This is a genomic window from Sodalis sp. RH20, assembly GCF_047324205.1.
In the GTDB taxonomy this organism is placed as follows: domain Bacteria; phylum Pseudomonadota; class Gammaproteobacteria; order Enterobacterales; family Enterobacteriaceae; genus Acerihabitans.
The window spans coordinates 1,093,692-2,016,437 of record NZ_CP178733.1; the positions used below are offsets into that span (position 1 = coordinate 1,093,692).

A 922,746-nucleotide genomic window follows, 5' to 3' on the forward strand; every position below is an offset into this window, starting at 1 on the left:
AGCGCACCGAGCGGCTGGCGGGGATCAATATCCGCCTGGATGCGCTCCAGTTTTTGCCGTGCCTCCCGGTACATCCGTTCCCGATCCAGCCACCCCAGGCGGGTCAGTGGCTCCTGGCCCAGCGCCAGGTTTTCGGCCACCGTCATATCCGGCACCGTGTTAAGCTCCTGGTGGATGATGGCGATGCCGTTGCTGCGCGCATCACGCGGCGATCGGATAGCGATAGCATTACCGTCGATCAGGATGCGACCGCTATCGCGCGCCACATTGCCGGCCAGGATCTTCATCAGCGTCGACTTGCCCGCGCCGTTCTCGCCCATCAGGGCGTGGACTTCCCCGGCCCGCAATTCGAAGCGGACATCATTTAGCGCCAGCGTGGCGCCATAGCGTTTCGAGATCCCCTCAAGCTGTAAAAGGGGGTGTGCCGTTCTGTCAGCCATCGTCCTCACCCTGCGGAATAGGCCGCGTCGCCCATCCCGCCCGTGTTGATTTTTCGCCGCTTACCAGCCCGGGTAGCCGGCCACGTTGTCGCGCGTGACCAGCACGCTGGGAATAAGAACGGTGCGCGCGGCAACCGGTTTGCCAGCCGCGATATCCTGGGCAATCTTAATGGCCTGGTGCACCATTTCCCCCGGATTCTGCGTGGCGGTGCCGATAAAGGGCGAGCCTGATCGCTTGAGCTCGTCCACTGCCTCCGGGCTGCCGTCGACGCCTGTGACCTTAATACCTCCCGCCTTGCCCGCCTGTTCCACCGCCAGCACGGCGCCCAGGGCTGAGGGGTCGTTCATGCCGAAAATACCGGTGACGTCGGGGTGGGCGGTCAGCATATCGGTGGTCACCGCCAGTCCGGAGGCCCGGTCGTTGCGGGAAGACTGTTGCCCGACAATCTTGATGCCGGGGTATTTTTGGGCGACGTTTTTACAGCCCTTAATGCGATCTATAATGGTCTGGATAGGCGTACCGTCCACCAGCAGGACTTCCCCCTTGCCGCCCATTTGGGTAAATAAGTAGTCACAGGACTTTTCCCCGGCCTGCACGGCGTTGGTCATAACGGCGGCGTCCGCCCCTTTGGCCGGGGTATCCACTGCAATCACAATGATGCCGGCGGCTTTGGCCCGTTCGATAGCCGGCTCGATACCGGATTCATCCACAGCGGAAATCACGATCAGATCCACCCCCTGCTGAATAAAAGCGTCGATCTGGGTATTCTGGTTGGACAAATCCAGCTGGGCGTCCTGGACGTTCAGCGTCGCGCCGATCTCGCCGGCCATTTTTTTGCCGCCTTTGGTCATGGCGGAAAAAAATGGATTCGACATGTCCTGGACCATTAACCCGATGCGGGCGATCTTTTTCGGCGCGGCCTGCGCCTGGACCGCGGGCGCCAGGCTGAGCGTGGCGGCGACCACGGCGGCGACGGCCACGGACAGACATGTTTTATGGATTATTTTCATTCGATTCCCCTTCACTTCACGTATTGTTGGATAGCACAGGTGTAGGTACAGCGCGCCGGGACATCCTGCAAAGGCGTTGCCCGGTTACGACTCTTCTTTCTTTTTGGACGCGGCGGGAAAACCGCAGCCGCAGGACTGGCGGACGATAAGCTCCGCCGGTACCTGCTGTTGATACTCGCGCCGGAATACGGGCAAGGGCGTCGCGTTTTGCGGCCCGGTTTGCTCACCGATCAGCGCCACCAGCATTTCGGCCGCGCGCCGGCCGATCTCTTCGCTGTGTTCGTTCAGGGTGGTAAGCGGTGGGTTAAGCAGCGGCGCCCAGTCGAATTCGTCATAGCCGACCAGCGCCATGTCGGCGGGAATGGCGATCCGGCGGTCCTGCAGGAGTTTTAACGCCCCCAGCAGCAAGGGGTTGTTGCCGGCAATCAGCACGTCCGGCAGCCGCGCGGTTTGTTCCAGGTACTGTCCGAGCATGGCATATGCCGAGTGCGTGTCGTTATCGGTTTCCAGCACCACCAGCCGGGCGTCATGGCGGCGGGCCGCTTCGCGTATGCCGCGTTCGCGCTCAAAGCGCGTGGTCCATTTTTCCGGATAGATCAGGAACAGCCATTCGCGATAGCCGTGCCCGGCCAGATGGTCTCCCACCAGCAGGCTGGCGTTATAGTTATCGGTGGTGACGCTGGGATGGCTGTTTTCACCCAGGGGGGCCGAGTCAACAAAAACGATGGGGATCCCCCATGTTTCCAGCAGCCTGATGTTGTCGGGGCTCAGCGTCAGCGTGGCAATCACGCCGGCCATGCGCGACTCGATAAGCCGCTTGATCATCCGGTCTTCAAGGCAGGGATCGTACACGCCGTCCACCGCGACATCGCCCACCACCACCGTCCAGTTCGAGGGCCGCAGCGTTTGCTGGATGCCGGACATCAGGTTGAGGTAATAAGAGTTTGACGCGTGGGCGGTGATCACCGCCACCGAATCCCGGCTGGACCGGCGCAATTCCTGCGCCGCCCGATTGGGAACATAACCCAGTTCCCGCGCCGTCCGCAGGATCATGTTGCGGCTCTCCTCCGACACGCCTTCACCGCCGTTAAGCGCCTTGGATACCGTAAACATGGATAAACCCGTGGCTTGGCTGATGTCCCGCATAGTGACTTTTCGCATGGGCATTTTCTGGTCTCAATGGCCGTTTTCACACCGACCTAAACGTTTATGTTGTTAAGCTAAACGTTTAGTTAGCCGTTTTCAGTGAGCAAAATCTCGTTTTCGGCGCTTTTTTACCCAGGGTAACGCGATGTGACGGCCACGACTGCCTTAGGATACTGTGGTCCAGGCGCGTATCCGCGCCGCGAGCGGTGAGCTACCCACCGCAACGCTAAGGAAATGGTGTTATTTGAAAAAGTTAAAAATAAAATTAACCAAAAGCGGCGCTATTTAAGTGCAGGTGCGCACATATTAAGTGCAGGCGGTCGTGGAGGTGATTTTTATAATAAAATTCTTTTATAGTAAAAAGAAATCAGTAATAAAAAGATTTTATTCATCGTAACATTGGTTGCATGGAAAATTTAATTTATTAATTTAAATCAATGATAATTCATAGGGTTAAGTAAGCGTTTTTGTTTAATTTTATAAAATAAAAAAGCTGGCATAGTGATTGCAATATTTAACCGTGCTCGAAGCGCATGGTAAATTAAATTATATGCTGTTTTTTATTACTCATTAAATATAAAGGTTGAGGCATTATGAATTTTTCGGGTAAGAAACACACAGGCGCTTTACTAGTATTAATGTGTTCGCTGTTGAGCGCCTCTGTCTGGGCGCAAGATAATAATATCCTGAGATTCGGCACGGCATTAGGCTACGCGCCCTTTGAGTATCGCGGCAGCGACGGTCAGATGACCGGTTTCGAAATAGAGCTGGGCAATGCCATCTGCGCCAAATTGCAAAAAAAGTGCCAGTGGGTGGAAACGGAAATATCTACCATGATCCCGGCCTTAAAATCGCGAAAATTTGACGCAATTCTCGCTTCTATCGGCGTTACCGAAGCGCGTAAAAAGCAGCTTTTATTCACCAATAAAGTCCATGTCGGGCATTCGCGTCTTATTGCCAGGGACGATGCCGGATTCAGTTCGGATACCGCGAGTCTGGCCGGTAAAAGCGTCGGTGTCGAGCAGGGCACCAACGTAGAATCTTTTGCTAAAAAAGTGTGGGCGCCGGCGGGAGTAAAAGTGATCTCTTATAGCAATCAGGATCTGGCCTATAGCGACCTTCGTTCCGGCCGGCTGGATGCCGTGCTTACCGGTGAAGTGCAGGGGGAACTGGGCTTCTTGTCCACGGATAAGGGAAAAGGCTATCGCTTTGCCGGCAACGCCATCGAGGATCCGCTGCTGGGCACCGGTGAATCGGCTATCGCCGTCGACAAAAATAACCAACAGCTGGCCGACAATATTAACCAGGCGTTAAAGGAACTGCATGCCGACGGCACCTATCAGAAAATAGCCCGCAAATACTTTCCGCCCAGCATCGATATTTACGGCCAATAACATTACCGGCGAAACGAGGTATTTATGATCCCACAGGGCTATAGCGATATGTTGCTCGCCGGTATCGGCATGACCGTCCGTCTATCCCTGGCTTCACTGGCGGTGGCAATGCTGCTCGGACTGGCGGGCGCGGTAGCCAAGTTATCCGGTAGCCTGGTCTTGCGCGGTATTGCCACTCTCTACACCACGGTCATTCGTAGTATCCCTGATTTGGCCATTATGCTGCTGGTATTTTACAGCCTGCAAATGGGGCTTAATAACGCCACCGACGCCTTAGGCTGGCAACAGATCGATATTAATCCCTTTGGCGCCGGCGTGATTACCCTGGGTTTTATCTATGGCGCCTATTTCACCGAGACCTTTCGCGGTTCCATTATGGCGGTGCCTGCCGGCCAAATGGAGGCGGCCAAGGCATTCGGCATGGGTGGCTGGCAGAGTTTTCGTTTGATTATGTTTCCCCAGATGATGCGTTTTGCCCTGCCCGGGTTAAGCAATAACTGGCTTATTCTGGTCAAGGCCACCGCATTGGTATCGATAATCGGCCTGTCGGATATTACCAAAGCGGCCCAGGAGGTCGGTAAAGGATCTGGGCAACTCTTTTTCTATCTGGTGATTGCCGCGTTGTTCTATTTACTGGTCACCAGCATATCCGGCGTGGTGATTGCGCTCTTGAGTAAACGTTATGAGCTTGGCGTGAGGGAGGCGGGATTATGATTGAAATTCTGCAAACTTATTGGAAAGCCTATATCTGGCATGATGGCTACCAATATTCCGGTTTGGTAATAACCCTCTGGTTATTGGTTGCCTCGCTGCTGATGGGGTTTTCATTTTCGCTACCATTATCTATTATGCGTGCCTCAAAAATAAAATTTTTCTCAGTGCCGGTATGGTGTTTTACCTATGTTTTTCGCGGCACGCCGCTGTATATTCAACTGTTGATTATTTACACCGGCGTCTACAGTTTGCAATGGGTGCACGATCAACCGCTGTTAAATGACTTTTTCCGCAATGGTTTTTATTGCGCCATACTGGCGCTGGGCTTAAATACCACGGCATTTACCACAGAAGTATTTGCCGGAGCCATCCGCTCTATTTCCCCAGGTGAGATTGAAGCGGCGCGGGCATTTGGCATGAGCCGGCATATGCTGTACCGAACCATTATTTTACCCTCCGCGCTGCGGCGCGCTTTACCTTACTACAGTAATGAAGTCATCCTGATGTTACACGCGACGGCCATAGCCTTTACGGCCACGGTGCCTGATGTGCTGAAAGTGGCGGGGGATGTCAATGCTGAGACGTATATGTCCTTTCAGGCTTATGGCATTGCGGCACTGATTTATTTAATGGCTTCATGCGCCCTGATTACATTATTCCGCCTGGGTGAGCGTCGCTGGCTGGCATTTATGCGCCCGATGAATACATAAAACATTTTTATTTTGACAGGACAAGGCATTGGAAAAGCTCTTTGTTGATAATTTTAGTAAAAGTTATGGCGATAATCTGGTATTGCGTGGCGTATCACTGCGCGCCAAGGCCGGTGATGTCGTCAGTCTGATCGGCGCCAGCGGTTCGGGCAAAAGTACGCTACTGCGTTGTATTAATTTTTTAGAGCGGCCGGATGACGGTGCGATATTTTTTGACGGTAAATTGATAAAAACAATTAAAGACCGTCAAGGCCGGATGCAAGTCGCCGACGGCAAAATACTGCAAAAGATCCGTACTCGCCTGAGCATGGTGTTCCAGCATTTTAATTTATGGAACCATCTTACCGCGCTGGAAAATATTATGCTCGCCCCCGTCAATGTTCTGGGTATGCAAAAAAAGGATGCCTATGAACGGGCTAAACTTTATCTGGATAAAGTGGGCTTACCGATGCAAATGGCCAACAAATATCCTTCGCATTTATCCGGCGGCCAACAGCAGCGCGTGGCCATTGCCCGGGCGCTGGCCATGGAACCCGACATTATGCTGTTTGACGAGCCAACCTCCGCCCTGGACCCGGAATTGGTGGGTGAGGTGCTCAAGGTCATGCAACTGTTGGCGGAGGAAGGCCGCACCATGATCGTCGTCACCCATGAGATGGGCTTTGCCCGGCATGTCTCAAACCAGGTGTTGTTCCTGCACCAGGGAAAAATTGAAGAGCAGGGACGGCCACAGGAAGTGCTGACCCATCCCCAAAGCGAACGGCTGCAATGTTTTCTCAGCGGTAATTTGAAATAACGCGTCACCCACGGGGCGTGTAAACATCTGTTTGGCGTAGGGCTGGCGACACCCCTGCGTCGGTATATCCCGAAAGAGGCTGTTATGAACCAGGAAAAATTGACACAACTGATCGAAAAATTTGGCAATCATATTGAAGACGGCAAAATTTATAATCCGGATTTCGCCGCCGCGGGAAAAGTGCTGGAGGCCAGTCGCGCTCCCGGCCACAGCCGGTGGCCGTTGGCCGACCCGGCGACCTTCCTCAACCTGGCCTATGACGCAGGCGCTTACCAGCAACAGTTCGCCGGCCTGGATGTCGCTATCATCGGCGTTCCCATGGATCTGGGCGCCGGCGACCGTCCCGGCTGCCGTTTTGGTCCGCAGGCGGTGCGCTCGGTCAGCCGCGTAGGGCCTTACGATCGCATTCTGAATATTGCCCCGGCCGGCGTACTCAAGGTGATGGACGTTGGGGATGTGGCCTTCACCAATCCGCGCAGCCTGGAACAATGTCACCAGGATATTGAAAACTATTATCTGCGCGTGATGGATGCGGGAGTGGTTCCGCTTACCGTCGGCGGCGATCATTCCATTACCTATTCCATTCTGCGAGCGGTAGGTAAAAAGCAGCCGGTAGCCTGTGTGCATTTTGATGCCCACTGCGATACGTCCGGTGCTTACGGCACGAAATACCACCACGGCGGACCGTTCCGCCAGGCGGTGCTGGACGGCGTGCTGGACCCGGAGCGATGCGTGCAAATCGGTATCCGCGGCGGCGGCACCTACCACGGCGAGTTTTCCCTCGAGTCCGGCATGACCGTAATTTATGGTGAAGATATCCTGGAAAAAGGCACCGCCTATGCCATCGAGAAAATCAAAGGAGTGATAGGCGATCGTCCGGTGTATATCTCCTTTGATATTGATTCGGTTGACCCCGGTTACGCCCCGGGCACAGGGACGCCCGAAGTTGGCGGCCTGACGCCGCGCGAGGTACAACAAATCCTGCGTTCGATGGCCGGCATGAATATCGTCGGCGCAGACGTCGTGGAAGTGGCGCCTCAGTACGATGCCACCTCGAACACCGCACAAATCACAGCTCAGGTGCTGTTCACCGAGCTTTGTCTTATCGCGCTGGCCAAACGCTGAGAATAATGAGGCTGGTTCCCGCACGCTAAGGCGCGGTTACCGGCTGTTATAGGGATGATTTTTTCATACGGGCACTTTATGCTTCCAGTTACCGCGCGGGCACGTCGTGCAGGAAAGCGCTTTTTACTCCTTGATAATATGCTGCTGGAACTGGGCTTTTCGGCGGTTTTTCCCCTGTTATCGGTGCATTTTGTCGAACAATTGGGCTGGCCGGCGGTTATAGTCGGGGTGTCGCTGGGTATTTGGCAGTTTATCCAGTCGGGCACCAGTATTCTCGGCGGCGCCATTGCCGACTATTTTGGCGCTAAACCGATGCTGGTGATCGGCATGTTGCTGCGCGCCGCCGGCATGGGCCTGATGGGTTTTGCCGATCGTGGCTGGATTTTGATGATGGCCTGTACGCTTGCGGCCATTGGCGGCATGCTGTTCTCTCCTTGCCGATCGGCGCTGGTGATAAAACTGGTACGCCCCAACGAGCGCGGGCGCTTTTACTCGATCCTGATGGTTGAAGACAGCGCTTTCCGGGTGCTGGGCGCGCTGTTGGGCAGCTGGTTATTAATGGCCTATGACTTCCAAAGCGTTTGTTTCGCGGGTATGGCCATGTTTATCCTGGCTGCCGGCTGGAATGCCTGGAAGCTACCTGATTACAAGCTTTCCAGCGTCCGTGCGCCCATTCTGTCGGGCATGGCGCGGGCATTTAACGACAAGCCGTTTCGCCGTTATGTCATGATCCTGACCGGTTATTACACGCTCAACGTGCAGGTGATGCTGATGTTGCCCATCGCAGTACAGGCGGTGGCCGGTTCGCCGGCGGCGGTGGGCTGGATGTACTCCATTGACGCGGTGATGGCCCTCCTGCTGCTTTATCCATTGGCGCGCTGGAGCGAACGCCGTTTCCGTCTGGAGCAACGGCTGATCTTCGGCCTGGCATTAATGGCCGCCAGCCTGGTATTGGTCGGGTATGTGGACCGGCTTATGGTGTTGTTCAGCCTGGTCATCTTGTTTTATCTTGGCTCGCTTATCGCCGAACCGGCGCGCGAAACGCTGGGCGCGGAGCTGTCTGATTATCGCGCCAGAGGCAGCTACATGGGCTTTAGCCGCATGGGCGCGGCGGTCGGCGGGGCCCTTGGCTATAGCGGCGGCGGCTGGCTGTATGATTTCGGCACGCGTACCGCCACGCCTGCGTTGCCCTGGCTGATACTGGGCGCTATCGGTCTGGTCACTCTGGTTGCGCTTTATATGCAGTTCAGGAACCATCCGACGCAAATTGCCAGGTTGCGCAGCCTGTAGCCGCGGGCGCCGGGGCGGACAGCAGCTGGATAAAGCGCGCCAGGCGCGGCGTGTGCAGGGCATGATGCCGGTACAGCAGCCAGGTGTGATTGGTGATCGGCTTATTATCTTCGTCGAATATGGGGCAGGGGTGCAACGCGGCATCGAAGGGAAGGTAGTTGGATAAAATGGCATAACCCAGTCCGTGTTTGACCATTTCCAGGCAGACTTCCAGTTTGTCCACCGTCATGGCCACCCGCGGCGGGGCAGAGAAACTGGCGTTCCACCAGCGATCGAGCAGGGTACTGATATAGGGACCGTGGCTGATGCGGATCTGCGGCAGATGAGGCAGATCCGCCAGGTCGACCGGGCGATGGTAAACGATAAAAAAATAATTTTCATCCACCATGTGTTTGCCCTCTTTCCAGTTGAGATCGTCTTTAACCAGCGCCAGATGCACGTCATTGCGCTGAAGCTGGTGGAAAATTTCCAGACTCAGGCCGGTGGTGACATTCACCGCCACCTGGGGATGCTGGGCGATGAAGTCTTGCAGCAGCTTTGGCAGCCGGTAGGCGGCATAATTGCTGGAAGCGCCAATGCGTATTTCTCCGCGCAGCCGGTCACCGCATTGCTGCAAATTTTCTTTCATATCCCGGTAGTCCTGCAATACCTTAACCGCATAGTGCGCGATTTGTTCTCCTTGCAGAGTAAACGTGAGGCTTTTGTGGCTCATGTCGAAAAGCTGCACATCCAGCTTTTTCTCAATCTGCTTGAGACGGTAACTGAGCGCCGGCTGGGACGTATTAAGTAATTGGGCGGCGCGGGTAACGTTTTTTAATTCATAAACGGTACGAATAATCAGCCAGTCTTTATCATCCATCACGGTACTCCTTAGCCCGGAACGGGTAACCGTTCCGGGCATGTTGCCATTCGGCCCGTTTTCCCGGCGCCTATGCCTTTCAGGACCCTTATGGGTCTCAACGCACTGGCCTGACCTGGCCAATGGCGGACAGCACCACGCACATCACCAGCCGCAGACCGATATCCTGGGTTAGCGAAATACCGGCTCCGGCGCACGCGACCACTGTTATAGCCCAGACTGAACAGCCGGGGGATAAGAATAGCATAAAAATCCAAGGTCTCTTCCCCCTTGCCCAAGGTAGAAACGCCAACGGTAATCAGGAACATGACGAAGGTAATCCGCCACGCCCCGCGCCGTTTAAAACGGTGCGCCACCCGGCTGATGCCGGCAGCACTTCACCAAAAGAATGCGGCTTATCAATGTGCTGGCAGGCGCCGGGACCGGGCATTTATTCGCCACTGCGTTTGATGCGGAAAATCATCGCCTGTACCTGGGTAATACGCAGGAAGCTCGGTTAGCCAACAGCTCAGCGTTCTGCGTCGCGGGGATTTTGGGTTGAACCCCGAACCCTGGACATCATTTTCAACAACTTGACGGGTAATCAACAGACGGCGCTGGGCGTACGTATAGGGTCTTCCCCCGTATTGCAAGACGGCAGTCATAATGATAGTGACAGGTTTGCTTTCGTATACCTTTTACTTTTTCTTCTGATTAAAGTTTATCCATCATGGCGGAAATGGATGCTGTCGTGAAGAAGGGGGAAGACCATCTCATCGCTTACGATGAAAAGTCCTGCTATACCGGAGAATAGATTGCGGTTTCATGACAATTTAATTAATTTTTTATTTTATGAATACTGTTTTAAAAAATAGTAACCCTAGGTTACTATTTAGGATTATTCCAAATGTAGAAATTATTTTTTGCTGTTTTAATGGCTGCCATGGCATAAAGACCTTGCCATGATCGCTAACCATAAATAATAGAAATCCAGTTACGGATTATATTATCGATGGACGTTTCTGAAACGAATAACATAGGAATTACATCATGAATATGAAACATTTTTTTTTGAGTTTTATCCTAGTTACGGGTTGTGTCAGCACCGCAATGGCGCATGATGCCAGCTCGGCCAGAGCCGCTGCGGACTCTGCCCGTAATTCGGCTCGCAGTGCAGCGGACTCCGCCCGCAGCAATGCCGCAGAACGCGCCTCAAAGGCTGAGTCCTCATTCGGCAGTCAGCGTTCGCAGGCCCAGGCCGCAGCGGACTCCGCCCGCAGCAATGCATCAGAGCGCGCCTCAAAGGCTGAGTCCTCATTCGGCAGTCAGCGTTCGCAGGCCCAGGCCGCAGCGGACTCCGCCCGCAGCAATGCATCAGAACGCGCCTCAAAGGCTGAGTCCTCATTCGGCAGTCAGCGTTCGCAGGCCCAGGCCGCAGCGGACTCCGCCCGCAGCAATGCATCAGAGCGCGCCTCAAAGGCTGAGTCCTCATTGAGCAACCAGCGTTCGCAGGTCCAGGCCGCAGCGGACTCCGCCCGCAGCAATGCATCAGAGCGCGCCTTAAAGGCTGAGTCCTCATTGAGCAACCAGCGTTCGCAGGTCCAGGCCGCAGCGGACTCCGCCCGCAGCAATGCATCAGAACGGGCCTCACAGACTGAGTCCTCATTGATCACCCAGCGTTCGCAAGTCCAGGCCGCAGCGGATTCCGCCCGCAACATGGTGGCGCGATCTGAGTTGCAGGACGGGGCAGAAAAGTAGGCGCGGGATAGTGCATTCGCAAACAATCACTGTCAATTGAATGATGATAGTTAAACGCTGAGATAAAATCCTGTTTGAATAAGTTCGGTGGCGTACAGCATAATCGATCTCTCGGTATGTTCAGGGCCTGAGTAAGTATTATTTTTTTAGTATTCACGCCAGTACATATCGGGATTTTTAAAATATCAGACTGCTATATTTTCTTCCTTTATAACATGGTCATTACTGAATAATTTTTTTTGTGACAATATTTGAAATGTTTTTATATTTAATTTTAATCGTTAATTTTTTATTGCACACCAAAATGCCTGCATTCCGATTTATTCAACAGTGTCTCGCTGATAATGACAGGCCCGTGGTACACAGCGACAGAAGCGCTCATTACCGTTGGCCGGGTTGCTAACCGTCCTGGTTGGTGAACTGACGTAAGGTCCGCAATCATGATGGGCTTACCGGCAGGAACCTGTTCTGGCCCGTCGTTGGCCAAACCAATAGGCGCAATGGCTTGCGGGTGCGGAATGGGCTGTTCCGCAATGGCTATAACGGCGCGGCGCTTGCATGTTGCTCAAAGTCCAGTTTATCGGTAAGGCAAATGGACAGAATGGACGCATCTTGTTCTCCCTGCGTCACAAAGGCGTGCGGCATCGAACTATCAATGTAGGCGCTGTCGCCGGGCAATAAGCAAAGCGGGGCATACCAGGCGGTATGCAAAATGGTTGTCCCGCTGATCGCGTAGATAAATTCTTCGCCTTCATGGCAGGACCATTGGTCCTGCGGCGGCGCTTCGCGTGCGGTAATCTGCATGACTATTGGGATCATGCCCTTATGGGTCAGTTCCTCGGCGTGCACATTGTAGATGTAATGCGCGTTGGTAAATACCAATCCTTCTCCCGCGCGGGTGACGGTCCGGCGGCCCGCCACCGGCGGACGGGCATTTGCTGCGGACGACGCGTTCTGCCTGAACAAATCGCTGAAGGACAAATCGAAGGCGTTGGCAATTTTGGTGATGGTGTCGAAGGAGGCCGATACCTGGCCATTTTCTATCTTTGACAGCGTCGAGATGGACACTCCGCAGTTTTTCGCCACCTGTTCCAGCGTCCAGCGCCGTTCCACCCGCATGGCCTTAATCCGTTTGCCGAAATCCTGCTCGGTGGTCAACGCGGTCCTTATGCCTGCCGTTTTACTGTAGCTATTATTCTCCATCGCCCGCTCCGGAATACTGAGTACCTACTTAGCGCTGAAGTGTACGTTATTTTCTCATGGATCGCTTATTTTTTACTATAAGAAAAACATTTTGGTGTAAATGAAAAATAGGCGGCATGATGTGAAAACCAGCGCAACCCGCGGGTCCGGGAAAACCGGCGGCGGTTGATTCATTAAGCTACGGGAGAAGGACGTGAGCGAAACCATTATTGCTACCGTTTCCATGCAGGCGTTTTATGACAAGCCGCGTAATGTCGGCAATATCCTCGCGCTACTGGCGCAGGCCGTCGCCGCCGGCGCCAGGCTGGTGGTGTTTCCCGAGCAAATTTTGCAAGGCTACCTGACCGATACCCTGAGTCTGGATTTCGATAACGTGGCCTGGCAATTCGCCAACGCCGAAGTGATCGAAAGCGGGGAGGGCATCGGCCAGATCCGCGAGGCGGTGATCCGGCATCAGGTCTATGCGGTAGTGGGCATGACCGAGCGCCATCCCCGTTACCCGGAAGTCCTGTTCAACACCGTGGTGCTGCTGGGACCGGGCGGGGAGGTGGGCCGCTATCGCAAAGTGCACCAGCCGGGGGACGAGAAGCATGTTTATTATCCCGGCGAGGGTTTCCCGGTATTCGATACGGCGCTCGGCCGCATCGGCATGCTGATTTGTTATGACAAGGTGTTTCCTGAAAGTACCCGCGAACTGGCCCTCAACGGGGCGGATATCATGATCATGCCCACCGCCTGGGGGCTGGCGGGCGACAGCCGGGATCCGGAGCAGGATTCCATGGTCGACAGCTATACCCTGTTCGGCCGGGTGCGCGCGATGGAAAATCAATGCTGGATGGTGGAATCCAATTTGCACGGTCCCCATGGCAACCTGCTGTATCACGGCCACAGCCGCATCATCGATCCGCGTGGCAATATTATTGCCGATACCGGCAATGCGGCGGGCATCGCCCTGGCGAGCGTCAACATCCGGCAGGATATCACCCGCGCGCGCAGCGTAGGGTATATGGGGTACTTTTTCCTCAAGGATTATGTGCCGGTGCGGGCATCCGATCCGCCGTTAACCGTCCGCCATTACCATACCCGACAGGTGGGGGAATAACGTCATGCCGCATACCCTGGAAGCAGTTAATATCTCCAAAAGCTATGTCTCGGCCGCGGGGCCGGTGGCGGTGCTCAATGCCCTGGATTTTCATGCCGATGAAAATGAGTTTATCTCCTTTGTCGGCCCCAGCGGCTGCGGTAAATCCACGCTGTTTAATATTATCACCGGCCTGCTGGCGCCGGACGACGGCCACATCATTATCAAAAACCGCGAGACCACCGGCAGCCCCTCGCCGGATCTGGGCTATGTCCTGCAAAAAGACCTGCTGTTCCCCTGGCGAACCGTGCTGGAGAACATCATCCTGGGCCTGGAGGTGCGGGGAATAAATAAAAAAATCGCCCGTGAACGCGCCGCCGACTTATTGCGTACTTACCACATGGAAGGGTACGAGGATAAATATCCCGCCCAGCTGTCCGGCGGCATGAAACAACGGGTGGCGTTAATGCGCACCATGGTTACCGAGCCCGAAATCATCCTGATGGATGAAGCGTATAAGGCGCTGGATTATCCGCTGAAAGTCTCGCTGGAGTCGGAACTGCTGACGGTGGTGAAACAGCAGAAAAAGACGGTGATATTTATCACCCACGATATCGAGGAGGCGGTCACGCTCTCGGATCGGGTCTATGTCATGAAAGCCAGGCCGGGCGAAATCGTACACGAGATAAGGGTCGATTTGGAAACCGACAGCATGATCATTCCCGAGCGCCGGCTTTCGCCGCGCTTCAATGAGTATTACGAAATGATTTGGCGCAGCATCGGCGCCGCCCCGGTCAATATATGAATGTTTTTCGCGAGGCGCAATCATGAGCAGTATTCCGCAACCTACCCGGGTGAACACGTCCCGCAAGAGCGAACGGCTGGAGTCCTTTTTCCGTACCCCGGCCGTCAGGCGCTATACGTTGCTGCTGTTGCAGATACTGATAGTGGCCGGCCTGCTGGCCGGCTGGGAAATCGGCGTACGCAACGGCAGCATCAGCAAGTTCCTGTTCGCCAGTCCCAGCATGGTGTGGGAGGTGCTTGTGCAGCGCTTCCAGTCCGGCGAACTGCTGGCCGACATTCAAATCACCACCTACGAGACGCTGATAGGCTTTGTCGTCGGCGCGATAGGCGGGTCTATCCTGGGATTGTTGCTGTGGTACTCCAAATTTATTTCCGATCTGGCCGCGCCCTTTATCGCCGCCATCGGCGCCATTCCGGTATTGGCCATCGCGCCCATCACTATCATCTGGTTTGGCACGGAAATGCTGTCCAAAGTGGTTATCGTCGCCTTCTCCTGCGTGGTGGTTTCGCTGACCACCTCCTATAAGGGCGCCCTGCGCACCGACCCCGACCTGATAAACCTGCTGCGGTCCTTCGATGCCTCGCGCACGGTGATTTTCGTCAAGCTGGTAGTGCCGTCCGCCATGCTGTGGGTCGTGTCCGGCCTGCGCCTGAACGTCGGTTTCGCCCTGGTGGGCGCCATCGTCGGGGAATACATCTCCTCCGACGCCGGCGTCGGACATATGATCCTGCTGGGCAGTTCCAATTTCGGTATGAATATCGTCCTGGCGGGTATTGTGCTGGTGATGGTTATGATGCTGATTTTCAACGGGTTAGTTGCTTTACTCGAACGTATGATTCTCTCATGGGAAAGGGCCTGAAAAATGAATACAAGCAAGCGTATACGTAGTTTTACCCTGGCTGCGGTACTGTGCGGCGCGGTGTGGGGGTCGGCGTCGGCGGCGCAAACGCCGGTGCGCATCAACCAGGCTTTTCAATCATTGCTCTACCTGCCGCTGTATGTCGCGCAGGAACAGGGCTTTTTTAAACAGCAGGGCCTTGAGGTCAAGATCAGCACCGGCGGAGGCGGCTCCCAATCCTGGGCGGCGGTGATCGGCGGTTCGGCGGATTTTTCCATCCAGGACCCGGTGTTTGTGCCGAAATCCCATGAAAATGGCGGCGGCGGAGTCGTGGTGGCCGGCGTGCAAAACGCGCCGACGGTGTTTATCTTCGGCAAGGACGCCACGCCGCTGCAAAATAACCTGAGCTTTTTGTCCAATAAGCGGGTGGTGACCAGTCCGCAGCCCGACACCACCTGGGCATTTATGAGCTATCTGATCAAGCAGCAAAAATTAAGCAATGTGAAGCTGGTGCATGTGGCGATAGGCAATGAAATCCCGGCGGTGGTGGCCGATCGTGCCGACTATGCGCTGGCGGTGGAGCCGCAGACCTCGATGGCGGAAAAGCAGAACGGCCTGCATGTGGTGTATTCATTTTCCGCCAACCAGGACTGGTTTCCCTTTGCGTTCTCCAGCCTGACCACGACCCAGGACTACATCGACAAGAACCCCGCGCAGGCGCAGGGCGTGGTGACCGCCTTTGAAATGGCGTCGCGCTTTATTTACAGCAATACCGACCGGGCGGTGGAGATTGCCGCCAAATACTTCCCCAATGTGCCCAAGGATCTGGTGCGCACCGCGGTGCTGCGCGAAATCGACGCCAAGGGCTATCCGGAGAATGTGCTGGTCTCGCAAAAAGCGTGGGACAACAATATGAACATTGCCCTGTATGCCAAAAACATCAAGGCCTATCCCTCGGCCGCCACGTCCTACGACAGCAATGTGAATACCGAACTGGCCGGCAAAGCCAAGCAGGCGGTAGATGCCATGGGTAAACAGTAGGAGCGGGGCCATGAATGATGAAATCGCCGCGCGTTTGGCGCTGATTAACCTTTATACCCCGGCGGATGCCGCGCTATTACTCCCATTGCTTGGCGACTGCGCGCAGCGGGCCGCCGGCGTGGCCGCCTACGGCGCGCGCCATTTCCCGCCGGCCCTGTTGCCGGCCACCGCGTGGGTCTCGCCGCTGCATCCGCCGACGGCGATGGCCGTGGAGGAGGGCTGATGGACGACCTGTTAGCGTTTTCCATGGGCGAAGCCGGACGCCGGGTGCGAGCCCGGCAGTTCAGCTTCCCGGAGCTGCTGGAGGCCTGCCTGGCACGCGAAGCCGCCACCCGCGATCTGAATGCGTTTAACGCGCTTTATCGCGATCAGGCACGCAACGTGGCGCAGGCCAGCCAGACGCTGCTGGAGCAGGGCTACGATCTCGGTCCCCTCCAGGGGATGCCGATCGCCATTAAAGCCAATATCGCCCTGGCGGGGCAGGAGATGCACGCCGGCAGCCGGATACTGGCCGGATCGCTGGCGCAGCGCGATGCCGGGGTCGTGCGGCGGTTAAAACGGGCCGGCGCGATTATCATCGGCAGCACCAATATGCATGAATTCGCCTGGGGCGGCACGACGGATAATCCCCATTACGGCCCCAGCGGCAACGCCTGGGATGGCAACCGCATACCAGCCGGCTCAAGCGGTGGATCGGGCGTGGCGGCGGCGGTGCGCAGCGCGCTGGGCGCGCTGGGCACCGATACCGGCGGGTCCATCCGGCTGCCCGCCGCCATGAATGGCGTTACCGGGTTGCGCCCGGGCGTGGGACGGATCGCCACCGACGGCATTTTCCCGCTGGCCGCCAGTCTCGACACCGTCGGGCCGCTGGCCGGCTATGCCGAAGACTGCGCGCTGATGTTCAGTGCGCTGACCGGCGATACCGTACCCGCCGCCTTACCCGATCTGCACGGCCTGCGCATTGGCCTGCTGGGGGAGTATAGCGAGAAAGTACAGCCGGACGTGGCGCGCGCCTATCATGATTTGACGGACTGGTTCCGCGCCGCCGGGGGCCGCTGCGAAACCCTGTCGTTCAGCGGACTGGAGCAGGCGGTTAATGCCCTGGTGTTAATCAATCTGGCCGAGCCGGCCGCGCTGCATGCACCGTGGCTGGCGGACCGGGCCGGGGAGTACGGGGAAGATGTCCGCCTGCTGTTGCAGGCCGGCCTGGGCATCAGCGCGGTGGAGTATTTGCAGGCGCAGCGCTATCGCACCGCATTACGACAGCAAATGGTGGAAAAATTCAACCAAGTGGACGTGATACTGGCACCCACGCTGCCGTTTACCGCGCCGTTGAAAGGCCAGACGCAGGTACGCATCGGCGATGATGATGAGAGCGTGCTCACCGGCAATATGCGCTTTAACGCGCTTGCCAGCCTGGCCGCGCTGCCCGCCCTGAACCTTCCCGCCGGTTTTGACAGTGCGGGCTTACCCATCGGCATGCAGCTGATTGGCCCGGATGGCGGCGAACAGCGACTGATGGGCATCGCCGCCTGTTTCCAGCGGGAAAGCGACTACCACCGGCGCACGCCGGTTATGGTCAACCGTTGAAAAAACTGCTGTTCCAGGATGTGCTGATTCTGCTGGTGGTAGCATCGGGCTGGGCGTTCAACGTGATCGCCATGAAATTCGGCCTGATGGAACTGCCGCCTCTGCTGATGTTGTTGGTTCGCTTTATGATTGTGGCGGCAGTACTGGTGCCGTTCAATCCAATACGGTGGCAACAGGTCCCGCTACTGTGTTTATTGGCATTTACCTTTGGTTTTGTTCACTTTTCACTGCTGCTGCTCGGTATGCGCTATACCGATGCCGGCAGCGCGGCCGTGCTGGTACAGATGGGGACCCCGATGGCGATGGCGCTGGCGGCGGTATGGCTGAAGGAAAGGCTCACATTGCGGCAGATAATCGGTGTTTGCGGCGCTGTGGCGGGCGTGGTGGTGCTCTCCGGCAGCCCCGCGCTGAATTCATGGCATGGGCCGGCTTTGCTGCTGTTAAGCGCCGGCGGGTGGGCCGTGACCACTATTGTGATTAAGCGATCGCCGCCGATCCCGCCGCTGGCGATGACCGGCTGGCTGTCGCTGTTTGCCATTCCCCTGGTTTCACTTTGTTCCTTCCTAACGGAGCATCACCAATTGACGCTGTTCCTGGCGGCGGGCTGGCGGGGTTGGCTTGGGATAATCTACAGCGCGCTGGGTTCGTCGCTGATATCCTATTCGCTCTGGTACGGGTTATTGAAAAAGTATCCGGTAAACCAAATCCTTCCCTGGTCGCTACTCAGCCCGGCGCTGGCGGTGTTGTTGGGGGCGGCGATACTGGGCGAAAAACTGGATCAGGGCAAGCTGCTGGGCGCCGTACTGGTTGTCGGCAGCATTTTCATCGCGGTGATGAATCCGGGACGATACGGCCGAGGAATCCCCATATCCGCGGAACGTCGCCGGCGTTAAAAAAAGTCTCCGGCTGAATACCGCCGAACCGCGCGGCTTCCACCGCCGTACAGGGCCGCCCGACGGTGAAATGAAGCCGGCCGCTAAAGCAGACGGTAGCGATAAAAGGGGTGCGGCCACGGCCCGGTTTAGCGTCGGGTGACATTCATTTGCGGTGTCAGAATGCGTTACGAAACACCTGATTGGGTTGGTAAAATCATTGTGCTTTTCAAAAAATAATGATTATTATTCTCATATAAAGATCGGGACGCCATGACGTTCCGGCTCTTGCTGCTTCTTGATGCAATGTGAAACCCCTTTTAGCTGCCTGGCGCTGGCCCGGCGGCAACCTCAATTCATTGAAATGGAGATAGTATGGACGTGATAACGACCACCGGCGGACGGCCGGGGCCACGCGCGGCGTATGCGCTGCTGCTGGCTGGCGCGCTGTTGTTTACCCTGGCCCAGGAGGCCTGGGCGGCACAGGAGCCGCTGCGCAAACCCGTCGGCAAAGGCGCTTACGAGATGGCGTACAGCACGCAAGGCGACGCGCTTTACCTGGCCACCTCGCAAAGCCGCAAGCTGGACAAAGGCGGGGTGGTATATCGCCTCGACCCCGCCACGCTTGATATCACCCAGATTATCCACAACGATATCAAACCCTTCGGCGCCGCCATCAATACCAAGACCGATACCCTATACTTCGGCAACACCGTCGACGGCGCGGTCACCGCCATCGACGCCAAAACCGGCGCGGTAACAGGCCGGCTGGTGCTGGATGGGCGCCAGCGTTCTGACACCGTCAAACCGCTGGCGCCGCGTGAGCTGGTGGTGGACCAGGAGACCAATACCCTTTATATCGCCGGACTGGGTGAGTCCAGCGTGATATGGGTGGTGGACGGCGCTACCCTGACCCTGCGCGCCACCCTGGACGATATCGGCAAAATGGGCACCGGGCTGGCGCTGGACGCGGCGGCAAAACGCCTGTACGTGACCAATGCCGACAACGAACTGCTGTCCATCGACACCGTCACCAACAACGTGGTGCTGCGCAAAAAGCTCGATGAAACCGCGACGGAACACTTTTTCCTCAACCTCAGCCTGGACCCGGCGACGCACCGCGCGTTTATCACCGATTCCAAACAGCCGCAGGTGCTGGTGGCGGATACCCGCAACGGTAATATCCTGGCGAAAATCGGCGTGCCGGCATCGCTGGCGGTGCTGTTTAACCCGGCGCGCAACGAAGTCTATGTAACCCACCGCCAGGCGGGGCAGGTGAGCGTGATCGACGCCAAGACCTATAACGTGCTGCGCACCATCGCTACCCCGGTGCATCCGAATAGCCTGGCTCTGTCGCCCGACGGCCAAACGCTGTATGTCAGCGTAAAGCAGGCTTCCAGCCGCCAGCAGGAAGCCACCAGCCCGGATGACGTGATGCGTATCGCGCTGCAGTAATATCCGGCAGGGCGCGACGGCGTCCTGCCTGACCCTTTCCGATATGCCGCCCGCCCCGGAACTGGACGTGCCGGAGGCACGGCGCAAGCGGGGCATTTCCGCTGCGGGTTGCCCAACGGCGGTGGCAGGCTCTGGGCGCTTACCCGATTACTGCTGATATTCTCCAACAACCGGCTTTGCATTCCCCATTCAAGACGTCGCAGAAAGCGCGCCTGGCTCACGCACTGGTATGCTCAGAAAACCACCGTTCTTCACATTAAGGAGAAAATGTGAAGAATTCCCGCATTCATATACAATGATAACGATTCTTATTACTATTCGTATTCTCTTGGGAAAATATAAATTGCAATAGGATCATAATAAATGTGTGTAACTAAAAATTTCACTATGGGACCGCTCGCCATTTTATTCACCGCCATTTTCAGCAGCGGCGCCGGCGCCGAAACGACGGGGGAAACCGACAGCGAGGACGTGATGGTCGTCAAGGCCACGGCCGAAGAGGAGCTGAAACAGCAGCCCGGCGTATCCATTATTACCGCGGACGACATTAAAAAAGAACCGCCGGTAAATGACCTGTCGGATATCATCCGCAAAATGCCCGGCGTCAACTTGACCGGCAACAGCGCCTCGGGCAGCCGCGGCAACAACCGCCAAATCGATATCCGCGGCATGGGGCCGGAAAATACGCTGATCCTGATAGACGGCAAACCGGTCACGTCGCGTAATGCGGTGCGCTACAGCTGGCGCGGGGAGCGCGATACCCGCGGCGATACCAACTGGGTGCCGGTGGAGATGGTCGAGCGGATCGAAGTGTTGAGAGGGCCTGCGGCCGCGCGCTACGGTTCCGGCGCTGCGGGCGGCGTGGTGAATATTATCACCAAGCGGCCGACCAACGATTGGCACGGGTCGTTATCCCTGTATACCAACCAGCCGGAGGATGATAAGGAAGGCGCCACCAAACGGGCCAATTTCAGCCTGAGCGGTCCGCTGATCGACGATGTGCTGACCATGCGATTGTACGGCAATATCAATAAAACCGACGCCGACAGCCCCGATATCAATACCCAGCAAAATGGCTCCTATGCCGCCGGCCGCGAAGGGGTGCGCAACAAGGACATCAACACGCTGCTATCATGGAAAATCGATCCCCGGCAAAGCATGGACTTCGAATACGGCTACAGCCGCCAGGGCAATATCTACACCGGCGATACCCAGTACAGCAATGGTAACGTCAGCAGCCTGGTGCCGACGCTGTATGGCGAGGAAACCAACCGCATGTACCGCCAGAATTATGGCGTGACCCATAACGGCGTCTGGGACTGGGGCCAGTCCCGCACCGGCTTCTATTATGAAAAAACCAATAATACGCGCCTGATGGAGGGGTCGACGGGACGCGTAGAAGGCATGATCAATAGCGACACCTTCTCCACCAGCCGGCTGGAGAACTACAAAGCCAATACGGAGCTGAATATCCCGCTGAAGTTATTGGTGGATCAAACCGCTACCCTTGGCGCCGAATGGAACCGCGAAGAGCTGAACGACCCGGCATCGATGCATGCCACCAGCCAGACCAATGCGAACATCGGCGGTGTATCGGGCAATCCCGCGCTGCGCAGCAGTAAAAATAGCGCGGAATTAAGCGCGCTCTATTTTGAAGATAATATCGAAGCCCTGCCAGGCACCGACCTTATCCCCGGACTGCGTTTCGATTATCACAGCAAGTTCGGCGCCAATTGGAGCCCCAGCCTGAATATGTCCCAGGAGCTCGGCGATTTTTTCAAGCTCAAGGCGGGCATCGCCCGGGTGTTTAAGGCGCCTAATCTGTATCAATCAAGCGAAGGGTATTTATTGCGCACCAATGGCAACGGCTGCCCGGCGGGGGTCGCCACCGGCGCCTGCTACCTGCTCGGCAACGATGACTTAAACCCGGAAATCAGTATCAACAAAGAGATCGGCCTGGAATTTACTGCCAACGGCTATGACGCCGGCATCACTTATTTCCGTAACGATTACCGTAATAAAATCGTGGCCGGCACCGATGTTATCGGCACCGCGTCGGACGGCGGCAATATCCTGCGCTGGGAAAATGGCGGCAAGGCGCTGGTGGAAGGGCTGGAGGCTAATCTGGCGATACCGGTGCTGCCCGATACGCTGAACTGGCGTACCAATGCCACTTATATGATCACCTCCGAGAATAAGGAAACCGGCAATCCGCTATCGGTGATTCCCAAATACACCATCAATACCCTGCTGGACTGGCAGGTTAACGATAAATTGTCCGCCAATGCGGCCTGGACCATGTACGGCCGGCAGAAACCGCGTGAATACGCGGACATACGCAACGAAGTCGGCTCGCTGTCCAGCAAAGAACTGGGTGCTTATTCCGTGCTGGGCGTCGGCCTGAATTACGATGTGACAAAAAATGTCCGGGTCAATGTCGGTATCAGCAATCTGCTGGATAAACGCATTTATCGTGAAAACGAAGGCGCATTAACATATAACGAACCAGGACGAGCCTATTATGCCGGCTTAACCACGTCGTTCTGACGGATATTGCGCCGCCGGAAAGCAGAGAACCCTGGCGGCGGTGAAAAAACGGGGATGGCCGGCAGGTCACTGCCTGATCCCTTCAATTGAAATAAGCACGTCCACCTGCTGCGAGGCCGGACCCAGATCCGTGGTGATATTAAAATCTTTTAGCGCCAGGGTTCCTTCAGCTTCGAAACCCGCGCGATAGCCGCCCCAGGGATCGTTGCCCTGGCCGACCAATTTGGCTTCCAGGGTAATGGGTTTGGTCACGCCGTTTAACGTCAGGTTGCCGGTGATATCCCATTCATCGCCGTCTTTTTTCACCTGCGTGGAGGCGAAGGTGGCCTGGGGATGTTGTGCTACGTTGAGGAACTCCGCGCTCCTGAGATGTTTATCGCGTTCCGCATGATTGGTATCGACGCTTGCGGTGTTAATCACCACGTTCACCTTGCTGGCGGCGGGATTATCAGCGTCGAATGTGAAGCCGCCGTCAAAATCCCTAAAACCGCCGTAGAGCCAGCTGTAGCCAAGATGTTTGATCTTGAATTGAATAAAAGCATGCTGGCCCTGTTTATCAATTTTATACTCCGCCGCAACGGCTATGCCCGAGGCGAAAAATAACGCGACCGTCGCCAGGCCCAGGCTAGTCTTTTTCAGCATGGTGTTTTTCCTTATATTGCGCAGGTTGATGAAGGTGATACCCAAGCATCCGCTTAAGCGTGATGTCGCCATCGATAAAATGATGTTTTAACGCGGCCAGGCCGTGCAATACCGACAGGATCACCACGCACCACGCCAGGTACAAATGGATGTCGCCCGCTAAATCGGCTTGCCCCGCCAGGCCGCTCAGGGTGGCCGGAACGGAAAACCAGCCGAATACATTTATCGGCTGCCCGTCCGCGGTGGAAATCAAATACCCGCTGGTAAGCAGGGCGAAGAGCAGGATATATAAAGTCCAATGCGCCAGCACCGCGCCGGCGCGGGTCAGCGGCGAGTAATGGCTGAGGGGTTTGGGCGGCGGGGAAATAAAACGCCAGATCAGGCGTAAGATCATCATGGCGAACAGGAGACAGCCGATGCTTTTGTGCAGTTCGGGCGCGCGATGATACCAGGTCGCATAATAGCCAAGCGTCACCATCCACAGGCCAAGCGCAAACATACCGTAAACGGCCAACGCCACCAGCCAGTGGATAGCAATGCTGATATGGCCGAAACTGTCGACTGAGTTGCGCCAGCGCATAAGGCATCGTCCTCGTGGGTTGCGTTACCATTGGTCAACAAATAAAACAGATTGAAATAAAAAAGCAATTTAAGTCGTGTCAAATACGTTAAAGTTTTGTAAATAGAAACAACGAGTCCTGCCTTGGAAATGTTGGCATCAGACGTGGGCAAGGTTATTTTTAAGCCCGCGGAGAACGGCGTTGGCATAGGCCCGGTAGCGGATGCTAGATCAGCCATCCAAGGAGTAATGTGGCGCCGATGACCGTCGATGCTCCGCCGATCCGGGTGGATATCTGGGCGAACGGCATCAATGACATGCGGTTTGACGCTGATAGAATGGCAACGTCGCCGGTCCCGCCCAGTCCGCTGTGGCAGCATGTGACGATGGCGGCCTCGATCGGGTACATATTGAGATAAGGCGCAATCAGAAAACTCACGACGCCCATGGAAATGACCACCGAGGCACAGACGATCACATAGCCGAGGGAGAACACCGCGACGACGCTTTCCAGCGGGACATACAGCATGCCCAGTCCAATCATAAGCGGCCATACCAGTGTGGTGGATACAAATTTATAAAAACTATGGGCTCCTTCCTCCATCTTTGCCGGGATCACCCGCGCGTATTTACACAGTACGGCAATCAGAATCATCAATACCGGTCCGGGAATATGAACCCATTTTTCGACTAAACCCCCAACGATGAAAAAGGTGCAAATCATCAATAAACCGCCGCCCATCAGCGCGAAATCCACCGGACGTTCTTCTTCTTTTCGGGCAAACAAGGCATTTTCCGCCGCCGACCTGATTAATGTGCCATCGCCACTCCAGTGAGTGCGGCGGGTGCCCAAACGGGCCAGCACGCCGGCGCAGACGATAGCGAAAATATTGCCCACGACGGCGGCGGGAGCCAACTGCGCCACGTAAACATCCGGCGAGGCGCCCAGGATGGCGGAATAAGCCAGGGAAAGGGGTAAAATACCTTCGCCGATCCCGCCGCCCAGGATGGGGACGATAATAAAGAAAAAAGTATGGTAAACGCTATACCCGAATAATTTACCCACCACCAATCCGCTTATCGCCGCCGTTGCGGTTCCCGCCAGCAAGGGTATAAACATACGGATCATGCCTTGCACCAGGACAATACGGTTCATGCCGAGGATACTGCCGACCACCAGGCTGGCGATAACAAAATACAGCAGGTTGGCCTCCTTCATTAACAGGTGTACCGTCTCCAGGGTGTTAATTTTAAAAACGCCAAAAAAAACCATTACCGACGGTACCATTAGACAAAGAATGGCTGGGCCGCCAATATCGCGCAGCACGGGAATCCGTCGGCCAATATGCGACAGCAAAAATCCCAGGGTCATAATGACGGCCAAACCACCAATCATATTTTTAGGCAGGTAGCTGGAATAGGCGGAAATAAACACGATGCTGGCGATGGTAATGAAAAGAATCAACGGCACCGAACTGATATCAGCGCCGTTGCATTGCCTGAAGAATGTCGATGAGGGCGACGTTGCTGTTTTTTCATAATTCTCAATTGGTTTGTCGATTTTTTCCATTATAATCACCTTGCTGTTTTGGCGGTGCGCTGATAAGAGGTTAATGGGTTTTATTGATTAAATGGCTGACGTTAAGTACGTATTATAAAATTATAATGTTTTATTTTATACTCAGATGTATAATTTGTGTGCGCTACTCATCACACAATCTTTTTGGTAATTTAATTAATCTTTGTTTAATTAAAAAAACTTTAAATAGTTAAAAATGCATATTAATAATTAAATTTAACTGAGAGTTGCAACCTGACATGCTATAACAGTCACCACTGATGGATTTTTTAGCCGGGTGCGGACAACTGCTTTATGCCAAGCTGCTCGCCGGCTGCGAGTGAAAAATATAAATACAAGCGTATTTATTGATGTTATATGCGAGGGTTGTGAAATGGCATCGTGCAAAACGTTGTACACACATTATACCGGGTCATTGCTGCTGGATAATCCCTTGCTGAATAAGGGATCGGCTTTCACCGAACAAGAGCGTCGCGCCCTCAATCTCTGCGGACTGTTACCGAATCAGGTCGAAACCATCGGCGAGCAAACGGAGCGCGCTTATTCTCAATACTGCCAATTTAAACGGGATATTTCAAAACATATCTATTTGCGTAATATCCAGGACACCAACGAGACATTGTTTTATAATTTGTTGCGTTATCATCTTGACGAAATGCTGCCGATTATTTACACCCCAACGGTCGGCGAGGCCTGCGAGCGATTTTCGGCGATCTATCGCCGCGCCAGAGGGTTGTTTATTGCCTATCCGGACCGGGATCGTATTGACGACATGCTGCAGAATTTCTCTAAACATGATATCAGAATCATTGTGGTTACCGACGGGGAGCGCATTCTAGGGTTGGGCGATCAGGGCATTGGCGGCATGGGCATTCCTATCGGCAAGCTCTCTTTATATACCGCCTGCGGCGGCATTAACCCGGCACAAACGTTACCGATCATGCTGGACGTCGGAACCAACAATATGCAGTGCCTGGACGACCCGCTGTATATGGGCTGGCGGCACCCGCGCATAAACGATGACGAATATATGGCCTTCATCGACGCCTTTATCGTGGCGGTCAATACCCGCTGGCCCCGCGTCTTGTTGCAGTTCGAGGATTTCGCCCAAAAGAACGCCATGCCCCTGCTTGAACGTTATCGCCATACGCTGTGCTGTTTTAACGATGATATCCAGGGTACCGCCGCGGTAACGCTGGGAACCCTGATCGCCGCCAGCCATGCCGCGGGCGGCCGGTTACGCGATCACCGGGTCGTATTCCTCGGGGCGGGTTCCGCCGGCTGCGGCATTGCTGAAAATATCATCGCGCAAATGATGGCGGAAGGGGCCGGAGAAAAAGAAGCCCGTGCCCAGGTCTTTATGGTCGATAGATTTGGTCTGTTGACCGACGATATGCCCAACCTGCTTGATTTCCAGCGCCGGCTGGTGACCGCCCGCACCTCGCTCGCCGGCTGGGGCCTGACTACACCCAGCGTCTCGCTGCTGGACGTGGTGCGTCACGCCAAGCCGAGCGTGCTTATCGGCGTCTCCGGCCAGACAGGGCTGTTTACTGAGGAAATCGTGCACGAAATGCTGCGCCACTGCCCGCGGCCGATTATTATGCCGCTGTCCAATCCGACATCGCGCGCGGAGGCCCGACCGCAGGACGTGCTCGCCTGGACCGAAGGCGCGGCAATGATAGCGACGGGCAGCCCGTTTGCGCCGGTGATTTACCAGGATCGACGCTATGATATTCCCCAATGCAATAATGCGTATATTTTCCCAGGACTGGGGCTGGGCATTCTTGCCTCTGGCGCCAGCCGCGTCACCGATGGCATGCTGATGGCGGCCAGCCAGGCATTGGCGGCCACTTCGCCGTTGGCGATGACCGGCGCGGGGCCGCTACTGCCGCCGGTGAATGATATTCAGCAAATATCGCGCGCGATCGCCGTTAAGGTGGCCAAAACCGCCCAGGAAGAAGGCGTGGCGTCGGTCATGTCGGAAAAGGACCTTGCCCGGTCATTGGAGCAGAATTATTGGCAGGGTGGTTATAGCCATTATAAACACTCATCTTTTTAAATCGTTTATGCGCCACCTGGGGGTTGGGGCTATCGGTCCGGCACCCGGTTTGTGTTTTTTTATGCCCATGAGTGTTATGAGGAATGCCGATGGATCCCTCCCACATCATTTTTGCCCTGCTGGGCTGGTTGGAAAATAACTTGGATCAGCCATTAATAATGGATCGGATTGCGAGTAAATCAGGTTATTCAAAATGGCATTTACAACGTATGTTTTCCAGAATAACCGGTACGACGCTGGGTTCATATACCCGGGCGCGCAGATTGTCCCGGGCAGCGGTGGCGTTATGCGTCACCGATTTACCCATTATTGATATTGCCATCAGATATCATTTTGACTCCCGGCAGAGCTTCACCCGGGCGTTTAAAAAACAGTTTGGCCAAACGCCCGCCTTTTACCGCGATACGACGGAGTGGCCGTCGTTTGGCATTTGTCCTCCGATACGACCAGGCGCCGCGACTATACCGCCGCTCACCTATGTCACCTTACAGGATGTGCAGTTATACGGCGTCACCAGCAGCTATACCGGGTCGCTTGGGCGGGATAGCACTTTTTTTCGCGCCGATTTGCATACGGATTTTTGGTTTCACTATTTGGAGCAAGCGCGGATCTTACCGTCCGTCTTGTTTGGTCTAAATCATGTACTGCCGAATAAAAGCCCTGAAATGGGGCAGGAAGTCATATTCCGTTACACCACTGCGCTTCAGCCAAAGTATGCCCCCATAGGTCAACCGGTAATACTGGCGGGCGGTGAATACGCGCTATTTACCTATAACGGAGATACGGGCGGCCTGCAGAATTTTATTTTGATGCTGTATGACACTTATTTGCCAAAGCTGAAATTAACGCGCCGTCAGGGGCCGGATATAGAGTGCTTTTATCCGCAAGGCAAAGAGGAGATAGCAACGCTGCATCAATCGAATTGCCAATACCTGATACCGGTATACCGCTGAAGACATCGTTGTCCTTGCCTGGCGGTATCCCAATGCGCTGTGCGGGTGATATTTGTATCCGGGGGCGTCCGGCCGGGTAACGAAGGCAGGGGTGCGAAGCACGATCCCGATCGTTACTGATAGGGCCTTTACCACGCTGTCGCGCCAGGCCGATACGGCGAAGGCGTCCAACTATCTGATGAATCACTGGCAGGTGTTGTGTTACTACGCCGGCGATGGCTGGGCGGAGATCGATAACAATATCGCCGCAAACGCGCTGCGGGTAGTGAACCCGGGCCGCAAAAATTGCCTGTTCTTCGGTTCGGACCGCGGCGGTGAACGGGCGTTGCACAAGCTAAACGGGGTGGAACCGGAAGCGTATCTGCGTCATGTGCTGGCAGTTATCGCGGAACATCCCATCAACAAGATCAAAGATCTCCTGCCGTGGCACCTCGACATCCCTGCTGAGTAAGGGGCAATACGGCGCTAGGCGGTCGCTTACTATGATGCCGCGGCAATTTTTTTATAGTGGCAAAAAAAAATGGCACGACAGAGAATTTTTTTTCAAGCTGTCATCAGTGCCCTCCATACAAAAGAAAGTGGCACAACAAACAATAGCGCTGGTAAAAAATTCACCACGGAAAAAATTTTAATCTGTGCGATGCGAAGTCCCACGGCAATCATAATTATACCACCGCAGGCCGAGAAATCGGCGAAAGCCGCCTTATCCATATATGGCATAATCCACACCGCTAGTCCAAATAAAGCGCTCTGGATTAACAGCTGGGGTATGGCCACCATCACTAAGGTAATCCCAAGTGACATCGAAAAAATCATCGCGGTAAAAAAGTCCATAATCGATTTAACCAGCAGCAGCTGATAATTACCTTCGAATCCTTCGGTCAATGCGCCGACTATGCCTAGTCCACTGGCACAAAACAGGACAATCATAGCGGTAAAACTTTGGGCGAATTCTTTTGCTGGCATAGTGCTACGGGTTTTGATGACTCGGGATAGCCAGTACTGAAGCTTTCCTGCCCCCCATTTAACGCCATGCTCCAGGGAAAACAATTCACCTAATGTGGTTCCAAGGATCAATGCGAAAATTACCGCCGGCATATTCTGTACTTTTATCACCATCACAATACCGATCGATATCGATGCCAGCGCAAAAGTTGCGGGTAATCCTTCACGTAGCCGCTCTGGTACATGTTTGGCGAATGAAATGCCTAGCAGTCCCCCAGAGATAATTGCCGCACTATTAAGCCATGGTCCTAACATGATATCCTCATGATTATCCTATATAGATTTGTTATCTTGTTTTTCGTCGTTTTCAGGCATAGGAATTAAGGTAAACCAGACTACCCCTTCCCATCGTGCACTGGCTGAGCGTCAGCGGTGTACATACAGCTGAAGTCACGCACATAAAAAGCTGGAAAAATCGCCAGGAAGAAGAACTGGCCGCGTGAATCGCCAATTTTATCTGCGCCGGGGGTCAATTCCCAGCGCCTAGGATAATATTAATGTGCCAATCCAATTTGCTGCATAAACGAGGCGTTGTCCCAGAACAAATACTCTTCATCCATCACGCCGGTTTTAGTCCAATGGCCAAGGGTGGCCATCGTCAGCTTAAATGGCTTGCCTGTGGGTGCCGCCATTTTGCCGTTTCCCAAAGGCATCGGTTTGGTGAAGGTTCCCTCCATCATGCCGATGACCCCGGTCCATTCGCCCGAACCAAAGCGCACCGGATGCACATTGATATGCGTATCCGGCGCAAAAACGAATGTTTGCTTTAATTCAACAATATGGGCCGCCAATCCTTTGGTCGTATGGCCGTCAGGATAATGCACCAGGATATCCTGGGCATGGCTTTCATGCAGGCGATCCCATTTCTGATGGGTATATACGTCGAAATCGAGAGTATCAAACGTTTTAAGATTGTTATTAACGTTTTTTTCAGCGCTCTGATATTTCGACAGTTCCTGCATCAACGGTGGTATGGCGTCATTCGCGCTTTTGGCTTTATCAGCGGCAAATGCGGAGGAAACAGCCAGCCCAAGCGCCAGTGCGGCAGTCACGACATGAGATGATAATTGCATGATAATACTCTTCTTATTAGATAGCGTGTCTGGACGCCGGTTATTTGTTGATAAGCCAGGTCGGCGCAATGGTGGTGCCAAGTCCGGCGCCATAGCCAAAGTAGATATTCAACCCGCCCAGCGGCTCAAGATAACGGGCATTTTTTAATCCGCCGGCATCAATCGCGCTAAAGCCAAGCGAGTGAACCACCGTGGATACCGTTTCTTTTGCCGATGCATCGTCAGCGGCGATAAACACCGGCACCGTGCTGCCCGCCAACTCGGGACCGGCGGCCAGTACCTGGGCAAATATCGTGTTGAAGGCTTTCACCAGACGGACGCCGGGGAAGGCGTTGGCGATTTCCTCGGCCGCGGACGTGACGTGTCCAAGGGTGAGCGACATATAATCGGCGCTCAACGGGTTGGTGATATCAATAATCACCTTGCCGTCCAGATTGCCAAGGGCGCGCAGCGCGTTCACCGCGTCACCGTAGGCGGTGGCGAGAATAATCACGTCCGCCCCGGCGGCCTTGGCGGGTTCCGTGGTTTTGGCTCCGAATTGCTTAGCCAGCGCTTCGGACTTGCCGGCGTCGCGCCCGACGATGTACACCAGATGTCCGGCTTTGGTCAGTTGTTTGACGAAACCTGCGGCCATATTGCCTGCGCCGATAACGGTTATTTTCATAGCAATTTCCTTTTGGTATAGGGGGTGATGGCGATGACTGAACAAGCGAATTGATACAATAAGCGTTTTTAATGGTGGGAAAAATGGCGCTATGAGAATATGACTATTACGTAAAACGTAATAATAAGAGAAATGAAGTGGATATCGTCAAAGCTATGCAGGTCTTTGCCACAGTGGTAGAGGAAGGCGGTTTTTCCAGGGCGGCGGATAAACTGGCGACATCGGGAGCGGCGGTGTCACGCCAGATTGCGGCATTGGAGAATCATCTCGGCGCGCTCTTGCTGCAGCGCACCACGCGGCGGCTATCGCTAACCGAACCAGGCGAGGCGCTCTATGAGCGTGCCCAACAGATACTTGCCAGTATCGCCGAAACCGAGGCTGTGGTGGGGCAATACGCGCTGCGGCTGTCCGGATCGTTTCGCATCAGTGCGCCGCTGTCGTTCGGTATCCATCAATTAGCGCCGGTATTGCCTGAGTTTCATCGGCGGCATCCGGACTTGCAGTTTGATATCGATCTCTCTGATCGGGTGGTTGATTTAGTACATGAAGGGTTTGATCTCGCCATCCGCATTACCCGAGCCCCGAGCCCCAATTTGATTGCCCGCAAGATAGCGCGCATCAATATGATCGTTTGCGCCGCGCCAGGTTACCTGGCCGAGCGCGGCGTACCCATGACTCCCGCCGATCTCGCCGGCCACGATACGCTGGGCTATTCTTATCTCAGCTCAAGTGATAACTGGGAGTTTTATGATGCGGCGGGAACAGCAATCCAGGTACGTATCCAGCCTACGGTGCATGCCACCAATGGCGATCTGCTGCGTCACCTGGCGCTGGCCGACGGGGGCATTATGGCGCAGCCGGATTTTATCGTAAGTGAGGATATCGCCAGCGGGAAGTTACAGCGGATCCTGACTGAATGGAGTTTTGGGGAATTCAATCTGTATGTGGTTTATGTCAGCCGCCGGTTCCTACCGGCAAAAATGCGGGTTTTCATTGATTATCTGGTGGAAGTCTGGGGCGAATTCCCGCATCGGTAAGCCTTATCTATTCCTGATTCCCAGGATCGACTGGCACTCTGTTTGCACCGCGCTCAGCGCCAACTCCAGGGCGGGAGAATGGGATAGAATGACTTTGCCATTGGCCATAGCATAGAGAGGCTTAGGCCTATCGATCGTGGGCACGACCCTGACCAGTTGATCAGAGGCAATCCTGTCAAGGAAATAGACTTCCCTGCCGCGCAGCGTTGATATATCAATCGTTTCATAAGTCGCGGCAAACAGGGTTTCGAAAGGATGACGAATCTTGGCTGCAATATGGCAGTAGCTCATCTTAGCCAGTTCGTTCAAACCCCAGCCCAGCCTGACACCGGTTCCCCGGCATCGACCAGATTCCGCTCTCATGGGTATTTTCCGCGTGAGTTAGGGTATTCCCTATCGTTTAACCTGGCTGGCGGGGCGGGGAAGTCATGGCCGTTGTCCAGCATCTCGGGCAGGCCCAGAATAAAACGCTGCTCGCGTGCGCACAGCGTTTGCGGGAGTTAACAGGCATGCTTGCCGTCCTGCTCACCCGTTGCCATCGGGGAATATGCATCCGCCATTGCGAACCTGTGCCTTCACCTCTTCGCTTACTTGCACGGGATGCTGACTGATTCTCGCAATGAACTCCTTTTGTCCCCGCACATACGACTTCGCATCGTGCTGCGCGCTCCACAGGACAATGCTCAGCATGATGGGAATGAGGTCCAGGCCTTTCTCGGTCAGCGTATAGAAGTCCTTGCGCCCGTCATCGGGGCTGGGCGCCCGCGAGAGAATGCCTTGCGCCTCAAGAAAGGCAAGGCGGGAAGCAAGGACATTGGTCGCGATCCCCTCTTCCGATTTCAGGAACTCGCCGTAGGTCTTCTTACCGGCAAAAACGATGTCGCGAATGATCAAGAGCGACCACCGGTCGCCGAAGACCTCCACGCCGTAGTTTACCGCGCAGTGGGACCTGATTTCTTTATCTGTTGTTTTCATGGTGAAATATTAACATTGCTTGCATATCGCAAGCAAATGTTATGATTACTTTCTTTTTACAAGTAACAATACTTGCTTATTGCAAGTGATATGGCTACCATGGTTTGTATGTTGAACGCGGTCACCGGATCGCCGCCGGCAAGCCATGAATGATTAGCCTCCTATCACTAAGGAAACTGCACATGAGCACTATCAGCATCATCGGCTCAGGCGGCATGGCCGCAGCGATCGGTGGCCTGGCCGCCAAGGCCGGACACACCGTCGAGGTGATGAGCCGCGACGCCGCCAAGGCGCGGGCGCTGGCCGGGCAGATTGGCGCCGGCGCGATCATAGGCACGTTCGGCGCCGCCCCGGCCGGGGATATCGTCATCCTGGCGGTTCCGTACTCCGCCGTTCTGGACGTCGTGAAGCAATACGGTGACAAGCTGGCAGGCAAGCTCCTGGTCGACATCACCAACCCCGTCGCCGCCGACCTCACGAGCTTTGTGACACCTGGCGACAGCTTCGGCGCGCGGGAGATCATGAAGGCCGCGCCTTCGGACGCCGTTGTCGTCAAGGCATTCAACACCCTGTTTTCCCAGGTCCTGGCCGCCGGCTCCTTCCAGGGGCGCTCGCTAGACGTTTTCATCGCGGGCGACGACGCGCGGGCGAAGGGGCATATCGCGGTATTCATTGAAAGCCTCGGGCTGCGCCCGATGGATATCGGACTGCTGCCCATGGCGCGGACGCTGGAACACGTCTGCCTGCTGTCGCTGGGCCTGCTCGCCCACGCCATCAAGCACACCCACTTTTCAATCGGGGTCAGCCTTCCCGGCTGAGCTCACCCGTAGCGCTATTTTTTCATCTCACTTACAAGGAACAGCACCATGCGCGTTTTAGTTACCGGAGGAACCGGCCATATCGGTTCGTACATCATCCCTGAACTGATCGCGGCCGGACACGACGTTACCGGCCTGGCCCGCTCGGATAAAGCCGCAGAGGCGGTGGCCGCACTTGGCGCCAAGGTGCGGCGCGGAGATATTTCCGACCTTGAGGGACTCAAGGCGGCGGCGGCGGACGCCGACGGCGTCATTCACGTCGCCCACAGGCAAGACCTGCTTCCCTCCGGCGGGATCGACGCCGTGGCCGCCGCGGAACGCCAGATCATGCTCGCGTACGGGGAGGCGCTGGCGGGAAGCGGCAAGCCGCTGGTCGTGTCGGGGAGCATCGGCGCGCCCGGCTGGGAAAAACTGGGCCGGCCAGCCACCGAGGAGGACCCGTCACTTCCCGGCGGCGATGCGTACAAGGGGACCCTGCGGGTGCGTAACGTCGTCGATCTCGCCGTCATCGGCCTCGCCGAGCGGGGCGTGCGGTCGTCGATCGTGCGGATCCCGACCATCGCGCACAGCACGACCGACGTCGCCTTCCTGCCATTGTTGATCGGGCTGGCGAAGGAGAAGGGCGTCATCGGTTATCCGGGAGAAGGCGCGAACCTGTGGCCGGCCGTACACGCCCGTGACCTCGCCATCTTGTTCCGCCTGGCGCTGGAGAAGGGTGAGGCGGGCAAATATTGGCATGGGGTCGAGAGTGAGGGCATCCCGTTCCGCGCCATCGCCGAGGCCATTGGCAGCCGCCTGAACGTGCCGGCCGTGAGCATTCCCGCGGACGTGCTGATGTTGCCGGGCTACTTTGGCTTCCTGGCAAATCTGGTCACGCTCGATCTCCCGGCATCAAGCCTTATCACCCGGCAGGCCCTGGGATGGGAACCCACTCAGCCCGACCTGTTCGCCGATATGGATAACGGCCACTATTTCCCGACCGCCTGACGCGCGCTGTATTACCGGGGCGATGTCCCGGTAATACATGACGAGCAACCTGTTAACTGACGAGGAAACAATATGAGCACTCCCATCAGCACTATCAGCATCATCGGGGCCGGCGGCATGGCCACGGCAATCGCGGGCCGTACCATCAAGGCTGGGCACACCGTCGAGGTGATCGGCCGCGACCCGTCCAAGGCGCAGGCGTTTGCCGATAAGCTTGGCGCTGGCGCGACCACCGGGACGTACGGCGCCGCACCCAAGGGCGACATCGTCATCCTCGCCGTGCCATACGGCAGTGCGGCGTCGGTGGTGGCCGATTTCGGGGCGGCGCTGGGCGGTAAGGTGATCATCGACATCACCAACCCTATCGCACCCGACCTCTCGGGCCTCGTGTCCCCCAACGGCAGTTCCGGCGCGCAGGAGACGGCCAAAGGCCTCCCCGCCGGTGCGCATGTCGTGAAAGCGTTCAACACTCTCTTCGGCCCTGTGCTTGCCAAGGGTGGTCGGCTCGACGCGTTCATCGCAGGCGACGATGGGGAAGCCAAGGCCCGCGTTGCGACTTTCCTCGGGAGTCTCGGCCTGCGGCCTTTGGACATTGGTGCCCTGCATATGGCCCAGACGCTCGAATCGCTTGGCCTCTTGATGATCGGCCTGGCAAAAAACGGCGCCGGCACGTTCGATATTGCCATGCACGTCGATATCGGATTGGCGCGATGAGCACGCAAGGGAACGTGCAGATCGTGAAGGCACTATTTGCAGCGCTGGGCCGCGGCGATCTGCAAGGTGTGCTGGCGTTGACGGACGACGATGTCGAGTGGGTCATTCCGGGCGAGTGGCCGCTGGCCGGTACGCACCGCGGGCATGCGGGGTTGGCTGATTTTTTTCACAAGGCCGCTGACAGGGTGGAAACGTCCATTTCTGCGCCCCTCGAATTTATCGCGCAGGCCGACCGCGTCCTGATCGTGGGTTTGAGCACGGGAAAAATAAAGGCCACGAACAAGGCGTTCGTGGACCATTTTGTCTTCGCCATGACGCTGCAAGATGGCAAGGTGACGCACATCCGGGAGTATATCGACACGCTGGCACTGGCACGGGCAGCCGGAATGGCGGCTGCAAACCTTGGCTGACCCGGGCATAACGGCCAGCGCGGTCGCCGTCGACAGCGGCCTGGCTTAGATCTAACAAACAAGGAGCACTGATGACGTATGCAATTATCGGCTTCGGCAAACTTGGCCAGGCGCTGGCCAAAGCCTTCGCCCGCAGCGGCATCGACGTATTGGTTGCTACCACGCGCGATCCGGAACGTTTTGCTGCCGATGCTGCCGCAATCGGACCCACGGTCATTCCCACCACACTGGCGCAAGCCATCAAGGCAGACATCATCTTTTTGGCCGTCCGTTACGAATCGCACCCGGATGTCGCGAAAACATTGTCGACCTGGCAGGGAAAGACCATCGTCGATGTGACCAACGCCTACGGCGTGCTCGCCGAGGAACTGAAAGGACAGGCTTCGGCCGCGGTCGTCGCGCAGGCTTTCATGGGTGGAAAAGTCGTCAAGGGTTTCAACCATCTGGGCGCTTCCGTTCTTGGGCAGGATCCGTCCGTCCATGGTGGCAAGAGGGCCGTGTTCCTCGCGAGTGACGACGACAGCGCAGCAGCAGAGATAGCGGCACTGGCGGAGAAGCTCGGTTTTGCTCCGATCTCACTTGGCGCCCTGGCGAAAGGTGGCCTGCTGGTGCAGGCGCGGGAAAAAGGCTGGGGTCAACTGATCTTAAAGGACCTGGTCAAGTTCGACTGATGAAACGGGAAGCACATGTCGATGCGATCCTGCCACTTTTCGCTAATCTTGAAGCGCTTAAACGACTATCCAGAATGAGCAGCAATATGCTTTTTCTAGCCAGATATTGCGATGATGGAAAGTGAAGCCTCTCTTTCCCGGTGCTGGATAAACAGCAGATTAACGCTGATGCAGGGTGACAAAATTGTCATCATCCCGTCACGCGTTAAACAGAACCAGATCTTTATACTCAATCGTAAATCAGGATAACAGTGGAATGAGACGTTTCGCTTAAGACCTGGACTGAAATAAAAACTGGGGTTGCGAGTCATAAATAAACCGCGGGTAGACATCCCGGATTCCGATCATGAAACGCTAACCATCTACTGTTTGTTACTGGAGAGTATGAACTATGAAAAAAAATCTTATTACCCTCGCTGTTGCCATGATCTTCGCTTCTTCCGCATGGGCAGCTGAAACCGTGGATGTGCATGACCAGATAAATAATGCCCAGGCACCGGCACATCAGATGATGTCATCAAAGCAGGATGCCGCAATCCAGGGAACTGATCCGAAAACGATGGATATGGATGAACATGGTAAAGCCGCGTTGTCACATGAAAATCTAAAAAATAGTAATTCCCCTGCCCATCAGAGTATGGCGGAAATGCACAAAAAGCAGATAAAAAACAAGGCGCCGGGTGACACTGCCACGTCAAAAACCTTTACTGACATGAGCGAGCATGAAAAGGCCGCCGTCGCTCATGAAAAATCCAATAATGGTCAATCATCGATTATTCATGAGCAGCAGGCCGAGCAGCATCGCGGCCAGGATAAAACCAACTGATCGCAAACTGCAAATCTGAGCACCCTCATTTAAATGCTTTTTCATGATGGCAAGAGCCTCTGATTCAGAGGCTCTTTTAACATGGTCCCCTGCTGAAGAGGGTTTTTAAAAAACGTGTTACCCCATGAGTGATCTCTCACTTTTTTTTTCTTGGCGCAGCTAGGGGTGGGGGAGTGATGCTGTTAGCATAAAGAAAGAGTGCGCTTGCATGCAAAGTAAGCCGGCGCGCGCCCGGGTCATTAAAAATTGCCAGGTTCGATAGTCATCCCTCAACCACCGATCCCCGTTACGCAGCAGACTAAGCTGCTGGCGTTCACGCTGACTAGCGGGCCATCGCCATTAAGCTCTCTTTCATTTTCGCTGAGTCGCCGTGTTATACCACGCGCTGGCACGTTGCGGGATCTGCCACGCGGGAAACGCTATCCGTTGTATATTCATGAATTCAGTTCAATAGGGCATGCGGGATTATGGCCTTAACGAGGGGGCCAAGTGCTTGTAGGCTTTTCAGTGACGGGGCCACCGCGTCCAGCGCTGTCGTGCTACTTGCGCAGCATTGCATTCAAAGCTTCGTCTCTTACGCCAGGCCGCCGGCTTTTTTAAAGCTGAGGGGCACATGAGGCGCGTTTTTACGACCCCCGAATTGATGGAAACTTATTGTGTGTATTCAATGTAACGAAGCCAACCGGGGGTCTCTGCCCGCCGAGTCTGGCCGTCCAACGCTATTGAAAATGGCGGGCATGGGATGGGGGGGCGCTCCATTGTGTGGGAGTAAGGCCTCCGTCGCCGGGGGGAAGACGGGTCCTGCATGGCAAGCATGACAGGCCAGGGGCACCGCGCCGCCGCGCGGGACCCTCTATGGACGTCCCGGTTTGTCCTGCTGCTGGTCAGCGCGGTGTTCATGTATATGATGACGTTCATGCTCACCCCGACGCTGCCCCTGTTCGTGCAGGACATCGGCGCCGGCACCACCGCGGCGGGCGGCGTCATCGTCGCCGGATATACCGTCGGATCGCTCCTGCCCCGGCTTATGTGGGGCAGCCTTGCCGACAGCTGGGGTCGACGTCCCGTCTACCTGCTGGGCGTGGCGATCATGGCCGTCATCTCCCCATTGTTCACCGTCGCCGGCATACTCCCGGTGATCATCAGCCTGCGCCTGGTCCAGGGGGTCGGGTTCAGCGCCTCCTCAACCGGAGCCGCGACGGTCGCCGCCGACCTCGTTCCAGCCTCTCGCCGCAGCGAGGGCATCGGCTACTATGCGCTTGCCAATACCATCGGCATGGCCGCCGGCCCAAATCTCGGACTGATGATCCACCAGCAGTGGGGCGCCAACTGGCTGTTTATCGCCAGCGTCGCCTCCGGCCTGGTCGCCATCATCACCGGCCTATGGATCGGGGATCGACGCCGGGGCCGCCAACCCAAGGTTTCCCTCCCGACGTCGGTCCCTGATCCCGTAGTGTCGCCGCGGGGCTGGGAGCGTTTGCTCGAGAAGAGCGTGCTGCGCGCGTGTGCGGTCCTCCTGTTCGTCGTCATGCCCTACGGGGCGATCATGGCCTACGTCGCCGCCTATGGCATCCACCAGGGCGTCACGCACATCGGCCTTTATTTCACCGTCTTCGCCCTCGCCCTTCTCGTCGTACGCCTTGGCGTCGGACGGATAACCGACCGCTTCGGCGCGACAATCGTGTTCGTTCCCGGCGTCGCCGCGATGCTTGCCGGACTTCTCGTCCTCGGCTGGGCAGACGGTCTCACCGTCTTCCTGACCTCGGCCGCGCTGTTCGGCCTCGGCTACGGGGTGGCACTGCCGCTCCTGCAGTCCATCACATATGCCATTGCACCCGAGGACCGCCGCGGGGTTGCCAGCGCGACATTTTTTGCCACCGCCGACATCGGCTACGGACTCGGCGCCGTGCTGCTCGGCGTGTCGATTAGCCTCCTTGGCTATCGTATTGCGTTCGCCGGGCTTGCTCTCCTGGTCGCGATCGCCCTGATGCTGTTCCTGATACTTCTGCATCCGCAGCGACGACGCCGACAAGACGGTTGATCGCTGACGAAGGCTGCCACGAAAGCCTGGCATGACGGCCGCAGCGGCGTCATATCAGAAGGCAGCAGCTCTTTAGTGGCGCGGCAGCGCATTAAGCCGGATGATGCCGGGCCTGGCTGTGGCCATACGGGTGGGGGTTCCGCTGGGCTTATGGATTGGCCAGCTTTTCAGCTGGCATATCGTGTTTGCCTTCGTGGGCGCGGTCGGGTTAGTGACATGCCTGCTCATTGCCCGTTTTGTGCCATGTCGTGCAGGAGATGACGGCGCACATCAACCAGGCAGGATGCCCTTTGTTTCACACCTTGTTCCGCGTTGGATGCGTATTTGGCCGGGGTGCCCCGCTGATAAGCATGCATCCCTAGCAGATTCAAGTCGGAAAATTTCTGTTCTGAGTTCGGCTTAGACATCCAGCTTGCGCGTAGCCAGCCATTCCACCATTGCCGGGTCACGATGCGAAAAGAAAGCGCTGGTCGCGGTGTCCATTGCTGCGACATGAGTCATTTCATCGGTGTTCAGTTCGAAATCAAGTACATTAATATTTTCTGCCATACGTTCTTTTCTAACTGTTTTTGCCAGAGAAACAATGCCGCGCTGATAAAGCCACTGCAATATCACCTGTCCGACACTTTTACCGTATTTCGCCCCTATTTTCGTTAATACTGGATTTTGAAAAAGTCCGTTGCGTCCTTCCGCAAATGGCGCCCAGGCTTCTGGCTGGATGCCACGACTTTTCATCCAGGGGACCGCCTGAAGTTGCTGATTGAACGGATTGACCTCGACCTGATTGACTGCCGGGGGGATTTTATTGAATGCCATTAAGTCCGCCAGGCGATCGGGATGAAAGTTGCTTACGCCTATGGCGCGAATTTTTCCAGTCTGATTCAGTTCTTCCATTGCCCGCCAGGCACCGTGGACATCACCATAGGGCTGATGGATTAAATATAAATCGACATAATCAAGCTGGAGTCGATTAAGTGAACGCTCAAACTGCGCCTTGGCGCCGTCATAACTGGTGTCCTGCAACCAAAGTTTGGTGGTGATAAATAGCTCGTTGCGCGCAATGCCACTTTGTTTTAATGCGTTACCGACCTGGGTTTCATTCTGATAAGAGGCTGCTGTATCGATTAGACGATAACCGGTTTCAATGGCGGAAATGACAGCACGCTCGCACTCCGCTGCGTCAGTCATCTGGAAAACACCAAACCCAATCAAGGGCATCTCAATTCCGTTATTCAATGTTAGGGTTTGCATAGCGTTATCCTCTGTGAAAATATGAAAATGTGAAAATCTTTGTCTATCTATTTTATAAGGATAGCGTAGATGTCGTTATGAGATTAGTGGTTGTAATCCGCATGGCTTTATTAGCTGGATTAATAAATAGCAGTGATAATAACCATTACTCGCGGCGTACCTTCTGGGGGGCCAGGGGCAGAGATTTAACCGGCCAGCGATTGGAATTTGAATGAATGTTCGCCAATCAAGGAGAAGTGCATGTTAAAGTAAACAGCGTTTAACCGCATAATATGCACTATGTCATTAATGCCCGGCCTGGCACGGACGCGAGGCAGATCAACACGGCTTCGCCGCCCGAATGGACTGGACCCTTAAAGATTATTATGGACAGACATAAAATGGCCTAATCTGATTAACGCATGACAAAACGATGACAATGCTGTCATTTTAGTGATCGTCTATTGATATCGGCTATCGGCTCACTAGAATGATGTAACAACGTCGTTGTGTCGGAGGATGCGTGAAATTATTGGTTGTTGAAGATGAGGTGAAGACAGGAGAATATCTCTGCAAGGGATTAACAGAGGCTGGTTTTATTGTTGATTTAGCGGATAACGGTATGACAGGCTATCACCTTGCAATGACAGCGGAGTATGATTTAGTGATCCTTGATATCATGCTGCCTGATGTTAATGGATGGGATATTGTCAAAATGCTGCGTTCAGCGGAAAAGGGCATGCCGATTTTACTTTTGACCGCATTGGGCACAGTGGAGCATCGGGTAAAAGGACTTGAATTGGGGGCCGACGATTATTTGATTAAACCCTTTGCGTTTGCTGAACTCTTGGCGCGGGTACGTACTTTGTTGCGACGGGGTACCACCGTTATTGCTGAAAGCCAGTTTCGCGTTGCGGATTTGACGTTGGATTTGGTCACACGGCGGGTAACCCGGGGCGGTGTGAAAATTATACTGACCAGTAAAGAGTTTACACTTTTAGAGTTTTTTATCCGTCATACTGGAGAAGTATTGCCTCGTTCCTTGATTGCTTCCCAGGTTTGGGATATGAACTTTGATAGCGATACAAACGCAATTGATGTTGCTGTTAAACGCCTGCGGGCGAAAATAGATAATGATTTTACGCCAAAACTTATCCAGACAGTACGCGGCGTAGGTTATGTACTAGAGGTGCCGGATGCTGATTAAGCCGATGCAACGCCCTTTCTCTCTGGCCTTCCGGTTAACCTTCTTTATCAGCTTGACAACCATTGCCGCTTTTTTCGTCTTCACCTGGATTATGATCAATTCTGTCGAAAGGCATTTTGGCGAGCAGGATATAGCCGATTTAAAACAAATCAGCGCGACCTTGGCTAATATACTCAGCGAGAAAGAAGAATCTGAAAACATACGCTTAGATAAAATCATTAACGCAATTGTTAATCATAAAAATATCTTCGTCAATCTCGCAAATGATAAAAATCAGGTTATTTATCAATCCACGGACGGCCCTGATTTTACCAAGATAAGAGCATTACTTCCTGCTTTCGATAAAATTAATGCCAATAATATTATCATGTGGCAAGATGAATCCACAGGGGAAGCCGTTATCAATAACAGCAAAATGGAAGCGGCCAGTTATCGCGTTGTGGCACTACCTGTCAGTACCTTCGTTAACGGTAAAACGACAAGATATACACTTCTTATTGCACTTTCCATCGACTTCCATTTGCACTACATCCAAGAGCTGAAATATAAACTGATAATCACCGCGCTCTTGTTCAGTATGATTATTGTACTGGTTGTATTATTTGCTGTTTATCAAGGGCATGCACCGCTTAGACGTGTAAGCAGAAAGATAAAAAGCATCACTTCAGAAAATTTGCATGTGAGATTATTGTCAACGAAAGTACCCATTGAACTAGAACAACTCATTGTGTCATTTAATCACATGATTGGCAGAATTGAAGATGTTTTCACTCGCCAGTCAAATTTTTCCGCGGATATTGCCCATGAGATACGGACCCCGATTACTAACTTGGTGACGCAAACGGAGATTACACTTAGCCAGACTCGTTCATCAAAGGAGTATCAGGATATTCTTTATTCAAATCTGGAAGAATTTTCTCGAATGGCAAATATGGTGAATGACATGTTATTCCTTGCTCAGGCCGATAATAACTTACTTATCCCTGAATGTGTTTCTATTGATCTCAAAAAAGAAATTATCAAAGTATTCGATTTTTTTGAAGCGTTAGCTGAAGAACGCGGGGTAAGCTTGCACTTCATTGGCAGTCCATTATTGGTAAAAGGCGACCCTCTGATGCTACGCCGCGTTATCAGTAACCTGCTGTCAAATGCCGTACGTTATACGTCCCCAGGCCATTCAGTCACAGTGAGCGTGACGGATACTATCGATGATGTACAGCTAGTTGTTGAAAACCCAGGTACCCCCATACCCGCCGAGCACCTGCCGCGACTTTTCGACCGTTTTTACCGTGTCGATCCTTCGAGACAAAGAAGCAGCGATGGTAGTGGTATCGGTTTAGCCATTGTGAAATCTATTATTGGCGCGCATCAAGGTAAGATATCCGTAACCTCCGATGTTATATCAACAAAGTTTATAATAAGCTTGCCAAAATAGCCATATTCAGCAAATCTTTAATGACACTCGAAATAATAAACTTGTGTCCATATTGATTATTTTCTTTACTCTGATCTATTGTGATTTAGTTTAGGTGTGTCGTTGGTGAAGGGGGTGAATGCGTTTTATTAAAGTTACCGGTTAATTAATCATTCAACACCGAGTGATTGACTCCGGCGATGCGCCGGAGTCATCGGCTCCCTTGAGCAAGATAAAATGCTGTAAATTCCATGCGCAACGCAGTCACTCAGCGCACCCTCGTTTGTTTTTGGCGGATTAAGGATAAGTCTGTAACACTATAATTGTAACATATTGAATTGTATATATGTTTTAACTATCAAGAATGACAAAAATGTCATCATGCAGTCACGTGTTAAACAGAATTCGCGTTATATAATTAGTCTTAACTTGCAAGCATCCTGAGATAATATATGAGTTGACGGTTAATTCTTTTGGCGGCACAGCGTGCTGAATAATTTATCCTTAGCCCTGATTATTGAGCTATAACAATTTTTTTAACAAATGAGTCAGCTTCTGGAAATAAAACTTCGGATACTAGGTCTCTGCCCATCTGAACGCTGAAGTATCCATAATTGGAGAATTTAAGATGAAAAAAATTATTTTGACTACCGCAATGGCCTTAGTTTTTGCTACGAGTGCTTATGCTGCGAGTGATGGCAATGTGCATGAGTCTGTTAATAACAGTAGCGCGCAGGCCCATCAATTGATGGTGAAAAAATCCCCAGAACAAAATAAGATTGCTGCTGGCAAGCTGCAGCAGGACCAACATGAGGAAGCAGCTAATATTCATGAATCCACGAAAAATGGACAATCCCAAGCCCATCAGTATATGGCTGAGCAGCACAAAAAAATGATGGGTAATAACCAGGAAGTGAAAAAACCGGTGACGGCCCAGCCCTTCAAGGATATGAATGAGCATGAAAAAGCAGCTGTCATACACGAGAACGGTAAAAATGGATTTTCAGAAGTCCATCAGCAAATGGCTGATGAACATTTGAAGAAAATGAATTGAGTTTCATTATAGGACCACAATTGTTCGTATGCCATTGTGGTCTTTCAAAAAAATAAATATCGTTAATATTTATAATGTTAATAATACCTAACATAATGAGGTAACTAAATGAACAAGAAATTATTAGTTGTGGTGATAGCGTTGATGTCTCCCGTAGCTGTGTTCGCCGCCGGCCAAAGTATGAATATGGATAATCAGTCCTCAATGTCGCCAGCAGCACAAGAGTACATGTCTGGAATGCAAAGTATGCATGACAACATGATGGCTGGCATGATGTCGTCCAACCCGGATGTAGCCTTTGCAAAAGGTATGACCGCGCATCATCAAGGCGCCATTGAAATGGCTAAAACTGAACTCAAATATGGTAAAGATCCTGAAATGAGGAAATTAGCGCAAGATATCATCAACGCTCAGCAGCCGGAAATCGATCAGATGCAAACCTGGGTGAAAAATAATAATAAATAATAACAAGTTAATTAATAGAGTTGTTAGCAGACGATAAAGCTGAGTTCCACTCCCGGTAGACATCAGGAGATGAAATGCAGGCTTACGGGCTGCCCCGCTATAAATACCAGGTCTGCCGTCCAGGACTGGGCTTGGGCGTCCGGTGACTGGCGCTGAGGTTTACGGGTGGGTATCAAAAGGGCTCGCAGCCGGGCCCATGGTATCTCGCGTTCCGTGCGATGTTGGCTTAGCGATGTCAGCACCGCCATGGCTTTCGGCCAAATGTTTGAAATCTTTTTTATGTGGTGCATCCCTTTGCTGTTCCGCCGCCTGGGCGTTAAGTACATGCTGCTGATCGGCATGCTGGACAGGTTCGTTCGCTACGCTTTTTTCGCCCTGGGCGTCAGTGAGAAAGGGCGGTTCCTGCTGTATCTCGGCGTCCTGCTGCACGGCGTGTGCTACGACTTGTTTCTGTCGTCGGTTTTATCTATACCGACCGCGCTGCCGGCGCAAAGGTGAAAGGGCTGGCGCAAATAAATGAGGTCCTGTAAACCTGGCTTGTACCGGTATACAACCGCAGGTTGTATCAGCCGGGTCAACCTGATTTGGCTGCCTGTTTCTTGATTTGTTCCAGAGCGGCATTAAAGCCCTCCGGCGTGCCGCTTGAGCCGGCAAGACGGTCCACTTTGACCTGCTCAATAGGCTTGCCGACCACGACCGCAGGAACCGCGTCGGCGAACCGCCGCTGATAATCCAGTGAAATGGGATTGGTAGCATGGGTTTTGATGTTTGCGGATGTAATGAGACCAGCATGCAGGGTAACGGTAACCGTGATAAACGAGGGCGCATTCCCGTATTGCCCCGTAGCGGTATAGGTGCCGTCCGCATAGGCGGTGCGTATGTTTGCCACTTTCCATACTTCAGTGCTGGCGGTTACGGATGTGGATTGGCGTTCGGCCGCGTTACCGACCGGCCATCCAGCTGTCATGACGATAGAGGTGGCCATCCACGCCACTGTCGTTACTTTTGCTTTTACGTTCATCTCATTCTCTGGCTATATATGTAACAAGCGAGTCAGCGCGATACCGTGGGAAGATCGCATTAATACAGGCTATCCGGCTGAGGGCACATTGCTGTAGTGCTGTGCTAAGCGGTCGCGGCGTAACGAATCTCCATGAGGTGCCGATAGCAGGGATAAGGATCATTTGCCGAAGCGAATTGCTTGATTAGGGCGCAACCTGCTTTACAGGCCGAACAAGGATTTCCTGCACCAGTACGCGGGGCGGTTGAGCAAAGGCATAAACAACCGCCTGGGCGACATCCTCGGCGTGCAGGGCATCCAAAGCTGCGCGCCGCTCGCGTAGCGCCTGCTCAGGCAGGTTGTGGCCAAATTCCGTCCAGACCGCGCCGGGTTCAATAACAGAAACGCGAATACCTACCGCGCCCAGTTCCTTACGCAATGTTTCGTGGAAGCCGACCACGGCGTACTTGGTCGCGCAGTAGACCGACCAGCCTTCTACGCCATAGCGGCCGCCAGTGCTGGATATCGAGGCGATCATCGCGCCAGGGCGACCCTGCAGCAGCGGAATGGCGGCATGGGTGCAATTAAGCAGCCCAATCAGATTGGTATCGATCATGCCGCGCCATTGTTCCGGCGCACTCTCGGCAAAGGGGGCATGGATACCAAGGCCGGCATTGTTCAGCAGCAGGTCGAGCCCGCCGAAAGTCTCTTTTACCTGTGCAAACAGCCATTCGACCTGGCTATTGTCAGTAACGTCGGTCACTATAGCGGTCGCCTTGTTGCCAAGCTCTTCAACCAGTGCTTCGATTCGATCGCGCCGCCGCGCCGCCAATACGATATGGACGCCCTCAGCGACCAGCAGACGTGCCGTGGCTTCGCCGATGCCACTTGAGGCGCCGGAGATCATCCTTACTCCACCTTTTGAGATCTGGCTATTGCATATAATGTTCATTTTCATTTTTTTTTTTTTTTTTTTTTTTTTTTTTTTTTTTTTTTGTGCCATGGAGAGAGAGAGAGAGAGAGAGAGAGAGAGAGAGAGAGAGAGAGAGAGAGAGAGAGAGAGAGAGAGAGAGAGAGAGAGAGAGAGAGAGAGAGAGAGAGAGAGAGAGAGAGAGAGAGAGAGAGAGAGAGAGAGAGAGAGAGAGAGAGAGAGAGAGAGAGAGAGAGAGAGAGAGAGAGAGAGAGAGAGAGAGAGAGAGAGAGAGAGAGAGAGAGAGAGAGAGAGAGAGAGAGAGAGAGAGAGAGAGAGAGAGAGAGAGAGAGAGAGAGAGAGAGAGAGAGAGAGAGAGAGAGAGAGAGAGAGAGAGAGTTTTGTGTGTGAAAAAAAAAAAAAAAAAAAAAAAAAAAAAAAAAAAAAAAAAAAAAAAAAAAAAAAAAAAAAAAAAAAAAAAAAAAAAAAAAAAAAAAAAAAAAAAAAAAAAAAAAAAAAAAAAAAAAAAAAAAAAAAAAAAAAAAAAAAAAAAAAAAAAAAAAAAAAAAAAAAAAAAAAAAAAAAAAAAAAAAAAAAAAAAAAAAAAAAAAAAAAAAAAAAAAAAAAAAAAAAAAAAAAAAAAAAAAAAAAAAAAAAAAAAAAAAAAAAAAAAAAAAAAAAAAAAAAAAGATTGTTAGCCATGTCGGCTGTAGGCGTCGCGAAGAGCGTTTTCAAACAACGTGGGATCACACCCGACACATCACGTCCCGAGTCGTCGGCACTGTTGCCGGTCGATAAGGCCGCCGAGGCTGAGCGGGCGGCGCTTGTAAAGGAAAATATCGCACCGGTTGCGCCCGAATTGGCGCGTTATACCGACGATGTTCTGTTTGCGGACTTATGGCGCCAACCCGATCTGGCAGCCCGTGATCGCAGTTTGGTTACGGTCGCTGCACTTATCGCCCGAGGGCAGCTCGAGCAGCTTTCCTTCCACCTGAACAAGGCCCGTGAAAGTGGATTGACGAAGACCCAGGCGGCGGAGGTTGCCACTCAACTCGCATTTTATGCAGGGTGGCCACGTGCAATGTCGTCCTTACCCATTATCAAAGCCGTATATGCGCAACCTGATAAGTAACGTGAAGAGGAAATAATAATATGATAGCAAGCCGCTGGAAACGACTCTGGGCTATTACGTGGGTGGTGGCCTCTATGTCCGCTGGTTTTAATGCGACCGCCGCTGACACAAACTCGCAAAAGCCGCTGGTCATTCAAGCGCAGGGAAGTTTTACCGTTGGCGGGAATGTGAACACCGCGCCGGGCACATTTGACCCCAGAAAGCCCATGGAGCCAGCAGGGCAAACCTATCACGGCGACCATCTCTATGCTTTTTATCAGATACCGGTCAATCCCCGGAAGTATCCCATCGTCATGTGGCATGGCGCCGGTCAATTCTCCAAAACCTGGGAAACCACGGCGGATGGCCGCGAGGGTTTTCAAAACATTTTTCTACGACGCGGTTTCTCCACGTATCTGATTGACCAGCCTCGTCGGGGAAATGCCGGCCGCAGTATGGTCGAAACCCTGGTCAAGCCTACGCCGGACGAACAAATGTGGTTCAACCAATTTCGCGTGGGAGTCTGGCCTGAGTATTTCAAAGGCGTGCAATTTGACCGCAGCGCCGGGACGCTCGATCAGTTCTTCCGGTCGATGACCCCCAATACCGGACCGTTTGACATGAATGTCGTCTCCGACGGTGCTTCCGCGCTCTTTGACAAGATAGGCCCAGGTATCCTGTTCACTCATTCGCAAGGCGGCGGGCCGGGCTGGCTGACGGCCATCAAGAACAAGAATGTCAAAGCTATCGTGGCATTTGAGCCGGGCAGCAGCTTTATCTTTCCTGATGGAGAGGTGCCGGCGCCGATCACCAGTTCCTTTGATATTGTGCGGGGCGAGACTGTTCCCCTGGACAGATTCATGGCGCTGACGCGCATCCCCATAGTCATTTATTACGGCGACAATATCCCTGACAAACCGACTGACATGCCGGCCCAGGATAGCTGGCGCGCGCGTCTTGAAATGGCGCGCAAGTGGCGTGATGTCGTTAACAAGCACGGCGGTGATGTCACGGTCGTACATCTGCCCGAGATCGGTATTAAAGGCAACACCCATTTTCCGTTTGCAGACTTAAATAATGTCCAGATTGCGGATCTCGTGTCGACGTTCCTTGCCGAGAAAAAACTGGACTGACAAAACAACAGGTCAACCGCGGCGAGTAGCCCGGGCGCCGCGCAGGCAAAGACCGGTGGCCGCGATGATGGCGGAATATCTTGCCGGCGCGCGACGTTTTCACCTTTAGGAGTATTAATATGAAAAACAAAATGATCAAGGCCATGCTCTTGGCCGCCATGGTCAGCCTCTCGGCAGGCAATACCGGGGCGGCGGACTATCGGAATAACCCGTTTACCCTGGTCTACGATGGCGCCATTACCCAAAATGAGCCAGGTAAGGTCAATATCCATCCGGTCACCTATAAGCTAAATGGCCTGGATATTGCCGCCAACGTCTATACCCCTGCCAACTATGATCCGAAGAAGTCCTATCCGACGGTGGTGGTAGCGCATCCGAACGGCGGGGTGAAAGAGCAGGTGGCCGGTCTGTATGCGCAGCGACTGGCTGAGCATGGCTACATTACCATCACCGCCGATGCGGCGTATCAGGGAGCCAGCGGTGGCGAACCGCGCAGCGTGGACAAACCGATGTACCGCATTGAGGATATCCACGGTATGGCGGACTACATCACTCAATATGCCGGCGTCGATGGGAAACGCCTGGGTCTGCTCGGCATCTGCGGCGGCGGGGGATACTCGCTGGCCGCGGCGCAAACCGACAAGCGATTCAAGTCGCTGGCGACGGTGAGCATGTTCAATTCGGGACGGGTTCGCCGCAATGGCTACAACGATTCGCAAATGGACACTATCCAGCAGCGCCTGCAGCAGGCTTCCGCCGCCCGCGCCCAGGAAGCGGCCGGCGGTAAAGTACTCTATTCGGGTGATGCCAATCTCACCGATGCGCAGATTGCCAAATTGCCGTTTGAACTGTATCGCCAGGGCTACGAGTACTACTGGAAGACGTATGCGCACCCCGGCTCAACCTTCAAGTACACCACCAGCAGCCTGCTGGACCTGATGCGCTTCGACGCCACCGACCATATTGATCTTATCCAACAGCCGTTGCTGATGATCGCGGGCAGCAAGGCCGACAGCCTGTACATGACCAAAGATGCGTTCCCCAAGGCCACCGGCACCAAGGACAAGGAATTGTTTATTATTGATGGCGCCACGCATATCGAAACCTACTGGGTTCCCAAGTATGTGAACGCCGCCATCGGCAAGCTGACCGCCTTCTATGGAAGAACGCTGTAATTCAGGGACGTAGATGGTTTCGGGTGGATCGGCTACTTATAGCCGTTCACAACCATCAGCAAGCTGCGCCGTGCGGGTATTGCCGTCTTGCCATTATTCTTGGGGAAAAACACTACGGTTTCCCTATTCGTGGCAGAGATTGGCTGGCGGCAGCTTATAAAATTATAGAGGACTAATATTATGAAAGCTTACCGGTTGCTTGATTTTAGAAGCTTAGATGATCTTCAACAGTGTGAAGAAGAGACGCCGCGACCGCAACGAGGCGAAGTATTAATCCGGGTTCGGGCCGTTTCACTGAATTATCGTGATATTGCCATGCTGGGCAATCGCTATCCCCTTAGTCATCGTAAGGGCTTGGTGCCGACCAGCGATGGCGCGGGGGAGGTTGTCGACGTCGGGCCGGATGTGCACGATTTTAAAATAGGCGATCGGGTGGTGGGTCTATTCCATGCCCGCTGGTTTGGCGGGCGTATGCCGATGTATTCGAATCAGCGCGGTTATGGCAGTGAGAACGATGGCTGGCTTTGCGAATTCAAAGTGGTTAGCCAGGAAGCTGTCGTTCATATGCCCGACAATCTTTCCTTTGAGGAGGCGGCGACCCTGCCTTGCGCAGCGGTTACGGCATGGAACGCATTGAGCGGCACCGCGCAAATACGCGCTGGACACACCGTACTTATCCAAGGAACCGGCGGCGTCTCTATCTTCGCTTTGCAATTTGCCCGGGTTCTTGGCGCGTCGGTCATTGCAACAACCTCAAGTGCCGCCAAGGCGGAACGATTACGCCAGTTTGGCGCCAGCGAGGTTATCAATTACCAGGAAGAACCCCATTGGGGCGAGCGGGTGCGTGAATTGACGCAGGGCAAGGGCGTTGATCGTATTGTGGAAGTCGGTGGACCGGGAACTATCGCCGAGTCGCTGCGCGCGATTGCTCCTGGCGGCGAAATCGCATCCATTGGCTTTTTAAGCGCCCAGGGAGCAGGCATCGATTTTTTAGCGTTATTTGGCAGCCTGGCAACCTTCAGGCCGTTTTCAGTGGGCAGTCGTGAAACGCTGGAAGATGTTTGTGCAATAATGGCGATGTCCAATATCAAACCAGTGATTGACCGCATTTTTGAGTTTAACGATGCCAGGGCAGCTTATGCCCACCTCGACAGCGGTTCGCATTTTGGCAAGGTGGTCGTCCGTTGCTGAATGAATCGGACCGCCAACCGTGGTGAAACATAACGCCGCGCAAGCCGGCCTGGTCGATAGCGGTAAAGCCGTAAGATAAAGCGCTGCCCTCTAGCAGTAGGCTTACTCCGCCACGGGCCAAAGCATGGGGTTTCGCTAGTCTTTCAACGGCGCTTCAACGTCTGACAACGCGAGCACGCCTTTTGAAAGCCGATCGCCTTGGATCTTGACTGACGCCACGGCCGCGTTGAGTTCGCGCAGTTCATTGGGAGTGAACCTTATCGCGGTGGCGCCAAGGTTTTCTTCCATATGGGCAATTTTCGTGGTGCCGGGGATCGGCACAATCCAGGGTTTTTGCGCCAGCAGCCACGCCAGCGCCAGTTGGGCCGGCGTCGCGTTCTTACGTTCGGCCCAGGTCCTGACCACGTCCACCAGCGCCATGTTGGCGCGCAGGGCATCGGGGGCGAAGCGGGGCACTGTAGCGCGAAACTCCCGCGGACCGTCGGCAACGAAGCGCGTATCGGCGGTGATCTTGCCGGTCAGAAAGCCCATGCCAAGCGGGCTCCAGCAGACAAAACCAATGCCCAGCTCCTCGCAGACCGGCAGGACCGCCGCCTGCGGTCCACGCCAAAGCATTGAGTACTCGTTCTGGATAGCCGTCAGCGGATGCACCGCATGCGCACGGCGGATGGTCTGGATGCCGGGTTCGGAAAGGCCGTAGTGCAGCACTTTGCCCTCGGCGATCAGATCCTTGAGCGCCCCGGCCACGTCTTCGATCGGCACGGCCGGGTCGACGCGGTGTTGGTAGAGCAGGTCGATGCGATCGGTGCGCAGACGCCGCAGCATGCCTTCGACCACGAGCTTGATGTGTTCCGGCCGGCTGTTGAGGCCGCCGAGCGGCTTGCCTGTCTTTTGATCGAAATTCCAGCCGTATTTGGTCTCAATGACCACTTTTCCGCGTATGCCCTGCAGTGCCTCGCCGACAATTTCTTCGGAGATGAAGGGACCGTAGGCTTCAGCGGTGTCGATAAGCGTAATTCCACGCTCGACTGCCGTCCTGATGAGTGTTATCGCCGCTTTCCGATCGAGGGGGCTATGATAGAAGTCGGATACCGAATCCCTGGTCGTACCCGGTACCCACTGGCAGCCCAGGCCAATGGAGGAGACTTCAAGGGTGCCCAGTTTGCGCCGCTGGCTGGCCGGCAGTGAACCGGCGATGGAAGAGGTCTGGATATCGGCCGCGAAAGCTGCGGACGTCATACAGGCAGAGAGCACCCATGGCGCAATGCCCAGGATTGCGGCTGAAGCCAGCAAATGACGGCGCTGCAGGTTTATTGTTTCGCGGCCACTTGGCTCGCGTTGTAAATCAATACCAGACATGGGCAGTTCCTTTGATTTGTCTAACTTAGGCAGCGTTGCCAGCGCGTCGGATTTGACTTTCAACAGTGTTACCGTCCGTCGTTCCCGGTTCGCCACCGCGCGATGCCAAAAAGCTAAATCCTTGACAAGGCGGCGTCGCTACTTCGTCGCTGCGTGCGACGTCGCGGTTTGATACTGGTCGTTCGATACTTTTTCCAGCCAATCGACCGATTTTCCGTCAAGCGCTTCGGCGATGGCCATGTGGGTCATACCGGTGGTGGCGGCGGCGCCATGCCAGTGTTTGGCACCTGGTGGGATCTGGACGATATCACCCGGTCGGATTTCTTGCGGTGATTTTCCCCATTGCTGAACCCAGCCCACGCCGGCTGTGACGATCAAGGTTTGCCCCAGTGGATGGGTATGCCAGGCTGTGCGAGCACCCGGCTCGAACGTGACTATACCGCCGCCGGCCCTGCCCGGCGAGATCGCCTGAAAACGGGAATCCACACGAACCGGCCCCGTAAAATTCTTCTCGGGACCTGCGCTGGACGCCTGCGAGCCGGCACGGGTGACCATCACCTCTGGAATCTGCCGGGCTGATACATTCGCAGCAAGAAGCAGCAAAACGGCGGTATTCAATGCAAGTGACTTCATCGGCGGTCCTTATCGTCCTGCTTAATTGAATGGATTCTTCCTTGAGCGGTTCGATAGGCTCAAGCGAGCTTTTGGTCAGTCGTTTATCACTACTGCTTTCAGCCATTCCGTCATACTTTCCATAGTGCGTCTTTGCTGATCCGCCTCCATCTCGAAACCCCATATCAACCGCGCATTCGAGGCGCGGCAATGAAGAGGCGAGGGACCTGTGCGACGCTGTTGTGACGCATTCTTACTATGAGCCTTACTATAGATAATGGATCTGGCGGCGACTAGATGGTAAAGTTGGGAAACACTTGTGAGTCATTTTCATGAATAATATCTATAGGGACTATGGCAATGCCGAGAGATAACTACAGTGATCTGTTGGTCTTCATTGCGGTGGCACGCGAAAAAAGTTTTACGCGCGCTGCCGCGCAACTCGGAATGTCCCAGTCGGCACTGAGCCACACCATGCGTTCCCTTGAAGAAAGAATGGGGGTCCGTCTGCTGACCCGAACCACCCGCAGCGTATCGCCGACAGAGGTCGGTCAACGCTTGATAGATCGCATTGCGCCCCGGTTCGAGGAAATCGAGGAGGAAATGACAGCCGTCGGCGAATTGCGCGACAAGCCCGCAGGCACCATTCGTATTTCAGCTACTGAAAATGCGGCCGAAACCGTATTGTGGCCCAGGCTGGTCAAACTGCTGCCCAAGTATCCCGATATCAAGGTCGAACTCATTGTGGAGTCCCGTTTTACCGATATTGTCGCTGAACGATATGACATGGGGATACGCCTGGGCAGTGAAGTGGCTCGTGATATGACGGCTATAAGGATCGCACCGGACATGCGTGTGGCGATTGTTGCTTCGCCAGACTACCTGGCAAGGCGTCCTGCTCCCGGAACGCCGCACGATCTCACGGAGCATGAGTGTATCAATTTATATCTGATGAGCCACGGCGAAATCTACGCCTGGGAGTTCAAAAAGGGCCCGCAGCAATTGAATGTGCGGGTCGACGGTCAACTGGTTTTTAATAGCACCAGGCAGATTCTGCATGCCGCGCTGGCAGGTTTCGGTCTGGGATATGTGCCGGAGGAAATGGCGCAGCCCTATATTAACCGTGGCGAGCTAATACAGGTTTTGAAAGAGTGGAGCCCAATATTTCCGGGGTATCACCTCTGTTATCCGATACGCCGTCAATCTTCTTCGCGAGCCATGGCCGTGCTGATTGAAGCGCTACGCTATCCGTCCGATCTGGCGGAGGTGTCCTAGAATGGCCCGCAAAAACTTCAGCCAGGTCCTCGCCTTTATCAACGTCGTGCGCGAAGGTAGCTTTACCCGGGCGGCTGCCTTGCTTGGCGTAACCCCTTCCGCATTAAGCCATGCCATCAGTGGACTCGAAGCTCAGGTGGGCGTCCAATTGCTGACCCGCACCACCCGGAATATTTCCACTACCGAAGCCGGGGAACGGCTATTCCTTAATGTTTCGACTCGTCTTGAGGAGATCGATGCTGAACTGGGCGTCGTGGATGCGCTGCGTGACAAGCCCGCAGGAACGGTTCGTATTACATCGGCTGAGCACGCTGCAAACAGTGTGCTGTGGCCCAAACTATCCAAAGTCCTCGGCGAATATCCCGATATCAATGTCGAGATCACTATTGATTACACCATGGCGGACATCGTGTCCCAGCGCTACGACGCCGGTGTTCGCCTGGGCAATCAGGTGGCTAAGGACATGATCGCCGTGCGTATCGGTCCCGATATGCGCATCGCTGTCGTCGGCTCACCTGCCTATTTGGCAAAGCGGCCTCTGCCCGGGACGCCAAATGATTTGGCTCAGCACAATTGCATCAATCTTCGGCTTCCAACCCATGGCGGCTTATTGCCGTGGGATTTTGATAAGGATGGACAGCAGGTCAAGCTCCGTGTGTCGGGACAATGGGTATTTAACAACAGTTCGTCCATCGTCAGGGCGGCACTGGCTGGACACGGCCTGGCCTTTGTCCCCGAAGACATGGTGCTTGAGCACATCGCCGAGGGAAGGTTGATTCGTATGCTTAATGATTGGTGCGATCCCTATCCCGGCTATCATCTCTACTATCCGAACCGGCGGCAATTTTCTCCTGCCTTATCCGTCATCGTCGATGCGCTGCGCTACCCGGAGTGATGACGCTTGTGATGCCGATATTGAATACTGGGAAAGCACCGGGCTGGCGCATTAACGGGAATCTACTGGCCCGCGTTCACTTTATCACTCGGGGATTGTGTTCATTTTAAGTCATGCTTTTTTTTATTTAGCTGGAGTAATTCATTGGCCCGAATCAAGGATTTCGACATGTCTTCGATCGACATTCTTTCATTCATGGCCATCTCGCGAATGATCGCGTAGGCTTCAAGTTCATCAACGCCCCGGATGGTGGAAATAATCACCTTTGCCTGACTGATGACATCGGCAATACGTAATTTGGTGGAAAGTTTTTCCATGCGACGGTTTAAGTCCTTCCAGTCGTAATGATTTTTAAATGCCATCACCAGGCTGGAAAGTACCCCGATTGGACGGATGGGACTGCTCATCAATGTCTTAGCCCCTACATGCAGCGCGGCGTCGATAACGGTGGGATTTTCATAATTGATAATGGCAATGACCGGGATATCCGTATGCTGCATCAGGTATTCATCAGCGAGGTATTCCATGCGCACGGCCCAGAATATCGCGTCGATATCGTCGGGCACCTCTTTTACTGGCGGCCATATAGTCAGGCTTTGGCAGCCAATACGGTGCAGTTGCTGCGTGAGAATTTTGAGGTCATCATCATCAGGATGAAATATAACGACTTTACAGCTCCTGATACGTCTGAAAAAACGCAGGCTGGCGCTTTTGTTTTTTGCCCGGTTGAAAATTTTATGCGTTATCATTATCAACCCCAGGCGGAGAATAGTTAACAAAGTAGGGATCTGCATCCACCCCTTGAGTGACTTCTTTGATAATGGAAAATTGCCCCTGTTTATTCACTTTGCCAATTTTAGGATACAATAATGTGTGATTATTGTGCGGATTGATTTTCACCCTTCCTTGCGGGGCGTCATATTCGCTGTTCAGCAGATACGGAAACAGCTGGCTTATGTCATCGGTATCGGATTTTGCCATTGCATTAGCGAAAAGATGCACCTGAAAATAGGCGGCCTCCCAACACATATTCGGCTCAACGGTATAAAACGGGCTAGATTTAAATCGGCTGAGAACGTCTTTATTGCGTTTAGAATCAATTGATTGAAAATAGGGCGCTGAAGTGATATGTCCTGCTGACACCCCCGTGCGCATTTCTGAAATTTCCGCTTCGCTGGTGGTCAGGCTGGCTATTGGAATTTTATCTGGATGAAGTCCTGCATCATGGCAGGCTAAATAAAATTCCTGGGTACTTCTACCAACCACTGTAGAAAATATAAAATCGGGGTGGGTTAATTTAATGTCCTGTACAATAGAGTGAAAATCTTCCCGGCCGGCATTCAGATCCACATAACGCTCGCTCACCACCGCCCCTCCCGGAAAGTTGGTCATGAAATCGCTCATGATGCGATTTGACTCATAAGGGTAAATATAATTACTGCCAACCATATAAACACGGGTACCATAATTGCTTGCCATATAATCAGCCAAAAAAAAGCTATTTTGATTGGGTGACGCACCGGTGTAGATGATATTGTTTGAAAATTCAAAACCTTCATAAGGTGTTGGGTAAAAGAGTAATTTTTGCCATTTTTCTATAATAGGCATCACGGCTTTTCGAGTGCTGGACATATAACAGCCGAAAACCACGTTGACCAGATCTTCTTTTATCAGTTTTTCCGCATAAACAGCGAAACGGTAAGGCGAACTGGCGGGATCGTAGTAAATAGGAATAATTTCCCTGCCATTGATTCCTCCATTATTGTTGATTTCTTCAATGGCAAAAAATGTTCCCTCCATTTGCGATCTTTCGATTTTTGAGGTGAATCCCGTCGAGGAGAATAAGACGCCAACCCTGACGGCATCACTATGCTTGTTTAATATCATTGGTTAATTTCCTTTTCCAGTTTTCGCCAGGATTTTTGTTGAATATGATATTTGGATTATATGTCATCCGCGATATCCAGTAGTTAAAAGCAGAATAAAAATAAAGCAACCGGATTGAAAATCATATTTACTTATACGATGTGATAATTGAATTACGTCGCTGGTAACGATTTACTTAGTCGGATGTGTCATAAGATGTTTTCTATCCAGCATATTAACCATGTACTAATATGTATGGCGATATTAAAATCTTTCAATAAATGCGCTGATGTATAAGAAAAACATCTTCAAGGGAATGATTTATGTAACCATCTTAATCCTAAGGAAAATTTGTAAAAAGATAAATTCGATATGCCTAATATCAATAGGTTAAAAAAAATAATCTCATGTTGCCGGGGTGTTGACTTTAGGCACCCTGATGTTTAAGGTTTAACCATGTTATCGCCCAGATGGCCGATATCACTCCAGGCAAGAGAGCCTCTAAAAATGCGTTCAACCACGCATTTTTGGGGCTCTTTTTTTTTGCCTTGATGAGCTATAAAGCCCGCCGGCTTGCCGCCAGCCAGAATGTTGACTCTCTGGTTCGCGAAGACGGGCCAATGTATCGCCGGGCTGAAATGTTAAACACAGACGAGGTAGGATGTATGCCATCAGCGATTGGGATAGATTTACTACGCGGCAGGCCGGTTCCGGCCATCGGCAGTACCGATGCCAAACTGCGCCAGCGCAAACTTGACGCCTTAACCCGAGGTATACACCGTATCAGCGATGACGAGGCGGTGCCTTACAATGTTCATCTGGTATGTATCGGCATGGCGGCCAATGCTTTCTTGCGTCAATTTGTCAGCCAAATGCCCGACACTCTGCTGGATCATGAACGGTCACGGCTGAGCATCCTTTCGGTGGATATGGCCGGAGAGGCAGACGCTGGTCTCCCAGTATTGCCCGCGGCCCTGGACGGTAATAAATACTTTTATGAATCATTGGCAATCGAGCAAGGTAAACCCGATGCGCTTGGCGATTTTTTCAGCCAGCACGCCGCGCACCTCCAACTGGAATATCCCTTGATACCTAATCCGGATACCTTTGCTCCCTGGCTAACGGAATCGGAGCGGAACGCGCCGGACCGGGATAGCCTCAGCCGGGCCTATGTCAAGGCCATGTATAGCCTGGCCTATTATCACGGTGAACGGCCCGCCTGGCATGCCCTGAAAAGATTCGCCCAAAGCGTCGGCCAAACAGAAACCGAATCCGTGGTCTGCATTGTGTTTTCCCTGGCTGATGCGGTCGGAAGCGCTATTGCGATGGATCTCAGCCGGCATTTATCCACCGTGCGGTTCGGTCGCCGGATCCTGGTTACTGGCATAGGTCTGGCACCGGCTTCGGCGGCGAATGACACTATCGCGCCGGCGAATGTCTATACCACGTTAAATGAATTGGAATGTCTGTGTAATGATCAATTGAATCAGCGTATTACGCCATCGTGCGGTGATTTGTTCAAAAATCCCTTTACCGCAGGTTTCCTGATGGTGCCGGACCTGGAGCCGACCCCATCAGAACAAGGGAAGTTGTATCAGGCGTTATCTTCATTGCTGCAGGATCGCGCCGGAGCAGGGTTGTGGGAAATACTACGCCAGCTTAACTGGCTGGCGGCGCCATTGACGCAACATTCAGCCGCGCGTACCCCGTGGGGCAATCGCTGGCTGCACGTGTTGGTCATGATGGCGGTAAAAGAGCCATCGGCATTTGCCGCGTTGAAAAACCAGCTAGGCATTTCCGACGGCTATGAGCCGGCTTTTGTCGAAGTGGTTTGCGCGCGTTTGAGTAAAAAAACGGCCGAACAACTGACCCGCGCGATCCACCAGTCTTTCGGGCAGAACATCATGGTGAATCATTACGCCGCCGGCTCCGCTCAAGAGATGCGTTTTATCCTGCCGTCCCTGGCGAAAAGCGATCTGCGGCTGTTCGCGCAGGCGAAAGCGCGTTATGACGCAAGTAGCCAAAATGAAAAAAGGCTATCCCATGCCTTATTACTCGAACAGGGTTTGCTGCTTTGCGAGCCTTCCGACGCGCAGACAGGCGTGGCCGGCCGCAATATCATAACCGGCAAACGATGGATAAATCTGCCATACCCGGCTATTCGGGGAGAAATATAAAGGAGTCCACCATGCCGCTTAACTGGAACGATGTGATCATAAAATACGGTGACGGCTACCAGGTGCCCACTGTAGTGGGCGATAAATTTCTGCATATTGAGAAAGTCGATAATGAGGCTATTACCATCTCATCACCTATTTGGCGAACACAATTGCACAGGGAAAACCTGGAAAAAGGCGTCAGGTTAATAGAGGAAGGCATAATATCCTCCGACCCGGGATTATTTGTCGAAGACTATATCTTATATGTCGCCAATGAGCGGGCAACCTCCGTTGCGCATATCTTAAGAGATCTCGGATTTTTGGATAAAATCGAAACTTTCAGTGTTCGCTGTTGAATTCAGTGTGATTAAGTTGTGGCTTTGTACCGCATATTCAACCGAATATGCGCAATGTTAATCATGTACTCCAGGAGAATATAAAATGACAGCTTCTTTATATAACAGCGCTACCGGTGTCCAGGCTCCGCACTGCTTGCATGCCATCGGTATTGGCAGGACCGGCATTGCGTATGTGGAAGCTTTGCTGCGCACCGGTGAAGTCGAGGACTTATTGGAGGATCCGCGTGCCCGCTTTGCCGCCATGGTGGTTGATATCGGCGATCAGGATATGCAAATCGCCAAGGATTATGCCGGCGCCTTGGTAAAACGTCTTGAGGAGCGCGGCATTCCCGCTTCGCGTTTCAAATTCCAGGCTATTGTTCTGGATATGAAGGATACGGACAGCTACTTTTCAGGGATGAACCGCACGCGTGAATATCTGAAACTGGAATATCCCCGTTATTATTGGAATCCCAATTACGAGTCCTATGTGCCCCATGATACTAAATTCCCCAAGGCGGGAGAGCATTTCCCACGCTCCATTGCCAAGGGTTTATACGCCAATGCCTATTATGACGGCAACCGCCCGATGCATAACGCGTTGGAGCAATTCGTCAGCCATATTGAAGAGGCAACCTTACCCTCTATGATTACGGTGTCCTTCAGCCTGGCGGGGGGAACCGGCAGCGGGATCGTGATGGATTTGGCGCGCCACCTGGCGACGGTAAAACTGGGGCGCCGCATGCCTGTGATAGGCGTCGGCCAGTTGCCCCATAGCGGCGATCCGGATATCTACAAAGAAAGTCCAGGGCTTTACACCACGCTTAATGAGCTCGATTGCATGCTTGATGACGATAAAAATGCTGGCGTGACCACCGTTTGGGGCGATCTGTACCGTAGCCCCTTTACCGGCGGGTTCTTTGTCGTAAATCCAGAGCAAAGCTGGCAACGGCTGTCATCCTATACCGATACCGGCAATCAAAAAGTACGCCATGAATTTAAACAACTGGTGACCAATCGCTTCGTTGCCGATTCTTTTATGCGGTTCGCCGTGCTTGACAAGAGCCGGGTATTATTTCGTTCTTTACGTCCGACCGGCTTCACCGGCGCACCGCACGAAACCATCAGTTCCAAATCCCGCAACTGGACGCTGTTCAACGTTGCCAAGCTGACCCATCCCGGGGTGCAGGTGCTCCCAGGACAAAGCGGCGATGTCTGGGATGAAACCCTGGCGCAGTGGACTAAGTTTATTGCGACTTTCGACGGTTTGACCGACAGTTTCGAAACCGATTTTGCCGAACTGCATATCCATTGCTCTCGCGAAATGAACCTGGAAAAACTGACGCACAATGTTAAGGAAGCCATTACCGGCAGCTATCTGATGGAAACCGGCTCGTCGCTGCAAGTCTATCATTACGAATTTTTTGATGCCCTGACGTCTTACTGCAACGTGATTTTACCCGGGGTGGCAAAAACCGATTTGGCCGCGTTCTGGAATAGCCAGAAGAATTACGATGCGCTCAACTGGAAAGCGAAGCTGGCTGAACATGCCTGGCTTATCGATCTCGGACCGATGATTTCCGAACCCGCCATTCGTTTTAAAGGCATGGCCGGTGAATGTATCTGGGGATGCGCCTGCTGGGTGGTGGTGCCTTACGATCAACTGCGCGGTGATGTATTGCCGCCGGCCAACCGTAAAGTGATTCGCGAGGAGGCGATTCGAAAAATGACGGAAACGGTGGTTGCCACACCGCAGTAATCACCCACCCTCCCAGGCTCGATTATTTCATCTTTAGGGTAGCTGACATAAAGGTCAACTGCTACAGGGGCTATTATGATTAACAAACGGCATATCGCCATCACAGTGATTACCGGCTATTTAGGTTCCGGAAAAACGACTTTATTGAATCATATGCTTTTGCAAAATGAAGGCGCCAAAATCGCGGTTATTGTCAATGAATTCGGTGAAATGAGCATTGACGCAAAACTGTTAGTCACACACAGCGATGAGCAGCTGATTGAATTTAATAACGGCTGTTTATGCTGCACGGTGCGCGGTGATCTTATAGAAACGATTGATCAGCTGATGCAGCGCTCGGATGATATTGAATATATATTTATTGAAACAACCGGCCTTGCCGACCCGGCGCCGGTGGCGTCCACTTTTTTTGTTTCCGATGAGATAAGCCGCCGCGCCCAGTTGGACGCGTTTATCTCGGTGGTGGATGCGGTTAATATTGATAAAAATCTTGCAGGCAGCCTGGAGGCAAAAGAGCAAATTGCTTTTGCCGATATTATCATCCTGAACAAAGCCGATCTGGTTACGCCCGAAAGGCTCCATCAGGTCAAACAACGGATACAATCTCTCAATCCCATTGCGCATATCCACGTCAGTGAATATGGCCGCGTGGATATCACCGAACTCATGAATACCCATGGCTTTAGTTTGACGGAAAAATTGAAAATTGAGCCTGATTTATTAACCGATCATACCCATGAGCATGACCCATCCATTTCTACCCTGGTGCTGCGGGAACGCTCGCCGCTGGATATTAACCGTTTCATGGCATGGATGACCGCACTGCTCGCTGTGGATGGCGATAAAATGATTCGGACGAAAGGTCTGCTAAATGCCAAGGGTTTTACGGAACCGGTGGTATTTCAGAGCGTGCGCATGCTCACCACGCTAAATCATCTCGATGAATGGATGGGGGATGCCGTACATGAAAGCGAGTTGGTGGTAATTGGTAAAGATCTTGATCCCGAAATGCTGAAAGCTGAATTTTCCCATTGCGTTTTTACCCCCCGGAACGGAGTGACTATATTATGACTGAATTAAACCTACAGCTATCAAGTTTACTGATCATGTTTGCCCTAGGATTGAGGCATGGCCTCGATCCCGATCATATCGCCTGTATCGACGGCCTGACCTGGCATGCTATCAGGCATAAGCATGGCCATGCCAAGTGGGTGGGGACATTGTTTGCCATCGGCCACGGCGGCCTGGTGACAGGCATTGCCATATTCGTAAGCTATTTTACGCAAACCCTTACCTTGCCCCCCCCGGTGCGGTTTTCCCTTGATTGGCTGCCGACGTTAATGCTCTTGGCCATTGGGGTGACAAATCTGTGGACACTAATGAACAGCGCCAACTACCGCCCGGTAGGTTGGAAAATGAAATTGTTCCCGACCCGATTATTAAAACAGTCCAATCCGTTGTCTATTATTCTGGTCGGGGTCATATTCGCCGCGGTGTTCGATACGGCGACGCAGGCGGCGGCGTGGGGTTATGTTGCCAGCAATAGCAATCAAAATTGGCAGGCGATGTATGCGGCCATCATGGGATGCGTATTTACCGCCGGCATGATGATAACCGATACCATGGATGGCAGGATTGTTAACCGGCTAAGCCAGCAGACGGAGTCAATACAGACAAAAAACGTCTGGCGCAACAGCCTGGGCTACCTGATTGTATTTATGTCTTTTTTCGTGGCTGTTTATAACATTACAGTCGAGTTTAATCCTGAAATTGCTTTTAACGAGCTTGTCTTCACTATGGTCGGGGCAGGGTTTGTCATTTTAATGTTGCTATTTTTAGCCTTTCATTATTTCCGTAATAAAAAATATAGCCATAAAAAATCCATGGATACGCTGGCCTAGATTATTGCCAGTGGAGTAAATGGCAATAAGTGTGTTATGCGTCACGCACCCTTATAAAGCAGGCCTGGGGTTATTCTTGTAATTGTTAAATTTCACATCGCAATGATGTGCCGATACCCTTTTTCTTAAAAACATGTAAGGAGTTAATATGCGTCATGGTGATATTTCCAGTAGCCCGACCAGTGTCGGGGTCGCGGTTGTAAACTATAAAATCCCGCGTTTGCATACCCGGCAGGAAGTTATGGAGAATGCGCGGAAAATAGCGGAAGTGGTTAAAGGTGTTAAATCAGGCCTGCCGGGGATGGACTTAATTATTTTCCCTGAGTATAGCACCATGGGCATTATGTACGATCCGGACGAAATGATGACCACGGCGTCGACCATTCCTGGTGATGAAACGGCGGTTTTTTCGGCTGCATGCCGTGAAGCTAATGTGTGGGGCGTGTTTTCCATTACCGGCGAACGGCATGAGGAACATCCGGCCAAAGTCCCGTATAACACCCTGATCCTGATCGACAATCAAGGCGATATTATCCAAAAATATCGCAAAATCCTGCCGTGGGTCCCGGTGGAGGGGTGGTATCCTGGCGATACCACTCATGTGGTCGCGGGACCGAAAGGGATCAATATTAGTCTTATCATCTGTGATGATGGTAATTACCCGGAAATATGGCGCGATTGCGCCATGAAGGGCGCCGAGTTGATTGTCAGGTGCCAGGGGTATATGTATCCGGCGAAAGACCAGCAGGTGCTTATTTCCAAAGCCATGGCCTGGGCCAATAACTGCTATGTCGCGGTGGCGAACTGCACCGGCTTTGATGGCGTTTATACCTATTTCGGCCATTCCGCCATTATCGGGTTTGACGGCCATACGCTGGGTGAATGCGGGGAAGAGGAGATGGGTATTCAGTATGCCCAGTTGTCGATACCTGAAATTCGCGATGCGCGTAAATACGATCAGTCACAGAACCATCTTTTTAAATTGCTCCATCGAGGCTATACCGGCGTCTATCATTCGGGCGATGGTGAAAAGGGCATTGCCGAATGTCCGTTTGATTTCTACCGGACCTGGGTGCTGGATGCGAAAAAAGCGCAGGAAAACGTGGAGCGCATCACCCGCGGCACCATCGGCGTGGCGCAATGTCCTTATGGCGATTTGCCGCATGATGCCGTCGGCAGCGAAAGCTGAGCCGCCATTGCTCTATCCCGTTAAAGATCAACCCGCAACCCGCTTAAGGAACCTTAAGCGGGTTGTTTATGCGTTTTAATCTCACTTTATTACACCGCAATATTCTTATTTCAAGCTGCAATTTTCATACGCAGATATCATACGCTGACGCCCGCCAGGCTTTGGAAGAGCGGTCGCGTTGGCCGGACGGTGTGTTCCTGCACAAGCTTGGCCGCCCTGTATCACGGCATCGCGCCCGGGTGTTGAATGCGCCCGAAAAGGTGATTGGTCCGGGACTGAGGGACCCTATTGTCGCCTCAAGCGGTGTTAATGCGTGGTGGCGCCATCTGTACAGGGTTATTGGTGAATAAGATTCATTGGTGCAATCTGAAATTCACCTCTAATCGTCAATTGCAATCCTTGATAACCTTATAAAGGTTAATTATTTAATATCTCATTAATTCGCTTTTAGAGCCTAATCTCTATAATTCGTAACGCAAAACAGGCGATTCCGGAGAAAAGTATGACGATGAATGTACGTGGTTACGCCGCACTGGCCGTGAAAGAAGATTTGGTGCCGCACAATTTTGTGCGCCGCGATCCCCGGGCTAACGATGTGGTGATTGAAATTTTGTACAGTGGCGTGTGCCATTCAGATATTCATAATGCTTACAATGATTGGGGCAATGCGACCTTCCCAATGGTGCCCGGGCATGAAATCATTGGCCGCGTCACCCGGGTGGGGGCGGAAGTTACGCGTTTTAAAGCCGGTGATCATGTTGGCGTCGGTTGCATGGTGGATTCCTGCCAGCACTGCGATCCTTGTAAGCAGGGGCTTGAGCAGTATTGCGAAGAAGGCAATACGCTGACCTACAACGATATCGATCGTCACGATAAAATGCCGACCTATGGCGGCTACTCCGAAACCATCGTGGTATCGGATAAGTTCGTGGTCAAAGTGCCGGATGGCCTGGATCTGAAGGGCGCGGCGCCGCTATTGTGCGCCGGTATCACTACCTGGTCGCCATTGCGCCACTGGAAAGTAGGCAAAGGGACCAAAGTGGCGGTGGTCGGCCTTGGCGGCTTGGGCCATATGGGGCTGAAATTCGCCAAAGCGTTAGGCGCCGAGGTCACACTCTTTAGCCGTTCTCCCGGTAAAGAGCAGGATGCGCGCCGGCTTGGTGCCGATCACATAGTGATCTCCACCGATGACGACCAAATGGCGGCAGTAAAAGGAGAATTTGACCTTATCGTCGATACGGTGCCTTATGTTCACGATCTTAAGCCTTATGTCACGACGCTCGCCCTTAACGGTACTTTGGTGCTGGTGGGCTATTTGGGCGAACTGGACCCGGTGCTGAACTCCGCACCGCTGGTCCTGGGACGTAAATCAGTCGCCGGTTCGGTGATTGGCGGCATTACAGAAACCCAGGAAATGCTGGATTTTTGTGGTGAGCACGGCATCACTGCTGATGTTGAAATGATTAATATCCAGGATATCAATGATGCCTGGAAACGCATGCTGAAAAGTGATGTGAAATATCGCTTTGTTATAGATATTTCTTCTTTAACTGCATGATTAAAAAGATGAAAAGGCGACAGTACGTCGCCTTTTTCAAATAATTTTTTCAACTGATGATTAGTATTTATCGACTGCTAAAATTCTAACTCCTAATTATCTCGTGTTTTGCACAAAAAATCACCATGACTCAACTTGTATTGTAATGATAAAAGTAGCTAATTAACTAATATCCATACAGTATCAAGCCGATAGAGAGGCCATGTCTATCACAAAACGATAGTGTACGTCCGCCTGTTCCATCCGCGTAAAAGCCTCGTTTATCTGATCCATACGGATCATCTCGCAGTCGGGCAGGATGTTTTTCTTTGCGCAGAAGTCGAGCATTTCCTGGGTTTCTCGAATGCCCCCGATGGGCGAGCCGGCGATCCGGCGACGGCCCAGGATCAGAGGCACGGTGCTCGGTTCGGCAAGGGGACCGACCTGGCCCACCAGTACTAATGTGCCGTCGATATCCAGCAGCGGCATATAAGGATTGAGATCGTGCTTGACCGGCACGGTGTCGATAATCAAATCGAACCCGGAGGCGGCTTTCGCCATGGCCTCCTCATCCGTGGAAATCAGCAGGCAGTCGGCGCCCAGGGCAAGGGCATCGGCTTCCTTGTTGGCGGTGCGGCTCAGGACAGTCACGTCCGCGCCCAGGCCAACCGCCAGCTTGACCGCCATATGGCCCAACCCGCCAAGGCCAATCACGCCGACCCGGCTGCCCGGACCGACGTTCCAGGTGCGCAGCGGTGAATAAGTGGTGATGCCGGCGCACAGTAGCGGTGCCGTCCGTGAAAGATCCAGCCCGTCCGGCACGCGCAGCACAAACTCTTCGCGCACCACTAAATGCTTGGAGTAACCGCCTTGTGTCGGTTCATGGGTAATGCGGTCCAGACCGCAGTAGGTGCCGGTATTGCCTTCCCGGCACAGCTGCTCCTCTCCGTTATGGCACTGGTCACATTCCATACAACTGTCCACCATGCAGCCTACGGCCACAGCATCACCCACCTTATAGCGGGTGACGTCGGGGCCGACGCCGGTGACGCGGCCGACAATTTCATGACCGGGGACAATAGGGTAGGTTGTCCAGCCCCAGTCGTTATGCGCCGTATGGAGATCCGAATGGCAGACTCCACAAAAGAGTATCTCCATGGCGACATCGTTAGGGCGCAGCGCGCGCCGTTCGAATACAAACGGCGCCAATGGGGTAGTGGTACTGAAGGCGGCATAGCCGGTGGTTTTCATCTGTTGACTCCCTTGTTCTGGATAATGATAATTCAGGAACAGAACTCTTGAAGGTCCTGAATTGTCTGCTATTTATTAAAGCAGTCGTATCCGGCATTGTGAATATATCGCGTTGTGCTGTAAAAAGAGTAATACTTTGGCGGCTAAACAATAGGCGTATTCATGGATGATTCTTGCCTTATCCTCTTGGTTGATACCCGCAAGCCACTGCCAGAATATTAACAATGCCATTATCGCCGCCCTGACTGGGGAAATAAGTAAGCCGCGGCGGCGGGGATCTCAACTGGGGAAATCGGTGGTGACACTGATTTTTTCCCAGGCATTCACTTCTGTTAGCTGGTTTTCCAATTGGGAGCGGACATACTTAACGGCATCGCTGCCCAATAGCAGCCTGAAGGGCGCGTCAGCCGCCTCGACGGCTTTAATGATTACCTGGGCACCGCGCGCGCAATCGCCGGGCTGCTTACCATGGCTATTATCCTTTTCTTTCCGGCGCAGTCCGGCGGTATTGGCGTAATCAGCGATAACAGTCTTTGATTGCTGCAATGAACGGCCGGCAAAATCGGTACGAAACGCACCGGGTTCCACCACCAGCACCTTGATACCAAGCGGACTGATCTCTTTTCGCAGCGCGTCCGACATACCCTCTAGTGCGAATTTGGTCGCCGCGTAATATCCTGACCCTGGCTCGGCACCGCGACCGGCGATAGAGGAAACGTTGACTATGGTACCGTTGCGCCGGGACCGCATGCCGGGCAGTATCGCCTTGATCATCTTCACCGGGCCAAAGAAGTTGGTGGCAAACAGTTCGTCGACATCTGCCTCGTCGCCTTCCTCCACCGCAGCGCGGTAGCCGTGGCCGGCGTTGTTCACCAGCACGTCCACCCCGCCGAAGCGAGCTTCAGCCTGGCGCACCACCTCGGCAATCAGGGTATTGTCGGTCACATCCAGCGCGACGGCCAGCGCGGTGTCGGGATAGGATGTTACGATATCCTGAACCTTTACCGGATCCCGCGCGGTAACCACCGCGTTCCATCCACGCTCAAGAACCGCCTGAGCGAGATAGCGACCAAGTCCGGTGGAACAACCGGTAATTAACCATGTTGGCATAGAGAAAGTACCTCAGAAAATTGTGTTATCGTTCGGGACGGAAGCGTTTTCTTCCGCATAAACTGCCGCTTTCAAATAATGATGAAACACCCTTTGAGCAGACTATTGAATGGTGGCTGATAAATATCTCCCATTATCTGTTCCGAAAAGAAGGAAGTTCTTTACACACTAGAACCTGATCAAAATCCTCAAGATTTTCGAAAAAATGTGATCACTTTTTTTACATAACAAACTATAGAAGAGTTATTCAGGAACAATTACTCTTATGTTTTACTTGCCGTTATGAGTGATATTCATGAGTCATCCTCCGCAAAAATTACGCTATTTTCCGAGCGCCCAAACCTTTCCCTCGCATTAATGAAGAACCGCCATTTGTGTTATAACCAGGAAAAGATACGCTATCGCCCAGGAGGTTTAAATGACCATTAATGCACCGTTTTCATTAGCCTATGCGGATTTACGGACTGTTTTATACAGTGTGTGTCTGTTAAATTTAATGACAGGATAATCGATGAGCTGGCTTGGGAAACGCTGAATACGGGCCCATTAACGCCAAATAGACCCCATAACGACGGAATAGTTATGTAATGCCCACAAAATTGATGAACGTCAAAACAGTTATTAACACACTCATCGTCTCGTTACGGCGGCTCGTTAATATCCAACCTGAAGAGATCCCGGCGCTGGCATGGTCCTGGCTGTATGTGTTTGCCCTTTTCCTGGCTTATTATGTGTTGCGGCCGATTCGGGATGAGTTGGGCGTGGCGGGCGGCGTGCGCAATTTGCCCTGGCTTTTTACCGGCACGCTGCTGGCGATGCTGGCGGTGAATCCCCTGTTTGCCGCCGCGGTGCGGCGATGGCCGCGCGAGCGTTTTATTGCAGTAACCTATCGTTTTTTTATCGTCAACCTGCTTATCTTCATGCTGCTGATGACGGTGGCCACACCCGGCCAATCGGTGTGGGTCGGCAGGGCGTTCTTTATTTGGGTTTCCGTCTTTAATCTGTTTGTGGTGTCGGTATTCTGGTCGTTTATCGTCGATGTGTTCGACCGTGAACAAGGCAAGCGGCTGTTTGGTTTCCTGGCCGCCGGGGCGACGCTCGGCGGTTTGGTGGGGTCGAGCCTGACGGCGGGTTTTGTTGAAATGGTGGGGCAGAACGGTTTGCTTATCATTGCCATGATCCTGCTTGAGATGGCCGTGTTTGCTTCGCGCCGGCTGTCCAGGGTCAGCGATGTCTTCCAACGCCCCCTGCGGGGCGACGAATCCAATAAGGCCCTGGGCGGGGGACTGTTCGCCGGCATGACGCATACCTTTCGCTCCCCCTATTTATTGGGCATTGCGTTTTTCATGTTGTTTTATAGCGTCACCTCCACCTTTTTGTATTTTCAGCAGGCCAGTATTGCCGAGGGTAATTTTGTGAACAGCGCGGCCAGGACGGTATTTTTTGCCCGTATAGATTTCTGGGTGAATGCCATCACCCTGGTTTTACAGCTTTTCCTGACCGGACGTCTTATCGGCTGGCTGGGCGTGGTGGTCACTCTGTGCGCGCTGCCGCTGTTTAGCCTGGTGGGATTTGCCGGCATTGCCGCCTATCCGGCGATCGGTTTATTCGTCGTGGTACAGGTGATGCGCCGGGTGACGAATTTCAGCCTGGCAAGGCCCACGCGCGAGGTCCTGTTCACCTCGGTGGCACGCGAGGATCGCTATAAAGCAAAAAATTTCATCGATACCGTGGTGTACCGCGTCGGCGATCAGGTCGCAGGGTGGACCTATGCCGGGCTGGTTGGGCTGGGGTTGAGCATGACGGGTATTTCCATCGTCGCCGTGCCGCTTTCCGCGCTTTGGCTCGGCTTAAGTGTCTGGCTTGGGACCCGCAGCCAGCTAACGCTATCCAGAACTGTTAACAGAGAGACTGATTGAGATGAAGCTTTCGCGCCATACGGCTGTGATCGCCCGATATTTGGCGGAAAAGTCATATGCTAAATTGTTTCAGATTGATTCGCAATAATATCCCTAGGGCATTCAGATGCTCACTGAAATAGATACCGAATGGCCGATGAAAAATAATAGATGAATATTTATTTCATGTAATTTTACTAAAATAGCCAGTTGAATTAATGAAAAAAACTCACAGGCCTTATCAATATATCGGTATAGTCAATTTTATTTTATTAGCTATACTAAAGTATTCTTGTTCTTCGCTGATTTTATTAAAGAAAGTTATATTTACTGCGGTGTTACTCTATTAGCAATCAATGTTTCTAAAAGAATAGGGTATTTGAATTCTTTAAGGGTTTCGCGATACGGCAAATTGATATTTCGTTTGTTGAAGCTAAGTTCATGCTTTTCTATATTTTAACTGAGCTTGCGCGAAAATTTAATACCTAAATTTTCAGGGACTCTAAGAATGCAAAATCTCGATATCATGGTCATTGAACACGCAATTAATTGGATTAAAACGCAACCGGTGTGGCTTTGCACCGTATTGAACACGTTTGGCTCTTCCCCCCGCCCACCCGGCACCATGATGTCTATCAATATGGCAGGTCAATTCTGCGGTTCATTGTCAGGAGGGTGTATCGAAGAAGATTTTATTCGCAGGATACAGGAAGGTGAGTTCCGGCATGCAAGCCAGGTTGTCCGTTATGGCGAGGGCGGGTTGCCCCCTGATCGCACATTGCCCTGCGGCGGTGTGCTTGATATTCTTATTGAGTATTTACCCGTGGCATCGCACTATACAAACCGTCTTGTGGAATTGCACCAGGCGCTCCTAGGGCGATTTTCTTTGCGAAAAGTCGTTGCGACGCCGTTTAGTTGCGAATCTCTTGAAAAAGCGGAATGGCGTAGCAGTACGGTGGTAGAACGTCATGATGAAAAAATCGTTCTGACTATTGCGGCAGCGCCGCGCGTCATCATCGCCGGCTTGTCAGAAGTGGCCATTTGTTGCATGGAATTTGCCGTTGGGCTGGGTTTCGAAACCATCATATGTGAGACTCGGGACGATATCCTTGATAACTTCAGACATCGCATTCACCGCCAGGCCATCCTGAAAAATGTATTTCCCGCCAGGTACCTGGAGCTCAATGGTTGCCATGCCAATACTGCAATAGTGGCATTGACGCATGATCCGCGTATTGATGATTTGACCTTAATGGAAGCGGTCAATACCCCGGCGTTTTATCTAGGTGTGATGGGGTCGGAGCGTAATAGCAATACCCGGTTACGCCGGCTGGCTGAAATAGGGGGGTTAACCTCTCAGCAACTGGAACGGGTGCATGCACCTATCGGCATCAATATTGGCAGTAAAACCCCGGCGGAAATTGCCTTGTCGGTTATGTGCCATATTGTTAAAGAAAAAAATCATATCCCGTAGCAAGGATTATAGGGGCTTATTGGTGATAAGCCCCTTCCTTATTAAATCAACTTATCCATGGTGATAGGCAGTTCCCTGATACGCTTGCCGGTCGCGTGAAACACCGCATTGCTTATCGCCGCGGCAACCCCGACAATACCCAATTCTCCCACGGCTTTACCGCCCATGGTTGTCGCCTTGTAGTCAGGCTGGCCCACATCAATGGTGACAATCTCAGGAACGTCGGCATTGACCGGCACCAGATAGTCAGCCAAATTATTATTGATCACCCGACCGTTATTAGGGTCGATAATGCCTTCCTCGAGCAATGATTGGCCCAGCCCCATAATCATACCGCCAATCCATTGGCTCCGTGCGAGCGTGGGATTAAAAATACGGCCACTATCAAAGGCGCCTACCATGCGTTTGACGCGTACGGTGCCAAAATCCTGATCAACCCTGACTTCGACGAATTGAGCGCTCCAGCTGTGGGCGGAAACATCCTGCGGCCGGGTCATGGTATTCAGTGCTCCCACAATTTTATCCCGCTCCTCAGACGATGCATCCTGCGAAAATGTGCCGCCTGTCACCTCCAGACGGTCCATATTCGCCACCTGAAGCAATCGTGATAGGGTGATGGTCTTACTGGGGCGCAGCGCCATACGGATTTCGCCATTAGCCAGCACTAAACGCCCGCGGTCAACCCCATGCAGCGGCGAATCCGGCGTCTCGACAGCCAAGGTCAACAAACGCTCCCTCATCAAAGAAGAGGTTTTATTCACTGCGGCCGCCAGATTGCCAGCGAGCTGGGAGCCACCGGCAACACCAGCCCTGGGCAAAAAGGTATCGCCAAGCTGCACGGTTATCTTTTCTGAGGGGATTTGCAGTACTTCCGCGGCCGTTTGCGCCAGTATGGTATAGGTCCCGGTCCCTATATCCGCCCCGGCGCTCTGCAAAATAAACCTGCCGTCGGGTTGCAAAATGAGTTTTGCTTCAGCGGGCTGAAGGTTTACCGGATAGGTTCCCGAGGCCATACCCCAGCCGATGAGCTCACGACCTTCGCGCATTGACCGCGGCGCCATGCTGCGCTTATCCCAGCCAAAGGCTTTCGCGCCTTCAAGGTAAGCTTCGCGCAACCGGCGCAGGCTCCAGGGTTTGTTGAGCTGATAGTCATGATCAGCCCAATTACGCAACCTGAGTTCAAGCGGATCGATATTAAGCGCATAAGCCATTTCATCCATCGCCACTTCCAAACCGAAGGCGCTGGGGTTTTCTCCCGGCGCGCGCATCCAGCCCGGAGTCACGGTATTGATAGGCACGACACGATGGCGGGACTGCACATTGGGAATGCCATACAGCCGCGCCGTCACACGATTGCAGTTCTCAGCGTAAACGTCGTCTAAGGATGTTTCACTAAAACTGTCGTGAATAATGGCCGTTATCTTGCCGTCACGCGTCGCGCCCATCTCTAAATGTTGTGAGGTCGCCGCTCGTCCGCCAAAACCGGTGAACGTCTGCGGACGGGTTAACGACACTTTCACCGGACGTTTTAACTCCCGTGCCGCGGCACAGGCCAGCGCAACATGACTGTAGGGCACCGGTTTGGAGCCAAACCCCCCGCCGACATAAGGAGAAATAATGTGGACATCGCTCCTGTCGATGCCCATCCATTCGGCGATCTCCACCTGGGCGCCCGCCACCCACTGGCTTGGCTCCCATACCCTCAGCTTGTTATCTTGCCATTGGGCGATACAGGCATGGGGTTCCATCGGCATATTGTATTCGCGTGGCGTGATGTAATGGCCGCTTATTCTGACGTCGGCGCTGGCCATAGCCTGCTGTGCATTGCCGATATTGATGCTAAGCGCATCCATGTTTTTAGGCTTGGCGTTGGGATCGGTCGCCGCGATCAGGGCCTGCGTCTCCTGATACTCAACTTTGACCAGCGAGGCCGCATAGGTGGCTTGCTCAAAAGTCTCGGCAATCACAATACCGATATTTTGCCCGTTGTGGATAATCCGGTCATCCTGAAGCGGAGTATAGGTTGATTGCGCCGCTCCCCCCTGGGATATCGGCGTGGGTCTGTGTATCTTCGACGTGTTTAAATGGGTGTAAACGGCGACGACCCCTTGCGCACCCAGGGCGGCGTCCGTCTGCATACCGATAATTCGGCCGCTGGAAATGGTGGATTGAATGACGACGCCATAAAGTACATTGGCTACCTGGTGTTCAACAGCATAGGTGGCTGCTCCACTGACTTTCACCGCGCCGTCGCCCCTCGGGCGGGCGGCCCCCAGGGCCTCATATTTCCCGGTTTCGGGCGGCGTGGCGGTCCCGGTTTGTTGCGCCGCCTGCGCCGAACCAAAACCAATACCGCTTCCATTGACGACGGAAGCAATGGCTGTCGCTTTAAGCAAGCCGCGGCGTACCTTATCGGTTTCTTGCTTCATGATAATCCTCCTGCGGTGAGCAATGCGCGGGTAATAACCTTCGGCGCGAGCACCATTTTAAAATGATTGTGCTCCAATGGCCGGGCATCCGCGATGACCAACTGTGCCGCTTCACTGATGTTTTCTTCACTGAATGTCTTGCCGCGCAAGGCGTTTTCAACCTGGACTGCACGCCAGGGTTTGGTGGCCACGCCGCCGAGCGCAATATGCACATCACGGATCATTCGACCATCCAGTTCGATACCCACCGCCGCGCTGGCCGCGGCGAACTCATAGGACGCGCGATCGCGCACTTTCAAATAATAGGAGTGTTCCAACGCGGGAACACGTGGTATTTCGACAGCGATAATGATCTCATCTGGCGCAATGTCGTGTTCCTTGTCAGGCGTTGTTCCAGGTAATTGATAAAATTGTCCAATAGGGACACTGCGTTCACGCTGGGCGGTATTGCGTAATATCACTCTGGCGTCGAAGGCCGTGAGCGCGACCGCCAAATCTCCCGGATACACCGCGACACAGCTGGCGCTTGCGCCAAGTATCGCGTGATTACGGTTAATGCCCTTAAGTGCGGCGCACCCGGATCCGGGGTGACGCTTATTGCACGCGGAAAATGTTTCCGGATCGCGAAAATAAACGCAGCGGGTACGCTGGCGCAGGTTGCCGCCAATAGTCGCCATATTTCTGATCTGGGGAGAGGCGGCCTGCCAAAGACTGCCGTAAACAACCGGAGCGAGATTGCGGCAATCCGGATGAGCTGCCAATTCACTCATCCGTACCAGCGCCCCGAACCGGATGGACTGCGCCGAGAAAAAAATGTCGCTCAAACCGGGCAGGCGGGTGATATCGATAAGCCGCTGCGGTTTTTCAACATTACACTTCATCAAATCCAGTTGGGTTGTGCCGCCGGCCAGAATACGCCCGCCTTCAGGGGTGACCTGCGACAATGCATCATCTAAAGTTTGTGCCCGATGGTAAGAGAATTCATTCATGCCGACTCCTTATTCAGCGCAAGGGCCGCCTGTTTGATGGCATCGACGATATGCGGATAGGCGCCGCAGCGGCAGATATTGCCACTCATGTATTCGCGGATCTCTTGTTCGGATCCGGCATGTCCCTCCCTGATGCACGCCACCGCCGACATAATTTGTCCCGGTGTGCAATAACCGCACTGAAAAGCGTCATGTTGCAAAAAACACGCCTGTACAGGATGTAAAGTACCATCGCGTTTGACCAATCCCTCGATGGTTGTTATCTGTTTTTCGTCTGCTTGCGCCGCCAGGGTCAGGCAACTCAGCACGCGTTTCCCATCAATATGTACGGTACAGGCACCACATTGGCCTTGGTCACAGCCTTTTTTAGTGCCTGTCAGCGCCAGGTGCTCGCGCAGCACGTCCAGAAGGGTAACCCGGGGATCAACAGAAAGCTCATGAGGCTCACCATTGACAATGATGTTTAACGGTATGTTTTCAGCCATATTTGTATTCCAGTAATAAGTAGGATTCATCTTGAATGCAACAAGGTTGCGCTCTCGTTATAATGGCGAATGCAAATATCCCTTTGACAAGGTGTTACTATAAGATTTAGCTATGTAAGCATTAAATGATAAATATCGGATCGTTTACTCTTGGCATGGACATAACCCAATTTTGAGTCTAAAAATACCCATCTGAATAGAGAGTCGTAATCAGTATTTATTATAATAACGATTAACTGCTATATCTCAGCCACCGGTGCAGATTTCTAATCGCGCATCTACTTTTTTAATATTTAAAATCCCTTCTATTATCATCGCTAAAAACGCTTTATTTTCTAATGATATGAACGTTTTTTAACTTAAATCATGACAGCATGAAACCGCGATAGCGTCATAAATAACGTAGGGTCATGTTGTCTCTATCCTATGCCGTAAAATTCAAAACGCTGACATTCAGTAAACATTTTCACCGTGTAAGTTTAACAGGTGGGCAGCAATTGATTATTGTTGAAACTTGCTAGGCTTAGTGAAAATTATTCATAACTGTTCATCATATGATCTGGTTGTGTCGCCATTAAATCATGAATAAAAGGCGATAGATTTAGTGATTAAATCTCTTTAACGCATTGATTAATAGCATTTAATACATAAATTTATACCTGGGTCAATCCGAGTTTGGAAAACACGCCTCGATTCGCCACCCGATCTTTGGCAACACAATATTTCATCCATAATGAAGATAGCCGCGTTTTGGCGAGAGGATGCAATGTGTCATGGGTTCATTGATCAGTTATAGCATAAGGTTAACAAGATCTTGATTATCAGTCACAAAATGCCTAAACCACAATAAAGTTAACCTTCCAGATGTGAGATGTATAATTATAATGGTTAATCATGATATCGACGGTTGTACGTTATGGGGCGATTCATCGAATGTGTTGCGAGAGGGCAAGGGCAATGCTTCCTGTTGGTATACTGATTGCCGCCGCCGGTCACGGGCTTCGATATAGAACAGCCGGCGGTATAGGACTCAAACTCGAGCATCTGCTTGATAATGGCGTCACTGTGTTCCAGCAGACCTTGCTCAATGCGAGTCGTTCTGGCCTACCAATTCACGTTGTGACTCGTTCCTCTTACACGTCAATTCATCAGATATGCCGGACTTTCCACGTGACTTTTAGCTGTGCTGATACCGATGGGCTTGGAGAAACGATTGCCGCGGGGGTAAATACGTGTCGGGGCTGGAAAGGGTGGTTGGTACAATTAGCTGATATGCCTTTTGTCAGCCACGCTATTTATCAGCAAGTTGCACTTGCGCTTGACCAGCATGTTACTGTCAGGCCGGTATATCGTCATCAACCAGGGCATCCGGTAGGTTTTTCCGCGCAGACAATTGATGTGCTTTTGCAATTGCGGGGCGATTGTGGGGCAAAAGAGGTGCTGAGAAGGTATCCCCCCTTGCTAATAGATGTTAACGATAGCGGGGTGATTACCGATATCGACCTGCCGCCCATGCCTGATGCACAAGTAATCTGATGTAACTATTGTTAATTTCAAGATGGATAGGGTGTCACGGCGTGGCAATAGCAACCGGAGAGCTTTGGCCCTTGACCTGGGCTGCGTGTGATTAATTCATGGTTATGCCGCGGAAATAAACCATGCGGTAAGGTGAAAGGCATACCGCGGCGCATAAGGTAGTTTGAGGGTATTGAAAAGGCGGTATATGGGAAAATTTTCATTTGAGGCCATTGGAACCCGATGGGAAATCGAGACGCTTATCCCATTGGGGACCGGTGTGCGTCAATCCATCCTTGATAGGATCGCGCTATTTGAGGCGGTTTATTCGCGCTTTCGAGCAGATTCTCTGGTGTCTCGAATCGCCGCGGCGCCCAATGGAGGATGTTTTGATTTTCCTGAGGATGCGCACGCATTATTCTCTCTCTATGACCGGCTGCACGCCATAACCGGCGGTGCCGTGGATCCCTTGGTGGGGCGTGCCCTCGAATTGCTCGGTTATGACAGAAATTATACGCTTAAACCCGCGCCTGACCTGGTCAGGAACGCAGTAATAGAGAGTGACACAGCGGTCTGGTCGAAGGACATTATGCGTCAGGGAACTTCGCTTAACACACGCAGGGCTGTTGTGATCGATGTTGGCGCTGTGGGAAAAGGTTACCTGGTGGACATGGTTTCTGAAATTCTCCGAGATGCAGGTTTTGACCAGTTTGTCGTCGATGGCAGTGGTGATATCCGTCACTTTGGGAGATCCACCCTCCGGATTGGGCTGGAGCATCCGTTCAATCCCACAATGGCGATCGGGGTTGCCGCTTTACAGGGACGCGCGCTGTGTGCATCCGCAGTTAACCGACGGGCATGGGGTGATGGATTTCATCACGTGCTTGATGCTCGCACGGGACTACCGGTCCGCGATGTAGTCGCAACCTGGGCTGTTGCCGACGATGCCGCCACCGCGGACGGCCTGGCGACGGCGCTGTTTTTTGTCGGACAGGAACAACTGGTGGATTATTTCGATTTCGAATTTGTAAGGATGTTTGCCGATGGACACGCAGAAGCTTCCGGGAATTTTAAAGGTGAACTCTATTTCTGAGGTTTGCGAAACGCTAACGGTTGCACAGAACATTGCTTACCGCCAGAGCCGTTAATCCGGCGCTGACGTGAAGTTATTTATTAATTTCATTCAACATTGAATGCGTTATAACCCTCTTAATTAAAGTCAGCTTCCTACGTAAGATGGGTCGTGCTGAAAAAGAATTCAATGTGAGGACATAAATGTCATCCCGGCTTGGCGCTATGCCCTGTTTGCACCTTATAGCTTTAATGAGGACCGTTTGTCGCATTTGAATTCATCGATGCTGGATTTAGACAAACACAGACCACTGGCAATGCCGCTTCCGTTCGGGTTCTCAATGTGCTTCTTATTCGGGCGTCACCGACTGCCGCACCGCCCGCTCACGCCGATCCCTGGGGTGATGGTTTGTCTCGACAAAGAGGCAAAGCAATGCAGCAATTCACTCGATGGCGGAGCCGTGCGATATAAAATCTTATTGATATCACTCAGGGAGTGTGCGACATGAATTGTTTCGCCTGCAAAATATTTCTGACGCTCATGCTTGCTCATTTACTGTTAGCCGGCACTGCCATCGCCGCTTCGAAGCAGCCGCAGGCGGCTTTACAATCAACTGAAAGTGATCCCGGACCGGAGAAGCTAATGAGTAAAAATAAACCTGTTGTCCTGGTTGTCGGTGCAAGCGGTAGCATCGGCAGACCGGTCGTCGCGGAAGCATTCAGGAAGGGATATGAGACCAGGGCTCTGGTGCGTGATCCGGGCCAGGCGAAATTGTTCCCCGCTGGCGTCCAGGTCGTCGTGGGTGACCTGACCCGGGCCGAGACACTGCACGACGCGGTCGCAGGCGTCACAGGCATCATCTTCACACATGGCATCAGCGGGAACGATCCGCAAGGAGCCGAGCAGGTGAACTACGGCGCGGTGCGCAACATCTTGAGCGTTTTGCAAGCCCCGGCGCGGATCGCTCTGATGACCACGGTCGGTGTCACGAAACCCACTATCGGACACGACTGGAAGCGGCGTGGGGAGCGGCTTGTGCGCGCCAGTGGTCTGCCTTACACCATCGTTCGTCCCGGATGGTTTGACTACAATACACCCGAACAGCACCGTCTCGTGATGCGACAAGGAGACACGCACTGGGCCGGATCGCCTTCCGACGGTGTGGTTGCCCGTGCCCAGATCGCCCAGGTCCTCGTCGCTTCGCTGACCTCGCCTGCCGCGAATCGCAAAACCTTTGAGCTGGTCGCCGAACAAGGCGCTGCCCAGTCCGATCTGGAGCCGCTTTTCTCGGCACTGCCGGTCGATCCTATCGACGGCTACGACGCCATTCGGGACCGGGACAGTTTACCCCTCGCCAAGGAACCCCCCACGTTTATCCGCGAACTTAATGCTGTCCGTGGGCGGTTCAAAGACTGAGTTCCATCGGGGAAGTGCTGATGGATTCCTCTGACTGTGCTCTCGGGGGCTTTATATCAGTGATCTCTTCCCATTAAACATTACTAGCCTGGCGATGGATTAACCAGAGGGGAGTTGGTCATAGTATGGCATACGTCACTGGTTTATGAATATCTTAATATAACTATATTTCAGCAATACTTCTTTTATAGAAGTTGATTATTAGCCCTACTGTTTTTTAGTATAAAGCTATGTTTTTGCGGTAATTTATTTTTTATCAAACAACTGTCACTCAATTTTAGTTACGACTTTTCAAAAAGTGCATTCATGATGATCGAATCATAATACCCCCAGATTTTTACAATTTGTTTATCCTTTATGCGCAGTACCCAGCAGTATTGCATATTGAAGTTCACTCCGTTTTTACCTTTACCGCCTGTAGCATGGAAACGCAGGCAGGCATAATCTCCGTCAACTATCATTGCATCGATGATCGGCACAGGCCATGATTCCAGTTTGTCATCAAGGCGGTTAAGAAGATTATTCCTGTAGTTTATCTTCCCCCGATAGCATCCTGAAACTGGCGAAGTTCCCAGTGCATTAAATTCCAGATCCTCGTGTAATGCGGCCATAAAATTCTCTCCCCATCCTTGGTTGGCTACCGACTGGAAAAGCGACGATAAGAACTGGCGATTTTCTTCACTCATTATGTATCTCCTGGCTGTTTATGAATTCTGACGTGTGCTTTTAAGAATATCAGAGAGACCGCGGGCTAACAGTTGACGCGGCGCATCGGTTCCGTCGACAGGAAGAAGCGTTCTGCTGCGTATTTTCCAGCGATTATCGTGACGTTCCAGCTCCCAACGATTAACCACTACCCGATGGATACGATACCCGGTAGAATATCCATGGTTGGCCATCTCACGTGGTTCTCCCTGTTGATCCAACTGTAATAGCTGTAAATAGGAGGTGACAATAGCCGTATCGCCTCGTAAGTCGATAAGCGGCAGCCCGGCAAAATGTGCCAGTCCGCTTTTAATTGCCTTTTCATGTGCTGGTCTGAGTATAAATGCTGCGATCGCGTTCACGCCTTTAGCACCATCTAACCCTTCACCTCGATTAAACACACCATCCTCCATATAAACAGAGGCCGTATATTCAGCGAGCCCGCTGTCGGCACTGGGGGGATGAGAGGCAATAAGCTCATAAATGGCCAGCTTATCTTCCGTTATCTGCAGTCGTTGTTCTAAGGTAAGTCGGTTTCTGTCAACCATTAGCCCCTTCTCCTAGTTTGCTGGTTTGTCTGGATTGCCGCTATTATAATTGTTCTTTTTAATTAATTAATACAGCCATAACTGGATGCAGTTATTAGAGCAATTTAATAATAGAGAGGTAGAAATGATTAGCCGTTCGGATTTTTTGGCGCTTAAGACTTTTATCATGGTGGCGGAGAAACTGAACTTCAGGGCTGTGGCGGACAAACTCGGTATATCCGCCTCTGCGGTCAGCCAACAAATCCAGGGACTTGAAGAGCGCTTGGGATTGAGACTTTTAAATCGCACCACACGCTCAGTGTGTCTCACTGAGGAGGGGCGAGTGCTGTATCTTCAAACTGCGCCATTACTGGAAAATCTTGCCGATGCGTTCATGCAAGCGCATTCGCGAAGCAGTATCGTTAAAGGAAATATTCGAATTCATGCCTTTCGTTCGGCTGCTGAAATGTTTCTGGATTGTAAGGTAGCGGGTTTTCTTGCCTCTTTCCCCGATGTGCATATTGATCTCACGATAAATGACTGCCCCGCGGATCTTATGGCGGGACGATTCGATCTCTCTCTACGGCTTGGTGAAGTACTTGACCCAGGATTAGTTGCGGTTCCCATTGGTGAGCGGTTACATCAAATAGTGGTGGCCGCGCCATCCTATCTTGAAGCACGTGGAAACATTAAACAGCCGGAAGATTTAAGCCAGCATAATTGCATTGGCTGGCGTTGGCCGGGCAAGGTGACCCCAGAGCCCTGGCAGTTTTCTTTTAATGGACAGTTAAAAAATATTTCCGTTACAGGAAATCTGGTAGTGGATGACCGGGAACGTCAATATCGGGCTGCCATCGCGGGGATCGGCGTTGCTCAGGTCACAGCGGAAAGAGTGAGTGTTCATCTCGACTCTGGCGCGCTTCATCGCGTTCTCGAGGCATGGGAGAGTCAGTTTGATGGATATTACCTTTGCTGGATCGTGGGTAAAGCTATATCGCCAGCGATGAGGGCATTTATTGACTGGTTGCGAAACGGATAATTTAGCCGGGGTTGTATCAATACCAGCAAGTCCTGGTTTTTCACTGATTTCACTGCTGGATCAGGCTACTTTGTTTCCATGAACCATTCCGGCCTGCCGTTGGTGCTTGAGTCGGTAGTTTTCGCCGGCAATCGGCACGATATGGGCATGATGCAGCAGCCGATCCAGTAGTGCCGCCGTCAGGGTGGCGTCATGCGCGAACGTTGCATCCCACTGCCCGAACGGCAGGTTACTGGTCACGATTAAACTGCCCTTTTCGTAGAGCGCCGCGATCACCTGGAAGAACAGGTTGGCCTGCTCGCGGTTCATCGGTAGATAGCCTATTTCATCGATGATAAGCAGGCGGTAAGCCTTGATGACCCGGCGCATCACCGTTTTGCGCGTGTGCCGTGCTCAACGCCAACAGCAAGTCCGATGCTGTCGTAAAACGCGTTTTGATGCCGGCCTGCGTTGCCTTGTAACCCAGCGCCATCGCCAAATGGGTTTTGCCCACGCCGCTGGGGCCGACCAACACCACGTTCTCGTTGCGTTCGATAAATCCCAGTCCGGCCAGTTCTTCAATCTGGCTGCGCTTAACGCCTTTGGCGAAGTCATAGTTGAACTGTTCCAGCGTCTTGATCGCCGGGAAGCCCGCCATGCGTGTCATCATGCTTTGTTTTCGCACGTTCCGTCCCGCGACCTCTTTGCGCAGCAACGCCTCCAGGAAGTCGCTGTAAGCCGTCTCATCCTTGGCCGCCTGCTGAGCCGCCGCGCCGTAGCCTTGTGCCATGAAGGAGAGCTTCAGAGTCTCGCACAACCGGGCTATCCGTTCATGTTGTAAGTTCATACCGCCATCCCTTGCCGGACGTTGAACAGCAGTTGCTCATAGACGGCCAGGGGTGCTGCTCAGGCGTCGTTTCTGCCAGCCGCTCAGGCACGATTGCCGGCCGACGTGGCGGGGCGGGCTCCTTTGCGGCTTGCACTTGTGGCCGCGCAGCAGCGATATTCCCGCGCCAGGGCACAGCTAGCGCCTGTAGACAGGGCACTTCCTTTGCCAGCCGTGCCGCCGGCTTTTCCTGTGTCGTGCCGTGCACCCGGTCGTTGGCAACTTCTCGCAGCCAACGCGCCACTTCGGCATTGGCGGTGACGACATCGAGCTGCAAGCCGCTCTGGCTCAGACGACTTGCCGGCGGCACATAAAACGAACGCCACAAGTAACCGTTGAAGCGCTCGACCTTGCCCTTTGTCTGCGCGCGGTAGGGTTGGCACATTTCGGGAAGATGTGATTGTTCATGCTGGCAAGCAGACGTACGGAGTGGTTCTGTGACCAGGTTCGATTGCTTTTATGCCAGGTTAATGCAACGTGTTTAAAGGATTTTTCAGGGGAGCTGGCAGCTATCTCTGCGATACGTTGCTGTGCTGGATTGATATTCTGCGCCAGCGGCTTGCGTATGCCATCACGTTGCTGCCGGGTGTAAGCCAGAGAAACATCGGGATAAGCCCCTAAGCCAAGCCGGGATTCCTTACCATTGATGCGATATTTGATATACCAGAGACGTGAACCGCCGGGATTGATCAAAAGGTACAGGCCATGAGAATCGGAAACTTTGAAGGGTTTAGCGGATGGTTTTGAGCTGCGGATTTTTGTGTCGTTAAGAGACATTTGGGGGTCACTCCGTCATCGAACCAACTTGACCCCAAATCTGACCACCAAATTCTCCCGATGCAGAGGGAAAACTGAAAATGCATCGGGAAGATTTCTCACGCTAACTTATTGAATATGAACCACATAGGGATTCGTAAAGCGGCATGAAAACAAGAAATTGGCTCCTCTGACTGGACCTGAATCCATGCGCTAACCAATTGTAGATTAAACAATTTTATATATTCATCAAATAGAACTGGACTCAATTTTGGACTTACTTAAATAAGGTGGCAAGAGATTTCTTTTTGGTCAGTACTATTATGGGGTGTGGCGATCAAATATGACGCCAGCTTCAAATGATAGTGCTGGTCAAGGTTACTACTGTAACTTAGTAACTAAGTGCTCGCTAAGGGAGGCCAGTCAGTATTTCATCAGTGCAACGTTATATGCGCTAATGGCTCAAAATTTGATGCCTGTCATTTGCAAGCGAAGCCCACATCGGGTGATTTGGCCTATCCCCGAAGCAGGGCGCCGCGGAACGATATAATATGCGCCTCTGCCGCAAGCGCGGCCGCCTCGCCGTCCTGTGCGGCCAGCGCGACAATGATCGCCTGATGTTCTTCGATAACCTCCAGCATATGGCCCTCTTTCGACAGCGAACTGGCCCAGAATCGTTGCGCCTTGGCATGCAGCACCCGCAAAATGTCCGCCAACATTGCATTACCGGCGATTTGCGCCAGCAATTGATGGAACTGATAATCCAGGGCCATCATCCGATCCCGCTCTCGGGAATGGCATGCGTCTGCAATCCATTCGTTTATTTCCCGTAGGTTGGCAACGTCCGCAGCGGAAATTCGCTTGCTGGCCAATTTCACACATAAGATCTCATTCGCCAGCCGAACCTCAATCAGCTCCAGCGCATCGTCAATAGAGAGCGGCGATACCATCACACCCTTACGTGGGATAATTTGCAGCATGCCCTCATTGGCCAGGCGGTGGATTGCCTGGTTGATCGGCGTTCTGCCCATCGCCAGCTCATTCATCACCTGCGCCGTATTGAGAAAATCACCCGGCTTATAGCTCAACGTTACCAGCGCCTGTTTAAAACGGCGGTAGGCCAGTTCATTGAGCGACAAATCGGACTCATCGTCCATCGGCAAATCTTGGCTCACGGTATCAGAAGATTTCACGCGTAATGTCCTGTTTAAAACATTTTAGACATTCTACACAAAAGGTGGCATGAAAATCGCTTATTTCATTTCTGAAAATAGAGTGAAATTTCACGATGTTTTCTTTAATCACTTAAATACAGCGAGCTGGCAACTATGGAATTGACCTTTGAGCTACCCGGATCCACTGGCGCCGGGCACCTACAGACCGACATTAATCAATTAATCGTTGCCGGCTGGACCGGTCGCGATCCCGAAGCGATCCTGCACCATATCAGTGAACTTGAAGCGCTGGGCGTGCCCCGGCCAAGTGCAACACCGTTGTTTTATCGCGTGGCCGCCAACCAGTTAAGCCAGCAAGAGGTTATCGAAGTGATGGGCGGCGCGACGTCGGGCGAAGTTGAACCCCTGGTCTTCTCCCATCAGGGCTGTCTTTACGTCTCGTTGGCGTCCGACCATACCGATCGTCGGTTGGAAACTCACAGCGTCGCGCTATCAAAGCAAATCTGTGCCAAACCGGTAGCCCGTACCGCCTGGCCGCTGCATGAGGTGGCGGGGCACTGGGACCAACTCATCTTGCGCTCTTGGATCAAAGAGGAAGGCGAGCTTCGTTTGTATCAGCAAGGAACGTTGGCCAGCCTGCGTAAACCGGCCGAACTGCTGGAGTGCTATTTCTCTAGCCAAGAAATGTTGGCAAGGGGACTAACTCCGTCGTCCGGGCCGATCGACGGCCTGGCCATAGTCTGCGGCACGGTGGCCGCCATCGGTGGCATCCGACCGTCCACGGAATTCCGAATGGCGCTGGTAGATGACGTCCTGGGCCGGACCATCACTCACCGCTATTACTGCACCGAATTACCGGTTGTTGCGTAAAGGGGGGACCGATGATGAAAAAGAGCGAGATGGCCTTATCACAGGCAGCGGAGCGGCTTAATGTCGGCACTGTCAGCGCCCGGGAGTTAACAGAGGCGGCCTTGGCGGCAATGGATGATCCCCGGGGTGAAGGCGTGCGCGTCTTTACCCGCATTTATCGCCGGCAGGCGCGGCTACGGGCGGCGGCCTCCGATGAGCGCCGGAGGGCAGGGAGGCTGCTTTCCTCCCTGGATGGCATGCCGATATCCATCAAGGATTTATTCGACGTGGCCGGCGAAAGCACCACCGGCGGCTCGGTGGTATTGGCCGATGCGCCCGTCGCCGCGCGTCATGCCGTCATTGTCGACAAACTGCTGCGCGCGGGCGCGGTGATCGTCGGCAAAACCAATATGACCGAGTTTGCCTATTCCGGCTTGGGGATCAACCCGCATTATGGCACGCCGGCCAATCCCTATGACCGGGCCACGCGCCGCATTCCCGGCGGGTCGTCCTCCGGCGGCGCCGTTGCCGTCAGCGATGGCATGTGCCTGGGGTCGATTGGCAGCGATACCGGCGGGTCGGTGCGTATTCCCGCGGCCTTTTGCGGGCTGACCGGCTATAAACCCACCGCACGCCGTATCGATCTCGCCGGTGTATTGCCATTGTCTCCCGCGCTGGACTCGGTGGGGGTGATGGCCCATGACGTGTCCAGCTGCCTGGCGCTCGATAATATCATCAGTGACCGGCCGTTGGCGCTGGTCCACAAACCGCTGGCGCAGGCGCATTTTGCCGTGCCGCAAACGCTGGTGCTCGACGATCTCGACGACGACGTAGCGGCGGCGTTTTCCGCCGCTTTGGCGCATCTGCGGCGGGCCGGCGCGCATATCACAGAGATCCCCTGCGTTGAATTTGCCGAACTGTCCCGCATCAACGCCGCCGGCGGATTTACCGCGCTGGAGTCCTGGTTATGGCACCGGCCCTTGATTGAACAAAACAGCGCGCAGTACGACCCCCGGGTTATTTCACGCATCCGCCGCGGCGAGGCGCTCGACGAAAACGACCGACGGCAACTGCTGCGACAGCGCGCCGACTGGCAGCACCGGGTAGCTGCCGCCATCGGCTCGTATGACGCGTTGCTGATGCCGACGGTGCCGCTGATTGCGCCGCCCATTGCCGCGTTGGACGCGGATGAAAATGCCTATTTCCGTGTCAACGGCGCGGTGCTGCGCAATCCGGCGATGATCAATTTTCTCGACGGTTGCGCCGTATCACTGCCTTGCCAACCGGTGGACGCCGCGCCGGTGGGGCTGATGGTCGCGTCCCTGCCGATGCGGGACGGTGCATTGCTGAATTGGGCGCTGCAAATTGAACGCTGCCTGAGCGCAGCACGGTTCCCTGCGGGAAAATAATTTCCTATCGACGTTAACCTTGAGGAGAGTACCCATGGAACACAGATCGAACGCTATGCTGTTGGTCGCAACCGGCATCGCGCCGGCGGATGAAGAGGATTTTAACCGGTGGTATGACCGGGAACACGTGGAGGAGCGGGTACGCATTGCCGGATTTCTGTCGGGCACCCGCTATCAGTCCTTGCAGGGCGGGCGTAAGTATCTGGGGCTCTATCTGACCGAATCATTGGCGAGTTTCACCTCGCAAGCCTACCATGCGGCCTTTACCCGCCAAACGCCCTGGTCGGTGGCTAACCTGGCGAAAATGCAGGATCCGATGCGTCGGGTTTGCGCTGTCGAGTCGGTGACCGGGATCGGCACGGGGAGTTACCTGGCTATCCTGGTCCTGGCCTCCCGGTCGCCGGGGACCAAACTTAACGCCGAGGTCGCCGCCCTTGGCGCGTTGTTGCGCGAACAAAACGGATTTGTCCGTTGTTCGCTATTGACGCCCGACGAAACCCTCAGTTCACCGTTGCCCAATGAGTCGCGCGACAACAGAGAACTGTTGCCCATGATATTGCTTGAAAGCAGCAGCGCCGAGGCCAGCCGGACATTTGCGGCGAGCGCCTGCCAGACGTTGCAACACCCTCACGGCGAGGTGCAGTACTACGGCCTGAGCTGGCAGCTTAGCGCACAGGAGCTCAAATCATGAACCTTTCCAGCGAGAATAACGTTATTCCAAAGGACGTCGACGCGTTGGACGGTATTGTGCGCCTGCCGCCCAATACCGGTCGGCTGGCCGCGGCCAGTTCGATCGGCACTGCCCTGGAATGGTACGATTTCACCGTTTACAACATCATGGCGGCGCTGATTTTCAATCATGTCTTTTTCCCTTCATTCGATCCGTTGGTGGGTACTATCCTGGCCTTTTCCACCTACGCCGTCGGTTATGTGTCGCGGCCCATCGGCGGCATTCTGTTTGGCCACCTGGGCGATGTGATGGGGCGTCGCTTCGTGCTGGTGGCGACGCTTATCATCATGGGCGTCACCACCGCGCTGATGGGGCTGTTACCCGGTTACGCGTCTTTAGGTGTCTGGAGTCCGCTGCTGCTGGTTACGCTGCGTTTTATCCAGGGTATCGCGCTCGGCGGCGAATGGGCGGGGGCGGTATTGCTGTCAATGGAACATGGCGACGCCGGACAGCGCGGGCGCAACGCCTCCTTCGCCCAGGTCGGCCCTTCCTGTGGCACCCTGATTGGGACCGGGTTTATCACGCTGGTCACGGTGATGATGCCCGCGGAAGATTTCCAGCTATGGGGCTGGCGCGTGCCGTTTTTGCTGAGTCTGCTACTGGTAATCTTCGGCTTATGGCTGCGTAGCGGCGTGGGCGAAACGCCGGCGTTCCTCAAATTGGAACAGGCCAAAAACACTACCCACACCCCGGTAAAAGAAGTGTTTAGTCAACATTTGCGACCGCTGCTTATCGCCGGCGGGTCACGCATCGGGTCGGATGTATTGTATGCGCTGGTGGTGGTATTCACGCTGACCTACGTCACCACCGTATTGCATCTGCCGCGTCCGCTGGCGCTGACCGCCACTATGCTCGGCGCGCTGGGCAATGCGATTACGGTACCGGTGTTCGGCGCGCTATCCGACCGCTTCGGCCGCCGTCCGGTCTATATTGTCGGCGCACTGCTGGCGATCGTCTGGGCCTATGCCTTTTTCGTGTTGCTCGACAGTACCCAGCCGGTGCTTATCTGCCTGGCGGTAATTATCGGATTATTGATTCATGCGATGATGTACGGCCCGCAGGCGGCGTTCGTGACCGAACAGTTTCCGACGCGCGTACGGTATGCCGGTTCGTCCCTGGCCTATACATTGGCAGGTATTGTCGGCGGCGGCTTTGCCCCGTTGATTATCACCACACTCTATAAAGAGTATAACAGTACGCTGGCCATTTCCGCCTATGTGACACTGGCACTGCTGATCACGTTGGTAGCGGTTTTCGCCGCCAAAGAGACAGCGCATAAACCTTTATAATCCACATCGTGCGCCGGCGCGATAAGCCATTTTCCTAGCCCATCTGCATATTCTGGTGGGCGACTGGCCACGCTCGTTGCCAAGGCGGGCATTCACTTGTGCCATGAATCCCATGGGGCGCGCACAACGTTAGATGAAATGGGGGGGGTAACTCTGGATGAACCCTTACGGGTATGGCTAAATCGTTTGAAACCTTCTATGTCGTAATAAGTGCCGGTGTTTGACAGTGAGAGGAAAATAGAAGCGTAGAAAACTCTGCCATCAGGCAGAAGACCAAAAAGCCCGCTAACTAACGGGCTTCAGACTGCTGACGAACCCCATGTTTTTTTGTGGGGTTCATCTTTTTCAGCGACCGAAGATCGCGATCGCGTTATTTTGTTTAAACTGCACTATCCTAATTTTCAACTTGCTCATATGACCTATCCAATATTGTTATCACTGAAATGTAAAATAATTTTGTTTCGCAATGGTGCTAATGTTTATATAGTTACCAGGAAGGGTGATACATCTTTCCATATGATCATGTGAACACAGGATTAAAGGTGACTGGATTATGATCTGCTTTGAATATTTTGGATGATAAAATCTCTTTATGTTGAGTGCCGTTTATCATGGTATCTCAAGCGCATGAAGGTTAACCTATAGAAAATTTTGCATTTCATAAAACGAGAAAAATGATATATCAATACGTTGCGAAATATTTTTAAAATTTTGAAACATAGGAAAAAATAGGAATGAACGAGCGTTTCAATAAAATAGAATTCATAAAATCATCCCCAAACCTATTGGGACCGAATGAACCACCTTCCTCCATTGTTCCAGCTATTTCTGAATATGATTCAAATATGCTAGAGCTTGGTGCTGTCCAGGCGGTGACTGCCATGCAAAAAGGTTTTTTTACAGCAGAGACGTACGCGAAGGCACTTCTCGCGCAAGCAGAACGTTGGTCTCTCCTAAATGTATTTTGTACGATGGATAATGAGAATTTGCTTACAGCTTCCCGTGCTCTTGACAATGCCCGCAATCAAGGGAAGGCGCTGGGCCTGCTTCATGGTCTGCCAATTCCGGTAAAAGATAGCGTCAATACATCTTCTTTCCCAACCTCGAATGGGACGATGTCTCTGAAGAATTTCAGACCGGCTGTCGACGCAGGCATTATCAAACTCATTAAAGATGAGGGTGCCATCATTATGGGCAAAACCAATCTACACGAGATTTCCTTCGGATGGACGAGCAATAACGAAAACTTCGGGCCAGTTCGCAATCCCTACGACATGGAATGTAGTACCGGTGGCAGTAGCGGAGGTTCAGCTGCAGCCGTTTCTTCCAAGATAGCACCATTAGCGGTAGCTGAAGATACGTGGGGATCTATTCGTTTGCCCGCCTCTTTTTGCGGGCTGGTAGGTTTTCGACCAAGTCGTGGACGCTATCCTGATGACGGTGTCATGCCACTAACCAAATCGTTTGATCAAGTTGGATCACTCGCCCGGTTTGTAGAAGACGTTATCTTGTTCGATCAAGTAGCCGCAAGCGACTACCGTGTGGTAAAGCCACTTCCTTTGAACCAGATTGTCATAGCTATCCCTGTGGCATTCTGGGAAGGATTAGACCCAGAAGTTGAGCGCGTTTCTTTCAATGCAATTACCCGTTTGAGAGACGCTGGTGCATCAATTATTGATGTTTCATTCCCAATAAAAGATATTGAAAAATCCTCCGACATAGTTGGGACTATCGTATCTTATGAGTTAAAAGGCTGCATTTCAGCATTTCTTAAACAGCAAAAAACCGGAGTATCCTTTGATAACCTTTACGCAAATCTCGGAGCTAATACAAAAAACTTGGTAGATTCTATGGTTCTTAGCCCCAATACTCCGTCGCGGGAAGCCTATGAAAATGCAATAGTTCGAAAAACGGCGCTAACTTCAGCCCTTACCTCCTATATGCGAAATCAAGGTGTCCATGCGCTTGCCTATCCTGCTGCGATGGTTCGAGCGCCAAAAATTGGAGAGGAAGACGAAGTTATGATTGAAGAAGGCCGGAAAATTAGTGCATTTGATGCCTTCGGTCGAAACGTAGCACTAGGAAGCTGTGCCGGCATGACAAGTCTCGTGCTTTCCGCCGGACTTGCACGTAACGGTATGCCTATTGGGATAGAATTCGCTAATTTAAAAGGACATGACAGAGAGTTACTTGCTCTGGGACTGTCTTTAGAAAAAGCTCTTGGCTCCGCACCATTGCCCGAGTTTTAAAAATCCTGTTAGAAAAATTCAATTGAAACTATGGTGTCAGTTGATAGGGTAATCACCTGTTTGAACCGTAAAGTTGATCACGGTTGCGGAGGTTTTCACGACTGCTTTATTTAAGTTATGTTTGATTTTATTTATTTAATATTGCTGTTTCTGGTATGTTAAATAATAAGCTCGTGTGAAGCTAACCTTATTTGTGTGATTTTCTTACAATACTAAATTCATTATATTATTGGCGTGTGGGATAACATTTCAAGCGTGTTGGCGAGCAAGGCCGTTTGAGATAATGACTCAGAAAGAGAGAGTATTGAATACAGTGCTGTTATATATATGATCAATTATGAAAATTAATAATTTCTCCTCGAAAACTTCGCGTTTTATAAAATGTAAATAGGAAACATATTTATTCGCTGCGAAATAATATTAATGGCATAAAACATAAGAGAGAAATAAAATGGCCAACAATCTCAATAAAAAAAAATTTATGAAATTTTCTACGCTCGGTTTGAAACTACCCATTGAATCATCACTGATTGTACACACTGTGACGCTTACGGCTTATCTTGCCGCATCGACTGCCCCAACACCTCTCTATCGATTGTATCAAGCACAATGGCATTTTTCATCGGTAATGTTGACATTAATATTCGGTATTTATGCACTTGCCTTACTATCAGCATTGCTTGTGGCTGGCAGTATCTCCGATTATATCGGTCGACGCCCTATCATCAGTATTGCACTGGCGCTGGAACTCGCCGCTATGGGGTTGTTCCTTACCGCTGGTGGACCCAGTTGGTTGATTACCGCAAGAGCACTTCAAGGTGTGGCAACAGGGCTTGCTACGGCAGCATTGGGCGCGGCCCTCATCGACCTCGATCGGGAACGCGGCGCTTTGACCAATGGCCTTTCAACGATGGGTGGCATGGCTATTGGCGCCTTAGGCACGACCGCTTTGGTACAACTCGCGCCAGCACCGCTTCACCTCGTCTTCATATTATTGCTGCTTTTTTTCTTCGTGCAGTTATTGCAAACTTGGCGTACTCCCGAAACATCAGAGAGCCGCCCAGGCGTGTTAGGTTCGTTGCGTCCAAGTGTTGCGATACCCAAACGAGCAAGGGCGACATTACTAGCGATTACACCCATTAACGTGGCGGTATGGGCGCTCGGTGGATTTTATCTGTCGCTCATGCCCTCATTGATAGCCATGACTACTAAATCGACTTCTGTCTGGCTCGGTGGTCTGAATGTCGCCACCCTGACCTTATGTGGTGGCTTGGCCATTTTTTTGGTACGGCGTAGCAATGCATTCTGGGCACTCGTCATTGGTGCTGTAATGTTGATGATTGGAATGTCCATCATCCTTGCCGGCGCTAATCTAGGATTGACGGTGGTTTTGCTAACCGGATCAGCTATCGCTGGGGTCGGATTCGGTTCAGGGTTTCTTGGTGCAATCAGAAGCATAGTACCACTTGCTGAGCCAACTGAACGAGCAGGGCTAATGGCCGCTTTTTACGTAGAAAGTTATTTGGCTAATAGCATTCCAGCGATCCTTGCAGGATACATGGCCCAACATCTTGACCTTTTATCTGTCGCGAATCTATATGGTAGTAGCCTGATTCTGCTGTCTTTTATAGGGTTCGTGCTCGCGCTCTTTCGTGCTCGTGGTACGCATAGGAGAGCATCTACGATTGCGTAGGCATTTATTTTTTATAGTTACTGTAGTTGCCAAAGTGGCAGTAACTATTGACGACATCGCCATTTAGGCGATGTAAAGGATAAATCAATTGTATTGGACATTAGTGCTAGCCCAAATAATATAGCGATGTTTGATCGAACTGGTGAGGACAGCTTCTTCCTTTGGCAACAGTGTTTAGGTTGTATTATTTCTTAACATTGATGTCAGTCGGTTTACTCTATACTAAGTCGAAATAAGTATTGATGGAATGCCGTTTTTCTCGTATATAGTAGCATTCGCTTGACCACATCATAATCGTATGTTTAAGTGTTTCCATGACAACAAAATGGAATGATCCATATGATTAGCCTTGATGTCGACTCGGTAAGAGCCTTCGTTGTGATCTCTGATTTAAAGAGCTTCACTCGTGCAGCTGAGGAGCTAGGTACAACGCAAGGGGCACTTAGCGTCAAGCTGAAACGTCTCGAAGACCGGCTGGGGCAACGGTTGGTTGAACGGACGCCACGTCACGTGCGGCTCTCATCACCCGGCGAGTTATTCATTGAGTCCGCCCGGAATTTTCTTGAGGCGCATGAACGCGCAATTACCAGTCTAGCTGCTACCAGGAGACAGTTTAAACTTGGCATTGCATGTTATGTGATGGGCCCAGAAGTACCAAAAATCCTCTCCAGGTTGAAATCATTGGACCCCTCATTTTTAATTGAAGTCAAACTTGACAGTTCGCGAGTATTACTCGACGATTTTAGTAACGGATTACTTGATGCTGTAATAATACGTAGCGATGATGCTAGACGGGATGGCACTGTCTTATGCCCAGAGCACTTCGGTTGGTTTGCCGCACCTGACTTCGAATATCGTTCAGATGAGCCTTTACGTTTGGCTAGCCTCACCCCTGATTGTGGAGTGCGCGATCTAGCGGCCAAGGCGTTGAAACAGGCCTCAATCCGCTGGACAGAAGTGTTCGTCGGTGGAGGATTATCGGTAGTCATTGCCGCGATATCGGCGGGACTCGCAATTGGAGCATTTTCACGTAGACTAGCTTCTCCTGAACTCGTTGAGGTTGGTCCCAAGTTTGGTCTTCCTGTTCTCCCTTCATTTTCAATCGTCCTTCATTCCTCTTTATCTGACAAGAGAACAAGAGGAGCCTTACGTGCTATTGCCAGCGCTTTTCGAGAAGTTTAAAAAACTGTTTCAATCAACTCATCTTGGTAAGTTTTCACAATAATTCCGTTAAAACAAAATAAAAAAGATAAAAGCTTTCATAAAGTAAAAAAACAGATCCCCCTGAAAGGGATCCGCTTTTTGCTAGCTAATTGTCATTCGCTGCTTTATGTTGCCGCGCATAAATATATGGCGCGACATACCCCTTCCGATTTACGTCCAGTTAATCCGACCACCATTGCATCATCTCCATGCGGGCTTCCAGATGCTCCGCTTTGTGGACATAGGCGGCCCGCACGCCGTTGCGCTCTTTATGGCTCATCTGACGTTCGATGGCCTTGACCACAACCCGGACTCGTTTAGGGCGCTACAGGCCATCGTTCTGAATCCGTGGCCGCAAACCTCGATTTTGGTGTCATAACCAATCACACGTAGCGCTTTATTAATGGTGTTTTCGCTCATCGGTTTGTCCAGACCACGCGCACCCGGAAAAACGAAGACCGACTCACAGGTAAGCGCCTTGATCTGTTTTAGCAGGGCAACTGCCTGATTGGATAGTGGCACTAGATGTTCGTCCTTCATCTTTGCGCCACGCTCTGAAAATCTCACGCCTTTTACGGCTGCGCGCTGCGCGGGCACCGTCCAGATATGGGCTTTCAGGTCGAACTCTTCCCAGCGGGCGAAGCGCAACTCGCTTGAGCGCAAAAAGACGTGCAAATTCAGTTCCAGCGCCAAACGGGTCAGTACACGGCCTTGGTAGTTTTCTATGTTCACCAACAGTTCAGGCAAGCGTCGCAGTGGCAACGCGGGAAGATGTTGGGCCACAATCGGCGTCACGACGCCGCCCAGGTCGAACACGGGGTTGTATTTGATTAGGCCCTGTTGCAGCACGGCGTGACGCATGATTTTGGTCAGATACTGGCGCATCCTCCCGGCCACGTCATGCACGCCTTTGTCGTCGATGGCTTTGATGAGCTGCGCCAGATGCCGTGTTTCGATCTCCGCGATATCCATTTCGCCCATGTCAGGGAAGGCATAGCGCCTCAGGCAGGTAAGAATTTTATCCGCGTGGCTTGCCGACCAGAGCCGGAGGCTGCTGGTGTGCCACGAGATTGCGATGTGTTTAAAGGTGCGGGTTTTGTCTACAGCGGTTTTTTCGGATTCACGGGGCAGGGAAGGGCAGATGCCGGAGGCCAGCAGCTTGCGGGCAGCGTCGCGCTTTTCGCGAGCCTCCGCCAGCGTGACCTGCGGATAGGCGCCTAAAGCCAGGCGGGATTCTTTGCCACCGAAGCTGTAGCGGAAATACCACAGACGTGAGCCGCTGGTTGATACCAGTAGATACAGACCGTGGGCATCGGAGAGTTTGTAGGATTTTACGAAGGTTTTTGCAGCGCGGATTTTGCTGTCAGTCAGAGCCATGTGAGGGTCACTCCATTCATCGAACTGAATGACCCGCAATTTGACCCCACATTTTCCGGATACCTAGGGATAAATTAAAACGTATCGGAAAGGGTTTTTACGCTAACCTATTGAATTTAAGATATATAGGGATTCATAAGAAAGCATAAAAAAGAAATGGTGGTGCCCGGACTCGGGAACATTCAGTTATCTATTAAGTTGAATTTCATCATAAATTCTATCCCCGCCGGTTGACCCGTATTTTTGCTTGTAGATCAAACGGTGGGAGAAATCAAAGCTTCAATTTCAGCCTTACATTGCTTGAGAGAGGCAACCAGGAAATCAAAATTTTCATCGAATCGCGATGCTGGCACTGCCACAGAAATGGCATAATTTTCGTTCAGGGAATAGGGGATGCTTACGCCCAGACCACAAACGCCTTTTGCGTGTTCTTCACGATCACTAGCAAACCCTTCTGAGCGTATTTTTTCAACTTCATCAAGAATTCCGGCCACTGTTCTCAGAGAAAGTGCCGTTCTTGTTTCAGGTTTTTGTGTGTATATCAAAGATATCTGCTCGTCTTGTAAACCGGCAAGCAGAGCCTTACCAGTCGCAGTGCAGTGGCAGGGAAAAGCAGTGCCAACGGGCGAAACGACCCGCAGTTCCTGATCAGATGCGTATTGGCTAACCAAAAGTGCATGCGACCCGCGATACACGCAAAGATCGACCGTTTCCCGTGTTCGCCGGCCAAGTGTCTCAATCGACGGACGCGACAGTGAAATGACATCCGTATGAGCGGAGGCTGCAAGACGTGCAAGCGCCGGACCAAGTCGGATCATGCCTGAGCTGTTGAGTAATAACTGTTCGGCTTCGAGAGAGGCAACCAGTCTGTGAACGGTTGTCCGCGGCAGTCCCGTACTTCGTGAGAGTGCGGAGATAGTCAAACCCTGAGGTTGTTCTTCAACCGCTTTGAACAATTTTGCGGCTCGGGCAATTACCTGGGAACCCGTGCTATCTGTATCAGTTTCCATAGATCCTCTTTACAGTTGTTATAGATTTAGAAACATTTATCTTACATTTTGCGCATTGACATAATCCGACAATACCATGAAAATTATATCCTAATAATGGTTAACATATCCATATAGTGGACAGTTGGAGTTTGTATGCAACAGATAAACAAGGCAGGAGGATTTACGCTACTTGCTGTAGCCTGCCTAACCATCATGGTGGGATGCGTGATTGTACCAGGCCTGACCACTATCTCCACGGCACTTGATGTTAAGGGTGCAGAGAGCTGGCTTGTTACCTTGCCGTCTTTGGGGGTGGTGGTGCTCGGGCCATTAGTGGGGAAACTTGTTGAAAAGGCTGGTCTTTATAAAACCCTCTGTCTCGGGCTTTTCCTTTACGGGCTGTTGGGTGGTGCCGGTGCATTTTTGTCGGGTTATTCATTTGTTTTTGCGGATCGGTTTTTGCTCGGTGGTGCAACGGCGCTGGTTATGTCGGCTGGTACCGGCTTAATCTCCGTTTTTTATGACGGCGCGAAACGGATGAAGATGATTGCTCGCCAAGGGATGTCGATTGAGCTTGGTGGTGTAATATTCCTGTTTATTGGCGGGTTGCTGGCAGCCGTCGGCTGGCGCTGGCCATTCATGCTTTACCTTTTCGCCTGGCTTATGCTGCTCATGGTGTTGGCGTATGTACCCCGACCGGGCAAGTTGGTAATATCTGATGAAAGCACTCATGAGATTCATCTCGGAGGACCGTCTTCAGCAATGGTACTGACGTGGGTGGCGGCACTTTTTTCCATGATCGTTTTCTTTACCGCTATTGTCCTGCTGCCGCTACATTTGCATGACAATGACGTTACTGAGTTGCAGATCGGCTACTTCCTTTCATTTGTCTCGCTTGTGGCGGTATTTGGCGCATGGCTGATGCCGAAACTGGTCAGTCGCTTTGGTGATTTTCCAACATTATCCATCGCGTTTGGCTTTTACACCGTTGCTCATCTTATTTTTGCGGTAGCTCCTTCCATGCCCGTCTTTGTGATTGGCGGGATTGCCCTCGGGCTGGGGTTCGGTTTTTCCGTTCCTCTCGTGAACCATCTTATTGTGGATCTGAGCAGCACGACATTTCGGGGACGGAATCTTGCTCGGCTTTCAATGGCAATATTTCTGGGACAGTTTCTATCGTCTTTTATGGGATATTTCCCGGGTACCCTGCAGTCTGTTTTTCTTTTTGCTGCGGGGATTGCACTGGTTTTTACTTTATTTGTTAGGGTACGTAGCCGTGCGCTAACGATGTTTAAAGTCTGAATAAATCCTTAGCTCAGTCCTCTTCGCTGGGGTCATTAGCAGTCAAGTTTTTCAATTTTTCACTATTCCTTTGCCGGGAAAGATGGATTGGCTACATACGCAATGTGGGTGGCCTTTGTGAATTTTAGAGAAAACACGAAATGAGCAAAAAAATCTTTGAAATGACCAGAGGCCGTGGCGTTGGTCACGTAGTAGATATTGGCGGGCCGGGTACGCTTCATCAGCTTATGGACGCTGTGCGCATTGGCGGGGAAACCGCTTTAATTGACGATTTCCGGCATCGCAGATGATGTACCTACGGGCGCAATCATGGGCAAACAGCCCACCCTGCGGGGAATTACCTTAAGTAGCGAAGAGCATCAACAACAAATAATCCAGTCATTTGAAAAGTCAAGGGTCCGTGCAGTCATTGATTCCGTCTGGTCGCTGAACGAAATAAAGGATGCATTCCGACATCTACGCATTGGTAAAAATATAGGGAAATGAGGGTGAAGATTTGACGTGAACGCGGACTTTTGTCGGCGTTTATTGAGTAAAAATGCGCAATGCTTCCAAATCATCAACACTCTGTTGACTAAGTCGGTTTTCGCCTTAAAATTAAATCATCAAGTGATGATTTAAAAGGATGCGTTATGAAAATCACAGATCTGAATGGCTCCTATCTGTCGCGTCGTTCGCTATTAGCGGGCGCTGTCAGTATGGCAGTCACTAACATGATAATGCCTAGGCTCTCTTTTGCCGGGGCCGTCAGTCAAAATGGGGAAAAGATTATGCTCAAAACACGAATTTATGGTGATGCAGCATACCCCGTCTGGTACCGCCGTCCGCTTCCACTGAATGCACCGCGAGCGCGGTACCCTGGATTTGCACCGGGTATCACCGTTCTGAAGAAAGGTACGGTGCGCCGAGAAGGTGCGAGACCACTGCCCTGCGACATCTTGTTTGAGCGTGACGTTGCTCTTAAAATGCGCGATGGAATAACTATTTACACAGATGTTTTCCGCCCGATAAAAGAGGGGAAATACCCCGCCTTGGTGGCATGGAGTCCTTATGGCAAGGAGATTGGCGGGCAGTGGCTGGACGATATCCAGGAACGTTCCGGTGTACCGCTGGATTGGGTGTCAGAACTGCAAAAGTTCGAGGGACCAGACCCGGCATTTTGGGTTAATGAAGGATATGTTATTCTCAATCCCGACCCTCGAGGCGCCTATAAGTCTGAGGGGAATATCTCTTATTGGGGACGTCAACTGGCTGAAGACGGCTACGACTTCATTGAGTGGGCGGCCCAACAGTCCTGGAGCAGCGGAAAAGTCGGTATGGCGGGCAACTCCTGGCTTGCCGTATCTCAGTGGTTCATCGCGGCAGAGCAGCCGCCGCATCTTACTGCCATAGCTCCCTGGGAAGGTTTTGTCGATCACTTCCGCGAAACCGGTAACCGGGGAGGCATACCTGCACCAGCATTCCCGGAAGTTATCCTGAAATCATTTGCCGGGGGAAATCTGGTTGAAGATCAACCCAGAATGATCATGGAGACACAACTGATGGATCCTTACTGGGAGGATAAAAAAGCACGGCTTGAGCGCATTAAAATTCCCACTTATGTCGTGGCCAGTTATACAAACCATGCACACACTCACGGATCATTTGCCGGCTATCGTCAGATAGCCTCGGAGGAAAAATGGCTCCGAGTGAACAATACCAATGAATGGCTGGATTTTTACACGCCAAAATATGCACATGAGCTGCTGGCATTTTTCGATCATTACCTTAAAGGCGCTAATAACGGCTGGGAGCAAACGCCTCGCGTCCGTATATGCGTACTGGATGCTGGCGGAACCGATATCGTTGACCGGATTGAAGACAGCTGGCCACTGCCTAAGGTGCAGATGAAGCGAATGTTTATTAGTGGCAATGGCCAGCTTGACACATTCGGTCAGAGCTTGTCTGCATCCCTGTCTTATGAGGTGTCAGGCGAAGGAAAAACTGAGCTGCATTACACCTTTACTCAGGAAACTGAGATCATCGGCTATATGAAGCTGAAACTCTGGGTGGAAGCGCGGGGATCGGAAGATATGGAACTGGAGGTTGGCGTTGAGAAGCGCGATAAAAACGGGAAACCCTACGAGCGTCTTCTTGGTGAGGGGGTAAAAGGTCCTGTTGTTGCCTCGGGTTTACTAAGGGTTTCCCAGCGAGCCCTTGATCCTGAGCGGACAACGAACGAAGAACCCTTACTGCTCCACACACATGAAGAAAAACTCAAACCCGGCGAGATTGTACCCGTGGAAATTGGCATCTGGCCAATGGCCATGCGTTATCATCCCGGTGAAGAATTAGTGCTGACCATTGCTGCACAGCGTCCTATCCCAACCAGTATCGATATGGGTTTTGGCTCAGCTATTATCACCTTACCGGCGTCGGGGGGGACGTTTACGCCCGGTAACAAAGTGAAGCGTCTAGCGCTTGGCGGGGATCGCTCAACCCTGCTATCGTTTGTTAGTGAGCAGCAGGTCCAGGCGCCCATGAGCCGTAATGCTGGGACTCATGTCATTCATTTTGGCGGTAAATATGACAGCTATCTACAAGTCCCTTTTATGCCAAAAGATGATATGGTGTCTTGACAACAGACACGTCAGCACCGGCTAGTCCCGGTGCTCTCAATAGCGTAGCATAATGAGTTCAGTAGAAATCAAATCTCCCATGCGAGGCCGCCGGCCCGGCGGTAGAGTATCTGGTCGTGAAGCGTTGCTTCCGGTTGCTACCCGATTTTTTTCACGATATGGCTATGAGGGTGCGTCATTGCGCAAAATAGCCAGCGAGGCAGGTGTCGATATGGCACTGGTGGCACGCCTTTTTGGGTCGAAATCGGCTCTCTGGGAGGCCGTACTCGAATATCTTCTTGAAAAACAGCGCATTCATCTTGCTGAAATAAGGGATATTGATGAGCACTTCAGCACCAATCCAGAAAATTCATTCAGGCGTTTCATTCGCCAACTTATCACCATTAGTATAGACATTCCTGAATTTCCGTCACTGCTGCTTAATGAAGCGGCCAGGGGCGAAGTGCGTCTGGATCATCTCCTTCGGTATCTGGTGTCGCCTTTTCGTGAAAGTTGCCTTCCGGTGATAAAGCAGGCAATCGCCCATGACATCATTAATGGGAAACAACCGGAAATAATTTTTGCACTACTGATTTCGGCCATTTCATTGCCAATTATCACGCCCGGCCTGATAAGCCAGGGTGCGGAGCAATCGTCTTCATTTCTTGATGACATGGCGGACGAAGCTATCCGTCTATTCGCCGGCTCGCAGATCATCTTCTGATACATGTGGAAAAGACTTCAGTATTTCGCAGGTGAACTCCGCAGCTTACCTGTCTGGCGCGCTTAACGTCCGGGTTGTCAAAGCAAAATATACGCTTTGGAACGGTTACCACCAATCCGGCGCTTTCTGCTTTTTCTGCCCAATAAAGCAATGGCAATATGCGGGACAGGGATGTAGGTTCGCAATGGCTGTGTTTCAGCAGCCCAGACTGATTATGTCGGGGTAATCTCTTCTGTTCAACGGCTTCTTCACTCAGTACGCTGCAGGGCCTCGGCGGAGGTCGGCGACGGATACCTCATAGGGATATCATGGATCTTACGCCGAGCGTGGGCCCCATTGCAGCCGACCTCGCGGATACGGTCTTCTTTATACAGCGGGTTGAAGCCCGCATCCGCCTTCGCCTGCAACAGCCCGCTGAACCCTACTGGGATAACGCTTACGTAAATAAAATGGAAACGACGATAGAGTTAAAGGAATATATCATCTGATGATGATATATTTGCCACATGAATTTATGCTGGTTCACCTTTTTGAAAAACAGAGTGACCGGAATGTGATTTTAACGAGCTATTGATGTTAACTAGGGGAAAATGATGATAAGAGGAGTACTGGCGTTAGGCCTGACCGCCGCAATGAATGTTGTGTGGGCTGCCGATGTGCCTGACAATTTTCTGTGGGGTGCAGCATCAGCCGCTTACCAGGTTGAAGGCGCAAACAATGCAGACGGGAAAGGCCGGTCCGTATGGGACTATTATCTTGATGAAAAACATCTTGCAGGGCCAGGCATTTCAGGAAATGTAGCCATTAATTTTTATGATCGTGCCCAATATTTGAAAGATATTGAGCTATTCAAATCGCTCGGTCTGAACAGCTATCGCTTCTCTATTGCCTGGACCCGCATTATCCCAGATGGTCAGGGACCAGTGAACTTGCAGGCCATCGCCCATTATCGCCAGTTCATTGCGGACCTTAAGGCGGCCGGTATTGTACCGCTTGTGACCCTGTATCACTGGGACATGCCAGAGTCGCTGGCTGCGGCCGGAGGGTGGGAAAATCGTGAATCTGTAGAGTGGTTTCGTCGCTATGCAGAGGTCATCTTTGCCAACTTCTCAGACCAGGTCGACCAATTCGTTCTGATTAATGAGCCGACCGTTGAGGTCGCAACAAAAATCATGGCCGAGAAACGGATAAAGGGTGAAGAGATTAAGTTTCCTCCCATCGTGCCAACGCTGCCTTACCTTGAGACTTCGCTCAAGTCATACAATCACATCCTGCTGGCATCTGCCGCCGCAGCGGAAAGTTTTAAAGCGAAACAGTATAAAGGCCGTCTGGGCATTGCGCTGCCTTTCTTTCCTGTGCTGACGGGAAAAAAAGCGTCAAAAGAGGATAAAGACAACGCCCGGCTCGTTGACGGTATTTTGAACCGCTGGTTCCTTGATGCAATGTACAAAGGAACCTATCCGGCTGATGTCCTACAACTGGTGTCAGCATATCATCTGGATATAGATGTTCAGCCTGATGATGCCAGACGAATTCACGACGCTGGTTTGGGCTTCCTTGGTATTAATTATTACGCCCCTTTTTTCATTCGCCATCAGCAAAGCAGTAACGAAAGCTACGCCCCTGAACTTTTCTTCCCGCCTGATGAAAAACTTGCTTTTAATGGCGCGGTCAGACCCGATCAATTTTCCGCTCTGCTTGAGCGCGTGAGGGATGAATATGGTAACCCACCTGTCATCATCACCGAAAATGGTGCAGGTTTTGAGGGGGAGGACAAGTTAATCAATGGTAAAGTTACCGACGTAAATCGCTGTCTCTACCTGGTCGCTCACATCGCTGCCATGAAACGATCAATTGCGAAGGGCGCTAATGTCCAGGGTTACCACGTCTGGTCCAGTCATGACAATCTTGAATGGCTGAGCGGGTATAAAAGCCGTTTCGGCATGATCTATGTGGATTACGACACGCAGAAGAGAACGCCAAAATTAAGCGCGGAGGTCTACAGCAAAATCATTCATGGCGAAAGAGTCAGCGAAACTGACTGTAAAGGGAGTTAATGCCGGCAGGCAGTAAAACTACATTCAGCAGCTGTGACGGATGTACAGGCACATAGTTACCCCGCGCAATCCGTTATGACTGCTCCGACACCATCAGAATTAACGAGGAGGTCCGTATTACCCCAGGCATTGCGGATATTCTGTTTAGTAGTACATTCTTTTTTTTCTAAACAAATAAACAAACCTAGGAATATTATCTGTTATATCAACACTGCTTTATGTAATTATGCTGGTAATGTCCGTATCAGGTTCATTAAAGCACATGGAGATCTACAGAAGTTTACATTTAATGAAGTAATGGTAATGTCTAAAGAAATAATCATCTTTTTAGTATCGAAAATAAACTATTTAAATAAAATATTGCCATATTGATGAAGCATCTTCGAAAAAATATCAATTGGTTCACAAATGTCCCTTGATACTTTGTTTTTTTTCAACACTAGTTGATAATCATCTATCTTATTTAATAAATGATCAAAATAATAAGTGCGTTTTACGGGATTTTTTGTTTTTATTAGATTAGATGCGGTCTTTCTTATTTGTTTATGTAAATGCAAAAATTCTTTATTGTCTGGGACCTCTGTCCGTAAAAATCTTTGATGTGCAATTATTAATAAAATGGCCAGACGATACTTCTGTATATCGTTTGGAAATGACATCATCATATTATTTAGCCGTGAGTATAAATAAGGTAGGCGATTCTCGCTTCGCTTGGCGGTTCGTGTTGTTAATGCCGTTACAGCACTAGTAACAAAACTATCAAGTAACCTCTGTCCAACCTTTTTATGAGCAAGATTAGGGATAAGAGTAAACACTACCAAAGCGACACAACCGCCAATGAGCTGGCCGGCTGCACTATCAATAAAAGTGATCATATCAAATTTCATGGGATTTGATAGTACTAATATATTTACGGATCCCAATAGCATGCCAAGCATACCCATACGTCTTTTCTGGATTTCAATGCCCGAGAAAAATGTGAGTACACCCAGACTCAGACATAATAGTAGAAGGCTTTGTTGAGTTGAGGGAATTATAAACAAAAAATAGAATGATGCTACCGGAACTGCTAGGGCAAATCCTACAACAAAATCCAACGCTACCAAACGTGGATTATTGGTGCGCATTGCTAATGTTGTCACTACCGCAATTGCCAACATAAAACCACTTCCTGAAGACCAACCGGTCCATAACCACAACAAGCAGCCAAAAGAGGTCGCCAACCAGGTACGTATGCCATTGACTATGGACTGATGCCAGTCTCCCGAATTTTTTTTAATCAACCGCTCACGGCTTAAGACATCTTCTTCAATAATACTAATTGAGCTATTGGTTTGAATACCTTTACCTATTAATAAATAACGTGTAGCAACACCAGTCCAATCAACCACCGGTTGTAATACCTCCTGAATACCATGATTAGCCAGCTCTAGCCGCAAGACCTTTAGGCGAGAATGCACATCTTGCCGGGTTTCCACCGGTGCGCTAAATAAATCTTTAATATTACTTGATAGCTGACTGGAATTATTGAGCAGTACAAAGTAAGTTTCACAAGCATGAGTAATCATCGCCAGTGATAAACTATGAAGGGCTTCGATACGACGTGTTACTCGATGCCAGGCAGAAGATTCAAGTAAAAGATTAGTACGCATTCCCGTAAGACTATTACTTTCATGGACTAGCCTATTCCAGCGTCTGTCAAGTTCACTTTCTTCCATGCTATCCCCGCTTACGCAGAGCTGCATTAAACGGAACTGATCCACTATTAGTTTATCTGCCAAACGGTCGATATCTTTTTTTATCGACCGAGGAGAGAACAGCACATCTGCTAATATAGCACTTAGAATGCCCAGTACGATTTCAGAACAGCGTTCTACCGCGAACTGCGGGGCCAGTAAAAGGTTGGACGTGCTGCTAGCGCAGGTTACGATAAGAATGAGGGAAGTATAACCGGCAAGCGCCCAGGCATAAGAATTTTCTAGAGAAATACGTGAAGAGAAGTAGGAGCAGATGCCTGCCCAAATACAACACACTAGTAGCATGACCATTGGTGCACGAGCGCTTGCAATAATAATCGCCAGACCGAAGGCCGTACCAATAAAGGTTCCTACTATTCTGAGCCAACCTCGATGCCGAATGGCACCAGAGAAGGGTTCTCCCCCCGCGCTAAGAGCGGAACCGCCAGCGACGATTATTGCGGTCATTGCTGACCAGCGTGGGGTTTGTAAATTTAATTCAAATCCAACTACCAACGCGAAAAGCACGGCAAAACTTAACTTAAAAGCAAAACGCATTCTGATCAGAGCTGAAATTAATGACATCAAATACCCTTATATATCAGTGATAACTTTAACAGTGAGGTTGCTATGTTCAGCATCAAAAACAAGTGATGAGATAAAAAGACTATGTGCATGAGACTTTTCCTTATAGTGAATAATTTAAGGAATAAATCACTTGTGCTTTGCTAAATATTGCCAGGTATCATGTTATAAAGTAATGAAGTTAAGAAATATGACGAATCATTCTTTTTGATAATTTATCTCGGAAAGGATTATATGATAGTTTTAATTATAATCATAATATATTATTTTTATCAATCAATCAGTATTAATGATGACTACTGGAATGCGATACTCAAAAAGACGAATTCTATCAAGTAACGATGAATTGATAACTAGGTTTTCTTAATATACTTAAATATGATAAAGCGGTATTGCTTATAAAAAATAATCAAAGAAAGTAGAATTTTACTTACTGTCATTATTGATGTGGCAATATGTTAATTTGTTGAAGTAAATGGCTAAGCCGAATGAAAAAACCATTAAGTTAAAAAAGTATTGTAATAGTACATGAATAAATATTTTAAACCACAAAGAGGTAAGGCTTTATATACTTTCTCTGCGTTTACCCAAGTTCGGCGACGAGGTAACAGGCCTAGAATTTAAGTATGCTTGTCAGAAATTAATATTTACTTGTCGTGCTGGAACCTGTCACGGTAACATTAAGAGTGAAGGCGTCGACTCCATGAATTGTTAAAAATTCTCATGGAAAGGTATCGCAAAAAAACTTATTTAATGAAATTATATGGCCTTAAATAAATTTTATGAATTTTCTATCCCCATCATTCTTAATATTAGAAGATATTTACTTATAACAATAATCTGTTTAGTCAAATGAGAAATAACAGAAAGTTGAATGCATCTTGTATTATATTATACAGTAACACTTAAGCGTTAAAGATATAAAAATTTATATGTTATTCTGGTTATAAGTGAAAATTATTGTTATAATTAAATCATTCATCCAAAGTTAAGATAGCTAATCATGCTTATTAAATCCCCCGAAAATTTAGAGCTACGCCATTTGCGATATTTTTTAGCTGTAGCGAGTGAGTTACATTTTGGAAGAGCCGCTCAGTTGTTAAATATTGTTCAACCGGCCCTTAGTATGCAAATTAAAGCATTGGAAGGTGTTCTCGGGGTTCGTTTGTTTAACCGTACTAATCGACATGTCGAGTTAACGGAAGCCGGCCGGATTTTCTTCCATGAAGCTAAGATGATTCTTGAAAAGGTGGATCACGCTGCACTGTTAGCTAGTCGTGCCGGTGCAGGTGAGATAGGACAACTCAACATTGGATTTTCAGGCAATTCTGCTTATTCTGGTGTTTTATCTTCAACTGTACGTTCTTTTAGACAGCAATATCCTCAGGTGGACATTAGTTTGAATGAAATGTCAATTCGATCACAATTGCAAGGATTACAAAAAAGTCAACTCGATATTGGTTACGTTACATTGTATTCAGTTAGCATCCCCGAGTCTATCAAAATTGCACAAGTCGGTGCATGGCCTTGGATGATTGCATTACCGTCCGACCATGCCATGGCCAACCAAGAAATTATAGATTTAGCGCTATTAGCCGATGAAACATTTTTTGTGTTTACAGATTCGGAATCCAATTTTGAACTCCTTCCTATATTGCAAAAAATATGTGGTTTTATCCCCGAAAAAATCAAACCTGTGAGGAATGCCATGGCCATTATGACGATGATCGCGGGAGGACTCGGTGTTTCTATCTTACCTGAAACATTAAGTAGGATAAAGCTTGAAAATATCATCTATCGTAAGTTACCAAAAAATGATCAAACTGCAAAATTGGCGGTGGCTTGCCGTATCGATGAAGACAATCCAATCATAGAAAATTTTCTCCGTCTAGCCATGAAAAAAACCAATAATTAATAGTTTGCGCCATACTTCGTGTTAATTTTGGCACTATAAAAACAGTTAGTTTAATCGGTTTTATTATCATGTTCGGGTATTATTGTGTTGAAATTCGGTCCCTAGTAAAATTAATTTTTGATACAAAGCATGATAGTGTCCTTATGAGAAAGAAGTTTATTAAAGATGGTGTATGACATTCACTACGCATATTTTACTGGCCTTGATTATTAGGCCGTTACATTAGCTGTTTATCTATAATTACGTGTAATAAGAAGATATTCCCAATATCTCATTGAAAACTCATTTTCTTTCTGTGACCAGTCCCTTGTACTAAGCCATTCTGGCCAACACCTCACGCTAGCGCAACCAGTGATCAGCCTATCTTGTTGGCTTGATTCGAGAAACACTCGCGCAAGCCGTTGGCAAACCGCTGAAATTCCGGCCAGTTCAGTTGCGAACGAGTGGCCTTGGATTCGAATGCGCCATTTCACGTTCATCTCGGTGGCGCGCGGGTTCACTAAAAGGAAAAAAATGTTATCAATACCGTGGTGGAACCGGTGCTGTATCCTTCGCCGCTTCCACTAACGCATCGACGAAGGCGCGCACCTTCGCAGGCAGGTAACGCTTCGAAGGATACATAACCGAGATTGGCACCTCTTCCGTACGGCACTCGGGCAGGACCTGTATGAGTCGTTTCGCTTCAAGATGCTGTTCGAACAGAAATGCGGGCAGATATGCGATGCCCATACCAGACAGGGCGGCCACCAGTAGCGCCTCGCCCCGGTCCGACACGAAACGTTGCCTGCCGGATATCGAACGCCACGATCCGTTGGGACACCTTGTCAGCATCCTGCTCGTTGTGCTCGCGACCGTAACGGCACTAACCGCCATTGTCATCTTTATTGCGTTACGGGGGACCGGACGCGCAGAGGAACTATCGCATTCATCTGACCCCTGACGACATCTTTACTGTCAACTGAAGAGTTCGAGGGGGAATAAGTCTGGAGTATCCGTCGCCTTGTGTCGTGCCACAATGACATGTGCTCACGATCCCAAGGGCAGTCCAATTTCGTTGTTGCCGGTCTTATACCGACGAAACAGCAGGGTACGGGCCGAAGGCCAGTTTCTTTTCTTTGCTCGCGTAACTCCATCCGTCCGTTCAGTGTCTGGGAAAAGCTTGATGCTCACTTTTGCTGATCCAAATAATCAGCTATCCAGTCGGTGAGATTTTCAATATGGACAGCTGCTTCCTTTCCAGATTTTGTTAACTCATATTCCGTATGAGGGGGCATAATCTGATAAACCTGTCGGACGATCATTGAATCTTTTTCTAGCTCATGTAGTGTTTTAATCAGCATCCTGTCTGTAATACCACCCATTTTTCGCTTCAGTGCACCGAAGCGGTGTGGACCATCTATCATAGTAATCAGTGCCAATGTCCCCCAACGACTCGTGATATGGCTGAGCAGCCGCCTGTGAGGACAGTTGGCATCAAACGTTTCACGGCGGCGGAGACGTTCTGCCAGCACATTTTTCATTTAGCAGCATCCTTTATAGATACAGACATTTTTGTAGGTACTTACCTGAATTGCTTAATAGCGCTAAAGTCAGCCGGTCAATATAACTGAAATAGGGAGAAAAACACGACATGAAAGCTGCTCAACGAGGTCAGACAGCCGGTATTGATAGCCTCTCGATTATCGATATCCCGGATCCGGGCAAGCCAGGAAAAGGCGAGATCAGGGTCAGAATTCATAATGTTTCACTTAATTTTCATGATTATAACGTGGTTGCAGGTATTCTTCCCGCCGCTCCCGGACGGGTGCTTATGTCTGACGGCGCCGGCGTTGTCGAGAGCACCGGAGAAGGCGTTTCCGCGTTTAAGCCGGGGGACTCGGTGATATCGACATTTTTTCCGGACTGGGAGAATGGGGAATGTCCTGTTAGCGGATTCAGTCGTACACCGGGCGATGGGCTCGACGGTTATGCAACAACCTTTGTCGTTAGACCAGCACATTATTTCACGCTTGCGCCTGAAGGTTGGTCCCATGCCGAAGCTTCAACACTTCCGACTGCTGCAGTGACGGCGTGGCGTGCACTGGTGGTTGAGGGACGTATCAAGCCGGGTGAGGATGTGCTAATACTCGGTTCAGGCGGTGTGTCTGTTTTTGCTCTTCAGATTGCCAAGATGGCAGGAGCAAGAGTTTGGGCAACATCTTCCTCACCGGATAAAATGATCTGGTTGCGAGACCAGGGCGCTGCGGGCGTTGTGAATTACCAACAAGAACCGGAATGGGGTGAACGAATCTTTGAAATGACAGGAGGCCGAGGTGTCGATCATGTGGTTGAGATTGGAGGTCCGGGCACTCTTGCACAATCTATTAAGGCTTCGCGCATCGGAGGGAAAATCACCTTGATTGGTGTCTTTACCGGTATCGCCGGTGACGTGCCAACCGGAGCAATTATGGGTAAGCAACTGACCGTCAAGGGCATCACAGTGGGTTGCCGCACGCATCAACAGGACATGATTCGGGCCTTAGAAAAAACTGACGTCCGCCCGATGATTGATTCTGTTTGGCCGCTGGACAAAATTGTTGACGCTTTCCAATATCAGCTCAAGGGTAAACATACCGGAAAAATTGTTGTGGAGATTTAATGAAAACGTAGGTGGTGATCTGCGCCCCAATTGTTGGACATCGGACCAGTTTATTTGATGGAGGGGCACAAATGCCGAAGTTTGCATTAGAGTTCAAACAGAAAGTGGCGGAGTAGTATTGGATCATCAAGGGGCAAATACAAGTATCTCCAAGGGAAGCTCAGCCTTGTGTCAGTTGCTGAACTTCATGTTATCAGTCCTAGCACCGTGAGGAAGTGGGTCTATATATATCGAGAGCAGGGCATCGGAACCCTGACGGGGAAGAAGGGCCGCTATATAGCCACAGCCGATTTCAAACTTATCGTCATCAGCGAAATTTTACACAATAAACTCTCGATTCGAGAAGCTGCTGTAAAGTATGGTATTCCTACATTCTATACTGTATCGCTCTGGCTAAAAAATATAATAAGTCAGGAGAAAACGCCTTCACCCGAAAAAAAGGAAAAGCCAGAAGCTTGCCTGAAACGCTGCAATCATTACCATCATCACAGCCATCATTGTTGACCGGCACAGAGCGGGAAGAACTTGAACAGTTGCGGGCTAAGAATGCTAACTTAAAAAAGTTGCAGGCCTTGGTTCCGCAAAAAATCACGTTCATTACCAGGGGAAAAGTAAAGATCGTGAATGAGCTAAGGCATAGGTGGTGGTCACTGCCCCGGCTGTTAAAGGCAGCAGGGCTGCCGCGTAGTACATTCTACTATCATCAGAAAATAATGATCCTCCCGGATCGCTATGAAACCGTAAAGGCGCTGATCCTGAGACTGTATCATCAGAATAAAGGGCGATACGGATACCGACCCCTGAGACTTGCGTGACAAAATGAAGAAATATTGCTTAATGGCAAAACGGTCCGTAGACTGATGCCCGGACCGCAAGGGGGTTCACCCGCAAACGCATCTGGCCGGGTTCAGCGGACTGTTGCAGGGGAAGGAGGATGCGGATGCGGGCTTCAACCCGCTGTATAAAGAAGACCGTATCCGCGAGGTCGGCTGTATGGCCCACGCCCGGCGTAAGATCCATGATATCCCTATGCGGCATCCATCACCGACCACTACCGTAGCCCTGCAGTGGATCGGTGAACTGTATGCGATCGAAGCCGACATCCGGGGGCGTCCGGCCGAAGAACGAAGGCAGGTGCGCGAAGCGCGATCCTGGCCGTTACTGATGAGCCTGGAGAGCTGGATCCGGGAAAAACTCACCACGCTGTCGCGCCTGGCCGATACGGCGAAGGCGTTCAACTACCTGATGAACCACTGGCAGGCACTGTGTTATTACAGTACCGATGGCTGGGCGGAGATCGACAACAATATCGCCGAAAACGCGCTGCGGGTGGTGAGCCTGGGGTCGCAAGAACTCTTATGACCTTTGTCAAGGATTTCGCCCGTACTTATCCCGCACAGCCTGGATCAGCTACGCTGTAGACAGTAACTGGCGTCATGGTGCCTGAAGCGACCGGGCTGTATCCTGAATTTAACAGACTCTTATTTGGGGATGGTTTGCCCCACGATGGTTTTCGTCATGAGCTGGCCTCTTTCTACCTGCTGGTATCGGATTACTGTTTACCGACCTAAATTCTTGACGAGGATCACTCATTCCGTGCCCGGCGCGCTTCAGGGTTTAACGCTGTACCGTTAACTGGATTGTCGGGCTGTCAGGTCAATGTCCCATATAAATCCTGTCAGCTCTCGAGCGACGGCGGTAATGGCAACCTGTGATTTTTTTCCTTTCTGGAGCAATTTTTTATATCGGGAGCAAAGCCGCTGCTGAGCTTTCCAGGCGATATCCTTTGAGTCCTGGGTGACCGAATCAGGCCGGTAGGTTATCAGCCATGCACCCACCTTGGCGGGAGCCCGGTAAGACCAGGCGGATTCATAAAGCAATCTGCGCAGTTCGCTGTTGCCGGTTTTGGTTATTCCCCTGGGCCGGGTTGTATTACCGCTGGAATGCTCACCAGGAATTAACCCCAGATAGGCCATGATTTGTTTGGGATTGGCAAACCGGGAGAAATCACCCAGTTCGGATACCAGGGAAACCGCGATGATTTTCCCCACGCCTTTCAGTGCCTGTAACTGACAGACCACATTGTACAGAGACCACTCTGGCAGCAACCGTTCAATTTCTTTATCCAGTTGCTCAATCCTATTTTCAATTTGTTCCAGGCTCTGGCAATAGTGCTGAAAAGCAATCTGTTGCTATGGAAGGGGGAAAGACTGATCCGCCAGCCACACCCGGTGATTATATCCCCAGGGCTTTTTATCGTAGCGCCTATCGGTACGAAGCAGCATGCTCTGAATACGTTGCCGGGCGATCCTATTATCTAATTTGGCAGCGGTTCTCGCCCGAACCAGATCCCGCATGGCTTCATGAGTCAGATCAGGTATCCAGACCGGAGTGAGTTCGCCGGCACGCAACAGCCGGGCAAGACCGACCGCGTCACGATGGTCATTTTTAATTTTGTCGGTGGGTGATTTGGGAATACGGGAGGGAGCAACAACGATGCATTCGACATTCATCTCAGTAAGTTGGTGATAAATGCCAAATCCACATGGGCCCGCCTCATAACAAGCCGTGATATACGGATGTTGTTTTTGTAGCTTCAGAAATAAATGATGAATGCTCTGCTGCTGATTTGGAATATTCCCGTAGAAGCGGATTTCGCCAAGCCTTTCAGGGTTGGCGATGGCTACAGCCAGCGACTCTTTATGAACATCCAGACCTACATAAACTGATGGAGTACTCGATGCCATGATGACCTCCGAATAATGCACCAATACCAAAGCGATTATATCAAGGTCATACCATCTATCTGTTCTTCGGTTCGGAGAGCGGGCGGCGCGGATGTACACGCTGATCGGCAGTTGCAAACTGAACGGCGTGGAGCGGGAAGCGTATCTGCGCCATGTGCTTGCCACTATCGCGGATCACCCGATCAACAAAATCACAGATCTCCTGCCGTGGAACCTCAACATCCCTGCTGAATAAGCGTCAATACGGCCCTGAGTTGACGCTTATTTCTTAAGCGTAGGCAAGAGATTTTAATTTGATTGAATGGTACTTGGCATGCGTGGTATGCGAAGTGTGACTTGATGGTATCTCCATCTGGCCTGAGTGATACCCTCCTTCATAACCCCGAGTACTGTCGCTTCCCTGTACGAGTTCCGCTAAGCTTGAAACTTGAAATTCGTAAAAAAGATCGGAATGATGCTAGGTGGACGCCAGCAAAATGTTGGCGACAAGTTCTCAATATGAGGTGTGCAATTGGCACATCATGCAAGACTGGCGAGGTAATTTTTCCAGCCCCCGAAAGCAGTAATATCCAGGGCATCCGCCAGCGCATAATTTTCACAGATAAAACCTTTGACCGCACGCCCATCTGCAAGTATCAGCGTACCGATACCAAGGGGGGCAGGGATTTTGTCGACAAACTCGCCGAAGCGCGCCAAAGGAATATCCCAAAGTTCGATTTCGATACTTCGCCCATTTTCCGCCTTCGTCAGGCCCGGTTTAGGCGGTAGTGTCGCGGCCAGCGCGTAGAGACGATACTGCGGAGCGGTGCTGCCTGTCTCGACAAAAACCGCACCACGAGAGGTCAATTGTTCATTAAGCGGCATACCGCGCAGATGGGCGCCGACCACCGCTACCCTGACATGCAAAAGTGAAGGTTCTCTGAGAACCGGCCGTTGCGCCGGTATGGCGCGGCCGGTCGCACCGAGCGGCAGGTTCAGCCCTTGTTGCCAGCGCATGCCGAAATCGGCCAGCGCCCGGTCATGCCAGGCGGGTGCGATAAGCGTAATACCTGCCGGTAAACCGTCGTCGCGCAGTGATGAAGGCAACGCCAAAGCGCACAAATCCGCCAAATTGGTAAAATTGGTATAAATACCGAACTGTGAATTGTAATGCACCGGTTCCTGTTTCATCTCATCAATAGTACGAATGGTGGGGGAGGTAGGCACTAATAGCGCGTCAAAGAGGCGCAGTGTCTCATTGATACTCCTGGACAACTCCGCTCGCAGATACTCGGCCCGCCAGGCATCGCAAGCGCTATAGTCCAGCCCTTTAGCGATAATGCTTCTTACCACCGGATCCAGGCTGGCGGGATCATCTTGCAATCGGGAACCAATGATGACCGTACGTTCTGCCACCCATGCGGCCTCATAAAGCTGCTCGGCCAAGCTGCTGAATGGAGTATAATCAATGACCTCCAAAATTGCGCCGCTGTCTTGCAGCTTTTGCAGCGCCTGCCGAAAAGCTTGCTCGCTGGCTCGATCGCCAAAAAACTCCACCTTGTCCGGCACGGCTAAGCGCGGCGCGGCCGGCATCAGCGCCGGCGTGGTGCCCGGATGATGCCGGGAATAGGCGTCGTTAACGCTATAGCCGCCGGCAATTTCGGCAATAGTCCAAGCATCGGCAGCGGTCAGGGCAAAGACCGAAACACAGTCATTCAGCCGACAGGCGGGCACCACACCGTGAGTGGAAAGCCAGCCTTTGGTGGGTTTTAGACCGACGATATTATTAAAACCGGCCGGAACACGCCCCGAACCGGCAGTATCGGTGCCCAGGGCAAAGGGTACCAGACCGCGAGCCACCACCGATGCCGAACCTGAACTGGATCCGCCGCTGACATAGTCTGGGTTAAAGCTATTGGTCACCGCTCCGTACGGCGAGCGGGTTCCCACCAGTCCGGTGGCGAATTGATCCAAATTGGTCTTACCGATAACGATAGCGCCCGCCGCGCGTAAGCGAGCAACGACTTGCGCATCACGGGATGCCTCATAGATAAATTCCGGACATGCGGCGCTGGTCGGCCAGCCGCCGACATCAATATTATCTTTGACCGCAAAAGGGATACCGTACAGCGGAAGGGCAGAACGATTGCCTTTGATACTGGCAACGCGTTTTGCAAGCTGGTCGCATTGAAGGGCCAATTGCTCTGGCGTTGCAAGATAGATCCATGCGGTATCCGGTCCACCGAGTCTGGCAAGTAAGGATGTCAAGGTATCCCTTACCGTCTCAGGTTTGCTCTGATAATGCGTTTGCCATTCTTGCACGGTCGCGCAGGTGATATGTCGCATACATAAGTTCCTATTGGGATGTGAGGATTAACGCTCCCGGCCTCTAATGGAAGCCGAGCCGTCATCGTTATGACCAGATATTGACTTCGATGGGCGTAGGCTGGTAGCCGTTGCAGGGATTGTTAAGCTGCGGGCAATTGGAAATCAGCACTAGCACATTCATTCTGGCCACAAGCTCAACATATTTACCGGGCGCTGAAATGCCATCTGCAAAGGTGAGACCTCCTTGAGCGGTTACCGGTACGTTCATGAAAAAATTGATATTATGGGTTATGTCGCGTTTAGTCAGACCATATTCGGGATGTTCGGCCAGCGCCAGCATCCAACTGTCGCGACAGGCATGCATGTGGCGTTTTTCCAGGGAGTAACGCACCGTATTGCTTTCGGTGGCGCAGGCCCCGCCTAAAGTGTCATGACGGCCGCAGGTATCGGCGACAATCTCCAGCATGGGGTTATCGTCGTTAGAACGCAGCACGCTGCCGGCGGTAAGAAAAACATTGCGTTGTCCACGCAGGGTATCCATCATACTGTAGCGTTCGGCAATATCATCGGCGTTAAAAAATAAGGTATCAACCGCCTGGTTACCTTCACTGTCGCTTATGCGCAGCGTATGACCCGACTCCAGGCGGTACAGCCAGTAGTCTCCTGCGTCAATCCTGCGGTGATAACGGGAATCCTGCATCTCTAAGTCGCTGGTCTTGATCATGTGACTTTCCTCAACGAATAACGGGGCTGATGCCTGCCTTGGCAGTCGGCGCCCGGTTGTCTTGCCTATCGCCGAAAGGGGCTGGCGAAGCCGCATAATACAATTGATTATTGGTAAGTCCGCGGCGGTTCTCATCGCGGTTCAGGCAGGCTTCGGGCAACGGCGCGGTGTCGGCCAGCAGGGCGATTTCCACGGGGGCGCGGGGGTAGCTGACAGCTTGTGTCAAGGGATGGGGGCACGTATGCAGTATTACCAGCGAATCCATGGCGAATCGCAACGTAACCGAACTGCCGGGCTGTGAATGCGCCACTAACCGGATTGCGCCCTCATCATTAACCTCCACCCTGGAAAACAGATTGAGGCAGGCTGCCATATCCCGTTTGCCGAGGCCGTATTTCTTAAGTTCGACCAAAAAACTATCATAGCCGTTCTGATGGCGTTCGTTGAGCGCCTGCTGATAATTAGCTAGACCGAAACGCTGTTCGGTCAGCGCGGCGTTCATGGTGCCGCAGACCGTATCGTGCCAACCGAAACTGTCTTTTTCGATACCGCAGAATATCCGGCCCATATCGGAATAGAGACAGTGGCCGGTAGTCAGGCGGAACGTGTGCTGGCATTTCAGCGTATCGGGGGCGTTATAGCGCTCCAGCAAATTTTCCGGGTTATAAAACAGCATCCCGACGTTGGCACCGCCCTGGCTGTCGTTGAGGCGCAGGGCGGTACCGCGCCGCAGACGAAACGACCAGTGGGAACCGGCCGGTAGTAGGGTGCTGTAAAATTCCCCGGTGTTTTCAGCTGTCATGTTTTCTACCCTTTTCTGGTTACGCATTGCTGCGGATGAAGCGTGCCGACGACCGGTTATCACAATCCGGAAATCTTGGCGAGGCGCAGGCCCAATAAGCTAGGTCTCCATGACGCTATTAACGCAACGTAAAAACGCCTGGAGCGGCAGGGATAATGGCGTCTTTTTATCGCGGTAGATAAGTTTGAAGAGTGAATGGCGGCTGATGCTATCCGGCCGCAAGGAGACCAGTTCACCCGAATCCAGCCAGCGCTGGATATAATGTTGAGGAAAAAAACCGATATATAGGCCGGTGAGCACCAGTATCGCCGATGCCTCCAGATTGCTGACGCTGGCTGATACCGTATCCTTGACAACCTGCAACGGGAACTCGTTATTGGTCAGAAAGGTGCGGATCACCCGCGGTGTGCCGGGCAGGGCACTGATGATATGCTGGGGATTATCCACCTCGACCAAGGGATGATCTTTGCGGCATACCAGAATATCCTGTTCGTCATAGAGCGCTTGGTAACAGAGACCGGGCAGGCGTCCGGGGAAGATACTGATCGCCGCATCGAGACTATGGTCCAGTACTTTTTTTTCCAGTTCAGGGGGCGAGAGCGTTTCCAATTCCAGATGAAGCGTATTTTGCGGTAACTGCATCAGCATCTCTATTGCCTGGCAGAGCGGATTTTTCGGGTCAGTAACTACATTATCCAGAAAACCGATACGCAGTGTACCGGTCAGGCCGCCCTTAAGCGCAGTGCTGCGCTCCTGAAATTCGTGTAGCGATTGCAGAAATTGCAGCGTGTATTGATAGAACGCTTCCCCTTTAGCGGTCAGTAGAAAACCGGCACGCCCGCGCTGGCATAACCTGAATCCCAGCCTGACCTCTAACTGCGACATCTGTGCGCTGATGGTGGATGGCGCGACATTCAGCAGGGTCTGGGCATTGGAAAAGCCGTTGGATTCCACCACAGTTTTGAATACCTTCAACAGTTTTAAATCAATATTGCTGATAACCATCCCAGCCCCCTGTTAACAAAAATCGCCATCACGCATTGTCCCCGTGCTTGTCCGGAAGGCAACACGCGGAACTCCGCCATTCACTTCTGCAGCGGCGCGGGGGTGGTTCGTGGCGTCAATGAGGCGATAAAGTGTCGCGCCGTTGATACGGTGGCCATATAGCCGCCCTCGATTTTAAGCAATCCGATTGCCATCGCATGGTTAAGCGGATCGGGCTCGGCGCAGCAATCGCTGAGCACCAGAACGCTGTAGCCGCGATCGCTGGCTTCACGTGCGGTGGACGATACGCATACGCCGGTAGTCACGCCGGTCAGTATCAGGTTACGGATGCCTTCGTTGACCAGGATATGGTGCAGATCGGTGCCGTGGAAAGCGCCGGTACCAGGCTTATCGATTACCGCTTCCTCGCCGCGCGGTTGTAATTCCGGCACCAGTTCCCACCCCGGTTCTCCGCGGATCAACAGCCGTCCCAACGGGCCGCGCGCGCCGATTTCAGCCCCCGCCCTGGCGGTCTTGAGCCGTTTGCTTAACGGTAAATCGGACAGGTCGGGGCGGTGGCCCTCCCGGGTATAAATAATTTTGATCCCGGCACGGGTGGCGGCGTCGCGCACGCGTTCGATGACGGGGATGATCGCCCTCGCAGCGGAAATATCATCGCCACGATGGTTCATGTATCCCCGCGGATCGCAAAAGTCGCGTTGCATATCGATAATCAATAACGCACTGTCCGTCGTTGCCATATCACCGGAAATCGGAAAATCGTACGGCTCGCCGGCGATAATCATCGGCCCTCCTGAATTACCAATGGACGGGGCGGGTAATGAGGCGGCTGATGCTGATGCAACTGCCGCGTATAATCCCGTATCCGCAGTTCTTCGGATTGTAATCTGTCCGGCGTCAGCAATCGTTTTTGCTTGAGTAATCGGCTCAACGCTTCTATCCAGCAACTGTAATACTGTTCTTCGCCGGTGATGGCCTGTCCTTGTGCTTCCAATTCGCCAATGCTGCCGATCAGGCATTGCTGAAACTCTGTCAGGGTAAACAAACGTTGTTCGGCGGCGGCCAGGGTCAATCCAAAAGCTCTGGCCGCCCAAGGATTGGGAAAAGCGACGGATTGCAAAAATTGCCGGTCCGTCAGCGATTGAGTTAAGAAATCGGTCGGGTTCATCAGTTGCCGTCCTGGTTAATGGGTGCCTGTCGGGCTGCGCCGAGTGTTGCCGGCGCGGCTGGCGCGGCTGGCGGGGCCACGCGGGCTACGCCAATCATGGCGTCCCGGGTCACCAAAGCGGCCAGGGCCGCCATATCCAGCCGTTCGGTTCCCGGAGGCCGCTGGGGCAGCACTAGATAACGGATTTCCGAAACGCTATCCCAGACGCGTACAGTGACCTCAGGCGGTAACTCCAACCCCATCTCCGCCAGTACCCGGCGAGGTTCCCGCACTATCCTTGAACGATAGGCGCTGGATTTATACCAGGCCGGCGGCAGTCCGAGAATCGGCCAGGGGTAGCAGGAGCACAAGGTGCAGACAATAACGTTATGGAGATCGGCGGTGTTTTCCACCACGGTCAGGTATTCGGTCTCTGGACCACCGATGCCGAGTTCAGCGCAGGCTGCCAGGCCGTCGTGGAGCAGGCGTTGTTTAAAAGCGGCATCCACCCAAGCGCGGGCCACCACGCGCGCGCCGGTCTGCGGACCGACCTTTTCCTCGTAGTGCCGGACTATCCTGTCGACACTGTCTGTTTGAATGACCCCGATTTCGGCCAGCAGGCTCTCCATCGCTTCAGTGCGGACCGCTTGCCAGGGCTTTTCGTGGTTGTGATTATCACTCATGCTTATCTCCTGCTATGGGTTCCAGATGATCTTCGCTCAGATCAACATGGTTAAATACGTCTGCTTCCGCCTGTGGACCCCATAGGGTTTTGGCGCAGAACTTTACGCTGTAAACGGGCTGTAGCTTCTCGCCCAGGTAGTGGGCCCGGGTATCGGGAAAAACCCATGCCTGCTCGTGAACATTGACGATAATGCCTTCCTTGCCGCGGATATAATTGGCTACCCGTGTATGCCCCGCCGGGTGGATGTTCCGTACCTTGACCTGCTGGTCCAACTGATAGCGGGGCGTCACGGTCGCCTCCTTGCGCCAGGCGCCCCAGCGGACTTCGGCCGACGCCGGCAACGGCCAATTGCGCTGTCTGGCAGCGGATTGGCTGTAGTGGCGGACATCGGCCCAGTACTCGGCAATCCGGTTTTCAAGTTCATCGTTGAATACGATGCCTTTACAGTGCAGCAGTCTTTCCATGGCAAACAGCCATCGGCCGTAATAGCCGGCGTCCAGATAATCCGCCGGCCGCATCAGTTCAATTTCATGGCGGTGTTCGTCCAGATTCCATATCCCCAGCGTATCGATGAGCTGGGTGATGCAAAAAACGCGGCTCTCCCATTCGCTGTGGAACACCGGTTCATCCGCTTCAACCTTGACCGGGCCGAAACCATGTAATCCGCCCATGTCATGAATACCGTTCATCGCCACTCCTTAATCGATAATGGATTCGATTTCCCGTTGCAGATCGAGAAACACCGTCGAGTAGCGATCGCCGAAGGCCCCGGCGCGGGTCTCGCGTTCAAGCAGAATCCGTGCCGGCTGCCCGCCCAGCACAATCACCCGATGACCGAGCGTAATGGCCTCTTCAACGTTATGGGTGACCATGACCATCGATATTCGCCGTTCCTCCCCCAATTGCTTGAGAAACAGCTGCATCCGCCGGCGCAGGCTGATGTCCAACGCGCTGAAAGGCTCATCAAGCAGCACCACTCTGGGGTTGGAAACCAGCGCACGCGCGATGGCGGTGCGTTGGCGCATGCCGCCCGAGAGCTGGAACGGGTAGCGGTGGGCCGCGTCGAGCAGGCCGACGGTGCCCAGCATCGCTTCGATGCGCAGTTGGCGTTCCCGGCGTGATAAAACATTCCCGGAGAACCGTAGGCCGAACTCTACGTTGCGTCTGACCGTTAGCCAGGGGAATAGATTGTTTTCCTGAAAAATCATTACGCTATCGGGGTTAGGGCCTTGCAGCGTTTTTCCCTGGAAAGTAATGGTTCCCTGGGTATGGCCGACCGCAAAGCCGCCCAGGGCTTTAAGCAGCGTGGTTTTGCCGCAGCCGGATTTGCCCAAGATGCAGGTAATGTCCCCCCGATTCAGCGTCAAGGATAATTCTTTCAGCGGTGAGGCCCCGGCGTAGGCAACGCTGAAGCGATCGACATGGAACAAGGCGTTATCGGCGTCGGCGGCCATGGTTTACACCCTCCACCAGAGCAGATATTTGCCAATGTAAGCCAGCAAACGATCGACGATAAAACCGGACAGGCCAATGACTACCATGCCGAACATGATCAGATCATTATTGAACAGATTCCGCCCCATCATAATGATAGCACCCAGGCCGTCGTGTAATCCCACCATTTCCGCCACCAGCACCGCCATCCAGGCCGCGATAAAATTGGTGCGCAATAGCGTGAACGCGCCCGGCAATACTGCCGGCAGCACTACCCAAAGCCAGCGTTGCAATGCGTTTGCGCCCAAATCCTGGGCCACAATCAGGAACTCTTCCGGCAGCCGGCGGATTTCGGCCAACGTCCCGATGGTCAGGATAAAATAGACCCCCATAAAAACAATAAATATTGCCGTATCGTTGCCAATGCCAAACAAAGTAATGGCGGCGGGGATCCAGGCAATGGGCGCGATAGGGGACAAGAGATAGATAACCGGGCTGATAATCCAGGTGGCCGCCTGCGATAGGCTAAGCAGCGCCGCGCTCAATATCGCGGCGGCAAACGCGAGAGCCAGACCGCAGAAAACCCGGGCGAACGTTGCCAAAACAGAATCAATTATTGGCGAGGATTGGCTGCCCAGTCCGATCCGGAAATCGCTCTCAGCAATGGTGCGTAAAAAATGGCTGGGCGGCGGCAATACCGCCGCCAGGGACGAGCCCCCATCCGCGCCGGCAAGCTCCCAGACCATCACCAGCGTACCGACGGACGCAGTACCGACCAGTACCGGCAGGCAGGCTTGCAGGCGCGTTATAAACCGGCTCATTGCTTCTCCAGGCCGCGGATGGTATCCAGTCGGAAAATATCTTCGGCGCGTACGCCGGTTTTGATATAGCCGAGACGGCTCATATCGTCCACCACGCTTTGTATGGATTTTAGATCCGGGGTAAAACTGATTGGCGCCGATGCGGATTTCAGCGCCTGTGAGAGTACCGCGGACGAAACCCGGAAATAATGTCCTTTATCTAAATAGCTCACCGCTTGATCCGGGTGTTCATTGATGATTTTTGCGCCGCAGATCAGACCGCTGAGGAATTCCTTAACCACCGGGCCGCGCTCGGTCAGGGTTTTATCCAATACGCTGACTACCGTATTGGGTGAATTTAATGACCAGGTTGAGGCATTATTGGCTAGTAGCGATGCGTTTTTATTTACTACCATATCAGTGGTATAGGGTTTTATATGGCTTAGAATATCAACTTGACCGCCGCGGAAGGCTTCAACCATTGCCAGCAGATCGTTGAAATACACCAATTCCACACTTTTGGGATCAATGCCGCTTTTGGCGAATTGCCGATCCAGAATTAATTCCAGCGTGTCGCCTTGCAAGGTGGCTATTTTCAGCGGATGGCCGGGATGTTGTTGAATATACCTTTTCAGCTCAGCCATATCATGTAAACCCAATTTGCCTTGCGCCACAACCTCCATGACGCCCCAGCCGCCGCCGGCGGAAATCACTCGGATCGGCACGCCGCTGTTAGCGGCGAAAAACGGCAGGGTGAAGGGCAGAAAGCTGAAATCAATCGCGCCGCCCGATAATGCCGCGTTATTGTCGCCGGGATTGGCGAAAAACATTGTTTCCACATCCAGTCCCTGCTGTGTAAAACAATCGCTTTCCTTCGCCACGAAAAGCGGCGCCATATCCAGCGCCACCATATGGCCGACTCGGATATGGGTCAATTTTTCCTGGGCCCGTAAAGGCGAAATTCCGAGACCCAACAGGGTGGCTGCGACAATACATCCGCTGGCATATTTCATATTCTCTCCTTTTAAGAATAACATCTCTTTGCCACAGTGAAGAGTCACCGGGCGTTTCTCATTTCATTATTATTAGCTTGTCTTGCGTCATTGGATAAATAGCGGTGACTCCATGTTTACATCACTTTTTTATAAAGTAATTAATGGGGCATTAATGGCTTTTCAAACAGATGCTGCTTGATAATATAATAAAAACATGTGCCGCCCGGTGAACATACACTACGTCATGAATTAATCAGTACTGAATAACTGCCTGTCTGGCGGTTGCGCACCATATCCACACCAGGAATCATTTCCTTTTGTCTCGTCAGCGCGCGGTGAGCATACAGTGGCGTAACGGCCCCCCACCGGATATCAGGTGGTATTAGGAAAGAGAGGTTCCAGTTGGTAAAACCGGTGGGCGGGATAACCAGGGAACCGCCTGGAAAGGGCGAATCGGTTCGATTGGCGCAGACTATATAGACACGGTTATCTTCGGCTTTGGTCACCGCCAGTAGATTACGCTGGTTCGGGTGTTCCCAGGCGCAACTCCATAAGATGATATCGGCGCCAAGGAGGGTCAGCACCCGGCTCGATTCAGGGAACATGCCGTCGTAATCGTTCAGTAACCCTATCCTGCCGTAGCGGGTATCAAACACCGTGAAGCCTGCTTCGGCGCCGGAGGCCCACTGAGCGGCGCGCGGTCCGTTATGCACCTGGGGCTGGCGTCCCATAATACCGTCCGGGCCGATTAACAGCAGCTCATGCCGCAGTTGGCCGTTCTTTCCCGTGGTCGAGGGCAGGGCAACCAATGCCTGGTGGCGTTTGCAAATGCCGGTAACGGCATTCATAACGGTCTCAGCCTCCCGTGCCAGCCGCCGCGCCTCATCCTGGTCCGGGCACCAGACGGGAGAGGCGAAGCAGGCCGGCAGCGCCATGACCTTGACGCCCAGCTGCGCCGCGTGCTCTATCATTTCCAGGGCATCGTCAAGGGTATGGGCGGCTGAAACATGGGCTTGCACCGCGGCGACTTTGCTGCTGCTCAGTGCCGCCACCAGCGGTTCGCGTAATAAAACTGACAGTGGCGTAGTCTCGAATGGCTGCGCGATAATACCGTAGGCCGGCGGACGCCGGTCCGCCATCTTGTCTCCGCCGAACGACCATGGACTGGCCGCGTTGCCAGCTAGCTCCACCCGGGCGGTCACCACGCCATGGGTATCGTAAGGTATTCGGGCCTGCACCCGGCCCTGCGGATCAACAATCATACTGCCGCCGGGATAATAGATACTGCGCTCCACGCCGGACTTGGTGGCGGCGATAATCCAACAGCCATTTTCGTAAGCGCGGGCCGGCACCCACAATTCGGCCTGATCCATGGCGAAAAAATTAGCCATATCAATGACCACATCGACGTTTTGCGCCGCGAGACAACGGGCGATTTCAGGGATACGTCCGTCAAAACAAATTAATAATCCCAACCGTCCCAGTTCGGTATCTACCCAGGGATTGCCTTTAATGCCCACTTCAAACCAGTTCTGATCATGGGTTGCCAAAAATTGCTTCTGATAATGGCAAATCAGCACCCCTGTTGGGTCGAACAAGACTCCCGAATTATAGATTTTGCCGTCGTCGCCCAGTTCAGTCATGCCGGAAGCGATAAATACGTTATATTCGATACAGAGTGACGCCAGCGCCCGGCAATATTTGCCATCGACCGGTTCGGCCAATGCCCGGCAATGCTGCGCCGAGTCGAACAAATAGCCGGTGTTCATGCATTCCGGCAAAACAATCAGTTTTGCGCCCTGTCGTACGGCTTCTTTCACACCGTCGGTAGCGAGAGCGATATTGGCTTTGAGATCGCCGAGCACCGCAAGGGTCTGTACCACGGCGGCATTAAACGTTATTGGCATGGGGTTCTCACTTTGCAAAGTCTGAGTTACGCAGGATCATTGTGCTGACGTCCATCGGGGTCTTCAGCACGCCTTCTTTTTCAAATACATTCACCAGCGCCTGATAAGAGTGAATATCCTCGGGACCAATGTCTTTCCAGGCGCGTAGGTAGGGTTGCGCCACCAGCGCAATCTGATCTTTTTTAATCGGCGTATAATTGGCAATGACCGGACGATAAGCGGCGAAACGTTCATTGGCCAAACGGGTCGCCTCGTCAAGCACCGCCACGACTTTTTTGGCGGTTTCAGGGCGCTCTTTGAGGAACTTGGTGGTGAGTAGCGAGACGCCGGAATAAAACGGGTCGGCTATCAGCGTTTCGGCGGGATTAGTCAATGCCCGCTGTGCGTCGCCGTTCGCCACCGCGATAGAGCCGACCGGTTCAAGAGATAATGTGGCATCGACGCTCCCTGATACCACCGAGGGCACCTGTAAGCCGGTAGCTATATCCTGCATGTGGATATCTTTATCCGGATCAAGCCCGGCCTGGCGGACCATATAACGGGCGATGGTTCGCCACTGTACACCAGGTAATTGCCCCAGGGATTTGCCTTTGAGATCGGCAAAGCTGTTAATCGTCGAGTCATTGGCGACAATCAGCGCATCATTGATCCGGTGGTATTTGATGCTGCCGCCCTGCAGTCCGAATACTTTGAACGTGCCGGGAAAACGTGATTCCGCCAACACCGCTATACCGGCGGCGGAGCCGGGCGCGCCGACATCGGCCTGACCGGAAACCAGTGAATCAATTATTTGATTAGGATTTTCAAATTTAACGGCGGTTATATCAATACCCGCTTTCTCAAATAATTTATCATGCATGGCAATATAAAAGGCCGTGGTTTGCATAATGGGTAGCCAAGCGACGGTTACTTTTTCATTGGCCTGTGCAGAAAGCGAAGAAAACAGGACTGCGGCCGTAGCTATCGACAATAAAATAACGCGTTTCATAATATTTCCTTCAGCGATAATAATATTATTTTCCAGACCATTTAATGAAATGGCGTTCAATGAGCAGGAAAAGTAAGTTGATGAGATAACCGATACAGCCGGTGACAATAATGGAGCTGTACATTTCAGCCAGGTTATAAACCTGTTGCGCATCAATAATCCGGTGGCCCATGCCAACGGAGGAGCCGATAAACATTTCCGCGACGATAATCACCACCAGTGCATAAGAGACGCCTAGCCTTAAGCCAATAAAAGTTTGCGGCAATGATTCATACAAAAGCACGTCGCGAAGAATGCGCCAGTTTGAGGCACCCATGACCCTGGCGGCCAGGATGCGCGTCTGGCGCGCATTCATCACGCCGTACGCTACGTTAAAAAGAATAACCAGGCAGGCGGAAAACGCCGCGATAGCGATCTTCGATTCCTCGCCGATACCGAATATCAGCAAGAACAGCGGGAATAACGCGGTCGCGGGTGTGGATCGAAAAAAATCGATAATGAATTCCACGCAGCGATAAATGCCGGTATTCGCTCCTATGGTAATACCGACCGGAATACCGATGGCGGCGGCGATCAGAAAAGAGTAAACCGTCCTTAATACCGTGCGGATGAAGTCCGCCCACAAACCGCCGTCTACGACGCTTTGCGTAAAAGCATAAAACGTCTCCAACGGGCCGGGCAGAAGCCGCGGGGTCACCCAGTGGGCGGAGTGGGCCAGACTCCAGAACGCGATTAATACTATCGGACCGATAATCCCCGGCCGTAGCAGTCGTAAAAAGAGCGAGGAAAAATTTGGCTTGTAGGTTCGCGCCGACTTTGCGGCAATAAAAAAAGACTGTTTCATGGCCGGCGAACCTCCTGTTGGAAAATTTCGAGGCTATGCCGTTTGGCTTCAATAAAATCGGGATGCAGCAAAGTCAGATCATTTCTCGGATAAGGCAAATTAACCGGGATCATTTCAACCAGACGGGTCGGGCGTTTACTTAACATCATCACCTGTTCAGCTAAAAATACCGCATCTTCTAGATCGTGCGAAACCAACACCATGGCAATCTTGCTTTGTGCAAATATCAGTTGCAGCTTTTCCCGGATGAATAGAGTCATTTCATAATCCAGAGCGGAAAAGGGCTCGTCGAGAAAGATGATTTCTGGTCGGGGCGCCAGGGCTCTTAAAATGGATAGCAATTGCTGCTGCCCGCCCGAGAACTCGTAAGGGTAACGCTCCAGGTCAAATTTGATATCAAATTGTACTATCAATTCATCGACGCGCCGACGGCGTTCAGCGGCCTTCATGCCTTTTATCTTCAACGGATATTCAATATTTTCCCTGGCTTTCCACCAGGGAAACAACGCCTCGCGATAATTTTGAAAAACGTAGCCGATAGTGGTTTTGCTGACATCCTTGCCATTATAAAGTATTTGGCCCGCGTCATAAGGGGTGAGCCCGGCCATCATATTGATTAATGTCGATTTGCCACAGCCATTCGGACCAAAAATGGCGGTAAACGTACCGGGTTTGAACTCATAATTGAAATTATCGTAAATAACGTCTGCACCAAAACATTTGCGGAGATTTGTTATCGTGACCACCGGAGGACGTATCCCTGTGGAATAGGAATTAGCCGAGTCATATACCATCGCGCGCATTTCTGTCCCCTACCATTAACGTGAATACGGTTTTGTTTAACCAGTGGATTATGGTTTTTGTCCTTTGGTTCCGTCAGCCTTAACTGTTATAGATTTATAAAGCAAACTATGGGCCAAACGGTGATGAATGGAGTAAATAAATATATAATTTTATAAAAATCATAAGGTTGTTGATATATAACCGCGTAAATACAGGAGTCAATCCTTGTTGGGGAGGTCGATTTATTACTCAAATTTTATTGACAAATTAATAAATTATTAATAATTTTTAAATTTTCACTTATTCACCGCGCCGCTGAGAAACTCACACTTAACGTCGCGCCCACCAACATCGCTCCCCGGATCATTTTCTCAAAAAGAGAGGATAAGACCATGCAACAACCCCATATCGCGCAGGTACCCTCCGCGCGAGCAGAACTGACTACGGAAGTGCATGTCAATGTCGACTGGGCTCAGCACGAACTGTTTTTTCGCCGGGAGATGGCGAAAATTCTCATCCGCTATACCGATACCGACGAAAATCTTCGCGAGGTTTTCCATTTGCTGTCGGAGATCCTGGGGCTTAATCGAGGTCGGTTGTTTATCTATGACGATAAAAGCGGCTTGCTCTCCATCCGCTGCGCTTATGGATTGACACTGCGGGAAAAAGCGCGAGGCCTATTGCAGCCAGATGAAGGCGTCACCGGCAAGGTATTCTTGTCGGGTCAGATGACCATTGTTCAGGATATCGATTCAGAACCTAATTATTTATGGCGTTCAGTGACCAGGGATGCGTTACCCAGCGGCGTCACGTCGATGTTTTTCTTCCCCATCCTGCTCAACGGCAGAGCCCGAGGAGTATTTTGCGCCAATCGCTTTCGCGGTATCTCGCGTAACCTGACCGCGGATATTGAGATTTTGCGCGAAGTGGTGGGTCATATCGCTCAAATGCTGCGCATGGAAGATCTTATTGCCGAGCGGGTCCAAATGCATACCGTGGCGCTGGAACATGAAAACCGTACGCTACGACAGGCCCTGAAGCATGACATGCTGGAATATGGCATTTATGGCGATTCGGATAAAATTCGCGCCGCCATCCGCCAAATTGAACAGGTGGCAGGCAGTGATGTCACGGTACTCCTGATCGGCGAATCGGGCACCGGCAAAGAGCTGTTTGCCAGGGCGGTGCATATCGCCAGCAAACGCAGTGGACAATATATCAAAATGAACTGTGCGGCCGTGCCGGAAAACCTGTTTGAATCAGAGCTGTTCGGCCATGAAAAAGGCGCGTTTACAGGAGCGGACAAAACCAAGCAAGGGCATTTTGAAAAGGCGGACAACGGTACATTATTCCTCGATGAAATCGGTGAATTGCCGTTGAATCTGCAAGCTAAATTATTACGGGCATTGCAAGAAAAAACGATTCAGCGAGTCGGCGGCGGGGAGGAGCGGTCGATCAATGTCCGTATAGTCGCCGCGACGAATCTGGACCTTCGCCAGCAGGTCGCCGAGGGGAGATTCAGGCTGGATTTGTTCTATCGGCTCTACGTGGTGCCGATATTTTTACCCTCGCTGCGGGAGCGTCCGGAGGATCTGTCTACGCTGATTCAGCATTTCATTGAAGAGAGCGGCGCGCGTTTCCAGCGCCGGGTGCAATGCTCCGCGGAGGCGCTGGCCGCGCTGATCCGTTATACCTGGCCGGGGAATGTCCGCCAACTGCAAAATGTGGTTAACCGATTGGTCTTACTGTCGGAATTACCCATCATCGATGCCCAGCACGTTGCCGCTTTGTTGGAACATGAACAAGCCGCTGCGACGCACCAGCCTGCGGACGATCCTCTTGACGCCGCAGGGAGCTCCCAGGCGCACCTTTTTTCGTCCCGTATCGAACCCAGCGATGCCAACTCCATCCAACTGGCACTTTCCCACTGCGGTGGTAACAAGTCACGAGCCGCGCAGCGGCTGGGAATAACTTTGAGCCAACTCATTTATAGGATGCGCAAGCTTGGGCTGACTGCCACCTGACGCATGCCAGGCTTTATTGAACGGTCATGGTGTTGAGCGAGGACAAAATGATGGGTCTTGGTGCTGCCGGCATGGGTGATAGCGCTGGAAAATGTAACGCGCAGGCCTTGCGTTGAGCAGGGGAGCTCATCGGCCGGCTCCGGAATGTTACCGTTGACGCTGGCTCGCCAAGCGAGTTTGTGCGTTCACAGTGCGAAGTATCGCGTAAAATGAACTTTTTTTGTGCAAAGAATGTTAAACGTAACTAAGGTTGTAGCGCAGGGGCAAGTTCATTTTCTCTGCGTTTCCGCATTTCCTTCGGAATTTTAACCAGGTAATTCTTTGATAACACAATCATCTTGTTTGAATAATTTTTAATTAGACGAGGGGGTAACCCTGAAGGTGTCGAATGCCCAGTCGGTTGGCATGTTGTTTGCTTATTAATTACTTACTGACAGCAAATAATACAAATGTCTCTTGAATTGAGATTGCAGACCTCTCATAAGGGTAATATTTATATTAATCAATTAGTTATAAGAAAGATCAAAAGGAAAGCCAAATGCAATTAATCGATTTGAGCAGAGAGATAAGCCACAAAATGCAGCGGTTACCCAATCATCCCACCGTAAGCATTACCCCATTTACCACCCATGAGGAGAAGAGGGCAGCGGAGGGCTATCTATTTTCAACGGCAGTGAATCTGCTGGTCATGGGAGAGCACAGCGGAACACATGTCGATGCCCCTCACCATTTTGATGATTCATCACAGGCGAAATCTATCGACGAAATGCCCCTGGAGAACTTTTATACCGAGGCGGTTTGCCTGGATTTATCTCACAAGCCGCTGAACAGTGATATCAGTGTGAAGGATTTACAAGATGCCATCGTGAAGGCCGGCGTGGAAATAAAAGCGAAAGATACCGTACTGCTCTATATGGCCTTCAATCAACGAACCCTGGGCACGCCCGGGCACATTACCGATTTTCCGGGATTGACCAAAGATTCCGCAACCTGGCTGGGGCAGCAGGGCATAGCTATGTTCGGGGTCGAAGCCATGAGCCCCGGGCGGACGGGACGGAATAATTTCGAAGTTCATCATGTATGCCGGGATATGGGATTCACGCATATGGAAGGGCTGGAACATTTAGAGTTATTGGTCGGTAAAGGCCGGTTTAAATTTATCGGTTTCCCGTTGAAAATAAAAGGCGGTACGGGAAGCCCCATCAGAGCGGTGGCGGTGCTGGACTGATGATGAACGAACAAGGAAAAGGCCGTAATACGGTGAATATCAGAGAGTATAACCGCAGCCTGATCATTCATGCTCTGAGCCGGCATGGAAGGATGTCACGTTCGGATATTGCTAAAACCCTCAGTTTATCCGAGGCGGCAATCTCCCGTATTGTCAGGGAATTGATCGAGGATGATTTAATCAGTGAAGCTGCGCCGCAGGGACAGGCGCAAGGACCCGGCCGCCGGCAGGTGCCCCTGGCGCTCAGCGTCACCTCAAAGTTTATTATTTCGGTGTGCCTTACCGCGTTTGAGCATTGCGTATCGATAATAAACCTGCGCGGCCAGCAACTTGCCCGCAGCGATCTTACCGATACTCTTAAAGGCTCCGGCAATACCGTGGTTGAGGACCTGATAGATAAAATTGACGGGGTATTGTCTGAAAATAATATCAGTAAAAATAAAATCATTGGTATCGGAGTAGTGACCATCGGTGCGGTTGATAAAAGACAGGGTAAAATTTGTATTTCTTCGATCCATGTTCTTAATAATCAATTAATTACCCATAAGCTGGGGGAGTTCTTTAAGGTTCCTGTTTATCTGGGAACCATTGGCGAAGCGCTGAGCATAGGGGAAAAGGTGTTCTCTGAAAAGCGGCCTCTGGAATTCAACTCCGTTGCGCCGGATCCTTATAAGAGCAAGGACGCGACGCTTCTGATCTATATCGCCTTCGGTATCGGGGCGTATGTACTGATTAACGGCATTGCCCATGGAAATATCAACGATGATCGGCTGATTGCGCACATTCCTGTTCTCGGTGCCGACGATCTCTGTCTATGCGGTGCTAGGGGATGTTTATTGACGAAAGCGTCCGGTTATTCACTGGTCAAGCAAAGCAGCGGCGATGAGTACCGATTTGCACCGATATTACTGGATGAAATCGAACCCGGAAAATTATTGAATTTAATTTCCCGGCTGAATGCCGGTGATAAAAAAATCGAAGACAGTTTTTTTGCGGCGGGTGTTGTGCTCGGCGAAGCCATATTTTCCCTTTCAGTTTGCTTCACGCTTAAAACTATTGTGCTGTCCGGCGTAGTGGGACAAGTACAGGCGTATCAAAGGGGGGTAAGCGAGGGGGTGAAAAATATGTGGCGGCGATTAAATATTGAACCGCCTTTCGTCAGAATCAACGATCTGGGCTATGGCGCCATCGCGGAATTATATAGCCTTGAACAGGTATTATTTGGTGAGGGCGATCCTATAAAAACGTCAATTGGGATAACGTCGGTATGAGTAAAATCAAGTCAATAGAAATATATCCGGTCCGTTTGCCGCTTAAGCAGGCGATGAAGCTTGCCAGTGAGAAAATTGAATCCACTGTGAACGTCTTCATCAGGGTGCTTTCATCGGATAATCACCATGGCTGGGGGGAGGCGAGCATTGCTGCGACCATGACTGGGGAATATTTGGTTGATGTATTATTTGCACTAGATTATTCCCTTATTCCGCATTTAATTGGCGAGGATACCGATAATTTTACCGCAATTGAATATAAGATCGACCGGCTTATCGCTGGAGCAACAACCGCCAAGTCCGCACTGTGCATGGCGATTGCCGACCTGGTCGCTCGTCAGAAAGATATCCCGCTGTGGCAACTGCTTGGGAATAAGAGAAGGGATAGTATTCCAGCGTTAAAGATATTAAGTGGTTCCGGCCAATCGCAGGATGACGCAACGTTAACCGACGCAATCAGAGCAGGATATCGCTATTTTAAAATAAAGGTTGGTATCGACGATCCGCTAGAAGATGCTGAACGGATTTGCGCCATCCGCGCGACCCATGGCGATAAAATTGCATTATCGGCCGACGCCAATATGGCCTGGGACGTGGATAAGGCTCTTCAGTTTATGCGTCACGCTTCCCCAGCGGGCCTGCAATATCTTGAGCAACCGTTGAAACCTGCGGATGACGATGGACTGAAAATGTTATTGGCTCACTCCTCGCTGATGGACATCGCGGCGGATGAAAGCCTGCATACCGACGCCGATATTTTGCGGGAACGTCATCTCGGCGTGATGTGGTTCAATCTTAAATTATTGAAGTTTGGTACTTATAACCACATTTTAGCCGGCGTTCTGAATTGTGACAGTACTAACGGCAATGTGGTGCTGGCGTGCAAAATAGCGGAGTCCAGCGTGGCTTCCAGCGCGATGGCTCATTTAGCCGCCACCGTGTCGCGGTTAAATACTGGTGTAAGTTTTACTCAGGATTATTTAAGCCAGGACGTGACTTCTGCTCCGCTTTCCGTTAGAGGCGGCATGGTAAACATTTCAGACACTCCGGGCCACGGGGTCGAAGTCAATCTGGATATTATTAAATCATTGCAGTTGAAAATATAATCTTCGGCTTATCTCATCATTTCCATTAATTAAGCGTAAAAGTTGGGAGAAACACACATGTTGACCAGAAGAACCTTTCTTAGTGCCATCGCCGTTTCGCCGTTACTCGTAAAAACGGCGAATAGCGCCGAGATAAGCGGTAAAAATGAATTGACTGAATTTGAATTATTGGGAGTGCGGGATCCGCAATTAGGCATGCAATTGGCCTTGGCTGATTATTTTAAATTATTTCAGGCTCAGGGCATTGATGTCACTATCCGCTGGCAACAGTCTAGTGGCGACATGCTGACCATTATGGGCGGCGGATTTCCCATCGGCGTCGGCAATCCGCTTAGCCAGATTATTTTGGCCTCCCGTAACATACCGGCAAAAATACTCTGCGCCTTCGCTGATATATCCGGTGGACAAGGGCTGGTATTGGCGCCAGGTTTTCATCCGGAGTCACCGTCTGTGCTTGAGGGCAAACGATGCGCTTTCACCGAAGGCGCGAATAACCCATTAATTTTATCTCATCTGGCTGAAAAGTATCATTTTGACGTCAGGAAAATCCGGATGATGAATATGGAACCGAGCGAAGGCGTAGTCGCGGCCAGTCGCGGAGACGTTGATATGCTATTGTCTTGGCAACCCTTCTTATATCGATTACAGCAATTAAACGGCACGCTCTATGCAACGGGCAATACCCTCTATTTTACACAGCCGCCGACAAAATTATCAGAACGCGACAAGCTATTATATCAGCATTCGACTCTTATTGCGCGTCAGGACTGGGTAAAGCAGTATCCCCGCACCACGGCGTCGCTGCTGAGGGCATTGATTAATGCCGAAAACTATTTTTATTCCCATAAAGAAGAATCGTTGGCCGCCCTTGAGAGCGTGCTGAAGGTACCTGCCGGTCCGCTGAGGGTGATGGTCGACAACAGCGTTTATAAACTCTCGCTATCCGATGAATTGGCGGATACCTTTAGATCAACCGCACAGTGGGCGCTGGCCAATAAACGGGTTTCCTCATTGCCGGACATGGCGAAGGCCATCGATCCCATGCCTCTGGGTGGTGTGGATCCCATCAGAGTGCACTGGGGCCCAAGCCATGCATAACGCCCACGCTCATCGATCACATCTGCTCAGGACCGGGATTGCCGTTTGCGTTTTTTTATTGATTTGGATAGCGGTAACCTGGGCGAATAAAGCCGGTCTGAACTTTGTCAATCCACTGCTGCTGCCTTCACCGATGGACGTTATCGATGCCGCTGTCGACTCGATCCGTTCCGGTGAGCTTCAGGTGGATATTGGGGCCAGTCTGTTCCGCATCCTTGCTGGCTTTGTTATTGCGGCGTTCGCCGGTATTGGGCTCTCACTGCTGGTGTGTATGAGCAAATCGGCTGGCTTCTTTATCGAACCCTTGTTTGAAATATTGCGCCCGATACCTCCACTGGCATTCTTACCGATGCTGGTGCTGTGGTTTGGCATCGGCGAGCTGTCGAAGGTGACATTTATTGCCTATTCAGCTTTTTTTCCCATATTCACCGCCTCGGTAGATGGCGTTAAACATGTGGATAAATTGTTGTTGCGGGCAGGTGCAAGCTTAGGCGCCAATAAAAAGCAGATGTTTCGCTATGTGGTATTACCGGCAGCAACACCATTCATCTTCACCGGCCTGAAGCTTGGGCTTTCTTTGTCTTTCTTTGTTATTGTCGCGGCGGAATTTCTTGGCGCCGACTCCGGGCTGGGTTATTACATCAATAACGCCAGAACCTATTTTTCCGTCTCTCAAATGCTGCTTGGGGCTGCAATCATTGGTTTTTTTGGCTATATGGTCAATTTATTCCTAACCATGATTGAGACCAGGCTGCTGGGTTGGAGAGACTAACAAGGATTTTAAATGCTTAGCCTACAAGACACTATTAGTGTACCGGATGATGCGGAAAACCATCACAGGATTTTTATTAAAGGCGTCACTAAAAAATATGCAGATCATCTCGCGCTTGATCGGGTGGATTTGGAATTAAAACAAAACAGCTTTACCTGTCTGTTGGGGCCATCAGGCTGCGGTAAATCTACGTTATTAAATATGATTGCCGGGTTTATCACGCCAACCAGCGGTGAAATTTGGGTAGATGGCACGCGGGTTACCGGTCCAGGGCCCGATCGGGGGGTGGTCTTTCAGGAATATGCATTATTTCCCTGGCGAACAGTGATGGAAAACGTTGCGTTTGGTCCCATGTTGAAAGGGCACTCCCGGTTGCAACAAAGAGACATTGCGCTAACGGTGCTGGAAAGAGTGGGGTTGCTACCGTACCAGGACCGCCTGCCCCGGGACTTATCGGGTGGCATGAAGCAACGGGTGGCCATCGCCCGCGCGCTGGCGAATAACCCGACAGTATTATTAATGGACGAACCATTCGGGGCGTTGGATGCGCAAACCCGCGAGTCGTTGCAGGAAGAGATGAAGCGGATCTGGCAACAAGAACGCAAGACGGTGATTTTTGTCACCCACAGTATTTCAGAAGCTATTTTTTTAGCGGATAAGATCGTGGTGATGGGAACCCAACCTGGCCATATCAAAAAAGTGATAGACGTTAATCTTATTGATTCCGGCAACCCGTTGAGTCAGGACTTTGTGGCATTAGCGGCAGAACTCAGAAAGCTGATAAAACATGAAGCAGCTAAAAATGCTGATGCATAGTTTACGATGATTATTGAGTTAACCCGAGTCTGGCCGGGGATATTATTTTTCTAGCCGATGTGTAGGCGGCGGCTTTGGAGTATTTATTTAAATAATCAATATATATTGCTACAATGGGGAATGTCTGCCCGTGGATAAAAATAGATTATGGGAGCTTGATGCTTGTCAGTTGGCTGGCGGATATCAACAGGGTCTTTTTACGCCGGAAGATACTTTGGCGGCTATTGAGAAAAGAATTTCACACATCAATCCCATTCTTAATGCTATTGTCACTCAGGATACCGGACTATCCTGGCGCGCTGCCAGGGCGTCTTCTCTGCGCTGGCAATCAGGCCGACCGTTAAGCCAATTAGACGGCGTTCCTTTTACGGTAAAGGACAATCTTTATTTTGGCGGCCTCAAGGCCACGTGGGGGAGTGAATTATTCAGGGATTTTATCGCGCCGCGCAGCGATATTGCCATCGAACGGTTAATCGCGGCGGGCTGCGTTTTTGTCGGTAAAACCAACACTCCGGAATTGGCGATGGCGGGATATACCGGTAACCGTTTGTTCGGCATCACCAAAAATCCCTGGGATACAACAAAAACCCCCGGCGGTTCCAGCGGCGGAGCGGCGGCTGCCGTTGCCTCGGGCATGTGTACCTTCGCTATCGGCACTGATGCTGGCGGGTCGATCAGGAAGCCGGCAGCCCATACTGGTATCGTCGGGTTTAAGCCGTCAATCGGAACAGTGGAACGGCGACACGGTTTTCCGCCGTTGGCCAACGATCTCCAGGTGATTGGCACGCTAACCCGCAATGTCGCGGATCTTAACACCGTAATGTCGGTACTCAGCGATACTATCGGATTGGCGACCTCTAGCAGGGGACTTAATATCGCCTGTTTCGATGTCGTAACGGACAGCCGCGCCGGCTGGTATATCGATAAGAGTGTGCTGACCGCAGCCACGTTGGCCAAACAGGTGTTGCGCACGCTGGGCCATACTGTCCATGAAGTCAGGCCCTTATGGAATCCGGACGAGGCTTATCGCCTCTATTCCACCTTAGTAAATGCCGGCATCGCCAGGGTGATGTCAGGGCAACAGGATTGGCGAAGCAAGGTGAGCGACGCGGTAATGACCATGGCGGAGAAAGGGCGGCAAATCACAGCGGGCCAATATGTGGAAGGCCTGGATGCCGTTACTGCGCTGCGCTGGGCTTTCAGGGATATATTCAACCGCTATGATCTGATCATGACTCCGGTAACCCCTACCGCCGGCTGGGACTGCGCCGCCGCCAATCCGGCTGTTATCGGCGGCCGTCCCGCCGTTGCTGGGGCGGTGGGGATGTTTACCGCCGCGGTCAGTCTTGCCGGTTGTCCCGCGATAGCCCTGCCTGCGCCGGAACATGCCGACGGGCTGCCGACCGGTATCCAACTGGTGGCCCCCCAGGGGAACGAACGGCGGTTGATAGATACCGCCGCGCAGTATGAGAATGCTGCGCCCTGGCAAAAAATTTCACCTTTTAGCCGGCCGGGTTCATAACCAAGTGGATTGGCATTACCGATGCCGTACGTCCAGCGGCTAAAAGCCGCTCGCATGGCCAAATCATGTTATGCGGATACAAGGCGGGTAAGCGGCGAGTGGGGTGGACATCGCCGGCCCGCTCATTATCCCACGGGGTTTTAGTTCTCCTTTGTCGCGAATGCAGTAAGTACAGCGCATAAAGGCCCCCTACAATTGAGCGGTGGCATTATCCTTGCACGAGAGCATTTTTTAATAGCCAGGATGCAGGATACGCTGTTGCACCAATAGCGCCGCCTGCTGTTGAACAATCCTCAGATAGCTGTCAGCTTGCGTCAACCTCTGCAGCATAGCGTTGTTGATAACATTATACATTGGGATGTGTTGACGTAGCCGGGTATCAATACCTAACCGACAATAAATTGGCTACGTTATTGGCTGAAAAGGCATACAATTGATAGATAGCTTGCGCAAGGTTCACATAAAAAAGCGTGATATGGCATCTTGATTACCTGGGAAAGGCGTGGCGGGCGCCTTTCCACACTACGATCAGCGCACCAAGTACCGCAAGCAGTGAGAACACCGCAAGACTGTCGACTCCAAATACGCTGATAAGAAAACCTCCAATTGCGCTGCCGCCAAAAATTCCGATGTTGTAGATTGTTGTCAACATTGCCGTAGCGAGTTCGGCATCATTTCCTGAGACTTGAGCAGTTGCGGACTGAAAGATCGTTGGAAGTCCACCAAACGATAAACCCCATGAAAAATAAGGCGACAACTGACATAGGGGGGATGCCCTTACGCTGCAAATAATCTGGCGCTCCGCAGATCAAACGCCGATTCTCGCCAATGGGGCGGGCTATCAGCGTGTTGTCGGCAAATGTGCCGTATCGGACTGCGAAATCAATTCCCTGGCTCACCAGATCCACGAAGCTGTCGGTCAAACTGAGGTCGATGGTGACATGGGGATGTTCTTCGAGAAAGCGGTCGAGAATGGGCACGATACGAGTCTGTCCCAGATCGACGGGCGCGGTCAGTCTAACGTGGCCTGATAGTTTTTGCGTCCCTGATTTGATTCGGCTCTCCAGTTCCTCCGCCTCGGCGAGCAGACGCCGTGCGCCTTCGGCTAGGACTCTTCCTTCATCGGTAAGACTGAAAGAACGGGTCGTTCGTGTGAGCAAGGTCGCACCGTAGTATGACTCCAATATGGCAAGGCGCTCTGAAACTGAAGCTGGCGAAAGTCCGAATTCCCGGCCCGCCGCCGACAGGCCGCCCTTTTCAATAATCATCAGGTAAAGCTGCAGGTTCGCTAATGTTCTTCGGAATTCCTGAAATATATTTTCGTTATTTAACCAATTATCAATATATTCCGCAAGGTTTATACTGTTTGCTGTGATGGGAAGGGCGGTAATGCATCCTCAGACGCGCGCGTAGTTACCACGCATGCATGGGGCAATTGTGCCGTCGAACTTCGGTGAGCCTCTCGGGAACAACTCTATGGACTTCACTGATAGTACGTTTTCAGTCGTAGTGGGAGGCAAATAAGCAGATAATGACGACTCGACCTAACCTGCTACCTGCCGCCGTGCAGACAAAGCAGCTATCAAAAGCCACGGTCTTACTATTCGCCCTTGCCTGCGGTGCCACAACGGCTAATGTTTATTACTCTCAATCGATTGCGGGGCCCATCGCAGCCAGCCTACAGTTGCCCGCGAGCCTGGCCGGGCTGATTGTCACCACGACTCAACTCGGTTACGGGATCGGGCTCTTCTTTCTAGTCTGTGTGGCCGATCTGGTGGAAAACCGCCGGCTCGTTTTGATCACTACAACCGGCACTATACTTAGCCTTTTCGGCGTGGCCAGCAGCAGTGCTCCTGGCCTCCTCATCACATCCCTTGCGCTTGGCATGTGCACCGTGGGCAGCCAGATCCTGGTTCCACTTGCCGTGCAACTTTCGCCGGCGACGAAGCGCGGCCAGGTCATTGGCAACATAATGGGCGGTTTGGTGGTGGGCATCATGCTGTCCCGCCCATTAGCAAGTTTTCTTACGGCCCATTGGGGATGGAGAGCAATATTTATCTTTTCAGCCGTCGTGATGCTCGGCACGTTATTACTTTTGGCTCGGGCCTTGCCACGATGGCGGCCCCGACCCAGCCGAGGCTATGTTGCAACGCTCCGATCCATGCTAGGCCTTCTAACCACGTCGCGTCCTCTGCAGCGCCGCGCAGCCTATCAGGGTACGCTGTTCGCGGTTTTCAACATGTTCTGGACCGCCGGTCCGCTGATGCTGCATGTCCGCTTTGGCATGGGACAGATGGGTATTTCCGCCTTCGCGCTGGCGGGAGCGGCCGGCGCGCTTTCGACACCGCTGGCTGGCATGGTGGCCGATCGTGGCGGTTCAAGATCCGGTACTGGGCTGGTATTGTTGTGCGCCGCCATTGCGCTGCTCATCAGTGGGTGGGGACAAGCTGCAGGATCACTGCTGATTCTGGTGGTCGCCGCGATTATACTCGATGCGTCAACGCAGGCGAATCAGGTGTTCGGCCAGCGCACCATCCAGAGCCTCGATTCAGAGGCGCGCGGTCGCCTGAACGCAGCATACATGACTGTCATATTCCTTTGCGGTGCAATGGGATCAGCATTGGGATCAGCTACCTATTATCTCGGTGGCTGGTTGGCTACCTCCCTCGTAGGAACCACTATGGTAGTGGTCATATTGGGCGTCTTCGCAACCGAATTCCGCACACCACGCATGCCATAGATGCTTCATATTCGCACATTACAAATACCAAGTTTCTGAAAAACAACCTAAGGTCAGAGGGATTTCGACAGTACTAACGCAGCCGTTTTTCAGGCTCAGACGCATAGCGCTGAACCCAGAGGTAAATCGTGGTGTGATCTACGTAGACACCGTGATTGGCCAGCATCCCCTGCAGTTCGCGGTGGCTGATGCCGTATTTGCAATACCGGTTAGGCCATGCCTCCTCACCGCGACGAGGCCCATTGGTGTGCGTTTCCTCGATATTTCCGAGCCCGAGACGCCTATTCCGTATGACGTCTCTATACTGTCGATAAAGTCCCCGAACCCAATGCGCGACACATTCGTGGAAATCGCTAAATCTGATTTTTTTTGCCTGAGTGGTCATACTGCAGCGCCTAAGTTAGGAAGTAAAAACGGGAATATGTACTCCGGTTGGACGATCTCGAAAAGCCGGCCCGCAAACTGTTGGATGGGGTCAAGGCTTATCGTCTTTCTACGAGTTGTGCCACCATGAATTTGTTGACTGGCTCCAGAAGGCTGATAAAGGAGCAGATAATCTCCTTGCCCTCATCTCTCAGCAGAGCGATTACCATAAGGAGCATGAGTCAGTACAGCTTCTTCGTGAGTTCCGTACGTCACTTAAGTTCAGTAAGTTCAGTCGAGACCATGGGGGCAATGAGGCGAACCTGCATTCTGGAAGATCAAAACGACGCTTTTAAATCCCCAGAATTGAGCAACAGGACTCAGCCCTCTATTTACCGCTATTGTTACCCCAGTGATGAAAGTGGCTTCGTAAGAAGCCAGATACGAAACTGTTGCTGCAATTTCATCAGGTTCTCCAGCACGACCTAATGAAGTTTCTTCGGCAATGCTGCGCATCCGCTCTGGCGGAAGTGGGTCACAGAAAAATCTTGTGTCCGCGATTAGTCCCGGAGCTATCCCATTCACGGTTATCCTTTGTTATCTCTTTCCCTCCCAGCTCGCGGTACGCGGTATAAGCTGCGGACGCTAGCCAGCGGGGAAGCGATACTTAAACATCTTGAGAATACCGGTGATGCTAATCGTAAAGCATATCGCTCAGGGTAACTTAAGGTCTTTTTATCGCTGTCATCAGCGAGGCTGTGCATGATGTCGGGATACGACATGCCTCAATGAAGGCATTCTCCGATATTGCCGGCTATAAGAAGCTGTCAATTATTCTACGGAGAAGCAGGTGAGGTTCTGTCTATCCAACGAGTACCGGTTTTAAACTGCGGCAGCTTTTCATTAGAATTCGCCATTATTGATGCTGACAGCAGTCGGGAACACCCTTCGGGCTTAGCTGCGAATTTTCATCTTCCTGACCCCCGGAACCAACGGAAAATCGCGGGGGAAAAATAGGAAGCGGCATTGAGCTCAGGCAGCGCTCCCAGTGAAGCATTGCTGTTCATCGTCGAGACTATCCTGTCGCCGCAGCGTGCGCTTTCTGACCAATCGAGAGCCATTGGCCACCGCATCGTGCACGATGGGGAACAGTTTACCCAATCTGGGTAATAAATGATGAGGTTTTGCACGGCATCAAGGCGGCGTCGCGATTTTTTTCGCCATTGGCCTATAAAAATATTGTCGTTTTTTGATACCGTATTTCATCAGACCATACCTGAAGCGTCTTATCTTTATGCCTTGCCATACCACTTTTAAATGATATGCAGGGTCGTTTGCTGCCCCCCATACGGCTTCCGCCACGTCCAGCGCCCGACGATTGCGACCATTCGGCGAAAACACTCTGCGCCAGGCCGGCATAAGCGTCAGGGAAACCGTTCTGCATCCGTAGCGGTGCGTTTGCAGTAGGAAAAAAACTTAGGGATCTGCTAGTTCCACCGCACCACCCGCAAACTGAACCAGACCCAGGCAGGTTAGCGTTATCTTGATGCTGTTAAACCCCGCATGGCATCCCTTGCCGAAGCATTTCCCGCCGCACACGGTGTGCTGGATATGATCGAAGGACCGCTGAAATTAGCGCGCCCTGCGCGTTAGGGATATCACCCCTATTAATCTCAAGCCGGTTGTGTTCGCCCTATTAGGTCACATGTTCGCCGCCGCCCGCGACCCCGATGTTTCACCCAGGGCGCGCCGCAGGAAAATCCGGGTACGTTCGTTACGAGGCTGCCTGAAAATCCGTTCGGGATTGCCGGATTCGATGATGTGCCCCGCTTCGGTAAAATAGAGGATATCGCTGACCTCCTCGGCAAACCGCATTTCGTGCGTCACCAGCACGCAGGTTATGCCGTCCCGGACCAGATTGCGGATCACGTTCAGAACTTCTCCGACCATTTCCGGGTCGAGCGCGGAGGTCACTTCGTCGAATAAAATCAGTTCAGGCTGCATGGCGAGCGCACGGGCAATCGCCACCCGCTGCTGCTGGCCGCCGGAGAGTTCCCCCGGATAGGCGGTCTCCTTATGCTCCATATGGACTTTGCGCAATAGCCCGAACGCCCGTTCCGTCGCTTCCTGGCGCGATACGCCCAGCACTTTGATGGGGGAGATCACCAGATTCTCCAGTACGCTCAGGTGAGGAAACAGGTTGTACTGTTGAAAAACAAAACCTACACGCTGACGCAGCTCGACAAATTCCTTTTCCGACCGCAGGGTATGAACCGGAATGCCGCAGACCTCTATCTCGCCCTTTTGTGGCCGCAATAGCCCGGTAATGCTGCGCAGAATGGTCGATTTCCCCGATCCCGAGGGGCCGATGATCGATACCGACTGGCCTTTACGGACGGAAACATCGATGCCTTTGAGTACCTCATTATCATCGAATGAAAGATGGACATTATTAAGCCGCACCAGAGGTTTGTCCGCACCGCTGCGTATAAGTGAGGAGCGGGTATCAGGATCGCGCATGTCGTTTTTCCTTTAGCCTCGTCAAACGGGCAATAGGGTAGCAATAGATGAAAAAGAACAGTAACAGGGTGAAATAGACCAAAACGGTGAAGTTAGTTCGCGCTACGGTATTACTGGCGATGCTGGCCATGTCGACCAGGTCGTGGACCCCCACCAGAGAGGCCAGGGATGTGCTCATGGTGATGCCGGCATACAGGTTCATCCAGGGCGGCAACATGCGTCGCACGCACTGGGGCAGTATGACATAACGAAAAATTTGCCCGCGCCGGAAGGCCAGCGACTGCGCAGCCTCCCACTGTGCGCTGGGAATGGACTGTATGGCGCCGCGGAAAATTTCGGCAATGATGGCGCTGGCGGATAATCCCAGCCCGATAACGACTTTTAACCAGTCCGGAAAGGGCAGGTACCAGTGAAATAAAGTAAATTCAAAAGGAAAAACGTAGGTGGTGAAATAGATCAATACCAGCACCGGCGCGTTGCGGAATACCTGTACATATCCCCGCACCAGGCGGCACAGCAGCCGCGAAGGCGACAAAGACAGCGCGCCGAATATCAGGCCGGCCGCAGTGCCAAGCCCCATGGAAACAATACTGATTTCAATATTGGTCCACATTCCGCTCAACAGCGCCGGCAGCCAGTGCCATAGCAACCTGATGCTTGGCGGCGCAGTGCCGCTAAGCAGCCAAAACAGATTCAGCGCCAACAGCATCAGCAAGGCGATAAACCAGGGGTCGGAACAGACCGCCGAGACAATTTCGCGGCGGCCGGAATTCGCAGCATGCAATTTCAGGGAGACGTCATTGTCCATATCCGGGCATCCTCAGGCGATGTTCCAGCCAGTGACCGACGGCGCTGACCATCCAGGTCAACAATCCGAACCAGATAAGAATCAGCAACAGCAGCTCAAGTACGTTGTCGCGCTGGGACCAAATCATAATTGACGCATAGGTGACATCGCCCACCGCGATAGCCGATGCAATCGCGGTCATTTTTACCAGATCGACCAGATTATTGATAAGCGAGGGCAGGGCGAAACGCGCCGCCAGCGGCAACTGGACATACCAGAAGGTCTGGCGGGGGGTGAACGCCAGTGAACGCGACGCTTCCAGGGTAATCGGCGAAACCGCTTCGATGCCGGCGCGCAGGGCTTCAGCATGGAATACCGCTTTGTGAACCGCCACCACCAGCACCACCCACATCAGCGGGGTGATGGGGCTGGCGCCGCCCGCTATTTTTTGGCCGATCAGCATATTCAGCACCAGAAATGCGCAGTAAAGTTGCACCAGCGCAGGGGTATTGCGGGTAAATTCCACGAAGGCGCTGACCGGAGCGACAATCCAGCGGGATTTGCGCGTCATGGCCGCCGCGATCAGGACGCCGATAAGCAAACTGATCGGAATGGTCAACAGGCATAATTTAAGCGAGACCCATGTACCGGCGATAAAAGCCTGCCGGTCGATGGGATCGAGCACAAAAGCATAATTCAGGCCCAATGGTCTGAAACAAGCCACCAGCCAGGCAAGAAACGACTGGATCACCGCAGACACCCCCGCTGCGCCGATAACCGCTGTCTCGCCCATATTATTTATCCGCCGGTTCAGCCGGTGCTGCGTCGAATTCTCCGCGCAGGGCTTTTTGGTGGGCATCGGTAAAATACTCGTCTGGGACACCGTATTTGTGGGCGAAATCCACTAATAAGCCGGTCTTGTGCCAGTCACGGATCACGCTGTCCACAAAGTTGCGGGTGTCTTTTTCTCCGCGCCGGGTCCAGATAACCGTAGGGGAAGGGATCAATTGATCTTTCGTCGCGATCTGGTAATCGGCCCATTCCGCCGCGCTATCGCCCACCAGTACCTGATGCATGGCCGGTGAGATATGTACCGAGGCGACACAGGTGCCACCTTTCAGCGCCAGCAGCGATTCGGGAATGCCGCGCAGCCCTTTGACAATGGCGCCGTATTCCTCCAGTGGCTTGGCAAAGTTACTGCCCTGGGAGACACAGGCCACTTTGCCTTTAAGATCTTCCCACTTGGAAATACCGCTTTCTTTACGCACCAGCGCCGCGCCGCCGACCAGATTATAGGGTGTAGGGGCATAACTTAGCGACTCGCTGCGCTCCTGGGTCCACTGGATATTGGCAATCAGCAGGTCGACTTTGCCGGACTGCAGGAATTGAACTCGCGTAGAGGCGGTAACCGGCACCACCTCCAGCTCGACTCCCAAGCGGTTGGCAATATTGCGGCTAAGCTCGGTTTGAAAACCGCCGGTCTGGTTGGTCGCGGGATCCAGAAAGCCGAACGGCGGGCTGGCGCCGTCCACCCCCACCACTATTTTCCCACGATCCTTGATTTTACCCAGCGTCGCGTCCGCGCTGGCCACCGGGGAAATAAACGGCAGCAGAACGGCCGCCAACAGCAGGTGAAGCGGAAAAAGTGTTTTCATAACATCCCACTAAGCCAATTTTCGTTTGGTTAAAAAGTTAACTGCCCTGGAATTTTTTGTGCAATTCCTGTAATAACGGTTGCGGCGGGGTAATCCCCAGTCTTTTTTCCGTTTCGATTAACCAGCCGGTCCGGTGCCAGGACTGAATTACCCGATCAACGGCGGTAATGGTGTCCGTTTCGCCTTTGCGCGTCCATACCACCGAATCGGCGGGCAGGATTTCATCGGCAATCGGCGCGTGATAGTCCGCCCATTCCCCGCCTTTGCGCACCAGGGGCTGCAGCAATGTGGAGTCGTGAACGGCCGCCACGCATTGCCCGCCTTTCAGCGCCAGTAGCGAATCGGCGGAACTCTTGAAGCCCTTGGTCACGGCACCGTATTCCGTTTCCAGCGGCCTGGCGAAACTGCTGCCCTGGGACACGCAAACAGTTTTTCCGCGCAGGTCCTCCCATTTGGCGATGCCGCTGTTTTTCAGCGTCAGGGCGGTTCCGCCTACCCGATAAAAAGGCGTGGGGGCATAGCCCATACTTTCCGCTCGCTCCGGATTAAGCTCCATGGAAGCAATCAGCAAGTCGACCTTGCCGGCAATTAAAAATTGCGTACGCGTGGCGGTTTGCACCGGCACCAATTCGACCCCGACCCCCAGATCCTTCGCCAGTTTGCGTGCCAGCTCCGGATTCCAGCCAATCAACTGTCGGGTTTGCGGATCCACTGAGCCAAAATCGCCGCCATTCACCAAAACGCCAATCGCCACGTTGCCGCGCGACTTTATTTTATCCAGGGTAGCGTCAGCCCTGGCGGTAACAGGTAATAATGCCGCCAATGTCATAGCCGCCATCAACTTTAACCACGTGCTGGCCGGATGGGTTATTTCCTTATTCATATTTTTGCATCTTCCTCATTTAATTTCACACCATCCAGCAGGCGCTTATAATACGAATGACCGGTATTTAGAGCACCGATGGGATTGTGGGCCAGGACACGATCCTTCACTATCAGATAAGTTACCGGCGCGTCGGAATTCTTGATAAATAATGAATCATGCCCGACACACAGGCCGCTGATAACATTAAGATCCGTTTGTTCCAGATTGCATAATTTAGCCTGCATAACAGGGTTGCACATGGCCTCGTAATTGCCTGGTTTGATTTTATCCTGCTCGGCAATACCGACGTCGCACTTGTCTTGCGCACCCACTTTACATAAAACGCCGAACACGTCCAAACCATTGGCGCGCAGTATATTGGCAAAGATGCGGTTTTCCTTGATTAATCCGGCACAGGATGCCACACCGATTTTTTTAGCGCCGATTTTTTTGGCAAATACAATAATTTCTTCTACTCGGGTTAATTGGCCGTAATATTGACCTTCAACCTGTGCGGATGCCAGCATTATCCTCGATATCATCGGATCGTCGTGATACAAGTCCAGGCTTGCACGCAAAACGGCTTCATTATCCGCCGACGTGGTCAAACATTTTCTGGGGAATTCTTTATCCCGAGTTTGGCAGTTAAGAAAGTTACACTCGGTGCACGTAAATTTATTCGCCATAACGGTTTTCTACTTTCCCAGAGAATCACTATATTAAATATAAGGAATTTCTCAGCGAAACCAACCAATCTTTCCGCATATCGATATGAAAATAATGAGCATCATGCGTGGGTAACATATTGTTCTATCACCACTAAAATTTAACAATGAGTGAAATTAATTAACCTGAATATAGCGATGTCAACTCATAAAGTCCGGTGGGGCATAACTGTATGATGCGAAAAAAAAGAAAATATTTCAATCGGGTGATAATATGCTATCTAATAACATTAAGGTTTCTCGTTATTATCTATTGAGAAAATAGCATTTCATTATTTAAAATTGTTCTTTGACACGTATTAAAGTCCATGAAAAGGTGAAGTCCTACTAGTTACCCTATAAAATGATTAACTACGGAATGATAAGGATAAGATGTGACACAGATAGGCATCGGCGAGAAGGCACATAATTTTGTGTTTGCATCTCCTTGGGACGGTAAAAAAGATTTTTTCACCGAGACCAAAAACCAACGGTCGCTGTTGTTATTCCTGCGTTATTTTGGCTGCACAACCTGCCAATTGGAAATACATAATCTTATTCTGGATTACCCGAAGTTCAAGCAGGCCGGCGTGGAAGTGTATGTGGTATTGCAAAGCAGCGCCGCAACCATTACCAGCGAGCTCAAGCAGGAAGATATCCCCTTCGTGCTGGTATTGGACCCGGAACAGACCTTATATAAAGCTTACGGGATTGGATCGCGGGATCCCGACAACGGCAGGACATTGGAACATCAAGCCAGGGTACAAACGGCCAAAACGCTGGGTTTTACCCATGGAAAATATGAAGGCAATGAGCTGCAGTTGCCGGCAACCTTTATTATCGGACCGGAGCATATTGTCGAGTATGCTTATTACGGCAAAGAAAGCTCCGATATCCCCGAGCATAATGTCCTGATAAAAAAGATTGGGGATGCATTAGCATAGATGCACCTGCTGAAGGTTTATTTTATGGGGTACGATAAGCATTATGATGCAGGTAAATAATATCACCAAGCATTTTGGTAAACAAAAGGTTATAAATAATATCAGTTTCGCGATTAAAAAAGGAGAGGTGGTGGTGATTCTTGGCCCCAGCGGGTCGGGCAAAACGACGCTGTTACGCTGCCTGAATTTTCTTGAGCGCGCTGACACTGGAAAGATGCGCATCGGCGATGCGGAGGTCGATATCGGGTCTTCAGGTAAAAAAGACATCCTGCGGTTCCGTCGTAAAATCGCCATGGTCTTTCAATCTTATAACTTATTTAATAATAAAACCGCCTTACAAAATGTGATTGAAGGTCCGCTTGTTGTACAAAGACGCGGACGGGAAGAATGCATCGCGCAGGGGAAAAGCCTGCTGGATAGCGTGGGCCTGTCAGCCAAATACGACAGCTATCCGTCAAAGCTGTCGGGCGGCCAGCAGCAGCGGGTCGGTATCGCCAGGGCAATGGCGTTAAATCCGGATGTCATTTTATTTGATGAACCGACCAGCGCGTTGGATCCAGAGTTAGTCGGCGAAGTATTATTCGTTATGGCCAGGCTGGCGAAACAGGGCGTCACCATGATTGTAGTGACCCATGAAATGCAATTCGCCAGGGAGATCGCCACCCGCATCCTGGTAATGGATCACGGCCACATTATAGAACAAGGGCCACCGGCGGAAATTTTTAATGCGCCGAAAGAGGAGCGCACCAAAAAATTTCTCAAACGTACTGCCCCATTGCTTACCTATGAGATCTGACGCCGGCTTTGCCGCCAGCCATTATATTGATGACAGCCAGGGTAAAATAAATGAATAATTTCATAAAGAAAATAGCGCCTGTAGCGCTATGCGCTATAGCGTTTTCCGCTCTGTTGGCTAATGCCGCCCCTGCCCCCCGGGACATTATCGTCGGCGCCCGCAATGGCTTCCAGGGGGTGGCGTATGTGGATGAAAACGGCAATTACACCGGCCTGGAAGCGGAAGTGTTAAAACGTGTCTTCAAGGAGCTGCCGCAATATAAATTTGAAATCCGTTATCTCGAGCAACGCTCGCTGTTTCCCAGCCTGCTGACCAATAAGGTGGATATGGTGCAAGGCAATCTGCGACGCAATGAAGTACGCGAAAAAAATGCTATCCGCACCCGCGTTGCCCACAACTGGACGCCTTATGTAATTACGGTGCCGCAAGCCAATACCCAGATTCATTCTTTGGCGGATTTAGAAGGTAAACGCATCGCCCAGAATAAAAACTCAGGCCAGGCGGGCATAATGGAACAGTATATTAAATCCCATAATGCCAATATCGAGATTGTCTATAGTCCGGAAATGCTGACGTTGCTTGCCGACGGACAGGTCGATGCCGTTATTTCACCGGTATTTAATGTGCCGCAGTTTAATGCGGTCCATAAAAATTATAAATTAAAGTACGTTGGCGAGCCGGTGGGGGGTGTGGCAGGCACGCCGGATAATGATCCAAACGCATATTTTTGGTTCAGGCCGGATGATAAGCAATTAAGGGATGATGTCAGTGCGGTCATTGCTCAACTACGGGCGGACGGTACGCTGAGCCGGCTGTCGCGGCAGTTTTTAAGCGAAGATTATCCGGCCAGGATCGACCTGCAGGCGGAAAAAAACCTGACGCAATAATCTATGGGATAATTCGATGATCGGCCTATAAATCCTTCAGCCAAAAACAATATCGGCATCAAATAAACCGATAAGAGAGCCGTTATATGGGACAGCTATTTGAAATACATTATGTTTTTGCCGCTTTTCCACGGCTGATCCCCTTTATACCCGAAACTCTTTTCTTATTGTTTATTTGCATTGCCGCCAGTCTGGTGCTGGGCGTCTTATTCGCCTTACTGCAAATCTTCCCGTTTCCAGTATTGTCCAGGCTGGTAACGCTAATAGTGTCATTTGTCCTTGGCATGCCGCTGCTCACCTTGCTGTTTCTGTTTTATTTTGGCTTGCCGGAAATATTCCTGCCGCTAGGTATCGATTTCACCAGAACCAACGGGATTTATTTTGTGGTTCTGGCCTTTGGTTTGCATTACGCGGTTATGGTGTCCGAGTATATCCGCGGCGCGGTTAACAGCGTAGGCAAAGGCCAGTTTGAGGCAGCCTTTGCCATCGGGCTTACCACCTTGACGGCATTAAGGCAAATTATTATGCCGCAAGCCATGCGGGTGCTTTTGCCCAATTTGGCGAACACGTATTTGCGCGCCATCAAAAGTACCTCGATTGCTTTTTCCGTGGGCGTCGTGGACCTGATGAGCCAGGCGCAGGTTATCGGACAATCTACCGGACATAATTTTGAAAGCTATCTGGCGGTAACGGTTATCTATTATCTCTTTTATCTCATCCTGAGTTCATTTTTTAAAGTGATGGAAAAGTGGTCGCTGCGGCTGAGTTATCAATAGCGGTATAAGACGTCGTCAATCAGATGTGTGGATTACCTGGAGTTAAGCAATGCGTTTTGACCTGGATTTTATGTTATTGGTGATGAAAGAAGTTATTTACAAGCTGCCGGTCAATATCATGTTGGCAACCAACGCTTTTGCGCTGGGATTACTCCTGGCCGTGGTGATTACGGTGATCCGGTTTTATCGGCTTCGTTTTCTGATTAAGGTAATTGATTTTTATATTTCCCTGGCGCGGGGAATTCCCCTTTATCTGCAAATCGTATTGTGCTTTTTTGGCCTGCCGATATTGCTGAAAACCTTGGCCGATGCGCTGGGCATGGAATTCAGCGTCCGCCATTTTTCACCGGCGGTGTCGGTGGTGGTTGCGCTGACCTTTAATGTCACCGCTTCGCTGTCGGAGTCGCTGCGTGGCGGTGTTGCCGGCATCAGGCGGGGGGAAATCGAAGCCGGCCATTCCGTCGGCATGACGATATGGCAAATTTTACGCCGGGTAGTGGTCCCCCAGTCCGCCGTGCTCTGCCTGCCCAATTTCTGCGTCTTGTTTATCGGCCTGGTCCACAGCACCACCCTGGCGTTTGGGGCAACTATTATTGAAATGAACGGGCAGGCGAGCCTGCTGGCCGATGACAACGGCCGCTATTTTGAAGCTTTTCTCGCCGCCGGGATGTTTTTTTGGGCCATAACTCTTTTTATCCAGAAAATTTTCAAGCTATTGGAAAATCATTTTATTGCCAAGACAAGGTTGAATTATGCCAAAGCGCATTGAATTCCATCAAGCGTAACCGCGAATGCTTTTTAGCGACAGGTATTTTATACGGCATTGTAAACCCTGAAATCCCGCCTGTTATCCAGCGGATAAATACTATTATGACATTAGAGGTCCCTGTTATGAAAATTACGCAAGTTGAAGTATTGCATATCCACGAAATTGCCACCGATGGCCACAAGGGGCAGCGTCCCGTGCTGGTGCGCATCGATACCGATGCGGGCATTTACGGTTTGGGGGAAGTGGGCCTGGCATACGGTTCGGCGGGCAGGGCGGCGTTCGGCATTATTCAGGATTTAGCCAGGCACATTATTGGCAAAGATCCATTTAATATCGAAGCCATTTGGGAAACGTTATTTAAAGAAACCTTCTGGGGGCAGGGCGGGGGCGCGGTCATTTTTGGCGGCATCAGCGGCATAGATATCGCCTTATGGGATATCAAAGGCAAAGCTCTCGGGGTGCCGGTATATCAATTGTTGGGCGGTAAAACCCGCGATAAAATCCGCAGTTACGCCTCGCAAATACAATTGGGATGGTCATCCCAGCGCGTGCCAGCCGTACATCCGGAAGAGTATGCCGCCAACGCCAGAACCGCGCTAAATGCGGGTTTTGATGCGGTAAAGGTGGACGTAATCATGTTTGATCAGCAGGGGAAAAACGCCGGCAGGCTGGAAGGGCCATTGCCGAACGCCACCCTGCGCCTGGCGCGGGACAGAGTAAAGGCTATCAGGGAAGAAGTCGGTCCCGACGTGGATATCATTATTGAAAACCACGCCCGTACCGATATCACCAGCAGCATCCAGCTGGCTAAGGCCATCGAGGAATTTTCTATTTTTTATTATGAGGAAATTAATACGCCGCTGAATCCTAAACTGCATAAACTGGCCAAAGAAAAAATCAATATCCCCATCGCCTCCGGCGAGCGTATTTATTCCCGCTGGGGGTTCCTGCCTTTTCTTACCGACCGGTCATTGGACGTTGTCCAGCCTGATTTAGGCACCAGCGGCGGGCTGAGCGAGGTAAAAAAAATCAGCGAACTGGCGCATATCTACGAAAGCACGGTGCAGGTCCATATCGCGGGTTCGGGGGTTATCGCCGCCGCCGCGCTGCATTTAGAAGCGGCAATCCCCAATTTTATTATTCATGAACATCATCAAAAAACCTTAATCCCCGGTTATATTGAGTTATGCGAGCATAATTATCAACCGGTTAACGGACATTTTGCCGTACCTGAACTACCCGGTATCGGCCAGGAATTAACCAAAACCGCATATCAAAAAGCGGACCGCATCACCATTAAGTAAGGGCCATGCCGGCCTGACAGATCATCTTATTTCCCGAACCAGGAGGAAACCGCTATGCTTGCGTCTCAAACCCGCCCGATACGTCCCGATCGTCTGACGCCGCCGCAGCTGCGCGATGAACTGTCCCGCGCCGGAGAGATCGCGCTGCTCGACGTGCGCGAATACGGCTTGTTTACCCACGGGCATCTGCTGCTGGCGGCGTGCGCGCCGCTTTGGCGGCTGGAACTGCTTATCGATCGCCTGGTGCCCCGCTCCACCACCCGGGTGGTATTGACCGACGAGGACGGCTCGCTGCTCGACGCGGCGGCCGACAAACTCCATTATCTGGGTTATAGCGATATGGCGGTGCTGGATGGCGGCACGTCCGCGTGGCGTGCGGCGGGATTTGAAGTCTTTATCGATGAAAATGTGCCCGGCAAGGCGCTGGGCGAGGTCGTTGAAGCGGTAGCGGGAACCCCGCATATTGATGTCGGCGAGCTGCGCCGGCGCCAAGCCGCGGGGGAGAAGCTGGTGGTGGTCGACGGGCGCACGCCTGAGGAATTTTATCATTTCAGCCTGCCTGGGGCGCACAGCCTGCCGAACGGCGAGCTGGCCTATCGTATCCGTGAACTGGCGCCGGACCCGCAAACGCTGGTGGTGGTGAACTGCGCCGGCCGCACGCGCAGCATTATCGGCGCCCAGACGTTGATTAACGCCGGTATTCCCAATCCGGTGGTGGCGCTTAAAAACGGCACTATGGACTGGCTGCTCGCCGGCCATCAGCTGGAACACGCACGGCGAACGGAGCTTCCCGAGCCGACCGCGCAACATATCAACGCGGCGCGCGCGGGGGCCGCGCGCCTGGCGAGGCGGGCGGGCGTCGCGACCATTGACGCGGCAGGCCTGGCTGATTTCGTCGCCGATGCGGAACGAACGTTATACCGGTTCGATATCCGCACCCGCGAGGAATATGAGGCGGGGCATCTACCGGGTTTCCGCTGGGCGCCGGGCGGACAGCTGGTTCAGGCCACCGATGGTTTCCTGGCCACCCGGGGCGCCCGGATCGTGATTGCCGATTGGGACGGCGTGCGCGCCCAGGGCACGGCGGCTTGGCTGCTGCAGCTTGGCGGTTATGACATTTATCTTTATGCGCCCGCCGCGGATAGCATAGTGGAAGCGGGCAGCGAGCCGGTGCGCGTGCGGCGCGATCCCCGCGCGCCGGAGGTAGCCCTGCTTACCCCGCAGCGGGCCGACAGTCTGTTGGCCGACGGATCGGCGGTGTTGATTGATGTCGATAACAGCCTGAGCTTTGCCAGGCAACATAGCGCGGGAGCTAAATTTATCGCGCCGCAGCGGTTACTGGAGTGGCTGCCGCGCTTCGCGCCGCGGCGGGTGATTCTGACCTCCCGCGACGGCGTTTTGGCCCGGCAGATTGCCGGCGAGCTGCGGCGGCGCAATCTGCCGGCCGCGGCGCTGCTGGGAGGCGCCAACGCCTGGGTCGCGGCCGGCTTACCCACGGAGCAAGGCGGGCAAGACGTGCTTACCGGCGAAGACGACGCGCGTTATGGCGGTTATAACGTCAGCGATCCCGAGCGCCGGGAAAGGTTGTTTCGTGATTATCTCGCCTGGGAAATAGGCTTGGTGGAGCAGCTTGGCCGTCCGGGCGCCGAGCTGCAATTCCAGGTTATCAGCGCCACGGCGCCCTAATGGCGCATCGTCGCCGGGCGCCGGGACCATTATTCCCCCGCACCCGCGGCGATAGCCAGTGCGCGATCGATATCCCGCGTCAAATCCTGCGGGTTTTCCAACCCGATATGCAGGCGTATCAGCGCCGTGTTGCCTTGCCAACTGCTATGCTTGCGCAGCGCCGACGAGTCGGCGATGGTCGCCAGGCTTTCGTAGCCGCCCCAGGAGGCGCCGATGGCAAACAGCGTCAGCGCGTCCACGAACGCCGCGGCAAAGTCCGGCGCCGTTTGGCGCACGGCCAATGAAACCAGCCCGCTGGCACCGGTAAAATCGCGTCGCCATAACGCATGGCCCGGATCCGACGGCAGGGCGGGATAAAAAACCCGCGCCACCCCGGGATGAAGTTCCAAATGCTGCGCCACCTCGGTGGCATTGATCTGGTGGCGCGGCATGCGTACCGCCAAGGTACGGATACCGCGCAGCGTGAGATACGCATCGTCCGCGCCCACCGTCAATCACAGCGCGTCGTAGGCGGCGCCTATTCGCGCCGCCAGTTCGGGACTGTCGACCACCACGACGCCCTGCATCACGTCCGAATGTCCCGCCAGATACTTGGTGGCCGCCTGTAGCGAAATATTGGCGCCCAGCGCCAGGGGTTTAAAAAAATAGCCTCCGCTCCAGGTATTATCCGTCGCCATCAGAATCCCGCGCCGGCGGGCCAGCGCGACAATTGCTGGTAAATCCAGCACTTCATATAATAGCGACCCGGGGGATTCCAGGTAAACCAGCCGGGTATTCGGCCGGATTAATGCCGCGAGATCGTCCCCGGACGGTGAAAAATATTGCAATTTAATACCATACCGCGACAGCAGCGCCCGGTTGATACGATGTACCGGCGAATAGACGCCGTCCGCCACCAGGATATGGTCGCCCGGTGACGCCAGCGCGATAAAGAGCAGGGATATCGCCGACAGGCCGGAAGGCGTCAGGAACGCGCGATAGCCGCCCTCAAGCGCGGTGACCGCTTCCTCCAGCGTCTGGTGGGTGTCCAGTCCGTGACGGCCATAGCTGGCGACGCGTTCCCCCGCCTCGCGCCGGCGATGATAGTCGGCCATGGTGGCGACCGATCCGAAACGCACCGTACTGGCGCGCACCACCGGAACATTGACCGGCCCGGCGCCGGCGGGATCCGGCACGGGCGCGCCGCTATGGATCAATAACGTTTCCGCCCGCAGGGGCGGCTGTGGCTGCAGCGGTTTTCCGGTCATGCCTTGCCCCCGTCGGGCGCCATCTGGGTAGCGTTATAATTGGCGATCGCGCCGGTGGCCGGATCGAACGCCACCCGTCGCACCAGCGTTTCCAGCGGGCGTCCGTACAAATGCAAATGCCGAGTCGTATGATTACCGGTGACATGAATGCTATGGATATCGTCCGGCAGGAAGGCGATGGGCGTACCCGGCTCGACCACTATTTCGCGCAGCAAGTGCAGCTCGGCGCGGTCCGGCCGGCTACGATCATCCCGGCGTTCGTAGATACGGTTCAGTTCCTGTCCTTCGACGGCGGCGATGGCGGCCCAGGTGGTATGGTTATGCGGCACCGAGTTTTTATCCGGCAATAGCACGTTCAAGTAGAGCGCGATGTCGTTGTCCCCGTCATCCGCGTTGAGACGGTAGCGCGCGGAGGATTCGCCCCCGGCCGCCGGCGCGGGAAAATCGCGCGCGCTGAACAGGCCTTCATTTTGTGCCAGTCGTTCCAGGCGCCGGGTCACGTATTCCAGCAGCGATCGGGATAACGCCTGCCCGCCGAGAATGCCGCGGATGTCCCGCAATGTTTCATTTACCGCTTCCTGGCGGCGCGAGCCCGATATGTCCAGCGTAGTCATGGTTCTACCCCCGTGAGTGAGTGAAAGGTTTGGCGCTTGAAAGCGGGAAAACCGCGTTTATTCCCGAAACGCCTCCCGCCGGGTGCGGCGTATGGCCGGCAGCGCGACCAGCAGGATCAGCCCGGCGGCGGCAGCCAGCAGGGACGCCGACAGCGGGCGGGTGACAAATGTGCTCAAATCGCCATGGGACAATAGCAGGGCGCGCCTGAAATACTCTTCCAGCAGCGGACCCAGGACGAATCCCATCAACAGCGGAGCGGGTTCACAGTCCAGTTTTAACAATACGTATCCCAGCAGGCCGAAACCGACCGCCTGCAGTACGTCAAACACCGCGTTTTGCACCGAATACACGCCGATACAGCAAAACACCAGGATCGCCGGGTAGAGGTAGCGGTAGGGGATACGCAGCAGGCTGGCCCAAAGGCCTACCAGCGGCAGGTTCAGGATCACCAGCATTAGGTTGCCGATCCACATCGAGGCCAGCAGCCCCCAGAATAACGCGGGATTATTGGTCATCACCTGAGGCCCCGGCTGGATATCATGGATCATCATCGCGCCCACCATCAGCGCCATCACGGCGTTGGAGGGAATACCCAGCGTCAGCAGGGGGATAAACGAGGTTTGCGCCGCCGCGTTATTGGCGGCTTCCGGTCCCGCTACGCCCTCGATGGCGCCATGGCCGAATTCGGCGCTGTATTTACTGATTTTTTTCTCCAACGCATAAGCCGAGAAGGATGCCAGCGTCGCGCCGCCGCCGGGTAATAATCCCAGTATCGAGCCGAGCAGCGTGCCGCGATAAATAGCCGGTCGCATACGTTTAAAATCGGTTTTATCCGGCCATAGAGTGGAAATTTTGCTGACGTTGACCGCTTTGCCGTCGTTATCCTCCAGATTGCGGATGATTTCCGCAAAACCGAAGATGCCCATCGCCAGCGCGACAAAACTCAGCCCGTCGGATAGTTCCGGAATATCCAGGGTAAAGCGTTGGGCGCCGGAATTGATATCGGTGCCCACCAATCCCAGCAGCAGCCCCAGGACAATCATGGCCAGCGCTTTCAGCAGCGAGCCGGACGACAGCACCACCGCGCCGATAAGTCCGAGAAACATCAGCGAGAAGTACTCGGCCGGGCCGAAGCGAAAAGCGACTTCCGTCAAGGGTATGGCAAAGGCCGCCAGCACCAGCGTGGCGACGCTGCCAGCAAAGAACGACCCGATGGCCGAGGTGGCCAGCGCTACGCCGGCCCGGCCTTGCCGCGCCATTTGATGGCCGTCGATGGTGGTGACCACCGAGGCGGATTCGCCGGGAATATTCAGCAGGATGGCGGTGGTGGATCCGCCGTATTGCGCGCCATAATAAATGCCGGCCAGCATAATCAACGCGGCTTCCGGCGGCAGGGCATAGGTGGCGGGCAGCAGCATGGCGATAGCCGCCACTGGCCCCAGTCCGGGCAGCACGCCGATCAGGGTGCCGAGCGTACAGCCGACAAAGCAATAGAGCAGGTTTTCCCAAGACAACGCGGTACTGAAACCCAGCATCAGATGCGCTAATAACGCCATAACCAAACCCTAGTGGGTAATAAACGCAGGCCAGACCGGGATTAATTGGTCCAGTCCCCAGATAAACAGCGCCACATTCAACGTCACCAGTACGGCCGCATTGGCTAGCGTGCCGCTAAGGGTGAACTGGTTGCTGGCTTTACTGGCAATCATCACCAGCAGCGATAGCGAAATCACCAGCCCTGCAGGTTCAAGCAACAGCGCGAACACCGTGGTCCCGCCCAATATCCAGGCCAATTTTCCTGCCCGCCACGACGGCGCGGCGGACGCGCGATCGCGGCGGGGCGACGACCATGACAATGATGAAAAAATCGCCAGCAGACCGAATGCCGCCAATAAGATGCCCAGGCGGAGCGGGAAAAACCCCGCGCCCATCCGGGAAGCGGCGCCAATCGGGTATTGCGCCGCCAGCGCGCTAAAACCGCCGCCGACCGCGAAAAAAAAACAGCCGGACCAGAAATTCTGCTGATGGCGTATGGCCGGTACGCCGCCACGGCGCGCCGCGGCGCTGGTCTGAGAAGAGATACTCACATCCTGCCACCTTAAGTCTTATATTCGTGGAATCGCGATCATTGAATACTGATGCCCGCGTCGCGGACGATTTTGCCATAACGCGTCGCATCGCCAGACAGCGTTTCGGCCAGCTCTTGCGGCGTACTGGCCTTCACGCCGTAACCCAGGTTTTCCAATTCCTGCTTAACCCCGGGAGAACGCAGCACCTCGGCGAAATCGTGGTTCAACCGATCGATAATCGCGGTGGGCGTGCCGGCCGGCGCCAGATAACCCTGCCAGCTTTCGACGCTAAAACCCGGCTGGCCTGATTCGGCCATGGTCGGCACCTCGGGCAACGCCGGCGACCGGTACGCCGTGGTCACCGCGAGCGCTTTTAACCGTCCGCTTTTAACATATTCGGTCACCGCAGCCAGGGTAATCAGCGTGGCGTTGGTATGGCCGGCGATAACATCCACCGCCGCCGGTCCGCCGCCGGGATAAGGAATATAGGTCACCTTGCCGCCGGTCCGCTGATTGAGCATTTCATGGGCGATTTGAGCAATGCCGCCGTTGGTGGGCAGCCCAAGGCTGATGGTGCCGGGTTTGTCCCGGGTAACGGCAACATATTGCGCAAACGTATCGATGCCGAGATCGGGATTAACCACCAGGATTTGTGGATTGACCACGGCTTTGATCACCGGCGCAAAGGCGGTGGCGGAATCGTAGGGTAATTTTTTGAATAATAGCGCGTTCAGCGTTAATGCTTCGCCGGTTTGCAGCAGGGTATAGCCGTCGGCGGGCGCCTTTGCCACCTTGGCGCTGCCGATAGTGCCGCTGGCGCCGGTGACGTTTTCCACAATAACCGACTGGCCCCATTTCTCACTGAGTTTTTCCGCCAGCACGCGCGTGAGTTTATCGGCGCTGCCGCCAGCCGCCACCGGTACAATGATTTTGACCGGTTTCTGGGGAAATGTGGCGCTCTCGTCGGCGTTGGCCACCCCCAGCGTCGAGATAAGCAGGCCCATAACCAGGGTTTTGTATGGTATCATGGAGCGTTTCTCCGGTAATAAAAGGATACATAAAGTTATCTTACCGGCGAGGCGGGCGTTAATTAACTGATTAAACTGGCTATGGTTAGCAACTATTAGCCTAAATCAGCGGCATTTCAATCCGCTGAAATCTATTTTCCTTCATTCTGGCATATGTGGATTTGTCCCTCGTCACTTCTGATTGCCCTGCCTGAAGCCACGCTGTCTAGCAGCATCGGAAAACAAAACATTACTAATCTGACGATGGCTTAACCAGTGGGAGCAGGTCAAAACTAGGTACCGATAATTGTCCAATTTCACTGTGTTGTTTTTTCGAAACGTTTAGGGCAAAATTTTTGAGCGAATCGAGGAACTAAACATGAACCTGTCGCCTTAATGGAAGGGCCAATTAAAATCAAAGTCTATGAATGGTGATAAAACAGGTAATAACCTAAGCACCTTAGTCAATGAAAGCATCCATACATTGACAGGACATTCATGCTGAACATGAATAGATATGCGCATCGCCTGTTCTATTCCGGTCTTTTGACTTGGTTGTTTATGGCCAAGCTTGGCGTAAGTGTAAGGGCGGCGAAGCTTCGATGAAAATCCGTTTATTTACTGAGGAGGTGCGTAACTTATGTCATATGATCAAGAAACAAAAAAAGATGAAAAACCTTCTATTCCACGTTTTGGTGTCATTGAAAAGGCTTGGGAATGGCAATGGGCGTTGAAATTTTCTTGTGTCGTGCTGTTTGTTGACATCGCCTTACTCTTGCGTGAACACCATGGTTTATTATTTTGGACAGATGAGTCCTTGAATCTGTGGCGGGATTTTGGATTTCGTGTCGCAGCCGCGATGTCATTTTGCTTGCTGGCATCTATTGGCTTTCCCACTATATTTGCTGTGTTCCAAGGGATCGCCTGGAAGTTGATTTCCTCATTTCCCAAGACTTTCGGCTACGAGTTTCGCGAACCTTTCTATGGAGAGGTACCAGCAGAACGCGTCAGAAAACTCGCCTTACGTCAGCACGATGAGTTTCTCATGCGTCGTTACGAGGAACATCAGAGAAATCGGCAGCAGGTGAACGAAGAACGACGAACAATTGGCGGATTGGTTGCGTCAGTGATGTTTCTGTCCATAGTTGATTTTTATCTGTCTTCCCCCAATGGGCAAGGGGTTTCTTTAATGTGGGAACTCCTATCGTTCACAGGTATATGGGGAAAAAGCTTGTCAATGATCGCATTAATATGCGCATTTTGTGTGGTGTGTTTAGCTTGGTTTTCCCAACCAATCTCGGACTATATTTATTATCCGCCGCTTTATGATGAGTTGCACAAGGATGACCCCATTCATTACGGCAGGGATTAATCAAACTATTAATCAGAATGGATGTCTACAGAAACCCAAAAGGTCCTGGTTGCAGCCAATAATGGCAAAGATTTAATAGTGGTCATACTTTTTTGTCTGAACTAACTAGAAGGATGAAATGCCAATATTGCCAGAAAAAGACACTCAAGCGACTGTTTATCGGGAAGAATGCAACAACTCTCCTCGAATGGTGGCTAACGTCTATTTTCTTAATACCTGAGGCACCGCTTTTATTGATGATATTTTACCGCCTCGCGTGTGCCAAATGACCCTGGCACTACGAGGCAGGGAGTGATACTTGTGAGTTTGATGCCAACGTACTACTGCTGAACGGCCGGAGCTTTCTCTGGCTTTTTTGATTAGCACTGTGAAATGAAAGTTAAAAGTCAGCCTGTTGTTCATTATCGTAAAAGATCGCTCGCTTATCCATGTTTCCGCTATGTCTGAATTGGCAAATTTTTCTAGAAGAAATCGGCAGTTTTGCATTGTCTTGCTTTGAAACGGCGCCAGGATAATCTGAGATTATGACATGCAACGGTAAAGAAATACTCATGTTAAAATAACATTAATTTCACCGAAGAATGGGGATAAGATAATCACATCGCACAATGCTTTCCGGAAATGCCTTTACCTGTTGGCCTAGAGAGAAACGCTCAATGTCCTGTCCTTGGCGGCGGGTTAATCCCAATAGCGGCACGGCGGTATCGTAGATCAGGATAATAAAATCCTGAAATCCTTCAATGGCCCCTTCATAGGTAAACTGCGCATAATCTCCACCTTCTATCATCACCGGTCCAGCCATCGGCATACATGTTATATACTCTTTTGCTGGTACGGCTGTGGTGTAATGCAACGTGATATCCTGTTCTATATCATTGGCCGCTCCCGCCACTAAGCGATGCAATCCATAGAGGAATGGTGGCACAGTATTGACTTTGTCCAGGAACTGCTGCCAGAAATACAAACGCAGGTCAGAATGCAGAAAGCGACTGAGGTGTTCAAGTGATGTGTGATAAATCTGGGGCGCCCCCATCAATGACATATCTGGGAGCTTGATAAAATCCGGTTGTGGCCATGTGGCCGCCTCCATGCGAATGGGGGGACAAAGGCCTTTTGACGGCCAATCGGCGGACTGACGATAAACGGCCGGCGTGATCCCGAATTGTTTTTTGAACGCACGGGTAAATGTTTGCTGGGAATCAAAATGGTATTGTAAAGCAATATCTAAAATGGAACGACTGCTAACACGTAGCGCCACGGCTGATCGGGATAACCGGCGCGCCCGGATATAGGCGCCCAGCGTTTGGCCAGTCACATAACGAAACATGCGCTGCAGGTGCCATTTTGAATAACCCGATTTTGCTGCGACATTGTCGAGCTTAAGCGGCAGGTCAAGGTGGTTATCTAGCCAGTACAGCAGACTGTAGATGGTATCGGCTTCAGCCATGGCTTTTCCCTTGTGGTACAGCATGGGTGTCTGGTTACGCTAGGTTATCCATGATAAATCGCACAGAATAGTGGGCGACATGATGGGTATTATTCACGTCTTCCTGCGCAGAGAGTGTTTCTTTTTTACGCATCAGTTCCATGACTGACAAACCGATAATTAGGGCAATTTCTTCTTGCAGCAATTGATTTGAAATGTTTTCCGCTGGCATGGGCATATACGACCTTTTCATAAAAAATACCGAAAGTTGACGGGCAGGTGTGGTATGGATCGCTTGCCCGATCTCGTAAAATTCTCCGGAATGACTGGGTTCCGAGGGTAGTTTTTTTAAAATTCAAAAGGCTATAGATTAACGGGCCAAGATCTCACCTTTTCGTTAATGGATGCTTACAGACAGATATATTGCACTAATCCTTAAAAAACGATATCGTTTTTTAAATAAATAAAAACGGAATCGTTTCTTAATGTCAAGCACCGGATTAGCCAAAATACCTGGGGGCCAAGTCAAAGCCAAACTTGGACGCCCTCAGGTTTGTACTGCTGAGGAACGTTGTAGACGTATTCTGGCGGCGGCTGAACGAATTTTCATGACTGAGGGTTATGGTGCCGCCACGATGGAGGGGATATCCCGCGCTGCCGGTATGTCGAAACGGACGGTTTATGGGTTCTTCCCCGATAAGGAACATATGCTGGTGGCGCTATTCAGCGATACAATAGCCTTCCCCCTTAACCACGATAAAATGTGCGAGGCGGCAGCCTGTCCCAGGGAGGCGTTTCGAACCGATTTGTTGGCGATGATGCAGTACATATTGCTGCCAAGACAAATTCTTCTGGCACGCTTGTTGATTTCAGAAGCCGGGCGGTCGCCGAGTCTGGCCGAAGATTTTCATGAGCGAATTATGCGAACAAGCCAAGCTTATTTAGCCACAGGACTGGTTCGCTTGAAGGCATCTGAACCTGGATTGATAATCGGCGACCCTGAATATTTGTCCATGACAATTTTCAGTGCTGCAATGGGAGATCTGCATTTCCGTGCCTTATTAGGTAAAACAGTGGTAGTAAGCAACGAACTGCTCTTAGACCGGATTAACTCTGCTTTGCGTCTTATACTGCCTGGGTTGAATGACAATGATGTCCACAGCGTCAATGACAGGGCAAGGCACACTGATTGAAAGTGTCTCTGCTATGTATCGTCGAGTTACCATTACACTGCCGTTAACGTAACCTGATGACAAATTGAGCAATGCCATTACCAGAACTCTCGTTATCATAAATATCAGTAATAAAAGATACCATCACATCGCCGCCGTCAATAGCATATATTTTTGTAAATACTCGTATATATCTTCTTGATGATAAAGCGCTTTTTTGCCGTCGTTACGTGAACGAGGGATAGTACTCCATACCTCTGATTGCGCGTACGTTGCCTACCGTGACCGTTTTTGGTGCAGGGCGCTGGCACACAACATACCGTCAATCCGAAACGGTTGGGAATTTGAAACAAATCCGGGTCTGCTAAGATGTCGCGTACACTTCTGAGTCGGACTCGATAAGATTGCATACCTACGGCAGTCTCATTATTTGCCGGCTTATATCGCCTTGATCAGCATCGGCAAAATTCTTGTAGTCAGAACTTTTTAACTTACTGAAGCAATATACTTACAGGTTAGAGGGTGTGGAGGGTGTGGCCGAAGTGACACGGGCAAGGGCAGAAGTATGGCGTGGAATGGAAGGTAAAATGGGCGAAATTGAAGGAAAAGATTTGCAGCCACAGGGGTCGCAGGGGCAAACGATAAAACGCAGGGATAAAAAAATTTATGGTAAGCAATAAAAGAGGAGGCCGGCACAACTGCCGGTCTCAAAGGGCGAACATAGGAAAAATGCCCGCATAACGGAAGGGGTGGTATCGCACTACAACTAAAACATCACCATTCAAACTTTTCGAAGTGCGTCCATACTGCTGGATGTAACGCAGGCTTTAGCCTTGAGAGGGACAAAACCGTGAGAGCGGTCTGTCTAGTCTTTTAGCCCCGAGCTGTCTGGAGGTGTAGTTCACAACAACTTGCATAAAATTTATACAACGATTTTGGCATCGATGCAAGTGCTGGTAAAGATCAGATAATAGTCAAACGCACAGCGCACGTTTCGCCTGGTTTTTCTCATGACATCTGGATTTTCATGGGAAAAACAGGGCATCAAAACCTATAATATATCCGTTTTAATATGAAGAAATTGATTCGTCAATTGATTGTTATGGTTATTTTTCTTTCGTCAGGTAGCGCGTGTGAATTTCTTTTGCCACGAATCGACTATTTATTATTGCCGGAATCCGCATAATCAGCCAACGTCATTAGCGGATTCAATGATGTTTTTCATTAAAGGCTTTACGGTTTTCATATGTTAATAATGCCAGGCAGCGTTGGCGCAGCGCCATAAAAACGAGATACGTCATGCTGTCGAACGCGTGGGGGCGGGGGCAGGTTGACCGACAGCTCTTCAAGGATGGTGCCGGGGGACGCGCTCATTACGGTAATCCGATTGCCGAAAAAAAATCGCTTCGTAGATATCGTGGGTGACGAACGGCACGGTGGCCTGTACTCTCCTGACATATATTCAGCAGATTTCCTGCATCAGGACTCTCGTTTGTGCATCCAGGGCACCAAAAGGTTCATCCATATTCATCCCAACAAGGCGGCGGGATAGCTGTGGGCGAATTTGGACAACCCGATCCTGGCGAGAAATTTGTCCTCGACGGCCAGCTGATTAATACCCACGTATGATTTTATCCCAGTCCGCTCAGGTCCAGGGCATTCGCTGCGGGCTGCCAGGTATTGCCATAATCCTCTCCCAGGGTCATCTCGATGCTTGGCGTCTGTGATGCCAGCGCATCATAAACCGTCCGATAATTGCGGGCGGCTATTTCCTCAATGGTGCTCACCTTGACTGGGGAGGAGCCTTCGGTCTGAGCTCGGGGAATGTCTATGGTGTTAACGCACTACCAGTACGGAGGTTTTAGCGTGACGGACTATAGCGGCGGCGTTAGATCCCAGCAAATAAGTTGACATACTGGGGCGCCGGGATCCGATAATAATGAGCTCAGCATTAATTTCATCAGCCTCTTTTAATATTTCATCATAAATAGCGCCTTGGCGTACGTTAGATGTGAGCCTGTCCGCGGGCAGAGTCAATGATTTCGCATAGATATCCAACTGCTGTTTAATATCTTCCGTCACTGTATCCTCGTACTGCAGTGTCAATGCACTGAAGTGGCTTAAAAAGTAGTCCGGCATCGTGGATATCACATACAGAAGACGCAGACTGGCCTGCGATTTTTCCATCAGGTAGGCCGCCTCTTTTAACGCGTTCACTGTTAGCTCATGTTCACTGATATCAACAGGTAATAAAATTGACTGATACATTATGTTCTCCTGATATGAATAAATGAAGAAGTTATCACTTTACTCCCTTCGGATAAAAAATTGCAAAGACGGACTCCTGATGCAGCAGTGAGCTTCATGTTAAACGGAGCTTCAATACAATGGAGTTGCCCCTGCCAAAACACCATGACTTAGCTTAATAGTCGATCAGCATCGACAGATAGTGCTTCAGTGACCGTGATCATTCGAATCCATCAATTAATTCGAATAATTACTTTATGTCCATAATTAATTTTAACGCTGCGTAAGGTGTATAGATATATCTCCTATATTTGCATCAACTTATTGAGCTCAATTTTTACTCCACTTCATCGCTCATCATTTGCGATCCAGTTGGCGAAACATCTCGAACAAAGCTGCGCTTCGGTGGGCACGAATTCTCAAGTTTCAAATGCACTTGACAAGCCTCGGCGCCTGAATCTGAGCGGCTACCCGGTGATGCTGACGCACCTGCAATGCTGCTGCTGCGTCTGGACGCTGCCCGAAACCTATGCCGACTTGGGTGAGAATAACCAAATGCTGTTGGCACCGTCGCTCGACGACAAGGCGTGAGCAACGGAAACGAGCCGGCTTTCGCGCGGAATACGCGGCGGACAGCCCGAATTTTTAGGTTTAAAGCACGAGAAATTATCTTGCGGTGGTGATATTGCCGTTATCGATATTGCCCGATTTCAGCTTTATAGTGTTCACTATAACCCTCCTGATCCCAGATTTTAATAGCATATTTCTTCCACTCCTGCGCCAGTTCATCCAGTTCATGACTAAATTTGAAATAGCTGTCGCTACCCTCATGCTGTGGTTTGGCTCCGTGCTTCAGAATGTGTTCCCGGAATTTTCCCGGGTTATCAATAATTGGGCACGGCTGCATCAGGTTGGTGTTAAACGGGATTTGCTGCTTGAACCCTTCGAAGAACGGCGAATGCAGCACGTCTATCACACTCTTCTCCCGAATATTATCCACTGCGTACTGCTGGAACACGCAGGGTTCGACGCCACCTTTGGCGTTGATATGCAAATAATTGGCGCCGCCCGACATACAGCCATTCACCAGGAAACCGTGGTTCCAGAAGTCGGCAATGAAAGCGAACTGACCGGACAGTCGCAGCTGTTCAATCTTATGGAATCGCTCGTAACGCTGCTGCGGTGTCGGCACCAGATCGAAGGTGGCGTCGCGTCCGATGGGCATATACTGGAATACCCACACGTATTCCACACCCAGTTCGCTGATGAAGCGCCAGTAGTCGTCATTCATCAGTTGATCGTGGTTTTTACGCGTAGCCATTATAGAAGCGCCGCACATCAGACCCTCGTCATGCAGACGATGGTAGGATTCGACGATTTTTTTGAACACCCCCTCGCCGCGCCGCCAGTCGGTCATCTCCTCCCAGCCTTCAATGGAAATAGTGGTTGCGACGTTGCCTAGTTTGGCCAGTTTTTTGACCCGCGACTCCGTCAACAGCGTGCCATTGGTGTACACCATGAAATAGCAGTCGTTGAATTTTTCAAAGATCCGCATGATAGAGGGATAAACGAAGGGTTCCCCGCCGGTGAGGGTAAAGAAGCGGACCCCCAAATCATAGAATTGTTGAAGAATATCTATCATTTCGCTTTCTTCGAAATGATAGCGGTCACCGTACAGGGCGGAGTAGCAGCCCTTACAGCGCAGATTGCAGGCATAGGTAGGAGAAATCAACACTAAAAATGGGATGTGTGTGGAATAGTGCTTTCCTTGTTGGTCGCGAATGTTCGCGCCGTAGAGCATATGGTTGAACAACAGGTTTTTGATTAACTTAGCGCGGGCATGTTTGTTCAATCCTCGTAGCGCCCTGATCCAACTGCTTAGCATCGGATCCCGATCATGACAAAGTTTGGCGAGGGCCAGTAAATCGTCTTTATTGGAGCCGGCAAATTTGGCGCCGACGGAGAAAATTCTTTCAAAGCTATTTTCATCAACCTTATTAATCAAGGTTGAGACAACCGGTGACATGGATGTGATGATGAAATTATTCATCTTATCGCCTAACCTTTCCATATATTTACTCACCCCTCAAATAAAATAATGACACATGCAATTGATAAACACATCGATTGCATATAAATGACGCTTCATAGAGAGATTGATATTCACCTAATAAAGACAATAAGCGTCTCAATCTCTCGTGGAAATAAAATCTATTAAGGTTGTTAATAAGGCGTTATCTCTTTGTGGTATAACGGAGTATCATTAATCTTTTCCCCATTCAAGTATCCTTGTTATGATTAAAAAGAATGTTCATCTATCGATGGAAATTGAGAACTCTTTATGATCAGGCAAACCGAATAGCCCTGTGTTATTATCAAAGAATGATTCATGTCGAATAACGGTCATACTATGTTGCAGATTTCTCGAACCCCACTTCACGAAGATGCGACAAATCAACTTGTTGCGGTGCCTGAACGTTTGTCGCTGCCGCGCCCGGTCTATTTTCGAACCTGTCTGTTGCAAAAAGGGACGTTCATCCGTCAGCATCAGCACCCGTTCATCGAATTCCTGTATTCGCGCGAAGGTGGTATGCGGGTGGAAATTGAAAGCAAGACGCTGATTGTGCCGGTGTTCTATGGCGTGTGGATCCCGGAAAACATGCCGCATCGGCTGCTGACCACCGGCGATGTCCAGCTGGAAAGCTTGTATATCAAGCCCGATTTCGTGGCGGTCAACCACAACAATTGCCGGGTGGTGGTAATCAGCGATTTCATTCGCGAATTCATTCACCATGCCACGGAAAGCGTGCCGGAACAGTATGACAGCGAAGGGCACGACGGCATGCTGGTTAAAGTTTTGATCGCACAGTTGCAAAAGCTGCCGGATGCCGGTTTCTCGCTGTCGTGGCCGTCGTCTCCCACGCTGATGAGAGTGTGCCGGGAGATCCAGTCGACACCGGACGCCGCGCACGGCATTATTCAATGGGCCGCCAAAACCGGCATGTCTGTGCGGACTTTTTCGCGCCGTTTCAAAAAAGAGACCGGCGTAACTTTCGGCGAATGGAAAAAACACATGCGTCTGCTGGAATCCGTCGTCATGCTGAAGAATAACCGCAGCGTAACCCAGGTCGCACTCGACCTGGGGTATTCCAGCACAGCTGCTTTTACATTCGCCTTTGGGCAAATGTTCGGCGTATCGCCGACCCACTATTGAACGTCGTGCGCCGGTCGTCATGAGCGGCGCTGCTTTTTGCGGCATTCGTCGACAAACGAACGGGATCGACCAGTCAGCGAACGCACCTGCACCGGGGTATATCCCTTGGCGAACAGCTCGAAGATACGCAAGCGGTCCCGCTCCAGCCGGGATTTTTTTTCCTCGATTTCTTCATGTTTTTTCCTGGCAGCGGCTTTCTGCATTTGGGCATCCCCAGCTTGCATTTCCGCTATCTGCCGCCAGGCGAGATCGCGCCGCGCTGCGCTGGCGTTCGGATGGGCGGCAATATCGCACCGTAATTGCATGGCCCGTCGGTGAAAACCGGCGCGGGTTAGCGCTTGCGCCTGTTCGATTCCTGTAATTAATGTGCAAAACATCGTCGAATTCTCATCAATTAACCCACTGGTATTTTTCCCGGTGCTACCTTGGTGTCGCTCGGGAACAGGTCAGAATAAGGCCAACATCAACGGGAACAGCAAAGGCGCCATTAGCGAGGTGATGATCCCGCAGATAACCAGAGCCAGCGAACTGAACGCTCCCTCTACGTAATCCAGCTCGGCACAGCGGGCGGTGCCGAGCGCGTGCGATGCAGACCCTATCGCCATGCCGCGTGCCGCTCGGTTGTGGATACACATCGCGTCCATCAGTGTGTGCCCGAAGACGGCGCCGAGGATGCCGACGAAAATCACGCACACCGCGCTAATGGCGGGGATACCGCCAATGCTGCCGCTGACCGCCATGGCGATCGGCGTGGTAACGGATTTCGGCATGATCGAGGCGGCAATGGCCGGCGTCGCGCCCAGCTTCAACGCCAACCAAGTGCCGGTGAGCATCGCCACGATACTGCCGAGGAAACAGATAGAGATAATTGATTTCCAACGCATCCTGATTTGGTGTAATTGTTCGTATAGCGGAAAGGCTAGCGCCACCACGGCAGGCTGCAGTAGGCTGTTCAGCACCTCGCTGCCCTTAAAGTAGCGCGGGTAGGGAATTCCGGTGAGGACGAGAAGCGCGATCAGCACCACCATTGAAATCAGCAATGGATTGAACAACGGGTTGCGCAGACGTATCGCCAACTGACGAACCAGATAGAACACTCCCAACGTCAGTGGCAGAGACCACCAGATGTCATGCAACATGGTTGACTCCTTTGTTTTTTTTAGGGTGATTGTTTTTCCGGAAATGATCGTTTCTCTTTAGGCGCCGTCGGATAACATTCTGTTTGTGCAAAATGTGCGAGCACCAGCTCACAGTAATAAGCACGATCAGCGTGCTGGCGGTACAAGAGATCACCACCGTGTCGAATTGTGCCCGCAGCAAATCAAAATACTGCATGACGCCAACGCCGATCGGTACAAACAGCATGGCCATATGGTGGATCAATAAATGACAGCCGGGTTTGACCCAGTCGGCCGGGATGATCTGCGATGACAATAGCGCGAACAGGATCAGCATGCCGAGAATGCTGCCTGGCAAAGCGATGGGAAGGAGCGCAGCGATGCCGATGCCAAGATACAGGCAGGCGTAAATCAACACACATGCCCGCGCCAAATGCCAAATGCTGATTATGTGAGCCCGCATGAAATTTTTCCAAACCATAAAAACAAATGACAGGTTATGGGGACGGCTGGCGGCATTCCCCGACGATTGTGCTGTTGGCCCTCGATTTCTGAATGACCAGGAATAATTATCAACCAATTTCTTTGACGCTTATTGTTAAATAAAGACAACTTTTATCGAAAAGGAGACAAAGTGCATAAAATCAGGGCTTATACTTGATAGCCTATAACAGTAATTAATTTCATATGTTTGACGCTGTTAGCCATTAACACGTTATTTAAAATCATCCTTACACAGCCGTCCTGGTACGATAATTAATGATGGAACCGTTGCTTTCATCTCCTACACTTCGTCAACTGACATTGTTAATGACCATCTTCGAGGCCTCTCCAGCAGCGGCGCTCTTGCCTGCACCGTATTATCTGAAAACGCATGGACAGCTTATGGCGGTGGGGGGCAACGTGCTGGATTACGATCTGCTCTGGACCGAACCGGCTAAATCTCGTTTTCACTGGGCGTTGTTCGCCACGCTCCGTGCCGCAGATTTCCGTCATGTGCGCGTCAACCTTTTGGCCTTCGCCCCTATGGACACAACGGACAAACTGGACCCGAAGAACTGGATTGCCATGCTCGACAGCGTGGAACGTGAAGCCAGCGCTGCCTATCTTGATGTGATTCGGAACAAACATGACTTCCTTCCCTGTGGGGCTGATGCTGGCATGTGTCGCCGGACACTTCTTGCCTTCTGGGCTAGGTGGCGCCGCACTATCGTGCCGCACCGGCCGGCGTAATGTTCGAGATCCCCGATGAACCAAATCGCTCGCTCGATGCCGGGTACTGGAATGCCCTGCTCGCGGATGCGCTCGTCGTCATCCGCGCCAGTAATCCTACTCACACCGTCATCGTCGGGCCGGCAAGCTACAACAGCCTCAAGGCGCTACCGTGCATTTGCTTGCTATTGGATATTATGATTTTGTCCTTTGTACCTCCAAGACGACTACGCCTGGCATTGCGCGGGATGCCCTGGATTCATTCCGTGATACGGCCATCTCAAAAGTTTCGCTCGGTGGCCGTACCTGTTTGAAAAAAGCCATACGGTTCATGAAAAACCGGGTATGCGTACTCCTTACTTCTATTATTTTCTCGACTTCTTATGGAAAATACTGCAAATTTTGCAATGAAAGATAATAAGGGAAGCTATTATCTTAGCGCTTTGATCCCGTTATCCGCAGCGAAAACTAAAAAAAGCCGATACGTTTTTATTCCCGCTTAAAATGGAGCGTTATTTTAACTTAAAAAATAAATAATATATACAAATTGAAGAAGTTCATGCCGATATGAAAGCTGGTAATTTCGTCCAATCGCTAACACGCAGCAGTGACAAACTAAGGTATATCATTTTCATAGGGGAAGACTATCAAGAAATTTTAAATATTGCTGTTATCCAGAAAAATTATATCCTATTGAATCCGTAATTCATAAATGGGAGTTGTAATGCGTGACGCATTGGAATGATGATTGAATAGAATACATCCATTAGCTATTAATATTTAACCATTAGGAAAAATTTTACACGTGGTGGTTATTTCTTGACGTTACCTAACTTGACTGTATTCCGAATCATCAGCTACAATTAACTGAATTACTCTCAAGGAACTTAGGGTTTTTTCTAGAATATCTGTTTATCCTGAGCCAGTGATAATCGAGATTATCTGCAGGGACCCTTGAAATTTATAGCGAAAAAGAGAAAATATAATATGAGCGCAAATACCACAGTTTCTGCTGCTAGCGATATATTCGGTGAACTACCACGTGGTATTCACCACTTGGGGATTACTGTGCCTGATATTGATGTGGCTACTGAGTTCTTGCGCGCCGCGCTCGGTGCGCGCTGGTGTTACGACGGCCTAACGCGCGAAGATACTCCGCGCCAAGGTCCGGATATTGAGCACCAACTCGGGCTCCCCAAAGGCGCGCGCATTGTGCGCCAGCGTATGCTGCGCATCGGCAACGGCCCGGGATTGGAAATGTTTGAGATAGAATCGCCGCACCAACAGTCGGCCGCTGCGCTTTGCGATTTTGGACTTAATCATCTGGCCGTTTACTGCGACGATATGAATGCTGCGGTTGCGCGATTGCAAGCCGCCGGGGGGCAATTTCTGTCAAAAAAGCACGGCAACTCGCGCCATGAGGATACCTCTGGCAACGCGAGTGTCTATGCACGTGCACCGTGGGGGATGCTGATCGAACTGCAGTCCATCCCTGGCGGCTACTATTATGACGATGATAGCGAGGCCACGGCCTGGTTACCGGCACGCCGTTGAATGCCATGCGCGTAATGCATACTGCGTCCTTGACATCCTCTCCGGCCTAAACGTCGGGGAGGATATCATAACTGCCTGTTGGCCTTGCAAATAATTGCTTTTAAAACCACCGACATCGCCTATTGCCGTGAATAGGCAGCGGCTTTTTGAAATAACGCCGGGTCAGGCCGAATGCCGGTGTAAAGTGCAAATTGCTCCACCGCCTGGATAGCAAAGACTTCAGAGCCGGTGATAACGGTTTTGTCTTTATCGCGGGCATAACGGATAAGCGGCGTTTGCGCCGGTAAAGCCACCACATCAAATATGACGCTGGCCGCATCGACCTCCTCGGGCGTAAAGGACAATTTATCGGCGTCATCACCGCCGGACATGCCAATCGGCGTCGCGTTGATAAGGAGTTCGGGTTGCAGACCCTTTATATCCGCACGCCATTCATAACCACATAAATTGGCCAGTTCACGACCGCTGGTTTCATCAATGGCGATTATATAACCTCGGCTGAACCCAGCATCTTTTAACGCACAGGCCACCGCTTTGGCCATACCGCCGCTACCACGTAGCGCGAAAGTCAGCGAAGTAGGTACCTGGTATTGCTTTAGCAGGGTGGCGATAGCGATATAATCGGTATTGTAGGCTTTCAGATAGCCGTCAGTGTTGACAATAGTATTAACCGAATTGATGGCCTTGGCTGACACGTCCAACTCATCGACCAGGGCGATGCAATCCTGTTTAAACGGCATTGATATCGCACAGCCGCGGATACCCAGGGCACGAACACCCCCGATGGCGGCGGGCAGATCGGTGGTGGTAAAGGCTTTGTATAAATAATCGAGTCCCAGCGCGTTATAGAGATAATTATGAAAACGCGTCCCGAAATTACTCGGACGTGCCGCCAGAGACATACATATTTTCGTGTCTTTATTCAGATTCTGGGTCATTGCCTGTGTCCTGATATATATAAAAGTTACTGATATCAATCCTGAAATAAAAGTAAGGATATGTACCCGGCCAAGCAGACTCTGCATGGTGCGGCTCTGCGACACTGCCGGCATCTCCTCCGTTATCCCTTGCCATCAAAAAAATAATGGACTAAAAAGGTGCTATTAAAAACTGCTGAGTTTTTTTATTCAGGATTCCTCTTTTATGAATGGCCTACGACGTGAACATCAATACCTGCGCCTGCTGGCGTTATTTCCCTCGCGGGATGTCACCACCACGATCCAGGCGCTGGCAGATGGGCTGTGCTGCAGTAAACGTCATATGCGCGCACTCTTGTCGCAAATGCAGGCGGCGGGCTGGCTACAGTGGCAAGCCAGCCCGGGACGTGGGCATAAAGCCCGGCTGCGGCTGCTTCGTAGTGAACACCAATTACTGGTGGCAAAAGCGGATCATCTACTTGATGCCGGCGATTATGGCGCGGCCATCGATTTGCTGGGCGATGAAAAACACCTGATTGCGTCGTTGCTGAGGACTAAATTGGGTTACCGCATTCATGATGATTACCAGTCGCTGCGGATACCCTATTATCGCACCATGCCCAACCTCTATCCCGGCACGCCTCTGCGCCGCTCGGAAATCCACCTGGTACGACAAATATTTAATGGACTGACCCGAATCAATGAAGAAAGCGGGGCGGTTGAAACAGACCTGGCTCACCACTGGCGCATGATCGATCCTTTGCATTGGCGATTTTTCTTACGCCCAGGGGTCCACTTTCACGACGGCCGGGTACTTGCCAGCCAAGATGTCGTGGTCTCATTAAGACGGTGTGCTCACCTCCCGTTGTTTTCGCACATTAAACGCATTGATGAACTGGGCATCTTAAGCGTCATTATCGAACTGACCCAGCCAGACCCGTTATTGCCGCAATTACTGACCGAGCCGGCCGCTATGATTTTACCTGCCGATCACGCCGCCCGCGCGGATTTTGCCGCTCACCCCGTGGGTACGGGACCTTATCTGGTCAGTGAGAATGACGCTTGGCATTTGCTGATGCGCGCATTTGATCATTATTTTGGCTTGCGCGGCTTGCTTGATGAAATAGAGGTCATTGTCTGGCCTGATCTGTCGCACTCCGCCGACCAGGACCGGATGACGCGGGGGAATGCCCCGCCGCGCCCGGCAGTCGAAAATATCGCGGTGTCTGGCCAACACACACTGTCGGTGTATTCCGCCGCCTGGTTAAGCTCAAGTATTAGCGATCTTGACTATGCTTCCGGGCTGGCGGTCGGTTTAACCGGAAAACCGTCCGATCTTTCACAGGAAATGTTTCTAGAACGGGGCGGCTATTTTTTACTGTGCGACAGCCGCTCGCCGCATTGGCGCACCATCGAGCGGCGGCGCTGGATTAGGGAAAAGCTGAATCCCTATTTGCTAGCCCAGCAGTTAGTCGAATCCATTCGCCCGTTCTGGGTGCCGACCGGTAGCCTGTTACCCACTTGGTTCCACTGCATGGACGATGGGCCGACTCAGGCACCTTTTGCCCCTTTGACAGGGGGAAGCCGCACCCCCGTCTCCGTACTCACATTGGCTTACCACTGCCAGCATCCCGAATATCCGATGCTGGCGGCGGAAATGCAAAAAATGCTGGCCACTGAGGGCATCCGTCTGGATATCATGCAACTGGATTACGCGCGCTGGGCCAAGGGGGAAGGCTTTGCCGACCTCTGGCTAGGTACGGTGAATTTCGCCGTGCCGGAGGCATGGAGCGTCGGCGCGTGGCTACTGGGCATGCCGCTGCTGAAACACTCTATTTTCGGAGGTGATGCGCAGATATTCAGCGCGTGGCAGCAGCAGTGGCGCGACGGGTCGCTCAGTTCAAAGCAGTTGGTACAGCATGTGGTCGGTGAAGGATGGCTTCAGCCGTTGTTCCATCACTGGATGCGGCTGAAGGGGCCGGATCAGGCCCAGGGAATCCATCTAAACAACCTGGGCTGGTTTGATTTCAAGACCACCTGGATGGAACCGAAATAACAGTTACTCGCGCCGAATTTAGGACAATTAGAAATGACGAAGGTGACCGACTCCCTTCGTCTAGCCGGTCTCTGGCGGGTGAATGCTACAACTCAATTTGCTTGGTTTCTTTACCCAACGTCACGATTGCCAGTACCGCTAGCAGGATCGCCATGCTGAACAGCGTAAAGATGCTGCCGATGGATACCCCGGCCGAAACCAGATATCCCACAGTCAACGGACCAAAGATCCCCCCCACTCGCCCAATAGCGGCGGCAACGCCGGCTCCGGTGGCTCTTATCTGAGTGGCGTATTGCTCAGGCGTGTAGGCATACAAAGCACCCCAGGCGCCTAAATTAAAGAAAGAAAGCAATGAACCGAAAAGCAGCAACTGAGCGCTTGAATCGGCGATACCGAAGAAATAGGCGCTGATTAGCGTTCCCAACAGATAAGTGGCCAGCACCCACCGTCGTCCCACACGTTCAATCAGCCAGGCCACTGAGAAATATCCGGGCAATTGGGCAACCGTCATGATCAAAACAAAGCCGAAACTTTTGACCAGACCAAAACCCTTCATCATCATGACACTGGGCAACCACAAGAACATTCCGTAATAGGAAAAGACCACGCAAAACCACACAATCCACAGCATGAGGCTGCGACGGCGATACTCCGTGGTCAACAATGCTGTTATTTTTCTGAGGAACGATGTTTTCCTCTCCTGCTGGCTCAATTGGATAAAGTAGGGCGAATCCGGTAATCTCAAACGCAGATAGAGCGTGTAAAATGCCGGCAGCGCGCACAAGATCATTGCGCCGCGCCAGCCGATGCTAGGCAATGGAATAAGGAAATAGGCGATCAACGCCGCCAGCAGCCAGCCCACGGCCCAGAAGCTTTCTAGTAGCACAATGACGCGCCCACGCACCTCGGGCGGGACACTCTCGCTCACCAGCGTCGAAGCTACCGGCAATTCGCCACCCAGTCCCATGCCGACAAAAAAACGTAACACCAGCAGGCTACCCAGCCCCCAGGAGAAAGCGCTCAGTCCGCTGGCAATGCTAAACATCAGCAGCGTAAGCATGAAGGCCGATTTGCGCCCCTTTCTGTCAGCATAGAGACCAAAGATAAAGGCCCCAACTGCCATGCCGACCGAGTTAACGCTACCGATCACCCCCAGTTGTGCGGCGGTCAGCCCCCAGTCTTGTCTCAGAGCGGCCAGAATGAAGGATAAAAGTCCTACGTCCATCGCATCGAACAACCACCCGGTTCCACATATCAAAAGTAATTTGTTGTCTGAGAAACCGTCTTGCCGAATCTGAGGTAAAATCATGATGTTCTTTATCATGTTAGGATGAAGGTTCCGGTATTATAGCGCGTTCTGATGGTCTATGGTGATGTCTGTTTGTGGCCTTCAAGTTCCGCGTCTAAGTAGGTCTTTACCCCTTGACGGCACCCCTGCTGCTGAAGAGGGATTCACACTTCACAGCAACCTACCTGAACTGCACTAAGCCGTTTCAGGATTTACAGGCGCTCCTTGGGCTAATCTCCCCCGACCTGAAAGGCGAAGGTTTCCCGAGGGGACTCGATGAGATACGCCGACAACTAAAAAACAGCAGGCATAGCGGGGAGGTCTGGTGTTAGTGCCTGCTTGAACCAACCAACGATGCGTTTGCTATGGGCCCACACAGCCAAAAAAACCTGTCCCAATGCTGCTTGGTATGGGCCGTGTGGCACTATGGCGAAACGCCGATATCAACAATGCTCTTAATAATTTTAGCGGTGGGAGATGCCGTGATAGCCTGTGGTGAGGGCGCTGTCAGGCCGCTCGCTGAAGCAGGAACAAACCGAGACGAATCAGGCTGCGCTCTGAACACGGTGGGGATACTGGTCGTTACAGCGAGAAGGATGTCAATGAAACGCACTATATTTATAATGCTTTATAATGCATCCCAATGGTTAAATTTTGCCCAAAAAATGGCTTGAGCAGTAAGCCTGCTTTCGGAATGGACTACTGACACCAGAGGCTTTTCAGAATGTGATAAAGGATGCAGAAGTCGTACACCTCTTTGGTTTATAATTCTTTTTAACAGGTTACTCTTCGCTATTTTTTAATGCTAAATAGGTCAGTAATCATGAATTTGAAAAGAGAATATATCGAAAAAAAGACAAATGGATCCTCTTTTTCTTATCTTGTCCATGGTGCCAATTACCCTTACTGTCTATGGCACTATCATCCTGAATATGAACTTCATATGATACTTGATGGTGAAGGCGATGCCATTATCGGGAATTCAATAAGACAGTATGGGAATATTTATTCTGCGCTTGTTGGAAGCAATATACCTCATAATTGGATTGTGTCTGGGAATATCGACCCAAGACATCAGACTGATTACGTAATTCAATTTAGCATGGATGAATTCAAAGTGCTTTTCAGTAACTTCCCGGAATTTTGGGAAATAAATAAATTACTCTCTGATGCTGGCCAAGGAATTGAGTTTTTAATAGAGGACACCTTAGTGGTTAAAAACCACATTGTCAGCATGGAAAACGACAGCCCTCCCATTAAATTAATTAAACTTTTCGAAATATTATTACATTTGGCAAAAAGCAATAATTATCAGATCCTTAATTCGGCTTATGATAAATCTCTTGAGCTACAAATCGGGCATAGAATTGATAAGGCCATCGAATATATAAAAATAAATTTCAAAAAAAATCCCAGCCTTCACGACGTTTCAAATAGCATCAATATGAATTCCAATGCATTTTGCCGTAAATTTAAAGCTGAAACAGGATTAAGTTATAAAAATTTTCTGAATAAACTCAAAATATCATATGCCTCAGATCTGTTGATAAACACCGAGCATTCTATAACAAAGATTAGTTTTGAGAGTGGGTTTAGTAATATATCAAATTTTAACCGCCGATTTATGGATATTAACCAAATATCACCATCAGAATTCCGCAGGAAGAGACGAGAAGCATAACACCAAACAACCGTAGCATCAGACTACGGTTGTTTAGCAAAAGCCGTTTAATGTACTTCACTGATCCAACGGTCACCTGCACCAGAGATGAGGATCACATTACCGAAAGCTGTAAAATCCCCCGTCCTAATGACACATTTCACCGTTGTTGCCTTTTTCTTCAATTCGGCATGTGAGATGATGTCGGCCTTAAGCAAAAAAAGGGATTGTATCTTCGAGCTATGGCCAGGATTAATGTCCATCGTTTCCTGCGCGATAAATAATCCTTCTACTGAAAAATATTTGTTTATTTCCTGCAGTACGTCATAAACCGTTGGTAGGTTCTCTTTCAAAGATAAATCAATCACGTTAATTCCATTGGGTGTTGCAAACCCCGCATCTGTCACCAACAGCAAATCACCATGACCAAGTGTCGCCAGCGAAGCAGCGAGCTGGCGGTTAAGTATTCCGATCTCTAACATATCAAGCTCCGTAATAGGCTTCTTTAATTAACGCGATCATTTCTTCAGATGTAGCAATACGCGGGTTTCCTTTATAATCCGGTAACAACATGGACGCCACAGCCAGTTCAGGTATTTCTTTTTCTGTCATGCCCACATCCCGCAACGTTTTGTTTAGCCCGATTTCAGACAAGAAGGCCTTCATCAATTGTGCTGAATGTTCAGCGGCTTCATTATCCGGACATTTAGTTAAGGTAGGATCGAGTTCGCGTGCCAGGACGGCAAAAGCGGGAATGGCAGACTGCCAGGTAAAACGTATGAACGCAGGATAAACAATAGCCAACGCTTCACCATGGGCAACATGACTGAACAATCCGCTTATCGCCATACCCTGCCCATGAGGAAGAGTGACGCCGGCTGACTTAATGCACAAACCGGCAAGCGTATCGGCCCATGCCATTTTTTCACGCAGCTCAAGATCCTGATGATTGCGTAAGACTAGGGGTAACGTATTGATTACAATGTGAATGACCTCCTTTGCCATCATTTCTATAAACGGAGAGGTGGCGGGATGGATCATCGATTCAAAAGCATGGGTGAATGCATCAAAACCGGTCATCGCCGTGACCGATTTTGGTAGGGTTAACATAAGCGAGGGATCAACAATGGCAACTTTTGGTAGAATGATGTCGTTATAAATCGCCGACTTTGTTTTTGTATCATTTTCTGATAATACAGCAACTTGAGTGACATGCGAACCTGTCCCGGAAGTGGTTGTAATAGCAATGATGGGCAAGGTAGTTGCGGAAGGTGGTTGTTTAAAAAACAAGTAATCCCATGCGGTACCCGGATGAGTTGCTTCAACCGCAATAGCTTTGGCCGTGTCCATACTCGAGCCTCCGCCAAATCCAATGACGACATCGGCCTTAAACTCCCGTGCTCGCCGCGCGCCGGCGGTAATGCTTTCAGTGGTTGGATTTGGCACCACGCCGTCGAAAAAAGCAACGTTTACGCCGCTGTCAGTCAGGCGCGCTGTAATTTTATCAATTAGGGGCTGCATATATGCCACAACCGGCGTAGTGACAAGCAACGCCCGCTGACCATACCGGCGGGTGATCTCACCAACTTGATGCAGCGCCCCAGAACCAAAGACAATTTCTGTACCGTTAACATATTTAAAACTTTTCATTGTTCACCTCTGCAATTCTCGGCCATGACGTAGGGAACTTCAGGCATCGCGCCCTGTTGTGTACAGACGAACGCAGCTAAACTGTTTGCAAAATGATTAATCATCGCCAAAGGTTTTTTCTGCAGGGCCAATACGGCCACCGTTGCGGAAAAGGCGTCGCCGGCACCCACTGTATCGACGGGTTTAATATTGACGCCTAAATGCACATTTTTTTGTTCTTGCCAATACAGCGTACTTCCCCGGCCACCGCAGGTATAAACCATCAGCTCTATTGCAAACCGCTTACGAATCTCGTTATAAAAAGCATCCATCTCACTCGGTAAATCGAGTAGTCCGGCAATAACCTTCAACTCATCTTCACTCACCTTGATAAAGTCGGCCTTCTGCATCAAATAGGTCAGCATCTGCGCATTGAAAAAAGATTGGCGCAAATTAACATCGACCAGGACTTTGCAGTCCGCCTTAGCGTACGCCAAAAGCCGATTAATCAGTTGCTGATTATTTGCGCCTCTGAGAAAAAGGGAGCCGAAATAAATCAAGTCAGCGTTGGCCACCAATGCGCACAACTCGGGCGTTTGTGTAACCTCATCCCATGCGGCGGGACTGTGGATGGTGTAACCAGGAATACCATCATTATTCAAAATCACATCTACCACACCGGTTGGATAGTGGTTGGACTGCAGATAACAGGGAATGCTAAACATCTTCAGCTCATGTTCTAACTGTCGTCCGTCCTCGTCGGTACCGATGGCGGAAACCAAAGTGGCATGGACGCCCAACTGCGTGGCGTGATAGATAAAATTAGCGGCCGCGCCGCCGAGTTTTCGCTGAGAACCAAAACAATCCCAGAGGACTTCACCAATAGCCAATATATTCATAGCGTGCCGTCACTGTTGACTTTCACGATGAGTTTCATGGTTTCCATACCGTGCGAGTCGTGGTATTGATAAGACGTTAGATAGTCATCAAACTCAAACTCGCGTGAAATCAGCTCCTTTACTTTGACTTTTCCACTTGAAAGCAAGTTGATGGCATCAAAAAAATCCTGATGCTTATACATCAATGTTCCCAGGAGCGAAATTTCACGATCACCGAGAATCGACATATCTACTCGGGGCTTGCCTTCATAAACGGCGACGGCAACAATAATGCCCCCTTTAGCAATGGTATTTACGACTTGATCCAATGCCTTTTCCACGCCGGAAACTTCAAACCCGACACTAAAGCGATTTGGACCCAATAAAACCTCAATGCACTCAGGCAAGTTTTCTTTAGCCGTATTAACGACGTGTGCGACCCCACAGGCTTTTGCTTTTTCCAGACGGAAGTCATTAATATCAGTAATCATAACCTCCGCCCCATAAGCGGTGGCTACTTGTGCCACCAGGTTGCCAATAGTCCCCGCGCCGGTCACCAGAACTTTCGCACCAGCCAGTAATTTCTTTACATGAGAGACTGCATGAACGGCAACGGCTACTGGCTCGACAAAGGCGGCGATTTTCATATCTATATCGTCAGGAAGTAGAATTAAGCGGTCTACCGGCACGGTAAAATAGTCTTGGGCGCAACCCGGCGCTTGAAAACCACGCACCCTGAGTTGGTCGCAAATATTAAATTCTCCCCGTAAACATGGCGCACATTTTCCACAGGTGATTTGCGGTAAAGCAGTGGCTTTCATACCGATTTTGATATGAGTTGGAATATCTTTCCCACATTTGATGATCGTTCCACTAAATTCGTGTCCTTGAATGACGGGATAAGAAGTAAACGGATGTTTACCATGCCAAACATGAATATCAGAACCACAAACGCCGATATAATTAACTTTAAGCAGCACCTCATTATCTTTAATGACAGGGATAGGAACATCAGCAGAAAATACAATTTCCCCGGGGGCAGTCATAACAGCTTGTTTCATGATTTACTCCTCTCGATAAAAGGGATAATCCCAATATTTTCAATTAATGGAAGGAACTTTTCGAATAGACTCGAGATCTTTCTTATAGATAAGACGAACGCCAGTATCAATGGTTTTTGGCACCCAGCCAAAGTTGGCATTATCAGCACCCACACGCGTTGGATGACGCGCAGCATAGGCCTGAAGCAGACCCTGGAAGCCCATGAGGTAAGGATTCTGGCCGACTATCGCCTGGACCTCGCCATTATCAATCAGGGCAACGGTGGCCTCGTCAAAGTCAAATCCCATAATGACAATTTTTCCTCTAAGGTTAAGATCGCGGATAGCTTGCGCCGCACCGGTAGTCGGATTGCCATGGGCTGCAAAAATCGCCTTGATATCGCTGTGCGCCTGTATCAAAGCGGTAATTTTTGATGCGGCCCCTTCAATACTGCCCTGATCGTCAACCTCATAAATTTTGGTGTTCGGAGAGGCTTTATTCAGTGCATCAGTGAAACCCTGCACACGAGCGGCCAAATGGGCTGGGCCCTTCATATAGGAAACACCAACTGCACCCCCTCCTTTTACCCATTGCGCCATCTCCTGTCCGGCAGCATAACCGGCCTGGTAGTTATTCGTCCCAACGAATGTCAGTCGATTGGACGTGGGAGAATCAGAATCAAAGGTAATAACCGGAATCTTATATTCAATGGCGCGATTAATGGCCGGCTCCAGCGTTTTTGCTTCTCCAGCCGTCAATACGATGCCATCCACTTTTCGCGCCGTCAGTTGAGTCACGGTACGTGCCTCAACTGACGCATCCCATTCGGCGGGCCCCTGTAATTCAACTTTCACGTTATCACCAAGCATTTTTGCCGCGTCCTGCATCCCGGCATATGCCCAGTTGAAAAACTCCGAACCTTTCAAAAAGACAACCATGGAATATGTCTCCACTTTCTTATCTGCCGCATGAGCGGATGATACAAGAAATAAAGACAAGGAAAGTAATACTGTGGAACATATTTTCCAGAAAGTTTTCATCAGTGACTCCGATTATAATAAAGGGTTAAATTCTATAAAAAATCAATTTTTTAATACTACTTTTATATTGGTTCTTCTCTTGGTTACTTCACCAATAAATACCGCGCTCACCAGCATGCCGCCAATCAAGATTTCTTGATAATACGTATTTATACCAGTCCAGGTAAAACCGTTATAAAGTATTGCGAGGAAAAATACGCCTAATATTGTCCCCATGAAAGTTCCGACCCCACCAAACATACTTGCACCACCAATAAAAACAGCTGCAATAACACGCAATTCAATGTTCTGTCCATATGCCATATTTGCAGCACCGAATTGTGAAGCATAAATAATGCCCGCGATACCCGCCATTAAGGCGGAAAATGCGAAGGCAAATATTTTAAATAAATCTACATTGATGCCATTCAATTTTGCTGCTTCTTCATTACCACCGATAAAATAGACTTGCTGGAAATATCGATGATTTGCCAGTGCATAACCAAAGCCAATGGCAACAATGATAAACAGCCAAAGCATTAAAGGCAATCCGAACAAGTAGTCCTGACCAAATGCAGTAAATTTTGCTGGCAAACCAGAAATTGTACTGCCATTGGTAATTACCAGATTGATACCACGTAATGTCATTGCCATTGCCAGTGTGACAATAAATGCATGTACCTTGAGCCTATTCACTAAAAGGCCATTTATCACACCGACACATATGCACAATATTAGGGTGATAATTACTGAGATAAAAATTGAGAAATAAATACTGCCCGTCAATCCAGTAAAAAATTGCAGTAGTTGGCTGACAATAATCGCTGAAAAAGGGAGTGTCGATGCAACCGATAAATCTATACCGCGCAAAATAATCACTAATAACATGCCTAGCGCAATAAAACATTCGCCGATAAAACCCGTCGTTATTGATTCCATATTCAATATACTAATAAAACCAGGAAATGCTACGTTCATTGATATCATGATAACCAGGACAATCAATGCGAGAATGCTATTGTATCCTGATAAAATATTTTTGATCATATTCATGTTTGGCCTCATACTGCCGCATATTGCATAATTTGTTCTTGCGTGCTTTCATCGGTAACGATTTTTTCCAAGCGCCCCTCCCTGAATATGGCAATCCGATCGCTCAGACCTACAACCTCCGGTAGCTCTGAGGAAATGACCAAAACAGCAACGCCTTCATTGGCCAGTTTTCTTAAATAGCCATGAATAGCTGATTTCGCCCCCACATCTACACCACGTGTGGGCTCATCTACAATCAGCAGTTTGGGTTTAACTTCCAGACACTTCGCCAGAAGAACTTTTTGCTGATTTCCACCACTGAGATTTCCTACTAACTGTTCAATTGATGAGGTTCTTATTTGCAAGCCGGTGATGTATTTCTGTGCAGTTTCCTGCATTCTTCGACGAAAAATCAATCCACAGACATTGGTATAGTTATCGAGAGTGCTGGAAACAATATTTTCGACAATATTTTTTTCCAGAAATAACCCCAAATGCTTTCGGTCTTCGGTGAGGTAAACAATACCTGCATTGATGGCATCTGAAGGTTGGTGAATGACGAGTTTTTTGCCATCAAGCGTTAATGTTCCTGATGTTAACTTATCAGCGCCAAAAATAGCACGGGCGATTTCTGTCCTACCGGCACCCACTAGACCGGCACAACCCAATATTTCTCCCCGGCGGATATCGAAGCTGACATCGCTAAACACTGAAGTTCTTTCCAGCTTTTCACACTTGAATATCACATCACCAAAACAGCTCCCCTTCGGTGGATAGAGTTGGGTTAATTCTCTACCGACCATCTCAGAAATAATCCTCGCCTTATTGGTTTTCGATGTGTCAGATGTACTAACCAAATTTCCATCACGAAGTACACTGCATCTTTCTGCGATCGCAAAAATTTCATCCAGCTTGTGGGAGATAAAAATCATTGCAACGCCTTTTTTCTTCAGATCACGTACTACTCTATATAAAATGTCCACATCTTGTTCAGAAAGCGAAGAACTGGGTTCATCCATGATCAGTACCTTTGCATTCAATGAAATCGCCTTGGCAATTTCCACCAATTGCTGCATACCAACCGTCAGTTTTTTTACCTGAATATCTGCTCGCAAATTGATCCCTAACTGAATAAATAAAGCCTGTGTTTGTTGATTAAGCTTCTTCCAGTTTATGAATCCTAACCTGTTAGCGGGTGCACGATTGCCATAAATATTTTGTGCGACCGTTAACTCAGGGATCAACGAAAGTTCTTGGTGTACTACTCCTATACCGATATTTTGTGCATCAAGTGAGTTTGTTGGGGTAATTTTATTCCCGTTAAAGTAAATATCACCGGACGAGGGGGGATAAATACCGCATATAATTTTCATTAAGGTTGATTTTCCCGCACCATTTTCACCGATTAGTGCATGAACTTCTCCGGCTCTGGCGGAGAAACAGATTTTTTTTAAAACCTGATTTGAACCGAATGATTTTTCAATATCTCGTAATTCGATAACAGTGTCAAAAATCATGATCTCTTCCTCCTAATTATTGTTTTTTTGCCGTGGCCGCATTGATCACCAGGAAGAGAATTAAAATCACGCCGTTGATAAACCACTGCCAATTGGGGTTTATACCCGCAAGAATAAAACCGTTATTCACCATTGCAAGAAATATCACACCGAGACAGGCGCCAAAAACCGATCCTCGTCCACCATTGAGATTTGCCCCACCGATAACGGCGGCGGTAATTGCATTTAGTTCTGAACCAAGTCCATATCCGGCATAACCCATGCCAGATTTTGCGCTGATAAGAATTGCGGCAATGCCCGAAAATAAGCCTGAAAACGCATACACGGCGATGAGCGTCCTGGCCACTTTCATCCCGCTTAAGCGGCTCGCCTCTTCATTTAATCCTATGTAATAAATAATATGCAGCGGTTTCCAATAACGAAGTAACAGATCGATAAACGCAATAAATAAAATAATGATCAGAATATACAGAGGTATATTAAGGACTGATGCAGAGCCTATTTCCAGAAAAGAAGTGGGTAGATTAGTGATCTGATATCCTGAAGTCCACACTGTAGCCACCCCTCTTGCTACGGAAAACATGGCCAGCGTGACAATAAAGGATGGTATTTTCAACCAGGCAACACCCAGACCGTTTATCCCACCCAATATGACAGAAAAAAACAATCCTGCAGGAACCGCTACCAGCGTAGGTATACCTGAACTCAGTAGTGTACAAGTAAAGACGCTGGTGAGAGACAGCATCGCTCCGACAGAAAGATCGATACCTGCAGTGATGATAACCAACGCCAATCCACTGGCAAGTAGTAGCGCAAAAGTGGAACCTGCAAAAATTGAGCGGATATTATCAAATGAGAAAAAGTTATTGAGTGAAATGGAAAATAAAATAAATGTTATCATAACAATGATAAACAGGCTGACTTCCCTGTTTTCCATTATGTTTTTAACAAAATTTGCCTTTTTTGTCTGCCCTAAGTTAAATGTCAAATGAGTCATCGACTTTCGCCTTTTCCACTTATTCATTGAGAAACATGCTATCTGTATTCGCGGAGATCGGCTAATACTCAACTCGCCACAATTGATACTTTTTTAGCATTCATCTACAGATGTGACTAATATCACAGATGACGTCATTGAAGCGAAAATTTTCTAACAACATCTTTTATTAAAATATTTATCATATTTATTCAAAGTAAGGATATTTATTTAATAATATGTAGTGATGTTTTAAGTTAATGATTTTGATGATTTTTTTCAGTTATTATATATAACCTTTTTGTAAGGCTGGGTTAGGAAGTTTATATCAACCTTTAATTCCCCTCACATTGTTGTCTTATGGAAATACCGCCATGGAGGCAGTATCGCATATTTAAAAATTGGGCCATTGGTCAATCAAAATCATTCATCATAGGCTGTGTCCCTCAATTGAATAATCCCTTAAAAAATAGTTTGATACGGCCCAACTTCACCATCGAGAGATAATTCCTCGTCATTTTTTCGTTGCGCGTGGCAATGCGACGGTTCTTTTTTAAAATGCCGAAACGCCTTTAACAACGTTCCGTTTGCGCTCCGTTTCTCTGTCAAATCGGGTCCGCCCATCCCTGCTGGCTCTCTCATGCGATTTATGCGGGATTACGACCTTTATCCCATTATCTTTTAAATAGTTACGGAATTGCTTGAGTAACCCTTTATCAGCAAGTACCGCTTTTCCAAGGTGTTTCATGAACCCATTTTTCCTTTGAACGCCCATGCCATCCAACATAATATGTAATGCATATTGGCTTTCGTGAGGCTGCCCACCGTTCAGAACGACATTTAGCGGCGGCCGTTTACTCTTGACAATATCGATGGCGGTCCTGTCAGCGCCAGTCCGGTCGCGGAAATGTTGTCCGCAGTCGGCTTTTGGCGCGTGACCAATGAGTACACCTGGTATGAATGGGCAGGTCATCCCGCATCCTCCAAACGGGAAGGATACACCAGATACCGGCCGATTTTGCCCTTCATTGACAGATGTGCCGACAACAATCGCCCGGCTAATCCCTGGCGCATCGCTGATTGGGATAGGCCGGTGACGGTAATGACGTTTTGATCGCAAGGCAGTGTTTGCTGGGGAAAGTGTTTTTCGGCTCTACTGAGAGTCTACCCGAACCTGAACCCCGAAAAAGGCTTCTCGGCGATACGGTCATGATACACGCAGTCGCCTGTCTTTCCCTCGGCAGCACCAGCGGCGACCAGCAGCGGCAGAAGATGTTCTGGCTCGGGATGGGCGGACTTTCCAGCCGGAGCTGTTTGCCAACCGGGCAAATTCATCTCCCGTAACGCTGGATTGATGACCGCTTCACCCAACCATGAATCGAATGACTCGGTCATATCATCTCCGCGTCCGATAAAAAAATGTGGCAGGTTGTGATGACTTATGCCGCTGCTGATAATCAGGGTATCATTATTGCGCAACGGCGCCAGGGCACGTCCCATCGCCAGATGCCGGGTCGGATTATAGGATTCCATCATTGAAAGTTGAAGGACAGGAATGTCGGCGTCTGGATCGATAAGCTTAAAGGAAATGAACACATCGTGATCATAACCGCGCCGATCATCCGTACCGGCGGTGAAGCCGGCATCCTCCAGCCTTTGACACACCTTCACCGCGACCTATCGGCTCAACGGGCGTAGGCCAGGTGAGCCGATAGGTCGCGGTGGAGGGAAAACCGAATAGTCGAAAAGCAATGGCGGGTGCGCGCCCGTATTGACCGTCGGATTCCCGGCCTGCCAATGGCCGGATAAGGTAATGACCGCGCGCGGACGCTGCCCGATAAACATATCGAGTCCGCGCAAGGACGCAGCCATACGATCCCAAGTATCGTGCGGTCATACAGGGGTCGGGTCCGATAAAAAAGCACGGGCCGCGGCCATGGAGAATGAAGAAGGTAGGAAACATGCTCATATCGGCCTACTGAATCTGGATACAGGAAATCGCCGCTTCGGCAGCGGCAATCGCGCCTGCACGGCTTTCGGGGCCAAAGGCGGTGCCTTCCGCGACCACAATCGTGGGTTTGATGCCGATAAAGCCAAAGATCGCATTCAGATAGGTTCCGGCATGTTCGAACTGCGCCCACGATGCCCCAGGCTGATAGACCGCACCCCGCGACAGCAGAACAATTACCCGCTTATCTCCCGCCTGACCGGCCGAATTGCCTTGCTCATCCAGACTAAAGGTAACGCCGGCGATGATAATCCTATCTATTCACGCCTTAAGCTGGCTCGAAATGGTAAAGTTGTAGAGCGGTGCACCGATAATCATGGTGTCGGCCATAAGAAATTCATCAAGGATGGTTTTACTGGCAGCAGACTCTTTTGTCCCTTTCGTCGGTTTGTCAGTCATCAGGTAATGATCGATTGGCGCGGCAACCAGATCGCGATAGATAACCTGTTGATTAGGGTGAGTGGCCAACACTTGTGCGAGGGCAGTGGCAGAAAGTTGGCGGCTAACAGAATTTTCGCCGCTGATGCTCGAGTCAATATGCAAGATAGTTATGATGTTATGCTCCAGATGATCAGGTTGGATGTGTGTGATGATTCAGCGAGGGTGAATAGGGGCCTTTCGCGTCCGCCCCCACAGAGCAAAAACTGCCAATGGCAACAGCACCAGATTAAGTGGCAACACCATGTATTCGCCGCGAGAAATGTGGAAAACGATTGCCAACACTTGTAGCACCGTAATGCCGCTCGCGGCCAGTATCCCTAATTGCGGCAGGATGCGCGTCAAGGCCGGCAACAGGATACCGAGACCGCCCGCCAGGTCGACTAGACCGATAAAACGCACGAATATCTCGGAAAACTCGCCCGTCCAAGGCATCATCGCGGACAATTGCGCTATTGGGGACGCCAACTTGAGGTAACCCGACATGACAAAAGTGACAAAAAGCGCACTCTGCACTATCCAAAGTCCAATCCGCAACAGCTTGTTTGCCGAAGATCCTTCTGTTGAATTTACGTCCTCTATGCTCATACGTTTTCTCTCCTATGCAGTCAAGGTTTGAGCATAAAGCGATCACTCCATCAAAGATACCCGGATTGTTTTCATAAACAACTTCAATTATTCTTATGGTTATGAATTGTCTAACCGCGGAGTAGGGATATGAATGCCTTAACGCTCGATCAGCTATTGGTTTTTATCACCACCGTCGACCAAAGCAGTTTCTCAAGTGCGTCACGTGTACTCAATCGAACCCAATCCGCCGTGACTTACACCATACAGAAGCTGGAGGATCAGGTAGGAATAGCACTCTTTGATCGCAGCGCCTACCGTCCTTCGCTTACCCCTACAGGGAAGGCATTGCTGCCGCGAGCGCGGCGTATTCTTGCAGACGTTAACGCACTGCATAATCATGCGAAGGCGATGGCTCAAGGGATGGAGGCTGAAGTACGTTTCGGCGTATCGGAAATGGTGCCCATTACGCAACTTGCGCCGATATTGGCTGCGTTTCGCGTTGAATTTCCCACGGTCGTTCTTCGCATCTCCCGGGCATCGTTCGGTTTGGAGGAATTGCTGGTCGCGGGGAAGTTAGACCTTGCCGTTCTGCTGGAGATCGATTTGCCCGCCACGCTCGACCGAAACCGCTTGTCGAGCATGGATTTGGTCGCCGTCGCGGCCCCGGGACATCCGCTCGTCCTGCATCAAAGTCCTGTTACCGTGGATATGCTGCGCAAAGAATTACAAATCGTGCTGACCGATCCGCGCGACGCGGCCCGAAGTCGCGAACATGGCGTTGCAGCGCTGGACAGCTGGCGGGTGACTGATTTGACGACCAAACATGGGCTGCTTTATGAAGGGCTGGGTTGGGGCAGTATGCCCGAACCGCTTGTTGCTGCTGATATTGCCGCGGGGCGTCTAGTTGTGCTGGAGGTCGAGCGCTGGGACGGCGGTGATTATTTGCCACGCATCAACATCGTTGCCGCTCAGTCAGTTGAACGAGCGGCGGGACCGGCACGCGCGGCACTATTTGCTGCATTAATCGATAAATATCCTGACGATGGCCTGGCCCGTTCAAATCATAGATAGGCATGTCTACGCATCTGGCCGCCTACTTGGATGGTGTCCGGTTTGCAGAACGAGTTATTCCAGTGCCAATTGAATGAACGTGGTGGGCCAGATGTTCGTTTCCTCATCCTTCGGCGTATGCCAGCGCGCAGCCACTTGTCGCTGGGTGAAACTGCCGCAATTAATTGTGATCCACAACACATATACTCACAAAAGCGCACGGTCGACCGTCTTGCAATTTTGTCCCATCAATAAAATAAGAATCAATGTGTTAACTACTAATGCACAAATGTGCTTATTTATAAACTACATAGAAACATTTGTGCAGTATAATAATTCAATTATTCAGATTAAATACCATAAAAAGCCTTTGAAACTCCCCGCGAAACTTGTTATATCAAAGTAATCAAGTCATAACGGAGTTTGCACATATGTGCAAGTGAGCGGGAATGGAAAACAGCGATGATGTCCGTCTAATCGTGAAAATTGCCCAGCTTTATTATGGGCAGGACATGACACAGGTACAGATTGCCCGTGAACTTGGTATTTATCGCACCACCATTAGTCGTTTATTAAAGCGTGGCCGCGAGCAAGGCATTATCACGATCGCCATTAATTACGACCATAACGAGAATTTATGGCTGGAACAACAGCTTAAGCAAAAATTCGGCCTGAGGGAGGCGGTGGTCGCGTCCAGTGACGCGGACCAGGAAGAAGACAAGCTTGCCGTGATGGGGTTGCACGGCGCTCAGTTGGTTGACCGGTTGTTGAAGCCGGGTGATATCATCGGTTTTTCGTGGGGGCGCGCCGTGCGGGCGCTGGTCGAAAATCTGCCTCAGGCCAGTCAGTCGCGCCAGGTGATTTGTGTGCCAATTATCGGCGGCCCCTCCGGTAAGCTTGAGAGCCGTTACCATGTGAATACGCTTACCTATGGCGCGGCCGCGAAACTGAAGGCGGAGTCACATCTGGCCGATTTTCCCGCCTTGCTGGATAACCCGTTTATCAGAAACGGCATTATGCAATCCCAGCATTTTAAAACCATCTCTGCTTTTTGGGATAACCTGGATATTGCACTGGTAGGGATCGGCTCACCGGCGATCCGTGATGGCGTCAACTGGCATGCTTTTTACGGCAGCGAAGAGAACGACGATCTGAACTCCCACCCGATTGCAGGGGATATCTGTTCACGGTTTTTTGATATTAACGGCAACGCTGTTGAAACCACTATGAGTGAAAAAACGCTGGCCATTGAAATGCCGCGTATTAAAAAGGCGCGGTATTCCATCGGCATTGCGATAGGTGAAGAAAAATATTCAGGCATTCTTGGCGCCTTGCATGGAAATTATATCAATTGTCTGGTAACTAATCGGGAAACGGCTGAGTTATTACTTAAGTAACAAAAAGAAATAAAAATTAACGCGGAATTTATCTGCGGCGGGACCATTTTATCCGAGAAACGGGAGTCTATTATGCAAACGTGGTTAAAACTGGCCAGTAACGTTTTTATTGTTATCGGCGGCGCATCCGGCAGCGGTATGAATAAGGGTGTCGGGCAGCTATCGGCACCGGGTGTCAAGGGCAGATGGCGCACAAAAATGACGGCGACACAAGACGAGAGGGAAGCATGATGGCTAATGCAATCTTTTGTGCTCACGGCAAGCTCGCCAGCGCGATGCTTGAATCCGTTCAGATGGTGTATGGCGACACCAATGTGACCGCGGTGGAATTTGTTCCTGGTGAAAACGCGGCGGATATTGTCGCCAAATTGACGGCTATCATCGCTCCTCACCCGGATGAAGAGTGGCTGGTTGCCGTCGATTTACAGTGCGGCAGCCCCTGGAACGCGGCGGCCTCCCTGGCGATGAAAAATGCGAAATTGCATCTCATCAGCGGCCTGTCATTGCCGCTGGCGCTGGAGTTGGTCGATAACCAGCAGAATATGGCCGCCGATGCGCTTTGCGCACACCTGACGGCTGTCGCAAGCCAATGTTGCGTGGTCTGGCAACAGGTAAAAACCCTAGAGGAAGATTTCTGATGAAGATAACTCTTGCCCGTATCGATGACCGTTTAATCCACGGCCAGGTCACGACCGTCTGGTCAAAAGTGGCTAACGCACAGCGTATTATTATCTGCAATGACGATGTTTATAACGATGAGGTCCGCCGCACTTTATTACGCCAGGCCGCACCACCTGGAATGAAAGTCAATGTGGTCAATATCGAAAAGGCCGTCGCCGTATATCATAATCCGCAATATAAAGATGAAACCGTTTTTTACCTTTTCACCAATCCGCAGGATGTATTAAGCATGATCAAGCAAGGTGTAAATATCGGAACTGTGAATATTGGCGGCATGGCTTGGAGACCCGGGAAAAGACAGTTAACCAAAGCTGTTTCTCTGGATGAACAGGATATTGAAGCGTTTCGTGAGCTGGATAAATCCGGAGTGAAACTGGATCTGCGTATAGTCGCTTCAGACCCGTCCGTTAATATTCTAGAAAAAATAAAAGAACAGTCTTTCGTCTAGTAATACAGTCGCCTGTTTTATGCCGTAACAGGCAGGGATGACTATACCTGAAAGGTGATATTATGGAAATCAGTACCCTACAAATTATAGCAATATTTATATTTTCGTGTATTGCCGGCATGGGCAGCGTGCTGGATGAATTTCAGACCCACCGTCCGCTGATTGCCTGTACCGTTATCGGGCTTATTCTCGGCGATGTGAAAACCGGCATTATGCTGGGCGGCACACTTGAACTGATTGCGCTCGGGTGGATGAATGTCGGCGCGGCGCAATCACCGGATTCCGCACTCGCCAGTATCATCTCCGCCATTCTGGTGATCGTCGGCCATCAAAGTATTGCTACGGGGATTGCCATAGCACTGCCTGTGGCCGCCGCGGGACAGGTGTTGACGGTATTCGCCCGCACGCTCACCGTCGTCTTTCAACATGCCGCCGATAAGGCCGCCGAACAGGCGCGCTTTCGCACCATTGACATCCTCCACGTTTCAGCTCTAGGCGTACAGGCGCTGCGTGTCGCCATTCCAGCACTAGTCGTGTCGCTGTTCGTCAGCGCCGATATGGTCAGCAATATGTTGAACTCAATCCCGGACTTCGTCACGCGTGGGCTGCAGATTGCCGGCGGTTTTATCGTGGTGGTTGGCTACGCTATGGTGCTGCGCATGATGAGCGTGAAATACCTGATGCCCTTTTTCTTCCTCGGCTTCCTGGCCGGCGGTTATCTCAACTTCAGCCTGCTGGCCTTCGGTGGTGTGGGCGTGATCATTGCGCTGGTCTATATCCAGCTTAACCCTCAATGGCGTAAAGCCGAACCGCAATCCGCCCCTGCCGAATCGGGTGCGCTTGACCAACTGGATGACTAACGGAGCCCGCCATGGAACCCAAAAAACTTACTCGCGCTGACTTGTTCAACATGTTTTTACGCTCAAATTTGCAACAGGCGTCATTCAATTTTGAACGCATTCATGGACTGGGCTTCTGCTATGACATGATCCCGGCGATCAAACGTCTCTATCCCCGCAAGGAAGACCAGGTAGCAGCACTTAAACGACATTTGGTGTTCTTTAACACCACGCCTGCGGTCTGCGGCCCGGTGTTAGGGGTAACCGCAGCGATGGAAGAAGCGCGCGCCAATGGCGCGCAGATTGACGATGGCGCCATCAACGGCATCAAAGTCGGCATGATGGGGCCTCTGGCCGGCGTCGGGGATCCCCTGGTCTGGGGAACTCTGCGACCGATTACCGCCGCGCTGGGCGCGTCTTTGGCGCTCAGCGGCAATATTATCGGGCCGCTCTTGTTTTTCTTTATTTTCAATGCGGTGCGCCTGGCGATGAAGTGGTACGGCCTGCAGTACGGCTTTCGTAAAGGAGTCAATATCGTCAGCGATATGGGCGGCAATCTACTGCAAAAACTGACCGAAGGCGCCTCCATTCTCGGTCTGTTCGTGATGGGCGTGCTGGTGACGAAATGGACCAGCATCAATGTGCCATTGGTGGTATCGAAAACGCCCGGGCCGGATGGCGCGACCATCACCATGACGGTGCAGAATATCCTCGACCAGCTGTGTCCCGGCCTGCTGGCATTAGGACTGACATTGCTGATGGTGCGGTTGCTCAACAAAAAAATCAATCCGGTATGGCTGATTTTCGCTCTGTTCGGCCTGGGGATACTGGGTAACGCGCTGGGCTTTTTGTCCTAATTTTATACCCCGGCGATGCCGGGAAAACCTTAACAACGAGGTGGTTTATGAAAACGACGGCTATACGCCTGTACGGCAAACGCGACCTGCGTTTGGAAACTTTTGAGCTTCCTGATATGCAAGATGATGAAGTCCTAGCGGCGGTAGTCACCGACAGCCTGTGCCTCTCCTCCTGGAAAGAGGCCAATCAAGGCGAAAACCATAAAAAGGTGCCCGATGATGTGGCAACAAACCCCATTATTATCGGCCATGAATTTTGCGGCGATATCATCGCGGTGGGCAAAAAATGGCAACATAAATTCAAGCCAGGCCAGCGCTATGTCATTCAGGCTAATTTACAATTACCTGATCGTCCGGATTGCCCCGGATATTCTTTCCGGTGGGTGGGTGGCGACGCCACTCATGTGGTGATCCCCAATGAAGTAATGGAGCAGGATTGTCTGTTGGTATATGAGGGGGAAACCTATTTTGAAGGGTCGCTGGTCGAGCCGCTGTCCTGCGTTATCGGTGCGTTCAACGCCAACTATCATCTGCAGGAGGGCACCTACAATCACAAAATGGGTATTCGTCCGCAAGGACGAACGCTTATCCTCGGCGGTACCGGGCCGATGGGATTACTGGCGATTGATTACGCGCTGCATGGCCCAGTAAACCCCTCCTTACTGGTGGTGACAGGCACGCGTGAAGACAAATTGAACTACGCCTGTAAACATTATCCCTCAGAGCCGCAAACACAAATCCACTGTTTGAATGCGCGGGAGGCGACGTACGATGCGTTGCTAGCACTGAGCGACGGGCACGGCTTTGATGATATTTTTGTTTTCGTGCCTGAAGAGGAGCTTGTCACTAAGGCGTCCTCGCTGCTGGCTCCGGATGGCTGTCTGAACTTCTTCGCCGGGCCGCAGGATAAACAGTTTACCGCGCCGGTTAACTTTTATGATGTGCACTATGCCTTTACCCATTATGTGGGCACTTCCGGCGGCAATACCGACGATATGCGTACTGCGGTAAAACTGATAGAAGAGAAAAAAGTACAGGCGGCAAAAGTTGTTACGCATATCCTTGGGCTGAATGCGGCAGGGGAGACGACGCTGGATTTGCCGGCTGTCGGTGGCGGAAAAAAACTGGTCTATACTGGGAAATACTTGGCATTGACTGCCCTCACTCAGATCCAAGATCCGGAGCTGGTGGCAATTTTGGATCGTCATAAAGGTATCTGGTCCGGCGAAGCGGAGCAGTATCTACTAGCTCATGAACAGGAAATCAACCAAGATTAACCTGATACCCCGCGCTGCATATCGCAGGCGGGGTGCATTGATCATTTCTCTTCGGACGCGTCGATGATATGGCTGATTCCTCCGATGCCTGACAGGAAGGAACATTATATTTTCGACGAAGGTGAAAAATCATAACTGAGAAATTGTGATCAATATCACTTAAGCGAATTGTCCAAGTGAATAACATACCCATAAATGACAACGTTGTCATTTTGAGGTAGTTAAATAACAATATTAATTTATTGATTCTATTAAATAAATTATTGTTTGTTTTGTGAACCAACTATAAAAATAAAAATGATTTCATTCTAAAAATTTTTGGAACTTACCGTGAGGCCAATGTTGGCCTTTGTTGGTTATGCAATCTCCATTCATTTGATTAGAGGGTGATCTTTACCACTACTGCCTGGCATTTTTCTTCTTTTTCATAGCCAAGTAAATGTGACTGAACTGAAGCTTTGTGGATGCAACAGCAGAACAGAGAGAGAGGGAGTCAAGCTGGGTTATGTTGTCGTTCACGAGTGATAACACTATAAGAGGGTATATTGGATGAAAATTTATGTCGATACCGCTAATTTGAATGAAATTAAAAATCTTGAAGCCAGTTTACCTCTTGCCGGAGTAACGATGAATCCAAGTATAGCGGCTAAATCAGCGGTTAAAATGTCAGTGTTAATTCCCCAGATTCGCGCCATTTTGGGACCCAATAAGCTGATTTTTGCTCAAGTCATTGCCTCAGATAGGGATGGCATAATTGAAGAAGCTAAACGTCTTAGTCGTTTGGACGATGCAATCGTCGTCAAAATCCCTGTGACGGTAGAAGGTATACAAGCAATTAAAAAAATGAAAGAGGCGAATATTAAAACGTTGGGAACCGCCGTCTATAACGCCACCCAAGGCTTGCTGGCAGCCCTAGCGGGCGCTGAATATGTCGCCCCGTATTTTAATCGTATTGAGGCAATTTCTGGCAACGGCATCGAGACGGTCACTTCATTGGTCAAACTTTTGGAAATGCATGCTCCGCATTGCAAGGTTTTTGGTGCCAGCTTCAAAAATAACCGACAGTTTCTTGAATGTTTGTTAGCAGGTTGCGAATGTGTTACTTTGCCGGCGGATCTTGCGGGCAAATTATTGGACAATGCCCTTGTGGAAGCTGCTGTTCTTCAGTTCCAAAATGATTGGAAAAATGCGTATGGGAACCTTGAAGTACACTGAAGAATTTATGCGGTTTTTATAAAGGAAGTGTCATGGATACTTCCTTTTTCATATCCTCTGCAAATAAATATCTGAGTGAATGTTACAATATTTATCACTGATTGCCTGACTATTAAATCGGCGCTCAATCTCTTTATAATTTTCTCAGTACGATTTTTTTTCACTATCTTGTCTATCAACATGCTCGCCGCTGTTAATCCCATCTGATAGGCAGGTTGTTTAATAACAGTTAATGGTGTGGGGAAGAAACTTGCCCATTTGGGATCATCAAACATAAGAAAAGATAAATCATCTGGCAGGGAAAGGCCACATTTATAGATAGCAGATACAACACCTTCTCCTATGAAATCATTAGCAGCAATAATGGCTGTGGGAATTGGTTTTCTGGTCAGGTAATTCATGACTTCACTGCATGCTCTTTCCTGTAATTTGTCAGTTTCCATTATCAAAATAATATTATTTTTTATTACTGACGCACTCTCCATGATGGCATTTTTGAAACCATCGAGTCTTTCCTTGAATGTGGTAATCGCAAGTTGCCCGTACAATATAATATATTTCTATGCCCTAGATTGAGCATATAATTTGTTGCAAGTTTCATACTTTCATGATTATTAATTAATACCTGGTCGCTGGATGGGAATCCTGATAATCGATCTACTTCAACAATAGGCAAATGGTTTAATTTTTCTATATTATTAATTGAGTTAGCAGTCGGAACAATAATCAAGCCTTGCAGCATATTGCTTTTCAGAAGATGAATAATTTGGCGCTCAATCGCTTCATTTTCGGAGGACGTTCCAAAGATCACGGTATAGCCTTTATCTATTGCAATTTTCTGGATTGCGGTAATAATCTCGCCGTGAAATATGTTAATTATATCAGAAACTATTACACCGATAGTTTTCGATTCCCACTGCGAAGTTTTCTGGCGATGGTATTGACTTCATATCCAATTCCTTGCGCCGCAAGCAGAACTTCATCGCGGGTTTTTCTCGTCACCAGGTCTGAATCTCTTAATGCCCTTGATACTGTAGAGTTCGACAGCTTTAGTTTTTTAGCTATGTCTGCGATGCTTGCCATTTGTGTCTCTTTGTCAAATTAAGCTGAAAAATCCCGCTTACGGTTTGCGGTAGTCTTATAACGCATCTGGGTAACCCCTTTCAGTCCGCTCAGGTTTACAAGAAAAGCGGTCTTGACGTAGTGCCCCAGCTTCTGTTAATTGATGTGATAGCTGCGCGGCCATTAAACAACAAAATACGCAATCCAAAACCAGTCTGTAATGTTCATTTCATTTAGTTACATTTTTATGCTATGGTAATTGAACTATAGATATTGACATTATCAAGCAGACACTATTTGTCAAAGGTTAAGATTTGCATAAAAGAAAAGAAAAAATTTCAAAATGGGTAAGTGTTAGTGTTGATGCTGGCGCTGGCGCTCTACAGCGTTCATGCACGAGTTCATTCAACTCTGAAGGACACCATCGCGGGATATCCCGCTTCCTTAAGATCCGCAACCCCCCGTATTGCACGCGTATTTACAATATTTCGTCACCTTAATGTTTCGCTTCAAACAAAAAATCTTCTCTCCCGCAGGCCAACTCCAACATCGATCTATTCGCCGCATGGGTAAGGTGAGCATTCATGAAAAAATAGAGAAGGGTAGTGGCGAAAAATTCGTATAAGAGAGGGGTTGTCTTTTGTATGGCAAGTAGGGCTTGCACTGACATCAGGATGCTATGTAGCTGAGAAAGCCACTGAATTGCATTTTCGGGCTCATATGACCCGTTGTTCCCCCTTTCCTCCTTAGGCAACACAATGTTATTTGTAAAGTTAAGGCATTATTAAATAAGGATATAGCAGAGTCGCAGAGGTAGCTAAGACCAGTTTATCACAACGAAGATACGAGGTATGATATGAAGAATCTGATGATTGTCGCAGCGACTATAATTTTGGCGCTGCTGTCGTTTGTGCTCCTGTCGCCGTGGCCAATTTGGCAGGGAACGCTTGCGGCGTGGGTAACCACTGGTTCGTTTTTCCTGCAGGTTATGCATATCATCAAAAACAAAGACACCAGCAGCCTCTCATTGGGAATGTGGGCAGTGCTATTCCTGGGCGTTTCCTGTTGGGCTGGTTATGGTTTTCGCATGGGGGACTTCCCCATTATGATATCGAACGGAATCACCGCTATGTTGGCACTTACGGTGATCTCACTCAAGTTATGGAATGAGCGCCCGATTAGTAAGAGTAATCGTTCCTGACCGGGACGCATCCTGGGAAGTAAGTAGGGCGCTTGAGCTGGTTAAAACAGCGTTTTGGCAGTTTTGAACAAATCGCTTTTAAAAGGGCGCTTCATATTTTCAATAGCATCGATAATATCGTGATGGACAAGCTTTTCGTTTTGCACGCCAACGCAGCGTCCACCATAGCCTTTTAATAACAATTCTATTGAAAAAGCACCCATGCGGGAGGCCAGAATTCGATCATAGGCAACCGGGCTGCCACCGCGCTGGATATGTCCTAAAACCGTGGCGCGGGTTTCTCGACCGACCGCTTTTTCGATATATCGCGCCAAATCGCTGACATTGCAAACATGCTCTGTAATAGCGACGATGGCGTGTTTTTTGCCTTTGGCAATGCCAGCTTGGATTTCGGCAACCAAATCTCCCGGATTAAATTTTACCTCAGGCAATACCATAAACTCACAACCACCGGCTATGGCCGCCGCCAGGGTCAAGTCACCGCAATAACGCCCCATCACTTCAACGATAGAAATACGTTGATGGGAAGAAGACGTGTCACGTAGTCGGTCAATCGCTTCTACCACGGTCTCCAGTGCGGTAAAATAACCGATAGTGTAATCGGTACCGGCAACGTCATTATCAATGGTGCCGGGTAGGCCGATGCAGGGAAATCCCGTTTCAGTTAACCGTTTTGCACCCATATAGGATCCATCGCCACCGATAACCACTAATGCATCAATTCTGCGTTTGTTCATATTTTCAATGGCAATGGCGCGGGTTCCTTCTTCTCTGAATTCAGGAAAGCGGGCAGAACCCAAAAAGGTACCACCACGGTTAATCATATCTGAAACGCTATAACGGTCCAGTTTACTTATTCGATCTTGAAACAAGCCGAGGAAGCCGTCATGGACGCCATAGACTTCTAGCCCTTGGGAAAGACCGGCACGGACCACTCCCCGGATTGCCGCATTCATACCTGGTGAATCACCACCGCTTGTCAGCACACCTATTTTTTTAATCATAACGACCTCTGAATATTAGATATGTTCATAGTTCACATTACGCTCATTTGATTTATGGCCTCTAAAAACTTCGATTATACATACAGCATAGAACGGCCATGTTCAAAAACAGGTGCGGTATCAGCGCTAACATGAATGTCTGATAGCGGATAATATCGCCGAATTTGCGAAAAAAATTAATATTAAAATAACATTTATACATACAAGTAATTATAAACAGCCATAAGGATGCTTGGAAAAAACACAGAGAAGGCGTAATTAGGTGTTTGGTTACTTTACAGTTTCATTTTTGATAAGGAGAAAACAATGGCAAATAGAAACCCTCTCAATCCCGAAAAATCCATCCCTAAGTCCGAAGGTAGCACACAACACAATAGTCGGAACGACGACGGGACTATAAGGAAAAAACGGGATAATGCAGGTAAATTTTGCAAATAATTTGTATAAGTCCGCAGGGAAAAGGTTGCCACTTGGCAACCTTAATTCCTCGGAGCCATCATGCATGGAGTCTTCACCACAAAAATCCACTCAGGGCAGCGTTTTTTCGGTTCCCATAGTTTTCAAGCTCTTGGGTCTTCGTCCCCAAGCCAATTTCTTTCAGTTTGCTATCTCCCCCGTCCAATCTTAACTTTTGGCGAGGTCAAAGCTGTCAAAGCTAAAGTAAAAGATAAAATCTTTCATTTAGATCTGTTATTTTAATCATAATGATCATTTTTGTGATGAAAGACGCTTTTTTGTGCACTATTTAGATCTATATTTCTTTCGAAATAAACGATATTACAAGGTGTGCCCACGCAAAGGAGTTTCAGAATGATTGAAATTATTACCCATGGAGCCGAATGGTTTATCGGGCTCTTTCAGGAAGGCGGGAAGACTTTTGTCGGCATGGTGACCGGTATTCTTCCTTTACTTATCAGTCTGTTGGTTGTAATGAATGCGTTAATCGTTTTTGTTGGACAAAAGCGGATAGAAGCACTGGCGCAACGTTGTGCTGGCAACCCTGTTTCACGCTATCTGTTATTGCCTGTTATCGGAACGTTTGTTTTCTGTAATCCGATGACGCTGAGCCTGGGTAGATTCATGCCCGAGAAGTACAAACCCAGCTATTACGCTGCGGCGTCCTACAGCTGTCATTCCATGAACGGGTTGTTCCCCCATATTAACCCGGGTGAGTTGTTCGTTTATCTGGGTATCGCTAACGGGCTCACCACGCTTCACCTTCCACTGGGACCGCTCGCCGTCAGCTATCTGTTGGTCGGCATGGCGACGAATTTTGTTCGGGGCTGGGTAACGGACCTTACCACGGCTATTTTCGAAAGAAAAATGCACATACAGCTTGATAGTCAGGTTCGTTTAACGGGCGGAGTCCAAAATGTCTAAGATAATAGAAGTTCATAAAGGTGAAAGTGGCTGGGGTGGGCCGCTGTTTTTGACAGCCACGGCAGGCAAAAAAATTGTTTATATTACCGCAGGCACCCGCCCGGCAATTGTTGACCGGCTAAAAGAGCTGACCGGCTGGGAAGCGGTTGATGGCTTTAAAGAGGGTGAACCGCCGGCAGACGAGATTGGTGTTGCTGTCATCGACTGTGGCGGAACCCTGCGTTGTGGGTTATATCCTAAGCGCCAAATCCCCACCATCAATATCCATGCCACCGGTAAATCCGGTCCATTGGCGCAGTTCATTACGGAAGATATTTACGTCTCCGGTGTCAGAGTGGGTGACATTCGTGCCGCCAATGATAATGAAGCACTTTCAATACCTTCAGCACTTAAGCCACAAAACGATAAACAAACTGGCGCAACCGCCGGGGCTGGCGCTAAAGGTCGTGATTACGATACCAGCAAAAAAATCACCGAACAAAGCGACGGCTTATTAGCAAAAGTGGGGATGGGAATGGGCTCAGTAGTCGCCGTCTTCTTTCAGGCCGGCCGGGAAACCATTGACACTGTACTCAAGACCATCCTGCCATTTATGGCTTTTGTCTCCGCGCTTATTGGCATCATCATCGCTTCCGGCCTGGGGGATTTTATCGCACACGGTCTGACGCCGCTGGCAAACAGTCCCATTGGTTTAGTGACATTAGCATTGATCTGCTCCTTTCCGCTCCTGTCGCCTTTTCTTGGCCCAGGTGCGGTCATCGCGCAGGTCATCGGTGTCCTGGTCGGCGTGCAAATTGGTCAGGGCCTTATCCCCCCCCATCTGGCGTTGCCAGCGTTATTTGCCATTAATGCGCAGGCCTCTGCCGATTTTATCCCGGTCGGCCTGTCGCTGGCTGAGGCCAAGCAAGACACCGTGCGGGTGGGTGTGCCGTCGGTACTGGTTGGCCGCTTCCTGACCGGTGCGCCGACTGTTCTCTTGGCCTGGGCTGCGTCCGGTTTTATTTACCAGTAAGCAATGGAAAGGGTTATGAAAACTATTTATGAATCTACGTTCGTTTCAGCTGGCGCAAATGCCACGGAATCCTTCGAGGATAATTTCATTATCACTTTTGCAGAAGGTGCACCGGCTGAAGTAGCCGAATACTGCTTTATTCATCGTCCGAATATTAATCTGGAGGCCCCCTTCAACCCGGGCTCCTTGATAACAATTGGTGAGCAAAGCTGGCTGGTCACGGCTGTTGGGGAAGTGGCAGAAACCAACCTACGTGAATTAGGCCATATCACTGTGAGATTTGACGGAGCCATAAAGGCTGAGTTTCCGGGAACGGTTCATGTCGAAGGCCCAACGCCTACATCAATCGAACCCGGTCAGAAGTTTCGTGTATTAAATGAGTAAACAGGAGAATAAAATGGATCAGGTTGCTGTAGTTATCGGTGGTGGTCAGACACTGGGCGCTTACCTGTGTAAGGGACTCGCCGAGGCGGGTTATAAAGTTGCTGTAGCCGACCTCAATGCCGGCAACGCCGACGCGGTGGCGGCGGAGATTAACCAATCTCATGGGGAGGGGCAGGCGTCCGGATTTCAGGTGGACGCCACCAATGAAGAAAGCGTTATCGCGCTGGCTAAGGCTATTGATGAGACATTTTTAGGTGCTGCAAATTTGCTTGTTTACAGCGCGGGTATCGCAAAAGCCGCACCTATCACCCAATTTGCTCTCAACGATTTTGACCTGTCGCTTCAGGTTAACTTGGTGGGATATTTCTTGTGCGCCCGGGAATTTTCAAAACTGATGATCCGCGATACTATTCCAGGAAGGATTATCCAAATTAACTCAAAATCCGGCAAAGTGGGTAGTAAACATAATTCTGGTTACAGTGCGGCCAAATTCGGTGGTGTGGGGCTGACTCAGTCGCTGGCACTCGATTTAGCGGAGTACGGTATCACTGTTCATTCCCTGATGCTGGGTAATCTGCTCAAGTCACCCATGTTCCAGTCACTCCTCCCCCAATATGCCAAAAAGCTGGGTATCCGGGCAGATGAGGTGGAGCAGTTCTATATTGACAAGGTGCCGCTCAAACGGGGGTGCGACTATCAGGACGTCCTCGATGTGCTAATTTTTTATGCAAGTGACAAAGCATCCTATTGTACGGGCCAGTCTATCAACATTACCGGCGGACAGGTCATGTTCTGACATAAGGCCGGCAGCCTGCGCTGCCGGCTTTTACCGGGAGGTTTCAGAATGAACTCAGTTAATATGCTGATATGTTTGGCGGGACTTGCTTGGGCCGGACAGATAGTGCTCGGCTGGCTGCAGATGCGGAAATTTAATGAAGCTCTGGCGCAACTGCCGGCAGAAAATCGGGTCGGGATCGGACGCTCGGGGGGCCGTTTTATGCCGCGGCTGGTCCTGGTTCTTAGTGTGGACAGCAATAATATTGTAACCCAATCCTTTATTATGAAGGGGATAACGGTTTTTTCCCGCCCGGTGGCGGAAGATAAACTTCAAGGTATGCGGCTCGAGCATATTAATCCAGAGCAACTCTATCCGCAAAGTAAAGCCATGCGAGCTGCACTGGGATTAGCTATCTCAAATAAAAGGTGATATCTTTTAAATCGAAAGATATCCCTTCCCATCACGAATATGGTTGTGCGAATGTGAATGGAATCAATAGGGGCTCAGACAGGGAAACCAGGATGAAACCAAAACAACGGCAAACTCAGATAATCGAATACCTTCACGGTAAAGGGCATACCACGGTCGAAGAGTTGATAGCGCGCTTCACTACGACTGGGACCACCATTCGCAAAGACCTTACTCACTTACAGCAACAAGGTGCGGTTATCCGGACTTACGGTGGCGTAATGCTTACCCGTGATGAGGGAGACCAGCCCATTGACAGAAAAACGTTTATCAATATTGAAAAGAAAAAGCAGATTGCTGCGTGTGCCGCGAGACTTATCTCTGAAGGCGACTCGCTGGTTTTCGATGCCGGTAGCACGGTATTACAGATGGTGCCGCACCTGGCAAAATTTAACAATATCACTGTCATGACCAACAGTCTGAGCATCGTGAATGAATTGGTCGAATTGAATAATGATCAAGTCATCCTGATGCCCGGCGGGACATACCGCAGTACTTCCGCCTCTTTTCATGGAAGTCTTGCTGAATCGGCTTTCAGCCACTTTAGCTTCGATAAATTGTTTATCGGCGCGGATGGCGTTGACCTGAATGCGGGTGTCACTACCTTTAATGAGGTGTTTGCCGTCAGCCAGGCTATGTGCCGCGCTGCCCAAAAGATCATTCTCCTTGTGGACTCCTCAAAATTCGGCCGTAGAAGTCCGAATGTAGTTTGCTCCCTTGAGTCGGTGAATGTACTGATCACAGACAGCGGCATCTCAGACGATATTACTGCGCAACTGCGTGCACGGGGTATAAAGGTCATCATTGCCGGAAAAGAAGAGTAAAGCCATGCGCGAAATCTTGATGAACGCCGCCAGAGAAACGCTGCAAACTGAGATTAATGAAATCATTTGCCTGTCTGAACGAGTTGATGATCCCTTCGTTGATGCCTGTAAACTGATACTGACGTGTCGTGGAAAAGTGATCGTCAGTGGGATCGGTAAATCAGGCCATATCGGCAAAAAAATTGCGGCCACGCTGGCCAGCACCGGTACGCCCGCTTTTTATGTTCATCCGGCTGAGGCGCTGCATGGCGATCTGGGTATGATAGCGGCGGGCGACGTGGTGATACTGATATCCTATTCAGGACATGCGGCTGAATTCCGTCGAATGATGCCGCTGTTACGTGCATTGCCTGTCGGCGTTATCGCTTTTACCGGTAATCCTGATTCACCCCTGGCCTGCAGTGCAGATCACGTTATCACAACATACGTCACGCAAGAAGCCTGCCCGCTAGGCCTTGCCCCCACTTCTTCCGCAGTCTGTACCCTCATGATGGGTGATGCCATGGCGATTGCGCTAATGAAGGCACGAAATTTCAGTGAACTGGATTTTGCGCGCACCCACCCCGCTGGTAGCCTGGGCACGCGTCTTCTCAGCCGTGTAGGCGACATCATGCGGACCAATGATAAAATTCCTCAGGTCAAGGACAATGCCACGGTTACTGATGCCTTGTTTGAGCTGACCCGAACCGGGCTAGGGCTGGTAGCTGTGATCAACAGTGATGAGGCGCTTTGCGGCGTTTTTACTGATGGCGATTTGCGCCGCTGGCTGTTAAAAGGCGGTCAACTCAACGAGGCGGTGTCGTATGCGATGACGGCAGGAGGAGTCAGTCTGAGCGCAACGCAGCTGGCGTCTGAAGCGTTGGCTTTGTTTCACGAAAAGAAAATATCAGCTGCCCCCGTTCTCTCTGTTGACTCTCGGCTTATCGGCTCCATCAGTATGCATGATATCCACGAAGCCGGCCTTTGATAACTAAGTATTTGATAGAATGGATTGGTGCTGGCAAGCCCTTATCGGCATTCACGCGCGTGATGCTGGCGCAGCTGTCACGGATTTGAGGTTCGATATTACGGTATCAGGAGCGATAATTCCAATGCCTTATGGCGGTTCAATAGTGTAGGTGCAGATTCGACATGAATTCATTTGAGCCGCAGTTAATAGGTTTTTCCGTGCGGGACGTTACCGCTACGCTCGGCAGCCCATAATCTAGGGTCCAATGGTCGCCAGAAAAAAATGGGTGAGCTCGAATATACATGTAGTTAAAAAGTACTCCTTCGTCCCTTGCTCAACTCGGTCTGTTACCCGTTAAAGTAGCCAACGGCAGTACCATTTATCTTCGGGGTGTGACAGACGTGCACGATGGTGTCGCTCCGCAAAACAAGATCGTTTACGTTGATGACTCGTCTGATGATGATCTTACGTCCGCTTGAGCAGGGGGAATGTCCAAGGCGGCGTCGAGCGATATTGAACGACAGGCCTGACGCAGTCCGTCAATCAGGCCGCCGGCCCTGCCGCGTACATGGATCATGCCGAAGGCAGGGCTCCAGTAATCCGATACAAGTGGGATACGCACAATATCTGCGGGGGGTAGTCCACCCTTAGTCGGGAGCGGATAAAGGTTAAAGACAGAATAACCGAGACCGGCGGCGACCATGTTGTACGCCATTTCGCGCGAACCGACCGTATAGCCGACACGCGGCCTGACGCCATGATGATCGAAAAGGCCGGCGTAATAACGCCGGGCGCCATCGAAATCGAGCAGGATATACGGCTCTTCCTTCAGTTCTGATAAATGAACTTCCTTCTTTCCCGCAAGATGATGAGTGGGATGCAAGCCGATGTGGAGAGGTGACTTGAACAGTTCAATAAACTCCAGCGAGGGATGAATATCGTCATTGAATGTGAATGCCGCCGACAGTTTTCCGGCGCGGACCGCTGCCGACAGCCCCTGCGAGCTCTCTTCAACGAGCTGGATATGCCCGTTCAGCATGGATTGGGACAACCGCGCTATCAGAGACGGCATAATGAGCGCGCCCGCGCTGGCAAGCACACCCAGCGAAATGTCGCGCGCCCAATCCAAGGGAATATGTGCCGCTGCTTGTTCAAAGCCGCGGTAGGCCCCGAGAAACTCTTCGGTAAGCGCCGTAAAACGCTCACCGTCCCGAGTTAGTTTCATGCCCTTGGCCGGTTCGCCGACAAACAGGCTGATATGGAGCCGGTCCTCAATAAGGCGAATGGCCTCCCGTATCGAGGAGACCGAGACCGACATGCGCTCGGACGCTTTAGCGAGCGAGCCAGTCTGTTTTACCGCCACAACGTAGCGCAGCTGCTTGATCGAATAGGACACGCATTTCCCGGATTTATCACGGTGACAGGCAATGGATAGAATACATTTTTTGTACGTATTGCGCATTATTAATGCATTTTCTCCAACGAGGTAATTTCGCTACGCTGGTCCCGTAATCAACAAACCAATCGGCACCAGGGGGGGAGGGAAATGGCAAGAAGCACGACGGCAGTATCCGCCGGCGAACAGGATGAAGCTAAGACCGGCACGCCAGGGAAAGCGGCAAGTATTGCGGCAGTAACGCTCGGCAATGCGCTTGAATTTTATGATTTCACCCTCTACAGCATTTTTGCCGCTATCATCGCCCGGCAATTTTTTCCGGCAGATACGCTGCTGGGTAGCCTGATGCTGTCGGTGGGGGTGTTCGGTGTCGGTTTCCTGACGCGTCCACTGGGAGGGATACTGATTGGAGCTTATGCCGACCGCAAGGGAAGGAAAGCCGCAATGACCCTGACCATCGCCCTGATGGCGCTGAGTACGGGTCTGCTCGCCGTTATTCCACCCTATGCGGCTATTGGCATCGCCGCGCCCTGTCTGGTGGTACTGGCCCGCCTCATCCAGGGCTTTTCCGCCGGCGGCGAAATGGGACCGGCCACCACCTATCTGCTGGAACGGGCGCCTGCCGACCGGCGGGGGCTATATACCAGCTGGCAGTCAGCCAGTCAGGGTCTGTCATTCCTGCTAGCCGGCATCATCGGTTATCTGATGACGCAAATCCTGCCGAAAGAGAGCCTGGAGGCCTGGGGATGGCGGCTGCCGTTCCTGCTGGGCGTCCTGATCGCCCCGGTCGGCATGTATATCCGTAATCGCCTTCCCGAAACATTGGAAAGCGGGCGGACGTACGGTTCGACCAGGGAAGTTCTTACCGACTTGCTCGCCGGCCATGGCCGTACAGTGATATTGGCGGGCCTCGCCATCGCGGGCGGCGCCGTCACCATGTACATTTCGAGCTATATGACCACCTATGCGATGACAACGCTCAGGCTTCCTGCCGGGGTCTCGATGCTTGCGACACTGGTGACCGGCGCGACCATGGCGATAATGAGCCTGCTGGGAGGATGGCTGTCGGATCGGTTTGGCCGCAAAGCGGTCATGATCATCCCGCGCATGCTGCTGGTCCTAGCGGCCTATCCCGCCTTCATGCTGATTACGCGGGAACAAACGGGGACCATGCTGCTCCTGATGGTCGCGCTGCTCGTGACGTTGCATTCCCTCAATGCCGGCGTGATGCTTGGCATGATCCCGGAATCCTTTCCGAGCCGGGTGCGCAGCATCGGCCTGTCTTTTTCCTATGCCGTCGCCGTCACGATCTTCGGCGGAACGGCGCAGTTTGTGGTCACCTGGCTTATCGCCGTCACCGGCAATCCGATGACGCCGGCCTGGTACCTGGTCGGCGCCAATGCCGTCGCCGTGGTTGCCATGCTGATGATGCGTGAAACGCGGCATACAGCGCTCAATGATTAAACAAGATTTGGAATATACGGTAATGAAGAACACCCTATTTAAAAAGATCGGCGAGTACCTTCCCCAATTGATCGCCATCCGGCGGGATATTCACCAGCACCCTGAAACGGCGTTCGAAGAGCGGCGAACCTCAGCGCTGGTCGCCAAAACGCTTGAAGGCTGGGGGATCGCCGTGACGCGCGGGATCGCCGGTACGGGCCTGGTTGGCACAATCCGTGGGCGTCGGCCCGGGATACGCAGTATAGGACTCAGGGCGGATATGGATGCCCTCAATATTGAGGAAGCGACCGGCCTGGCCTATTCCTCAGGATACCCAGGCAAGATGCACGCCTGCGGCCATGACGGTCATACGGCCATGCTATTGGGCGCAGCCCGTTATCTTGCCGGGGATCCCGACTTTGCGGGTACGGTCCACCTCATCTTTCAACCGGCGGAGGAGGAGGGAGGGGGAGGGCGCAAGATGATCGAAGAAGGCCTGTTCGAGCGCTTTCCTTGCGACGCCGTTTATGGCTTGCATAACGAGCCGGGACTGCCGGCCGGCCGGTTTGGCATCCGGCCGGGTCCAATGCTGGCCAATGTCGATACCTGGGCTGTCAGGTTCGCAGGCACCGGAGGGCACGGCGCGGTGCCACATCGCGCCGTGGATCCCAGCCTACCGCTGGCGCATTTTCTGCTTGGCCTGCAGACCATCATCGGCCGTAACGTTCCTGCCCGCGAGACCGCGGTTATCAGTACCGGTTATATCGCGGCGGGTCATGTACGCTCCACGAATGTCATCCCCAGTGAGATAGTGGTACGAGGCACCGCGCGCTCCTATGAGCCATCGGTCAGAAATATACTGGAACGGCGTCTCTCCGAACTGGCGGTCAATCTGGCGGCCGCGCATGAATGCACGGCTGTGGTCAGCTATGAGCGGGGATATCCCGCTCTAATCAATGCCACGGAGCAAACGCAACTCGCCGCCGCCGCCGCCGTACGCACGGTGGGTGAGGAGCGGGTCGAAGCGCTTTATCCGGCCATCACCGCAGGAGAGGACTTCGCCTACATGCTGGAGGAGCGGCCGGGAGCGTTTATGCTGATAGGCAATGGCGTAGAGGCCGACGGCACGTTTCATCACGTCCACACGCCGCGCTTCGATTTTAATGACGATATCCTGTCGTTCGGGATCGGCTATTGGATCAATATCGTAAAACTGGAATTGGTTACTGAATGAATGCTTGCTGTAATTTGGCGCGCACGCGTACGATAAGGCGTTCTGAGCAGTGATTTATATCATTATCTAACCAGTGTATAAATTAAAAGTATTCAAATTTAAGACGAGAAATCCGCAATGCCGTGTGTCTGAACATCTGCCGATCCTGCTCAGCGCTTAAAATAGGCGGTAATGGCATCAAATGCCCCAGACAGTTGAGGTAAAGTAATTTTTAGCGAAATTAATGGCGATCCTAATGCGTTAATTACCAAATAAGCAATTGATCAATGCGAATTCACGCATTTGGTGATTGATATTTTTGCTAAAATCAGCGTTACAATCGAAAAAATGGGGCGGAATTGTCTTTGACCTACTCACTGGATCTCATAAGTTTCCTCTTTCAGTCATGGATGAATTCGGCCGGAAATAACATGAAATGAATCATTAAATTATTTTTCTGCCATTGGGCTATCTGTTGTTTAAACACCCTGTAGCCAACATTTGGAATATGTCTTCGACACGGAATATATGCTGGCCCGCTTCCAGGAATCGCCCGGTACGAAGAATGATGTTACATACCTTCGTCATTGCCGCATGGGCCGCCCTTATCTGGTGGTTATCATCGATGACATCTGTGATCCCGGCCAGCCCCAGTTCGTCTTCCGTCAGGTGCGGGTAGGCGGTCGGAATGGCATATAACGGTTTCAAGATCCCAGATGAAGCGCTAAGCTCGCTGTAATGCGCTGCGAATTCAAGCACCTCCTGCCCGGAAGACATTTTCGAATGTACCAAAATGGCATCGGATTCAGAGTGCAAGTAACGTTAGGCTCGTCTCACTGCTTCCGCCATTCCCGCGCCGGCGATCAGCGCCTCAGTTCGTGCAATTATCATGAAATCGGGGCTTTGAATCGCTCGTTTAGTGGCAGCAATTTTCGCAACGAACACCTCAAGATCTTCCAGATTATGGCTGACACTGGCGGCAAGGCTTGAACGCTTGGGAAAAACCTTATCTTCGATGACGACCGCCGACACCCCTAACGCTTCCAACCGGGCACAAAAATGCTGGCAGGCAACAGGCTCTCCGCCCGTATCAACATCAACGATCAAAGGTAACATTGTCGCCGATGCTATTTCCTCAACCGTTTCAAGACGCTTTTCCAACTGACCCAGTTCAATGTCGGGAAGCGCCCGGGAAGTCGCAATGCTGAATCCCGAAATCTATAGTCCGTCGAAACGCGCAGTCTTGCCGGAGGCTATTTCCACTGCTGCTTCCGATGCCACCAGCGCGGAGAGCGGGTTATGGCATTCCATGAAGCGCAGCGTATGACCGGAAGTAAGACTGTGCTTTAATCGTGGCCGGCGTTCCTCCGGCAAGAGATGCATATCAAGTAGCGTCATTTGACAGCCTCATCGATAGCGGCTGGTGAAGTGAACGGCCCATCATAAGCAAAAGGAAAACGGATCCGCATGGGTTTCTCGCGCGTCAATTCCTCACGTACATGGGCGGCAACCCCGGCGCAACGGCCGATGATAAAGATCAGCCTGCCGATCAATGGCTCAAAGCCCATGCCCAACAGTATCGCCGCGATAGCACCGTCAACATTGACCGGAAATTTGCGGCCATGCTCGGCTTCCAGCGCCCGTTTAAGCGCACGCATCATGGCGATCTCCTGGCCGCAAATACCCAGCGTCTCCGCCTGACGCCAAAGCTCACGCGTTCTGGGATCTTCGGTATGAAAGCGATGTCCAAGACCGGGAAGCCGGCGTTTTTCCCGCTTTGATTGCGCGACCAGCCCGGCGGCCCGCTTTGCCATATCGTCCGGCGATGTCACGTCTTTGAAGGTGTCCGCCAGCATCACCATGGACGCTTCCCCTGCTCCGCCGTGAGCGTCACCTATAGCGAGCAAACCGCCCCCCACCGCCGCCTCCGGCGCACGGCGATTGCCGCTCGCAATGACGCGGGCGGTCAACATTGATGGCGATGTGGGACCATGGTCGCAGGTGGATATAATAATGGCATTGAACAGCGCGGCTTCCGCCGGGGACGGACGATGTCCGGTGAAAAGGAGATAGACAACCTCGCCAAAAGAACCCCATTGCATCAACGTTTCTATAGGCACGCCGCGAACAGCCAGGCGGCCATTGCCAAAATCCGTGATCCCCGTACGCCAGGCGGTGTGTTGCAGTTCTTCCGCTTTTTTCATCAGGCCCTCCGCTCAATTTTCGTCGATTGTGATAAAGCAGTTTCAGCCGCAATCTCGCCAAGTATATCGTCACGATCCTGATCCGCACGCGGCCCAATACGCCGTATACGACCGGGCGTACGGGAAAAACGCGGGACGACGGCATGCATCGGATAAGTGCCGAGTTCCGGGTCCTCCACACTTTCCATCACGCCACGCCCGGTTACGTGCGGATCGGTGAGCAGTTGGGCGATGTCATAGACCGGCGCGCCGGCAATCCCCTCGGTCTCGAAGGTGCCCATAAGTTCAGCTAAAGTGAATGAAACGAGTTTGTCGGCCACAATGGCGTCAATCGCATCGCCGTTTTCCACACGCGCTTCATGGCTGGCGAACCGATCGTCTTCAAGAAGATGCCCGAGCCCGAAGATACGGAAAAATTTTTCGGCCATCACGGGCGTGGACACTGAAATGACGACCCATCGATCATCCCGTGTCAGGTAGATGTTGCGCGGCGCATTGTTCGGCGAGCGGTTGCCACGCCGTTCGGGAACATGGCCAGTTAGACGATAGGCGGCGGCAACCGGTCCCAGTACGGAAACAATTGGCTCCTTTCTCATAGAACAGGTGGGGTTGTGGTGGATTGTTATCATCGATTTTTTGCAGTACGGTAAAAGATGTGATGATCACCATCCGTGTCTCACTCCGGGATGCGTTGTAAACAGCGTGACATCCGCTGGGGTTACCCTTTGTTTCTTCGCGTTTCTGGTTCGGTTGGCCGTAATAAAAGGCTCTGAGTGAGGAAAAATTAATGAAAATGCCTGATCGGCTGGTGATTGTTCATGGATTCCTGTCAACGCCTCGCCATCACTGGTTTCGCTGGCTGAAAGCGCAATTCGAAAACCAGGGAACCCAGGTTATCCTGCCTCGAATGCCTGCTCCCCGGACACCCAAGCCAGAACAATGGTTGTCCCATTTAACACACAGTGTCCCTACACCCACATGCCATACCTGGTTTATCGCCCATAGCCTGGGGTGTATTCCCTTGATGCATTATCTTGCTTCTTTAAACGAAGGGAGAGTCGTTGGGGGAGCCATCCTGGTGGCGGGGTTTGCCGAACCGGTTCCTTTATTGCCTGAACTGAATGATTTTACCCGGCAAAGAATTGATTATAGGCAACTCAAAGAGAACGTTCACCATCTTATTACGTTGCGGTCGATGAATGATGATATGGTCCCGCCTGACTTCACACTGTCACTGAGCCGCGAACTCTCTGCCGAGCTTTATAGCTTTCCTGCGGCGGGACATTTCAGGGATCGGGATGGTTTTTGCCAGTTTCCCGCTTTGTTGAAGGTCTTGCATAAGTACCTGTAATTCCTTTATATCAAGCTTTTAGCAAGCCAACAGTATCAAATCAAAATGAATTGGCCAACGCTAGCGCAGTCCCCGATTTAGCGCACAGCCAATGAGATTTCCGGCCAGTCGACCTTCAGCCTGGTTCCTGTTGAATTCAATGTTCATATGCAGCAATGACAGCGTCAGCTGCTTCGATATAACCGGCGCCTCCAGGCCCCTCAGTGATCCGGTGCTGGGCGTGGGGATCTCATGCAGGTATTGGCGCACGGTGCTGATGCCCACCGAATGTGGGAAGAAACTGAACATGAGGGCGTCGTTGGTGGAATCTTCCGTGTAGAGAACCGTCTCCGGCCGGGAGTCGATGTCCACGCCGGACATGTCGGCCAGTATGCGTCGTGTCATGGCCAGCTTGTCATAGTCACCCAGCCAGCCCAGTATCCACAGATTGTTGATCGTGGTATGCGTACCTACGGCCCGCAAGCGATCGGCCAGACGGTGGGCAGTAGCCTTGTCACCCGGCCGCGCAAACGCCAGGCCGGTCAACCGAAATAGCTGATCGTCGGCGAAAGTGACATCCGGTATTGCATCCTTCACCTTTAAGGCTATGTCGTCCAGCCGGGTGCGTATGCCCGGCAGGTCTTCCGCTGCGTGCCAGAATTCGCGCATTACGCCATGGCCATTCGATGCGCGCTGGGAAAATAGGCTACCGTTCTCACCGATCACGCAATCGACCGACCACATCCTGGCCATCTGATCGCACTAGCCCGCAGGCGCCGTGGTGACGGGTATAACTTTTACCCCCATCGCCTGTAATCGTTCGAGCGCCGCATAGGGCGTTGCGGCTAGCCTGCCCCGGTAAATCAACGTTTCATCCATATCAGTCAGGATGAAACGTACCGAGCGAAATGCATCGGCTGGGGCGGTAGAGAGGGGTAGTAGCATTGTTGCCTCGCTTGTTTCAGGTGTCGTTTTATGGCGGATAACGGAATCATGGCGCCATGTCACGGCCTTTAGGCTTCCGGGCTTTGCAGACAACTGAATATGAGTTGCTTGCAAAACTAAGGCCGTACAGCTTATAAGCCTGCCTATTCAACTCACGGCGCCGGTGGCACCTCATGAGTCGCCTACTGCGTTTCCCTTGCACCGGCCGCGTGTCCCGGCGTTAAGAATAACCAGCGGAAAACATGAAACAGCACCGGCCCGGGTAGCGCCAGCCGATACGAAGATATCTGTGGGTTTTGTTTTATTGGAAAAAATCGATGCTTTCCGGCCATATCGACAAGGTGACATCAAAACACATTATCATAACTGAGGCATATTGATATTCATGATCTGTATCCTGCAGGCAATCTGACACGGGACATGCACTGTAAACAAGCGGTTTTCGCCTGAACCCAACCAGATTATCTCATTGCGGCGATCGGTCGTTGATGATTACTCATTTCATTATGGCCCAAGGTTTCCAGTTGCCGCTGCGGGAGTATGCGGGGTAGTCACAGGCCCAGTCGGCGAGAATAAATCGTTAACTAATGCTTTCTTTATAGATGCAATATCAAAAGGGAGTATTGACAGCGATAATCTGGGTGCGTTATTTTTTACCCCCATCATATGATGTGTGAAGTAAAGAACAATGCCTCAACCGTAGGGTCCGAAAGGAGGGTAACTCCCACTATGTTATATAAGACAACAAATAAAAATAATGAGTATTAATTTCCTCAGAAAAAATCAGTATTATAAGGAGTCGATAAATGAAGGTCACACTCCACCATGAAATTCCTGGCGCAGATGAATACAATGCCTTGCGGATAGCTCTGGGGTGGGGAAGTTCAGCGCCAGATATAACCATCTTAGCTTTACAACGTTCGCTTTTCTCGGTCACTTTGCGGCAGTCCGGGCAACTGGTCGGTATGGCACGTGTGATCGGTGACGGTGGCCTAGCCTTTTATATCCAGGATGTGATAGTTACTGAACGTCTGCGCGGACAAGGATACGGAAAACGATTAATGGATGAAGTCATGGTGTTCTTACATGGCACGGCGCAGTCAGGCTCCGTGATAGGGTTAATGGCGGCGCTGGGGAAAGATGCGTTTTATACTCGATATGGATTCAACCGTCGCCCTAATGAATTTCAGGGGTCCGGTATGACGCAATTTCCAAGTGAATGGTAGCTTCAACCTTTTATGAATGCGCGAGCTCAGGTGTTTATTGAGCTTTAGGTATTGATTGGTTATATGGCTGTGATACCTTGGCTTATCTATTGTTATAGCCGTTTTTGGCATTCGCTCGATTCTCAAAACAGGCAATTTTTATTTGATTAACATTGCATAGCGATAAAACGACCTAATTGCTTCACGCTGTCTTTGCTACTACTCCAGACGGTAATAGTTTCCAGATGGTAATAGTTGAAATTTTTGTGGTTCTGAGGTGGCACATAATATCAATGAAGCATCAGCAAAAGCAGCGGTGGCTGCAGTATCGTCACCAAAAATCAAAAACTCCAGTGATGATTTAAGAACACCATTTTCATTGAACGCCGATTCAATCGCCAAGCGTTCGGCCAGGATGGCATTGATGCCTGCATGAACAATATCCGTCGGAATACCCTGGCGCCACTCCACTAGGCTGAGTAATTCATTGTGCCAGCCGGTTTTTTTAATTGCGCAATGGCCGCATTCAGACGGGCTACATCGCTGAGTTCCGGTCCAAAGTCAGAACAAATTTCCCATAAGTTTTGCAATTTTTTAGGCAGATTGGACATCGGGCCATTTTTTTTGCCTAAATTTTGCAGCAACAGTATTTCGGCGGCGACCCCCTGGGGAAGCGTTTTTGTCGCTGCGCGCCGTCAAGCCAGCGCATCAAAAAAAGATGGTCCGTGAGGGCATTACCCGCGCGCCCATCCTGCCGTGCTAAATTCAGCGCCACCAGGGCAAAAATGAAAAATGAGCTAAAAAACCGGCAACCTCTTCAGTTAGTTCCTGGTTCTGTGAAGGTGGCATATTTTTCCTTAACTCAACTCATCATAAATTGATTCTCTCTAATAAGGTAGTGTACGGTGACGTAAGGCAAGGATAAACCACCAATCTGAATATTCTTCCCTGGATGGAAAAAATTGTGCATATCAAAGCCCTTTTCTTGAGGAATTTGTTAGATATATTGTGTTCAGGCGGTTGGGCAATACTGTCCTTCTGAAAGCCTGAAGTTGACCTGAGTAACCTGATACCGGTGTCGTGATAAAGAAAAAGGGTTCAGATGAAATCATGGTGCGAGTTATTTAACCCAGTAATGGCGCTGGATATAGGGTCGCAAAACACATCTAATCTGTACTTGTATCACCTGGGGCCTCTATAAAGATGATCTGGACACTCATCTGGCTCATCCAGCGATGAGACGGACGGCAGCCACGCTTGTCTCTGTCGCCATCCCTTGAAGAAGGAATCCAGAGTAGCGCGGTCCGCGAACGTGGGAACATACAGATTCGCTTTGTCTTTTTTTCTGTACTCATCTTTTCTGGAATATTCAGAAGAAAATGAGCAAGGAAGTCGTACGGTATCTTTTAGTGCTATACGGGTAATATGGAACCAATGTTGATGGCACTTGGTAAATACTGGCTGATAAAAATAGGCCTGCCCCGGTATCACAGATAGGAATTATTGCAGAGTTAGATAACATAGCAGGTTAAGAAAATACAAAAGAATGATTGAATGAATTATGTCCCTGGTGGAATAGCACAGACGGTTGTCAAAGCGGGAGAATTCGTATTTGTCGTCGCTGCATTAGTATACGGACATGTTTACGGTATGAGAAATGGCTTAATTGAGGCGAGCTCGGCCCTCAAATATGTTTACAATCCTGGTGCGGAGAAAGTAAAAAAATTGTGAGGCATTATCCGCAGATCGAGGCCGCTGAATTGCTGGCGCAGATCTTTGCCGATGAAAAATTAAGCTTGTTGCCGCTGCGGTAATTCCGTTATAGAGATATGAGCTGGGTCTGAAAGTCATGGCGATAGGCAAGGATTACGATAGGCAGGGATTACTTTACGGATAAAGCACCAGTGACCACGCTTGAACAATTCGAACATGCAAAAGCCATGGTCAGCAAGACCGGCAAAAAATATGTGGTGTACTATAGCGAGCGATTACATGGAGAAAGCGCGGTTTTTGCGTTCAGATCATCAAAGTCGGGGCAATAAGCAACGTCATCCAGACGCTGGGCACCGGGTCGCATCGGGACGGTCACCTGGGACGGCCAGATTGGATTTATGAGCGCCGCTATTTTTTTTGCGGTATACTCTGCGATATTGCATGAGAGGTGGTCCCGGAATTGATGGTGATGTTAAAATATTGTTTAATATGGAAATTTATTCATCAGGTTTTGTATTAATCCCCGATTAAAGCCCCCAGGTCAAATGATTTTAGTTTTGCGATATTTATAAAAAAAAGTACAATATTTTTAAATCAATCTTTTTCTCTGTAGGCAATTCGTCGAATTATTGGTAACTTAGTAGAAAAATTTAGAAGAAAAATGGCTTTTCATCCGAAAAGCAAAAATCATTATTACAGTCATTTATGGCAAGTTTAATACAGCTTCGACTTTACTGATGTTTTCAAAAAAACGAGGCATATGGTTAGTAGAATGGTCATCAGTAATAAATTTATTTATTTTGTTAAAAGAATCAGTGATTGCCGTTTGCACATCAGGAAGGCTAACCAAAGGAATGATTATTGCTCAATCTAAAGTAAATCACCGTTCTTTTTGTAAACTTTCGCAATGTAGATATTTCGGCCATGAAGAATTATCTTTTTATCTTGTCCCATCTAATACGTTGCTTCCATTCTTCTTAGGCAATTTAAACATAACTGATACAAATTAACACTATTTATCAATAAAACATTTTTTTAAGGATTCCGTCATCGATTGCACGGGATCTTTAGGACTTTTAATCACTCCTGAGTAGCAGCGCGAGCACAAACACCGCGCCGACGCCGGCGGTAATAATACCGATAGGCAGCTCTTGGGGCGCTAACAGACAGCGGCTGAGCAAATCGCCCGCCGACATCAGCACCGCGCCCAGCACTGCCACCAGGGGCAATAGACACCGGTGGCGCACGCCCGCCAGCGGCCTTGCCAGGTGGGGCACCATCAGGCCGATAAACCCGATGACGCCGGTCAGGGCGACAAACAGGGCCGTGGCGAACGCGCAGCATAGAAATACTTCGATGCGCAATACGGTGACGTTGATGCCCATCGACACCGCGCTTTGTTCCCCGGCCAGCAGGGCGTCCAGCGAGCGCCAGCGCAGGGCGGCCAGCGCGCCCAGCAGGCATAACCCCGCCAGCGCAAAACCGATATTGTCCCAGCGGGCCAGCCCCAGCCCGCCCAGGGACCAGAACAGGATGGAACTGGCCGCCCGCTGGTCGCCTGAGAACACCAGGAAGTTGGTGAGGGCGCCGAACAGGAACGAGACCGCCAGGCCGGAGAGCACCAGCCGCGCCGCGCCGCGCGACTTCTGCTGTAAAAACAACAAGATGACGGCCAACGCCGACACGATGCCGCCAACAAAGGCCGCCACCGGCAATGCCCAGTCTCCCAGCCGATCGCCCAGGCGGGTCATTACCGCCACCGCGCCGGCGGAGGCGCCGGAGGAGAGGCCGAACAAAAAGGGATCGGCCAGATCGTTGCGGGTGGTGGTTTGCAATAACGCGCCGACCATGGCGAGGCCGGCGCCGGTTAACATCGCCAGCAGGCTCCTGGGCAGGCGGATTTCCAGCACGATCCGCGACACCATCGGCTCGGCCCGTCCCGTTCCCGCTCCCAGCGCCGACAGTATTTCATCCGGCGTGAGCGAAGTACTACCAAACACCACGTTGGCCATGCCCATGATGACCAAGGTCAGCAATGCCGCCGTCATGATTAGCGCAAATCCGCGGCTCCGTTGCTTCATGAACGGCTATCCTTCATCAAATACTGTCTCTCATTAAATACTGTCTCGCATAAAACGCCATTTCTCACTGAAAACGGTCGGGATACAGCGCCCGGGCCAATTGGCTGATGGCTTCGATGTTGGCCGGTCCCGGCGTCAGCTGCGCATATTGCAACTTCAGGTAGCGGTGGTTCATCACCGCCGGGGTGTGCTTCATCAGGGGGTGGCGCTCGAGGAAGTCCCGCAGCGTCTGCGCGCCGCCGCCCGTTTGGTAATCCAGCAGAACGATCAGGTCCGGCTCGGCGGTGGCCACGCTTTCCCAGGAGGTGGTGCCCCAGTTGGTGTCCAGGGTATCCATCACATTACGTCCGCCCGCGGCCTCGATCAGCGCGGTAGGCATGGCATAACGACCGCTGGTAAACGGTTTATCCTCGCCGGAATCATACACGAACACCTTTAACGGCGGGCGCTGGCCGATAGTTTGCCGCAGCGCGGCGAGCTGCGCTTTCCAGCCGTCGACCAGCGTTTGCGCGCGCTCCGCCTGGCCAAAAATCTTGCCCAGGTTCAGTATATCGCCGTACAACAGATCCATCGTGGCTTTCTGTTTTTGCCGGCCGATATGCACGCAGCTTTCGGTCAACACCAGCGTCGGCACGCCGAAACGGGCCAGCGATTGCGGCGTCACCTCGCCGCCTACCTTCATACCATAATTCCAGCCGGCAAAAAAGAAGTCGGGATTGACCGCCAGCAGGTTTTCCAGGGTAGGGTATTTGGGCGCCAGCTCCGGAATGCCGCCCAGCTGGCGGGTGAATTCCGGCGTCGCCTTATACCAGCCGGTAATCCCCGTCACGCCGCGGATGTGCGGTTGCAATTCCAGGGCAAACGCCATTTCCGTCATATTCAAATCATGAATGACCGCACGCTGCGGGGCCTGCGTAAAGGTCAGCGGTTGTCCGCAGCTGGAGACCGTGACCGGGAAACCCGAGGCCTGCGCCGCCGCCGTCACCAGCAGGCTCAACGCGGCCGAAAGCAGAGACTTGTTCGGATACTTCTTCATACAGAGTTGTCCTCAGGTTAACCAGGCGGTTACGCGCGTAATGATGCTTCGAAAATTTTTAACGGCTGTCCGGTGGCGGGGTGCGCCACCGTAAAACTGCGCATGCCGAACACCGGTTCGATACAAGACGATACCAGCGCCCGTTCCGGCGTATCGCAGCACACCAGGCGTCCGTGCTGCAGCACCGCCACCCGCTCGGCAAAGGATTCAATCAGCGTAAGATCGTGCAGCACGGCGATGGTGGCGATGCCCCGTGCGCGCACCAGGCCGAGCAGCTGGGCCCGGGCCAGCGGATCGAGATGATTGGTCGGCTCATCAAGCAGCAGCACCCGGGGCGTTTGCGCGAACGCGCGCGCCAGTCCGGCCCGCTGAAGCTCCCCGCCCGACAGGGTGCCCAGCAGCCGGCGGCGCAGCGTGGGTAAACCGGTGTCTTCTATGGCCTGGTTAACGATCTCCTCATGTTGCCGCGCGCTAAAATCCGCATAGTGCGGCAATCGCCCCAGCCCGACGTATTCGGCCACCGTTAGCCGCAGGTCGGGCGTATCGTTTTGCGCCAGCAGCGCGATGCTGCGTGCGCGCGCCTGCCTGGACAAGCTGCCCAGCGGCCGACCATCGAGCAGGATCTGCCCGGACGCCAACCCGATTTCGCCGATAATGGCGCGCAGCAGCGTGGATTTGCCGCTGCCGTTGGGGCCGATCACCGCCAGGCAGTGATGATGGTTAAGCGTCAGGCTCACGCCCCGCAGCGCCGCCGGGCAGCCGTGGGCTCCGGCGGTAACGTCCTGCAGCTCAAGCAGCGGAGTGCCCAGGTTTAATTGTGATGTTATATCATTACTCATGGGCGTATTATGCATGAATATTTTTCTTCTGGTTAAAAAAATAACGCGACCCTGGCGACGTCGCGGGTTTTCAGCCCATCGGACCGGCATAGCGCCGGTTTATCCGGCGGCGTTGCCCGTCATCAGCCCGACCATCTCGCCTTCATCCAGCTGGTCGCGCGGCAAATCCGCCACGATACGGCCACGATACATAACCAGGCTCCGATCGACCAGCGTTTGCAGCTCGGCCAGATCCGTGGAGTAGATCAGGATTGCGCCGCCTTGGTCCGCGAACGCCTTAATGGCCTGGTAGATCACCTCTTTGGTACCCACGTCCACCCCGCGCGTGGGATCAAACAGCAGCAGCGTGCTGGCGCCGGTCAGCAGGGCGCGGGCAATCAAGGCTTTTTGCTGGTTTCCGCCGGAGAGCGCGCTGATTTTAAAGGATAAATACCGCTCGTCCAGTTCCACCTGCGGCGCCACGCGCCCGACCGCCTGGCGCTCCTGGTCCCGGCGGATAAGCCCCAGCCGGCTAAAACGGTGCAGCACGGATTGGGTGATATTGGCGCCGGCCGACAGGGTAGGAAAAATGCCTTCGCTTTTGCGATCCTCCGGCACAAAGGCAATGCCGCCGTATTTACGCAGCGCATCGCGTGGGCTGCGCAATATCACCTCGCGGTCGCGCAGCAGCATTTGTCCCGCACTGTGGCGCATTAGGCCCGCCAGGGTGCGGAACAGTTCCCTCTGTCCCTGGCCTTCCAGGCCCGCCACGCCGAGAATTTCCCCTCGCCGCAGTTCAAAAGAAATATCGCTGAAATTCTGCCCGCCCAAATCGTTGGCCGTAAGCGCCGCGCTCTGCGGGTGCGACGGCGCGGCGCGCCCGCGCGCGCGCTCGTGCGTCGCCCGGCGCCCCACCATCATCTCGAAAATATCGGCGTTGGTCACCTGTTTCAGATCCACCGTCGAGATGGTTTTACCGCTGCGCAGTACCATGGCATGGCTGGCGATTTCCCGGATTTCCGCCAGCCGGTGCGAAATATAGAGTACGGCGGTGCCCATGGCGGTGAGCCGGCGCACCAGGCGAAACAGCCAGTCTACGTCGGCCAGGGCGCCGGTGGGCTCGTCCAGCAGCAGCAGCCGGGGGCGATAGTGCATGGCGCGAACGATTTCCACCCGCTGGCGCGCGGCCAGGGAGAGCGTTTCAACGTTGGCATGCGGCGAAATATCCTGTACGTCGTGATCGGCCAAAATGGCTTCGGCGCGGCGCGCCATCAGTTTTGACGAAGTGAGAAAAAACCGTTGTTTCAGGGAGCTCGGCAGGAAAAAATTCTGGGCGACGCTGAGATTAGGCAACAGGCTGAGCTCTTGGAACGCGGTGCTGACGCCGATATGACGGGCCTGGAGCAGTGAACTCGGCGCATAGTCCCGTCCCTCCAGGCTCATGGTGCCGGTATTGGGCGTCACCACCCCCGAGAGGATTTTTACCAGCGTTGATTTCCCGGCGCCGTTTTCCCCCAGGATGGCCTGTACCTGCCCGGGTTCGATAGTCAATGAGACGCTCTCCAGCGCCACGGTGGCGCCATAGGATTTTGATACCGAGGACAGGCGCATGCCTTGCGCGCCTGCTGCCGGTTGAGTGAGGGATGGTTGCATGGATTGCGGTCTCCTGTCCCGATGGCGCGCGGCCACCGGTAAAATGGTATGAAGGTGCTGGCCAATCTTGCCGCCACCCGGGCGCAACACGCCGTGTTTACGCGAGGAGCCGGTGCGGACTCCCGTTGACACGCCGGGGTTACGCCCGGGACGTCTTAGGGCTTGACCGTGGGCTGGACCTTGGTCAGCTTGTACTGGTCCGGCGCCGCCTGGCAGCGTTCGCAGTTGATGCCGGGTTCATCCGCGGCCCTGATTATTTCCGCCGGCAAAGGCTGGATGGTCGTTCCCGGCGTGGGCACGCCCTTGAGCGCCGAATCCAGGGTGATTTCCGGCAGGAATTCCGGGTGATAGATCTCGGTTGAGAAACCCTCCGGCACCAGATTGGCCGCGAACACATTACAGCCGTCGGCAATGACGCCGCCCTGGCACAGTTTCATCTGGTCGGCGGTGACCCAGGGGAGCGGATATTCGATATTGGTCGGTTCCAGTTGGCGTTTACCGGTCAAGACCTCCATCATCAGCTTAAATGCGTAGCCGGCGGTGGCGGGTGGCGAGCCGGCGGAGACGCCGCTCAGGCCGCGCTTGCGGTAATCGGCATCCAGGAAACCAAGACGAAAGCCGTTCATGTTTTCCCCCATGATGGGCATCATCCGGCCTTTACGGTCGGCTACGGCGTTTAACACGCCGGCTTCGCCCAGCTCGGACCAGATGCCGTCCACATCCGGATGGGCCGCCAGGGCCTTGGCGGTTTCCCGTTGGCTGATGCGGTCGTCCCAATAGCCATAATATTCCGAGACCACCGAAATCCCCGGATACTGTTTGAATATATGCATGGCGCCGTCGAAATGGCGTTTATCCACCGAGGTGCCGGGCACGCCGCGATTCATAAATATTTTTCCTTTGCCGCCCAGTTCATTCACTAATTGCTGGGCCATGTTTTCCCCCGCGCCGGCTGAAATATAACTGATGTTGTAGGCGCATTTTTCCGTTACCGTGGAATCAAACATGAAAAATTTCACGCCCTGGCTGCAGCCGCGCCGGATCACCCGGTTCAAGGCGGTGGGCGATATCGGGAAACTGATGATTCCGTCCGCTTTGGCGGCAATCATACTTTCATAAGCCGATATCTGCGCCTGCGGATCGGTACCGGAAATCACCTCTTGCAAATCCACCATTTTGTCATAGGGCGGCGTTTTCGCCAGCGACTTGATAATATTCGCCGTCTCGCTCATCCAGTTATTTCCGCTATAACTCAGGCTCAGGAATATTTTATATTTTTTCGGTGCGTCTTCCGCCTGCGCCGCTGAAAAATAACCTGATAACCCCATTAAAATGACGGCTGCGGCCGCACATCTTTTAAGACGTGTTTGCATTAACATAGTCACTCCCGATCGATTTGTTAAGTTGATTTCACATGTTTGGCGTTAATTAACGTTTAAATAAAGCCCTGGTCTTTCCTGATAATAAAATAAGTGAATTCGCCGAGCCGGACTGGCATAACAGGGCGACGGTAATAATCGCCCCGGAGACAATCAGCCGCCAGCCCTGGCCGAGGCTGGTGGCGGCAATCACCGAGTCCACGGTGGTTAAAAACAGCGACCCGGCGATGGTGCCGATAAACGTGCCTTTGCCGCCCAGTATCGAGGAGCCGCCTACCACCACCGCGGCAATGGAGGGCAGCATGTAGGGGTCGCCCATGCGCAGGGTGGCGCCGTCGGAATAGCCGGTGAGCAGCGCGCCGCCCAGGGCCGCGCACAGCCCGCTCAGGGCATAGGCGGCAACGGTGGCCGCGCCGACCGGGATGCCGCCGACCTTGGCCGCGCCCGGGCTGCATCCCAGCGCGTACAGGTTGCGTCCAAACACCGTGCGCGTCTGGATCACGATCCCCAGCACGCTGAAAACCAGGGTGAACAGAACGATGCAGGGGATGCCGAATACGCTGCCCTTGACGATGTCAGCCAACAGCTGGGGCGACGCGCCGAGCGTGCTGCCGCCGGTGGCGCCGAGCGCCAGCGACGCGACGATGATGCCGGTGCCCATGGTCATGATAAACGGCGGGATGCGCAGCAGGGTGATTCCCAGACCGCTGAACGCGCCGATGGCCGCGGCGGACAGCAGGATCAACGGCAGCATATAGGCAATATTGTCGCCGCCGGCACCTATCATGCCCGCCGACATCACGCCGCCGTACATAAACAGCGAGGCCACTGACAGATCCATGCCGCCGGACAGAACCACCAGCCCCTGGCCGAACGCCACCACCAGCAGGAATGAGCCCAGGGTCACGATCATCAGCACCTGCGACCAGGACCCCAGGGACGGGCTTATCAGGCGGGAGGCCAGGATCATTATCACCGTCAGGCCCAGTAATAATACCGGCGCGACCGCCTCGGGACTCATCCGGCCGTTGGCGCGCCGGTCGATACGTCCGGCTTCCGGCGCCGCCAGGGAGATTTTGTTCATGAATGTGCTCCTGTGCGTGGCGAACGGTTAAGCACCTTCTCGCATACGATGGACAGCACCAGCAGTACGCCCTGGAAAAAGCCGATATAGAACGAGGAGACGCCAATGGCGAACAGCATTTTTTGCATTAACAGCAGCACCGCCGCGCCCACCATCGAGCCGAACGCGCCGCCGCGCCCGCCGCTGAGGCTGGTGCCGCCCAGCGCCACCGAGGCAAAGGAGAGCAGCAGAAACGGCAGGCCCGAGTTGGGATCGCCGGTGGCGGTTTGGGCGCTAAGCATAAATCCCGCCGCGCCGTAGAAACAGCCGGCCAGGATAAACGCCTGGCAGCGCTTCCACTTGACGGAGATGCCGGACAGCCCGGCGGCGGTTTCATCGGCGCCCACCGCATAAAAAGCGACGCCGGTGTCGGTACGTTTGATCAGCAGCCAGATCAGGGCAAAAAACGCCAGCACCAGGGCGGACACTGGCAGGATTTGCCACAGCATGCCCGTCAGGCCGTCGCTGATAAACTCCGATACCGAGCCGCCGGGCACCGGCAGCAGGAGCAGGGCGATACCCTGGCCGATAATCATGGTGCCAAGCGTCGCGGCGATGCTCTGGATGCCCCTATAGGCCACCAGATAGCCGTTGAGCAGGCCGATCAGCGCGCCGGCCCCCACGCAGAGCAGCAGGCTGAACAGCGCGCCGCCCGGCCCGTCGAACGGGGCAATGGCGGTGAGTACGTTGGCAATGGAAATGACGCCCACCAGGGATAAATCGAATCCCCTGGTCAGCACCACCAGCGTTTGCCCGGCGGCGGCCAGCGCCAGCGGGGCGGCGTTATTGATCAGGTCAGCGACGGCGTAGGCGCTGAACGCACCGGGCTCCGACCAGCCATACAGCAGATACATGATCATATACACCACCATCGCCAGCGCCGCGCCGCGCAGCGCCGGGAGTTGACCTTTTCCGGGCCGAGGGGAGCCCGGGGGCTTCCGGGGAAGACCCTGCGATACATCACTCATAGTCGAGCGTCCTGTGTGTGTTGGGGCCGGATGGTCAGCCGGGACGGCCGGCAGGAGCATCGTGCCCGCGCCAAGGTGTCCTCTGTGCCATCGTGTTTTCCATGCGGTTTACGCCGTTCCCTGGCGTTATGTCCTGGTCAGCCTGCTCCCGGGACCACCGTAATCGGCGTGGGGATCGGGCGGCCCCCATGCGCGTGGCTGTGATGGTGATGCGCCGCATGCGGGTCGGCGACCCGATCCAGGGCGGCGCACGGATCGATGATATGCGCTACGCGCTGCAGCGATACCGGCTGCCCGTGCGGCGTATGCAAGTAGGCCAGGTGCCACAATGCCTGGCGCGCGTCGACATCCTCGCCGGACAGCAGCGATTTGCCTTGCAGCAGCGTTTCCAGCGCGCCCAGCCACTGGCGATAATAGGCTTCCCCCGGGTTTTCGTCCGGCCGCTGCGGCTGTTCCCTGATGATGCGCGCAAACACCTCTACCCATTCGCTCCAGCGGTAGAGTCCGTTGCGCGACAGCTGCAGCGCGGTGGCGAAAGCTTCGGCCTGCCAGGGCTCGCCGAACGCCATTTCCGGCTCGTCCCCGGCCGTCGTGGCGGGGGAGGATGTGGTTATCGTCGTCATGCTGCGCTCCCCTCAGGTGGCCGGAATAATATAGTCATCCCAAAGATCGAGATAGACGGCGGAATGCCCCCCGGCCTCCTCGCCCCACAGTTCCCGCGCCTCGAAGCGCACGCTGTAGACGTGCTGCGGTTTTTCTCCCTTGCCGTGGGCAAAGGTATCGGGGAACACAAACGAGCCGTGGTGGCGCACCACCGTACCCGTCTTGCCGCGAACATAGCGCGGCAGGCGGGTATGGCCCAGGGGATGAATGTTTTTTGCCTGAACCCGATCGCCGGCGGCGAAACGGATCGGCAGATCGGTAGGACGCACATAGACCGGGTTGGTTGTCACCGCGGCGTAAACCTGCTCTTTTTCCAGGATCTTCATGATGCTTTCTCCTGCTGCGCTAACTGCCGTACCTTGTCTTCCAGTTCTTCCTGGGTAAATAAACCGTTTTCGATGCCCAACGTTTCCATCGCGTGATACCAGTGCACGTAGTAGGGCGTGCTGAGGTATTCAGCGGGATCCATCACCTCGATGGCGTGACGGAATTCGTCGATGGGACACAGGCCGCCGGCAAAATACAGGCCGATGGTGGAAAAGACCTGCTTTTCCCATTCGGCTTTGAAGACCGGTTCGCCGGGGTTGATCGCCACCGGGCCGAGGTTATGCATGCCGCCTACATCATGAATTGAATTCATCGTTCTCTCCTGTTCGTGCTTGGGTTATCAGGCCTGGCCTACGGGGGGCAGCACCGCGGTGCCGATCATCGAGTCGCGGCTGACCAGGGCGGCCAACTGGTCCTCGCTCATGCCTTCGCTGCCGGCCGGCCGCAGCGGCAGGATCATATAGCGGATCTCGGCGTTGCTGTCCCACACCCGGATTTCAACGCTATCCGGCAGCCGCACGTTAAACTCCTCCAGCACCGCGCGGGGCTCCATGACCGCCCGCGAGCGATACTGCGGCGCTTTGTACCACGTGGGCGGCAGGCCCAGGGTAGGCCAGGGATAGCAGGAGCACAGCGTGCACACCACCATGTTGTGGACCGTCGCGGTATTTTCGGCCACGAACATATGGGCGCCTTCCAGGCCGGTAAAACCCAGTTCGGCAATGGCCGCGGTGGCATCATCCAGCAGGCGTTGCTTATAGGACGGATCGCTCCAGGCTTTGGCTACCACCCTGGCGCCGTTCTTCGGACCGAAGCGATGTTCAAAGATATCGATGATTTCATCCACCGCTTCCGCCTTGAGGTAGCCTTTTTCAATCAATAAGGACTGAATGGCTTTAATCCGTAACGTTGGAATATTGGGTGGCGCGGTTGGCTCCAAAATATCGCTCATTGTCTTTCCTCTTGCTTTGTTTTGCGGCCCTTACGCCTGGTAACGCGCGTGGGCCGCGGGAAATACCGCGCAAAAAAAAAAGCCCCTGCAACTCTTGCGAGCTGCGGGGGCATCTTTGCCGGCGTTATGTTTACTCTACTACACTAACAATAATGAATATCAACGGGCCTGGACGGCGGAAAAATAACATTCACATGATAATCTTGTTAAGCAATATAGATGCCAATGTGTGACTTGTGTTTTTACTGTTATAAAACAGCCTATTGAATTTTACCTTTGTTACCGGTGCCTCCGCTCGTCCCGAGCTTATTACCTTCTTGTGCTGTTTAAGTGCAGTCCGGTCACCAACGTGGTGCGCGTTGTCTTAATCGGCCCCGGGCTGATGTATGCCGGGAGGGCCGCGTAATGCATCTATTGCATATGGCGCGTTTTCAACATGTGTAACCATTCCTGCTGGCGCGATAAAAAAACGATACAGAATTCCTCCACCGTTTGCTGTTGTTCCGTCGCCAGCCGCCGCAATAATTCATAGGATTGCTGCTCGCTGTAGTTGAATTCCTGGATCAATAATAGCTGCGCCGACAACAGGAAACGACGCGAACGAATGCGAATGTCCTGTTGCCTGAGCGCCGCCAGATGCGCCTGATGGCGTTCAAAATGATGCCGGGCCAGGATGATGGTGGATAAAATGCCGTCGGTCTTTACCGGCTTGCGCAGGCAGCCGTCCACTTCCTGATCGATGACCCAGGACAAGCGGGACGGGGTCTCCAGTCCCATCAGGGCAATTTTAGGCAAAGACGGCCAGGTGCCCTGGCTGATTTGTTTGATCAGGACGCTGTTGTCGGAATCAAAAATCACGCTGTCATAACGATCGCGGAATACGTCATCATGAAAATCCACAAAGCTGTGGCCCTGGACGCCGAGACGCAGAAACTGCAGCAGCAGGTTCTTTTCGTCACGAGGCGCACAGCCGAACAGCGCAATTTTCATCCCTCGCACCATCAGTCGTTTTTTAGCCTCTTGCACTTAACACCTCGCACGGCTCGCTATAACGAAAAATCGGACCAGGTTAACCAGGGGTCTGGGATTACCGGGCCGGGGGACTGCCAAAGGAGATGAAAGCGCCCATCCTCGCCGAGTCGCGCCAGGCGCGGCGTCAGGCTGGCATGGTTATTTTCCCGGTTGATGCGGGTGATGCCGTTCGGCGCCGACAGGCTTTCGGCGTACACCGCCTCCCGCACCGCCGACGTCTCGTCGCTGCCGCACCGATTAATTCCCTTGGCTAAAAAGTGTCCGCACATCCAGGCGGCCTCGGCGTCCACCGTGGTGGTGGCGTTTTCGCCGAAGCGGCTGCGGTAGCGCTGGATAAACCGCCGATTCTGCTCGTTGTCGATATTTTGGAAATACACGGCGGAAACCAGATATCCCTCCAGCGCGTCCGCGCCCACCATCGCCACCTCCGACTCGCACAGGGTCAGGCTAAGCCGCACGACAGATGACGAACGCAGGAATTCATGCTCTTGCTCCATGGTTTTCCAGACGCGGTAAAAACGGTATGCCGAAATGCCGACCAGCGTGACCATGACCACCGGCGGGCGGCGGCGGATGATATCCAGTATGACCTGTTCCACGCCGGTGTCGCCGAGCGCCAGGAACCGGCTTTGTACCAGGGTGCCGCCCCGGGCGTCCAGCGCGTCGCGGATAATGCGATCGATCTCTTCCGACCAGATATAGTTAGAGCCGACATGGTATATCTCGGCCGGATAGTGATTGATGACATAGTCGAGCATCGGCAGCACATGCTGGTTGGGCGCGGCGCCCAGGTACATGACGTTATTGCTGCTTTCAAAGCCCTCGTAGCGCGCGCTATGCCAGAGCAGGGCGTTGGCGCCCTCGACCAGCGGCAAAATCAGCTTGCGCGAGGCGGAGGTATAACAGCCGACGATATGTTTTACCCCGTGCTGGTACAGCAGGTCATGGCAATGGCGATAATAATTATCCAGGTTGCAGCCGGGATCGTAGATAACCGGCGCCAGGGTAAAGTTAAAACTTTTGCTGGCATTTACTTCCTCGATGGCCAGCATAATGCCGTTGAGCATTTCCCGCCCGATGCCGCCATAATGACCGGATACCGAATACAGCACGCCCACCGGAATGATGGCCTTGGAGCGGCTCCCGCCCGGGATCAGGCGGTTATCTGCTGAAAACATATTCACCTCGTGTTACCTCATTCGCCGCCGGCAACCTGGATCAACGGCTGGTAATAATGGGGCTGGCGCATGGCGACCAGATCTTTGCGCCGCACCACATTGGTGGGATAGGCGCAGTCCAGGTTGCTGGTATCGATGTCCAGCACGGCCAGGCCCTGGACCTCGGTGACCAGCGCCTCGCGCCTGGGCCAGACAAAGGTATCCGGCCCGAAAATACCGCTTAGCCCCGAAAGATTGGCATTGGCATAACTCAGGTAGACATTGTTTTCCCCGGCCCGTACCCGGGTTAACAGCCAGTGGTGGCGGGATGCTCCGGTGGCAATAGGGTAGTCGTGGGGCACGGCGGTGCCGGGATGATCGATCGGCCCCGGCAGATCCAGCGCCGCCGGACAGGCGATAATATCGCAGCCGCGCATTGCGAGGATCCGTCCCGCCTCGGGAAATTCAAGGTCATGGCCGATCAGCAGGCCGATGCGCCCGCAGGGAATATCAACGGTGGTCCAGGCGCTGCCGGGCGTCGCCCAGGTCTTGTCTTCCGCGGTTAAATGAATTTTGCGATACATCCCCTGCAGGCCGTCCGGGCCGATCAATACCGCCGAGTTATAGCGGTTGCCGTCGCCGCCGTCCTCCACCATGCCCGCCACCAGGTAGAGCCGCAGGCGGGCGCACAGATCCATCAGGGCGCTGACGGCGGCGTGCCGCGGGGTGATGGCGCCGGCGGGGGCCCGGTATTTGCCGGTGAGGCAAAGCTCGGGCAGCGTCAGCAGCTCCGCGCCCTGCGCTTTTGCCCTGGCGGCCAGTTGTCCGATATGCCTGAGATTGACGTTGATATCATCGTCGGGTTCGAATTGCCCGACGGCAATATGCGAGCGTTTGCCCTCCGGCAGGGGTTTGGTGGCGTACAGGCCGAAGAAATCCAGCGGATTCCACATAAAGGTATTTGTCATCAATTCCTTGTACAGCTCCGGCCTGCGCTCTGCCAGCACGCGGCGGCGGGCGCCGGTATGCAAAACCCCGGAAACGATGCCGTCGCCGGTATCGCGCCAGGCCTGGATATGGCCGTTGGGTTCGATAATGCAACTGCCGCCGCTGAACTGGACGCCGCGTTCCCGCCCCCAGCGATTGCTTTCAATCAGGTAGCAGTCGTTTTCATAGGCGCGATTAATCCAGTAAGGCGCGGGAGTGCGCTCGGCCAGCCAGTTGCTGATATGGCAAATGACGTCCGCGCCCTGTAAGCCGGCCAGGCGGGCGGTTTCGATAAAATGGATATCCATGCAAATCAGCAGCGCAATATTGCCAAGCGGGGTAGGGAATACCTGATGCCCCAAATCGCCGTTCGCCGCCCATTTTGGCTCCGAGATATACGGATGGGTTTTACGGTGTTTGCCGATCACGCCGTCGGGGCCGATCAGCACCGCGCTGTTGTAATATAGCCCGCTGCGCGCATCCACTTCAGGCAAACCGACCACCAGGTAACATTGATAGCGCGCCGCCAGCAGGACGAAACGATCGGTGGTGGCGCCGGGCACCGTCTCGACGTAATCGGCGACCTCTTCACGATCCATCCAGCAATAGCCGGTGGTGCCCATCTCGGGCATGACGATCAGGCGCGCGCCGCCGGCCGCGGCCTCCCCGGCCAGGGCTAGCAGCCTGAGGATATTGTCTTCTTTACGGAATTGTGTAGGTTCAAACTGAATTGCCGCGACGCAAACCGGTTGATTGATCATTCTCACTCTCTCATTGGGTAAAAAAAAGCCCCATCAACCATTACAACAGTTGATAGGGCATCTTTGCCAGATTCATGTGTTATGACGTCCTGCCTTCCACTTCAGAGGGTCTACAAAACGCCGAACCATACTTAGGATTAGGCAATAAACATGCCTGAATAACAATTTTTCTTAAAAGTTGTTAAATATCAATTTATTATATTTTTTTCACAAGCCTGCTAATCCGTCATCAACGATAAAGTTTTAACGCAGTCGGTGCGTTTGCGTCTCTATTGCACTTTTTTGGCGTGCCGACGGGCGACAGGAAACTCTAGTTTAGCTTGGTCTTGCTTAATGGGAAGAGATCAGTTGGAACCCGATTTGAGCTGATTTTTCTCATACCCCAAATGGTGGGTCAGTTCAGCTTTAAGGGCAGCCTCAACACTTAATTTTTTTTAAAACCGATCAAATTGGCTCAGATCCTCAGGGGTTTTGAGACTTTTAGCCAGCTCAGTTGCGAGAGCCTGTAGCAATTTTTCGTCCATAAATTCACCTAATTCTAATGATGGATTGAACATATCAAAATCAGGCGATTACACAATCTTATGTACAGACTCGCAAGGTCTGCAATTTTTCAGCCGCGGCCCACCGATCTGGCTGACGACGCGTGAGACGCCTGCGGGGGCGTCGTCGTTGTACTCGCCTCAGCCCGGGCGTCGAAATCGTGCCTGGCTTGATCGATAACATCGAGATGAGCGAGTGCCCACTTTCCGAGCGCCTCGACCGGCTCACGCAACTCATGGCCGAGTCGCGTGAGCTCGTAGTCCACACGCGGAGGTGTTGTGGGATACACGGTGCGGACCACCAGGCCATCGCGCTCGAGGCCACGGAGCGTCAGCGTGAGCATGCGCTGCGAGATGCCGCCAATCTCGCGCTTGAGTTCGCTGAATCGCCGTGGACCTTCTCGCAGGAGCATCACCACCAGCACGGTCCACTTGTCGCCAATACGCGAGAGCAGTGTACTGACCCGCGGGCAGTCCAGCGCCATCGAGCGCTCCGGTTCGTTCAGTAGCGACATAGCAGCCATGGTTCCCTCTTTGTTCCTATGCAACAAAATTGTGCCGTCTTGACGAGTCATCTCAGTTACTAAAGAATAGCTGGTACCTACTTTATACCAACAGGAAGATGACGTCCATGAAACTACTTCACCTTGATTCAAGCATCCTTGGCGCGAATTCGGTCAGCCGCGAGCTTTCCGCTTCCGTTGTCGCCCGTCTCACAGAGACCAATCCTGCAATACAGGTCACTTATCGCGACCTGGCCGCCGTACCGATCCCGCATTTGTCCGGCGCCTACCTGGCGGCCGGCCAGGTGGGCGAAATACAGCACGATACCGCGCTGCAAGCCGATCTCGCGCTGGGGAGTGAGGTGCTCGAGGAGTTCCTGGGGGCCGACACCGTTGTGTTGGGCGTTGGTTTCTACAACTTCGGCATTCCAAGCCAGCTTAAGGCGTGGGTCGATCGGCTGGCAATTGCCGGCAAGACCTTCCGGTATACCGAGCAAGGGCCAGTCGGGCTTGCCGGTGGGAAGCGCGTGGTCATTGCCATTGCACGCGGTGGTTTTTATGGTCCGGGTACGGCCATTGCGTCGTTTGAGCATGCCGAGAGCTACCTACGGGGCATCTTTGCTTTCTTCGGTATCGACAACATCGATGTAGTGGCAGTTGAAGGTATCGCGGTTGGACCCGAGGCACGAGAGGTTGCCATCACACAAGCTGAAGAGAAGATCGCGGCTCTCCATGCGTGATGCCAGTAGTCGGTTCATCCTCATTTTGTGGTGACCGGCAGTCGCCGAGCAGAAGCGGTACTGAGGCAGTCCAGGAAATCTCATCTGTGCTGCCTTAGCTCCGCAATTTCAACCATGTTTTCCTTAGGCGCTTCATAGTGCAACAAAAACACAACGCTGACCGTGGTGTGATGGCGACTTCACGACCAGCATGACGGTATTCAATGGGGCATCAACCCTAACCTCGCGTAATAGATTCCATTATTGATCTTGGTTGAGGTTATCGGGCAGTAATTCGGTCGCGCAACGCGCAGACCAACGTTTAATCAGCAATGAGGAAACCATCATGACAAGTGTCCTTCCCAATCCCACGGCGAGTCGCTCCCTGCGGGTCGGCGTATGGGTGGCTAAGGGTCTTCTGGCCGTACTTTTCTTCTTTTCTGCCTACATGAAGCTCCTCACGCCCATCCCCGAACTGGCGAAGATGATGCCGTGGACAGGGGTTCTCCCGGAGACGTTCGTGCGCATCATGGGCTTCATAGATCTGGCGGGCGGGCTTGGCCTATTGCTCCCTTCTCTGACCCGGATATTGCCGCGGCTTACCGTGCTGGCGGCGCTATGCTGCTCAGTGCTTCAGGTGTTCGCGATGGTCTTCCATGTTTCGCGCGGCGAGGCGTCAGTGATCCCCCGGAACGTCGTCATGCTGTCGCTTTCACTGTTCGTGCTGTGGGGGCGTGCCCGCAAGGCCCCCATTTTGCCGCGCTGATGTCTACGTTTGGAGGCAATTAAAATGAAACGCATGCCCACTTTTTACCTGTCTCACGGAGGCGGTCCATGGCCGTGGATGAAAGATCGCTTCGGGCCGATGTTTGACCGGCTCGAGAAGTCGCTTCAGGAGTTGGCGTCAAGTCTGCCGGAACGTCCAAAGGCAATCTTGATGATTTCCGGGCATTGGGAAAATCCCGAATTCACCCTGTCCTCAAGCCCCAATCCCCCCATGTACTATGACTACGAAGGTTTTCCGGAACACACCTATCGCGTAAAGTACCCGGCACCGGGTTCCCCCGAACTGGCGGAGCGCGTGTGTGCATTACTGACCGCGGGTGGCATCGCCGCGAAGCTTGATCCGAACCGTGGCTTTGACCACGGCACCTTTACGGTCGCCGCTGTTGCTTTCCCGGAAGCCGACATCCCTGTCGTGCAGTTGTCGCTGCGACACGGCTACGACCCTGCGGCGCACATTGCCCTCGGCCGACTGCTCGCACCGTTGCGTGACGAGGGTATCCTCATCATTGGCAGCGGTGTCAGCTTCCACAACTTCGGAAAACTCAGTCCCGAGGGAACGATTCCATCACGTCTGTTCGATGCCTGGCTGCAAAAGACATTGACCGCCAGTTCCCCCGCCGAGCGCGAAAAGCAACTGACACACTGGGCCGACGCGCCGGCTGCCCGTATCGCACATCCATGTGAAGACCACCTTGTGCCACTGATGGTTGCCGTCGGTGCCGGGCTCGATGAGCCCGGGACGTGCGTTTATAACGACGACACCATGTTTGGCAGCATTACGGTATCGAGCTTCCGTTTTGGTCTTGCCGATAATTCGAGTGGAGCACCCGCGAACGCATAACCCAGCTCGTTAGCCGCAGCAGGCGAACACGCATGGCGTTAATGCACGGCCATAGCTTATGTTGGACTGTCTTTAGGATCGTGGACACTCCTGGCCTATTATCTGCTGTCTGCTGTCTGCTGTCTGCTGTCTGCAGATTCAGCTAAAGCTAAAGCTGACAATGCTGAAGCATTGTTGAAAACCAATCCAGTGATCAGTGTACAGGTCCTTAATGAGGTGACGAGCGTGTGTCGTTGCAAGCTTGCGATGAGCTGGGAAGATATTGGACCTTTTCTGGTGCTGGTACGTAGCTTCTGCAATGTCGTACCGCTGACGGTGGATGTTCATGGCCGCGCACAACAGATTGCGGAACGGCACCAGATCTCGTTTAATGATGCTTGTATCTTCGCAGCCGCGGCGACGGCTGGTTGCCAGATCTTGTACACCGAGGACCTGAGCCACGGGCGGATCCTGGAGGACAGCCTTACGATCAGGAATCCTTCGCGCAGGGTTAATGAGTCGGCTGGAAAAGGTGGAACCGCCTGAACCGTGAGGCGGTAGTTCTTTCGATGGAGCCATGAAACCGCAGTTGTGGACGTCCACTGGCATCATTGGCATAATCTGCCAATGATGATATCCTGAGAACAGACTGTTATTTGGGGAGTTGAAGCCATGCACACACGCAATGTGGTACTGACTGACCATCAGCACGAGATGGTCGAAAGGCTTGTTAATTCAGGCCGTTATCAGAATGCGAGCGAAGTGTTGCGTGACGGGTTACGCCTGCTCGAGCAACGAGAGGACGTTGAGGAGGCCAAACTTGATGCCCTGAAAGCGGCCGCGCAAGTAGGCTGGAGAGAAATCGATGATGGCCGTTTTACAGATGTCCAGAATGACAAGCTCGAAGATTTCATCGGTGAGTTAGGCGTTCGCGCCGCTGGCAGTGAGCAGAATCAACATCGCAAATGATGCGCTATCGCCTATCGGCCGTCGCCCAATCGGATATAATTAATATACTTAAATGGACTCATATTCAGTTCGGTGAGGCTGCAGGTAGGCGTTATGAGCTAAAGCGTTGCGGGACGTAGCTTCGGACCCTGGTCGGCTCGGTAGTGTGGCGCGAAAAGAACTCGGCAAAGGCGCGAGGTAATGGCATCTTAAGTTAAGTGCTGAGCGCGCCAAATCGAAGGATGGGGTTGTTCATCGGCCGCGTCATTTTCTCATTTATCGGATAGACGCTGAGGATTTGATGGCCGTTGGCCGTGTTCTGCATGATGCGATGGAACTCGAACAACATTAATTGCAGGACACACCTTGGGAGCAGCTATCCATTTAATGGAGAATTGAGGCACGAGGTATGGCTATGATTACACACGCACACACGAAACGATGGACTTACCGACTTGGCCGGAGCATGGGACGGACCTGGCGTGGGTATGTGTCTCGCGAGCGTCATGTAGCTGACTGGATCATTTCACGGGGGGTTCCTGCGGTGGGCGCCAGTGTGTTGATTTGGCTCATCAAACTCGTACTGCTTGGGTTGCTTCTGTATGCTGCGTTCTGGTTGGCTTTGCTACTGGTGTTTGCGGTAGCCGCAGCTTGGGTGGCCGAACATTCAATGGGGCAAGATGAATCCGACTTCTTGGGGCGTAAGGCAGAAGAACTGGATCATCGCGATAGCCTCTCTTATAATCCGTACAACTACAACGATGACCCCGACCCTCGGTTCGAGGACGACTGAAACCAAGGCTACTTCTTTGCTGTGCTGATCAGTATACCTGAGCCTTTGCTCCCGGCTTGTCCCACGTCCCGGGAGCCATTCGTCAAGCCTTGTAGCATGTTTCCTGCCCGAACACCGGCCCATCCTAATGCTGTAACCCAAAATGTTGGCAACACAAGAAACATCGTCGCCATAACGAAGTTCAGTAGCATATCGCCGAAGGCGTTGTTGAGCCCCAGCAACGGATCGAAGTTCACCTGTGGCCGATCCGCACCCAGCCCCCAGCCGTAAAGCGCATCCAAGATCGTAGAGTCCAGCCAGCGGGCCAATTGGAACCAGAATTCCACAAAATACAGCGCGAAGAACACGCAGCTGACCGTCACGAAAGCCTTCAGATCGTAGGTCGCCAGCATCAATACCAGGGGGATGCAGATGATCAGTGCCATCTTCAGCAGTGACAGTACCATTGGGAGGGCCTGTCGCACCGCATCCATCGCCGGGAAATAGGCAAGGGCACCCACGGTCACGCCGGCGTCCGCCACGGCGCGGGTGACGACGTTGGGCAACGTCATATCGACCTGCCCGCCGTAGTCCGCATAGACGGCCCCTTGGTTCATCTTCTGCTGGCGCGGCGCGGCAATCGCGCGGATCACCGAATCGTCCAGTTCAGTACGTGAGATGAATCCTGCCCACTTTGCTATCCGGGTCATCAGGTCTAGATTGACCACGGCCAGCAGTCGGGCGCGCAGTCCAGTGTCCGCATCTGACCACCATTGTCGACACGTTGGGTAGCCGCCTCCGCTGTCCACTTGCGCCAGGCCCGCGTCGCGTGTGGCATCATAGGGCCAGGCTGTGCGCGGTGTTTTTGAGTGATAACTGTCATAGTAACCGCTGGTATTGAGAAAGAAATTTGAGCCTATCCAGGTGACGTCATACATCTGAGCCTCGCTGAGCTCTGGGCGTCCCATAAACAGTTTTGCCCGCGCCGGGCCGTAGCAATCGTGTGTGAAATCGGCAACCTCCTGTGCTAGGACCGGGTCGTCGATACGCGTGCTGTCTATTTCCATGCGCATTTGCCGCAGGTCAGTACCGCAGGGGATGGCGGCTACCGCCGCGCTGGTTACGGCTTTGGAGATGGCATGCATGAAAAACCACCAGAGGGGGATTTTCGCGCTCTGGTTATTGAGCGAGGTAAATGATTTTTCCCAACCGGTCTCCGTGGGCAGTGGTACGCTGACCTGGCATTGCGTAGAGCGTGTAGTGTCAAATTTGATGGTGGACAGGTCGACGTCGATATACGGCACACAACCAAACAGGATGGCCACTATCGCCATCCAGATACGGTTCTCGATACGCATCGAGGACAACACGCCTTTATTGCCCTCGTCGGCCCCCTCAGTTCGCGCCCGCAGCCATTCCTGAATGAAAATCCCGGCAAAGGGCAGGGCGAACAGGCCGCTGGCAACGAGGATGTTCCAGACGCCGTTGTTAACGAGCCAGGCGACCAGCGTCAGGTAGTATTCCAGATAGTCGGTGGTCTGCAAGGTCATCACCGTCTCCTATACTACGCGCAGCCACTGGCAGGCTTCGGAGAACACGATGGCTCCCACGCTCAGGGCTTCGAGGATGTGGAGCGCCCGGGCTGAATTTGGGTCGCGCTGGAGCCTGCGCCGCCGCGCCCAGGGCCAGACGGCCAGCAAGGTCAGATACAGGCACAGGCGCCAGACGAGGAAATGGACGCTATGGGCATTGAGCCACTGCTGCCAATCGGCGATACCGCCGCACAGGTAAATGCCCAGCAGGTTGGCAACCAGTGCGGCAAAGAACAGTAGAACCAATATCCCCAGCAACAGCAGTAAAGGCCTTTGCCTGGTGCGTATTTCAGAACTAAAGGAGAGCATAGACGTTTCTCCACGCCAGATTAACATCGTTCGAGTTCATCTCAGCAACGATGAAAAGGCGATGAACAATGCGAAACGGATGCGCCCCATATAGTTTTTCTCGGCTGCCTCTGGTCATCCAGGCTGCTATAAACAAAACCATTTCTAAGAAAAACGGTATCAAAATTGTGCTGATGTGTTGCTTTGATGCGTGAATTGATGTTAAATAGAATCAATTTAGATGCGTCACCGCAAAGAGGTCATAAAATGCGTACCACCGTCACCATTGATGACAATTTGTATGAGCAGGCGCTGGAACTGGCTGGTCCGGACATGGACAAAGCAGACCTTTTCCGCGAGGCCATCCACACCTTTGTCCGTGTTCAGGCCGCCAAACGTCTTGCCGCCCTCGGCGGTAGCGCGCCGACTATGTCAAATGTGCCGCGCCGTCGTCAAGATTCGAGCCGCTGATGCCCGTTGTTCAGGACGTGTTGGTCGATACCAGTGTCTGGATTGAGCATTTTCGCCAAAATAAAACCGAATTGGTTGATTTGATGATGCAGGATAGAGTGCTTATCCACCCGTTTGTACTGACGGAATTAGCGTGCGGCACCCCCCCTGCGCCCCGCGGGAGAACGCTGGGCGATTTAGCTCTGCTACGTACCTGTCATTCTGCCAACCAGACCGAGGTCAGGAACTTGATTGAGCAGGAGGGCCTTTATGGCCAAGGTTGCGGTCTGGTTGATATGACCCTACTGGCCTCCACCCTGATCACTCCCAACGCTCGGTTGTGGACGTTGGACAGACGTTTGGCCATCCTGGCCGTACGCCTGGGCATAAACTGGCCCACGGGCGCACGCTAAGCACCCACATTTCAGGGAAAATTTTAAGTTTATAGGGTATTACCCCATGACATGCTACCGACCTCATTTCATTACAGCTAAACCTGACCGCACAAAAGCTGCCTATCTAACCGCGCACTAGATATCCTCTCTCATTACACCAGCAATGCGATGAATATCTTGTTGCGTTTGCTCACTAATCCGGCCCTTACTGAGGTCCCACGGGACATCGGAAGCGTGGCGGACGCTTTTCGATATCAAGCCTCGTGTTCTATGAGAACCACCATGGAATATCAACCTCCTCATAAATAATTATTGATGCGGTGGTGGGACATGATTTTGTAAAAACGAGTCTACTTCACCGTCCATGCTTCAGAAAAGTGACTATCTGCAAATAATTCCGTTAATCCGGTGATCTGCTTGAGCCTAAGCACTTCATCCGCATCCATACCCAATTCCTTGGCTATTTTCTCGTCCTTCCAGCCTAATCGCGCCAGGTCCCTCACGATATCTGACATGGCCATGATTTGATGTTTCCCACGGGCGCGGTTATGGCGAATAGTGGCCGCGATGCGATCGGTTTTTCCTGACTGGCTGTTTCTAATACAGGTAACAGGAAGATAATTTTTTAAACGGCTGCGAAGGATCTTTTTTTCTTTCCCCAACAGGCTTCGGTGAAACCCATCTACCACAATATAGCGCTCCTTTTCTTGGCACACCACCACAGGTTGGGTATAGCCATCCTTATCCAGGGAGGTAAGCAGTAATCTTTTTTCGGCGGGCGCCATATTATTGGGGTTATAATCATTTGCCAGCACGTTTTCAGCTTTTATCCAGAGGACACAGTCCACCGGCTCTTCTCGGAAAGGGCTTTGCTCATGTAAAAACTTTTTTAGTGAATTGATGGCTGCGATCTGTTCGTCGAAGGTCATAGCGCTGAGCGCTTCAGAAATGGGCTTAAATAATTCCTCGATATTCATAAAATCCTCCATTCTTTACGTTTCTCCTGCATACGATGCAGGTATTTTTTGTAATGGTGAGCCTTATTGGGGCTGAATGATAACGTATGACACCAGAAATCATTACGAATTAGTGTCTTGCAGATACGGCGCCAGGAAGGAATATCTCTTGCGCCTAAATCCTTGTCCTGTTCGTCGGGGATATCTACAGGGAAACCCCGGCTTTGGTACCATTTTAAATAAATGGCAATCTTATTGCGGTAATGTTCCGCTGTTTTCAATGGCATGCTGTCCAATAAGAACAAAGCGTAGCTTTTCCAGTTATGCTGAACCGGTTTGGTTATTTTCCGATTGGCGTAAAAATTCCCGGTTTGGTCGGCATACAGTGCGCCGGAATTCGCTCCCGCCACTCGTCGGCAAGCTTTCTCCCATGTTTCCGGCTCAAGCACGTGGTAAAGCCATAATCCCTTGCGTTGTTCGGGGCCGAAGGGTTCGCAAATGCGCATCGAGCTCAACGGCACGCCGGCCTGGTACATAAGATCATAAAGTGGATTATAAATACGCTTAAATTTGGCAAAAAAAAGCCAAATGTCATTCACTTTCCAGTCGTAAATAGGATAGGCATTATAAACAAAACCTTCTGATGATGCCGTTGTCCAGGGTTTATCATCTGCGTAGCGAAGTTTAGAATAAGAACTGATCGCGGCAAAGCGATTAAGCGATTCATCGGTACGGATGCCGATTAAAATCGCTGCACTCTTTTTTTGCGCAAACCAACTGGCAAAAGCGGGTACAAATTCTTCAAAGGTCATGGCGTGCCGGTAAAAAGGGAAAAACGCAGGGTCGGTGATCGCATCGGGAGGGGGTTGGCGCACCCAGTCAGTGTCCGGTTGCCATGCCACCCATTCGGGTTGATATTGAGAGACCCCATTCACGGTAGTCATGGGAAGGGCCACCCAGTAAAAGCGATCGATACAATCATCATACAGGGCTTTCATTTTCTCTATATGATTGATAGTAAGAGTAAACTGCACCTCCCAGTCAATAAATAGCACACTAAATGACCGTTTTTTTCGACGCGCGATTTCAGCCACCAGATGCAGTAAGACCGTTGAATCTTTACCCCCAGAGAAGGACACGCTAATGCGCTGAAATGTATCGAAAACCCAAGTTATCCTCTCTTGGGCAGCCTCAAGGACGCTTTTCCCTAATCCTATTTTTTTGACCAAAGCTATCACCTGTTGTTATCATAAATTAAATGCAATTTTGATTGTTTTAAACCCTTTTTAGGGGTTATTAATTAGCATTGCGTGCTTAAAATGGTTAAATTTTGTAATGTATCAGAACTTATATGCTGGAATAAATTAATTTTATTCCATCGGGGAATTAAAAAAAGTAATAGATAAATATTAAATTATTTTTTTAGGCCGGTGATGGTCTAAATATTTTTTTCAAAAATCAAGTGGATAAAGCGAATTTGCTATTATGTTGGTTTACTCAAATTTATTAAAATAAATAAAGGTAACACTATTCTAAAAAATAAACAATAATGAGTGTTAATGTTGATAAAATATACGTGTTAATCACTCAGGTGATAATTTGAAATTTATTGATTATCCAGGTTGCCTGGAATATGCTATATCATCTTTTTGATAGGCTATTAAGCTTACCTTTGCTGGAAAATGTTCGCGTTGTTATTCCAATCGGGCCGAATACGAGTCAGAAAATACTGTACAGAGTGATGCACAATAAATAATACCAAGATTGATCGTGTTTATATCCTTCAATTCTGAAATAAATCTAACATTCCCCGTGTGTAATCACCTTCCCGCAGCCTGCCCATGCTAGGTCAGCGCCAGGCTTAGCGTGATTTGTCATCATCACTCTGATAATGAAAGCGAAAACTAAATAAGTATAACTAAATCGACAGGCCACCAGTGCTTCGCCGTTGAGTCAAAAGATGTTGGTTAGCCCGCCATTTCATTGGTCACGGGTGAGCGTGAGGTAAGGGTTGTTGAGCGGTTTATCGGCGAACACTGTAAAAGGATCCTGAAGTAGGTAACCGTGCAAACGCCGGGATTTGCGTGGTCCAATTACCTCACAGGTCCAGATGTTCAGGCCATTGTCTTGCTTACGGTGCAGTTGCAGCTTTTCGAAGCGCTTTTGCACCCATTGCCAGGCGGCCAGATGATCCTGCTTGGCAAAGGTTGCGATCTGGGGATACTCCTGCACATAGCGCTGGAATATCCCCGGGCTGACAAGGTAGACCGTATCGTTCACGGTATGCACCAGCGCCTTGGCATCGTTGATAATCAGTTTATGCGACTGGATGGCCTGCTGTAACCATGCGACGAAATGCTGACCGGAGGGCGCAAGGGACATGTCGTAAGCGCCTTTTTCTGATGCTATTTCAGCAAGCGGTGGCGCGTCCTGGTGATGTACTGAAGCCACAGGGACAATGGCTTCCTCAGTCGGCGCGATAATGTCGGGCTTAGGCGTGCCAAGCAGATCGAGGAGATTGTCTATCGTCTCGCTGGAGGGTTGGGGAGCCGTAGTTATTGCGCTGTCGGCCACTGGCGTTTCGCTTGCCAAAATCGTCTGGGGGGCGTTTTCAACCACCGGTTCAGTCTCGACCGAGCCCTCGAACGGTGCGGGTAGGTTTGCCGGCTCCCAGATGAGCGAAGGTGACATTTTGAGAAAGGTGAAGGGATTCGACCAGCCGCTGTTGCTGGAAACCGTCGCCCGCCAGATGGCCTTGCCATCGGGCGTCGCTTGGACGATACCGTGGTCCTGAAGCACGTCGAATACCGCCGTATTGTTGCTGGGTATGCCCTCGATGCCCTGGGACAGGAGATGGGCGCGTAGCTTGTCGGCAACGGTTTTGCTCACTAACCAAAGGGCATCAGCGGTTAACCAGCCATCCGAGGGACCGGGTTGATTTAGTTTAAACTCTTCCTTAAGCAGATAGCGCAAACCCTCCAGGAGTTTGCGTTGCAACGCGTGTTTCGGTACTGCCAGTGCCTTGGCCGGATCGCCTCCCATCGCCTGTGATACGGACGCGCGGTCAGCTTGAATTACCAGCTCACCGAGTACGCCAGCATGCTCATATTGCCCTGCCAGAACGTAGATGAGCGCCGACCAAAGCGCAGGAAAGTTGCTGAGCCAGTCAAGGGCCGAGTTATCAATCAGGCGGTTGTAGAGCAGGCCGGAGGCCGCGCTATGCAACCGGTACTCGCGCTCTGGCCGGTAGCGAAAGCGATAATGCTGCTGCAACGAGCCATGCCAGGGATGCCAGATGCTGCCGTCGGCCTGCTCAACGAGCAGGTCCACGGCCACTTTGCCGATATCGTGCAACAGCGCGGCGTAGGCCGTGGCGGCCGTCCACGCTTCGGCTTGTGCGACTTGGTCTTCTGGCGTTGCGCCGGAAGGTAACAGATGGGACTGCCTCAGTTTGAGCGCGTAGGCAATCGTTTCCAGACCGTGGTCAAGCATACCGCCCGGATAGGCATGGTGGTGGCTTTCCGAGGCCGGGAAAAGCTGGACCAGTTCGGCATAGCGTTCCAACGGGACCAAATACAGTGCCGCGAACTGCTTGCGCGAGAGTGACGTGCGTTGCCAGATATGCTCCAGTAACTTCTTCCGGCGAGGGGATGCCAGCAGCGTGTCGGCTGGCTCCGGCCGCATCAGCCCTTTGCTGTTTGCCGCCGTGGATGCTGTGACCCGTGTGGCGGATTTTCGGTGGAACAGAGCAAGCATAACCCCCCCTGAAAGTACGATTAGCGGTGAGCCTTTTCCTTTTTCTTTTGGAGAAAATCAATTATTTCCAGGTAGGCCCGTTCCCCTTGAACCCTATTCCCTTGCCCTTTCCAGGCCCTTTGTGCATCTCCTTTTGGCAGCAGGCAGCGAGTACTACCGTTTAGAAAGTATTCGCGTTAAGAAAGCGAATACCGGCTTTCCAGTAAAATAATCGTCATCACTGTGAAAATTTCAATTCTCCCTATGCGTTGGGAGAATTCCTTTGAAGGGTCCTGCTGTCGCAGGCATGTACGTAACCGTCGCCAGCCTGTGGCTATAACCATATAGAGAAGCAGGCGCCAGACGAAAAAATAACCGGAATAAGCCCACAACCAGCGCTCGCCATCAGCAATGTTATCTACGATGCGGCCACCGGAAAAGTGGATGGACAGGGCGGTACCGATAACGAGCAGCAAACCCACCAGCGCCAGAATGATCCGGTGGCTGAACAGCCGCAAAATCCATGTCCTTGCTGGGACGCTCATTGTGTCTCGCTGCGCGATTTCTGAACTTCATCGAGGCGGTTACGCAAGGTGTCGTCTTCGAAGATGCCGCGTGAGCCCGCGGCCCTCGAACCATGACGCTGGATAATGGCCATGGCTGAGTTGTTGGCCAGTGTTTGCCGCAGTTCCAGCTCGGTCTTGAGGTTGTTTATCTCCTGCTCCAGTGTGTTGTTTTCCTGCTCTACCGCCTTGACCGCCAGTTCATTGGCCGCGATGTTGGGTTCTTGCCTGCCGGTCAGCAGAGTGCGTTGCAGCAGCAGGGCTTTTTCCAGCACGCTTGACAGCGCCGCTTCCGAGGCCAGGCGCTTACCCAGCAGGTCCTGATCGGGTTCGTCGCGCAGTGCCTCGATCACGCCGCGGGTGATCGGCAGCGAGTTGCTGCCGGCGGCGTCCAGGTTCTCGGCGGTCGTGGGTTTGGCGCCCGAGACCAACTCTTGCAGGGCTTGCAGCTTGGTCTCGAATTCTTCTTGAATAAGCGGTGTCAGGCCCACGCCGGGCGTGGTCTGGGTCTTGGTGCAGGATTCGCAGGTTTGTTGTTCGCGCTCGCCCAGCACCCGGTTGGCCCAGTCGGCGGCGGCTTGCGGGGAGGTCCAGGCCTGGCAGGTGAGCCGTTCGCCGCAGTCGTCCTGGCTGATGGACGCGGTGTCGGTGACGCTGCGGCCATTGAGCAGGTTGTAGCCGGCGCGGGTAACGTCGCTGGCCACCTTGATGGCGTTCTGGCCGGAGCCGCCGGCGTTGCTGCCGCCCACCCAGGGCACGCCGCTGTTGCCCTTGCTGGATTCGGCCTGCTCGATGGCCGAGACCGCATCGGTACTGCCTACGGCGCTTTTGAGGGCCACCCCTTCGGCTAGCTGATCCCAGCCGGCCTGGCCGCCGGCCGTGTCCGCCAGACGGTTGGCGATGGCCCGGCAAGTCATCTTGGAACGGTCGAAATCCATCCGGGCCTGCAGGATCCCGTTGGTCAGCAGGTTGTACAGGCCAGGATCGGCGCGCTGGACGATCAACGCCGGTAGTGAAGCCACCGCGCTGGTGGCGTTCTGGATGACGTTACTCATGATGGACTGGAAACCGTTGGTGACGCCGTTGAGCTGGTTCTGTAGCGTGGTGGTGAGACTCATGTCACCGCAGATCAGATTGCTGTTCCAGCCGGCACCGACGCCGATGCTTTGCATGTTACCGGCACTGCCCATGGACACGGCACGGCCGCCGCCGATGCTGTAGAGCACGTCGTCACCGATGACGTTCCCGCTGGCATTGATGCCGGTGCTGTCAATGCGGATTTGTGCCTGGGTGGTCCCAATTGCGGCGAGTGCGACAGCCAGGACGATGGCGTGCAAAAACGGCCAGAGGCAGGAATGATGGGCGCTAGGTGCTTTCATGGGGCGTCCTTACTGAAAATCAGTACTGCCGAGGAAAGTCTGTCCCCGGCGCTGGCAGCAGGCATAGGGGCGCCACAGGGCCCAGGCGTAGTCACCCTGTTGAGCCTGTACCTGAGCATTGTTGTGGGGGAAGACCGCGCAGTTGCTGGAGAGCGTGGGCGTCAGTTCCTGCCACTTGCCGGTAGATGCATCACCTTCGAGCAATTCGCCCGCCGGCCAGTAGCCGTCGTGAGCGTTGGCGAGTAGTGGCTGGTAGACGTGGATTTGACCGCGGCGGGTCACGATGTCGCCGGCACGCTGTGCAACGACGGCGCCGGCTTTGTAATCGTCGCTCTGGTGCAGGAATCCGCCGCGGGGATACACGCTGCCCCATAAGTTGAGCGTGCTGCGCCCGCCGATTTCGCGCATGCCCGGCGTCAGGGCTTCAGGATAGGCCATCTCGGGCAGGTTGAAGCGCCAGGCCACGGTATCGAGGGTACTGAGCAAGTACGGCATAAAGGCCATTCCCGCGCCGGTGCAGGTATAACCGGAGGCGCTTGCGAAGCGGCTGAATACATCGCCGGCCGGGTGCCCGATGACGTCAGTGTTTTTGAACCGGGCAAGGTTGTTCTCGCCGTCGTGGTTGGTCGTGCCATCACCGCCGGCCTGTGCCGTGGTGTTATGCGGACTCATGACGCGGACTTCGACCCACGGATTTTCGCCGGTATTCGCGTAGCTGGAGACCACCGCATCGGGGACGTAGTGGCGGACCTTGACCGAAGTGCGCACGGTACAGCCAAACGGCGCGCAGTACAGCCAGTAGCATATTCCTGCGACACGATACTCCAGGCAGGGCGGTGATAGCACGGAAGAAACTATTGTTGCGGTATTCAAGGCAAATACCTGCGTGCTGCTACCGAAAAATAAGGCAGCGATATACAGACGCATCGACAGGGCAGAACTATTCATGGTCATAGTTGGCGGCTCCTGTAAGCCTGTATCCGGGCAACGGCGTGATCAATATCACTTTCACCATAAATGACATAGCGGCTATCAACTACTACGGCTGGAATTTTTTTGATGCCCACACTCCAGGCATTAGTAACGTCCTGCCAGGCAGCCGAGAACTGGAGTTGTAAATCGTTACCGCCGTCGTTCAGTCTTTTTTTTAATAGCTTTTCAGCATCATTCGGGCTGGCAGGAAGCTGGGAAGACAAGTTGTTTTCCAGCAGTGCAGGTGCGTCTAATTCAATGATACGGTCGGCTTTACCCGTTACAGGGTGCCGGCTATCAGTAACTACCAACACCTGCATCGCATGTGCAGCTCCTGTCATCAACAGGACCTCAGCCGCTGCTGTAAACAGGCTCAGTTGCAAAAAAGACAAAGATACAAAATTGGGTCTCATTACATTGGCTACCGGGTGAGCATTTAGTCAGTTCAGTTAACCTCTCTTGAATAATCAAAACGAGAAACAAAGTGAACCATGCTCTTACCGGTTTTATTTGCAGTTGCGGGATAAAAAAAAACTGTGTTTGATTTATCTTTTTTGCTTTGCAAACTAGACCCATAGGGACCTATGAAAGCATATACCCCTTGGCAGGGATATGATAATAACTACTAAGGGTGCATTCAAGTATCTGTTTTACCATGGAAATGGCTATTGGAAACAGGGAGAAACCATTATGTGATTGTCTTAAAAAATTTATAATTTGAAAATTTTTTACTGTAATTATAGACAGTTGATTCTGCACATTGGATAGCTGATTTCGTATTTCAAGACGGAAATTAGCTTTTAATTTATATACTCTTAAGACAAAATGTGAAAACACTATTGCCTAAGGGGTAGAAATGCGTTTCATTGCCGATGGGCCTTCTGTACCTAATGATCTCATTACTGCTCGTGATGATGGGGATGTCATTTTGTTTTGTGGCGCAGGAGTATCTCAAGCTAATGCAGGTCTTCCAGATTTTGAAACCTTGGGCAAAAATGTCATTGAAATACTCGGATCCGCCCAAAATGGCCCCGCACGTAGACTATTAGAAAAGGCAAGGGAATTGGGACGAATGGCAGGTGTTGGAGGTTTGGTCGCTACCGATCGCATATTCAGCCTTCTTGAGCGAGAATTTGAGGTGCGTGACGTCAGAACTGCAATTGCTCAGGCCATAAAGCCGAATCAAGATCATGATCTTCTGGCCCATCGAATATTGCTTGATATAGCCACTGCTCCGAATGGAATTACTCGTCTGGTAACGACCAATTTCGATTTATTATTCGAAGAATGTGCTCCAGTTCTTTTATCTTCAGGGCCACCACATTTACCCGACCCGAAAAATGATCGCGATTTCCGTGGAGTTATTCATTTACACGGTCGAGTTAATGAACAATACGATTACGTTCAAGATGATGAATTTGTTGCTTCAAGTGCCGATTTTGGTCGTGCATACTTATCGGATGGTTGGGCAACAAGGTTTATCCAGGCCTTACTTACCCGTTATCAAATTGTGTTTATTGGCTACAGCGCCGATGATCCACCCATTCAATACTTGCTTGAAGCACTTAATCTTCATGCAGGACACCGCAGTCGATTATATGCTTTCCAGGAAGGTGACAGCGGCGCTGCCGCTGCTTTATGGGAACATAAAGGTGTTCAAGCGATATCCTTTGATAGTAGTGATAAATATAGAGCCCTTTGGGCTACTCTGTCAGCGTGGGGAGAGCGTGCCCGAGATATTGACGGTTGGTATGCGAATTTATTTTCAAAAGTCATCAAAGGTCCAGCCGAACTCGGCGCCCATCTTCGTGGGCAGATAGCCAATATCATTTCAACCCCGGATGGTGCTCATCGCATAGCTAATGCTGATGAACCACTCGACGCGATGTGGCTTTTAGTGTTCGATTCCCACCAGCGTTACGGGAAGCCTGAAAGGGTCGAACCTTACGACAAATTTTGTGAAAATTTTGATCCATTCACTATGCTTTGCCTTGATTTTGATGTTCAACCGGATCCCGGAAACCATGATAATATATTAGGCAAACGTAATATTCCTGCTGATACATGGGATGGATTTTCAATAAATATCAATGATTTAGGTGAGCAGGGTGAGAAGTCATTAGGCATTCGAGATAGAGATTTAAAATCTAATTCGACGCTTTCTAAACGTTTGATCAGCATTAGCATTTGGCTGCAACGCATTGCCCATCAACCGGTTGCACTCTGGTGGGCCAGCCACCAGAATGGACTTCATCCGATTATTGTCAAATCTATACAGTATTCGTTGAGAAGAGAGGCTCACCGTTTTTCTGCAAATATGTTACGCGGATGGAGGCAGCTTCTTGCTTCATGGTCTGATGTGCGCGAATCTGCTGAAATGTTCATATACGAGATTGAAGAGCGATCAATACAAGAGGGGTGGACTCCAGCACTTATCCGCATGCTGGCTGCCGTCTATCGTCCACAGATAATAGTGAAACCTGCATTTGGAAAGCATCCTTTGTTATGGGGTAAAGACGTGCCAGATGGGCTCATTCGAATTGATATCGACTACCCCCAGGCACATAAGAGCCTTATTGTTCCCGACGAGTTACTCGATTATACGATTGCCCAGTTTAGAGAGAATCTTATACTGTCAAAATCGTTAGAGCAGGAAATTTCGGGGAATGACTCTCTTTATTTCAGTACTACCTGCGTAGGTGATGATGGTCCAGATTTACTAGATGATAGTTACGGTCTTACTGGACCAATTATTATCTATCAAAAGTTGATGGGAAGGCTCGTGAAATTAGATCCATTGTTGGCACGTGCCGAAACGAAACGTTGGCCGATAAAGGATGACTATATTTTCGCGCGGTTGCGTATATGGGCGGCAGGAATTCCCAATTTTCTTGACCCGACGGAAGTTGCATTGATTTTTAGAGATTTTTCCGAAACTGTTTTTTGGGGATCATTTCACGAGCGAGATTTGCTTTATGCACTCAGGGATCGGTGGGCAGAATTTTCTGCAGATGACAAGGAATTTATTGAACACCGATTACTCATAGGCGCTTTTCCCTGGAGCGGTGATAACCTTAAAGGAAGAGAAGAGAATATTGCCCTTGACCGGTTGAATCGTTTGTATTGGCTATTTCAACATGGTGTTATCTTCAGTTTTGATGTGGCAAAAAAAATCGAAGAACTACATAAAATTGTACCTGAATGGACAACGCATGCGGGTGACCAAGTCGGCAATTCCAATGCGCTAACGGTACAAAGCATCAATGTAGATAATAATCCCGATCTTATCCTTAGCACTCCTATTTCCCAAGTACTTACTTTGGCTCATGAAGCGAGAAAAGAATTTACATACGATAGAGTACGGAAAGAACCGTTTAAAGGACTTGTAATGCAGCGTCCGTACCGGGCATTGGCAGTATTGACTTATGCTGCACGTTATGGAGAAGCTCCCTTATGGGCTTGGTCTGATTTTCTTTATGCTGATACTCGTCCCACAGATCGTTTGAGAATGATAAATGTTATTGCTGAGCGACTAAATAAACTGTCTCCCGAGGCGTTACAAGGGATTATTAATCCAGTAACGGAATGGATGGAGCATTTAGCTCCGCGGCTATATACCGATGCAGCACCAATATTTGGCGGTCTTTGGAATAAAATTTTAGAAGCCATAATGAATTATAAGACCGAAAAACCACATGACCCTAATAAGGGTTGGGCAGATGATGCAATCAATGCTCCAGTAGGTAAGTTGGCTAATTTGCTAATGAAAGACCCTATCAAAAACGACCTTGCTCATGCAGAAGGTTTTCCATCTTATTGGACGGGTAGATTCGAACAACTTCTGGCCCTGCCCGGGGATATGAGGCAATATGCAATTGTGATGGTCTGTTATCAGTTATGCTGGCTTTTTGTTATCGATCCCGTATGGACCGAGCGGCATTTAATTTCTTTGGCTGAAAGAAAAGATGTGGATGGTGATGCGTTCTGGGAGGGTTTACTTTGGTCTGCAAGGATACCGAACTGTGAACTATTTCTGCTTCTTAAATCATTTATTCTTGCTCGAGCAGTGCAACCCCAAGTCCTACGACATAAAAGTAATATTTTCGCAGGGTTTATCCTTGATGGTTGGGGTGGCCTTGATAATGCGGATCAGCCTAAGAAATTGGTTACTGATATCGAATTGCGCGAAGTATTGATCCAAGCTGATGACACATTTCGTGGACAAATCCTCAGATATCTTGAAAATTGGTCTACAAAAACACCTAAGCCTTGGAGAGAACATATATTATACTTTTTAAAGAATGTCTGGCCAAAACAAAGGGCACTCCATACACCATTGATTTCAGCTATGTTGACTGATTTAGCGTTTGCAAGTGGTGAGCTAATGCCAGCTATCGTCCAGATTATTTTACCGATGCTCGTTCCCATTCGTGGGTCTTTATTGCGCATGATGTATTTAAAGGATGGTGATGACAGTCATCCGGTCCGTTGTTATCCAATAGTAACGCTTAATATTTTTTATGTCATACTTGCGGAAGACCCGTCATTGTGGCCTTATAAAACTGATGAAGTGCTTGATTATCTTTCCCAATGCTCAGAAACAAAGGATGATCCAAGGATTTCAGAAATTAGACGACGTCGTAATAAATAACGTTAAATACTCTTTTGGCCGGAAAAGGAAAAAAGTTTCATTAAACAAATTTGGCTTCCTTGACTGGTAAATAATTAATTTTATCCAAAAATAATATTGTGAAATTCAACATATAAATAATAATTTATCGGAAGATTTTATTAAAATTTCATATCATTGAGTTGTACTAAATACTTTTTTTATTTTCGAAATAATCGGAAAAGATGTGTTTGAAATTGATAGAGGCTCAGTGGTTAAGTTAGATGTGAGATTACTGTGTCTCTGCCAATTTTATTTTAGTGATTGTTAATCATGGCCATTAGAAAATAAATGGTTGTACTTTTTTATTTGATCTGTTTTTTTTCTGTGACCGCTTGGTATAACAGTCCGGAAAGAATTGCATTCCTTGTGGTTTCAGGAATAACACAGGGTCTCAATATTCCATGAGACTGAGGATAATCTCCCCAATGTACTCCAAGTGCTTTTTCTCCTCTGGTAAATTGATTTTTATGATCATATGATCCAAAAATTAACGTTATTCCCTCATCTTTATAAATCTCTTGGGGATCTTTACAAGATGAAATCATTTGCATGACATCGCTCCGAGGTTTTATATTGCAACATTGTGCCATAATAACTGAGGTGTTTAAAAAAACAAATATACACTAATGCAACTGTGCTTAGTATACATAACATATATTATTGATTATTATGGAATAGTCTCCTTTCTCAAAAGTTGAATTTCGGAATATTTTTAGTAAAGTCCTTATGGCATATCGCCGACATTGTCGGGAGGTTTTGGGGTCGCTGATGGTGTTGCGGTGACTGCCTGGTTGATGGACAGCAGATCAATCGCAGACAATAGTGCATCGCCTTCGGCCGGTCCATTGAGCAGTATTGTCTTGCCGGTTGTGTTGTCTCTTAGAAGTAAGGTGGGCGCTGCAGAAATCCCCTGGTTCTCTGCCTCCATGACTTGCGCGCGGATCACCGTGCCGTGCCGCTCGCTGTCCAGGCATCGCTGGACGAGCGAGGTGATACCGGGGTACTGCGCATTTTCCGGCAGGCCCTGCCCATCGCTTCGAGTGTTCTGGTAAATCCAGGCGACAGCACTCCAGAAAGCGGGAGGCCCACCAGCCTCACCGGCACATTCGGCCAATCGTGCTTCGCGGGTTGCTGCTGGTTCGTGCATCTGCAAAGGCAGGTGATGCCATTGCCAGTTCACGTCCGGATTGGCATCGATCCATTGTCGTAATACCGGAAAGTATTCCCGACAGAATGGGCACTCTAGGTCGGCATACTCAATCAGTGTGTAGCGCGCGTCGGCATTTCCGTAGTGCCAGGGTGGCCTGTGCCGGGTCGGGCTAGCTCTAGACGAGAGCGCCTGCACGGGTGTGTGGGAACTGCCTTGGTTCGTCCATGCTACAAGGCCAGCAACCAAGGTTGCCGCCAGGATAAGCAGGAAGGAGAAGCTAACCGAGCGAATGTTAAAGCGACTGGATGGATGCATTGGTCTTTCCTTTATGTCAGCGCATCGAATTTGAGCGATTCGATGCCGCGCGCCTGGTCAATTTTTTCGGCGACTTTGAACGCCGCATCCAGTTCGCTAATGCCGTTTTGCTGCATCAAGGCGAATCGCTCGGCCTTCTCTTCGGGCTCGGTTTGGGCAAGAGCGAGATACAGGCTGGGCGGCACCGCCCGGAACAGGATTTCCATCGATCGCGTCAGGATCACTCCTTCGGTGTATTTGCCGGCTTCTTTCCGGGCCGAAAGCATCAATGCCTTCTGTGCCGGCGTGAGTTCGCGAAAGCGGGCGATCTTCTCGACTTCGTCTGGCGGCATGGACAGGCAGATCCACCATTCGATCATGTTCAGCATGGGCTCTGCCGCTTTGGGCAGATCGTCGATGTTCTGCGTGGCCAGCCAGTACCAGGCCCCCAATTTCCGCCACATCTTGGTGATCTTGACGACGTAGGGGGAGAGCAGCGGATTCTTAGTGATGATGTGGCCTTCATCGGTCACGTTGACGATGGGCCTGCCAAGGAACTGGTCGCGTTCGGCGAGGTTGTTGACGGTGTTGATGAGGCTGATATAGGCAATGGCGAGCTGGGCGCCATAGCCCTCACGGGCAAAGGTGGCCAGTTCCACGATGGTGATATCGGCTTCGGGCCAGGGTGTGCCCGGCCGATCGAACATTTCGCCGTCGGTACCCTGGCAGAAGATGTCCATGGCGTCGGTCATCTCCAGCAGCCGTGCGCGGCGCGTCTCCGGTAGCGTGGTGTCGTCGCCACGGGCGCGCAGCGCATCGCGTACGTCGCGGGTCAGTACCGTGCGCGCTTCGGCCACGCAACGCCGGGCGGCATCGAGGATGCACTGGCGGATGAGGCTGCGATCGGCGCGGGTCATGCGCGCTTCTTCCTTGTCCTCGCCACCGGTGATCATCAGTCGGGCGGTGATTTCCAGCTCGCCCAGCACGTCGCGCTGTTCGTCACCCTCGGTAGCGTCGACCGAGGGTGGCTGGTCCGCATCCAGCGCGTCGGCATCCAGGGTTTGGACCTGATCGGGCGTATCCACCAGCCGCCAGGCATCGACGAAGGGCGCCAGGCTGACGCCTGAGCCCGGCGCGAGCCTGACCCGGTGGACGCTCACGCCCAGGCGTGCGGCGAAATCACCCAGCAGGCCAAAGCTGTTGCCGGCCTCGACGATGAACAACCGAGGACGGTAGATGGCCGTCATCTGGATGAGCAGGTTGTTGAGGGTGGCACTTTTGCCCGAACCGGTCGGGCCAAACAGGAACAGATGAGCGTTCATCTGCCGGTCCAGGCGGTTCAGGGGATCGACCGTGATCGGCTCGCCGCCGCGGTTGAACTGGGTCATGCCCGGATGCCCGGAGCCGCGGTTGCGCCCCCAGACTGGGGCGATGTTGGCCGCGTGCTGGGCGAACATGAGCTGGGTGTGCCATTGGTGTTTATCGGTGGCCGGGTCGAACACGCATGGCAACCACCGCAGGTAGCTGTTGAGCGGGGCAACCTCGTCCTCTTCCCGTACAGGTTGCAGACCGGCGTTGAGCATCACGTTGATCAGTTGCAGGCCGCGCGCGTCGAGTTGTTCGCGATCGTTGCCGCGCAGATAGAACGCCAGCGCGCCGCGGTAGAGTTTGTGTGAGCTGCCGATAAGGCTACGCGCCTGCTGCACGTCCTGGCGGGTCTGCTCGGAGGCCAGCGTCTCGCCTACGGCTTTTTTCGACAAATGATTCAGATGCGCTTCAAGCACGTCTTGCGGCGTGGCGACCAGGGTCAGGCACATGACGGTGTCTTCCGGCATCTGGTCGAACAGGGCGTTGAACGCATCGCCGCCCTTGTGCGTTTCACCGGTCACATGCCCGGTGTGCGGCGCTGTGCGCAGGCGGTCGAGCACGATGACTCTGTGCGGCATGGTGTCGAAAGACCAGGTGCCTTCCTCCACGTCAGAGCGTGGTTGGGAAAAAAACAGGCGCTGGGCGAAGTCGCCGCTGGCCAGTTCAAGCTCGCCCGGCGTGGGCTCGTCGGGATAGCGCGTCAGGGCGTAGAAGCGCTCCCGGTCATCCGCAGAGTCGCCCAGCAGCGTGGGGCGCGGGTTGAACCAACGCAGCAGCCAGTCGTGGATATCCGCCGCGTCCATGCGTCGCGATGTCACACCGGCATTGGACAACCCGCCGGTGAGCCGGTCACAGATGGTGGTTAGCGCCTGCTTGGGCGACTGGCCGCGACGCGATGGGGCGGCGGCGGGGACGCGCCGGTAGACCACCATCCGTACACGCCGCAACTGGCCGCGCCAGGGGAGCCGGCTCACGGTGGTGTCTTCGAACAGCCCGCCGGGTTTGGCGATGGCACGCAAATGGTGTGCGAAAAATTTCAGGTAAAAGTCGGTGAAGGCGCTGCCTAAAGCGCGCGGCTGGATGTACTCGGCCAGGGTGCGCAGATAGCGGTCCCAGTTCGCTTCGTCTTGCGCGTAGAGCTGGACCACCCAGGGGTGGTCGTCGTGTTCGTCGAAGGAGTCCTGCAACGCGTTTTCCAACGCGTCGCGCGCCTGCCACAGCCATTCGAGTTCGCGTCCCTCGGTGCCGACCGGCGTCAGTTCAAAGAAGGCCGCGACAGAATGCCCGTCCTCAAGCAGCATGCTTTGCGACTCGGGCAGGTATTCGACCCAGGGCAGCAGATCGGCGAACGATGGGGCCAGGTCATAGAGCGCCTGGGCCTCGGCCTCGGTGGCCGGCCGGCGACGCTCCAGGGCGCTGCCGGGCTCGGGGATGCCGTGTGCGGCCAGGGCCGAGACGTGGCGTTCCCAGGCATCCTCGGCGTCGGACTGAGGCGGGGCGGTCCGGCGCATCCAGGGGAGCGACCAGGCCATCAGTACGCCTCTGTGCGTTCGCCAGGCATGGCGTACTGCACTCGCTGGTATAAAGGAAAGACCGTCGTATAGCCGGGCACCGGGGCAGGGTCGGTCCCGGCCAGGTGCGGAAACACGTACAGCACCAGATCGGGGTTGGGCAGCCGGTGGAACTGGCTCTGGATTTCATTGGCGGCTGTGCGCGTGTAGGTCGCGTTGACCGTGGGTGCGTTCTGCACGTCGGTGTCGGTCAGCGGCCGGCGCAGGTCCTGCCGCGCATCGAGCAGTTGCCGTGCGGCCTGACCGCCGCCCGCGCCGCCTCCGGTCTCCTGGTTCCACATGTCGAGCATGGTGTGCTCGCCGTGCGGCAGCAGTTTTTCCTTGCTGGTCGCGCAGCCGCCCAGCAGCAGGGCCGTCAATACCGCCACGGTGGTTTTAATCCAGATCCGACGCATGGGAGCCTCCGGTGTGGTGATTGACCCGGCGCCCCTTGGCGTCGTAGTCGATGTTGAGCGGCTGCTCCAGGTGGATGGCGACTTTCGCCCCGGGCTGCACGTAGACCGCGGCGAACGCCTGGCCATAGAGCTTGTTGACCCACTGCGACATCTCCTGCACGCCGCCGGCCAGGATGCGGCCCATGGCTTCGTTGCCCGTGATACCGACCGTGCCCAGCGAGCCATTGCTGTTGCTGATGTAGGAGACGTTGCCGCTGTCGGACTTGATGAGCGAGGCCGCGCCGGCGCCGGCCGCGGTGATCAGCGCTTGGGAGCCGAGGTATTGCTGGGCGTTGCTGCGCCGTTCGCCGGCAACACAGGGGATGCCGTAGGGATCGCTGATCCAGCCCAGGCCACCTTGGGTCGCGCTGTTGCTGTTGGCGTTGCCAGTGTTGTTGCTGGCGCTGGTCGTGTCGCTGCCTGGGTTGCCATGACCTTGCGGGACGGTGCGGATGGTCCCGTCCTGAAAGACGAAGGTGACGCTGCGGATCTGCCCGCGCACGCATGAGAGCGTCCAGTCGCCCGACGCCGTGCCGCTGACCACCGCGCCGGTCACCTCGGGGATGTCGATGCCGTTGGCGGTGAGGTTATCCGGGCCGATGAGCACTTTGAACGGGTACGGATCGTTGACCGTGCCGTCGATCGGCACCCGGCCGATGAGGGCGGTCATGGCCACCGAGCCCATCAGCGTCGCATTCGTCGGCACGGTGTAGACCGGTGTCGTGGAGGTGCTGACGGCATCCATCGTTTTGCCGCCGGCATCGGCCACCGAATCGGCCGCGTTCGACAGGGTTTTCTGCGCCGGACCGAAGCTGACCGGGAATGTCGCGGCTTGGCCGGCACCCCTGGTCTTGTCGTCCGTCCTGGCGTCTTGCGGTTCGACCCAGTGCAGGCCCTCACCGCTGGCGAAGCCCTTGCCGTCGCCGGCTTCCAGGCCCAGGCCGACCGGAAGATCCGCCTGGTTGCCCTTGCCGCTGAGTCCGTCCAGGCGCTGCTGCAGGTCTTGCAGCAGGCCCTGCGTCTGTTGCTTGTCGCTGGCCACCTGATCGCGCTCCTGTTGCAGGCGGCGGCGCTCGCCATCCAGCGCGCTCTGGATACGCTGGTCGATAGCGCTTTCGCGCCCACGCAGGCGTTCGTTCTCGGTCTTCTGGTTCTTGTTGTCGGTCAGCGCCGTTCCTAGCTCGTTGCGCAGTTGCTTGACCTGGGCGACGAGGGTGGCGACGGTATCGCGGGGGGTGTCGCCCTCGATGCCCAGGGCCTTCATCTCTTCGGGAGTGAGTTGGCTGGCGGTGCTCTGCGGCGCCGACGGCTTCGTTCCGCCGCCAGGGAACAAGCGGATGCCGACGAACACCAGCAGCAGCACGACGGGGATCAGCAGCCATTTGAGCAGCGGATTACTTTTCATGCGGCGTGCCTCCCGAAGCCTGGCCTGCCACCGCCGCGGGCGGCAGGTTCACCGTGGCATCGATGGTCGACACTGTGGGGAGCAGCGATTCGGCCAGGCCGTGGCCGCGGGTAATGAGGTACACCACGGTGGTGTCGGTCGACGCGCCGGCGGGGCCGATCGTGGGATGCTGGAAGGTCGCGGCCACGAAATCGCCCTGGAGCGCACGTGGGTCCAGGGCGAGCCAGCGTACCGTGGTGTTGCTGAGCCGGACTGCCGTGACCCACATATCCTCAAGCCGCCAGGCGGCCAGCGCCTGGGCGCGTACCGGCAGTGTCGGCAGCAGCGTGTCCAGGGTGAGGTCGCGGCGCAGGTTCACCCGGGCGATGCCGGCGACGGGCTCAACCGTGCGTAACGGGGCATAGAGGCTTTGCGCCGCATAGCGGGTGAGCACGACGGGGATGGGGGTTTCGCGCGGGGCGATGGGCTGCTTCAGTGCGCCCTGGGGCTGTGGGTCCGTGCCGGTGTCTGCGCTGACCCCGTAGCGGATGGCCGGTGCGTCGCCCTCAACGATGCGCACCGGCTCCAGCGGCGCCTGGCCGTCTTTGGCCGGCTCGGCGGCGACATCCAGCAGGATCAGCGCGCCAGACGCCACGTCCTGCAACTGCAAGCGCGTCGGCGGCAAGGGCGCGCTGGCACTCAGGTAGACCGCGCCACCGGCGCTTTGGACGCGCAGCTGATCGCCGACGCCGGCCGGGATACCGATGCGCACATTGCGATCGACGAATACCACGCGCTCCTGGCCGACGACCAGGGGCACGGCCAATGGCAGGCGCTCCCAGCGCAGGATTTCAACCGCATGGCTGGCGGGCAGCAGGCCCAGGCACAGCGCAAGGCCTGTCAGCACGCAAAGAACATGTCGCTTCATGGGGTTTCTCCCTGCAGGGGGCCAGTACGGGCGGGCGTACCGGATGAAGGCGGTGCCGGGGGCGCCTCGATGCGCTGCGGTGCACCGGCATAGCAATCCAGCGCCAGGCCGAACGGATTGCGCTCCGGGTCGATATCCATCCGGGTGACCTTGATGGGGTAGCGCACCAGGGCACGCTTGACCTGTTCGGCGCCGAAATACTCGTCGGCGCTGACGTCGAGAGTCACGATCCAGTCGTGGTCGGAGACGGCCCGTACGCGGGCGGGCGGGTCGTCTCCGTAGCCGCGCCCGGGGATCTCGTAGAGGCCGCGCACGCGCTGGCGCAGTTCGCCGTTGCTGCGCCGGTATTCGTAGTCCTGTTGCAGGTAGGCCCGGCACTCGGGGGTGAGGTAGGCCGACAGGGCGTGCAGGTTGCGCGGGTAGTCTTCCTCGCCGTTGGCCGGCCAACGGTTGAGTTGCTGGAAGACATAGAAGGTGAAGGTGTACACGCTTTCCGGCGGTACATCCCACCACTTGCGGGTGCTGCCTGAACGCAGGTCGGGCGGCACGTGGATGGTGAGGTCCCGGGGTGCACTCCACCAGCCAAAACCGAGCAGCAGTGCAACCAGCAGGAGTGCGCCACTGCCCAGGCGCAGCGTTTTGACATGCGCCTGCAGGTGTTGAACTTCGTTGCGAAAGCGGCTCATGCGTTCCTCCGCCGGTGGGCAAGGCGTCGCGTAGTCCAGATGCCGGTGCGGGTAATCAGATCGCCTCCGCCCACCTGCGCGGCCAGCCCGGGATGACGCCGGGCCAGCCGCCATTGCAACTGCCGGTACAGCCAGGTATCCGGGCGGCCGCGTTTTTGCCGGCGCAGTAAACCGCCGCCGACAAAAACGCCGAGCGCGATGCCGGCGACGATAAGCGTCGGCACCATGGCGATACTGCGGGTCAGCCAGGCCAGCAGCAGGCCGGGGACGAGCCCGGCCGCTGCCGAGAGTCCGGCGCAGATCCACAGCTCGTCAGCCGTCAGCCCGCGCACCACCACCGGCTGGCGATTGAGCCGGTGCGGCAGGAAGATGACGAGCCCATCACGTACGGGCTGCGAAGCGTTCGCCATGCGATCGTCCTTACAGCACGCCGGTGGCTTTGGTCAGCAGCCAAATGCCCACCACCAGCAGCACGGCGCCGACGGCGACGGTCAGGCCAAACTGGCCCCAGGTTGCCCGCCCAGTATGGATTTCGGAGTAGCGTGTGTACGCGTGGTAGCAAACGCCGACGAACATGGACGCGACGACAAGCAAGGCGACCAGCATGACGATGTCATAGCCGTAGTTCTGCAGCGTGTCCATGATGCCGCTGCCGGCGCCGCGGGAGGGATCTTCCATGGTCGGCAGGCCAGCGGGGAAGGCCGACAGTGGCAGGGAAGCCACCAGCAGCGGAATGAGCGAGCCCAGGCGGCGGGCGGTATAGGGGAAGGGAGTCGTGGTTTTCATGGCGATGGTCTCTTGAGTAACATCAGGACAGGAGGAAAAAACCCAGCACCAGGTACATCGCGAGGGATCGCACGATGACCGCAAGTAACTGGCGTTGGTTGAGACGGTGTTCGGCCCAGCCCACATAGGCGGCGCGCATGGCCCATGCACCCCACAGCAGCAGCACGGCAAAAACAATGCCGAGTACCACGGTGGACACCGTCGCGGGCGTGAAGCCGCCATTGGCCTGAAAGGCGGCCACTTGCGCTGCAGATGCGGTCATGGCGATGCCTTCTCTGCCTGGGTGGATTCGCTCACGTAGTTGCCGATCAGTGGAACGGGGTCTCGGGGCTGGGCACGCTGCGGGACAAGGTAGTCCTGAACGCCGCTATGAATGCGTTCCAGGTCAGCATGAAGGCGCGCATAGTCGAAGTGGTAGCGGGCCCGCTCGTTCGGTCTGTTTGTGGCGGCCTGGCCGGCCAGGCGATCGACGAGGTCAAGTTGACGAGCGAGTGCTGCGAGCTGTTCGCGCTCGCCAACAACGCCGGCGGCCATGGCGGGCTGCTGGACGTTCAATGCCAATGACAATGCGATGATTGCGATGCGCCAGGGCGCCACTGGTAAAGGGGTAGATGCCATCGTATTTTCCCCGTGAATAGGAATGGCACGATGGTGCGACAACGACCGCACGAAAGCCGCAAACAATGAGGATTTGGTCACCACCGCTTTTTGGGGGAAATGTTCTATTGGTTGATGTATTTACTGCCGATCGCCAGGAAGCGGTCAGGTGGATCAACACTTGGGGGCTGACTTAAGGCTATGGTTGAGGATTACTTTTCAGTAGAGACAGATAGGATTGAAGGGATGTTACACGGATAAACAGTTTCCGCCGTTGTAACCAGTTCGTTGAGATCCCACCAGTGGTAGTTGCTGATCACGGCTTTCTCATTAGCACTCCAACCATCGGTGCTGATTTCCTGGCTGTTAACTCGCACGATAAAAAAATGCTCACGTGCATGCACTTTCTCCCCATTTGGAAGCATCATTTCAAATGCTCTTTGCGCAACACAATTCCCTACATGTTCTCTTATTAGTCCTGTTTCTTCACGAAGTTCCCGAATGGCTGCCTGCTCAAAAGATTCACCTTGTTCTACGCCGCCTCCCGGCGTTGCCCAGTAAGACTTACCTGATAGTGCATCAGAGTTGTGCGTAAAACGGAAAAGCAATATGCGATTGTTGGAATTAATTATTAACAACCGGGCTGAGGCTCGTGTGCGCATGCTATGTTTCCTGAGCTGTTAAACAATTCTGCTACTCTTTTTTTTTGTACAAAATAACCTAAACCCGTTTCTTATTAGAGTATAATAATCAACTATTTCTTGGCACTAAAACAGACAAATGTTCTTACATTGTCCCGTGCCCATTTCTTGTTCGGATTTGCAGCGGTAAGAGTTTGACAAGATGGTTGGCTCCCGGACTAGCTACGACTGATATTTATCGTGGCCTCAAAACTTTGTGCTGCTCGTGCTTTAGCCGCTGACAACTCAGACTGCCTGGCAGGGGGAATACCATTTCATCGCCTATGGTACACTACTACATCATTACGGCAGGTAAGGCAGGATCTGCACCCCATTCGGCCCACGAACCATCATACAGTTTAAGATTATGATAACCTGCAAGTTGGGCTGCAAAGAGTACGATACATGCGGTGACACCTGAACCACAGGTGAATGTCAGTGGCTTATCATTCTTTAAACCTCTTTTTTTAAACAAACGAACCAGTTCTGATTTTTCTTTGAACTGTCCGTTCAGCACAACCTCAGTGAAAGGGATATTCAGCGAGTCTGGAACGTGGCCGCAGCGTAACCCGGGTCTTGGTTCAAGCTGACACCCGTTGAAGCGTTCCATTGGTCTTGCATCAATTAATGTAAAAGAAGGGTTTCTCAAGTTATCAAACACCATTTTTTTTGTGATAACCCGGTCAGATTGAAAATTAAACTCCTTTTTAACAACGGGAGCGGGTTTTGTATACGAGCGAGTCACGGGGTAACCATACCCTTTCCAAGCATTAAGGCCGCCGGCAAGGATAAATACCTCACTGATGCCAGATATTTTCAGCATCCACCATACTCTTGGTGCGGAGTAAGCACCTTGCTGATCGTATACCACTATTGTGGAGTCGCGTTTTATCCCAAGCATAGCCAACTCTTGGGCAAGATCATCAGGATGGGGAAGGGTATGGGGTAAGCCTGAGGCGGTGTCAGAAAAGTGGTTATCCAGATCAAACCAAATTGCACCTGGTATAATATCCTCTGAAATTGCCATAACACCATTCATTGATGTTTTCAAAGTCGCATCCAGCAGCAGGATATCATTATTTATCTGATGTGCAGCAACCCACTCGGGAGAAACAAGATTTTTCATAGGGTATTCTTCTTCAATGGCGACCTTATAGACGGTATTTTTAATGAAGCAGTTATTATCATTCTATAATACCAGCATATTCCTTCTTACAAATAAAGCTGATAATGCTAAGTTTTAAGACTTTCATGCGAACAAAATCTATTTCTGCCGATCCCATGCAAAAAAAGTACCGAAGTAATCCTTAAAACTGACCAAACATGCATCTTGATCAATTTATTCCAAAATGTACATTTTCGTACATTCCATCAAGGAAGAGTGCGAACATTTATGCAAAAAAACGCTCACCACGAGTAATGATTAAAAATGATTGTTATCAATTTAAAACAATTTTCCTATCAGTAAATACAGCTCATTAAATAAGGTTTATCTTAATTCCGCAAGAATAAAATGAAATTAATACATATCATTTAACAAAAAAAGCAGGCGTTTATTCTGTATAAAATAAATATACGGGTTATTAAATCTAAATGATAGGTTTTGGCAAGCTACAACATTTTATAACTTTAATTTAAGGCTTTATTTCCACAATAAAAGTAATAGTATTGGTATTACAAATGTAGCTAAGCATTTTCAAATCATAACGAAGACAGTTTAAAACAGGGATAATTATTACCTCCCTGGTAAGCTTTGTATTCCCTTATGGTTTTTAACTGAACAAAGGACTTATACATGCTAAATAATATCCCGCTTGCTTATGATTTTCACGGCACACAACCCATTGATTTTCCATTTGCATTGCTGCGGCCCGAAGAAATTGACATTTACATGGATGTTGATACATACATTAGTAACAATACCTGCGGTCAAAATTGCAAGAACTGTTGGTTTGTCAATAATGATAAAGTAAAAAGAAAAAGATTTGATGTTCCCGAAGGTCAATTGATCGTTAAGGGATTACGGGAAATTGGTTATAAAATCTATCCTCGATATACTGATACGTTTGCTTATAAAGGCGAGTTTATTTTGGCTTATGGCGCATCAACCGCCAGGGTTTATGCTGAAAAAAGTTCGCCGCAACCTACGGAAACAATGCAAAAAGGAGAAGCATGGACCAGCGGACGCCCCTTACTTGGCCATGATGCAGAATATCTTCTGAATTTGGCAAGAGAATATAATTATGGCACGATCAGCATAAGTTTTCATGGCATACTAGATGAAAACTTAACCATCGAAAAAGAAGAAGATTATCCGATTAAAGGCGTTTTTCATGCGAGTAGTTTCGAAAAAGTAGTGAGTGTAATAAAGGATTATAATGATCGGAAACAGGATGTGAATTTTACGGGATTCAGAATAAATGTCGGATTAACCTTGGGGAGGCATAATTTTGCAACGGAAAGATTGCAGCGTTATATTGGTTATTTCAATCAGTTAGGTGTATCAACGGTGAGATTTAACCGTTTTTTTGACCATGGACACAAACATCCCCACCTCGAAATATCAGAAGAAGAAATATGTGATATTTATAAAACCATCAAGGACATCCATGAAAAGATACCGCTTGATTTCCAAATTAACATGAGTGGCGATCTGGGTACAAGTGGAGTTGAAATCATGAATTTCCCAGAAAATGTTAATATGTGTAAGGGGGGTAGACAATTATTTGCCTTGATACCATGTGAAAAAAAGATCCTAGACATCACAGAAAAAGATCGACTGATTTACAAAGTTGGTGAATTAACGGGATGTGTCAATATTTTCGAACCAACATTGGGTAATGTTCTACAGGAAGTTAAAGACTCACAAACGAGATATTATATAGAATGGAATACCGAAGGCATTGATAAGCTTTTCCAGTTCCGGCAAAGCAAACTGAGCAACAATGGCTGTTTCTCAAGAGATCTTCTCCCTCTGATAGAAAACAATCTTTACTAAAAATAAACTGGTTGATAAAATGAAAAAATTGTTGATCATTGAAAAAAGTCCATCGGGTGCAATTGGTCTAAAGAAAGCTAAAGATTACGGTTGTTTTGTGATATTTATAGGCTCCGATAAATATCATAATAGGCTTAAGGATAGCGAGAAAAAATATATAGATGAAATACATACGGTTGATACTAATGACTACGATGCCGTTATCAAAACGGTTGATGCCATTTCTAAAGAACACAGCATCGATGGTGTGTTTACGTTTATGGAATTTTATGTTGAATTGGCTGCGATTGTTGCTGAGCACTTAAAACTAAATGGCATTAGCCCCCTAAGCGCGTCAAATGCGCGTAATAAATTTAAAATGAGAGAGATATTTAAGCAAAATAACATCTCTCAACCATCATTTGCTTTGGTAACTACGCTGGATGAGCTTAATTCTGTAAAGAAATATTTTGATTATCCAAATATAATAAAACCCATAAATATGTCAGGTAGTAGGGGCGTCGCAAAAAACAATACGCCACAAGAACTGCTCAATAATTTTAATGAACTAAGTACAATTTCACCATTATTTGGTGTGGAAAAAGAAGATAGTTATTTAATTGAAAGTTTTTTAGTTGGTGAAGAATTCAGTGTAGAGTCAGTAACGTTTCATGGTATCACTCATATAGTTTCTATCACTAAAAAAATCGTTTGCGATGGAAAATATTTTGTTGAAATAGGCCATGTATCTCCTGCAATGATCCCCGATGATATGTATCAAAAAGTCATTGATGTAACTTCCAGAGGCCTAGAAGCCTTAGGTATTGATAATGCTGTTTCTCATACTGAAGTAAAAATAAATGATTCCACCGTGTCTATAGTTGAAATCGCGGCTCGGCTAGGCGGAGATCATATTCCAGAACTCGTCATGAAATCATCTGGAGTAGACCTCTGGCATTGTGCAATTTCAATTTCATTAAATGAAAAACCTGAATTTTTCTGTACGCGAAACACGTATGCTGGAATAGCTTTTATTACTGCTAATGAGGGGATTTTTTCGTCATTTGAACTTCAGGAAATAAATAAAAATATATGTATTGAAGAGGTCCATGCTGATATGAAACCCGGTGATTTAGTCCATTCATTAACGTGCAGTAGTGACAGACTTGGGTATGTTATCCTCACAGGAGAAAATTACCAAGAGATTTATGACTATTGCAGTCGTCCTAAAAAATTATATCATGTTGAATCCGTTAATCCCTAAAAAGGAGTGATAATGCGTTACGCCTTAGAAAGAGGATTAATAAATAATTTGGTGTTTCCACTAGATGTCAATATTTTGCTGTTGGGGACATTTTTAACACGCGTTGGTTATTTCATGGTATGGCCTTACTTGGCCGTAATATTGTATGAAAAATTTACCTTATCGGCGTCGGAAATAGGATTTATATTTTTCTTTGCAACTTTTCTATCAACGTTGCTAAGCGTATATGTTTCGCATAAATCTGATGATTATGGGCGTAAACCCATTATTATAGCTGGACTCATCACCAGCGTATTCAGTTTCATATATCTAGCCTTTTGTTCCAACATTTTGGGATTCGCTGTCTGTGTCACCGGTATCGCTTTAGGCAGAGCCTTTATAGAATCTTGCAGTAAAGCTTATATTGGAGATCGCCTTAAAAATCAGAGAACTAAGGAGCTTTGTCAGTATTTCCGGTATCTTATTGCAAATATGGGGGTCGCTCTTGGACCCTTTATCGGTGTAAAATTTGGTATTGCTAATAGCACATTAACTTTTTTTGTGACTGCCTTGCTATATTTTTTGTATATTTTGCTAGTCCTTCTATTTATGGTTGGCGGCCATGAGATTCGGAATCACAATACAGGAAAAAATGAGCCACTCTTTCTTAAGAGTTTGGGCGCTATTATCAAAAATAAAGAATTTTCAGTTTTTTTATTTTGTAACACCACGCTCATGATAATATATGCTACTTTTGATTCTTCATTGATACAGTATTTGGCACGTTCTAAAATTAATAATCTCAACGATGTCATTGCACTTTTAGTCATCATTAATTCGTTAACCGTTATTTTTTTACAGTTACCTGTATTTTATATTATTAGAAATATTGTGCCATCTAAACGGATATTACTAGGAATATTATTAATAACAATCGCTCAGTTGGCATTTGGTTACGCAAACGTACATATAAAGTGGCAATTAGTGATTGCTACACTTTGCTTAAGTATTGGCGAAATTATTGTTATGCCAACGATAAACGTTGAGGTAGATCGACTGGCGCCTGAAGGGCAGAGGGGGATCGCCTATGGGATCACCAATTTCACTAACTTTGGTACCTCCGCTTCACCACTGATAGGTGGATTAATTTTGCAATTCTTCGGTGGTCGCACACTTTTTATGGTCATGTTTTTATCAGGTTTGGTTACTATTTATGTTTATTACAAATACATTATTTTAATCACCACAAAGGTCAATTAATCATGACAAATGCGATCATTTACCCAGTTTTAGAGGTCAATGGAACGATTAAATTGCCTTCTTCAAAACCTCATATGCAACGATGCTTGCTTCTCGCCTTCTTTAATAACCATAAGACGGAAATAACAAACGTTTCTTGGTGCTCTGAAACTTCATTACTACTTAAAAATCTCACAACTTTGGGATTAAAGATATTGAATGAGAGTGAAGATAGAATTACATTACAAGGTATTATTCCTGAGCAGATTACCCCTAATGCTGACGTAAATGCTGAAGGTTCTGGGTTTGTTTTTCGCGCCATGGTAGCTATTTCCGCACTCACTGAAACATTAGTTATCAGATGTAATGCTTCACTTTATTCAAGAGATTCTGTATTAGATAAGGACTTCTTATCCTATCTTGGCGTTAATGTGACTAAAAGTGATAGTGAACTAAAATTCACTACCACCTGTGTTCCAATGACTTCGAATAAAATCTCAACGGAGAAAAGCTCACAATTTCTGTCCATGGCTATGATGCTTGCCAATCATATGCCGCAACATGAAATTATGGTAAATAGTATTAATCTGGGCGAGGGATATATCACAATTACTGAAGATATGCTCAGCCTATTTGGTTATCAGTGCAAAAAAAAGGATAACGTTTATTTTATTAATAAAAAGGGTAACAGCGTAGTCCACGTCAGGATCCCAACAGATTTCACTTCTATTGGCTATATAATGTCTACACTATGTGTTATGAAAAAACCTTCGATGATTAAAATAGAAAACTATGTTGCAGGGAATCGGTGTTTGTCAAAGATGTTGAGATAAAATTGCGATTTATGCAGCCTGTAAATTCTCGGCGTTTTCTTGTGTCAACGGCCGATCTGGATTGAGTTGAACTTCCTTGTCCCAACCCCAATTTCTTGTCTCACCTCGCCACCGTTCCGGGCACGCAGCGCGGGCGGCTTGATAGACTTGGTGACGCTTTAACAGCAAGGCTTTATCCTTGCCCTGATGGCGCTGCGCCGGCGTCACGAATTTGATCCCGCTGTGGCGGTGGACGTGGCAATACCAATCAATGAAGCGCTTCACCCACTGCCGTGCAGCATCAATCGAGGTAAATCCTTTGCGCGGCCAGGACGGCCAATATTTCAATGTACGAAAGATTGATTCTGCGTACGGATTGTCATTGGATACCCGCGGCCGACTAAAGGATGACGTTATACCCAGGGCTTCCATCTTGGCCTTCAGCGTATAACTTTTCATCGGCGCACCGTTATCCGAGTGCAGTACCAAGGGTTGCATAGCACAGCGCTGCCCCAGGACACATCGTTGTAGCAGATCTGCCGCCAGCTCGCCGGTCTCTTCATCATGGACTTCCCAACCCACCGGGTAGCGACTGAATAGGTCTTCAAATAAATACAGCTTATAATACAGCCCCTTAACACTACTCGGCAACCAGGTCACGTCCCACATCCAGACCTGGTTAGGGGCGGTGGCGGTAAAGCTGGTCGGTTTTGCCACGCGCACAGCCTTGGCGGCACGTCCACGATGCTGCACTTGACCCGCCTCTCTTAATACCCGATACATCGTCGATTCAGAGGCCATGTAGCAACCCTCGTCTGCCAGAATCGGTACGATCTGACTCGGCGGAACGCTGTCGAAACGCGCGCTATTGCATACCGCCAACACCGACTGGCGTTCCGTTGAGCTCAGTTTGTTGGCCGGCTCAGGGCGGTCAATCAATGGACGCTGATCCGCAATAACAGCACCATCCTGTTGCCACCGATACCAACTGTGAACAGAGATCCCTACCCCCTCGCAAGAACGGTACAACGATGCGCCATCATTGCACGCCTGCTGAACCCAGGCGGTGATCTGTTCCCGGTACGCCAGAGGAGTTAATCGTCCTCGTTGTCGCCCCAAAGGGCGCGAACTTTTTTTTGCAGGATCAGTAATGCCGCTGCCTCCGCCAGTGCTTTATCTTTACGCAGGACTTCGCGCTCAAGACGTTTAATTTGCTTACGCTGGGCCTTATTCTGCTGTGCGCTGGCCGCATCATTAAAACCGCCTGGCTCTGCATGGGCCTGGATCGATATTTCGCGCCACTGCTTAACCTGCTCTGGGAAAAGACCTTTGGCTCGGCAATACTCGCTCAACTCGATCTCCGACATCGACGAGGTTTCGACGACGACGGCGAATTTAGTTTGCGCAGACCAATTCTCACTGCTGCGATCATGTTCGGGCACAGGGCGACCTTCTTTGCGAAGCTGATTACGCCAATTGTACAGTGTAGCTTCTGAAATCCCTTCTCTTTGTGCCAATTCACGGATGGTCGGCGGATGAGGGGCAAGCATTTTACTTAAAATGGCGTCCTTGCGAGCCTGAGGTAAACGCGACATGGTGATGCTCCGGCCCCCTGGATTGAGAATGAAATCCCGAAAAAGGGATCTTCTCAACTACTCTGACACAGGGGGTGCCGTCCCTATCGCGCGAAGACCAAGGGTAAAGTTGAGCGATTTAACCACTATTTGAAGACCAGTTTTGTCGTTCCCCTGGCGACCACCTTTAAGCAGGCCGGTTTAGTCCTTGACGTGGATTCTGCCAACAGCCGTATCGGGCCATGGCTTACCACCGTCGCCAACGCCCGCAAGCATGGCACCACCGGCATTCCCCCCGAGCAGCGGCTACAGCAGGAGATTGACGTGCTGCTCCCGTTGCCGCGCGAAGGCACAGAGGTACCGTTATCGGTTGATAACCGCCGGGTTTTGCCCCGTGAGAGTTTTCAACATCCGCTGTCGGTCTATCAGTCGCTGCTGGAGGTGAGGTCATGAGCCTTCAGCATCAGCGGATCAGCGAACTGTGCGAGTACTTTAAGCTTGACCGCATCGCCGCCGAGTGGCCTGGATTGGCACAGAAGACGCTGGATGATACCGGAACGTTCGGCGATTTTCTGGAGCAGTTGCTTCGACTGGAGAATGACAGCCGCAACGAGCGTCGGCGTCAGACGCTGCTGCGCCTGTCGGGTTTGCCGGCGGTTAAAACGCTGGAGCAGTTTGACTTCAAGTTTGCCAGCGGCGCACCGCGAGCACAGCTGCAGGAACTGGCGGGATTGGCGTTTATCGAAAGACAGGAGAACATCGTATTACTCGGGCCTTCCGGCGTTGGCAAGAGCCATTTGGCCTGCGCGTTGGCACATAAAGTCGCGATGGCCGGACTCAGCGTACGCTTCATTACGGCGGCGGATATGATGTTGCAACTGGTCGCCGCTCACCGTCAGGGCGATTTAAAAGGCTATTTAGGCCGGTGTGTCACCAAGCCCCGATTATTGGTGATCGACGAAGTGGGTTATCTGCCGTTCGGTAAAGAAGAAGCCAATTTATTCTTCCAGGTCGTGGCCCGCCGTTATGAAACAGGCAGCGTGATATTGACGAGTAACCTGCCATTTACGCAGTGGTCTGGGACGTTTGGCGATGATGAGACGCTGACGGCGGCGATGTTGGATCGACTGCTGCACCATGCGCATATCGTCCAAATAACAGGCCAAAGCTATCGATTAAAAGACAAGCTCAAAAGTGGTCAGTTAAGGAAATCAACGCCGACTGAATCACAACAATAATTCGTGGGGGGTGGGTAACTTTTACTTTGGCATGGTGGGTCACAATTCGATCGGTATTGACACATAGGGTTATAAATAGAGATGCTACCAGCAATTACCGCTAGATCCGCCCATTAAGCGGGTCAACGTGTATGGATCATCAGAGGACTAATGCAGTGGCAAGATAAGCAGATTCAAAATTATTAAAGCCTGCCTTATCTCACGTTGTGACTGCCATCATCTGTAGAAATTTATCTCGCAGCACATCCTGTATCGCCGGGTTCCAAGCAATCCCTACCTGCCATCTAGTATATTCCCCTTGGGTTTGTACAAGTTTAAGGCCAGCAGGCAAAATATGGCTGACTCCGGCAGGCAGTAATGCCACACCATTTCCAGTAGAAACTAATGCTAATAAGGTTTGAATATCGTCTGCAGCAGACACTATTTTTGCGCTGAGTTTATTCTCGCTAAGAAAATTGGCCGTCTGCACCACTAGGCCATTCCCACGGTGTGGTGGGATCTGCAGGAGCTGATGCGACTCAAGTATAGACCGGATATCCGCAGGGTTTGTACGTAGGCCAGAAGGGGTGACAAGGACCAGACTTTCTTCCATCAACACCTTGACCTGAAGAGGAGTAGTCACCGGCAGACGGATAAATCCGGCCTGAAGTTGCCCTTCCAGTAACATCTGACACTGCACGCTGGAAGGCATGTCGTTCAGGGATACTTCCACATCGGGGAATTGTTCACGAAAAATATTCACCCATGCAGGTGCAAGCTGAAATGATGATATGCCGAATCCAAGCGCCAGCTTACCCACATTCCCTTTCTGTATCCTATGCGCATATTCTAGATATTCGTCGTAATGTTTCATCAATTTGCAGGTCTTGGAATAAAGCAACTTACCAGTGACTGTCAGCGTCGCACCATGGCGGCCGCGGTGAAAAAGGCTCACTCCAATCAAATGTTCCAATGTCTGGATTTGTTTAGTCAATGCACTTTGCGTCAAGTACAGGATATCTGCTGCCGCATGATAACTCCCTCGCTCAGCCAATGTAACGAATGCCCTCAACAGTTTTATATCCATTCCAGCAGCTAATCAAATCCGGATAAATAGGAATTATACAGTTTGCTCTCTACGTGTGAAATTGTCATTAGTTTCTGAAATTGTCTTTAATTTCACATTGAGGAGAAATGTTATGGGAAAAAACTTAACCCTACATAGCAATCCTGAAGATTCAATTCCTTGAGAGAAAGGGGAAGAGGGTAACAAAAAATTAATATTACTTTGAAGTTTGTTAACGAGCCATCAACATGAGCTTTGAACTTAGGAATAATACAGCTTGCAGTGGGGCATCATCATTTCCATAGCTTCCAGCACCGGCTGTACCTAGGAGACACTCGGCATGTAGGTATATTAATACGAAAGTTAGTCATCATTTATGATAAGTATATAACATAAGAGAATATAAAAATGCCAAATGTCGCTGTGCTCACTAATGACCTGCAGTATGAATTTACTCATAAAATAACAACTGACCCGCAGGAGTTAGAAAATAAACTAAAAAAAAATTTGATACGTTCCTTGATGGGATTCGAGCTGTAGATCAGGCCGTCATTCACCTACAACTTATCCATGATCCCAGCGATCCAGCCGTGCAACGTCGCTACCGCAATCGCGCGGCTGGCATTCCGGCGATCGCTGGTACCCCTGGCAACAGATTGATCGATACCATTTACCATCAGTCAGACCTGGTAGTTATAAAAGGACGGGACAGCGGTTTTTTCGACACTAAGTTGGACGAGACACTCCAGAAGCTCGGCATTAAAACGGTAGTGGTCACTGGGCTGCAAACTCATGTTTGCGTGCAAACTACGGCCGCTGATGCATTCTTTCGGGGCTACAACGTCTGGGTCCCCGATGACTGCGTCTTTGCACCTTCGGCCGAGGACACCGATCGGGCGCTACAATGGCTGGCCGGCTACTGTGCGACGGTAGCACCTTCTGCGGAAATCCTGTCGTTACTGAGCAAGAGCGACGATCTCCCTGAGCGCGGCGAATGGAGGTCGGCATGAATATGGCTTATACACAGACCGGCAGCAATGGCCCGGCCACTGAATCACATGGTTCACCGATCGAAACCGTGATTCTGGATCATGGCACCGGCGCCAAGCTAAGCCGGGAGCTCGTGGAGCGGATCTCCGAGACATTAGGAGATACCTATCTAGGCACCATGGAGGACAGCGCATTTCTGGAACTGCCAACTACCCGTATCGCCTTTACCACAGACTCTTTCGTGGTGACACCACTATTCTTTGGGAATGGCGATATCGGCAAAATCGCGGTGTGCGGCACCGTGAACGACCTGGCGGTGAGTGGCGCGCGTCCTCTCTATATAACGCTTAGCCTCATCATCGAAGATGGCATAGTAATGGCTGATCTGATGAAGATCATAGCGTCCGTGCGCGATACAGCACGCTCGGCGGACGTCAAGATCGTCGCCGGTGATACCAAGGTAGTAGGCAAGGGCGAGGCCGACAAGCTTTTCATCAACACCGCCGGCGTCGGCGTCATGGAGCGTCCTCCAGTCTCCGTTCGTAACGTCCGACCTGGGCAAAAAATCATCCTCAGCGGCTATATCGGAAATCACTCCATCCACCTGCTTTCGATCCGGGAAGGTCTAGGCTTTGAGCGCAACGTACTGAGCGATTGTGCACCGCTAAATCATATGATCGATTCAGTATTGAGCAACGTGCCGACAGGTAAAGTTGCCTCAATGCGCGACGTTACCCGCGGCGGTCTATCAGCAGTGCTGCACGAGCACGCACGTGCGGCCAACTGTGCGATCCACTTCGACAAGCAAGCGCTGCCGGTACTTCCAGAAGCCGCTATGGCTGCCGATATGCTGGGGGTCAACGTGATCAATCTCGCCAACGAGGGGTGCTTGTGTCTTTTTGTCGAGCCCGACGTGGCGGATAGAGTTTTGGCTCTTTTGCACGAAGATCCCTGTGGCAAGAAGGCGGCCATCATTGGCGAGGTTGTGGCATCTTCCTTACCGGAGGTGCGCATGATGGAATCAGATGGTACCCAGACAATTATTGAGGAACTCTATGGTGCAGAACTTCCCAGACTCTGTTGAGCCAATCGAAGCGCTCGAGACCCATCGTTACCGGGTCTGCGGGATCGTGCAAGGGGTTGGCTTCCGCCCCTTCGTCCATCGGCTGGCGCGCACCCATGGAGCAACCGGCTGGGTGCTCAACGACTCCGAAGGTGTTTTACTTGAGTTGCAGGCATCGGCAAAAGCTATCAAGGACTTTATCGATGATATGTTATCGCGGCCACCACCTCTCGCGCGGATCAACGATTTGGTTGAGGTGCTGCTGGACGAGCCCGCACCGCGTTACCAGGGTTTTGATATCCGTAAGAGCCGCGACTTAGCACACATGAATACCATCATTCCGCCAGACTCGAACGTTTGCGGCGACTGCTTAAGGGAGATGCGCGATCCAAGCAACCATCGTTATCGGTACGCTTTTATTAATTGCACTAACTGCGGTCCGCGCTATTCGATCATCCTTGGCATGCCATACGACCGCGCGCAGAGCACTATGAGTGCGTTCACCATGTGCCCACAATGTGAGCACGAGTATTTAGACATTGAGGATCGCCGCTATCACGCCCAACCGAATGCCTGCCCGACCTGCGGACCAAGTCTTCAGCTCACGGACCGTAGCGGTGCCCTGATCGAGACTGATGATGTGGTGCGCTACGCAATTTCCAAGCTGCGCGAGGGCGCTATCATCGCGATCAAAAGCCTTGGCGGCTTCCACTTGGCGGTGGATGCCAGCAATGTAGCGGCGGTTCGCGAGCTGCGTCACCGCAAGCGGCGCGATGCCAAGCCTTTCGCAGTGATGGTTGCCGACAGCGAGAGCGCCGCCCGTTGGGCCTTTATCAACTCGCATGAAAGGATGCTTCTCGAGAGCGTGCAGCGACCCATCGTCCTGTTGCGTAAGCGTCAGAAGACCCTGCCGGAAGAGATCGCTCCCCATAATCCCCATCTGGGCGTAATGCTCCCGTCAGCGCCGCTGCACCACCTGCTGCTTGAGGATCCCACACTGCCGGTATTGATCATGACCAGCGGTAACCTTTCCGGGCATCCTATCGTGTTCGACAACCATACGGCAATCGAGCAATTGGGCGAAATTGCGGACTATTTTGTTCTGAACGATCGCGATATCCGTACCCGGGTGGACGACTCAGTCGTGCGTATGATCGTACGCGAGGGTAGGGATGAGCCTCAGATATCCTTCCTACGCCGCTCTCGCGGCTATGCTCCGTATCCCATCCATCTGCCTTACTCGGTGGGTTCGGTCGTGGCACTCGGCGCCGAGTTGAAGACTACCGTCAGCATCAGCAAGGGCAAGCAAGTCTTCATCAGCCAGCACATTGGCGATCTGAAAAATGAAACCACCTTTCAGTCCCACATTGATTGCGCCAAGCATATGCAAGACCTTCTGGCTGTGCGGGCTGACACACTTGCCTGTGACCTGCACCCTGCCTTCCGCTCAACCCGAAATGCCATCGAGCAATCCGAAATACGTGTCGTCCAGGTTCAGCACCACCACGCCCACATGGCCTCGTGCATGGCGGAACACGGACTTTCGGGTAAAACCATCGGGGTGATATTCGACGGTACCGGCTACGGTACCGATGGTACCATCTGGGGTGGTGAGTTCTTGCTCGGCGATTTCGAGGGGTTCGAAAGGGTTGGCCATATACGCCCAATGTTGCTACTGGGAGGGGATCAGGCCGTGAAAGAGCCGATCCGAGTCGCCATGTCGCTGCTTGTTGAGACCTTCGGCGAACGGGTCACCGAAATAGACGTTCCGGCCATACGCGACCTGTCTGAACAGCGGCGCGAGGTTTTTACCAAAATGGCCCTCAGGAAAATCAACGCGACCACTACCACTAGCATAGGTCGTCTGTTCGATGGTATCTCGGCGCTGATGGGTATTTGCGCAAAGGTTGAATACGAGGCGCAGGCGGCAATCGAAATGGAAGCGCTATTGCAGCGCGATTTCTGCATGGCCAAGCCATTTGAGTATGACATTGAGGCGCGAGACGATTGCCTGGAAGTGGACTATCGTCCCCTCGTCAATGAATTGGTCCATCTGCTGCGTGTGCCCGTCAGCGATGTAAGCCAGCTAAGTCGGCGTTTTCACTCCACGATCGTGGATATCATCGGAGAGGTATGCCAACGCCTTGTTAAGCGTTTTGGGGTTAATCAGATCGTATTGAGTGGGGGTGTTTTTTGCAATGAGTTTCTCGTGATAAATACGCTGAGCTGCCTTGAGTCGCATGGATTCAAGCCGTATTGCCATCAATTGGTGCCGACGAATGACGGTAGCATTTCCCTGGGTCAGGTGGTTGTCGCCGCCGCCCGTATCAAGCGCGAAGCGCTATTGTGTGACGGAGAAGAAAGAAATGAGTGAATCTGTAGAGAGAGTAGCAGCAGTTTTGTTTGACATGGACGGTGTTCTAATCGATTCCAGGGCCGTGATTGAACAAGCATGGCGCGAGGCTGCCCAGATGTACGAGCGCCAGATCACCGAGGAAGAGATCCTCAAGCACATTCACGGTCAGCCCGGGCCGCATACCATCCGTGCTCTATTCCATGATCTGCCGCTTTCCGATCAGGCCAAAGTTCAGGCGCACATCATCCATGTTGAAAATACCGCCGACTGCGAGCCCATTCCTGGCGTGGCACAGCTTATCGCCTCACTTGGTGCGGCCGGAATTTCAATCGGCGTCGTGACCAGTGGCTGGCGCTTGAAGATCGATCGCGTCATAGCACTACTCCATGCACAGTCGTACGTCTCGGTCATTGTCGAACGGGATGATGTGGCTCACGGCAAACCGTACCCCGATCCCTATCTGCTCGCGGCTGAGCGTCTGGGCATTCCTGCGAGCAAAACCATCGTTTTTGAGGACGCCAAGAGCGGGGTAACCTCCGCTGTTGCTGCCGGAGCATATTGCGTTGGCATCGGCGATGAGGACCTGATGCCATGCGGCGCAAAATTTATCATCCCCGACTTCCGAGGGGTGAAAGTGCTGACCAACGGCGTGGACGGTTCGATCCTTTCGTTTGGCCCGGGGCAAAAGGTAATAGTGGAACGATCACCTGTGCGCAATGACGTGCCGCCCGTGTCACGAGACCACCAATAATGAAACAGGAACAAAAGGGGCGGTGGGCCGTCGCCTTGCTGTTTTTCGTCAATGGCTTTGTGACCGGAGGCTGGGCTGTGCATATTGCGCAGTTCGTTCCGCGATTCGAGGCGTCAGATAGAATGATAGGCCGTCTTATTTTAACGTTTGGACTGGGCGCGCTGATCATGATGCCAGTGTCGGGCATGCTGATGGCGAAGTTTGGTTCGCAACGCATAGTGCGTATATTTGCCATCGCAACTTCTGTGGCGCTTCTTCCGCTCGGGCTGGCTCCGAACATTCCGCTGTTGGTGGTTGCTCTCTTTCCCCCTGTGTCAGAGTAGTTGAGAAGATCCCTTTTTCGGGATTTCATTCTCAATCCAGGGGGCCGGAGCATCACCATGTCGCGTTTACCTCAGGCTCGCAAGGACGCCATTTTAAGTAAAATGCTTGCCCCTCATCCGCCGACCATCCGTGAATTGGCACAAAGAGAAGGGATTTCAGAAGCTACACTGTACAATTGGCGTAATCAGCTTCGCAAAGAAGGTCGCCCTGTGCCCGAACATGATCGCAGCAGTGAGAATTGGTCTGCGCAAACTAAATTCGCCGTCGTCGTCGAAACCTCGTCGATGTCGGAGATCGAGTTGAGCGAGTATTGCCGAGCCAAAGGTCTTTTCCCAGAGCAGGTTAAGCAGTGGCGCGAAATATCGATCCAGGCCCATGCAGAGCCAGGCGGTTTTAATGATGCGGCCAGCGCACAGCAGAATAAGGCCCAGCGTAAGCAAATTAAACGTCTTGAGCGCGAAGTCCTGCGTAAAGATAAAGCACTGGCGGAGGCAGCGGCATTACTGATCCTGCAAAAAAAAGTTCGCGCCCTTTGGGGCGACAACGAGGACGATTAACTCCTCTGGCGTACCGGGAACAGATCACCGCCTGGGTTCAGCAGGCGTGCAATGATGGCGCATCGTTGTACCGTTCTTGCGAGGGGGTAGGGATCTCTGTTCACAGTTGGTATCGGTGGCAACAGGATGGTGCTGTTATTGCGGATCAGCGTCCATTGATTGACCGCCCTGAGCCGGCCAACAAACTGAGCTCAACGGAACGCCAGTCGGTGTTGGCGGTATGCAATAGCGCGCGTTTCGACAGCGTTCCGCCGAGTCAGATCGTACCGATTCTGGCAGACGAGGGTTGCTACATGGCCTCTGAATCGACGATGTATCGGGTATTAAGAGAGGCGGGTCAAGTGCAGCATCGTGGACGTGCCGCCAAGGCTGTGCGCGTGGCAAAACCGACCAGCTTTACCGCCACCGCCCCTAACCAGGTCTGGATGTGGGACGTGACCTGGTTGCCGAGTAGTGTTAAGGGGCTGTATTATAAGCTGTATTTATTTGAAGACCTATTCAGTCGCTACCCGGTGGGTTGGGAAGTCCATGATGAAGAGACCGGCGAGCTGGCGGCAGATCTGCTACAACGATGTGTCCTGGGGCAGCGCTGTGCTATGCAACCCTTGGTACTGCACTCGGATAACGGTGCGCCGATGAAAAGTTATACGCTGAAGGCCAAGATGGAAGCCCTGGGTATAACGTCATCCTTTAGTCGGCCGCGGGTATCCAATGACAATCCGTACGCAGAATCAATCTTTCGTACATTGAAATATTGGCCGTCCTGGCCGCGCAAAGGATTTACCTCGATTGATGCTGCACGGCAGTGGGTGAAGCGCTTCATTGATTGGTATTGCCACGTCCACCGCCACAGCGGGATCAAATTCGTGACGCCGGCGCAGCGCCATCAGGGCAAGGATAAAGCCTTGCTGTTAAAGCGTCACCAAGTCTATCAAGCCGCCCGCGCTGCGTGCCCGGAACGGTGGCGAGGTGAGACAAGAAATTGGGGTTGGGACAAGGAAGTTCAACTCAATCCAGATCGGCCGTTGACACAAGAAAACGCCGAGAATTTACAGGCTGCATAAATCGCAATTTTATCTCAACATCTTTGACAAACACCGCTTTGTCCTCGGTGCCATGATCGGTTCAATGAATGTCGCTATGAACTCCAACGCAGTAGCGGTGGAGAAAGCCCTGTCCAAGGCGGTGTTATCCTTCTCACACTGTTCCTGGAGCATAGGTTTGTTCGTTGCCGGTTCGATCGGAGGCTATGCTATCAAGCATTTCGGATTCCTCGCGCATATCTTCTTGGTGAGCGCAACTGCAGTAGCGCTCATCGCTGTCACCTTTCCATTCGTTCTCAAGGATGATCCGGCGCCAAAAAAAGATGTCAAACAGCCGATGCGCCTGCCGCGTTCCCCCGCCGTTTACCTCATTGGCCTCATAGCGCTGTTCGGCATGATCCCTGAGTGTGCGGTCGTCGATTGGTCCTCGCGTTATCTGTTAAAGGATCTAAACGCTAACATAGAGACTGCCAGTCTCGCCTTTGCGTTCTTTGGCGGAACGATGGCAGTCCTTCGCTTTATGGGCGACGCCGTGCGTAACCGCTTCGGCGCTGTTCGTACTATACGTATATCAAGCCTGTTATCGGCGACTGGCCTTTTGATCGCTGCGTTGGCGACCAATCCTTGGCAAGCGATCATCGCCTTTGCAGTAGCTGGGATCGGGATAGCCAATATTGTCCCGATCGCTTTTTCAGCCGCTGGTAACCAGCGAGGCATCGCTACTAGTACTGGCATGAGTGTTGCCACGACTATAGGCTACTTAGGAACATTGATGGCGCCAGCGCCTATAGGTTTTTTTGCCCAGTTCGCCGGTTTTTCCAATGTGTACATGGTAATGGCGCTAATGCTGGGCGTGATATTCTTGCTTGCGCCATTGGTACGCAGCGCGGAAATTAATCCAAGGGGAATAAACTCTCAGCAATCAGGGCCGGTCGCAGTAAAACATTGAGAGCGATAGAAGCTATTTTATCTGGTCGGGCTCAATGTAAAACAAGGGCTCGTCTGTGTATTTATCTTACCAAGCGACATCTGGCCGTGATGTCAGATATCCGGTTAGACGTGCACCGGTCTTGTAAAAAAGAAAGGGGGCGAGATCGCCGCGTTTTAATCAGCCGGCATTCTTTAATTAAGAAAGCCTAAACTCATTGTCCATATCCAAATAAATATCAATTTCGTGACTGTCATCGAATTCCCCTATAGCTATTTTTAGGCTGTGAATTAGGCATGCCATTGTAATGATTCTTTTTTAATAAAATATAGAGATTGGTGTCTGCGAGTTTTATTGTGCGCCTGCCACAGGCAATGATCGGTATCGCTACCATGTTGGTGCAGCAGCGTGGTATTTAATGGCTGGAGGGCGCTGTCGTTGCCACTTTAACATTATCGAACGCGCTTATCAGCGTGGAAGTGTCGAAAATTTGTTGACCAGAGCGGTCAGCGACGGGCAGGCGGGCGGAGCCGGTTACCCTGAAGAAAGATGAGAACAATATGAAATCAAATGGGCGGTGGGCCGCATCCAGGTTCGGGACATACACGAATAAAGAAACGCGCCGGACTGAGCCGGCGCGGAAAAGAAGATCAGATTCGAAAAGGTATTATTACAGAAAACCTTTTTGCTTAAAGGTGACACGTGTAGCCTCATTCAGGTCAAGAGCATGGAGCCCGGCCGGGCTGATCCAGGCAATATCCTGAAATTCCTCATTAAAAGTGACCTGACGGTTTGCGCTGGCACAGTCAAAAATGAGATAAATCATGTAGATCTCTTCTTTAGTGCCGTCCTGATAGGTCTTCACCCGGACATCGTCCCTAAATGTCCATGGCGTGATACGGGTTATCTGTAGCGCTTCACCCAGTTCTTCTCTGATCTCCCGCCGTAGTGCTTCCTCCATCGTTTCGCCTGGCTCCATACCTCCACCGGACAGCGCCCACTGACCGGGGAATACGCCCCGGTCAGCGGCCATTTTACAAAGTAAATACTCGCCATTATTTTCAATAAGTGGACAGACTATGATCCTCTGACGCATGTAACCTCCGGATGTCATGAATTTTTTCGATAACTTTATCAGATAAACTTTCTACCGTCCCGGGTGACGTGCAGGTGAACACCCATTCCTGTAGAAAAGGGGGGGAAGATTCTGAGAAAATGTCTGATATTCAGAATGCCGCCAAGTATACATTCTGGCTTTACTTTATATTTCCGTGATCGTTTGCACGGCGCTTCGGTGCTGGCCCGAAGTGCAGTCTCCTGGGTGAATAATGCTGTAGCGGAGCGTACCACGGTATTATCCAGTTCATCTGGTCCCCGGATTCCGTTCGCTGAAATAGCTATCACTACCGTTACTGCAGATAACGAAGATATGAAAATCTATGAAGTGGTACCAATTGCTGCTGTTATCGCTAGTACCATAACCGCTAGCGGTCATAAAAGAACGCAGAACGCTACCTTATTCTTGGGGCTAACTCATCGATCAAGTTACTAGGAAAATAATTGTTGCTGTTGTACGTAAAGGAAATGGGAAGACTATTAGCAATGACTAAACGCCCATCACTGTTGAATACGTTATATCAGTGATTGATGATATGGTGACGGAAATTTTGATTTTTCCTAAGGATTAGTTTAATTTTTTCATACGGGGGGTACGCATTCCCCATATTTTATCTTATGACGTAACTCTGCATTAAACAGTGACGAAATATAATATTTTTTGAATGTTATGATTTATTTTTTTAGCAGGCTTTTTTTGCGTAAATCTTATTATCGATACATAACATTTTTGTATAGTTAAAACCCAAGACCAAAAGCATTTCCGTCTTCTTCTGAATGTAAGACCATCAAAAACTTTAATGGAATAAATAACTACTATAGCACGACGCTAACTTGAAGTAAGATTTAGGATTACTAATTGAACGTTACTTATTTGTCGCATTTGCAATGCGTTCATACTCAGTCCTCAGGTGTTCCAGTTTCCGAGGCAACTCTATATGATAGAAATTTTCAGGTAAATTAAAATCATTCGGCTTTAACTTAATTTCATCTAGCATCTTTTCAATAATTCTGTAAAGCGGTAGTTTATGCTCTATCTGATAACGCCTGTAATTGCGTTGCCAGATCATAGAACAAAAATAATCCAGATAAACCCTTCCTTGACGGAAGGGCAAACATTCAAATTTTTCAAGTAGGAAATTATATGCCGGTATGGCCAGTGCTCTGATGCGGGCTGCTTCGGTCAGCGGATCCTTCTGCATCGGTGGTACGGTGGCATTTGACAACCTTGAACGTATGCAAGCGATCGGGTTAAGCACCCTGACTTTATCATTACAGGTTACGTCACCATAATGCTCTGGCAATACTTGAAATAACTCGGTGTTAAGCGCCAATTTTTTACCTATAAAATCATCCGACTCAAAACCAGATGGCCTATCAATAATATCCACAATATTGGGTTCATTGACTTCTGGGTTGAGAAACAGACCGTGCTCATCCTCTTTAACTTTACCGGTGCCTGCATCGATTAGGGCCAGTACAGCCAGAGATGGAGGAGTAAAGGTAGTCTGTATTTCAGCGTTCACATTAAAGATTTGAGCGATGGCTGCGATTCCCTCATTTCGTGCAACATAATCAATATCAATCGAATTGATGAAGGTCATATCCGGCTTCTCTGTGTAAGCATCCATATAAACGGCGAGCCAATACATGACAGCCTGACCACCTACAGTTATGACAGGTGAAGGCAGCTTTTCAGCGTTGCGGATTAAATAGCGATTAAGTTTCACCATCTGTTCATCGGGCGGGATAGCAAGTTTAGACATAAAAAAGCCCATCGTATCAACAATGAGCCTATTATAACTCTCGTACCGTCATGAGATACAATCTATCGGTCAGTAAGTTAAAAGAAGGCCGCCTGGCGCGGATTACGGGCCGCTACAATGCCCTCCGGGCGTTTCTCCATCACGCGTCCTTGAGCTTTACCGCTACGAACAGCTTCAACACGTTCTTGGTAAACCTGCTGATGTCTGATTTTTGCGTCTTTGGCTGACATGATGCTTCTCTCTCAAAACGTATAGGCCATATGCCGTATAGACTAAATATACGCCAATCTACTCTGTCAGACAATGATTATGCAAACAAGAATCGCGGCCACGCTCTCCAATCCGCAATTTGTTTTTACGAGATATTTAGCATTTACGCCAGTTACTTCATCGCCGGTTCGAGCAACCTTGTGCCGAAGCCTAACCTGCACACCCCAGAGTATCCCCCTTCAGCAAGCAACGGGGTATTCCATAAACATACTTATCAGTTTAGCAAAATCACGGGATATTGTCCGTCTTTATCTTGTCAGTTCCCGTCTCGACGAAAAAAAACATTGGTAGAATATGCTAAGTGCAAAATCCTATGAACTTCATTGATGCTAAAGATAATGAAATGAGCGCCTCCCACCTTCCTCAGTTCAGGGCGAGAGCGGTAGCTTATCTTCCGCCATAGTTGTTCAGTAACCACTACCTTTCTGATTGAAAAATAACAGATTCTAAAATGAATAATATGTTGAATTTATCTGGCAGGTTACACTATGCATCTCGTTTAAAACGTAAGGATTGCCCAGATGGCATTGAATATACGGAAGGCCCATTTAGCGGATTCTGTCTTACTTCATAAACTAGGTTTTGAAATCTACAGCACCCACTTCAAGCATCTGTGGGTATCGCATTCTGAAATGAATGATTATCTGGAGCGCGAGTACTCAACCCCTTCACTGGAGTCAAGCCTGTCAGATCCCAAGGTGTGCTGGTACCTGGCAGAAACCGATCAGCCAGTTGGTTTTGCCAAAGTCACATGGGCAGATAAAATTCCGGATACAGAAATGTCAGGCGTGCTACTGAACAAGTTATATCTGGCTTCGAGTGCTACAGGTAAAAATTATGGGAAACAGATATTCGAACATATTGTCAGTCTGGCCCGGCGACGCGGTGAAGGATTTTTGTGGTTAGAAGTTCTTGAGGGCAATGATCGTGCCCGTAAATTTTATGAAAATCTGGGATTCGGTCATATCAAAGATACAAAATTACAAACAGCTTCACAGCAGAGCCTTCTCCACATACTGGGTATTAATATCTGAATCCCTGACAGCTGACTGAAATTCCGCGGAATCTGTAGCAGCCCAGCCTGATGCCTTTTTATAAGCAACTTACAGAGTGTGGAGGTAGCAGATAATGAAGCCCATGCCAGTCAGTGTCGACATTGCCAAGAACGTGATGCAGGTCCATTACGTGGATAAAAATACGGGGAAGGTGTTTAACAAGGCCATTAAGCGCGCGAAATTTATCGAGTTCTTCACCAATCGTCCGCCCTGCCTTATTGGAATGGAGGCCTGCGGCGGCGCACATCACTGGGCCAGACAACTGAGCCGGCTGGGCCATCAGATCAAACTGATGCCGGGCGAATTCGTCAAGGCCTTCAATATCCGTAACAAGAATGATACGGCCGACGCACAGGCTATCTGGCGTGCGGTTCAGCAACCGTGCAAGGCTATAACGGTGAAAAACGAACAGCAACAGGCTATGCTTGCCCTGCACCGGATACGTTCCCAACTGATGAAATTCTGGCTGATGCAGACCAATGCACTTCACGGATTACTCGCGGAATACGGTGAAGTGATGCGTAAGGGGCACGCCAGCCTCGTCAGAAACGTCCCCGAAATATTTGCTCGCCTGTCCAGACGTTTACCGGGCGTGCTCATAGACAGCCCGCGAGCCGGGGCCCTGGGTTACTGACATGCTGAAACGGCGACCGATCAATGTTGTCTCCGTGGCGCTGGCCAACAAAATGGCAAAAATGATATGGGCCATACTGGCTCACGGCAGACCCTATCAAAAGGATCATGCCCTTAATTGAGCCAAAACAGAAGGATGCCAGAGAAGAACGTCAACAGGTTGCGCAGGCAGTGTAAGTAATGACAGAACAAGTCAGACCGTAACTCATCAAGCCTGAAAAAAATATCGAACTCCGGGTTCGCAAAGGTAATTGAGGCGTGAGTCAGCGGATTTCATTAGGGCCAGCAGCCGCTTTCGCAGTTGCGTTAAGACCGGATATATAGCCGCAATCGTCCTGTACGTCACGAAGTACAAAGCCTGGCAAACGGGAGGCGCTCATATATATTTTTTAAAACTGCCAACGGTGATATCGGTGGACAGACCGAGTAGTAACGCGAACGGCAGAAGTATTATCAGAGGGTAAATGCTGACCGGTAAGGCCAGGTATATGATCCATGGTAATACCGTCAAAGGTAGCAGGCTGGCTCTGGCCCGATGATAGACAAACCCGGATTCCCGCCCCGCACCAAAGCGGCGGATATCGCGGCGGACCAGCCCATCCACCAAGCCGACAAACGCCGCCATCGCAAATAATGGTAGGGTCAGGCAGAGCACCAGTACACGCACCATGAACACAAGCACGGTGTAAGCGGCAGCAATCAAATAACTCTCCAGATGGACATAGACCAGACCTAGGTAGTAGCGGAAGTCATGCGTCAGGCTAAGCGCTCCGCTGCTGGCCTGGATTGAGGCATCCCTTATCCACGCTTTTAGCCCATTATTGACAAATAACCAATTGTAGACGCTTTCGATAAGCTCCTGAGCCGTGTGGCCTGGCTCCTTTATCAGTATGCTGCGTGTGAAATGCTCAGAGAATTGAGCCAGTTCGAAGTGCAACATTCTCTGCGCGTGATGCCAGCCCTGCTCCGGCCAGAAGAAATGCATGCCCACGCATTCGATGACGATGCAGAGCAGCAGCGAACCGCTTAGCACGCCGATAAAACGAAAGGGCAGCGTTAGCAGACTTACGACAAGACCCTGCTGTCGCATTTGCTGCTGTTGTGCTGTGATGGCCGGATCTCTCATTACTCCTTATCCTCATCTGCATTCGTCATTTGCAGGAACCCATCAATCAGGTCTGCCGGCAGTTCTGTATTCTGAAGCTGGGGTCCCGCTTGGTGGTCCCACCAGTCGCCGGCTTCGACGTAGCGCTGGCGCATGTAACCGGCCAGTTCCTGTAAATCCTTTGGCATGTCCTCATCGGGATCAGGGGCCGGCAGCGGCATACGCACTTTCCAGAGATTGCCACCCTCAATCAGCGCGAAGCATTGTCCTTTGGGTAGTCCGACGACATGCGCCGGCTCAATCAGCGGTACACTAGTGCTGCTGATGCGGTCCTGGGTGTTGGAGGTAAACGCGGTATTGCCGTGGGGATCTGAACTGTCGGTTGCGCCACTCATCAGTGACGTGGCGTAAACCTCAACTTTTGGCAACTGGCGTGTCAGCAGTTCGGCAGTTGCCGTTTCGCGCACGCGTAACATGAAGAGGTTATTGAAGTTGCCGACCACCTGACCAGCCTTGGCGCGGTTGCCGATGCGTGCTTCGATATCCGAGAGCGTTTGGGTATAAGCCGTGACCTGTATACCGGCGCCGCCACCTTTATTGACCATGGGGATGAACTCATCGCCCATCAGCTCATTGAATTCGTCCGCGTGGACGTTGATGGGTGCTTTGGCGTTGGCCGAGGCATCGGGCAGACCGTCATCAATGCCGAACTTGTAGATGTGGCCGGCTACCGAAACCAGATCGCTGAACATGGAGTTGCCCACGGCTGCGGCGACTTCGGCATCGGACAATGCATCAAGGCCCACGTAGACCACCGCGCGTTTGCGGATAATTTGCATCCAGTCAAAGATCGGGCGTGGGTCATTCAAATCGGCGTAGTCCGGTGCCAGCAACTGCGCGATCTTGCCGGTGGTGAGTTTCTCTAGCAGCGGCAGCAGGCTTGCCACAATCTTGTCGAAATAGGTGCGGTCATAGCGGACAGCAGACCTCAAACCATCCAGCACCGGGTCGTATACACGCACCTGGGACAAATACTGTTCAATGGCGATGATGCGCTTTTCACGCCCGATCATATTACGTGGGATATTCTTGTCGTTGAGCTTGGCTTCGAGTTGGACAATGATGTCCCAGGCCTTAGACTCAGTCTTGGCAAAAAATTGTGCGGCATACTCCATGAAAAGGGCATCAATGTTGATGACGTGACGTTGGATCAGCAGATAGTCGGGGCGCTGCCCCAGTTCGACCAGCGCACGAGCGATGATGTTGACAAAACGCCAGGCAAATTCCCGAAAGGCTGCGCTGTTCCCCTCCCCGGAAAGTTGTCCGGCGATGCGCGTGGCGACCTCCGAGATGCGGCCAAAACGCCCCACCGCGTTATAGCGTGCGGAAATATCCGGCCACCCTAAGTGAAAAACATAAAATTCACCTTCGCGCCCGGCGCGTCTGGCTTCTACGTACATCCTTTTCAGCAAATCAGCGTCGCCTTTGGGATCGAAGACGATGACCACCTCGTGCTCGCCTTGGGCATTTTTGCGCAGGATATCCTGGGTAATGAACAACTCGGCCAGCCGCGTTTTCCCCACGCGCGTCGTGCCCAGCACCAGGCTATGCCCGACGCGCTCGCCCAGGGGTAATGTGACGTCAATCTCATTGGGTTCAATGCCGTGTAGTCGAGGCATACCCCCGACCGGGGGCAGCGGTCGTACAGGGTTAAAGGGTGTATCCCAGGACGTCAGTCGCGCGAGCCGGGAAAGTGGGAAGGGGGCAAACTCCAGTCGTTCCTCAAGGCGCCGGGCCAGGCGGTAGGGTGTCGTGGGTTCCACGTAACGGCGAAACTCTGGCCGATAGGTCTGCATCAGCCGGTGGGTGTGCCGCTGGTCCCAGCGAAAGCCCCGTCCGACGAACAGCCTTTGCTGGCTTACCGGCACGTCGCGGCTGGTCATCATGTAGCGAGGCAAGCGGCGGATATTGCGGCGGTAACGCAGGATGGTCCAGGCATCACGAAAGCGGATGATACCGAAGGTCAGGAAAGCCAGTGCGGAGCCGTGGCCGAGTAGCGGGCTCAGCGCGAGCGACCACGGTGCCACCAGGCACAGCGTCGCGGCGGCGGCGCAGATCGCCACGGTATACAACTCCACCGCGGGGCGTAGCAAAACTTCAACGGAATGGGCCATAGCACGTACTTCACGTCAGGGTTCGATGCCGGTGGCGGTGATGAGCACCGGGTAGTGGCGAATGCCGAGCCGCTGGGCCAGGTCGTCGGCGGAAACGGGCGAAAGCGTAAGATCTTGTGCCATATGCCTTAGTACGGCCAGTGCCTCGGGGGTGTCCACGTTGACGACCAGGCCTATAGCATTGAGTTCGTTCAGCGCTTCACGATGCTGTTGCAACCAGGTGCGCGAGCGTTCGTCATCGCCGATAAGGAAAAGCGGCGACAGGCCGGGTGCGCGAATAATACGTTGCGATTCTACACCAGGTGAAAGCAACTTAGAGCGTACCGGCAGCATGGATGCCTCGGCATCGGCCTGGCCACCCCTGTGTGGGGCCGGTTCATGATTTTCTGATGGTGCTAGTTCCTGAGGGGCGAGCGCCCGGTAATAGGGGAGCGCTGAGACACCTCCGCGATCTTCCACGACGTTTAGGTGTGTAGAGGGGGATTGGGCAAAGGCGGTCATGGATGACAGCAGCCAGGTGAGCAGCAGGCACAATATTTTCTTCATGGTGTAATACTCCGCGCAGAAGTCAGGGATATTCCGGGGCCAAGGACACGCGCAAGATGCTGGTTGACGCTACGACGGTAGCGCGCAGCGGGGGCGCCGCCAGCGGGGCGGTGATAACGTCCGATAGCAAGTAACCAGTCCTCACCGGGGGTATGCTGCTCGCGCAGGATTTGTGCGGCGATCGCGAGATTTCGGTAGGGATTGAGTATATCGCAGGGGCCGTTGTAGCGATGGGCCTGGTAACCCAGGTTGACTTGTGCAAGACCGGCGTCAATACGGTTGGCAGGAACCCGGGATAACGCCCGGCGAATGCCGGCACAAGCATCGGCATGGGTGGCATAAAGCTCGGCGCGGCCAGCGACATTGAGTGTCCACGGCCAAGGCACAATCTTTCCGCGAAGCCGGGTACCGCTTTCCTGCAGGGCAACGGCGTAGAGAACCGGAGACGGCACGCCCATCTGCTGTGCGGCGAGCTGGTATGCCGGTGGTGGTATCTCCAGGGCGCGGCCGGTTCCGGTGCCAAGCGTCAGCAGCAAAGCCGCTGTTGCCGCCCGGAGTCGGTATGTGGTGCTTACTGCCGCTGCCATTGGCCGTTCACCTCGCGCACTACCGCAGGCAGGTTGCCGGGCAGGCTAAGCGAGAGCCAGCGGCCGCCATCGTGGTTGAGCGTGATAGTACGATCACGCACTTTCACCGGGTCGATACCGGCCTGCGTCGCCCACGTGCGGATGCGCTCATCGTCCTGCCGGCTGCCGACCATGTAAATATCCATAGTCGTCCCTGCGGCCTGTAATTGCTGTACGCGCTGTTGGCAGGCTGGACAGTTCGCTTTGATAAACACCGCCAGCCGGTCAGAGCCCGTGTTGCCGGTATCGGGCGATGGAGCGCCAGGCAAGTTCACGCGCTGCTGGCCGGGGAACAGCCTTAACCAGGCAGCATCATAGGCACGCTGATAGGCCAGGATCTTCTCCACGCGGCGGGCTTCTGCTCGCGCCTGCAGCTCGGCGTAATGGTCCCGCTCTTCATCGCTGCGCGCTTCTATGCCGAGTGCGGTCAGCGGATCGAGGTTGGGCGACCAGATACCGAGCGGTCCCTTCATCAGTTCCCGGTAACGTGTCCATTCTTCTGGGCGCAGCCCCCAGTCCTGCGCTTGGCGTTCGTCAGAGACGGTATCCATACTCGGACGAAGTTGGCTAGGGATCAGGCGAGAAGGGATGGTCGCCATAGGTTGTGCCGTAGTCTGGCCAGCGCCAAAAAACATGAGACTGGCAACGAGCGCGGCAGCGGAAAACAGTCGCGGAGCCATGGGTTACTCCCGGGACAGCGGCACGCGCCGCGCCTGTCCGCCGGCGCGGAACAGCGCGGCGTCGGCCTCAATGGATTGCAATATCCAGCCACTCTCGGCGTCGCCCTGGCGCAGGAGGCGCACATCGTTAAGTGTTGTCGATGTCAATGGAGCGACCGACAGCAGGCGCTCGCCGCCGCGGAGCTCCATCTCGACCACGCGAAACGGTAGATTCGGCACCGTAGGTTTCGAGGCCTTCGCTACCGGGCGGCGCACTGCTGCGACCGGGGCGGGTTTCTGGAAAGCACCGGCGAAGCGCGCGAGTGATTCAACGCGGTCCTGGAGCGCTTTAAGGTCACTGACCTGCACAATGGCGGCATGCGCCTGCTCAAACTGGTCAATACGCGCCTGAAACGCCTGACGCGTTCTGGTGAACTCGGCGCGGGTGACCGGCTTCGGCTGGCGTTTATCTGCGTCGACCTGTCGCTCGATATCTGCCAGCCGTTTGGCCATATCCTCGGCTTTGGCGTCCAGGGCCGCGGTCTGTTGCTGATGATCCTGGCGCGTGACGCCGACGGTATTGATGATCGTAAGAAAACTGATGGTGAACAGCCAGACGACAGCTGCGATCTTCAGCCAACGTGAGTGGCGATCCTGTCCGGCCTCGTTTTGTTGAATGTTCATGGTTGCTGCTTCCTGGGCGGCGATCCATTCCCCGATACCGACTGTGCGTCTTTAAACGGGGAGAGTACATCGGCTCCTGCTCGACCGGCGATGTCACCATTTATGTGCTCTGTTGCAACATGCCGATCGAAACAGACCTTCCGGTTCGCGTTGTCTACAGAAAGGTCCCAGGCCGGACCGACCAGCATCAGCAGTGCGTCGCGCAGTTGTAAGGGGCCGAAGCGAAAATGAGCGGCAGGCAGTGGCAGTGCATACAACGATGCGGTTTCGGGCGTGTGGCAAAGCTGGTAACCGGTGCGCATCAGCACATGTCGCAGGGCATAGCCTACGTTGGCATCAAATGTGGACGGCACCGAAACGGCGACGACCTGCAACAGCAAATCACGCTGGGCAGGTTGGGGCACGAGTTCAACAAGGGTATAGCGCCCGTAGCGGACGACAGGTACGAATTCCGGGCCGGATCGGGCTACCACTTTTGGTGTGTCCCGTGGCGGAGTGGGAGAGATGGCGGACGTTGGCGCAGTCGTACATCCCGCCAGTAACCCGGCCGTGAGCGTCAGGCCAACCAGACAGGCGTTCTTTGCGTCGCTGGGGGAGAAAAAAACTGGTGGCATAGTGTGATTCCCTTGGTCTTTTATCCCACTTTCGCAGGCGGGTGCGGCGATGGCAGCAGACAATGGGAAACCCGCCTTGCCCGCTTTTAGTCGGGAAAAAACGGCCTCCGTAGAGGCCGCCATTCACAGCATCCGGCTCAGGCTGTGACGAGTTGTCGAGCGAACGCCACTTCCACCGAATCACCTTACTGGTTGGGGGCGTCCAACCCGGACTCAGGTACGACTCCTGACGTACTTGCGGGCAAGCCGGGGGAACATGATAGCCATGGATATCTCCTGAAAGGCTTGGGATAAGTCGAGGGCATGCACGGTGCGCATGCCCGTAGAAGTAGCTTCAACTGACACGCCGAATCTGCTTGCCTGAAGTCAGTTCGTGATCAACTGCACTACGTGTGTCGTTGCGGATCAAATCGGCGAGTAACTTGGTGATAACCGGGATATCAAGCACAAGTCGATGGCCTTTCAACGGCCCTAGGGCTACGGGAAGCCGTACCAGCATTTTTTGCTGCTGCAAAAGCCCCAGCACTGTGGCGCGCCAGTGGTCGAGTAAGGGCAAGGGGCAGGTGTCCTGCACCAGCGTCCACAGCCTGCCGGGCCGGTGAGCGGACTCGCCGGGCAGCAGCGCCTGCGCCTTGTCATTGGCCTTGTCGGGCTTCACGCAGCGGCTATCTAACAGCCACAGGTTGACCATGGAACCGAACAGCGTACGCCGGCCCATCCTCGTCGCTGCCCAGGATGGGCCGGGCGAGGAACTGCTGGAGCGCGGTATCCCGCGCCCAGACGGACAGGAAAACAAGGTTGCCACGCTTGTCGCCGACTCAGCCGTCGGCCATCAGGTCGGGGCATTCGTAGATTCGGTAGAGCGATTGGGAAGGAGTGGTTGCAGGCATGGTAGTGTCCTTTGGATGAAAGCAAGGGACAGCACCGCCGCCGGGGCAGACGCTGTCCCGTGGGATGAAAAAATTGAGTCCAGATCGAACGGGGGATCAGGTCCGCATCGTCTTGGCAGGTGCAATCTGTGTACGCCGACGCGCATGGTAGGCACGCACGCCTTTACGCCACTCGCGCGATTGCTCCGGCGCCATGGACAGGTAGCCTTGTGGGCACGAGTAGTAGAACGGGTGCATCGACTCATCCATCGACTTGTAACCCCAGCCTGAGCCGGAGCCCTGCAGCAGGTAGCAGGCGATGAACATAATGGACTGCCCGATATCGAGACCAAGCGCGTCCGGCTGCTTGGCCGTGATCCGAACGACCGACCACAGCACGTTGCCGCGCAGGGTATGGGCGATCGTTTCGTAACGCACGGCTTCGCTCTCATCCGGTTGCGTCAGCTTGTGGATCAGCTCGCTGCGGGTCCAGTGTGAAAAAGTCCAGCTCATGAGGGGTCTCCTTGAAAAAAAGCTGGAGTCCCTCCCCGTCGGGGAAGAACCCCGCGGGTGATGAAATGCCGCATGTGCGCGGCGATGGAGCCAAGTGCAGTCTTCAATACGAACCGCAACCGGCCGGGCAGCAACCCAATTCGATCCCGTGCGTGCAATAGCTGTTTTCTGCATTCCAGTCATGGGTTTCCTGCCTCTCGGCAGGTGTCGCGTAGCTCCATTCCTCTTTTGCGATTTGCAGGGCCTGCGCGCGCTGGTATTCGGGCAAATGACCAATTCGCACATCAATCATCGAACTGAAGCGGTCAACGTAGTAGTCGTAAGACAGACCGCAACCATGATTGGCTTGCGCGCCTGTGGATTTACAGACAGCTCGCCACGCTGGTTCATCGAGCGCGGAACGGTTCTCTTCGATAGGCTGCGAAGATGTGTTGCATGCGATTGTTGACATGATGAAGACCTCCAGAATGAAACCAGAGTCCTCCCCCGCGCGTGGGGTAAGGAACCCCGGCGGGTGGATGAATAATACCGCGAATGCGGCGTCGAAGATCACGCAGGTTGCCGTTCGGCCTCGCGGCTCCACGCTTGCGTCTTGAAGTCCAGCGCGTAGCCCAGCGCATCCAGTCGCGCAATCTGCGCGCGCAAGGTGCGCCGGTCGATGGTCGAGCCGAGTTTCACCGACTCACCCAGCGGCCAGAGCGTGCCGGACAACGTGGCATCGTCGCTGCCGGGGCTGCCAGAAGTGGCAACTGCTGAAGACGGTGCGCCCACGCCGACGGGTGTGGTATCGATCAGTGGATCCATCGTTCCCAACAGGGGAGCAGGTTCGGACTGGAGGGAGGCAGCATGCGTTATCCACGAGGTGCCCTGTTCCTCGTCAAGCGGATCGACTTCCTGGGAAGTGAAGTTTTCAACTTCGTCCCGGCTCAGCGCATCGAGCACCGGAAGGGTCATTCCGACCAGGTAAACGCAGATCTCAAACCCAACCCAGCGGCCAGCCGTGAACACATGCGGGGACATGTAACCGATGACGAAATCCCCTTCGTGTTTATCTTCCGGGTATTGTTCAAGTTCCGCATCTTTGACCTCGAACTTTCCAACCGGAGTGATGAGCTTGCCAACGATGAAAGGACCATTGCGGCCATGGATGGTGCGGACCATGAGTTGGCCTGGGTCGGTGATCGGTGAATCAGCCAGCTTGGGGGGTGAATCTGGTCGTCATAACGGCTCTCCTTTGGATGTTGGAAGTGGTGCGGGTAAGGCACCTGAAGGAAAAAGTGGACCCTGCCCGCAACGGGCAAGGTTCGTGTTGCATTCAGGCTTTCAGTTGGCGCATGCCTTCGGCCAACATCCACAAAGCTCGGTTGAGCCGCAGGTTCTGGTCGATACCCTGCACCCGCCGTGTCCGCTGTCGATGGCCATTGGCCGATCGACCAGGCAGACCGCCTTTGATGAGGTTCTCCTGGATTCTGTTGAAGATTGACCAGAGATCGGAGTTCCGATCACCGAAACGCCGCGGGCTTAGCAACTGGTTTTCCGCGATGGGTGCGGGCTTGTCGGGGTCGTCGTATCTGAGTGCCAGCGCAGAACGCGCGAACACTTCCGACTCACCCTCGTCGAGCGCGATGGAACGCATTGCATCACGCGACTCCCCCACACGCTCGAAGTCCTGCAGCACCGTATAGGCGCCTTCGATCACCTGGTCGGCCACGTTGCCTTTGTGGGGTACGCGTACCTCTGCGAACATATCGCCGCAGACCAGACCATTCTGGCAAACGAACCTCAGCATCCCAGCGAGCATCTGGTACGAACTCGTACCATCGTGGGAATTGAGCAAAATCACCTCGTTGGCCTCAGAGGTATTGATCTGGCTGGCGTGGCGAAGACGAATCATGTGCTTGGTGTATTCGCGGCGGTCTTCATGACGTACGCGGGTCTGGCAGACCATGAAGGGTTCGAATCCTTCACTGCGTAGTTCCGTCAGGACGGCGGAGGTCGGTATGTAGCTGTACCGCTCGGAACGGCTTTCATGCGGGTTCTCCGCAAAGATGGAAGGAGCTACTGCGCGGATCTGGTCATCCGATAGAGGATGATCGGCACGCAGTATTGGGGTACGTGAGGCGAAGCGAGATGCGAGTTGCATGGCTAACTCCTTGAGGATTGATCAAGCGATATCGACTGGCGTAGGACCAGGCGAGTACGCTTACGGGGAACAAACCTGCAATGCAGGACCAACCAAGGACTGGTTAAGGGATTAAAACATCCGAGTTTCAGCAGTATCGATAAGGATGAATACCGATGGTCGTAATAGGTACGATAGCGCGGTGATGATTGAAAACTGCGGTCTACTCCGGCTCAAAGACGCCGGCGTGAGATGAGTAAGCAGCACTGTATCGCATGGTGATTGCGATAAAGGAGCGGAGGATAAAGGATAAGGCCCCTGGGTGGGGGCCTTCGATCAGAATGATTCTGCTACGGTCGATACGGAGGTATCAGCGGCAGCTTCGGTAGTAGCTTCCCCAGCAGGAGTGGTGGGTTCGAGCTCTTCCTGAGATATCGGTGCAACGGAAGTCGCAGGGGTTTGCGTTTCCTGCTCGTCGGTATAGATCGACTTTGTCTCGGCTTTATAGACCTGCTTGCCATCGACCTTGATCCAATTGATGAAAAGCAAGCGGGCTTTGAGACTTACGCCTTGTTCGCCGGCACGCTTCCCCTTGGAATAAGTGAAGGTGTCGGTCCATAGGTCGCCGAGGCGGAACCCGATCATCACTTTCTTCTCCGCCTCAACGGCGTCGATGCAGCGACGAACCAGGTGCTGCGCTTCCGAACCCGATACACGCGTATCGAAACGTACATATGAGACGTCATCGCTGGGACCATTTAGCGCGGCAATGTCGCAGGCCAGAAAGGTATCGCCTTTCTTGGGTTTCACTTCGCGGACACGATTGAGATATCCGAGACCGGTGATGTGCAGATCGAAGAAAGATTTTTCGTTGGGTGAGATAGTCATGGTGATCTCCAGGCTTGGGGACAAATAAGCGGGCACACTTGCCCCTGACGGGAAGGGCGTAACACCGCGGTGGGTTTCAGGTAATAAGGCAAGCATCGCCACCTACAAGCCGGTGGTCGTTCGCGCAAGGATGCGGTGCGAACTGGTTCGGTCACACGGTGAACCGTGGGCAACTTCAAAGACCGAAAGCTGCCTGGCATGTCGCTGACATCATCAGCGGAACATGGTTGAAGCGTGCCGTATGTTTCGCTTGGGAACGACCAAGAATCGGCACTACCCGGTGTCCGTATTCATGGTGGAATACGCCCATCTTGAGCAGAAAAAAGCCCCCTGCTGTTGGGGGCTTTATGACGAGTAAACGTCAACTGTGGGGGACAATACGAGTTGACTTGCGATTGCCAGAAATAACTTCTACTTTGATATGCTTCCAGGTACCGTCATCGATCAGCCGTTCCAGCGTTTCTCCTAGCAGGTCGAAGTAAATTTCATCTACCCGCTCGACCAGTTTTTCACCGCGACGCAATTCAAGCGCGTAGAGGTCATCTGTACGCTCGTATAGCACGGTGATACGGCCCTCAAACTTCGCCGTGGAAACGGTAAAACTGATGGCCGGCGGTGTTGCGATGATATCTTTAGGCAACGGATCGACCCAGGCGAAGTCCCGGGCACCGGCATCGACCAGCAGGTGCGTAATGCGACGATAATGATCGGGTGCCGGCAACTCTTCCAGTTGCTGAATGAGAGCCTGTAACTCCGGACAACGCGGCTCGGGGACTGGCAACTTCGCGGGTGCGGACCCAAGCATGAACGTCTTCATGGTGTAAGGCTGGCCGTTCGCCGCGAACTCGGTGCGTTCTTCGGGCGTGTCTGCCCGCAGGCCATCGAAGCGGCGCCTGGCATAGGGTTCGACCCGTACCTTAACGCCCTGGGCTGGCACCTCGGTGACGAGCGCCCGGTCGAGCACCGCGAATTCGGCCCGGCCCGTCTTGATGACGATAGCCTCGTCGGTCCTGGCAATGACCTTGCCTTCGAACGGCTTGGGGTCGATGTAAAAACCCAGTGTCGACACCTTGGGCTGGCCGTCGAAGATGTTGAATCTGAAGCTGCGGACATTGGATGGTATATGACCGTCAACCAGCGTCGGCATCTGTGCGCGAATGGTTGAATGATCCATAGGGACTCCTTGTGGAAACCAAGGGGCACCCGTCCTGCAAGGGAGGATGCCCTTGAGGGGTGAGTAACAAGACGCGAAATGCGTCGAAGAGGATTAAGGTCGGCGCGACAAATCGCGTCGTAGTCTTGAAGACCGGGACTACCTGGGCATGCTGCCGGCAACGCCAGCGGACATAAGATGAGGATTCGTCATACTCTGGCTGCGGTCATCGGAAAAATGGAACGGCAGTGACACCGGATTCCTGAAAAGAAAGAGCCCCGTTTGGGGATCATGGATCACTCATCTTCATACAGCGTCAGACCGTCCAGTAGCGGGGCGTCGGCATCAAACACCAGCATGCGAACGTCGGCCATGGCGGCCAGGTGGAGTACCTCGATGAGGCATTCCGGTACGCCTTTCTTCCGCTGCTTTAGCCGCAACCACTCGGCGGTTATGCCGTCGACCTTCTGCAGGTTTTCATTCGTCCAGGGTGTGGCAATCAGTTTGACACCGATCACAGGGCTGTACGGAATGCGAAAAGCAACGAACATGAAGTTGCTCGGTGTGCCGTAGTCAGCCAGCTCGGTCAGGTAACGGTCAGCTTCTTCGGTGAGGTGAGCGGAACTGATTTCCCAACAGCGGCTGTAGACTCCCGTCTCAAACCGCAGGTGCCGCACCACTTCACGGGCGTTTTCCTCCGAGTAAGTGTCGCCTACATGCACTTGTTGACCACCGATATTATCCGCGGTGACGGCGTAGACCGCCGTTCTGACAATACCTTCGATTTGGCACTGGGCCTCCAGCTCTTCGCGCACGTCCTGGCCTTCGGTGATGAGTGCGAAATCCTTGCCGAACAGGCAGGGGAACAGTGCGACTTGGTCATCGCGAAGATGTGCCTGGCTGAGATGCAACGGGCGCCAGACCGGTGGGCAGTCATCTGCGTAAGTAATGAGCAGTGTTCGTTCAATACGCGGGCGCTGATAGCCGCGGTTGAAGGGGTTGACGATTTGTGACATGGGATTTCTCCAGCAGAGTATGGCCGGGGCAATTCCCTGTTAGGGATTGGATCCCCCTGCCGTTGGGTGAGTGAAAGTTGTTGTTTGCAAGGGTGTGGCTTCAGGTGCGCAAGGCGAAGCCAGCCCATGCGAACATGGTATCTGTATGAGAAAATCAGACGCCAGATGGCATCGGACAGGTGGAAGAGAACCCGGCTATGCACCGAAGTCAGCTGGATCGCCCAGTGCTTTAAGCACATCGATCAAACCGTCGTTTGCGAGGACGAATAATTCGTTGTACTCGTCCCCAGTAGGCGGTTTCTCCAATTGGTTGAGATGTGCATCAAGGTCGAGAATTCTTTGTCGAACGCCAAGGGCAACAGCCAGCGGCGATTCGATGTCTTCGTTATCGAAGGTCTCCCCTAACGCAGTGAGCACCTTTCGGGGGGACAACGTGATGGCGAAGCATTCGTAAACCTCCGGCACCGGGCAGTGACAGACGGCTTCGGCGGGCTTGTCACCGATTGAGAAATGCGTGATCTCGTCGTCGGTGGCGCCTTCGGTGTCAAAGTTAACCACCGCGATCTGCGGCAGCGGCATGTGAGACGGCCAGTCCTTGACGATAATGGATTGGACTAGGCCGCCTTCGAGGACGATGGCAAAGGATGGATTTCGGGACATGTATGTTGCTCCTGTAGAGAAGACGGAGGGACATACCATCCCGGAGGGACGTATGCCCCTCGCGGACGTTGAGAAGATAAGAAGCATCGGCGCTTTGGGAGCGCGCGTCCGCAGAATGATGCTGGGGCGGACTGGCAGGTCATTTGGGATTCCCCCAAGCGCAACCTGAAGACCCTGGCTGCGGGCAATCTGCCGACAATGTCAGCGACTATGCGACTCAGCTTCGGTCTTTCGGCCGTAGCTGTCGTGGTGAAAAGGGAAACTGGTGGTTCCGGATTCAGCATGCACCTATTCCATGGGTTGCCTTGCGTGGTAGAACCGTGGAAATTTCACATGAACAGAATCGTTTGTGCGCTGTACCTGTTCGGTGAACTCGGTTATATCCACAGATTGGGCATGTCTGGTGCGAGGTGTGCAAGTACAACGCATGGTTTGATTTTGATTAACCCTCCCGCGAGGCTGGGTGGTTCGGGAAAGCAAAAGAAAAAGAGCCTGAAGACCGTCTGGTTTGTTACCCCCAACAGGTCATGGTGGATACTCACTTAATACCATTAGCTTTAATTGCCGATACTGGCAGTAGTTGAAACTTTTGTGGGTCTGACGTAGGACTCAAGATCAATGAAACACCGATGAACGCATTGATGGCAGCGGAGTTATCGCCGAAAATCAAAAACTCCAGTGATGATTTAAGAACACCATTTTTATTGAACGCTGATTCAATCGCTAGGCGTTCGGCCAGGATGGCATTAATGCCTGAATGAAGAATATCCGTGGGAATACCCTGGTGCCATTCCGCTTGGCTGAGTAATTCATTGTGCCAGCCGGTTTTTTTTAATTGTGCGATGGCAGCATTCAGACGGGCTACATCGCTGAGAGCCGGACCAAAACCCGAACATGCCTCCCATAGATATTGCAATTTGTTAGCCAGATGAGACTGTGGTCCGTTCTTTTTCCCTAAATTTTGCAGCAACAATATTTCGGCGGCGACTTCTCTGGGGAAACGTTTTTGCCGCTGTGCGCCTTCAAGCCAGCGCATCAAAAACATATGGTCGGAGACTGCATTGCCCGCGCGCCCATCCTGCCGTGCTAAATTCAGCGCCACCAGGGCACAAAATGAAAAATGAGCTAAAAAACCAGCAATCTCTTCTGTTAGATCCTGATTTTGTTGTGACGACATACTTTTTCCTTACATTAACTCAGCATGAGATGTTTTTATCTGAAGCCGGTATTGTACGGAGACTCAAGGCAGGTATAAACCACCAATCTGGGCATTCTCCTCTCGGGAGGATATTTAACAGTATATAGAAAATCTCATGAAAGAGATTAAATGTCACACTTAAGGGGCGATGAAACATCCTGCCTTGTCGCCAGAACAGTCCAAAAATAATCACACAGTCCTTTATTTTGATGCTGCTTGTAGGTCGCAGATGGCATTTAACTGAAGATTTGGTTGGAAAATAATTGGCCATAGAACCGCGAACCTTGTGCGGCGACGTGAAAAGTAAGAGATAATCGGAACAGGATGCTGGGGGCTAGAGCCCCCAGCGGAAGAACAAGACACCACCCGTGGGCTGTGGCAGGCGCTGGGCCGTCGGTAGAGCCTGGCGCTGCGTCAGCGTTCGCACCCGACCCGTTTCGTGGTTGGGGTCGGTATCGTTCGGCGCACATCCGCGCACAAAAGGAGCCCATTTTTTCACCGGCGGGCACCGGCAATGAACACCATCGTCCCCGAAGGGTCTCTTGGTCTCTCGCGTGCAAGCGACCAGGAGACCCTTCGGTTCAGACGTGGAATACGCAGATCAACAAGCCGCGTGCGTGCGGCAGGACTGAAACAAACCTTCATCCACCCGGCGGCATGAGGCGCCGGAAGGGACATGCCATTGCAGAAGGCGGGGACATGCTTGGTATGCCCCGTGGGATGCGGGGCAAGCCGCGGGACATCGCGGGCGTGGCGGTCATCTGGCGTAGTCAGGACGTCTTGGCCGTGCGCCGCCGCTTTCGTGCGGCGGCGGGGCGCTGGCCATCGACGGCGATGGTGCCCTGGCAGTCGGGGTAACGGCTGCAGGACCAGAACGGCCCGCTCTTGCCGGTGCGCTGGCGCGTGGCGGCGCCGCACTGCGGGCAGGCAGGCCCTTGAGGGAGCTTGATCGACAAGGTAGTGTTGCGGTACTGCGAGATCAATTGCGAGATCCACGTGGACTGCTTTTCGAGGAAGACATCGAGCGTGAATTGGCCGGCTTCAATCATGTCCAATGCCTGCTCCCACACAGCGGTGGTGCCGGGGTCGGCGATCGCGGCGGGTACCGTGTCGATCAGGGTGAAGGCGGCATCCGATGCACGGATGGCGCGACCCTTCTTCAACAAATAGCCGCGACCCAGCAGGCCGCTGATGATGTTCGCACGCGTCGCTTCGGTGCCGATACCGACCGTGTCCTTGAGCTTCTGCTTCAATCGCGGGTCGGACACCAGTTTGGCGACTCCCTTCATGGCCTTGACCAATTCGCCCTGCGTATACGGGCGGGGCGGCAGTGTCTTGAGCGCCTTCAGATCGACGCCGGTCACGTGGCAGGACAGTCCCTGGTGCAGCGCGGGCAGCACTTGGCTGCGGGGCGCCGCTTCTTCGCCGATGTCCTCCGGCTGCGGCTCGGCCAGCACCAGGCGCCAACCCGGCACGACAATCTGCTTGCCGACCGCTTGCAGTGCCTGATCGGCGCATGAGAGACGCGCCGTCGTGCGATCGAATTCGTGATGCGGCAGGAACTGCGCCAGGTAGTGGGCACGGATCAGCCGATAGACGGCCCGCTTCTTGTCGCTCATAGCCGACAGGTTCGCCGGTTCGAGCGTGGGAATGATGCCGTGGTGCGCGGTGACTTTGCCATCGTTCCAGGCGCGCGAGCGCTGGGTCCGGTCGAGCTGGTCGATCACTGGCCGAAGGGACGGGTCGGTCTTGAGCAGACTGTCGAGGACCGTGGGCACGTCGGCCCGCATGCTCTCCGGCAGATATCCCGAGTCCGAGCGCGGATAGGTGGTCGCTTTGTGCGTCTCATAGAGCGCCTGGGCGATGTCCAGCGTCTCCTGCACGTCCAGGCCCAGTTGCCTGGAACAGACCTCCTGCAATGTGCCCAGGTCGAATGGCAGCGGCGGCGCTTCGCGGACACGTTCAGTTTCGACGTCATCCACCTGAGCGCTGCCGGCAGTGCGGAGTTGCTGTGCGGCCTGTTGTGCAATGGATTCCTGCAGACACCGGCCGGCCTGGTCGGAACATGCCTCGGGAGCCAGCCACTGTGCGGTAAAGGACTGCCCGGCGGCGGAAAGCGTAACGCCGATAGACCAGTACGGCACGCAGACGAAACGGGCGATTTCGCGATCGCGATCGACGACCAGCTTCAGCGCCGGTGTCTGCACGCGGCCGACCGACAGCACGCCATCATAGCCGGCCCGACGACCCAACAGGGTGAACAGCCGGCTGAGGTTCATGCCGACCAGCCAGTCCGCGCGCGAGCGGGCGAGGGCGGAGTGGTACATCGGCAACGTTTCGGCTGAAGGTCTCAGCGCACTGAGTGCCTTGCGGATGGAGGCATCGTTGAGCGCCGATAGCCACAGGCGCTGGATTGATCCGCGATAACTGCACAGGTCTATGAGTTCTCGGGCGATCAGCTCACCCTCGCGGTCGGCGTCGGTTGCGATCACTAACTCGGTAGCCTTGGCCAACAACGCCTTGACGGCCTTGAATTGCGTGGCGGTCTTGGGTTTGACCTCGACCTGCCACCGCTCGGGAATAATGGGAAGCTGTTCGATAGTCCAGTGTTTGTACTGTTCACCATAAACTTCCGGGGGTGCGGCTTCGATCAGATGGCCGATGCACCAGGTCACGACGATACCAGGACCGTTGTAGCAACCGGCCCCGCGTTGTTTCGCGCCCAACACCCGTGCGATGTCTTTGGCCTGTGACGGTTTTTCGCACAGATAAATTCGCATTTGAACTCCGGTATACAGGTGAGTGACACGATGCGTTCTACTTTGTGCGATAAAAGTTACCGGCGCAGCAATAAACGGGGATCTGACAATCACCATATTTTCTTTGACCTTTGGACGTCCGCTCGCGTTTGAAGCCCATGCCAAGGATGAATCCAGATAGATTTATTCAATTGTGGGCCAAATTGAATATTCTGAAGTATCAGTCTCCCTGAAAAAAAACGGTACGAAACGACTTGATAATTTTAGGGTTTAGATATTACTGTAAATATATACAGTTTTTAGTAGATCTTAACGTGAAAATTATAAAGACGACGGAATGACTTGCAGCAGTGAAGCGACTTTTTAATTGAGCGTGTTCAGTGCGGATTTCCCAGCCCGGCTCAGGACCAGGTGGAGGAGCGGATCGATTTAAATAATCGGATTATTCGGCATCCCAGCGCGACGTATTTTATTGAGATCAGTGGGGATTGCATGGTGGACGCGGGTAACGCTATATATTAATCGGCTTATATCGTCAATCACCAACTCACTAGTTAAACCATCGGCAAGGAGACATTTCATGAGCCTACTCACCAAAGCAATGGTATTTCAAGCCCTCCACTCCAGAAGTGAACCTTTGATCCTACCCAACGCCTGGGATGCTGGTAACGCACGACTGCTGACGTCACTAGGATTTGAAGCCCTCGCCACAACCAGTGCTGGTTTTGCATTTAGCCTCGGCGTACGTGATTCAGAGGGGTTACTTTCGCGCAGTCAGATAATAGAGAATGCCAAAAATATTGTCGAGGCGACCGATTTGCCTGTAAGTGCTGATTTAGAAAACGGATTCGGAGATTCTGCCGAAGAGGTTGCCCACACCATTCGTATAGCTGGCGAAGCCGGTCTGGTTGGCGGGTCAATCGAGGACGGAACAGGAAAAATAGATCGCCCTGTCTACGAGTTCAATCATGCGGTTGAGCGTATCAGTGCTGCGGTTGAGGCAGTTAAAGCTCTGCCGTTCCCTTTCATGCTAGTGGCTCGAGCTGAAAACTTTAGCGTTGGCATAAACGATCTGGATGACACAATCCTCAGACTTCAAGCTTTCGAACAAGCCGGCGCCGATGTGCTTTATGCTCCAGGTCTGCCTGACCTAGAATCGATAAAAACGCTGTGCGGAGCCCTCCATAAACCGGTCAATGTAGTGATGGGACTTTCCGGCTCCAATTTCAATGTGGCTGAGCTTGCCGATGTCGGCGTGCGACGGATAAGCGTCGGCAGCTCATTCGCTAGAGCAGCGCTCGGCGGCCTATTACGCGCGGCACAAGAGGTGAAAGATAAGGGCACTTTCACCTTTGCAAATGAAGCCATTCCTTTCACGGCTATCAATAATCTGATGAAGTCTCTTGACTGAGGTCGCACGCATACCCCACATCGACTTCAAGGGCATCAACATATGGACAGCTAATCGGTAATCAAGTTGCCGAAATTACTCCCTGACTAACAGGATGAATATCGAGCCTCCGAGATATTTCTTGTCGATTTTCTATTCCACATAAATGCGGTTATGTCCAACCGAGTGATGACTCTTCTTGAAGAGATGGCGCCTGTGCTGGAAATCTATTCTATCAACGAGGCTTTTTTGAACCTCACCGGGGTATGTGATTGCCTGCGGTTGTAGAATTTTGGCCGGGACGTACGGGCACGTATTTTAAAAGAGACCGGGTTAATCGTCGGGGTGGGGGTTGCACAAACCAAACCCTTGGCCAAACTGGCCAACTACGTCGCAAAAAAATGAGTAAAGACCGAAGGCGTTGTGGATCTCACCGATCCGGTGCGGCAGCAAAAGCTGCTGGCACGGGTCCCTGTGAAGGCAGTCAGGAGGTGGGCCGGCGGATCAGCAAAAAGCTTGGGGCGATGGGCATCGCGAATATGCTTTAACTGGCGGAATGCGCGCCAGGCTTCATCCGCAAGAATGTCAACGAATATTGGAACAGACCCTAAGGGAACTGCGGGTAAGCCATGTTTAGCTCTGGTGGAGTTTGCGCTCACCAAGTAGCAAATCGTCTGTAGCCGTTCCTTCGGTACGTGCATTACCGGTTATGACGATATGCGCCAGGCGATTTTTGGCTATGCAGAGCGTGCCGCAGAAATCTCCGGGGCGAGCGCCCATACTGCCGGCACATATCGGTATTCCTGCGCACCAGTCCGTGTGCGGTCAGCGAGGAATTATATGTTTATCAGACGTCAGGACGGCTGATGGTGCCATCGAATGATACCCGCGACATCATCAGGATCGCCGTTGAGGAGCTTGGGCAGGCGGGAAAACCACACCTGCATAGACCCCATCAGTTTCCCTTTAATACGCTCGCTTCACCCCTGGGTGATAGCGGGCTTATCGTGCTGTGGGACCCTTGAAATGGCATGTATTCAGCATTTCTCTGAATCAGAATCCGGCGCGTCCAGCATCAGTTTTTCCCTCAGGAGAGGCTCTGCCCAGGCTATAAAAGTCTGTAGCGGACGGGAAAGGTGTTTACGGTGTGGATAGAGTAGCTGGACCGGAAGTGGGCGGGGGCGGTAGGCGGGCATGACCTCAATCAGGTCACCTGATTCCAGGTGTTTTTGTACGTCATATCGGGGTATCTGAATCATTCCCAGACCGGCCAGGCAGCAGGCAATGTAGGCTTCGGCGTTATTGACCGTTATCCGGCCGCGCAGGACAGCGGACCGGTAGCTGTCGTTTTCCGGCCATTCCCAGCTCTCGACCCGGCCCGTGGTTGGCGATGCATAGTTGACGGCCAGATGGCGGGGCAGATTTGAAGGCGTAGCGGGTTGGCCATGCAGGGCGATATAGGCCGGCGCCGCGGCATTGATGAATTTCAGGAACCCGAGTTTACGGGCCACCAGACTTGAGTCGGTCAGTTTTCCCACACGCAAGGCACAGTCTATTCCCTCTTCCGCCAGACTGACATTGCGGTCAGATGCTCCCATTTCCAGCATCATGTGCGGATAGCGGGTAAAGAATTCAGGCAGTGAAGGCGCGATGATCAGCCTGCCAATGCGTCCCGGCACATCAAATCTGATTTTCCCCACAGGCTGGCTATCGTTTTGTCTGAACAGATTTTCCGTTTCTTCCACGTCCGGTATCACTCTCAGGCAGCGTTCATAAAAAGCCCGGCCATCGGAGGTGAGGGAAACGCTGCGGGTGGTGCGGTGAAGCAGGCGCGTTCCTACCCGTGATTCAAGCTCCGCAACCGCAGCGGAAACGGTGGATCTGGGCATGTTCATTACGTCGGCCGCGCGGGTGAAACTGCCGCAGTCCACCACCCGTATAAAAATGCGAAAGAGGTCAATTCTGTCCATAAAAATTACATTGTTCGTGTTTTATGGACAGTATAATCAGAATTGCGGCCTTTATACAGAAAATGCAGGAGCTATTCTCAGGGGGCACCATCTTTGGCTGTTATACCCATAGAGAAGAGGACTGACGTCATGACAGAGCACAGTATCAAAGGCAAATCCGTCATTATTGCCGGCGGCGCGAAAAATCTGGGCGGGCTGATTGCGCGTGATTTTGCCGCGCACGGCGCGAAAGCCATCGCCATACATTACAACAGAGCGGGAAGTAAAGATGACGCGGAGGCCACCGTGGCGGCGATCATGGCCGCCGGAGCGCAGGCTGTGGCCTTTCAGGCCGACCTGACCACGGCCGGCGCCGTGGAAAAGCTCTTCGCGGACGTGACGGCGGCCATCGGCAGGCCGGACATTGCCGTCAATACCGTGGGCAAGGTGCTGAAAAAGCCCCTGTTCGATATCTCGGAAGCGGAGTATGACGAGATGAGCGCGGTGAACGCCAAGTCGGCCTTTTTCTTTCTTAAAGAGGCCGGGAAGCACCTCAATGACAATGGGAAAATCTGTACCCTGGTGACTTCCCTGCTTGGAGCGTTTACGCCTTTTTATGCCGCTTACGCCGGCACCAAGGCGCCGGTGGAGCATTTTACCCGCGCGGCGGCGAAGGAGTTGGGCGAGCGGGGGATTTCCGTCACCGCCATCGGTCCGGGTCCTATGGATACGCCGTTCTTTTATCCGGCTGAAAGCGCCGAGGCGCGGGATTACCATAAGACGGCGGCCGCGCTCTCACCTTTCAGCAAAACCGGCCTGACGGATATCGCCGATATCGTTCCCTGGATACGTTTTCTGGTGACGGAGGGATGGTGGATGACCGGCCAGACCATTCTGGTGAATGGCGGCTATACCACAAAATAACCTCACTATAATGGTTATAGCGCCACCGTGATCTTCACGCACCGCTGCCACTACAGCGCCACCGTGGACAGCCAGGCGGGGTATTCCAGCATGTCCGCCACGTTTTTCAGCATTCCCTCGCACTGCTCGCGGCTGTTGGGCCCTCCCAGGCACAGGCGCAGCGCATCGGGGGGATTATTGTCGGTACAGAAGGCGGCGCTGGAGACCGCGCTGACCCCCTGATGGCGCAGTTTCACCGCCACATCCGACGGATTCCAGCCCTGGCGGTGCGGCAGCCGCAGCCAGAGATGGAAACCTTCGGCATCCGCCTGCAGACTGTAATGGCGCAGCAGTCGGGCGGCCATCCGCTGGCGCAGCACCGCTTCTTCCCGCACCGCCAGCAGCATTCTTTCCGCCGTACCGTCGTTAATCCACTGGGCCGCCAGCGCATTGGTGAACGGGCTGGACATCACCGTCAGCGCCCGCATGGCGCCGGCCAGATGCTGCCCCTGGCGCACCGTGGGGGCGTGCACCCAGGCAATACGCAAACCGGCGCCGAAACATTTCGACAGGCCGGTAATATACCAGGTCAGTTCCGGCACCAGCTCCGCCATGGCGGGCAGGGACGCCGAGGGCAGCATGGCATAGGCGTCGTCTTCGATAATCGGCACGCTGTAGCGCAGGGCTACGTCCGCCAGCTTCTCACGCCGGCGCAGCGGCATGGTCAGGGTAGTGGGATTATTGATGGTGGGATTGAGATACAGGGCGCGGATTTGGCCGGTCTGGCAGGCGTTTTCAAACGAGCGCGGCATAGGGCCGTCTCCATCGCATTCCAGTGCGTGCAGGGTGATATCCAACTGGGCGGCGATGGCCTTCAGCCCCGGATACACCAGGCTGCCGACGCAGATTTCTCCGCCCCGGCGCGCCAGCAGGGTCAGCAATCCCACCAGCACGCTGTGAATGCCGGGACACACCAGCAACCGCTCCGGGGCCACCGCCGGTAAACGGCGCCCTAGCCAGCGGCATCCCGCCTCTTTGTCGTCATGGTTGCCGCCGAAATCGTGATAGCGCAGCAGGGGGAACAGATCTTTGTGGGCAAACAGATTCAGGGCGCCCTGACGGATTTGCGCCACGAGATCCGGCGAATCCGGCTCCACCGGCAGATTCATGGTCATCTCATAGCTGCTGCCGTTGCGGGGCGGGATCGACGGCACCTTGCCGCGGATAAAACTGCCGGTGCCCGGACGGGAATCAATGAGTCCGCGCTTGCGCGCTTCGGCGTAGCCGCGGGTCACCGTGGTGTAATTCAGTGAGAGTTTTACCGCCAGATCCCGCAGAGGCGGCAGGCGATCCCGCGGCTGGAAATCACCGCTTTCAATGGCGTCATGGATCAAATCGGCAATCAGCAGATAGGCCGGACGCTCCGGTCGTTCATGCATATAGTGCGTCCAACGATCGAATCGTTTCATTCCTGTTTCTCTCTGGGTGGCGGACTTCCACTCTAGCGGATTCATCCGTGCCCATGCAATCATTGATGTAATGATTGTGTTTAATGATTGCATCAGATTGTTTGTTATGCGTTAGCATGGTGCAATCATGGGTTACGCCTGCGTTGTCATTGTGCAGCAAATTGGTTAATTGCTGCGCGTTGATTGCCAAATAAACTCAAATGCAGGCCGTTAAAAATTTTTTTTGCTCAGAAGTTGAGCGATTGATTGGCCGATGATTGCATGGTCCCTTTCCGCCCCTGGCATAACCCTTGCTCCATGGATAATGACGCGTCCGTTAGCCGGCGCGATACATCATCCGCCGCGGCTGTCGGCGATGCCAGTAAACCTGCGAAGAGACTAAGATTATGCCAACGGTAACAATGCCCGCACATCAATCCGGCGATTTCCTGGTGGATTACGAAGAAAAGGTGTTTGAAGACGTGAAGGCCGAGCCGGGCCAGAAAGCGCTGGTGACCTTCCATACCGTCGCGTTCGAAGGATCCATCGGTTTTGTGAATATGCTGCAGGCCACCCGGCTGCAGCGCAAAGGCTTTGAAACCTCGATTCTGTTATACGGACCGGGGGTGACCCTCGGCGTACAGCGCGGCTTTCCCAAGCTGGGAGACGAAGCCTTCCCCGGCCATATGAACTTCAATAACCAGCTGCAAAAATTCATGGCCGAAGGCGGCAAGGTCTTTGCCTGCCGTTTTGCCCTGCAGGCGTTGTACGGCCACGGCGAACCCTCGCTCATTGAGGGCATCCGCGCCATCAATCCGCTGGACGTGCTGGATCTGAAGCTGCTGCACATCCGCGACAACGCGGTGATTCTTGATACCTGGACCGTGTAAGGAGCCGACGTTATGGCACAGGACCGTATCATCCGTGCCGCCGCCGTGCAGATTGCGCCTGACCTCGGCCAGGCGCAAAAAACGCTGTCGCGCGTGCTGGATGCCATTGATGAAGCCGCGGGCAAGGGGGCCGAGATTGTGGTATTTCCCGAAACCCTGGTGCCCTGGTATCCCTATTTTTCCTTTATCGCGCCGCCCATGACCGCCGGCGCCGAGCACCTGCGGCTTTACCAGCAGGCGGTGGAAGTACCCGGCCCCATTACCCGCGCGGTGGCCGACAGCGCCCGTCGCCACGGCATGGTGGTGGTGCTGGGGGTGACCGAACGGGATCACGGCAGCCTGTTCAACACCCAGCTGGTATTCGACGCCGACGGCGAGCTGGTGCTGAAGCGGCGTAAAATCACCCCAACCTATCACGAACGCATGATCTGGGGGCAGGGGGACGCCTCGGGGCTGAAGGCGGTGGATACCGCCGTCGGCCGGGTCGCGGCCCTGGCCTGCTGGGAACACTACAATCCCCTGGCCCGCTATGCGCTGATGGTCCAGCACGAGGAGATCCACTGCAGCCAGTTTCCCGGCTCGCTGGTGGGCCAGATCTTCGCCGATCAGATGGAGGTCACCATCCGCCATCACGCCCTGGAGTCCGGCTGTTTTGTTATTAACGCCACCGGCTGGCTGCGGGAAGATCAGATTGAATCCATTACCTCGGATGCCGATTTGCAGCGCGGGCTGCGCGGCGGGTGCCATACCGCCATTATCTCGCCGGAAGGACGGCATCTGGCGCCTCCCATCACCGAGGGGGAAGGCATTCTTATCGCCGATCTGGATATGAAGCTTATCGCCAAGCGTAAACGCATGATGGATTCCGTGGGGCACTATGCCCGGCCGGAACTGTTAAGCCTGCTGATCAATGACCGGCCCGCGGACTACTGCCATCCGCAAGCGTCCTATGAGCAGGCCGTTCATCATCAGCACATTTCCTTCGCGTCTTCGCAAACCGCCCCAGAGTCCTTTACTTCCGACCTCACAGGAGGGCGCCATGAGCCTGAGCAACCAGCGACTGATTACTGAACTGCAAACCCACGGCCTGAAGGTGGTCAATCCCCAGACGGCCCATGTCAATCGCCAGGGCGGCGCCGGTCCGTCGGATCACCAGGCGGTGACTATCGACGGCATGACGGTCATGGTGCCGGTGTATACCCAGCAGGCGCACCAGTCCCCCTGGAGCGTGACCCATGACGGGGCCGGCGTCAGCCATTTGCTGAAAGACGCCATTCCGGTGCGGGATATCAGCTTTGTCTCCCAGCCGAATTTCTACCGGCTGAGCACCGCCGACGGTGTCCCGTACTCCCATATCGCCACCCTGCACGGCGCCGATGTGCTGGCCACCACCGTTTTGCAAACCTGCATCCGCTATGAAAACCGGCGCAAGGCCTGCCAGTTTTGCGCCATCGGCCAGTCCCTGGCGGCGGGCAAGACCATCGCCCGTAAAACGCCGCAGCAGCTGGCGGAAGTGGCCAAGGCCGCGGTGGAACTGGACGGCGTGCGGCATATGGTGATGACCACCGGCACCCCCTCCGGCAGCGATCGCGGGGCGCGGGTACTGTGCGAAAGCGCCGAGGCCATTCGGGCGGCGGTGGATCTGCCGTTGCAGGGGCAATGCGAACCGCCGGGGGATGCGCTGTGGTTTACCCGCATGAAGGAGGCGGGCATCGATGCGTTGGGCATGCATTTGGAGGCGGTAACCCCGGCGGTGCGGGCGCGCATTATGCCGGGCAAAGCCGTCGTCACCGTGGAGCAATATATGGCGGCGTTCCAGGACGCGGTGCGGGTGTTCGGCCACGGCCAGGTGAGCACCTATATCCTGGCGGGACTGGGGGATACCCGTGAGGCGATATTGTCTACGGCGCGGGAGCTGATTGATATCGGCGTGTATCCCTTTGTGGTGCCGTTCGTGCCCATCCGCGGTACGCCGCTTGAGGATCATGCGCCGCCGGCAGCGGATTTCATGGAGTCCATTTTGCAGCCCCTGGGCAGCATGCTGCGCGGCGGCGGCCTGCGTTCCGCCGATATCAAGGCCGGCTGCGGCCGTTGCGGCGCCTGTTCGCCGTTGTCCAGCTACGAGCGGGCCTCGGCCTGAGGGGAGTGACAGCATGTTCTATCCCGAATACCGCATCAAATGGGTGACCTTGCCCTGGGAGCGCGAGCAGGCCTATCTGCTGCGCCAGCGGGTTTTTTGCCACGAGCAGGGGCTGTTTGAAGAGCATGACCGGGATGCTATCGATGAACGCGCCCGGCTGCTGGTGGCTATCGGCAGTACGGCGGGCTGGCCGGAGCAAATCGTCGGCACGGTGCGCATCCACCGGGAAGAGGGGGATATTTGGTACGGTTCGCGGCTGGCGGTGGACCGGCATTTCCGCCGGCAGGGGCAACTGGGGCCGACCCTTATCCGCCTGGCGGTATCCAGCGCCTGTGCCCTGGGCTGCGAGGCGTTTTATGCCCGGGTGCAGCAGCAAAACGTGCCGCTGTTCCGGCGCATGCACTGGTCATCCCTGTCCACCGAACGGCTGCGGGGTATCGATCATGCGGTTATGCAGGCGGATCTGGCGTTTTATCCGCCCTGTTTCGACCCCAACAGCGGCATGGTGCTGAGCGGGCCTTCGCCGCGGCCGGCGCGGGAGCTGGCGCCGCTGCTGATGAGCCTGGAGGGCGGCTGATGGATGATTTACACGTGCTGCTGGCGGAGGTGCGCCGGTACGGCGGCATCGATCAGAAGCGGGACATCCAGGGGATTGCCGGAGAACTGCGTGAAGCCTGGCCTCTGGCCGGCTGCGACAACGGCGATGACTGCGCCGCCATTCCGCAGGAAGAGGGCTATAGCCTGCTGGCCATGGAGGGGTTTATCAACCGGTTCGTGGCGGACGATCCCTGGTTCGCCGGCTGGTGCGGACTGATGGTTAATCTGAGCGACATCGCCGCCATGGGCGGCACGGCGGTGGCGGTGGTGAATGCCCTGTGGAGCGCCGGTCCGGAACAGGCGCGCCGTTTGATGCAGGGCATGGCCGCCGCGTCCCGGGCCTATCGGGTGCCCATCGTCGGCGGCCATACCAATTTACGCAGCGAATCGCCGCAGCTGGCGGTGGCGGTGCTGGGCAAAGCGAAACGGGTGCTGCGGGCCTCCGGGGCGAAGCCGGGACACACCTTAATCGCCGCCATAGATTTGCGCGGCGCCCGACGCGGGCCCTGGCTGAACTGGGACGCCGCGACCCGCGCCGATCCGGCGGCGCTGCGCGACGCCATGGCGCTGTTGCCGACGCTGGCGGAACAGGGGCTGGTACAGGCGGCCAAGGACATCAGCCAGGCCGGCCTGCTCGGCACCCTGGTCATGCTGTTGGAAAGCGCCCGGGCCGGCGCGGACATTGATTTAACGGCCATACCCCGTCCGGCGGAGATCCGCTGGCAAGAGTGGCTGTGCATGTTTCCCAGCTACGGCTATCTGTTGACGGTCCATTCCCAGCAGGCAGACGAGGTGCTGGCGCACTTTCATCGGCTCGGTATCGGCGCGGCGGCCATCGGCGGCATTACCGCCGACCCGAGGCTTTGGGTCGGCGATGGTTCACACCGCCACTGTTTCTGGGATCTCGACACAACGCCGCTTACCGGCATCAACCCCTGACTTTTTTATTCTGGAGGCGCTTATGCCCGCAATGCATTTTACCGTCCGCTGGCCGGACAGCTCCGTGGACGTGTGTTATTCACCGTCCACCGTGATTGAACAGCATCTGGAGGTGGGCAAAGAGTACAGCGTGGAGGAGTTTACCGGACTGGCGCGCCGGGCGCTGCAGGAAGCCAGCGACCGGGTCGCGCTGAAGTTCGGTTATGCCTGTTCAAGCGCCATGGATCAGTCCGGCGCCATCGAACTCAAGGCCGGGGGTTTTTTGCCCGATGCCCGCCCGGTGCGCGTCGAGAAAATCGAAGCGCTGCCCGTTAATCATTAATTCAGGAACGGTACCATGGAACAAACACATTATCCGGTGATTATCATCGGCGGCGGGCAGGCGGGACTGTCTATGAGCTACTGCCTGACTCAGCGGGGCATCGGGCATGTGATATTTGAGCGCCATCAGCTCGGCTGGGCCTGGCGGGCGCAGCGCTGGGACAGTTTTTGTCTGGTGACCCCTAACTGGCAGTGCAAATTGCCCGGTTTTCCCTATGACGGCGATGACCCGGACGGTTTTATGGTCAATGACCAGATCATCAATTACCTGGAGCGCTATGCCGAGCGTTTCGGGCCGCCGCTGCTCACCGGCATCAACGTGGAGCGGGTCAGCCGCCACGGCGGCGGGGGCTTTGTTCTGCACACCAGCCGCGGAACCTTCACTGCCGATAACGTGGTTGCCGCGGTGGGCAACTATCACCGGCGGCGTTTCCCCGCCCTGGCGGCCCGTTTACCGGGGACGATCCACCAGCTGCATTCGGCGGACTACCGTTGCCCCGCCGCCTTGCCCGAGGGCGAGGTCCTTGTGGTGGGGTCGGCCCAGTCCGGGGCGCAAATCGCCGAAGATCTGCATCTCGCCGGACGCCGGGTACATCTGTGCGTCGGCAGCGCGCCGCGGGTGAATCGTTTTTACCGCGGCCGCGACGTGGTGGCCTGGCTGGAGGACATGGGGCATTACCGGCTGACAGTGGACCACCATCCCCAGGGGGAAGATGCCCGACGTAAAACCAACCATTATGTCACCGGCCGCGACGGTGGCCGGGATATCGATTTGCGGCTGTTCGCCGGGCAGGGCATGCAACTGCACGGGCGGTTGCTGGACATTGATGAGGCGCGGGGGGGGCTGGTCACCGCAGACGATCTGGCGGCCAATCTTGATAATGCCGATGATACCGCCCGGCGCATCAGGGAGAATATCGATGAGTGGATTGCCGCCCGGGGCATCGACGCCCCCACGGAGCCGCCCTATCAGCCGATGTGGTTCCCGCCGCCGGGCCGGGGCGCTATCCCTTTGGGCAATCTCGCGGCCATTATCTGGGCGGTGGGATTCCATACCGATTTTAGCTGGATTGACCTGCCGGCGTTTGATGACAAGGGATACCCCCGCCATCGGCGCGGCGTGTCAGTGGAAGAAGGACTCCATTTCCTCGGTCTGCCCTGGCTGTGGACCTGGGGCTCGGGACGGTTCGAGGGAGTGGGGGAAGATGCGGAATACCTGGCGGAACACATCGCCGCCCGCCTGACGGCGCCGGCGCCGCAGGAGGTCCGTTATGCCGTTCGCTAACCGGACTGACAGTTCACTGCTGGATTGGTCGGCCGTCATCCCAGCGGATTTGCCAGTGCCTTCCCCGTCAGATTTAGCGCTGGATTCACCGGCCTCTTCCCCGCTGGATGAGGCTTTCTGGCGGCGTGAAGCGCAGCGCATCCACTGGCAGCGGCCGTTTCGCCAGGTGATGGCTTTAGAGCACGGTGGGCCGCACTGCCGCTGGTTTGCGGGCGGCGCCACCAACCTGTGTTATAACGCCGTGGATCGGCATTTGCCCCTGCGCGGCGGCCAAACGGCGCTCGTGTGCTGCGACCGGCAGGGCGCGGAGCAGCGATTCAGCTATGCCGAACTGCACCGGGAAGTGGTGGCCATGGCCTGGATCCTGCAACGGCAGGGGGTGGCGGCGGGAGATCGCGTGCTGCTCTGCCTGCCGGTCATGCCGCCGGCCCTGTTCGCCATGCTGGCCTGCGCCCGGCTGGGGGCTATCCATGTGGTGGTCTCGGCGCAGCTGAGCGCGGCGGCGCTGGCGGAGCGCATTCACCTGAGCCGGCCCCGTTTGCTGATCCTGGAGGATAAAATCAACCGCGCATTGCGGGAAGAGGGACTTGCGCCGCCCGCCGTTAACCGGATCATTGTCGGCGACAGCGGATCGGAAGCCATGCGCAATCCTGACGGCACCGACGATAGGGCGGCGGGTGAATACCCCGGTGACGGTGAACTCAGTTACCGGCGGCTGCGGGCGGCTTATCACAATGAGCCGATACCTTGTCGCTGGCTGCCCGCCGAGGCGCCGTCACAGCTGCTGTTCACCTCCGGCACCACCGGCACGCCCAAAGGCGTCGTGCGGGATACCGGCGGCTACGCCGTGGCGCTGTGCGCCTCGCTGCCGCATATTTTCAATACCGGCGAGAATGAAGTTTTTTTCACCACCGCCGATATCGGCTGGGTGACCGGACACAGCTATCTGGTCTGGGCGCCCCTGCTGGCCGGTTTCACCACCCTGGTGGTCACCGGCGGCGGCATGAATACCCCGGGGCGGCGCTGGTGGCAACTGATTGCCCGCCACGGCGTCACGCGTCTGCTTACCGTACCCGGCGCCATGCGTCTGGCCCGCATGCAAAGTGAAACCCTTGACCCGTCGCTGCCCTCCCTGCGCGCCGTCTATCTGGCCGGCGAGCCGCTGGACGCCAAAACCCGTCAATGGCTGGAGCAGGGCGCCGGCGTGCCGGTGTACGATCACTACTGGCAAACCGAAAGCGGCTGGCCGATCCTGGCCGGGCAGAGAGGCGCCCTGCGTCCGGTGATGGATCGCCGGGTAAGCATTGTGGATGAGCAAACCGGCCGCCCGGCGGCAACGGGCATGCTGGTGCTGCATGACCATCTGGGACCAGGGGGCATGCAAACCCTGTGGGGCCATGACGATGAGTTCGTGGCGCGCTATTGGCAGCATGACGGCGAGGGCTGGCGCTATCTGACGCAGGATCGCGCCCGCCGTGATGAACACGGCGCCATAACCATTCAGGGACGCATGGACGACACCATGAATATCGGCGGCAAGCGGCTGTCCACGGCGGAAGTAGAGCACGCGGCGCTGACGGTGCCCGGCATCGCCGAAGCGGCGGCGGTGGGTCTAGCGCATCCGCTACTGGGCCAGATGGTGCAGCTGTTCGTCGTCACGGCGCCGGAGGTGCCGGTAGCGCGGCATGCCGACATGCGCCGGTCGCTGGCGGCGGTTATCGTGGCCCGCTGCGGCCGCCATGGCCGGCCCCGGAACGTGATATTCCTCGAGTGCCTGCCCAAAACCTTCTCCGGAAAAATCATCCGGCGCTTTCTGCGGCGCCCGTAACCTTCTAACTCCTGGTAAAGCGCCAGCGTGGCCAACGCCGCGGCGCAGGCTACCGGATGCGCGCTCCAGGTATAACCGTGGAAAAACTCGATCTCCCCCTCGCCGGCAGCATTGATAATGCCGTCATGAATATCCCGGCTCACCGCCACGGCGCCCATAGGCAACGCACCGTTGGTGAGGGCTTTGGCCAGGGTGATGATATCCGGCCGGATATTAAAGGACTGGCTGGCGAATGCCCGGCCGGTCCGGCCGAAGCCGCAGATCACCTCGTCCATGATCAGCAGAATGTCATGCCGGTCGCAGATCTGGCGCAGCCGTTCCAGATAACCCACCGGCGGCACCAGCACGCCGGTGGATCCGGCGATGGGTTCCACCACGCAGGCGGCAATATTTTCCGCCCCGTGTAGCGTAATCAGGCGTAAAAGATCGTCCGCCAGGAAGTCGCCGTGCCCGGGTTGCCCGCGACTGTAGCGGTTCTCCGCCAGCCAGGTATGGCGCATATGCACTACCCGCGGCCCGACGCCGTCGAAATTCCGCCGGTTGTTGGGCAGCCCCGACAGGGCGACGCCGCCGAAATTGACGCCGTGATAAGCGCGTTCCCGCGACACGAAGATATTCCGGCTACCCCGGCCCTTGGCGCGGTGATACGCCAGGGCGATTTTCAGCGCGGTATCTACCGCTTCCGAGCCGGAACCGACAAAAAAAATCCTGTCAAGGCCGGGGGGCAGCAGCGCCGATAAGGCCTTGGCGGCGGCGAAGGCTCCCGGATGGCCGCGATAAAAGCTGGCGGTAAAATCCAGGGTCAGCATTTGCCGGTGAACCGCCTCGGCAAGCTCTTTACGCCCGTGGCCCAAGGCCGAGGCGAATAAACCCGACACCCCGTCCAGTATCGCCCGTCCGTCCGGATCATAATAATAATCTCCCTCCGCCCGGGCGAATAATTTGGGATCGTTACGGAAATCTTTATTTGGCGTAAACGGCAGCCAAAAATTATCGTTGAGAATATCCTGGTAATGGGCAGTCATGATTGTCACCAACGTCATCTTCAGGCTCGCCCCATGCCGGGCTGAAAATATGCCCGCTGGGGACTTTAGTCAGCATTTAATGGATTTTGTCCGGCGCGAAATCATTGGCGACCACTTCCCCCTGCGGCCGGATGGCATCGCTTGCGGCGGCAGGGCTGTTCGTCGCCACGTCCAGATGGGGGAAGACCAGTTCCGACACGCGATAGGCTTCCTCCAGATGCGGATAGCCGGACAGGATAAAGGTATCGATACCTAAATCCGCATACTCGGCGATGCGCCGGGCGACGGTGGGGCCGTCCCCCACCAGAGCGGTGCCGGCGCCGGCCCGCACCAGCCCGACCCCGGCCCACAGATTGGGACTTATTTCCAAATGATCCCGGCTGCCGTCGTGCAGTGCCGCCATGCGCTGCTGTCCCACCGAATCAAACCGGGCGAACGATGCCCGGGCGCGGGCGATGGTTTCATCGTCCACATGGACAATCAGCCGCCGGGCATCCTGCCAGGCCTCTTCCGTGGTTTCACGCACAATCACGTGCAGGCGAATGCCGAAGCGGATTTGCCGTCCCAGCGCGGCGGCCTTTTCCCGTACCTGGGCGATTTTTTCCGCCAGCTGCGCCGGCGGCTCGCCCCAGGTCAGATAAAGCTCCACCTGCTCTGCCGCCAGATCCTGCGCGGCATCGGACGAACCGCCGAAATAAAGCGGCGGCCGAGGTTGTTGCACCGGCGGGAACATCAGGCGCGCCCCCTCCACCTGCACATGTTTGCCCTGGAAATTCACCGTCTCGCCCTCCAGCACCCGCCGCCAGACATGGGTAAATTCCGCCGCGGCTTCATAACGTTCGGCGTGATCGAGAAATACCCCTTCCGCCGCCAGTTCGTCGGGATCGCCGCCGGTCACCAGGTTGAAGAGCGCCCGGCCTTGGGACAGACGATCCAGCGTCGCCGCCTGACGGGCCGCCAGGGTAGGGGAAATCACTCCCGGCCGCAGCGCCACCAGGAACTTTAGCCGCTGGGTGACGGGGATCAGCGACGCCGCCACCAGCCAAGAGTCTTCACAAGAGCGGCCGGTGGGGATCAGCACGCCGCCGAAACCCACCCGTTCCGCCGCCTGGGCAATCTGCTGCAGATAAGCGTGGTCCACCGTGCGCGCGCCGCGTGGCGTGCCGAGATAGCGCCCGTCGCCATGGGTAGGGAGAAACCAGAAAAGATTGAGGCTCATGGACGGCTCCTGCTGAATAAAACGACGAGTAACGGTTATGATGGACAGCCGGAGCCGGTGCTCCAACTGATATATATGGCATTCCAAATGCGTAAAACAGCTATACCCGTCATCATTCACGCTGCAGGTGCGTTGGCAACACTCGGCCTCGTTCCTTCGGGGCCGTAGCGGCGGCCGAGACGCTGGCGGGCCCGGCTGATGATCTCCTCGACGGTGTCCGCCGGCAGTCGGATGTCCCCCGGCAGGTATGGCCGTCCCAGCAGCCGGTATTTGTCGCTGCCCAGCCGGTGATAGGGCAGGATTTCATAGCTGACGTCCGCCAGGGGCAGAATAAAATCAATGATGCGGGCGATAGCGTCCCAGCTATCGTTAAACGCGGGGATCAGCGGCGTGCGCACATGGATCGGCAAACGGGGAAACTGCCGGCGCAACGCCAGCAGGTTGGCCAGTATCCGGCGGTTGGAACGCCCGGTAAACCCGCGGTGAGCGGCGTCGTTCAGGTTTTTGATATCAAAATAGACGCCGTCGCAATAGCCCGCCAGCGCCCGTAATGCCGGCCAGGGGCCGTAACCGCAGGTTTCCAGCAGGGTATCGATATGCCGTTTTTGGGCTTCCCGCAGCAGGGCCAGGGCGAAATCCGCCTGCATCAGGGGTTCACCGCCGCTGAGGGTAACCCCGCCCCGTGAGCGCGCATAAAACAGGCTGTCCGCCTCGGCAATATCCATCACGCGCGCCGCCGTTATCCGCTGACCGAAGGCGTGCAGGGCATGGCTGGAACAGGCGGGCAGGCATTGCAGGCACTGCCGGCAGGTATCCGTGTTCAGCCGGACAACTCCGTCGGCCCCATACGCCAGGCTGTGGGAAAGGCATTGTCCGATGCACAGGCCGCAGTCCCGTCCGAGGCATTTTTTTTCGTCCAGCGTGATTTCCGGCAATACACCCTGGGATTCCGGATTGCTGCACCAGACGCAGCGCAGCGGGCAGCCTTTCAGAAAGACCAGCGTGCGGATACCGTCACCGTCATGCAGGGAGTAACGCTGTATATTGAAAATCCAGCCCGTCTCTGCCCCATCGGTCCGGCGCGTCGACGGAGCCGGCAAAGCCGTGGCGGGGATTCGCAACGACAAAGCCTCCGGATCAGAAGATTTCATGGCCGGTCCTGGCAATCAAATCATCCTGCAGGTCCGGCGAGAGGTCAGTGAAATAGGCGCTGTAGCCGGCAATCCTGACAATCAGGCCGCGAAAGCGCTCCGGGTCGGCTTTGGCCGCCAGCAGGGTCTCCCGGTTGATGACGTTGAACTGGATATGCCACAGCTTCAGGTCGCACCAGACCTTGATAAAATCGCACAGCTTGCGGGTGCCCGCCTCGCCGGCCAGTACCGAGGGGGTGAATTTGACGTTAAGCAAGCGGGCGGCGCGCTCGCGAAACCGGTAATTCTTGGTGTGGTAATTGGACAGCAGCACCGCGGTGGGGCCTTGGCTGTCGCAGCCCTGGGAGGCCGACGAACCGTCCGATAGCGGACTGTAGGCCTTGCGGCCGTTGGGGGTGGCGTGCACCACCTTGCCGAACGGCACATGCGAGGTAAAAGGCACCAGCCGCAGATCCATATGCACGCCCAGAGAGCGGGAATAGCGCTGGGTAAATTCCAGACAGATTTTATCCAGGGCCTTGCCGATATCGTCGGCGTAGGGATCGTTATTGCCGTATTTGGGCGCGTCCCGCAGCAGGGCGCGGACAGTGGGATGGCCGTTGAAATCGTCGGCCAGCGCCGCCAGCAATTGTCCCATGGAAAGACGTTTTTCTTCATAGACCCATTTTTTTATTGCCGCCAGGGAATCAATGACCGTGCCGTACCCCATAAACTCGAAATAACCCAAATCGATACCGCCGTTGATGTCCGGCTGGTGGATATCCATGCCGGCGTCCATCGCCAGGTCGTGCAGGGCGGAACCCAGCGGCCAGGCAAAATGCCGGGCGCGTAAATCAATGATGATTTTTTGCTGGATAAACGCATGGCGAAGGAAATTCAGATGCTGTTTTACATAAGCCTGCCAGAATGCCTCCCAGTCCGCGAATTCCCCCGGATCGCCGGTTTCGATACCCAGCAATTCCCCGCCGTAGCGTTTCATCCGGCCGTTGTACAAGGTCATCTCCAGCGCCGCCGGAAAGTTGATATAGGCGCAGGGGCTGGTATAGGTATCGCGGTTCGGCATCCGGCACTCGGCGCAGCCGGACACCGCGAAATCATAGGCTTCGCTGAACGCGGCCCCCTTCGCCAGCAGCAGCGGCACCACTTCTTCATCGTTGATGAGTTTTGGAAATCCGGCGCCGTCTTTAATGGTTTGCGCCACTTCATAGAGAAAACGCGGCGGAGTACGGCTATGGATGCGGGCCGCCAGGTCCGGATAGTGCAACGGAAATTCCCGCTTCGATCGCAGGAACAGATAGGATAGCGCATTGACGGCGTCCAAACCTTCCGGCGTCTGGCCGCCGATGGTGACCGCTTCCCAATGGGCGTAGCCTTCGTTAAAGGCGCCGCCGGTGGGGGAGATGTACAAATCCACGAACTGCGCCATGGCGATCCACATGCAGGCCAGCCATTCCAGGGCCTGCTCTTCGGTCAGCAGGCCGCGATCGAGATCCCGCCGGTAATAAGGGTAAAGGTACTGATCCATGCGGCCGTTGGAGATAATGGTGCCGGTTTTCTGCTCCAGGCGGGAAAACATCTGGGTGAACCACTGCGCCTGCAGCGCATCGCGAAAATCCCGCGCCGGGTGTTCCGGCACCCGGGCACAGCGCTCGGCGATGGCCTCCAGCTCCTGCCGCCGTACGGGATCGGGCTCCCGTTCCGCCAAATCCCGCGCCAGCGCGGCATGGCGTCCGGCCCACAGAATCACCGCCTCGGCGCTGAGGATAATGGCCTGCAGGAACGGTGCCTTTTCAACATTGTCCGACGGATCGAAGGGATCCAGCGCCGCCAGCCGGCGCTGTGCATCCTCCTTTATCCCCTTAAACCCCAGCCGCAGCACTTTGTCGTAGTCATGTACCCACTGAATGGAAGACCGGAACGACGAGGTCTCGTTGACGATAAAACGGGACGTCAGGGCGTCGGCGGGATCGTAGGTAAGGCGCAGCGTCTCATCGGGCAGGGCGCGGGCCAGGTCTTCATGGTAGGTTTTGCCCCGCCAGTAGGGGGATACCACCCGTTTGATGATATCCACCTCCGCCGGTTCGACGGTAAACGGCGATTCCACCCGCCGGGGCAGCTGTTCCAGCGCCCGCTCCAGAAAATCGCCGTCCAGTTCCGGATAAAGAATGCCGTAGCGGCCGGGTTTGCCGCCCCGGCCGACAATCAACTGATCTTCATCGATATACACCTGGATATGCCCGGCGATGTGATACATCGCCTTCGCCCAGCGCAGGATCAGTAATTCCCCTTCCGTTTGCGCCATGGACTCGGTGAAATAGCGCGCCCGTTCCACATCGACTGCCGGTTTGGCGTGCTGGATACGGGCCAGCAGGCGATGGGTCCGATCCGTGGCGACGGGCTTGCCGTCGGGATGCAGCAGCCGCGCTTCCTGCGGCGAGAGTACCAGGGCTTGCTTCACGTTATTGCCTGCCTTAAGTCGTCAATAATAAAATTATATTCTCTCAATAATCCGAAACGCCGCTTGCAGCGGCCCCAAAGGGCGAGGCTTACGGAGTAGCCGAGTCACACAGCCAACACACCTGCAGCTTGAATTATGGCGGGTCTATTGATTAACGCTCCCGGAGCGCAACGTGCCGTCTCCCTGCGCGCCCTGAACGCCGCTGGAAAAGATGCGTTCCAGGATTTCGCTTTCCAATGCCGCCTGCCGGGCCTGCCCATGGCCGCGGGGACGTGGCAAATCGATGGCGATATCCAGGCCGATATGCCCCTGCTCCAGCAGGATGACCCGATCCGCCAGGGTCACCGCTTCATGCACATCGTGCGTCACCAGCAGCAGGGTAAAACCCTGTTCTCGCCACAGGGTCTCAATCAGGCGCTGCATCTCGATACGGGTTAACGCATCAAGGGCCCCCAGGGGTTCATCCAGCAGCAGTAGGCGCGGACGATGAATCAAAGCCCGCGCCAGCGCCACCCGCTGCTTCTGCCCGCCGGACAGGGTGGAAGGCCAGTCGCCGGCCCGCCCGGCCAATCCGACGGTGTCAAGAGCGGCCAGGGCGCGCTCCCTGGCGTCCTTGCCCAGGCCGAGGCCCACGTTATCCACGACCTTTTTCCAGGGTAATAACCGGTCGTCCTGGAACATCAGCCGTATATCGTTTTGCCTGGCGCGCAGCGGAGCATTGCCGGAGGAGAGATCGCCGCGGTCCGGCCGGTCAAGACCGGCCAGCAGGCGCAACAGGGTGCTTTTGCCGCAGCCGCTGCGCCCGACGATGGCCACGCACTGTCCGGCGGGGATGGCGAGATCCACATTGCCCAGCACCCGGTGGCCATGGAAAGACTTCTCCAATTGGCGCAATGCCAGGGGGATGCCGCGATTAACCGGGTAGACGTTAACGCTCATGCCGTTGCCCTCGTCTTCTGGTAAGCCGGATGCCAGCGCAGCCAGACGCGTTCCAGCGCCCGGGCGGCGCTGTCCGCCGCCTTGCCGAGGATGGCGTATAAAATAATGGCTACCACTACCACGTCGGTTTGCAAAAATTCACGGGCATTCATGGCCAGATAGCCAATGCCCGAATTGGCGGAGATGGTTTCCGCCACAATCAGCGTCAACCACATGAAACCCAGCGCGAAACGGACTCCCACCAGTATGGAAGGCAGGGCGCCGGGCAAAATAACCTGATAAAACAGCGAAAAACCCGACAGTCCGTAATTTCGGGCCATTTCCACCAGGCCGGCGTCCACATTGCGCACGCCGTGGTAGGTATTAAGATAAATGGGGAACAGCGTGCCGAGGGCCACCAGGAAAATCTTTGCCGATTCATCAATGCCGAACCACAAAATCACCAGCGGGATCAGCGCCAGATGCGGCACGTTGCGAATCATCTGCACCGTGCTGTCCAGCAGCAGCGCCCCCCAGCGGGACAGGCCGGTGATAAAGCCCAGCAGCAGACCGATGGAGCCGCCGATGGCGAATCCCACCGCGGCGCGCCAACTGCTGATGGCCAAATGCTGCCATAGCTCGCCGCTGTACATTAACCGCCAGGCCGCGGTGACCACCGCGCTCGGCGCCGGCAGGATCCGGCTGGACAGCCAGCCGGCGCTCACCGCCGCTTGCCAGGATACCATTAACAGCACCGGCAGCAGCCAGGGCGCAAGACGTTCGGAAAGCTCGAGGGTAATGCGTTTCATCCCGTGCTCCTGTAAGGTGCGCATCGGACGGTCCGCCGCTACTGTGCGGGCGGCGTCCAGACGGCTTGTGAGACATTCAGGCTTTGCGGAATCAATTTCAATTGGGTGAACGTATCCGCAATCCGTTGCTGGCCGGCGGTCACCGCCGGGGTAATAAACGCAGCCTGATAATTTTGCCGTTCCACCGCAATGCGGGTGATATTCTCCGGCAGCCCCAGCAGGGGAGCCACCTGGCGGGTTACCGCCGCGGGGTCTTCAACGGCCTTCTTATCCACCAGCCGGATTTGCCTGACCAGCTCGGTAATCACCCGGGGATGGGCCGTGGCGAAGTCCCGGGTGGCGAGATAAAACTGATAGTTATCCACGATGCCCTGGCCGTTTCGCAGGGTCCGCGCCTGCAGCTGTTGTTCGGCGGCGGCGGCGAACGGATCCCAAATCACCCAGGCATCCACGCTGCCCTGGATAAAGGCCGCGCGCGCATCGGCGGGGGAGAGATAGACCGGGGTGATATCGCCATAGCTCAGGCCGGCTTCCTGCAGCGCCCGCACCAGTAGGTAATGCACATTCGACCCTTTATTCAGCGCGACTTTTTTACCTTTCAAATCCCCCACCTTGCGCAGGGCGGACTCTTTCGGCACCAGAATGGCTTCCGCGGTGGGCGAGGCCGGTTCATTGGCGATATAAACCAGATTGGCCCCGGCGGCCTGAGCGAATACCGGTGGCGTTTCGCCGGTAAATCCAAAATCAATGGAGCCGACGTTCAATCCTTCCAGCAGTTGCGGACCGCCGGGGAACTCCGTCCATTTCACCCTTATGCCCTGCGAGGCCAGGCTTTTTTCCAGCGAGCCTTCCCCTTTCAGCAAAACCAGGGTGGTGCCGGATTTCTGATAGCCGATACGCAGGGTATCGGCGCCATAGGCACCGGCCGAGACGGCCAATGAAAGCAATAATGCAATACCGCCGCGCAGATTCATCATTTCTTTCCATCTTTATGAGTGAAAAGAAAATCCTAACAGCGCGGGAAATTGTTCGGTAAATGTTATTTTCAGCTTTGGATAGATATTCTTTTGCTAAAAGAAAAATCATATTCATAAATATAGGGCCGCTGTTAATAGCCGGTATGAAAATATTCTAATAAAGTAATGTTGTTATATGGATGTTTATCTTAAAGGGCTTTTGTGTTTCTAAAATGCCGGATCCAAGGCGGCGTTGAGCGTTTTCCCTCCTGGCGAAAGCCTGCCGGCAAGGCCGGGAACCGGACCGGATATTAAGGGATAAAATAGACTATCTAAAGTTGATTATATACTTTGACAGTACAGGGCAACTCTTGGAGCTTACTATTACCTATTCTTGTCGGATACCGTTATGTCTCGCTTTACGTTTACCTTGCGCCGTCTTATTTTTATCGCCGTTCCTTTATTGGCTTTATTGATTCAATTCAATGCGCGGGCGGAAACCGTTCTGCGTATCGGTTATCAAAAATCCTCCACCTTGCTGACCCTGGTGAAATTGCAGGGCACGCTGGAAAAAGAACTGGCTCCCCGGGGAATTAAGGTCAGCTGGTATGAATTTTCCAGCGGCCTGCCGCTGTTGGAGGCCCTGAATATCGGTAATGTGGATGTCTCCGCCGACGTGGCGGATACCGTGCCGGTCTTCGCCCAGGCGGCCGGCGCCGATTTGACCTATTTTGCCCGTGAAGAGCCCTCGCCGGATGCCCAGGCAATCCTGGTGCCGCAAAATTCACCGCTGAAATCCCTGGAAGATTTGAAAGGCAAACGCATCGCGGTCACCAAAGCGGCGGGCAGCCATTATTTGCTCATCGTTGCCCTGGCGAAGGCCCACCTGACATTCCATGATATCACCCCGGCTTACCTGACCCCGGCGGACGGCCTGGCGGCGTTTGAAACCGGGCAGGTGGACGCCTGGGTAACCTGGGAACCCTTTGTCGCCGCCGCCGAACGCCGGCAGCATGCCCGCGTGCTGGCGCCGGGGCAGGGGCTGGCCAGCTATCAGCGCTATTATCTGGCGTCCAGTTCCTATGCGCGGCAGCATCCCGAGATCCTGGAGCTGATTTACCGGCAGTTGGAACACACCGGCGCCTGGGTCAAGTCCCATCCGGCCGCTGCGGCGAAATTGCTGGGACCGTTATGGGGCAATCTGGACGTGGCCACCGTGGAACAGGCCAATGCCCATCGCACCTATCAGGTAAAACCGGTGACCCTTGAGAGCCTCGGCGAACAGCAGCGCATCGCCGACGCGTTTTTTGCCGCGGGATTATTGCCTAAACACATTAATGCCCAGGCGGTGCCGGTCTGGCAGCCGGCCGCCGCGAAATGAGCCCGGCGACACCCTCGCCGGCCTCCCTCTCCCCGGCCGGGGAGGAAACGGCGCCGGCCCGGCTGATTCACTCCCTGGTGGCGCGGGCGCGGGAGGCGCAGCGGCGGATAGACGGTTACAGCCAGGAGCAAATCGATTTGGTGGTGAGCGCCCTGGGCTGGGCGGTGATCAATCCCGCCAATAACCGGGCCTTGGCAACCCTGGCGGTAGAGGATACCGGTCTGGGCAATGTCGAAGATAAGGTCATCAAAAATCATCGCAAGACGCTGGGGCTGCTGCGGGATCTGCACGGTAAAAAAACCGTCGGCGTGATTGGCGAAGATCCGCAGCGCGGGATCGTCGACATTGCGCGGCCGGTGGGGGTCGTGGCCGCCGTGACGCCCTCTACCAACCCGGTGGCCACGGTAATCAATAACATTATCAATGCCGTGAAATGCCGCAACGCCGTTATCGTGGCGCCGTCGCCGAAAGGGGCCGCCAGCTGCGCCCGATTGCTGGCGCTAATCTACCCGGAGCTGGATGTCCTGCGGGTTCCCCGCGATCTGGTGCAAATGCTGCCCGCCCCCGTCCGCCGCGAGCACACGCAGTTGCTGATGGGCGCGGCGGACCTGGTTATCGTCACCGGTTCCCAGGCCAATGTCCGGGCCGCGACGCAAAGCGGTACGCCCACCTTCGGCGTCGGTGTCGGCAACGTGGCCACGATTATCAGCGAATCGGCGGATTTGACCGCGGCCGCCCGCAAGATAGCGGATTCGAAAACCTTTGATAACGCCACCAGCTGTTCCGCGGAAAACAGCATCATCATCCCGTCCGGCCGCTACCGGCCGATGCTGGACGCCCTGGCGGCACAGGGCGGCGTGGTATTGACGGCACGGGAAAAGGCCCGGCTGCAACGGGTCCTTTGGCCCGACGGCGGCGGCAAGCTGGCGCGGGATCGGGTGGGCCGATCCGCGTTGTTGCTGGCTGAAGCGGCCGGATTAACGCGATCCGCCTGCCGGAGTGCCCGTTTTTTCATCGTCGAGGAAGAGGGGGTGGGCGAACGCTTTCCCTTTTCCGGTGAAAAACTTTCGCCGGTGTTAACCGCCTATCGGGCGGATGATTTTCACCAGGCATGCGACCGGGTCAGGGCGCTTTATGCCTGGCAAGGGGCCGGCCACTCCGTCGGCCTGCACGGCACCGATCCGGCGGAGGCGCTGACGGCGGGACTCACCCTGCCGGTGAGCCGCGTTATCGTCAATCAAGCCCACAGTTTTGCCGCCGGCGGCAATTTTGATAACGGATTGCCCTTTACCCTGACCCTGGGCTGCGGCACCTGGGGCAAAAATCACTTCTCCGACAATCTCAATTACCGGCATTTTTATAATAAGGTCCGCATCTCGCGCCCCATAGAGGAAAATATCCCTTCGCTGGATAGGCTGTTCGGCGATTATCTGCGCAGGAAGGGATCGTGAAGGGCAGCGGCGAAGCAACGGTGAACGGCGCCGAAGCCGAAGAAGCGGCCTTGGGCAACACCGGCGCCGAAGCAGAGAGAGCAGCGCGGGGCGACACAGGCACCGAAGAGGAGGACGCGGCGCCAGACGCCGCCGACTCGCTGCCGGCGGTGCTGGCCCGGCATCTGCGTGAGGGCGCCGATCGGGTTTTCCTGATTTGTCCGGAGACCGAACGCACCCTCACCTTCGCACAGCTGGCCCTGGCCGCCCGGCGCCAGGACGAGCGGTTAATGGCCACCGGCCACCGGCCCGGTGATCATATCGCGCTGCTGCTGCCCGGCGGCTTTGACACCGTGGCGCTTTGCCTATCATGCATGCTGACGGGTTACGTGCCGGTGCCCCTGAGTTTGCTGGCCGCCGACACGGCCCTGGCGTGGATTATCACCCATTGCGGCACTAAAACCGTCATCACCAGCCGGGAGTCTGCCCCTCGCCTGCGGAGGGTGCTGGACAGCCTGCCGCCGGCAGGCCGTCCCTTGATGGTGATCCGCGAACGGGACCTGCCGATGGACGATGCGGTCATCTGCAAGCCGCACCCCGCCGACGATCCGGCCGCCTGTCCGCGGCAGTTGTCCGCCCGGAGCCCGGCGCTGTTGATGTATACCTCGGGCACCACCGGCCTGCCCAAAGGGGTTGTTATGACCCACGGCAATATGCTGGCCGCGGCGGAACGCATCGCACGTTGGCATCGGCTTACGCCGCAGGATCGTCTGCTGTGCGCGTTGCCGCTTTACCACATCAACGGCCAGGTCATCGGGACGCTGGTTCCCTTTGTCAGCGGCGGCAGTCTGGTGGCGCCGCGGCGTTTTTCCGTCTCCCGCTGGTGGGGCATGGTGGCGCGTTATCACTGCACCTGGCTCAACCTGGTGCCCACCATGATAGCCTTCCTTTTGCACGGCGCTTCCGACGGCGATGCCCGCTATCCCTGGGTCAAATTCGCCCGCTCCGCCTCCGCGCCGCTGCCGCCCGCCCGGCACCGGCAATTCGAGCAGCGGTTCGGCATAACGGTCATCGAGGGCATGGGTATGACGGAGTCGGGTTCGCTGGCATTCTGCAATCCCCATACCGGCCGGGTATATGGCAGCGTCGGCTTGCCCTGCGGCATTGAGACCGCCGTTGCCGGTCCCGGCGGGGAGCGGCTGGCGGATAATCGCTGCGGCGAAATCCTCCTGCGGGGCCCAAACATCATGGCCGGCTATCATCTGGACAGCGCACAAACCGCGGCGGCCATTGACGCCGGCGGCTGGCTGCATACCGGCGATCTTGGCTATCGCGACGCGCGCGGATTCTATTTCATTACCGGGCGGATGAAAGAGATCATCATCAAGGGCGGAGAAAACATCGCCCCGCGGGAAATCGACGAGGCGCTGGCGGATTTCCCCGGCCTGAGTGACGCGGCCGCTTTTGCGATACCCGATGCCGATTACGGTCAAAATATCGCGGCGGCGCTGGTATTGCGGGCCGGCATGGTTCTGGATGAGGCCGGATTGCGGGCATGGTGCCTGGAGCGGTTGGGGAGTTTCAAAGCGCCGGTGTGTTTTTATATCGTTACGGCATTACCTCGGGGTGGCTCGGGTAAAGTGCAGCGATTGGCGCTCTGCGCCAGATTCCCCCATGGCTGATGTAGCCATATCGCTACTCGATTGATCTGATTCAGGAGTATTTTTACATGACCAACCCCCTTTTCCCCCGCAGGCAGGCGGACGAAATTCGCCAGGCCTTGTTGAACCGGCAGGAAGTGGCGCTGGTGGACGTACGCGAGGAAGCTTCTTATGCCGAAGGGCATCCCTTGTTCGCCGCCAATATCCCCTTGTCCCGGCTGGAGGCTGATGTCATGGCGCGCATTCCCCGGCGCTCCGTTCCTGTGACCCTATATGATAACGGCGAGGGACTGGCAGCCGTCGCCGCGCGCCGGCTGCAGGCGCTGGGTTACCTGGATGTGGCTTTGCTGGCGGACGGACTGGCCGGCTGGGCGGCGGCGGGCGGCGAACTGTTTATCGACGTCAACTCGCCCAGCAAAGCGTTTGGCGAACTGGTGGCGCACCGCCGCCAGACGCCGTCTTTGGCGGCGGAAGAGCTGAAACGGCTGCTGGACGCCGCCGAGGATGTGGCGGTGCTGGATGTTCGGCGTTTCGATGAATACCAGACCATGAACATCCCCGGCGGTATCAGCGTACCGGGGGCGGAGCTGGTATTGCGGGTCCGGGATCTCGTACCATCCCCCACCACCCGCATTATCGTCAACTGCGCCGGACGCACCCGCGGTATTATCGGCGCCCAGTCGCTGATTAATGCCGGTATTGCCAACCCGGTGGCGGCATTGCGCAACGGCACCATCGGCTGGATGCTGGCCGGGCTACCGCTGGAGCACCATCAACGGCGCCGTTACCCCGCTGTGAGCGAAACGGCGGGCCGGGTTGCCGCCGTCGCCGCAAGGCGGGTGGCGGATCGGGCCGGAGTGAAACGTCTGGGTGCCGGCGAACTGCAGCGCTGGCTGACACAGCCGGATCGCACCACCTATGTCTTTGACGTGAGACAGCCGGAAGAGTATGCCGCCGGTCATTTTCCGGCGGCCCGTCCGGTCCCCGGCGGACAGCTGGTGCAGGAGACCGATCACTACGCCAGCGTACGCGGGGCGCGTATAGTCCTGACGGATGGCCGGGGCGGGACGCGTGCCGATATGACCGCTTCCTGGCTGGCGCAAATGGGCTGGCAGGTTTGGGTGCTTGACGGGGAGGATGCCGGTTTTACCGTATCCGGCCCCTGGACCGCGCCACTGCCGGAACTGTCGCCGGACGAAGCGGCATTCCAATCGCCGCGTCCTTTGCCCCGGCGCTACCGCCGTCCCTATGAAGGCACCGGTAATTCCCCCCGGGCCATGCAGGACTATATCTCCTGGGAGCTGGGACTGGTGGCACAGCTGGAGCGGGACGGTAGCCATGGATTTTTTGTGCTGACATTTTAAGAATAAAATTTTGGTTATTTCTTTTAGTAGACGATATAATTTTACCCCCCAGGCGGGGGGTAAAATCATCTGGTACTCCCCAGACCGTGACCTCCCGCCTGGATTCGGGATATAGCGATTTTTTTTATTGTCCGGCATAGGATCAAAAACCAGCATATTACTGCCTATGCTCTCCATCAGGGCCATGAACACGTTGGGTCTGTGATCCGCCGGCCAGGGATTGGCGGGGGTACGCGCATCAAGGGAGTTCAAGCCGGACTGCTGCAATCGAGCATGAGGGCCAGGGCCAAGCTTTATATATCAGTTGCAACGCTCATGTGAAAGTGCTCTATGAGCGACTGCTGCTGAAAGGAAAGGCCAAGATGTCGGCGCTGGACGCGGCGGTGAGAAAACTGATTTATCTATGTTATGGAGTGCTGCATACGCAGCAGCCCTATGATAAAAATTATCTGATAAAAACCAGTTAGCTCTGTTTAAGTGCAAGACGGTTTCCCCGACCGGGCATCCTGTGAGCGTAAGTGCTTTATAAGCGGCCGCCAAAGGAGAAAAATTATCGAGCGAAACGCTGTCAAAGTTGTTGACTTGGAAGACGGCTCGATCGGATTTGGAACGCAGGGCACCGTTACTTGAAGGCCGGCGTGATGCTGGCTGGCTTCTACAGCTAGGTGTCGCGCAGTTCAACCTGTTCGACGAGCATCAACCTCAAAAGAACAGTGCCGCGCTGACGCATATGGTGGACGGGCTGAAACAGATCAGAAAGGGCAAGGTCTGGTTCGCCGGTCAGGGTGTGCAGAAAAAATCATGGGTGATGAAACGGGCATGCTCTCACCGACTTATACAACCCGCTACGCTGATTTGCCTGTTGCCAGATAAGGTTGCGTGCTGTTTGTATAACAATGTGCCGGGCAGACGGCGCGAAAGAGAGTGATTACGGCGCGTCCGGTCAGTTAGGAGAAGCGCAAGCTATCCCCAGGGGATAGCTTGCGGGTAAACGGAAGGCCGTATCACAATGACCGTCCTGCGCACCCAGCCTATTCGGTTGGCGCTGGCTCCGCCGGTGGGGGGTAATGCTGATGAGGACGCCGACTTCGGGGCGAGCTTGACCGACTCGATGCGGTAGGGCTGGATCCCCACGCTGCGTGCGTTGATGCGATAGGTCGTGCGGGCATTGTTGTTTTCATCGGTCCAGTCGTCGCGCTCCTCACGCCCCTGAACCACGATGCGCATGCCCTTCTGGAACAGCGTGGCATAGTGCTCGGCATCGCGATGCCACCAATCGACCGGCCGCCAGAAACCGCCGCGGTCCTCGTAACTGCCGTCCTTGGTGGGCACAGGATTGTCGAAGTAGACGTTGAGGCGCAGTACCCGCCGTGGCTCCTCGTTGCCGTTCGGGTATTCGTTGAACTCAGGCGGCGAGCCGATATTGCCCTCGTTGATAAAATAGGTGCTCATGGTTGCGATCTCCGTGGTGGTTGAAAGGCCCGCACCGTCACAGCCTGCGCGGGTGTGCTGCAGCGAGGCGGATCAGGGCTGTGGCCGGTAATACGAGTGTGCTGCGTCGGTGAGCGCGTTCATCCGGCGCAGGTAGACCTCTTCAGCCTGGGCCATCTTGCTGGCGCATTCCTGGGCCTGGCGGCTGAGGGTATGCAGCAGGCTGATTTGCATGTTCAGGGCGATGCGTTGCTGTTCAATAGCGAGCAGATCGTCCAACAAGGCGACGAGTGAAGTGCGGTCCATCAGTTCTTCCCACAGCGCCACGCCCATACGCGAGCGGTCGAGGTTGCGCCAGCGCAGAAAGGTGGTCCCTGCGCCAGTGGCCTGCTGGGCCAGGGCAATGGACAGCAGGTTGAACGGGGGACGGTGTGTCTGCGACAAAACGCGCCGCTGCGCCAGGCCAATCAGACTGTCGCGCAGTGAATGGCACTGGCTGGCCCAGTCCTCCAGACCCCCCTTACCCTTAAAGGGTCTTAAAAGGCCTTTTAGATAGGCTGCGTGTTCCAGACCGCGGAAGTCCGCCTGTTCCAGACTGACAAAACGGTTCGGGCCACTCATTCAGATCGTTCCTCATCATCGGAATCATCAGGCGCAGCTGTGTCATTGGATACCTCAGCCAAGACGCTGGCCCCCTCGGTTGCGAGAACGGCCCCCTCATCCTTAGCCGTTGCTGAGCTGTCTGAGCGTGTGGTCATGGCCGACGGCGGCGGACGACGCAGCAGCGGTGGGGCGAAGCGTGAGCGTCGGGTGCCTTCGAGCACGGCCTGCGGCAGCGGCCCATATTTCTCAAGCGCGGCGCGGGCTGCGGCATTGTTCGCGGCGAAATCGTCGCGCGTGGTGCCTGAGTAGCGAAACTGCTGGGCCAATGAAAACAGACTGCGCAAGGCATGTGCGCCATCGTTGAGCCAGCGCTCCAGTGTGCTGCGGTCGATGAGCGCGGTGTGATGTGCCAGGATGAGCTTGCGGGCGATATCGTCGAAATCCGCCAGCAGGTAGACCGCCATGAAACCCAATTGCGAATTGACGAACAGCGGCAGCTTGACCGGCTGAACGTTCAAATTCTCACCTAGGCTCAGGGCTGCGGGAACATCGGCCAGTGCCAGATCCACCTGTTCGCGCAGGGTATGCAGCGTGGCGCGAGTCTGCTCAAGCTTCTCCTCGATGCGTAGCATCCATTCGTCACTGTAGGGATCGTCCTGTTCCGAGCCGCGTTTGAGCTTGTTCATGACCGAGACGTAGCCGGCCAGGCCAACGATGCTGGGCCGGCCATCGCTGGCAGCGCGGCCGTGCCAGATACGGGATGCGTGGTGCGTATGCAGCGTCAGTGTCATCGCACTGCGCAATGACCCGAGGTTGAGTTGCAGAGGTTCGTTGTTTGCCATGGAGACGCCTCGCAGTTGAAGAACGAGTCGCCAGCATCGCGATAGCATGGAAGGCTGTCAGTCGGAAAACCGCACTTGGCGCTATCCCGATTCTTGCGATGGCATGGCAGGTATCACACCTATCCCCAGGGGATAGGTGGTCCTCGCACGCCGGCTTCTTCCTTGATGCCGGACGACGCAGGGGTCGGACCTACCCCCCTGGGGATAGTTTGGGATAGTGAGAATTGGCTGAATCGGCGGCCGCCATCCCTCGGTGGTGTGGCATCAATCAGCTATCCCCTGGGGATAGCACCGAAGCCGGCCGACTTCGCGTGCCGGTCATCTTCCTCGATGCCAGATATGCCATGGGAGCCGGACTTATCCCCCGGGGATAGCCTGCAGTCCTTGTCGCCGGCAATCTCCGTTAGCATACCGGACGCGAGCGGATATGCAGCAGGGCACGCAGCCGGGCAATATGCTGCAAGGCCGCCTCGCGGGAAGCCGGCGGCGCCGCTGTGTTGGCCGAGGGCGATGCCGGAGACGGTGTCGCAAGCGGACACGTCTCGGCCTGGGCGACGACCCATGATTTGAACTCGCCGCGGATGGCTTTCTGAATGATGCCGAACAGGTAGCCGGCCGGGTTGCGCACCGCGGCGCCGCGGCGACAACGCACCGCCCATTCGTCAAGCACGGCTTGCCGTTGGCCTGAGTCGACCTGTTGCAGGGCAACCAGCGCGCCAGCCTGTTGTTCCTCCTTCAGTGCAAGAAAACGTTCAGGCAGTTTCAGGTTCGGCAACCCACGCGCACGCGGTACAGTACGTACTTCTTTTTCTTTTTCTGTAATACGTACTGTACGGACCGTCTTCGGATCCCGAAGACGGGCGTCAGGCGGCACTTCCGGCCCGGCTTCGGATTCCGAAGTGAGGGGAGCACGAATCCGAAGAAGGTCGTCATCCCCGTCTTCGGATTCGTGGACGGCCTGCGCCTCGTGTGCGCGTGTGACGTTCCCCTCCTGTCGGGCCATACGTTGCGCCAGCACCTGTAGACGAGTGGGTAGGGTTCGTCCGCTGAGCAGTGGGTCCGCGGCGATTTCCCTGAGCGTGTTGCGGCCGGTGACCTGAACGGCCTTGGCCGCATGCGTCAGCGACTGGCTGACCAGGCCGAGGTAATCCGGATCGAGTTGCATAGCCTCGAACGGGGTCACGGGCTCGTCGTGCAGCACATAAACATTCCCCTGGATGCGGCCGGACCTGCGGTCACGGCGACGTCGCACCAGGCTGAGCCAGCGGGTCAGCCGCAGGAGCGTGAGGGCACGTGCCACGGTTTCATGCGAAGCCTGCGGCCCACAGGGCATGGACGCAAGCCAGGGGCGCAACTGGTCATAGGTGGGGAACGCGGTGAGGCCATCGCCATTGAGTTGCAGGCGGAACACTTGCCAGGCATTGCGCTCCAGCGGCGTCAGGCGCGCATCAAGAAATAACGCGCGGGGAACGCTTTCGTGCCGGTTGCCGCTGTAAAGCATGCCATCTTTGAAGGATGAAGACGCAGATGACTCAGGTGGCGGAGTCACTTTGCGCAGGGCGTCATCGAAGAGTTCGGACAAATCGACGGATCCGTGGTGCTGGGAGGTGCCATCCAGCCTCATGGTCTACACCAGCCCCTGGTCGACCCATTGTCGTACCGCGGCCCAGACAACCGACATGGGCAGCACCATGTTCTCGGCAAGCTCCATGGCCAGGGGCAGCATCGCCATCTCGTCTGCGGGCGAGATGGCGTGTTGCTGCAGGCCATCCTTCCATTGCTGCCACAATGCTGCATCCTGGGCTTCATCCAGGACGGGATGGCGACCCTTGCGCCGGGGCAGGCCGAGAATATCCCGGCGTAGCGCCACTTCCTGGTGTGTGAGGCCAAAATAGCGGCTGACCATCTCCGTGCTGGCCCCCAGGCGCAGCATGCGGTCAATGGTTTCAACCTCTTTGCCGATGTCCTGTGCCTGATCCAACAGCCGGAGCAGTGCCTCACGATTGATGGATACCGTGCACCAGGACACCGAGGCGTTGACCAGCAGGCTGACCAGTGCCGGATGCTTGAGGGCATCGAGCTCTTTCTCGCCGAATCCCATTGCTTTGCAACGGCGCAGCTGTCCGTTGCGCAGGTCATGCAGGGCCTGCGCGATGACGGCCTGGTTCAGGGGATGGGGTGACGACATGTTGGCCTCCCATCCTCAACCGTCGTCGTGCGCAGAACCTGCTTCGAGATCCAGCAGGCGGCGCGCCAGACGCAGTAGTCGGAAGAGCTTCACCAACGCCTCGTCACTGAGCCGCGCGATAGTATCACCATGCCCATACAGAAGGGCGGCCAGTGCGTCAGGCGGCACAGGGTGATCAAGCCTCTCGGGCAGCGCGGAGGGGTTAGCCAAGGCAGCCAGCAGAGTCAGTACCGCCTGCGGGAATGCAGGGAATGAGGCAGCATCGCGAGGCGGTGAAGGTGAGGTACATACGAAACCGATACCGTCATCGCAGAGCGTGATCCAGTCGGTCGCCGAGGCTTCCCCAGCGATCTCGCGGGCGAACTGCGCGATATGGACGCGCAGGCGCTCCGGTGTCTCCAGCCCTGGCTCTATGTACCAGACATCGGTGATGGGATAGAGCCCGCCGACCTGGATCGGGATGGCCTGTAGCACATTGTCGGCAAAATCAGTAACCTGGTCGCCCAACTGATCGGCGACCAGACGCTGGATGGATTGCAGACGATCGGTAGTGGGCGCCGGCGAGATGATATGTCCCAGCAGGCGTTCTTCCTGCTCTTCCTGCTGCGCGTACCCCGCCGGAAGTGTTTCTTCCGACGATTGGATGTCCGGTCCGGGCGTGGAGGGTTCCTTCTCGCCCGCAGGTGGCATGAAGGTCGTCTCCGGAGCAGTGGTGGACGCACTGCCGGGACGGAGTCGGGGTGTTGCAGCGGGAGCCTCGGATGGGGCCGGGGAGCGGGTTGCCGGAAGGGACGGTTTAGTGCGTGGCTCCGCCGCAGGCGGCGTGTTCGGCGCGGGCGGACTGGTCAACACCTGCTGGCGATGTTCGCTCTCGATGACTTCCAGATTGAGCGTGTCGTAGTTCAACTCCAGCAATTCAGCCATCTGCCCGATCAACTCGTCCTGGACACGCTGCAGCGAGAAGGTGTCGGAACCTGCGTCGAACGGCGCCAGCACGTCTTGGAAAAAAGAGGCGAAATCCATAGGAAGTCGTTTGGCTGCAGAATGTGCTTCCCAGGCGCGCTCACAGGCCCGGCGCAACACGCCAAGGCGTTCGACCTGATGGCGGCCAAGCCCGCCGTAGAGCACCGTCGGAATGACGGGCAGCAGGTAGCGGACGGCGTCCTGCATGCGGCTGATGTGCGACTGTTGAATCGGGTAGCCGTCCGCCGAAAGACGCCTGGCCAGCTCGGACTGCGACAGGGAACGTCCATCTTCCTGCTCGTAGAATTCGCGGGCTTCTTCAACACCGAGCGCCCGCTCGATAAAAGATAGCCTGCCATGAAGTTCGTCTTCAGCGAGGTGGCCGGTCAGCACGATGATTTCGCCACGTTCCGGCCAAGGGCGAAACAGGCAGGAAATACGAAAAAAACGCTCTTCCTTAGTTTCGGCCCATAACTCGCGCAGGATGGCCAGTCGCGTATTGCCGCCGTTGCGAATGATGAAATGTTCGGCGCCCGGCCGGCGGGTAATCGGGGGCGGGGCATCGAGTCCTCGTTCGCGGACAGAGGCCTTGATCTCCTCGTAGAGGGGATTGCGCGTCCGGCGCGGGTCGAGTTCATAGGGGCGCAGTTCGTCAAGCGTGACCACCATCGGGGTATCGGCAATCGGGTCGCTGAGCGCTGCGGCGGAAGGTCCGCTGCGTTCGAAACCTGCCGATAGCAGTTTGTCGGCCATGCCTTGTGAAGTCAGTTCAGCCATGGCCGTCCTCCCGCAGGGAAGACCGGCTAGCAAGCTCCGACGCTTGACGTTTGGCGCGGCGCAGTCGCGCGCGGGCGTTACGTCCGACCCGGTGGTCGCTTGGCGTCGAGCCGGTGTAAATGGTGGCATAGCCGGGCCGGATGAATTTCAGATGGCCGCCGTGCGTACGCACCACGCGCCAGCCTTCAGCCAGTGCGAACTCAATGACCGCGCGCAGTTGCTTGTGCCCCCGGATCAACTCATGGATGTTCGACATGGACAGGTCCTCCCGTCGTCATGCGCGTTCTGACGCGACCGGTGACGAGGGCGAACCTGTCATGCCAGTGCGGGAACAGTTCGCATGCCAGCGCACGCATCGTCTCCAGTGCGGCGGGCGCGATGCGGTCGATAGGCTGCCGGTACTCCACCCGGTGAACAGGAAGTCCCCGCGTTGAGGCGCGGGGGTAGGCTTCAAGGGCGGGAACGCCGGTGTTAAGCACGCGTACCGCAGCCTGCTCCTGGAACATCATCCTCAGGGCCTGCTGGATCAACCGGGCGTTGGACGAGACCGGATGCATGCGGTTGATGAGCAGGCTCAATGGTGGCGGAACGATGCCCACACGGCGATAGGGCGCCAGATCCTTGATCAACTGCAGGGTGCCACGACGTAACTCGCGGGCGGCCAGGATCTCCAGCGTGACCGGGGACAACACCATATCCGATGCCAATACGGCCATTTCAAGCAACACGCTGCGCGCCCCCTGGGTATCGATCAGCAGCAGGTCGTAGCGCGGCGCCAGGGCGGGTAGCAGATGTCGCAAGCGCAGGCGTCCATCGGGTGCGTGCAGCAGCAGCGTGTTGAGTTCGCTGCGATCGTCGTTGGAAATGACCAGGTCCAGTCCGGTGATAGCGGTATGCGAGACCAGTTGCTCAATGCGTTGTTCGTTGAACGCCAGCAACTCGTAGATGCCGGCGGGTGCCCGCGCCGCGAGCGAAAAATAGCTCGACAGGGTCGGCTGCACGTCCAGGTCCAGCAACAGCACACGCAGGCCGGCGTCCGCGGCGAAGCCGCCGAGATTGGCCGCGGTCGTCGTCTTACCCACACCGCCTTTGGTCGAGATAATGGAGACAACCTGCATGATCGCACTCCTCGCTGAATGGAAGGAAATGGTCCTCGTTGGAAGACGTTCAGATGCGATCTTTCAGTCGCTCGATGATCCACTGATCGATTTCAGCGGAGTCCCAGCCCACCGCGCGTACGCCGAGGCGCAAGGCTTTGGGAAACTTGCCTTCTTTCATCAGGTTGTAGATATGGGCGCGCTTGAACCCCGTTTTTATTTCGACTTCGGCGCGCCGCAGAATGCGGTGCTCCTGGGCCGGGTCGTTATCTTGATTTGACATACAGGCCACTCCTTAATGCCGTGTGGCATTCCTGGGACTGACCCGTATTAGAGGAAAACCAACACAAAAACGCAGCAAACAAAAGGTTCAAGCGTCTCACCGTATTGTTGTGTCCTGCATGCCTGACTCAGACGTTGAGTTAGGCTGACACCAGTGGAGAGACGGCACGAATTAGGAATGAACAGTTTTGTTGAAGAAAATAATTGATTAAAATTTGAACGACCTTGTCGTCAATAATTTTTAACAGGCGAGGGGTGTAATGAGAAAAACAAGGTGGTGAGGCCAAAAAATTTAGCGGATGCGCGCAGGTGGAAATGGGAATAATTGTTACATTTTTTGTTTAAATTAATTTATCAATATGAAAAAAGTGATATGCGTCAAAGATTGCAACTTGAAAAATTTCTTGGGCTGATGATAAAAAAGGCATGGTCAATTGACTTTTGCCATGCCTTACCACTGTGAACGAGTTTGCATCATTGGCTTTGAGAGAAGTGGTTCATTTCACCGGCTCGGTGCAGGAATCGCGCAATGGCGGGCTCAGGATCGCGTTCCAGCAGGACAAAAAAAGTCGAGGTGTCGGGAACATCGTCTTGCATCGGTCTGACAATGACGTCTGGATGCGCATAGAGGGCCAGTTGAGATGCCAGCCCTATGCCGATACCGTAACCCGCGGCCACCAGCATGATCATTTGCTCATGCCCGGATACATATTCAGCGATGTCTGGAAGAGGCAGGTTTTTGCTTGAAAACCAGCGAGATATGACTTTGTAGCCGCCCGAGCATTTTTCGGGGTGGCAGAGTATGAGGCGATTTTGAATAGCGTTTTGCAGGGCCACCGTTCTGACGCTGAGCAGGGGATGATGCGTCGGGATAACGACTGCCGGACGTTCACTCCAGACCTTATACTTGATGTATCCATTCTGGCGTTCATCATCGAGGGTGATGCCAATATCAATCTGATCATGATGCAGGGCACGGAGCATTTCGCTGGTCGTCATCTCCATGATGCGGATCTCGGTGCCGGGGTCTTCCTCACGGCTTCTCGCCAGCAGTCTTGTCAATGGGGGTTGAGCAAGACTATCGGCCAGGCCAAGGCGGATCCGTCCGCACAGACCCTGAGAGGCCGCCTGTACACGGGATTGTGCGTTTTCGAAAAAAGAGAGCATGCGGCGAGTTTCCTCAAGTAGTACTTCGCCAGGCCACGTCAGTTGTAAACTCCCTTGGGTCCGATTAATCAGCCTGACGCCAAGTTGTGACTCCATCTCATGGACGGCGTGGGACAGGGAGGACGGTTCAATATGCACGCGTACCGACGCACGTGTGAAGTTAAGCTCTTCTGCGACAGCCATAAAATATCTAAGGTGACGAATTCTCATAATATATTTCCTTTAGTGAAAGTGGGTAGTTCCGGTGAGCGATGGGGGTCTTTTTTTTTTTAGTTGCTTATGATCTCACGCTGGAATGCGTTTGATCTGGTAGCAGGCAATAGGTGAGTTTGGTCAAGAGATAGACATTCGTCCTGCTCTAAGTCGATGTCAGATTGGTAGCGTATCCCACGTACCGAGATCCTAAGCCTTAGCAACAGAAATGGTGGTCTATGCGCACAGTTGCGAAAAATCGTCGCATTCTACCTTGGCGAGCGATTACGGCAGTTGTTGTATAGGTGTGGTGGTGGGCAGCGTCGCTACTGGGGGATTAGGCAAAAAGCTGCTAATACGAAGACTCGGTAAAGAAAGAGCGTCTAAATTGGGCAGAGGATTCCATTATATTGATGATCGCATTTTCCGGGGAAAAGATCGGCAGGGTCGGGAACGTGTCGCCATCGTTGCAAAAGTGATCTCCCGTGGGTACGGACCAAAACTTGGACTACTTTGGAGGTAGTTCATGTATTCTTACGAGAAGAAACGCGTACCTCGTTAAAATCATTTGTAGGCTAAAAAATGGCAGATTGAATATGAAGGAAAACCGATTTTTTGGATGGTACGTGGTTTACGCCACACATATTTTACTGGCACTGATTTTTGGCGCGGCTTATTCTTTTGGCGCATTTTTTTCGCATATTCAGTCAAGTTTTTCGGCAGGGAGTTTTTCCGTCGCGTCCATCTTTTCACTAACAGCATTGCTTTATTATATTGTCGGTGTTTTCTCCGGCACCCTTGCCGATAGACTGTCACCCCGTGCGGTGGTGATAACCGGTATTGCATTGTTATCCATGGGTTTTTTTGCCAGCAGCTTTTTGTCGTTTTCTCTGCACTGGTTTATTCTCTGCTTTGGTTTGTTGGTTGGCCTGGGCGTTGGTCTGGTCTATGTCCCGGCGATAACGACGACACAGCGGTGGTTTATAACCAGGCGCAGCCAGGCGTCCGGAATAGCCCTTGCGGGAACCGGCGTGGGGACGTTCATTGGGCCGACTGCGGCGGGATGGTTAATGCAAAGTCTGTCCTGGGAAGCCACCCTACGCATTTTTGCTGTTTTCATTTTGATTTCCGGTGTGCTTGCGGGTTGCCTGATGAGAAGTAAACCGGAAGCTTATGGTTTGTTGCCGGATGGCGAGAAAAAAAATGAGAATAGCCCGCCGGGCAGCGGGAAGGCATCAGCGGGCTCGGGATTTAGAGAGGCCGTCACCGCGGCGCCTTTTTGGTGGTATTTCAGCGCCATATTCCTGGGGTCTGTCGGACTTTTTTTAGCTCTGGTACATATCAATCCTTATGCGCGGCAGTTCAGCCTTTCCGCCAGTGAGGCGAATTTGCTGATAGGATTGATCGGGGTCGGCAACGTGGCAGGACGTTTGTTTTTGGGCCGGGCAGGGGATCGTATGGGACCTCGCCGGCTGTTGCAGTATTTGACCTTTTCATTGGCACTGCTAAATCTTTTTTGGCTTGAGGCCCATAGTTTTTGGTCACTTGCGATTTTTGCCTTGTTGTTCGGTGTAGCGAATGGCGGGTGTATCGCACTTTATCCGGCAGTGGCGGCAGGATGGTATGGTACGACAAATTTGGGCGCCATTCTGGGCGCGCTCTATATTTCTGTTGGCGTAGCGGCAGTCGCCGGCGGCAGTCTAGGAGGACTTCTTTTTGACCTGAGCCATACCTACTCGGCTTCTATCCTGTTTAGTACATTTTGTGCATTACTGTCAGTTTTGTGCATTATCATGGCTCGCAGAGCAGTGAACAAAGGCACTAACATTTCCGCTATAGATTGAAGCGGAGAGATAATAATGTATCCTGTAAAATGATTTGCGTACGGCAATTCAGGAAATTTAATCGGCAGGACATGATTATACCTAAAAATTTATTTGAGCTTTAGCAAATATCTAACCACTATTATGGTTCAAAGGGCTCAGATGCAACACCGGCTAATAACTGTTCTACCGCGGCGAGGACCTGAGCACGTATTTTCCCTTTCCGTGTCACCATATACACATCGATATTCAGTTTTTGTCCAGTCTGAGCGTCCAGACATCTATAGCATAAGCCTTTGCGCGACGACAGGCACATAGACTTTGGCATCAGCGCCATACCTTCCCCCCGAGAGACATGGGCTAGCGTCAACAATGAGTCATCCGGTTTACGTTTAAGTGTAAACGGCAGGCCTTGAAATACAGTCTCGCACTTATCATAGAAACTCGGATTGGCACTACGGTTAAACCAATAAAGAGATAAATCAGCAACATCCTGGAGCGACACACGCTCTTGAATACTGGCAGGGTGAGCAGATGGCATCGCCAACATCAGGGGTTCTTGATGCAGCCAATGGAAGACGAAATCATTGAGATTACCTGCGGGTTTTTCGCCCGTCAGGACAATATCGAGATTGCCGAGCTCAAGGATATGTAATAGTTGTTTTGACGTCAGCTGGTAAGAGAAAATATCATCAGCATCGATCAGCTTTTGCAAATGTGTATTAATGGTTGGGATCAATGTGAAATCCAGCGTTCGTGTCATCCCAATTTTGACCCTGTCACTAACGACTTTCAGCCCTTTCATAACCTGTGAAAGCTGGTCGATCAGTTGCCTGGCCTGCTTATCAAGCTTGAGCCCGACCTCCGTTAAATGAACCTGATGTGTATCTCGGGTGAACAAATGGCTGCCAATAACATCTTCCAAACACTGGATCTGACGGGTAAGCGGCGGCTGCGTCATGCTCATACGCTCCGCTGCGCGCCGGAAATTCAGCTCGTCGGCCACCGCAATAAAACATTGTAATTGTTTGATTGTAGGAAGTTTTTCTTCTGGGTGAATCATATTGGATCTCCAGCGTCTTTTCTACCATCTTCCAGGGAAAAGAGAATAATAGATACAATAAGATAACCCTTTTCAGTTGGCAGAAACGTAAGGACTTTATTTTTGGTAGACACCCCAAACAAAAATCCGTGATACTTAAATTATATTACAAAAGTAGCAATTCTCATCAATGAGTAAAAGGATAGTGTGAAGTCTCTCACACAAAACATAATATAGGCTTTACTATGTCATCCAAATATGTACTCATTTCGCGCTTTCCGCTGAAAGCTAATGCAGACAAACAGGTTCTCACCTCACTGGTTAACAGCAGTAACAAAAGGTATTTTATTTCAGATGAACCGGGTTTAAATGAACTGCTGGAACTGCGCGCGTTCACTACCCTTGCGGAAATTGCCACCCAGGAAGCGGAATTAGAGAGCGCATTTACTCTTTTTGCCAGCGACCTGGTAGGCGATATTCGCCGTGAATTGGTAAAATATGTCGAAGCGCCCATTGAATCGCAGACTGATTTACCTGAGACAGAATATGTGCAATTAAGGCATGTTGAAGTCCCTGCCGAAAATTACAAACAATACCGTCAATGGCGTGAAAAAACCATCTTCAACGTGGTTCGCGATAATAAAGATAAAATTGTTAGTTTCGGAGCTTATCACTCTTTGATCAGCGGGCAGCCAGGTGTGATGTTTATCTCGGCATTTGATGGCAATAAAGAGGCTTACAAGAAAGCTTTCACCAACGAGCGTTATAAGACCATTATTCAGCAAGCTGGTGATAATTACATCACCGGTGGCAATGACGGTCTTTATACCCGATTTTATCGCTCTATCGTAGGTTTATAAAACTTCATCCTATTATGAGAATTTGTCATGACTAAAAAAATAATTGTTGTTGGTGATAAATTCAGCGAATTTTCTAACGGCAGGGATATCATTACTATCAGCCAACTGGATTTAATCACTCAGATCCCGGCAAATATTATTGATACGGCCAGCCAATTCATTGTAGGACAAGGTGTCCGAGAAGATTATGCCGGGAAGGTATTAGATAACCAGGAACGAAATAAACATCATGAAAATAAACTGGATCTGACCGAATTGCAACAACTGGCCACCACGGGTAAAAATGTACATTCTCACAAAGAATTGTACCATAATATTTTGATTGGCACCGCGGGCAGAGTGAGTGAAGATCTTTATGTTATGCCACTTTCGATTGATGAGCGCTGTGAACTCATGGCCGATCATCAAACAGGCAAACATATTCAGGGCATGATATTGGTTGAAGCGAGTCGCCAAGCCTTTATTGCCATTACCGATGAGTTTTATATGGCTGATAACACTGTCAGCACATATTACGTCATTAATGAAATGAATATGAAGTTTGATAATTTCCTTTTCCCATTGCCGGCATTGATATATTACGAACTGTTGGAAAAAGACATTAATGAACGGCGTTCACGCTTTAAAGCGATCGTTCGTATTTCTCAACATACGACCCTGTGCTCATCCATGGACGTTTCTTTTACGGTTTATCCCTCTGTCGTTATCAGTGAACGGGAAGAAATATTGGCAACCGGTATGACGCATTCTGTCTTGCAATCGAAAATTGACCCCTCCATGGCTATCAAAGGAAGCACACATGTCTGAATTACACGGCCAGCGCTATACCCTGGCCGGGACCACGCAGGGGCCGCTTTATCCCCCGGCAGAGGTCATGGACGCGCAGGGTAATTTTGTCGTCATCGGTCAGATCTCGAAAGACACCGGTATGAGTTGGGGGGCGGCCATTGTTGATAAAGAGAGTCCGCTGCCGCCGTTCGGTAAAATATTGCCTTATAAAATAAAGCAAGATATCGATACATTGACTGAGGCGAAGCTGGCAGAAATAACGCTGTTTGCGCTGCCATTACCTTTGCCACTGAATAACTATCCCATGCTTTTTTCTCCAGAACAAAGACCGCTAGCAGCGCTGGACGTCAGGCCGTCGATGCCGCTGCATGAAGGGCATATTGCCGATTATCGCTCCATGGATGGGAGACGCAAATTACCGGCCATTACATTAGCGGATTGGGTTAAGGCACAGGGAGAGTTAATCGTCTCTGTCAGTGAAGATAAACGCTCTGCACGGTTTGATTTCACCTTTAAAGGACTGGTTCCCGACAGTGTGTACACCGTGATGAGCCAGCGAGAAAGAGATCTCGACCCTATTTTACCCAGTCGCCCCGGACCGTTAGGCATTCCTAATGTCTTTATGACTGACGCCAGCGGGGATGCACAATACTGGGCGCAGTTGCCGAATCCATTCCCTGCTGATGGAGAAAACCGTAATCGGATTATCAATGTGGTGGTGTTATTTATGAGCTGTCAGCAAAGCTACGGCGGAGCCATCGGATTATACGGTTTAGGCGGTGATATTCATGCCCATCTGAAACTTCCGACACTCTCATTCAGTGAGTTCACGACCTTTGATTAAGGAATAGAACAATGCCATTTGTCCAAATAACCACCTGGAAAATGAATGACGAGGCTAAAGTAAAAAATTTAGTCGATGAAATCACTCGCTCCGTTCATATACATTGCGGTGCGCCGCTGGATAAAATTTCAGTGGTGATTGTTGAATTGCCTCCTTCCCGTTGGTCCGATGCCGGCGTATTAGGCAACGACCCCACTTTCCCCCTCCAAAGTCGTAGAAAAGACTACGGGGAGGAAAAGTGAAATTAACGGCCGCCTTCTTCGATGTCGATGAAACATTGATAAAAATGAAAAGCATGTTTCATTTTTATCAATATTGGAGTGAGAGCCGACAATGGACATCAAAACATCAACAATTTACTGCCAATTTTAAAAATGCGGTTGCACAGGGTGTGACCAGAGAAGAACTTAACAAAATGTATTATCGTGAATTCGCTGGCGTTGATATTGAAGATCTCTATCATATGGGTGAAGCATGGTTCAATAAATATTTATCCCATAATGAGACCTATATTGCTTGTGCCGTGGAAGCACTTCAACAACATAAAATTAATGGACAGGTTGTTGTTTTTATTTCAGGGTCAATGTTGCCTTTACTTAAACCGTTAGGTCGACGCCTGGGCGCTGACGCTATCCTTTGCACTCCATTACTGTTGAATGATAAAGGCCTGTTGACCGGGGAAATTGGTGAGCCACAAACTATAGGCATGGGAAAACAGCGAGCGTTGTTAGCATTCAGTCATGGAAAAAACATTAACCTCATGACGAGTTATGCCTATGGTGACGATCTTTCAGATATTCCTATGCTAGAAACCATCGGTCATCCTGTCTGTGTCGGGGAATATTCAAATCTTGCTGAATATGCTGAAAAGAATCAATGGAAAATTCTCAAAGAGAATATTCCCTCACATTAAGGAATAGTATGAAAAATACATTAAATGATAATCAGCCGCTCACTCTGCAAACATGGCTATCGTTGATTATTTTGGCACTGTCCACGTTCACCATTGTCACCACTGAACTTGCGCCGATTGGCCTGTTAACACCTATGGCCCAGGGGTTGCACCAGTCAGAATCGATGATTGGGCTGACCGTGACCTTGTATGCCTGGGTCGGAGCGATCAGCGCGCTGCTCTCGTCGCTTTTGTTGGGGAACTTGCCTAAAAAAATGCTGCTGTTGGTACTGACGTTAATCATTCTAGTTTCCAATAGCTTATGCGCTTCGGTAAACAATTATCAATGGCTATTGGCAGCCCGCGTTATCGGTGCATTGGCTCATGGGGCATTTTGGGCAATGATCGGCGCCACGGCGGTTTCATTAGTCCCCGCACGTTTTATTGGCGTGGCGACGTCCATCGTGTTTGGGGGTGTTTCAGCCGCCAGCGTTTTTGGCGTGCCCCTGTCAAACTATATAGGCCTGAACCTCGGGTGGCGGCCGGCCTTCTGGATGATGTCGCTGCTCAGCGTGATAACGTTTCTGGGCATCGCGTTTATCGTGCCCAAAGTCAAAAGCAGTAGCACGCTGGGCCTGGCCGCTTTAGGTCGCGTTATGCGCTCGGGTCCACTGTGGAAAATCTACGCCGCTACCCTGCTCGCCATCACTGCGCATTTCGCCGCCTTCACTTTTATTGAACCTTGGCTGCAAAGCGTCCATTCCCTGTCCTCCCGCATGATCCCGGTGATGTTATTCGTGTTTGGTATCGCCGGTTTAGCCGGTAATTTCCTCACCGGAATGCTGATCGATAAATGGCTGAAACCCATGGTTTCGCTGTCCATCCTGCTGATTGCCGCTGTTCTGATAACCCTTGGGCAATGGGGGCAGACATTAGCTATCGGTCAAATTCTGGCGCTGATCGTTGTCTGGGGCCTGGCGGTGTCCGGCATTTTCGTGGGTTTCCAGACATGGGTATTAAGGCTGGCCGGTGACAATGCCTTTCCCGCCTCAGCGATTTACGTTTCCTTTTTTAACGCCGCGATAGGCTGTGGCGCTCTGGCGGGTGCATGGCTGGTTGCCAGCCTGAGTATTCCGGTATTGATGAGCATTGCCGGCGTGGCGATTGTCTTGTCATTGTTATTGGTCGCCATTATTCCGGTGAGAACCGAGCAAGCGGCGGTATTGACTGGGGGCACAGCATGAAATCAGGCAAAGATTTAACCGAATACGGTCGCTCGATAATGAACCAAATTGAGTCGGGTTTGGCAGATAAAGTCAGCAACCGTTTAGCCGAGCTTGACGCCGACTTACCGCAATTGATCACCGATTACGCTTTTGGCGCCGTCGTCGGGCGTGACGGATTGGACCTTAAAACCCGGGAAATGATCACCGTGGCTTCATTAATCACGTTGGGCACTGCACAGCCGCAACTGGAGCTGCATATGCGCGGAGCGATGAACGTCGGCGTGACACCGAAAGAATTGCTCGAAATTGTCATCCAAATGGCGATCTATGCAGGCGTTCCCGCCTGCATGAACGGACTGACCGCTTATCGTCTGGCTATTGCTCAGACTACACAGAAAAACGGGTGATAAAGGAAACGCAACATGAGAGACGTCGTGATAGTCGCAGCAAAACGGACGGCCACTGGCAATTTTCAGGGTGCTCTGGCCGAGCAAGCCGCCGTCACATTGGGTAGTGCCGTGGTCCAGGCTCTGTTAAAAGAAACCGGCGTCGCCGCCCATGAGATAGATCAGGTTATCATGGGGCAAGTCCTGACCGCGGGATGTGGCCAGAACCCCGCGCGCCAAACCGCCTTAAAGGCCGGCTTACCGGTGAAAATTCATGCGCTGACCATCAACAAGGTTTGCGGCTCAGGCCTGAAAGCCGTTCATCTAGCGATGCAGGCGATCCAGTGCGGTGACGCGGAATGTGTGATTGCCGGGGGCCAGGAAAATATGTCGCTGGCGCCGCATATCCTTAACGCGGCGCGTAAAGGATTGCGCCTCGGGCATGCCGATCTGAAAGATACCCTTATTCAGGATGGTCTGTGGGATGCTTTTCATGATTTTCATATAGGGGTCACGGCGGAAAATGTCGCCAGACAATTCGGTATTTCACGTTTACGGCAGGATGAATACTCGGCGGTTTCCCATCAGAGGGCGTTAAAAGCGCAGCGGGATGGGCATTTTCTCGATGAGATCGTAGCTTTCGAATTCGCCAACAGAAAAGGCGAAACCATCCGTTTCGACCAGGATGAAGGGCCGCGCGAAACCAGCTACGATAAATTGTCGTTGTTGAAACCGGTGTTCCAGGCAGCAGGAACGGTCACTGCCGGCAACGCCTCATCACTGAATGACGGTGCGGCTGCGGTCATGTTATGCAGCCGGGAAAAAGCCGGCAGTCTGGGCTTAACGCCCCTGGTGACCGTGGGGCACTTTACGAATTCCGGTATTGAGCCTGAAATAATGGGTGCCGCACCGATCGAAGCCATTCGTCGCTGTTTGAAAGAGCAGATGTGGGAAATAGCTGAACTTGACGTATTGGAGTCTAACGAGGCGTTTGCCGCACAAGCGCTGGCGGTTTTGTCAGAACTGCACATTTCCCTGGATCGCGTAAACCCCAATGGGGGTGCCATTGCCTTGGGCCACGCGATCGGCGCCTCGGGTTGTCGAATACTGGTGACACTGATTCACCACATGCGGCGTAACAACTTGCATAAAGGCATGGCCGCGTTGTGCATAGGGGGCGGAGAAGGTGTCGCCTTGGCGGTAGAGCGCGGTTAATGACGTGCTGACGTAAATCACAAAACGGCTGAGTAAAGTTTTCAGCCTTTTTGCGTTTTCACTCTTCGGTTGCCTGGATAATAACGTTACGCATTGACACCTTTCATGCCTTCCTGACTATAACGTTCGCCTTTTATCTCGATCTGGTCTTTCAGTTTGGTGATAAAAACCACATCGTCTTCACTTAACTCAATGTCTGCTGCTGCGGCATTTTCCCGTGCATAACGGCTATTTTTCGTGCCAGGGATAGGAACTATCTGGTCATATTGCGCCAGCAGCCAGGCAAGTGATAGCTGGCCGAGCGTACATTGATATTTCGTAGCCAACGGCTCGATGGCATTAAGGATCTTGGCATTAGAGTGTAAATTTTCATCACTGAAACGGGGATTGTTTTTGCGGAAATCGTCATCGGAAAAATCGGCGTTGTTTAAATATTTCCCCGTCAGAAAACCGCGTCCCAAGGGCGAATAAGGGACCACACCGATACCTAGGCGGATGGCCGTAGGCAAAATATTCTGTTCGATATCACGAGTCCACAAGGAATATTCAGTTTGTAACGCCGTGACCGGATGAACCCGATGGGCTTTTTCAAGCGTTGTGGCGGAGACTTCGCACAACCCAACATGCGCAATTTTGCCTTCCTTCACCAACTCGCTCAAGCAGGACATACTTTCTTCAATCGACGCCTGCGGGTTAATGCGGTGCAGATAATAGAGGTCAATACGCTCGATGCCTAACCGTTGTAATGAATCATGGCAGCAGCGGCGTATATAGTCCGGTTCGTTGTTAATGCTGCGTGCATACGCCGCTTCAACCGGTCGGTAAATACCACACTTGGTGGCGATGTTAATCTGTTCACGCTGACGACCTTTCAGCGTGCCAAGAAAGTGACCGATCAGGCGTTCATTGTGTCCTCGCCCATAGATATCAGCGGTGTCGAGTAAATTAACGCCACTTTCGATGACCGTTTTTAATACCTCAAGAGAATCAGTATCCTTGGCCTCTCCGTAGAATTCGCTCAAGCCCATGGCGCCATAACCCATAGCCGAAACGGTAAAATCTTTACCTAGTATTCTCATTCGCATCGTCATTTCTCCTCGTGATTGAAAAGCAAGTATGAATCAAGACATGCTGCAGGAGAATTTCAAAGAAATTAATATAATAAAAGTATTACCACGCAAACCTTAGCTTTGCTTTTCCCAGCATCTTGATCGTGCAGTGGCCAAGCTGAAAGAGAGGCGGCCGGAGCAGAGCAGGGGGCTACAACCGGCAACAAGGAGAATGGCTGGACACGGTGAAAGAAATCGACATGCAGCCAACCGGGCTGAATGGGTTCGGCGCCTGATGCTGTTTGCTCAGGGGCGCTATGCGATCAGTTTAGATGGTGATGGCGACGTGGAAGATCCCGCAGAACAGCATTGGATAAGAACACCTACATAGTTAGTGGATAATACTTGCCAAGTAAATGCATGAGTGATACATGTATAACAAGCTAAGTATTCATAACCCAATGGGGTGTGCTGATGAATCAGTCCGAACTACGCCTACTTAACATCATGGGGGCTTTTTGCCTCTCAGTTTCCGATCGTATCTCTGCCGCAACGAGCGAAGCCTTGGGAATGAATGCCTCTTATCCTTCTGCGCTGGTTCAAATTGGCCTTTTCTCTAATCAGCTAAGCAATTTGCAGTCCGCATTGTCGTTGGGGCAGTCAGCTGCCACGCGCCTGGTTCAGAAACTGGAAGAGCAGAGTTTGGTTTATAAAGAGCGCGCGGTCACAGATAGTCGTTCAGCTACGTTGCATTTAACCAGTAAAGGCATGGAAGAAATGCAAAAAATCCTCAAAGAGCGATATAGCGTGTTGGAGCAGCTTATTTCTCCGTTAAAAGGGGAAGAAAAAGACATTTTTTTGGTGCTTATTTCAAAAATATTAGAAAATACCGTGACCGACCGCCAGACGTCAGATTCTGTGTGTCGGCTTTGCGATTTGAATGCTTGTCCGCAGGAGTGTTGTCCAGCAGAACCGTCAAAATAGTTATTATTTTATTTAAACCACACCAGGTGGACTATGATACCAAACGTTCATATTAAGGGCGCTGCGTTTGCTATTCTGGCAGCTTTTTGCTGGGGTATGGCCTTAGTCATGTCTAAGGGGGCTTTGCAAAGCTTTCCGCCGATAATGCTCTTATTAATACAACTTCGGCGGCTGTCAAGGATGTTGGCACCCTTAGTCATTTTTTATGCTGCATTTTCCAGCGCTGTTTCCGGCTTATCCGGATTCAACATCACCACTTCGACACGTTGCCATTGGCGACAGTGTTTTGACCATCGTTCCGGGTTGGCCCTTTGGGCTGATTCATACAAGGCTTTTCGGTTTGCCAACAGGGCAATGTCATGCCCCTGATGGCGTTGTTCCGGCGTCACATAACCGATAGCGCTATGCCGGTGCTCTTCGTTGTACCATCGGCTAAAACACTCAACCCACTGTCTTGCCTCATTTAGGTCCAGGAAGCCCGATGACGGCCACGCTGGAACATATTTCAGCGTTCTGAACAGCGACTCTACATACGGATTGTCGTTGCTGACCCGCGGCCGGCTGTGCGAACCGGTGATCTGCAGTTCTTCCAGCTTTGCTTTCAGCGTTTGGGATTTCATCGGCGCCCCATTATCGGCGTGCAGCACCAAAGGTTGCCGGTAGCACTGTTCACGCAGCACGGTACGCTGCAGCAGGGCGGCGGCCTGGTCACCATTTTCTTCTTCGTGAACCTCGTAACCGACGATTTTCCGGCTAAAGATATCTTCTATCAGATACAGATAAAAATACCGGCCACGGACTCGTGACGCGAGTAGAGTAAGAGACAAGGCGTAGTCGAACTATTTCCTTGCCTCTCCTCTCCGAACCGGACATGCACCTTTCAGCGCATCCGGCTCTCCATTTATACACGGCTCATGGCCATGGCAACGTCGCGATAGCGTGAGGTAAACGTATTGCGTTCTTCCTTCCTGAGGTAAGGATTGCTTTCAGGAAGTCGCCAGCGGAATTGCCGTTTACCTCGCCCAACTAAACGTATCAGTTCCACCCGGCATCGACTGCTTTGGCGATTGGTACCAAACAGAACCCAGGTCTTTGCTGACCCGTTGAGCGGGAGCTTAAACCAGCGTCGCATCAGCGGCTTGATTGCTGTCCGGTATTTCCGCGACAGCCAGTGTGTCAGTTTCCAGAACACCACACCGTCGATATGGCTGAACACTTTGGCTTTGAAGTCGACAAATTGGTAGAAATTCGCCCAGCCTTGAAGCTTCTTGTTCAGTGTGTCGACCATATCGATCTTGTTGGCGTCGAAGTTTCCCGACAATAACTGAGTCAGCGATGCGGCGAAGTTTCTTGCCTTTTCTCGTGGGATCGTGCTGACTACCCGCATTATGCCGTCGCGACTTCGTTTCCGAATAAGCCGATGACCGAGAAACGTGAAGCCGTCGTTTACATGGGTGACCCGGGTCTTTTCCATGTTCAGCGCCAGCTTCAACTTTCCTTCAAGCACATCGCGACATTCGTTCCGAATGGCTTCAGCATGCGCTTTGGTACCCTTTACGATAATGATAAAATCATCAGCATAACGGCAGTAAGCTACAGCGGGTTGCCATTGCCACTTCCCTTGGATCGCCGACCGACGACCGACCTTGATGCTATGGTTGTTATACCATCGGTCTTGACGCGGCTTTGTACCAAGATAATGGCGCTCAAGATACTGATCGAATTCATGCAGCATAATGTTCGCCAGTAGGGGCGAGATAACCCCGCCTTGCGGAACCCCCTCGCTGGCCGCACGAAACAGTCCGGCATCAACATGGCCGGCTTTGATGATTTTCCAGAGCAACGACAAGAACCGCTGATCGCAGATCCGTCGCCGTACCGCCTTCATCAACAGCCGGTGATGTACTGTGTCGAAGTAACTGGAAAGGTCACCTTCGATGACCCACCGTCCACTGGTGTCACGTTTATCTGTCAGTTGAAGTTTCACTGTGCGGATAGCGTGATGCACACTGCGTTCCGGACGAAATCCATAGGAAAGACGGTGGAAATCACTTTCCCAGATGGGCTCCATTGCCATCAACATGGCCCGCTGGATAATACGATCCCGTAATGTAGGTATCTCCAGTGGGCGCAGTTTCCCGTTCGCTTTTGGAATGTACACACGCCGGGCGGGGGCCGGTTGATAGTCACCCGACAGTAGTTCCTGACGGAGCTGAGCCAGAGTTTCCAACAACCGGTTTTCCAGATGCAGTTTGGTTATGCCGTCTATCCCAGGCGTGTAACTACCTCGGGATGCCAGCGTTTTCCGTGCTGCTTCTGCCAGCCATATCGGGTGTGCAATCAGGCGCAATAACCGATCCATTTTACGATCCGGCTCGGTATCCGCCCACGTTGCCAGTTTGCATTGCATTTCGCTGATTATCAAAGGTCTTCACCTCACTTCAGTCAGGTAGTTTGTTCTACAAACATATATAAACTGCTCCCCTTCGCCATGTAATGGGCTTTCCCCATCGCGGACTACTACGGGAGCTCCGCCAGCCTGTTTGTCATCGGGGTCATGCTCCCTTAACAGCCAAACAGACCTTCCCCGGTTTACTGACCTGAACTCAAACATAGTGGGGTGGATGCCGATCGCAGTCTTTACCCTCATCATTCTGTGAGGCGATAACGCTCTGACACAGAATTGTGGTATTGCGTCAGTCCATGGCCATATTCGTGGCTGTAAAGTGGCCAATCGACACGCTCCATCCTACATGTAAAGAACGTCTAACGTTGTACCCCCTGTTAACCCGTGTAGGGGGTGGTGACATTTCAACCCATAGACGCGGATTAATCGGTTCATGTTCTTCATCCGTCCACTACTCAGCCTGGAGGAGCATCTTGGCTTAACGAGTTCGCCTCACCCCCCGTTGTCAGCGGGCTTCATCACCTCACCAGCATACAATGAGACACTGCCGCTCGGGCTCATGTGTCTGCACAACCAGACACTGCCGCCGCTTGTCAGACTCCTGTCGACAAGCGGCGGATTTCAGATCAGTTCGTGGCTCATATTTAGCTTCCTTGCCAGCCCTGAGCTCCGGGCGCACGCCAGGTGATGTCCCATGTCCACACGTGGCGGGGCGCAAGCGCCTGATAGCTGGTCGGTTTATTGACCTTCAGCGGTGCCCGGCTACGCCCTCGATGATGCACCTGACCGTGGCGCCGCAGGATCCGGTAAAACGTCGATTCGCTGGCTAGATAGACCCCTGTGTCCGCCAGACGTGGCACGATTTGCGCCGGCGGCAAACTGGCATACTCCGGCTCGTGACACACGGCCAGTATTTGATGTTCTTCGGCGAGTGTCAGCTTATTGGCCGGTCGTGGGCGCACCGCCGAAGGCCGGCGGTCTTCGGCCTGCCCGTTCCAGCGCCGCCAGGTGCGCAGGCTGATGCCCACTTCTCGGCAGGCGGGGAGCAAGCGCGCACCGGCGCTCGTCGCCTCGCCTATCCACCGGATAAATTGCACTCGCTCGTTCGCTGGCGTCAGTCGTCCTCGTCTGCTATCCCGTAATAACCATTGAGCTTTTTTCGCAACACCAGCAACGCGGCCGCCTCCGCCAGGGCTTTTTCCTTTCGGGCCAGTTCTCGCTTCAGCCCTTTGATTTCTTTTTGGGCCTGTTTTTGCGACTGCCGGGTATCGGGTTGTGGCGTTTGAAGGAAGTCTTGTTTCCACTGGGCTATTTGTTCTGGATAAAGCCCTTTACGACGGCAATATTCGCCTAACTCGGCTTGACTGAGTGTGGCAGTTTCCACGATCACGGCAAAACGGGCTTCGGTCGACCATTGTTCGGTAGTTTTATTCGCTCCGGGCACGGGCTTTCCCTCCAATTTGGCCTGAATACGCCAGTTGTAAAGGGTAGCTTCCGATATTCCTTCTTGCTGTGCAAGTGCGCTAACAGTCATGTTGTGAGGAGGTAATAATTTGTCCAAAACAGCAGCTTTACGTTCAGGTGAATAACGTTTCATGTCAGGCTCCACTACCCCCAATTAGATTTTCAGTAGGGGATGCCATCTATCCTGACAGGGGGGGACTTACAGCCAGCGTTGTTTTTATATGGTGTATTGTTCTTATAAAGAAAATAAAAATTCCAGATATACGATCATTAAAAAAGGTGAGTTTTCTCGGTCTTTTTGAGCCATTTTTGACCTATATCCTGGTGTTGATTGGCCTCACGTTCGCCAGAGCAACGGATGCGGCACTATTACAGTCGTTAGAATCAATATTTATAGTGATCATTGCCGCGTTGTTTTTTAAAGAAAAATTAAGTAAATTGTTCATTATGTTATCGTCTTTCATTCTGATTGGCCTCTACTTTTCAATAGGAAGTAGTCTGTCAGAATTGATACATAATGGTATGATAGGGAATCTTCTTATTATTTCCGGTATGCTTGCCGCTGCCGTATATGTTATGATGACATCGCGCTCGATAGCGGTTGCAGATGCCATTATCATTGTTGCTTTTCAACAAGTCACTGCACTTCTTGCAACAACATTAGCTTTTATTATCGAGTATATCGTTACCGATTATACATTCTCTATTCCATCGATAGGCATTGTGTTACTGGCGATAGCATCCGGTATCCTTCAATATGCTCTCGCATTCACATTTTATTTAATTTCATTAAAAAATATCAGTGCAGGATTAGCAGGAATGTTTCTAAACTTGGTCCCTATTTTTGGGATCTTCGGCGCATACCTGTTTCTAAGAGAAAAGATGGAAAGCATTCAGATAGTGGGAAGTATTATTACTATCTGTGCGTTGCTTATGATAAGTATGTTATCAAGTAAGACAGGTGAACATTAATGTAACTCTGAAAATTCCAGTAAGGAGAAAGGTATGGAAATTCAACAATTACTCGGTAAAATTCCGAGGAGCCATCTTGACTCTTTCGGTAAAGATATAGACAAAACCAATGAACTTCTTTTCAATGAACCCGATAAAGAAAAAAAGAAAGAGATCCTTTTTCATTGGGTCAAGCGATTTCAACCTTGCAGGGTAACGCCGCGGTCAAGCGCGTGGCGGATGACGGCGATCGAGCCGGTCTCGTCGCTGTGGTCGCCGTAGAACGCACTCATGCCCATGCAGCCGAGGCCCAGGGCGGACACGGTGGGGCCGTTACGGCCAAGAGTACGGATCCTCATAAAAATACTCCTGTTATCACCTGATTATCGATCCGGGGGCGGACCCTCCGTCTCCGGTCCTGTCTTCATGTTCAGACGATTCTATACCTGCCGGCCGTTGCGCTCCAGCGGCGTGAGGCGGGTACTGAGAGATGGTGTGGCAGTAGTACGCAAGACAGAATGGTGCCCTTTAGGATTGGCGTGTGGTCTGTCCAGCAGATATCCTTGGGGTATCCATTCGTTGCAGCATTAGGACGAACGCAACCGACCAGCGGATATCCTCGTTTCAGCCTGACATAATACTATAGGCATATACGTCCCCGAACGTTGTCGGAAAATCAGCCAACGTGGTTGTTGCTATCAAATAGACTTTTTACCTACTTTTCTTTGGTGTCGGTAGCACAGTGAGAGTTCTCTGCCTGATAAAGCGCTAATACTTTATCAGCAAAATCATCACTTTTGATGTAAAAGTAGCATTCCGGTACGTGCAAGATTTCCGCCATCAGGCAGGCGAGCGAATATTTTGGCGTATGAGTCCCCAATTCATATTGTGAAATGCGTTGTCGGGCGGTAGCTTCCTCAATGCCAATCATTACCCCCAGCTTCTCTTGCGTCATGTCACATAATCTTCGCGCTTCTTTGAGTCTTTTTCCTATCATCGGTCGCCCAGACAATCAATTATCCTTGACGCCTGTCTAGCATTCCTTTACATTTTATGTGTAAAGTAAAACCTTTACATCGCTACACGACAACACCAGGGAACCGGTCACGTTCTTGGGTTACACTGGGTTCGTGACCCTTTTCATTGGCTCCGGCCATGATGTCCGGGCGTTGTCGTGTACGCCTTCCGTTGAAGTCCGTGATTAAAGGGTTTTACAAGCCGGGCCAGAGCGCGTAATTTTTCATCAGCCAAAAAAACACCGGCATCCAGTGCCCCTGGGGAAACACCTGAATCGGTTTACTGATCGCGTTATACAGCAGCCAGGGGGGCATGTATGATGGAAAATTTTATCCCGCTTACCTCAATGGGGCAGCAGCGCATCTTAGCCGATATGGCGGCTTTTCATGCTATGCGCCTCAAGCGTGATGGGGCATCAGCACTTAAAATCAGTGAGCTTGAGTTGGCGCAGCCACCCGCCATGCGGATGTATTTTCGGTGCCGCTTAAAATATTGGCAGAAGCTTTACAGTGTCGTTTTTTCTCTCTGAATAATCACAGGAAGGCAACACTCATGTCATCCCAGAATGATGTCACGCTTATCCGAAACATGGTGTTAAACCTCATCAAGCGCGAGAATGCGCAGCGTATCCCCAAGATAGTCGTCCATATGCCCCGACTATGGCTGGCCCTACTGATTTGGGCCGGAAGTACGCTGATGGCGGGTATGGTACTGTACCGATTCTGGCCTGGTCTAGGGCAACTGATAGTGCTGGGTGCTCTTTTCGGGGGGCTCGTTTGGACCGCGTTTACGCTCGCTGGCTCGCCTCTCGTAAGGCGTAGCGGGCTGTATCATCTGCCCGATAATATTCCTGCCCTACCCATCACCGGCTCAGATCTGATTGCCCTGAGTCAGACCAGCGACGCATTGCAGAGCGCGGTTAAAGTGTTTGTCGTGGAGCATAAGGACATTGGCTATGGTGAGTTGTATCGACTGGCCAGGGATATTCATCACCAGGCACAGTACCGTAAAGCCTTACGGCGCCGTCTGATAGCCCGCTATCAATCGCCGAGTTTCCCAGTACGCAACGAGACGTTCGGCCAGCTGGCTCGTCCAGCGGCCAGCACGGATACGCTTATCTTGTCTCGTTCATCCGTCCCAAAGTCCAGACCTGCGCGTTCATCCACTATATCCCGTAAGATCTGAGGTATTTATGTACCCACAAATTGCCCATTTCGCTTGGTGTGGACTCGTCGCGATAGAGCTGGCGTGGCAGGACGGTCGTATCGTTGCGGATGCGGGAGAGCAGCCGTTTATTATTCGTGCGCCAGGCATGGCGCGTAGCGCCCTGACGGGTGCTGTCCCCTGGCCGTGGTGGCCAAGGGGCGACTTGGAGGTGAAAGTCCTCTACACACCCGGCAAGGGGAAGTGTTAGCTGAAGGCAAGGGTGTCGCGGGCGATCGCGGATCTGAAGGAAGCTGAAAGCAAAATGCCGGCCTGACGTACAGGAAGCGGATCAGGCGGCGCAGCGGGGTAAGACGGCGAAAATCGTTAAAGCCCAGTACTTGCACGGAACGCTGTGACGTATATCCGACAGGCATAAGCAGGAAGGTCGCGCGAATTACCCTGGGAGATCTGCACGTTTGCCATAGTGCTACCGCGCGTCGAGAGGCGACGGGATGAGCGTGCAGAAGTCAGCCGAGGCCGTAGTAAGTGACGATTAACCCCGTCACCAAGGGCTGAACAGGTTATACCGCCAGTAGGCGTTGGAGTCTCGTCGAATGCTGAAACACCGAATATTCTCCCCGAGAAAACTGTTTCCCCGAGTCCCGGACGGTATCCGAGGATGATGGCCGACAGTGTGCAAGCATCGGCGACGTCTGCGACGTGGACGAACGCGGAGCCGGACACGCTGATGGAGCGGGTGCTCGCACCGGCGAATCTCAAGCGTGCGTATCAACGCGTAGTCGGCAATAAAGGCGCACCGGGTGCCGATGGCATGACGGTGGCTGAATTGGCCGGCTACGTGAAACAGTATTGGCCGATCTTAAAGGCCCGGTTGTTGACAGGGGAATATCATCCGCAAGCGGTACGCGCGGTTGAGATCCCCAAGCCCAAAGGTGGAACCCGCCATTTAGGTATCCCCAGTGTGGTGGATCGCCTGATTCAACAAGCCTTGCTACAACAGCTCACGCCAATCTTCGACCCGCTGTTCTCGGACTACAGCTATGGCTTCCGTCCGGGGAAAAGCGCCCATCAGGCAGTCGAAACGGCCCGCGCCCACGTAGCTGCCGGGCATCACTGGTGCGTGGAACTCGATCTGGAAAAGTTCTTTGATCGCGTTAACCACGATATCCTGATGGCCCGCGTACAGCGCCGGGTTGAAGACAAACGCGTGCTTACGCTTATCAGTCGCTATCTTGAGTCCGGGGTGATGGCGGGTGGGATACTGAGCCGACGGCAGGAAGGGACGCCGCAAGGGGGCCCGCTCTCGCCGTTGTTGTCGAATATCCTGCTCAACGAACTCGATATCGAACTGACAAAGCGGGGTCATCGCTTCGTGCGTTATGCCGATGATGCGAACATCTATGTGCGCAGTCAACGGGCTGGCGAACGGGTAATGGTAAGCGTGGAGCGCTTCCTGAACCAGCGGTTAAAACTGACGCTGAACGGGGAAAAGAGCCGTGTAGCCGAAGCCTGGAAATGTGACTACCTCGGCTATGGGATAAGCAGGCATCGACAGCAACCGAGACTGAGAGTAAGCATGGCAAGCCAAGGCCGACTGCGCGACAGGCTGGGGGAGATGTTGCGGGGTGCGCGGGGACGCAAGATGGCAAATGTCATCGAGCGAATAAACCCGATACTGCGCGGCTGGGCCGGTTACTTTAAGTTAAGTCAGAGCAAAAGGCCTCTCGAAAAGCTTGATGGCTGGGTGCGGCATAAACTGCGATGTGCCCTATGGCGCCAATGGAAGAATCCCTCGACAAGGGCACGGAACTTGACGCGCTTGGGGCTGAATGCAGAACGCGCCTGGAAATCGACGAGCAATGGACGAGGTCCCTGGTGGAACTCGGGAGCGTCGCATATGAATCAGGCGTTGCCGAAGAAATGGTGGGACCGGCTTGGACTGGTCTCGATACTGGATACGATAAACCGGCTAAACCGTATAGCCTGAACCGCCGTATACGGAACCGTACGTACGGTGGTGTGAGAGGACGGCGGGAGCAATCCCGCCTCCTACTCGATGCTGGCTTCAGCAGGCCCAGCAGCAAAAACGCTTCTCACGCGATATTGCGCCGGTGTTGCTGTCGTTGCTCAGACTTGGCCAAATAAACCCGGCCTCGACTCGGTTGAAACACTGTTTGTTGTATTACTGGGAGTTAGGCGCAGACCAACTGTCGCAACACAGTGACATGTATCGTTTGCACTGCGCATTGACGCTTTTGCAATTGGACGGTTGGCAGAATGCGTTTACCTCGTCGCAGCGAAGTCGCGAAGGGCACAGAACATTTTTTCCCAAGGGAAGGGGAATATTAGTGGACCCCCAGGCTTTGGCAAGCGTGTTTGATGAACAGGGGCGCCAACAGAGTCCGTTATTACTGGACGTCGAGGGCACGCCGGCCGCCATTCGGGCGATATTGCGATGTTGTGGATTTTGCGCTACACCCGCAGACAGTTCCCCCCGAAGACTTATTATCACGCCCAGTCAGTAACCCCACTGATGTATTTTTTTTCGGGAAATTGCAGATTGGCGACGCCAATGAAGATTGCTGTTGAGTGCAATTTTTAGTCGACATCAGCACCTTTCTTTCAATAGAAGATTTCTCATACAGCTCAACGGCCCATTGTCGCGGGCTAGTAATGGTGGTGGCCCTGCTTATCGGTCTGCTCGCACCAGTCGTAGATCAATGAATTCATTCATACCCAAAAGGTATCACAAAAATGATATTGGATTAATACGAAGGCGAAACATACAGTGCAAGTATCAAAACCCTTCAGGAGTGAATATGAATAACGAACGCTATGAACGAGGCCTGGCGAAGCTTAAGGAAGTTGATGGTCAGGCAGGAGAGAACGTTATTGAGAGCCTGAAGGACATTGCACCAGATTTTGCCCGCCTGCTCATTGAGTTTCCGTTCGGCGATATCTATTCGAGGCCGGGACTCGACCTCAAGAGCCGAGAACTCGCTGTGGTAGCCGCGCTAACCGCCACGGGAAACGCTTTGCCGCAACTCAAGGTACATATCCACGGCGCTCGCATTGTCGGCTGCTCTCAACAAGAAATCGTTGAGATCATCATGCAGATGGCGGTTTATGCCGGCTTTCCCGCAGCACTTAACGGACTGTTCGCCGCCAAAGAAATTTTCTCACAGGAGGTAACAATATGAGGCACATATTCTACTCAGTGTGGTTGGCGTTTATTATGGCAGTCTCGCTGAACCTGCCTGCCTCGGCCCAAGCGCAATCAGTAGTCAATTGGACGTTGGATCGGACCGCAGTCCATGAGGGACTCAGTTCACCGGTCGGTATGGCCTACGACATGCGCGGCAACCTTTATGTGGCGAATTGGTCGGCCGGCACTGTGTTGCGCTTCACGCCTAATGGCGAACGTGTGGTCTTTGCCAGTGGCCTCAGTGGCCCGTCTGGATTGGCTGTTTCATCCACGGGAGATGTGTACGTCGCCTCCTACAACGAAGACCTGGTGTGGCGTTTCACACCCAACGGCGATAAGACTGTTTTCGTACAGGGGCTGGCAACGCCGGCGGGTCTCTCTTTTGATATGCGAGGTCGCTTGCTGATCGCGAATCGGAAGACCAACCAAATTCTTGCTGCCCATCCAGACGGAAGAATAGAGATCGTAGCCGAAGGTTTGCAAACACCGGTAGGTGCTGTAGAACTGCCCAATGGTGATTTACTGGTCAGTAATATTGCGGGCGGAATATCCCTCGTATCCAATGGGATGAAGGCAAAAACAATCAATACCGAATTCACCAGCCCAGGCCCCGGCATCGTCCCAGCAGGTACAGATGCAGCCTATGTTGTTGACTATGGCGGGACGACTGTCAGCCGCGTCGACCGAGAAGGTACTCGCACGGTGATCGCTGATGGACTGATCAGCCCGGTAGGGTTGGCACGTGCACCTGATGGAAGTCTACTCGTGGCTACGTGGGGGGCAAACGCCGCGTTTCGAATCCGTTAACGCTGCCGTCCTAATATTACAGCCCGAGGGAATTCTTAATGTTCGAACTCATTAGATCACTGCTTGCCAGAAGAACCATGGCCCTTTCACTTCACAGTCTCTCGCTGATCCCCGTTCATGCTGCTGCAGCGACTGATTTTTTAAAAATGTAAATAGAATGATCCATATCACCATAGGCTTTAAATTTTCACGGCTGACTTTAATCAGGAAAATATAAGTGTAAATAGCATTTTCAGTTATTTATGCAAAAAATCTGAAGCCGCAGTTAAGAAATCGTTCATTACGACAGTGTTTTTACCTTGCTTTTTGGCTTTATAAAGGGCCAGATCGGCCTGATGTATACTCTTCATAAGATCTTTATCGGCATAATGCATGCTCACCCCGATAGAAACAGTGATATTGAATGGCTGTTGTGAATTTCCCAGAAACAGCGTTTTTGAAACTGCTTGCCTGATACGCTGGCAAACCAACAGCACCGCAGCGGGATCCTGATTTTGGATGAACATGATAAACTCCTCACCCCCGTAACGGCCGACAAAATCCTTAGCTCGCGTTGTACCTCTAAAAACATCAGCTATTTCATAGAGTAATTGATCGCCGACAAGATGCCCATAACGATCATTGACAAGCTTGAAATCATCCAGATCAATCAATACCACCCCGAATGAGTTTTTCTTTAGAGCGAGTCGGACAATTTCTTGATCAACCCGTTTGCGGTTATTTAAATTAGTGACGCTGTCAATCATGGCGAAATCCTTAATCATTATATTGTCTTTAATATAGGATTTCTGAGCCATCAGTGCATAATATATGATCAGAAAACAAAAACACTCCAAAAGTGTAGAAACTATCAGAGAGTTTATATCATGCGGTGAGTTATTAATAAAATGAAACGTAATAGTGTTGTAGAGTAGAATGATAAACACAATAAACAGAGGTATTCTCGATGATGTGCTACGCCATATTTTAAAGGGAAAAAGGGTTAGTGGGACGAGGCCCATAATCATCTTTTCATAAAGGTCTCCATCAATATTAATGATACCTATTGCCAGGGATATTAAACCACTGACCCAGCCGCCAATTATTATTGTTAAAATTACGGGTAAACCAGTGAAACTAAAAACGGGGAAACCTGTTGTCAAAACCCCATGTTGTTGTTGAATGCTCAAGGTAATAAGTCCGCCGACAACACCAAATATAACACGCTTGCTGTAGGATGCATCAAATGAAAAGGCTTCATTGCGGCTAAGTAAAAAAATGCTTGCAGAAAAAGTTGCAAAAATGATGCAAATGTTAACATAAACACTCAGACTCAATGCAACAATTCCCATAACTGTGCACCCTAGCTTAAATAATAACAATCTTGCAATATTTTATATATTGCATCAAATGAAGCTCACCAGTTATATATTTTATTCTAAATCTTAATACTTCGTCGATATTCCTTTATGAACGACTTAACCTTACCAAGGCGACACAAAGCCTAACTTCAAATTAAACGCCCTTAGCATTTATTATTCTAATCGTTTATATCGATCGTAAAAACCTTATTGATAGATAAAACCTATCAATATTTGAGTAACTATTGTTATTAACGATCGATTCCTCTATTATGATGAATTAATGATCAGCAGTTGATTGATAATTAATCTATAGATGAATTATCATGAAAGTTTCAATTTATATCGTCAGAAGTATTTCATGAAGGCATTAGTAAACTATTCTGCAATGTAATAGAAAATAGTTTATGGGAAATAAAAACAAACCTGAAATTGAAAATTAACGGCTGATCTATTTAAAAAAAGGCATAAATGATGAAGTGAAAATGTTACTTTGTGCAAATTTTTATTTATCACATCGAAATGATGATTTCTATTTCATTACGTATCACAAAAATGATTTATATTTATTGCTCTCCTGGGAAATATCTACATAAGAAAACCTTATCATCATAAGCGAGAATGGGTGTATAGATCTATGCGGTCAACACCGCATGTGAGACCATAAAAACGGCATTAAATAATCACCCTCTTTTTCCTACAAACATTCTGTTAATTATTTTATGTCAAACGTTATTTGAAATTTTTTTTTTAGAAAAGCGAAGCCTAAATCGATATAAGTCAGTGATAGCGCGGCGCTGCGGCTCGAATGCGTCTTTTGCAGCAAGCATGTTCAAGAAATGCATTAGTCAATCACAGGAAAGGATTGTTTTATAGCGACTTGTTTTCTTGGATTAAACAGGTTGTTATGGCACAACTGCTGATCTTGAAACGGCGACTGTTACCGTCGGCAATGCGGCATATAGATCTGTGGCACTTGCTGCTTCCTGCAGCGCTTTATTCCCTTAGGCAACTAACAGCATTGTACAAGTGGATGCTAGCGCAGATCCTGCCGGAGCCGCGCGTTATGCTGGCGACGGCACAGGCGCTCTGGCAGGACGACTTGCTCGACCGGTGGTGGTCTTTCTGCGGCCGCCAGCCTTGGTGCAACCTGCTTCAACCCCTTCGGGCGCCGGCGTTTTGTTACCCCGCGTTACGCCCGGCGGATTACAGCAGGCTATCAACCCACATCCACAGCGGCAGGGTGACGGCCGATAAGAGTGTTGAAAGACAAATGGCCGAGCTGGTTACCTGGGTGTCTTCCAGCGAGCGCGAAAACCCCAGCACATTGACGCCGGAGGGATTGGCGGCCATCAGTACCAGCACCCGGCGCGGCATACCGCCGATATCCAGCAGCATGCACGTCAGCAAAACCAGCAGCGGCATGGCGACAAGCTTGGCGGCGGTAATGCCGAGGGCAGACCCGCCGGGGCGCAGGCGAAAGCCCGCCAAATTGGCGCCCAGCGCGATCAGCGCGCAGGGTAACGCCGCCTGGGCCAGCCAGGTCGTTAATTGCGTGGTCCAGACCGGCAGCGCCACATTCGACAGATTGACCGCCGTGCCCAGCAGCAGGCCGACAATCATCGGATTGGCGAGGCTGCTTACCAGCGGGCCGGGTTTGAACGGCTCGCTGCCGGCGAAACTGTCATACAGGCTTTGGAAGCTGAACAGCAGCAGGCTGTGCACGGCGAGTACGGTGAACAGCAGCACTAGCCCGTCGTTGCCGAACAGGCCCGAGACCATCGCCACGCCGATCAGGGCGTTATTGGAAAAGGAGGCGGTCAGTCCAAAGGGCGTTGGGTGGCCGAGGCGGCGATGGGCGAACAGGTTGACCAGGGCGAAAACCATCAGTGCCGGAACAAAATACGCCGCCAGGATCGTGGTGTTCAGGCCGTCGTGCAGCGGTGCGTTGACCATGCCGGTAAACAACACCATCGGCATGAACAGCTTGAAGGCCAGGCCGCCCAATGCCTTGATGGCGTGGGACTCGAGAACGCCCCGGCGCGCCTGGACATACCCCAGGATGATCAACAGCGAGATGGGCAGTATGGTTTGTGGAACGGCCACGGGTAAGGCTCCTGTAACAATGGGTGAAGGCTATTTTTACTGGCTAATCCCTTCGCTGTCAGCGCGATTTTCAGGCAATTGGGTGTATTGGCATACTAATTGCTATCTTCCTATAACCTGATGTTATGCGTTGTCCCCGGCGCGAACGCTAAAATTCCACAGAGGTACGTTGCATGCAGCCGCTCAACTTGCGCCAGATCGAAGTCTTTCGCGCTGTCATGATCACCGGTTCCATCAATGGCGCCGCGCAACTGCTGTTTGTTTCCCAGCCGGCGGTTAGCCGGATGCTCTCGCACACCGAGGCGCGTATCGGCTTCCAGCTGTTCGAGCGCGTCAAGGGACGGCTATATCCCTCGCCGGAGGCGCGTAGCCTGTTCAACGATGTTGAATCGGTGTATCGCGATATCCTGCGGGTCAATACCACGCTGCACAATCTGGTCCAGCAGCGTCACGGCGTGCTGCGCGTCGCCAGCAGCCCCAGCCTGGGGCATCAACTGGTGCCGGACGCCATTGCTGCTTTCCGGCAGTGCAACGAGGATATTCGCATCAGCCTGGAATGCCTGCGACATGTCCTGCTGCGCGACCGGCTGCTTGACCGGCAGGCGGATCTGGGTATTTCCCTGTTCCCCATCGATCATCCCAACCTGCGCGCGGTGCCGCTGAGCTATATCCGGGTTATGGTGGTGTGCCCGCAGGATCATCCGCTGACCCGGGTTCAGGCCGACGAGTTGCCCCAGGCGCTGGCGGATGCGGCGTTCATCGGCTATACCGCCGATACGCCGTTCTACAGCTTCATGAAGATGGCCTTCGAACATGTGGGCTTGCCATACCGGCCAAGCATCGATGTCGACTCGCCCCACCACGCGTGCGCGCTGGTCAAAAACGGCAGTGGTTTTTCCGTGGTCGATGAAATTTCCTTCCGCGCCTCGGGAGAGGGGCGGATGGCGGTATTGCCCATCCTCAGCGAAGAACGCCTGACCATCAGCCTGGTGCACCTGCGGCGCGAGCCTTTGGCGCAGTTTGCCCAGGTGTTTGTCGAGCAATTGCGCAACACGCTCGGCGGCAGCGGTTTTCACCTGTTCAATATGGATTAACCTCAGGTTAACCAAGGCCGACATATTGGCATACGACATCCTTACCTGAAGTTCCCACAATGACCCTAAGTAACGCAAAAGGTTTGCCGGCATCGGGTCGGTCTTGTGGGAGGAAAACGGCATGCGCGAAATCGTCATCGGCGGCGCCCAGTTGGGGGCTATTCAAAAAAGCGATTTAAGGGAAACGGTGGTCCGGCGTATGCTGGCGCTATTGGAACAGGCCCGGCAGCAGGGATGTGAACTGGTGGTCTTCCCGGAGCTGGCCCTGACCACGTTCTTTCCCCGCTGGTATATGGAAGATCAGCGCGAGGTGGATACCTGGTTCGAACGGGAGATGCCCAACGAGGCGACCCGCCCGCTGTTCGATTTCGCGCGTGAGCACGGCATCGCCATCACCTTCGGCTACGCCGAGTTGACCCCTGAGGGGCATCATTACAACACCTCCATCTTAACCGACCGCCAGGGCAGCATCATCGGCAAATACCGCAAGATACATCTGCCCGGACACGTCGAGTTCGATACCGGCCGCGACTTCCAGCACCTGGAGAAACGCTACTTCGAACCCGGCGACCTGGGTTTCCCCACATGGGAGGATCGGGAAACCGTGATTGGCATGTGCATTTGCAACGACCGCCGCTGGCCGGAAACCTATCGTGTCATGGGACTGCAGGGCGTGGAACTGGTCACGCTGGGCTATAACACGCCGTCAATCAACTCGCAAAAACCCGGTGAAGGCGAACAGCAGCGGCTGTTCCATTCCGAATTGTGCATGCAGGCCGGCGCTTATCAAAACGCCACCTGGGTGGTCGGCGTGGCCAAGGCCGGGGTCGAGGACGGCTTCCCGCTGATGGGCGGCAGCGTAATCATCGATCCCAACGGTTTTGTGGTCGCCAGGGCTAAAGGGCAGGACGACGAGCTTATCGTCCACCGCTGCGATATGGATTTGTGCAATTTCGGCAAGACCACCATTTTCGATTTCGCCCGCCACCGGCGTATCGAGCATTACGGCATCATTACCCGCCAAACCGGCGTCCAGCGCCCCTGACCAGGAGACGACAGTCCATGCGCACCGTTTATCTCAACGGAGAGTTTATTGCCGAGAATGATGCGAAGATTTCCATCTTCGATCGCGGCTTTATGTTCGCCGACGGCATTTACGAGGTGACCGCCGTATTGGGCGGCAAGCTGGTGGATGCCAAGGCGCATTTGGCCCGCCTGCGCCGCTCGCTGGCGGAGCTGGCTCTGGTCCTGCCGCTTGACGACGATAAGCTGCTGGCGGTCCACCGGCAGCTTATCGCGCGCAATGCGCTGTGCGAAGGCTTGATGTATATGCAGGTCAGCCGTGGCGCCGCAGACCGCGACTTTTTGTATCCGCCCGCGGACACGCCGTTGACGGTGGCGCTTTTCACCCAGGCCAAGGCGGTGCTCGACAGTCCGCTGGCAAAACGCGGCATGAATATCATCGGTCTGCCGGATATGCGCTGGGGGCGCAGCGATGTCAAAACCACGCAACTTCTCTACGCCTGCATGGCCAAGGAACAGGCAAAAGCCCAGGGCGCCGACGACGCCTGGCTGGTGAAGGATGGACGGGTGACCGAAGGTACCTCCAATAATGCGTTTATCATAACCCGCGACGGCGCGGTGGTGACCCGCGAGCTTTCCCGCGCGCTGTTGCCCGGCATCACGCGCGGCGCGCTGCTCGTCCTGGTGAAAGAACACGGCCTGCAACGCGAAGAGCGCGCCTTCAGCCTGGAGGAAGCAAAGAATGCCGCTGAAGCCTTCGTGACCTCCTCCACATCGTTTATTTATCCGGTGGTGACCCTGGACGGCCAGCCCATCGGCGACGGCACGCCGGGGCCGTTAACCCGCCGACTGCGCCAGCTATATATCGGCCATGCGCTGGCGGGGAGCGTCTGAGCGCCGGGAATGGCGTCGCCGGGCGCGCCAAAGTGCCCGGTCTGGTCTAACTACGTCGCGCCGCAGGGCAAGAGCGCCGACACCGAACGTTGCCATTTTTGAGGAGTATTGAGAATGAAAGTACGTCCGTCCCGTTCCCTGGTTACCCGCCTGTTGCTGCCTATCGGCCTGATTGCCGCCATGAACACGCCGTACGCCCTGGGCGCGGAGAAAACCCTGCACGCGGTAATGTCGTCATCCCTGCGTGTTTTGGATCCTATCGCAACCACCGCGCAGATCACCCGCAACCATGGCTTCATGATTTACGATACCCTGATTGGCATGGACGAAAACTTTGTGCCCAAGCCGCAAATGGCCGACTGGAGCGTCTCGCCCGACGGCCTGACCTACACCTTTACCCTGCGCGACGGCCTGCTGTGGCATGACGGCAAACCGGTGACCGCCGCCGATTGCGTCGCTTCCCTCAAGCGCTGGGCACGGTTCGATGTCGGCGGTCAACTGATGATGAAGTACACCGCGGGTATCACCGCCACCAACGACAAAACCATTACCCTGACGCTGGCCAAACCCTTCGGCTACGTCCTGCAACTGCTGGCCAAGCCTTCATCGGTGGCGGCATTCATGATGCCGGAGCGGGTCGCCGATACGCCTGACGGCAAGACTATCACCGACTATACCGGTTCCGGCCCCTATAAATTCGTCGCCGGCGAATTCGACCCCGGCAACCGGGTGGTCTACGAAAAATTCAAAGAATACATTGCGCGCAAGGAGCCTGCCAGCGGCACTGCCGGCGGCAAGGTGGTTAAGGTTGATCGCGTCGAATGGATCAATATGCCCGACCGCATGACCGCGATCAACGCACTGTCTTCCGGTGACATCGACTTTATCGAGCAGGTGCCCATTGACCTGTTGCCGATGATCCAGGCCGACGATCATCTCAAGTCCGGCGTCCTGAGCAAACTGGGATTGATGACCGGCGGGCGGATGAACTTCCTTTATCCTCCGTTCAACAATCCCGACATTCGCCGCGCCGCGCTGCTGGCGATGAACCAGAAGGATGTACTTGATGCATTGGTTGGCAACCCGAAGTACTTCAGACTGTGCGCGTCGGTCTTCGGCTGCGGCACGGCGCTGGACAGTCAGGCGGGCGGCGAGTCGCTGACCCGCGGCGGCGACCTGAACGCCGCCAGGGCGCTGTTGAAAAAAGCCGGCTATGACGGCACGCCGGTGGTTATCATGCAGCCGACCGACGTCCCGAGCCAGGCGCCACAACCGGTAGTGGCGGCTCAGGCCCTGCGCAATGCGGGGTTCAACGTAGAGCTGCAACCGATGGACTGGCAGACCCTGGTATCGCGCCGCGCCAACCAGAACCCGCCGGCGCAGGGCGGCTGGAATCTGTTCTTTACCTATTGGAACGCGGAAACCATCTGGAACCCGGTGGTCAACCCCATGCTCGATGGCGGTGGCCGGCAGGGAGCCTGGTTCGGCTGGCCGACCGACCCGCAGATGAATGAACTGCGGGTGAATTTCGCCACCGCCACCGATCCCGCCAAGCAGAAAGAGATTGCGGTCGAAATCCAAAGGCGTGCGATGGACCAGGTCAGCTATATCCCGCTGGGTCAGTATTACGACGTGGCGGCCTGGAACAGCCATATCAGCCACTTGATGACCGGGCCGTCCACCGTGTTCTGGAACGTCGAGAAAAGCGACTGATTAGCGGATAATTATTGCCTTCGGAGGCTTCGATGATGGGTTACTTCATTCGCCGCGTACTGGCGGCTATCCCGGTGATGCTGGTGGTGGCGCTGTTTGTCTTCCTGCTGCTGCGGCTGTCGCCGGGCGATCCGGCGGCGATTATTGCCGGCGATATGGCAACTCCGCAGCAACTGGCGGCCATCCGCGAAAGCCTGGGCCTGAACGAGCCGCTGTACCGGCAGTTTTTCGTCTGGGTCTGGCAACTGCTGCAGGGAGATTTCAGCACCTCCCTGATGGCCCACACGCCGGTACTGGGCATGATCGGCCAGCGCCTGGAGCCGACCCTGAGCCTGGCGCTGACGGCGATTGCCTTCACTATCCTTATCTCGGTACCGCTGGGGGTACTGGCGGCCTGGAAACACGGTAGCTGGATAGACAATCTGGTGATGTCGACGTCGGTACTGGGATTCTCGATACCGGTGTTCGTCATAGGTTATGTGCTGATTACCGTATTCGGCATCGAACTGAAGTGGTTGCCGGTACAGGGTTTTCGCAGCATCACCGGGGGAGTCTGGCCGTTTGCCCAGCGTATTGTATTACCGGCATTGACCTTATCGTCGGTCTACATCGCGCTGGTGGCGCGGATGACGCGGGCCAGCGTGCTTGAAGTGTTGGGCGAAGACTACATCCGTACCGCCCGCGCCAAGGGCCTGGCCGAAATCCACGTGCTGTTTAGGCATGCGCTGCGCAATGCCTCCATCCCGATCCTGACGGTGATTGGCGCCGGTTTCGCGCTGATGATTTCCGGGGTGGTGGTCACCGAAAGCGTATTCAACATCCCGGGTCTGGGGCGCTTGATTGTCGACGCCGTGCTGGCCCGGGACTATCCGGTTATTCAGGGCATGATCCTGTTGACCAGCGGGGTATATGTCATCATCAATTTGCTGATCGACTTGTCGTACGCGCTCAGCGATCCGCGCATTCGCTACTGAGGGCATTGCCATGAGTAAACCGGATCTCCTGACCTTGCCGGCCCCCCGGTATCGTTGGTTAACACTGCCGCGTCTGCCGCTGACATCGATTATCGCATTGATCTGCCTGATGCTGATTGTATCCATGGCGGTGTTCGCGCCCTGGATTGCCAATCACGATCCCATTGCCCTATCTCCGGCGCTTCGGCTCAGGCCAGCCGGCGCCGAATTCTGGCTCGGTACCGATGCTTATGGCCGCGATCTGTTTTCGCGTATTGTCTATGGCGCGCGCATCTCGCTGATGGTGGGACTGGGCGTGACCGTGCTGAGCGTGCTGATTGGCTTGCCGCTGGGTCTGCTGGCCGGTTATTTCCGGCGCCTGGACGCCGTGCTGATGCGGGTGATGGACGGTCTGATGGCGATCCCCGGCATCCTGCTGGCCATTGCTATCGTCTCGCTAAGCAGCGCCGGCATATGGACGGTGATGATAGCCATCATGGTGCCGGAGATCCCGCAGGTGGTGCGCCTGGTGCGCTCGCGGGTGCTGTCGATCCGTGAGGAGCCGTATGTGGAGGCCGCGGTGCTGATGGGCACGCCGGCCTTCAGGATCCTGATCCGGCACCTGATGCCCGGCACTCTGGCGCCGCTGATTGTGCAGGGCACCTATATATGCGCGTCGGCGATCCTGACCGAAGCGATCCTGTCGTTTCTCGGCGCCGGCATCGGCACCGAGACGCCGACCTGGGGGAACATTATTTCCGAAGGCCGCCTGTACTTCCAGCTCAAGCCTTCGCTGGTGCTGTGGGCGGGCCTGGCGCTGTCGCTGTGTATTTTATCGATCAACTTGTTGGGCGACACGGTGAGCGATGCCCTCGACCCACGCATGAACAAAAGGGGCGGCGCATGAGTGAACGGCAAAACGACACCCTGCGGGTAGAGCATTTGTGTGTTGATACCGCGCAGGGCATTCCTGTGCTGCAGGATATCTCATTCGGTATCCGTGCCGGGGAGACGCTGTGCCTGGTGGGTGAAAGCGGTTCGGGCAAGTCGGTAACGTCGCTGGCCACCCTGGGTCTGCTGCCCCAAGGCGCGCTCAGGGTGATGGGCGGGCAAGTGCTGCTGGACGGCGAAGATGTCCTGCGGGTCGGCAACCGGCGGCTTAAGGCGCTGCGCGGCAGCCGCATGGCGATGATTTTCCAGGAGCCCATGACCGCGCTCAACCCGGTGCTTACGGTGGGACGCCAGATCGACGAAGTGCTGCAGACCCATACTGATTTAAGCGCCTCGCAGCGCCGTACGCAGGTTATCAGCGCGCTGGCGCAGGTGCATCTGCCGGATATCGAACGGGTTTATGATGCTTATCCGCATCAACTCAGCGGCGGCCAGCGCCAACGCATCATGATAGCGATGGCGCTGGTGCTCGAGCCGCGCCTGCTGATCGCCGATGAGCCGACCACCGCGCTGGACGTGACGACCCAACAACAGATTCTTAAACTGATCCGCGAGCTGCAGCAAAAACACGGTACCGCGGTGCTGTTTATCACCCACGATATGGGGGTGGTGGTGGATATCGCCGACCGCGTCTGCGTCATGCGCCAGGGACGTATCGTGGAATCCGGCACGGTAGAGCAGGTACTGTCGCAACCGCGCGAGGATTACACCAAAGCCCTGCTGGCGGCGGTCCCAGGCTTGGTGCCGCGGCCCGCGCGCGGTGAGCTGCACAGGACGCAGGTGGTGCTTGACGTCATTGAACTGGGCAAAATCTATCCGGCCGCCGGCACGGCGCTAAGCTGGTTCGGTAATCGGCGCGAGGGTACGCGCGCGCTGGACGATGTGACCTTCACCCTTAAGCGCGGCCGGACGCTTGGGATCGTCGGCGAAAGCGGTTCCGGCAAGTCGACGATGGCGCGTTGCGTGATGCGTTTGCTGACGCCTACCAGCGGTGCGGTCCGGGTTACCGGCAATGATATTTCCGAACTCTCGACCGCCGGACTCAAACCTCACCGCAAAAGGATACAGATGATCTTCCAGGACCCCAATCGTTCGCTCAATCCGCGTATGAACATTGGCAAGAGCCTGGTGGAAGGACCGATGAATCACGGCGTGTCGTTCGCCCAGGCCTGGGCGAACGGCCAGCAGTTGCTTGAACTGGTTGGGCTGCCCGCCGACGCCATCGACCGTTATCCACATCAGTTTTCCGGCGGACAGCGGCAACGCATCGCCATCGCCCGCGCGCTGGCGATGGAGCCGGACGTGATCGTCGCCGACGAGGCGGTGTCCGCTCTGGATGTTTCGGTTCAGGCGCAGGTGCTGCAATTGCTTGGCGATATTCAACACCGTATGGGCGTCGCCATTTTGTTTATCACCCACGATTTGCGCGTGGCGGCGCAGTTATGCGACGACGTGCTGGTGATGCAACACGGCAAGGTTATCGAGTACGGACCGGCCTGCGATGTTCTGACCCGCCCGCGGCATCCCTATACTCAACAATTGATGGACGCGGTTCCCGGCAAGGGCTGGGATTTCGCCGCGGGCCGGAGGATCTCACATGGCGTTTGATTTATTGTTCCGTGCGGTCACCGTGGTTGATGGCACCGGCGCCGATCCGTATATCGCCGACGTCGCGACCCGTAGCGATCGGATAGCCGTTATCGGCAATCTTGCCGGACAGACTGCGCGACGGGTGATTGACGGTGCCGGGCGCTGCCTGATGCCGGGTTTTATCGACGTGCATACCCACGACGACATCCAGGTTATCCGCAGTCCGGACATGCTTGCCAAAATCTCCCAGGGCGTTACCACGGTGATCGTCGGCAACTGCGGCATCAGCGGCTCGCCGGTGACCTTGCCCGGCGCGCCGCCGGACCCGATGAACCTGCTGGGCGCGCAGGAGGTATTTGTTTACCCGACCTTCGGGGATTATGCCAACGCGGTTGAGCGCGCCGGCCCGAGCGTCAACGTGGCGGCGCTGATCGGCCACACCGCGCTGCGGGCCAACGTCATGGAGCAATTCGATCGACCGGCGACGGAGTGCGAATTGGAACACATGTGCGCGGCGCTGAAAGGCGCCCTCGACGATGGCGCCATCGGCCTCAGCTCCGGTCTGGCCTACACCAACGCCAAACAGGCGCCGGCGGCGGAAATGCAGCGCCTGGTAGACATTGTCGGCGCTTACGGCGCGCTGTACACCACGCATATGCGTAATGAACACGACGGTTTGCTGGACTCGCTGCAAGAGTCGTTCAGCACCGCCCGTAATGCCGGGGCGGACTTGGTGATATCACACCTCAAGTGCGCCGGCGCGGGCAACTGGGGCCGTGCGCCGCAGGCCCTGGCCGCGCTGGAAAAAGCCGCCGGCCAGCAGCCCTGCAACTGCGATTGCTATCCGTATGCGGCCAGCTCCACCACGCTTGACGCCTGGCGCGTCGACGGACAGATGGAGATCTATATCACCTGGTCGGAGCCGCACCCGGAAATGGCCAGGCAGCGGCTTGCAGAGATTGCCGCGTTGTGGGGTGTCGACCAATGGCAAGCCACAGAACGCCTGCGCCCGGCCGGGGCGATCTACAGCATGATGAGCGAAGACGACGTGCGCAAGATCCTGGCGCATCCGCTGTCAATGATTGGTTCCGACGGCTTGCCGAACGACCCTAATCCTCATCCGCGCCTCTGGGGCACCTTTCCCAGGGTGCTGGCACACTATTGCCGCGATCTGCGGCTGTTCGATGTGGCCGAGGCGGTGCGCAAGATGACGGGGCTGCCGGCCGCGCGCTTTCGCCTGCGGGATCGCGGCGTGGTGCGCGAAGGGGCGTTCGCCGATATAACCCTGGTGGACATGGAGCGGATCCAGGACGTCGCCACCTACGGTGACCCATGCCGGCAAGCGCCCGGGATCGATCTGGTGGTAGTCAATGGCGTGGCGGGTTACGAGGACGGGCAGGTACAAGAACGGCGGGGGCGGTTGTTGAAACGTCAGCCGGATAATGCATAGCGGCCATAGTTGAACGAAACTTGTCAATAAATCAAATCGGCATCTTTACCTTGGTTTTGATAAGACCGGCTGTTACGGTATTTCGAGGGAGTCATTCCCGTTTGTTGATTAAAAATAAAATAAAAATATTGGATGGTATTATAACTGCATAATTTGCAGATTTCGCTAATCGGGATTGCGGTGGTGGTGAGAAGTTCCTTGGCTTTCCTCAACCGCTCTTCCTGGATCACTTTGTGGATTGTCATGCCCAATTCGGTAATAAATTTCTTTTCAATATTTGATCTGGATGCTTGCAGTGAATCGAGTACATTTTCTACTTGACGGTAACGTACGTCTGGTCATCTCGCGGCGGGAATTATCCAAACCGCATTATTAAAATCATTTTCATGCCAATGGCAAAATACATAATCGCGATCGGTTTTTGCTGCAGGTGCATCGCCACTTCAGGAAATATTTTCCTCTCGACAGCCTGTGCCAACTGAACAGATCAACAGTTTCAGTGATACTGATAGGACGTTTGCCCCAAATAAGGAAATAAAGGTTCCCAGGCCACGAGAGGTCGGCGTTTGGCTGCTCCGCAGATAATGGCCGAAGCTGCGGTCTCCCACGCTAGCCTGCAGCCGTGGGGGAAAACCGGCCAGCGGCATTGGGATGCATTGCGCCACTGGCCGTATGGCCTGATGTCGAGCGTAAAGCGAGTTACCTCCCGGCTCGTATCCGCATACGATTATCGGCTGTCCGTTCCAACAGCGCGGCCAGGCGTTGCGCGATGCGGGCAAACCCGGTCTCATCAAGCTCCAGGGTGGTCATGAACTGGGTGCCGACGCGCAGGGCGAAATGACCGGCGGCGGCCGGATCGGCGCAGGTGCCCACCAGTATCCCCTGCTGTTCAAGCGCGGCAAGGGTCTGTTTGGCCGACAGCGCCGGGCTCATGGGGATCAGCAACTGATGGGTCGCGGTTTCATGGGGCTGCGCCGCCATCACCACGACGCCTGCCGCCCTGAGCGCCGCGGCCATGGCGGCGGTATTGCGGCAAATGCGGCGCGCGTAGTTCGCGCCGTTCTGTTTTGCCTGCTCCAGAGTCACCAGCAGGGACGGTAAACAGCCGGCATCGCCGTTGGCGATCATGCGATTTTCGATGACGCTGGCCAACAAAGCCCGATCGGCCAAATTGCCGCCGGCAATAATACTGTGCGGTCGGCCCGGCAGCGTCTTATACGTCGAACTGGTCATGATATCCACCCCCAGCGACAGGGGATTGGGAAACATCCCGCCGGCGATCAGCCCCAGTACATGGGACGCGTCAAAAATGGTTTTGGCGCCGACCCGCTGCGCGCTGTTTATCACCGGCGTTATATCGTCCGCCTTAAGCATGACCGAGCGTCCCAGCATCACCAGACGTGGTTTTCGGCGCAGGATCATCGCCGCCGCCGCCGCCGGGTCAAGACAAAGGTGATGTTCATCGTAGGGCAGATCCTCAACGTTAAGGCCCGCCAATTCGGGCGTTCCGCCTTTGCGCTGGCTTAAATGCCCGCCATGGGCGGCTGCGGGAGCCAGCAACAGATCGCCCGGTCTGGCGAACGCGTGGAAAACGGCGAGGTTGGCGGTAGTGCAGTTCGGCAGGCGCGTGTCCGCCCAGAGTGAACCGAACAGCCGGCTAATCTGATCGGCAACGGCCACTTCAAGCGCGGAGACCAGGCCGGTATCGGGCTGCTCCTTATCAAAACTGGGTCCCATGGCCGGATAGGCGCTTAATCCCGGGGAATAAGCCGCCATTGCCTCGGGACTGGGCAGGTTTGCGCCGGCATAGAGCACCACGCGCTCATGTTGCAGAACATTGAGGCGCTGGCCTGCAAGGGCTAACAGCGCTGCGTTGTTTCCCGCAGCGGACGGAACCGAAACAGTTGGTAATGGGGACATGTAAGCACCATGGTATAAGGAGAAAATAGCGCGCATGCTAACCGCGCGATCGGCCGGATAAAAGGTTGCCATTGATCTCCGGTTGGCCTGGGCGCAGCTCAGGCTACGGCAGATAAACCCGAGACGCATCAGTTCTAGCGAATAATGGCCACCCGTTTTTGCAGCATCCGCACCGAGTACGAGGCGGCAAACGACATCAGGAAATAGACCGCCGCGGCAAACAGATACATCTCCAGCAGGCGTCCGTCGCGCTGGGCAATCTTGGCCGCGGCGCCCAGGAAATCAGTAATCGACAGTACATAGACCAGCGAGGTGTCCTGGAATAAAATAATGGTCTGGGTCAGGAACAGCGGCAGCATATTGCGCATGGCCTGCGGCAGGATCACGTACAGCATGGTCTGCCGGCCGGTCATACCCAGCGCCTGCGAGGCGGAAGACTGCCCGCTGGGCAGCGACTGTATGCCCGAGCGGACAATCTCACAAAAATAGCTGGCTTCGAACAGGCTGAAGGTAATCACCGATGACCAGAACGGGTCCACCCGCACCGGCGAGGCGGCGCCGGTGACCGATTGCAGGAGATAGGGCACCAGAAAATAGAACCAGAAGATCACCAAAACCAGCGGCAGCGAGCGCATCAGGTTGACATAACAGGTCGCCAGAATAGACAAAAAACGCATGCCGGACAGCCTCATCAGCGCCAGCAAGGTGCCGAACACCAGACCGGCAAGGGTTGCGCACAGCGTCAGGCGCAGGGTAAAGCTCATCCCGGTCATAAACAGATACGGCAGGGTGCGGATAATAGTGTGATAGTCAAATCCCGTCAGCATCAATCAGCCCTTTTCCCGGCCGACGCCGGTTGCAAATCCGGGTAGCGCGGCTTTTTTCTCCACGCCGCGCATGAAAAAAACCACCGCCAGGTTGAGCAGCAGATAGAGCAGGGTCGCGCCGCTGAAGGCTTCAAACACCTGGAAGGTGTTTTCCTGCATGGCGCGGGCGCCGCCGGTCAATTCAATCAGCCCTATCGCCAGCGCCACCGAGGTGTTTTTGGTGCAGCTTAACAATTCGGACGTTACCGCCGGGGTCACCATGCGCATTGCCACCGGCAGCAGCACATAAGCATAGGTTTGCGCCAGGGTCAGCCCCAACGCCTGTCCCGCCATGCGCTGGCCTTTGGACAGGCTTTCCAGGCCGGCCCTGACCACTTCCGCCATACGGGCACCGTGATAGCATCCCAAACAGAGCGCCGCTGTATAAAACTGCGCGTTCGGTAATTGCTTCAACTGGTCGCCGAGCGCCGCCGGCAGCATTTCCGGAAAGACGAAATACCAAAGGAACATTTGCATCAGCAGGGGAATATTGCGGAATACCTCGACAAATGCGCTGCCGCAGCTATTTAACCACCGGTTCGGCGTATTGCGCGCCACGCCGGCAAGCGCCCCCAGGACCAGCGCGATAAAAAAGGCGCAGGCGGCGGTGGCCACCGTCCAGCCGAGGCCGATGACCAGCGTCTGCCACCAGGTATGGGCGCCGTCGGATGCGGTATCGAAAAAGACGGCCCAGTTCCAGTTATAGTTCATTTTGCCACTTGTCCTGCCGCAGCCAAGACCTGCGGTCGAGGCTGCGCGCCATGCCGACCAACGCGCCCGGGATGATCATCCGCCAGGGTTACTTGCGCCGGCATTAGCGATAGACCTCGGGATTGGCGTCATCCGTTGGATGGGCAATCGCCTTTTGCAACTGGGCGGACATCGGGAATTGCATATTGATGCCCCGCGGCGGGATGGGTTGGGTAAACCACTTGTTATAGATGCCGTTAATGGCCCCGCTTTGGTACAGGCCGGCGATGGTGTCGTTGACCAACTGCTTAAACTGTTCGTCATTCCTGCGCAGCATAATGCCGTAAGGCTCGACGGATAGCGGCCGATCGGAGATCTGGAACGCGTCAGGCGACTTGGACGTGGCCCGCGCGCCGGCCAGTGAGACATCATCAAAAATCAGCGCGGCCGCCCGTCCGGTCTCCAGGGTCAGCATGCCCTCCGCCAGGTCCTTGGCCGTCAGGATGGTCATGCCCAGATGCTGGGAATTATTGGCGTCATTGACGATTTTGACGCTGGTGGTACCGGACAGGGTGACGATGGTTTTACCCTTAAGCTCCGCCATTGAGGCAACCGGTGCGCTCTTTTTGGACATGATGCGCACGGCTGCGACAAAATAGGTGGTCGAAAAAGCCACCTGTTTTTGTCGTTCCGCGTTATTGGTGGTGGTGCCGCATTCCATATCGATGGTGCCGTTAGCCAGTAGCGGAATACGCGTAGTGCCGGTGACCGGCAGGGTATTCACCGCCAGTTCTGGTTTATGGACGCGGGCTTTGACTGCCGCCACTACCGCGTTGCAGATATCCATCGCATAACCGATCGGCCGCTGATTATCGTCGTAGTAGGAAAATGGGACCGCGCCATCACGGTGGCCCACGGTGATCTGGCCGCTGTCGGCGATTTTTTTAAGCGTTCCATCAAGTTCCGCGGCGCTGGCGGCGGTGCCCGCCAGGGCCAGAAGGCAAAAAAAGTTAACCAAAAAATGTCTGTTCATTGTAGCTCCGTGGAAAGGTGATTAACTGTTGCCTGAACGCATCAACGCCGACGGCCGGCGAGCTCGGGATCGCCGCCGCCCTGGGAAAGCAAACCCTGGGTGCGCGACCGGGAACCGTGCAAGAATTGATCGGCTGGAGCGAGGGGTCAATAAAAATAAATAATGAATAATGAATTCATTTCACAGGAGGTAAAAACCAGATTACTGATAAGAAAAACCTATGACGTCAGGGAGCTGGCGACGCCGCGGGACGCGCCTGATAGCGGACGCTATAACGGTCCCGGCGCCATGGCCGACAGGATATTATAGCTTGGCATCCATGGCATTTTTGACGGCGTTGGCGGTGCTCATGATATGCTTGCGCATGGTCTTTGCCAGTTTCGCGGCGTTTTTTACGCGCAGGCAGGCCATGATTTCCTCATGCTCGTTCACCGCCCGCTGCCAGTCTTTCGGCAACTGGCGCACGGTATGGCGGATATTCCTGATGCGCAGCTCAAGGGTTTTATAGAGTGCCAGCAGCGACTGGTTTCTGGCCGCGCTGAACAGGGCAAGGTGAATTTCCCGATTCAGGCGGGCATAGTCGAGTTTGTCTTGCCGCTGGTAAGCCAGCAGCATCTGCGCGTGGAGTTGTTCGATAGCGGCTAATTCGTCGCGGGTGATATGCTGGCAAGCCAACTCGCTGGCCAGGCCCTCAAGACTGGCGATTATCGGGAAGATTTCGTACAGCTCTTCATTAGTCAACGCCGCCACGCGGGCGCCGCGCTGCGGGAGCAAGATGATCATGCCTTCGGTAGCCAGAACCTTCAGCGCTTCGCGCAGGGGTGTTCTGGATATATCAAAACGTGCGCACAGATCTTTTTCGGGGATCCTGCTGCCCGGCTCCAGCTCTCCCCGGACGATCATGTCACGAATGAAATCGGCTATCTCACTGTGGAGCGTTCGGCGTGAGATTGGCATGCCTGCGATCATAATACACCCTATGCAAAGTAGACGACGGGACGGGCGGTTAAGGCCGCCCGCTATAAAGCTAACATCTATAACGATAACATAATGCACAGCGGTTTTTGCTATAAGCCGAGGATAACCCGGGCTGGACTGCCGGCGGATGACGTGGCGCGGCAAAAAAGCCTGAGCTTGGGATGGCCCCCCAGGATAACTGCTCGTTTAATGTCTCCCGGCACATCTTGTCGAGCGCCGGCGCTAGGTACGACCAACCGCGTTTATCCGCCAGGGCGGCCAAGCTGTCGCGGTGCCAGCGGCGGAAAATCCCGTCGAGCTTGCGCCCGATATCCTGTTCGCCCTTTTGGATCCAGATGACGCAGGCTCGTGGCAAAAGGGAAGAATGCAAATATTCCCATTGTGGCCGTCGCCCGGGAGCTGGCCGGTTTTATCTGGGATATTGGCCGGCTGGCGATGTCGCTCACGCGGGAACCGCACGACACACGGATGGCATAAGAGAACAAGAAACCAGAGAACCAGCATTATCGAAGAGCGTTTCCTGAAGGCGGCGTAGCCCGGAACAAGAGCAACCCATGGCGACGCTTCACGACGGCAGCGCAACGCTAGTTCGCGTCGTAAGTAAGTGGCGGGATCAGATGACGGATCTCTGTAATGCGGTATCCAACCCGCGAATATCCGCGTGATCCACCATCTTATTTACCGCTACGTCGCCCTGGCCCCCGGTATCCCCATGGGGTCGACGGCAGCACCCGCCAGGGCGCGATCTAACTTGGATTGCCGGCAGGGCGAGCAGTCATTTCATTAACAAGGCGCAAGCGGCGGCGATACGCCGGCCCGCTTCGGCCACGGTGGCATCATCGGTGGCGATGGAAAGGCGGAAATAGGGCGACAAGCCATAAGCGCTGCCGCCGATGCCCGATACGCCGCGTTCCAGCAGGTAATCGAGCACATCCACCTCGTTTTCCAGCCGGCGGCCGTCCGGCCGCCGTTGCCCCAGCAGTCCCGCGCAGCGGCAGAATACAAAAAAACTGCCCTGGGGAGGGAGTAGCTCCAGCCCGTCCACAGCGCTAAGATGTTCCACCAGCGTATCACGGCGCCGCTGATAGCTGGCCACCTGGGGCGGCAGGAAATCCAGGCCGCCTTCAAACGCCGCCAGGGCCGCCGCCTGGCTCACCGAGCTGGCGCCCGAGGAGATCTGCAACTGGGTGACCACCATGGCCTGCGTCAACGTGGCCGGACCGGCGCCGTAGCCGATGCGCCAGCCGGTCATGGCATAGGTTTTCGACACGCCGCCCACCAGCAGCGCGCGGTCTCGCAAATCCGGCGCGACGTTCAGCAGCCCGATATGCTGGCGGCCGTCGAACAGGATATGTTCGTACAGTTCATCCAGCATCACCAGTACCTGGGGGTGGCGACGCAGCACCGCCGCCAGTTTTTCCAGCTCCTGGCGGGCATAGACCGCGCCGCTGGGATTGCCTGGGGTATTAAGGACCAGCCAGCGGGTACGCGGCCCGATGGCCTGTTCCAGCTGCGCCGGCAGCAGCTTATAGCCCTGCTCCAAAGGGCAGGGCAGGAAACGCGGCTCGCCTCCGTTAAAACGCACGCTGTCGGGGAAGGTGGGCCAGTACGGCGTCGGCACCAGCACGTCATCCCCGTCATCCAGGGTAGCGGCGAATGCGTTGAAAATGATCTGTTTGGCGCCGTTGGCGATAACCACTTCCGCCAGGGGATAGGCCAGCCGGTTTTCCCGCGACAGCTTGCGCACCACGGCTTCCCGCAGCGCGCGCACGCCGGGGGTGGCGGTGTATTTCGTTTCACCCTGGGCGATGGCCCGGTAGGCCGCCTGCTTGACGGCTTCGGGGGTGTCGAAATCCGGTTCGCCGGTGGTCAGGTCAAGAATATCCACCCCGGCGCTTTTTAATTCATTGGTGCGTTGCTTGGCGGCGGCGTTGGCGGAGAGCGTCACACGCTGGACACGTCGCGATAGTCGAATACTCATTGCGGTTCCTCTAAAAACGTTCTTCAGGCGCGGGAGGTCTGGGGCGGGCGTGCTCAGCTCGCCGCCGGTAGCCCCAGGTTCTCGCGCAGCGTGGCGAAAGGGTATGAGGTGCGGAATAACCCTCGGCGCTGGAGCTCTGGGGTCACCAGCTCGATAAACAGATCCAGCTGTTCCGGCATAATCGCGGGCATCACGTTAAAGCCGTCCGCCGCGCCTGCCTCCAGCCACTGCTGGAAGTCATCGGCGATATCGTCAGCGCTGCCTACCACCACCCGGTGTCCACGGGATCCGGCGGCCACCGCCGCCAGCTCGCGCAGGGTCAAGCCATCGCGCGCCGCCAGATCGGTCAACAGTTTGATGCGACTTTGATTTCCCTCGCCGTCCGGCACCGGCGGTACCGGCCCGTCCAGCGGGTAGGCGCGCAGATCCAGACCAAAGCGGGCGGAGAGCTGGTCAAGCCCGTTGTCGATATCCACCAGCGCGTTAAGCTGACGCCAGGTTTCCCGGGCCTCCTCACGGCTGCGGCCGACGATCGGCATCACCCCCGGCAAGATCAGCACTGCTTTGGGATCGCGTCCGGCGGCCGCCACCGCCTGTTTCTGGCTGCGATAAAACGCCCGTCCTTCCTCCAGGGAGGCGCTGGCGGTGAACACTACCTCGGCAGTCTGCGCCGCCAGCGTCTGGCCATCGGCCGAGGACCCGGCTTCAATAATCACCGGCCGCCCCTGGGGGAGCGGGAAATGTTCAGCGGTCCCTGCACCGAAAAATGTTCGCCGTGATGGTTGATCGGCTGGATCTTGTCGTCGTCGAAATAGCGGCCGCTGGTCCGATCGGCCACCACCGCCCATCCCGCCAGCCGTTCCACAGCTTAAATGCTACCTCGAGGAATTCGCGCGCCCGGGCATAGCGCGCCGCGTGGTCGGGCATATCCTCCCGGCTGAAGTTGCGTGCCACATTGGTAGAATACGAGGTCACCACGTTCCAGGCGACCCGGCCCCGGCTGATATGATCCAGGGATGAAAACGCGCGGGCCAGCGTAAAGGGATCGCTGAAGGTGGGGGAGGCGGTGGCCGCCAGGCCGATATGACGGGTGGAGACCGCCAGGGTGGCCAACAGCGTGAGCGGCTCGAGCCGCGCCATAGTGGACGGCAGGCGGTGTACGCTGGTGGCCAGCGCGTCGCCGACAAAAAAAAGGTCAAATTTGGCGTCTTTACCAATTTTGACCATGTCCGCATAGTTATCCGTCCCGCTTATATCTGGAGCGACACTCACCAGACAGGCATTGGATTAGGCTGGTTTGATCAGAAAAATAAAACTGGTGGCGTGGAATATCACGAGAAAGGATATAAAACCACGCTGCTCCAGACTTTTAAATTGGGTACCAGTATGCGCACCTCACGTTCGGAAATTCGTTGTTACGGCGCCTACCTGAAAGTGCTGGGGAATGGCATTAGTCAGTTTGAGTTTGCCGACAGTAAGAGCGATCAATTTACCGTTGGTGCCCAAGCTGAAGTCTGGTGGTAACCATAGGATATCGGGATAAGGTGCGGTATTGATGGCCGCACCGCTAATGATGGTAAAGATCATTAAATGTCTTGGTACATAAACCGCAGTGGTTTTCTAAAAGCTTACGAGGAACGCTATGTTTTCATTGCCATTCTTGATGTGACCGGTAAGAGGGATGACGGTATCCATGAGGTCGGCGCAGCGACCAGCAGCGTAGCGGTTGCGGCAGATAAAACTGGATATTGATTCTTTTAGCGCGCGCGGAATAAGACTTAGTATTTAAGGCAACTAGCATCGTAAGCCCGGTAACTGTCAACTTCGTAGATAGTTACCGCTGGGCTTGATTCCTCGTTTAAATCCTGAATGTGAAATTTTAAATGCGAAACACAATCTAAATGCCATTGATAATTATTTCCATTTGCAATAATGTGTAAAAGTTCCATCAAGGGTCGTTTTATTTGTCAAGGGAGTGACTGAACGATGGGATAACGTAATGTTAACAGTGATTTAACATTACATTTTCGCTGCCGGGCAGTTACTGAAAAAACTGCTTATTTTATCAATTTTATAACATATCAGGCCGTTCATACTGCCGGATTTCGCTTGGGCAGTCTCAAGATCGGCTGCAGTTCAGGGAACTTATGAATACTACATTATCAGGTTACTCCCTAGCGACCCTAATCAGTCTGGGCCTGGGGACATTGGCATTTCCTTTGGCCGCGCCCGCGGCCGACAGTACTACCACCGCGCCGGCATCATCCCCCGCGACGGTGGGCGACGCCAAGGCAAGCGACGGTGCGTCAGCGCTTGCCGATAACGACAGCGCCGCGGCAACGGCGGGCGATACCATCGTAGTGACCGCGGCGAAGCAAAACCTGCAGGCGCCTGGTGTGTCGATAATTAACAGCGAGGCCATCAAAAAACACCCCATTCAGCGTGATGTTTCCGAAATTATCCGCACCATGCCGGGTGTGAATCTGACCGGCAACTCCAGCAGTGGCCAGCGCGGCAACAACCGCCAGATCGATATCCGCGGTATGGGGCCGGAAAATACCCTGATCCTGGTTGACGGCATGCCGGTGAGCAGCCGCAATTCCGTACGTTATGGCTGGCGTGGCGAACGTGATACCCGTGGTGACAGCAACTGGGTGCCCGCCGAGATGATTGAGCGTATCGAGGTCATTCGCGGCCCGGCTGCGGCCATGTACGGCAATGCCGCCATGGGAGGGGTGGTGAATATCATTACCAAACCGGCAGCCCGTGAGTGGCACGGCAGTTTCAATAGCTATTTCAGCGTACCAGAGCACAAATCTGAAGGTGCTACCAAACGCTATAACGCCAACCTGAGCGGGGAGCTGGCTGATAACCTGACCATGCGCCTCTATGGAAACTGGAGCAAAACCCAGGCAGATGCACAGGACATCAACAGCGGTCATGAGGCTGAACGTACCGGGAGATATGCCGGTATGGTGCCGGCTGGCCGTGAGGGTGTCATTAATAAAAATATTAATACCGCCCTGCGCTGGGAATTTATGCCGATGCAGGCGCTGGAGCTGGATGCCGGTTTCAGCCGTCAGGGTAATCTCTATGCGGGGGATACCCAAAACACCAACACCAGCACGCTGGTGAAAAAGTATTACGGCAAAGAGACAAACATCATCTATCGTCAGGATCTGAGTCTGAAATACACCGGTGCCTGGGATAACGGGATAACTACCAGTAACTACATTCAGTTTGAAAAAACACGTAATTCCCGCCTGAAGGAAGGGCTGTCTGGTGGCGTTGAAGGTATGTTCAGCAGCGCGGATCAAGGGTTCTCCACCATCTATCTGAACGATACCAACCTGCATTCCGATATTAATATCCCTTTCGAGATGTGGGTTAACCAGACCGTCACCTTTGGTGCGGAGATGAATCATCAGACGATGAAAGATCCCACCTCGAATACGCTGACCACAACATCCGGCGGCGCGGTAAGCGGTGTGTCCAGCTCCGGCCGTAGTGCCTACAGCTCGGCGGATATTTACGGCCTTTATACCGAGGACAATATTGATCTAACCGACTCCACCCGTCTGACACCGGGGCTGAGGTTTAATCATCAGACCATCACCGGCAGCAACCTCAGCCCGGCATTAAATCTGTCTCAGGAACTGGGCGATGATTTCACTTTGAAGATGGGTATTGCCCGGGCCTGGAAAGCGCCGAACCTGTATCAGACCAACCCTAACTACCTGTTATACAGCAGCGGCAATGGATGCTATGCCAGCGCCGGCAGCTGCTATCTGCAGGGGAATAAGGATCTGGAGGCCGAAACCAGCGTCAATAAAGAGGTCGGGATTGAATATCATCACGATAATGTGCAGGCTGGTCTGACCTGGTATCGCAATGACTACCGCGACAAGATTGAGGCGGGCGAAGCAGCGGAATACTCCAACAGTACATCAGACATCTACAAGTGGGAGAATGTCCCTAAAGCGGTAGTCCAGGGCCTGGAAGGTACGCTTAACTTCCCGCTGAGTGAAACGGTGATGATGAAGAACAACTTCACTTATATCATCGAAAATAAAAACAAAACCACCGGTGATTACCTGACTATCATCCCGAAATACACGATTAATTCGACGCTGGACTGGCAGGCCAGGAACGACCTGTCCGTGCAGGGTACGATGACATGGTATGGCAAGCAAAAACCCAAGAAATATAACGCCAAAGGAGAAACCACCACCGGCAGCGAAACCTGGCAGGTGTCCCCTTACGCTCTGTTTGGTATGAGCGCGACGTATAACATTAACAAATCCGTGGATTTGACCGGAGGGATTGATAACCTCCTGGACAAACGACACTTCCGGGAGGGCAACTCGACTACCTCCGGGAATTCCGGTACCTATGCCTATGGCGCAGGCGCGCGGACGTACAACGAATCGGGTCGAACCTACTATATGCAACTAGGTTTGCATTTCTGATGCCAACCAATAACACATACTGACGTATGAGGGCTGCGGGTAGGGCAATCCCTCTCGCGGCCCGATGCAGAAAACTATCCATAAAATCCGGGACAAAAACCATGCCCGCAAATTCACTGTCATGCTGATATTGCACTCTGGCGACCGCGTCAGTGACGTTGGCAGAACACTTTGCTGCGTGCGCTCAACATAAAGCAGGGGTCGTGCTGTCGGGTCCGCGAAGCAGACACGCTCACGCCGTAGGCGTGCTACCGTCCTTACACGCTTTCCCAGCTTCACTGATGGGTCAGATAATACTTGCAAATACTAATGATATTGGTAATTATTATCATTAGTATTTGCAAATTATGATTTTATCTGACTGATGCCCTATTGGGGCATCTGACGGTGGAAAAGCAATAGTTACGTTGTTGGGTCGCCGATTAAGCGCCCCATAGGAATTCAAAGGGATCTCAGCTTCGATTAGCTGATTGGTGGCTTGACTGGAAAAACAGAGCCGCTTCAGCGGGCTGGGTGTTTGCGTTAACTTCCAGATTTCAGTTCGTCAAGCGGAGAGGGATTTTCTCATGCGTATTCTCTTTGTTGGTCCACCTTTGTATGGCCTGTTGTATCCAGTGTTCTCTCTTGCTCAGGCTTTTCGTGTGAATGGGCATGAAGTTGTGATCGCGAGCACGGGAAAATTTGCGCAAAAGGCGGCTGAGGCCGGCCTGGTGGCGTTCGATGCCGCGCCCGGATTCGATTCGGAGGCCGACTATCGGCGTCGGGAGGATATGAGGAAGAAGAGCAACATAGGCACCAGAATGGGGAACTTCTCTTTCTTTAGTGAAGAGATGGCCGACCGCTTGGTTGAATTCGCAGGGCAATGGCGGCCCGACCTGATCGTGTATCCGCCGCTGGGCGTCGTAGGGCCATTAATTGCGGCTAAGTATGGTATCCCCGTGGTCATGCAAACCGTCGGATTCGGCCACACCCCATGGCATATAAAAGGGGTGACGCGATCGTTGGCCGATGCCTACGCCCGCCATGGTGTCGATGCGCCGCCGCGCGATCTGGCATGGATCGATGTCACGCCGCCGAGTATGAGTATTCTGCAGAATGAAGGTGAACCCATCATTTCAATGCAGTATGTACCCTACAACGGAGGGGCAGTCTGGGAGGAATGGTGGGAGAGGGCGCCAGACCGGAAACGTTTGTTGGTCAGTCTTGGCACCGTCAAGCCCATGGTCGATGGGCTGGATCTGATTTCGTGGGTTATGGACTCGGCCGACGAAGTGGATGCCGACATCATCTTACAGCTATCAGCTAATGCGCGTTCTGATTTGCGCAAGCTGCCGCCAAACGTACGGCTTGTCGACTGGATTCCGCTGGGCGTGTTTCTCAACGGCGCCGATGGATTTATTCATCATGGGGGGGCGGGTAACACCCTTACGGCTTTACACGCAGGGATACCGCAGATCGTGTTTGGCCAAGGGGCGGATCGTCCTGTCAATGCCAAGGCTGTCGTGGAGCGGGGATGCGGGATCATCCCCGGCGAGGATGGATTGACCAGCGATTTGATCAATACATTCCTGAGTAATACCTCACTGCGTGCAGCTTCAGCACAGGTCGCTGCCGAAATGGCTACGCAAGCTAGCCCATGCGAAGTTGCTGACAGCCTTGTTGCAAAACTGAAGCATGGCTGACTAGAGCCGTCCTACGATTATGTTACGCCATTGTGATGGTGCTGCCTTTACCCGCAAAGGATTCCCACGGGGCGTGCGCTGACGCAATTTTTAACTGGATCTGTCTGGGTGCGGTTTGCCCATTGCACCCATGGATCTCTTCTATCGCAGATGAAGGAGGCTTGATGCTCACCGCCCATTCTCCAATGCCGGCTGGCTCCTGGATAGTTCGCCTTGCCAGCGTGTGCTGGGAACGTAAGACGTTAAGCATCATTGTGGTACTTGCCTCGGTGACGACTATTATCCTGGCCGCGTTGACGCCTTTACTTACCCGCCAGGCGGTTAACGATGCACTGGCTGGCGATCCCACAGGGTTGCCATGGCTCGCCGCTGGACTGCTGTTCATTGCGCTGTTCGATTTCGTCGGCAACTATGTGCGCCGCGGCTATGCCGGGGAACTTTCGTTGTGGGTTCAGCACACTTTGCGGGGAAGGGCTTTCGACAGTATCCAAAAACTTGATGGGGCCGGTCAAGACGCCCTGCGTACGGGGCAGGTTATTTCGCGCACCAATAGCGATCTTCAGCAGATGCATACTCTGTTGCAGATGTGTCCTGTGCCTCTGGCCGTCCTTACCTATTACGTTGCGGGTCTCGCGGTGATGTTGTGGATGTCGCCGACCATGACGCTTATCGTCGTCGCCGTGCTGGCCGGTTTAGCCGTGACGGCGCTGCGCGCGCGCCGTCGTGTTTTTGCGCAGACGGGCCTGGCTTCGGACAGGCTCGCTCATCTGACAGAGCACATGCGCGAGGTTCTCACGCAGATCTCCATCGTCAAGTCTTGTGTGGGGGAGTTGCGTGAGATGCAATGGCTGGACCGCCAGTCGCGGCATATGGTACGCGTGCGTATTGGTTCGGCGATCGCCCAGGCCATGCCGGGCGCCACCATGCTGGCACTCCCGGTGCTTGGTCAAATCGTGTTGCTGTGTTTCGGCGGCTGGTCCGTGATGGCCGGACGGATCGACCTGGGAACGTTCGTGGCTTTTGCCAGTTTCCTCGCCATGCTGACCGGCCCTACCCGGGTGTTTGCCTCGTTCCTGGTGATTGCTCAGCGTACCCAGGCTTCGGTCGAGCGCGTTTTCTCCCTCATCGACACCCGGCCGCAAATGCAAGATGGGTCTCAGTCCGTTGCCGGAAAAGTTGTTGGATTGGCATTGGAGGGTGTCGGATTCAACTACGGCGGCGGCGCTGGCGTACTGCGCGACGTGTCGTTTTCTATCAGTGCGGGAGAGACTATCGCGGTAGTGGGGGCGTCTGGCTCGGGTAAATCGACCTTGTTGATGCTGCTCGCACGGTTCTACGATACGACCGCCGGGCACCTGTGGCTCAACACTGAGCGGGGTAGGCAGAATATTGCCGATCTCAGACTGGAAGAGCTGCGTCGCGCGGTTGGCGTGGTGTTCGAAGATACCTTTCTTTTTGCCGGCACCGTCGCCGAGAATATCGCCTATGGCCATCCGGATGCCACGGAAGAGGACATTAGCCATGCAGCTGACGCGGCCGGAGCCACTGCCTTCATTTTAGCGCTACCGAAGGGGTTCAAGACCCGGCTTACCGAGCGCGCGACAAACCTCTCCGGTGGGCAAAGACAGCGTATTGCGCTCGCACGTGCGTTGCTTACAGCGCCAAGTGTACTGATCCTGGACGACACCACTTCAGCAGTTGATGCCGGTACCGAGGCAGAGATCAACGCCGCGCTTGGCCGATATTCCGACCATGGGCACATGCTTCTGGTTATAGCACGTCGGCGTTCGACGTTGCAGTTGGCCAGCAGGATTGTGGTACTAGAGCAAGGGCGCGTTGCCGATATCGGCACGCAGGCTGAGCTTGAGGCGCGCTGTCCGGCATTCGTTTCCCTCATGTCAAGCGCAGGCGATTTCCTGGAGAAACCCCCCGTTTCGACCGCGATACTCTGGCCCGAGCCAATCTCCTCTCTGGGGGCCCCTGGTGGTGAGGGCGATGAAGACACCACGGCCATGGCTGGCGAAGGTTTCCGTGAACGCATGAGTCGCGTGCCCGAACGGGCGGTGCGGTTGGCACAGGCAGGTGAGGGGCGGCGGGTGGCGTCGCTGTTAGTCCCCGTGGCGTGGATGTTTGTGGCCGCGGCCATGCTGATCGCGGTTGACTCGGCAGCGAGCGTCGGCGTGCTCGTGCTCTTGCAGCGTGGTATCGACACGGGCGTAGCTGCGGGCAACCTGGCCATGATCGGAATGTGTGCGGCGCTCGCCCTGTGCCTGGTTGCCATCAGTTGGTGTTGCTATTCATTGCAGACAGTGGTCTCGGCGCGCGCGGCGGAAACCGTGCAGCACACGGTTCGGTTAAGAAGCTTCGGGCATTTGTTGCGGCTAGGCCTACCTTACCATGAGCAGAACGTCGATACCCGGCTCACCCGAATGACGGTAGACGTGGATGCACTAGCACGGTTTCTGCAAAACGGTCTCGCCGGCGCCGCGACCAGCCTGGTCACCATGGTAGCCATTGCGATAGCCATGTTCTGGCTCGACCCGGTCCTGGCCCTGGTTGCGCTAGGCGGTGTCCCGGTGGTCATACTGGCCACATGGATTTACCGCCGTTTGAGTTCACCCGCCTATGCCCAGGCGCGCATAGAGATCGGCAAAGTCAATAGCACCCTGCAAGAGAAAGTGTCAGGGCTTCGCGTGGTGCAATCGCATGGGCAGCAGGATCTGGAGGCTACCAAGCTGCGTGCGCTGTCGGACCGCTTCCGCGCCACCCGCGTGCGTGCTCAGAAATATCTTGCCGTCTACTTTCCATTCCTTACCTTCTGTACCGAGGCATCTTACGCCGCCGTGCTGTTGGTGGGTGCATCCCGCGTCGCCGAAGGTGAATTGACCGCAGGCGTGCTGGCGGGATTCTTCTTGTTACTGGGGCAGTTCTACGGGCCGGTGCAACAATTGTCCGGCATTGTCGATGCCTACCAGCAAGCTTCCGCCAGCGGGAAGCATATTGACGCACTGCTGGCCACCGAGGGAGCGGAGGAAATGGAACCTTCGGATCCGTCTGCGGTAGTTGCCATGAAGGGAGAGCTTCGGCTTGAAGACGTAACATTTTGTTATCCCGGCGGCAGCGAGCCTGCGCTGGATAGGCTAAGCCTGTCCATACCGGAGGGTTCGGTAGTGGCGGTGGTGGGTCGCAGCGGTGCCGGAAAATCTACCCTGGTCAAGCTGATCGCCGGGCTCTATTCCCCCTCGAGCGGCAAGATTCGCATCGGGGGACGTGCCGTCGAGGAGATGTCACTTGCCGACTATCGTTCCCAAGTGGGCTTAGTAGAGCAGGATGTGGCGTTGTTCAGCGGCGATATCGCTGAGAACATCCGCTATTCGCGTCCATGGAGCATGGATGCGGAGGTGGAAAGCGCGGCGTTGCAGGTTGGGCTGCTCGATACGATGCGTGCCTTGCCGCGAGGGTTTCGGACGCCGGTGAACAACGGCGGGATGGATTTATCGGCTGGGCAGCGCCAGCTCATTGCGTTGGCCCGTGCGCAGCTTGCCGATGCGCATGTCCTGCTGCTCGACGAGGCCACTTCCCGCCTGGATCGTTCTTCAGAGGAGACGTTGATGACGTCTCTGTCCGATGGCGCTCGTGCTTATAGCCGAACGGTACTGGTGGTTGCCCATCGACTCACCACCGCCTGTCGATGCGATGCGATCGCCGTGCTGGAGGGCGGCAGTATCGCCGAGTACGGTACGCATGCGGAGCTGCTTGCGTTGGATGGCCTCTACGCGCGACTGTGGCATGATAGCGCCGGTGCCGCCGTTTCCTCCGCTGTGGCGCTATAGGATGACGCAGAGCATAAATCGGCGGGGGAACTGCTGGGCTAACAATCCGATGCAACGGTTTTTCAGGAGTCTTATGACGGAATGGTGCCGACGACCGGCTGCCAAAGCTCACCGGGGTCAAGTCTGCCATAATTCGCTATATCACAGGATTTGTGCAGTGCCATCAGATCCCACGGGTATAATGGCGGCCTAACATCAAATGAATCAGCGCGTCTGTTCCATGAACAGTCTAATGTAATGGCCAATTTTTATTGGTCGCTACACTACCCACCACCTTTATATTTCATGGAATGCCAAAAATGAGGAATATACCGCCCTTATCGCCCGATGATGTCGGTGCCGCAGCACGCATACGCACACCGCTGGCAACACGCACACCGCCGGACATCACGTCGTTCTGGCGAGACGTTGAATCTGTCGATATTCCTCTAGTCACTGAGGTTAACGATAAAAGTGATGACCGCGATGTCACCTTTCTATGGCGCTCGGGAACGCCGCTGCAGGGTGTTTATGTCCGCTTGAACCGTGTGACCGACAAAAGCAATGTCGTCAAAGGGCTAATGACCCACGTAGCGTCTAGCGACATCTGGATGCTGACTCTACGGTTGCCGGCCACGTACCGCGGATCATACACGATCATCGAAATTCCAAAGGGAACCTCACCCGAACTTATCTCGCAGCTTGGTGGCCGCCGACCGCCATTTGTCGGTCGACCCGACCCGTTTAACAAGGCGCCTGGCATCAACGTACGAGGGGACGCACAGGAGTCTATCCTGGCCCTGGATCTGGCTCCAGAGCAAAGAGAGTGGGCTGAAAGAGAGTGGGCTGGAGTACCCCGCGCCCATCGCGGCGTGCTCGCCACGTTGTATCCATTTATCGCTGGCCACAAGCGCCGCGTGCGCCTCTATCTTCCCGACGTCCCCAGGTCAGAGCCTTTAGGATTACTGGTATTGCTCGACGCCGAGACCTGGTTCGACCACATAGGAATCCTTGGGGCCATCGACGTCGCCATCAATAATGGCCGTATCGGCCCCTTGGCCGTGCTAGGAATCGACAACCTTGATGAAACCGACCGCTGTGCGATCCTGGGTGGCTATAGCGGGCTCGTATTCGACATTGCCGAGCGCTTGGTGCCTCAGGTACGTGCGGAATATCCTGATAGAACATGGGCTGGCCGTTCAAAGACTGTACTGTCCGGGCAAAGTCTTGGCGGCGTTACCGCACTCATGGCAGCTTTGCATGCACCTGGCATATTCGGCTGCGTACTTTGCCACTCACCCTCCCTGTGGTGGACCCCGGATGGGAACCGGCGTCCCGTCATGTTCACCGAGAATGATACGTCCTGGGTGAGCGAACACGTGCTGGCCACGCCGCCGAAGGAGGTGCGGATCCGGCTATGCGTGGGCGCTTTGGAAGGCGCGATGGTGCCTCATGTCCAACAATTGCACCAACGGCTGCTCGCGGCAGGCGTAGATAGCGATCTTTCAATCTATACCGGCGGCCACGATTTTGCATGGTGGCGTGGAGCCCTTATCGACGGACTCACCGTACTGTAACAGTCGACTAAAACCGGACACCTTTTCAGGCATATTTCTTTAAAAGGTGTTCAGATGCAGTTATCAATAGGCAAATACGGAGAAGACATAAATGAATGGCCGAAAATATCGAAATAGTCATCAATGCATGACGATGTTTTCAGCCGTGTTTTTCATAATACTCCTGTATGCCGGGAACAGTTATGGCAAACCGGATATGAAACCACTGGGGTCGAATATTGCCGACCGGGGATCCTCTTTTTATCATTTCAGTGTAAGGAGATTCGACTCCGCGGACGGGAAAAGACATTACAAGATATGGACGGGCATCCCAGACAAATCTCCCCCGACATCAGGTTTTCCCATCCTTTATCTGCTTGATGGAAACGCCGTCATGGACAGGTTGTCGGACACCCTTCTGAGGAAGCTTTCAGAAAAAACACCGCCTGTAATTGTAGCCATTGGATATCAGACAGAATTCCCCTTCGAACCGAACGCGCGGGCGTATGATTATACGCCACCGGGCAAACAGAATAGTAAGGAACACGGTGATTCTGAACGTTATGGCCGGAAAGGCGGCGGCAGCGCGATGTTTCGTCAACTGCTTGAAGACAGAATTTCTCTTGCAGTAGAAAAAAATATTAAAATAAACCCCGATAAACGAGGGATTTGGGGGCATTCCTATGGAGGATTATTTGTTATGGAATCTTATTTATCATCATCCTTTTTTAAATTTTATTACGCCGCCAGTCCGTCTCTGGAAAGAGATGATTTCGCACTGCTGAGAAGGCTGGAGTCTATAAATAAACGAAATTTCCATGACAAGCAGCTATATCTTATGGAAGGTGCTGACGCTCCTGGAAAAATTGTACAAGGTGAGGTCGGGGATGCCCTGGGCAAAGTCCGCAGAACGCTGGCCAGCCTTCGTGCGAATGGGCTGCCAGCGGCATACTGGCCGTATCCCGGACTCACTCATGGCGAAATGTTTAACGTCTCTTTTCAAAGCGCTTTGTTACATATAGGGGCTCTAAGGGAGGACCGTCCTAAATTCTGTCACGTACATCACTTTTCTGATTAAAGGCGCGTAATGTTCGGTTAGGGGTAAGCGATTATCTGAATCGCTTACTTTTCGAATCCCGGTGGGGCGGGACTATAACCGAATTCATGACTTGCCCAAGCGCCGAAAGATGGTGCATGCGTGGGTCAACCCAGTTAAATTCCCTATTGACACTTATCACCTGAGAGGGTTCACAAGTTATGTCCGAATCCATGCCGGACATTGTTTGGATCCCCGCGATTTGAATAACCAACCGGCTATTGGCGGCTTCCATATGCCCTTGTTCTAACATATCAAGACGGTCCGCCCAGTCCTGCATCATGATCCGCCGCTGTTCAACGTAGGCCGCATGGTTGTAGGCTGCGCTCACTTTGTTCGGGTCGGTATGAGATAACTGTGCTTCTATCCATGCCTTTGGATAACCAATTTCATGCAGTGCCGTTGAAATTGTGCCGCGGACACCGTGGCCAGTCAGACGATCTTTATATCCCATTCGTTTGAGGGCTTGGTTGAGTGTGTTTTCACTCATGCGCTTTTTCAGGTCAGAATTGTGGGGAAATAGGAATCGCTGTGCAGGTCTACTATTTCCGAGCAAGTGGTAGATGATTTCAATAGCCTGTACAGATAAAGGGACAGTGTAGGGCGGGATATCTTGCGAGTGTCTTCCATTCTTGCGCAAAAGCTTTTTTAGCTGTTTTACGTTATCCGGTGGAATAAACCATAACCCGCGCTCCAGATCAAACTGCTCTGGTGTCGCCAGGCGTAGCTCGCCGGTGCGAACACCGGTCAGCAGCAACAGGCGAAGCCCCATCTGGGTGTTCGGTTGGCCAGGATAACGACGTAGGTTTTGTAAAAAAGCCGGGATTTCATGCATCCATAAAAAGGGATTATGGACAGAAGGGGGTTTAGGCAGTGCGACCACCTTCAGGTCGGTAGCAGGGTTATTCTCCAATCCTTCCACTTTTACTAAAGCAAAGCGGAATATCTGATTCAACCAGCCGCGGACTTTTTCGGCAACGGTGAATGCGCCGCGGTGTTCAATTCTGCTCATGATTTGTAACAGGTCGGTCCGGCGGACATCATAAATAGATGTTTTGCCAATTCTCGGCAGGACATCATTCTTGAAAACGCGCTGGCACTGGGAAAGAGGCGACTTTCTGCCTTCTTTCGACGTGAGTGCCCGGTATTCAGTCCATTCCTTGAATACGGTTTCAAAGCTGTTCTCAGAGGCGAGAAAGGTGGCATAGCGCTGCTGCTCACGGGCAGTCCGTGGATTAATGCCTTTTGCCAACAGAGCAGAAGCATGATCTCTTAACTGTCTTGCTTCACGGAGTGTGACGCTTGGATAGCAACCGAGAGAAATGCGCTTTTGTTTTCCGCCCCAGTAATAGCGGAAGTGCCAGGTTTTTCCACCTTTGGGTGAAACAGCAAGCGAAAGGCCGGCATCATCGGAGAGGGTATAGGCTTTGCCGGTAATTTTGGCCCGGCGGACTGCGGTATCGGAAAGTGCCATGATCGTAGCTCCTGATTGTTGGTCAGAGCTGGATTCTGGTTTCCAATCGAACAATCATAAAGCAACAATCCGGAACCAAACTCACCCGCATTTCCGATGGACTTAAACATGGACTTAAAAGTATCGGATACAGGTGGATTTCAGTGGACGTCGCTGGAGCATAGAAGGATGGTTTTCATCCTTCTATCAATGACCTATGGACATCGGTAGACATCCACAGAACAGAATTTGGCTCCTCTGACTGGACTCGAACCAGTGACATACGGATTAACAGTCCGCCGTTCTACCGACTGAACTACAGAGGAATCGCTGGGTTCGCATAATAGCGATGGTGGTGGGCGATGTCAAAGGGGGAAGGGACGTAAAGGGTCTGTTTGCTCAGAGATTGCGCATCCGCCCGCATCCCGCCGCAATGCGGCGGGATTTTCTAGCGGATTATTATAAAAAGCCGTAGGCGGCGGCCAGGATCCAGCCGACAAGGCTTGAGACGCCCACGCCAATCAGGCCCACCAGGATAAAGCTGTGGTTGATGACATACTTGCCGATATGGGTGGTGCCGGAACGGTCAAACTGGATAGCCGCCAGGTCGCTGGGATAGGTCGGCAGGATATAATAGCCGTAGCAGGCGGGCGCCGAGGCGACGATATAGGCCGGGTCGACGCCGATGGCCAGGGCCAGGGGCACAATCGCCGCCAGCGCCGCGGCCTGGGAGTTGACGAACTTCGAGACCACCAGCAGCGCCAGCGCGTAGGCCCAGGGATGGACCTTGATAATGGCGCCGAGGCTGGCTTCGATTTCGGCCAGGTGCGCGCCGAAGATGGTTTCCGCCATCCAGGCGATGCCGTAGACCGCCACGATGGCGATCATGCCGGAGCGGAAGACTTCGTTTTTCGAGATGGCCGCCGGGTTGGTTTTGGTGGCGATGATAATCAGGGCGCCGGAAAACAGCATGCACATCTGGATAACCAATACCATCGACAGCCGTTTGCCGCCGAACACCGGCAGCAATTGCGGCATCGCGCCCAGCAGCGCGACGACGGCGATGGTGGCGAGGAAAATCCACATCGCCACCCAGTTGCTGCGCGGCAGCTTCTGGTTGAGCAGGGTGGCGGTATCGCCGTAGACATAGTGGCGGTTTTCGGGGTCGGCGATAAATTTCTGGAACACCTCGTCCTTATCCAGGTCCTTGCCGCGGAACCAACTGAAAATGCCGATGGCCAGGATGCCGCACAGGGTGGAGGGAACGGTGATGGCCAGCAGGTCGAGGAAGTCGAGGTGGCGGCCGTTAAAAGACACATTGCCGAGCATGGCCACCAGGGAGACCACCGCGACCGACACGGGGCTGGCGATAATGCCCATCTGGGCGCCGACGGAGCTGGCGGCCATGGGACGTTCTGGGCGGATATTATTTTTAATCGCCACGTCGTAGATGATGGGTAAAATGGTGTAGACCACATGGCCGGTGCCGCAGAGGATGGTCAGGCAGCAGGTGACGAAGGGGGCGACGATGGAGACGTATTTGGGGTTGCGCCGCAGGAGTCGCTCGGCGATTTGCAGCATGACGTCCAGGCCGCCGGAGGCTTGCAGGGTGGCGGAGGCGGCGACCACGGCGATAATCACCAGCATGACGTCGACCGGGGGTTTACCGGGTTCGAGATGGAAGACGAAGACCAGGATAACCAGCCCGATACCGCCCAGGAGGCCGAGGGCGATACCGCCCTTTCTGGCGCCGTATAACAGACAGGCCAGAATAACGGCCAGTTGAATAAAGAAGTCCATACATTCCTCAAAGAAAGTTAACGTTTTTTGTTAACCGCTAATATCGGCCTGTTGACCACACAATTCGTTGCGTCAAATCTAAGATAGGGGTGTTATTACGAGAAAATTGATTAATAGGCGAGATGAGTCACAAGATATAATACCCTGAGTTATAATTGCATTGCCTTGTAATTAATGGATGATTATTGTTTTTGGTCAAAAAGAATAGCCGTTGAGGTTATTTCATTAACATAACCTCAACGCTATTCGGTTAATTCGCGCGGCAATCAGGCCGCGCCGAATTGGGCCTGATGCAGGCGGGCATAAGTGCCGTGCCGCAACAGCAGTTCCTTGTGGCTGCCCTGTTCAATAATGCCCTGCGTATCCACCACCACGATGCGATCGGCATGCTGGATAGTGGCCAGGCGATGGGCTATCACCAGCGTGGTACGTCCCCGTGACAGGTCGGACAGCGAGTGCTGGATGGCCTGCTCGGTGGCGGTATCCAGCGCCGAGGTGGCTTCGTCGAGGATCAGGATTGGCGGGTTCTTCAGGAAAATACGCGCAATGGACAGACGCTGCTTCTGGCCGCCGGACAACTTTACCCCGCGCTCGCCCACCAGGGTATCCAGTCCTTCCGGCAGGGCGGCGATCAGCTCGTCAAGGCGCGCCCGCCGCGCCGCCTGCCAGATTTCCTCATCAGTGGCGTCCAGTTTGCCATAGGCGATATTTTCGCGGATCGATCCGCCGAACAGGAATACGTCCTGTTGCACAATGCCGATATTGCCGCGCAGCGAAGCCTGGGTCATATCGCGGATATCGATGCCGTCCACGCTGATGCTTCCGGCATCCACGTCATAAAAGCGCGGCAGCAAAGAGCACAGCGTGGTTTTACCCGCGCCGGACGGGCCGACAAAGGCCACGGTTTCGCCGGCGCGGATGGTCAGGTTCAGATGGCTGAAGATCGGTTTATCGGCCCGGTAGCCGAAGCTGACGTCGCGATAGACGATATCGCCGCGCAGGCTGTCCACCGCCAGGGCGGCGGGGCGGTCGGTGATATCGGCCACGGTATCCATCAGCCCGGTAAAACGCTTAAAGCCGGCAATGCCCTTGGGATAGCTCTCCAGCACCGCCGAAATCTTGGCAACCGGGCGGAAAAAGACTTCCACCAGCAGCAGGAAACCGACAAAACCGCCGTAGCTTAGCTCGCCCTTGATCACATACCAGGTGCCGGCAACCATCACGATCAGCTGGACCAGGCGGGTGCTGAGATAACTTAGGGTCAGGCTGGCGGTCATGATGCGGTAGGCGCGCAGCTTGGTGGCGCGGTAGCTGTCGTTATCACGGGCAAACAGGGCTTCTTCCTGGCGTTCGTTGGCAAAGGCCTTGACCACGCGGATGCCGCCGATGCTCTCCTCGATGCGGGCGTTGAAATTACCCACCTGGCGGAACAGCTTGCGCCAGGTGTCCGTCATCTGCGCGCCCTGGCTGCTGACCAGCCAGGTCATGGCGGGGACGATGATAACGGTCAGCATCGCCAGCGGCACATGGACGGTGGCCATCAGGATAAACGCGCCGATAAACGTCATCAGGGCGATAAACAGATCTTCCGGGCCGTGATGGGCGATTTCGCCGACCTCCTCCAGATCCTTGGTGACGTGGGTGATGATGTGGCCGGTCTTGGTATTGTCGTAATAACGGAACGAGAGCTTCTGCAGATGATTAAACGCCTCGCGGCGCATATCGGTTTCTATGCCCACGCCCAGGGCGTGACCCCAATAGTTAACCACCGCCATCAGCCCGGTATTGAGCAAATAAATCAGCAGCAGGCCGGCGGCGGAGACGCATACCAGCACCCAGTCCTGGGCGGGCAGTAATTTGTCGATAAAGAGTTTTACCGCCATGGGAAAACCCAGCTCAAGCAGGCCGGCGAGAATGGCGCAGCCGAAATCGAGCGCAAACAAGCGCTTATAAGGAAGGTAGTAGCTAAAAAAACGGCGGAGCATCAATGCATCCTCTGACAAAATCGCAATGCGGGATCACTTTTACGATGATTATGAATATGTTGACCAAATGATAATGCCTCGTAATCGCCAGTAAGGTCAATGGGGCAGGGGGAATGGCGTGTCGCGCCGGTAAAGTCTTGACAATATATAGGTACAGGGAGTTATTATTTATATATCAACTAATGTGTTGGAATCTATTCCCTATGTCATCAACTCCTACCTCGTCTTTAACCGATTCAACGCTGCCCGCTCCGTCGCCCAAGCGCCATTTCGCCAACCTGATTGCCCAGACCGCGCGGCAATGGCGGCGGGTTATCGATCGCAAGCTCCAGCCCTATGGCCTGACGGAAGCCACCTGGGTGCCGCTGTTATACCTGGCGCGCGCGGACAAGCCGATGCTGCAAAAAGACCTGGCCGAAGCCATTTATCTGGATGCGTCCTCGGTGGTGCGCCTGTTGGATAACCTGCAAAACCAGGGGTTTATCGAGCGGCGCGAAGGCAGCGATCGCCGCGCCAAAGAGATCCATCTGACCGAATCCGGCATGCAGCGGGTCCAGCAGGTGGAGGGGATGGCCCAGCAGGTGCGCGATCGGGCGCTGGCCGGCGTGGACGATAACGATATCGAACAAATGAACCGTTTGCTGGAACAGGTGCTGGTCAGTTTGGCCGTCGTCGACAGGGAACCCGTATGAATAGTGGTGTACACGAGCGGCGATTTCTGTCCCTCACCCCGTTTAAACGTCTTAACAATCGGCAGAAAACCTGGGTTATCGCCGGGCTGGTGGTGGTGATAGCGCTGGCTATCTGGTTTATCACCTGGCTTGACTGGCGTTTTGCCCATGTGGCCGAGAATGATGCCCATATTAGCGGCGAGGTGGTGACCCTGGCCAGCCGGGTGGACGGCTGGCTGGTGGCGCGTCCGGTGATGGATGGCGATCATGTTAAAAAAGGCCAGGTCCTGGCGCAGATCGACGACCGCGACGCCCGGCTGCGGCTGGCGGCGGTGCAAGGCGACCTGGCATCCGCCAATGCGCAAATCCGCTATACCGAGGCGCAGCGCCAGACCGCCGATTTAACCACCCAGGCCACCCTTGAGCAGGCGCAGGCGCAGCTGACCGTGGCGGAGTCGACGCTGTCCGACGCCGGGCATCAGCTGGCGCTGGCGCAAGCCAATTTCCAGCGTGACGATAGTTTGGTGAAAAGCGGACTGACGCCGCGCAAGACCTGGGATGAAAGCCATACCGCCCTGCTGCAGCGTCAGGATCAGCAGCGGGAGGCCGAGGCGCAGCTGCTGTCGCAGCGGGCGGCGCTGGCCAATGCCCGGGCGCAGCGCGGGCAGTTGCAGGTGCTGGACCGGCAGATCGATATGCAGCGCCAGCAGTTGGTGGCGCTGACGGCGCAGGCGCAGCAGATTACCCAGGAAATCGCCGATCGTACCCTGCGCTCGCCGGTGGACGGGGTGGTGGATCGTACGCTGGGCGATGTGGGGGATTATGTGCAGGCAGGACAGTGGGTGATGATGGTCCACGATCCGCACAACGTCTGGGTGGAGGCGAACATTAAGGAAACGGCGCTGAATAAGGTGGCGGTGGGCCAGCCGGTGGATATCGGCATCGACGCCTATCCCGATCTGGTTTCCCATGGGCACGTGATCCGGGTCGGCAATACCGCCACCAATCAATTCGCCCTGCTGCCCAGTCCCAATCCGTCCGGCAACTTTACCAAAATCACCCAGCGGGTGCCGGTGCGTATTGCCTTTGACCAGGCCGACGCGCGGCTGAAACCCGGCCTGATGGTTGAGGTGGCCATCAATGTCGCCCATTGAGACCCAGGCGCAGCGTTTTGGTCCCGCGTATCGCTGGCTGGCCACCGGCACGGTGATGCTGGGCACCATCGCCACCACCGCCACCGCCACCATCGTTAACGTGGCCATGCGCGATATCATGGGGGCGTTTGGACTGGGGCAGGATCAGGTGCAATGGCTCTCCACCGCTTTTTTAGCCTCGATGACCGCCACCATGCTGATGACCGCCTGGGTATTGGAGCGGTTCGGCTACCGGCGGGCGTTTGTCGGCGCGCTGGCGGTGTTTATCGCCGGCAGCCTGCTGGGCTTTGCCAGCGCCAGCGGCGCCGAAGTGATTTTGGCCCGGGTGCTGCAGGGTTGCGCGTCGGGCATTATCCAGCCGATGGCGATGGTGGTGCTCTCGCAGGTATTTCCTCCCGCGCAGCGCGGCAAGGCCATGGGCATCTATGGGGTGGGCGTGGTGCTGGCCCCGGCGCTGGGGCCGACGGTCGGCGGCCTGATGGTCGATCAGTACGACTGGCGTTTTGTCTTTCTGGTGGTGGTGCCATTCTGCGTTGCCGGCATGGCGGCGGCGATGGTTATCCTGCCGGGGCTGGATAAGCAGGCCGCCGCGCCGCGCCGCAGGTTCGACGGCCTCGGGTTTTTGCTGTTGGTCTGCGCGCTGATCACGCTGCTCACCGGTTTGTCCAACGGCCAGCGCGAGGGATGGGATTCTTTTTTTATTATCGGCATGTTTGCCGCCGCCCTGATAACCGCCGCCGCGTTTATCCTGTGGGAACTGGTGGCGCCGCAGCCGTTGCTTAGCCTGCGGGTATTCAATAACCTGCGTTTTTCCGCTGGGTGCGTGGTGGCCTTCGCGCTGGGGGCCGGCATTTACGGTTCCACCTATATCATCCCGCTGTTTGTCCAAACCGTGCAGGGATATACGCCCACCCGCTCCGGATTATTGCTGATGCCCTCCGGGCTGGTGCTGGGGCTGATATTTCCCATTGCCGGACAACTGAGCGATCGCCTGCCGCCGCATCTGCCGGTGATGGCCGGGCTGGCGATTTTCGGCCTGTCCTGCTGGCTGTCCGGCGGCGTCGATGTCGATACCCCTTTCTGGACCATGGCCCTGTGGGTCGTGCTGGGCCGTATCGGGTTGGGCGTTATGCTGCCGGCGCTGAACGCCGGGGCGCTGCGGGCGCTGCCGGCGGATAAGCTGGCCCAGGGATCCGGCAGCCTTAATTTTGTCCGCCAGCTGGGCGGCGCCTTTGGCGTTAACCTGCTGTCGGTGATTATCGACCGGCGTACCATTTTTCACGGCGACGCCCTGGCGCAGGCGCTGACGGCCGCCAACGCCACGGCGGCGGAATCCATCTCCCGCCTGGCGCTGCTCTATTCCCACTGGGGCAATCCGTTCGGCAGCCGCTTACCGCAAGGCGTGAATCCCGGCTCAATGGCCTACCTGGAAACCATGCTGGTGCCGAAGGCGCAGCTGTTCGCCTATCAGGACGGGTTTTATATCGTGGCGGTGTTTTTCTTCCTGGCGATTATCCCGGCGTGGTTTATGCGCGGCCGGAACCGGCCGGCGACGCAATTGCAGGCGGAGCCGGCGCCTGCCGCGGCCGCCGCGCATGACTGATTCCTCCGGGTAACGCTGCCCGCGACGTTCGCCAGGCCGGTTGGCCTGGCGTTTGCCGGATCATGATCCGGCGCAATAAACCGCGCGGTGGAACAGGTTACACTCGATTTTTATAGACGATCGGTCTATATTATTACCATGAATGAAAAAACTGTTGCCGCGCGGCGCGGGCGTCCGCCGAAAATCGCCCGGGACCAGCCGGATACCCGTGAAAATCTGATTCGCTGCGGTACCGCTATCCTGACCGAGCAGGGGTTCAGCGCCTCGGGTATCGACGGCATCCTGAAGCAGGTGGGCGTGCCGAAAGGCTCGTTTTACTACTACTTCGAGAGCAAGGAAGCGTTCGGGCAGGCGATTATCGACTACTACGGCCGCTATTTTCTGCGCAAGCTGGACCATTGGCTGCTGGACGAAACCCTGCCGCCGCTGGAGCGCCTGCGGGCGCTGGTGTCCGACCTCAGCCTGGGCATGGCGAAATACGATTTCAGACGCGGTTGCCTGGTGGGCAATCTCGGGCAGGAAATCAACGTGCTGCCGGCAAGCTACCGCCGCCAGCTCAGCGACATTTTGCAGCAATGGCAACAGCGGGTCGCCTGCTGCCTGCGGCTGGCGCGCGCCGCCGGGCAATTACCGCCGGACGCGGACTGCGAAGGCCTGGCGGAATTTTTCTGGATCGGCTGGGAAGGGGCGGTAATGCGCGCCCGGCTGGCCGGCGGCCCCCAACCTTTACAGCGGTTCGCCGACGGGTTTTTCGCCGGTCTGCCGCGCTGAACCCTTGCCGGGCTCACGATATTTAAAGACCATTTGAGGAATCAGCATGTTTAACGCAATCTTGGTTGAGAAAGACGAACAAGGCTATCGCGCCCGCCATACCCGCCTGGACGAGGCGCAGCTGCCCGCGGGCGATGTGCAGATAGATGTTGCGTATTCCACGCTCAACTATAAAGACGGGCTGGCCATTACCGGTAAAGGCCCGGTGGTACGCACGTTCCCCCTGGTGCCGGGCATTGATCTGGCCGGTATCGTCACGCATAGCGATCATAGCGCTTTTAAAGCGGGCGACGCGGTGCTGCTTAACGGCTGGGGCGTGGGGGAAAAACACTGGGGCGGGCTGGCGCAAAAAGCGCGGCTGAACGGCGACTGGCTGATCCCGCTGCCCGCGGGGCTGACCGCCCGGCAGGCCATGGCGATAGGCACCGCCGGTTATACCGCCATGCTGGCGTTGCTGGCGCTGGAGAAAAACGGCGTGACGCCGGCGGGGGGCAAGGTACTGGTTACCGGCGCCAACGGCGGCGTCGGCAGCTTTGCCATCGCGTTCCTCTCCCGCCTGGGCTATGAGGTAACGGCGTCCACCGGGCGTCAGGAGGAGGCGGAACATCTGCGGCAACTGGGCGCAGCCGAGGTTATCGACCGGGCGCAGCTTTCCGCGCCGGGGCGTCCGCTGGGCAAGGAACAATGGGCCGCCGCCATCGACAGCGTCGGCAGCCATACGCTGGCCAATGTCTGCGCCGGTTTACGCTACCAGGGTACCGTGGCCGCCTGCGGCCTGGCCCAGGGCATGGATTTGCCGGCAAGCGTGGCGCCGTTTATCCTGCGCGGCGTGACCCTGGCCGGGGTGGATAGCGTGATGCGCCCGGTGGCCGATCGCCTGATCGCCTGGCAGCGAATCGCCGCCCTGGTGGACGACGGCCTGTTAAACAGCATCAGCCGGGAAATCGGCCTGGGCGAGGTCATCGCCACCGCGGGCGCGCTGCTGGACGGCAAAGTCCGTGGCCGGATTGTCGTCGACGTTAACCGTTAACCGCCAGGCATCATGCCCCGCCGCCGAGCGGGGCATGATGTTGTACCCGCAGGGTCGTATTGCGCCGATCACTGTTCATCAATACTGATTAATTAGCCTTTATTCAGCGCTTTATGCCACAGGTCATCTCACTCTAACGCACGTCCCGCCTCGCTTGTCATAGCGATCCGCCACGGTATTTTGTGTAAAAAAATTCATCATTAATAGCGCCCCGGCGGCTTTTGGTCTATCCGTTAAGCATGCGGATAGAAACCATTTTGCCCCCAATCACAGTGACATGTTCCGGAGGAAATCATGAAAGCAGTCGTTTATAACGGTCCACGCGATGTGGCGGTGAAGGATATGCCGGACGCGAAAATCATCAAGCCAACCGACGTACTGGTGCGCATCACCACCACCAATATCTGCGGTTCGGATTTGCATATGTATGAAGGCCGCACCAGCTTTGAAACGGGCCGTATTTTCGGACATGAAAACCTGGGCCGGGTTATTGAAGTCGGGGCGGGGGTGGAGCGCATCAAGGTCGGGGATTATGTTTGCCTGCCGTTTAACATCGGCTGCGGGTTTTGTGAAAACTGCGAACGCGGGCTGACCGGGTTCTGCCTGACCGCCAACCCCGGTTCGGCGGGGGCCGCCTACGGCTTTGCCGAAATGGGGCCTTATGAGGGCGGTCAGGCGGAGTTGCTGCGCGTGCCCTTCGGCGATTTTAACTGTCTGGTGCTGCCGCGCGACGCGCAGGAGAAAGAGGACGATTACGTGATGCTGTCCGATATTTTCCCCACCGGCTGGCATGCCACGGAACTGGCGGGATTGCGTCCGGGCGATAGCGTCGCCATCTACGGCGCCGGCCCGGTGGGGCTGATGGCCGCCCATTCGGCCATCATCAAGGGCGCGTCGCAGGTGTTTGTGGTGGATACCCACCCAAGCCGTCTGGCCTTGGCCGAGAAACTCGGCGCCACGGCCATTAACGGCGTCGGCGACGCGGCGGTGGAGAAAATTTTAAACCTGACCGACGGGCGCGGCACCGACTGCGGCTGCGAGTGCGTCGGCTACCAGTGTTGCGATAAACACGGCCATGAGGATATCTCCGTTACCATGAACAGCCTGGTGGCCTCCACCAAAGCCACCGGCGGCATCGGCGTGGTGGGGGTATTTGTTCCGCAGGATCCGGGTGCGCGCCAGGAGCTGGCCAAAGAGGGTAAAATGCCGTTCGATTTCGGCAGCTTTTGGTTTAAAGGCCAGCAAATCCGCACCGGCCAGGCCAACGTCAAGGCCTATAACCGTCAGCTGGCGCGCCTGATTCACCAGGGCAAGGCGAAACCGTCACAAATTATTTCCCATCGCCTGCAATTGGCGCAGGCGCCGGAGGCATACCAGCATTTTGACGATCGCGACGAGGGCTGGACCAAAGTCATCCTCAAACCCTGAATGATACGGCGTTGGCCCACAGGGAGGTGAGCCATACCACGACACTCGGGAGCGCTTTAGCACAACGCCGCAGGCGTTGGCCCGCGGGATGGCCCACAGGATGTGAGCCATGCATCGCGCCCTGGTCACGCGCTTTTAATCGTCTTGCCGCCATGCCCTGCCGCCGCTTTATTCTGTCTGCGCCAGGCCTTGATGCCGTTCATGCTGAAATATCTTTCAACATCTTCCCGCCGCGAAAGCGTTTTTTGCCCAAGCCAAATGTCAAAAACGCGCGTAATGTTATAAAGTCGTATAAAAAATGTTATATCCGGCGCGCCACAGGCCGCAAAACTGGAACAGGAGACGTTCATGGCTCGTTATACCCTTTTATCCGGCATGCTGCTGGGCATGCTTACGCTGTGCGCCCCCGCCGTCATGGCGGCGGACGCCCCCGCCAGACCGATGGCGGTGCGGGGCACGGTGACGCAGTTCAGCGGCGACCAGCTGAAGTTTACCGATCGCAAGGGCGCGGCGGTCACCGCCACCCTGAATGACAAAACCACCATTTCCGCGGTGGCGCAGGGTAAAATCAGCGATATTAAACCGAATAGCTTTATCGGCACCGCCGCGGCGCCGCAGCCGGACGGCACCTTAAAAGCCCTTGAAGTCCATGTGTTCGACCCGTCGCTGCGCGGTTCCGGCGAAGGGTTCCGGCCCTGGCAGGGATCCGACGGCCAGGTCGGCACCATGACCAACGGCACCGTGGGCACGCTGGTAAATGCCAACGGACGCACCATGACGGTGAAGTACCAGAACGGCGAAAAAAAGGTTGTGGTGCCGGATGATGTGCCTGTTGTGACACTGTCACCCGGTGATCGCTCGCTGTTGAAACCCGGCGCGCATATTATCCTGTTCCCGGCGCCGGGCAGCGCGGATCATGTCGTGGCGGCGCGTATTGTGGCCGGTGTTAACGGCACCGTGCCTCCCATGTAATATCCGATGCGTGTTTCAGGCCGGGCGGCGTGGCCGCCCGGCCTGTTAACCGGCCGATCCTGGAGCGCCAGTGAACCCATATACTTCCCCGTCGTTAACCGAAATACGCCGGCACCGCGTCCCGGTGCGCATCATGCACTGGCTGAATGTGCCGATACTGTGCGCCATGCTGATGAGCGGCTGGGGCATTTACAATGCCTCGCCGATTTTTCCCGCCTTTACCTTTCCCAGCGTCCTCACCCTGGGCGGGTGGCTGGGCGGCGCCATCGCCTGGCATCTGGCGGTGATGTGGGCGCTGGCGGCAAACGGCCTGCTGTATATTCTGTGGGGGATCGGCAGTGGGCATTTTCGCCGCGACTTCCTGCCGCTGACGCCGCGCACGCTGGCGCGCGACGTTAAGCTGGCGCTGACCTTGCGCCTGGCGCACCGGCTTGGGCGTTATAACGCCATTCAGAAGGCCTTTTACTGGTTTGCCCTGGCATGCGGGCTGCTGCTGGTCCTTTCCGGGCTGTCCATGTGGAAGCCGGTACAGCTTTACCGGCTGGCGGCGCTGTTTGGCGGCTTCGACCGGGCGCGGTATGTGCATTTTTTCGCCATGAGCGGCATAGTGTTATTCGCCGTGGTTCATGTCGCGATGGTGATCGCCGTGCCGTCCACCTTTTGGCCCATGATCACCGGCGTTATACGCCGTTCGCCCCGGGATGCGCAGGATGAATAACAGATCAAACAGCGGATTAAAGCTCGAACCGGCGCAGCAGAAGGCGCTTTATCGTTTGCAGCGGCGTCTGTTGCTGCGCTCCGGCCTGACCCTGGGCGCGCTGACCCTGCTTACCGGCTGTAACCTGCAGGACGGCGACGAGGTGGATAAGGTGCTTTGGGCCATGTCGCGCTGGAACGACCGGGTCCAGGGCTGGCTGTTCAGCGGGCAGCGCCTGGCGCAAACCTATCGCGCGGATCAGGTTGCCAACCCGTTTCCCTTCAATGCTTTTTATCCCGAATATAATGTGCCGGAAATCGATCTCTCCACTTATCGGCTGGAGGTGTCGGGGCGGGTGGCCGATAAGCGGCCCTGGACGCTGGATACACTGCGGGCGCTGCCGCGGCAAAGCCAGATTACCCGGCTTATCTGCATTGAGGGATGGAGCGCCATCGGCCAGTGGAGCGGGGTGCCGCTGCGTACCTTTCTTGAACGGGTCGGGGCGGACCTGCGCGCCGGCTTCGTCGGCTTCCGCTGCGCCGATCGCTATTATTCCAGTATCGACATGGCCACCGCCCTGCATCCGCAAACCACCCTGGCGCTGGATTTTGCCGGCAAGGCACTCCCGGACGCCTATGGATTCCCGCTCAGGCTCAGGGTACCGACCAAGCTGGGCTTTAAAAACGCCAAGCATATCGTTTCCCTGTCGGTGGGCAACACCAACCCCGGCGGTTATTGGGAAGATCAGGGGTATAACTGGTTCAGCGGCATTTGACGCCTGGATCATCAGGCCTGGCAAATCTGGTTGCGTCCCTGGCGTTTTGCCTGGTACAGGGCCGAATCCGCCTTGACCACCAGCCGGCTGGGCGTGTCCTGCCCAGCCTCCGGCAGGCCGACAAAAACGCCCAGGCTGGACGTCAGGATACCGGCCGGGCTGCCCTGATGGGGAATATTCAACGCCACGATCCCTTGCTGGATGCGCCGCGCCACCGCCAGGGCGCCGTCCCGGTCGGTGGCGGGCAGCAGGACGATAAATTCTTCCCCGCCGTAGCGCGCCACCACGTCGCGGTGACGCAGCGGCAGGTTTTTCAGGGTGTGCCCGATACGCTTGAGGCAATTATCACCGGCCACATGGCCGTACAGATCGTTAAATTGTTTAAAATAATCCACGTCCAGCAGAATGATGCCCAATACCTGCTGCGTGCGCAGCGCGCGCTGGAATTCATTGTCCAGCGACAGATCAAAATGCCGCCGGTTGTAAAGCCCGGTCAGTCCGTCCGAACGCGCCAGCCGCTCCAGCGACCGGTTTAACTTGCGCAGCTCCTGCTGGGCGTGGATGAGCTGTTGCTCAGCGCGCATCCGCGCGCGCGCCTGACGCATCAGCACCAGGCTGACCACGGTAATCATCGCGATAAAAATAAGCGTCATCACGACATGGTTGAACGCGTCCTGGCGCCAGTCCGCCATGGTCTGATCCAGCGACAGACCGGTAGTGACGATCACCGGGAACTGCTTGAGATGCGTATAGCTATAGAGTTTTTGCGCCGGATCGGCTCCCAGGGCGCTGTTGACGATACCCGAGCGGTGCTGCCGGATATTATCCCGGTATAGCGGCGAACCGGCGATGGTGGTGCCGATGATTTTTTCATTATACGGGTGACGGTAAAGCACGGTACCGTTGTCGAGCAGCATCATTAACGTTGAATCATCGCTTATCATAAACCGGGTATAAAAGCTGCGAAAATGATCGATCATAATGCTTTCCAGCAGTACGCCGGCAAAACTGCCGTCGGGATGGTTGAGCCGGCGTGAGATGGGCACGATCAGCGCATTGGTCATGCGGCTGCGGATAACCTTGCCGATGCGCGGGGTCAGTTCGGGATGGTCGCGGTGATAGATAAAATAATCCCGGTCGGCGTAGCCGTTGACGGCGGGCAACCGCTCAGCCGCCGTGACGATCATCTGGCCCGTGGCGTCAAACAGCGACAGCGCGCTGATTTGCTTTAACCCGGCGGTTTTTTGCTGGAAAAGCTGATGCAGCCTGGGCAACTGCGCCGCGCCGCTGCCCAGGGCGGCGATCTGTTGCGCCAGTTCATCAAGCGTGGCTTCGGCCTGGGCGAAGGTATCGCTGGCATGCTGCGACAGCGCCTGGGTCAGGTTCATGGTGGCGGTCTGGGATTTGGCCAGCGCCGACTGGTAGGTTTGCCAGAGATGCCAGACGTTAATGGCTATCAGGGCGACGATCAGCAGCGCGGCGGATGCGCCCAATTCAAACAGCAGGGTAAAGCGGGGGCGCCCAGGCGATGGCGCCGTCTGATTATCTGGCCGGGGAGAACCGGCATATCTGCTTTTTCTCATAAGGTTATATCAATGGCATACCTGGACTCTCGGTAACGGGACGGGACAACCGGCCGCCGCGGCAATGGCGCGTCACGCGGCCGGATTGCATTAGAAGTATTTATCTTCCGGGCCGGTTAGTCAAAGATAGGGCGGCGTTAATTCGCCGCCGCCGCGGCGCGGGCGGATTGTGGCGCCGCAGGCGGCAATCCAGGCCGGGTAAATTGATAATGATGCTTAATCACTCGCACAGATAAAAAATGGCGAATACAGCAGGCTGACCAGGATGGCGTTTTTATCGATACGCCTAAAGCTGGGCAACAGGGATGCGCCTACCGGCAGGAGCACCGGGCTGGCGATACCGTCGGGGGCGTTATCCAGCGTGGAGACAATTTCGCGGGTAATGGTTATTTCATATAAACCCTGCTGGTTTTGCTGCCGGTAACTAAAAAAGCGGCTCCGGTGCAGGTTATAGAGGCGATCGTCATGGGCCAGGGTGCCGTTAAGGGCATAAAAACCCTGGCTCGGACTGGTAAAAAACATTTTGGCTTCCACCGTGTAGGTTAACGATCCGGCGGGAATGGCTGAACGATAAACCATCAGGGCGGAACACTGGTAGCCGGAAATACCGCCGCGGTAATGACTGCGGTAAAACAGCGTAAGCGATAACAGGAGCAACGCCAGGATAAGCCAGATTCTTTTCATCAGACGTCCCAGTTATAAAAGTAGAAATTCAGGCAACCGGTGAGTTTACCGCCAGCCTCCTGTTCACATTTCGCCAGGAAAGTACGGCGGTTGATGCCGTCCTTTATCGTGGCGGCGGTACGGGAAAACAGCACCTTGTCATGGGCGTCGCAGCGTGCAATATTTCCCGCCATGGCCCGCTGGATATGCGCGGCCAGATCCGGGCGCTCGCGGTCGTTTATCGGACGCAAGGTATAAATATTGCATGAATCAATATTCTTAAAGAAATAGAGAGGCTGCCTGTCGTCTTGCCTGAAATAGACATAGGTAGTCGACACGGTGATAATAATCGACAGTGCTAAAAATAAATTTATCATAAGTTCTTTAGTGAAATGATCTGTCTTCGGGGCGGCGGTCTCCATACCGCCGCCGTTATCATTGGCAACGGGTGTGTCCAATGCGGGATCCGGCGATTGATCATATACGGCGATAGCCAAACGATCGTTTAGCTTAAGTCCGCGTTTAGGCAGGGTGACGATGGCCGAGGCCTCCAGCCCAAGCGCGATCAGCGCTTTCCTGATCAGGCTGACCTGTTGATTTAAATTACCGTTGGAGGGGGATAAGCCATGTTTTTCCCAGACGTTGGCAAATAAATCTTCCCGGCTGACGGTATCTCCGTTGCCATGGGAAATAATAAGCGCTTCTAATACGCGCCCGGCTGTATTGGAGAGATTGACCGCCGTTTCATCATCCGCTAATAAGGATAAACGATATTCCAGCGTATTAAATACAATGCGATCGTTGATCAGATACTTCATTGCCTTCTCCATGCCGATGGACAGTGCGCCAATACTTATAGCCGCTATCAATATATGTACTGAAATAAAATAAATAAAAGCGCAGCCAGTAATAGGCCGGGTCGATAAAAAAAACTTATATATTCCCTGCGGCAAATTAATTTAATCATGGTGGCTATCTGTGCGGAATTATAGCTATTGCGATAAATGGAAAGGTTAATACCGCTGGAAAACAACACAAACAGGGTTAATCGCCAAAAATGGCGTAAACATGCGCATAAAAAGCTGCCGGCGGCGCGGCGGCGCAAACCAATGACCCGCACTGATCGGACTTGTTCAGCGTACACTTGTACGCTAGAGTGACTTCCCCTAAGGCTACAATTATGGTAGTCACCTGCGCAAAACGGGCCGGCTTGGGGCACCAGGAGCGTTCAGCCATGCAAAAAACCAATATCGGCGCGATGGATTGCCCCATCGCGCAATCGCTTGAGCTGGTGGGGGAATGGTGGAGCATGTTGATTTTACGCGACGCCTTCCAGGGACTCAGCAAGTTTGATGAATTTCAGCGCAGCCTGGGTCTGTCGCCGACCATGCTTACCCGCCGGCTGAAAACCCTGGTGCGCAACGGCATTTTATACAAACAGGCCTACAGCACGCGTCCGGCGCGGTTTGAATATTTACTGACCGAACGGGGCGAGGCGTTTTTTCCGGTACTGCTGACCCTGCTGCAATGGGGCAACCAGGCCCTGGCGCAGGAGGATATCGCCATCGTGCCTGTTAACCGCCGGCATGCCGGGAAAGTCGCGCCGGTGCTCGTCGACCGGGATACCGGCGAGACGCTCACCCATCTAAACGTCACAATTGCCGCCGGGCCGCGTGCTGGTGAAAGCATAAAGCGGCGGCTGGAAACAAGACAGGAAAAGCAAAACCATCATGATGCATATCCGCACAAGGAATTTTTATGAGTAACCGTCGAATCGTTATTACCGGTATGGGCGCGGTATCGCCTTTAGGCTGCGGTACAGAAACCGTATGGCGGCGCCTGCTGGCGGGCCAGTCCGGCATCCGCCCCTTGCCGGAGGCGATGGTTGCACAACTGCCGGTGAAAATCGGCGGCCAGGTTCCCGACCCGGAACAAGACCCGGAAGGCGGCCTGTATCCGGACCGTTTTGTGCCGCCGAAAGACCAGAAGAAAATGGACCGGTTTATACTGTTCGCTATGGCGGCTGCCGATGAAGCGCTGCGCCAGGCGGGCTGGACGGCAAGCACGGATGAGCAGAAAGAACGCACCGCGACCATTATCGCCACCGGCATCGGCGGTTTCCCGGCTATCGCCAACGCGGTGCGCACCTCGGATAATCGCGGTCCGGGCCGGCTGTCGCCCTTTACGGTGCCGTCGTTTCTCGCCAACCTGGCCGCCGGCCATGTTTCCATTAAACATCAGTTCAAAGGGCCGATCGGCGCGCCGGTTACCGCCTGCGCGGCGGGTGTGCAGGCTATTGGCGACGCGGTGCGCCTGATCCGCAACGACGAGGCGGATATTGCCTTGTGCGGCGGCGCCGAGGCCGCCATCGATACCGTCAGCCTGGGAGGGTTTGCCGCCGCCAGGGCCATTTCCACGCATTTCAACGCCGCTCCCGCCACCGCCTCGCGTCCGTTCGATCGCGACCGCGATGGTTTTGTCATGGGGGAAGGCGCCGGACTGCTGGTGGTTGAAGAACTGGAGCACGCGCTGGCGCGCGGCGCCACGCCGCTGGCGGAAATCATCGGCTACGGCACCAGCGCCGATGCCTACCATATGACGTCGGGTGCGGAAGACGGCGACGGCGCCTACCGGGCGATGAAGATCGCCCTGCGCCAGGGCGGTATCACCCCCGCGCAGGTACGGCATCTGAATGCCCATGCCACCTCGACGCCGGTGGGGGATCTGGGCGAGATCAACGCGGTAAAACACCTGTTCGGCGACCACAGCGAACTGGCCATTACCTCCACCAAATCGGCCACCGGGCATCTGCTGGGCGCCGCAGGCGGCCTGGAAGCCATCTTTACCGTGCTGGCGCTGCGCGACCAAATCGTGCCCGCCACCCTTAACCTGGACAATCCCGATCCGGCGGCGGCGGGTTTGCATCTGGTGCGCGGCGAGCCGGAACCGGTGGCCATGACCTATGCGCTGTCCAATGGTTTTGGTTTTGGCGGCGTGAACGCCAGCATCCTGTTAAAACGCTGGGAATGATTGCGTCGCTTTCCCGTCCGGCAGGGCGGGAAAGCGTTGTTTCCCGCCATCAGGGGCGCCGCGTGACGCGCTTGATATCGCCTCCGATTGCCGGCCGGGAGCGTGAGTTTCCGGCGTGGCGCCGCTCTTAGGTTCTTGTGCAATCGGGGCACTCGTTATATATTTCATTACACATCGAATTCCTCCTCCCATAGCGATTATTATGTCTCACTTAGCAGCACGTTTACGCGTTTTCCTCACGTTAGTCCTCCTTTCCCTGGCGATGGCAGCCAGCGCCGGCGCGGCCGCGGCGCGGACCCTCACCGATCAGCTGGGGCGCAGCGTTACGCTACCCGACCGCGTGGACCGGGTGGTGGTATTGCAACATCAAACCCTGAACCTGCTGGTGCAACTGGACGCGGCGGACGACGTGGTCGGCGTGCTGTCGAGCTGGAAAAAGCAGCTTGGACCGGATTTTGCCCGCTTCGCTCCGCGCCTGGCGACCCTGCCGATGCCCGGCGATCTTAATCAGGTGAATATCGAAAGCCTGCTGGCGCTGCATCCCCAGGTGGTGTTTGTCGCCAATTACGCGCCGCCGGAAATGATCAGGCAAATAGAATCCGCCGGGATCCCGGTGATCGCGGTGTCGTTACGCCAGGATCAGCCGGGGGAACAGGGCAAGCTCAATCCCGCCATGGCGGATGAGGAAGAGGCATACAACCAGGGCTTGCGCCAGGGTATCCGGCTGATAGCCGAGGTGGTAAACCGCCGGGATCAGGGCGAGGCGCTGATTAACTATACCTTTAGCGCGCGGGCGCGTACCGACGACCGGCTCAAGGACATTCCCGCCGATAAGCGTATCCGCGTTTATATGGCCAACCCGGAGTTAACCACTTACGGCGCGGGCAAGTATACCGGCCTGATGATGCGCCACGCCGGCGCGCTGAACGTGGCCGCCGCCAGCATCAGCGGCTTTAAGCAGGTGTCGATGGAACAGGTGCTGGCCTGGGATCCGCAGGTGATTTTTGTCCAGGACCGCTATCCTGAGGTGGTGCAACAGATTAACGGCGATCCGGCCTGGCAATCCGTCGACGCGGTTAAACATCACCGGGTCTATCTGATGCCGGAATATGCCAAGGCCTGGGGATATCCGATGCCGGAGGCGCTGGCCGTCGGCGAGCTCTGGATGGCGAAAAAGCTCTATCCGCAGCGTTTTGCCGATGTGGATATCGATAAGCAGGCCGATGCCTATTATCGCCATTTTTACCGCATGGCGTGGCGGCCGCGTCCCGATGCCGGCTAGGGCGAAGCCAGAGCTTAGCGCCGCGGCCCCCTGGCTGCTGGCGGTGCTGACGATCGCCATGGTTTTCCTGTCCTTGGGCATCGGGCAGTTCAGCCTGTCGCCCCTGCGCGTCATGCAGCAACTGGCCCATCCCCTGCAGCCGGGAACATTGGACTACCAGGTTATCTGGACCATCCGTATGCCGCGCATCCTTACCGCCTGCCTGGCGGGCGGGGCGCTGGCGCTGTGCGGCGCCGCATTGCAGGGGGTATTCCATAATCCGCTGGTGGATCCCCATATTATCGGCGTCAGCGCGGGCGCCGCGTTTGGCGGCACCCTGGCTATCCTGCTTGGCCTCGCGCCGCTGCTGCTGATGGCCTCCACCTTTTTCTTCGGCCTGCTGGCGCTGCTGCTGGTGTATATGATTGCCGCCACCCTGGGGCGCGAAAACCGGCTGATGCTGATCCTGGCGGGCATTATCCTGGGCGGCTTTTTTGCCGCGCTGGTCAGCCTGCTGCAATATCTGGCCGATACCGAGGAAAAGCTGCCGAGTATCGTATTTTGGCTGTTGGGCAGCTTCGCCACCGCCAGCTGGCATAAGTTGCTGATGCTGTTTGCGCCGGTACTGGGCGCGGGTGTGCTGCTGTATCGCCTGCGCTGGCGCATCAATATTCTTTCCCTGGGCGACGACGATGCGCGCGCGCTGGGCATGGCGGTGGTTAACCTGCGGCGCCTGGTCTTGGTGCTGTGCGCGCTGCTGACGGCGGCGCAGGTGGCGGTCAGCGGCAGTATAGGCTGGATTGGGCTGGTGATCCCGCACCTTGCGCGCATGCTGGTGGGCGCCGATCACCGGCGCCTGTTGCCCACGGCGTTCTGGCTCGGCGGCGCCTTTATGGTGCTGGTGGACGATGTGGCGCGTACGCTAAGCCAGGCCGAAATCCCTCTGGGCATTATTACCGCGCTGCTCGGCGCGCCGCTGTTTGCCTGGCTGCTGATCCGCGACAGCCGCGGGAGAACGCAATGATCGGCGCTACGCTCAATGCCCGGGGCCTGGCATTCGGTCATGGGGAGCCGTTATTCCGGCCGCTGGACTTCGCCTGCGCGCCCGGCGAGATCTGCGCCGTCCTTGGCGCCAACGGGCGCGGCAAGAGCACGTTGCTGCATACCCTGGTCGGTATTCTGCCCGCGCTGAGCGGCGATATCCGCTGCCACGGCGGTATTGGTTTTGTCCCGCAGCGTTTTACGCCGGCCTTTTCCTACCGGGTGTTTGATATCGTGCTGATGGGACGGGCGGGCCACGTCGGGCTGTTGCAGATGCCCTCGCGCCGGGACGAAGCCATGGCCCGTGAGGCGCTGGAGATGCTGGGAATCGCGGCGCTGGCGCCGCGCGCCTACCTGTCGCTGTCGGGCGGACAGCAGCAACTGGTGCTGATCGCCAGGGCGTTGGCGACCCACAGCGATTTGCTGGTGCTGGATGAACCCATGGCGGCGCTGGATTTGTTTAACCAGCAGGCGGTGATGCGCCTGATCCGCCGGCTGGCCCGCCGCCATGGCGTCAGCGTGCTGTTTACCACCCACGATCCCTGCCATGCGTCGCTGCTGGCCGATAATACCGTGCTGCTGTTGCCGGAGCGGGAGTGGCTGCACGGCGCCTCGCGTACGGTATTAAGCGAAGAAAACCTGAAACGCGCCTACGATATCGTGGTCAAGGGGATAGATATTGATGACCGGGGCCGGCAACATCGGGTCCTGGCTCCGCTGTTTGACCTGCGCGGGCCGGATGCGGCGTCATAAGATTGCGCCAAGCGGGCGCTATGGCGATTGTCTCGCCTGCGTCGCGCTCAGGACAAGGGGGCGCAGGGGGACAGGAATCCGGCTTGGCGCAAAAAAAACTGCCCCGGCGCCGAAAGAATAAAGTCCGCGAGCGCGCGGGCCGGCGCCGAACGCAGCGCCAGGGCATAGGTGGCGAAGACATTATGGCAGTCCGGGATAACGACCACCCGCAGCGTCGGATCCTGTTCAAGCCTTGGCGCGTAATGCGCGTAGCCGATAAAGATATCGGCCAGCCCACGGCGGATAATCCACCCGGCGGCCAGCTCGCCCGCGGGAATGGGCGCGGTATCCGCGCCGCCCACCAGCGGCCGGGCGCGCTGTTTCAGAGGGTCCGCGCCGGTATGCAACAGGGCGGCGGCGGTATCGAACAATTGCCAGGCGTAGTCGCCGGAAGGATCGCAGCCTGGCGTGGAGGTGCCGATAACCAACCCGGGATCGCTCAACAGCGCCAGCCAGTCGGCGCCGTCGGTGCGCGGTCCGCGTTTTACCGTCAGGCACAACCGGTTGCGGGCAAAGGGCCGGACCTCCAGCGCCAACCCCTTTTCCCGCAGCCGGGCGGGATGGCCGGTATTGGCCGAGGCGAACAGATCGCAGTGCTCGCCCGCCTCGATGCGCCGGGACAGCAGGCCGGCGGGGCCGAACTCCACCGTCACCTGTTGGCCGGCAACGGTACGGTAACGGGCCAGCAGCGGCGTTAGCGCCGGGCGCAGACTGCCGGCGGCCAATACAATCAATGGTGACATGGTTTTCCCATTAATAGGCTTGCTTTATGTAGCATCTGGATCGCTATTATATATGCTATTCATGGCCATTCTGTAAATAAAAGAAACCATAGCGTCTAACCTTATATTATCTGGCATCTGCGCAGCCGCTCTTTTGTTTTTTGGCTTGATATAATCATAATCAAAAGGCTTATTCTCAGCTATATCAGTAAGAAATCTTGCTATAAAATCGGCATTATCCATGACAGCATTTGCTTTCAACATCGGATCCCTAAGCAGCAGTTCACGAATCTGCTGCTTACCCAGGGCCATGTTGCCGCGATCGTAATTGAATGCCCTGGCAAAATCATCCTCAATATTAACGTAGTTTGTACAGCGGTTGTTTAGCGCATCATCAAAACTCTCCATAAACTCACTGGCATCTCCCACTCTGCTGGTAGAGGGTGATATCAAGAAATCTAATGAACCGGAATGGTGTGAAACTTCATGCAGCACGGTGTGGCGGGGTAGGGTGCTCAGGGGCTGCGCGGCATAAAAATTATCAACCATAATGATTACCCTGCTTTTTATATCGTCCGCATAAGTAAATCCCATGGGACTTTGGGCGCGATATGCGTAGGGGCGCGCCGATGTGGAGCAAGTGGCGAAAATGATGCTTTGTTTGGTGGTTTCGAAGTACTTTACAATCTGTTCGGTGTGATATCTCAGCCTGGTCATGGCCTGGAAAATAATGGACGGATCATCGGTTTTCAAAACCTTTGATAAATAACATTTTATTGGATTTTTTTCAGGATATTGCATAATGCCTTCCGGCAGTGTCATCGTTGTCCTATGGAACTTGTCCTTAACAAACGCCGCATGGCTATGGGCTCGATCCACTTCCTGAATAAATTGATTGATATGGTTTCTCAGCAAAGAAAATTCCGCTGGAATTTTTAAGATATCTTCTCCATAACCAAACTGGTAAGTTGTCGGCGAAGCATAATGCTGCTTAATAGCATCGGCAATATCGCGGGTATGGTCGAATTTATACGGATAAAGTTCAGCATAGAATCGGTTCATCGGCGCCATAAACGTGGAACGGTCGGGTATGCCAGCCAGATCAACCAATGGGTTGTCGGCCCATGCGGGCTGAGGTGGGTGCCCGTGGTTATTATTAAACATAAATTGAAGCTTTTGCTGTTCTTGTCCCCCGCCAGCCAGGATTCCCGATTTAGATTGCGCGGTGTGCTCTCTTACCGGCGACGATAGCGGTTTTCCCTCATTGAGCCTGACAGGTGGTGGTATGCTCTTTTTCATTTCCGCGAATTTCAGTTTATCAACGAGTTTATCAAACTGGTTTTTTTTGCCATATTGTTCAAAATGTTTAATTAATTTTCTTAGGGAATGGCTGCTTATGGCGGACAATATGTCAACGCCAGGATCAGCGGCCTTGAGGGTGCCTATTAGCAGAGAAGTGCTTTCTTTACCGGTTGGCAGCCTGATGTGATGGATAACTTGAGCGCCCGCCGACTTCAGGGTGTTTTTAGTCAGCGCATTACCAGCAAACACCATTTGGCTTTTACTCAACCCTTTGATAATACTGGCGCCAAATCGTTGGCTCAAATCGGCTATTTTCGCAGTCACGGTAAAAAACGCCACAGCGTCCAGCAAACAGGCGGGAACGGCTTTTTCAAGATCGTGCTTCAAAGCACCATCAACACAGTCATAAAAGGGGATGATATTTTTTGCCACAGCCCATATTTTTTGCAGGTCAGAGAGCGTATATCCCGACTGATAAAGGGCATTATAGAATGTCTCCCGGTGGCTGTTTGTCATAAAAACAGTCAAGCCGTCGTTGGTTTGGTCCTCATTTTTGATGACGCTTTTTTCAGCCTCTCCGTTAAAATAGGCAATAAGCGGATGTAAATTACTGTATTCTTTTCTGCCATCATGAGGCAGATGCTGGTCAAACCGCATAATGTGATAACCAATGCCGATTTTCCCCTTCATGGCATAATAGCGTTTTTCACCGCTGAGGCTCACTGAAAAAACATCCGCTTCTTTGATATTATCAAAATCATAGTGGCCAGCGCCATTATCCCGCATGGCGGGAATAAGTGCGTTAGCCTTTAAGAAGGGTATTATCCGCAGGCGATGAATGATGGCGTGGTCTGCTAAAATAAAGTCACGGTCGGTTTTTTCTACTGAACCAAGCGCATTTTTGATCAGGATTTCATCCCACTCGGAATAACGGTCTGCGACAATATTGGTGTGCTTTTCATACTCATTATCAATGCTTTCCGGCGCTGTTTTACAGGGAACAAAGACGTTGTTTAAATAGGCTTCTTTGGCGTGCTTTTTGCCTTCACTGTTTCTCTGTTCAAGGGTCATCGCCGGATTGACCATGATGGTCATAGGAAAAACAGTGTCGCGCGGGCAACGGTCAATGATACTGTCGGCAAGCTGCCCCCGCGTTAGCCATTGTTCTACGGCTTTCTTAAAGCGGTTGATTTTGTTGTCGAGGTCCTCGAGCGCGTTCCTTACCTGGACTCTGTGCGCCCGGTATTCGTCCAGCGCCCTGGCCCGCAGTAGCAACGAATTTGACTCCTCCTCGGCAATGAATTTCCCAGGATGGTTAACGGCCTGGAAGAGCAGGGCGGGCAGCGAGTAGTATTTAAGCATATCCGCGCTGACGCCGTCGCGCAGCGCAATATCCCATAATAGCGCGCCGGTTTTTACCACCTCGCGCCAATGGGTTTCCCCCAGGTTTATGCCGTTTTCATATAAAAATAATGAGCCGGAGAACAGCGAGGCGAATTCAAAATCATCCAGGGATAAGTGTTTTACCTGTGGGTCACGACCATAATAAGTCAATAGGGGGATGTGTTTGCATACCTCGCTGTCCCATTTGTTTTTTAATATCGCCTGGTCCGTTTCAGTCAAGATATTAAAATCCACTTTCCCTTCCGCTTGTAAGCCCTCAGAGGAAAGCAAGTACCTTATGCTGTCGATGGTAAACATAAAAGGGTAGCTGGCGTTAGCGACACTTATCGCCATTGCCATATCGGGTGATGTTCCCAGTATATTGTCGAAAAGCCACTGCCCGATGACTGAGCCGGCTTGTTCCGATGATAATGTGTCGTTCTTATGGGCGTCATAAAAATTGGCGGCGTTCAGCAGCAGCCGGGCGATAGATTTTTTATCCTTCGGCTCCGCGAAAGATAGGTATTTGGCAACCGCGGCGGTTATCTCCACCTTACTGAATTCATGCGGTTTCTTACCTTTATCCAGATAATGGGTTTTCTTGAGAAATCGAATAATTTGTTTGTTCTTATTGTGCAATTCGGCTGCGAACGTCCCGTCCCCGCGCGTCGTAACATGGCCGCGATAGGGGTTAAGTCCGCGTGATGACGATGCTGTATCCTCAGGCAACGTTGCAAGCGGCATAAGCCTATTCAGGTCTGTACTGTTTAGCGCACCCAACGCTAACGGGTAAGGAAGAAGGTTGTCCCGCACGCCGGCGCCTGCCAGGCCGCCGTCGATATTTCCCGACCGCCAGCGAAGAAAAGAGCCGTAAGCACAGGTCGCGCCGCCCAGAACGGCAACGCCCGCGAGCCAGATCTTCCAGTAAGCCCTGGTTTGGCCGGCCGGCCGGCGGGTATCCGACGGTAATTTCAGGGCAACCTGTTCAGAGGAACAGGAGGCAACGTCAAGACGGTGTGAAAATGCCGTTTTCCCAGGCACAGGGCTTTTCTGTGCCTGATCCGCTTGGGGAACGGACTGATAAGGACCAGAACAGGGAGGTGAGGTGAGCGAAAGTCCTTTTTGCATGGGTGTATTCCTCAAGGCGAAACATGAAGAGGTATCCATAGTAGTTGTCCCGGGTAAAACAGTACGGCAACGGGATATCGCCGGACGGGTTAGGAGACCCGGCGGACAGGTGGGACTGCGCGCCGGGGTGTTGATCATGCCTTTCCGCCAATATGTTTTGGCTATGCTACCCTGAAGGGAAATAGATAATGAAAAAGTGTTTTATTTTCTGGACGTGATACGTGTCTCATAATGTTATGCAGACTATGCCTTGCTTCATAGTTTGACTGTGCGCGCTCTTTATACTAGAGGGGATCTAACGTCGAACCATTCCTTTACAAGTCTTAAGAGAATACAAGGGATCCTACAATGGACGAACAGCTAAAACAAAGCGCTTTGGATTTTCATCAGTTCCCGCAGCCCGGCAAGATCCAGGTTTCCCCGACCAAACCCTTGGCCACCCAGCACGATCTGGCGCTGGCCTATTCGCCGGGCGTCGCGGCGCCATGCCTGGAGATCGCCCGGGATCCGCTGGCCGCGTTTAAATATACCGCGCGCGGCAACCTGGTGGCGGTTATCTCCAACGGCACCGCGGTGCTGGGCTTGGGGAATATCGGCGCCCTGGCCGGCAAACCGGTGATGGAAGGCAAGGGCGTTTTGTTTAAGAAGTTTTCCGGCATCGATGTGTTTGATATCGAGGTGGATGAGCTGGATCCCGATAAGCTTATCGAGGTGATCGCCGCCCTGGAGCCGACCTTCGGCGGCATCAACCTGGAGGATATCAAGGCGCCGGAATGTTTTTATATCGAGAAAAAACTGCGTGAACGCATGAAAATCCCGGTATTCCACGACGATCAGCATGGCACCGCCATCATCTGCACCGCCGCGGTATTGAACGGCCTGCGGGTGGTGGAAAAGAATATGAGCGACGTCAAGCTGGTGGTCTCCGGCGCCGGCGCCGCCTCCATCGCCTGCCTGAACCTGCTGGTGGCGCTGGGGCTGCAGCGTCATAATATCGTCGTTTGCGATTCGCGCGGCGTAATCTTCGAGGGCCGGGAAGAGAACATGGCGGAAACCAAGGCCGCCTACGCCATCAAGGATAACGGCATGCGCAGCCTGGCGGACGCCATCCCCGGCGCCGATATCTTTTTGGGCTGCTCAGGCCCCGGCGTGCTGACCCAGGCTATGGTGAAGACCATGGGGCCGCGGCCGCTGATTCTGGCGCTGGCCAATCCCGAGCCGGAAATTCTGCCGCCGCTGGCGAAGGCGGTGCGCCCCGATGCCATTATCTGTACCGGCCGCTCCGACTATCCCAATCAGGTCAATAACGTACTTTGCTTCCCGTTTATTTTTCGCGGCGCGCTGGACGTGGGCGCCACCACCATCAATGAGGAAATGAAGCTGGCCTGCGTGCGCGCCATCGCCGATCTGGCGCTGGCCGAGCAAAGCGATGTGGTGGCTTCCGCTTACGGCGACCAGGACGTGTCGTTCGGGCCGGAATACATCATTCCCAAACCCTTCGACCCGCGGCTGATTGTCAAGATTGCGCCGGCGGTGGCGCGCGCGGCGATGGACTCCGGCGTGGCGACCCGTCCCATCAAGGATTTCGACGCTTATACCGAAAAACTGACCGAATTCGTCTATAAAACCAATCTGTTTATGCGGCCGATTTTCGCCCAGGCGCGCAAACAGCTGAAACGCGTGGTGCTGGCGGAAGGGGAGGAGGAACGCGTACTGCGCGCCACCCAGGAAATGGTCACCATGAAGCTGGCGCTGCCGATCCTGATCGGCCGCCCGAGCGTTATCGAGATGCGCTTGCAAAAGCTGGGCCTGCAGATTATCGCCGGCAAGGATTTTGAAGTGGTGAACAATGAATCCGACCCGCGTTTTAAGGAGTACTGGGGCGAATATTACCAGATCATGAAACGCCAGGGCGTCTCGCCCGAGCAGGCGCAGCGGGCGCTGATCGGCAATCCGTCGCTGATAGCCGCCATTATGGTGCGGCGCGGCGAGGCCGACGCAATGATCTGCGGCACCGTCGGCAGTTATCAAGAGCACTTTGCGGTGGTGGAATCGGTCTTCGGCTATCGCGAGGGCGTGCATGTGGCCGGCGCGATGAACGCGCTGCTGCTGCCCAGCGGCAATACCTTTATCGCCGATACCTATGTCAATGACGACCCGACGCCGGAGCAACTGGCGGAAATTACCCTGATGGCGGCCGAGACGGTGCGGCGGTTCGGCATCGAGCCCAAGGTGGCGTTGCTGTCGCACTCCAGTTTCGGCAGTTCGGATTGCCCGGCGGCGCGCAAGATGCGCAAGACCCTGCAATTGGTCAACCAGATGGCGCCCGATTTGGAAATTGACGGCGAGATGCACGGCGACGCGGCGCTGGTGGAAAGCATTCGCCGCGACCTGATGCCGGACAGCCCGCTCAAGGGCGCGGCCAACATCCTGATCATGCCCAATATGGAGGCCGCGCGCATCAGCTATAACCTGCTGCGGGTGTCCTCTTCCGAAGGCGTTACCGTCGGGCCGGTGCTGATGGGGGTGGCGAAACCGGTGCATATCCTCACGCCGGTGGCCTCGGTGCGGCGTATCGTCAATATGGTGGCGCTGGCGGTGGTGGAGGCGCAGACGGAACCATTGTAACCCCGCGGTATCGACGGGCCCGGCGCGCCATGGCTATGCTACTGCGCGCCGGGTTGCGCGTCCGGCGGCGCGCGGCGATATAAGCGCCGCGGATGACCGATATTGCCATAGCGCATTTCCACGCCGAGGAACCCGGTGTCAACGCAATATTCCAGATAGCGGCGAGCGGTGGTTTTGCTCAGCCCGGTGCGGCCGACGATATCGTCAACCGAAAGTAAATCACTGTCACCGGCGCTGAATATCTGCTTTACCAGACCGAGGGTATTTTCCTCGATGCCTTTGCTGCCGGCCTCCTGACTGAAGGTTTTCGACTGGAGCTGGTAGAGGATATCGACATTTTGCTGATCCACCACCTTAAACGCCCGCTGAGTCAAAGCAAACTGGATAAAACGCTCCAGGGAATGACGCAGGCGCTTCCAGGATACCGGTTTCAGAATATAGTCGAACGCGCCGCAGCGGATGGCCTGGCTGCAGGTGTTCATGTCGCTGGCGGCGGTAATGAAAATCACCGAGCACTCAAGCCCGCGCAGCAGTTCGCTGTCGATAAGCGAGATACCCTGGCCGTCGGGGAGATAATTATCCAGCAATATCAGCCGGGGACGTTTTTGCAGCAGCTGTTCGCGCGCTTCTTTCAACGTACCGGCAACGCCCACCAGCCGGAGCTTGTCGTGGTTATCGATAAAATCGGCATGCAGCCGCGCCAGTGAGCTTTCATCTTCAACAATAAGCACGTCAAAAATTTCAGGTTGCATAATAAGGTTCATCCGGGGTGAGGGGGCCCACCGTGGTCGCAAGGCTGGTTACGGGTATAAATACGGAAAATACCGTCCCGTAGGGTTGGTTGGCGGAGACTTCTATCGCGCCGCCGGCGTGGTGGACGTAGCTGGCGACCAGATGCAGGCCCAGGCCATGGTCGCCATGAAGTTTGGTGGTCACGCCGAACGTAAAGATGCGTTCGACGTTGTCCTGCGCGATGCCGATACCCTGATCGGCGATTTCAATCACCAGTTCCCGGTCGCCGCCAACGATATAGACTTCGATCGGGTAATGCTCGCCCTCGCGCTGCAGGGTCGCTTCAATGGCGTTGTCGAGGATATTGCCGACCACCGACATTAATTCGGTGTCGCGCAGGCGGGGAGGAATGCGGGTTAAATGACAGGCCGGGTCGAACAGCAACTGCACGCCTTTTTCGCGGGCGCCGGCATATTTTCCCAGCAGCAGGCCGCACAGCGCCGGCGAGCAGAACCGCGCGGAGATGAAATCGAGTATTTCCTGGGCGCTTTCCGATTGTGCTTCAATATAATGGATGGCTTCGTCGTAACGTTTCATATGCAGCAAACCGGCAAGCGTGGCGGTCCAGTTCAGCTGTTCATGCCGCAGGATGCGCAGGTTGTCGGCATAACGTTTCACCTGGCTGAGTTGAATGCTCAGGCTATCGATATCCTTTTGGTCGCGGAAACTGATCACCCACCCCTGCAACTTGCCTTCCAGCATGATCCTTACCCGGCTGGCGATAACCGTGACGTCGTTGAACAGGCATATTTCGTCATGGGTGTCGCCGGCCAGCATGGTGTGTTCAACGAGGAAAGCGATGGGTTTAATTACCGCCGACAAAGGGCGGCCGCGCAGTTCGCGCGAGGTGGCCGACAGGGATAATAATAATTTTGCCGCCCGGTTAATTTGCGCAATCCTGTATTCTTTATCAATGGCTATCACCCCTTCGAAGATCGATTCCAGCAGCGCCTTTTGCTGGCGCACCAATAAACCGATTTCCCGCGGCTCCAGTGAGAACATTTGCTTTTTCATGGTATTGGAAAACCACCATGAAAAGATAAACAACGCCAGCAGCAACAGTAATGCCACCAGCAGTATGTTAACCAATTTGCCGGCGCTGAGGGTGTCGATATGCGTTTTCAAATAGCCAATGGAGACGATGCCGATAATATTATTATGCTTGTCGAAAATAGGCGCTTTGCTGCGCAGGGATATGCCCAGACCGCCTTTACGAATGGAGATAATATTTTTCCCCGCCAGCACTTCGCTATTATCCCCGCCGATCATCGACTTGCCCACCTGCTCCGGATAACGCGAATGATACAAATGCAGCCCCTGCTGGTCGCCGATAACGATATAACTGGCGTCGCTGCGCTGGGCCAAGGTGTCCATCAGGGCGGCGATTGCGGCTATATCCTTGATTTTGACCGCATCTATCAGCGATGGGATCATGGCGATTTCCCGCGCCTGCACCTGAGCCCGCGCACCGATTTCCGCATACAGTTGTTTATCGAGATCGTAGTAATAATAAATACCTATCAGCGTAAGCAGCAGCGAAAAAAAAACGATAAGGCTTATAAAAAGCTTTATATGGAATGAGATTCTCGCGCGCATAATATACTTCGGCCATAGGGAGAATGATTACCTGATAATTCAGCTTATCATGATTAAAAAAGGCTGTAAGGGGCTGCCCCGCAAAATGTGATCGCAAACACAGCCTGGCAATGCTTTACCCTTCCTCGTCCCGCGATTAAAAATAGCATCGGGTAAATATAATACATTCCCATCACCTTTCATTAACATATACCCTTGCCGGGAATTAAAACCATTAAAACACTAAAAACCATTAACGCCATAGACGCCATTAAAACTTCATGGCGTTAAATTGAATCTATTGATTGTACATGAAATAATTAAAACCATTAAAATCTTAAATGCCTTTAAAATAGCGGTTTTAATTTGAATGCAATCACATATTTCATGCGTACTGGTCTTTATTATGCCTGCACTAATTGATAAAGGGGCAGATAATGAGCACGACAGATGATTCATATATTGTTGTCGCGGATACAACACACGCAAAAAAAATTTCCGCAAAGGAAAAATGGTGGCATATCCTGGATACCTGGAAAGTAGGTATTATTCCCCTGCCGCTATTTTTATTGGCCGGGGCGCTGATCGGCATTGATTGCCTGAGCGGGAAATTACCCAGCGATATCGTGGTAATGGTGGCCACGCTGGCATTTTTTGGCTTCGCCTGCGGTGAATTCGGCAAACGACTGCCGATTATCGGTAAAATGGGGGCCGCCGCCATCTGTGCCACCTTTATTCCTTCGGCGCTGGTGCATTACGGGTTATTACCCGATGTGGTGGTCGCTTCCACCACCGCGTTTTTTAAAACCACCAATATTCTTTATCTCTATATTTGCTGCATTATTGTCGGCAGCATCATGAGCATGAACCGGCGCACGCTGATCCAGGGATTCCTGCGCATTTTTTTCCCGATGCTTTGCGGCGAAGTGGCAGGCATGCTGGTGGGGATGGGCGTCGGGCTGATGCTCGGCCTGCCGCCGTTCCAGATTTTCTTTTTCCTGATCCTGCCCATCATGGCCGGCGGCGTCGGCGAGGGCGCCATTCCGCTCTCCATCGGCTACGCCGCGCTGTTGCACATGGAGCAGGGAGTGGCGCTTGGCCGCATCCTGCCGATTGTGATGCTCGGCGGCCTGACCGCCATTGTGATTGCCGGCTGCCTTAACCGCGTGGGCAAGCGTTATCCCCACCTCACCGGCGAAGGCAACCTGATGCCCACCAGGCCCGGCGCTCAAGACGCCGCCGACGCGGAACCGGCCCAGGCCGCCGCCGGTAAAACCGACGTGACCACCATTGCCGCCGGCGCGCTGCTGGCCGTGCTGCTCTATATGGTGGGCATGCTGGGCTATAAGCTTATCGGCCTGCCGGCGCCGGTGGGCATGCTGTTTATCGCGGTGCTGATCAAACTGGCCCACGGCGTATCGCCGCGCATGCTGGAAGGCTCGCAGGTGGTATATAAATTCTTCCAGACATCGGTGACCTACCCGATCCTGTTTGCCGTGGGCGTGGCCATCACCCCCTGGCAAGAGCTGGTCAACGCCTTCACTCTGACCAACCTGCTGGTGATAGTCAGCACCGTCGGCACCCTGGTCGGCACCGGTTTCCTGGTGGGCAAAAAAATCGGCATGCACCCCATCGACGTGGCCATCGTCTCCTGTTGCCAGAGCGGGCAGGGCGGCACCGGTGACGTGGCCATCCTCACCGCCGGCAACCGCATGGCGCTGATGCCGTTCGCCCAGATTGCCACCCGCATCGGCGGTGCCATCAATGTCTCGGTCGCGTTGCTGGTCTTGGGCAATTTTATTCTCTGAACCGGCGCCGGCGCCGGTAGTTAACACAGGAATGTTTATGAAACTCGCAAGTTATCTTCATCAGGGCACCAAAAGCTACGGCATCGTCACGCCCGGCGGCATCGTGGACCTGGGCCGTCGTTTCGGCCAGCGTTATCCGGATTTAAAGGCCCTGCTGGCGGGCAACGCGCTGCCCCTGGCCCGCGAACTGACCGGCGCGCCGGCGGATATTGCCCTCGCCGGGCTGACGTTCCTGCCGGTAATCGAACATCCGGACAAAATTTTATGCGTCGGCATGAACTATGCCGCCAAACGCCGGGAGTTCAATGAAATGAATCCGGCGCCCACCCTCTTCGTGCGTTTTGCCGATTCACAGACCGGGCACGGCACGCCGGTCGAAAAACCCAGCCATTCGGCGGAGTTTGATTACGAGGGGGAACTGGCGGTGATTATCGGCCGGGGCGGCGAGGATATCCCCGCCGATCGCGCCTTATCCCATGTCGCCGGCTACAGCTGTTATATGGACGGCTCCGCCCGCGACTGGCAGCACACCTGGTTCACCGCCGGCAAGAACTGGCGGCGGACCGGCGCGTTCGGACCCTACCTGACCACCGCCGACGAAATCCCCGATCCCCATGCGCTCAGCATCCGGACCTGGCTTAACGGCCTGATGGTGCAGGACGACAATACCCGCAGCATGATTCATAGCATCGCCGAGCTGATTGAATATATCAGCACCTTTACCCGGCTGAATGCCGGCGATGTGATTATTACCGGGTCGCCGGGCGGCGTCGGTAAAAAACGCACGCCGCCGCTGTTTATGAAGGCCGGCGACTGCATCGAGGTCGAAATAGAAAATATCGGCCATTTGCGCAATATGGTCATCGACGCGCAGCGGCCCACGGCCGCCGCGGCGTCCCATATCGCCGCGTAGCGCCGCGCCTGCGCCGCCGGCTTTTTACTCCATGATAGGAAAAACTGTATGTACGATCGGGACCCCCTGGACTTTTCCGTGCTGACCGTTAACCACCCGCGCGATAACCTGGCGGACGTGCGCGCGTTGCTGGAGGCAAGTCTTCTGGGCATGGACGCGGATATCGCCAGATTCGTGGTGGCCCGCAGCGGCGGGCGGCTGGTGGGATGCGCCGGCATTGCGGGAAATGTGATCAAATGCGTCGCGGTGGCGGCGGATTACCGGGGCGATAACCTGAGCGCACGGCTGGTGGGCGAGGTGGAGCAACTGGCCATACGCCAGGGCCATTTCCATCTGTTCCTGTATACCCGGCCGGCGAACATCGGCGTATTTCGCGGCTGCGGTTTTTACCCCCTGGCGCAGACGGGCCAGGTGGCGGTGCTGATGGAAAATACGCCGGTGGGCGTGCGGCGCTACAGCCGTTCGCTTGCGCAATATTACCGGCCGGGCGCGCCCATCGGCGCGGTGGTGATGAACGCCAACCCCTTCACCCTCGGCCACCGCTATCTGGCGGAACAGGCCGCCGCCGCCTGCGCCTGGGTGCATATCTTTGTGGTGCGCGAAGACGTGTCGCTGTTTCCGTATGCCGCACGCCTGGACATGGTGCGCCAGGGCGTGGCGCATCTGGCCAACGTGACGGTGCATGACGGGTCCGACTACCTGATCTCGCGCGCCACCTTTCCCGGCTATTTCCTGCGTGACGCCGGGCTGGTGGGCAAAACCTACAGCGCCATGGATTTACTGATTTTCCGTCATTATATCGCGCCGCCGCTGGGCATTACCCACCGTTATGTCGGCACCGAGCCCTATTGCCCGGTGACCCATCAATATAACCACGATATGCACGAGTGGCTCGAAGACCCGGATCGCGCGGCGCAGCCGCCGTTGCGGGTGGTGGAGATCGCGCGCGCATGCCATGCGCCGGGCCGGGCGATATCAGCTTCCGAGGTGCGGGCGCTGCTTTCGCAACGGCAAATGGCGCGCATCCGCGACCTCGTCCCGCCGAGCACCTTTGCTTATCTTTGCCGGCGCGAGACGAGGCCGCTGGCCGGGATCTGCGCAACGGGCGCGTAATGTGGCCCGGGACCTTTTATTTAGCCGTGTTTTTAATCAGGAACGCATTATGAAAATCATACAAGAGGCCCTGGCGGGCACCTTTGAGTCCAGCGATTTGCTGGTCAAGGTCGCGCCTAACAGCGGCGAATTAAGCGTGGTGATCAACAGCGAGGTGATAAAGCAGTTCGGCGCGCAGATCCGCCGGGTGATCGACGCGACGCTGGCGGCCATGGATGTCAAAGAAGGACTGATCATTATCGACGATAAAGGGGCGCTGGACTGCGTGATCCGCGCCCGCGTGCAGACGGCGGTGCTCCGGGCCGCCGGGGCCGATCGCATCCAATGGGAACACCTGTCATGAAAAAGCTTCGCCGCAGTATGCTGTTTATCCCCGGCGCCAACGCCGCCATGTTGTCCACCGCCTTTATCTACCGTCCTGACTCCATCATGTTCGATCTGGAGGACGCGGTGTCCCTGCGCGAGAAGGACAGTGCGCGCATTTTGGTATTCCATGCGCTGCAGCACCCGATGTACCGCGATATCGAAACCGTGGTGCGCATCAATCCGCTGAATACGCCCTTCGGCCTGAAGGATCTGGCGGCGGTGGTTCGCGCCGGCGCCGACGTGGTGCGACTGCCTAAAACCGACAGTCCGGAGGATATCCACGAGCTGGAAACCCATATCGAGCGCATCGAGCGCGAATGCGGGCGCGAGGTTGGATCCACCCGCATTATGGCGGCTATCGAATCCGCCATCGGCGTTATTAATGCGGTGGCGATTGCCCGCTGCTCGCCCCGGCTTATCGGCATCGCGCTGGCGGCGTTCGATTATGTCATGGATATGCAAACGGAGCGCGGCGACGGCACGGAACTGTTCTATGCCCGCTGCGCGGTGCTGCACGCCGCCCGCGCCGCCGGGATCGACGCCTTTGACGTGGTCTATGCCGATATCAACGACGATGCCGGTTTCCTGCGCGAGGTCGATCTGGTGCGCAAAATGGGTTTTAACGGCAAATCGCTGATTAACCCGCGCCAGATTGAACTGCTGCACAACGCCTACGCGCCCACCCAGGAAGCGGTGGATTACGCCGAGCGCGTCATCCAGGCGGCCGAAGAAGGCGAACGCAACGGGCTGGGGGTGATTTCACTTAACGGCAAGATGATTGACGGCCCCATTATCAACCATGCCCAGGTGGTATTGGAGCGCGCCCGGGCTTCCGGTGTGCGGCGGTAAGTGTTTTCACGTTAACAGAATGACAGGAATACCTAATGAGTGACATAACAGACGATTTACAGGCGCAGTACCGCCATTTGCCGCCGCTGGCGCCGTTCAGCCATGCCAACCGCCTTACGCCGTGGCTGGCCGACGGCCAGGCCAAACACCAGCGTAAACTGTGCGCCAGCCTGGAGCAGGCCATCGAGCGCAGCGGCCTGCGGGACGGCATGACCATCTCTTTTCACCATGCCTTCCGTGAGGGCGATATGGTGATCAACCGGGTGGTGGAGACGCTGGCCCGGCTGGGATTTAAAAACCTGACGCTGGCCTCCAGCTCGCTGATGACCTGCAACGATGCGCTGATCGAGCCGATCCGCGCCGGCGTCATCAGCAAAATTTATACCTCCGGCATGCGCGGCAAGCTGGCGGACGCCATTTCCCACGGCCTGATGGAAGAACCGGTGCAAATCCATTCCCACGGCGGCCGGGTGAAACTGCTGCAGGACGGTGAGCTGAAGATAGATGTGGCCTTTCTGGGCGTGCCCTGCAGCGACGAGTTCGGCAATGCCAACGGCACCCAAGGCAAATCCCGCTGCGGTTCGCTGGGATACGCCATGGTGGACGCGCAGTTTGCCCGCAAAGTGGTGCTGCTTACCGAGGCGCTGGTGCCGTTTCCCAATATGCCGGCCAGCCTGGGGCAGGATCAGGTGGATTATATCGTGACGGTGGATCAGGTGGGCGACCCGGCCAAGATAAGCGTGGGCGCGGCGCGCGTGACCAGTAATCCGCGCGAGCTGATGATTGCCCGCACCGCCGCCGATGTCATCGAGCACTCCGGCTATTTTGTCGAGGGTTTTTCCCTCCAGACCGGCTCAGGCGCATCCTCCACCGCCTGCACCCGCTTCCTGGCGCAGAAAATGGAACGCCTGGGCATCGCGGCGCGCTTTGCGCTGGGCGGCATTACTGGCAGCATCGTCGATCTGTTTGAGCAGGGCCTGATCGCCAGGCTGCTGGATACGCAATCCTTCGACGGCCAGGCGGCGGCCTCCCTTGAGCACAACGCCAATCATATCGAGATCTCCACCAACGTCTATGCCAATCCCGGCGCCAAGGCCGCCTGCTGCGACCAGCTGGATATCGTGATTTTAAGCGCCCTGGAAATCGACCTGGCGTTTAACGTCAATGTGATAACCGGCTCCGACGGGGTGATGCGCGGCGCGTCCGGCGGGCACTGCGACGTGGCCGCCGCCGCCAACCTGACCATCGTGGTGGCGCCGCTGACGCGCAGCCGGATCCCAACCGTAGTGCGCCGGGTCACCACCCTGGTGACGCCCGGCGAGAGCATCGACGTTCTGGTGACCGATCAGGGGATTGCCGTCAATCCGGCGCGGCCGGAAGTGCGCCAGCGTCTGGTGGACGCCGGTCTGGAGGTCGTGGATATCGAACAGCTTTATCAACGGGCGGTGGGGTTGACCGGCGAGCCGAAGGCCATCGCGTTTACCCGGCGCATTGTCGGCGTTATCCGCTATCGCGACGGCAGCGTCATCGACGTGGTGCGCCAGGTTCAAGAGGACAGCTAAATGACTATCGCCGATTCACTGCAGTTCGCCGTTTCGCTGGAGGAATTGCTGACGGCCCGGGATCTGCGCGCCGCGCGCCAAACGGAATGGCTCACGCGCCGCCGGCGCCCGCTTATTTCATTGACCCTGGTGTCGCCTGGCCCGGTGAAGGATTCGGCCCGCTACCGGCGCTCGATGCGCGCCGCGCTGGCGGCCTGCGACGCGCTGCTGGCCCAGCGCGGCTGGCCGGTGCTGGCGCGCGCGGTGTGGTGGCCGGACACCGGTCCGGAGGCGTTTTGGGCGGTTGATCATGCCGCCGTGGAAATCAAGGCCGCCACGGTGGCGCTGGAGCAGGAGCATCCCCTGGGGCGGCTGTGGGATATTGATGTGCTTTCCCCGGCCGGCGGCGTTATCGGCCGCCGCTCCCTTGATCAGGCGGGGCGGCCGTGTTTGTTGTGCGACCAGCCCGCCCATGCCTGCGCGCGGTCGCGCCGCCATCCTCAGGAAGAGGTTATTGCTAAAATAGAGGGGCTGCTGGATGCCTATTTTGCCCGCTGATAACGGCGCCCGGACGGCCGGCGCCGGCTACCCGGCATGGGCCGCGCCATCCGCGTCGCCAATGATACGGGATGACGCCGGCCGTCAGGCCGCGCCGCCCGCGCTTGATCTGCTGGCCGCCGCCGCGCTGCGCGAGGAAGTGATGCTGACGCCAAAACCCGGGCTGGTGGACGGCCGCAACAACGGCGCGCACCGCGATATGGATTTGCCGCTGTTTATGCAAAGCATAACGGCCATCGCGCCCTGGTTCGGCCGGTTTATCGCGTTGGGCGAGCGGTGCGCCGGAATGCCGGCGCAGCGGGTACTGGCTGAAATCCGCCCCACCGGCCTGGCCTGCGAGCACGCCATGTTTGCCGCTACCGGCGGCGTCAATACCCATAAAGGGGGGATTTTTTCCCTGGGCTTGCTGTGCGTCGCCGCCGGGCGCCTGGGCGGGCGGGGGCAGGCGTTGACCCGCAGCGGGTTATGCGCCGACGTGGCGGCGATCTGCGCCCGGCTGGTGGCGACGGAACTGGCCGGCTGCCGCCGGGCGGCTACCGTGGGCGAGCATATTTACCTGCGCCATGGCCTGACCGGCGCGCGGGGCGAGGCCGCCCGCGGATTCGCCACCGTGCGCGATCATGCCCTGCCGGCCTGGGATCGGCTGCTGGCGGTGGGGACGAAAAGAGAAAGCGCGCTGCTGCACTGCCTGCTGGTGCTGATGGCCCATAATCCCGATACCAATCTGGTGGCGCGCGGCGGCCTCGGCGGGCTGCGGTTTGTGCGCGGCTATGCCCGGCGGCTGCTGGCGGACGGCTGGCGCGAGCAGGATCTGGAGGTCATGGATCGCGCGCTGACGCGGCGCAATCTCAGCCCCGGGGGCAGCGCCGATCTGCTGGCGGTCATGTCCGTGCTGGCGCGGTTCCCGGCATGAACCTTCGCCGGCCGGCGCAGCAACGGGCCGTGAACGGGCAGCCTGGGCCAGAACGCGCCGCGCCCGGCGATACGGCGCGCTCTGGGCCGGGCGTTTATCCGCCGCGGGCCGCCGACGGCCAATCGCCCGCCGCCGACGTTTATGCGCCGCTGCGCGTGATACTGGTGCCAGGCATCAACGACAGCGGCCCCGAGCATTGGCAAACCTGCTGGCAGCGGGCGTTTCCCGCCTGGCGGCGTATTGCCCAGCGCGACTGGCTGCAGCCGGATCTCGACGGCTGGCAAACGGCCATCAGGCGCGCGCTGGACGCACCGGCGCCGCCGGCATTGCTGATAGGCCATAGCTTTGGCGCGTTGTCGTCCTGGTATTATGCCAGCCGCTGCGCCGGCCAAATAGCCGGGGTCGTCCTGGTGGCGCCCGCCGAGCCGGTGCGCTTTGAAATCGAGGATCGCATCCTGCCGGTACGGCTGCCGGTGCCCAGCCTGATGTTCGCCAGCCATAACGATCCGCTGCTGGCGTTCCCGCGCGCGCAATACTGGGCCGACGCCTGGGGCAGCGAACTGGTGGATGTGGGGGAGGCCGGCCATATCAACGCCCAGTCCGGTTTTGGCGCCTGGCCGCACGGCCTGGAGTGCGTGGCCCGGTTCGCCCGCCGGCTGGCGGCGCGATACTAGGGGCGTCGCCGCGCGGATCGGGCAAAAAAATCAACGCCCGAAAAATGTCGTCGGCAAAAATACATTCCTTTAAGATGGCGCTTATGTTGGGTTACAGGGTGCCGATCGCGATGTTTTTTGAACTGCCTGATGTGGATACGCTATACGCCGCGCTGCTGGCGCGCGACCCGGTCTATGATGGTTTTGCGTTCGTGGGGGTCAAAAGCACCGGCGTGTTTTGCCGCCTGACCTGCCCGGCGCGCAAGCCCAAAAAAGAACATGCCGTTTTTTACGCCACCGTGGTCGAGGCCATGGAGGCGGGTTTCAGACCGTGCAAACGGTGCCAGCCCCTGTCGTTGTTCGGCGCGCGGGATAAAACCCTGGGCATGCTGCTGGCCCGCCTGGAAAGCGACCCGGAAAAAAAATGGTCGGAAGACGACCTGACCGCGGCGGGTTTGGATCCCTCCACCGTAAGGCGGGCGTTTAAACGCCAGTTTGGCGTCACCTTTCTTGAGATGGCGCGGCTGCGCCGGCTGGGCAAGGGCATTCACCAACTGACGATGGGGGCGGACGTCATAGAGGCCCAGCTGGAGGCCAGCTTTGAATCGGGCAGCGGTTTTCGCGCCGCCATTACCCGGCACCTGGGCATGAATCCCAGCCAGGCCCGGCGGCATCGGTTTCTGAAAAGCCGCTGGCTGGACACCCCGCTCGGCTCCATGCTGGCGGTGGCGGACCAGCAGGCGCTGCACCTGCTGGAGTTTGCCGATCGCCCGGCGTTGCCCGCGGAACTCACCCGGCTCAGAAACCTCACCGCCTCGGAGATCGTGATGGATAGCACGCCGGTCACCGACCAGTTGGAGCGCGAGCTGAACGACTATTTCGCCGGCGCATCCTGCCGCTTCGCCACGCCGCTGGCCGAGCATGGATCGCTATTTACCCGCCGGGTCTGGGATGCCTTGCGCGCCATCCCCGCGGGCCAGGTAAGAAGCTATTCGGCGGTGGCCGCCGCCATCGCGCGTCCCACCGCGACCAGGGCGGTGGCCCGGGCCAACGGCGCCAACCAGATTGCCATTTTGATACCCTGCCACCGGGTCATCGGCGCCGACGGCACCCTTACCGGCTACGGCGGCGGCTTATGGCGCAAGCAGTGGCTGATCGAACACGAAAAACGGCGGTTCTCAGGCGAAGGGCGGGGCGGGCAGCAAAATGTCGTCGATAATGCCTAATACGCCGGCCTCATTATTCGAGGCGGCGAGGTAACGGGCCGCCGCTTTGATCGTGTCCGGCGCGTTGGCCATGGCGTAGCCGTAGCCCGCCTGTTGCAGCATTTCGAGGTCGTTGCCGCCGTCGCCGAAGGCCGCCACCTCATCATCCAAGATATGCCATAGCCGCTGAAGTATCCGCAGCCCGTTGGCCTTATGCAGGCCGGGAATAATCAGATCGACCGACCCATGGCCGCTGGATACCGGGGTGACGATGCCCTCCAGTTCAGCGGCGATAAAACGGATAAACCCGGGTAATTTTTCATCGGGCAGCGAGAGCGCAAATTTAAATATCGTGCCGGTGACGGCGGAAAAATTATCTACCCCCGCCAGGCGATGATAATAACGGTTGATCCGCCGGTAGAGGTGCGGTGCGACGCTGTTAAGCAGATAGGCGCTTTCCCTGGCGCAGACGACGGTGTGCAGATAAGGTATCTCCGCCAGCACGGCCAAGATCCTTTCATAGTGTTCCCGGCTGAACTCGCCGCAGAACACTTCCTGGCCGCCGTTGACGACGTAGGCGCCATTCTCGGCGACAAAGGCGATTTCACCGGCAATGTCGGGGAAAAAGGAGATCAGCTGGTAGTACTGATTACCGCTGGCCACCACAAACTTTATGCCCCGCCGGCGCAGGCTGTCGTATTGCCGGCTGAATCGCTGCCGGTCATAATTTTTGCCGTCGTCCAGGAACGTGCCGTCCATATCCACCGCAATCATTTTGATGCTCATCCGCGCTCCAGAGTCTGTCGCCGCGCTATTGTGTGCCGGGGCGGCGGGCAGGGTGACTTTATAAAAGTATTTTATAAAGTGGAAAATTATCGGGAATTCCAGCGGCTGTCAAGGACGACATAGTATTGGCCGCGTTAACGCCCGGGAGGGGCGCCAGCCGCGTTTTTGCCGGGATCATAGTCGCCAGCGCGCAGCGTGAACAGCAGGCTGGGTACGTGGCCCGGCACATCGTCAATGCTGCCGGCCCGTACGAGTCCCGCTTTGATCAGCACCCGCTGCGACGACAGATGGTTTTCCCGGACAGTGGCGGAGATCTCCGCGAGCCCCAGCGCGCCGAAGCCGGCGGCGACCGCCGCCCGCGCAAATTCGGTGGCGAGGCCCATTCCCCAGGCATCGGCCGCGAACCGGTAACCCAGGTTATTGATGACCCGGTCGCCCAAGGGGCGCACGCTCAGGCCGCCAAAGCCGATAATCGCCTCCGGCCCGCGGTTGAGCTTAATCGCCCAGGTGCCGAAACCGAAAGCCTGCCAATGGGTCAGCCAGCCGGCCAGCACCCGCTTGGCATAGGCAAGATCGGGATAGGGACCGGCGGGATTAAAGGTCTGGGTTTCCGGGTCGCCGTAGATGCGGTACAGGCTGTCGCCGTCGCTTACCCGTACGGGGCGCAAATGCATTCTCTCGGTGTACAGTTCCAATGGCATCACCCGGTTATTGTTCCAGCAGTAACGCCATCATAACGCTTGCGCTTGATAGTTCTGTATAAAAAACATTAAAACCCGCCATCCTCACGCAACGGCCAATTGAATGCCATACTGAGGGCTGAAATCAGGAATCTCATCCATCGGGAGTAACAATGAGCAAAAAAAAGCACCATAACGACGACCAGGAATTACCCTCCGCGCAGATCCCGTCCGGCAAGGAGTACGATCAGGTCCTGCATTTACTGCAGGTAGAGCTGGTCAAGCTGCAGCGCGAAATCATCAGCGCCAACGATAAAATCGTGGTGATCTTCGAGGGCCGCGACGCGGCGGGCAAAGACGGCATTATCAAAACCATTTCCGAACACCTGAGCGCGCGTGAAATCCGGGTAGTCGCCCTTGGCAAACCCTCGGAACGGGATCAGGCCGAATGGTATTTCCAACGCTACGTGGCGCAGCTGCCGGCGGCGCAGGAAATGGTGCTGTTCAACCGCAGCTGGTACAACCGCGCCGGCGTCGAGCGCGTGATGAAGTTTTGCACCGACGAGCAGTACGAAGAATTTATGAACACCGTGACGGATTTTGAACAGCTGCTGGTGCGCTCGGGCATTAAGCTTATCAAATATTATCTGGATATCAGCAAGCGCGAACAAAAGGAGCGGCTGGAATCCCGTCTCACCGATCCCCTGAAACAGTGGAAAATCAGCCCCATCGACCAGCAGGCCACCAAGCTGTGGAAGCCGTACAGCGAGGCGCGCAACCTCATGCTGACCCGCACCCATACCCCGACCACGCCGTGGATAGTGGTGCATACCGACGATAAACATACGGCGCGCGTCAATATCCTGCGCGACCTGCTGGGGCGCCTGCCATACCAGGGCAAGGATAAGAACCTGGCTCTGCCGGACCCGGAGGTGCTGTATGCCTTCGATACCGTTTGCATTGAAAACGGCCGGCTTGCGCCCTGACGGCCGGCGCGGGACCCGGCGCTGTCAGGTTGACCGCCGGCGCGCCTTGCCTTGCGCCGGCGGCCCGGGCGCGCTATTGTCATAGGTCGTTTGCGCGGCATGACCGGCGGCGCCCGGCGTTCCCCTGGCGGGGCGTGCCGCCGATGAAACCTGGCCCTCTATCATTTGAAAAGGATAAAACATGACCGAGTCTCTTTACGACATACCGCTTAAACACATTGACGGTACTCCCGGTAGCCTGGCGGCGTACCGCGGCAAGGTGCTGCTGGTGGTCAACGTGGCGTCCAAATGTGGGCTGACGCCGCAGTATGAAGGGCTGGAAAAACTTTACCAGGAACGGCGCGCCGGCGGGCTGGAAGTGCTGGGTTTTCCCGCCAATAACTTCAAGGGCCAGGAACCGGGCAGCGACGCGGAAATCAGCGACTTCTGCGCCGTCAACTATGACGTGCACTTCCCGATGTTTTCCAAATTATCGGTGCTTGGCGAGGATCAGCATCCTTTATACGCCCAGCTGACCGCGGCGCAACCGGTGGCTACCGGCGACGGCCCGTTTCGCGAGCGCCTGAAGGGCTATGGGGTCGACCCCACCAATCGCCAGGACGTATTATGGAATTTTGAAAAGTTCCTTATCAACCGGCAGGGCAAGGTTATCGCGCGGTTTGCGCCCGATGTCACCGCTGACGATCCGCGGCTGCTGCGCGCCATCGACGCCGCGCTCGGCTAACCCCCCTGCGGCCCGGACTGGCGCGGGCGGGGCCGGCGCCGGCGCTTAATCCGGGGCGCTATTCCTCTCATCCCACCGCCGCGGCAAAAGCGCCGTAAACAGCGCGGATATCTTATCCCGGCAAGGCCGGTATGCTAAAATCAGCGCCAGGCGATTTTCTCCCCAGTCATGGGATGAATAGGGTTTTGCAATGATTACCATGCAGGATGTTGCGATCAAGGCGGGCGTCTCCAAATCCACGGTGTCCCGTGTCCTGTCGGGCGATAATTATGTCAAGGAAACAACGCGCCAACGGGTATTCAAGGCTATTGAAGAATCCGGCTACCGTCCCAACCTGCTGGCCAGGAGCCTGGCGACCAAAAATTCGCAAAGTATCGGCCTGATCGTCACCAACACCCTGTTTAACGGTCCTTATTTCAGCGAACTGTTGTACCAGACCGCCAAAATGACCGAAAACTACGGCCGGCAGCTTATCCTGGTGGACGGGAAACACAGCGTCGACAGCGAGCTTGAAGCGATCCAGTTCCTGCTGGATCGCCGCTGCGACGCCATTATTATCTATCCGAGCTTCCTGGGTGAAGCGGAGTTGATGGGCCTGATCGCCCGGCACGATATCCCGTTCCTGGTGATTAACCGCGATTTGCCGCATGCCCGCGAGCATTGCGTATTCGCCGATCATCAGCGCGACGCCTGCGAGGCGGTGGCGTATCTCATCGCGCAGGGACACCGGGACATCGCCTTTATCACCGGCGCGGCCGGGTCGCCCACCGCCGCCGCGCGCGCGGCGGGATACCGCCAGGCCCTGGACGCCGCGGGCATACCTGTGAATGAATCGCTGCTCGCCGCCGGTCAATGGTCGTTAAACAGCGGGTTTAACGCCTGCCTGGCGCTGCTGGACGGCGCGGCCGCCTTCAGCGCGCTGGTGTGCGCCAACGACGATATGGCCATCGGCGCCGCCCGGGCGCTGCGTGAGCGCGGCCGGGCGGTGCCCGGCGAGATCTCGTTGCTCGGTTTTGACGATATTCCCGTGGCGTCTTATCTTAATCCGCCGCTGACCACCGTGCATGTGCCGGTGGCGCAGATGATTGAAAGCGCGCTGGAGCAGGTGGTCAACGTACTTGACGGCAAGGGGGTATCGCCGCTCAAGCCCTTTAGCGGCCGGCTGATGGTGCGCGACTCCGTTATTCCCGGTCCCTTCGCCGGGCGGTAAATGACCGCCCGGCGAAGGGGTGCTGGCTTAATACCCGATATCCGTCTCCAGGCGCTGTCCGTTGCTTTTAATCACCCGCTGGTACCAGAAAAAACTCTTTTTCCGCAAGCGGGCCAAATCCTTCAGGTCGTGCTCGTCGCGATTGACATACACGAAGCCGTAGCGTTTGCCGATGCCCTGATGGGTGCTGACCAAGTCAATCGCCGACCAGGGGCAATACCCGAACAGCGCCACACCGTCGGCAAGGGCTAACCGCAGCTGGCGTATATGGTCGCTGAGATACCGGATACGGTCATCGTCATACACCTTGTTGCCCGCCGCCAGCGTATCAAATGCGCCCAGGCCGTTTTCGGTCACGATCAGCGGCAGGTGGTAACGCTCATAAATTTCCCGGCAGGTCACGCGCAATCCCACCGGGTCGATATACCAGCCGAACTGATTATGTTCCAGATGCGGATTATCGGCGCCGATATACACCGCGCGATCCATGCCGGGCAATTGCTGATCCTCGATGTCGCGTGCGTTGTCCGGGGCGGCGTTTTCCCGCGGCACGTCCGCCGCCACCGTGGTGGAGGCATAATAATTAAAGGCGATAAAATCAGGACGCCCCTGCGCAAGCAGGTTCATGTCCTCGTCGGCGATGCGCGGCAGATAGCCTTTTTCCGCCATAAAACGCCAGGCCAGCGCGTTATACCGGCCATGGCAGGCCAGATCCAGGTAAAGCCAGTTGCGGATGGACGAATAATTATTGGCGGCGATCGCATCCTCCGGGCGCGGGCTGGCCGGATAGACGCAGGAAATATTCGGCGCCGGGCCGATTTTGGCGGCCGGCAGCAGCTCATGGCAGGCGATCATCGCCCTGGCCTGCGCCAGCATCATATGGTGGTTTTGCTGGTAGAGGGTCTTTTGCGGATCGGGGGTGCCGGGGGGCAGGGTACCGATGACGTCGCCTTTCAGGATCATCATGTTCTGTTCGTTGATCGTCAGCCAGTAGTGGACACGATCGCCGAAGAGGGCAAAGGCGGTGCGGGCAAAGCGTTCAAAGGCCGCGATGGTGCGCGGGTTCGACCAGCCGCCCTGAAGCTGCAGCGCCCAGGGCAAATCGAAATGGTACAGCGTCACCAGCGGTTCGATGCCGTGGCGGCGAATGTCATCAATCAGCCGCTGGTAAAAGGCCACACCCAGCGGATTGAGCTCGCCGTCGCCCTCGGGATACAGCCGGCTCCAGGCAATGGAAAAGCGGTAGGTCTTCAGCCCCAGTTCGGCGAACAGGGCGATGTCCCCGGCAAAGCGGTGATAGTGATCGCTTGCGACGGTGAAATCGCTCAGCGCCGGCGGGAATTGCGCCCGATCGATCACCGTCGGGCCTTTGCCGTCCTCGTTCCAGGCGCCCTCCACCTGATACGCCGAGGTGGAGGCGCCCCAGAGAAAGTCCGCTGGAAAAGGGGGCAACGTCTGATAATGCATATCCATCTTCCTCAGTGAGTATTGTGATGACCTTTGCGCGGCTTATGCCGCCTGCGGCCGGGTCTGCGGCAGCGGGCGATCCTGCGCCAGCAGCTGGCGTTCATAGATTTTGAAAAAGGGGTAATACACCAGGGTCGACACGACCAGCAGCACCACCACCAGCAGCGCCGCGCGGAGATCCCAGCCGGTGGACCAGGCCGCGCCGATGGGGGCCGGGGTCGTCCAGGGCGCCATGGAAATCACCCGGCCAACCAGTTCGGTGCGGGTGGCGATATACGCAAGCGTGGCGTTAATCAGCGGCGCGGTGATAAAGGGAATAAACAGCGTCGGATTCATCACCACCGGCGAGCCGAAAATCACCGGCTCGTTGATATTGAACAGGCAGGGCACCAGGCTGAGTTTGCCGATGGACCGCAGGTGGGCGGAACGGCTGCGCAGATAAAGCAACACTAGTCCCATGGTGGAGCCGGAGCCGCCGATGACGATAAAAAACTGCCAGAAGGGTTCGATAAAGATATGGGTCAGCGGCTGGCCGGCGGTCAGTTCCTGCTGGTTGATGCCAAGATTAGTCAGCCAGAAGGCCTGCAGCATGCCGCCGACGATGACCGCGCCGTGGATGCCGGCAAACCATAATAAATGGCAGATCAAGACCGCGATCAAAATCGCCGGCAGCGTATCGGCGGCGGAAATAATCGGGCCGAACAGCGCCATGATGGCTTGAGGCAGCAACATGCCGAACTGCGATTGGATAAACAGGCTCAGGGGATAGAGGGTAAAAAATATGGCCAGCACCGGAATCAGTAAATCAAAGGATTGCTGTATTTTCGGCGGCACCTGCTCCGGCAGATGGAAGCCAATATTCCTGACCTGCAGGAAATGCATTAATTCGGTGGCGAAAATCGCCACCAGCAGGGCGGTAAATATCCCGGTGCCGCCCAGCGAGGAGACCGGCAGCATTTTATCGGTTTGCGGGGCGGCCACCACCATGAACGCCATCAGCGATAACATGGCGGCCATAAACCCGTTCATTTTATAACTGAGGGCCAGGTTATAAGCGATGGCGGCGGCAATAAACAGCGACATAATGCCCATGGTCATATTGTACGGCATGAGGATAACCGACTCATATTGCGCCGCCATGCGCAGCCACCATTGCGCAAATGCCCAATCGCTGGTGGCGGAAAAAGGCGGGTGCGCGAACACCAGCATAAAGGAGCCGACGATCAGGAACGGCATGGCGGAAATAAAACCATCCCTGATCGCCATTACGTGGCGCTGGCTGGATAATCTGCCCGCAATGGGACTGATGGTGTTTTCAATGACGCCAAATACCGATGCGCTAATTCCGGACATAGTTTCTCCTAGGCGTTAAGCAGCGCCAGCGTGTCGTTTAATATCTTTTCGCCGTTCATCATGCCGTAATCCATACTGTTAATAACCACGATGGGTTTATGCTGCTCATCGGCGATGATTTTGAAATCGCCGAGCTTATATTTGATCTGCGGCCCCAGCAGGCAGCAATCGTAATGGGGTAATTGCTCGGCAAACTCTTCCAGCCCCACTGCTTTTATTTCGACGTCCAGTCCTTTTATTTCAGCGGCTTTCAGCATTTTTTTCACCACCATGCTGGTGGACATTCCGGCGGCGCAACACAATAGGATCTTTGACATACAGCGGCCCTCTTATGACATGGTGTAGGGAGTAATACCTGATGGACTTTTTTTCTGCAACCGGTTTCAGAAACCGGTTGCGGTTTTGTGATGACGGTCAATGGCCGGTCCGCGGCGGGGCGGGGCAATCGGTGACATGCGACGGCTTATGCCGACAACTGTCGGCGGCCTCACGGCATAACTCACACAAAATAGGAGAAAATAGCGTTCCAGAATATTGCCGGGGGTTGCGCCGTGCCACGTACTATTATGTTGATCCCAACCGACCTGAGCGTCGGATTAACCAGCGTCACCCTGGGCGTGATCCGGGCCATTGAGCGCAAAGGCATACGCCTGAGCGTATTCAAGCCGGTTGCCCAGCCGCGCGACGGCAGCAGCCGGCCGGACCAGACCACCGCCATCATCCGGGCCAACTCCGCGATTGCCGTCGCGCCGCCCCTGGAGATGGGCTATGTCGAGATGTTGTTGGGATCCAATGCGCGCGACGTCCTGATGGAAGACATCGTCGCGCGTTATCACAGCGCCCTGGGACAGGCGGACGTGGTGCTGATCGAGGGGCTGATGCTGACGCGGCGCCACCAGTTCGCCAACCAGCTGAACCACGACATCGCCAAGGCGCTGGGCGCGGAAATCGTGCTGGTCACCGCGCTGGGAACCGGTACATCGGCGCAGCTGCGGGAGCGGCTGGAGCTGGCGTGCGCGGGCATCGGCAAACACAGCGGCGTGGCGGGCGTCATCATCAATAAAATCAACGCGCCGCTGGACGAACAGGGCCGCACCCGTCCCGACCTGTCGGAAATCTTCGACCAGGCCAGCCAGGACGGCGCCGCCGATGCGGCGTTGCCGCCGTTCAGTCATTTTCCCATGCCGATCCTGGGCGCTATCCCCTGGAGCATGGCGCTTATCGCCACGCGCGTCATCGATATGGCGCATCACCTTAACGCCCGTATCGTCAACGCCGGCGATATCCAGACCCGGCGGGTGCGTTCGGTGACCTTTTGCGCGCGCGGGCTCACCGGCATGGTCGACCTGTTTCGTCCCGGCTCGCTGCTGGTGACCTGCGCGGACCGCCCGGAAGTGCTGGTGTCGGCCTGCCTGGCGGCCATGAACGGCGTGGACATCGGCGCCATCCTGCTGACCGGCGGCTATGATATCGCGCCGTCGATAGGCCGGCTGTGCGCGCGCGCGTTCCAGACCGGCCTGCCGGTATTGATGGTGGACACCAATACCTGGCAAACCTCGCTTAACCTGCAAAACTTCAACCTGGAGGTGCCGGCCGAAGATCATCAGCGCGTTGAAAATCTGCAGGACTATATTGCCGGCTATATCGATGCCGGGTGGGTAGCCTCCCTGACCGCCGTCTCTGAACGCCCGCGCCGCCAGTCGCCGCCGGCCTTCCGTTATCAACTGACCGAAATGGCCCGGCGGGCCGCCAAACGCATCGTCTTGCCTGAAGGCGATGAACCCCGCACCATCAAGGCCGCGGCGATATGCGCCGAGCGTGGTATCGCGCGCTGCGTGCTGCTGGGCAACCCCGATGAAATACGCCGTATCGCCGCGGCGCAGGGCGTGACGCTGGGCGCGGGAATCGATTTGATCGATCCGGCCGCCGCCCGGGGACATTACCTGGCGCGGCTGGTGGCGCTGCGCCAGGGCAAGGGCATGACGGAGCTGATTGCGCGGGAACAGCTGGAGGATAACGTCGTGCTGGGTACCCTGATGCTGGAACAGGGGCACGTGGACGGCCTGGTCTCCGGCGCGGTGCATACCACCGCCAATACCATCCGCCCGGCGCTGCAGCTGATCAAAACCGCGCCGGGCAGTTCGCTGGTGTCCTCGGTGTTCTTTATGCTGTTGCCTGAACAGGTGCTGGTGTATGGCGATTGCGCCATCAATCCCGATCCCGACGCCGGGCAATTGGCCGACATCGCCATCCAGTCGGCCGACTCGGCCGCGGCCTTCGGCATCGAACCGCGCGTGGCCATGATCTCCTACTCCACCGGCACGTCAGGCACCGGCAGCGACGTGGATAAAGTGCGCGAAGCCACCCGGCTGGCGCGCGAAAAACGCCCCGATCTGGCGATCGACGGTCCTTTGCAATACGACGCCGCCATTATGGCCGATGTGGCCAAAACCAAAGCGCCCGATTCGCCGGTGGCCGGCCAGGCCACGGTGTTTATTTTCCCGGACCTGAATACCGGCAATACCACCTACAAAGCGGTTCAGCGCTCAGCGGCGCTGGTTTCCATCGGGCCCATGCTGCAAGGCCTGCGCAAGCCGGTCAACGACCTTTCGCGCGGGGCGCTGGTGGACGATATCGTCTATACCATCGCCCTGACAGCCATTCAGTCCATGCAGCAATCGCCACCCGTTGAAATTTAGCCGGGGCAAACGCGAAAAGATGTCTATACTCATTACGTTATCTCTGACTGAGCTCATTTCTTTCATAAGACGTAAACTCTGTTTAGAACGAGGCAAATGCGCTGGAAACAGCAAGTCAATAAACAAAGGAGTTTTCCATGGGCATCGGAACAATCGTCTTAATCGTATTAATACTTCTGCTAATTGGTGCTTTCCCGAGTTGGCCCCACAGCCGCAGCTGGGGTTATTACCCAAGCGGCCTGCTCGGCGTGGTGGTCGTCATTCTGCTGATCTTGGTCTTATTGGGCAGGATTTAACAATTAATCCGATGCTTTAATCATTATCGGATGTATACGGGGACCTGCTTTGCGCAGGTCCCCGTTTTATTTTCGCGGGGCAGTGAAGGCGGGAGCTAGTGTTTAACCACGTACAGGTCCCGGGCGTAGACATATCCCAGTGGGCTTTCATGGAAGCCGCCGATATAGGGTTTGACCAGTTTTACCGAGACATATTGATAAACGGGGATGGCCGGTGATTCTCTGGTCAAAATATCCTCGGCCTGCTGGTAATACCGCGCCCGATCCTCTTTTGTCGACGCGGCAGCGGCATTATTTACCGCCCGGTCGTAATCCGCGTTACTGTATTTTGCCGTATTATTGCTGTCGTTGGTGACGTAGTTATTGAGGAAGGTGGACGGTTCGTTATAGTCGGCTATCCATGCGTAGCGCACCACGTCGAAATTAGGCCCGTGTAGGGTGTCGAGCATGCTCTTCCATTCCTGGCTGTTAAGCGTGGCCTCCACCCCCAGGTTTTTTTTCCACATGGAGCTGGCGGCGATGGCGATGCGCTGGTGCGATTCGGAGGTGTTATACAACAGCGAGAACTTCAGCGGCCGCGCCGGGGTAAATCCGGCCTGCGCCAGCAATGCCCTGGCCTCGGCCACCCGCTGCTGCTGGGTCCAGCCGGCGTAAACAGGGGGGGTGAGCGCAAAGCCGCCGGTGTTGTCCGGGCTGAACAGATAGGCCGGTCGTTGGCCTTGCCCCAGCACTTTTTCGGCGATAATGGTTTTATCCAGCCCCAGGTTAAGCGCCAGCCGCACCCGCGGATCGTTAAACGGCGGCTTTTGCGTATTAAATTCATAATAATAGACCGCCAGCTTGGGCGAAATATGCACCTGCGCGCCCAGGTCCGTTTGCAGCGACCGGAATAACGTTTGCGGTACGCTCGCGGTAATATCAATTTCACCCGCCTTATAACGATTGATATCGGCGGTTTCCGACGCGATGGGCAAATAGGTGATGCGGTTGATCACGGTATGCTGGTTATCCCAGTAGCGGCTGTTCCTGACACCCACTACTTTTTCATTCACTACCCATTGCGCCAGGGTGAAGGCGCCGCTGCCGACAAAATTCTGCGGCTGGGTCCATTTATCGCCGAACTGCGCGACGGCCCGGGGATTAATCGCCACCAGGGACGGATGCGCCAGCATGCTGAGAAAGGCGCTTACCGGCTGGGTGAGGTCGATTTGCAGCGTGGCGTCGTCCAGCGCCCGCACGCCCAGGCTGTCCGCCGGCTTTTGGCCCGCGGCGATCTCGGCGGCGTTCAGCACATGCATGCTTACCAGATAACTTTCGTAAGGCGAGGCGGTGGCGGGATCGATTAAGCGTCGCCAGCTGTAGACCAGATCGCCGGCGGTAATCGGCTGGCCGTTCGACCAGGTAATGCCGGGGCGCAGGTGAAAAATCCACACCCTGGGCCGGGGATTATCCCAGCCGGCGGCCAGGCGCGGCGCCACGGCGCCGTGGCTGTCGAGGCTGACCAGTCCGTCGAAGAAGTCGCTGATGATATTAAATTCCACATCGCTCTCGACCCGGTGGGGATCGAGGGAAGCCGGCTCGCTGCCGTTATTGCGCACGATGTCCTGCCGGGCCGCCAGTTCGACTCCGGCGGGCACCTCGGCGCCCAGGGCCGTGGCGGCCGGCAACAGCGCGGCCATCGCGCCCAGGGTAAATCCCGCCAGTGTAATGCCCGGCAGTCTGGTTGTCTTCATGCCTCCCCCTCCTTATTGTCGCGGATAAATAATGTCTGTCCGGCAGTCTCCACCATTCCTACCATCAACATGGCGCGCCGTCCAGGCCTGGTCCCCGTGACGCTTAACGCCGGATAAATACGCCGCCGCCGGTGCCGGGCCGGGGCATGGCGCGATGCCGGGCGGTGCGCATGGCATGACCGACATCAAGAATAGCGCCGCTAATCAGGACAATATGCGTCTCACTGTCTACGCTTATCTACATTGACCGACATTGCACTTCCGCAGTCGGCAGGTTCTGCTACAGGAGTTTATTATGCGGCGTATTGTGTTTTTCATCGCCACGGCCTTAACCGCCAATATGGCGTTGGCCCAGCCCCAGCCGGCGGTGCATACCGCAAGCCTGGTGGGCGCCGACGGCAAGGATATGGGTAAGATTACCCTTTCGGACGCGCCTAAAGGGGTGATTATGCGCGTGGAGGCCACGGGGCTTGCTCCCGGCTGGCACGGTATTCATTTCCATGAAAAGGGGGTTTGCGATGCCAAAGATAAGTTCAAGGACGCCGGCGGGCATGTCCACTCCGCGATGCCGGTGGTGCATGGTTTGTTGAACGCCAATGCCAACGATCAGGGCGACCTGACCAATATCTACGCCGGCGCCGACGGCAAGGCCTTTGCGGAAATCTATTCGACGCTGGTGTCGGTGACGCCCGGCACCCCGCGACCCGCGCTGCTGGACGGCGACGGTTCCTCGGTGGTTATCCACGCCAATCCTGATGATTACCAAAGCCAGCCCATCGGCGGCGCCGGCGACCGTGTCGCCTGCGCGGTGATAAAATAACCCACCGGCAAGCCCGCGCGGGAACGTGCGGCGGGTATGATGGGCAAGCAGAACTTATGGCGAGGTTGACGTCTTGCCCATTATGCCGGTTTGTTCCCCAAACACCTCTTCATCACCTGAGCAATCTCGAATGGCTATATAAGGCTGTTTTTGCCATAATGGCTAAATCATACCGCTCGCGGAGATTACACCATGATCACGGAACTGCTTAATTTCGATGAATTGCCGCAGGCAAACGCCTCGCAAGTGAAAAACAAATGGGGGGAGGTGGTGCGGAGGGTGCATCAGGGCGGAACCCTGGCCATTACCAATCATTCCACCGTGGAAATGGTGCTGCTGGATGTCGCCACCTATCGTGAATTGACTCACTCTTTGCTGCTGCTTAAAGCACGCGAGCAATCGGTACTGGATGACCTGACCGACAGGTTCAATGCACGGCTGGCGGTGCTAGAAAATCCGGACGCCGCCGTGAATGTAGCTTCTGTGCTGGCGCGGCGGGGGGCGCTGAAACGGCGGCCCAAGGCGGGCGAGGGCTTCTAATGGCGCGGCCGTTTATTTTTGTTCTGGCGGGCGTTAACGGCGGCGGCAAAAGTTCGGTGGGCGGCAGCCTGCTGGCAGAGCACGGCCTGGCATGGTTTAATCCGGATGCCTATGCCCGTGAGCTTATGACCCAACTGGGGCTGGAGCCTGACGAGGCGAACGGCCGGGCATGGACCTTTGGACGTTCGCGGCTGGAAGCCGCCATCGCCGGGGGCGCCAACTATGCCTTTGAAACCACTCTGGGCGGCAATACCATGCCACGGCTGTTGAGCCAGGCCTGCGAAACGCATGAGGTGATCATGCTGTTCTGCGGGCTATCATCACCGGAGCAGCATATCAGGCGCGTACAGCTGCGCGTGAGTCATGGCGGCCATGCCATACCCTCCCAGAAAATACGGGAACGGTGGGTCACGTCGCGGGCTAATCTGATAAAGCTGCTGCCGTTGCTTGCCCATGTGCAGGTTTTCGATAACAGTCTGGATGCCAGGCCCGGCGACGCAATTCCGGACCCGACTCTGGTGCTTGAAAGGGTGCGGGGGAAAATGGTATTTCCCCCGGCCGATGATGCCCGGGCGTTGAGCGCCACTCCGGCTTGGGCGCGGCCGCTCCTGGAGGCGGCTATGGAACTGGCGGAGTGAAGGGGCTATTGCTTGACGTCCACCTGATAAAAAATATGCTTGCCGAAGGGGTCGATTTCGTAGCCGGTGACGTCCTTGCGCACCGGTTCAAAAATGGTTGAATGGGCAATCATCACCGCCGGCATCTGCTCGTGCATCATGTCCTGCGCCTGCTGGTAAAGCGCGATGCGCCGGTTATGGTCGCTGCTGGCGCGCGCTTCGGTAATCAATTTATCAAACGGCGCGTAACACCATCTGGCCGAATTGGAACCGCCGTTGGCCGAAGTGCAGGAAAACAGCGGGCCGAAAAAGTTATCCGGATCGCCGGTGGCGGTGGTCCAGCCCATCAGCGCCGCCTGATGCTCGCCGCTCCTGACCCGCTTCAGGTACTCGCCCCACTCATAGGTGACGATATTGGCCTTGACGCCGATTTTCGCCCAATCGGATTGGATCATTTCCGCCATGCGCCGGGCGTTGGGGTTATACGGCCGCTGTACCGGCATCGCCCACAGATCGATGGTCAGGCCGTCGGGGAACCCCGCGTCCTTGAGCAGGGCGCGGGCCTGGTCCGGGTTAAAATCATAATCGCGCAGATCTTCTTTGGCGCTCCAGACCCCCGGCGGCAGGATATTTTTCGCGGCGGTGCCGGTGCCCTGGAAGATGGCCGCGATAATCGCCGGTTTGTTAATGGCCATGGCCAGCGCCTGGCGTACCTTCACGTTGTCCAGCGGCGGCTTTTGCGTATTAAAGGCCAGAAAACCGGTGTTAAGCCCGGCTTTTTGCATAAGCGTAATATCTTTATTGTCGCGCATGCGCGGCAGATCGGCCGGATTGGGAAACGGCATGACCTGGCACTCGCCTTTTTCCAGCTTGGCGAAGCGCACCGAGGCGTCGGGGGTAATGGCATAGACCAGACGGTCAAGCTTGGCCTTGCCCTGCCAATAGTCGGGGAAGGCGCTGAACAGAATGCGCGAATCCTTTTGATACTGGGTCAGCTGGAACGGTCCCGTGCCGACGGGATCCCTATCCACCCGTTCCGGCGTGCCGGCCTTTAACATGGCGTCGGCGTATTCGCTTGACAGTATCGAAGCGAAATACCAGGCCAGATCGGCCAGGAACGGCGCCTCGGCATGGGCAAGGGTAAAGCGCACGGTGTGATCGTCCACCTTGTCGATGGCGGTCAGCAGCGTGCCGAACTCCAGGCTGTCAAAATTGGCATAGGTGCCGTTGGACACATTGTGGTAAGGATGCTGCTTATCCTTTTGCCGCATAAACGAAAAAATCACGTCGTCGGCGTTGAAATCACGGGTGGGCTTAAAGTATTTGTTACCCTGGAATTTTACGCCCTGGCGCAGATGGAAAGTATAGATCTTGCCGTCGGCGCTGATATCCCAGCTTTCGGCCAGGCTGGGCTGCAGCTCGGTGGTGCCGGTCTTGAAATCCACCAGCCGGTTATAAACCGGCACCGCGCTGGCATCCACGCTGGTGCCCGAGGTATACAGCTGCGGGTTAAAGTTTTCCGGCGAGCCTTCCGAGCAGAACACCAGCGTTTTGGCCGACGCCGCGCCGCTGACGGCCAGCGCCAATGCCGCCAGCGTCACTATTGCCGCCGACGGACGTCCCGTATTGGTCTTTGTTCCTTTACCTGATAGGTGATCTAATCCCGGCTTCATATCATATCCCCGAATAATGGCTGTCCGCCAAAAGCACAAGCCTCATTCTTATCAGTATGCGGTTCATAAATAAAGCCATTTTGATGCTAAAATCCGACCGCCTGGCCGTCGCGCCGGCTGTCGCTGGCGGCGACATAACCGTGGTCGCGATCCGCCGACAGCCGCCAGATAAACTGGCCCGAGCCGAAATCCATATAAGGATCGTTAACCGATTTCAGCCGGTGGCCCATGGCGCGCAGCTGTTCCGCCACCAGGGGATTGACGGTGGCTTCCAGGTCCAGGGTAAAATCACGGTTGACCTTCCAGCGCGGCGCGTCGCAGGCGGCCTGGGGCTGCTGGTGGAAATCCAGCATGCGCACCAGCGTCTGCATATGGCCCTGCGGCTGCATATCGCCGCCCATGACGCCAAAGCTCATCTGCGCCTGGCCGTCTTTGGTCAAAAAGGCCGGAATAATGGTCTGGAACGGGCGCTTGCCGGGCGCCACCACGTTAACCGAACGCGGGTCGCTGGAGAACCCGGCGCCCCGGTTTTGTAGGCTGATGCCGTAATCCGGCACCACCACTCCCGACCCGAAGCCCATATAATTGGATTGGATAAACGACACCATCATGCCGCTTTCATCGGCGGTGGCCAGGTAAACGGTGCCGCCGCTGGCGGGCAGGCCGGCCTGCGGATCCGCCGCCCGGCCCGGGTCGATCAGGCGCGCCCGGCCGGCCAGATAGGCTTTATCCAGCATTTGTGACGGCGTCACATCCATGCTGGCCGGATCGGCAACGTAGCGGTAGACATCGGCGAAGGCCAGCTTCATGGCCTCGATTTGCAGATGCTGGGCCGCGGCGCCGTCAAGGGCGAGCCCGGCCAGATCAAAATGTTCCAGGATGCCGAGGGCGATAAGCGCGGCGATGCCCTGGCCGTTGGGCGGCATTTCATGCAGGGTATAACCGCGGTAGTCCTGGCTGATGGGCGTTACCCATTCCGGCTGGTAGGCGGCCAGATCGCCGCGCGTCAGGCTGCCGCCGCTGGCCTGTGACCAGGCGACGATTTTTTCGGCGATTTCGCCTTCATAAAAAGCGCGGCCGCCCTGCCGCGCCAGCAGCCGCAAGCTGCGCGCGGCGGCTGGAAAGACAAATTTTTCGCCGATCTCGGGGGCGCGCCCCCCGGGCATAAAGGCGTCGGCAAAACCGGGCTGCCCGGCCAATATGGTCACCGCCGCCCGCCATTTCGCCGCGACAATCGGCGCAATGGTCACGCCGCGCTCGGCCACGTCGATGGCGGTCTGCATCAGCCGTTCGAACGGCAGCCGGCCGAAGCGCTGGTGCAGCGCCGTCCAGCCCGCGACGGCGCCCGGTACGGTGACCGAGTCCCAGCCCCGTTCCGGGCGTTTGGCCATGCCGTTGCCGTCCTCGCCATGACGGCGGCGAAAGTGGGCCAGATCCCAGCTGGCCGGCGCCGGGCCGGAAGCGTTGAGGCCGTGCAGTCGCGCACCGTCCCAGACCATGGCGAAGGCATCGCTGCCCAGACCATTGGAGCAGGGTTCCACCACCGTTAACGTCGCGGCGGCGGCAATGGCCGCATCCACCGCGTTGCCGCCGTCCAGCAGGACACTGTTGCCGGCCTGGGCGGCAATGGGATGGGACGTCGCCACCACATTGCGGGCAAATAACGGCGCGCGTACGGTGGGATAGGGGTTATGCCAGTTAAATGTCATGCTGTGCTCCCGGCGTGGCCTGGGGGGATGGGTCATCCTGGTGAAGGCGCCGCTCCGCCTCGAGCAGCAGCGCGCGGCGGTCGATCTTATTGGTGCCGGCCAGGGGAAAACTGTCCACCAGCCAGATATGGCGCGGATGCAGGTAGGCCGCGCCGTGGCGTAGGGTAAACGCCTTCAGTTCCCCGGCGCTGGCCTGCTGGCCGGGGCGCAGGATTACCCAGGCCACCGGCTTGGTGCCTTTTATCTCGTCCGCCACCGGCACCACGCAGGCCTGTTGTACCGCGGGATGCCGTTCGATAAGGTGCTCCACTTCGCTCGGGTAGATATTCTCGGCGCCGCTGACGAACATATCGTCCAGCCGGCCGATAAAGGTATAAAACCCCTGGTCGTCGCGGGCGAACACATCGCCGGTGATATAATAACCGTCATCGGTAAACGGCGGCCGCAGGTCCGGACGCTGGTGATAGCCCTGCATCAGGCCCGGGCTTTTCAGCTCCAGAATGCCGCGCGCGGCCTCCCGGCCCTGGGGATCGCGCAAACGCAGGCTAACCTGGGGATGGGCGGCGCCGGCGCTCAGCCGCGGTGTGGGGATGCCCCGCGGATGCGGGCCGAATACCACCGGTCCGCCTTCGGTGGTGCCGTAGGCGTTAATGATGCGCGCCTGCGGCAACAGCTGGCCGATTTGCTGGAACAGGCTGTCGGTTACCGGCGCCGATCCCATGCGCACTACCCTGACGCTGGTTAAATCACTGCGCGCCAGTAAATCCTTTTCCTGCAGCATCATGGCGATCATCGGCGGCACCGCCGTCAGCCAGCTGCAGCGGTAGCGGCTAATGGCGTTAATATAGTCGCGGGCGCTGAACTGCGGCAGCAGCACGGTGGTGACATGGCTGGCAAGCGTTAACAGCGCCAGCGCCAGCGCGTTCATATGGTAAAGCGGGGCGGCGATCAGCACCCGCTCGCCCTCCAGCTCATGGTTCTCAAGGCGGGTACGCACCACCCAGGCATGGCTGGCATGGGTTAAGCGCACGCCTTTGGGCATGCCGGTGGAACCCGAGGTATACAGCAGCAGCGCCAGGTCGTCCGGCCCGGCGGGGAAGGGCGTCAGCTCTCCGGGGTCGATAAAGGCCGCCAGCCCGTCCGCGCCCGCGCCGTCAAACACCACGCGCGGCAGGTCGATCGCCGGCCGGGACAGCTGATCGGCATCGCCCAGCAGCACACGGGCGCCGCTATCGCGCAGGATATTCTCCAGCGTCTCGACCGGAAATTTGAAATTAATCGGGACGGCCACCAGCCCGGCGCGCAGGATGCCCAACAGGCTGGCAATATAATCTATGGAGTTGCGCCCCAGGATGGCGACGCGTTCCCCGGCGCGGTAGCCCCGGGCCAGCAGCGCGCGTCCGATGCCGTCGGCGCGCGCGCCGAGTTCGTCAAAGGTGATTTCTTGCGCGGTGTCGTCCGCCAGCGGGGCGATAAAAGCAATCTGCCCGCCCGGCTGCCGGGTATCGATCATGGCGCCCAGGTTGGTTGTCTGCATCATGGTAAAAACTCGAGTAGGGTGGATAATTCGGGCAGCGCCACCTGTAACCGTCCCGCGCGCCAGCATAGCGGCAGTCCCTGCGCCTCGGCGCCCCGGGCGATGCGCGCCAGATCGCCGCCCAGAAAATGCACGGCGGCAAACATCTCCCGGCCCGCGGCGGGCAACGGCAGTCCGTCGAACCGGCGGGCAAAGGCCGCGTAATCGGCGATATGCAAGGCAAAATCACGCCCGGTATCGCCCAGGCGCCGGTATTGACGCCCGCAGTTCTCCACATCGCCGCTGATCACGGTCAGGCCGGTAATGCTTTGGACCTGGTTTTCATGGCTAAGCCATTCGGGACGCCAGACCCATTCGGGGGTGTGGTGCTGGCAAAAGTACACCCGCCCGGCGGGAAAGGTTCCGGCGGCAAGGCGCACCGTGGTGAACCTGGCCAGCCCATGCTCATCGCCGCTGGCCACCTCGCGGGAAAAATCCTGGATCGGCTGCAGGGCAAAACCGGCGTCCGCCAGCGCGCGCGCGGTGCCCCCGGCATCCCGGGTGGCGAACACCAGGCCGTCGATACCCGCCGGACTGTCCAGCAGCTCCTGGCGCAGGCGCCCGCCGTCGGTGGGCAGGCCGACGATTTCAAGATAGCGATCGGCAAACATCATCAGGTAATTAATCGACCCCAATGAATGGTAGCCGCGCGGCGTCAGGGTAAAACCCAGCGCCCGGAACCACTGCGCCGCCCGCTCGGTGGCGAAGTGGGTATTGATAACCAGATGGTCCAACGGGAGGGTCATGATGGTTTCCTAGGCGGTTTGCGTGGCGTACAGTCCGCGCCCGCTGGCCACCAGCCGGCCCTCGCTGTCGAACACCCGCGCCTCGGCGCTGGAAAACTGCTTGCCCACTTTGATCACGGTGCCGACGGCGGTTAAATCCCCTTTTGCCGGACGGTGGTAGTCGACACGCAAATCCAGGGTCGGCACGCCTTTGCCGGTAAACGCCACCAGCGCCCAGTCGGCGGTCAAATCCACCAGGGCGGCCAGGATGCCGCCGTGGGTATAGCCGCCGGCGGGGTTAACCACCCACTCCTCGCGCCAGCGCGCCTTCAGGGTAATTTCGCCCTCGCCGACGGTCAGGACTTCCAGCCCGAGCCATTGATGATACGGGCCTTTTAACAACCGCTCCTGGACTTCGGCGGCGGTGGGGACGGTAATATCGGTCATAATCTGTTCCTTAATAGCATGCAGTCTGCAAACAAAACGGCCGGACGGCGCGGGGCCATAAACTGACCCCGGCCGGCCGGGTCGCGCGCGGCGTTACGGCGCGACGATCACTTTGCCCAGCACCTCGCGATCGCGAATCAGGCGCAGGCCTTCCGCCGCCTGTTCCAGGGGCAAGACCCGGTCGATAACCGGATCGATACGGCCGTCGGCGATCATCGACAGCAGGTCTTCGAGGTTGTCGCGATAGAAGCTGTTGGAACCCTTGATGGTCAGCTCGAAGCTCCAGACATAACGCAGGTCTTCCTGCGGGTCGTAGCCGGCGGTGGCGCCGCACACCAGCAGGATGCCCCCGCGTTTCAGACACTTCAGGGAGGGGCGCCAGGTATCGCCGCCGGTAAAGTTGATCACCACATCGACGCCGCCTTCCGTGGTGCGGCGCTGTGGCTTGCCGTACTGGCCGATGGCCCATTTTGAAAAATCCGTTTCACGGTAATTGACCACATGATCGGCGCCGAGGGTTTTCAGCGCCTGGGCTTTTTCCTCGCTGCCGGCACAGGCGATGACCTCGGCGCCCAGATGCTTGGCCAGGATCACGCAGGCGGTGCCCACGCCGCCGCTGGCGCCCAGGATCAGCACCCGGTCGCCTTTTTTGACGGTATTATGGGTTATCAGCATGCGGTGGGCGGTGCCGTAGGCCACCGGCAGCGCGGCGGCCTGTGCAAAGCCGACGCCGGCCGGAAGCCTGATAAGCTGCAGCGCGTCCACCGCGGCATATTCGGCCATGCCGCCGTCGGTCATTTCACCCATCAGGCCGACGCCGGGCTTTAACGGATTGACCAGCACCCGATCGCCAACGGACCAGCCCTCGACGCCCGCGCCCAGTTCGGTAATGGTGCCCGCCAGATCCAAGCCGATCACCACCGGCAGCGGCACCTTGATGCCGGGCATGCCCTTGACGGTAAACACATCGTGGTAATTAAAGGACGACGCGCCGACGCGCACCACCACATGGCCGGCCGCGGCAACGGGACGCGGCTTGTCGTTCACCACCCGCAGTTGGTCGAGGTCGCCGTGCTGCTCCAGAATTAAGGCTTTCATAACGTTACTCACAGATTGCTCCTGATTACTTGATGGATTTGGCGGCCAGGTAGGGGCGGTTATCGAACAGGCTGTCGTCCAGGTCGCCCTTGATGGCGCCGCTGGCGACAAAGACCTGATGTTCGCGCTTCAGGGTGTCGATATCCGCCGGCTCGAACTCGATACGGTTCATGCTGTCCCAGCGGCTCATGTAGACCTGCGCGTCTTTTTGCGGCAGGTTGGCCTGTTTTTGCAAAATGGCCACCACGGCGTCGGGATTCGCCTTGCCCCAGGCCAGGGTATCGCGCAGCGCGGCAATGACCCGCGCCACGGTGTCGGGATGCTGGTTAATCAGATCGGCGCGCACCGCGCCGACGCCGATATAGGGCAGGGCATCGGTATGGGTCAGCTTTTTCCATTCGCCGGCAAAGCTGCCGATGGAGGTCACCTTCAGTTCGTCAAGCTGGCTGATGGTCAGCGAGCGCAGGGCCGCGGCGTCCACCTGCTTTTGCGCCAGGAACTGCGCCAGGCGCGATTCATTGCCGCCAATCAGCGAGAAATCCGCCGGCTTGATAGCGTAGTTCTGCTGCAAAATGGTGCTGGCGATAACCGCCACCGACGATCCGGCCGGCGACATGCCGACTTTTTTACCCTGTAGCTGCGCCAGGCTGGTTATCGGCGAACCGGCCGGCACCACGAACTGCACGTCGGCCGGCTGGGTGGCGGCGAAAATTTTGATCGGCACGCCTTCTGACGCGGTGCTGAACACGCCCGCCAGCGGCGCGCCGAAGGCCAGGTCTATCGATCCCGAGGCCAGCGCCTTGATGGGGGCGTTGACATCGGGAAAATGGATAAATTCAGCGTCGATACCGCGTTTAGCCAGGAAATCCCGGCTTTCCAGCACCGCGCCGTACCCCAGGCTGACGCCGCTGGTCCAGTAGCCGATGCGGACTTTTTCCGCCGCCTGGGAACCCATGGCCAGCAGCGTGCCGGCGGCCAGCGCAGCCGCCATCAATATCTTTTTCATAACGATTATTCCTGTGTGCGTTGTTTCCAGCGGAAAAGATGACGTTCCAGCGGCTTGAGCAGCCCTCCTTCGAGCAACAGCATCATGGCCACCAGCAGTAAGGTCCAGGCGAACACCTGATCGGTTTGCACCAGATCCCCGGCCTGGCGCAGACGGTAGCCGATACCGTCCGAGGCGCCGAGGGTTTCGGCCACCAGCGACACCCGCCAGCCAAAGCCGAAGGCCAGCCGGGCGCCGGAGAAAAAATAGGGCAGGATGGTCGGCAGGTAGATCTTGAAGAGCGTTTGCCAGCGGCCCATGCGAAAACTGCGCGCCAGCTCCACATACTGCGCATCCACGGTTTGCGCGCCCTGCCAGACGTTGGTCAGGATCAGCGGCATGGCGGTCATGAACACCACAAAGATGGTGGTGGCGCCGGAAATGCCGAACCAGATAATGGCGAATATCGCCCAAATGGCCGACGAGACGGTATTGAACACCGCCAGCAGGGGTTCGAAGAACTGCGCCAGCAGCCGGCTGGCGCCGAGCGCCAGGCCGAATACCGTGCCCACCAGCGTCGCCAGCAGAAACCCGGACAAGACACGTGAGAAGGTAATGCCGATATCGTGCAGCAGGGAATCGCCATGCCACAAGGCTTCCAGCGCCTGCCAGGTCTTCAGCGGTCCCGGCAGCACGAACGACGGCATGCGCTGGGACGCCAGCCACCAGATAACCAGGAACAGGGCAAGCAGCACCAGGCGCTGGCCGATAAGCGTAATCCAGGATGCGGATGATTTCATGTTCACACCTCCAGCCTTAACAGGCGCGACTGTTCCGCAACCGCGCGCTCGGTGGGCACGCGGGGATGGGGCAGCGACATCTCGATGATTTTATGAATACGGCCGGGGTTGGGTTTGAGCAGTACTACCCGATCGGCCAGCACCACCGCCTCTTCCACGTCATGGGTGACCATCACCACGGTAACGCCTTTCAACTGCTGGATACGCAGCAGTTCGTTATGCATCACGCCGCGCGTTTGCGGATCGAGCTTGGAAAAGGGCTCGTCCATCAATAAAATTTCCGGCTCCACCACCAGGCTGCGCGCCAGGGCCACCCGGCTGCGCATACCGCCGGAGAGCTGATGCGGCCAGGCGTGGCGAAAATCATGCAGCCCCACCAGCCGCAGCGCGTCGTCGACCTTTGCCGCGCGCTCGGCGCGCGTCAGCCGGGTATTCTCCAGCCCGAAATTAACGTTTTGCTGCACGCTGCGCCAGGGCAGCAGGCGGTCCTCCTGGAACAGATAGGCCACTTTCTCCCAATGGTCGAAGCGGGCGGCGGACTGGCCCTGGATAAAGACATCGCCCTCGTCGGGGGTCAGCAATCCGGAGAGGATATTGAGCAGGGTGCTTTTGCCGCATCCCGAGGCGCCGAGCAGGGCGAGGATTTCCCCCTCGCGTACCGCCAGGGAAATATTGTCCAATACCCGCAGCTGGCCGAAACGCTTGCCGATGCCTTCGGCGCGGATAATTTCCCCCGCCGCGGCATCCTGGGACCGCGCCGCCAACGTCATCAATGGCGGGTTCATAAGGACATGCTCCGCTCGAGGATCGGCAGGATCGCGCCGCCTTTGCTGAGCGTGGCGTAGACCTTTTCCATCGTCATCACCTGGAAGGTCTCGATATGGCGGCGTGCGATGGTCTCCACCCGCCGGGCATCGCCATCGATAAACGCCTGAATCATGGCGTTATGATCGTGCTTGATCTCGGGTTTGGTTTTCTGCACGTTAAAGCCCAGCGCCACCAGCCGCGACATTTCGTCCATCAGGCTCGACAGGGTGCGGATCAGGTGGTTATTGCCCGACGCCCGGGCGATGGCCAGGTGAAAGCGCTTGTTGGCGTTCATAAAAACATCGATCTGTTCCGGCAACGGCGCATGCAGCTCCACACGGCAGGCCGCCTCCAGCTCGCGCAGTTCCTGGATATCGACACGGCCTACCGCCAGCCGCGCCGCCAGCGGTTCCAGCTGGACGCGCAGGGTGAAAATCTCCTCGACGTCCTGCACGGTAATCGGCGCGATGCGGTACCCTTTGCGCGGACGCGATTCAACCAGATGCTCATGGCACAGCCTCGCCAGCGCCACGCGGCAACTGCTTTTGCCGATGGCATAATTTTCCATCAGCTCCGGTTCGGTAATCATGGAGCCCGGGAGCAGGCGGCAGCAAAGAATGTCGTGCCTGATGCGGTTATAGGCGACATCACCCAGGGGTAAATCCGCTGTCTTGCTTAATAATGGCATGTGACCGTCTCTTCCTCTGCTTGTGAGCTGCTCACTGATTAACTCTGGGGCGCTTAATAAACCGCAGTGTAGGATGAGTTAAGCGCGGTGATCCAATATGAAAAAGTGATATCTTATGCCGAAAATAAGCTAATCTGAGCAGCTCACAATATCGCGCCGACCCATGGCGGGACTTCAGATAAATATCGGCTATCGTCAGCAATGAATGTTATTTGACGGCCCGGGCCGCCTGCCGCTTTAGTATTAAGACGCAAGCTAAAGGGGTATTAAAATGACGCATTATGTTGACCTGCCCGGCGCCGGCCGGAACCGAAGCCGAAGCCGTAAAGTGGCGTTTGCCGCGTTTATCGGCACCACCGTAGAATGGTATGATTTTTATATTTACAGTACCGCCGCGGCGTTGATTTTCAGTCATACCTTTTTTCCGCCTTCATCCAATCCGCTATCCGGTCTGTTGGGATCTTTTGCCGCTTATGGCGTGGGCTTTTTTGCGCGCCCGCTGGGCGGTATCATTGCCGGCCATTTCGGCGATCGGGTCGGGCGCAAACGGGTGCTGGTCTCCTCCCTGGTTTTAATGGGCGTCGCGACGCTGCTGACCGGGTTATTGCCTACTTATGCCGTCGCCGGACTGTGGGCCACCGTCCTGCTGGTCTTGCTGCGGTTGCTGCAGGGTATCGCGACGGGGGCGGAATGGGGCGGCGCCTCGCTGCTGTCGGTCGAGCACGCCACGCCGAAAAACCGGGGATTTTTAGGCTCTTTCACGCAAATCGGCTCGGCGGCCGGCATGCTGCTGGCGTCGGGCACGTTTCTTATCGTCAGGGCGTCGATCAGCGCGGACGCCTTTGCCGCCTGGGGTTGGCGGCTGCCTTTTTTGTTCAGCATCGTGCTTATCGGCATCGGTATTTTCGTCCGCCTGCGTATTGACGAACCCGAGGCTTTTTTGCGCGCCAAGGCCGACGGGAAAATACAGCGCTTTCCCGTGGCGCAGGCGATCCGCCGGCATCCGCGCGGGTTGCTGGTCACTATCGGATTACGCCTGGCGCAGCCGGCGATGTATGCCATCCTAACCACGTACGCGCTGAGCTACCTGGTATTAAAACGCGGCGACGCCACCATGGCGTTGACCGCCGTTCTGGTCGGTTCCGCGGCGGCGATTATCGCCACGCCTTTCTGGGCGCTGCTCTTCGACAAAATCGGCCGCCGCGCGCCGGCGGTCTTCGGCATCCTGGGCATCGGCATTCTGGTCTGGCCGTTCTTTTGGTTTTTGGACCACGGCAATCTGACGTTTCTGCCGCTGGTAGTGGCCGTGGCGCTGGCGGTGTTCGACGCCGCGATATATGGACCGGGCGCGGCCTGGTTTTCGGAGCAATTCCCCATCGAGGTGCGCTACAGCGGCGTCTCCATCGGTTATCAGGTGGGGACGCTGATCTCCGGCGGCCTGACGCCATTTATCGCCACCTATCTGTTTTCGGTGGGTGACGGCTCGCCCTGGCTTATCAGCGCCTATATCTCGTTTTATGCTTTATTAAGCCTGGTTGCCGCCTTTGCCGCGCAAGATCCGGTGCGGGATAGCCGTAACGCGGCACGCGCCGCGCCGGCCGGCGCCGTCTCGTTAGATGCCGAGGATCTCGCATGAGCCATCAACATGATGCCGATATTTTGGCGACGCTTGAGGCCGCCAGTCCGCATGCAGCCGCGTTCAGAAACCTGTCCCGCAGCCATTGGAACAATGGGGCGCTAAGCAGCCGGGATAAACATCTGGTGGCGGTGGCGGTCGCGCAGGTGACGCGCTGTGCTTATTGTATTGAACACCATGCGCGGTTGGCGCGCCGGCTGGGCGCCGTCAGGAACGACGTCTTGGCCGCCGCCTATATCACCGCGGCGCTGGAAACACTGCCGGGCGTCGATATCGATATTAGCGCGGACGGCGAGATAGTTGTGCGATCATCGCCGTTGAGTGGACTGCCGGTAGAGAATGACCGCACTATTTTCGTTAATACCCTGCTGCGGGAACCGACGCTGCCGTTGACGCTGCGTTATGTGGCCGCCGCCGCGGTGGCTTTGGCCAAAGAGCGGGAAGGGCTGCGGCTGGCGTTTCACCAGGCGGCGCTGCGGGCCGGGGCGCTGCCGCAGGCGCTGGAGGAGGGGTATGCGGTGGCGTTGGTGATCCGGGCCGGAGCGGTATACGCGCATACGCTGGGCATTGCGAAAGCGTTCGAATAAACCCGCGCGCAGCCCGGGTCAGGCGCCGGCTTCGGCCCCCAGCAGCGCCAAGGCCCGGGTGCGCAAGGCGATAAGCGTGGGATGATTACGCCTGCGCGGATAGGGCAGTGCGACCGGGATGGTTTCCAGGATACGCGCGGGACGCGGTCCGAACACCACGACCCGGTTGGCCATCAGCAGCGCTTCCTCCACGTCGTGGGTGACCATCAGCACGCTGTAGCGCTTTTCCCGCCACAGGCCGACCAGTTCCCCCTGCATACGGATGCGCGTCAGCGAGTCCAGCTTGCCCAGCGGTTCGTCCAGGATCAGCAGGCGCGGGTCGTTGACCAGCGCGCGGGCCAACGCCGCGCGCTGCGCCATGCCGCCCGAAAGCTGCCGGGGATAGGCCTGGGCAAACTGCGCCAGCCCCACGCGTTCCAGCACCCCATCGACCCGCCGCCGGCCCCGTTCGTTAAGTAATCCCTGCGCCTGCAGGCCCAGCGCCACGTTTTGCCAGACGGTGCGCCAGGGAAACAGCGTGGGATCCTGGAATACCACCACCCGCGCCGGATCGGGCCGCCGAATAGGCTCGCCGTCTTCCAGCAGTTGGCCGGAAAGCGGATTTTCCAGGCCGGCCACCAGCCTGAGCAGGGTGGATTTGCCGCAGCCCGACGGTCCCAGCAGCGCGATAAATTCGCCGGGCGCCACGCTGATTGAGACCTGCTCCAATACCGGCAATAGCCCGCCGCCAAGATCAAAGCCATGGCTGACCCGGTTTATATCCAGTCGCAGACCGGCGCCGGCGCTTGACGGCGTAAAGGTGGGCGGGGTGTCGGGCTTATTGATGGTGAGGGTCATATGCTGTTTCCTTAAATAAATAGCGAAAGCTTATTGCCGCATAACGATAATTACTTTATGCATATATATCCGGCACTTTTTTCTGTCCCTAACGTAACGCGGTAAAAATTCCATCACAAGCGTACCTATGGTCTTTTTAATTATATTTAATTCCAGAATGATATTTACTTATTAAGAATTGCGGCGTAGTTATATTGTCACTTCATCTGCTGAATTAAATGTTTTAGCCGGCAAAGGAAAACGTTAATAATATGCTAAATATCGACAGGCAATGTTAAGTTATAATAACATTTATCCCCTGCCAGGCGGTTTAAATGAGAATGGGTTTGATTAATATACTTTATGGCCACACACATTTGAGTATATTCATTGGGAACGCATTTATAAAGAATAAAAACGCATATACCCGCAGCGGATAATGTCGCCTTCATTTTTTGGCTTCTTTATCGGCCAGGCTATATCGCCAAAAATTACCGGGAGGTTATATGACATCCGAGGCATGGGAGCCGGCGGCCTCGTCCGCCGCGGCAGTCTCTGCGCGAGGGCAAGGGCAGGACTTGGGGTTCTGGACCATGGGCTTTTGCGCCGCCGTCGCCTGGGGCGCGGTGGCGGCGCTGATGATCCTCTGGCCGGATAAACCGGTCGGTTTTGCCCGCCCGCTTTATATTGCGCAAACGCACGCCCTGGCGGCGGGCATCGCCCTGTTATTATTATTGTTTTCCCTGGGAGAACGCCTGCCGCTGCTACGCTTGATTATCGCCCCGCTAACGCGCCATGTCCGGTCCGGTGGTAAATGGTTTTTTGCCCTGGCGCTGTTTGTCGCGGCCTGGGAGGTGTCGACCGCCAAGCTGGCGTGGCTGCCGGCGCCGTTTTTCGCGCCGCCGCATGCGCTGGTGGAAGCCTACGCCACCGACTGGCTCCGGCTGGGCGACAGTCTGCTGCACTCCCTGCGTCTGCTGTTCTTCGGTTTTTTATTCGGCAGCCTGAGCGGATTTTTAACCGGCGTCGCCATCGGCTGTTCAAAAAGTCTGGGATATTGGCTGCACCCGATATTACGGTTTCTCGGGCCGGTGCCGTCAACGGCATTATTACCGCTGACGCTTTATTTCTTTCCTTCCAGCTTTTCGGCGGCGATATTCCTGATTGCCCTGGCCACCTGGTTTCCGGTGACGGTATTAACCTGGTCCGGCGTGGCGAGCGTCGATAAAAGTTATTATGACGTGGCACGCACCCTGGGCGCCAAACCCCTGTTTCTGATTACCCGGGTGGTTATTCCAGCGGCGCTGCCGCATGTATTTGTCGGCCTGTTCATGGGGCTGGGCGCCTCTTTTTCGGTACTGGTGGCCGCCGAAATGATGGGAGTGAAATCAGGCCTGGGCTGGTATTTGCAATGGGCGCAGGGTTGGGCCGCTTATTCCAATATGTACGGCGCGCTGATTGTGATGGCGTTATTATTTTCCACCTTGATAACGGTGCTGTTCGCCGTGCGCGATCGTTTGCTGGCCTGGCAGAGCGGGGCGGTGAAATGGTAATTATTGCGGGTTTCGGCACCCATAAATAACGCCGCAAATCGTATTTTTTATATTTTCTTTCGGGAGTCATGATGGCGAATATTAAGGTTACAAGACGGCATTTTTTGCAATCGGCGGGCGTATTGGGCGGCGTGGCCCTGGGCGGAGGGCTATTCTCCGGCTTACCCCTGGCCCGGGCCGTGGGCGCACCCGTCGCCGCGCCGCTGAAAACCGTGCGCATCGCCTGGCATCAGGCCGGCATTTGCCAGGCGCCGATTTCAGTGGCCTATAAAAAGGGGTTTTTCACCAAGTACGGCTTGCAGGTGGAAACGGTCAACTTTACCGACGGCGATACCCCGCTGGTCGCGCTGTCAACCGGCCAGGCCGAGGCCGGCATCGGCATGGCGCTGCGCTGGCTAAAACCCCTGGAGCAGGGGTTTGACGTCGCCCTGACCGTGGGTACCCACGGCGGCTGCATGCGGCTTGTCACCGCCAAAAACAGCGGCATTACCCAGGTGCGGGATCTGGTGGGGAAGGCGGTGGCGGTAAGCGACCAGGCAAGCCCGGTAAAAAACTTTTTCGCCATCCAGCTGGCTAAACAGGGATTCCATCCCGACAGCGATGTCAATTGGGTACAATATCCCGAACAGTTGTCCGGCGAGGCGCTGCGCAAGGGCGAGGTACAGGCGATTGCCGCCACCGACCCGCAGGGCTGGCTGATCCGTGAACGCGACGATCTGTTCGAGGTGGCCACCAACCTCAGCGGCGCTTACCATGATCGCACCTGCTGTGTACTGGCGCTAAGCGGCGCGCTGGTGCGCAACGACCCCGGGACCGCCCGGGCGATAACCCAGGCGGTGGTCGACGCCCAGCAGTGGGCGGTGGATAATCCTGAAGAAACCGCCGAGATCTTCGCGCCTTTTCTGCCCAGCACCATCAGCGCGGCGCAGGTCAAGGCCATCCTCGCCGAGCATACCCACGGCCACCACACCACCGGCCATCATCTGCGCGCCGAGCTGGCGGCCTACGTGGATGAACTGAAAACCATTAACGTCATCCGGGCCGATACCGATACCCGCACGTTTATCGATAAAACGGTGCCCGATATTTTAAGCGCGTGACGCCGTCAACCGGCGGTGAGTAAAAATTCCGCCAGCACCATGGCGTGGTTGCGCAGCGTATCCCGCGAGGCATAAAGTAACGTGACATCCCCCGTGGCGGCGCGCGTAGCCAGGGGGCGCCACGCCGCCTCATTGTCCCGCAGCTCCTGGCGGTAAGCGGCGCGGAAACCGTCATAGTCCAGCAAAGAGGCATGAAACGCCTGCCGCAACGCCTGCGACGGCGCGACCTCTTTGCACCATAAATCCATCGGCAGGGCGTTTTTTTTCACCCCGCGCGGCCACAATCGATCAACCAATACCCGGTAGCCGTCGCCGGGTTCAACCGGTTCATAAACGCGTTTGCAATAAATCATCCCGCCTCCGTCGCGACCAGCGCGGTATCGCCTTGGGTGCCGTACCGCGCATGCCTTATTATGCGCAGCGTTCCCGCCGCCCCGCCATCATGCAGCAGCGCCGGCGGCGAAAGCAATATCACCGCGCCGGTTAAACAGCGGCGCGCGCGATGCCGTTATCCCTGAACAAGGTTTTTCAGCCTGCCCGGGTCCTGGCCGGCGCTTTTGCTTTACCCCGCCGGCGGCCGACAGGAAGGCGCTGACCAGCATGGCGTGCGTCAGGCGCGCCGGCCGGCTTCCAGGGTCTGCGCGGTCCAGGCCGCCACCTGTTCACTCAGCGTCAGGCCAAGGCCGGGACGGGTGGGCACCAGCATGCGGCCGTCCTTGATCGCCAGACGTTCATTAAACAGCGGTTCCAGCCATTCAAAATGCTCCACCCAGGGTTCGGTCGGATAAGCCGCCGCGAGGTGCACATGCAGCTCCATGGCGAAATGCGGGGCAATCATCAGGCCGGCATGCTCGGCCAGCGCGGCCACCTTCAGGTATGGCGTAATGCCGCCGACTCTCGGGGCATCGGGCATCAGGTAATCCGCCGCGCGGTTTTTGATAAATTCCCAATGCTCGGCGACGCTGGTCAGCATCTCGCCGGTGGCGATGGGCGTGTCAAACTGCGCCGCCAGGGCCGCGTGGCCTTCCGCGTCGTAACAATCAAGCGGCTCCTCGATCCAGATAAGGTTCAGCGCTTCGAAATGGCGGCACATACGCTGCGCGGTGGGGCGGTCCCACTGCTGGTTGGCGTCCACCATCAGCGGGAAGCCGTCGCCAAGATGCTTACGGATGGCGCTGACCCGCTGAATATCCAGCGCGCAATCGGGCTGGCCGACTTTCAGCTTGATGCCGCCGATGCCCTTCTCCCGCGAGATATCGGTGTTTTTCATCAGTTGATCGAGGGGCGTGTGCAAGAAACCGCCCGAGGTGTTATAGCAGCGCACCGAATCGCGCTGCGCGCCCAGCAGACGCGCCAGCGACAGGTTGGCCCGTTTGGCCTTCAGGTCCCATAGCGCCACGTCAAAGGCGCCGATGGCCTGGGTGGCCAGCCCGCTGCGCCCGACCGACGCGCCGGCCCAGCACAGCTTGTCCCACAGTTTGGCGATATCGCTGGGGTTCTCGCCGATAAGCACCGGCGCAATTTCGCCGGCGTGGGCGAACTGGCCGGGTCCGCCGGCGCGTTTTGAATAACTGAAACCCAGCCCTTGATGGCCGTCGCGGGTTTCGATTTCGGCAAATAAAATGGCGATTTCGGTCATGGGTTTTTGCCGGCCGGTAAGCACCTTGGCATCGCTTATCGGATTGGCCAGAGGCAGGAATACCGAGGAAACGCGTACCCAGCTGATGGTATCGTTATCCGCGCATTGAGCAGTGGATGGGGTAATGGACATCATACATTCTCCTGTGAAAGGGATGGGGGTTAGGATTGTTTTGCACCGGCGGCGAAATGTCCGGCGCCGGGCGTCGCCGCGTCCTCGCTGTCGAGGCGGCGCAGCCGGCCGACGATAACCAGATAGGCGAAGGCGCCGAGCAGGCCCATGGCGGCGACATACACCAGCGCCCAATCAAATGAACCGAATTGCTTGATTATCACGCCGATGGCGATGGGGGTAACGATGCTGGCCAGGTTGCCGCACAGGTTAAACATGCCGCCGCTGATGCCCAGGGCGTGCCGGGGGGAGACATCGCCGACGATGCACCAGCCGAGGTTGCCCACGCCTTTGGCGAAAAACGCCAGCGACATCACGGCGATGATCAGCGGAACGGATTGCACATAGTTGGCGATAACGATGCTGCTGGATAATAACAGGCCGCAGATAATGGGGGTTTTCCGCGCCGCGGTCAGGCTGAAACCGCGGCGCAGCATCCAGTCGGACCAGGCGCCGCCGACGATACCGCCAAGACAGCCGGCCACCGCCGGGATGGCCGCCGCCAGCCCCACCTTGAGGATGGTCATGCCCTTGGCCTCGATAAGATAGGTGGGAAACCAGGTCAGGAAGAACCAGGTGATGGAGGTCAGGCAAAACTGCCCCAGGTAGATGCCGAGCATCATGCGATTAGCGCCGATGGTCCTGATCTGGCGCCAGCTGAACGGCGCAGGCGTCTCGCCGATGGACGCCAGGCCGCCGCCAGCTTCGATATAATCCAGCTCCGCCTGATTAACCCGTTTATGCCTGGCCGGGTCCCGCACCACATAAAACCACAGCAGGCCGATCAGGATGCCGGTACCGCCGGTAAAGAAAAACACATGCTGCCAGCCCCAGGTACTGAGCAGCCATAGCATGACAGGGGTGAAAATCGCCAGCGCGGCGTACTGCGCGGACTGGAATACCGCGGTGGCCATGCCGCGCTCGTGCCCGGGGAACCACATCACCGTCAGCCGGTTGTTGGCGGGGAAGGCCGGTGATTCCGCAATGCCCATCAAAAAGCGCAGGACAAACAACGCCAGCAGCGCGGAGCTGAACATATCGACAAAACCCTGCAGAAAGGTCAGCACCGACCAGGCGATCAGGCTGATGCCCAGCACCAGGCGCGAGCCGAAACGATCGAGGATGATGCCGCCTGGAATCTGCATGCCGGTGTAAGCCCAGCCAAAGGCGGAGAAGGCGATGCCCATCGACACGGCGTCGAACCCCAGATCTTTGCGCAACATGGGCGCGGCGATGGACAGGGTGGCACGATCAACATAATTAAAGATGGTCACGAGAAAAATCATCGCGAGTATCAAATAGCGAACATTCGTCTTCGCCGGGACGGTGTTATTGTTCACGTTATTTCCTTTTTGTAGGGTACCAGGCGGCGCTGGGTAGATAAAAAGGAGATGGGGTTCGATATGATTGCGCAATCATTTACGATCGCAGGAACACCAGGTCCGATGACTGACACCGATCATGCTAATATGATTGCGCAATCATTCAATAAAAAGACCTGTTATTTGTGAGCCAATTCATATTAATTTTGTGGTGCCGCGTTCGATCAGGCTGAAACCGGTGTCGATGCGCAGCGGGGCGGGCTCCTGGTTTTTAGCGTTAAAACGCACCAGCAGCGCCTGGGCGACCAGCAGGCCGATCCTGGCGCCGTCCACCCTGACGGTGGAAAGGGCGGGAAAAACCTGCGCGGCGCTGGACAGATCGCCAAAACCCATGACCGACAGCTCATCCGGCACCCGGATTCCCCGGCTGGCCGCCTCGGCGAGCACCCCCTCGGCGATGGTGTCAGAGCTGCACACGATAACTTCGGGTAAGCCGTGCTGCGCCAGAATGCGTGTTAACCCTTCGCGCCCGGAGGCCAGCGTGGCGGGAGCAGGCATAATCTCGATGGAAACGTCCTGCACGCCGCAGGACGCCAGTTCGGCTATCACGCTGCGGCTGCGGCGCAAGCCACGCGCGTCCTCGAGGGTGAGCAGCGAGAAGCGCCGGTAGCCGCGCTGGAATAAATGATTCGCCACCTCGATACCCACCTGCTCATGGGAAAAACCGATCTGCATATCGATGGGCGCGTCGCTTAAGTCCCAAATCTCCACCACCGGTATGCCCGCTTTGCGCAGCTTCTCGCGGCTTTCATCGGTATGCAGCGTGCCCGCCAGCACGATACCGTCGGGGCGGCGGCCCAGAATGGCGTCGAGCAATTGCTCCTCCCGCTCGCTGGAATAGCCCGTCAGGCCCAGCAGGGTTTGATAACCCTCGGCGGTCAGGCTGTCCATCAGCGCCTGCACGGTATCGGCGAAAATGGAGTTGGCGATGGTGGGGACAAAAATGGCAATCAGCCGGCTTTTGCTGGTGGCAAGCCCTCCCGCCAGCATATTCGGCACATAGCCGGTGGCGCGCACCGCGGCGAAGACTTTTTCCTGGGCCGCGGGGGAGACCAGCTCCGGGCGGTTCAGGGCGCGCGACACAGTGATGGGGGAAACGCCGGCTATCCTGGCGACATCGATAAGGGTGGGACTTTGCGCCGACGCGCTGGCGGCGTTTTTAGTGGATTTTTTTACCATAATTACCGTCTTGTTTAACTGCAGTTTCCGCCAAAATACTGTCTTTACCCAACCCCTGATCCCGGCATGCCGCCATGGCAATGCCATCATTGGGCAATAAAAGGCGCCTTGGGCGTTGCCGGTAAAAGAGTAACACATTGCCATGGGAGTATCAGCGGCAGGGGCTGATTATGCGGCTTGCTTCTGAAGATTATCAGCCCCTTGCATTCCCTGGAATCATTTTGGAATAGCGCACTGAAGCACCGTCGGCGGCCTGCCGCTTAAAGATAAAAGCATCGCCATGGTTGAGACGGGCCGGCGCCACCGGTGTTACCGGACTGCTGACTGCGTTCCCCGCCCTTATTCTGCTCAATCTGCGGGCCGTTGGGGAACATGCCGCTTATTATGGGTGCCTGTGCTGGGCGCCGTTATCGACGGAAGTGTCAACGTTTGCTTTACGGCTAAGGTATGCGAAGCCGCTGCGCATCTTTACCGCGAGCGCTTTTTTGGCAATGAGATATGGCGCCAATATCATAAAATGAGGATGAGCGGGGCGCTATGTCCTTATCAAATCAATCGGGTTGAGTAACTGTTTATATATTTCATCAATACATATTGACATTAACCAGAAAAATGTACCAGAGTGGAGTGGTTGACGCTGATGATTTTTTATCAGCGCGCCGCGTAGGCTGTTATAGATATATTATTTAATGCTTTTAGATGCGTCATTAAAATATTCCACATGAATTATTCCACATGTGTTTAATTTGAACATAGTTTCCAATAATAATAAATAAAACTATTAAGCGTTCTTTGATGCGCAGCAACGAGCGTAATAAGAATGTATCAAATAATGCAATAAGGATGTAATAACAAGTGCGCTAAAGGATGCGATTATGGCATGGAGCAGACCTATGGATAACACTGACTCTAATGGGCTTATTATTTATCGCTCTAACAATCCAACCCGGCTTTGGTGCTATACCCCTTCAATAATAAAAACGACCAACGGCAGGCTGGTTGTGACCATGGATCTCGGTGGCCCCGGCCTGGATAACCAGGAAGCCAGCAACGGAAGCCGTACAAAACGCCGCGGCATAGGTAAAATATTTATTTCCAACGATCAGGGCCGGCACTGGGCTGAGCAGGGATCCTTTCCCTTCTGGCACGCGCGGCTGTTCGAATGCCAGGGCTGCCTTTACGTTATCGGCAACGCTGGCGATCTCTATATCATCAGATCGCAGGACGACGGCTTGACGTGGTCGGCGCCGGCGGCACTGACCCGCAATCAATTGTGGCATGGTTCTGCGACGAATATATTGCAGGAAAACGGCGCTATCTATATGTGCATGGATTTAAGAACCGATTTGGGCATATCCGGCTGGAACGTCGCGGGGCTGACGCCGGTCGTACTGCGGGGCAATGGGCGTGATAATCTGCTGGACAGGTCGGCCTGGACATTTTCCACCGGTTTTTCCTTTAACGAAAAATTCAACTATTGCGCGGCGAGCTTCGGGGAGAATTTTGGTATTCCCTTTTATCCTTCCGAAACCGCCGGTCCACGATCCCTGATGCCGACCATCAACGCCTCCCCGCCAGGCTGGCTTGAGGGGAATGTGGTCCGAATAACGGATCCTAAACATATCTGGCACGATCCCGCGAATGCAACGCTTTACATCATCATGCGCACCAATACCAACGGCAGCGGTTATGCCGCGGTGCTTAAAGCGGTGGAGCAGCGGGACGGCGGTATCGCCCTGCAGGTCGTTACCGCGCCGTCGGGCAAGTTATTATCGTTTATCCCGTTTCCCGGCGGCAGCCTGAAATTTTTTATCACATACGACACCCTCACCCACTTGTATTGGATGGCATCTTCAATAATCACAGACTCAATGTGTAAATTATCCGCCACGCCGCAGGGAAGGTATAATTTACCGTCGAACCAAAGAAATATTTTAGGGCTTTATTATTCATCCAATTGCATTGATTGGGTGCAGGCGAGCGTTATCAGCAAAGGTGAAACAGAATATCACGCCAGGAATTACCCTTCTTTTGTCATTTCAGGACAGGACATATTTTTGGTGGCGCGATCCGGCGATTGCTTTGCAAAAAATGGGCAATATACCAACCTAATCACATTTCACATTATCAAAGACTTTCGGTCACTGGTGATTTAGCAAAAGGAGGATGAATGAGCATGAATTATGCCATTTCCGACGCGCTGTATAAAAAAGCGTCGAATGTTATTCCCGGAGGCGTGTCCAGTAATAATCGGGCCAACTGGCAACCGCACCCCCTGTTCTATCAAAAAGCGCGAGGGGCATATGTATGGGATGTCGATGAAAATAAATACATAGATTATGTCCTGGGCCGGGGGCCGTTAATTACCGGTCATTCCCATCCCCGTATCCTTGACGCCATTGCGCAGCAATATCAGGCGGGCCAATTTTTCGCCGGGCAAACCGAACTGGAGATTGTCCTGGCGGAAAAAATAAAAGCCCTGGTGCCCGGCGCGGAGATGGTCCGCTTTTGCAATTCCGGCTCGGAGGCGGTGCATGTCGCGCTGCGCCTGGCCAGATCCGCCACCGGCCGTGAAAAAATCATCCGTTTCGAGGGGCATTACCACGGCTGGCTCGACAATATCGCCTGGGGATTCAGTACCCCGGAAGACACCGCCCAAGATACCGGCGCCCTGTTAGCCATGTCGCGTGGGCAACCCGCCGGCGACGCCGGTAATATCCTCGCGTTACGCTGGAACGATACCGACGCGCTGGAGCGCGTGTTAGCCAGTCAGGCCGGGGATATCGCCGCGGTAGTGACCGAGCCCATCATGTTTAACAGCTTCTGGAGCAATATCCTGCCGGAAAAAAACTATCTCGCCAGAATGCGGGAGCTGTGCGACCACTACCGTATTCCGCTGATATTCGACGAAATCCAAACGGGTTTCAGGACAGCTATAGGCGGCGCCCAGGCCAGGTATGGCGTAATCCCCGATATCGCCACCTTCGCCAAGGCGCTGGGCGGTCCGGTTTGCCTGGCGGCTGTCGGCGGTAAAGAACAGTATATGCGATTGCTTGCCGGCGCCCAAACCTTGCATACCGGTACCTATAATGCGTTCCCGCCTTTCCTTGCCGGCGCAATAACTAACCTGGAAATACTCGCCGATAACGGCGGCGCGGAGCTGGCTAGAATTCATCTACTGAGTGAGTCGCTGCGGGCGGGATTACAAGACATTGCCGCCGGCACGGCGTTGCCCCTGCAAGTCAGGGCAAGTCCCGGCGCGGTGACCACCACTTTTCGGGCAGCGCCGGCGGTTGCCCGCGATTATCGTACAGCTCGGCGTGAACTCAGCCATCCGCTGCTCGTCATGTGGCATGCGGCATTGCAGGCGAGGGGCGTCAGGATTACCCCCGAGGGACTATGGTATGTCTCCACGGCCCATTGCGCCGCTGATATCGACTACACCCTTGAGCAAGCCGCCGCCGCGGTTGCGGCGCTGGAACAGACGGGGGGACTCGCATGAGCGGAGCGTGCGTAAATACCGTAGCGATACTACTGGAGCCGGGGCGGTTTTCTTTTGCCAGCCGTCAGCTTGAGGAAGAGGTCGCCCCTGGTTATGTCAGGATAAAAATAAATTATTGCGGCGTTTGCGGTACGGATAAATCATTTTATCTGGGCCACAGGAACGAAGGCTATCCCGTATCGTTAGGGCATGAACATTGCGGTGTGATCAAAGCCGCCGGCGCCGGCGTAATCAACTTGCAGCCAGGCAGCCAGGTGGTTATCGACCCCAACTTTCGCTGCGGTCAATGCCATTATTGCCGGCAAAAAAAAGGCCATCTTTGCGTCAGGGGCGGTGAGCAACATTATACCAACCGTGGGTATGCCGGGTACATAGACATCCATTATTCGTACGTCCATAAATTACCCGCTTACCGGAAAGATCATATCGGCGCGCTTGTAGAGCCCCTCTCGGTGGCGCTTCATGCCGTGGCGTTAAGCAATGTATCGGGCCGTAAAGGCGAAATATTGGTGCTGGGCTGCGGCGGGTTGGGGAGCTTGCTTATTTTCGCGCTGCTCGAAATCACCGGGGCCGATGTTTATATCCATGATCATAATGATTATAAAGTCGACCAATTACGAAGCCTGTATCCGGACCGAATCAAGGCCCCCATGGCCGGGCAGCGCTTTCAACTTATATTCGAAGCGACCGGCGCTTCCCGTGGCTTTCGCCAGGCTTGTGATCTACTGGATAAATGTTCCAGGCTGGTGGTGCTCAGCAGATACCATGCCGATGAGCCGTTTATTCCAGAACGATTACCCTGGAAACAGCCTGAAATCATATTGTGTCATCTGAATGGCGATAGTATCCATATGGCCGACGCCGCGGCGCTGCTGGCGGATAATTGGAGTACGCAGCATGATAATTTACTGAGTTTTCATTCGTTTGAGGATATTAATAATGTTTTTGCTAATTATGGGAAAATAAAATCCAATAAAAAAATCATCACGCATGAGCAGCTTTAAAGCGCGATTCAACCGAGGATAATATGAATATCGTCACGATTATTCCCAGCCGGTTGGCCTCAACCCGGCTACCTAACAAGGCGCTGGCCGATATTAACGGCCTCCCTATGATTGTTCACGTTTGGCGGCGCGGCATAGAAGCCGATCTTGGGCCGGTCATTGTCGCCTGCGGCGATAAAGCGATTGCCGGGGCCATCCGCGACGTGGGAGGTGAGGCGGTCATGACCGATCCACGGCTTAACAGCGGGTCTGACCGGGTATTTGCCGCACTGGAAGCTGTCGACCCGGCAGGCAAATATGAGGTGATCGTGAACCTGCAGGGAGATATGCCCACGGCCAATCCCGCGATGCTGACAACCCTGGTGGCGCCGCTGCGCCTCCCCGGCGCCGAAGTGGCGACGCTCGCATCGGTTATCGCCGCCCCGAACGAGCGGCTTTCCGATAGCGTGGTTAAGGTGGCCGTCTCTATGCCGCCGGGAAGCAAGGCCGGACGGGCCATCTATTTTAGCCGCAACACTATTCCCTGGGGCGGCGGCGAGCATTATCACCATATAGGTCTGTATGCGTACAGGCGCGATGCTTTGACCCGCTTTTCCCAACTGCCGCCCAGTCCGCTGGAACAGCGGGAAAAACTGGAGCAACTGCGGGCATTGGAGCACGGCATGCGCATTGATATTTCCATTGTGGATGTCAATCCCCTGGGCGTTGACACCCTGGATGACCTTAATATAGCGCGCAGTCTCCTGGTCTGAGCCCGCGCCATCATGTTATCAGGAGGAGAAATATATGGATAAGCAAGCGATACTGCATATTGGCGGCAGGGTTATGGTTAAAGAAGCCGATGCGTTATATGCGATAGCCTCGTCACTCGGCAACTCCGGCTTTTATGAGGCGGTTAATTTAATTCATGCGTCCACCGGCCATGTCATTATCCTGGGCGTAGGGAAGAGCGGGCATGTCGGGCGTAAAATTTGTTCCAGCCTGTCATCCATAGGCACACCAAGTTTTTTTATCCATCCGGTTGAAGCGAAACATGGTGACTTGGGCATGATTACCGCTGATGACATTATTCTCTTAATTTCATATAGCGGCAGAACAGATGAAATCATGCAGCTTGTCCCTATTTTACATGAACGCGGCGTACCGATAATAGCGATAACGGGGAATAGACTTTCACCCCTGGCGGAAAGTGTGGATATTACCATTGCCTTTGATATCAAGGGCGAGGCCTGTTCCTATGATATCGTGCCCACGGTGAGCGCGAGCGCCACGCTTGCTATCGGGGACGCCATGGCCATTGCGCTTATGGAATTGAGAGGATTTTCCGCGCAGGATTTTTCCAAAAACCATCCGGCGGGCCATTTGGGCGCGCTGTTGGCTGCAAGGTAATCCTCCCTTTTACCCCTTCGCCCTGCATCAGAGATAGCGTGGTGCTGGTGGTTGAAGCACGCCTTCCGGCGTGCTCCCGGCAGTTAATGCGCCGGCTGCGCCGCCGCTGCCGGATCGTGTTTTTTGCAGTCCGTGAGCGCGCCGCAATAGGCATCCAGCAGTTTCAGCGTGACGCCGTTGGTCCAGCCGAAGCCGTCCTGCAGCGCATATTCGCCGCCGCCGCCGCCGCCCAGTCCTTTGCCTTCGACCACATATTTTTCCACCAGCTTGTGCTGCGCGTCATACAGATTTTGCACATTTTTAAGAAAACGGGTGCCGATGGACTGCGCCAGGGCGTCCTGGCCGTAATTTTGCAGCCCTTGTACCGCGACCCACTGCAGGGGCGCCCAGCCGTTGGGCGCATCCCATTGCTGGCCGTTATTGACGGTGGTGGTGGTTAATCCGCCTTCTTTCAGCAACTGGTCGCGCACCGCCTGCGCGGTGCTGACCGCTCGCGCGCGCGGCGCGATACGCACAAACAGCGGGAATACCGTGGCGGCGGTGATCGGGCGGGTGATTTTTTTCTGCCGCCAGTCATAATCGGTGTAATAACCGTCCTGCTGGTTCCACAGCACGCGGTTGATGGCGTGGCTGCGCGCGTCGGCCAGCCGGGTATAGCGCAGTTCGTCCCCGGACGCGCCGGCGGCCTTGCTGGCGCGGGACAGCGTCTGCTCCAGATGGAACAGCAGGGCGTTCAGATCCACCGGGATAATGTCGGTGGTATGGATAGTGGCGAGATCATGGGGATCGGTCAGCCAGCGCGAGCTGAAGTCCCAGCCGGAGGCGGCGCCGGCGCGCAGGTCGCGGTAGACTTCCGCCGCCGGCCGGTTTTTCGCCCTGGCGGCGGTGGCGATATCCTCCATCCAGGACTCGGTGCGCGGCACGTCGCGATCGTCCCAATACCGGTTAAGCAGGCCGCCGTCGTCCAGGCGCACCACGCGTTCGGCGGCGGCGCCCTTGGCGAGGCCGTCGGCGCCGCGCATCCAGTAGTCGTATTCTTTTTTCAGCTGCGGCAGGTAGCGCGCATACACCGCGTCGCCTTCCTGCGCGGCGAGCAGTTCCACCATAAACGAGAAAAACGGCGGCTGGGAGCGGCTCAGGTAATAACTGCGGTTGCCGTTGGGGATATGACCGTAGGTATCGATTTCATGCGCGAAATTATCGGTCATGTTTTTGACCCGTTCCCAGTTGCCGCTTTCGGCCAGGCCCAGCATGGTAAAATAACTGTCCCAATAATACACTTCCCGAAAGCGGCCGCCGGGCACCACATAGCTTTCCGGCAGCGGCAGCAGTGAATCAAAGGGCGGCACGCTATCGGTTTTACGGGTCAGCACCGGCCAAAGCCCGTCGATATGCGCCCGCAGGGTCTGTCCCGCAGGCGGCTGGTAGGGTTTGCCTTCGCTGGGCAGGATAAAATGGGTCGCGACAAAACGCTTGAGATCGAACCCGGCCTGGGCGTGCTGATCCTGATACTGCGCCAGGATGGCGGCGGGATTCTCCCGCGGCACCGCGTCGGCAAAGGTTTTCTGATCGGGGAAAATTCTGGCCTGCTGCACCGCCTCGAACAACGGCCCAAAAAGAATATCGGGCGGCAGCACCGCCGCCGCGGGGGCCAGGGGACCGGACTCGACCGGCTGGGGCGCGGCCATGGCGGTAACAGCGGGGCCGGCACCGGCCGCCAGAACTATCGCCAACAGTATGTTCCTTAATCCAACTGAATAAGGCGCCAGCATGGGTATCTCCTTTTGGATAGGGCGCCGCCCGCCATTGAACCGGCCGCGGCGCGGGGAGGGCATTGTTATGCCTTTGAATAGACAAGATTTAGCAATTTTAGCCGGATTTAACGCCGGCGATGGGATATTTGACCAAAAATGGGGGCTGGTTCAAATTATTGGCGGGATAATTCTATTTCCAGCACTCTATATCTTTTATCGTTGAGTTATTTTTTCCTGCGGTATCCGCTTATTGTTGCGTATGTTTCATCAGATCGGCGGCGCGGGTATAATAATGATAAGAGTATTTATTTTGCGAACATGTTATTGTAATTTATTGGAAAATAATTTCTTATTAATATTAAATATATAATGAATATTTCTCAGCGTTTGCAGGTCATAAGTCGCTTAACGTCTTAACGGATAATTCCGCACTATTCATGGAGAATATTCCCTGACCACAGGATAAGCGTTAAGCCGGTCCGGAGGGTGTCCAGCCGGCAGGGGCAACCCTGCCCGGCTCCAGCCCGCGGGGCCGGTAATGGACAACCGCACCGGCGACTACCGCGTTATGGCAAGGTCAAGCGGGGCGGCGCCGGGTTTCAGCGTCTGCGGCTCCCGGCCGGAGCGGAACAACACCGCGTCGTAAGGCCCCGCCAGCCGCGTCTCGCCGTCGGCGACCGTCAGCCAGTCGCCCTCCGGCAGGCCGATCACGGTCATCTCCGGCCGGGCACGCAGCAGCTCGGCCAGACGCTGGTTGCGCGTTTCCCCCTGATGTCCGGCGGGCAACTGATTGGTATAGTGGGGATTGATCTGGTAGTCCACCAGTCCCAGGGACGCAAAACCGCCCGGATCGACGATCGGCATATCATTGGTGGTGCACAGCGTGGGGCAGGCCAGGTTGGCCCCGGCGCTCCAGCCGATATAGGCCGCGCCCTGGCGCACGCGCTCGGTGATGGCCCCCAGCAGCCCGCGCTCGCGGCAGCATTTCAGCAGATGAAAGGTATTGCCGCCGCCGACGATAATCGCCTCGGCGCGGGCCACCGCCGCCGCCGCGTCATCCAGCGTGTGTACGCTGGTCAGCTCGATGCCCAGCGGCGCCATGGCCTGGCGTACCTTGGCGGTATAATCGTCCCATGCGACGGTGACGCCGGCAAAAGGTACAAACAGCGCCTTGCGGCGGTTCTTTAACAGCGCGCGCATCGGATCGACGGCATGGGCCAGATAGCCGTGGCCGGGCAGCACCGAATTACTCAGTAACAGCAGTTCCATACATCCACTCCTTAATGAATTACCATGGCGGCTTTGCCGGTCGCGGCGCCATGGCTTCCATGGCTACAGTAGGGCGGCCAGCAGGCGGGCCAACAGGGCGTTCGATAATATCACCGGCAGGCCGGTGGCTTCACGCACTATCCGGCGATGCTGTTCGGTATAGCCCATGCAGTCCATGACAATCACGTCCGCGGCCTGGGTCTTCAGCGCCAGGGCGGCGGCGGTCAACTGCTGCGGCGTACTGTTGTACGGCGACGCGGCGGCATACACCGGCGGACGCGCCAGGGCGCGCCATTTTGCGCCTTCGCTCGCCATCTGCTCGGGCAACGGCACCAGGATGCCGGCCTGGCGCCCGTTCGTCAGCGCCGTTACCACCGGCGGCACCAGCAAATCGGGTTCCAGCAGCCAGGCCTGCCCACAGCCCAGACCGTGGAATTCACCGGTGCATAACAGCGCGATGGTGCGGCAGCCCACATGTTCAAGTTCATTGAGTTTTGCCTGGACCGCCTCGCGAACCGCGCTTTTACCCAGGATCACGGCGCTGCCGTCCAGCAGCCGGGTCGTCAGCACCGCCTCGCCGGGCCGGACGGGAAAGCGCCGGGCGATAGTGGCGTGATCCAGGCCGTCGAGCACGCCCAGATGGATGCATTCCACCCCCGCGGGCAGGTGCTCGGTCAGGATAGGGGTAATATCGGCGCGCGGCGCCTGGCCGATGGTCAGGGTACCCAGTAAGGTTGCGGACATAACGACCTCGCTTATTGACGTTGCTGTAAATGGGCCAGGGAACCATACAGTTCCAACAGGCGGGCGTATTCGGCGCTATCGTAAAAACTGCAGGTGCCGCGGGTAAACTCCTTGGCGACTTCCACCACGAATTTGGCGGCGGCGGCGATATCGGTTTCCTGGCTGGCGCCGGTGCCGCAGCCGGGTACCGCGCTTTGCGCGCAAATGGCCACGCCCACCACCGGCGCCGCCGTAGCGATGGACGGCTGCAGGATACTGTTGAGATGGAAAACGCCGTTGCCGTAGGGAGTAATATCCTGCGTGGTAATGGGAAAGGTCACCGGCAGCCGTCCGCTGGTCATTTCCATAATGCGCAGCAGATCTTCCGCCACGCGCAGGATGTAGCCCTGTTTCACCGTGGGCGACAGGGCAAACCCATTATGGTTGATGATACGATTACCCTTGGTGGTGTCGATGGACAGCACCGCGTCCATTTCCGGCAGCACTTCCTGCGCGTTCATCTCTTCGGTTTCCACCGGCGAATCCATAAAATCCACCGGCTCATGCGGCCGGGTCGGCGCGTCGGGGCAAATATGGGTGGTGATGATCACATCGCCGGGCAGGCTATCGCCCTGGGTTTGCATATGCGCAAGCTTAACGGCGGCGGCGATGGCGGCTACGGCGCCGTCGGCGTCGGATACCAGGCCGATGCGGGTAGGGCGCGCGCCGATGCCGCCCAAACGCCCGACAATACCCAGCGTCGGGGCCGCGCCGCCGCCGCGTTTCCCCTGGGTGCCGGGGATAACGACTTTGACGAAATCGGTTTTGCCCTTGGGGCCGCTGATTTCGGTAATGCTGACCTGGGCCGCGGGATAGGCGGCCAGCAGTTGCGCCACCGTCTGCCCGCTGGCAAAGGCGGAGTCGAATGCTTCAAATACGTGCAGGGTCTGTAATAAAGTCATAAATATCTCTCAACGAAGGGTCAGGATAGCCCGGGTTGCAAAAACGCCATGGCCCGCGGATACCGCGTTATTTACCGCTCTTGCCGGCAAAAACCGAATTAAAGAAGCTGAACAGGGCATCGCCGGCAATCAGTCCGGCGGCAAAGACCTCCAGCTGATGACGGCGCTGCTCACCGCCAAGGCGCAGCACCACCAGGCGTATGGCGATACCGATCAATACCGCCCACCCGGCCAGCGGATTGGCAATCAGCAGGCCGGTGGCCAGCAGTACGCCCAACTGGCGCGAAGACCCGCCAATCCATTGGATCAGGGCGCCCGGCACCGCCCAGATCAGCAGTGATTTGGCAATGTCCGTGGACACGCCGGCCTGGATGGTGGCGGCATAAACTTTAGCCACCGGCGGCACCAGCCCCTTGGCGAAGTAGCCCTGGTAGCTGAGGTAGACCACCGGCATGGCGATAACAAAGGCGATCAGGGCGGCGAACAGCTGCTGGCGGCGTCCTTCCAGCTCAAAAGCGATATCGGCGTTATTGCCGCGCAGGATAAACCCGGCTTTCAGATCGTATCCCATATCGGCGAACGCCGGCCCGGTGGCCACCGAGAAACCGCACAGCATGACCAGCGCCACCGGCGGAAACCCAATCATGATGCCGATAATCAGGGTAATAAGCGCCACGGCAAAAGCCGGGAACCAGCCGGAATGCATGGCCGCCAGGCCGACGATCAGTTCATGGATAAACGCGGCGAAAGCGGCATAGACGATAAAGGCCAATAACATGCCCATCGGCATTGCGGTATACAGCCCGCCGCCCAGCGCAATCAGCGCGGCAATAAGGATATACCCTGCCGCGCCAAGCCCGAGGGAGCCGAGAATATGGCGGCGGTCGGCGTCCGCCGCGCTCAGCGTATCGGCAGTGGCGGTGGCACGATCGAGTTTCTTACCGCGGATCATGGCGATCACCTGGCACAGCGCCACCAATCCGGCGCCGATCATCATGCCGTGGGGAATATAGTTTTTATTAATATCGAACCCGGTTAACGGCAGGCTGTAGCCGCGGATCAGCAGGCCGACGCCGAACATCGACAACGCCCAGATATTACCGATAAACGCCGTGCCCAGCGCCGCCATGGGGAACTTAAACCAGGAACCGACGGCGCCTATCAGCAAGCCGGCGCCGAGAATGCCCGCCTGTTGCCCACCCTGATCGCCGGCCTTGATGGATTCCGCCGCGGCGACGCCCGGCGGCCAGGCGCCGGCGGCCGGAAATACCGTGGTGTTGAACATGCGGTAGAGCAGATAACCGTCCAGCAGCATGGCCAGCGAAACGCCGATAAACATCGGCAGCACGAGATCCGGCCGGCCGAAAATATAAGGAATGCCGATGGGCAGCAGCAAGCTGTTGGCCGCGCCGAAGGTGGCGGATGAAATGGCGCTTTGCGCCAGGTTCTGGATATGTATGGAGCGGAAACGTTTGAACAGCTGGAGCGGCACCCGGGCGATGATCATCGCCACCAGCGCGCCGATAATCGAGGTATTGGGCGTGACGCCAAGCGTAGTCAGCAGCTGGATGCCGATGACCGCGCCAAAGATGCTGAGCACCGTGAGAAACAGCAAGGTGCCCGGGTTAAAGCTGCTGGGATGCTGACGATGTGACATAAACCACTCCTGAAAAATAAAGCAAAATAACGGCGAAATGCGGCCACGGGATCCTGCGTCCGGCGGTTAGCGAAACCAGTAGGGGTCGCCGACCTTTTTGCCGATTTGCATCGCCGCCGCGCACAACAGCCGGGAAAGACGCTGGATTTCCGTGTCATCCGCCATCGAGGCCGGAAAGGTCAGGCAAAACGCCACGGTTTCGCCGCTGTGGGGGTCGCCCACAGCGCAGCTGACCGACGCCGCGCCGGCCACCGCTTCGTTAACCGCCGACGCCCAATGGCAGCGGCGCACGACCGCCAGCCGATCCATCAGCTGCGTGAAATGCATCGGCAGGTCGTTGGCGGGCGACAGCACGGCGCGGAACTGGGCGTTCAGCTGGGTATCCGGCAGCCGGGCCAGCAGCGCGCGGCCGGTGGAGGTGCCCCAGGCCGGCGAGCGGGATCCCGCGTTGCGGATCACCCGCAGCGCGTGCACGCCTGGGATAACGCGCAGTACCAGCACATCGTTGCCGTCAAGCACCGACAGGTAACCGGTATGCCCGGTTAATCCGCACAGTTCGCGCAGCGCCTGTTCGATAAGATCCGTTAATGAGGAATTGCGCCGCACCAGATGGGTCACTTCCAGCAGCATCAGCCCGGGCTGATAGGCGAGCGAGCTGGCGTCCCGGTCCAAAAAGCCCGCTTCGGCCAGTTGCTTGAGCACGCGGGAGGCGGTGCTTTTGGGGAATTGCAAATGTTCGACCAAATCGGTCACCGTCACGCCGCGTTTCAGGGTGCTCATCAGGCGCAAAATCGCGGCGGTACTGTTCAGTATGCTCATGCTTATCTCATAAAATGGAACTCGGTCCCGTTATATAAGATAAGCAAAGGGCGTGCCAGTAGCGTTGTAATTATATCTAATTGATAAATATTGGATTTTTTTAGAGGCCTGCTTCTTGGCGATATTCCATGTAAAAGTCTATGCACTAAATAGGTGCTTTTGCACCATCATGATGCACCGGCTCCCCGCTAAGCCGGGCATCGGCGCGGCGTGTCCAAGCGATGCCGCCGTCGCGCCACCCGCGGCAAAAATTAATTTGGCGCGGAAATGAATCAAAGGAATCATTTTGTCGCATCGTCTTCCCGACGGCGCCCTGCGCCAGCCGTACCTGCCGCCGCGAAAATGAATCAATTGAATCATTAGTAATCATTTTTGGCATACCTGTTGCAATCATGCTTATGACGATATGCATTAGGGACCCCTTTTATGGATCAGCTCACGCTCACTCAGGCTATTAATGCCCAGTACGAGTCCCTGCCGAAACAGGTGCGGCTGGCGGCCAGATTTGTCCTGGATCACCCGCAGGAAGTGGCGGTGATGTCCATGCGTGAACAGGCGCGGCTGGCGGGGATCCCGCCCTCCACCATGACACGGCTGGCCAAGCGCCTTGGACTCAAAGGGTATGACGATATCCGCGCTGTTTTTGTCAACGCGGTGCGCGCGAAAGGCTATGAATACGGCTCAAGGGTGCCGGCGCTGGTGGAAATGAAACAGAAGGTGGGCGAGTCTTCCCTGCTGCTGGAGCTGGCCAATACCACTGCCGGGCATATCCAGGCATCCTGCCGGGACGACAACCTTGCCGCCATGGTGCGCGCCGCCGCCATCCTAGCGCAGGCGCGGGATATTTATTGTCTTGGCCTGCGCTCGTCTTTCCCGGTGGCGTTTCATTTTTGCCATGTGGCGTCCTATTTCAAGGATAACGTCCATTTGGTGGAAGGGGCCGGGGAGAGCGGCGTCATGGCGCTGATGCGCACTCTCGGACCAAAAGACGCCCTGCTGGTCTCCTGCCTGTCGCCTTATTCGCGGCGCACGGTGGCCCTGACCCGCTACCTGTCCCAGCAAAAGGTGAAAATCGTCGCCATCAGCGATAACGCCAGCTCGCCGGTGGCGCGTCTGGCCGGTGAGACCATCCTGGTGAAAAAAAAGACCGCCTCTTTTTTCGACACCATAACGCCTGCCTTTATGGTGAGCGAATTACTGGTGGCGCTGATGGCCGCCACCTCGAAAGTGGATGTACGCGCCCTGGTCAGCGAGACCGAGGAAACGCTATGGGCAATGGGGGAGTGGTGGAGCGTGGATTGACCCGCCGCCGTTACCCACGTTTTTAGACAACCAGTACAGGACATGACTATGACCCGCTATAAACCGGAACTGACCACCGCGCCGAAACACGGCCATAAAAGCCTGCTGTATTCGGAAGTGGTTACCGACCTCAATACCCTGGAGTCGGTGGATATCGCCGTACTGGGTATCCCCTACGGTTCGCCTTACTCCATCGATGAGGTGACCAACGACCAGACCAATGCGCCCACCGCCGTGCGCCAGGCCACCGATCGCGCCGTGCGCAGCATCGAGCGCTATGATTTCGACATCGGCGGCCCGCTGATGGACAACCAGCCGATCCGGATGGTGGACTGCGGCGATATCGCCGGCGACGCGCGTGAACTGGGCGGCCATTATGACGCCGCCGAAGCGGTGGTGCGCAAAATCATTTCCCTGGGCGGCATGCCGCTGGTGATAGGCGGCGACCATGGCATACCCATTCCGGTATTGCGCGCGCTTGACACCCTGGGCCCCATTACCCTGGTCCATATCGATGCGCATCTGGACTGGCGCCAGGAGGTTAACGGCGTGACCGACGGTTACTCCAGCCCGATACGCCGCGCCTCGGAAATGGCGCATATCGGCGAAATTTTCCAGATCGGCCTGCGCGCCAACGGCTCGGCCCGCCAGGAGGAAGTGGACGCCGCGCTGGCGTATGGCGCGCATCTTATTACCGCCCACGAACTGCACGATGAGGGCGCGCAGTCGGTGCTCGATCGTATACCCGACGGCGGAAACTACTACATTACCCTCGATGCGGACGGTATCGATCCTACTATTATGCCTGCCGTCAACGGCCCGGCCCTGGGCGGCGTCACCTATTGCGAGGCGCGGAAAATCATCCACGGCCTGGTGAAAAAAGGGCGGGTGGTGGGCATGGATATCGTTGAGATCACGCCGAAAAAAGACCTTAACGGCATTACCGCCATTACCGCCTGCCGTTTTTTTGTCAACCTGATCGGCATGGCGGTGAGAGCGGGGTATTTCAGGAAATAACATCTAAGCCATTACTGCCGGCGCCGGCGCGGGTGCGGCGCCGGACCTGGTTCCTTTTTTCGTCTACACAGGATAATCGTTATGAAAAGACACTTCGTGATAGCGCTGCTGATGGGCGCGCTGGCCGCTTTTACACTGACGGCGGCCAACGCCGCTGATGTGCTCGATAACATCATGAGCCAGAAAACGCTGCGCGTGGCGGTGCCGGTGGATTACCCGCCCTATGGGTACGTAGGCGGCGATATGGCGCCGCAGGGGCTGGATATCGACGTGGCCAATCTGCTCGGGCAAAAGCTGGGCGCCAAGGTGATCCTGGTGCCGGTTACCGGACCGAACCGGGTGCCCTACCTGCAAACCGGTAAAGCGGACATGACCATCTCGTCGCTGGGCAAAACCGCCGAGCGGGCCAAGGTTATCGACTACAGCATCGCCTACGCGCCGTTTTTTGACGCGGTCTTCGGCGCCGACAAGACCCAGGCGGCCAATTTCGGCGAACTGGCCGGCAAAACCGTCGCCGTGACCCGCGGTTCAATGCAGGACGAAGAGCTAAGCCGGCTGGCGCCGGACGCGCAGGTAAAACGCTTTGAGGATAATAACAGCACCATCTCCGCTTTCCTGTCGGGCCAGACGCAGCTGGTGGCCATCGGCACCACGGTTGCCGCCGCGATGAAGCAAAAGCATCCGCAGTTGGACCTGCACCTGAAGGTAATTTTATCCAATTCGCCTTGTTACGTCGGGTTGCCAAAAGACCAACCCGCCCTGCTGGCCAAGGTCAACGAAATCCTGCGCGCCGCCAAGGCCGACGGCACCCTGGATAAGATTTCGCAAAAATGGCTGGGCGCCCCGGCGGGCGACCTGCCGGAATAAAACGGGATGCCGGCGCGCGGCATGACGATGACCACGGAGCGCGCACCGGCGCAGGGTCTGATGAACACCAGCGGACCCTGGCGGGCCCGGCTGGTTGACGACGCCAACAGGCCACGGCAGGAGCGGACATTATGACAACGACAGGTAATCCGATTTGGCCAGAGCGGGGTGATAAACCCGGCGGGGCGGCCGTAGAAGTTGCCGCGCCGGGCGACACCCGGCCGCTGGCGCAGTGGGTGGCGGCCCTGGTTCCCGGGGAGATTCCGCAAGCGGTGAGCCGGGTGGCGCTGCGCTGCCTGGTGGACACCCTGGGCGTGATGCTGGCGGGTTCGGTTACCCCCGTCGCCGGCCGCGCCCGGCGGTTAACGGCGCTGACCTCGGCCGACGGCCACGCGGCGGTGGCGGGCGCCTCCCGGCGTCTTGCGGCGCCGGCGGCGGCGTTTGCCAATGGCGTCGCCGCCCACGCCCTCGATTTTGACGATAACTGTTATGCCGGATTTGTCCATGGCTCGGCGGTGATCGTGCCGGCGGCGCTGGCGGTGGCGCAGGCGCGCCATGCCGACGGCGCGGCGTTGCTGACCGCGCTGGTGGCCGGGGCGGAGTGCCAGTACCGCGTCGGCATGGCCCTTGGCCGCACCCTTTACGATCGCGGCTGGTGGACCACCGGCCTGCTTGGGGGCATCGGCGCGTGCGCGGCGGCCGCCAAACTGCTGGCGCTGGATGTGGACGCCACCGCGCATGCGTTAGGATTGGCGATTGCCGGCGCCGGCGGCATGAAATGCGCGTTTGGCAGCGACGCCAAACCGCTGTTGGCGGGGCGCGCCGCCGAGGGCGGCGTGACGGCGGCGCTGCTGGCGCAACAGGGCGCGAACGGTCCCGCCGGCGCGCTGTCCCATGGCTACGGACTGGCGGCCCTGTGCAACAACGGCGAACTTGACGCCGGATGGCTGGCGCCGGGGGACGGACGCTGGTGCCTGCTGGCGCCGGGAGTGGATGTTAAACGCATCCCGGTCTGCCTCTCCTCACATGCGGCGGTGGACGGCGTGCTGGATCTGGCGAGTCGTTACCGGCTGGAACCGGACCAGATAGCCGGCATCGCCTGCGACGTGCCGCCGGTAGTCATGGCGAACCTGATCTACCCGCAGCCGCGCACCGCCCAGCAAGCGCAGTTTAGCCTGCCTTTCGCCATCGCGGCGTCGTTATTGTTCGGCGAACTGACCCTGGACCATCTGGACGACGGACTGATGACGGAAAAGACCCTCATTGATCTAATGAGCCGGGTGAGCATGACCAGCGGCGCGCGCTGGGCCGACCCTGCGCTGTTCACCGACGCCCCGGAAGGCGCGGACGTGACGATAACCCTGCGCGACGGCGCTAAATTGCAGTGTTTTGTCGCCAAGGCCGCCGGCAGCGCCGCCCGCCCGCTGGAAGACCGGGCCCTGGGCGATAAATTTCTGCGCTGCGCCGCCCGCTGCCTGGCGCCGCAGGCGGCCGGACAACTGCTGGCGAGCCTGTGGCGGCTGCCCGTTATGACTGACGTGGCGACGCTGGTGCTGGCGGAACCGACACCAAAGGAGCATGGGTAATGGTTTTTGATTTTTCCCCGATTCTGCAGCAATGGCCGCTATTGCTTGGCGGTACGCTGGTCACCCTGGCCATGACGCTTGTGTCCACGCTGCTTGGACTGCTGCTTGGCATCGCCTGCGGCTGGGCGCGGGCCCACGGCGGCGTTTGGCTGCGTTTCGCGGTGGGGTGCTATGTCGAACTGGTGCGCAATACGCCCTATATCGTGCAGCTGTTTTTTATCTTTTTCGGCCTGCCCGCCCTGGGATTGCATATGTCGGCCGTGACCGCAAGCGTACTGTCGCTGGTGCTGAACCTCGGCGCCTACGCGGCCGAGATCACCCGCGCCGGCATTGAGGCCACGGCGCGCAGCCAGGTCGAAGCCGCCCAGAGCCTGGCGCTGGACCGCTGGCAGATTTTTACCCGCGTGGTGCTGCCGCCCGCGCTGTCGCGCGTCTGGCCGTCACTGATAAGCCAGGTGATTATCATCATGCTGGGATCGGCGGTTTGCAGCCAGATATCCACCGAGGAACTGTCGTTCAGCGCCAACCTGATCGCCAGTCGCTCTTTCCGCAATTTCGAAGCCTTTATCGTCGCCGCGGTGATTTACCTGGCGCTGGCGGTGATGGTGCGCCAGTTCCTCGGCTGGCTGGGGCCGCGGTTTATCTTCGGACCGTCGCTTGGGAAAAAATCATGAGTGATTTCTCTTTATGGGACATATACCGCAACCTGCTGCTGGCGCTGCGCTGGACCGTCGGCCTGTCGGCCATCGCGTTTGCCGGCGGCGGCATCGTCGGCGCCATCCTGTTGGTGTTCAGGCTGTCGCACCGGCGCTGGCTGCAGGTGCTGGTGATCCTCTATGTCAATCTGTTCCAGGGCACGCCTTTGCTGCTGCAACTGTTTTTGACCTATTTCGGCCTGGCGCTGCTGGGCGTCGACACCTCGCCGCTGTTCGCCGCCAGCCTGTGCCTGACCTTGTATGCCAGCGCCTATCTTGCCGAAATCTGGCGCGGCAGCGTGGAGAGTATTCCCCGCCAGCAATGGGAGGCATCCGCCAGCCTGGCGTTAACCTTTGGCGAACAACTGCGCTACGTCATCCTGCCCCAGGCGCTGCGGGTAGCGGTGGCGCCGACGGTGGGGTTTTTGGTCCAGGCGGTGAAGGCCACCGCCCTGGCGTCGGTGATAGGCTTCGTCGAGCTGACCCGCTCGGGACAAATTATTTCCAACGCCACCTTTGCCCCGTTCCTGGTCTACGGCAGCGTCGCGGCGCTTTATTTTATCCTGTGCTTTCCGCTGTCTTGGTGGAGCCGGCATTTAGAAAAACAACTCATCCAGGGAGCCGACGGACATGACTGATAGTACTCCTGCGGACACCGCCTTCGCGGTGGTCGATATTCGCGGCCTGCACAAGCGGTTTGGCGACAATGAGGTGCTCAAGGGCATTGATTTACAGATTAAACGCCAGGAAGTGGTCTGCATCCTGGGCAAGAGCGGCTCGGGTAAAAGCACGCTGCTGCGCTGCATCAACGGCCTGGAAAACTTTGAGGAGGGCGAACTGACGGTGGACGGACAGGCCATCCGGCAGCATGACGCGGCCGCCATGCGCGAGCTGCGCCAAAACGTCGGCATGATTTTCCAGAGCTTTAACCTGTTTCCGCACCTGACGGTGGGTAAAAACGTCATGCTGGCGCCGACGCTGGTGAAAAAAATGCCGCGCGAACAGGCGGAGCGCACGGCGCGCGTTTTGCTAAAACGCGTCGGCCTGGAAGAGAAATTCGCCACCTGGCCCGGCAATCTTTCCGGCGGCCAGCAGCAGCGGGTGGCGATTGCGCGCTCGCTGGCGATGAACCCCGAGGTGCTGCTGTGCGACGAAATCACCTCCGCCCTCGACCCCGAACTGGTGGGCGAAGTGCTGCAGGTGATCGAAGGGCTCGCCGCCGACGGCATGACCATCATCATGGTCACCCACGAAATGGGCTTTGCGCGCAAGGTCGCCGATCGCATCGTGTTTATGCACCAGGGGCGCGTCCATGAAATGGGGACCCCAGAGGACATTTTCGATCATCCGCGCACCGCGGAGTTAAAACAGTTCCTGGCGTGAAACGCCGGGCGAATGCCGTACCCGGCCGGGGGCTTTCCGGCCACAAACCTAAAATCGCAACAATGGAGAACGCATCATGAGTCACACCCGTATCCGCCCCTTCAATACCAAGAAAACCTATCCCGAGCAGAATCTGGATAACGATTTGTGCCAGGCCGTGGTGGCCGGCAATATGGTATTCCTGCGCGGCCAGATAGGCCAGGACCTGGATACCCGCGAATCGGTGGGCAAGGGTGATGTGGCCGCGCAAACCGAGCAGGCCATGTACAATATCAACATGCTGCTGGAAGAAGCGGGCAGCAAGCTTGAGGATATCTGTAAGATTACGGTCTATCTGACCGATGTGCGCTACCGCGAGACGGTCTACAACATTATGGGCCGCTGGCTGAAAGGCGTGTTCCCGGTATCCACCGGGCTGATGATCACCTCGCTGGCGCGCCCGGAGTGGTGGGTGGAGATCGATGTTATCGCCGTAAAATCATAACCTGCCCCGCGGCCTGGCCGGTTGCCGCGCAGCAAAAGGCGGGGCGCCCCGTCATCATAAGTACGCCGCGCGCGGGGTAGAACGCCTTGATAGCAGCGGCGTTAACGCCGGCCCGAGGCCGTGAAACCAAAGGAGCCGTAATTGAGCGATGTCATAGAACTGCTGTCGACGCTGGTGGGTTATCCGACGCTAAGCCGCCGCTCCAACCTGGCGCTGATTGATTTTGTCGAATCCTATCTTGCCGGTTACGGTATTGCCAGCCGCCGGGTTTACAGCGCCGACGGCGAGCGCGCCAATCTGTACGCCACTATCGGCCCCGTTGATCGGGGCGGTATCTGCCTGTCCGGCCATTCGGACGTGGTGCCGGCGCAGGGTCAGCCATGGAGCAGCGATCCCTTTGTCCTTACCCGGCGCGGCCAGCGTCTGTATGGCCGGGGCAGCGCCGATATGAAGGGCTACCTGGCCTGCGTACTGGCGATGGTGCCCCGCTTTATCCAGGCCGCCCGGGCCGCCGATGCCAGGCCGGTGCATATCGCCATCAGCTATGACGAGGAGATCGGCTGCGTCGGGGTGCGCGGGTTGCTTGCCGAGCTGGCGCGCGATCGGGCACGGCCCACCGGGTGTATTATCGGCGAGCCGACCCTGATGCGCGTCGCCACCGCCCATAAGGGGAAAAGCGCCTGGCGCTGCACGGTGCAGGGGCAGGCGGCGCACTCCTCGCAAAATCATCTGGGCGTGAATGCCATTGACTACGCCGCCGAACTGGTTCTGTTCCTGCGCAACCAGGGACGGCTGTGGCGCGACGGCGATACCGACGCCCGCTACGAACCGCCCTGGTCAACGGTACAGGTGGGCACCATCCACGGCGGCAGCGCGGTCAACGTGGTGCCCGATCGGTGCGAGTTCGATTTTGAAATCCGCCCGCTGCCGCACACCCGCCACCACCTGCTGGCAAACGCGTTGGATAACGTGGCCCGGGAGCTGCTGCCCGCGATGCGCGAGGTGGCTGAAGGCGCGGATATCCGGCTGGAGCTACAGTCGGAATATCCCGGGCTGCGCGACGACGGTTCCACCGATGAGCTCAAACAACGCTGTGCCGGCGCGCTGGAACAGGCGTCTTTTGACTCGCTGTCATTCGGCACCGAGGCGGGACTGTTCCAGCAGGCGGGTATTCCGACGGTGGTGTGCGGACCGGGGTCCATCGCCCAGGCGCATAAAGCCGATGAATATGTCACCCTCGAACAGCTGGAACTTTGTCAGGCGTTCCTGGGCAAGGTGGTGGGCTGCTAAGCAGGCAGCGGGAGAGCGGCTATTGCGCCTTGATCTGAGACATTAATTAGGCTGTGCGCGGCGCGGCGATAAACAGGCATTGCCGCGCCGGCGCCGTCACACCAGGGCCACGGCCCGGATGGGCGAGGCCGAACCCCCCTTGATGCGCAGTGGCAGGGCGAGGAATAAAAAGGTCTGCGGCAGGGCGTCAAGATTGGCCAGGTTTTCGATAATCAAGGCGCCGGCGCCCAGCACGATGTGATGGGAGGGATAATCGGCGTTGGTATAGGCATCCAACGACATGGCGTCCGTGCCAATGGCGTTGACGCCTTTATCGATCAGATAGCGGGCGCCGTCGGCGGACAGTCCGGGCCAATCGGCGATAAACGCCTGGTGGTGCGGTCTGTTGCGCCATTTTTTATCATAGCCGGTGCGAAATATCACGATATCCCCGGCGTTGATAGCGCCGTTCTGCGCCTCCCAGGCCGTGATCGCGGACAGGGCGATTTCCTGGCTCGCCTGCAGAAAAGAAACATCAATCTTGATGCCCCGGCCGATTAACCGCCGTGCCGCCACAGTCTCGATGGTGGCGCCGCCGGCGATAAAATGGGCGGGCGCATCCACATGGGTGCCGCAATGATCGCCCATATGCAGCAGGGTATTATAATTGCCATCGCCGCCGGCGATGGTCTCCTCGCTGCTTGTATGGAATTTGGGATGGGTCGGCCAGACCGGCATCAATTCTTCATAGAGATGGTTCAGCTCGATAATATCTTTCTTCAGCAACAGCTCGGCCAGTTCAGTATTCATATCACATTTTCCTCACGTTGACCGTTTCTTTGATCAGGAACAGCGGGATACAGGAGAGGGCCAGCACGCCGACGATCACCATATAATGCACGTCGAAGCCAAAGTGATGGATAATCCATCCGGCCGTCGGCGCCACCAGGATGCCCGCGATGCCCACCGCCAGGCCGATCATCAAACCCATGCTCGAGGCCGCCGCCTGGGGCGCCGAATCGATCAGCAGCGCGTAGGCCACCGGATAGGGGGAATTGCGAAACAGCCCCCAGAAAATCAGGATGATCCAGCCGACGGTGGCGGAGGTAATAAACATGCACAGCGCCGCCGCCAGGATCCATCCCAGGATAATGACGCACAGTGAAATCCTGCGGCCTTTGATATCGGAATAACCGCCCCACAAAATTTGCCCAATCCAGCCGGTAATGCCGGAGGCGCCGGAAATAATCGCCGCGGTGGAGAGGTCCAGCCCCACCTCACGCGTCAGCTGCAGTGTAAGGAAATTGGCGATGCCCATCTCCGCCCAGGTAAAACCGAAAATCAGGGCGATGGCCAGCAGGCAGTTGCGGTTCTTCAGGCAGGAAAAGGATTCCTTCAGGGTATGCCTGAGGTTGCTGGGCCGGCTTTGCCGGTGGTCCTCAATCGGCACCGTCAGGTTATTGTCTTTGATCCAGGTATAGACCTTATCCTGGTTTTTTCGCGTGCCGACAAAAAACTGCAGCACGACGATGCTCAGGCCAATCAGCGGGATAAACAGGAAGGCCTGCCGCCAGGTGCCGAAGGCCAGGATCAGCGCAATCAGCGCCGGCCCGATAAACTGCCCGAGCGGGAAGCCGGTATGATGCACGCCGATGGCGAACCCGCGGTTTTCCTTGTGCCACCACTCACCGAGCAGGGCGACGTTGATGGGCTCGGAGCCGCCGGTGCCCATGCCCATCATCACCCGCAGGAACTGGAAGGCGCCGAGGGTTTTGCAAAAGGCGGTGGCGACGCCGGCGACCACTTCGAACAATACCGCCACGGTCCAGCTATAGCAACGTTTGTAGCCGGTGCCGATATAATCGGAAAATATCCCGAAAATCACCGCGCCCAGCAGCGTGCCGATAAAACTCAGGGAATTCAGCCAGCCGGCCTGCATTTCGCTAAGATTGAAATCCTTCATGATAGCCGGCAGCAGCGTGGGCAAGATGATCCGGTCGATGGAGTTCATCAGGATGGCCAGGGTGGTAATGACCAGCATCCACCAGGATATCGGATGCGCCTTCGGCAGGAACCGGCGAAAACCGCCGCCGTTATCGGGTTGCTGCCCGGAGGGGGACTGATGACCGCCGGGGGCGGTGGTATCGCTGTCTTGATGGTGCATTCTGAATTTTCCTCACGATGATTTTTATTATATTGCAGGGTCAAACTTAACTTCGGGGACTGCGGTGACTGCCTGGGACGTTTTGGGTTATGCAAAAAACGGGGACTCTCACTATAGGCAGAACAGAAATAAATATTGTGTCAACGACGATACGTAATAAGCCGCGAACCCGCCCGCGCGGGTTCGCGTGCCGGTGCGATGTTATCCGCCGCGGGATAGCCGCGCGCGTTCAGGCGCGATAACGGCCGGGGCGCAACGCCCCGGCCGGCGTTGCCGGCAGAAAACTTGGGCCGGTCAGCCCGCCGTGGGCCACTGCGCCACGGTTTCGCGGGCGCCGTGGGTCAGCAGCGTTTGATAGGCCTGCTGCACCCGTGCGATAAACCGCGGGTTGGCGGGTAAATCATCGCCGAATACCGCCTGCAGGGAGAGCAGGGCATGCACCCGTTCCGCGCCTTGTTCGCTTTGCGCTACCAGGCCTTGTAGCTGGTCAAGCAGCGGATCGCTGACCTCGATGGGCTGGCCCTGCTCATCGACGCCGCCGACAAACCGCATCCAGCCGGCAACGCCCAGCGCCAGGTAGTCAAAGCTGTCGCCCTGGCGCAAATGCCAGCGAATCGCATCCAGCCAGCGCTGCGGCAGTTTTTGCGTGCCGTCCATGGCGATCTGCCAGGTGCGGTGTTTCAGGGCGGTATTACGGTAGCGCGCTATCAGGGAATCGGCGTAGGCCGCGAGATCCACATCCACGGTGCGCAGCGTCGGCGCCTGCTCGTTTATCATCAGCTTCCTGGCCGCCGCGACGTAGTGCGGATCCTGCATGCAGTCGCTGATGTGCTGGTAACCGGCCAGGTAGCCCAGGTAAGCCAGGAAGGAGTGGCTGCCGTTAAGCATGCGCAGCTTCATTTCCTCGTAGGGCAGGACATCTTTGACCAGCTCCGCGCCGACCTTTTCCCAGGCGGGGCGGCCCTGGACAAAATTATCCTCGATAACCCACTGGCAAAAAGGCTCGCAGGCCACGCCGGCCGGGTCGTTGACGCCCAGCAGCTGTTGTATTTTCGCCAGGGTTTCATCCGTTACCGCCGGCACGATGCGATCTACCATGGTGGACGGAAAGGTGGCGTTGCCCTCAATCCAGCGGGCAAGGCCGTCATCCTCCAGCGCGGCCAGTTCAAGCACCACATTGCGCGTGACATGGCCGTTCTCCGGCATGTTGTCGCACGACATGACGCTAAACGCCGGTAAGCCGCGCTGCCGGCGCAGCTTGAGCGCGGCGACGATCACGCCGGCCACCGACTGCGGCTCATCCGGGTGGGCAAGGTCATGCTGGATAAGCGGATGCTGCTGGTTGAGCTTGCCGCTGGCGGGGTGGTGGCAGTAACCTTTCTCGGTGACGGTAATGGAGACGATGGCGATGTCCGGGTGCGCCATGGCGTCAAGTATGGCCTGGATGCCGTCGACGCTTTGGTGCATGGCGCGTTTTACCGTGCCCACCACGCGGCAGCTCCAGCCCGTGTCGGCCATTTCCGAAACCGAATACAGCAGATCCTGGCGCTGGATATCGGCTATCTGCTTCTCGCCGCCAATCAGGTTCACCTCGCAATAGCCCCAGTCGCTGCCATGCTCCGCCGCCAGCCGGTCGGCGTATACCCCTTGGTGCGCGCGATGGAACGCGCCGAATCCGAGATGGACGATACGTGTCTTGATGCGGTCGCGATCGTATTTCGGCGTGCTGACGCCCTCGGCCACGGGACTTGTTGCTGATAATGTCATCATAATCATAGGCTCGGTGTTGAAATGAAAAAGGGACAGCGCGGCGATGGCCGGGGGCCATCGCCTGGATCACCACATCAGAATTTCAAGATGACCTTGCAGCAATGGCGCTGATCTTTCTCGAATATCGTCAATGCGGCTTCCACTTCCGCTGCGTCCATATAATGGGTAATCAATTTGGCCACATCGATCTTGCCCTGCACCATCCACTCGATAACCTGGGGAAAACGGTGGCTGTTCAGGCGCGAGGTGAAAATAGAGATTTCCTTACTGGTGATGCTCTGCTGCGTCACGCTGCTCGCCTCGCCGGAAAATCCCAGCAGGCCGATGCGCGCCGCCGGCGAGGCGAGATTGACCGCCTCCTGCAGGATGGCGGGGTGGCAGGCGGCATCAATCACCAGCGTCGGCCGGATGCCCTGTTGCGCCAGCGCGTCCTGCAAGGACAGGCCGGTATTGTTGATCACCTGGTCGGCGCCGCTGTCCAGCGCCATCTCAAGACGTTCCGCGATGCGGTCGGCGACGATTACCCGGCTGACACCATACACCCCTTTCAGCACCTGTACAGCGGTCAGGCCCATCGGTCCGGCGCCATACACCAGCGCCACGTCGCGCGGTGTGGGCTGCAAAAAGGCGGTAATATTGGCGGCGATGGTAAACGGCTCCACCATGCTGGCCACCTGGTCCGGTATTTCCGCCGGGATGACGTAGGCATTTTCAGCCGGCGCGCAGGCGTACTCGCTAAAGCCGCCGTCGCGGTGCACGCCGATAACCGACAGTTCGGTACACACATTCGGCCGTCCCACCGAGCAGGGATAGCAATGGCCGCAGCTGACGACCGGATCGACCGCCACCCGTTCGCCGATACGGCCCGCGTCCACGCCCGCGCCCACCGCGTCGATTTCGCCGAAAAACTCATGGCCGATAACCCGGGGATATTTGGCGAAAGGGTTGTGTCCATGGTAAATGTGCACATCGGAGCCGCAGATGCCGGCATATTTTACCCGCACGCGCACTTCACCGGCGGCGGGTTGCGGGATCGCGCGCTGCTGGATCGCCAGTTTGCCGGGTTGTTCGATAACTACGCTGTTCATCGCCGCTTCTCCTGTTACCAGTTCCACAAGGTGCCGTCTTCCAGACGCGCCACCGGTAAATGGGCCGGTTCATAGGGGTATTTCGCCGCCAGTTTTTCATCGAATTCGATGCCCAGCCCCGGCTTGTCGCCCGGATGCATATAACCGTCGTCAAACGTCCAGTTATGCGGGAACACTTCCAGCATCTGTTCGCTATACCCCATATATTCCTGTACGCCGAAGTTAGGCACCCACAGGTCAAAATGCAGCGCCGCCGCCATGCAGACCGGCGAAAGGTCGGACGGGCCGTGCGAGCCGGTGCGCACCTGGTAAAGCGAGGCGAAATCCGCAATCCGGCGCATGCCGGTAATGCCGCCCGCATGGGTAATGGTGGTGCGGATATAGTCGATCAGCTGCTCTTCGATAAGCTGTTTACAATCCCAGATACTGTTGAAGACTTCGCCCACCGCAATCGGCGTCACGGTGTGCTGGCGGATCAGGCGGAAACTGGACTGGTTCTCCGCCGGCGTGGGATCTTCCATCCAGAACAGGCGGTAGGGCTCGACGCTTTTACCGAAGCGGGCGGCTTCGATGGGCGTCAGGCGATGGTGCATATCGTGCAGCAGGTGTTCATTAAAGCCGAATTTCTCACGCACCGCCGCGAACAGCTGCGGGGTAAAATCGAGGTATTTTTCCGTCGACCACAGCTGCTCTTCCGGCCAGCTGCCCTTGGTGGCCGGCTCGTAGGCCAGGCCTTTGCCCTTGGCCATGCCGTAGGTGGTTTTCATGCCGGGCACGCCGCACTGCACGCGAATGGCCTTGAAGCCCATTTCCTGATGTTTGGCGTAATCGTCCAGCACTTCGTCTATAGTATGGCCGGTGGTATGGCAGTACACCATGACGCCGGTTCGCGACGCGCCGCCCAACAGCTGGTATAGCGGCATATTCGCGGCCTTGGCCTTAATGTCCCACAGCGCCATATCCACGGCGGAAATGGCGGACATGGTCACCGGCCCGCGCCGCCAGTAGGCGCCTTTATAAAAGAATTGCCAGATATCCTCGATTTGATGGGCGTCGCGGCCGATCAACTGCGGACAGACATGGTCCTTAAGATAGGAGGCTACCGGCAGTTCGCGGCCATTAAGCGTGGCGTCGCCCAGCCCCGTGAGGCCGTCGTCGGTGGTGATTTTCAACGTCACAAAATTTCTGCCGGGGCAGGTGACAAAGACTTCCGCTTTTACAATTTTCATCAATATGACCCTTAGCAACAAACAGGTTGACCACTAATCAATGCATACTACCATACAAGTTACGTTAAGGTATTTTTGCTACATTGATCACATTTTTACGTTTATCTCGCCCTATCCCTCATTCGCCGGGGCGCTATGCCCGCCAACGCAGTGCTACAACACGCACGTGCTAACGCGGGCCCCCCGCTTAATGCCTGGTCCAGTCCTGGTATTCTTGCTTGCGCCGCAGCGGCGCCGTCTCCGGCATCAGCGCCAGGCCTATTACCGACGCCACCCCCAGCACCGTGACATACATCGCCAGACCGTAATAATGCCCGCCGGTGACCTGCAATATTTTTACCGCCACCAGGCCGAGCACGCCGCTGCCGATCAACGAGCCGATTTGCCAAATAAGGGCGATGCCGCTGCAGCGGATATGGGTTGGGAACAGTTCGGGGAAAAAAGACGCCTGCGGCGCGTAGCACATGCTATGCCCAAGGGTCAGCACCAGTATCATCACCAGCTGCGTCAGCCAGAAACTGTCCTGGTTAATGGCCAGGAAAAACGGCACGATCATAATCACCTGCAGCAGCGCGCCCGCCATATAAACGGGTTTGCGCCCCAGGCGATCCGACAGATGCCCCATTAGCGGGATGGCGGGGATCTCCAGCGCCACGGCGATAATCATGGTTTCCATCAGCAGGTTGGTACTGAGATTATTGGCCTTGACGTAGGCCAGCACAATCACGGTAAACATGGCGAAGACGCAGGCTTCAATCAGCTTCGCGCACACCCCCTTGACGACGATGCCGGGAAAGTCGCGGATCACTTCCATGACCGGACGCGACTCCACGGCTTTGGTGGCGCGGATTTTAGCGAACACCGGCGACTCGTCGATACGCAGGCGGATAAACAGCCCCACCACCACCAGCAGCAGGCTGAGCAGGAACGGAATGCGCCAGCCGAAGCTCATCATCTGCTCGGGGGACAGGCCGGCGTTCAGCGCGGCAAACAACGCCAGCGGCAATAAAAAGCCCAGCGGCGCGCCGATTTGCACCCAGCTGGCAAAAAAGCCGCGCCGGGCGGGCTGTGAATACTCGGCGGTCATCAGCACCGCTCCCGCCTGTTCGCCGCCGACGCCGAACCCCTGCAATATACGGATTAGGATCAGCAGCACCGGCGCCCAAACGCCGATTTTCTCATAGGTGGGCAGCAGGCCGATGCAAAAGGTACCGAGACCGACGATCAAAATGGTGATCACCAGCGCTTTCTTGCGCCCGACTTTATCGCCGATATGGCCGAAGACGATGCCGCCGACGGGGCGCGCCAAAAAGCCCACCGCATAGGTGGCGAAGGCCGCCAGGGTGCTGACCAGCGGGTCGCTGCTGGGAAAAAACAGATGACCGAAAAACAGCACCGCGGCGGTGCCGTAGGCAAAAAAATCATAATATTCCGCCGCCGTGCCGATGGCCGACGCGCTGGCAACGCGGCGTATCAACGACCGTGAGTCTTTTTCGCTGAGCGTTTCTGTCTGAGTCGCCATGTTTTCACCTTTCAGTAGGGGGAGGTCATGCCGGAGGGAATGCAACAGGAAAAATAGTTCTGAACCAACTACCATACAAGTAATAAATGGTCATTTTTCAGCGGCGATCACATTTTTAGCCAAAACCGCCGCCATGGCGTGCACTCATCAGCAGGAAAGGGAAAGCGGCCCCATGCCGGGGCCGGGGGGGTTAAAGAATAAGGCTGCCGAGCAGGAAACCGAACACCACCGAGAAGGTGACGCCCAGCGTGCCGGGAATAAAGAACGGATGGTTAAAGACAAACCGGCCAATACGGGTGGTGCCGGTATCGTCCATCTGTACCGCCGCCACCAGGGTAGGATAGGTCGGCAGGATAAACAGCCCCGAGACAGCGGCAAACGACGCCACCACGGTCAGGGGCGAGACGTTCAGCGCCAGCGCCATCGGCATCAGCGCCTTGGCGGTGGCGGCCTGCGAATACAGCAGTGCGGAGCAGAAAAAGAAAATCACCGCCAGCAGCCAGGGATGGCCCTGGATAACGCCGCCCGCCGTCGTTTTGATCCAATCCAAATTGGCCTGGACAAACGTATCGCCCAGCCAGGCCACGCCCAGGATACAGATACAGGCGCTCATTCCCGCCTTAAAGGTGCTGGAATTGATCACCGCTTCGGTGGCGACGGCGCAGGTGAGGGTAATCAGGGTGGCGACGCTGAGCATAATGATAAGGATGGCGCTGGTGGTGGTCATGACCGGGGTTGCCACCAGGCCGAGGCCGGGACTGTTGATAATGGCGTAGGCGACGACGCCCAGCACGCCGGCAAGGAACAGCAGCACCGATATTTTCGCCCGCGGCTTGATCTGCGTCACCTGGTTGCCGCGCAGGGCGACCAGGCCGTCCTCAAGCCGTTTCAGATAAACCGGGTCATCGGACAGCCTGGCGTTAAACAGTCTCCCGACCAGCAGCGACATCAGCACCACGCCGCAAAAGGTGGAGGGAATGACCACCGACAACAGGTGGATATAGCTCACGCCATGGCTTTCCATCACGGACGACATATACACCACCGCCGCGGATATCGGCGAGGCGGTAATGGCGATTTGCGCGGAGACCACCGCGGTGGAGAGGGGACGGCAGGGTTTAATGCCCTGTTCCTTGGCCACTTCCGCAATCACCGGCAGGGCGGAAAGCGAAATATTGCCGGTGCCGGCAAACAGGGTCAGGAAATAGGTCACCACCGGCGCCAGCAGCGTAATGTGCCGGGGGTTTTTACGCAGTATTTTTTCCGTTTGCTGTACCAGGTAATCCATGCCGCCGGCGACCTGCATGGCGGCGATGGCGGCGATAACCGCCATGATGATGGAGATGACGTCGAACGGGATGCTGCCGGGTTTAACCCCGAGCATCGCCAGGACCAGCACGCCGAGGCCGCCGGCAAAGCCGATGCCGATACCGCCCAGGCGGGCGCCGAGGAAAATAGCCAGTAAGACAATGATAAGTTCGACCGCTAGCATAACCGGCCTCCCCGTGGCTGGGACCTGAACCCTATCGCCGCCGGTCTTATCCCGCCAGGAGAAGAGAGACTGTCATGGAAAAATACCGGAAAGACCTGAAGTGTGAAGCAAATAGGGCCGCTGGGACGAGCGTTTAACATGCAAATCTCCTTTTAAGCATCGTATTGACGAGCAGATCGGTAAAAATAGGGCTATTGGCTGTATTTCCAAACGGATCAACCATGATTATTATTTCTGGCCCAATCATATGCTGTTTTTACGGCAATACATGTCGCCATATCACTATCCACGGTCGTGAAAACGACAGAATGTGATATCTGCGATTATTCTCACAAATCCTTCAGAATTATCGCGCCCGTCTAGGGTAGGTTCAGGCATTACCGGCAACGGACAGCGGCTGGCGGGTGTGATTGCGATGTGCGGTATAGGGCTGAAAAAATCCCAACGGTGCGCCGGCGTTACCGGATGGGGGGACGCTGTAGGTCACCGTGCAACAGTATGGCGCTAAGCCGGATACGGTCAGCTCCCTGGAGAGCAGGGTCCGCATTGCGGTGAAAGGGTTTTCCGCGCGGGCTTGGGGCCGGCAGGGAGGGCGGTGCGGGTTATGTCAAATCGTGCAGGTCTTTCGCCTGCGGCTTGCCGAGGCGGATATCGTCGAAGGCGACCGTCAGCCCCGCGCGTTCCGGCGTGCAGCACATCACGCCGGCGAACCAGGGCGGCGCGGACGGAAACGGGCAAAGGCGCAGCAGCGGCCAGTATTTCCCGTCGGCGGAATATTGCAGCCGCACGCAGCCGTCGGCGAGCGTCAGACGCAGCCAAAAACAGCCGGCGTCGCCCGCGAACGGCATGCTTGACCAGTCGGAGTCCGGCGCGGTCAGCACGCTGCCCATCATCGGCTGGTCGTCGGTATATTCGATCCCCGCTTTCAGCCAATGCCTCTGGTCCTTAAGCACCATCAGGCCGGCCTGATCGTATAACCGGCGATAATCGCCGCGCACGCGCGCCTGCAATGTGAAATCCGCGCGCATATCGCAGCCGAACACATGGCCGGAATGACGCTGGAATCCGTACCAGGTCCGTTGCCAGAAATCCGTCTTGCCGTTGGTCGCCACCCGCAGCACCGACCCGTTCAGGGCCCATTGATCCGGCTCGTTCAACCAGCGCCAGCCTGAAAAATCCATCATCGCCTCTCCCTGGGTTATTGTCCGCAGAAAAGAGTAGCTGACGTCCTTGATACGCGCAAATTAAGCCTAGGTCACCACGGTTTCGACGCTGCCGCGCGCGGTGATGGCGCTGCCCATGCCCGCCGTAATGGAAAATACGACGGCGATAATCTGGGTCGGCGTCAGGGTTTCCGACAGCATGACAAAGGCCACCAGCGCCGCGACGGCCGGCTCCATGCTGACCAGGATTCCGAAGGCCTTATGCGGCAGCCGCTTTAAAGCGGCCATTTCCAGCGTCATCGGCAGGGAACTGGAGAGCAGGGCGATAAGCAGCCCCATGGCCAGCAGGTCGGGACGGGTAAGGATGGCGCCGGCATCCATCATGCCCACCGGCAAGGTGACCATCGAGGCGAACACCAGGCCGACGGCCACGGTTTGGCCCGAGTGCAGGTGGCTGACGGTCTTGCCGAACACAATATACAGCGCCCAGCATAACGCGGCGGCCAGCGCAAACAGCACGCCGGACAGCGGCAGCCCGCTGTCGTTGCCGCGCAGCGGCAACAGCAGCAGAACGCCGGTAACGGCCAGGGCTATCCAAATAAAATCGCTGAGTTTGCGGGAATACAGTACGGTAACGGCCAGGGGGCCGACAAATTCAATCGCCACCGCCAGGCCGAACGGGATGCTTTCGAGGGCGAGATAAAAGCACAGGTTCATCATCCCAAGCGTCAGGCCGTAAAGGGCGATGGATTGATATTCGCGTAAGGTGATTGACGCCCGCCAGGGACGCCACAGCAACATCAGGACGATGGCGGAAAACCCCGTCCTGAGCGCGGTGGTGCCGGTGGCGCCGATCAGGGGAAACAGCAGCGCCTTGGCAAGCGAGGAACCGATGCTGAGCGACAATATGGAACCCAATACCAACAGAAAGGGAATCAGTCTGGCGGCGGCGGAGGATGACATGAGACGTTCCCTTTAATGTGATGATTTAACCCGGTGACAGGCGCCAGTTATCTTCCGTGCGCGGCGGTTCAGAGATCTTCCAGCGGCACCTGTTTGAGGGTTTCCACGCGCATCAGCAGCGCGTACAGCGGCTGCAGGCGGGTAAAATCCCGCATCAGCCGCGAAGCCAGCGCCGGTGAAAACAGGGAGGCGATATTATTATCCGTCGTCATCACGGCAAAGGATTTGCGATTGTACCAGCTCGCCAGCGCCGGATCCTGGTCTTTGATCAGCGGCCGTTTATAGCTTTCGCCGGCCAGCGCAAACGGCGCGCGCGCGCAGGCGGCGGCGCGGGCAAACTCTTCCGGCTGGCGCAGCATCAGGTGGCGAAAACGGTCCATGGTGGCTTTGCTGGCGGAGTAATAGCCCAGGCCATAATGAAAAAAATCGGGGGTGATTTCGAAAAAAAACACCGGCGCGTCGGTCCATTCCTTTGAATGGCGTTTAAAGGTCAGCCACATCCGATTGCGAAACAGCGATTTATCGCGGGAAAACCGGGTATCGCGATACATGCGCGACAGCGTTTTGCCCACCGCCGGGCGCGTTTCGACCTGGTCGTCGATGGCCAGCATCGCCGGGGCAAGATCCTCCACCAGGGCGCGAAACGGGGCCAGCAGATGGCGCTGATACTCCCCGCGATGAGACTCGAACCACTCCTTGCTGTTTTCCTTGACCACCTGTTGCAGAAATTCCAGCCCGGTGGGCGTAAAACCCTGGAAAGAAGACGACGGCACTGTGACGACCTTAATGTGATTGGGACGGTTTCCCGCGGTTGCTATAGCCATTGTGGCGAGTCGGTCCTGACCTTTCAACCGGATTTTCGCCGGACGGCGCCCGCGGGGATAACGCGATTGGCGCCATGGCCGGCGGATAAATTCCATGGACGGGAAATAATGCGTTAAATATTGTTACAATAAAAAATGAAATTTCCCTGACGATAGGCAAAATCAGGCGCATCACCCAAAAAGGGTTGATATAGATCAACCTAACCTGCGCGCCGTTTTTTTCTCTTTTTAATTAAAATAAGATTGCATTACTATGTTTGGCAACGTCCTGACAGGCCTCAGCATGATCCGGCCGCGGCAGTATTCAGGAAACAATTTAATAAACCGGATTGACGCATTTTATCAATAATATTTTCTACCCTGTTCAATAAACGATTTAAGGGTGGGCCGTGTTCCGTTCAAATAAGAATTATTCACAATGAAATCATTTTTTTAAAATTGATTTCACTCTCGTCAACCTAACGCAAATATAGGAAGAGTTCCGGTGAAGATAAAAACGTCTTATGGCCTGAGCTGGCTGCCCCTGGTGGTGATTGTCGCCATCGCGCTGGCGCTGTGGCCGCTTACGCCGCCAACCGGCCTCAGCGCGGCCGCCTGGCATTCCGCGGTGATATTTGTCGCCACCATCGTCGCCATCGTCGCCAACGTCCTGCCCATCGGCGCCATTGGCATTATCAGCATCACTATTTTTGCCCTGACGTATGCGGCGGGTGATAAAACCGCCAGCGGCGCCATCGTGACGGCCCTCAGCGAGCTGAACAGTTCGCTTATCTGGCTTATCGTGGTCGCGTTCATGATTGCGCGCGGGTTTATCAAGACCGGGCTTGGGCGGCGCGTGGCGTTGATGCTGATTCGCCTGTTGGGCAAGCGCACCCTCGGCCTGGCCTACGGGCTGGCGTTTGCCGACCTGCTGCTGGCGCCGGCCATGCCCAGCAACACCGCGCGCTGCGGCGGGGTGATCTATCCCATCGCCGATTCCCTGGCGCGCAGTTTTAATTCGCATCCGGACGATGCCTCGCGCAGCAAGATCGGCACCTTTCTCATCGTGTGCATCGGCAATGTCAACGATATTACCTCGGCGCTGTTTATGACCGCCTATACCGGCAATCTGCTGGCGGTCAAACTGGCGGCCAATGCCGGCATCCATATCACCTGGTTCGGCTGGTTTATGGCCGCGCTGCTGCCCTGCGTGGTGTCGCTGCTTATCGTCCCGCCCTGCATTTATTATCTGGTTCGCCCGGAGATCAAAAAAACCCCGGACGCGCCGGTATTCGCCGCCGCCGAGCTGGAAAAAATGGGGCCGCTGGGCAAGGGCGAATGGTTAATGCTGGCAACGGTGCTGCTGCTGCTGGTGCTGTGGATTTTTGGCACCTGGCTTGGCATCGACCCCACCACCGCGTCCTTTGTCGGCCTGTCCTTTTTGCTGCTGACCGGTGTCCTAACCTGGGAAGAGATTAAAAGCGAGAAGGGCGCCTGGGATACGCTGGTGTGGTTCGCCGCGCTGCTGATGATGGCCAACCAGCTGAAAAATCTGGGGTTCACCACTTGGTTCGGCGATCTGATCGGCACCAATATCGGCCACCTTATGGCCGGGACCAGCTGGGTCTGGGTACTGCTGCTGCTGAACGCCGCCTATCTTTATACGCATTATTTTTTCGCCAGCGGCAATGCGCAGATTGCGGCGCTGTATGCGGTATTCCTGGCCGTCGGCATGACGCTCGGCATTCCGGTGCTGCCCATGGCCTTTATGCTGGCGTTTACCAGCAGCCTGTATTGTTCCCTAACCCAGTATACCCATGCGCGCGGTCCCATCCTGTTTGGCGCCGGCTATGTGCCGACCCGTGTCTGGTGGCGCACCGGTTTTGTGGTCAGCGTGATCAACCAGATTATTTTTATGGGCGTGGGCCTGACCTGGTGGCGGGTGCTGGGGCTGTATTAATCCGCATCCAGGGCTTATCCCGGCATTGCCCTGGCGGCGCCGGGATAGTATTTTCCCGGCGCAAACCCCACCGGGCGCGCGTCAGGAGGTCGAGCGGAGTTTAGGGTATTTTTTCAGCCAGCGGCCGCTGGCCAGGCGCCAGTAGAAAAACAGGCCGCGCACAATCCAGTCCAGGAACATTCCCAGCCAAATGCCCACCACGCCGAAACCCAGCACGATCCCAAGCGTATATCCCGCCACGATGCGGCATCCCCACATGCCAAGCATGGATATCCACATGGTGAAACGCGCGTCGCGCGCGCCCTTCAGCCCCGCAGGCAAGACCCATGACGCGGCCCAGAACGGCATAAACGCGGCGTTAAGCCAGACCAGTATTTTCACCACGTGGATAACATCCTCCTCGCGGGTATAAAACGCGGCCAGCAGACCGGCGAACGGCACCGAGAGGAAGGCGATCAGCGATAATCCCAGGGTGGACAGCCAGAAGATATGCTTCAACTGGCGTTCCGCCTGGCCGCGCTGGCGTTTTCCCAAACGCGTGCCGACAATAATGGTCGCGGCGGACCCCAACGCATTGCCGGGCAAATTGATCAGGGAAGCGATGGAAAAAGCGATGAAATTGCCGGCAATCACATCGGTGCCCATACCCGCCACGAACACCTGGGTCAGCAGCTTGCCGCCGTTAAACAGCACTGATTCAATACTGGCGGGAATACCGATGCCCAGCACTTCCTTCAGGATGCTGGTGTCCAGCCGGTAAAAATAGCTCTTCAGCGAAATTTTCAGCGCCGGGTTAAACCCGATCATCAGTACGTAAATTACCGCCGCCGCGCCGATATAGCGGGTGATGGTCAGTCCCAGGCCGGCGCCGATAAACCCCAGTCCCGGCCATGAAAACACGCCGTAAATCAGGATAGTGCTGATAATAATATTGAGGATATTCATCCCGCCGTTGATAAGCATCGGGATCTTGGTATTGCCCGCGCCGCGCAGCGCGCCGCTGCCGATAAGCGCGATGGCGGCGGCCGGATAGCTCCAGGCGGTGATTTTCAGGTAGCTTAACGCCAGGGCTTTCACCTGCGGCGCGGCGCTGCCGGCGATCACATCGATAATCGCCTGGCCGTAGAATTCGATTCCCAGCGCCAGCAGCACGGCGATCACCGTCATCAGCGCCAGCGATTGCCTGGTGGCGGCGCGTGCCCGCTGGGGATTGAGTTTCCCCAGGCTGAACGCCACCACCACCGTGGTGCCCAGATCCACGGCGGCGAAAAACGCGATGATCACCATGTTAAAACTGTCGGCCAGGCCCACGCCGGCCATGGCTTCCTTGCCCAGCCAACTGACCAGGAACGTGCTCAACACCCCCATCAGCAAGACGCACATATTTTCGAACAGGATCGGCACCGCGAGCGGGGTGATTTCTCGCCAGAACAGCACCCGATAGGAATGCCGTTTGGGATACCACGCCGTACGCTCGATGGCGTGCCGCAACGCTACTGTGATGTTTTGCAAGATAGTTCCAGCTGTAGAAAAAGACGGGCGCTTTACTTGATGATGGTAAAAGACCTGTGAATTTGCAAAGTCTTTTTAATCAGCAGATGTGACGGGCGCTGACGCCCGGGCTAGATGAGGGATTCGTGCACGAGGGATTGCAACACGCTTAACGGTGCCCGCCTGGGATCGCGCATGGCGGACAACGGCAGCATAAAAGTCTGTTCAAGCAGGAATTGTCCGTCCATCGCCGCGTGGGGCGTTTGATCGGAAAAACAGATCCAGGTGCTGCCCGGCGGGAATGCCATCACCAACTGCGGGCCGTCGCGCTGATAGTTCGCATCGGCTTTCATGGCGTCATGCAATTGCAGCATCAGATGATCGTAACGGCTGCGGCGTGTTTTGGTGATGCCAACGGCGTTTAGCCACCAGCTTGCCAAAGGGGAATAGCGCCTGAGCCGCGGCAGAAAACGCTGCGCCAGCTGGGGAAAGGGCTCGCCGATGCGCCAGGTACGGCTTATGCCATAAGGATTGATATTGGTGAAAACGCGCAGTATGCGCTCGCCGCGGTTGGGCCGTGAAGGAAAGGCGTCCACGTGCAGGCGGCTATCATCCTTGCGCCAGGAGGCCCTGGCGCGCCAGTCGGCGACCTGATGCAGTCGCAGGGTACCGGCCGGGCTGTGGCAGGCGTCAAGGTAGGCCGGCAGCAATGACGCCATCAGGGCGCGGCAGTCCTGATAATAACGCTGCAGCAGTTGCCGCGCCGCCGGACGCTGCTCCGGCGCCGCCACGCCGTCCAGCCGGTCGCGATCGGGCCAATAGCTGATATTTTTGCGTTCCGGCTCCAGCAGGACGGGATCGAGCAAGGCCTCTTCTTGCGGGGTTAATATAAAAGACAAGCGGGGTAAATACAGAATTTTGCCCTCTTCCAGCGCCGCGACGACGGCGGACGCGTCTGGCCGGTCAAGGTGCCATTGCTGGTAAGGCAGCGTCATCACGGCAAGCTCATAGGCTATTGAGTTCGGCATAATAATTCCTGGTATAAACGGACGATCCGGTTATTTTTTTCGGCGGTCATTGCGACTGGATAATACTTTTATCCAACATTACTATTATTTAGAGATATATTTCGGGAGCCGGAGCAATAATTTGCCAAGTTATTAATTGAATAATTATAATCGTAAATGAGACAAGGAAATAAACAGTCGCCAAATAAGCACCAGATAAATTTATGTTTTACCGCGCTCGCCATCACGCCACGCGGCGTGGAATGACAGGGTAACCAGACCAGTGAAAAATCGCTATGATGGTTACGGTCACCCTTATTAATGTATAACTTCCCGGCGATATATCATTTTAATTAATGCCGTATCCGTCATGCAATAAACCGCGCCGTTACAGGTTCAGTAAATCCACGATGGCGTCCACTACGGCCTGCGGCGCTTCCTGGGGAATATTATGCCCGATGCCCGCTAACAGGCGCCGTTGATAATAGGCGGAAAATTTATCGCGATCGGGATCGGCGCCGCCCGGCGCGCCGGTGTCGAGACCCGCGCCCACGCCGTCGTCAAGACCGCATAGCGAAATGGTGGGCACCGCGATAACCGGCAGGCGTTGTAACCGATCCTCGATCGGCTGCAGTAGGGGATCTCCCGCCATATAGCCGTACCGGTGGCGGTAGGAATGGATCACCACCTCGACAAAATCCGGGTTGTCGAATGAGGCGGCGGTGCGCGCGTAGGCGGCGTCGGTAAAATGCCAGGAAGGCGACCATAACCGCCACAGCAGGCGGCAAAATGCCGCCCGGTTGGCCGTCAGTCCGGCGCGGCCGCGCGGGGTATGGAAATAATATTGGTACCAGTACCGGTGCTCCGCCTCGGGATCCTGCGGCGCGGCTGAAGCGGCGATATCCTGGATATTGTAACCGCCCGCGCTGACCAGGGCCGTCACCCTGGCGGGCCAAAGAGCGGCGAGGATACAGGCCGCGCGCCCGCCCCAGTCATAGCCCGCCAGGACGGCCTTCTCCAGCGACAGCGCGTCCATCATATCCAGCAGATCACGGGCCAGGGCGGCCTGCTGCCCCGAGCGCATGACGCTGTCGTTGATAAACCGGGTGGGGCCGTAGCCGCGCAGATAAGGCACCATCACCCGGTAGCCCCGCGCGACCAGCCCAGGCGCCACGTCATCATAGGCGCGCGGATCGTAGGGAAAGCCATGCAGTAAAATCACCGCCGCGCCGTCCCGCGGACCATATTCCTCATAAGCCAGGTCGAGCATGGGGGTGCGCACGTGCCTTGTCGCGGGAAGTTTCATCAGGGCGCTCCTGTGGTGTATGCCGCAAGGTGATAAGTCAGTATAGAACGGTTGGCAACCGGCGATGATCATCCGTCGTGCTTCGTAATGCGAAATAACATGCGAGTGATTAGTATTTATATTTTATCGCCAGGGGGAGGGCGTTATACCCATAACGGACTTGTTTTTTTAAAAATCTGGCGGGTCGTTTTATTCTTTATTTCGCTTATGGCGGGCCGGGTGCGCCGGCGATATTTTTCGCCATGGGGAGAAAGAACGTCTTTATTCTCCCCGTTGTACGGTCAATAGGGCGAAAATCTGTGCGCAAACTCATATTTTAATTCTTTAATGAATCAATATTATTTAAATCCAAAGAGGGATTTAATAAATAACTAATTGAATTTTAAGTATTAATTAATTCAAGAAGTGTTATATAAAATTATATATATCGGTTTTATTGATGCCGGACAATACCCCTGTCTATCCTAAGGGTAATCTCATTGCGAGGATGATTATGCCGCAATGAATTTCCGCCGCGCTTTCTGTGTTCGGTAGCATTTTATGCGTGGCGAGACTGTTCCGGATTGATGTCATCGTTAAACAGGGATTTGAGATCTTCAGGGTGAATTATCATGAAAAGCAAAAATAATAATACTTTACTAAATATCCCCCTAACCCGGCGAAATCTGGTGAAGGATAGCGCAGTGTGCGGACTGGCGCTGGCCGCCGGCGGCGTGTCGCTGCCGTTCAGCCGCCAGGCCCGGGCCGACGGAGATCCGGCAACCCTACCCCCGTCCCCCGCCGCTGAAAAAATCGTCTGGAGCGCCTGTACGGTAAACTGCGGCAGCCGTTGTCCGCTGCGCATGCATGTGGCCGATGGCGAAATCACATATGTGGAAACCGATAATACCGGCAATGACGTGTATGGGGATCTGCACCAGGTACGCGCCTGCCTGCGCGGGCGGTCGATGCGACGCCGGGTCTATAATCCCGATCGGCTGAAATACCCGATGCTGCGGGTAGGGCAACGTGGCGAAGGCAAATTTAAACGCATCAGCTGGGACGAGGCGTTCGGTTTAATCAGCGCTAACCTTAAGCGCATTATTAAGGATTATGGCAACGAGGCCATTTACCTGAATTACGGCACCGGCACGCTCGGCGGCACCATGACCCGCTCCTGGCCGCCGGGGAAAACGCTGATTGCCCGCCTGATGAACTGCTGCGGCGGCTATCTGAACCATTATGGTGACTACAGTTCGGCGCAAATCGCGGCGGGATTGAACTATACCTACGGCGGCTGGGCGGAAGGCAACAGCCCGACCGATATCGTTAATAGCAAGCTGGTGGTGATGTTCGGCAATAATCCCGGTGAAACCCGTATGAGCGGCGGCGGGGTGACCTATTTGCTGGAGCAGGCGCGCGAGCAGTCCAATACCCGGATGGTGGTTATCGATCCCCGGTATACCGATACCGCCGCCGGCCGCGAAGACGAGTGGCTGCCCATCCGGCCGGGCACGGACGCCGCGCTGGCTTCTGCGCTGGCTTATGTGCTTATTAGCGAAAACCTGGTGGACCAGCCCTTCCTGGATAAATACTGCGTCGGTTATGACGAAAAAACACTGCCTGCCGACGCGCCGGCCAATGGCCATTATAAAGCCTATATCCTGGGCCAAGGCCAGGACGGGACGGCGAAGACCCCGGCCTGGGGCGCCGCCATCACCGGCATCCCCGCCGCGCGCATCATCCAGCTGGCGCGGGAAATCGGCAGCGCCAAGCCGGCCTATATCTGCCAGGGGTGGGGGCCGCAGCGCCACGCCAACGGCGAGACGACCACCCGCGCCATCGCGATGCTGGCCATCCTGACCGGCAATGTCGGCATCAGCGGCGGCAACAGCGGCGCCCGCGAAGGGTCCTATGAAATCCCCTTTGTCCGTATGCCGACGCTGGAAAACCCGGTAAAAACCAGTATTTCCATGTTCTTATGGACCGATGCCATCGTGCGCGCCACCGAGATGACCGCGACCCGCGACGGGGTACGCGGCAAGGACAAGCTTGACGTCCCGATAAAATTTATCTGGAATTACGCCGGCAACTGCCTGATCAATCAACATTCCGACATCAACCGTACCCATGACATCCTGCAGGATGACAAGAAATGCGAGATGATTGTGGTGATCGATAACCATATGACCTCGTCGGCCCAATATGCCGATCTGGTGCTGCCGGACTGTACGGCGTCGGAGCAAATGGATTTTTGTCTGGACGCGTCAAGCGGTGATATGGGGTACGTGATTTTTGCCAGCCAGGCTATCAAGCCGCGGTTCGAGTGCAAGAATATCTACGATATGACCAGCGAAATCGCCCGCCGCATGGGGGTCGAGCAGCAGTTTACCGAAGGGCGCACGCAGGAAGAGTGGCTGCGTTATCTTTATCAGCAGTCGCGGCTGGCCGTTCCGGCGCTGCCGGAATTTGAACAGCTCCAGGCCCAGGGCATATTCAAGCAGCGCGATCCGGACGGCCATTTCGTGGCTTATAAAGCCTTTCGCGCCGATCCGGCGGCCAATCCGCTCACCACGCCCTCTGGTAAAATTGAAATCTATTCCGCCGCGCTGGCAACGCTGGCGGCTACCTGGCAACTGTCCCCCGGCGATGAAATCAACCCGCTGCCCGTCTATAGCCCGGGTTTTGAAAACTACGATGATGCGCTGAATAAAAAATACCCCTTGCAGCTGACCGGGTTTCATTACAAGGCGCGCACTCATTCAACCTACGGCAATATCGCTATTTTAAAGGCCGCGAACCCGCAGGAAATCTGGATAAATCCCCTTGATGCGCAAGCGCGCGGCATCAAAGACGGCGACATTATCCGCATATTCAACGACCGGGGTGAGGTGAGGATCAATGCCAGAGTCACGCCGCGCATGATGCCCGGGGTAGTGGGTTTGGGCGAGGGCGCCTGGTATGCGCCGGACGGGAATCGTATCGACCATGCCGGCAGCATTAACGTGCTGACCACGCAGCGCCCTTCTCCGCTGGCCAAGGGTAATCCTTCGCATACCAATTTGGTGGAAGTTGTCCGACTTTAAGGAGTAGTCCATGTCGACACAATATGGATTTTATATTGATTCAAGTCGTTGCACCGGCTGCAAGACCTGCGAAATGGCCTGCAAAGACTATAAAAATCTGGCGCCGGACGTCAGTTTTCGCCGCATTTATGAATATGCCGGCGGCACATGGCGGCAGGAAGCGGACGGCAGCTGGCAGCAGAACGTCTTTAGCTATTATCTCTCCATTGCCTGTAATCATTGCGAGGATCCGGCCTGCGTCAAGGTCTGCCCGAGCGGGGCCATGCATAAGCGCGATGACGGCCTGGTGGTGGTTAACGAGGATGTCTGCATCGGCTGCCGCTACTGCGCCATGGCCTGTCCCTACGGCGCGCCGCAGTATAATGAGGCGAAAGGGCATATGACCAAGTGCGATGGCTGCCAGGAGCGTTTGGCCGTCGGTCTGAAACCGGTCTGTGTCGAATCCTGTCCCTTGCGGGCGCTCGACTTCGGTCCCATTGAGGATCTGCGCCGGCAACACGGTACGCTGGCTCAGCTGGCGCCGTTGCCGCAGGCTCGCTACACCAAGCCTAACATTGTGCTTAAGCCTAACGCCAATAGCCGTCCTTGCGACGATACCACCGGCTATCTGGCTAATCCGAGGGAGGTGTAATATGGGTACGGGATGGCAGGAATGGCCCCTGATTTGGTTTACGGTGCTGGGGCAGTGTGTGGTGGGCGGGTTTATCGTCATGGGGCTGGCGCGGATGGCCGGCCATTACGATGCCGGGCAGCATCTGCGGCTGCATCGCTGGATGAGCGTTCTCTGGCTGCTGATGGGCCTGGCGTTTCTGGCGTCGGTGCTGCACCTGGGCACGCCGCTGCGGGCGCTTAATTCGCTCAATCGGCTGGGTTCGTCGGGACTCAGTAATGAAATCGCCGCCGGGTCGCTGTTTTTCGCCGCGGGCGGCCTCTACTGGCTGCTGACGGTGACCGGCAGGATGCCGCGCGCGCTGGGCAAGGCGTGGCTGGGTCTTGCCATGGCGCTGGGCCTGGTATTTGTCTATGCCATGACCCGGGTTTACCGGATTGATACCGTACCCACCTGGAATAACGGCTATACCGCGCTGAATTTCTTTCTGACGGTGCTCATCGGCGGGCCGCTGCTGGGCGCGCTATTGCTGCGGGCCGCCGGGATCGAGATCCGCCGCCGCCGGATGCTGGTTACGCTTAGCATCGCGGCGTTGCTTGTCAGTATGGGGGCTGCCGTCATGCAGGCGGCCGGACTGGCGGCAATACAGAGTTCAGTGCAGCAGTCCGCCGCGCTGGTGCCCTGGTACGGCGAACTGATGGCGCTGCGGCTGGCGCTGGTCGTCCTTGGCCTGGGCTGCTGGGTCTGGCCGATGCTGCGGCGCGTCAACAGCGGCGTCGCCGGTCTGGCGCTGGGTTTTGCCTTGGTGGTGGCGGGAGAACTGGTGGCCCGCGGGGTATTTTATGGATTGCATATGACCGTCGGCATGGCTGTTGCCGGTTAGCGTGCAAAACGGCTTATTCGGCCGGGGTGCTGCATTCCCGGCCAGGCGAATGCGCACGCTACCCTTAGGCCGTCATCGCCGATACCCGTTTCATGAGCTGGGCGTGCCGCGCTGGCGCCCATCGCCTCAGGACTGATCAATAAGCGCCAGCAATTGCCGATAAACGGCCGGATTGGCCATCAGCACCGCATTACCGTTCATCAACCCCTGGTTATGCATAAAATCATTCGTCACGCCGCCGGCCTCGCGCACCATAACGATGCCCGGCAGGCTGTCCCAGGCGTTCATATGGGGTTCGTAATAGCCGATCAGCCGGCCGGCCGCCACATAGGACGTCATCAACGCGCCGGACCCGTTGCGGATAAACATGCCGCCGGCGCGCAGCAGGTTGCCGATAAAAGGCGTAAACACCCCGGGGGCGACCCGGCCCGAGGTCCCCACGCCCACCAGGCCGTCGCGCACCGCTTGGCCGCCGTGTACCCGCAGCGGCGTATCGTTGACAAAGGCGCCTTTGCCGGCGCAGGCGTGGAAGATTTCATCGTGGTTGGGATCGCAGACCACGCCGATGATGGGTTCGCCCTGGATAACCACCCCGATGGCAACGCACCAGGTATGCAGTCCGTTGAGAAAAGCGCTGGTGCCGTCTATCGGATCGACCACCCAGGTACAAGACGCGGTTTGGCCGCCGCCGGTTTCCTCGCCGAGAAAGCCATCCTGCGGGAACCTGGCGGTGATGGCCTGGTGGATAAGGGCCTCCACGGCGCGGTCGGCAATGCTGACCACATCCTGCAAATCCCCGCCCTTATGCTCCACGTCCAGCCGGTGGCGCTGCTGATAAAAGGCAAACGCGCGGCGGGCGCCGGTTTTCGCCAGTTCACAGGCAAAACGGTAGCGTTCGTCAATATCCTGCTGAGTGACTATGTCCATTTCCGCCTCAATATTATTATCTCGTCTCTCGTCGTCTACCGGCCCTTGCCGGGCGGCGGGGCTGGCAGCAATGATGATATACGCAGGCGCATCACAGCACATCCAGATGACGGCAATATGACCCGCGGGACGTCCTGACCCTTTACCGGCCGGCGCATTTGCCCGATGATGTCATCCCCGGTTGCGATTCGCCGGCGCTACCCGCTACCGCCGCCGGGGAAACCCCTCTAACGGAGAAAATACATGATTGTTGAGATGCGTGTTTATCATTGCCTTCCCGGCCGCCTGCCGGCACTTCAGGACCGCTTCCGGAATACCACGCTGGCATTATTTGCCCAGTACGGTATCGAGCCGATAGGTTTCTGGACCACCCTCATCGGCCCCAGCAACCATAGCCTGACCTATTTGCTGAAGTGGGACAGCCTGGCCGATCGCGAGGTCCGCTGGAGCGCCTTCCAGGCGGATACGGCGTGGATAGCCAAGCGTACGGCCAGCGAGGCGGATAAACCTATTGTCGAACGTATTGAAAATTCCTTTTTAACGCCGACGGACTTTTCCGCTCTTCGCTGACAAGACGACACTCCGGTCCGGTGCGGATTAACATGCGCAGTTTATGCTGTCCGTGCCGGGCTGGCCGCGGAAATGATTGCCGGCGGCGGTGAGCGCTATAAAGAATCAGGGAATAAGAGAATTTTTGGCGGTATTCAGTGTGACGATAGCGGGTTGATAGATTTGGATATCCTGGATGATGTCGAAGGAGAAATAATGTCCGTCCCGGCTGGGTACAAACTCTGAATCAGGTATAAACGCCGCGCCCTCCAGACCCGCATTGAGCAGATCCAGAATCAGCCGCGGCTCGGATACCTTCATCAGGATATTCACTTCCTCAATCTCCGCGTAGAGTTTATTCAGCAAGAATTCATAGGTTCCCTCGCCGTCGATACGGTGATGCAATATCAGCGGCAGCTTGCCGATGTCGGATAAATTAACGCGCTTGCCGGCGAACGGGCGGGAAAATGAGGCTGATAATACGGCGATAAGTTTTACCGGCGCCAGTTCGCGTACATAAAAAGAGCTGCATTCCCTTGGGCTTTGGATCAGCGCGATATCCAGCGCCTTTTGCGCCAATAACGCTTCAAGATGGCTGGAATCTGAGACCAGTACGTTAATATCCCAGTCAGGCTGCCGCTGGTAAAAATCCAGCAGGGTTTGGTTAAAATAACGCAAATACAAATAGGATACGCCGATTTTGACCACTCTTTTTTGCCGGGTGGCGATAGCGATGGTCTGTTTTTTCAGCGCGTTAACCTGGCTTAACACCTCGCAGGAATGGCGGTAAAGAAAGGTGCCCGCCTCGGTGAGCAGCATTTTTTTCGGGGTGCGGATAAACAGCGGCGAACCGATTTCCGCCTCCAGCTCGTGCAGCCTTTTGCCCAGCGGCGGTTGGGCGATATTCAGCAGCTTGGCCGCCTTGCTGATCGATCCCTGCTCGGCGATAGCGCAAAAATACCGCAGCCTTTTCAGGTCCATTCCACTCTCCCGGTGCCCCCTGACGTGAGCACAGCATAACAGTAAATCCCGGTACCGCTAAGATGGGCCGCGGTATTTGTGTCAAGGGGATGGCCTGGCGATCAGTGAATAAACAGGGTCCAGAAATGGGAAATGGGCAGCACCAGCACCAGCGCCGGTAAGAGATTTCCCACCGGGAACGATTTAATGCCGGCAATACGAAACCCGGTGGCCAGCATGATAAATCCGCCGGCGGCGGTAAAGTCGCCCATCATTTCAGGGGTGGTGTGCGGCATAATCAGCACGGCGGCCGAGGCGATGCACAGCTGGATAACTAACTGCGGCACGGCAATCAGGGCGACGGCGTAACCCAGCACGGTGGCGAAAATCGCCGCGGTGAATATATCCATGATGGATTTAACGAACAGGATATTGGCGTCGTGAGTCATGCCTTCGGTCATGGCGCCGATAATACCGGTGCCGCTGGCGCAAAACAGCACCAGGATCGCCACGAATTTTTCGGTGAATACCGCCGGATCCAGCTTGCCGTCATCCGCTGAAAAACGATTGGCAATGCCTTTGGCGATATTACCCATCATGCCGATACGTCTTTCCAGATAAACCAGCTCGCCGATGGCCGCGCCCACGATAAGCGATAATATCACCACCGGCAGGCTGTGGATTTTGACAATAAGCGCGATACCCAGCCCCATGGAGGAGAGACCGAAGGTCAGCGGTAAGGCAATGCGCAGCCGCTCGGGGATTTTGTCGCTAAAAAATGCGCCGACAATACCGCCCGCCAAAACGGCGCAGCCGTTGACGAATGGACCAATTAACATCAATTATTCCTTAGAATGAAGACTATTTCCGCATCAGCCGCGCGGGATTTCGCCCCAGCGTTTAAGATTGCCGACGTCCAGACCGAATAAATCCAGCGCGCGGGCGGCGCTGTGACGGACGATATCGTCCACGCTTTGCGGGGCCTGGTAAAAGGCGGGAACGGGAGGGAATATTATCCCGCCCATTTCCGTTACCGATTGCATGTTTTTCAGATGGGTAAGATGCAGGGGGGTTTCCCTGACCATCAGCACCAGCCTGCGCCGCTCTTTTAAAATCACATCGGCGGCCCGGGTCAGAAGATTGCCGGCCAGTCCATGGGCAATCGCGGCGAGACTGTTCATTGAACAGGGCGCGATTATCATGCCGAGCGTTGTAAACGAGCCGCTGGCTATCGCGGCGCCCAGATTGGTTACGCTGTGCACTTCATCCGCCAGTTTCACCACCTCCTGGCGCTCATAGGTCGTTTCGAGCGCCCTGGTGGCTTCCGCTCCTTTGCTGATGACCAGATGCACTTCAATATCCTGTTCATGTAGCAGCTCCAGCACTTTCATGCCGTACTGGAACCCGGAAGCCCCGCTGATGCCTACGATAATGCGCCGCTTACTCATCTTAACAACTCGGTTTATTTAAAATCAGGCAGAAATTTCCGCACGTCGACTTTTTTGAATTTGGAACGGACAAAGTGCGATTTCAGATGAAAGGGTACCGTGCAGTCAAAAATGGTTTTACAGGATACGCCCTGCTGCGAAATGCTCGGGCTGTATTCCGGCACCTGCGACGGGTCCAGGGGGTGGCAACGCACGCCGGGGATAAAGATGGTATCGACGTCGCCCTGATAGCGGGTCTGCATCGCCCACAGGATATCGTCGGTATCAAAGATATCGACATCCTCATCGACCAGGATGACGTGCTTGAGTTCCGAAAACGCGGCGAAGGCCAGCAGCGCCGCCTGCCGTTGCCGGCCTTCGTCAACCGGCGAGGCTTTTTTGCATTGCAGCACCGCCAGCAGCTTGCCGCCGCCGGAGGTGTGGGCATGCACGTTCAGCACCCGCCCCGGCATGGCCCGTTCAATCATATCCAGGATACTGGCCTCGGTGGGAATGCCCGCCATGCTGACATGCTCGCCGCTGGGACCGAGGGTGGTTTGCAGGATCGGGTGTTTTCGGTAGGTGACCGCCTTGACCTTGATAACCGGCAGCGCCGCCTTGGCTTCGCCGGTATAACCGGGGAATTCGGGCATGGCTTTACCGGTATGGGTGTTCTGGTCTTCCCGCACGCGTACGTTGGGCAACAGTTCGCCTTCGATAACAATTTCGGCGTGCGCGATGGCGCGCTCGTCGATGGTCAGGCAATTGACCAGCTCGACGGCTTTGCCGCGCAGCGCGCCGGCGATACTGAGTTCGTTAAAGCCAAGCGGGGTGGTGGGCGGCTCGAAGCAGGCGGCGATTTCGATGGCGGGATCGACGCCGATGCTGATGGAAATCGGCAGCGCCTGTCCCAGCCGTTCGGCTTTTTCACGGAAGGCGTCGATATGCCGGCCTGGCGTCAGCCACATGGACAGTTCGTCGCGGCTTTGAATGCAAAGACGATGAATGGTGATATCGGATTGTTTGGTTTCCGGGTCGGAGGCGTAGCATAACCCCATGGTGAAATACGGGCCGGCATCCTCTTCGGTATTGGTCGGCGCCGGTAATAATGTCCGCAGGTCAAACGCCGGATCCGAGGCGAGATGGACCACTTCCTGGCATACCGCCTTTTCCTTGCCGACCACGACCGGCGCTATGGCGTTGGCTACCGATTCCTTTAACAGGAAACCTAATCTTTCCGGTGCGCAGTTAAGCAGATGGCCCACGCGTTCGCGGGTAGACATCAGGCCGGTCACCACGCGCACGCCGGGGAATCCCTTAATGGTATTGAACATCATCGCCGGCCCTTTGCGTGTCGGGCGCTGGCAGGTGCCGCCCGCGCCGACGTAGCGATAGACGCCGGATAATTCAGCCTCGGGATCGACCTCGACATCGGTGCTGACGAATTCACCGGCAATCGTTTCCAGCAGGGCGATGGCCGACCGGAGATCCTGTACGGGTTGCCGATCGGTGTTAGGGTTCTGTTCTGACATTTTTCCTCCGAAAAGACAGTGATATACATCCTGCGAAGACTATATCCCCGGCCACGTAATGGATAAAGTACCGTTTATATTCAGCCGGTAAACCTTTTTGGTTTAGATAAGCTCATGAAAAAACACGCCGCAGCGTATTTCCCGCTCTCCCGCCATGACCGCGGAAACCCGTTTCGTTTGCGGTTGCGGATCTGCTAGATTAATTCGTGTCCAGGATGAAAGGAGCGATATCATGACCCGTCTTACCGCTAACGATTTTGATCCGCAGCTGCTTGAGCTGTATGACTATTACGTCCATGGCAAGATCACCAAGCGTCAATTCCTGGTCAAGGCGGCGCACTTCGCCGTCGGCGGTTTGACCGCCGCCGGCATACTGTCCTTGCTCAGCCCCAATTATGCCCTTGCCCAGCAGGTTGAATTTACCGACCCGGATATCGCCGCGGAATATATTACCTACCCGTCGCCCAACGGCCACGGCCAGGTGCGCGCTTACCGGGTGCGTCCCGCGGCGGCCAGGGAGCCGGTGGCGGGGGTGGTGGTGGTACATGAGAACCGCGGGCTCAATCCGTATATCGAGGATGTGGCCAGGCGCGTCGCCAAGGCGGGATTCGTGGCCCTCGCCCCCGATGGACTCAGCTCCGTCGGCGGTTATCCCGGCAATGACGACAAAGGCCGCGAACTGCAGCAGCAGGTGGATCCCACCAAACTGATGAATGATTTTTTCGCCGCCATTGAGTATCTGATGGGGCGCGGGCAAACCAACGGCAAGGTGGGCATCACCGGTTTTTGCTACGGCGGCGGGGTGGCCAACGCGGCGGCCGTGGCCTATCCCGAGCTTGGCGCCGCCGTGCCTTTTTACGGCCGGCAGCCGAAACCGGAGGACGTGCCGCGCATCAAGGCGCCGCTGCTCTTGCATTATGCCGGGCTCGATACCCCCATTACCTCGGGCTGGCCCGCTTATGAGACGGCGCTGAAAGACGCCGGCAAGACCTATGAGGCCTATATTTACCCCGGCGTGAACCACGGATTCCATAACGATTCCACGCCGCGCTATGACCAGGCGGCCGCCGATCTCGCCTGGCAACGCACCATCGCCTGGTTCCGGCGTTATCTGGCGTAACCGCGGCGGGCCTGATGCCGCGCCAGCGGCCTCTTAAGCTCCGGGGGCGTCGAGGTGGGTGCTTTTCAGCTGGTTATCCTGCTGATGGCGTTCGAGCGCCAGCGTGATCAACCGGGTGATAAGCTCGGCATAGCCGATGCCGCTCGCCTGCCATAATTTCGGGTACATGCTGATATTGGTAAAGCCGGGCAGGGTATTGACTTCGTTGACAATGGCGTCGCCGGCGGCGGTGAGGAACAGGTCCACCCGGGCCATGCCCTGGCACTCCAGCGCCTGGTAGGCCTTGACGGCCATGGCGCGGATGCGCTCGTTGACCAGGGCGGGGATATCGGCGGGGATCGCCACCGTCGCGCCCTGTTCGTTGATATATTTGGTTTCGTAACTGTAAAACGCGTCGCTGAGAATAATTTCTCCGCAGCCGCTGGCCTGCGGCTGGTCATTGCCCAATACCGCGCATTCGATCTCGCGCCCGGTAATGGCCGCCTCCACCACCACCTTATGGTCATAGCGGAATGCCAGTTGCACCGCGTGGTTGAATCCGGCTTCGTCGGCCACTTTGCTGACGCCGATGGAGGATCCCTGGTTGGCCGGCTTGATAAACAGCGGCAGCCCGAGCCGGGCGCTGACCGAGGCGAAATCATGGCTGGCGCTATTGGCCCGGGTCAGGGTCACAAATGGCGCCACCGGCAGGCCGGCATCGCGCAGCAGACGTTTGGCGATGTCTTTATCCATGCAGAGCGCCGATCCCAGCACGCCGCTGCCGACAAACGGAATATTGGCCATGCGCAGCAGGCCCTGTAACGAGCCGTCCTCGCCGAGCGTGCCGTGGACAATGGGAAAAATCACGTCCATCTGCGCCAGCGCGCTGGCGTTACGGCTTTCGATAAGCTGATGGCTCGCCTGTCCGGGCACCAGCGCCACGCCGGTATGGGACGGGTTCAGGGCGATACGGGCCGGATTGTCCTGATGGAGCAGGTAATCCGAGGCATCGTTAACGTGCCAGATGCCCTGTTTATCGATGCCCAACAGGGTCACATCAAATTTTTCACGGTCGATATTGTCAACAATGTTTTTCGCCGATTGCAAAGAGACCTCATGCTCGGCCGATTTCCCGCCAAAAATGACGCCTACCCGAATCTTTTTCATCTGTTGATCCTTATGGTTGCCTGCTTTTATTGGCAGGCCACTGTCGTCTGGCTGGCGTGCGCCGGCAAACCCATGGGTGTTGCCGTCCCGTCCGACCACATTATCACCGATGCCGCACCTTGCGCCAGATGCCGGCGCCGGGGCCGCCGGGCAACCGCTGACGGCGCCCTGGCCTCAGGCCGCATTTTTGCCGCGCAGCCGCCAGCCGGCGGCGAGAAGAATAAACCACAGCGGCGTGACCATCAGCGCCGCGCGGGTATCCTCCTGCAGCGTCAGCAACACCAGCACAAACAGGAAGAAGGCCATGCAAACCCAGCACATCACCTTGCCCAGCGGCATTTTAAAGCGCGACTGCCGATGGCGCTCGGGATACCGTTTCCGATAGGCCAGGTAAGAGCAGAGAATAATGGTCCAGACAAACATAAACAGAATGGCGGATACCGTGGTCACCAGGGTAAATACCGTCATCACGTTCGGGATCAGGTAGATCAGCGCCACGCCGATAAGCAGGCACAGGCAGGAGAACACCAGGCCGTTGGTCGGCACGGCGCGACGCGATAGCAGCGCGAAACGCCGGTGGGCCACGCCCTGTTCCGCCAGGCCGTACAGCATGCGGCTGGTGGAAAACATGCCGCTGTTGGCCGAGGAGGCCGCGGAGGTGAGCACCACAAAATTCACCACGCTGGCGGCGGCGGGCAGGCCGGTCAGCATAAACATCGACACAAACGGGCTGTGGTCCGGCGCCACGCTGTCCCAGGGCGTTACCGCCATAATGGCCATCAGCGCCAGCACGTAAAACATAATCACCCGCAGGGGGATGGCGTTGATGGCGCGCGGCAATACGGTGTGGGGGTCGCGGGTTTCCGCCGCGGTGGTGCCGACCAGTTCAATCCCGACAAAGGCGAATACCGCAATTTGGAACCCGGCGAAAAAACCGTCGAGACCTTTGGGAAACAGGCCGCCGTGCTGCCAGAGATTCGCAATGGATGCCGTGCCGCCGGCGGGCGAGTGGTAGTGCATCGCCGCCAGCAGCGCGCCGGCCGCGATCAGGGCGACGATGGCGATGATCTTGACCAGGGCGAACCAGAATTCCAGCTCGCCGAACAGCCGCACGGTGGCGATATTCAGCGAAAAGAACACCGCGACGCACAGCAGGGCGCTCATCCAGATGGAGAAGCCGGGAAACCACAGCTGAAAATAGGCGCTGATGGCCACCACGTCGGCAATGCCGGTCACCACCCAGCAGAACCAGTAGGTCCAGCCGGTAAAGTAACCCGCCCAGGGGCCGAGCAGGTCGGCGGCGAAATCGCTGAAAGATTTATAGGCCAGGTTGGAGAGCAGCAGCTCGCCCATCGCGCGCATCACGAAAAACAGCATAAAACCGATAATCAGATAAACGAAAATGATCGAGGGCCCGGCCAGGCTGATGGTTTTGCCGGAACCCATAAACAGGCCGGTGCCAATGGCGCCGCCGATGGCGATCAGCTGGATATGGCGGTTATTCAGGCTGCGTTGCAGCGTATCCGCAGGCGCTTGCGTTGCCGGGCTCTGTGTAGAATGTTCAACCATATAGACCTATTCCTGTCAGTGATGTTGTGTCGGCTCTGCCGGCCGATAGCTGTGAAAGGGGAACCGTTTCGCGGGGCATAAGATAAAGTAATAATGAGGCGGGGGGGTAATGGTTTTTTATTGCGGCGCCGGGGGCTTTTGACCGGCTCAGCGCTTCGCACCCATCATAAAGGCCAGTTTACGGCCGCCGCGGGTCTGTTCCAGCGCCAGTTTAACCGACAGGGTCAGCGGCACCGCCAGCAGCACGCCGGTCATGCCCAGCAGTCCGTCCCATACCACCAGGGAGATGATCACGGTGCTGGTGGTCATATCCAGCTTACGTCCGATGATGTAGGGCTCCAGCATGCATCCCAACAGCAGGTTCAGCGCCAGGAACACCATCAGCACCGCCGCGCCCGCGCCGGCGCCGTTAAAGATAAACGCCTGGATGACCGGCGGTATCGCGGCCAGCACCGAGCCGATGACCGGGATAAAATTCAGCAGGCAGGCCAGCGCGCCCCAGATAAAGGCGAACTTGACCTGCAGCAGCAGGAGGGCGCCCCAGATAATCAGGCCGCTGACCAGGCTGGAGAGCGTTTTTATCGCCAGGTAATGACTGACGAAGCCGATGCCCTGGCGCATGGCCGCCATGCCCGGCGATGAGGCGTGCAGCAGGCGCTGGCTTTTCGCCACCAGGGCGGGCACTTCGATAAGCATAAACAGCACCATCAGGAACACCACCAGTACCGTCGACAGAATGTCCGAAATCCGGCCGAGGGTACGGGTGGCCATCCGCAGCAGCTGGCCCGGGTCGAGATAGGTCATGACGTCGTCCGGCGTCAGCGTGACCCCGGCGCGCGCCAGCGGGGCCAGTCCGGCGGACAGGGGACCGGACAGCAGGCCGCCCGCCTGGCTGCTCATCTGGTTGAGTTCCGGCAGGGCGTCCATGATGTTGAGCAACGTGAACAGCAGCGCGATGAGCAGGCCGCCGCTCAGCAGCGCCACCCCCGCCAGCCGCGGCAGGCCCAGGCGTGTCATCAGGCCGATCAGCGGCTCCAGGACAATCGCCAGAAACAGCGCCAGCAGCAGCGGTACGATAACCGGGGCGGCCAGATGCACGCCCGCCAGCACAATCACCACGCAGGCCAGCAGGCGCAACACGTCAGTCAGGGCTATTTGCTGTTTATCATGAAGGGTCATGCGGTGTGCTCCCGGAGTGCGCCATCGTTGCCGCCGCGCCATGTCGCCGGCATGGAATCCGGCCAATATAGCGCGGGAAACCGGCATTTGCCGTGACGGCCGTCCACCGGTTTTCACTTCATATTGAAAGGGAATGCGGCTGAAGGTTAATCATACAAACCGTCGCGTTGCACGGCGGAATGGTTTTTATTGTCGCGGATGCGGCGCACGGAATCCCTGATCATCAATGTGCCGTTCAGCAGCAGATTGCCCACCGGCGCGTCGGGACACAACAGCCGCTGCTGCAGCGTCCTGACGGCCTCCACGCCCAGTTCGTCGCGCGGCACGTGCACCGACGTCAGCGGGATATCATGGATCGCCGCCAGGTTAAAACCGTCCATGCTCATCACCGACACATCCTGCGGCACGCGCAGGCCGGCCTGGCGCAGGGCGTTGACGGCGCCCACCGCCATAAAATCCCCGCCGGCCAGAATGGCGCTCGGGCGCTGCGCCGGCGGGCAGCGGCGGATAAAATCCCCCAGCGCCCGTTCCGACTCCGCGGTACCGAACCCTTGCACCACCAGCTGATGGCGCTCTTCGTCAAAGGGCAGGTTATGGGCATGCCAGGCTTCGCGTATCCCGTTCATACGCAGTTCCATGGTGTAACGCCGCAGGCATTGCAGGGTCAGGATATTACGGTGTCCCTGCTCAAAGAGGTATTGGGCGGAAAATTCGCCAATCAGCTGGTGATGCGGCGATACCGAGGGCAGGCGCATGCGGCGATCGTAACAGTTAATCAGTACGCAGGGTTTATGCAGTTCGGCCGCCAGGGTATGGATGCGGTCATCATCAATGCCGACCAGCAGCGCCGCTTCCGTCTGCGGCTGGTTCATCCTGGCGAGGAACAGGGCGGCGTCGCTGTCGTTCTCGTCCAACGCGCAGTAGCGCAGCCGCACCTCATGCTGCTCCAGCGCCCGGCTTATTCCCTGGATCACCTTGTAATAAAAAATATCGGTACGCACGTCGAACGCCCGCGGCGGGGCAAACACCAGCAAACTGTTCAACAGCAACCGGCCGGTGGACAAATTATTCATGACCCCCTCCAGCCGGGCGGCCTGTAGTACGCGGGACCGGGCCGCGGGACTGGTATTGGCTTTGCCCGCCAGCACCCGGGAAACGGTACTGATGGACAGTCCCGTTTCCCGGGCGATATCGGTGATTTTCAACTTTCCTTTCATTTTGTGATCGCCTTCAAATTAGCAAATGAAAAAATTTTCATAACGCCTTCGGCAGCGTCCCCGGGCCTCCCGGCGCAGAGAGGCGCCGGATTCACTATCTCATGAAAATCTTTGCAAAAAATGGCCTCGACCCGCGTTTTGGGCTCTTTTACTGTCGGGCGATGGTCACGTTTTACGTCTGGACGCGGGCGGTGTGAATGAGGGTAATCCGATGGACGGCAAGCCGGCGGAACGCGCAGCGTCTCCCGCCTCGCGCCCGCCGTTCGCAACCTGGGGTAAATCATGAATCTTGAAGGCCATACCAAAGCGCTTTCCCTGGCGGGTAAACGGGTAGTGCGAAATTTACGCTGGTGGATGCTGGCCCTGTTCCTGCTTGGGGTCACCGTTAACTACATCACGCGCAACGCGCTGGGGATCCTGGCGCCCGAGCTAAAAGCCAGTCTGCATATGACCACCGAACAGTATTCGTGGATCATCGCCGCCTTCCAACTGGCCTATACGGTGTTCCAACCGTTTTGCGGCTGGCTGATTGATGTGATTGGTTTAAAAATGGGGTTTTTCGTTTGCGCCCTGATCTGGTCGGTCATGTGCCTGCTGCACGCCGGGGCGGGGAGTTGGGTGCAATTGGCCATCCTGCGCTTTTTTATGGGCGCGTCGGAAGCGGCGGCCACACCCGCCAACGCCAAGGCGATTGGCGACTGGTTTCCTAAAAAAGAACGTCCCGTGGCGGCGGGTTGGGCCGGCGTCGGGTTTTCCATCGGCGCCATGCTGGCGCCGCCGATCATTTATCTGGCGCACGCCAGCTTCGGCTGGCACGGCGCCTTTTTTCTCTCCGGCGGCCTTGGCCTGCTATGGGCGGGCATATGGTGGTGGCTTTACCACTCGCCCGCGACCCATCCCAATCTGGGCGAGGATGAGCGCGGGTTTATCGGCCAGGACCATGATCCCGACCCGGTCCGGCAGCCGTTCTGGCAAGCGCTGAAAACCATTGCCCGGCTCAAGCGTTTCTACGGTATCGCCATTCCGGCCTTCCTGGCCGAACCGGCCTGGGGCGTGCTGAGTTTTTGGGTGCCGCTCTACCTGGCCAACGAACGCGGCATGGAACTGAAACAGATTGTGCTGTTCGCCTGGCTGCCGTTTCTCGCCGCCGATTTAGGCAGTATCGCCAGCGGTTATCTTACCCGCCTGTATATTCGCTGGTTTGGCTGCACGCGCATCAATTCGATCGTCGCCAGTTCCATCACCGGCGCTTTTCTGATGCTGTCGCTGGCGTTGATGACGCTGGTGCAAACCCCCTGGCTGGCCATCCTGCTGATTTCCATTGGCGGTTTCGGCCATCAGGTGATCTCCTGCATGCTCAGCGCCCTGGTGGTGGAATCTTTCGATAAGGGCCAGATGGCGACGGTGAACGGCATGCGCGGTTCCTGCGCGTGGATCGCCAGTTTTCTTTTTTCATTAATTATCGGCGTCACCGCCGATACCATCGGCTTTAACCCGCTCTTTGTCGCCATGGGTTTTTTTGACCTGATCGGCGCTATTTTCCTGGTGATGTTTATTGCCGAACGGCGCGTTGGCGCGCCGGTATGACGTAGAGGAAGCAACAAATTATGAAGACGTTGAAACAGTGGCAACTGAACCGGCAAACCGACCACTTTATTGAGCTTAGCGTGGACGGCGCGCATCTTTTCCGCCTGTATGTGCTGGAAAACGGCCTGTTCCGCGTGCTGATCAAAAAGGGCGGGGAGCTGGCGCTCGATCGCACCTGGAGCATCGCGCCGCAGCGGGATGTCCCCTGGGAAGGGCGGGATCGCGAATATATCGATGATTTTGCCTTGCCCGCCTTCGAGCTTGAGCATTGCGACAAGTCCCTGCGCCTGAGCACCGACCGGGTGAGGGTAACGGTGCACCAGCCGCTGTGGCTGGAATGGGAATACCGGATAGCGCCGGGCGGCTGGCTGCCGCTGGCCTGCGATCGTCCCACCGGCGCGTATTTGCTTAACGCCCATGGCGACGGCGCGGAGCATTATCAGCGCCGGTATGGGCAGGACCGTTATTACGGCCTGGGCGAAAAGGCGGGCGATCTTAATCGCCTCGGCAAGCGCTATGAAATGCGCAATCTCGACGCCATGGGGTATAACGCGGCGTCCACCGACCCGCTGTATAAGCATATCCCGTTCACCATCACGCAGCGTGGCGACGCCAGCTTCGGCCTGTTCTACGATAATCTCAGCAACAGCTGGTTTGATTTAGGCAACGAGCTGGATAATTACCATCCGGCCTATCGGCGCTATCGCGCCGAGGCGGGGGATCTGGACTATTATCTGTTTCTGGGCCCGCGCGTGCTGGACGTCACCAAGGCTTTGGTGCGGCTGACGGGCAAAACGGCGTTCGGCCCCAAATGGAGCCTTGGCTACAGCGGGTCGACCATGCATTACACCGACGCCCCGGACGCCCAGCAGCAACTGCTGGCTTTTATCGCCTTATGCCGCGAACATGCCATTCCCTGCGATTCGTTCCAGCTGTCGTCCGGCTATACCTCCATTCACGACAAACGCTATGTTTTCAACTGGAACCGGGAAAAGTTTCCGCGCCCGCGGGAGATGACGCAGGCGTTTCACCAGGCGGGGATCAAGCTGGCCGCCAATATCAAACCCTGCCTGCTGCGGGATCATCCCCAGTATGCCGCGGCGGCGGAGCAGGGTCTGTTTATCCGCGATTCTCAGCATGACGGCCCGGCGAACTCGCTATTTTGGGACGACGAGGGCGCCAATCTCGATTTTACCAACCCGCGTACCCTGGCCTGGTGGCAGGAAAATGTCACCCGGCAACTGCTGGAGGTCGGCATCGACGCCACCTGGAACGACAATAACGAATATGAACTGTGGGACGGCGAGGCGCGCTGCCAGGGGTTTGGCCGTGAAATCGCCATTAAACATATCCGCCCGGTCATGCCGCTGCTGATGATGCGCGCCTCTCTGGCCGCCCAGCAGCGGTTCGCGCCGCAAAAGCGGCCGTATCTGATTTCCCGCTCGGGCTGCGCCGGCATGCAGCGTTATGTCCAGACCTGGAGCGGCGATAACCGCACCAGCTGGCAAACGCTGCGGTTTAATACCCGTATGGGGCTGGGCATGAGCCTGTCCGGGCTTTATAACATCGGCCATGATGTCGGCGGTTTCGCCGGCGACAAGCCGGATGCGGAGCTGTTTGTGCGCTGGGTGCAAAACGGCGTGATGCATCCGCGTTTTACCATCCACTCCTGGAATGATGACGGCACGGTCAACGAACCCTGGATGTACCCGTCGTCGACGGCCATGGTGCGCTCGGCCATCCGCCTGCGCTATCGCCTGATGCCCTATCTGTATACCCTGTTCTGGCAGGCGTGCAGCGAGGACGAACCTATGCTGCGCCCGACGTTTCTCGATCATGAGCACGATGAGCGCGCCTTTGCCGAAACCGATGATTTTATGCTGGGGCGCGATCTCCTGGTCGCGAGCGTCGTGGAGCCGGGCGCGCGTAAAAGGCGGGTCTACCTGCCGGACAACACCGCCGGCTGGTATGACTGGCACAGCGGACAATGGTTTGCCGGCGGCCAGGATATCGTCCTCGACGCGCCGCTGGAGCGCCTGCCGATGCTGGTGCGGGCCGGGGCCGCCATTGCGCTTTCCGGCTGTTATCAGTGCCAGGATCCCACCCTGGATGATGAACGCCGCCTGGCGCTGTTTCCCCTGCCGGGGACAGAGGAAAGTTCGGGAATGCTGTACGAGGATGACGGCGAAAGTTTCGCCTGGCGGGACGGGCACGCGCTCTGGCTGGAATGGGATATGCAGGCTGGTCCCGGCCGGGTGGATATCCGGTTCCGGCGGCGCGGCGATTACCGGCCGGCCTGGCGCGAGCTGGTCCTGCAACTGCCCGCAGGCGATACGCGCGCGCTGTATATCGACGGCGCGCGCACCACCCGATACCTGCTGGCCTAGGCCGGCGACGCCTGCAGGTTGGGACGGCGCGTTCGCCCCGTGTCCGCCGCCCGGCAGGTCCCGGCTTTTTATCCGCTGAACGGGCCAGGCCGCATGGCGACGGCGCCGCGGGCCTGGCGCGCATCAGCGCCATGCGGCCTGGCCGCCTGCTCTTATGCCGCTTTTCGCCGTTCGCGCGGGTGTCACTGGTATGTAAATTAAATGTGATGGAGATCGGTAAACGAACAAAAAATACTTGTATGGTAGTAAGCATCTGCATATCTTTTCACCACATTCATTCGGCGGGCGCCATTGCGCGCCGCTGATGGCATGTATAACGGAGATATCCCCTCTCTGTACCTGAAACTGTGCCTGAGACAATTTGCAGAGAATAACCCTATGAGTATAAAAACAGAGTCAACACGCCATCAGCCGGTACGAAGCACCGCTGATCTGGTCAAGGTTTCCGTATCCGGCTGGCTGGGCACCGCCCTGGAGTTTATGGATTTCCAGCTGTATTCGCTGGGCGCGGCATTGGTTTTTCATGAGGTGTTTTTTCCGGAACAATCCGCCGCCATGGCATTGATCCTGGCCATGGGCACCTACGGCGCGGGGTATATCGCCCGTATCGTCGGCGCGTTTATCTTCGGCCGGATGGGCGATACCATCGGGCGCAAACGGGTGCTGTTCATCACCATCGCCATGATGGGTATCTGTACCACGTTAATCGGCGTGTTGCCTACCTACGCCCAGATCGGCATCTACGCGCCGTTACTGTTGATCATTCTGCGTATTATCCAGGGGCTGGGCGCGGGCGCCGAAATCTCCGGCGCCGGCACCATGCTGGCCGAATATGCGCCCAAGGGAAAACGGGGGCTTATCTCCTCCCTGGTCGCCATGGGGACCAACTGCGGCACCCTGTCGGCCACCGCGATTTGGGCCGTGATGTTTTTTGTGCTGGATAAAGAGCAGTTGGTGGCCTGGGGCTGGCGTATTCCTTTTTTATCCAGCATCGTGGTGATGATTTTTGCCATCTGGCTGCGCCTGAACCTGAAAGAAAGCCCGGTTTTTGAAGAGGTGAAGGACAGCGGCGAAGGCAAGGTCGCGGTTACCGACGCGGTGCTTGATACCCATTCCCTGGCGGCGATGTTCGGCAGCAAGGCCTTCTGGCTGGCGACCGGGCTGCGTTTTGGCCAGGCCGGCAATTCAGGATTGATCCAGACCTTCCTGGCCGGCTATCTGGTGCAGACGCTGTTGTTTGAAAAAAAGATCCCCACCGACGCGCTGATGATAAGTTCGGTGATAGGCTTTCTCAGTATTCCCCTGATTGGCTGGCTGTCCGATAAAATCGGCCGGCGGTTGCCTTATATCCTGCTGAATATTTCGGCGATTATCCTGGCGTATCCTATGCTGTCGATGATTGTCGACAAGAGCAACGACGTTAACACCATTATGGCCTGTATTATCATTATCCATAATTTCGCCGTGCTGGGGCTGTTCGCGCTGGAAAATATTACCATGGCGGAAATGTTCGGCTCGCGTAATCGTTTCACCCGGATGGCGATTTCCAAGGAGCTGGGGGGATTGGTCGCCGTTGGGTTCGGTCCCGTCCTGGCCGGTATTTTTTGCAGTATGACCGGTTCCTGGTGGCCGATTACCGCGATGATCGTCGTATATTCCTGTATTGGGCTATTCTCCGCCGCCTGTATGCCGGAAGTGAGGGATCGCGAGCTGAGCACCCTGGAGGATGCGGCGTAATTCGCCTGCGGCGGAGCTTATGTTGCCGTGGCGGCTGGCGGGGAGATTTATGTTTGCGGTAAGGGTTTCGTTTGTAGTGCGCGGTGAGGCTTATGGTGCCGCGGCGGTAAGGCTTATGGTGCCGCGGTGGTAAGGTTTATGTTGCCGCGGTGAGGGTTTCGCTTGCCGTGCGTTTGGGGGTTTATGTAGTGCCGGGTGCCGGCAAGCGACAAAGAGGCCGTACCGCGACGGCCTCCTTGACCTCCGCGCGTCCGGCAGGTCGTGCGCCGCTGCGCGGTCCCCGGCATCACCCATCCCGGCTTGTGGACCGCCCGGTATGCGCTCCCGGCGCAAACCGGGCTTTCGCCGCTCCCGGCGGCTCATCCAGCCAAGATGCGCGCTGCCGGCGCACTCTATGCCGGCACCACGTCAACACCATCGCCTGTGAGTAAAATAGCGTTTTGGGGGCCATCGCGGTATGTGATTACCGGGAAAAATATCAGTATTTATTTTGGGCTGATGGCTGAAAGCGTAAGGTTTAAGTTGCATGAATGATGAACGCCTTATTGCATGGCTGCATGACTGCATGACTGCATGACTGCATGACTGCATGACTGCATGACTGCATGACTGCATGACTGCATGACTGCATGACTGCATGACTGCATGACTGCATGACTGCATGACTGCATGACTGCATGACTGCATGACTGCATGACTGCATGACTGCATGACTGCATGACTGCATGACTGCATGACTGCATGATTGCATGATTGCATGACTGCATGTCCAACTTTTCGCTGTGCCAGCTGCATTCCGTACCCGTTGTATTCCAGAACCGTCAATCGCATTCCGACGCCAGACCCTATCCAAAACTACAGCGCCGCTGTTGTTTCATAATATGCAGCGCCAACAGCGACATGTGGACCGGCATAAAGCGCGCTGACGGCGCCTGTGCCCCCGGCATGAGCCGCCGGGAGCGGCGAAAGGCCCGGTGGCGCCGGGAGCGCATACCGGGCCGGTGCATCACGGGGGCATGGGCGACGGAAGGCATCGCGCAGCGACGCGCGACCTGCCGGGCGCGCGGAGGTCAAGGAGGCCGTCGCGGTACGGCCTCTTTGTCGCTTGCCGGCGCCCGGCAATACATATGAACACCTCACGCACGGCAAGCGAAACCCTCACCGCGGCCACATAAACCTCACCACTGCGGCCACATAAACCTCACCGCCGCGGCCACATAAACCTCACCACCGCGGCCACATAAACCTCACCGCCGCGGCCACATAAACCTCACCACCGCGGCAACATAAGCCTCCCCGCTAGCGAAACCCCCGCCGGCTGTCCAATAGCGCTAAATCAAATCACATACCGTGCCATGGGGCGCTACACCGGCTTTAACGCCCCCTGGCGGCGGGCTTTAAGACGCGCCGCGTTTGTCTGCGGTATTATGCTCGAAATCAGCCGCGTCGTGGCGTTCATGCAACTGCTCGGCGGGATCGCCCCAGGTACGGTTGACCTTGCGTCCGCGCTGCACGGCGGGGCGCCGGCTGATGTCCTCGGCCCAGCGCGTGAAATGCCGGTAGGAGGTAATATCCAGGAACTCGCCGGCGTCATACAGCCCACCCTGCACCAGGCTGCCGTACCATGGCCAGATGGCGATATCCGCAATCGAATAATCCTCGCCGGCGATAAAACGGTGTTCGGCCAGTTGCCGGTCCAGCACGTCGAGCTGGCGTTTGGCTTCCATGGTGAAACGATCGATGGCGTATTCAATTTTTACCGGTGCGTAATTATAGAAGTGGCCGAAGCCGCCGCCCAAATAAGGCGCGGAGCCCTGCAACCAGAAAAGCCAGTTCAGCACTTCGGTGCGCGCGGCGCGCTCCTGGGGCAGGAAACGGCCGAATTTTTCCGCCAGATAAAGCAGGATGGAACCGGATTCAAATACGCGGATAGCCGGCGACGCCGAACGATCGAGCAGCGCGGGAATTTTAGAATTGGGATTGACGGCCACGAAACCGCTGGAAAATTGATCGCCTTCGCTGATGCGGATAAGGAACGCATCATACTCCGCGCCGCTTTCGCCCAGCGCCAGCAGCTCCTCCAGCAGGATGGTGATTTTCTGCCCGTTAGGCGTGCCCATGGAGTAAAGCTGCAGCGGATGTTTACCGACCGGCAGCGTCGCCTCGTGGGTCGGGCCGGCGATGGGGCGGTTGATATTGGCGAACGCGCCGCCTTGTTTCGGCTGCCAGGTCCAGACTTTGGGCGGTTGATAGTTATTTTCCGACATAGTGCGGGTTAGCCTTCAGGTAAAAAACGTGAGTTAAGTGTAGCAGCCCGGCGGATGCAGGTTTAACCCTCTGTGGGATCGCCTGGCAAAAAAGCAGCGGGCGCAGGCCATTCTTGTGCCATGCCGCGATGCGTTAACCGTTGCGCGCCATAACGCGGCGGGTGAGGATCGGCAGCGAGATCACCGCTATCAGCATCAGGCCGACGATAATGGACATCACGATGCCGGGCACGTTCAGCAAGCTCAGGCCAAAGGTCACCAGCCCCATCAGAAAGGCGGCGATGATGACCCCGGTCATGCTGCCCGATCCGCCCAGTACGTTGACGCCGCCCAGCACCACCATGGTGATGACGCTCAGCTCCCAGCCCAGCGCCAGGGTAGGGCGCGTGCTGCCCAGGCGCGAGGTGAGCAGCACCGCCGCCAGGCCGGATAGCAGTCCCACCAGGACAAAAAGCGTCAGGTTATGGCGTTTGACGTTAATGCCGGAATAATAGGCCGCGACGGGATTATTGCCGATGGCGAAGGTGCGGCGCCCGAAGTTGGTCCGGTGCAGCAGGAAGTAGAACAGCAGGGCCAGCAGGATAAATAACGCGAACTCGAACGACAGCGCGCCGAACACATACCCCTGGCCGAAAAAAGCGAAGCCGGCGGGGTAATGGTTGATGGACTGGTCGCCCAACAGCACATAGGTGATGCCGCGAAATAGGCTCATGGTGCCGATGGTGATCACGATGGAGGACAGATTCAGGCGCGTTACCAGCAGGCCGTTGATCAGGCCGCACAGCAGCCCGACCGCCAGGCCGACGCAGACCAGGCCCGGCGTCGCCAGCCCGGCCTGCGCGCAAAATCCCATCAGGGTGGAGCTGAGCGCCATAATGGATGCGACCGACAGATCGATTTCCCGGGCGATAATCAGCATGGCCATCGGCAGGACGATAATGGCTTTTTCGGTGAAATTAAACGTAGCGTCCGACAGGTTCCAGAGATTGAGGAAATAAGGGGATGCGGCGGCGTTGACGGCGAACACCAGCAGCGTCACGACCAGCAGAAACCCCTCCCAGCTCAGCAGGCGGCGGACCAACGGATGCTGGCGCAGCGGGACCGGTTCGGGCTGCGGATGGGAGGATAAGGTCTTGTTCATATACTGCCCTCTTTTTTCAGCCCCGGCTGCGGCGCCAGCGCGGCGTCATGCAGGATCAGGCGTCCCTTACGCCGGTTGGCGCGTTCATTCATCATCACGGCGATAACAATTACGCCGCCGGAAATCGCCATCTGCCAGAATGGCGATACGCCGATAACCGGCAGGGCGTTATTGATAACCCCCAGGAACAATGCGCCCAACAGGCAACCCGCCACGGTGCCGATGCCGCCCATGGTGCTGATGCCGCCGATAACGCAGGCGGCGACGATCTGCAGTTCAAAACCGTTGGCGACATCCACGTAGGCCACCGCGAACCGGGTGATCCAGAGATAGCCGCTGAAGCCGGCCAGCGCGCCGGAGATGCAGAAGCTGATAAACTGCATTTTGCCGGCGTTGATGCCGGCATAGTACGCCGCGGTGGCGTTGCCGCCGGCGGTATACATGGCGCGCCCCGTGCGGCTGTAGCGCATAAAATAGCCCACCGCGGCCAGGACGGCGAGCGCGCACCACCCAAGGATCGGCAAATGCAGGAACAGGGTGCGGGGCAGGCTTAGGAAACCGGGGCTCATCTGGTGGGCGTTGATCCAGCCGCCGCCGGACAGTAAAAAGATAATGCCGCGGTAAATACTCATGGTGCCGAGCGTCACGACAATCGAGGGAATGCCGAGTTTCCACACCAGCAGGCCGTTAATGGCGCCCATCGCTAAACCACCGGCCGTGGCGATAACCACCAGCAGCCCGATCGGCAGCGCCGGGTAATGAAAGTTCAGCAGCGCCACGATCATGCCGGTCAGCGCCAGGTTGGCGGCCATCGATAAATCGATGCCCCTGGTCAGCAGCACCATCATCTGCCCCAGGGCCAGGATAATCAGGATCGCGGTATCGTTGAACATTTCCAGCAGGTTGCCGGGCTGCAGAAATTCCGGCGCGCGGCCGCCCACCCCCAGGATCATCAGCAGGATCACCACGGCCAGGAACAGTTCGCGGTGTTTAAGTAATGTTTTCATCGTTTATGCCACCTCAAGGCCGGCGCCGCTGGCGACACTGACTATCGTTTCCGCCGTGACGTCGGCGGCGTTGAATTCGCCCACCATCAATCCCTCGTGCATCACGATAATGCGGTTCGCCATGCCCATGATTTCAGGCAGCTCGGACGAGACCATAATCACCGCCAGCCCCTGGCCGACCAGTTCGGCCATAAACTGATGCACCGCCGCTTTCGAACCGATATCGATCCCCTTGGTGGGTTCATCGAGGATCACGATGCGCGGCCGCGTCGCCAGCCATTTGCCGATAACCACTTTTTGCTGATTGCCGCCCGAGAGGGTTTCCACCGATTGCCGCCAGCTGAACGCCTTGACCTGCAGGCGCCGGGCGTAGTCGTCGGCCAGGGCCATTTCTTTGCTTTCATTGAGGATGCCGTGCGGATTCAACCGGCTCAGCTGCGGCAGGCTGATGTTTTGATAGATGGGCAAAGCGATTACCGCCCCCTGCTGCTGGCGCTCCTCGGGCACGTAAACGATCCCGGCGTCGATAGCCTCGGCGGGGTTGGCGAAGCGCCGCGCTTTGCCGCCGATAATGATGTCCCCGCGGCTGGGCTGGGTGACGCCGAACAGCGCTTTCATTAACTCCGTGCGCCCGGCGCCGACCAGGCCGTAAAACCCCAGGATTTCGCCCTGGCGCAGCTTGAAGGAGATGGCGGAAAACTCGGTCGGATGGCTCAGATCGCGGACCGCCAGCACGGTGTCGCCGGGCTGGTGCGCGGGCGCGGGATAAGCCTGGCTGATTTCGCGCCCGACCATCATGGTGACCATTTTCGCCTCGGTCATATCGCTGATATGTCCCGAACCGATATAACTGCCGTCGCGCAGGACGGTGTAATAGTCCGAGATGGAAAAAATCTCATCGAATTTATGCGAAATAAACAGGATTGCTTTGCGCTCCTGTTTTAACCGCGCCACGATGCGGTAAAATTCGCTGATTTCATGTTGCGACAGCGCCGCGGTCGGTTCGTCGAGGATCACCACCTGGGCGTCGAAGGAGAGCGCGCGGGCAATGGCCACCATATGGCGCTGCGCGATGCTCAGCTCTTTCAACACCGCGCGCGGATCGATCTGCACGTCCAGCCGGCTGAGGATCGCGCGGGTTTGCCGGTGCATCCGCGGCCAGTCGAGACGTTTAAAGACGCCGCTGACCAGGTAGTGGCCGGCAAAAATATTCTCCGTCACCGACAGCTCGTCAAACAGCACGGTTTCCTGATGGATGGCGGTAATGCCCAGCTTATGGGCGGCGTCCGGGGTGGCCAGTTTTACCGGGATGTCTTTATAGAGTATCTCGCCTTCCTCCGGCTGGTAAATCCCGGTCATCACCTTCACCAGCGTCGATTTGCCCGCGCCGTTTTCGCCAATCAGCGCCGTCACTTTGCCGGGATAGAGGTCGACCCGCACATTTTCCAGCGCGCGCACGCCCGGAAAGATTTTCGTGATCCCCTTTAACGCTAACAATGGTGTGGCATCGGCCATGACGTCCTCCGCATTACCCTGCCGCCAGCATAAACGCCGGCTTATCCCGCCCGGGGATAAGCCGGGGCCCACATCAGAATATTTTGGAAAATTTATCGATATTGCCGGCATCATAGACAAACGGCTTCGACATGGCGCCGTTGCCGTCGGCATCCAGCTGCACGTTGCCCAACCGGCCCATGCCGGCCTGGGTGGCGGTGGTTTTGCCTTTCACCAGATCATAGGCGAGATACGTGGCCGCATAACCCAGATCGATCGGGTTCCAGATGGCGAAACTCTTGGTGGCGCCGGATTTGACCGCGCCGGCCATTTCCGAGGGCAGGCCCAGGCCGGTCACGTAGACCTGGCCGATCTTGCCCTGGTCCTTTACCGCCTGCGCCGCGGCGACGATGCCCACGGACGACGGGGAAATGATCACCTTCAGGTTGGGGTAGGTCTTCAGCAGGCCGACGGTTTCACGGTAACTTTTATCCGACAGATCATCCCCATAAGCCACGGTCACCAGGTTGACCGACGGATAGTGCGGCAGCACTTTTTTCATTTCCGCAATCCACAGGTTCTGGTTGGTGGAGGTGGGCGTGGCGCTTAAGATCGCCGTGTCCCCTTTTTGCAGGCCCAGGGCGGCGATGGCGTCGGCCGCCAACTGTACGTTCATCTGGCCAATCAGGTCGTTGCTGGACGGATTGAGATGGATCTGGCGACCCTCCTTGGCCACGCCGGAATCCCAGGACACCACTTTGATGCCGCGCTGCATGGCTTTTTTCAATACCGGCACCAGGGCGTCCGGGTCGTTGGCCGAGACGGCGATGGCGTCCACGCCTTGCGCAATCAGGCCGTTAAGCACTTCAATCTGCGCTTCCGCGGTGGTGGTGGTGGGCCCGGTATAAATCACCTTCACGTCGCCCAGTTCCTTGGCGGCCTGCTGGGCGCCGACGTTCGCCGCCTCGAAGAAGCCGTTGCCCAGGGATTTTGCCACCAGCGCGATTTTGATTTCGGCGGACGCCGTGCCGGCCAACGCCAGGCAAGACGCCATCAGGGCACAACTGAGTATTTTTTTTAATGTCATCGTATGTACTCCAGCTGATAATACTGCGTGGGAAATACAGGGTAATAAAAAGGACGCGGCATGGTCGTGACGCCCGGCGCAATTGCGGTTCCGGATTGAGGCTGCGGCAAAGCCGCTGTAGGGTCGTGGCCGGCAATCATAAGCATGAACCTTCCTGGAAGGTAGTGTTATGACTCTAGAACCTGGCGCCGCGCGCCGCCTTTACGCCATTGCCATCTCTCGCCGCACAGTGGCAATGACAGAAAGATGCGGATGAGCGGTATCACAAATTAATAACATTTATTTCCGGGCGTAAAACCGGGACAGGATGGCGACGCCGTCACGCGCCTGGCGGCGCCGGCACGCTATCCTGGCGCGGTTAATACCATCCCCCGGCGCATCCCGTTTCCGTGCGGCCGAACCGCCTGCGCCGCGCTTTTCAACGTCATTTCAAGTTGTTAGCTGATAAATATATAAGATATGCTGCGATGATATTTTGCAAATTCCGTCCATTCTGTATGGTGAGGTCATGACAGTCACTCCCTTACCCCGGCAGGAAAAATTATGCAGCGCTTGTTAACCGCCCTGACGTTTTTAACGCTTTTTTCACTGACCGCCGCTTCCGCGGCCTATGCCGGCGCCACCCTGGACCGGGTTAACCAGACCAAGGTGCTGCGCGACGTACTGGTAAACGATTATCCGCCGTTTGGTTTTATCGATGACAATAACCAGCTGGCCGGGTTTGATGTCGATGTGGCCAGGGCCGTGGCGCAAAAACTGGGCGTAAAGCTCGAGCTGGCCACGCCGGGATGGGAGGCCATCGTCGGCGGCAAATGGCGGGGGCGCTGGGATATATGCATCTGCTCCATGACCCCCAATACCGAACGGGCGAAAGTCCTTAATTTTCCGGTGCCATATTACAGTTCGCCGGCGGTGCTGGTGGTGAATAAAGATGAGAAAAATATTAAGGGTGCCGCCGACCTCACCAATAAAAAAGTCGGTGTCGGTATTGGCTCCAGTTATGAAAGTTACCTCAATAAAAGCCTGGTGATCCCCGGCGCCCGTCCCATTGTTTTCCCGTTTGATCATGTGCAGGTGGTGCCGACGGATGAAACCGTCGCGTTCCAGAACCTGGCCCTGGGCGCCGGCGCCCGCCTGGACGCGGTAGTGTCCGACCTGGCCACCGCCAAGGCGCGTATCGCCAAAAGCGATCGTTTCCGCATCGCCGGCGAGCTGTATGCCGAGCCAAACTGGGTCGCCACCGATAAAGGGGACGCGCAATGGGATCAGACCGTGGCGGATACGGTAAACGCCCTGCGCGCCGACGGAACGCTGGCGCAGATTTCGCGCCGCTGGCTGGGAGAAGATATTACCCGGGCGCCGAAGTAATGCCGCCGTCGTCCGTCGCCGGCACGGAAAAACCGGCTCCCGACGGCGCCGCGTTCTTGCGGCAGGGCCGCGCCGGGTTCCGGCTGCGCGCCACCCTGACCTGGGCGCTGTTGCTGGCGCTGCTGCTGGGGCTGTTTTCCCGTCTGGATCTGGATTTTGCGCTGATAGGGCAAAAACTGCCGTTTATGCTTGGCCTGCGCCTGTCCCCGGACGGCTTTATCCAGGGCGCGGCCCTAACCCTGGTGATTACCGCGCTGTCGATGCTGTTTTGCACGCTGCTGGGCATAGCGACCGCCGCCGGCCGCTTGTCGTCCAGCGCCGTCGCCTTCGGCTGCGCGACGTTTTATACCTCGCTGTTTCGCGGCACGCCGCTGCTGGTGCAGGTATTGATTATCTATCTGGCGCTGCCGCAGGCGGGCATTGTGCTCGGCGCCTTCAGCTCCGGCATCATAGCCCTCTCGCTTAACTATGGTGCCTACCTGGCCGAAACCATTCGCGGCGGCGTCATTGCCGTGCCCCGGGGCCAGACCGAGGCCGCCATGGCGCTGGGATTGCCGCGCGGGGTGATTATCTTCCATATTATCGCGCCGCAGGCGCTGCGGATTATCGTGCCGCCGGTGGGGTCGCTGTTTATTTCCATGCTGAAAGACTCGTCGCTGGTGTCGTTGATGGGGTTATGGGAGCTGAATTTCCTGGCGCAATCCTATGGCCGCAGCACCTATCATTATATGGAAATGCTGACGACCGCGGCGGCCATTTACTGGCTGATGTCCATGGTGCTCGAGCTGTTCCAGGGGCGGCTGGAACGCCGTTTCGGCCGGGGTTACCCGCAGCGCGGCACGCCCCGGTGAGCCTGCGCGGGCGGCATCACTTCACTTTATTCAGGAGTCGCAAATCATGAGCAACGCCGAGCAAAAAAACACCCGCCGCGGCATCACTGTTCTGGATGGCGGCATGGGCCGACTGCTGGAACAGCTGGGCGCGCCGTTCCGCCTGCCCGAATGGTCGGCGCTGGCGCTGATCGAGGCGCCGGAGTATGTTACGCGCGCCCATCAAATCTACGCCGACAGCGGCGCCCAAGTGCTGACCACCAATACCTTCGGGCTGGTGCCGCATATGCTGGGGGAGGCGCGTTTTCACCGCCGGGCCAGGTCGCTGGCCGGGCTGGCGGGACAACTGGCGCGCAGCGTGGCCGACCAGGCCGGCGCCGCCCGTCCGCCGTCCGCCATATTGGTGGCCGGCTCGCTGCCGCCGCTGTTTGAAAGCTATCGGCCGGATAAATTCATCCCCGCCCGCGCGGATGAAATACTGACGCCGCTGATCGCGGGATTGGCCCCCTGGATCGACTTTTGGCTGATTGAGACCCAGAGTTCGACGCGCGAGGCGCTGACGGCGCTGAACGCGGTCAGGCGTGTCAGCCCTCTGCCGGTGTATGTCGCGTATACTCTTAAGGACGAGGCCGGGCGCACCGGTCCGCCGGAGCTGCGCTCGGGGGAACCGGTGGCGGACGCCGCGGCCGCGACGTTGCGGGCGGGCGCCGCCGGAATATTGTTTAACTGCAGCCAGCCCGAGGCGATGGGCGAGGCGATCGTCGCGGCCCGGCGCGTCATTGACGCATCGGCAACCCCCACGGCGGCGCTTGGGGTCTACGCCAACGCCTTTATGCCGGAGCCTCCTTCCGATGAACCCTATGCCGGCATTTCGCGCCTCAGGGACGATCTCAGTCCGGAAAACTACCTGAAGTGGATCCGCCGCTGGGTCGGCCAGGGCGCCACCATGGTCGGCGGCTGCTGCGGCATCGGCCCCGCGCATATCGCCGCCATACGCAACGCCGGGAAAGATATTTTTCCCGGCGGGGTTGATGAATCTTAGCGGACATGGGATGCAGACCAGCAGATGTTTGCCAAGGAGGGAAGGGGGGAGAAACGGCCGGGCTTCATCAGCCCGACCGCGCCGTTTACTCTACCGAGACGATTTCAAAATGATGTTTGCGATCGACGATATAGCCCTTCACCTCCTTGCGGATCGGCTCGTAGACCGTGGAATGGGCAATCAGCAGCGCGGGCGCCTGGTCGTGCATGATCACCTGGGCCTGCCGGTACAGGGCGGCGCGTTTTTGCGGGTCCGACTCGATCCGGGCGGCCTGGATCACCGTCTCAAAAGGCGGGTAGCACCATTTGGAGTAATTGGAACCATTGTGCGCGGCGTCGCAGCCGAATAACGTGGCGAAAAAATTGTCCGGATCGCCGTTATCGCCGGTCCAGCCCGCCATCATCGTCTGATGCTCGCCGTTTTTTGCCCGTTTCAGGTACTCCCCCCATTCATAGGTGACAATCCTGGCGGTGACGCCGATTTTTGCCCAGTCCGACTGGATCATCTCAGCCATGCGGCGCGCATTCGGATTATAAGGACGCTGTACCGGCATGGCCCACAGGTCGATGGCGAACCCGTCCGCCAGCCCCGCCTCCTTGAGTAATTGCCGGGCCTTGGCCGGATCGTAGGGATAGTCCTGCACGGCGTCGTTATAGCCCCACAGGATCGGGGGGATGAGATTTTTCGCCGCCTGTCCGCCGCCGAGATAGACCGCGTCAAGGATGGATTGCTTATCCACCGCCTGGATTAGCGCCTGGCGGACCTTAAGCTGGTCCAGCGGTTTTTTTTCCACGTTAAAGGAAAGATAGCCGACGTTCAGGCCCGCCTGTTCCTTTACCACGATGTCTTTATTGTCTTTCATTTTGGCGATATCGGCGGGGTTGGGGAATGACATGACCTGACATTCATTTTTTTGCAGTTTCGCGTAGCGTATGGACGCATCGGGCGTAATGGAAAAAATCAAACGGTCGATTTTGGGTTTCTCGCCCCAATAGCCGGCAAACGCGTTGTAAACAATTTTGGAATCCTTCTGGTATTGCACTAATTGGAAAGGTCCGGTGCCGATGGGCTGCAGATCGATTTTTTCCGGGGTGCCCGCCTTCAGCATCTTCGCGGCATATTCGGCGGAGGTAATGGAGGCGAAATCCATTGCCAGGTCGGCAAGGAACGGCGATTCGGGCCGGTTCAGGACAAAACGGACGGTATCATCATCGACCTTCTCTATCCTGGCGATAAGCTTGTCCAGACCCATGCCGGAAAAGTATTGATAGTTGCCGCCGGAGACATTGTGATAGGGGTTATCGGCGTCTTTCTGGCGATTAAAGGTAAACAGGATGTCGTCGGCGTTAAAATCGCGCGTGGGGGTAAAATCGGCATTACTCTGCCATTTCACGCCATGGCGCAAATGAAAGGTGTAGGTTTTTTTATCGTCGCTGATATCCCATCTCTCCGCTAATCCCGGCTGTGTTTCCGTGGTGCCTATTTTGAACTGCACGATGCGGTTGTATATCGGTATCGAGCTGGCATCGTATGTGGTGCCCGCGGTAAAGAGCTGCGGGTTGAATCCTTCGGGGGAGCCTTCCGAACAATACACCAGCGTTTGCGCGGCAAGCGTTGATGAAAAAAGGAGGATGCCTAAGGGCAATCCGGTCGTTAACAGGCGTGTTTTCACGTCATACCTCGGTGGCTTCAGAGTAGCGTTATCAGTGTGGCGGCAAATGCCGCGCAGCGGTCGTCCGGCGAAACCAGCCTGTCGTGATGCAGGCACAGGCGGGAGTCCCCCAGGCTGGCGCCGAAGGCCGACCCCAGCGCCGACAGCCCGGGCACCTTACGTTCCATCTCGGCCCGGTCGCGCCGGCAAAAACGACAGTGCGCACAGCGGACAGCGTGGTTTTGCCGTGCCATTACAGATTACCCAGCTGGTTCCAAAAGTCCGCAAAGACATGGGCGGAAAGGAAATAACCGAGGATGACATTGACCACGACCCCGAGGGTAAATGCCCAAAACGGCCGCAGGCCGGTGCTGGTCAGGCGGGAGAAGCGGGTGCTCAGGCCAATGCTTAAAAAGCAGAAAATAAACGCCCAGGTGCGCAGCGCCGTGATCGGGGCGATAAAGGCCGGCGTCAGGGTGGTGCGGTATTCCGCCAGAGTGTAGTGGCTGCTTAGCCAGGTAACGAACAGCGAGGCCAGCACAAAACCCAACACGAATTTGGGGAAGCGCTGCCAGATTTCCGCCGCCCCGGTCCTGGCGTCGATGTCATTATCCGCGTTGCGCCAGCGGGTGGTGGCGACGATAGCCAATGCAAATGCCCAGATGCCGATCCAGATATCGCGGCCAATCACTTTCATCAGGGTAAACGCCTGCACCGCGGCATCCGGTTTGCCGGCGATGGCGCCGGCCGAATGGGCGGCAAAATCACTGTAGGTTTGCGCCGCCGCGATGCCGGCCGCGTCGGCAAATTCCGACGTGCCTATCCAGGCGCCGGCGACGCCGGTGGAAAGCCCGAGCGCGCGCGCCGCAAACGGCAGCACCAGCAACGACACGATAGCCCAGATAATCACCAGCGAAATGGCTACCGAGGCCTGCTCGCGTTTGGCGCGCACCGCGCCCGCCACGGCGATGGCCGCCGACACGCCGCAAACGGCGCCGCCGACGCCCAGCACCGCGGCGAAACGCTGCTCAAGCCCCAGCAGGCGGGCGGCGTAATAGATGACAAAAAAAGTGACCAGCGAGACGATAGCCGCCTGTCCGATCGCCACCGGACCGGCCCAGAGGATAAGCGTCAGCGGCAGCGTGGCGCCCAGCAGCACGATGCCGATTTTAATAAAGTATTCCACGCGCAGGCTTTGCGCCAGCCAGTCCGGTATCCGCCAGAGATTGGACACCGCCAGCCCCAGCACCAGGGCCAGCAGCGGCGGTTCCAGATTATAACGCGAGGCGCTGGCCCAGGCGCCGAGCTGGAAAATAAATACCGCCACAATAAACAGCACGGTAAAACCGGCCAGGAACGTGCCGGGCCGGTGGCCGATAATGGCGCCGCTGACGGTAAGCAGCACCGCCCAGACCAGGTACAGCCCCGCCAGCGCGGGCAGGCGGCTGACCAGATCCCGGCCCGCCTCATCCAGGGTGGTCCATTTCGCCGGCGCGGTAGCCAGCCATTTGATACTGCCGCCCTGTGAAAACAGGACAAACGCGGTCCCGATTAACGCGAGCGCCAGGATGATCGACCACCAGTCCTCCTGTTGCCACCAGCGGGACGCCCGCGGCTCTTCAGGCGGGACGATTGCCGCGCCGTTATGTTCGCTTATGCTCATTATTCCTGCCCTAATGGAGAAGTGATTATTAGAATAATCAGCGGGTAAAAAGCCGCTGTTCCCCGAAAAATAGCGGAAATGCCACGGACTGGGTATTACTATTAAGTTATGGTTAATAACTAATGATTATATATTAGGACGTGAGGCTAAATGGCGCCGAAAATAAACAACCCAGGGCCGGCTATTGCCGTAATGTACTTTATAAACCTGAAATCAAGATATAGGCGCCGCGCCGCTAGGCGTTAATTTTTTTCAGCAGCAGGTATTGACGGCCGCGATACAGTATTAACGCCAGCAAAATCAGGCAACAGCCCACGGCCTTTTGCGCCGGCATATTTTCTCCATACCATAGGGTCGCGAGCAGAACGGTCCATACCGGTTCCAATACCATGATAATGGCGGCATTGGCCACGCTGGTTTTTTTCTGCCCCGCCATTTGCAATAAAAATCGTAACGAGGTGGCAATAATCGCGCTGGCCGCGAACCATAGCCAAATATCGGCGCCGATCGCGGCGGGCCATGTCTCGTAGTACCATGAAAGCGCCACGCCGCAGAGGCCGGTGCAAAACAACTGGATACAGGTTAAGGGCAATACCGGCATTAAACGGGCAAAACGGCTGTTCACACAAAAATATACCGCCTGGGCCAGCGCGGCGCAGAGAAACCAGAACTGGCTGACGGAAAGTTGCCAGCCGTGGGTCAGGGTAAGCAGGGCCAGACCCGCCAGCGCCAGCGGCAACGATTCCCAAAACGGGCGCGACGGCGGCATCCTGAATAGAATCCACGCCGCCAACGGCACAAACAGCATGGACAGGCTCATGATAAACGCGCCTTCTCCCAGGGCATGACTGAGCGATACCGCATAGATCCACAGCAATAGCGATACCGCCTGCAGGCAACCCACGCCGATAATGCCGGGGATCGCCGCCGGGATGATGTGGTTTCGCCGGCCGAAGCAAAAGGGCAGCAGGAACGCGGCGGCAAGTAAAAACCGCGCGCCGATAAAACCGAACGTCGGCATTCCCTGTAACGATTCCTTGGAGAAGATCCATCCAAAACCCGCAATTAACGTTGTTGCCACTAATAACAAATCCGCGCGCCGTTGTTGGCTTATCATTATCCGCTTACCAGCCTGTGCTTATATGAATATTTCGCCGTTGTACCCGCCGGAAAAGAACCATCGCCGGCCGTGGTCATTATCTCTTTTACCATAATGACTTAACCCATCCATAAATCAATATCTACGCTTATGGTGTTTGGCGGCGGCCAGCACAGGGCGGACACCCGCCGGCCTGTGAGACCTGGGCATGCCGCTGGATATAAACAGACCTGAGAATTCTTCAGTGCCACATTTTCGACGCACTTCAATGAGGAAATATATGGATATCCCCGCAATCTCATCCGCCGGTCTCTCTCCGGGAATTGTAAATGGATTTGACCACGCTGATACACAACAAAATAACGCTCTATTGGCCGAGTGGGACAACTGGGCTAAGCTGGCGCCGGACGGCGAGGCTGAATATCGCAACAAAGCCGTGCTTATGCTAAAAGATTGTCTGGAACGCGGCGCGACCTATCTGAACCTGAACTGCCTGAATATTTCAAGCTTGCCGGCAAGCTTGCCGCCGACGCTGACGTCGCTTTACCTTGATAATACGCACCTGGCGAAGTTATCGAATACTCTGCCGGAGGGATTACAGACACTGAGCGTCAGCAACACGCCGCTGGAAAGCATTTCAGCCGGTCTGCCCCAGGGGTTGCAGACGCTTTCCGCCAACCGCACAAACTTGACCGCTTTGCCCGAACTGCCTTCGACGCTCACCAGCCTCGACGTCAGTAACACGATGCTCACTGAGCTGCCCACGTTACCCGAGGGTTTGGCGATCATCCATGCCTCCGATACCCAGTTGGCACGCTTACCCGCCAATCTGTCGGGGACATTAAAGCTGTATATCGCCAATACCCCGCTGGCATCGTTAATCGATAAGATGCTGCCCGGCATCCTGCTGTCCGGTGGGCTGTTCAGCGCCGGCGCATTGCTGGGGGGAGTACTGCCTGGATGGTTAACCGGGGGCTTGCACGGCGATGGCATAATTGGCGACCCCGTCCCAGATTTGCCCGGCGTTGGAATCATTGACGGCCCCGCCGGCGGCTTACCCGGCAATGGGATTATCGAGGGCGCCACCGGCGGCGTGCCCGGCGGCGCGATGGTTGGCGCAATAGCCGGGGAATCCCCGCTTGGCGCGGCAAACGCGGCGATGGCCGGTGCGATATCGGACAAGGGTATTCTCGATCTCAGCAAGGTCCCCCGCAGCCGTTTGGCCAGCAGCGAGGCGACCGTGCCTGCGCATCCCGACACGGAGGCGCTAACCTCATAAAGCGCACCGGGTCGTGATGTTATCCTGAGAAGGCCGCCTGGCGGTCTTCTTTTTTTACGGCGTCCCGCTATCAGCCGGCATGGTCCGGGCGGCTATCGTGGCGCGTGAATGCCGTTGCCGCGGCGACAGTGCGGCCCGGCAACCAGCCCAGCTCCAGCGAAATTTTGTGGGCGGTCTCCATCACCAGCCCGGCCAGTCCCTCCAGGCGGGGGAGGGGCAACCGTTCCGCCGGCCCGGACACACTGAGCGCGGCGAAAACCTGGCCATTGGCGCCGCGTATCGGCGCGCCGACGCAGTGCACGCCAAGTTCATTTTCCTGCAAATCGTAAGCGCAGCCTCGTTCATGAATCAGCCGCAGTTCCGCCAGCAGCAGATCGCCGTCGGTAATGGTGTGCGGCGTGCGTTCCGGCAGGGAATCGCTAATGATTTTATGTATAAGGCCGGCGGATTGCCAGGCGAGAAACGCCTTGCCGACGCTGGTACAGTGCACCGGCGCCGCCTCGATGCGGGTTATCATGGTATTGCCGCTGCTGTTCATGGCCTGCCGTTCCACAAAGGCCATCTGCGCGCCGTCAAAAATGCACAGATGCGTATTTTCGCCGGTGATCAGCTGCAGCCGGGTAGCATAAGGACGGGCATGGCTGTCCAGATCGAGGTTTTGCAATACCAGGCTCCCCAGCTGAAATAATTTCATGCCCAGTTTGTAGGTATCCCGTTTGCCGTTTTGTTCCAGCAAACCGATATCCCGCAGCGACGACACCAGGCGATGGGTGGTGGCGCGCGGCAATCCTGTGCGCGCGGCAATATCCGCCGGCGTCAGATCGGCGTCGCGTTGGGAGAAGCATTCCAAGATTTGCATAACCTTGATCAGGCTTTTGATCGATGCCTGCTGGGCGACCTCAGCGTCGGCGCGTGTTTTCATACCTACTCCCTGCATCAGATAACGGACCACCGCGATGGCTTACCTACCGTCGCTTAGCTTACCATGCCCGGGCCAGGTCCGGGCGTGGCCGCCCTTTGCCAGCGCGCATGCGCCGTTTTTGCTTAAAAAAAACCTTCATCGCCATTATATCCCGAATTGCGGGATGTTCACGCGCTGAGTCAATCACGCCCGGCGCGCCGCCTTATACCGGCGCGGCGCCATGCGGCCGCAGTTCCGGGGGCAGCAGCGCGGCGGGGAAATCCTGGTAACAGACCGGACGCAGGAAGCGGCTAATGGCGCCGGCGCCCACCGACGTGGTGCGCGCATCGCTGGTGGCGGGGAAGGGACCGCCATGCACCATGGCGTAACCCACGTCCACTCCTGTGGGGAAGCCGTTGACCAGCAGCCGTCCGGCGCGGCGCTCCAGGGTGGGCAGCAGCGCCCGCGCATCGTCGTGATCGGCATCGTCCAGATGCAGGCTGACGGTCAGCTGGCCTTCCAGCGCCTGTACCGCCGCCAGCAATTGCCGGTTATCCCGGCAGCGCACCACCAGTGAAGTGGGGCCGAACACTTCCTGGCTCAGCGACGGCTGGGCGAGGAAATCGCCGGCATCCGTCACCAGCACCGCCGCCTGCGCCTGGTTGGGCGCCCGCGCCGGTTGTCCCGCGGCAAGCCGGCCGACGCCGCCGGCAGCGCCGAGCGCCGCGGTGTTTTCCCGCCATGCCCGCCAGATGGCGCCGGTCAGCATGGTGGCGGCGGGCTTCTCTCGCAGCGCCAGTGTTACCTGCCGGCAGAAATGCCGCAGCGGTTCGCCGTCGATGGCCAACACCAGTCCGGGGCAGGTGCAGAACTGGCCGGCGCCTAAGGTCAGCGACTCCACATAGCCGCCGGCGATGGCTGCGCCCCGGTGAGCCAACGCGGCCGGCAACAGGATCTGGGGATTAACGCTGCTCATTTCGGCATACACCGGTATCGGCACGACGCGTTGCCGCGCCTGGGCCACCAGCGCCAGGCCGCCCGCCCGCGAGCCGGTAAAGCCTACCGCCTGGATCAGCGGATGCGCCACCAGCCGTTCGCCCACGCTGTGTTCGGCGCCATGCAGCAGCGAAAACACGCCGGGCGGCAGCCGCAGTTGCTCCGCCGCCTGCTGGATGGCCCGTCCCACCAGCTCGCTGGTACCGGGATGCGCCGGATGCGCCTTGACCACAATCGGGCAACCGGCCGCCAGCGCCGAGGCGCTATCGCCGCCGGCAACCGAAAACGCCAGCGGAAAATTACTGGCGCCGAATACGGCCACCGGCCCGAGCGCGATATGACGCTGGCGTAAGTCCGGGCGCGGCAGCGGCTTGCGCGCGGGCAGCGCTTGTTCAATGATGACCTGCAAAAATTCCCCGCGCCGCACCACCTCGGCAAACAGCGCCAGCTGTCCAAGGGTACGGGCCCGCTCGCCCTCGATACGCCCGCGCGGCAGCCCGGTTTCCTGTACGGCGCGCGCAATCAGCGCATCGCCCAACGCCTGAATATTGTCGCCGATGCGCGTCAGGAAATCGGCGCGCAGCGTCAGCGGCAGCGCGCGGTAAACATCAAAGGCCTGTTCCGCCAGTTGGCAGGCGCGATCGATCTGCGCGGGCGCGGCATCATAAAAATCAGGTGCCAGCGGCCTGTCGCCGGCGGGATCGGCGGCGTAGAACCGCGTGCCGCCCCCTTGTTGCATTTCGCTGCCAATAATCAGGTTGCCTGTAAGTTCCATCGCCTGCCTCCTCATGATAACGCGGCGCGTGTCCTCTGACCCGGCGCCATAATCATCGCGTAAATCCCATAATGTGGGATATGAATAAATAATTTTACGGTTATATACCGTAATGTAAATAGAACCCGCTGTGATTTTACTGCGGCTACGCTTGGGTTTTCATTTCGTTATTTGATTAAATAGCTATTAATCATAAAGTTGAATGTAATTATTTTATAATAGTGGTTATTTTATTTGGATTTTATTGCTATTAAATGTGATTTAAATCCCATATTGATGGATTTAGTATTGATCAAAGAAAAATTATCTCACATTAATAGATGTATATCGTGTTCGCAACATCCCCATAACAGGAGTGTAAAATGAGTCAGAATAACCATGCTGATCTAAAGGCTAAACTGCGCGGGGTGCTGCCGCCTATCGCCATGCCGTTCGATGCCCGGGGTGAACTGGTGACCGGCGGGCTGAAACCGCAGATTGATTTTATTATCAACAGCGGCGCCGGCGCGATTGTGGTCGGCGGCAGCACCGGCGAAGGCCATACGCTCTCCGACAGTGAATTTAAACAGGCGATGACCGAGGCATATGAAGCCAATAACGGCCGCGTGCCCTTCGTCGCGGGACTTATCGTTAACAGCACCCGCCAGGCGATTGCCCGCGTCAAAATGCTGGCCGGCATGAAACTCGATGCGCTGCAGGTCACGCCGGTGCACTATCTGTTCAAGCCGGATGCCGAGGCCACGGTGCGGCATTTTCGTGAAATCTACGATGCCACCGGCGTTCCTATCCTTATCTATAACGTTATCCCCTGGAACTACCTCAGCCTGGAGCTGATGGGCCGCATTATGGATGAAGTGCCCGGCGTGGTGGGCATGAAGCAAAGCTCCGGCGACCTGAAAGCCGTGTCCGATCTGCTGCTCAGCTGCCCGGATAAAATTATCCTCAGCGGCGTGGATGCGCTGCTGTATCCCGCTTTTGCCCTGGGCTGCCAGGGCGCGATTTCGGCGCTGACCAGCGCGGTGCCCTCAGTGGTGCATGACCTGTTTACCGCCGTGGAAAACAACGATCACGCCACCGCGCGCGCCCTGCATTTCGGCCTGGCCGGGCTGTGGAATACGCTGCCCCACGATAATTTGCCCGCCTGCGTAAAATATATCCAGTCGCTGCAAGGGGTGCCGCTGTTCCAGCCGCGTCCGCCGATGCAGCCGGTCAGCGAAGCGCTGAAACACCAGATCAAACAGGCTTTTGATCACCTGATGGGGTAAAGCCACTCCGGCCTGCGTCCACGCTGGGACGCAGGCCCATAATCATAGCCCAGCGCCCCCGTACCCGGCGCGATGGAGGCGAACGGCGATGAAATCTTATCACTCTGCATTCGCGGCCGATGCGCATGAAAATACCGCGCCGGCATACCTGAACCTGACCAGGCCTAAACACCATAATCTGCGATGGCTCATTATTGGCATCATTGCACTACTCACTATTACCAATTATCTGGATCGCGGCAATCTCTCCGTGGCGGCGCCGCAGATTATGCGGGATTTGCATATCAGCAACGCCATGATGGGGGTGATCCTCTCGGCCTTTGTCTGGCCTTACGCCATCATGAATTTGCCCGCCGGCTGGGCGGTGGACCGTTTTGGCGTCAGGCTGTTGCTCGCGCTGGCGGCGGGGCTGTGGTCGATTGTCGCCATCCTTACCGGCTTTGCCCGCGGCGTCGGCGCGTTTATCGGCCTGCGCGTCGCGCTGGGCATCAGCGAGGCGCCGTTATTTCCCGCCGCGCTGAAAGCGGCCGACACCTGGTTTCCCGAACGGGAAAAAGCGGCGGCCACCAGCGCGTATATTGCGGCCACCCAAGTGGGGCTGGCGCTGGCGCCGCCCATTTCGACACTGCTGATGGCGCAATTCGGCTGGCCGGTAATGTTTATCATCATGGGGATGCTGGGTTTTATCGCCCTCATCGGCTGGCTGGTTATCTACCGCGAACCGGAGCGGCATCCCCGGCTGCACCGGGACGAGCTGCGCTATATCAGCGCCGGCCAGCAGCAGCGCCGCGACGCCGCGCTTGCCGGCCGGGGCCGGGTTTCGCTGCGCGAATGGAGCGGCCTGTTCACCTACGCCACCACCTGGTACATGGTGATCGGCGGCTTTTGCCTGCAATACGTCTTCTGGTTCTACATCACCTGGCTGCCGACCTACCTCCAGCAGGCGCAGGGCTTTACCCTTAACCGCGCGGGCCTGCTCTCGGCGCTGCCTTATATTGCCGGCGGCGTGGCGGTGCTGATCGGCGGCCGATTCTCCGATCGACTGGTGAGCCGCGGCGTGGATCCGTTCAAGGCCCGCCGCTGCACCATCGCCGGGGCCGCGGTAATGACCGCGCTGGCGATGTTTGTCACCGCCGCGTCCAACGGGCCGGCGCTGGCGGTGGCGCTGCTGACGCTCGGCATGTTTACCTACAGCCTTTCCTCCGGCAACTACTGGACTTTGGCCGCCGAAGCCGTCACCTCCAGACGCCTGGTCGCCTCGGTGGGCAGTATCCAGAATTTCGGCGGCTTCCTCGGCGGCGCCTGTTCGCCCATCGTCACCGGCGTGGTGGTCGACAAGTTCGGCGGTTTTGTCCCCGCGCTGGTGGTGGCCGGCGCCATGGCGCTCGTTTCGGCCGTCATGTATGGCTTTGCGCTGCGCCGGCGCCTGCCGGTATAACTGGCGGAAACCTCCGCGCGCCGCCAGGAGTCGCGGGGCGCGCTTTTCTCAGGATGGCCTGAACGGCCGGCGTTGTAATTCTTAGCAGTATTGTGTATTTATTTAACCTCATTGCTAAGGTTTATGGTGACCATGCCGGCCAGCCACTCTGAAGAGAAGGACAATACGCCATGAAGAAGATTGGATTTTTGTCGTTTGGCCACTGGACGCCTTCCCCGCAGTCGGGGACCCGCTCCGCCGCCGATGCGCTGCTGCAATCCATCGAGCTGGCCGTCGCCGCCGAGGAACTGGGCGCGGACGGCGCCTATTTCCGCGTGCACCACTTCGCCCGCCAGCTCAGCTCTCCGTTCCCGCTGCTGGCCGCGGTCGGCGCCAGGACCCGCCGTATCGAGATCGGCACCGGCGTTATCGATATGCGTTATGAAAACCCTCATTATATGGCCGAGGACGCCGGCGCGGCCGACCTTATCGCCGGCGGGCGCCTGCAGCTCGGCATCAGCCGGGGTTCGCCCGAGCAGGTCATCGAGGGCTGGCGCCACTTCGGCTACCGGCCCGCCGAAGGCGAGACGGATGCCGATATGGCCCGGCGCCATACCGAAACCCTGCTTGAGGTGCTGCGCGGAGAAGGATTCGCCCAGCCCAATCCGCAGCCGATGTTTCCCAACCCGCCGGGACTGCTGCGTCTCGAACCTTACTCCGCCGGCCTGCGCGAGCGTATCTGGTGGGGGGCCGGCTCAAATGCCACCGCGGTCTGGGCGGCAAAGCTTGGGATGAACCTGCAAAGCTCCACGCTAAAGGATGACGAGACCGGCGAACCGTTCCATGTGCAGCAGGCCGCGCAGATCCGCGCCTACCGCGCGGCCTGGCAGGAAGCCGGGCATACGCGCGCGCCCCGGGTATCGGTGAGCCGCAGCATCTTCGCCCTGATGGACGAGCGCGATCGCGCCTATTTCGGCAACAGCAGCCGCGACGGCGATCAGATCGGTTTCCTCGACGAAAAGACCCGCGCCATCTTCGGCCGCAGCTACGCCGCCGAACCGGATGTGCTGATAAAGGAACTGGCGCAGGATGAAGCGATTGCCGAGGCCGACACGCTGCTGCTAACCGTACCGAACCAGTTAGGCGTCGACTATAACGCGCACGTGATCGAGGCGATATTGCACCATGTCGCGCCCGGCCTGGGCTGGCGCTGACCGTACCGGCGCCTGCGCGCCGCATTAGCGGCGCGGCGGTCATGGCGGCATGGATCATTGCCCGCCGGTATTTTTACTTATTCGCGCCACGCCGGCGCTTAAATTAAATTTATCATTACCCTGTTCCGGACGGGAATCACTATTTCGCCGCCGTTAACATTCGTTAAGATATAACCTATTTACAGGAGATGCTTATAACAGCAGTCAGCCAATATTGTCCCTGCCGCGCCATGCCAGGGTAATTTTTTCATGCTAAGCTATGCGCCGTCTGTTCCTGTGATTGTTTGAGGTACGCCCCATGTTAGGACTTTCCCAATTGTTGCAAGCGGTAACCTTGGGTTTGGTATTGCTGTTGCCGCTGGTGAATCCGTTAACATCGGTTGCGCTGTTATTAAGCCTTTCCGGCAACATGAGCTATAAAGAAGTCAAACATCAGGCGTTTCTGGCCTCGGTGTACGTCTTTTTCATCATGATCGTCGCTTTTTATGCCGGCCAGCTGGTGATGAACACCTTTGGCATTTCCATCCCGGGACTCAGGATTGCCGGCGGGCTGATTGTCGCGTTTATCGGTTTTCGCATGCTTTTTCCCCATCCCCGCCATGAAAAATCTTCTATAGTGGATGCCAAACATCAAGAGATGCTGAACGAGGGTTCGGAAAGCATTGCCTTTGTGCCATTGGCCATGCCGGGCAGCGCCGGGCCCGGCACCATCGCCATGATCATCAGTTCGGTTTCCACGTTAAAAGATAATTCTCTGGGGTTTGAAAGCTGGGTATTGCTGGTCAGTCCAGCGCTGACCTTTGCCACCATCTCTTTTATCCTTTGGATTTGCCTGAACGGCTCCGGCGTTATTATGCGCCTGATTGGCAAAAGCGGTATCGATGCCATATCCCGATTAATGGGTTTTCTGCTGGTATGCGTAGGGGTGCAGTTTATAATAAATGGCGTTTTAGAAATCATCGCGGTGCATTAATACATTACTTAATTAAAAGATTAAGCCGGCTATTAAAATACCGGTCTTAATCTTTAATCATCATACATCGCCAGAAAAAAAGCACCGCCGATTTTTATTCGTCAAAGCTTGGTAATATGCCAGTAACAACTCTATAGTATGGTTTCTACCGCAGAATATCGGCGCGAAATAGCGTATTGGTAAATGGCGAACAACAATGATGCCGGGAGGGACTATGCCGCAATGGATATCGACCGCCATTGCCAACTACGGATACGCCGCCCTGTTTATCGCCGTTCTGGTGGAAGGCCCGATGGCGACAGTCTTTGGCGCGATCCTGGCATCCCAGGGACTGCTGCATATCAGCGGCGTTTATGCCGTCAGCGTGGCGGGCGACCTGACCGGGGACGTGATTCTCTATGGGCTGGGCCGGAGTGGGCGCATCACCACGTTGTTGCTGCGGCGCCGTTTCGACCTCCAGGGCGGCCGGCAGCTGGAGCCGCTGATGGCGCGGTTTCGCCGCCATCCCGGGCGCGTGCTGGTCACGGCGAAGCTGACGCATGCGGCGGGGTTCGTGGTGTTGTTAAGCGCCGGCGCGGCAAAAATTCCGCTCGGGCTGTTTCTTGGTTTCAATCTCCTGGCGACGCTGCCCAAGTCCGGCTTATTGCTCTTGCTGGGTTGGTTTGCCGGCGCCGCATGGGCGCGTATCAATGTATGGCTGTGGCTGTTTTCCTGTGCGTTGCTGGTGTCGCTCGCCATCGCGGTGGTCGTCTACCGGCGCCGGAATAACGGAGTGGAGCTGCCAGGGGGGTAATTCCATGCGTATTGCTGTATTTACCGACAGTTTTTATCCGGAGCTGGGCGGTATCCAGGATTCGGTATTGTCCGGATGCCGGGAATTGGGCAAACGCGGTCATCAGGTGGTGATTCTCGCGCCCCGCGCCACCGGACATGACTTTGCCGTGGCCGGCGTACCCGCACGGGAAGTCGACGCGGGGAAAAATGTTTCCGTCCGCCGGCTGTTTTCGCTGCCGGTGCCCAGTTCGACCGGGCAATCCCGCCTGGTGGTGCCCACCGGGCGGCGCTGGCGCCAGTTGTTGTCTTTCGCGCCGGATATTATCCATACCCATACTTTTCTCGGCGCCGGTCTGGAAGCGCTGAGCGCCGCGCGCCAACTGGATATTCCGCTGGTAGGCACCAATCACTGGGCCATCGGGGAGTTTGCCGGCTATACGCCGTTTTCGGCGCAATTTTTCCGCAACGTCAGCCTGCGGGCGGTCAACCGCTATTACAACCACTGCGCATTAGTGACCGGTCCTTCCCATTCCGTGATTGACGAAATGCGCGCGTTTGGCCTGCGCAGCCCCCACTGCGTGCTGTCCAATCCGGTGGATCCCGCCCAGTTCCATCCGGTCCCGGACGAACGCCGCGCCATGCTTAAACGGGCGCACGGTTTCAGCGACGCAACCATTGTCTATGCCGGCCGGCTGGCGGACGAAAAAAAAATCGATGTGCTGATTCGCGCCCTGGCGCTTATCGCCGCGGAGGTGCCCGAAGCGATGCTGGTATTGGCGGGGCACGGCTCCGCCCGCCATCGCCTGGAGCACCTGGCGCGGGCGCTGGGGGTCGGCGATCGCGTCAGGTTTACCGGCACGCTGGATAAAGCCACGCTGGCGGATGTGTTTCACGCGGCGGACATCTTTGCCATCGCCAGCACGTCTGAAACACAAAGCATGGTATTGATCCAGGCAATGAGCGCGGGCCTGCCCGTGGTCGGGGCGCGCTGGCGCGCGCTGCCGGAATATATCGACCCGCAATCGGGGTTCCTGGCGCAGCCGGGGGACCCTGAGGATTTTGCCCGCAGGCTGACCCACTTGCTGCGCGCGAAAGCGCTGCGCCAGAAAATGGGCGAGCATGCCGCGCGGCAAACCAGGCATTTTTCCATCACTACCGTGACAAGCCGCTGGGAAGAGATTTATGCCCGGATCGGTCTGGCAGTACCCGAGGGCATGTCGCGTATCTCAGGAGCGTAATGATGAAACTCAGTTTAATAATCCCAGCGTATAACGAAGAGTTGTATCTTGCGACCTGCCTGCAATACGCCCTGCGGGAGCTGACGGCGCACGCACATCCCGGTGAGTACGAAATTATTGTCGTTAATAACGCCAGTACCGACCGGACGTCGGACATCGCCGCCGGCTTCAGTGGGGTTCGCGTCGTCTACGAACCGATAAAAGGCCTCACCCGCGCCCGCCAGAAAGGGCTGGAATCGGCCTGCGGCGATATTCTGGCCTTTATCGACGCCGACACGCGTATGCCGTCCGGCTGGCTGGATAAAGTGCTGCATGCCTATGCGCAGCGCGGCGATCTGGTCTGTATCAGCGGCCCATACCGTTATTTCGACCTGCCGGGAATAAAAAGCGTCCTGGTGAAATTCTACTGGCTGGCGCTGGCGAAACCCACTTACTGGTGCACCGGCTATATGGCGGTGGGCGGTAATTTCGCCGCCAGCAAACGGGCCTTGCTGCGTATCGGCGGCTTTGATACGTCTATCGCGTTTTATGGCGAAGACACCAATATCGCCCGTCGGCTGGCGGGCGAGGGGCGGGTACAGTTTGACCTGGATATGGTGATGGAAACGTCGGCACGCCGCCTGAAAGAGGAAGGCTTCGCCACCACGGCGCTACGCTACGTCCTGAACTTTATGTCCGAGGCCATCCGCAATAAGCCCGCCACCTCCGAATATCGGGATATCCGCTAAGGGCCGCCGGCGTAGTGCGCCACGCGCCGAGCCACGCACGCGGTGCCGCTTCCGCCTTCAGGCCGTTATTGATCGACAATAAAACCATCCAGGTGCGGGCGCATGGAAATGGGTTTGCTTAACGGCGGACGGATACGCTGCGCGTCGGGCAGTAATTTCATTCCCAGGCCTGGCCCGTCGGGAATATCCACAAAACCGTCCAGCGGCAGGGGAACTTTATCCACGATATTGCTCCCCAAATGCTCGGGGCGGGATGCGAAAATGCCCGCTTCAAAGCCGGTGGCATATTCCTGAATGGCGAAATTAGGAATAGCGGCCGCCAATTGCAGACAGGCGGCCAGGCCGATGGGTGAGAGCGGATTATGGGGAACCACCTGGACATGATGCGCTTCGGCCATCGCCGCGACTTTTTTGCCGCCGGTAATTCCACCGCACAGGCACAAATCCACGCGGGCGAACTCCATCGCGTTGCGGCTCAACAGGGCCTGGAATTCATAGAGGGTGGAAAAGCGCTCCCCGGTGGCGATGGGAACATGGATTTTATCCGCCACCCGCGCCATGGCATCGGCATTTTCCGGCCGGATGGGGTCTTCCACAAACATAGGATGATATTCTTCTATGCCGCGGGTAAAGGTCACCGCTTCCGGCGGCGTCAGGCGCCGGTGCAACTCAATCAACAAATCGACCCGATCGCCGACCACTTCCCGCATACGCCTGACGTTATTGATGGCATCACGCATTTTGCGGATATGGGTTTTAAAATAAACCTTGTCATTACCTTCATCCAGGAAAGGATTGAGATGACCGAATGCCGTAAATCCCGCATCCATTTTAGCCTGGCATTCTTCCAGTATTTTCTCAATGGTCTGTTCATAAATATGGCCATATATCCGCGCTTTTTTGCGCACCGGTCCTCCCAATAATTGATAAATCGGCACATTCAGGGCCTGGCCTTTAATATCCCAAAGCGCGATATCTATCGCCGAAATGGCCGCATTGATGGCCAGTCCCTGGAAATAGCTGAACCGATGCATTACATTCCAGTGGTGTTCGATATCAAACGCTGATCTTCCCTCCAGATATTCAGCGAAACGCTGGATAGCGGCGCCCGAGGCCTCAATATGGCCCCAGGCACCGGCTTCGCCATAGCCAACCAATCCGCTGTCGGTTTCCACGCGGGCAAACATGAACTGACCAATATGCAATGGCTCAACTCGGGTTATTTTCATAGGCTCCTCACTGACTGTTTATATCGCGAAATTTTTTTACCGGTTTGGATGTGACGAATAGGCGCCGTGCTCGTGCGCCTGCTTGCCGCCTTCGGCCTCGACATCACGTAAATCACGACCACGGGTTTCCGGCCCGAGAAATACCGATACGGCCGTCAGGACCGACAGCACGATGACGTAGGCGCAAACCAGTTTGGGATCCCCGTCGCCCACGGCTAATAAACTGAGGGCGATGATGGGGGCTATCCCTCCGGAAATGGGCGAGGTGACTTCCCTCGCCAGCGAAAAACCGGTATAGCGCACCCGGGAAGGGAACATCTCCGCCAGCCATGGACTTTGCGCCGAAGTCATCATGGTCTTGGCAATGGAAGAGACCAGAAACAGGCCGGCGTAAATCCATACCAGCTCCCGGGTTTGCAGCAGATGGAAAAAAGGAATAATCGCCAGGCCGGAAAGAATCGCGCCCCCCATGTAAACGGGCTTACGCCCCACTTTATCGGAGACCCAGCCAAATAAGGGCACGGTAATGAATTGCAAGGCGGTGCTGAACATTAGCGCGGTGACAATTTCGTCCCTGGCGATATGTAATTGCTGGGTGACATACACAATGACAAATGATTCGTAGATATACGCCAGGGAATTATCGCCTAACCGGGCGCCCCAGGCGCAAAACAGCTGGCGTTTCGACGTTTTGAATACTTCACGCACCGGGTTTTTGATAACGGCGTTCTTGCGTTTTAATTCTTCAAAGATGGGCGACTCTTTTAACTTCATGCGTATAATAACGCCAAACGCAATGACCACGGTGCTTAATAAAAACGGTATGCGCCATCCCCATACCTCAAATGCTTCTTTAGATAAATGCGAAGAGAAGTTGAAGGTGGCCAGCGATAACAACAGGCCCAGGGCCACTCCCATATAAGGCATCGCGCCATAAAGACCGCGCCGTTCAGCCGGCGCATTTTCAACAACGATCAATACCGCGCCGGCATATTCAGCGCCTGAGCCAAGCCCCTGCAGGGCGCGAAGCAGGGTCAGCAGGATAGGCGCCGCTATACCCGCCTGGGCATAGGTCGGCAACAGCCCCATCAGGGTGGTTGAACTTCCCATTAAGAGTAAGGTGATCACCAGCACTTTTTTACGGCCGATGCGATCGCCGAGATAGCCAAACAGCACGCTGCCGAACGGGCGGACGAAAAAGCCGATGCTAAAGCTGGCAAAAGCCAGAATAGTACCGGTCAAATGGTCGAAAGACGGGAAAAATAAGGTATTGAATAACGTTGCCGCAGCGGTGGCATACAGATAATAATCATACCATTCAACCGTCGTGCCGATGATGGCGCTGAGAATGGTATTACGAATGACTTGCCGGGTTGCCGGCGTTTGCGCGATTGCTTGTTCCACGACGAGCCCCTTATAGGTAGGTGTGCAGGTTTGGCCAACGTTGGAATAAAAAACCACATACGAGTTATGCTTACCTTCGCATCCAGCGTGCGAGGCGGTGGTAATAACCCTAAAATAATCGGCGATATGTTGTTATATGATGCTTGGAAACGTTTCCGGAAACGTTTCCAGTGATTAAAAAGCGGTTGCCACAGACTGTCAAGTTTCTTTGGCGCGAGGATGTATATGAGTTCAAAAAATGAGACACCGGTCAATGAACGGGCCGGAATCCGTCAAGTTGCTGAACTGGCCGGCGTGGGGATCGCCTCCGTTTCCCGCGTGCTGTCAGGGCAACCGGGCGTCAGTAAAGAAATGACGGAACGGGTACTGGCTGCGGCGGAGAAGTTACGTTATACCCCCAATGTCCTGGCGCAAAGCCTGCGTCGCCGTTCAACTAAATCTATCGGTTTTGTCTGTTCGGATATCACCAATCCGTTGCTGGCCTCAATCGTCAGCGGCGCGGAAAGTGTCCTGACGGCCTCGGGGTTTTCCCTGCTGCTGACCAATTCCGGCGGGGTGCCGGCAATGGATGCGGAACATATTGACGTATTGCAACAACGCCAGGTGGACGGGCTGATTTTGCTGCCGTCGCTGGAAAATGATGAAGCGACCCTGAGCGTGCTGCGTAAAAGCACCATTCCCATGGTGGTGATTGACCGTACGTTGCCGGATGATGTCAACGCCAATACGGTATTATCCGATCATTTTACCGGCGTAGGCGCCGCCGCCAGGGCGCTATTGCAGTTGGGCCACCGGCGTATCGGCCTGATCGTCGGACGAGATGTGCGCCCGACCCGGGAGCGTATCCGTGCCGTGCGGGAGGCCTATCAGGCATGCCAGGCGGCGCCTGATTTTATGATAGAGGCAGGTATCCTGTCGGTCGCCCACGGCGAGCGGGCTATGGCGCGCTTACTGGCATTGTCACACCCGCCGACCGCGGTGATTTTGGGCGGTAACCAATTACTGGAGGGTGCGCTGAAAGCGGTGGGGCAGCGCAACCTGGTCCTCGGCCGCGATCTGTCGCTGGTGTGTTGTGACGATGTCGCCATCGGCCGCCTGTTTTCGCCGCCAATTGCCACCGTGATGCGCGATAACGGCTTATTGGGCAAACGTGCCGCGGAGCTGTTACTGGGACAGCTGCGGCATCCTCATGAAAAAGAACATATTCTCTTGCCAACCTGGTTTGAAAACCGCGCCAGCTGCGGCCCGGTACCGCCCACGTCGGGTCAGGCAGACGTATAAGGCATGCAATCTGCCACGGCCGACGCGTTGGCGGCTGTTGGCCAACGATATCCGGCGTTGTTTGACCGCGGTTAGTCTCATTGCGCGATTTCAATCATAATATGTCATAAACTACTGCCATGTGGCATGTATCAGCGTTAAGTCTCCGTTTGGATAATTTGATCTTGCTCACGGTTAATCAAATATGATTAAATATAATCATTATAACTCGTGACCACCGATAATAACCTAAGGAATGTCTATGCCGGCCGGGCAAAACAACGCGCAGATAGGGGTGATCGCCGACGATTTTACCGGGGCCAATGATGCGGGCGTGGGGCTGACCCGCCACGGCGCCCGGGTCAATGTGCTGTTCGGCGGCGCGGACGCGATCACCGACGGCGGTCGCGCCGACGCCTGGGTTATCAGTACCGACAGCCGCGCCCTGCCGGCCGGGGAGGCGGCGCGGAGGGTGGGCAGGGCGGTAGGGCAATTACGTGCCGTCGCGCCGGACGGCTGGCTGTATAAAAAGATCGATTCCACGCTGCGCGGCAACCTGGGCGCCGAAATCGAGGCGGCCCTCAACGGCGCGCAGGCGCCGCTGGCGATTATCGCCGCGGCCGCGCCCGCCATGGGCCGGTGCATCCGCAACGGCCACTGCGAAGTCAACGGCCGCAGGTTAACCGATACCGAATTTGCCAGCGATCCCAATACGCCGGTCGACACCTCCTCCATAGCCGGACGGATCAACGAGCAAAGCGCGCTGCCGCTGGCGGAGCTGGATGTAGCGGCGGTGCGCGACGCTTCCCTGGCAATGCGGATTACCGCCCTGGCGGAACAGGGTTGCCGGCTGGTGGTGCTCGACAGCCTGCTGGACGACGATTTACAACGTATCGTCGCGGCGCTGCGGCAGTTGCCGTTCAAGCCGCTGCTGGTGGGATCGGCGGGCTTGATTGACCCGTTGGCGCGCAGCCTGCCATTCGCGCCGGCGCCGCCCCTGCTGGCGGTTATCGGCTCCATGAGCGCCGCGGCCCGGCGGCAAATCGACCACGCGCGGGATAACGCGGCGGTCAGGCTGGTGGATATTGATGTGCTGCGTCTGTTCAGCGCAAACCCGGCGAGCTTGATCGATCAATGGGTCGGTGACGTGAGCGCGGCATTGCGCGCGGGCAGGCACTGCGTGGTTCGTACCTGCCAGGATGAAGATCAGCGACGGCATATCGAAGCGGTCTGTCGACAACACGGCATCAGCCGCCAGCGGTTGGGCGAGGATATCTGCCTGGCGCTCGGCCGCCTGACGCGCCGGGTGGTCGACGCCCAACCCATCGGCGGGCTGTATCTGACCGGCGGCGACGTTGCCGTCGCGGTCGCCTCCGCGCTGGATGCGACCGGCTTCCACATCCGGGGACAGATTGCCGCCTGCGTCCCTTACGGCCGCTTGCTGGGCGGCGTGGCGCAAAACATACCGGTAATGACCAAAGCGGGCGGTTTCGGCGGTGAAACCACGCTATCAGAAGTTATTCGCTTTATTGAGGAGATGTCGCGTGACTAAGACAATTGCGGTAACCATGGGAGATCCGGCGGGCATTGGTCCGGAAATTATCATTAAAGCGTTGGCTGAAGGTGAATTTTCCGGTGCGCCGGTGGTGGTGGTGGGCTGTGTTTCCACCCTGCGCCGTATCCTGTCGCTGCGGATCACACCGCCCGCCGAATTGAAAATCATTGCCCGTCCCGCCGACGCGCGGTTTGCGCCCGGGGTTATCAATGTCATCGATGAGCCGCTGCAACAGCCCGCGGCATTGGTTCCCGGCCAGGTGCAGCCGCAGGCGGGCGACCTGGCCTATCGCTGCGTAAAACACGCCACCGGACTGGCGCTGGCCGGCGAGGTCCACGCCATCGCCACCGCGCCGCTGAACAAGGAGGCGCTGCATGCCGCCGGCCATATTTACCCCGGCCATACCGAATTGCTGGCCAAGCTGACGCAGAGCCGGGATTACGCCATGGTGCTATACACCGACCGGCTGAAGGTGATTCATGTCACCACGCATATCGCGCTGCGTAAATTTCTCGACACGCTGAGCCGCGAGCGGGTGGAAACGGTCATTCAAATGGCGGATACCTTTCTCAGGCGGGTCGGTTTCCCCCACCCGCGCATCGCGGTAGCCGGCGTCAACCCGCACGCGGGTGAGCACGGCCTGTTCGGCGACGAGGAAATTACCGTCGTTAATCCCGCGGTGGCCGCCATGCGCGACAAAGGGCTGGACGTCACCGGCGCGTGCCCGCCCGATACCGTTTTTCTGCAAACCTATGAAGGCCATTATGATATGGTGGTGGCGATGTACCACGATCAGGGGCATATCCCGTTGAAATTACTAGGGTTTTATGACGGTGTCAACATTACCGCCGGCCTGCCGTTCATCCGCACCTCAGCCGATCACGGCACGGCGTTTGATATTGCCTGGACCGGCAAGGCCAAGGCCGACAGCATGGCGATAGCGATAAAACTGGCCATGCAGCTGGCCTGAGGGACGCCGCACCCTGTCGCGCCGCGCCGTCTCAAGCGGATGATGGTCTTTTTTCCTCGCCATCATCCGAATCCTGACATGAGGACGCCGCTTTCCTTTATTCCCCGCTGGATTCCAACTGCTGGATATGTTGCGCAATCAGGCGCGCCAGCTTTGGCGCATCCCGATCGCGGATCGCCGCCACCATGGCGAAATGTTCGCCGGACGATTTTTCTATCCGGGCATGGGAGCTCCATTGCCCCAGCGGGGCGGAGGGCACCCGGCTGCGCAGATCGAAAATCAGCTCCACCATATCCTGGTTCAGGCAGGGCGCCAGCAGCGCCCGGTGAAAAGCCATATTGGCCTCATACTGCTCAAGCAACGTGCCGTGCCAGGTGGCGTCGGCGAACGCCTGCGCGCAGTCCGTCAGGCGCGCGATGCCCTGTTCGCCGATATTCTCGACAATATCCGGCGCGGCGGCGCACTCCAGGATACAGCGGATAGCCGAAATATTCCGGCGCTGCTGCAAATTGGGCGCGTAGACGTGGTACCCCTTGTTGGGCACGTGCTGCACCAGCCGTTCAATCACCAGTTGGTCAAGGGCGCGGCGCACATCGGCGCGGGTGCAGCCATAGCGTTCTTCCAGCTCGGCCTGTTTCAGCCACATGCCGGCGGTGAATTCGCCGGTATTAATATCCTTGGCGATATCGTTGGCGACATTGGCGGATGCGCCGGGCTTTTTTTGCTTCATGTTTAGCGTCCTTCATTAACCTGGCGGTCGTCGATTCAAAGCATTATAAGGCGTTTTGCGCCGCCTGAAATACCGCCGCCATAATAAAACCCTATGGAGAAATGGGCGGGACGGCGCGCGGCTTCTTATCGTAAATCATCGTGTTACTGGGTTATTGCCGCAGAGGATACTTTTATATTACCGAGAAATGTGATGGGGGCGATAGTTTTTGCGCATATTTATCCAATTAAATTGGCGCCAATTTTGGTTTTATGTTTGAATGAAAATCACTCATCACCCTGTCATTTCAACAGGAAAAAAATGGCCCTCGACGAAACCCAACTGGCGGAAACCCGCGGACGCGCGCTTTATCAGCGCGGCCATACCACCATTTTCGCCAGCAGGCAGGACCCCCGTTTTGCCTATTGCATGTATGTTCCGCCCGATTTTGACGCCGATCCCGCCGGACATTGCCTGGCGGTGGTCATGCACGGCACCGGGCGCAGCATGACCGCCTACCGCGACGCTTTCGCCGAATTCGGCCGCTATAACCGCTGCGTGATCCTGGCGCCGCTGTTCCCGGTGGGACCGTTGCAAGACGGCAACTCCCATGGTTTTAAGTACATTATCGAGCAGGGCATCCGCTATGATCGGGTACTGCTGTCGATGGTGGATGAAGTCGCCGCATCCCTCGGCACGCCGTTCGACCGGTTTTTACTGTTCGGGTATTCCGGCGGCGGCCATTTTGTGCACCGCTTCCTGTATATCCATCCCGAACGCCTGCTGGGCGTCTCCATCGGCGCGCCGGGCTCCGTTACCCTGCTGGATGAACACCAGGACTGGTGGGTGGGCGTGCGCAATTTTGAACAGATGTTCGGCAAACCGCTGAATTATGCCGCCCTGCGGCAGGTGCCGGTGCAACTGGTGGTGGGCAAGGTCGATGTGGAAACCTGGGAAATTACCCACCGGCCGGGAGGCAAATATTATATGCCGGGCTGTAACGACGCCGGCGCGACCCGCATCGAGCGCAATACCGCGCTTTACCAGAGCCTGCTCGGGCACGGCGTCGATGCGCGCCAGGACATCGTGCCCAATGTCGGCCATGACGGCATGAAAGTGCTGGATACCGTAAAGGATTTTTTCCTGCGCGTGCTGCGCAGCCACCGTTGCGCGCCACCCCCCCGTTAAGGAGACACGATGTCGCAGATTACCCCCTTTCCGCTGGTTACCGTATCCGGCAGCGCCCATGAACGCGGGTTGCAATACGGCGAAATCGCCCGCGATCGCATCCGCCTGAGCGTCGGCCTTTACGGCGATCAGCTGCGCGAGCTGGGATTAAGCCAAGCTCAGCGCGAGGAACTCATTACCGCCTTCAGCGCCATCATCCGCGATTTCGATGCCGACTACCTGACGGAAATGACCGGCATCGCGACCGGGGCGGGCGTACCGCTGGAAGGCATCGTGATGATCAACGCCCGCACCGAGGTGATCGCCAAGGCCCGGCTGCTGAAAGAGCAGCGCGACGCCCATGACGATACTATCAAGGACGGCTGCAGCGGCGCGGTGATTTTGCCGCAGCGCAGCGCCAGCGGACGGCTGATCCACGGGCAGAATTGGGACTGGCGCGCCGAATGCGCCGACAGTTCCATCGTACTGAAAGTGCACCGCGACGACGGCCCAGATTACCTGACCTTTGTGGAGGCCGGCGGCCTGGCGCGCAGCGGCGTAAACCAGGCCGGCCTGGCCATCACCGCCAACTATCTGCGCTGCGAGCGCGACTACCGCCAGATAGGCGTGCCGATTTCCCTGATCCGCCGCAAGGTGCTGGAGCAGCAGCATATGGCGCTGGCGATGCGGGTGGTGGCGGTCACGCCGAAGTCCTGCTCCAACAATATGATGCTCAGCACCCGCGAGGGGTTCGCCATTGATTTTGAATGCGCGCCGGATGAGTCTTTTACCCTGTACCCCACCGACGGCATCCTGGTGCACGCCAACCATTGGGAAAGCGACGCGGCAAAAAGCAAAATCCGCGAAATGGGCATTGGCACGTCGCCCGATACCCTGTACCGCGCCTGGCGGGTGAATCAATTGCTGCGCGCTAAGCCCAAGCTCAGCGCAGACGATTTGAAAAATGCCTTTTTTGACGACTTCGGCGCGCCGTATTCGGTATGCCGGCCGCCGCGTCCCGGTTTTCAAAGCGATTTGTCGGCCACCGTGGCGATGATCGTTATGGACTCCACCGCGGGCACGATGGAGGTGGCGCCGCTGCCGGCGATTAACCGCGAATTTACCCGATATTCCCTGGCCCTGTCCTGACAGCCGCCGTCCGAACGAAACAACGACCCATTGAGGATACTATGAAGCAGATAATCGCGTGTATCGTTATGCTCCTGCCGGGAATGATGGCGGCCCGGGCCGGCGCGGCCGACAACAGCATCATCCGTTTTGCCTTAAACCAGGACATCCGCAGCAGCCAGCCGGGCGTGAACCGCGACGGCAATACCGACGACGTGCTGATGCACGTGGTGGAAGGGCTGGTGGGCTATCGGGAGGACGGCACCGTCGGGCCGATGCTGGCCGACACCTGGGAGGTGCAGGACGGCGGCAAAAAATATGTGTTCCATCTGCGCAAAAATATCAAATTCCACAACGGCGATACCCTGGGCGCGCAGGATGTGCTGTGGAGCTGGAAGCACTGGACCGATCCGAAAACCCAGTGGCGCTGCCTGCGGGAATTCGACGGCAGCAGCCAGATCAACGTCACGTCGGTAAGCGCGCCGGACGACAGTACGGTGGTGATGACGCTGGCGCAGCCGGTGGCGCTGTTTCTCGATACGCTGGCCCGCACCGACTGCGGCGCCGCGGCGGTCGTCAGTCCCAAATCCGTGGACGGGCAGGGCAACTGGATCAAGCCTATCGCCACCGGTCCTTTTACCTTCGATAACTGGAAGCACGGTGAATACGTTTCGCTGAAACGTTTTGACGGCTACAGCTCCCGCGCCGGCGCGCCGGATGGTTTTGTCGGCGGCAAGAAAGCGCTGGTGGACGAAGTGCGGTTTATGGCCGTGCCGGACGCCGCCACGGTGAAAGCGGGGCTGCGCTCCGGTGCGGTGGATGTTGCCCAGGTCAGCCCCATCGACGCGTCGGACCTGAAAACCGACCCCAATGTGGCCATCGCGGTGGCGCCCAACGCCCAGCGCCATGCGCTGCTTATCCAAACGGCGGATCCGCTGCTGAAAAACCTCAAGCTGCGCCAGGCGATCGCCGCGGCGCTGGATACCGAACAAATCGCCATGGGCACCAGCGAGGGGCTGGCCACGCCGAGCAATTCCAATATTTCCGTGGCCTCCGGTTACTATAAAGAAGTGGAAAAGCAGGGCTATAAATATGATCCCGCCCGTACCAAACAGCTGCTAGAGGAAGCCGGATATAAAGGCGAGACGATTGAAATCATCGCCAATAAACGCTCCACCGTGCCCAGCTTCGATATGGCGGTTATCGTGCAGGCGATGCTGCAGGCCGCCGGCATCAACGCCAAAATCACCACCATGGAATGGGCCACCCAGCTTGAACGCTACCAGGCCGGCCGCTACCAGATGATGACCTTTACCTTCTCGGCGCGCTTTGAACCGGCGCTGGCGTTTGAGCAAATCAACGGCGATAAAGCCAAGCAGCCGCGCAAGGTTTGGGACGATCCCCAGGCCAACAAACTGGTGGACAGCCTGGCCTATGTCAGCGACAGCAAACAGCGGCAGGATATCGTCGACCAGCTGCACCGCATGATGATCGAACAGGTGCCGCTGATTATTTTCTATCCGGGGCTGGATATTATCGCGCACCGCAAGGTTATCGTAGGCTATAAACCCTGGCTGGCCGCCGCCGCCCGCCTGTGGAACGTATCCGTTAAGTCATAGTGGCAAGGAGTCGTCATGCTGAGTTTTATCTTCAGGCGGGTGGCGTCGGCGATCCCGACGCTGCTGCTGGTGACGGTGATCGTCTTCCTGCTGACCAGGCTGGTGCCCGGCGATCCGGCGCTGCTGATGCTTGGCGATCTGGCGACCGAGAGCAGCCTGGCGGATTTGCGCCATAACATGGGCCTGGATCAGTCGCTGTTGACGCAGTTTTTTATCTGGTTCGGCCAGGTGCTGCACGGCGACTTCGGTCACTCCATCCAGAGCGGACAGGCGATACTGCCGCTGATCCTCGAACGGTTTTCCGTCACCATGAGCGTGGTGCTGGCGGCGGTGGTCGTGGCCGCGCTGGTCGCCGTGCCTTTCGGCATGCTGGCGGCATGGAAACAGAACACCCGTCTTGATGTCGGCCTGGTGATGTTCTCGACGTTTCTGCTGTCGATACCGAGTTTTTGGATGGGGCTGCTGATCCTGATGTTTTTCGGCCTGAAGCTCGGCTGGCTGCCGGTGGTGGGGTATGTCTCGATTCGGGACAACGCCTGGCAGGGCGTGCTCTATCTGCTGATGCCGGTGCTGACGCTGGTGCTGGTGGAAGTGGGCGCGCTGGTGCGCATGATGCGCGCCAGCACCCTGGAGGTGCTGCGCCTGGATTATGTCACCCACGCCCGCGCCAAGGGGCTGCGCGAGCGTACCGTACTGTCGCGCCATGTGTTTCCCAATGCCTTCGGGCCGACCTGGACGCTGATAGGCCTTACGCTCGGCAACCTGCTGAGCGGCGTGGCGGTAACCGAAACGGTGTTTAGCCTGCCGGGCCTCGGCAGGCTGCTGGTGGACGGCATCTATGCCCGTGATTATCCGGTTATCCAGGGGTGCATGCTGTTTATCGCCGGTATCTATGTCCTGACCAATCTGGTGATAGATGCCCTTTATCCGCTGTTTGATCCCAGGGTGGCCGCATCATGAAACGCTCAATATTTTTGGCGCCCAACGCCCTGCTGGGCGGGCTAATGATCGGGATTATCGTCTGCGCCAGCCTGGTGGGGTTCTTCTGGACGCCGTTCGACCCCAGCCGGATCAATATTCTGGCCCGGCTGCAAAGTCCCGGCGCCGCGCACTGGTTCGGCACCGACGAATACGGACGCGACGTATTGAGCCGCATTATGCTCGGCGCCAGCGCCAGCATCAGCATTTCGGTGCTGACGGTGGCCTTCGCGCTGCTGACGGGGATTGTGCTGGGCTTGCTGAGCGGCTATCTGCGCGGCGTGACCGACCGGGTCATCATGATGGTGACCGATACGCTGCTGGCGTTTCCGGGCATCCTGCTGGCACTCGGCCTGCTGAGCATCCTGGGCAGTAACCGCTACGGCATTATTCTCGCCCTGGGCCTGGCCTATACCCCCTCGGTGGTGCGGGTGGTGCGCGGAACGGTGCTGGGGCTGCGCGAGACGGATTTTGTCCACGCCTCCCGGGTGATGGGACATCGCGAAGGATTTATCCTGCTGCATCATATCCTGCCCAACTGCATCGCGCCGCTGACGGTGCTGGCCACGTCCATGCTGGGCTGGGTGCTGATTTCGGAAAGCGCCCTGTCATTCCTCGGGCTCGGGGTACCGCCGCCGGAACCCACCTGGGGCAATATGCTGGCGGCAAGCCGTACCTATCTTTCCCAGGCGCCCTACCTGGCCCTGCTGCCGGGGTGCTGTATTTCCCTTGCGCTGCTGGGCGTCAACCTGCTGGGGGACGCGCTGCGCGATTATCTTGACCCGAGGATGCAATAATGAATAACACCGCGCAGCCTCTGCTGGACGTCGGTAACCTGACCATTAGCGTGCAGGATCGCACGGTGGTGAACGGCATTTCCTTTTGTCTGCAGCCGCGCGAAGTGCTGGCGGTGGTCGGCGAATCGGGCAGCGGCAAAACCCTGGCGATGCGAGCGCTGATGGGGCTGCTGCCGTCCAATGTCGCGCGCCGGGCCGATCGGCTGCGGTTCGCCGGCCAGGATTTGCTGGCGCTGGATAACGAGCAGCTGCGCCAGGTGCGCGGCGCCGGTATCGGCATGGTGTTCCAGGAACCCATGACCTCGCTAAATCCGGCCATGACCATCGGCCGCCAGCTGGATGAAGGGCTGGCGCTGCACACCACGCTGACGCCGCAGGAGCGCAAACAGAAAATCGTCGCCATGCTGCGCCGCGTCGGGCTGGACGGCGGCGAAACGCTGCTGGCCAGCTTTCCGCACCAATTTTCCGGCGGGATGCGCCAGCGGGTGATGATTGCCGCGGTGATGCTGCTGGAACCGAAACTGATTATCGCCGATGAACCCACCACGGCGCTGGATGTGCTGGTGCAGCATGAAGTGATGAGCCTGATGCTGTCCCTGACCGCCGAGCAGGGCAGCGCGGTGATCCTGATAAGCCACGATCTGTCGATGGTGGCCAACTACGCCTCGCGCATCATGGTGATGGAGCAGGGCGCGCTGGTGGAGCAGGGCGAAAGCCGGCTGCTGCTGGCCGAACCCCGGCATCCCTATACCCGCCGGCTGCTGGACGCGATGCCCGTCAGAAAAGCGCCCGCCGATCGCCGCTCGCTACTGTCGGCATCGGCGGTACTGACGCTGAGCGACGTGAGTATCGATTATCCGGGGCAGAAAACATGGTTGCAACCGGCGCGCGTCACCCGGGCGGTGAACAGCGTCAGTTTTAACGTGCGCCGGGGCGAAACGGTGGCGCTGGTCGGCGCCAGCGGCTCGGGAAAAACCACCATCGGCAAGGCGATTGCCGGTATGTTGCCGGTGAGCGCCGGCTCGCTGTTGTTCGAGGGCCGGGATGTCAACGACCGGGACCCGGCGTTAAAACGCCGGTGGCGCCTGGCCTGCCAGATCATCCAGCAGGATCCCTATTCCTCCCTCAATCCGCGCATGAAAATCGGCCAGATCCTGGAAGAACCGCTGCGGGTCTTCAATGATACCGGGCGTGCGCACCGCCTGGCGCGCGTCAAAGAGGTATTGAACGAAGTCGGCCTGGCGGAATTTTTCATCGACCGCTATCCGCACCAGCTTTCCGGCGGCCAGCGCCAGCGCGTGGCCATCGCCCGCGCCGTGATCCGCAAACCGGCCTTTATCGTCGCCGACGAGCCGACCTCGGCGCTGGATATGACCGTGCAAAAGCAGATTTTGACGCTGCTGCGCCGCCTGCAGGACAGCTACGGTTTCGCCTGCCTGTTTATCACCCACGACCTGGGCGCGGTGGAGCAGGTCGCCGATCGCATCATGGTCATGGAAAAAGGCCGGCTGGTGGAAAACGGCTGGAGCGACGATGTGCTGGATCGGCCGCAGCACGACTATACCCGGCGGCTGCTTTCCTGCCTGCCGCAGCTTAAGCTGCTGGAGAATGGCGGCTATCAGCTGGAGGCGCCGGTCCAGGCGCCGTAGCCGGGGGACTTCCCATCCGCCTGTGGCCGTAGTAAGTTATTTTCTCACCTATTTTGACATCAGATGAAGGGTAATAATGTCCACACTGCAAGGCTCTGATCGTATTTTAACCACCCATGTCGGCAGTCTCCCACGGCCCGTGAAATTGCTGGATCTGATGAAGGCGAATATTGACGGCGCGGATAATCAGGCGGAGCTGGACCGCTGCATTAAAGACGCGGTGATCGAGTCGGTTCAGCAACAGGTCGATGACGGCATTGATATCGTTACCGACGGTGAACAATCCAAAGTCGGTTTCTTTGCCTATGTCCGCGATCGCATGAGCGGCTTCTCTGCGCGCCCCGGGCAACGCTATACGGCTTTTGACGCGGAGATCGAGGCGTTTCCCGATTATTATCAGCACTATTTCGGCGAAGCGATGCTCGGCGGCAACCTGGTGCCATTCGTCCCGGTGGCCTGCACCGGACCTATCGCCTATCACGGCACGGCGCAATTGCAGCGCGACCTGGCCAACCTGGCGGCCGCATTGGGTAAAGTGAGCGCCCATTCGGCGTTTGTCCCGTCGGTGGCGCCGACCGGCGTGGGCAGCAATGCGTTTTATGCCAGCGAAGGCGAGTATCTCTCGGCGGTGGCCGAGGCGCTGCGCGTCGAGTATAAAGCGGTGATTGACGCGGGATTCAGCCTGCAAATCGACGATCCGTTCCTGCCCGATCTGTTTGCCGATCGCGCCCTGGACAATGCGGCGATTCACCGCAAGGCGGGCGAGTACGTCGAGATCCTGAATCATGCGCTGCGGGGCCTGCCGCAGGAAAGAATTCGCTATCATACCTGCTACAGCATTAACGAAGGTCCGCGCATTCACGATGTGCCCTTCGTGGAGTTTGTGCGCTATATGCTCAATATCAACGCATCGGATTATTCCTTCGAGGCGGGCAATGTACGCCACGAACATGAATACCACCTCTGGGAAGAGATTACGCTGCCGGCGGGCAAGCGGTTGATCCCGGGCGTGATATGCCATGCCAGCAACACCGTGGAACATCCGGAACTGATTGCCGAACGCCTGGTCCGCTTTGCCGAACGGGTAGGTCGCGACAATGTTATTGCCGGCGCCGACTGCGGTTTCTCTTCGCAGGCCACCTATCGCACGGAAGTGCATCCCACGGTGGTGCGGGAAAAATTCCGCGCCCTGCGCGCGGGCGCCGACCTCGCCAGTAAAAAACTGTGGAAAAAATAAGCGGACGCCAGCCGTCCAGCGGCCGGCAACCTGCCCACTGAGCGTGACGGGGGCCGCCCGGCGGCCTGATAGCCGCTGTGTTGCGTCGCGTAAGGGAAAACGCCGCGCCGCCGATGCGGCGTTGCGGGCTTACGGATTGCCTGGCGCGGCGGGGAGGGCATCGTCCAAAAACCTCACCGCGTTACGCAGCGCCTGGTCGGCTTCGGGGAGAACCCCGGAGAACAAATGCCAGACATGGAACATGCCGGGCCAGACCTCAAGTGATGTCCGTACCCGGCTTTCCCCGAGATGGGCCGCAAGGCGGAGGGCCCCGCTCAGCATGACCTCATTTTCGCCAATTTGGATCAGGGTGGGCGCAATCCCCCGGACATCGGCGAAGATCGGCGAGGCATCAGGGTGAGTCGGCAATTCTCCGGCCAGGAATATACGGGCCAGTTGGTTAAGAAACGCCGTGCTGCACAGCGGATCGATACCGTCCCTGACGGTTGCCGAATTTCCGCTGTGCGTGAGATCCGCCCAGGGTGAAAGGGCGACGGCGGCGGCGGGTAGGGGCACGCCGGCGTCCCTGGCTTTTCTCATAATGGTCACCACCATCGCTCCGCCGGCCGAATCACCGGATATCGCCAGGGAACGCGGGTCGACGCCGTTATCAAGCAGCGCGCGATAGGCGGTAAAAGTATCTTCAATCGGCACCGGGAACGGGTGCTCCGGGGCTTGCCGGTAATCGGGCACATAGACGCTGGCGCGCAGCAGCGCGGCATATTTTCCGGCCAGGCCGCGGTAGGCGTTTATCCCGCCATGGACATAGCCGCCCCCGTGTATATAGAACAGCACGCGGTCCTCCAGCACATTTTCCGGCGTGACCCGCAGCGCGGCGACGCCGCCCAAATCAACGGGGGTAAACGACACCCCGCCAGGCGCCGGGAATAACCTTTCCAGTCCAGCCGTATAGGCCGCGCGCGCCTCGGGCCATCCGGCCTCGCTCTGGCCATTCATTTTCTGGACCACAGGCAGTGCCGCTTGTATCCAGCCATCCAGCGTTTTTCTGGCATTTACAGGTAACATTGCATATCCTTCTGGGTGAATAAGTTTCTACACAATCACTCTATCGCAACCATTCGGGAAAAGGATTCTACAGTGAGTGTCCGTCACGTCGCGGCCGGCCAGCATGGCGGCGGGGGAATTGAACTCAACACCATGCGTGCCTTTGTGGCCATCGCCGAGTCAGGCAGCTTTGTCGCCGGCGGCAAAATCATGGGATTGACCCGCTCCGCGGCCGGAAAGTCGCTGGCACGGCTGGAAGCCTACCTGGGTACGCGCTTGCTGCACCGCACCACCCGCAGGGTGTCGCTGACAACCGATGGGCAAAATTTTTACGAGCGCTGCGTGCAGATACTGTCCGATCTGGACGAGGCCGAGCACAGCGTCAGGCAGGGCCGCCTGCAACCCAGGGGTACGCTGCGCCTCACCGTGACCGCGGCCTTCGGAAGGATAGTTATCCTGCCGTTGCTGAATCAATTCCTGAAAACATGGCCGGAGCTGGAAGTCGAGGTCAGCTTTACGGACAGGGTCGTCGACCTGGTGGAAGAGGGGTTCGATCTCGGTATCCGCATGGGCGATATGCCCGTCGACTCGCTGATGGTCGCCCGGCTGATTGCGAAATACCGTCCCTGTCTTTATGCCGCGCCGGCCTATCTGCAAGGCTATGGCACGCCAGAAAACATAGCGGACCTCAGCGGCCATCAGCGGCTTATCTACGGCCTGCATTCCGCATCGGGCGCCTGGCCTCTGGCCGGGCCCGATGGGACGCCGGTCCTTATCGACGGCCGCCGCCGCCTGCGTTTTGACAGCGGCGAGGCCATCAAGGACGCCGCGGTCGAAGGCATGGGCATTGCCTACCTGCCGTCCTTTCTGGCTGAGGATGACGCGAGGAAAAACCGGCTGGTAAAATTATTCCCGCAATACCAGGGCAGCGAGATACCCATCCATGCCATTTATCCCGACAGGAGACATCTGGCGGCGAAGGTACGCCTGTTCATCGATATGCTGGTGCAGCATTTTCATAAGGAAGGGCAACCGGGCTAAAAGGCTCCGGCCGGGCAGCCGTCATGGATATAGCCGGCCGCCCCTGCGTGATCGATCTCTTGACAGCCAGGCTACCAACTAGTAGGGTGATTGCACGCGATGGCGTTCTGGCTTTCCTGTGTCGGGCCCCGCCCGCATTATTGCGGGGGCCGCAATGCCGGTAAAGCAGCATTCGCCGCACCCCCTTTGTTTGGTCGATGGACTTTTATCATGAACGCAGAGCTTTCTCCCAAGGCCGCGGAAATCGCCGCCCATGCGCGGTTACTGCTGGCCGCCGGCGGCTATAACAGCTTCAGCTATGCTGATATTTCCGCCCGGGTACACATCAGCAAGGCCAGCATCCATCATCATTTCCCCAGCAAGGAAGAACTGGTCAGAACCGTGGTCGCCCTGTATCGGGAAGAGGCGCGGGCAGGCATGGCGGCCCTTGATAGCCAGCTCGCCGACCCGCTGGCGGAGCTTAACGCCTATGCCGATTACTGGATCACCTGCATTCGCGATGGTACGTCTTCTTTTTGCATTTGCGCGATGCTGGCCGCCGAACTGCTGACGATCCCGGTCCGGGTGGCGGATGAAGTCTGCGGGCATTTTCAGGATCAGTCTGACTGGCTCGCGTCGCTGCTCCAGAACGGCGCGGCCCAGGGGCAATTCCACCTGCGCGCCAGTGCGGCCGTCGAGGCCGGCGCTTTCATGGCCACGGTCCACGGCGCGATGCTGGCCGCCCGGGCCTATGGCAATCCGCAAACTTTTCAGTCCATTATCCAGCCTACGATCCATCATTTGACCGCGTCAGCCTGATCCGCTCCAGCGGAATGGGGTGCCGGGGTTTTTTTGCGCTGCAGTAAGCCTACCAACTAGTAGGTTGATTACGCTGTCGCGGGTGCATACCCGCCAACCGGGGTTTGTTATCACGTCGCAGGCTTTCCAGGCGCCGCCTGCGACGGTTTTTCCTTTTAATGCGCCATATCAATCTATCGCGGTGCCCGCATCGCTCAGGAGATTCAACATGACTGTTCCAAGAATAACCCGCTTCCTGGCCCTCGGCCTGACCGGCGCGCTCCTTATGTCCAGCGCTCTGACGCCGGCTGCCGCCGCCGATAACAGCGTCAGGGTACGGGGTACCGTCGCCGCCCTGACGGGTGACCGGCTCCAGGTGACGTCGCGCGAGGGCCAAGCCGTCATGGTCACCCTGAAACCCGGCTGGAGGGTCTCGGCGGTAGCCAAGGCCGGTATCGCCGACATTAAGCCGGGCGACTACGTCGGCATCGCGTCGCTCCCCACATCGGCGGGAGGCGACGGGGCGCTGGAAGTGCTGATCTTCCCGCCCCAGCTGAAAGGCGCGGCGGAAGGCAGTTTCGGCTGGGACCTGAAACCCAACAGCACGATGACCAATGCCACCGTGGCCGATGCGGTCAAGTCGGTGGGCAGCAGCGACGTTACGGTCAGCTATCACGGCCGGGAAAAAAAGATTTCCATTGCGCAAGGCACGCCGGTCGTCACGCTGGCGCCGGCCACACCTGAGGATGTGAAGCCCGGCTCGGTGGTTTTCGTCAGCGCAGAGAAGGGCGCGGACGGCGAGCTTTCCGCCGGTAATCTTATCGTCGGCAAAAACGGCGTTGTTCCCCCGATGTAATCAATCACCCCCGCCGGCTGGCGGTGTCGGCCAGCCGGTCAAGGAGCCTGTCATGAACAAACCTGATACATCAAGCGCGCCGACCCCATCAGCCCCGCCTGGGCGCCGCCGGCTCGTTAAGCGGCACTCATTGCCTGTACGCATTACGCATTGGGTGAACGTCCTCTGCCTGTCGATTCTGTTACTGAGCGGATTGCAGATTTTTAATGCCCATCCCCGGCTCTACTGGGGGCAATACGGCGCCGACGCGGATCGGGCGTTTATCGCCATTGGCGCCAGGCAACTGGGCGATACATCGCGCGGCTATATCCAAATCGGCCCGCTGGGCATCGAAACCACCGGCTTTCTCGGCGTTTCCAGCGAAGACGGCGCCGCGGCCGCACGCGCATTCCCGACCTGGCTTACCCTACCGTCCTATCACGATCTGGGCGCCGGACGGCATTGGCATTTTTTCTTCGCCTGGCTGCTGGTCATTAATGGCCTGGTCTACCTGGCGCATGGGCTATGGCGCGGCCACCTACGGCGGGACCTGTTGCCTACCAGGGCTCAGCTGTCATTACGCCATTTGTGGCGGGAAGTGATCGACCACGCGCGCCTGCGCTTCGCCAGGGGGGAAGCGGCGCGGCGCTACAACGCATTGCAAAAGCTGGCCTATCTGACGGTCGTCGGCGGCGCGATCCCGCTTATGGTGTTGACCGGACTGGCGATGTCGCCGGGACTCAACGCCGTGTTTCCATTCCTGCCGGATCTGTTCGGCGGACGTCCTTCGGCGCGCACGCTGCACTTCCTCACCGCGTCTTTCCTGGTGCTGTTCGTCATCGTGCATGTGGCGATGGTGGTCGCCTCGGGCCTTTGGAACAATCTGCGCTCGATGATTAGCGGCCGATACGCCATTGACGAAACAGGAGACAAGCCATGAAACCTCAGTTTTCACGCCGGCGTCTCCTGGCCGGCCTGCTCGCCGGGGCGGGGGGGACATTGCTCACCGGGTGCGATGGCCTGACGCAGAACGCGCAAGTGACCGCGTGGCTGGATAAGGTGGAAAAGCTGACCATGGGCAGCCAACGCATGCTGCTCGGGCGTCAATCGCTGGCACGGGAATACACTGAGGCCGACCTGTCGCCGGTCTTTCGCGCCAATGGAACGCAGATGCCGGACTCGGAGGACTATGCCCGCTTGCTGGAGCGCGGCTTTGCCGACTGGCGTCTGCAGGTGGACGGGCTGGTGCGGCAACCGCTGAGCCTGTCGCTGTCCGACCTGAAACTGTTTCCGGCCCGTACCCAGATCACCCGGCACGATTGCGTCGAGGGATGGAGCGCCATCGGCAAATGGCAAGGCGTTCCGCTGGGGCGGGTGCTGGATGCGGCGGGAGTGAAACCGGGCGCCCGCTACGTGGTGTTCCATTGCGCGGACGAGCTGGAGAGGACGCTGGATGGTAGCGGCCGCTATTATGAAAGTATCGATTTGCTCGATGCCTACCACCCCCAGACTCTCCTGGCCTATGGCATGAACGGCGGGGATCTGCCCGTGGCCCATGGCGCGCCGCTGCGTCTGCGGGTTGAAAGACAGCTCGGCTATAAGCATGCGAAGTATCTGATGCGCATCGAAGTCGTTACCGCGTTTGATGCTCTGGGCAGCGGAAAAGGCGGCTACTGGGAAGATCGCGGCTATGAGTGGTATGCGGGCATATAATGTCGTGCAATAGGGATTTTGACACTATCCCGTTATGCGGCCATAAAAAACGCCCTGGCGTTCAACGGGATGCCAGGGCCTGGAATCCCGCTACCTCTGGCTGAAAAAATCCATGATGAAAATGTAATGATGCATGCCTGAAATAAGCGCTCTCACGTTAAATTTGGCCGTGTTTATCTTTGATAAATAAGCTATATAAATTCGTGATTTTTTTGGCGGATGTTTATTTTTAAATTTTTACTTTTTTGTCATTAGAGCTTGATGTGCATCACGCCAAAAGACCGTAAATTTCTTGAATTTTTTATTTTAGCTGGGATTTTTTGATGTATTTAGGTTAAGTGAAGCTTCAGGAAGATATCTCACTATAAAATTGCAGTTACGGCATTTTATGTTATTTTTTTCATATTGCAATTCATCATTAAACGCACAATTGCACCATTTTTCTGGTTTTAAGGGAAATGTAAATAAATTTAATTCATATAAGTCATAAGCTTACTTTTTATATCCTTTTTCTTAATTTAGTCTTAAGAAAATTAAGTTTTTTGCCGATAAGCTTTTTAGCATGAAAATATTATCATTTTGGAATACTTGAATATTATTCTAAAAAGCATATCCATATGTTAACAAGGGATTTTATATGTTTACCGGCAAATTAATGTTTCGTAGTTTCTCCATAGGCAAGAAGCTTTTTACTGGGTTCATAATGTTGATTGTCATTATCATTGGTATGTCATGTTACAGTATTTACTCTTTAGATGTGATTCAACGTAATGCGGTCAGGACAAACCACACCAACAAGATTGGCGATTTGCTTGAGTTGGCCCGAAGGAATCGCCTGTTGTATATGCAAACGGGGGATGAGCAGATGATCAAAGCCAATGGCGAAGCGTTAAGCAGTATGCAAGTCTTAATCGAAAAAGAAGACGTCTCTCATTGGCAGGGCAATGCAAAAAATAAATACGAAATATTAACTGAAAAAATAAAGCATTATAAGCAGCTGCGTGATGTATTTTTCGCTAATATTGTTCACAGTAACGCACTTGCCAAAGAAATAACGCAGGATAATGGAGAGCGTGTTTTGAATGACCTGCAGAGAAAAATGCAGGATCCCTCCGTTGAACCTGGTATACGGGCAACGCTCCTTGACATTTCGCTGTCGCTCGACAACCTGCGTGATGCCGCGAATACACTGATAACCCAACATACTGATGACGCATTTGCGGTTTTTAAGACGTCGTACAATGATGCCGAAACCCTTTATTCCGCCAGCATTACTAAGCTTCCCGACTCAGAAAAAGCGGTAGTCATTCCCGTGTTGGCGTATTTCCAAAAAATTAAGGCCAGTACCTACGCTTACTTCCCAGCAGCCGTGGAAAGCCAAAAATCCTCTGACAGCATGAGCAACGTTGCAGACGAACTTAACAGTGCGACAAGCGATCTTATTGAAGCACAGGATTATGATAATGAAAGAGTCATTACGGACGCCATCGTCCTCATCTCCGCGCTCGCGGTAGCCGCGGTCTTCGTCGGATTATTGGCGGCCTGGTTCATTACCCGCCATATCACACGGCCCATCATCGCAAACCTGGCGATGGCGGAATGCATCGCCCGCGGGGATCTGACCTCGGAGATCGCATCCCACTCCAATGATGAACTTGGCCAGCTTACGCGCGCCATGGGCGCAATGAACACCAAACTGAGCGAAATCATTACGGGCATACGGGAAAGCGTCGGCCACCTCGCCAGCGCGTCTTCGCAAATCGCGGCCGGTAATACGGATCTGGCCTCGAGGACTGAACAGCAGTCGGCGGCCGTCGTGGAAACAGCGTCCAGTATGGAAGAGCTGACCTCGACCGTCAGGCTGAATGCGGATAATGCCCTGCAGGCAAATAAACTGGCCGCCAGCGCCACCCTCGACGCGCGCAAAGGCGGTGAAATCGTCGACAATGTGGTGCTGACCATGAACGGCATTGCCGACAGTTCAAAGAAAATCACCGACATTATCGGTGTCATCAACAGTATCGCTTTCCAAACCAACATCCTGGCCTTGAATGCCGCGGTCGAAGCGGCGCGGGCAGGCGAGCAGGGACGGGGATTCGCCGTCGTGGCCGGCGAGGTAAGAACGCTGGCGCAACGAAGCGCTACCGCCGCCAAAGAAATTGAATCCCTGATTAACGAGTCGGTGCTGCGCATTAGCTCAGGTACGGAATTGGTCAATCATGCGGGATCCAGCATGGGGGATATCGTGCAGTCGGTGACGCATGTCAGCCAAATCATCGATGAAATCGCCACGTCGTCAACCGAACAAAGCCACGGCATTGATCAGATCAGTAAAGCCATGGTGGAGATGGATTCCACCACGCAGCAAAACGCGGCGCTGGTTCAGGAATCCTCGGCCGCCGCCATTTCCCTGGAACAGCAGGCAAGAAATCTCAATGATATGGTCGCTATCTTTAAGGTCAGAGTGGGTCGCGCGCAGGAAAGCGCCGCTGGTGAATCCTTGGGGATGGCGAAAAGAAAAAGCCCGTCCAAGCCTGGCACAATGAATAAAGCGCTTAATGAAGAATGGACTTCATTTTAAACGTTAATCTTCTATTCATATCCTCCAGCAGGGTGGCTTTCGAAGGCGTCATCCTGCTCATACGGACTTTACCGGCTTATAAAGGGTAGACCACCGGCTATAATCGTATCCTGGCGGCGTTTATTTTTGCCGCGGCGTATTTCCGAATCCCCTTATACGTATGCTTCCTGCCAGGGAGAGTATGGCCGGGCTTTTGTGCTCATCCGGCGCTGTATTTCACCTGACTGAAGCGGTATTCACCATGGCACCTTGCGCATTCTTTGCGGCGTGGATCCAAGGCAGCGTAAAAAGGCCTTTCGCATTAATGCAGTATCACTAAAACCCGCCTCCAGCGCGATGGCCGCCAGCGTCTGGTTGCTGTTTTCCACCCGGCTGCGGGCAAACTCCACCCGCAAGCGCTCCACGGCCCGCGCGGGGGAAAGACCGGTATTGGCGACAAATTCCCGGGAAAACTGGCGCGGTGAGAGATGCGCCTCTTCCGCCATCATGGTAACGGAGAGGTCACCCCGCAGATTGCGGTTGATAAACGCCAGCACCCGCTGGATCCGTGGCGAAGGCGGGGTAATATCCCGCATGCGCATAAACTGCAACTGGCCATGGGTACGACGGCGGGGGATCAGCAACTCCCGGGCAATAAGATGCGCCAGCGGCTCGCCGTGTTCCGCCGCGACCAGCGCGAGCGCCATATCCATTCCGGCAGTGGCTCCGGCCGACGTCCAGATATCATCATCCTGCACCACGATACTGTCGGCCAGCAGCCGGGCGTCAGGGACCAGACGCTGCAGTTCCGCCACCCGGCGCCAGTGGGTGGTCACCTTTCTTCCTGCCAACCTGCCCGCCGCCGCCAGCACAAAAGCGCCGGTGCAGACGGAGACATAGCGGTGGGCAATATCCTCCCGCAGCAACGCCAATAGCGCGGGATCGCAGCTTGCCCGGCCGACGCCGCTGCCCCCCACCACCACCAGGGTATCGAATCGTTTGCCTCCGCCAGCGCTGGCGTGTACCGCCAGGCCATTGGAACTGGCGAACATCCCGGCCCGCACGGCGCACACATCCAGCTGGAATTGTTCCTTTGGCGGCAGGTGGAGATTAGCGGTCTCGAACACGCTGAGCGGCCCGCTGAGGTCAAGCAGATTGAAACCGGGAAAAATCAGAAAACCAATGCGACGCGTCATGTCCTAAAAAGCCCTTTTTATGTCATTTCAGACAAAAGTATGGTGTGGAATACTGACCGGCGTCAATCAACGGTTTCAGGAGAAATGTGATGCCTTATGTCATGGACAGTGAACTTGCGGCACGTTTAGCACAATTGCAGCCCGAGCTTGCGCGTTTTCCCGCCTTTCAACCCGGCGATGTTCTGAGCTGGCGGGACAAGAGCAACGCCTTCTATGCGTTGCTTAACGACCATTTTCCCGAGGCGACCGGCATAGAGACCCGGGAATTTTTCATTCCCATGGGTAATGAAAAACGCCTGGCGCGCTGGTATCAGAACGCGGGCGAGCCCTCGCGCGGCGCGGTGCTCTTTGTGCATGGCGGTGGCGGCGTCTCCGCCGATATCGCCGCCTATCATAAAATAGTGGCGAACTATGTGGCACAAAGCGGCGTCAGTTTTCTGGCGCTGGATTATCACCTTGCCCCGGAGATAGCGGGAGATAGCCAGGCGGAACAAATCATTAGCGGTCTGGCTTGGCTACAGCAAAACAGCGCGCAGTTGTCCATCGAACCGGATCGTATTGTGCTGATGGGTGACAGCGGCGGCGGGGGTATCGCGGCGTCCGCGGCCATTCTCGCCCGGGATCGACACATTGCCTTAGCCGGGCAGATCCTCGTTTACCCCATGCTGGATGACCGGACGACGGATGCGACAGCGGAAATATCGCCCTTTCTTACCATCACCGCCAGCGAAATACAGACCGCATGGCGCGCCAGGATCCCGGACGGAGCGGATGACGGACAACTGAACCGCATTATCCCGGCCAGGCTGGACGATTTTACAGGACTTGCCCCCACGTATATTGACGTGGGCGAGCTGGATCTCTTTTGCGCGGAGAACCTGGCCTGGGCGGGAAATCTGGCCGCCGCCGGCGTGCCGGTGGAATTTCATCTCTACCCCGGCGTCAATCACGGTTTTGAGTTGCTGGCCCCGCATTCAGCCATCGCCCAACAGGCCATGCGGCTGCGTTGTTCGGCCATTCGCCGTCTGACGGCGTAAGCAGGGTACTTCCAGCCAGGGCCGCGAACCGCCGGTGTATCCTGCTTCGGCGTCGCGGCCGCGCGTTGCGCTGAAAGTTACACGGCCAGCGTGTAGCCGTGTAGCCATGAAAAATGCCGGCCAAGACTGTTGAGCACGGCATCACGCTCCGCCCGGGCAGGTCCCTGCGCAAGATGCAGACAGTCATTCACCCGGCGCGACGATGCCTGAATTCTTTCACCACGGGCTTTACGTTCGCGTTGGTAGCTCTCGAGCTTTGATTCGATGGAAACCAGGGCATCATTATTCATGATGTGCGCGAGGGCGACGGCATCTTCGAACGATGAAATCGCGCCCTGGCCGTGATGGGGCATCATGCCGTGCGCGGCATCGCCGATGAGCACGGCGCGCCCGCGATGCCAGGCCGCCATCGGGCTGACCTGGAACATCCCCCAGCGCTCGGACAGGTTAACGTGTTCAAGAAGCTGCCCGACGGCGGGATGCCAGCCGTTAAACATCCCGGCGATGGCGCCGGCGTCGGCGGGGACCCGCCAGGCTTCCTGCCGCCATATTTCCGGACCATCCATAAAAACCACGATCGTCTGATATGCAAAGTTTTTCCCGATGGGAAAATTCAGTACGTGTTTGCCATCGCCCATCCAGTCGGTAAAGGAATGCGGTTCGGGAAGGAGGTCGAGATCGGCGGTTTTGGCCAGTCCGCGAAACGCGCTGTTGCCGGTGAATACCGGCGTGGCGGAGGCACTGATCGCATTGCGGACGACGGATTTAATGCCGTCGGCGCCCACCACCAGGTCCGCCGTCGCCACCGAACCATCAGCCCAGTAAAGTTTCGCTTCGCTGCCTGCATCCTCCAGACGGGTAAGCTGTTTGCCCAGCCGGATATGTTCTTTGCCGATAACGTCAAGCAAGGCCGCCTGCAGGTCGGTACGGAAGGCGCCGTAGTAGGGGTGCCCGTATTCATTCCTGTACCAGTTATCGCGGGCGAGCAACTGCGAGGCCGCCACGCTGCCGTCTTCATTGCGAAAAAACGCGGCTTCCGTTTCACAGGAACATTCCGCCATGCGCGTCGCAATGCCCAGCTCGGCAAACAGGCGCGTGCCGTTCGCCCACAGCGAGATGCCCGCACCAAGCTCAACCAGTTCTCTGGCCTGCTCATACACAATAACCTCATGTTTGCTGTTTTTCATGGCGCAGGCAAAGGCCAGCCCGCCCATGCCAGCGCCAACTACTGCAATTCGTGCCATGGCAGTTCTTCTCCACTCATGTTGGTAAACATCGTCTTACAACTTTCAGATGAAGTACGCATTTATCTTTAAATAAAACAATAATCGGCAGTATTTAAAATAAGGCTTGGCCGCAGGCTGAATAAAATATTCCCATGGCCTTATGACCAGATTAATTAATTTAAATGTAGCTTACGCAGGAAATTCCTTTTCCCGATGATAAATGTGTATGAAATAAGTTTATTGTTGACCGGGGTAAGTTAAATAACTCATTCCCGTTATCCATTCCGGTACGGATTCATATGCAACGTAGTCAGGGCGCGCGCCTTTCATCGCCCCCATCAGCGCCACCCAGTTGAGCGCCTCATGGCCGCCGTGTCCGCCGCGCTCCTCCACTTCCTCATAGGTCAGCGCGCGCATATATTCCACATCACCCGCGGCAAAGCGCTCCAGCATTTCCCTATCCCATTCTTCATTGACCAGCGGATGGCTATTACCGAGCGGCCATTCCATTTTGCTCATCATATCTATTTCATATTGGGCGAAATCGGTATACAGCGTCGGGTCGTCAATCAGCGCTTCCTTACCGATGGTCTGATACACCTTCATGCGCTGCAGCAGCTTATCATCTTCCGGCGCGCCTTCAGTCCATACCGGCGGCCAGTGCGAAAGCCCGCCTGTCGCCAGAAAATGAATACGATAGTCATCAGGCAATGTGTCAATGATTTCGCGGACTTTTAACCCCAGATCGTAAGCCCGTGAATACGGCATAAGCGGCGGAGAGAAGACGTTGATATAGACTGGCACCACTGGAATATTGAATTCCGGGTTGATGAAGACCAGGGGCATCATCAGATTATTGCCATATTCAATCGCGCCCATGCGTGTTGCGTCAAACCCGCCATGAATCAATTTTTCAAGCAACGTTTGCGCAATGCCGGCATTACTGGCAATGCTGTGCTGAGTAGTGAATTTCAGCGCTTCCATCATATATTCCGCCGGCCCGATATTCGCGTCACTGACTGGAACGCCCAGGGTCGGCATTAAGTTGCGGAAATTGTTTTCAAAATGATCGTCTAAAAACGCAATAATCAGATTTGGTTTGGTATCGTCGATACAGTGTTTCAACCGCGCATGTATGGCGGCCAGGCGTTTTCGCTGCTCGGGGGAGGGCGCGTCTGCCCAGCCAAGCGCACCGGGAACATGGGACATACTGATGGCACTGACAATCTTAGCCATATCATAACCTCGTTATCTGAATAGGTGATATTTCAACGTGAACGCCTGAGAAAATGTATTATCTGCAAATCAAATAATCGTATTGGTTAATTCGCCGATCTCCTTCATTGCCACCGTCACTTTATCTCCCTTTTTTAAATATCTAGGCGGCGTAAAACCTATTCCAACACCAGCAGGCGTACCGGTGGCGATAATATCGCCCGGCAGCAGCGTAATGTTTTGTCCAATGGTCTTGATTAGGGTCGCAACGTCAAAGATAAGATCCGCAATGGCGGCCTCCTGGCGTTTTTCGCCGTTGACGGTACAGGCTATTGTCTGGGAACCGGGTTCGCCAAACTCATCGGCAGTCACCAGGACCGGGCCCATCGGGCAGAATCCGTCAATGCCCTTGCCGAGCAGCCACTGGCTATGCTGTTTTTGCAGATGACGCGAGGTGAGGTCGTTGACCAGCGTGTAGCCGAAGACATAAGACATGGGATCGTCGCTCTGCGTCACGCGTCCTTTTTTGCCCAGCACCACGGCTAACTCGGCTTCGTAATCGAGGGTATGGAAGGGATCGAGCGTACTGTCTACCTCGTCGCCGGGGCCACTGACCGAGGTGGAGGGTTTGCTGAAGATAATAGGATGCGCGGGAACATTTCCCGCCGCGGCGCTCGAATCAAACCCGCTGTTTGCAAACTCTTGCGCATGGGCCGAGTAATTTTTGCCGACGCAAAAAATATTGCGCCGGGTACAGGGAATCGGCGCCAGTAAACGCACGTCTTCCTGCGCCAGGCCATCCTCATCGGGACTTTCACTGTAGCGTTGCAGCCTGTCGGCAAATGTCGCATAGCAGTCAATCAGCACATTCATATCATTGGTAGCAACAATATCAGTGACATCGACTACTTTTCCGGCAGTGTTAATTACGCCGATTTTTTTCTCGCCGGAAAGCAGATACGTAACCAGTTTCATATTTTACCTTACAATAAAAACGCTATATTAATTAATCGCGCGCGCGGGCCACGGCTTCCACTTCAATGAGGAATTCTTCTTTAACCAGCCGGTCCACTACCAGCAGCGTATTCGGCGCATAATTTGGCGTGGCGAAAAGTGTTGGAAACAGTTCTTTCCGGTTTTTCATAAAAGCGTCAATATGCTGGGATGCCACCAGATAGGTATTAAATTTCACCACATCATTGTAATCGCAGCCTACCGCTGCCAGCACCGCGCCCAAATTGTTAAACACCTGCGCAAACTGCGCGTCAAAATCGTTTTTGCCTACCACGCCGCCATCGGAACCTACTGAAAGTTGGCCGGAGATATAATAAAGGTCTCCCGCGCTCACTTTGGTCAGGTTAGAATAGAGTCCTTGCGCGGGGCTGGCGTTTTCCGGATTGATGTATTGCACCTTATCGGACACGGTAATACTCCTCGATGATAATAGGAATGAAGCCAATATAATGTTAATGCGAATCATGGCGGCGGAAACGATCGAGAATAACGGCGAAAATAATGACGACACCCACGGCGAGCGTCTGGTAATAGGCGGATACGCCTACCATGTTCATCACGTTTGATAGCAGCGTTAATACCACCACACCGGTAATCACCTGCCGAAGATTGCCTGCGCCGCCGGTCAGCGCCACGCCCCCGAGAACGACCGCCGCCAGGGACTGCAGCGTCAGGTTCGCCGCCGCGATGGGCTGGGCGGAGCTGGTCCAGGCGGTTAAGATGATGGCTCCCGTTCCGGCGCAGAAACCGCTGACCATATAGACCAGGACCGTATTCCATTTTACGTTGATTCCCGATTTGGACGCCGCGGACACATTGGAGCCCATGGCATAGACATAGCGGCCGAACAGCGTGTATTTGAGCAATACGCCAATCATGATGGTCAAGGCGATGGCAATCCATACCATGACGGGAAGCCCTAATAATGTGCCATAGCCCACGGCTTCGATATATGAGGCGGGAACGTCGTAAATGGGCACGCCGCCCGACAATATTAAAGCGAATGCCTGAGCGACGGACAGCATCCCCAGGGTAATCACCAGGGGGGAGGTATTAAAAACCGCGATAAGGATGCCTGACGCGGCGCCGGTTAACGTGCCGACCAGCAGCATGGCGACCAGGCCCGCGGGGACGCCGAACTGATTCATGATCATCACGCCCGCGACGCCTGCGAGGGACATGGCAGAAGAAAGCGACAGATCCAGTCCCCCCCTTATTACGGCCACGGCCTGGCCAAGTGAGATAATAAGCAGAGGGGCCAGTTGGCAGGCCAGATTTATCCCGTTACTGACGGACATAAATCTCGGCTGGATAAAGCCCGCGATGACGGCGGTTAACACAATCAACAGGGGAAGCATCCAGTCCGAAAGCGAAAACCGTCTGGTTTTCACGCTTTTTCCCGACGCCAGGAGCCCCGCTTCTCTGCTTGTACTCATGATGCAAACTCCTGCTTCATCATTACGTAAAGGTTAATGATCTGGCTGGTCGTGACCGGCCTGGCCGACAACGTCTGCGATAATCGACGCTTTGTCATGTTCGTCAGGGTTGCGGTATGCCGTGACGATACTGCCGTGGAACATTGTCCACACCGTGTCGCACAGCGCCATCGTTTCGGCCAGATCGCTTGATAACATCAGCACCGATACCCCGGTCGAGGCCAGCGCGCGAATGCGCTGATGGATTTCATGTTTGGCCGCGATATCGACGCCGGCGGTGGGTTCTTCCAGTACCAGCACTTTTCCGGCGCTGGCCATGGCCCGGGCGAGCAGAACCTTCTGCTGGTTGCCGCCGCTGAGGCTGGTAAGCGGGTCATGCTTATCAGCGTATTTCACGCCGCAGGCTTGCAGCAGTTGGTCCGCCATGGATTCTGCCCGGCCAATACGGATAAATCCGCTGCGAGCGAACCGTTTTAACTGGGTCATCATCAAGTTTTCCGCGATGGACAGGGACGGATACACGCCATTGGCCGCCCTGCCGGCAGGCAGCCAGGAAACCCCTTTTTTCAGCGCCTCGGACACGTTTGCGGGCCGCCACGCATAACCCTCTAATTTGAAGCTGAGGGGGGCGTCGCCTGGCATGGGCAGGAAGCCGACCAGGTTATGCAGCAAGGCCTCGCCTCCGCAGCCGACCACCCCATAGATGCCAACCACTTCGCCGCGACCGACAGAAAAAACCCGGGTTCCGCCGCTGCTGACCGGCAGGTTTTCCACGTCGAGCAGGGGCGGGAAGCGCAGGTTGCCTTTGTCATTCATTTCGTGGCTGCCGGGCGCCTTGCCCGTAAGGCGCGAAACAATGACATCAGCATCCACATCGCCGCCGACGGGGAATGAGTCCACGACTTGTCCATTGCGCATAATAGTGACCCTGTCACTGACCGCGATCACATCATCAATATGATGAGTCACTAAAACCGAGGCCAGACCCGCTGCCCGCAGTTTTTCCAGCACCCGGAAAAAGCGTTCCTTCTCGACGGCGCCCAGCATGGCCGTCGGCTCGTCGAAGATAATCACCCGCGGCTGGGACAGTAACGATTTCCCGATTTCGATAAGCTGCTGTATGGCTACCGGGAAAGCGCTTACCGACCGTTCCATATCAATGTCGGCCAGCCCAAGCTGGGCCAGGACTTCCTGCACCCGGGCGACTTCCCGGGCTTTGCGGATAAACGAAAACACCGTTTTGCCTTTCTCCGCGCCCAGCCACAGGTTGGCGCGGACCGACAGGCTCGGCGCCAGGGACAGTTCCTGATACACCATCACTATGCCGGCATGGCGCGCTTCACGGGAACTGCTGAACGAGACTTGCCGTTCGCCATACCAGATCGCGCCTTCGTCTGCTGGATATAATCCGCTGATGATCTTGCCGATAGTTGACTTGCCGGCCCCGTTCTCGCCCAGCACGCAGTGGATCTCCCCGGCCTGGAATTGGATGGAAACCTGGTTCAGCGCCTGCGTGGCGCCAAACCGCTTGGACAAGCCGCTGATCCGCAGCAGCGGCGAGCTTCCCTGACTTAGCGCCTTACCCGTTACCTGTTCTGTCGACATCGTTGTTACCTCGTACCAGGCTTACTGCATTGCAGGCACTTTCCATTCAGCCGGCGCGATTTCATAGGTTTCAAAGGGATGTGTCGCCACGTTGCTCTTGTCCAGCACCTTATTCGGCACATTGTAATGGGCGTAATTCAGTCCATCGGTACCTGCCGGCGCCAGGTTAGGCAGCGGTTTTCCCGCCATGGCGCGGATGGCGTACTGAACAATCAGGCGACCCATGATGATGCCCGGCTCGGATACCACGGCCAGCATTTTCCCGTCTTCTATCATCGGCACGGCCCTTTTAACCATGGCCGAGCTCACGACGGACGCCTGCCGGTGCTGCTGGCGGATAGCCTGGACCGCCCCCATGCCCAGCGTAATCTGCGGGGTATAGATAAAATTGACCTCAGGGTTGCGTAGCATCAGGTCGGAGGCCTTGGCCAGACCTTCCTGCAGATCGATGCCGCCGCCAAATCCCGTTTCAACCACGGAAACGGGCGTTGCGCATTTACCTGCCTGCGCCTTGAAACCTTCATAACGAAGGCGTACCCATTCGGCCCCGGCGGGTCCTGGGATCATTGCGACATTTTTCGGCGTGACCGGGGATTTACAGACGGCGTCCGCCATAAGTTTGCCGATATAGGTATCATCCTGCAGAACGCCGAAGTCGATATTTTTACTGTCCACGGGGATGCCGACCGATGCGACCTTCATGCCGCCCGCTTTGAGGGATTTAATGATGGGGTCAAAACCGTTGAAGGCGGCCGGGGCCAACACCGCCACGTCGGCGCCGATGCTTTTCAACGCCTCCAACTGGGCAAACTGTTCACGCACATTGCCGTATGCGCCGGCCACCGACACCTGGACCACGTCCACGCCGGAGCGTTTGGCTTCATCGGTAATGCCGTAAATAATGCCTTTATAAAAATCATCGTTCAGATGGACTACGGTCACCCCCAGCTTGAACGGCTTTTCCGCTTTAAGCGCGGGAATCAACCCGACTAATCTGTCTTCCTCTGCTTTTACCGGGGTAGTCATAAAGGCTGATAGCGCCGTTGATGCCAGAATATAGGAAAAGAATAAAGGGGACGTGCGTTTTTTAAAGTGAGAAAGCCAATTCATTATAATTTCCTCGTTGTAATACCGCGACAGGACAGAAAACATCATTCCCTGTGAAAGGGTGTTTTGTAGTGAAAAGCCGACTTATTATCGGACCGTCATTAAGCATTGCGGCGATGCGTTATCGCCACGCACATCGCTTTATTCTTGTCATCTCGGGCGCAGCGATGGAATTACTGAAACAGTTGATGCGCTGCCGCCATAAAGGCTCTGGTTCTTTCAAATGCCACAGAGTGAGAGCATTCACTCAGGATGTGTAAATCGGCATATTTAATCTTTGCTGATAAATATTCAGAGGTACTTTTGGGAAAAGGAATATCATCGCGCCCGTGCAGCATGACGACCGGGCAGTTAATCGCGGACAACACCTCATCACCCAGGGTGGTCATTTCGACATAACGCTGCGGTTCGCCGGTAAACATGGCATTGAAATATTCGGCATAACCGGGCGCAAACACGACCGGCTCTCTTGCCTTGATATAGTTGTCATCAATGATCGATTGATCATGAATAAGCGTACCCAGAGTGGCGATCAGTTCGTCCCGGTTTTGCGGACACCGCCAGATGCGCTGAGTCGCGGCCGTGGCAAGGAAGGGCGCGCCGATAGCGCCGGTGGTCAGCACTGCCGACACCCGCTTGTCGGAAGACGCCAGTGACAGTGCGATGGCAGCGGACAGCGAATGGCCGATGATGCCGATCTCGGCCGAGCCGATGTAATCCAGCATCGCTTTAGCCTGGCGAATCCACAGGGGGAAATCGAAGTAGGGTGGTTCCGCCTTGCGATCGCTGATGCCAAAACCGATAAGATCCATGGCGAAGATGTGATAGTCATGGCCCAGCGGCTCCAGCACGCGGCTCCAGTTGCCTAAACTGGAGGCGCCAGGGCCGGAACCATGAATCAGCATCAGCGGCTTGCCTTTCCCTGCGTGATAATAGCCTGCCTGCATGCCTTCAAATTCAATGGACGCCTTATTCAGTGGAACATTCATGCTGACTCCTGGCTGACACCGGTGGGGGTGAAATTGATAATACGCGGCAAAAAACTTTTTTAAAGCAAAAAATGGATTTTTTGGCATATTATAAGTTTTATGTATGAATATCCTTTTAATTTTGGCTATGTTATTATGGGAATTAATTAGCAGAGCAAGCTTTTAACTATTTGAAAAATAAGAATCCACTGGAGAAGGAAAATGAAGGTTCTCAAAGAGGGAAGGTCGCTAAATGAGACGATTTATTCTCATGTCCGGGGCTTGATTCTTACCGGGCAGCTTCTGCCGGGGAATAAACTTAAGATTTCCGAACTTGCCCAGCGGTTTGATGTGAGCATGAATGTCATACGCGAGGCCCTGAGCCGCCTGGCGGGCGAATTGCTGGTGGACGTTGCGCCGCAGCAAGGATTCAGCGTGCGTGGGCTGAATGCGGGCGAGCTTATCGATTTAACGGAACAGCGGATTACGTTGGAAGGGATTGCCTTGCGCAAGTCGATCGCCAGCGGGGATATTGAGTGGCAGGCGCGCCTTATCGCCGCTAATCACCGCCTGGTCCATACTCCCCAGACCTTACCTGAGTCGCCGGACAAATTTAATCCTGAATGGCATACGCGCCATGAGGTGTTCAATTTTATCATGATGGAAAACTGCGGCAGCAAATGGCTATTTTTGATGGTCAAACAGCTTGCCGAGGCGTTTTCAATTTATCAGCGGGTGCTTTTACCGGTTTCAACAGAGCAGGGGGAACGCAACAGCGATCACAATGAACTGTTGCAGGCAATATTAGACGGCAACGCGGACCGTGCCGTGTCTATTTTGTCTGAACATCTGAACCATACCCGCGATGTGATGCTAAGCGCGCTGGGCACCGCCGTTCGTGCCGAGCGCAGTACCTCTGCTTCCCACTGACAGGCGGCGGGATTATGCGGGTCCCGGCTGTTCGCCGGGGTCGGGAGCATCGTTGCGGGACGCGAGCAGCGCCCGCACGGCGAGCAGGATGCGTTCAACCCGCGCGCCGGGCCTGATTCGACCTGAACGCTCGAGTTCGGCGAGGCCATGCAGGGTCGCCCAAAACGTCTCGGTCATGACCTCTGCGTCGGCGCAAAACGGCGTGACCACCGTCGCGATGGCGTCGAAAGCAGCCCGCAGTTCCGGCCTGGTATCCGCCTCGGCGAACCGCAGAGGGGTCGGGAGGACAAACATGGCCTCGTAGAGCGCGGGCCAGCGGAAGGCAAAGCCGAGATAAGCCATGGCGACATTCTCCAGGGCGTTCCGCTGTCCGTCCGATTCACGCGCCGCGGCACGAAGCGCCGCGGTGATCTCTTGGAAACCCTCGATCGCCACAGCGGCAACAATCGCATCCCGGTTCTCGAAATGTGAATAAAGCACGGGCTGGCTGTATTCTATCTCTTGTGCCAGGCGGCGGATGGTCACCGCATTCCATCCTTCGCGCTCTGCGATCGCGCGCGCTGCCGCAATAATGCGGGATTCGCGTTCCGCCCGCTGCCTGCCTTTCCGCTCGGCGATACTCATGCTTTTATCTCCCGGACCACCCTAGCCGTCATTGCCGGTTATTATACGATGGCTTGATAATCTAGCAATGATAGATTATATTCTATTGCTATATTATCACCCTGGGACACTCAAATGCATTGGCTAACGTTCGGACTGGCGCTGTTCCTGGCACTCGCGATTATCGCGATTGGCAGCCTCTATATGGTGAACCCCACCGCCGCGACCCGCAGTTTCGGCCTGCCGCTGCCGGAAAGCGGCGTCAACATTCCATGGTGGCTGCGCCTGAAGGGCGTGCGCGACCTGACGACGGGATTCATGGTACTGGCGTTCATGGCGTGGGATACCCCGCGCGGCGTCGGCCTTATCCTGTTGGTGGGCGCCCTTATTCCGGTCGGCGACATGCTGCTTATTCTCGCCGCGAAAGGCTCCGCCAAAAGCGCCTTCGGCATCCATCTGCCTACGGCCGCGCTTATGGTCTTAACGGCCATGCTGATGCTGCCGGGGGGACGCTGAGAGGGTTCATACGCTTTCCGGCCATCCCTATGGGCGTTAATCGATATACTTTAACCCGGCCTGCTCCAGCATATCGCGCATATGATACATATCCAGGCCCAGCTCGCCCTTAGCGAAACGCTCGCGCTTCGCCTGTTCGTTATCTTCGCGTTGCTGCGCCGCGTCGGCCGTTTGCCGGGCGAGGTCGCGCGGCACCACCACCACGCCGTCGTCATCGGCGACGATCACATCGCCGGGATTGACCAGCGCGCCGGCGCAAATCACCGGCACATTGACTGAGCCCAGGGTGGCGCGGGCGGTGCCTTTGGCGCTGATGACGCGGGAGAATACCGGGAACCCCATGTCGCGCAGGGCGCCGACATCGCGTACCCCCGCCTCGCTCACCAGGCCGGCGGCGCCGCGGGCGCGGTAAGAGGTGGCCAGCAGTTCGCCGAACATGCCGTCGCCGTTTTCCACGGTACAGGCCACCACCACGATATCGCCTTGCCGGATCTGCTCTGCGGCGACATGCAGCATCAGGTTATCGCCGGGCTGGGCCAGCACGGTCACCGCGTTGCCGCATAACCGGGCGCCGGCAAAGGCCGGGCGGATGTGGGGTCGCATAAGGCCGGTGCGGCCCATGGCCTCATGCAGCGTGGCCACGCCAAAATCCCCCAGCCGTCTGACCAGGGCCGGATCGGTCCGCTCGATGTTGCGTTTGACTATACCTAATGCATTGATTCGGGTATGCATACTGCCTCCTTAACGGCCCTGGGCCTTAAGTCGTTGATCGAGAAGAGGATAGACGCGGCGTGCATTGCCCTCGAATATCAGTTGGCGTTCAGCGTCGTCAAGCCGGGCGCATTCAATATAACGGCGGGTATCGTCAAACGCGAACCCGGTTTGCGGGTCGATACCCCTGACCGCGCCGATCATTTCCGAGGCGAACAGCACATTCCTGACGGGGATCACGCTGGTAAGCAGGTCGATGCCCGGCTGATGGTAGACGCAGGTATCGAAGAAAATATTGTTCAGCAGCTTTTCCTCGATATCGTCGATGCGCATCGCCTGCGCCAGTCCACGGTAGCGGCCCCAGTGGTAGGGCACGGCGCCGCCGCCGTGGGGAATAATAAAGCGCAGCCGGGGGAAATCGGTAAACAGATCCGAGGCCAGGCACTGCATAAAGGCCGTGGTGTCGGCGTTCAGGTAATGGGCGCCGGTGGTGTGAAACGCCGGGTTGCAACTGGTGCTGACGTGGATCATCGCCGGCAGATCATATTCCTGCATTTTTTCGTAAATCGGATACCAATATCGATCGGACAAGGGCGGCGACGTCCAGTGGCCGCCGGAGGGGTCCGGATTAAGATTGATGGCGACGAAACCGTACTCCCGCACGCAGCGATCCATTTCCGCCAGGCATGAGCGGGTGTCGACGCCCGGCGACTGCGGCAGCATGGCGGCGCCGGCGAAAAAGGCCGGATACAGCGCGCTGACCCGATAGCATAATTCATTGCAGATCCCGGCCCACGCCGCGCTGGTGGCGGCGTTGCCGATATGGTGGGCCATAAAGCTGGCGCGCGGCGAAAAAAGGGTTACGTCGATACCGCGCTCGCGCATTTTTTGCAGTTGGTTCTGCTCGATGCTTGCCCTGATTTGCTCATCGGTGATACGCAAATCGGCGGCGCTGATGCCGGAAGCGGGGTCGGTCAGGGCGGCCACCTGGCGCTTGCGCCAGTCCTCAAGGGCATCCGGCGCGGTAGTGTAGTGCCCGTGGATATCGATAATCATTGCATTTTTGCCCTCTCGGCGGTGTGGTTTTCAGCCATGACGATATGACCCAGATCGCGCCCCCGGGTTTCCGGCAGCATCATGGCGGCAAGCACCACGATGACATAGGACGCGCAGGCGCATATGCCCATGGCCGGTCCCAAATCCATATTGATGCTCAGTAATCCCACCATGGTCGGCATCACCGCGCCCAGGGCGCGGCCGGCGTTACCGCACAGGCCCTGCGCCGAACCGCGCACCCGGGTGGGGAACAGTTCGGCGATAAAGGCGCCGGTGCCTGCGGCGGTGCCCGATTGCAGCGTGCCGAGCACAAATCCCAGCAGCAGGGTGATGGTCAGGTTGATCGGCGCCAGCGTATAGACCCCTACCGCCACGGCCTGGCAGCAGGCGATGATCATAAAGGTTTTACGCCTGCCGAACGCATCGGCCATCCAGCCATTAAGGAAGGCGCCGGCGAACGACCCGAGGATATTGATGGCCAGATAGCCGCCGACGTTGTTAATCGACAGATGCAGCACCAATTTCAGGTAAGCCGGCAGCCAGGTAATCATCACGTAATTGCCGCCGTAAATACCAAAGGTCAGCAGAATGGCCTTCAGGGTGGTGGCGCGATAAGGGGAGGAAAAAACATCCCAAATACTGTTGGACTGATCCTGGACGTCGGCATGTTCTTTTTTATACAGCGGCGCTTCCTGGATATTGCGCCGGATCCACAATACCAGCAGCGCGGGCAGCAGTCCCAGGGCAAACAGGATGCGCCAGGCGGTATCGGCGGGAAAAGAATTAAAGATAATGGTCGAAATAATAACGGTAATACCGTAGCCGATGGCCCAGCCCGCCTGCAGCGCGCCGACCACGCGCCCGCGCACCCGGGCGTTGATGGTCTCGCTGATAAGCACCGCCCCGACCGCCCACTCGCCGCCAAAACCGATGCCCTGCAGGCCGCGGGTGATCATCAGCTGCCAGAAGGAATCGGTAAATGCCGACAGGAACGTAAAGAGGGAAAACCAGGCGATGGTCACCTGCAGGATCCGCACCCGGCCATAGCGATCGGATAAAATACCGGCAATCCAGCCGCCCAGCGCCGCCATGATCAGCACGGTGGTGCCCAGGATGCCCGCCTGTCCTTTGGTCATGCCCCACAGGGCGATAAGCGTCGGGATGGACAGGGCATACATCTGCGTATCCATGGCGTCCAGCCCCCAGCCGCTGAAGCAGGCCCAGAAGGTGCGTTTTTCGATTTTGTTAAGCGATGTGAACCATTGAAACATCATCATGTCCCCTTTATGCCTTCGCCACCGGCGTTATAAACCGTCTCCCCGGTATTGAAAGGGCTTTTACAGGCAATATCGTTTCACTTATCGACAGCATGGGATTCGTTTTGCGCCGAACTCCAAACGATGAGCACGTATTAAACAGCTATCTCTTTTGCATGCAGCAGCGGTCGCGCGTCGCCGCCCAGCCGTTCCGTCGCGCGGGCGGCAATCTCCAGCAGGATGGGGCGATACCGCGCCATCAACGCCATGTCCAGCCGGCTGATGGGCGCCACGATGCCCAGCGCGCCGATAAGCCGCTGGCCGGGGCCGAATACCGGCGCGGAAATCCCGGCGGTTTCCTCGTCGCGCTCGCCGTGCGACGCGTAGGTATGGGCCCGGCGCACCTGTTCGTAGATGTCGCCGGGCTCCCCGGAAAAGGCCAGCAGGATCCTGCCGCCGGCACCGCGCTCCAGGGATTGCACATCGCCCTGCTGTACGTTTACGCGCACGGCAAATTGCGAATTAATCCGAAACAGGCACAAGCGGTGATCCCCTTCCCGGATATGAAAAGACACGGTTTCGCCAAGTTGTTCATTAAGCTCACGCATTAACGGCAGCAGCACATCGCTGAGATTCAGGTGGGCTAAGTAATGGTTTCCCAGGCTGAAGGTGGCGGAGCCGAGGCCGTAACGGCCATCCTCCAGGCGGATCATCATCCGGTGATGGCAAAGCGCCGCCGCCAGCCTGAGCACCGTGCTTTTATACAAGCCGGTGCGCCTGGCGAGTTCGGTCAGGGTTAACGACCGATCTTCTTGCCTGAAGGCGAACAGCAGCGCCATCGCCCGATCGATCACATCGACGCCGCTGGGGGTTACGCCCAGGGGTTGGGGATTTGTCCCCTCTGTTCGCGCCATAATATTGCCTCGTGTTCTGTCTGATAGAACTAGATATCATCTAATAGAACAACTATAGACAGCGCAGGGGATAATTTCTGTGTGTTTCATCACAGGTTAATAAGGGGAGGGGAGGCGGGGTGTGCCGGCAAAAGGCCACTTAGCCAGGCCGCAGCAAAGCGGATAATCCTGGCGCCGATCATGGCGACGGGGAAAGGGATTGACACAAAATCGTAACATGCTATCGTCTATCGGTAATATATAACACCTTACAGATAACAACTGACTGAGGAGAAGGGTAATGCGCTTTCGAAAAACTATCGGCGTGGCATGGGTCGGTTCCGCGCTGATGCTGTGTGCCGCCTCAACATATGCATATGCGGCGCCCGCCAACAGCATGCCCACCGGTGAGGAGGGCGGCATTGCGGCTGTGCCCGAGATTGTCGCGCTGGTGCCCGAGGCGATAAAAAAACGCGGGGTGCTCCGCGTCGCCACCATGACAAAATACCAGCCTTTTTCTTTTGTCGCCAACGGGAAAACTGTCGGCATGATTCCGGAGATGGTTAGCGCTGTCGCCCAAACGATGGGGCTGAAAGCGGAGATCCAGGGTATGGATTTCCCCGCGATTCTGTTAGGGCTGCAGGCACAGAAATACGATATCGGCATGGGCGAGTTTTTCGTGCGCAAAGACCGTGTCGAAGTTGCCGACTTTGTCACCGAATGGAGTAATTTCGATGCGTTCGTGGTGAATAAAGGCAGCAAATATATGCCTGAAAGCATCGCGGATGTCTGCGGGCATAAGATAGCGATCCTGGGGGGGTCTTCCGGCGTTCCCGCCATGGAAACCGGCAAGGCGCGCTGTGCGGATGAAGGCAAACCGGCGCCTCAGGTCAGCGTCTTTCCGCAAATGGCGGATGCCGTGCTTGCGCTCGCCAGCAAACGCGTCGAGGCGGTGCTGACCGGCCGCGAAGTGGGGTTAACCCTGGTGGCGTCGGGACAGCCTTTTGTGCCTACAGGCCGTGTGGGCGGTGGTCCCTGCGCCACGGCCGTGGCGCGCAATGAGTCAAGCGCGGGGTTGCTGCAAGCCCTGCAGGCCGCCTATGTGCACCTGATCGCGTCGGGAAAATATGCGCAAATCCATAAGCGGTGGGGCACGGATTACGGCATGATCACTGATCCCACTATCTATAAACAAGGCGACGCCCTGCCGGCTTATACCATCGAGTAAAGGTTATCCAACGCTCTGATAGGTAGATATTATCGCTTCTTTTATCCCCCAGGAGACCTGATGCATTCAAGATCTCACTATTCTGTTGTTGATATGCACGCCGCCGGAGCGCAAGCGCGGGTTGTGATCGGCGGCGTCCCGCAAGCCAAGGGCAATACCATGAATGAAAAGCGGCTGTACTTGGCTGCTCACTATGATCATGTGCGCAAGCTGCTGATGTATGAACCCCGCGGCGGTTCACAGATGAGCGGAAGCCTGATTATGGCGCCCTGCGATCCGCGCGCCGATGTGGGTATTGTGTTTATCGAAAGCGGCGGCTGGCTGACCATGTGCGGCGCAGGCACCATCGGCGCGGCGACCGCGTTGATCGAGACCGGCATGTTTAAAGCGGCCGGCGCACGCGCGCAGATCGTATTTGACACGCCGGCCGGTCTGGTGACGGCGCATATTGCTCTTAAAGACGGCGCGGTCCAGGGCGTCTCGCTCTCTAATGTGCCGTCATACCTCGCGGTCAAGGACCACCAGATCGATGTGCCCGGACAGGGTCGTGTCGATGTCGATATTGCCTATGGCGGCAATTTTTACGTCATTGTCCCCGCTGACCGCTTCGATCTGGCGTTGGTCCCGGCCTGTGCGGAACGGCTGGTGTTGATTGGCCGGCAAGTACGGGAAAGCACTAACGCCACCCTCGCCGTCAGGCATCCATTGGAAACGGGGGCGACGCCGATCCCCAACGTGATTTTCACCGGGCCTGGCTCGCATCCGGGCACCCATCGAAATCTGGTGTTGTTTGGTGAAGCCGGTGTCGATCGTTCTCCCGGCGGGACGGGGACATCGGCGCGCATGGCGCAGCTGTATGCGCGGGGTGCGTTGGCATTGGATGAAACCTTTGTCCATGAAAGCATTATCGGCTCCCGTTTCACCGGCAAGCTGACCGGCGTACACATCGTGGCTGGAAAAGAAATGGTGCTACCTCTTATCACAGGGCGGGCGTTTGTTATTGGCCTGCGCAACTTTTTTGTCGATCCGGAGGATCCGTTCCAGGAGGGATTTGGGGTCGGCTATGCGGCGGATGCGAAGCGTCCCGTTTTTTCAGACGGTAAGGATCACATATGAAGTCAAGCGTCCAGTATTCCGTGATTGATGCCCATAGCGCCGGCGCGCCCGCACGGGTGGTTATCGGCGGCGTCGCGCCCGTTCCCGGCGCGCGTATCAGCGAAAAGCGCGCCTATCTGATGGAGCATCACGACGCCATCAGGAAGCTACTCATGTATGAACCGCGCGGGAGTTCGGAAATGTGCGGCAGCATCTTGATGCAGCCCTGCGATCCACGGGCCGACATTGGCATCGTCTTTATCGAAACCGGCGGGTGGCCGTTAATGTGCGGCGCGGGAACCATCGGCGCCGCAACGGTGATGGTGGAAAACGGGTATGTCGAGGTGACCGAACCCCTTTCGCGCATCTCATTTGATACCCCCGCCGGCCTGGTCACCGCGGAAGTCGAGGTCGCTAATGGCGTGGTGAAAGGGGTCACCATCCAAAACGTCGCCTCTTATATGGTGGCCCCAGACCAGGTGGTGGACTTGCCGGCGCGCGGTCCCGTTACCCTGGATATCGTCTTCGGCGGGAATTACTATGCGCTGGTCGCCGCATCAAGTTTGGGGCTGGCGGTGCAACCGGCGTATGCGGAGCAACTGGTGAGCGCGGGTCGCGCCATTCGCGATAGCGTCAATCGCGATCTGCATATCATCGATCCCGCCACCGGCAAGGCTTGCCACGTGCCGATGGTGATTTTCACCGAAGAGCAAAACAGCGCCGGCAGCTACCGTAACCTGGTGTTTTTCGGCGAAGCAGGCGTTGACCGATCTCCCGGCGGCACGGGAACGTCGGCGCGCATGGCCCAGCGCTTTTATCGCCGCCAGCAGGGGCTAGGCGACAGGTTCCGGCACGAAAGCATTATCGGTTCAGTCTTTGAGGGTACTTTCGAGGAGACGACGAAGCTGACTCCCCATGTCGAAGCCATTATCCCGAAAATACGCGGCCGCGCCCATATTATTGCGCAATCGACCTTCCTGCTTGATCCCGAAGACCCTTTTGCCGAGGGTTTCGGCGTCGGCTACGGCAGCGATGCGTTGCCGCCGGCAAACCGGACCGCCTAGGAATGGATGTACAGGAATAGCGGTGCCATGCCACGCGGCAAACGCACCTATGCCAGCGCCTGTTACGCCAAAGCGTATCGGTTATCAAAAAAAACGCCCCGAAGATCATTTGGCCTTCGGGGCGCAGCGCACCGTGATAAGCGTTATCTTTTCTTACGTCGCCACCTGATTAAGCACGGATTTTTTCGCGCGTGTAAACGCCGTTGACCAAACGCGAAAGATTCAGCGGGTTGTCATCTTTTAGCGCATCGGGCAGTAATTCCTGCGGATAATCCTGATAGCAGACCGGGCGCAGGAAACGATCGATTGCCAGCGTGCCCACCGAGGTACCGCGGGCATCGGAGGTCGCCGGCCAGGGGCCGCCGTGTACCATGGCGTCACAGACTTCGACGCCGGTGGGATAAGCATTTAACAGCAGGCGGCCGGCTTTGCGTTCCAGTAAAGGAACCAGATGGGCAAAATGGCGCAAATCTTCCGTTTCCGCCGCCAGCGTCGCGGTCAACTGCCCCCGCAGCCCCGTCAGGGCCCGCGTCAGCTCGGCCTGGTCCGCCACGGCGACGGCGATGGTCACCGGCCCGAAAACCTCTTCCTGCAACAGTGGATCGCCTGTGGTCAACAAACCGGATTGCGCCTGGAACAGCTGGGGCACCGCCTGCATACCTTGCTGCGGCTCCCCGGCGAGATGGGTGATGCCCTGGTGTTGATGTAATTGCGCGAGTCCGTTTTCATAGCTGGCGAGTACGCCGCGGTTGAGCATGGTTTGCGGCGGGCTGCGCCGGATATTTTGCCGCATCATCTGCAAAAAAGCGCTGAAGTCAGGCGAAGATATACCGATTATTAACCCTGGATTGGTGCAAAATTGCCCGCAGCCGGCGACCACGGAAGCCGTCAGCTCACGGGCGATCCCCTCGCCGCGCGCCGCCAGCGCGCCGGGCAGCAGGATCATCGGGTTAATGCTGCTCATTTCGGCAAACACGGGGATCGGATCGGGGCGCGCGGCGGCCAGATCATATAACGCGCGGCCGCCTTTCAGCGAACCGGTAAACCCCACCGCCTGAATAGCCGGATGCCGCACCAGGACTTGTCCGATATCGCCGCCATAAATCATATTGAACACTCCGGCAGGCATGCCGGTTTGCCGGGCGGCGAGCACGATGGCGTTAGCCACGCAATCGGCGGTGCCCATATGGCCATTATGCGCTTTCATGACTACCGGACAGCCCGCCGCCAGGGCGGAGGCGGTATCGCCGCCGGCGGTGGAGAAGGCGAGGGGAAAGTTACTGGCGCCGAACACCGCCACCGGCCCGATGCCCCGTTTTATCTGACGCACATCGGGGCGCGGCAGCGGGGCGCGCTGCGGTAGCGCGGTATCGATACGGGCGCCAAAGCAATCCCCGCGCCGCAGCACGGAAGCAAACAGCCGCATTTGCCCGCTGGTACGCGCGCGCTCCCCGCGGATACGGCCTTCAGGCAGCGCTGTTTCCCGCATCGCCAGCTGGATAAACTCATCGCTCAGCGCATCCAGCCTATCGGCAATGGCATCGAGAAAAAGGGCGCGGTCACGCGCAGGCGCGCTGTGATAGGCTGGAAAAGCCTGCTCGGCGGCCAGGCAGGCCTGGACGGCTTCCTGCTCCGTGGCTTGATAAAAAGTGTAGGGCAGCGCCTCGCCGGTAAATGCATCATAACTGGCCAGCGTGACGCTATTTTGCCGGCTGCGTTCACCGCGGATAAAGTTTTCACCCAGAATTTGCATAGCGGAACCTTGATACGTGTTGAAAATAAGATCAGCGCCGGCGGACGGTGCCGCGTTCAGCGTCAACTGAGGGTTACCCAGATGGTTTTCATTTGGGTGTATTGATCAAAGGCTTCGAATCCTTTGTCATAGCCGCCGAATCCCGAGGTTTTGAGGCCGCCAAACGGCGTGGTGATATCGCCTTCACCGTAACTGTTAACCGCCACGGTGCCGGCCTGTATTTGACGCGCCATGCGCACGGCGATGTTGATGTCATTGGAAAATACCGTAGCCGCCAGGCCATAAGCGGAGTCATTGGCGATTTTTACCGCCTGTTCCTCGCTGTCGAAAGTGAGGATCGCCACCACCGGACCGAAGATTTCGTCCCGGGCCAAGGCCATATCCGGCGTGACGCCATCAATAATCGTGGCTTCGACAAACCAGCCGCCGCTATCCTGCCGCACCTGGCTACCGCCGTGCAGCACAGTGGCGCCTTGCTGTTGGGCCTGTGCGATGGCGCTCAATACCCGCGCCAGCGCGTCAGGCTCGATCAGTGGCCCCAGCCTGGTGGCGCGGTCGGTGGGGTCGCCGGTTTTCCATACCTGCGCGGCCCGGATAAAAGCCTTCATAAAGGGTTCTTTAATGGCGGAGTGCACCAGGATGCGCGAACCGCAGGTGCAGTTTTGCCCCATATTCCAGAATGCCGCATTGGCCAGGTTTTCGGCGATGGCGTCCAGGTCTTCCGCCATATCCGCCATGACGATCTGCGGGCTTTTGCCGCCGCATTCCAGCACCACTTTCTTCAGGTTGCTGTCGGCGGCGTAGCGCAGGAACTGCCGGCCGATTTCTGTTGAGCCGGTGAAGGTCAGCGCATCGACATCGTTATGCAGCCCTAAGGCTTTACCGGCGATATGGCCTAAGCCGGGCACCACGTTGAATACGCCTGCGGGGATGCCCGCTTCCCGCGCCAGCCCGGCGATACGTATCGTCGACAGCGAGGCCAGTTCCGCCGGCTTGATCACCAGAGAGTTGCCAGCCGCCAGCGCCGGCGAAATTTTCCATGACAAGGTGGCGGCAGGGAAGTTCCACGGCAATACCATGCCGACCACGCCCACCGGTTCACGAATAATCAGGCCAAGGTTGCCCGCGCCGGTGGGCGATATCTTGCCGAAGACCTTATCGATGGCTTCGGCATACCAGCGAATGTTGTTGACCACATCGGGTAGGTCGAAATTTTCGCAATCCGCCAACGGCTTGCCGGCATCCAGCGAATCCAGCAGGGCTAACTCGGCGGCATGTTGTTCGATAAGATTGGCAAAAGTATGCAGGATGCGCTTACGCTCGCGCGGTTCCATGCGGCTCCATTCACCGCGGTCAAAGGCGGCGCGGGCGGCCTTAACCGCTTTATCAACGTCGGCGGCGGAGCAGGCGGCAATCTGGTTGAGCAGTTTACCGGTCGCGGGATTAAAGTTATCGAAGACCCGCTGGTGTTCAGCGTCGACATATTCGCCGTTGATAAAAGCGCGGGTCCGTACAGTGTCAGGTAAAGCAATCATATGCACTCCAGAAGGGATGTTATAGCACTTTGCCAAGAAAGGCTTTGGCGCGTTCATTTTTGGTATGGCTGAAAAATTCAGTCGGGTTGCCTTGCTCTACCACCACGCCGTTGTCCATGAAGACCACCTGGTCGGAAACTTCGCGGGCGAAACCAAGCTCATGGGTCACGACGATCATGGTCATGCCCTCGTCGGCCAGTTCGCGCATGACGCTCAGCACTTCGCCGACCAGTTCGGGATCGAGGGCGCTGGTCGGCTCGTCAAACAGCATCAATTTGGGCTTCATCGCCAGCGCGCGGGCAATGGCGACGCGCTGCTGCTGGCCGCCGGATAGCGTACGGGGATAGGCATTGGCCTTACCGGTCAGCCCCACCTTGGACAGCATCACCATCGCCTGCTCGACGGCGTGTGATTTACGGATTTTTTTGACGTGCATCGGCGCTTCAATGATGTTTTCCATTACCGTCATATGGGGGAACAGGTTAAAGCTCTGGAAAACCATGCCGATATCGGCCCGTTGCCGGGCCACTTCGGACTTTTTCATCTCATAAAGCTTGCCGTTGTGTTCGCGATAGCCGACCGTTTCGCCGCCGACCTGCAATAACCCCTTTTCAATACGCTCAAGATGGTTCATGCAGCGTAGAAATGTGCTTTTACCCGATCCGGAAGGTCCGAGGATGCAGCATACGTTGCCGTATTCGACGGTCAGGTCAATGCCCTTGAGCACCGGCAGATGGCCATATGATTTCTCGACGCCGCGCGCCACTACCGCAAAGTGGTGTCCGTGCGGGGAAGATGGGGAAAAAGGCATAGTCAGGCATTCCTTACTGTGTGATCGTCAAGTTTCTCGTCCGCCGGCGCTGGCAGCGCCTGGGAATGATGATCGCTTTTGGAAAAATGCTTCTCGGTATAGTGCTGCAGCACGCAAAGAACAGAGGTGAGCACCAGATACCATAGCGAGGCCACAATCAGCAGCGGGATGGTCTGGAAGTTCGCGGTATAGATGAGCTGCGCGGAGTAGAGCAATTCCTGCAGGGCGATCACGCTGACGAGGGAAGTGGTCTTGAGCATGCCGATCAGCTGGTTGCCGGTTGGCGGAATGATAATGCGCATCGCCTGCGGCAGGATGATTTTCACCATCACGCGAAAGCTTGACATGCCCAGCGCTTCCGCCGCTTCCCGTTGTCCGCCAGGCACTGAATTCAAGCCCGCCCGCACGATCTCGGACATATAGGCTCCTTCATTCAGCCCCAGGCCAAGCAGCGCCGCGGCATAGACCGTAATGTACTGATTGGCGTCAAAGGTGCCTAGATTGGGCCCGAACGGAAAACCAATGGTAATCTCCGGATAAAGCGCGGACAGGTTGTACCAAAATATCAGTTGCACCAGCAGCGGCGTGCCGCGAAACATCCATAAATAGATAAAGGAGATACTGTTGAGCACCGGATTTTTTGACATGCGCATCAGGGCGAGCAGCGTACCTAATACCACGCCGATGCTCATGGCGGCGAGTGTCAGCCAGACGGTTGCCATCAGGCCAGAGAGAATCGAAGCATCGAAAAGGTATTGGGAAACCACCTGCCATTGATAACGCGGATTGGTGATAAGTGAAACGATCAACCCCGCCGCCACAATGATAAGAAGTCCCGCCGCAATCCAACGCCCATGATATTTCAACGGCACCACGGGCATGCTCTGATGTTCTCCGATGTCTCCCACTACCTGCCGATTTAACAATTGTGTCTGTGTCACTTTCGTTCCCCTAAACATACTTGAAACTCGCTATGGATGTATGTGAGACTTTACGGTAATCGATAACCGGTAGCCGTTTACATAATGTTAGTTTAGTTTTTATCCGTCAAGTTCAATCGCGCAAAAATGGGAGTGATGACGATGTCTCAATTCAAATGGACCAACTGGGGTGGCAATCAAACCTTCACCGTGGACAACTGTTTCCGGCCGGCAAGCGAAGAGGAGGCAATCGCAGGCATTCGCCAGGCGGTAAGCCAAGGACAGCCTGTGCGGGTTGCCGGCAGCGGCCACTCGTTTACGCCTATCGTTCGCACGGGTGGTTTATTGCTCGATCTCAGCGCGCTGAGCGGCGTCATCGCCATCGATAAGGGGCATCAACAGGCGCAGGTCGCGGCGGGTTCCTCCATTGCCGCCCTCGGCGAACCGCTGTGGTCCGCGGGACTGTCGCTTGAAAACCAGGGGGATATCGACGTGCAATCCATCGCCGGCGCCGTCGCCACCGGCACCAAAGGTTCGGGCACCGCTTTTGGGTCGCTGTCATCAAAGGTGGTCAGCCTGCGTATCGTCAATGGGCTCGGGGAGGTGGTGGATATCGATGGTGAAACCGCTGATTATCTGCGCGCAGGCCAGGTTTCGCTCGGTTTGCTCGGGCCGGTGGTGCGCGTCGGTTTACAACTGGTCCCAGCCTACCGGCTAAAAGAGGAAAATATCATTCTGCCCATGTCGGAGGTGCTGCGCCAGTGGGATTACCTGCTCGGCGCATACCGGCATTTTTCTTTTTGGTGGATGCCCAGCGCGCATTCCGCCCAGATGTACCAACTGGGCGAGGTGCCGGCCGATCACTGCTTTGTCAAACTGCTGCGGGAAGTGTCCGCCGATGGACCCGACCTCCCTCAGGGCGCAATGAATCGGCGCACGGATCGGGCGTATCGCATCTATCCCGATGGCACTACCGATGCGCAATTCCATGAACTGGAGTACATGGTGGACGCCGCCGATGCGCGGGAGGCGGTCGAACGCATGCAATATCTGATGCGCAGCGGATTTCCCCATGAGATCTCGCCGCTGCAGGTCCGCTGGCAGAAAGCCGATACCGGCTATATTTCGCCGCAGAGCGGCCGTGACAGCACGTCCATCTCCGTTTCAGGCGCCATAGGCAGCAATTATTTTCCCTTCTTGCAGGCGGTGGATCAGACTTTGCGACCGCTTTCGGCCCGGCCGCACTGGGGCAAGCTGCACTTTCTCGACCGCCGGCGGGTGAGCGAACTTTACCCCGATTACTCGCGTTTTATACAAATTCGCCGGCAGATGGACCCGCTCGATCTGTTTTTGAATCCGCATTTTGCCGAGCTGTTTGCATAACGCCGTGTTTGAAAAAGCGCATTGACAGACTTAACGTTGAATGTAATATATTACCCATAACCAATCACTATAAGTGAGAGCACAATGAAGATCGCGGCAATTGAAGTTTACGGCTATCAACTGACCTACGCCCATGGCGAATACGTGATGTCCCAAGGCCGCGCCGCTCAGCGACAGGCATCCACGCTGGTGCGGATTATTACCAATGAGGGGCTGGAAGGCTGGGGGGAAAGCTGCACCCTCGGCGGCACCTATCTGCCGGATTTCGCCGAAGGGACGCGCGCGGGAATTTGCCTTATGGCGCCCGCGCTGCTGGGGCTGGACCCCACCAACCTGGCGGTCATCCATCAACGCATGAATGCCTGCCTGCTGGGTCAAAACAGCGCCAAAAGCGCCATCGATATAGCCTGTTGGGATGTGTTGGGCAAAATGGCGAACCTGCCGATCGCCACGCTGCTGGGCGGCGTGACCCAGCCGGATTTTCCTTTATATGAAGCGGTGCCCCTGTCATCCCCCGGCGACATGGCCGCCTTTGTGCGCATGCGCGGGGAGGCGGGCATCAGCCGTTTTCAACTGAAAGTGGGCAACGATCCTTTCGATGATGCCGCGCGGACCCGCAGCGTCGTGGAAGCCTGTCGCGATGATGTGACGATCGTCGCCGACGCCAACGGCGGCTGGAATCTGCAGTCGGCGGCGATCGCGGTGCGGGAACTGGCCGGCCTGAATATTTTTATCGAGCAACCCTGCCGCGATACCGCCGATTGCGCGCTGGTGCAGCGCATGAGTTCGCTGCCGCTGGTGATGGACGAGTCGGTGATCAATGCCGCGGAGCTGTACCGGGCGAAATACGACGCGGGCGCAGTCTCGGTCAATATCAAGCTGGCGCGGGTAGGCGGCATCACCGGCGCGGTGCGTATGCGTGACCAGGCGCAGGATTTAGGCATGACGGTTTGTATTGAGGATGTCTGGGGCGGCGATGTGACCACCGCCGCAGTAGCGCACGTTGCCGCCAGTACCCGCGCGGATGCGCTGATGCACGCGTCCTTTTTCAACGACTGGACGCTTGAGCATGTCGCCGGTTATGCCCCGCGCTCCGTGCGGGGACGGGGCAAAGCGCCCACCGCGCCCGGACTAGGGATCGCCGTTGATGCCCGGTCATTAGGCGCGCCGCTGTTCCGGGTGGAAAACCATGGCCGATAACCGCGCCTTGCCGCAAAGCGCCATCGATTGGCTTAGCCGCCGGGATCGGCAGGTGATATTCGCGGTGGATTCGCACACCGGCGGCAATCCGACGCGCATCGTGCTCTCGGGTATTGATTTGCCCGCGCAGGCGGCAACCGTTGACGGCGCGCGGCGCTGGCTGCGCGACCGGGCCGACCACTGGCGGCGCCGTCTAGTGCACGAGCCGCGCGGCGGCGGGCTCACCTGCGCCGTAGTGCCGATTATGTCGCAGGAAGATGGCTGCGATATCGGGGCGGTGATCCTGGAACCCGGTTCGTACCCGCCGATGTGCGGACACTGCATGATTGGCTTCGCCTCGGTGATAGTCGAGCTGAATCTTTTGCCCAATCTGTGGCGCGAGCGCGCGGACAGCACGTCATTTCGCATTCGCACGCCAGCGGGGCCGGTTGGCGTGACGGCCAGGCGTGAGGGCGAAAAATTCACGACCGTAACGCTTACCAACGTTGAATCTTTTGTGGTCGGCCGGGGGGAATGCCGGCTGGAAGGCCGTCTGGTTCAGGTCGAGCTGCTTTATGGCGGCGATTATTATATTTCTGTGGCCGCCGAGAGCATCGGCCTGTCGCTCGATCGCGACAACGCCACTGAAATTGTCCGCCTGGCCCGGCTGCTGCGCGAGGCCTATACCAGGGAACGCGTCACCGATCCGCTTACCGGCGCGGCGCTGGATGTCTATCAGGTATTGTTTTACCGCTGCGATCCCGCGCAACACCTGCGGGCGAAAATCGTGGTGGTGGCGCCGCCGGGCGTTATAGACCGTTCTCCTTGCGGTACCGGGACCAGCGCGCTGTTCGCCAAACTGGTCACCGAAGGCAAGGTCCGGCCGCAGGATACCGTCACCACGCAGAGCATTATCGGTTCCACTTTTACGGTAACGGCTGCGCAGGTGCGCGGCGCCGGCCCGCGTACGTTTATTACGCCGGCGCTGACCGGGCGTGCCTATATCAACGGCTTTCTGACTATTGCGGCGGACTCGGAAGACGAGCTCGCCGATGGTTTTCCGCCCCTCTGACTTTTATCAATGGAGATTCAGCTTATGATCCTTAAGGGAGTACTGTCCGCTATTGTTACGCCGTTCACCGCTGACGGTGAAGGTATCGATGAAGCGGCGCTACGCAAACTCGTAGACCAAAATATCGCTGACGGCGTCGATGGTTTTGTTCCTGCCGGCGGTACCGGCGAGTTTTCTGTCCTTTCCCACCAGGAGAGATTACGTTTAGTCGCGATCGTGGCCGAGCAGGCGGCTGGCAAGGCCACGGTACTGGCCCATACCGGCGCAACCTCGTCCCGGGAAGCCATTGCGTTTTCCAGGCACGCCGAAAGCGTGGGCGCCACCGCCATCATGCTGGCGACCCCCTACTATGAACCCATCGGTTTTGATGAGGCGTTCGCGTATTACGCCGAAGTCGCCGCGGCCACCAGCCTGCCCATTTGCGCTTACAACTTTCCCCCGGCCACCGGTCTGCATCTCGACGTGGATTTCCTGCTAAAACTGGCCAGGGAGATACCGCAGGTCAAATACGTCAAGGATTCGTCGGCCAACATCATGCAAATGAGCGCGCTGCTGATGGATCATGCCGATGAAATCACTTTTTTCAACGGCGAAGACGTGCTTATGCTGCCCGCGCTGATGCTGAAAGCGCCCGGCATGGTGATGGGCACCGGCAATTTTATGGCGCCGGGGCTGGTGAAATTACAGCGCGCGAGCGAAAGCGGCGACGACCAGGCGGTTGCGGATCTCTGGCGGCAAGTGTATCCGCTGATCCGCCTGCTAGGCGCGGGCCGCTACAACAGTGGCATCAAGGCCGCCTGTGAAATCCTGGGGCTGAGCGTCGGGCCGGTGCGCGCGCCGATTCCGCCTTATTCCACCGTGCAGAAAGCGGCGCTCAGGCAGGCCATTTCCGCCATAGATCCGGCATTGCTGACCGGCGCGGCGCGCCGGTAACCCAACGGCACCGGCAATCCCGTTACGCCGTCCGTTAAGAACCATCATTGGAGAGGTAGTATGAAAGCAGATATATTTTCCGGGGTGATCCCGGCGTTGATGACGCCTTGCACGCAGGCCAGGCAGCCCGATTTTGATGCCCTGGTGCGTAAAGCGCAGGAATTGATCGGCGCGGGTATGTCGGCGGTGGTCTATTGCGGTTCGATGGGCGACTGGCCATTGCTGACCGACGCGCAGCGCATGGAAGGGGTGGAGCGCCTGACCCAGGCCGGCATTCCGGTCATCGTCGGCACCGGCGCGGTGAATACCGCCGCTGCGGTGGCCCATGCCGCCCACGCGCAGAGCGTTGGGGCCAAAGGCCTGATGGTTATTCCGCGGGTGCTATCGCGCGGTTCGGTGATCGCGGCGCAAAAAGAACACTTTAAAGCCATCCTTGCCGCCGCGCCGGAGCTGCCGGCGGTTATCTATAACAGTCCCTATTATGGTTTCGCCACCCGCGCCGATCTGTTTTTCGCCTTGCGCGGCGAACATGCCAACCTGGTCGGTTTTAAAGAGTTCGGGGGCATGGATGACCTGCGTTACGCCGCGGAGAATATCACCAGCCGCGACGATGACGTCACGCTGATGATTGGCGTCGATACCGCCGTGGTGCATGGCTTCGTCAACTGCGGCGCCACCGGCGCCATCACCGGCATTGGCAACGTGCTGCCCGAAGAAGTGCTGCATCTGTGTCATCTTTCTCAGGCGGCGGCGGCCGGTGATAGCGACGCGCGCCAACGGGCGCAGGAGCTTGAACAGGCGCTGGCGATTCTGTCGTCATTCGATGCCGGTCCGGATCTGGTGCTGTTCTTCAAATATATGATGGTACTGAAGGGGAATAAAGAGTACGCGCTGCATTTCAATCGGACCGACGCGCTTACCGACAGTCAGCGCGGCTACGTGGAGGCGCAATTCCGCTTGTTCAATCAATGGTATACCGAATGGAGCCAATTGCCGGGCGCGGTACAGCGCTATAAAAACGGCATGGAACGCGCCGCTTAGGTTGGGTTCAATCGCTCTATTCAAGCGTGGTTGGCAGTAAAAACCACGCTTTTTTTTGCGCGCCACGGGATTATTTACGCTGACGTGGGGCCGGCTTTAGGGGAAACCGGGAGCCGGCATGCGGGGCGCTATAGTGCTTGCGGCAGACGGCGCGTGGCGGCCGGGCGGTGAAGCGCATCCACCACCTTGACCGTGGCCTGCGCCCGATCTGCCTCACTGAGGGCAGGGCCCTGCGTCCAGGCGGTGACAGGCCTGCGGTATTGAAAAAGCGGCCGCCAAGGCCGCCCCTTTGTCCATGTCACGGCAGAAAACGGCGCAGACGACCGCACCTTCGACCCGCGTTAACTCGCGGGCAGGGGTTCTGCCGCCACGCCCGCCCCAATAATGCCGATGCGAAACGGGAGCGCGGCTTTATTCAGACATTTTCCTTCACCTGCCCGGCGGTGGCGATACGGTCCCGTTCGACGATGCTCAGCTGCGTCTTTTTTTGCGCCTGGCTCATCAGGTGCACGCGGGCGCGCCGCGCCGCTTCGTGGCCGGAGCCGGTGGCGATCTCCATATTGCCGATTTCGGCAAAGTAGTCGCCCGCAAAATGGATATTGACGTCGTTGCGTTCGCAGTAGGCGAGCATGGGGGCAAAATTGAACCCGGCCGGGCGATACGTATTGCCGGGCACCCAGCGTTGCACAATGGTTTCCTTCACATGCCCCTGCAATTGCGGGAACATTTTGTAGATATCGGCAAGATAACGATCACGAATCTCATCATCGGTCAGCTTAAGCATTTCGCGCGCCGGGGTACCGCCGGAATAAACCATCAGGCTGCCGCCCGGTTTGCGCGGGCCTGTTCTCAGCGGATTAGCATGATTAAAAAACATGTCAAACGAGGCATCCGGCGTGGTGATGGCATAGATATCGTCATAGGGCATCGGGCCCGGCTCGTCGGTGATGATTCCCATGGTGGGGAACGGACCGTACTGAACGCTTATAAGGGTCTGGCGAACATCATCGGGTATATCGCGGACCATGTCAGATGCCTGGTAAGCCGGCACCGCCACCACCACTTCCGCGGCGGTTACGCTATGTTCACGCCCTTCGGTTTCATAGACCACGGTAACCAGGTCGCCGGTTTTACTCACTGATTTCACGGTAGCGTCATAGCGCACGCGATCGCCCAGCAATTCCATCATTACCTCGCCGAAACGGCCCGAACCCCCGTCAAGATTAAGCGCCATGGCATCGCCTTTACCGGCCCATACGGCGCCAAAAAGCGAAACGCCGACCCCCGCGTGCTGGTCTTCCATTTCCGCCGCCGCGCGCCGGGCCGCAGATTGAAAAAGCGCTTCAAGCCGTTTGGGCAGCGGTCCCATAAATTCGCGAAAGGATTTATCCGACAGATAGCTGGCGACCCGCGCCCGGCGGCGCTGGTTACTTTCGCCATATACCGGCGCCATCGCTTTTTGCCAGCCTTTCACCGCCTTTAGAATCCGCATGCCTTTGGTCGCCAGGGCGAAACGCTCACGCAGGGTCATCGGCATGGTCAGCGGCAGGGCGGAAACCATTTTGGGCTTATACACTTTACCGCCCCAATAAATCGCGAATTTATTGCCGGGGATCTTGATGATATCCAGGCCTATGGAATGAAGGATGTTGCGCATATGCGATCCCGGCGGTGGAAACAAGTGACCGCCGAGATTCAGCCAATAGTCTCCCCGTGATACCGAGTAGAGACGTCCGCCAAGACGATGCGATTTTTCCAGCACCAGAATATTCTTGTCCCTCAGCTCCCAGGCCGCCGACAAGCCTGATGGGCCGCCGCCGATAATCACAACATCAAATTCCGGTTTAACCATTTTTATTTCACCTCAATCGCTTACGTGTTGAATTGACTTGCCTCGCAGAGGATGTTCCTGGAGGACCCTGGCCCGGACGGCGGGATAAACATCGCGCTTGCAGCAGCTAAGTGTTACGGGTAATATATTACGTGTAACACGCTATTGTCAACGTTCAGTGAGTGTTCAAGCCCGCGTCGCGCCCTTAATTCATCCCAGGAGAGTTATATGAAATTCAATTATTCACGACTTTTGTGCCTGATTGCCGCGCTGGCGGCAGGCGCGCTTCCCGCCGCCGGCGCCTGGTCTCAGGAGGCGATTGGCAAGGCCGATGACGTGGCTGCGCAGCTGCCGCAATCGATAAAGGACGCCGGCGAACTGCGCATCGCTGTTCCGGACACCGGAAAACCCTTGGCTTATAAAGAAGGCGGCGTGCTTAAGGGGATGGATGTCGATCTCGCGCAATCGGTTGCCGCCATACTGGGTCTGAAGGCCGATATTCGCCTGATCCCTTTCGCCACCGCGCTGGCCGGCTTGCAATCGAATAAATACGATATCTCCTATGGCGAGTTCTATGTCACGACGGAACGATTAAAAGTCGCCGATTTTGTGACTAACTGGCAGGATTACAGCACTTTCCTGGTGAAAAAAGGCCAGCCCTTCCAGGCCAAGGCGCTGGCTGATATTTGCGGCCATAAAGTCGGCGCCATGGCCGGTTCCGCTGAGCTGGCCACGCTCAACTCCGCCGCGCTGAAATGTACGGACAAGGCGTCAGTGGTCAGCGCATTTCCATCCATTAATAATGCCGTGCTGGCCCTTAACAGCGGCCGGGTCGACGGCGTGTTGATTAACCGCGGCGGGGCGCAGGAATCGATACGCGTCGATGCGGGACTTAGCGCCTCGGGCGAAATCGGCGGGGGACCGACCGCGACGGCGGTGGCGCGCAACGCGAATTCGGCTCAATTGCTGCAAGCATTGAAAGCCGCCTACGATCGTTTGATTCAGAACGGCGAATACGCCAAGATCCTAGAAAAGAACGATACCGCCTTCGGCGCCGTCAAAAGCGCGGAAATTTACCAGGAAGGGTCAACGCCGCCGAAATACAGTTTCTGATGAGGCTCCCAGGGATGGGAAGTTTAACGATTAGGCAGATAACTATTACTTATTATAATAAGGAAATGTTATGTCATCGCCCTGTTACCGCCACGGTGAGCAACAATTTAGCGGCCGGGTCATAAGAAAATAGAATCTATATTGAGTAGAACCTTCATTCGGGCTAAAATGTAGCATGTTATCGACTACTAAGATGTCAGTCTGAGGTTTATATGGAACAGGAACATCCTATACTGCGGCAAGCCAATCTGCGCGATCAGGCGCTGTCCATTTTGAAATTGCGTCTGGTTTCCGGCGATCTGGCGCCGGGCCAAATTTATTCCGCCTCGGCCTTGGCCGAAGAATTAGGCGTTTCCAATAGCCCGGTTCGCGAGGCCATGCTGACGCTGGTTAACCAGGGATTGATGGAAACGGTGCGTAATCGCGGTTTTCGCGTGGTGCATTTCAGCGATAAAGAGCGTCATAACGTCTATGAGCTGCGGTTATTGCTTGAAGTGCCGTCGATGGCCAAACTTGCTAGGCTCAGGCCGCGGGTGGAAGCGCGCCGGGAGGAGTTTTCACATATTGCCTCCGACATGGTGGGGTATGCCAAGGAAGGGAATATTGCGGGTTATCTGGAAATGGATCGCCAGTTCCATCTTGGCCTGCTGTCGCTGCTCGAAAATGAACCGTTGGTGACTATTGTTGAAAACCTGCGCGATCAGTCCCGTCAGTATGGTCTCAAGGCGCTGCGTGAAAGTGGCGGGCTGGTAAAATCCGCGCAAGAGCATCAACCTATCCTTGATGCCATGTTATCCGGGGATGGTGAATTAACCACTCAATTGATGACTGATCATCTGAGCCATTTAATGAGTGACTGGGCGGGCTGATTTCCGCCGCCGCCCTGGTTATCTTTCCTCGTAATTCGCCGGCGCGCCGTGCCGTGCTCGTGGCCCGCCGGCCGGCGCGAATATAAGGATTACGCCGTGCCTGGACCACGGCGAAGTGAGCCCGCTTGCCTTATTCCGCCGGTGCGGTCAGTGCGGCGCGGTGCGCGTTGACAAGGCGTTGCTCGTCGCTGAGCGCCTTTTGCACCGATGGCCGTGCGTCCATCCGATCTTTCCAGCTCGCCACGTTTTTAAGGTGGCTGATGTCGACCCCCGAGCGATCGCCCCAGAATGTGGCCCAGAGATAGGCATCCGCCACCGTCATTGTCTCGCCGGTCAGAAAAGCGCGGCCGTCGGCAAGACGGTCATCAAGGATGCTGTAGGCCGCGGCGATTTTGCCGCTGGTCCAGGCAATGCCTTGTTCCGTCATCAGTTTGCGCATCAGAGGGATATGTTTCTGGGCGATTTCGGTGGCGATAAACACCAGGAGCTGGTCGTACCTGACGCGCTCAAGCGTGCCGCGCAATGGGATCAGTCCGGTCGCGGGATACTGGTCGGCGAGGTAGGAAATAATCACGATTGTCTCGGAAATCGGATGATGTTCTTTTTCATCGATAACCAGCAGAGGAACGTATTGCATGGGGTTGAGCTGCGTAAAGTCATCGCCGTTCGAGGTGGATTTGCCGAACACGTCGAAGTGAATAAGCTCAGGCTCGAGGCCGAGTTCGTTGGCGATAATCTGGACGGCTTCAGAGCAGGTTTTATCAGCGATATACAGTTTCATTGGGTGATCCTAGGATAGTTGCGGCGTTATGGGATGTAGAGGGTTGCCCGCGTGCCGGATAAACGGGCCGTGAGGCAAAACCCGGTCTTGCTCAGCGGGGCGCGTGCGCCGGGCGCAGGCTGCGAAAGGCCGCGCGTATTTCATCCGCGAAGATCCGCGGCTGTTCGAATGCCGCGAAATGGCCGCCGCGCGTCGTTTTATTCCAATAGATAAGGTTCGGATAGGTTTGCTGCGCCCAGGATTGCGGCGCGGTCCAGATCTCGCGCGGGAATACCGATACGCCGACCGGGATCCGCACCGGCAGCGAGTAGAAATCCAGGTGCGGATGTTCGGCATACATGCGCGCAGAAGAAGCGCCCGAGTTGGTTACCCAGTACCAGGTCACATCGTCGAGGATTTTATCGTAACCAAAGGCGCTTACCGGGTCGCCGTCGCAGTCCGACCAAGACTCGAATTTTTCGTAAATCCAGCTTAACTGTCCGGCGGGGGAATCCGCCAGGGCATAGCCGATAGTCTGGGGACGCGTGACCATTTCCCAATAATAGCCGGAGCCATCCCGAGCGAACGCGTCAAGCTGATCAAACACTCGCTGTTCATCAGGCGTCGGGTTCGCCGGTTTTTCTTTCGGCGCCACCAGCGGCAGGTTGGTATGGATGGCGCGCAAGCCGGGGAGTTCAAGCCGGGCCATTGCAATGGTGATATGACTGCCCCAATCGCCGCCCTGGGCCACATATTCGGCGTAGCCCAGCCTGTGCATTAGTTCATGCCAGGCTTTGGCGATACGGTCCCGGTTCCAGCCGGTCTCGGCCGGCTTGTCTGAAAAGCCATAGCCGGGGAGGGAGGGAATAACGAGATGGAAGGCATCTTCCGCCCGGCCGCCGTGCGCGGTGGGATCGACCAGCAAGTCGATGGTATCCAGGAATTCCAGCACCGAACCCGGCCAGCCGTGGGTTATGATCAGCGGTATCGCATGCGGATGACGGGATCGGACGTGCAGGAAATGAATGCCGAGCCCATCGATTTTCGTTTTGAACTGGGGATACCGGTTCAGGCGTTGCTCCACGCGGCGCCAGTCATACCGCGTGCGCCAGTATTCGATGAGTTCCCTGACCCGCGCCAGCTGCGGCCCCTGGGAAGCATCGGGTACGGTTTCCCGCTCGGGAAACCGGGTCGCGTCCAGGCGGCGCTTTAAGTCGTCCAGCACTGGCTGGGGGATGTTGATAACGAAAGGCGAAAGGGTAGTGTTCAGCTCGCTTTCAGTGATGTTTTGCATAACAGGGCTCCGTTAAGGCGATCGCCGGCAGACGCGCGGCGTTTCGATGACGGAAAACATAACCGGTCGCGCCGGGGAAATAAACGCCGGTAAAAGCGACGCTCTGTAGCTCCGGGAGCGACAATGCCGTTGGGATAACCATTTACTAAACGACGGCGATACCCTAATTTAGGACGTTATCGTTTCCGGAAGATCAATCATGACGCAATCTTCTCCCTCACTGCAGGATATCGCCGCCTTTGTGGCCGTGGCCCAGCATGCAAGCTTTACCCGGGCGGCCGAACAGCTGGGAACCAGCAAGGCAAACGTGGGTAAAGCGGTGCAGCGCCTGGAGGCGCGCCTCGGGACCAAGCTTTTTCAGCGTACCACCCGATCGGTAACCTTGACCGAAGATGGCAATACCTATCTTGAAGCGGCCCGTGCGGCATTAGGCGGTTTACACGAAGCGGAAACGGCATTGGCCGCCCGCCGCGACCATCCCGCCGGCCGGGTCAGACTGGACATTCCCGTGGGATTCGGCGGATTTATTCTTCCCTCGCTTCCCGCGCTTCGTGCGCGTTATCCCCTGGTGACCCTGGATATTTCACTCACCGATAAGGCCACTGATGCCGTGGGCGAAGGATGGGATATCGTGGTGCGGGTGGGAGAACTGCCGGCGGACGGTGAAATGACCGTAAGAAAACTTTGTGGCCTGCGCCTGTGCCTGTATGCCGCGCCGGCCTATCTCGACGGCCGGCCCTCAATCCGTTCCGTCAGCGAGCTGATGCGCCACGAAGCGGTTATTTTCCGTTCTGCCTCCGGCAAGCTCAGACAATGGCATATCTTTGACGAGGGCCGCGTGCGGGAATTTTCCCCCAATATCAGCGCCATTGTGTCCGACGGCAGGTCGCTGGTGGATGCCGCCAGGGGCGGGCTTGGCATTGCGCAGGTTTTTGACCGCGTCGGGGACCCCTACGTCGCCTGCGGCGAACTGCGGCGGGTGCTGCCGGCGGCATCCGTTGCGGGACCCCCGGTGCATGCGCTTCTCCCCCTTGGCCGGCGAATGCCGCTGAAAACGCGCGTGGTACTCGATCACCTGGCCGATCTTATGCGTTCAGCGACCGCGGAATAAGCGCGTGATTGTCTCCTCACCGGAGACACAGCTGCGCCGCTGCCGGTATTTATCTCCGAATCAACAACGCCTATCGTCGCGGTGAAGGACAATATCGTCCCTTTCATACGAGGTGTTTATCATGTCATCAAGCCCTGCGTCTTCGTACGCCCGCAGCGGCCCGCTGGTGCTGTTTGCCGTTTGCCTGGCGGCATTGGCCCTGCCGCTCAGCTTTACCGGCGCGGCGCTGGCCACGCATACCATCGGGATTGAGTTCTCGGCAAGCGCCGCCCAACTTAGCTGGATCACCAATAGTTTTATGCTCACCTTCGGCAGCTTTATGCTCCCCGCAGGCGCACTGGCGGATGTTTACGGCAGGAAGCGCGTTTTTATGGGTGGGGCAGCGCTGTTCGCCATGGGCTCCCTTGCGCTCGATTTTGCACCTGATATCACTACGCTGAACCTGCTGCGCGCGCTACAGGGGGCGGGAGCCGCCGCGGCCCTGGCCGGCGGCTCGGCCGCGCTGGCGCAGGAGTTTACCGGCCATGCGCAGACCCGGGCGTTCAGTATGATCGGTACCACGTTCGGCATCGGTCTTGCCCTGGGGCCGATCGTTTCCGGCAGCCTGATAGAACATTTCGGCTGGCGCTCAATCTTCCTGACGGGCACGATCCTGGACGTGATTGCCCTGGTTATCGCCCAAGGCGTGATGAAAGAAACGCGCAATCCGGGCAGTTCCCGCTTCGACAGCGCCGGCGCCGTGGCTTTTATCGCCGCGCTCGGTTTCCTGACGCTCGGGCTGAACGAAGCGCCCGATCGCGGCTGGTCCGCGGCGATCGTGCTCGGCGCGTTTGCCCTATCCATCGCTGCGTTTGTCCTCTTCGCAACGATAGAGACCCGCATTAAACAACCGCTGCTCGAACTCTCCCTGTTCCGCTACGGAAGATTCGTCGGCGTTCAGATCCTGCCCATCGCAACCTGCTATGCGTATGTCGTCCTGCTTATCGTGCTCCCCATGCGTTTCATCGGCGTGGAGGGTTACAGCGAAATACAAACCGGTCTGCTGATGCTTGCGCTTTCCGCGCCCATGCTTATCGTTCCCGCCGGCGCCGCCATCCTTGCCCGGACGATACCCGCAAGCTGGCTGGCAAGCGCAGGCCTGTTCGTCGCCGCCGGCGGGTTGTTCTGGCTGAGCCGGGTCGGATCCGGCGGCTCAATGCTGGCGTTGACCGGCCCGCTGCTGGTGATCGGCCTCGGGACCGGCATTCCCTGGGGCCTGATGGACGGCTTGTCGGTGACCGTCGTGCCGCGGGACCAGGCCGGTATGGCCAGTGGCATCTTCAACACCACCAAGGTGGCCAGTGAAGGTATCGCCTTGGCCATGGTGAATGCGCTGCTATCGGCTTTTGTGTTCTTGGCGGTGACACGGGCGGGCGCCGGCGATGGCGCACATCAGCCTCTCGTCGAGGCGTCGCGCCAGCTCGCCACCGGCAACCTCGATCAGGCAACGCGCATGCTCGCCCCTCTGGGACGCGACGCCCTGACCATGGCCTATGACACCGCATTCACCATGCTGCTCTATGTATTGATGACCGTCACCCTGGCCGCCGCGGTCTCGGTATTTATCCTGCTTTCACCCCGGGACGCGGGAACGCCGTGCCCGGATCGGACGCTGACGGAATAACGGCCCGCCGCGGGTTGCATGGTTTTAGCCCCGACTCCCGCTCTTAATCGTCTTGCCATTATTCCAATGGCTTAAAGGGCAAACGGGTATCATACCTGCTCCCAAAAACCATAGCCCAGGGCGCGTATCCCATACCCGTTTTCCCTGTGCTGCTCTGAACGGCACACAAGGCAATGCCCTTACGCCAAGAATGGCGTGATATGTTGAGTGAGAAAGAACTTGTCGGTAGCAGAAGCGAAAAAACCACCGCATTTGTTCTGTTTAATACATTGAGCACATACCAGCGGATAGATATTTTTGAAATCGCTGATGCTTTTGGCGCAAATATCATGCACATCGCTATTTACCACACAAAGCGGCAAATTGAAGATGCGGGTCTCAATGCCACAGCGTTGGAGAATATCGACCGCTGCCGACAGGATATCCTTGTAATCCCACGGGTCGATAGAAAGGGCAGACCAATTAAGTTTGGCATAGCCCATATTTTCCATACCCATCAACGCCACGTGTTTAACAAAGAATAAGTTATTCGAAATAAATTCTACTAAATCTGGGAGATATTCAATGGTCTTTTGATGTAACACAATACGCAGTTCAATGGGAATACCTTGCTTATAGCAGTTAAGCAACCCAGCCAGCGTTTGATCGAATGCGCCTCGGCTTTGCACAATATAATCATGGATATCTGAAACATGTGCAAAAAGCGGGATGCCGACCATGAGGTTGCCGCGAGCCGCGGCCGCAAGCCGGGAGACATAATTCTCATAATAAAAATAGCGCCCATTACTAAGAAGATGGATTAGGGTGTGTGGGGAGCGCTGCGCGATCTTATCAATGATGCGGATTAAGCCCTCATTTAACATCGTTGGCTCGCCGCCCGTAATACATAATGTCTCGGGTAAATGGTCGTCATCCAGCAGATCTATCGTGGCCGTAACGTCGTTTTCCAATTGATAGGGATCCGTAATCCTTGCCGGTTTAGGCGGCTGAGGACACATTACGCATAAGTTATTACAGAGTTCTGTAACCAGGAAGGCATTGTTGTGGGAAGCGGTGCGATAATAGCGGTGTATTCTGCCTTTAACGCTAATGCTGATAATGTCTCCAGGAGAGAAGACAATGCCAGGTTTAACCAGGAGTACGGGAAACCGGCCATGTTCCCACAGCGCCGGTGCGCGATAGTCGTCGGCCGCACAAATCACTGCAGTCGGGCACGTGTCTTGGAACGACGGGAGCAGGGCGTCGGTGGCTAAATAAAGGATATCGCGGTCGGTCATAGGATCAGACCCCGTGACCACTTTGCCGAATAGCTCCCGAACCAAGCCGTAGGTCAATTCTGCCTGCGTAAATAGAAAGCAGGTATCTAACGGGATGGCTGGCTTCATTGCAAACCCCATTGCAGCAATATATGCCGGGTTTGAAGGTCATTTGATGTCAATTTTTTGATAATCATTTTGATGATGCTTTGGTTTTTATAACAAAAATCGTCCTTGCCTGGCCGCCCATAAGGGGACGCCGTGACTTGGTAGCGCCGAACCGGATCAGCCCCGCAATAGGGCGCATAGGCACAGTCCGAGCAGACTGGCAAGCTGTCGTTAATCCCCGATAACGCCAATTCTTGCATTACCGGCCCCAAAAACAATTCTGACCGGGTATTCTCAAGCACATGCCCCATCTTGAAATGCCGGTCTCCGGTCTCGGCCATCATACGGCTTTCATCGCTGGGATAAATATTGCCATCGTAGTTATATAAAGTGACACCGAAACCGGCGCCACAGGGGGATTGTAAATCGACAAAACCTGTCGCCCATGGTGTGACAAGTTTCTTCACAATAAGACTGGCATAGGATTCGCGAAACGGTTGTCCGTCTTTGTTTAACTGGATGATATAATCCAGGCATTTTTCATAGAATTCCAAAAAAGCGTCTGTTGTATAGCCAATTTTGTTGAAATATTTTTGAGCAAAGCCGTAAGGATTCAACTCACGGATAAAGATGCTGCTAAACCCTTGCCGGATATATTCATCAATTATTTCTTGGTGCAGACCAAGACTTTGGCGGGTTGTTGTCATCAGCGCGCTGACCTTGGCGAAGGCATTTTTTTGTTTAATGCGATCCAAGGTAGCGATTAGCGCTTCCCAGGCGCCGGCCTGGCTAAATTTCCGATTAGCATTGTGCAAGGACTGGGGGCCATCTAACGAGGTGCTAATTGAAATATTATGCTCGATCAAAAAGTTGATATCTTCGTCATTTACATCGCATAGGTTGGTGCACAGAACAAATTGGATTTCTTTCACCGCATTATTTTGTTGCACACGCTTCACGGCCCGCCGGACCAGCGGCATTGTCAACGTCGATTCTCCCCCCTGAAACTCCAGCGTGAGTTTGGCGGAGGGCATGGACAAGGCCATATCGATACTGGCGTCAAGTACGGCTTCGCTCATATCAAAGCGAGAAGAGGCGGACTGGCAGGATTTTCTCGATGCCTGGCAGTATATGCAAGAGTTGTTGCACCTCACAGTCAGCACGAAGATATGCAATTGCGCAAAGTCTTCGAGAAAGGCCTTTTTGGTCTTAAATTTAGACGCCAGTAGAGGGATCGGATCTAACGCCTCGTCATTGATGATGATGTGCTTCGATCGCAATTCATAGTAGAGCTTTTTATCGGTTATTTCTTTTTTATTGACCAATACGCTAAGCTGTTCATCGTTTAAACAGATCCATTCACCGTAATCGGTCGAAATAAAATATCGCTTAGCATCCAATTTGCTGAATCTGAAAGGCAACAGCTGATAATGGGGCTGGTAAAAACTCTCAGCGCTTGCGAATTTAATGCTCATGATTGAATCGTTCTTGTATGCTGAGCATCAGCGCATTATTGAGAAAAGTATTGATGATTTCGGCACTCTCTTGGACATGTGCGTTTGTGACGGTGAAATTCAGCAGCATACCATCCCCGGCTTGAGCTGTTATTGATAAATAATCCGCAAATAGTGATGCCATTTCATCAATGGCATGCTGCGTATAAAAATCAGAATCCAGTATCATTTGCATAAGCGTTAGACCGAGGAAGTCAGTATATGAAGGCTATCGCCGGGAGCCGCATTGTGCACCAGCGTGACCACCGGCGAAAAGGCTTTCCTAACGATTTCGGCATGAATTTCTTTTGTTTCAGCTAGGACGATCTGGCGCATCTGGTTTTCATGCAGAAGATCCAGAAATTCATATACTACCCGTTCAATATCGCTGGTAGGTGCTGCGGTATTTTTATTATAAAAGTAAATCAAAAGATGATTGTCCGCAGTTTTAGTGACATGAATATAAAACCGGTCTGTCAAAGAATAACATGTTTTCATTATCGCATTAATGGAATAAATCCCCTTATCTGCGATGATATAAAAAAAATCACCGAGTGCATTCGTACCTTTACCGGTGGGCGCCATGGTTTAGTTACTCCTATAAATAGCCAGCATTTCTGCTGGCTATGACTGATTAACAGGTCTTGCCTGGCGTGCAGGAGTAATGGCTTGCATGGCTCGCGTGGCTGGAATGGCTATAGTGGGCTGCAAAAACTTGCCCATCCAGCGCGGGTCTATCCAAAATAACGGCTATGCCACCCTGCGGATTCGTTCGGGTACTGATGCTTTCCTGAACCCCATTGTTCACCGGAATGGCATCCGTTGACGCTATGGCGTTCAAGCTGCTTCCCGCTAAAACCCCAACAACTATCCCAGCGATAATCGGTTTAATTTTTTTACTTGCTTCAACCTCGTCTAACGCGATCTTTGGTACTGTTGGTAATCCTTTCATTGTTGATCCTTACCAATTTAAAACATAAGGAAATTATTAATCAATTAAATAATATTCCAATGTATTTCACTTTTCTTGCGCTTTTTATTGCAAAAAATTGATATAGGACAATATTTATTCACTCTCAAAGAGGACGTGATTCCTGGTTCTGTTGGTTAACACGTGAAACATACTGGAAGCGCTATAAACTGATTTTTCTAACACTGCATTTAATTAAATCATTATCATTATCATCAGCCGAAAACCTAATTCAACGTGTGGCAAAAATACCGCTTGGCAATAATTGATCCCAATTTTAGTGCAGAAAAGCAAACTATTAAAATACGTGATTTACATCACATGTTTTGATGATTTTCCATTGCAAGGTTTAGGTTTTTTTGCAATAACCCACCCTAAAACAGTGGCAGATGCACGATTCCACTACGGATGCCCTGGGTAACTTGCCCGCCGACAAAAGATTTTTACACTCTGAGAGCCGATGGCTTACATCTTATCGCAATTTTTCAAACTCAGGCTGTCAATAAGATGCACCCGTGAATATGTCTGCGTCAATCAAACAAGCCTGCGTTCTTCCCACGCTTTGCCCATTAATAGTGTGATCACGCGCGTGTTTACATCTAAATAAATCAACGCGTTAATTACCTGGTCGAAAATATATCATTAATTATTAGACAATTAATTCGCTTATAGCAAAAAACTAACATATTGAGCCTCTATATCACTTTTAACGATTAATTTGTTTTTTTTTATTTCCGATAAACATATGAAGGCGCAGTCCGACTTCCGGGGCACGATGCGATGCCAGCCATATAAAACCACAGGGAATCATGCCATGAAATTATCACTTGCCCATAAACTATGGCTCCCGCTCGTTGTCGCGCTGGTGTGCCTGGCCGGAACGTTATTTTTTGGCTCGGTGACGATTAAACAAGACCAACTGACACTGCGGAAAAATGCGATACAGGATGTCTCGCAACTGGCCCAGAGCGTAGTGAAAATGCAGGCTGATCTTGCTGACAAAGGATTGATTTCACAAGCGGAAGCGCAACAGCGCGCACTCCAGACCATCAAGAATCTGCGTTATGGTAAAACGGGGTATTTCACGATTTTGAATACCCAGGCGCAGGTCATCATGCACCCCATCAATGCAATGCTGATTGGCAAAGGGTCTGACATCGCTGATGCCAACGGGGCCTATATTTTCAGAGACATGGTGGCCGTCACCAGGGACAATAATGCCGGTTATACCGCCTATGTTTTCCCCCGTCCGGGCGAGACGAAACCTCAGCCGAAAATCGCCTACAGCATTCCGTGGTCGCCCTGGGGCTGGATCATCACGACCGGCCTGTATGTTGATGATATTAACGAGGCATTTCTGGTTTCTCTTTATCAGAATATCGTTGAATTCGTTACCATCAGCATTTTGCTCTCGCTGCTCGTCTATGTGATCAACCGGGGTATATTGCGAACCCTGGGCGGCGAGCCGCGCTATGCCGTTGAAGTCGCCGCCCGGATTGCTTCAGGCGATCTTTCCCACGCGGTGGATAAAAAAACCAGTGACAGCTCAAGCCTGATATATGAAATGGGTGTTATGCGCAAACAACTCACCACGGTCATTGAAGAGATCCGCGATGGCGCTGATATCATCAACGCCAGCACCCATGATATCGTCGCCGGAAATCAGGAGATAGTCGCTCATTCCGAGCAGCAGGCTATATCGCTGGAAAGAACCTCCTCCAGCATGGAAGAGATTACCGCCGCCGTAAAACAAAATGCGGAGAATTCGGGGCAAGCGCGCGAACTGGCGCGCGGCGCGGTGGATATTGCTTCTCGCGGCGGCGTGATGATGCAGAGCGTGAATGACACCATGACCGGTATTTCTGAAAGCGCCATCAAAATAGCCAGTATTATTGAAGTGGTAAACGGTATCGCTTTTCAGACCAATATCCTTGCCCTGAATGCGGCGGTGGAAGCGGCCAGGGCCGGTGAGCAAGGCAGGGGTTTCGCCGTGGTCGCCGGCGAGGTGCGCAGCCTGGCGTTACGCTGCTCTCAGGCGGCGCAGGAGATAAAAGGGCTGGTGGAAGAGTCCATGGCTCGCGTCAACAGCGGCTCCTCACAGATCAAAAAGGCCGGGAGCAATATCGACGACATGATAGAGGCCGTGCAGCGGGTTTCGGATATTATGTCGCAAATTTCCTACGCCACGGATGAACAAAGCAAAGCCATTAGCCATGTTAACGAAGCCGTAGTGCAAATCGATGCGGTGACGCACCAGAACTCCGTGCTTGTGCAGCAGGCGGTGGTGGCGGCAAGTGGCCTGGAAGAGCAAACCCGTAGGCTGACCGAAACCGTGGCCTTTTTTAATACTGGCAGGTAATTTCCGTAACAGACGACAATGCCCGGTCTCGATGCGAGCCGGGCATCATGGTTATTGATTGAATTGTAGCGTGACTCCGTCGATGCCGTCTTGCTGTTGCAGGAAAGCGACGGTGCGGCCCGCTACCCGGCGGAATTCCAGCGATACCCTGCCTTCCTCAAGGGGCAAGTCATCCACCGTCAGGCGGTCCACGCCGTCCGGCAATGCGGGACGGTTGACGCGGATCCGGCGGCGGTCGGCGTCGATTTCCAGTCCCAACGTGGCTTGCAGCAGCATGAATACCGCACCTGAAGCCCATGACTGCGGCTGGCACGCCACCGGATAGACGATGGGCTGCTCGCTTGCCGCGCGGGAAAAGCCGCAAAACAGCTCGGGCAGACGCAGGGAAAACGCCAGGGCCGCTTCGAACAGATTGCTTAATAGCGCCGCCGTGCCCTGGCGTTCGCCGTAGCGCGCCAGGCCGGCCGCGCACAAACCGACATCATGGGGCCATACCGAGCCGTTGTGATATGACATCGGATTGAAGCGGGCCGCTTCGCCGGACAGCGTGCGAATGCCCCAGCCGGTGTTGAAGGCGGGCGACAGCAGCCGGCGGATCACCTGGGATGCGCGTTGCTGGTCCGGCAGGCCGACGTACAGCAGATGGCCGGCATTGGACGCCTCCACCTGGCAGGGCCGGCCGGCGCCGTCCAACGCCAAAGCATAAAAACGGCGCTCCTGCAGCCAGAACCGCTGCTCCACGGTCTGGCGCAACCGTTCCGCCCGTTCGCGCCAGCGCCCGGCGGGTTCCGCCTCGCCCCGTCTGGCCGCCATGCTCGCCATGTCCAGCAGCGCGCGCCAGGCATAGCCCTGCACCTCCACCAGCGCGATAGGGCCTTCGGCCAGCCGTCCGTCGGCATGGGACACCGAATCATGGCTGTCTTTCCAGCCCTGGTTCGCCAGCCCGCTGCGCTCCCCGCGCTGGTAGTCGAGCAGCCCGAGCGGGCTGGCATCCAGCCTGGATTCTATCCAGGCGATGGCGGCGGTCAGCTGCGGCCAGATCCGGCTGATAAACGCCTCGTCCCCGGTGCGCTTATACCAGGCGCCGGCCAGCATGATAAACAGCGGCGTGGTATCCACTCCGCCATAATAAAACCCGAACGGCAGCTCATTGGTGGCGGTCATCTCGCCCTTGCGGGTCTCGTGCATGATCTTGCCCGGTTGGGCATCCCGGAAGGTGGACGCTTCCGCCGCCTGATGGCCGGCCAGATAGGCCAGCACGCCTTTGGCCAGGGCCGGATCGATCCAAAGCGTTTGCAGGGCGGTGATGATGGCATCGCGTCCGAACGGCGTGGAAAACCAGGGAATACCGGCATAAGGATACGGGCCGGTGGGCAAATCGCTGGTCAGCAATGCCAAATCGGCGCGCGCTTTGTCGAGCCAGGCCTGGAACAGCGGCTGGGAGCACGTCAGTTGCGCCCCCCGGCGCCGGCGCTGGCGCATCTTGCGTCTCGCCTCCACCGCGCCGCGCCGGAAACGGCCGGCGGTCGGGATATTGGCTTGCCGGCCGGCTTCCATCAGCAATTGCCAGTGGCCATGGGGCGGCAAGGGTGCCTGAAAGCGCGCCAGGCCGTCGCCCAAAGCCTCCGGCTGCGGTGAAAACGTCAGCGCGGTTTGCCGGCGAACCGCGTCCAGTCCCTGATAGGCCAGGGCGACGCCCTGTTCAATGGGCTGTTGCGCCAGCGTGCTGCCGCGCAACGGCCGCCGGGCTCCGCGAATCTCAAAGATGTCGCGAAAATCGGTAGCGAAACGCAGGCCGACCGGCAACCTCAGCGCGTATTCGCTGTAATTGCGGATGGCGATGCGCAGATACAAGCGGTTTTGCCACAAAAAGCAGGTGCGTTCGATATGCAGCGCGTTGGCGGGCAAGGTTTGGCCGTCTACCGTCAGCGGCGGGTTGGTCAGATGCGCGGTAAAGAATACGTTGTCGCGGCTGACGGTCGAGGAGAGAAACGCCGGCTGCACATTGTCGCCAATAGTCAGCCCTAGTCCGGACAAGAGGCGGGTATCATCGGTAAAGAGTCCGTCGCTCCGGCCGGTGATATCGCCGAAGTCATCGGTCACCAGAAAGCTGTCGCCTTCCTTAAGGACATACAGCGAGGGACGTTTCGCTTCCGTGTGCGGGGATTGTTCCTGCACGTCGCAGGATGAGCGGGGCTGATTTTCCATGGCGCTTACCCCGCCTTTTCCACATGCAGCAGGGCATCGCTGTTGGCGGCCGGCTGCCGCAAACGGCGGTACAATTGTATATAGCGATCGGCCATGACGTCGGCCGAAAAGCGTTGCTCGAACTCTGTCCGAACCCGGCAGCGGTCCAGCGCGTCCACGGCGCGGCAGGCGGCCACCGCCTGCGTTTCGTCTTCTACGATAAAGCCGGTGACACCCGGTTCGATCACTTCCGGCACCGAACCGCAGCGCCAGGCCACGACCGGTGTGCCGCAGGCCATCGCTTCAATCATGACCAGCCCGAACGGCTCCGGCCAGTCGATGGGGAACAGCAACGCCCGCGCCTGGCCGAGGAAATCCGCTTTCTGCCGGTCGTTGATTTCACCGATAAACTCCACGCCGCCGCCCTGCAGCAGCGGTTCAATCACCTGGCGGAAATAGTTTTTATCGGCATCATCCACCTTGGCGGCAATCTTGAGCGGAATCCCGGCCTGACGGGCGATGGCGATAGCCCGATCCGGGCGTTTTTCCGGCGAGATGCGGCCGAGGAAAGCCAGGTAGTCCCCACGGGGAGCGGCGGTGAACCTATAGCGTTCGGGATCCAGCCCATGCCATACCGTGCCGGCCCAGTTGGCGAACGGCAGCGGCTGGCGCTGCGAATCGGAAATGGATACCAGGGGATATTGCCGCCAGCGATGGAAAGCCGTGGGCAGATCGGTCATATCCAACCGGCCGTGCAACGTGGTCAGGGTCTTGGCGGCCACGGACTCGAAGAACGGGAAATGCAGCAGATCGGTATGGAAATGCAGCACATCGAACTCGCCGGCGCGCTCGCGCAACTCATCGAACATCACATAATGGGCGGCCAGATCCGATTTCAGCGGAGCGGGATCAAGACGCAGCGCCCGATCGCGGCCGGCATGCAATGGCGCCAGGGTTTGGCTGTCGCCGGAAGCAAACAGCGTGACATCGTGTCCTTTTTTGATCAATGCGTCGGTAAGATTGGCGACGATCCGTTCGGTGCCGCCATAGAGTTTGGGGGGAACCGCTTCGTACAGCGGCGCAATTTGAGCAATTTTCATTAGCTTATCTCCATACCAACAATAAGTGATGAAAGGCGCGTCAAACGCAGCGATAGCAAAAAAGAAAATAGGGTGCGTGCGCAAAATTTTCAAGTCCGCGACAGGATTTTGCCGGCCGCGGATAAAACCCTAACGCGGCCAGAGGGTTGGGATAGGATAGTGGGCGAACTGCGCGCATCCTAGCCCGGTAGCGAAAGCCCTTGGCAACATCAGGCCGGCCAATAATTCCCCCACTTTCTCTACGCCTATTTTCTGCGCCGCGCTCATTTCCCCTCTCTTTCGTGAAGCTGTTCACATATCCCTATGCGGATGCCCAAACTTACGGTGAAATTTTCGGCGTCTGGCAGAGGAAATATGAAAACAAACTGACTAACTTCGACAATGAAATGCCATTTTATTATTTGTGATTGTAAGTTTCATAAAATTGTGAGTGCGCTCACATTACTCGATGTGGCCGTAACTCCGGCGCGCCCAGGCGGGCGTTAACTCTCCCAGAAATGGTAGGTATCGCTGTGAAAATAACGTCAGTTGAGGTCTCTGTTTTTACGTATCCGACACGTCGCGTTTCTGATAGCGCGGGCCATTCGCATCCGGGTGAAGAAAGTCAGGCAAAAATGGCGTTGTTGACGCTGACCACTGACGAGGGTGACTGCGGATATTCATTCGCGCCGCCGGAAGTGGTGCGGCCACACGTGGTCAACGCTTTCTTTAGAAAAGTATTGGTGGGGCAGAATCCGTTTGACCGCGAACGGCTGTGGCAGGATCTGGCGCACTGGCAGCGCGGCAGCGCAAACCAGCTGACCGAGCGCGCGCTGTCGTTTGTTGAGCAGGCGCTCTGGGATTTAATCGGCCGTAAACTGAACATGCCGGTGCACAAACTGCTGGGCGGATTCCGGGAAAAAGTGCCGGCATACGGCAGCACCATGTGCGGTGATGAGCTGAAGGGCGGCCTTTCCACGCCGGATGAGTTCGCCCGGTTTGCCGAGAAGCTGGTGGCGCGCGGTTATCAGGCCATCAAGCTGCATACCTGGATGCCGCCGGTGGCGTTCGCGCCGGACCCGAAAATGGACATCAAAGCCTGCGCCGCCGTGCGCGAAGCCGTCGGGCCGGACATTGAACTGATGCTCGACGGCTATCACTGGTACAGCCGCAGCCAGGCGTTGACCATCGGCAAGGCGCTGGAAAAACTCAACTTTGCCTGGTTCGAAGAGCCGATGGAAGAAGAAAGCATGGCCTCCTATGCCTGGCTGGCGGAAAACCTCGCTATCGATGTGATCGGCCCGGAAAGCCTGGGCGGCAAACACCACAGCCGCGCCGACTGGGTGAAGGCGGGCGCCTGCGACATCTTACGCGCCGGAGCCAACGGCGTCGGCGGGATCTCGCCGTGTATGAAAGTCGCCGGTCTGGCTGAAGCGTTCGGCATGGACTGCGAAGTGCACGGCAACGGCGCGGCCAGCCTGGCCGTGGTCGGCGCGATCCGCAATTGCCGGTGGTACGAACGCGGCCTGTTGCATCCGTTCCTCGAATACGACGAACCCGCCGCCTACCTGAACAGTATTGTCGACCCGATGGATAAGCAGGGTTTTGTCCATCTTTCCAATCGCCCCGGTCTCGGAGAGGACATTAATTTTGACTACATAGAAACGCATACCGTCAGCCGCGACTGACCTGCGGGCAGAAAAAATACTAAACCTCTGACTCTACCCGGAAGGTACATCATGAACACTGGCACACCCCCCGGGGCGTGGTTATTCGCGCTCCTGCTGATGATGAGCTGCTGGACGGCGCAGGCGAAAACGCCGCCCGACCAGCTGATCGTCGGCATGAATATGAACAACCTGCTGACGCTCGATCCGGCAGCGATGACCGGCAATGATATCGTCGGTATCGTGGTCAACCTTTATGACCCGCTCATTGAGCTCGATCCGCAACAGCTGACGCATGTGCGTCCGGCGCTGGCGACCTCGTGGCAGGTCAACGATGCCGGCAATCTTCTGACGTTCCATCTGCGCGCAGGCGTGACATTCCACTCCGGCAATCCGGTCACCGCAGACGATGTGGTGTGGTCGATGCGCCGCATTTTGCATTTGAACCTGGCGCAGGCATCGGTATGGAAATCTTATGGATTCAGCAAAGATAACGTCGATGAAATGGTACGCGCGCCATCGCCTGATACCGTTGAAATCCAACTGCCGAAACCGAATGACCCGAAACTGGTGATCTATTCGCTGGCCGCGCTCGGCAGCGTGGTGGCGTTGGATCGTAAAACGGTGCAGGCACATGAGGTGAACGGCGATTGGGGCAACCGCTGGCTGACCACCAATGAAGCGGGTTCCGGCCCGTTTCGCCTCGACGGGTGGCAGGCCAAAGACGTGCTGAATATAAGCCGCAACCCGCAGTACTGGCGCGGAAATCCACGGCTATCCCGCGTGGTGTTCCGCCATTTTCAGGAATCGCAAACACTGCGTTTGATGATTGAAAAGGGCGACCTGGATATCGCCAATAACATGGCGGTCGCCGATGTCAACGCGCTCAGCCATGACCCGGCGCTGGTTGTCGAGCAGGTAAAGAAAGGCACGATTTATTACGTGGCGATGAGCATGAAAGATCCGCATTTCGCCAACGCGAAAGTACGCGAAGCTGTGCGTTATCTCATCGATTATCAGGGCATCGGTAAAGCGCTGATGACCGGTTACGGCATTGTGCACCAGCGGCCGATCCAGGTCGGCATGCCGGCAACCCTGCCGGATCCGGGCTACAAACTGGATATTCCGCGCGCCAAAGCGCTGCTGGCCGATGCCGGTTATCCCGACGGCTTTGATACCACGCTGCGGGTGCTGGCCGATCAGCCGTTTCTCAATATCGCGATTGCCGTACAGTCCACGCTGATGCAGGCGGGGATCCGCGCCAAAATAGTCACCGGCACCGGCAACCAGATCTACGGCGCCATGCGTGAACGCAAGTTCGCCATGCTGGTCGGGCGCGGCGGCAGCGGTGTGGAACCGCATCCGCATTCCAGCCTGCGCGCGCTGGTCTATAACCCGGATAACAGCGACGCGGCGCGTCTCACCAATTTCCAGGGCTGGCGCACGGGTTTTTACGATAAACAGCTCAATACAGACATCGACCGGGCGCTGCTGGAACGTGATCCTGAAAAACAAAAGCAGGAGTACTTTGCCATTCAGGAACGCTACGACGCCCTGATCCCGGCGCTGGTGCCGGTTTCGCAAATGATCGATTCCATCGTGGTGCGCAGGGACGTCAAAAACTATCTGCCGCATCCGTCGGCCACCACCTTTTTGCGCGATGTCTATAAAGACGAGAGCCGGCAGCCTGTGTCGCCGGGTGCGCAGCCAGCCGGAGGGAAGGGATTATGACCATGCCCATTCCGGCGCCGGTTACAAAGCAAACCGCGCGCGCGCCTTTCCCCGCGGGGCGGATCGGCAAACGCCTGCTCCAGGTCGTGGTGACGTTGTTCGGCCTGCTGCTGCTGACGTTTTTTATTGGCCGCGTAATGCCGGTGGATCCGGTGCTGGCGATTGTCGGCCCCGACGCCGACCACAGCACTTATCAACAGGTTTACCATCAGCTCGGTTTTGATAAACCGCTGTGGACACAATTCGGCATTTACCTTTCCGGCCTGGCGCACGGTGATTTGGGCAATGCGCTGCTGACCGGCAAGCCGGTGACGCGGGACATTTTGCGCGTGTTCCCGGCCACCATGGAACTGGCGACGCTGGCGATCATTCTCGGTGCCGGCGTCGGCATTCCTCTGGGCGTGCTGGCAGCGGCAAAACGCAACAGCCTTGCGGATTACGTCGTGCGGATTATCAGCCTGGCCGGCTATTCCACGCCGATATTCTGGGTCGGGATGATGGGGCTGCTGGTGTTTTACGCCTGGCTCGGTTGGGTAGGCGGCGCGGGCCGGCTGGATTTCAGCCTCGACGGACAGGTCACGCGCCACAGCGGTTTTATGCTGATCGACGCGCTGATTGCCGGCAACGGGACGGTATTTCGCGACGCGCTGAATCACCTGATCCTGCCTGCGTCGTTACTCGGCTTTCACTCGCTGGCCTATATCAGCCGCATGACGCGTAGCTTTATGCTGGCGCAGCTATCGCAGGAATTCATTATCACCGCCCGGGTGAAAGGCCTGAGCGAATGGCATGTGCTGTGGAATCACGCGTTCCGCAATATTCTGGTCCAGTTGCTGACCGTGGTTGCGCTGGCTTACGGCTCGCTGCTCGAAGGCGCGGTGCTGATTGAAACGGTTTTCTCCTGGCCGGGCTTCGGTTCGTATCTCACCAGCAGCCTGATGCTTGGCGACATGAACGCGGTGATGGGCTGCGTGCTGGTGGTCGGTGTGATTTTCGTGATGCTGAATCTGCTCTCTGACCTGCTATACCAGGTTTTTGACCCGAGGACAAAAGTATGACGATATCCCTTGATTCTGCGGCGCTCAGCGCCGGTGATGAAAAACGCCGGCGCGTGAAGCGGGCGTTGGGCCGCATCGGCAATTTTTTGTGGCGGATGGCGAGCAACCCGCTGACGGCTATCGGCGGCGCCATTGTTCTGCTGCTGATGGTTGTGGCGCTCTTCGCACCCTGGATCGCGCCGTTCCATCCGCTGGTGCAGGACCTGAATAACGCGCTCAGCCCGCCGTCGGCGGCGCATTGGTTTGGCACCGATGAGTTTGGCCGCGATATCTTCAGCCGGCTGGTTTACGGCTCGCGCATCACGCTCTATATCGTGCTGCTGGTCTCCGTCACCGTCGGGCCGCTCGGGTTGCTGCTCGGCGTCACCGCGGGTTATTTCGGCGGTAAAACGGATATGGTGCTGATGCGGGTGACGGATATTTTCATCTCCTTTCCGAGCCTGGTGCTGGCGCTGGCGTTTGTCGCCGCGCTCGGCCCGGGGCTGGAACATGTGGTGATCGCCATTACGCTCACCGCCTGGCCGCCGATTGCGCGCCTGGCCCGCGCTGAAACGCTCTCGCTGCGCCAGGCCGATTTTATCTCGGCGGTGCGTTTGCTGGGCGCATCCCCGGCGCGGGTGTTGTGGCGCCACATTGTGCCGCTGTGTCTGCCGTCGGTCATTATCCGTATCACCATGAATATGGCGGGAATTATTCTCACCGCCGCGGGCCTGGGGTTCCTCGGCCTGGGCGCGCAGCCGCCCGATCCCGAGTGGGGCGCAATGATTTCCAGTGGCCGGACGTACATGATGGAGTGTTGGTGGGTTGCGACCTTTCCCGGTCTGGCGATCATGGTTAACAGCCTGGCGTTCAACTTTTTAGGAGATGGCCTGCGTGACATCCTCGATCCCCGTAGTGAATGACGCCCCGGCGTTACTCGATGTGCGCGATCTGCACGTCAGCTTTGTCAATGGACGTCAGGAAACGCAGGCGGTGCGCGGCGTTTCCTTCCAACTCGGGCGGGAAAAACTGGCGATTGTCGGTGAATCCGGTTCGGGCAAATCCACCGTCGGACGGGCGCTGTTGCAGCTTCATCCGGCAAAAGCACGCATTACCGCTGAAAAAATGCAGTTCGGTGATATCGATTTGCTTAACGCCAGCCCGCGGCAGATGCGGCGGGTGCGCGGGAAACGCATATCGATGATTATGCAGGACCCGAAATACTCGCTCAATCCGGTACTGTGTGTCGGCGATCAGATTGCCGAAGCGTGGCGTTCGCATCACCCCTGTTCCTATCGGGAGGCGAAAAGCAAAGTGCTCAATATGCTCGATGTGGTGCGCATCCGCGATCCGCAACGTGTTTATCATCTGTATCCGCATGAGATTTCAGGCGGGCAGGGGCAGCGCATCATGATCGCCATGATGCTTATCACTGACCCGGAAATGGTGATTGCCGATGAGCCGACCTCCGCGCTGGACGTCTCGGTGCGTTTACAGGTGCTGGCGCTGCTCGACGATCTGGTGAAAACCCGTGGACTGGGACTGATTTTTATCAGCCATGACATCAATCTGGTGCGCAGCTTCTGCGACCGCGTGCTGGTGATGTATGCCGGACGCATTGTGGAGTCGATTGCCGCCACCGATCTGGATAATGCGCGGCATCCCTATACGCGCGGTTTGCTTAGCGCGCTGCCGGACATGGATAACCGTCGTTATCCGCTGCCGGTGATGCACCGTCAGGCCAGTTGGCTTACCGATTAAGGAGCCGAAATGCAAACGAAAACCATGATCGACGTGCGCAATCTGAATCTTGCGTTCGGCGAAGGCGCGAAAACCACCCAGGTACTGACGGAGGTGAATATCGATGTCCGTGAAGGAGAAATCTTCGGGCTGGTGGGGGAGTCGGGCTCCGGGAAAACCACGGTGCTGAAATGTCTCGCCGGGCTGTTTACCCATTGGCGCGGTGAGCTGGAAATCGACGGTCAGCCGCTCCAGCACCGCATTGGCCGCGACCGCTGCCGTCTGGTGCAAATGGTGTTTCAGGATCCCTATGGCTCGCTGCATCCCCGTCACACGATCGGCGATATTCTTGAGGAGCCGTTGCAAATCCACCGTATCGATCAGCGTGATCGGCGGATTAACATTATCCTGGACAAAGTCGGTCTGAACCGCGCGTTCCGCCGGCGGTATCCGCATCAGCTTTCCGGTGGCCAGCGGCAGCGTGTCGCTATCGCCCGCGCGCTGATCCTCAAGCCGCGCGTACTGCTGCTTGACGAACCGACTTCGGCGCTGGATGTGTCGGTGCAGGCGGAAATCCTCAATTTGTTGTTCGACCTGCAGAAAGAGGAAGGGCTGACCTATTTGATGGTGACGCATGATCTGGGCGTCATCGCCCACCTCTGCCAGCGTGTTGCCGTCATGCAATACGGCAAAATCCTCGAAACGCTGGAAACCGACGCGCTGCTGCGCGGCGATATTCAGCAGGATTACACCCGCGTGCTGGTCGATGCCAGCCGCAATTACAGCAGGGAAATGGCGGCAAAAGTGATGTTATAGGGACCGCACCTTCCCTTCAGCGTTCAGCGGGGTTTGGCTTGCTGGATAACATTGTCGGATTCAGGCATGTGGGGCAATTCTCTATCGCGCCGGAATGGGTCCTGGATATGGCCCTTAAAAAGCCGCTTAAAAGTAGGACCGGGATGTCTATCGGCGATACATTTGGGTTAATGCCGAGGCCAGTTCGCGCAAGCTTTTTTTGAGTTCATCATAATCACCGGGCACATGATCAAAATAGGGGCAGGTTATCACCGCCTCGGCCCGGTCGTCATGGCCCAAAACAGGAAACGAAACCGATGTCAGGCCGATTATCCGGTCGTGTTTGATCTCGGAAAATCCTTGCTCGCCGATTTGCGCTAATTGTTGATGCAGGTTGGCCCGCAGTTCCGGTCCCAGCGGGGCATGACGAATAAGGCGCAGGGCGGCCTGGTCGGAGGCCATTGCCAGGAACAACAACGCCGAGCTGGATTTGACCGCATTCAGGGTAGCCCCTGCGCGGGCGCCAATGGCGGGGGAGAATTCAGGATAAGCATGCGCCAGCACCACAAAATCATCTTCCTTCAACGAGGCTAAGTGGCAGGGCTGATTGGTTTGCCAGGAGAAATCGCGCATCAGGCGCTGGCACTGCTCGGAAAGGGCGAATTGCTGGATTGGACTGACGGCGTATTTGACTTGCACCTTATCGGTCAGATGGTAAAGCCGGGCGGCATCTTGATACAAATAGCCTTCTGCCGACAGGCACTGCACGATGCGATAAATGTGATTGAATGACAGCCCTAGTTCAGCCGCCAATTGCCCCATACTTTTCGGCGCCCCGGTTTTGGCGAAGTATTCGATAATTTTAAGTCCGCGAGTGAGGGCCGGCGCTTTGTATTCCTGGCTGGGCGTATTCATGGTGGCTTTCGGTTATCAGGCGCAAAAGGATAAATCCTACCTTAGGTAACCCCGCTGGCGCTGTCAAAAATAACTGCTGCTATCCGCGCGGGCAAGAATCGCAGCAGTAGGGCGCCGCGCCTAGCGCGGGATGATATCCGCCCGTTCGGTGGATTTTTGCGGCGTTTCGCTGCGGCGCAAATAGCGGATAACCAGCAAGGTGACCACGCCGCCGACGGCCATGCAAACGCCGAGGTAATACATAGGGGCGCTGCTGCTGCCGGTCATATCACGGATCGCCGGAACCGTATTCTGCGCAAAAAATCCGCCCAGGTTGGCCAGGGAATTGATGGCGGCCAGCCCGGCTGCCGCGGCGCTGCCGCTCAGAAAACGCGTCAGGTTCCAAAAGCACGGCTGGATGGAAAATATCGCCATTATCACCAGGGTAATCGAGAAAAAACTCAGTACGGGCGTGTTGATAAACCAGGCGCTGGCCACCAGGAACACCGCCGCGACGAACATCGGCAGCGCAATGTTGAGCACCGGGCTGGCGGTGCGACCCGGTTTCGCGGTTAGCCACCACAGCAGCAGAATCGACATCAGCCAGGGCAGCATATTAATAAAGCCATTATGCAAGTCGGATACGCCGAACCCTTTGACGATAGTGGGCATCCAGTAGCTCAAGCCGTAGGCGCCAAAGGAAATAAACCCAAGCACCAACGCCAGCAGAAGGACGCGGCGGTCGATCAACGTCTGCAATACGCCGGTTATGCGATGATCCTGATGGGCCTCGCGCTCAAGGTCGAGACGGTTGACCAGCCAGCGCTTTTCCGTTTCGTCCAGGAAGTTGGCTTTTTCAGGGGTTTCGGCTAAAAACATCACGACCGGAATAATTAACAGCACCGCCGGCACGCCGGTGCCGATAAAAATCCACTGCCAGCCGTCAAGCCCCAGTACGCCGTGCATGCTGAGCAACATCCCGTTGAGCGGGGCGCCGACCAGATTGGCAAACAGGCTGGCCATAATGAGATAGCTGACGACTTTTGGCCGATATTCAAGCGGGAACCAGCGGGTCATATAATAAAGCAAACCGGGATACAGTCCTGCCTCGGCCGCGCCGATTAAAAACCGTAAGATATAAAACATGGTGGCGCTGGTGGTAAAAGCCAGCAGAATGGTAATGATACCCCACGTGATCATGATGCGGGCAAACCAAATACGCGGACCTATTTTATGCAAAAAGATATTGCTTGGAATTTCAAAAAATAAATAACCGATAAAAAATAGCGATGCGCCCAGGCCAAAGGCGGTTTCGCTTAAGCCCAGGCTATCAACCATATGTAATTTGGCAAAACCGATATTCTGCCGGTCGATATAAGCAATAATATACATTAATAACATTAGAGGGATAATTTTGACGCTTATTTTTTTCATCAGCGCCTTTTCTTCGAGGTGGATATGACTTTCCATTTTTCAGACTCCAGGCAATAAAAGGTGAGGGCACCCAGTGAACCGCTTATTGTCTCGCAGAAGGATAGGCTTACCGCAATAAGCGGCGGCTACATAATGCCGAATTTCTCAAAGGCATCGGTGGTGCGCATACCTTGCCGTAACGCCTCCAATACGTTATTTTCGCCTTTGGCTTTCTCGAATGCGCCGTGGAACGCATCGTCCACTGCGGCGGCAGGCACCACCAGTACGCCGTCGCGGTCCCCGTAAATGACGTCGCCGGGCATCACTTTGATGCCGTCCAATTCTATCGGTACCCGCCAGTCCACCACTTTGCCGCGCGGCCCTTGATCCTGCGCATAACTGCCGAAAGACGCTACCGGAAACCGTAATTTCAGAATTTCGTTGGTATCGCGGTGAAAACCGTGAACGACCGCGCCCGCGGCGCCGCAATAAAGGGCGCGGGTCGCCATTAATCCGCCAAATTGGGCATAGCGATGGGAACCGCCGGCGCAAATGTAAACCTCGTCCTTTTGCAGGTCGTCCAGGGCCTGGAACATCAGGCCGAATGGCTGGGCGCTCAGAGGATTATGACCCTCATATTGCGTATCGAAAAAATCCGCTTCCAGTACCGGCATGGCGCGACCGAGGATCACCGCGGCGGGATCGACGGGTTTCAAGTGCGGATGTAAATACTGGTGCTGCAAACCCATGGTATCCAGGATATCGCCCACCAACGCCACGAATAATTTTTCACGCGCCAGGGCAAACAGGGCGGCATCATCAGGCCAATGGTTTTTCATCGTTCTCTCCAGTCGATTCATCATCAAGTGCAAGGGTTGGAATGGTCGCCGTCATGGCGGCCTGGGCTGAGGGTAATACGCAGGCGCTACTCGGGGTGCGGTTCCCGGTCGATATGATCGCCGGAGTGACCTACCAGGAAGTCCAGATCGGCGCCGAGATGAGCCTGCTGCACGGTCGCGATATATAAACTGGCATAGCCGCGCGTGATGGCGGGCAGCGTCGGCGTCCAGCGCTGCCGGCGCCGGGCCAGCTCATCCTCGGACACGCGCAAATGCAGGATTTTTTCCCGGGCGTTCAGCTCGATAAAATCGCCGGTCTGCACCAGGGCCAGCGTGCCGCCAATCTCCGATTCCGGGCTGACGTGCAGGACAATAGTGCCGAAAGCGGTGCCGGACATGCGTCCGTCGGAGATGCGCACCATATCCCGCACACCTTCGAGCAAAAGTTTTTTCGGCAAGCCGAAATTGCCTACCTCGGGCATTCCCGGATAGCCGCGCGGGCCGGCGCCTTTCATCACCAGGATGTCGTCTTTTTCCACCGGCAGGGTCAAATCGTTAATCACCGCGTTATAGTGTTCGATATTCTCGAATACGAACGCCCGTCCGGTATGGCACAACAGATCAGGTGAAGCGGCGGAGGGCTTGATTATTGCGCCGTCGGGGGCGAGATTGCCGCGCAACACCACGGTGCCGGCGTCTTCTTGCACCGGGGCGGCGGCATCGGCGATCACCGCATTGTTATAACTGCGGCCGCCACGGTAGTTATCCGCCAGGCACAGGCCGTTGGCCTGTATCACCTCGCCGTGCAGCCGGTGCGCCAACTGGCCGATGACCGCCGGTACCCCGCCGGCGTAATAAAAATCTTCCATCAGGTAGTCGCCCGAGGGTTTCAGGTTAGCCAGCAGCGGCACGTGTTGGCTGAGGCGATCAAAGTCATCCAGCGTCAATTCCACCCCCAGCCGTCCGGCAATGGCCAGCAGGTGCAGGATAAAATTGGTCGAGCCGCCGATCGCCGCGTTGACCACGATGGCGTTTTCAAATGCTTGCCGCGTCAGGATCTGCGATAGCCGCTGGTCTTGCTTGACCATGGCCACCATGCGCCGGCCGGCGAGGCGCGACAGGCGCCGGCGGTTGGCATCCACCGCCGGAATGGCGGCGCCCCCCGGCAGCGTCAGGCCCAGGGCCTCCACCATGCAGGCGAGGGTGGAGGCGGTGCCCATGGTGTTGCAGGCGCCGGGGCTGCGGGACATGCTGTTTTCCGCCTGATTAAACTCTTCCTGGGTGATTTTTTGCGCGCGCAAATCTTCGCTGAATTTCCACAGATCGGTGCCGGAACCCAGATCTTTGCCATGGTGTTTGCCGTTAAGCATCGGGCCGCCGCTGACCACGATGGTGGGCAGATCGACGCTGGCGGCGCCCATCAGGCAGGCGGGCGTGGTTTTATCGCAATTGACCAGCAGCACCACCCCGTCTATGGGATTGGCGCGGATCGTTTCTTCCACGTCCATGCTGGCAAGATTGCGAAATAACATGGTGGTGGGCTTCATGAGCGCTTCGCCCAGGGACATCACCGGGAATTCGAACGCGATGCCGCCGGCTTCCAGCACGCCCTGTTTTACCTGGTCGGCCAGGTCGCGCAAATGCGCATTACATGGCGTGAGCTCCGACCACGTATTACAAATGCCGATAACCGGCCGGCCGTCAAACACATCGTTTGGCAAGCCTTGGTTTTTCAACCAGCTGCGGGCGATAAAACCGGATTTATCCGTTCGTCCAAACCATTCCTGGCTTCGTCTCTTGTTCGTCATCGTTTATGCACTCTGTTTCGCGCAATGGCGCCCGTGGTTATCCGCCTATCATGACTGGTCTTTATCACGTGCCGACCTGTTATCTTGGCTTCAATGTGTTGACATAATGACGGATTCTAGGAGGCTTGCCGATCAAGTCAACGTGGGGGCGGCATCACTCTTTTTTTCGGTTTTGCGATAAAAAAGGCATTTCAGTGCGAGGGCGCATCTCGGACTTTTATATATAAAAATCCGGTGATTGTCTGAGAGGCGTTGTGCGAATAAAGAGTATTTGATTCAGAGAGTTAATCGCGTAAAGATGCATAATGATTTTTATATATAAAAGTCAAAAAATTTTCTTCTTATATTGAATTTGCGACGGAAATCACGCTTATGTGATGAGTATGATACCTGATGTCTGGTCTCCACCCGCGATCAAAGTCCGCCTTATCCTCGCGTGCGCGCGGCGCAAATAACGGCAGTCCAGTGCGGCCAAAGCGCTAGCTTATGTAAGCCGATGCCGACTGGCGCCCGGCGGCTGGCCGATGACGCGCTTGAAAGCGCGACTGAATGCAGCTTGAGAGGTGTAGCCGAGACGCTGGGCGACGGCGTCGATGGATAATCTCTCGTGAAGCAGCCATTGACTGGCAAGACGCATCCGCAGCTCCGTGGCATAGCGCAGGGGCGGCACCCCGATGGTGGCATGAAAGCGTTGGGCGAAGACAGAACGGGAGACATGAGACTCCGCGGCCAATTCTGCAACTGTCCATGCGCGGCCAGGCTGGCGATGCAGCGCCAATATGGCGCGGGCCAGGCGCGGATCACGCAATGCCGCGACAAGACCAGAGGCGTTCTCACAACCGCATTCGATCCAGCCACGCACGATCATGGCTCCCGCCACCTCAGCGAGCCGGGCCAGAATGCCGCCGAAGCCGATGCGGCCTGCGCAGATTTCACGTTTCATTGCGTCAAGAATCGCCAGCAAACCAGGATAGCGCTGCTCTTGTGTGTCAGCCACCATGACGCTTGGCATCATTTTGCCGAGTCCCTGCATGGCGCCGAGATCGAACTCCATGCAGCCGTAAAAGAGAACCGCACTGGGCGTAGCATGCGTACTGGGGCATGTGTTCACCCCGCTCACGGCCTCGCCGAGGGGCGCCGCGTCGAACATGCCGATGTCCTGAAATGAAACTTCGGCCGCGGACAGCAGTTGATGAGCCTCGCCTTGAGGCATGAACACGGCGCTACCCGCAGACAATGCATGCAATGTACCATCATCGGTGCGCAGTACGGCATTGCCGACGGCCAGGAAATGGAAGTAAGCATGTCCCGGCCTGGCATCGAAACCCAGGCCAAAGGTGGGGCCGGTCTGGATGCGACGGTACTGAACACCCTGCAGGCGCATGCCGGTCAGCAGTTCGCTGATGAGATCTGACGATAGGGCAAATTGTTCTTGTTCAGTCATTTTCGGCGTTTCGAGCAAAACATCAAGACTTAGCATCATAGATCATCCTGTGTTGCGCCGCTAGACTTGCGGCTACAACCAATAGCCAGGGATGTTCGAGATGAGTAATGACGTTTTTGATGGCCGACCCACCGCCAACACAGGCAGTGCGGCCGGCGTAGCGCCTGCGGCACCCGCGTGGATGGCCGTGTTTTCATTGGCGATGGGTGTGTTCGGGTTGCTGACGGCGGAGTATCTACCCGCCAGCCTGTTGACGCCAATGGCAGCCGATCTCGGCGTGTCGGAGGCGCTTGCCGGCCAAGCGGTGACGGTAACCGCCGTCATCGCCCTGTTTGCCGGGCTGCTGGTGCCCGGTCTGACGCGTAGGTTTGACCGGCGCGTCGTCTTGTTGGCTTTTACCGTGCTGATGATCGCCTCCAACTTGCTTGTGGCGTTGTCCTCCAGCCTGACAGTGTTACTGGTGATGCGTATTTTGCTGGGCATCGCGTTGGGCGGTTTTTGGAGCATGGCGGCAGCCGTGGCTATGCGGCTGGTGCCTGCGAAATCAGTGCCGCGGGCGCTATCCATCATCTTCAGCGGCATTGCGATCGGGACGGTGGTTTCTGTGCCGTTGGGAAGCTACCTGGGGGGACTCTATGGCTGGCGCAGTGCATTTGTGGCGGCGGCGGGTGTTGGCGGGTTAACACTTGTCTTCCAATGGTTCACGCTGCCCCGCATGACTGCGCGCAAGATGGCGCGCACCGCATCGGTTCTGGAATTGCTCCGCCGCCCAGGCATTGGGATCGGAATGATGGGCTGCGTGCTGGCTCATACGGGCCAGTATGCCTTGTTCACCTATATCCGCCCCGCGCTGGAAAGCGTGGCCCCTATTGATGCTGACGGTTTGTCTCTGATGCTTCTGGGGTTTGGTATCGCCAACTTCGTCGGCACGCTGCTGGCCGGCTGGCTGATGGAACGTAGCCTGCGCGCTACGTTGGTATTGATGCCTGCGCTGGTGGGCGTGGCGGCGTTCGGCATGATCTGGCTCCCCGTCCACGAAACAGGCCTGATGCTGTTGGTGGCTTTGTGGGGGCTGGCCTTCGGCGGCGTGCCGGTGGCATGGTCTAACTGGGTGGCGCGTGCCGTCCCCGATCAAGCGGAGACCGCGGGCGGCATGGTCGTCGCGGCGGTGCAATCGTCAATAGCCGCCGGCGCCGCAGTGGGCGGCATAGTGTTCGGTTTTAGCGGCGTCACCGGCGTCTTTATCGCCGCAGGCGCTGTGATGCTGCTCGCTGCGCTCGTGATTGCCCTGGGTGTTCGGGTGGCGTTGCCACAGCACGGTGCGACGGCCGGCCAAGTACCGCACGTTTGACCAACATAGTCTCATGGGCGGGTCAATGATGGTATCCCGGCGCTGATCGTCACCGGTTGCGGAACATATTTAACACCCACCACCGGGTGCTGGTAAACCGACGGCGCAAAATGGCCCCGTGCTATCGCTATCGCTAGCGCGACCGGGGCCGATTCAACTTTAACTATAATCCTGGCAAATGTCACAGCCCCGGGGTCGTGGCGGGAGATGGGGTCGACCCGGTGCCTGAATTGGACGCACAGCCTGACAACCCGCCAGTTATCAACGGGACATGAAGCGGCTTCACTCACCTTTGATAGCACAGGTGTCATGGAGATTGCTTTTTTTGACACAGGCCCATCAAAAATGGCAATTGATTTGCTTCCCTTCTCAGTTAATATGAATGTTATCTATGCGTTATCTGTCTTCTATATATAAAGATGTAAATCAGGCCGGCTTGATACCTTGATCAAAATGTTTATTAAAAAAATTTATGTTATTCATGAACATTATCATTGTCTCCACTGGTATTAAGTTTATAACATGTCGCTCTTCGGGTGAACCAGAAAAATGAATTCTTTTAAATCATATTATCTTGTCAATTAGAGATGACTACTGTTTAAAAAAATGTAACACCCTTCTAGGGCTTTACGGAGGACAAATGAGTGATTCCAATTCTCAAGACAACAATATAGGCCAAGAGTCCGCGACCACTTTTGACCCCGCAACTTTTGATGAATATGCTGAACTTTATGATTCTTTTTCTCTTCAACCCTATCGGACACAATTGGAAACACCCACCATAAAGTTTCATTTAGGAAAATTAAGCGGCAAGCGAATTATGGATTTCGGCTGCGGTCCGGGGTTTTATGCGCGGTGGCTGATAGATAATGGCGCTAAAGAGGTGTTTGGCTATGATATATCGAAAGGTATGCTTGATCATGCCATTTATCAAGAAAAAAAGGATGGCAAGGGTATCACATTTCTTTCCCATCTTGATGAATCATTAAATAACACTTTTGATATTGTACTATCGATCTATGTCATACCTTATATCAACAGCCTGGAAGATTTATCAACTTTGTTCATGTCTTTTGCATCCCTGCTTAAGCCCGGCGGAAAACTAATAACTCTGCCACTTCACCCTGATTTCAATACGGATCCGTTGTATTACCTCCCATTCGGCTTCAGTTTGACTGAAACAGAAGCCAGGGCTGATGGAAGCAAAGTTGGGTTGCACCTTCATAAACCGCCTTATGATATCGACCTGCAAACTTACTATTGGTCAGCTCATACTCTTGAAAGTACCTTGGCCGCGGCTGGATTTAACAATATACTATGGCGTCCGCTAATATGGGCGGAAAATACCTCCGCCGAGGATACGGCTTTTTTGCAACCTTATCAGCAGCAACCCCATGCAGCGATAATAGAATGCACGCGTGGGTAGAGAGATATAGGGGATGACAGGAAATGAAGCTATGTAATATCAAATCCAGCAAAGTGATGCGCCGCCATGGAACAGCTAACTGACCGACGATGATTTTTATAACCGCCATGGCTGGTTGAGCAGTCTTGACCATGCCATGGGAGTCGCGGAAATTCTGGCGCTTCATGATTAAGAAACTTTACTGCCCGCCCGCCCATTCTGGGCAGGCGAACATCAGCGCGGTGATAATGCGACGGTCGAGTCGTTCAACGGCAGACTCCGGCTGGGGTGCCTGAATGAGAAATGGTTCATGTCCTTGGCCGATGCGCGGTGCAAGATTGAAGCCTGGCGCGTACACTATAATCGGTACCGTCCCCATTCTGCCCTGGGCGGGATGACCCCGCCCGAGTTTGTTGAAGATGCGGCAGTGGTGGTAATCACATCAAGTTGAAGATTAAAATGACTAATCTTTTTCACCGAAGCCACGGGCAAATTCCGTTTTAAGTTCCTCCAAAAACTCATGCTCATCCTGACCGTCGCACAGCAAATCAATCGTGGTATTTCCTTTCACGCCGGCGCCTAATATACTCATCATTCCTTTAATCGGGATTTCCTTCCCGTTGTTTATCAGGGTAAGTGATGAATGATATTTTTTTACTATCTTGGCTAAACAAGCCGCCGGGCGGGCATGTAATCCCGTACTGTTTATTACTTTGACGCTTTGCCTGATCATACTATCCTCAGATGGTTTCGGTGAACCTTAAGATGCTTTACGAATATAGCGGTGACCTTTATTCATCATCAGGATTTTGGCGTAGACATCCTCTTCAACCGCATATTTTGCGCGCGCCATTACGCGGGCCAGGTTAGCCTCATTGTTATTATCAACATAGGCTTTGCCCACGGATGTAATAAACGCTTTTCGCAGGTCGCTGGCGATATTCACTTTGACAACATTGTAATTGACGAAGCTGCGCAGGATATCCTCATGAATACCTGAACCGCCATGAATAACCAGCGGCACCGGTGACACCGCGGCAATACGCTGGAGCAACGGAATATCGATACGGGGAATATCGTCCAAACCATGGACATTGCCCACCGAGACCGCGAGCAGGTCGCAGCCGGTTTGCTCGACGAACGCCTTTACTTTTTCCGGTTCGGTTTTACAGTCGGCTTCGCTGACATGATCGTCTTCTTTACCCAGAATGGCGCCGAGTTCCGCTTCAACAGGCACACCGAATAATTTGCAGAAATCAACCGCTTCACGCGTAAACGCAATATTTTCATCAAATGAAAACGCCGCGCCATCAATCATCACCGAGGTGAACCCAGCGCGCACCGCCTGTTTCACATCATCCAGCGATTTACCATGATCGAGATGCAAACTTACCGGGACATCCATTTTATCGGCATGCCGCTTAACAATTTCATAAATATAATCATAACCTGACAATTGGGCATTGGTCGGCGCGATCTGAATAAAATTAGGTAATCCCGATCGTTCAATGGCATTCAGAATAGAAATTGTGGTTTCCAGGTTCGTGGTATTAAAAGCACCCGCCAGCACTTTCTTTTCGCGAATTCGGTCGAGCAGGATCTTTCCATTAACTAATGGCATAGTATTTTCCTCATTTAGTGTTGCTAACATAGAGATAAATTTTAATTTACTAACCCAATTCCTCTCCTGGCTCATAAAATAATGCACTATTCAAGGCATTATTTTATTCAAGTTATTTGCTTAGGTACTTCGCGCCACCTAGGCTTATTCAGCAATAACACCTTCCTGTTGAAGCTTGAAGCGATAAAACTCCTGCCAGCGTAATTGATAACCTTGCAGCGCCCGGTATCGCCGCATATTGGGAAGATAGCGCGCGGCGACGGTCACCTCCGGCGGCGCCAGCGTCGGACAGGCGGTGAGCAGCGCCCCTACCGAGACGGCTTCATCAAATGCAATGGCGTCCACCGGGCGCTGCAAAATATCAGCTTTTAATTGCAACCAGAGCGGATTGCCTGTAGCCGGTCCAATCACCTTCAGCGTTTGCCCCGCAGGGACACCAAAGCAGGCAAAGCAGTTGGCGAATTCCATCGCCAGCCCCAGCGAAATACCAGCGACCAGCGTATCGATGGACAGACTGTCGCCCAGGCCATACAGCAGTCCCCGGGTATGACGGTTCTTATGCGGGGACCCCGAGCCGCGCAAATGGGGGATAAATACCGGCACATCCTCTAGTGTCCACATCTCGTCCAGATAATGCCGGTAGCCGCGCTCCAGGGCAGCTTCGATTTCGCCGAAGGTAAAACGAAAGGTGTTGCTCAGCCATTCCAGGGCAAAACCGCCGACCGGCAAAGAGGCGAACAGGGTATAAAGATCCGGCAACGAATAACGGCCATTGGCCAGTTTGTCCCGGCTTGCCTGTACGCTCAAGGCGGGGCGGGAGTTGAGCAGCAAAATGCCCTCTGTCGTCCCCGTTGAGTTCAATATTTCCCCCGTCTTCATTTGCAGGGCCCGGGCGCCCACCATGTGGTCGTGTCCGGCTAGCGTGACGCTGACGTGTTCGCAGAAACCCAGATCGCGGCCCAGTTCGGGAGCGACCCAGCCCGCAACTTCCCCCGGCGTCAGCAGCGGCGCAAAGGCGGCAAACGGCAGTTGCATAATATCGGCTGCTTCCCGCGACCAGGCGCCGTGGCTGACATCGAGGCAAAGTGTGCGGCTGGCGAGCGTGATCTCGGTGCGTCGTTGTCCGGTTAGCCGCCACAGCAGTAACTCGGGGGCATGCAGCCAGCAGATGTCTTCCCGTCCGTGTAAATGATAGCGATCCAGCAACCAGCGCATTTTGAAAGCGGAGTAGTTACTGTGCGGAGGTAACCCGGTGATGGCATACAGCCTTGCGCTTTCCACCTCGCTCAGCGCCGCCAGATATTCTTCGCCGCGGCGATCATACCAAGCCAGCATCGGCGTCAGGATTTCTCCCTTATCATCAATGAACACACCGGATTCGCCAAAGCTGGCAATACTGATGCGTCCCACCGGCAGCGATGATTCCGCCGCCAGGCCGGACATTGCCGCCTTAATCTCCAGCCACAGCTGGTCGACGTCAAAATCAACCGCGCCCTGCGTCGATATCAGTTTGGGAGTAACAAATTTTCTGGCCCCCAGCCGCGTGGCATCCTGGCAGGAAAAACAGGTGACTTTACAATTGGTGGTACCGATATCAATGACGATAGCCGCGCTGGAATCAGGCATATACGTTTCTCCGCGTCATTCGGAACACCCCATATAGCACCAGGCCGATTACCGGCACCAAACCGATAGCGATAATGTTGCCGTTAAAGATTTCAAGCAGCCAGAAGCGGAATGGGTTGCCGCCATCCAGGAAACTGGAAACCTGCCCGCTAGAGCCATCAGCAAATTTAAAGTTGACGTCTTTCGCCATAGTGGTGATAAACGGCGCGATTTTGGTGGCAATCCACAGGTCCGCGGCAATGACCGGAATCGCCCCCAGCAGGGTGCGGAAAATGTTGCCGCGGCAGGCCAGCGCAATCATTGACGCCATCACCGCCAGATTCGCCAAATCCCCGAGCGGCAGCACTTTATTTCCCGGCAGAACAAAAGCGATGAAAACCGAAATGGGCGTCAGCAACAGCGCCGTTGAGATAATTGCCGGGTTACCTACCGCCACCGCGATATCCAGCCCGATGTATAAATCATCGCGCCCCGGATATTTGGCGTTGAGGTATTTTTTGATGGCCTCTGACAGCGGCAACAGGCCTTCCATCAGGATGCGGACCATACGCGGCAGAATAAACATTACCCCGCCGATACTGATACCCAATAACAGGATATGTTTGAAATCATAACCGGCGATAACGCCCAGCAGCACGCCAAGGATGGTGCCCACCATCATCGGTTCACCGAAAATGCCGAGCTTCTTCTGCACAGTTTCCGGATCGATATGAATACGGTTAAGCCCCGGGATTTTTTCGATGATTTTGTCCACCAACAGCCCTATTGGGAAGAACACCACCGCGGATAGCGTCGGTAATGAAATACCCTCCAGACCGAAATACTTCTGCACCATCGGCGCAGACCAGTCCGCCAGTTTGAGTACCACCACCGCGGCGATGCCGGCGGCCAGCAGACCAAACACGAAACTGCCCGTACTGTAATAAACCAGGGTACCGGCCAAGGCGAAGTGCCAGTAATTCCACATATCCACATCGACGGTACGCGTCTTGTTAAGCGCCAGCATCGCCACGTTAATCAGGATGGTCAGCGGGATCACGAAAGGCGCGATCGGCGATCCCCAGGTAATGGCGGACAGCGGCGGCCAGCCAAGATCCACTACCGGCAGGTTGATACCGGTACGTTCCACCATGGCCTGGGCCGCGGGTCCCACGTTGCTGGTCAAAATATCAAAAATGGCATAGATTCCCACGAAGCCGATACCGACAGTGAGGGATGAACGCAGCGCTTTGGCCGGTCTTACTTTAAAGAACAAAGCAAGAATAAATAATACCAGCGGCAATAATACCGTCGGGCCAAAACCCAGGATATATTGCACGACCGTATATAGGGTATGGGCTATTTCATTCATGGCAAACCCCTGTTGCAGACGTAACGGGACCTCGCGTTAGCGCCTTTATAAATTAATCGGAATAGTTTAAATTAATTATTTTTGGTCTTTCAGGATCGATGCTATTTTCTCCAGCACCTTATCCTCGCCTATGCCCGTAATTATAGGTAGGCCATTAACTACCGGAATATCCAGTTCATAAGGCACTTTGGTGGTGGATACCACTAAAGTCGCTCCGTCGGTATTGCTTGGCAGGGACGCGACATTAGTTTGTGAATAATTGACATCCAGTCCTTGTTCCTTACAATACTCCATTACCTTTTCGGCCACCGCGGTGGAGGTCGCGATGCCGGTGGCGCATACAAATAAAATAGTCTGGCTCATATTTCACCTCGTTCATTGAGTTTATCTAAAATAGCCTGGTGAATTTGTTCATTACTCATGGCGAATAATTTCTGCATAAACCCGTCATCCTGAATCAGATCCATTATCCAGCCCAGCACATTGAGTTGCTTGTTGCTTTCACTCAGCGCCAGTAAGAAAACCACGCGCACCGGCACCGGGTCTGGCTCACCGCCCATATCCGCGAACGCCACCGGCTCCGGCAGGATACCAATGGCGAAGGCGTTGCGGCGCACATAACGATGATCGGTATGCGGTATTGCTACGCCAACCGGATTTGTAGGCAGGCCGGTAGGGAATTTCTTTTCACGCGCCAGGACATGGTCGGCAAAATCCCCGACCACCTGTCCATCGGCAATCAGCGGTTGCGCCAGTCGGCGGATGAGCGCATCAACACTCATTCCCGCAGGGATGCGTTGAACGTACTCGGATTTGAATTCAATGCCCTGCATAAATTCCTCATTAATCACGTTACTCGACAATGGCTTGGATTGATGACGATTGGATAATTATCAAAACCGCCTCAACTCACCTCCCGGCGCTGCAGGATGGTGCCCAGGTAGTATTTATTACCTTTCAGCCAGACATTGCCGAACTCTACGGGCAAAGTCCGGGAGAAAAAAACCAGCTGTTCCAGGTGTAATACCGGCGCTTCTTCGCTGATATCCAGGAAATGACCACGCTCATTACCAATCAACCGGGCGGCGTAACGGCTTTCTGAGTAGCGGATTTTTTGCTGAGAAAGGCGCTCGATCGTTGGAAACAAATTTTCCTTGTTAAAATCCACTTCGGTAATGCCCGGACAAAGCTCAATATTAATACGGTTCTCAATCAGCATGGCCTTTTCATCGCCAATAGAACGCAGACGTTCAAGGTATAAAATGTCCTGCCCCGGTTTTATTTGCAGCTTCTCAGCAACAAAACGATTTGCTGATTCAATTCGTGAAGTTACCACACAGGTGCTGAAGCTGATTTTTTGACTTTCCAGCGATTCGGCAAACGACAATAATCCTTCACCCAGCGGGTAGGCGATGTTCTCCTTTTTGACAAAAGTGCCTTTTCCCTGGACCTGAACCAGCGTCCCGGCTTTCACCAACTGGGCGACCGCCTTCTTTACGGTGCCCCGGCTGACTTCCAGCATGTCCATAATCTGGAATTCAGAGGGAATACGGTCGTCCTCGACCAACTCTCCGGTGTAGATACTTTCTCTTATCCACTCCGCCACCTGCTGGTAAAGTGGGATCTGGGAATTTTTACTTAAAGCTTTCATGGCGCGCACCTGAACATCCTGAGTTGTCTATAGACAATTATGTACAACTTCACGACTATAATATGAAAAACGGCGAATGATGTGATGGAGAGGGGTCACATTTTCAGGGACCGGATCAGGATCGAAAAAAGGTGATATAAGTCACATTTATTCAGAAAGGCAGCTGTCAGAAAAATACTCGGATCGGCATCCCCAATAACGCATGAATGATAGTGTCGCGCGCATTGCGCTGAAATAAATACGGCCGGGGGAGGCCTGGGCGCCTCCCGCGTATTTGTTCATGGGCTCGGACAGCGGTGGCGACCGGCCGGCGCTGATGTACACGCCGATAGGGCGTTGCAAACCCCTTTTTATCAGCCACGCCATCGCGGCGAACCAAGGCGACGACATTTCATTTATTTTTTCGCTCCTGGCAGATCGCCATGCTCCCCCAATTGTTGCACGTCAACAAATACGCCGTCAGGGTCGTATTCAAGCCTGAGCCTTTGCAATCGTTCCCAATTTTCAGCGGCGAAGCACCTGCTGGTCTCGGCCGCCCTTGTCTCAAGATCGTACTCGTTGATATAACTGCTACGGGCAATCTCCTGAAGCTCGTCATACATCTGTTTTAACCAATATCGATTGATATTGTCATCTTTTGCATCGTTCCATTGGGCGTATGTGGATACAAAAAACTTGCCCTGTGCCGAAAATGCGGCTTGCGGATAGGTGGTCACACCCCGCCAGAGAATCGCTGTAAGGGTACTCCGAGAAGGCGCGCCTGATAAATACCGGGATAGGATGGAAACCAATTCCTGCGTGTTATCTGTAAGGATATTGTCGGCACAAAACCTTTTTGATAACACCATGCCGTTGAACTGCTCGTAAATGGCCTCGAAGTTTGAGGGCTGGTCGATGGTCAAGGCTGTGAGCGGCAGTTCCAGGCTGGCTTCAAAAGATTCGCGTAGCGCCTGCGCTTCTTGCGGGCTAGCGGCGAACGCCAAGATATTTAACTGCACTGCCGGTATGCCACCCGTCGTCGTGGGGCTGACAGACAGCGTCACCTGAAGATTTGCAGGGGGAGATGCGACGTCAAGCCCCGCCAATAAATCGTGCAAATGCGTGAAAGGTAGCGTGTATAAGCTGTTGGTTATTGCCCGAGGCAACGAGTAGCAACTGAGGTAAAAGCGGGTCACGACAAAAAACGAACAGGGCCCGGCGCCACGAGCGGCCCAGAACAAGTCTGGCTCCTGGGTTTCGGAAACATGTCGTAGACGACCGTCCGCGGTGACAATGTCCAGGGCTTGTACGTTGAACACGCTCATTCCTCCCCATTGGCTGCAGTTGATCCCAAGCCCTCCACCCAACAGGAATCCGCTGATACCCACTTCTTTTACATGCCCTGTGGGAAAAGCCAAACCTTTAGCCGCCAGTGCATGACTCAATTGGCCGCTACTGACCCCAGGTTCAACGATGGCGCGCTTGCGCCGGCTATCGATATCAAGTCCCTTCAAGCCGGAAACATCCAACATCAGCGAATCAAAGCGAAGAAAACAACCGGCGTAGTTATGCCCATTTCCACGCACGCTCACTTCCATGCCTCGCTCCTTGGCAAATGCAATCGCGCGAATCACATCGGCCTCAGTCGCGGCGCGTACTATTCCGGCAGGTCTACGCGTTGGGCCTCGACCGTTCCAGGTACTGGTGAGGTACCACTCATCAAAGGCGGGATGCGAAGCAAGACGAACCTCGCCATCCAGTTGCGATGCCAGCTTCAGTCGAGACACAGAAGTCTGCGTAGCGGCGGGTATCCCCAAGTCCTGGCTGACGATGGAATACAGCCGTTTCGGTTTCAATCCCAAGCGAGTCTTGATGCGGGCATTCAAGCGGCCGCCCTCGATAAGATTAATTCCGCTTTCGAATGCATAGCGGTACAGGGCAGCGAAGGCCAGGGTATAAGGGCTGAATTCGGAATGCTCGTAATCCATGCCGGCCGACCAGGCATGGAGAGTTCCGTCTTCCTCGAAGCAGATAATGCCGCTGACAATTTGCCCGTTCTGTTCTACGACGCTAAGGCGAACCAGATCGCCGCAAAGACGGCAAAAAACAGCCAATTGTGCTTCTGGCCAATAATGCGGCGTCCCCAGCCGTTTGGTTGTCAAATAACACAACCGGGCCAGTTTCTCAATTTCATTATCAAAGGGAGGAGCCAGTATTCGAACTCGCGCACCGCCGCGTTTAAAGATACGAAGCTGGCGTACCATTTCATGACGCCCGTCCTTTGGCAAAGCCTGCACAAAACTGTCAAAATCCGCAAAAGCATCCAGTTCGAGTGTATATTTATCCACCATGTAATTTATATTCAGCCCATAACGTTGAGCTTCACGCAGAAGCACGCCATCCTGCACATTGAGAAAACAGAAATAGCGCGCCTTCTCAGCCAGTGCGATACTCGTAAGAGCATCGAATATTAGGGCATACAGACTAGGGGCATCGCCCAGCATCGGGATTGTGGTGTCCGTACAATGCATGATATGACTGAACAGTCCGCGCTCTTCAGGTATTATCGAGAGCTTAGCGGAGGAAACCAATAACCCTAACGGATCAACAGACTTAAAGTCTTGCAGATAAATCGGGACCAGCGCAACCAGCCGCCTTTCCTCCCGCGCCAGCACATAGAAGATTTTACTGACATTTAACAAGGGTGACTGCTCAGCCGCGATAAGAAATCGCAGATCGTAAAACATGGGCGCCTTGCTTTGAAGAAAAAACGCGCGATACTCAGCCGGATCCAGGTCTTTAACGGTATTGATAATATCAAGGGTAATGGTCATCGCAACCTCCGTTGGCTTATCGGACTGGCAAATAATTTTTCTGACAAACAGAGCCGTAACGACTCTGTCCTTAAGTAGACCAATTCAAAATAACCTTGCCGGCTGTCCCTGCTTGCATCGCCTGGAAACCTGCGTGGAAGTCATCGACAGGCAAGCGGTGAGTGATGATATCCCTAACGTTCAAACCGCTTTGTAGCATGTTGAGGGTCTTGCGCCAGGTCTCGAACATTTCTCGCCCATAAACCCCTTTGATACGCAGGCTCTTGCAAACTACTGTATTCCAATCCAATGTCACTTTACGCGTAGGCAATCCCAGACAGGCTATCTGGCCACCGGAAGTCATGGCACCGATTAAGGATTCCAGCGCTTCATTACTACCACTCATTTCAAAACCGATAGGGAATCCATCAGACAAACCGTAACGCTGAGCAACTTCTGTTAACGACGTGTTGTCCGGATCCAGGGTAATCGCGTCGACTATCCGGTTCGCAAGCGCTAGGCGCTCGGCATTGATATCGGCGATGAATATACGATGCGCGCCGACAAATCGCGCAACCGCGGCCGCCATTATCCCAATAGGCCCCGCACCCATGATCAATACATCGTTGCCCACCAAATCAAATGACAGAGCGACATGAACCGCATTACCAAGCGGGTCGAGAATAGCCCCCAGTTCATCGTCAATCTCATCGGGGAGAGCAATAACATTGAATGCAGGCAGCGCCAGATACTCCGCAAAGGCACCGGGGTGGTTTACTCCTACTGACAAGCTATGAGGATCAAGATGAAAATTTCCTGCCCTGGCTGCGGTGCAACCGAGATCGACAAGATGTCCCTCACCGCTGACGCGCTGGCCAATGCTTATTTGCGTGACATTACGGCCTACTTCTACAACTTCTCCGGCATATTCATGGCCTGTTACCAGAGGAACGGGTACCGTTTTTTGGGCCCATTCGTCCCAGTTCCATATATGCAGATCCGTTCCGCAAATACCGGTCTTGCGGATCTTGATCAGCACCTCATCATCGCGAACTTGTGGGATCGGTACGTCCTGTAACCAGAGCCCAGCGCGAGGATTTGCTTTAACTAACGCTCGCATATACTGTCTCCTACAGTCATTGTGATACAAGGGACATATTTTTTTGAAACTACCGCTGTCGAATATCGCAACATTATGTTGCTTTAAATAGGCTGGTGGATTTTGTGATGCAATGGATATGTTTTGTAGCAAATATATGTCATGTGGTTCTTGATCAGCATCGCCAATTCTAAAAACTAGAACGTCATTTTCTATTATCAACTTCTTCCTCTTGCCTTGCGCTGTAATGGGTCCTTTCCATTTATCTCAGTATATAATACTAATTATGTATATTTACAGGTGGTTTCTTCATGGTAGAGCTCAATAGGAAGATTAGTTTAATCCATTGAAATATATTGCTATATAAAATTGATTTAGCACTCAAGGCATGAAAATCCATATCTCCGACGGCGCGTTTGATAACTAAATAATTTTTTGACACCAATACGCTGCATTGTCAGGGATGAAATTAGCGATTTATAGATTTCTTTTTATGAAATCACCGAATTTCTTATATAAATCAGTTGAAAAATACTGTGTTAGGCGCATGGAGTGGGGGAAGTATTATGCGGTTGGTCCCACTGCGGTAATTTTTATCCATAACATTGCCAGATATGAACCTAACAATAAAAATTACTGAATGTCATACCCTGCTGTTCACAATAAGGCTGTTTAGTTAATCCGCGGTGTTGCCAAGCATCAATATGCTGCTGCTGTTCAGTCCGGGTGTGCCGCTTTATCATGATTGAATTCACGCTGGTAAATGAGTGAAATGAATATTTCATAGCGACTATCTATCAGCGAGGCGATATGCCCGATCCCTTACGCGAAATCGCTACTAAATCAAAAACAAAAAGCCCGCGTCAGGTCATCCCTAACGCGGGCTTTTCTAAAATCTTGGCTCCTCTGACTAGGATCGCCGTTGTCAGTAAGTGGCTAATAAATAATATAAAGCAGGACACTGCTCTTATCAAGACCCCCAAAGTGACCACCACGTAGCGAAGATTGGAATAGGGTATGTGAAAGCACATAATCGTTCCCATAAAGACAGATCAAGGCAGTAAACATGACCGCTTCCGGTGGAACGCGCCATTTACAAGCTAGGCAGCGGCATGATGTTGCGCAACCCACTTAAATCAGTGGAAGATGCATGCTTCCCCAGGTGGATGCCTGAGGAAATTGTATTATAATGGGATATATTCTGGCTGAGATTAATTCAGTTGAGGGTCCAGAATATCAATAACTTTTGCCAAAACCTCGTCAACGATACTAGATTCGGCCGTTGCAGCATATTTTGCCTGACGCTCAATCAGGTCTAAGGATCGAACCTGATAACATAGCGCTACACCGGTAATCTTGCCGGTATCGGTACTTGCACCATCAAAATAAACGGTAACCGCTTCTGATCGAGCCAACCCGCCACCACCGGTGATAGGTACACAAATAGCCGTACCCAACTTTTTGTTAAGCGCCTGCTCAGTGATAATCAGGTAAAATTGCGGGCCTTTAAACTCTCTTCCGCTGACCGGATCGCCGCTCGCATGCCAAATTTCACCCTTCGCCGGGGCGCTTCTTCTGCGAACCATTAAATCACCTCTTTACCGACCGGATGAGAATTCAGCTCGTCATAAGATGCTTCGTTGAACGCACGTACTTCTTCCTCATCAATGCCCTGCAACAACGTTGCGAGCGATTTGCGACCGCGCGCTACCCTGCCTGCCGGTTTAATGCTGATCGTGTCCCCGGAAGCTTTTACATCGAGTTTTATACCTACTTGCCATCCCATATCAGTGGCGATGTCGCTAGGGATTGTAAGAACCACGGCGCCCCCCTGCTGGCGTAAACGAGTAAGTGACATAGTTTTCTCCTAAGCTATCAGTGTAACTTTATCTCATATGCACTCTAGCATAAAATCTCATAAAGTCACACATTTCATCATCGGAAATTAGCTGATGATTAGGCTGATAATTTCCGGGTCCGCTGATTCGCATTCGAGCAAAAATGCTTTACGGGCATCGGCTGTATGGCTGGGGATAAAACCGTGTTTGTTCTTTTTTACGATATGAAAGAAAGAGCGTTCAGCGGGATGACCTTGACTTCCTCCGCCGTTTCCCGTCGTTTTACCGTACATACATAAAACGACTTCACAGGCATCAGCGGCCATCACAGAAGATGACATTTCCGACAGGCGATATAGCGGCAAGTGCCCGGCGTATTTCGCCGTCATCACGCGCGCCAGCAGGCCCGGTCCGGCGATGCCGCGCTCGATGGGACGCGACGGCGCCGGCGCCTGGACGATGACATCGCAGCGGGCGCAGGCTTTCTTTTTACGCCGGGTTTTTATCACCTTGAAGGCGCTTTTGGCTTGCGTCAGGAAGACTTTACCCTCCTTGACCTGCGGCCAGACCAAGCGGCCGCGCTCAAGGCGTTTTGCCTGCAGGCACAGGCCGTCACCGGTTGACCACAGGACCTTTATCAGGTTGCCTCGTTTCCCCCGGAAGACAAAGACATGGCCGGACAATGGATCTTCCCGGAGGGCGGACACGACTTGGCCGGCCAGGCCCTGAAAGCCCTTTCGCATGTCAGTCTGGCCGGCGACCAGCCAGATACGGGTGCCCGCCGGTAAGCCGATCATGATTGCGGGCCTTGCATGAACTCACGAACCAGGACGGTCAGCAACTCGGCCGAAGGTGACGTCAACATCATCCGTCCCCGGGGAAATGTGATTTCACAGGAACAGGGGTGCTCCAGCGGAGATCTCTGCGGGGCAGCAGGCGTCACGGGATTTTCGGTGATATGGACAGGTAAAAGCGTGGGGGCGGGCGGGGTGTGACCGGCTATGGATGCTGTCGGAAATCGGGCCAAGTAGCCCGATGGGCAACATCTCAGAACTCACAAAGGTAAAACAGCCGACGGCTAGCGCAAGCATTGCCAGCTAGGTGCGCGCGGTAGCGCGGTCCGGCAAACTCTCTGCTACGGTCCGTTGTGCAGATAATGCAGTATTGTCGGAAGAAGGGGTCGACATAGTGTTCCTCAGCTTTAAAGTGTAATGAACTGCCAACGCCATTAATGGCGCTGATGACTCACCATTCCAGCGTTTTGCCCTGGTAATTAAGGAAAGCGATACCTCGCTGGTTAAAACGGGTCATCAGCATTTCTGTTACGCCGCGTGTACTGGTTTCGATATCCAGTAGCGCATCAGGACCACCCATTTCAGTACGTACCCAACCGGGCGCTACCGCCGTCAATGACCAAGGTGTCTGCGGGTTTTCTGCGATAAAACTGCGCAGTGACTGATTCAGCGCCGATTTACTGGAACGATAAGGTTCCCATCCACCCTGCGTATTCGCCGCAATACTTGCCAGTTCTGATGACATAACGGCGACCACACCGTCGGCCCGGACCGTCGGTGACAGAATGCGTAAGGCAGACATTGCACCTACGACATTGGTGCGCATTACTGTTAGTAGCCGCTGAGCGAATGATTCATCAGGAGAGCCCACCGTTCCGGCGTTCACCATCAGCAGATCCAGCGTTTTTCCTGCCAGGCGAGTATACAATTCTTCAAGTGACTCATCGCTGTTCATATCAAGTGTTTCAACAGACAAATGTGAGTCGCGCGCGGCGAGCTGACGCAGTTCAGGGCGGGTTAAGCCCTCACGTTCAGTAGCAATGACTTGCCAGCCACGTTCCAGAAAGCGTTCAGTTAACCCCAGCCCCAGGCCACGACTGGCCCCAATAATTAATGCGGTAGGTTGATTTTCCGACGTACTCATAAAATCTCCGGTTGTTCAGAAAAATGTTTTTTAATCAATGTGCTCAATACGGCTTCCAATCCAAGTATCCCCACCCGCTGCTCGGTTTGACTGCCTGAAAATGTAATCCAGCCAGCATTGAAGCCATCAAGCATTTGTATTCTTGGTAACGGGTTTTGCATACCCTGAGCAAGAAACAGGGCATTCCAGTCGTAGCGAGGTACGGCATATGCTTTTACCTTCCGTCCCAATAGCCGTGTAAAGCTGGCGGCCAGTTGGTTTGGACTGATACTCTCTGGTCCGCGAAGCTCAATGATCCGCTTTCCGGACCATGTTTCCTGCAACAATGCAGCCGCAGTGCAGCCAACATCAGCAGTAGCCACCATAGGAATAGCCCGGTCCAGCGGTTGCAAAAAAGACGGGATCTCTCCCTGCTCCTGTGCTGAGGGGATATCCCATGCGGCATTTTCAATAAACCAGGCAGCTCTAATGAATGCGGTAGGCAGTGGTAATGTGCCTAATACGTCTTCCATGATTCCCAGTTGGGTTAGCAAGTTCGGCTGCGTGGCCTGTGCACCAATGGTGGATAAACACACCACCTTTTGAGGACGAGTTTCCTCCAGCGCGATACGTAAAGCAGTAATGATTTCACGACTTTCTGGAAAACCCGCAGACGGGTCAAAATTAGGCGGTAAAAGAATGAAAACACCCTCAACATTTGTGAATGCTTTGCTCAGGGCTACCGCATCATTCATTTCTGCAATCGCCACATCACAACCCTGGCTGGCCCAGTACTGACCCTTTTTCACAGAGCGAACAACAGCACGCACTTCATGGTTCTTTGAAAGTAATAAGCGAGCAATCACACCGCCAACCTGGCCAGTAATACCAGTAATAACGAACATAGGTGATCCTCTATGAGTGTATTAATAATGAATGGTGGAAAGTTTACGGTACAAAAATTAGTTAATCCATATCATCAATGTCACATTTGAAGTGACAAAAAGTCATTAATTATGGCGGTATATTGGTATTGATCTCACCGGATTATGTAACGCGAAAGGGTATGAATAACTGATAACTCATGACAAAATGTCATGGTTATATAGAGTTCGAGGCCTTTACCAGTCAGAATAAAGGGAGAAAAAATGGCATTCGACGAGCGCATGTTAAAGGGTATGGGCGTACTATCTGCTGTGGTAAATGGTGGGAGTTTTGCCGCTGCGGCTGAAGCATTGGATATGTCCCCATCAGGCGTAAGTCGTGCGATCGTCCGGCTGGAAGGTCGGCTTGGTATCCGTCTGTTTGAACGTACTACCCGAGCAATATCTTTAACTGATGAGGGGCACCGTTTCTATCAGCAAATCGCCCCGTTACTGGCCGGACTGGAAGAGGCCGCAGCTTGTGCGATCAATGGTCGTATTTCCGTACGCGGACGCCTGCGGGTCAATGTGCATCCGTTTTTTTCAAGACTGATACTTGGGCCTCGGTTAGGAAGTTTTCTAAAACAATATCCTGAATTGCAGGTTGAGCTTTCTACTCGTGAAGAGCTGGGCGATCTGGTTGCAGAGGGGTTTGACCTGGCAATTCGTTTTGGTGAACATAAATCCTCGACGTTAGTAGCGCGTAAACTACTAAACACCCGTATTCTCACGGTTGCTTCACCTGCATATATTAAGCAGCATGGAAAGCCAGTGACGCCTGATGATTTGGCTTTACCCGAACACTCATGCATTCAGTTTCGATCTCCCGAAACGGGCAAACTCTTTACCTGGGAATTTCAACGTGGTAAAGAGATAAAATCGCTGAATTTGAGTGGTCAGCTTATTGTGAATAATGTCGGTACTATGCATGGCGCCTGTCTTGCAGGATATGGAATTGCACAGGTCATGGAGTTGGGCGCTGAGCATCTACTAGCACAGGGTAAACTGGTTAATCTGTTCCCTGAATGGCCTGATGAACTTTTTCCACTTTACGCACTATATCCGTCACGCAATCATCTACCGGCGAAAACCCGTGCTTTCCTGGATTTTGTCTCTTCGGTGGTTGCTTGCCCTGTTACACAATCCTGACAAAGGACACCACATCTGTTGGGGAGTGCGGACGAAACTTGGACTGCTTTGGAGGTAGTCCATGTATTCGTTCGAAGAGCGTATCCGTGCTGTTGAACTCTATGTCAAATATGGCAGAAAAGCTTCGCGGGTGGCGGGAATGGTCCAGATTCGGTTTCTGAAATCAATCTCTGACCATCGGGCAAAACGCAGTTCACTGGAGCGGATAAACCGGTGAAGCGTCAGCAGAACGGCCAGATGGGTTAATTCCCGTCCCTGCTGATAGTCATCAATGCGTTCCATCAGTTCCGGCAGGCGATCCAGCTGCAGGGCGGGATAGTGGCGCTTGATGGGCGGAGCAGTTAGGCCGTCCAGACTCGCTCCTGGGTTGTTTTCGATTAGTCCCTGATGCATGGCATAGCGCATGACGTTACACAGGTGCTGCCGCGTGCGGGACGCGACTTCCAGCAGATCTTTCGCCTCGATATCTTTCAGCAGATCGATGAAATGACGGGGTTTCAGTTCTGTTACCGGCAGATGACCAATTACCGGAAAGATATGATTTCTCATGCTGGCAAACAGGCGGTCTGCGGTATTCTGCGACCACTTCTTATTATTTTTATGCCAGCCCAGTGCCGCGGTCTCAAAGACTTTTTCCGGCGAGCGGGCGGCCCTTTCGGCGATACGTTGCTGAGCGGGGTTAATGTTTTGCGCCAGCAACTTGCGGATACCGTCGCGTTGCTGCCGTGCGCCAGACAGAGATACATCGGGATAAGCACCTAAACCAAGGCGGGATTCTTTACTGTTGATACGGTACTTGAGATACCAGAGACGTGAACCGCCTGGATTGATCAAAAGATACAAACCGTGTGAATCGGAGATTTTGAAAGGTTTATCAGAGGGCTTGAGACTGCGGATTTTCGTGTCGTTGAGAGACATTTGGGGGTCACTCCGTCATCGAACCAACATGACCCCAAATCTGACCACTAAATTCTCCCGATGCAGAGGGAAAACTGAAAATGCACCGGGAAGATTTTTCACGTTAACCTATCGCCTCAAAATTATATAGGGATTCGCGCCATTGCATGAAAAACAAAAAGCCCGCTTCAGTTCCCTGAAGCGGGCTTTTCTAAAATCTTGGCTCCTCTGACTGGACTCGAACCAGTGACATACGGATTAACAGTCCGCCGTTCTACCGACTGAACTACAGAGGAATCGCGAGAACGGGGCGAATACTAAAGGCGCCGGCCCGTTTTGTCAAAGTTCTTTTCAGCATTTCCCTCCGGATGGCCAGGAGATCGCCAGTTTGCTGATAATCCGCACAATTTTCGCTGATTCGCGGCAGCTTATCCGCTCGTTTATCGCGTGGGCGGCAAGAGGCGGGGCGTGTTTGTTCCCTTTAATGACGAAATGGCGAAGCCAACCTGGCGCGCGGCCGGCCGTTGTGCGCACCGGCTGTGTCTGCTTTATGACAAAAGGTTTGAACTTTGTTCATAACCCGGTGGCGATAAATCTTCTCATTAAAAAAATATTCTGCAATTTCATGGAGTTGAAATATGACGGCTTCTGGTACGTTCCCTGCTTAATAGAAAGGGTCAACCGACTAACAGGAGAATGCACATGGCTATCCGTCAATGCGCCATTTATGGCAAAGGTGGCATAGGTAAATCCACTACGACACAAAATCTCGTTGCCGCTCTGGCCGAGATTGGCAAAAAGGTGATGATTATCGGCTGCGATCCCAAAGCGGATTCCACCCGTCTGATCCTGCATGCCAAAGCACAGAACACCATTATGGAACTGGCCGCCGAAGTCGGCTCGGTAGAAGATCTGGAGCTGGAAGACGTTTTGCAAATCGGTTATCGCGGCGTGCGCTGCGCCGAATCAGGCGGCCCTGAGCCGGGCGTCGGCTGCGCCGGCCGCGGCGTTATCACCGCCATTAACTTCCTGGAGGAAGAGGGCGCGTACGAGGAAGATCTGGATTTTGTGTTTTACGATGTGCTGGGCGACGTGGTCTGCGGCGGGTTCGCCATGCCGATCCGCGAAAACAAGGCGCAGGAAATCTATATCGTCTGCTCCGGCGAAATGATGGCGATGTACGCCGCCAACAATATCTGCAAAGGCATCGTCAAATACGCCAAGTCCGGCAAGGTGCGCCTCGGCGGCCTGATCTGCAACTCGCGCCAGACCGATCGCGAAGACGAGCTGATCATGGCGCTGGCGGACAAGCTCGGTACGCAAATGATCCACTTCGTGCCGCGCCATAACATCGTGCAGCGGGCTGAAATCCGCCGTATGACGGTCATCGAATACGATCCAACCTGCGGCCAGGCCGAAGAGTACCGCACGCTTGCCCGCAAAATCGTCGACAACAAAAAAATGATAGTGCCCACCCCGGTCACCATGGACGAGCTGGAAGCACTGTTGATGGAATTTGGCATCATGGATGTGGAAGACGAAACCATCATCGGCAAAACCGCGGCGGAAGAAGCGCAGTCAGCCTGATCCGGCCGCGCGGGGCCCTGAGCCGGCAACGGCTGGCTTAGGTCACTATCCCATTTATTATGTAAGGACATCGCCATGACCGATATAACCGGCGAACAAACGCTGGCGCTGATTCAGGAAGTTCTGGAAGTCTTTCCTGAAAAAGCCCGCAAAGAGCGTGCCAAGCACTATATGCTGAGCGATCCGGAAATGGAAAGCGTTGGCAAATGCATTACTTCCAACCGTAAATCCCAGCCCGGCGTGATGACGGTGCGCGGCTGCGCCTACGCCGGCTCGAAAGGGGTGGTGTTCGGACCTATCAAGGACATGGCCCATATCTCCCATGGCCCCATCGGCTGCGGCCAGTATTCCCGCGCCGGCCGTCGCAACTACTATACCGGCGTCAGCGGCGTCAACGCCTTCGGCACCCTGAACTTTACCTCGGATTTCCAGGAAAAGGACATTGTGTTCGGCGGCGACAAAAAGCTGACCAAACTGATTGAAGAAATGGAAACCCTGTTCCCGTTGACCAAAGGCATCTCCATCCAGTCCGAGTGCCCGGTGGGCCTTATCGGCGACGATATCGAGGCGGTGGCGCGGGAAATGCAGAAAAAACTCGATAAACCGATCGTGCCGGTGCGGTGCGAAGGGTTCCGCGGGGTATCCCAGTCGCTGGGTCATCATATCGCCAACGACGTGGTGCGCGACTGGATTTTATCCAACCGCGATGACGAAGCGTTTGAAACCACCCCTTACGATATCGCCATTATCGGCGACTACAATATCGGCGGCGACGCCTGGGCCTCCAGGATCCTGCTGGAAGAAATCGGCCTGCGCGTGGTGGCGCAATGGTCCGGCGACGGCACCCTGGTGGAAATGGAAAATACCCCCAAGGTGAAGCTAAACCTGGTGCACTGCTATCGCTCCATGAACTACATCTCGCGCCATATGGAAGAAAAATACGGCATTCCCTGGATGGAATATAACTTCTTCGGCCCGACAAAGATTGCCGAGTCCCTGCGCAAAATCGCCGCGCTGTTCGACGAGACCATTCAGGCCAATACCGAGGCGGTGATCGCCAAATACCAGGCCCAGACCGACGCCATTATCGCTAAATTCCGCCCCAGGCTTACGGGCAAGCGCGTGCTGCTGTATCTCGGCGGCCTGCGCCCGCGCCATGTGATCGGCGCGTATGAGGATTTGGGGATGGAAATCATCGGCAGCGGCTATGAATTCGCCCATAACGATGACTATGACCGCACGTTGCCGGACCTGAAAAAAGGGACGCTGTTGTTCGATGATGCCAGCAGTTACGAGCTGGAGGAAATCATCAAGGCGCTGAAACCGGATCTTATCGGCTCCGGCATCAAGGAAAAATACATCTTCCAGAAAATGGGTTTCCCGTTCCGCCAGATGCATTCCTGGGATTATTCCGGCCCTTATCACGGTTACGACGGTTTCGCCGTCTTCGCCCGCGATATGGACATGACCCTGAATAACCCGAGCTGGACCCAGTTGACCGCGCCCTGGCTGAAAACCGCCTGAGATTGTTTGCCTGAAGCCTGAACCCGTCAGTTCACAGATTTGTGGCGCGGGAGGAGAGAATCATGAGTCAGAGTGTAGAAAAAACCAAGGCCTGCTATCCGCTGTTCGAGCAAGCGGAATACCAGGCGCTGTTTACCAGCAAACGCGAGCTGGAAGAGGCCCACGGCGCAGCCCGGGTCAAGGAAGTCTTCGAGTGGACCACCACCCGGGAATACCAGGAGCTGAATTTTAAGCGCGAGGCGCTGACCATCGACCCCGCCAAGGCCTGCCAGCCGCTGGGCGCGGTGCTTTGTTCGCTCGGTTTCGCCAATACGCTGCCCTATGTGCACGGCTCGCAAGGCTGCGTGGCGTATTTCCGTACCTATTTCAACCGCCATTTTAAGGAACCCGTGGCCTGCGTGTCGGATTCGATGACCGAGGACGCGGCGGTGTTCGGCGGCAATAACAACCTGAACAACGGCCTGCAGAACGCCCATGCGCTGTATAAGCCGCAGGCTATCGCCGTCTCCACCACCTGCATGGCGGAGGTGATCGGCGACGACCTGAGCGCCTTTATCGCCAATGCCAAGAAAGACGGTTTTATCGACCCCGCGGTGCCGGTGCCTTATGCCCATACCCCGAGCTTTATCGGCAGCCATATCACCGGCTGGGATAATATGTTCGAGGGGTTTGCCCGCGAATATACCGATAAAACCGACGCCCGGGATTACCAGCCCGGCCGTAACGGCAAAATCAACCTGGTGACCGGTTTTGAAACCTATCTCGGCAATTTCCGGGTGCTGAAACGCATGATGGAGCAGATGGGCGTTGGCTACAGCCTGCTGTCCGATCCCTCCGAAGTGCTGGACACCCCGGCGGACGGTGAATACCGCATGTATGCCGGCGGCACTACCCAGGACGAAATGCGCGACGCGCCGAACGCCATCGATACCCTGCTGCTGCAACCCTGGCACCTGCTGAAAACCAAAAAAATGGTGCAGGAGAACTGGCAGCAGCCGGCCACGCCGGTGGATGTGCCGCTGGGACTTGAAGCCACCGACCGGCTGCTGATGACCGTAAGCCAGCTGACCGGCAAGCCGATTCCGGACGCCCTGACGCTTGAGCGCGGCCGGCTGGTGGATATGATGCTCGATTCCCATACCTGGATCCACGGTAAAAGCTACGGCCTGTACGGTGATCCGGATTTTGTCATGGGCATGACCAAGTTCCTGCTGGAACTGGGCTGCGAACCGACGGTGATCCTGTGCCATAACGCCAATAAACGCTGGCAGAAAGAGCTGAAGAAGGTGCTGGCCGCGTCGCCTTACGGCCAGGAAAGCGAGGTGTATATCAACTGCGATCTGTGGCATTTCCGTTCGCTGATGTTTACCCGCAAACCGGATTTTATGATTGGCAATTCCTACGGCAAGTTTATCCAGCGCGATACCCTGGCCTTGGGCGAGCAGTTTGAAGTGCCGTTGATCCGCATCGGCTTCCCGATTTTCGACCGGCATCATCTGCATCGTATCGCCACCTGGGGCTACGAGGGCGCCATGACGGTATTGACCACCCTGGTCAACGCCACCCTGGAAAAACTGGACCGCGACACCATGAAAATCGGCAAGACCGATTATAACTTCGACCTGATCCGCTGACCGACCGGCCCAGGCGCGTCCTGGGCCGCCCTACGGGAGAAAGCCGCTATGCCGAGTGTGTTATTCAGTGAAAAAGGCGCCGACCTGTACTGCTATATCGCCAAACAGGATTTGGAGGCGCGGGTCGTGCGCATTGAATTTGACGATGCCGCCTGCTGGGGCGGCATGTTCGAGCTGGAGGGCGGCAAGTCGTATTACATCTTTCCACAGCCGGGGAAACCGCCGTTCCCGGTGCGTTTACGCGCCAGTAAAAATGCCGGATAACCCCATGGCCACAGGAGCCTACCGATGAATGTCGCAACCGACGATCCTTTATTCTGGCGTCTGTTCGCCCTGGCGCAGACCCTGCCGCAGCTGCCCCCACGGGAGATGATCCTCTGGCTGGAGAAGGCGTCCGGCCAGCCGTTGACGCCGGCGCGGCTGGCTCGGCTGAGCCTTGATCAACTGGCGCGGGCGTTTCCCGCCGGCGCCGGCCAGCCGACGGTGGCGCTGTGGCAACAGGTGATGTCTTGCCTGGCCGGAGAACTGCCGCAGCATCTGACCACCCAGCCGGAGCGGGCGGAGCCGTTGCAATTACGCGCCGCCTTCGCCTCCGGCGACGGCCTGGCGATCGACGGCCATTTCGGCCAGGCCAAGCTGTTTTTTATCTATGCTTTTGACGATCGGGGGCCTTACCTGCAACAGGTCAGGCGCTATCGCGACGATCCCGACGCGCTGGAGGAAGGCAACGAAGCGCGGGCGCGCATGTTAAGCGATTGTCATTTGCTGTTTTGCGAGGCGATAGGCGGCCCGGCCGCCGCTCGCGTGATCCGCAATAATATCCATCCCATCAAGATTAAGCCGCCGATGACCATTGAACAGCAATTACAGGCGTTGCGCGCCATGCTGGCGGGGCGTATCCCGCCCTGGCTGGCGAAACGCCTGGGAAAAACCCACCCTCTTGCGCAGCACCAGTTTTCGCTGTGACGTCCCGCGGGCTTGCCCGGCAGGCTTGGCCCGGGGGTATAACAGGGGCGCGCGGGGCGCGGCGGGCTCGCCGTCGCCCCGGCCAATCCCGTCGTCAGTCCGTTTAGGCGCCCCTGTGGGCGCCGTTTTTTTTTATCCTGACGAAAGTAGGGTGAAAAGCGGCCATCCTTTAACGCCGCGGCTAATATAGTCAGGATGGGCGTTTCAGCGCTGACGACGGTGATGGGCTGTTGTTCATGGTATCTGGCGATTAAGAGGCTAAGGGATGGTCGGTAAAAAAAGTAACGGCGCGTTTATCTGGCGGCGCGTCTGGCTGGCGTTGTTAGGGGGGATGCTGTGCGGCTGCATGGACATGCCGGGGAAAGTGCCCCAAATCGTCAACGATCACGCCGCATCCGCAAGGATTGTTGCTACCGCGGACGGCTCGGTGCGGGGTGTCGTCTCTGCGCGCGGGCAAGCCTTCCTGGGGGTTCCGTTCGCGGCGCCGCCCGTGGGGGAACTGCGCTTCGCACCGCCGGCGCCGGCGATCCCCTGGCGCGGGGTGCGAAGCGCCGATCGCATCGGGCCGGCGTGTCCGCAGCCCGCCTTGCCGGTGGCCGGCAATAGCGCCGAGGATTGCCTGACGCTGAATATCTACGCGCCGCATAATGCCGGCAAGGGCGGGGTTTTCCCGGTGATGGTATGGATTTATGGCGGCGCGCTCGAACTGGGCTCCAACGGGCAATATGACCCCAGCGTCCTGGCGGAACGGCAGGGCGTGATCGTCGTCGCGCCCAACTATCGCACCGGCGCGCTGGGCTTCCTGGCGCATCCGGCGTTGCGGGGCCCGGGGGAGGGAAATTATGGCGTGCTGGATCAGCAGGCCGCGCTGCGCTGGGTAAAGCGTAATATCGCCGCGTTCGGCGGCGATGCGGACAACGTCACTCTGTTCGGTGAATCCGCCGGGGCGCTCAGCACCTGCGTTCATCTCCTGTCGCCCGGATCGCGGGGGCTGTTCCAGCGGGCGATCCTGCAAAGCGACAGCTGCGCGCAGCCGGACACGTCATTACCGCGCGCGGAGGCGGAAGCCGGCGGGCTGATAATGGCGCGCGACCTCGGCTGCGGCGATGAGCGGACCGCGCTGGCGTGTTTGCGCCGCGTGCCGGCGAAAAAGCTTTACCAGGCGACCAGCCATCGGCGCGGCAATAGCGGCAGGGACGGTTGGGCGCCGATGACGGGAGGGGATGTGCTGCCTGAGCCGCCCTACCAGGCGTTTGCGGCGGGCAAGGGCGCACCGGTGCCGGTGCTGATGGGCAGCAACCGCGACGAAGGGCGGCTGTTCGCCAATTTCAAGGCGTTTACCTTTGCCATGAGTCACCGCCGGGGGTATGAAGACGCCGTCGCGCGCGCTTTGCCCGGCGATATCGCCCCCGTGCTGAAGACGTATGCGGACGTCGCCGCCCGGTCGTACTATCAGGCTTTCGCCGATATTGTCACGGACTCGCACTTCGCCTGTCCGATCCTGACGATGCACCGGCTGCTGGGCGGACGGGCGGCCTTCTACGCCTACGAGTTCGACGATCCCCACGCGCCGATGTCATTGCCGCGCGCGCCGTTTACCCCGGCCATGGGAGCCTATCATGCCGCGGAAATCGCCTATGTTTTCCAGCGGCCCTGGGCGCTGGCCGATCCGCGTGACTTCGATGCCCGGCAGCAGGACCTGGCCGCGCGTATTCAGCAGGCGTGGGGGACCTTCGCCCATACCGGCCAGCCCGCGGCTATGCCGGCCTGGCCGGTGTTCGACGGCGCGCGGCCCTATGCGCTTGCCGTACAGCATACCGGTTTTGTGGAGGACTTCGCCCTCAGGCATCGCTGTGCATTCTGGAACGCCAGGGGCTACTGAGGGCAGCTTATGTCGCCGGGCAGGTATTCCCCTGTCAGGCCGGTTGTCTGTTTTGTCGCGTTCACGACAATAAAAATTCTTTTCAAAACAGCGGGTAGCCGCTGGCCCGTGATTTGCAAACCAGAGTCATAGCAAGACTATTGCCGGTTACGGAGAGAACCTGATGAAAAATACTGATATCGCCGCCCTGTTCGTGGAGCCTGCCTGCGAGCATAACGGCAAGCATAAAACCGGGTGCAAACCGCCCAAGCCGGGATCCACCGCGGGCGGCTGCGCCTTTGACGGCGCGCAGATTACCCTGCTGCCGGTGGCGGACGTGGCGCATCTGGTGCACGGGCCGATTGGCTGCGCCGGCAGTTCCTGGGATAACCGGGGCAGCCGCAGCTCGGGACCGGCCCTTAACCGGCTGGGTTTCACCACCGATTTAAGCGAGCAGGATGTGATCATGGGACGCGGCGAGCGCCGGCTGTTCCACGCCGTGAAGCATATCGCCGAGCGCTACCACCCCGCGGCGGTCTTTATCTATAACACCTGCGTGCCGGCCATGGAGGGCGACGATATCGAGGCGGTGTGCCGCTCGGCTTCGGCGGCGGCCGGCATTCCGGTCGTGGCCGTCGACGCCGCCGGTTTTTACGGCAGCAAAAACCTGGGCAACCGCATCGCGGGCGATGTGATGCTGCGCCAGGTCGTAGGGCAACGCGAGCCCGCGCCCTGGCCGGCGGATTATCCGGTGCCCGCGGCGCGCGGCCATAACATCTGCCTTATCGGCGAATACAATATCGCCGGCGAGTTTTGGCAGGTGCTGCCGCTGCTTGATGAGCTGGGCGTGCGCGTCCTGTGCACGCTCTCCGGCGACGCGCGTTTCGCTGAAATCCAGACCATGCACCGCGCCGAGGCCAATATGCTGGTCTGCTCCCGCGCCCTGATTAACGTTGCGCGCAGGCTGGAGGAGCGGTACGACACGCCCTGGTTCGAGGGCAGCTTTTACGGCATGCGTGAAATGTCGGCCTCGCTGCGCCAGCTGGCGCAGCTGCTGGACGATGCGGATCTCACCGCGCGCACCGAGCTGCTAATCGCGCGCGAGGAGGCGGCGACCCAGCTGCGCCTTGAGCCCTGGCGCGACCGGCTGCGCGGCAAGCGGGTGTTGCTGTACACGGGCGGCGTTAAGTCCTGGTCGGTGGTCTCGGCATTGCAGGATTTGGGGCTGGACGTGGTGGCCACCGGCACGCGCAAATCCACCGAGGAGGACAAGGCGCGCATCCGCGCCCTGATGGGGGAGGACGCGCTGATGCTTGACGAGGGCAACCCGCGCCTGCTGCTGGATACCGCCTATCGTTTCCGCGCCGACATGATGATCGCCGGCGGCAGGAATATGTATACCGCCTATAAAGCCCGGCTGCCGTTCCTGGATATCAACCAGGAGCGCGAAGAAGCCTTCGCCGGCTACGGCGGCATGGTTAACCTGGCCGAGGCGGTGTGCCGCACGCTGGAAAGCCCGGTCTGGACGCAGGTTAACCAGCCGGCGCCCTGGCAGATAAAAGCCTGAGGAGAAGATCATGACGCACGTTGTCCGTTCGGTAAAACCGCTGGCCACCAGCCCGATCAAGAGCGGTCAGCCGCTGGGCGCCATCCTGGCCGCCATGGGGCTGGAAAGCTGTATCCCGCTGGTGCACGGCGCCCAGGGTTGCAGCGCTTTCGCCAAAGTGTTTTTTATCCAGCACTTCCACGAGCCGGTGCCGCTGCAATCCACCGCCATGGAGCCGATCACCACCATCATGGGCGCCGACGACAATATTTTTACCGCACTGGAGACCTTGTGCGAGCGCAATGCGCCGCGCATCATCGTCCTGCTCAGCACCGGCCTGTCGGAAGCGCAGGGCAGCGATTTGGGGCGGGCGGTGGCGCTGTTTCGCGCAAGCCATCCCAAGCACCGGCAGGTCGGCATCCTGACCGTCAGCACGCCGGATTTTTACGGCTCGATGGAAAACGGCTATGCCGCGCTGCTGGAAAGCGTGGTGCAGCAGTGGGTGCCCGCTGAACCCGCGGCCGGAATCCGCGGTAAACGGGTGAATATTTTTCTGAGCCATATGTTTACCCCGGGCGATCAGGAGCTGATCCGCAGCTATGTCGAGGCTTTCGGCCTGCAGCCGGTGATCCTGCCCGACCTGACGCAGTCCATGGACGGACATCTGGCGGCGGGCGATTACAGCTCGCTGACCCAGGGCGGCACGCCGCTGCGCCTGATGGAACAGTTGGGACAAAGCGTCGCCACCTTTGTGATCGGCGTTTCGCTCACCCGCGTGGCCGCGCTGATTGAGCCGCGCGGACGCGGCATCTGCGTGCGTTTGCCGCATCTGATGACGCTTGCGCATATGGATGCGTTTATCGGACAACTGCACCAGATTTCCGGTCGCGAGGTGCCGGCCTGGATAGAGCGGCAGCGCGGGCAGATGCTGGACGCGATGATCGATTGCCACGGCGAGCTGCAGGGCGGGCGCATGGCGGTGGCCGCCGAGGCGGATTTGCTGCGCGGCTGGTGCGATTTCGCCGTCAGCCAGGGCATGAGCGTGGTGAACGCGGTGGCGCCGGTCAACCAGCCCGGGCTGGCCGCGCTGCCGGTGGAAAAAGTCATCATCGGCGATCTGGAGGATTTGGCGGATCTGCTGGCCGAGACCCCCGCCGACATGATTTTTGCCAATTCCCACGCCGCCTCCCTGGCTGAGCGCCTGGATATGCCGCTGGTGCGCACCGGTTTCCCCCTCTACGACCGCCTGGGCGAATTTCGCCGCACCCGGCAGGGGTATGCCGGCATCCGCGACACCCTGTTCGAACTGGGCAACCTGATGCGCCATCGCCATCATCATCAGCCGGTGTACCACTCGCCGCTGAAACAGCAATTTCCTGCCGTCTCACTTGCACAGGACGCCGGCGTATGAACAACTTCCAGCGCAATCTTACGGTGACCACCGCCTCCGACTGGGCGCTGCGGGTCGCGTTCGCCAGCACCGACCTGCACCAGGTCAACCAGCATTTCGGCTCGACGCCCCGGCTGGCCATTTACGGCGTCAAACCCGATCGGGTGACGCTGCTGCAGGTCACGGATTTTATCGTCCAGCCCGGACATGACCTGGATAAGCTGGGCTGTCGTATCGCGGCGCTGGAGGGTTGCCTCTCGCTGTACTGCGTGGCGGTGGGCGAAAGCGTGTTCCGGCAGCTGCTGCGCGTCGGGGTACGGGCGGTGAGCGTGCCCGCCGCCACCTCCATCGTCCATTTGCTGACGGAAATCCAGCAAAACTGGGATGCGCCGACGGTACAGCGCCATCAGGAAAAACGCGATCCCAGGCGCTTCGAGCGTTTCCGGCAGGAGAGCCGCTGGGAGGAAGAGTAGCGCGGGAACAGCGCTGATTTGTGTCAATTCCCTGACAAAACCGACAACCAACCCCGACATGTTCGGGGTTTTTAGTGCGCCGCGCGGCGCTATCTTATTGAAATAACGATAAAGATGTGACTGGCATCACATTTGCTCATGATTAAGTACCCCCCACGCGGAGCGACATCATGATTCAGATTGAAGCGGAAGCCCTGCAACAGCTGCTTTTATTGCGCCGGCAATTGACCGCGCCCTGTGCCGGCCTGCGCCTTTGGCTTGAGGGCGATGCCTGCCGGGGCTGGCGGGTTTCCCTGGAGTGGAGCGCGGCGCAGCGGGAGGAGGAGTATCGCGTCGAGTATCAGGGATTGGTGCTGCTGGCGGCCGTTACGCACTGGCCCTATCTGCAGGGCGCGACGCTCGCGGCGGGCGCCCGGGACGGCGAGCCGGGCCTCTGGATAGATCTTCAGGCGTCGGCCTGCCAGTGCGACCACCAGACCTGCGTATCATAACCGGCATTCAGCTAAGGCATTCACCCGGGGTATCGCCAAGCATCGCCCCGTGAACTGGAGAAAAATGTATGTGGAATTATTCAGAAAAAGTTAAAGATCATTTTTTTCATCCGCGCAATGCCAAAGTCGTCGAGCAGGCGAACGCCATAGGCGACGTCGGTTCGCTGAGCTGCGGCGACGCCCTGCGCCTGATGCTTCGCGTCGACCCCGAGACGGAAATTATCGAGGAGGCGGGTTTCCAGACCTTCGGCTGCGGCAGCGCCATCGCCTCTTCCTCGGCCCTGACCGAACTGATTATCGGCCGCACCCTGACGGACGCGGCGCAGCTGACCAATAAGCAGATTGCCGATTACCTCGACGGCCTGCCGCCGGAAAAAATGCACTGCTCGGTGATGGGGCAGGAAGCGCTGCGCGCCGCCATCGCCCAGTTCAGGGGCGAGGCGCCGGACGCCGATCACGAAGAAGGCGCGCTTATCTGCAAGTGTTTCGGCGTCGACGAAGGCCATATCCGCCGCGCGGTGCTGGAAAACGGCCTCACCACCCTTGAGGATGTGATCAACTACACCAAGGCCGGCGGCGGCTGTACCTCCTGCCATGAAAAAATCGAGCAGACCCTCGAGCAGATATTGAGCGCCAGGCCGGCAGTGGCGCAGGCCGTAGGCAAGCCCGCGCCGCAGCCGCAGCCCCGCGATGAAAACTGGCTGGCGGTGGAAGAGGTCATCGCCGGCCTGCGTCCGCACATCCAGGCCGACGGCGGCGATATGCGCCTGCTGAGCGTGAACGATAAACAGGTGACCGTCTCGCTGTCCGGCAGTTGCAGCGGTTGCATGATGACCGATATGACCCTGGCCTGGCTGCAGCAGAAGCTTATCGAACGCCTGGGCCGGTTTATGCACGTGGTGGCCGACCCGGCCACGGTCTCCACCAGCGAAGTTGAATGAGGTAAGCCGATGAAAGCTGTTTATCTGGATAATAACGCCACGACACGTCTGGACCCGATGGTCCTGGAAGCGATGATGCCGTTTCTCAGCGAACACTACGGCAATCCATCGTCGATCCATGATTTCGGCCAGCCCGCTGGCATTGCGCTGGCCAAGGCGCGGGAACAGGTGGCGAGCCTTTTGGGCGCGCGCCACGACAGTGAAATCATTTTTACCTCCTGCGCCACCGAGGCCACGTCCACCGCCATCCTGTCGGCGGTGGCGGCCTACCCGGAGCGGCGGGAAATCATTACCAGCATTGTGGAACATCCCGCGACGCTTGCGGTATGCGAATACCTGGAACGGCAGGGCTACCTGATCCACCGCCTGCCGGTGGACGGCGAGGGCGCGCTGGATATGGCCGCCTACCGGGCGGCGCTCAGCGACCGCGTGGCGCTGGTTACCCTGATGTGGGCCAATAACGAAACCGGCGTGGTGTATCCGGTGGCGGCCATGGCCGAGCTTGCACATGAACAAGGGATACTGTTCCATTGCGACGCGGTGCAGGCGGTGGGTAAATTGCCGGTGGCCGTCGGCGCGAGCGCCATTGATATGCTGTCCTGCTCCGGCCATAAATTTCATGGTCCCAAAGGGATCGGCTGTCTCTATCTGCGCCGCGGCACCCGGTTCCGGCCGTTGCTGCGCGGCGGCCACCAGGAGCGCGGGCGGCGCGCCGGCACCGAGAACATTGCCGGCATTGTCGGCATGGGCGCGGCGGCGGCGCTGGCGGATATCCATTTGCCGATGATGGACAGCGAGATTGCCCGCATGCGCGATCGTCTGCAAGACGGCATTCTCGGCGCCATCGGCCATACCCTGGTGATGGGCGGCGGGCAGCCGCGCACGCCGAACACGGTCAATATCGCCTTCGAATATATCGAGGGCGAGGCCATCCTGCTGTTGCTAAACCATGTCGGCATCGCCGCCTCCAGCGGCAGCGCCTGTACGTCCGGTTCCCTGGAGCCGTCCCATGTGATGCGCGCCATGGGCATTCCGTATACCGCCGCCCACGGCACCATCCGTTTTTCGCTATCCCGCTATACCCGCGAAAAAGAGATTGAGTATGTCATTGAGCAATTGCCGCCGATCATAGCCCAACTGCGCGCCTTATCGCCGTACTGGCAGGGCGATCGTCCGCTGGCGGTGGAAAACGCCGCCTTTGCGCCGACCTATGGTTAACCCGGGGGAGCCAGGCCGATGACCGCTATCGTGATTAACGACACTACGCTGCGCGACGGCGAACAAAGCCCCGGCGTGGCGTTCAGCGCCGGGGAAAAGGTCGCCATCGCCCGCGCCCTGACCGGGGCCGGGGCGGGCGAGCTGGAGGTCGGCACGCCGGCGATGGGCGATGAAGAATGCCGGCGCATCGCGCTGGTGCGCCGGGCGCTGCCGCGGCAGACCTTGATGTCCTGGTGCCGGTTGAACCGCCATGATATCCGGCTGTCGGCGGACCTGGGGCTGGACTGGGTGGATATATCGCTGCCGGCGTCCGGGCCGATGCGCGCTTACAAGCTGCATATGGGCTGGCCGCAGCTGGCGCGGGAGCTGTCCGGCCATATTGCCTACGCGCGAACTTTGGGGCTGCGGGTCAGCGTCGGCTGCGAGGACGCCTCGCGCGCCAGCGACGAGGAACTGCGGCAGATAGCCCTGGTGGCCGGCGACGCCGGCGCGCTGCGGCTGCGCTTTGCCGACACGCTGGGCGTGCTCGATCCCTTCGTTACCTTTGAACGCATCACGGCGTTACGCTGTCACTGGCACGGCGAAACCGAAATGCACGCCCATAATGACCTGGGGCTGGCGACCGCCAACACCCTGGCGGCGGTGCGGGCCGGGGCGACCCATGTCAATACCACGGTCTCAGGGCTGGGCGAGCGCGCGGGCAACGCCGCGCTTGAAAGCGTGGCGATGGCGCTGGAGTCCTGCCTGCAGGTCGACACCGGTATCCGGCTCGACCATCTGCCCGGCTTATGCGCGCAGGTGGCGCAGGCGGCGCGGCGCCCGATCGACCCCCAGCAACCGCTGGTGGGGGAACAGGTGTTTACCCATGAATCGGGTATCCACGTGGCCGGGTTGCTGAAAAATCCCGCCTGCTATCAAAGCATCGATCCGGCCCGGCTGGGGCGCGGCCACCGCCTGGTGCTGGGCAAGCATTCAGGGCGGCACGCGGTCGAGCGTATCTACGGCGAGCTGGGATACCGGCTTACCGGCGGCCAGGTGGAGCAACTGCTGCACGCTTTGCGCGCGCGCGCCGAGGAGTGGAAGCAGATTCCAAGCGACGAGCGGCTGCGCGATCTTTACAGCGAATTATTCGCTTTGCCCGGACCGAACTTCGGTTTGGCCCGTTGCGCGGGAGGCTAGAATGGAGTGGTTTAGCACATTACCCGGCGTTGATGAGCTGGAATCCGCCGAGGCGTTTTTCGCTTATTTCGAGCTGCCCTGCGACCCGGCGGTGATCCGCGCGAAACGCCTGCATATCATGCATGATTTCCACCAGCGCCTGGCGGGGGTGATAAGCCTGCCGCTGGCCGATCTGCCGCCGGGGGACGCCGGTGAACTGCGCAGAAACAAGGCGTACTGGTCGCTGGCCAGGAGCCTGCTGAACGACAGCTACCGGCACTTTCTGCAAGGCGCGGTGGCGGCGCAGTCGGGGCTATCGGTGTATCAACGCCACAAACGCTGTTTTATTCCCTGGAGCGGATTAATGGAGGTGCATCCTTGAAACCGACCTATGACTTTGGCGATCGGGTACGGGTTATCCGATCGCTGCGCAATGACGGCACCTTTCCCGGCAAGGCCCGGGGCGAGAAGCTGGTCCGCAAGGGCAGCATCGGCTACGTGCGGGAATGGGGCACGTTTTTACAGGATGAGATTATCTATCAGGTGCATTTCGTCGCGGAGGACTGCATCGTGGGCTGCCGCGAGCATGAGCTGATTTCAGGCTCGGCCCCCTGGATTGCCGGGCAATTCCAGTTCGGCGACTGGGTGAGCGCCGCGCTGCCGCTGGCGATTAACGGCGATCCGGTGGTGACGGAGGGCCAGGTGGGCCAGATTATGGATGAAATCCGCGATGTCCAGCCTATGGCCTATGTGGTGCTGTTCGAAGGCAGGTTGTTCCGGGTGCCGGAGGTGGCGCTGACCCCCCGGATCTGCGAAAGCTGAGCCATGCTCCTGGCGGCGCCACGGCGGCACAGGACGCGCCGCGGGCAAACGCATCAACCCACAGGAAACCCTAATGGAAACATGGCAGGTATTTTCCCGCTTAAAGCTGGCGCTGGCATTGTATCAAACGCCGCCGTGGCTATTAACCGCCGATCGGCTGACGGAGTTCGAGCCGCGTTATGTCCGCCAACTGCGGCTTGAAAGCCGGGTGGTGGACCTGGCCGGGGCGCTTGGGCTGCGCGCCACGGAAAACGATATCCGCGCGGCGGTGGCCGAGCTCGATCAGCGCCTGGCCGATGCCGCGCTGCAGCCGCGGCAATTGGCGGCCATAGGGCTGGACGCCAGGGGCCTCTATGAGGCCATGACCCATGAAGTCCTGCTGGACAAGGTCCTTGAACACGTGGCGCAACAGGCCCCGGCGCCTTCGGCGGCGGACGTGGCGCAGTGGTACGCCGCCCATCGGGACAACTTTATGCGTCCGGAGCAGCGCGCATGCAGTCATATACTGCTGACGGTGGATGAAGAGCAGCCGGGTTGCCAGCCGGACCAGGCGGCGCAGCGCATCGCCATCCTGCACCGGCGCCTGCGCCGCGACGCGCGCGACTTCGCCGTGCTGGCGCAGCGTCATTCGCAATGTCCCACCGCCCTTGACGGCGGCAACCTGGGCTGGGTCAGCCGCGGCCTGTTGTATGCTTCCCTTGATGAAACCCTATTTGCCCTGCCGGCGCGGCATATCAGTGACGTTGTCACTAGCCCCATGGGGCTGCATATCCTTTACTGCCGGGATATCCGCCCGGCCGCGCCGATACCGCAGGACGAAGCCATGAATGCCGTTGAAACCAGGCTTCGCGCCAAAGCGCGTCAGGCATACCAGCGCCAGTGGCTGGAAACGCTGGCGCGGGACGGCCAGCCGCCGGCGGCGGCGCGCTAAGCCGGCAGGGCGGGCCGACCCAGGCGGGCAACCAGAGCATCGCCGACAAGGCAGTATGCGCGGCACGGCGTTATGGCTGTGTCGCCTCCGGCGGTCTGGATCGCGCGTTTGCGACATACTCCCGCGCTGCGGTTTCCAGCCACCGGCAAAAAATGTCGGCCTTGCGGTTTTGCTTTTGGCGACGCAGGGCCACATAGCCGAGACCGCTGTCGATAAAGCCGAAGGGGGCGATCAATCGTCCCGCTGCCACATCTTCCGCCACCAGCGGCCAGGGGGATATCGATACGCCCAGCCCCGCGATAGCCGCTTCCAGCATAAAATAAAAATGCTCGAACTCGGCCGCGCCTTCACCGGCTGCGGCGATGCCCGAGCGCGCGCTCCAGTCAGACCAGGCGTTGCGCCGGGAAACCGTGTGCAACAGCGCCGCCGGCCATGGCTTTCCGGCGGCAAGCCGGATTGACGGCGCATGGACCGGGCCGAATTTCTCGCTGAACAAAGGGATGACGTCGACGCCCGGCGGCCAGGGCCCGCGGCCCACCCTGATCGCCACGTCGACATTATCCCGGATGGGATCCGCCGAGGTGCCCGCCGAGTTCAGGCGTACCTCGACCCGGGGGTGATGCGCGTTAAAGTGATGCAGGCGCGGTATCAGCCAGCGCATGGTAAAGGTGCCGGGACATGAAACATCAAGCGTGCCCTCATCGGTATCCGCAATCTGCTGCACGGCCAAATCCACCTGATCAAAGGCGCAGGTCAAGGCCGGCAACAGCCGGTATCCCGCCTCCGTCAGCGCCGGCGCATGTTTCGGGCCGGCGAACAGGGCGACGCCAAGCCAGTTTTCCAGTTGTTTAACCTGCCTGCTGACGGCGCCGTGCGTGACGCACAGCTCCTCAGCCGCCAATTTCATCAGTCCCAGCCGCCCGGCCGCTTCAAAGGCCTTGAGCGCGTTCAGTGAGGGGATGCGGCGTCTCATGGTGATTTTTTCTCACTTAGCTTGTCAGCAAAAGTCGATTAACAGCCATCTAATCAGGAAGTAGGGTGGTATGCAAAAGAAAGGTGCAATGACAACAGGAGGCCGTATGCAACAACAAATGTGCCAGGCAGTGGATGATTATCTTAACCGCCTGCTGGTCCCGGAAGATCCGATCCTGCGGCGGGTCGCGGCGGCAAACCGCCGGGCGGGCCTGCCGCCCCATGATGTCGCCCCTAACCAGGGCAAACTGCTGTTTATATTTGCCCGCATGGTCAGGGCGCGGCGGATTCTTGAAATCGGCACGCTGGGCGGGTACAGCACCCTTTGGCTGGCAAGGGCGCTGCCTGAGGACGGCGAGCTGATAACGCTGGAATGCCAGGAAAAACATGCGGCCGTCGCGCGCGACAATCTCAAGCGCGCCGGCCTTGGCGCACGGGTCAGCCTGCGGGTGGGGCCGGCGCTGGCGACGCTTGCGGCCTGGGATGACATGGCCCCTTTCGACCTGATTTTTATCGACGCCGATAAGGTGAATAATACGGCTTACCTGGATTGGTCGCTGCGTCTGTCCCATCCCGGCACGGTCATTATCGCCGATAATGTGATCCGCGGCGGCGCCATACTGGACAGCGCCAGCCAGGATGCGAGCGTGATCGGCGTGCGGCGCTTTTTTGCCGCCTTGTCTGCTAATATCAATCTGACGTCGACAGCCCTGCAAACCGTGGGATGCAAAGGATGGGACGGGTTTTCCCTCTCCATCGTCAATTAAGCCGTCAGGGTCCCGGGCCAGGTATGGATGACGCTTTTACCGCTGCGCCCGCATTATCCCGCAGGAGAAACCTATGCCACAAGATGACTTTCGCCTCACCACGGCTGCACAGCTGGAGGCGATATACGGCGCGGTAGCGCCCCCCTCGATTGTCAAGGAAACGGATTATCTTCATCCGGCCTACCGGCCGTTTATCGAAGCCGCGCCGTTCGCGGTGCTGGCAACGGCGGGCGGCAGCGGCCTGGATGCGTCGCCGCGCGGCGATCCGGCCGGATTTGTTCATATCGAGGACAGCCGCACGCTGCTCTTGCCCGACCGGCGCGGCAATAACCGCATCGATAGCCTCAGGAACATCGTCGAGGACCCGCGCGTCGCGTTATTATTCCTGATCCCGGGCATCGGCGAAACGCTGCGGGTCAACGGCACGGCCGACATCAGCGTTGAACCGGCGCTGCTGGCGCGTTTCGCCATGGCGGGTAACCCGCCGCGCACGGTGCTGCGCATCAGGGTGCAAAGCGTGTTCTTCCAATGCAGCCGCGCCGTCATCCGCGCGCGCCTGTGGGATCCCGCCACGCAAATCGCGCGCGACAGGCTGCCCAGCGCAGGGGCGGTGCTGAAAGCGATTTCCAACGCCGGCATTGATGGCGACGCCTACGACCAGGCCTTGCCGGACCGGCTGAAAAAGACGCTTTACTGAATCAGCCGCACACGGGACGTAGCGGCCGACACGCCGCACGGCGGGCGGTGGTCCGGGATTAACCCGAAGTGTAATTCGGGAGATGAGGCACAATTTTTCCCGGTCGCCGGTGCATACTAGGCTTAACCTCATAAAGATAAGGGTTAAGCATGAAAAAAATCCTCTTATGCTGCGTTTCCGGCACCTCCTCGTCGGTGCTGGCCCGCAGGATGCAGGCGCTGGCCGCGGCCAAGGGCCTTGCTGTCCAGGTCAGCTTTGTCGATCTGGAGCATATCGGCGATACCTGCGCCGACTACGACTGCCTGCTGCTGGGGCCGCATATTCAGTACAAACTGAATGAAATCGTCGGCATCTACAACTCGCCGTCCAAGCCCGTCGCCATTATCCGCAGCATTGACTACGGCATGATGGACGTGGAGAAAATCCTGCACGACGCCCTGGTGATGCTGGACGAGTCGACCCCGGCGTAGCCGGGATCCCGGCGGTCTAGAGCGCGGCTTTCACCAGGCTGACCCAGGTTGCCACCCGATCGGCGCTCAGGTCGGCCTGGTTATCCTGGTCCAGCGCCAGTCCGACGAATTCGTCGCCTTCCAGCGCCGCCGACGCGCTGAAGACATAGCCTTCCCGGGGCCAGGCGCCGACGACGTTGGCGCCCGCGTCCGAGACGATATCGTAAAGTTCACCCATGGCGCTGACGAAATTATCCGGATAGGCCTCTTGGTCGCCCAGGCCGAACAGCGCCACGGTTTTGCCGCTTAAATCCGCCTGCGCCAGGGTATCGGCGAATTCCGCCCAGGATTCGCTCTGGCATTCCGCGTCCAGGCCCGGCAACTGGCCGTCGGCCAGCGTCGGCGTGCCGAGGATCAGTACCGGGTAGGCGAGCAGATCCTCAAGGGTGGCGCGGTTGATGTTTTTCGGTTCGTCCGCCTCGCCGTCAAACTGCTGATGGATCAGCTTGGCGATCTTGCGGGTTTTGCCGGTGTCAGTACCAAAAAAAATGCCGATCTTAGCCATAAGAATGTTCCCCAATTGTTAACTTTGCCAAAAAAAGCCCTGGCCGGATAATCCGCGCCCCGACGCACCCCGCCGGGAACGGGCGCCGGGCGGATACCGTGCCTTGCACCAGAGGATGATCCCGGCCGGCGTTAATCCTGCTCATCTTCATCATCTTCGGCGCGGCGCGTCGCCGGTAAATAAATCTCCACCCGATCGCCTTCGCCGACCTGCGTATCCGGCGGGCACAGCCGGCCGTAGATGCCGAGGCGGTGCGTATCCGGGTCAAGATAAGGAAACAGCTGCGGCAGCGGCGAGGCCAGAATGGCCTGGCGCACCGTGACCGGCGCATCGAGTTTCATTTCAATACAGCGGCCCTGCGCGCCGTTGACGTGAGCCACGGAAAATTTCATCAGTGACAACCTCCGGTGGGTTGACGGGCAAGCTTAAGCGATGCGCTTTCCCGGCTGGTCAGGCGCTTTACCAGACGGATGCCGCTGAGCAGCATGCCCATCACCACAAACCCGCCGGGCGGCAGCAGCATCAGCAAAAAGCCGCGGTAGCCGGGCAGCAAATGCAGTTCGAGAAAATGAAAATGGGGACCGAGCAGCAGGGCGGCGCCGCTGAACAGCGTGCCGCTGCCGAGGATCTCGCGTACCGCGCCGACGCTGGTCAGGCCCAGGGTAAACCCCAGTCCGGTGGCCAGGCCGTCCAGCGCCGCCGGTATAATTTTATGGTGGGCGGCAAATGCTTCCGCCCGCCCCAGCAGGGCGCAGTTGGCGACAATCAGCGGAATAAACAGCCCCATGACCTTATGCAAATCGTGCATCCAGGCATTCATGGTCAGATCGAGAATGGTCACCAGCGACGCGATAATGGAAATGTAGACCGGAATACGGATCTGGTTGGGCGTGACCTTGCGCAGCGCCGAGACGATAAAATTGGAGCAGGCCAATACCATGGCGGTCATCAGGCCCAGGCCCAGCCCGTTGGTGGCGGTGGTGGTGATGGCCATCAGCGGGCACAGCCCGAGGATTTGCACAAAGGTGACGTTATTGGTCCATATGCCGGAGGTCAAAATATCCCGCAGCTGCGGCTGGCTGTTTTCACTCATCATTCGTTCTCCCCGTTTTCCGGCGCGCCTTGGCCGCCCAAGAATTCCGCCTGTTTTTCACGATACAGCACCAGGTTTTCATGCACGCCCCTGACCACGGCGCGCGGCGTGATGGTGGCGCCGGTAAAGGCGTCAAACTGACCGCCGTCTTTTTTGACATGCCACTGCTGCTCGGTAAGATTAGTCAGCGACTTGCCGTCAAAGCTGCGGATCCACGGGCTATGGCCGAGCTCGATGGCGTCGCCCAGGCCCGGGGTTTCCTTATGGCTAATCACCCTGACGCCGGTGATGGCGCCCTTGGCGTCAATGCCGGTCAGCAGCTGGATCGGGCCGCCGTAGCCCTGGGTTTCGCTGGTCATGACGATGCCGCTGGGTTGCCCGTTGAGGCTGGCGCGGAAAAAGCTCACCGTCCGGCCGTCGATAACCAGGCTTCGCTGCGCGTCCGCCAATGCGTTGTCATAATGACTGGCGGGGAACACCTGCGACAGCATGGCCTGGGTATCCTCCTTTTCGCGCTGCACGATCTGTTCGTGGGTCAGCCACCAGCAGCCGGCCACCAGCAGACAAACGATCAGGGTAAAGGATCCCAGTAAAAACCCCTGGGTAAACGGGCTTTCCCGCGCCGGCAGATAGTGCGCCGCCGCGCGGCCAGGCAGATTGCTCATGATGATTTCTCCTTGCCGCCCACGTAGCCGTAGGCCTTCGGCTGGGTATAGTTGTCAATCAGGGGCGTGACCGCATTCACCAGCAGCACGGCGAAGGCCATACCCTCGGGGAAATTGCCGAAGGCGCGGATGCAATAGGTGATAAACCCCGCCAGCAGGCCGTAGATCAGCCGGCCGCGCACGCTGCCCGGACCGGTGACCGGATCGGTAAGGATATAAAACGCCCCGAGCAGCAGCCCGCCGCTGGTGAGCTGGGCCAGGGGCGGCACGATGCCCGCCGGCGCGATCAGCCAGTGGATAAGGCCGGGGATCAGGCATCCCAGCAGGGTCGCCACCGGGATATGCCAGCTGAATACCCGCTGCTGGATAAGCCACAGCCCGCCGAGCAGCAGCAGCAGCGACGAGGTTTCGCCCAGGCTGCCGCTGCGGTTGCCCAGCAGGTTGGACAGCAGCTCCAGATGGGCGCGGCCGCTTTCCTTGAAGCCGCCCAGCAGGGTGGCGCCGGTCATGCCGTCCACGCCCAGGTGGTAAAAGGCGCCGTTGTAAAAGGCGGCGGGACTGACCCAACGGGTCATCTCCACCGGGAAGGCGATCAGCAATACCACCCGCGCCAGCATGGCGGGGTTAAACAGGTTTTGCCCCAGGCCGCCGTAAATATGTTTGCCGAAGATAATCGCCACCGCGCTGCCGAAAGCGCCCAGCCACAGCGGCGCATGGGGCGGCAGGCTCAGCGCCAGGATAAGCGCCGTGAGAATGGCGGCGCCGTCGAAGGTATGTCCCTGGGCCGCCGGATTGAGTTTCAGGCACAGGACCTCACAGATAAGCGCGGTCAGCAGGCAGCAAAAAATCAGCAGGACCGACTGGGCGCCAAATTGCAAAAAGGACAGGATCACGACCGGGAACAGGGAAATATTGACCCGGTACATCAGCCGGTCGACGCTGAGTCCCTGATGGGCATGTGGCGCGGTTAACATGGTGTTTCCTCCGAGGGCGGTGCGGCGCGCCTGGCGCGCCTGGCGGGTTTCGCCGCCTGGGCGGCCGCTTTATCGGCGGCTTCCCGCGCCAGGCGTTCCTGACGTTTGGCGCTGTTGTGCCGGGTGCGCTCCAGCTTGTCTTCCTGGCGCTTGATAAGACGCAACTGCTGCTGACCCCAGTCGAAAAACTGCGTCAACGGCAGCGCCGCCGGGCAGACATACGCGCAGGATCCGCACAACAGGCAGGCATCCAGTCCTTGCTGCCGGGCCTTGGCGAAACCGTCGTTTTTCAGTTCGGCAAACATGGCCTGCGGCGCCAGGCTCATCGGGCAGGCATCCAGGCAACGGCCGCAGCGCAGGCAGGCGCTGGGGCGGGTCTGCGGCAATTCGTCGCCGTTAAGCAGCAGCAGCCCGCTGGTGCCTTTGGTGATGGGCGTATCCAGCGATTCCACCGCCCGGCCCATCATCGGTCCGCCGAGCACCATGCGCGCCGGCTGGGATTTCAGGCCGCCGCACTGGCCGATAATATCCTTAATCGTCGTGCCGATGGGCACCAGCAGATTGGCCGGCTGTTCAATGGCGCGGCCGCTGACGGTAATGACCCGGTGGGTAACCGGTTTGCCGAAACGGATGGCGTGGAAGATGGCGATACAGGTGCCGACATTTTGCACCAGCACGCCCATTTCGGTGGAACGGCGGTTTTGCGGAATCTGGCGCCCGGTCACCGCTTCTATCATTTGTTTGGCCGAACCGATGGGATAGAGCGAGGGCAGAATCACCACCTCGATATGCTCTTCCTGCCGGCACAGCGCGTCCAGCCGGGCGATGGCCTCGGTTTTATTATCCTCGATGCCGATATAAACCTGCCTGGCGTGGGTTATGGCCTGCAGGTAGCGGATGCCGCCGATGATAAATTCCGCCTGCTCACGCATTAAACGATCGTCGGTGGTGAGATAAGGCTCGCATTCGCCGCCGTTGACGATAAGCGTTTCAATGGGATAACGCAGGCTCATGCGTATTTTATCGGCGGCCGGGAACATGGCGCCCCCCATGCCGACAATGCCGGCCTGTTCAATCAGCGACAGCATGGCCTGCGCTTCGTCCAGGCCGGCGGCGGCCAGCAGGCGGGGCGCCGCCGGCTGCTCGGCGGAGACGTTGACGGTAACCGCGCCTTGTTCGCCTTCAACGATGCGGGTGACCACGCCGGCCAGCGCGGTGTGCACCGGCGCGGACATTCTTTCGCGCGCCTCGGCGATCCGCTGGCCTGCGGTGACACTGTCACCCAAGGCGACCAGCGGCACCGCCGCCGGCCCGGTATGCTGGCGCAGCGGGATAATCAGCTGGCGCGGCATGACCAGCGGGCGAATGGCGATATCGCGGGTCAGGGATTTATGGCTATAGGGGCGGATGCCGCCGTGGGGTTTTAAGCGGGCGCTAAACATAGGATGCCTCCCGGACGTCAAAACGGGGTTTTGCGGCCGATGGGGTGAGCTGCGGGTCGGCCCGCAGCGCGATGGCCTGCCGCGGGCAAACGGCGAGACAGGCGGCGCAGCCGGTGCAATCATCGCCCAGGATGCCGTGCTGTTGCCGCGCCGCGCCGATAATAGCGTCGAAATTACACTTTTTCTGGCAGCGGCCGCAGCCGTCGCAGGCCTGGGCGTCGATCACCGCCACCTGCGGCGCGCTTTCGCCGCCGTCGTCCGCCGGCCGATCCAACAGCAAGGCGATGCGTTTCGCCAGCGCCGCCCCGCCCGGCGTACAGGCGCCGACCGGCGCTTCGCCGCGCACCATGGCGCCGGCGGCCTGGGCGCAGCCGGGAAAACCGCACTGGCCGCACTGGCCGTTGGGCAGCAGGGCGATGACCGCTTCGATGCGCGGATCTTTTTCCACCTTAAAATAGATGGCGGCATATCCCAGCAGGTAACCGATCAGGGTGCCGATGGCGGGAACCGCCAGCACCGGTAAGATACTCTCCACGCTGTTCTCCTTATCCGGCCAGCCCGGCGAAGCCGGTAAACGCCAGCGCCAGTATGCCGGCGGTAATAAAGTTAATCGGCGCGCCGCGAAACACCAGCGGCGGCGACGCGTTACCCTGGCGCTCGCGCAGGCCGGAGAAAATCACCATCACCAGCGAATACCCCAGCGACGAACTGAAGCCGAAGACCACGCTGTGCAGGAAGCTCAGATTGTCGTCCAGCACCAGCAGCGCCACGCCCAGCACCGCGCAGTTGGTGGTGATAAGCGGCAGGAAGATGCCCAGCGTGCGGTACAGCGCCGGGCTTTGTTTGGCGATAAACAGCTCCAGCAGCTGTACCAGCGAGGCAATCACCATAATCAGCGACAGCAGGCGCAAATATTCCATGCCCAGCGGCACCAGGATCCAGTGATAGATAACCCACCCCAGGCCGGCGGACAGGGTGATGACAAAGGTGGTGGCCATCGACATGCCCAACGCCGAATCCACTTTATTGGTGACGCCCATAAAGGAGCACAGGCCGAGAAAGCGCGCGAGCACGATGTTGTTCACCAGGCCGTTGGCCAGCACTATCAGCAATATTTCTTTCATTCGGATCCCCGACGACGCGATACCTGTTCATAGGGGGTATTGCGAAAGCTGTGCCAATGTGGGCTGGGCAAAAAATGGGCAAATACGGTGCAGAAAAGGGATCATAACGGCGCGCGCCGCCGCCGGCCGGGGCGCGGCATGGGGATGATGATGGGCGCCGGCGGCCCTTTTTGGCCGCAAAACCCCTGTTTAGATCAAGGTTTTCGCCGGTTTTTCAACATGCGGTATTAATCTTGCACAATTTATCGGGTTACTGCGGTTCACATCATCCTGTCGGAAGATCAGACAAATTGTCGTGAATCGCACAGCCTGTTTTTATCCCGACCCGCAGGAGAGGTTATGCGTATTCCTTTATTTGATGATGCATCGTTGATAGCTACCCCCGTTTGTGCCCCGGCGTTGTCAACATTGCGTCCCGGGCTGTTTTATACGGCGGTGGAACAGTCGTCGGTGGCGATTTCGATAACCGATCCCAACGCGCGCATCGTTTATACCAATCTGGCGTTCCGGCAATTGACCGGTTATGACGAACCTGAGCTGACCGGGGTGAACCACAATATATTGGCCAGCCGCCAGACGCCGAAAAAACATTACCAGGAAATGTGGAGCACCCTCATCCAGGGTTTGCCCTGGGTCGGGCAGTTGATTAACCAGCGCAAGAACGGCAGCCTGTACCTGGCCGAGGTCAGCATATCGCCCATTTTCAGCCCCGACGGCCAGATCGAGCATTTCCTCGGCATGCATAAGGACATCTCCGACAGCTACGCCCTGATGCAGCGCCTGCGCAACCAGATGTCCCTGATCGCCGCGGTATTGAACAACGTGCCGGCGCCGGTGGTGGTGCTGGACGAACATGACGCCATCGTGATGGACAACCTGGCCTATAAAACACTGTGCGCCGACTACGGCGGCCGGGAACTGCTGGCGGAAATGGGGTATCCGGAAAATAAAGCGCGGCTGGCGTCCGGCGAGCGCGTTACCGTGCATATCGGCGGCGTGCCGCGGGTATTCGGGCTGAGTATCTGGCCGCTGTCGGAAGTTAATGAAGAGGTCAGCCGTTATTTTTCCGATATCGCGCCGCCGCGTACCCTGGTGACCCTGATTGATGACAGCGAACGGCAGCGACAGCGCGCGCAGCAACGGCTGGACCAGCTTAAGCAGAAATTGGTCTCCGGCAAACTGCTGGCGGCAATCCGCGAATCACTGGACGCGGCGATGGTACAGTTAAGCGGTCCGCTGAATATGCTGGCCGCCGCGCGCCGCCTGAGCCCCGCCGGCCTGGTGCATCCCGGGCTGGACGCCGCCTGGCAGGAAGGGCAGCAGGCGCTGGCGCGGCTGCAGGCTTGCCGGCCGTCCCTGGAACAAGAAGAAAGCGATTTCTGGTCGATAGGCGATCTGCTGCAGGATTTGACCGATCTGTACCTGCCGCGCATCCGCTCACTGGGCGAACTGCAATGGCGGTGCGAACCGGAAGTGCTGCTGGGCTACGGACAGCGCCACCAGATTCTGGCGTCGTTAAGCCTGTGGCTAGACCGCTGCCTGATCCTCGCCGGTGAACGTCCGGCCTCGCCGCTGCTCCTGACCCTGCATGCCTACACGCAGGATAATGCGTTCTTTTTTGCGCTTCAGGACAATCTGTCCCTGCATCCGGTGCAAAACGCCGTGCCGGCGCAAACCTTTACCCTGCCGGGGCACGGTATGGAGCTGCGGCTGATACAAACCCTGATCGGCAACCATCAGGGCATGATCGATCTTCATATCCACGCGGAGGGCGGGACCTTATTGACCCTGCGCCTGCCGCTGCCCGCTATGCCATTCCGGCGTCCGGTGATGACAGGAGAATCAAAATGAGCCAATTCCCCACTCCCACGCAGGCTTCACGGCGTTTTGATCTTTCCCAGCAGTTTACCGCGCTGCATAAAATAAGCGTGGCGCTCAGCCGTTCACTTGACCTGGGACAGACCCTGGAGGCCATGATCCAGGCCTTGTATGAACACGCCTATATGCAGTACGGCATGGTGTGCCTGTTTGACAAATCCCGCAGCGCCCTGTTTATCGAAGCGCTGTATGGCGCCGATACCGAGGTGGTGAAAGGATGCAAGAATGTCCGTTATCGCATCGGCGAAGGCATTCTGGGCACGGTGATGAGCCAGCAGCGTTCGCTGGTGCTGCCGCGCGTGTCCGACGACCCGCGCTTTCTCGACCGGCTGAACCTGTATGATTACGGCCTGCCGTTTATCTGCGTGCCGATACCGGGACCGGACGGGGTGCCGCTGGGCGTGCTGGCGGCGCAGCCGATGGAACTGCACGAGGATCGGCTGCCGGCCAGCACCCGCTTTCTGGAAATGGTGGCCAATCTGATTTGCCAGACCGTGCGCCTGGTCGGCCATATGAGCGTCGAGACCGAGGCCTTGCGCCAGGAACGCGACACCCTGCGCCGCAAGGTCAAGCATCAGTACGGCTTTGACAACATGGTAGGCAACAGCCAGCCGATGCGCCAGATTTTCGACGTGATCCGCCAGGTGGCGAAATGGGATACCACCGTGCTGGTGCGCGGCGAAAGCGGCACCGGCAAGGAGCTGATTGCCAACGCCATTCATTACAACTCGCCGCGCACCCTTGAGCCGTTCGTGAAGTTCAACTGCGCGGCGCTGCCGGACAACCTGCTGGAAAGCGAACTGTTCGGCCATGAAAAGGGCGCCTTTACCGGCGCGGTGCGCCAGCGCAAAGGTCGGTTCGAGCTGGCCGACGGCGGCACGCTGTTCCTGGATGAAATCGGCGAGAGCAGCGCGTCGTTCCAGGCCAAGCTGCTGCGCATTTTGCAGGAAGGCGAAATGGAGCGCGTGGGCGGCGATACCACCATTAAGGTCAACGTGCGTATCATCGCCGCCACCAACCGCAACCTGGAGGAAGAGGTGCGCGCGGGGCGTTTTCGCGAGGATCTGTACTATCGGCTTAACGTAATGCCGATCAACCTGCCGCCCCTGCGCGAGCGCCAGGACGATATCGTCGGTCTGGCCCAGTTCCTGATCGCCAAGCTGGCGGCAAAGCAGGGACGGGACCTGCGCATCAGCGACGGCGCGCTGCGCCTGCTGATGGGGTATGGCTGGCCGGGCAATGTGCGTGAACTGGAAAACTGCCTGGAGCGGGCGTCGGTAATGTCGGAAGAAGGGCTTATCGATCGCGACGTGATCCTGTTCAACCACAGCGAGGCGTCCGCCATGGCGCCGGCGGCGATACCACGCGGCATGGCGCCCGCGCCGCATGCGGAGGCGCCGGGGGATAGCGATATGGACGATCGGCAAAAGCTTATCGCGGCGCTGGAAAAATCAGGCTGGGTGCAGGCCAAGGCGGCGCGGTTGCTGGGCATGACTCCGCGCCAGGTCGCCTATCGCATCCAGATCCTCAATATCAATATGCACCGTTTGTAAGCGGTACGGCGACGTGTCGGCGGGCACAAAGGGGATGCTCACGGGCCAGGGCGGGCCGTTTGCCCGCAGGCCGGTACGACGACGGCATCAGTGCCAGCGTTCGGCGGCCCATTGCGCGCGCTGTTGCGCGTCATGGAAGGTCCAGGCGATAAAGCGGCTGATTTTCTGGCCCTGGGCCATTTCCACGGTGCGCACGTCGGCGGCCCCGGCCTGCTTTAGGGCCTCATAGAGCGGCGGCAGCGTCGTGTGCTTGGAAATCAGCGAGGTAAACCACAGGCAATTTTTGCTTTTGCCCACGCTCTCCGCCACCATTTTGCCGACAAACGCCAGTTCACCGCCTTCGCACCAGAGTTCGCTGCTTTTGCCGCCAAAGTTCTGCACCGGCTTGGCGGCCACCTCGCCTTTGCCCAGCTTATGCAATTTACGCCGCGTGCTGGCGATCGCTTCTTCCTCCGAGGCATGAAACGGCGGGTTGCACAGGGTGACGTCAAAACGCTCGGCAATACCGATCATGCCGTCAAGGATGGCGTTACTGTCTTTTTGCTGGCGCAACCGCACGCTGTTTTTAAGCGTCGGGTTCATGCTGACGATCATTTTCGCCGCGTTCAGCGACAGGGGATCGTTTTCCGTACCGGTAAAGCGCCAGCCGTATTCGCGCTGGCCGATAATGGGATAAATGCAGTTGGCGCCGATGCCGATATCCAGCACGGCCACACCTTTGCCGGTGGGAATCTCCCCGCCGTTGCTTTCCGCCAGCAGATCCGCGAGATAATGCAGATAGTCGGCGCGCCCCGGGATCGGCGGACAGAGATAATTGGCGGGAATATCCCAATGCTCGATGCCGTAATAATGCTTAAGCAGCGCGCGATTAAGCATTTTTACCGCATTGGGATCGGCGAAATCCACTGAAATATCGTCCCAGGCGTTGGGTTTGACAAAGGGTTCCAGCGCCGGAAGGCTGGCTATCAACGCGGTGAAATCATAGCGTGAACGATGACGGTTGCGCGGATGCAGGTGATTTTTCTGCTGCGGGAAGGTCTTCTTTTTTTCCATCATAAATTCCACCACGTAGTGATCCATCCATAAGCCGTCATGTTCTGACGGGCTTTTCCGGCGCTTAAGATAACACATAGCGGGCTAAAAGGCCGCCAGGCGCCTTCGCCGGCCCGGGGCCAGCGTTGCCCCAGCCGGCGGCGCCCCGCGGGAAAATTGTGGTGGCACAGGCTTGGCATCGCGGCCGGAAAAAGGGATGATGGGCGGCCTCAGGCGAATAAAAGTGTGTGTATTCATATATTTATATGTAAACGAATGCACACCGTAATTGTTAGGGATAGAAGATTAAATGTTGTTAAAGACTATAAAATGCCGTTTTTCCCGGGCTGACGCCACCGGCGACGGCGCGCACGGCCGGATCCTGCTGCGCCGGGGGGCCTACCTGCTGTTTGCCGCCTATTTTTTGCTGGGTACCTTCGGCCGTTTCCCCTGGAAGGCGGATGAGCCGTATTCGTTCAGCATTGTCTGGAATATGCTGACCTACGGGCATTGGCTGGTGCCGCATGTGGGCGGGGATCCCTTCCTGGAAAAACCGCCGCTGATGTTCTGGCTTGGGGCGCTGTGCGCCAGGCTGATTCCCTGGCTGCCGCCCCATGAGTCCTCCCGGCTGGCGGTGCCGGTATGCCTTGTCGCGACGTTCTGGGCCTGCTGCCGGGTGGCGCGGCGTTTATATGACGAGAGGCATGATACGCGGCGGGAAGAGGGCATTATCACACGGCAAGACTGGCGTCTGACGGCGGTTTGTCTGCTGGCGGGCACCGCCGGGCTTACCGAACACGGGCATAAATTTACTGCCGACCTGGGACAGATGGCGGGCGCGGCGCTGGCGCTGGCCGGCTTGGCGTTGGCGGGTGCGCGGCCAGGTATCTCCGGCCCGGCGGGGTATGCCGCATCGCCGGGAAAGGGCGGTCGTTATGGCCTGCTGTTCGGGCTGGGCGCCGGCGTGGCCTTTTTGAGCAAAGGGCTGCTGGTGCCGGGTATTGCCGGCGTGACGCTGATGCTGTGCCTGGCGCTGATACCCGGCTTCCATCAGCGCGCGGGGCGGCGGTTTTGGCTTGGCGCGGCGACGGCAGCGCTGCCTTTCGCGCTGCCATGGCCATGGGCATTGTATCGCGCGGACCCGGATTTATTCGCCGAGTGGTTCTGGGTTAATAATATCGGCCGTTTCACCGGGAACACCCTGCTTGGCGGGCATGATAATCCATTCCAGGACAGGATCAGGGCGGTGCTGATCGGCGGCGCCCCCGCCTCCGTCATCGTACTGGCGGGCGTGTTTGCCGGCTTGATGCGGGCCGCACGCGCAGGGCTAGGCCGGCTGGCGACGGGACGCTTATGGCACAAGGCGGCCGGGCCGGAGATGCGCCCGGCCCGCGCCGTGAACGCCGTGCCGCCGGCGGGGCGGATTGGACTATCGGCCTGGCTGGCGCACCGGCCGGCTTATGGCGTGACGGCGCTCTTTTCCGCCGTAGGCGTGGCGGTGCTGTGCGCCTCGGGATCGGCGCGCGATATCTATTTGTTGCCGGTTTATCCCGCCCTGGCGTTGCTGGCCCTGCCGGCGGCAGCCGGGCTGGCGTGCCGGGACGGCAAGGGATGGGCCGTCGCGCGGCGGGCATTGGACGCTCTGTTCGGCATGGCGCTGATGGTGGTCGTCGCCACCTGGTCTGCGCTGGCCAACGGCATCGAACCGGCGTTGCTGCGCGTCATATGGCCCGGGGTGGATCACGTTTTCCCGTTGCCTTTTACGCTGCGCCCCGATCCGCTGGCGGCGATGGCCGCCTGTGGGCTGGTGTCGCTATGGTGGCTGATATTGCGCGCGCGCCGCGGTGTCGGCTTGCTCCTGGCGTGGACTTCCGGTCTGTCGACCCTGTGGGGGGTGGCCTTTGTTCTGCTGATGCCCTGGTTTGACGCGGCGCGCAGTTATAAAGAAGTCTTCTCGCCCCTGGCCAATTGGGTGGGTGATGCCGGTTGCCTGGCCACCGATGGCATGGGCGAGTCGGAACTGGGTATGCTGCATTATGTCACCGGTATGGCGGGCCGGCGCCTTTATGCGGGTCATTCCGGTCAGGGTGACGGTGTCACAAAAAATCCGGCCGTCCGGCTCTGCACGCTCCTGCTGGTGCAGGACAGCCTGACCCGCCCGGAGAAAAAACCAGGACCCCGGTGGTTACCGTTATGGCGCGGCGGCCGGCCGGCCGACGACAATGGCTTTACCCTTTACCGCCTGGCCAGCCAGGACGAACGGACGACGGACCAACGCTAAGCCCGGCGTCTTTGGCGTGTTGTCGGGTTTAAGACAATGTCGGCACGCCATGTTGTCATACGCCGGGGACGGTAAATGCTGCAGAGGCGTAATGGCTTGTAAAAAAAGAATTTTATTCTGCTTTTGTCTGGGCATGGCGATTGCAGCACTCCTGTCATGTCGTTTTGCATAAGGCGGTTCACATGGCATCTTGTCAGTCCTCATCCAGCGGCTGCGGCTCTTCCGGCCCCGGCGCTTCCCTGACTCCGCTTCAGGCGGACAAGGCGGCGCAGCATCCGTGCTATTCGCGCTTTGCCCATCACCGCTACGCCCGCATGCACCTGGCGGTGGCGCCGGCTTGCAATCTGCAATGCCATTACTGCAATCGCAAATACGACTGCAGCAACGAATCCCGCCCCGGCGTGGTATCGGAGGTCCTGACTCCCGCCGAGGCCATCGCCAAGGCGCGCCATGTGGCGGCGGCGTTGCCGCAGCTGTCGGTGATTGGCATCGCCGGTCCCGGCGATCCGCTGGCGAATATTGCCCGTACCTTTAAAACCCTGGAAGGACTGCGGCTGGCGCTGCCGGACATGAAACTGTGCCTGTCCACCAATGGACTGGGGCTGCCGGACGTGGTCGACCGGCTGGTGGATATCGGCGTCGATCACGTTACCGTGACGGTGAATGCGCTGGATGCGGATATCGCGGCGCGGATCTATCCCTGGCTCTGGTTTGACGGCGAGCGCCTGGAGGGCCGGGAGGCGGCGGCCCTGCTGCTGGACCGCCAGCAGGAAGGCATCCGCCGTCTCACCGCGCGCGGCGTGCTGGTGAAAATCAATTCGGTGCTTATCCCCGGCATTAACGACCGGCATTTGCCGGCGGTCAGCGAAAAAGCGCGGGAGTGGGGCGCGTTTTTGCATAATGTCATGCCGCTGATTTCCCGTCCGGAGCATGGCACGGTATACGGCCTGCGCGGCCAGCCGGAACCTACCGCCGGGGAAGTCGAGGCGGTGCGCGGTTTATGCGGCGGATCCATGCCGCAAATGGCGCATTGCCAGCAGTGCCGCGCCGATGCCATCGGCATGCTCGGGGAGGATCGCAGCCAGAGCTTCCCGCTGTCGGCGATACCACAGAACGCCGGATCCTACCTGCCGGTGATGCGCCAGCGCGCGCAAATCCAGGCCGGCATCGCCTCGCAGGGCGAGTCTGAGTCCGCCGGCGCCTGCCTGGTGGCGGTGGCGACCGCCCATGGAACCGCCATCGACGAGCATTTCGGCCATGCGCGGCGCTTCCAGATTTACAGCGTATCCGCCGCCGGCGTGATCCCCATCGGCGAACGTTTTACCCCGCCGTTTTGCAGCGGTAAAACCGACTGCGACGACGAGGCGCTCCAGCCGGAGCTGCGCCTGGACGCCGTGGTGGATTTGCTGGCGGACATGGCGGCGGTGTTCTGCGCCCGTATCGGCATGGGACCCTGGGAGCGCCTGGAACAGGCCGGCATCGAGCCTTGTGTCGGCGGCGCCTGGCAGCCTGTCGCCGCCACGCTCGGCCAATGGTGGCGACAGCGCGGCCAAAAGACTGCCGCCGCCGTCAAGGGGGTCGCCTGATGGTCGCCTGTCCCGCGCAACCGCGTAGCGCGCCGCCGGACATTTGGCTGCGCCGGCTGCTGGCCAACCATCTGGCGGGAAGCGCGCGTTTTCCCGCCGCCATGGGACTGTCCCCCGATCAATACCAGGCACTGGCGCGGCGCGTAGGGCTGGATCCCGGTTCCCGCGGCGCGGTATTGCAGCAACAGGATGCGCTGCTCGCCCTGCTCGCGCGCACCCGCCAGCAGGAATGCCAGGCGCTCGGCGACTGGCTGGCGCAATATATGTGCGCCGGCGCCGAACCGCTGAACCGGCTGCTTGCCGTCGCCGCGCTGGGATTTAACCATTTGTGGCAGGATTTGGGCCTGGCCTCGCGCGACGAACTGCGGGAACTGATGCAGGCCTGCTTTCCGGCGCTGGTGGCGATGAACGATCGCAATATGCGCTGGAAGAAGTTTTTTTATCGCCAGGTTTGCCTGGCGCAGACCGGCGAGTTGACCTGCCGATCGCCAAGCTGCGACGGTTGCTGCGAATATACCCTCTGTTTCGCCCCCGAAGACTGAGCGGGCGACGGCCCGCCGTCCGCTCAGCCGTCCGCTCAGCAAAGGGCCGCGCCGTACCACGCCGTGCGCGCGCCTGGGTAACCGGCGCGACACAACGCTAGCGCGGTTGCTGGCCCCAGCTCAGCAGCGTGGCAACCAGCGAGCGCAGCGCCTGCTGCAGCTGGCCGGCGCGCTCCGGCAGGTAGTCGAACGGCTGTTCCTCGCGCATATAATTGCACTGCGCCAGTTCCAGTTGCACCGCATGCTGGCGGGCGTGGGGCTGACCGTAGGCGCGGGTAATATATCCCCCCTTGAAACGGCCGTTAATCACATGGGTAAACGGCTGTTGCCGGCAAAACGCGGCCAGCGCCTCGCCCAGCGACGGCGCGCAGCTCATGCCGTCGTTGGTGCCGAAATTCAAATCGGGCAGGGTGCCGTCGAACAGCCGCGGGATAACCGAGGCGATGGAATGGGCGTCCAGCAACAGCGCATATTCATGCTGCGCCTTGATGTCGCTCAGGCAATCCTGCAGTTTGCGATGGTACGGATGCCAGATTTCATCAAGGTAACGCCGGCGTTCCGCCTTATCGGGCGTGGCGCCCGGTTTAAACACCGGCGTGCCGTCAAACAGCGTTTCGGGATACAGGCCGGTGGTGGCGGTGGTGTACAGGGGCTTATCGTCGGCGGGCCGGTTAAGATCGATAACCATCCGCGAGTAGGTGCCGATGAGGATATGCGCGCCGAGGGCGCGGGCGAAATCGTACAGCCTGGGGATATGCCAATCGGTATCCGGCAGCGGCCGGGCGGCGTCGCTCAGTCCGTCCGCCACCGCGGGCGTCAGCCGCGTGCCGGCATGGGGGATGCTCAATAACAACGGAATGGTGCCAGCTTCAAAAGTATAGGGTTCGGTAATGCTCATCGCGGATGCCCTCCTGGAAAACCCTGTTGAAAAGAAGGATTACGCGCGGCGTACGCCGCGGTAAATAACGCTGCCGGCCAGTTGCCCGCCCAGCCAGTAAGCTAATTCCGCCGGATGCGCCACCGGCCAGTGAACAAAATCGGCCAGCTTGCCGGCTTCAAGGGTGCCCTGCGATTCCGCCAGTCCCAGCGCCCGCGCCGCGTTAATCGTCACGCCGGCCAACGCCTCCTCCGGCGTCATGCGAAACAGGGTGCAGCCCATGTTCAGCATCAGACGCAGGGAGCAGGCGGGCGAGGTGCCCGGATTGATATCGCTGGCCAGCGCCATCGGCGTGCCATGCCGGCGAAACAGCGCCACCGGCGGCAGCTGGGTTTCCCGCAGCATATAACAGGCGCCCGGCAGCAGGACCGCCACGGTGCCGGACTGCGCCATGGCGCGGGCGTCGTCGTCGGTGGCATATTCCAGATGATCCGCCGACAGCGCGCCGTAACGCGCGGCCAGGCTGCTGCCGCCCAGGGATGAGAGCTGTTCGGCATGGAGTTTGACCGGCAGGCCCGCCTGCCGGGCGGCAGTAAATACCCGGGCTATCTGCGCGGGCGAGAAGGCCAGGTGTTCACAAAAACCGTCTACCGCGTCGGCCAGTCCCAGCGCCGCCACCTCGGGAATCCAGTGTTCACAGATAAGCGTAATATACTCGTCGGCGCGCCCCCGGTATTCCGGCGGCAGCGCGTGGGCCGCCAGCAGCGTGGTCCTGACCTGGACCGGATAGGCCTGCGCGATGCGCCGGGCGACGCGCAGCATTTTTATTTCGCTCTCAAGCGTCAGTCCGTAGCCGGATTTTATCTCGATACAGGTGACGCCGTCGGCCATCAGCATCGCCAGCCGGGGAACGGCCGCGGCCATCAGTTCATCCTCGGACGCGCCGCGGGTGGCGTTGACCGTGGACAGAATGCCGCCGCCGGCGGCCGCTATGTCCGCATAGCTGACGCCGTTAAGCCGCTGTTCGAATTCATGGCTGCGATTGCCGCCGAATACCAGGTGGGTATGACAGTCGATAAAGCCGGGGGTGACGATGCCGCCGCCGAAATCATGCCGGGCCGCCACGTCCGCCGCCGGCAGCTCGTCCCTGGGTCCGACCCAGGCGATGCGTTCGCCCCTGACGGCAATCGCGCCGTCCCTGATGATGTCATAGCGGCCGTTGCGCAGGGTCGCCACGTCGGCCCCCGACCATACGGCGTCAAAATGTTCCGTTACCGGCATGGATTGATCTCCCGCTAGGTTGATAAAAAAGTCTATTGAAACCCCACAGCCGTTCAGGCAACGCGCCGCCCTGGACCGCGGCGCACCCCGCGCTAGGCGATAAAGCTGCCAAACAGCTGATAACGCGTGCCGGGATACAGCAGGCGCGCGGAGGTCACCACCAGTTTGCCGAACCAGGTGCGCCGGTGAATCAGCAAACAGGGTTCGTTATCCGCCAGCTGGAGCAGCTCGCGTTCGCGGCTGCTGGCGTTTACCGCCTCGACCCGATGCTCGCCGGCGGTAAGCGGCGCGGCCTGCGTCAGGTAGAAATAAGGCGTAATCAGGTTGAAATCCTGCCGCAGATAATCGGGCGCGGTCAAGGGATTGACGCAGCGGTCTTCCAGCTGTACGGCAATATCGTTTTCGTAATGCACGATCAGCGAATGGAACAACTGCTCACCCGGCTGGATGCCCAGCGATAACGCTTCCTCGCCGGTCGCCTGGCGCGCTTCCAGGGTCAGCAGGGTGCTGCTGTGGCGATGGCCGCGCGCGGCGATTTCATCGGCGATATTGCGCACTTCCAGCATGGCGGTCTGGGGCTTGAGCTCGGCGACAAAGGTACCGACGCCCTGCATCCGCAGCAGATAACCTTCGCCGGTCAGCTCGCGCAGCGCCCGGTTAATGGTCATCCTGCTGACCCCCAGCTCCGCCACCAGTTCGCTTTCCGACGGGATGCGCCGATGAGGCTCCCAGGCCCCGGAACGTATCTGCTGCACGATCGCCTGTTTAACCCGTTGATAGATGGGCGCCGGCGTATCGCTCATGATGGCGGACAGTTGCGCCGCTGACAGTAGTTCAGACACGTTTCCGACCTCTGATGACAGGGATAATAACAAAACAGTTTACTGTTCAATTCAGCGTATGTATATGTATAGACAAGTGGATAAGCATTTCGTCTGGATAGACACTCCTATCACTCTCACTTTAACCGGAAACCGCCATGCCCGTTTATTTTGCCCCCCGTGCGCTGCTGGCGCAGGGATGGACCCACAATGTCCGACTGCAGATCGACGCCCAGGGAACGATCGTCGCTATTGAATCAGATGCCGGCGCACAGGACGCCGAGTCTCTCGCCGGGCCGGTATTGCCCGCCATGGCCAATTTGCATTCCCACGCCTTTCAGCGCGCCATGGCCGGACTGACTGAAGTCTTCGGCGATCCGAAGGACAGCTTCTGGACCTGGCGCGATGTGATGTACCGCATGGTGCAACGGCTGTCGCCGGAGCAGGTGGGCATTATCGCCCGCCAGCTGTATATCGAGATGCTAAAGGGCGGCTACAGCCAGGTGGCGGAATTCCATTACCTGCATCACGATCCCCAGGGCCATGCGTACGCCGATCCGGCGGAAATGGCGCTACGCGTCAGCCAGGCGGCGGCCGAGAGCGGTATCGGCCTGACGCTGCTGCCGGTGCTGTACTCCTACGGCGGTTTCGGCGAACAGGCGGCGGCCCCCGGGCAGCGGCGTTTTATCCAGGATACCGGCAGCTACCTGCGCCAGCAGCAGGCGCTGCAAGCCCATCTGGCCACGCAGCCGCACCAGCGCCTGGGCCTGTGTTTCCATTCCCTGCGCGCCGTCAGCGCGCGGCAAATCCACGAGGTCCTGCAGGCCTCGGCGGCGGAATTGCCGGTACATATCCACGTGGCCGAGCAGACAAAAGAGGTGGAGGATTGCCTGGCCTGGTCGGGAACCCGTCCGGTTCGCTGGCTGATGGATCAGGTTAAGGTGGATGAACGCTGGTGCCTGATCCATGCCACCCATCTCGATGAGGAAGAACTGGCCCGCCTGGCGCGCAGCGGCGCGGTAGCGGGGCTGTGTCCCACCACCGAGGCCAACCTGGGCGACGGTATCTTCCCGGCCGACGGCTATGTTCGGCAGGGCGGGCGCTGGGGCATCGGCTCCGACAGCCATGTTTCGCTCAACGTGGTGGAAGAGCTGCGCTGGCTGGAATACGGACAACGCCTGCGCGACCGGCGCCGCAACCGTCTGGCCGACGCGCTGCACCCCACGCTCGGCGATAATCTTTACGGCGCGGCGCTGCGGGGCGGGGCGCAGGCCTGCGGCGTACCGCTGGGCGCGCTGGCGGTCGGTATGCGCGCCGACTGGCTGGTGCTGGACGGCGAAGATCCCTATATCGCCTCGGCCGACGACGGCGACCTGCTCAATCGCTGGCTGTTTGCCGGCGGCCCCGGCCAAATCCGCGATGTGTTCGTCGCCGGCCGCCGGGTAATCAGCGACGGGCACCATGCCCTGGAACGGGAAAGCGCCCAGTCTTTCGCCCGCGTGCTGCGCGACCTGCGCCGGGAGGCGCTGTGAGCCGGCCGGTCAGGTTTTCGTTCACCGGCCTGCCGGTGTCCCCCTGGCGCAACGGCGGCGGCGAAACGCGCGAAATTATCAGTTGCCCGCCTGATGCGCCCGCTGCGTTGCCGGCGGGCGGCGACCCGGCGGCGTTTGCCTGGCGCGCCAGCATCGCCACCATCGACCGCGACGGGGCCTTTTCCTCCTTCCCCGGCGTGGATCGGATTATCGCCCTGCTGGAGGGCGACGGCGTGACGCTGCATAACGCCGCCGGCGGATACCATGCCCTGACCCGGCCCGGCGTGCCGCATGCCTTTGCCGGCGAGGACGCCATCAGCGCGCGGCTGGCGGGCGGCCCGAGCCGGGATTTCAATATCATGACCCGCCGCCAGGACCGGCGGGCGCGGGTAGAGCGCCTGACCGGCGAGCAGCGCCTGCCCGCGGGCGGCGACGGCGTAATCTATGTGCTGGCGGGCCGCTGGCACCTTGAAGGCGAGACGCCGCTGACGCAACGCGAGGGCATCTGGTGGCGACAACTCGGCGCGCCGCTGCGCCTGTGGCCCGCCGACGGCGATGGCGTGGCGTTATGGGCGGATATCTCCCGTCGCTAGCCGCGCCAGGCGGCTCTTATGGCCGATAGAAGCATCGCCTGCATGATTTTGGTGCATGGCGCGCCATAATGATTCATCGGCCGCGCCACGGGGTGCGCGCTGCCAACGCGGCGCGTCCGTGATTGCGGGACTCGCCCGTTCAGGGCGACGCTTATCGTCAAATAACCGGCCACGGGCAAGATGGCACAAGCTTTGCTTAGTTCCTGCCTAGGTAAAGAGTCTTGTATAGACAAGCTTATACAGTTGTTAGCCAGGGCGGCAGGCGCCTTAGCCGGCCGCGAACACATTTTTGCCGGTTACTTTAGCCGGCGTTATTTCAGGAGTGGGATATGAGCATCGCCTGTGCCAAAACGTCATTGCAACGCCGCGTTCAACCGCTGAAGACCGCCCTTATTCTGGCGCTCGGCCTGGCCGGCGCCCTGCCGGCGATGGCGGCCGACACGCCGCTGGCCATCGGTATTTCCGGCTGGACCGGGTTTGCGCCGCTGACCCTGGCGGACAAGGCGGGGATATTTAAACGCCACGGCCTGGATGTCACCGTCAAAATGATCCCGCAAAAAGACCGCCACCTGGCTATTGCCTCCGGCGACGTGCAGTGCGCCGCCACCACGGTGGAAACCTATATTTCCTGGAACGCCAACGGCGTGCCCATCACCCAGATTGTCCAGCTGGATAAATCCTACGGCGCCGACGGCCTGGTGGTGCGCAACGGCATCGACAGCATCAAGGCGCTGAAGGGCAAAACCATCAGCGTCGACGCACCGGGCACCTCGCCGTATTTCGCCTTGGCCTGGATGTTGGATAAAAACGGCATGAGCCTTAAAGACGTCAAGACCACCACGCTCTCGCCCGAAGCCGCCGCCCATTCGTTTATCGCCGGCAGCAACGATGCCGCCATGACCTACGAGCCTTATCTTTCCTCGGTGCGGCAAAGCCCGGATAAAGGCAAGATCCTGGCCACTACCCTCGATTATCCGATGGTTATGGATACGCTGGGCTGTACGCCCGCCTTCCTCAAGCAAAATCCCCAGGCCGCCAAGGCGCTGGTCGCCAGCTATTTCGACGCGCTGGATATGATCAAGGCTCAGCCGGATAAAGCCAATGAAATCATGGGCGCGGCGGTTAAGGAATCGGGCAAGGAATTTGCCGAGTCGGCCAGCTACCTGCGCTGGCAGGACCGGGCGCAGAACCGCCAGTTCTTTAACGGCGAAATCGACAGCTTCAGCCGGGAGGCGGCGCAACTGCTGCTGCAAATGAAGGTGATCCGCAAAATCCCCGATATCAAGACACTGTATGACGCCAGCTACGTTAATCAATAAGGGGCGCGCAATGTCCGTTGACAAGGCCTCGCCGGCCGCCGGGCAACCGGCGCCGTTGCCGGCGGCGAAGAAAGTACGGCACAACCCGCTGATGGTGCCGCTGCGCGCGGTTTCAACCGGGCAGCGCTGGTTTCTCGGGCTGGGTTTTTTTATCCTGTTTTTCGGCTTTTGGGCCTGGGCCACGTTCGCCGGCTGGGTGTCGCCGACCTTTTTGGCCGACCCGCTGACCATGGTGCACGAAGGCTACCTGCTGTTTACCGAGTACAATTTTTCGCTGGATATCGGCATGACGGTGATGCGCGTGCTGGGCGGATTTATCCTGGCGGCGGTACTGGCGGTGCCGCTCGGCATCATGATGGGGTCGTATAAACTGGTGGAGGCGTTTCTTGAACCTTTTGTCTCGTTTTGCCGCTACCTGCCCGCGTCGGCGTTTATTCCCCTGCTGATCCTGTGGGCCGGCATTGGCGAAATGCAAAAAATTCTGGTGATTTTTATCGGCTCGTTTTTTCAGATTGTGCTGATGATCGCGGTCACCGTGGGCGCGGCGCGGCGCGATCTGGTGGAAGCCGCCTATACCCTGGGCGCCTCGAACCGCAGTATCGTGCGCCGGGTGCTGATCCCAGGCGCCGCGCCCGAGATTGCCGAATTGCTGCGCCTGGTGCTGGGCTGGGCCTGGACCTATGTGATCGTGGCTGAGCTAATCGGCTCGTCCAGCGGTATCGGCCATATGATTGTCGACAGCCAGGCGCTGCTCAATACCGGGCAGATTATTTTCGGCATTATCGTTATCGGCTGTATCGGCCTGATTTCCGATTTCCTGTTCAAGGCGGTGAACCGCCGCCTGTTTGCCTGGAGCATTTCCTCATGACCCCCGGAAAACTCGCCATCCGCCAGGTGTCGCGCGTCTTTAACGGCCCCAAGGGCCAGCAGACCCAGGCGTTGCTGCCCATCGACTACCGGGTGGAGGAAAACGATTTTATTACCATCCTCGGCCCGTCGGGCTGCGGTAAATCCACCCTGCTGCGGATTGTCGCCGGTCTCGATCGGCCCACCACCGGGGAAGTGTGGCTGGACGGGGGACTGATTGACGGCCCGGGCGCCGATCGGGGCATGGTCTTCCAGAGCTATACGTTGTTTCCGTGGCTGACGGTGGCGCAGAACATCTGTTTTGGGCTGCGGGAACGGGGCCTGAGCCCGGGCGTGCAGCGCGAGCGCTGCGATTATTTTGTCGATCAGGTCGGCCTGCGCGGGTTTGAGCAGCATTTCCCGCGCCAGCTGTCCGGCGGCATGCAGCAGCGCACCGCCATCGCCCGCGCGCTGGCCAACGATCCGAAAGTCCTGCTGATGGATGAACCCTTCGGCGCGCTGGACAATCAAACGCGGGTGCTGATGCAGGAATTATTGTTGAAAATATGGGAGTCGTCACGCAAGACGGTGCTGTTTGTCACGCATGATATCGACGAGGCCATTTTTATGGCCAATAAAGTCGCCATCTTCAGCGCCAGGCCGGGACGGATTAAAACCGAGGTGGCGATAAACTTCCCCCATCCCCGTGACTACACCTTAAAGACCACGGCGGAATTTATGGCGCTCAAGGCGCGCGTTACCGAGGAAATACGCAGCGAAACGCTGCAAAGCATGGCGCTTTGACTTTGCAATCCGGACCGCAATGGTTCTCCAGGTTTCGCGGAGCAGGGCACAACAACGGGCCGCAACTGCGGCACCCGGGCGCAACCCAGTAATGCGCCCAAGTGCCGGTTTTACTTGTATAGACAGGAATAGATTATGTCATCTTCTGTAACATCTTTACGCCCATGCCGTCTGGTGCCGGGCGAGGTAGACCTGGCGACGCTGCGTGCCATCTATCATGGCGAGCTGGAACTGTCGCTTGATCCCGCCGCCTTCACCGCCATCAACGCCGCGCAGCAAACGGTGGAGGAGATCCTGGCCACCGGCGACGTGGTCTACGGCATCAACACCGGTTTCGGCAAACTGGCGCAAACCCGCATTCCCGCCGAACGGCTGGCGGAACTGCAGCGTAACCTGGTGCTGTCGCACAGCGTCGGCACCGGCGCGTTGCTCGAAGACAATGTGACGCGGCTTATCATGGCCTGCAAAGTGATAAGCCTGGCGCGCGGCCATTCCGGCATCCGGTTATCGGTGGTGGAGGCCCTGCTGTCCTTGTATAACGCCGGCGTCATGCCCTGTATCCCGGCCAAAGGCTCGGTGGGCGCCTCGGGCGACCTGGCCCCGCTGGCGCATTTGTCCCTGATGCTTATCGGCGAGGGGCAGGTGCGGGTCAAGGGAGCGCTGATAAGCGCGGTGGAAGGGCTGGCGCTGGCCGGCTTGCGTCCCATCGTGCTGGAGCCGAAAGAAGGGCTGGCATTGCTGAACGGCACCCAGGTTTCCACCTCGCTGGCGCTGGTCGGCCTGTTTGAAGCGGAACGATCCTTTGCCGCCGGGCTGGTGGCGGGCGCCCTGACGCTTGAGGCCATCAAAGGCTCGGTCAAGCCTTTCGACGCGCGTATCCACCAGGCGCGCGGCCAGGCCGGCCAGATAGCGGTGGCGCGGGCGGTATCTACGCTGCTTGACGGCAGCGAAATCGTGGTATCCCATGCCGACTGCGGCCGGGTACAAGATCCCTATTCCATCCGCTGCGTGCCGCAGGTGATGGGCGCCTGCCTGGATAACCTGACCTATGCGGCGCGCATCCTGCAAATCGAGGCCAACGCCGCGTCCGATAACCCGCTGGTGTTTACCGATAGCGGCGAAGTGATTTCCGGCGGCAATTTCCACGCCGAGCCGGTGGCGTTCGCCGCCGATATCCTCGCGCTGGCGATAGCCGAAATCGGCGCTATTTCAGAACGCCGCCTGGCGCTGCTGCTCGATACCGGCCTGTCGGGCCTGCCGCCGTTCCTGATCAATGAAGGCGGCGTGAACTCGGGCTTTATGATAGCCCAGGTCACCGCCGCGGCGCTGGCCTCGGAAAACAAGTCCCTGGCGCACCCGGCCAGCGTCGACAGCCTGCCGACCTCCGCCAACCAGGAGGACCATGTGTCGATGGCCACCTTTGCCGCCCGCCGGCTGGGGGATATGTGTTTCAACACCTCGGTGGTGGTGGGCATCGAAGCCATGGCCGCCGCCCAGGGCATTGATTTTAACCGGCCGCTGAACAGCTCGGCGGCGCTCGAACAACAGCTTGTGGCTATCCGTAACCGTGTCGCCTTCCTGGCAAGCGATCGGCTCCTGGCGCCGGATATCGAAGCGATGCGTCTTTGGGTCGCTGAATTCACCCTGCCCGCGGAAGTACAATCCTTGTTACCCAGCTATGCGTCAACGCGCTAAAGATAAAGGAACCCCTGATGAAATACGATTTTAGCAATGCCGTTTCACGTCCCGTCAGCGCGCCGCGCGGCACCACGCTGACCTGCAAAAACTGGCTGATTGAAGCGCCGTACCGCATGATCCAGAACAACCTCGATCCGGATGTCGCCGAGCGTCCCGACGATTTGGTGGTCTACGGCGGCATCGGCAAGGCGGCGCGTAACTGGCCCTGTTTCGAAACCATATTGCAAAGCCTGCGCGACCTGGAGGAAGACGAGACCCTGCTGGTGCAATCCGGTAAACCGGTCGGCGTGTTCCGCACCCATGTGGACGCGCCGCGCGTGATGATTGCCAATTCCAACCTGGTGCCGCATTGGGCCACCTGGGAACATTTCCATGAACTGGACCGGGCCGGGCTGATGATGTACGGGCAAATGACCGCCGGCTCCTGGATTTATATCGGCGCCCAAGGCATCGTGCAGGGCACCTTCGAAACCTTTGCCGAAGCGGGCCGCCAGCATTACGACAACGATCTCAAGGGGAAATGGATCCTTACCGCCGGCCTGGGCGGCATGGGCGGCGCCCAGCCGCTGGCCGGCGTGCTGGCCGGCGCCTGCGTGCTGGCCATTGAATGCCAGGAGTCGCGCATAGATTTTCGCCTGCGCACCCGCTACCTCGACCGCAAGGCGTTTACCATCGACGAAGCGCTGGCGCTAATTGAAGACGCCTGCGCCAAAGGCGAGGCAATTTCCGTCGGGCTACTGGGCAATGCGGCGCAGATCATGCCTGAGCTGGCCAAACGCGCCGCCGGCGGCGGCGCCCGTCCGCATATCGTCACCGACCAGACTTCCGCCCATGACCCGCTCAACGGTTACCTGCCGGCCGGCTGGAGCCTGGAACAATGGAACCAGGCCAAAAAAGACGATCCGCAAAGCGTTATCAGCGCGGCCAGGGCGTCGATGGCCGAACACGTCAAGGCGATGCTGGCGTTCCATGAAATGGGCGTGCCGACGGTGGATTACGGCAACAATATCCGCCAGGTGGCGCTGGAGGAGGGGGTGGCGAACGCCTTCGATTTCCCCGGTTTTGTACCCGCCTATATCCGTCCGCTGTTTTGCGAAGGTAAGGGGCCGTTCCGCTGGGTGGCGTTGTCGGGGGATGCGGAAGATATCTATAAGACCGATGCCAAGCTCAAGGAGCTGTTTCCGGACAACCGGCTGCTGCATAACTGGCTGGATATGGCGCAGGAGCGCATCGCCTTCCAGGGCCTGCCGGCGCGCATCTGCTGGCTGGGGCTGGGCGAACGTCACCTCGCCGGGCTGGCGTTTAACGAGATGGTGCGCACCGGCGAGCTGAAAGCGCCGATTGTTATCGGCCGTGATCATCTCGACTGCGGGTCGGTCGCCTCGCCCAACCGTGAAACCGAAGCGATGAAAGACGGCTCGGACGCCGTCTCCGACTGGCCGTTGCTGAACGCCCTGCTCAGCACCGCCGGGGGCGCCACCTGGGTCAGTCTGCATCACGGCGGCGGCGTGGGTATGGGGTTCTCCCAGCACGCGGGCATGGTTATCGTCTGCGACGGCAGCGAAAAGGCCGATGAGCGCCTGGCGCGGGTATTATGGAACGACCCGGCCACCGGCGTGATGCGCCATGCCGATGCCGGTTACCCCGAGGCCATCGCCTGCGCGGAAAAATACGGCCTTAAGCTGCCGATGATCCGCTAACCGCCTGGCACGGCAACCACCGGCGGGGAACCCCGTCCCTCGCCGGCAATCCCCGCGCTTTCCCCCGCGCCTTCGCCCGTCAGGCTTGCCGCTCAGACGGCGCTTTTTTATCGTGACGTGAAAACGCCGTTACTGAAAGAATAATCACCGCGGCGCCGGCAAACATGCCGGGGGTCGGCCGTTCGCCGAACAATGCCCAGGCAAAAAGAATGGCGTAGACCGGCTCCAGGGCGAAAAACACCGCCGCGGCGCGCGCCTTGACGAAACGTAAACTGGTGACCATCAGGCTGTGCGCCACGCCGGTACAGAATACCCCCAGCAGCAGCAGGTAAAACCAGTCGCCGGCGGAGGCTTGCGGCAACGCGTGGAAAGCGAAGGGCAGCATCAGCAGGCAGATAACGGCGTTTTGACATAACGCCGCCTGTACCGGCCGGATACTGATGGCGGTAATGCGGTTGCAGATAATAAGCAACGCCAGCAGCGCGCCGGATAAAATTCCCCATAAAAACCCGCGCGTACTGCCGCTGCTGATATCAAACGACGGGCAGACCATCATCAGGCCAAGGCAAATCAGGACGATCAGCAGGATCTCGTTAAGCGAAATGCGCTCCCGGAAACCGATGCTTTCAAACAGGGTGGTAAAGGCCGGGAAACTGGCGAATCCAAGCGTGGCAATCGCCACGCCCGAGGCTTTGACCGAAATGAAGAAGGTGAGCCAGTGCCCGGCCAGGATAGCGCTGGCGCCAATGACCACCAGAGCGCTGCCGCCGCTGATGCGTTGCCAGCGAAAGCCGCGTACGCCGAGCATCAGCAGCGATAACGCCAGCACCGCGAACAGCGCGCGGCCAAATACTATGGCGGCGGGCGAGGTGGTAATGACTTTACCTAAAATGCCTGAAAGGCCAAAAAAGAAGGCCGCGATATTCAGCGAAACCAGGGCGTGGCGTTTATTCATACAGCATACCGGACAAAGGTGCGGACCTTCATGCTGCCCGTTATCAGGCTGTTTTAACAGCTTTTAATGACGTTTTATCATCGATTTCCCCTATGGCGAGATTATTCATGTCCGCGTGTCCCAGCCTGCTATGCTGATAATGATGGCCTTGAGCTTATCGGGGGGGATGATGAATCAGATGATGCCGGAACAGATATACCGCAAAATCAACCCAGACGACTGGCGGCGTATCTTCGTGGTCGGGGATGTGCATGGCTGTTACGATTTGCTGCTGGCGAAACTGGCGCGCCAGCGGTTTGATCGCGCGCGCGATTTGCTGATCTCGGTCGGTGATCTGATCGATCGCGGCGCGCAAAACCTGCAATGCCTGGAACTGCTTGAACAACCCTGGTTCTGCGCGGTTCGCGGCAACCATGAGCAAATGGCCATCGACGCCCTTTCCCGCGGCGAAGAGAACCTATGGCTGGCCAACGGCGGCCAATGGTTTTGGCGCCTGGATGAGGAACAGCGGCGGCGGGCGGCGGCATTGATTGAGCGCTGCGCTTATCTGCCGCTGATTATCGACCTTGAAATGGCGCAGCGTCATATTGTGATCGCGCACGCGGATTATCCCCTGGACAATTATCGCTACCAGCAGACCGTCGACCCCGAGCTGGTGGTGTGGAGCCGGCAGCGCATCAACCGCAACCAGCGCGGGCGCGGGGCGCCCATCAGCGGCGCGACGCACTTCTTTTTCGGCCATACGCCGCTCGAACGCGTCAGGCATTTTTATAATCAGTTCTATATTGATACCGGCGCGGTCTTCGGCGGGACGTTAACCTTGGTTGACATCACCAGCCTGCCGTTTTAGGCCTGGACATCGCGCCCGGTGTTTGCTATTCCGGTACTCAATGTTCTCTGTATTATTTCCAGCATAATCATGAGCATTGACTATAATAAAACAGGTTTCTGGTACTGCTCTTTCAGGCTAGGTATCCATCACGGATTTTTAAGTACAGGCAATCGCTATAAAGGAGTGTTGTTATGGGAATTTTATCTTGGATTATTTTTGGACTTATCGCCGGCATTATCGCTAAATTCATCATGCCGGGCAGGGACGGCGGCGGATTTATCATTACCATCATTCTAGGTATCATCGGCGCCGTGGTCGGCGGTTATATCAGCACGTTCTTTGGTTATGGACGCGTCGACGGCTTTAACTTCGGCAGTTTTGTCGTGGCGGTGATCGGCGCTATCGTGGTGCTGTGGATTTACCGGTTGGTACGCAGATAACCGGCGTTATGACCGCTCATACGCCGTAATCAATAATCAGGGTATTCCCTTTGCCTGCCTCAGTCGGCAGGGAATACCCGCTTCTCTCCCCCTTCACGCCTGCTGCTTTCCTGATTCATTCATATTATTTATTAAATAAATGAAGCTGCCTTAATGGCCCCTGTTAACCCGGATAAACCAGAGGTCCCAGCAAGGATACGTCATCTTCTTCATGAATATTATCCCTTTAAGCGCCGTTATCCCACGATGAATGCAGATTGCCAATTAATGCACGTAGTAGCATTAATACAGGCCATATTCAGGTATATCGGCCATAAAATATTATGAGTTATGTTTATTGAGTTTATAGGAAATTAAAGATTAATTAAAAAAATTAAATAGTGACCAAGTTAATGCAATTCAATGAATTTAAAGGATTTGTAATTTTTTATCTATTTAATGGTTCAAGTGAATATTTTTAATTTCATTTCTGGTATGGTCTGCAATATTATCGACTAAAGCTATTTTCTTCGATATTGCTGCCAGTTATGCTGGCCTGTAACACTATTTAAATGGGGTCTTGTTACGCCGGATAACCTTTGCCGACGGCGGATTAATATGGCCGGGAATTGAAGTTATTGACCAGTGGGATAAATTGATGCTTTTTAAGAATCTCTTTAGCTATTATCAAATGAAAAAAATCCAATCTACGCCGCCGCCGGTAATTCATCAACGTTGGCGTGCGGTGGCGTGGCTGAATATCGCTTTCCAGATAGTCTTTCCGCTTAGCCTGTCTTTTACGCCGGCCATGGCGAAAGCCGCGCCCGCAGCGTTGCCGTCCACGGCGGCGCCCTTAATGGCCATCGCCACGGTTCCTTATGTTTTGGGGCCGGGCGAGACGACATTGTCGGTGGCGACACGCTATAACCTGACGCTGGAAGAGCTAAAAACGCTCAATGGACTGCGCAATTTCGCTAAATCGTTTTCCGCGCTGGGCACCGGCGACGAGATCGACGTTCCCCGCAGCCACACGTCTTTGTTTAACTCAGCCATCCCGGTCCAGTCATCTTCGCAGGCAGAGGATAAGCTGGCGCGCGGCGCACAGACGGCCGGCTCCCTGTTCTCGGGCGGCAACACCGGCGGCGCCGCCGCCGATTTGGCGCGTTCAAGCGTGGTGGGCGGCGCCGGGCAGGCGGGCGAGCAATGGCTGAACCAGTTCGGCACCGCCCGCGTCCAGCTCAACGCCGACCGGAATTTCAGATTTACCGACAGCGCGGTGGATTTGCTGGTTCCCCTGCGGGATACCGAACGCTCGACGGTATTTTCGCAATTAGGGGTGCGTAACAGCGACCAGCGCAATACGGTGAATCTCGGCCTGGGCGTGCGCACCGAAAAGGACGGCTGGATGTACGGCGCCAATACTTTTTATGATAACGATATTACCGGCAACAATCGCCGGCTCGGCGTCGGGGCCGAAGCCTGGACGGATTATTTGCGGCTGTCGGCCAATAGTTATTTCGGCCTGACGGATTGGCACCCGTCGCGGGATTTCGCCGACTATAACGAACGGCCGGCCAACGGGTTCGATCTGCGCGCCCAAGCCTGGCTGCCATCTTACCCACAGCTGGGCGGTTCGCTGATGTTTGAGCAATACCGCGGCGATGAGGTGGCGTTGTTCGGTAAGGATAGTCGGCAAAAAGATCCTTATGCCCTGACCGCCGGCATTAACTATACGCCCATCCCCTTGTTCACCGTCGGCGCGCAGCACCGGACCGGCAAAGGCGGCGCGAACGACAGCAGCCTGAATTTCCAGCTGAATTACCGGCTGGGCGAATCCTGGCAGTCACATCTCGATTCCTCTAAAGTCGGACCGTCCAGAACGCTGGCCGGCAGCCGCTACGATCTGGTCGACCGCAACTATAATATCGTGCTCGATTATCAGCGTCGGGATCTGATCCGTTTGGCGCTACCGGCCCAAATCACCGGTGCGGCGGGCACGTCGGTTACCTTAACCGCCGACATCACCGCCGAACACGGGTTGGATCGCATTGATTGGGACAGCGCGCCGCTGCTGGCGAGCGGCGGGCGTATCACCCAGGTTTCTCCGCAGGCGATAACCGTTGTCATGCCGGCCTACCAGGGTACCCCGGGGGCGGACAATACCTATCGCATCAACGCGATAGCCCATGATAACCGGGGGAATCTCTCCAATCGGGCGGTGACCACGGTGAATGTGACCGCACCGGAAATCATTACCCTGGCAAGCCTGGCGGTAGAGAACAACAACGCGGTCGCCGATGGCCAAACCGCCATTCGCGTCCGGGCCAGGGTTATCGATGGCAACGGCAACCCTGTGCCCGGCGAGACGGTCGCTTTCAGCGCCGATAACGGCGCCACGGTATTATCCCCCACGGCGGTGAGCGATGACGACGGCTTTACCGAAACCGGTATTACCTCCCGCACCGTCGGTCCCGTTATGGCGCGGGCTAGCCTGGACGGCTCGTCGCAGCAGGCCGCCGTCGCCTTTGTGGCCGGCGGCGCCGACCAAACCCAGACACAGCTTGAAGTCCTGACCACGGGAAATAAGGCGGCGGATGGCATTGACGCGCATCGGGTCAGGCTGACGGTGCGCGATGCCCTTAATAATCCCATCGGCGGCCAGGCGGTGAGCTTTGGCGCCGACAACGACGCGCAGGTAACCCCCCTGGAGGGCGATGTTACCGGTGACGACGGCACCCTGATGGCGACCGTCGTGTCCTCCCGGGCGGGGCTGCAAACGGTTACCGCCACGGTGGGCGATTTTACCACCAGCGGCGTTGAGATGACGTTTATTGCCGGCAAAGCTTCCGAGGCTAATACCCTTATCCAGGTGCTGACCCAGGGAGATAAGATTGCGGGTTCACAAGCGCATCAGGTGCGGGTAACCGCGCGCGACGCCCAGGACAACCCGGTCGCCGGCGCGGTGGTGAAATGGGTGGCGGCGGGCGATGACGCGCATCTGTCCATCCCCGGCGGCGAAACTGGTGAGGATGGCACGCTGACGGTGGATGTGACCAGCAACCGGGCGGGGGTGGTCATTGTCTCCGCCGCGTTGCCGGGCTTTATCAAAGCCAGTGATGGCATGCGTTTTGTCGCCGGCGCCGCAGCGGAAACCCGCACCGTCGTCGAGGTGATCACCCGCGGCGACAAGATCGCCGGCGACAGCGACGGCCATCGGGTGAAGGTTACGGTGCGCGATGCCAATGACAATCCGGTTGGCGGACAGGCGGTGACCTTCGCCACCGCAAGCCCCGGCGCCACACTTTCCAGCCCCGGCGGCGATACGGCGGCCGATGGCACCCTCGAGGTCGGTGTCACCAGTAACCAGGCGGGCACGGTAGTGGTCAGCGCCACGGTGGCGGGCTTTACCCGGGACAGCGACGGCATGGGTTTTGTCGCCGGCGCCGCAGCGGAAACCCGCACCGCCGTCGAGGTGGTCACCACCGGCGATAAGGTGGCCGGCGACAGCGACGGCCATCGGGTGAAAATCACGGTGCGCGACGCCAATGATAATCCCATCAGGGGGCAGGCGGTCACCTTCGCCACCACCAGTCCCGGCGCCATGCTTTCCAGCCCCGGCGGCGATACGGCGGCCGACGGCACCCTCGAGGTCGGCGTCACCAATACCCTGGCGGGCACGGTAGTGGTCAGCGCTACGGTGGCGGGCTTTACCAAGTCCAGCGACGGCATGCAGTTTGTCGCCGGCCCCGCGTCGGAGAGCCGCTCCACCATAGAGGTATTGACCACCGGTGATAAGGTGGCCGGCGACAGCGACGGCCATCGGGTGAAGGTCCAGGTGCGCGACGCCAACAGCAATCCCATTGCGGGGCAGGCGGTCAGCTTTGCCACCGTCACCCCTGGCGCCGCGCTGTCCAATCCCGGCGGCACGACAGCGGCCGACGGCACTATCGACGTGGGTGTCACCAGTACCCGCGCGGGCGCGGTAACGGTCTTCGCCACGGTGGCGGGCTTTACGTTAGCCAGCGACGGCATGACTTTTGTCGCCGGCGCGGCGGCGGAAAATACCACCTTGATAGAGGTCATCACCACCGGCGATAAAGAGGCCGGCCTTGAGGCCCATCAGGTCAAGGTCCGGGTGCGCGACGCCCACGATAACCCGGTTGCCGGGCAGGCGGTCACCTTTGCCTCCGCCAGCCCCGGCGTCACCTTTTCCCGGCAGGGCGGCGACACTGCCGCCGACGGTACGCTGGCCGTCGACGTCACCAGCGACCAGGCTGGTCTGGTCGTGGTTAACGCCGCGGTGGCGGGTTTCACCAAAGCCAGCGCGCCATTGAGTTTTATTGTCTCACCGGCCATCCTGACGCTTGATGTATTGCGTAACCGGTCGCTGGACAACGGCGCGGAATATAATGAAGTACAGCTGTTGGTGGAGAATGGCATGGGCGCCGGGATGGAGGGCAAGAGCGTCGTTTTCTCGGTGAACAATGGCGCGAGCCTGACGTCGCCGGCAAATGCCGTCACCGGCGCGGATGGAAAAGCCAAGGTTACCTTCACCAACACTCGTGGCGGTACCGCCACCGTGACGGCTCAGGTAGACGGCGTGGACGTCACGCAAGATACAATCTTCCTGTCTCCCCGGGCGATCAATTCCGTTTCGCCCGTCGCTAATCCTCACAGCTTTGGGCCAAACTCGGGTTTCCCCAACGTGGGTTTTGATGCGGGGCCGTATGCCGGCAGCAGCAAGCCAAGGTTCCAGATCAACCCTATGGGCAACATCGGCGACAATGGCAGTTTGACCTGGAGCAGTTCGAATGCGGTAAACGCGCCAATAGATGAGAACGGTATTGTTACCCTTAATGCCCGCCCCAGCAGTGAGGTCACCCTGATGGCGCGTGGTGATCAGTATTATTACACTTATAAATTTACTGTAAGAAAATGGCTTACCTATTATCGACCTAATTCCACCAACAGGTATTCGTGGGATGATACTCAAACATTGTGTGCCTCCAATGGTAAATCAATGCTGGCGGCGGCAGATCTGACCTCCGGCGTCAATCAGCGGGCGGTGGGCAGTATGTTTGGGGAATGGGGCGCGCGTCCCGGCGGCTGGCCGGGTGAAGCAGTAACGGAAGCGAATTCAGAGGGTTTTTGGACTAAGGATGGAAGTTATAACGGGCGCCCGGTCGTGAGCTTGTTTAATGGAGACCAAGTGGTGGGCCGCACCGATGGCGCCAGGTACAGGGAAGCGGCATGTAAAATGTAGGCCGGCGCCTGGCGCATATCCAAAGTAATAAAGGCTGGCATTGCCAGCCTTTGTTTATTGCAGGGTCACGGCGTCCAGCGCCCGCAGATGCCGCTCCTGCCAGGACAGGGTCACCGCGCCGCCCGGCACCCAGGCGGGGTCCAAATCGGCGGCGCTGAGTTTGACCATAAAATCGGGTTGTCCCGCCACCTCGGTTATCATGCGCACATGATCGCCCAAATAGATAAACTGCGTAATCCTGGCGCTAATTTGCTGCGACCCCGCCGGCAGCTGGCCGGCCGGCACATTGATTCTGACGCGCTCCGGCCGGATGCACAGCATGATCTTGCGCCCCGGCGAGCTGGGACGTACCTTCAGCGCGCGCAGCGAGGTGCCGTCATCCAGGACGGCGCGATAAAATTCATCCTCGCTGCCTGCCTGGGTAGCCAGCAGGCCGTTGTTCTCGCCGATAAACTGGGCCACGAAGCTGTTCTGCGGTTCCTCATACAGCGTGCTGGGGCTGTTGATCTGCTGGATAATGCCGTCGTTGAACACCGCCACCCGATCCGACATGGTCATCGCTTCGCTTTGATCGTGGGTGACATAGACGATGGTCAACTCCAGCGCCTGGTGCAGCGCCTTGATTTCCATCTGCATATGCTCGCGCAGCTGTTTATCCAGCGCCCCCAGCGGTTCATCCATTAATACCAGCTTGGGTTCAAACACCAGCGCCCGCGCCAGCGCCACGCGCTGCTGCTGGCCGCCGGACATCTGGGCGGGATAGCGGTCGGCGAGGGCGGTCAGCTTCACCCGATCCAATACTTTATCCACTTTTTCCTGGATATCGGCTTTATTCATGCGGCGAATCGACAACGGAAAGGCCAGGTTCTGCGCCACCGTCATATGAGGAAAAAGCGCGTAATTCTGGAACACCATGCCGATATCGCGCCGGTGCGGTGGAAGATGGTGCAGCGGCTGGCCGCGCAGGTAAATTTCGCCCTGGGTGGGCGTTTCAAACCCCGCCAGCATCATCAGGCTGGTGGTTTTACCGGAACCCGACGGGCCGAGCAGCGTCAGAAATTCGCCTTCGCCAATATCCAGGTTGAGATTTTTCACCACCAGCTTGTCGCCGTCGTAGGTCTTTTGAATATTTTTAAAACTCACGTAATTTTGCATAAGAAAATCCAACCTCGTAACTAGACCGGTTCGGAAACGACGTCTGTTAATGGGAGTTAAGCAGGCGCAGCGGTTTGCCGACGAGGTTATGGCACGAAATATGCTTATCCTAAGGCGGGCGGCATGTTTTTGTGCTTACGGTGAGTATATTTACCATCGCGCCCGCACCGCCACAAGCGATTTCCACGCTGAAAAGGCAAATATCCTGGGCAGGCTTAAGGTAAGCAAGCTCATGAATTTCTGCGCTTTTTATCCGTAAACAAGAGACCGCGCCGGCGTTCTTTGCCGTTCCCCCAGCAGGTCGGGCGCCTTGACGATTGCCGCGCTGATGTCGCCGGCATACCGCACCACAAAGCGGCAATCCGTTTATACTACAACCCTTACCGTTCAGGCGCCGCGCGGGCGGCTTCGCCACTATCTGCGCCGTATCAACGCGGCGGCGCAACGGGCGCCGGTTGTCCCATGCAGCCCAGCAGGGTCATAAAGGCGCTTTCTATCCGCTCTTCATCCACGCAGGCATATCCCAGCAATAATCCTTTTTTGCGCGACGGGCCGAGGTAATAGGTCGACAGGGGTCTGACATAAACGCCTTGCCGTCCCGCCGCCTGCGACAGCTTGATATCATCGACATCGTCCGGCAGCGACATCACCAGATGCAGGCCGGCATTGCTGTCGTCGCGCAGCGCGTCCGCACCCAGATGCTGAAGGATCAAGCGGCTCAGGACGGCGCGGCGCTTACCGTACAGCAGGCGCATGCGGCGGATATGGGAGGCGTAATGTCCCTCGGCGATAAACTGCGCCAGGGCCAGTTGCGTTATCCAGTGACCGCCGCGATACAGTTCGGCGTGGGCCACGCGCATCTCCTGCGCCAGCGCCGGCGGCAGCACCATATAGCTGATGCGCAGGCCCGGATACAGCGTCTTGCTGAAGGTGCCGATATAGATAACCGGCGCCTGCGGCGCCAGACTTTGCAACGCGGGAATAGGGTTGCCCGAAAAACGGAACTCGCTATCGTAATCATCCTCAATCACCCAGGCGTTATGTTCCTGGGCCAGCGCCAGCAGGCGCTGGCGCCGCTGCAGGCTCATTACCGCGCCGGTGGGGTACTGATGTGACGGCGTCACGCAAATCAGCCGCGGCGACGCCGCAACGGCCGTGTCCGGCGGGTTTAAACCCTGATCATCCACCGGCACCGGCTGTACGTCGACGCCGTTGATGGTCAACACATTGCGCATGCCCCAGTAGCTGGGTTCCTCAATCCAGGCGCGATCGCCGGGATTGCACAGCATTTTGGCCAGCAGATCGACGGCCTGGTGAGTGCCCTCGGTAATAATAATCTGTTGCGCGCTACAGTTCACCGAACGCGCCACCCGCAGATAATCCACCAGCGCCTGCTGCAGTTCCGGGCTGCCGCCCATGCGCGAATAGGTGAGGTAATCGGGCTTGATGCGCCGGATAAGCCGGGAATGGATACGGCGCCACAGACCGTGCGGAAAGCCGGACACATCAGGCACCCCCGGCATAAACGCCCCCCATTGATGGGGCGAGGCGCCCGACCGGGCCAGCAAATTAGCGCCGCGCGCCGAAAATTCTTCCCCGGCCGGGCGCTCGCAGACGGGCTGCTGCTCGTTCACCGGCGCCATGGCCCCGTCGGGCATATGATCGGTCACAAAGGTGCCGCTGCCGGCGCGGGTAAATATATAGCCCTCGGCCAGCAGCTGTTCGTAGGCGGCGCTGACGGTATTGCGCGACAGCGCCAGTTCTTTCGCCAGGTCGCGCGTCGGCGGCAGGCGGCTGCCCGCGCGAATACCGCCGTCGAGGATCGCCAGGCGGATGCAGTCATATAAACGCCGGTGCAGCGGCCCCCCGGTGCGGGCGGAGAGATGCTGCAGCAGCATATCGGTTAATAACGAACGCAATTGGCACCTGCAAAAAATTAAAACTGGCACTGGATTATAGAGCCACAAAGCGGATAAATAGAATCGGGAGTTAGGCTGGGATCTGTAATAGCGCACGTTTAGCCGCACCATTTTGGGAGAAGCAGCACCATGAACAACAGCGAACTGAACCAACGTCGTCTGGCCGCCACGCCGCGCGGCGTCGGCGTAATGTGTGATTTTTATGCCGCGCGGGCGGAAAACGCCACGCTGTGGGACGTCGAGGGTCGCGAGTATACCGACTTCGCCGCCGGCATCGCGGTATTAAACACCGGCCATCGCCATCCGAAAATCGTCGCGGCGATCAAAGGGCAGTTGGAGCTGTTTACCCATACCGCCTATCAGATAGTGCCTTACGGCAATTATGTCGAACTGGCTGAAAAGCTCAACGCCCGGGTGCCGGTGGCCGGCCCGGCGAAAACCACGCTGTTAAGCACCGGCGCGGAAGCGGTGGAAAACGCGGTGAAAATAGCCCGCGCCTATACCCGACGCCCCGGCGTCATTACTTTCGGCGGCGCGTTCCATGGCCGTACGCTGCTGACGCTGGCGCTGACCGGTAAAGTCGCGCCCTATAAACTGGGATTCGGGCCGCTGCCCGGACAGGTTTTCCATGCAGCTTATCCCAATGCGCTGCACGGCGTGTCGGTCGACCAGGCCCTGGCCAGCATCGACAGCCTGTTCCATACCGATATCAGTCCTGATCAGGTGGCGGCCATTTTGTTCGAACCTGTGCAGGGGGAAGGCGGCTTTAACGTCGCGCCGCCCGAGTTTATCGTCGGCCTGCGCCAACTGTGCGACCAGCACGGCATTTTATTGATTGCCGACGAAGTGCAAAGCGGCTTTGCCCGTACCGGCAGGCTGTTCGCCATGGATCACTGCCCGCAGGTGAAAGTGGATCTGATTACCATGGCGAAAAGCCTGGGCGGCGGCATCCCCATTTCCGCCGTCGCCGGCCGCGCCGAGGTGATGGACGCTCCGGCGCCGGGCGGGCTGGGCGGTACCTACGCCGGCAACCCGCTGGCCGTGGCGTCCGCGCTGGCGGTGCTTGATGTAATTGATGAAGAACAGCTTTGCCAGCGCGCCCAGCGCCTTGGCGGCCATTTGGTGGAAGTGCTGCAACAGGCCCGGCAGACGTGTCCGTCCATTTCCGCCGTGCGCGGGCTGGGGTCCATGGTGGCGGTCGAATTTGCCGACCCGGCTACCGGCAAGCCTGACGCGCAGTACGCCAAGAGTATCCAAAAACAGGCGCTGGCACAGGGATTATTGCTGTTGACCTGTGGCGTGCACGGCAATGTGATTCGTTTTCTGTACCCGCTCACCATCCCCGATGATCAGTTCACCGCGGCGCTGGACCTGCTGAGCCGGTTGCTCAAGTCATAAATACGTAAGGATAGAAAGATGATGCAGCTTAATAACCCGCAATTGCTCCATCACCAGGCGTTGATCGACGGTGAATGGTGCGACGGCGACAGCGGCGCGCGCGAAGCCGTCACCAATCCGGCGACCGGGGAAATACTGGCCGAGGTGGCGCAGGTGAGCGCCGCCCAAACGGCGCGCGCCATCGATGCCGCAGCGCTGGCGCTGGTGTCCTGGCGGGCGCTGACCGGTAAACAACGCGCCGTGCTGCTGCAAAAATGGGCTATGTTGATTGTCGCGCACCAGGAGGATTTGGCGCGGCTGTTGACCGCCGAACAGGGTAAATCGCTGGCCGAGGCGCGCGGCGAAATCGCCTATGCCAATAGCTTTATCGAATGGTTTGCCGAAGAGGGAAAACGGGTGGAGGGCAGCGTGCTGCAGTCGCCCCAGGCCCGGCAGCGGCTGCTGGTGCTGAAGCAGCCCATCGGCGTGACCGCGGCGATCACGCCCTGGAATTTTCCGGCGGCGATGATTACGCGCAAAGTGGCCCCGGCGTTGGCGGCAGGTTGCACCATGATTGTCAAACCCGCGGAACAAACGCCGCTTACCGCCCTGGCCCTGGCCGAGCTGGCGGTACAGGCGGGTATTCCGCGCGGCGTTTTGCAGGTGGTCACCGGCCCCGCCGCCGATGTGGGACAGGTGCTGTGCGCCAGTCCCGTGGTGCGCAAGCTGAGCTTCACCGGCTCGACCGAGGTGGGGCGTCTGCTGATGGCGCAATGCGCGCCAACCATTAAAAAACTTTCCCTGGAACTGGGCGGCAACGCGCCGGTACTCGTGTTTGACGACGCGGATCTGGACAGCGCCGTGGCCGGCATCATGGCCTCGAAATTCCGCAACAGCGGCCAGACCTGCGTTTGCGCCAACCGTATCTATGTGCAGCGGGGCATTTATCCCGCCCTGGTCGCCCGGCTGGTAGCTGAAGTGGCGCGGCTTAAGGTGGGCGACGGCATGGCGGAAGGCACCACGCAGGGGCCGCTCATCGATGCGGATGCCGTCGACAAAGTGCGCGCGCATATCGACGACGCGTTGTCCCAGGGCGCCACGCTGCTGGCCGGCGGTAAGCCCCACGCCCTGGGCGGCACCTTTTTTGAACCGACCCTGATAGGCGACGTCACCGGCAAGATGCGTTTTGCGCGCGAGGAGACTTTTGGCCCCGTGGCGCCGCTGTTCCCCTTCAGCGACGAAGAAGAGGCCGTGGCTTTGGCCAACGCCACTGAATTCGGGCTTGCCGCCTATGTGTTTACCCGCGACGCCGCCCGGCAATGGCGCGTGCCCGAAGCGCTGGAGTACGGCATGGTAGGCGTGAACACCGGCCTTATCTCCAATGAAGTGGCGCCGTTCGGCGGCGTTAAGCAGTCGGGGCTCGGTCGTGAAGGATCGCGCTTCGGCATCGACGAATACCTGGAAATGAAATACCTGTGCGTGGCTATCGCCTCAGCGTGATAATCCGCTTTTCCCGGCCTGTCGCCGATACAGGCCGGGGAAGCAAACGCGGCTGCATCGCCAGGGTGCAACCTGTTGCAACTTTGCACGGCTTTAACGCATAACCCGGGTGCAACCCGGCATCCCTTCCACGCCAGACCCCCGTATTCACCGCGTGCGGACTCCCTGAAGAAAAAATGCCAGAGTGGCACGAAAGATGCTTGATGTATGATGCATCATTTAACTTTTCGTTGGCGCATTTTTTAGGGGACAGGATATGTTGAAACAATTAGCGGTATCCACATTGCTGGTCGGGCTGGCCTTCCAGGCCCAGGCGGAAACACTGACCGTGATTTCCTTCGGCGGCCAGAACAAAGTGGCGCAGGAAAAAGCCTTTTACCAGCCGTTTAAAGCATCGGGCAAAGGCGACATCGAGGCTGGGGAATACAACGGCGAAATGGCCAAGATCCGCTCCATGGTGGAAACCGGCCAGGTAGGCTGGGATCTGGTGGAGGTGGAAGGCCCGGAACTGCGTCGCGGCTGCGACGAAGGCCTGTTTGAAACCCTGGACTGGTCCAAGCTGGGCGATAAAAGCGAGTATGTGCCGGGTTCGGCCACCGAGTGCGGCGCCGGTATTTTCCTGTGGTCCACCGTGCTGACCTATGATGCGCAGAAACTGAAAAAAGCGCCGACCAGCTGGGCCGACTTCTGGAATGTGAAGGATTTCCCCGGCAAGCGCGCGCTGCGCAAGAGCGCCAAGTTTACCCTCGAAATCGCCCTGCTGGCGGATGGCGTAAGGCGCGAGGATGTCTATTCGCAGCTGGCGACGCCGGTGGGGGTTGACCGGGCCTTTCGCAAACTTGATGAAATCAAATCGAATATTCAATGGTGGGAATCCGGCGCGCAGCCGCTGCAGTGGCTGGTTTCCGGCGATGTGGTCATGAGCTCCGCCTATAACGGCCGTGTGGCCGCCGCCGCCACCGAAGGGCATGATTTCAAAATGGTATGGGACAACAGCCTCTACGATCTGGATAGCTGGGCCATCGTCAAAGGATCCAAGCATAAGGCCCTGGCGGAACAGTTTATCGCCTTCGCCAACCAGCCGGAAAACCAAAAGGTCTTTGCGGAAAATATTCCCTACGGGCCAACCAATAAAAACGCCATCGGCCTGATCGCGCCGGCGATTGCCGCCAACCTGCCGACGTCGCCGGATAACCTGGCCAATGCCCTGGCGGTGGATACGCAGTTCTGGATCGAGCATGGCGAAGATCTTGAGCAGCGCTTTAACGCCTGGGCCGCCCAGTAAGGGTTGGCGGCATGGGATCGCCACGCATTCCGGAGACGAAACAATGACATCAAGTAGAGCCATGCCGGCGCGGGATGCCGACGACGGCACGTTAAATACCGCCACGCTGAAGCAGCAGTTGTCTCAGTCGCAAAGGATTTACAAGCGCCGCACCTGGCTGCTGGTGGCTCCGCTGTTGCTGTTTATCCTGATAAGTTTTGTGGTGCCCATCGCCTCTATCCTGATAAAAAGCGTGGCGAACCCCGAGGTTCGCGACGGGCTGCCCAACGTGACGGCGGCGCTGTCCCGGTGGGACGGCACCGCGCTGCCGGATGAGGCCGTTTTCCAGGCGCTGGTCAGCGATCTGCGCCGGGCGCGCGCCGACGGGCAGATTGCCACGGTGGCAAAACGCCTGAGCTACGAAAGCCCCGCTTACCGCGGGCTGATTATGCGTACGCTGCGCGCCGCGCCTGACGCGCCGGGCATGACCCGCGCCGCGCTGATCCAGGCCTTACCGCAATGGGGCGATATTACCGTCTGGCGCTCGGTGCAGCGGGCCAGCCGGCCTTTTACCGGTTATTATGTCCTGGCGGTGTTTGATCGCAAGGTGGATATCCAGACCGGGGAGATAACCCGTTTGCCCGAGGGGCAGGCGCTGTATATCGGGGTGCTGCTGCGTACGCTGCTGATGGCGGCGGTGGTGACGCTTATCTGCCTGGCGCTGGGCTACCCGCTGGCTTACTGGCTGTCGAAACAGCCGGCCGGCCGCGCCAACCTGCTGCTGATCATGGTGCTGCTGCCCTTCTGGACTTCGTTAATTGTTCGTACCGCCAGTTGGATTGTGCTGTTGCAATCGGGCGGCTTGATCAACGGCGCCCTGTTGTATGCCGGCATTATCGACAAGCCCCTGGTGCTGGTGTTTAACCGCGTCGGCGTGTATATCGCCATGACCCATATTTTGCTGCCCTTTATCGTCCTGCCGCTGTATGCCGTGATGAAAGGTATCTCGCCTAACTATATGCGCGCCGCCATTTCGCTGGGCGCGCATCCCTTTACCGCCTTCTGGCGGGTGTATGTGCCGCAAACCTATGCCGGCATTGCGGCGGGGGGACTGCTGGTGTTTATCATGGCCATCGGTTATTACATCACGCCCGCGCTGCTCGGTGGCCCCGGCGACCAGATGCTGAGCTATTTTGTGGCGTTCTTCACCAATACCACGATGAATTGGGGCATGGCGGCGGCTCTCGGCAGCCAATTGCTCATCATCGTGATCCTGCTCTATATCGTCTACATCCGGGTTACCCGGACGCAGGCGGAGCTGGCCGCGCATTAACCGGGAGAATGATGATGATAAGACAGGAAGGCCTGTTCCTGATGCGGTTGTGGCATACCGCCTTTAATTTTTACGGCGCGGCGATACTGCTGTTTTTGGTGGTGCCGGTGCTGATCATCGTGCCGCTGTCGTTTAACTCCGGCTCGTTTCTCAGCTATCCGCTAAACGGATTTTCACTGCGCTGGTATCAGGCGTTTTTTCATTCCCGCGAGTGGCTGGGGGCGCTGGGCAATAGTTTGCTGATAGCGCCGCTGGCCACGCTGCTGGCCACCATTCTCGGCGTCCTGGCCTCGGTGGGCCTGGTGCGCGGCGAGTTCCGCGGCAAGACCCTGGTGATGGCGATTATCGTCTCGCCGATGATAGCGCCGGTGGTGATCGTGGCGGTGGGCCTGTTTTTCTTTTTCGCCCGCATATCGCTGTTGAACAGCTATCTCGGCCTGGTGCTGGCGCACGCCATGCTGGGCGTGCCTTTTGTGGTCATCACCGTCACCGCGGTGCTGAAAAACTACGATCGCAACCTGTCCCGCGCCGCCGCCAGCCTTGGCGCGCCGCCGTGGCTGGTGTTTGCCAGGGTAACGCTACCGCTGATTGCCCCCGGCGTGTTTTCCGGCGCCTTGTTTGCCTTTGCCGCCTCATTCGACGAGGTGGTGGTCACTTTGTTCCTGGCCAGTCCCGGACAGCGTACCCTGCCAATCCAAATGTTCGCCGGCATCCGCGAAAACCTGGATCCGACCATTGCCGCCGCCGCCTCGCTGATGGTGGGCGCCTCGCTGATATTATTATTGGTGATGGAAATGCTCCGCCGCCGTTCCGCACGCATCCGCGGATCGGAAGGGCGCGGGAGATAAGATGGCGCAACGGAGATAAGGGGGGCGGCGCCAAGCGAAAAAAAGCGGATGCCCCGGCAAGGGTTTTCAGGTAGATTTTGTTGCATCACGCATCACAGGGGAGTGAACGCCTTGGAGCAGAAAACCTTATTGCTGACCGGCGCCAGCCGCGGGATCGGCCATGCCACCGTCAAGCATTTCCATGCGGCCGGCTGGCGGATTTTTACCGCCTCGCGCCAAAGCTGGGTGGAAGAATGTCCCTGGGCCGAAAAAATGCTCAATCACATCCATCTGGATCTGGAAGATATCGCGGGCGTCGAGTCCGCGCTGACGCTTATCAAAGAAAAACTGGGCGGGCGGCTGGACGCGCTGGTCAATAACGCCGGCATCTCGCCCAAGGCCGCCGACGGCGGCAGGCTGGGGGTGCGCGAAACCGATTACGCCACCTGGATGCGGGTGTTCAATGTCAACCTGTTCTCCACCGCGCTGCTGGCCAACGGCCTGTTTGCGGAGCTGCGGCAGGCCCAGGGCGGGATCATCAACGTGACCTCCATTGCCGGCACCCGGGTGCATCCTTTCGCCGGCGTCGCCTATGCCACCTCCAAGGCGGCGCTGTCCGCGCTGACCCGCGAAATGGCCTATGATTTCGGCCGTTTCGGCATCCGCGTCAATGCCATTGCGCCGGGAGAAATCGATACCGCCATCCTCTCACCCGGCACCCAGGATATTATCGAACGGCAGGTACCCTTGCAGCGCCTGGGCCGGCCGGAGGAAGTGGCCTCGCTGATTTATTTTCTTTCCACCAACGGCGCCGCCTATGTCAACGGCGCGGAAATTCCGGTTAACGGCGGGCAGCACGTCTGACCGGGAGCGGGTTTACCGGTTTACCCCGGCGGCGCCGTCTGGCTGGCGGCGGTAAATCGGGCCAGCATCGCATCGCTGTCCAGGATATCCTGGCGCATGGCGTTGGCGGCCGCGTCACCGTCCCGCTGGCGCAACGCGGCCAGCAGCGTCTGGTGATGGCCGATGGTCATCTGTTGGGTGAGCTGGGCGTAGGCTTGGGCAATCAGCGGCCCGGTGCGCATCCACAACCGGTCGATAAAGCTGCTCAGCACCGGCATCATGGCGCTTTGCGCCACCAGTAAATGAAATTCGCTGTTAAGCCTGAGCGCGGACACCCAATCCTCTTCGGTAATGGCGCGAATATTGCGCCGGATATTGACGGTCAACAGCTGGACGGCGGCGGGGGTGACGCGCATGGCCGCGCGCTGCGCGCCCATGCCTTCCAGCTCCAGGCGCAGGGTTTTCAGCTCCAGGTATTGTTCTTGGTTAAGGGACGGCACGCGAATGTCTTTGGGCGTGCGCATCTCCAGCGCCTGTTCTTTGGCCAACTGCAATACCGCGTCCCTGACCGGGGTTACGCTGGTGCCGACCTGCGCCGCCAGTTCGCGGATGCGTAATCGATCGTTAGGTTTCAGCTGGCCGGTAATCAATGCCTGGCGCAGATTGGCGTATACGCTGGAACCGAGGTAAGAGTGTTCTATTGGGCCTGGTTGATAACTCACCGCTTTTCCCGCCTGAAGGCCGCCGCGGCGGCAAATAAACACAGTGCATCAAATATACAACATGATGCGTCAGAATAGCCATGCGCTTTCCGCCGCCGCTGATTTACACTTCTACAGAGTAGGTGTTAGTGCATTTTATGGGTAGGTGGCGGTAAAAAAAAAGTCTAGACTTTCAGAATGTTGATGAATCCGCATTGCGCCCGGCGCCGGCGTTGCGCCACGCTTGAACGCCAGATGGCCCGGGCCGCATTTTATTAAGACGATCTACGGGAGAAAAACTGATGAAAGCGATTGCCTATACCCGGCATGGACTGCCTATTGAGGATCCCCAGGCGCTGGTGGATATCGACCTGCCCAAACCGACACCGGGAGCGCGCGATTTGCTGGTGGCGGTCAAGGCGATTTCCGTCAATCCGGTCGACACCAAGGTGCGCGCCAAGGCGGAGGTCAGCGCACCGCGCGTGCTGGGCTGGGATGTCGCCGGCGTTGTCGAGGCGGTGGGCGCGGACGTCACGCTGTTTAAACCCGGCGATGAGGTTTTTTATGCCGGTTCCATTACACGGCCGGGCTGCAACAGCGAATTTCACCTGGTGGATGAGCGCATCGCCGGGCACAAACCAGCCTCGCTGGACTTCGCCCATGCCGCCGCGCTGCCGCTGACCTCGGTCACCGCCTGGGAATTGTTGTTTGACCGGCTGGGCGTGGCCGAAAACGGCGGCGAAGGCGACGTGCTGCTGATTATCGGCGCCGGCGGCGGGGTGGGGTCGATACTCACCCAACTGGCGCGAAGGCTGACCCGAATGACGGTGGTCGGCACCGCCTCGCGTCAGGAAACCCGCGACTGGGTGCTGAAACTGGGCGCGCACCATGTGATCGATCATTCCCGTCCCCTGCTGGATCAGTTAACGCAGTTGGGGATCGCCAATGTCACCCACGTGGCGAGCCTGACGCATACCGACAGCTATTATCCGCAGCTGATCGAGGCTCTGGCGCCACAGGGACGCCTGGCCCTGATTGACGATCCGGCCGCGCTCGACGCATTGCCGCTTAAGGCCAAGTCCCTGTCCCTGCACTGGGAATTGATGTTCACCCGTTCCCGGTTTGAAACCGCGGATATGATTAACCAGCACCACCTGCTTGAACGCATTGCCGCGCTTATCGACCAGGGCGTGCTCCAGACCACGTTCGCCCAGCATTTCGGCGCCATCAACGCCGCCAATCTGCGCAAAGCGCACGCGCTGCTGGAAAGCGGCAAATCCCGGGGCAAGTTAGTGCTGGAAGGGTTCTGATCCTAAGGACTGATAGCCGCGCGTACGGTATTGCCGCCGGCCGGGCTTACGCCTTAGCGCCTGCGTAACAGAACGGCGGCGGCGGGGTCAAAACCTACCGCCGCCGTTTACAGCGCTTTTAATGTAATCAGCATACAAATTAGTGAGTACCATCAAAGACAACGCCGGCGTTTTTCGGTAAGTTAGCGCCACTGAGTCCCGCGCGCGCCGCGCATGACGGGCGTTATTTTACGAGCCGTTGTTTATGCATGAGTTCAATTTGGTTTTACTGTTGTTACAGCAGATGTGCGTCTATTTGGTTATTGCGTACCTGCTGAGTAAAACGCCGCTGTTTATCCCGCTGATGCAAGTTACCGTCCGACTGCCCCATAAGCTCTTGTGCTATGTCATGTTTTCCATGTTTTGCATTATGGGCACCTATTTCGGCCTGCATATTCAGGATTCCATCGCCAATACCCGCGCCATCGGCGCGGTGCTGGGCGGCCTGCTGGGCGGGCCGGTGGTCGGCGTGCTGGTCGGTTTGACCGGGGGGCTGCACCGTTATTCCCTGGGCGGCATGACCGCTGTCAGCTGCATGATTTCCACGGTGGTGGAAGGCCTGCTCGGCGGTCTGGCGCACCGGCTGCTGATCAGGCGCGGGCGTATCGATCGCCTGTTTAATCCGTTTACCGCCGCCGGCGTCACGCTGCTGGCGGAAATGCTGCAGATGATGATTATCCTGGCGGTGGCCCGTCCTTATGAAGAGGCGCTGCGGCTGGTCAGGAGCATCGCCTTGCCGATGATCGTCACCAACAGCGTCGGGGCGGCGATGTTTATGCGCATCCTGCTGGACCGGCGGGCGATGTTCGAGAAATATACCTCGGCCTTTTCCGCCCGCGCACTGAAAATCGCCGTTTGTACCGAAGGTTTTCTGCGCCAGGGTTTTAACCAGGAAAACAGCATGAAGGTGGCGGAGGTCATCTACCAGGAGCTGGATATCGGCGCCGTCGCCATTACCGACCGGGAAAAGCTGCTGGCGTTTATCGGCATCGGCGACGATCACCACGTACCCGGCACGCCGATTTCCTCCGCGCATTCGCGCCGGGCCATTGATAATAATGAAGTGTTCTATGCCGACGGCAACGAGACGCCGTACCAGTGTTCGTTACAACGTCACTGCAAGCTGGGGTCGGCGCTGGTCATCCCGCTGCAAGGCGAAAACGGTGAGGTGATTGGCACAATCAAGCTGTACGAGGCCAAAAACCGGCTGTTCAGCTCCATCAACCGTACCCTGGGCGAAGGCATCGCCAGCCTGCTGTCCGCGCAGATCCTGGCCGGGCAGTACGAACGGCATAAACTGTTGCTGACGCAGTCGGAAATCAAGCTGCTGCATGCCCAGGTCAATCCGCATTTTTTATTTAACGCCCTGAATACGCTGGTGGCGGTGATCCGCCGCGACAGCGATCAGGCCAGCCAACTGGTGCAGAATCTCTCGACGTTTTTTCGCAAGAATCTGAAACGCTCGGAGGAAGTGGTCACGCTCGCCGACGAAATCGAGCATGTCAATGCCTACCTGCAAATTGAAAAGGCGCGTTTTCAGGACCGTCTGCAAATCCGCTTTGATCTGCCCGAGGCATTGCTCGGCATGCATCTGCCGGCCTTCTCCCTGCAGCCCCTGGTGGAAAACGCCATTAAGCACGGCACCTCGCAACTGCTGGGTCAGGGCATCGTAACCCTGAGCGCGCGGCAGCATGACCACCGCCTGCTGTTGTGCATCGAGGACAATGCCGGTCTGTATCGGTTGGTCGCCGGCAATACCGGGCTTGGCATGAATCTGGTGGATAAGCGCGTACGGGTGCGCTATGGCGAGGAGTACGGCATCAGCGTCGAATCCCGTCCCGAGCTGTTTACCCGTATTATCCTGAGCCTGCCGCTGGAGGAAGAGGTCCCATGCTGAGCGTGCTGATTGTCGATGACGAACCGCTGGCGCGGGAAAACCTGCGCTGCCTGCTCCAGCAGGATCCGCAAATTGCCATCGTCGGCGAGAGCGCCAATGCCCTGGAAGCGATAGGGGCGGTGCACCGGCTGCATCCGGACGTCATCTTTCTGGATATCCAGATGCCGCGCATCAGCGGGCTGGAAATGGTCGGCATGATCGATCCGGCCTGCATGCCGTATATCGTCTTCCTGACCGCCTTTGATGAGTACGCCGTCCGCGCGTTCGAGGAACACGCCTTTGATTATCTGCTAAAACCTATCGAGTCGCGGCGCCTGGCCAAGACGCTTGGCCGTCTGCACAATGAACGCCCGGAGCAGGATATCGGCCTGCTGGCGGTTCAGGAAAGCGCCCTGAAATACATTCCCTGCACCGGCCACAGCCGCATCTATCTCTTGAAAACCGAGGACGTGCTGTTCGCCAACTCCAGGCTGAGCGGGGTGTATGTCACAGGTATCGAGGGCGGGGAATGTTTCACCGAGCTGACGCTGAAACTGCTGGAAAGCCGTACCCCGCTGGTGCGGTGTCACCGGCAGTTCCTGGTCAATCTGGCGCATTTGCGCGAAATTCGCCTGGAAGACTCCGGCCAGGCGGAGATTGTACTGAGCAACGGCCAGACGGTGCCGGTCAGCCGGCGCTACCTTAAATCCCTCAAGCAAAGCCTGGGGCTAAAAGCGTAGCAGGGGGCCAATGCGCCGCCGCCCTGGCCTGGGCGTCTACTCCGGCATCGCCGGCGGTAGCGGCGCAGGCGCCTGGGTTGCCGCCAACAGCGCCCGGATGCCGGCCCGATCGCCGGGCGTTGCCGGATTATAGATAACCAGGCCCAGATCCGGCTTGCCGTCGACGGAGAACGCCGAATATTCGAGCGTGATCAGTCCCAGGGTCGAATGCCGGATGTACTTGGTTCCCTCACCGTAAATGCCGACGTCATGGTCACGCCACAGGGCCGCGAACTCTGGGCTGGCCAGGCTTAATTCCTCTACCAGCGCCCTGGCATGCGCGCCTACGCCGGTCCTGGCCGTTTCGGTGCGAAAGGTGGTGACCACGAAACGCGCCACGCTTTCCCAATTGGGTATTTTTGTCCTGATGCCGGGGTCGCAGAAAATGATGCGCAAAATATTGCGCCGGGATTCGGGCAGCGCCGGATAATTGGCCAGCACCACCGTGGCGGCGCGATTCCAGGCAATAATGTCCCATTCGGCGGTTTTGACATACGCGGGACAATATTCCAGCGAGTCAAGCATACGTTGCAACTGCGGCGTCACGCCGCGGCGCTTGGCATAAGCCACCTCCGGCGGCCGGTTCTGGGCCAGCAGGAATAAATGCTCGCGCTCGACATCCGTCAGGGCAAGCGCGCGGGCGAGGCGGTCGAGCACGTCGGCCGACGGCGCGCCGCCGCGGCCCTGCTCAAGCCAGGTATACCATGTGGTACTGACGTTGGCGAGCAGCGCCACCTCCTCGCGGCGCAGGCCGGGCGTACGCCTGCGGGTCATGGAATAGCCCAGGCTTGCCGCGTCGAGCCTGGTGCGGCGATACCTGAGATAGTTTCCCAGCAGATTGTCATCCTGCGCTGTCGTCATGCCGTTGCCTTTCCCCAAGGGTGCTTTGCCGTATTATCGCCATATCGGGCCGGTTTGTCACAGACCGCCTTGAACCGGTGCGACATAAACAGTATAGCGCCATGCTTTTTCGCGCACCATCACGCGTTCAGGGCGCTTAAATAGCGTGGAAGCTTGCACGACACATAAGTAAGTGCTAATGTGTTTGCTATGATAGAAAACGACATCTTTAAGGCGTTAGCCGATCCGACGCGACGCGCCATCTTCGAAAAACTGGCGGACGGCAGTATGAACGCCAGCGCGCTGCGCGTGGGCATCGAAATTAGCCAATCCGCCATGTCGCAGCACCTGGCGGTACTGCGCAACGCCGGGCTGGTGCGCGAAGAGCGGCGGGGCCGTTTTGTCAACTACGACATTAATCCGCAGGGTTTGGCGCTTATCGCCCGCTGGCTGGCGAAGTATCGGGCCTACTGGCCCGCGCGGGTGGATGATTTGAAGGTTTTGCTGAAGGATATGGATCAATGACAAACCCTAAAACCGGGGATCGCGTCAACGAGCTGCGATTCGAATATGAACTTGATGCGCCTGCGGAAAAGGTCTGGCGGGCCATCAGTATTCCCGCGCTGCGTGAGAAATGGCTACCCGGCGTGGCCCTGGGGCAATGCGCACCCCTCTCATCAACCCGGGAAGGCGAAATACGTTATCGCCTGCGGGAAGCAGAACCGCCTTTCCTTGCAAGCCATGTCACGTTGCATATCAGGCCGAATGACGCGGGCGGGACCATTCTGACTATTATCCACCGGCTGGCAGATGCGCGGCTGGGCAGCCCGGTGCCCCCTGCGGCCAACGACGAAACGTCTTCTCTGATGCTTGCCGCCTGATCCGCCTGGCGGGCCACAGCGTATTTTTGCCATAACCATAAGGAGTCGCCCATGCGCGAAGCGCTGCAACTCATCCCGATGGTGGTCGAGCAATCCAGCCGGGGTGAACGATCTTTCGATATTTATTCACGGCTGTTGCGCGAACGCATTATCTTCCTCAATGGTGAAGTCGACGATACGATGTCGGCATTGGTCTGCGCGCAGCTTCTTTTCCTGGAAGCCGAGAATCCGGAAAAGCCCATCCATCTGTATATCAATTCGCCCGGCGGCGTCGTTACCAGCGGTTTCGCCATATATGACACCATGCAGTTTATTCAGGCGCCGGTCTATACCCTTTGCATGGGAACCGCGCGCTCGATGGGATCATTTCTGTTGATGGCGGGCGCGCCCGGCCAGCGGGTGGCGCTGCCCAACGCCAGTTTGCACGTGCATCAACCTTTGGGCGGTTATCAGGGACAGGCATCGGACATCTTTATCCACGCCGAAGAAATGCGGCAAACGAAACGCCGGATTACGCATTTATATGCCGAGCATTGCGGGCACAGCTATGAAGAGGTTGAGCGCACGCTCGATCGCGACCGTTTTATGACGGCGGAGGAAGCGCTTGAGTGGGGACTGATCGATCGCGTTCTTATTAAGACGTAAGAGAATATTTTGAATGCGCACCGATCGCGCGCGTTCTTATAAAACGTAACAGGGCTTTTATGACGTCCGGCAACGCTCCACCACGGCAAGCCGTCCAGGCTACCCCTGAATTTTCTCTTGACCTTGACAGCACTGTCAGAGTTTAGCCTAAAGCCTCCTTTGATTACGGCGAGAGTTTATATCATGCCAATGGTTAAAATCGAGGGTACGACAGTGTCCTATCGGGTTGATGGCGAGGGTCCTGGTCTGGTATTGGTACATGGCACCGGCGGTGACGGGGAAAGTAACTGGGCGCCAGGTGGAACTGGACCTGGTTCTGGTCGTAAGCGATCGGGTCGGGCGCATTACCCAACCCGCGCTGGTCATAGGCTGCACTCATGACTATATGATGCCGCCCGCCCACGGGCGGGCGCTGGCTGCGCAAATAGCCGGCGCCCGCTATGCTGAACTGGACAGCGGACACCTGGCGATGCTGGAACGCCCCGAAGAATTCACGCAGATGGTGACGGGCTTCCTGCGCGCCGCGGGACGTTAAGGGATCCTAAGCACCCGCGAGCACCGTTGGATCCCCGGTCCGCCAGACGTTGTCGACCGTGTTGCGCTGAATAAGCCATACCTGGTCACGCCTTACCAGCTCGACGTTATAGCGGTTTTTCATCAGGTAGTGGCGCGAGTTATCATTGCGCGCTACGTGCTGCGCCTCCACCAACGCCTCCAGATGCGCCTTATCGCCGTTAATGCAGACCCGCGGATTGCTCACGGAATGTGTCGTGTCGAGCTGGCTAAGTGCGTTCGACAGGGCCGTGACAATAGTGTCCCGGCCTTCCAGCACCGGGTATTCAAATCCGGCTTTTGCCGCGGCGGGCCGGAAATCGGACACCGCATCTTCCGCCAGCGCTGAGGCGAGCAGGTCGGTATCGCGCAGATCGATGCCCGCGGCGAACCGGTACAACGCCTCGACCACGGCGAGCGTATCGGCGGTTTGCTCAGGATATAAAGATGACATGGGTAACTCCTTGTGGGTTATGAATCTATATGGTATATGACGTATACTAGGTGTCAATTAGGCACTAATATGTCATCAGGTATCCCGGAGGAAACCGCATGTTGAATCAGGCTGGGCAAACGGCGGCTCAAGACGAGCCGGCCATAGAGGCGGGGGGAGCCGGCGGTTCAAGCCGTTTACTGCTGGATCAGATCACGGATAAATGGTCGGTGCTGATCCTGGCGGCGCTGTGCCATAAGCCCTTGCGCTTCAATGAAATCAGGCGTTGCCTGGACGGCATTTCCCAAAAATCACTGACCCTTAGCCTAAGGCGCCTCGAGCGCAGCGGCATCCTTGCCCGCCGGGTTATTCCTGCTTCCCAGGTCGCGGTGGAGTACAGCGTCACGCCGCTGGGGCGCACGCTGGAGGTGCCGTTTCGGGCATTATTTGACTGGACGGTTACTCATTCAGCCCAGGTTCTGCAAGCCCAGATGGATTACGATAAGGGAACAATGAATCTGTAGTGGTCATCACGGCATTGCGGCACGGCCTTTCGTCGCTGTCTCTTTCTAATGCCGGCGCTGGCGATCGCCTTCGGTACTACGCGATGTAAACCAGATTAATTGCTTAACGGCTGGGGGAAATTTTAGCGCCGGGATTTTAAGCCAACCGCAACACTCCCGCGCCTATCGCTATGATGCAGGCCGCCACGAACCGTGATGGACTTATGCGTTCGCGCAGGACCAGGCCCGAGAGAATAAGACCAAATAATATCGAGGTTTCCCGCAGCGCGGCAACCACGGCGACCGGCGCAACCGTCATGGCCCACAGCGCCAGCCCATAGGAGGCGACGGTGCCAAATCCGCCCGCCATGCCCAGATGCCAATTGGCGGCGAAATAGCCTTTTACCGCAGCGCGTCGCCTGCACATGGCCCAGGCAAGCAGGGGCACTCCGGTAAACAGGAAAATCAACAACGTATACGCGGCGGGGGCGCGGGATAACCGCACGCCTTGCCCGTCAATAAGGGTGTAACCGGCGATAACAGCGGCATTGAGCAACGCCAACACCACCCCTTTTTTGTCTTGCCCGTGCGCAAATATGGCCATGCTTATTATGCCTGCGCAAATTATGGCAATTCCCAGCCAGGCGGTCGGCGTTAATAGCACGCCAAAAAATAGCGCGCCCATGGCCGCGACGATAAGCGGGGCGCTGCCGCGCATTAAAGGATAGGTCTGACTCATATCGGCGATGCGATAGGTTCTCGCCACCAGGCAAAAATACAGAACTTGCAGCAGGGCCGACGCGCCGATAAAAGGCCAGCTTTCCCTGGCGGGGGCGGGCAAAAACGGCAGCGCCAGGGCGGCGATCAGCGCGGCGCACGCGGTGACCAGTATGGTCGTTAGTAGTTTATCGGCGCCGCCTTTGACCACGGCATTCCAGGTGGCGTGCAACACAGCGGCAAACAGCACTACGCTAAAGACAAAAGCGGTCATGCGAACCAGCGTCGAGGGAAGCAAAATAGGGTCATAGATATAATGCGTTTTGCGAATGTTAAAAAAAAGCATGCCGCATGATGGGCACGGAAATCAAATACAAATGCCGTAGGCATATAAATTTTCGGGGACTTGGCCGCGTACGGGCGGCGCCTGAACGTCCCGGTCCGTCCCTGGGGTAGATTTTCGATGAATTATCCCTTCTCGGGGGGTAATTGTGTATTACGGTGAGTCTGACCATTGATTTCGGTGATTCCGATCGCTCTTTTTCCGCGCGCTTTTCCTCTCTTCTTTTCTACCCTATGTGATCGGTTTGCGCCAGTTTTCTCATCGATTATGGATCCGGGCGTTATTTGACCGGACGATTAATCATTCCGCCGAGGTCCTGCAAGCCCAGACGGAATTCGATAAGCGGGCGGATAGGGTAATGCCAACGTCTTAACAGAACCGCAAGACCCCGGCATCTATTTTTCAGCCGGGGCATAGAATATATTACCATGAGCTTCTGTTCATATAAGCCGCTATGGCGTGTGTTCACCGAGGAAACAACATGATGAGGGATCTGCCTCCCACCGCCACGCTGCGCGCCTTTGAGGTGGCGACGCGGCATGCAACGTTCACCGCCGCTGCGGACGAATTGCATATTACCCAAAGCGCGGTAAGCCATCAGCTTAAACATCTCGAAGAGATCTGGGGCTTGTCGCTATTTCAACGTGGCAAATCATTGAGCCTGACGCCTGCAGGCGCAGCGCTGGCGCCCATCGTGCGTGAATTCTTTATGCACCTGGAGGCGACGCTCAGCGATCTGAGAGAGCAAAAGGGCAGGGTCCGGCTCAGGCTTAGCACCACCTACTCCTTCGCCCTGAAATGGCTGCTGCCAAGATTGCCGGATCTGTCCCAGCGGCATCCGGAAATTCTGGTCACGCTGGAAACCACGGACAAAGCCATCAATTTTTCCAGCGCCGAGTCGGACGTGGCCATCCGTTTCGGCACCGGCAATTATCCAGGCCTGTACTCGGAATTCATGTTCAGGGAGCAGATCTTTCCGGTTGCCAGTCCCGATCTCTTGCACCGTTTTGGCGCGCCCCATGAGCCTGCCGAATTATTGCGCTACCCGCTGCTGACACGCGACGGCGCGGATCTGGTGCCGAAATGGGCGCTGTGGCTGCAACAGGCGGGGGTCGGCGTTTCCGCGCTCAGGGAAAGCGTCAGGTTCGCCGACACGAATATGACGGTCCAGGCGGCTCTGCTGGGCCAGGGTATCGCCCTGGCCCGCAGCGGACATGTCGAAACTGAACTACGCGACGGCAGCCTGGTCCGGCTGTTCGACATACCGTTCCCTTCGCCGGTCGCTTATTATTTTGTCTGTCCAAAAGGTGTCGAATCGCAGCCTCATATCGTCAGCTTTCGCCACTGGCTCATGGCGCAATCAGCCCAGGCCCAACAAGGCTATCTCTGATGGCAATGTATGAGGATTTCCTCATGCAGCAATGAGGAGACTTTGCTTTCATCAAAGAGCGGGGCTGCTTACTATGGCGCATGCCCTTTCATATTATTTTACTGATACTGTGCGCCGCGCTCTTGCATGCCGGCTGGAATACACTTTTGCGCGGCGGAGCCGACAGGTTGTGGTCGATGACGGTCATGTGCCTGGCGGTGGCGGTTGCCAGCGCCGCCATCGCCTTGTGCCTGGCGCCTCCAGCCAAAGCCAGCTGGATGTATGCGCTGCTGTCAGCGGGACTGCATGTGGGTTATAACCTGTTTCTCGTCAAGAGCTATCAAGCCGGAGACCTCGGGCAAACCTATCCGGTTTCACGCGGCTCCTCGCCTTTGTTAATCACCCTCGCGGCATCGGTGTTCGACGGCGAGCGGATAGGGATGGACGCTCTGGTTGGCATCGCCCTGATATCGGGCGGTATTATTTCCCTGACCTTCACCGGGCGCCGGCTGGCGCCGGCAAGCCTGCCGTATGCCCTGGGAACCGGATGTTTCATTGCCGCTTACAGCGTAACGGACGGCATCGGCGTGCGCTTGTCCGGCGCGCCGATGGCATACACGGCATGGATGTGCGCCTTGTGGGGCATCTTGATGCCGGCGGTATACATCGGCCTGCGCGGCGTAACAAGTTTATTGACCCCCCGGCCCGGGTTAATCACGGCTTTTATCGGCGGGCTGGTGTCTCTGCTGGCCTATGGCATCGTCATTTACGCCATGGCGGGCGCTCCGATGGGGGCGGTATCGGCATTGCGCGAAACCAGCATCCTGTTCGCGGCGGCGATGGGGTATTTTTTCCTGGGCGAGGCGCTGACGGTGCGCAAGATGCTGGCGTGCGCGGTGATCGCCACCGGCGCCATCCTCATCGGCTGACGACCCATGGCGGGGTGGCGTGGCAGGCTATCAGACTGACGCGCCACAATAGTCCGCCACGCCCAGCCAACGGACAATCTCACGCAATGCGAACAGCCATGCGTTGCGCTCTGCTACGTTGCCTTGTTAATGGCGTTGCCCGGCTGATTTGTCAGGATGGCGCTCGTAATAAGATGAAAGAGATGATCCCGCCGCGGCGCGAATCCGGGCTGGGCGACGAGCCAGCCGAGCGCCGACATCAGGGCGAACAGGTCGTCCGCATCCATATCTGCGCGCGCCGTTCCCTCGGCCTGGGCACGGCGCAGCAGTCGCGCGCCCGCCGAGCGCACCGCGATGCATGGCGCGTAAAGCGCGGACTCCGGGTCTGCGTGGGCGCTGGCCATCAAGGCGACTACGCCGCTGTAGCTATCAACGAACGCCACCCCGGCGTGAAACCAGGACACGAGCGCCTCGTCAGGTGGCTTCGACGTCTCAACTTCGCCTGCCTTTTGCGTCAGAGCCTCCAGATTCGTGCGCAGCAACGCTTCGAACAAGGCTTCGCGCGTCGGGAAATGCCGGAGCAGTGTGGCCAGCCCGACGCCGGCCCGGCGTGCGATCTCGCGCATGGACGCATCGGCGCCCTGCTCGGTGACGACCTCACGCGCGACGGTAAGGAGATGGCTGTAATTTTTTCTGGCGTCGGCTCGCATAGGGTACCTTGACAAATGGATCAGTGATCCGTATATTTGGATCAGTGGTCCAGATACTGGCTTGATGATCTGGACCGGTGATCCACAAGATACAGCGTCCTGATACCAATGGCAATACAGACGCTGTCCGACACGATGAAAGGGGAAACGTCATGGGAAAGCTGGAAGGTAAGGTCGCAGTTATCACGGGTGGCTCAAGCGGCATGGCGCTGGCGAGCGCCAAGCGGTTCGTAGAAGAAGGCGCCTATGTTTTTATCACGGGCCGCAGGCAAGAGACGTTGGACGAGGCCGTTAAGCTCATCGGGCGCAACGTGACCGGCGTGCGCGGCGACGCGTCCAACCTCGACGACCTCGACCGCCTGTTCGCGACGGTCAAACGGGAAAAGGGCAAGATCGATGTTTTGTACGCGAGCGCTGGCACCGGCGAAGCCGTCCCGCTCGGCGAGATTACCGAGCAGCATTTCGATGCGACCTTCGGCCTGAATACGCGCGGCACGCTGTTTACGGTTCAGAAGGCGTTGCCGCTGTTTAACGATGGCGGATCGATCTTTATGACCGGGTCAATTGCGTCAATCAAAGGTTTTCCTGGTTTCAGCGTCTATGCGGCGAGCAAGGCGACGTTGCTTGCATTCGCCCGCGGGTGGCTCAACGAACTGAAGGGCCGCAAAATCCGGGTGAACGTGCTGAGCCCCGGGCAGATCGCCACCCCCATTCAAGAGCAACTCTTCGACGAAGAGACGAAGCGGTATTTCGAATCCCTGGTGCCGCGGGGAAAGATGGGGGGGCCTGAGGAAATCGCGGCGGTGGCGCTGTTTCTTGCTTCAGACGAATCGAGCTTCGTGAATGGGGTGGAATTGTATGTCGACGGCGGCACCTCGGCCATCTGACATCGCGCTGGAAAGCGGGTGGCGGCCCGCTAACGTGGCGAAGATGATCCGGGTTATGTCGATAAATGGCGCATCCCGTTCCATTAACGGGACTGATTTCGGTGATTGTCCAGCGGGTATTGCCATGTCTGCTTACGCTGCCGGTCACCTCTACTGAAGGGAGAGTTTGCATGAGTTATTCGATTATTGGCTTTGGCGCGGTAGGCCAGGCGCTCGCCCGGGCGTTTGCAAGAAAGAACATCAATGTGAGCGTCGCTAGCCGTCGCCCTCCCGAAGCGTTGATGCAGCGGGCACAAGCGATCGGCCCCACCGTTGTCCCCAGGACGCTGCAGGATGCCATCGCGTCCGACATCATCTTTTTGGCGGTGCCGTTTTGGGAACATCGGGATGTCGCGAAACAGAAAACCACCTGGCGCGGCAAGACCGTCATCGACATGACCAATGCTTTCGGCGTTGCCGTTGAAGACTTGCAAGATCAGCCGTCGTCCGCGGTTGTCGCCAAAGCCTTTACCGACGCCGGGTTCGTAAAGGGTTTTAACCATCTGGCCGCCGGCGTTCTGGCCGCTGATCCGAGCGTGAATGGCGGCAGCCGCGTCGTGTTTTTGTCGAGCGATGACGAAAATGCGCTGGCGCCGGTCGCGGTTCTCGCGGAACAGCTCGGTTTCGCGCCGATTGCGCTAGGACCGCTCAAGGATGGCGGCCTGCTCGTCCAGGCCAGGGGCAATACCTGGGGTAAACTGATCTTCAAGGATCTCGTCAAGTTCACATAACGGCGCCTCAACGCTATGCTGCTTATGACAGTCAGCCAGCCACTCATCAAGAAGTGAGCATAACTGTGTTGAGACGGTTAAAAACGAAAAATCCACGCAACCGCGTGGATTTAGGATAATCATTTATTTGAAATGCCCTGTGACGCGTCGAAGTTGAGTGACCTATTTAATTAAACATTAAACAAGAAGTTCATCACATCGCCATCCTTGACGATATATTCCTTGCCTTCGGAGCGCATCTTGCCGGCTTCCTTGGCGCCTTGCTCGCCTTTATAGGCAATAAAATCTTCAAACGCGATGGTCTGGGCGCGGATAAAACCTTTTTCGAAATCAGTATGGATTTTACCGGCCGCCTGCGGGGCGGTGGCGCCGACCGGGATGGTCCAGGCGCGCACTTCCTTGACCCCGGCGGTAAAGTAGGTCTGCAGGTTCAGCAACTCGTAGCCGGCGCGGATCACCCGGTTCAGGCCCGGTTCTTCCAGCCCCAGTTCCGCCATGAATTCCGCGCGCTCCTCTTCTTCCAGTTCGGCGATATCGGATTCCACCGCGGCGCAAACCGCCACCACAACCGAGCCTTCCCCGGCGGCGATAGCCCGGACTTTATCCAGGTAGGGGTTGTTTTCGTAGCCGTCTTCATTGACGTTGGCGATATACATGGTCGGCTTAAGCGTCAGGAAGCTGAGATAACGGATAGCCGCTTTTTCTTCCTCATTGAGATCGAGCGTGCGCAGCATGCCGGCGTTGCCCAGGTGCGGCAGGCATTTTTCCAGCGCGGACAGCTCGATCTTGGCATCCTTATCGCCGCCCTTGGCGCGTTTTTGCACCCGGAAGATAGCGCGCTCGCAGGCTTCCAGATCGGACAGCGCCAGCTCGGTATTAATCACGTCGATATCATCCACCGGGTCGACTTTGCCGGCAACGTGGATGATATTATCGTTCTCGAAGCAGCGCACCACATGGCCGATGGCCTCGGTCTCGCGGATATTGGTCAGGAACTGGTTGCCCAGTCCTTCGCCCTTCGACGCGCCTTTGACCAAGCCGGCGATATCAACGAATTCCATGGTGGTCGGCACGATACGCTGCGGCTTGACGATGGCCGCCAGCTGGTCCAGGCGCGGATCGGGCATCGGCACCACGCCGGTATTCGGTTCAATCGTACAGAACGGGAAATTGGCCGCTTCAATTCCCGCTTTGGTCAATGCATTGAATAGCGTGGACTTACCCACGTTCGGCAGACCCACAATACCGCATTTGAAACCCATGGTTATATCACCTTAAATAGCTTTATTATCAGATGGTTAATTTAGTCTTACCGTACCATCAATACGTTAATGCCCCATTATACACATAAACCGCGCATAACTCGATTGGCGCCGGGGCGACCGGAGTCATAGCCTGGTATAGGTCCGCACGCGGCGGCAGACCGTTTTTGCTCCGGATCGGAGAGCCATCAGGCGGCTTTGAAGGCGTGCAGGCGATTCATCGCTTTTACCGGGCCTTCCTGGATTAAGATCTCGGTGCATTTAACCGCCTCAGCCACGGCTTGATCGATTAAGGTCAGCTCGCTGGCCGGCGGCTTGCCCAGCACAAAACCCACCACTTTGCTTTTGTCGCCCGGATGGCCGATGCCGATGCGCAGACGATGGAAGTTGGGATTATTGCCCAACCGGCTGATGATATCCTTCAGGCCGTTATGGCCGCCATGGCCGCCGCCCAGCTTCAAGCGGGCGTTGCCCGGCAACAGATCCAGCTCATCGTGCGCCACCAGGATTTCTTCCGGCAGGATACGGTAAAACGTGGCAACAGAGGCGACCGCCTTGCCGCTCAGATTCATAAATGTGGTCGGGACCAGCAGCCTGACGTCCTGTCCGGCAATCGCCAGGCGGGCGGTATACCCGTAGAATTTGCTCTCTTCCCTGAGGGACTGGCGAAACTCTTCCGCCAGCAGATCCACATACCAGGCGCCCGCGTTATGGCGGGTGGCGGCATATTCCGCGCCCGGATTCGCCAGGCCAACAATCAACTTGATAGTCATTACGGTTTCATTCTCAACTATTGCTCTCGATTAAACAGACCAACGCACAACGGGAAATCAGGCGGCCGTGGTCCTGCGCCGGTGATCCCGCGGTCATGTTAACAGATTTGCGCCGCAGCGGCTTAGCGAAGTGTCATCACCCCGTCGGGCAAGCCTCATGGCCTTGCGGGTGCCCTGGCGCGCGAAAACACGCTTTCGTTGCCGGCGGATTGATGGCAATAATGGGATGATGTGTAACGCATGAAAACGTCATGGGAGCATTATGGAACTGCGGCTGGCGCGCGCCCAGGAGGCGCAGGCATTATGGCTAATCCGCAATCAGGCCGTCCGGGCGGGCTGTGTGGGCGTCTATGATGCCGACACCATCATGGCTTTTACCCCGGACATCATGCCGGCGGGCTTTGTTGCCTGCATCACGCAAAATCCTTTTTTCGTCATTGCCGCGACAGCCGCCGGCGGGCCTGTGGCAACGGGGTTCCTGGATGTCACCAGGGCGTCGGTGGAGGCCATCTTTACCCTGCCGGCGTACCAGGGCAGGGGATATGCCGCGCGTATCCTGGCGCGGATTATCAGCGAGGCGAAAACCCGGGGGTTAACCCGTTTAACCTTGGCCTCGACGCCGAACGCCGTGCAATTTTATCGTCGCCGCGGTTTCAGCATCCTGGGCGAGGGGCAATATTATTCCGCCTCGGCGCAACGCTATCTGTCTTGCGTCGACATGAGCCTCGATTTGTAAACCCGCCCGTTACAGCAACGCGCAAAACAGAATGATAATCGTCAGTGCAAGTCCGAGGCTGGTTATCACTTCCAGATCGTCAGTGTACATAGTCACCTCCTCTCGTCTGATCCGATCATGAGGTAATCCCTGGCGCCAGGCTGTGACCGGCCGTTCAAAAAAGCTGCAATCCCGCGTGCCGGCACGCTATTGCGCGCCTCATTGATCGAGATCAATTTCTTTTAAAAACAGAATGACAGGGAATTATGATTTGTGTGACTTATTGTCAACTCTGTGATCGCGGGCACGATGCCTTTAGCAAGATATTGACTATACTTTACACAGATTGATAAGGACGACGAATGAACAATTCACGATTTCATTGAGTAACCCGGAGGTGAACGATGAAACGCAAATCAGCACTCTTATGTGGCAACAGCCTGATGGGCGTAGGTATGATAATGATGCTCGCAGGGCTTGCCTGTTCAGTATTAAATCAGCTTCCGCAATTGCACTTTACGCCATTGGTCGCGCATAGCGCTATCATGGGTATTTTTATCGGCGCCTTGTTATGGGTTGCAGGGGCGCGCATGGGCGGGCACGAACGCATCAGCGATCGTTACTGGTGGCATCGCAGGTTTGATTCCCGCTGCCGTCGTACCGGACATCATTAAGCGCCGGCACCTTGAGCCAGGTTTTTGACAAATGCACTGATCCGGCGGAGGTCTTTATTGGCGCCGCTGGTTGGCAACCGGTCATTTAACGCCGCCGTCGAAACAGCGGCTTGTGTCTCTCACTGTCCGTTAACGCGGGCGATAACAATTGAAAAAACAACGACATAGATTAATATCAACGATGACTGGTTTTATTTCCTGTCCTGAACCTGCTTACGGGTTCGGGATTTTTTTTGCATAAAAAGCGGGAAACACTAATACGGGCGGGCCGGGCGGCCCGTATCCGGGGGCTAAACCACACGCCGGCCGATCGCCGTGGCGTGGAATGAGCAAGGCGCGCCGCCGGGGCGGCGACGTCGGCGGCTATTAATGCTCGAACATGGCGGAGATGGATTCTTCGTTGCTGATGCGACGAATGGCCTCGGCCAACATGCCCGACAGGGTCAGAGTACGGACGTTGGGCAGTGCTTTAATCTTGGGATCCAACGGAATGGTATCGCAAACAATGACCTCATCGATAACCGAATTCTTGATGTTGTCGAACGCGTTACCGGAAAAAATCGGATGGGTGGCATAGGCAAAAACGCGTTTTGCGCCCCGATCCTTCAGCGCCTCCGCCGCTTTGCACAGAGTGCCGCCGGTATCGATCATATCGTCCACCAACACACAGTCGCGGCCCGCCACATCACCGATGATATGCATCACCTGGGAAACGTTTGCGCGCGGACGGCGTTTATCGATGATGGCCATATCGGTATCGTTCAGCAATTTGGCGATGGCGCGGGCGCGTACCACGCCGCCGATATCCGGCGATACCACGATCGGATTTTCCAAATCCTGCTGCAGCATATCCTCCAGCAGAATCGGGCTGCCGAAAACGTTGTCGACCGGAACATCAAAGAAGCCTTGGATCTGTTCCGCGTGCAGGTCCACCGTCAGGACACGGTCAACCCCTACGCTGGATAAGAAGTCCGCCACCACTTTCGCGGTGATGGGCACACGTGCGGAACGCACGCGCCGATCCTGGCGGGCATAACCAAAATAGGGGATAACGGCGGTGATACGACCGGCGGATGCGCGGCGTAACGCGTCGACCATGACCACCAGTTCCATCAGGTTGTCATTGGTTGGCGCACAGGTGGACTGGATGATGAAAATATCACCACCGCGTACATTTTCATTGATTTGCACGCTGACTTCGCCGTCGCTAAAGCGACCTACAGCGGCGTCACCAAGACTGGTATATAAACGGTTGGCAATACGTTGTGCTAGTTCCGGGGTGGCGTTACCAGCAAAAAGCTTCATATCAGGCACGAGAAGAACCTCAGGCTTGCGTCCAGAGAAGGTATTGCACAGCATAACACTCGGGACCGGAGCGCCATACAGGGCAATGCCACACGGGTAAAGATAAATCGAGATAACCTGGCGGAACCGTCACCTAGCGGCGGCATAACGGTCCGGTTACCTTAATGCGCCCCGGTCAACACGCGGTGCAGCGGCGAAACGTTAACGCCTCGCGCCACAAAACCACGCATCCACGCCGGGGCATGCTCCAGCACCTGACGGGCGGCGGACTCGGTATCGAATTCGGCAAATACACAAGCGCCGGTGCCAGTCAGTCGCGACGGCGCGTATTCTAACAGCCATGAAAGATGCTGTTCAACCTCGTAAAAATGTTTTCTTGCGATTGGCTCACAATCATTATGAAAAGGCTGCGCTAATAACGCCTCCAGCGCGCGTACCGGCGAGTCTCTTTTTAACGCCGGATCGGCGAATATCGCCGGCGTCGATATGCTTACGCCGGGGAGGGTGACCAGGTACCATTTTTCCGGCGGATCGGCCGGGGTCAATATTTCGCCGATTCCCTCGGCAAAGGCCGCGTGGCCCCGCACGAACACCGGTACGTCGGCGCCAAGTTCGAGGCCCAGACGGGCCAGCGCTTCCTGCTCAAGGCCGCAGCGCCACAGATGATTAAGGGCCACCAGCACCGTGGCGGCGTCGGAGGATCCCCCGCCGAGCCCGCCGCCCATCGGCAGGCGTTTAACCAGGCGAATATCGGCGCCGGGCAGGGCGGAATTATTTTTAGCCCCCCACCGGCGACGCTGCAGCAACCGCGCCGCCCGGACGATAAGGTTATCGTCGTCGCGTACGCCGGCAAGGGGCGTCAGCAGCCGGATATCCCCGCCTGCGACCGGCTCGATGGTCAGCGTATCGCCGTAGTCAAGAAACTGGAACAGCGTTTGCAACTGATGGTAGCCGTCGGGCCGCCGGCCGGTAATATATAAAAATAAATTGAGTTTAGCCGGCGCCGGCCATTGATGAATCATTGCAGGGTCCAGCTGTCCATTTTGAGTTTAATACGCTGCTCGCCCTGGCGCAGTTCCAGATTGGCCGGCAGCACCGGCCGGCTGTCGTCATGGTAGCCCAGGTAAACCACCGTCCATTGCTGGCCGTCCTGGCTGTAGTTGACCTGTTTGAGCAAGCCGCGCGAATCGAGGGTGAAATCGGTGGCGTCGCCCGGCAGCCCCAGCATCCATTTACGCAGGTTGTCGAGGGGAATATTCATGCCGGTCAGCTTTTGGATCATCTGCTGCGGATCGTTGCTGACATACTTCTTACCCTGGTTATTGGTAATCTGGGCCACGCCGGGCTGCACGTTCAAATCCATTTCGGTGCTGCCGAGCGGATTGGTCAGCAGCAGGCGGTAGCGATCGGCGCCGGTTTGCTGCCAGTTAAAGCGGGCATAAACTTTTTGCTGGCCGGAAATATAGGCGAAAGAGCCGCGCGTCTGGTAGCTGGACAGCTGCGACACCGAGCGTTGATGCTGTTGCCACTCGGGGGAGGTTTGGCTTTTAGCGGGGCCTGAGGGCGTGTGGACGCTACAGGCGGCCAATAGCAGGCCGGCCAGCGGCAATACGCGGTAGTAGGCGGGAATACGCTTCGGCATAGGGAACTGCTTCCTTAATTTTCTCGTGGGTAAGGCGTTTTGTCCGGTGATTAACACCATGATAGCGTCAATTTTCACGCTAAGCGGCATTTATTTCATTACCGGCGCCATGCCCTGATAGGTCGAAAATGCGGTGTGACTTTTCTTGATCACGCGCATCAAGTAGAATGCACTCAAACCATAACCATACTAACACTCGTATTATTTAATAGCCGTATTCCATGACCCTGCTCGCATTAGGTATTAATCATAAAACGGCGCCGGTTGCGTTACGCGAGCGGATAGCGTTTTCGCCCGAAACCCTTGACCAGGCGCTGGTCAGCCTGCTCCAGCAACCGCTGGTGCGGGGCGGCGTCGTGCTGTCTACATGCAACCGGACCGAATTATACCTAAGCGTGGCGCAGCAGGAAAATTTCAAGGAATCGCTGGTAGGCTGGTTATGCGATTATCATCATTTGCAGCCGGACGAGGTGCGCCAAAGCCTCTACTGGCATCTGGACGACGGCGCGGTCAGCCACTTGATGCGGGTCGCCAGCGGGCTGGATTCCATGGTGCTGGGCGAGCCGCAGATCCTCGGGCAGGTAAAAAAAGCCTTTGCGGATTCCCAACGCGGGCATACCGTTTCCGGCGAGCTGGAACGCTTATTCCAGAAATCCTTTTCCGTCGCCAAGCGGGTGCGCACTGAAACCGAAATCGGGTCCAACGCGGTATCGGTGGCGTTTGCCGCCTGTACCCTGGCGCGGCAGATTTTTGAATCCCTGGCCGATGTCACGGTGCTGCTGGTCGGCGCCGGCGAAACCATCGAACTGGTGGCGCGTCATCTGCGTGAGCACCATGTCAAGCAGCTGATCATCGCCAACCGCACCCGCGAGCGCGCGCAACTGCTGGCCGACGAGGTCGGGGCGCAGGTCATCGACCTGGCCGGGCTCGACGACCGCCTGGCCAGTGCCGATATCATTATCAGTTCCACCGCCAGCACGCTTCCCATTATCGGCAAGGGCATGGTCGAGCGGGCTATGAAGCAGCGCCGCAACCAGCCGATGTTGTTGGTGGATATCGCGGTGCCGCGCGATATCGAGCCGGACGTGGGCAAGGTCCCCAACGCCTATCTTTATACGGTGGATGATTTACAGGCCATTATTGAAAAAAACCTCGCCCAGCGACAGTCGGCGGCCGTCCAGGCCGAAACCATCGTCGCGCAGGAATGCCTGGATTTCATGGGCTGGCTGCGCGCGCAAAGCGCGGTGGAAACCATTCGCGATTTCCGTTCCCAGGCCGATAGCCTGCGTGCGGAAATAGAGGAGCGCGCCGTGGCGGCCATCAGGCTCGGCGCCGACCCCGAGGCGGTGATCCGCGACATGGCCCACCGCCTGACCAATCGTCTTATCCACGCTCCAACCAAATCACTGCAACAGGCCGCCCGTGACGGTGATGTCGAACGGCTGCAAATCCTGCGGGACAGTCTGGGACTGGACTAGCTCATTATACTAATAAGGTAAAACCATCACCTATGAAGCCTTCTATCGTTGCCAAACTGGAAGCGTTGCAAGAGCGCCAAGAAGAAGTCGAGGTGTTGCTTGGCGACGCCGGCATCATTAACGATCAGGATAGATTTCGCGCGCTGTCGAAAGAATATGCGCAGCTGACCGATGTTACCGCGTCCTTTAAGCGCTGGCAGCAGGTACAGGAGGATATCCACACCGCGGAAACGATGCTCGACGACCCGGAAATGCGCGATATGGCGCAAGAAGAACTGAAAGAGTTAAAAGCATTGCAGGAAGAGCTGGAGCAGCAGTTGCAGTTGCTGCTGCTGCCGCAAGACCCGGATGATGAACGCGGCTGTTTCCTGGAAGTGCGCGCCGGCACCGGCGGCGACGAAGCCGCCATCTTTGCCGGCGATCTGTTCAGGATGTACAGCCGCTTTGCCGAAACCCGGCGCTGGCGGGTAGAGATCGTCAGCGCCAGCGACGGCGAGCACGGCGGCTACAAGGAAGTGATCGCTAAAATAGACAACGACGGCGCCTATGGCCAGCTGAAGTTCGAGTCCGGCGGCCATCGCGTGCAGCGGGTGCCGGAAACCGAATCCCAGGGCCGCATCCACACTTCCGCCTGCACGGTGGCGGTCATGCCCGCAATCCCGGAAGAGGAATTGCCGGTGATCAATGCCGGGGATTTGCGTATCGATACCTTTCGGTCCTCCGGCGCGGGCGGCCAGCACGTCAATACCACCGATTCCGCCATCCGCATTACCCATCTTCCAACCGGCCTGGTGGTTGAATGCCAGGACGAACGGTCGCAGCACAAGAACAAAGCCAAGGCGCTGGCGGTGCTGGGCGCCAGGCTGCGCGCGGCCGAGGTGCGCCGGCGCCAGCTGGAGGAGGCGTCGACCCGCCGCAACCTGCTGGGCAGCGGCGATCGCTCCGATCGTATCCGGACCTATAATTTCCCCCAGGGGCGCGTGACCGATCACCGTATCGGCCTGACGCTTTATCGCCTGGATGAAGTGATTGAAGGCAAACTGGATATGCTGATCCAGCCGATCATGCAGGAGTACCAGGCGGATCAGCTGGCGGCGCTGGCAGAGCAATCCTGATGCAGTGCGGCCAGTGGCTTGATGGCGCCGCGCGCCGGCTCGCCGGCGGCGACAGCCCCAGACGGGATGCCGAAATCCTGCTCGGTTTTGTCACCGGACGTGCGCGTACCTGGCTGCTGGCCTTTGGCGAAACACCCCTGACGCCGGAGGAGCTTGCGCGGCTCGACGCCCTGCTGTTGCGGCGTGCGGCGGGGGAACCGATAGCCTACCTGACCGGCGAGCGTGAATTTTGGTCCCTGAAGCTTAAGGTTTCGTCCGCCACGCTTATCCCGCGTCCCGACACCGAATGTTTGGTGGAGCAGGCGCTGGCGCTGCTGCCCGACCAGCCGGCGCAGGTGCTGGATCTGGGCACCGGCACCGGCGCCATTGCCCTGGCATTGGCCAGCGAAAGGCCGTCATGGCGGGTGACCGGCGTGGACGTGCGGCCCGAGGCGGTGGCATTGGCGCGTGAGAACGCCCTGCAGCTGGGTATCGCCAATGCGCGATTCGCGACGGGAAGTTGGTTTAAATCATTGCAGGGAATGCGCTATACCCTTATTGTGAGTAATCCGCCCTATATCGCCGTGGACGACCCGCATCTGCATCAGGGAGACGTGCGTTTCGAGCCGCAAAGCGCGCTGGTGGCGGACGATAACGGACTGGCCGATTTGACGGCCATCGTCGTGGGCGCCGCCGACCACCTGCATCCCGGTGGCTGGGTGGCGCTGGAGCATGGCTGGCATCAGGGCGAGGCGGTGCGCGGCCTGTTGGCGCGCGCCGGTTTCGTCCTGGTGTGTTCCCGGCGGGATTATGGCGGCAATGAACGCGTAACAATGGGACAATGGCCGGGTTAAGACCCGCCGGTTATAGGATGCTGGAGCAGTGATGAGTGCTTACATGACCATCAAGTACTTACATTTAACAACGGTATGGATCACCATTACGCTGTTTATCATCCGTTTTTATTGGCGCTGGCGCGGTTCCACCCTGCTGAGCAAAGGGTGGGTGCGCATTGTCCCGCATATCAACGATACCCTATTATTGATATCCGGCGTCACGCTGATTATCCTCTCGGGCATTTCTCCCTTCACCGCCGACGGCCGCTGGCTGCTGGATAAACTGGTGTTGGTCATTATTTATATCCTGCTCGGCTCTGTTGCGCTGGGCAACAATACGCGGCGTGAAAAAATCCGCTGGCTGGCATTTATCTGCGGGCTGGCGTGTCTGTACACTATTTACCGGCTGGCTAGCAGTAAGCTTCCCCTGCTGACAGGATTTCTATGAGTAATATTGCGGATTTTGAATATAATCTTTCACCGCTTAGCGAGGGTGTCATACGTATTTCCCTCGCCATCCGGGAGGATTTTCCCGCCGATAGCGTTCGCCAGCAGCTGCGTTTGCTGGCCGAGGACGCGCGGGAGCAGATCTCGGTGGAGCTGAACCAGGACGAACAGCTTGGGCTTTTGCTCAAGCTGTTTTATCGTACCTGGGGATTTGGCGGCGTCGGCGGCGTGTATCGCCTGTCGGACGCCCTGTGGCTTGATAATGTGCTGGAGCGCCGCCAGGGTCTGCCTGCGTCGTTGGGCATTATCCTGCTGCATGTGGCGCAGTCCATGGGCATTCCCCTGCTGCCGGTGATTTTCCCTACCCAGATGATACTGCGCGCGGGCTGGCTTGACGGCGAGATGTGGCTTATCAACCCGATTAACGGCGATACCCTTGATGAGCATACGCTGGATATTTGGCTGCGCGGCAATATCGGCACCGGTATCGAGCTGGCGGATGAAGATCTGGAAGAAGCGGATAACAATACCGTGGTGCGTAAATTGCTCGACACCTTAAAATCGGCGCTGATGGACGAAAAACAGATGGAGCTGGCCCTGGGCGCCAGCGAGGCGATGCTGGAATTTGATCCCGACGATCCTTATGAAATCCGCGATCGCGGTTTGATTTATGCCCAGCTGGAGTGTGATCACGTGGCGCTTTCGGACCTGAATTATTTTGTCGAGCAGTGTCCGGAAGATCCCATCAGTGAAATGATCAAGGTTCAGATACATTCCATCGAGCAGAAGTCGGTGACCCTACATTAACCCGATGCCGGACGGCATTACCCCGGCCGGCAGGTCGATAAAAAGTATAAGGTACAGGTATGAAACAACTTGTGGTGAATATCGGCGATATCCCGGTGGCGAACGATCGTCCTTTTGTGCTGTTCGGCGGCATGAATGTGCTTGAATCGCGCGATCTGGCCATGCGCATTTGTGAGCATTACGTGACCGTGACCCAAAAACTGGGTATTCCGTATGTGTTCAAAGCTTCGTTTGATAAAGCCAACCGTTCATCTATTCACTCTTATCGCGGTCCGGGCCTGGAAGAGGGCATGAAGATCTTTCAGGAGCTGAAAGCGCAGTTTGGCGTGAAGGTCATTACCGACGTGCATGAGGCGGCTCAGGCGCAGACGGTGGCCGGGGTGGTGGACGTGATACAGTTGCCGGCATTCCTGGCGCGCCAGACCGATCTGGTGGAGGCCATGGCCCGCACGGGTGCGGTGATAAACGTTAAAAAACCGCAGTTTATCAGCCCGTCGCAGGTGGGCAATATCGTTGATAAATTCCGTGAAGCCGGTAATGAGCAGGTTATCCTGTGCGATCGCGGCAGTAATTTCGGCTACGATAACCTGGTGGTGGATATATTGGGATTTAACGTGATGAACCGCGTTTCCGGCGGTTGTCCGGTGATTTTTGACGTGACCCATGCGCTGCAGACGCGAGATCCGTTCGGCGCCGCCTCGGGCGGTCGTCGCGCGCAGGTGGGCGAGCTGGCCCGCGCCGGTATGGCGGTGGGTATTGCCGGGCTGTTTATCGAGGCCCATCCCGATCCCGATCATGCCAAATGCGATGGCCCGTCGGCGCTGCCGCTGGATAAGCTCGAGCCGTTTCTGGTGCAGATGAAAGCCATTGACGATTTGGTGAAAAGCTTTCCGGCGCTGGATACGGGCAGTTAACGTTCTGTCTGCATCGACCCCCATCGGCACGGTCTCCCTTGAACACCGCTGCTTTAAGTCCGGTGTTGGCGGGCCTAGCGTGCCATGGGGCGCTCGGTCGGGCGGGAACACCACGTCCGATTCGACCCCATAGGCACGCTCTCCCTTGAACACCGCTGCTTTAAGTCCGGTGTTGGCGGGCCTAGCGTGCCATGGGGCGCTCGGTCGGGCGGGAACACCACGCCCGATTCGACCCCATAGGCACGCTCTCCCTTGAACACGGCTGCTTTAAGCCCGGTGTTGGCGGGCCTAGCGTGCCATGGGGCGCTCGGTCGGGCGGGAACACCACGCCCGATTCGACCCCATAGGCACGCTCTCCCTTGAACACGGCTGCTTTAAGCCCGGTGTTGGCGGGCCTAGCGTGCCATGGGGCGCTCGGTCGGGCGGGAACACCACGCCCGATTCGACCCCATAGGCACGCTCTCCCTTGAACACGGCTGCTTTAAGCCCGGTGTTGGCGGGCCTAGCGTGCCATGGGGCGCTCGGTCGGGCGGGAACACCACGCCCGATTCGACCCCATCGGCACGGTCTCCCTTGAACACGGCTGCTTTAAGCCCGGTGTTGGCGGGCTTACCGTGCCATGGGGCGCCCGGTCGGGCGGAACACCACGCCCGATTCGACCCCATCGGCACGGTTTCCCTTTAACACGGCGGCATTAAGCCCGGTGTTGGCTTATTTGGCTTCCTCCGCCAGCGCCTGTTCCAACGTGCTGTAGAATGCCAGCCGGCCGGGGATGGGATGGATATTGGCCCGCGCCAGCGTTTTCAGCGGCTGGAAGGGGATATCGGTTATCACCAGGCGTTTGCCCGCCGCCAGGTTTTCGCTGAAGTGCACAAACGCCTGCAGGCCGCCGGCATCCAGTACCGGCACCGCATCCCATTGCAGAATAATCACGTTATCCTGCGCCGTCAGCACGGCGATTTCCTCAAAAATGCGTTCGGCGGCGGCAAAGAACAGCGGACCGTTGACCCGCAGCGCCCTGAGCTTGCCGCTGGTGCTTTGCGGCAATTCGCTGATACGGGTCATGGCGGCGATACGGCGCATAAACAGCAGCGAGGCCAGGACGATGCCCACCGTAATGGCGATCACCATATCGAACAATACCGTCAGCGACATGCACAGCAGCATGACCACGATATCGTCCCTGGGCGCCCGGCGCAGCAGGTAAATGACCTTGCGCGCCTCGCTCATGTTCCAGGCTACCAGCAACAGCAGCGCGGCCATGGCCGACAGGGGCAGATAGGACAGGGCCGGCGCCAGCACCAGCAGCGCCAGCAGCACCAGCAGGGAATGTACCAGCGACGACACCGGCGAGGTGGCGCCGGCGCGCACGTTGGCCGCCGAACGCGCAATGGCGGCGGTGGCGGTAATGCCGCCGAAGAACGGCGCGATGATATTGCCCACTCCCTGTCCGATAAGTTCATTATTAGACTGATGCTTTTTGCCGGTCATGCCGTCAAGCACCACGGCGCACAGCAGCGACTCAATCGCGCCGAGCATCGCCATCGAGAATGCGGCGGGCAGCAGGGCGGAAACGGTATGCCAGTTTAAGCCCATCGGCACGCCGTGCACATCGGGCAGCGTCCACGGCAGCAGCCACTGCGGCAGGATCGGGGGAATACCCTGCCCATGGGTGCCGTCCGCCAGGATATAACCGAAACGGGTGCCGATGGTCGCCACCGGCATATCAAATAGCCACAGCACCGCCATGATGCCGGAGCCGGCTATCAGCGCCGGCAGGTGCGCCGGGAAACGGATGCCCAGGCGTGGCCAATAGACCAGCACCGCCATGGTGCCTATGCCAATCAGCGTATCTCCGGGATTGAACGTCGGCAACGCCGCGAAAAGCGCCGCTACCTTGCCGACATACTCCTCCGGCACCACGGGCAGGGTAAGACCAAAAAAGTCTTTGATTTGCATGGTGGCGATGGTGATGGCAATGCCCGAGGTAAAGCCCAGTGTGACCGAGAGCGGAATAAACTCGATAAGCTTGCCCAGCCGGGCAAAACCCATAATCACCAGGATCACGCCGGAAAGCAGGGTGGCAATCAGCAAACCGGCAAGCCCGAACTGTTGCGACACCGGATAAAGTATGACCACAAAGGCCGCGGTCGGACCCGACACGCTAAACCTGGAACCCCCGCACAGGGCGATGACAATACCCGCCACGGCGGAGGTATACAGGCCGTACTGGGGCGCCACGCCGCTGCCAATGGCCAGCGCCATGGCCAGGGGAATGGCGATGATGCCGACGGTAATACCGGCGATGATGTCTTTGATAAGGCGCTGGGTGGTGTAAGGTTCTTTCCAGCAGGCGTCAATAAGCGCGCTGAACGGGCGAAGACCGGTGAAGAGATGATTTTTCATTAAAACAACGAGCCAAAACGTGAGCAGGGCGGGCCGTGCGGTCCGTCGTAAAGAGACACTAAAATACCAGTTATGATGAATGGAACACCAGCGCTACATCATCAAATAGGTGAAAAAGAACCGATATGGCGAATATTTTGCTTAAAATTCTTTCTTATCAGCGGAAGAAAGGGTTTTATCGCGCCGGGTAAGGGAAATACCGGTTCGATTTTTTTATCTCGCCGGTAGACGAGTACGGGGCCCTGGAACGGCGGACGCCCGCTAACCCCTTCAATATGAGGGAGGAAATGCCGTCGGCCCTACAGCATGAGGGTCATCACATAAGCACCGAAAAGCGCCAGATGCGCGGTTCCGTTCAATACATTGGTACGGCCGGTTGAAAAGGAGATTTGGCACAGGATCATGGCGGTTAACAACACCACCACTTGCGGCATGCCCAGGCCGAACGCCAGCGGATGGCCTGTCAGGATGGCGATGATGGTGACGGTGGGCACCGTGAGGGAAATGGTGGCGAGCACTGAACCGAAAAACAAATTCATGGCGCGTTGCACCTGGTTTTTAAGCACCGCCCTGATGGCGCCCAGGCCCTCGGGCGACAGGATCAGCAGCGCGACCAGGAAGCCGGTGAATTGTTGGGGCGCATGCAAATCACCGAGCAGTTGTTCCAGCGGACCGGCGTTGAACTTGGTCACGGTTACCACCGCCAGCAGATGCAACAGTAGCCAAATGCCGTGCCATTTGGAGCTGTGTGCGGAGGGTTTGCCGTGGGAATCATCGTCGTCGCCGTCTTCATGCTCGTAGATAAAATAGCGTTGGTGCGTTTTAGTCTGTATCAACAGGAATACGCCGTACATGGCGGCGGAGATAGCGGCGGCAAACAGTGCCTGGGCGATGCTGAAATTGCCATCCGGCAGGGCCGTGGGCAGCACCAGCACAATCACCACCAGCGGGATGATGGCCATCAGGTATTGCTTGATGCCGGCCAGGTTCACCGACTGGGTGGCGAATTTACGCCCGCCCAGCAGCAGGGAAAAACCGACCAAGCCGGTAGTGACAATCATGATGACCGAAAACAGGGTATCGCGCATCAGGCCGGGCGAGGCATTGCCGGTGGCCATCAGCGCCGAAATCAGGCTCACCTCGAGGATCACCACCGACAGGCTGAGGATCAGCGAACCAAAGGGTTCTCCCAGCCGGTGCGCCAGCACGTCGGCATGGCGCACGACGTTAAACGCGCTGACAAGGATGGCGATGAGGGCGATAAGATTGATGATGACCGTCACGGCGAAAGTGGGCGTGGCGCCCCATACTATCAATACCGCCAGCGCTGCAATGGGAAACAGCAGGGTATATTCCTTGTGACGCGTTTTGATCCCCTGATCGGCGGATTTCATGATAGGTAATCTCCTTGCAAAGAGTCAGGCTTGCTACCGGTTATCATTATAACCAGGCGCCAACGATAAAATTTATGGAATAAGCCTACCAGAAAACGGCTGTATAAAATGTCAAGTTATGTATAAATATCCGTCTTGAAGAAAATAATCCGGAAGCGATGGGAAAAACAGGCTATAAGATGATTTTTATCGGGCAAGTCACATTATAAGCTAGTAAAATACAAAAAATATCCCCTTTAATCATCTTATGTTATTCATCTAATCGTCTTTATCCGCCTGTTTCGTGGCAGTGTGCCTATCAGATATCTATAAATAAATTTATGTGTCCCGTTTTTCCCCCGGCCGGCCTGGCGTATGCCCGCAAAGTTTCTATACTTAAGTGACACTTAGCCATATTCGCCAAGGAGACGCCTCATGCCCTATAAAAGCAATTCAGACTTACCGGACAGCGTGACCAACGTTTTACCCAAGCATGCCCAGGATATTTATCGCGAGGCGTTCAACCACGCCTGGGATCAATATGCCGATAAGTCGGAGCGGCGCGGGGATGAATCCCGCGAGGAAACCGCGCACAAGGTCGCCTGGGCGGCGGTAAAGCACGGTTACCAGAAAGGCGATGACGATCGATGGCATCCCAAGAAATAACCGGACCTGACGACCGCCATCCATTCCCGCCACCTTTCCTTCCTGACAGCAGCGGACGTCCATCGCCGGATTTTAGCGCCGGGCAGGGCCGCTGCTTTTTTAACGTGATAAAGATCAAACTTGCCAGCGTCCCGATAAACGAATAATGTCATAATGTTCACAATAAAATAATTGACTCTTACATAATTCTTATTGTTAGTGTCGGGTGAACGGCTTTACCTTAGTGTGTGGCGATCGTCAGCCGGGAGAAGAAAAACGAGTGTTAACACGTGACTTTTTACAGAAAGCCGATTGTAAAACCGCCTTCGGCATTATAGACGAGGCGCTGTTACTGTCCCCTGAACAACGTCATGCCTCATTGCAATGTACGCTTTCCCGCAGGCCGGATAATAGCCCGGTGTGGATCTTTGGTTACGGCTCCTTAATGTGGAACCCGATATTTGAAGCCGATAAAGTCAGTCCCGCTACGCTGATGGGGTGGCATCGTGCCTTTTGCCTGCGCCTTACCGCCGGGCGCGGCACCGCCACTCAGCCCGGCAGGATGCTGGCGCTCAAAGAAGGCGGCCAGACCACCGGCCTGGCCTTCAGGTTGCCGGAAGCCAAACTGCATGAGGAACTCGAACTGTTATGGAAGCGGGAAATGCTTACCGGCTGTTATATTCCCACCTGGACGGAGCTTCAACTTGAAGGGGATGAAAAAGTCACGGCGCTGGCGTTTGTGATGGATCCAAAGCATCCTTTTTTTGAAGCGGATACCCGTTCGCAGATTATCGCCCCGCTAATTGCCTGTGCCAGCGGTCCGCTCGGGACCAATGCGCAGTATTTGTTTGCGCTGGAACAAGAGCTGAATAACCACGGGATGCATGATGAATGTATGGTTGAATTAGTAAAACACGTCCGCCAACTGCTGCAGGCGCGCTCCGCTATAAACCGTCATCCCTTTGACGGCTCCCCGCTGGCGCTGTGACATCACCGCCCCCGGTGCGGGGCGCCGTTTACGCAACCGCTGCATATTAAAAACCGCGACTCCCGGCTACGGGGGCTTACCTCTTCCCGCCCGGCGTTCACCGGGAGGGCTTCGCCGTGCTCAGGAATGGGACCGGTCGGGGGAGCCGATACGCCCGACCCGCGCCTCTTTGGTCAGGTAGCGTGCCACCAGGCGTTTACGCATGCGCGCCACAAACTGTTCCTGGAACAGCACGCATAGCGCGATAGTCGTCAGCATATAAATAAGGTAGCCGCCCAGGGAGGGCTGTACGTCGCCGGCCGCCGCGATGCACCCGGGCCAATCGCTGAAACAGGCTTTGGGATCGCCGCGAAAAAATTGTTCCAGGGTGCGCGCGAGATTGAACAGCGGCACATGCAGCGCAAACATGGACAGCGACGCCGCTCCCAGGCGTGTAGACCAATGCCGCAGCCATTCGCTGTCAGGCGTGCGCGCCAGGGCGCAAAGATAAATCAGCGCGATTTGCGACGGCAGCAGCAGGCCGTTATGCAGCAGGAAATACCAGTACTTGGGGCCATGGGTAAACAGCGCGGCGGCAACCAGGAAGCAGACCAGGATGAAACAGGCCATGGCGCGACGCTTCCAGCGGCTGAGAACCTGTTCTTTTAACCGGGCGCGGCGGAACAAGGCATAACCGAGTATCCCGCCAAAAAACTCCGGCACGCGAAAAATCGGCACCCGCTGCAGCAGCCCGGTATAAGGAATGCCGTATAAATGTTGCCATACCACCCAGGCCGGCGGCAGCAGGTAGAGCGCCCAGATCACCGCCAGCCAGAGCCAGGTCCTGCGCGCGTTCATCAGCCGCGGCGCAAACCAGGGGAAAAGGATATAAAAGAAAAACAGCGTGGAAAGCGACCACAGCGGCGCGTTAAAGGTCAGGAAGTAGGGGTTCCAGGCCTGGAGCATCAGCAATTGTAAAACGCTGTTGAACGCCAGTTGAGCGTTATCCATATAATGGCGGAACAGCTCCGGATTGGTTTGCCCGAGTATGTCATTGGTATCGTAGACCACGAAGCGCACGCTGGCGCCGGGCCCGTCCGGCGGGATCGCCAGCCATTGCATCAGGGCGATGACCAGGATGGAGGACACCAGCGCCACGATATGAATCGGGTAAAGGTTAAAAAAACGTTTGGCCCAGAACGTGGTGGCCGGCTCGCGCAGCTGATTGCCGCGGACGTAGACATGCGCCAGCAGGAAACCGGACAAGACAAAAAAAGAACTGGTGGCGAAAAATCCCATGCTGGTCAGTTCGCCTATTCCCCTGATGCTTTGTAGCTGGGGATAGGTATGGGCGGTATGGTAAAGCATGACATAACAACCGAGCAAAAAGCGCAGCCATTCTAAGCCATTGAATCGTTCCTTTTCTAAGGGTTTCATATCGTTATCTCCGGGCCTTAGTCTTATATGACTTTTTTTGTGGCGGGCAGGTGCCGAGTAAAGCATAGCAGCTTAATAATTGTAGTTTAAAATACTGAGCTGGATAGGAGGTTCATGACCGTCACGAGTTTATGGTATAGTGCCTTTCTCGGGTTACTTTATGAGCAGTCCGGCATTGAGCCGGTCATCAAAGCACCACGCCTTGTTTACCGGGTGTGAACTGAGAGGGGATATTGTCCTTATGCCCTATGTGCGTCTGGATCAGGTATGCGCTTATTTTCTGCCGCTGGTGGTTGGATGCCTGGGGTGGCTCCCTTTAAGCGCAGCGGCATTGACTACGGATTCGTCCATCTCACAGAATAATTCCGTTGCAGTAAATTCCGAACACCAGAGCCTACCCGATTTAGGTGGCGGGAATTTAAACGAAAGTGAAACAGAAAAGAAACTCGCCACTTTGGCAAAACAGTTGGCCGAGGCGAACAATGACGCCAGCGATCGGTCGTGGCGTTCTTATCTGGTCGAACAGGCAAAAGAAAAAGTGTTGACGCAACTGCAGCAGCAAAGCGAAAGCATGCTGCAGCCGCTGGGGTATTCCAGCATCTCGCTCGATGTCTCGCCCCAGGGCGATCTGGCCGGCAGTTCAGGACAACTGCTGTTGCCGCTGTGGGATAATCCCAACCGGGCGCTGACGTTCAGCCAGGTCGGCGTGCAGGGGTCGGCGCAGGGCGCGGTGGCGAATATCGGCCTCGGGCAGCGCTGGAACGCCGGCCGCTGGCAGGTGGGCTATAACCTGTTTTACGACCAGTTTCTCGCCCATGACTCCCTGCGGCGCGGCGCCGTCGGCGCCGAGGCCAGCGGCGATTATCTCAGCCTGTCCACTAATTTCTATTATCCGTTGTCCGCCATGAAAGCCGAACAAAATTCCGCCAGGTTCCTGCGCCAAACGGCCGGCGGCTATGACCTGACGACGCGCGGTTACCTGCCCTTTTACCGGCAGCTGGGCGCCTCGGTTAAATATGAGCGCTACTACGGCGATAATGTGGATTTGTTTGATAGCGGCAATTATCGTAACGACCCCGCGGCGTTTGCATTTGGCGTTAATTATACCCCGGTGCCGCTGATGACCCTGACGGCCAGCCATACGCAGGGCGACAGCGGAGAATCGCAGGATAACTATGCCCTGACGGTCAATTACCGCCTGGGCGTGCCCCTGGAACAACAGCTTTCATCACGCAACGTTGCGCAGGCGCACACGCTGCGCGGCAGCCGCTATGATTTGGTGGCGCGCAACAATGCCCCGGTGCTGGCGTTCCGGCAACGAAAAACGCTGTCGGTTTTTCTCGCCACCCCGCCCTGGTCATTACACAGCGGTGAATCCCTTGAGCTTAAACCCGAGGTCGTCGCCCGCAATACCATTACCGCCGTCAGTTGGCAAGGCGATACCCACGCCCTGAGCCTGACGCCGCCCCCCCGCAGCAATCAGCCCGACGGCTGGACGATTATCATGCCGCAATGGCATGACGAGGCGGGAGCCAGCAACGAATATCATCTCTCGCTGACGGTGGAGGATGAAAAACAGCAGCGCGTCACCTCGAACTGGATTGTGCTGAAAGTCGACCCGCCGTTAGCGCTCGGAACCGCCGGCGCGGTCTTCGATTAGCCGGGCCTGGCTTACCGCCCGCGCATTATTGCGCGCCTGGAACACAGGGCCGGCGCCCTGCCATGGTGCGTTACTGCACTTTTTTAAAGCGCTGGCGCCAAGAGGGCGATGCCGCGCCGGCGTTTCGCACTTTTAATCCGTCTCTCCGGCCCCACTGTCACCCGCTGCGACGGGGTGCATAAATTATTCCCTTTAAGCGCGCAACCCCGCCGGCAATGCATAATATTCATTTTTTATTCATTAATAATGAATAATGATGTCGTGTAACTTATTGTTTTTAAAGACACCAATAAATTTTATTCATTTATCTGGCTATAGCTGGCACGTTGTGTGCAATCTATACTCATTATCAGCTGGCGTGTTTGCCCGTGACTTGCAGGCAGGGAAAGGCCCGGCACGTTATCGGCAACCCGGCGCCCTTTTAGGTGCCCGTTTATCGTGCGATCGGTTGAAAACCGTTTTATGCCTCATGGCGTGGCGAGGAGTAGTAATTATGATGATCATCCGACCGGTAGAACACCGTGACCTGCTGGATATCCTGACGCTGGCGGGCAAGGCCGGCGCGGGACTGACCTCCCTGCCGGCGAATGAGGAGGTTTTGGCGGCCCGCATCGATCGATCGGTGCGCACCTGGCAGGGCGGCCTCGCGCGCGGCGAGCAGGGATATCTGTTCGCGCTGGAAGACAGCGACCGGGGCAAGGTGGTCGGGGTCAGCGCCATCGAGGTGGCGGTGGGCCTCAAGGAACCCTGGTATAATTTCCGCGTCGGCACCCTGGTGCATGCCTCCACGGCGTTAAATGTTTATAACGCCGTGCCGACCCTTTACCTGAGCAACGATCATACCGGCCTGAGCGAACTCTGTACGTTATTTCTCGATCCCGACTATCGCCATGGCGCCAACGGCCAGTTGCTGGTCAAGGCGCGGCTGATGTTTATGGCGGCCTTCCGCGATTATTTCGGCCAGCGCGTACTCGCCGAAATGCGCGGCTATTGCGATGAACAGGGCTATTCTCCTTTCTGGGCCAATCTGGGCCAGCGGTTTTTTTCCATTGACTTTGCCCGCGCCGATTATTTAAGCGGTACCGGCAACAAGGCGTTTATTGCCGAACTGATGCCCAAGCATCCGCTGTACGTGGATTTCCTGGCGCCGGAGGCCCGCGCAGTCATCGGCCGGGTACACCCGCAGACCGAGCCGGCCAGGGCGCTGCTGGAATCCGAGGGGCTGCGTTACCAGGGATATATCGATATTTTCGACGGCGGCCCGACGCTCGAGGCCGAAATTGATCAGATTCGCACGGTGCGCGACAGCCGCAGGGTGACGGCGCAAATCATGGCAGATGACGACGCCGGGCGCCACAATCAAGACGCCGCCTGGTGCCTGTTGGCCAATGAGGACTACCAGGGTTTTCGCGCCGTGGCCTGCCGGTGTGAAATCGGCCGCGAATCACTGGAAATTGACCTTGCCACGGCCGCCGCGCTCGGCCTGGCGCCGGGGCAAGCGCTGCGGGCGGCGACGCTATATGCGGACGGCCGCACGCGCGCGGGCTCAACCTCACCACAGCAAACAGGATGTGCCCATGCAGCATTGTGTTGAAGCGAACTTCGACGGCCTGGTCGGCCCCACCCATCATTATGCGGGCCTCTCCTTCGGCAACGAAGCCTCGACGCGCCACCGGCGCGAAGATGCCAATCCGCGACTGGCCGCCCGGCAAGGGCTGGCCAAAATGAAAGCGTTGTCCGACGCGGGATTTATGCAGGGGGTATTGCCGCCCCATGAGCGGCCGCATTTAGCGTATTTGCGGCGTCTGGGCTTCACCGGCAACGACGCGCAGATCCTGGCGCAGGTGGCGCGCGACCACCGGCAATTGTTGTCGATACTCAGTTCCGCGTCGGCAATGTGGGTCGCCAACGCGGCCACCGTCAGCCCGTCGGCGGACAGCGCCGACGGCCGGGTGCACTTTACCCCCGCCAACCTGCATAATAAATTCCATCGCGCCATAGAGGCCGAAACCACAGGGGCTATCCTGCGGGCGGTGTTTCGCGACGCGCGCTTTTTCCGCCACCATGAGGCGTTGCCCCAGTCCGCGCTGTTCGGCGACGAGGGCGCGGCAAACCATAATCGCCTGGGACGTTATGATTCCCCGGGGGTACAAATGTTCGTGTATGGCAAAAGCGGCCTGGAGGCGGGCAGCGAACCGGGGCGTTATCCCGCCAGGCAGACGCGTGAGGCCAGCGAAGCCGTGGCGCGCCTGCACCTGCTGGCGCCGGAACGTTGTCTGATGGTCCAGCAGGATCCCGCCGTCATCGACCAGGGCGTATTCCATAATGACGTGATTTCCGTCAGCAATGAACAGGTGTTGTTTTATCATCAACAGGCGTTCGCCGGGGGAGAGGGGGTCCGTGAGCGGCTAAGCCGCGCGCTGGCGCAGCTCGGCCAGGAATTGACGGCGCTCGAAGTGCCGGCGCGGCGCGTATCCGTGGCCGACGCGGTGGCGACCTATTTATTCAACAGCCAGTTATTAAGCCGCCGGGACGGCAAGATGACTATTGTGGTGCCGCAGGAGTGCCGCGAGCATGATGGCGTCTGGGCATATCTTAATGAGCTGGCGGCCGAAGGCCGGGCGATAGACCGGGTGAGCGTCGTCGATTTGCGCGAGAGCATGCGTAACGGCGGCGGTCCGGCGTGCCTGCGTTTGCGCGTGATCCTTACTGCGCAGGAGCAGGGCGCGGTGAATCCCGCCACGCTGATGACGCCGGCGCTGTTTGACCGCCTTAACCTCTGGGTCGACAAGCATTACCGCGACCGGCTGAATCAGGACGATCTGGCGGATCCCTCGCTGCTTAACGAGGTTCGCACCGCGCTGGACGAACTGACGCAGTTGCTGGACCTGGGCGCGATTTATCCATTCCAGCAATAAATCCATGGCTCAGGGAACCGCGCCATGGGGCGCGCTTGCCTAGGCCGCCTTGCCCGGGCCCGCAACCGGCGGGCTTGATTTATAATATGCGCCATCGGTAAATACAGAAAATAATCATTGCGGCGCGGCGGCTAGAGAAATTACTGAATATTCGTTGGCGGTGAGTAAAGTAAGAGTTATCATATTGACGTGGCTAAAACCTCATTTTATTGCCACGGAAAATAACGCTTTCCACACATAAAATCCATATTTTCTCCATGATTGCCTTAAAAGTGAGTTTCAGGCTTTAAGTTATTTACTTTTACTCGCATTACTTGAAGATAACGCGAGTACACTTATATCTGTAACGAACCCTGCCGGCGAAATTATTTTGCGGCAGACAATAATCAGATATGAGGAAATTATGCGCAAATTAACTGCTTTATTTATGGCTACTACCCTGGTGTTAGGTTCAGCTCAGTTAGCCGTCGCCGCGGACAGCAGCGCTACCGCGGCGCCAGCCGGCGATACCGCGCAAGGCGAAATGCATCATAAAGGCGGTATGCAACATCAGCGCGGCCCTATGATGGACCATATGTTTAAGGATCTTAAACTCACGGAACAACAGCGCCAGAAAATGCATGACATTGCGCGCGATTCCATGAAAGATATGAAAAAGCCATCGGCCGCCGAGCATCAGCAGATGCATGACGTGATCGCCGCCGACAGTTTTGATTCCGCCAAGGCCCAGGCCCTGGTAAATAGCATGGCGCAGGAACAAAACCAAAGAATGCTCGCCAATCTGGAAATGCAAAACAAGATGTATAATGTGTTAACGCCGGAACAAAAAGCGGAATTCAATAAAAAATTCCAGGAACGCGCGCAAAAAATGCAGCAGCGTGACGCGACTAAATAAAAGATAGCCAGAAATCATCGTTAAAAAAGCGGCCCGCGGGCCGCTTTTTTTTATCGCCAGAAATCATCAAATACCGTGATTGGCGGATGCCGTTTATGCTCGGTGCGGGCATACCAGCCTTCAATGATCTTCGCCGCCTCGGGCGCGACGGTTTTCCCTTCCAGGTAATCATCAATCATTTCATAGGTGACGCCGAGCGCCGATTCATCCGGCAGCGCCGGGCGATCCTCCTCCAGATCGGCGGTCGGGGCTTTAAGATACAGATGCTGCGGACAGCCCAGATAGGCCAATATGGCCCGGCCCTGGCGTTTGTTCAGGCGATAGATGGGATTGATATCCGTGCCGCCGTCGCCATATTTGGTAAAAAAGCCGGTTACCGCCTCGGCCGCATGATCGGTGCCGACCACGATACCCGCGTTCATGCCGGCGATGCTGTACTGCGCTTTCATGCGTTCGCGGGCCTTTTCATTGCCCTTGATAAAATCGCTCAGGGTGATGCCAGCCTCCAGCAGCGCGGCCTCGCTGGCCAGGACGGCATTTTTGATATTTACCGTCAATACGCGATCGGGTTGGATAAAGGCGATGGCATCCCGGCAATCCGCCTCATCCTGCTGCGCGCCGTAGGGCAGGCGCACGGCGATGAATTGGTAGCGCTCATCGCCCGTTTCCCCGCGCAGTTCGCTGATGGCGGCCTGGCAAACCTTACCGGTAAGCGTCGAATCCTGCCCGCCGCTGATGCCCAGCACCAGCGTGTGGATAAAGGTATAGCGCTGCAGATAACGTTTCAGGAAATCGACGCTGACGCGAAATTCCGCGGCCGGATCGATAACGGGTTTTGCCCCTAGCGCTGCAATAATGTCTTGTTGCCGAGTCATGTGTCTATTTCCCTCGCAGGCGTCGCAACGAGTTCGACGCAAAAAAAAAGATTAATTTCCTGATTGTAAAACGAATTGGAATTTAGCGAAAGCATCAGCATAGCTAAAAACGGTTAACGGCCCCGCCGTGGGCGAACGAAAAAAAAGGTGACTTACCGTTGCGCTTAGATTTGTAAAAAAGCCTTTTGTCTTCTACACTTATCCATACATATCAAAATGAGGTGACACTTATGAATAAGAAAATTGTTATTGCCTTTACCGCCGCTACCGCGCTTACCATTCTTTCCGGTTGTACCGTTTACGATCGTGCCGACAGTTATATGAAAAAACCTGTAGTGAGTGATGTCAAAAAAGGCATGACTAAACAGCAGGCCCGTGCTATCGGGGGCATTCCGTCCACCTCCGCCACCATGATTAACGCCCGTGGTACCTGCGACTCCTATGTCCTGGGCACACGCGACGGCAAGCCGATTAACTATTTCGTCAGCTACGACCAAAATAATATTGTCCTGAATAAGGGCTTCCAGAGCTGCCAGGAATACGATACCAACCCGCAAAAATAATGCTGTAATGATCGCCGGGTAGGAAAAGTGATGGGCGATAAGTGAATTTTTTCACTTATCGCCCATTTCGTTTTTCACCGCCAGGCGCGCGCGACGGACGCCTGGCGGTGACCGCGCCCGCTAAGCCGGCACGCCGTCAATTTTGCTAATCCGCGACCATACCCGGTGCAGCTTCAGCTGATCCAGAAAATCCTGCATCAGCCGGCCTTGTGTGGCGGCGCCTTCACAAATGCCGTCCTCCGGCAGATCGGTCAGCCCCAGGGGCTGTTTAAACCGATTGGCGTCACCGCTAAGGCCGATGACTTTCAGATGCTTGTAGGCTTCCAGAATATAATGCCGCGCGGCGCCGCTGAGCAGCAAGGCGTCCAGGTTGCCGTCCGGCACGATAACCCCGTCGACCGTAATCGAGGGCGATCCGTCAAAGGTGGCGTCGATAGGCAGCGTAGAGCCGTCGTTCGCCACCACGTTGCCGCCGTGCGAGGCCAGTATTTTGGCATGCACGCCTTCCGCCTTCAGTGCCTGCAATGCCTCCAGCACGTCGGCGGCGTCGACGCCGTCGCTGACCAGCAGCGCCACCTGGCGGCCTTTCAGCGCGCCGCTGCCGGTGGCATACAGGCTAAGGGTCGGATCTTGCGCTACGCCATTGACCGGTTTGGGCGGCGGCGTGTTAAGCGCATCGTCGGAAAGCCGGATGCCGAGTTTGGCGGCGACCTGTTTGGCCAGCTCCACGTCGACGCGGGTCAGCAAATCCACGACTCGCTCGCGAATATAGGCGCGGCCGACCTTGCCCAGCTCAAAGCTGAAGGCATCGACGATATGCTGCTGCTCGGCCGGGGTCTGGCTGAGCCAGAACAGGCGGGGATGCGAGAAGTATTCCAGGAACGAGTCGCTGCGCTCGCGAATTTTATGGCCGTCCACCCGTTCCTGATAAGACGCGAAACCGCCGTTTTCCGCCGCCGGCGCGGTTTCCCGCGGCCAGTTATCATTGATGGAGTTGGGTCCATGGGCGGCGGGATTGGTGTCTATATCCTGGCGGTGCATACCGTCGCGCTGGAAATTATGATAAGGACAGACCGGACGGTTTATCGGGATTTCATGGAAGTTCGGCCCGCCGAGCCGGCTGATTTGCGTATCGGTATAAGAGAATAACCGGCCCTGCAGCAGCGGATCGTTGGTAAAATCAATGCCGGGCACGATGTGGCCGGGGTGAAACGCCACCTGTTCGGTTTCCGCAAAAAAGTTATCCGGATTGCGGTTCAGCGTCATTTTACCCACGATTTCCACCGGCACCAGCGCCTCGGGGATCAGCTTGGTGGGATCGAGCAGATCGAAGTCGAACTTATGCTCGTCTGCTTCCGGTATCAGCTGCAGGCCCAGTTCGTATTCCGGATAGTCGCCGGCCTCGATGGCGTCCCACAGGTCGCGCCGGTGGAAATCAGCATCCTTACCGGCCAGTTTTTGCGCTTCATCCCAGACCAGCGATGCTTTACCCGCCAGGGGTTTCCAATGGAAACGCACAAAGGTGGCTTTGCCCTGGGCATTGATCAGGCGGAAGGTGTGGATGCCGAATCCTTCCATGGTGCGGTAGCTGCGTGGAATGCCGCGGTCGGACATGGCCCAGAAGACATTGTGCAGGGTTTCCGGCTGAAGGGAGACGTAATCCCAGAATGTGTCATGCGCGGAACCGCCCTGGGGCATTTCGTTATGCGGCTCGGGTTTGACCGCATGCACGAAATCCGGGAATTTAACCGCGTCCTGGATAAAAAATACCGGCGTATTATTGCCCACCAGATCGAAGTTGCCTTCCTGAGTATAAAATTTAGTGGCGAAACCGCGGATATCGCGCACGGTGTCCGCCGACCCGCGGGAACCCTGTACCGTGGAAAAACGTACGTATACCGGCGTTTTTACCGCCGGATCGCTGAGAAATCCGGCCTTGGTGATCTCGGTCAGCGGACGGTAGACCTCAAACACGCCGTGTGCGGCGGAGCCGCGGGCGTGGACGATACGTTCGGGGATGCGCTCATGGTCAAAATGGGTGATTTTTTCGCGCAGGATAAAATCTTCCAGCAGGGTCGGTCCGCGCTTGCCGGCGCGCAGCGAATTCTGGTCGTCGGATATTTTTACGCCCTGATCGGTGGTCAGGGGTTGCTGATACCCTGATTTACGATGCGGCTGTAGCGCGTCAAGCTTGGCATTGCTGTTTTGCGGGCTTTTAACCGAGCCCGATACGGTGGGTTGTTTACCCGGCTCCGATGTGCCGGGCTGCGCCAGATGGCTGTTGTCGTCCGGCGCGAGATGGCCCAGCCCGGGCTGCGCCGAACTGCCGTCGGGGGCGGGGGCCTGATGGGTTAGGGGGGTTTTGCCTTGTGAAGGATCGGTGGGTTTTGACATAGTCGATTGCTCCTCTTACCAGTGTAATGGCAAACAGTGGCTGGTCCGCGGTTATGGTTATCTGAGCGGTAGATCAACTATAGAACAGTTTTTTCGGGGAACCGGCGCGCAGCGCGCAATTGCCCGGTATTTTCTGAAAAGATGATATTGTCTGCAAAACGGCTATTAGAAATTACCGCGCACCTTGGACCATAACGCCGCAACGGAATCCGGGATGGGCATGCGGGTGCCCAGCGGCGCGCCCTGCGGATGCTGCACGGCGAAAATCAGCACCGCCACGCACAGCACCCGCTCAAGCTGGTTGCCTTTTTGCGGATACAATACCGGCAGGCGGAACCGCCAGCGGCAGGGCCAGAGCAGCGGAACGCCGGCCGGCGTCAGCATATCGGCGAGAATATGGCTGAGATAACCAATGATCATGCCGTGGAACGCGTCCAGCGGGATAAGCATTCCCGGGTCGAGTTTCAGGGTAAAGAGCACGATGCCGGCGATGATGGCCAGCAGGCTATGGGTAAAACCGCGATGACCGAAGACGCGGGCGATGGGCAGCGAGATCCACTGCAGGCGTTGGCCGAGGAAGGAGCGGGGATGATCGATGTCGGGCAGCAGGCAGGTTACCAGGCCGCCGGCCACGATATGCCACCAGTCGCCGTGGGCAAGCGCGGGCGAGAGCTCCATTTTTTTGGCTAAAATGGTGCTCGCCAGAGCGAAGATAAGATGCCCTTCAGCGGTCATAGCGGATGCGATCGGTTAAACTGGTCATTTGTCCAGTATAAAGGAATCCGTCGGCGGCGGGAATAGGTTACCTTGTAACAAATAAAAAACCCCGCGGCGCGGGGTCTTGCCACCGGGTTTATCCAGTGCGGGTGATAGCGGGCCTTTTGCGCCATGGTGCCTCGTTCGGGCGGGGAAACCCCACCCGATAAAACGCCATAGGGACAGATTCCGTTTCATCCGCTGTGTGTCGATTTGGCGATCGCCGCCCTGGGGTGTTATGCGGCCGATAGGGTCTGGTGATATTGGACAGCCGTGCAGATGGCTGTCGCCGCGGTGAGGGTTTCGCTGGCGGTTTTCAGGGTGATGTCTGTGGTCGCAGTGAGGGTTTTGCTGGCGGTTTTCAGGGTGATGTCGGTGGCCGCAGTGAGGGTTTCGCTGGCAGTTCGCTGGGTGATCTATGTCGCCGCGGTGAGGGTTTTGCTGGCGGTTTTCAGGGTGATTATGGGGCCGCAGCGTGAGTTTCGCTGGCAGTTCGCTGGGTGATCTATGTCGCCGCGGTGAGGGTTTCGCTTGCCGTGCGTTTGGCGGTTATATGGAATGCCGGGTGCCGGCAAGCGACAAAGAGGCCGTACCGCGACGGCCTCCTTGACCTCCGCGCGCCCGGCAGGTCGCGCGTCGCTGTGCGATGCCTTCCGTCGCCCATGCCCCCGTGATGCACCGGCCCGGTATGCGCTCCCGGCGCAACCGGGCCTTTCGCCGCTCCCGGCGGCTCATGCCGGGGTCACAGACGCCGTCAGCGCGCTTTATGCCGGTCCACATGTCGCTGTTGGCAATGCGTTTTATGAAACGACAGCGGCGCTGTTGCTTGGGATAGTGTCTGGTGTCGGGTATGTAACCGTTATGATTTCCCGGTAAATACATACCACTAAGGAACCCAAAACGCCATTTTACTCACAGACGATGGTGTTGACGTGGTGCCGGCATAGAGTGCGCCGGCAGCGCGCATCGCGGCTGGATGAGCCGCCGGGAGCGGCGAAAGCTAAGGGCCGCGCCGGGAGCGCGTCCCGTGCGGTCCACAAGCCGTGATGGGCGATGCCGGGAACCGCGCAGCGGCGCACGCACTGCCGGACGCGTGGAGGTCAAGGAGGCCGTCACGGTACGGCCTCTTTGTCGCTTGCCGGTACCGGGCAGGACATAAAACACCCTCACGCACGGCAAGCGAAACCTTCCCGAGATGACATATGCCCTACCGCAAGCTACCGCAAGCTACCGCAAGCTACCGCAAGCTACCGCAAGCTACCGCAAGCTACCGCAAGCTACCGCAATACTGTGACCCGGGCGGACGGGAAAAACACGCCCTAAGGCGCGCCTTCCCTTTACCACGCCTTGGGGGCGGGTGGGCGCGGGCTTAGCGCGCCAGCCAGCCGCCATCCACGGCGATGGTATAGCCGTTGATATAATCGGACGCGGTGGAGGCCAGGAATATGGCCGGTCCTTTCAGATCGTCCGGCAAACCCCAGCGACCGGCGGGGATGCGTTCCAGGATTTCTTTGCTGCGGCCTTCGTCGGCACGCAGTTGCTGGGTATTATTCGTGGCCATGTAACCCGGCGCGATGGCGTTGACATTGATGTTATGCTTAGCCCATTCGTTGGCCAGCAGGCGGGTAACACCCATGACGGCGCTTTTCGACGCGGTGTAGGAAGGCACGCGGATCCCGCCCTGGAAGGACAGCATGGAGGCGATATTGATGATTTTGCCCCCTTTGCCCTGCTTGATAAACTGGCGCGCAACCGCCTGCGACATAAAGAACACGGTTTTGATATTGATGTTCATGACGTCGTCCCAGTTCTTTTCGCTGAACTCGATGGCGTCTTCGCGACGGATAATGCCCGCGTTGTTGACCAGGATATCGATATGGCCGTATTCAGCCACTGATTTCTCAATGATGCCCGGGATATCGTCGATTTTGGTTAAATCAGCGGTCAGGCTCAGGAAACGACGGCCAAGGGCGGTCACTTTGGCGATGGTTTCTTCAGGGTCGACGATGTTGACGCCAACGATATCACAGCCGGCTTCCGCCAGGCCGATAGCCATGCCCTGACCCAGGCCGGTGTCGCAACCGGTAATCAGCGCCACTTTACCCTGCAAATTGAATGAATCTAAAATCATACCAGAACCTCATTGCTGGCGGCGGTAGGACATCGCCAGCGTAGTGTGTTTAAAGGGCCGGAACACGCCGGCCGGGAATAATTAGCGGATTTCGCTGACTTTTACGTGGTCCATATCGTCGAAAACCTGATTTTCGCCGACCATGCCCCAGATAAAGGTATAGTTTTTCGTGCCCACGCCGGCATGGATCGACCAGCTCGGTGAAATCACCGCCTGTTCGTTATGCACCAGCAGGTGACGTGTTTGCTGCGGCTGGCCCATCATATGGAATACCGCGGTTTCGTCGTCCATATCAAAATAGAAATAGACTTCCATGCGGCGTTCATGGGTATGGCACGGCATGGTGTTCCACAAGTTGCCTTCAGCCAGCTTGGTCAAACCCATGGTCAGCTGGCAGGTCGGCAATACGTCGGGAACAATAAATTTATTGATGGTGCGCAGATTGCTGGTGGCGTTGTCGCCAATGGTCTGCGGCGAGGCTTCGGCCAGCGTGATTTTACGGCTGGGGTAAGTCATATGGGCCGGGGCGCTGTTATAGTAAAACTTCGCGGGTTTAGCGGCGTCGACGCTGGTGAACTGCACGTCTTTGGCGCCCATACCCACATACAGGGCTTCCTGGTGGCCGATCTCGTAGGTTTTGCCGTCGACGACAATCACCCCGGGGCCGCCGATATTAATGACACCCAGCTCGCGGCGTTCCAGGAAATAACTCACCCCTAACTGCTTGCCGACTTCGCCGCCGATGGTCACCGCTTTGGTGACCGGCTTGATGCCGCCGACGATGATGCGGTCGATATGGCTATAGGTCATGGTGTAGGCATCTTCTTCGAAGATCTTTTCGATCATGAACTGGCTGCGCAGGCCTTCGGTATCCAGTTGTTTAGCGTGATCGCTGTGAATGCTTTGGCGAACTTGCATAGTCGTAATGCCTCTCTTTCAGAATATGTACGTAGTATGGCTTTGACCCGGGGGAAAGCGTTGTCCTTTTATTGCTGAAATGATAGTGCTACCGGGATGTGAATTCAATAAAAATGAAATATTGTTTTATTTATTTTATGAGGAGCGTCATGCTTTTGATGTTTTTCGGTTTCATTCCACAAGCCGGACCTTAAAATGAAGCAGCGGAAATACGTCGTATCCCGTCGCGCCCTTCGTCAGGATCGCGCCGGAATGGGTTGGTTAATGGAGAATAAAGCATGAAGACTTTTTATATTGACGAAGAAACGCCATGGGAAGCCGTGGGCGAGGGCGTTAAACGCAAAATCATGACCTGGAGCGACGACCTGATGATGGTCTGCGTGCATTTTGCCAAGGGCGCTATCGGCACGCCGCATCAGCATGACATCCACGATCAGATTGCCTATGTCGCCGCCGGCAGCTTCAAGGTGACCATCGAAGGCCATGAGCGGGTACTGAAAACCGGCGATGCCTACCGCGCGGTAAAGCATGAGATGCACGGCGTGGTGGCGCTGGAAGATAATAGCGTGCTGATTGATACCTTTACGCCCAAGCGCGACGATTTTCTCTGAAGCACGCCATCCCGCCGCGTGGCGCCCGCACGTGAATTTTCAGGCGGCCTCCCTGCGCGGCGGAAATAACGGCGATGCCGGCGCCGGGTTAACGGAAATGTTCGGGTGTTATTTCCGCCAGCGACGCCAGCCTGACGTCCGCCAGCACCCAGCGGGGGTCGGCGCGAAAGGCGATGTCGGGCACGACTATCGAGCGCATCCGCGCCGCTTTGGTGGCAATCATGCCGTTAAAGGAATCTTCCAGGGTGGTACAGCGCTCAGGCGCGACGCCCAGGCTTAACGCCGCCTGGATATAGACTTCAGGATGCGGTTTGCTGTAAGGCAGGTTCTGCGCCGATGCCAGATGGTCGAAATAATGGCGCAGGTCAAACATCTCCAGCACATGTTCCAGCATAAACAGCGGTGACGCCGAGGCCATGCCAATCTTCATGCCGCAATCCCTGGCGGTCTCCAGCGCATGGGCGACCCCGGGCAGCAGCGGACGGCGTTCATCCACCAACGCCAACGCGCGCTGAATGATGCTGTTGCTGACTTCCTCCAGAGAAGCCCCCTGCCACGGACTTAACTGATACCAGGCCTTCACCACCTGATCGATGCGCATACCCAATGTATCCGGAATCGCGTCATGCACCGACACGTCCATGCCCATGGCGGCGAAGACATCCAGCTCAGCCTGATGCCATAAGGGCTCGGAGTCGATAATCAGTCCATCCATATCAAATATTACAGCTTCCTTGGGTAGGGTTAACGCCATACCTTGGGCTCCTGTTTGCAAAAAAAGGGCGAGGAAAGAGGGTAGCACCAATAAAACACAGCAGAAAAGGTAAATTATAGATAAACTTAAGGGCTATGGTTGGCGTCGTTTAACAAGGGGAACGCATGACGTATCAACAAGCTGGCCGCCTGGCCGTGATCAAACGCCTCGCGGGATGGATTATTTTTATACCGGCTTTACTTTCTACCGTGATTTCTATCCTGAAATTTCTCTATCAGCATAGTGAGCAAAATAAGGGAATCAATGCGGTCATGGCTGATTTTTTCCATGTCATGATAGATATGCTGCGTTTTAACACCTCATTTCTGAATGTTTTCTGGTACAACTCGCCGCAACCGGTGTTCGATGGCCAGGGGTTTAGCGCTAACCTGATGTTCTGGCTCATTTATTTCCTGATTTTTGTCGGCCTGGCCCTGCAGGCTTCCGGCGCGCGCATGTCGCGCCAGGTCAGGCACGTGCGCGAAGGGGTCGAGGATCAGATGGTGCTGGAGCAGGCCCGCGGCAGCCAGGGGCTGAGTCGTACCCAGCTGGAGGAAAAGATCGTGATGCCGCGGCATACGATTTTGCTGCAATTTTTTCCTTTATACATCCTGCCCATTATCCTGGCGGTGGTGGGCTATTTTGTCCTCAAGCTTCTCGGCATGCTCTGAAGACGCGCGGGCAGCCGCAGGGCCGCCCGCATGGCTCCGCTTAATCACTGCTCAGTATTTTATCCAGAGCTTCGTTGGCGATGGCGATATGCTCGCCGCCAAACAGGTTGGCCCGGTTCAACAGGTAATAGAGCTGGTAAAGCGGCTGTCGTTCGATAAACCCCTTATCCAGCGGCCACACGCTCTGATAACCGTCGTAAATTTGCGGCAGCAGCCGATCGTAGAGCGGCAGCATGGCCAAATCACATTCGCGATCGCCCCAATAACACGCCGGATCGTATAAAAAACCACCCTGAGCGCTGTTGGCGCAATTATCCGGCCACAGATCGCCGTGCAGCAGTGAAGGCTGGGGCTGGCGATCGTGCAGGCGGTCCGCGACCTGGGCGATAATCTTATCAATATCGCCAAAATAGAGCCCTTTTTCCGCCGCCAACTGCAGTTGCCAGCCTATACGCTGTTCGGCGTAGAACACCGACCAGCGGCGCTGCCAGGCGTTGGGCTGCGTTACGGTGGAGAGGTCATTGTCAAAATCCAGGCCGAACTGCGGCTGCTCGCTCCATTGATGCAGCCGGGCAAGCTGCTGGCCGAGGCAATAGGCCCCGTGGGCGTCAAAAGGGCGCTCCACCAGGAATTCGAGCAGCAAAAAGCTTTCATCCTTGGCGCTGCCGACGCCGTACACCTCCGGTACCCGCACCGTATGGCTACGGGCCAGCATCGCCAGCTGATCGGCCTCGTTGGTGAATTTTTGCAGCAGCTCACGCGTATCGGACTTTACAAACACCGCGTGTTCGCCGTAACGGAGATACCAGGCGGCGTGTAACTCCCCGCCGGGCAGTTCCCGCCGTTCGCTGATTTCATCCCTGTTAAATTTTTCTGCCAACATGGTGCTAATGGCGTGCCACATCGTCATATCCCCCTACAGTCGTTTTGCCGATAAGGTATGAATTTTTTGATGACAACTCGGTGACAACTTCGCAAAAACAAGCAGCGCGGCGCAACCGCCGGCGATGCGGCGACGATGAGCCTTGGAGCGAACCGGCAACTGCACGGCCTGAAACGGCGCGTACCGGGTTCAAAAGAAAGGGCTTAATATAAAAAGCCGGACGAGCGGCTAGCGCAGGGCGCCGTTCCGTCAAGCGTTGAGAGAGTGTTGTTGCGAACGCCGCCGATGTCAACTGCTAATTCTGCAACCGATATCCGGCGGCGTGGGCTTAGGGTCTTAGATCATACTTTCCCGACGCAGGTAATCATAGATACGTCCGGTATCTTCCAGGGTACATAAGCGGGTGCCTTTATGCAGCGTGGCCGCGCTGCCCGCCGCGACGCCGTAGCGCACCATATCCAGCAAATCCGCGCCGTCGGCCAGTTTCAGCGTCATGGCGCCCACCATGCTGTCGCCGGCGCCGACGGTGCTCATTTTTTTAACCGGCGGCGGTACCACCTGGAACACATTATCCTTATCCACCGCCAGCGCGCCCTGGGGACCGAGCGACACCACCACCCGCTGGGTTTTGCCCTGTCTGATGATTTCCAGGGCCGCCTGCCTTACCGCGTCGGGATCGTTCAGTTCACGGTTGACCAGTTCGGCCAGTTCTTTTTGATTCGGCTTGACCAGCGCCAGGCTGCCGACATCCAGGCAGGCTTTCAGCGCCGGACCCGAGCTGTCGACGATACACTGCAGTCCCAGGCGTTGCGCCTCGCGCAACAGATGCTGCAGGTTTTCCACGCTCACACCCGGCGGCAGGCTACCGCTTATCACCAGCAGCGAGCCTTGCGGCAGTCCCGACAGATGGCCCTCGAACCGCTGGAATTCATCCGCCGTCAATCGTGCGCCGGGCATGACAAAGCGATACTGCTCGCCGGTGCTCGCCACGTGGACATGCAGGTTCTGCCGCGTCCAGTCCTGGGTTTCCAGCGCGACGGCGGTGACGCCCTCCGCGGTCAACAGATCGGCCAGGTGCCGTCCCGTAGGGCCGCCGACGGGAAAAAGCGCCGTGGCCCGTCCCCCCAGATGCACGATCGCCCGCGCCACATTGATGCCGCCGCCGCCCGGCTCGAACTGGGGCGCGGAGCAGCGCAGCTTGCCTTCGGCATACATGCGGTCGGTGGTGGTGGCGCTATCCAGCGAAGGCGCCAGGGTCAGGGTCGTTATTTGGGTCATAACAATCTCCTTATAATGAAATGGCTCCCAGCATAGCACCAATCGCCACCCGTCCCAGGCGCGTAAAAAGCGGCGCTGTCATTATTTTTATTTTTTCGCTCAAGTTTCTGCCCCGCCGGACGATATAGGCATAGACGATTGAGGGGGAACGCGATGAATAGCAAATCAGAACAACGTTGGAAGTGGATTAGCCTGCTTTTACTGGTCGTTTTAGCCGGATTGTCAGGCGTCTTGATGCAGGTTAACGGCCAGATGTAACGCACTGACGCCCAGCGACCCGCAAGGCATGCTGAAAAGAGGGAAAAGGGTGTCCGTTACGTGATCCAGTAAGCGTTTTTGATAGATTAAATGTATTAAAGAATGATCCAGATCCTGTTTTTTATACAAGAATTGGCGTAGGATTATTCTTAAAAGATGTCAGGTAAATGTGAGGTGGTTATGGATCAGTTCTATCGTTTAACGTTGCCCAGCATAGTATTGATATGCATGGCTTTTTGGGTCGCTGTCGTTACTGCTTTGGTATAATTTACCTCATGATGACATGCTGATTCAAACAAACCCGCTTCGGCGGGTTTGCTGCTTTTTGGTGCAAAACCATTTTTTTTACTTGACACTTTATACGCCATGATAATGTTCTGTTGAGCCACGATTATAAAGATGTTTGCATTCTGTAGCAAAAACGCCGCCCGCCGTTTTCACCAGATAGCCCTCCGTTTCTGGCGTAGCGCCGGCATGATTGCCGGCATCTATCGGGCTGTGCTTATTTCTTTATTATATACCTTGGCCGGTTTTTAGTTTCCATATAGATACGGCCGATATATTCACCCAATACCCCTATGCCGATCAGCTGCACACCGCCTAAAAACAGAATGGCCGTCATCAGGGATGGATAACCGGGCACGTTATTGCCCCAGACCAATTTGTCGATGACCATCCAGATAGCGTAGAAAAAAGAGGACAGGGCGACGCTCAGTCCGATGTAGGACCACATGCGCAGGGGGAAAGTGGAAAAACTGGTGATGCCCTCGATAGCGAGGTTCCATAATTTCCAGCCGTTGAATTTGGATTCGCCGGCCACGCGGCTGGCGCGGGAGTATTCCACTACCGCGGTGCGTCCGCCCACCCAGGAAAGAATTCCCTTCATAAACAGGTTCCGCTCGGGCAAGGTGAGAATATTATCCACCACCTCGCGGGACATTAAGCGGAAATCACCGACGTTTTCCTCGATTTTGGGCGAACTGATTTTATTATGCAGTTTATAGAACCATTCGGCGGTTGTGCGTTTCATCCGGCTGTCGGTCATGCGGTCCGAGCGTTTTGCCAGGACGATATCCGCGCCGTCGCGCCATTTATCGATTAGCCGGGGGATGACGTCGATCGGGTCTTGTAAATCGACATCGATGGGAATGACCGCCTCGCCGCCGGCATAACGCAGCCCGGCGAACAGGGCGGGTTCCTTGCCGAAATTGCGGGTAAAGTCAACCTTTTTAACCAGGCTGTCGGCCAATGCCAGCGCGTCGATGATCTCAGCGGTATTGTCCCGGCTGCCGTCGTTGATAAACACTATTTCCACTTCAAATTGCCGCAGGGGCTCAAATTCCCGCACCGCTTTATAAAACAGCGGTATGGCTTCAGCTTCATTATAAACAGGGACAACCAGTGATATTTTCATGAATCATTTCCAACGAAACGGAGCATGTTGAAGAACAAACGTCGCCGCGCGGGAGCTTAGCACCACGGACGATACAAAGGGACACAATTGTTATGGATTTTTAGCGCTTATCACCCTTTTGTTTACGCCTATCACGGCAGACGCTGGATTTTCGCACGCCGCCGGGCCCGGCGGCGTATCCCGGCGCTTAAGGCAATAGGGGAGCCTGGGGACGGGGGCGCGGAACAAGGGAAATTTTTGTAGATGCCAATAAGTTCATGGTGTTACTATCAGGCCCTGGTTGCGGTGTCATACAGCGGCGCTAACAGAAATTGTGCGCGCCTTTGTGTCCATATTTCGTAAGGTATAACGAGATAGCACAATCAACCTTCTGATTTTACTATATAAATTAAATTTGTATGTGGTCTTGCGTATGGATCACCACTGCAAATTAAGGAAACCACCATGCCTGTTATTACTCTTCCTGATGGAAGCCAGCGTCAGTTCGATCATCCCGTATCACCCCTTGATGTGGCCCGCGATATCGGTCCCGGCCTGGCGAAAGCCTGTATTGCCGGACGCGTGAACGGCGAACTGGTCGACGCCGTCGATTTGATTACCGATGATGCCCAACTGGCCATTATCACCGCTAAAGACGAAGCCGGGCTGGAGATCATCCGCCACTCCTGCGCGCATTTGCTGGGACACGCCATCAAGCAGCTGTGGCCCGACACCAAGATGGCCATCGGCCCGGTAATCGACAAAGGTTTTTATTACGACGTGGATCTGGAGCGGACGCTGACCCAGGAAGATCTCGACCTGCTGGAAAAGCGTATGCACGAGCTGGCCGATAAAGACTATGACGTCATTAAGGAAAAAGTGAGCTGGCAGCAGGCGCGCGATACGTTTGTCGCCCGCGGCGAGCAGTATAAGGTGGCGATCCTGGATGAAAATATCAGCCATGACGACCGGCCAGGCCTGTATCACCATGAAGAATATGTTGATATGTGCCGCGGTCCGCACGTGCCCAATATGCGCTTTTGCCATCATTTCAAGCTGCAGAAGACGTCCGGCGCCTATTGGCGCGGCGACAGCAAAAATAAAATGCTGCAGCGCATCTACGGCACCGCCTGGGGCGATAAAAAACAGCTCAACACCTATCTGCAGCACCTGGAAGAGGCCGCCAAGCGCGACCACCGCAAAATAGGCAAGCAGCTCGATTTGTACCATATGCAGGAAGAAGCGCCGGGCATGGTGTTCTGGCACAATGACGGCTGGACCATTTTTCGCGAGCTGGAAGCCTTTGTGCGCATGAAGCTCAAGGCGTACCACTATCAGGAAGTAAAGGGTCCCTTTATGATGGACCGTGTCCTGTGGGAAAAAACGGGCCATTGGGAAAACTATGCCGAGCATATGTTCACCACGTCCTCGGAAAACCGCGAATACTGCATTAAGCCGATGAACTGCCCCGGCCATGTGCAGATTTTCAACCAGGGATTGAAATCCTACCGCGACCTGCCGCTGCGCATGGCCGAGTTCGGCAGTTGCCATCGCAACGAACCGTCCGGCTCGCTGCACGGCCTGATGCGCGTGCGGGGGTTTACCCAGGATGACGCCCATATCTTTTGTACCGAGGACCAGGTGCGGGATGAAGTAAACAATTGCATCAAAATGGTGTATGATATTTACAGCACGTTTGGCTTCGATAATATCCTGGTTAAACTTTCCACCCGGCCGGCTAAGCGTATCGGTACCGACGATACCTGGGATCGGGCGGAAAAAGACCTGGCCGCCGCGTTGACTGAAAACGGCATCGCGTTTGAATATCAGCCGGGTGAAGGGGCGTTTTACGGTCCTAAGATTGAATTTACCCTGCTTGATTGCCTGGATCGCGCCTGGCAGTGCGGCACGGTACAGTTGGACTTTTCCTTGCCGGGTCGCCTGAGCGCCTCTTATATAGGCGAGAACAACGAGCGTTTGGTACCGGTAATGATCCATCGCGCCATATTGGGTTCGATGGAGCGGTTTATCGGTATCCTGACCGAAGAATATGCGGGTTTTTATCCTACCTGGCTGGCGCCGACCCAGGTTGTGGTGATGAATATCACCGACAATCAGTCTGATTACGTCGCAAAAGTGACAGAAAGATTGTCCGCAGCCGGCATTCGTGTAAAAGCGGACTTGAGAAATGAGAAAATAGGCTTTAAAATCCGCGAGCATACTTTGCGTCGGGTGCCCTATATGCTGGTCTGCGGTGATAAAGAAACCGAAGCGGGCAAAGTTGCCGTGCGTACACGCCGCGGCATCGATTTGGGCAGCATCGACGTTAACGAGATTATTGAAAAGCTGCAGCAAGAGATACGCAGCCGTAATCTTCATCAACTGGAGGTATAAAGTATTAAAGGCGGAAAACGAGTTCAACCGGCGCGTCCGAATCGTATCAACCGAGAAATTCGCGCGGCAGAGGTTCGTCTGACGGGAATCGACGGCGAGCAAATCGGCATAGTCAGCCTCAACGAAGCGCTTGAGAAAGCCGAGGAGTCGGGTGTTGATTTAGTTGAAATCAGCCCTAATGCCGAGCCGCCGGTTTGCCGAATCATGGATTACGGCAAGTTCCTCTATGAGAAGAGCAAGTCCACCAAAGAGCAGAAAAAGAAACAAAAAGTTATTCAGGTTAAGGAAATCAAATTCCGGCCTGGTACCGACGAAGGCGACTATCAGGTAAAACTACGCAACCTGATTCGTTTTCTGGAAGACGGCGATAAAGCCAAAATCACCCTGCGGTTTCGTGGACGTGAAATGGCGCATCAGCAGATCGGTATCGAAGTGCTTAACCGCGTTCGTGACGATTTGAGTGAACTGGCGGTAGTTGAGTCTTTCCCGAGTAAAATCGAAGGACGCCAGATGATCATGGTGCTCGCACCCAAGAAGAAACAATAAGGCCTGACAAGTAGGGCAGCCTGGCGCCAAACGGCGGTAAGTTGCCTTCGCCTCATTGCTTCATTTTATCAACAATGCGCAGTAGAGAAATAGACAATGCCAAAAATCAAGACAGTACGCGGTGCTGCCAAGCGCTTTAAGAAAACCGCTTCCGGCGGCTTCAAGCGCAAGCATGCTAACCTGCGTCATATTCTGACCAAAAAAGCCACTAAGCGTAAACGTCACCTGCGTCCTAAATCCATGGTCTCCAAAGGCGATCTGGGTTTGGTCATCGCATGTCTGCCGTACGCATAAGCGTCATTTTAACTGGTTCGAATAAGACTTTAGGAGAGAGCATATGGCTCGCGTAAAACGTGGTGTGACAGCTCGTGCACGTCACAAAAAGATTCTGAAAAAAGCGAAAGGTTATTATGGCGCCCGTTCACGCGTCTACCGTGTTGCCTTTCAGGCGGTTATCAAAGCAGGCCAATATGCCTACCGTGACCGCCGTCAGAAGAAACGTCAGTTCCGTCAACTGTGGATCGCGCGTATTAACGCCGCTGCCCGCCAGAACGGCATATCATACAGTCGTTTCATTAACGGCCTGAAAAAAGCCTCTATTGAAATTGACCGTAAAATCCTGGCAGACATCGCTGTATTCGACAAAGTGGCGTTTACCGCCCTTGCCGAAAAAGCGAAAGGCGCGCTGGCGTGATATGAATGAGAGAGGGAGTTTAACTCCCTCTTTTATTTTTTGGATTTATTTATTACGCTAGTATCAATCACCTAACGGATACTTCCCCGACAACGTTTAAGGTAATGCAAGCATGAATGCTGCCATTTTCCGCTTCTTTTTTTACTTTAGCACCTGATCCCGGGGGCTTGCGCGTAAGAAAAGAAACGAAAAATAGCGCTAAAGCCTCCCGGTGTGGAGGTTTTTTTTTGCTCGCCATTAACGATTAAGCCATTAAGGCCGGAAAAAGAGGAAAGCAATGCCACATCTGAGAGATTTGGTTGTGCAAGCCAAAGCAGCCATCGCACAAGCCCAGGACAGCGCGGCGCTCGATAACGTGCGCGTCGAATATCTTGGCAAAAAAGGGCATTTAACCCTGCAAATGACCACCTTACGCGATTTGCCGGCGGAAGAGCGGCCGGCGGCGGGCGCGGTGATCAACCAGGTTAAGCTGGAGGTGCAGCAGGCGCTGAATGAACGTAAGGAAAGCCTGGAGTCGCAGGCGCTCAATGCCCGCCTGGCGCAGGAGACCCTGGATGTATCGTTACCCGGCAGACGTATGGAGAATGGCGGGCTGCATCCGGTGACCCGCACTATTTCCCGCATTGAGCACTTCTTCGGCGAACTGGGTTTTTCTGTGGCCACCGGCCCGGAGATTGAAGATGATTATCATAACTTCGACGCCCTGAATATCCCTGCCCACCATCCGGCCAGGGCGGATCATGATACCTTTTGGTTCGACGCCACGCGGTTGTTGCGCACCCAGACCTCCGGCGTGCAGATCCGCACCATGAAAAATCAACAGCCGCCGATCCGCATCATTGCCCCGGGACGCGTTTATCGTAACGACTACGATCAGACCCATACCCCGATGTTTCACCAGATGGAAGGGCTGATCATTGATACCAATATCAGTTTTACCAACCTGAAGGGAACCTTGCACGATTTCCTGCGCAATTTCTTTGAAGAAGACCTGCAGGTACGGTTCCGCCCGTCTTATTTCCCTTTTACCGAACCCTCCGCCGAAGTCGATGTGATGGGTAAAAATGGCAAATGGCTCGAAGTGTTGGGCTGCGGCATGGTGCATCCGAACGTATTACGCAATGTCGGTATTGACCCCGAAGTCTACTCCGGTTTTGCGTTCGGCATGGGCATGGAACGCTTGACGATGTTACGTTACGGTGTCACAGATTTGCGCGCATTCTTCGAAAACGATCTGCGTTTTCTTAAACAGTTTAAATAGGGCGGGACGAGCACATGAAATTCAGTGAACTTTGGCTGCGTGAATGGGTGAATCCCGCTATCACCAGCGATGAGCTGGCGGAACAGATCACCATGGCCGGCCTGGAAGTCGACGGCGTCGCCGAGGCCGCCCCCGCCTTCACCGGCGTGGTGGTGGGCCGGGTAGCGCAATGCCGCCAGCATCCCAACGCCGATAAACTGCGGGTGACCAAAATCGATATCGGCGGCGACGCGCTGCTGGATATCGTCTGCGGTGCGCCCAATTGCCGCGAAGGCTTGACGGTGGCGGTGGCGACCATCGGCGCCGTGCTGCCGGGTGATGTTAAGATCAAAGCCGCTAAACTGCGCGGCGAGCCGTCCGAAGGCATGCTGTGCTCCTTTACCGAGCTGGGCCTGGCGGACGACCATAGCGGCATTATCGAACTGCCCGCGGATGCCCCGCTGGGCGTCGATATCCGCGATTATTTGCAGCTTGACGATCGTATTATCGATATCAGCGTTACGCCTAACCGGGCCGATTGCCTGGGACTTATCGGCATAGCCCGCGACGTGGCGTTAATCAACCGCCTGCCGCTGAACATACCGGCCATCGAGGTTGTGGCGCCGGTTATCGAGGACCGGTTGCCGATCCGCGTCGATGCCCCCGACGCCTGTCCGCGCTATCTTGGCCGCGTGATCAAGGGGATAAACGTCGCCGCGCCCACGCCGTTGTGGATGAAGGAAAAGCTGCGCCGCTGCGGCCTGCGTTCAGTGGACGCGGTGGTGGACATTACCAATTTTGTCCTGCTGGAACTAGGGCAGCCGATGCATGCGTTTGATCTGCAACGCATTGACGGCGGCATCGTGGTGCGCATGGCGGAAGAAGGCGAAAGCCTGACGCTGCTGGACGGGACGCAAACCCGCCTGCGGGCCGATACGCTGGTCATTGCCGATCGGGAAAAGGCATTGGCGCTGGGCGGTATTTTCGGCGGCGAATTCTCCGGCATCAGCGCCGACACCCAGGATGTGGTATTGGAGTGCGCTTTTTTCAGCCCCTTGGCTATCGCTGGCCGCGCGCGCCGCTACGGCCTGCACACCGACGCATCGCATCGCTATGAGCGCGGCGTGGATCCCGCGTTGCAGCACCGGGCCATGGAGCGCGCCACCGGCCTGCTGCTGGCTATCTGCGGCGGCCGGCCTGGGCCGGTTGTGGACGTGAGCGCACCGTCCGCGCTGCCGCGCCAGGCCACCATCACCCTGCGCCGCGAAAAACTCGATCGCCTGATAGGCCACCGCGTTCCCGATGCCGATGTCGGTGATATCCTGTCACGGCTGGGATGTACCGTGACCGCAGGGCAAGACAACTGGCAAGCGGTGGCGCCGACCTGGCGTTTTGATATGGAGATCGAAGAAGATTTGGTGGAAGAAGTGGCCCGGGTGTTTGGCTACAACAACATTCCGAATGTGCCCGTGCGCGCCAATCTGGAAATGACCCGGCACCAGGAGGCGGCATTGCCGCTTAATCGCGTAAAAACGCTGCTGGTGGATCGGGGTTATCAGGAAGCGATCACTTACAGCTTTGTCGATCCGAAGATACAATCACTGCTGCACCCTGACCAGGAGCCGCTGCTGCTGCCCAGCCCCATCTCGGTGGAAATGTCCGCCATGCGGTTGTCCCTGTGGAGTGGACTTTTGGGCGCGGTGGTTTACAACCAGAACCGCCAGCAAAACCGGATTCGTTTATTCGAAAGTGGACTGCGCTTTGTTCCTGATAAAACAGCGGACCTCGGCATTCGTCAGGATCTTATGCTGGCGGGGGTCATTACCGGTCCGCGTTTTGACGAACATTGGGATCTTGCGCGCCAGCCGGTGGATTTTTACGATTTGAAAGGCGATCTTGAATCATTACTTGAACTTACCGGCAAACTTGCTGATATTGAATTCAAACCTGAGCATAATCCCGCTTTACACCCGGGCCAGAGCGCGGCATTGTATTTAGCAGGGGAACATATTGGATTTATTGGCGTTATACACCCTGAACTTGAAGCAAAGCTGGATTTAAATGGCCGTACCCTGGTCTTTGAACTACGCTGGGATAAGGTTGCAGCGCGTAAAGTTCCTGAAGCCAGTGACATTTCACGCTTCCCGGCCAACCGCCGCGACATCGCTATTGTGGTGGCTGAAAGTGTCCCTGCAGCAGATATTATGGCAGAGTGTAAGAAAGTTGGCGCAAATCAGGTAGTTGGCGTAAACTTGTTTGATGTGTACCGGGGGAAGGGCGTAGCGGAAGGTTTTAAGAGCCTGGCTATCAGCCTGATACTACAGGATACCGCTCGTACACTGGAAGAAGAGGCTATTGCCGCGACCGTAGCAAAATGTGTGGCGGCACTAAAACAGCGATTCCAAGCATCCTTGAGGGATTGAACCTATGGCGCTTACTAAAGCTGAAATGTCAGAATACCTGTTTGAAAAGCTCGGGCTGAGCAAACGGGATGCCAAAGAAATAGTGGAACTGTTTTTTGAGGAAGTCCGGCGAGCGCTGGAAAATGGCGAGCAGGTAAAATTATCCGGTTTTGGTAATTTTGATCTGCGCGACAAAAATCAACGTCCAGGGCGTAATCCGAAAACCGGTGAAGATATTCCTATCACTGCCCGGCGGGTGGTGACGTTTCGTCCGGGGCAAAAGTTGAAAAGCCGTGTCGAGAATGCCTCACCTAAAGAGTGATGTATTGTCCTCTCTCTGAAAAGGCCGCCCCGTGCGGCCTTTTTTTTCGTCAACATGGCGGGTGCCGGCGGGAAAGGGGCGGCATGCGTTACCCGTCAGGGCATTATCATCATGCCCGCTTCTTTTAGCACCCGGGGGAAATCCGTACCGGCGCCCCGCGGGATGGCGGATTGTCAGGTTTTGGTAAGGGGATCGCCTGTTTATCGTAAAGGCGACATTGTCTGATAGTGGCGGCCGTTGGCCGCTGCTATAACGGCGGCAAATCGTATCTGTATCACAGGTAGATATCATGAGAAAGACCACCTTATTATGTGCGCTGGCGCTGCTGATGCCCTGCGGCGCGCTGGCGGATGTATTTATCAGCACCAATAATCCCGGCATGGTGATTAACCTGGGCAGCCAGGATCAGCGCGGTTATTTCTGGGATGGCGACGAGTGGCGTCCGCCGCACTGGTGGTACGATCACCGCGGCCGGCATGTCGGCGAACGCAACGAGCGCGGGTGGTTTTGGGATGGTTACCAATGGCGTACGCCACAGTGGTGGTACGAACATGAGGATGATGATATCGGCGATCGTAATGATTTCGGCTGGTACTGGGACGGCGGGCGCTGGATAGAGGAAATGCCTGACGGCATGCGCAACGACCGGGGCCAGTATTGGTATAACGGTATCTGGACCATAGCGCCGCCGCCAGGCTATGGCCGGCGCGGGCGCAACTATCATGAACCGAGCCGGCGGCAGGAATTTTCCACCTGGGATCATAACGACAGGCACGATAGCCGGCCGCAGCAGAACGGCGGCGGACAGTGGCATCAGGGCGGCAATGATAACCGGCCGCAGCAGAACGGCGGCGGTCAGCCGCACCAGGGCGGCAATGATAACCGGCCGCAGCAGAACGGCGGCGGTCAGCCGCACCAGGGCGGCAATGACAACCGGCCGCAGCAGAACGGCGGTGGGCAGCCGCACCAGGGCGGCAATGATAACCGGCCGCAGCAGAACGGCGGCGGTCAGCCGCACCAGGGTGGCAATGACAACCGGCCGCAGCAGAACGGCGGCGGTCAGCCGCACCAGGGCGGCAATGATAACCGGCCGCAGCAGAACGGCGGCGGTCAGCCGCACCAGGGCGGCAATGACAACCGGCCGCAGCAGAACGGCGGCGGGCAGCCGCACCAGGGCGGCAATGATAACCGGCCGCAGCAGAACGGCGGCGGTCAGCCGCACCAGGGCGGCAATGAAATAATCAGGCCGAAGCCGCATTAAACACGGCCAAAGCCCGTTTAGGGATGCGGGGCCGTGGGCGGCAGTTCGCCGTAAAGCATCGGGGCTCAGTGTGAGTATTTCGTCAGGTTAGCGTAAGAGTAATGCAAATCCGTGCTTGTCTGATAGTGGCATTTTGCCGCGGCTGTTATAACCACTGCAAATGGATTCAGGGACACAGAATATGAAACAAAAAGCAGTATTTTTGGCCATGGCTCTTTTGGCAACGCCTTGCGTCATCCCCACGGGCGCCATGGCGGGCATGCTGGTCCATACCTCTGCCCAGGGCGTCTCGGTGCAAATCGGCGCGCGTAACGATCGGGGCTATTACTGGGATGGCTATGACTGGCGTACTCCGACCTGGTGGCGTGGACACAAGGGCAAGCATGTAGGCGAACGCAACACCCGCGGCGAATATTGGGATGGCGGCCGCTGGTCGCCCAAGCCGCCCGCGGGACAAGGTAAAACCGCCAAGGCGCGCCAGCAGCCGGTGGCGCATAAAACAACGTCCCGCAATACCGGCGCCGATCATAATACCCACGCCCAGCCTAACGGTGATAACGGCAAGCAGGGACAGGCACAGAGCGGCCATGAGAGCAAAAGTCAGGAAAACCAACACCAGGGAAGCGGCGGCGAACCGATAAAACCGCCGCAACAATAACAACAGAGTTAATATTGACCCTATGGGTCACCTTACCCGGCGCCATCTGATTCCCCACTTATGGCGCCGGTTTTTTTACCTTCAGCACCTCCCGCCCCGCCGGTAAAACGCCGTTTATCCCGTCGATATCACAACCTTCATTTTCCCGCCATTGGCGCTACCGCTTTGCCGTTAATCCCGGTAGGATAAAAGCCCGTTTTCCGTGCCCAGATAACCTTGTATTACCGGACCTTAAGTGATGATGCCGTCAAACAGTCCACTTTTCAGCGATCTGAAATATCGGCAATCCCGTCGCGATGCCGCGCGCGTCCGCGTTTTGGCGCTGTTTGTGTTTATTGCCCTGCTGGTGAGCCTGTGCGCCGGCGATGTCTGGTACTGGCCGACCCAATGGCTTGACGACACGCCCCGCATGTTCATCTGGCAACTGAGGCTGCCCCGCGCCCTGGCGGTGATGGCCGTCGGCGCGGCGCTGGCGCTGGCCGGCGCCGCGATGCAGAATATTTTTGAAAATCCGCTGGCCGAGCCAGGATTGCTGGGCGTGGCCAACGGCGCAGGCGTAGCGCTTACCCTCGGCGTACTGCTTGGCCGGGGGACGATACCGGTGTGGGGCCTGGGTCTGTGCGCGGTGGCCGGCGCGCTGGCGATTACGCTGCTGCTGCTGTGGTTTGCCAGACGCCGCGCCTCCAACGCCCGGCTACTGCTGGTCGGGGTCGCGCTTGGCATTGTTTGCAGCGCCGTGATGACCTGGGCGGTCTATTTCAGTACCAGCCTGGATCTGCGCCAATTATTATATTGGATGATGGGGGGCTTTGGCGGCGTGGACTGGCGCGACAAATGGCTGGTATTGTCCCTGCTGCCCTTTATTCTCTGGCTGTGCCTGCAGGGCCGGGTGATGAACCTGCAGGCCTTGGGCGAACAGCAGGCGATGCAATTGGGCTTACCGGTGTTTGTCTGGCGCAATGTGTTTGTACTGGCCTTCGGCTGGATGGTGGGCATCAGCGTAGCCCTGGCCGGCGTGATTGGTTTTATCGGCCTGGTGGTCCCGCATATCTTGCGTTTATGGGGATTAACCGATCACCGACGGCTGCTTCCCGGCTGCGCCCTGGCCGGCGCGGGCATACTGCTGCTGGCGGATGTGATTGCCCGCATCGCGCTGTATGCCGCGGAACTGCCGATAGGCGTGGTAACCGCCACCCTTGGCTCGCCGATATTTATCTGGCTATTAATCCGGATAAGAGGATAAGCTGGTGTATGGCGTTAAGCTGCTGATTTTAACTGTAACCCGTAGGAGATTCAGATGAGTGATACCCTTTATACCCTGCCGCTGAAGACCATTACCGGGGAAGTTACCACCCTGGAAAATTACCGGGGCTCGGTACTGCTGATTGTCAACGTCGCCTCGAAATGCGGTCTGACCGATCAATACGAAGGACTGGAAGCGCTTTATAAAACCTGGCATGCCCAGGGGCTGGAGGTTTTAGGCTTTCCCTCCAATGAGTTTGCCGGCCAGGAACCCGGCAGCGATGAAGAGATACTGGCCTTTTGTCGCGGGACATTCGGCGTCGAATTTCCCATGTTCAGTAAAATTGAAGTCAACGGCGAGCAGCGCCACCCGCTTTACCGGGCGCTGATCGCCGCGAAACCCACGGCGATAAAACCGCAGGGCAGCGCATTTTATGAGCGCCTGGCGGGAAAAGGGCGCGCGCCTAAGCAGCCGCAGGATATTTTATGGAATTTTGAAAAATTCCTGGTAGGGCGCGACGGTACCGTCCTCGAACGCTTTGCCCCGGATATGACGCCTCAGGATCCCATTCTCCTCGATGCCGTCAAACGGGCCCTGGCGCAATAAACGGCGCACCGGCCATGCAGCCGCCGTTATTACTGGATCTGCGGCGCGTATCGGTGCCGCGGCGCCTGGCGAAGATATCGGTCCAAGTACCGCCCGGCAGCCTGATCCATATCATCGGACCTAACGGCGCGGGGAAAAGCACGCTGCTGGCCTGTATCGCCGGCCTGATGGCGTCGGCGGGGGACGTCAGCCTGCTCGGCCGGCCGGTGGGACAGTGGCATGGCGCCGACCTGGCCCTGCGCCGGGGCTATTTATGCCAGCAGGCGCTGCCCTCCACCGCCATGCCGGTATTCCAGTATCTGATGCTGCATCAGCCGCGCAACGCCGACGAGGCCGCGATTGATCGGACCGTGGCATATCTGGCCGCGGCCTTGTCGCTGGCGGATAAACTCGACCGCCCGTTAAGCCAGCTATCCGGCGGCGAATGGCAACGGGTAAGGCTAGCGGCGGTATTTCTGCAGATCTGGCCGGACGTGAACCCCCTTGGCCGGCTACTGCTGCTCGACGAACCCGCCGCCAGCCTGGATATCGCCCAGCGCGTGGCCCTGGATGCGCTGCTGGCGGAAGTCGCGGCCGCGGGGCTCGGCGTGCTGATCTGCGCCCATGATCTTAACCATACCCTGCATCATGCCGGCCGGGTGTGGCTTATGTCCTCCGGCGCCCTGGCGGCGCAGGGCAGCGCGGGGCAGGTTATGCGTCCCGAGATCCTTTCGCCGGTGTTCGGCGTGGATTTTACCCTGCTCCAGGCCGGCGAGCGCCCCTGGCTGGTGGCATCGGGCCCGTCTTTACCGTCGCAGCGGATGATTTCGGGCGCTTCTTAATCAGCATGGTCAATATAAAGAGTCATAAGTAGAAAATGAGACGGATGTCCTTTTGGCTGTTGGCAGTAACGTTATTGATTACCGGCTGTAGCCACCATGCGCCCAGTCCCGACCCGCGGCTGGCCAACGCCAGCGTGGTGCAATCCCGTCTCCATGCGCAGCTGCGCCAATGGCACGGCACGCCCTACCGCTATGGCGGTCTGAACCAGGACGGGGTGGACTGCTCCGGTTTTGTCTATCGCACCTTCAGGGACCGGTTTGACATCATATTACCGCGCTCCACAGAGGCGCAGACTAAAGTCGGCACGCGCATCTCTCGTGACGATCTATTGCCGGGGGATCTGGTGTTTTTCAAAACGGGCAGCGGCGCCAACGGACTGCATGTGGGTATCTATGATACCGACGATCTGTTTATCCATGCCTCGACCAGCCGCGGCGTCATACGCTCATCGCTGGACAATGTTTACTGGCGCAAAGCCTATTGGCAGGCGCGGCGTATTTAACCGGCTGATTTAACGTCGTCACGACGGGAGAAAGTATGTCATCCCTGCGGCTATTTTTGTCCGATTCCTACGATCCCTGGTTTAACCTGGCGGTGGAAGAGTGTATTTTCCGCCAGATGCCGGCCACCCAACGCGTGCTGTTTTTATGGCGCAATGCGGATACGGTGGTGATTGGCCGCGCGCAGAATCCCTGGAAAGAATGCAATACCCGGCGCATGGCGCAGGACCATATCAAACTGGCCCGGCGTAGCAGCGGAGGCGGCGCGGTATTTCACGATCTGGGTAATACGTGCTTCACTTTTATGGCCGGCAAGCCGGGCTATGATAAATCCATTTCCACCCAAATCATCCTCAATGGCCTGCGCAATATGGGTATCGCGGCGACCGCGTCGGGGCGCAACGACCTGGTGCTGGGCACCTCCGACGGCGAGCGTAAAATCTCCGGCTCCGCCTATCGCGAAACGGCTGATCGGGGATTTCACCACGGCACTCTGCTGCTCAACGCCGATCTGGACCGACTGGCGTTATACCTTAATCCCGATGTGAAAAAATTACAGGCAAAGGGCATTTCCTCGGTGCGCGCCAGGGTGGCCAATCTTGTCGAGGTGCTGCCCGCTATCGAGCATCACCAGTTATGCCGCTACCTGAGCGACGCGTTCAGCCAATGGTATGGCGAACCGGTGATGCCCGAAATCATTTCGCCGGACAAGGTGCCGGACCTGCCCGGGTTTGCTGCGCAATTTGCCAAACAAAGCAGTTGGGAATGGAATTTTGGCCAGGCGCCGGCCTTCAGCCATACGCTGGATGCGCGTTTTGCCTGGGGCGGGGTGGAATTGCATATGGACATGGAACACGGCGTGATAACCCGCTGCCAACTCTTTACCGACAGTTTGAATCCCAGTCCCCTGGAGGCATTGGCCAGGGCATTGCCCGGCGTAACCTATCGTCCCGCCGATATGGCATTGGCTTGCCGGCGGATAATGGCCGATTTTGCGCAGGACCGCGACGCGCTGGAAGACGTCAGCGCGTGGTTGAGCGACGCCGTGCGCTAAAAGGAATTTTTCCCGGCGGCATGGCCGGCCATGGCTCATGCGGCGGCAAGCGGTGACGGGGAGACCGGTGGTCGCACTACAGGTATGTCGCCGGACGTTCTACACTTGAGTAAGGAGGCACCATGGCACAGACCCCGATATTCAAGAATAGCTATTTCCACCAGTTGCCCGGTTTTTATACCGCTCTTGCGCCCACGCCGCTGCGCGGCGCACGATTGCTTTACCATAGCGCGGCATTGGCCGGCGAGCTGGCTCTTGCCGATGAACTGTTCGACGAGCGGCATGCGGCGATATGGTCCGGCGAACAGCTGCTGCCCGGCATGCAGCCGCTGGCGCAGGTTTACAGTGGCCATCAGTTCGGCGCCTGGGCGGGCCAACTGGGCGACGGGCGCGGCATACTGCTCGGCGAACAGCAACTGGCGGACGGAAGGTCGATGGACTGGCATCTGAAAGGCGCCGGCCTCACGCCCTATTCGCGCATGGGGGACGGCCGCGCGGTGCTGCGTTCCGTGGTACGCGAGTTTCTGGCGTCCGAAGCGCTGCATTATCTTGGCATCGGCACGACGCGGGCACTGACCATCGTCACCAGCGACGAGCCGGTATGGCGCGAAAAAGCGGAGCCGGGCGCCATGCTGCTGCGGGTGGCGCCAAGCCATGTGCGCTTTGGGCATTTCGAGCATTTCTACTACCGGCGCGAACCCGATAAGGTACGCCAGTTGGCGGATTATGTTATCGGCCGCCACTGGCCGCAATGGCTGGGCCTGGAAGATCGCTACCGTTTATGGCTGACGGATGTGGTGGAAAGGACGGCGCGCATGATTGCCCAGTGGCAGGCGGTGGGATTTGCCCACGGCGTGATGAATACCGACAACATGTCGATTTTGGGCATTACCATAGATTATGGCCCCTTTGGTTTTCTTGATGCGTACCAGCCGGATTATATCTGCAACCATACCGACCATCAGGGCCGCTATGCGTTTGACAACCAGCCGGCGGTGGGTTTATGGAATTTGCATCGACTGGCGCAGGCGTTATCCGGCCTGATGCCGGTCGACTCTCTTGAGCGGGCGCTGGCTTGCTATGAACCGGCGCTAATGGACGCTTATGGCGAGGAGATGCGCGCCAAACTGGGCTTTACCACGCGCGATCGACAAGATAATGATATTCTCACCGGCCTGCTTGGACTCATGGCGCGTGAAGGCAGCGACTACACTCAGGTGTTTCGCTTGTTAAGTGAAAGCGAGGCTCGCAATCCGCGCTCGCCGCTACGCGATGAAATGAAAGACCTGGCGGGTTTTGACAGCTGGTATCAGTCTTACCGCCGCCGGCTACTGCAGGAAGACGTCGATAACGATCGGCGCAGGCAGGCCATGCTGGCTAAAAACCCCAACATCATCCTGCGCAACTATCTGGCCCAGCAGGCTATCGACGGCGCTGAACAAAACGACACCGCTTTTTTAGCCAGGCTTCACCAGGCCCTGCGCCGTCCGTTTGATGGCGATGCGGCGTTTAACGACCTGGCCGCGCCGCCGCCGGAGTGGGGCAGGCATTTGGAGATATCCTGTTCAAGTTGAGGTGATTGCCTGCGCGCGCGCCCTTTATCCGTCATCCGTCCGGTTATGCCATCAGTGCCGATCGCCCGGGTTGATTTCATTAGCAAACCAATCGGACAGATAACGATATTCGTCCAGCGAGAGTATGACATCCAGAAAAGCCTGCTCGACAATAAAGCGATCCTCCTCGCCGGTTAAGTGATATTCGGCGATAATGGCATCCAGTATATGTAAGGACTGCGGACTAAGGGATTGTATATGACGGGGGATATCCGCGTTGGGCGGGGCATAGCCATATAATTGCTGCAAAATATCCAGATAGATTAACGGCATTTGACCAGCATTTGGGGCTGATGCCGGGATAGGGCCCGTCGCCGTGGTGTTATTTGGCGCCGCCGCACGATCGCGCTTGTTGCGCTGGACTAAAATTCTTTTATGCATATTCAGTACGAAGCTTATCAAATCATGCAACCGGCGATGTATCCTCTGGCTTTGGCTGAAGCTTCCATCCTCGGAACCATGAGAGGAATCGACGCTGCCGCGGGCCGGGCTCATATGCTGCTTACCCGGTCGAAACCAGGTAAACCATTCCGGCCTGCGCTGGCGGATATCGTCGCTGATTTTATACGGGTAAGCCTTAATAGGCAGACCTAGCTCATTGGCAAGGATTTGCCCCGTCGAAAAGCGGTGGCCATAGCCGCTGTAGCAGGAAAAAAGTTCAATGCTTTCCAAATCCTGAAACCTGAATTTGGCATTATCCAGATACGAAAGCCCGCGGACAATGTCTGAAAACTCAATGGCATCCATGTTATTCACATTAAAGGGCGCGCCATGCAGTTTTATCCTTAAGCGCGTCTTGGCATCACTGATCAGGTCGATATGACAATCTTTTCCCAACAGGATTTTTTCGCGCGAAACCTGCTGCTCTCTGTAGCCTCTTTGCTGGCCGTCACTCAGATAAATAGGCACTTTTTCACGAGGAAGTTCATCCATTAATGTGGGGATCTCAATCTTCGAGCCAAAGGCCTTGCCCGCCATGACGAAGAGGTTTTTGCCGTTGTGGCGCAGCGTCAGCAGCCCTTGCCCGAACGTGCCCATTTGTTCGGCGATAACGATGGAAACCCTTGCCGGCAGGTCGGGATCAAAAAAGTGATTTTCTATGCCGATAAATCGACCGTGGCCCTGACAAAGCAATAGATGCTCAAGTAAATTGGCCGTGCTGTAGAGCGCCAAAAGGTTGCCTTCGTTAATTTTGAGCATGTTCTCTATGGATGTTATCCTGAATTTGTCGGAAAGAATGGCGTGGCTATTAAAATTATCTATTTTTGCCTGGTTTATCATTCGGGTCAGTTTTATTGCGCTTTCATTATCCAATTTTTTGGTTTTGTATAAAACATGCAGGGGGAATTCTTCTTTAAACGTATAGGTATAAGTTGAATGGCGTAATGCCCGTGCGGCCAGACGAAAATCGGATGATTGCATATAACCGGTTGAATATTTTAGTTTGCCAGGAGCATTATTGCTTCTGATAATCAAAGGAAAATACCATGTTGGTTCTTTAAGCAAGAAACCGTTTTTAAGAATACTGGACGGCGACGTAGCCTCCCGGTATGTCAGATAATTAACATCCTCTAATGAGTCGATATCTTTATATTTAATGAGTTCGAATTCTAATGGCGATTTATTATACATGCTCAACCATTCATTTTCGGTGAAAACATCCATGGTATCCAGTAAAATGAATGAACCACGCATTTCTTTAAGATCAATAATAAATTTATAATTTTCAATATCAAGTGTTAATGCAAAATAGGTTTCAGGTACTGTTGAATGCTTGTTTTTCCAGCCGCAAATAGCACGGAAACGCATAATCCCTTCTTGTTTTTCACTCAAGGCCCGTATAGCGGAAACCAGAAATTCTTCATCCTGGCTATAACCGTTAAACTTTAAAGAATCAATAATCTCCTGCCGAAAGAAAAAGCTGCGATGAAATCTGCCAATAAAATTTTCATGCTGTATGTTTTGATTAATGATATCACGCACATAATCATTTTTATAAAGATAAAATCGTATCACGCGCTTATAGAAATCTATGGTGCTGTTATCGATATCCGGTTTTTTTGACAAGGTGGGCGCAGCTTCACATTGTATTATCTCAATATGATTGCGGTTTTTTTTTGCTACTTCATAAAAATCGTAGGAGGCAATGAAATGACTGGAACGACTACCGACACTGGCTATCCAATTGCCGGTGCTGCTGCGTACTACCGGCACAGCAAAATCTTTTTCATTAGTCATTTTTTTATTGATAATCCTCCATCCTCCATAATGTTTATCCCAGAAAACCTTGAAATAGTCATTATCATTTACAACATAATATAATTTGTTTTGCGTGATTTTATCAACCAAAACACCCGTTGATTTTATTTCCAGTAGACGGGCATCAATATCTGTTTTCCATGCCTGCCGCAAATTTTTCTTGCGCCGTGATTCTGCTCTGATAGCTTCGTTGACGATTGAAACAATTTCGGTGATTTTATTTTTAATGTTCAAGGTAAGAAAAAACAGTAAGCTGCCGTAAGGCTGTAGCGGAAAAAGGAAAGAAGCAAATTCCTTAACCGACGCCGCGGCGAGTTTTTTTCCCACTTCAGGTGCGGATAGCACTAATTCATTAAGAATAAATCGTTGTAGCATCTCTCGCGGTGTATTGTTTTTTATGGCTTTGTATAATGCATGTTTTAATGTGTTTTCAGGGATTTTTTTAAATTGCCCCCCCATAAATACAATCGTGGTGATGAGATCAAATAGATCGAACATGATTTCATTGAATTTTATTTCATGCTCTTTATCATACCAGTGTTTGCAAAGCGTATCGAAAAAAGGAATAAACGAGGCTATATATTCAGGCCAACTATGGTTACGCAGCGTTTCTTTCAATCGATCGGCAATGGTAAGCAGTGTCGCATGAGACAAATAATCAATATTGGTAATCAGCGGCGTATCAAGACTTACCGGCGGTGACGAGTCAATCGGTTGTGAAATATAGGGTTTGATCAATGATATGATATCGCTACTATTGACTGCAACCAGCGTAAAGGGCGCCGCATGCATACCCATGGGCTCGTCTTCCGGAGGAGAAAGCACCAGGTCGATCATGGTGGTAAGATCGCCGCTGTTAGCGTCGATATCAGGAAACAGTCCCGCCAGGAAATCAGCCCCGCACCCCAGCGGCTCTGGGCGCCCCGATTGCTTATTCGCGTTATAGCCGCGCCAGTAAGCCATCATCTGTTGCACAAAAGGCTGGTTATCAAATTTATCAATGTCATGGATAAAGACATAACCGCTAAGGGTTGATAAAAGAAAAAGCTTGCCGCTTTGTAATCGCAAAAGTGAGAGGTAGCCAATATTTTTATGGGGGAAATAAACATAATTAAACGGGGATAGGCTGTTAGAAACATAGTTTCGCGAGAAAACTTCAAAGCAAAATATTTCTTTTGGCGGGTATATGGCGTCGACATAATCGATTGCGGACAAGTTAATCGCCGCCAGGCTGCTTTTACGGGCTTCATGACCGGCGTAAAAATGCTTATAATCATAAAATTGTTTATAATAATCTTCTAAAGAATCTTTTTTATCTGAAGGTGACAATTGATAAATGCTTAAATGGCCCACTTGTTCGCGCGTTTTATACTCAATGAAAAAATGCTGTTGTTCGCTGACAAAACTTCTTAGAATATACAATGCTTGTAATGAAGACAATAGGTCTTCATCAAAATTGTTTTTTGTGCTTAGATACCAAAATACGGAGGCTTTCATCATAAGTTCAACATCACCTTCCAAAACCCGTCGCTGATATGACAAAAGCATCTGATAATCTGTATGGTGGCCTTGCGTTTTTTTAGTTTCGGTTCTCATCGCCTCAATTTTTGCCGCAGCAATATATTGTTCAGCATTATCCGCTACAAGTGTTATATTTTTGCCCCTAAAATAATCAATGATGTTAATAAATATTCTTTGCAAATTCTTGAAGTAAGCAAGTAATATAAGCGTTGACTTATATGCATGTGAGTTTATTTTTAAGTCGTTATACCATTTCTGCTCTGTGTGGAATTTTTCTTGCTCTTGGTAATTTGCAATCAGTATTTCCGATAAAATAGCATATGCCTGGTCCCAGGGTGCAATGTTTTTTTCTTGCCAGGATGCCTCATCTTCAGGTTGAACTTCGTTCAGCCGAGATAACTCTACCATTTTAAGTATAAAATTTAGATGGGTATGATTATTATGTCTAAAATGGATGTAATTTTCCGCCTCATTTATAAAGAGTCTTTCCATATCCGCAATATCAATTATAGTTTCATCAGCGACGAAAGGGTATCCAAGATTGGTCATTTCTCCTGGCAATAAAAAGTTATTAGTATGAACGCTTATTTCATTAAAACGGGTATACTCAAATATATAATAAAACCTTAATTTCAGCAGGCTCTCGGTTAAGGCTTTTTTATTGTTATCAATCAGAGCGGTGTAAATGTCCTGATTGGTCGTGTAAGTGACCCGTTCCAAAGTGGTATGGTCGGATTGGAAAAGCTGTGCGGTATATTCATCATGAGCTATTTTCATGACTTTGAGCGTGTTGTATATTTCGACATGAAAGGCATGATCATAAAATGAAGTATTTTTAATTTTTAATATCTGTTCATTTACGACTGAGGCGAAATCCCTGTTTTTCAGCAAAGCTACAGTATGACTAATGATATCGATATTGATATCTTCATAAGCCTCGACAAGCTTTCCTTCTATATCCGGAATATAGTCGTGCAGAGTTTTATATTCAGCCATATGCTGTTTGATCAGGCGATGACCGTCGGTGTCTGTTGCGCTTAAACCCAGCAACGACGTCAAGAGTTTTTCGGTTAACGTTTTAAGGATCAGTACGTGCAGTACATACGCTTTATCTTTAAAATAAAGCCCATAATAAAATATATCTTCAGCCTTGGCGGCGATAAGCTTGTCTAACTCTATTAACGTCTCGCGATTGCCGTTGGCAAGGTTAACGCCCGTCGCCTGCAATTCCCGCCCCAGCTCATGTAACACCGCCCGGCCGGCGGGATTGGCGGGTGTAAGGTTGAATTCCTGGTCATCAATGAAAAAGCGGCCAATCTCAGGCGAGCCATCAGCGCGCGCACCGAGCGGATGGGGCATCACGGCGTCTGTTGGAAGCGCCGGAGCCGGCTTGACTTCTAATGGGCGTGGGCTATCGCCCGCGGGGGCCGGATGCGCTGATATCTCGGCAGCGGCTGAATAAAGGGTTTGGCGCCCTGCGGGCTCATGGAGCTGCAGGCCGCTCGTCTGGGGGAATATCAGCGGATCCCGCGCGTTGGCGAACCAGTTTAAAGCCGTATCCAGCCAAGCCGGGCGCGCCAGGATATACCCCGTGTTATATCCCTGAGCCAGGTGCGCCAGCAATTGGCCCAGCGCCGAGGTGACAGTGAGGGGCGCCTGCAGCAGATCTTCAATATAATAATTATTTTCGTGGACCACAACCAACCGGCTGTCCAAATATCCCGCTAGAATAGCCCGGCCGCTCGGCAAAGTAATATGCCTGACGGGGAGATTAATTGTTGTATCCATTAGCGTGATATTAATATAACGAACGCCGCCGGCCGTGAGTAAGCAGTCTTTGTTGCGAATCAATTCATTTGCACATTGATATAAATAATTAATTCTATCATCTGAGCCCGGCGTGGACCGCTGTTTGTCGCCGGCAATACCCGTCTGGTTTCCTTGATGGTGAATATCTGGCTCTTTTGGGTGATTAATATTTCTAGCTTTAATGATGACTTTTGAAAATGAATGCAAACTATTTATTGGTTTCAAATAAAAAGATGACGCCGATGGGGCATTGGATGTGCCGTAATTGATTAAATTAACCATATATTTCCTTAAGTTGTGCTGATGCTCACGAGGTTGAGGGCGAAATGAGTACGGGCCAGATAACGTCAATGATAAATGGTGTACGACCTATTTCCGGTTGGTATTATTGGTTATGCAAGGAGTTAGTGACCTACCATAATATAAACGAGTAGCTTAATTAAGCTTTAATAAGATTTTGTTTAATTGATTGAGAGGTTAAGTCGGGGAGACGCGGTGATAATCCGCCATAAAAAAGCCGCAGGGAAGGGCAACCTTTGATGCCGGCCCATAAAGGCTGGCTTAACTTGCTTTTTGCCGTCGGCTGCGCAAATCAACCGCACCGGCCAGCCGCTCAGGTGGCTGTTCACTGTCAGCCCAGGTAGCCACCGCGTATGATGATATGGCCGCTACGGTTACCCGTCGTTTGGTAAATAGTCTTTCGCCTATGCTTATCCATGCATCGGACAGCTATGACGACATATGCAATGTCAACTGGCATAAAGCCGATAGGCGGGCGCGGCGTATTTAGCCTGTTGATTTGACGTCGTCGCCAGAAAAAAAATGCCGCCAGTCTTTCGACACTTGAACGTCTTAGCGCCGTGGCACAGACACCGGTATTACAGGGTTCTCCTTTCTCATGGCAGCCCCCCGCTGCGTAGGGCGCGGGTTTCAGGCGTTTGAGACGCTGCATTTATTGGGTAGCGGCACGACATGGGCGTGACCTCTTAAAATCGCCACCTTATCCTGCGCCACTCTCTGGCCCAGAAAATAATCAGCTGGGCCGAACAAAACAACGCCACATTTGGCCGGGCCACACCAGACTCCGCGCCGTCCGTTTGACGACGGACCGGCGTTTAACGACTTTCCCGCGCCGCCGCCTGACTGAGACCGGCAATGAGTGATTCTGTGCTTGAGCTAAGACAGTGTGCTCGTGCGCTTAGTCTTGAAGAGAGGTAGTATCAAATTGATTGGATAAATATTTATACTCATCAATTGATAGGATAATATCCATAAAGGCTTGTTCGATAATGAAAACCTCGTTGCCGGCGACAATAGTATAATCCGCGATAATTTCTTTAAGCAATTTAAGAGAATCGGGACGCAATGTTATATCCCCTACAATAAGAGGGTGGTGAGGGTTAGGTGGGTAGAATAACTGCAATATGTCGATGTAAATAAAAGGAACGTGTTGGGACACACCATGAAAGGGACTGTCTGTAATGTTTTGCCCGCGTTGTATGAATTCCAATCGGCGAATAACGTCGCGCATGGCATACAAAATTTCGTGCATGGCGCGCTGCATATTTTGCACTTTGATATATTCCTGGTGGTGAGTCCAATGCGGCAGTTCGCTGGGGGTGCCCATCGTGCTCATACTAACTTCTTCGGGATAATAGTCATAAAACCATTCAGGCCTTCTTAACCTTACAGTATCACTGATATAAGGTGGCACAGTATAAACCCTAATCCCCAGTTCATTAGCCAGGGCCTGCGCGGTAGAATAGCGGCTTCCATAGCCACTGAAGCAGGATGTCAACTCGATGCTGGTAATACTACGCAAATCAAATTTCTCACCATCTAAATATTTCAGTCCTTTAAGGATGTCGGAAAACTCGACAACGTCCATATGATTAACCATAAAAGGTGTGCCACGCAATTTTATAGATAAACGCGGCGTAGCTCCGTTAATGCGGGATATATGGCAATCTTTACCCAACAGTACCTGTTCCCGGGGAATATGTTGTTCCCGATATTTTTTTATGCGACCATCGATAAAATATTCAGGGATTTTCTCTCTGGGAACATCGTCCAGCATTACCGGGGCATCGTCTTTCGCGCCGAACGCATCACCGGCGAATACTGTAAAGGTTTGTTCCACATGATGAGGTTTTAACAGACCATGGATGAAGGTACCCATCTGCTCGGCGATAATTAACGTGGCTCTTGCCTGGGGTGCAAAACCAAAAAAATCATTGCCCAAGCCTATGAAACGTCCATTACCCATACATAGCAATAAATGCTCAAGCTGATCGAGATAATTAAAAACAGCAATCAGTTTGCCTTTATTGATTTTTAATAAGGCGGAGGTAGAGGGTATTATTTGCTGATTACTTAAAATGGCTAGACTCATCACCCTGTTGGATTTGGCCTGGGTGATTAGATTTAATAATCTTGCGGCGCCCGCATTATCAATTATTGCAGATTTTAGTAACACATATAAAATAAATTCTTCATTAAAATTATAACTTTCGAAATGATTTCGCAATACTCTTGCTACTAAATGAATTTCAGGATTAACAATAGTTTCTTGAAAAACATTGAGGTTCTTTAAACTGGTATTTGTTTTTATAGTTAATGATCTATACCAAGAGGGCTCTTTTAGTAAAAACCCATTTTTTATATAAGTGTGCGGTGCTGTCGCCTCACGATAATTAAAATATTTGGCATCACCAATAAATTCAAAATCTTTAAATTTTATCAGTTCAAAGGGAGACGGTGAGTTATTCATCATCATGACCCATTCGTTTTCTGTGAAAACATCTCTTGTGTCATTGAAGCCAAAAATAGAACGGATTTCATTTAAATCAAGGATGTATTTCATCTCTCCTATCTTAATGGCCAAGGCGAAATATGTTTCTGCCATCATGTCGTTCTTGCTGCGCCAGCCGCATACTGCTCGGAATTGCACTTTGCTATCATCAATGCCACTTAACGTTTTTATCACAAGTTCGCTTGATTTTATATCATAAGTAAATCCATTAAATTCTTGTAAAGCCAGTATTTCTTGCTTGATGGAAAAAAAATGAAAAGAGTGATCCAGAAAAACATTAATGTCTATCTCGGCGCCAATTATCCTTTGTGAGTAATAATGCCTTTGTAGATAAAAATGTAATATTTTTTTATGGAAATCAATTAAATAATTATCTGAAATGTTTTGATAACTACTTGTTTTTATAGGCTCCATGAAGATTATTTTATTATCAAATTTCTTGTGATTCATTGGACTTATGCTGAAGGATGAAAATTTCAAGTCCACTAATTGCCCCGCGCTCGCAACCCAGTTGCCAGAATGGGTGCGGGCAACGGGAATAGCAAAGTTTTTATAATTGGGGCCATGTGAATTGATGATTCTCCATTCACCGTTATATTTATCCCAAAATACCGGGAAGTAGTCATTATTATTGATGACGTAAAATAATTCAGCCGATGTTGAATTTGTTGTGGCAACTCCTGTGTTTAATGTTTCTAATATATTATCACTTACATTTGCTCTCCAAGGTTGGCGGAGTTTTTTTTTAAATGCACTATCGGATTTTAAGGCGCGATTAGCGATCGCTATTGAATCTAGAATGTTAACTTGTATATTATCTACAAAGACCGATAAAGCCTTACCTGAAGGATGGATAACGTTAAAGTAAGAAAAGAATTCATTTAGAGCGGTTTTGGTAAACTTTATCCCTATTTCCGGGGATGCGTTGATTAACTCGTTGATGACAAATTTTTTAAAAAGATCATGCCGTATTTTCTGCTCGATGGCCTTATGTAAGGCATGTTTTAATGTGTTTTCAGATATTTTTTTAAACTGGCCGGTAAAAGAAGCTAATGTCAACATTAGATCATAAATATCAAAAATAACGTCTTCAAATTTTATTTCATGCTCTTCATCATGCCAGTGACGGCAAAGCGTGGTGAAAAATGGGATAAAAGCGGCAATGTATTCCAACCAAGTGGCTTCATATAACTTTTCTTTCAACTCATCAGCAATGGATATCAATGTTGCCTGATTCATATAGTCAAAATTTGTTAGTAAAGAGTGGTTGATGCTTAAGGGTTGGAATGTATTCTGTTGCTGAGGTGTATAAGGTGTGATGATTAAATTTATATCATTATCTTTTACGGCAACCAACCCATATGCCGGCGCGGCGATGTCGATTGATTCCTCCTCGGGAGGACGCAGCAGTATTTCAACCATGGACGTTAGTCTATTACTATTGGCGTCGATTTTGGGGAATAGCGACGCTAGTGTCGTTTCATTAATAGGAAACTGAGGCCGATTGCGTAACGAAAAAATACTATCGCAATTAGCCCAATATGATTTCATTTGAAGGATAATGTCGGTTTTTTCCGGTGTGTCGATATCGGCGATGAATGGGAAACCATTCAATGTGGATAATAATACCTGCCGGTTGCTATGTAATGTTGCAATGGATAGATAGCCAAGATTTTCCGCAGGGAGATATACCGTTGTAAAGGGGGATAAATGGTTAGTAACGTAATTGCGGGAAAATATCTTGAAGCAGATAATGTCTTTTGGTGGATAAATAACATCTAAATAATTCAAAGTTGAGTTATTTAAGGCAATCATGGTGAGTTTTTGTGCTTCAGAAAAAGAATCATGAATTTTGTAGTATCTGAATTGATTATAATATCCATCAGCCGAATCTATCTGTGATGAAGGTTTGAGCTGGAAAACACTGGTGAAAGGTTGTTGCTGCCGAATGTGATGCTCATGTGAGATTTTCTGTTGAGCCGAGATAAAGTGTTTGAGTATATAGAGTACATTGATAGCGCTTAAAAAACCATCATCGATATTATTTTGTTGTGACATATACCAGGCAACCGCGGCCTTGGTTAGAACTTCTAAGTGACCGTTTGATTCGAGATTATTATATTCCAGTATTAAGCTATAATCATCTTTTTCTTGCGTTTCCTTTAGGGATATATTTCGTGCCGCTTCAATTTTTGCAGCTGCGATACGTTGTTCTTGAGTTGTTGCAACTATATGTCTTTTATTGCTTCGAAAATTAACCACTTCATTAATAAATAACTTTTGCAAATTAATTAAATATGTCATCATAATGAATAGCGTTTTGTCATTGTGAAGCCTGCTGACGAAGTCATTATACCAAAAAATATTCTCAAGGAATTTTTCTTTTTCAAATTGGTTAGCTTCGATAATATTTGATAATATTTCCTGTGCACGATAAAAATAGCTTATGTTATTTTCCATCCAATTGCCTTTATCGTTTGTGTTTATTTCATCTAGGCGGGAAATTTCGATTAAATCCAAAGCTTGATCGAAATGCAGGTGCGACGTTTTGTGTTGATAAATGAAACTTATTAATTCCTCGGCAAATAATTTATTCATCCCCTCTTTGTCGAATTCAATTTCATCTTCAACAAAAATATGCCACAGGTTTGATATTTCTCCCGGTACGATAAAATTTGATGTAAATATACTGATGCCATTGGAGCGTGTATATTCGAAGATATAAAGGAATTTTAGCTTTATTAAACTGTTTGTCAAATGTTCAGAGTTGCCGCTAATCAACGCACTGTAAATATCTTGGGAATTAATGTACAAAGCTTTTTCCAATGAAGGGAAATCGTCCAGGGTCATTTGGTGTCGGTATTCATCAAGGGCCTGAGTGAATAATATGAAATAATGCAGTAATCTTTTGTAATAAACACGCATCTCAAATGTAGATTGCTTAATATTATCGATTATTTCCTTTTTGGCTGTGGGGAAGTCTTTATTTCTTATGTGCGACACCAACTCTTTGATGATTTTAGTATCAACACGCCGAGTGGCATCCAGCACTCTTTGTTCTAAATCAGTAATGTAATCGCCAATTCTTATTTGATCTTCAGAATATTTGGCGATGTCATCGGCAGTGGGTGAGCCTTTTAACGCCAATATGTTCATGGTGGAAATAATGTTTTCGGAAATCATCTTGAAAATAATAATATTAAGCGAGTTGTTTTTTTCTTTAAGATATAAACCCTGATGAAACATAATCGCCATTTCGCGGCCGATATACGCGTCAAATTCAAGTAGCATGGTCAGGGGATTGTCCACCTGCGCTGCGTTTTGCTGAAAAAAATAATGTATAAGGCTTTGCAGCTGAGCCTCGGCTTCCAGATTCGCGGGTGCAATTTTGAACTCATGGCTATCGATAATAAATATTAACTGACTGGGAATAACGGCGGTCTTCACTGCCTTATCGGTCCCAGATGAAGAAGACAAGGCCTGCTTGACCGGCGGTGATAAGGTGGTGGTCTCAATGTCTTTTTCCTCGCGTGAAATCGTGTCTGCCGGGCCTAACTGCGCCGAAAAATCAGCCTGCGCGGCGTAAATAACATTACCGGAAGTGAAATTGGTAGGGACTAACGGCTTGCCGTCGGCCTGTGGGAAAATTAACGGGTCGCCCATGCTGCCAAGCCAGTTAAACGCTTTATGCATCCAGCCGGGCCGGTCCTTTGCGTTCGACCAACCGCTTGCGTAGGTAAGGTGAGCAAGCAAATTGGCAAAAGTTGCTTTCCAGGTTAATGGTGTGTGCCAGGAGTGTTCGATATGATAATTGCTGCCGTCCGATACAATTAATCTTTCCTCAACATACCCAGCATAAATTGACCTGCCGCTGGGCAATGAGATGTTTTTTGCGGGTATGGATTTTTTGTTCCCCATTAATTCAATTGCGATATATTTTGTATTGCCGGGGCGCAATAAACAATCCAGGTTATTTCGGAGTTCATTGACGCAACAAAATAAATAGTCGATATTTTTCTCATGGTTCTTTTCTACTTGTGCATCACCATATCGGGCAGTGCTGTGTCCATTTATTTCAGTTTTATTGATTTTATCTTCTAAGTAAATATTTTTGACATTCATAACCGCTTCGGTATAAGGATGTCTTGAACTATGTGTCATCAATTTTTGATCGATGCACCGCATATTGCCATGAGAGTTAATATCTATTGCATTTGTCATGTTAGGCATGAATTCTTCCTTATTCATTATGATTGACAATGATTAATGGGGTTATTATGCGGGCAAGATTATGGTCGTGATCGGTGAATGATATATCGTGCGGGTGCAATGATGTTAATATTTGCCAGCATGGGTTTATCATATCACTGCGCGGGTGAATCAAAACTTAATACTTTGTGGCGGTTTAACAAAAAATGAGATTTTATTGCCGTCGTTTTTTGTGGGGATTATTATCTAAAAAGCCGCCTTCAGGCGGCCTTGGCGCGTTAACTAAGCTCGGCGCTATTTTGACGGGGTCCATGCGCTCAAAAGCGGGTATCCACCGCGTTGGCCAGCATGGCCAGCAGTCTTTCGGTATCTTCCCAGCCCAGGCAGCCGTCGGTAATGGATTGGCCATAGGTCAACGCCTGGCCGGGTAGCAGGGCCTGGCTGCCTTCCACCAGGAAACTTTCGGCCATCACGCCCGCCACCCGCCGTGAGCCGCCGCGTATCTGCGCGCATACCGATTCGGCCACGTCCAGCTGGCGGCGATACTGCTTCTGGCTGTTGCCATGGCTGAAATCCACCAGCAAATGCGGCGGTAGCCCGAACTCCTGCAAATGGGCGCAGGCCTGCTGCACATCCGCGGCGTGGTAATTAGGCGTGCGCCCGCCGCGCATGATGATATGGCCGTAGGGATTGCCGGACGTTTGGTAAATGGTCATTTGGCCCTGCTTATCCGGCGACAGGAACATATGGGAAGCGCGGGCGGCGCGAATGGCGTCAACGGCGATTTGTGTGTTGCCGTCGGTACCGTTTTTAAACCCGACCGGGCATGACAGCGCCGACGCCATTTCCCGGTGGATCTGGCTTTCAGTGGTGCGGGCGCCGATGGCGCCCCAGCTGATTAAATCGGCAATATACTGGCCGATCACCATATCAAGAAATTCCGTGGCGGTGGGCATCCCCATTTCATTCAGCGCCAGCAGCAGGCGGCGCGCGGCTGCCAGCCCGTCATTGACACGATAGCTGCCGTCCAGGCCAGGATCGGAAATCATGCCTTTCCATCCGACCACTGTGCGCGGTTTTTCAAAATAGGCGCGCATAACGATCTCCAGGCGATCCTGGTAGCGAACGCGCAGGGTATTCAACTGGCGCGCATAATCGATGGCGGCGTCGGTATCATGGATGGAGCAGGGGCCCACCACCACCAGCAGGCGCGGATCGTTGCCGTGAAGGATATTTTCAATGCGCCGGCGTGCGCCGTTGACATGATCCGTTATCTGCGGGGTGAGAGGCAAAAGTTCGGCAAGCTTCGCCGGCTCAATAAGACGACCAATGCGCCTGGTGCGCAATTCATCTGTGTTAAACATGGACAATCTCTAAAATGGCTTCTTCGCAACGGTGGAAATACCGGGAAGTGATGCCGATCACAATAAACCAAAAGCAGATGAATTCAAAAAAAATAATGCAATTTGCATTAGTACATGCGCCGGTTCAAGCCCAGTAAATCCATTATTTTGGTCGCCATTTCCTCTACTGAATGATTGGTGGAGTTGAGAAAAGGGATCTGATGGTTGCGAAACAGCGACTGGACTTCGTTAACTTCCAGCCGGCACTGGCGCAGCGAGGCGTACTGGCTGTTGTTCATGCGTTCATCGCGAATGGCCGCCAGACGCTCCGGATCGATGGTCAGGCCGAACAGTTTATCATGGTAGGGTTTCAGCGCCGCCGGCAGGCGCAGGTTATCCATGTCGTCGGCGATAAAGGGATAATTGGCGGCGCGGATACCGTACTGCATGGCGAGGTAAATGCTGGTGGGGGTTTTGCCGCAGCGCGACACGCCCAGCAGGATAATCTGCGCCTGATCCAGGTTGCGCAGCGAGATGCCGTCATCATGGGCCAAGGTGTAATCGATGGCGGCGATGCGGGCATCGTATTTGGTCAGGTTGGTGGCGGTCAGCCCATGGGTGCGATGCGCCACCGGATCCGGTGCCAATCCCAGTTCCTGCTGTAGCGGCGCCACCAGCGCCTGGACCACGTCCTGGCAAAATCCGGCGCTGTTTTCCACAATGGTGCGGATAACCGGCGATACGATGGAATAAAACACCAGGGGACGCACGCCGCTCTGTTTATAGAGCGCATTGATCTGCTCGCTCACCGCCATGGCCCGGGTCTCGGTTTCCACAAACGGCAGGGTATAGCTGGTGGTGGAGACGGGAAATTGGGACAGCACCGCGTGGCCGACCACTTCAGCGGTAATGGCCGTGCCGTCGGAAATAAAGAATACGCTGCGTTCCATGATGTTCTCCTGATGTTGTACGCATGTTGCTTTAAGGGTGTTTTTATCGATAAATCCATTGCGGCAAACTCTGATTTTTGGCGCTGGCACGATTCATCCTAGGCAGATGCAATAAAGTTTATGCTACGCTCTGTCAAATAATCGTTAACACCCGGCATTATCACTAGCAATACCCTATTTCATTATAAGTTATAAAAGGATGATCAGATGTCTCAGACTGACAATGATTCAGATAGCGTATTATGGTACAACCAGCTCGGAATGCATGACGTAGACCGCGTTGGTGGTAAGAATGCTTCTCTGGGGGAAATGATTACCCATTTATCCGCCCTGGGGGTTTCCGTGCCGAACGGTTTCGCCACCACGGCCAAAGCGTTTAATGATTTTCTCAATCAGAGCGGCATCAACCAGCGTATCTATGATCTGTTGGATCATACTGATATCGACGATATCGGCGCATTGTCCCAGGCCGGGAAGCAGATTCGGCAATGGATTATCGATACCCCTTTCCAGCCGGAACTCGCAAACGCCATCAGCGCCGCGTACGGGCAGCTGTCGGCGGATGACGACGAGGCGTCGTTTGCGGTGCGTTCCTCCGCCACCGCCGAGGATATGCCCGACGCCTCGTTCGCCGGCCAGCAGGAAACCTTTCTCAATGTCCAGGGCATTGATGCCGTCATGACGGCCATCAAGCACGTCTACGCCTCGCTGTTCAACGATCGCGCCATTTCCTACCGGGTACACCAGGGCTACGACCACCGCGGCGTGGCGCTTTCTGCCGGGGTACAGCGCATGGTCCGCTCCGATCTGGCGGCGGCCGGCGTGATGTTTACCATCGATACCGAATCCGGTTTTGACCAGGTGGTGTTTATTACCGCCGCCTACGGCCTGGGTGAAATGGTGGTGCAGGGCGCGGTCAATCCCGATGAATTCTATGTGCATAAACCCACGCTGGCGGCGGGCAAACCGGCGATTGTCCGGCGCAATATCGGCTCGAAAAAAATCCGCATGGTGTATGCCGATAGCCAGGAACACAGTAAACAGGTGCGCATCGAGGATGTTCCCGAACGCGAGCGTCGCCGTTTCGCCCTTACCGATGAGGAAGTGCAGGATCTGGCGCGTCAGGCGCTGCAAATCGAACAGCATTACCAGCGGCCGATGGATATCGAATGGGCCAAGGACGGCCATACCGGCCAGTTGTTTATTGTCCAGGCGCGGCCTGAAACCGTACGCTCGCGCGGCCAGGTGATGGAGCGCTACCAGCTTAAATCCCGCGGCGAGGTGCTGATTGAAGGGCGGGCCATCGGTCATCGCATCGGCGCCGGTCCGGTTAAGGTGATTCATGATATCAGCGAAATGGATCGGGTCGCGGCCGGGGATGTGCTGGTCACCGACATGACCGACCCGGATTGGGAACCGATCATGAAAAAAGCCTCCGCCATCGTGACCAATCGCGGCGGGCGCACGTGCCATGCGGCGATCATCGCCCGTGAACTGGGCATCCCGGCGGTGGTGGGCTGCGGCGACGCCACCGAGCGCCTTGCCGAGGGCCTGGAGGTTACCGTCTCCTGCGCCGAGGGCGATACCGGTTACGTCTACCAGGAACGGCTGGATTTCGCCGTTAACAGTTCCGCCATCGATAAGATGCCGGCGCTGCCGCTGAAGATCATGATGAACGTCGGCAATCCCGACCGGGCATTTGATTTTGCCGGGCTGCCCAACGACGGTGTGGGCCTGGCGCGACTGGAGTTTATCATCAATCGTATGATTGGGGTCCATCCCCGCGCGCTGCTGGAGTTCGATGATCAGACGCCGAAGCTGAAACAGGAAATCAACGATTTGATCCAGGGCTATGACAGCCCCAAGGAATACTACATTGCCCGCCTTACCGAAGGCGTTTCCACGCTTGCCGCGGCATTCTGGCCGAAACGGGTGATCGTGCGCCTGTCCGACTTCAAATCCAATGAATACGCCAACCTGGTGGGGGGCGAGCGCTACGAACCCGACGAGGAAAACCCGATGCTGGGCTTTCGCGGCGCGGGCCGTTACGTTTCCGAGAATTTCAAAGCCTGTTTTGCGCTGGAGTGCGACGCCATTAAACGCGTGCGCAACGACATGGGACTGACCAACGTGGAAATCATGGTGCCGTTCGTGCGTACCGTCGCCCAGGGCAAGGCGGTGGTGGATGAGCTGGCGCGCCAGGGATTGAAACGCGGCGAGCAGGGGCTGAAAATCATCATGATGTGCGAAATTCCCTCCAACGCCCTGCTGGCGGATCAGTTCCTGCAACACTTTGACGGATTTTCCATCGGGTCGAATGATATGACGCAGTTGGCGCTGGGCCTGGACCGCGACTCAGGATTAGTCTCCGAATTGTTCGACGAGCGGGACGAGGCGGTAAAAGCCCTGCTGTCGATGGCTATCAAAGCGGCCAAGGGGCAAGGTAAATACGTCGGTATCTGCGGGCAGGGTCCCTCGGATCATGAAGATTTCGCCGCCTGGCTGATGGAGCAGGGTATCGACAGCTTGTCCCTGAATCCGGATACCGTGGTAAAGACCTGGCTAAGCCTGGCCGAACTCTGATATTCCGTTCGCTGAAAAACACCGAAAAAAAAAGCCGGGGACGCCCCCGGCTTTTTTGTTTTAGCCAAAGATTTATAGCTCACCTTTTATGGCAACAATATCCAAGGCAATGATTTATCTGCGCGGGGAAAAAGGCGAAAAAAAAGCCCATCCTATGAGACGGGCAAAGACTACACACAGCAATTCGTTTAACTCAGGGGAAACCTTGATGTAAAATCAGTGAGTTGAGTTAATTGATGTGCTAATAATATTAATTACATGAGGCGGAGTCATTAAGAATCCTCCGAATAAGTAAATTAAAAGTTAAAGAAGCTAACAATTAATGATGTTGGTATATTAATTTCCAGATGAGTTTTATCTCATCTGGAAAAATTATATTGGCGAATTAAATTTAAGCTTAGAATTCCGACAAATCACTGAGGTGTTTCTCGGGGTCGTGCATTTCACTCGGCGAAGGCGCCTCGTGCACCCAGGCAAAGATCAGCCGGTAAGATACCGCCAGCACCACCGGCCCGATAAACAGGCCAATCATCCCGAACGCCAGCAGGCCGCCGATAACGCCGCACAGCACCAGCAGGATCGGTAAATCCGCGCCCATGCGGATAAAGATCGGCCGGAGAATATTGTCGAGCGTGGCGACCACGCAGCTCCATACCAGCAGCACCGTGCCCCAGGTGGTATCGCCGCTCCAGTACAGCCAGATCATGGCTGGGATCAGGATGGGCAGCGGACCCAACTGAGCTATGCAGGTGATAAACATGATGATGGTCAGAATGGTGGCGAAGGGGATGCCGGATACCGCCAGCCCGATGCCGCCCAATACCGCTTGCACGATGGCGGTCAATACCACGCCCAGCGCCACCGCCCGGATGGCTTGCGCAGCCAGCAGGACCGAGGCGTCGCCGCGTTCGGCGCCCAGGCGGATGGCAAAATGGCGCACCGCCAGAGCCACCCGTTCACCACGGATGTACAGCAGTACGCTGAACAGCAGCATCAGGGCGCAATGGATAAGAAAACTGCCCACCTGCGCCACCTGCGACAACAGCCAGGTCGCCGACTGGCCGATGTAAGGCTGTATCTTGGCCACCAGCGGGCCGCCGCCACCGGAAATCGTCGCCTGCCAGCCGGAATAAAGCTTATGGCCGACCAGCGGCACATCGCGCAGCCAGTGCAGCGCCGGCAGGGTGAGCCGGTTTGGCTCGGTCGCCCACGCCACCAGCGGCGCGCTGTTGTCAATGACGCTGCTGATAAGCACGGACAGCGGCAGGACGAACAACAATACCAGCAACAGGGTCATGACGAGCACCGCCAGCGAACGGCGTCCCCATAATAACGCCTGGATTTTGATCAGTAGCGGCCAGGTGGCGATGACCACCATGCTGGCCCAGGCAAAACCCAGGATAAAAGGCTGCACCACCCAGAAACAGGCTAATGTCATCAGCGCGATAAAAGTTACGCTAAAGAGCATCCTTGGCAGATCAAGCAGTTGACGCGGGTAATCCATGAAAAAGTTTTCACCTCAATAAACAGCGGGTAAATAGGGTAAGGCAACGATCGGAGAAAGGGGATCCGTTGTTCAGCAATAGTCTTAATGATGCGTTATTTCCCCGTTTTTTAACAGGCCATAACAACAATTTTAACGCCCGCCAGGGCCAACCGGCGTTGCCGGCAGCGCCGGGGTATCATCGCCTGGGGCAAAAAATTTCTCCGTCCACGCGCGCGTCCAAAAAAAATATGATAAAACAATCGGGTCGGACCTTCATAAAAATCCTTATGCCGGCCCCCTTTACACTTGAAAAGCAGGCTCAGAGTTAATGATCCCACAGATCTCCCAGGCGCCGGGAATTGCCCAACCGGTTCTCGAGTTTATTGCCCAATTGCAACGCAGCGGCTTTACCGGCGACAGCGCCACGTCCTACGCCGATCGCCTGACCATGGCGACCGATAACAGTATTTACCAGTTGTTGCCCGACGCCGTGCTGTTTCCGCGTTCAACCGATGATGTGCTGTTAATCAGCCGGCTGGCGCGGGAGCCGCGTTTTGCCTCGTTGGCCTTTACCCCGCGCGGCGGCGGCACCGGCACCAATGGCCAGGCGCTTAATAGCGGCGTAGTGGTGGATATGTCGCGACATATGAACCATATCCTCGAAGTTAATCCCGAACAGGGATGGGTCAGGGTCGAGGCGGGTGTCATCAAGGATCAGCTCAATGAATATCTGCGCCCGCTGGGCTATTTTTTTGCCCCCGAGCTGTCCACCAGTAATCGCGCCACGCTTGGCGGCATGATCAATACCGACGCGTCGGGCCAGGGGTCGCTGGTGTACGGCAAAACGTCCGATCATGTCCTGGGCCTGCGCGCGGTGCTGATGGCGGGCGAAGTGCTGGATACCTGCGCCATGCCTACCGCGCAGGCGGAAAAGATAGCCGGGGAAGCGGGCGCGGCAGGGCGGATTTACCGCACGGTGCTGGATCGCTGCCGCGAGCGGCGCCAGCTGATCCTGGACTCATTTCCCAAGTTAAATCGCTTCCTGACGGGTTACGATTTGCGCCATGTCTACAGCGACGACCTGCAAACGTTTGACCTGACGCGCATCCTGACCGGTTCGGAGGGAACGCTCGCCTTCATCACCGAAGCGCGGCTGGATATTACGCCTTTGCCGAAGGTGCGCCGCTTGGTGAATGTAAAATATGATTCATTCAACTCCGCCTTGCGCAACGCGCCGTTTATGCTGCAGGCCCATGCGTTGTCGGTGGAAACGGTGGACTCGACGGTACTGAACCTGGCCCGCGAGGATATTGTCTGGCATTCAGTCCGCGAGCTGATCCGGGATGTGCCAGCGCGGGAGATGCTGGGACTGAATATCGTTGAGTTCGCCGGTGACGACGCGTCCCTTGTCGCCGCCAGGGTGGCGGCGTTATGCCAGGGCCTTGATCGGCTGATGGCTGAAGGCGGCGGCGGTGTCATCGGCTACCAGATCTGCGATCGGCTGGCCGACATCGAACGCATCTACGCCATGCGCAAAAAGGCGGTGGGCCTGCTGGGCAATAGCAAGGGCGCGGCCAAACCCATACCTTTCGCCGAGGATACCTGCGTTCCGCCCGAGCATCTGGCCGATTATATCGCCGAGTTCCGCCAACTGCTGGACGAACATCACCTCAGCTACGGCATGTTCGGCCATGTGGATGCCGGCGTGTTGCACGTTCGTCCGGCGCTGGATATGTGCGATCCCGCCCAGGAAATATTAATGAAACAGTTGTCGGATCGCATAGTACAACTGACGGCAAAATATGGCGGCCTGCTGTGGGGGGAGCATGGCAAGGGGTTTCGCGCCGAGTACAGCCCGGCGTTTTTCGGCGCGACGCTCTATCATGAGCTACGGTGTATAAAATCGGCTTTCGACCCCGGCAACCGCCTCAATCCCGGCAAGATATGCGCGCCGGTGGACAGCGACGCGCCGATGAAACACATCGACGCCGTCAAACGCGGCACCTACGACCGGCAGATCCCGGTGGCGGTGCGCGGGTCATTTCGCGGCGCGCTGGAATGCAACGGCAATGGCCTGTGTTTCAATTTCGACGCGCGCAGCCCGATGTGCCCGTCCATGAAAATCACCGGCGACCGTATCCACTCGCCAAAAGGCCGCGCCACGCTGGTCAGGGAATGGCTCAGGCTGCTGGCCGTGCAGGGGGTCGACCCGCTGCTGCTGGAAAAAAACCTGCCCAGCGGTATCGCCACGCTGCGCGATTTGGCCGGCAGGGTGCGCAACAGCCGGCGGGCGAAACAGGGCGAGTATGATTTTTCCCATGAGGTCAAGGCGGCGATGGCCGGTTGCCTGGCCTGCAAAGCCTGCTCGACGCAATGCCCGATTAAAATCGATGTGCCGGGTTTCCGTTCCCGTTTTCTCCAGCTGTATCACAGCCGTTATCTCCGTCCGGCGCGCGATCACCTGGTGGCCGGCGTCGAAAGCTACGCGCCGCTGATGGCACGCGCGCCCAAGCTGTTTAACTTTTTCCTGCAGCAGCCCTGGCTGCGCGAACTGAGCCGGACGCGCATCGGCATGGTGGATTTACCCCTGCTGTCGACGCCCTCGCTGCGCACACGTCTTATGGGGCATCGCGCCGCCGGCATCACCCTGGAACAGCTGGAGGCGATGACGGCCGCGCAGCGCCGGGGCCATGTCCTGATTGTACAGGATCCCTTTACCAGCTATTACGATGCCGCCGTGGTGGCGGATTTTGTCCGTCTGGTGGAAAAATTGGGCGGTATTCCGGTATTGTTGCCGTTCTCGCCCAACGGCAAGGCCCAGCATATCAAGGGTTTTTTACAGCGCTTCGCCAAAACCGCCGCCAGAACCGCCGATTTCCTTAACCGCACCGCGCGCCTGGGGCTGCCCATGGTGGGCGTGGATCCCGCGCTGGTGCTGTGTTACCGGGATGAGTATCGCGAGATCCTCGGCGACCGGCGCGGAGACTTCCAGGTACAGCTGGTACATGAATGGCTGATGACGCTGCCGCCGCCGGTATCAGTGACAACGTCACATGATACCGCCGGGTTACCGGTACCCGCTGGCCGACCTGATGCCGGCGGCGCGCAGCCGGTTGCTCAGCCCCCGCAGGGGTGGTATTTATTCGGCCATTGCACCGAATCCACCGAGCTGCCGGTCAGCGGTCAGCAGTGGTCCGCTATTTTTGCCCGTTACGGCGCCAGTCTTGAAACCGTCGGCGTCGGATGCTGCGGCATGGCCGGCACCTATGGCCATGAAAGCGCCAACCTGGATAATTCACTGGGCATCTACGCCCTGTCCTGGCAGCAGGCCTTGCAGCGCTTGCCGCGCGCCCGCTGCCTGGCGACCGGCTATTCGTGCCGCAGCCAGGTGAAACGTATCGAGGGGGAAGGCATCCGCCACCCCCTGCAAGCCTTGCTGGAGATTATCTGATGATTTGGAAACGTCCCGCGTCCCTGGACGCGCTTAACCAGAAAAGCGCGGGCACCCTGGCCGCGCATCTGGGCATCGTCTTCACCCGTATTGGCGCGGATGAACTGGAGGCGGTGATGCCGGTGGACGAGCGCACCCGCCAGCCGTACGGCCTGCTGCACGGCGGCGCCTCGGTGGCGTTAGCCGAAACCCTGGGATCGGTGGCCGGCTATCTGTGCACGCAGGGCGAGGACATCGTGGTGGGCCTGGATATCAACGCCAACCACCTGCGCCCGGTTACCGACGGCCAGGTGCGCGCCGTGTGCCGGGCCATCCATCTGGGGAAAACGCATCAGGTATGGGAGATCCTGATATCCGATGGCCGCGGCAGGCTTAACTGTATTTCCCGCCTGACCACGGTGGTGCTCAGGGCCGGGGAAGAGTTGCCTAACCCGGTTGCCCGGGGCTAACCCGCGCTTTCAGCCTGAGCATCAATACCGCGGCCAGGGCGGCCATCGCCGCCGCGCACAGATAAATGCTCGACATGCCCAGGTGCGACATCACCAGTCCCGCCGCCGGTCCGGCCAGGCTGAGCCCAAGGTCCAGAAAGGCCGAGAAGGTGCCGAGGGCGGTGCCCTGGTTTTGCGGCGCGACCTGTTTGACCGCTTCTACGCCCAGGGCCGGGAAGACCAGCGAAAAGCCGGCGCCGGTCAGCAGGGCGCCCAGACCCGCCAGCACCGGGCCGGGGGCCGCCCATATCAACAAGAGTCCCAGCGCCTCGGCGGTAAACGACGCCAGCGCGACGTTCAGCCCGCCGTACTTATAGATGGCATTGCCGAGCACCAGGCGCACGCCGACAAAAGCGCCGCTCATCAGGGTCAGCGCGAAGGCGGCGCCGTCCCAGGCATATTCGGCGTAATAAAGCGTGATAAAACTGACGATGACGCCAAACCCCAGGGTACCCAATCCCAGTCCCACGCCATAAAGCCAGATCTTGCCGACCACGATGCCAAAGGCGATGCGTTTACCGGGAACAATCGCCACCGGGGTTTTACGCAGCGCCAGCACCCAGGCGAGCAGGGCGGCGACCAGGATAAACGCGCCGATGACGCCCAGGCCGCCGATGGCGTTTAGCCACACGCCCAGCGGCGCGCCAATGGCGATGGCGCCATAGGTGGCGACGCCGTTCCAGGATATCACCCGGGCGGTATGGCGCTGCCCGACGCTGGCAATACCCCATAAGATGGCGCCGGTACTGGCGAAACTTTCGCCCACGCCCAATATCAGGCGCCCGGCGAACAGCAGGCCGAGGCTGGCCCACGGCAGGCTCTCGGACCCACTGGCCAGCAGGCAAAACACCCCGCTCAGGCTGCAACATCCCAGTCCGAGCAGCACCCCTTTTTTTGGCCCCAGCAGGTCGGCGTAACGCCCGGCGTAAGGGCGGCTGAGCAGGGTCGCCGCATATTGGATGCTGATGGCAAAACCCGCGATCACCTGATTGTAGCCCAGGGTGTTATGGGTAAATCCGGGAATGATCGCCAGCGGTATGCCGATGGTCAGGTAGCAGATAAAGGTGAAAAAGATAATGGGAAATATCCGCCGGTTCAGCTGCGGCGAGGACAGGACCGGGGGAGAAACGGCTGGGGAGGGCATAAAGGACTATTCCGGAAAAAAACGTGAGTCTTAGCATACCGCCCGCCATGCCGGGAGGCGCGCGAAATGATGTAAAAAAATATCGCGGGTTGACCCGCCTGCGTCGGATCGACAGCGCCGGCGATATCTGGTTCTAACTGTGATATAATTGTATAATAAATGTGAATGGAACGATGCTGCCGCGTGTGACGTACCGCACGTATTGCTTGTGCCGCTGCCCTTGCGCAGGGGTATGGTAAACCCGATTATCGTTGCGCGGGGCCGGCCTTTTTAGGCGTCAAAATTGCATTATTATGAATACCTATGCGCAATTAATGCTAATTAAAATCGAGATGGTTATCATTATCAATTGGGGCGGCGCTGTTTTCAGCAAATAGAGGCGCGGCAACCGACGCCGGGGTATTAAAAAATGGGTAACAATTGCGCTAACCTGACGCGGTAATGATATTTTTGTTTAAACCTCTCGTAAAAATAGTTTTTTTCGATGATTATTTTTATATTCGCGCGCCGAAAAGTTCTGGTATTTTTAATAGGGGTATTCGAGATAAAATGCCTTTTATTTCAGTGGATTATAAAAACAGCCTGCCGAGGGTGCGGCGGGCCGGGCAGTAATATAGCGACTATAATTAACTTAATGCCTGTTTTAACCGCCGTTTTTAGCTATTCCCATGCAAAGTGCAAGGTTGCAGTGAATATTCATATCACTAACATAGAGAGATTGCTGTTTATCGTCTTGAAACATTGAGAGGTAAGTTTTATGCAAATGGACACGGTTGAAACGTTTTCACTGGAAGAAAACATCTGGCAAGGCCTGACCCTCAGCGCCAGCGCCGCCAGGCAAATCCGTCATCTGATGGAACAAAATTCCGCCATGCAAGGGTTACGGCTTGGCGTGAAACAATCCGGCTGCGCCGGTTTCGGTTATGTGATGGACGTGGCGACCGCTGCGGCCGAAGAAAGCGAACTGGTTTATGAGCGTGACGGCGCGCGGCTTTTTGTCCCGCTGAAAGCCATGCCTTTTATCGACGGCACGGAAGTGGACTTCGTGCAGGAAGGCCTGAATCACGTATTTAAATTCAACAATCCCAAAGCTCAACATGCCTGCGGGTGTGGCGAAAGTTTTGGCCTTTGAGCGATGAACCATTATGGCACGAAGCACTATTGAAACTCCCGAGGCGATTGACGCCGCGCAGCCCTGGATAAAAAGCGAACGTTATAAAGAAGGCTTTTTTACCCAACTGGTCACCGACGAGCTGGCACATGGCATCAGTGAAGACGTGGTGCGGGCAATCTCGGCTAAACGTAATGAACCGGAATGGATGCTGGAGTTTCGCCTTAATGCCTACCGCGCCTGGCTGGAAATGGAAGAGCCGCACTGGTTGAAAGCGCATTATAAAAAACTGGATTATAACGATTACAGCTATTATTCCGCCCCTTCCTGCGGCAGCTGCGACGACAACTGCGGTTCCCAGCCCGGCGCCATGCAGCAGCCAGGCCAGGACGCGGCCAAGAATTACCTGACCGATGAAGTGGAAAAAGCGTTCAACCAACTGGGCGTACCGGTGCGTGAAGGCGCCGAGGTAGCGGTCGACGCCATTTTCGACTCGGTGTCGGTATCGACCACGTATCGCGACAAGCTGGCGAAGGAAGGCATTATCTTCTGTTCGTTTGGCGAAGCCATCCATGAACATCCGGATCTGGTGCGGCAGTACCTGGGCAGCGTGGTGCCGCCCAACGATAACTTTTTCGCGGCCCTGAATTCCGCCGTGGCTTCCGACGGCACCTTTGTCTACATCCCCAAAGGCGTGCGTTGCCCGATGGAGCTGTCCACCTACTTTCGCATTAACGCCGCGAAAACCGGGCAGTTCGAGCGCACCATCCTGATTGCCGACGAAGACAGTTACGTCAGTTATATCGAAGGCTGCTCGGCGCCGGTGCGTGACAGCTATCAGCTGCACGCCGCGGTGGTGGAAGTTATCGCCCACAAAAACGCCGAGGTGAAATATTCCACGGTGCAGAACTGGTTCGCCGGCAGCGAATCCGAAGGCGGCATCCTGAACTTCGTTACCAAGCGGGCGCTGTGCGCCGGCGAAAACTCCAAGATGTCATGGACGCAGTCGGAAACCGGTTCGGCCATTACCTGGAAGTACCCCAGCGTTATTCTGCGCGGCGACAATTCGGTGGGCGAGTTCTTCTCGGTGGCCCTGACCAATGGACGCCAGCAGGCCGATACCGGCACCAAGATGATCCATATCGGCAAGAACACCCGTTCGACCATTATTTCCAAGGGTATCTCGGCGGGGAAAAGCGAGAACACTTACCGCGGGCTGGTGAAAATCATGCCCAGCGCCACCAATGCGCGTAATTTCACGCAATGCGACTCGATGCTGATCGGCGCGGACTGCGGTGCGCACACCTTCCCTTATGTGGAAGTGCGCAACAATACCGCCCAGTTGGAACATGAGGCGACGACCTCGCGCATCGGTGAAGATCAGCTGTTTTATTGCCGCCAGCGCGGGATCAGCGAGGATGACGCCATCTCGATGATCGTAAACGGGTTCTGTAAGGATGTGTTCTCGGAACTGCCGCTGGAATTCGCCGTCGAGGCGCAAAAACTTTTGGCTATCAGCCTGGAACACAGCGTGGGCTAATCCCGCTTTTTAGTTGCCGACTGCGCACCAGCATGTGCTGCCCGTACGGGCGCACCGAAAGTCGGGTAAAGGAAAAAATATGTTAACAGTTCGCAATTTAAACGTCAGTGTGGAAGATAACGTCATCCTCAAGGGAGTGAACCTGGAAGTCAGGCCCGGCGAGGTGCATGCGATCATGGGACCTAACGGGTCCGGCAAAAGTACCTTGTCGGCCACGCTTGCCGGGCGGGATGACTATCAGGTCACCGACGGCGAAGTGCTGTTCAAAGGCAAGGATCTGCTGGCGCTGGAGCCGGAAGAGCGGGCGGGCGAAGGTATTTTCATGGCCTTCCAGTATCCGGTGGAGATTCCCGGCGTCAGCAATCAGTTCTTTTTGCAGACCGCGGTGAACGCGGTGCGTAAATACCGGCAGCAAGAACCCCTGGACCGCTTTGATTTTGCCGATTTTATCGAAGAAAAAATCGCCTTGTTGAAAATGCCCCCCGATCTGCTGACCCGATCGGTAAACGTCGGCTTTTCCGGCGGTGAAAAAAAACGTAACGATATTCTGCAAATGGCGGCGCTGGAGCCGGACCTGTGTATCCTGGACGAGACCGATTCCGGGCTGGATATCGATGCGCTGAAAGTGGTGGCGCACGGCGTCAATACGCTGCGCAATGAACAGCGCTCTTTTATTATCGTCACCCATTACCAACGTATTCTGGATTATATAAAACCGGATCACGTGCACGTGCTTTACCAGGGCCGCATCGTAAAATCCGGCGATTTTTCCCTGGTGAAACAGCTTGAGGAGCAAGGCTATGGCTGGCTTACCGAACAACAATAATGCCCAAGCGTTGCAACAATGGCACCATCTGTTCGAAGGGCAGAGCCTGAGCCGCTCCGCCCAGGCTTATGAACACTGGCAAAGCGTCGAGCGCCTCGGCCTGCCGACGCGTAAACACGAACACTGGAAATACACGCCGCTGGACGGCCTGTTAGCGCACCGATTCGCCTTTGCGGCGGGCAAACGCCTTAGCCTGGATGAGCGCGACCGGCTGAGTCTGGATCTGGATGCCGTGCGCCTGGTGTTCGTCAACGGCCGTTTTGCGCCGCATCTGAGCGATAGCGACACCGGCTTCTGGCAGGTGACAGTCGAGCAGGGCGCCGAACGCCTGCCGTTGCCGGCGCCCATCCAGCCGGAAATCTTCCTGCACCTGACCGAGAGCCTGAGTTGCGAAACCACGCGCATTCGCCTTCCGGCGGGTAAAACGGCCGAAAAACCGCTGTATCTGCTGCACCTGAGCAGTGGCGGGGCGAACCCGGAAGAATTGAATACGCTGCACTATCGCCACCATATCGATGTGGGCGGCGGCGCGCAGGGACAGATTATCGAGCATTTCGCAAGCGTCGACGAAACCCTGGCCCATTTCACCGGGTCGCGGTTGACGCTGGCGGTAGGCGATAATGCCCGGTTGGCGCATATCAAGCTGGCGTTTGAAAACCGTGTGAGCTACCACTTCGCCCATAACGATATCCATATCGGCCGCGACGCGGTGGTGCGCAGCAGCAGCTTCCTGCTGGGGGCGGGGTTGGCCCGCCACCAGACCAGCGCCCGCCTCGACGGCGAAGGCGCCGATCTGGCTATCAACAGCCTGCTGTTGCCGTCGGGCAACGACGTGGCGGATACCCGTACCTATCTTGAACATAATAAAGGCTATTGCCTGAGCCGCCAGCTCCATAAGATCATCGCGCGCGAGCGTGGCAAAGGGGTCTTTAACGGCCTGATCAAAGTGGCCAAACACGCCATCAAGACCGACGGGCAGATGACCAATAACAATCTGCTGATGGATCGCCTCGCCGAGGTGGATACCAAACCGCAGCTGGAAATTTATGCCGACGACGTGAAATGCAGCCACGGCGCCACCGTGGGGCGCATCGACGAAGAGCAGATGTTCTACCTGCGATCCCGGGGCATTAAACGGGAGGATGCTGAAAAAATGATTATCCATGCCTTCGCCGCCGCCATTACCGAGGCGATTGATAACCAGACGGTGCGGGAAACGGTCTTGACGCGTATTGCCGATTCATTGCAGGGGGGAATAAATGTCGTATCCCATTGAACGTGTACGGTCGGATTTCCCGATTTTGGCGCGGCAGGTTAACGGACAACCGCTAACCTATCTCGACAGCGCCGCCAGCGCCCAGAAACCCAGTGTCGTCATCGATGCCGAAAGTGACTATTACCGCCAGGGATACGCCGCCGTGCATCGCGGCATCCACACCCTGAGCGCCGAAGCCACCGGCCGGATGGAAGATGTCCGCGCCCAGGCCGCGCGTTTTATCAATGCGGCCTCGACGGATGAAATCATTTTTGTCAAAGGCACCACCGAAGGCATCAACCTGGTGGCCAACAGCTACGGACGCCATTTTTTCAAGCCCGGCGACAACCTCGTCATCACCGAGATGGAGCATCATTCCAATATCGTTCCCTGGCAGATTATCGCCGGGGAAAAACAGGTGGAAATCCGGGTATTGCCGCTGCTGCCCGACGGCACGCTGGACGAATCGCGCCTGGATGCGCTGGTGGACGACCGTACCCGGCTGCTGGCGATCACCCAGGTTTCCAACGTGTTGGGCACGGTGAACCCGCTTGAGCGCCTGATCGCCCGGGCGCGGGCCGCCGCCGCCGATCTGGTGGTGCTGGTGGACGGCGCCCAGGGCATTATGCACCAGAAAGTGGATGTGCAGGCGCTGGGCTGCGATTTCTACGTCTTTTCCGGCCATAAGATCTACGGTCCCACCGGCATCGGCATACTGTATGGCAAAAAACAGCTGCTGGACCTGATGCCGCCATGGGAAGGGGGCGGTTCGATGATTCGCACCGTCAGCCTGAGCGAAGGCACCACCTTTCTGGAAGCGCCGTGGCGCTTTGAGGCGGGCTCCCCCAATACCGGCGGGATGATGGGGCTGGGCGCGGCGCTGAGCTATGTGGAGAGCCTGGGCATCGAGAATATCCACGTCTACGAGCGGGAACTGATGCGCTACGCGCTTGAGGCGCTGACGCAGGTGCCGGATCTGATCCTGTACGGTCCCGCCGACCGGGCCGGGGTGATCGCCTTTAATCTGGGCAAGCATCATGCCTACGACGTGGGCAGTTTCCTCGATCAGTATGGGATCGCCATCCGTACCGGGCACCATTGCGCAATGCCGCTGATGGCGTATTATCAGGTGCCTAGCATGTGCCGCGCCTCGCTGGCGCTCTATACCACCCGGGAAGATATCGACAGGCTGGTGGCCGGTTTGATCCGCGTGCGTCAATTGCTGGGTTAATACTGATAGCCAGGGAGAACCGTTGATGGCAAATTTGCCGGACAAAGAGAAACTGCTGCGTAACTTTTCCCGCTGCGGCAACTGGGAAGAGAAGTACATGTATATCATCGAGCTGGGCGCTCAGTTGCCGCCGCTCCCCGAGGGCGCGCGCAGCGCCGCAAACCTTATCGCCGGCTGCCAGAGCCAGGTATGGATTGTTATCGCCACCGACGACCGGGGCAATGTCCGGCTGCTGGGCGACAGCGACGCGGCCATTGTCAAAGGCCTGATCGCCACGGTGTTTATTCTTTACCAGGGATTGACGCCGCAGCAGGTCGTGGCGCTGGACGTGCGGCCATTTTTTAACGAACTGGCGCTCGGCCAGCATTTGACGCCGTCCCGCTCGCAGGGCCTGGAAGCCATGGTGCGCAGCATCAGGGCCAAGGCTGCTAACCTGTAATACCCATTGCCGCCGTCTTCTTGTGAGCCAGAATCGCGCGCCTGAGGGGGCGCCTTCTTCGCGATCACGCCCATCCCCGCCCGCAACACCGCATTGCCTGCCGCCCAGATAACACCCGGGCGCAAGGTGTGCTTGCCGCTGCGCTTAACCCGCCATCATTTTGTTCCTTTGCTAAACTCACATTATCAGCGTTATCTGATAGCGAGCGCGAGGTTTGGCTGTTAAACGTGGAGCCGGACCCCGGACTGTCGCCGCCGCGACAACGGAACAGGGTCTTCGGCTTACGATAAAAACAATGCGGGAAATCAATATGAACTATGCGCGGACCCTTAAATGCTTCGCTTTCGTTACCAGCCTCGCCGGGGGACTTCTGCTGGGGAGCTCCTCCGCCGGCGCCACCGAATATGCCCTGCCGGCGGAAAACAGCCGTTTAATCGGGGAAAATATTACCGCCACCGTCGCCAATGACGGCGGTTCGCTGGAAGCCATCGCCGCGGCGCACAAAATCGGCCTGCTTGCCATGCTGGAGGCCAATCCGGGCACGGACCCTTATCTGCCCCAGGCCGGGTCGGTCCTGACCATACCGACGCAAATGCTGCTGCCGGACACCCCGCGCAAAGGCATTGTCATCAACCTGGCCGAGCTGCGGCTTTATTATTATCCAAAAGACGAAAACAAGGTGATCGTTTATCCGATTGGCATCGGCCAGTTGGGACGCACCACGCCGGTGATGACCACCACCATTACCCAGAAAATCGCCAATCCTACCTGGACGCCGACGCCCAATATCCGCAAGCATTACCTGGAAGAGCAGGGCATCACCCTGCCGGCCGTCGTGCCGGCGGGGCCGGACAATCCCATGGGGCTGTTCGCCCTGCGCCTGGCGGCCGGCAAAGGGGTCTATCTCATCCATGGCACCAATGCCAATTTTGGTATCGGCATGCGCGTCAGCTCGGGGTGCATGCGGCTGCGGCCCGATGATATCCAGGCCTTATTCGACACAGTGCCGGTGGGAACCCGGGTACAGGTGGTCAACGATGCGATCAAGGTGGCCCAGGAACCGGATGGCAAACGGTATATTGAGGTCCATCAGCCGCTGTCGCGCAACGATCGCGACGATCCGCAGACGATGCGCATCGCCTACAGCGCCAAGGTGAAGAAATTCCTCGCCGATGGCGCTACCGACCGCGCCGTGGCCGACGAGGCCATCGCGCGCCGTTCCGGCATGCCGGTGCTGATTTCCAGCGGTGAGGCGCAAACCAGCCTGCCATCCGACGCGCCGGCGGTGCAAAGCGCTAAAGCACCGGTTAAGGCCGCGCCTGTCGCCAGCATCACTCAAAATGGCCCTGGTGCGGGCGACAGCGCGCTGTCGACACAATAAGGCATCCGAGTCCACCGGCGGCATTAACGGCCCGTCGCCGGCGGCACAGAGATGATTTCAGCGGGTATGGGCGGGGGACCGACGCCGTACACCTGGAGTGCGGTGAAAACCGGCCTGTGCGCCGCGCCAAGTGAATCCCCAGGATGACGCAGAACCGGAAAGGTAGCGCCGGGCGCCAAGAAACGGGTGGCATGGCTGGCGGAAGGCGGCGAGGGGAAGATACGGGGGCTGTGCGTACAGTTTCTCAGGCAAAAAAAATGGCGCACGTGAGTGCGCCATTTTCTAAACAAGTCTATGACTCTTATTTACGATAAGAGTGAGCTTGGTTATCTAAACGTTGGTTAGCACGGGCAGCGTCGTCTTTAGCGGCCTGAACGTCAGAACGAATAGCGGTAACATCGTTGCTGAGCTGGTCAACTTTCGCGTTCAGGGTTTGAACGTCAGAGGACAGCTGATCGATTTTAGCGTTGCTTGAACAGGCAGTCATACCCATAGATAAAACAAGAAGTGTCGCGCCCAGTACCAGTTTAGTACGATTCATTATTAATACCCTCTAGATTGAGTTAATCTCCATGTAGCATTACAAGTATTACACAAAGTATTTTCTAAGGAGAACAATTTTTAGCAATAAAGCGATTAAATTCGATTGAATGCTCAAAGAAACACCTTGTTTTACAGGGAGGTTAAAAAAAAAGGATAAACCATCACCTTCCATAAGAAAACTCCGATTAAGTCGGGGTAAAAACCAGGCCCTTTTTGTGCTATTGCGATAGAATTATTGCACGCCGTCGGAGCGGTACAACAGAATTACCGGGCGCGGCATTCTCTGCGGGCAAAAAAAAGCCTCCGGCAAGCCGGAGGCGCAGGTGGGTAAACCCGGATTTACAGCAGATGAACGGACGCAGTATTGGTCGTGCCGCTCGGTACCAGGGCACCGGACACCATGACGATGATCTCGCCTTTTTTAGCCAAGCCGGTTTCGATGGCCATGGCTTTGCCGATGCGGTAGAAATCATCGGTAGAGGCGATTTCATCCACCAATTGGCAGGTTACGCCTTTGGACAGCAGCAGCTGGCGCGCGGTAATGGCATTGGTGGTCAGCGCCAGGATTTCCGCCTTAGGGAAGTATTTACGCACCGCTTTGGCGGATTTGCCGCCTTCGGTCGCCACGACAATCAGCGGGGCTTCCAGCTTTTCGGCTGTTTCCACCGCGCCGCGACATACGGCTTCGGTGATACGCAGTTTGCGGCTGTCGTTAATGCTGTCGATGCGGCTGGGCATGACGCGGTCGGTACGATCGCAGATGGTGGCCATGATGGTCACGGCTTCCAACGGATATTTCCCCTTGGCGCTTTCACCGGACAGCATTACGGCATCGGTGCCGTCGATGATGGCGTTGGCCACGTCGCCGGCTTCAGCGCGGGTCGGGCGGGGATTCTTGATCATGGAATCGAGCATTTGGGTGGCGGTAATGACCACTTTACGTGCGCGGTTACATTTTTCGATCATCATCTTCTGGGCAAAGATCACTTCTTCCACCGGTATTTCCACACCCAGGTCGCCACGGGCAACCATGATGCCGTCGGAGGCTTCCAGAATCTCGTCAAAATTGTTCAGGCCTTCCTGATTTTCAATCTTGGAAATGATCTGGATATGTTCGCCGCCATGCTGTTTCAGGTGTTCACGAATTTCCAGGACATCGGAGCGTTTACGGATGAACGAGGCGGCGATGAAGTCCACGCCCTGTTCGCAGCCGAAGATTAAATCGCCTTTGTCTTTTTCCGCCAGCGCCGGCAGGGCGATGGAAACGCCCGGCAGGTTAACGCCTTTGTTTTCGCCCAGGTCGCCGTTGTTTAACACCTTGCAGACCACGGTGGTATCGGTAACGTCGATAACTTCCATGCCCAGCAGGCCGTCATCCACCAGCACGGTATTGCCGACCGACAGGTCCTTGGCAAAGCCCGGGTAGGTGACCGCGACGCGTTCTTTGGTGCCGACTACCGTCTGGTCGGTGGTGAACGTAAAGGTCTGGCCGGCGGTAAGGGAAACATCGTTGCCGTTTTCCAGTTTCATGGTACGGATTTCCGGCCCTTTAGTATCGAGCAGGATGGCGGCTTTCTTGCCGGTTTCCTGCAGGATGGCGCGCAGGTTGGTAATGCGGTTGCCGTGTTCTTCAAAGTCGCCGTGGGAGAAATTAAGGCGCATGACGTTCATGCCCGCGTTCAGCAGCTTTGACAGCATTTCTTTCGATTCAGTTTTTGGACCGATGGTACAAACGATTTTTGTCTTTTTCATAACAATGATATCTGCAAGTTGTGTTGGATGATAAATCTGATATATCGCCGGTGAATATCGACGACGAAAAATTGTGCAGCCTTGCGAGCCTGTTCCCCATGTTCAAGGATAGGAGACAAAAGTGAGAAAATGATGAAAATATAGCTAAATTATCTGGCCGAACGTGCCGGCAAGCGGTAGTGGATAAGTCTGTTTTAATTAGTATTTGGCAAATCAACGGGGCTTAAGCCATTCAATTGAAATAACGTTTTGTATTATAGTTATTGGGCCGGCGGAAACAAGATAAAAACAGCACAAATAATGCGTAAGCCGTGAAAAAGAGTGCATTTGTGGTAAATATGCAAATTTTTAGTATCAAGTGTTGCGCAGATGCACAATAAAATCGGTAACCGGTGCGCAACAATGGACGTAAATACCAGCAACAGATAACAATAACGCCATGTGGGATTAACACCACGGGATCCCGGATGTTTGTTTTGCCGGCCGCTTTTAGGTTGACGTAACGGAGAGAAAAAAAGAAGAAAATGCAGGTAACTGCGTTCACCAGCGGGGTACAGACCAGGGAGGAAAATAATATGGTGCGTCCGAGTGGACTCGAACCACCGACCCCCACCATGTCAAGGTGGTGCTCTAACCAGCTGAGCTACGGACGCACAAGAAGTGGTGCGTTCTAATGGACTCGAACCATCGACCCCCACCATGTCAAGGTGGTGCTCTAACCAGCTGAGCTAAGAACGCATTTTACACATCGCCATCTGCCTGACAGCGGGACGAATATTAACGGGCAATATCACCGCATGCAAGAGGAAAAAGCGTTTTTTACCGCCCGCGACCGACAACTGCCCATCTAATACACAGCGTGCCGGTTTTTTAACCGCCAGGGCGCCGTCAGCGCGCCGCCCGATTGAGAATCAGCCGTGAGGGCTGGCGCTGCAGCCAAAGCATACGCAGCGTCATCAGCAGTGCCGCCGACGTCAGGCCGATGATAAAGCCTGTCCAGAAACCGCTCGGCCCCATGGCCGGCACGACATAATCCGTCAGCGCCAGCACATATCCGCACGGCAGGCCCAGCAACCAGTAGGCGGTAAACGTAATGAAAAAAATCGAACGGGTGTCTTTGTATCCGCGCAGTACGCCGTTGCCAATCACCTGGATCGAATCGGAGATCTGGTAGATGGCCGCCAGCGCCATCAGATGGGAGGCCATCGCCACCACCGCCGGCGTATCGTTATACAGCCGGGCGATTTCCACCCGGTACAGGAAAGTGCATACCGCGGTCACGCAGGCCAGCATAACGCCCATGCCCAGGCTGGTCCAGGCGGCGACCCGCGCTTGTTCCACATCATTTTGCCCCAGGCGGAATCCGACGCGGATCGTGGCAGCGACGCCCATCGACAGCGGCAGCACGAACATCAGGGAGCTGAAGTTCAAGGCTATTTGATGTCCCGCCACCGCGACGATGCCAAGCGGCGTCACCAACAGCGCAACCACGGCGAACAGGGTAACTTCAAAGAACAGCGACAGGGCGACGGGTAAACCCAGGCCGGCCAGCCGGCGCAGCGCCGTCCAGTCGGGCCGGGAAAACCCGCCCGGCAGATGCAAATCCTGAAAGCTGCCGGCCCGGCGCATATAAAGCCACATCACCACATACATGAGCCAGTAGACGGATGCGGTGGCGATGCCGCACCCCACGCCGCCCATGGCCGGGATGCCGAATTTGCCGTAGATGAAAATGTAATTGATAGGCACGTTGGCAAGCAGGCCGAGAAAACCTATCGCCATACCGGGCTTGGTTTTGGACAGACCGTCGCATTGGCAACGCAGCACCTGGAAAAACAAATAGCCGGGCGCGCCCCACAGCAGGTAATGCAGGTAGGCGACAGCTTTTTGCGCCAGCACGGGATCGACATGGCGCATTCTCTCGATGACCAGGCGGCAGTTATACAGCACCGCCATAACCAAAATCGCCGCGGCCGCCGCCAGCCAGAATCCCTGGCGTACCTGATGGGCGATACGTTCGCGCCGCCCGGACCCGTTCAACTGCGCGATAACCGGCGTGAGGGCCAGGATCAGACCGTGGCCGAACAGGATGGTGGGCAGCCAGATGGACGTGCCGACGGCAACCGCCGCCATATCCGTCGCGCTGACGGAGCCGGACATGATGGTATCGACCACGCCCATCGACGTTTGGGCTATTTGCGCGAAAATAACCGGTATGGCCAAGGACATTAATGTACGCGCTTCCAGGAAGTACTTCTGCACGTAGGCACCTATGGTTTTATGTGTATGGAATAAGCAGGCGAAAGTTAACATAAAGGTTAAAAATCTGCGGCATAGTGTAAAGCATTTGTCCGGTTATACCAGTGCGGGACGACACAAATCCGTGCGGCGGCGGATTTGGATTTCCTGGGGAAATCGTGCACACTAGCCTGACTGATTCCAGCGGTGGTTTACAGAGGCCAAGGTTATGTTTACGGGTATTGTTCAGGGCACCGCGCCCATTGTGGCAATTGAAGAAAAAGCGAATTTTCGCACGCATTTCGTTTCCCTGCCGGCGGCGATGTTGTCCGGTCTGGAGGAGGGCGCCTCCGTGGCGCACAACGGCTGTTGCCTGACGGTGAGCGGCATTAACGGCGACGTGGTGGCGTTTGATTTGATGAAAGAGACGCTGCGGGTGACCAATCTGGGCGATCTGCAGGTGGGGGATGAGGTGAACGTAGAACGCGCCGCCACCTTTAACGCCGAGATCGGCGGACATGTGATGTCCGGGCATATCATGTGCACTGCCGAGATTGTGAAAATCGTGACGTCGGAAAATAATCGGCAGATTTGGTTCAGAATGCCGGACAAAGCGCTGATGAAATATGTCCTGTATAAAGGATATATCGGCATCGACGGCATCAGCCTGACTATCGGCGAGGTGGCGGCCGATAAATTTTGCGTGCATTTAATACCGGAAACCCTGATGCGCACCACGTTGGGTAAAAAAAGGCTGGGGCAGCGGATCAATATTGAAATCGATCCCCAGACCCAGGCGGTGGTGGATACGGTGGAGCGTGTGCTGGCGCAGCGGGAAGCGGCGATTGCCGCGACGTTAAATACCCTTTAACACGCCTGCCTTGAGTGCGGTGTTGGCGGGCCTAGCGTGCCATGGGGCGCTCTGGCGGCCAGGAGATGGCCGCATCGCCCCCATCGGCGCGCTCTCCCTTTACCACGCCTGTCTTGAGTGCGGTGTTAAAGGGCCTGGCGTGCCATGGTATTAACGGGGTACGCGAATACCGCCATCCACGCCTTCCGGGCTGAATAATACCTGCCATAAATGGATATTGCGCGCGCGGAATGCCCCCGCGCAGGCATTCAGGTAATAACTGAACATACGGTAAAAACGGTCGGAGTATTTGTTGGACAGCGCCGGCCAGGCGGCGACAAAACGTTCATACCAGGCCATGAGCGTTTTGTCGTAATCAGAGCCGAAGTTATGCCAGTCTTCCATAACAAAATGCTTTTCGCTGGCATGGGCAATTTGCTGTACCGACGGCAGGCAGCCGTTGGGGAAAATATACTTATTAATCCACGGGTCGACATTCATATCGGTGATATTCGAGCCGATGGTATGCAGCAGGAACAGACCGTCGCGTTTCAGGTTGCGATCGATAACGTCGAAATAGGTGGCGTAATTCTTGGGGCCTACGTGTTCGAACATGCCGACTGAAACAATACGGTCAAATTGCATATCCAGATCGCGATAGTCCTGCAGCAAAATGGTGACATCCAGTCCCTCGCAGCGCGTTTGCGCCAGCTTTTGCTGCTCGGCAGAGATAGTGACGCCCTGTACCGATACGCCATAATTCCTGGCCGCGTAGGCGGCAAGCCCGCCCCAGCCGCAGCCCACGTCCAGCAGCGTCAGGCCGGGTCGCAGCTGCAGTTTTTCGCAAATCATCTTCAGCTTATCCTGCTGGGCTTCCTCGAGGGTGGTCGCCTGTTTCCAGTAGCCGCAGGAATATTGCATATAGGGATCGAGCATCTTTTCAAACAGATCGTTACCCAAATCGTAATGTTCTTTGCCCACGATCCAGGCCCGCTTGCGCGACTGGAGGTTCATCAGCCGGGCGGCGGCAATGCGTAAGGTATCTTTTAAATGATGCGGAAGTTTATTCTCCAGACCCGCCCTGAGAACACGCTGGAAAAAAATGTCCAGCCGCTCACACTCCCACCAGCCATCCATGTAACTCTCGCCCAATCCCAAAGATCCATCCTGCAATACGCGCTTAAAAAATCCCGGATTCTTGATTCGGATATCAAATGGTCTTGAACCATTGAGTTCAATACCGGCTTCAGAGAGCAATTCATGGACGATACGGTACCAATCATTATCATGAAAGCTCAGGTCTTCAACGCACGAGGAACTCATAGCTTCTCCATCACCTTTCTTCTGCAGTGCCCCGTCAGGAAAAGCACTCACCATGCCTGCGGGCTTTATAAGAATCCACGGTTATCCGTGGTGTCTGAAGTATCACCATCAACAGAGGAATATAAAGTAAACCTTAGACTGCGACTTAGCCGGGCGCTTTATAAAAGGGTGATGTCATGTTGGAAAACACGACATACTTTTATACAAATTTATTAGACAACTCGTTATAATTGTTAACGATATTGAGTATAAGCCTGCATTTTAATTTAGACAATAGCTAACGCGCTAATGTATTTCCCATTATAACTTAATGATTTCTCGCTGAAACAATAACTCTTTGCACAGAGATCATTATATGAAAAATCTTGTGTCCGAGGCGGACGGCGCTTTACATAGCAACAGACCCTGGAGGCGCCAGCCGGTTGCCCGGGCCTGGCGCGTGGCCTTAAGCGGGGAAGGGACCGTCTGCGACCGAACGGCGTTCAATCAGCGACGGATGGACTTCGATGGTTTTGGCGTTCTCGCGTTTGCTGGTAATCCTATCGAGCAGCATGGTAAGCGCCGCCTCGCCCAAATCCTCTTTAGGCTGATGGATGGTGGTCAGCGCCGGGCTGAAAAAGCACGAATTGCGCACGTTGTCGTAGCCGATGATAGAAATATCCTCAGGTACGCTCAGGCCCATTTCATTAATGGCGCACAGTGCGCCCATGGCCATAATGTCGCCGCCGCAGAAGACCGCGGTGGGACGCGGCGTTTGCGCCAGGATTTGTTTCATCGCCAGGTAGCCGGATTCAGGCTCGAAATTGCCTTGCACAATCCAGCGGTCGTTTAACGGGATGCCGGCCTCCGCCATGGCATGCAGATAGCCGCGGTGGCGGCCGCCGCCGGTGTTGCGCGCCAGCTGTCCGGGAATGGCGCCGATGGCGCGATGGCCGCGTTTAAGCAAATATTGCGTCGCCATATAACCGCCGGCAAAGGCGTTATCGATAATGGTGTCGGTAAAATCACGGCGGGCCTCACCCCAATCCATGACCACCATGGGGATATGCTGATATTCCTCAAGCATATCCAGCAGCGTTTCGGGATACTCGGCGCACATCACCAGCAGGCCGTCGACGCGCTTTTGCGCCAGCATCGCCAGATAGGCGCGCTGTTTTTCGAGATCATTGTGCGAATTGCACAATATCAGGGTATAACCGCGAGCAAAGCAATGGTGCTCAATCGCCTCGATAATTTCGGCGAAATAGGGCGCCTCGCTGGTGCTGGCGAGCAGGCCGATGGACTTGGTGCGATTGACCTTCAGGCTGCGCGCCACGGCGCTGGGTGAATAATGCAGTTGTTTAATGGCGTCCAGCACGGCAATTTGAGTGTCTTGCGCAACAAAACGGGTTTTATTGATCACATGCGAAACGGTGGTTGTCGATACATTAGCGCGTTTTGCCACATCTTTAATGGTTGCCATGCCTTTGATACTCCCGTACGCCCTGGCTGGAATAATGTCTGTCGAAGGCGCAAGCACTTTCCGACGCTGTGGAATTAACCGTTAATTTTCGTTCATCCCGCGCCAAAGTGAAAGTGTTAAATGTGGCGGCTACAGGTTGGGAGCAAGCTTTTTCATCGCTGTTATGGCAAACTGACGATAACTGCTCTGCGGGCCGGTGGATAAGGCCGGCGCCCTGGTTTACGTTAAGGAGATAGAATGGACAGCGATTTAAAAATGTCGTTACTGACCACGGTGTTCTCGCTGCTGGTGATTATTGTCTTCAGCTTTACCGCCGTCATGAACTGACACCCTCTCGGTTCAGATATAAAAAAGAGGAGCCTTGGCTCCTCTTTTTTTTCCGGCGCGCCTTCAGCGGATATTTTTCGGCGTGACCACCCGGCGGGCGCCCACGTAATGATCCTGCCAATAATCCTCACTCAGATAGCTGATACGGATATCGCTGCCGGTGCGGGGCGACTGGATAAAGCGACCATTGCCAAGATAGACGCCGACGTGATCCGCCGCGCCGCGATTGGAAATATGGAAAAAGACCAGGTCGCCGCTTTCCAGCTCGTCTTTCTTAACCGGCGCTGCGTCGCGCAGGTGGTACATTTCGTTGGCGGTGCGCGGCATATGGATGCGTACCACATCCTTGTAGGCATAATAAATCAGGCCGCTGCAGTCAAAGCCGGTATTAGGCGACATGCCGCCCCAACGGTAAGGCTTGCCCATTTGGGAGAGGAGTTTATTCATGGCGGTAAGCTTGGCGGTCTGGTAGCGTTTCTTATGGCTCTCGCTCATCTTTATCGGCTGATCGTTGGCCAGCAGTTCTACCGCCGCCTGATCTTTTATCATCCGGTGCCGGCCGTAACCTTTTTTATAGCCTTTTTTCGGCGGAGTGAAGGAGGCTATTTTTTTCGTCGCCGTGGTTTTTGATGCCTTGGCAAGAGGGGAGGTTTTGCTTTTCTTCGCGCCGGTTTTCACCACCGCGGGTTCCAAAGGCCGTTTCACGCCGGCTTTTTCATGCGCCGGTTCCGGCGATTTTTTAATGCTGGCTTTTTCACTGACGGCGGGCGCGCTGGCGACAGGTTTGCTTTTCTTGGCTATTTTTACCGGTTTGCGTTTGCGCCGGTCACCGGTTTTTGCCGCCGCTGCCTGGGATTTGCGCTGATCGGCATTGACGCCGGCGCTCGGCGCGGCATGTGCCAGGTTCAAAAACAACTGGGTAAAAAGCAACACAAAAAGCGTAAAGCATAAACGCATGATAAACGCTATCCTTATGTGGCCCAAAATAGGGGGTTATCAACACCTCACAGGAATTTAAGCTATTTACCTCGTCATTGCATCATCAATTCACTACTTATTGTGTATAAACGTGAATAAGTTCGATTTTGCTGCATTTAACAGCGTTCAGCGGCGCTTTATTCAACATATTTTGAGGGTGTGCACCGAATGTTTCAGCCCGTTTTGTTCGGCGGCAGGGGGTAAAAGCCGCTACAGTGATAGTATTGCCTGTCCTACGTGGGCGGGCCGGGAGTGAATTGACGCGCCTTTACCGCGCGGGCCGGCAAAAAAACGTTTATTTGTTTAGCCGGTAGTGGCTAAAATGAAGAGACTGCGTGTAATCCCGCACAGTGCAGATAAGGCCAGATGCTGGCTTGAGGAAGCGAGACAATGACGACGATTGAAAAAATTCAGCAGCAGATAGCTGAGAACCCGATTCTTCTTTATATGAAAGGCTCGCCAAAATTGCCCGGCTGTGGTTTTTCCGCACAGGCAGTACAGGCGCTTTCCGCCTGTGGTGAGCGTTTCGCGTATGTGGATGTCCTGCAAAATCCCGATATTCGCGCCGAGTTGCCGAAATTCGCCAACTGGCCGACCTTCCCACAGCTGTGGGTGGATGGCGAACTGGTCGGCGGCTGCGATATCATTATCGAAATGTATCAGCACGGCGAGTTGCAACCGTTGATCAAAGAGACCGCGGTAAAATACAACTCCCAGGAAAACCAGACCCCTTCCTGAGTTCCCCGGGACGCCTGCGGATAACCCCCGCCCCTTGCGGCGGGAGTTTTTAACCGCCGGACGCAAGCATCGGCTAGGCGTGCTCGCCGGCGGCAGGCTCGCCGACGGGGGGAACAGGCCAGCCGCCGAGACGTTTCCAGCGATTAACCAGCTCACAAAATAATTCAGCGGTGCGTTCGGTGTCATAGAGCGCGGAATGCGCCTGGCCGGCGTCAAATTCGATGCCTCCGGCCGCGCAGGCTTTGGCCAACACCGTCTGGCCCAGCACCAGCCCGCTGAGAGCAGCGGTGTCGAAGGTGGCAAACGGATGGAAAGGATTACGCTTTAATGCCGCCCGTCCGGCCGCCGCCATAAGAAATCCGTGGTCGAACCCGGCATTGTGCGCGACGATAATCGCGCGGTTGCAGCCCCGATCCTTAATGCCTTTGCGCACCATTTTGAAAATTTCATGCAGCGCCTCGTACTCGCTCACCGCGCCGCGCAGCGGGTTGGTCGGGTCGATACCGTTAAAGGCCAGGGCTTCCGGCTGCAGTTGCGCGCCGGGAAAAGGCTCGACATGGAAATGCAGGCATTGGTCGGTGACCAGCCAGCCTTCATCGTCCATGTTGAGGGTGACGGCGGCGATTTCGAGCAAGGCGTCGGTTGCGGCGTTAAAGCCCGCGGATTCAATATCGATTACCACTGGATAAAAGCCGCGAAAACGGCCGCGAAGGGTATTTACATCATCAAGTTCAGCCATGCCTGTTCTTAATTTTTAAGGAAAACAGCCCGCATTATGGCAAATTTTAGCGCCGGATGCATGGCGAATCCGCTCCCTGCTCCCCAGGAGAGCGGATTTGGCGGGGGCGGGCTGGTACTTTATCTGCCAAGGCCCTTGCCGGCATGTTTTTGTTCAATCAACTCGATTTTATAACCATCGGGATCTTCGATAAAAGCGATAACCGTCGTGCCGCCCTTGACCGGTCCCGCTTCGCGGGTCACCTTGCCGCCGGCCTGGCGAATGCGGTCGCAGGTAGCGGCCACATCGTCAACCCCGAGCGCGATATGGCCATAGGCGGTGCCCAGCTCGTAGCTATCGACGCCCCAGTTATAGGTCAATTCAATCACCGCGCCTTCCGTCTCCTCTGTGTAGCCGACAAAGGCCAGGGTGTATTTGTACTCCGTATTTTCGCTGGTGCGCAGCAGGCGCATGCCCAGGATCTGGGTATAAAAATCAATGGATTGCTGTAAATCGGTAACGCGGAGCATGGTATGAAGCAGGCGCATGATATCCTCTATAGACAATGACGACGTTTTATCCATCGCCTTTGGTGAGATCGTGGTTTAACAGTATATCCCAGACCTTCGGCGCGGTGGAGGAAAAGTAGTCCTGCCTTGCTTGCCCTGGCGGCCGGAGAACCGCGCGATTTCCCCCTGGCAAGCGATTTTTGCCGTCATAAGCTTGCCAGCCGGTGAAATAACGTCTTCAATAAAAGTTAAACAGGAGGGCACGTGCCGGAACAGCTTGAGTTTTTCATCATAACCAGTCCTTGCCGCGGCGTCTGCCAATCCGATGACCGTGGCTTTTGTCGTGGCTGCCTGCGCTCCCGCCAGGAACGTTTCGACTGGATCACGATGAACGACGGCCAAAAGCGCGAAGTGCTGCGGCTATGTCATCAACGCTACCTGCGCCAGCTGCGGGCCGGCAAGAGCACGCCCGCTGAACCCGCAGGTCCGGAACAGCCCTCGCTTTTTTAACACCCCGCAGGCGTGCAACCTTATTCCACTGAGTATCTTGAACGTCGGGATGGCGATTATCACAACCCCGGCACTCATAGTTAATTATTAATATGCACGCTAATAACTTGTTATTTATATATTGTTATTACATTATTAGACCGAATACATGACATAATGATATTTGTTATGTCTTCATTTAACTTAAATTAACAATAAATCACGATGAATGACAATAATAGTGATACAGTCATGAATAATCCGCTTGGCATACTATAGGCGTTGATGTGAGAATGCCGGGGCAACCAGTGCCAGGGACGGATTATATGAGGTTTCCAACGCTTACCCTATACTAAGCGGAAAGTTTTACGCAATGAAGGGCCGCAACCCTCGTCAAGGCTGACGACCGGCAAGGAGTAATGCGCTCAGCGGTGCTGTCCCATATTTCAAAGGAACAACATGGGTATTACATCTAGCTCAACTTAACTTCAACCTTATTCATATATATATATATTTGTAATTTGCCATTCCACCCATTAGAATGGATGGGAATCCAGGGAACAAGCTTAATCAGCTTAATTATAAGGAGAGAGAATTGGAATCGCCATTAGGATCTGATTTGGCGCGACTTGTTCGTGTTTGGCGCGCTTTGATTGACCATCGCTTAAAACCGCTAGAACTGACACAAACGCATTGGATCACGTTGCATAATATCTGCCAGCTTCCGCCGGAGCAGTCGCAAATTCAGTTGGCAAAGGCTATCGGCATTGAGCAGCCCTCATTGGTTCGAACGCTTGATCAGCTTGAAGAGAAAAAGCTGATCACTCGCCATACCTGTGCGAACGATCGGCGGGCGAAACGTATTAAATTGACGGAGTCCGCAGAGCCCATCATCAAAGAAGTGAACCATGTCATCAATAGTACCCGGGATGAAATCCTGACGGGTATTTCAGAGCAGGAGATTCATTTTCTGAGTAATATGATTGCACGGCTGGAGAAGAATATCCTCGAGCTTTATAATAAGTCCTGACATAGCGTGGTTCAACGACATGTTCTCTATAAAAAACCGGCAAATAGCGCCGGTTTTTTTATGCCAAGGTCTTTCGCTTGCGCCGCCGCGTTATGCGGCGGCGGGGCGGTAATTAACGCGGAGAAACCGTCACGTTGCGCCCGTTGCTGGCGATAGCCACGCGTTGTCCTACGCTGAACCGCGTATTTCCTTGTTTTTGCACCACCATGATAGTATTGCCGTCGTCTTTGCGCACTTCAAGTTCCACGCCCTGCGAACGGCTGGCGGCGCTGGTGACGCCCTGGCCCGCCACGCCGCCCGCCACCGCGCCGGCGGCCGTAGCCAGGTTGCGGCCGGTGCCGCCGCCGAGGGTATTGCCGAGGAACCCGCCCAAGACCGCGCCGCCGATGGCGCCGATAACGTTTGAATCCTCTCCGCCCTGGATTTGTACCGGCCTTACACCTACCAGCGTACCGTACGTCACGCTTTGTACCTGTTTAGCCTCATTGGCGGAATAGACATCACCGGAAAGACTGTTGTTGCTGGCACAGCCCGCCAGCGTCAATCCAGCCAGGGTGACCACGAGCAAACGTTTCATCATTGAAAAACTCCTGTTATACGCCGTTCGTCAAGGCAAACCGAGACAGAACAAATGCCAATGTTGTTGCAATCGTCAATAGTATCTGTTTCCAGGCGCTACTTCGATAGCCTACTGTAGTCGATAATATTGTAGAATTCATAAACAATGAATCAACAGACCTCTTTTCTTAATTATAGCAATGATTTTAACGCTAAGCTTTTGCCCGCCAGGTTATTTTATTGTAACAACTTCCAAAATTTGACGGCTTTTCATAGCCTGATTCATCAAACCTGTTTAACGTAGACATCCGGAATCGATAAATGAAATTTTTGCGAAGGAAAAGGGCAGGCCAATGAGAACAGGTCGCTATGTAGGCGTAATGTCCGGAACCAGCCTTGACGGCGTGGATGTGGTGCTTGCCGCCATCGACGAGCATACCGTGGCGCAGCAATACAGTTACGGGCATCCCATACCACAGGAGCTCAAACACCAAATTCTGGCCATATGCCAGGGACAATCCGTGACCTTGTCACAGGTGGGGCAATTGGATACCCGCCTGGGCATACTTTTCAGCGAGGCAGTGCTGGCCATGCTAGAGAGCGCCGGCGTGGCGGCGCACGAGATCACCGCCATCGGCAACCATGGACAAACCGTCTGGCATCAGCCGGACGCCGAGGCGCCCTGCACGATGCAAATCGGCGACAATAATCGCATCGCCGCCCTGACCGGCATTACCACCGTGGGGGATTTCCGCCGCCGCGATATGGCGTTCGGCGGCCAGGGCGCGCCGTTGGTGCCCGGTTTCCACCACGCGTTGCTGGCGCATCCCGGAGAGCGGCGCATGGTGCTCAATATCGGCGGCATTGCCAATCTGTCGTTATTGCTGCCCGGCCAACCGATCCGCGGCTACGACACCGGTCCCGGCAATATCCTGATGGATGCCTGGGCCTGGCGCCATCAGGCCGTTCCTTACGATAAGGATGCGGTCTGGGCCCTGGGGGGCAAGGTGCACCAGGGGCTGCTGCAGCAGTTGCTGGCGGACGGTTATTTTGCCCAGCCGGCGCCGAAAAGCACCGGCAGGGAATATTTTAACCTTGGCTGGCTGACGTATCAGCTCACCCATTTCGTGCCGATACCGCCCCGGGATGTGCAGGCGACGCTGCTGGAATTAACGGCCATGAGCATTGCGGAACAAGTGCTGCTATCGGGCGGCTGCGAACGTCTTCTGGTCTGCGGCGGCGGGGCGCGCAATCCGCTGCTGATGGCCCGGCTGTCCGCGCTGTTGCCCGGTATGGAGGTCAGTTCCACCGATAAATACGGCGTGAGCGGCGATGATATGGAAGCCCTGGCCTTTGCCTGGCTGGCCTTTCGCACTTTATCGGGTTTGCCGGGCAATCTGCCGTCGGTTACCGGCGCCAGCAGGGAAACGCTGCTGGGGGCCATTTATCCGGTATAAAGGTTTGCGTCCCCGCCGCCGCGCTTTTCAGACAGGTCCGCTTCAGCGGCGCGGCCGGGTTGATTAAGGTGGCCAGGAGCCGCGGCACGACGCGCGGCCCGGACGACCTATCCCGCCGCATGACGGCGGCGTAAACCAAGGGGAAACTATGATTAATCGGCTTATTATATTTGCCTGTGTGATTACCGTTACCGCCTGTAGCCAGTTCAATCGCGGCCCGGGCGAGCAAACGCTGCGTTATCAATGCGGCACCACGCCGCTGACGGTACGCCAACGCACGGAACCGGCGCAGGTCAGTTTTATTCTCGACGGCAAACAGCTTAACCTGCCGCAGGTGATGTCCGCCTCCGGGACGCGCTATAGCGATGGGCACTATACGTTCTGGTCGAAAGGCCCGAACGCGTTTGTCGAACGCGAAGGTAAAGTCATCATAAACGACTGTATTATCGCCGGTTGAACGGTGCTAAATGATTGAGATTTTTAGCCACGCGGCGCACAATAACGCCCTGGCCCGACGCAGAATATCACTATGACTGAACAAAAAATCGATATCGCCGCTTTGCGCCGCGAATATACCCGCGGGGGCTTGCGGCGCGCGGATCTGACGTCTGAACCGCTGACTCTGTTTGAGCGCTGGCTGCAACAGGCCTGCGAGGCGCAGCTTCCCGACCCCACCGCGATGTGCGCGGCGACGGTGGATGAACACGGCCAGCCCTATCAGCGCATGGTGCTGCTCAAGCATTTCGACAGCCGCGGCATGGTGTTTTACACCAACCTCGGCAGCCGCAAGGCCGGGCACCTGGCGCATAACTCCCGCATCAGCCTGCATTTTCCCTGGCATGCGCTCGAACGCCAGGTCATGGTGCTGGGACGCGCCGAGCGATTGTCGCTGGTGGAAGTGATGAAATATTTTCACAGCCGGCCCAAAGACAGCCAAATCGGTGCCTGGGTTTCCCGTCAATCCAGCCGGATATCCGCGCGCGGGGTGTTGGAAAGCAAATTTCTCGAGTTAAAGCAGAAATTTCAGCAGGGTGAAGTGCCGTTGCCCAGTTTTTGGGGGGGATACCGGGTGAATATTGATACAATGGAATTCTGGCAGGGTGGCGAGCACCGGCTCCATGACCGGTTTATCTACCAGCGCCGGGATGAGGGATGGGCGATAGACCGTCTGGCGCCCTGACGCCGCCGGCACATGACTTTAGGGTGCCTGGGCACCGATACTTACAGCAATAATGGAGTTTTTTGATGGCAAGCAGCAACCTGATACAACAATTGCAAGAGCGGGGCCTGATTGCCCAGGTCACGGATGAGGCCGCGCTGTCCGAGCGCCTGGCTCAGGGGCCGCTGTCGCTGTATTGCGGTTTCGATCCGACCGCCGATAGCTTGCACTTGGGACATCTGGTGCCACTATTGTGCCTGAAGCGTTTTCAACTGGCCGGCCACCGTCCCGTGGCGCTGGTGGGCGGTGCCACGGGACTTATCGGCGATCCGAGTTTCAAGGCCGTCGAACGTAAATTAAATACCGCCGAAACGGTGCAGGAATGGGTGGATAAAATCAAGCGCCAGGTGTCACCGTTTCTGGATTTTGACTGCGGCGAAAACAGCGCCGTGGCCGCCAACAACTACGACTGGTTCGGCAGCATGAATGTGTTGACCTTCCTGCGTGACATCGGCAAGCATTTCTCGGTTAACCAGATGATCAACAAGGAAGCGGTCAAGCAGCGGCTTAACCGCGACGACAGCGGCATCTCCTTTACCGAATTCTCCTACAACCTGCTGCAGGGGTATGACTTCACGTCGCTGAACAAGCAATACGGCGTCGAGCTGCAGATCGGCGGGTCGGATCAGTGGGGTAATATTACCTCCGGCATCGACCTGACCCGGCGCATGAACCAGAAGCAGGTTTACGGCTTGACCGTGCCGCTTATCACCAAAGCGGACGGCACCAAATTCGGCAAGACCGAAGGCGGGGCGATATGGCTGGATCCCGCCAAGACCAGCCCGTATAAATTCTATCAGTTCTGGATTAACACCGCCGACGCGGATGTCTACCGCTTCCTGAAGTTCTTCACCTTTATGCCCATGGAAGAGATTAACGCCCTGGAAGAGGAAGACCGTAACACCGACGGCGCGCCGCGCGCGCAGTATGTCTTGGCGCAGGCGGTGACCCGGATGGTGCACGGCGAAGCCGGGCTGGCGGCGGCGGTGCGGATTACCGACAGCCTGTTTTCCGGCTCACTGCAGGCCCTGACGGCCAACGATCTGGCGCAACTGGCGCAGGACGGCATGCCCACCATCGCCCTGAGCGACGGCGCGGATCTGCAGCAGGCGCTGGTGGATGCGGGACTGGTGCCGTCCCGGGGCCAGGCCAGAACCCTGATCGGCTCTAATGCCATCGCGGTGAATGGCGAAAAACAATCTTCGGCGGAGTATGTCTTCAGCGCCGCCGATCGCTTGTATGGGCGTTATACCTTGCTGCGCCGCGGCAAGAAAAACTACTGCCTGATCCGCTGGGAATGATTTTTATAACTGCTACAGGAGGCCGCCGGCCTCCTGCTTTGTGTCGATGCGGCCGCCAGGCCAAGGGCTTTAAGGCAACGTAATGAAGAATATTCTGTCTATCCAGTCCCATGTGGTGTTCGGGCATGCGGGTAATAGCGCGTCGGTGTTTCCCATGCGCCGCATGGGGGTCAATGTTTGGCCGCTTAATACCGTCCAGTTTTCCAATCATACCCAGTATGGTCACTGGACCGGTTGCGTGATGCCCGCCGCGCACTTAACCGAAATCGTGAAAGGTATTGCCGCCGTGGACCAGTTGAAAAACTGCGACGCGGTGCTGAGCGGTTATATCGGGGCGCCCGAGCAGGGCGAACATATCCTGGAGATTGTGCGCCAGGTAAAAGCAGCCAATCCCGACGCCTGGTATTTCCTTGACCCGGTAATGGGCCATCCGGAAAAAGGGTGTATCGTGGCTCCCGGGGTGGCGGAATTTCATTGCAAGCGCGGCCTGCCGAACGCCGATATCATCGCGCCCAATTTGCTTGAGCTGGAGCAGCTCAGCGGCCATGCGGTCAATAATATCGATGAAGCCATCGCCACCGCCCGCGAACTGTGCGCCCAGGGACCGAAGCTGGTGCTGGTAAAATACCTCAGCTATGCCGGCTATGATAAAAACAATTTTGAAATGCTGCTGGTGAGCAAGGAGCATGCCTGGCATACCAGCCGTCCGCTGGTGGATTTTGGCGATCGCCAGCCGGTGGGCGTCGGTGATTTAACCAGCGGCCTGCTGCTGGTCAACCTGCTGAAGGGGCTGTCGCCCGTCAAGGCGCTGGAGCATGTTACCGCCGCGGTGTACGAGGTCATGAAACTGACCAAAGAGATGAATGAGTATGAGCTGCAGGTGGTGGCGGCGCAGGATCAGATAGCCTTGCCGCAGCATCACTTTCCCGCCAAAGAGATCAAATAGGGTTAGTCATCTTTACCGGCGGCGTCATGCCGCCGTGAACGCTATTTCAGCCCTTCCGCCGCCAGCGCCGCGTCCACCGTGGGACGCGCCGCCACCCGTTTAAAATACCGCGCCACCGCCGGCGTCGCCGGTAAATCAAACTTCAGGGCCTGCGCCCAGGTCAGCATGGTGAACAGATAGGCGTCGGCCACCGTGAAGCGGGTGCCGAGCAGGTAATCGCCATCGGCCAACTCCCGATCCAGATAAAGCAATTTGGCGTCCAGCTGCTGGCGCAGCAGGCTTTTGTAATCCTCTGGCATATCGGGCTGCAGCAACGGGCCAAGGCTTTTATGCATTTCACTGGCCACGTAATTGAGCCATTCCATCGCCTGATAGCGGGACAAGGTGCCCGCCCGCGGGATCAAATGGCGATCCGGCACCAAATCCGCCAGATATTGGACGATGGCCACCACTTCAGTGAGCACGGTGCCGTCATCGAGCAGCAGGGCCGGCACCTGTCCCTTGGGATTTATCGCCCGGTAATCTTCGCCGTGTTCGGTTTTGAGATTGGCCAAATCCACTTTTTCTATCGTAAAGTCCACTCCCGCCTCACGCAGGGCGATATGCACGGTCAGCGAGCTGGCGCCGGGCTTATAAAAAAGTTTCATGGGGCACTCCTTAACGGGATGGGCGCGGTGTGATATCGCAGGATATTTCATCATGACAGGATACGTTTAACCATGGCGGCAAGATAGCGTCTTGGCAGGGATGGGACAAAAAAATATCATCATGTTTCGCCCTATGGCGGAACATGATGATAACGATAATACGATAGGGATTAGCCAACGATGGCGGGGGTATCGTCCGTCAGTGGGCCGTGGGGCGGGGCGGCGGCGGGAACGTCGTCCGGGCGCGACATGTGGTTAAGCCGTGGGGCGAATACCAGCATCAGCAGCGCGATCACGGCGGTGACGATACCGATTTGCATAAACACGTGGCCATACACCGCCAGCGAAAGCCGGGCGTCGGTCACGTCGGCGGGCACGGCCATCAGGTTGGCGACGTAGCCGGCGATAAGCGCGGCGGCGGCGGTGGTCAGGAACCAGGCGCCCATGATGAAACCCATCAGCCGTTGCGGCACCAGCTGCGCCACCATGGCCAGGCCCAGGCCGGAAATCATCAGCTCGCCGATGCTTTGCAGGGCATAACTGAGAATGAGCCAGTTCATGGAGACGATACCGGCGTCATTGGCAAAACGGGCGCCCAGCGGCAGGACAAAAAAGGCCAGCGAGCACAGCACCATGCCGGCGGCGAATTTAAACGGCATCGGCAGACGATCGCCCATGGCGTTGTACAATGCCGCCAACAGCGGGCTGGCCAGCATGATCCAGAACGGATTCAGGGCCTGGAACTGTTCCGGCTGGAACGACCAGCCGAACAGGCTGTGCCCCACATTGTGGATGGCGAAAAAATTCAGCGACGTCGGCATCTGGCTGTAAAGCACAAAAAACACCACTGCTTCCATCATCATTAAAAAGGCCACCAGCATCCGCCGGCGCGCCGCGCCATGCAGGGCGAAGGTCTCCCTGGCGAACACCAGGATGATCCCCACGGAAATCAGGCCCAGCACCCAGCGGGCGATGGTCTGGTGATGCAGCAGCCAGCTCGACAGGGCGATGGCGGCGGCGATGCCGGCGATAACGGCCGCCAGCCGTCCCCATTGCAGCGGGGCGAAATCCGGCTTGGAGCCGTAATCACGCACCCAGCTGCGGCAGACGAGGAAATTCACCAGCGTGATCAACATCCCCACCACGCTGAGCGAAAACGCGACCCCCCAGCCAAAACGGACCGCCAGCCACGGCGTCGCCAGGGTGGAGACAAACGAGCCGATATTGATCGCCATATAATACATGGTGAAGGCGCCGTCCAGGCGCGGATCGTCTTTACGGTAGCAGGTCGAGAGCAGCGAAGATGGATTCGCCTTGAACAACCCGCTGCCGACCGCGATGGTCGCCATGCCCAGGTACACCCAGGCGACGGCATGGCTGGAATAGGCGACCATGGTATAGCCCACCGCCAGCACCAGCGCGCCGATGACGATCACGCGCTTGGTCCCCAGCACCTTGTCGCCCAGCCAGCCGCCGATGGCGACAAAACCGTACACCAGTGCGCTGAACGAGGCGAACAGCGTGATGGACTGTCCTTCGGACATGCCGAGCATCTTGACCAGGTAGACGGCCAGGATGACCTGTAAGCCGTAATAGCCAAAGCGCTCCCATAACTCAATGGAGAAAATAAGATAAAACGATTTGGGCTGTTTAAATGCGTTGACGCTGATTTTTTCCGGTGGTGCGGTGTGGTTTGCCGTAGACACAAATACCTCGTTGCCGTTTTCACCGCGTTAGCGGCAAAAATAAGCAGGGGTGACGCCGTTGCCCGCGCCCCGTCTGCATTGTTATAAGATTAGTCTGAGGGGGGATCTTCCGGGTTTCAGCTCAATAGGCAAGGCTTGAATAATATCCCGTTACAATTAAATAAAAAAGCACGATGCCGGGTGAACGCGGCCTGGCAATGGCGTTTCATCATGAAACGCCACGGGAAGGCAGTGGTTTATCGTGCTGAAGACAGGCGCCTGCGTGTACCGGGTTAAGGGCACCGGCCTGGGCCGATGGCGGGATATTTACGCGGTGTCGCCATAGACCTTGTCTTTGTATTCGCACAGGTCTTCTATCAGGCAGGCGCCGCAGCGCGGCTTGCGGGCGACGCAGGTGTACCGGCCGTGCAGGATCAGCCAATGGTGGCAGTTAACGACAAATTCCGCCGGTACCACCCGCAGTAAAGCCTGCTCTACCTCCTCGACGTTCTTGCCGGGAGCGAACCGCGTCCGGTTGCACACCCGGAAAATATGCGTATCCACCGCAATAGTCGGCCAGCCGAAGGCGGTGTTGAGCACGACGTTGGCGGTTTTGCGGCCAACGCCGGGCAAGGCTTCCAGCGCCGCCCGATCCTGCGGCACCTGGCCCTGGTGGCGCTCAATCAGCATCCGGCAGGTCTTGATGATATTTTCCGCTTTACTGTTAAACAGGCCGATGGATTTGATATAGGACTTGATGCCGTCCACCCCCAGCGCCAGCATGGCCTCGGGAGTATTGGCCACCGGGAACAGTTTGGCGGTGGCCTTGTTAACGCTGACGTCCGTGGCCTGCGCCGATAACAGCACCGCGATCAGCAGTTCGAACGGCGAGGTATAATTCAGCTCGGTGGTCGGGTTGGGATCGTTGGCGCGCAGGCGGCTCAGGATAGCCAGTCGTTTGAGTTTATTCATCAGATTATGCCCGCGCCTGTCCGGCGTTTGGCACGCGCTCCGCCGCCGCGCGCCGCTGGCGGGCCTTCATCCGCTGGTCTATCAGGTATTTGGCGGCCAGCATGAATCCCAGGCCGATAAACGCGCCCGGCGGCAGCATGGCCAGCAAAAAGGGACTGTCCAAATGGAACACTTGCACCCGCAGCCCTTTGGCCCAGCTGCCCAGCAGAAGGTCGGCGCCGTCGAACAGCGTGCCGTTGCCAAGCACCTCGCGCATGGCGCCCAGCACCAGCAGGGCGCAGGTCGCGCCCAGGCCCATGGCCGCCCCGTCAAGCAGCGACAGGGCCACCGGATTGTGGGAGGCGTAGGCTTCCGCCCGTCCCACCACGATGCAATTGGTGACGATCAACGGAATAAATATCCCCAGAGACTGATATAGGCCGAAGGCGTAGGCATTCATCAGCATCTGCACGATGGACACCACGGCGGCAATGATCATCACATAAACAGGAATCCGGATCTCGGCGGGCACCCAGCGGCGGAAAGCGGAAATCCAGCCGTTGGTACAAGCCAGCACCAGCGTGGTGGCCAGCCCCAGCCCCAGCGCGTTGGTGACGGTATTGGACACCGCCAGCAGGGGGCATAATCCCAACAATTGCACCAGGGCGGAGTTATTGGTCCACAGCCCCTGGCGCATCAGGCGTCCGGCTTCACTCATCGGCGTTTTCTCCACAGCGGGGCAACTGGTCGATGTCGCCCGGCATACTCTGTAAATAGTCAGTGGTGCGTTTAACCGCGTTTACCACGGCGCGCGGGGTAATGGTGGCGCCGGTGAACTGATCGAACTGCCCGCCGTCTTTCTTTACCGCCCAGTTCCTGTCCTGCGCCGCGCCGACCTTTTTCCCGCTGAAATGGGTGATCCAATCGGAAATGCGCAGCTCGATTTTATCGCCCAGTCCCGGCGTTTCATGGTGTTCGGTAACCCGAGTACCCAGCACGTTGCCGGCAAAGTCGGCCCCGACCAGGAGCTGGATGGCGCCGGAATAGCCGTCCGGGGCGGTGGATTCGATGGCCGCCGCCGCCGGCCTGCCGTTTTTGCGCGCCAGATAGACCCGGTGCTGTTGCGCGTTGCCCAGGGCATCGTCGACCACCAGATAGCATTCAGCCAGCATATCATTATCATGCAGCGCCGGCGGCACGACCTGATCCAATAGCTGCTGTTGTTGCAATACGGCCTGGCGGGCGATGCCGGGTTCGGTCAGCCCATGCACCAGGGCCGTCAGGCCGGTGGTGAGCGCGGCGAACAGCGCCAGGGTAATACCGTGTTTGCGCATCATCCTGAACATCGGCGCTCCTTAGCGATGGCCGTATACGCGGGGTTGCGTAAAATAATCAATCAGCGGCACGCAGATATTGGCCAGCAGCACCGCAAAGGCCACGCCCTCAGGATAACCGCCATAGGTGCGGATGAGCCAGGTCAGAAGACCCGCCAGGGCGCCGAAAATCAACCGTCCTTTATCTGTCGTCGATGCGGTGATCGGATCGGTGGCGATAAAAAAAGCGCCCAGCATGGTGGCCCCGGAGAACAGATGCAGCAGCGGCGGGGCGCTGGCGCGCGCATCGCACCACCAGCCCAGGCTGGCGCAAATCATCAGCACCGCCAGGAAGCTGACCGGAATTTGCCAGTTGATCACCTTGCGCCAGAGCAGATAAAGGCCCCCTGCCAGGAAGCCGATATTGACCCATTGCCACCCCAATCCGCCCATCAGGCCGCTGTAGAGCGGTTGCCCGAGCAGCGCCAGCGCATCCTTCCCGCCGCGCAGACCGGTTTTAAAATTATCCAGCGGCGTCGCCTGGGTCATGCCGTCGAACCCGGCGCGCAACTGCTGCACATCCAGGCCGCCCGGCGTGTGGCCGGCGAAGATCAGCCATAAGGTGTCCGCAAGCGAAGCGGTATGCAGCCGCAGCCCCGCTTCCGGCAGCCAGCTGGTCATTTGCACCGGGAACGAGATCAGCAGCACCACATACCCGACCATGGCCGGGTTAAACGGATTTTGTCCCAGGCCGCCGTAAAGCTGCTTGGCGATGATAATGGCAAACGCCGTAGCCAGCACGATCATCCACCAGGGCGCCAGCGGCGGCAGGCTCAGCCCCAGCAGCACCGCGGTCAGCAGCGCGGAGCCGTCGGCAAGCCGTGGACCGACCGGCTGGCGGCGCAACGCCACCATTGCGGCTTCGGCCAGGCAGGCGGCCAACGCGGCCAGCAGGATTTGCACCAGGGTGCCGTAGCCGAAAAAATAGCTCAGGGCCAGCAGACCCGGCAGGCAGGCCGCCATGACCTGCAGCATGATGCGCCGGGTGCTTTGCCGGTTGTGGGTAAAGGGGGAACTTGCGATCCTGAAAGCCATTTATTCCTCGTGGGACCCTATGGTTGCCTCTGCTGCGGCCTTGCGGGCCTTGACCCTGGCGATGGCCGCCGCCACCGCGGCTTTGCGCGCATCGGCGGCATCGGCGGTCGCGGGATGCGACGTCGCCGTACTGTTGTCTGCGCCGGCCTGCGCCGGACGGGCGGTTGCGCCGGTACTGTCGCTTGCGGCATTTTTCGCTACGTTGTCACTTATTGGCTGCGCGCCGGACACGGCTTTGCGCGTTTTCACGCGCGCGATGGCCGCCGCTACCGCCGCTTTGCGCAGATCCGGCGTAGCCTCTTCGGCGCAAGCCGGCATGACGGTCGCCGCAGGCGGCCCCGACGGCTCTGCTACCGCCGCCGCGTCATGGCCGGCGTCGGGCAAGGCGTTTAGCGCCGCTTCTATCATCGGTTCGTCCCGCGCGTCAAGCTTGACAGCGGCCTGCCGGTGGCGCGCTTCACGCGCCTGTTTTTCCCGCTCGCGCCGCGCCAGCTTGGCTTCAAAGCGCGCCTTGGCCGCCCGCGCGCGCTGCGCTTCCAGATCCAAGGCGCGTATTTCCGCCTTTTCCTGCCGGTAATAGCGCACCAGGGGAATATTGCTGGGGCAGACATAGGCGCAGGCGCCGCATTCGATGCAGTCCGCCAGATGATGGCCGCGGGCTTTTTCGTGCTCCTGGCCACGGCTGAACCAATAGAGCTGTTGGGGAAGCAAACCGGCGGGACAGGCCTGCGCGCACAGGCCGCAGCGGATACAGGCTTGTTCCGGCTCCGGCGGGGCCATTTCGCTGGCCGCGGGGGCCATGATGCAGTTGCTGATCTTGACGATGGGCACATCCAGCACCGGCAGCGTAAAACCCATCAGCGGTCCGCCCATGATCACCAGCTGGCCCGGCTGCGGTGTAAAGCCGGCGTCGCGCAGCAGATGACCGACCGGCGTGCCCAGACGTCCCCAGACGTTGCCCGGACGCTTAAGCGCGTCGCCGGTCAGCGTCACCACCCGTTCGGTCAGGGCTTCGCCATCGATAATGGCCCGTTTAATGGCGAAGACGGTGCCGACATTCAGCATGACAACACCGATGGCGGCTGAATGGCTGCCGAACGGCACTTCCCGGCCGGTGAGGATCTTCGTGAGCTGCTTGGCGCCGCCGGACGGATATTTGGTCGGGATGACGCGCAGCAGGTAGCCGGCGCCATCAGCAATGGCCGCGGCCATCGCGGCGGCGGCGGCCGGTTTATTGTCCTCAATGCCGATGATAACCCGCGCCGGCCGCAGAATATGGACCAGCACATCGATGCCGCCGACTATCTCAAGCGCGTGCTCCTGCATCAGCCGATCGTCGGCGGTAATATAAGGTTCGCATTCCGCGGCGTTGATAATCAGGGTATTTACCGCGCCCAATCCGCCCTGTAGCTTGGCCGCGGTGGGAAAGCCCGCGCCGCCCAGGCCGGCGATGCCGGCCTGATGGATGCGTTCAAGCAAATAGCCGGCGTCCCGCTGACGGTAATCCGCCACGGGCCGGCGTTCGCACCAGCGATCTTCGCCATCGGGGGTGAGGATAACGCTGAGTTCCGCCAGCGCCGACGGATGGGCGGTGGTATGGGGCGTAATGGCCTCAATCGTTCCCGAGGTGGGCGCATGGATAGGCAGGGTGCGACCCCGCCCCTCGGTCAGGGGCTGTCCGCGCAGCACGCGGTCACCCGCGGTTACGCACAGTTCACCCTCCGGCCCCAGGTGCTGCTTAAGGGGAATAATGCATTTGGCCGGCAGGGGCGGACGGCGCAGCGGCACGCCGCTTGACTGGGTTTTCATTTCCGGCGGATAGATGCCGCCGGGAAAATCCCAGAGGCGATCCTTACGCAACGCGGCAAAGAGCTTAAACATGCTGTTCCATGGGGATGAGGCGGACCGGTATGGTGTTCAGATCCCATTTCCAGTTGTCGGTGGAAACCGCCACCGGCCGCATTTCGATACAATTGGTCGGGCAGGGGGCGACACAGAGATCGCAGCCGGTGCACAGGTCGCTGACCACGGTATGCACCGCCCGGGTAGCGCCGATAATGGCGTCTACCGGGCAGGCCTGGATACATTTGGTGCAACCGATACAATTGCCCTCATCGATCCAGGCCACCGTCGCCGCCGGCTGGCCTGCCGATGTTTCGTCGTCCAGGTATTGCGGTTCGATGTTCATCAGTCCGGCAATCTTGAGCATCGTCTGTTCGCCGCCGGGCGCGCATTTATTGATTTTTTCACCCTGGCCCGCCACCGCCTCGGCATAGGGACGGCACCCGGGATAACCGCACTGGGCGCATTGGCTTTGCGGCAGCAGCGCATCAATCTGCCCGGCCAGCGGGTCGCCCTCCACCCTGAAGCGGCGGGCGGCGTAGCCCAGCAGGGCGCCCGCCACCAATGCCAGAACGCTTAGCGATCCAATAGCCCACCATAGCGACAGCATCAGAATTTCACCAGACCGGTAAAGCCCATAAACGCCAGCGACATCAGACCGGCGGTGACCAGGGCGATGGATGAGCCCTTGAACGGCGCCGGCACATCGGCCACCGCCAGGCGTTCGCGAATGGCGGCGAACAGCACCATGACCAGCGAAAAGCCCGCCGCCGCGCTGAATCCGTAGACGGCGGACTGCAGAAAATTATGATTGAGGTTAACATTGAGCAGGGCCACGCCAAGCACCGCGCAGTTGGTGGTGATAAGCGGCAGGAAAATGCCCAGCAGGCGATACAGCGACGGGCTGGTTTTGCGCACCACCAGTTCGGTGAACTGCACCACCACCGCGATAATGAAAATAAACGAGAGGGTGCGCAAATAGGTGATGTCGAGGGGCAGCAGGATAAAACTGTTAATCAGCCAGGAAAAAATCGAGGCGAGCGTCATGACGAAGGTGGTGGCCATGCCCATACCCATTGCCGTTTCCAGTTTTTTGGACACACCCATGAAGGGGCAAAGCCCAAGAAATTTAACCAGAACGAAATTATTTACCAGCATGGTGCCGATAAACAGTAACAGGTAACCATTCATTGCCGTACCTAATTAAAAAGAAGCGACGTATTATCCGGCATCAAGTCCATTTCAACAACATAGTAATTGTAGGGTTATTATCGGGAGACCGATAAGGACAACGGCGGTGCTATGAGGCGTGGATAAAGGTGTTTTTAACCCGGCGCGAACGTTTAATATAGGGCACCATGGTCGCCGCGGCCAGCAGCGGCCAGAATAAAATGCGCAGCGCCAGTTCATCCGTGACCGGGGAAAAGGCGAAAGCCTTGAGCGCCAGCAGCACGCCCGCCAGCAGCCAGAGGATAAAAATTTTGGGAAAGCGGGTCGAACGGCGAAACAACAGGCGCAGGGTCCAAAAGGTGAACCCCCACATGACCAGCGTGGTGGCCATGGACGCATACCACTGCAGGGTAAAGACCGCCGCGATGGTGGTGCTGTCCGCCGTCGGGCGTTGCAGCAGGGCCAGCAGGAAAATCACCAGCATTATGCTGGCGCTGAGCAGGGCCATCAGCAGGTAGGCGGCCGGCAGCCATAACCAGCCGCCGATACGCGGCGCGGTGTTGATCGCGCTCAAACGACGTACCGCCAGACCGACTTCGGCACCTGGCCCAAATCGAATAAACGGCCGCCGGAGACCAGTTCGGCCCGGCGGTGATCCGCCGCGCGGTACATATTGATGATTTCCGCATCGTCAACCAGCGAATAATTGAGATGATCGAATAGTTTTTCCAGGCTTTCCGGCGTGCTGACACGGCGGAATGTTAATAAATAGTCGTACGCAGTCATGATTTGGTGTTCAGGGAAGGGAATAATAGCAAAGTAGTATATTCACTGCTGTCGGGGTGTCTAGATATTCCTGGGTTAAATATGAAAAAACGCGGCGGCAAGCGCATAGGCAACGCCTGGGACTGCTGGCAATCTCCCGTCTTTCTTGTATGAGTATGTGAACTTTGCCAGCCAGCCAGGCTTGGCATTTAATCTCGAACTGTGGACGATGGATTTACTTTGCAAATAAGGATCAATACATGAAGATTCGCTTTCCGCCCAAACTGGTTCCAGGGGATTTGATTGCTATAACCGCCCCATCATCTGGGGTGCCGCAGCATTTGCATCCTCGGTTGGACCTCGCCATAAATAACCTTATAAAAAAAGGATTTAGGGTAGTTGAAGGCGATTGCTTACGGTCGCAGTATAAAAATAAAAGCGCCTGCAAAATTTCGCGGGCGGAAGAACTGATGTTTTATCTAACCCATCCTGAGGTAAAGGCGGTTATGCCCCCATGGGGAGGCGATCTGGCAATCGAATTACTCGAGTTACTTGATTTCGAACGGTTAGCCCGGACTGAACCCAAATGGTTTGTCGGTTTTTCAGATTTATGTACATTTCATTTCCCGCTGACAACGCTTTCTGGCTGGGCAACAGTGCATGGACCAAACCTGATGGATCTTGGTGCGAAAGAGTTAGATTCGACCACGCAAGCGATATGGAGCATTCTGGAGAGTGACCGGGGGGCTGTATGTGAACAGCACGCGTCAGCAGCATTTCAAATGAACGAAAATCAATGGGGCCCGGCATCAGATGCTGGTTTTCATCTGACACAAAAAACACAGTGGCAGCGCCTTGATGGCGTCACTTCTTCCGCCCGTTTTCAAGGCCGTCTGATTGGCGGATGTCTGGAAATCATATCGAGGTTAGCAGGTACCTCCTTCGGTAATCTACCCTTGTTCCAGGCACAAAATAGTAACGAAGGGGTGATCCTGTATTTTGAAAATGTGGAAATGGGCCCCTGCGAGTTAACGCGGGCATTATTTAGTTTACGCTTGCATGGCTGGTTCAGTGACTTAAAGGGTGTGCTTATAGGCAGAAGTGCGGCGCCGGCCGTGAACGACCCAACACAACAAAATTATTTGGATGCCCTACATGCCGCCCTTGGGGACCTTGCCGTTCCTGTGCTGTATGACGTGGATATAGGCCATATTCCGCCTCAAATTTCTCTGGTCAACGGCGCAAGTGCCACGGTCCTTTTCACTGAAAAGGGGAGTTCAGTCACTCAGCAGTTGTAAGTCAAAAGGCACGTCCAGGCAGTCGCTATAATAACACAACAGGCAGGCGCAACCCCGCCGACGAAACCGTCGCAGAGGCGATATAAACCCTGCCGCGAGCGAGCCGCGGCAGGACTGACGTCGTCGCTATTTAGCGCAGAGCTTGTAGTAAAGCTCATTCCAGCGCAATGCGTCCTTGAACGCCGGGATGCGCGTGTCGTTGTCGATCACCAGCAGCTCGATATTATTCATTTCCGCGTATAAGCGCATATGGTCGAGATCGAGCGCCTGGCTGAATACCGTGTGGTGCGCGCCGCCGGCCAGGATCCAGGCTTCGGCCGCCACTTCCAGCGACGGCTGCGCTTTCCATACCGCCCGGGCGACCGGCAGCTTAGGCAGCGGATGCGGCTGTTCGATGGCATCCACGACGCTTACCAGCATGCGAAAACGATCGCCCATATCGATTACCGAGGCGTTGACCGCCTGGCCGGCCGGGGTGGAGAACAGCAGCCGCGCCGGATCGGCTTTGCCGCCGATGCCGAGGAACTGCACGTCCAGCGTGGGTTTTTCTTCCTTGGCGATGCTTGGGCACACTTCCAGCATGTGCGATCCGAGGGCGAGGTTATTACCCGGCTGGAAGTGATAAGTGTAATCCTCCATAAAGGAGGTGCCGCCCGGCAGGCCGCTGGCCATCACCTTCAGGATGCGCAGCAGCGCGGCGGTTTTCCAGTCGCCTTCGCCGCCGAAGCCATATCCCTGCTGCATCAGGCGCTGTACCGCCAGGCCAGGCAACTGCTTCAGCCCGTGCAGGTTTTCAAAGTTGGAGGTAAAGGCTTTGGCGCCCACCTGTTCCAGGAAACGTTTCAGCCCCAGTTCAATACGTGCGGCGTCCAGCAGGTTTTCACGTTTTTCGCCGTTGACCTTGATTTTATCGGTAAGGATATAGGACGCTTCGTACTCCGCCACCAGGGTATCGATATCCCCCTTGGACACTTCGTTCACCACGCTGACCAGGTCGCCCAGGCCGTACGCGGTCACCGAGTAGCCGAACTGGATCTGCGCGCCGACCTTGTTGCCTTCGGTGACCGCCACTTCACGCATATTGTCGCCAAAACGGGCGACGATCAGCTGCTGGCTTTCCTGTTTGGCGGCGGCGGCGCGCATCCATTTGGCGATGGTCAGATGCGCCTGCTTATCCTGCCAGTGGCCGACCACCACCTGGTGATTAAGGTGCATGCGTGCGCCGATAAACCCGAACTCGCGGCCGCCATGGGCGGTCTGGTTAAGGTTCATAAAGTCCATATCCATGGTTTCCCAGGGGATCTGCGCGTTATATTGGGTATGGAACTGCAGCAGGGGCTTGTTGAGGATGCTCAGGCCGCCGATCCACATCTTGGCGGGTGAAAACGTATGCAGCCAGGTGAGCAGGCCGATACAGTGGGTATCGTAATTGGCTTCACGACACAGCGCGAGAATCTCATCGGGCGATTTGACCAAAGGTTTCAAGACCAGCTTGACCGGCAGGCCGGCCTCGTTATTAAGACCCTGGACCACCGTTTGTGCATGGTCGGCGACCTGGCGCAGGGTTTCCGGGCCATAAAGATGTTGACTGCCGATGACGAACCAGACTTCGTGCTGCTTAAAATTATCCATGATGACTCCTGTGCGTCTCCGTTTAAGGGAGGGGCCGGGCGGGCGCGTAGCGTGCCGCCCGGTAAATTATTAATCAGCGATCGCTGTGCGCCGCCGCCGCGTAAGCCGGTTCCGCAAGCTCGCTCCATTCCAAATAGCGCTGGTAGAGCCGCTCGAATTGCGCGACCCTGGCCGGGTCCGGCTGCAGGGTGCGTTCAATCCGACTGGCCATGGCCTGCTGCGCCACCGCGATATCCGGATAAACGCCGGCCGCCACCGCGCCGAAGATAGCCGCGCCGAGGGCGCAGCATTGATCGGAGGCCACCAGTTGCAGCGGACGATTCATCACATCCGCGCATACCTGCATGATAATCGGCGATTTGCGGGCAATGCCGCCCATCACCAGCACGTTTTCCACAGGGATGCCCTGGGTTTCAAAGCATTCCATGATGGCGCGGGCGCCGAAGGCGGTGGCGGCAATCAGTCCGCCGAACAGCGCCGGCGCATCAGTGCCCAGATTGAGGCCGGTGATCACGCCCTGCAGGCGCTGGTTGGCGTAAGGCGTGCGCCGGCCGTTGAACCAGTCCAGCACCACCGGCAGATGCTCAAGGGACGGTTCGCTGGCCCAGGCCTGCGCCAGCGCGTTCAGCATCTGTTCCTGGATACCGTCGAGAGCGGGTTTCAGGGCCGGGTTGTGTTGCACCGCCTGTTTCAGCGGCCAGCCCAGCAAACGTCCGAACCAGGCATAAATGTCGCCAAAGGCCGACTGACCGGCTTCGAGACCGATAAATCCCGGTACCACGCTGCCGTCGACCTGGCCGCAGATGCCGGCGATAGTGCGATCGCCCACACGCTGTTCGTCGGCGATAAGGATATCGCAGGTCGATGTGCCGATGACTTTAACCAGGGTATAGGGCTGCGCGCCGGCGCCCACCGCGCCGATATGGCAGTCGAAGGCGCCGCCGGCAATGGTAACGGTCTCCGGCAAGCCAAGCTTTTGCGCCCATGCGGCGGTGATGCGCCCGACCGGCGCTTCCGCGGTATAGGTATCGGTGAAGAGCGGATATTGCAGCCGTTCGGTCAGAACCGGATCGAGCGCCTCAAGGAAGTCTCGCGGCGGCACGCCGCCCCAGTCGGGATGCCAAAGGGATTTATGTCCGGCGGCGCAGCGGCCGCGCTTGATGTCCTGCGGCCGCGTGGTCCCGGACAGCACGGCCGGTATCCAGTCGCAAAGCTCAATCCAAGATACCGCCTGCCGGCGTACCTGGGCGTCCTGGCGGGTAATATGCAGGATTTTGGCCCAGAACCATTCAGAGGAGTACACGCCGCCGATGTAGCGCGTGTAATCCGGATGCGCGCCGTCGTGGCACAGCCGGTTTATCGCCTCGGCTTCTTCTATGGCGGTATGATCCTTCCACAGGATAAACATGGCGTTCGGGTTGTCGGCGAATTCCGGGCGCAATGCCAGTATCCGGCCCTCCTCATCAATAGGGGCGGGGGTACTGCCGGTGGTATCGACGCCGATGCCGGCGACGCGCAGGCGCTGGGCCGGGGTGAGGGCGTTTACCACAGCGCGGATCGCCTGTTCCATGGATTCAAGATAATCATTGGGATGATGGCGGAATTGATTGTGCGCGGGTTTGCAATACTGGCCCTCGCGCCATCGCGGGTACCAGACCACTTCGGTCGCCAGCTCTTTACCGCTTTGGCATCCTACCGCCAGGGCGCGTACCGAGTCGCTGCCGAAATCAAGCCCGAGGCTGATGGCCTCTTCATTCATGCTGTTCTCTCCTGTTTACCCGAAAACGGATGATGTGCACAACCATAAGGGGGTTTTGAGCCGGCCGTGAGGAGCGGTTGGCTGGAAGTATGCACATTCCTGTCGCTGATGGCTGAAATGTGATGGTGTTCAAAAACGCGCGGGGAGGTGGAATTTGCTGTATCTATGCACAAATCAGCTGTTATTGAGAACTGTGATAACGCTCTACATTTTAGTAACACATTAAGGCTAAAACTACTCCCGTCTAAAGGGCCTGGTCGGACTAACGGCGATAAATCCGCCGCTTAGACGTTCCAAGCGGATTCATCTTCCCGACTGATAACGCTTACACGCTTCAGCATTTTGAAGCGAGGCGATAAAAAATACCGGAGAGTTACATGCATAAATTCACTAAGGCACTGGCGGCAATCGGATTGGCTGCCGTTATGTCTCAATCGGCTATGGCGGAAAATCTGAAACTGGGTTTTCTGGTTAAACAGCCGGAAGAACCCTGGTTCCAGACCGAATGGCGTTTTGCCGATAAAGCCGGCAAGGACCTGGGATTTGATGTGATTAAAATCGCCGTGCCCGATGGCGAGAAAACCCTTAACGCTATCGACAGCCTGGCGGCAAGCGGCGCCAAGGGTTTTGTTATCTGTACCCCGGATCCAAAACTGGGCTCGGCCATTGTCGCCAAGGCCCGCAGCTATGATATGAAGGTCATTGCCGTTGACGATCAGTTCGTCACCGCCAAAGGCAAACCGATGGACACCGTTCCCCTGGTCATGATGGCGGCCACCAAGATTGGCGAACGCCAGGGCCAGGAACTGTGGAAAGAAATGAACAAGCGCGGCTGGAACGTGGCTGACACCGGCGTCATGGCTATTACCGCCGATGAGCTCGATACCGCCCGCCGCCGCACTACCGGTTCGATGGACGCATTAAAAGCCGCCGGTTTCCCGGCAAAACAAATCTATACCGTCCCGACGAAATCCAACGATATCCCTGGCGCCTTTGACGCCGCCAACTCACTGCTGGTACAGCATTCCGGCGTGAAAAACTGGCTGATCATCGGCATGAACGACAATACCGTGCTCGGCGGCGTGCGCGCCACCGAAGGCCAGGGCTTCAAGGCGCCCAACGTTATCGGCATCGGCATCAACGGCGTGGATGCGGTAAGCGAACTCTCCAAAGCCAATGCGACCGGCTTCTACGGGTCTCTGCTGCCAAGTCCGGACGTTCACGGCTACAAGAGCATCCAGATGCTTAACGATTGGGTAACCAAAGGCGTTGAACCGCCCAAATTCACCGAAGTGACCGATGTGGTGGTCATTACCCGCGACAACTTTAAAGAAGAATTGGCGAAGAAAGGGCTGGGCGGTAAATAACCGCGGCGCCTGTTTCCCGGGACGGCTATGCGCCGTCCCTGTCCATGACGATGTCATTCATCAAGAGGATGTGCACGTGTCAGCCAAGACCCCTGATGGTTACAGCCGTGGGATTGCCGGCGCACCGTTCGTATCAGTTAACGCGAGGATGTGTTCATGACAATTCAGACACCCTATCTGTCGTTTCGCGGCATCGGAAAAACGTTTCCCGGCGTAAAGGCGCTGGATGATATCAGTTTTGACTGCTATCCGGGCCAGATCCACGCCCTGATGGGCGAGAACGGCGCCGGCAAATCCACGTTGCTGAAAATTCTCAGCGGCAGCTATACGCCGACCCAGGGTGAAATCCTTATCAAAGGCCAGCCGGTCCATTTTAATTCCACCGCCGATGCGCTGGATGCCGGCGTCGCCATTATCTACCAGGAGTTGCACCTGGTGCCGGAAATGACCGTGGCGGAAAATATCTACCTCGGCCAGTTGCCCAATAAATACGGCATGGTTAACCGCGCCATCCTGCATTATGAAACCAAACTGCAGTTGGAACACCTGGGGCTGGATATCGCGCCGGACACACCGCTCAAATATTTGTCCATCGCCCAGTGGCAGATGGTGGAAATCGCCAAGGCGCTGACCCGCAATGCTAAAATTATTGCCTTTGACGAGCCGACCAGTTCGCTGTCGGCGCGTGAAATCGAACAGCTTTTCCGGGTGATCCGCGAACTGCGGGCCGAGGGCAGGGTAATACTCTACGTGTCGCACCGCATGGAGGAGATTTTTACCCTCGGCGATGCCATCACGGTATTCAAGGACGGCAAGTACGTCCGCACGTTCGACGATATGACCCAGGTCGATCACACCAAGCTGGTGCAGGCCATGGTGGGACGCAATCTCGGTGATATCTACGGTTACCAGCCGCGCGATCATGGCGCGGTACGGCTGCAGCTGGACAGCATCAAGGCCGCTGGCGTGAAAACGCCGATTACGCTGTCGGTGCACGCCGGTGAAATCGTCGGCCTGTTCGGCCTGGTGGGCGCGGGACGCAGCGAACTGATGAAGGGGCTGTTCGGCGGTACGCTGATTACCGGCGGGCAGTTGCTGCTGGACGGCAAGCCGCTTAATATCCGCTCGCCCATCGACGCCATCCGCGAAGGGTTGCTGCTGTGTCCGGAAGATCGCAAAGCCGACGGCCTGATACCGGTGCATTCGGTAAGGGAAAATATCAATATCAGCGCCCGGCGCAAGACCATCAAGGCCGGTTTCCTGATTAACGACCGCTGGGAAAAGGAAAACGCCGAGGAACATATCCGCTCCCTGAATATCAAGACGCCCTCCGCCGAGCAACTGATCATGAACCTGTCCGGCGGCAACCAGCAAAAAGCCATTCTCGGCCGCTGGCTGTCGGAGGATATGAAAGTCATCATGCTCGACGAACCGACGCGAGGAATCGATGTCGGCGCCAAGCACGAAATTTACCACGTGATATATGAGCTGGCCAAACGCGGTATCGCCGTGCTGTTCGCCTCAAGCGATCTGCCTGAAGTCCTGGGGCTGGCCGACAGGATCGTGGTGATGCGCGAAGGCGCCATTTCCGGCGAGCTCACCCACACCGATGCCACTGAACAGAAAGCGTTAAGTCTGGCAATGTTGCACACAACCGATACCAGCCCCGCTGACGCGGTTGCCTGATTGTGAAGGAGTCTAAGATGTCGACTGTTACTACCCCCTCCCCGAAAGCGAAAAAAACGCTGGGCTTTGGCCGCGTCTGGGATAATTTTGGCATGCTGGTGGTGTTCGTGGTGCTGTTTATCGCCTGCTCGTTTTTTGTGCCGAACTTTGCCAGTTTTATCAATATGAAGGGCCTCGGCCTGGCTATTTCCATGTCCGGTATCGTCGCCTGCGGCATGCTGTTTTGCCTGGCTTCCGGCGATTTCGATTTGTCGGTCGCCTCGGTTATCGCCTGTGCCGGCGTCACCACCGCCGTGGTCATCAACTCAACCGAAAGCCTGTGGCTCGGCGTGGCGGCGGGACTGGTGCTTGGCGTACTGTGCGGCCTGGTCAACGGTTTTGTTATCGCCAAGCTGAAAATCAATGCCCTGATAACCACCCTGGCCACCATGCAAATCGTGCGCGGTCTGGCGTATATTATTTCTGATGGTAAAGCGGTGGGCATCGAAGATGAACGCTTTTTCGTGCTGGGCTACGCCAACTGGCTGGGCCTGCCCGCGCCCATCTGGATCATGGCGCTGTGCATGGCCATCTTTGGTTTCCTGCTCAACAGAACCACCTTCGGGCGCAACACGCTGGCCATTGGCGGTAATGAAGAAGCCGCCCGGCTGGCGGGGGTGCCGGTGGTGCGCACCAAGATCATTATTTTTATCCTGTCCGGACTGGTGTCGGCGGTGGCCGGTATTATCCTCGCCTCGCGTATGACCAGCGGCCAGCCCATGACCTCATTGGGTTATGAGCTGATCGTCATCTCCGCCTGCGTGCTGGGCGGGGTATCGATGAAAGGCGGCATTGGCAAGATTTCCTATGTGGTGGCCGGGGTGCTGATCCTCGGCACCGTGGAAAACGCCATGAATCTGCTGAATATTTCGCCGTTCTCGCAATACGTGGTGCGTGGGGTCATCCTGCTGGCGGCGGTGATTTTCGACCGCTACAAACAAAAAGCCAAACGTACGGTATAAACCGACGCGGACCGGTCGCATCGCGGCCGGCCCGCTCACAGTTTTACGACCCTGGCACGCTATTGTCCGCGCTTTAGGATATTCTCAATCAGACGACAACCTGTCCGGAGGTGAGATGTATCATCGAATGACTCACGAGACGCAATCCAATCCCTTATTACCGGGCTATATGTTCAATGCCTATCTGGTTGCCGGCCTGACGCCGATTATAGCGGGCGGGCCGCTGGACTTCTTCATCGACCGGCCCGACGGCATGAAGGGATATATTCTTAACCTGACCATCAAGGGGCAGGGTAAGATTTTTGAAGGCGAGCGTTCCTTCGTCTGTAATCCGGGCGACCTGCTGCTGTTTCCACCCAAATCCGCCCATTATTACGGCCGCTCCCCGGACAGCGACTGCTGGTATCATCGTTGGGTGTATTTTCGCCCGCGTGCGTACTGGGCCGACTGGCTGGAATGGCACAGCAAAATCCATGACGTCGGCCGCCTGCGGCTCGGCAATGATAATCTGCTGACCGAATTCGACCGGTTGCTGGCCAATATCGAGCAAACCCAACGTTCCGGACGCCGTTTCTCGGAAGAACTGGGCATGAACCTGCTTGAACGCATGCTGCTGCGCGCCATGGAGGAGGACCCGCAAAGCCCAAGCAAAATCATGGATCCGCGTATTATCGAGGCCTGCCAGTTTATCACCGGCAATCTCTCCGGCGAACTGCGCATCGACGAGGTGGCGCGGCATGTCTGTTTATCCCCCTCCAGGCTGGCGCATCTCTTTCGCGAGCAGGTTGGCATCAATATCCTGCGCTGGCGCGAGGACCAGCGGGTAATCCGCGCCAAACTGCTGCTGCAGACCACGCAGGAATCCATCGCCACCATCGGCCGCGTGGTGGGGTATGACGACCAGCTCTATTTTTCGCGGGTATTCCGTAAACGCGTCGGGGTCAGCCCCAGCGACTTCCGCCGCCGCAGCAGCGAGATTAATTATCCCGGCCGCAGTATCCAGGCGTCTCATAATTGGCAGTTGCAAAGCGAAAAGGCTATCGGAGGCTGATAATTTATTGTTAATGTGAGTCCGATAATAATGTCCCCAGCGCTAATATAAGGCAGTGGGGACATTGCTGTGTTAGCCAAAAAAGAGGAACGACAATGGCTGAAAATATCGGTATCGGACTTATTGGTTACGGCTTTGCCGGCAAAACATTGCACGCGCCGTTGGTTAACGCCACGCCTGGACTGACCCTGGCAGCCGTCTCATCGAGCGACGCCGGCAAGGTGCTGGCTGACTTTCCGGGCATGAAGGTCGCCGCCGATCCGGGTGCTGTGATTAACGATCCCGCGGTTGATCTCGTGATTATCCCCACGCCGAACGAAACCCACTTTCCCCTCGCCAAACAGGCGCTTGCGGCCGGCAAGCATGTGGTCGTCGATAAACCCTTTACCGTGACGCTGTCGCAGGCTTATGAGCTTAAACAACTGGCCGAAAACCAGCGGGTGCTGCTGTCGGTGTTCCACAACCGGCGCTGGGACAGCGATTTCCTCACCGTGCGGCAGCTGATTAAAGACGGCGTTCTCGGCGACGTGGTCTATTTGTCCTCGCAGTACGACCGTTTCCGGCCGCAGGTGATGCCGCGCTGGCGTGAACAGCCGGGGGCCGGCAGCGGCATCTGGTATGATTTGGCGCCGCATTTGGTCGATCAGGTCATCCAGCTGTTCGGCATGCCGGTGGCGGTTAACGTTGACCTGGCCCTGTTGCGCCCCGGCGCGCTGACCGATGATTACTTCCATGCCACGCTTATCTACCCGCAGCGGCGCGTGGTGTTGCACGGCGGCATGCTGGCGGCGGCGGCGACACCGCGTTTTACCGTGCACGGCACCAAGGGCAGCTTCGTCAAGTTCGGGCTGGACCCCCAGGAAGCGCAACTGAAAGCGGGCGTTTATCCGCCGCAGCCGAAATGGGGCGTCGATGCCCAGGACGGTATGCTGACGCTGGCCGACGGCGATGCGTTGACCGAACATCAGGTGCGCACCCAGCCGGGCAATTATCCCGCGTATTATGCCGGCATTCGCGACGCCATCCTCGGCGTGGGCGAAAACCCGGTTACCGCGGCCTCGGCCATCCAGGTAATGGAGCTGATCGAGCTGGGCGTGCTGTCGTCGGCACAGAAAAAAACATTGGCGGTGAAGAACGGTTAATGCCAAGGTGGATTTTTACGGGCGCCCGGCGGCGCCTTTGGTTTTTACAGTGGTAAGGGCAGTGACATGGCGTGGTTTCAGCGTTTAAAGATTGATAAGTTTTTGCTGGTTTTAGTCACCGTGGTGATTCTGGCGTCACTCTTTCCGTGCCGGGGTTTGATCAAGGTCTTTTTTGAATATCTCACCACCGCGGCGATTGCGCTGCTGTTTTTTATGCACGGCGCCAAGCTGTCGCGTGAAGCGATCGTAGGCGGTATGAGCCACTGGCGGCTGCATCTGGTGGTGTTCCTCAGTACCTTTGCGTTATTTCCGCTGCTGGGCATCGCCATGAAGGTGTTTGTGCCTTCATTGTTATCCTCGCCGGTGTATATGGGATTTCTGTATCTGTGCGCGCTGCCGGCCACCGTGCAGTCGGCCATCGCGTTTACCTCGGTGGCCGGCGGCAACGTGGCCGCCGCCATCTGCAGCGCGTCGGCCTCCAGCATCCTGGGCGTATTTTTGTCGCCGGTGCTGGTGGGCCTGCTGATGCATACCCAGGAGGGCGGCGCGACCAATACGCTGCATGCCATAGGTTCCATTATCCTGCAACTGATGGTGCCTTTTGTCCTGGGCCATTTGTCGCGGCCGCTGATTGGCAAATGGGTGGCGCGGCATAAAAAGCTGGTGAATATTACAGACCGGTCATCAATATTGCTGGTGGTGTATACCGCCTTCAGCGAGGCGGTAGTGGGGGGGATCTGGCATCAGATCACCGGCTGGTCGCTGGTCTCCATCCTGGTGTTCTCACTGGTGCTGCTGGCCATCGTCCTGGTGGTCAATACCTGGACCGCGCGTTTGCTGGGATTCAACACCGCCGACGAGGTGACCATCGTCTTTTGCGGCTCCAAGAAAAGCCTGGCCAACGGAATCCCTATGGCCAACGTGCTGTTTCCCGCCGCCATGGTGGGCACCATGGTGCTGCCGCTGATGATCTTCCACCAGGTGCAGCTGATGGTGTGCGCGGTGCTGGCGGCGCGATATGCCCGCCGGCAGGCACAGCAGATGAAAAACATTCCTTCCAATCCCGCCGTTAATAAATAACACTAGTAATGAGCATTCATTGGCTTTGACAATACATTGTCCGGGCCGATGATGCCGTCTGGTGGGCATAAGCTGTAACCATACAGAAACAGGCATTTTCAAATTATATGCCGTTATTTTTCCTAGGTTTATATAATAAGCCCCCGATATAGGTTGGAGGCTGCCTTTACACGGTGGTAAAGATTGCCAATTTTAAGCAAATTAGCGAGGCAAGTATTGTCAAAACTGGATGTCATTCCATTAACTCAATGTATTAATGAGATAAACCGTATATAGGCATAGGGTGAGGTTAATCAGAATAGGCAATTGCCTGTATGGGACATGTTGGCTAGTATAAATTAATCCGCGATGCCTATTACATTTTGTATGTCATTTTAGACAGGTATTTCGCTCTATCGTCTGATTGAATGATTATATGCCATCCTGCGGAGGGTTATATCAAGGGTAACTCACTATTTTGCCATGGGTTTTACCTTGGGCGTCGTGCATGAATTTAGAAATCGATTATTTTAAATAGACTTCGTGTGTCGACCCCATCTCTCTTAATGTATCAGGCATTACCTTAAGCGTCCGCGTGCAAGCGATTTATAGTCGGACCTCTCAATAAAATAGGAATTTTGGAGATATATAATATGAATATTGAGCTTGAATATTATAGAGATTATAAGCCCGACGGGAATTTGTATGCTCGGTGCCTTGGTGGGGAGCAACATTTTTTCATTGAATATAGCCTCTATGACTGTGGCGAACCTGGCAAGCTTGCTGCTGAGCAAAGCGCATGGGGTGATGAGCTGGTAATATTCAAGCTGTGCTCAGGTACGCTTTATCAGCTGCGTGCGTTGGTAAAAGGGGAGGGGCATGGGACTGAAGAATTATTGTCGGATATATTCTCAACCGTTTACACGCCGGAATTTACAAGCCAGCAAAGATGTGGGATAACAAATATAAATAATTTAAAAGGCAGGCTAAACATAACCACAAATGAAAAACAAAATTTTAGAATACAATTCTATCCCTGCGGTTTCGAACAGTTACAGCGCGAGGAAGATAATAATGTTCCTTTCTTTTACGGACTCAGTGAGATTGTTCGTTTTATCCCCTGTTTTGATGAAGAAGATATACGTGCAAAGATAAAAATATTGCCGCAGTTTGAGAAACTGCGTGGACTTTATCGGGTGGAGCAAAACCTCAACAATAATGAATTATTGCTGTTGGCGCAAGAACTTGAGCAACTGGACTATGTGGAATACTGTAGTTTATCTGGCGAGGCGAAGGAAGACGCTTCCTCCTATGATGAGGATAGTTGGCGAGAGGAAATTGAGCCGGCCAACGTGACGCCAAATTTAACCCAACACCAGGGTTATTTGGATAACTCGCCCTGGGGCATGAGCGTCAGGGCGGTTTGGGCAAGAAATATCACCGGCAGGGGCGTGGGGGTCCGCATGCAGGATACTGGTGTTTATAATACTCATGAGGATCTCGTTACAAATATAACTGTAGTATCCAATTCAACGGGCAATAGAACACACGGAACCTCAACCGCCGGGATTATTGCTGCGCTTAATAATGGCTTTGGTATGACGGGCATCGCTTATGACTGCCGTTTGTTCGCCTATGCTGGTCAACTGAATGAATTTGAAAGAATGATCCGTGACGCCTTACCGGGGGAGATAGTCACAATTTCCTTAAGTACTGGAAACTTCCCGCTGATAGATGACCCACATCGCTGGAGTCTTTTCCAACTATTGATTCAAAGCGGCGGTGTGGTAGTGATATCCGCCTCAAACGGAGGGTTAAATTTGTTCCGATCTGGAATAAATGACTTCGGTGATAGCGGCGTTATTCTGGCGACCTCCAGTCATCGCGCCACGGGCAGAAGATTACCATTTTCAAATTTTAATTTTCACCGGGTGGTTGCCGCCTGGGGAGAAAATGTCGCCACCACCGGAGGTGGTAATTTACTCAATTTGGGATCGCCAAATCGAACCTATCGTGACAATTATAGCGGCACTTCTGCCGCGGCGCCTCAAGTGGCAAGCGTGCTGGCCTTGATACAATCCTATGCCAGATCTGTTTACCACATTATATTTAACGCCGATCAATTGTATCGGATCATCCTGGATACGGGCCATCGCGAAGGTGAAATTGATTTAATCGGCCCCAGGCCAAATGCAGAGGCTGCGATAAACTATGTTGACAACCTGTTGAGTCAAGGATTGCTGCCACCGCCTCTCTCTCCTCTTCCCCCACAAATACCACCGAGATATCCTTTCTGGAGGGTCGGACGGCAATATGAAGTAGGCGATCGGGTCACTCATTTAGAATTGTTTTACGTATCTACAACGAGGCATGTTGCCAATATCGGCTGGCAGCCAAACTTGGCTCCGACATTATGGCGACAGATACAATAATAGTGATTATTTTTGCAAGAAAATTACATCACTCAAAATTTTTATTGCAATAAGTGAAACGGAATGTGTTGATAGAGTGATTATTAGCAGCTAACGACATAAGGATAATGATTGTGAATATAACTCTCGATTATTTTAGTAAATATTGTTCTGACGGCCTCATTTTTATAAAATGTGAAGGCGATTTACGTGGATGCAACGTTAATTTTTCGCTGTATGCGCAGGATAATATCATTCAACATAAGTATGCTGAGGAAAATGAGCTGGTAATTTTTTCCGTACCTTATCCCTCAGTATATAGAATAGCAGCAGAAATCTCTTCGGCACAAGGTCAATGTCATGTGCTTTGGACGGACTATATTGTTATGTCGGAATTCAGTTTGAAGGCGGAGGATAGAAAATCATCAAGACCATGGTTAAAAGGTAAATTAGCGTATATTAATGCTCCTGGGAATTATATTGAGGTAAAGTTTTATCCTAGAGGTATTGATAAACTGTACAATGAAGAGGTGTGTACAGTGCCTTTATTTCAAAAATACCGACGGCACATTTTATTGACGCCTTGCTTTGATCCTCAAGGGGTGGAAAAAAAATGCGAAATTTCATCGGTCTATCAGGAGCTTAAAAATTTTTATACCCTCAACATTGATGTTGATAATCAAGAAATACTAGCATTAGCGCAAGAACTGGAAGCGCTTGACTATGTTGAATACTGCGGGTTATCGAACACACTGGTTGAACCACCGCCGCCGTCGCTAACTGAGCACGACGGCATTCATCAGGATGACGGGGCGTCATTGAATAATCAAACGCCAGATTTCACTGGCTTGCAAGGATATCTAAACGCCGGTTTAGGGGTGAATGCCAGGAGCGCATGGAGTCGGGGTGCCGCAGGCAATGGTGCGGGCGTTCGCTTATTGGACTATGGGGTACATCCTAATCATGAAGATTTATGGGGTAATATCACCGTACGGACCAATCGACCCGGAGGCGGCGACCATGGTACCGCGGCGGCGGGCATTATCCGGGGAGTTAACAACGGTTTTGGCGTTACTGGAATTGCCTATCAAAGCCGGCTATTTGTCTATGAATCGCTCATTTCAGATATGAACCGAATTATGATGGAGTTAATTCCTGGTGATATCGTCGTGCTTAATACACAAACCATGCTTGAAAATGATCTTTCAATAGTATTGCCAATTGTCCATAACGTTATTTGGTGGGACAGGATCCGCTGGTGCGCGCAGGCCGGCGCGGTGGTGATATTCGCCGGCGGCAATGGCTCGGTTAACCTGAGCCAGTTTCCCCGGTTCAATGATTTTGGCGATAGTAATGGCATTATGATTGGCGGTTGTGATTCTTTTAGCGGCCTCCGGGGGACCAGAACCAATTTTAATTTAAATCATCCAACGTTAAACGCCTGGAGCGATAGCGTCACTACTACCGGCTACGGAGGCTTGCAAAATTTAAATCCACCTAATCGCACTTATACCCGGACATTTAGCGGGACCTCCAGTGCTACCCCAATGGTGGGTGGATGCCTGGCGGTCGTTCAAGCCTATGCCCGTAATCAGTATCATATTATTTTTAACCGGGATTTTATCTTCGATATCCTTAGCCAAACCGGCGGGCGCGAAGCCGCGGGGCAGGGAATAGGCTTCCGACCGAATCTTGCCGCTGCCCTGGCGCGGGTGGATGAATTGGTCAGCGGCGGCATTGTGCCGCCGCCACTGCCGTCACCGCCGCCCCCTCCGGTGCTGCCTTATCCCGCCTGGGCTCCCAATACGCAATACGCGGTAAACGATCGGGTGTCCTATTTTTGGAGCGTTTATCGGTGTAGACAAGCCCATCGTTCGATTATCAGCTGGGAGCCTGGGGTAGCCGTTTCATTATGGCAATTGATAATCTAACGAAATTGCGGATTGGGGCTTTAATCTTTAGGGATATGAATTATGGCAGAACCCCCTTAGCACCTCCTGGAAACAGGCGCTAAGGGGGAGAAACCATGCCAATGCCAAGGCTAGGGCTAGGGCTGTAGTTTCAACGTACCTTGTCAAGGAGCAACTTTTTTTCCGTCGCGTTTAAAAAAGCAATCTCCAGACCGTTGCGCCGGGCGGTCTGTATTTGGCTTGGGGTCAGCCCGGCCTGCGGCGCCGCCACCCGGTATTCATAATCAATATCGATACCCTGGACCGCCGGATCGTCCGAGTTAATGGTGGCGAGGATCCCGTGCTCAAGGAATTGCTTTAACGGGTGTTCTCCCAGCGCGCGCACGGTGCTGGTCTGCACATTGGACGTCAGGCAGCTCTCTATACCGATGCGATGCAGCGCAAGAAAATCCATCAGCGCCGGATCCTCAATGGCCTTTACGCCGTGGCCGATACGCTCCGCGCCCAGTTCATGAATGGCCTGCCAAATGCTCTCGGGACCCGCGGCCTCGCCGGCGTGCACGGTAATGCGCAGCCCGGCGTCGCGGGCGCGGGTGAAATGGCTCAGGAACAGGCTGCCGGGGAAACCCAGCTCATCGCCGGCCAGATCCAGCGCCGTGATACCGTCGCGGCAGGCGAGAAGGGCCTCCAGTTCTTGCAAACAGGCGTCTTCGCCAAAGGTGCGGCTCATGATGCCAATCAGCCTGGCTTGGGTGCCAAAATCACGGCAGCCGTCGCTGACTCCCGCGATAACCGCTTCAACCACCCCTTGCAACGGCAACTGGTGTTTCATCGCCATATAATAAGGTGAGAAGCGCAATTCGGTATAATCCAGCCCCACCCGGACGGCATCCTCGACGTTTTCATAGGCCACGCGGCGGCAAGCCTCCAGCGAACCCAGCACCGCCACGCCCCAGTCCAGCTTTTGCAGGAAACTGACCAGATCCGGCTCGGTTTGGGTGACCTGCACATGCGCCCGCAGATCCTCTAGATTATCGGCCGGCAACGCCATGCCGAATTGGCGGCCCAGATCGAGGATGGTTTGCGCACGGATATTGCCGTCAAGGTGGCGATGGAGATCGGTCAGGGGAAGGTGTTTATCAATCATCGGCAACAGTCTTATTCTGGTGAAATATAGCCTGATTATAACGTGTTTGCGAAGAGTTAGCAGAGATTGGTTAGCCGGCCTGGGTGGGATTACGCTTCAGGAACAAACGGAGACATTGAGGAATGCAGCGTGCGCAAAAGAATAGGATCGCGCCCGCGGCGCGGCGGATAGGGAGGGTAACGTCTTAAACAGACCGCCCCGGCGCCGGGGCGGTCATCAGGCTGAAAGGTTTAAGGTTGCGGTATCGCCTGCGGCTGGACTGGTGGGGTTTCGCCTTCCGGTAAACCGAACAGGCCGAACAGGCCCATAAAGCTTTGCAGCGACATTTTTTGGCCGTTCAGGTTGACCTGGTTATCGGCATATTGAAAGCTGCTGGTCAGGGTATTATCGCTGACGGTGGTCAGTTTAAACATCTGGCCCATGGCCGCCAGTTCTTGTACCTGCTGTTTAGCCAGTTTTTGGGCATCCTCGTCGTTATAGCCCTGGAGTCTGGCGAACTGGGTGGTGGTTTCGGTGGCCATGTCCAGCGGCACGGTCAGCTTGGCATCCAGCTTGTTGACAAACCGCGCCCACAGCTGATCCGGCGTCGCCGGCGTGGCGGGAGCCTGGGACGGGTCGTTAAGATTGAGCGTCAGGTTAAACGCGCTTTCTCCTTTGCTGTTTTTCCAGCTGAACGGCGCAATGGTCAGGTACGGGCTGCCTTTCAGCGCCAGCGGCAGGTTCTGGAACAGCGCCTGGCTTATCAACTGCTGCTGAGTCGCAGGATCTAAATGCCGTTATTTTTTCTAAGTTTTTATAATAACCACCGATATAGGTTGGATGCTGCCTTTACTCTGTGGTCAAGATTGCCAATTTTTAGCAAAGTAGAGGGGGCAAGCTTTGTCAAAACTGGATGTCATTCCATTAACTCAGTGTATTAATGAGATAAACCGTATCAAGACATAGGATGATACCAGTTAAAATAGGCAATTGCCTGTATGGAAAATGGTGGCTATTATAAATTAATCGGTGATGTCTATTACATTTTGTATGTCATTTTACACTGGCATTTCGCTATATCGTCTATTTTAAATAACATAATCCTGTGAGAAACCGTAGAGGGTTGTTATGAATATAAAATTAGATTACTTTAGAAACAATGCTTCAGATGGCAATATTTATGCGCGATGCATTGGTGAAGAGTCTGATTTTGATATAATCTACACCTTATTCGAAGGAAAAGAAAAAGAGCATTTTTCTATAAAAAAGAAAGCTTATGGCGATGAGTTGGTGACTTTTAAGCTTACATCAGGTTGCGACTATTATTTACATGCTCAATTAAAATTGTCTAATGGACAGGATGTTGAGCTATGTTCTGACATAATCTCCACATTGCCCTCCTCGAATTTTCTACCGCCGACAAATTGCAAAATTGAAGATATGACAGACATAAAAGGCAAGCTGAAAATAACCTCAGAGGGTAGACAGGATTTTATAATACAATTTTATCCAGGTGGATATAAAAAACTTCAGTGTGAAGCCAGGCATAACGTTCCTTTGTTTTTCAAAGCCAGGCGTTATATTGATTTCGCGCCTTGTTTTGATAAAAAAACGCTAAGCGGTATCATAAAAAAATTCCCGTTGAGCAAAAAATTGCGTGAACTTTATCGGGTGCGGCAAAACCTGGTAAATGATGATTTACTGCAGCTGGCGCAAGAAATTGAACGGCTGGATTATGTGGAATACTGCAGCTTATCGGGCGATCCGACGTCGGAATCGTTACCCTCTGAATGGGAGACATACCCGCAGGAAGTTGATATTGCTAATGTGACGCCGAATTTGACCCAGCACCAGGGGTATCTTGACAATACGACAAGAGGCATGAGCGTCAGGGCGGCATGGGCCAGGAATGTTACCGGACGTGGCGTGTCGGTACATATGCAGGATACCGGCGTATGGCCGGACCATGAAGATTTGATCGGTAATATTACCGTCGTTAACAATTCATATGAGAATAGAGATCACGGCACATGGTCGGCCGGCGTTATCGCCGCCAGCAATAACGGGATCGGCATGATGGGGATCGCTTACGACTGTCGCTTGTTTGCCTACATAAATACATTCACCGATTTTGAAAAGATTGTACGTGATGCCCTTCCGGGGGATATTGTTACTGCCTCTTTAGGCTGGGATTATTCAGCTTTACCGTTGGTGCACCATCAAGCCTGGTGGAGTATGTATCGTTTGCTGGTAAGCAGCGGTGTAGTGGTGGTGCTACTCTCCGGCAATGGAGGATTAGATCTGAGCCAATCGGTCGAATTTAATAATTTTGGCGATAGCGGCGTTATCCTCGCCACCGCCAGTCATCCAGACAACAGGAGGCGGCTGGAGTTCTCAAATTACAATTTCACCCGGATGATTGCCGCCTGGGGAATGGATGTCGCTACCACCGGCGAGGGCGATTTGCTCAACCTGGGTCATCCCAACCGGACTTATACCGCCAATTATGGCGGCACCTCCGCCTCGGCCCCCCAAATCGCGGGCGTTCTGGCCCTTATCCAATCCTATGCAAAATCGGCTTATCATGTGATTTTTAGTGGCGACCAACTGTATCAGATTATCCGCGTGACGGGCCATCGTGAAGGCGAAGCTGATTTAATTGGTCCCAGACCTAATGTGCATGCCGCACTGGAATATGTGGACTACCTGTTAGGACCGGGCGAGCCGACGCCACCGCCGCCAGAATATCCCTTGTGGCGGGTAGGTGTACAATATGAAGTGGGTGACAGGGTCAGTCATTTGGGGTTGAACTATATCTGCAGGTCACGCCATGTTTCCAACGTCGGCTGGCAACCGCAGCTGGCGGTAACATTATGGACGAGAATCCCATAATAAAACATAATCACGAACGTCTAAAAAAGATTAGTAAAACATATCATTATTTGGTGAGAATTTCAGATATTACTGATTAATCTTTCCAAATAATACATAACAACTTATAAGTGATTAAGGGGCACCGTCATGAATATAATGCTCAATTATTCAACTGAAGATCTTCCTGAAAGAACTATTTCTATTCGATGTAAAGGTGCTGAATCGGGGGCTAAGGTGGTATTTAGCCTGTATGAGCAGGACAATATTATTTGTAAAAAAGAGGCCAACGGAGATGAACAGGCGCGTTTTACCGTGCCGTTTCCCTCATGGTATAAAATTTCCGCTGAAATTAGCCAGGGAGACGATGCGTGCTGCTTATTGTGGACTAACCCTATCGATATTCCCGATTTCCGCGAGCGGCAATGTGAAAAAACACTGGATATTAAAAGTCTGAAAGGTAATCTTGATATTTTTCCAGGAGAGGATAATTACATTGAGGTTAAATTTTATGATGGCGGAATAATACAGATATTTGAGGAAAGATCGTATAAGATACCGCTTTTTTATAGATATAGACGGCATCTGGATTTCATACCCTGTTTTGATAAAAATCAAATCGATAAAAAATGTTGTTTGTTACCTATTTATAATGAGCTGCGTAATTTTTACCGACTAAAGATTAATCTCGATAATTACCAACTACTGGCATTAGCCCAGGAGTTGGAGAGCCTGGATTATGTTGAATATTGCTGTTTGTTAAGTAAAAACAAATACCCGCCACCGCCTGATAATATTGAACACCAATGCTATGAACCGCAAGCGCCCTTTATTGGACAGACGCCTGATTTTACGCCATTGCAAAGGTATTTGGATCCTGGGTTGGGTATGAATGTCAGAAATGCCTGGAGCCGGGGGGCATTCGGCGTTGGCGCGACAGTACGATATATGGGGTTTGGTGTTTATCAAGAGCACGAAGATTTAATAGGTAATATCACTGTAAATTCCAATCGTCCAGGTGCCCGGAATCATGGGTCTGCGGGAGTAGGCGCCGTTAGGGGTATCAACAATGGTTTTGGCATAACAGGTATAGCCTATGGCTGCAAATTGATTTTTCATGATACCGGTATAGAAAATCTGGACCGCATTTTAGTGGAATTATCGGCGGGTGATTTGATCATTATAAATAATCAATTTAACATCAATGGTTTCTTGTTGCCCATGGTACATCTGGCATCTTGGTGGGATCGGATAGATTTATGTACCCGGGCCGGGGCGGTGGTGGTATTTGCCGCGGGTAACGGCGGGCTCAATCTCCGTCAATTTCCTCAATTTAATAATTTTGGCGACAGTGGCGGTATTATGATTTGCAGTGCTGACTCACACTCTGGTCTGATTAGACATAGCAGTAATTTCAATCTTTATTCAATGCTAAATTCCTGGGGTGATAGTGTTGTTACGATCGGATGGGGTGACTTACAAAATTTCGATCCGCCGAACCGCACTTATACCGCTACCTTTAGCGCCACTTCCAGCGCCACGCCTTTAGTGTGCGGAGCTTTAACGGTAGTTCAAGGTTATGCCATACGCCGGCTTTATCGTCCATTAAACGCCGCTGAAATGTTCAGAATCGTCACCCTTACCGGCGGACGGGAGGGGGAAGGACAAGGTATTGGTGTCCGGCCTAACGTCACCGCCGCCCTGGAGTTGGTAGATGAAATGGCCGGTGGCGGAACGCCGCCCCCAGAGCCTGAATATCCCCCGTGGCGGGTAGGTGTACAATATGAAGTGGGCGACAGGGTCAGTCATTTGGGATTAAACTATGTCTGCAGGTCACGCCATGTTTCCAATATCGGGTGGCAACCGCAGCTGGCGGTAACGTTATGGACGAGAATCCCATAATAAAACACAATCACGAACGTCTAAAAAATATTAGTGAATGTAGGAAATTGATCTTGGACTTAAATAGATCAGAATCATGACAAATGAAATGTGTTTATATCCAAATGTCGGTGCTGGCCGGGAGGAAATGCCGTGTTTACGCCCAAAACCGATTAAGATCCAATAAATTTATGTAGGTGACAATCATGGGTTTGACTATCGAATACTACAGGGCTTATTCCCCTGAAGGCCCTCTCTATATTCGCTGTGAAGGTGCGGCGCCCGAATGTAAAGTGAAATTTACCCTATATGGGCTGGATGGCATGATAGATAACAAGGAGGCCGAAGGCGATGAACTGGTCGGCTTCAGCATCCCTTTTCCGTCGGAATACAGGATTTCCGCTGAAGTCTTATCGGGGTACGATAAGTGCGGTGTATTATGGACAGACCCTATTATTGTCCCGGAGTGCCACTGGCAACCTCAGCCGCAAAAACGGGAAATCAACAACCCGAAAGGCAAGCTGAAAATTATCGAGGGTGTGGATAACTATATAGAAATTAAGTTTTATGATAAAGGAAAAAAACAGCTTTTCGAGGAAAAAAAACATAATGCCGTATTATTTTATAAATATCGGAAATGTATTCATTTCCTGCCCTGTTTTGACCGGGAGATGATAAATAAAAAAAGAAAATTATCGCCAATCTATAATGAATTGCGAAATTTCTACCGGATTGATAGCGAACTCTGCAATGACGAACTACTGGCGTTGGCGCAGGAGCTTGAATGCCTGGACTATGTGGAATATTGCGCGCTTGCAAGTAAAAATAAATTTGCGCCGCGGCCCGACGACGACGGTCCGCGCCCTTATGACGAAGCGCGCCATGCCTCGCCCCATCTGCCGGCACCTTGGTACGGCGACAAGGACCCGTCATTTGATACTCCCTTGAATGGTCCGACGCCCGATTTCACGCCGCTGCAAGGCTACCTGAATCCGGGGAACGGCATGAATGTCAGGAATGCCTGGGCCAGGGGAGCCACCGGCAATGGCGCCACCGTCAGGTATATGGGTTCTGGCGTCAATCCCCAGCATGAAGATTTAATCGGTAATATCACCGTAAATTCCAATCGTCCGGAGGGTAATAGGGAGCATGGTACCGCGGGGGCCGGATGTATCGTCGCCGCCAATAACGGTTTTGGCGTGACGGGCATTGCCTTCGGTTGCCGATTCTTTTTCCATTATAACGATATTCACAGCCTGGACCGGATCATGGGGGATTTATCACCTGGTGATGTGATCGGCATCAATCTTTCGGTGGGTGATTCAATTCCATTCCCTATGGTATTAGTCATCGAATGGTGGGACCGGATAAACTGGTGCGTGCGCGCCGGCGCGACGGTGGCTTTTGCCGCCGGTAACGGAGGGGTAAGCGTCAGGAACCATCCTTTGTTTAATGATTTTGGCGATAGCGGCGGGTTTATGATTGGCGCCAGCTACCCAGAGACCGGCCGGAGGACTTCTTTTTCGAATTATAATCTTTACTCCACCCTTAACTCCTGGGGGTGGAATGTCACTACACTAGGATGGGGGGATCTGCAGAATTTTGACCCGCCTAACCGGCTTTACACCTCTGCATTTAACGGCACTTCCAGCGCGACGCCCCTGGTGACGGGCGCTTTGGCGTTGGTGCTGGGCTATGCGCGCACCAGGCACCACCTTACGTTTAATGCGCGGCAAATATTCGAGATTATTACCCAGACCGGCGGTCGGGAGGCGAATGGACAAGATATCGGCGTACGGCCGAACGTCGCCGCCGCGCTGGCGCGGGTGGATGAAATCGCCGGCCCGCCGCCGCCGCAATATCCCTTGTGGCGGGTAGGGGTACAATATGAAGTGGGCGACAGGGTCAGCCATTTGGGATTAAACTATGTCTGCAGGTCACGCCATGTTTCCAATATCGGCTGGCAACCGCAGCTGGCGGTAACGTTATGGACGAGAATCCCATAATAAAGCATAATCACGAGCGTCTAAAAAACATTAGTGAAACATATCATTGTTTAGTGAGAATTTCAGATGTTATTGATTAATATCGCTAAATAACACATAACAACTTATAAGTAATTAAGTGTCACCGTCATGGATATAATGCTCGATTATTCAATTATAGATATCAATCATTCAGATATTACCATAAGCACCTGCAGGCAAGTTGCTTATGGTCGGGTGGTCAAGCTATGGTTTACCCGTTGCGGTTTAAAATCGCTTGTTTTTCGGCTGTGTTTAAAAAAGCAATAACCAAACCGTTGCGCCGGGCGGTCTGGATCTGCTGTGGGTTAAGGCCGGCCCGCGGCGCGGCCACTCGATACTCATAATCGATATCAATACCCTGTACCGCCGGATCGTCCGAATTGATGGTGGCGAGAATGCCATGTTCAAGAAACTGCTTTAACGGGTGCTCTTCAAGCGAGCGCACGGTACTGGTCTGCACATTGGACGTCAGGCAGCTTTCTATACCGATGCGATGTTGCGCCAGAAAATCCATCAGCGCCGGATCTTCAATGGCCTTTACACGGTGGCCGATACGCTCCGCCCCCAGTTCATGAATGGCCTGCCAGATGCTCTCGGGACCCGCGGCCTCTCCGGCGTGCACGGTAATGTGCAACCCGGCGTCGCGGGCGCGGGTGAAATGGCTCAGGAACAGGCTGCCGGGAAACCCCAGTTCATCGCCGGCCAGATCCAGCGCGGTGATACCGTCGCGGCAGGCCAGGAAGGCCTCCAAATAGGATCGCGCCCGCGGCGCGGCGGATAGGGAGGGTAACGTCTTAAACAGACCGCCCCGGCGCCGGGGCGGTCATCAGGCTGAAAGGTTTAAGGTTGCGGTATCGCCTGCGGCTGGACTGGTGGGGTTTCGCCTTCCGGTAAACCGAACAGGCCGAACAGGCCCATAAAGCTTTGCAGCGACATTTTTTGGCCGTTCAGGTTGACCTGGTTATCGGCATATTGAAAGCTGCTGGTCAGGGTATTATCGCTGACGGTGGTCAGTTTAAACATCTGGCCCATGGCCGCCAGTTCTTGTACCTGCTGTTTAGCCAGTTTTTGGGCATCCTCGTCGTTATAGCCCTGGAGTCTGGCGAACTGGGTGGTGGTTTCGGTGGCCATGTCCAGCGGCACGGTCAGCTTGGCATCCAGCTTGTTGACAAACCGCGCCCACAGCTGATCCGGCGTCGCCGGCGTGGTGGGAGCTTGGGACGGGTCGTTAAGATTGAGCGTCAGGTTAAACGCGCTTTCTCCTTTGCTGTTTTTCCAGCTGAACGGCGCAATGGTCAGGTACGGGCTGCCTTTCAGCGCCAGCGGCAGGTTCTGGAACAGCGCCTGGCTTATCAACTGCTGCTGAGTCGCCGGATCGGCCTGGCCGGTCTGTTGCATGATCTGCTGCGCCTGGGCATGATATTTTTCGCTGAAATCGGCGATCGCTTTCGGATCAAGATTCGACAGCTTGATAACCAGCTTGCCGGCGCCGAAATTCTGCCCCTGCACATGCAGCGCATCCAGGTTATAGGCCACCTGCGCATTGAGCTTATCCGCCTCCTCGTTAACGCTGGTCACCTGCGACAGGTTATCGACGCTGAGCATGTCCTTGCCGTCGACATTGTACACCAGCGTCTTGGCCTTCATGGTATTGTCGCCGACGCTGTAATCCAGCTTGCCTTTATGGGTGCTGCTGTCGAGGCTGAACTCCTGCACGGTAACCTGCTCATGCTGTTGCCACTGGTTCAGGCCGCCGATCAACAGGCTGGCGATACTGCCGTCGACCGACATCTTGTCCATGTCATGGTCTATCGCGGCGTTAAACGTCCCGCCGCTGGTGCGGAATACGGTGGCGGGGCTGTTAAAATCCAGGGCCATCACATCGATAACCGATACCGTATCGCCGTTATACGCCACCCGGGTCAGGGCGGTGACCGGCGACTGTCCCTTGCTGGCGTCAAGCAGCGGTTTAACCAGCGGCGTCGCGGCCAATTGGCTGCGTACCGAGGCCATACTGGGGATCAGCACGCCTTTTTTTAACTCGGCGAACGGGAACGGGCCATGGTCGATGGCTTCGTTGACCACCAGGCGATCGCCGGGTTTCAGGGGTTTGTTTTCGCCGGTGGTGCCGTCGGATACCAGCACCAGGTTAACGTGGCTGGAGAACAGACGGCGCTGGTAGTCTTCGATAACCAGGTTGACGCCGGCTTCGGGGAACGCCGCCTTGATACGGGCATTGGCGTCGGCGACCACCGTAGGCAGGCGCTGCTCGAACTGTTTGCCGGTATACCATGCGCTTGCGGTCCAGGCCGCGCCGAGGACAATAATCACGCCAACCGCTATAAGTGTTTTTTTCATGCTTGGTTCATCCTTATTATAATTTCCTGTTCCAGATTGACTGACCGCCCCGGGGCGCAGGCAAAATACTCTGTTGCCGCCACGTGTATATGGTTCTAATAATAGCAACTGCCGGCCAATGCGTGGGCTGTGTTGTCACAGTTCGTTGTAAACCCGGGCAAGACGGCCATTGCCGCTGGCATTGACCGGTGAATCGCCGGCTGCCAGAAACGCGGATTCACCCGGTTTCAGCGTCAGTTGCCGGCCGTCTTTTTCCAGCACCGCCTGCCCGTCGACGCAGAAGACGATGGCGGCGCTGTCCTGGGCCAGTGCCTGGGCCTTGGAAGACAGGTTGTGCAGCGCAAAGGCGAAATCTTCCACCGGGATTGGGAAACGCAGGGCGCCGTTTTCCGCCACCGGCCGGGCCAGCAGTTGGTTCTCGGGCTTGGCGATAAACTGTACGTTGGCCAGCAGTTCAGGCACGTCGATATACTTAGGGGTAAGGCCGGCACGCAGAACATTGTCGGAATTGGCCATCACCTCCAGCGCTTCGCCGCGCAGATAGGCGTGGGGCGTTTCGGCATAAAGAAACATAGCCTGGCCCGGTTGCAGGGTGATGACATTTAACAGCAGCGGCGAAAATAAGCCGCAGTCCTCAGGATACTCTGCCGCTATGTTGCCGATGGTCGCCCAGGGTTCGCCGTGCTGATGGCCAAGGGTGCTTTTCAACACATCGAGGGCCAGGGATTTTTCCTCGCCGGCCATGCTGAGCAAATCGCCGAACAGCTGCGCCAGATGTGTTTCATCGGGATGTTGCAAAAAATGCGCAATGGCGGGATGAGCGCCCGCCACCGGCTGCAGCAGGGAGACGATGGCGGTCATCTCGCGAAATCCGTTCATCGCCTGGAACGGCGTCAGTGCAAAGACCAGTTCCGGTTTATGGTTGGGATCCTTGTAATTACGATTGCCGGCGTCAAGAGGGACGCCACGATCGTTCTCCAGGGCAAAACCGCGTTCAGCCGCGGATTTGCTGGGATGAACCTGAATGGACAACGGTTCCCGCGCGCACAGGACCTTGAACAGGAACGGCAGCTCGCCAAAACGCCGGGCAACCGCCGCGCCGAGCGTCGCCTCGGGCTGTTGCGCTATGTAGTCCCGTAAGGAAATCTCGTTGCCCCGATCGTCGCTGATACGCGAACTGCTTTTGGGGTGCGCGCCCATCCACAGCTCGGCCATCGGCTGCTGGCCCGGGTTGGCGATGCCATACAGGCGGGTGAGGGCGTCTTTACTGCCCCAGGCATAATGCTGTACCGAGTTGATCATTTTTTTCATGGATTTACTGCCCTTGGTGAAGCCTAAATGTGATAACGCGAGGCGGTCGCATAATGGTAAGCTTTTCTTCGGCGCTATACTATCAATGTCAGTCTAGCAAAGACAGACTATCGATGTCCCGTCCTCGTGGCATCGCGCACGGGCAGGATATTGATCTTTAGGAAGAATACCAGGAGGAAAAATGGCAGCAACCCGCATAGAAAAAGATTCCATGGGCCCGATCGAGGTGCCGTCGGAGCGCTTATGGGGGGCGCAAACGCAGCGTTCCCTTGAACATTTCCGCATTTCCAGTGAAAAAATGCCGCCCGCGCTTATCGCTGCGCTGGCGCAAACCAAGCGCGCCGCCGCAGCGGTGAATAAAGATTTAGGTTTACTGCCCGCTGAGCGCGCCGACGCCATTATCCGCGCGGCGGATGAGGTCTTGGCCGGCAGCCACCCGCTGGAGTTTCCCCTGGCCATCTGGCAAACCGGTTCCGGCACGCAAAGCAATATGAATATGAACGAGGTGCTGGCGAACCGCGCCAGCGAGCTGCTGGGCGGAGAGCGCGGCGAAGGCCGCCTGGTGCATCCCAATGACGATGTCAATAAGAGTCAAAGCTCCAATGACGTGTTTCCCACCGCCATGCACGTGGCCGCCGTTGTGGCGCTGCGCGAACATTTAATCCCGCAGCTGAAGACGTTGCGCGCGACGCTCGCGCAAAAATCAGCCGCCTTCGCCACTATCGTGAAAATCGGCCGTACCCATTTGCAGGATGCCACCCCCCTGACGCTGGGACAGGAAATTTCCGGCTGGGTCGCCATGCTCGATCATAATCTCACCCATATCGAACACAGCGTGCCCCATCTGGCCGAACTGGCGCTGGGCGGCACCGCGGTGGGCACCGGGCTGAACACCCATCCCGAATATGCGGTGCGTGTCGCCAAGGCGCTGGCGGAGTTGACCCAACAGCCTTTTGTGACCGCGCCGAATAAATTCGAAGCGCTGGCCACCTGCGACGCGCTGGTCCATGGCCACGGCGCGCTGAAAGGGCTGGCCGCGTCGCTGATGAAAATCGCCAACGATGTCCGCTGGCTGGCGTCCGGCCCGCGCTGCGGCATCGGCGAAATCAGCATCCCCGAAAACGAGCCGGGCAGTTCCATTATGCCGGGCAAGGTCAACCCGACCCAATGCGAAGCCATGACCATGCTGTGTTGCCAGGTATTGGGCAATGACGCGGCAATCAATATCGGCGGCGCGTCCGGCAATTTTGAGCTGAATGTTTACCGGCCGATGATTATCCATAATTTTCTGCAATCGGTACGCCTGCTGGCCGACGGCATGGACAGTTTCAACCATCATTGCGCCGTGGGCATCGAGCCCAACCGGGAGCGTATTGACCAGTTGCTAAACGAATCGCTGATGCTGGTGACCGCGCTGAATACCCATATCGGTTATGACAAAGCGGCGGAAATTGCTAAAAAAGCCCATAAAGAAGGACTGACGCTGAAAGCGTCGGCGCTTAAGCTGGGCTATTTGAGCGCCGATGAGTTTGATCAATGGGTGCGACCGGAAGATATGGTGGGGTCGCTGAAAAGCTGATGGGCCTGGGCCGCTGCGGTTTCTCCACCGCGTAACGGGGCGCGGCGATAATTACTGCGCCCGCGTCCTGTCGAGCGCCGCTTTTGGGCGGCGCTTTGCTTATCGACTCGACGCCGTCAGCGCGCCCTGTTTCCCTTCATGTCGTTGCCTATTGCCCGATGGGCATCAGGACGCCACGTACAGGTGCAATCGTTTAATGAGCAGACGCGCGGGCAGCCCCGGCGGCTTGTGCTTATGGCGTACCCCCTCGCGGTTGTAATCCAGCAAGCCACCCAGCTTCGGCACCGGCGCGCCTGACGACTGCCGGCATAACACTATCAGCGGGGAAGGGCAGGCGTACTGCACCTGCCGCTGGCTGTCCTGATACCAAACCCTGGCAATAGGCTGAACCTTGACCGGTCTTTTTATCTTGAGCGCAATGTCGGGAGGCAATTTACTGACCGCGTCGATCTCCTGCCGGATGCGTTCGGCCCATTGCGTTTTATCATAAGGCGGTACCGCCCGCCCGGCTTCCAGGCTTTTTTGCAGCATGGCCAGCACCTCCTGGCGCGTCAGGTTCTTGATAATCTGTTTATTGGCCCAGCCGAAGCGAACGCTTGCCGGGTCGGTCACTGTTTGCAGCGCGCGGTAGGCGCTGAGGGTTTTTAAACCACGCAGGTGGGTATGGACAAATTCAAAGCGCAGTTCGGGCGGCAGTTGCGACTCTACCGTGATCAGATGCGTCAGTTCGGCTTTTAGCTGGTTTATCGCGGCGGTGAGCGCCTGCGCCGCATGATACTGCGCGTCGTCGACGGAAAAGCAGAGCACGCCCGGCAGGCGAATGGCCGACTTGGCGCTGGTGTCCTGTTTTTGATGATAGATAAACATGCGCTGGAAGTGCGCCAGCCCCAGGGTGCCAGCCTGGGCGCCCACGAGCTGGGTAACCTTTATCTGCGCCGTATCCTCATGCTCTTTGCCTTTTGGAACCTCTGGCAACTCAAAGACCCGCCCGGCAAGCAAGCGAAATCCGCCCATCATCCCCTGCCACTCGGTTAAGTGGGCCTGTAGCTGGTTAAAATGTTGATTAAGTCGGTCGATCAAGTCTAGCGCGGGCATATTAAGGTGACCATTTAGTTACAACATACATTAAAGTATAGCTCTTAGTCGCCACTTCACCAATGCCGTTGTTTTCGCTTAACAGCAGAAACGTCGCGTCCTGGGTATTATCGCAGGCGTTGTTTTGGCTCATCGGCTATGAGAGGGCGCGCAGTTCAGGCAACATGCGCAAGCGCTGGGCCACATATATCCCCAGCAGCAGCATAACGGCGATAAATACCACTACGCCGCTCCAGGCGAATCCATGCCAGAAAAAGCCGCCGACGGTGCCGGCAACGCTTGACCCGACATAATAGCAGAACAGATAAAGCGAAGACGCCTGGCCTTTGGCGCGCCGGGCGCGGCGGCCAATCCAGGCGCTGGCGGTGGAGTGCGAGGCGAAAAAACCGGCGGTAAACAGCATCATACCACCCAGGATGGCTATCAGTGACGAGAACCAGGTCAGCAAAAGCCCGGCCAGCATAATCGTCATCGAGACCATCAGCACCGGTCCGCGGCCATAGCGCCCGGCCAGGCTGCCGGCCTTGGGCGAGCTAAAGGTGCCTGTCAGGTACACGACAGACAGCAAGCCGACCGTGGCCTGGCTTAAGTACCAGGGTCCGGCGAGCAGACGATAACCAATATAGTTAAACAGGGTAATAAACGACCCCATCAGTAAAAAACCTTCGATAAACAGCAACGGCAGACCGGCATCGCGGAAATGCAGGCGGAAATTTATCGCCAGCGTCCGCGGTTTGAGCGACCCGGCGCGGAAGTGGCGCGACGCGGGCAAGATGCGCCAGAACATCAGCGCCGCGCCTAACGCCACCACGCCGATGGCGCCGACGGCGATACGCCAGTTAAAAAAATCCGTCAGCACCCCGCTTATCAGCCTGCCGCTCATACCGCCAATCGAATTGCCGCTGATATAAAGCCCCATGGAAAACGCCACCACGCTCGGGTGGATTTCCTCGCTGAGATAGGTCATCGCCACGGCGGCTACTCCGCTTAACGACAGGCCGACCAGCGCGCGGACGATCAAAATACCCTGCCAGTCGGTCATAAATGCGCTGACGAGGGTAAATGACGCCGCCAGCAGCAATGACACCACCATCACCGCCTTGCGCCCCACGGCATCGGACAGCGGACCGGTAAACAGCAGTCCTACGGCCATCAGGCCGGTGGCGGCCGAAAGGGATAGGCTGCTGGTCGCCGGCGATACGCCGAAATCATGCGATAATACCGGCAGTATCGGCTGGACGCAGTAGAGCAGGGCAAAGGTCGCCAATCCGGCGGAAAACAAGGCCAGGGTGACGCGGATAAACTGCGGGGTGCCACGTTTGATAAAAGGTTGCTTGACGGGGACGAAGTAGTCGGGTGCTTTAACTGCGGGCGTCTCACGGGCGGGCGCGCCGGTACGCGATAGGGTGTTCACAATAACTCCTCGGGAAAGCGAAAAAATCCACAGACGGGGATCTGTCTGCGGTAATAATTTGAAAATGATAGGAACAAAGCAATTTGTTGTCTAATATATTAATACTCTCATTTAATATGTTTAAAGTATGAATATCGAATTGCGTCATTTGCGTTATTTTATCGCCGTGGCGGAAACGCTCCATTTTGGCAGAGCGGCGGAGAAACTTCATATTTCTCAGCCTCCGCTTAGCCAGCAAATCCAAATCCTTGAGCAACAGATCGGCGCCAGATTGCTGGAACGCAATAACCGCAACGTCAGGCTGACGCCCGCGGGAAAACAATTTCTGGAACAGGCCTGGTCGATTATTGAACAGGTTAACCAGGCGGCGGAGCGGGCCGCCAGGATCCATCGCGGCGAATCCGGCGAAATCACTATCGGCTTCACGTCGTCAACGCCGTTTAATCAACGTATCTCGGCAAGTCTGCTGGCTTTTCGCCAACAGCATCCCGCCGTGCATATCCAGATGGTCGAAACCAATACGAAGCAACAGATCGAGCCCCTGATGAACGGTAAGTTCGATATGGGGGTCATGCGCAATACGCCATTGCCGGAGGCATTGGGTTATCAATTGCTGCTGCGGGAATCCCTGGTGGCGGTAGTGCATCAGGATCATCCATTAGCAGGCGCCGCCGGCGGCCGGATCAGCGTGCTGCAGCTGGCCAGGGAACCCTTTGTTTTCTTTGATCGCAAGGTGGGTACGGCGCTGTATGACGAAACGTTGCTGTTATTAAAAGGGTTCGGCATTACGCCTTACATTACCCAGGAAGTCGGCGAGGCAATGACGATTATCGGCCTGGTTTCCGCGGGGCTGGGCGTCTCTATCCTGCCGGCGTCCTTTGCGCGTATCAAAGTCGATAGCGTGCGCTATCTGTCACTGGCGGAACCACAGGCAAAAACCGAGGTATGGCTGGTGACCCTTCGACAAAAGGAGCTTTCTGCCGCCGCCCGGATGCTGATCAATTTAATGTTAAAGCAATAATGCTAGTATGGTTGTTGTGTGCGGTAAATCACATAACTAATCAAATATTTGACGGCTAATTTTAAAAGTCCCACCATAGCCCCAATATATTATTTTATAGCGTGAAAATATCAGGAGCAAGGTGAGTGATTGGCCATGGTCAACCAGGACATATCGATCAAATCAAGCAGACTAACGCGGGAGTCGTGTATCGCCTGATTGATTCATTCGGCCCTATTTCGCGTATCGCCTTGTCAAAACTCGCCAGACTCGCACCCGCCAGCATCACTAAAATCGTGCGCGAACTGGTCGAGGCTCATTTGGTCACCGAAACCGAGTATCAGGAAAATGGCCTGCGCGGCCGGCCGGCCATCGGACTGGTGGTTGATACCCAGGCCTGGCATTTTCTTTCGGTACGCATCGGGCACGGCACCATGACCCTGGCGCTGCGCGAGCTCAGCAGCAAGCTGATTGTCGAAGATACCGTGCCGCTGCCGGCCACGGCGCCGGAACCGCTGTTGGTTCGCCTGATCCAAACCATCGATCAGTTTTTTATCCGTCATCAGCATCAGTTGGAACGTCTTACCGCGGTGGCGGTGACGCTGCCGGGCATTATCGACGCCGCGGCGGGTATGGTGCACCGTATGCCGTGGTATGACGTCAACAACATGGCGCTGGGACCGGCGCTGAGCGAACATATCGGCGTGCCGGCCTACCTGCAGCACGATATCTGCGCCTGGACCATGGCGGAAGCGCTTTACGGCGCGGCGCGCGGATGCAATGACGTTATCCAGATCGTTATCGATCATAATGTGGGCGCCGGCGTGATCACCGGCGGCACGCTATTGCACGGCGGCAGCCGCAGCTTGGTGGAGATTGGGCATACCCAGGTGGAGCCGTATGGCAAACGTTGCTATTGCGGTAACCGCGGCTGCCTGGAAACGGTGGCGGGGATTGAAAGCATACTGGAACTGACGCGCCAACGCCTGGCGCTGAACAGCCATTCCATCATGAATGACGCCGCGATAAGCGTTGAATCGCTGTGCCAGGCGGCCATGGCGGGCGATACCCTGGCGCGGGACATCATCGTCGGCATTGGTAACAGCGTGGGACGCATACTGGCCATCATGGTCAATTTATTCAATCCGGAAAAAATCCTGGTCGGCTCGCCATTAAATGAGGCATCGGATATTTTATTCCCGGTAATTCTCTCCAATATACGTCAACAGTCGCTGCCTGATTACAGTAAGGACATCACCGTGCAGGCGACGCGATTTAAAAACCAAGGCACCATGCCGGGCGCCGCGCTGGTTAAGGATGCGCTGTACGACGGCTCATTGTTATTGAAGCTGGTCCAGGGGTAAGGCTATAAATATTGAGCTAACGCAAGCCGTGGCAAGGCTATATCGGTTACATTTTACGTTAATCAACCACCTTATCCAAACATGTCCAATGGATTAACGCCAGGCTGGAGTCGTCATGTTAAAACGTATTTTTGTAGCCGGTACGGATACCGCTGTCGGCAAGACCATTGTCTCGCGCGCCATTTTGCAATATCTGGCGGCGCGCCGGCTCAGCGTTACCGGGTACAAGCCTATCGCCCGGGGCAGCCAGGAAACGGCGGAAGGGCTGCGCAATAAAGATGCCCTGGTGTTATGCGCTTCCTCCACGCTGCAGCTTCCTTATGAGCAGATCAATCCCATCACCCTGCGCGAGGAGGAAATCAGCGCCTATTCCGGCGATGACATCGATTACGGCTTGATGTCCCGGGGACTGAAGCATCTGTCCGGCCTGGCCGACATGGTGGTGGTGGAGGGCAGCGGCGGCTGGCGTACCATCATGAGCGACTATCGGCCGTATTCCGATTGGGTGGTGCAGGAACAATTGCCGGTAGTCCTGGTTATCGGCATCAAGCTTGGCTGTATTAACCATGCGTTATTAACCGCGCAAGCCATTATTAACGATGGCTTGCCCTTATTAGGGTGGGTTGCTAATCGCATTAATCCCGGGCTGGCGCATTATGCGGAAATAATGGATATCTTGCGTAATAAAATCCCGGCACCGCAGCTGGGTGAATTGCCTTATTTACCCAGGCCGGAGCAGCGCGATCTTTCGGGATATATAGATTTGAGCAATATAACGCTACCGGAGGTTATTACCGCGCAGCAGATGTGATTCCCGGGCGGAAGGGTAAATCTCCCGCCCCGGTTGTTTTACGGGCTTGGCGCGTCGCTTGCGGCCGCGGCGCTGTCGGCGCCTTCGGCCGATCGGATATAGACAATCTTCTGCGTATCGTTTTCACAGTGGCCGACCACCTGGCCGCCCGCCTGGTCGGCGCTATCGTTCGGCACGATATCCAGGCGGAAGCCGGATTCCGGCACCCCGTTGGCGATGATTTTTTGGGTGATATCCGCTTTGACACTTTCACACGACGCCTGCGCCGCCAGCGGCAGCATCATGGCAACCGCCGCGCCCAGGATAAAAAAGCGTTTCCCTGTTTTTCCGCTCAGTTGATGGCTTAGCCCCTTCATCTTGCCTTGATTGCTCATATTACCGTCCTTATCAGAGAATGAAGTACCCGTTACAATGATAGCAGCGCTGCCGGAAACGGATAATAACCGCCTATCAGGGAGCCATTAACGTACGGCCGGTACGGCGATCAAGACAGCGGGCCGTAGTGTCCTCCCAGTAGGCGTTTACGTTCTCACTGCTATTGCATTTTTCCTTTAAATCAATGGTTTTGTCATATTTATCAAAGTCCTTTTCATCGCGCGTAATCTGCTTGTTGCGCAGATTATGGGTGGCGTTCCACTGCTCCTGGCTTTGGCGCGCCTCTTCGCGGGATTGGGCGTTATCACCGGAATCGATGATCAGACGTTGCGTGTTGGTGGCGGCGGCACCGGCGGCGGAGAAGGCCATCAAAGCGACCGCGAGCATCCCGCCGAGCAGTCGTGAATAAGAGGTGGTTTTCATAACGTCTTCCTTTTAATCTTTACGTGGATAATAACGCAGGTAAAATCAACATTGCGCGCGCAGGCATAATAACATTGCCTTATGGTTAAAAACCATTCGTCATCGTTAACGAAAATGAAGGAACAGCCTCCGGTATGTTCAAGACAATGTTGCTGTTTATGGCCACCGCCGTGGCGGAAATTCTGGGGTGCTACCTGCCTTATCTGTGGGTTAAACAACAGGGCGGCATAGTGCTGCTGATACCGGCGGCGGCAAGCCTTATCGCTTTTGTCGCGCTGTTAATGCTGCATCCCGCCGCCAGCGGGCGCGTGTATGCCTCCTACGGCGGGATATATATATTGACCGCGCTGCTATGGCTTCGGTTCATCGACGGCGTAAAATTATCGCCGCAGGACTGGCTGGGCGCAGCGGTGATCTGCGCCGGAGTGATGATTATGCTGTCCGGATGGTCCAGAAATCCGTGATCATTCGCAGTACAACTCGCTTTTCGACCGCGTAAAACAGATGCCCTCACGATGATCAATCGCATTATTGTCGATAATCCAGGCAATATCATGACGGGCCTGAAGTGAAAAGTTGGTCGCAGGCGTGGAAAAATTCCCGGCAGCATAGCCGCCGTCCGGGTCTACGCTTAAGCTAAACTCACCAGGCAACTCTTGTTCATTACCCGCGAGCTCGCCGCTTAGTATGACAATACCTTCCTGCCGCGCTGCATTGCGAACTGTAGCCAGGTATGGATGGCCGTGCGTGGCCAACACAATGTTGAAAGTATCACCCACTTTTAAACTGCGGGCTGCCGGAAGATCAAAATAAACATAACGCCCTTTAGCCAGCATCGCTGGATCCATCGCCAGATCGAGGGATTGGAGCCGCCGCCTGTCGCCGGCAAACTCCCTGACTAAAAGTGAAGGCGGAGTGTTAAGCGTTGTAACGCCGGAGTCCACTGCAACTCCAGGCGCTATTTTTGCCGCTACTGTCGTCCCGGCTTTATCCAGGGCGGAAGCAGAAGGTAAAATGTCGATGCTTAATATAATCGAAAAAAATAACGCGCCCAGGAATGATAATATAATTTTCATAATATAACCTTATTCAATAAAAATTAGATACACGCTGAGATAAATTATTCATAGTCCTGACCGCATCTATCAGATTTGGCGTTCCCAATGGCAGTCCTAAATCATCGGTAAATCGTAGCGGTGTCGAAAAAAATGGGATGGCATTTCCACCCATTATGGTTCTTGCCAAAGAATTTCCCACGGCGAAAGGTGGGGTAGCATTAGTTACTCCTCCATGAAATACTCCCATATTGTGCCCGAACTCATGTCTCATAATAGTAAGGCGATTGCAAGATGACAGTAAATTCTCATAGCCAAACATCGCGTCCCTGTGCGCTTGGCCATTTAAAAAGGCTAAGCCGCATTGCGGCCCCCATATGCTAGTATAATATACCGCATCCGCCCTTAACTCCCGGCGCCAGGATTGTATTTGCGTGTTGACATTCAAAGAACTTAATATGGCGTCGGCATTATTCCAGTTGGCTGGTTCATTGAATTGCCGCATGCCGACCAGGCGCACTCGAAAGTTAGCGCCAGAGTTTTCCAATGCCTCATTGATAAGGTTAAATGATTCAATATTCCGGGTCCGCACTGCGGCGGCACCGATACGCGCTACCGCGGTTTGGCTATAAATAATCAACATGTCAATGGTTACTGTTTCTCGCTGCCATTGCCGATTATTGTCAGTAACAAAAGAAACCGTCTCGCCATCGTATATGGGAAAAGACCGATTGCCAGCGATAACATTGAAAGATAACGCTGCGCGGGTTTCAACGATCAAACGATACCCCGGTGCCTGATTGTTGGGTAAAGTTAGCCTTTGTTGATAATTGTCATTGCTGACCTGGATCCTTGCACGAGGCGACTGTAACGCTGGTATCACGCCGTTCGTCAGGCTTGAGGCCTGCAACGTCGGCAGGGGATCGGTAACAATTTGCCAGCGACGTCCGGACGGGTTTTCAGCTATATAACGGAAAGCATATTGCTGCCCGGTCGATGCATACACCGGGGCATTGAAATTCAAGTTGACATTGTCGATGCCCAGCCTGGGGGTGGAACCATTATGAACTCTGATCAAATCACGATTGTTGGCGCTTAGCGGCAACCTAATCAAAGGCAAAACTGTATTAGTATTGAAATTAACCCTCGTTAGAGGGGAAGTAGGTCGGGGTATGGTGTGACCATTATTGATTATCGTTTGTACCGATATATCCCTCGGCGGGGAACTGGTGATAACCCAGCGGTTAAGATCGGTCCGGAATATGAAAATATAATTATCATTTGTCAGTAATGTCGTTGTGCTGGCGAAAAGCTGTCTCTGCGGCATAATACGTGATTGCAGCGTTGCGCGGGATAGAATTGATACGCGATCATCGTTTAAAGGCTGTTGTGGCAAATGTATTTCTGCCGCCCAATTTCCATTTGCGGTATGGAAATTTATATTCCTGAATCCCGAAGGCAGTTGTCCATTGGGTACTTGGTTTGGCGATAAGGTTATTGCCGATGAAAAAAATGGAAACGCTAATAAAAAAAACAATAAATAATAGATGTTATTTTTTATTAAGCTCATAACTTTAATTATAGCGTTTAGAGAATAAAAATAGTTATTATAAAATTTCATGGTGGATTTCTCTAGAAAATAGATTTAGTATGTTTCGCTAGAGGTTTATCATAAAAAAAATAAAAATAATATAAATTCTTAACAAAAATCCAGGAACTGTTATGTTAAATACAAATGCCAAATTCTGTTATTCCGTTTCAAAAAAAATATCCTGGCTTGGCGTAGAAAGGGTTAGCGGAATAATAGGATTTTACCGGGGAATTGCGCCGCGGGCAGAGGCTGACCACCCGCGGGCAGGGGGAGATTACTCGTCGCGATGGACGCTAAGCCCGCCGAACGACTGGTTTACCGGCATCATTTCCAGCACATTGATATTCACATGGGCCGGCAGGGTGGTGACCCAATAGATCGCTTCGGCTATATCTTCGGGCATCAGCGGATCGGCGTTTTTATAGGTATTTTCCACCTTACTGTCGTCGCCCTTAAAACGCACCGCCGAAAATTCGGTGCCGCCCACCAGGCCCGGCTCGATATCCGTCACGCGCACCTTGGTACCCACCAGATCGGTACGCAGGTTAAGGCTGAACTGCCGGGTAAAAGCCTTGGTGGCGCCGTAGACGTTGCCGCCCGCATAAGGCCAGCGGCCGGCGGTCGAGCCGAGATTAACCACATGGCCGCGCCGCCGCTCCACCATGCCGGGCAACAGGGCGCGGGTCATATAAACCAATCCCTTATTGTTGGTATCGATCATGGTTTCCCAATCATCAAGATTGGCTTTATGCGCCGGTTCCATGCCCAATGCCAGGCCGGCGTTGTTGACCAGCACATCCACTTCGCGCCAGGCCGGGGGCAGGGAGGCAACGGCGCGGGTAATGCCTTCACGATCGCGCACGTCCAGGCGCAGGGGATAAAGGTTATCGCCCAGTTCGGCTTGCAATTGATCAAGTCGTTCCTGGCGGCGACCGGTGGCAATCACCTTATGTCCCTGCTTGAGGAATTTACGGGCGATGGTTTCGCCGAATCCGGCGGTGGCGCCGGTAATAAAGATAATCATGCAGCGGGTCCTTTTATTTCTGAATAATGACAGCATTATCAATTAGCCTGAGCCTGCGCCTCAGGGTTTGCGCAGGTAAGGCGCAATAAGCGAAAGGTCGGCCGGAGACAGCCGGTCGGAGGCGGTCTGCGCCTGGTGCCAGTAGGGATAAATCAGCGGCGGGCGGCTGACGTCGGACAGGCGGGAAATCTCATTGGCGTTCAGGACCAGATCCGCCGCGCGCAGGTTATCCTTTAACTGTTCCTCGGTACGCGCGCCGATAATAACGGAGGTGACGGCGGGGCGGCTGATAAGCCAGGCCAGGGCCACCTGGGCGGCGGAGACGTTCCTCTCTTCGGCGATTTCAACCAGGACGTCGATGATGTTATATAAGGCATCTTGATTATAGATAGGCGGTTCATTCCACTCTTCAAGATGGCGGGTGCTGCCTTCGGGCTGGCGGTCCCGGCGATATTTTCCGGATAGCAGTCCCCCGGCCAGCGGACTCCAGACCAACACGCCTAATCCTTGATCCTGGGTGATCGGCAACAATTCATACTCAGCCTCGCGACTTTGCAGGGAGTAATGGATTTGCTGGCTTACCGGGCGGATAAGGTTGAGTCGTTCGCAAACGCCCAGTGTTTTCATGATATGCCATCCCGAGAAATTGGAAATCCCCACGTAGCGCACCTTACCGCTGCTCACCAGGTGTTCCAGGGCATATAAGGTTTCTTCCAGCGGGGTCTGGCCGTCCCATTCATGCAGCTGATATAAATCGATATGGTCAGTATTTAACCGTTTTAAACTGGCTTCACAGGCGCGGATCAGGTGGTGACGCGATGACCCGCGATCGTTGGGTCCATTGCCCATGGGGAAACGGGCTTTGGAAGCAATCAGGACGCTGTCGCGCTTTTCCTTCAGCACTTCGCCCAAAATTTCTTCCGAAACCCCCTGGGAATACACATCGGCGGTATCAAACAGGTTGATGCCGGCGTCGATACAAAGGGCCAACTGGCGGCGCGCTTCCGCCACGCCGGTATCGCCCACTTTGGCAAATTTCCCTTTGCCGCCGAAGGTCATTGTGCCGAGACTCAATACCGATACTTTCAAGCCGGAACGGCCCAATAGACGATATTCCATAAGAATTCTCCTCGCAGTAGTACATGTCGGATATATCAAGCGCCCGCAATCGAGCCTACAGACCTAGAGCATAGACTAATGTCCTTGCCATCAACAGTCTGTTGTCTGGCAGCGTTGCCACATTCTGGTGCATAAGTATTGCGATTGTGCTTTCTGTTAACATTTATGGACGATTTATTATTTATTACCCCGGTCCGAAGCTGAAGAAATGATGATTATCCAGCCGTACAGAGTATAAGCAAACGGTTGTCATTTGAAGCAAACGTTTGCCTTTACCGTTCGCAGGCTTAATCAGTCGATATGCGTGCGGCCCGACGGTAAAATATTATTAACCAATTGATATATAGGTATATTCAATAAAAAGTCGCTGGGCAGATATTGGCACAAATATTGCCAGTATCTAGGTAACGACGCATTGCATTTTATCGTCCCTCGATGCGCATGGGTATACGGAACAGCATCCTTATACTTGGCATAATATCCGAGGGCCATTACCGAGGCCGCTGTCATGAGTAATATTACCGCTATTCGCAGCAGTTTTTTTGATTTTAGGGCAGGCGTATCGGCTCCGGAAGAACTGGAAGAATCCGCCCGTTTTATCGAGGACGGCCTGTTATTAATCGAGGACGGAACCATTATTTCCCTGCAGTCCTGGCCCGAGGGACGAGACCAGTTGCACCCCCGGCAGGAGATCATACATCTGGCGGATAATATTATCATGCCGGGTTTTATCGACACCCATATCCATTACCCGCAGACGGAAATGATCGGCGCCGACGGCGCTCAGTTACTGGACTGGCTGAACCATTATACGTTTCCCACCGAAAGCCAATACCATTGCCCGGACCGCTCCGCCGGCATGGCGGCGTTTTTTCTGGACCAGCTGTTGCGTAACGGCACCACCACGGCCATGGTCTACGGCACGGTTCACGTCCAGTCCGTCGACGCGTTGTTTGCCGCCGCCTTCGAACGCCGGATGCGCCTTATCGCCGGTAAAGTGATGATGGACCGCCACGCGCCGGACGCGCTGCTGGAAACCCCGGCACAAAGCGAAGAAGCCACCCGCGGGCTGATTAGGCGCTGGCACAATAAAGGACGGCTGGGTTATGCCCTGACGCCGCGTTTTGCGCCGACCTCGTCTCCCGAACTGCTAAGACTGGCGGGGCGGCTGCGGCGGGAGTTTCCCGACCTGTATCTGCAAACCCACCTGAGCGAGAATACGCGGGAGGTCGCCTGGGTCAAAGAACTGTTCCCCGAGCGCGCAAGCTATTTTGATGTCTACCGGCATTATGGCCTGGCGGGCCGTAAAAGCATATTCGCCCATTGCCTGCATCTGGAAGAGCAGGAATGGCGCGATCTGGCGCACTCACATTCCGCCATTGCGTTTTGTCCCACGTCTAACCTGTTTCTCGGCAGCGGGTTGTTTAACCTGCGAAAAACATGGGATTTGGGCATACCGCTGGGCATCGGCACCGATGTAGGGGCGGGCACCACCTTTAACCTGCTGCAAACCCTGGCGGAGGCCTATAAGATCGGCCAGCTGCAGGGCTACCATCTGTCGATCCACGAAGCCCTGTACCATGCCACCCTTGGCGCCGCCCAAGCCTTATCCCTGGACGGGGTATTGGGCAATTTCATGCCCGGCAAGGAGGCTGACTTCGTCGTGCTCGACCCGAGGGCGACGCCGTTGCAGCGATTGCGGCAAACCAACAGCAAGACGCTGCGGGAACGCTTGTTCCTGATGATGATACTCGGCGACGACCGCACTATTTTTCAAACCTGGATCCAGGGCGAACCGGTTTATCGGCGCGATGCGGATACGATAAAACAGGGGGCGGCATGATCCGTTTTTTACTTAACCAAACGTTGGTCAGCGAAACCGGCCTGGACGCCAACACCTCGGTATTAGACTATCTGCGCCGCCGCCAGGGGCGCATGGGCGCCAAGGAGGGCTGCGCGTCCGGCGACTGCGGCGCCTGCACTGTGGTTCTGGTACAGGCCGCCGGGGGCAAATTGCGCTATGACAGCATCAACGCCTGCATTACCCTTATCGGCGCGCTGCACGGTAAGCAATTGCTGACGGTGGAGGATTTATCCCATCAGGGACAATTGCATGGGGTGCAGCAGGCCATGGTGGATAACCACGCCTCGCAGTGCGGTTTTTGCACGCCGGGTATTGTTATGTCGCTGTTCGCCCTGCAAAAATCCGCCGCCGGGGACACCGATGACGCCATCACGCAGGCGCTGGGCGGTAATCTCTGCCGCTGCACCGGCTACCGTCCGATTATGGACGCTGCCCGGCAGATCTGCCGGGCAGTGGACGACCGCTTTTCCGATCAGGAAAACCAGACGCTGGCGCAGTTGGCCCAACTACAACAGCAGGACGATCAGCCGGTCTCCGCGCCGCTATCGGGGCCTGTCGACGGTGCCGGTGTCCCGGCCAGACCTGTCAGCTTGCGTCCCCGCACCCTGGCGCAGCTGGGCGCCACCTTTCTACGCCATCCCGACGCCAGACTGCTGGCCGGCGGCACCGATCTGGCGCTGGCGATTACCTTGCGCCGCGAGACGCTGCCGTTATTGATTGATATCAACCATATTCCCGAGCTGAAAATTTTATCCGCGACCGAAAAGCAGTTGGAAATCGGCGCCGCCGCCTCGCTCAGCGCCTGCGAACCGTTTTTAGCGCGGCATTTGCCGGAATTTCGCGCCGCGCTGACGCGCTTCGCCTCGCGGCAGGTGCGCAACCAGGCCACGCTCGGCGGCAACCTGGCCAACGCTTCGCCCGTGGGGGATGGGGCGCCGATGCTTCTGGCGCTGGACGCGCGTCTGGTACTACGCCGCGGCGACGACGCCCGGGAGTTGCCGCTGGCGCAGTTTTTCCTCTCGTACCGCCATACCGCGCTGGCGGCGGGCGAATTTATCGAACGCATTATCGTACCAAGAGTGACGGCGTCACATAAATGTCAATTTTATAAGGTCGCCAAACGGCGTGAAGATGATATATCGGCAGTGTTTGCCGCCTTTTGCTGCGAAATCGAGGGAGGCGTCATCCGTTCGGCCCGTCTGGCCTACGGCGGCATGGCGGAGATACCCCGCCGGGCCACCGGCGCTGAGGGCGCATTGCTGGGCCAACCCTGGGAGCGAAAAACGGTCGAGCTCGCCTGTCTGCGACTTGCGGACGACTTTACCCCGTTAAGCGACCTGCGCGCCGGCGGCGCCTACCGGCTGCGCGTGGCGCAAAATTTACTGCGGCGGTTTTATCTGTCCGCCTCGTTGCCACGTCATCGCCTGGAGGTCGACCATTATGTCTGAGCAGGCAAAACGATTTTCCGCCGCGCAGCGCCAGCAGCGCTACCGCCAGCCGGCCACAGGCGGCGTAGGCCAGCCGCAGCCCCATGAAAGCGCGGCCAAACACGTCAGCGGCGATGCGATATATATTGACGATCGGCCTGAATTGCCACACCAGCTGCATCTGGCGCCGCGGTTAAGCGAACATGCCCACGCGCTGATTACCCGTGTTGATACGTCCCCCTGTTATCTGATGCCGGGCGTCGAGCGGGTTATGACCTGGCGGGATGTACCCGGCGAACTGGATATCGGCCCGGTGGTCGCGGGCGATCCGCTGCTGGCCAAAGATCGGGTTGACTATGCCGGCCAGGTGATCCTGGTGGTGGCGGCGCGGGACCCGGTCATAGCCCGGCGCGCGGCGGCGGCGGCTGTTATCGAATACCAGCCTTTGCCGGCGGTGCTGGACATCGAGGAGGCGCTGGAAAAAGCGCTTTATGTCGACGCGCCGCATTGCCATCGGCGCGGCGACCCGGACGCGGCGCTGGCCGCCGCGCCGCGTCGTCTCCAGGGCAGCCTGCGGATGGGCGGGCAAGAGCATTTTTATCTGGAATCCCAGGTGGCGTCGGTGATCCCGGGCGAGGATGGCGCCATGCAGGTTTTTTCATCGACCCAGCACCCGACCGAGGTACAGAAACTGGTGGCGTCGGTGCTGGGCGTGGATATGAAGGATATTACCGTCGATATGCGCAGGATGGGCGGCGGTTTTGGCGGTAAGGAGACTCAGGCGGCGGGTCCCGCCTGCTTATGCGCCCTGGCGGCCCGGCTCACGGGCAAACCGGCTAAAATGCGTCTGAGCCGCCGCGACGATATGCTGATGACAGGCAAACGCCACCCGTTCCTGGTACGCTACGACGTGGGTTTTAACGCGCGCGGGCATCTCCTCGGCCTGAAGCTGGAATTGGCGGCCAACTGCGGTTATTCGGCCGATTTATCTCCCTCCATCGTCGACCGCGCCATGTTCCATGCCGACAACGCCTATTATCTCGCCGATGTGCTGATAACCGGCTACCGCTGCCGGACCAATACCGCTTCCAATACCGCGTTCCGCGGCTTCGGCGGCCCACAGGGCATGCTGGCCATCGAGCATATTATTGAACATATCGCCCGCGAGACCGGTCTGGATCCGCTGTCGGTGCGACGGCTGAATTATTACGGCAAAACAACGCGCAATATCACTCATTACCAACAGCCGGTGGAAGATAATCTGCTCGACGAACTCACCGACGCCCTGGAAACCAGCGCCGGTTACCGGCAACGACGCCGGGAGATTATCGCCTATAACGCCGCCAGCCCGATATTAAAACGCGGGCTGGCGCTGACGCCGGTCAAGTTCGGTATCTCGTTTACCGCCGGTTTTCTTAACCAGGCGGGGGCCATGCTGCTGATGTATACCGACGGTACGCTGCAGCTCAATCACGGCGGCACGGAAATGGGGCAGGGCCTGCATACCAAAGTCATACAGGTCGTGGCGCAGGTGCTGGGCGTCAATCCCGCGAAGATCAGGATTACCGCCACCGATACCGGTAAAATTCCCAACACGTCGCCCACCGCCGCGTCTTCGGGGGCCGATTTGAACGGCAAAGCCGCCCAGTCCGCCGCCGAAACGCTGAAACAGCGCCTGGTGACGATGTTATGCCGGGTCCATCACGCCGAACCGGAGCAAATTAATTTTCGCAACGGCATGGTCGACGTTGCGGGCCGGATCTTTACCCTGGGCGAAGTCGCCGAGCTGGCTCATCTCCAGCAGGTATCGCTGGCAAGCCAGGGCTATTACGCCACGCCGTCCCTTTATTATGATCGCCAGCAAGCCGCCGGCCGGCCATTTTACTATTTTGCCTACGGCGTGGCCTGTTCCGAAGTGGTGGTGGATACCTTAACCGGCGAGTACCGGTTATTGCGCGCCGATATCCTGCATGACGTAGGCGATTCGCTTAATCCGGCCATCGATATCGGCCAGGTGGAGGGGGGATTTATCCAGGGTATGGGCTGGCTGACCAGCGAGGAACTGATCTGGGACGCGCGGGGCCGCCTGCTGACCGACGGCCCGGCCACCTATAAAATTCCCACTATCGGCGATACCCCGGCGCAGCTGAACGTACATTTGCTGCAAAACCGCGCCAATCCCAAGCAGACGGTATTCCATTCCAAAGCGGTGGGCGAGCCGCCGTTTATGCTGGCCATTTCAGTATGGTGCGCCATCCGGGACGCGGTGGCCAGTCTGGCCGATTATCGCCGTCTGCCCGATATCGATGCCCCGGCCACGCCGGAGCGGGTCCTGGCGGCCGTGGATGCGCTGCTGGCCCCGACATTAGGTGACAATGTCACTAAAAGTGCTATTAACCCCGCCCCGGCAGCATCGGCCCAAACGATGCTGGCCGGCGGTCAAACGCCTGCGCGCCAGGGAAAGGAATCTCCCTATGACTGATAATTGGATCTCAGCGCTGGCGCAACTGCAGGCGGAAGGCACCCCGGCCGTATTGGTCACGATTATTGATGAACAGGGCTCGACGCCACGCGACAGCGGCACCAAAATGGTGGTGACCAGCAGCCGGCAATTTTGCACGGTCGGCGGCGGTCATTTGGAATTTCAATGCACGCGGATAGCCAGGGAACTGCTGGGCGAGCCTCGCCCGGCCTGTCGCACGGAGCGTTTTTCCCTTGGCGCGCGCCTGGGGCAATGCTGCGGCGGCATGACATCAGTGCTATTCGAGCCGGTGATTATGGCGCGGCCTCATATCGCGGTATTCGGCGCCGGGCACGTAGGCAAGGCGCTGGTCAGGATCCTGGCGGAGCTGCCCTGTGATATCAGTTGGGTGGACAGCCGTGCCGACCAGTTTCCACCGGCATGCGATCAACGCGTCAAGGTGATTATCGACGATCCGCTCGATGCCCTGGACGCCATGCCGGCCGACAGCTATTTTATCGTGATGACCCACGATCATCAGCTTGATTTTATGCTGGTTGAGCAGGTACTTAAACGCGGCGGCCATCGGTATTGCGGGCTTATTGGGTCTATCACCAAACGCCGGCGCTTTCTTTATCGCCTTGGCGAGCGCGGCATGGGTGCCGAGGCATTGGCGCAACTGCGCTGTCCCATCGGTTTGGAGACGGTGAAAGGAAAAATGCCGGCGGAAATCGCGGTGTCGATAGCGGGCGAGGTGATTGGTTGCTATAACCGGCAGGCAAATAGCAGCGGCGAAATATCATGATATATAAGGCGGCGGGATGGCACCCGCCGTCCTCTCACGCCAGCGTACGCACGGCTCCAAAACAGGGCCGGCCGAGCCGGCCCTGAGCTGAAGGCGCGCCGCGCCGCTTAGAAATTCACTTTCACGCCTAACGTACCGGTGGTGTCGTGGTATCCCTTGCCGCCGACTTGCTGGCCGATGCTGCCCCATAGCGCCAGATGCTCATTAATTTGTCCCTCATTACCCATTTTAATCTCGCCGATATCCCTGGCGCCCTCCTGGGAGTAGGCATCCTTACCCAGGCAAACGCCGAAGTCGTGGGTATTATGGATCCAGTTTGTTTCGACATAGGGCTGGAACATGCGCTGCCTGCCTTCATCCATGCTGGCATAACCGCGCATATACAGCCGTGCGCCCAGGCGGGTCTGGATATTATCATGGCCCAGCATGGTGATGCGTTCGCCGTTCGGGTCTTTCTGATCCCGTGCGCCGACGCCCATCCAGGCGACCTGTATTTGCGGTTGTAAATAGGTGTCAAAGGCGGCAGCGGAGAACAGTCGCCAGCTATGACCGGCTTCTACTGTGCCGACAAATCCAGCGGAACGGTAGGTTGCCGTATCGGCGGATTTATTTGCCGACGATCCGTTTTTAACATGATTGCCGAACCAGTTATAGTTTAGCGAGCCATCAAGATAGGGGCCTTCGTGATTGCCGTCGTTGCGATACCAGGTACCGTATATACCGGCGCCATATCCCTCAAGTCCGCCTTGGGCGCTTTTACCGTTAATGGCATGGCTATGGCTGCGGCTTTTACCCGCGCCGAGCATCACGCCGAAATGCAGTCCGTCGATACCGTCGCGGCTGCCGCTAACGATTTCCCCGCCCAATTGCACCTTTTGGGTATTGGTGCTGGCAGATAACGCGCCGTCGCGCATACGCGCCCCGGTTTGACCGCCGGCGATACGCAGCCAGAAAGAAGATTGACCTGCGCCATCGGCGCCGTTAAAGGCGGACGGGAATTCCGTGGCGCCGACCCGATCGTGCATGCGGGTCGCAAACAGGGTATTGGCGGTTGCCATATTGGCGGCATAGATACCCGCCGCCGGCTGCAAACTGCTGCGGGCCAGCAAGCCATTGCCCGCATCAACCCCCTGATTGTCCTGATTACTATTGAACAAGGCTAAGAGTCCATCATCAACCAAATCATCATCGGGCGGCGCGGTAGCATCAAGGTTTTCATCGAGCGACTCTGGAGAGTCCATTTCTTCAGTGAATAAGAGAACGAGGCCGTAATCCTCCTCCTCATCATCGTCACGGACACCGGAGTCCGCATTTTTATCAATCGGCTTGGACGCGTCCGTTTGTTCATTGAACAAGGCCACGAGGCCGAAATCCTCCTCCTCATCGTCGCCGCCGGCAGCGGAGTCCGCGTTTTTATCAAGCGGCTTAGACACGTCCGTTTGTTCATTGAACAAGGCCGCGAGGCCGAAATCCTCCTCCTCATCATCACCACGGACTGCGGAGTCCGCATTTTTATCAAGCGGCTTGGACGCGTCCGTTTGTTCATTGAACAAGGCAGCGAGGCCGAAATCCTCCTCCTCATCGCCGCCGCCGGCAACGGCGTGCGCATTTTGCACAGGCGGCCGAGAAGCGTCGCTTTGTTCGTTGAACAAGGCAGCGAGGCCGAAATCCTCCTCCTCCTTATCGCCGCGGGTAGAGTCTGCATTTGTATCAAGCGGCTGGGACGCAGCTCTTTGTTCATCAAACCGAGCAGCGGAACCGTTATCCATCCCATCATCATCGCCGCAGCCATGGGCGGGATAATCCCGCTCGTAGTCATTCTCTTCAAAGCCCTCGCCATGTAAATATTTATCGAACCTGCCAAGTTGGCTGTAGGGGGCTATGTTTGCATCTTGCGGCACGGTATTGGCAGTATTGTTAATCAGACCTTTGAAATTTTTACCCTCGCTCAGGTCTGCTTTTATGTGTGTGAGCGTATAAACGAGCGCATTAGCGTTATTCCCATCCCTTTCAGGCACGGGTCCCAAGTCACCGTAAATTTTATCAATCGCGTCATTTATAGAGGCATTGCTTTGAGTCCAGTCGTGATCATAACTGCCAACAAGGTCACTCGTACTGCTTATTATATTAAACTGGACCTTGGGGTATGGTGGTTTTTCTATTCGGTCTGGGAGAACAGTCCGATCCGTTGGTTTCGGCTGAATGGTCATGTTATTATTTTTATGCTGGAAAGTACGCGGCGGCTTAGCAGGCCCGCTTCTGTAATGGTTCGCCGTGTTATCCTGCGCATCTGCGGCAGGTATCTTTTTTTGCAGATGGATTTGATCAGAAGATGGTTTATTTACCCCATCCTTTTTTTCGGCAATGAATGCCACAAGCCGGTTATTTTCTTTTCTTACTTTGGCTTCATTTTCGCTTGAGGCGGGTGTATTTAGAAACATGAAGGCATCTTCAGAAACATTGCCATTTAACTTAATAGAGGCTATATTTTCTGGATTACTATTCAAAATATTACCTTTTACAAAAATATTGCTTTTATTTGGAGCGTTGCCTCTAATCTCCAATTGATTATTATCAGGATTATCATTTTTTTTATTTACCCTCAGAACAATGATCCCGTTATCTCTTGAGATATAATCGCCATCAATGGTAAGCGTGGTGTGCGGAAGGCTTTGACCAGGGGTAATTCCCTTCTCTGCATGTAAAGGTTTTTTGCTGAAGAAATCACCAATACTATTGAACTTGCTCGGCTTTTTAGTTTCAGGATCAACTGAAAGGGTACCTTCGTTGATGACATTTGATTGTATTATGCCATTGCCCTGGATTGTGGCGTTTTTGGAAGCACAGATCTCTTTTGCGAAAATTTGCGGAGAATTTTGCAGCAGCAGCGTTGAGTTGTCTACCATAATCGCTTCAATGTTGAGATTTTCCGGTATGCCTTCTTTAATGACAAACTCCCCCCCGCCTCTAAAAAACACGACGGTTTTTAAATCATTGGGTCTGCCTTTAGTCAACATTTTTTTATCGACTTTCTTGGTTTCCCCCTTTTTGCTATACAAATCCACAATATGGTACGTACTGTCGTTTCCCGAGTTGTAACCTAATGATCTTATATCAAAACTATGGATTTTCGATGAATCTGAATTTGGATTTTCAAATGTACTTTTAGAAGGTTTTATTTTTATGATATTCGAAAATGGCTTTATATTAGTACTGGCAGTGGGCGGAGAACCGTGTAAATCACTTTCATTGACTTTGCTCTCACTATCACTGGCACTATAAGCCTGCGTTATGCCACCGACTACCGTCAGGATGCCGATAAAGGTCTTTCTTGTTTTTTTCATGATCGCCTATTTATTTAGATTTTATTTAAAAATTACTCAAAAATACTATCGATAAGTTTATTGATTGTTACCCATAGCGAGGTGAGATAACGGGAAGCTATTCTAGCCAGACAAAAAACAAATACAGCTTAAAATAAACTATTGTTTAGGGAAGGTTTTACCTTCATTACGGCGGCCGTTGTTTTTTAACCTTTTTGATTAACAATTGACATATTAACCAAAGCAATAATAATCCAAACAGTAATTATTTTGTGCGCGTTTACTTTTCAATGCGATTTATGGCCCTGATTGCAGGATCAGGCAATAACGCAAGAATAATCGTCTACCTTATCCGGGATGATTGCTGGCAGAATAGGGCAACAGTGGATGCATGGCGAACCTGCGCCATCTCCTTTATCAAGCAACCCGGAGTTTGTCATATGTCTAAAGCTAAAGGTTATGCCGCGCTCAGCGCCAAGGCGCCTCTTACGCCTTACTCTTTTGAGCGACGCGCCCCCGGCCCCGATGATGTCGTGATCAAAATCGCCTACTGCGGCGTTTGCCATTCGGATATTCACCAGGCCAGGGACGAGTGGGGCGGGGCTATATTCCCCATGGTGCCCGGCCATGAAATTGTGGGTGAGGTGGTCGCCGCAGGCGACGGCGTGACAAAGTTTAACGTAGGCGATCGGGTCGGCGTCGGTTGCTTTGTGGATTCCTGCACCCATTGCGCCGAGCGCGATGTGGATTTAGAGCAATACAAGGAAGGGTTGGTATTAACCTATAACAGCGTGGAGCGCGACGGCAAAACGCCAACCATGGGCGGCTATTCCGACCATATCGTGGTCAAGCAGGGTTATGTGCTGTCGGTTCCCGATAATTTACCCTTGGACGCGGCGGCTCCCTTGCTCTGCGCCGGCATTACCCTCTACTCGCCATTGCGTCACTGGCAGGCCGGGCCGGGTAAAAAAGTGGCTATTATCGGTCTTGGCGGCTTAGGCCATATGGGTGTGAAGCTGGGCAAAGCCATGGGCGCGGAAATGACCGTGCTCAGCCAGACCCTGTCTAAGAAAGAGGACGGTCTGCGTCTGGGCGCCCAACATTATTACGCCACGCAGGATCCGGCCACCTTCGAGAAGTTAAAAAGCACCTTTGATCTGATAATCTGCACCGTCGGAACGGAAATCGACTGGGGCGCCTATCTGTCGCTGTTAAAAATCGACGGCACCATGGTCCTGGTCGGCCTGCCGGAAAAGAAGGTGCCGCTGCACGCCGCGGCCCTGATCGGCGGGCGCCGCAGTCTCGCGGGTTCCGGCATCGGTTCGATTAAGGAAACCCAGGAGATGCTTGATTTTTGCGGCGAGCACAATATCGTTTCCGATATTGAAAAGATTAATATCCAGCAAATCAATGATGCTTATGAGCGGGTGGTAAAAAGCGATGTGCGTTATCGTTTCGTCATCGATATGGCCTCCCTGTAACGGCTGTTGATGCCTACTGGCCTAAATCAGTTTGATGACAAATTCGTGCTTGCGGGCATGATGGCTAGGATTGTCAGCAGTCTGAAATGCGCTTCGGCGCATTTTTTTTTGCCCATATTCTTCAGGACGGGGGCAAGACTGTCTTTTCACCTGGGGCGTGCTAGCATGGGATCAGGGTTTACCGACCGATTCGGCAGGAGCAGAACATGCGCGACAATCACCTTCAGCAGCAAAATCCGTTTTACCAGCCCAGCCAGCTGCCTTTCCAGGCGCCCCCCTTCGACCTGATCCGGGAAAGCGACTATACACCGGCAATCGAGGAGGGCATGCGCGCCTATCTCGCGGAGATTGATGATATTGCCGCACGGCGCGACGAGCCGACCTTCGATAATACCTATGCCGAGCTGGAGCGCTCCGGCGCGTTATTAAAGCGGGTCATGAGCGTATTCGGCGCCATGACCTCCGCGAATACCAGCGATACGCTCCAGCGCATCGATGAGGAACAATCGCCGAAACTGGCCGCGATGAACGATGCGATAAAATTCAACGCCAGGCTGTTCAGCCGCCTGAAAACTGTGTACGACCAGCGGGAATCCCTGACGATTTCCGCCGAATCGCGCCGGCTTATCGACGTCACTTATCAGCGCTTTGTCCTGGCCGGGGCGCAATTATCCGCGGCGCAAAAACAACATCTTTCCACACTCAATCAGGAAGCGGCGACCTTAAGCACGCAGTTTTCCCATCGGCTGCTGGATGCCACCAAACAGGGCGCATTGCTGGTTGACGATATCAGCCAACTCGACGGGCTGTCGGCGCAGGAGATTGCGGCGGCGCGGCAGGCGGCGAATGAGCGCAATCTTGGCGAACGCTGGCTCCTGGCGCTGCAAAACACCACCCAGCAACCGCAGTTGCAAACCCTGGAACGGCGCGCCACCCGCCAGGCGCTGTTCAGCGCCTCCATTTCACGGGCGGAAAAGAGCGACGGCAACGACACGCGGGCCATTCTTCTCCGGCTGGCGCAGGTGCGCGCCGAGCAGGCCGGCCTGTTGGGTTTTCCCGACTATGCCACCTGGACGCTGCAGGATCAGATGGCGAAGACGCCGGCCGCGGCGCTGGAGTTTATGACCCGCATAGTGCCCGCCGCCACGGCGCGGGCCGGGCGGGAAGCCGCCGATATCCAGGCGCTGATCGACAGCGGCCAGGATAAATTTACCCTGGCGGCGTGGGATTGGCAGTTTTACGCCGATCGCGTGCGCAAAATGAAATATGACCTTAACGACGCGCAGATCAGACCTTATTTTGAGCTGGACCGGGTGCTGGAACAGGGCGTATTTTACGCCGCCCGTCTGCTGTACGGTATTGACCTCAAGGCGCGCGCCGATCTCCCGGTTTACCATCCCGATGTCCGGGGCTATGAAGTCTTCGACCAGGACGGGGCGTCCATGGCGCTGTTTTATACGGATTATTTTCAGCGCGACAATAAGGGCGGCGGGGCGTGGATGGGCAATTTTGTCGACCAATCCCTGCTTCTGGGTACCCGGCCGGTTATCTATAATGTGGCCAATTTCGCCAAGCCCGCCGAGGGGCAACCCGCCCTGTTATCCTGGGATGACGTCGTCACCTTGTTTCACGAATTTGGCCATACCCTGCACGGCCTGTTTGCCAGCCAGGAATATCCGGGTCTTTCCGGTACGTCGACGCCGCGGGACTTTGTCGAGTTCCCCTCCCAATTCAATGAACACTGGGCCGACGAACCCCGAGTCTTCGCTAATTATGCCAGGCATTATCAGACCGGCGCGCCAATGCCCGACGAGTTGCTGGCAAAAATTGAAAAGGCGTCACGTTTCAATAAAGGGTATGAAATGACCGAACTGCTGGCGGCCGCGCTCCTGGACATGCGCTGGCATACGTTGAGCGCCGGCTTGCCGGAGCAACAGGTAGCCGAGTTTGAAGCCGCCGCCCTGGTTGAGTTCAACGTCAACCTGCCTTATGTCCCGCCGCGTTATCGCTCCAGTTATTTCCAGCATATCTGGGGCGGCGGTTATGCGGCCGGCTATTATGCCTATTTGTGGACGCAAATGTTGGCGGATGACGCTTTTGCGGGCTTTACGGAACAGGGGGGTTTAACGGCGCGCAACGGGCAGCGTTTTCGTGATGAGGTGCTGTCAAAAGGCAATAGCCAGGACCTGGCCAAGGTGTATAAGGATTGGCGTGGCAAGGAACCCGATATAACGCCCATGCTGGTTAATCGTGGTTTACAGGAGTAAAGCAGTGCCAGGGGCGGGGAAGGTCCTCGCCCTGAGTGATTGATTTAGACCTTAAACACGACGTTAACGTTTACCACGCGAATGCATATTGGCAGTCCATTCATAAGTGGCTGAAATGTCAGGCTTTAGCTTCTTCTGACGTTTCACTACCCGAACCTGTTTGGCAATGATCTCACGTTCAGCCATCAGCTGGGCGATGTAATCATCCTTGACATGGTTGGTTTCTGAGTTGGAGAGAGGTAGTCCTTTGGCTTTTTTAGCCTGGTCGAGCAGGGTTTTAAGTTGGCGTTGTTCGCTTTCCGTCATGTCTTGCTGCGTCAGCTTGGGAATGAGCATAAATGTCGGCCTGAAAAGGGAAAGGACTACCATTGTAAAGGAAAGTTGGCTCCGTCTCAGTAAAAACCTCATTTAATGTGCAAACTGCCTGGCGGTAAAGCGACAAACGCGATCAGACCTCAACATTATGTTAAATGATGGCCAATGATATGGCCATGGCCGCCCAAGCTCCGGGCTGCGGGGCCGTCGATTTGTCCGGCCTGAGATACAGGGAATAAAAGCGTGCGTGAACTGCTGTTGCGGCGTCCTGGGTCATTTGTCGAACCCTGTCGCTGCGCTATATTTGCTGTATAACCGTAGCCAGGGTTTCTCAGATTTCACGTAGCGCGATCAAAATTACGGGTTTATGTGCACGGCATGCAGGAGAAAAGATGACATCACGGCCAGCATCCAGATTGTTGATTATCGATCCTTGCGGACGCATTTTACTGTTTAGGTTTATGCACCGCACGGATGCGCTGGCAGGAACCTCATACTGGGCAACGCCAGGCGGTGGCGTTGAACAAGGTGAGACATATGAGCAAGCAGCCGTCAGGGAATTATGGGAAGAAACCGGTATCATACGCAGCGACGTTGGCCGGTGTGTGGCAGAAAGAAATTTTGTAATGAAGTTACCGAGCGGTGAAATGGTTGCAGCCCAGGAAAAGTTTTATCTGGTGCGAGTGACTGACCATGACATAAGCATTGTGAATTGGAGCAGTAATGAAAAGAGTGTTATCAGCGGGCGCTACTGGTGGCATGCCGAAGAATTGAGCGCAATGAACGAAGCCGTTTACCCGCAGAATATTGCTGAGATGGTGAAATCGATTGGAGTGGATATTGAGAGCGGACATCCATAGTAAGACGGGATGCCGGCAAATACGCATTAGCCTGATGAGGCAAGGCGAAATCCAGCATCCACATGAAGTCATCTTGGTGCGCATAATGTATATTATGTTAAATAAGAGGGATGAGTCTCAACGATATACGCGCGCTACGTTCGTAACCAGCCCTTTCACATCACTACGCCTATAATACCCCTACGCGTTTACCCATGAAAACATGTACAGTTTGAATGTACGCCAGACATGTACATTTTAAGAGAACAATCCATGCAAACCTATACCTCGGCCAAAATTTCCACCGTACTGGATACTGCGTTAAAGGGCGAACCCGTTGAAATCACCCGCCGGGACGGCAGTGCCGCCATACTGATCAGCAAAGCAGAATTCGACGCTTATCAAAATGCCAAACTGGATGCCGAATTCGACGCCCTCATGCAACGTCACGCACATACTGTCCAGGCGCTGACTGACCGTTGATACGCTGGAGAACCTAACGGTCGACGCGGCGACCGGCGTGAAAACGGTTGACCAACTGGCGCAGTGCCTGCGTGAGCGCCTGGATCATAGCTGAATCACGGCAGGTGCGCCATTCACCGGTTGCCCGGCATAGGGCGCCACCTTATACCCGAGCCCCCCGCAGTGATAGCCGAAGGCTTGGCGTGCCACGATGTTATATCTATAAAATCAAATTTTTAACAATATCACCGCCGAACGGCAGTCAACGGATTCCAAGTCTATCCTATCGGTCAGGAAGATCTCTTTTCCGCTGAGAATATCGCGGTAGCGGCTATTGGCGAGCCGCCCGGGCAAAGCGATTTCCGCCTGGGTCAAGCGTTGCTGATGCAGTTGAGCTGGATTGTCGTACAGCATACCGAAGACAAGGCGAGGCGCGATAACGATCAGCGCATCGTCGCTTTCCGCCCGGGCGAAGGCAATGACGTTTTCTGCCTGTTTGCCGGTGGCGGTGAGCGGCAAATAGTCGCCGCGGCGAAACAGCGCCGTCTTCTGCCGGCGCAAAGGCAGGATCCTGGCGATGATATGCTGCTTCAATTGGCCGCTAAGCCAGCCCTCCTCCGTGGCGACGACAGGTTTTTCGCTCCCGGCAAGCAGACGTTCAAGGGCGGTAAAATCCGGTTCTCGCCGGTTGTCGGGATCGACGAGGCTGAAATTCAGCGCTTCGCTACCCTGGTAGATATCCGGCACGCCCGGCGCCGTCAGCTTGATGACCGTCTGGGTAAGGCTATTGACCAGGCCGGCGCGGATAAAGGGCTGCAGCGCGCCGGTGAAATCCTGTAAAAATGTTTGGTTGGCCGGCGAGAGCAGATGGCGGACATAGTCGAGCACGGCTTTTTCATAGGCGTCGTTGCTGTCATTCCAGTCAGTGCGCAGTTTTGCTTCCCGCAGCGCCTTCTCCACAAAGGCCAGAAACCGCTCTTCGAGCGCCTGCAGGCCCTTCCCGTCTTGCGGGTCGAGCGTCACCGGCCAGACACCGGCCAGCGCCTGGAAGATCATCCATTCGACCGCCGGTTTTGGCGCCGCGCCGTCGTCAAGCACGGCGACGCTGGCCTGGTTCATCCGGCGCCAGCGGGCAACGCATTCCGCCCAGCGCTCCGGCGCTTCGGTGAGCGTATATAGCCGTGCGCGGGCATCCTCGCCGCGTTTGGTATCATGGGTCGAGGTGCCTGACAGCGCATCCGGCTGCCGTTCGAGCCGCGTTTGCATTTCCGCGTGGAAGCGGTCGAGCGAGAAGGCGCGCGGCATCGGTTCGGCGCCCACTTCGTTCAGGGCCAGCTCCATGTTCTGCCGGAAGAATAGCGTGTCCTCCACCGATTTCGCCATCAGCGGGCCCGTCAACTGTTGGAAGCGGGTGCGGAAAGTGGCGGCTTCGCCGGAAGCGATATCCGAGACCTCGCCCGCGAGCAGGCGGGTCAGGAAATCGAGCGCCCCGGGGTCGGGAGCGTTCACGCTGGCTTTCACCTTTCCAGTCACCTTGCGCAGCATCTCATCGCCCGCCGGTGGCAGCCCTTGCGCCGTGCCATAGGTGCGGTAGACCGGGAAGGCGACCAACAGCTCGCGCAGAGCCGATCGGGCGGCGTTTTCATCCAGCGCCACCCTTTCCATCCCGGCGATCGCCATAACCAGCTTGAGGAGCGTGGTAAATTCACCCGCGAAATTCCTGTCCACCATCAGCAGCTTGGCCGCCCGCAGTTCGGCTTTCATATCCACAGGCCTGCCCACGACATCGTCATAGGCCTGCCGCAGCAGGTCTATCTTCTCATCGTCCACCAACACATCGGAGAGCGCGGCGATGAATTCGTAACCAGTGGTGCCGGAAATCGGCCAGTCCGGCGGGATCTGCTCGCCCTTGCCGAGAATTTTTTCCACCGTTATATAGCAGTCCGGCCCGGCTTCCTGCCGCAGGCGCTCAAGATAGGCTTTCGGATCGGCAAGCCCGTCCACATGATCCACCCGCAGCCCGTCGACCGCGCCGGTTTGGACCAGCTCGAGGATGAGCCGGTGCGTATCGTCAAACACGGCCTTGTCCTCAACCCGCACGCCCACGAGGCCGGTTATCTCGAAAAAACGCCGGTAGGACAGATCGCGCGGCGCATCGCGCCAGGACATCAGCCGATAGGGCTGGCGCCCGTGGAGCCGGGCAATCGCCCCTTTGTCGGTGAGATTCAGCACCTCGGCCTCGCGGCCCTGCCAGGTTTCGGCGGCAAGCGGGTAGAAGGTGTCGTAATAGGCGAAAGCGGGCCTGCCGGTTTTCGGGTCGGGCTTTACGGCAATCTCGTCGTTTTCCAGGGCGCGTTCGAACGTATCGCCGAGGAAAGGCAAGGTCAGGCGCTCGGACCAGTCGATGTCGAAATGCCGGGCGTAGCGGCTGTTTTTGCCCTTCTCTACCACATCGCGCCACCACGGATTTTCCAGCGAAGCGGCCATGTGGTTCGGCACGATATCAAGGATCAGGCCAAGCCCCGCGCCCTGCAATGTCTTTACCATGCGATCGAAACCTGCCCGGCCGCCGATCGAAGGATCGATCTCGTTGGCGTCGGTGACGTCATAGCCGTGGGTCGAGCCGGACGTGGCGGTAAAGACCGGCGAGGCATAGAGATGACTGATGCCGAGCCGCTTAAGATAAGGCACCAGGCCGGCGGCGCGGTCGAAGGTCATGCCGTTGCGGAACTGAATACGGTAGGTAGCGGTTGGAATCTTCACTTTGCGTCTCCCGGGGCAACACGGACAATAATGGCGTTTTGCGGCAGGTCATTTGCCGCTTTCGGCCAGGCGAATATCGTCTCGCCCGGCTGGTCGGGAAGCGGCTGGGGTGTTTTGCCGATATTGAGCGCGATGGACAGCGTGCCTTTCGGGTAGGTCCAGGTGACGGCAAGGAAACCCGGCGCGGTCTGCACCACGTGGCCGGCATCGCCGCGGGCGGTGCTGAGCAACGGCACCACCTGTTTCTGGCGCAGCGCCAATAATTCTTTGGTCAGCGCCAGCCAGCTTTTGCCCGCCCCGCTATCGCGCTTTTTCCAGTCAAGTTTCGACATGTCGAAGGTGGTCTGCGCGTTCGGATCGGGCACGCTTTCGCCCTCGTGGCCGGCATGGCCCGCGAACTCACGCGCGCGGCCCTCGCGCACGGCCCTGGCGAGGGAGCCATGAAAATCGGTGAAGAACAAAAAGGGATTCGTCTCGCCATATTCCTCGCCCATAAAAAGCAGCGGGATATGCGGCGAGAAAAGCAGCGCGGCGAGCAGAACCCGGGTACGGTCGGCGCCGGCCAGCGCAATCAGTCTTTCGCCCTGGGCGCGGTTGCCCACCTGGTCGTGGTTCTGGATGAAATCGACGAAGGCCGCCGGCGGCTGTCCCGTGCTTTTCACGCCGCGCGGCTTGCCGGTCTGCGCAGAGACCTCGCCCTGATAAGCGAAACCTTCCGCCAAAACGCGGGCGACCAGCTTTTCCGGCTCCCTGGCAAAGTCCTGGTAGTACGCATGCGTCTCGCCGGTGGCGAAGACGTGGACGGCATTGTGGAAGTCGTCGTTCCACTCGCCGGTGAAGAGCGGTACGGAGCCGTCCTCCCCGCGCGGATGCAGGAAAATGACGTTGCGGCTGTCCTCGGTCGTCAAATGGATCGGCCGGTCGGTAATGCCGGCGCGGATACGCTCGGCTATCTCGATCAGTACGTGCTTGGCGGAACTGTCCTCGATCTGGTCTATGGCGTCGAAGCGAAGGCCGTCAAGGTTAAATTCGTCCAGCCAGTAGAGCGGCGCTTCCACGATATAACGGCGGGCCGCGGCAACGTCATAGGCGATGCCGGCGCCCCAGGGCGTCTTGCGCTCCTTGTGGAAAAAATCCGGCGCCAACAGCGGCAGATAATTGCCCTGTGGCCCGAAATGATTAAGGACGATATCCAGCACCACCGAGAGACCATGGCCATGGGCGGCATCGATAAAGGCCTTGAAATCCTCCGGCGCGCCATAGACGGAATGCGGCGCGTAGAGCAGCACGCCGTCATAGCCCCAGCCGCGGCTGCCGCCGAATTGCGCGACGGGCATGACCTCGATCATGGTGATGCCGGTTTCGACCAGGTAAGGCAGCTTATCGATCGCGGCCTGGAACGTCCCTTCCGGCGTGAACGTGCCGATATGCATCTCGTAGACGACCGATTCTTCCCACGGGCGGCCGCGCCATTGCGTATTCCGCCAGCGGTAACGCGCCGGGTCGATGACGAGGGAAGGACCGTCGACATCCGCCTTCTGGGCGCGGGAGGCGGGGTCCGGCACGGCCGTGCCGTCGGCAAGGATATAATGATACTCCGCGCCGGGAGAAACCCCGGTGACCACCAGCTCAAACCAGCCGTCGCCGCTCGGGTTCATCGCCCTGTCTTCGCCGGAAAGCCTGAGCGTCACCTTGTCCTGTCCGGTCGCCCAGAGACGAAAGCGAACGACGCCGGCGGCGACGTATTCGGCGCCCCAGCTTTTGGTAAATGATTTGGATTTCATTCAATTGCCTCGTTTAACCCGGAAGTAAGCAATGGACGATACCGCCCCGTCTTATGCCGGTGATGCGAGTTTCACGTAGAACAATCATAGACGATTATGCAGGAAGTGATGTGCCGCTGCGACAGGCAGCGGTTATGGCGCGACGCCGGCTGTGGGCGCGTTAAGGGTAAGGCGCCCTTAGACCTGGGGCGCCAGCCATCGGTTTATCAGGCGGGAACCGAAAACATTGATCAACAGGCCCAGCATAATAACGGCAACGCCGATGATTTGCAGGATATTGAGCAACTCCCCCAATATCAGGGCGGCGCTGGTTAATCCCACCACCGGCACCAGCAGCGCGAAAGGGGTGACGCGCCAGGTTTCATAGCGGGAGAGCAGCGCGCCCCACAATCCATAGCCGATAATAGTGGAAATAAAGGCCAGATAAATCAGTGAAAATACCGTGGGCGCCTTAATATCCACGAGACTGTCGACGATGGTCTGCCGGCCTTCGAAGATCCACGAGCATACTAAAAAAGGAATAACGGGAATCAAGGCGCTCCAGACAACCAGCGACAGAATCGGCGTGTTGGGCGCGGCGGTCATGATGTTTTTATTGGTGATATTGCCCAGCGCCCAGCACAGGCCGGCGGTCAGCGTCAATAACATACCGAGCGGAGGAATGGCGGACAACGCGTTGCTCATGCCGCCTTCCACCAGCACCGCCATGCCCGCCGCGGCAATGAGCGTACCCAGGATTTGCATGGCCTTGATTTTTTCCCCCAGGAAAATCGTCCCCAGGATGATGGTGAAAAATACCTGTGACTGAAGGATAAGCGAAGCAATGCCGGTGGGCATGCCGATATTAATGGCGCAAAACAGGAAGGCGAACTGCAGGAAACTGATGGTCAACGCATAAAGCGCCAGCCATTTCAGGGGGATTTTAGGCACGGGGATAAAAAAAATAGCCGGAATGGCCACCAGCAGAAACCGCAGGCCGCCCAACAGGAAAGGCGGCATTCCGTGCAGGCCGACTTTGATAATGACAAAATTAACGCCCCAGATTATGACCACCAACAGTGCCAACAGCGTATCTTTTACAGACATCCCCGGTTCCTTCAATATTAATGATATTTAAGCTGATTATGCAATTTGCATCATTTACCCATTAAATTAAAGTACCTGCAAAACAACTTCATTTATACATACAGATGGTATTGAAATAAAACAGTACAGTCGGTTAGGAAAACGCGGGCGCCAAGGGTTTGGGGTTACGGCGGCCATGCCAAGTAGGGTTACCCACCGTAAAGGGATTGATTGCCGTGCCGCGCGGTTTCACTCCGGCAACTGCTGGCGACAGACCCTCAGCACCATTTGCCTTAGCCAGCGATGGGCCGGATCGACCTCTGAACGCGGATGCCACATCTGCGATACCGTAATGCCCGGGGTTTTTACAGGAAGTTCAAAAAGACAGAGCGAGCCCTGCTCGTCCGTGATAGTGATAACCGGTTGATTGATGAGAAATGACGCGGGCAGCAGCGCCACCAGGTCGGACGCCTGGGCCACGGCCAGCGCGGCGGGAAAGCTCGGCACCACGGCCGCGATCTTGCGCGTTAGGCCTAATTCGGCCAGCGCTTCGTCTACCGGTCCGGCAATCCGCCCCCGGCGGGAGGCGACCACGTGCCCGAAAGACGCATACAGGCTGGCGGTGACCTCAGGCTCCAGCGCCAGCGGGTGGTTTTTTCTCACCACACCTACGAACCGGTCCCTGAATAACGTCTGCAACCGTATTTCCGGGCCCATGGCCTCGGCTACGCCTATCTCAAGATCGGCCAGTCCTTCCCGCAAATAGCGTGGACTCTTTTCCGGCTTGGGCGCAAAACGCAGCCGCACGTGGGGCGCCGTCGCCGCCGCGGCGATAAGCAATGCGCCAAACGCCTCGACAAAACCATCGTTGGCGCGCAGGGTAAAGGTGCGGTCAAGCGAGGCTAAATTCAGTTCCGACGCCGCAGGCCGCAGTACGGCGCGCGCCTCCGCTACCGTCCGTTGCGTACGCGCCCGTATTTCCCCGGCATAGGGCGTCAATACCATGCCGCGCCCTGCCCTGACCAGTAAAGGATCGCCGGTGGCCGCGCGCAGGCGGCCAAGCGTGCGGCTCATGGCCGAGGCGCTTAATCCAAGCCGGCGCGCGGCGCCGGCCACACTGGTCTCGGCCAGCAGCGCATCCAGCGCAATAAGTAAATTGAGGTCGGGTTCAGTCATGAAGCATTGTATCCCGGCCGGAAAAATGAGGGAAGGCGTTGGATGCATGTTATCAGTGCAAATGCTGCGTCTTCCGCCCTGTATTGCGCAGGGATATAGTGACTGCATCCAACGTCAATAGCTGCATTGATGGATAGCTTATCGCCAGGCAGCGCACACGCAGAGGAAATAAAGCATGCCAACACCACCTTCCCAAAAGACGGTCCTTCTTATCGGCGCCTCCCGCGGCCTGGGCTTTGCGATGGCGGAAGAGTCGCTGAAACGCGGCTGTAGAGTAATAGCCACCGGGCGAGCCTCGTCTGCTGACCGTCTTTTTCATCTGGCTGAACGCTTTCCTGATTCACTTGAAGTAGAGACCGTGGATATTACGCTGCCCCAGCAGATTGATGCGTTACATGAGCGGCTCAGCGATCGGCGCATTGACCTGCTTTTTGTCAATGCCGGCGTCAAAAATAGCGATCGGGAAACGATAGCGGACGTGTCGACCGATGAGTTTATTCGCGTGATGGTAACGAACGCGCTGAGCCCGATGCGGGTTATCGAGGCGTTTGAGGACCTTGTTCCGCCGACGGGTACCCTCGGCGTCATGTCTTCCGGCCAGGGTAGCCTCGCCAATAACACCAATGGTCATTACGATGTGTACCGGGGCAGCAAAGCGGCGCTGAATATGTTTATGCGCAGCTTTGCTGCGCGGCACGAGGGCGATCCCAGAACGTTTTTGCTGATGGCGCCGGGATGGGTGCGCACGGATATGGGGGGGCCGGAAGCGCGGCTGACTATCGAAGAAAGCATCCCGGCCCTGCTTAACACCATTGAGGCCTATGCCGGGCGCACGGGATTACATTATCTGGACTATCTGGGAAGAACCGTCCCCTGGTGAGTCAACGCCATCGCTATCACGCCGTCTTCTCCAGCGCCGGCCCTCGTTTATCGTAGCCTGAATTGAGGTGATAACCCGGGGCCGGTGCCGCCGGCATTGCGTTATTGCTGTGATGTCTCGGACGTCTGCGGCGTCGCGGCAGCCTGCGATGTTTCCGTTGCCTGCGACGTCGCGGTAGCCTGCGGTGTTTCCGTTGTTTGCGGCGTTGCTGTCGTCTGCGGCGTCGCGGTAGCCTGCGATGTTTCCGTTGTCTGCGGCGTTGCTGTCGTCTGCGGCGTCGCGGTAGCCTGCGATGTTTCCGCTGCCTGCGGCGTCGCTGCCGTCTGTGGCGTCGCGCTAGCCTGCGATGTTTCCGTTGTTTGCGGCGTCGCTGTCGTCTGCGGCGTCGCGGTTGCCTGCGATGTTTCCGTTGCCTGCGGCGTCGCTGTCGTCTGCGGCGTTGTGGTAGCCTGCGATGTTTCCGCTGTCTGCGGCGTCGCTGCTGTCTGCGGCGTCGCTGCCGTCTGTGGCGTTGCGCTAGCCTGCGCCGCCGCCGTCTGCGGGACCGGATCGTCTTTCAGTTCGGTAAACACCGGTTTGCTCTTTACTACGGTATAAGCGATGTGTTTCGCACTGGTGGTCGTGGTGGTGATCTGCACCGGCGGAATGGTGACATGGCCAACCAGCGACCGGGCGTAACCGCCGATCTGATGCTTGCCCGCGGGTACATGCAGGGCTACGCTTTCGCCAGTGGCCAGAGCGCCGGCGTCGCTACCGTCGACGGTAACATAGATGGTCGCGCCATCCGCGGTGCGGGCGGGCACATGCGTCACGGTGACAAGCGTCGGGCCAGTGGTAAAGTCTGCCGCAGGTTTGTCAGCCGCGGGTTCGTCAAATGAGTGTTTTACGCAGCCGGTCAGCGCAAAAGCAGCCGCAATGGCGGCGAGGGTGAAACGGTTGATCATAGCGCGGTATCATCCTTTAGTGCTTTTTGTGATCTAGATCGCCAATATAACAGAAATCGATATTGAGATGAATGCGCCGGCCTGTGAACTAGGAGAAATCTGCTTATGGTTTTATGCCCGCGATGACGGGTAATTGTCCGGCCGAATGGGGATGGCGTACCGCACATGCAGTAACACCCTGCTCATCATTTAGGGTTTAGAATGAAACCAATAAATGACTGATATAGCGACAGGAAAACCTATGCCAACCTTGTATGACCCCATTAATATCGGCGCCATTGAACTGAGCAATCGTATCGTCATGGCCCCGCTTACCCGCATGCGCGCCGTCGACGAACGCAGCCCCGGCGCCATCACCAAAGAGTACTATGTCCAGCGCGCCAGCGCCGGTCTTATCCTGACTGAAGCCACGTCGGTATCGCCCCAGGGCGTGGGTTATCCCAATACGCCGGGAATCTGGTCGGAAAAACAGGTGGCCGCCTGGCGCGAGGTGACCGACGCGGTGCACCAGGCCGGGGGCAAAATTGTCATTCAATTATGGCATGTGGGACGGATATCCGATCCGGTGTATCTGAACGGAGAATTGCCGGTGGCGCCAAGCGCCATCGCGCCGGAAGGCCATGTTTCCGTGCTGCGGCCGCAAAAACCCTACGAGGTCCCCCGCGCACTGGAAACCGCAGAAATAGCCGGCATCGTGGCGGATTTCCGCCGTGGGGCCGAAAATGCCCGGCGCGCCGGCTTTGACGGTATTGAAATCCATGCGGCAAACGGTTATCTGTTTGATCAGTTCCTGCATGACGGCTCGAATAAACGCACCGATCAATACGGCGGCACCATCGCCAACCGGGCGCGTTTTCTGTTGGAAACCGTCGATGCCTTATTGTCGGTCTGGCCGGCGGAACGGTTTGGCGTGCATCTTAATTTAATGTCCAGCTCTTACTCCATGCATGATTCCAATCCCAAAGCCATGTTCAGCTATGTGGTCGAGGAACTGAATAAACGGCGGCTGGCGTTTATCTTCGCCCGTGAGTCATTGACTTTCCGGACCGTTTCGGACCGGACTTAAGGAAAACTTTTTCCGGTGCCTGGATTGCCAATGAAGGCTTAACCAAAGCGTCCGCCGAAGCGTTGATAAGCCAGGGCGAGGCCGACGCGGCGGCGTTTGGCGGCCTGTATATCGCCAATCCCGACTTGGTGCGGCGCTTTAAGCAAAACGCCGCCCTTAACCCGCTTAACCCGCAGACGATCTATGCCGAAGGCGGCACCGGATATACCGATTACCCCGCCCTGGCCTGAAGGCAACGGGGATGCCGTCTCAAGCAGCCGCCACAGCATAAACCCGCCGTCCGGCGACCGGCGGCGGGCCGTGCGCAGGATCCGCAGCGCCGCCGGATAACGGCCTGGCTTTCAGAATTTATCCATCTTGACTCCACAGGAGGCAGGTGCCAGTTTTGATCTTTTGCTAGATAGCCGACATATTTATATGAGGATTATGAGATGAAAAAGATTGGTATTAATGGTTTTGGCCGTATAGGACGTTTGGTGTTGCGGCGCATC

General features: G+C 55.8%; 818 protein-coding genes, 4 tRNA genes, 1 other RNA gene, 42 pseudogenes and 1 other annotated feature (2 of these 866 running past the window's edge). Of the genes and pseudogenes, 444 read left to right on the plus strand and 421 right to left on the minus strand.

Translation table 11 applies throughout. The annotated features are described in order from the left end of the window. The 3 genes from ACL2XM_RS05025 to ACL2XM_RS05035 form a co-directional block, all read right to left on the minus strand. Positions 1-440: the start of a sugar ABC transporter ATP-binding protein gene (locus ACL2XM_RS05025; RefSeq protein WP_410014575.1), read on the minus strand. Its footprint begins 1,090 nt before the window's first position; 440 of the gene's 1,530 nt are visible here — the first part of the coding sequence; the start codon lies at positions 438-440; its stop codon lies beyond the left edge, outside the window. Between the two features lie 60 nt (positions 441-500). Then, positions 501-1,451 carry an ABC transporter substrate-binding protein gene (locus tag ACL2XM_RS05030; RefSeq protein WP_410014576.1) on the minus strand — a complete coding sequence of 317 codons (951 nt, stop codon included), beginning with the start codon at positions 1,449-1,451 and terminating at the stop codon, positions 501-503. Positions 1,452-1,535: 84 nt separating this feature from the next. Further along, positions 1,536-2,612, minus strand: a complete 1,077-nt coding sequence (locus ACL2XM_RS05035) for a LacI family DNA-binding transcriptional regulator (protein WP_410014577.1) — start codon at positions 2,610-2,612, stop codon at positions 1,536-1,538. 635 nt (positions 2,613-3,247) lie between these two features. Here ACL2XM_RS05035 and ACL2XM_RS05040 point away from each other — a divergent pair. From ACL2XM_RS05040 to mdtH, 6 genes are all read left to right on the plus strand, one after another. Further along, on the plus strand, positions 3,248-3,991 hold the full coding sequence (locus ACL2XM_RS05040) for a transporter substrate-binding domain-containing protein (protein ID WP_413729903.1): 744 nt from the start codon (positions 3,248-3,250) through the stop codon (positions 3,989-3,991). 27 nt (positions 3,992-4,018) lie between these two features. Next, positions 4,019-4,705, plus strand: a complete 687-nt coding sequence (locus ACL2XM_RS05045) for an ABC transporter permease (protein WP_410016789.1) — start codon at positions 4,019-4,021, stop codon at positions 4,703-4,705. Then, positions 4,702-5,415, plus strand: coding sequence for an ABC transporter permease (locus ACL2XM_RS05050; RefSeq protein WP_413732545.1), 714 nt, complete (start codon positions 4,702-4,704; stop codon positions 5,413-5,415). The genes ACL2XM_RS05045 and ACL2XM_RS05050 overlap by 4 nt, the downstream gene beginning before the upstream one ends. Before the next feature lie 28 nt (positions 5,416-5,443). Continuing rightward, positions 5,444-6,211, plus strand: a complete 768-nt coding sequence (locus ACL2XM_RS05055) for an ABC transporter ATP-binding protein (protein WP_410014580.1) — start codon at positions 5,444-5,446, stop codon at positions 6,209-6,211. A gap of 84 nt (positions 6,212-6,295) precedes the next feature. Further along, a complete protein-coding gene (gene speB, locus ACL2XM_RS05060) occupies positions 6,296-7,336 on the plus strand; it encodes an agmatinase (RefSeq protein ID WP_410014581.1) in 1,041 nt (346 codons plus the stop codon). Positions 7,337-7,414: 78 nt separating this feature from the next. Next, on the plus strand, positions 7,415-8,626 hold the full coding sequence (mdtH, locus tag ACL2XM_RS05065) for a multidrug efflux MFS transporter MdtH (protein WP_410014582.1): 1,212 nt from the start codon (positions 7,415-7,417) through the stop codon (positions 8,624-8,626). Here mdtH and ACL2XM_RS05070 read toward each other — a convergent pair. From ACL2XM_RS05070 to ACL2XM_RS05080, 3 genes and pseudogenes are all read right to left on the minus strand, one after another. Continuing rightward, positions 8,583-9,485 carry a LysR family transcriptional regulator gene (locus tag ACL2XM_RS05070; RefSeq protein WP_413723126.1) on the minus strand — a complete coding sequence of 301 codons (903 nt, stop codon included), beginning with the start codon at positions 9,483-9,485 and terminating at the stop codon, positions 8,583-8,585. The two genes, mdtH and ACL2XM_RS05070, sit on opposite strands and share 44 nt — an antisense overlap. 97 nt (positions 9,486-9,582) lie before the next feature. Then, entirely contained in the window at positions 9,583-9,732 is a 150-nt protein-coding gene (locus tag ACL2XM_RS05075) for a hypothetical protein (protein WP_413723553.1), read from the minus strand. A gap of 16 nt (positions 9,733-9,748) precedes the next feature. After that, a pseudogene (locus ACL2XM_RS05080) lies at positions 9,749-9,841 on the minus strand (hypothetical protein); the annotation flags it as partial. A 673-nt stretch (positions 9,842-10,514) separates the two neighbouring features. Here ACL2XM_RS05080 and ACL2XM_RS05085 point away from each other — a divergent pair. Continuing rightward, positions 10,515-11,222, plus strand: a complete 708-nt coding sequence (locus ACL2XM_RS05085; protein WP_413732546.1) for a hypothetical protein — start codon at positions 10,515-10,517, stop codon at positions 11,220-11,222. 537 nt (positions 11,223-11,759) lie between these two features. Here the strand turns inward: ACL2XM_RS05085 and ACL2XM_RS05090 are convergent. Continuing rightward, complete coding sequence (locus tag ACL2XM_RS05090) at positions 11,760-12,425, minus strand: helix-turn-helix domain-containing protein (RefSeq protein WP_410014585.1); 666 nt, start codon at positions 12,423-12,425, stop codon at positions 11,760-11,762. A 193-nt stretch (positions 12,426-12,618) separates the two neighbouring features. Between ACL2XM_RS05090 and ACL2XM_RS05095 the strand changes: the two genes are divergently transcribed. The 9 genes from ACL2XM_RS05095 (at position 12,619) to ACL2XM_RS05135 (ending at position 22,654) form a co-directional block, all read left to right on the plus strand. Beyond that, positions 12,619-13,527, plus strand: coding sequence for a carbon-nitrogen hydrolase family protein (locus tag ACL2XM_RS05095; protein WP_410014586.1), 909 nt, complete (start codon positions 12,619-12,621; stop codon positions 13,525-13,527). A 4-nt stretch (positions 13,528-13,531) separates the two neighbouring features. After that, positions 13,532-14,311 carry an ABC transporter ATP-binding protein gene (locus tag ACL2XM_RS05100; RefSeq protein ID WP_410014587.1) on the plus strand — a complete coding sequence of 260 codons (780 nt, stop codon included), beginning with the start codon at positions 13,532-13,534 and terminating at the stop codon, positions 14,309-14,311. A gap of 22 nt (positions 14,312-14,333) precedes the next feature. Further along, on the plus strand, positions 14,334-15,170 hold the full coding sequence (locus ACL2XM_RS05105; protein ID WP_413723123.1) for an ABC transporter permease: 837 nt from the start codon (positions 14,334-14,336) through the stop codon (positions 15,168-15,170). A gap of 3 nt (positions 15,171-15,173) precedes the next feature. Further along, positions 15,174-16,190: an ABC transporter substrate-binding protein gene (locus tag ACL2XM_RS05110; protein WP_410014589.1), complete on the plus strand. Its 1,017-nt coding sequence runs from the start codon at positions 15,174-15,176 to the stop codon at positions 16,188-16,190. 10 nt (positions 16,191-16,200) lie between these two features. Then, positions 16,201-16,413 (plus strand): hypothetical protein, encoded by a 213-nt coding sequence (locus ACL2XM_RS05115; RefSeq protein ID WP_410014590.1) that lies wholly within the window; start codon positions 16,201-16,203, stop codon positions 16,411-16,413. Beyond that, positions 16,413-17,780 (plus strand): amidase, encoded by a 1,368-nt coding sequence (locus ACL2XM_RS05120; RefSeq protein WP_410014591.1) that lies wholly within the window; start codon positions 16,413-16,415, stop codon positions 17,778-17,780. Before ACL2XM_RS05115 ends, ACL2XM_RS05120 begins: the two co-directional genes overlap by 1 nt. A 5-nt stretch (positions 17,781-17,785) precedes the next feature. Beyond that, complete coding sequence (locus ACL2XM_RS05125) at positions 17,786-18,673, plus strand: DMT family transporter (protein WP_413733190.1); 888 nt, start codon at positions 17,786-17,788, stop codon at positions 18,671-18,673. 354 nt (positions 18,674-19,027) lie between these two features. After that, a complete protein-coding gene (locus ACL2XM_RS05130) occupies positions 19,028-20,107 on the plus strand; it encodes a YncE family protein (protein WP_410014592.1) in 1,080 nt (359 codons plus the stop codon). 363 nt (positions 20,108-20,470) lie between these two features. After that, entirely contained in the window at positions 20,471-22,654 is a 2,184-nt protein-coding gene (locus ACL2XM_RS05135) for a TonB-dependent siderophore receptor (RefSeq protein ID WP_410014593.1), read from the plus strand. Between the two features lie 66 nt (positions 22,655-22,720). Here the strand turns inward: ACL2XM_RS05135 and ACL2XM_RS05140 are convergent, their stop codons facing one another. The 3 genes from ACL2XM_RS05140 to ACL2XM_RS05150 all read right to left on the minus strand — a co-directional run bounded on the left by ACL2XM_RS05140 (position 22,721) and on the right by ACL2XM_RS05150 (position 25,425). After that, positions 22,721-23,293, minus strand: a complete 573-nt coding sequence (locus ACL2XM_RS05140) for a YceI family protein (RefSeq protein WP_413733191.1) — start codon at positions 23,291-23,293, stop codon at positions 22,721-22,723. Continuing rightward, complete coding sequence (locus tag ACL2XM_RS05145) at positions 23,280-23,876, minus strand: cytochrome b (protein ID WP_413729910.1); 597 nt, start codon at positions 23,874-23,876, stop codon at positions 23,280-23,282. Before ACL2XM_RS05145 ends, ACL2XM_RS05140 begins: the two co-directional genes overlap by 14 nt. A 205-nt stretch (positions 23,877-24,081) precedes the next feature. Then, positions 24,082-25,425 carry a 2-hydroxycarboxylate transporter family protein gene (locus ACL2XM_RS05150; protein ID WP_410014595.1) on the minus strand — a complete coding sequence of 448 codons (1,344 nt, stop codon included), beginning with the start codon at positions 25,423-25,425 and terminating at the stop codon, positions 24,082-24,084. Positions 25,426-25,807: 382 nt separating this feature from the next. Here ACL2XM_RS05150 and ACL2XM_RS05155 point away from each other — a divergent pair, with 382 nt between their 5' ends. From ACL2XM_RS05155 to ACL2XM_RS05165, 3 genes and pseudogenes are all read left to right on the plus strand, one after another. Continuing rightward, complete coding sequence (locus ACL2XM_RS05155) at positions 25,808-27,493, plus strand: NAD-dependent malic enzyme (protein WP_413732547.1); 1,686 nt, start codon at positions 25,808-25,810, stop codon at positions 27,491-27,493. 89 nt (positions 27,494-27,582) lie between these two features. Beyond that, positions 27,583-28,446, plus strand: coding sequence for a helix-turn-helix domain-containing protein (locus tag ACL2XM_RS05160; RefSeq protein ID WP_410014597.1), 864 nt, complete (start codon positions 27,583-27,585; stop codon positions 28,444-28,446). 133 nt (positions 28,447-28,579) lie between these two features. Beyond that, positions 28,580-28,897: pseudogene (locus tag ACL2XM_RS05165) on the plus strand (IS66 family transposase); the annotation flags it as partial. 92 nt (positions 28,898-28,989) lie between these two features. Here the strand turns inward: ACL2XM_RS05165 and ACL2XM_RS05170 are convergent. The 3 genes from ACL2XM_RS05170 to ACL2XM_RS05180 form a co-directional block, all read right to left on the minus strand. After that, positions 28,990-29,706 carry a DUF554 domain-containing protein gene (locus ACL2XM_RS05170; protein ID WP_410014598.1) on the minus strand — a complete coding sequence of 239 codons (717 nt, stop codon included), beginning with the start codon at positions 29,704-29,706 and terminating at the stop codon, positions 28,990-28,992. A 239-nt stretch (positions 29,707-29,945) separates the two neighbouring features. After that, a complete protein-coding gene (locus tag ACL2XM_RS05175; protein ID WP_413732548.1) occupies positions 29,946-30,524 on the minus strand; it encodes an ester cyclase in 579 nt (192 codons plus the stop codon). Positions 30,525-30,564: 40 nt separating this feature from the next. Beyond that, positions 30,565-31,188, minus strand: a complete 624-nt coding sequence (locus tag ACL2XM_RS05180; protein ID WP_413723117.1) for an NADPH-dependent F420 reductase — start codon at positions 31,186-31,188, stop codon at positions 30,565-30,567. Between the two features lie 137 nt (positions 31,189-31,325). On the opposite strand from ACL2XM_RS05180, the gene ACL2XM_RS05185 reads away from it, so the two are divergent. Next, the gene (locus ACL2XM_RS05185) at positions 31,326-32,225 is read left to right on the plus strand and encodes a LysR family transcriptional regulator (RefSeq protein ID WP_413723116.1); all 900 of its coding nucleotides are present in this window, start codon (positions 31,326-31,328) and stop codon (positions 32,223-32,225) included. A gap of 3 nt (positions 32,226-32,228) precedes the next feature. Here ACL2XM_RS05185 and ACL2XM_RS05190 read toward each other — a convergent pair whose 3' ends face one another. Further along, positions 32,229-32,588: a hypothetical protein gene (locus ACL2XM_RS05190; protein ID WP_413732549.1), complete on the minus strand. Its 360-nt coding sequence runs from the start codon at positions 32,586-32,588 to the stop codon at positions 32,229-32,231. Between the two features lie 162 nt (positions 32,589-32,750). Continuing rightward, positions 32,751-33,200 (minus strand): winged helix-turn-helix transcriptional regulator, encoded by a 450-nt coding sequence (locus ACL2XM_RS05195; protein ID WP_410014603.1) that lies wholly within the window; start codon positions 33,198-33,200, stop codon positions 32,751-32,753. A gap of 182 nt (positions 33,201-33,382) precedes the next feature. Between ACL2XM_RS05195 and ACL2XM_RS05200 the strand changes: the two genes are divergently transcribed. The 7 genes from ACL2XM_RS05200 (at position 33,383) to ACL2XM_RS05230 (ending at position 39,667) form a co-directional block, all read left to right on the plus strand. Continuing rightward, the gene (locus ACL2XM_RS05200) at positions 33,383-34,018 is read left to right on the plus strand and encodes an NADPH-dependent F420 reductase (RefSeq protein ID WP_413728131.1); all 636 of its coding nucleotides are present in this window, start codon (positions 33,383-33,385) and stop codon (positions 34,016-34,018) included. A 48-nt stretch (positions 34,019-34,066) separates the two neighbouring features. Further along, a complete protein-coding gene (locus tag ACL2XM_RS05205; RefSeq protein WP_410014605.1) occupies positions 34,067-35,005 on the plus strand; it encodes an SDR family oxidoreductase in 939 nt (312 codons plus the stop codon). A gap of 72 nt (positions 35,006-35,077) precedes the next feature. Continuing rightward, positions 35,078-35,719, plus strand: a complete 642-nt coding sequence (locus ACL2XM_RS05210; protein WP_413732551.1) for an NADPH-dependent F420 reductase — start codon at positions 35,078-35,080, stop codon at positions 35,717-35,719. Further along, complete coding sequence (locus ACL2XM_RS05215) at positions 35,716-36,129, plus strand: nuclear transport factor 2 family protein (RefSeq protein ID WP_413732553.1); 414 nt, start codon at positions 35,716-35,718, stop codon at positions 36,127-36,129. Before ACL2XM_RS05210 ends, ACL2XM_RS05215 begins: the two co-directional genes overlap by 4 nt. A gap of 71 nt (positions 36,130-36,200) precedes the next feature. Continuing rightward, positions 36,201-36,800: an NADPH-dependent F420 reductase gene (locus tag ACL2XM_RS05220; protein ID WP_413732555.1), complete on the plus strand. Its 600-nt coding sequence runs from the start codon at positions 36,201-36,203 to the stop codon at positions 36,798-36,800. 391 nt (positions 36,801-37,191) lie between these two features. Further along, complete coding sequence (locus ACL2XM_RS05225) at positions 37,192-37,626, plus strand: copper-binding protein (protein ID WP_413723111.1); 435 nt, start codon at positions 37,192-37,194, stop codon at positions 37,624-37,626. Positions 37,627-38,431: 805 nt separating this feature from the next. Beyond that, the gene (locus tag ACL2XM_RS05230; RefSeq protein ID WP_413732557.1) at positions 38,432-39,667 is read left to right on the plus strand and encodes an MFS transporter; all 1,236 of its coding nucleotides are present in this window, start codon (positions 38,432-38,434) and stop codon (positions 39,665-39,667) included. 399 nt (positions 39,668-40,066) lie between these two features. Here the strand turns inward: ACL2XM_RS05230 and ACL2XM_RS05235 are convergent, their stop codons facing one another. Next, complete coding sequence (locus ACL2XM_RS05235) at positions 40,067-40,918, minus strand: aldo/keto reductase (protein WP_413723109.1); 852 nt, start codon at positions 40,916-40,918, stop codon at positions 40,067-40,069. A 502-nt stretch (positions 40,919-41,420) separates the two neighbouring features. Here ACL2XM_RS05235 and ACL2XM_RS05240 point away from each other — a divergent pair. The 5 genes and pseudogenes from ACL2XM_RS05240 to ACL2XM_RS05260 form a co-directional block, all read left to right on the plus strand. After that, positions 41,421-42,104 (plus strand): copper/silver response regulator transcription factor, encoded by a 684-nt coding sequence (locus ACL2XM_RS05240; RefSeq protein WP_413723108.1) that lies wholly within the window; start codon positions 41,421-41,423, stop codon positions 42,102-42,104. Then, a complete protein-coding gene (locus tag ACL2XM_RS05245) occupies positions 42,094-43,539 on the plus strand; it encodes a Cu(+)/Ag(+) sensor histidine kinase (protein ID WP_413723107.1) in 1,446 nt (481 codons plus the stop codon). Before ACL2XM_RS05240 ends, ACL2XM_RS05245 begins: the two co-directional genes overlap by 11 nt. Positions 43,540-44,146: 607 nt before the next feature. Next, complete coding sequence (locus tag ACL2XM_RS05250) at positions 44,147-44,572, plus strand: copper-binding protein (RefSeq protein ID WP_413723106.1); 426 nt, start codon at positions 44,147-44,149, stop codon at positions 44,570-44,572. 108 nt (positions 44,573-44,680) lie between these two features. Further along, on the plus strand, positions 44,681-45,037 hold the full coding sequence (locus ACL2XM_RS05255) for a DUF305 domain-containing protein (RefSeq protein WP_413728137.1): 357 nt from the start codon (positions 44,681-44,683) through the stop codon (positions 45,035-45,037). A 225-nt stretch (positions 45,038-45,262) separates the two neighbouring features. Next, a pseudogene (locus tag ACL2XM_RS05260) lies at positions 45,263-45,549 on the plus strand (MFS transporter); the annotation flags it as partial. A gap of 62 nt (positions 45,550-45,611) precedes the next feature. Here ACL2XM_RS05260 and ACL2XM_RS05265 read toward each other — a convergent pair. Both ACL2XM_RS05265 and ACL2XM_RS05270 read right to left on the minus strand, forming a co-directional pair. Continuing rightward, on the minus strand, positions 45,612-46,058 hold the full coding sequence (locus ACL2XM_RS05265; RefSeq protein WP_413723104.1) for a hypothetical protein: 447 nt from the start codon (positions 46,056-46,058) through the stop codon (positions 45,612-45,614). Between the two features lie 184 nt (positions 46,059-46,242). After that, positions 46,243-47,040, minus strand: coding sequence for an SDR family oxidoreductase (locus ACL2XM_RS05270; protein ID WP_413732558.1), 798 nt, complete (start codon positions 47,038-47,040; stop codon positions 46,243-46,245). Between ACL2XM_RS05270 and ACL2XM_RS05275 the strand changes: the two genes are divergently transcribed. The 5 genes from ACL2XM_RS05275 to ACL2XM_RS05295 all read left to right on the plus strand — a co-directional run bounded on the left by ACL2XM_RS05275 (position 47,032) and on the right by ACL2XM_RS05295 (position 51,557). Beyond that, positions 47,032-47,358 carry a hypothetical protein gene (locus ACL2XM_RS05275; protein ID WP_413732560.1) on the plus strand — a complete coding sequence of 109 codons (327 nt, stop codon included), beginning with the start codon at positions 47,032-47,034 and terminating at the stop codon, positions 47,356-47,358. The genes ACL2XM_RS05270 and ACL2XM_RS05275 overlap by 9 nt on opposite strands. A gap of 289 nt (positions 47,359-47,647) precedes the next feature. Beyond that, entirely contained in the window at positions 47,648-48,079 is a 432-nt protein-coding gene (locus tag ACL2XM_RS05280; protein WP_413733192.1) for a carboxymuconolactone decarboxylase family protein, read from the plus strand. Between the two features lie 74 nt (positions 48,080-48,153). Further along, positions 48,154-49,191 carry an alpha/beta hydrolase gene (locus ACL2XM_RS05285; protein WP_413733193.1) on the plus strand — a complete coding sequence of 346 codons (1,038 nt, stop codon included), beginning with the start codon at positions 48,154-48,156 and terminating at the stop codon, positions 49,189-49,191. A gap of 119 nt (positions 49,192-49,310) precedes the next feature. Then, positions 49,311-50,366 (plus strand): alpha/beta hydrolase, encoded by a 1,056-nt coding sequence (locus ACL2XM_RS05290; protein WP_413732561.1) that lies wholly within the window; start codon positions 49,311-49,313, stop codon positions 50,364-50,366. Positions 50,367-50,546: 180 nt separating this feature from the next. Next, positions 50,547-51,557 (plus strand): zinc-dependent alcohol dehydrogenase family protein, encoded by a 1,011-nt coding sequence (locus ACL2XM_RS05295; RefSeq protein ID WP_413729922.1) that lies wholly within the window; start codon positions 50,547-50,549, stop codon positions 51,555-51,557. A 135-nt stretch (positions 51,558-51,692) separates the two neighbouring features. Here the strand turns inward: ACL2XM_RS05295 and ACL2XM_RS05300 are convergent, their stop codons facing one another. Next, the gene (locus tag ACL2XM_RS05300; RefSeq protein ID WP_413733194.1) at positions 51,693-52,916 is read right to left on the minus strand and encodes an aldo/keto reductase; all 1,224 of its coding nucleotides are present in this window, start codon (positions 52,914-52,916) and stop codon (positions 51,693-51,695) included. Between the two features lie 138 nt (positions 52,917-53,054). Next, positions 53,055-53,549, minus strand: coding sequence for a cupin domain-containing protein (locus ACL2XM_RS05305; protein WP_413728141.1), 495 nt, complete (start codon positions 53,547-53,549; stop codon positions 53,055-53,057). 339 nt (positions 53,550-53,888) lie between these two features. On the opposite strand from ACL2XM_RS05305, the gene ACL2XM_RS05310 reads away from it, so the two are divergent. Then, a complete protein-coding gene (locus ACL2XM_RS05310) occupies positions 53,889-54,803 on the plus strand; it encodes a LysR family transcriptional regulator (RefSeq protein WP_413723098.1) in 915 nt (304 codons plus the stop codon). Position 54,804: 1 nt separating this feature from the next. Continuing rightward, the gene (locus tag ACL2XM_RS05315; RefSeq protein WP_413723097.1) at positions 54,805-55,698 is read left to right on the plus strand and encodes a LysR family transcriptional regulator; all 894 of its coding nucleotides are present in this window, start codon (positions 54,805-54,807) and stop codon (positions 55,696-55,698) included. A 101-nt stretch (positions 55,699-55,799) separates the two neighbouring features. Here ACL2XM_RS05315 and ACL2XM_RS05320 read toward each other — a convergent pair whose 3' ends face one another. Further along, positions 55,800-56,447, minus strand: coding sequence for an ANTAR domain-containing response regulator (locus ACL2XM_RS05320; RefSeq protein ID WP_413723096.1), 648 nt, complete (start codon positions 56,445-56,447; stop codon positions 55,800-55,802). Further along, positions 56,434-57,585: a transporter substrate-binding domain-containing protein gene (locus tag ACL2XM_RS05325; RefSeq protein WP_413723095.1), complete on the minus strand. Its 1,152-nt coding sequence runs from the start codon at positions 57,583-57,585 to the stop codon at positions 56,434-56,436. The genes ACL2XM_RS05320 and ACL2XM_RS05325 overlap by 14 nt, the downstream gene beginning before the upstream one ends. 644 nt (positions 57,586-58,229) lie before the next feature. Here ACL2XM_RS05325 and ACL2XM_RS05330 point away from each other — a divergent pair. From ACL2XM_RS05330 to ACL2XM_RS05365, 8 genes are all read left to right on the plus strand, one after another. Continuing rightward, positions 58,230-59,741 carry a hypothetical protein gene (locus tag ACL2XM_RS05330; protein ID WP_413723094.1) on the plus strand — a complete coding sequence of 504 codons (1,512 nt, stop codon included), beginning with the start codon at positions 58,230-58,232 and terminating at the stop codon, positions 59,739-59,741. Positions 59,742-59,752: 11 nt separating this feature from the next. Further along, positions 59,753-60,079, plus strand: coding sequence for a hypothetical protein (locus tag ACL2XM_RS05335; RefSeq protein WP_413723093.1), 327 nt, complete (start codon positions 59,753-59,755; stop codon positions 60,077-60,079). An 85-nt stretch (positions 60,080-60,164) separates the two neighbouring features. Further along, positions 60,165-61,820, plus strand: a complete 1,656-nt coding sequence (locus tag ACL2XM_RS05340; RefSeq protein ID WP_413723092.1) for a tubulin-like doman-containing protein — start codon at positions 60,165-60,167, stop codon at positions 61,818-61,820. A 75-nt stretch (positions 61,821-61,895) separates the two neighbouring features. Continuing rightward, complete coding sequence (locus tag ACL2XM_RS05345; protein WP_413729926.1) at positions 61,896-62,891, plus strand: CobW family GTP-binding protein; 996 nt, start codon at positions 61,896-61,898, stop codon at positions 62,889-62,891. Beyond that, the gene (locus tag ACL2XM_RS05350) at positions 62,852-63,721 is read left to right on the plus strand and encodes a hypothetical protein (RefSeq protein WP_413732564.1); all 870 of its coding nucleotides are present in this window, start codon (positions 62,852-62,854) and stop codon (positions 63,719-63,721) included. Before ACL2XM_RS05345 ends, ACL2XM_RS05350 begins: the two co-directional genes overlap by 40 nt. Positions 63,722-63,869: 148 nt before the next feature. Continuing rightward, positions 63,870-64,910 carry an aliphatic amidase gene (locus ACL2XM_RS05355; protein ID WP_413723089.1) on the plus strand — a complete coding sequence of 347 codons (1,041 nt, stop codon included), beginning with the start codon at positions 63,870-63,872 and terminating at the stop codon, positions 64,908-64,910. A gap of 68 nt (positions 64,911-64,978) precedes the next feature. Continuing rightward, positions 64,979-65,260 carry a hypothetical protein gene (locus tag ACL2XM_RS05360; protein ID WP_413723088.1) on the plus strand — a complete coding sequence of 94 codons (282 nt, stop codon included), beginning with the start codon at positions 64,979-64,981 and terminating at the stop codon, positions 65,258-65,260. Between the two features lie 152 nt (positions 65,261-65,412). After that, positions 65,413-66,468, plus strand: coding sequence for an NAD(P)-dependent alcohol dehydrogenase (locus ACL2XM_RS05365; RefSeq protein WP_413729929.1), 1,056 nt, complete (start codon positions 65,413-65,415; stop codon positions 66,466-66,468). A 183-nt stretch (positions 66,469-66,651) separates the two neighbouring features. Here the strand turns inward: ACL2XM_RS05365 and ACL2XM_RS05370 are convergent, their stop codons facing one another. Together ACL2XM_RS05370 and ACL2XM_RS05375 are read right to left on the minus strand one after the other, a co-directional pair. After that, the gene (locus ACL2XM_RS05370; protein WP_413732566.1) at positions 66,652-67,698 is read right to left on the minus strand and encodes an NAD(P)-dependent alcohol dehydrogenase; all 1,047 of its coding nucleotides are present in this window, start codon (positions 67,696-67,698) and stop codon (positions 66,652-66,654) included. Between the two features lie 279 nt (positions 67,699-67,977). Then, positions 67,978-68,808, minus strand: a complete 831-nt coding sequence (locus ACL2XM_RS05375; RefSeq protein ID WP_413732567.1) for an oxidoreductase — start codon at positions 68,806-68,808, stop codon at positions 67,978-67,980. A gap of 587 nt (positions 68,809-69,395) precedes the next feature. Here ACL2XM_RS05375 and ACL2XM_RS05380 point away from each other — a divergent pair. Both ACL2XM_RS05380 and ACL2XM_RS05385 read left to right on the plus strand, forming a co-directional pair. Beyond that, positions 69,396-70,727, plus strand: a complete 1,332-nt coding sequence (locus ACL2XM_RS05380; protein WP_413732569.1) for an NTP/NDP exchange transporter — start codon at positions 69,396-69,398, stop codon at positions 70,725-70,727. A 487-nt stretch (positions 70,728-71,214) separates the two neighbouring features. After that, positions 71,215-72,180 (plus strand): XdhC family protein, encoded by a 966-nt coding sequence (locus tag ACL2XM_RS05385; protein ID WP_413732571.1) that lies wholly within the window; start codon positions 71,215-71,217, stop codon positions 72,178-72,180. A gap of 41 nt (positions 72,181-72,221) precedes the next feature. Here ACL2XM_RS05385 and ACL2XM_RS05390 read toward each other — a convergent pair whose 3' ends face one another. The 3 genes from ACL2XM_RS05390 to ACL2XM_RS05400 are packed head-to-tail and all read right to left on the minus strand — an operon-like array spanning position 72,222 to position 76,083. After that, on the minus strand, positions 72,222-74,609 hold the full coding sequence (locus tag ACL2XM_RS05390; protein WP_413732572.1) for a xanthine dehydrogenase family protein molybdopterin-binding subunit: 2,388 nt from the start codon (positions 74,607-74,609) through the stop codon (positions 72,222-72,224). Then, positions 74,606-75,598 carry an FAD binding domain-containing protein gene (locus ACL2XM_RS05395; RefSeq protein ID WP_413723081.1) on the minus strand — a complete coding sequence of 331 codons (993 nt, stop codon included), beginning with the start codon at positions 75,596-75,598 and terminating at the stop codon, positions 74,606-74,608. The genes ACL2XM_RS05390 and ACL2XM_RS05395 overlap by 4 nt, the downstream gene beginning before the upstream one ends. After that, the gene (locus ACL2XM_RS05400) at positions 75,595-76,083 is read right to left on the minus strand and encodes a (2Fe-2S)-binding protein (protein ID WP_413728150.1); all 489 of its coding nucleotides are present in this window, start codon (positions 76,081-76,083) and stop codon (positions 75,595-75,597) included. The genes ACL2XM_RS05395 and ACL2XM_RS05400 overlap by 4 nt, the downstream gene beginning before the upstream one ends. 957 nt (positions 76,084-77,040) lie before the next feature. On the opposite strand from ACL2XM_RS05400, the gene ACL2XM_RS05405 reads away from it, so the two are divergent. The 3 genes from ACL2XM_RS05405 (at position 77,041) to ACL2XM_RS05415 (ending at position 80,086) form a co-directional block, all read left to right on the plus strand. Beyond that, complete coding sequence (locus ACL2XM_RS05405; RefSeq protein WP_413732573.1) at positions 77,041-77,619, plus strand: nucleotidyltransferase family protein; 579 nt, start codon at positions 77,041-77,043, stop codon at positions 77,617-77,619. 187 nt (positions 77,620-77,806) lie between these two features. Beyond that, positions 77,807-78,691 carry an FAD:protein FMN transferase gene (locus tag ACL2XM_RS05410; RefSeq protein ID WP_413732574.1) on the plus strand — a complete coding sequence of 295 codons (885 nt, stop codon included), beginning with the start codon at positions 77,807-77,809 and terminating at the stop codon, positions 78,689-78,691. A 483-nt stretch (positions 78,692-79,174) separates the two neighbouring features. Continuing rightward, the gene (locus tag ACL2XM_RS05415) at positions 79,175-80,086 is read left to right on the plus strand and encodes an SDR family oxidoreductase (protein ID WP_413732575.1); all 912 of its coding nucleotides are present in this window, start codon (positions 79,175-79,177) and stop codon (positions 80,084-80,086) included. Positions 80,087-80,367: 281 nt separating this feature from the next. Here the strand turns inward: ACL2XM_RS05415 and ACL2XM_RS05420 are convergent, their stop codons facing one another. After that, positions 80,368-80,772, minus strand: coding sequence for a nuclear transport factor 2 family protein (locus ACL2XM_RS05420; RefSeq protein WP_413723076.1), 405 nt, complete (start codon positions 80,770-80,772; stop codon positions 80,368-80,370). Positions 80,773-80,790: 18 nt separating this feature from the next. Then, positions 80,791-81,339, minus strand: coding sequence for a nuclear transport factor 2 family protein (locus tag ACL2XM_RS05425; protein ID WP_413723075.1), 549 nt, complete (start codon positions 81,337-81,339; stop codon positions 80,791-80,793). 85 nt (positions 81,340-81,424) lie between these two features. Here ACL2XM_RS05425 and ACL2XM_RS05430 point away from each other — a divergent pair, with 85 nt between their 5' ends. Next, a complete protein-coding gene (locus ACL2XM_RS05430; protein ID WP_413723074.1) occupies positions 81,425-82,357 on the plus strand; it encodes a LysR family transcriptional regulator in 933 nt (310 codons plus the stop codon). A gap of 60 nt (positions 82,358-82,417) precedes the next feature. On the opposite strand, the pseudogene istB (ACL2XM_RS05435) reads toward ACL2XM_RS05430, so the two are convergent. The 4 genes and pseudogenes from istB (ACL2XM_RS05435) to ACL2XM_RS05450 all read right to left on the minus strand — a co-directional run bounded on the left by istB (ACL2XM_RS05435) (position 82,418) and on the right by ACL2XM_RS05450 (position 85,135). Beyond that, a pseudogene (gene istB, locus ACL2XM_RS05435) lies at positions 82,418-83,183 on the minus strand (IS21-like element helper ATPase IstB). Then, positions 83,180-83,616, minus strand: a pseudogene (locus ACL2XM_RS05440) (IS21 family transposase); the annotation flags it as partial. The pseudogenes istB (ACL2XM_RS05435) and ACL2XM_RS05440, both read right to left, overlap by 4 nt. After that, positions 83,610-83,999, minus strand: a pseudogene (locus ACL2XM_RS05445) (Arm DNA-binding domain-containing protein); the annotation flags it as partial. The pseudogenes ACL2XM_RS05445 and ACL2XM_RS05440, both read right to left, overlap by 7 nt. 494 nt (positions 84,000-84,493) lie before the next feature. After that, positions 84,494-85,135: a GntR family transcriptional regulator gene (locus ACL2XM_RS05450; RefSeq protein WP_413731038.1), complete on the minus strand. Its 642-nt coding sequence runs from the start codon at positions 85,133-85,135 to the stop codon at positions 84,494-84,496. Positions 85,136-85,306: 171 nt separating this feature from the next. Between ACL2XM_RS05450 and ACL2XM_RS05455 the strand changes: the two genes are divergently transcribed. From ACL2XM_RS05455 to ACL2XM_RS05485, 7 genes are all read left to right on the plus strand, one after another. After that, complete coding sequence (locus tag ACL2XM_RS05455) at positions 85,307-86,023, plus strand: DUF2848 domain-containing protein (protein WP_413729938.1); 717 nt, start codon at positions 85,307-85,309, stop codon at positions 86,021-86,023. 14 nt (positions 86,024-86,037) lie between these two features. Further along, positions 86,038-87,411: an amidase gene (locus ACL2XM_RS05460; RefSeq protein ID WP_413731039.1), complete on the plus strand. Its 1,374-nt coding sequence runs from the start codon at positions 86,038-86,040 to the stop codon at positions 87,409-87,411. Positions 87,412-87,445: 34 nt separating this feature from the next. Then, complete coding sequence (locus ACL2XM_RS05465) at positions 87,446-88,102, plus strand: hypothetical protein (protein ID WP_413729940.1); 657 nt, start codon at positions 87,446-87,448, stop codon at positions 88,100-88,102. Beyond that, positions 88,099-89,430 (plus strand): MFS transporter, encoded by a 1,332-nt coding sequence (locus tag ACL2XM_RS05470; protein ID WP_413729941.1) that lies wholly within the window; start codon positions 88,099-88,101, stop codon positions 89,428-89,430. Before ACL2XM_RS05465 ends, ACL2XM_RS05470 begins: the two co-directional genes overlap by 4 nt. Positions 89,431-90,164: 734 nt before the next feature. After that, on the plus strand, positions 90,165-91,679 hold the full coding sequence (locus tag ACL2XM_RS05475; RefSeq protein WP_413729942.1) for an amidase family protein: 1,515 nt from the start codon (positions 90,165-90,167) through the stop codon (positions 91,677-91,679). Between the two features lie 451 nt (positions 91,680-92,130). After that, positions 92,131-93,372: an MFS transporter gene (locus ACL2XM_RS05480; protein WP_413729943.1), complete on the plus strand. Its 1,242-nt coding sequence runs from the start codon at positions 92,131-92,133 to the stop codon at positions 93,370-93,372. Between the two features lie 339 nt (positions 93,373-93,711). Next, the gene (locus ACL2XM_RS05485; protein WP_413729944.1) at positions 93,712-94,554 is read left to right on the plus strand and encodes a LysR family transcriptional regulator; all 843 of its coding nucleotides are present in this window, start codon (positions 93,712-93,714) and stop codon (positions 94,552-94,554) included. A 127-nt stretch (positions 94,555-94,681) separates the two neighbouring features. Here ACL2XM_RS05485 and ACL2XM_RS05490 read toward each other — a convergent pair. After that, positions 94,682-95,952 (minus strand): annotated as a pseudogene (locus ACL2XM_RS05490) (tyrosine-type recombinase/integrase). Between the two features lie 254 nt (positions 95,953-96,206). Then, the gene (locus ACL2XM_RS05495) at positions 96,207-96,962 is read right to left on the minus strand and encodes an IclR family transcriptional regulator (RefSeq protein ID WP_413729945.1); all 756 of its coding nucleotides are present in this window, start codon (positions 96,960-96,962) and stop codon (positions 96,207-96,209) included. Positions 96,963-97,097: 135 nt separating this feature from the next. Between ACL2XM_RS05495 and ACL2XM_RS05500 the strand changes: the two genes are divergently transcribed. The 5 genes from ACL2XM_RS05500 (at position 97,098) to ACL2XM_RS05520 (ending at position 101,567) form a co-directional block, all read left to right on the plus strand. After that, positions 97,098-98,246, plus strand: a complete 1,149-nt coding sequence (locus tag ACL2XM_RS05500) for an MFS transporter (RefSeq protein ID WP_413729946.1) — start codon at positions 97,098-97,100, stop codon at positions 98,244-98,246. Between the two features lie 140 nt (positions 98,247-98,386). Next, complete coding sequence (locus ACL2XM_RS05505; protein ID WP_413731070.1) at positions 98,387-98,536, plus strand: hypothetical protein; 150 nt, start codon at positions 98,387-98,389, stop codon at positions 98,534-98,536. A gap of 19 nt (positions 98,537-98,555) precedes the next feature. After that, positions 98,556-98,732, plus strand: coding sequence for a zinc-binding dehydrogenase (locus ACL2XM_RS05510; protein WP_413731040.1), 177 nt, complete (start codon positions 98,556-98,558; stop codon positions 98,730-98,732). Positions 98,733-98,878: 146 nt separating this feature from the next. Then, the gene (locus ACL2XM_RS05515) at positions 98,879-100,864 is read left to right on the plus strand and encodes a CocE/NonD family hydrolase (protein ID WP_413729947.1); all 1,986 of its coding nucleotides are present in this window, start codon (positions 98,879-98,881) and stop codon (positions 100,862-100,864) included. A gap of 52 nt (positions 100,865-100,916) precedes the next feature. Then, a complete protein-coding gene (locus ACL2XM_RS05520; protein WP_413729948.1) occupies positions 100,917-101,567 on the plus strand; it encodes a TetR/AcrR family transcriptional regulator in 651 nt (216 codons plus the stop codon). 257 nt (positions 101,568-101,824) lie between these two features. On the opposite strand, the pseudogene ACL2XM_RS05525 reads toward ACL2XM_RS05520, so the two are convergent. Continuing rightward, positions 101,825-101,989, minus strand: a pseudogene (locus ACL2XM_RS05525) (IS66 family transposase); the annotation flags it as partial. A gap of 168 nt (positions 101,990-102,157) precedes the next feature. On the opposite strand from ACL2XM_RS05525, the gene ACL2XM_RS05530 reads away from it, so the two are divergent. Then, a complete protein-coding gene (locus ACL2XM_RS05530; protein WP_413729949.1) occupies positions 102,158-103,624 on the plus strand; it encodes a glycoside hydrolase family 1 protein in 1,467 nt (488 codons plus the stop codon). Between the two features lie 344 nt (positions 103,625-103,968). Here the strand turns inward: ACL2XM_RS05530 and aaeB are convergent, their stop codons facing one another. Next, positions 103,969-105,945 (minus strand): p-hydroxybenzoic acid efflux pump subunit AaeB, encoded by a 1,977-nt coding sequence (gene aaeB, locus ACL2XM_RS05535; RefSeq protein WP_413729950.1) that lies wholly within the window; start codon positions 105,943-105,945, stop codon positions 103,969-103,971. A 1,003-nt stretch (positions 105,946-106,948) separates the two neighbouring features. Between aaeB and ACL2XM_RS05540 the strand changes: the two genes are divergently transcribed. Beyond that, entirely contained in the window at positions 106,949-107,860 is a 912-nt protein-coding gene (locus tag ACL2XM_RS05540; RefSeq protein ID WP_413729951.1) for a LysR substrate-binding domain-containing protein, read from the plus strand. A gap of 519 nt (positions 107,861-108,379) precedes the next feature. On the opposite strand, the gene ACL2XM_RS05545 is transcribed toward ACL2XM_RS05540, so the two are convergent. Both ACL2XM_RS05545 and ACL2XM_RS05550 read right to left on the minus strand, forming a co-directional pair. Beyond that, positions 108,380-108,739, minus strand: coding sequence for a LysR substrate-binding domain-containing protein (locus ACL2XM_RS05545; RefSeq protein WP_413732576.1), 360 nt, complete (start codon positions 108,737-108,739; stop codon positions 108,380-108,382). Positions 108,740-109,026: 287 nt separating this feature from the next. Further along, positions 109,027-109,380 carry a winged helix-turn-helix transcriptional regulator gene (locus tag ACL2XM_RS05550; protein WP_413729953.1) on the minus strand — a complete coding sequence of 118 codons (354 nt, stop codon included), beginning with the start codon at positions 109,378-109,380 and terminating at the stop codon, positions 109,027-109,029. 110 nt (positions 109,381-109,490) lie between these two features. Between ACL2XM_RS05550 and ACL2XM_RS05555 the strand changes: the two genes are divergently transcribed. The 3 genes and pseudogenes from ACL2XM_RS05555 to ACL2XM_RS05565 form a co-directional block, all read left to right on the plus strand. Continuing rightward, positions 109,491-110,498 carry a zinc-dependent alcohol dehydrogenase family protein gene (locus ACL2XM_RS05555; protein ID WP_413729954.1) on the plus strand — a complete coding sequence of 336 codons (1,008 nt, stop codon included), beginning with the start codon at positions 109,491-109,493 and terminating at the stop codon, positions 110,496-110,498. A gap of 168 nt (positions 110,499-110,666) precedes the next feature. Beyond that, positions 110,667-111,002, plus strand: coding sequence for a helix-turn-helix domain-containing protein (locus ACL2XM_RS05560; protein ID WP_413729955.1), 336 nt, complete (start codon positions 110,667-110,669; stop codon positions 111,000-111,002). Between the two features lie 360 nt (positions 111,003-111,362). Further along, positions 111,363-111,857 (plus strand): annotated as a pseudogene (locus tag ACL2XM_RS05565) (IS66 family transposase); the annotation flags it as partial. A gap of 272 nt (positions 111,858-112,129) precedes the next feature. On the opposite strand, the pseudogene ACL2XM_RS05570 reads toward ACL2XM_RS05565, so the two are convergent. Then, positions 112,130-113,245: pseudogene (locus ACL2XM_RS05570) on the minus strand (IS110 family transposase). Between the two features lie 73 nt (positions 113,246-113,318). Here ACL2XM_RS05570 and ACL2XM_RS05575 point away from each other — a divergent pair. Continuing rightward, a pseudogene (locus tag ACL2XM_RS05575) lies at positions 113,319-113,480 on the plus strand (transposase domain-containing protein); the annotation flags it as partial. Positions 113,481-113,764: 284 nt separating this feature from the next. Here the strand turns inward: ACL2XM_RS05575 and atzF are convergent. From atzF to ACL2XM_RS05650, 15 genes are all read right to left on the minus strand, one after another. Then, a complete protein-coding gene (gene atzF / locus ACL2XM_RS05580) occupies positions 113,765-115,570 on the minus strand; it encodes an allophanate hydrolase (RefSeq protein ID WP_413729956.1) in 1,806 nt (601 codons plus the stop codon). Between the two features lie 67 nt (positions 115,571-115,637). Beyond that, a complete protein-coding gene (locus ACL2XM_RS05585; protein ID WP_413729957.1) occupies positions 115,638-116,276 on the minus strand; it encodes an urea amidolyase associated protein UAAP2 in 639 nt (212 codons plus the stop codon). Between the two features lie 10 nt (positions 116,277-116,286). Further along, positions 116,287-117,078: an urea amidolyase associated protein UAAP1 gene (locus ACL2XM_RS05590; protein ID WP_413729958.1), complete on the minus strand. Its 792-nt coding sequence runs from the start codon at positions 117,076-117,078 to the stop codon at positions 116,287-116,289. Between the two features lie 99 nt (positions 117,079-117,177). After that, positions 117,178-118,083 (minus strand): LysR family transcriptional regulator, encoded by a 906-nt coding sequence (locus ACL2XM_RS05595; protein WP_413729959.1) that lies wholly within the window; start codon positions 118,081-118,083, stop codon positions 117,178-117,180. 80 nt (positions 118,084-118,163) lie between these two features. After that, on the minus strand, positions 118,164-118,868 hold the full coding sequence (locus ACL2XM_RS05600; RefSeq protein WP_413729960.1) for a cysteine hydrolase family protein: 705 nt from the start codon (positions 118,866-118,868) through the stop codon (positions 118,164-118,166). Further along, positions 118,865-119,251 carry a nitrile hydratase accessory protein gene (locus ACL2XM_RS05605; RefSeq protein WP_413729961.1) on the minus strand — a complete coding sequence of 129 codons (387 nt, stop codon included), beginning with the start codon at positions 119,249-119,251 and terminating at the stop codon, positions 118,865-118,867. The genes ACL2XM_RS05600 and ACL2XM_RS05605 overlap by 4 nt, the downstream gene beginning before the upstream one ends. Beyond that, the gene (gene nthA, locus ACL2XM_RS05610) at positions 119,251-119,913 is read right to left on the minus strand and encodes a nitrile hydratase subunit alpha (protein ID WP_413729962.1); all 663 of its coding nucleotides are present in this window, start codon (positions 119,911-119,913) and stop codon (positions 119,251-119,253) included. Before nthA (ACL2XM_RS05610) ends, ACL2XM_RS05605 begins: the two co-directional genes overlap by 1 nt. Further along, positions 119,906-120,604 (minus strand): nitrile hydratase subunit beta, encoded by a 699-nt coding sequence (gene nthB, locus ACL2XM_RS05615; RefSeq protein ID WP_413729963.1) that lies wholly within the window; start codon positions 120,602-120,604, stop codon positions 119,906-119,908. The genes nthA (ACL2XM_RS05610) and nthB overlap by 8 nt, the downstream gene beginning before the upstream one ends. 9 nt (positions 120,605-120,613) lie before the next feature. Continuing rightward, on the minus strand, positions 120,614-121,369 hold the full coding sequence (locus tag ACL2XM_RS05620) for an ABC transporter ATP-binding protein (RefSeq protein ID WP_413729964.1): 756 nt from the start codon (positions 121,367-121,369) through the stop codon (positions 120,614-120,616). 3 nt (positions 121,370-121,372) lie between these two features. Next, on the minus strand, positions 121,373-122,170 hold the full coding sequence (locus ACL2XM_RS05625) for an ABC transporter permease (RefSeq protein WP_413729965.1): 798 nt from the start codon (positions 122,168-122,170) through the stop codon (positions 121,373-121,375). Then, on the minus strand, positions 122,167-123,162 hold the full coding sequence (locus ACL2XM_RS05630) for an ABC transporter substrate-binding protein (RefSeq protein ID WP_413729967.1): 996 nt from the start codon (positions 123,160-123,162) through the stop codon (positions 122,167-122,169). Before ACL2XM_RS05630 ends, ACL2XM_RS05625 begins: the two co-directional genes overlap by 4 nt. Positions 123,163-123,386: 224 nt before the next feature. Beyond that, positions 123,387-125,051 carry a carbon-nitrogen hydrolase family protein gene (locus tag ACL2XM_RS05635; protein WP_413729969.1) on the minus strand — a complete coding sequence of 555 codons (1,665 nt, stop codon included), beginning with the start codon at positions 125,049-125,051 and terminating at the stop codon, positions 123,387-123,389. 7 nt (positions 125,052-125,058) lie between these two features. Next, complete coding sequence (locus ACL2XM_RS05640; protein WP_413731041.1) at positions 125,059-126,039, minus strand: ABC transporter substrate-binding protein; 981 nt, start codon at positions 126,037-126,039, stop codon at positions 125,059-125,061. Positions 126,040-126,064: 25 nt separating this feature from the next. Further along, positions 126,065-126,883 (minus strand): ABC transporter permease, encoded by an 819-nt coding sequence (locus tag ACL2XM_RS05645; protein WP_413729970.1) that lies wholly within the window; start codon positions 126,881-126,883, stop codon positions 126,065-126,067. Continuing rightward, positions 126,880-127,686 (minus strand): ABC transporter ATP-binding protein, encoded by an 807-nt coding sequence (locus tag ACL2XM_RS05650; RefSeq protein ID WP_413729971.1) that lies wholly within the window; start codon positions 127,684-127,686, stop codon positions 126,880-126,882. The genes ACL2XM_RS05645 and ACL2XM_RS05650 overlap by 4 nt, the downstream gene beginning before the upstream one ends. Positions 127,687-128,058: 372 nt before the next feature. On the opposite strand from ACL2XM_RS05650, the gene ACL2XM_RS05655 reads away from it, so the two are divergent. The 8 genes from ACL2XM_RS05655 to ACL2XM_RS05690 all read left to right on the plus strand — a co-directional run bounded on the left by ACL2XM_RS05655 (position 128,059) and on the right by ACL2XM_RS05690 (position 137,503). Continuing rightward, the gene (locus tag ACL2XM_RS05655; protein WP_413729973.1) at positions 128,059-129,690 is read left to right on the plus strand and encodes a sigma 54-interacting transcriptional regulator; all 1,632 of its coding nucleotides are present in this window, start codon (positions 128,059-128,061) and stop codon (positions 129,688-129,690) included. A gap of 538 nt (positions 129,691-130,228) precedes the next feature. After that, positions 130,229-130,918, plus strand: a complete 690-nt coding sequence (locus ACL2XM_RS05660; protein WP_413729974.1) for a cyclase family protein — start codon at positions 130,229-130,231, stop codon at positions 130,916-130,918. Beyond that, entirely contained in the window at positions 130,918-132,189 is a 1,272-nt protein-coding gene (locus ACL2XM_RS05665) for an ROK family transcriptional regulator (protein WP_413729975.1), read from the plus strand. The genes ACL2XM_RS05660 and ACL2XM_RS05665 overlap by 1 nt, the downstream gene beginning before the upstream one ends. After that, on the plus strand, positions 132,186-133,295 hold the full coding sequence (locus ACL2XM_RS05670; protein WP_413729976.1) for a mandelate racemase/muconate lactonizing enzyme family protein: 1,110 nt from the start codon (positions 132,186-132,188) through the stop codon (positions 133,293-133,295). The genes ACL2XM_RS05665 and ACL2XM_RS05670 overlap by 4 nt, the downstream gene beginning before the upstream one ends. Before the next feature lie 57 nt (positions 133,296-133,352). Then, positions 133,353-134,393, plus strand: a complete 1,041-nt coding sequence (locus ACL2XM_RS05675; protein ID WP_413729977.1) for an ABC transporter substrate-binding protein — start codon at positions 133,353-133,355, stop codon at positions 134,391-134,393. Beyond that, a complete protein-coding gene (locus ACL2XM_RS05680; RefSeq protein WP_413729978.1) occupies positions 134,386-135,165 on the plus strand; it encodes an ABC transporter permease in 780 nt (259 codons plus the stop codon). The genes ACL2XM_RS05675 and ACL2XM_RS05680 overlap by 8 nt, the downstream gene beginning before the upstream one ends. Positions 135,166-135,177: 12 nt before the next feature. Then, a complete protein-coding gene (locus ACL2XM_RS05685) occupies positions 135,178-135,981 on the plus strand; it encodes an ABC transporter ATP-binding protein (RefSeq protein ID WP_413729979.1) in 804 nt (267 codons plus the stop codon). A gap of 214 nt (positions 135,982-136,195) precedes the next feature. Beyond that, a complete protein-coding gene (locus ACL2XM_RS05690; RefSeq protein WP_413729980.1) occupies positions 136,196-137,503 on the plus strand; it encodes an amidase in 1,308 nt (435 codons plus the stop codon). A 671-nt stretch (positions 137,504-138,174) separates the two neighbouring features. Here the strand turns inward: ACL2XM_RS05690 and ACL2XM_RS05695 are convergent. Beyond that, on the minus strand, positions 138,175-138,894 hold the full coding sequence (locus ACL2XM_RS05695; RefSeq protein WP_413733195.1) for a LysR family transcriptional regulator: 720 nt from the start codon (positions 138,892-138,894) through the stop codon (positions 138,175-138,177). A 140-nt stretch (positions 138,895-139,034) separates the two neighbouring features. Here ACL2XM_RS05695 and ACL2XM_RS05700 point away from each other — a divergent pair, with 140 nt between their 5' ends. Beyond that, positions 139,035-140,243 carry an MFS transporter gene (locus ACL2XM_RS05700; RefSeq protein ID WP_413729982.1) on the plus strand — a complete coding sequence of 403 codons (1,209 nt, stop codon included), beginning with the start codon at positions 139,035-139,037 and terminating at the stop codon, positions 140,241-140,243. 76 nt (positions 140,244-140,319) lie between these two features. Here ACL2XM_RS05700 and ACL2XM_RS05705 read toward each other — a convergent pair. Both ACL2XM_RS05705 and ACL2XM_RS05710 read right to left on the minus strand, forming a co-directional pair. After that, a pseudogene (locus tag ACL2XM_RS05705) lies at positions 140,320-140,505 on the minus strand (hypothetical protein); the annotation flags it as partial. A gap of 392 nt (positions 140,506-140,897) precedes the next feature. After that, positions 140,898-141,191, minus strand: a complete 294-nt coding sequence (locus tag ACL2XM_RS05710; protein ID WP_413729983.1) for an SDR family oxidoreductase — start codon at positions 141,189-141,191, stop codon at positions 140,898-140,900. 441 nt (positions 141,192-141,632) lie between these two features. On the opposite strand from ACL2XM_RS05710, the pseudogene ACL2XM_RS05715 reads away from it, so the two are divergent. Continuing rightward, positions 141,633-141,923: pseudogene (locus tag ACL2XM_RS05715) on the plus strand (hypothetical protein). A 384-nt stretch (positions 141,924-142,307) separates the two neighbouring features. Here the strand turns inward: ACL2XM_RS05715 and ACL2XM_RS05720 are convergent. Genes ACL2XM_RS05720 through ACL2XM_RS05745 form a run of 6 tightly spaced genes read right to left on the minus strand, consistent with a single transcriptional unit; the run spans position 142,308 to position 147,041 of the window. After that, complete coding sequence (locus tag ACL2XM_RS05720) at positions 142,308-143,126, minus strand: amino acid ABC transporter ATP-binding protein (RefSeq protein WP_413729984.1); 819 nt, start codon at positions 143,124-143,126, stop codon at positions 142,308-142,310. Then, positions 143,113-143,934: an amino acid ABC transporter permease gene (locus tag ACL2XM_RS05725; RefSeq protein WP_413729985.1), complete on the minus strand. Its 822-nt coding sequence runs from the start codon at positions 143,932-143,934 to the stop codon at positions 143,113-143,115. The genes ACL2XM_RS05720 and ACL2XM_RS05725 overlap by 14 nt, the downstream gene beginning before the upstream one ends. Further along, positions 143,924-144,706: an amino acid ABC transporter permease gene (locus ACL2XM_RS05730; RefSeq protein WP_413729986.1), complete on the minus strand. Its 783-nt coding sequence runs from the start codon at positions 144,704-144,706 to the stop codon at positions 143,924-143,926. The genes ACL2XM_RS05725 and ACL2XM_RS05730 overlap by 11 nt, the downstream gene beginning before the upstream one ends. A gap of 1 nt (position 144,707) precedes the next feature. Continuing rightward, positions 144,708-145,568: a transporter substrate-binding domain-containing protein gene (locus tag ACL2XM_RS05735; protein WP_413729988.1), complete on the minus strand. Its 861-nt coding sequence runs from the start codon at positions 145,566-145,568 to the stop codon at positions 144,708-144,710. Positions 145,569-145,605: 37 nt separating this feature from the next. Continuing rightward, positions 145,606-146,451, minus strand: a complete 846-nt coding sequence (locus ACL2XM_RS05740) for a transporter substrate-binding domain-containing protein (RefSeq protein WP_413729990.1) — start codon at positions 146,449-146,451, stop codon at positions 145,606-145,608. Continuing rightward, the gene (locus ACL2XM_RS05745; protein ID WP_413732581.1) at positions 146,448-147,041 is read right to left on the minus strand and encodes a DUF1847 domain-containing protein; all 594 of its coding nucleotides are present in this window, start codon (positions 147,039-147,041) and stop codon (positions 146,448-146,450) included. The genes ACL2XM_RS05740 and ACL2XM_RS05745 overlap by 4 nt, the downstream gene beginning before the upstream one ends. A gap of 491 nt (positions 147,042-147,532) precedes the next feature. On the opposite strand from ACL2XM_RS05745, the gene ACL2XM_RS05750 reads away from it, so the two are divergent. The 7 genes from ACL2XM_RS05750 (at position 147,533) to ACL2XM_RS05780 (ending at position 154,299) form a co-directional block, all read left to right on the plus strand. Next, positions 147,533-148,081, plus strand: coding sequence for a peroxiredoxin-like family protein (locus ACL2XM_RS05750; RefSeq protein ID WP_413729992.1), 549 nt, complete (start codon positions 147,533-147,535; stop codon positions 148,079-148,081). Between the two features lie 43 nt (positions 148,082-148,124). After that, entirely contained in the window at positions 148,125-148,877 is a 753-nt protein-coding gene (locus tag ACL2XM_RS05755; RefSeq protein ID WP_413729993.1) for an amino acid ABC transporter ATP-binding protein, read from the plus strand. Positions 148,878-148,927: 50 nt separating this feature from the next. Further along, complete coding sequence (locus ACL2XM_RS05760) at positions 148,928-149,764, plus strand: transporter substrate-binding domain-containing protein (RefSeq protein ID WP_413729994.1); 837 nt, start codon at positions 148,928-148,930, stop codon at positions 149,762-149,764. Between the two features lie 86 nt (positions 149,765-149,850). Then, positions 149,851-150,540, plus strand: coding sequence for an amino acid ABC transporter permease (locus ACL2XM_RS05765; RefSeq protein ID WP_413729995.1), 690 nt, complete (start codon positions 149,851-149,853; stop codon positions 150,538-150,540). Between the two features lie 49 nt (positions 150,541-150,589). Further along, the gene (locus tag ACL2XM_RS05770) at positions 150,590-151,309 is read left to right on the plus strand and encodes an amino acid ABC transporter permease (protein ID WP_413729996.1); all 720 of its coding nucleotides are present in this window, start codon (positions 150,590-150,592) and stop codon (positions 151,307-151,309) included. A 122-nt stretch (positions 151,310-151,431) separates the two neighbouring features. Then, positions 151,432-152,613 carry a mandelate racemase/muconate lactonizing enzyme family protein gene (locus ACL2XM_RS05775; protein ID WP_413729997.1) on the plus strand — a complete coding sequence of 394 codons (1,182 nt, stop codon included), beginning with the start codon at positions 151,432-151,434 and terminating at the stop codon, positions 152,611-152,613. A 54-nt stretch (positions 152,614-152,667) separates the two neighbouring features. After that, positions 152,668-154,299 carry a rhodanese-like domain-containing protein gene (locus ACL2XM_RS05780; RefSeq protein WP_413729998.1) on the plus strand — a complete coding sequence of 544 codons (1,632 nt, stop codon included), beginning with the start codon at positions 152,668-152,670 and terminating at the stop codon, positions 154,297-154,299. Between the two features lie 29 nt (positions 154,300-154,328). Here ACL2XM_RS05780 and metC read toward each other — a convergent pair. The 5 genes and pseudogenes from metC to ACL2XM_RS05805 form a co-directional block, all read right to left on the minus strand. Next, positions 154,329-155,546 (minus strand): annotated as a pseudogene (gene metC / locus ACL2XM_RS05785) (cystathionine beta-lyase). Then, the gene (locus ACL2XM_RS05790; RefSeq protein ID WP_413729999.1) at positions 155,543-156,160 is read right to left on the minus strand and encodes a cysteine dioxygenase; all 618 of its coding nucleotides are present in this window, start codon (positions 156,158-156,160) and stop codon (positions 155,543-155,545) included. The pseudogene metC and the gene ACL2XM_RS05790 overlap by 4 nt, the downstream one beginning before the upstream one ends. A 57-nt stretch (positions 156,161-156,217) precedes the next feature. After that, positions 156,218-157,717, minus strand: coding sequence for a tripartite tricarboxylate transporter permease (locus ACL2XM_RS05795; RefSeq protein WP_413730000.1), 1,500 nt, complete (start codon positions 157,715-157,717; stop codon positions 156,218-156,220). 9 nt (positions 157,718-157,726) lie between these two features. Beyond that, entirely contained in the window at positions 157,727-158,248 is a 522-nt protein-coding gene (locus ACL2XM_RS05800; RefSeq protein WP_413730001.1) for a tripartite tricarboxylate transporter TctB family protein, read from the minus strand. 38 nt (positions 158,249-158,286) lie between these two features. Next, positions 158,287-159,258, minus strand: coding sequence for a tripartite tricarboxylate transporter substrate binding protein (locus ACL2XM_RS05805; protein ID WP_413730002.1), 972 nt, complete (start codon positions 159,256-159,258; stop codon positions 158,287-158,289). Positions 159,259-159,877: 619 nt separating this feature from the next. On the opposite strand from ACL2XM_RS05805, the gene ACL2XM_RS05810 reads away from it, so the two are divergent. Next, entirely contained in the window at positions 159,878-160,609 is a 732-nt protein-coding gene (locus ACL2XM_RS05810; protein ID WP_413730003.1) for a hypothetical protein, read from the plus strand. Positions 160,610-161,180: 571 nt separating this feature from the next. Here the strand turns inward: ACL2XM_RS05810 and robA are convergent. Both robA and ACL2XM_RS05820 read right to left on the minus strand, forming a co-directional pair. Next, positions 161,181-162,056, minus strand: a complete 876-nt coding sequence (robA, locus tag ACL2XM_RS05815) for an MDR efflux pump AcrAB transcriptional activator RobA (protein ID WP_413730004.1) — start codon at positions 162,054-162,056, stop codon at positions 161,181-161,183. Between the two features lie 34 nt (positions 162,057-162,090). Further along, positions 162,091-162,267 (minus strand): hypothetical protein, encoded by a 177-nt coding sequence (locus ACL2XM_RS05820; RefSeq protein ID WP_413730005.1) that lies wholly within the window; start codon positions 162,265-162,267, stop codon positions 162,091-162,093. Positions 162,268-162,520: 253 nt separating this feature from the next. Here ACL2XM_RS05820 and ACL2XM_RS05825 point away from each other — a divergent pair, with 253 nt between their 5' ends. Both ACL2XM_RS05825 and ACL2XM_RS05830 read left to right on the plus strand, forming a co-directional pair. After that, positions 162,521-163,228 carry a TetR/AcrR family transcriptional regulator gene (locus ACL2XM_RS05825; protein WP_413730006.1) on the plus strand — a complete coding sequence of 236 codons (708 nt, stop codon included), beginning with the start codon at positions 162,521-162,523 and terminating at the stop codon, positions 163,226-163,228. A 512-nt stretch (positions 163,229-163,740) separates the two neighbouring features. Then, positions 163,741-163,887, plus strand: a complete 147-nt coding sequence (locus ACL2XM_RS05830; protein WP_413730008.1) for a hypothetical protein — start codon at positions 163,741-163,743, stop codon at positions 163,885-163,887. Positions 163,888-164,838: 951 nt separating this feature from the next. On the opposite strand, the gene ACL2XM_RS05835 is transcribed toward ACL2XM_RS05830, so the two are convergent. Then, positions 164,839-164,994, minus strand: a complete 156-nt coding sequence (locus tag ACL2XM_RS05835) for a hypothetical protein (RefSeq protein ID WP_413730009.1) — start codon at positions 164,992-164,994, stop codon at positions 164,839-164,841. A gap of 49 nt (positions 164,995-165,043) precedes the next feature. Further along, positions 165,044-165,475, minus strand: a complete 432-nt coding sequence (locus tag ACL2XM_RS05840) for a universal stress protein (RefSeq protein ID WP_413730010.1) — start codon at positions 165,473-165,475, stop codon at positions 165,044-165,046. 351 nt (positions 165,476-165,826) lie between these two features. Between ACL2XM_RS05840 and ACL2XM_RS05845 the strand changes: the two genes are divergently transcribed. Then, on the plus strand, positions 165,827-166,045 hold the full coding sequence (locus ACL2XM_RS05845) for a hypothetical protein (protein WP_413730011.1): 219 nt from the start codon (positions 165,827-165,829) through the stop codon (positions 166,043-166,045). A 100-nt stretch (positions 166,046-166,145) separates the two neighbouring features. Here the strand turns inward: ACL2XM_RS05845 and ACL2XM_RS05850 are convergent, their stop codons facing one another. Beyond that, a complete protein-coding gene (locus tag ACL2XM_RS05850; protein ID WP_413730012.1) occupies positions 166,146-167,504 on the minus strand; it encodes a radical SAM protein in 1,359 nt (452 codons plus the stop codon). A 339-nt stretch (positions 167,505-167,843) separates the two neighbouring features. On the opposite strand from ACL2XM_RS05850, the gene ACL2XM_RS05855 reads away from it, so the two are divergent. Continuing rightward, on the plus strand, positions 167,844-168,668 hold the full coding sequence (locus ACL2XM_RS05855) for a helix-turn-helix domain-containing protein (RefSeq protein ID WP_413730014.1): 825 nt from the start codon (positions 167,844-167,846) through the stop codon (positions 168,666-168,668). A gap of 17 nt (positions 168,669-168,685) precedes the next feature. Here the strand turns inward: ACL2XM_RS05855 and ACL2XM_RS05860 are convergent, their stop codons facing one another. The 3 genes from ACL2XM_RS05860 to ACL2XM_RS05870 form a co-directional block, all read right to left on the minus strand. Continuing rightward, complete coding sequence (locus ACL2XM_RS05860) at positions 168,686-169,045, minus strand: hypothetical protein (protein ID WP_413730015.1); 360 nt, start codon at positions 169,043-169,045, stop codon at positions 168,686-168,688. 69 nt (positions 169,046-169,114) lie between these two features. Further along, entirely contained in the window at positions 169,115-169,807 is a 693-nt protein-coding gene (locus ACL2XM_RS05865; protein ID WP_413730016.1) for a CidB/LrgB family autolysis modulator, read from the minus strand. Next, entirely contained in the window at positions 169,797-170,249 is a 453-nt protein-coding gene (locus tag ACL2XM_RS05870; RefSeq protein WP_413731042.1) for a CidA/LrgA family protein, read from the minus strand. The genes ACL2XM_RS05865 and ACL2XM_RS05870 overlap by 11 nt, the downstream gene beginning before the upstream one ends. Before the next feature lie 296 nt (positions 170,250-170,545). Between ACL2XM_RS05870 and ACL2XM_RS05875 the strand changes: the two genes are divergently transcribed. The 3 genes from ACL2XM_RS05875 (at position 170,546) to ACL2XM_RS05885 (ending at position 172,552) form a co-directional block, all read left to right on the plus strand. Further along, entirely contained in the window at positions 170,546-171,019 is a 474-nt protein-coding gene (locus tag ACL2XM_RS05875) for a hypothetical protein (RefSeq protein WP_413730017.1), read from the plus strand. Continuing rightward, positions 171,019-171,312, plus strand: coding sequence for a hypothetical protein (locus tag ACL2XM_RS05880; protein WP_413730018.1), 294 nt, complete (start codon positions 171,019-171,021; stop codon positions 171,310-171,312). Before ACL2XM_RS05875 ends, ACL2XM_RS05880 begins: the two co-directional genes overlap by 1 nt. Before the next feature lie 673 nt (positions 171,313-171,985). Further along, positions 171,986-172,552 (plus strand): VOC family protein, encoded by a 567-nt coding sequence (locus tag ACL2XM_RS05885; protein WP_413730019.1) that lies wholly within the window; start codon positions 171,986-171,988, stop codon positions 172,550-172,552. 119 nt (positions 172,553-172,671) lie between these two features. On the opposite strand, the gene ACL2XM_RS05890 is transcribed toward ACL2XM_RS05885, so the two are convergent. Next, a complete protein-coding gene (locus ACL2XM_RS05890) occupies positions 172,672-173,490 on the minus strand; it encodes a shikimate 5-dehydrogenase (protein WP_413731043.1) in 819 nt (272 codons plus the stop codon). Positions 173,491-173,695: 205 nt separating this feature from the next. On the opposite strand from ACL2XM_RS05890, the gene ACL2XM_RS05895 reads away from it, so the two are divergent. Further along, positions 173,696-175,525, plus strand: coding sequence for an SgrR family transcriptional regulator (locus ACL2XM_RS05895; RefSeq protein WP_413730020.1), 1,830 nt, complete (start codon positions 173,696-173,698; stop codon positions 175,523-175,525). Between the two features lie 85 nt (positions 175,526-175,610). Here the strand turns inward: ACL2XM_RS05895 and ACL2XM_RS05900 are convergent, their stop codons facing one another. After that, positions 175,611-176,849, minus strand: coding sequence for an MFS transporter (locus tag ACL2XM_RS05900; protein WP_413730022.1), 1,239 nt, complete (start codon positions 176,847-176,849; stop codon positions 175,611-175,613). A gap of 787 nt (positions 176,850-177,636) precedes the next feature. Between ACL2XM_RS05900 and ACL2XM_RS05905 the strand changes: the two genes are divergently transcribed. Further along, entirely contained in the window at positions 177,637-178,494 is an 858-nt protein-coding gene (locus tag ACL2XM_RS05905; protein ID WP_413730023.1) for an AraC family transcriptional regulator, read from the plus strand. A gap of 47 nt (positions 178,495-178,541) precedes the next feature. Here the strand turns inward: ACL2XM_RS05905 and rbsD are convergent, their stop codons facing one another. The 12 genes and pseudogenes from rbsD to ACL2XM_RS05965 all read right to left on the minus strand — a co-directional run bounded on the left by rbsD (position 178,542) and on the right by ACL2XM_RS05965 (position 189,599). Beyond that, positions 178,542-178,955 carry a D-ribose pyranase gene (gene rbsD, locus ACL2XM_RS05910; protein ID WP_413730024.1) on the minus strand — a complete coding sequence of 138 codons (414 nt, stop codon included), beginning with the start codon at positions 178,953-178,955 and terminating at the stop codon, positions 178,542-178,544. Between the two features lies 1 nt (position 178,956). Further along, entirely contained in the window at positions 178,957-180,123 is a 1,167-nt protein-coding gene (locus ACL2XM_RS05915) for an iron-containing alcohol dehydrogenase (protein ID WP_413730025.1), read from the minus strand. Then, entirely contained in the window at positions 180,120-181,001 is an 882-nt protein-coding gene (locus tag ACL2XM_RS05920) for a PfkB family carbohydrate kinase (RefSeq protein WP_413730026.1), read from the minus strand. Before ACL2XM_RS05920 ends, ACL2XM_RS05915 begins: the two co-directional genes overlap by 4 nt. Further along, a complete protein-coding gene (locus ACL2XM_RS05925) occupies positions 180,998-182,041 on the minus strand; it encodes a zinc-dependent alcohol dehydrogenase (RefSeq protein ID WP_413730027.1) in 1,044 nt (347 codons plus the stop codon). Before ACL2XM_RS05925 ends, ACL2XM_RS05920 begins: the two co-directional genes overlap by 4 nt. 39 nt (positions 182,042-182,080) lie before the next feature. Next, positions 182,081-183,061: a substrate-binding domain-containing protein gene (locus ACL2XM_RS05930; RefSeq protein WP_413730028.1), complete on the minus strand. Its 981-nt coding sequence runs from the start codon at positions 183,059-183,061 to the stop codon at positions 182,081-182,083. A 42-nt stretch (positions 183,062-183,103) separates the two neighbouring features. Further along, positions 183,104-184,093, minus strand: a complete 990-nt coding sequence (locus ACL2XM_RS05935; protein WP_413730029.1) for an ABC transporter permease — start codon at positions 184,091-184,093, stop codon at positions 183,104-183,106. A gap of 8 nt (positions 184,094-184,101) precedes the next feature. Further along, complete coding sequence (locus ACL2XM_RS05940) at positions 184,102-185,589, minus strand: sugar ABC transporter ATP-binding protein (RefSeq protein ID WP_413730030.1); 1,488 nt, start codon at positions 185,587-185,589, stop codon at positions 184,102-184,104. A gap of 16 nt (positions 185,590-185,605) precedes the next feature. Next, entirely contained in the window at positions 185,606-186,586 is a 981-nt protein-coding gene (locus tag ACL2XM_RS05945) for an ABC transporter permease (RefSeq protein ID WP_413730032.1), read from the minus strand. 425 nt (positions 186,587-187,011) lie between these two features. Next, positions 187,012-187,412 (minus strand): annotated as a pseudogene (locus ACL2XM_RS05950) (transposase); the annotation flags it as partial. A gap of 317 nt (positions 187,413-187,729) precedes the next feature. Next, the gene (locus ACL2XM_RS05955) at positions 187,730-188,236 is read right to left on the minus strand and encodes a DODA-type extradiol aromatic ring-opening family dioxygenase (RefSeq protein WP_413732583.1); all 507 of its coding nucleotides are present in this window, start codon (positions 188,234-188,236) and stop codon (positions 187,730-187,732) included. A 304-nt stretch (positions 188,237-188,540) separates the two neighbouring features. Further along, positions 188,541-189,116: pseudogene (locus ACL2XM_RS05960) on the minus strand (FMN-dependent NADH-azoreductase). Between the two features lie 51 nt (positions 189,117-189,167). Next, entirely contained in the window at positions 189,168-189,599 is a 432-nt protein-coding gene (locus tag ACL2XM_RS05965; RefSeq protein ID WP_413730036.1) for a DoxX family protein, read from the minus strand. A gap of 129 nt (positions 189,600-189,728) precedes the next feature. On the opposite strand from ACL2XM_RS05965, the gene ACL2XM_RS05970 reads away from it, so the two are divergent. The 9 genes from ACL2XM_RS05970 to ACL2XM_RS06010 all read left to right on the plus strand — a co-directional run bounded on the left by ACL2XM_RS05970 (position 189,729) and on the right by ACL2XM_RS06010 (position 197,345). Then, the gene (locus ACL2XM_RS05970) at positions 189,729-190,652 is read left to right on the plus strand and encodes a LysR family transcriptional regulator (protein WP_413730037.1); all 924 of its coding nucleotides are present in this window, start codon (positions 189,729-189,731) and stop codon (positions 190,650-190,652) included. Between the two features lie 428 nt (positions 190,653-191,080). After that, positions 191,081-192,028, plus strand: a complete 948-nt coding sequence (locus ACL2XM_RS05975) for a sugar-binding transcriptional regulator (RefSeq protein WP_413730038.1) — start codon at positions 191,081-191,083, stop codon at positions 192,026-192,028. A 72-nt stretch (positions 192,029-192,100) separates the two neighbouring features. After that, positions 192,101-192,259 carry a hypothetical protein gene (locus ACL2XM_RS05980; protein WP_413730040.1) on the plus strand — a complete coding sequence of 53 codons (159 nt, stop codon included), beginning with the start codon at positions 192,101-192,103 and terminating at the stop codon, positions 192,257-192,259. After that, a complete protein-coding gene (locus tag ACL2XM_RS05985) occupies positions 192,259-192,666 on the plus strand; it encodes a mannose/fructose/sorbose PTS transporter subunit IIA (protein ID WP_413731044.1) in 408 nt (135 codons plus the stop codon). The genes ACL2XM_RS05980 and ACL2XM_RS05985 overlap by 1 nt, the downstream gene beginning before the upstream one ends. Next, on the plus strand, positions 192,666-193,157 hold the full coding sequence (locus ACL2XM_RS05990; RefSeq protein WP_413730041.1) for a mannose/fructose/sorbose PTS transporter subunit IIB: 492 nt from the start codon (positions 192,666-192,668) through the stop codon (positions 193,155-193,157). Before ACL2XM_RS05985 ends, ACL2XM_RS05990 begins: the two co-directional genes overlap by 1 nt. A 62-nt stretch (positions 193,158-193,219) precedes the next feature. Continuing rightward, on the plus strand, positions 193,220-194,017 hold the full coding sequence (locus tag ACL2XM_RS05995; protein ID WP_413730043.1) for a PTS mannose/fructose/sorbose transporter subunit IIC: 798 nt from the start codon (positions 193,220-193,222) through the stop codon (positions 194,015-194,017). 11 nt (positions 194,018-194,028) lie between these two features. Beyond that, positions 194,029-194,853, plus strand: coding sequence for a PTS system mannose/fructose/sorbose family transporter subunit IID (locus ACL2XM_RS06000; RefSeq protein ID WP_413730044.1), 825 nt, complete (start codon positions 194,029-194,031; stop codon positions 194,851-194,853). A 47-nt stretch (positions 194,854-194,900) separates the two neighbouring features. Continuing rightward, positions 194,901-196,130: an L-sorbose 1-phosphate reductase gene (gene sorE, locus ACL2XM_RS06005; RefSeq protein WP_413732586.1), complete on the plus strand. Its 1,230-nt coding sequence runs from the start codon at positions 194,901-194,903 to the stop codon at positions 196,128-196,130. 549 nt (positions 196,131-196,679) lie between these two features. Continuing rightward, on the plus strand, positions 196,680-197,345 hold the full coding sequence (locus ACL2XM_RS06010) for a transaldolase family protein (protein WP_413730047.1): 666 nt from the start codon (positions 196,680-196,682) through the stop codon (positions 197,343-197,345). 5 nt (positions 197,346-197,350) lie between these two features. On the opposite strand, the gene ACL2XM_RS06015 is transcribed toward ACL2XM_RS06010, so the two are convergent. From ACL2XM_RS06015 to ACL2XM_RS06025, 3 genes are read right to left on the minus strand one after another with little or no spacing between them, the layout of a single operon-like run. Beyond that, the gene (locus tag ACL2XM_RS06015) at positions 197,351-197,830 is read right to left on the minus strand and encodes a substrate-binding domain-containing protein (protein ID WP_413730049.1); all 480 of its coding nucleotides are present in this window, start codon (positions 197,828-197,830) and stop codon (positions 197,351-197,353) included. After that, positions 197,812-198,246 (minus strand): substrate-binding domain-containing protein, encoded by a 435-nt coding sequence (locus ACL2XM_RS06020; protein WP_413731045.1) that lies wholly within the window; start codon positions 198,244-198,246, stop codon positions 197,812-197,814. Before ACL2XM_RS06020 ends, ACL2XM_RS06015 begins: the two co-directional genes overlap by 19 nt. Further along, entirely contained in the window at positions 198,237-198,428 is a 192-nt protein-coding gene (locus tag ACL2XM_RS06025; RefSeq protein ID WP_413730051.1) for a LacI family DNA-binding transcriptional regulator, read from the minus strand. Before ACL2XM_RS06025 ends, ACL2XM_RS06020 begins: the two co-directional genes overlap by 10 nt. A gap of 835 nt (positions 198,429-199,263) precedes the next feature. Between ACL2XM_RS06025 and ACL2XM_RS06030 the strand changes: the two genes are divergently transcribed. Then, positions 199,264-199,608, plus strand: a complete 345-nt coding sequence (locus ACL2XM_RS06030) for a SemiSWEET family sugar transporter (protein ID WP_413730053.1) — start codon at positions 199,264-199,266, stop codon at positions 199,606-199,608. Between the two features lie 41 nt (positions 199,609-199,649). Here the strand turns inward: ACL2XM_RS06030 and pfkA are convergent, their stop codons facing one another. Next, positions 199,650-200,612, minus strand: a complete 963-nt coding sequence (gene pfkA, locus ACL2XM_RS06035) for a 6-phosphofructokinase (RefSeq protein ID WP_413730055.1) — start codon at positions 200,610-200,612, stop codon at positions 199,650-199,652. A gap of 810 nt (positions 200,613-201,422) precedes the next feature. Between pfkA and ACL2XM_RS06040 the strand changes: the two genes are divergently transcribed. From ACL2XM_RS06040 to ACL2XM_RS06070, 7 genes are all read left to right on the plus strand, one after another. After that, positions 201,423-201,992: a PTS glucitol/sorbitol transporter subunit IIC gene (locus ACL2XM_RS06040; RefSeq protein ID WP_413730057.1), complete on the plus strand. Its 570-nt coding sequence runs from the start codon at positions 201,423-201,425 to the stop codon at positions 201,990-201,992. Then, complete coding sequence (locus ACL2XM_RS06045) at positions 201,985-203,004, plus strand: PTS glucitol/sorbitol transporter subunit IIB (protein ID WP_413730059.1); 1,020 nt, start codon at positions 201,985-201,987, stop codon at positions 203,002-203,004. The genes ACL2XM_RS06040 and ACL2XM_RS06045 overlap by 8 nt, the downstream gene beginning before the upstream one ends. A gap of 15 nt (positions 203,005-203,019) precedes the next feature. Further along, positions 203,020-203,388 carry a PTS glucitol/sorbitol transporter subunit IIA gene (locus ACL2XM_RS06050; protein WP_413730061.1) on the plus strand — a complete coding sequence of 123 codons (369 nt, stop codon included), beginning with the start codon at positions 203,020-203,022 and terminating at the stop codon, positions 203,386-203,388. Positions 203,389-203,401: 13 nt separating this feature from the next. Then, positions 203,402-204,184: a sorbitol-6-phosphate dehydrogenase gene (gene srlD / locus ACL2XM_RS06055; RefSeq protein WP_413730063.1), complete on the plus strand. Its 783-nt coding sequence runs from the start codon at positions 203,402-203,404 to the stop codon at positions 204,182-204,184. Positions 204,185-204,232: 48 nt separating this feature from the next. Next, positions 204,233-204,595, plus strand: coding sequence for a transcriptional regulator GutM (locus tag ACL2XM_RS06060; protein WP_413730065.1), 363 nt, complete (start codon positions 204,233-204,235; stop codon positions 204,593-204,595). Between the two features lie 92 nt (positions 204,596-204,687). Next, a complete protein-coding gene (gene srlR / locus ACL2XM_RS06065) occupies positions 204,688-205,458 on the plus strand; it encodes a glucitol operon DNA-binding transcriptional repressor SrlR (protein WP_413730067.1) in 771 nt (256 codons plus the stop codon). A 4-nt stretch (positions 205,459-205,462) separates the two neighbouring features. Then, positions 205,463-206,425, plus strand: coding sequence for a KpsF/GutQ family sugar-phosphate isomerase (locus ACL2XM_RS06070; protein WP_413730069.1), 963 nt, complete (start codon positions 205,463-205,465; stop codon positions 206,423-206,425). A gap of 418 nt (positions 206,426-206,843) precedes the next feature. On the opposite strand, the gene ACL2XM_RS06075 is transcribed toward ACL2XM_RS06070, so the two are convergent. Further along, a complete protein-coding gene (locus tag ACL2XM_RS06075) occupies positions 206,844-207,869 on the minus strand; it encodes a LysR family transcriptional regulator (protein WP_413732588.1) in 1,026 nt (341 codons plus the stop codon). 84 nt (positions 207,870-207,953) lie between these two features. Between ACL2XM_RS06075 and ACL2XM_RS06080 the strand changes: the two genes are divergently transcribed. Together ACL2XM_RS06080 and ACL2XM_RS06085 are read left to right on the plus strand one after the other, a co-directional pair. Beyond that, entirely contained in the window at positions 207,954-209,267 is a 1,314-nt protein-coding gene (locus ACL2XM_RS06080) for an MFS transporter (RefSeq protein WP_413730073.1), read from the plus strand. Beyond that, the gene (locus ACL2XM_RS06085) at positions 209,260-210,480 is read left to right on the plus strand and encodes a M20 aminoacylase family protein (RefSeq protein ID WP_413730074.1); all 1,221 of its coding nucleotides are present in this window, start codon (positions 209,260-209,262) and stop codon (positions 210,478-210,480) included. Before ACL2XM_RS06080 ends, ACL2XM_RS06085 begins: the two co-directional genes overlap by 8 nt. Before the next feature lie 447 nt (positions 210,481-210,927). Here the strand turns inward: ACL2XM_RS06085 and ACL2XM_RS06090 are convergent, their stop codons facing one another. Genes ACL2XM_RS06090 through ACL2XM_RS06110 form a run of 5 tightly spaced genes read right to left on the minus strand, consistent with a single transcriptional unit; the run spans position 210,928 to position 213,292 of the window. Beyond that, positions 210,928-211,236: a hypothetical protein gene (locus tag ACL2XM_RS06090; RefSeq protein WP_413732589.1), complete on the minus strand. Its 309-nt coding sequence runs from the start codon at positions 211,234-211,236 to the stop codon at positions 210,928-210,930. 45 nt (positions 211,237-211,281) lie between these two features. Continuing rightward, positions 211,282-211,677: an isocitrate lyase/phosphoenolpyruvate mutase family protein gene (locus tag ACL2XM_RS06095; protein WP_413733196.1), complete on the minus strand. Its 396-nt coding sequence runs from the start codon at positions 211,675-211,677 to the stop codon at positions 211,282-211,284. Next, positions 211,678-211,857: a hypothetical protein gene (locus ACL2XM_RS06100; protein WP_413730076.1), complete on the minus strand. Its 180-nt coding sequence runs from the start codon at positions 211,855-211,857 to the stop codon at positions 211,678-211,680. Continuing rightward, positions 211,854-212,663 (minus strand): citryl-CoA lyase, encoded by an 810-nt coding sequence (locus ACL2XM_RS06105; protein ID WP_413730077.1) that lies wholly within the window; start codon positions 212,661-212,663, stop codon positions 211,854-211,856. Before ACL2XM_RS06105 ends, ACL2XM_RS06100 begins: the two co-directional genes overlap by 4 nt. Next, a complete protein-coding gene (locus ACL2XM_RS06110; RefSeq protein WP_413730078.1) occupies positions 212,663-213,292 on the minus strand; it encodes a CoA transferase in 630 nt (209 codons plus the stop codon). Before ACL2XM_RS06110 ends, ACL2XM_RS06105 begins: the two co-directional genes overlap by 1 nt. 158 nt (positions 213,293-213,450) lie before the next feature. On the opposite strand from ACL2XM_RS06110, the gene ACL2XM_RS06115 reads away from it, so the two are divergent. Continuing rightward, positions 213,451-214,014, plus strand: coding sequence for an RBBP9/YdeN family alpha/beta hydrolase (locus tag ACL2XM_RS06115; RefSeq protein WP_413730079.1), 564 nt, complete (start codon positions 213,451-213,453; stop codon positions 214,012-214,014). 60 nt (positions 214,015-214,074) lie between these two features. On the opposite strand, the gene ACL2XM_RS06120 is transcribed toward ACL2XM_RS06115, so the two are convergent. Then, positions 214,075-214,737, minus strand: a complete 663-nt coding sequence (locus tag ACL2XM_RS06120) for a hypothetical protein (RefSeq protein WP_413730080.1) — start codon at positions 214,735-214,737, stop codon at positions 214,075-214,077. Positions 214,738-215,744: 1,007 nt separating this feature from the next. Here ACL2XM_RS06120 and ACL2XM_RS06125 point away from each other — a divergent pair. Continuing rightward, positions 215,745-216,164, plus strand: coding sequence for a GNAT family N-acetyltransferase (locus ACL2XM_RS06125; RefSeq protein WP_413730081.1), 420 nt, complete (start codon positions 215,745-215,747; stop codon positions 216,162-216,164). Positions 216,165-216,362: 198 nt separating this feature from the next. On the opposite strand, the gene ACL2XM_RS06130 is transcribed toward ACL2XM_RS06125, so the two are convergent. Both ACL2XM_RS06130 and ACL2XM_RS06135 read right to left on the minus strand, forming a co-directional pair. Further along, a complete protein-coding gene (locus ACL2XM_RS06130) occupies positions 216,363-216,614 on the minus strand; it encodes a hypothetical protein (RefSeq protein ID WP_413730082.1) in 252 nt (83 codons plus the stop codon). Then, positions 216,614-216,787, minus strand: a complete 174-nt coding sequence (locus ACL2XM_RS06135; protein ID WP_413732591.1) for a hypothetical protein — start codon at positions 216,785-216,787, stop codon at positions 216,614-216,616. The genes ACL2XM_RS06130 and ACL2XM_RS06135 overlap by 1 nt, the downstream gene beginning before the upstream one ends. Before the next feature lie 910 nt (positions 216,788-217,697). On the opposite strand from ACL2XM_RS06135, the pseudogene ACL2XM_RS06140 reads away from it, so the two are divergent. Then, positions 217,698-218,295 (plus strand): annotated as a pseudogene (locus ACL2XM_RS06140) (gfo/Idh/MocA family oxidoreductase); the annotation flags it as partial. A gap of 637 nt (positions 218,296-218,932) precedes the next feature. Here ACL2XM_RS06140 and ACL2XM_RS06145 read toward each other — a convergent pair. From ACL2XM_RS06145 to ACL2XM_RS06220, 16 genes and pseudogenes are all read right to left on the minus strand, one after another. Continuing rightward, the gene (locus ACL2XM_RS06145; RefSeq protein ID WP_413730083.1) at positions 218,933-219,937 is read right to left on the minus strand and encodes a FecCD family ABC transporter permease; all 1,005 of its coding nucleotides are present in this window, start codon (positions 219,935-219,937) and stop codon (positions 218,933-218,935) included. 64 nt (positions 219,938-220,001) lie between these two features. After that, the gene (locus tag ACL2XM_RS06150; RefSeq protein WP_413730084.1) at positions 220,002-220,973 is read right to left on the minus strand and encodes an ABC transporter substrate-binding protein; all 972 of its coding nucleotides are present in this window, start codon (positions 220,971-220,973) and stop codon (positions 220,002-220,004) included. 29 nt (positions 220,974-221,002) lie between these two features. Then, a complete protein-coding gene (locus ACL2XM_RS06155) occupies positions 221,003-221,812 on the minus strand; it encodes an ABC transporter ATP-binding protein (protein WP_413730085.1) in 810 nt (269 codons plus the stop codon). 99 nt (positions 221,813-221,911) lie between these two features. After that, a complete protein-coding gene (locus tag ACL2XM_RS06160; protein WP_413730086.1) occupies positions 221,912-223,444 on the minus strand; it encodes a sugar ABC transporter ATP-binding protein in 1,533 nt (510 codons plus the stop codon). A 155-nt stretch (positions 223,445-223,599) separates the two neighbouring features. Beyond that, positions 223,600-224,823, minus strand: coding sequence for a sugar ABC transporter substrate-binding protein (locus ACL2XM_RS06165; protein ID WP_413732592.1), 1,224 nt, complete (start codon positions 224,821-224,823; stop codon positions 223,600-223,602). 49 nt (positions 224,824-224,872) lie between these two features. Next, complete coding sequence (locus tag ACL2XM_RS06170; RefSeq protein ID WP_413730088.1) at positions 224,873-225,907, minus strand: ABC transporter permease; 1,035 nt, start codon at positions 225,905-225,907, stop codon at positions 224,873-224,875. Beyond that, positions 225,904-226,914, minus strand: coding sequence for an ABC transporter permease (locus ACL2XM_RS06175; protein WP_413730089.1), 1,011 nt, complete (start codon positions 226,912-226,914; stop codon positions 225,904-225,906). The genes ACL2XM_RS06170 and ACL2XM_RS06175 overlap by 4 nt, the downstream gene beginning before the upstream one ends. A 137-nt stretch (positions 226,915-227,051) precedes the next feature. Beyond that, positions 227,052-227,537, minus strand: coding sequence for a nitrile hydratase accessory protein (locus tag ACL2XM_RS06180; protein WP_413730090.1), 486 nt, complete (start codon positions 227,535-227,537; stop codon positions 227,052-227,054). A gap of 12 nt (positions 227,538-227,549) precedes the next feature. Next, complete coding sequence (locus ACL2XM_RS06185; protein ID WP_413730091.1) at positions 227,550-227,903, minus strand: SH3-like domain-containing protein; 354 nt, start codon at positions 227,901-227,903, stop codon at positions 227,550-227,552. Next, complete coding sequence (locus ACL2XM_RS06190; protein ID WP_413730092.1) at positions 227,900-228,217, minus strand: hypothetical protein; 318 nt, start codon at positions 228,215-228,217, stop codon at positions 227,900-227,902. The genes ACL2XM_RS06185 and ACL2XM_RS06190 overlap by 4 nt, the downstream gene beginning before the upstream one ends. Before the next feature lie 27 nt (positions 228,218-228,244). Next, positions 228,245-228,856, minus strand: coding sequence for a nitrile hydratase subunit alpha (gene nthA / locus ACL2XM_RS06195; RefSeq protein WP_413730093.1), 612 nt, complete (start codon positions 228,854-228,856; stop codon positions 228,245-228,247). 411 nt (positions 228,857-229,267) lie between these two features. Then, the gene (locus ACL2XM_RS06200) at positions 229,268-229,846 is read right to left on the minus strand and encodes an ANTAR domain-containing response regulator (protein ID WP_413730094.1); all 579 of its coding nucleotides are present in this window, start codon (positions 229,844-229,846) and stop codon (positions 229,268-229,270) included. A gap of 56 nt (positions 229,847-229,902) precedes the next feature. Continuing rightward, positions 229,903-231,066, minus strand: a complete 1,164-nt coding sequence (locus ACL2XM_RS06205; RefSeq protein ID WP_413730096.1) for a transporter substrate-binding domain-containing protein — start codon at positions 231,064-231,066, stop codon at positions 229,903-229,905. A gap of 17 nt (positions 231,067-231,083) precedes the next feature. Continuing rightward, positions 231,084-232,793 carry a nitrilase-related carbon-nitrogen hydrolase gene (locus tag ACL2XM_RS06210; protein WP_413730097.1) on the minus strand — a complete coding sequence of 570 codons (1,710 nt, stop codon included), beginning with the start codon at positions 232,791-232,793 and terminating at the stop codon, positions 231,084-231,086. A gap of 347 nt (positions 232,794-233,140) precedes the next feature. Next, positions 233,141-233,317 (minus strand): annotated as a pseudogene (locus ACL2XM_RS06215) (IS256 family transposase); the annotation flags it as partial. Positions 233,318-233,406: 89 nt separating this feature from the next. After that, positions 233,407-233,850 carry a winged helix-turn-helix transcriptional regulator gene (locus ACL2XM_RS06220; RefSeq protein WP_413730098.1) on the minus strand — a complete coding sequence of 148 codons (444 nt, stop codon included), beginning with the start codon at positions 233,848-233,850 and terminating at the stop codon, positions 233,407-233,409. Between the two features lie 116 nt (positions 233,851-233,966). Between ACL2XM_RS06220 and ACL2XM_RS06225 the strand changes: the two genes are divergently transcribed. The 6 genes from ACL2XM_RS06225 (at position 233,967) to ACL2XM_RS06250 (ending at position 237,904) form a co-directional block, all read left to right on the plus strand. Continuing rightward, positions 233,967-234,578: an FMN-dependent NADH-azoreductase gene (locus ACL2XM_RS06225; RefSeq protein WP_413730099.1), complete on the plus strand. Its 612-nt coding sequence runs from the start codon at positions 233,967-233,969 to the stop codon at positions 234,576-234,578. 325 nt (positions 234,579-234,903) lie between these two features. Continuing rightward, positions 234,904-235,323, plus strand: a complete 420-nt coding sequence (locus ACL2XM_RS06230) for a DoxX family protein (RefSeq protein WP_413730100.1) — start codon at positions 234,904-234,906, stop codon at positions 235,321-235,323. 24 nt (positions 235,324-235,347) lie between these two features. Continuing rightward, positions 235,348-236,184: a DODA-type extradiol aromatic ring-opening family dioxygenase gene (locus ACL2XM_RS06235; RefSeq protein WP_413730101.1), complete on the plus strand. Its 837-nt coding sequence runs from the start codon at positions 235,348-235,350 to the stop codon at positions 236,182-236,184. Positions 236,185-236,373: 189 nt separating this feature from the next. Beyond that, positions 236,374-236,709: a PIN domain-containing protein gene (locus ACL2XM_RS06240; RefSeq protein ID WP_413731046.1), complete on the plus strand. Its 336-nt coding sequence runs from the start codon at positions 236,374-236,376 to the stop codon at positions 236,707-236,709. A 126-nt stretch (positions 236,710-236,835) separates the two neighbouring features. After that, positions 236,836-237,132, plus strand: a complete 297-nt coding sequence (locus ACL2XM_RS06245) for a type II toxin-antitoxin system ParD family antitoxin (protein ID WP_413730102.1) — start codon at positions 236,836-236,838, stop codon at positions 237,130-237,132. 394 nt (positions 237,133-237,526) lie between these two features. After that, complete coding sequence (locus ACL2XM_RS06250; RefSeq protein ID WP_413732593.1) at positions 237,527-237,904, plus strand: DUF3742 family protein; 378 nt, start codon at positions 237,527-237,529, stop codon at positions 237,902-237,904. Between the two features lie 8 nt (positions 237,905-237,912). Here ACL2XM_RS06250 and ACL2XM_RS06255 read toward each other — a convergent pair whose 3' ends face one another. After that, positions 237,913-239,433, minus strand: coding sequence for a conjugal transfer protein TraG N-terminal domain-containing protein (locus ACL2XM_RS06255; RefSeq protein WP_413730103.1), 1,521 nt, complete (start codon positions 239,431-239,433; stop codon positions 237,913-237,915). 9 nt (positions 239,434-239,442) lie between these two features. Next, positions 239,443-239,784 (minus strand): hypothetical protein, encoded by a 342-nt coding sequence (locus ACL2XM_RS06260; protein WP_413730104.1) that lies wholly within the window; start codon positions 239,782-239,784, stop codon positions 239,443-239,445. A gap of 186 nt (positions 239,785-239,970) precedes the next feature. Here ACL2XM_RS06260 and ACL2XM_RS06265 point away from each other — a divergent pair, with 186 nt between their 5' ends. Beyond that, positions 239,971-240,234: a type II toxin-antitoxin system VapB family antitoxin gene (locus ACL2XM_RS06265; protein WP_413732595.1), complete on the plus strand. Its 264-nt coding sequence runs from the start codon at positions 239,971-239,973 to the stop codon at positions 240,232-240,234. Further along, positions 240,234-240,626, plus strand: a complete 393-nt coding sequence (locus ACL2XM_RS06270) for a type II toxin-antitoxin system VapC family toxin (protein WP_413730106.1) — start codon at positions 240,234-240,236, stop codon at positions 240,624-240,626. Before ACL2XM_RS06265 ends, ACL2XM_RS06270 begins: the two co-directional genes overlap by 1 nt. Before the next feature lie 332 nt (positions 240,627-240,958). Here ACL2XM_RS06270 and ACL2XM_RS06275 read toward each other — a convergent pair whose 3' ends face one another. The 7 genes from ACL2XM_RS06275 to ACL2XM_RS06305 form a co-directional block, all read right to left on the minus strand. Further along, entirely contained in the window at positions 240,959-241,597 is a 639-nt protein-coding gene (locus ACL2XM_RS06275) for an IbrB-like domain-containing protein (RefSeq protein WP_413730107.1), read from the minus strand. Then, positions 241,582-242,793, minus strand: a complete 1,212-nt coding sequence (locus ACL2XM_RS06280) for a phosphoadenosine phosphosulfate reductase (RefSeq protein ID WP_413730108.1) — start codon at positions 242,791-242,793, stop codon at positions 241,582-241,584. The genes ACL2XM_RS06275 and ACL2XM_RS06280 overlap by 16 nt, the downstream gene beginning before the upstream one ends. A gap of 751 nt (positions 242,794-243,544) precedes the next feature. Continuing rightward, positions 243,545-245,320 carry a MobH family relaxase gene (mobH, locus tag ACL2XM_RS06285; protein ID WP_413730109.1) on the minus strand — a complete coding sequence of 592 codons (1,776 nt, stop codon included), beginning with the start codon at positions 245,318-245,320 and terminating at the stop codon, positions 243,545-243,547. Positions 245,321-245,496: 176 nt separating this feature from the next. Beyond that, entirely contained in the window at positions 245,497-245,844 is a 348-nt protein-coding gene (locus ACL2XM_RS06290) for a hypothetical protein (protein WP_413730110.1), read from the minus strand. Further along, positions 245,841-247,241 carry an integrating conjugative element protein gene (locus tag ACL2XM_RS06295; protein WP_413730111.1) on the minus strand — a complete coding sequence of 467 codons (1,401 nt, stop codon included), beginning with the start codon at positions 247,239-247,241 and terminating at the stop codon, positions 245,841-245,843. The genes ACL2XM_RS06290 and ACL2XM_RS06295 overlap by 4 nt, the downstream gene beginning before the upstream one ends. Before the next feature lie 9 nt (positions 247,242-247,250). Then, positions 247,251-248,168 (minus strand): TIGR03756 family integrating conjugative element protein, encoded by a 918-nt coding sequence (locus ACL2XM_RS06300; protein WP_413731048.1) that lies wholly within the window; start codon positions 248,166-248,168, stop codon positions 247,251-247,253. 23 nt (positions 248,169-248,191) lie between these two features. Continuing rightward, positions 248,192-248,626 carry a TIGR03757 family integrating conjugative element protein gene (locus ACL2XM_RS06305; RefSeq protein ID WP_413730113.1) on the minus strand — a complete coding sequence of 145 codons (435 nt, stop codon included), beginning with the start codon at positions 248,624-248,626 and terminating at the stop codon, positions 248,192-248,194. Between the two features lie 443 nt (positions 248,627-249,069). Here ACL2XM_RS06305 and ACL2XM_RS06310 point away from each other — a divergent pair, with 443 nt between their 5' ends. Beyond that, entirely contained in the window at positions 249,070-252,864 is a 3,795-nt protein-coding gene (locus tag ACL2XM_RS06310; RefSeq protein ID WP_413732597.1) for an SIR2 family protein, read from the plus strand. A gap of 323 nt (positions 252,865-253,187) precedes the next feature. On the opposite strand, the gene ACL2XM_RS06315 is transcribed toward ACL2XM_RS06310, so the two are convergent. From ACL2XM_RS06315 to ACL2XM_RS06375, 13 genes are all read right to left on the minus strand, one after another. Then, positions 253,188-253,436 carry a hypothetical protein gene (locus tag ACL2XM_RS06315; RefSeq protein ID WP_413730116.1) on the minus strand — a complete coding sequence of 83 codons (249 nt, stop codon included), beginning with the start codon at positions 253,434-253,436 and terminating at the stop codon, positions 253,188-253,190. Between the two features lie 173 nt (positions 253,437-253,609). Next, the gene (locus ACL2XM_RS06320) at positions 253,610-254,350 is read right to left on the minus strand and encodes a thioredoxin domain-containing protein (RefSeq protein ID WP_413730118.1); all 741 of its coding nucleotides are present in this window, start codon (positions 254,348-254,350) and stop codon (positions 253,610-253,612) included. A gap of 11 nt (positions 254,351-254,361) precedes the next feature. Next, positions 254,362-257,229, minus strand: coding sequence for a conjugative transfer ATPase (locus tag ACL2XM_RS06325; RefSeq protein WP_413730119.1), 2,868 nt, complete (start codon positions 257,227-257,229; stop codon positions 254,362-254,364). After that, the gene (locus tag ACL2XM_RS06330) at positions 257,229-257,663 is read right to left on the minus strand and encodes a TIGR03751 family conjugal transfer lipoprotein (protein ID WP_413730121.1); all 435 of its coding nucleotides are present in this window, start codon (positions 257,661-257,663) and stop codon (positions 257,229-257,231) included. Before ACL2XM_RS06330 ends, ACL2XM_RS06325 begins: the two co-directional genes overlap by 1 nt. After that, positions 257,644-259,107 carry a TIGR03752 family integrating conjugative element protein gene (locus ACL2XM_RS06335; protein WP_413730122.1) on the minus strand — a complete coding sequence of 488 codons (1,464 nt, stop codon included), beginning with the start codon at positions 259,105-259,107 and terminating at the stop codon, positions 257,644-257,646. The genes ACL2XM_RS06330 and ACL2XM_RS06335 overlap by 20 nt, the downstream gene beginning before the upstream one ends. Beyond that, positions 259,097-260,014 (minus strand): TIGR03749 family integrating conjugative element protein, encoded by a 918-nt coding sequence (locus tag ACL2XM_RS06340; RefSeq protein ID WP_413730123.1) that lies wholly within the window; start codon positions 260,012-260,014, stop codon positions 259,097-259,099. The genes ACL2XM_RS06335 and ACL2XM_RS06340 overlap by 11 nt, the downstream gene beginning before the upstream one ends. Next, a complete protein-coding gene (locus ACL2XM_RS06345) occupies positions 260,011-260,700 on the minus strand; it encodes a PFL_4703 family integrating conjugative element protein (protein ID WP_413730125.1) in 690 nt (229 codons plus the stop codon). The genes ACL2XM_RS06340 and ACL2XM_RS06345 overlap by 4 nt, the downstream gene beginning before the upstream one ends. Then, positions 260,697-261,110: a TIGR03750 family conjugal transfer protein gene (locus ACL2XM_RS06350; RefSeq protein ID WP_413730126.1), complete on the minus strand. Its 414-nt coding sequence runs from the start codon at positions 261,108-261,110 to the stop codon at positions 260,697-260,699. The genes ACL2XM_RS06345 and ACL2XM_RS06350 overlap by 4 nt, the downstream gene beginning before the upstream one ends. A 10-nt stretch (positions 261,111-261,120) precedes the next feature. Next, on the minus strand, positions 261,121-261,486 hold the full coding sequence (locus tag ACL2XM_RS06355; protein ID WP_413730128.1) for a TIGR03745 family integrating conjugative element membrane protein: 366 nt from the start codon (positions 261,484-261,486) through the stop codon (positions 261,121-261,123). 22 nt (positions 261,487-261,508) lie between these two features. Then, positions 261,509-261,748, minus strand: coding sequence for a TIGR03758 family integrating conjugative element protein (locus ACL2XM_RS06360; RefSeq protein WP_413730129.1), 240 nt, complete (start codon positions 261,746-261,748; stop codon positions 261,509-261,511). After that, positions 261,745-262,104 (minus strand): RAQPRD family integrative conjugative element protein, encoded by a 360-nt coding sequence (locus ACL2XM_RS06365; protein ID WP_413730130.1) that lies wholly within the window; start codon positions 262,102-262,104, stop codon positions 261,745-261,747. Before ACL2XM_RS06365 ends, ACL2XM_RS06360 begins: the two co-directional genes overlap by 4 nt. A gap of 191 nt (positions 262,105-262,295) precedes the next feature. Continuing rightward, complete coding sequence (locus ACL2XM_RS06370; protein WP_413730131.1) at positions 262,296-262,745, minus strand: NUDIX hydrolase; 450 nt, start codon at positions 262,743-262,745, stop codon at positions 262,296-262,298. Positions 262,746-263,058: 313 nt separating this feature from the next. Continuing rightward, complete coding sequence (locus tag ACL2XM_RS06375) at positions 263,059-263,889, minus strand: sulfurtransferase (protein WP_413730132.1); 831 nt, start codon at positions 263,887-263,889, stop codon at positions 263,059-263,061. A 669-nt stretch (positions 263,890-264,558) separates the two neighbouring features. Here ACL2XM_RS06375 and ACL2XM_RS06380 point away from each other — a divergent pair. The 4 genes from ACL2XM_RS06380 to ACL2XM_RS06395 are packed head-to-tail and all read left to right on the plus strand — an operon-like array spanning position 264,559 to position 269,055. Beyond that, positions 264,559-265,761, plus strand: a complete 1,203-nt coding sequence (locus tag ACL2XM_RS06380; RefSeq protein WP_413730133.1) for a radical SAM protein — start codon at positions 264,559-264,561, stop codon at positions 265,759-265,761. 19 nt (positions 265,762-265,780) lie between these two features. Continuing rightward, the gene (locus tag ACL2XM_RS06385) at positions 265,781-267,004 is read left to right on the plus strand and encodes an ATP-grasp domain-containing protein (RefSeq protein WP_413730134.1); all 1,224 of its coding nucleotides are present in this window, start codon (positions 265,781-265,783) and stop codon (positions 267,002-267,004) included. A gap of 12 nt (positions 267,005-267,016) precedes the next feature. After that, on the plus strand, positions 267,017-268,243 hold the full coding sequence (locus ACL2XM_RS06390; RefSeq protein WP_413730135.1) for an MFS transporter: 1,227 nt from the start codon (positions 267,017-267,019) through the stop codon (positions 268,241-268,243). A 2-nt stretch (positions 268,244-268,245) separates the two neighbouring features. Next, positions 268,246-269,055, plus strand: a complete 810-nt coding sequence (locus ACL2XM_RS06395; protein WP_413730136.1) for a hypothetical protein — start codon at positions 268,246-268,248, stop codon at positions 269,053-269,055. A 9-nt stretch (positions 269,056-269,064) separates the two neighbouring features. Here the strand turns inward: ACL2XM_RS06395 and ACL2XM_RS06400 are convergent. Beyond that, positions 269,065-270,629, minus strand: a protein-coding gene (locus ACL2XM_RS06400; RefSeq protein WP_413730138.1) for an IS3 family transposase whose coding sequence is annotated in 2 segments (ribosomal slippage) — positions 269,065-270,173 and positions 270,173-270,629 — 1,566 coding nt in all. Because the reading frame shifts where the segments join, the coding sequence is not laid out codon by codon here. 75 nt (positions 270,630-270,704) lie between these two features. Between ACL2XM_RS06400 and ACL2XM_RS06405 the strand changes: the two are divergent. Further along, positions 270,705-271,061, plus strand: a pseudogene (locus ACL2XM_RS06405) (IS21 family transposase); the annotation flags it as partial. Then, positions 271,058-271,846: an IS21-like element helper ATPase IstB gene (gene istB / locus ACL2XM_RS06410; protein ID WP_413730144.1), complete on the plus strand. Its 789-nt coding sequence runs from the start codon at positions 271,058-271,060 to the stop codon at positions 271,844-271,846. The pseudogene ACL2XM_RS06405 and the gene istB (ACL2XM_RS06410), both read left to right, overlap by 4 nt. Before the next feature lie 199 nt (positions 271,847-272,045). Here the strand turns inward: istB (ACL2XM_RS06410) and ACL2XM_RS06415 are convergent, their stop codons facing one another. Then, positions 272,046-272,912, minus strand: coding sequence for a LysR family transcriptional regulator (locus tag ACL2XM_RS06415; RefSeq protein WP_413730146.1), 867 nt, complete (start codon positions 272,910-272,912; stop codon positions 272,046-272,048). A gap of 545 nt (positions 272,913-273,457) precedes the next feature. Here ACL2XM_RS06415 and ACL2XM_RS06420 point away from each other — a divergent pair. The 7 genes and pseudogenes from ACL2XM_RS06420 to ACL2XM_RS06450 form a co-directional block, all read left to right on the plus strand. After that, entirely contained in the window at positions 273,458-273,901 is a 444-nt protein-coding gene (locus tag ACL2XM_RS06420; protein ID WP_413731049.1) for a cysteine hydrolase, read from the plus strand. Between the two features lie 2 nt (positions 273,902-273,903). Next, positions 273,904-274,965: a hydrogenase expression/formation protein HypE gene (gene hypE / locus ACL2XM_RS06425; protein ID WP_413731050.1), complete on the plus strand. Its 1,062-nt coding sequence runs from the start codon at positions 273,904-273,906 to the stop codon at positions 274,963-274,965. After that, positions 274,937-277,318, plus strand: coding sequence for a carbamoyltransferase HypF (gene hypF / locus ACL2XM_RS06430; protein ID WP_413730148.1), 2,382 nt, complete (start codon positions 274,937-274,939; stop codon positions 277,316-277,318). The genes hypE and hypF overlap by 29 nt, the downstream gene beginning before the upstream one ends. Continuing rightward, on the plus strand, positions 277,311-278,051 hold the full coding sequence (locus ACL2XM_RS06435; protein ID WP_413730150.1) for an HAD family hydrolase: 741 nt from the start codon (positions 277,311-277,313) through the stop codon (positions 278,049-278,051). The genes hypF and ACL2XM_RS06435 overlap by 8 nt, the downstream gene beginning before the upstream one ends. Further along, entirely contained in the window at positions 278,051-278,374 is a 324-nt protein-coding gene (locus tag ACL2XM_RS06440) for a hypothetical protein (protein WP_413730151.1), read from the plus strand. Before ACL2XM_RS06435 ends, ACL2XM_RS06440 begins: the two co-directional genes overlap by 1 nt. Positions 278,375-278,431: 57 nt before the next feature. Beyond that, positions 278,432-279,996, plus strand: a protein-coding gene (locus tag ACL2XM_RS06445; protein WP_413730138.1) for an IS3 family transposase whose coding sequence is annotated in 2 segments (ribosomal slippage) — positions 278,432-278,888 and positions 278,888-279,996 — 1,566 coding nt in all. Because the reading frame shifts where the segments join, the coding sequence is not laid out codon by codon here. A 37-nt stretch (positions 279,997-280,033) separates the two neighbouring features. Beyond that, positions 280,034-280,924, plus strand: a pseudogene (locus tag ACL2XM_RS06450) (MFS transporter); the annotation flags it as partial. A 649-nt stretch (positions 280,925-281,573) separates the two neighbouring features. On the opposite strand, the gene nudI reads toward ACL2XM_RS06450, so the two are convergent. The 3 genes from nudI to ACL2XM_RS06465 all read right to left on the minus strand — a co-directional run bounded on the left by nudI (position 281,574) and on the right by ACL2XM_RS06465 (position 284,015). Continuing rightward, positions 281,574-281,999: a nucleoside triphosphatase NudI gene (nudI, locus tag ACL2XM_RS06455; RefSeq protein ID WP_413730152.1), complete on the minus strand. Its 426-nt coding sequence runs from the start codon at positions 281,997-281,999 to the stop codon at positions 281,574-281,576. An 886-nt stretch (positions 282,000-282,885) separates the two neighbouring features. Continuing rightward, positions 282,886-283,785: a hypothetical protein gene (locus tag ACL2XM_RS06460; protein ID WP_413730153.1), complete on the minus strand. Its 900-nt coding sequence runs from the start codon at positions 283,783-283,785 to the stop codon at positions 282,886-282,888. Positions 283,786-283,862: 77 nt separating this feature from the next. Then, a complete protein-coding gene (locus tag ACL2XM_RS06465) occupies positions 283,863-284,015 on the minus strand; it encodes a hypothetical protein (protein WP_165934093.1) in 153 nt (50 codons plus the stop codon). Positions 284,016-284,576: 561 nt separating this feature from the next. Between ACL2XM_RS06465 and ACL2XM_RS06470 the strand changes: the two genes are divergently transcribed. Next, positions 284,577-285,089 (plus strand): GNAT family N-acetyltransferase, encoded by a 513-nt coding sequence (locus ACL2XM_RS06470; RefSeq protein ID WP_413730154.1) that lies wholly within the window; start codon positions 284,577-284,579, stop codon positions 285,087-285,089. A gap of 94 nt (positions 285,090-285,183) precedes the next feature. Further along, positions 285,184-285,865 (plus strand): annotated as a pseudogene (locus ACL2XM_RS06475) (IS110 family transposase). A gap of 254 nt (positions 285,866-286,119) precedes the next feature. Here the strand turns inward: ACL2XM_RS06475 and ACL2XM_RS06480 are convergent. The 18 genes and pseudogenes from ACL2XM_RS06480 to ACL2XM_RS06565 form a co-directional block, all read right to left on the minus strand. Continuing rightward, positions 286,120-286,869: a TIGR03747 family integrating conjugative element membrane protein gene (locus ACL2XM_RS06480; RefSeq protein WP_413730155.1), complete on the minus strand. Its 750-nt coding sequence runs from the start codon at positions 286,867-286,869 to the stop codon at positions 286,120-286,122. Continuing rightward, positions 286,869-289,022 carry a type IV conjugative transfer system coupling protein TraD gene (gene traD / locus ACL2XM_RS06485; protein WP_413730156.1) on the minus strand — a complete coding sequence of 718 codons (2,154 nt, stop codon included), beginning with the start codon at positions 289,020-289,022 and terminating at the stop codon, positions 286,869-286,871. The genes ACL2XM_RS06480 and traD overlap by 1 nt, the downstream gene beginning before the upstream one ends. Positions 289,023-289,037: 15 nt before the next feature. Continuing rightward, positions 289,038-289,568, minus strand: coding sequence for an integrating conjugative element protein (locus ACL2XM_RS06490; RefSeq protein ID WP_413730157.1), 531 nt, complete (start codon positions 289,566-289,568; stop codon positions 289,038-289,040). Further along, positions 289,565-290,155 carry a lytic transglycosylase domain-containing protein gene (locus ACL2XM_RS06495; RefSeq protein WP_413730158.1) on the minus strand — a complete coding sequence of 197 codons (591 nt, stop codon included), beginning with the start codon at positions 290,153-290,155 and terminating at the stop codon, positions 289,565-289,567. Before ACL2XM_RS06495 ends, ACL2XM_RS06490 begins: the two co-directional genes overlap by 4 nt. Next, positions 290,140-290,874 (minus strand): TIGR03759 family integrating conjugative element protein, encoded by a 735-nt coding sequence (locus ACL2XM_RS06500; protein ID WP_413730159.1) that lies wholly within the window; start codon positions 290,872-290,874, stop codon positions 290,140-290,142. The genes ACL2XM_RS06495 and ACL2XM_RS06500 overlap by 16 nt, the downstream gene beginning before the upstream one ends. A 3-nt stretch (positions 290,875-290,877) precedes the next feature. Next, entirely contained in the window at positions 290,878-291,537 is a 660-nt protein-coding gene (locus ACL2XM_RS06505) for a hypothetical protein (RefSeq protein ID WP_413730160.1), read from the minus strand. After that, entirely contained in the window at positions 291,534-292,151 is a 618-nt protein-coding gene (locus ACL2XM_RS06510; protein ID WP_413731051.1) for a PilL N-terminal domain-containing protein, read from the minus strand. Before ACL2XM_RS06510 ends, ACL2XM_RS06505 begins: the two co-directional genes overlap by 4 nt. A 334-nt stretch (positions 292,152-292,485) precedes the next feature. Then, a pseudogene (locus ACL2XM_RS06515) lies at positions 292,486-293,041 on the minus strand (hypothetical protein). A gap of 96 nt (positions 293,042-293,137) precedes the next feature. Continuing rightward, the gene (locus ACL2XM_RS06520) at positions 293,138-293,533 is read right to left on the minus strand and encodes a hypothetical protein (protein ID WP_413730161.1); all 396 of its coding nucleotides are present in this window, start codon (positions 293,531-293,533) and stop codon (positions 293,138-293,140) included. Between the two features lie 103 nt (positions 293,534-293,636). Continuing rightward, positions 293,637-293,984: a hypothetical protein gene (locus ACL2XM_RS06525; RefSeq protein ID WP_413731052.1), complete on the minus strand. Its 348-nt coding sequence runs from the start codon at positions 293,982-293,984 to the stop codon at positions 293,637-293,639. A gap of 98 nt (positions 293,985-294,082) precedes the next feature. After that, positions 294,083-294,730 (minus strand): DUF3275 family protein, encoded by a 648-nt coding sequence (locus ACL2XM_RS06530; RefSeq protein ID WP_413733197.1) that lies wholly within the window; start codon positions 294,728-294,730, stop codon positions 294,083-294,085. Between the two features lie 118 nt (positions 294,731-294,848). Then, the gene (locus ACL2XM_RS06535; RefSeq protein ID WP_413730164.1) at positions 294,849-295,676 is read right to left on the minus strand and encodes a DUF932 domain-containing protein; all 828 of its coding nucleotides are present in this window, start codon (positions 295,674-295,676) and stop codon (positions 294,849-294,851) included. A gap of 315 nt (positions 295,677-295,991) precedes the next feature. Further along, positions 295,992-296,543, minus strand: coding sequence for an STY4534 family ICE replication protein (locus ACL2XM_RS06540; protein ID WP_413730166.1), 552 nt, complete (start codon positions 296,541-296,543; stop codon positions 295,992-295,994). Positions 296,544-296,904: 361 nt separating this feature from the next. Next, positions 296,905-297,717, minus strand: a complete 813-nt coding sequence (locus ACL2XM_RS06545) for a GTPase (protein WP_413730168.1) — start codon at positions 297,715-297,717, stop codon at positions 296,905-296,907. A gap of 275 nt (positions 297,718-297,992) precedes the next feature. Further along, positions 297,993-298,712 (minus strand): ABC transporter substrate-binding protein, encoded by a 720-nt coding sequence (locus ACL2XM_RS06550; RefSeq protein ID WP_413730169.1) that lies wholly within the window; start codon positions 298,710-298,712, stop codon positions 297,993-297,995. A 195-nt stretch (positions 298,713-298,907) separates the two neighbouring features. Beyond that, a complete protein-coding gene (locus ACL2XM_RS06555; RefSeq protein WP_413730171.1) occupies positions 298,908-299,372 on the minus strand; it encodes a hypothetical protein in 465 nt (154 codons plus the stop codon). A 538-nt stretch (positions 299,373-299,910) separates the two neighbouring features. Then, complete coding sequence (locus ACL2XM_RS06560) at positions 299,911-300,549, minus strand: DUF2913 family protein (RefSeq protein WP_413730172.1); 639 nt, start codon at positions 300,547-300,549, stop codon at positions 299,911-299,913. Between the two features lie 791 nt (positions 300,550-301,340). Beyond that, on the minus strand, positions 301,341-303,350 hold the full coding sequence (locus ACL2XM_RS06565; RefSeq protein WP_413730173.1) for a DNA topoisomerase III: 2,010 nt from the start codon (positions 303,348-303,350) through the stop codon (positions 301,341-301,343). Between the two features lie 345 nt (positions 303,351-303,695). Between ACL2XM_RS06565 and ACL2XM_RS06570 the strand changes: the two are divergent. The 3 genes and pseudogenes from ACL2XM_RS06570 to ACL2XM_RS06580 all read left to right on the plus strand — a co-directional run. Further along, a pseudogene (locus tag ACL2XM_RS06570) lies at positions 303,696-303,836 on the plus strand (S24 family peptidase); the annotation flags it as partial. Between the two features lie 73 nt (positions 303,837-303,909). Then, the gene (locus ACL2XM_RS06575) at positions 303,910-304,740 is read left to right on the plus strand and encodes an isocitrate lyase/PEP mutase family protein (RefSeq protein WP_413730175.1); all 831 of its coding nucleotides are present in this window, start codon (positions 303,910-303,912) and stop codon (positions 304,738-304,740) included. A 728-nt stretch (positions 304,741-305,468) separates the two neighbouring features. Further along, a pseudogene (locus ACL2XM_RS06580) lies at positions 305,469-305,744 on the plus strand (hypothetical protein); the annotation flags it as partial. Between the two features lie 12 nt (positions 305,745-305,756). On the opposite strand, the gene ACL2XM_RS06585 reads toward ACL2XM_RS06580, so the two are convergent. Next, positions 305,757-306,464 carry a LysR substrate-binding domain-containing protein gene (locus ACL2XM_RS06585; protein ID WP_413733198.1) on the minus strand — a complete coding sequence of 236 codons (708 nt, stop codon included), beginning with the start codon at positions 306,462-306,464 and terminating at the stop codon, positions 305,757-305,759. Positions 306,465-306,512: 48 nt separating this feature from the next. Beyond that, positions 306,513-306,689 (minus strand): annotated as a pseudogene (locus tag ACL2XM_RS06590) (helix-turn-helix domain-containing protein); the annotation flags it as partial. Between the two features lie 129 nt (positions 306,690-306,818). Here ACL2XM_RS06590 and ACL2XM_RS06595 point away from each other — a divergent pair. Continuing rightward, positions 306,819-307,592: an SDR family oxidoreductase gene (locus tag ACL2XM_RS06595; protein WP_413730178.1), complete on the plus strand. Its 774-nt coding sequence runs from the start codon at positions 306,819-306,821 to the stop codon at positions 307,590-307,592. 50 nt (positions 307,593-307,642) lie between these two features. On the opposite strand, the gene ACL2XM_RS06600 is transcribed toward ACL2XM_RS06595, so the two are convergent. Beyond that, a complete protein-coding gene (locus tag ACL2XM_RS06600; RefSeq protein WP_413730179.1) occupies positions 307,643-309,040 on the minus strand; it encodes a PLP-dependent aminotransferase family protein in 1,398 nt (465 codons plus the stop codon). 386 nt (positions 309,041-309,426) lie between these two features. Here ACL2XM_RS06600 and ACL2XM_RS06605 point away from each other — a divergent pair, with 386 nt between their 5' ends. The 8 genes from ACL2XM_RS06605 to ACL2XM_RS06640 are packed head-to-tail and all read left to right on the plus strand — an operon-like array spanning position 309,427 to position 317,019. After that, entirely contained in the window at positions 309,427-309,909 is a 483-nt protein-coding gene (locus ACL2XM_RS06605) for an MSMEG_0572/Sll0783 family nitrogen starvation response protein (protein ID WP_413730181.1), read from the plus strand. 12 nt (positions 309,910-309,921) lie between these two features. After that, entirely contained in the window at positions 309,922-310,980 is a 1,059-nt protein-coding gene (locus ACL2XM_RS06610; protein ID WP_413730182.1) for a Nit6803 family nitrilase, read from the plus strand. Next, on the plus strand, positions 310,955-312,049 hold the full coding sequence (locus ACL2XM_RS06615; RefSeq protein ID WP_413731054.1) for an MSMEG_0568 family radical SAM protein: 1,095 nt from the start codon (positions 310,955-310,957) through the stop codon (positions 312,047-312,049). The genes ACL2XM_RS06610 and ACL2XM_RS06615 overlap by 26 nt, the downstream gene beginning before the upstream one ends. Before the next feature lie 13 nt (positions 312,050-312,062). Further along, positions 312,063-312,626, plus strand: a complete 564-nt coding sequence (locus tag ACL2XM_RS06620; RefSeq protein WP_413730184.1) for an MSMEG_0567/Sll0786 family nitrogen starvation N-acetyltransferase — start codon at positions 312,063-312,065, stop codon at positions 312,624-312,626. Next, a complete protein-coding gene (locus ACL2XM_RS06625) occupies positions 312,626-313,585 on the plus strand; it encodes a sll0787 family AIR synthase-like protein (protein ID WP_413730186.1) in 960 nt (319 codons plus the stop codon). The genes ACL2XM_RS06620 and ACL2XM_RS06625 overlap by 1 nt, the downstream gene beginning before the upstream one ends. A gap of 22 nt (positions 313,586-313,607) precedes the next feature. Then, entirely contained in the window at positions 313,608-313,907 is a 300-nt protein-coding gene (locus tag ACL2XM_RS06630; RefSeq protein ID WP_413730188.1) for an MSMEG_0570 family nitrogen starvation response protein, read from the plus strand. 15 nt (positions 313,908-313,922) lie between these two features. Further along, entirely contained in the window at positions 313,923-315,191 is a 1,269-nt protein-coding gene (locus ACL2XM_RS06635) for an MSMEG_0569 family flavin-dependent oxidoreductase (RefSeq protein ID WP_413730190.1), read from the plus strand. Next, complete coding sequence (locus tag ACL2XM_RS06640) at positions 315,178-317,019, plus strand: AMP-binding protein (protein WP_413730191.1); 1,842 nt, start codon at positions 315,178-315,180, stop codon at positions 317,017-317,019. Before ACL2XM_RS06635 ends, ACL2XM_RS06640 begins: the two co-directional genes overlap by 14 nt. A gap of 20 nt (positions 317,020-317,039) precedes the next feature. On the opposite strand, the pseudogene ACL2XM_RS06645 reads toward ACL2XM_RS06640, so the two are convergent. From ACL2XM_RS06645 to ACL2XM_RS06675, 7 genes and pseudogenes are all read right to left on the minus strand, one after another. Next, a pseudogene (locus tag ACL2XM_RS06645) lies at positions 317,040-318,062 on the minus strand (aminotransferase class III-fold pyridoxal phosphate-dependent enzyme); the annotation flags it as partial. A 58-nt stretch (positions 318,063-318,120) separates the two neighbouring features. Then, on the minus strand, positions 318,121-319,263 hold the full coding sequence (gene ssuD / locus ACL2XM_RS06650) for an FMNH2-dependent alkanesulfonate monooxygenase (RefSeq protein ID WP_413730192.1): 1,143 nt from the start codon (positions 319,261-319,263) through the stop codon (positions 318,121-318,123). Positions 319,264-319,379: 116 nt separating this feature from the next. Next, complete coding sequence (locus tag ACL2XM_RS06655; RefSeq protein ID WP_413730194.1) at positions 319,380-320,414, minus strand: glycyl-radical enzyme activating protein; 1,035 nt, start codon at positions 320,412-320,414, stop codon at positions 319,380-319,382. Next, positions 320,401-322,872, minus strand: coding sequence for a glycyl radical protein (locus tag ACL2XM_RS06660; RefSeq protein WP_413730195.1), 2,472 nt, complete (start codon positions 322,870-322,872; stop codon positions 320,401-320,403). The genes ACL2XM_RS06655 and ACL2XM_RS06660 overlap by 14 nt, the downstream gene beginning before the upstream one ends. Before the next feature lie 144 nt (positions 322,873-323,016). Continuing rightward, positions 323,017-323,811 carry an aliphatic sulfonates ABC transporter ATP-binding protein gene (gene ssuB, locus ACL2XM_RS06665; protein WP_413730196.1) on the minus strand — a complete coding sequence of 265 codons (795 nt, stop codon included), beginning with the start codon at positions 323,809-323,811 and terminating at the stop codon, positions 323,017-323,019. Continuing rightward, positions 323,808-324,599 (minus strand): aliphatic sulfonate ABC transporter permease SsuC, encoded by a 792-nt coding sequence (ssuC, locus tag ACL2XM_RS06670; RefSeq protein ID WP_413730197.1) that lies wholly within the window; start codon positions 324,597-324,599, stop codon positions 323,808-323,810. The genes ssuB and ssuC overlap by 4 nt, the downstream gene beginning before the upstream one ends. 38 nt (positions 324,600-324,637) lie before the next feature. Then, the gene (locus ACL2XM_RS06675) at positions 324,638-325,576 is read right to left on the minus strand and encodes a sulfonate ABC transporter substrate-binding protein (RefSeq protein WP_413730199.1); all 939 of its coding nucleotides are present in this window, start codon (positions 325,574-325,576) and stop codon (positions 324,638-324,640) included. A 388-nt stretch (positions 325,577-325,964) separates the two neighbouring features. Here ACL2XM_RS06675 and ACL2XM_RS06680 point away from each other — a divergent pair, with 388 nt between their 5' ends. The 5 genes and pseudogenes from ACL2XM_RS06680 to ACL2XM_RS06700 all read left to right on the plus strand — a co-directional run. Next, positions 325,965-326,936, plus strand: coding sequence for an aliphatic sulfonate ABC transporter substrate-binding protein (locus ACL2XM_RS06680; protein WP_413730201.1), 972 nt, complete (start codon positions 325,965-325,967; stop codon positions 326,934-326,936). After that, positions 326,933-328,387: an acylating sulfoacetaldehyde dehydrogenase gene (gene sauS / locus ACL2XM_RS06685; protein WP_413730202.1), complete on the plus strand. Its 1,455-nt coding sequence runs from the start codon at positions 326,933-326,935 to the stop codon at positions 328,385-328,387. The genes ACL2XM_RS06680 and sauS overlap by 4 nt, the downstream gene beginning before the upstream one ends. Beyond that, entirely contained in the window at positions 328,384-330,048 is a 1,665-nt protein-coding gene (locus tag ACL2XM_RS06690; RefSeq protein ID WP_413730203.1) for an AMP-binding protein, read from the plus strand. The genes sauS and ACL2XM_RS06690 overlap by 4 nt, the downstream gene beginning before the upstream one ends. A gap of 47 nt (positions 330,049-330,095) precedes the next feature. Further along, complete coding sequence (locus ACL2XM_RS06695; protein ID WP_413730204.1) at positions 330,096-331,391, plus strand: rhodanese-like domain-containing protein; 1,296 nt, start codon at positions 330,096-330,098, stop codon at positions 331,389-331,391. Positions 331,392-331,978: 587 nt separating this feature from the next. Next, positions 331,979-332,264 (plus strand): annotated as a pseudogene (locus ACL2XM_RS06700) (DUF4113 domain-containing protein); the annotation flags it as partial. Positions 332,265-332,354: 90 nt separating this feature from the next. On the opposite strand, the gene ACL2XM_RS06705 reads toward ACL2XM_RS06700, so the two are convergent. The 10 genes from ACL2XM_RS06705 to ACL2XM_RS06750 form a co-directional block, all read right to left on the minus strand. Continuing rightward, positions 332,355-332,843, minus strand: coding sequence for a single-stranded DNA-binding protein (locus ACL2XM_RS06705; protein ID WP_413730206.1), 489 nt, complete (start codon positions 332,841-332,843; stop codon positions 332,355-332,357). A gap of 72 nt (positions 332,844-332,915) precedes the next feature. Further along, entirely contained in the window at positions 332,916-333,443 is a 528-nt protein-coding gene (locus tag ACL2XM_RS06710; RefSeq protein ID WP_413730207.1) for a DUF3158 family protein, read from the minus strand. Next, a complete protein-coding gene (locus tag ACL2XM_RS06715) occupies positions 333,440-334,267 on the minus strand; it encodes a PFL_4669 family integrating conjugative element protein (protein ID WP_413730208.1) in 828 nt (275 codons plus the stop codon). Before ACL2XM_RS06715 ends, ACL2XM_RS06710 begins: the two co-directional genes overlap by 4 nt. A 403-nt stretch (positions 334,268-334,670) precedes the next feature. Further along, positions 334,671-335,891, minus strand: coding sequence for an STY4528 family pathogenicity island replication protein (locus tag ACL2XM_RS06720; RefSeq protein WP_413730209.1), 1,221 nt, complete (start codon positions 335,889-335,891; stop codon positions 334,671-334,673). A 3-nt stretch (positions 335,892-335,894) separates the two neighbouring features. Beyond that, entirely contained in the window at positions 335,895-336,455 is a 561-nt protein-coding gene (locus ACL2XM_RS06725) for a DUF2857 domain-containing protein (protein ID WP_413730210.1), read from the minus strand. 15 nt (positions 336,456-336,470) lie between these two features. Then, a complete protein-coding gene (locus ACL2XM_RS06730; RefSeq protein ID WP_413730211.1) occupies positions 336,471-338,195 on the minus strand; it encodes a ParB family protein in 1,725 nt (574 codons plus the stop codon). After that, on the minus strand, positions 338,188-338,451 hold the full coding sequence (locus ACL2XM_RS06735; protein WP_413730212.1) for a type II toxin-antitoxin system HicA family toxin: 264 nt from the start codon (positions 338,449-338,451) through the stop codon (positions 338,188-338,190). Before ACL2XM_RS06735 ends, ACL2XM_RS06730 begins: the two co-directional genes overlap by 8 nt. Then, a complete protein-coding gene (locus ACL2XM_RS06740) occupies positions 338,435-339,313 on the minus strand; it encodes a ParA family protein (RefSeq protein WP_413730214.1) in 879 nt (292 codons plus the stop codon). The genes ACL2XM_RS06735 and ACL2XM_RS06740 overlap by 17 nt, the downstream gene beginning before the upstream one ends. Before the next feature lie 49 nt (positions 339,314-339,362). Further along, positions 339,363-339,575 (minus strand): AlpA family transcriptional regulator, encoded by a 213-nt coding sequence (locus ACL2XM_RS06745; RefSeq protein ID WP_413730215.1) that lies wholly within the window; start codon positions 339,573-339,575, stop codon positions 339,363-339,365. 473 nt (positions 339,576-340,048) lie between these two features. Next, on the minus strand, positions 340,049-340,951 hold the full coding sequence (locus ACL2XM_RS06750; protein WP_413730216.1) for a LysR family transcriptional regulator: 903 nt from the start codon (positions 340,949-340,951) through the stop codon (positions 340,049-340,051). A gap of 578 nt (positions 340,952-341,529) precedes the next feature. Here ACL2XM_RS06750 and ACL2XM_RS06755 point away from each other — a divergent pair. Further along, positions 341,530-342,777, plus strand: coding sequence for an MFS transporter (locus tag ACL2XM_RS06755; protein ID WP_413730217.1), 1,248 nt, complete (start codon positions 341,530-341,532; stop codon positions 342,775-342,777). A 121-nt stretch (positions 342,778-342,898) separates the two neighbouring features. Here the strand turns inward: ACL2XM_RS06755 and ACL2XM_RS06760 are convergent, their stop codons facing one another. Next, positions 342,899-343,819 (minus strand): LysR family transcriptional regulator, encoded by a 921-nt coding sequence (locus tag ACL2XM_RS06760; RefSeq protein WP_413730218.1) that lies wholly within the window; start codon positions 343,817-343,819, stop codon positions 342,899-342,901. A gap of 224 nt (positions 343,820-344,043) precedes the next feature. Between ACL2XM_RS06760 and ACL2XM_RS06765 the strand changes: the two genes are divergently transcribed. From ACL2XM_RS06765 to ACL2XM_RS06800, 8 genes are read left to right on the plus strand one after another with little or no spacing between them, the layout of a single operon-like run. Continuing rightward, the gene (locus ACL2XM_RS06765) at positions 344,044-344,658 is read left to right on the plus strand and encodes a hypothetical protein (RefSeq protein WP_413730219.1); all 615 of its coding nucleotides are present in this window, start codon (positions 344,044-344,046) and stop codon (positions 344,656-344,658) included. 27 nt (positions 344,659-344,685) lie between these two features. Beyond that, a complete protein-coding gene (locus tag ACL2XM_RS06770; protein WP_413730220.1) occupies positions 344,686-345,465 on the plus strand; it encodes an AfsA-related hotdog domain-containing protein in 780 nt (259 codons plus the stop codon). After that, on the plus strand, positions 345,458-346,291 hold the full coding sequence (locus ACL2XM_RS06775) for a hypothetical protein (protein ID WP_413730221.1): 834 nt from the start codon (positions 345,458-345,460) through the stop codon (positions 346,289-346,291). Before ACL2XM_RS06770 ends, ACL2XM_RS06775 begins: the two co-directional genes overlap by 8 nt. 11 nt (positions 346,292-346,302) lie before the next feature. Beyond that, positions 346,303-346,533 carry a tautomerase family protein gene (locus tag ACL2XM_RS06780; RefSeq protein ID WP_413730222.1) on the plus strand — a complete coding sequence of 77 codons (231 nt, stop codon included), beginning with the start codon at positions 346,303-346,305 and terminating at the stop codon, positions 346,531-346,533. Continuing rightward, complete coding sequence (locus tag ACL2XM_RS06785) at positions 346,530-347,204, plus strand: HAD-IB family hydrolase (RefSeq protein WP_413730223.1); 675 nt, start codon at positions 346,530-346,532, stop codon at positions 347,202-347,204. The genes ACL2XM_RS06780 and ACL2XM_RS06785 overlap by 4 nt, the downstream gene beginning before the upstream one ends. An 8-nt stretch (positions 347,205-347,212) precedes the next feature. Continuing rightward, positions 347,213-348,427, plus strand: a complete 1,215-nt coding sequence (locus tag ACL2XM_RS06790) for an MFS transporter (RefSeq protein ID WP_413730224.1) — start codon at positions 347,213-347,215, stop codon at positions 348,425-348,427. Beyond that, entirely contained in the window at positions 348,424-348,816 is a 393-nt protein-coding gene (locus ACL2XM_RS06795; RefSeq protein WP_413730225.1) for a carboxymuconolactone decarboxylase family protein, read from the plus strand. The genes ACL2XM_RS06790 and ACL2XM_RS06795 overlap by 4 nt, the downstream gene beginning before the upstream one ends. Before the next feature lie 15 nt (positions 348,817-348,831). Then, on the plus strand, positions 348,832-350,010 hold the full coding sequence (locus ACL2XM_RS06800) for an acetyl-CoA C-acetyltransferase (protein ID WP_413730226.1): 1,179 nt from the start codon (positions 348,832-348,834) through the stop codon (positions 350,008-350,010). Positions 350,011-350,096: 86 nt separating this feature from the next. Here ACL2XM_RS06800 and ACL2XM_RS06805 read toward each other — a convergent pair whose 3' ends face one another. Next, on the minus strand, positions 350,097-351,095 hold the full coding sequence (locus ACL2XM_RS06805; RefSeq protein ID WP_413730227.1) for an aldo/keto reductase: 999 nt from the start codon (positions 351,093-351,095) through the stop codon (positions 350,097-350,099). Between the two features lie 438 nt (positions 351,096-351,533). On the opposite strand from ACL2XM_RS06805, the gene ACL2XM_RS06810 reads away from it, so the two are divergent. Continuing rightward, on the plus strand, positions 351,534-352,043 hold the full coding sequence (locus ACL2XM_RS06810) for a MarR family winged helix-turn-helix transcriptional regulator (protein ID WP_413730228.1): 510 nt from the start codon (positions 351,534-351,536) through the stop codon (positions 352,041-352,043). Between the two features lie 203 nt (positions 352,044-352,246). Here ACL2XM_RS06810 and ACL2XM_RS06815 read toward each other — a convergent pair. The 4 genes and pseudogenes from ACL2XM_RS06815 to ACL2XM_RS06830 all read right to left on the minus strand — a co-directional run. Then, positions 352,247-352,876: pseudogene (locus tag ACL2XM_RS06815) on the minus strand (transposase); the annotation flags it as partial. A gap of 68 nt (positions 352,877-352,944) precedes the next feature. After that, positions 352,945-354,453, minus strand: coding sequence for a group II intron reverse transcriptase/maturase (gene ltrA / locus ACL2XM_RS06820; RefSeq protein WP_413733199.1), 1,509 nt, complete (start codon positions 354,451-354,453; stop codon positions 352,945-352,947). Between the two features lie 641 nt (positions 354,454-355,094). After that, on the minus strand, positions 355,095-355,547 hold the full coding sequence (locus ACL2XM_RS06825) for a helix-turn-helix domain-containing protein (protein ID WP_413730229.1): 453 nt from the start codon (positions 355,545-355,547) through the stop codon (positions 355,095-355,097). Between the two features lie 17 nt (positions 355,548-355,564). Beyond that, positions 355,565-356,047, minus strand: coding sequence for a transposase (locus ACL2XM_RS06830; RefSeq protein ID WP_203524861.1), 483 nt, complete (start codon positions 356,045-356,047; stop codon positions 355,565-355,567). Here ACL2XM_RS06830 and ACL2XM_RS06835 point away from each other — a divergent pair. Beyond that, a complete protein-coding gene (locus ACL2XM_RS06835; RefSeq protein ID WP_413730230.1) occupies positions 356,032-356,886 on the plus strand; it encodes a DMT family transporter in 855 nt (284 codons plus the stop codon). The two genes, ACL2XM_RS06830 and ACL2XM_RS06835, sit on opposite strands and share 16 nt — an antisense overlap. Positions 356,887-357,074: 188 nt before the next feature. Here the strand turns inward: ACL2XM_RS06835 and ACL2XM_RS06840 are convergent. Further along, positions 357,075-357,224, minus strand: a pseudogene (locus tag ACL2XM_RS06840) (aldo/keto reductase); the annotation flags it as partial. 356 nt (positions 357,225-357,580) lie between these two features. Then, the gene (locus ACL2XM_RS06845) at positions 357,581-357,862 is read right to left on the minus strand and encodes a helix-turn-helix transcriptional regulator (RefSeq protein WP_413730231.1); all 282 of its coding nucleotides are present in this window, start codon (positions 357,860-357,862) and stop codon (positions 357,581-357,583) included. A gap of 336 nt (positions 357,863-358,198) precedes the next feature. On the opposite strand from ACL2XM_RS06845, the gene ACL2XM_RS06850 reads away from it, so the two are divergent. The 5 genes from ACL2XM_RS06850 (at position 358,199) to ACL2XM_RS06870 (ending at position 363,061) form a co-directional block, all read left to right on the plus strand. Continuing rightward, positions 358,199-358,411 (plus strand): hypothetical protein, encoded by a 213-nt coding sequence (locus tag ACL2XM_RS06850; protein WP_413730232.1) that lies wholly within the window; start codon positions 358,199-358,201, stop codon positions 358,409-358,411. 23 nt (positions 358,412-358,434) lie between these two features. Then, the gene (locus ACL2XM_RS06855) at positions 358,435-359,067 is read left to right on the plus strand and encodes a hypothetical protein (protein WP_413730233.1); all 633 of its coding nucleotides are present in this window, start codon (positions 358,435-358,437) and stop codon (positions 359,065-359,067) included. 640 nt (positions 359,068-359,707) lie between these two features. Beyond that, positions 359,708-361,036 (plus strand): group II intron reverse transcriptase/maturase, encoded by a 1,329-nt coding sequence (gene ltrA, locus ACL2XM_RS06860; protein ID WP_413730234.1) that lies wholly within the window; start codon positions 359,708-359,710, stop codon positions 361,034-361,036. 832 nt (positions 361,037-361,868) lie between these two features. Further along, a complete protein-coding gene (locus tag ACL2XM_RS06865; protein WP_413730235.1) occupies positions 361,869-362,249 on the plus strand; it encodes a carboxymuconolactone decarboxylase family protein in 381 nt (126 codons plus the stop codon). After that, positions 362,246-363,061 carry a hypothetical protein gene (locus ACL2XM_RS06870; RefSeq protein ID WP_413732600.1) on the plus strand — a complete coding sequence of 272 codons (816 nt, stop codon included), beginning with the start codon at positions 362,246-362,248 and terminating at the stop codon, positions 363,059-363,061. Before ACL2XM_RS06865 ends, ACL2XM_RS06870 begins: the two co-directional genes overlap by 4 nt. 236 nt (positions 363,062-363,297) lie before the next feature. Here ACL2XM_RS06870 and ACL2XM_RS06875 read toward each other — a convergent pair whose 3' ends face one another. Beyond that, positions 363,298-364,392, minus strand: a complete 1,095-nt coding sequence (locus tag ACL2XM_RS06875; protein WP_413730237.1) for a GGDEF domain-containing protein — start codon at positions 364,390-364,392, stop codon at positions 363,298-363,300. Between the two features lie 1,215 nt (positions 364,393-365,607). Beyond that, on the minus strand, positions 365,608-366,507 hold the full coding sequence (locus ACL2XM_RS06880) for an AEC family transporter (RefSeq protein ID WP_413730238.1): 900 nt from the start codon (positions 366,505-366,507) through the stop codon (positions 365,608-365,610). Positions 366,508-366,680: 173 nt separating this feature from the next. Between ACL2XM_RS06880 and ACL2XM_RS06885 the strand changes: the two genes are divergently transcribed. From ACL2XM_RS06885 to ACL2XM_RS06920, 8 genes are all read left to right on the plus strand, one after another. After that, entirely contained in the window at positions 366,681-367,601 is a 921-nt protein-coding gene (locus ACL2XM_RS06885) for a LysR family transcriptional regulator (protein WP_413730239.1), read from the plus strand. Positions 367,602-367,722: 121 nt separating this feature from the next. Beyond that, a complete protein-coding gene (locus ACL2XM_RS06890) occupies positions 367,723-368,646 on the plus strand; it encodes an N-carbamoyl-D-amino-acid hydrolase (protein WP_413730240.1) in 924 nt (307 codons plus the stop codon). A 17-nt stretch (positions 368,647-368,663) separates the two neighbouring features. After that, positions 368,664-369,518, plus strand: coding sequence for a D-amino-acid transaminase (locus ACL2XM_RS06895; protein ID WP_413730241.1), 855 nt, complete (start codon positions 368,664-368,666; stop codon positions 369,516-369,518). A gap of 114 nt (positions 369,519-369,632) precedes the next feature. After that, a complete protein-coding gene (locus ACL2XM_RS06900) occupies positions 369,633-371,231 on the plus strand; it encodes an ABC transporter substrate-binding protein (protein WP_413730242.1) in 1,599 nt (532 codons plus the stop codon). Between the two features lie 32 nt (positions 371,232-371,263). After that, positions 371,264-372,205, plus strand: coding sequence for an ABC transporter permease (locus tag ACL2XM_RS06905; protein WP_413730243.1), 942 nt, complete (start codon positions 371,264-371,266; stop codon positions 372,203-372,205). A gap of 10 nt (positions 372,206-372,215) precedes the next feature. After that, positions 372,216-373,091: an ABC transporter permease gene (locus tag ACL2XM_RS06910; protein ID WP_413730244.1), complete on the plus strand. Its 876-nt coding sequence runs from the start codon at positions 372,216-372,218 to the stop codon at positions 373,089-373,091. After that, on the plus strand, positions 373,088-374,743 hold the full coding sequence (locus tag ACL2XM_RS06915) for an ABC transporter ATP-binding protein (protein WP_413730245.1): 1,656 nt from the start codon (positions 373,088-373,090) through the stop codon (positions 374,741-374,743). Before ACL2XM_RS06910 ends, ACL2XM_RS06915 begins: the two co-directional genes overlap by 4 nt. Next, positions 374,733-376,175 (plus strand): N-acyl-D-amino-acid deacylase family protein, encoded by a 1,443-nt coding sequence (locus ACL2XM_RS06920; RefSeq protein ID WP_413730246.1) that lies wholly within the window; start codon positions 374,733-374,735, stop codon positions 376,173-376,175. The genes ACL2XM_RS06915 and ACL2XM_RS06920 overlap by 11 nt, the downstream gene beginning before the upstream one ends. A gap of 23 nt (positions 376,176-376,198) precedes the next feature. Here ACL2XM_RS06920 and ACL2XM_RS06925 read toward each other — a convergent pair whose 3' ends face one another. The 5 genes from ACL2XM_RS06925 to ACL2XM_RS06945 all read right to left on the minus strand — a co-directional run bounded on the left by ACL2XM_RS06925 (position 376,199) and on the right by ACL2XM_RS06945 (position 380,684). Continuing rightward, positions 376,199-376,471, minus strand: a complete 273-nt coding sequence (locus ACL2XM_RS06925) for a helix-turn-helix domain-containing protein (protein WP_413733200.1) — start codon at positions 376,469-376,471, stop codon at positions 376,199-376,201. Positions 376,472-376,874: 403 nt separating this feature from the next. Beyond that, a complete protein-coding gene (locus tag ACL2XM_RS06930; protein ID WP_413730248.1) occupies positions 376,875-378,095 on the minus strand; it encodes a glycine hydroxymethyltransferase in 1,221 nt (406 codons plus the stop codon). Between the two features lie 134 nt (positions 378,096-378,229). Continuing rightward, positions 378,230-378,922 carry an amino acid ABC transporter permease gene (locus ACL2XM_RS06935; protein ID WP_413730249.1) on the minus strand — a complete coding sequence of 231 codons (693 nt, stop codon included), beginning with the start codon at positions 378,920-378,922 and terminating at the stop codon, positions 378,230-378,232. A 3-nt stretch (positions 378,923-378,925) separates the two neighbouring features. Then, complete coding sequence (locus tag ACL2XM_RS06940) at positions 378,926-379,672, minus strand: amino acid ABC transporter permease (RefSeq protein WP_413730250.1); 747 nt, start codon at positions 379,670-379,672, stop codon at positions 378,926-378,928. A 103-nt stretch (positions 379,673-379,775) separates the two neighbouring features. Continuing rightward, entirely contained in the window at positions 379,776-380,684 is a 909-nt protein-coding gene (locus ACL2XM_RS06945; RefSeq protein WP_413730251.1) for a transporter substrate-binding domain-containing protein, read from the minus strand. Positions 380,685-380,846: 162 nt separating this feature from the next. Here ACL2XM_RS06945 and ACL2XM_RS06950 point away from each other — a divergent pair, with 162 nt between their 5' ends. Then, positions 380,847-380,993: a hypothetical protein gene (locus ACL2XM_RS06950; RefSeq protein ID WP_413730252.1), complete on the plus strand. Its 147-nt coding sequence runs from the start codon at positions 380,847-380,849 to the stop codon at positions 380,991-380,993. On the opposite strand, the gene ACL2XM_RS06955 is transcribed toward ACL2XM_RS06950, so the two are convergent. From ACL2XM_RS06955 to ACL2XM_RS06965, 3 genes and pseudogenes are all read right to left on the minus strand, one after another. Further along, on the minus strand, positions 380,988-381,641 hold the full coding sequence (locus ACL2XM_RS06955) for a GntR family transcriptional regulator (protein WP_413730253.1): 654 nt from the start codon (positions 381,639-381,641) through the stop codon (positions 380,988-380,990). The two genes, ACL2XM_RS06950 and ACL2XM_RS06955, sit on opposite strands and share 6 nt — an antisense overlap. A gap of 796 nt (positions 381,642-382,437) precedes the next feature. Beyond that, complete coding sequence (locus ACL2XM_RS06960) at positions 382,438-383,643, minus strand: aminotransferase class I/II-fold pyridoxal phosphate-dependent enzyme (protein ID WP_413730254.1); 1,206 nt, start codon at positions 383,641-383,643, stop codon at positions 382,438-382,440. A gap of 53 nt (positions 383,644-383,696) precedes the next feature. Then, a pseudogene (locus ACL2XM_RS06965) lies at positions 383,697-384,849 on the minus strand (LLM class flavin-dependent oxidoreductase); the annotation flags it as partial. Here ACL2XM_RS06965 and ACL2XM_RS06970 point away from each other — a divergent pair. From ACL2XM_RS06970 to ACL2XM_RS07005, 8 genes and pseudogenes are all read left to right on the plus strand, one after another. Next, on the plus strand, positions 384,799-385,167 hold the full coding sequence (locus ACL2XM_RS06970; RefSeq protein ID WP_413730255.1) for a carbohydrate porin: 369 nt from the start codon (positions 384,799-384,801) through the stop codon (positions 385,165-385,167). The pseudogene ACL2XM_RS06965 and the gene ACL2XM_RS06970 overlap by 51 nt on opposite strands. Positions 385,168-385,233: 66 nt before the next feature. Continuing rightward, entirely contained in the window at positions 385,234-385,395 is a 162-nt protein-coding gene (locus ACL2XM_RS06975) for a hypothetical protein (RefSeq protein WP_413730257.1), read from the plus strand. 395 nt (positions 385,396-385,790) lie between these two features. Then, positions 385,791-388,112 carry a TonB-dependent siderophore receptor gene (locus ACL2XM_RS06980; protein ID WP_413730259.1) on the plus strand — a complete coding sequence of 774 codons (2,322 nt, stop codon included), beginning with the start codon at positions 385,791-385,793 and terminating at the stop codon, positions 388,110-388,112. Positions 388,113-388,176: 64 nt separating this feature from the next. After that, positions 388,177-388,302, plus strand: a pseudogene (locus tag ACL2XM_RS06985) (IS630 family transposase); the annotation flags it as partial. A 376-nt stretch (positions 388,303-388,678) separates the two neighbouring features. Next, on the plus strand, positions 388,679-389,794 hold the full coding sequence (locus ACL2XM_RS06990) for a glycosyltransferase (protein ID WP_413730261.1): 1,116 nt from the start codon (positions 388,679-388,681) through the stop codon (positions 389,792-389,794). Between the two features lie 164 nt (positions 389,795-389,958). Further along, positions 389,959-393,627: a salmochelin/enterobactin export ABC transporter IroC gene (iroC, locus tag ACL2XM_RS06995; RefSeq protein WP_413730262.1), complete on the plus strand. Its 3,669-nt coding sequence runs from the start codon at positions 389,959-389,961 to the stop codon at positions 393,625-393,627. Between the two features lie 299 nt (positions 393,628-393,926). After that, the gene (locus tag ACL2XM_RS07000; protein WP_413730264.1) at positions 393,927-395,183 is read left to right on the plus strand and encodes an alpha/beta hydrolase-fold protein; all 1,257 of its coding nucleotides are present in this window, start codon (positions 393,927-393,929) and stop codon (positions 395,181-395,183) included. A gap of 91 nt (positions 395,184-395,274) precedes the next feature. After that, complete coding sequence (locus ACL2XM_RS07005) at positions 395,275-396,240, plus strand: alpha/beta hydrolase (protein WP_413730265.1); 966 nt, start codon at positions 395,275-395,277, stop codon at positions 396,238-396,240. Positions 396,241-396,474: 234 nt separating this feature from the next. On the opposite strand, the pseudogene ACL2XM_RS07010 reads toward ACL2XM_RS07005, so the two are convergent. The 4 genes and pseudogenes from ACL2XM_RS07010 to ACL2XM_RS07025 form a co-directional block, all read right to left on the minus strand. Then, positions 396,475-397,732, minus strand: a pseudogene (locus tag ACL2XM_RS07010) (tyrosine-type recombinase/integrase); the annotation flags it as partial. Between the two features lie 229 nt (positions 397,733-397,961). Further along, positions 397,962-398,037: transfer RNA gene (locus tag ACL2XM_RS07015), tRNA-Asn, on the minus strand. Positions 398,038-398,170: 133 nt separating this feature from the next. After that, a complete protein-coding gene (locus ACL2XM_RS07020) occupies positions 398,171-399,511 on the minus strand; it encodes an anaerobic C4-dicarboxylate transporter (RefSeq protein WP_413728155.1) in 1,341 nt (446 codons plus the stop codon). 266 nt (positions 399,512-399,777) lie between these two features. After that, a complete protein-coding gene (locus ACL2XM_RS07025; RefSeq protein ID WP_410014625.1) occupies positions 399,778-401,496 on the minus strand; it encodes an ABC transporter ATP-binding protein in 1,719 nt (572 codons plus the stop codon). A 203-nt stretch (positions 401,497-401,699) separates the two neighbouring features. Between ACL2XM_RS07025 and ACL2XM_RS07030 the strand changes: the two genes are divergently transcribed. The 9 genes from ACL2XM_RS07030 to ACL2XM_RS07070 all read left to right on the plus strand — a co-directional run bounded on the left by ACL2XM_RS07030 (position 401,700) and on the right by ACL2XM_RS07070 (position 410,597). Continuing rightward, a complete protein-coding gene (locus ACL2XM_RS07030) occupies positions 401,700-402,188 on the plus strand; it encodes a MarR family winged helix-turn-helix transcriptional regulator (RefSeq protein WP_410014626.1) in 489 nt (162 codons plus the stop codon). Further along, positions 402,185-403,321 carry an HlyD family secretion protein gene (locus ACL2XM_RS07035; protein ID WP_413732603.1) on the plus strand — a complete coding sequence of 379 codons (1,137 nt, stop codon included), beginning with the start codon at positions 402,185-402,187 and terminating at the stop codon, positions 403,319-403,321. The genes ACL2XM_RS07030 and ACL2XM_RS07035 overlap by 4 nt, the downstream gene beginning before the upstream one ends. Beyond that, positions 403,308-404,924 (plus strand): DHA2 family efflux MFS transporter permease subunit, encoded by a 1,617-nt coding sequence (locus ACL2XM_RS07040; RefSeq protein ID WP_413732605.1) that lies wholly within the window; start codon positions 403,308-403,310, stop codon positions 404,922-404,924. The genes ACL2XM_RS07035 and ACL2XM_RS07040 overlap by 14 nt, the downstream gene beginning before the upstream one ends. Positions 404,925-405,062: 138 nt before the next feature. After that, positions 405,063-405,695 (plus strand): TetR/AcrR family transcriptional regulator, encoded by a 633-nt coding sequence (locus ACL2XM_RS07045; RefSeq protein ID WP_410014629.1) that lies wholly within the window; start codon positions 405,063-405,065, stop codon positions 405,693-405,695. Between the two features lie 46 nt (positions 405,696-405,741). After that, positions 405,742-406,725, plus strand: coding sequence for an MDR family oxidoreductase (locus ACL2XM_RS07050; protein WP_410014630.1), 984 nt, complete (start codon positions 405,742-405,744; stop codon positions 406,723-406,725). A gap of 294 nt (positions 406,726-407,019) precedes the next feature. Next, on the plus strand, positions 407,020-408,153 hold the full coding sequence (locus ACL2XM_RS07055) for a glutathione-independent formaldehyde dehydrogenase (RefSeq protein WP_413732607.1): 1,134 nt from the start codon (positions 407,020-407,022) through the stop codon (positions 408,151-408,153). 348 nt (positions 408,154-408,501) lie between these two features. Beyond that, positions 408,502-409,125: a hypothetical protein gene (locus tag ACL2XM_RS07060; protein WP_413728156.1), complete on the plus strand. Its 624-nt coding sequence runs from the start codon at positions 408,502-408,504 to the stop codon at positions 409,123-409,125. Between the two features lie 70 nt (positions 409,126-409,195). Beyond that, positions 409,196-409,843 carry a cytochrome b/b6 domain-containing protein gene (locus ACL2XM_RS07065; RefSeq protein WP_413732609.1) on the plus strand — a complete coding sequence of 216 codons (648 nt, stop codon included), beginning with the start codon at positions 409,196-409,198 and terminating at the stop codon, positions 409,841-409,843. Further along, entirely contained in the window at positions 409,836-410,597 is a 762-nt protein-coding gene (locus ACL2XM_RS07070) for a molybdopterin-dependent oxidoreductase (RefSeq protein WP_410014634.1), read from the plus strand. The genes ACL2XM_RS07065 and ACL2XM_RS07070 overlap by 8 nt, the downstream gene beginning before the upstream one ends. Positions 410,598-410,608: 11 nt before the next feature. Here ACL2XM_RS07070 and ACL2XM_RS07075 read toward each other — a convergent pair whose 3' ends face one another. From ACL2XM_RS07075 to ACL2XM_RS07085, 3 genes are all read right to left on the minus strand, one after another. After that, positions 410,609-412,180 carry a diguanylate cyclase gene (locus ACL2XM_RS07075; RefSeq protein ID WP_413732611.1) on the minus strand — a complete coding sequence of 524 codons (1,572 nt, stop codon included), beginning with the start codon at positions 412,178-412,180 and terminating at the stop codon, positions 410,609-410,611. Between the two features lie 216 nt (positions 412,181-412,396). Continuing rightward, positions 412,397-412,864 (minus strand): FidL-like protein, encoded by a 468-nt coding sequence (locus ACL2XM_RS07080; protein WP_410014636.1) that lies wholly within the window; start codon positions 412,862-412,864, stop codon positions 412,397-412,399. After that, positions 412,864-413,661, minus strand: a complete 798-nt coding sequence (locus tag ACL2XM_RS07085; protein WP_413732613.1) for a winged helix-turn-helix domain-containing protein — start codon at positions 413,659-413,661, stop codon at positions 412,864-412,866. The genes ACL2XM_RS07080 and ACL2XM_RS07085 overlap by 1 nt, the downstream gene beginning before the upstream one ends. A gap of 416 nt (positions 413,662-414,077) precedes the next feature. Here ACL2XM_RS07085 and ACL2XM_RS07090 point away from each other — a divergent pair, with 416 nt between their 5' ends. From ACL2XM_RS07090 to ACL2XM_RS07110, 5 genes are all read left to right on the plus strand, one after another. Then, the gene (locus tag ACL2XM_RS07090) at positions 414,078-414,605 is read left to right on the plus strand and encodes a winged helix-turn-helix transcriptional regulator (RefSeq protein ID WP_410014638.1); all 528 of its coding nucleotides are present in this window, start codon (positions 414,078-414,080) and stop codon (positions 414,603-414,605) included. Continuing rightward, positions 414,602-415,873 carry a beta-ketoacyl-ACP synthase II gene (gene fabF, locus ACL2XM_RS07095; RefSeq protein WP_410014639.1) on the plus strand — a complete coding sequence of 424 codons (1,272 nt, stop codon included), beginning with the start codon at positions 414,602-414,604 and terminating at the stop codon, positions 415,871-415,873. Before ACL2XM_RS07090 ends, fabF begins: the two co-directional genes overlap by 4 nt. 262 nt (positions 415,874-416,135) lie before the next feature. Then, entirely contained in the window at positions 416,136-417,155 is a 1,020-nt protein-coding gene (locus ACL2XM_RS07100) for an ABC transporter substrate-binding protein (protein ID WP_413731057.1), read from the plus strand. A gap of 58 nt (positions 417,156-417,213) precedes the next feature. After that, complete coding sequence (locus ACL2XM_RS07105) at positions 417,214-418,158, plus strand: FecCD family ABC transporter permease (RefSeq protein ID WP_413733201.1); 945 nt, start codon at positions 417,214-417,216, stop codon at positions 418,156-418,158. Next, the gene (locus ACL2XM_RS07110; protein WP_410016796.1) at positions 418,158-418,928 is read left to right on the plus strand and encodes an ABC transporter ATP-binding protein; all 771 of its coding nucleotides are present in this window, start codon (positions 418,158-418,160) and stop codon (positions 418,926-418,928) included. The genes ACL2XM_RS07105 and ACL2XM_RS07110 overlap by 1 nt, the downstream gene beginning before the upstream one ends. 47 nt (positions 418,929-418,975) lie before the next feature. Here the strand turns inward: ACL2XM_RS07110 and ACL2XM_RS07115 are convergent, their stop codons facing one another. Beyond that, a complete protein-coding gene (locus ACL2XM_RS07115; RefSeq protein WP_413723065.1) occupies positions 418,976-419,710 on the minus strand; it encodes a substrate-binding domain-containing protein in 735 nt (244 codons plus the stop codon). Between the two features lie 24 nt (positions 419,711-419,734). Beyond that, the gene (locus ACL2XM_RS07120) at positions 419,735-423,502 is read right to left on the minus strand and encodes a hypothetical protein (RefSeq protein WP_413732615.1); all 3,768 of its coding nucleotides are present in this window, start codon (positions 423,500-423,502) and stop codon (positions 419,735-419,737) included. A 348-nt stretch (positions 423,503-423,850) separates the two neighbouring features. Between ACL2XM_RS07120 and maeB the strand changes: the two genes are divergently transcribed. Then, positions 423,851-426,130: an NADP-dependent oxaloacetate-decarboxylating malate dehydrogenase gene (maeB, locus tag ACL2XM_RS07125; protein ID WP_410014642.1), complete on the plus strand. Its 2,280-nt coding sequence runs from the start codon at positions 423,851-423,853 to the stop codon at positions 426,128-426,130. 38 nt (positions 426,131-426,168) lie between these two features. Here the strand turns inward: maeB and ACL2XM_RS07130 are convergent, their stop codons facing one another. Beyond that, the gene (locus tag ACL2XM_RS07130) at positions 426,169-426,882 is read right to left on the minus strand and encodes a response regulator (RefSeq protein ID WP_410014643.1); all 714 of its coding nucleotides are present in this window, start codon (positions 426,880-426,882) and stop codon (positions 426,169-426,171) included. After that, positions 426,872-428,518, minus strand: a complete 1,647-nt coding sequence (locus tag ACL2XM_RS07135; protein WP_413732617.1) for an ATP-binding protein — start codon at positions 428,516-428,518, stop codon at positions 426,872-426,874. The genes ACL2XM_RS07130 and ACL2XM_RS07135 overlap by 11 nt, the downstream gene beginning before the upstream one ends. A gap of 416 nt (positions 428,519-428,934) precedes the next feature. On the opposite strand from ACL2XM_RS07135, the gene ACL2XM_RS07140 reads away from it, so the two are divergent. The 10 genes from ACL2XM_RS07140 to ACL2XM_RS07185 all read left to right on the plus strand — a co-directional run bounded on the left by ACL2XM_RS07140 (position 428,935) and on the right by ACL2XM_RS07185 (position 438,437). Then, positions 428,935-430,305, plus strand: a complete 1,371-nt coding sequence (locus ACL2XM_RS07140; RefSeq protein WP_410014645.1) for a 2-hydroxycarboxylate transporter family protein — start codon at positions 428,935-428,937, stop codon at positions 430,303-430,305. A gap of 37 nt (positions 430,306-430,342) precedes the next feature. Then, positions 430,343-431,218 (plus strand): fumarylacetoacetate hydrolase family protein, encoded by an 876-nt coding sequence (locus tag ACL2XM_RS07145; RefSeq protein WP_413723061.1) that lies wholly within the window; start codon positions 430,343-430,345, stop codon positions 431,216-431,218. 48 nt (positions 431,219-431,266) lie between these two features. After that, positions 431,267-432,331, plus strand: coding sequence for a [citrate (pro-3S)-lyase] ligase (gene citC / locus ACL2XM_RS07150; protein WP_410014647.1), 1,065 nt, complete (start codon positions 431,267-431,269; stop codon positions 432,329-432,331). A 49-nt stretch (positions 432,332-432,380) separates the two neighbouring features. Next, on the plus strand, positions 432,381-432,674 hold the full coding sequence (gene citD, locus ACL2XM_RS07155) for a citrate lyase acyl carrier protein (RefSeq protein WP_413723060.1): 294 nt from the start codon (positions 432,381-432,383) through the stop codon (positions 432,672-432,674). Further along, positions 432,671-433,546, plus strand: coding sequence for a citrate (pro-3S)-lyase subunit beta (gene citE / locus ACL2XM_RS07160; protein ID WP_410014649.1), 876 nt, complete (start codon positions 432,671-432,673; stop codon positions 433,544-433,546). Before citD ends, citE begins: the two co-directional genes overlap by 4 nt. A 35-nt stretch (positions 433,547-433,581) precedes the next feature. Next, entirely contained in the window at positions 433,582-435,108 is a 1,527-nt protein-coding gene (citF, locus tag ACL2XM_RS07165; RefSeq protein WP_413732619.1) for a citrate lyase subunit alpha, read from the plus strand. After that, on the plus strand, positions 435,109-435,645 hold the full coding sequence (gene citX, locus ACL2XM_RS07170) for a citrate lyase holo-[acyl-carrier protein] synthase (protein ID WP_413732621.1): 537 nt from the start codon (positions 435,109-435,111) through the stop codon (positions 435,643-435,645). Between the two features lie 61 nt (positions 435,646-435,706). Next, complete coding sequence (gene citG, locus ACL2XM_RS07175; RefSeq protein ID WP_413733202.1) at positions 435,707-436,558, plus strand: triphosphoribosyl-dephospho-CoA synthase CitG; 852 nt, start codon at positions 435,707-435,709, stop codon at positions 436,556-436,558. Then, positions 436,555-437,232: an RBBP9/YdeN family alpha/beta hydrolase gene (locus ACL2XM_RS07180; protein ID WP_413732623.1), complete on the plus strand. Its 678-nt coding sequence runs from the start codon at positions 436,555-436,557 to the stop codon at positions 437,230-437,232. The genes citG and ACL2XM_RS07180 overlap by 4 nt, the downstream gene beginning before the upstream one ends. An 83-nt stretch (positions 437,233-437,315) precedes the next feature. Further along, entirely contained in the window at positions 437,316-438,437 is a 1,122-nt protein-coding gene (locus ACL2XM_RS07185; RefSeq protein WP_413728164.1) for a bifunctional transcriptional activator/DNA repair enzyme AdaA, read from the plus strand. Here the strand turns inward: ACL2XM_RS07185 and ACL2XM_RS07190 are convergent. Next, positions 438,390-439,202 (minus strand): Cof-type HAD-IIB family hydrolase, encoded by an 813-nt coding sequence (locus ACL2XM_RS07190; RefSeq protein ID WP_413723055.1) that lies wholly within the window; start codon positions 439,200-439,202, stop codon positions 438,390-438,392. The genes ACL2XM_RS07185 and ACL2XM_RS07190 overlap by 48 nt on opposite strands. Positions 439,203-439,336: 134 nt before the next feature. After that, positions 439,337-439,897 (minus strand): GNAT family N-acetyltransferase, encoded by a 561-nt coding sequence (locus ACL2XM_RS07195; protein ID WP_410014655.1) that lies wholly within the window; start codon positions 439,895-439,897, stop codon positions 439,337-439,339. Between the two features lie 158 nt (positions 439,898-440,055). On the opposite strand from ACL2XM_RS07195, the gene ppk2 reads away from it, so the two are divergent. The 3 genes from ppk2 (at position 440,056) to ACL2XM_RS07210 (ending at position 442,802) form a co-directional block, all read left to right on the plus strand. Beyond that, a complete protein-coding gene (ppk2, locus tag ACL2XM_RS07200; RefSeq protein ID WP_410014656.1) occupies positions 440,056-440,868 on the plus strand; it encodes a polyphosphate kinase 2 in 813 nt (270 codons plus the stop codon). A gap of 181 nt (positions 440,869-441,049) precedes the next feature. Continuing rightward, a complete protein-coding gene (locus ACL2XM_RS07205) occupies positions 441,050-441,592 on the plus strand; it encodes a glutathione peroxidase (protein ID WP_410014658.1) in 543 nt (180 codons plus the stop codon). A gap of 190 nt (positions 441,593-441,782) precedes the next feature. Further along, on the plus strand, positions 441,783-442,802 hold the full coding sequence (locus ACL2XM_RS07210; protein WP_413732626.1) for a LacI family DNA-binding transcriptional regulator: 1,020 nt from the start codon (positions 441,783-441,785) through the stop codon (positions 442,800-442,802). A 27-nt stretch (positions 442,803-442,829) separates the two neighbouring features. Here ACL2XM_RS07210 and ACL2XM_RS07215 read toward each other — a convergent pair whose 3' ends face one another. From ACL2XM_RS07215 to ACL2XM_RS07225, 3 genes are read right to left on the minus strand one after another with little or no spacing between them, the layout of a single operon-like run. After that, entirely contained in the window at positions 442,830-444,269 is a 1,440-nt protein-coding gene (locus ACL2XM_RS07215) for a glycoside hydrolase family 1 protein (protein ID WP_410014660.1), read from the minus strand. A 42-nt stretch (positions 444,270-444,311) separates the two neighbouring features. Further along, a complete protein-coding gene (locus ACL2XM_RS07220; RefSeq protein ID WP_413730285.1) occupies positions 444,312-445,622 on the minus strand; it encodes a PTS sugar transporter subunit IIC in 1,311 nt (436 codons plus the stop codon). 8 nt (positions 445,623-445,630) lie between these two features. After that, positions 445,631-445,939 carry a PTS sugar transporter subunit IIB gene (locus ACL2XM_RS07225; protein ID WP_413732628.1) on the minus strand — a complete coding sequence of 103 codons (309 nt, stop codon included), beginning with the start codon at positions 445,937-445,939 and terminating at the stop codon, positions 445,631-445,633. 249 nt (positions 445,940-446,188) lie between these two features. On the opposite strand from ACL2XM_RS07225, the gene pta reads away from it, so the two are divergent. Together pta and ACL2XM_RS07235 are read left to right on the plus strand one after the other, a co-directional pair. Beyond that, positions 446,189-448,321 (plus strand): phosphate acetyltransferase, encoded by a 2,133-nt coding sequence (pta, locus tag ACL2XM_RS07230; protein ID WP_413733203.1) that lies wholly within the window; start codon positions 446,189-446,191, stop codon positions 448,319-448,321. A 137-nt stretch (positions 448,322-448,458) separates the two neighbouring features. Continuing rightward, on the plus strand, positions 448,459-448,617 hold the full coding sequence (locus tag ACL2XM_RS07235) for a DUF3309 family protein (protein WP_410014663.1): 159 nt from the start codon (positions 448,459-448,461) through the stop codon (positions 448,615-448,617). Positions 448,618-448,712: 95 nt separating this feature from the next. Here the strand turns inward: ACL2XM_RS07235 and ACL2XM_RS07240 are convergent, their stop codons facing one another. After that, positions 448,713-450,350 carry an ABC transporter substrate-binding protein gene (locus ACL2XM_RS07240; RefSeq protein WP_413732630.1) on the minus strand — a complete coding sequence of 546 codons (1,638 nt, stop codon included), beginning with the start codon at positions 450,348-450,350 and terminating at the stop codon, positions 448,713-448,715. A 295-nt stretch (positions 450,351-450,645) separates the two neighbouring features. Here ACL2XM_RS07240 and sodC point away from each other — a divergent pair, with 295 nt between their 5' ends. From sodC to ACL2XM_RS07255, 3 genes are all read left to right on the plus strand, one after another. Continuing rightward, positions 450,646-451,170, plus strand: coding sequence for a superoxide dismutase[Cu-Zn] (sodC, locus tag ACL2XM_RS07245; protein ID WP_410014665.1), 525 nt, complete (start codon positions 450,646-450,648; stop codon positions 451,168-451,170). Between the two features lie 192 nt (positions 451,171-451,362). After that, positions 451,363-451,710 (plus strand): type II toxin-antitoxin system prevent-host-death family antitoxin, encoded by a 348-nt coding sequence (locus ACL2XM_RS07250; protein ID WP_413723049.1) that lies wholly within the window; start codon positions 451,363-451,365, stop codon positions 451,708-451,710. After that, positions 451,710-452,348, plus strand: coding sequence for a hypothetical protein (locus tag ACL2XM_RS07255; protein ID WP_413732632.1), 639 nt, complete (start codon positions 451,710-451,712; stop codon positions 452,346-452,348). Before ACL2XM_RS07250 ends, ACL2XM_RS07255 begins: the two co-directional genes overlap by 1 nt. A gap of 5 nt (positions 452,349-452,353) precedes the next feature. Here the strand turns inward: ACL2XM_RS07255 and ACL2XM_RS07260 are convergent, their stop codons facing one another. The 10 genes from ACL2XM_RS07260 to ACL2XM_RS07305 all read right to left on the minus strand — a co-directional run bounded on the left by ACL2XM_RS07260 (position 452,354) and on the right by ACL2XM_RS07305 (position 462,835). Next, positions 452,354-454,000 (minus strand): ABC transporter substrate-binding protein, encoded by a 1,647-nt coding sequence (locus ACL2XM_RS07260; protein ID WP_413732634.1) that lies wholly within the window; start codon positions 453,998-454,000, stop codon positions 452,354-452,356. 86 nt (positions 454,001-454,086) lie between these two features. After that, positions 454,087-455,709, minus strand: coding sequence for a gamma-glutamyltransferase family protein (locus tag ACL2XM_RS07265; protein ID WP_413732636.1), 1,623 nt, complete (start codon positions 455,707-455,709; stop codon positions 454,087-454,089). Next, positions 455,699-457,249 (minus strand): class I adenylate-forming enzyme family protein, encoded by a 1,551-nt coding sequence (locus tag ACL2XM_RS07270; protein ID WP_413732637.1) that lies wholly within the window; start codon positions 457,247-457,249, stop codon positions 455,699-455,701. The genes ACL2XM_RS07265 and ACL2XM_RS07270 overlap by 11 nt, the downstream gene beginning before the upstream one ends. Then, positions 457,246-458,031: a VOC family protein gene (locus ACL2XM_RS07275; RefSeq protein WP_410014671.1), complete on the minus strand. Its 786-nt coding sequence runs from the start codon at positions 458,029-458,031 to the stop codon at positions 457,246-457,248. Before ACL2XM_RS07275 ends, ACL2XM_RS07270 begins: the two co-directional genes overlap by 4 nt. 9 nt (positions 458,032-458,040) lie before the next feature. After that, positions 458,041-458,457 (minus strand): PaaI family thioesterase, encoded by a 417-nt coding sequence (locus ACL2XM_RS07280; protein WP_413732639.1) that lies wholly within the window; start codon positions 458,455-458,457, stop codon positions 458,041-458,043. A 93-nt stretch (positions 458,458-458,550) separates the two neighbouring features. Beyond that, positions 458,551-459,567 carry a quinone oxidoreductase family protein gene (locus ACL2XM_RS07285; protein WP_413732641.1) on the minus strand — a complete coding sequence of 339 codons (1,017 nt, stop codon included), beginning with the start codon at positions 459,565-459,567 and terminating at the stop codon, positions 458,551-458,553. Between the two features lie 13 nt (positions 459,568-459,580). After that, entirely contained in the window at positions 459,581-460,561 is a 981-nt protein-coding gene (locus tag ACL2XM_RS07290; protein ID WP_410014673.1) for an ABC transporter substrate-binding protein, read from the minus strand. A 5-nt stretch (positions 460,562-460,566) separates the two neighbouring features. Continuing rightward, positions 460,567-461,340: an ABC transporter permease gene (locus tag ACL2XM_RS07295; protein WP_410014674.1), complete on the minus strand. Its 774-nt coding sequence runs from the start codon at positions 461,338-461,340 to the stop codon at positions 460,567-460,569. A 2-nt stretch (positions 461,341-461,342) separates the two neighbouring features. After that, a complete protein-coding gene (locus ACL2XM_RS07300; protein ID WP_413723045.1) occupies positions 461,343-462,125 on the minus strand; it encodes an ABC transporter ATP-binding protein in 783 nt (260 codons plus the stop codon). Next, positions 462,122-462,835, minus strand: coding sequence for a GntR family transcriptional regulator (locus ACL2XM_RS07305; protein WP_410014676.1), 714 nt, complete (start codon positions 462,833-462,835; stop codon positions 462,122-462,124). Before ACL2XM_RS07305 ends, ACL2XM_RS07300 begins: the two co-directional genes overlap by 4 nt. 271 nt (positions 462,836-463,106) lie before the next feature. On the opposite strand from ACL2XM_RS07305, the gene ACL2XM_RS07310 reads away from it, so the two are divergent. Both ACL2XM_RS07310 and ACL2XM_RS07315 read left to right on the plus strand, forming a co-directional pair. After that, positions 463,107-464,471 carry an MFS transporter gene (locus ACL2XM_RS07310; RefSeq protein ID WP_413732643.1) on the plus strand — a complete coding sequence of 455 codons (1,365 nt, stop codon included), beginning with the start codon at positions 463,107-463,109 and terminating at the stop codon, positions 464,469-464,471. Further along, positions 464,468-465,058 carry a carboxymuconolactone decarboxylase family protein gene (locus ACL2XM_RS07315; protein ID WP_413723043.1) on the plus strand — a complete coding sequence of 197 codons (591 nt, stop codon included), beginning with the start codon at positions 464,468-464,470 and terminating at the stop codon, positions 465,056-465,058. Before ACL2XM_RS07310 ends, ACL2XM_RS07315 begins: the two co-directional genes overlap by 4 nt. 18 nt (positions 465,059-465,076) lie before the next feature. Here the strand turns inward: ACL2XM_RS07315 and ACL2XM_RS07320 are convergent, their stop codons facing one another. Further along, on the minus strand, positions 465,077-465,895 hold the full coding sequence (locus ACL2XM_RS07320) for an ABC transporter ATP-binding protein (protein ID WP_413732645.1): 819 nt from the start codon (positions 465,893-465,895) through the stop codon (positions 465,077-465,079). 485 nt (positions 465,896-466,380) lie between these two features. Between ACL2XM_RS07320 and ACL2XM_RS07325 the strand changes: the two genes are divergently transcribed. Next, complete coding sequence (locus ACL2XM_RS07325; RefSeq protein WP_413728178.1) at positions 466,381-467,427, plus strand: ABC transporter permease; 1,047 nt, start codon at positions 466,381-466,383, stop codon at positions 467,425-467,427. A gap of 68 nt (positions 467,428-467,495) precedes the next feature. Further along, complete coding sequence (locus ACL2XM_RS07330; RefSeq protein ID WP_413732647.1) at positions 467,496-468,527, plus strand: ABC transporter substrate-binding protein; 1,032 nt, start codon at positions 467,496-467,498, stop codon at positions 468,525-468,527. A 5-nt stretch (positions 468,528-468,532) separates the two neighbouring features. Here ACL2XM_RS07330 and ACL2XM_RS07335 read toward each other — a convergent pair whose 3' ends face one another. From ACL2XM_RS07335 to ACL2XM_RS07350, 4 genes are all read right to left on the minus strand, one after another. Further along, entirely contained in the window at positions 468,533-468,880 is a 348-nt protein-coding gene (locus ACL2XM_RS07335; RefSeq protein WP_410014681.1) for a DUF488 domain-containing protein, read from the minus strand. A gap of 257 nt (positions 468,881-469,137) precedes the next feature. After that, entirely contained in the window at positions 469,138-470,301 is a 1,164-nt protein-coding gene (locus ACL2XM_RS07340) for an L-talarate/galactarate dehydratase (protein ID WP_413728180.1), read from the minus strand. Between the two features lie 26 nt (positions 470,302-470,327). Continuing rightward, entirely contained in the window at positions 470,328-471,623 is a 1,296-nt protein-coding gene (locus ACL2XM_RS07345; RefSeq protein WP_413733204.1) for an MFS transporter, read from the minus strand. A 231-nt stretch (positions 471,624-471,854) separates the two neighbouring features. Continuing rightward, positions 471,855-472,898, minus strand: coding sequence for a LacI family DNA-binding transcriptional regulator (locus tag ACL2XM_RS07350; RefSeq protein WP_410014683.1), 1,044 nt, complete (start codon positions 472,896-472,898; stop codon positions 471,855-471,857). A 1,007-nt stretch (positions 472,899-473,905) separates the two neighbouring features. On the opposite strand from ACL2XM_RS07350, the gene ACL2XM_RS07355 reads away from it, so the two are divergent. The 6 genes and pseudogenes from ACL2XM_RS07355 (at position 473,906) to ACL2XM_RS07380 (ending at position 478,793) form a co-directional block, all read left to right on the plus strand. After that, positions 473,906-475,054, plus strand: coding sequence for a sialidase family protein (locus ACL2XM_RS07355; protein WP_413732649.1), 1,149 nt, complete (start codon positions 473,906-473,908; stop codon positions 475,052-475,054). A 14-nt stretch (positions 475,055-475,068) separates the two neighbouring features. After that, complete coding sequence (locus tag ACL2XM_RS07360; RefSeq protein WP_413723038.1) at positions 475,069-476,400, plus strand: aspartate aminotransferase family protein; 1,332 nt, start codon at positions 475,069-475,071, stop codon at positions 476,398-476,400. Next, positions 476,397-476,747 (plus strand): annotated as a pseudogene (locus ACL2XM_RS07365) (alcohol dehydrogenase catalytic domain-containing protein); the annotation flags it as partial. The gene ACL2XM_RS07360 and the pseudogene ACL2XM_RS07365, both read left to right, overlap by 4 nt. 159 nt (positions 476,748-476,906) lie before the next feature. Continuing rightward, entirely contained in the window at positions 476,907-477,404 is a 498-nt protein-coding gene (locus ACL2XM_RS07370) for a hypothetical protein (protein WP_413733273.1), read from the plus strand. A 23-nt stretch (positions 477,405-477,427) separates the two neighbouring features. Continuing rightward, positions 477,428-478,156 (plus strand): 3-deoxy-manno-octulosonate cytidylyltransferase, encoded by a 729-nt coding sequence (locus ACL2XM_RS07375; protein WP_413732651.1) that lies wholly within the window; start codon positions 477,428-477,430, stop codon positions 478,154-478,156. 34 nt (positions 478,157-478,190) lie between these two features. After that, positions 478,191-478,793: an SIS domain-containing protein gene (locus tag ACL2XM_RS07380; RefSeq protein WP_410014689.1), complete on the plus strand. Its 603-nt coding sequence runs from the start codon at positions 478,191-478,193 to the stop codon at positions 478,791-478,793. Positions 478,794-478,876: 83 nt separating this feature from the next. Here the strand turns inward: ACL2XM_RS07380 and treA are convergent, their stop codons facing one another. Next, on the minus strand, positions 478,877-480,565 hold the full coding sequence (treA, locus tag ACL2XM_RS07385) for an alpha,alpha-trehalase TreA (protein WP_413732652.1): 1,689 nt from the start codon (positions 480,563-480,565) through the stop codon (positions 478,877-478,879). Between treA and ACL2XM_RS07390 the strand changes: the two genes are divergently transcribed. Further along, complete coding sequence (locus ACL2XM_RS07390; RefSeq protein ID WP_413732653.1) at positions 480,564-480,770, plus strand: hypothetical protein; 207 nt, start codon at positions 480,564-480,566, stop codon at positions 480,768-480,770. The two genes, treA and ACL2XM_RS07390, sit on opposite strands and share 2 nt — an antisense overlap. 335 nt (positions 480,771-481,105) lie before the next feature. On the opposite strand, the gene pepE is transcribed toward ACL2XM_RS07390, so the two are convergent. The 6 genes from pepE to ACL2XM_RS07420 form a co-directional block, all read right to left on the minus strand. Continuing rightward, positions 481,106-481,816 carry a dipeptidase PepE gene (pepE, locus tag ACL2XM_RS07395; RefSeq protein ID WP_413732654.1) on the minus strand — a complete coding sequence of 237 codons (711 nt, stop codon included), beginning with the start codon at positions 481,814-481,816 and terminating at the stop codon, positions 481,106-481,108. 63 nt (positions 481,817-481,879) lie between these two features. After that, positions 481,880-482,560, minus strand: coding sequence for an AroM family protein (locus tag ACL2XM_RS07400; RefSeq protein ID WP_413723034.1), 681 nt, complete (start codon positions 482,558-482,560; stop codon positions 481,880-481,882). An 11-nt stretch (positions 482,561-482,571) separates the two neighbouring features. Then, on the minus strand, positions 482,572-483,501 hold the full coding sequence (locus ACL2XM_RS07405; protein ID WP_410014693.1) for a DUF1177 domain-containing protein: 930 nt from the start codon (positions 483,499-483,501) through the stop codon (positions 482,572-482,574). A gap of 67 nt (positions 483,502-483,568) precedes the next feature. Next, positions 483,569-485,158 (minus strand): OPT/YSL family transporter, encoded by a 1,590-nt coding sequence (locus tag ACL2XM_RS07410; RefSeq protein ID WP_413732655.1) that lies wholly within the window; start codon positions 485,156-485,158, stop codon positions 483,569-483,571. A 66-nt stretch (positions 485,159-485,224) separates the two neighbouring features. Next, complete coding sequence (locus ACL2XM_RS07415; protein ID WP_410014695.1) at positions 485,225-485,977, minus strand: IclR family transcriptional regulator; 753 nt, start codon at positions 485,975-485,977, stop codon at positions 485,225-485,227. A gap of 145 nt (positions 485,978-486,122) precedes the next feature. Next, positions 486,123-486,389 (minus strand): hypothetical protein, encoded by a 267-nt coding sequence (locus tag ACL2XM_RS07420; protein WP_413732657.1) that lies wholly within the window; start codon positions 486,387-486,389, stop codon positions 486,123-486,125. Positions 486,390-486,403: 14 nt separating this feature from the next. Between ACL2XM_RS07420 and ACL2XM_RS07425 the strand changes: the two genes are divergently transcribed. The 9 genes from ACL2XM_RS07425 (at position 486,404) to argE (ending at position 494,601) form a co-directional block, all read left to right on the plus strand. After that, positions 486,404-487,279 carry a MurR/RpiR family transcriptional regulator gene (locus ACL2XM_RS07425; RefSeq protein WP_410014697.1) on the plus strand — a complete coding sequence of 292 codons (876 nt, stop codon included), beginning with the start codon at positions 486,404-486,406 and terminating at the stop codon, positions 487,277-487,279. 48 nt (positions 487,280-487,327) lie between these two features. After that, positions 487,328-488,296 (plus strand): agmatinase, encoded by a 969-nt coding sequence (locus ACL2XM_RS07430; protein WP_410014698.1) that lies wholly within the window; start codon positions 487,328-487,330, stop codon positions 488,294-488,296. A gap of 81 nt (positions 488,297-488,377) precedes the next feature. Further along, positions 488,378-489,163, plus strand: a complete 786-nt coding sequence (locus tag ACL2XM_RS07435) for a transporter substrate-binding domain-containing protein (RefSeq protein ID WP_410014699.1) — start codon at positions 488,378-488,380, stop codon at positions 489,161-489,163. Positions 489,164-489,294: 131 nt separating this feature from the next. Beyond that, entirely contained in the window at positions 489,295-490,749 is a 1,455-nt protein-coding gene (locus ACL2XM_RS07440; RefSeq protein WP_413732659.1) for an MmgE/PrpD family protein, read from the plus strand. Further along, positions 490,749-491,423, plus strand: a complete 675-nt coding sequence (locus ACL2XM_RS07445) for an amino acid ABC transporter permease (RefSeq protein ID WP_410014701.1) — start codon at positions 490,749-490,751, stop codon at positions 491,421-491,423. The genes ACL2XM_RS07440 and ACL2XM_RS07445 overlap by 1 nt, the downstream gene beginning before the upstream one ends. Continuing rightward, on the plus strand, positions 491,420-492,082 hold the full coding sequence (locus ACL2XM_RS07450; protein WP_413732661.1) for an amino acid ABC transporter permease: 663 nt from the start codon (positions 491,420-491,422) through the stop codon (positions 492,080-492,082). Before ACL2XM_RS07445 ends, ACL2XM_RS07450 begins: the two co-directional genes overlap by 4 nt. Beyond that, on the plus strand, positions 492,075-492,827 hold the full coding sequence (locus ACL2XM_RS07455; RefSeq protein WP_413732662.1) for an amino acid ABC transporter ATP-binding protein: 753 nt from the start codon (positions 492,075-492,077) through the stop codon (positions 492,825-492,827). Before ACL2XM_RS07450 ends, ACL2XM_RS07455 begins: the two co-directional genes overlap by 8 nt. Positions 492,828-492,900: 73 nt before the next feature. Further along, positions 492,901-493,311 (plus strand): RidA family protein, encoded by a 411-nt coding sequence (locus ACL2XM_RS07460; protein WP_410016801.1) that lies wholly within the window; start codon positions 492,901-492,903, stop codon positions 493,309-493,311. Positions 493,312-493,452: 141 nt separating this feature from the next. Next, positions 493,453-494,601 carry an acetylornithine deacetylase gene (gene argE / locus ACL2XM_RS07465; protein ID WP_413730303.1) on the plus strand — a complete coding sequence of 383 codons (1,149 nt, stop codon included), beginning with the start codon at positions 493,453-493,455 and terminating at the stop codon, positions 494,599-494,601. 96 nt (positions 494,602-494,697) lie between these two features. Here argE and ACL2XM_RS07470 read toward each other — a convergent pair whose 3' ends face one another. The 10 genes from ACL2XM_RS07470 to ACL2XM_RS07515 all read right to left on the minus strand — a co-directional run bounded on the left by ACL2XM_RS07470 (position 494,698) and on the right by ACL2XM_RS07515 (position 506,795). Continuing rightward, positions 494,698-495,390, minus strand: a complete 693-nt coding sequence (locus tag ACL2XM_RS07470) for a cyclase family protein (RefSeq protein ID WP_413723028.1) — start codon at positions 495,388-495,390, stop codon at positions 494,698-494,700. A 1-nt stretch (position 495,391) separates the two neighbouring features. Further along, complete coding sequence (locus tag ACL2XM_RS07475) at positions 495,392-496,744, minus strand: MFS transporter (RefSeq protein WP_410014706.1); 1,353 nt, start codon at positions 496,742-496,744, stop codon at positions 495,392-495,394. Positions 496,745-497,038: 294 nt separating this feature from the next. Further along, positions 497,039-498,511 carry a mannitol dehydrogenase family protein gene (locus ACL2XM_RS07480; protein WP_413733205.1) on the minus strand — a complete coding sequence of 491 codons (1,473 nt, stop codon included), beginning with the start codon at positions 498,509-498,511 and terminating at the stop codon, positions 497,039-497,041. A gap of 77 nt (positions 498,512-498,588) precedes the next feature. Beyond that, positions 498,589-499,602: a Zn-dependent oxidoreductase gene (locus tag ACL2XM_RS07485; protein WP_410014707.1), complete on the minus strand. Its 1,014-nt coding sequence runs from the start codon at positions 499,600-499,602 to the stop codon at positions 498,589-498,591. A gap of 14 nt (positions 499,603-499,616) precedes the next feature. Next, complete coding sequence (gene manD / locus ACL2XM_RS07490) at positions 499,617-500,831, minus strand: D-mannonate dehydratase ManD (protein WP_331123072.1); 1,215 nt, start codon at positions 500,829-500,831, stop codon at positions 499,617-499,619. Positions 500,832-501,018: 187 nt separating this feature from the next. After that, positions 501,019-502,353 carry an MFS transporter gene (locus ACL2XM_RS07495; protein ID WP_413732664.1) on the minus strand — a complete coding sequence of 445 codons (1,335 nt, stop codon included), beginning with the start codon at positions 502,351-502,353 and terminating at the stop codon, positions 501,019-501,021. 190 nt (positions 502,354-502,543) lie between these two features. After that, the gene (locus ACL2XM_RS07500; RefSeq protein WP_410014709.1) at positions 502,544-503,845 is read right to left on the minus strand and encodes an anaerobic C4-dicarboxylate transporter; all 1,302 of its coding nucleotides are present in this window, start codon (positions 503,843-503,845) and stop codon (positions 502,544-502,546) included. Between the two features lie 602 nt (positions 503,846-504,447). Next, entirely contained in the window at positions 504,448-505,029 is a 582-nt protein-coding gene (locus tag ACL2XM_RS07505; RefSeq protein WP_413728194.1) for a DUF1349 domain-containing protein, read from the minus strand. Between the two features lie 66 nt (positions 505,030-505,095). Then, entirely contained in the window at positions 505,096-505,971 is an 876-nt protein-coding gene (locus tag ACL2XM_RS07510) for an EamA family transporter (RefSeq protein ID WP_410014710.1), read from the minus strand. A gap of 68 nt (positions 505,972-506,039) precedes the next feature. After that, on the minus strand, positions 506,040-506,795 hold the full coding sequence (locus ACL2XM_RS07515) for a DUF2461 domain-containing protein (RefSeq protein WP_413732665.1): 756 nt from the start codon (positions 506,793-506,795) through the stop codon (positions 506,040-506,042). A gap of 484 nt (positions 506,796-507,279) precedes the next feature. Between ACL2XM_RS07515 and ACL2XM_RS07520 the strand changes: the two genes are divergently transcribed. Further along, the gene (locus ACL2XM_RS07520) at positions 507,280-508,734 is read left to right on the plus strand and encodes a DASS family sodium-coupled anion symporter (protein WP_410014712.1); all 1,455 of its coding nucleotides are present in this window, start codon (positions 507,280-507,282) and stop codon (positions 508,732-508,734) included. Positions 508,735-508,815: 81 nt separating this feature from the next. On the opposite strand, the gene ACL2XM_RS07525 is transcribed toward ACL2XM_RS07520, so the two are convergent. The 3 genes from ACL2XM_RS07525 to ACL2XM_RS07535 all read right to left on the minus strand — a co-directional run bounded on the left by ACL2XM_RS07525 (position 508,816) and on the right by ACL2XM_RS07535 (position 512,538). Beyond that, a complete protein-coding gene (locus ACL2XM_RS07525) occupies positions 508,816-510,246 on the minus strand; it encodes an EmmdR/YeeO family multidrug/toxin efflux MATE transporter (RefSeq protein WP_410014713.1) in 1,431 nt (476 codons plus the stop codon). 110 nt (positions 510,247-510,356) lie between these two features. After that, positions 510,357-511,253 carry a Kdo hydroxylase family protein gene (locus tag ACL2XM_RS07530; RefSeq protein ID WP_413732667.1) on the minus strand — a complete coding sequence of 299 codons (897 nt, stop codon included), beginning with the start codon at positions 511,251-511,253 and terminating at the stop codon, positions 510,357-510,359. 367 nt (positions 511,254-511,620) lie between these two features. Then, a complete protein-coding gene (locus ACL2XM_RS07535; protein ID WP_413732669.1) occupies positions 511,621-512,538 on the minus strand; it encodes an alpha/beta fold hydrolase in 918 nt (305 codons plus the stop codon). A 611-nt stretch (positions 512,539-513,149) separates the two neighbouring features. Between ACL2XM_RS07535 and dmsA the strand changes: the two genes are divergently transcribed. From dmsA to ACL2XM_RS07550, 3 genes are read left to right on the plus strand one after another with little or no spacing between them, the layout of a single operon-like run. Then, complete coding sequence (dmsA, locus tag ACL2XM_RS07540; RefSeq protein ID WP_413732671.1) at positions 513,150-515,603, plus strand: dimethylsulfoxide reductase subunit A; 2,454 nt, start codon at positions 513,150-513,152, stop codon at positions 515,601-515,603. 10 nt (positions 515,604-515,613) lie between these two features. Beyond that, the gene (locus tag ACL2XM_RS07545) at positions 515,614-516,234 is read left to right on the plus strand and encodes a DMSO/selenate family reductase complex B subunit (protein ID WP_413723023.1); all 621 of its coding nucleotides are present in this window, start codon (positions 515,614-515,616) and stop codon (positions 516,232-516,234) included. 1 nt (position 516,235) lies between these two features. Further along, a complete protein-coding gene (locus tag ACL2XM_RS07550; RefSeq protein ID WP_413723022.1) occupies positions 516,236-517,096 on the plus strand; it encodes a DmsC/YnfH family molybdoenzyme membrane anchor subunit in 861 nt (286 codons plus the stop codon). A 126-nt stretch (positions 517,097-517,222) separates the two neighbouring features. Here ACL2XM_RS07550 and ACL2XM_RS07555 read toward each other — a convergent pair whose 3' ends face one another. Further along, on the minus strand, positions 517,223-518,023 hold the full coding sequence (locus ACL2XM_RS07555) for an inositol monophosphatase family protein (RefSeq protein WP_413723021.1): 801 nt from the start codon (positions 518,021-518,023) through the stop codon (positions 517,223-517,225). Between the two features lie 243 nt (positions 518,024-518,266). Between ACL2XM_RS07555 and ACL2XM_RS07560 the strand changes: the two genes are divergently transcribed. Continuing rightward, positions 518,267-518,593, plus strand: a complete 327-nt coding sequence (locus ACL2XM_RS07560; protein WP_410014720.1) for an NIPSNAP family protein — start codon at positions 518,267-518,269, stop codon at positions 518,591-518,593. A 105-nt stretch (positions 518,594-518,698) separates the two neighbouring features. On the opposite strand, the gene ACL2XM_RS07565 is transcribed toward ACL2XM_RS07560, so the two are convergent. The 4 genes from ACL2XM_RS07565 to ACL2XM_RS07580 all read right to left on the minus strand — a co-directional run bounded on the left by ACL2XM_RS07565 (position 518,699) and on the right by ACL2XM_RS07580 (position 522,491). Further along, positions 518,699-519,553 carry a LysR family transcriptional regulator gene (locus tag ACL2XM_RS07565; RefSeq protein ID WP_413732673.1) on the minus strand — a complete coding sequence of 285 codons (855 nt, stop codon included), beginning with the start codon at positions 519,551-519,553 and terminating at the stop codon, positions 518,699-518,701. Positions 519,554-519,654: 101 nt separating this feature from the next. Then, complete coding sequence (locus ACL2XM_RS07570) at positions 519,655-520,371, minus strand: DUF554 domain-containing protein (RefSeq protein ID WP_413732675.1); 717 nt, start codon at positions 520,369-520,371, stop codon at positions 519,655-519,657. A gap of 33 nt (positions 520,372-520,404) precedes the next feature. Then, positions 520,405-520,980: a UbiX family flavin prenyltransferase gene (locus ACL2XM_RS07575; RefSeq protein WP_410014723.1), complete on the minus strand. Its 576-nt coding sequence runs from the start codon at positions 520,978-520,980 to the stop codon at positions 520,405-520,407. Positions 520,981-520,994: 14 nt separating this feature from the next. After that, on the minus strand, positions 520,995-522,491 hold the full coding sequence (locus ACL2XM_RS07580; protein WP_410014724.1) for a UbiD family decarboxylase: 1,497 nt from the start codon (positions 522,489-522,491) through the stop codon (positions 520,995-520,997). A gap of 232 nt (positions 522,492-522,723) precedes the next feature. Between ACL2XM_RS07580 and yghX the strand changes: the two genes are divergently transcribed. After that, a complete protein-coding gene (yghX, locus tag ACL2XM_RS07585; RefSeq protein WP_413723018.1) occupies positions 522,724-523,611 on the plus strand; it encodes a YghX family hydrolase in 888 nt (295 codons plus the stop codon). 33 nt (positions 523,612-523,644) lie between these two features. Here the strand turns inward: yghX and ddlA are convergent, their stop codons facing one another. The 4 genes from ddlA to ACL2XM_RS07605 all read right to left on the minus strand — a co-directional run bounded on the left by ddlA (position 523,645) and on the right by ACL2XM_RS07605 (position 528,722). Continuing rightward, positions 523,645-524,757 carry a D-alanine--D-alanine ligase gene (gene ddlA, locus ACL2XM_RS07590; RefSeq protein WP_413723017.1) on the minus strand — a complete coding sequence of 371 codons (1,113 nt, stop codon included), beginning with the start codon at positions 524,755-524,757 and terminating at the stop codon, positions 523,645-523,647. A 174-nt stretch (positions 524,758-524,931) separates the two neighbouring features. After that, positions 524,932-526,326 (minus strand): D-serine/D-alanine/glycine transporter, encoded by a 1,395-nt coding sequence (cycA, locus tag ACL2XM_RS07595; protein WP_413723016.1) that lies wholly within the window; start codon positions 526,324-526,326, stop codon positions 524,932-524,934. 147 nt (positions 526,327-526,473) lie between these two features. Next, complete coding sequence (locus ACL2XM_RS07600) at positions 526,474-527,505, minus strand: AI-2E family transporter (protein ID WP_413730311.1); 1,032 nt, start codon at positions 527,503-527,505, stop codon at positions 526,474-526,476. A 146-nt stretch (positions 527,506-527,651) separates the two neighbouring features. After that, positions 527,652-528,722, minus strand: a complete 1,071-nt coding sequence (locus ACL2XM_RS07605; RefSeq protein ID WP_413723014.1) for a LacI family DNA-binding transcriptional regulator — start codon at positions 528,720-528,722, stop codon at positions 527,652-527,654. A gap of 282 nt (positions 528,723-529,004) precedes the next feature. On the opposite strand from ACL2XM_RS07605, the gene ACL2XM_RS07610 reads away from it, so the two are divergent. The 3 genes from ACL2XM_RS07610 to ACL2XM_RS07620 all read left to right on the plus strand — a co-directional run bounded on the left by ACL2XM_RS07610 (position 529,005) and on the right by ACL2XM_RS07620 (position 534,433). Then, on the plus strand, positions 529,005-530,309 hold the full coding sequence (locus tag ACL2XM_RS07610; RefSeq protein ID WP_413723013.1) for an MFS transporter: 1,305 nt from the start codon (positions 529,005-529,007) through the stop codon (positions 530,307-530,309). 20 nt (positions 530,310-530,329) lie between these two features. Continuing rightward, positions 530,330-532,696: a TIM-barrel domain-containing protein gene (locus tag ACL2XM_RS07615; RefSeq protein ID WP_413732677.1), complete on the plus strand. Its 2,367-nt coding sequence runs from the start codon at positions 530,330-530,332 to the stop codon at positions 532,694-532,696. Between the two features lie 378 nt (positions 532,697-533,074). Beyond that, positions 533,075-534,433 (plus strand): MFS transporter, encoded by a 1,359-nt coding sequence (locus tag ACL2XM_RS07620; protein ID WP_413728204.1) that lies wholly within the window; start codon positions 533,075-533,077, stop codon positions 534,431-534,433. A 1,397-nt stretch (positions 534,434-535,830) separates the two neighbouring features. Here ACL2XM_RS07620 and yghU read toward each other — a convergent pair. The 5 genes from yghU to rhaS form a co-directional block, all read right to left on the minus strand. Beyond that, on the minus strand, positions 535,831-536,700 hold the full coding sequence (yghU, locus tag ACL2XM_RS07625) for a glutathione-dependent disulfide-bond oxidoreductase (RefSeq protein WP_410014733.1): 870 nt from the start codon (positions 536,698-536,700) through the stop codon (positions 535,831-535,833). 133 nt (positions 536,701-536,833) lie between these two features. After that, positions 536,834-537,841, minus strand: coding sequence for an ABC transporter permease (locus ACL2XM_RS07630; protein WP_410014734.1), 1,008 nt, complete (start codon positions 537,839-537,841; stop codon positions 536,834-536,836). After that, complete coding sequence (locus ACL2XM_RS07635) at positions 537,838-538,848, minus strand: ABC transporter permease (protein WP_410014735.1); 1,011 nt, start codon at positions 538,846-538,848, stop codon at positions 537,838-537,840. Before ACL2XM_RS07635 ends, ACL2XM_RS07630 begins: the two co-directional genes overlap by 4 nt. A 3-nt stretch (positions 538,849-538,851) precedes the next feature. Beyond that, positions 538,852-540,363, minus strand: a complete 1,512-nt coding sequence (locus ACL2XM_RS07640) for a sugar ABC transporter ATP-binding protein (RefSeq protein ID WP_410014736.1) — start codon at positions 540,361-540,363, stop codon at positions 538,852-538,854. A 73-nt stretch (positions 540,364-540,436) separates the two neighbouring features. Next, a complete protein-coding gene (rhaS, locus tag ACL2XM_RS07645; RefSeq protein ID WP_413733206.1) occupies positions 540,437-541,396 on the minus strand; it encodes a rhamnose ABC transporter substrate-binding protein in 960 nt (319 codons plus the stop codon). A 576-nt stretch (positions 541,397-541,972) separates the two neighbouring features. On the opposite strand from rhaS, the gene ACL2XM_RS07650 reads away from it, so the two are divergent. The 3 genes from ACL2XM_RS07650 to ACL2XM_RS07660 are packed head-to-tail and all read left to right on the plus strand — an operon-like array spanning position 541,973 to position 544,669. After that, a complete protein-coding gene (locus tag ACL2XM_RS07650; RefSeq protein ID WP_413728206.1) occupies positions 541,973-542,797 on the plus strand; it encodes a transporter substrate-binding domain-containing protein in 825 nt (274 codons plus the stop codon). After that, positions 542,797-543,648, plus strand: coding sequence for an amino acid ABC transporter permease (locus tag ACL2XM_RS07655; protein WP_413728207.1), 852 nt, complete (start codon positions 542,797-542,799; stop codon positions 543,646-543,648). The genes ACL2XM_RS07650 and ACL2XM_RS07655 overlap by 1 nt, the downstream gene beginning before the upstream one ends. Before the next feature lie 46 nt (positions 543,649-543,694). Then, positions 543,695-544,669 carry a homocysteine S-methyltransferase family protein gene (locus tag ACL2XM_RS07660; RefSeq protein ID WP_413728208.1) on the plus strand — a complete coding sequence of 325 codons (975 nt, stop codon included), beginning with the start codon at positions 543,695-543,697 and terminating at the stop codon, positions 544,667-544,669. An 85-nt stretch (positions 544,670-544,754) separates the two neighbouring features. Here ACL2XM_RS07660 and dppA read toward each other — a convergent pair whose 3' ends face one another. The 4 genes from dppA to ACL2XM_RS07680 all read right to left on the minus strand — a co-directional run bounded on the left by dppA (position 544,755) and on the right by ACL2XM_RS07680 (position 549,097). Continuing rightward, on the minus strand, positions 544,755-546,329 hold the full coding sequence (gene dppA / locus ACL2XM_RS07665; RefSeq protein WP_410016804.1) for a dipeptide ABC transporter periplasmic-binding protein DppA: 1,575 nt from the start codon (positions 546,327-546,329) through the stop codon (positions 544,755-544,757). Between the two features lie 29 nt (positions 546,330-546,358). Beyond that, positions 546,359-546,574: a hypothetical protein gene (locus ACL2XM_RS07670; RefSeq protein ID WP_413732678.1), complete on the minus strand. Its 216-nt coding sequence runs from the start codon at positions 546,572-546,574 to the stop codon at positions 546,359-546,361. Next, on the minus strand, positions 546,574-547,983 hold the full coding sequence (locus ACL2XM_RS07675; RefSeq protein ID WP_413723007.1) for a YeiH family protein: 1,410 nt from the start codon (positions 547,981-547,983) through the stop codon (positions 546,574-546,576). The genes ACL2XM_RS07670 and ACL2XM_RS07675 overlap by 1 nt, the downstream gene beginning before the upstream one ends. Positions 547,984-548,218: 235 nt before the next feature. Further along, positions 548,219-549,097: a DMT family transporter gene (locus tag ACL2XM_RS07680; RefSeq protein WP_410016805.1), complete on the minus strand. Its 879-nt coding sequence runs from the start codon at positions 549,095-549,097 to the stop codon at positions 548,219-548,221. Positions 549,098-549,362: 265 nt separating this feature from the next. Here ACL2XM_RS07680 and ACL2XM_RS07685 point away from each other — a divergent pair, with 265 nt between their 5' ends. Further along, positions 549,363-550,361, plus strand: a complete 999-nt coding sequence (locus ACL2XM_RS07685; RefSeq protein WP_413732680.1) for a hypothetical protein — start codon at positions 549,363-549,365, stop codon at positions 550,359-550,361. Between the two features lie 70 nt (positions 550,362-550,431). Here ACL2XM_RS07685 and ACL2XM_RS07690 read toward each other — a convergent pair whose 3' ends face one another. Together ACL2XM_RS07690 and ACL2XM_RS07695 are read right to left on the minus strand one after the other, a co-directional pair. Then, positions 550,432-551,283 (minus strand): IclR family transcriptional regulator, encoded by an 852-nt coding sequence (locus ACL2XM_RS07690; protein WP_410014743.1) that lies wholly within the window; start codon positions 551,281-551,283, stop codon positions 550,432-550,434. A gap of 202 nt (positions 551,284-551,485) precedes the next feature. Continuing rightward, entirely contained in the window at positions 551,486-553,033 is a 1,548-nt protein-coding gene (locus ACL2XM_RS07695) for an aldehyde dehydrogenase (NADP(+)) (protein WP_413732681.1), read from the minus strand. A gap of 362 nt (positions 553,034-553,395) precedes the next feature. Here ACL2XM_RS07695 and ACL2XM_RS07700 point away from each other — a divergent pair, with 362 nt between their 5' ends. The 7 genes from ACL2XM_RS07700 to ACL2XM_RS07730 all read left to right on the plus strand — a co-directional run bounded on the left by ACL2XM_RS07700 (position 553,396) and on the right by ACL2XM_RS07730 (position 560,642). Further along, the gene (locus tag ACL2XM_RS07700) at positions 553,396-554,298 is read left to right on the plus strand and encodes a dihydrodipicolinate synthase family protein (RefSeq protein ID WP_413730321.1); all 903 of its coding nucleotides are present in this window, start codon (positions 553,396-553,398) and stop codon (positions 554,296-554,298) included. Between the two features lie 88 nt (positions 554,299-554,386). Then, a complete protein-coding gene (locus ACL2XM_RS07705; protein ID WP_413723003.1) occupies positions 554,387-555,736 on the plus strand; it encodes an MFS transporter in 1,350 nt (449 codons plus the stop codon). Between the two features lie 170 nt (positions 555,737-555,906). After that, a complete protein-coding gene (locus ACL2XM_RS07710; RefSeq protein ID WP_410014747.1) occupies positions 555,907-556,929 on the plus strand; it encodes an LLM class flavin-dependent oxidoreductase in 1,023 nt (340 codons plus the stop codon). Between the two features lie 298 nt (positions 556,930-557,227). Beyond that, positions 557,228-557,902: a MarC family NAAT transporter gene (locus ACL2XM_RS07715; RefSeq protein ID WP_410014748.1), complete on the plus strand. Its 675-nt coding sequence runs from the start codon at positions 557,228-557,230 to the stop codon at positions 557,900-557,902. A gap of 214 nt (positions 557,903-558,116) precedes the next feature. After that, positions 558,117-558,695 (plus strand): DedA family protein, encoded by a 579-nt coding sequence (locus tag ACL2XM_RS07720; protein ID WP_410014749.1) that lies wholly within the window; start codon positions 558,117-558,119, stop codon positions 558,693-558,695. Positions 558,696-558,699: 4 nt separating this feature from the next. Continuing rightward, a complete protein-coding gene (locus tag ACL2XM_RS07725; RefSeq protein ID WP_413723001.1) occupies positions 558,700-559,914 on the plus strand; it encodes a glycosyltransferase in 1,215 nt (404 codons plus the stop codon). Beyond that, complete coding sequence (locus ACL2XM_RS07730; RefSeq protein WP_410014751.1) at positions 559,914-560,642, plus strand: glycosyltransferase family 2 protein; 729 nt, start codon at positions 559,914-559,916, stop codon at positions 560,640-560,642. The genes ACL2XM_RS07725 and ACL2XM_RS07730 overlap by 1 nt, the downstream gene beginning before the upstream one ends. Before the next feature lie 65 nt (positions 560,643-560,707). Here ACL2XM_RS07730 and ACL2XM_RS07735 read toward each other — a convergent pair whose 3' ends face one another. Further along, a complete protein-coding gene (locus tag ACL2XM_RS07735) occupies positions 560,708-561,871 on the minus strand; it encodes a mandelate racemase/muconate lactonizing enzyme family protein (RefSeq protein WP_410014752.1) in 1,164 nt (387 codons plus the stop codon). Positions 561,872-561,907: 36 nt separating this feature from the next. After that, the gene (locus ACL2XM_RS07740) at positions 561,908-563,275 is read right to left on the minus strand and encodes an MFS transporter (protein WP_410014753.1); all 1,368 of its coding nucleotides are present in this window, start codon (positions 563,273-563,275) and stop codon (positions 561,908-561,910) included. Between the two features lie 225 nt (positions 563,276-563,500). On the opposite strand from ACL2XM_RS07740, the gene ACL2XM_RS07745 reads away from it, so the two are divergent. The 3 genes from ACL2XM_RS07745 to ACL2XM_RS07755 all read left to right on the plus strand — a co-directional run bounded on the left by ACL2XM_RS07745 (position 563,501) and on the right by ACL2XM_RS07755 (position 567,060). Then, a complete protein-coding gene (locus tag ACL2XM_RS07745; protein ID WP_413732683.1) occupies positions 563,501-564,556 on the plus strand; it encodes a LacI family DNA-binding transcriptional regulator in 1,056 nt (351 codons plus the stop codon). Positions 564,557-564,797: 241 nt separating this feature from the next. Next, positions 564,798-566,087, plus strand: a complete 1,290-nt coding sequence (dtnK, locus tag ACL2XM_RS07750) for a D-threonate kinase (protein ID WP_413722999.1) — start codon at positions 564,798-564,800, stop codon at positions 566,085-566,087. Then, positions 566,080-567,060 carry a D-threonate 4-phosphate dehydrogenase gene (locus ACL2XM_RS07755; protein WP_413722998.1) on the plus strand — a complete coding sequence of 327 codons (981 nt, stop codon included), beginning with the start codon at positions 566,080-566,082 and terminating at the stop codon, positions 567,058-567,060. The genes dtnK and ACL2XM_RS07755 overlap by 8 nt, the downstream gene beginning before the upstream one ends. Positions 567,061-567,157: 97 nt before the next feature. Here ACL2XM_RS07755 and ACL2XM_RS07760 read toward each other — a convergent pair whose 3' ends face one another. Then, entirely contained in the window at positions 567,158-567,790 is a 633-nt protein-coding gene (locus ACL2XM_RS07760) for a GntR family transcriptional regulator (protein WP_410014757.1), read from the minus strand. A 300-nt stretch (positions 567,791-568,090) separates the two neighbouring features. Between ACL2XM_RS07760 and ACL2XM_RS07765 the strand changes: the two genes are divergently transcribed. The 7 genes from ACL2XM_RS07765 to ACL2XM_RS07795 all read left to right on the plus strand — a co-directional run bounded on the left by ACL2XM_RS07765 (position 568,091) and on the right by ACL2XM_RS07795 (position 576,344). Further along, entirely contained in the window at positions 568,091-568,957 is an 867-nt protein-coding gene (locus ACL2XM_RS07765) for an alpha/beta hydrolase (protein ID WP_410014758.1), read from the plus strand. Between the two features lie 9 nt (positions 568,958-568,966). Beyond that, complete coding sequence (locus ACL2XM_RS07770; protein WP_410014759.1) at positions 568,967-570,085, plus strand: C45 family autoproteolytic acyltransferase/hydolase; 1,119 nt, start codon at positions 568,967-568,969, stop codon at positions 570,083-570,085. A 41-nt stretch (positions 570,086-570,126) separates the two neighbouring features. Next, the gene (locus tag ACL2XM_RS07775) at positions 570,127-571,683 is read left to right on the plus strand and encodes an ABC transporter substrate-binding protein (RefSeq protein ID WP_413722997.1); all 1,557 of its coding nucleotides are present in this window, start codon (positions 570,127-570,129) and stop codon (positions 571,681-571,683) included. Positions 571,684-571,698: 15 nt separating this feature from the next. Further along, on the plus strand, positions 571,699-572,643 hold the full coding sequence (locus ACL2XM_RS07780) for an ABC transporter permease (RefSeq protein WP_410014761.1): 945 nt from the start codon (positions 571,699-571,701) through the stop codon (positions 572,641-572,643). Further along, a complete protein-coding gene (locus ACL2XM_RS07785) occupies positions 572,640-573,458 on the plus strand; it encodes an ABC transporter permease (protein ID WP_410014762.1) in 819 nt (272 codons plus the stop codon). The genes ACL2XM_RS07780 and ACL2XM_RS07785 overlap by 4 nt, the downstream gene beginning before the upstream one ends. Continuing rightward, entirely contained in the window at positions 573,458-575,107 is a 1,650-nt protein-coding gene (locus ACL2XM_RS07790; protein WP_413730331.1) for a dipeptide ABC transporter ATP-binding protein, read from the plus strand. The genes ACL2XM_RS07785 and ACL2XM_RS07790 overlap by 1 nt, the downstream gene beginning before the upstream one ends. Before the next feature lie 76 nt (positions 575,108-575,183). Beyond that, complete coding sequence (locus ACL2XM_RS07795) at positions 575,184-576,344, plus strand: cobalamin-independent methionine synthase II family protein (protein WP_413722995.1); 1,161 nt, start codon at positions 575,184-575,186, stop codon at positions 576,342-576,344. Positions 576,345-576,473: 129 nt separating this feature from the next. On the opposite strand, the gene ACL2XM_RS07800 is transcribed toward ACL2XM_RS07795, so the two are convergent. Continuing rightward, positions 576,474-577,409, minus strand: a complete 936-nt coding sequence (locus tag ACL2XM_RS07800; protein ID WP_413722994.1) for an alpha/beta hydrolase — start codon at positions 577,407-577,409, stop codon at positions 576,474-576,476. A 72-nt stretch (positions 577,410-577,481) separates the two neighbouring features. Between ACL2XM_RS07800 and ACL2XM_RS07805 the strand changes: the two genes are divergently transcribed. From ACL2XM_RS07805 to ACL2XM_RS07830, 6 genes are all read left to right on the plus strand, one after another. Then, positions 577,482-578,429 (plus strand): LysR family transcriptional regulator, encoded by a 948-nt coding sequence (locus ACL2XM_RS07805; RefSeq protein ID WP_410014766.1) that lies wholly within the window; start codon positions 577,482-577,484, stop codon positions 578,427-578,429. A 210-nt stretch (positions 578,430-578,639) separates the two neighbouring features. After that, entirely contained in the window at positions 578,640-579,227 is a 588-nt protein-coding gene (locus ACL2XM_RS07810) for a TetR/AcrR family transcriptional regulator (protein WP_413722993.1), read from the plus strand. Between the two features lie 208 nt (positions 579,228-579,435). After that, complete coding sequence (locus ACL2XM_RS07815; protein ID WP_410014768.1) at positions 579,436-580,062, plus strand: hypothetical protein; 627 nt, start codon at positions 579,436-579,438, stop codon at positions 580,060-580,062. 52 nt (positions 580,063-580,114) lie between these two features. Further along, on the plus strand, positions 580,115-580,981 hold the full coding sequence (locus ACL2XM_RS07820) for a cytochrome b/b6 domain-containing protein (protein ID WP_410014769.1): 867 nt from the start codon (positions 580,115-580,117) through the stop codon (positions 580,979-580,981). After that, on the plus strand, positions 580,978-581,754 hold the full coding sequence (locus ACL2XM_RS07825; RefSeq protein ID WP_413722992.1) for a molybdopterin-dependent oxidoreductase: 777 nt from the start codon (positions 580,978-580,980) through the stop codon (positions 581,752-581,754). Before ACL2XM_RS07820 ends, ACL2XM_RS07825 begins: the two co-directional genes overlap by 4 nt. Before the next feature lie 637 nt (positions 581,755-582,391). Next, the gene (locus tag ACL2XM_RS07830) at positions 582,392-584,335 is read left to right on the plus strand and encodes a methyl-accepting chemotaxis protein (RefSeq protein ID WP_413722991.1); all 1,944 of its coding nucleotides are present in this window, start codon (positions 582,392-582,394) and stop codon (positions 584,333-584,335) included. A 236-nt stretch (positions 584,336-584,571) separates the two neighbouring features. Here the strand turns inward: ACL2XM_RS07830 and ACL2XM_RS07835 are convergent, their stop codons facing one another. Then, positions 584,572-585,510, minus strand: coding sequence for a GlxA family transcriptional regulator (locus tag ACL2XM_RS07835; protein WP_410014773.1), 939 nt, complete (start codon positions 585,508-585,510; stop codon positions 584,572-584,574). Positions 585,511-585,599: 89 nt separating this feature from the next. Between ACL2XM_RS07835 and ACL2XM_RS07840 the strand changes: the two genes are divergently transcribed. After that, positions 585,600-586,547 (plus strand): alpha/beta hydrolase fold domain-containing protein, encoded by a 948-nt coding sequence (locus ACL2XM_RS07840; protein ID WP_413722990.1) that lies wholly within the window; start codon positions 585,600-585,602, stop codon positions 586,545-586,547. Positions 586,548-586,624: 77 nt separating this feature from the next. Here ACL2XM_RS07840 and ACL2XM_RS07845 read toward each other — a convergent pair whose 3' ends face one another. From ACL2XM_RS07845 to ACL2XM_RS07880, 8 genes are all read right to left on the minus strand, one after another. Further along, positions 586,625-587,791, minus strand: coding sequence for an FAD-dependent oxidoreductase (locus ACL2XM_RS07845; RefSeq protein ID WP_413722989.1), 1,167 nt, complete (start codon positions 587,789-587,791; stop codon positions 586,625-586,627). Positions 587,792-588,010: 219 nt separating this feature from the next. Beyond that, positions 588,011-589,009 carry an extradiol dioxygenase gene (locus ACL2XM_RS07850; RefSeq protein ID WP_410014776.1) on the minus strand — a complete coding sequence of 333 codons (999 nt, stop codon included), beginning with the start codon at positions 589,007-589,009 and terminating at the stop codon, positions 588,011-588,013. A gap of 69 nt (positions 589,010-589,078) precedes the next feature. Next, positions 589,079-589,963 carry a fumarylacetoacetate hydrolase family protein gene (locus ACL2XM_RS07855; RefSeq protein WP_413722988.1) on the minus strand — a complete coding sequence of 295 codons (885 nt, stop codon included), beginning with the start codon at positions 589,961-589,963 and terminating at the stop codon, positions 589,079-589,081. A gap of 31 nt (positions 589,964-589,994) precedes the next feature. Further along, complete coding sequence (locus ACL2XM_RS07860) at positions 589,995-590,411, minus strand: RidA family protein (RefSeq protein WP_413722987.1); 417 nt, start codon at positions 590,409-590,411, stop codon at positions 589,995-589,997. A 43-nt stretch (positions 590,412-590,454) separates the two neighbouring features. Beyond that, positions 590,455-591,438, minus strand: coding sequence for an ABC transporter permease (locus ACL2XM_RS07865; RefSeq protein WP_413722986.1), 984 nt, complete (start codon positions 591,436-591,438; stop codon positions 590,455-590,457). Between the two features lie 33 nt (positions 591,439-591,471). Continuing rightward, positions 591,472-593,043, minus strand: a complete 1,572-nt coding sequence (locus ACL2XM_RS07870; RefSeq protein WP_413722985.1) for a sugar ABC transporter ATP-binding protein — start codon at positions 593,041-593,043, stop codon at positions 591,472-591,474. Between the two features lie 21 nt (positions 593,044-593,064). Then, on the minus strand, positions 593,065-594,153 hold the full coding sequence (locus ACL2XM_RS07875) for a substrate-binding domain-containing protein (RefSeq protein ID WP_410014781.1): 1,089 nt from the start codon (positions 594,151-594,153) through the stop codon (positions 593,065-593,067). Positions 594,154-594,323: 170 nt separating this feature from the next. Next, positions 594,324-595,226 carry an alpha/beta fold hydrolase gene (locus ACL2XM_RS07880; protein ID WP_413723578.1) on the minus strand — a complete coding sequence of 301 codons (903 nt, stop codon included), beginning with the start codon at positions 595,224-595,226 and terminating at the stop codon, positions 594,324-594,326. A gap of 114 nt (positions 595,227-595,340) precedes the next feature. On the opposite strand from ACL2XM_RS07880, the gene ACL2XM_RS07885 reads away from it, so the two are divergent. Next, positions 595,341-596,048: a GntR family transcriptional regulator gene (locus ACL2XM_RS07885; protein ID WP_413722983.1), complete on the plus strand. Its 708-nt coding sequence runs from the start codon at positions 595,341-595,343 to the stop codon at positions 596,046-596,048. A gap of 12 nt (positions 596,049-596,060) precedes the next feature. On the opposite strand, the gene ACL2XM_RS07890 is transcribed toward ACL2XM_RS07885, so the two are convergent. After that, positions 596,061-596,672, minus strand: coding sequence for a WHG domain-containing protein (locus ACL2XM_RS07890; RefSeq protein ID WP_413722982.1), 612 nt, complete (start codon positions 596,670-596,672; stop codon positions 596,061-596,063). 114 nt (positions 596,673-596,786) lie between these two features. On the opposite strand from ACL2XM_RS07890, the gene ACL2XM_RS07895 reads away from it, so the two are divergent. Further along, positions 596,787-597,167 carry a DUF4267 domain-containing protein gene (locus ACL2XM_RS07895; RefSeq protein WP_410014785.1) on the plus strand — a complete coding sequence of 127 codons (381 nt, stop codon included), beginning with the start codon at positions 596,787-596,789 and terminating at the stop codon, positions 597,165-597,167. 36 nt (positions 597,168-597,203) lie between these two features. Here the strand turns inward: ACL2XM_RS07895 and ACL2XM_RS07900 are convergent, their stop codons facing one another. The 4 genes from ACL2XM_RS07900 to ACL2XM_RS07915 form a co-directional block, all read right to left on the minus strand. Next, positions 597,204-597,899 (minus strand): 4-carboxy-4-hydroxy-2-oxoadipate aldolase/oxaloacetate decarboxylase, encoded by a 696-nt coding sequence (locus tag ACL2XM_RS07900; RefSeq protein WP_410014786.1) that lies wholly within the window; start codon positions 597,897-597,899, stop codon positions 597,204-597,206. A 9-nt stretch (positions 597,900-597,908) separates the two neighbouring features. After that, positions 597,909-598,934, minus strand: a complete 1,026-nt coding sequence (locus ACL2XM_RS07905; protein WP_413722981.1) for an amidohydrolase family protein — start codon at positions 598,932-598,934, stop codon at positions 597,909-597,911. After that, on the minus strand, positions 598,931-600,211 hold the full coding sequence (locus ACL2XM_RS07910) for an MFS transporter (RefSeq protein WP_410014788.1): 1,281 nt from the start codon (positions 600,209-600,211) through the stop codon (positions 598,931-598,933). Before ACL2XM_RS07910 ends, ACL2XM_RS07905 begins: the two co-directional genes overlap by 4 nt. Before the next feature lie 134 nt (positions 600,212-600,345). Beyond that, positions 600,346-601,104, minus strand: a complete 759-nt coding sequence (locus ACL2XM_RS07915) for an IclR family transcriptional regulator (RefSeq protein WP_410014789.1) — start codon at positions 601,102-601,104, stop codon at positions 600,346-600,348. 280 nt (positions 601,105-601,384) lie between these two features. On the opposite strand from ACL2XM_RS07915, the gene ACL2XM_RS07920 reads away from it, so the two are divergent. From ACL2XM_RS07920 to ACL2XM_RS07930, 3 genes are read left to right on the plus strand one after another with little or no spacing between them, the layout of a single operon-like run. Then, on the plus strand, positions 601,385-602,311 hold the full coding sequence (locus ACL2XM_RS07920; RefSeq protein WP_410014790.1) for a transporter substrate-binding domain-containing protein: 927 nt from the start codon (positions 601,385-601,387) through the stop codon (positions 602,309-602,311). 60 nt (positions 602,312-602,371) lie between these two features. Then, positions 602,372-603,427: a proline racemase family protein gene (locus ACL2XM_RS07925; RefSeq protein WP_410014791.1), complete on the plus strand. Its 1,056-nt coding sequence runs from the start codon at positions 602,372-602,374 to the stop codon at positions 603,425-603,427. Further along, on the plus strand, positions 603,424-604,470 hold the full coding sequence (locus ACL2XM_RS07930; RefSeq protein ID WP_410014792.1) for a proline racemase family protein: 1,047 nt from the start codon (positions 603,424-603,426) through the stop codon (positions 604,468-604,470). The genes ACL2XM_RS07925 and ACL2XM_RS07930 overlap by 4 nt, the downstream gene beginning before the upstream one ends. A 169-nt stretch (positions 604,471-604,639) precedes the next feature. Here the strand turns inward: ACL2XM_RS07930 and ACL2XM_RS07935 are convergent, their stop codons facing one another. The 4 genes from ACL2XM_RS07935 to ACL2XM_RS07950 all read right to left on the minus strand — a co-directional run bounded on the left by ACL2XM_RS07935 (position 604,640) and on the right by ACL2XM_RS07950 (position 609,510). Beyond that, positions 604,640-606,223, minus strand: coding sequence for an aldehyde dehydrogenase (NADP(+)) (locus ACL2XM_RS07935; RefSeq protein ID WP_413732685.1), 1,584 nt, complete (start codon positions 606,221-606,223; stop codon positions 604,640-604,642). 62 nt (positions 606,224-606,285) lie between these two features. Continuing rightward, positions 606,286-607,758 carry an aldehyde dehydrogenase gene (locus ACL2XM_RS07940; RefSeq protein WP_413732687.1) on the minus strand — a complete coding sequence of 491 codons (1,473 nt, stop codon included), beginning with the start codon at positions 607,756-607,758 and terminating at the stop codon, positions 606,286-606,288. Between the two features lie 19 nt (positions 607,759-607,777). Then, positions 607,778-608,569: an amino acid ABC transporter ATP-binding protein gene (locus ACL2XM_RS07945; RefSeq protein WP_413722979.1), complete on the minus strand. Its 792-nt coding sequence runs from the start codon at positions 608,567-608,569 to the stop codon at positions 607,778-607,780. 2 nt (positions 608,570-608,571) lie between these two features. Next, on the minus strand, positions 608,572-609,510 hold the full coding sequence (locus tag ACL2XM_RS07950) for an amino acid ABC transporter permease (protein ID WP_410014796.1): 939 nt from the start codon (positions 609,508-609,510) through the stop codon (positions 608,572-608,574). Between the two features lie 141 nt (positions 609,511-609,651). Here ACL2XM_RS07950 and ACL2XM_RS07955 point away from each other — a divergent pair, with 141 nt between their 5' ends. The 5 genes from ACL2XM_RS07955 to ACL2XM_RS07975 all read left to right on the plus strand — a co-directional run bounded on the left by ACL2XM_RS07955 (position 609,652) and on the right by ACL2XM_RS07975 (position 615,097). After that, positions 609,652-610,872, plus strand: coding sequence for a D-arabinono-1,4-lactone oxidase (locus tag ACL2XM_RS07955; protein WP_413722978.1), 1,221 nt, complete (start codon positions 609,652-609,654; stop codon positions 610,870-610,872). Positions 610,873-610,956: 84 nt separating this feature from the next. Continuing rightward, positions 610,957-612,072, plus strand: a complete 1,116-nt coding sequence (locus ACL2XM_RS07960) for a mandelate racemase/muconate lactonizing enzyme family protein (RefSeq protein ID WP_410014798.1) — start codon at positions 610,957-610,959, stop codon at positions 612,070-612,072. After that, positions 612,062-613,123, plus strand: a complete 1,062-nt coding sequence (locus ACL2XM_RS07965) for a proline racemase family protein (RefSeq protein ID WP_413732688.1) — start codon at positions 612,062-612,064, stop codon at positions 613,121-613,123. The genes ACL2XM_RS07960 and ACL2XM_RS07965 overlap by 11 nt, the downstream gene beginning before the upstream one ends. Before the next feature lie 24 nt (positions 613,124-613,147). Then, entirely contained in the window at positions 613,148-614,056 is a 909-nt protein-coding gene (locus ACL2XM_RS07970; protein WP_410014800.1) for a dihydrodipicolinate synthase family protein, read from the plus strand. Between the two features lie 60 nt (positions 614,057-614,116). Then, positions 614,117-615,097, plus strand: a complete 981-nt coding sequence (locus tag ACL2XM_RS07975; protein WP_410014801.1) for a dihydrodipicolinate synthase family protein — start codon at positions 614,117-614,119, stop codon at positions 615,095-615,097. 415 nt (positions 615,098-615,512) lie between these two features. Here ACL2XM_RS07975 and ACL2XM_RS07980 read toward each other — a convergent pair whose 3' ends face one another. Further along, the gene (locus ACL2XM_RS07980) at positions 615,513-616,949 is read right to left on the minus strand and encodes a flavin monoamine oxidase family protein (RefSeq protein ID WP_413732690.1); all 1,437 of its coding nucleotides are present in this window, start codon (positions 616,947-616,949) and stop codon (positions 615,513-615,515) included. 207 nt (positions 616,950-617,156) lie between these two features. Between ACL2XM_RS07980 and ACL2XM_RS07985 the strand changes: the two genes are divergently transcribed. Continuing rightward, positions 617,157-618,041 (plus strand): transporter substrate-binding domain-containing protein, encoded by an 885-nt coding sequence (locus tag ACL2XM_RS07985; RefSeq protein WP_413722976.1) that lies wholly within the window; start codon positions 617,157-617,159, stop codon positions 618,039-618,041. Between the two features lie 212 nt (positions 618,042-618,253). Continuing rightward, a complete protein-coding gene (locus ACL2XM_RS07990; RefSeq protein ID WP_410014804.1) occupies positions 618,254-618,910 on the plus strand; it encodes a GntR family transcriptional regulator in 657 nt (218 codons plus the stop codon). 130 nt (positions 618,911-619,040) lie between these two features. Here the strand turns inward: ACL2XM_RS07990 and ACL2XM_RS07995 are convergent, their stop codons facing one another. Further along, positions 619,041-619,691 (minus strand): glutathione S-transferase family protein, encoded by a 651-nt coding sequence (locus ACL2XM_RS07995; protein ID WP_413722975.1) that lies wholly within the window; start codon positions 619,689-619,691, stop codon positions 619,041-619,043. Positions 619,692-619,782: 91 nt separating this feature from the next. Continuing rightward, the gene (locus tag ACL2XM_RS08000; RefSeq protein ID WP_413722974.1) at positions 619,783-620,964 is read right to left on the minus strand and encodes an epoxide hydrolase family protein; all 1,182 of its coding nucleotides are present in this window, start codon (positions 620,962-620,964) and stop codon (positions 619,783-619,785) included. Positions 620,965-621,163: 199 nt separating this feature from the next. On the opposite strand from ACL2XM_RS08000, the gene ACL2XM_RS08005 reads away from it, so the two are divergent. Together ACL2XM_RS08005 and ACL2XM_RS08010 are read left to right on the plus strand one after the other, a co-directional pair. Further along, complete coding sequence (locus ACL2XM_RS08005) at positions 621,164-622,075, plus strand: LysR family transcriptional regulator (RefSeq protein WP_413722973.1); 912 nt, start codon at positions 621,164-621,166, stop codon at positions 622,073-622,075. A gap of 121 nt (positions 622,076-622,196) precedes the next feature. Next, positions 622,197-623,738, plus strand: a complete 1,542-nt coding sequence (locus ACL2XM_RS08010) for an MFS transporter (protein ID WP_413722972.1) — start codon at positions 622,197-622,199, stop codon at positions 623,736-623,738. A 179-nt stretch (positions 623,739-623,917) separates the two neighbouring features. Here the strand turns inward: ACL2XM_RS08010 and hxsC are convergent, their stop codons facing one another. From hxsC to ACL2XM_RS08035, 5 genes are read right to left on the minus strand one after another with little or no spacing between them, the layout of a single operon-like run. After that, positions 623,918-625,123, minus strand: a complete 1,206-nt coding sequence (hxsC, locus tag ACL2XM_RS08015) for a His-Xaa-Ser system radical SAM maturase HxsC (protein ID WP_413722971.1) — start codon at positions 625,121-625,123, stop codon at positions 623,918-623,920. Beyond that, the gene (gene hxsB / locus ACL2XM_RS08020) at positions 625,120-626,577 is read right to left on the minus strand and encodes a His-Xaa-Ser system radical SAM maturase HxsB (RefSeq protein WP_413722970.1); all 1,458 of its coding nucleotides are present in this window, start codon (positions 626,575-626,577) and stop codon (positions 625,120-625,122) included. The genes hxsC and hxsB overlap by 4 nt, the downstream gene beginning before the upstream one ends. Continuing rightward, the gene (locus ACL2XM_RS08025) at positions 626,567-626,791 is read right to left on the minus strand and encodes a hypothetical protein (protein ID WP_413722969.1); all 225 of its coding nucleotides are present in this window, start codon (positions 626,789-626,791) and stop codon (positions 626,567-626,569) included. The genes hxsB and ACL2XM_RS08025 overlap by 11 nt, the downstream gene beginning before the upstream one ends. 5 nt (positions 626,792-626,796) lie before the next feature. Next, positions 626,797-627,180, minus strand: a complete 384-nt coding sequence (hxsD, locus tag ACL2XM_RS08030; protein WP_413722968.1) for a His-Xaa-Ser system protein HxsD — start codon at positions 627,178-627,180, stop codon at positions 626,797-626,799. Between the two features lie 49 nt (positions 627,181-627,229). Beyond that, entirely contained in the window at positions 627,230-627,547 is a 318-nt protein-coding gene (locus ACL2XM_RS08035; protein WP_413722967.1) for a hypothetical protein, read from the minus strand. 832 nt (positions 627,548-628,379) lie between these two features. Between ACL2XM_RS08035 and ACL2XM_RS08040 the strand changes: the two genes are divergently transcribed. Beyond that, the gene (locus ACL2XM_RS08040; RefSeq protein ID WP_413731061.1) at positions 628,380-629,924 is read left to right on the plus strand and encodes a methyl-accepting chemotaxis protein; all 1,545 of its coding nucleotides are present in this window, start codon (positions 628,380-628,382) and stop codon (positions 629,922-629,924) included. A 51-nt stretch (positions 629,925-629,975) separates the two neighbouring features. On the opposite strand, the gene ACL2XM_RS08045 is transcribed toward ACL2XM_RS08040, so the two are convergent. Next, the gene (locus ACL2XM_RS08045) at positions 629,976-632,132 is read right to left on the minus strand and encodes a glycogen debranching N-terminal domain-containing protein (protein ID WP_413732692.1); all 2,157 of its coding nucleotides are present in this window, start codon (positions 632,130-632,132) and stop codon (positions 629,976-629,978) included. 5 nt (positions 632,133-632,137) lie between these two features. After that, on the minus strand, positions 632,138-633,211 hold the full coding sequence (locus ACL2XM_RS08050) for a glycosyltransferase family 4 protein (protein ID WP_413732693.1): 1,074 nt from the start codon (positions 633,209-633,211) through the stop codon (positions 632,138-632,140). 512 nt (positions 633,212-633,723) lie between these two features. Between ACL2XM_RS08050 and ACL2XM_RS08055 the strand changes: the two genes are divergently transcribed. Genes ACL2XM_RS08055 through ACL2XM_RS08080 form a run of 6 tightly spaced genes read left to right on the plus strand, consistent with a single transcriptional unit; the run spans position 633,724 to position 640,181 of the window. Beyond that, on the plus strand, positions 633,724-634,878 hold the full coding sequence (locus ACL2XM_RS08055) for a mandelate racemase family protein (protein ID WP_413730353.1): 1,155 nt from the start codon (positions 633,724-633,726) through the stop codon (positions 634,876-634,878). A gap of 51 nt (positions 634,879-634,929) precedes the next feature. Beyond that, the gene (locus ACL2XM_RS08060) at positions 634,930-636,588 is read left to right on the plus strand and encodes an ABC transporter substrate-binding protein (RefSeq protein ID WP_413732694.1); all 1,659 of its coding nucleotides are present in this window, start codon (positions 634,930-634,932) and stop codon (positions 636,586-636,588) included. A gap of 2 nt (positions 636,589-636,590) precedes the next feature. Then, positions 636,591-637,646, plus strand: a complete 1,056-nt coding sequence (locus ACL2XM_RS08065) for an ABC transporter permease (RefSeq protein ID WP_413733207.1) — start codon at positions 636,591-636,593, stop codon at positions 637,644-637,646. Further along, positions 637,643-638,548, plus strand: coding sequence for an ABC transporter permease (locus ACL2XM_RS08070; RefSeq protein WP_413732695.1), 906 nt, complete (start codon positions 637,643-637,645; stop codon positions 638,546-638,548). The genes ACL2XM_RS08065 and ACL2XM_RS08070 overlap by 4 nt, the downstream gene beginning before the upstream one ends. Then, complete coding sequence (locus ACL2XM_RS08075) at positions 638,520-639,386, plus strand: ABC transporter ATP-binding protein (protein WP_413732696.1); 867 nt, start codon at positions 638,520-638,522, stop codon at positions 639,384-639,386. Before ACL2XM_RS08070 ends, ACL2XM_RS08075 begins: the two co-directional genes overlap by 29 nt. Positions 639,387-639,410: 24 nt before the next feature. Beyond that, positions 639,411-640,181: an ABC transporter ATP-binding protein gene (locus ACL2XM_RS08080; RefSeq protein WP_413733208.1), complete on the plus strand. Its 771-nt coding sequence runs from the start codon at positions 639,411-639,413 to the stop codon at positions 640,179-640,181. A 147-nt stretch (positions 640,182-640,328) separates the two neighbouring features. Here ACL2XM_RS08080 and ACL2XM_RS08085 read toward each other — a convergent pair whose 3' ends face one another. From ACL2XM_RS08085 to ACL2XM_RS08105, 5 genes are all read right to left on the minus strand, one after another. After that, entirely contained in the window at positions 640,329-641,075 is a 747-nt protein-coding gene (locus tag ACL2XM_RS08085; RefSeq protein ID WP_413732697.1) for an IclR family transcriptional regulator, read from the minus strand. A 120-nt stretch (positions 641,076-641,195) separates the two neighbouring features. Beyond that, positions 641,196-642,524, minus strand: a complete 1,329-nt coding sequence (locus ACL2XM_RS08090) for an MFS transporter (RefSeq protein WP_410014817.1) — start codon at positions 642,522-642,524, stop codon at positions 641,196-641,198. A gap of 89 nt (positions 642,525-642,613) precedes the next feature. Further along, positions 642,614-643,306, minus strand: coding sequence for an RraA family protein (locus tag ACL2XM_RS08095; protein WP_410014818.1), 693 nt, complete (start codon positions 643,304-643,306; stop codon positions 642,614-642,616). An 86-nt stretch (positions 643,307-643,392) separates the two neighbouring features. After that, the gene (locus tag ACL2XM_RS08100) at positions 643,393-645,114 is read right to left on the minus strand and encodes an IlvD/Edd family dehydratase (RefSeq protein WP_413730358.1); all 1,722 of its coding nucleotides are present in this window, start codon (positions 645,112-645,114) and stop codon (positions 643,393-643,395) included. 484 nt (positions 645,115-645,598) lie between these two features. Further along, the gene (locus ACL2XM_RS08105; RefSeq protein ID WP_413732698.1) at positions 645,599-646,597 is read right to left on the minus strand and encodes an AraC family transcriptional regulator; all 999 of its coding nucleotides are present in this window, start codon (positions 646,595-646,597) and stop codon (positions 645,599-645,601) included. Positions 646,598-646,739: 142 nt separating this feature from the next. Here ACL2XM_RS08105 and ACL2XM_RS08110 point away from each other — a divergent pair, with 142 nt between their 5' ends. The 3 genes and pseudogenes from ACL2XM_RS08110 to ACL2XM_RS08120 form a co-directional block, all read left to right on the plus strand. Further along, complete coding sequence (locus ACL2XM_RS08110) at positions 646,740-647,909, plus strand: MFS transporter (RefSeq protein ID WP_413733209.1); 1,170 nt, start codon at positions 646,740-646,742, stop codon at positions 647,907-647,909. A gap of 640 nt (positions 647,910-648,549) precedes the next feature. Beyond that, positions 648,550-649,335, plus strand: coding sequence for a class I SAM-dependent methyltransferase (locus tag ACL2XM_RS08115; RefSeq protein ID WP_410014821.1), 786 nt, complete (start codon positions 648,550-648,552; stop codon positions 649,333-649,335). 223 nt (positions 649,336-649,558) lie between these two features. Next, positions 649,559-649,765: pseudogene (locus ACL2XM_RS08120) on the plus strand (integrase core domain-containing protein); the annotation flags it as partial. Between the two features lie 12 nt (positions 649,766-649,777). Here the strand turns inward: ACL2XM_RS08120 and ACL2XM_RS08125 are convergent. The 17 genes and pseudogenes from ACL2XM_RS08125 to ACL2XM_RS08205 form a co-directional block, all read right to left on the minus strand. Next, the gene (locus tag ACL2XM_RS08125; protein ID WP_410014822.1) at positions 649,778-650,047 is read right to left on the minus strand and encodes an HPr family phosphocarrier protein; all 270 of its coding nucleotides are present in this window, start codon (positions 650,045-650,047) and stop codon (positions 649,778-649,780) included. Positions 650,048-650,074: 27 nt separating this feature from the next. Then, complete coding sequence (locus ACL2XM_RS08130; protein ID WP_410014823.1) at positions 650,075-650,935, minus strand: class II aldolase; 861 nt, start codon at positions 650,933-650,935, stop codon at positions 650,075-650,077. Between the two features lie 144 nt (positions 650,936-651,079). Then, complete coding sequence (locus ACL2XM_RS08135; RefSeq protein WP_410014824.1) at positions 651,080-652,561, minus strand: FGGY-family carbohydrate kinase; 1,482 nt, start codon at positions 652,559-652,561, stop codon at positions 651,080-651,082. Then, on the minus strand, positions 652,554-653,912 hold the full coding sequence (locus ACL2XM_RS08140) for a PTS galactitol transporter subunit IIC (RefSeq protein WP_410014825.1): 1,359 nt from the start codon (positions 653,910-653,912) through the stop codon (positions 652,554-652,556). Before ACL2XM_RS08140 ends, ACL2XM_RS08135 begins: the two co-directional genes overlap by 8 nt. 75 nt (positions 653,913-653,987) lie before the next feature. Then, entirely contained in the window at positions 653,988-654,275 is a 288-nt protein-coding gene (locus ACL2XM_RS08145) for a PTS sugar transporter subunit IIB (RefSeq protein WP_410014826.1), read from the minus strand. Further along, positions 654,272-654,745, minus strand: a complete 474-nt coding sequence (locus tag ACL2XM_RS08150) for a PTS sugar transporter subunit IIA (protein WP_413732700.1) — start codon at positions 654,743-654,745, stop codon at positions 654,272-654,274. The genes ACL2XM_RS08145 and ACL2XM_RS08150 overlap by 4 nt, the downstream gene beginning before the upstream one ends. A 71-nt stretch (positions 654,746-654,816) precedes the next feature. Continuing rightward, positions 654,817-655,563: a GntR family transcriptional regulator gene (locus ACL2XM_RS08155; protein WP_410014828.1), complete on the minus strand. Its 747-nt coding sequence runs from the start codon at positions 655,561-655,563 to the stop codon at positions 654,817-654,819. A 395-nt stretch (positions 655,564-655,958) separates the two neighbouring features. After that, complete coding sequence (locus ACL2XM_RS08160) at positions 655,959-658,376, minus strand: GNAT family N-acetyltransferase (protein WP_413732701.1); 2,418 nt, start codon at positions 658,374-658,376, stop codon at positions 655,959-655,961. A gap of 70 nt (positions 658,377-658,446) precedes the next feature. Further along, a complete protein-coding gene (gene tdh / locus ACL2XM_RS08165; RefSeq protein WP_410014830.1) occupies positions 658,447-659,475 on the minus strand; it encodes an L-threonine 3-dehydrogenase in 1,029 nt (342 codons plus the stop codon). A 599-nt stretch (positions 659,476-660,074) separates the two neighbouring features. After that, positions 660,075-660,239: an IS66 family insertion sequence element accessory protein TnpA gene (tnpA, locus tag ACL2XM_RS08170; protein ID WP_410014831.1), complete on the minus strand. Its 165-nt coding sequence runs from the start codon at positions 660,237-660,239 to the stop codon at positions 660,075-660,077. Between the two features lie 426 nt (positions 660,240-660,665). Further along, complete coding sequence (locus ACL2XM_RS08175; protein WP_410014832.1) at positions 660,666-661,040, minus strand: type II toxin-antitoxin system PemK/MazF family toxin; 375 nt, start codon at positions 661,038-661,040, stop codon at positions 660,666-660,668. Further along, positions 661,040-661,312 carry an antitoxin gene (locus ACL2XM_RS08180; protein ID WP_410014833.1) on the minus strand — a complete coding sequence of 91 codons (273 nt, stop codon included), beginning with the start codon at positions 661,310-661,312 and terminating at the stop codon, positions 661,040-661,042. Before ACL2XM_RS08180 ends, ACL2XM_RS08175 begins: the two co-directional genes overlap by 1 nt. Before the next feature lie 87 nt (positions 661,313-661,399). Beyond that, entirely contained in the window at positions 661,400-661,633 is a 234-nt protein-coding gene (locus ACL2XM_RS08185) for a TrbM/KikA/MpfK family conjugal transfer protein (RefSeq protein ID WP_410016809.1), read from the minus strand. Further along, positions 661,631-661,813 (minus strand): annotated as a pseudogene (locus tag ACL2XM_RS08190) (IS66 family transposase); the annotation flags it as partial. The pseudogene ACL2XM_RS08190 and the gene ACL2XM_RS08185, both read right to left, overlap by 3 nt. Then, positions 661,814-662,089: pseudogene (tnpB, locus tag ACL2XM_RS08195) on the minus strand (IS66 family insertion sequence element accessory protein TnpB); the annotation flags it as partial. It abuts the pseudogene before it with no gap. A 448-nt stretch (positions 662,090-662,537) separates the two neighbouring features. After that, a complete protein-coding gene (locus ACL2XM_RS08200) occupies positions 662,538-663,230 on the minus strand; it encodes an SDR family NAD(P)-dependent oxidoreductase (protein WP_410014834.1) in 693 nt (230 codons plus the stop codon). After that, positions 663,227-664,114: an NmrA family NAD(P)-binding protein gene (locus ACL2XM_RS08205; RefSeq protein ID WP_410014835.1), complete on the minus strand. Its 888-nt coding sequence runs from the start codon at positions 664,112-664,114 to the stop codon at positions 663,227-663,229. Before ACL2XM_RS08205 ends, ACL2XM_RS08200 begins: the two co-directional genes overlap by 4 nt. Before the next feature lie 243 nt (positions 664,115-664,357). Here ACL2XM_RS08205 and ACL2XM_RS08210 point away from each other — a divergent pair, with 243 nt between their 5' ends. Next, positions 664,358-665,281 carry a LysR family transcriptional regulator gene (locus ACL2XM_RS08210; RefSeq protein WP_410014836.1) on the plus strand — a complete coding sequence of 308 codons (924 nt, stop codon included), beginning with the start codon at positions 664,358-664,360 and terminating at the stop codon, positions 665,279-665,281. Positions 665,282-665,401: 120 nt separating this feature from the next. On the opposite strand, the pseudogene ACL2XM_RS08215 reads toward ACL2XM_RS08210, so the two are convergent. Together ACL2XM_RS08215 and ACL2XM_RS08220 are read right to left on the minus strand one after the other, a co-directional pair. Next, a pseudogene (locus tag ACL2XM_RS08215) lies at positions 665,402-666,199 on the minus strand (tyrosine-type recombinase/integrase); the annotation flags it as partial. A 199-nt stretch (positions 666,200-666,398) separates the two neighbouring features. Next, a tRNA-Asn gene (locus tag ACL2XM_RS08220) sits at positions 666,399-666,474 on the minus strand. Positions 666,475-666,880: 406 nt separating this feature from the next. On the opposite strand from ACL2XM_RS08220, the gene nifH reads away from it, so the two are divergent. From nifH to nifM, 16 genes are all read left to right on the plus strand, one after another. Then, positions 666,881-667,765: a nitrogenase iron protein gene (gene nifH, locus ACL2XM_RS08225; RefSeq protein ID WP_410014893.1), complete on the plus strand. Its 885-nt coding sequence runs from the start codon at positions 666,881-666,883 to the stop codon at positions 667,763-667,765. A gap of 75 nt (positions 667,766-667,840) precedes the next feature. Next, entirely contained in the window at positions 667,841-669,289 is a 1,449-nt protein-coding gene (gene nifD, locus ACL2XM_RS08230; RefSeq protein WP_410014894.1) for a nitrogenase molybdenum-iron protein alpha chain, read from the plus strand. A 62-nt stretch (positions 669,290-669,351) separates the two neighbouring features. After that, positions 669,352-670,923, plus strand: coding sequence for a nitrogenase molybdenum-iron protein subunit beta (nifK, locus tag ACL2XM_RS08235; RefSeq protein ID WP_410014895.1), 1,572 nt, complete (start codon positions 669,352-669,354; stop codon positions 670,921-670,923). A 48-nt stretch (positions 670,924-670,971) separates the two neighbouring features. Beyond that, the gene (gene nifT / locus ACL2XM_RS08240) at positions 670,972-671,187 is read left to right on the plus strand and encodes a putative nitrogen fixation protein NifT (RefSeq protein ID WP_410014896.1); all 216 of its coding nucleotides are present in this window, start codon (positions 670,972-670,974) and stop codon (positions 671,185-671,187) included. A 24-nt stretch (positions 671,188-671,211) separates the two neighbouring features. Next, positions 671,212-671,889, plus strand: a complete 678-nt coding sequence (locus tag ACL2XM_RS08245; protein ID WP_413732704.1) for a NifB/NifX family molybdenum-iron cluster-binding protein — start codon at positions 671,212-671,214, stop codon at positions 671,887-671,889. A gap of 265 nt (positions 671,890-672,154) precedes the next feature. After that, entirely contained in the window at positions 672,155-673,771 is a 1,617-nt protein-coding gene (locus ACL2XM_RS08250; protein WP_413732705.1) for a carboxylesterase/lipase family protein, read from the plus strand. A 163-nt stretch (positions 673,772-673,934) separates the two neighbouring features. Continuing rightward, positions 673,935-675,317 carry a nitrogenase iron-molybdenum cofactor biosynthesis protein NifE gene (nifE, locus tag ACL2XM_RS08255; RefSeq protein ID WP_410014899.1) on the plus strand — a complete coding sequence of 461 codons (1,383 nt, stop codon included), beginning with the start codon at positions 673,935-673,937 and terminating at the stop codon, positions 675,315-675,317. 10 nt (positions 675,318-675,327) lie between these two features. Continuing rightward, a complete protein-coding gene (gene nifN, locus ACL2XM_RS08260) occupies positions 675,328-676,707 on the plus strand; it encodes a nitrogenase iron-molybdenum cofactor biosynthesis protein NifN (protein WP_413722949.1) in 1,380 nt (459 codons plus the stop codon). After that, a complete protein-coding gene (locus ACL2XM_RS08265; RefSeq protein WP_410014901.1) occupies positions 676,704-677,159 on the plus strand; it encodes a NifB/NifX family molybdenum-iron cluster-binding protein in 456 nt (151 codons plus the stop codon). The genes nifN and ACL2XM_RS08265 overlap by 4 nt, the downstream gene beginning before the upstream one ends. 170 nt (positions 677,160-677,329) lie before the next feature. Then, positions 677,330-677,650 (plus strand): hypothetical protein, encoded by a 321-nt coding sequence (locus tag ACL2XM_RS08270; protein ID WP_413732707.1) that lies wholly within the window; start codon positions 677,330-677,332, stop codon positions 677,648-677,650. Positions 677,651-677,718: 68 nt separating this feature from the next. Continuing rightward, positions 677,719-678,591, plus strand: a complete 873-nt coding sequence (nifU, locus tag ACL2XM_RS08275; RefSeq protein ID WP_410014903.1) for a Fe-S cluster assembly protein NifU — start codon at positions 677,719-677,721, stop codon at positions 678,589-678,591. A gap of 9 nt (positions 678,592-678,600) precedes the next feature. Further along, positions 678,601-679,809 carry a cysteine desulfurase NifS gene (nifS, locus tag ACL2XM_RS08280; protein WP_413732709.1) on the plus strand — a complete coding sequence of 403 codons (1,209 nt, stop codon included), beginning with the start codon at positions 678,601-678,603 and terminating at the stop codon, positions 679,807-679,809. A gap of 18 nt (positions 679,810-679,827) precedes the next feature. Beyond that, positions 679,828-680,988 (plus strand): homocitrate synthase, encoded by a 1,161-nt coding sequence (gene nifV, locus ACL2XM_RS08285; RefSeq protein ID WP_413732710.1) that lies wholly within the window; start codon positions 679,828-679,830, stop codon positions 680,986-680,988. Between the two features lies 1 nt (position 680,989). Next, positions 680,990-681,349: a nitrogenase-stabilizing/protective protein NifW gene (locus ACL2XM_RS08290; protein WP_413732711.1), complete on the plus strand. Its 360-nt coding sequence runs from the start codon at positions 680,990-680,992 to the stop codon at positions 681,347-681,349. Then, positions 681,346-681,789, plus strand: a complete 444-nt coding sequence (locus ACL2XM_RS08295) for a nitrogen fixation protein NifZ (RefSeq protein ID WP_413732712.1) — start codon at positions 681,346-681,348, stop codon at positions 681,787-681,789. The genes ACL2XM_RS08290 and ACL2XM_RS08295 overlap by 4 nt, the downstream gene beginning before the upstream one ends. 73 nt (positions 681,790-681,862) lie before the next feature. Next, positions 681,863-682,720, plus strand: coding sequence for a nitrogen fixation protein NifM (nifM, locus tag ACL2XM_RS08300; RefSeq protein ID WP_413732713.1), 858 nt, complete (start codon positions 681,863-681,865; stop codon positions 682,718-682,720). A 70-nt stretch (positions 682,721-682,790) separates the two neighbouring features. On the opposite strand, the gene ACL2XM_RS08305 is transcribed toward nifM, so the two are convergent. Further along, entirely contained in the window at positions 682,791-683,693 is a 903-nt protein-coding gene (locus ACL2XM_RS08305) for a LysR substrate-binding domain-containing protein (protein WP_413732714.1), read from the minus strand. 106 nt (positions 683,694-683,799) lie between these two features. Between ACL2XM_RS08305 and ACL2XM_RS08310 the strand changes: the two genes are divergently transcribed. From ACL2XM_RS08310 to ACL2XM_RS08320, 3 genes are all read left to right on the plus strand, one after another. Then, a complete protein-coding gene (locus ACL2XM_RS08310) occupies positions 683,800-684,459 on the plus strand; it encodes an O-methyltransferase (protein ID WP_413730371.1) in 660 nt (219 codons plus the stop codon). Positions 684,460-684,532: 73 nt separating this feature from the next. Next, positions 684,533-685,156: a pyridoxamine 5'-phosphate oxidase family protein gene (locus tag ACL2XM_RS08315; protein ID WP_410014912.1), complete on the plus strand. Its 624-nt coding sequence runs from the start codon at positions 684,533-684,535 to the stop codon at positions 685,154-685,156. A 149-nt stretch (positions 685,157-685,305) separates the two neighbouring features. Next, on the plus strand, positions 685,306-685,626 hold the full coding sequence (locus ACL2XM_RS08320) for a PTS sugar transporter subunit IIB (protein WP_413722943.1): 321 nt from the start codon (positions 685,306-685,308) through the stop codon (positions 685,624-685,626). A 16-nt stretch (positions 685,627-685,642) separates the two neighbouring features. On the opposite strand, the gene ACL2XM_RS08325 is transcribed toward ACL2XM_RS08320, so the two are convergent. From ACL2XM_RS08325 to rsxA (ACL2XM_RS08360), 8 genes are all read right to left on the minus strand, one after another. Next, positions 685,643-686,170, minus strand: coding sequence for a flavodoxin (locus ACL2XM_RS08325; RefSeq protein WP_410014914.1), 528 nt, complete (start codon positions 686,168-686,170; stop codon positions 685,643-685,645). A 131-nt stretch (positions 686,171-686,301) separates the two neighbouring features. Continuing rightward, complete coding sequence (locus ACL2XM_RS08330) at positions 686,302-686,562, minus strand: RnfH family protein (protein WP_413732716.1); 261 nt, start codon at positions 686,560-686,562, stop codon at positions 686,302-686,304. Continuing rightward, positions 686,562-687,266, minus strand: coding sequence for an electron transport complex subunit E (locus ACL2XM_RS08335; RefSeq protein ID WP_413722941.1), 705 nt, complete (start codon positions 687,264-687,266; stop codon positions 686,562-686,564). Before ACL2XM_RS08335 ends, ACL2XM_RS08330 begins: the two co-directional genes overlap by 1 nt. Then, positions 687,263-687,928, minus strand: coding sequence for an electron transport complex subunit RsxG (gene rsxG / locus ACL2XM_RS08340; RefSeq protein WP_413732718.1), 666 nt, complete (start codon positions 687,926-687,928; stop codon positions 687,263-687,265). Before rsxG (ACL2XM_RS08340) ends, ACL2XM_RS08335 begins: the two co-directional genes overlap by 4 nt. Next, positions 687,925-688,902, minus strand: a complete 978-nt coding sequence (locus tag ACL2XM_RS08345; RefSeq protein WP_413732719.1) for an RnfABCDGE type electron transport complex subunit D — start codon at positions 688,900-688,902, stop codon at positions 687,925-687,927. Before ACL2XM_RS08345 ends, rsxG (ACL2XM_RS08340) begins: the two co-directional genes overlap by 4 nt. Further along, complete coding sequence (gene rsxC / locus ACL2XM_RS08350; RefSeq protein ID WP_413732721.1) at positions 688,896-690,344, minus strand: electron transport complex subunit RsxC; 1,449 nt, start codon at positions 690,342-690,344, stop codon at positions 688,896-688,898. The genes ACL2XM_RS08345 and rsxC (ACL2XM_RS08350) overlap by 7 nt, the downstream gene beginning before the upstream one ends. Further along, positions 690,337-690,879, minus strand: coding sequence for an RnfABCDGE type electron transport complex subunit B (locus ACL2XM_RS08355; protein WP_413732722.1), 543 nt, complete (start codon positions 690,877-690,879; stop codon positions 690,337-690,339). Before ACL2XM_RS08355 ends, rsxC (ACL2XM_RS08350) begins: the two co-directional genes overlap by 8 nt. Positions 690,880-690,889: 10 nt before the next feature. Further along, entirely contained in the window at positions 690,890-691,468 is a 579-nt protein-coding gene (rsxA, locus tag ACL2XM_RS08360) for an electron transport complex subunit RsxA (protein ID WP_162365699.1), read from the minus strand. A gap of 339 nt (positions 691,469-691,807) precedes the next feature. On the opposite strand from rsxA (ACL2XM_RS08360), the gene ACL2XM_RS08365 reads away from it, so the two are divergent. Together ACL2XM_RS08365 and nifA are read left to right on the plus strand one after the other, a co-directional pair. After that, positions 691,808-693,319, plus strand: coding sequence for a PAS domain S-box protein (locus tag ACL2XM_RS08365; protein ID WP_410014921.1), 1,512 nt, complete (start codon positions 691,808-691,810; stop codon positions 693,317-693,319). After that, positions 693,316-694,899, plus strand: coding sequence for a nif-specific transcriptional activator NifA (nifA, locus tag ACL2XM_RS08370; RefSeq protein ID WP_410014922.1), 1,584 nt, complete (start codon positions 693,316-693,318; stop codon positions 694,897-694,899). The genes ACL2XM_RS08365 and nifA overlap by 4 nt, the downstream gene beginning before the upstream one ends. 87 nt (positions 694,900-694,986) lie before the next feature. On the opposite strand, the gene rlmF is transcribed toward nifA, so the two are convergent. Continuing rightward, positions 694,987-695,952, minus strand: a complete 966-nt coding sequence (gene rlmF, locus ACL2XM_RS08375) for a 23S rRNA (adenine(1618)-N(6))-methyltransferase RlmF (RefSeq protein WP_410016814.1) — start codon at positions 695,950-695,952, stop codon at positions 694,987-694,989. Positions 695,953-696,241: 289 nt separating this feature from the next. On the opposite strand from rlmF, the gene ACL2XM_RS08380 reads away from it, so the two are divergent. From ACL2XM_RS08380 to ACL2XM_RS08390, 3 genes are all read left to right on the plus strand, one after another. After that, positions 696,242-698,212 carry an ArnT family glycosyltransferase gene (locus ACL2XM_RS08380; protein ID WP_413732723.1) on the plus strand — a complete coding sequence of 657 codons (1,971 nt, stop codon included), beginning with the start codon at positions 696,242-696,244 and terminating at the stop codon, positions 698,210-698,212. A 182-nt stretch (positions 698,213-698,394) separates the two neighbouring features. Next, on the plus strand, positions 698,395-699,798 hold the full coding sequence (gene nifB, locus ACL2XM_RS08385; protein ID WP_413732725.1) for a nitrogenase cofactor biosynthesis protein NifB: 1,404 nt from the start codon (positions 698,395-698,397) through the stop codon (positions 699,796-699,798). After that, positions 699,798-700,340 carry a nitrogen fixation protein NifQ gene (locus ACL2XM_RS08390; RefSeq protein ID WP_413732726.1) on the plus strand — a complete coding sequence of 181 codons (543 nt, stop codon included), beginning with the start codon at positions 699,798-699,800 and terminating at the stop codon, positions 700,338-700,340. The genes nifB and ACL2XM_RS08390 overlap by 1 nt, the downstream gene beginning before the upstream one ends. Positions 700,341-700,437: 97 nt before the next feature. Here ACL2XM_RS08390 and hutG read toward each other — a convergent pair whose 3' ends face one another. The 3 genes from hutG to hutC form a co-directional block, all read right to left on the minus strand. Then, a complete protein-coding gene (gene hutG / locus ACL2XM_RS08395) occupies positions 700,438-701,238 on the minus strand; it encodes an N-formylglutamate deformylase (RefSeq protein WP_410014926.1) in 801 nt (266 codons plus the stop codon). A 39-nt stretch (positions 701,239-701,277) separates the two neighbouring features. Next, positions 701,278-702,498: an imidazolonepropionase gene (gene hutI / locus ACL2XM_RS08400; RefSeq protein WP_413732727.1), complete on the minus strand. Its 1,221-nt coding sequence runs from the start codon at positions 702,496-702,498 to the stop codon at positions 701,278-701,280. 92 nt (positions 702,499-702,590) lie between these two features. Next, positions 702,591-703,301 carry a histidine utilization repressor gene (gene hutC / locus ACL2XM_RS08405; RefSeq protein WP_413723444.1) on the minus strand — a complete coding sequence of 237 codons (711 nt, stop codon included), beginning with the start codon at positions 703,299-703,301 and terminating at the stop codon, positions 702,591-702,593. A 176-nt stretch (positions 703,302-703,477) separates the two neighbouring features. Here hutC and ACL2XM_RS08410 point away from each other — a divergent pair, with 176 nt between their 5' ends. From ACL2XM_RS08410 to hutU, 7 genes are all read left to right on the plus strand, one after another. Then, positions 703,478-704,851 (plus strand): formimidoylglutamate deiminase, encoded by a 1,374-nt coding sequence (locus tag ACL2XM_RS08410; RefSeq protein WP_410014928.1) that lies wholly within the window; start codon positions 703,478-703,480, stop codon positions 704,849-704,851. After that, positions 704,848-705,444, plus strand: coding sequence for a HutD family protein (locus ACL2XM_RS08415; protein WP_413732728.1), 597 nt, complete (start codon positions 704,848-704,850; stop codon positions 705,442-705,444). The genes ACL2XM_RS08410 and ACL2XM_RS08415 overlap by 4 nt, the downstream gene beginning before the upstream one ends. 428 nt (positions 705,445-705,872) lie before the next feature. Next, positions 705,873-706,763 (plus strand): ABC transporter substrate-binding protein, encoded by an 891-nt coding sequence (locus ACL2XM_RS08420; protein ID WP_410016816.1) that lies wholly within the window; start codon positions 705,873-705,875, stop codon positions 706,761-706,763. A gap of 91 nt (positions 706,764-706,854) precedes the next feature. Next, a complete protein-coding gene (locus ACL2XM_RS08425) occupies positions 706,855-707,631 on the plus strand; it encodes an ABC transporter permease (RefSeq protein ID WP_413723443.1) in 777 nt (258 codons plus the stop codon). Further along, positions 707,628-708,413, plus strand: a complete 786-nt coding sequence (locus ACL2XM_RS08430; RefSeq protein ID WP_410014930.1) for an ABC transporter ATP-binding protein — start codon at positions 707,628-707,630, stop codon at positions 708,411-708,413. The genes ACL2XM_RS08425 and ACL2XM_RS08430 overlap by 4 nt, the downstream gene beginning before the upstream one ends. Positions 708,414-708,548: 135 nt before the next feature. Further along, positions 708,549-710,108 carry a histidine ammonia-lyase gene (gene hutH / locus ACL2XM_RS08435; RefSeq protein ID WP_413732730.1) on the plus strand — a complete coding sequence of 520 codons (1,560 nt, stop codon included), beginning with the start codon at positions 708,549-708,551 and terminating at the stop codon, positions 710,106-710,108. A gap of 17 nt (positions 710,109-710,125) precedes the next feature. Then, positions 710,126-711,811 (plus strand): urocanate hydratase, encoded by a 1,686-nt coding sequence (gene hutU, locus ACL2XM_RS08440; RefSeq protein ID WP_410014932.1) that lies wholly within the window; start codon positions 710,126-710,128, stop codon positions 711,809-711,811. A 79-nt stretch (positions 711,812-711,890) separates the two neighbouring features. On the opposite strand, the gene ACL2XM_RS08445 is transcribed toward hutU, so the two are convergent. Continuing rightward, positions 711,891-712,766, minus strand: coding sequence for a DMT family transporter (locus tag ACL2XM_RS08445; RefSeq protein WP_413732731.1), 876 nt, complete (start codon positions 712,764-712,766; stop codon positions 711,891-711,893). Positions 712,767-712,935: 169 nt separating this feature from the next. On the opposite strand from ACL2XM_RS08445, the gene ACL2XM_RS08450 reads away from it, so the two are divergent. The 3 genes from ACL2XM_RS08450 to ACL2XM_RS08460 all read left to right on the plus strand — a co-directional run bounded on the left by ACL2XM_RS08450 (position 712,936) and on the right by ACL2XM_RS08460 (position 719,280). Continuing rightward, the gene (locus tag ACL2XM_RS08450) at positions 712,936-713,616 is read left to right on the plus strand and encodes a metallophosphoesterase (protein ID WP_410016818.1); all 681 of its coding nucleotides are present in this window, start codon (positions 712,936-712,938) and stop codon (positions 713,614-713,616) included. Positions 713,617-713,789: 173 nt separating this feature from the next. Continuing rightward, entirely contained in the window at positions 713,790-714,038 is a 249-nt protein-coding gene (locus ACL2XM_RS08455) for a GlsB/YeaQ/YmgE family stress response membrane protein (protein ID WP_410014934.1), read from the plus strand. 670 nt (positions 714,039-714,708) lie between these two features. Next, on the plus strand, positions 714,709-719,280 hold the full coding sequence (locus tag ACL2XM_RS08460; protein WP_413732732.1) for an Ig-like domain-containing protein: 4,572 nt from the start codon (positions 714,709-714,711) through the stop codon (positions 719,278-719,280). Between the two features lie 54 nt (positions 719,281-719,334). On the opposite strand, the gene ACL2XM_RS08465 is transcribed toward ACL2XM_RS08460, so the two are convergent. Both ACL2XM_RS08465 and ACL2XM_RS08470 read right to left on the minus strand, forming a co-directional pair. After that, positions 719,335-720,435 (minus strand): ABC transporter ATP-binding protein, encoded by a 1,101-nt coding sequence (locus ACL2XM_RS08465; RefSeq protein WP_410014936.1) that lies wholly within the window; start codon positions 720,433-720,435, stop codon positions 719,335-719,337. 428 nt (positions 720,436-720,863) lie between these two features. Beyond that, complete coding sequence (locus ACL2XM_RS08470) at positions 720,864-722,354, minus strand: PLP-dependent aminotransferase family protein (RefSeq protein WP_413722929.1); 1,491 nt, start codon at positions 722,352-722,354, stop codon at positions 720,864-720,866. A gap of 129 nt (positions 722,355-722,483) precedes the next feature. Between ACL2XM_RS08470 and ACL2XM_RS08475 the strand changes: the two genes are divergently transcribed. The 6 genes from ACL2XM_RS08475 (at position 722,484) to ACL2XM_RS08500 (ending at position 729,519) form a co-directional block, all read left to right on the plus strand. Then, positions 722,484-723,752: a 4-aminobutyrate--2-oxoglutarate transaminase gene (locus ACL2XM_RS08475; RefSeq protein WP_413732733.1), complete on the plus strand. Its 1,269-nt coding sequence runs from the start codon at positions 722,484-722,486 to the stop codon at positions 723,750-723,752. A gap of 21 nt (positions 723,753-723,773) precedes the next feature. Then, positions 723,774-725,231 carry an NAD-dependent succinate-semialdehyde dehydrogenase gene (locus ACL2XM_RS08480; protein WP_413733210.1) on the plus strand — a complete coding sequence of 486 codons (1,458 nt, stop codon included), beginning with the start codon at positions 723,774-723,776 and terminating at the stop codon, positions 725,229-725,231. Positions 725,232-725,487: 256 nt separating this feature from the next. Further along, entirely contained in the window at positions 725,488-726,516 is a 1,029-nt protein-coding gene (locus ACL2XM_RS08485; protein WP_410014939.1) for an ABC transporter substrate-binding protein, read from the plus strand. A gap of 43 nt (positions 726,517-726,559) precedes the next feature. Next, entirely contained in the window at positions 726,560-727,828 is a 1,269-nt protein-coding gene (locus ACL2XM_RS08490; protein ID WP_410014940.1) for an ABC transporter permease, read from the plus strand. An 8-nt stretch (positions 727,829-727,836) separates the two neighbouring features. Continuing rightward, the gene (locus ACL2XM_RS08495; RefSeq protein WP_410014941.1) at positions 727,837-728,676 is read left to right on the plus strand and encodes an ABC transporter permease; all 840 of its coding nucleotides are present in this window, start codon (positions 727,837-727,839) and stop codon (positions 728,674-728,676) included. A gap of 111 nt (positions 728,677-728,787) precedes the next feature. Further along, a complete protein-coding gene (locus tag ACL2XM_RS08500; protein WP_413722928.1) occupies positions 728,788-729,519 on the plus strand; it encodes an SDR family NAD(P)-dependent oxidoreductase in 732 nt (243 codons plus the stop codon). 20 nt (positions 729,520-729,539) lie between these two features. Here ACL2XM_RS08500 and ACL2XM_RS08505 read toward each other — a convergent pair whose 3' ends face one another. Beyond that, positions 729,540-730,220, minus strand: a complete 681-nt coding sequence (locus ACL2XM_RS08505) for a GntR family transcriptional regulator (protein WP_410014943.1) — start codon at positions 730,218-730,220, stop codon at positions 729,540-729,542. A 281-nt stretch (positions 730,221-730,501) separates the two neighbouring features. Here ACL2XM_RS08505 and ACL2XM_RS08510 point away from each other — a divergent pair, with 281 nt between their 5' ends. From ACL2XM_RS08510 to btsR, 3 genes are all read left to right on the plus strand, one after another. Next, on the plus strand, positions 730,502-731,509 hold the full coding sequence (locus tag ACL2XM_RS08510) for a zinc-binding alcohol dehydrogenase family protein (RefSeq protein WP_410014944.1): 1,008 nt from the start codon (positions 730,502-730,504) through the stop codon (positions 731,507-731,509). 244 nt (positions 731,510-731,753) lie between these two features. Next, positions 731,754-733,445 carry a LytS/YhcK type 5TM receptor domain-containing protein gene (locus ACL2XM_RS08515; RefSeq protein WP_410014945.1) on the plus strand — a complete coding sequence of 564 codons (1,692 nt, stop codon included), beginning with the start codon at positions 731,754-731,756 and terminating at the stop codon, positions 733,443-733,445. Next, entirely contained in the window at positions 733,439-734,164 is a 726-nt protein-coding gene (gene btsR, locus ACL2XM_RS08520) for a two-component system response regulator BtsR (RefSeq protein ID WP_413722927.1), read from the plus strand. Before ACL2XM_RS08515 ends, btsR begins: the two co-directional genes overlap by 7 nt. A 36-nt stretch (positions 734,165-734,200) precedes the next feature. On the opposite strand, the gene ACL2XM_RS08525 is transcribed toward btsR, so the two are convergent. Then, positions 734,201-735,064, minus strand: a complete 864-nt coding sequence (locus ACL2XM_RS08525) for a helix-turn-helix transcriptional regulator (RefSeq protein ID WP_410014947.1) — start codon at positions 735,062-735,064, stop codon at positions 734,201-734,203. 189 nt (positions 735,065-735,253) lie between these two features. Here ACL2XM_RS08525 and ACL2XM_RS08530 point away from each other — a divergent pair, with 189 nt between their 5' ends. From ACL2XM_RS08530 to ACL2XM_RS08545, 4 genes are all read left to right on the plus strand, one after another. Then, positions 735,254-735,568 carry an ArsR/SmtB family transcription factor gene (locus ACL2XM_RS08530; RefSeq protein WP_410014948.1) on the plus strand — a complete coding sequence of 105 codons (315 nt, stop codon included), beginning with the start codon at positions 735,254-735,256 and terminating at the stop codon, positions 735,566-735,568. Then, the gene (locus ACL2XM_RS08535) at positions 735,565-735,924 is read left to right on the plus strand and encodes an SRPBCC family protein (protein ID WP_413732734.1); all 360 of its coding nucleotides are present in this window, start codon (positions 735,565-735,567) and stop codon (positions 735,922-735,924) included. The genes ACL2XM_RS08530 and ACL2XM_RS08535 overlap by 4 nt, the downstream gene beginning before the upstream one ends. Positions 735,925-735,975: 51 nt before the next feature. Further along, positions 735,976-736,569, plus strand: a complete 594-nt coding sequence (locus ACL2XM_RS08540; RefSeq protein ID WP_413722926.1) for an ATP-dependent Clp protease proteolytic subunit — start codon at positions 735,976-735,978, stop codon at positions 736,567-736,569. Between the two features lie 271 nt (positions 736,570-736,840). Then, on the plus strand, positions 736,841-737,104 hold the full coding sequence (locus tag ACL2XM_RS08545) for an alpha/beta fold hydrolase (protein ID WP_413732735.1): 264 nt from the start codon (positions 736,841-736,843) through the stop codon (positions 737,102-737,104). Positions 737,105-737,110: 6 nt separating this feature from the next. Here ACL2XM_RS08545 and ACL2XM_RS08550 read toward each other — a convergent pair whose 3' ends face one another. Beyond that, on the minus strand, positions 737,111-737,575 hold the full coding sequence (locus tag ACL2XM_RS08550; protein WP_410014952.1) for a nuclear transport factor 2 family protein: 465 nt from the start codon (positions 737,573-737,575) through the stop codon (positions 737,111-737,113). A 98-nt stretch (positions 737,576-737,673) separates the two neighbouring features. On the opposite strand from ACL2XM_RS08550, the gene ACL2XM_RS08555 reads away from it, so the two are divergent. Then, on the plus strand, positions 737,674-738,078 hold the full coding sequence (locus ACL2XM_RS08555; protein ID WP_410014953.1) for a winged helix-turn-helix transcriptional regulator: 405 nt from the start codon (positions 737,674-737,676) through the stop codon (positions 738,076-738,078). A 136-nt stretch (positions 738,079-738,214) separates the two neighbouring features. Here ACL2XM_RS08555 and ACL2XM_RS08560 read toward each other — a convergent pair whose 3' ends face one another. After that, positions 738,215-739,048 (minus strand): EamA family transporter, encoded by an 834-nt coding sequence (locus tag ACL2XM_RS08560; protein WP_413732736.1) that lies wholly within the window; start codon positions 739,046-739,048, stop codon positions 738,215-738,217. A 553-nt stretch (positions 739,049-739,601) separates the two neighbouring features. Between ACL2XM_RS08560 and gcvA the strand changes: the two genes are divergently transcribed. Continuing rightward, the gene (gcvA, locus tag ACL2XM_RS08565) at positions 739,602-740,507 is read left to right on the plus strand and encodes a transcriptional regulator GcvA (protein ID WP_413733211.1); all 906 of its coding nucleotides are present in this window, start codon (positions 739,602-739,604) and stop codon (positions 740,505-740,507) included. Between the two features lie 80 nt (positions 740,508-740,587). Further along, the gene (locus ACL2XM_RS08570; protein WP_413732738.1) at positions 740,588-741,415 is read left to right on the plus strand and encodes an EamA family transporter; all 828 of its coding nucleotides are present in this window, start codon (positions 740,588-740,590) and stop codon (positions 741,413-741,415) included. Positions 741,416-741,528: 113 nt separating this feature from the next. Here ACL2XM_RS08570 and ACL2XM_RS08575 read toward each other — a convergent pair whose 3' ends face one another. Further along, positions 741,529-742,104 (minus strand): TetR/AcrR family transcriptional regulator, encoded by a 576-nt coding sequence (locus ACL2XM_RS08575; RefSeq protein WP_413730396.1) that lies wholly within the window; start codon positions 742,102-742,104, stop codon positions 741,529-741,531. Between the two features lie 152 nt (positions 742,105-742,256). Here ACL2XM_RS08575 and ACL2XM_RS08580 point away from each other — a divergent pair, with 152 nt between their 5' ends. Together ACL2XM_RS08580 and ACL2XM_RS08585 are read left to right on the plus strand one after the other, a co-directional pair. Next, on the plus strand, positions 742,257-742,991 hold the full coding sequence (locus tag ACL2XM_RS08580; RefSeq protein ID WP_410014956.1) for an SDR family NAD(P)-dependent oxidoreductase: 735 nt from the start codon (positions 742,257-742,259) through the stop codon (positions 742,989-742,991). Between the two features lie 170 nt (positions 742,992-743,161). Continuing rightward, on the plus strand, positions 743,162-743,761 hold the full coding sequence (locus tag ACL2XM_RS08585; protein ID WP_410014957.1) for an NADPH-dependent F420 reductase: 600 nt from the start codon (positions 743,162-743,164) through the stop codon (positions 743,759-743,761). Positions 743,762-743,931: 170 nt separating this feature from the next. Here ACL2XM_RS08585 and ychF read toward each other — a convergent pair whose 3' ends face one another. Together ychF and pth are read right to left on the minus strand one after the other, a co-directional pair. Further along, positions 743,932-745,023: a redox-regulated ATPase YchF gene (gene ychF / locus ACL2XM_RS08590; protein WP_410014958.1), complete on the minus strand. Its 1,092-nt coding sequence runs from the start codon at positions 745,021-745,023 to the stop codon at positions 743,932-743,934. A 188-nt stretch (positions 745,024-745,211) separates the two neighbouring features. Next, entirely contained in the window at positions 745,212-745,796 is a 585-nt protein-coding gene (gene pth, locus ACL2XM_RS08595; RefSeq protein ID WP_413732740.1) for an aminoacyl-tRNA hydrolase, read from the minus strand. Between the two features lie 262 nt (positions 745,797-746,058). Here pth and ACL2XM_RS08600 point away from each other — a divergent pair, with 262 nt between their 5' ends. Beyond that, complete coding sequence (locus ACL2XM_RS08600) at positions 746,059-746,532, plus strand: GNAT family N-acetyltransferase (RefSeq protein ID WP_413730398.1); 474 nt, start codon at positions 746,059-746,061, stop codon at positions 746,530-746,532. A 383-nt stretch (positions 746,533-746,915) separates the two neighbouring features. Then, complete coding sequence (gene ychH, locus ACL2XM_RS08605) at positions 746,916-747,185, plus strand: stress-induced protein YchH (RefSeq protein ID WP_410014961.1); 270 nt, start codon at positions 746,916-746,918, stop codon at positions 747,183-747,185. A gap of 366 nt (positions 747,186-747,551) precedes the next feature. Here the strand turns inward: ychH and prs are convergent, their stop codons facing one another. The 3 genes from prs to lolB all read right to left on the minus strand — a co-directional run bounded on the left by prs (position 747,552) and on the right by lolB (position 750,132). Beyond that, positions 747,552-748,499 carry a ribose-phosphate diphosphokinase gene (gene prs, locus ACL2XM_RS08610; RefSeq protein ID WP_331122568.1) on the minus strand — a complete coding sequence of 316 codons (948 nt, stop codon included), beginning with the start codon at positions 748,497-748,499 and terminating at the stop codon, positions 747,552-747,554. A gap of 152 nt (positions 748,500-748,651) precedes the next feature. Then, entirely contained in the window at positions 748,652-749,512 is an 861-nt protein-coding gene (gene ispE, locus ACL2XM_RS08615) for a 4-(cytidine 5'-diphospho)-2-C-methyl-D-erythritol kinase (RefSeq protein ID WP_410014962.1), read from the minus strand. After that, positions 749,509-750,132: a lipoprotein insertase outer membrane protein LolB gene (gene lolB, locus ACL2XM_RS08620; protein ID WP_410014963.1), complete on the minus strand. Its 624-nt coding sequence runs from the start codon at positions 750,130-750,132 to the stop codon at positions 749,509-749,511. The genes ispE and lolB overlap by 4 nt, the downstream gene beginning before the upstream one ends. A gap of 221 nt (positions 750,133-750,353) precedes the next feature. Between lolB and hemA the strand changes: the two genes are divergently transcribed. The 6 genes from hemA to kdsA are packed head-to-tail and all read left to right on the plus strand — an operon-like array spanning position 750,354 to position 755,708. Continuing rightward, positions 750,354-751,610, plus strand: coding sequence for a glutamyl-tRNA reductase (hemA, locus tag ACL2XM_RS08625; protein ID WP_410014964.1), 1,257 nt, complete (start codon positions 750,354-750,356; stop codon positions 751,608-751,610). A gap of 32 nt (positions 751,611-751,642) precedes the next feature. After that, complete coding sequence (prfA, locus tag ACL2XM_RS08630; protein ID WP_410014965.1) at positions 751,643-752,725, plus strand: peptide chain release factor 1; 1,083 nt, start codon at positions 751,643-751,645, stop codon at positions 752,723-752,725. Continuing rightward, entirely contained in the window at positions 752,725-753,558 is an 834-nt protein-coding gene (gene prmC, locus ACL2XM_RS08635; protein WP_413732741.1) for a peptide chain release factor N(5)-glutamine methyltransferase, read from the plus strand. The genes prfA and prmC overlap by 1 nt, the downstream gene beginning before the upstream one ends. 31 nt (positions 753,559-753,589) lie before the next feature. After that, the gene (locus ACL2XM_RS08640) at positions 753,590-753,988 is read left to right on the plus strand and encodes a SirB2 family protein (RefSeq protein ID WP_413732742.1); all 399 of its coding nucleotides are present in this window, start codon (positions 753,590-753,592) and stop codon (positions 753,986-753,988) included. After that, complete coding sequence (gene sirB1, locus ACL2XM_RS08645; protein WP_410014968.1) at positions 753,985-754,794, plus strand: invasion regulator SirB1; 810 nt, start codon at positions 753,985-753,987, stop codon at positions 754,792-754,794. Before ACL2XM_RS08640 ends, sirB1 begins: the two co-directional genes overlap by 4 nt. A gap of 59 nt (positions 754,795-754,853) precedes the next feature. Next, positions 754,854-755,708, plus strand: coding sequence for a 3-deoxy-8-phosphooctulonate synthase (kdsA, locus tag ACL2XM_RS08650; protein WP_410014969.1), 855 nt, complete (start codon positions 754,854-754,856; stop codon positions 755,706-755,708). 711 nt (positions 755,709-756,419) lie between these two features. Here the strand turns inward: kdsA and dauA are convergent. Beyond that, positions 756,420-758,114: a C4-dicarboxylic acid transporter DauA gene (gene dauA, locus ACL2XM_RS08655; protein ID WP_413732743.1), complete on the minus strand. Its 1,695-nt coding sequence runs from the start codon at positions 758,112-758,114 to the stop codon at positions 756,420-756,422. Positions 758,115-758,413: 299 nt separating this feature from the next. Next, positions 758,414-759,508, minus strand: a complete 1,095-nt coding sequence (chaA, locus tag ACL2XM_RS08660) for a sodium-potassium/proton antiporter ChaA (protein ID WP_410014971.1) — start codon at positions 759,506-759,508, stop codon at positions 758,414-758,416. A 414-nt stretch (positions 759,509-759,922) separates the two neighbouring features. On the opposite strand from chaA, the gene chaB reads away from it, so the two are divergent. Beyond that, positions 759,923-760,153, plus strand: coding sequence for a putative cation transport regulator ChaB (chaB, locus tag ACL2XM_RS08665; protein ID WP_413722917.1), 231 nt, complete (start codon positions 759,923-759,925; stop codon positions 760,151-760,153). A 259-nt stretch (positions 760,154-760,412) separates the two neighbouring features. Next, positions 760,413-761,120: a gamma-glutamylcyclotransferase gene (locus ACL2XM_RS08670; RefSeq protein WP_410014973.1), complete on the plus strand. Its 708-nt coding sequence runs from the start codon at positions 760,413-760,415 to the stop codon at positions 761,118-761,120. Between the two features lie 120 nt (positions 761,121-761,240). Here the strand turns inward: ACL2XM_RS08670 and ACL2XM_RS08675 are convergent, their stop codons facing one another. Further along, entirely contained in the window at positions 761,241-762,536 is a 1,296-nt protein-coding gene (locus ACL2XM_RS08675; protein WP_413732744.1) for an acyltransferase family protein, read from the minus strand. A 241-nt stretch (positions 762,537-762,777) separates the two neighbouring features. Between ACL2XM_RS08675 and ACL2XM_RS08680 the strand changes: the two genes are divergently transcribed. The 4 genes from ACL2XM_RS08680 to spy all read left to right on the plus strand — a co-directional run bounded on the left by ACL2XM_RS08680 (position 762,778) and on the right by spy (position 768,009). After that, entirely contained in the window at positions 762,778-764,196 is a 1,419-nt protein-coding gene (locus ACL2XM_RS08680; RefSeq protein ID WP_413732746.1) for a YchO/YchP family invasin, read from the plus strand. Between the two features lie 493 nt (positions 764,197-764,689). Then, on the plus strand, positions 764,690-765,790 hold the full coding sequence (gene astA, locus ACL2XM_RS08685) for an arginine N-succinyltransferase (RefSeq protein ID WP_413722915.1): 1,101 nt from the start codon (positions 764,690-764,692) through the stop codon (positions 765,788-765,790). Beyond that, complete coding sequence (gene astB / locus ACL2XM_RS08690) at positions 765,774-767,114, plus strand: N-succinylarginine dihydrolase (protein WP_410014977.1); 1,341 nt, start codon at positions 765,774-765,776, stop codon at positions 767,112-767,114. The genes astA and astB overlap by 17 nt, the downstream gene beginning before the upstream one ends. Before the next feature lie 403 nt (positions 767,115-767,517). After that, positions 767,518-768,009 carry an ATP-independent periplasmic protein-refolding chaperone Spy gene (gene spy, locus ACL2XM_RS08695; protein WP_410014978.1) on the plus strand — a complete coding sequence of 164 codons (492 nt, stop codon included), beginning with the start codon at positions 767,518-767,520 and terminating at the stop codon, positions 768,007-768,009. Positions 768,010-768,059: 50 nt separating this feature from the next. On the opposite strand, the gene nadE is transcribed toward spy, so the two are convergent. Beyond that, the gene (nadE, locus tag ACL2XM_RS08700; RefSeq protein WP_410014979.1) at positions 768,060-768,884 is read right to left on the minus strand and encodes an ammonia-dependent NAD(+) synthetase; all 825 of its coding nucleotides are present in this window, start codon (positions 768,882-768,884) and stop codon (positions 768,060-768,062) included. Between the two features lie 230 nt (positions 768,885-769,114). Between nadE and osmE the strand changes: the two genes are divergently transcribed. Then, the gene (gene osmE / locus ACL2XM_RS08705) at positions 769,115-769,447 is read left to right on the plus strand and encodes an osmotically-inducible lipoprotein OsmE (protein ID WP_410014980.1); all 333 of its coding nucleotides are present in this window, start codon (positions 769,115-769,117) and stop codon (positions 769,445-769,447) included. A 120-nt stretch (positions 769,448-769,567) separates the two neighbouring features. On the opposite strand, the gene katE is transcribed toward osmE, so the two are convergent. Together katE and ACL2XM_RS08715 are read right to left on the minus strand one after the other, a co-directional pair. Continuing rightward, positions 769,568-771,841 (minus strand): catalase HPII, encoded by a 2,274-nt coding sequence (gene katE / locus ACL2XM_RS08710; protein WP_413722914.1) that lies wholly within the window; start codon positions 771,839-771,841, stop codon positions 769,568-769,570. 165 nt (positions 771,842-772,006) lie between these two features. After that, on the minus strand, positions 772,007-772,576 hold the full coding sequence (locus tag ACL2XM_RS08715) for a metal-dependent hydrolase (protein ID WP_413722913.1): 570 nt from the start codon (positions 772,574-772,576) through the stop codon (positions 772,007-772,009). Between the two features lie 300 nt (positions 772,577-772,876). Here ACL2XM_RS08715 and ACL2XM_RS08720 point away from each other — a divergent pair, with 300 nt between their 5' ends. After that, on the plus strand, positions 772,877-773,101 hold the full coding sequence (locus ACL2XM_RS08720; protein WP_413722912.1) for a hypothetical protein: 225 nt from the start codon (positions 772,877-772,879) through the stop codon (positions 773,099-773,101). Between the two features lie 865 nt (positions 773,102-773,966). On the opposite strand, the gene kduD is transcribed toward ACL2XM_RS08720, so the two are convergent. Further along, complete coding sequence (kduD, locus tag ACL2XM_RS08725) at positions 773,967-774,728, minus strand: 2-dehydro-3-deoxy-D-gluconate 5-dehydrogenase KduD (RefSeq protein ID WP_410014983.1); 762 nt, start codon at positions 774,726-774,728, stop codon at positions 773,967-773,969. Between the two features lie 81 nt (positions 774,729-774,809). Continuing rightward, positions 774,810-775,646, minus strand: a complete 837-nt coding sequence (gene kduI, locus ACL2XM_RS08730; RefSeq protein ID WP_413732747.1) for a 5-dehydro-4-deoxy-D-glucuronate isomerase — start codon at positions 775,644-775,646, stop codon at positions 774,810-774,812. Between the two features lie 278 nt (positions 775,647-775,924). On the opposite strand from kduI, the gene ACL2XM_RS08735 reads away from it, so the two are divergent. Further along, entirely contained in the window at positions 775,925-776,257 is a 333-nt protein-coding gene (locus ACL2XM_RS08735) for a cupin domain-containing protein (RefSeq protein ID WP_413728388.1), read from the plus strand. 88 nt (positions 776,258-776,345) lie between these two features. Here the strand turns inward: ACL2XM_RS08735 and hxpB are convergent, their stop codons facing one another. Then, positions 776,346-777,011, minus strand: a complete 666-nt coding sequence (gene hxpB / locus ACL2XM_RS08740; RefSeq protein ID WP_410014986.1) for a hexitol phosphatase HxpB — start codon at positions 777,009-777,011, stop codon at positions 776,346-776,348. Positions 777,012-777,136: 125 nt separating this feature from the next. Here hxpB and ACL2XM_RS08745 point away from each other — a divergent pair, with 125 nt between their 5' ends. Beyond that, on the plus strand, positions 777,137-777,682 hold the full coding sequence (locus ACL2XM_RS08745) for a YniB family protein (RefSeq protein ID WP_410014987.1): 546 nt from the start codon (positions 777,137-777,139) through the stop codon (positions 777,680-777,682). A 40-nt stretch (positions 777,683-777,722) separates the two neighbouring features. Here the strand turns inward: ACL2XM_RS08745 and ACL2XM_RS08750 are convergent, their stop codons facing one another. The 4 genes from ACL2XM_RS08750 to ACL2XM_RS08765 form a co-directional block, all read right to left on the minus strand. After that, positions 777,723-778,586: a fructosamine kinase family protein gene (locus ACL2XM_RS08750; RefSeq protein WP_410014988.1), complete on the minus strand. Its 864-nt coding sequence runs from the start codon at positions 778,584-778,586 to the stop codon at positions 777,723-777,725. 315 nt (positions 778,587-778,901) lie between these two features. Next, positions 778,902-779,843 carry a 6-phosphofructokinase II gene (pfkB, locus tag ACL2XM_RS08755; protein WP_410014989.1) on the minus strand — a complete coding sequence of 314 codons (942 nt, stop codon included), beginning with the start codon at positions 779,841-779,843 and terminating at the stop codon, positions 778,902-778,904. Positions 779,844-780,292: 449 nt separating this feature from the next. Continuing rightward, complete coding sequence (locus ACL2XM_RS08760; protein WP_410014990.1) at positions 780,293-780,469, minus strand: hypothetical protein; 177 nt, start codon at positions 780,467-780,469, stop codon at positions 780,293-780,295. Positions 780,470-780,603: 134 nt separating this feature from the next. After that, positions 780,604-781,515 (minus strand): glycosyltransferase family 2 protein, encoded by a 912-nt coding sequence (locus ACL2XM_RS08765; protein ID WP_413722910.1) that lies wholly within the window; start codon positions 781,513-781,515, stop codon positions 780,604-780,606. A gap of 444 nt (positions 781,516-781,959) precedes the next feature. Between ACL2XM_RS08765 and thrS the strand changes: the two genes are divergently transcribed. The 16 genes from thrS (at position 781,960) to ACL2XM_RS08845 (ending at position 796,810) form a co-directional block, all read left to right on the plus strand. Then, entirely contained in the window at positions 781,960-783,888 is a 1,929-nt protein-coding gene (gene thrS / locus ACL2XM_RS08770) for a threonine--tRNA ligase (RefSeq protein ID WP_410014992.1), read from the plus strand. Between the two features lie 3 nt (positions 783,889-783,891). Further along, a complete protein-coding gene (gene infC, locus ACL2XM_RS08775; protein WP_162365931.1) occupies positions 783,892-784,434 on the plus strand; it encodes a translation initiation factor IF-3 in 543 nt (180 codons plus the stop codon). A 96-nt stretch (positions 784,435-784,530) separates the two neighbouring features. Beyond that, positions 784,531-784,728 carry a 50S ribosomal protein L35 gene (rpmI, locus tag ACL2XM_RS08780; protein WP_162365777.1) on the plus strand — a complete coding sequence of 66 codons (198 nt, stop codon included), beginning with the start codon at positions 784,531-784,533 and terminating at the stop codon, positions 784,726-784,728. Between the two features lie 43 nt (positions 784,729-784,771). Further along, entirely contained in the window at positions 784,772-785,128 is a 357-nt protein-coding gene (gene rplT / locus ACL2XM_RS08785) for a 50S ribosomal protein L20 (protein ID WP_162365778.1), read from the plus strand. 107 nt (positions 785,129-785,235) lie between these two features. Further along, positions 785,236-785,358 (plus strand) — a sequence feature (Phe leader region). After that, positions 785,241-785,285, plus strand: coding sequence for a pheST operon leader peptide PheM (gene pheM, locus ACL2XM_RS08790; protein ID WP_001386830.1), 45 nt, complete (start codon positions 785,241-785,243; stop codon positions 785,283-785,285). (Overlaps the previous feature by 45 nt.) A gap of 47 nt (positions 785,359-785,405) precedes the next feature. Beyond that, the gene (gene pheS / locus ACL2XM_RS08795; RefSeq protein WP_410014993.1) at positions 785,406-786,389 is read left to right on the plus strand and encodes a phenylalanine--tRNA ligase subunit alpha; all 984 of its coding nucleotides are present in this window, start codon (positions 785,406-785,408) and stop codon (positions 786,387-786,389) included. A 14-nt stretch (positions 786,390-786,403) separates the two neighbouring features. Beyond that, the gene (gene pheT / locus ACL2XM_RS08800) at positions 786,404-788,791 is read left to right on the plus strand and encodes a phenylalanine--tRNA ligase subunit beta (RefSeq protein WP_413722909.1); all 2,388 of its coding nucleotides are present in this window, start codon (positions 786,404-786,406) and stop codon (positions 788,789-788,791) included. A gap of 4 nt (positions 788,792-788,795) precedes the next feature. Next, the gene (gene ihfA / locus ACL2XM_RS08805) at positions 788,796-789,092 is read left to right on the plus strand and encodes an integration host factor subunit alpha (protein ID WP_011411244.1); all 297 of its coding nucleotides are present in this window, start codon (positions 788,796-788,798) and stop codon (positions 789,090-789,092) included. 289 nt (positions 789,093-789,381) lie between these two features. After that, positions 789,382-790,353, plus strand: coding sequence for a DUF2502 domain-containing protein (locus ACL2XM_RS08810; RefSeq protein ID WP_413732749.1), 972 nt, complete (start codon positions 789,382-789,384; stop codon positions 790,351-790,353). A 181-nt stretch (positions 790,354-790,534) separates the two neighbouring features. Continuing rightward, on the plus strand, positions 790,535-791,011 hold the full coding sequence (locus ACL2XM_RS08815; RefSeq protein WP_413732751.1) for a DUF2502 domain-containing protein: 477 nt from the start codon (positions 790,535-790,537) through the stop codon (positions 791,009-791,011). A 241-nt stretch (positions 791,012-791,252) separates the two neighbouring features. Next, a complete protein-coding gene (btuC, locus tag ACL2XM_RS08820) occupies positions 791,253-792,254 on the plus strand; it encodes a vitamin B12 ABC transporter permease BtuC (RefSeq protein WP_410016822.1) in 1,002 nt (333 codons plus the stop codon). A 54-nt stretch (positions 792,255-792,308) separates the two neighbouring features. Continuing rightward, complete coding sequence (locus tag ACL2XM_RS08825; protein ID WP_413730406.1) at positions 792,309-792,860, plus strand: glutathione peroxidase; 552 nt, start codon at positions 792,309-792,311, stop codon at positions 792,858-792,860. Between the two features lie 14 nt (positions 792,861-792,874). Further along, entirely contained in the window at positions 792,875-793,681 is an 807-nt protein-coding gene (gene btuD / locus ACL2XM_RS08830) for a vitamin B12 ABC transporter ATP-binding protein BtuD (RefSeq protein WP_413732752.1), read from the plus strand. A 44-nt stretch (positions 793,682-793,725) separates the two neighbouring features. Beyond that, positions 793,726-794,184, plus strand: coding sequence for a C40 family peptidase (locus ACL2XM_RS08835; protein ID WP_410014999.1), 459 nt, complete (start codon positions 793,726-793,728; stop codon positions 794,182-794,184). Between the two features lie 35 nt (positions 794,185-794,219). Then, positions 794,220-795,236 carry a lipoate--protein ligase A gene (locus tag ACL2XM_RS08840; protein WP_413732753.1) on the plus strand — a complete coding sequence of 339 codons (1,017 nt, stop codon included), beginning with the start codon at positions 794,220-794,222 and terminating at the stop codon, positions 795,234-795,236. Positions 795,237-795,358: 122 nt separating this feature from the next. Beyond that, the gene (locus ACL2XM_RS08845) at positions 795,359-796,810 is read left to right on the plus strand and encodes a protein adenylyltransferase SelO (RefSeq protein ID WP_413722905.1); all 1,452 of its coding nucleotides are present in this window, start codon (positions 795,359-795,361) and stop codon (positions 796,808-796,810) included. 51 nt (positions 796,811-796,861) lie between these two features. Here the strand turns inward: ACL2XM_RS08845 and ACL2XM_RS08850 are convergent, their stop codons facing one another. The 4 genes from ACL2XM_RS08850 to ACL2XM_RS08865 form a co-directional block, all read right to left on the minus strand. Further along, positions 796,862-802,720: a hypothetical protein gene (locus ACL2XM_RS08850; RefSeq protein WP_413732754.1), complete on the minus strand. Its 5,859-nt coding sequence runs from the start codon at positions 802,718-802,720 to the stop codon at positions 796,862-796,864. 916 nt (positions 802,721-803,636) lie between these two features. Further along, a complete protein-coding gene (locus ACL2XM_RS08855) occupies positions 803,637-809,480 on the minus strand; it encodes a hypothetical protein (RefSeq protein ID WP_413732756.1) in 5,844 nt (1,947 codons plus the stop codon). Between the two features lie 296 nt (positions 809,481-809,776). After that, complete coding sequence (locus ACL2XM_RS08860; protein WP_410015004.1) at positions 809,777-810,823, minus strand: 3-deoxy-7-phosphoheptulonate synthase; 1,047 nt, start codon at positions 810,821-810,823, stop codon at positions 809,777-809,779. Positions 810,824-810,930: 107 nt separating this feature from the next. Then, on the minus strand, positions 810,931-811,752 hold the full coding sequence (locus ACL2XM_RS08865) for a pyruvate, water dikinase regulatory protein (protein WP_410015005.1): 822 nt from the start codon (positions 811,750-811,752) through the stop codon (positions 810,931-810,933). Positions 811,753-811,959: 207 nt separating this feature from the next. On the opposite strand from ACL2XM_RS08865, the gene ppsA reads away from it, so the two are divergent. Continuing rightward, positions 811,960-814,335: a phosphoenolpyruvate synthase gene (gene ppsA / locus ACL2XM_RS08870; RefSeq protein WP_410015006.1), complete on the plus strand. Its 2,376-nt coding sequence runs from the start codon at positions 811,960-811,962 to the stop codon at positions 814,333-814,335. A gap of 135 nt (positions 814,336-814,470) precedes the next feature. Here the strand turns inward: ppsA and rprA are convergent. Further along, an RNA gene (rprA, locus tag ACL2XM_RS08875) (antisense sRNA RprA) lies at positions 814,471-814,575 on the minus strand. A 157-nt stretch (positions 814,576-814,732) separates the two neighbouring features. Continuing rightward, positions 814,733-815,839, minus strand: a complete 1,107-nt coding sequence (ydiK, locus tag ACL2XM_RS08880) for an AI-2E family transporter YdiK (protein ID WP_410015007.1) — start codon at positions 815,837-815,839, stop codon at positions 814,733-814,735. 310 nt (positions 815,840-816,149) lie between these two features. Between ydiK and ACL2XM_RS08885 the strand changes: the two genes are divergently transcribed. Beyond that, positions 816,150-819,272, plus strand: coding sequence for an FAD-binding and (Fe-S)-binding domain-containing protein (locus ACL2XM_RS08885; RefSeq protein ID WP_413732757.1), 3,123 nt, complete (start codon positions 816,150-816,152; stop codon positions 819,270-819,272). Continuing rightward, positions 819,272-819,721: a hotdog fold thioesterase gene (locus ACL2XM_RS08890; RefSeq protein WP_413722901.1), complete on the plus strand. Its 450-nt coding sequence runs from the start codon at positions 819,272-819,274 to the stop codon at positions 819,719-819,721. Before ACL2XM_RS08885 ends, ACL2XM_RS08890 begins: the two co-directional genes overlap by 1 nt. Here ACL2XM_RS08890 and ACL2XM_RS08895 read toward each other — a convergent pair. Next, the gene (locus tag ACL2XM_RS08895; protein WP_413722900.1) at positions 819,699-820,904 is read right to left on the minus strand and encodes an MFS transporter; all 1,206 of its coding nucleotides are present in this window, start codon (positions 820,902-820,904) and stop codon (positions 819,699-819,701) included. The genes ACL2XM_RS08890 and ACL2XM_RS08895 overlap by 23 nt on opposite strands. A gap of 757 nt (positions 820,905-821,661) precedes the next feature. Here ACL2XM_RS08895 and sufA point away from each other — a divergent pair. The 7 genes from sufA to ACL2XM_RS08930 all read left to right on the plus strand — a co-directional run bounded on the left by sufA (position 821,662) and on the right by ACL2XM_RS08930 (position 828,687). Then, entirely contained in the window at positions 821,662-822,036 is a 375-nt protein-coding gene (sufA, locus tag ACL2XM_RS08900; RefSeq protein WP_410015011.1) for a Fe-S cluster assembly scaffold SufA, read from the plus strand. 13 nt (positions 822,037-822,049) lie between these two features. Beyond that, positions 822,050-823,555, plus strand: a complete 1,506-nt coding sequence (gene sufB / locus ACL2XM_RS08905) for a Fe-S cluster assembly protein SufB (RefSeq protein ID WP_410015012.1) — start codon at positions 822,050-822,052, stop codon at positions 823,553-823,555. Between the two features lie 79 nt (positions 823,556-823,634). Then, on the plus strand, positions 823,635-824,381 hold the full coding sequence (gene sufC / locus ACL2XM_RS08910; protein WP_410015013.1) for a Fe-S cluster assembly ATPase SufC: 747 nt from the start codon (positions 823,635-823,637) through the stop codon (positions 824,379-824,381). Beyond that, positions 824,356-825,657, plus strand: a complete 1,302-nt coding sequence (gene sufD / locus ACL2XM_RS08915; RefSeq protein ID WP_410015014.1) for a Fe-S cluster assembly protein SufD — start codon at positions 824,356-824,358, stop codon at positions 825,655-825,657. Before sufC ends, sufD begins: the two co-directional genes overlap by 26 nt. Next, the gene (sufS, locus tag ACL2XM_RS08920; RefSeq protein WP_413722898.1) at positions 825,641-826,867 is read left to right on the plus strand and encodes a cysteine desulfurase SufS; all 1,227 of its coding nucleotides are present in this window, start codon (positions 825,641-825,643) and stop codon (positions 826,865-826,867) included. Before sufD ends, sufS begins: the two co-directional genes overlap by 17 nt. Positions 826,868-826,892: 25 nt before the next feature. Beyond that, positions 826,893-827,306 carry a cysteine desulfuration protein SufE gene (gene sufE, locus ACL2XM_RS08925; RefSeq protein ID WP_410015016.1) on the plus strand — a complete coding sequence of 138 codons (414 nt, stop codon included), beginning with the start codon at positions 826,893-826,895 and terminating at the stop codon, positions 827,304-827,306. A gap of 310 nt (positions 827,307-827,616) precedes the next feature. Further along, a complete protein-coding gene (locus ACL2XM_RS08930) occupies positions 827,617-828,687 on the plus strand; it encodes a L,D-transpeptidase family protein (RefSeq protein WP_410015017.1) in 1,071 nt (356 codons plus the stop codon). A gap of 301 nt (positions 828,688-828,988) precedes the next feature. Here ACL2XM_RS08930 and ACL2XM_RS08935 read toward each other — a convergent pair whose 3' ends face one another. The 5 genes from ACL2XM_RS08935 to ACL2XM_RS08955 form a co-directional block, all read right to left on the minus strand. Then, positions 828,989-829,228 (minus strand): major outer membrane lipoprotein, encoded by a 240-nt coding sequence (locus ACL2XM_RS08935; RefSeq protein WP_410015018.1) that lies wholly within the window; start codon positions 829,226-829,228, stop codon positions 828,989-828,991. 341 nt (positions 829,229-829,569) lie between these two features. Then, positions 829,570-830,982, minus strand: a complete 1,413-nt coding sequence (gene pykF, locus ACL2XM_RS08940) for a pyruvate kinase PykF (protein ID WP_410015019.1) — start codon at positions 830,980-830,982, stop codon at positions 829,570-829,572. A gap of 576 nt (positions 830,983-831,558) precedes the next feature. Then, a tRNA-Val gene (locus ACL2XM_RS08945) sits at positions 831,559-831,635 on the minus strand. A gap of 8 nt (positions 831,636-831,643) precedes the next feature. After that, a tRNA-Val gene (locus tag ACL2XM_RS08950) sits at positions 831,644-831,720 on the minus strand. Positions 831,721-831,870: 150 nt separating this feature from the next. Continuing rightward, on the minus strand, positions 831,871-833,244 hold the full coding sequence (locus tag ACL2XM_RS08955; RefSeq protein ID WP_410015020.1) for an MATE family efflux transporter: 1,374 nt from the start codon (positions 833,242-833,244) through the stop codon (positions 831,871-831,873). A 205-nt stretch (positions 833,245-833,449) separates the two neighbouring features. On the opposite strand from ACL2XM_RS08955, the gene ACL2XM_RS08960 reads away from it, so the two are divergent. Continuing rightward, positions 833,450-834,091, plus strand: coding sequence for a riboflavin synthase subunit alpha (locus tag ACL2XM_RS08960; protein WP_410015021.1), 642 nt, complete (start codon positions 833,450-833,452; stop codon positions 834,089-834,091). Between the two features lie 150 nt (positions 834,092-834,241). On the opposite strand, the gene cfa is transcribed toward ACL2XM_RS08960, so the two are convergent. After that, positions 834,242-835,393 carry a cyclopropane fatty acyl phospholipid synthase gene (gene cfa, locus ACL2XM_RS08965; RefSeq protein ID WP_413722897.1) on the minus strand — a complete coding sequence of 384 codons (1,152 nt, stop codon included), beginning with the start codon at positions 835,391-835,393 and terminating at the stop codon, positions 834,242-834,244. A gap of 445 nt (positions 835,394-835,838) precedes the next feature. Beyond that, positions 835,839-836,855: an HTH-type transcriptional repressor PurR gene (purR, locus tag ACL2XM_RS08970; protein ID WP_410015023.1), complete on the minus strand. Its 1,017-nt coding sequence runs from the start codon at positions 836,853-836,855 to the stop codon at positions 835,839-835,841. Positions 836,856-837,092: 237 nt separating this feature from the next. Between purR and ACL2XM_RS08975 the strand changes: the two genes are divergently transcribed. Next, positions 837,093-837,182, plus strand: a complete 90-nt coding sequence (locus ACL2XM_RS08975; RefSeq protein WP_162365808.1) for a YnhF family membrane protein — start codon at positions 837,093-837,095, stop codon at positions 837,180-837,182. A gap of 63 nt (positions 837,183-837,245) precedes the next feature. Here the strand turns inward: ACL2XM_RS08975 and ACL2XM_RS08980 are convergent, their stop codons facing one another. Beyond that, positions 837,246-838,139, minus strand: coding sequence for an NlpC/P60 family protein (locus ACL2XM_RS08980; protein WP_413732758.1), 894 nt, complete (start codon positions 838,137-838,139; stop codon positions 837,246-837,248). A gap of 411 nt (positions 838,140-838,550) precedes the next feature. Between ACL2XM_RS08980 and ACL2XM_RS08985 the strand changes: the two genes are divergently transcribed. Continuing rightward, positions 838,551-838,898 carry a Grx4 family monothiol glutaredoxin gene (locus ACL2XM_RS08985; protein ID WP_410015025.1) on the plus strand — a complete coding sequence of 116 codons (348 nt, stop codon included), beginning with the start codon at positions 838,551-838,553 and terminating at the stop codon, positions 838,896-838,898. Positions 838,899-838,971: 73 nt separating this feature from the next. Here ACL2XM_RS08985 and rnt read toward each other — a convergent pair whose 3' ends face one another. Further along, on the minus strand, positions 838,972-839,637 hold the full coding sequence (gene rnt / locus ACL2XM_RS08990) for a ribonuclease T (protein ID WP_410015026.1): 666 nt from the start codon (positions 839,635-839,637) through the stop codon (positions 838,972-838,974). Positions 839,638-839,756: 119 nt separating this feature from the next. Further along, positions 839,757-840,164 carry a lactoylglutathione lyase gene (gene gloA, locus ACL2XM_RS08995; RefSeq protein ID WP_413728399.1) on the minus strand — a complete coding sequence of 136 codons (408 nt, stop codon included), beginning with the start codon at positions 840,162-840,164 and terminating at the stop codon, positions 839,757-839,759. Positions 840,165-840,389: 225 nt separating this feature from the next. Between gloA and ACL2XM_RS09000 the strand changes: the two genes are divergently transcribed. Together ACL2XM_RS09000 and slyA are read left to right on the plus strand one after the other, a co-directional pair. Further along, positions 840,390-840,635 (plus strand): DUF1289 domain-containing protein, encoded by a 246-nt coding sequence (locus tag ACL2XM_RS09000; protein WP_410015028.1) that lies wholly within the window; start codon positions 840,390-840,392, stop codon positions 840,633-840,635. A gap of 574 nt (positions 840,636-841,209) precedes the next feature. Beyond that, a complete protein-coding gene (gene slyA, locus ACL2XM_RS09005) occupies positions 841,210-841,644 on the plus strand; it encodes a transcriptional regulator SlyA (protein WP_162365814.1) in 435 nt (144 codons plus the stop codon). Between the two features lie 112 nt (positions 841,645-841,756). Here slyA and slyB read toward each other — a convergent pair whose 3' ends face one another. Next, on the minus strand, positions 841,757-842,224 hold the full coding sequence (slyB, locus tag ACL2XM_RS09010) for an outer membrane lipoprotein SlyB (RefSeq protein WP_410015029.1): 468 nt from the start codon (positions 842,222-842,224) through the stop codon (positions 841,757-841,759). Positions 842,225-842,555: 331 nt separating this feature from the next. Between slyB and anmK the strand changes: the two genes are divergently transcribed. From anmK to pdxY, 5 genes are all read left to right on the plus strand, one after another. Further along, positions 842,556-843,659, plus strand: a complete 1,104-nt coding sequence (gene anmK / locus ACL2XM_RS09015; protein ID WP_410015030.1) for an anhydro-N-acetylmuramic acid kinase — start codon at positions 842,556-842,558, stop codon at positions 843,657-843,659. A gap of 148 nt (positions 843,660-843,807) precedes the next feature. Continuing rightward, positions 843,808-844,116 (plus strand): MliC family protein, encoded by a 309-nt coding sequence (locus ACL2XM_RS09020; RefSeq protein WP_410015031.1) that lies wholly within the window; start codon positions 843,808-843,810, stop codon positions 844,114-844,116. Between the two features lie 72 nt (positions 844,117-844,188). Further along, positions 844,189-844,839, plus strand: a complete 651-nt coding sequence (pdxH, locus tag ACL2XM_RS09025; RefSeq protein WP_413722894.1) for a pyridoxamine 5'-phosphate oxidase — start codon at positions 844,189-844,191, stop codon at positions 844,837-844,839. Between the two features lie 65 nt (positions 844,840-844,904). Beyond that, positions 844,905-846,179: a tyrosine--tRNA ligase gene (gene tyrS, locus ACL2XM_RS09030; protein ID WP_410015033.1), complete on the plus strand. Its 1,275-nt coding sequence runs from the start codon at positions 844,905-844,907 to the stop codon at positions 846,177-846,179. An 82-nt stretch (positions 846,180-846,261) separates the two neighbouring features. After that, positions 846,262-847,125, plus strand: coding sequence for a pyridoxal kinase PdxY (gene pdxY, locus ACL2XM_RS09035; RefSeq protein ID WP_410015034.1), 864 nt, complete (start codon positions 846,262-846,264; stop codon positions 847,123-847,125). A 41-nt stretch (positions 847,126-847,166) separates the two neighbouring features. On the opposite strand, the gene gstA is transcribed toward pdxY, so the two are convergent. The 11 genes and pseudogenes from gstA to ydgT all read right to left on the minus strand — a co-directional run bounded on the left by gstA (position 847,167) and on the right by ydgT (position 856,614). Beyond that, the gene (gene gstA / locus ACL2XM_RS09040) at positions 847,167-847,772 is read right to left on the minus strand and encodes a glutathione transferase GstA (RefSeq protein WP_410015035.1); all 606 of its coding nucleotides are present in this window, start codon (positions 847,770-847,772) and stop codon (positions 847,167-847,169) included. 170 nt (positions 847,773-847,942) lie between these two features. Continuing rightward, the gene (gene dtpA, locus ACL2XM_RS09045) at positions 847,943-849,478 is read right to left on the minus strand and encodes a dipeptide/tripeptide permease DtpA (protein WP_413722893.1); all 1,536 of its coding nucleotides are present in this window, start codon (positions 849,476-849,478) and stop codon (positions 847,943-847,945) included. A gap of 306 nt (positions 849,479-849,784) precedes the next feature. Beyond that, on the minus strand, positions 849,785-850,429 hold the full coding sequence (gene nth / locus ACL2XM_RS09050; protein ID WP_410015037.1) for an endonuclease III: 645 nt from the start codon (positions 850,427-850,429) through the stop codon (positions 849,785-849,787). 4 nt (positions 850,430-850,433) lie between these two features. Then, positions 850,434-851,126 (minus strand): electron transport complex subunit E, encoded by a 693-nt coding sequence (locus ACL2XM_RS09055; protein WP_410015038.1) that lies wholly within the window; start codon positions 851,124-851,126, stop codon positions 850,434-850,436. Further along, entirely contained in the window at positions 851,119-851,754 is a 636-nt protein-coding gene (gene rsxG / locus ACL2XM_RS09060; protein ID WP_413732760.1) for an electron transport complex subunit RsxG, read from the minus strand. The genes ACL2XM_RS09055 and rsxG (ACL2XM_RS09060) overlap by 8 nt, the downstream gene beginning before the upstream one ends. Positions 851,755-851,763: 9 nt before the next feature. After that, entirely contained in the window at positions 851,764-852,816 is a 1,053-nt protein-coding gene (gene rsxD / locus ACL2XM_RS09065; protein WP_413732762.1) for an electron transport complex subunit RsxD, read from the minus strand. Positions 852,817-852,840: 24 nt separating this feature from the next. After that, positions 852,841-854,697: pseudogene (gene rsxC / locus ACL2XM_RS09070) on the minus strand (electron transport complex subunit RsxC); the annotation flags it as partial. Next, positions 854,690-855,268: an electron transport complex subunit RsxB gene (gene rsxB / locus ACL2XM_RS09075; RefSeq protein WP_410015041.1), complete on the minus strand. Its 579-nt coding sequence runs from the start codon at positions 855,266-855,268 to the stop codon at positions 854,690-854,692. The pseudogene rsxC (ACL2XM_RS09070) and the gene rsxB, both read right to left, overlap by 8 nt. Continuing rightward, a complete protein-coding gene (gene rsxA / locus ACL2XM_RS09080) occupies positions 855,268-855,849 on the minus strand; it encodes an electron transport complex subunit RsxA (protein ID WP_410015042.1) in 582 nt (193 codons plus the stop codon). The genes rsxB and rsxA (ACL2XM_RS09080) overlap by 1 nt, the downstream gene beginning before the upstream one ends. A gap of 109 nt (positions 855,850-855,958) precedes the next feature. Next, positions 855,959-856,402, minus strand: a complete 444-nt coding sequence (locus ACL2XM_RS09085; protein WP_413722889.1) for a DUF2569 domain-containing protein — start codon at positions 856,400-856,402, stop codon at positions 855,959-855,961. Then, positions 856,399-856,614 (minus strand): transcription modulator YdgT, encoded by a 216-nt coding sequence (gene ydgT / locus ACL2XM_RS09090; RefSeq protein WP_331120310.1) that lies wholly within the window; start codon positions 856,612-856,614, stop codon positions 856,399-856,401. The genes ACL2XM_RS09085 and ydgT overlap by 4 nt, the downstream gene beginning before the upstream one ends. Positions 856,615-856,853: 239 nt before the next feature. Here ydgT and ACL2XM_RS09095 point away from each other — a divergent pair, with 239 nt between their 5' ends. Next, the gene (locus tag ACL2XM_RS09095; protein ID WP_413722888.1) at positions 856,854-857,891 is read left to right on the plus strand and encodes a S66 peptidase family protein; all 1,038 of its coding nucleotides are present in this window, start codon (positions 856,854-856,856) and stop codon (positions 857,889-857,891) included. 126 nt (positions 857,892-858,017) lie between these two features. Here the strand turns inward: ACL2XM_RS09095 and araA are convergent, their stop codons facing one another. Together araA and ACL2XM_RS09105 are read right to left on the minus strand one after the other, a co-directional pair. Further along, positions 858,018-859,523: an L-arabinose isomerase gene (gene araA, locus ACL2XM_RS09100; RefSeq protein ID WP_410015045.1), complete on the minus strand. Its 1,506-nt coding sequence runs from the start codon at positions 859,521-859,523 to the stop codon at positions 858,018-858,020. A gap of 73 nt (positions 859,524-859,596) precedes the next feature. After that, the gene (locus ACL2XM_RS09105; protein ID WP_410015046.1) at positions 859,597-861,282 is read right to left on the minus strand and encodes a ribulokinase; all 1,686 of its coding nucleotides are present in this window, start codon (positions 861,280-861,282) and stop codon (positions 859,597-859,599) included. A gap of 377 nt (positions 861,283-861,659) precedes the next feature. On the opposite strand from ACL2XM_RS09105, the gene ACL2XM_RS09110 reads away from it, so the two are divergent. The 8 genes from ACL2XM_RS09110 (at position 861,660) to ACL2XM_RS09145 (ending at position 872,930) form a co-directional block, all read left to right on the plus strand. Continuing rightward, positions 861,660-862,649, plus strand: a complete 990-nt coding sequence (locus ACL2XM_RS09110) for an arabinose ABC transporter substrate-binding protein (protein ID WP_413722887.1) — start codon at positions 861,660-861,662, stop codon at positions 862,647-862,649. A 156-nt stretch (positions 862,650-862,805) separates the two neighbouring features. Next, positions 862,806-864,335: an L-arabinose ABC transporter ATP-binding protein AraG gene (araG, locus tag ACL2XM_RS09115; RefSeq protein ID WP_410015048.1), complete on the plus strand. Its 1,530-nt coding sequence runs from the start codon at positions 862,806-862,808 to the stop codon at positions 864,333-864,335. A 17-nt stretch (positions 864,336-864,352) separates the two neighbouring features. After that, entirely contained in the window at positions 864,353-865,336 is a 984-nt protein-coding gene (araH, locus tag ACL2XM_RS09120) for an L-arabinose ABC transporter permease AraH (RefSeq protein ID WP_410015049.1), read from the plus strand. Between the two features lie 115 nt (positions 865,337-865,451). Next, complete coding sequence (gene araC / locus ACL2XM_RS09125) at positions 865,452-866,387, plus strand: arabinose operon transcriptional regulator AraC (protein ID WP_410015050.1); 936 nt, start codon at positions 865,452-865,454, stop codon at positions 866,385-866,387. Positions 866,388-866,482: 95 nt separating this feature from the next. Next, the gene (locus ACL2XM_RS09130; RefSeq protein ID WP_410015051.1) at positions 866,483-867,529 is read left to right on the plus strand and encodes an oxidoreductase; all 1,047 of its coding nucleotides are present in this window, start codon (positions 866,483-866,485) and stop codon (positions 867,527-867,529) included. A 66-nt stretch (positions 867,530-867,595) separates the two neighbouring features. Continuing rightward, entirely contained in the window at positions 867,596-868,609 is a 1,014-nt protein-coding gene (locus ACL2XM_RS09135) for a bile acid:sodium symporter family protein (RefSeq protein WP_413722886.1), read from the plus strand. Between the two features lie 632 nt (positions 868,610-869,241). Beyond that, entirely contained in the window at positions 869,242-871,020 is a 1,779-nt protein-coding gene (locus ACL2XM_RS09140) for a S8 family serine peptidase (protein WP_413722885.1), read from the plus strand. 113 nt (positions 871,021-871,133) lie between these two features. Further along, complete coding sequence (locus ACL2XM_RS09145; RefSeq protein WP_413722884.1) at positions 871,134-872,930, plus strand: S8 family serine peptidase; 1,797 nt, start codon at positions 871,134-871,136, stop codon at positions 872,928-872,930. Between the two features lie 130 nt (positions 872,931-873,060). Here ACL2XM_RS09145 and add read toward each other — a convergent pair whose 3' ends face one another. Together add and ACL2XM_RS09155 are read right to left on the minus strand one after the other, a co-directional pair. Continuing rightward, a complete protein-coding gene (add, locus tag ACL2XM_RS09150) occupies positions 873,061-874,056 on the minus strand; it encodes an adenosine deaminase (protein WP_413722883.1) in 996 nt (331 codons plus the stop codon). 230 nt (positions 874,057-874,286) lie between these two features. Continuing rightward, a pseudogene (locus tag ACL2XM_RS09155) lies at positions 874,287-874,826 on the minus strand (YdgA family protein); the annotation flags it as partial. A gap of 337 nt (positions 874,827-875,163) precedes the next feature. Here ACL2XM_RS09155 and ACL2XM_RS09160 point away from each other — a divergent pair. The 3 genes from ACL2XM_RS09160 to ACL2XM_RS09170 all read left to right on the plus strand — a co-directional run bounded on the left by ACL2XM_RS09160 (position 875,164) and on the right by ACL2XM_RS09170 (position 880,793). Further along, positions 875,164-876,927 (plus strand): S8 family serine peptidase, encoded by a 1,764-nt coding sequence (locus ACL2XM_RS09160; protein WP_413722882.1) that lies wholly within the window; start codon positions 875,164-875,166, stop codon positions 876,925-876,927. A gap of 129 nt (positions 876,928-877,056) precedes the next feature. Beyond that, positions 877,057-878,808: a S8 family serine peptidase gene (locus tag ACL2XM_RS09165; protein ID WP_413722881.1), complete on the plus strand. Its 1,752-nt coding sequence runs from the start codon at positions 877,057-877,059 to the stop codon at positions 878,806-878,808. A gap of 302 nt (positions 878,809-879,110) precedes the next feature. Next, a complete protein-coding gene (locus ACL2XM_RS09170; RefSeq protein WP_413732763.1) occupies positions 879,111-880,793 on the plus strand; it encodes a S8 family serine peptidase in 1,683 nt (560 codons plus the stop codon). 232 nt (positions 880,794-881,025) lie between these two features. Here the strand turns inward: ACL2XM_RS09170 and ACL2XM_RS09175 are convergent. The 3 genes and pseudogenes from ACL2XM_RS09175 to manA form a co-directional block, all read right to left on the minus strand. Further along, positions 881,026-881,565 (minus strand): annotated as a pseudogene (locus tag ACL2XM_RS09175) (adenosine deaminase family protein); the annotation flags it as partial. An 89-nt stretch (positions 881,566-881,654) separates the two neighbouring features. Continuing rightward, positions 881,655-883,172, minus strand: coding sequence for a YdgA family protein (locus ACL2XM_RS09180; protein WP_413732765.1), 1,518 nt, complete (start codon positions 883,170-883,172; stop codon positions 881,655-881,657). 135 nt (positions 883,173-883,307) lie between these two features. After that, positions 883,308-884,483 (minus strand): mannose-6-phosphate isomerase, encoded by a 1,176-nt coding sequence (gene manA, locus ACL2XM_RS09185; RefSeq protein ID WP_410015061.1) that lies wholly within the window; start codon positions 884,481-884,483, stop codon positions 883,308-883,310. Between the two features lie 181 nt (positions 884,484-884,664). Between manA and fumC the strand changes: the two genes are divergently transcribed. Further along, entirely contained in the window at positions 884,665-886,062 is a 1,398-nt protein-coding gene (gene fumC, locus ACL2XM_RS09190) for a class II fumarate hydratase (protein ID WP_410015062.1), read from the plus strand. Positions 886,063-886,227: 165 nt separating this feature from the next. Here the strand turns inward: fumC and tus are convergent, their stop codons facing one another. Next, entirely contained in the window at positions 886,228-887,157 is a 930-nt protein-coding gene (gene tus, locus ACL2XM_RS09195) for a DNA replication terminus site-binding protein (RefSeq protein WP_413728408.1), read from the minus strand. A 136-nt stretch (positions 887,158-887,293) separates the two neighbouring features. Beyond that, complete coding sequence (locus ACL2XM_RS09200; RefSeq protein ID WP_410015064.1) at positions 887,294-888,571, minus strand: MFS transporter; 1,278 nt, start codon at positions 888,569-888,571, stop codon at positions 887,294-887,296. A 127-nt stretch (positions 888,572-888,698) separates the two neighbouring features. Here ACL2XM_RS09200 and ACL2XM_RS09205 point away from each other — a divergent pair, with 127 nt between their 5' ends. From ACL2XM_RS09205 to bioD, 3 genes are all read left to right on the plus strand, one after another. Further along, positions 888,699-889,592 (plus strand): LysR family transcriptional regulator, encoded by an 894-nt coding sequence (locus tag ACL2XM_RS09205; RefSeq protein WP_413732766.1) that lies wholly within the window; start codon positions 888,699-888,701, stop codon positions 889,590-889,592. A gap of 125 nt (positions 889,593-889,717) precedes the next feature. After that, positions 889,718-890,935: an ROK family protein gene (locus ACL2XM_RS09210; RefSeq protein ID WP_410015066.1), complete on the plus strand. Its 1,218-nt coding sequence runs from the start codon at positions 889,718-889,720 to the stop codon at positions 890,933-890,935. Positions 890,936-891,050: 115 nt separating this feature from the next. Beyond that, positions 891,051-891,746, plus strand: a complete 696-nt coding sequence (gene bioD, locus ACL2XM_RS09215; protein WP_410015067.1) for a dethiobiotin synthase — start codon at positions 891,051-891,053, stop codon at positions 891,744-891,746. A gap of 38 nt (positions 891,747-891,784) precedes the next feature. On the opposite strand, the gene ACL2XM_RS09220 is transcribed toward bioD, so the two are convergent. Next, on the minus strand, positions 891,785-892,120 hold the full coding sequence (locus tag ACL2XM_RS09220) for a DUF1161 domain-containing protein (protein ID WP_413722876.1): 336 nt from the start codon (positions 892,118-892,120) through the stop codon (positions 891,785-891,787). 76 nt (positions 892,121-892,196) lie between these two features. Next, entirely contained in the window at positions 892,197-892,544 is a 348-nt protein-coding gene (locus ACL2XM_RS09225; protein ID WP_413722875.1) for a DUF1283 family protein, read from the minus strand. 134 nt (positions 892,545-892,678) lie between these two features. On the opposite strand from ACL2XM_RS09225, the gene ACL2XM_RS09230 reads away from it, so the two are divergent. Further along, positions 892,679-893,008: a YnfA family protein gene (locus ACL2XM_RS09230; RefSeq protein WP_410015070.1), complete on the plus strand. Its 330-nt coding sequence runs from the start codon at positions 892,679-892,681 to the stop codon at positions 893,006-893,008. On the opposite strand, the gene ACL2XM_RS09235 is transcribed toward ACL2XM_RS09230, so the two are convergent. From ACL2XM_RS09235 to ACL2XM_RS09250, 4 genes are all read right to left on the minus strand, one after another. Beyond that, positions 893,009-893,620, minus strand: a complete 612-nt coding sequence (locus ACL2XM_RS09235; protein WP_413722874.1) for a hypothetical protein — start codon at positions 893,618-893,620, stop codon at positions 893,009-893,011. It abuts the gene before it with no gap. Between the two features lie 13 nt (positions 893,621-893,633). Then, a complete protein-coding gene (locus ACL2XM_RS09240) occupies positions 893,634-895,220 on the minus strand; it encodes a M12 family metallo-peptidase (protein WP_413722873.1) in 1,587 nt (528 codons plus the stop codon). A gap of 244 nt (positions 895,221-895,464) precedes the next feature. Continuing rightward, positions 895,465-896,214, minus strand: coding sequence for a bifunctional NADP-dependent 3-hydroxy acid dehydrogenase/3-hydroxypropionate dehydrogenase YdfG (gene ydfG / locus ACL2XM_RS09245; RefSeq protein ID WP_410015073.1), 750 nt, complete (start codon positions 896,212-896,214; stop codon positions 895,465-895,467). A gap of 60 nt (positions 896,215-896,274) precedes the next feature. Then, a complete protein-coding gene (locus ACL2XM_RS09250; protein WP_410015074.1) occupies positions 896,275-897,333 on the minus strand; it encodes an aldo/keto reductase in 1,059 nt (352 codons plus the stop codon). A 508-nt stretch (positions 897,334-897,841) separates the two neighbouring features. Here ACL2XM_RS09250 and guaD point away from each other — a divergent pair. Genes guaD through xdhC form a run of 4 tightly spaced genes read left to right on the plus strand, consistent with a single transcriptional unit; the run spans position 897,842 to position 903,890 of the window. Further along, complete coding sequence (guaD, locus tag ACL2XM_RS09255) at positions 897,842-899,176, plus strand: guanine deaminase (RefSeq protein ID WP_410015075.1); 1,335 nt, start codon at positions 897,842-897,844, stop codon at positions 899,174-899,176. Continuing rightward, a complete protein-coding gene (gene xdhA / locus ACL2XM_RS09260) occupies positions 899,173-900,645 on the plus strand; it encodes a xanthine dehydrogenase small subunit (protein WP_413732767.1) in 1,473 nt (490 codons plus the stop codon). Before guaD ends, xdhA begins: the two co-directional genes overlap by 4 nt. Beyond that, positions 900,638-903,106 carry a xanthine dehydrogenase molybdopterin binding subunit gene (gene xdhB, locus ACL2XM_RS09265; protein ID WP_413722871.1) on the plus strand — a complete coding sequence of 823 codons (2,469 nt, stop codon included), beginning with the start codon at positions 900,638-900,640 and terminating at the stop codon, positions 903,104-903,106. The genes xdhA and xdhB overlap by 8 nt, the downstream gene beginning before the upstream one ends. Beyond that, positions 903,099-903,890 carry a xanthine dehydrogenase accessory protein XdhC gene (gene xdhC, locus ACL2XM_RS09270; RefSeq protein ID WP_413722870.1) on the plus strand — a complete coding sequence of 264 codons (792 nt, stop codon included), beginning with the start codon at positions 903,099-903,101 and terminating at the stop codon, positions 903,888-903,890. The genes xdhB and xdhC overlap by 8 nt, the downstream gene beginning before the upstream one ends. A 107-nt stretch (positions 903,891-903,997) precedes the next feature. Here xdhC and ACL2XM_RS09275 read toward each other — a convergent pair whose 3' ends face one another. After that, positions 903,998-907,234, minus strand: coding sequence for an autotransporter outer membrane beta-barrel domain-containing protein (locus ACL2XM_RS09275; RefSeq protein WP_413732768.1), 3,237 nt, complete (start codon positions 907,232-907,234; stop codon positions 903,998-904,000). Between the two features lie 419 nt (positions 907,235-907,653). Here ACL2XM_RS09275 and ACL2XM_RS09280 point away from each other — a divergent pair, with 419 nt between their 5' ends. Together ACL2XM_RS09280 and dcp are read left to right on the plus strand one after the other, a co-directional pair. Continuing rightward, a complete protein-coding gene (locus tag ACL2XM_RS09280; protein ID WP_413722868.1) occupies positions 907,654-908,694 on the plus strand; it encodes an NAD(P)-dependent alcohol dehydrogenase in 1,041 nt (346 codons plus the stop codon). 206 nt (positions 908,695-908,900) lie between these two features. Beyond that, positions 908,901-910,961, plus strand: coding sequence for a peptidyl-dipeptidase Dcp (gene dcp, locus ACL2XM_RS09285; protein ID WP_413732769.1), 2,061 nt, complete (start codon positions 908,901-908,903; stop codon positions 910,959-910,961). Positions 910,962-911,024: 63 nt separating this feature from the next. On the opposite strand, the gene ACL2XM_RS09290 is transcribed toward dcp, so the two are convergent. After that, the gene (locus tag ACL2XM_RS09290; RefSeq protein WP_410015082.1) at positions 911,025-911,297 is read right to left on the minus strand and encodes a DUF3811 domain-containing protein; all 273 of its coding nucleotides are present in this window, start codon (positions 911,295-911,297) and stop codon (positions 911,025-911,027) included. A 371-nt stretch (positions 911,298-911,668) separates the two neighbouring features. On the opposite strand from ACL2XM_RS09290, the gene ACL2XM_RS09295 reads away from it, so the two are divergent. The 3 genes and pseudogenes from ACL2XM_RS09295 to ACL2XM_RS09305 form a co-directional block, all read left to right on the plus strand. Then, positions 911,669-912,136, plus strand: coding sequence for an NUDIX hydrolase (locus ACL2XM_RS09295; RefSeq protein ID WP_410015083.1), 468 nt, complete (start codon positions 911,669-911,671; stop codon positions 912,134-912,136). Positions 912,137-912,388: 252 nt separating this feature from the next. Continuing rightward, positions 912,389-912,598: a type II toxin-antitoxin system prevent-host-death family antitoxin gene (locus ACL2XM_RS09300; protein WP_413732770.1), complete on the plus strand. Its 210-nt coding sequence runs from the start codon at positions 912,389-912,391 to the stop codon at positions 912,596-912,598. Beyond that, a pseudogene (locus ACL2XM_RS09305) lies at positions 912,597-912,692 on the plus strand (type II toxin-antitoxin system death-on-curing family toxin); the annotation flags it as partial. The gene ACL2XM_RS09300 and the pseudogene ACL2XM_RS09305, both read left to right, overlap by 2 nt. A gap of 113 nt (positions 912,693-912,805) precedes the next feature. On the opposite strand, the gene treY reads toward ACL2XM_RS09305, so the two are convergent. The 4 genes from treY to ACL2XM_RS09325 form a co-directional block, all read right to left on the minus strand. Then, complete coding sequence (gene treY / locus ACL2XM_RS09310; protein WP_413722866.1) at positions 912,806-915,340, minus strand: malto-oligosyltrehalose synthase; 2,535 nt, start codon at positions 915,338-915,340, stop codon at positions 912,806-912,808. Continuing rightward, a complete protein-coding gene (gene treZ / locus ACL2XM_RS09315) occupies positions 915,337-917,124 on the minus strand; it encodes a malto-oligosyltrehalose trehalohydrolase (RefSeq protein WP_413722865.1) in 1,788 nt (595 codons plus the stop codon). Before treZ ends, treY begins: the two co-directional genes overlap by 4 nt. A gap of 177 nt (positions 917,125-917,301) precedes the next feature. After that, on the minus strand, positions 917,302-918,210 hold the full coding sequence (locus tag ACL2XM_RS09320; protein ID WP_413722864.1) for an EamA family transporter: 909 nt from the start codon (positions 918,208-918,210) through the stop codon (positions 917,302-917,304). A 228-nt stretch (positions 918,211-918,438) separates the two neighbouring features. Then, positions 918,439-919,365 (minus strand): LysR family transcriptional regulator, encoded by a 927-nt coding sequence (locus ACL2XM_RS09325; RefSeq protein ID WP_413722863.1) that lies wholly within the window; start codon positions 919,363-919,365, stop codon positions 918,439-918,441. Positions 919,366-919,540: 175 nt separating this feature from the next. Between ACL2XM_RS09325 and ACL2XM_RS09330 the strand changes: the two genes are divergently transcribed. Then, on the plus strand, positions 919,541-920,245 hold the full coding sequence (locus ACL2XM_RS09330; RefSeq protein ID WP_413722862.1) for an SDR family NAD(P)-dependent oxidoreductase: 705 nt from the start codon (positions 919,541-919,543) through the stop codon (positions 920,243-920,245). 101 nt (positions 920,246-920,346) lie between these two features. Here ACL2XM_RS09330 and ACL2XM_RS09335 read toward each other — a convergent pair whose 3' ends face one another. After that, a complete protein-coding gene (locus ACL2XM_RS09335; protein WP_413722861.1) occupies positions 920,347-921,189 on the minus strand; it encodes a hypothetical protein in 843 nt (280 codons plus the stop codon). A 241-nt stretch (positions 921,190-921,430) separates the two neighbouring features. On the opposite strand from ACL2XM_RS09335, the pseudogene ACL2XM_RS09340 reads away from it, so the two are divergent. Both ACL2XM_RS09340 and gap read left to right on the plus strand, forming a co-directional pair. Continuing rightward, positions 921,431-922,485, plus strand: a pseudogene (locus ACL2XM_RS09340) (alkene reductase). Between the two features lie 201 nt (positions 922,486-922,686). Then, positions 922,687-922,746: the 5' portion of a type I glyceraldehyde-3-phosphate dehydrogenase gene (gap, locus tag ACL2XM_RS09345; RefSeq protein WP_413732771.1), read on the plus strand. 942 nt of this gene lie beyond the right edge of the window; only the first 60 of its 1,002 coding nucleotides appear in the window; its start codon is at positions 922,687-922,689; the stop codon falls past the right edge of the window.

Bases quoted from the DNA above. Each gene is read 5' to 3' on its own strand.
- ACL2XM_RS05130 (WP_410014592.1), top strand. From the start codon at position 19,028: ATGGACGTGATAACGACCACCGGCGGACGGCCGGGGCCACGCGCGGCG.
- araA (WP_410015045.1), bottom strand. From the start codon at position 859,523: ATGGATAATTTTAAGCAGCACGAAGTCTGGTTCGTCATCGGCAGTCAA.
- ACL2XM_RS06275 (WP_413730107.1), bottom strand. From the start codon at position 241,597: ATGGAGGATTTTATGAATATCGAGGAATTATTTAAGCCCATTTCTGAA.
- ACL2XM_RS05685 (WP_413729979.1), top strand. From the start codon at position 135,178: ATGCTTAGCCTACAAGACACTATTAGTGTACCGGATGATGCGGAAAAC.
- ACL2XM_RS05405 (WP_413732573.1), top strand. From the start codon at position 77,041: ATGCTTCCTGTTGGTATACTGATTGCCGCCGCCGGTCACGGGCTTCGA.
- ACL2XM_RS06125 (WP_413730081.1), top strand. From the start codon at position 215,745: ATGAAGGTCACACTCCACCATGAAATTCCTGGCGCAGATGAATACAAT.
- ACL2XM_RS05300 (WP_413733194.1), bottom strand. From the start codon at position 52,916: ATGTCTGGTATTGATTTACAACGCGAGCCAAGTGGCCGCGAAACAATA.
- ACL2XM_RS06640 (WP_413730191.1), top strand. From the start codon at position 315,178: ATGCCGTTCGCTAACCGGACTGACAGTTCACTGCTGGATTGGTCGGCC.
- hxpB (WP_410014986.1), bottom strand. From the start codon at position 777,011: ATGGCGTTAACCCTACCCAAGGAAGCTGTAATATTTGATATGGATGGA.
- ACL2XM_RS06305 (WP_413730113.1), bottom strand. From the start codon at position 248,626: ATGAGACCCAATTTTGTATCTTTGTCTTTTTTGCAACTGAGCCTGTTT.
- ACL2XM_RS06905 (WP_413730243.1), top strand. From the start codon at position 371,264: ATGATGGGTTACTTCATTCGCCGCGTACTGGCGGCTATCCCGGTGATG.
- citD (WP_413723060.1), top strand. From the start codon at position 432,381: ATGAAAATCATACAAGAGGCCCTGGCGGGCACCTTTGAGTCCAGCGAT.
- ACL2XM_RS09140 (WP_413722885.1), top strand. From the start codon at position 869,242: ATGAATATTGAGCTTGAATATTATAGAGATTATAAGCCCGACGGGAAT.
- ACL2XM_RS07930 (WP_410014792.1), top strand. From the start codon at position 603,424: ATGAAGTCAAGCGTCCAGTATTCCGTGATTGATGCCCATAGCGCCGGC.
- ACL2XM_RS08115 (WP_410014821.1), top strand. From the start codon at position 648,550: ATGAGTGATTCCAATTCTCAAGACAACAATATAGGCCAAGAGTCCGCG.
- ispE (WP_410014962.1), bottom strand. From the start codon at position 749,512: ATGATTCATCAATGGCCGGCGCCGGCTAAACTCAATTTATTTTTATAT.
- ACL2XM_RS05630 (WP_413729967.1), bottom strand. From the start codon at position 123,162: ATGAAATATGCCAGCGGATGTATTGTCGCAGCCACCCTGTTGGGTCTC.
- ACL2XM_RS08475 (WP_413732733.1), top strand. From the start codon at position 722,484: ATGAACAACAGCGAACTGAACCAACGTCGTCTGGCCGCCACGCCGCGC.
- ACL2XM_RS07060 (WP_413728156.1), top strand. From the start codon at position 408,502: ATGGCTCGTTATACCCTTTTATCCGGCATGCTGCTGGGCATGCTTACG.
- ACL2XM_RS07765 (WP_410014758.1), top strand. From the start codon at position 568,091: ATGGCCCTCGACGAAACCCAACTGGCGGAAACCCGCGGACGCGCGCTT.
- ACL2XM_RS06110 (WP_413730078.1), bottom strand. From the start codon at position 213,292: ATGATAACAATCCACCACAACCCCACCTGTTCTATGAGAAAGGAGCCA.
- ACL2XM_RS07960 (WP_410014798.1), top strand. From the start codon at position 610,957: ATGAAGATCGCGGCAATTGAAGTTTACGGCTATCAACTGACCTACGCC.
- ACL2XM_RS08585 (WP_410014957.1), top strand. From the start codon at position 743,162: ATGAGTTATTCGATTATTGGCTTTGGCGCGGTAGGCCAGGCGCTCGCC.
- ACL2XM_RS07470 (WP_413723028.1), bottom strand. From the start codon at position 495,390: ATGAATACTGAACTGGCCGAGCTGTTGCTGAAGAAAGATATTATCGAG.
- ACL2XM_RS09220 (WP_413722876.1), bottom strand. From the start codon at position 892,120: ATGAGCAATCAAGGCAAGATGAAGGGGCTAAGCCATCAACTGAGCGGA.
- ACL2XM_RS07040 (WP_413732605.1), top strand. From the start codon at position 403,308: ATGTCGCCCATTGAGACCCAGGCGCAGCGTTTTGGTCCCGCGTATCGC.
- cycA (WP_413723016.1), bottom strand. From the start codon at position 526,326: ATGGTTGAACATTCTACACAGAGCCCGGCAACGCAAGCGCCTGCGGAT.
- ACL2XM_RS05520 (WP_413729948.1), top strand. From the start codon at position 100,917: ATGAGTTCAGTAGAAATCAAATCTCCCATGCGAGGCCGCCGGCCCGGC.
- speB (WP_410014581.1), top strand. From the start codon at position 6,296: ATGAACCAGGAAAAATTGACACAACTGATCGAAAAATTTGGCAATCAT.
- hxsD (WP_413722968.1), bottom strand. From the start codon at position 627,180: ATGGCGCCCACCGGTAAAGGTACGAATGCACTCGGTGATTTTTTTTAT.
- ACL2XM_RS06705 (WP_413730206.1), bottom strand. From the start codon at position 332,843: ATGAGCACCTATTTTATCAACGAGGGCAATATCGGCTCGCCGCCTGAG.
- ACL2XM_RS05075 (WP_413723553.1), bottom strand. From the start codon at position 9,732: ATGCTATTCTTATCCCCCGGCTGTTCAGTCTGGGCTATAACAGTGGTC.
- ssuB (WP_413730196.1), bottom strand. From the start codon at position 323,811: ATGAGCGTTAACGTCTACCCGGTTAATCGCGGCATCCCCCTGGCATTG.
- ppsA (WP_410015006.1), top strand. From the start codon at position 811,960: ATGTCTCAGACTGACAATGATTCAGATAGCGTATTATGGTACAACCAG.
- ACL2XM_RS07675 (WP_413723007.1), bottom strand. From the start codon at position 547,983: ATGAGCATAAGCGAACATAACGGCGCGGCAATCGTCCCGCCTGAAGAG.
- citE (WP_410014649.1), top strand. From the start codon at position 432,671: ATGAAAAAGCTTCGCCGCAGTATGCTGTTTATCCCCGGCGCCAACGCC.
- ACL2XM_RS08155 (WP_410014828.1), bottom strand. From the start codon at position 655,563: ATGAAAGCTTTAAGTAAAAATTCCCAGATCCCACTTTACCAGCAGGTG.
- ACL2XM_RS05725 (WP_413729985.1), bottom strand. From the start codon at position 143,934: ATGGACAATGACGTCTCCCTGAAATTGCATGCTGCGAATTCCGGCCGC.
- ACL2XM_RS07115 (WP_413723065.1), bottom strand. From the start codon at position 419,710: ATGTCACCATTGATTGTATTGGCCGCCGGCAGTCTGCGCCCGGCGCTA.
- ACL2XM_RS07190 (WP_413723055.1), bottom strand. From the start codon at position 439,202: ATGAGCATCAAAATGATTGCGGTGGATATGGACGGCACGTTCCTGGAC.
- ACL2XM_RS07785 (WP_410014762.1), top strand. From the start codon at position 572,640: ATGAAACGCTCAATATTTTTGGCGCCCAACGCCCTGCTGGGCGGGCTA.
- ACL2XM_RS07350 (WP_410014683.1), bottom strand. From the start codon at position 472,898: ATGGTAAAAAAATCCACTAAAAACGCCGCCAGCGCGTCGGCGCAAAGT.
- ACL2XM_RS07655 (WP_413728207.1), top strand. From the start codon at position 542,797: ATGCCGCCGTCGTCCGTCGCCGGCACGGAAAAACCGGCTCCCGACGGC.
- ACL2XM_RS06540 (WP_413730166.1), bottom strand. From the start codon at position 296,543: ATGACTATCTCACCCAACGAAAAATCTTTCTTCGATCTGCACATCACC.
- ACL2XM_RS05505 (WP_413731070.1), top strand. From the start codon at position 98,387: ATGAGCAAAAAAATCTTTGAAATGACCAGAGGCCGTGGCGTTGGTCAC.
- purR (WP_410015023.1), bottom strand. From the start codon at position 836,855: ATGGCAACCATTAAAGATGTGGCAAAACGCGCTAATGTATCGACAACC.
- ACL2XM_RS07050 (WP_410014630.1), top strand. From the start codon at position 405,742: ATGTTTAACGCAATCTTGGTTGAGAAAGACGAACAAGGCTATCGCGCC.
- ACL2XM_RS07335 (WP_410014681.1), bottom strand. From the start codon at position 468,880: ATGATTTATTGCAAACGCGTTTATGAACCGGTTGAACCCGGCGACGGC.
- ACL2XM_RS06935 (WP_413730249.1), bottom strand. From the start codon at position 378,922: ATGCTGACGGGATTTGACTATCACACTATTATCCGCACCCTGCCGTAT.
- pth (WP_413732740.1), bottom strand. From the start codon at position 745,796: ATGACTATCAAGTTGATTGTTGGCCTGGCGAATCCGGGCGCGGAATAT.
- ACL2XM_RS05295 (WP_413729922.1), top strand. From the start codon at position 50,547: ATGAAAGCTTACCGGTTGCTTGATTTTAGAAGCTTAGATGATCTTCAA.
- ACL2XM_RS08135 (WP_410014824.1), bottom strand. From the start codon at position 652,561: ATGCCTGATTCCAGCGCGGCTATCGTCATTGATATCGGTACCACCAAT.
- ACL2XM_RS05355 (WP_413723089.1), top strand. From the start codon at position 63,870: ATGCGTCATGGTGATATTTCCAGTAGCCCGACCAGTGTCGGGGTCGCG.
- maeB (WP_410014642.1), top strand. From the start codon at position 423,851: ATGGACGAACAGCTAAAACAAAGCGCTTTGGATTTTCATCAGTTCCCG.
- ACL2XM_RS07450 (WP_413732661.1), top strand. From the start codon at position 491,420: ATGAGTGATTTCTCTTTATGGGACATATACCGCAACCTGCTGCTGGCG.
- ACL2XM_RS08860 (WP_410015004.1), bottom strand. From the start codon at position 810,823: ATGTTTAACACAGATGAATTGCGCACCAGGCGCATTGGTCGTCTTATT.
- ACL2XM_RS05765 (WP_413729995.1), top strand. From the start codon at position 149,851: ATGGGACAGCTATTTGAAATACATTATGTTTTTGCCGCTTTTCCACGG.
- ACL2XM_RS08065 (WP_413733207.1), top strand. From the start codon at position 636,591: ATGCCCATTCCGGCGCCGGTTACAAAGCAAACCGCGCGCGCGCCTTTC.
- araG (WP_410015048.1), top strand. From the start codon at position 862,806: ATGACAATTCAGACACCCTATCTGTCGTTTCGCGGCATCGGAAAAACG.
- ACL2XM_RS07280 (WP_413732639.1), bottom strand. From the start codon at position 458,457: ATGACCGATATTACCGTCCCCACCGCCGCCGAAGTCCAGGAGCGGTTG.
- ACL2XM_RS05895 (WP_413730020.1), top strand. From the start codon at position 173,696: ATGAATGGCCTACGACGTGAACATCAATACCTGCGCCTGCTGGCGTTA.
- ACL2XM_RS07410 (WP_413732655.1), bottom strand. From the start codon at position 485,158: ATGTCACATCGTCAGCATCCCAGCAGCTTTAACCCGGGCACCTTGCTG.
- ACL2XM_RS07915 (WP_410014789.1), bottom strand. From the start codon at position 601,104: ATGGCGCGAACAGAGGGGACAAATCCCCAACCCCTGGGCGTAACCCCC.
- ACL2XM_RS06560 (WP_413730172.1), bottom strand. From the start codon at position 300,549: ATGTCGTCACAACAAAATCAGGATCTAACAGAAGAGATTGCTGGTTTT.
- ACL2XM_RS05860 (WP_413730015.1), bottom strand. From the start codon at position 169,045: ATGTTTTGCACATTAATTACAGGAATCGAACAGGCGCAAGCGCTAACC.
- hutH (WP_413732730.1), top strand. From the start codon at position 708,549: ATGTCATCTTCTGTAACATCTTTACGCCCATGCCGTCTGGTGCCGGGC.
- ACL2XM_RS06470 (WP_413730154.1), top strand. From the start codon at position 284,577: ATGGCATTGAATATACGGAAGGCCCATTTAGCGGATTCTGTCTTACTT.
- ACL2XM_RS06495 (WP_413730158.1), bottom strand. From the start codon at position 290,155: ATGGCAGCGGCAGTAAGCACCACATACCGACTCCGGGCGGCAACAGCG.
- ACL2XM_RS06490 (WP_413730157.1), bottom strand. From the start codon at position 289,568: ATGAAGAAAATATTGTGCCTGCTGCTCACCTGGCTGCTGTCATCCATG.
- ACL2XM_RS08680 (WP_413732746.1), top strand. From the start codon at position 762,778: ATGCCCTATGTGCGTCTGGATCAGGTATGCGCTTATTTTCTGCCGCTG.
- ACL2XM_RS08050 (WP_413732693.1), bottom strand. From the start codon at position 633,211: ATGAAAATTGCTCAAATTGCGCCGCTGTACGAAGCGGTTCCCCCCAAA.
- ACL2XM_RS07080 (WP_410014636.1), bottom strand. From the start codon at position 412,864: ATGAAAAGAATCTGGCTTATCCTGGCGTTGCTCCTGTTATCGCTTACG.
- ACL2XM_RS06155 (WP_413730085.1), bottom strand. From the start codon at position 221,812: ATGAGTAATGATATAACATCACAATTAAACCTGGGCACTCCGCTGCTT.
- ACL2XM_RS07815 (WP_410014768.1), top strand. From the start codon at position 579,436: ATGACTGTTCCAAGAATAACCCGCTTCCTGGCCCTCGGCCTGACCGGC.
- btuD (WP_413732752.1), top strand. From the start codon at position 792,875: ATGCAGCCGCCGTTATTACTGGATCTGCGGCGCGTATCGGTGCCGCGG.
- ACL2XM_RS05660 (WP_413729974.1), top strand. From the start codon at position 130,229: ATGCAATTAATCGATTTGAGCAGAGAGATAAGCCACAAAATGCAGCGG.
- prfA (WP_410014965.1), top strand. From the start codon at position 751,643: ATGAAGCCTTCTATCGTTGCCAAACTGGAAGCGTTGCAAGAGCGCCAA.
- ACL2XM_RS06595 (WP_413730178.1), top strand. From the start codon at position 306,819: ATGACAGAGCACAGTATCAAAGGCAAATCCGTCATTATTGCCGGCGGC.
- ACL2XM_RS06845 (WP_413730231.1), bottom strand. From the start codon at position 357,862: ATGATAGGAAAAAGACTCAAAGAAGCGCGAAGATTATGTGACATGACG.
- ACL2XM_RS06320 (WP_413730118.1), bottom strand. From the start codon at position 254,350: ATGCATCCATCCAGTCGCTTTAACATTCGCTCGGTTAGCTTCTCCTTC.
- ACL2XM_RS05850 (WP_413730012.1), bottom strand. From the start codon at position 167,504: ATGAATAATTTCATCATCACATCCATGTCACCGGTTGTCTCAACCTTG.
- ACL2XM_RS07235 (WP_410014663.1), top strand. From the start codon at position 448,459: ATGGGCATCGGAACAATCGTCTTAATCGTATTAATACTTCTGCTAATT.
- ACL2XM_RS08555 (WP_410014953.1), top strand. From the start codon at position 737,674: ATGTTGAATCAGGCTGGGCAAACGGCGGCTCAAGACGAGCCGGCCATA.
- chaB (WP_413722917.1), top strand. From the start codon at position 759,923: ATGCCCTATAAAAGCAATTCAGACTTACCGGACAGCGTGACCAACGTT.
- ACL2XM_RS07550 (WP_413723022.1), top strand. From the start codon at position 516,236: ATGGGTACGGGATGGCAGGAATGGCCCCTGATTTGGTTTACGGTGCTG.
- ACL2XM_RS06930 (WP_413730248.1), bottom strand. From the start codon at position 378,095: ATGTCCCCATTACCAACTGTTTCGGTTCCGTCCGCTGCGGGAAACAAC.
- nifM (WP_413732713.1), top strand. From the start codon at position 681,863: ATGGAAACATGGCAGGTATTTTCCCGCTTAAAGCTGGCGCTGGCATTG.
- ACL2XM_RS07430 (WP_410014698.1), top strand. From the start codon at position 487,328: ATGACCCGCTATAAACCGGAACTGACCACCGCGCCGAAACACGGCCAT.
- ACL2XM_RS08720 (WP_413722912.1), top strand. From the start codon at position 772,877: ATGGCTGTCGCCGCGGTGAGGGTTTCGCTGGCGGTTTTCAGGGTGATG.
- ACL2XM_RS05680 (WP_413729978.1), top strand. From the start codon at position 134,386: ATGCATAACGCCCACGCTCATCGATCACATCTGCTCAGGACCGGGATT.
- ACL2XM_RS06170 (WP_413730088.1), bottom strand. From the start codon at position 225,907: ATGAACAAAATCTCCCTGGCGGCGCCGGAAGCCGGACGTATCGACCGG.
- ACL2XM_RS07205 (WP_410014658.1), top strand. From the start codon at position 441,050: ATGACCGAGTCTCTTTACGACATACCGCTTAAACACATTGACGGTACT.
- nifT (WP_410014896.1), top strand. From the start codon at position 670,972: ATGCCGAGTGTGTTATTCAGTGAAAAAGGCGCCGACCTGTACTGCTAT.
- ACL2XM_RS08035 (WP_413722967.1), bottom strand. From the start codon at position 627,547: ATGAAAGGATTACCAACAGTACCAAAGATCGCGTTAGACGAGGTTGAA.
- ACL2XM_RS05900 (WP_413730022.1), bottom strand. From the start codon at position 176,849: ATGATAAAGAACATCATGATTTTACCTCAGATTCGGCAAGACGGTTTC.
- ACL2XM_RS07295 (WP_410014674.1), bottom strand. From the start codon at position 461,340: ATGAAATCATCCGCATCCTGGATTACGCTTATCGGCCAGCGCCTGGTG.
- rsxG (WP_413732718.1), bottom strand. From the start codon at position 687,928: ATGAGCAATCTGCCTGGCCGCGCGGCGGCGCACTATCTGCCGGCGCGG.
- ACL2XM_RS08885 (WP_413732757.1), top strand. From the start codon at position 816,150: ATGATCCCACAGATCTCCCAGGCGCCGGGAATTGCCCAACCGGTTCTC.
- ACL2XM_RS07475 (WP_410014706.1), bottom strand. From the start codon at position 496,744: ATGCACCATCAAGACAGCGATACCACCGCCCCCGGCGGTCATCAGTCC.
- ACL2XM_RS06250 (WP_413732593.1), top strand. From the start codon at position 237,527: ATGATTACACACGCACACACGAAACGATGGACTTACCGACTTGGCCGG.
- ACL2XM_RS07970 (WP_410014800.1), top strand. From the start codon at position 613,148: ATGATCCTTAAGGGAGTACTGTCCGCTATTGTTACGCCGTTCACCGCT.
- ACL2XM_RS07255 (WP_413732632.1), top strand. From the start codon at position 451,710: ATGGCGCGGCCGTTTATTTTTGTTCTGGCGGGCGTTAACGGCGGCGGC.
- ACL2XM_RS06505 (WP_413730160.1), bottom strand. From the start codon at position 291,537: ATGAACATTCAACAAAACGAGGCCGGACAGGATCGCCACTCACGTTGG.
- ACL2XM_RS07965 (WP_413732688.1), top strand. From the start codon at position 612,062: ATGGCCGATAACCGCGCCTTGCCGCAAAGCGCCATCGATTGGCTTAGC.
- dauA (WP_413732743.1), bottom strand. From the start codon at position 758,114: ATGAAAAATCATCTCTTCACCGGTCTTCGCCCGTTCAGCGCGCTTATT.
- xdhB (WP_413722871.1), top strand. From the start codon at position 900,638: ATGTCTGAGCAGGCAAAACGATTTTCCGCCGCGCAGCGCCAGCAGCGC.
- ACL2XM_RS05625 (WP_413729965.1), bottom strand. From the start codon at position 122,170: ATGAGCCGGTTTATAACGCGCCTGCAAGCCTGCCTGCCGGTACTGGTC.
- ACL2XM_RS05995 (WP_413730043.1), top strand. From the start codon at position 193,220: ATGGAAATCAGTACCCTACAAATTATAGCAATATTTATATTTTCGTGT.
- ACL2XM_RS07790 (WP_413730331.1), top strand. From the start codon at position 573,458: ATGAATAACACCGCGCAGCCTCTGCTGGACGTCGGTAACCTGACCATT.
- ACL2XM_RS07180 (WP_413732623.1), top strand. From the start codon at position 436,555: ATGAACCTTCGCCGGCCGGCGCAGCAACGGGCCGTGAACGGGCAGCCT.
- ACL2XM_RS06390 (WP_413730135.1), top strand. From the start codon at position 267,017: ATGCGTTACGCCTTAGAAAGAGGATTAATAAATAATTTGGTGTTTCCA.
- ACL2XM_RS07770 (WP_410014759.1), top strand. From the start codon at position 568,967: ATGTCGCAGATTACCCCCTTTCCGCTGGTTACCGTATCCGGCAGCGCC.
- hypF (WP_413730148.1), top strand. From the start codon at position 274,937: ATGGTGCAGAACTTCCCAGACTCTGTTGAGCCAATCGAAGCGCTCGAG.
- pdxY (WP_410015034.1), top strand. From the start codon at position 846,262: ATGAAGAATATTCTGTCTATCCAGTCCCATGTGGTGTTCGGGCATGCG.
- kduI (WP_413732747.1), bottom strand. From the start codon at position 775,646: ATGCAAGTTCGCCAAAGCATTCACAGCGATCACGCTAAACAACTGGAT.
- ACL2XM_RS07260 (WP_413732634.1), bottom strand. From the start codon at position 454,000: ATGAAGCCGGGATTAGATCACCTATCAGGTAAAGGAACAAAGACCAAT.
- ACL2XM_RS05890 (WP_413731043.1), bottom strand. From the start codon at position 173,490: ATGACCCAGAATCTGAATAAAGACACGAAAATATGTATGTCTCTGGCG.
- ACL2XM_RS07580 (WP_410014724.1), bottom strand. From the start codon at position 522,491: ATGTCAGAACAGAACCCTAACACCGATCGGCAACCCGTACAGGATCTC.
- ACL2XM_RS08515 (WP_410014945.1), top strand. From the start codon at position 731,754: ATGCATGAGTTCAATTTGGTTTTACTGTTGTTACAGCAGATGTGCGTC.
- ACL2XM_RS08930 (WP_410015017.1), top strand. From the start codon at position 827,617: ATGAACTATGCGCGGACCCTTAAATGCTTCGCTTTCGTTACCAGCCTC.
- ACL2XM_RS08210 (WP_410014836.1), top strand. From the start codon at position 664,358: ATGGCATTCGACGAGCGCATGTTAAAGGGTATGGGCGTACTATCTGCT.
- ACL2XM_RS06525 (WP_413731052.1), bottom strand. From the start codon at position 293,984: ATGTCAACAATCGCATGCAACACATCTTCGCAGCCTATCGAAGAGAAC.
- ACL2XM_RS08570 (WP_413732738.1), top strand. From the start codon at position 740,588: ATGCCCTTTCATATTATTTTACTGATACTGTGCGCCGCGCTCTTGCAT.
- ACL2XM_RS08430 (WP_410014930.1), top strand. From the start codon at position 707,628: ATGACCCCCGGAAAACTCGCCATCCGCCAGGTGTCGCGCGTCTTTAAC.
- ACL2XM_RS08540 (WP_413722926.1), top strand. From the start codon at position 735,976: ATGCGCGAAGCGCTGCAACTCATCCCGATGGTGGTCGAGCAATCCAGC.
- hutI (WP_413732727.1), bottom strand. From the start codon at position 702,498: ATGCCGGTAACGGAACATTTTGACGCCGTATGGTCGGGGGCCGACGTG.
- ACL2XM_RS06800 (WP_413730226.1), top strand. From the start codon at position 348,832: ATGAGAGACGTCGTGATAGTCGCAGCAAAACGGACGGCCACTGGCAAT.
- ACL2XM_RS05540 (WP_413729951.1), top strand. From the start codon at position 106,949: ATGCTTATTAAATCCCCCGAAAATTTAGAGCTACGCCATTTGCGATAT.
- ACL2XM_RS08245 (WP_413732704.1), top strand. From the start codon at position 671,212: ATGAATGTCGCAACCGACGATCCTTTATTCTGGCGTCTGTTCGCCCTG.
- ACL2XM_RS07300 (WP_413723045.1), bottom strand. From the start codon at position 462,125: ATGAACCCGCCATTGATGACGTTGGCGGCGCGGTCCCAGGATGCCGCG.
- ACL2XM_RS07670 (WP_413732678.1), bottom strand. From the start codon at position 546,574: ATGGCACGGCAAAACCACGCTGTCCGCTGTGCGCACTGTCGTTTTTGC.
- ACL2XM_RS08380 (WP_413732723.1), top strand. From the start codon at position 696,242: ATGTTGTTAAAGACTATAAAATGCCGTTTTTCCCGGGCTGACGCCACC.
- ACL2XM_RS07455 (WP_413732662.1), top strand. From the start codon at position 492,075: ATGACTGATAGTACTCCTGCGGACACCGCCTTCGCGGTGGTCGATATT.
- ACL2XM_RS06260 (WP_413730104.1), bottom strand. From the start codon at position 239,784: ATGCTCTCCTTTAGTTCTGAAATACGCACCAGGCAAAGGCCTTTACTG.
- ACL2XM_RS08600 (WP_413730398.1), top strand. From the start codon at position 746,059: ATGGAACTGCGGCTGGCGCGCGCCCAGGAGGCGCAGGCATTATGGCTA.
- ACL2XM_RS08560 (WP_413732736.1), bottom strand. From the start codon at position 739,048: ATGACCGCTTTTGTCTTTAGCGTAGTGCTGTTTGCCGCTGTGTTGCAC.
- ACL2XM_RS08025 (WP_413722969.1), bottom strand. From the start codon at position 626,791: ATGCAAATGATACTGGATTCTGATTTTTATACGCAGCATGCCATTGAT.
- ACL2XM_RS07380 (WP_410014689.1), top strand. From the start codon at position 478,191: ATGGATAAGCAAGCGATACTGCATATTGGCGGCAGGGTTATGGTTAAA.
- ACL2XM_RS06325 (WP_413730119.1), bottom strand. From the start codon at position 257,229: ATGGCCTGGTCGCTCCCCTGGATGCGCCGGACCGCCCCGCCTCAGTCC.
- ACL2XM_RS05885 (WP_413730019.1), top strand. From the start codon at position 171,986: ATGAGCGCAAATACCACAGTTTCTGCTGCTAGCGATATATTCGGTGAA.
- ACL2XM_RS07545 (WP_413723023.1), top strand. From the start codon at position 515,614: ATGTCGACACAATATGGATTTTATATTGATTCAAGTCGTTGCACCGGC.
- ACL2XM_RS05935 (WP_413730029.1), bottom strand. From the start codon at position 184,093: ATGAATATGATCAAAAATATTTTATCAGGATACAATAGCATTCTCGCA.
- ACL2XM_RS08420 (WP_410016816.1), top strand. From the start codon at position 705,873: ATGGCGGCCGACACGCCGCTGGCCATCGGTATTTCCGGCTGGACCGGG.
- ACL2XM_RS07575 (WP_410014723.1), bottom strand. From the start codon at position 520,980: ATGAGTAAGCGGCGCATTATCGTAGGCATCAGCGGGGCTTCCGGGTTC.
- ACL2XM_RS05585 (WP_413729957.1), bottom strand. From the start codon at position 116,276: ATGATCAAGACCAGCGACTTAGAGATGCAGGATTCCCGTTATCACCGC.
- ACL2XM_RS05035 (WP_410014577.1), bottom strand. From the start codon at position 2,612: ATGCGAAAAGTCACTATGCGGGACATCAGCCAAGCCACGGGTTTATCC.
- ACL2XM_RS08855 (WP_413732756.1), bottom strand. From the start codon at position 809,480: ATGCCTAACATGACAAATGCAATAGATATTAACTCTCATGGCAATATG.
- pykF (WP_410015019.1), bottom strand. From the start codon at position 830,982: ATGAAAAAGACAAAAATCGTTTGTACCATCGGTCCAAAAACTGAATCG.
- tdh (WP_410014830.1), bottom strand. From the start codon at position 659,475: ATGCGAGCGTTAGTTAAAGCAAATCCTCGCGCTGGGCTCTGGTTACAG.
- nifS (WP_413732709.1), top strand. From the start codon at position 678,601: ATGAAAGCTGTTTATCTGGATAATAACGCCACGACACGTCTGGACCCG.
- ACL2XM_RS06730 (WP_413730211.1), bottom strand. From the start codon at position 338,195: ATGGCTGAACTGACTTCACAAGGCATGGCCGACAAACTGCTATCGGCA.
- ACL2XM_RS08985 (WP_410015025.1), top strand. From the start codon at position 838,551: ATGACGACGATTGAAAAAATTCAGCAGCAGATAGCTGAGAACCCGATT.
- manD (WP_331123072.1), bottom strand. From the start codon at position 500,831: ATGAAAATTGTAAAAGCGGAAGTCTTTGTCACCTGCCCCGGCAGAAAT.
- ACL2XM_RS07075 (WP_413732611.1), bottom strand. From the start codon at position 412,180: ATGAGAAAAAGCAGATATGCCGGTTCTCCCCGGCCAGATAATCAGACG.
- ACL2XM_RS06015 (WP_413730049.1), bottom strand. From the start codon at position 197,830: ATGGAGAGTGCGTCAGTAATAAAAAATAATATTATTTTGATAATGGAA.
- ACL2XM_RS05190 (WP_413732549.1), bottom strand. From the start codon at position 32,588: ATGAGAGCGGAATCTGGTCGATGCCGGGGAACCGGTGTCAGGCTGGGC.
- ACL2XM_RS08735 (WP_413728388.1), top strand. From the start codon at position 775,925: ATGAAGACTTTTTATATTGACGAAGAAACGCCATGGGAAGCCGTGGGC.
- ACL2XM_RS06460 (WP_413730153.1), bottom strand. From the start codon at position 283,785: ATGTCTAAACTTGCTATCCCGCCCGATGAACAGATGGTGAAACTTAAT.
- ACL2XM_RS06290 (WP_413730110.1), bottom strand. From the start codon at position 245,844: ATGAGCGTCCCAGCAAGGACATGGATTTTGCGGCTGTTCAGCCACCGG.
- ACL2XM_RS06345 (WP_413730125.1), bottom strand. From the start codon at position 260,700: ATGAGCCGCTTTCGCAACGAAGTTCAACACCTGCAGGCGCATGTCAAA.
- ACL2XM_RS07420 (WP_413732657.1), bottom strand. From the start codon at position 486,389: ATGCATATCGTCATAAGCATGATTGCAACAGGTATGCCAAAAATGATT.
- srlD (WP_413730063.1), top strand. From the start codon at position 203,402: ATGGATCAGGTTGCTGTAGTTATCGGTGGTGGTCAGACACTGGGCGCT.
- ACL2XM_RS07390 (WP_413732653.1), top strand. From the start codon at position 480,564: ATGGGTATCTCCTTTTGGATAGGGCGCCGCCCGCCATTGAACCGGCCG.
- ACL2XM_RS06150 (WP_413730084.1), bottom strand. From the start codon at position 220,973: ATGAAGAAGTATCCGAACAAGTCTCTGCTTTCGGCCGCGTTGAGCCTG.
- ACL2XM_RS07270 (WP_413732637.1), bottom strand. From the start codon at position 457,249: ATGATGCAGACAACCAACCTGGGCGCCATGATCGATACCCGGCAGCCG.
- ACL2XM_RS05110 (WP_410014589.1), top strand. From the start codon at position 15,174: ATGAATACAAGCAAGCGTATACGTAGTTTTACCCTGGCTGCGGTACTG.
- ACL2XM_RS05400 (WP_413728150.1), bottom strand. From the start codon at position 76,083: ATGGCTGAAAACATACCGTTAAACATCATTGTCAATGGTGAGCCTCAT.
- ACL2XM_RS05230 (WP_413732557.1), top strand. From the start codon at position 38,432: ATGGCAAGCATGACAGGCCAGGGGCACCGCGCCGCCGCGCGGGACCCT.
- ACL2XM_RS07400 (WP_413723034.1), bottom strand. From the start codon at position 482,560: ATGTCCGCAACCTTACTGGGTACCCTGACCATCGGCCAGGCGCCGCGC.
- ACL2XM_RS07225 (WP_413732628.1), bottom strand. From the start codon at position 445,939: ATGTCAAAGATCCTATTGTGTTGCGCCGCCGGAATGTCCACCAGCATG.
- rlmF (WP_410016814.1), bottom strand. From the start codon at position 695,952: ATGGAAAAAAAGAAGACCTTCCCGCAGCAGAAAAATCACCTGCATCCG.
- ACL2XM_RS05720 (WP_413729984.1), bottom strand. From the start codon at position 143,126: ATGCGCGATCCTGATACCCGCTCCTCACTTATACGCAGCGGTGCGGAC.
- ACL2XM_RS07920 (WP_410014790.1), top strand. From the start codon at position 601,385: ATGCGCTTTCGAAAAACTATCGGCGTGGCATGGGTCGGTTCCGCGCTG.
- pfkB (WP_410014989.1), bottom strand. From the start codon at position 779,843: ATGACCCAAATAACGACCCTGACCCTGGCGCCTTCGCTGGATAGCGCC.
- ACL2XM_RS08675 (WP_413732744.1), bottom strand. From the start codon at position 762,536: ATGAAACCCTTAGAAAAGGAACGATTCAATGGCTTAGAATGGCTGCGC.
- ACL2XM_RS07685 (WP_413732680.1), top strand. From the start codon at position 549,363: ATGGATATCCCCGCAATCTCATCCGCCGGTCTCTCTCCGGGAATTGTA.
- nifU (WP_410014903.1), top strand. From the start codon at position 677,719: ATGTGGAATTATTCAGAAAAAGTTAAAGATCATTTTTTTCATCCGCGC.
- ACL2XM_RS08080 (WP_413733208.1), top strand. From the start codon at position 639,411: ATGATCGACGTGCGCAATCTGAATCTTGCGTTCGGCGAAGGCGCGAAA.
- pdxH (WP_413722894.1), top strand. From the start codon at position 844,189: ATGACTGAACAAAAAATCGATATCGCCGCTTTGCGCCGCGAATATACC.
- ACL2XM_RS05115 (WP_410014590.1), top strand. From the start codon at position 16,201: ATGAATGATGAAATCGCCGCGCGTTTGGCGCTGATTAACCTTTATACC.
- fabF (WP_410014639.1), top strand. From the start codon at position 414,602: ATGAGTAACCGTCGAATCGTTATTACCGGTATGGGCGCGGTATCGCCT.
- lolB (WP_410014963.1), bottom strand. From the start codon at position 750,132: ATGCCGAAGCGTATTCCCGCCTACTACCGCGTATTGCCGCTGGCCGGC.
- ACL2XM_RS05160 (WP_410014597.1), top strand. From the start codon at position 27,583: ATGGATCCCTCCCACATCATTTTTGCCCTGCTGGGCTGGTTGGAAAAT.
- ACL2XM_RS05875 (WP_413730017.1), top strand. From the start codon at position 170,546: ATGATGGAACCGTTGCTTTCATCTCCTACACTTCGTCAACTGACATTG.
- ACL2XM_RS06080 (WP_413730073.1), top strand. From the start codon at position 207,954: ATGGCAAGAAGCACGACGGCAGTATCCGCCGGCGAACAGGATGAAGCT.
- ACL2XM_RS07435 (WP_410014699.1), top strand. From the start codon at position 488,378: ATGAAAAGACACTTCGTGATAGCGCTGCTGATGGGCGCGCTGGCCGCT.
- xdhA (WP_413732767.1), top strand. From the start codon at position 899,173: ATGATCCGTTTTTTACTTAACCAAACGTTGGTCAGCGAAACCGGCCTG.
- ACL2XM_RS05340 (WP_413723092.1), top strand. From the start codon at position 60,165: ATGACAGCTTCTTTATATAACAGCGCTACCGGTGTCCAGGCTCCGCAC.
- nifE (WP_410014899.1), top strand. From the start codon at position 673,935: ATGAAAAATACTGATATCGCCGCCCTGTTCGTGGAGCCTGCCTGCGAG.
- ACL2XM_RS06465 (WP_165934093.1), bottom strand. From the start codon at position 284,015: ATGTCAGCCAAAGACGCAAAAATCAGACATCAGCAGGTTTACCAAGAA.
- ACL2XM_RS06085 (WP_413730074.1), top strand. From the start codon at position 209,260: ATGATTAAACAAGATTTGGAATATACGGTAATGAAGAACACCCTATTT.
- ACL2XM_RS06335 (WP_413730122.1), bottom strand. From the start codon at position 259,107: ATGAAAAGTAATCCGCTGCTCAAATGGCTGCTGATCCCCGTCGTGCTG.
- ACL2XM_RS07210 (WP_413732626.1), top strand. From the start codon at position 441,783: ATGATTACCATGCAGGATGTTGCGATCAAGGCGGGCGTCTCCAAATCC.
- ACL2XM_RS07800 (WP_413722994.1), bottom strand. From the start codon at position 577,409: ATGTTACCTGTAAATGCCAGAAAAACGCTGGATGGCTGGATACAAGCG.
- ACL2XM_RS06235 (WP_413730101.1), top strand. From the start codon at position 235,348: ATGAAACGCATGCCCACTTTTTACCTGTCTCACGGAGGCGGTCCATGG.
- yghX (WP_413723018.1), top strand. From the start codon at position 522,724: ATGACCCGTCTTACCGCTAACGATTTTGATCCGCAGCTGCTTGAGCTG.
- ACL2XM_RS05315 (WP_413723097.1), top strand. From the start codon at position 54,805: ATGGCCCGCAAAAACTTCAGCCAGGTCCTCGCCTTTATCAACGTCGTG.
- ACL2XM_RS06885 (WP_413730239.1), top strand. From the start codon at position 366,681: ATGCAGCCGCTCAACTTGCGCCAGATCGAAGTCTTTCGCGCTGTCATG.
- ACL2XM_RS08130 (WP_410014823.1), bottom strand. From the start codon at position 650,935: ATGCCATTAGTTAATGGAAAGATCCTGCTCGACCGAATTCGCGAAAAG.
- add (WP_413722883.1), bottom strand. From the start codon at position 874,056: ATGATTGATAAACACCTTCCCCTGACCGATCTCCATCGCCACCTTGAC.
- sauS (WP_413730202.1), top strand. From the start codon at position 326,933: ATGAGCCCGGCGACACCCTCGCCGGCCTCCCTCTCCCCGGCCGGGGAG.
- ACL2XM_RS07515 (WP_413732665.1), bottom strand. From the start codon at position 506,795: ATGGCTATAGCAACCGCGGGAAACCGTCCCAATCACATTAAGGTCGTC.
- ACL2XM_RS06910 (WP_413730244.1), top strand. From the start codon at position 372,216: ATGAGTAAACCGGATCTCCTGACCTTGCCGGCCCCCCGGTATCGTTGG.
- ACL2XM_RS07045 (WP_410014629.1), top strand. From the start codon at position 405,063: ATGAATGAAAAAACTGTTGCCGCGCGGCGCGGGCGTCCGCCGAAAATC.
- ACL2XM_RS07000 (WP_413730264.1), top strand. From the start codon at position 393,927: ATGAGGAATATACCGCCCTTATCGCCCGATGATGTCGGTGCCGCAGCA.
- nifA (WP_410014922.1), top strand. From the start codon at position 693,316: ATGAGCCAATTCCCCACTCCCACGCAGGCTTCACGGCGTTTTGATCTT.
- ACL2XM_RS05100 (WP_410014587.1), top strand. From the start codon at position 13,532: ATGCCGCATACCCTGGAAGCAGTTAATATCTCCAAAAGCTATGTCTCG.
- yghU (WP_410014733.1), bottom strand. From the start codon at position 536,700: ATGTCGGAAAATAACTATCAACCGCCCAAAGTCTGGACCTGGCAGCCG.
- chaA (WP_410014971.1), bottom strand. From the start codon at position 759,508: ATGAAATCCGCCGATCAGGGGATCAAAACGCGTCACAAGGAATATACC.
- ACL2XM_RS09300 (WP_413732770.1), top strand. From the start codon at position 912,389: ATGCAAACCTATACCTCGGCCAAAATTTCCACCGTACTGGATACTGCG.
- ACL2XM_RS07875 (WP_410014781.1), bottom strand. From the start codon at position 594,153: ATGAATTGGCTTTCTCACTTTAAAAAACGCACGTCCCCTTTATTCTTT.
- ACL2XM_RS05145 (WP_413729910.1), bottom strand. From the start codon at position 23,876: ATGCGCTGGCGCAACTCAGTCGACAGTTTCGGCCATATCAGCATTGCT.
- prmC (WP_413732741.1), top strand. From the start codon at position 752,725: ATGCAGTGCGGCCAGTGGCTTGATGGCGCCGCGCGCCGGCTCGCCGGC.
- ACL2XM_RS07130 (WP_410014643.1), bottom strand. From the start codon at position 426,882: ATGCAACCTGAAATTTTTGACGTGCTTATTGTTGAAGATGAAAGCTCA.
- ssuD (WP_413730192.1), bottom strand. From the start codon at position 319,263: ATGAGCCTCAATCTTTTCTGGTTTCTCCCTACCCATGGCGACGGGCGC.
- ACL2XM_RS05150 (WP_410014595.1), bottom strand. From the start codon at position 25,425: ATGGAAAAAATCGACAAACCAATTGAGAATTATGAAAAAACAGCAACG.
- ACL2XM_RS05220 (WP_413732555.1), top strand. From the start codon at position 36,201: ATGACGTATGCAATTATCGGCTTCGGCAAACTTGGCCAGGCGCTGGCC.
- kduD (WP_410014983.1), bottom strand. From the start codon at position 774,728: ATGATTTTAGATTCATTCAATTTGCAGGGTAAAGTGGCGCTGATTACC.
- ACL2XM_RS08550 (WP_410014952.1), bottom strand. From the start codon at position 737,575: ATGTCATCTTTATATCCTGAGCAAACCGCCGATACGCTCGCCGTGGTC.
- guaD (WP_410015075.1), top strand. From the start codon at position 897,842: ATGAGTAATATTACCGCTATTCGCAGCAGTTTTTTTGATTTTAGGGCA.
- ACL2XM_RS06270 (WP_413730106.1), top strand. From the start codon at position 240,234: ATGCCCGTTGTTCAGGACGTGTTGGTCGATACCAGTGTCTGGATTGAG.
- ACL2XM_RS06600 (WP_413730179.1), bottom strand. From the start codon at position 309,040: ATGAAACGATTCGATCGTTGGACGCACTATATGCATGAACGACCGGAG.
- ACL2XM_RS05470 (WP_413729941.1), top strand. From the start codon at position 88,099: ATGAACCTTTCCAGCGAGAATAACGTTATTCCAAAGGACGTCGACGCG.
- ACL2XM_RS05320 (WP_413723096.1), bottom strand. From the start codon at position 56,447: ATGATAACGCATAAAATTTTCAACCGGGCAAAAAACAAAAGCGCCAGC.
- hutG (WP_410014926.1), bottom strand. From the start codon at position 701,238: ATGAGCATTACCGAACCCTATACTTTTGAAGCTGGCACCATTCCGTTG.
- rnt (WP_410015026.1), bottom strand. From the start codon at position 839,637: ATGGCTGAACTTGATGATGTAAATACCCTTCGCGGCCGTTTTCGCGGC.
- ACL2XM_RS05450 (WP_413731038.1), bottom strand. From the start codon at position 85,135: ATGGACGATGAGTCCGATTTGTCGCTCAATGAACTGGCCTACCGCCGT.
- ACL2XM_RS06990 (WP_413730261.1), top strand. From the start codon at position 388,679: ATGCGTATTCTCTTTGTTGGTCCACCTTTGTATGGCCTGTTGTATCCA.
- ACL2XM_RS06695 (WP_413730204.1), top strand. From the start codon at position 330,096: ATGACCAACCCCCTTTTCCCCCGCAGGCAGGCGGACGAAATTCGCCAG.
- citX (WP_413732621.1), top strand. From the start codon at position 435,109: ATGACTATCGCCGATTCACTGCAGTTCGCCGTTTCGCTGGAGGAATTG.
- ACL2XM_RS06210 (WP_413730097.1), bottom strand. From the start codon at position 232,793: ATGATCAATCAACCGGTTTGCGTCGCGGCAATTCAGTTTGAACCTACA.
- ACL2XM_RS06875 (WP_413730237.1), bottom strand. From the start codon at position 364,392: ATGGGAATTGTTGCATTGAGTCTGAGTGTTTATGTTAACATTTGCATC.
- sufA (WP_410015011.1), top strand. From the start codon at position 821,662: ATGCAAATGGACACGGTTGAAACGTTTTCACTGGAAGAAAACATCTGG.
- ACL2XM_RS07070 (WP_410014634.1), top strand. From the start codon at position 409,836: ATGAATAACAGATCAAACAGCGGATTAAAGCTCGAACCGGCGCAGCAG.
- ACL2XM_RS07995 (WP_413722975.1), bottom strand. From the start codon at position 619,691: ATGAAACTGTATATCGCTGATAAAACCTGCTCTGAAGCCGTCCAGATT.
- fumC (WP_410015062.1), top strand. From the start codon at position 884,665: ATGGCAGCAACCCGCATAGAAAAAGATTCCATGGGCCCGATCGAGGTG.
- ACL2XM_RS08935 (WP_410015018.1), bottom strand. From the start codon at position 829,228: ATGAATCGTACTAAACTGGTACTGGGCGCGACACTTCTTGTTTTATCT.
- ychF (WP_410014958.1), bottom strand. From the start codon at position 745,023: ATGGGTTTCAAATGCGGTATTGTGGGTCTGCCGAACGTGGGTAAGTCC.
- ACL2XM_RS07825 (WP_413722992.1), top strand. From the start codon at position 580,978: ATGAAACCTCAGTTTTCACGCCGGCGTCTCCTGGCCGGCCTGCTCGCC.
- ACL2XM_RS07005 (WP_413730265.1), top strand. From the start codon at position 395,275: ATGAATGGCCGAAAATATCGAAATAGTCATCAATGCATGACGATGTTT.
- ACL2XM_RS05650 (WP_413729971.1), bottom strand. From the start codon at position 127,686: ATGCGCGCGATGGTATATGACTCGGCTAATTCCTATTCCACAGGGATA.
- ACL2XM_RS05740 (WP_413729990.1), bottom strand. From the start codon at position 146,451: ATGAATAAGGAAATAACCCATCCGGCCAGCACGTGGTTAAAGTTGATG.
- ACL2XM_RS07745 (WP_413732683.1), top strand. From the start codon at position 563,501: ATGAGTTCAAAAAATGAGACACCGGTCAATGAACGGGCCGGAATCCGT.
- hutU (WP_410014932.1), top strand. From the start codon at position 710,126: ATGAAATACGATTTTAGCAATGCCGTTTCACGTCCCGTCAGCGCGCCG.
- dcp (WP_413732769.1), top strand. From the start codon at position 908,901: ATGCGCGACAATCACCTTCAGCAGCAAAATCCGTTTTACCAGCCCAGC.
- ACL2XM_RS05925 (WP_413730027.1), bottom strand. From the start codon at position 182,041: ATGAAACAAGCTGTTATGACTGCCCCCGGGGAAATTGTATTTTCTGCT.
- ACL2XM_RS05605 (WP_413729961.1), bottom strand. From the start codon at position 119,251: ATGAACCCGACCGATTTCTTAACTCAATCGCTGACGGACCGGCAATTT.
- ACL2XM_RS07690 (WP_410014743.1), bottom strand. From the start codon at position 551,283: ATGAAAACACGCGCCGACGCTGAGGTCGCCCAGCAGGCATCGATCAAA.
- ACL2XM_RS07185 (WP_413728164.1), top strand. From the start codon at position 437,316: ATGTTGGGTTACAGGGTGCCGATCGCGATGTTTTTTGAACTGCCTGAT.
- ACL2XM_RS06715 (WP_413730208.1), bottom strand. From the start codon at position 334,267: ATGGCAAACAACGAACCTCTGCAACTCAACCTCGGGTCATTGCGCAGT.
- ACL2XM_RS07795 (WP_413722995.1), top strand. From the start codon at position 575,184: ATGTCCACACTGCAAGGCTCTGATCGTATTTTAACCACCCATGTCGGC.
- ACL2XM_RS05730 (WP_413729986.1), bottom strand. From the start codon at position 144,706: ATGGGCGAGACAGCGGTTATCGGCGCAGCGGGGGTGTCTGCGGTGATC.
- ACL2XM_RS08045 (WP_413732692.1), bottom strand. From the start codon at position 632,132: ATGGAAAATCAGCCCCGCTCATCCTGCGACGTGCAGGAACAATCCCCG.
- ACL2XM_RS07895 (WP_410014785.1), top strand. From the start codon at position 596,787: ATGCATTGGCTAACGTTCGGACTGGCGCTGTTCCTGGCACTCGCGATT.
- ACL2XM_RS07135 (WP_413732617.1), bottom strand. From the start codon at position 428,518: ATGCGCGCGAGAATCTCATTCCATATAAAGCTTTTTATAAGCCTTATC.
- ACL2XM_RS08205 (WP_410014835.1), bottom strand. From the start codon at position 664,114: ATGTTCGTTATTACTGGTATTACTGGCCAGGTTGGCGGTGTGATTGCT.
- ACL2XM_RS05640 (WP_413731041.1), bottom strand. From the start codon at position 126,039: ATGAAACGCGTTATTTTATTGTCGATAGCTACGGCCGCAGTCCTGTTT.
- ACL2XM_RS07035 (WP_413732603.1), top strand. From the start codon at position 402,185: ATGAATAGTGGTGTACACGAGCGGCGATTTCTGTCCCTCACCCCGTTT.
- ACL2XM_RS06255 (WP_413730103.1), bottom strand. From the start codon at position 239,433: ATGACCTTGCAGACCACCGACTATCTGGAATACTACCTGACGCTGGTC.
- ACL2XM_RS05360 (WP_413723088.1), top strand. From the start codon at position 64,979: ATGCGTTTTAATCTCACTTTATTACACCGCAATATTCTTATTTCAAGC.
- ACL2XM_RS06855 (WP_413730233.1), top strand. From the start codon at position 358,435: ATGTCATCCCAGAATGATGTCACGCTTATCCGAAACATGGTGTTAAAC.
- ACL2XM_RS06760 (WP_413730218.1), bottom strand. From the start codon at position 343,819: ATGATTCACCCAGAAGAAAAACTTCCTACAATCAAACAATTACAATGT.
- ACL2XM_RS08365 (WP_410014921.1), top strand. From the start codon at position 691,808: ATGCGTATTCCTTTATTTGATGATGCATCGTTGATAGCTACCCCCGTT.
- ACL2XM_RS07440 (WP_413732659.1), top strand. From the start codon at position 489,295: ATGACAACGACAGGTAATCCGATTTGGCCAGAGCGGGGTGATAAACCC.
- ACL2XM_RS07570 (WP_413732675.1), bottom strand. From the start codon at position 520,371: ATGTTAATTGGTCCATTCGTCAACGGCTGCGCCGTTTTGGCGGGCGGT.
- ACL2XM_RS07510 (WP_410014710.1), bottom strand. From the start codon at position 505,971: ATGTCATCCTCCGCCGCCGCCAGACTGATTCCCTTTCTGTTGGTATTG.
- ACL2XM_RS06040 (WP_413730057.1), top strand. From the start codon at position 201,423: ATGATTGAAATTATTACCCATGGAGCCGAATGGTTTATCGGGCTCTTT.
- ACL2XM_RS08640 (WP_413732742.1), top strand. From the start codon at position 753,590: ATGAGTGCTTACATGACCATCAAGTACTTACATTTAACAACGGTATGG.
- ACL2XM_RS07480 (WP_413733205.1), bottom strand. From the start codon at position 498,511: ATGACATTATCAGCAACAAGTCCCGTGGCCGAGGGCGTCAGCACGCCG.
- istB (WP_413730144.1), top strand. From the start codon at position 271,058: ATGAGCCTTCAGCATCAGCGGATCAGCGAACTGTGCGAGTACTTTAAG.
- ACL2XM_RS07305 (WP_410014676.1), bottom strand. From the start codon at position 462,835: ATGCCATTATTAAGCAAGACAGCGGATTTACCCCTGGGTGATGTCGCC.
- ydgT (WP_331120310.1), bottom strand. From the start codon at position 856,614: ATGACTGCGTACGACTATTTATTAACATTCCGCCGTGTCAGCACGCCG.
- ACL2XM_RS05180 (WP_413723117.1), bottom strand. From the start codon at position 31,188: ATGAAAATAACCGTTATCGGCGCAGGCAATATGGCCGCAGGTTTCGTC.
- ACL2XM_RS06610 (WP_413730182.1), top strand. From the start codon at position 309,922: ATGGCACAGGACCGTATCATCCGTGCCGCCGCCGTGCAGATTGCGCCT.
- ACL2XM_RS07485 (WP_410014707.1), bottom strand. From the start codon at position 499,602: ATGAACAGCGTAGTTATCGAACAACCCGGCAAACTGGCGATCCAGCAG.
- ACL2XM_RS09110 (WP_413722887.1), top strand. From the start codon at position 861,660: ATGCATAAATTCACTAAGGCACTGGCGGCAATCGGATTGGCTGCCGTT.
- sufE (WP_410015016.1), top strand. From the start codon at position 826,893: ATGGCAAATTTGCCGGACAAAGAGAAACTGCTGCGTAACTTTTCCCGC.
- ssuC (WP_413730197.1), bottom strand. From the start codon at position 324,599: ATGAAACGCATTACCCTCGAGCTTTCCGAACGTCTTGCGCCCTGGCTG.
- ACL2XM_RS05255 (WP_413728137.1), top strand. From the start codon at position 44,681: ATGAACAAGAAATTATTAGTTGTGGTGATAGCGTTGATGTCTCCCGTA.
- ACL2XM_RS06440 (WP_413730151.1), top strand. From the start codon at position 278,051: ATGAAACAGGAACAAAAGGGGCGGTGGGCCGTCGCCTTGCTGTTTTTC.
- ACL2XM_RS05375 (WP_413732567.1), bottom strand. From the start codon at position 68,808: ATGCCAACATGGTTAATTACCGGTTGTTCCACCGGACTTGGTCGCTAT.
- ACL2XM_RS09055 (WP_410015038.1), bottom strand. From the start codon at position 851,126: ATGAGTGAAGCCGGACGCCTGATGCGCCAGGGGCTGTGGACCAATAAC.
- ACL2XM_RS06185 (WP_413730091.1), bottom strand. From the start codon at position 227,903: ATGAAGATCCTGGAAAAAGAGCAGGTTTACGCCGCGGTGACAACCAAC.
- ACL2XM_RS08200 (WP_410014834.1), bottom strand. From the start codon at position 663,230: ATGAGTACGTCGGAAAATCAACCTACCGCATTAATTATTGGGGCCAGT.
- ACL2XM_RS06915 (WP_413730245.1), top strand. From the start codon at position 373,088: ATGAGTGAACGGCAAAACGACACCCTGCGGGTAGAGCATTTGTGTGTT.
- ACL2XM_RS06010 (WP_413730047.1), top strand. From the start codon at position 196,680: ATGAAAATTTATGTCGATACCGCTAATTTGAATGAAATTAAAAATCTT.
- ACL2XM_RS06780 (WP_413730222.1), top strand. From the start codon at position 346,303: ATGCCATTTGTCCAAATAACCACCTGGAAAATGAATGACGAGGCTAAA.
- ACL2XM_RS06350 (WP_413730126.1), bottom strand. From the start codon at position 261,110: ATGGCGAACGCTTCGCAGCCCGTACGTGATGGGCTCGTCATCTTCCTG.
- ACL2XM_RS06555 (WP_413730171.1), bottom strand. From the start codon at position 299,372: ATGTCCCGAAATCCATCCTTTGCCATCGTCCTCGAAGGCGGCCTAGTC.
- ACL2XM_RS06000 (WP_413730044.1), top strand. From the start codon at position 194,029: ATGGAACCCAAAAAACTTACTCGCGCTGACTTGTTCAACATGTTTTTA.
- sufS (WP_413722898.1), top strand. From the start codon at position 825,641: ATGTCGTATCCCATTGAACGTGTACGGTCGGATTTCCCGATTTTGGCG.
- cfa (WP_413722897.1), bottom strand. From the start codon at position 835,393: ATGAGTTCCTCGTGCGTTGAAGACCTGAGCTTTCATGATAATGATTGG.
- ACL2XM_RS07855 (WP_413722988.1), bottom strand. From the start codon at position 589,963: ATGAAACTGGTTACGTATCTGCTTTCCGGCGAGAAAAAAATCGGCGTA.
- ACL2XM_RS05930 (WP_413730028.1), bottom strand. From the start codon at position 183,061: ATGAAAACTTTCTGGAAAATATGTTCCACAGTATTACTTTCCTTGTCT.
- ACL2XM_RS06725 (WP_413730210.1), bottom strand. From the start codon at position 336,455: ATGTCGTCACCCCATCCCCTGAACCAGGCCGTCATCGCGCAGGCCCTG.
- ACL2XM_RS07565 (WP_413732673.1), bottom strand. From the start codon at position 519,553: ATGGACCTGAAAAGGCTGCGGTATTTTTGCGCTATCGCCGAGCAGGGA.
- ACL2XM_RS06870 (WP_413732600.1), top strand. From the start codon at position 362,246: ATGAGGCACATATTCTACTCAGTGTGGTTGGCGTTTATTATGGCAGTC.
- ACL2XM_RS07250 (WP_413723049.1), top strand. From the start codon at position 451,363: ATGATCACGGAACTGCTTAATTTCGATGAATTGCCGCAGGCAAACGCC.
- anmK (WP_410015030.1), top strand. From the start codon at position 842,556: ATGAGAACAGGTCGCTATGTAGGCGTAATGTCCGGAACCAGCCTTGAC.
- ACL2XM_RS06770 (WP_413730220.1), top strand. From the start codon at position 344,686: ATGACTAAAAAAATAATTGTTGTTGGTGATAAATTCAGCGAATTTTCT.
- ACL2XM_RS08410 (WP_410014928.1), top strand. From the start codon at position 703,478: ATGCCCGTTTATTTTGCCCCCCGTGCGCTGCTGGCGCAGGGATGGACC.
- ACL2XM_RS07650 (WP_413728206.1), top strand. From the start codon at position 541,973: ATGCAGCGCTTGTTAACCGCCCTGACGTTTTTAACGCTTTTTTCACTG.
- ACL2XM_RS07600 (WP_413730311.1), bottom strand. From the start codon at position 527,505: ATGACCCTTCATGATAAACAGCAAATAGCCCTGACTGACGTGTTGCGC.
- ACL2XM_RS09225 (WP_413722875.1), bottom strand. From the start codon at position 892,544: ATGAAAACCACCTCTTATTCACGACTGCTCGGCGGGATGCTCGCGGTC.
- ACL2XM_RS08575 (WP_413730396.1), bottom strand. From the start codon at position 742,104: ATGCGAGCCGACGCCAGAAAAAATTACAGCCATCTCCTTACCGTCGCG.
- ACL2XM_RS07320 (WP_413732645.1), bottom strand. From the start codon at position 465,895: ATGACCCTCACCATCAATAAGCCCGACACCCCGCCCACCTTTACGCCG.
- ACL2XM_RS08975 (WP_162365808.1), top strand. From the start codon at position 837,093: ATGGACAGCGATTTAAAAATGTCGTTACTGACCACGGTGTTCTCGCTG.
- ACL2XM_RS05480 (WP_413729943.1), top strand. From the start codon at position 92,131: ATGGCCAACAATCTCAATAAAAAAAAATTTATGAAATTTTCTACGCTC.
- ACL2XM_RS05760 (WP_413729994.1), top strand. From the start codon at position 148,928: ATGAATAATTTCATAAAGAAAATAGCGCCTGTAGCGCTATGCGCTATA.
- ACL2XM_RS06850 (WP_413730232.1), top strand. From the start codon at position 358,199: ATGATGGAAAATTTTATCCCGCTTACCTCAATGGGGCAGCAGCGCATC.
- ACL2XM_RS06300 (WP_413731048.1), bottom strand. From the start codon at position 248,168: ATGCGTCTGTATATCGCTGCCTTATTTTTCGGTAGCAGCACGCAGGTA.
- ACL2XM_RS06385 (WP_413730134.1), top strand. From the start codon at position 265,781: ATGAAAAAATTGTTGATCATTGAAAAAAGTCCATCGGGTGCAATTGGT.
- ACL2XM_RS09135 (WP_413722886.1), top strand. From the start codon at position 867,596: ATGGCGTGGTTTCAGCGTTTAAAGATTGATAAGTTTTTGCTGGTTTTA.
- ACL2XM_RS07890 (WP_413722982.1), bottom strand. From the start codon at position 596,672: ATGAGTATCGCCGAGCGGAAAGGCAGGCAGCGGGCGGAACGCGAATCC.
- ACL2XM_RS05085 (WP_413732546.1), top strand. From the start codon at position 10,515: ATGAATATGAAACATTTTTTTTTGAGTTTTATCCTAGTTACGGGTTGT.
- ACL2XM_RS08760 (WP_410014990.1), bottom strand. From the start codon at position 780,469: ATGGCGTATAAAGTGTCAAGTAAAAAAAATGGTTTTGCACCAAAAAGC.
- ACL2XM_RS07975 (WP_410014801.1), top strand. From the start codon at position 614,117: ATGAAAGCAGATATATTTTCCGGGGTGATCCCGGCGTTGATGACGCCT.
- ACL2XM_RS08425 (WP_413723443.1), top strand. From the start codon at position 706,855: ATGGTGCCGCTGCGCGCGGTTTCAACCGGGCAGCGCTGGTTTCTCGGG.
- ACL2XM_RS07290 (WP_410014673.1), bottom strand. From the start codon at position 460,561: ATGAAAAAGATATTGATGGCGGCTGCGCTGGCCGCCGGCACGCTGCTG.
- ACL2XM_RS05245 (WP_413723107.1), top strand. From the start codon at position 42,094: ATGCTGATTAAGCCGATGCAACGCCCTTTCTCTCTGGCCTTCCGGTTA.
- ACL2XM_RS08845 (WP_413722905.1), top strand. From the start codon at position 795,359: ATGGCACAGACCCCGATATTCAAGAATAGCTATTTCCACCAGTTGCCC.
- ACL2XM_RS07310 (WP_413732643.1), top strand. From the start codon at position 463,107: ATGACGCATTATGTTGACCTGCCCGGCGCCGGCCGGAACCGAAGCCGA.
- ACL2XM_RS07535 (WP_413732669.1), bottom strand. From the start codon at position 512,538: ATGAAACTTCCCGCGACAAGGCACGTGCGCACCCCCATGCTCGACCTG.
- ACL2XM_RS05985 (WP_413731044.1), top strand. From the start codon at position 192,259: ATGGCTAATGCAATCTTTTGTGCTCACGGCAAGCTCGCCAGCGCGATG.
- tus (WP_413728408.1), bottom strand. From the start codon at position 887,157: ATGCCCGCGCTAGACTTGATCGACCGACTTAATCAACATTTTAACCAG.
- ACL2XM_RS07415 (WP_410014695.1), bottom strand. From the start codon at position 485,977: ATGAGCATACTGAACAGTACCGCCGCGATTTTGCGCCTGATGAGCACC.
- ACL2XM_RS06735 (WP_413730212.1), bottom strand. From the start codon at position 338,451: ATGTCGAACATCCATGAGTTGATCCGGGGGCACAAGCAACTGCGCGCG.
- ACL2XM_RS09235 (WP_413722874.1), bottom strand. From the start codon at position 893,620: ATGAAAATTATATTATCATTCCTGGGCGCGTTATTTTTTTCGATTATA.
- ACL2XM_RS06740 (WP_413730214.1), bottom strand. From the start codon at position 339,313: ATGCAGGTTGTCTCCATTATCTCGACCAAAGGCGGTGTGGGTAAGACG.
- ACL2XM_RS08835 (WP_410014999.1), top strand. From the start codon at position 793,726: ATGTCCTTTTGGCTGTTGGCAGTAACGTTATTGATTACCGGCTGTAGC.
- ACL2XM_RS05380 (WP_413732569.1), top strand. From the start codon at position 69,396: ATGCCCACAAAATTGATGAACGTCAAAACAGTTATTAACACACTCATC.
- ACL2XM_RS05420 (WP_413723076.1), bottom strand. From the start codon at position 80,772: ATGAGTGAAGAAAATCGCCAGTTCTTATCGTCGCTTTTCCAGTCGGTA.
- ACL2XM_RS06865 (WP_413730235.1), top strand. From the start codon at position 361,869: ATGAATAACGAACGCTATGAACGAGGCCTGGCGAAGCTTAAGGAAGTT.
- ACL2XM_RS07500 (WP_410014709.1), bottom strand. From the start codon at position 503,845: ATGCTAGCGGTCGAACTTATCATTGTCTTACTGGCTATTTTCCTCGGC.
- ACL2XM_RS08510 (WP_410014944.1), top strand. From the start codon at position 730,502: ATGAAAGCGATTGCCTATACCCGGCATGGACTGCCTATTGAGGATCCC.
- ACL2XM_RS08810 (WP_413732749.1), top strand. From the start codon at position 789,382: ATGAGAAAGACCACCTTATTATGTGCGCTGGCGCTGCTGATGCCCTGC.
- ACL2XM_RS07710 (WP_410014747.1), top strand. From the start codon at position 555,907: ATGAAGAAGATTGGATTTTTGTCGTTTGGCCACTGGACGCCTTCCCCG.
- ACL2XM_RS08290 (WP_413732711.1), top strand. From the start codon at position 680,990: ATGGAGTGGTTTAGCACATTACCCGGCGTTGATGAGCTGGAATCCGCC.
- ACL2XM_RS08850 (WP_413732754.1), bottom strand. From the start codon at position 802,720: ATGGTTAATTTAATCAATTACGGCACATCCAATGCCCCATCGGCGTCA.
- ACL2XM_RS08865 (WP_410015005.1), bottom strand. From the start codon at position 811,752: ATGGAACGCAGCGTATTCTTTATTTCCGACGGCACGGCCATTACCGCT.
- ACL2XM_RS08535 (WP_413732734.1), top strand. From the start codon at position 735,565: ATGACAAACCCTAAAACCGGGGATCGCGTCAACGAGCTGCGATTCGAA.
- rsxC (WP_413732721.1), bottom strand. From the start codon at position 690,344: ATGTTTAGCGCCCGCTTAAAACCCCACGGCGGCATCCGCCCCTATAGC.
- gcvA (WP_413733211.1), top strand. From the start codon at position 739,602: ATGAGGGATCTGCCTCCCACCGCCACGCTGCGCGCCTTTGAGGTGGCG.
- sufD (WP_410015014.1), top strand. From the start codon at position 824,356: ATGGCTGGCTTACCGAACAACAATAATGCCCAAGCGTTGCAACAATGG.
- ACL2XM_RS06500 (WP_413730159.1), bottom strand. From the start codon at position 290,874: ATGGCTCCGCGACTGTTTTCCGCTGCCGCGCTCGTTGCCAGTCTCATG.
- ACL2XM_RS05775 (WP_413729997.1), top strand. From the start codon at position 151,432: ATGAAAATTACGCAAGTTGAAGTATTGCATATCCACGAAATTGCCACC.
- ACL2XM_RS07530 (WP_413732667.1), bottom strand. From the start codon at position 511,253: ATGCCGAACTCAATAGCCTATGAGCTTGCCGTGATGACGCTGCCTTAC.
- ACL2XM_RS06940 (WP_413730250.1), bottom strand. From the start codon at position 379,672: ATGAACTATAACTGGAACTGGGCCGTCTTTTTCGATACCGCATCCGAC.
- ACL2XM_RS08330 (WP_413732716.1), bottom strand. From the start codon at position 686,562: ATGAAATTTTCCGTGGCTCACGTCAACGGCGCGCAGGGCCGCTGTATT.
- ACL2XM_RS05780 (WP_413729998.1), top strand. From the start codon at position 152,668: ATGCTTGCGTCTCAAACCCGCCCGATACGTCCCGATCGTCTGACGCCG.
- ihfA (WP_011411244.1), top strand. From the start codon at position 788,796: ATGGCGCTTACTAAAGCTGAAATGTCAGAATACCTGTTTGAAAAGCTC.
- ACL2XM_RS05250 (WP_413723106.1), top strand. From the start codon at position 44,147: ATGAAAAAAATTATTTTGACTACCGCAATGGCCTTAGTTTTTGCTACG.
- ACL2XM_RS06380 (WP_413730133.1), top strand. From the start codon at position 264,559: ATGCTAAATAATATCCCGCTTGCTTATGATTTTCACGGCACACAACCC.
- ACL2XM_RS07495 (WP_413732664.1), bottom strand. From the start codon at position 502,353: ATGGCGACTCAGACAGAAACGCTCAGCGAAAAAGACTCACGGTCGTTG.
- rsxG (WP_413732760.1), bottom strand. From the start codon at position 851,754: ATGTTCAGGATGATGCGCAAACACGGTATTACCCTGGCGCTGTTCGCC.
- ACL2XM_RS07865 (WP_413722986.1), bottom strand. From the start codon at position 591,438: ATGAGTACAAGCAGAGAAGCGGGGCTCCTGGCGTCGGGAAAAAGCGTG.
- ACL2XM_RS07705 (WP_413723003.1), top strand. From the start codon at position 554,387: ATGAAATCTTATCACTCTGCATTCGCGGCCGATGCGCATGAAAATACC.
- srlR (WP_413730067.1), top strand. From the start codon at position 204,688: ATGAAACCAAAACAACGGCAAACTCAGATAATCGAATACCTTCACGGT.
- ACL2XM_RS05030 (WP_410014576.1), bottom strand. From the start codon at position 1,451: ATGAAAATAATCCATAAAACATGTCTGTCCGTGGCCGTCGCCGCCGTG.
- nifK (WP_410014895.1), top strand. From the start codon at position 669,352: ATGAGTCAGAGTGTAGAAAAAACCAAGGCCTGCTATCCGCTGTTCGAG.
- ACL2XM_RS09230 (WP_410015070.1), top strand. From the start codon at position 892,679: ATGTTCAAGACAATGTTGCTGTTTATGGCCACCGCCGTGGCGGAAATT.
- ACL2XM_RS08445 (WP_413732731.1), bottom strand. From the start codon at position 712,766: ATGAATAAACGCCACGCCCTGGTTTCGCTGAATATCGCGGCCTTCTTT.
- ACL2XM_RS07555 (WP_413723021.1), bottom strand. From the start codon at position 518,023: ATGGACATAGTCACTCAGCAGGATATTGACGAACGCTACCGTTTTGCC.
- citF (WP_413732619.1), top strand. From the start codon at position 433,582: ATGAGTGACATAACAGACGATTTACAGGCGCAGTACCGCCATTTGCCG.
- robA (WP_413730004.1), bottom strand. From the start codon at position 162,056: ATGGCTGAAGCCGATACCATCTACAGTCTGCTGTACTGGCTAGATAAC.
- ACL2XM_RS08040 (WP_413731061.1), top strand. From the start codon at position 628,380: ATGAAATTATCACTTGCCCATAAACTATGGCTCCCGCTCGTTGTCGCG.
- ACL2XM_RS05975 (WP_413730038.1), top strand. From the start codon at position 191,081: ATGGAAAACAGCGATGATGTCCGTCTAATCGTGAAAATTGCCCAGCTT.
- ACL2XM_RS05090 (WP_410014585.1), bottom strand. From the start codon at position 12,425: ATGGAGAATAATAGCTACAGTAAAACGGCAGGCATAAGGACCGCGTTG.
- ACL2XM_RS06945 (WP_413730251.1), bottom strand. From the start codon at position 380,684: ATGAACAGACATTTTTTGGTTAACTTTTTTTGCCTTCTGGCCCTGGCG.
- ACL2XM_RS07140 (WP_410014645.1), top strand. From the start codon at position 428,935: ATGAGCACGACAGATGATTCATATATTGTTGTCGCGGATACAACACAC.
- ACL2XM_RS08250 (WP_413732705.1), top strand. From the start codon at position 672,155: ATGGTCGGTAAAAAAAGTAACGGCGCGTTTATCTGGCGGCGCGTCTGG.
- ACL2XM_RS07985 (WP_413722976.1), top strand. From the start codon at position 617,157: ATGAAATTCAATTATTCACGACTTTTGTGCCTGATTGCCGCGCTGGCG.
- ACL2XM_RS08890 (WP_413722901.1), top strand. From the start codon at position 819,272: ATGATTTGGAAACGTCCCGCGTCCCTGGACGCGCTTAACCAGAAAAGC.
- ACL2XM_RS06745 (WP_413730215.1), bottom strand. From the start codon at position 339,575: ATGTCAAATCAAGATAACGACCCGGCCCAGGAGCACCGCATTCTGCGG.
- nifN (WP_413722949.1), top strand. From the start codon at position 675,328: ATGACGCACGTTGTCCGTTCGGTAAAACCGCTGGCCACCAGCCCGATC.
- nifD (WP_410014894.1), top strand. From the start codon at position 667,841: ATGACCGATATAACCGGCGAACAAACGCTGGCGCTGATTCAGGAAGTT.
- ACL2XM_RS08345 (WP_413732719.1), bottom strand. From the start codon at position 688,902: ATGTTAACCGCGCCACATGCCCATCAGGGACTCAGCGTCGACCGGCTG.
- gstA (WP_410015035.1), bottom strand. From the start codon at position 847,772: ATGAAACTTTTTTATAAGCCCGGCGCCAGCTCGCTGACCGTGCATATC.
- ACL2XM_RS07220 (WP_413730285.1), bottom strand. From the start codon at position 445,622: ATGTCCGGAATTAGCGCATCGGTATTTGGCGTCATTGAAAACACCATC.
- ACL2XM_RS07240 (WP_413732630.1), bottom strand. From the start codon at position 450,350: ATGAAGACAACCAGACTGCCGGGCATTACACTGGCGGGATTTACCCTG.
- ACL2XM_RS08825 (WP_413730406.1), top strand. From the start codon at position 792,309: ATGAGTGATACCCTTTATACCCTGCCGCTGAAGACCATTACCGGGGAA.
- nudI (WP_413730152.1), bottom strand. From the start codon at position 281,999: ATGCGTCAGAGGATCATAGTCTGTCCACTTATTGAAAATAATGGCGAG.
- ACL2XM_RS05905 (WP_413730023.1), top strand. From the start codon at position 177,637: ATGAATTTGAAAAGAGAATATATCGAAAAAAAGACAAATGGATCCTCT.
- ACL2XM_RS08980 (WP_413732758.1), bottom strand. From the start codon at position 838,139: ATGCGTTTATGCTTTACGCTTTTTGTGTTGCTTTTTACCCAGTTGTTT.
- ACL2XM_RS05655 (WP_413729973.1), top strand. From the start codon at position 128,059: ATGCAACAACCCCATATCGCGCAGGTACCCTCCGCGCGAGCAGAACTG.
- ACL2XM_RS06895 (WP_413730241.1), top strand. From the start codon at position 368,664: ATGCGCACCGTTTATCTCAACGGAGAGTTTATTGCCGAGAATGATGCG.
- ACL2XM_RS07055 (WP_413732607.1), top strand. From the start codon at position 407,020: ATGAAAGCAGTCGTTTATAACGGTCCACGCGATGTGGCGGTGAAGGAT.
- ACL2XM_RS08000 (WP_413722974.1), bottom strand. From the start codon at position 620,964: ATGCAAAACATCACTGAAAGCGAGCTGAACACTACCCTTTCGCCTTTC.
- ACL2XM_RS06620 (WP_413730184.1), top strand. From the start codon at position 312,063: ATGTTCTATCCCGAATACCGCATCAAATGGGTGACCTTGCCCTGGGAG.
- hemA (WP_410014964.1), top strand. From the start codon at position 750,354: ATGACCCTGCTCGCATTAGGTATTAATCATAAAACGGCGCCGGTTGCG.
- ACL2XM_RS05305 (WP_413728141.1), bottom strand. From the start codon at position 53,549: ATGAAGTCACTTGCATTGAATACCGCCGTTTTGCTGCTTCTTGCTGCG.
- ydfG (WP_410015073.1), bottom strand. From the start codon at position 896,214: ATGATTATCTTTATTACCGGCGCCACCGCCGGATTCGGCGAAACCATC.
- tyrS (WP_410015033.1), top strand. From the start codon at position 844,905: ATGGCAAGCAGCAACCTGATACAACAATTGCAAGAGCGGGGCCTGATT.
- ACL2XM_RS05460 (WP_413731039.1), top strand. From the start codon at position 86,038: ATGAAAAAGAGCGAGATGGCCTTATCACAGGCAGCGGAGCGGCTTAAT.
- nthA (WP_413729962.1), bottom strand. From the start codon at position 119,913: ATGAGTGATAATCACAACCACGAAAAGCCCTGGCAAGCGGTCCGCACT.
- ACL2XM_RS08175 (WP_410014832.1), bottom strand. From the start codon at position 661,040: ATGGTTCGCAGAAGAAGCGCCCCGGCGAAGGGTGAAATTTGGCATGCG.
- ACL2XM_RS08325 (WP_410014914.1), bottom strand. From the start codon at position 686,170: ATGGCTAAGATCGGCATTTTTTTTGGTACTGACACCGGCAAAACCCGC.
- ACL2XM_RS08125 (WP_410014822.1), bottom strand. From the start codon at position 650,047: ATGATCAGGCAAAGCGTCAAAGTAATAAACAGTACGGGATTACATGCC.
- ACL2XM_RS07100 (WP_413731057.1), top strand. From the start codon at position 416,136: ATGGCAGCCAGCGCCGGCGCGGCCGCGGCGCGGACCCTCACCGATCAG.
- ACL2XM_RS07105 (WP_413733201.1), top strand. From the start codon at position 417,214: ATGGTTTTCCTGTCCTTGGGCATCGGGCAGTTCAGCCTGTCGCCCCTG.
- ACL2XM_RS08160 (WP_413732701.1), bottom strand. From the start codon at position 658,376: ATGACCATTACCCTTGATATTATCAATACCGTTAAAGACCTGGATCCG.
- ACL2XM_RS09320 (WP_413722864.1), bottom strand. From the start codon at position 918,210: ATGTCTGTAAAAGATACGCTGTTGGCACTGTTGGTGGTCATAATCTGG.
- ACL2XM_RS05945 (WP_413730032.1), bottom strand. From the start codon at position 186,586: ATGACTCATTTGACATTTAACTTAGGGCAGACAAAAAAGGCAAATTTT.
- atzF (WP_413729956.1), bottom strand. From the start codon at position 115,570: ATGCGACATATCACCTGCGCGACCGTGCAAGAATGGCAAACGCATTAT.
- ACL2XM_RS09105 (WP_410015046.1), bottom strand. From the start codon at position 861,282: ATGAATGAAGAGGCCATCAGCCTCGGGCTTGATTTCGGCAGCGACTCG.
- ACL2XM_RS07085 (WP_413732613.1), bottom strand. From the start codon at position 413,661: ATGAAGTATCTGATCAACGATCGCATTGTATTTAATACGCTGGAATAT.
- ACL2XM_RS05795 (WP_413730000.1), bottom strand. From the start codon at position 157,717: ATGGCGTTATTAGCGCATCTGATGCTGGGTTTCAGTACCGCGTTGTCT.
- ACL2XM_RS09275 (WP_413732768.1), bottom strand. From the start codon at position 907,234: ATGAAAAAAACAAGAAAGACCTTTATCGGCATCCTGACGGTAGTCGGT.
- aaeB (WP_413729950.1), bottom strand. From the start codon at position 105,945: ATGTCATTAATTTCAGCTCTGATCAGAATGCGTTTTGCTTTTAAGTTA.
- ACL2XM_RS07345 (WP_413733204.1), bottom strand. From the start codon at position 471,623: ATGATTTTTCTCGTGACCATCTTTAATTATGTTGATCGTGCCACCCTG.
- ACL2XM_RS08530 (WP_410014948.1), top strand. From the start codon at position 735,254: ATGATAGAAAACGACATCTTTAAGGCGTTAGCCGATCCGACGCGACGC.
- ACL2XM_RS07905 (WP_413722981.1), bottom strand. From the start codon at position 598,934: ATGATTATCGATATCCACGGGCACTACACTACCGCGCCGGATGCCCTT.
- pheS (WP_410014993.1), top strand. From the start codon at position 785,406: ATGCCACATCTGAGAGATTTGGTTGTGCAAGCCAAAGCAGCCATCGCA.
- ACL2XM_RS07605 (WP_413723014.1), bottom strand. From the start codon at position 528,722: ATGAAAGGAAAGTTGAAAATCACCGATATCGCCCGGGAAACGGGACTG.
- ACL2XM_RS08320 (WP_413722943.1), top strand. From the start codon at position 685,306: ATGAAAAAAATCCTCTTATGCTGCGTTTCCGGCACCTCCTCGTCGGTG.
- ACL2XM_RS05600 (WP_413729960.1), bottom strand. From the start codon at position 118,868: ATGATTATCGCCGGCGAGCCGTACGATTTTCCGATTTCCGGTGATATG.
- ACL2XM_RS05425 (WP_413723075.1), bottom strand. From the start codon at position 81,339: ATGGTTGACAGAAACCGACTTACCTTAGAACAACGACTGCAGATAACG.
- ACL2XM_RS05870 (WP_413731042.1), bottom strand. From the start codon at position 170,249: ATGCGGGCTCACATAATCAGCATTTGGCATTTGGCGCGGGCATGTGTG.
- ddlA (WP_413723017.1), bottom strand. From the start codon at position 524,757: ATGAAAAAGATTCGGGTAGGCGTCATTTTTGGCGGGAAATCGGCCGAG.
- ACL2XM_RS06435 (WP_413730150.1), top strand. From the start codon at position 277,311: ATGAGTGAATCTGTAGAGAGAGTAGCAGCAGTTTTGTTTGACATGGAC.
- ACL2XM_RS09165 (WP_413722881.1), top strand. From the start codon at position 877,057: ATGAATATAATGCTCAATTATTCAACTGAAGATCTTCCTGAAAGAACT.
- ACL2XM_RS05980 (WP_413730040.1), top strand. From the start codon at position 192,101: ATGCAAACGTGGTTAAAACTGGCCAGTAACGTTTTTATTGTTATCGGC.
- ACL2XM_RS06200 (WP_413730094.1), bottom strand. From the start codon at position 229,846: ATGAAAATTGCGCTGTTCGGCTGTGCGCCTCGTGACGAAAAGAACCTG.
- rhaS (WP_413733206.1), bottom strand. From the start codon at position 541,396: ATGGCGTCTTGCCTGGCGTTGGCCGGCACGGCGTCCGCCGAAATCAAA.
- rsxA (WP_162365699.1), bottom strand. From the start codon at position 691,468: ATGAAAGAAATATTGCTGATAGTGCTGGCCAACGGCCTGGTGAACAAC.
- ACL2XM_RS05700 (WP_413729982.1), top strand. From the start codon at position 139,035: ATGACGACTCGACCTAACCTGCTACCTGCCGCCGTGCAGACAAAGCAG.
- ACL2XM_RS06365 (WP_413730130.1), bottom strand. From the start codon at position 262,104: ATGGCATCTACCCCTTTACCAGTGGCGCCCTGGCGCATCGCAATCATC.
- ACL2XM_RS05225 (WP_413723111.1), top strand. From the start codon at position 37,192: ATGAAAAAAAATCTTATTACCCTCGCTGTTGCCATGATCTTCGCTTCT.
- ACL2XM_RS07630 (WP_410014734.1), bottom strand. From the start codon at position 537,841: ATGAACAAGACCTTATCCTCCCATCCGCAGCCCGAACCGGTCCCGCTG.
- ACL2XM_RS08465 (WP_410014936.1), bottom strand. From the start codon at position 720,435: ATGCAAAATTACGTGAGTTTTAAAAATATTCAAAAGACCTACGACGGC.
- ACL2XM_RS07025 (WP_410014625.1), bottom strand. From the start codon at position 401,496: ATGCTCCGCCGTTTTTTTAGCTACTACCTTCCTTATAAGCGCTTGTTT.
- ACL2XM_RS07775 (WP_413722997.1), top strand. From the start codon at position 570,127: ATGAAGCAGATAATCGCGTGTATCGTTATGCTCCTGCCGGGAATGATG.
- traD (WP_413730156.1), bottom strand. From the start codon at position 289,022: ATGGCCCATTCCGTTGAAGTTTTGCTACGCCCCGCGGTGGAGTTGTAT.
- ACL2XM_RS06355 (WP_413730128.1), bottom strand. From the start codon at position 261,486: ATGAAAACCACGACTCCCTTCCCCTATACCGCCCGCCGCCTGGGCTCG.
- ACL2XM_RS07940 (WP_413732687.1), bottom strand. From the start codon at position 607,758: ATGATTGCTTTACCTGACACTGTACGGACCCGCGCTTTTATCAACGGC.
- araH (WP_410015049.1), top strand. From the start codon at position 864,353: ATGTCGACTGTTACTACCCCCTCCCCGAAAGCGAAAAAAACGCTGGGC.
- ACL2XM_RS07265 (WP_413732636.1), bottom strand. From the start codon at position 455,709: ATGACATTTAACTGGCATAACCCCTATCCCACCGTACGCGCGCCGTTA.
- pepE (WP_413732654.1), bottom strand. From the start codon at position 481,816: ATGGAACTGCTGTTACTGAGTAATTCGGTGCTGCCCGGCCACGGCTAT.
- ACL2XM_RS06180 (WP_413730090.1), bottom strand. From the start codon at position 227,537: ATGACGACGATAACCACATCCTCCCCCGCCACGACGGCCGGGGACGAG.
- ACL2XM_RS05325 (WP_413723095.1), bottom strand. From the start codon at position 57,585: ATGATATTAAACAAGCATAGTGATGCCGTCAGGGTTGGCGTCTTATTC.
- ACL2XM_RS06415 (WP_413730146.1), bottom strand. From the start codon at position 272,912: ATGGATATAAAACTGTTGAGGGCATTCGTTACATTGGCTGAGCGAGGG.
- ACL2XM_RS07615 (WP_413732677.1), top strand. From the start codon at position 530,330: ATGAAGACGTTGAAACAGTGGCAACTGAACCGGCAAACCGACCACTTT.
- ACL2XM_RS07885 (WP_413722983.1), top strand. From the start codon at position 595,341: ATGAAGGTTCTCAAAGAGGGAAGGTCGCTAAATGAGACGATTTATTCT.
- hxsC (WP_413722971.1), bottom strand. From the start codon at position 625,123: ATGAAGCCAGCCATCCCGTTAGATACCTGCTTTCTATTTACGCAGGCA.
- ACL2XM_RS08110 (WP_413733209.1), top strand. From the start codon at position 646,740: ATGGCCGTGTTTTCATTGGCGATGGGTGTGTTCGGGTTGCTGACGGCG.
- ACL2XM_RS05175 (WP_413732548.1), bottom strand. From the start codon at position 30,524: ATGCAATTATCATCTCATGTCGTGACTGCCGCACTGGCGCTTGGGCTG.
- ACL2XM_RS09020 (WP_410015031.1), top strand. From the start codon at position 843,808: ATGATTAATCGGCTTATTATATTTGCCTGTGTGATTACCGTTACCGCC.
- ACL2XM_RS05200 (WP_413728131.1), top strand. From the start codon at position 33,383: ATGAGCACTATCAGCATCATCGGCTCAGGCGGCATGGCCGCAGCGATC.
- ACL2XM_RS07900 (WP_410014786.1), bottom strand. From the start codon at position 597,899: ATGCATACCCGAATCAATGCATTAGGTATAGTCAAACGCAACATCGAG.
- ACL2XM_RS06045 (WP_413730059.1), top strand. From the start codon at position 201,985: ATGTCTAAGATAATAGAAGTTCATAAAGGTGAAAGTGGCTGGGGTGGG.
- ACL2XM_RS06090 (WP_413732589.1), bottom strand. From the start codon at position 211,236: ATGTCTTCCGGGCAGGAGGTGCTTGAATTCGCAGCGCATTACAGCGAG.
- ACL2XM_RS05555 (WP_413729954.1), top strand. From the start codon at position 109,491: ATGAAAGCTGCTCAACGAGGTCAGACAGCCGGTATTGATAGCCTCTCG.
- ACL2XM_RS05475 (WP_413729942.1), top strand. From the start codon at position 90,165: ATGAACGAGCGTTTCAATAAAATAGAATTCATAAAATCATCCCCAAAC.
- ACL2XM_RS06950 (WP_413730252.1), top strand. From the start codon at position 380,847: ATGAATAATGAATTCATTTCACAGGAGGTAAAAACCAGATTACTGATA.
- ACL2XM_RS07340 (WP_413728180.1), bottom strand. From the start codon at position 470,301: ATGATGTCCATTACCCCATCCACTGCTCAATGCGCGGATAACGATACC.
- ACL2XM_RS05645 (WP_413729970.1), bottom strand. From the start codon at position 126,883: ATGAAACAGTCTTTTTTTATTGCCGCAAAGTCGGCGCGAACCTACAAG.
- ACL2XM_RS07020 (WP_413728155.1), bottom strand. From the start codon at position 399,511: ATGGACTTCTTTATTCAACTGGCCGTTATTCTGGCCTGTCTGTTATAC.
- ACL2XM_RS05430 (WP_413723074.1), top strand. From the start codon at position 81,425: ATGCAGTTATTAGAGCAATTTAATAATAGAGAGGTAGAAATGATTAGC.
- ACL2XM_RS06775 (WP_413730221.1), top strand. From the start codon at position 345,458: ATGTCTGAATTACACGGCCAGCGCTATACCCTGGCCGGGACCACGCAG.
- sufB (WP_410015012.1), top strand. From the start codon at position 822,050: ATGGCACGAAGCACTATTGAAACTCCCGAGGCGATTGACGCCGCGCAG.
- ACL2XM_RS08460 (WP_413732732.1), top strand. From the start codon at position 714,709: ATGAAAAAAATCCAATCTACGCCGCCGCCGGTAATTCATCAACGTTGG.
- ACL2XM_RS07425 (WP_410014697.1), top strand. From the start codon at position 486,404: ATGGATCAGCTCACGCTCACTCAGGCTATTAATGCCCAGTACGAGTCC.
- araC (WP_410015050.1), top strand. From the start codon at position 865,452: ATGTATCATCGAATGACTCACGAGACGCAATCCAATCCCTTATTACCG.
- ACL2XM_RS08095 (WP_410014818.1), bottom strand. From the start codon at position 643,306: ATGAAAAACCATTGGCCTGATGATGCCGCCCTGTTTGCCCTGGCGCGT.
- ACL2XM_RS08310 (WP_413730371.1), top strand. From the start codon at position 683,800: ATGCAACAACAAATGTGCCAGGCAGTGGATGATTATCTTAACCGCCTG.
- ACL2XM_RS06810 (WP_413730228.1), top strand. From the start codon at position 351,534: ATGAATCAGTCCGAACTACGCCTACTTAACATCATGGGGGCTTTTTGC.
- xdhC (WP_413722870.1), top strand. From the start codon at position 903,099: ATGACTGATAATTGGATCTCAGCGCTGGCGCAACTGCAGGCGGAAGGC.
- ACL2XM_RS05385 (WP_413732571.1), top strand. From the start codon at position 71,215: ATGCAAAATCTCGATATCATGGTCATTGAACACGCAATTAATTGGATT.
- ACL2XM_RS07360 (WP_413723038.1), top strand. From the start codon at position 475,069: ATGAGCATGAATTATGCCATTTCCGACGCGCTGTATAAAAAAGCGTCG.
- ACL2XM_RS06750 (WP_413730216.1), bottom strand. From the start codon at position 340,951: ATGAGAATTCGTCACCTTAGATATTTTATGGCTGTCGCAGAAGAGCTT.
- ACL2XM_RS07505 (WP_413728194.1), bottom strand. From the start codon at position 505,029: ATGATGGATTTTTCAGGCTGGCGCTGGTTGAACGAGCCGGATCAATGG.
- ACL2XM_RS06535 (WP_413730164.1), bottom strand. From the start codon at position 295,676: ATGCAACTCGCATCTCGCTTCGCCTCACGTACCCCAATACTGCGTGCC.
- ACL2XM_RS05370 (WP_413732566.1), bottom strand. From the start codon at position 67,698: ATGAAAACCACCGGCTATGCCGCCTTCAGTACCACTACCCCATTGGCG.
- ACL2XM_RS09160 (WP_413722882.1), top strand. From the start codon at position 875,164: ATGAATATAAAATTAGATTACTTTAGAAACAATGCTTCAGATGGCAAT.
- ACL2XM_RS09290 (WP_410015082.1), bottom strand. From the start codon at position 911,297: ATGCTCATTCCCAAGCTGACGCAGCAAGACATGACGGAAAGCGAACAA.
- ACL2XM_RS07330 (WP_413732647.1), top strand. From the start codon at position 467,496: ATGATGGCGAATATTAAGGTTACAAGACGGCATTTTTTGCAATCGGCG.
- ACL2XM_RS07120 (WP_413732615.1), bottom strand. From the start codon at position 423,502: ATGCAAAAAGGACTTTCGCTCACCTCACCTCCCTGTTCTGGTCCTTAT.
- slyB (WP_410015029.1), bottom strand. From the start codon at position 842,224: ATGATGAAACGTTTGCTCGTGGTCACCCTGGCTGGATTGACGCTGGCG.
- ACL2XM_RS07355 (WP_413732649.1), top strand. From the start codon at position 473,906: ATGGATCTCGGTGGCCCCGGCCTGGATAACCAGGAAGCCAGCAACGGA.
- ACL2XM_RS06955 (WP_413730253.1), bottom strand. From the start codon at position 381,641: ATGCCAATCTCACGCCGAACGCTCCACAGTGAGATAGCCGATTTCATT.
- ACL2XM_RS09095 (WP_413722888.1), top strand. From the start codon at position 856,854: ATGAAGATTCGCTTTCCGCCCAAACTGGTTCCAGGGGATTTGATTGCT.
- ACL2XM_RS05595 (WP_413729959.1), bottom strand. From the start codon at position 118,083: ATGGTTATCAGCAATATTGATTTAAAACTGTTGAAGGTATTCAAAACT.
- ACL2XM_RS06975 (WP_413730257.1), top strand. From the start codon at position 385,234: ATGTCTTGGTACATAAACCGCAGTGGTTTTCTAAAAGCTTACGAGGAA.
- ACL2XM_RS07780 (WP_410014761.1), top strand. From the start codon at position 571,699: ATGCTGAGTTTTATCTTCAGGCGGGTGGCGTCGGCGATCCCGACGCTG.
- ACL2XM_RS05990 (WP_413730041.1), top strand. From the start codon at position 192,666: ATGAAGATAACTCTTGCCCGTATCGATGACCGTTTAATCCACGGCCAG.
- ACL2XM_RS08070 (WP_413732695.1), top strand. From the start codon at position 637,643: ATGACGATATCCCTTGATTCTGCGGCGCTCAGCGCCGGTGATGAAAAA.
- ACL2XM_RS05290 (WP_413732561.1), top strand. From the start codon at position 49,311: ATGAAAAACAAAATGATCAAGGCCATGCTCTTGGCCGCCATGGTCAGC.
- ACL2XM_RS05395 (WP_413723081.1), bottom strand. From the start codon at position 75,598: ATGAATGAATTCTCTTACCATCGGGCACAAACTTTAGATGATGCATTG.
- ACL2XM_RS07030 (WP_410014626.1), top strand. From the start codon at position 401,700: ATGTCATCAACTCCTACCTCGTCTTTAACCGATTCAACGCTGCCCGCT.
- dmsA (WP_413732671.1), top strand. From the start codon at position 513,150: ATGAAAAGCAAAAATAATAATACTTTACTAAATATCCCCCTAACCCGG.
- ACL2XM_RS06395 (WP_413730136.1), top strand. From the start codon at position 268,246: ATGACAAATGCGATCATTTACCCAGTTTTAGAGGTCAATGGAACGATT.
- ACL2XM_RS07980 (WP_413732690.1), bottom strand. From the start codon at position 616,949: ATGGTTAAACCGGAATTTGATGTTGTGATTATCGGCGGCGGCCCATCA.
- ACL2XM_RS06630 (WP_413730188.1), top strand. From the start codon at position 313,608: ATGCCCGCAATGCATTTTACCGTCCGCTGGCCGGACAGCTCCGTGGAC.
- ACL2XM_RS08490 (WP_410014940.1), top strand. From the start codon at position 726,560: ATGACATCAAGTAGAGCCATGCCGGCGCGGGATGCCGACGACGGCACG.
- ACL2XM_RS05940 (WP_413730030.1), bottom strand. From the start codon at position 185,589: ATGATTTTTGACACTGTTATCGAATTACGAGATATTGAAAAATCATTC.
- bioD (WP_410015067.1), top strand. From the start codon at position 891,051: ATGTTAAAACGTATTTTTGTAGCCGGTACGGATACCGCTGTCGGCAAG.
- ACL2XM_RS06175 (WP_413730089.1), bottom strand. From the start codon at position 226,914: ATGAGTGATGTATCGCAGGGTCTTCCCCGGAAGCCCCCGGGCTCCCCT.
- ACL2XM_RS08840 (WP_413732753.1), top strand. From the start codon at position 794,220: ATGTCATCCCTGCGGCTATTTTTGTCCGATTCCTACGATCCCTGGTTT.
- ACL2XM_RS06790 (WP_413730224.1), top strand. From the start codon at position 347,213: ATGAAAAATACATTAAATGATAATCAGCCGCTCACTCTGCAAACATGG.
- ACL2XM_RS06060 (WP_413730065.1), top strand. From the start codon at position 204,233: ATGAACTCAGTTAATATGCTGATATGTTTGGCGGGACTTGCTTGGGCC.
- ACL2XM_RS07840 (WP_413722990.1), top strand. From the start codon at position 585,600: ATGCCTTATGTCATGGACAGTGAACTTGCGGCACGTTTAGCACAATTG.
- ltrA (WP_413733199.1), bottom strand. From the start codon at position 354,453: ATGCAATGCAAACTGGCAACGTGGGCGGATACCGAGCCGGATCGTAAA.
- ACL2XM_RS07445 (WP_410014701.1), top strand. From the start codon at position 490,749: ATGGTTTTTGATTTTTCCCCGATTCTGCAGCAATGGCCGCTATTGCTT.
- ACL2XM_RS06710 (WP_413730207.1), bottom strand. From the start codon at position 333,443: ATGAGTGGCCCGAACCGTTTTGTCAGTCTGGAACAGGCGGACTTCCGC.
- ACL2XM_RS06115 (WP_413730079.1), top strand. From the start codon at position 213,451: ATGAAAATGCCTGATCGGCTGGTGATTGTTCATGGATTCCTGTCAACG.
- thrS (WP_410014992.1), top strand. From the start codon at position 781,960: ATGCCTGTTATTACTCTTCCTGATGGAAGCCAGCGTCAGTTCGATCAT.
- ACL2XM_RS08265 (WP_410014901.1), top strand. From the start codon at position 676,704: ATGAACAACTTCCAGCGCAATCTTACGGTGACCACCGCCTCCGACTGG.
- ACL2XM_RS07325 (WP_413728178.1), top strand. From the start codon at position 466,381: ATGACATCCGAGGCATGGGAGCCGGCGGCCTCGTCCGCCGCGGCAGTC.
- ACL2XM_RS06145 (WP_413730083.1), bottom strand. From the start codon at position 219,937: ATGAAGCAACGGAGCCGCGGATTTGCGCTAATCATGACGGCGGCATTG.
- ACL2XM_RS06025 (WP_413730051.1), bottom strand. From the start codon at position 198,428: ATGGCAAGCATCGCAGACATAGCTAAAAAACTAAAGCTGTCGAACTCT.
- btuC (WP_410016822.1), top strand. From the start codon at position 791,253: ATGCCGTCAAACAGTCCACTTTTCAGCGATCTGAAATATCGGCAATCC.
- ACL2XM_RS08765 (WP_413722910.1), bottom strand. From the start codon at position 781,515: ATGAAAATATCACTGGTTGTCCCTGTTTATAATGAAGCTGAAGCCATA.
- ACL2XM_RS08580 (WP_410014956.1), top strand. From the start codon at position 742,257: ATGGGAAAGCTGGAAGGTAAGGTCGCAGTTATCACGGGTGGCTCAAGC.
- ACL2XM_RS07735 (WP_410014752.1), bottom strand. From the start codon at position 561,871: ATGAAAATAACCCGAGTTGAGCCATTGCATATTGGTCAGTTCATGTTT.
- ACL2XM_RS06160 (WP_413730086.1), bottom strand. From the start codon at position 223,444: ATGCAACCATCCCTCACTCAACCGGCAGCAGGCGCGCAAGGCATGCGC.
- ACL2XM_RS06050 (WP_413730061.1), top strand. From the start codon at position 203,020: ATGAAAACTATTTATGAATCTACGTTCGTTTCAGCTGGCGCAAATGCC.
- ACL2XM_RS05195 (WP_410014603.1), bottom strand. From the start codon at position 33,200: ATGAAAACAACAGATAAAGAAATCAGGTCCCACTGCGCGGTAAACTAC.
- ACL2XM_RS08895 (WP_413722900.1), bottom strand. From the start codon at position 820,904: ATGCCCTCCCCAGCCGTTTCTCCCCCGGTCCTGTCCTCGCCGCAGCTG.
- tnpA (WP_410014831.1), bottom strand. From the start codon at position 660,239: ATGAAATATTCATTTCACTCATTTACCAGCGTGAATTCAATCATGATA.
- ACL2XM_RS07215 (WP_410014660.1), bottom strand. From the start codon at position 444,269: ATGCATTATCAGACGTTGCCCCCTTTTCCAGCGGACTTTCTCTGGGGC.
- ydiK (WP_410015007.1), bottom strand. From the start codon at position 815,839: ATGGATTACCCGCGTCAACTGCTTGATCTGCCAAGGATGCTCTTTAGC.
- ACL2XM_RS05810 (WP_413730003.1), top strand. From the start codon at position 159,878: ATGTCATATGATCAAGAAACAAAAAAAGATGAAAAACCTTCTATTCCA.
- ACL2XM_RS05335 (WP_413723093.1), top strand. From the start codon at position 59,753: ATGCCGCTTAACTGGAACGATGTGATCATAAAATACGGTGACGGCTAC.
- ACL2XM_RS07700 (WP_413730321.1), top strand. From the start codon at position 553,396: ATGAGTCAGAATAACCATGCTGATCTAAAGGCTAAACTGCGCGGGGTG.
- iroC (WP_413730262.1), top strand. From the start codon at position 389,959: ATGCTCACCGCCCATTCTCCAATGCCGGCTGGCTCCTGGATAGTTCGC.
- ACL2XM_RS06625 (WP_413730186.1), top strand. From the start codon at position 312,626: ATGGATGATTTACACGTGCTGCTGGCGGAGGTGCGCCGGTACGGCGGC.
- ACL2XM_RS05530 (WP_413729949.1), top strand. From the start codon at position 102,158: ATGATGATAAGAGGAGTACTGGCGTTAGGCCTGACCGCCGCAATGAAT.
- sodC (WP_410014665.1), top strand. From the start codon at position 450,646: ATGCGGCGTATTGTGTTTTTCATCGCCACGGCCTTAACCGCCAATATG.
- mdtH (WP_410014582.1), top strand. From the start codon at position 7,415: ATGCTTCCAGTTACCGCGCGGGCACGTCGTGCAGGAAAGCGCTTTTTA.
- ACL2XM_RS05865 (WP_413730016.1), bottom strand. From the start codon at position 169,807: ATGTTGCATGACATCTGGTGGTCTCTGCCACTGACGTTGGGAGTGTTC.
- sorE (WP_413732586.1), top strand. From the start codon at position 194,901: ATGAAAACGACGGCTATACGCCTGTACGGCAAACGCGACCTGCGTTTG.
- pfkA (WP_413730055.1), bottom strand. From the start codon at position 200,612: ATGATTAAAAAAATAGGTGTGCTGACAAGCGGTGGTGATTCACCAGGT.
- spy (WP_410014978.1), top strand. From the start codon at position 767,518: ATGCGCAAATTAACTGCTTTATTTATGGCTACTACCCTGGTGTTAGGT.
- ACL2XM_RS08180 (WP_410014833.1), bottom strand. From the start codon at position 661,312: ATGTCACTTACTCGTTTACGCCAGCAGGGGGGCGCCGTGGTTCTTACA.
- ACL2XM_RS09205 (WP_413732766.1), top strand. From the start codon at position 888,699: ATGAATATCGAATTGCGTCATTTGCGTTATTTTATCGCCGTGGCGGAA.
- ACL2XM_RS08750 (WP_410014988.1), bottom strand. From the start codon at position 778,586: ATGTGGCACGCCATTAGCACCATGTTGGCAGAAAAATTTAACAGGGAT.
- ACL2XM_RS06330 (WP_413730121.1), bottom strand. From the start codon at position 257,663: ATGCGTCGGATCTGGATTAAAACCACCGTGGCGGTATTGACGGCCCTG.
- ACL2XM_RS05495 (WP_413729945.1), bottom strand. From the start codon at position 96,962: ATGGAAACTGATACAGATAGCACGGGTTCCCAGGTAATTGCCCGAGCC.
- ACL2XM_RS06545 (WP_413730168.1), bottom strand. From the start codon at position 297,717: ATGGATCATTCAACCATTCGCGCACAGATGCCGACGCTGGTTGACGGT.
- ACL2XM_RS06315 (WP_413730116.1), bottom strand. From the start codon at position 253,436: ATGCAAATGATTTCATCTTGTAAAGATCCCCAAGAGATTTATAAAGAT.
- ACL2XM_RS07375 (WP_413732651.1), top strand. From the start codon at position 477,428: ATGAATATCGTCACGATTATTCCCAGCCGGTTGGCCTCAACCCGGCTA.
- ACL2XM_RS08525 (WP_410014947.1), bottom strand. From the start codon at position 735,064: ATGACGACAGCGCAGGATGACAATCTGCTGGGAAACTATCTCAGGTAT.
- ACL2XM_RS05120 (WP_410014591.1), top strand. From the start codon at position 16,413: ATGGACGACCTGTTAGCGTTTTCCATGGGCGAAGCCGGACGCCGGGTG.
- ACL2XM_RS05855 (WP_413730014.1), top strand. From the start codon at position 167,844: ATGTCGAATAACGGTCATACTATGTTGCAGATTTCTCGAACCCCACTT.
- ACL2XM_RS07935 (WP_413732685.1), bottom strand. From the start codon at position 606,223: ATGCAAATTCTGGGTGAAAACTTTATCCGCGGTGAACGCAGCCGGCAA.
- manA (WP_410015061.1), bottom strand. From the start codon at position 884,483: ATGAAAAAAATGATCAACTCGGTACAGCATTATGCCTGGGGCAGTAAA.
- ACL2XM_RS08305 (WP_413732714.1), bottom strand. From the start codon at position 683,693: ATGAGACGCCGCATCCCCTCACTGAACGCGCTCAAGGCCTTTGAAGCG.
- ACL2XM_RS06655 (WP_413730194.1), bottom strand. From the start codon at position 320,414: ATGAAATCTTCTGATCCGGAGGCTTTGTCGTTGCGAATCCCCGCCACG.
- ACL2XM_RS09180 (WP_413732765.1), bottom strand. From the start codon at position 883,172: ATGAAAAAAACACTTATAGCGGTTGGCGTGATTATTGTCCTCGGCGCG.
- nthA (WP_413730093.1), bottom strand. From the start codon at position 228,856: ATGAGCGATATTTTGGAGCCAACCGCGCCACCCAATATTCCAACGTTA.
- ACL2XM_RS09295 (WP_410015083.1), top strand. From the start codon at position 911,669: ATGACATCACGGCCAGCATCCAGATTGTTGATTATCGATCCTTGCGGA.
- ACL2XM_RS05070 (WP_413723126.1), bottom strand. From the start codon at position 9,485: ATGGATGATAAAGACTGGCTGATTATTCGTACCGTTTATGAATTAAAA.
- ACL2XM_RS05965 (WP_413730036.1), bottom strand. From the start codon at position 189,599: ATGAGCATAGAGGACGTAAATTCAACAGAAGGATCTTCGGCAAACAAG.
- ACL2XM_RS07730 (WP_410014751.1), top strand. From the start codon at position 559,914: ATGATGAAACTCAGTTTAATAATCCCAGCGTATAACGAAGAGTTGTAT.
- sufC (WP_410015013.1), top strand. From the start codon at position 823,635: ATGTTAACAGTTCGCAATTTAAACGTCAGTGTGGAAGATAACGTCATC.
- hypE (WP_413731050.1), top strand. From the start codon at position 273,904: ATGGCTTATACACAGACCGGCAGCAATGGCCCGGCCACTGAATCACAT.
- ACL2XM_RS06675 (WP_413730199.1), bottom strand. From the start codon at position 325,576: ATGATGAATCTGCGCGGCGGTATTGCATTATTGCTTTCATTGGCCGTC.
- sirB1 (WP_410014968.1), top strand. From the start codon at position 753,985: ATGAGTAATATTGCGGATTTTGAATATAATCTTTCACCGCTTAGCGAG.
- ACL2XM_RS07560 (WP_410014720.1), top strand. From the start codon at position 518,267: ATGATTGTTGAGATGCGTGTTTATCATTGCCTTCCCGGCCGCCTGCCG.
- ACL2XM_RS06105 (WP_413730077.1), bottom strand. From the start codon at position 212,663: ATGAAAAAAGCGGAAGAACTGCAACACACCGCCTGGCGTACGGGGATC.
- ACL2XM_RS07830 (WP_413722991.1), top strand. From the start codon at position 582,392: ATGTTTACCGGCAAATTAATGTTTCGTAGTTTCTCCATAGGCAAGAAG.
- astB (WP_410014977.1), top strand. From the start codon at position 765,774: ATGCAGCATTGTGTTGAAGCGAACTTCGACGGCCTGGTCGGCCCCACC.
- ACL2XM_RS07315 (WP_413723043.1), top strand. From the start codon at position 464,468: ATGAGCCATCAACATGATGCCGATATTTTGGCGACGCTTGAGGCCGCC.
- rsxD (WP_413732762.1), bottom strand. From the start codon at position 852,816: ATGGCTTTCAGGATCGCAAGTTCCCCCTTTACCCACAACCGGCAAAGC.
- ACL2XM_RS06795 (WP_413730225.1), top strand. From the start codon at position 348,424: ATGAAATCAGGCAAAGATTTAACCGAATACGGTCGCTCGATAATGAAC.
- ACL2XM_RS05970 (WP_413730037.1), top strand. From the start codon at position 189,729: ATGAATGCCTTAACGCTCGATCAGCTATTGGTTTTTATCACCACCGTC.
- hxsB (WP_413722970.1), bottom strand. From the start codon at position 626,577: ATGAGCATTAAATTCGCAAGCGCTGAGAGTTTTTACCAGCCCCATTAT.
- ACL2XM_RS05620 (WP_413729964.1), bottom strand. From the start codon at position 121,369: ATGGCCGCCGACGCCGATAACGCCTTGTTCCATGTCGATCGCTTCAGC.
- ACL2XM_RS08390 (WP_413732726.1), top strand. From the start codon at position 699,798: ATGGTCGCCTGTCCCGCGCAACCGCGTAGCGCGCCGCCGGACATTTGG.
- ACL2XM_RS05880 (WP_413730018.1), top strand. From the start codon at position 171,019: ATGTTCGAGATCCCCGATGAACCAAATCGCTCGCTCGATGCCGGGTAC.
- rsxA (WP_410015042.1), bottom strand. From the start codon at position 855,849: ATGAATGGTTACCTGTTACTGTTTATCGGCACCATGCTGGTAAATAAT.
- dtnK (WP_413722999.1), top strand. From the start codon at position 564,798: ATGCCGGCCGGGCAAAACAACGCGCAGATAGGGGTGATCGCCGACGAT.
- ACL2XM_RS05410 (WP_413732574.1), top strand. From the start codon at position 77,807: ATGGGAAAATTTTCATTTGAGGCCATTGGAACCCGATGGGAAATCGAG.
- ACL2XM_RS07945 (WP_413722979.1), bottom strand. From the start codon at position 608,569: ATGCCTTTTTCCCCATCTTCCCCGCACGGACACCACTTTGCGGTAGTG.
- ACL2XM_RS05270 (WP_413732558.1), bottom strand. From the start codon at position 47,040: ATGGCACAAAAAAAAAAAAAAAAAAAAAAAAAAAAAAAAAAAAAAATG.
- ACL2XM_RS05665 (WP_413729975.1), top strand. From the start codon at position 130,918: ATGATGAACGAACAAGGAAAAGGCCGTAATACGGTGAATATCAGAGAG.
- ACL2XM_RS07620 (WP_413728204.1), top strand. From the start codon at position 533,075: ATGAGTATAAAAACAGAGTCAACACGCCATCAGCCGGTACGAAGCACC.
- ACL2XM_RS07715 (WP_410014748.1), top strand. From the start codon at position 557,228: ATGTTAGGACTTTCCCAATTGTTGCAAGCGGTAACCTTGGGTTTGGTA.
- ACL2XM_RS06900 (WP_413730242.1), top strand. From the start codon at position 369,633: ATGAAAGTACGTCCGTCCCGTTCCCTGGTTACCCGCCTGTTGCTGCCT.
- ACL2XM_RS08145 (WP_410014826.1), bottom strand. From the start codon at position 654,275: ATGAGCCAGACTATTTTATTTGTATGCGCCACCGGCATCGCGACCTCC.
- ACL2XM_RS06340 (WP_413730123.1), bottom strand. From the start codon at position 260,014: ATGAAGCGACATGTTCTTTGCGTGCTGACAGGCCTTGCGCTGTGCCTG.
- ACL2XM_RS06680 (WP_413730201.1), top strand. From the start codon at position 325,965: ATGTCTCGCTTTACGTTTACCTTGCGCCGTCTTATTTTTATCGCCGTT.
- ACL2XM_RS07910 (WP_410014788.1), bottom strand. From the start codon at position 600,211: ATGATGATGTTTCAATGGTTCACATCGCTTAACAAAATCGAAAAACGC.
- ACL2XM_RS05635 (WP_413729969.1), bottom strand. From the start codon at position 125,051: ATGCCAATAACGTTTAATGCCGCCGTGGTACAGACCCTTGCGGTGCTC.
- ACL2XM_RS05135 (WP_410014593.1), top strand. From the start codon at position 20,471: ATGTGTGTAACTAAAAATTTCACTATGGGACCGCTCGCCATTTTATTC.
- ACL2XM_RS06225 (WP_413730099.1), top strand. From the start codon at position 233,967: ATGAAACTACTTCACCTTGATTCAAGCATCCTTGGCGCGAATTCGGTC.
- nifB (WP_413732725.1), top strand. From the start codon at position 698,395: ATGGCATCTTGTCAGTCCTCATCCAGCGGCTGCGGCTCTTCCGGCCCC.
- katE (WP_413722914.1), bottom strand. From the start codon at position 771,841: ATGTCAAAACCCACCGATCCTTCACAAGGCAAAACCCCCCTAACCCAT.
- ACL2XM_RS07810 (WP_413722993.1), top strand. From the start codon at position 578,640: ATGAACGCAGAGCTTTCTCCCAAGGCCGCGGAAATCGCCGCCCATGCG.
- ACL2XM_RS06230 (WP_413730100.1), top strand. From the start codon at position 234,904: ATGACAAGTGTCCTTCCCAATCCCACGGCGAGTCGCTCCCTGCGGGTC.
- ACL2XM_RS08150 (WP_413732700.1), bottom strand. From the start codon at position 654,745: ATGCAGGGCATTGAATTCAAATCCGAGTACGTTCAACGCATCCCTGCG.
- ACL2XM_RS05920 (WP_413730026.1), bottom strand. From the start codon at position 181,001: ATGAATATATTGGCTATTGGTGAAGTCCTCTGGGATTGTTTTGGTTCT.
- ACL2XM_RS09280 (WP_413722868.1), top strand. From the start codon at position 907,654: ATGTCTAAAGCTAAAGGTTATGCCGCGCTCAGCGCCAAGGCGCCTCTT.
- ACL2XM_RS05515 (WP_413729947.1), top strand. From the start codon at position 98,879: ATGAAAATCACAGATCTGAATGGCTCCTATCTGTCGCGTCGTTCGCTA.
- ACL2XM_RS08270 (WP_413732707.1), top strand. From the start codon at position 677,330: ATGATTCAGATTGAAGCGGAAGCCCTGCAACAGCTGCTTTTATTGCGC.
- ACL2XM_RS08495 (WP_410014941.1), top strand. From the start codon at position 727,837: ATGATGATGATAAGACAGGAAGGCCTGTTCCTGATGCGGTTGTGGCAT.
- ACL2XM_RS06960 (WP_413730254.1), bottom strand. From the start codon at position 383,643: ATGAGTATTCGACTATCGCGACGTGTCCAGCGTGTGACGCTCTCCGCC.
- ACL2XM_RS05155 (WP_413732547.1), top strand. From the start codon at position 25,808: ATGGCATCGTGCAAAACGTTGTACACACATTATACCGGGTCATTGCTG.
- treZ (WP_413722865.1), bottom strand. From the start codon at position 917,124: ATGAAATCCAAATCATTTACCAAAAGCTGGGGCGCCGAATACGTCGCC.
- ACL2XM_RS06635 (WP_413730190.1), top strand. From the start codon at position 313,923: ATGGAACAAACACATTATCCGGTGATTATCATCGGCGGCGGGCAGGCG.
- astA (WP_413722915.1), top strand. From the start codon at position 764,690: ATGATGATCATCCGACCGGTAGAACACCGTGACCTGCTGGATATCCTG.
- ACL2XM_RS07635 (WP_410014735.1), bottom strand. From the start codon at position 538,848: ATGAAAACATTACTTAAACACCGCGAACTGTTCCTGGCCGTGGTGATC.
- ACL2XM_RS07820 (WP_410014769.1), top strand. From the start codon at position 580,115: ATGAACAAACCTGATACATCAAGCGCGCCGACCCCATCAGCCCCGCCT.
- ACL2XM_RS06765 (WP_413730219.1), top strand. From the start codon at position 344,044: ATGTCATCCAAATATGTACTCATTTCGCGCTTTCCGCTGAAAGCTAAT.
- ACL2XM_RS05590 (WP_413729958.1), bottom strand. From the start codon at position 117,078: ATGACAGCTGAAAACACCGGGGAATTTTACAGCACCCTACTACCGGCC.
- ACL2XM_RS05820 (WP_413730005.1), bottom strand. From the start codon at position 162,267: ATGCCAGCGGAAAACATTTCAAATCAATTGCTGCAAGAAGAAATTGCC.
- ACL2XM_RS08315 (WP_410014912.1), top strand. From the start codon at position 684,533: ATGCCACAAGATGACTTTCGCCTCACCACGGCTGCACAGCTGGAGGCG.
- ACL2XM_RS06605 (WP_413730181.1), top strand. From the start codon at position 309,427: ATGCCAACGGTAACAATGCCCGCACATCAATCCGGCGATTTCCTGGTG.
- ACL2XM_RS05310 (WP_413723098.1), top strand. From the start codon at position 53,889: ATGCCGAGAGATAACTACAGTGATCTGTTGGTCTTCATTGCGGTGGCA.
- ACL2XM_RS05735 (WP_413729988.1), bottom strand. From the start codon at position 145,568: ATGAAAACACTTTTTCCGCTTCACCTGCTGTTGGCGGCCGTTCTGCTG.
- ACL2XM_RS06520 (WP_413730161.1), bottom strand. From the start codon at position 293,533: ATGAGCTGGACTTTTTCACACTGGACCCGCAGCGAGCTGATCCACAAG.
- ACL2XM_RS05670 (WP_413729976.1), top strand. From the start codon at position 132,186: ATGAGTAAAATCAAGTCAATAGAAATATATCCGGTCCGTTTGCCGCTT.
- ACL2XM_RS05770 (WP_413729996.1), top strand. From the start codon at position 150,590: ATGCGTTTTGACCTGGATTTTATGTTATTGGTGATGAAAGAAGTTATT.
- nifH (WP_410014893.1), top strand. From the start codon at position 666,881: ATGGCTATCCGTCAATGCGCCATTTATGGCAAAGGTGGCATAGGTAAA.
- ACL2XM_RS08455 (WP_410014934.1), top strand. From the start codon at position 713,790: ATGGGAATTTTATCTTGGATTATTTTTGGACTTATCGCCGGCATTATC.
- ACL2XM_RS06245 (WP_413730102.1), top strand. From the start codon at position 236,836: ATGCACACACGCAATGTGGTACTGACTGACCATCAGCACGAGATGGTC.
- ACL2XM_RS07275 (WP_410014671.1), bottom strand. From the start codon at position 458,031: ATGACCCTCCCGTTGGACCATCTGGTTATCAATACCCACTTCGCCACC.
- ACL2XM_RS08480 (WP_413733210.1), top strand. From the start codon at position 723,774: ATGCAGCTTAATAACCCGCAATTGCTCCATCACCAGGCGTTGATCGAC.
- ACL2XM_RS05205 (WP_410014605.1), top strand. From the start codon at position 34,067: ATGCGCGTTTTAGTTACCGGAGGAACCGGCCATATCGGTTCGTACATC.
- ACL2XM_RS08085 (WP_413732697.1), bottom strand. From the start codon at position 641,075: ATGAATACGCCCAGCCAGGAATACAAAGCGCCGGCCCTCACTCGCGGA.
- ACL2XM_RS06120 (WP_413730080.1), bottom strand. From the start codon at position 214,737: ATGTGGTCGGTCGATTGCGTGATCGGTGAGAACGGTAGCCTATTTTCC.
- ACL2XM_RS05105 (WP_413723123.1), top strand. From the start codon at position 14,334: ATGAGCAGTATTCCGCAACCTACCCGGGTGAACACGTCCCGCAAGAGC.
- ACL2XM_RS07725 (WP_413723001.1), top strand. From the start codon at position 558,700: ATGCGTATTGCTGTATTTACCGACAGTTTTTATCCGGAGCTGGGCGGT.
- rbsD (WP_413730024.1), bottom strand. From the start codon at position 178,955: ATGTTAGAGATCGGAATACTTAACCGCCAGCTCGCTGCTTCGCTGGCG.
- ACL2XM_RS05365 (WP_413729929.1), top strand. From the start codon at position 65,413: ATGACGATGAATGTACGTGGTTACGCCGCACTGGCCGTGAAAGAAGAT.
- ACL2XM_RS09240 (WP_413722873.1), bottom strand. From the start codon at position 895,220: ATGAAATTTTATAATAACTATTTTTATTCTCTAAACGCTATAATTAAA.
- ACL2XM_RS05550 (WP_413729953.1), bottom strand. From the start codon at position 109,380: ATGAAAAATGTGCTGGCAGAACGTCTCCGCCGCCGTGAAACGTTTGAT.
- ACL2XM_RS05805 (WP_413730002.1), bottom strand. From the start codon at position 159,258: ATGATACCATACAAAACCCTGGTTATGGGCCTGCTTATCTCGACGCTG.
- ltrA (WP_413730234.1), top strand. From the start codon at position 359,708: ATGATGGCCGACAGTGTGCAAGCATCGGCGACGTCTGCGACGTGGACG.
- ACL2XM_RS08100 (WP_413730358.1), bottom strand. From the start codon at position 645,114: ATGACGAACAAGAGACGAAGCCAGGAATGGTTTGGACGAACGGATAAA.
- ACL2XM_RS05790 (WP_413729999.1), bottom strand. From the start codon at position 156,160: ATGACTACGCTGGACATATCGGGCTCGCGCCGCCAGGAAGCGGTAAAT.
- ACL2XM_RS07145 (WP_413723061.1), top strand. From the start codon at position 430,343: ATGAAACTCGCAAGTTATCTTCATCAGGGCACCAAAAGCTACGGCATC.
- ACL2XM_RS07850 (WP_410014776.1), bottom strand. From the start codon at position 589,009: ATGGCTAAGATTGTCAGTGCCATCAGTATGTCCCATGTTCCCGGTGCG.
- ACL2XM_RS05825 (WP_413730006.1), top strand. From the start codon at position 162,521: ATGTCAAGCACCGGATTAGCCAAAATACCTGGGGGCCAAGTCAAAGCC.
- ACL2XM_RS09325 (WP_413722863.1), bottom strand. From the start codon at position 919,365: ATGACTGAACCCGACCTCAATTTACTTATTGCGCTGGATGCGCTGCTG.
- nadE (WP_410014979.1), bottom strand. From the start codon at position 768,884: ATGACTCGGCAACAAGACATTATTGCAGCGCTAGGGGCAAAACCCGTT.
- ACL2XM_RS05280 (WP_413733192.1), top strand. From the start codon at position 47,648: ATGTCGGCTGTAGGCGTCGCGAAGAGCGTTTTCAAACAACGTGGGATC.
- ACL2XM_RS07720 (WP_410014749.1), top strand. From the start codon at position 558,117: ATGCCGCAATGGATATCGACCGCCATTGCCAACTACGGATACGCCGCC.
- citG (WP_413733202.1), top strand. From the start codon at position 435,707: ATGATACGGGATGACGCCGGCCGTCAGGCCGCGCCGCCCGCGCTTGAT.
- ACL2XM_RS07695 (WP_413732681.1), bottom strand. From the start codon at position 553,033: ATGGAACTTACAGGCAACCTGATTATTGGCAGCGAAATGCAACAAGGG.
- ACL2XM_RS05500 (WP_413729946.1), top strand. From the start codon at position 97,098: ATGCAACAGATAAACAAGGCAGGAGGATTTACGCTACTTGCTGTAGCC.
- ACL2XM_RS06830 (WP_203524861.1), bottom strand. From the start codon at position 356,047: ATGAAACGTTATTCACCTGAACGTAAAGCTGCTGTTTTGGACAAATTA.
- osmE (WP_410014980.1), top strand. From the start codon at position 769,115: ATGAATAAGAAAATTGTTATTGCCTTTACCGCCGCTACCGCGCTTACC.
- ACL2XM_RS08185 (WP_410016809.1), bottom strand. From the start codon at position 661,633: ATGTCATCTTCTGTGATGGCCGCTGATGCCTGTGAAGTCGTTTTATGT.
- ACL2XM_RS08960 (WP_410015021.1), top strand. From the start codon at position 833,450: ATGTTTACGGGTATTGTTCAGGGCACCGCGCCCATTGTGGCAATTGAA.
- ACL2XM_RS06220 (WP_413730098.1), bottom strand. From the start codon at position 233,850: ATGTCGCTACTGAACGAACCGGAGCGCTCGATGGCGCTGGACTGCCCG.
- ACL2XM_RS06890 (WP_413730240.1), top strand. From the start codon at position 367,723: ATGCGCGAAATCGTCATCGGCGGCGCCCAGTTGGGGGCTATTCAAAAA.
- ACL2XM_RS05330 (WP_413723094.1), top strand. From the start codon at position 58,230: ATGCCATCAGCGATTGGGATAGATTTACTACGCGGCAGGCCGGTTCCG.
- citC (WP_410014647.1), top strand. From the start codon at position 431,267: ATGTACGATCGGGACCCCCTGGACTTTTCCGTGCTGACCGTTAACCAC.
- ACL2XM_RS06205 (WP_413730096.1), bottom strand. From the start codon at position 231,066: ATGTTTTCAGCAGATAACCGCCTGATCCCGGGCGGGAGCCGCTCCAAG.
- ACL2XM_RS07955 (WP_413722978.1), top strand. From the start codon at position 609,652: ATGTCTCAATTCAAATGGACCAACTGGGGTGGCAATCAAACCTTCACC.
- ACL2XM_RS08745 (WP_410014987.1), top strand. From the start codon at position 777,137: ATGACGTATCAACAAGCTGGCCGCCTGGCCGTGATCAAACGCCTCGCG.
- ACL2XM_RS09170 (WP_413732763.1), top strand. From the start codon at position 879,111: ATGATAGATAACAAGGAGGCCGAAGGCGATGAACTGGTCGGCTTCAGC.
- ACL2XM_RS07660 (WP_413728208.1), top strand. From the start codon at position 543,695: ATGAGCAACGCCGAGCAAAAAAACACCCGCCGCGGCATCACTGTTCTG.
- ACL2XM_RS07090 (WP_410014638.1), top strand. From the start codon at position 414,078: ATGCAAAAAACCAATATCGGCGCGATGGATTGCCCCATCGCGCAATCG.
- mobH (WP_413730109.1), bottom strand. From the start codon at position 245,320: ATGCTTGCTCTGTTCCACCGAAAATCCGCCACACGGGTCACAGCATCC.
- ACL2XM_RS05465 (WP_413729940.1), top strand. From the start codon at position 87,446: ATGGAACACAGATCGAACGCTATGCTGTTGGTCGCAACCGGCATCGCG.
- ACL2XM_RS07845 (WP_413722989.1), bottom strand. From the start codon at position 587,791: ATGGCACGAATTGCAGTAGTTGGCGCTGGCATGGGCGGGCTGGCCTTT.
- ACL2XM_RS08815 (WP_413732751.1), top strand. From the start codon at position 790,535: ATGAAACAAAAAGCAGTATTTTTGGCCATGGCTCTTTTGGCAACGCCT.
- ACL2XM_RS06030 (WP_413730053.1), top strand. From the start codon at position 199,264: ATGAAGAATCTGATGATTGTCGCAGCGACTATAATTTTGGCGCTGCTG.
- nthB (WP_413729963.1), bottom strand. From the start codon at position 120,604: ATGAACGGTATTCATGACATGGGCGGATTACATGGTTTCGGCCCGGTC.
- ACL2XM_RS06575 (WP_413730175.1), top strand. From the start codon at position 303,910: ATGAGCCTACTCACCAAAGCAATGGTATTTCAAGCCCTCCACTCCAGA.
- ACL2XM_RS05840 (WP_413730010.1), bottom strand. From the start codon at position 165,475: ATGTATCAGTCAATTTTATTACCTGTTGATATCAGTGAACATGAGCTA.
- ACL2XM_RS08450 (WP_410016818.1), top strand. From the start codon at position 712,936: ATGAATCAGATGATGCCGGAACAGATATACCGCAAAATCAACCCAGAC.
- ACL2XM_RS06510 (WP_413731051.1), bottom strand. From the start codon at position 292,151: ATGCCACCAGTTTTTTTCTCCCCCAGCGACGCAAAGAACGCCTGTCTG.
- ACL2XM_RS06720 (WP_413730209.1), bottom strand. From the start codon at position 335,891: ATGAGGCTGGATGGCACCTCCCAGCACCACGGATCCGTCGATTTGTCC.
- ACL2XM_RS06980 (WP_413730259.1), top strand. From the start codon at position 385,791: ATGAATACTACATTATCAGGTTACTCCCTAGCGACCCTAATCAGTCTG.
- ACL2XM_RS06565 (WP_413730173.1), bottom strand. From the start codon at position 303,350: ATGCGAATTTATCTGTGCGAAAAACCGTCACAGGCCAAAGACATCGCA.
- ACL2XM_RS05545 (WP_413732576.1), bottom strand. From the start codon at position 108,739: ATGACAATGGCGGTTAGTGCCGTTACGGTCGCGAGCACAACGAGCAGG.
- ACL2XM_RS08485 (WP_410014939.1), top strand. From the start codon at position 725,488: ATGTTGAAACAATTAGCGGTATCCACATTGCTGGTCGGGCTGGCCTTC.
- ACL2XM_RS08105 (WP_413732698.1), bottom strand. From the start codon at position 646,597: ATGATGCTAAGTCTTGATGTTTTGCTCGAAACGCCGAAAATGACTGAA.
- ychH (WP_410014961.1), top strand. From the start codon at position 746,916: ATGAAACGCAAATCAGCACTCTTATGTGGCAACAGCCTGATGGGCGTA.
- ACL2XM_RS05390 (WP_413732572.1), bottom strand. From the start codon at position 74,609: ATGAAGCAAGAAACCGATAAGGTACGCCGCGGCTTGCTTAAAGCGACA.
- ACL2XM_RS08010 (WP_413722972.1), top strand. From the start codon at position 622,197: ATGTCATCAAGCCCTGCGTCTTCGTACGCCCGCAGCGGCCCGCTGGTG.
- ACL2XM_RS07925 (WP_410014791.1), top strand. From the start codon at position 602,372: ATGCATTCAAGATCTCACTATTCTGTTGTTGATATGCACGCCGCCGGA.
- ACL2XM_RS06375 (WP_413730132.1), bottom strand. From the start codon at position 263,889: ATGAAAAATCTTGTTTCTCCCGAGTGGGTTGCTGCACATCAGATAAAT.
- ACL2XM_RS06920 (WP_413730246.1), top strand. From the start codon at position 374,733: ATGGCGTTTGATTTATTGTTCCGTGCGGTCACCGTGGTTGATGGCACC.
- ACL2XM_RS06075 (WP_413732588.1), bottom strand. From the start codon at position 207,869: ATGCGCAATACGTACAAAAAATGTATTCTATCCATTGCCTGTCACCGT.
- ACL2XM_RS09335 (WP_413722861.1), bottom strand. From the start codon at position 921,189: ATGATCAACCGTTTCACCCTCGCCGCCATTGCGGCTGCTTTTGCGCTG.
- rsxB (WP_410015041.1), bottom strand. From the start codon at position 855,268: ATGCTGTCGCTATGGTGGGCTATTGGATCGCTAAGCGTTCTGGCATTG.
- ACL2XM_RS05675 (WP_413729977.1), top strand. From the start codon at position 133,353: ATGTTGACCAGAAGAACCTTTCTTAGTGCCATCGCCGTTTCGCCGTTA.
- rplT (WP_162365778.1), top strand. From the start codon at position 784,772: ATGGCTCGCGTAAAACGTGGTGTGACAGCTCGTGCACGTCACAAAAAG.
- ACL2XM_RS07760 (WP_410014757.1), bottom strand. From the start codon at position 567,790: ATGAAGCAAAAAAAGCCCGGCGCATCCGCCAATGTCGCCAACGATATC.
- ACL2XM_RS05170 (WP_410014598.1), bottom strand. From the start codon at position 29,706: ATGTTAGGACCATGGCTTAATAGTGCGGCAATTATCTCTGGGGGACTG.
- ACL2XM_RS06370 (WP_413730131.1), bottom strand. From the start codon at position 262,745: ATGCGCACACGAGCCTCAGCCCGGTTGTTAATAATTAATTCCAACAAT.
- ACL2XM_RS06190 (WP_413730092.1), bottom strand. From the start codon at position 228,217: ATGAATTCAATTCATGATGTAGGCGGCATGCATAACCTCGGCCCGGTG.
- ACL2XM_RS09130 (WP_410015051.1), top strand. From the start codon at position 866,483: ATGGCTGAAAATATCGGTATCGGACTTATTGGTTACGGCTTTGCCGGC.
- ACL2XM_RS05215 (WP_413732553.1), top strand. From the start codon at position 35,716: ATGAGCACGCAAGGGAACGTGCAGATCGTGAAGGCACTATTTGCAGCG.
- ACL2XM_RS06165 (WP_413732592.1), bottom strand. From the start codon at position 224,823: ATGTTAATGCAAACACGTCTTAAAAGATGTGCGGCCGCAGCCGTCATT.
- ACL2XM_RS06070 (WP_413730069.1), top strand. From the start codon at position 205,463: ATGCGCGAAATCTTGATGAACGCCGCCAGAGAAACGCTGCAAACTGAG.
- ACL2XM_RS05915 (WP_413730025.1), bottom strand. From the start codon at position 180,123: ATGAAAAGTTTTAAATATGTTAACGGTACAGAAATTGTCTTTGGTTCT.
- ACL2XM_RS07610 (WP_413723013.1), top strand. From the start codon at position 529,005: ATGAATCTTGAAGGCCATACCAAAGCGCTTTCCCTGGCGGGTAAACGG.
- ppk2 (WP_410014656.1), top strand. From the start codon at position 440,056: ATGAGCAAAAAAAAGCACCATAACGACGACCAGGAATTACCCTCCGCG.
- ACL2XM_RS07870 (WP_413722985.1), bottom strand. From the start codon at position 593,043: ATGTCGACAGAACAGGTAACGGGTAAGGCGCTAAGTCAGGGAAGCTCG.
- hutC (WP_413723444.1), bottom strand. From the start codon at position 703,301: ATGAGCGATACGCCGGCGCCCATCTATCAACGGGTTAAACAGGCGATC.
- ACL2XM_RS07405 (WP_410014693.1), bottom strand. From the start codon at position 483,501: ATGACTTTATTACAGACCCTGCACGTATTTGAAGCATTCGACTCCGCC.
- ACL2XM_RS06550 (WP_413730169.1), bottom strand. From the start codon at position 298,712: ATGTCACAAATCGTCAACCCCTTCAACCGCGGCTATCAGCGCCCGCGT.
- ACL2XM_RS07640 (WP_410014736.1), bottom strand. From the start codon at position 540,363: ATGGCCGATGCCACACCATTGTTAGCGTTAAAGGGGATCACGAAAATC.
- pheT (WP_413722909.1), top strand. From the start codon at position 786,404: ATGAAATTCAGTGAACTTTGGCTGCGTGAATGGGTGAATCCCGCTATC.
- ACL2XM_RS06360 (WP_413730129.1), bottom strand. From the start codon at position 261,748: ATGACCGCATCTGCAGCGCAAGTGGCCGCCTTTCAGGCCAATGGCGGC.
- pta (WP_413733203.1), top strand. From the start codon at position 446,189: ATGTTGATCCCAACCGACCTGAGCGTCGGATTAACCAGCGTCACCCTG.
- kdsA (WP_410014969.1), top strand. From the start codon at position 754,854: ATGAAACAACTTGTGGTGAATATCGGCGATATCCCGGTGGCGAACGAT.
- ACL2XM_RS08335 (WP_413722941.1), bottom strand. From the start codon at position 687,266: ATGATGAGTGAAAACAGCCAGCCGCAGCTGCGGGATATTTTGACCTCC.
- ACL2XM_RS05455 (WP_413729938.1), top strand. From the start codon at position 85,307: ATGGAATTGACCTTTGAGCTACCCGGATCCACTGGCGCCGGGCACCTA.
- ACL2XM_RS05210 (WP_413732551.1), top strand. From the start codon at position 35,078: ATGAGCACTCCCATCAGCACTATCAGCATCATCGGGGCCGGCGGCATG.
- treA (WP_413732652.1), bottom strand. From the start codon at position 480,565: ATGCTGGCGCCTTATTCAGTTGGATTAAGGAACATACTGTTGGCGATA.
- nifV (WP_413732710.1), top strand. From the start codon at position 679,828: ATGACCGCTATCGTGATTAACGACACTACGCTGCGCGACGGCGAACAA.
- ACL2XM_RS08715 (WP_413722913.1), bottom strand. From the start codon at position 772,576: ATGACCGCTGAAGGGCATCTTATCTTCGCTCTGGCGAGCACCATTTTA.
- ACL2XM_RS05510 (WP_413731040.1), top strand. From the start codon at position 98,556: ATGGGCAAACAGCCCACCCTGCGGGGAATTACCTTAAGTAGCGAAGAG.
- ACL2XM_RS07990 (WP_410014804.1), top strand. From the start codon at position 618,254: ATGGAACAGGAACATCCTATACTGCGGCAAGCCAATCTGCGCGATCAG.
- ACL2XM_RS05415 (WP_413732575.1), top strand. From the start codon at position 79,175: ATGAATTGTTTCGCCTGCAAAATATTTCTGACGCTCATGCTTGCTCAT.
- ACL2XM_RS06265 (WP_413732595.1), top strand. From the start codon at position 239,971: ATGCGTGAATTGATGTTAAATAGAATCAATTTAGATGCGTCACCGCAA.
- ACL2XM_RS06480 (WP_413730155.1), bottom strand. From the start codon at position 286,869: ATGAGAGATCCGGCCATCACAGCACAACAGCAGCAAATGCGACAGCAG.
- ACL2XM_RS05235 (WP_413723109.1), bottom strand. From the start codon at position 40,918: ATGCAAACCCTAACATTGAATAACGGAATTGAGATGCCCTTGATTGGG.
- ACL2XM_RS05285 (WP_413733193.1), top strand. From the start codon at position 48,154: ATGTCCGCTGGTTTTAATGCGACCGCCGCTGACACAAACTCGCAAAAG.
- ACL2XM_RS05265 (WP_413723104.1), bottom strand. From the start codon at position 46,058: ATGAACGTAAAAGCAAAAGTAACGACAGTGGCGTGGATGGCCACCTCT.
- ACL2XM_RS06310 (WP_413732597.1), top strand. From the start codon at position 249,070: ATGCGTTTCATTGCCGATGGGCCTTCTGTACCTAATGATCTCATTACT.
- nth (WP_410015037.1), bottom strand. From the start codon at position 850,429: ATGAATAAACTCAAACGACTGGCTATCCTGAGCCGCCTGCGCGCCAAC.
- ACL2XM_RS06295 (WP_413730111.1), bottom strand. From the start codon at position 247,241: ATGAAAGCACCTAGCGCCCATCATTCCTGCCTCTGGCCGTTTTTGCAC.
- ACL2XM_RS09250 (WP_410015074.1), bottom strand. From the start codon at position 897,333: ATGGAATATCGTCTATTGGGCCGTTCCGGCTTGAAAGTATCGGTATTG.
- ACL2XM_RS08090 (WP_410014817.1), bottom strand. From the start codon at position 642,524: ATGGAAAGTCATATCCACCTCGAAGAAAAGGCGCTGATGAAAAAAATA.
- ACL2XM_RS08140 (WP_410014825.1), bottom strand. From the start codon at position 653,912: ATGAATGAAATAGCCCATACCCTATATACGGTCGTGCAATATATCCTG.
- btsR (WP_413722927.1), top strand. From the start codon at position 733,439: ATGCTGAGCGTGCTGATTGTCGATGACGAACCGCTGGCGCGGGAAAAC.
- ACL2XM_RS06805 (WP_413730227.1), bottom strand. From the start codon at position 351,095: ATGCGAATGAGAATACTAGGTAAAGATTTTACCGTTTCGGCTATGGGT.
- rpmI (WP_162365777.1), top strand. From the start codon at position 784,531: ATGCCAAAAATCAAGACAGTACGCGGTGCTGCCAAGCGCTTTAAGAAA.
- ACL2XM_RS09330 (WP_413722862.1), top strand. From the start codon at position 919,541: ATGCCAACACCACCTTCCCAAAAGACGGTCCTTCTTATCGGCGCCTCC.
- ACL2XM_RS05050 (WP_413732545.1), top strand. From the start codon at position 4,702: ATGATTGAAATTCTGCAAACTTATTGGAAAGCCTATATCTGGCATGAT.
- gloA (WP_413728399.1), bottom strand. From the start codon at position 840,164: ATGCGCCTGCTTCATACCATGCTCCGCGTTACCGATTTACAGCAATCC.
- ACL2XM_RS06100 (WP_413730076.1), bottom strand. From the start codon at position 211,857: ATGACGCTACTTGATATGCATCTCTTGCCGGAGGAACGCCGGCCACGA.
- ACL2XM_RS05755 (WP_413729993.1), top strand. From the start codon at position 148,125: ATGATGCAGGTAAATAATATCACCAAGCATTTTGGTAAACAAAAGGTT.
- ACL2XM_RS08005 (WP_413722973.1), top strand. From the start codon at position 621,164: ATGACGCAATCTTCTCCCTCACTGCAGGATATCGCCGCCTTTGTGGCC.
- ACL2XM_RS05485 (WP_413729944.1), top strand. From the start codon at position 93,712: ATGATTAGCCTTGATGTCGACTCGGTAAGAGCCTTCGTTGTGATCTCT.
- ACL2XM_RS08060 (WP_413732694.1), top strand. From the start codon at position 634,930: ATGAACACTGGCACACCCCCCGGGGCGTGGTTATTCGCGCTCCTGCTG.
- ACL2XM_RS07880 (WP_413723578.1), bottom strand. From the start codon at position 595,226: ATGCCAAAAAATCCATTTTTTGCTTTAAAAAAGTTTTTTGCCGCGTAT.
- ACL2XM_RS06755 (WP_413730217.1), top strand. From the start codon at position 341,530: ATGAAGGAAAACCGATTTTTTGGATGGTACGTGGTTTACGCCACACAT.
- ACL2XM_RS07835 (WP_410014773.1), bottom strand. From the start codon at position 585,510: ATGACGCGTCGCATTGGTTTTCTGATTTTTCCCGGTTTCAATCTGCTT.
- ACL2XM_RS05345 (WP_413729926.1), top strand. From the start codon at position 61,896: ATGATTAACAAACGGCATATCGCCATCACAGTGATTACCGGCTATTTA.